This is a genomic window from Kitasatospora terrestris (assembly GCF_039542905.1).
Classification (GTDB): Bacteria; Actinomycetota; Actinomycetes; order Streptomycetales; family Streptomycetaceae; genus Kitasatospora; species Kitasatospora terrestris.
The window spans coordinates 7,691,649-8,570,212 of the sequence record NZ_BAABIS010000001.1 but is presented as its reverse complement, the minus strand read 5'-3'; the positions used below and the strand labels follow the sequence as shown (position 1 = coordinate 8,570,212).

At 73.9% G+C, this 878,564-nt stretch carries 748 protein-coding genes, 3 tRNA genes, 25 pseudogenes and 4 riboswitches (1 of these 780 only partly in view); of the genes and pseudogenes, 381 read left to right on the top strand and 395 right to left on the bottom strand.

Features of this window, described 5'->3' with window-relative positions; all coding sequences use genetic code 11:
- The first annotated feature begins 1,465 nt into the window (after nucleotides 1–1,465).
- The 4 genes from ABEB06_RS39190 (at nucleotide 1,466) to ABEB06_RS39175 (ending at nucleotide 4,953) form a co-directional block, all read left to right on the top strand.
- Nucleotides 1,466–1,993 (top strand): RICIN domain-containing protein, encoded by a 528-nt coding sequence (locus ABEB06_RS39190; RefSeq protein ID WP_345694647.1) that lies wholly within the window; start codon nucleotides 1,466–1,468, stop codon nucleotides 1,991–1,993.
- Nucleotides 1,994–2,399: 406 nt separating this feature from the next.
- Nucleotides 2,400–3,398 (top strand): hypothetical protein, encoded by a 999-nt coding sequence (locus ABEB06_RS39185; protein WP_345701699.1) that lies wholly within the window; start codon nucleotides 2,400–2,402, stop codon nucleotides 3,396–3,398.
- A 226-nt stretch (nucleotides 3,399–3,624) separates the two neighbouring features.
- Nucleotides 3,625–3,948 carry an RICIN domain-containing protein gene (locus tag ABEB06_RS39180; RefSeq protein WP_345701698.1) on the top strand — a complete coding sequence of 108 codons (324 nt, stop codon included), beginning with the start codon at nucleotides 3,625–3,627 and terminating at the stop codon, nucleotides 3,946–3,948.
- Between the two features lie 420 nt (nucleotides 3,949–4,368).
- Entirely contained in the window at nucleotides 4,369–4,953 is a 585-nt protein-coding gene (locus ABEB06_RS39175) for an SMI1/KNR4 family protein (protein WP_345694650.1), read from the top strand.
- A gap of 290 nt (nucleotides 4,954–5,243) precedes the next feature.
- On the opposite strand, the gene ABEB06_RS39170 is transcribed toward ABEB06_RS39175, so the two are convergent.
- Nucleotides 5,244–6,050, bottom strand: coding sequence for an alpha/beta fold hydrolase (locus tag ABEB06_RS39170; protein ID WP_345694651.1), 807 nt, complete (start codon nucleotides 6,048–6,050; stop codon nucleotides 5,244–5,246).
- Nucleotides 6,051–6,676: 626 nt separating this feature from the next.
- Between ABEB06_RS39170 and ABEB06_RS39165 the strand changes: the two genes are divergently transcribed.
- Nucleotides 6,677–7,687 carry a tetratricopeptide repeat protein gene (locus tag ABEB06_RS39165; RefSeq protein ID WP_345701697.1) on the top strand — a complete coding sequence of 337 codons (1,011 nt, stop codon included), beginning with the start codon at nucleotides 6,677–6,679 and terminating at the stop codon, nucleotides 7,685–7,687.
- A 320-nt stretch (nucleotides 7,688–8,007) separates the two neighbouring features.
- Here ABEB06_RS39165 and ABEB06_RS39160 read toward each other — a convergent pair whose 3' ends face one another.
- Nucleotides 8,008–8,841 (bottom strand): hypothetical protein, encoded by an 834-nt coding sequence (locus tag ABEB06_RS39160; RefSeq protein WP_345694653.1) that lies wholly within the window; start codon nucleotides 8,839–8,841, stop codon nucleotides 8,008–8,010.
- A gap of 110 nt (nucleotides 8,842–8,951) precedes the next feature.
- Between ABEB06_RS39160 and ABEB06_RS39155 the strand changes: the two genes are divergently transcribed.
- Nucleotides 8,952–9,230, top strand: a complete 279-nt coding sequence (locus ABEB06_RS39155; protein ID WP_345694654.1) for a hypothetical protein — start codon at nucleotides 8,952–8,954, stop codon at nucleotides 9,228–9,230.
- 24 nt (nucleotides 9,231–9,254) lie between these two features.
- Here ABEB06_RS39155 and ABEB06_RS39150 read toward each other — a convergent pair whose 3' ends face one another.
- Nucleotides 9,255–9,857, bottom strand: a complete 603-nt coding sequence (locus ABEB06_RS39150; protein ID WP_345694655.1) for a ribonuclease FAU-1 family protein — start codon at nucleotides 9,855–9,857, stop codon at nucleotides 9,255–9,257.
- 488 nt (nucleotides 9,858–10,345) lie between these two features.
- Between ABEB06_RS39150 and ABEB06_RS39145 the strand changes: the two genes are divergently transcribed.
- Nucleotides 10,346–10,870 (top strand): ferredoxin, encoded by a 525-nt coding sequence (locus ABEB06_RS39145; protein WP_345694656.1) that lies wholly within the window; start codon nucleotides 10,346–10,348, stop codon nucleotides 10,868–10,870.
- 109 nt (nucleotides 10,871–10,979) lie between these two features.
- Here ABEB06_RS39145 and ABEB06_RS39140 read toward each other — a convergent pair whose 3' ends face one another.
- Nucleotides 10,980–11,600, bottom strand: coding sequence for a hypothetical protein (locus tag ABEB06_RS39140; RefSeq protein WP_345694657.1), 621 nt, complete (start codon nucleotides 11,598–11,600; stop codon nucleotides 10,980–10,982).
- A 2-nt stretch (nucleotides 11,601–11,602) separates the two neighbouring features.
- Nucleotides 11,603–13,375: an acyltransferase gene (locus tag ABEB06_RS39135; protein ID WP_345694658.1), complete on the bottom strand. Its 1,773-nt coding sequence runs from the start codon at nucleotides 13,373–13,375 to the stop codon at nucleotides 11,603–11,605.
- A gap of 183 nt (nucleotides 13,376–13,558) precedes the next feature.
- Between ABEB06_RS39135 and ABEB06_RS39130 the strand changes: the two genes are divergently transcribed.
- On the top strand, nucleotides 13,559–14,419 hold the full coding sequence (locus ABEB06_RS39130) for a hypothetical protein (RefSeq protein ID WP_345694659.1): 861 nt from the start codon (nucleotides 13,559–13,561) through the stop codon (nucleotides 14,417–14,419).
- Between the two features lie 619 nt (nucleotides 14,420–15,038).
- Here ABEB06_RS39130 and ABEB06_RS39125 read toward each other — a convergent pair.
- Nucleotides 15,039–15,941 (bottom strand): abortive infection family protein, encoded by a 903-nt coding sequence (locus tag ABEB06_RS39125; protein ID WP_345694660.1) that lies wholly within the window; start codon nucleotides 15,939–15,941, stop codon nucleotides 15,039–15,041.
- A gap of 340 nt (nucleotides 15,942–16,281) precedes the next feature.
- Here ABEB06_RS39125 and ABEB06_RS39120 point away from each other — a divergent pair.
- Nucleotides 16,282–16,415: pseudogene (locus ABEB06_RS39120) on the top strand (IS5 family transposase); the annotation flags it as partial.
- 246 nt (nucleotides 16,416–16,661) lie between these two features.
- Here ABEB06_RS39120 and ABEB06_RS39115 read toward each other — a convergent pair.
- From ABEB06_RS39115 to ABEB06_RS39105, 3 genes are read right to left on the bottom strand one after another with little or no spacing between them, the layout of a single operon-like run.
- The gene (locus ABEB06_RS39115; RefSeq protein WP_345694661.1) at nucleotides 16,662–17,477 is read right to left on the bottom strand and encodes a hypothetical protein; all 816 of its coding nucleotides are present in this window, start codon (nucleotides 17,475–17,477) and stop codon (nucleotides 16,662–16,664) included.
- Nucleotides 17,387–18,229, bottom strand: coding sequence for a caspase family protein (locus ABEB06_RS39110; protein WP_345694662.1), 843 nt, complete (start codon nucleotides 18,227–18,229; stop codon nucleotides 17,387–17,389). The genes ABEB06_RS39115 and ABEB06_RS39110 overlap by 91 nt, the downstream gene beginning before the upstream one ends.
- A 10-nt stretch (nucleotides 18,230–18,239) precedes the next feature.
- Entirely contained in the window at nucleotides 18,240–18,626 is a 387-nt protein-coding gene (locus ABEB06_RS39105; protein WP_345694663.1) for a hypothetical protein, read from the bottom strand.
- Between the two features lie 471 nt (nucleotides 18,627–19,097).
- Here ABEB06_RS39105 and ABEB06_RS39100 point away from each other — a divergent pair, with 471 nt between their 5' ends.
- The gene (locus ABEB06_RS39100) at nucleotides 19,098–19,847 is read left to right on the top strand and encodes a transposase family protein (protein ID WP_345694664.1); all 750 of its coding nucleotides are present in this window, start codon (nucleotides 19,098–19,100) and stop codon (nucleotides 19,845–19,847) included.
- Between the two features lie 148 nt (nucleotides 19,848–19,995).
- Nucleotides 19,996–20,391, top strand: a complete 396-nt coding sequence (locus ABEB06_RS39095) for a hypothetical protein (protein WP_345694665.1) — start codon at nucleotides 19,996–19,998, stop codon at nucleotides 20,389–20,391.
- Nucleotides 20,392–20,410: 19 nt separating this feature from the next.
- On the opposite strand, the pseudogene ABEB06_RS39090 reads toward ABEB06_RS39095, so the two are convergent.
- Together ABEB06_RS39090 and ABEB06_RS39085 are read right to left on the bottom strand one after the other, a co-directional pair.
- Nucleotides 20,411–20,749 (bottom strand): annotated as a pseudogene (locus ABEB06_RS39090) (transposase); the annotation flags it as partial.
- 520 nt (nucleotides 20,750–21,269) lie between these two features.
- Entirely contained in the window at nucleotides 21,270–28,742 is a 7,473-nt protein-coding gene (locus ABEB06_RS39085; RefSeq protein WP_345694667.1) for a ricin-type beta-trefoil lectin domain protein, read from the bottom strand.
- Nucleotides 28,743–29,083: 341 nt separating this feature from the next.
- Here ABEB06_RS39085 and ABEB06_RS39080 point away from each other — a divergent pair, with 341 nt between their 5' ends.
- Complete coding sequence (locus ABEB06_RS39080) at nucleotides 29,084–33,064, top strand: LamG-like jellyroll fold domain-containing protein (RefSeq protein ID WP_345694668.1); 3,981 nt, start codon at nucleotides 29,084–29,086, stop codon at nucleotides 33,062–33,064.
- A gap of 417 nt (nucleotides 33,065–33,481) precedes the next feature.
- Here ABEB06_RS39080 and ABEB06_RS39075 read toward each other — a convergent pair whose 3' ends face one another.
- From ABEB06_RS39075 to ABEB06_RS39065, 3 genes are all read right to left on the bottom strand, one after another.
- Nucleotides 33,482–33,907: a hypothetical protein gene (locus ABEB06_RS39075; RefSeq protein ID WP_345694669.1), complete on the bottom strand. Its 426-nt coding sequence runs from the start codon at nucleotides 33,905–33,907 to the stop codon at nucleotides 33,482–33,484.
- Nucleotides 33,908–34,566: 659 nt separating this feature from the next.
- Complete coding sequence (locus ABEB06_RS39070; RefSeq protein ID WP_345694670.1) at nucleotides 34,567–34,812, bottom strand: hypothetical protein; 246 nt, start codon at nucleotides 34,810–34,812, stop codon at nucleotides 34,567–34,569.
- Between the two features lie 234 nt (nucleotides 34,813–35,046).
- Nucleotides 35,047–35,700 carry a hypothetical protein gene (locus ABEB06_RS39065; protein WP_345702118.1) on the bottom strand — a complete coding sequence of 218 codons (654 nt, stop codon included), beginning with the start codon at nucleotides 35,698–35,700 and terminating at the stop codon, nucleotides 35,047–35,049.
- Between ABEB06_RS39065 and ABEB06_RS39060 the strand changes: the two are divergent.
- Nucleotides 35,638–36,073 (top strand): annotated as a pseudogene (locus ABEB06_RS39060) (transposase); the annotation flags it as partial. The gene ABEB06_RS39065 and the pseudogene ABEB06_RS39060 sit on opposite strands and share 63 nt — an antisense overlap.
- A gap of 120 nt (nucleotides 36,074–36,193) precedes the next feature.
- Here ABEB06_RS39060 and ABEB06_RS39055 read toward each other — a convergent pair.
- The 6 genes from ABEB06_RS39055 to ABEB06_RS39030 all read right to left on the bottom strand — a co-directional run bounded on the left by ABEB06_RS39055 (nucleotide 36,194) and on the right by ABEB06_RS39030 (nucleotide 41,459).
- Entirely contained in the window at nucleotides 36,194–36,943 is a 750-nt protein-coding gene (locus ABEB06_RS39055; RefSeq protein ID WP_345694664.1) for a transposase family protein, read from the bottom strand.
- A 139-nt stretch (nucleotides 36,944–37,082) separates the two neighbouring features.
- Entirely contained in the window at nucleotides 37,083–37,847 is a 765-nt protein-coding gene (locus ABEB06_RS39050) for a transposase family protein (protein WP_425559557.1), read from the bottom strand.
- Nucleotides 37,848–38,496: 649 nt separating this feature from the next.
- Nucleotides 38,497–39,537 carry a transglycosylase family protein gene (locus tag ABEB06_RS39045; protein ID WP_345694672.1) on the bottom strand — a complete coding sequence of 347 codons (1,041 nt, stop codon included), beginning with the start codon at nucleotides 39,535–39,537 and terminating at the stop codon, nucleotides 38,497–38,499.
- Between the two features lie 95 nt (nucleotides 39,538–39,632).
- On the bottom strand, nucleotides 39,633–40,844 hold the full coding sequence (locus tag ABEB06_RS39040; protein ID WP_345694673.1) for an NlpC/P60 family protein: 1,212 nt from the start codon (nucleotides 40,842–40,844) through the stop codon (nucleotides 39,633–39,635).
- Nucleotides 40,845–41,007: 163 nt separating this feature from the next.
- A complete protein-coding gene (locus ABEB06_RS39035; RefSeq protein ID WP_345694674.1) occupies nucleotides 41,008–41,310 on the bottom strand; it encodes a hypothetical protein in 303 nt (100 codons plus the stop codon).
- A gap of 8 nt (nucleotides 41,311–41,318) precedes the next feature.
- Complete coding sequence (locus ABEB06_RS39030; protein ID WP_345694675.1) at nucleotides 41,319–41,459, bottom strand: hypothetical protein; 141 nt, start codon at nucleotides 41,457–41,459, stop codon at nucleotides 41,319–41,321.
- Between the two features lie 390 nt (nucleotides 41,460–41,849).
- On the opposite strand from ABEB06_RS39030, the gene ABEB06_RS39025 reads away from it, so the two are divergent.
- Nucleotides 41,850–42,821 (top strand): LuxR C-terminal-related transcriptional regulator, encoded by a 972-nt coding sequence (locus ABEB06_RS39025; protein ID WP_345694676.1) that lies wholly within the window; start codon nucleotides 41,850–41,852, stop codon nucleotides 42,819–42,821.
- A gap of 248 nt (nucleotides 42,822–43,069) precedes the next feature.
- Here ABEB06_RS39025 and ABEB06_RS39020 read toward each other — a convergent pair whose 3' ends face one another.
- From ABEB06_RS39020 to ABEB06_RS39010, 3 genes are all read right to left on the bottom strand, one after another.
- Nucleotides 43,070–43,420, bottom strand: a complete 351-nt coding sequence (locus ABEB06_RS39020; protein WP_345694677.1) for a hypothetical protein — start codon at nucleotides 43,418–43,420, stop codon at nucleotides 43,070–43,072.
- Nucleotides 43,421–44,352: 932 nt separating this feature from the next.
- Complete coding sequence (locus tag ABEB06_RS39015) at nucleotides 44,353–45,477, bottom strand: ISAs1 family transposase (protein WP_345701696.1); 1,125 nt, start codon at nucleotides 45,475–45,477, stop codon at nucleotides 44,353–44,355.
- 146 nt (nucleotides 45,478–45,623) lie between these two features.
- Nucleotides 45,624–45,833 carry a DUF6596 domain-containing protein gene (locus tag ABEB06_RS39010; RefSeq protein WP_345701695.1) on the bottom strand — a complete coding sequence of 70 codons (210 nt, stop codon included), beginning with the start codon at nucleotides 45,831–45,833 and terminating at the stop codon, nucleotides 45,624–45,626.
- Nucleotides 45,834–45,946: 113 nt separating this feature from the next.
- On the opposite strand from ABEB06_RS39010, the gene ABEB06_RS39005 reads away from it, so the two are divergent.
- Entirely contained in the window at nucleotides 45,947–46,303 is a 357-nt protein-coding gene (locus tag ABEB06_RS39005; protein WP_345701694.1) for a hypothetical protein, read from the top strand.
- 539 nt (nucleotides 46,304–46,842) lie between these two features.
- Here ABEB06_RS39005 and ABEB06_RS39000 read toward each other — a convergent pair.
- A complete protein-coding gene (locus ABEB06_RS39000; protein ID WP_345701693.1) occupies nucleotides 46,843–48,027 on the bottom strand; it encodes an acyltransferase family protein in 1,185 nt (394 codons plus the stop codon).
- Nucleotides 48,028–48,342: 315 nt separating this feature from the next.
- Between ABEB06_RS39000 and ABEB06_RS38995 the strand changes: the two are divergent.
- Nucleotides 48,343–48,465: pseudogene (locus ABEB06_RS38995) on the top strand (IS5 family transposase); the annotation flags it as partial.
- Nucleotides 48,466–48,567: 102 nt separating this feature from the next.
- Here the strand turns inward: ABEB06_RS38995 and ABEB06_RS38990 are convergent.
- From ABEB06_RS38990 to ABEB06_RS38975, 4 genes are all read right to left on the bottom strand, one after another.
- Nucleotides 48,568–49,368, bottom strand: a complete 801-nt coding sequence (locus tag ABEB06_RS38990) for a hypothetical protein (protein ID WP_345702128.1) — start codon at nucleotides 49,366–49,368, stop codon at nucleotides 48,568–48,570.
- A complete protein-coding gene (locus ABEB06_RS38985; protein WP_345701692.1) occupies nucleotides 49,311–51,182 on the bottom strand; it encodes an RHS repeat domain-containing protein in 1,872 nt (623 codons plus the stop codon). The genes ABEB06_RS38990 and ABEB06_RS38985 overlap by 58 nt, the downstream gene beginning before the upstream one ends.
- 84 nt (nucleotides 51,183–51,266) lie before the next feature.
- On the bottom strand, nucleotides 51,267–51,740 hold the full coding sequence (locus ABEB06_RS38980) for an HNH endonuclease (protein WP_345701691.1): 474 nt from the start codon (nucleotides 51,738–51,740) through the stop codon (nucleotides 51,267–51,269).
- A 51-nt stretch (nucleotides 51,741–51,791) separates the two neighbouring features.
- A protein-coding gene (locus ABEB06_RS38975) for an IS3 family transposase (RefSeq protein WP_345701690.1) occupies nucleotides 51,792–52,981 on the bottom strand; the annotation gives its coding sequence in 2 pieces (ribosomal slippage) (nucleotides 51,792–52,717 and nucleotides 52,717–52,981; 1,191 coding nt in all).
- 677 nt (nucleotides 52,982–53,658) lie between these two features.
- Here ABEB06_RS38975 and ABEB06_RS38970 point away from each other — a divergent pair.
- Complete coding sequence (locus ABEB06_RS38970; RefSeq protein ID WP_345701689.1) at nucleotides 53,659–54,402, top strand: transposase family protein; 744 nt, start codon at nucleotides 53,659–53,661, stop codon at nucleotides 54,400–54,402.
- Nucleotides 54,403–54,513: 111 nt separating this feature from the next.
- Nucleotides 54,514–55,125: pseudogene (locus ABEB06_RS38965) on the top strand (transposase family protein); the annotation flags it as partial.
- Between the two features lie 150 nt (nucleotides 55,126–55,275).
- On the opposite strand, the gene ABEB06_RS38960 reads toward ABEB06_RS38965, so the two are convergent.
- Nucleotides 55,276–56,661, bottom strand: a complete 1,386-nt coding sequence (locus ABEB06_RS38960; protein WP_345696755.1) for an IS1380 family transposase — start codon at nucleotides 56,659–56,661, stop codon at nucleotides 55,276–55,278.
- 121 nt (nucleotides 56,662–56,782) lie between these two features.
- Between ABEB06_RS38960 and ABEB06_RS38955 the strand changes: the two are divergent.
- From ABEB06_RS38955 to ABEB06_RS38935, 5 genes and pseudogenes are all read left to right on the top strand, one after another.
- Nucleotides 56,783–56,920 (top strand): annotated as a pseudogene (locus ABEB06_RS38955) (IS5/IS1182 family transposase); the annotation flags it as partial.
- Nucleotides 56,921–57,769: 849 nt separating this feature from the next.
- On the top strand, nucleotides 57,770–58,015 hold the full coding sequence (locus tag ABEB06_RS38950) for a hypothetical protein (RefSeq protein WP_345701688.1): 246 nt from the start codon (nucleotides 57,770–57,772) through the stop codon (nucleotides 58,013–58,015).
- A 65-nt stretch (nucleotides 58,016–58,080) separates the two neighbouring features.
- On the top strand, nucleotides 58,081–58,857 hold the full coding sequence (locus ABEB06_RS38945) for an ATP-binding cassette domain-containing protein (RefSeq protein WP_345701687.1): 777 nt from the start codon (nucleotides 58,081–58,083) through the stop codon (nucleotides 58,855–58,857).
- Nucleotides 58,851–60,152: a DUF7224 domain-containing protein gene (locus ABEB06_RS38940; protein WP_345701686.1), complete on the top strand. Its 1,302-nt coding sequence runs from the start codon at nucleotides 58,851–58,853 to the stop codon at nucleotides 60,150–60,152. The genes ABEB06_RS38945 and ABEB06_RS38940 overlap by 7 nt, the downstream gene beginning before the upstream one ends.
- On the top strand, nucleotides 60,139–60,747 hold the full coding sequence (locus ABEB06_RS38935; RefSeq protein ID WP_345701685.1) for a hypothetical protein: 609 nt from the start codon (nucleotides 60,139–60,141) through the stop codon (nucleotides 60,745–60,747). Before ABEB06_RS38940 ends, ABEB06_RS38935 begins: the two co-directional genes overlap by 14 nt.
- Before the next feature lie 400 nt (nucleotides 60,748–61,147).
- Here the strand turns inward: ABEB06_RS38935 and ABEB06_RS38930 are convergent, their stop codons facing one another.
- Nucleotides 61,148–61,705 carry a GNAT family N-acetyltransferase gene (locus ABEB06_RS38930; protein ID WP_345701684.1) on the bottom strand — a complete coding sequence of 186 codons (558 nt, stop codon included), beginning with the start codon at nucleotides 61,703–61,705 and terminating at the stop codon, nucleotides 61,148–61,150.
- 267 nt (nucleotides 61,706–61,972) lie between these two features.
- A complete protein-coding gene (locus ABEB06_RS38925) occupies nucleotides 61,973–62,416 on the bottom strand; it encodes a class I SAM-dependent methyltransferase (RefSeq protein WP_345701683.1) in 444 nt (147 codons plus the stop codon).
- Nucleotides 62,417–62,611: 195 nt separating this feature from the next.
- On the opposite strand from ABEB06_RS38925, the gene ABEB06_RS38920 reads away from it, so the two are divergent.
- A complete protein-coding gene (locus ABEB06_RS38920; protein WP_345701682.1) occupies nucleotides 62,612–62,833 on the top strand; it encodes a GntR family transcriptional regulator in 222 nt (73 codons plus the stop codon).
- A gap of 19 nt (nucleotides 62,834–62,852) precedes the next feature.
- Here ABEB06_RS38920 and ABEB06_RS38915 read toward each other — a convergent pair.
- Nucleotides 62,853–63,856: pseudogene (locus ABEB06_RS38915) on the bottom strand (IS5 family transposase).
- Between the two features lie 156 nt (nucleotides 63,857–64,012).
- On the opposite strand from ABEB06_RS38915, the gene ABEB06_RS38910 reads away from it, so the two are divergent.
- The 3 genes from ABEB06_RS38910 to ABEB06_RS38900 all read left to right on the top strand — a co-directional run bounded on the left by ABEB06_RS38910 (nucleotide 64,013) and on the right by ABEB06_RS38900 (nucleotide 66,089).
- Complete coding sequence (locus tag ABEB06_RS38910; protein WP_345701681.1) at nucleotides 64,013–64,675, top strand: hypothetical protein; 663 nt, start codon at nucleotides 64,013–64,015, stop codon at nucleotides 64,673–64,675.
- Between the two features lie 215 nt (nucleotides 64,676–64,890).
- Nucleotides 64,891–65,205 carry a hypothetical protein gene (locus ABEB06_RS38905; RefSeq protein ID WP_345701680.1) on the top strand — a complete coding sequence of 105 codons (315 nt, stop codon included), beginning with the start codon at nucleotides 64,891–64,893 and terminating at the stop codon, nucleotides 65,203–65,205.
- Nucleotides 65,206–65,693: 488 nt separating this feature from the next.
- Complete coding sequence (locus ABEB06_RS38900; protein ID WP_345701679.1) at nucleotides 65,694–66,089, top strand: DUF6191 domain-containing protein; 396 nt, start codon at nucleotides 65,694–65,696, stop codon at nucleotides 66,087–66,089.
- 296 nt (nucleotides 66,090–66,385) lie between these two features.
- Here the strand turns inward: ABEB06_RS38900 and ABEB06_RS38895 are convergent, their stop codons facing one another.
- Complete coding sequence (locus ABEB06_RS38895) at nucleotides 66,386–66,880, bottom strand: hypothetical protein (protein ID WP_345701678.1); 495 nt, start codon at nucleotides 66,878–66,880, stop codon at nucleotides 66,386–66,388.
- A 303-nt stretch (nucleotides 66,881–67,183) separates the two neighbouring features.
- On the opposite strand from ABEB06_RS38895, the gene ABEB06_RS38890 reads away from it, so the two are divergent.
- The 3 genes and pseudogenes from ABEB06_RS38890 to ABEB06_RS38880 form a co-directional block, all read left to right on the top strand.
- Complete coding sequence (locus tag ABEB06_RS38890; RefSeq protein ID WP_345701677.1) at nucleotides 67,184–67,414, top strand: Asp23/Gls24 family envelope stress response protein; 231 nt, start codon at nucleotides 67,184–67,186, stop codon at nucleotides 67,412–67,414.
- Nucleotides 67,415–67,581: 167 nt separating this feature from the next.
- A complete protein-coding gene (locus ABEB06_RS38885; RefSeq protein WP_345701676.1) occupies nucleotides 67,582–67,698 on the top strand; it encodes an excalibur calcium-binding domain-containing protein in 117 nt (38 codons plus the stop codon).
- A 515-nt stretch (nucleotides 67,699–68,213) separates the two neighbouring features.
- A pseudogene (locus ABEB06_RS38880) lies at nucleotides 68,214–68,330 on the top strand (IS5 family transposase); the annotation flags it as partial.
- Between the two features lie 55 nt (nucleotides 68,331–68,385).
- Here ABEB06_RS38880 and ABEB06_RS38875 read toward each other — a convergent pair.
- Together ABEB06_RS38875 and ABEB06_RS38870 are read right to left on the bottom strand one after the other, a co-directional pair.
- Entirely contained in the window at nucleotides 68,386–69,369 is a 984-nt protein-coding gene (locus ABEB06_RS38875; RefSeq protein ID WP_345701675.1) for an alpha/beta hydrolase, read from the bottom strand.
- A 615-nt stretch (nucleotides 69,370–69,984) separates the two neighbouring features.
- On the bottom strand, nucleotides 69,985–70,338 hold the full coding sequence (locus tag ABEB06_RS38870) for a hypothetical protein (RefSeq protein ID WP_345701674.1): 354 nt from the start codon (nucleotides 70,336–70,338) through the stop codon (nucleotides 69,985–69,987).
- A 533-nt stretch (nucleotides 70,339–70,871) separates the two neighbouring features.
- Here ABEB06_RS38870 and ABEB06_RS38865 point away from each other — a divergent pair.
- Nucleotides 70,872–71,525, top strand: coding sequence for an HU family DNA-binding protein (locus ABEB06_RS38865; RefSeq protein ID WP_345701673.1), 654 nt, complete (start codon nucleotides 70,872–70,874; stop codon nucleotides 71,523–71,525).
- 318 nt (nucleotides 71,526–71,843) lie between these two features.
- Nucleotides 71,844–71,993, top strand: a complete 150-nt coding sequence (locus ABEB06_RS38860; RefSeq protein WP_345701672.1) for a hypothetical protein — start codon at nucleotides 71,844–71,846, stop codon at nucleotides 71,991–71,993.
- 249 nt (nucleotides 71,994–72,242) lie between these two features.
- Here ABEB06_RS38860 and ABEB06_RS38855 read toward each other — a convergent pair whose 3' ends face one another.
- Nucleotides 72,243–73,826 (bottom strand): FMN-binding glutamate synthase family protein, encoded by a 1,584-nt coding sequence (locus tag ABEB06_RS38855; RefSeq protein WP_345701671.1) that lies wholly within the window; start codon nucleotides 73,824–73,826, stop codon nucleotides 72,243–72,245.
- 852 nt (nucleotides 73,827–74,678) lie between these two features.
- Here ABEB06_RS38855 and ABEB06_RS38850 point away from each other — a divergent pair.
- The 4 genes and pseudogenes from ABEB06_RS38850 (at nucleotide 74,679) to ABEB06_RS38835 (ending at nucleotide 78,444) form a co-directional block, all read left to right on the top strand.
- Complete coding sequence (locus ABEB06_RS38850; protein WP_345701670.1) at nucleotides 74,679–75,032, top strand: PRC-barrel domain containing protein; 354 nt, start codon at nucleotides 74,679–74,681, stop codon at nucleotides 75,030–75,032.
- Nucleotides 75,033–75,266: 234 nt separating this feature from the next.
- Nucleotides 75,267–76,331 (top strand): IS110 family RNA-guided transposase, encoded by a 1,065-nt coding sequence (locus ABEB06_RS38845; RefSeq protein WP_345698020.1) that lies wholly within the window; start codon nucleotides 75,267–75,269, stop codon nucleotides 76,329–76,331.
- A gap of 793 nt (nucleotides 76,332–77,124) precedes the next feature.
- Nucleotides 77,125–77,606, top strand: a pseudogene (locus ABEB06_RS39475) (GvpL/GvpF family gas vesicle protein).
- A 133-nt stretch (nucleotides 77,607–77,739) separates the two neighbouring features.
- Nucleotides 77,740–78,444 (top strand): metal-dependent hydrolase, encoded by a 705-nt coding sequence (locus ABEB06_RS38835; protein WP_345701669.1) that lies wholly within the window; start codon nucleotides 77,740–77,742, stop codon nucleotides 78,442–78,444.
- Nucleotides 78,445–79,509: 1,065 nt separating this feature from the next.
- Here the strand turns inward: ABEB06_RS38835 and dacB are convergent.
- The 7 genes and pseudogenes from dacB to ABEB06_RS39470 form a co-directional block, all read right to left on the bottom strand.
- Entirely contained in the window at nucleotides 79,510–81,099 is a 1,590-nt protein-coding gene (gene dacB, locus ABEB06_RS38830) for a D-alanyl-D-alanine carboxypeptidase/D-alanyl-D-alanine endopeptidase (protein ID WP_345701668.1), read from the bottom strand.
- 1,583 nt (nucleotides 81,100–82,682) lie between these two features.
- On the bottom strand, nucleotides 82,683–84,341 hold the full coding sequence (locus tag ABEB06_RS38825) for a GDSL-type esterase/lipase family protein (RefSeq protein WP_345701667.1): 1,659 nt from the start codon (nucleotides 84,339–84,341) through the stop codon (nucleotides 82,683–82,685).
- Between the two features lie 617 nt (nucleotides 84,342–84,958).
- Nucleotides 84,959–85,252, bottom strand: a pseudogene (locus tag ABEB06_RS38820) (M23 family metallopeptidase); the annotation flags it as partial.
- Between the two features lie 102 nt (nucleotides 85,253–85,354).
- Nucleotides 85,355–85,594 (bottom strand): annotated as a pseudogene (locus ABEB06_RS38815) (peptidoglycan-binding protein); the annotation flags it as partial.
- Between the two features lie 326 nt (nucleotides 85,595–85,920).
- Nucleotides 85,921–87,057, bottom strand: coding sequence for a serine hydrolase domain-containing protein (locus tag ABEB06_RS38810; protein WP_345702117.1), 1,137 nt, complete (start codon nucleotides 87,055–87,057; stop codon nucleotides 85,921–85,923).
- Nucleotides 87,054–87,512 carry a serine hydrolase gene (locus ABEB06_RS38805; protein WP_345701666.1) on the bottom strand — a complete coding sequence of 153 codons (459 nt, stop codon included), beginning with the start codon at nucleotides 87,510–87,512 and terminating at the stop codon, nucleotides 87,054–87,056. The genes ABEB06_RS38810 and ABEB06_RS38805 overlap by 4 nt, the downstream gene beginning before the upstream one ends.
- Before the next feature lie 590 nt (nucleotides 87,513–88,102).
- Nucleotides 88,103–88,492: a ricin-type beta-trefoil lectin domain protein gene (locus ABEB06_RS39470; RefSeq protein WP_425559836.1), complete on the bottom strand. Its 390-nt coding sequence runs from the start codon at nucleotides 88,490–88,492 to the stop codon at nucleotides 88,103–88,105.
- 42 nt (nucleotides 88,493–88,534) lie between these two features.
- On the opposite strand from ABEB06_RS39470, the gene ABEB06_RS38795 reads away from it, so the two are divergent.
- From ABEB06_RS38795 to ABEB06_RS38785, 3 genes are all read left to right on the top strand, one after another.
- Complete coding sequence (locus ABEB06_RS38795; RefSeq protein ID WP_345701664.1) at nucleotides 88,535–88,759, top strand: hypothetical protein; 225 nt, start codon at nucleotides 88,535–88,537, stop codon at nucleotides 88,757–88,759.
- A 93-nt stretch (nucleotides 88,760–88,852) separates the two neighbouring features.
- Nucleotides 88,853–89,887 (top strand): LacI family DNA-binding transcriptional regulator, encoded by a 1,035-nt coding sequence (locus ABEB06_RS38790; protein ID WP_345701663.1) that lies wholly within the window; start codon nucleotides 88,853–88,855, stop codon nucleotides 89,885–89,887.
- Between the two features lie 258 nt (nucleotides 89,888–90,145).
- Complete coding sequence (locus ABEB06_RS38785) at nucleotides 90,146–90,748, top strand: GNAT family N-acetyltransferase (protein ID WP_345701662.1); 603 nt, start codon at nucleotides 90,146–90,148, stop codon at nucleotides 90,746–90,748.
- A gap of 308 nt (nucleotides 90,749–91,056) precedes the next feature.
- On the opposite strand, the gene ABEB06_RS38780 is transcribed toward ABEB06_RS38785, so the two are convergent.
- The 4 genes from ABEB06_RS38780 to ABEB06_RS38765 form a co-directional block, all read right to left on the bottom strand.
- Nucleotides 91,057–91,464, bottom strand: coding sequence for a Rossmann-fold NAD(P)-binding domain-containing protein (locus ABEB06_RS38780; protein WP_345701661.1), 408 nt, complete (start codon nucleotides 91,462–91,464; stop codon nucleotides 91,057–91,059).
- 344 nt (nucleotides 91,465–91,808) lie between these two features.
- On the bottom strand, nucleotides 91,809–92,330 hold the full coding sequence (locus ABEB06_RS38775; RefSeq protein WP_345701660.1) for a hypothetical protein: 522 nt from the start codon (nucleotides 92,328–92,330) through the stop codon (nucleotides 91,809–91,811).
- Nucleotides 92,331–92,445: 115 nt separating this feature from the next.
- Nucleotides 92,446–92,616, bottom strand: coding sequence for a hypothetical protein (locus ABEB06_RS38770; protein ID WP_345701659.1), 171 nt, complete (start codon nucleotides 92,614–92,616; stop codon nucleotides 92,446–92,448).
- A 14-nt stretch (nucleotides 92,617–92,630) separates the two neighbouring features.
- Entirely contained in the window at nucleotides 92,631–93,509 is an 879-nt protein-coding gene (locus ABEB06_RS38765; protein WP_345701658.1) for a hypothetical protein, read from the bottom strand.
- A gap of 651 nt (nucleotides 93,510–94,160) precedes the next feature.
- On the opposite strand from ABEB06_RS38765, the gene ABEB06_RS38760 reads away from it, so the two are divergent.
- Nucleotides 94,161–94,421 carry a GlsB/YeaQ/YmgE family stress response membrane protein gene (locus tag ABEB06_RS38760; protein ID WP_345701657.1) on the top strand — a complete coding sequence of 87 codons (261 nt, stop codon included), beginning with the start codon at nucleotides 94,161–94,163 and terminating at the stop codon, nucleotides 94,419–94,421.
- 75 nt (nucleotides 94,422–94,496) lie between these two features.
- Here the strand turns inward: ABEB06_RS38760 and ABEB06_RS38755 are convergent.
- A tRNA-Met gene (locus ABEB06_RS38755) sits at nucleotides 94,497–94,573 on the bottom strand.
- Nucleotides 94,574–95,161: 588 nt separating this feature from the next.
- On the opposite strand from ABEB06_RS38755, the gene ABEB06_RS38750 reads away from it, so the two are divergent.
- Nucleotides 95,162–95,614: an SsgA family sporulation/cell division regulator gene (locus tag ABEB06_RS38750; RefSeq protein WP_345701656.1), complete on the top strand. Its 453-nt coding sequence runs from the start codon at nucleotides 95,162–95,164 to the stop codon at nucleotides 95,612–95,614.
- A 237-nt stretch (nucleotides 95,615–95,851) separates the two neighbouring features.
- On the opposite strand, the gene ABEB06_RS38745 is transcribed toward ABEB06_RS38750, so the two are convergent.
- A complete protein-coding gene (locus ABEB06_RS38745; RefSeq protein WP_345701655.1) occupies nucleotides 95,852–96,454 on the bottom strand; it encodes a TetR/AcrR family transcriptional regulator in 603 nt (200 codons plus the stop codon).
- A gap of 90 nt (nucleotides 96,455–96,544) precedes the next feature.
- Between ABEB06_RS38745 and ABEB06_RS38740 the strand changes: the two genes are divergently transcribed.
- The gene (locus ABEB06_RS38740; RefSeq protein WP_345701654.1) at nucleotides 96,545–96,991 is read left to right on the top strand and encodes an anthrone oxygenase family protein; all 447 of its coding nucleotides are present in this window, start codon (nucleotides 96,545–96,547) and stop codon (nucleotides 96,989–96,991) included.
- Nucleotides 96,992–97,101: 110 nt separating this feature from the next.
- Here the strand turns inward: ABEB06_RS38740 and ABEB06_RS38735 are convergent, their stop codons facing one another.
- The 3 genes from ABEB06_RS38735 to ABEB06_RS38725 all read right to left on the bottom strand — a co-directional run bounded on the left by ABEB06_RS38735 (nucleotide 97,102) and on the right by ABEB06_RS38725 (nucleotide 100,097).
- The gene (locus ABEB06_RS38735; RefSeq protein ID WP_345701653.1) at nucleotides 97,102–97,503 is read right to left on the bottom strand and encodes a nuclear transport factor 2 family protein; all 402 of its coding nucleotides are present in this window, start codon (nucleotides 97,501–97,503) and stop codon (nucleotides 97,102–97,104) included.
- Nucleotides 97,500–99,095, bottom strand: a complete 1,596-nt coding sequence (locus tag ABEB06_RS38730; RefSeq protein ID WP_345701652.1) for an MFS transporter — start codon at nucleotides 99,093–99,095, stop codon at nucleotides 97,500–97,502. Before ABEB06_RS38730 ends, ABEB06_RS38735 begins: the two co-directional genes overlap by 4 nt.
- Before the next feature lie 270 nt (nucleotides 99,096–99,365).
- Nucleotides 99,366–100,097 carry a type 1 glutamine amidotransferase gene (locus tag ABEB06_RS38725; RefSeq protein ID WP_345701651.1) on the bottom strand — a complete coding sequence of 244 codons (732 nt, stop codon included), beginning with the start codon at nucleotides 100,095–100,097 and terminating at the stop codon, nucleotides 99,366–99,368.
- Nucleotides 100,098–100,363: 266 nt separating this feature from the next.
- Here ABEB06_RS38725 and ABEB06_RS38720 point away from each other — a divergent pair, with 266 nt between their 5' ends.
- Nucleotides 100,364–100,684 carry a WhiB family transcriptional regulator gene (locus ABEB06_RS38720; protein WP_345701650.1) on the top strand — a complete coding sequence of 107 codons (321 nt, stop codon included), beginning with the start codon at nucleotides 100,364–100,366 and terminating at the stop codon, nucleotides 100,682–100,684.
- Nucleotides 100,685–100,773: 89 nt separating this feature from the next.
- On the opposite strand, the gene ABEB06_RS38715 is transcribed toward ABEB06_RS38720, so the two are convergent.
- Together ABEB06_RS38715 and ABEB06_RS38710 are read right to left on the bottom strand one after the other, a co-directional pair.
- Nucleotides 100,774–101,586 (bottom strand): LamG domain-containing protein, encoded by an 813-nt coding sequence (locus ABEB06_RS38715; RefSeq protein ID WP_345701649.1) that lies wholly within the window; start codon nucleotides 101,584–101,586, stop codon nucleotides 100,774–100,776.
- A 215-nt stretch (nucleotides 101,587–101,801) separates the two neighbouring features.
- Nucleotides 101,802–102,107, bottom strand: coding sequence for a hypothetical protein (locus ABEB06_RS38710; protein ID WP_345702127.1), 306 nt, complete (start codon nucleotides 102,105–102,107; stop codon nucleotides 101,802–101,804).
- On the opposite strand from ABEB06_RS38710, the gene ABEB06_RS38705 reads away from it, so the two are divergent.
- The 4 genes from ABEB06_RS38705 to ABEB06_RS38690 all read left to right on the top strand — a co-directional run bounded on the left by ABEB06_RS38705 (nucleotide 102,008) and on the right by ABEB06_RS38690 (nucleotide 105,223).
- Nucleotides 102,008–102,631 carry an MFS transporter gene (locus ABEB06_RS38705; RefSeq protein ID WP_345701648.1) on the top strand — a complete coding sequence of 208 codons (624 nt, stop codon included), beginning with the start codon at nucleotides 102,008–102,010 and terminating at the stop codon, nucleotides 102,629–102,631. The genes ABEB06_RS38710 and ABEB06_RS38705 overlap by 100 nt on opposite strands.
- Nucleotides 102,632–102,675: 44 nt before the next feature.
- The gene (locus ABEB06_RS38700) at nucleotides 102,676–103,413 is read left to right on the top strand and encodes a VOC family protein (protein WP_345701647.1); all 738 of its coding nucleotides are present in this window, start codon (nucleotides 102,676–102,678) and stop codon (nucleotides 103,411–103,413) included.
- A gap of 121 nt (nucleotides 103,414–103,534) precedes the next feature.
- Nucleotides 103,535–104,755 (top strand): PP2C family protein-serine/threonine phosphatase, encoded by a 1,221-nt coding sequence (locus ABEB06_RS38695; RefSeq protein ID WP_345701646.1) that lies wholly within the window; start codon nucleotides 103,535–103,537, stop codon nucleotides 104,753–104,755.
- A 96-nt stretch (nucleotides 104,756–104,851) separates the two neighbouring features.
- The gene (locus ABEB06_RS38690) at nucleotides 104,852–105,223 is read left to right on the top strand and encodes a ClpX C4-type zinc finger protein (RefSeq protein WP_345701645.1); all 372 of its coding nucleotides are present in this window, start codon (nucleotides 104,852–104,854) and stop codon (nucleotides 105,221–105,223) included.
- A gap of 65 nt (nucleotides 105,224–105,288) precedes the next feature.
- Here the strand turns inward: ABEB06_RS38690 and ABEB06_RS38685 are convergent, their stop codons facing one another.
- Together ABEB06_RS38685 and ABEB06_RS38680 are read right to left on the bottom strand one after the other, a co-directional pair.
- On the bottom strand, nucleotides 105,289–106,089 hold the full coding sequence (locus ABEB06_RS38685; RefSeq protein WP_345701644.1) for a LamG domain-containing protein: 801 nt from the start codon (nucleotides 106,087–106,089) through the stop codon (nucleotides 105,289–105,291).
- 121 nt (nucleotides 106,090–106,210) lie between these two features.
- Entirely contained in the window at nucleotides 106,211–106,408 is a 198-nt protein-coding gene (locus tag ABEB06_RS38680) for a hypothetical protein (RefSeq protein ID WP_345701643.1), read from the bottom strand.
- Between the two features lie 119 nt (nucleotides 106,409–106,527).
- Between ABEB06_RS38680 and ABEB06_RS38675 the strand changes: the two genes are divergently transcribed.
- A complete protein-coding gene (locus ABEB06_RS38675) occupies nucleotides 106,528–107,328 on the top strand; it encodes a hypothetical protein (protein WP_345701642.1) in 801 nt (266 codons plus the stop codon).
- On the opposite strand, the gene ABEB06_RS38670 is transcribed toward ABEB06_RS38675, so the two are convergent.
- Both ABEB06_RS38670 and thpR read right to left on the bottom strand, forming a co-directional pair.
- Entirely contained in the window at nucleotides 107,312–107,983 is a 672-nt protein-coding gene (locus tag ABEB06_RS38670; protein ID WP_345701641.1) for a Type 1 glutamine amidotransferase-like domain-containing protein, read from the bottom strand. The two genes, ABEB06_RS38675 and ABEB06_RS38670, sit on opposite strands and share 17 nt — an antisense overlap.
- Nucleotides 107,980–108,627: an RNA 2',3'-cyclic phosphodiesterase gene (gene thpR, locus ABEB06_RS38665; protein ID WP_345701640.1), complete on the bottom strand. Its 648-nt coding sequence runs from the start codon at nucleotides 108,625–108,627 to the stop codon at nucleotides 107,980–107,982. The genes ABEB06_RS38670 and thpR overlap by 4 nt, the downstream gene beginning before the upstream one ends.
- A 171-nt stretch (nucleotides 108,628–108,798) precedes the next feature.
- On the opposite strand from thpR, the gene ABEB06_RS38660 reads away from it, so the two are divergent.
- On the top strand, nucleotides 108,799–109,584 hold the full coding sequence (locus ABEB06_RS38660) for a DeoR/GlpR family DNA-binding transcription regulator (protein ID WP_345701639.1): 786 nt from the start codon (nucleotides 108,799–108,801) through the stop codon (nucleotides 109,582–109,584).
- Between the two features lie 31 nt (nucleotides 109,585–109,615).
- On the opposite strand, the gene ABEB06_RS38655 is transcribed toward ABEB06_RS38660, so the two are convergent.
- Nucleotides 109,616–110,161, bottom strand: a complete 546-nt coding sequence (locus tag ABEB06_RS38655; protein WP_345701638.1) for a hypothetical protein — start codon at nucleotides 110,159–110,161, stop codon at nucleotides 109,616–109,618.
- A gap of 206 nt (nucleotides 110,162–110,367) precedes the next feature.
- The gene (locus tag ABEB06_RS38650; protein WP_345701637.1) at nucleotides 110,368–112,557 is read right to left on the bottom strand and encodes an RICIN domain-containing protein; all 2,190 of its coding nucleotides are present in this window, start codon (nucleotides 112,555–112,557) and stop codon (nucleotides 110,368–110,370) included.
- 132 nt (nucleotides 112,558–112,689) lie between these two features.
- On the opposite strand from ABEB06_RS38650, the gene ABEB06_RS38645 reads away from it, so the two are divergent.
- The 4 genes from ABEB06_RS38645 (at nucleotide 112,690) to ABEB06_RS38630 (ending at nucleotide 117,079) form a co-directional block, all read left to right on the top strand.
- Nucleotides 112,690–113,589: an SIS domain-containing protein gene (locus ABEB06_RS38645; protein ID WP_345701636.1), complete on the top strand. Its 900-nt coding sequence runs from the start codon at nucleotides 112,690–112,692 to the stop codon at nucleotides 113,587–113,589.
- A 349-nt stretch (nucleotides 113,590–113,938) separates the two neighbouring features.
- Nucleotides 113,939–115,252, top strand: a complete 1,314-nt coding sequence (locus ABEB06_RS38640) for an extracellular solute-binding protein (protein ID WP_345701635.1) — start codon at nucleotides 113,939–113,941, stop codon at nucleotides 115,250–115,252.
- Nucleotides 115,253–115,274: 22 nt separating this feature from the next.
- Entirely contained in the window at nucleotides 115,275–116,231 is a 957-nt protein-coding gene (locus ABEB06_RS38635; protein WP_345701634.1) for a carbohydrate ABC transporter permease, read from the top strand.
- A complete protein-coding gene (locus ABEB06_RS38630) occupies nucleotides 116,228–117,079 on the top strand; it encodes a carbohydrate ABC transporter permease (RefSeq protein WP_345701633.1) in 852 nt (283 codons plus the stop codon). Before ABEB06_RS38635 ends, ABEB06_RS38630 begins: the two co-directional genes overlap by 4 nt.
- 21 nt (nucleotides 117,080–117,100) lie before the next feature.
- Here the strand turns inward: ABEB06_RS38630 and ABEB06_RS38625 are convergent, their stop codons facing one another.
- Entirely contained in the window at nucleotides 117,101–119,995 is a 2,895-nt protein-coding gene (locus ABEB06_RS38625; protein WP_345701632.1) for a SpoIIE family protein phosphatase, read from the bottom strand.
- Nucleotides 119,996–120,803: 808 nt separating this feature from the next.
- Here ABEB06_RS38625 and ABEB06_RS38620 point away from each other — a divergent pair.
- From ABEB06_RS38620 to ABEB06_RS38610, 3 genes and pseudogenes are all read left to right on the top strand, one after another.
- A complete protein-coding gene (locus tag ABEB06_RS38620) occupies nucleotides 120,804–121,514 on the top strand; it encodes a LamG domain-containing protein (RefSeq protein ID WP_345701631.1) in 711 nt (236 codons plus the stop codon).
- A gap of 22 nt (nucleotides 121,515–121,536) precedes the next feature.
- Nucleotides 121,537–122,205, top strand: a pseudogene (locus ABEB06_RS38615) (ATP-binding cassette domain-containing protein); the annotation flags it as partial.
- Between the two features lie 219 nt (nucleotides 122,206–122,424).
- Nucleotides 122,425–123,528: pseudogene (locus ABEB06_RS38610) on the top strand (SpoIIE family protein phosphatase); the annotation flags it as partial.
- 54 nt (nucleotides 123,529–123,582) lie between these two features.
- Here ABEB06_RS38610 and ABEB06_RS38605 read toward each other — a convergent pair.
- Nucleotides 123,583–124,341 (bottom strand): annotated as a pseudogene (locus ABEB06_RS38605) (thioesterase family protein); the annotation flags it as partial.
- 207 nt (nucleotides 124,342–124,548) lie between these two features.
- On the opposite strand from ABEB06_RS38605, the gene ABEB06_RS38600 reads away from it, so the two are divergent.
- Nucleotides 124,549–125,217: a TetR/AcrR family transcriptional regulator gene (locus ABEB06_RS38600; RefSeq protein WP_345701630.1), complete on the top strand. Its 669-nt coding sequence runs from the start codon at nucleotides 124,549–124,551 to the stop codon at nucleotides 125,215–125,217.
- A gap of 57 nt (nucleotides 125,218–125,274) precedes the next feature.
- Nucleotides 125,275–125,424 (top strand): annotated as a pseudogene (locus ABEB06_RS38595) (lamin tail domain-containing protein); the annotation flags it as partial.
- Between the two features lie 64 nt (nucleotides 125,425–125,488).
- Here the strand turns inward: ABEB06_RS38595 and ABEB06_RS38590 are convergent.
- A complete protein-coding gene (locus tag ABEB06_RS38590) occupies nucleotides 125,489–125,788 on the bottom strand; it encodes a DUF4193 domain-containing protein (protein ID WP_345701628.1) in 300 nt (99 codons plus the stop codon).
- A 410-nt stretch (nucleotides 125,789–126,198) separates the two neighbouring features.
- Here ABEB06_RS38590 and ABEB06_RS38585 point away from each other — a divergent pair, with 410 nt between their 5' ends.
- The gene (locus ABEB06_RS38585; protein ID WP_345701627.1) at nucleotides 126,199–127,032 is read left to right on the top strand and encodes a siderophore-interacting protein; all 834 of its coding nucleotides are present in this window, start codon (nucleotides 126,199–126,201) and stop codon (nucleotides 127,030–127,032) included.
- A 17-nt stretch (nucleotides 127,033–127,049) separates the two neighbouring features.
- On the opposite strand, the gene ABEB06_RS38580 is transcribed toward ABEB06_RS38585, so the two are convergent.
- Complete coding sequence (locus tag ABEB06_RS38580; RefSeq protein ID WP_345701626.1) at nucleotides 127,050–127,202, bottom strand: hypothetical protein; 153 nt, start codon at nucleotides 127,200–127,202, stop codon at nucleotides 127,050–127,052.
- Between the two features lie 173 nt (nucleotides 127,203–127,375).
- The gene (locus ABEB06_RS38575; RefSeq protein WP_345701625.1) at nucleotides 127,376–127,738 is read right to left on the bottom strand and encodes a 5-carboxymethyl-2-hydroxymuconate Delta-isomerase; all 363 of its coding nucleotides are present in this window, start codon (nucleotides 127,736–127,738) and stop codon (nucleotides 127,376–127,378) included.
- A 154-nt stretch (nucleotides 127,739–127,892) separates the two neighbouring features.
- On the opposite strand from ABEB06_RS38575, the gene ABEB06_RS38570 reads away from it, so the two are divergent.
- Both ABEB06_RS38570 and ABEB06_RS38565 read left to right on the top strand, forming a co-directional pair.
- Nucleotides 127,893–128,741: an NAD-dependent epimerase/dehydratase family protein gene (locus tag ABEB06_RS38570; protein WP_345701624.1), complete on the top strand. Its 849-nt coding sequence runs from the start codon at nucleotides 127,893–127,895 to the stop codon at nucleotides 128,739–128,741.
- A gap of 14 nt (nucleotides 128,742–128,755) precedes the next feature.
- Nucleotides 128,756–129,043, top strand: coding sequence for a hypothetical protein (locus tag ABEB06_RS38565; protein ID WP_345701623.1), 288 nt, complete (start codon nucleotides 128,756–128,758; stop codon nucleotides 129,041–129,043).
- A 68-nt stretch (nucleotides 129,044–129,111) separates the two neighbouring features.
- Here ABEB06_RS38565 and ABEB06_RS38560 read toward each other — a convergent pair whose 3' ends face one another.
- A complete protein-coding gene (locus ABEB06_RS38560) occupies nucleotides 129,112–129,690 on the bottom strand; it encodes a DUF4262 domain-containing protein (RefSeq protein WP_345701622.1) in 579 nt (192 codons plus the stop codon).
- Between the two features lie 252 nt (nucleotides 129,691–129,942).
- Between ABEB06_RS38560 and ABEB06_RS38555 the strand changes: the two genes are divergently transcribed.
- From ABEB06_RS38555 to ABEB06_RS38540, 4 genes are all read left to right on the top strand, one after another.
- Nucleotides 129,943–130,113, top strand: coding sequence for a hypothetical protein (locus ABEB06_RS38555; RefSeq protein WP_345701621.1), 171 nt, complete (start codon nucleotides 129,943–129,945; stop codon nucleotides 130,111–130,113).
- A 168-nt stretch (nucleotides 130,114–130,281) separates the two neighbouring features.
- Entirely contained in the window at nucleotides 130,282–132,735 is a 2,454-nt protein-coding gene (locus tag ABEB06_RS38550) for a glycoside hydrolase family 9 protein (RefSeq protein ID WP_345701620.1), read from the top strand.
- A gap of 139 nt (nucleotides 132,736–132,874) precedes the next feature.
- The gene (locus ABEB06_RS38545) at nucleotides 132,875–133,519 is read left to right on the top strand and encodes a maltokinase N-terminal cap-like domain-containing protein (protein ID WP_345701619.1); all 645 of its coding nucleotides are present in this window, start codon (nucleotides 132,875–132,877) and stop codon (nucleotides 133,517–133,519) included.
- A 275-nt stretch (nucleotides 133,520–133,794) separates the two neighbouring features.
- Nucleotides 133,795–135,075, top strand: a complete 1,281-nt coding sequence (locus ABEB06_RS38540; protein ID WP_345701618.1) for a YhgE/Pip domain-containing protein — start codon at nucleotides 133,795–133,797, stop codon at nucleotides 135,073–135,075.
- 333 nt (nucleotides 135,076–135,408) lie between these two features.
- Here ABEB06_RS38540 and ABEB06_RS38535 read toward each other — a convergent pair whose 3' ends face one another.
- Nucleotides 135,409–136,887 carry an alpha/beta fold hydrolase gene (locus tag ABEB06_RS38535; protein WP_345701617.1) on the bottom strand — a complete coding sequence of 493 codons (1,479 nt, stop codon included), beginning with the start codon at nucleotides 136,885–136,887 and terminating at the stop codon, nucleotides 135,409–135,411.
- A 97-nt stretch (nucleotides 136,888–136,984) separates the two neighbouring features.
- On the opposite strand from ABEB06_RS38535, the gene ABEB06_RS38530 reads away from it, so the two are divergent.
- Nucleotides 136,985–137,653 carry a TetR/AcrR family transcriptional regulator gene (locus ABEB06_RS38530; protein ID WP_345701616.1) on the top strand — a complete coding sequence of 223 codons (669 nt, stop codon included), beginning with the start codon at nucleotides 136,985–136,987 and terminating at the stop codon, nucleotides 137,651–137,653.
- Nucleotides 137,654–137,906: 253 nt separating this feature from the next.
- Here the strand turns inward: ABEB06_RS38530 and ABEB06_RS38525 are convergent, their stop codons facing one another.
- Together ABEB06_RS38525 and ABEB06_RS38520 are read right to left on the bottom strand one after the other, a co-directional pair.
- Nucleotides 137,907–139,232, bottom strand: a complete 1,326-nt coding sequence (locus ABEB06_RS38525) for an ABC transporter substrate-binding protein (RefSeq protein ID WP_345701615.1) — start codon at nucleotides 139,230–139,232, stop codon at nucleotides 137,907–137,909.
- 164 nt (nucleotides 139,233–139,396) lie between these two features.
- The gene (locus ABEB06_RS38520; protein WP_345701614.1) at nucleotides 139,397–140,032 is read right to left on the bottom strand and encodes an SGNH/GDSL hydrolase family protein; all 636 of its coding nucleotides are present in this window, start codon (nucleotides 140,030–140,032) and stop codon (nucleotides 139,397–139,399) included.
- Nucleotides 140,033–140,183: 151 nt separating this feature from the next.
- Between ABEB06_RS38520 and ABEB06_RS38515 the strand changes: the two genes are divergently transcribed.
- The gene (locus ABEB06_RS38515; protein WP_345701613.1) at nucleotides 140,184–141,188 is read left to right on the top strand and encodes an ROK family protein; all 1,005 of its coding nucleotides are present in this window, start codon (nucleotides 140,184–140,186) and stop codon (nucleotides 141,186–141,188) included.
- Between the two features lie 304 nt (nucleotides 141,189–141,492).
- On the opposite strand, the gene ABEB06_RS38510 is transcribed toward ABEB06_RS38515, so the two are convergent.
- Nucleotides 141,493–143,766, bottom strand: a complete 2,274-nt coding sequence (locus ABEB06_RS38510; RefSeq protein WP_345701612.1) for an MFS transporter — start codon at nucleotides 143,764–143,766, stop codon at nucleotides 141,493–141,495.
- 221 nt (nucleotides 143,767–143,987) lie between these two features.
- Between ABEB06_RS38510 and ABEB06_RS38505 the strand changes: the two genes are divergently transcribed.
- The gene (locus tag ABEB06_RS38505) at nucleotides 143,988–145,067 is read left to right on the top strand and encodes an AI-2E family transporter (protein ID WP_345701611.1); all 1,080 of its coding nucleotides are present in this window, start codon (nucleotides 143,988–143,990) and stop codon (nucleotides 145,065–145,067) included.
- 119 nt (nucleotides 145,068–145,186) lie between these two features.
- Here ABEB06_RS38505 and ABEB06_RS38500 read toward each other — a convergent pair whose 3' ends face one another.
- Nucleotides 145,187–146,086, bottom strand: coding sequence for a lytic polysaccharide monooxygenase auxiliary activity family 9 protein (locus ABEB06_RS38500; RefSeq protein WP_345701610.1), 900 nt, complete (start codon nucleotides 146,084–146,086; stop codon nucleotides 145,187–145,189).
- 199 nt (nucleotides 146,087–146,285) lie between these two features.
- Complete coding sequence (locus ABEB06_RS38495; protein ID WP_345701609.1) at nucleotides 146,286–146,867, bottom strand: helix-turn-helix domain-containing protein; 582 nt, start codon at nucleotides 146,865–146,867, stop codon at nucleotides 146,286–146,288.
- A 48-nt stretch (nucleotides 146,868–146,915) separates the two neighbouring features.
- Between ABEB06_RS38495 and ABEB06_RS38490 the strand changes: the two genes are divergently transcribed.
- Nucleotides 146,916–147,815 carry a class I SAM-dependent methyltransferase gene (locus ABEB06_RS38490; protein WP_345701608.1) on the top strand — a complete coding sequence of 300 codons (900 nt, stop codon included), beginning with the start codon at nucleotides 146,916–146,918 and terminating at the stop codon, nucleotides 147,813–147,815.
- A gap of 76 nt (nucleotides 147,816–147,891) precedes the next feature.
- Here ABEB06_RS38490 and ABEB06_RS38485 read toward each other — a convergent pair whose 3' ends face one another.
- A complete protein-coding gene (locus ABEB06_RS38485) occupies nucleotides 147,892–148,242 on the bottom strand; it encodes a hypothetical protein (RefSeq protein WP_345701607.1) in 351 nt (116 codons plus the stop codon).
- A 119-nt stretch (nucleotides 148,243–148,361) separates the two neighbouring features.
- Between ABEB06_RS38485 and ABEB06_RS38480 the strand changes: the two genes are divergently transcribed.
- Nucleotides 148,362–148,517, top strand: a complete 156-nt coding sequence (locus ABEB06_RS38480; RefSeq protein WP_345701606.1) for a hypothetical protein — start codon at nucleotides 148,362–148,364, stop codon at nucleotides 148,515–148,517.
- Nucleotides 148,518–148,527: 10 nt separating this feature from the next.
- On the opposite strand, the gene ABEB06_RS38475 is transcribed toward ABEB06_RS38480, so the two are convergent.
- From ABEB06_RS38475 to ABEB06_RS38465, 3 genes are all read right to left on the bottom strand, one after another.
- The gene (locus ABEB06_RS38475; protein ID WP_345701605.1) at nucleotides 148,528–149,571 is read right to left on the bottom strand and encodes a phosphotransferase family protein; all 1,044 of its coding nucleotides are present in this window, start codon (nucleotides 149,569–149,571) and stop codon (nucleotides 148,528–148,530) included.
- A 104-nt stretch (nucleotides 149,572–149,675) separates the two neighbouring features.
- Entirely contained in the window at nucleotides 149,676–150,077 is a 402-nt protein-coding gene (locus tag ABEB06_RS38470) for a hypothetical protein (RefSeq protein WP_345701604.1), read from the bottom strand.
- 105 nt (nucleotides 150,078–150,182) lie between these two features.
- Complete coding sequence (locus ABEB06_RS38465) at nucleotides 150,183–150,635, bottom strand: Lrp/AsnC family transcriptional regulator (RefSeq protein ID WP_345701603.1); 453 nt, start codon at nucleotides 150,633–150,635, stop codon at nucleotides 150,183–150,185.
- Between the two features lie 93 nt (nucleotides 150,636–150,728).
- On the opposite strand from ABEB06_RS38465, the gene ABEB06_RS38460 reads away from it, so the two are divergent.
- The 3 genes from ABEB06_RS38460 (at nucleotide 150,729) to hemC (ending at nucleotide 153,010) form a co-directional block, all read left to right on the top strand.
- On the top strand, nucleotides 150,729–151,556 hold the full coding sequence (locus ABEB06_RS38460) for an LLM class flavin-dependent oxidoreductase (protein WP_345701602.1): 828 nt from the start codon (nucleotides 150,729–150,731) through the stop codon (nucleotides 151,554–151,556).
- Nucleotides 151,553–151,990 (top strand): nucleoside deaminase, encoded by a 438-nt coding sequence (locus tag ABEB06_RS38455; protein ID WP_345701601.1) that lies wholly within the window; start codon nucleotides 151,553–151,555, stop codon nucleotides 151,988–151,990. Before ABEB06_RS38460 ends, ABEB06_RS38455 begins: the two co-directional genes overlap by 4 nt.
- 84 nt (nucleotides 151,991–152,074) lie before the next feature.
- The gene (gene hemC, locus ABEB06_RS38450) at nucleotides 152,075–153,010 is read left to right on the top strand and encodes a hydroxymethylbilane synthase (RefSeq protein ID WP_345701600.1); all 936 of its coding nucleotides are present in this window, start codon (nucleotides 152,075–152,077) and stop codon (nucleotides 153,008–153,010) included.
- A gap of 27 nt (nucleotides 153,011–153,037) precedes the next feature.
- Here the strand turns inward: hemC and ABEB06_RS38445 are convergent, their stop codons facing one another.
- Entirely contained in the window at nucleotides 153,038–153,781 is a 744-nt protein-coding gene (locus ABEB06_RS38445; protein WP_345701599.1) for a class I SAM-dependent methyltransferase, read from the bottom strand.
- Between the two features lie 231 nt (nucleotides 153,782–154,012).
- On the opposite strand from ABEB06_RS38445, the gene ABEB06_RS38440 reads away from it, so the two are divergent.
- A complete protein-coding gene (locus tag ABEB06_RS38440) occupies nucleotides 154,013–154,969 on the top strand; it encodes an SMP-30/gluconolactonase/LRE family protein (RefSeq protein WP_345701598.1) in 957 nt (318 codons plus the stop codon).
- A gap of 283 nt (nucleotides 154,970–155,252) precedes the next feature.
- Here ABEB06_RS38440 and ABEB06_RS38435 read toward each other — a convergent pair whose 3' ends face one another.
- Nucleotides 155,253–155,516, bottom strand: coding sequence for a hypothetical protein (locus ABEB06_RS38435; protein ID WP_345701597.1), 264 nt, complete (start codon nucleotides 155,514–155,516; stop codon nucleotides 155,253–155,255).
- The gene (locus tag ABEB06_RS38430) at nucleotides 155,516–155,779 is read right to left on the bottom strand and encodes a hypothetical protein (protein ID WP_345701596.1); all 264 of its coding nucleotides are present in this window, start codon (nucleotides 155,777–155,779) and stop codon (nucleotides 155,516–155,518) included. The genes ABEB06_RS38435 and ABEB06_RS38430 overlap by 1 nt, the downstream gene beginning before the upstream one ends.
- A gap of 190 nt (nucleotides 155,780–155,969) precedes the next feature.
- Between ABEB06_RS38430 and ABEB06_RS38425 the strand changes: the two genes are divergently transcribed.
- Nucleotides 155,970–156,893, top strand: coding sequence for a phosphatidylinositol-specific phospholipase C (locus ABEB06_RS38425; RefSeq protein WP_345701595.1), 924 nt, complete (start codon nucleotides 155,970–155,972; stop codon nucleotides 156,891–156,893).
- 55 nt (nucleotides 156,894–156,948) lie between these two features.
- On the opposite strand, the gene ABEB06_RS38420 is transcribed toward ABEB06_RS38425, so the two are convergent.
- Nucleotides 156,949–157,536, bottom strand: a complete 588-nt coding sequence (locus tag ABEB06_RS38420) for a TetR/AcrR family transcriptional regulator (RefSeq protein WP_345701594.1) — start codon at nucleotides 157,534–157,536, stop codon at nucleotides 156,949–156,951.
- A 113-nt stretch (nucleotides 157,537–157,649) separates the two neighbouring features.
- Here ABEB06_RS38420 and ABEB06_RS38415 point away from each other — a divergent pair, with 113 nt between their 5' ends.
- Together ABEB06_RS38415 and ABEB06_RS38410 are read left to right on the top strand one after the other, a co-directional pair.
- Nucleotides 157,650–158,105, top strand: a complete 456-nt coding sequence (locus tag ABEB06_RS38415; protein ID WP_345701593.1) for a nuclear transport factor 2 family protein — start codon at nucleotides 157,650–157,652, stop codon at nucleotides 158,103–158,105.
- Between the two features lie 173 nt (nucleotides 158,106–158,278).
- Complete coding sequence (locus ABEB06_RS38410; RefSeq protein WP_345701592.1) at nucleotides 158,279–159,154, top strand: hypothetical protein; 876 nt, start codon at nucleotides 158,279–158,281, stop codon at nucleotides 159,152–159,154.
- Between the two features lie 26 nt (nucleotides 159,155–159,180).
- Here ABEB06_RS38410 and pgm read toward each other — a convergent pair whose 3' ends face one another.
- A complete protein-coding gene (gene pgm, locus ABEB06_RS38405; RefSeq protein ID WP_345701591.1) occupies nucleotides 159,181–160,827 on the bottom strand; it encodes a phosphoglucomutase (alpha-D-glucose-1,6-bisphosphate-dependent) in 1,647 nt (548 codons plus the stop codon).
- Between the two features lie 243 nt (nucleotides 160,828–161,070).
- On the opposite strand from pgm, the gene ABEB06_RS38400 reads away from it, so the two are divergent.
- Nucleotides 161,071–162,015 carry an aminoglycoside phosphotransferase family protein gene (locus tag ABEB06_RS38400; protein ID WP_345701590.1) on the top strand — a complete coding sequence of 315 codons (945 nt, stop codon included), beginning with the start codon at nucleotides 161,071–161,073 and terminating at the stop codon, nucleotides 162,013–162,015.
- Between the two features lie 21 nt (nucleotides 162,016–162,036).
- Here the strand turns inward: ABEB06_RS38400 and ABEB06_RS38395 are convergent, their stop codons facing one another.
- From ABEB06_RS38395 to ABEB06_RS38375, 5 genes and pseudogenes are all read right to left on the bottom strand, one after another.
- A complete protein-coding gene (locus tag ABEB06_RS38395) occupies nucleotides 162,037–162,285 on the bottom strand; it encodes a hypothetical protein (protein WP_345701589.1) in 249 nt (82 codons plus the stop codon).
- Nucleotides 162,286–162,398: 113 nt separating this feature from the next.
- On the bottom strand, nucleotides 162,399–163,199 hold the full coding sequence (locus tag ABEB06_RS38390) for an HNH endonuclease (protein ID WP_345701588.1): 801 nt from the start codon (nucleotides 163,197–163,199) through the stop codon (nucleotides 162,399–162,401).
- Between the two features lie 73 nt (nucleotides 163,200–163,272).
- Nucleotides 163,273–164,276 (bottom strand): annotated as a pseudogene (locus ABEB06_RS38385) (IS5 family transposase).
- 137 nt (nucleotides 164,277–164,413) lie between these two features.
- Entirely contained in the window at nucleotides 164,414–165,814 is a 1,401-nt protein-coding gene (locus tag ABEB06_RS38380; RefSeq protein WP_345701587.1) for an oxygenase MpaB family protein, read from the bottom strand.
- A gap of 69 nt (nucleotides 165,815–165,883) precedes the next feature.
- Nucleotides 165,884–166,246: a hypothetical protein gene (locus ABEB06_RS38375; RefSeq protein ID WP_345701586.1), complete on the bottom strand. Its 363-nt coding sequence runs from the start codon at nucleotides 166,244–166,246 to the stop codon at nucleotides 165,884–165,886.
- 86 nt (nucleotides 166,247–166,332) lie between these two features.
- Here ABEB06_RS38375 and ABEB06_RS38370 point away from each other — a divergent pair, with 86 nt between their 5' ends.
- On the top strand, nucleotides 166,333–166,626 hold the full coding sequence (locus tag ABEB06_RS38370; protein WP_345701585.1) for a DUF6959 family protein: 294 nt from the start codon (nucleotides 166,333–166,335) through the stop codon (nucleotides 166,624–166,626).
- 146 nt (nucleotides 166,627–166,772) lie between these two features.
- On the opposite strand, the gene ABEB06_RS38365 is transcribed toward ABEB06_RS38370, so the two are convergent.
- Entirely contained in the window at nucleotides 166,773–167,189 is a 417-nt protein-coding gene (locus ABEB06_RS38365; protein ID WP_345701584.1) for a hypothetical protein, read from the bottom strand.
- Here ABEB06_RS38365 and ABEB06_RS38360 point away from each other — a divergent pair.
- Nucleotides 167,170–167,499, top strand: coding sequence for a hypothetical protein (locus tag ABEB06_RS38360; protein WP_345701583.1), 330 nt, complete (start codon nucleotides 167,170–167,172; stop codon nucleotides 167,497–167,499). The two genes, ABEB06_RS38365 and ABEB06_RS38360, sit on opposite strands and share 20 nt — an antisense overlap.
- A 57-nt stretch (nucleotides 167,500–167,556) precedes the next feature.
- Here the strand turns inward: ABEB06_RS38360 and ABEB06_RS38355 are convergent, their stop codons facing one another.
- The 4 genes from ABEB06_RS38355 to ABEB06_RS38340 are packed head-to-tail and all read right to left on the bottom strand — an operon-like array spanning nucleotide 167,557 to nucleotide 171,968.
- The gene (locus ABEB06_RS38355; protein WP_345701582.1) at nucleotides 167,557–168,807 is read right to left on the bottom strand and encodes an arginine deiminase; all 1,251 of its coding nucleotides are present in this window, start codon (nucleotides 168,805–168,807) and stop codon (nucleotides 167,557–167,559) included.
- A gap of 55 nt (nucleotides 168,808–168,862) precedes the next feature.
- Nucleotides 168,863–170,245, bottom strand: a complete 1,383-nt coding sequence (locus tag ABEB06_RS38350; RefSeq protein WP_345702116.1) for a basic amino acid/polyamine antiporter — start codon at nucleotides 170,243–170,245, stop codon at nucleotides 168,863–168,865.
- 2 nt (nucleotides 170,246–170,247) lie between these two features.
- A complete protein-coding gene (locus ABEB06_RS38345; RefSeq protein ID WP_345701581.1) occupies nucleotides 170,248–170,856 on the bottom strand; it encodes a ribosomal maturation YjgA family protein in 609 nt (202 codons plus the stop codon).
- 29 nt (nucleotides 170,857–170,885) lie between these two features.
- Nucleotides 170,886–171,968 carry a hypothetical protein gene (locus ABEB06_RS38340; RefSeq protein ID WP_345701580.1) on the bottom strand — a complete coding sequence of 361 codons (1,083 nt, stop codon included), beginning with the start codon at nucleotides 171,966–171,968 and terminating at the stop codon, nucleotides 170,886–170,888.
- Nucleotides 171,969–172,041: 73 nt separating this feature from the next.
- On the opposite strand from ABEB06_RS38340, the gene ABEB06_RS38335 reads away from it, so the two are divergent.
- On the top strand, nucleotides 172,042–172,605 hold the full coding sequence (locus ABEB06_RS38335; protein WP_345701579.1) for a 2'-5' RNA ligase family protein: 564 nt from the start codon (nucleotides 172,042–172,044) through the stop codon (nucleotides 172,603–172,605).
- A 69-nt stretch (nucleotides 172,606–172,674) separates the two neighbouring features.
- On the opposite strand, the gene ABEB06_RS38330 is transcribed toward ABEB06_RS38335, so the two are convergent.
- The 4 genes from ABEB06_RS38330 to ABEB06_RS38315 form a co-directional block, all read right to left on the bottom strand.
- The gene (locus tag ABEB06_RS38330; RefSeq protein WP_345701578.1) at nucleotides 172,675–173,349 is read right to left on the bottom strand and encodes a lysophospholipid acyltransferase family protein; all 675 of its coding nucleotides are present in this window, start codon (nucleotides 173,347–173,349) and stop codon (nucleotides 172,675–172,677) included.
- Between the two features lie 125 nt (nucleotides 173,350–173,474).
- A complete protein-coding gene (locus tag ABEB06_RS38325; RefSeq protein ID WP_345701577.1) occupies nucleotides 173,475–174,308 on the bottom strand; it encodes a maleylpyruvate isomerase family mycothiol-dependent enzyme in 834 nt (277 codons plus the stop codon).
- Nucleotides 174,309–174,436: 128 nt separating this feature from the next.
- Entirely contained in the window at nucleotides 174,437–175,855 is a 1,419-nt protein-coding gene (locus ABEB06_RS38320) for an aldehyde dehydrogenase family protein (protein WP_345701576.1), read from the bottom strand.
- Between the two features lie 114 nt (nucleotides 175,856–175,969).
- Nucleotides 175,970–176,287 (bottom strand): hypothetical protein, encoded by a 318-nt coding sequence (locus ABEB06_RS38315; protein ID WP_345701575.1) that lies wholly within the window; start codon nucleotides 176,285–176,287, stop codon nucleotides 175,970–175,972.
- Between the two features lie 172 nt (nucleotides 176,288–176,459).
- On the opposite strand from ABEB06_RS38315, the gene ABEB06_RS38310 reads away from it, so the two are divergent.
- Nucleotides 176,460–178,100 carry a M4 family metallopeptidase gene (locus tag ABEB06_RS38310; protein ID WP_345701574.1) on the top strand — a complete coding sequence of 547 codons (1,641 nt, stop codon included), beginning with the start codon at nucleotides 176,460–176,462 and terminating at the stop codon, nucleotides 178,098–178,100.
- 76 nt (nucleotides 178,101–178,176) lie between these two features.
- On the opposite strand, the gene ABEB06_RS38305 is transcribed toward ABEB06_RS38310, so the two are convergent.
- Nucleotides 178,177–178,578, bottom strand: a complete 402-nt coding sequence (locus ABEB06_RS38305) for a pyridoxamine 5'-phosphate oxidase family protein (RefSeq protein WP_345701573.1) — start codon at nucleotides 178,576–178,578, stop codon at nucleotides 178,177–178,179.
- A 124-nt stretch (nucleotides 178,579–178,702) separates the two neighbouring features.
- Between ABEB06_RS38305 and ABEB06_RS38300 the strand changes: the two genes are divergently transcribed.
- From ABEB06_RS38300 to ABEB06_RS38285, 4 genes are all read left to right on the top strand, one after another.
- Complete coding sequence (locus ABEB06_RS38300) at nucleotides 178,703–180,190, top strand: DUF2252 domain-containing protein (protein WP_425559748.1); 1,488 nt, start codon at nucleotides 178,703–178,705, stop codon at nucleotides 180,188–180,190.
- Between the two features lie 165 nt (nucleotides 180,191–180,355).
- Nucleotides 180,356–181,546, top strand: a complete 1,191-nt coding sequence (locus ABEB06_RS38295; RefSeq protein WP_345701572.1) for a cytochrome P450 — start codon at nucleotides 180,356–180,358, stop codon at nucleotides 181,544–181,546.
- The gene (locus ABEB06_RS38290; RefSeq protein WP_345701571.1) at nucleotides 181,543–181,788 is read left to right on the top strand and encodes a ferredoxin; all 246 of its coding nucleotides are present in this window, start codon (nucleotides 181,543–181,545) and stop codon (nucleotides 181,786–181,788) included. Before ABEB06_RS38295 ends, ABEB06_RS38290 begins: the two co-directional genes overlap by 4 nt.
- A gap of 135 nt (nucleotides 181,789–181,923) precedes the next feature.
- Nucleotides 181,924–183,402 (top strand): M1 family metallopeptidase, encoded by a 1,479-nt coding sequence (locus ABEB06_RS38285; RefSeq protein WP_345701570.1) that lies wholly within the window; start codon nucleotides 181,924–181,926, stop codon nucleotides 183,400–183,402.
- 52 nt (nucleotides 183,403–183,454) lie between these two features.
- Here ABEB06_RS38285 and ABEB06_RS38280 read toward each other — a convergent pair whose 3' ends face one another.
- The 4 genes and pseudogenes from ABEB06_RS38280 to ABEB06_RS38265 all read right to left on the bottom strand — a co-directional run bounded on the left by ABEB06_RS38280 (nucleotide 183,455) and on the right by ABEB06_RS38265 (nucleotide 189,229).
- Nucleotides 183,455–185,392 carry a glycoside hydrolase family 5 protein gene (locus ABEB06_RS38280; RefSeq protein WP_425559747.1) on the bottom strand — a complete coding sequence of 646 codons (1,938 nt, stop codon included), beginning with the start codon at nucleotides 185,390–185,392 and terminating at the stop codon, nucleotides 183,455–183,457.
- Nucleotides 185,393–185,428: 36 nt separating this feature from the next.
- Nucleotides 185,429–186,586: an ROK family transcriptional regulator gene (locus ABEB06_RS38275; RefSeq protein WP_345701568.1), complete on the bottom strand. Its 1,158-nt coding sequence runs from the start codon at nucleotides 186,584–186,586 to the stop codon at nucleotides 185,429–185,431.
- A 129-nt stretch (nucleotides 186,587–186,715) separates the two neighbouring features.
- Nucleotides 186,716–187,927 carry a hypothetical protein gene (locus ABEB06_RS38270; RefSeq protein ID WP_345701567.1) on the bottom strand — a complete coding sequence of 404 codons (1,212 nt, stop codon included), beginning with the start codon at nucleotides 187,925–187,927 and terminating at the stop codon, nucleotides 186,716–186,718.
- Between the two features lie 59 nt (nucleotides 187,928–187,986).
- Nucleotides 187,987–189,229: pseudogene (locus ABEB06_RS38265) on the bottom strand (RNA-guided endonuclease InsQ/TnpB family protein).
- Nucleotides 189,230–189,254: 25 nt separating this feature from the next.
- On the opposite strand from ABEB06_RS38265, the pseudogene tnpA reads away from it, so the two are divergent.
- Nucleotides 189,255–189,670: pseudogene (tnpA, locus tag ABEB06_RS38260) on the top strand (IS200/IS605 family transposase).
- A gap of 163 nt (nucleotides 189,671–189,833) precedes the next feature.
- Here tnpA and ABEB06_RS38255 read toward each other — a convergent pair.
- Nucleotides 189,834–191,039 carry an MFS transporter gene (locus ABEB06_RS38255; RefSeq protein WP_345701566.1) on the bottom strand — a complete coding sequence of 402 codons (1,206 nt, stop codon included), beginning with the start codon at nucleotides 191,037–191,039 and terminating at the stop codon, nucleotides 189,834–189,836.
- Between the two features lie 70 nt (nucleotides 191,040–191,109).
- The gene (locus tag ABEB06_RS38250) at nucleotides 191,110–193,014 is read right to left on the bottom strand and encodes an FUSC family protein (protein ID WP_345701565.1); all 1,905 of its coding nucleotides are present in this window, start codon (nucleotides 193,012–193,014) and stop codon (nucleotides 191,110–191,112) included.
- Between the two features lie 166 nt (nucleotides 193,015–193,180).
- Here ABEB06_RS38250 and ABEB06_RS38245 point away from each other — a divergent pair, with 166 nt between their 5' ends.
- Complete coding sequence (locus ABEB06_RS38245) at nucleotides 193,181–193,648, top strand: hypothetical protein (protein WP_345701564.1); 468 nt, start codon at nucleotides 193,181–193,183, stop codon at nucleotides 193,646–193,648.
- A gap of 69 nt (nucleotides 193,649–193,717) precedes the next feature.
- Here ABEB06_RS38245 and tuf read toward each other — a convergent pair whose 3' ends face one another.
- Nucleotides 193,718–194,899, bottom strand: a complete 1,182-nt coding sequence (gene tuf / locus ABEB06_RS38240; RefSeq protein ID WP_345701563.1) for an elongation factor Tu — start codon at nucleotides 194,897–194,899, stop codon at nucleotides 193,718–193,720.
- Between the two features lie 301 nt (nucleotides 194,900–195,200).
- Here tuf and ABEB06_RS38235 point away from each other — a divergent pair, with 301 nt between their 5' ends.
- Nucleotides 195,201–196,274, top strand: coding sequence for an NUDIX domain-containing protein (locus ABEB06_RS38235; protein WP_345701562.1), 1,074 nt, complete (start codon nucleotides 195,201–195,203; stop codon nucleotides 196,272–196,274).
- A gap of 152 nt (nucleotides 196,275–196,426) precedes the next feature.
- Nucleotides 196,427–196,804: a DUF6188 family protein gene (locus tag ABEB06_RS38230; RefSeq protein ID WP_345701561.1), complete on the top strand. Its 378-nt coding sequence runs from the start codon at nucleotides 196,427–196,429 to the stop codon at nucleotides 196,802–196,804.
- Between the two features lie 82 nt (nucleotides 196,805–196,886).
- Here ABEB06_RS38230 and ABEB06_RS38225 read toward each other — a convergent pair whose 3' ends face one another.
- Entirely contained in the window at nucleotides 196,887–198,728 is a 1,842-nt protein-coding gene (locus ABEB06_RS38225; protein ID WP_345701560.1) for a hypothetical protein, read from the bottom strand.
- 397 nt (nucleotides 198,729–199,125) lie between these two features.
- On the opposite strand from ABEB06_RS38225, the gene ABEB06_RS38220 reads away from it, so the two are divergent.
- Nucleotides 199,126–200,715, top strand: a complete 1,590-nt coding sequence (locus tag ABEB06_RS38220) for an MFS transporter (protein ID WP_345701559.1) — start codon at nucleotides 199,126–199,128, stop codon at nucleotides 200,713–200,715.
- A gap of 216 nt (nucleotides 200,716–200,931) precedes the next feature.
- Here ABEB06_RS38220 and ABEB06_RS38215 read toward each other — a convergent pair whose 3' ends face one another.
- From ABEB06_RS38215 to ABEB06_RS38205, 3 genes are all read right to left on the bottom strand, one after another.
- Complete coding sequence (locus ABEB06_RS38215; RefSeq protein WP_345701558.1) at nucleotides 200,932–203,370, bottom strand: FUSC family protein; 2,439 nt, start codon at nucleotides 203,368–203,370, stop codon at nucleotides 200,932–200,934.
- Between the two features lie 89 nt (nucleotides 203,371–203,459).
- Nucleotides 203,460–203,894, bottom strand: a complete 435-nt coding sequence (locus ABEB06_RS38210) for a VOC family protein (protein WP_345701557.1) — start codon at nucleotides 203,892–203,894, stop codon at nucleotides 203,460–203,462.
- 84 nt (nucleotides 203,895–203,978) lie between these two features.
- Complete coding sequence (locus ABEB06_RS38205) at nucleotides 203,979–204,854, bottom strand: glycosyltransferase family 2 protein (protein WP_345701556.1); 876 nt, start codon at nucleotides 204,852–204,854, stop codon at nucleotides 203,979–203,981.
- 160 nt (nucleotides 204,855–205,014) lie between these two features.
- Between ABEB06_RS38205 and ABEB06_RS38200 the strand changes: the two genes are divergently transcribed.
- The gene (locus ABEB06_RS38200; RefSeq protein WP_345701555.1) at nucleotides 205,015–206,235 is read left to right on the top strand and encodes a DUF5685 family protein; all 1,221 of its coding nucleotides are present in this window, start codon (nucleotides 205,015–205,017) and stop codon (nucleotides 206,233–206,235) included.
- Nucleotides 206,236–206,253: 18 nt separating this feature from the next.
- Here ABEB06_RS38200 and ABEB06_RS38195 read toward each other — a convergent pair whose 3' ends face one another.
- Nucleotides 206,254–206,862, bottom strand: a complete 609-nt coding sequence (locus tag ABEB06_RS38195; RefSeq protein WP_345701554.1) for a flavin reductase family protein — start codon at nucleotides 206,860–206,862, stop codon at nucleotides 206,254–206,256.
- Nucleotides 206,863–207,211: 349 nt separating this feature from the next.
- On the opposite strand from ABEB06_RS38195, the gene ABEB06_RS38190 reads away from it, so the two are divergent.
- The gene (locus ABEB06_RS38190) at nucleotides 207,212–207,916 is read left to right on the top strand and encodes a metal-dependent hydrolase (protein ID WP_345701552.1); all 705 of its coding nucleotides are present in this window, start codon (nucleotides 207,212–207,214) and stop codon (nucleotides 207,914–207,916) included.
- 265 nt (nucleotides 207,917–208,181) lie between these two features.
- Here the strand turns inward: ABEB06_RS38190 and ABEB06_RS38185 are convergent, their stop codons facing one another.
- The 4 genes from ABEB06_RS38185 to ABEB06_RS38170 all read right to left on the bottom strand — a co-directional run bounded on the left by ABEB06_RS38185 (nucleotide 208,182) and on the right by ABEB06_RS38170 (nucleotide 215,112).
- Entirely contained in the window at nucleotides 208,182–208,484 is a 303-nt protein-coding gene (locus tag ABEB06_RS38185; protein ID WP_345701551.1) for a hypothetical protein, read from the bottom strand.
- 31 nt (nucleotides 208,485–208,515) lie between these two features.
- Nucleotides 208,516–211,155: a bifunctional acetaldehyde-CoA/alcohol dehydrogenase gene (adhE, locus tag ABEB06_RS38180; protein ID WP_345701550.1), complete on the bottom strand. Its 2,640-nt coding sequence runs from the start codon at nucleotides 211,153–211,155 to the stop codon at nucleotides 208,516–208,518.
- Nucleotides 211,156–211,393: 238 nt separating this feature from the next.
- A complete protein-coding gene (locus ABEB06_RS38175) occupies nucleotides 211,394–212,251 on the bottom strand; it encodes a universal stress protein (RefSeq protein ID WP_345701549.1) in 858 nt (285 codons plus the stop codon).
- A 476-nt stretch (nucleotides 212,252–212,727) separates the two neighbouring features.
- Nucleotides 212,728–215,112: a phosphoketolase family protein gene (locus tag ABEB06_RS38170; protein WP_345701548.1), complete on the bottom strand. Its 2,385-nt coding sequence runs from the start codon at nucleotides 215,110–215,112 to the stop codon at nucleotides 212,728–212,730.
- A gap of 310 nt (nucleotides 215,113–215,422) precedes the next feature.
- On the opposite strand from ABEB06_RS38170, the gene ABEB06_RS38165 reads away from it, so the two are divergent.
- Together ABEB06_RS38165 and ABEB06_RS38160 are read left to right on the top strand one after the other, a co-directional pair.
- Nucleotides 215,423–217,012, top strand: a complete 1,590-nt coding sequence (locus ABEB06_RS38165) for an oleate hydratase (RefSeq protein ID WP_345701547.1) — start codon at nucleotides 215,423–215,425, stop codon at nucleotides 217,010–217,012.
- A gap of 94 nt (nucleotides 217,013–217,106) precedes the next feature.
- Nucleotides 217,107–217,346 (top strand): universal stress protein, encoded by a 240-nt coding sequence (locus ABEB06_RS38160; RefSeq protein WP_425559746.1) that lies wholly within the window; start codon nucleotides 217,107–217,109, stop codon nucleotides 217,344–217,346.
- 177 nt (nucleotides 217,347–217,523) lie between these two features.
- Here ABEB06_RS38160 and ABEB06_RS38155 read toward each other — a convergent pair whose 3' ends face one another.
- From ABEB06_RS38155 to ABEB06_RS38130, 6 genes are all read right to left on the bottom strand, one after another.
- Nucleotides 217,524–218,408 (bottom strand): IS5 family transposase, encoded by an 885-nt coding sequence (locus tag ABEB06_RS38155; protein WP_345701546.1) that lies wholly within the window; start codon nucleotides 218,406–218,408, stop codon nucleotides 217,524–217,526.
- A 352-nt stretch (nucleotides 218,409–218,760) separates the two neighbouring features.
- Nucleotides 218,761–219,546 (bottom strand): ribosome hibernation promotion factor, encoded by a 786-nt coding sequence (locus ABEB06_RS38150; RefSeq protein ID WP_345701545.1) that lies wholly within the window; start codon nucleotides 219,544–219,546, stop codon nucleotides 218,761–218,763.
- 23 nt (nucleotides 219,547–219,569) lie between these two features.
- Nucleotides 219,570–220,565 (bottom strand): carbamate kinase, encoded by a 996-nt coding sequence (locus ABEB06_RS38145; protein WP_345701544.1) that lies wholly within the window; start codon nucleotides 220,563–220,565, stop codon nucleotides 219,570–219,572.
- A gap of 2 nt (nucleotides 220,566–220,567) precedes the next feature.
- Nucleotides 220,568–221,572: an ornithine carbamoyltransferase gene (argF, locus tag ABEB06_RS38140; RefSeq protein WP_345701543.1), complete on the bottom strand. Its 1,005-nt coding sequence runs from the start codon at nucleotides 221,570–221,572 to the stop codon at nucleotides 220,568–220,570.
- Between the two features lie 30 nt (nucleotides 221,573–221,602).
- Entirely contained in the window at nucleotides 221,603–222,826 is a 1,224-nt protein-coding gene (locus tag ABEB06_RS38135) for an arginine deiminase (RefSeq protein WP_345701542.1), read from the bottom strand.
- Between the two features lie 22 nt (nucleotides 222,827–222,848).
- Complete coding sequence (locus ABEB06_RS38130; protein ID WP_425559835.1) at nucleotides 222,849–224,255, bottom strand: amino acid permease; 1,407 nt, start codon at nucleotides 224,253–224,255, stop codon at nucleotides 222,849–222,851.
- A gap of 516 nt (nucleotides 224,256–224,771) precedes the next feature.
- Between ABEB06_RS38130 and ABEB06_RS38125 the strand changes: the two genes are divergently transcribed.
- Both ABEB06_RS38125 and ABEB06_RS38120 read left to right on the top strand, forming a co-directional pair.
- Nucleotides 224,772–225,422: an Rv1733c family protein gene (locus tag ABEB06_RS38125; RefSeq protein ID WP_345701540.1), complete on the top strand. Its 651-nt coding sequence runs from the start codon at nucleotides 224,772–224,774 to the stop codon at nucleotides 225,420–225,422.
- Nucleotides 225,423–225,807: 385 nt separating this feature from the next.
- Nucleotides 225,808–226,512 carry a response regulator gene (locus ABEB06_RS38120; RefSeq protein WP_345701539.1) on the top strand — a complete coding sequence of 235 codons (705 nt, stop codon included), beginning with the start codon at nucleotides 225,808–225,810 and terminating at the stop codon, nucleotides 226,510–226,512.
- A gap of 353 nt (nucleotides 226,513–226,865) precedes the next feature.
- On the opposite strand, the gene ABEB06_RS38115 is transcribed toward ABEB06_RS38120, so the two are convergent.
- Nucleotides 226,866–228,578, bottom strand: coding sequence for a GAF domain-containing sensor histidine kinase (locus ABEB06_RS38115; RefSeq protein ID WP_345701538.1), 1,713 nt, complete (start codon nucleotides 228,576–228,578; stop codon nucleotides 226,866–226,868).
- 585 nt (nucleotides 228,579–229,163) lie between these two features.
- On the opposite strand from ABEB06_RS38115, the gene adhP reads away from it, so the two are divergent.
- The 8 genes and pseudogenes from adhP to ABEB06_RS38075 all read left to right on the top strand — a co-directional run bounded on the left by adhP (nucleotide 229,164) and on the right by ABEB06_RS38075 (nucleotide 235,414).
- Complete coding sequence (adhP, locus tag ABEB06_RS38110) at nucleotides 229,164–230,180, top strand: alcohol dehydrogenase AdhP (RefSeq protein WP_345701537.1); 1,017 nt, start codon at nucleotides 229,164–229,166, stop codon at nucleotides 230,178–230,180.
- A gap of 43 nt (nucleotides 230,181–230,223) precedes the next feature.
- The gene (locus ABEB06_RS38105; protein WP_345701535.1) at nucleotides 230,224–230,697 is read left to right on the top strand and encodes a universal stress protein; all 474 of its coding nucleotides are present in this window, start codon (nucleotides 230,224–230,226) and stop codon (nucleotides 230,695–230,697) included.
- Nucleotides 230,698–231,094: 397 nt separating this feature from the next.
- Nucleotides 231,095–231,314, top strand: a pseudogene (locus tag ABEB06_RS38100) (HU family DNA-binding protein); the annotation flags it as partial.
- A gap of 328 nt (nucleotides 231,315–231,642) precedes the next feature.
- Nucleotides 231,643–232,314 carry a WXG100-like domain-containing protein gene (locus ABEB06_RS38095; protein WP_345701534.1) on the top strand — a complete coding sequence of 224 codons (672 nt, stop codon included), beginning with the start codon at nucleotides 231,643–231,645 and terminating at the stop codon, nucleotides 232,312–232,314.
- Nucleotides 232,315–232,316: 2 nt separating this feature from the next.
- Nucleotides 232,317–233,108: a hypothetical protein gene (locus ABEB06_RS38090; protein WP_345701533.1), complete on the top strand. Its 792-nt coding sequence runs from the start codon at nucleotides 232,317–232,319 to the stop codon at nucleotides 233,106–233,108.
- On the top strand, nucleotides 233,105–233,650 hold the full coding sequence (locus tag ABEB06_RS38085) for a TetR family transcriptional regulator C-terminal domain-containing protein (RefSeq protein WP_345701532.1): 546 nt from the start codon (nucleotides 233,105–233,107) through the stop codon (nucleotides 233,648–233,650). The genes ABEB06_RS38090 and ABEB06_RS38085 overlap by 4 nt, the downstream gene beginning before the upstream one ends.
- A 43-nt stretch (nucleotides 233,651–233,693) precedes the next feature.
- Complete coding sequence (locus ABEB06_RS38080) at nucleotides 233,694–234,233, top strand: SUKH-4 family immunity protein (RefSeq protein ID WP_345701531.1); 540 nt, start codon at nucleotides 233,694–233,696, stop codon at nucleotides 234,231–234,233.
- A gap of 263 nt (nucleotides 234,234–234,496) precedes the next feature.
- On the top strand, nucleotides 234,497–235,414 hold the full coding sequence (locus ABEB06_RS38075) for an SDR family oxidoreductase (protein WP_345701530.1): 918 nt from the start codon (nucleotides 234,497–234,499) through the stop codon (nucleotides 235,412–235,414).
- Nucleotides 235,415–235,532: 118 nt separating this feature from the next.
- Here the strand turns inward: ABEB06_RS38075 and sigJ (ABEB06_RS38070) are convergent, their stop codons facing one another.
- Nucleotides 235,533–236,390 (bottom strand): RNA polymerase sigma factor SigJ, encoded by an 858-nt coding sequence (sigJ, locus tag ABEB06_RS38070; RefSeq protein WP_345702113.1) that lies wholly within the window; start codon nucleotides 236,388–236,390, stop codon nucleotides 235,533–235,535.
- Between the two features lie 194 nt (nucleotides 236,391–236,584).
- Here sigJ (ABEB06_RS38070) and ABEB06_RS38065 point away from each other — a divergent pair, with 194 nt between their 5' ends.
- Nucleotides 236,585–236,989: a hypothetical protein gene (locus ABEB06_RS38065; RefSeq protein ID WP_345701529.1), complete on the top strand. Its 405-nt coding sequence runs from the start codon at nucleotides 236,585–236,587 to the stop codon at nucleotides 236,987–236,989.
- A 7-nt stretch (nucleotides 236,990–236,996) separates the two neighbouring features.
- On the opposite strand, the gene ABEB06_RS38060 is transcribed toward ABEB06_RS38065, so the two are convergent.
- Both ABEB06_RS38060 and ABEB06_RS38055 read right to left on the bottom strand, forming a co-directional pair.
- Nucleotides 236,997–237,680 carry an NADPH-dependent FMN reductase gene (locus ABEB06_RS38060; protein ID WP_345701528.1) on the bottom strand — a complete coding sequence of 228 codons (684 nt, stop codon included), beginning with the start codon at nucleotides 237,678–237,680 and terminating at the stop codon, nucleotides 236,997–236,999.
- Nucleotides 237,681–237,865: 185 nt separating this feature from the next.
- Nucleotides 237,866–238,363, bottom strand: a complete 498-nt coding sequence (locus ABEB06_RS38055) for a peptidylprolyl isomerase (protein WP_345701527.1) — start codon at nucleotides 238,361–238,363, stop codon at nucleotides 237,866–237,868.
- A 101-nt stretch (nucleotides 238,364–238,464) separates the two neighbouring features.
- Between ABEB06_RS38055 and ABEB06_RS39465 the strand changes: the two genes are divergently transcribed.
- The 3 genes from ABEB06_RS39465 (at nucleotide 238,465) to ABEB06_RS38040 (ending at nucleotide 240,531) form a co-directional block, all read left to right on the top strand.
- Nucleotides 238,465–239,136 carry an alpha/beta fold hydrolase gene (locus ABEB06_RS39465; protein WP_425559834.1) on the top strand — a complete coding sequence of 224 codons (672 nt, stop codon included), beginning with the start codon at nucleotides 238,465–238,467 and terminating at the stop codon, nucleotides 239,134–239,136.
- A gap of 40 nt (nucleotides 239,137–239,176) precedes the next feature.
- Nucleotides 239,177–240,109: a poly-gamma-glutamate hydrolase family protein gene (locus tag ABEB06_RS38045; protein WP_345701525.1), complete on the top strand. Its 933-nt coding sequence runs from the start codon at nucleotides 239,177–239,179 to the stop codon at nucleotides 240,107–240,109.
- A 68-nt stretch (nucleotides 240,110–240,177) separates the two neighbouring features.
- Complete coding sequence (locus tag ABEB06_RS38040) at nucleotides 240,178–240,531, top strand: VOC family protein (protein WP_345701524.1); 354 nt, start codon at nucleotides 240,178–240,180, stop codon at nucleotides 240,529–240,531.
- Between the two features lie 22 nt (nucleotides 240,532–240,553).
- On the opposite strand, the gene ABEB06_RS38035 is transcribed toward ABEB06_RS38040, so the two are convergent.
- Nucleotides 240,554–240,859, bottom strand: a complete 306-nt coding sequence (locus ABEB06_RS38035; protein ID WP_345701523.1) for a hypothetical protein — start codon at nucleotides 240,857–240,859, stop codon at nucleotides 240,554–240,556.
- A gap of 259 nt (nucleotides 240,860–241,118) precedes the next feature.
- Here ABEB06_RS38035 and ABEB06_RS38030 point away from each other — a divergent pair, with 259 nt between their 5' ends.
- The 8 genes from ABEB06_RS38030 to ABEB06_RS37995 all read left to right on the top strand — a co-directional run bounded on the left by ABEB06_RS38030 (nucleotide 241,119) and on the right by ABEB06_RS37995 (nucleotide 247,862).
- On the top strand, nucleotides 241,119–241,826 hold the full coding sequence (locus tag ABEB06_RS38030; protein ID WP_345701522.1) for a hypothetical protein: 708 nt from the start codon (nucleotides 241,119–241,121) through the stop codon (nucleotides 241,824–241,826).
- On the top strand, nucleotides 241,823–242,482 hold the full coding sequence (locus ABEB06_RS38025; RefSeq protein WP_345701521.1) for a Fic family protein: 660 nt from the start codon (nucleotides 241,823–241,825) through the stop codon (nucleotides 242,480–242,482). Before ABEB06_RS38030 ends, ABEB06_RS38025 begins: the two co-directional genes overlap by 4 nt.
- 147 nt (nucleotides 242,483–242,629) lie before the next feature.
- Entirely contained in the window at nucleotides 242,630–243,109 is a 480-nt protein-coding gene (locus ABEB06_RS38020) for a ricin-type beta-trefoil lectin domain protein (RefSeq protein WP_345701520.1), read from the top strand.
- A 169-nt stretch (nucleotides 243,110–243,278) separates the two neighbouring features.
- Nucleotides 243,279–244,007: a VOC family protein gene (locus ABEB06_RS38015; protein ID WP_345701519.1), complete on the top strand. Its 729-nt coding sequence runs from the start codon at nucleotides 243,279–243,281 to the stop codon at nucleotides 244,005–244,007.
- Between the two features lie 68 nt (nucleotides 244,008–244,075).
- The gene (locus ABEB06_RS38010; protein WP_345701518.1) at nucleotides 244,076–244,447 is read left to right on the top strand and encodes an ArsR/SmtB family transcription factor; all 372 of its coding nucleotides are present in this window, start codon (nucleotides 244,076–244,078) and stop codon (nucleotides 244,445–244,447) included.
- Between the two features lie 101 nt (nucleotides 244,448–244,548).
- Nucleotides 244,549–245,898: an MFS transporter gene (locus ABEB06_RS38005; RefSeq protein WP_345701517.1), complete on the top strand. Its 1,350-nt coding sequence runs from the start codon at nucleotides 244,549–244,551 to the stop codon at nucleotides 245,896–245,898.
- Between the two features lie 145 nt (nucleotides 245,899–246,043).
- On the top strand, nucleotides 246,044–247,108 hold the full coding sequence (locus ABEB06_RS38000) for a 3-oxoacyl-[acyl-carrier-protein] synthase III C-terminal domain-containing protein (RefSeq protein WP_345701516.1): 1,065 nt from the start codon (nucleotides 246,044–246,046) through the stop codon (nucleotides 247,106–247,108).
- Between the two features lie 73 nt (nucleotides 247,109–247,181).
- Nucleotides 247,182–247,862 (top strand): hypothetical protein, encoded by a 681-nt coding sequence (locus ABEB06_RS37995; protein ID WP_345701515.1) that lies wholly within the window; start codon nucleotides 247,182–247,184, stop codon nucleotides 247,860–247,862.
- 28 nt (nucleotides 247,863–247,890) lie between these two features.
- On the opposite strand, the gene ABEB06_RS37990 is transcribed toward ABEB06_RS37995, so the two are convergent.
- The 4 genes from ABEB06_RS37990 to ABEB06_RS37975 form a co-directional block, all read right to left on the bottom strand.
- Nucleotides 247,891–248,244: a PRC-barrel domain containing protein gene (locus ABEB06_RS37990; protein ID WP_345701514.1), complete on the bottom strand. Its 354-nt coding sequence runs from the start codon at nucleotides 248,242–248,244 to the stop codon at nucleotides 247,891–247,893.
- 140 nt (nucleotides 248,245–248,384) lie between these two features.
- A complete protein-coding gene (locus ABEB06_RS37985; RefSeq protein ID WP_345701513.1) occupies nucleotides 248,385–249,779 on the bottom strand; it encodes an NAD(P)/FAD-dependent oxidoreductase in 1,395 nt (464 codons plus the stop codon).
- Between the two features lie 87 nt (nucleotides 249,780–249,866).
- Nucleotides 249,867–250,217, bottom strand: coding sequence for a cupin domain-containing protein (locus tag ABEB06_RS37980; protein WP_345701512.1), 351 nt, complete (start codon nucleotides 250,215–250,217; stop codon nucleotides 249,867–249,869).
- Nucleotides 250,214–251,725, bottom strand: coding sequence for an APC family permease (locus ABEB06_RS37975; protein WP_345701511.1), 1,512 nt, complete (start codon nucleotides 251,723–251,725; stop codon nucleotides 250,214–250,216). The genes ABEB06_RS37980 and ABEB06_RS37975 overlap by 4 nt, the downstream gene beginning before the upstream one ends.
- Nucleotides 251,726–251,946: 221 nt before the next feature.
- On the opposite strand from ABEB06_RS37975, the gene ABEB06_RS37970 reads away from it, so the two are divergent.
- Nucleotides 251,947–252,023, top strand: a tRNA-Pro gene (locus tag ABEB06_RS37970).
- Nucleotides 252,023–254,281 (top strand): hypothetical protein, encoded by a 2,259-nt coding sequence (locus ABEB06_RS37965; RefSeq protein ID WP_345701510.1) that lies wholly within the window; start codon nucleotides 252,023–252,025, stop codon nucleotides 254,279–254,281. The genes ABEB06_RS37970 and ABEB06_RS37965 overlap by 1 nt, the downstream gene beginning before the upstream one ends.
- Before the next feature lie 25 nt (nucleotides 254,282–254,306).
- Here ABEB06_RS37965 and ABEB06_RS37960 read toward each other — a convergent pair whose 3' ends face one another.
- From ABEB06_RS37960 to ABEB06_RS37945, 4 genes are read right to left on the bottom strand one after another with little or no spacing between them, the layout of a single operon-like run.
- Entirely contained in the window at nucleotides 254,307–255,239 is a 933-nt protein-coding gene (locus ABEB06_RS37960) for an amino acid ABC transporter permease (protein ID WP_345701509.1), read from the bottom strand.
- Nucleotides 255,236–255,901 (bottom strand): amino acid ABC transporter permease, encoded by a 666-nt coding sequence (locus ABEB06_RS37955; protein WP_345701508.1) that lies wholly within the window; start codon nucleotides 255,899–255,901, stop codon nucleotides 255,236–255,238. Before ABEB06_RS37955 ends, ABEB06_RS37960 begins: the two co-directional genes overlap by 4 nt.
- A 31-nt stretch (nucleotides 255,902–255,932) precedes the next feature.
- Nucleotides 255,933–256,784 carry a glutamate ABC transporter substrate-binding protein gene (locus tag ABEB06_RS37950; protein WP_345701507.1) on the bottom strand — a complete coding sequence of 284 codons (852 nt, stop codon included), beginning with the start codon at nucleotides 256,782–256,784 and terminating at the stop codon, nucleotides 255,933–255,935.
- 21 nt (nucleotides 256,785–256,805) lie between these two features.
- Entirely contained in the window at nucleotides 256,806–257,570 is a 765-nt protein-coding gene (locus ABEB06_RS37945; protein WP_345701506.1) for an amino acid ABC transporter ATP-binding protein, read from the bottom strand.
- Nucleotides 257,571–257,737: 167 nt separating this feature from the next.
- Here ABEB06_RS37945 and ABEB06_RS37940 point away from each other — a divergent pair, with 167 nt between their 5' ends.
- A complete protein-coding gene (locus tag ABEB06_RS37940) occupies nucleotides 257,738–261,490 on the top strand; it encodes a tetratricopeptide repeat protein (RefSeq protein WP_345701505.1) in 3,753 nt (1,250 codons plus the stop codon).
- 141 nt (nucleotides 261,491–261,631) lie between these two features.
- On the opposite strand, the gene ABEB06_RS37935 is transcribed toward ABEB06_RS37940, so the two are convergent.
- A complete protein-coding gene (locus ABEB06_RS37935) occupies nucleotides 261,632–263,653 on the bottom strand; it encodes an oxidoreductase (protein ID WP_345701504.1) in 2,022 nt (673 codons plus the stop codon).
- A gap of 228 nt (nucleotides 263,654–263,881) precedes the next feature.
- On the opposite strand from ABEB06_RS37935, the gene ABEB06_RS37930 reads away from it, so the two are divergent.
- The 7 genes from ABEB06_RS37930 (at nucleotide 263,882) to ABEB06_RS37900 (ending at nucleotide 270,904) form a co-directional block, all read left to right on the top strand.
- Nucleotides 263,882–264,097: a heavy-metal-associated domain-containing protein gene (locus tag ABEB06_RS37930; protein ID WP_345701503.1), complete on the top strand. Its 216-nt coding sequence runs from the start codon at nucleotides 263,882–263,884 to the stop codon at nucleotides 264,095–264,097.
- A 181-nt stretch (nucleotides 264,098–264,278) separates the two neighbouring features.
- Nucleotides 264,279–265,031 carry a GntR family transcriptional regulator gene (locus ABEB06_RS37925; RefSeq protein WP_345701502.1) on the top strand — a complete coding sequence of 251 codons (753 nt, stop codon included), beginning with the start codon at nucleotides 264,279–264,281 and terminating at the stop codon, nucleotides 265,029–265,031.
- Nucleotides 265,032–265,043: 12 nt separating this feature from the next.
- Complete coding sequence (locus tag ABEB06_RS37920) at nucleotides 265,044–265,271, top strand: 4Fe-4S dicluster domain-containing protein (protein ID WP_209413139.1); 228 nt, start codon at nucleotides 265,044–265,046, stop codon at nucleotides 265,269–265,271.
- 10 nt (nucleotides 265,272–265,281) lie between these two features.
- Nucleotides 265,282–266,664 (top strand): ABC transporter substrate-binding protein, encoded by a 1,383-nt coding sequence (locus tag ABEB06_RS37915; RefSeq protein WP_345701501.1) that lies wholly within the window; start codon nucleotides 265,282–265,284, stop codon nucleotides 266,662–266,664.
- Nucleotides 266,661–267,503 carry an ABC transporter permease gene (locus ABEB06_RS37910; RefSeq protein ID WP_345701500.1) on the top strand — a complete coding sequence of 281 codons (843 nt, stop codon included), beginning with the start codon at nucleotides 266,661–266,663 and terminating at the stop codon, nucleotides 267,501–267,503. Before ABEB06_RS37915 ends, ABEB06_RS37910 begins: the two co-directional genes overlap by 4 nt.
- On the top strand, nucleotides 267,503–268,201 hold the full coding sequence (locus ABEB06_RS37905; protein ID WP_345701499.1) for an ABC transporter ATP-binding protein: 699 nt from the start codon (nucleotides 267,503–267,505) through the stop codon (nucleotides 268,199–268,201). The genes ABEB06_RS37910 and ABEB06_RS37905 overlap by 1 nt, the downstream gene beginning before the upstream one ends.
- Nucleotides 268,202–268,213: 12 nt before the next feature.
- Entirely contained in the window at nucleotides 268,214–270,904 is a 2,691-nt protein-coding gene (locus tag ABEB06_RS37900) for a fumarate reductase/succinate dehydrogenase flavoprotein subunit (RefSeq protein ID WP_345701498.1), read from the top strand.
- A 19-nt stretch (nucleotides 270,905–270,923) separates the two neighbouring features.
- Here ABEB06_RS37900 and ABEB06_RS37895 read toward each other — a convergent pair whose 3' ends face one another.
- Nucleotides 270,924–274,607: a hypothetical protein gene (locus tag ABEB06_RS37895; protein ID WP_345701497.1), complete on the bottom strand. Its 3,684-nt coding sequence runs from the start codon at nucleotides 274,605–274,607 to the stop codon at nucleotides 270,924–270,926.
- 81 nt (nucleotides 274,608–274,688) lie between these two features.
- Here ABEB06_RS37895 and ABEB06_RS37890 point away from each other — a divergent pair, with 81 nt between their 5' ends.
- The 3 genes from ABEB06_RS37890 to ABEB06_RS37880 are packed head-to-tail and all read left to right on the top strand — an operon-like array spanning nucleotide 274,689 to nucleotide 276,882.
- Nucleotides 274,689–275,966, top strand: coding sequence for a CHAT domain-containing protein (locus ABEB06_RS37890; protein ID WP_345701496.1), 1,278 nt, complete (start codon nucleotides 274,689–274,691; stop codon nucleotides 275,964–275,966).
- Nucleotides 275,967–275,968: 2 nt separating this feature from the next.
- Nucleotides 275,969–276,256: a hypothetical protein gene (locus tag ABEB06_RS37885; protein ID WP_345701495.1), complete on the top strand. Its 288-nt coding sequence runs from the start codon at nucleotides 275,969–275,971 to the stop codon at nucleotides 276,254–276,256.
- On the top strand, nucleotides 276,253–276,882 hold the full coding sequence (locus ABEB06_RS37880; RefSeq protein ID WP_345701494.1) for a hypothetical protein: 630 nt from the start codon (nucleotides 276,253–276,255) through the stop codon (nucleotides 276,880–276,882). The genes ABEB06_RS37885 and ABEB06_RS37880 overlap by 4 nt, the downstream gene beginning before the upstream one ends.
- A 54-nt stretch (nucleotides 276,883–276,936) precedes the next feature.
- Here ABEB06_RS37880 and ABEB06_RS37875 read toward each other — a convergent pair whose 3' ends face one another.
- The 8 genes from ABEB06_RS37875 to ABEB06_RS37840 all read right to left on the bottom strand — a co-directional run bounded on the left by ABEB06_RS37875 (nucleotide 276,937) and on the right by ABEB06_RS37840 (nucleotide 286,059).
- Nucleotides 276,937–277,206 (bottom strand): hypothetical protein, encoded by a 270-nt coding sequence (locus ABEB06_RS37875; RefSeq protein ID WP_345701493.1) that lies wholly within the window; start codon nucleotides 277,204–277,206, stop codon nucleotides 276,937–276,939.
- A gap of 186 nt (nucleotides 277,207–277,392) precedes the next feature.
- On the bottom strand, nucleotides 277,393–277,692 hold the full coding sequence (locus tag ABEB06_RS37870) for a hypothetical protein (RefSeq protein ID WP_345701492.1): 300 nt from the start codon (nucleotides 277,690–277,692) through the stop codon (nucleotides 277,393–277,395).
- 68 nt (nucleotides 277,693–277,760) lie between these two features.
- Nucleotides 277,761–280,070, bottom strand: coding sequence for an arylsulfatase (locus tag ABEB06_RS37865; protein WP_345701491.1), 2,310 nt, complete (start codon nucleotides 280,068–280,070; stop codon nucleotides 277,761–277,763).
- Complete coding sequence (locus ABEB06_RS37860; protein WP_345701490.1) at nucleotides 280,067–281,635, bottom strand: ABC transporter ATP-binding protein; 1,569 nt, start codon at nucleotides 281,633–281,635, stop codon at nucleotides 280,067–280,069. Before ABEB06_RS37860 ends, ABEB06_RS37865 begins: the two co-directional genes overlap by 4 nt.
- Nucleotides 281,632–282,480: an ABC transporter permease gene (locus tag ABEB06_RS37855; RefSeq protein WP_345701489.1), complete on the bottom strand. Its 849-nt coding sequence runs from the start codon at nucleotides 282,478–282,480 to the stop codon at nucleotides 281,632–281,634. Before ABEB06_RS37855 ends, ABEB06_RS37860 begins: the two co-directional genes overlap by 4 nt.
- A 6-nt stretch (nucleotides 282,481–282,486) precedes the next feature.
- Nucleotides 282,487–283,422 carry an ABC transporter permease gene (locus ABEB06_RS37850; protein WP_345701488.1) on the bottom strand — a complete coding sequence of 312 codons (936 nt, stop codon included), beginning with the start codon at nucleotides 283,420–283,422 and terminating at the stop codon, nucleotides 282,487–282,489.
- A gap of 4 nt (nucleotides 283,423–283,426) precedes the next feature.
- Complete coding sequence (locus ABEB06_RS37845; protein ID WP_345701487.1) at nucleotides 283,427–285,013, bottom strand: ABC transporter substrate-binding protein; 1,587 nt, start codon at nucleotides 285,011–285,013, stop codon at nucleotides 283,427–283,429.
- 95 nt (nucleotides 285,014–285,108) lie between these two features.
- Complete coding sequence (locus ABEB06_RS37840; protein WP_345701486.1) at nucleotides 285,109–286,059, bottom strand: TauD/TfdA dioxygenase family protein; 951 nt, start codon at nucleotides 286,057–286,059, stop codon at nucleotides 285,109–285,111.
- 525 nt (nucleotides 286,060–286,584) lie between these two features.
- Between ABEB06_RS37840 and ABEB06_RS37835 the strand changes: the two genes are divergently transcribed.
- The 3 genes from ABEB06_RS37835 (at nucleotide 286,585) to ABEB06_RS37825 (ending at nucleotide 289,130) form a co-directional block, all read left to right on the top strand.
- On the top strand, nucleotides 286,585–287,346 hold the full coding sequence (locus ABEB06_RS37835) for an SDR family NAD(P)-dependent oxidoreductase (protein WP_345701485.1): 762 nt from the start codon (nucleotides 286,585–286,587) through the stop codon (nucleotides 287,344–287,346).
- Nucleotides 287,347–287,557: 211 nt separating this feature from the next.
- On the top strand, nucleotides 287,558–288,412 hold the full coding sequence (locus ABEB06_RS37830; protein ID WP_345701484.1) for an SMP-30/gluconolactonase/LRE family protein: 855 nt from the start codon (nucleotides 287,558–287,560) through the stop codon (nucleotides 288,410–288,412).
- Nucleotides 288,405–289,130, top strand: coding sequence for a class I SAM-dependent methyltransferase (locus ABEB06_RS37825; protein ID WP_345701482.1), 726 nt, complete (start codon nucleotides 288,405–288,407; stop codon nucleotides 289,128–289,130). The genes ABEB06_RS37830 and ABEB06_RS37825 overlap by 8 nt, the downstream gene beginning before the upstream one ends.
- 108 nt (nucleotides 289,131–289,238) lie before the next feature.
- On the opposite strand, the gene ABEB06_RS37820 is transcribed toward ABEB06_RS37825, so the two are convergent.
- Complete coding sequence (locus ABEB06_RS37820; protein ID WP_345701481.1) at nucleotides 289,239–289,910, bottom strand: class I SAM-dependent methyltransferase; 672 nt, start codon at nucleotides 289,908–289,910, stop codon at nucleotides 289,239–289,241.
- A gap of 92 nt (nucleotides 289,911–290,002) precedes the next feature.
- On the opposite strand from ABEB06_RS37820, the gene ABEB06_RS37815 reads away from it, so the two are divergent.
- Together ABEB06_RS37815 and ABEB06_RS37810 are read left to right on the top strand one after the other, a co-directional pair.
- A complete protein-coding gene (locus ABEB06_RS37815) occupies nucleotides 290,003–290,860 on the top strand; it encodes a maleylpyruvate isomerase family mycothiol-dependent enzyme (RefSeq protein ID WP_345701480.1) in 858 nt (285 codons plus the stop codon).
- Between the two features lie 192 nt (nucleotides 290,861–291,052).
- Complete coding sequence (locus ABEB06_RS37810; RefSeq protein WP_345701479.1) at nucleotides 291,053–293,359, top strand: MFS transporter; 2,307 nt, start codon at nucleotides 291,053–291,055, stop codon at nucleotides 293,357–293,359.
- Nucleotides 293,360–293,424: 65 nt separating this feature from the next.
- On the opposite strand, the gene ABEB06_RS37805 is transcribed toward ABEB06_RS37810, so the two are convergent.
- Both ABEB06_RS37805 and ABEB06_RS37800 read right to left on the bottom strand, forming a co-directional pair.
- On the bottom strand, nucleotides 293,425–293,565 hold the full coding sequence (locus ABEB06_RS37805; RefSeq protein ID WP_345701478.1) for a hypothetical protein: 141 nt from the start codon (nucleotides 293,563–293,565) through the stop codon (nucleotides 293,425–293,427).
- Entirely contained in the window at nucleotides 293,565–294,161 is a 597-nt protein-coding gene (locus tag ABEB06_RS37800) for a GrpB family protein (protein ID WP_345701477.1), read from the bottom strand. Before ABEB06_RS37800 ends, ABEB06_RS37805 begins: the two co-directional genes overlap by 1 nt.
- 181 nt (nucleotides 294,162–294,342) lie before the next feature.
- On the opposite strand from ABEB06_RS37800, the gene ABEB06_RS37795 reads away from it, so the two are divergent.
- The gene (locus ABEB06_RS37795; RefSeq protein WP_345701476.1) at nucleotides 294,343–295,023 is read left to right on the top strand and encodes a hypothetical protein; all 681 of its coding nucleotides are present in this window, start codon (nucleotides 294,343–294,345) and stop codon (nucleotides 295,021–295,023) included.
- A 68-nt stretch (nucleotides 295,024–295,091) separates the two neighbouring features.
- Here the strand turns inward: ABEB06_RS37795 and ABEB06_RS37790 are convergent, their stop codons facing one another.
- Entirely contained in the window at nucleotides 295,092–295,463 is a 372-nt protein-coding gene (locus ABEB06_RS37790; protein WP_345701475.1) for a hypothetical protein, read from the bottom strand.
- Between the two features lie 127 nt (nucleotides 295,464–295,590).
- On the opposite strand from ABEB06_RS37790, the gene ABEB06_RS37785 reads away from it, so the two are divergent.
- A complete protein-coding gene (locus ABEB06_RS37785) occupies nucleotides 295,591–296,142 on the top strand; it encodes a hypothetical protein (RefSeq protein ID WP_345701474.1) in 552 nt (183 codons plus the stop codon).
- A 25-nt stretch (nucleotides 296,143–296,167) separates the two neighbouring features.
- Here ABEB06_RS37785 and ABEB06_RS37780 read toward each other — a convergent pair whose 3' ends face one another.
- Nucleotides 296,168–296,515 (bottom strand): S24/S26 family peptidase, encoded by a 348-nt coding sequence (locus ABEB06_RS37780; protein ID WP_345701473.1) that lies wholly within the window; start codon nucleotides 296,513–296,515, stop codon nucleotides 296,168–296,170.
- Between the two features lie 63 nt (nucleotides 296,516–296,578).
- Nucleotides 296,579–297,433: a serine protease gene (locus ABEB06_RS37775; protein WP_345701472.1), complete on the bottom strand. Its 855-nt coding sequence runs from the start codon at nucleotides 297,431–297,433 to the stop codon at nucleotides 296,579–296,581.
- A 250-nt stretch (nucleotides 297,434–297,683) separates the two neighbouring features.
- Here ABEB06_RS37775 and ABEB06_RS37770 point away from each other — a divergent pair, with 250 nt between their 5' ends.
- The 4 genes from ABEB06_RS37770 (at nucleotide 297,684) to ABEB06_RS37755 (ending at nucleotide 302,180) form a co-directional block, all read left to right on the top strand.
- Nucleotides 297,684–298,058 (top strand): YciI family protein, encoded by a 375-nt coding sequence (locus ABEB06_RS37770; protein ID WP_345701471.1) that lies wholly within the window; start codon nucleotides 297,684–297,686, stop codon nucleotides 298,056–298,058.
- A gap of 118 nt (nucleotides 298,059–298,176) precedes the next feature.
- On the top strand, nucleotides 298,177–299,418 hold the full coding sequence (locus tag ABEB06_RS37765) for an RNA polymerase sigma factor (protein ID WP_345701470.1): 1,242 nt from the start codon (nucleotides 298,177–298,179) through the stop codon (nucleotides 299,416–299,418).
- Nucleotides 299,419–299,788: 370 nt separating this feature from the next.
- Nucleotides 299,789–300,457: an NAD(P)H-binding protein gene (locus tag ABEB06_RS37760; protein WP_345701469.1), complete on the top strand. Its 669-nt coding sequence runs from the start codon at nucleotides 299,789–299,791 to the stop codon at nucleotides 300,455–300,457.
- Nucleotides 300,458–300,668: 211 nt separating this feature from the next.
- Nucleotides 300,669–302,180 (top strand): amino acid permease, encoded by a 1,512-nt coding sequence (locus tag ABEB06_RS37755; RefSeq protein ID WP_345701468.1) that lies wholly within the window; start codon nucleotides 300,669–300,671, stop codon nucleotides 302,178–302,180.
- Nucleotides 302,181–302,262: 82 nt separating this feature from the next.
- Here the strand turns inward: ABEB06_RS37755 and ABEB06_RS37750 are convergent, their stop codons facing one another.
- Nucleotides 302,263–302,964, bottom strand: a complete 702-nt coding sequence (locus ABEB06_RS37750) for a TetR/AcrR family transcriptional regulator (protein WP_345701467.1) — start codon at nucleotides 302,962–302,964, stop codon at nucleotides 302,263–302,265.
- 145 nt (nucleotides 302,965–303,109) lie between these two features.
- On the opposite strand from ABEB06_RS37750, the gene ABEB06_RS37745 reads away from it, so the two are divergent.
- Genes ABEB06_RS37745 through ABEB06_RS37730 form a run of 4 tightly spaced genes read left to right on the top strand, consistent with a single transcriptional unit; the run spans nucleotide 303,110 to nucleotide 309,835 of the window.
- On the top strand, nucleotides 303,110–303,913 hold the full coding sequence (locus ABEB06_RS37745; protein WP_345701466.1) for an urea amidolyase associated protein UAAP1: 804 nt from the start codon (nucleotides 303,110–303,112) through the stop codon (nucleotides 303,911–303,913).
- Entirely contained in the window at nucleotides 303,910–304,566 is a 657-nt protein-coding gene (locus ABEB06_RS37740) for an urea amidolyase associated protein UAAP2 (protein WP_345701465.1), read from the top strand. The genes ABEB06_RS37745 and ABEB06_RS37740 overlap by 4 nt, the downstream gene beginning before the upstream one ends.
- Entirely contained in the window at nucleotides 304,563–308,171 is a 3,609-nt protein-coding gene (gene uca / locus ABEB06_RS37735) for an urea carboxylase (RefSeq protein WP_345701464.1), read from the top strand. Before ABEB06_RS37740 ends, uca begins: the two co-directional genes overlap by 4 nt.
- Nucleotides 308,168–309,835 (top strand): allophanate hydrolase, encoded by a 1,668-nt coding sequence (locus tag ABEB06_RS37730; RefSeq protein ID WP_345701463.1) that lies wholly within the window; start codon nucleotides 308,168–308,170, stop codon nucleotides 309,833–309,835. Before uca ends, ABEB06_RS37730 begins: the two co-directional genes overlap by 4 nt.
- Nucleotides 309,836–309,901: 66 nt before the next feature.
- Here the strand turns inward: ABEB06_RS37730 and ABEB06_RS37725 are convergent, their stop codons facing one another.
- From ABEB06_RS37725 to ABEB06_RS37710, 4 genes are all read right to left on the bottom strand, one after another.
- The gene (locus ABEB06_RS37725; protein ID WP_345701462.1) at nucleotides 309,902–312,292 is read right to left on the bottom strand and encodes a SpoIIE family protein phosphatase; all 2,391 of its coding nucleotides are present in this window, start codon (nucleotides 312,290–312,292) and stop codon (nucleotides 309,902–309,904) included.
- A gap of 14 nt (nucleotides 312,293–312,306) precedes the next feature.
- Complete coding sequence (locus ABEB06_RS37720) at nucleotides 312,307–315,918, bottom strand: HAMP domain-containing protein (RefSeq protein ID WP_345701461.1); 3,612 nt, start codon at nucleotides 315,916–315,918, stop codon at nucleotides 312,307–312,309.
- Nucleotides 315,919–316,081: 163 nt separating this feature from the next.
- The gene (locus ABEB06_RS37715; protein ID WP_345701460.1) at nucleotides 316,082–316,573 is read right to left on the bottom strand and encodes an ATP-binding protein; all 492 of its coding nucleotides are present in this window, start codon (nucleotides 316,571–316,573) and stop codon (nucleotides 316,082–316,084) included.
- Between the two features lie 10 nt (nucleotides 316,574–316,583).
- On the bottom strand, nucleotides 316,584–316,949 hold the full coding sequence (locus ABEB06_RS37710) for an STAS domain-containing protein (RefSeq protein WP_345701459.1): 366 nt from the start codon (nucleotides 316,947–316,949) through the stop codon (nucleotides 316,584–316,586).
- A 131-nt stretch (nucleotides 316,950–317,080) separates the two neighbouring features.
- Between ABEB06_RS37710 and ABEB06_RS37705 the strand changes: the two genes are divergently transcribed.
- On the top strand, nucleotides 317,081–318,202 hold the full coding sequence (locus tag ABEB06_RS37705; RefSeq protein ID WP_345701457.1) for a glycosyltransferase family 4 protein: 1,122 nt from the start codon (nucleotides 317,081–317,083) through the stop codon (nucleotides 318,200–318,202).
- Between the two features lie 164 nt (nucleotides 318,203–318,366).
- Nucleotides 318,367–318,654 carry a DUF1905 domain-containing protein gene (locus tag ABEB06_RS37700; RefSeq protein ID WP_345701456.1) on the top strand — a complete coding sequence of 96 codons (288 nt, stop codon included), beginning with the start codon at nucleotides 318,367–318,369 and terminating at the stop codon, nucleotides 318,652–318,654.
- Here ABEB06_RS37700 and ABEB06_RS37695 read toward each other — a convergent pair.
- The 3 genes from ABEB06_RS37695 to ABEB06_RS37685 all read right to left on the bottom strand — a co-directional run bounded on the left by ABEB06_RS37695 (nucleotide 318,608) and on the right by ABEB06_RS37685 (nucleotide 320,111).
- On the bottom strand, nucleotides 318,608–319,069 hold the full coding sequence (locus ABEB06_RS37695; protein ID WP_345701455.1) for an SsgA family sporulation/cell division regulator: 462 nt from the start codon (nucleotides 319,067–319,069) through the stop codon (nucleotides 318,608–318,610). The genes ABEB06_RS37700 and ABEB06_RS37695 overlap by 47 nt on opposite strands.
- A 103-nt stretch (nucleotides 319,070–319,172) precedes the next feature.
- Entirely contained in the window at nucleotides 319,173–319,592 is a 420-nt protein-coding gene (locus ABEB06_RS37690; protein ID WP_345701454.1) for a DUF3224 domain-containing protein, read from the bottom strand.
- 81 nt (nucleotides 319,593–319,673) lie between these two features.
- Complete coding sequence (locus ABEB06_RS37685) at nucleotides 319,674–320,111, bottom strand: MarR family winged helix-turn-helix transcriptional regulator (RefSeq protein ID WP_345702112.1); 438 nt, start codon at nucleotides 320,109–320,111, stop codon at nucleotides 319,674–319,676.
- A 106-nt stretch (nucleotides 320,112–320,217) separates the two neighbouring features.
- On the opposite strand from ABEB06_RS37685, the gene ABEB06_RS37680 reads away from it, so the two are divergent.
- On the top strand, nucleotides 320,218–321,051 hold the full coding sequence (locus ABEB06_RS37680; protein WP_345701453.1) for an alpha/beta fold hydrolase: 834 nt from the start codon (nucleotides 320,218–320,220) through the stop codon (nucleotides 321,049–321,051).
- A gap of 80 nt (nucleotides 321,052–321,131) precedes the next feature.
- On the opposite strand, the gene ABEB06_RS37675 is transcribed toward ABEB06_RS37680, so the two are convergent.
- Both ABEB06_RS37675 and ABEB06_RS37670 read right to left on the bottom strand, forming a co-directional pair.
- On the bottom strand, nucleotides 321,132–321,530 hold the full coding sequence (locus tag ABEB06_RS37675; RefSeq protein ID WP_345701452.1) for an ATP-binding protein: 399 nt from the start codon (nucleotides 321,528–321,530) through the stop codon (nucleotides 321,132–321,134).
- A 64-nt stretch (nucleotides 321,531–321,594) separates the two neighbouring features.
- Entirely contained in the window at nucleotides 321,595–322,365 is a 771-nt protein-coding gene (locus ABEB06_RS37670; protein WP_345701451.1) for a SigB/SigF/SigG family RNA polymerase sigma factor, read from the bottom strand.
- A 378-nt stretch (nucleotides 322,366–322,743) separates the two neighbouring features.
- Here ABEB06_RS37670 and ABEB06_RS37665 point away from each other — a divergent pair, with 378 nt between their 5' ends.
- Both ABEB06_RS37665 and ABEB06_RS37660 read left to right on the top strand, forming a co-directional pair.
- On the top strand, nucleotides 322,744–322,908 hold the full coding sequence (locus ABEB06_RS37665; protein WP_345701450.1) for a hypothetical protein: 165 nt from the start codon (nucleotides 322,744–322,746) through the stop codon (nucleotides 322,906–322,908).
- Between the two features lie 46 nt (nucleotides 322,909–322,954).
- Nucleotides 322,955–323,845, top strand: a complete 891-nt coding sequence (locus tag ABEB06_RS37660; RefSeq protein ID WP_345702111.1) for a ribokinase — start codon at nucleotides 322,955–322,957, stop codon at nucleotides 323,843–323,845.
- Between the two features lie 13 nt (nucleotides 323,846–323,858).
- On the opposite strand, the gene ABEB06_RS37655 is transcribed toward ABEB06_RS37660, so the two are convergent.
- Both ABEB06_RS37655 and ABEB06_RS37650 read right to left on the bottom strand, forming a co-directional pair.
- Nucleotides 323,859–324,611: a chitosanase gene (locus tag ABEB06_RS37655; RefSeq protein ID WP_425559833.1), complete on the bottom strand. Its 753-nt coding sequence runs from the start codon at nucleotides 324,609–324,611 to the stop codon at nucleotides 323,859–323,861.
- A gap of 66 nt (nucleotides 324,612–324,677) precedes the next feature.
- Nucleotides 324,678–325,088, bottom strand: a pseudogene (locus ABEB06_RS37650) (discoidin domain-containing protein); the annotation flags it as partial.
- A 204-nt stretch (nucleotides 325,089–325,292) separates the two neighbouring features.
- On the opposite strand from ABEB06_RS37650, the gene ABEB06_RS37645 reads away from it, so the two are divergent.
- Together ABEB06_RS37645 and ABEB06_RS37640 are read left to right on the top strand one after the other, a co-directional pair.
- Nucleotides 325,293–326,069: a hypothetical protein gene (locus ABEB06_RS37645; protein WP_345701449.1), complete on the top strand. Its 777-nt coding sequence runs from the start codon at nucleotides 325,293–325,295 to the stop codon at nucleotides 326,067–326,069.
- 29 nt (nucleotides 326,070–326,098) lie between these two features.
- Nucleotides 326,099–326,419, top strand: a complete 321-nt coding sequence (locus ABEB06_RS37640) for a hypothetical protein (protein ID WP_345701448.1) — start codon at nucleotides 326,099–326,101, stop codon at nucleotides 326,417–326,419.
- Nucleotides 326,420–326,512: 93 nt separating this feature from the next.
- Here the strand turns inward: ABEB06_RS37640 and ABEB06_RS37635 are convergent, their stop codons facing one another.
- The 3 genes from ABEB06_RS37635 to ABEB06_RS37625 all read right to left on the bottom strand — a co-directional run bounded on the left by ABEB06_RS37635 (nucleotide 326,513) and on the right by ABEB06_RS37625 (nucleotide 329,124).
- Nucleotides 326,513–327,430, bottom strand: coding sequence for an NADP-dependent oxidoreductase (locus ABEB06_RS37635; RefSeq protein WP_345702110.1), 918 nt, complete (start codon nucleotides 327,428–327,430; stop codon nucleotides 326,513–326,515).
- Between the two features lie 94 nt (nucleotides 327,431–327,524).
- The gene (locus ABEB06_RS37630) at nucleotides 327,525–328,184 is read right to left on the bottom strand and encodes a class I SAM-dependent methyltransferase (protein ID WP_345701447.1); all 660 of its coding nucleotides are present in this window, start codon (nucleotides 328,182–328,184) and stop codon (nucleotides 327,525–327,527) included.
- A gap of 10 nt (nucleotides 328,185–328,194) precedes the next feature.
- The gene (locus tag ABEB06_RS37625; RefSeq protein WP_345701446.1) at nucleotides 328,195–329,124 is read right to left on the bottom strand and encodes a LysR family transcriptional regulator; all 930 of its coding nucleotides are present in this window, start codon (nucleotides 329,122–329,124) and stop codon (nucleotides 328,195–328,197) included.
- 82 nt (nucleotides 329,125–329,206) lie between these two features.
- Between ABEB06_RS37625 and ABEB06_RS37620 the strand changes: the two genes are divergently transcribed.
- Nucleotides 329,207–330,487: an MFS transporter gene (locus ABEB06_RS37620; RefSeq protein WP_425559745.1), complete on the top strand. Its 1,281-nt coding sequence runs from the start codon at nucleotides 329,207–329,209 to the stop codon at nucleotides 330,485–330,487.
- 166 nt (nucleotides 330,488–330,653) lie between these two features.
- Complete coding sequence (locus tag ABEB06_RS37615; RefSeq protein WP_345701444.1) at nucleotides 330,654–331,355, top strand: HAD family hydrolase; 702 nt, start codon at nucleotides 330,654–330,656, stop codon at nucleotides 331,353–331,355.
- 43 nt (nucleotides 331,356–331,398) lie between these two features.
- Here the strand turns inward: ABEB06_RS37615 and ABEB06_RS37610 are convergent, their stop codons facing one another.
- Nucleotides 331,399–332,331, bottom strand: coding sequence for an alpha/beta fold hydrolase (locus ABEB06_RS37610; protein WP_345701443.1), 933 nt, complete (start codon nucleotides 332,329–332,331; stop codon nucleotides 331,399–331,401).
- 273 nt (nucleotides 332,332–332,604) lie between these two features.
- Here ABEB06_RS37610 and ABEB06_RS37605 point away from each other — a divergent pair, with 273 nt between their 5' ends.
- Nucleotides 332,605–333,843 carry a PucR family transcriptional regulator gene (locus ABEB06_RS37605; protein ID WP_345701442.1) on the top strand — a complete coding sequence of 413 codons (1,239 nt, stop codon included), beginning with the start codon at nucleotides 332,605–332,607 and terminating at the stop codon, nucleotides 333,841–333,843.
- Nucleotides 333,844–333,879: 36 nt separating this feature from the next.
- Complete coding sequence (locus ABEB06_RS37600) at nucleotides 333,880–334,143, top strand: PhlB family protein (RefSeq protein ID WP_345701441.1); 264 nt, start codon at nucleotides 333,880–333,882, stop codon at nucleotides 334,141–334,143.
- Between the two features lie 8 nt (nucleotides 334,144–334,151).
- On the opposite strand, the gene ABEB06_RS37595 is transcribed toward ABEB06_RS37600, so the two are convergent.
- Nucleotides 334,152–335,321 carry an AI-2E family transporter gene (locus ABEB06_RS37595; protein ID WP_345701440.1) on the bottom strand — a complete coding sequence of 390 codons (1,170 nt, stop codon included), beginning with the start codon at nucleotides 335,319–335,321 and terminating at the stop codon, nucleotides 334,152–334,154.
- A gap of 286 nt (nucleotides 335,322–335,607) precedes the next feature.
- Between ABEB06_RS37595 and ABEB06_RS37590 the strand changes: the two genes are divergently transcribed.
- Nucleotides 335,608–335,835 (top strand): DUF6213 family protein, encoded by a 228-nt coding sequence (locus ABEB06_RS37590; protein ID WP_345701439.1) that lies wholly within the window; start codon nucleotides 335,608–335,610, stop codon nucleotides 335,833–335,835.
- A 26-nt stretch (nucleotides 335,836–335,861) separates the two neighbouring features.
- Here ABEB06_RS37590 and ABEB06_RS37585 read toward each other — a convergent pair whose 3' ends face one another.
- Nucleotides 335,862–338,312, bottom strand: coding sequence for a SpoIIE family protein phosphatase (locus tag ABEB06_RS37585; RefSeq protein WP_345701438.1), 2,451 nt, complete (start codon nucleotides 338,310–338,312; stop codon nucleotides 335,862–335,864).
- 360 nt (nucleotides 338,313–338,672) lie between these two features.
- Nucleotides 338,673–338,861 (bottom strand): hypothetical protein, encoded by a 189-nt coding sequence (locus tag ABEB06_RS37580; protein WP_345701437.1) that lies wholly within the window; start codon nucleotides 338,859–338,861, stop codon nucleotides 338,673–338,675.
- A 142-nt stretch (nucleotides 338,862–339,003) separates the two neighbouring features.
- Here ABEB06_RS37580 and ABEB06_RS37575 point away from each other — a divergent pair, with 142 nt between their 5' ends.
- The 4 genes from ABEB06_RS37575 to ABEB06_RS37560 are packed head-to-tail and all read left to right on the top strand — an operon-like array spanning nucleotide 339,004 to nucleotide 340,964.
- Nucleotides 339,004–339,396: a DUF6343 family protein gene (locus tag ABEB06_RS37575; protein ID WP_345701436.1), complete on the top strand. Its 393-nt coding sequence runs from the start codon at nucleotides 339,004–339,006 to the stop codon at nucleotides 339,394–339,396.
- A gap of 27 nt (nucleotides 339,397–339,423) precedes the next feature.
- On the top strand, nucleotides 339,424–339,750 hold the full coding sequence (locus ABEB06_RS37570; protein WP_345701435.1) for a DUF3040 domain-containing protein: 327 nt from the start codon (nucleotides 339,424–339,426) through the stop codon (nucleotides 339,748–339,750).
- Entirely contained in the window at nucleotides 339,747–340,730 is a 984-nt protein-coding gene (locus ABEB06_RS37565) for an NmrA/HSCARG family protein (protein WP_345701434.1), read from the top strand. The genes ABEB06_RS37570 and ABEB06_RS37565 overlap by 4 nt, the downstream gene beginning before the upstream one ends.
- 45 nt (nucleotides 340,731–340,775) lie before the next feature.
- Nucleotides 340,776–340,964 (top strand): hypothetical protein, encoded by a 189-nt coding sequence (locus ABEB06_RS37560; protein WP_345701433.1) that lies wholly within the window; start codon nucleotides 340,776–340,778, stop codon nucleotides 340,962–340,964.
- 285 nt (nucleotides 340,965–341,249) lie between these two features.
- Here ABEB06_RS37560 and ABEB06_RS37555 read toward each other — a convergent pair whose 3' ends face one another.
- The 4 genes from ABEB06_RS37555 to ABEB06_RS37540 all read right to left on the bottom strand — a co-directional run bounded on the left by ABEB06_RS37555 (nucleotide 341,250) and on the right by ABEB06_RS37540 (nucleotide 344,270).
- The gene (locus tag ABEB06_RS37555; RefSeq protein ID WP_345701432.1) at nucleotides 341,250–341,996 is read right to left on the bottom strand and encodes a GAF and ANTAR domain-containing protein; all 747 of its coding nucleotides are present in this window, start codon (nucleotides 341,994–341,996) and stop codon (nucleotides 341,250–341,252) included.
- 63 nt (nucleotides 341,997–342,059) lie between these two features.
- Nucleotides 342,060–342,779 (bottom strand): GAF domain-containing protein, encoded by a 720-nt coding sequence (locus ABEB06_RS37550; RefSeq protein ID WP_345701431.1) that lies wholly within the window; start codon nucleotides 342,777–342,779, stop codon nucleotides 342,060–342,062.
- Between the two features lie 116 nt (nucleotides 342,780–342,895).
- Nucleotides 342,896–343,363, bottom strand: a complete 468-nt coding sequence (locus ABEB06_RS37545) for a hemerythrin domain-containing protein (RefSeq protein ID WP_345701430.1) — start codon at nucleotides 343,361–343,363, stop codon at nucleotides 342,896–342,898.
- A gap of 34 nt (nucleotides 343,364–343,397) precedes the next feature.
- Nucleotides 343,398–344,270: a Rieske (2Fe-2S) protein gene (locus ABEB06_RS37540; protein ID WP_345701429.1), complete on the bottom strand. Its 873-nt coding sequence runs from the start codon at nucleotides 344,268–344,270 to the stop codon at nucleotides 343,398–343,400.
- A gap of 116 nt (nucleotides 344,271–344,386) precedes the next feature.
- On the opposite strand from ABEB06_RS37540, the gene ABEB06_RS37535 reads away from it, so the two are divergent.
- The gene (locus ABEB06_RS37535) at nucleotides 344,387–344,884 is read left to right on the top strand and encodes a hemerythrin domain-containing protein (protein ID WP_345701428.1); all 498 of its coding nucleotides are present in this window, start codon (nucleotides 344,387–344,389) and stop codon (nucleotides 344,882–344,884) included.
- A 58-nt stretch (nucleotides 344,885–344,942) separates the two neighbouring features.
- Here the strand turns inward: ABEB06_RS37535 and ABEB06_RS37530 are convergent, their stop codons facing one another.
- Genes ABEB06_RS37530 through ABEB06_RS37520 form a run of 3 tightly spaced genes read right to left on the bottom strand, consistent with a single transcriptional unit; the run spans nucleotide 344,943 to nucleotide 346,238 of the window.
- On the bottom strand, nucleotides 344,943–345,716 hold the full coding sequence (locus tag ABEB06_RS37530; protein ID WP_345701427.1) for a VOC family protein: 774 nt from the start codon (nucleotides 345,714–345,716) through the stop codon (nucleotides 344,943–344,945).
- 43 nt (nucleotides 345,717–345,759) lie between these two features.
- Nucleotides 345,760–346,014 (bottom strand): DUF6296 family protein, encoded by a 255-nt coding sequence (locus tag ABEB06_RS37525; protein WP_345701426.1) that lies wholly within the window; start codon nucleotides 346,012–346,014, stop codon nucleotides 345,760–345,762.
- A gap of 53 nt (nucleotides 346,015–346,067) precedes the next feature.
- Nucleotides 346,068–346,238 carry a hypothetical protein gene (locus tag ABEB06_RS37520; protein WP_345701425.1) on the bottom strand — a complete coding sequence of 57 codons (171 nt, stop codon included), beginning with the start codon at nucleotides 346,236–346,238 and terminating at the stop codon, nucleotides 346,068–346,070.
- Between the two features lie 119 nt (nucleotides 346,239–346,357).
- Between ABEB06_RS37520 and ABEB06_RS37515 the strand changes: the two genes are divergently transcribed.
- The 4 genes from ABEB06_RS37515 to ABEB06_RS37500 are packed head-to-tail and all read left to right on the top strand — an operon-like array spanning nucleotide 346,358 to nucleotide 348,619.
- Nucleotides 346,358–346,996: a hypothetical protein gene (locus tag ABEB06_RS37515; protein ID WP_345701424.1), complete on the top strand. Its 639-nt coding sequence runs from the start codon at nucleotides 346,358–346,360 to the stop codon at nucleotides 346,994–346,996.
- Nucleotides 346,993–347,625, top strand: coding sequence for a nucleotidyltransferase family protein (locus ABEB06_RS37510; RefSeq protein WP_345701423.1), 633 nt, complete (start codon nucleotides 346,993–346,995; stop codon nucleotides 347,623–347,625). Before ABEB06_RS37515 ends, ABEB06_RS37510 begins: the two co-directional genes overlap by 4 nt.
- Nucleotides 347,622–347,876: a hypothetical protein gene (locus ABEB06_RS37505; protein WP_345701422.1), complete on the top strand. Its 255-nt coding sequence runs from the start codon at nucleotides 347,622–347,624 to the stop codon at nucleotides 347,874–347,876. The genes ABEB06_RS37510 and ABEB06_RS37505 overlap by 4 nt, the downstream gene beginning before the upstream one ends.
- Nucleotides 347,873–348,619 (top strand): metallophosphoesterase family protein, encoded by a 747-nt coding sequence (locus tag ABEB06_RS37500; protein WP_345701421.1) that lies wholly within the window; start codon nucleotides 347,873–347,875, stop codon nucleotides 348,617–348,619. Before ABEB06_RS37505 ends, ABEB06_RS37500 begins: the two co-directional genes overlap by 4 nt.
- 53 nt (nucleotides 348,620–348,672) lie before the next feature.
- On the opposite strand, the gene ABEB06_RS37495 is transcribed toward ABEB06_RS37500, so the two are convergent.
- Nucleotides 348,673–348,852 (bottom strand): hypothetical protein, encoded by a 180-nt coding sequence (locus tag ABEB06_RS37495; protein ID WP_345701420.1) that lies wholly within the window; start codon nucleotides 348,850–348,852, stop codon nucleotides 348,673–348,675.
- Nucleotides 348,853–349,019: 167 nt separating this feature from the next.
- Here ABEB06_RS37495 and ABEB06_RS37490 point away from each other — a divergent pair, with 167 nt between their 5' ends.
- Complete coding sequence (locus ABEB06_RS37490) at nucleotides 349,020–349,235, top strand: hypothetical protein (protein ID WP_345701419.1); 216 nt, start codon at nucleotides 349,020–349,022, stop codon at nucleotides 349,233–349,235.
- 21 nt (nucleotides 349,236–349,256) lie between these two features.
- Here the strand turns inward: ABEB06_RS37490 and ABEB06_RS37485 are convergent, their stop codons facing one another.
- From ABEB06_RS37485 to ABEB06_RS37455, 7 genes are all read right to left on the bottom strand, one after another.
- Nucleotides 349,257–349,817 carry a hemerythrin domain-containing protein gene (locus ABEB06_RS37485; protein ID WP_345701418.1) on the bottom strand — a complete coding sequence of 187 codons (561 nt, stop codon included), beginning with the start codon at nucleotides 349,815–349,817 and terminating at the stop codon, nucleotides 349,257–349,259.
- Nucleotides 349,818–349,852: 35 nt separating this feature from the next.
- Nucleotides 349,853–350,995: a carboxylate-amine ligase gene (locus ABEB06_RS37480; RefSeq protein ID WP_345701417.1), complete on the bottom strand. Its 1,143-nt coding sequence runs from the start codon at nucleotides 350,993–350,995 to the stop codon at nucleotides 349,853–349,855.
- Between the two features lie 43 nt (nucleotides 350,996–351,038).
- Nucleotides 351,039–352,226, bottom strand: a complete 1,188-nt coding sequence (locus ABEB06_RS37475; RefSeq protein ID WP_345701416.1) for a zinc-dependent alcohol dehydrogenase — start codon at nucleotides 352,224–352,226, stop codon at nucleotides 351,039–351,041.
- A gap of 9 nt (nucleotides 352,227–352,235) precedes the next feature.
- Nucleotides 352,236–353,207 (bottom strand): SDR family NAD(P)-dependent oxidoreductase, encoded by a 972-nt coding sequence (locus tag ABEB06_RS37470; RefSeq protein ID WP_345701415.1) that lies wholly within the window; start codon nucleotides 353,205–353,207, stop codon nucleotides 352,236–352,238.
- 208 nt (nucleotides 353,208–353,415) lie between these two features.
- Nucleotides 353,416–354,042 carry a D-glycero-alpha-D-manno-heptose-1,7-bisphosphate 7-phosphatase gene (locus tag ABEB06_RS37465; RefSeq protein ID WP_345701414.1) on the bottom strand — a complete coding sequence of 209 codons (627 nt, stop codon included), beginning with the start codon at nucleotides 354,040–354,042 and terminating at the stop codon, nucleotides 353,416–353,418.
- A gap of 51 nt (nucleotides 354,043–354,093) precedes the next feature.
- Nucleotides 354,094–354,243, bottom strand: coding sequence for a hypothetical protein (locus tag ABEB06_RS37460; protein WP_345701413.1), 150 nt, complete (start codon nucleotides 354,241–354,243; stop codon nucleotides 354,094–354,096).
- A gap of 65 nt (nucleotides 354,244–354,308) precedes the next feature.
- Nucleotides 354,309–354,593 carry an acyl carrier protein gene (locus tag ABEB06_RS37455; protein ID WP_345701412.1) on the bottom strand — a complete coding sequence of 95 codons (285 nt, stop codon included), beginning with the start codon at nucleotides 354,591–354,593 and terminating at the stop codon, nucleotides 354,309–354,311.
- Between the two features lie 140 nt (nucleotides 354,594–354,733).
- On the opposite strand from ABEB06_RS37455, the gene ABEB06_RS37450 reads away from it, so the two are divergent.
- Nucleotides 354,734–355,327, top strand: a complete 594-nt coding sequence (locus ABEB06_RS37450) for a hemerythrin domain-containing protein (RefSeq protein WP_345701411.1) — start codon at nucleotides 354,734–354,736, stop codon at nucleotides 355,325–355,327.
- 6 nt (nucleotides 355,328–355,333) lie between these two features.
- Here the strand turns inward: ABEB06_RS37450 and ABEB06_RS37445 are convergent, their stop codons facing one another.
- Entirely contained in the window at nucleotides 355,334–356,512 is a 1,179-nt protein-coding gene (locus ABEB06_RS37445) for a serpin family protein (protein ID WP_345701410.1), read from the bottom strand.
- A 247-nt stretch (nucleotides 356,513–356,759) separates the two neighbouring features.
- Between ABEB06_RS37445 and ABEB06_RS37440 the strand changes: the two genes are divergently transcribed.
- Nucleotides 356,760–359,681: a discoidin domain-containing protein gene (locus tag ABEB06_RS37440; protein WP_425559744.1), complete on the top strand. Its 2,922-nt coding sequence runs from the start codon at nucleotides 356,760–356,762 to the stop codon at nucleotides 359,679–359,681.
- Between the two features lie 112 nt (nucleotides 359,682–359,793).
- Here ABEB06_RS37440 and ABEB06_RS37430 read toward each other — a convergent pair whose 3' ends face one another.
- Nucleotides 359,794–360,246: a hypothetical protein gene (locus tag ABEB06_RS37430; RefSeq protein WP_345701409.1), complete on the bottom strand. Its 453-nt coding sequence runs from the start codon at nucleotides 360,244–360,246 to the stop codon at nucleotides 359,794–359,796.
- Between the two features lie 302 nt (nucleotides 360,247–360,548).
- On the opposite strand from ABEB06_RS37430, the gene ABEB06_RS37425 reads away from it, so the two are divergent.
- The 3 genes from ABEB06_RS37425 to ABEB06_RS37415 all read left to right on the top strand — a co-directional run bounded on the left by ABEB06_RS37425 (nucleotide 360,549) and on the right by ABEB06_RS37415 (nucleotide 363,160).
- Nucleotides 360,549–361,535 (top strand): serine protein kinase RIO, encoded by a 987-nt coding sequence (locus ABEB06_RS37425; protein WP_345701408.1) that lies wholly within the window; start codon nucleotides 360,549–360,551, stop codon nucleotides 361,533–361,535.
- A 214-nt stretch (nucleotides 361,536–361,749) separates the two neighbouring features.
- Nucleotides 361,750–362,499, top strand: a complete 750-nt coding sequence (locus tag ABEB06_RS37420) for a GNAT family N-acetyltransferase (RefSeq protein WP_345701407.1) — start codon at nucleotides 361,750–361,752, stop codon at nucleotides 362,497–362,499.
- A gap of 103 nt (nucleotides 362,500–362,602) precedes the next feature.
- Nucleotides 362,603–363,160, top strand: coding sequence for a type 1 glutamine amidotransferase domain-containing protein (locus tag ABEB06_RS37415; RefSeq protein WP_345702108.1), 558 nt, complete (start codon nucleotides 362,603–362,605; stop codon nucleotides 363,158–363,160).
- Here the strand turns inward: ABEB06_RS37415 and ABEB06_RS37410 are convergent.
- The gene (locus tag ABEB06_RS37410; RefSeq protein ID WP_345701406.1) at nucleotides 363,144–365,345 is read right to left on the bottom strand and encodes an MMPL family transporter; all 2,202 of its coding nucleotides are present in this window, start codon (nucleotides 365,343–365,345) and stop codon (nucleotides 363,144–363,146) included. The two genes, ABEB06_RS37415 and ABEB06_RS37410, sit on opposite strands and share 17 nt — an antisense overlap.
- A gap of 131 nt (nucleotides 365,346–365,476) precedes the next feature.
- On the opposite strand from ABEB06_RS37410, the gene ABEB06_RS37405 reads away from it, so the two are divergent.
- A complete protein-coding gene (locus ABEB06_RS37405) occupies nucleotides 365,477–366,109 on the top strand; it encodes a TetR/AcrR family transcriptional regulator (protein WP_345701405.1) in 633 nt (210 codons plus the stop codon).
- A gap of 64 nt (nucleotides 366,110–366,173) precedes the next feature.
- Here ABEB06_RS37405 and ABEB06_RS37400 read toward each other — a convergent pair whose 3' ends face one another.
- Complete coding sequence (locus tag ABEB06_RS37400; protein ID WP_345701404.1) at nucleotides 366,174–367,052, bottom strand: SGNH/GDSL hydrolase family protein; 879 nt, start codon at nucleotides 367,050–367,052, stop codon at nucleotides 366,174–366,176.
- A 370-nt stretch (nucleotides 367,053–367,422) separates the two neighbouring features.
- Between ABEB06_RS37400 and ABEB06_RS37395 the strand changes: the two genes are divergently transcribed.
- On the top strand, nucleotides 367,423–368,415 hold the full coding sequence (locus ABEB06_RS37395; RefSeq protein ID WP_345701403.1) for a GlxA family transcriptional regulator: 993 nt from the start codon (nucleotides 367,423–367,425) through the stop codon (nucleotides 368,413–368,415).
- Between the two features lie 95 nt (nucleotides 368,416–368,510).
- A complete protein-coding gene (locus tag ABEB06_RS37390) occupies nucleotides 368,511–369,290 on the top strand; it encodes an MBL fold metallo-hydrolase (RefSeq protein ID WP_345701402.1) in 780 nt (259 codons plus the stop codon).
- A gap of 83 nt (nucleotides 369,291–369,373) precedes the next feature.
- Here the strand turns inward: ABEB06_RS37390 and ABEB06_RS37385 are convergent, their stop codons facing one another.
- The 4 genes from ABEB06_RS37385 to ABEB06_RS37370 form a co-directional block, all read right to left on the bottom strand.
- The gene (locus ABEB06_RS37385; protein ID WP_345701401.1) at nucleotides 369,374–370,129 is read right to left on the bottom strand and encodes a class I SAM-dependent DNA methyltransferase; all 756 of its coding nucleotides are present in this window, start codon (nucleotides 370,127–370,129) and stop codon (nucleotides 369,374–369,376) included.
- Nucleotides 370,119–370,841 carry an AAA family ATPase gene (locus ABEB06_RS37380; protein ID WP_345701400.1) on the bottom strand — a complete coding sequence of 241 codons (723 nt, stop codon included), beginning with the start codon at nucleotides 370,839–370,841 and terminating at the stop codon, nucleotides 370,119–370,121. Before ABEB06_RS37380 ends, ABEB06_RS37385 begins: the two co-directional genes overlap by 11 nt.
- A gap of 98 nt (nucleotides 370,842–370,939) precedes the next feature.
- Nucleotides 370,940–372,574 (bottom strand): AMP-binding protein, encoded by a 1,635-nt coding sequence (locus ABEB06_RS37375; RefSeq protein ID WP_345701399.1) that lies wholly within the window; start codon nucleotides 372,572–372,574, stop codon nucleotides 370,940–370,942.
- A 116-nt stretch (nucleotides 372,575–372,690) separates the two neighbouring features.
- On the bottom strand, nucleotides 372,691–374,058 hold the full coding sequence (locus ABEB06_RS37370; protein ID WP_345701398.1) for a helix-turn-helix domain-containing protein: 1,368 nt from the start codon (nucleotides 374,056–374,058) through the stop codon (nucleotides 372,691–372,693).
- Nucleotides 374,059–374,185: 127 nt separating this feature from the next.
- Here ABEB06_RS37370 and ABEB06_RS37365 point away from each other — a divergent pair, with 127 nt between their 5' ends.
- Together ABEB06_RS37365 and ABEB06_RS37360 are read left to right on the top strand one after the other, a co-directional pair.
- Entirely contained in the window at nucleotides 374,186–375,490 is a 1,305-nt protein-coding gene (locus ABEB06_RS37365; protein WP_345701397.1) for a M64 family metallopeptidase, read from the top strand.
- 66 nt (nucleotides 375,491–375,556) lie between these two features.
- Entirely contained in the window at nucleotides 375,557–376,174 is a 618-nt protein-coding gene (locus ABEB06_RS37360; protein WP_345701396.1) for a hypothetical protein, read from the top strand.
- A 127-nt stretch (nucleotides 376,175–376,301) separates the two neighbouring features.
- Here ABEB06_RS37360 and ABEB06_RS37355 read toward each other — a convergent pair whose 3' ends face one another.
- The 3 genes from ABEB06_RS37355 to ABEB06_RS37345 all read right to left on the bottom strand — a co-directional run bounded on the left by ABEB06_RS37355 (nucleotide 376,302) and on the right by ABEB06_RS37345 (nucleotide 378,350).
- Nucleotides 376,302–376,730 (bottom strand): ATP-binding protein, encoded by a 429-nt coding sequence (locus ABEB06_RS37355; RefSeq protein ID WP_345701395.1) that lies wholly within the window; start codon nucleotides 376,728–376,730, stop codon nucleotides 376,302–376,304.
- A gap of 56 nt (nucleotides 376,731–376,786) precedes the next feature.
- The gene (locus tag ABEB06_RS37350; RefSeq protein WP_345701394.1) at nucleotides 376,787–377,203 is read right to left on the bottom strand and encodes an STAS domain-containing protein; all 417 of its coding nucleotides are present in this window, start codon (nucleotides 377,201–377,203) and stop codon (nucleotides 376,787–376,789) included.
- A 712-nt stretch (nucleotides 377,204–377,915) separates the two neighbouring features.
- Complete coding sequence (locus tag ABEB06_RS37345; protein WP_345700626.1) at nucleotides 377,916–378,350, bottom strand: Hsp20/alpha crystallin family protein; 435 nt, start codon at nucleotides 378,348–378,350, stop codon at nucleotides 377,916–377,918.
- A 74-nt stretch (nucleotides 378,351–378,424) separates the two neighbouring features.
- On the opposite strand from ABEB06_RS37345, the gene ABEB06_RS37340 reads away from it, so the two are divergent.
- Nucleotides 378,425–379,135 (top strand): type III effector protein, encoded by a 711-nt coding sequence (locus tag ABEB06_RS37340; protein ID WP_345701393.1) that lies wholly within the window; start codon nucleotides 378,425–378,427, stop codon nucleotides 379,133–379,135.
- A gap of 278 nt (nucleotides 379,136–379,413) precedes the next feature.
- Nucleotides 379,414–381,390: a PP2C family protein-serine/threonine phosphatase gene (locus ABEB06_RS37335; RefSeq protein ID WP_345702107.1), complete on the top strand. Its 1,977-nt coding sequence runs from the start codon at nucleotides 379,414–379,416 to the stop codon at nucleotides 381,388–381,390.
- 54 nt (nucleotides 381,391–381,444) lie between these two features.
- Here the strand turns inward: ABEB06_RS37335 and ABEB06_RS37330 are convergent, their stop codons facing one another.
- Nucleotides 381,445–382,698: a cytochrome P450 gene (locus ABEB06_RS37330; protein ID WP_345701392.1), complete on the bottom strand. Its 1,254-nt coding sequence runs from the start codon at nucleotides 382,696–382,698 to the stop codon at nucleotides 381,445–381,447.
- Nucleotides 382,699–382,774: 76 nt separating this feature from the next.
- A complete protein-coding gene (locus ABEB06_RS37325; protein WP_345701391.1) occupies nucleotides 382,775–383,590 on the bottom strand; it encodes an SDR family NAD(P)-dependent oxidoreductase in 816 nt (271 codons plus the stop codon).
- Between the two features lie 144 nt (nucleotides 383,591–383,734).
- Here ABEB06_RS37325 and ABEB06_RS37320 point away from each other — a divergent pair, with 144 nt between their 5' ends.
- From ABEB06_RS37320 to ABEB06_RS37295, 6 genes are all read left to right on the top strand, one after another.
- Nucleotides 383,735–383,947, top strand: a complete 213-nt coding sequence (locus ABEB06_RS37320; protein ID WP_345701390.1) for a hypothetical protein — start codon at nucleotides 383,735–383,737, stop codon at nucleotides 383,945–383,947.
- A 39-nt stretch (nucleotides 383,948–383,986) separates the two neighbouring features.
- A complete protein-coding gene (locus ABEB06_RS37315) occupies nucleotides 383,987–384,463 on the top strand; it encodes a DUF5709 domain-containing protein (RefSeq protein WP_345701389.1) in 477 nt (158 codons plus the stop codon).
- A 140-nt stretch (nucleotides 384,464–384,603) separates the two neighbouring features.
- Complete coding sequence (locus tag ABEB06_RS37310) at nucleotides 384,604–386,079, top strand: aminotransferase class I/II-fold pyridoxal phosphate-dependent enzyme (RefSeq protein ID WP_345701388.1); 1,476 nt, start codon at nucleotides 384,604–384,606, stop codon at nucleotides 386,077–386,079.
- Nucleotides 386,076–386,972 carry an SDR family oxidoreductase gene (locus ABEB06_RS37305; RefSeq protein ID WP_345701387.1) on the top strand — a complete coding sequence of 299 codons (897 nt, stop codon included), beginning with the start codon at nucleotides 386,076–386,078 and terminating at the stop codon, nucleotides 386,970–386,972. The genes ABEB06_RS37310 and ABEB06_RS37305 overlap by 4 nt, the downstream gene beginning before the upstream one ends.
- Before the next feature lie 78 nt (nucleotides 386,973–387,050).
- On the top strand, nucleotides 387,051–387,467 hold the full coding sequence (locus ABEB06_RS37300) for a hypothetical protein (RefSeq protein ID WP_345701386.1): 417 nt from the start codon (nucleotides 387,051–387,053) through the stop codon (nucleotides 387,465–387,467).
- Between the two features lie 85 nt (nucleotides 387,468–387,552).
- Complete coding sequence (locus ABEB06_RS37295) at nucleotides 387,553–388,236, top strand: DUF6766 family protein (protein WP_345701385.1); 684 nt, start codon at nucleotides 387,553–387,555, stop codon at nucleotides 388,234–388,236.
- A gap of 58 nt (nucleotides 388,237–388,294) precedes the next feature.
- On the opposite strand, the gene ABEB06_RS37290 is transcribed toward ABEB06_RS37295, so the two are convergent.
- Entirely contained in the window at nucleotides 388,295–388,855 is a 561-nt protein-coding gene (locus tag ABEB06_RS37290; protein WP_345701384.1) for a hemerythrin domain-containing protein, read from the bottom strand.
- A 216-nt stretch (nucleotides 388,856–389,071) separates the two neighbouring features.
- Between ABEB06_RS37290 and ABEB06_RS37285 the strand changes: the two genes are divergently transcribed.
- On the top strand, nucleotides 389,072–390,517 hold the full coding sequence (locus ABEB06_RS37285; protein WP_345701383.1) for a M20/M25/M40 family metallo-hydrolase: 1,446 nt from the start codon (nucleotides 389,072–389,074) through the stop codon (nucleotides 390,515–390,517).
- 54 nt (nucleotides 390,518–390,571) lie between these two features.
- Here the strand turns inward: ABEB06_RS37285 and ABEB06_RS37280 are convergent, their stop codons facing one another.
- Nucleotides 390,572–392,866 (bottom strand): catalase, encoded by a 2,295-nt coding sequence (locus ABEB06_RS37280; protein ID WP_345701382.1) that lies wholly within the window; start codon nucleotides 392,864–392,866, stop codon nucleotides 390,572–390,574.
- A gap of 358 nt (nucleotides 392,867–393,224) precedes the next feature.
- Between ABEB06_RS37280 and ABEB06_RS37275 the strand changes: the two genes are divergently transcribed.
- The 10 genes from ABEB06_RS37275 to ABEB06_RS37230 all read left to right on the top strand — a co-directional run bounded on the left by ABEB06_RS37275 (nucleotide 393,225) and on the right by ABEB06_RS37230 (nucleotide 400,479).
- A complete protein-coding gene (locus tag ABEB06_RS37275) occupies nucleotides 393,225–393,659 on the top strand; it encodes an ATP-binding protein (RefSeq protein ID WP_345701381.1) in 435 nt (144 codons plus the stop codon).
- A gap of 226 nt (nucleotides 393,660–393,885) precedes the next feature.
- Complete coding sequence (locus ABEB06_RS37270) at nucleotides 393,886–394,116, top strand: DUF6296 family protein (RefSeq protein ID WP_345701380.1); 231 nt, start codon at nucleotides 393,886–393,888, stop codon at nucleotides 394,114–394,116.
- A 409-nt stretch (nucleotides 394,117–394,525) separates the two neighbouring features.
- Nucleotides 394,526–395,038: a hypothetical protein gene (locus ABEB06_RS37265; RefSeq protein ID WP_345701379.1), complete on the top strand. Its 513-nt coding sequence runs from the start codon at nucleotides 394,526–394,528 to the stop codon at nucleotides 395,036–395,038.
- Between the two features lie 37 nt (nucleotides 395,039–395,075).
- On the top strand, nucleotides 395,076–395,336 hold the full coding sequence (locus ABEB06_RS37260) for a DUF4235 domain-containing protein (RefSeq protein WP_345701378.1): 261 nt from the start codon (nucleotides 395,076–395,078) through the stop codon (nucleotides 395,334–395,336).
- Between the two features lie 180 nt (nucleotides 395,337–395,516).
- Nucleotides 395,517–396,713, top strand: coding sequence for a carboxylate-amine ligase (locus tag ABEB06_RS37255; protein WP_345701377.1), 1,197 nt, complete (start codon nucleotides 395,517–395,519; stop codon nucleotides 396,711–396,713).
- Nucleotides 396,714–396,900: 187 nt separating this feature from the next.
- Nucleotides 396,901–397,434, top strand: a complete 534-nt coding sequence (locus ABEB06_RS37250) for a CinA family protein (RefSeq protein ID WP_345701376.1) — start codon at nucleotides 396,901–396,903, stop codon at nucleotides 397,432–397,434.
- 244 nt (nucleotides 397,435–397,678) lie between these two features.
- Nucleotides 397,679–398,518, top strand: a complete 840-nt coding sequence (gene ddaH / locus ABEB06_RS37245; RefSeq protein WP_345701375.1) for a dimethylargininase — start codon at nucleotides 397,679–397,681, stop codon at nucleotides 398,516–398,518.
- Nucleotides 398,515–399,570 carry an iron-containing redox enzyme family protein gene (locus tag ABEB06_RS37240; RefSeq protein ID WP_345701374.1) on the top strand — a complete coding sequence of 352 codons (1,056 nt, stop codon included), beginning with the start codon at nucleotides 398,515–398,517 and terminating at the stop codon, nucleotides 399,568–399,570. Before ddaH ends, ABEB06_RS37240 begins: the two co-directional genes overlap by 4 nt.
- The gene (locus ABEB06_RS37235) at nucleotides 399,570–400,262 is read left to right on the top strand and encodes a HemK2/MTQ2 family protein methyltransferase (protein ID WP_345701373.1); all 693 of its coding nucleotides are present in this window, start codon (nucleotides 399,570–399,572) and stop codon (nucleotides 400,260–400,262) included. The genes ABEB06_RS37240 and ABEB06_RS37235 overlap by 1 nt, the downstream gene beginning before the upstream one ends.
- Nucleotides 400,249–400,479 carry a CDGSH iron-sulfur domain-containing protein gene (locus ABEB06_RS37230; RefSeq protein WP_345701372.1) on the top strand — a complete coding sequence of 77 codons (231 nt, stop codon included), beginning with the start codon at nucleotides 400,249–400,251 and terminating at the stop codon, nucleotides 400,477–400,479. Before ABEB06_RS37235 ends, ABEB06_RS37230 begins: the two co-directional genes overlap by 14 nt.
- 62 nt (nucleotides 400,480–400,541) lie before the next feature.
- On the opposite strand, the gene ABEB06_RS37225 is transcribed toward ABEB06_RS37230, so the two are convergent.
- Nucleotides 400,542–400,865 (bottom strand): plasmid stabilization protein, encoded by a 324-nt coding sequence (locus ABEB06_RS37225; RefSeq protein ID WP_345701371.1) that lies wholly within the window; start codon nucleotides 400,863–400,865, stop codon nucleotides 400,542–400,544.
- A gap of 96 nt (nucleotides 400,866–400,961) precedes the next feature.
- The gene (locus ABEB06_RS37220; protein ID WP_345701370.1) at nucleotides 400,962–401,567 is read right to left on the bottom strand and encodes a flavodoxin family protein; all 606 of its coding nucleotides are present in this window, start codon (nucleotides 401,565–401,567) and stop codon (nucleotides 400,962–400,964) included.
- Nucleotides 401,568–401,768: 201 nt separating this feature from the next.
- On the opposite strand from ABEB06_RS37220, the gene ABEB06_RS37215 reads away from it, so the two are divergent.
- On the top strand, nucleotides 401,769–402,143 hold the full coding sequence (locus ABEB06_RS37215) for an STAS domain-containing protein (RefSeq protein WP_345701369.1): 375 nt from the start codon (nucleotides 401,769–401,771) through the stop codon (nucleotides 402,141–402,143).
- Nucleotides 402,144–402,207: 64 nt separating this feature from the next.
- Here the strand turns inward: ABEB06_RS37215 and ABEB06_RS37210 are convergent, their stop codons facing one another.
- From ABEB06_RS37210 to ABEB06_RS37185, 6 genes are all read right to left on the bottom strand, one after another.
- Nucleotides 402,208–402,672, bottom strand: a complete 465-nt coding sequence (locus ABEB06_RS37210) for an ATP-binding protein (RefSeq protein WP_345701368.1) — start codon at nucleotides 402,670–402,672, stop codon at nucleotides 402,208–402,210.
- Nucleotides 402,673–402,773: 101 nt separating this feature from the next.
- Nucleotides 402,774–403,172: an STAS domain-containing protein gene (locus ABEB06_RS37205; RefSeq protein WP_345701367.1), complete on the bottom strand. Its 399-nt coding sequence runs from the start codon at nucleotides 403,170–403,172 to the stop codon at nucleotides 402,774–402,776.
- Between the two features lie 80 nt (nucleotides 403,173–403,252).
- On the bottom strand, nucleotides 403,253–404,149 hold the full coding sequence (locus ABEB06_RS37200; RefSeq protein WP_425559743.1) for a SigB/SigF/SigG family RNA polymerase sigma factor: 897 nt from the start codon (nucleotides 404,147–404,149) through the stop codon (nucleotides 403,253–403,255).
- Between the two features lie 55 nt (nucleotides 404,150–404,204).
- Complete coding sequence (locus ABEB06_RS37195) at nucleotides 404,205–406,697, bottom strand: GAF domain-containing SpoIIE family protein phosphatase (RefSeq protein WP_345701366.1); 2,493 nt, start codon at nucleotides 406,695–406,697, stop codon at nucleotides 404,205–404,207.
- A gap of 56 nt (nucleotides 406,698–406,753) precedes the next feature.
- The gene (locus ABEB06_RS37190) at nucleotides 406,754–410,998 is read right to left on the bottom strand and encodes a HAMP domain-containing protein (protein WP_345701365.1); all 4,245 of its coding nucleotides are present in this window, start codon (nucleotides 410,996–410,998) and stop codon (nucleotides 406,754–406,756) included.
- Between the two features lie 188 nt (nucleotides 410,999–411,186).
- Nucleotides 411,187–411,354: a hydrophobic protein gene (locus ABEB06_RS37185; RefSeq protein ID WP_345701364.1), complete on the bottom strand. Its 168-nt coding sequence runs from the start codon at nucleotides 411,352–411,354 to the stop codon at nucleotides 411,187–411,189.
- 262 nt (nucleotides 411,355–411,616) lie between these two features.
- On the opposite strand from ABEB06_RS37185, the gene ABEB06_RS37180 reads away from it, so the two are divergent.
- Nucleotides 411,617–411,838 (top strand): DUF6480 family protein, encoded by a 222-nt coding sequence (locus ABEB06_RS37180; RefSeq protein ID WP_345701363.1) that lies wholly within the window; start codon nucleotides 411,617–411,619, stop codon nucleotides 411,836–411,838.
- 23 nt (nucleotides 411,839–411,861) lie between these two features.
- On the opposite strand, the gene ABEB06_RS37175 is transcribed toward ABEB06_RS37180, so the two are convergent.
- The gene (locus ABEB06_RS37175) at nucleotides 411,862–412,278 is read right to left on the bottom strand and encodes an SsgA family sporulation/cell division regulator (protein WP_345701362.1); all 417 of its coding nucleotides are present in this window, start codon (nucleotides 412,276–412,278) and stop codon (nucleotides 411,862–411,864) included.
- A gap of 242 nt (nucleotides 412,279–412,520) precedes the next feature.
- On the opposite strand from ABEB06_RS37175, the gene ABEB06_RS37170 reads away from it, so the two are divergent.
- The 21 genes from ABEB06_RS37170 (at nucleotide 412,521) to ABEB06_RS37070 (ending at nucleotide 432,046) form a co-directional block, all read left to right on the top strand.
- Nucleotides 412,521–412,772 carry a DUF6479 family protein gene (locus tag ABEB06_RS37170; RefSeq protein ID WP_345701361.1) on the top strand — a complete coding sequence of 84 codons (252 nt, stop codon included), beginning with the start codon at nucleotides 412,521–412,523 and terminating at the stop codon, nucleotides 412,770–412,772.
- A gap of 85 nt (nucleotides 412,773–412,857) precedes the next feature.
- A complete protein-coding gene (locus tag ABEB06_RS37165) occupies nucleotides 412,858–413,934 on the top strand; it encodes an SDR family oxidoreductase (protein WP_345701360.1) in 1,077 nt (358 codons plus the stop codon).
- A gap of 6 nt (nucleotides 413,935–413,940) precedes the next feature.
- A complete protein-coding gene (locus ABEB06_RS37160; RefSeq protein WP_345701359.1) occupies nucleotides 413,941–414,264 on the top strand; it encodes a plasmid stabilization protein in 324 nt (107 codons plus the stop codon).
- Between the two features lie 126 nt (nucleotides 414,265–414,390).
- On the top strand, nucleotides 414,391–416,181 hold the full coding sequence (locus tag ABEB06_RS37155) for a thiamine pyrophosphate-requiring protein (RefSeq protein ID WP_345701358.1): 1,791 nt from the start codon (nucleotides 414,391–414,393) through the stop codon (nucleotides 416,179–416,181).
- A 3-nt stretch (nucleotides 416,182–416,184) separates the two neighbouring features.
- The gene (locus tag ABEB06_RS37150; RefSeq protein WP_345701357.1) at nucleotides 416,185–419,259 is read left to right on the top strand and encodes an FAD-binding and (Fe-S)-binding domain-containing protein; all 3,075 of its coding nucleotides are present in this window, start codon (nucleotides 416,185–416,187) and stop codon (nucleotides 419,257–419,259) included.
- Nucleotides 419,256–419,771: a DUF1360 domain-containing protein gene (locus ABEB06_RS37145; protein WP_345701356.1), complete on the top strand. Its 516-nt coding sequence runs from the start codon at nucleotides 419,256–419,258 to the stop codon at nucleotides 419,769–419,771. Before ABEB06_RS37150 ends, ABEB06_RS37145 begins: the two co-directional genes overlap by 4 nt.
- Nucleotides 419,768–420,880 carry an enolase C-terminal domain-like protein gene (locus ABEB06_RS37140; RefSeq protein ID WP_345701355.1) on the top strand — a complete coding sequence of 371 codons (1,113 nt, stop codon included), beginning with the start codon at nucleotides 419,768–419,770 and terminating at the stop codon, nucleotides 420,878–420,880. The genes ABEB06_RS37145 and ABEB06_RS37140 overlap by 4 nt, the downstream gene beginning before the upstream one ends.
- A gap of 123 nt (nucleotides 420,881–421,003) precedes the next feature.
- Nucleotides 421,004–422,764: a glycoside hydrolase family 15 protein gene (locus ABEB06_RS37135; RefSeq protein ID WP_345701354.1), complete on the top strand. Its 1,761-nt coding sequence runs from the start codon at nucleotides 421,004–421,006 to the stop codon at nucleotides 422,762–422,764.
- Nucleotides 422,765–422,906: 142 nt separating this feature from the next.
- Nucleotides 422,907–423,863 carry a TIGR03557 family F420-dependent LLM class oxidoreductase gene (locus ABEB06_RS37130; RefSeq protein ID WP_345701353.1) on the top strand — a complete coding sequence of 319 codons (957 nt, stop codon included), beginning with the start codon at nucleotides 422,907–422,909 and terminating at the stop codon, nucleotides 423,861–423,863.
- Between the two features lie 187 nt (nucleotides 423,864–424,050).
- Nucleotides 424,051–424,893, top strand: a complete 843-nt coding sequence (locus tag ABEB06_RS37125) for a histone protein (protein WP_345701352.1) — start codon at nucleotides 424,051–424,053, stop codon at nucleotides 424,891–424,893.
- A 5-nt stretch (nucleotides 424,894–424,898) separates the two neighbouring features.
- A complete protein-coding gene (locus tag ABEB06_RS37120) occupies nucleotides 424,899–426,149 on the top strand; it encodes an SRPBCC family protein (protein ID WP_345701351.1) in 1,251 nt (416 codons plus the stop codon).
- A gap of 5 nt (nucleotides 426,150–426,154) precedes the next feature.
- Entirely contained in the window at nucleotides 426,155–426,463 is a 309-nt protein-coding gene (gvpJ, locus tag ABEB06_RS37115; RefSeq protein ID WP_425559742.1) for a gas vesicle protein GvpJ, read from the top strand.
- A gap of 347 nt (nucleotides 426,464–426,810) precedes the next feature.
- Entirely contained in the window at nucleotides 426,811–427,215 is a 405-nt protein-coding gene (gene gvpO / locus ABEB06_RS37110) for a gas vesicle protein GvpO (RefSeq protein WP_345701350.1), read from the top strand.
- On the top strand, nucleotides 427,212–427,682 hold the full coding sequence (locus tag ABEB06_RS37105) for a gas vesicle protein (RefSeq protein WP_425559741.1): 471 nt from the start codon (nucleotides 427,212–427,214) through the stop codon (nucleotides 427,680–427,682). The genes gvpO and ABEB06_RS37105 overlap by 4 nt, the downstream gene beginning before the upstream one ends.
- Nucleotides 427,679–428,479 (top strand): GvpL/GvpF family gas vesicle protein, encoded by an 801-nt coding sequence (locus tag ABEB06_RS37100; protein WP_345701349.1) that lies wholly within the window; start codon nucleotides 427,679–427,681, stop codon nucleotides 428,477–428,479. Before ABEB06_RS37105 ends, ABEB06_RS37100 begins: the two co-directional genes overlap by 4 nt.
- 5 nt (nucleotides 428,480–428,484) lie before the next feature.
- Nucleotides 428,485–428,697 (top strand): gas vesicle protein, encoded by a 213-nt coding sequence (locus tag ABEB06_RS37095; protein WP_345701348.1) that lies wholly within the window; start codon nucleotides 428,485–428,487, stop codon nucleotides 428,695–428,697.
- Nucleotides 428,694–429,002: a gas vesicle protein K gene (locus ABEB06_RS37090; protein WP_345701347.1), complete on the top strand. Its 309-nt coding sequence runs from the start codon at nucleotides 428,694–428,696 to the stop codon at nucleotides 429,000–429,002. Before ABEB06_RS37095 ends, ABEB06_RS37090 begins: the two co-directional genes overlap by 4 nt.
- Before the next feature lie 121 nt (nucleotides 429,003–429,123).
- Nucleotides 429,124–429,297: a CsbD family protein gene (locus ABEB06_RS37085; protein ID WP_345701346.1), complete on the top strand. Its 174-nt coding sequence runs from the start codon at nucleotides 429,124–429,126 to the stop codon at nucleotides 429,295–429,297.
- A gap of 462 nt (nucleotides 429,298–429,759) precedes the next feature.
- The gene (locus tag ABEB06_RS37080; protein WP_345701345.1) at nucleotides 429,760–430,320 is read left to right on the top strand and encodes a hemerythrin domain-containing protein; all 561 of its coding nucleotides are present in this window, start codon (nucleotides 429,760–429,762) and stop codon (nucleotides 430,318–430,320) included.
- Nucleotides 430,321–430,387: 67 nt separating this feature from the next.
- The gene (locus tag ABEB06_RS37075) at nucleotides 430,388–431,425 is read left to right on the top strand and encodes a PHP domain-containing protein (protein WP_345701344.1); all 1,038 of its coding nucleotides are present in this window, start codon (nucleotides 430,388–430,390) and stop codon (nucleotides 431,423–431,425) included.
- Nucleotides 431,426–431,557: 132 nt separating this feature from the next.
- Complete coding sequence (locus ABEB06_RS37070) at nucleotides 431,558–432,046, top strand: hypothetical protein (RefSeq protein ID WP_345701343.1); 489 nt, start codon at nucleotides 431,558–431,560, stop codon at nucleotides 432,044–432,046.
- Between the two features lie 82 nt (nucleotides 432,047–432,128).
- Here ABEB06_RS37070 and ABEB06_RS37065 read toward each other — a convergent pair whose 3' ends face one another.
- Both ABEB06_RS37065 and ABEB06_RS37060 read right to left on the bottom strand, forming a co-directional pair.
- A complete protein-coding gene (locus tag ABEB06_RS37065) occupies nucleotides 432,129–432,284 on the bottom strand; it encodes a hypothetical protein (RefSeq protein ID WP_345701342.1) in 156 nt (51 codons plus the stop codon).
- 383 nt (nucleotides 432,285–432,667) lie between these two features.
- Nucleotides 432,668–433,345, bottom strand: a complete 678-nt coding sequence (locus ABEB06_RS37060; protein WP_345701341.1) for an STAS domain-containing protein — start codon at nucleotides 433,343–433,345, stop codon at nucleotides 432,668–432,670.
- 175 nt (nucleotides 433,346–433,520) lie between these two features.
- Between ABEB06_RS37060 and ABEB06_RS37055 the strand changes: the two genes are divergently transcribed.
- Nucleotides 433,521–433,871: a helix-turn-helix transcriptional regulator gene (locus ABEB06_RS37055; RefSeq protein ID WP_345701340.1), complete on the top strand. Its 351-nt coding sequence runs from the start codon at nucleotides 433,521–433,523 to the stop codon at nucleotides 433,869–433,871.
- A 286-nt stretch (nucleotides 433,872–434,157) separates the two neighbouring features.
- On the opposite strand, the gene ABEB06_RS37050 is transcribed toward ABEB06_RS37055, so the two are convergent.
- From ABEB06_RS37050 to ABEB06_RS37030, 5 genes are read right to left on the bottom strand one after another with little or no spacing between them, the layout of a single operon-like run.
- Complete coding sequence (locus tag ABEB06_RS37050) at nucleotides 434,158–434,925, bottom strand: 3-oxoacyl-ACP reductase (RefSeq protein WP_345701339.1); 768 nt, start codon at nucleotides 434,923–434,925, stop codon at nucleotides 434,158–434,160.
- 5 nt (nucleotides 434,926–434,930) lie between these two features.
- Nucleotides 434,931–436,292: an aldehyde dehydrogenase family protein gene (locus ABEB06_RS37045; RefSeq protein ID WP_345701338.1), complete on the bottom strand. Its 1,362-nt coding sequence runs from the start codon at nucleotides 436,290–436,292 to the stop codon at nucleotides 434,931–434,933.
- The gene (locus tag ABEB06_RS37040; RefSeq protein WP_345701337.1) at nucleotides 436,285–437,001 is read right to left on the bottom strand and encodes a gamma-glutamyl-gamma-aminobutyrate hydrolase family protein; all 717 of its coding nucleotides are present in this window, start codon (nucleotides 436,999–437,001) and stop codon (nucleotides 436,285–436,287) included. The genes ABEB06_RS37045 and ABEB06_RS37040 overlap by 8 nt, the downstream gene beginning before the upstream one ends.
- A complete protein-coding gene (locus ABEB06_RS37035) occupies nucleotides 436,998–438,356 on the bottom strand; it encodes a glutamine synthetase family protein (protein ID WP_345701336.1) in 1,359 nt (452 codons plus the stop codon). The genes ABEB06_RS37040 and ABEB06_RS37035 overlap by 4 nt, the downstream gene beginning before the upstream one ends.
- Nucleotides 438,353–439,924, bottom strand: a complete 1,572-nt coding sequence (locus ABEB06_RS37030) for an amino acid permease (RefSeq protein WP_345701335.1) — start codon at nucleotides 439,922–439,924, stop codon at nucleotides 438,353–438,355. The genes ABEB06_RS37035 and ABEB06_RS37030 overlap by 4 nt, the downstream gene beginning before the upstream one ends.
- A 198-nt stretch (nucleotides 439,925–440,122) precedes the next feature.
- On the opposite strand from ABEB06_RS37030, the gene ABEB06_RS37025 reads away from it, so the two are divergent.
- Nucleotides 440,123–440,869 carry a FadR/GntR family transcriptional regulator gene (locus ABEB06_RS37025; RefSeq protein ID WP_345701334.1) on the top strand — a complete coding sequence of 249 codons (747 nt, stop codon included), beginning with the start codon at nucleotides 440,123–440,125 and terminating at the stop codon, nucleotides 440,867–440,869.
- A 15-nt stretch (nucleotides 440,870–440,884) separates the two neighbouring features.
- Here ABEB06_RS37025 and ABEB06_RS37020 read toward each other — a convergent pair whose 3' ends face one another.
- Nucleotides 440,885–442,132 carry a haloacid dehalogenase-like hydrolase gene (locus tag ABEB06_RS37020; RefSeq protein WP_345701333.1) on the bottom strand — a complete coding sequence of 416 codons (1,248 nt, stop codon included), beginning with the start codon at nucleotides 442,130–442,132 and terminating at the stop codon, nucleotides 440,885–440,887.
- 348 nt (nucleotides 442,133–442,480) lie between these two features.
- On the opposite strand from ABEB06_RS37020, the gene ABEB06_RS37015 reads away from it, so the two are divergent.
- Together ABEB06_RS37015 and ABEB06_RS37010 are read left to right on the top strand one after the other, a co-directional pair.
- A complete protein-coding gene (locus ABEB06_RS37015; protein ID WP_345701332.1) occupies nucleotides 442,481–443,539 on the top strand; it encodes a 2-aminoethylphosphonate ABC transporter substrate-binding protein in 1,059 nt (352 codons plus the stop codon).
- Between the two features lie 216 nt (nucleotides 443,540–443,755).
- Nucleotides 443,756–444,118 carry a hypothetical protein gene (locus tag ABEB06_RS37010; protein WP_345701331.1) on the top strand — a complete coding sequence of 121 codons (363 nt, stop codon included), beginning with the start codon at nucleotides 443,756–443,758 and terminating at the stop codon, nucleotides 444,116–444,118.
- Here the strand turns inward: ABEB06_RS37010 and ABEB06_RS37005 are convergent.
- Entirely contained in the window at nucleotides 444,092–444,838 is a 747-nt protein-coding gene (locus ABEB06_RS37005; protein WP_345701330.1) for a FadR/GntR family transcriptional regulator, read from the bottom strand. The two genes, ABEB06_RS37010 and ABEB06_RS37005, sit on opposite strands and share 27 nt — an antisense overlap.
- A 512-nt stretch (nucleotides 444,839–445,350) precedes the next feature.
- Here ABEB06_RS37005 and ABEB06_RS37000 point away from each other — a divergent pair.
- The 3 genes from ABEB06_RS37000 to ABEB06_RS36990 all read left to right on the top strand — a co-directional run bounded on the left by ABEB06_RS37000 (nucleotide 445,351) and on the right by ABEB06_RS36990 (nucleotide 451,889).
- Complete coding sequence (locus tag ABEB06_RS37000; RefSeq protein ID WP_345701329.1) at nucleotides 445,351–447,450, top strand: phosphocholine-specific phospholipase C; 2,100 nt, start codon at nucleotides 445,351–445,353, stop codon at nucleotides 447,448–447,450.
- A gap of 481 nt (nucleotides 447,451–447,931) precedes the next feature.
- Entirely contained in the window at nucleotides 447,932–450,727 is a 2,796-nt protein-coding gene (locus ABEB06_RS36995; protein WP_345701328.1) for a SpoIIE family protein phosphatase, read from the top strand.
- 10 nt (nucleotides 450,728–450,737) lie between these two features.
- On the top strand, nucleotides 450,738–451,889 hold the full coding sequence (locus tag ABEB06_RS36990) for an ABC transporter substrate-binding protein (RefSeq protein ID WP_345701327.1): 1,152 nt from the start codon (nucleotides 450,738–450,740) through the stop codon (nucleotides 451,887–451,889).
- Nucleotides 451,890–451,994: 105 nt separating this feature from the next.
- On the opposite strand, the gene ABEB06_RS36985 is transcribed toward ABEB06_RS36990, so the two are convergent.
- Nucleotides 451,995–452,666: an MBL fold metallo-hydrolase gene (locus ABEB06_RS36985; protein ID WP_345701326.1), complete on the bottom strand. Its 672-nt coding sequence runs from the start codon at nucleotides 452,664–452,666 to the stop codon at nucleotides 451,995–451,997.
- An 81-nt stretch (nucleotides 452,667–452,747) separates the two neighbouring features.
- Nucleotides 452,748–453,146: a winged helix-turn-helix transcriptional regulator gene (locus ABEB06_RS36980; protein ID WP_345701325.1), complete on the bottom strand. Its 399-nt coding sequence runs from the start codon at nucleotides 453,144–453,146 to the stop codon at nucleotides 452,748–452,750.
- 77 nt (nucleotides 453,147–453,223) lie between these two features.
- Between ABEB06_RS36980 and ABEB06_RS36975 the strand changes: the two genes are divergently transcribed.
- The 4 genes from ABEB06_RS36975 to ABEB06_RS36960 all read left to right on the top strand — a co-directional run bounded on the left by ABEB06_RS36975 (nucleotide 453,224) and on the right by ABEB06_RS36960 (nucleotide 456,241).
- Nucleotides 453,224–454,177: an NADP-dependent oxidoreductase gene (locus ABEB06_RS36975; RefSeq protein WP_345701324.1), complete on the top strand. Its 954-nt coding sequence runs from the start codon at nucleotides 453,224–453,226 to the stop codon at nucleotides 454,175–454,177.
- Nucleotides 454,178–454,426: 249 nt separating this feature from the next.
- On the top strand, nucleotides 454,427–454,768 hold the full coding sequence (locus tag ABEB06_RS36970; protein WP_345701323.1) for a DUF5713 family protein: 342 nt from the start codon (nucleotides 454,427–454,429) through the stop codon (nucleotides 454,766–454,768).
- A 45-nt stretch (nucleotides 454,769–454,813) separates the two neighbouring features.
- Complete coding sequence (locus ABEB06_RS36965; protein WP_345701322.1) at nucleotides 454,814–455,851, top strand: magnesium and cobalt transport protein CorA; 1,038 nt, start codon at nucleotides 454,814–454,816, stop codon at nucleotides 455,849–455,851.
- Between the two features lie 60 nt (nucleotides 455,852–455,911).
- The gene (locus ABEB06_RS36960; RefSeq protein ID WP_345701321.1) at nucleotides 455,912–456,241 is read left to right on the top strand and encodes a hypothetical protein; all 330 of its coding nucleotides are present in this window, start codon (nucleotides 455,912–455,914) and stop codon (nucleotides 456,239–456,241) included.
- A gap of 45 nt (nucleotides 456,242–456,286) precedes the next feature.
- Here the strand turns inward: ABEB06_RS36960 and ABEB06_RS36955 are convergent, their stop codons facing one another.
- On the bottom strand, nucleotides 456,287–458,908 hold the full coding sequence (locus ABEB06_RS36955; protein WP_345701320.1) for an alpha-N-acetylglucosaminidase: 2,622 nt from the start codon (nucleotides 458,906–458,908) through the stop codon (nucleotides 456,287–456,289).
- A 228-nt stretch (nucleotides 458,909–459,136) separates the two neighbouring features.
- On the opposite strand from ABEB06_RS36955, the gene ABEB06_RS36950 reads away from it, so the two are divergent.
- Both ABEB06_RS36950 and ABEB06_RS36945 read left to right on the top strand, forming a co-directional pair.
- Nucleotides 459,137–460,327, top strand: coding sequence for an ROK family transcriptional regulator (locus ABEB06_RS36950; RefSeq protein ID WP_345701319.1), 1,191 nt, complete (start codon nucleotides 459,137–459,139; stop codon nucleotides 460,325–460,327).
- A gap of 63 nt (nucleotides 460,328–460,390) precedes the next feature.
- Nucleotides 460,391–461,062 (top strand): alpha/beta fold hydrolase, encoded by a 672-nt coding sequence (locus tag ABEB06_RS36945; protein WP_345701318.1) that lies wholly within the window; start codon nucleotides 460,391–460,393, stop codon nucleotides 461,060–461,062.
- A gap of 24 nt (nucleotides 461,063–461,086) precedes the next feature.
- Here ABEB06_RS36945 and ABEB06_RS36940 read toward each other — a convergent pair whose 3' ends face one another.
- Complete coding sequence (locus ABEB06_RS36940; protein WP_345701317.1) at nucleotides 461,087–462,097, bottom strand: AraC family transcriptional regulator; 1,011 nt, start codon at nucleotides 462,095–462,097, stop codon at nucleotides 461,087–461,089.
- A gap of 100 nt (nucleotides 462,098–462,197) precedes the next feature.
- On the opposite strand from ABEB06_RS36940, the gene ABEB06_RS36935 reads away from it, so the two are divergent.
- The 4 genes from ABEB06_RS36935 (at nucleotide 462,198) to ABEB06_RS36920 (ending at nucleotide 467,212) form a co-directional block, all read left to right on the top strand.
- Nucleotides 462,198–463,652 (top strand): flavin-containing monooxygenase, encoded by a 1,455-nt coding sequence (locus ABEB06_RS36935; RefSeq protein WP_345701316.1) that lies wholly within the window; start codon nucleotides 462,198–462,200, stop codon nucleotides 463,650–463,652.
- 42 nt (nucleotides 463,653–463,694) lie between these two features.
- Complete coding sequence (locus tag ABEB06_RS36930; RefSeq protein WP_345701315.1) at nucleotides 463,695–464,678, top strand: TetR/AcrR family transcriptional regulator; 984 nt, start codon at nucleotides 463,695–463,697, stop codon at nucleotides 464,676–464,678.
- 346 nt (nucleotides 464,679–465,024) lie between these two features.
- A complete protein-coding gene (locus ABEB06_RS36925) occupies nucleotides 465,025–465,684 on the top strand; it encodes a TetR/AcrR family transcriptional regulator (protein WP_345701314.1) in 660 nt (219 codons plus the stop codon).
- 52 nt (nucleotides 465,685–465,736) lie between these two features.
- Nucleotides 465,737–467,212, top strand: a complete 1,476-nt coding sequence (locus ABEB06_RS36920; protein ID WP_345701313.1) for a carboxylesterase/lipase family protein — start codon at nucleotides 465,737–465,739, stop codon at nucleotides 467,210–467,212.
- 82 nt (nucleotides 467,213–467,294) lie between these two features.
- Here ABEB06_RS36920 and ABEB06_RS36915 read toward each other — a convergent pair whose 3' ends face one another.
- The 4 genes from ABEB06_RS36915 to ABEB06_RS36900 all read right to left on the bottom strand — a co-directional run bounded on the left by ABEB06_RS36915 (nucleotide 467,295) and on the right by ABEB06_RS36900 (nucleotide 469,932).
- Nucleotides 467,295–468,218, bottom strand: coding sequence for a GlxA family transcriptional regulator (locus ABEB06_RS36915; RefSeq protein ID WP_345701312.1), 924 nt, complete (start codon nucleotides 468,216–468,218; stop codon nucleotides 467,295–467,297).
- Between the two features lie 71 nt (nucleotides 468,219–468,289).
- Nucleotides 468,290–468,877, bottom strand: a complete 588-nt coding sequence (locus tag ABEB06_RS36910) for a cysteine hydrolase family protein (RefSeq protein WP_345701311.1) — start codon at nucleotides 468,875–468,877, stop codon at nucleotides 468,290–468,292.
- A 92-nt stretch (nucleotides 468,878–468,969) separates the two neighbouring features.
- Nucleotides 468,970–469,449 carry a hypothetical protein gene (locus ABEB06_RS36905; RefSeq protein WP_345701310.1) on the bottom strand — a complete coding sequence of 160 codons (480 nt, stop codon included), beginning with the start codon at nucleotides 469,447–469,449 and terminating at the stop codon, nucleotides 468,970–468,972.
- A gap of 87 nt (nucleotides 469,450–469,536) precedes the next feature.
- Nucleotides 469,537–469,932: a cupin domain-containing protein gene (locus tag ABEB06_RS36900; protein WP_345701309.1), complete on the bottom strand. Its 396-nt coding sequence runs from the start codon at nucleotides 469,930–469,932 to the stop codon at nucleotides 469,537–469,539.
- Between the two features lie 52 nt (nucleotides 469,933–469,984).
- Between ABEB06_RS36900 and ABEB06_RS36895 the strand changes: the two genes are divergently transcribed.
- Entirely contained in the window at nucleotides 469,985–470,953 is a 969-nt protein-coding gene (locus tag ABEB06_RS36895; protein WP_345701308.1) for a GlxA family transcriptional regulator, read from the top strand.
- A gap of 28 nt (nucleotides 470,954–470,981) precedes the next feature.
- On the opposite strand, the gene ABEB06_RS36890 is transcribed toward ABEB06_RS36895, so the two are convergent.
- Entirely contained in the window at nucleotides 470,982–471,524 is a 543-nt protein-coding gene (locus ABEB06_RS36890; protein ID WP_345701307.1) for an MOSC domain-containing protein, read from the bottom strand.
- A 350-nt stretch (nucleotides 471,525–471,874) separates the two neighbouring features.
- On the opposite strand from ABEB06_RS36890, the gene ABEB06_RS36885 reads away from it, so the two are divergent.
- From ABEB06_RS36885 to ABEB06_RS36865, 5 genes are all read left to right on the top strand, one after another.
- Entirely contained in the window at nucleotides 471,875–472,753 is an 879-nt protein-coding gene (locus tag ABEB06_RS36885) for a universal stress protein (RefSeq protein WP_345701306.1), read from the top strand.
- 317 nt (nucleotides 472,754–473,070) lie between these two features.
- Entirely contained in the window at nucleotides 473,071–473,469 is a 399-nt protein-coding gene (locus ABEB06_RS36880) for a hypothetical protein (RefSeq protein WP_345701305.1), read from the top strand.
- Between the two features lie 286 nt (nucleotides 473,470–473,755).
- On the top strand, nucleotides 473,756–474,766 hold the full coding sequence (locus ABEB06_RS36875; RefSeq protein WP_345701304.1) for an Acg family FMN-binding oxidoreductase: 1,011 nt from the start codon (nucleotides 473,756–473,758) through the stop codon (nucleotides 474,764–474,766).
- Nucleotides 474,767–474,892: 126 nt separating this feature from the next.
- Entirely contained in the window at nucleotides 474,893–475,591 is a 699-nt protein-coding gene (locus ABEB06_RS36870; RefSeq protein ID WP_345701303.1) for a response regulator, read from the top strand.
- A gap of 104 nt (nucleotides 475,592–475,695) precedes the next feature.
- Nucleotides 475,696–476,100 carry a pyridoxamine 5'-phosphate oxidase family protein gene (locus ABEB06_RS36865; protein WP_345701302.1) on the top strand — a complete coding sequence of 135 codons (405 nt, stop codon included), beginning with the start codon at nucleotides 475,696–475,698 and terminating at the stop codon, nucleotides 476,098–476,100.
- Between the two features lie 166 nt (nucleotides 476,101–476,266).
- On the opposite strand, the gene ABEB06_RS36860 is transcribed toward ABEB06_RS36865, so the two are convergent.
- Nucleotides 476,267–477,976 (bottom strand): sensor histidine kinase, encoded by a 1,710-nt coding sequence (locus ABEB06_RS36860; RefSeq protein ID WP_345701301.1) that lies wholly within the window; start codon nucleotides 477,974–477,976, stop codon nucleotides 476,267–476,269.
- Between the two features lie 153 nt (nucleotides 477,977–478,129).
- Nucleotides 478,130–480,190, bottom strand: a complete 2,061-nt coding sequence (locus tag ABEB06_RS36855) for a phosphocholine-specific phospholipase C (protein ID WP_345701300.1) — start codon at nucleotides 480,188–480,190, stop codon at nucleotides 478,130–478,132.
- A 238-nt stretch (nucleotides 480,191–480,428) separates the two neighbouring features.
- On the opposite strand from ABEB06_RS36855, the gene ABEB06_RS36850 reads away from it, so the two are divergent.
- Nucleotides 480,429–481,082 carry a class I SAM-dependent methyltransferase gene (locus ABEB06_RS36850; protein WP_345701299.1) on the top strand — a complete coding sequence of 218 codons (654 nt, stop codon included), beginning with the start codon at nucleotides 480,429–480,431 and terminating at the stop codon, nucleotides 481,080–481,082.
- Here ABEB06_RS36850 and ABEB06_RS36845 read toward each other — a convergent pair.
- Complete coding sequence (locus ABEB06_RS36845) at nucleotides 480,978–481,757, bottom strand: helix-turn-helix domain-containing protein (protein ID WP_345701298.1); 780 nt, start codon at nucleotides 481,755–481,757, stop codon at nucleotides 480,978–480,980. The two genes, ABEB06_RS36850 and ABEB06_RS36845, sit on opposite strands and share 105 nt — an antisense overlap.
- A gap of 135 nt (nucleotides 481,758–481,892) precedes the next feature.
- On the opposite strand from ABEB06_RS36845, the gene ABEB06_RS36840 reads away from it, so the two are divergent.
- Nucleotides 481,893–482,321, top strand: coding sequence for a glutaredoxin domain-containing protein (locus ABEB06_RS36840; RefSeq protein WP_345701297.1), 429 nt, complete (start codon nucleotides 481,893–481,895; stop codon nucleotides 482,319–482,321).
- 3 nt (nucleotides 482,322–482,324) lie between these two features.
- Here the strand turns inward: ABEB06_RS36840 and ABEB06_RS39460 are convergent, their stop codons facing one another.
- Entirely contained in the window at nucleotides 482,325–482,633 is a 309-nt protein-coding gene (locus ABEB06_RS39460; RefSeq protein WP_425559740.1) for a hypothetical protein, read from the bottom strand.
- A 108-nt stretch (nucleotides 482,634–482,741) separates the two neighbouring features.
- Here ABEB06_RS39460 and ABEB06_RS36830 point away from each other — a divergent pair, with 108 nt between their 5' ends.
- Both ABEB06_RS36830 and ABEB06_RS36825 read left to right on the top strand, forming a co-directional pair.
- Nucleotides 482,742–484,604, top strand: a complete 1,863-nt coding sequence (locus ABEB06_RS36830) for a HEAT repeat domain-containing protein (RefSeq protein ID WP_345701296.1) — start codon at nucleotides 482,742–482,744, stop codon at nucleotides 484,602–484,604.
- Between the two features lie 216 nt (nucleotides 484,605–484,820).
- A complete protein-coding gene (locus ABEB06_RS36825) occupies nucleotides 484,821–485,558 on the top strand; it encodes a class I SAM-dependent methyltransferase (protein ID WP_345701295.1) in 738 nt (245 codons plus the stop codon).
- Here ABEB06_RS36825 and ABEB06_RS36820 read toward each other — a convergent pair.
- On the bottom strand, nucleotides 485,539–486,021 hold the full coding sequence (locus ABEB06_RS36820; RefSeq protein WP_345701294.1) for a hemerythrin domain-containing protein: 483 nt from the start codon (nucleotides 486,019–486,021) through the stop codon (nucleotides 485,539–485,541). The genes ABEB06_RS36825 and ABEB06_RS36820 overlap by 20 nt on opposite strands.
- A gap of 142 nt (nucleotides 486,022–486,163) precedes the next feature.
- Here ABEB06_RS36820 and ABEB06_RS36815 point away from each other — a divergent pair, with 142 nt between their 5' ends.
- On the top strand, nucleotides 486,164–486,586 hold the full coding sequence (locus ABEB06_RS36815; RefSeq protein ID WP_345701293.1) for a hypothetical protein: 423 nt from the start codon (nucleotides 486,164–486,166) through the stop codon (nucleotides 486,584–486,586).
- A 55-nt stretch (nucleotides 486,587–486,641) separates the two neighbouring features.
- On the opposite strand, the gene ABEB06_RS36810 is transcribed toward ABEB06_RS36815, so the two are convergent.
- On the bottom strand, nucleotides 486,642–488,339 hold the full coding sequence (locus ABEB06_RS36810; RefSeq protein ID WP_345701292.1) for a DUF885 domain-containing protein: 1,698 nt from the start codon (nucleotides 488,337–488,339) through the stop codon (nucleotides 486,642–486,644).
- Between the two features lie 105 nt (nucleotides 488,340–488,444).
- On the opposite strand from ABEB06_RS36810, the gene bla reads away from it, so the two are divergent.
- The 4 genes from bla to ABEB06_RS36790 all read left to right on the top strand — a co-directional run bounded on the left by bla (nucleotide 488,445) and on the right by ABEB06_RS36790 (nucleotide 491,682).
- Nucleotides 488,445–489,359 carry a class A beta-lactamase gene (bla, locus tag ABEB06_RS36805; RefSeq protein WP_345701291.1) on the top strand — a complete coding sequence of 305 codons (915 nt, stop codon included), beginning with the start codon at nucleotides 488,445–488,447 and terminating at the stop codon, nucleotides 489,357–489,359.
- 119 nt (nucleotides 489,360–489,478) lie between these two features.
- Nucleotides 489,479–489,961: a carboxymuconolactone decarboxylase family protein gene (locus ABEB06_RS36800; protein WP_345701290.1), complete on the top strand. Its 483-nt coding sequence runs from the start codon at nucleotides 489,479–489,481 to the stop codon at nucleotides 489,959–489,961.
- 185 nt (nucleotides 489,962–490,146) lie between these two features.
- Nucleotides 490,147–490,548, top strand: a complete 402-nt coding sequence (locus ABEB06_RS36795; protein WP_345701289.1) for a hypothetical protein — start codon at nucleotides 490,147–490,149, stop codon at nucleotides 490,546–490,548.
- A gap of 144 nt (nucleotides 490,549–490,692) precedes the next feature.
- A complete protein-coding gene (locus ABEB06_RS36790; RefSeq protein ID WP_345701288.1) occupies nucleotides 490,693–491,682 on the top strand; it encodes an aldo/keto reductase in 990 nt (329 codons plus the stop codon).
- 75 nt (nucleotides 491,683–491,757) lie between these two features.
- Here ABEB06_RS36790 and ABEB06_RS36785 read toward each other — a convergent pair whose 3' ends face one another.
- Nucleotides 491,758–492,633, bottom strand: a complete 876-nt coding sequence (locus ABEB06_RS36785) for an SDR family oxidoreductase (RefSeq protein ID WP_345701287.1) — start codon at nucleotides 492,631–492,633, stop codon at nucleotides 491,758–491,760.
- 87 nt (nucleotides 492,634–492,720) lie between these two features.
- On the opposite strand from ABEB06_RS36785, the gene ABEB06_RS36780 reads away from it, so the two are divergent.
- The 3 genes and pseudogenes from ABEB06_RS36780 to ABEB06_RS36770 form a co-directional block, all read left to right on the top strand.
- Complete coding sequence (locus ABEB06_RS36780) at nucleotides 492,721–493,323, top strand: TetR/AcrR family transcriptional regulator (RefSeq protein ID WP_345701286.1); 603 nt, start codon at nucleotides 492,721–492,723, stop codon at nucleotides 493,321–493,323.
- Nucleotides 493,324–493,411: 88 nt separating this feature from the next.
- Nucleotides 493,412–493,978: a hypothetical protein gene (locus ABEB06_RS36775; RefSeq protein ID WP_345701285.1), complete on the top strand. Its 567-nt coding sequence runs from the start codon at nucleotides 493,412–493,414 to the stop codon at nucleotides 493,976–493,978.
- A pseudogene (locus ABEB06_RS36770) lies at nucleotides 493,975–494,625 on the top strand (sigma-70 family RNA polymerase sigma factor); the annotation flags it as partial. The gene ABEB06_RS36775 and the pseudogene ABEB06_RS36770, both read left to right, overlap by 4 nt.
- Before the next feature lie 358 nt (nucleotides 494,626–494,983).
- Here ABEB06_RS36770 and ABEB06_RS36765 read toward each other — a convergent pair.
- Complete coding sequence (locus ABEB06_RS36765; protein ID WP_345701284.1) at nucleotides 494,984–495,361, bottom strand: hypothetical protein; 378 nt, start codon at nucleotides 495,359–495,361, stop codon at nucleotides 494,984–494,986.
- Between the two features lie 163 nt (nucleotides 495,362–495,524).
- The gene (locus tag ABEB06_RS36760) at nucleotides 495,525–496,424 is read right to left on the bottom strand and encodes an RNA polymerase sigma-70 factor (RefSeq protein ID WP_345701283.1); all 900 of its coding nucleotides are present in this window, start codon (nucleotides 496,422–496,424) and stop codon (nucleotides 495,525–495,527) included.
- Between the two features lie 170 nt (nucleotides 496,425–496,594).
- Between ABEB06_RS36760 and ABEB06_RS36755 the strand changes: the two genes are divergently transcribed.
- Nucleotides 496,595–497,653 carry an NAD(P)/FAD-dependent oxidoreductase gene (locus ABEB06_RS36755; RefSeq protein WP_345701282.1) on the top strand — a complete coding sequence of 353 codons (1,059 nt, stop codon included), beginning with the start codon at nucleotides 496,595–496,597 and terminating at the stop codon, nucleotides 497,651–497,653.
- A gap of 61 nt (nucleotides 497,654–497,714) precedes the next feature.
- Here ABEB06_RS36755 and ABEB06_RS36750 read toward each other — a convergent pair whose 3' ends face one another.
- Nucleotides 497,715–499,037 (bottom strand): glycoside hydrolase family 6 protein, encoded by a 1,323-nt coding sequence (locus ABEB06_RS36750; protein ID WP_345701281.1) that lies wholly within the window; start codon nucleotides 499,035–499,037, stop codon nucleotides 497,715–497,717.
- A 205-nt stretch (nucleotides 499,038–499,242) separates the two neighbouring features.
- On the opposite strand from ABEB06_RS36750, the gene ABEB06_RS36745 reads away from it, so the two are divergent.
- Nucleotides 499,243–500,310 carry a TIGR03617 family F420-dependent LLM class oxidoreductase gene (locus ABEB06_RS36745; RefSeq protein WP_345701280.1) on the top strand — a complete coding sequence of 356 codons (1,068 nt, stop codon included), beginning with the start codon at nucleotides 499,243–499,245 and terminating at the stop codon, nucleotides 500,308–500,310.
- A 317-nt stretch (nucleotides 500,311–500,627) separates the two neighbouring features.
- On the opposite strand, the gene ABEB06_RS36740 is transcribed toward ABEB06_RS36745, so the two are convergent.
- The 3 genes from ABEB06_RS36740 to xylB all read right to left on the bottom strand — a co-directional run bounded on the left by ABEB06_RS36740 (nucleotide 500,628) and on the right by xylB (nucleotide 503,474).
- Nucleotides 500,628–501,368 carry a hypothetical protein gene (locus ABEB06_RS36740; protein WP_345702104.1) on the bottom strand — a complete coding sequence of 247 codons (741 nt, stop codon included), beginning with the start codon at nucleotides 501,366–501,368 and terminating at the stop codon, nucleotides 500,628–500,630.
- 2 nt (nucleotides 501,369–501,370) lie between these two features.
- Nucleotides 501,371–501,859 (bottom strand): GNAT family N-acetyltransferase, encoded by a 489-nt coding sequence (locus tag ABEB06_RS36735; RefSeq protein ID WP_345701279.1) that lies wholly within the window; start codon nucleotides 501,857–501,859, stop codon nucleotides 501,371–501,373.
- A gap of 187 nt (nucleotides 501,860–502,046) precedes the next feature.
- Nucleotides 502,047–503,474, bottom strand: coding sequence for a xylulokinase (gene xylB / locus ABEB06_RS36730; protein WP_345701278.1), 1,428 nt, complete (start codon nucleotides 503,472–503,474; stop codon nucleotides 502,047–502,049).
- A 128-nt stretch (nucleotides 503,475–503,602) separates the two neighbouring features.
- Here xylB and xylA point away from each other — a divergent pair, with 128 nt between their 5' ends.
- From xylA to ABEB06_RS36715, 3 genes are all read left to right on the top strand, one after another.
- Nucleotides 503,603–504,775: a xylose isomerase gene (xylA, locus tag ABEB06_RS36725; RefSeq protein WP_345701277.1), complete on the top strand. Its 1,173-nt coding sequence runs from the start codon at nucleotides 503,603–503,605 to the stop codon at nucleotides 504,773–504,775.
- 73 nt (nucleotides 504,776–504,848) lie between these two features.
- A complete protein-coding gene (locus tag ABEB06_RS36720; protein WP_345701276.1) occupies nucleotides 504,849–505,571 on the top strand; it encodes a GNAT family N-acetyltransferase in 723 nt (240 codons plus the stop codon).
- 67 nt (nucleotides 505,572–505,638) lie between these two features.
- The gene (locus tag ABEB06_RS36715) at nucleotides 505,639–505,845 is read left to right on the top strand and encodes a hypothetical protein (RefSeq protein ID WP_345701275.1); all 207 of its coding nucleotides are present in this window, start codon (nucleotides 505,639–505,641) and stop codon (nucleotides 505,843–505,845) included.
- A gap of 87 nt (nucleotides 505,846–505,932) precedes the next feature.
- Here ABEB06_RS36715 and ABEB06_RS36710 read toward each other — a convergent pair whose 3' ends face one another.
- Nucleotides 505,933–508,029, bottom strand: a complete 2,097-nt coding sequence (locus ABEB06_RS36710) for a hypothetical protein (protein ID WP_345701274.1) — start codon at nucleotides 508,027–508,029, stop codon at nucleotides 505,933–505,935.
- A 1,121-nt stretch (nucleotides 508,030–509,150) separates the two neighbouring features.
- Here ABEB06_RS36710 and ABEB06_RS36705 point away from each other — a divergent pair.
- Nucleotides 509,151–510,158: a YihY/virulence factor BrkB family protein gene (locus ABEB06_RS36705; RefSeq protein ID WP_345701273.1), complete on the top strand. Its 1,008-nt coding sequence runs from the start codon at nucleotides 509,151–509,153 to the stop codon at nucleotides 510,156–510,158.
- A gap of 91 nt (nucleotides 510,159–510,249) precedes the next feature.
- Here the strand turns inward: ABEB06_RS36705 and ABEB06_RS36700 are convergent, their stop codons facing one another.
- From ABEB06_RS36700 to ABEB06_RS36675, 6 genes are all read right to left on the bottom strand, one after another.
- On the bottom strand, nucleotides 510,250–511,122 hold the full coding sequence (locus ABEB06_RS36700) for a PaaX family transcriptional regulator (RefSeq protein ID WP_345701272.1): 873 nt from the start codon (nucleotides 511,120–511,122) through the stop codon (nucleotides 510,250–510,252).
- Nucleotides 511,119–513,524, bottom strand: coding sequence for a bifunctional salicylyl-CoA 5-hydroxylase/oxidoreductase (locus ABEB06_RS36695; RefSeq protein WP_345701271.1), 2,406 nt, complete (start codon nucleotides 513,522–513,524; stop codon nucleotides 511,119–511,121). The genes ABEB06_RS36700 and ABEB06_RS36695 overlap by 4 nt, the downstream gene beginning before the upstream one ends.
- Nucleotides 513,521–515,164, bottom strand: coding sequence for an AMP-binding protein (locus ABEB06_RS36690; RefSeq protein ID WP_345701270.1), 1,644 nt, complete (start codon nucleotides 515,162–515,164; stop codon nucleotides 513,521–513,523). Before ABEB06_RS36690 ends, ABEB06_RS36695 begins: the two co-directional genes overlap by 4 nt.
- A complete protein-coding gene (locus tag ABEB06_RS36685; RefSeq protein ID WP_345701269.1) occupies nucleotides 515,161–516,081 on the bottom strand; it encodes an acyl-CoA thioesterase in 921 nt (306 codons plus the stop codon). Before ABEB06_RS36685 ends, ABEB06_RS36690 begins: the two co-directional genes overlap by 4 nt.
- Entirely contained in the window at nucleotides 516,081–516,584 is a 504-nt protein-coding gene (locus ABEB06_RS36680) for a cupin domain-containing protein (protein ID WP_345701268.1), read from the bottom strand. Before ABEB06_RS36680 ends, ABEB06_RS36685 begins: the two co-directional genes overlap by 1 nt.
- A gap of 100 nt (nucleotides 516,585–516,684) precedes the next feature.
- Nucleotides 516,685–517,500 carry a fumarylacetoacetate hydrolase family protein gene (locus ABEB06_RS36675; protein WP_345701267.1) on the bottom strand — a complete coding sequence of 272 codons (816 nt, stop codon included), beginning with the start codon at nucleotides 517,498–517,500 and terminating at the stop codon, nucleotides 516,685–516,687.
- Nucleotides 517,501–517,632: 132 nt separating this feature from the next.
- Between ABEB06_RS36675 and ABEB06_RS36670 the strand changes: the two genes are divergently transcribed.
- A complete protein-coding gene (locus ABEB06_RS36670) occupies nucleotides 517,633–518,067 on the top strand; it encodes a RidA family protein (protein WP_345701266.1) in 435 nt (144 codons plus the stop codon).
- Nucleotides 518,068–518,173: 106 nt separating this feature from the next.
- On the opposite strand, the gene ABEB06_RS36665 is transcribed toward ABEB06_RS36670, so the two are convergent.
- The 7 genes from ABEB06_RS36665 to ABEB06_RS36635 all read right to left on the bottom strand — a co-directional run bounded on the left by ABEB06_RS36665 (nucleotide 518,174) and on the right by ABEB06_RS36635 (nucleotide 529,321).
- Entirely contained in the window at nucleotides 518,174–521,185 is a 3,012-nt protein-coding gene (locus ABEB06_RS36665; RefSeq protein ID WP_345701265.1) for an NPCBM/NEW2 domain-containing protein, read from the bottom strand.
- A 256-nt stretch (nucleotides 521,186–521,441) separates the two neighbouring features.
- Nucleotides 521,442–522,980, bottom strand: coding sequence for a glycoside hydrolase family 43 protein (locus ABEB06_RS36660; RefSeq protein WP_345701264.1), 1,539 nt, complete (start codon nucleotides 522,978–522,980; stop codon nucleotides 521,442–521,444).
- 1 nt (nucleotide 522,981) lies between these two features.
- A complete protein-coding gene (locus tag ABEB06_RS36655; RefSeq protein ID WP_345701263.1) occupies nucleotides 522,982–523,953 on the bottom strand; it encodes an acetylxylan esterase in 972 nt (323 codons plus the stop codon).
- A 10-nt stretch (nucleotides 523,954–523,963) separates the two neighbouring features.
- Entirely contained in the window at nucleotides 523,964–526,237 is a 2,274-nt protein-coding gene (locus ABEB06_RS36650; protein ID WP_345702103.1) for a beta-xylosidase/alpha-l-arabinosidase, read from the bottom strand.
- Between the two features lie 80 nt (nucleotides 526,238–526,317).
- Entirely contained in the window at nucleotides 526,318–527,136 is an 819-nt protein-coding gene (locus ABEB06_RS36645; RefSeq protein WP_345701262.1) for a carbohydrate ABC transporter permease, read from the bottom strand.
- Nucleotides 527,136–528,032 (bottom strand): carbohydrate ABC transporter permease, encoded by an 897-nt coding sequence (locus ABEB06_RS36640; protein ID WP_345701261.1) that lies wholly within the window; start codon nucleotides 528,030–528,032, stop codon nucleotides 527,136–527,138. The genes ABEB06_RS36645 and ABEB06_RS36640 overlap by 1 nt, the downstream gene beginning before the upstream one ends.
- Entirely contained in the window at nucleotides 528,029–529,321 is a 1,293-nt protein-coding gene (locus ABEB06_RS36635; RefSeq protein WP_345701260.1) for an ABC transporter substrate-binding protein, read from the bottom strand. The genes ABEB06_RS36640 and ABEB06_RS36635 overlap by 4 nt, the downstream gene beginning before the upstream one ends.
- A 183-nt stretch (nucleotides 529,322–529,504) precedes the next feature.
- On the opposite strand from ABEB06_RS36635, the gene ABEB06_RS36630 reads away from it, so the two are divergent.
- On the top strand, nucleotides 529,505–530,512 hold the full coding sequence (locus tag ABEB06_RS36630; RefSeq protein ID WP_345701259.1) for a LacI family DNA-binding transcriptional regulator: 1,008 nt from the start codon (nucleotides 529,505–529,507) through the stop codon (nucleotides 530,510–530,512).
- Nucleotides 530,513–530,676: 164 nt separating this feature from the next.
- Nucleotides 530,677–532,140, top strand: coding sequence for a glycoside hydrolase family 10 protein (locus tag ABEB06_RS36625; protein WP_345701258.1), 1,464 nt, complete (start codon nucleotides 530,677–530,679; stop codon nucleotides 532,138–532,140).
- Nucleotides 532,141–532,207: 67 nt separating this feature from the next.
- On the opposite strand, the gene ABEB06_RS36620 is transcribed toward ABEB06_RS36625, so the two are convergent.
- Complete coding sequence (locus ABEB06_RS36620) at nucleotides 532,208–533,119, bottom strand: LysR family transcriptional regulator (protein ID WP_345701257.1); 912 nt, start codon at nucleotides 533,117–533,119, stop codon at nucleotides 532,208–532,210.
- 95 nt (nucleotides 533,120–533,214) lie between these two features.
- Here ABEB06_RS36620 and ABEB06_RS36615 point away from each other — a divergent pair, with 95 nt between their 5' ends.
- The gene (locus ABEB06_RS36615; protein ID WP_345701256.1) at nucleotides 533,215–534,108 is read left to right on the top strand and encodes a PhzF family phenazine biosynthesis isomerase; all 894 of its coding nucleotides are present in this window, start codon (nucleotides 533,215–533,217) and stop codon (nucleotides 534,106–534,108) included.
- Nucleotides 534,109–534,189: 81 nt separating this feature from the next.
- On the opposite strand, the gene ABEB06_RS36610 is transcribed toward ABEB06_RS36615, so the two are convergent.
- The 6 genes from ABEB06_RS36610 to ABEB06_RS39490 all read right to left on the bottom strand — a co-directional run bounded on the left by ABEB06_RS36610 (nucleotide 534,190) and on the right by ABEB06_RS39490 (nucleotide 538,582).
- Entirely contained in the window at nucleotides 534,190–534,696 is a 507-nt protein-coding gene (locus tag ABEB06_RS36610) for a hypothetical protein (RefSeq protein ID WP_345701255.1), read from the bottom strand.
- Nucleotides 534,697–534,895: 199 nt separating this feature from the next.
- Nucleotides 534,896–535,186, bottom strand: coding sequence for a CYTH domain-containing protein (locus ABEB06_RS36605; protein ID WP_345701254.1), 291 nt, complete (start codon nucleotides 535,184–535,186; stop codon nucleotides 534,896–534,898).
- Between the two features lie 154 nt (nucleotides 535,187–535,340).
- The gene (locus ABEB06_RS36600; RefSeq protein WP_345701253.1) at nucleotides 535,341–536,198 is read right to left on the bottom strand and encodes a hypothetical protein; all 858 of its coding nucleotides are present in this window, start codon (nucleotides 536,196–536,198) and stop codon (nucleotides 535,341–535,343) included.
- Between the two features lie 364 nt (nucleotides 536,199–536,562).
- Complete coding sequence (locus tag ABEB06_RS36595; protein WP_345701252.1) at nucleotides 536,563–537,744, bottom strand: DUF2306 domain-containing protein; 1,182 nt, start codon at nucleotides 537,742–537,744, stop codon at nucleotides 536,563–536,565.
- Between the two features lie 125 nt (nucleotides 537,745–537,869).
- Complete coding sequence (locus ABEB06_RS36590; RefSeq protein ID WP_345701251.1) at nucleotides 537,870–538,400, bottom strand: PadR family transcriptional regulator; 531 nt, start codon at nucleotides 538,398–538,400, stop codon at nucleotides 537,870–537,872.
- Between the two features lie 104 nt (nucleotides 538,401–538,504).
- Nucleotides 538,505–538,582, bottom strand: coding sequence for a hypothetical protein (locus tag ABEB06_RS39490; RefSeq protein ID WP_464336931.1), 78 nt, complete (start codon nucleotides 538,580–538,582; stop codon nucleotides 538,505–538,507).
- A gap of 250 nt (nucleotides 538,583–538,832) precedes the next feature.
- On the opposite strand from ABEB06_RS39490, the gene ABEB06_RS36585 reads away from it, so the two are divergent.
- Both ABEB06_RS36585 and ABEB06_RS36580 read left to right on the top strand, forming a co-directional pair.
- Nucleotides 538,833–539,687, top strand: a complete 855-nt coding sequence (locus ABEB06_RS36585; RefSeq protein WP_345701250.1) for an SDR family oxidoreductase — start codon at nucleotides 538,833–538,835, stop codon at nucleotides 539,685–539,687.
- Between the two features lie 171 nt (nucleotides 539,688–539,858).
- On the top strand, nucleotides 539,859–540,473 hold the full coding sequence (locus tag ABEB06_RS36580) for a YdeI/OmpD-associated family protein (RefSeq protein WP_345701249.1): 615 nt from the start codon (nucleotides 539,859–539,861) through the stop codon (nucleotides 540,471–540,473).
- 97 nt (nucleotides 540,474–540,570) lie between these two features.
- Here the strand turns inward: ABEB06_RS36580 and ABEB06_RS36575 are convergent, their stop codons facing one another.
- Nucleotides 540,571–541,683, bottom strand: a complete 1,113-nt coding sequence (locus ABEB06_RS36575) for an ABC transporter substrate-binding protein (protein WP_345701248.1) — start codon at nucleotides 541,681–541,683, stop codon at nucleotides 540,571–540,573.
- Nucleotides 541,684–541,812: 129 nt separating this feature from the next.
- Nucleotides 541,813–545,010, bottom strand: a complete 3,198-nt coding sequence (locus tag ABEB06_RS36570) for a M28 family peptidase (RefSeq protein ID WP_345701247.1) — start codon at nucleotides 545,008–545,010, stop codon at nucleotides 541,813–541,815.
- A gap of 219 nt (nucleotides 545,011–545,229) precedes the next feature.
- On the opposite strand from ABEB06_RS36570, the gene ABEB06_RS36565 reads away from it, so the two are divergent.
- From ABEB06_RS36565 to ABEB06_RS36530, 8 genes are all read left to right on the top strand, one after another.
- On the top strand, nucleotides 545,230–546,642 hold the full coding sequence (locus ABEB06_RS36565) for a helix-turn-helix domain-containing protein (protein WP_345701246.1): 1,413 nt from the start codon (nucleotides 545,230–545,232) through the stop codon (nucleotides 546,640–546,642).
- Between the two features lie 140 nt (nucleotides 546,643–546,782).
- The gene (locus ABEB06_RS36560) at nucleotides 546,783–547,925 is read left to right on the top strand and encodes a radical SAM protein (RefSeq protein WP_345701245.1); all 1,143 of its coding nucleotides are present in this window, start codon (nucleotides 546,783–546,785) and stop codon (nucleotides 547,923–547,925) included.
- Between the two features lie 49 nt (nucleotides 547,926–547,974).
- Nucleotides 547,975–549,543 carry an NAD(P)-binding domain-containing protein gene (locus ABEB06_RS36555; RefSeq protein WP_345701244.1) on the top strand — a complete coding sequence of 523 codons (1,569 nt, stop codon included), beginning with the start codon at nucleotides 547,975–547,977 and terminating at the stop codon, nucleotides 549,541–549,543.
- Complete coding sequence (locus tag ABEB06_RS36550; protein WP_345701243.1) at nucleotides 549,540–550,799, top strand: sugar efflux transporter; 1,260 nt, start codon at nucleotides 549,540–549,542, stop codon at nucleotides 550,797–550,799. The genes ABEB06_RS36555 and ABEB06_RS36550 overlap by 4 nt, the downstream gene beginning before the upstream one ends.
- A complete protein-coding gene (locus ABEB06_RS36545; RefSeq protein WP_345701242.1) occupies nucleotides 550,796–551,731 on the top strand; it encodes a glycosyltransferase in 936 nt (311 codons plus the stop codon). Before ABEB06_RS36550 ends, ABEB06_RS36545 begins: the two co-directional genes overlap by 4 nt.
- The gene (locus ABEB06_RS36540) at nucleotides 551,728–552,519 is read left to right on the top strand and encodes a PIG-L deacetylase family protein (RefSeq protein ID WP_345701241.1); all 792 of its coding nucleotides are present in this window, start codon (nucleotides 551,728–551,730) and stop codon (nucleotides 552,517–552,519) included. Before ABEB06_RS36545 ends, ABEB06_RS36540 begins: the two co-directional genes overlap by 4 nt.
- A gap of 5 nt (nucleotides 552,520–552,524) precedes the next feature.
- Nucleotides 552,525–555,083 carry a glycoside hydrolase family 3 protein gene (locus ABEB06_RS36535; protein ID WP_345701240.1) on the top strand — a complete coding sequence of 853 codons (2,559 nt, stop codon included), beginning with the start codon at nucleotides 552,525–552,527 and terminating at the stop codon, nucleotides 555,081–555,083.
- A gap of 340 nt (nucleotides 555,084–555,423) precedes the next feature.
- Nucleotides 555,424–557,883: an RICIN domain-containing protein gene (locus tag ABEB06_RS36530; protein ID WP_345701239.1), complete on the top strand. Its 2,460-nt coding sequence runs from the start codon at nucleotides 555,424–555,426 to the stop codon at nucleotides 557,881–557,883.
- Nucleotides 557,884–557,941: 58 nt separating this feature from the next.
- Here ABEB06_RS36530 and ABEB06_RS36525 read toward each other — a convergent pair whose 3' ends face one another.
- Nucleotides 557,942–558,613: a hypothetical protein gene (locus ABEB06_RS36525; RefSeq protein ID WP_345701238.1), complete on the bottom strand. Its 672-nt coding sequence runs from the start codon at nucleotides 558,611–558,613 to the stop codon at nucleotides 557,942–557,944.
- A gap of 251 nt (nucleotides 558,614–558,864) precedes the next feature.
- On the opposite strand from ABEB06_RS36525, the gene ABEB06_RS36520 reads away from it, so the two are divergent.
- Both ABEB06_RS36520 and ABEB06_RS36515 read left to right on the top strand, forming a co-directional pair.
- Nucleotides 558,865–559,467 (top strand): NUDIX domain-containing protein, encoded by a 603-nt coding sequence (locus ABEB06_RS36520; RefSeq protein ID WP_345701237.1) that lies wholly within the window; start codon nucleotides 558,865–558,867, stop codon nucleotides 559,465–559,467.
- A 116-nt stretch (nucleotides 559,468–559,583) separates the two neighbouring features.
- The gene (locus ABEB06_RS36515) at nucleotides 559,584–560,069 is read left to right on the top strand and encodes a tetratricopeptide repeat protein (protein WP_345701236.1); all 486 of its coding nucleotides are present in this window, start codon (nucleotides 559,584–559,586) and stop codon (nucleotides 560,067–560,069) included.
- A gap of 64 nt (nucleotides 560,070–560,133) precedes the next feature.
- Here ABEB06_RS36515 and ABEB06_RS36510 read toward each other — a convergent pair whose 3' ends face one another.
- From ABEB06_RS36510 to ABEB06_RS36500, 3 genes are all read right to left on the bottom strand, one after another.
- Complete coding sequence (locus ABEB06_RS36510; RefSeq protein WP_345701235.1) at nucleotides 560,134–560,739, bottom strand: TIGR03086 family metal-binding protein; 606 nt, start codon at nucleotides 560,737–560,739, stop codon at nucleotides 560,134–560,136.
- Between the two features lie 108 nt (nucleotides 560,740–560,847).
- Nucleotides 560,848–562,761 (bottom strand): serine/threonine-protein kinase, encoded by a 1,914-nt coding sequence (locus tag ABEB06_RS36505; RefSeq protein WP_345701234.1) that lies wholly within the window; start codon nucleotides 562,759–562,761, stop codon nucleotides 560,848–560,850.
- A gap of 107 nt (nucleotides 562,762–562,868) precedes the next feature.
- Nucleotides 562,869–564,326, bottom strand: a complete 1,458-nt coding sequence (locus tag ABEB06_RS36500; protein WP_345701233.1) for an MFS transporter — start codon at nucleotides 564,324–564,326, stop codon at nucleotides 562,869–562,871.
- A gap of 164 nt (nucleotides 564,327–564,490) precedes the next feature.
- Here ABEB06_RS36500 and ABEB06_RS36495 point away from each other — a divergent pair, with 164 nt between their 5' ends.
- Entirely contained in the window at nucleotides 564,491–565,207 is a 717-nt protein-coding gene (locus ABEB06_RS36495; RefSeq protein WP_345701232.1) for a TetR/AcrR family transcriptional regulator C-terminal domain-containing protein, read from the top strand.
- Here ABEB06_RS36495 and ABEB06_RS36490 read toward each other — a convergent pair.
- Complete coding sequence (locus ABEB06_RS36490; RefSeq protein ID WP_345701231.1) at nucleotides 565,180–566,211, bottom strand: LacI family DNA-binding transcriptional regulator; 1,032 nt, start codon at nucleotides 566,209–566,211, stop codon at nucleotides 565,180–565,182. The two genes, ABEB06_RS36495 and ABEB06_RS36490, sit on opposite strands and share 28 nt — an antisense overlap.
- 126 nt (nucleotides 566,212–566,337) lie before the next feature.
- On the opposite strand from ABEB06_RS36490, the gene ABEB06_RS36485 reads away from it, so the two are divergent.
- The 4 genes from ABEB06_RS36485 (at nucleotide 566,338) to ABEB06_RS36470 (ending at nucleotide 572,185) form a co-directional block, all read left to right on the top strand.
- The gene (locus ABEB06_RS36485; protein ID WP_345701230.1) at nucleotides 566,338–568,272 is read left to right on the top strand and encodes a discoidin domain-containing protein; all 1,935 of its coding nucleotides are present in this window, start codon (nucleotides 566,338–566,340) and stop codon (nucleotides 568,270–568,272) included.
- Nucleotides 568,273–568,319: 47 nt separating this feature from the next.
- Complete coding sequence (locus tag ABEB06_RS36480) at nucleotides 568,320–570,227, top strand: RICIN domain-containing protein (protein ID WP_345701229.1); 1,908 nt, start codon at nucleotides 568,320–568,322, stop codon at nucleotides 570,225–570,227.
- 177 nt (nucleotides 570,228–570,404) lie between these two features.
- Nucleotides 570,405–571,670, top strand: coding sequence for a carbohydrate-binding protein (locus ABEB06_RS36475; protein WP_345701228.1), 1,266 nt, complete (start codon nucleotides 570,405–570,407; stop codon nucleotides 571,668–571,670).
- 119 nt (nucleotides 571,671–571,789) lie between these two features.
- A complete protein-coding gene (locus ABEB06_RS36470; protein WP_345701227.1) occupies nucleotides 571,790–572,185 on the top strand; it encodes a VOC family protein in 396 nt (131 codons plus the stop codon).
- Between the two features lie 56 nt (nucleotides 572,186–572,241).
- Here ABEB06_RS36470 and ABEB06_RS36465 read toward each other — a convergent pair whose 3' ends face one another.
- Nucleotides 572,242–572,757, bottom strand: coding sequence for a DinB family protein (locus ABEB06_RS36465; RefSeq protein WP_345701226.1), 516 nt, complete (start codon nucleotides 572,755–572,757; stop codon nucleotides 572,242–572,244).
- A gap of 73 nt (nucleotides 572,758–572,830) precedes the next feature.
- Nucleotides 572,831–572,929: riboswitch (ZMP/ZTP riboswitch) on the top strand.
- 6 nt (nucleotides 572,930–572,935) lie between these two features.
- On the opposite strand from ABEB06_RS36465, the gene ABEB06_RS36460 reads away from it, so the two are divergent.
- Nucleotides 572,936–574,426, top strand: coding sequence for a glycine hydroxymethyltransferase (locus ABEB06_RS36460; RefSeq protein WP_425559739.1), 1,491 nt, complete (start codon nucleotides 572,936–572,938; stop codon nucleotides 574,424–574,426).
- Between the two features lie 59 nt (nucleotides 574,427–574,485).
- On the top strand, nucleotides 574,486–575,280 hold the full coding sequence (locus ABEB06_RS36455) for a hypothetical protein (RefSeq protein ID WP_345701224.1): 795 nt from the start codon (nucleotides 574,486–574,488) through the stop codon (nucleotides 575,278–575,280).
- A gap of 21 nt (nucleotides 575,281–575,301) precedes the next feature.
- On the opposite strand, the gene ABEB06_RS36450 is transcribed toward ABEB06_RS36455, so the two are convergent.
- Both ABEB06_RS36450 and ABEB06_RS36445 read right to left on the bottom strand, forming a co-directional pair.
- Nucleotides 575,302–576,654, bottom strand: coding sequence for a hypothetical protein (locus ABEB06_RS36450; protein WP_345701223.1), 1,353 nt, complete (start codon nucleotides 576,652–576,654; stop codon nucleotides 575,302–575,304).
- A gap of 20 nt (nucleotides 576,655–576,674) precedes the next feature.
- Nucleotides 576,675–577,535 carry an alpha/beta fold hydrolase gene (locus ABEB06_RS36445; RefSeq protein WP_345701222.1) on the bottom strand — a complete coding sequence of 287 codons (861 nt, stop codon included), beginning with the start codon at nucleotides 577,533–577,535 and terminating at the stop codon, nucleotides 576,675–576,677.
- A 164-nt stretch (nucleotides 577,536–577,699) separates the two neighbouring features.
- Between ABEB06_RS36445 and ABEB06_RS36440 the strand changes: the two genes are divergently transcribed.
- The 4 genes from ABEB06_RS36440 to ABEB06_RS36425 all read left to right on the top strand — a co-directional run bounded on the left by ABEB06_RS36440 (nucleotide 577,700) and on the right by ABEB06_RS36425 (nucleotide 581,734).
- Complete coding sequence (locus ABEB06_RS36440) at nucleotides 577,700–578,563, top strand: helix-turn-helix transcriptional regulator (protein ID WP_345702102.1); 864 nt, start codon at nucleotides 577,700–577,702, stop codon at nucleotides 578,561–578,563.
- A 202-nt stretch (nucleotides 578,564–578,765) separates the two neighbouring features.
- Nucleotides 578,766–579,383, top strand: a complete 618-nt coding sequence (locus tag ABEB06_RS36435; protein ID WP_345701221.1) for a class I SAM-dependent methyltransferase — start codon at nucleotides 578,766–578,768, stop codon at nucleotides 579,381–579,383.
- Nucleotides 579,384–579,459: 76 nt separating this feature from the next.
- The gene (locus tag ABEB06_RS36430) at nucleotides 579,460–580,125 is read left to right on the top strand and encodes a peptidylprolyl isomerase (protein WP_345701220.1); all 666 of its coding nucleotides are present in this window, start codon (nucleotides 579,460–579,462) and stop codon (nucleotides 580,123–580,125) included.
- Between the two features lie 282 nt (nucleotides 580,126–580,407).
- A riboswitch (cyclic di-AMP (ydaO/yuaA leader) is annotated at nucleotides 580,408–580,564 on the top strand.
- Between the two features lie 3 nt (nucleotides 580,565–580,567).
- Nucleotides 580,568–581,734 carry a transglycosylase family protein gene (locus ABEB06_RS36425; protein WP_345701219.1) on the top strand — a complete coding sequence of 389 codons (1,167 nt, stop codon included), beginning with the start codon at nucleotides 580,568–580,570 and terminating at the stop codon, nucleotides 581,732–581,734.
- Between the two features lie 18 nt (nucleotides 581,735–581,752).
- Here ABEB06_RS36425 and ABEB06_RS36420 read toward each other — a convergent pair whose 3' ends face one another.
- On the bottom strand, nucleotides 581,753–582,646 hold the full coding sequence (locus ABEB06_RS36420) for an AurF N-oxygenase family protein (RefSeq protein WP_345701218.1): 894 nt from the start codon (nucleotides 582,644–582,646) through the stop codon (nucleotides 581,753–581,755).
- Between the two features lie 87 nt (nucleotides 582,647–582,733).
- Nucleotides 582,734–583,663 (bottom strand): pseudouridine synthase, encoded by a 930-nt coding sequence (locus tag ABEB06_RS36415; RefSeq protein ID WP_345701217.1) that lies wholly within the window; start codon nucleotides 583,661–583,663, stop codon nucleotides 582,734–582,736.
- A gap of 153 nt (nucleotides 583,664–583,816) precedes the next feature.
- Here ABEB06_RS36415 and ABEB06_RS36410 point away from each other — a divergent pair, with 153 nt between their 5' ends.
- Together ABEB06_RS36410 and ABEB06_RS36405 are read left to right on the top strand one after the other, a co-directional pair.
- Nucleotides 583,817–587,554 (top strand): SpoIIE family protein phosphatase, encoded by a 3,738-nt coding sequence (locus ABEB06_RS36410; protein ID WP_345701216.1) that lies wholly within the window; start codon nucleotides 583,817–583,819, stop codon nucleotides 587,552–587,554.
- 248 nt (nucleotides 587,555–587,802) lie between these two features.
- Nucleotides 587,803–588,138 carry a hypothetical protein gene (locus ABEB06_RS36405; protein ID WP_345701215.1) on the top strand — a complete coding sequence of 112 codons (336 nt, stop codon included), beginning with the start codon at nucleotides 587,803–587,805 and terminating at the stop codon, nucleotides 588,136–588,138.
- A 68-nt stretch (nucleotides 588,139–588,206) separates the two neighbouring features.
- Here the strand turns inward: ABEB06_RS36405 and ABEB06_RS36400 are convergent, their stop codons facing one another.
- The 3 genes from ABEB06_RS36400 to ABEB06_RS36390 form a co-directional block, all read right to left on the bottom strand.
- The gene (locus ABEB06_RS36400; protein WP_345701214.1) at nucleotides 588,207–588,974 is read right to left on the bottom strand and encodes a 3-oxoacyl-ACP reductase; all 768 of its coding nucleotides are present in this window, start codon (nucleotides 588,972–588,974) and stop codon (nucleotides 588,207–588,209) included.
- Between the two features lie 5 nt (nucleotides 588,975–588,979).
- Nucleotides 588,980–590,341: an aldehyde dehydrogenase family protein gene (locus ABEB06_RS36395; RefSeq protein ID WP_345701213.1), complete on the bottom strand. Its 1,362-nt coding sequence runs from the start codon at nucleotides 590,339–590,341 to the stop codon at nucleotides 588,980–588,982.
- A 132-nt stretch (nucleotides 590,342–590,473) separates the two neighbouring features.
- Nucleotides 590,474–591,832 carry a glutamine synthetase family protein gene (locus tag ABEB06_RS36390; protein WP_345701212.1) on the bottom strand — a complete coding sequence of 453 codons (1,359 nt, stop codon included), beginning with the start codon at nucleotides 591,830–591,832 and terminating at the stop codon, nucleotides 590,474–590,476.
- A 356-nt stretch (nucleotides 591,833–592,188) separates the two neighbouring features.
- Here ABEB06_RS36390 and ABEB06_RS36385 point away from each other — a divergent pair, with 356 nt between their 5' ends.
- Together ABEB06_RS36385 and ABEB06_RS36380 are read left to right on the top strand one after the other, a co-directional pair.
- Nucleotides 592,189–593,061: a GNAT family N-acetyltransferase gene (locus ABEB06_RS36385; protein ID WP_425559738.1), complete on the top strand. Its 873-nt coding sequence runs from the start codon at nucleotides 592,189–592,191 to the stop codon at nucleotides 593,059–593,061.
- A gap of 225 nt (nucleotides 593,062–593,286) precedes the next feature.
- Entirely contained in the window at nucleotides 593,287–593,928 is a 642-nt protein-coding gene (locus ABEB06_RS36380; RefSeq protein ID WP_345701211.1) for a hypothetical protein, read from the top strand.
- A 36-nt stretch (nucleotides 593,929–593,964) separates the two neighbouring features.
- Here ABEB06_RS36380 and ABEB06_RS36375 read toward each other — a convergent pair whose 3' ends face one another.
- From ABEB06_RS36375 to ABEB06_RS36365, 3 genes are all read right to left on the bottom strand, one after another.
- A complete protein-coding gene (locus tag ABEB06_RS36375; protein WP_345701210.1) occupies nucleotides 593,965–595,239 on the bottom strand; it encodes an acyltransferase family protein in 1,275 nt (424 codons plus the stop codon).
- Nucleotides 595,240–595,395: 156 nt separating this feature from the next.
- Nucleotides 595,396–595,563, bottom strand: a complete 168-nt coding sequence (locus tag ABEB06_RS36370; protein ID WP_345701209.1) for a hypothetical protein — start codon at nucleotides 595,561–595,563, stop codon at nucleotides 595,396–595,398.
- Nucleotides 595,560–595,988, bottom strand: a complete 429-nt coding sequence (locus ABEB06_RS36365; RefSeq protein WP_345701208.1) for a GNAT family N-acetyltransferase — start codon at nucleotides 595,986–595,988, stop codon at nucleotides 595,560–595,562. The genes ABEB06_RS36370 and ABEB06_RS36365 overlap by 4 nt, the downstream gene beginning before the upstream one ends.
- Nucleotides 595,989–596,075: 87 nt before the next feature.
- On the opposite strand from ABEB06_RS36365, the gene ABEB06_RS36360 reads away from it, so the two are divergent.
- The gene (locus ABEB06_RS36360; protein WP_345701207.1) at nucleotides 596,076–596,357 is read left to right on the top strand and encodes a hypothetical protein; all 282 of its coding nucleotides are present in this window, start codon (nucleotides 596,076–596,078) and stop codon (nucleotides 596,355–596,357) included.
- A 37-nt stretch (nucleotides 596,358–596,394) separates the two neighbouring features.
- On the opposite strand, the gene ABEB06_RS36355 is transcribed toward ABEB06_RS36360, so the two are convergent.
- On the bottom strand, nucleotides 596,395–596,868 hold the full coding sequence (locus ABEB06_RS36355) for a WapI family immunity protein (protein WP_345701206.1): 474 nt from the start codon (nucleotides 596,866–596,868) through the stop codon (nucleotides 596,395–596,397).
- A gap of 29 nt (nucleotides 596,869–596,897) precedes the next feature.
- Entirely contained in the window at nucleotides 596,898–599,018 is a 2,121-nt protein-coding gene (locus ABEB06_RS36350; protein WP_345701205.1) for a DUF6777 domain-containing protein, read from the bottom strand.
- 142 nt (nucleotides 599,019–599,160) lie between these two features.
- On the opposite strand from ABEB06_RS36350, the gene ABEB06_RS36345 reads away from it, so the two are divergent.
- Nucleotides 599,161–600,399 carry a streptophobe family protein gene (locus tag ABEB06_RS36345; protein ID WP_345701204.1) on the top strand — a complete coding sequence of 413 codons (1,239 nt, stop codon included), beginning with the start codon at nucleotides 599,161–599,163 and terminating at the stop codon, nucleotides 600,397–600,399.
- A 356-nt stretch (nucleotides 600,400–600,755) separates the two neighbouring features.
- Here the strand turns inward: ABEB06_RS36345 and ABEB06_RS36340 are convergent, their stop codons facing one another.
- From ABEB06_RS36340 to ABEB06_RS36330, 3 genes are read right to left on the bottom strand one after another with little or no spacing between them, the layout of a single operon-like run.
- Complete coding sequence (locus ABEB06_RS36340; RefSeq protein WP_345701203.1) at nucleotides 600,756–601,739, bottom strand: serine/threonine-protein kinase; 984 nt, start codon at nucleotides 601,737–601,739, stop codon at nucleotides 600,756–600,758.
- Entirely contained in the window at nucleotides 601,736–602,233 is a 498-nt protein-coding gene (locus ABEB06_RS36335) for a hypothetical protein (RefSeq protein ID WP_345701202.1), read from the bottom strand. The genes ABEB06_RS36340 and ABEB06_RS36335 overlap by 4 nt, the downstream gene beginning before the upstream one ends.
- Before the next feature lie 10 nt (nucleotides 602,234–602,243).
- Nucleotides 602,244–604,604, bottom strand: coding sequence for an FHA domain-containing protein (locus ABEB06_RS36330; protein WP_345701201.1), 2,361 nt, complete (start codon nucleotides 604,602–604,604; stop codon nucleotides 602,244–602,246).
- A gap of 145 nt (nucleotides 604,605–604,749) precedes the next feature.
- Here ABEB06_RS36330 and ABEB06_RS36325 point away from each other — a divergent pair, with 145 nt between their 5' ends.
- The 3 genes from ABEB06_RS36325 to ABEB06_RS36315 all read left to right on the top strand — a co-directional run bounded on the left by ABEB06_RS36325 (nucleotide 604,750) and on the right by ABEB06_RS36315 (nucleotide 607,240).
- On the top strand, nucleotides 604,750–605,028 hold the full coding sequence (locus ABEB06_RS36325; RefSeq protein ID WP_425559832.1) for a hypothetical protein: 279 nt from the start codon (nucleotides 604,750–604,752) through the stop codon (nucleotides 605,026–605,028).
- Nucleotides 605,006–606,439: an outer membrane protein assembly factor BamB family protein gene (locus ABEB06_RS36320; RefSeq protein ID WP_345701199.1), complete on the top strand. Its 1,434-nt coding sequence runs from the start codon at nucleotides 605,006–605,008 to the stop codon at nucleotides 606,437–606,439. The genes ABEB06_RS36325 and ABEB06_RS36320 overlap by 23 nt, the downstream gene beginning before the upstream one ends.
- A 78-nt stretch (nucleotides 606,440–606,517) precedes the next feature.
- Nucleotides 606,518–607,240 carry a CHAP domain-containing protein gene (locus tag ABEB06_RS36315; protein ID WP_345701198.1) on the top strand — a complete coding sequence of 241 codons (723 nt, stop codon included), beginning with the start codon at nucleotides 606,518–606,520 and terminating at the stop codon, nucleotides 607,238–607,240.
- 56 nt (nucleotides 607,241–607,296) lie between these two features.
- Here ABEB06_RS36315 and ABEB06_RS36310 read toward each other — a convergent pair whose 3' ends face one another.
- The 5 genes from ABEB06_RS36310 to ABEB06_RS36290 form a co-directional block, all read right to left on the bottom strand.
- The gene (locus ABEB06_RS36310; protein ID WP_345701197.1) at nucleotides 607,297–608,367 is read right to left on the bottom strand and encodes a hypothetical protein; all 1,071 of its coding nucleotides are present in this window, start codon (nucleotides 608,365–608,367) and stop codon (nucleotides 607,297–607,299) included.
- A gap of 17 nt (nucleotides 608,368–608,384) precedes the next feature.
- Nucleotides 608,385–610,046, bottom strand: a complete 1,662-nt coding sequence (locus ABEB06_RS36305; RefSeq protein WP_345701196.1) for a protein kinase domain-containing protein — start codon at nucleotides 610,044–610,046, stop codon at nucleotides 608,385–608,387.
- A gap of 193 nt (nucleotides 610,047–610,239) precedes the next feature.
- Nucleotides 610,240–610,524 carry a dsRBD fold-containing protein gene (locus ABEB06_RS36300; protein WP_345701195.1) on the bottom strand — a complete coding sequence of 95 codons (285 nt, stop codon included), beginning with the start codon at nucleotides 610,522–610,524 and terminating at the stop codon, nucleotides 610,240–610,242.
- The gene (locus tag ABEB06_RS36295) at nucleotides 610,521–610,694 is read right to left on the bottom strand and encodes a hypothetical protein (RefSeq protein WP_345701194.1); all 174 of its coding nucleotides are present in this window, start codon (nucleotides 610,692–610,694) and stop codon (nucleotides 610,521–610,523) included. Before ABEB06_RS36295 ends, ABEB06_RS36300 begins: the two co-directional genes overlap by 4 nt.
- A 122-nt stretch (nucleotides 610,695–610,816) precedes the next feature.
- A complete protein-coding gene (locus ABEB06_RS36290) occupies nucleotides 610,817–611,323 on the bottom strand; it encodes a phosphohydrolase (RefSeq protein ID WP_345701193.1) in 507 nt (168 codons plus the stop codon).
- A gap of 71 nt (nucleotides 611,324–611,394) precedes the next feature.
- Here ABEB06_RS36290 and ABEB06_RS36285 point away from each other — a divergent pair, with 71 nt between their 5' ends.
- On the top strand, nucleotides 611,395–612,036 hold the full coding sequence (locus ABEB06_RS36285; RefSeq protein ID WP_345701192.1) for a nucleoside/nucleotide kinase family protein: 642 nt from the start codon (nucleotides 611,395–611,397) through the stop codon (nucleotides 612,034–612,036).
- 8 nt (nucleotides 612,037–612,044) lie between these two features.
- Here the strand turns inward: ABEB06_RS36285 and ABEB06_RS36280 are convergent, their stop codons facing one another.
- The 3 genes from ABEB06_RS36280 to ABEB06_RS36270 form a co-directional block, all read right to left on the bottom strand.
- Nucleotides 612,045–612,470, bottom strand: a complete 426-nt coding sequence (locus ABEB06_RS36280; protein ID WP_345701191.1) for an STAS domain-containing protein — start codon at nucleotides 612,468–612,470, stop codon at nucleotides 612,045–612,047.
- Nucleotides 612,467–612,808 (bottom strand): STAS domain-containing protein, encoded by a 342-nt coding sequence (locus ABEB06_RS36275; RefSeq protein WP_345701190.1) that lies wholly within the window; start codon nucleotides 612,806–612,808, stop codon nucleotides 612,467–612,469. Before ABEB06_RS36275 ends, ABEB06_RS36280 begins: the two co-directional genes overlap by 4 nt.
- A gap of 174 nt (nucleotides 612,809–612,982) precedes the next feature.
- Complete coding sequence (locus ABEB06_RS36270) at nucleotides 612,983–613,786, bottom strand: DNA-formamidopyrimidine glycosylase family protein (protein ID WP_345701189.1); 804 nt, start codon at nucleotides 613,784–613,786, stop codon at nucleotides 612,983–612,985.
- A gap of 78 nt (nucleotides 613,787–613,864) precedes the next feature.
- Between ABEB06_RS36270 and ABEB06_RS36265 the strand changes: the two genes are divergently transcribed.
- The 10 genes from ABEB06_RS36265 to ABEB06_RS36220 all read left to right on the top strand — a co-directional run bounded on the left by ABEB06_RS36265 (nucleotide 613,865) and on the right by ABEB06_RS36220 (nucleotide 624,684).
- On the top strand, nucleotides 613,865–614,632 hold the full coding sequence (locus ABEB06_RS36265; RefSeq protein ID WP_345701188.1) for an alpha/beta fold hydrolase: 768 nt from the start codon (nucleotides 613,865–613,867) through the stop codon (nucleotides 614,630–614,632).
- Nucleotides 614,633–614,686: 54 nt separating this feature from the next.
- Nucleotides 614,687–614,775, top strand: a riboswitch (ZMP/ZTP riboswitch).
- A gap of 50 nt (nucleotides 614,776–614,825) precedes the next feature.
- Complete coding sequence (locus ABEB06_RS36260; RefSeq protein ID WP_345702100.1) at nucleotides 614,826–615,677, top strand: bifunctional 5,10-methylenetetrahydrofolate dehydrogenase/5,10-methenyltetrahydrofolate cyclohydrolase; 852 nt, start codon at nucleotides 614,826–614,828, stop codon at nucleotides 615,675–615,677.
- Between the two features lie 78 nt (nucleotides 615,678–615,755).
- Nucleotides 615,756–616,286 carry a GNAT family N-acetyltransferase gene (locus ABEB06_RS36255; protein ID WP_345701187.1) on the top strand — a complete coding sequence of 177 codons (531 nt, stop codon included), beginning with the start codon at nucleotides 615,756–615,758 and terminating at the stop codon, nucleotides 616,284–616,286.
- 158 nt (nucleotides 616,287–616,444) lie between these two features.
- A complete protein-coding gene (locus ABEB06_RS36250) occupies nucleotides 616,445–618,319 on the top strand; it encodes a M6 family metalloprotease domain-containing protein (RefSeq protein ID WP_345701186.1) in 1,875 nt (624 codons plus the stop codon).
- Complete coding sequence (locus ABEB06_RS36245) at nucleotides 618,316–619,119, top strand: hypothetical protein (protein ID WP_345701185.1); 804 nt, start codon at nucleotides 618,316–618,318, stop codon at nucleotides 619,117–619,119. Before ABEB06_RS36250 ends, ABEB06_RS36245 begins: the two co-directional genes overlap by 4 nt.
- Nucleotides 619,120–620,043 carry an ATP-grasp domain-containing protein gene (locus tag ABEB06_RS36240; RefSeq protein WP_345701184.1) on the top strand — a complete coding sequence of 308 codons (924 nt, stop codon included), beginning with the start codon at nucleotides 619,120–619,122 and terminating at the stop codon, nucleotides 620,041–620,043.
- A 6-nt stretch (nucleotides 620,044–620,049) separates the two neighbouring features.
- Complete coding sequence (locus ABEB06_RS36235) at nucleotides 620,050–620,352, top strand: hypothetical protein (protein WP_345701183.1); 303 nt, start codon at nucleotides 620,050–620,052, stop codon at nucleotides 620,350–620,352.
- Nucleotides 620,353–620,409: 57 nt separating this feature from the next.
- On the top strand, nucleotides 620,410–621,249 hold the full coding sequence (locus ABEB06_RS36230) for a GNAT family N-acetyltransferase (RefSeq protein ID WP_345701182.1): 840 nt from the start codon (nucleotides 620,410–620,412) through the stop codon (nucleotides 621,247–621,249).
- Between the two features lie 595 nt (nucleotides 621,250–621,844).
- Nucleotides 621,845–623,098, top strand: a complete 1,254-nt coding sequence (locus ABEB06_RS36225; RefSeq protein WP_345702099.1) for an alpha/beta fold hydrolase — start codon at nucleotides 621,845–621,847, stop codon at nucleotides 623,096–623,098.
- Nucleotides 623,095–624,684, top strand: coding sequence for an alpha/beta fold hydrolase (locus tag ABEB06_RS36220; RefSeq protein ID WP_345701181.1), 1,590 nt, complete (start codon nucleotides 623,095–623,097; stop codon nucleotides 624,682–624,684). The genes ABEB06_RS36225 and ABEB06_RS36220 overlap by 4 nt, the downstream gene beginning before the upstream one ends.
- Nucleotides 624,685–624,694: 10 nt before the next feature.
- On the opposite strand, the gene ligD is transcribed toward ABEB06_RS36220, so the two are convergent.
- From ligD to ABEB06_RS36205, 3 genes are all read right to left on the bottom strand, one after another.
- Nucleotides 624,695–625,588 carry a non-homologous end-joining DNA ligase gene (gene ligD, locus ABEB06_RS36215; protein ID WP_345701180.1) on the bottom strand — a complete coding sequence of 298 codons (894 nt, stop codon included), beginning with the start codon at nucleotides 625,586–625,588 and terminating at the stop codon, nucleotides 624,695–624,697.
- Nucleotides 625,589–625,690: 102 nt separating this feature from the next.
- Entirely contained in the window at nucleotides 625,691–626,146 is a 456-nt protein-coding gene (locus tag ABEB06_RS36210; RefSeq protein ID WP_345701179.1) for a VOC family protein, read from the bottom strand.
- A gap of 506 nt (nucleotides 626,147–626,652) precedes the next feature.
- On the bottom strand, nucleotides 626,653–627,603 hold the full coding sequence (locus tag ABEB06_RS36205) for a serine/threonine dehydratase (RefSeq protein WP_345701178.1): 951 nt from the start codon (nucleotides 627,601–627,603) through the stop codon (nucleotides 626,653–626,655).
- Between the two features lie 92 nt (nucleotides 627,604–627,695).
- Here ABEB06_RS36205 and ABEB06_RS36200 point away from each other — a divergent pair, with 92 nt between their 5' ends.
- Nucleotides 627,696–629,036, top strand: a complete 1,341-nt coding sequence (locus tag ABEB06_RS36200) for an outer membrane protein assembly factor BamB family protein (RefSeq protein ID WP_345701177.1) — start codon at nucleotides 627,696–627,698, stop codon at nucleotides 629,034–629,036.
- Here the strand turns inward: ABEB06_RS36200 and ABEB06_RS36195 are convergent.
- The 4 genes from ABEB06_RS36195 to ABEB06_RS36180 form a co-directional block, all read right to left on the bottom strand.
- Nucleotides 629,012–629,458 (bottom strand): luciferase domain-containing protein, encoded by a 447-nt coding sequence (locus ABEB06_RS36195; protein WP_345701176.1) that lies wholly within the window; start codon nucleotides 629,456–629,458, stop codon nucleotides 629,012–629,014. The two genes, ABEB06_RS36200 and ABEB06_RS36195, sit on opposite strands and share 25 nt — an antisense overlap.
- Nucleotides 629,459–629,559: 101 nt before the next feature.
- Nucleotides 629,560–633,399 carry an amino acid adenylation domain-containing protein gene (locus ABEB06_RS36190; protein ID WP_345701175.1) on the bottom strand — a complete coding sequence of 1,280 codons (3,840 nt, stop codon included), beginning with the start codon at nucleotides 633,397–633,399 and terminating at the stop codon, nucleotides 629,560–629,562.
- 29 nt (nucleotides 633,400–633,428) lie between these two features.
- Nucleotides 633,429–634,364, bottom strand: a complete 936-nt coding sequence (locus ABEB06_RS36185) for an EamA family transporter (protein WP_425559831.1) — start codon at nucleotides 634,362–634,364, stop codon at nucleotides 633,429–633,431.
- The gene (locus tag ABEB06_RS36180) at nucleotides 634,361–634,906 is read right to left on the bottom strand and encodes a nuclear transport factor 2 family protein (protein ID WP_345701174.1); all 546 of its coding nucleotides are present in this window, start codon (nucleotides 634,904–634,906) and stop codon (nucleotides 634,361–634,363) included. Before ABEB06_RS36180 ends, ABEB06_RS36185 begins: the two co-directional genes overlap by 4 nt.
- Before the next feature lie 226 nt (nucleotides 634,907–635,132).
- Between ABEB06_RS36180 and ABEB06_RS36175 the strand changes: the two genes are divergently transcribed.
- Entirely contained in the window at nucleotides 635,133–635,420 is a 288-nt protein-coding gene (locus ABEB06_RS36175; RefSeq protein WP_345701173.1) for a DUF3040 domain-containing protein, read from the top strand.
- A 37-nt stretch (nucleotides 635,421–635,457) separates the two neighbouring features.
- On the opposite strand, the gene ABEB06_RS36170 is transcribed toward ABEB06_RS36175, so the two are convergent.
- Nucleotides 635,458–636,306 carry an S-methyl-5'-thioadenosine phosphorylase gene (locus tag ABEB06_RS36170; RefSeq protein ID WP_345701172.1) on the bottom strand — a complete coding sequence of 283 codons (849 nt, stop codon included), beginning with the start codon at nucleotides 636,304–636,306 and terminating at the stop codon, nucleotides 635,458–635,460.
- Nucleotides 636,307–636,575: 269 nt separating this feature from the next.
- On the opposite strand from ABEB06_RS36170, the gene ABEB06_RS36165 reads away from it, so the two are divergent.
- The 3 genes from ABEB06_RS36165 (at nucleotide 636,576) to ABEB06_RS36155 (ending at nucleotide 638,958) form a co-directional block, all read left to right on the top strand.
- A complete protein-coding gene (locus tag ABEB06_RS36165) occupies nucleotides 636,576–637,289 on the top strand; it encodes an alpha/beta hydrolase (RefSeq protein WP_345701171.1) in 714 nt (237 codons plus the stop codon).
- A gap of 36 nt (nucleotides 637,290–637,325) precedes the next feature.
- Nucleotides 637,326–638,159, top strand: a complete 834-nt coding sequence (locus ABEB06_RS36160) for an SDR family oxidoreductase (protein WP_345701170.1) — start codon at nucleotides 637,326–637,328, stop codon at nucleotides 638,157–638,159.
- 574 nt (nucleotides 638,160–638,733) lie between these two features.
- Nucleotides 638,734–638,958 (top strand): hypothetical protein, encoded by a 225-nt coding sequence (locus ABEB06_RS36155; RefSeq protein WP_345701169.1) that lies wholly within the window; start codon nucleotides 638,734–638,736, stop codon nucleotides 638,956–638,958.
- A gap of 360 nt (nucleotides 638,959–639,318) precedes the next feature.
- Here ABEB06_RS36155 and ABEB06_RS36150 read toward each other — a convergent pair whose 3' ends face one another.
- Both ABEB06_RS36150 and ABEB06_RS36145 read right to left on the bottom strand, forming a co-directional pair.
- Nucleotides 639,319–639,816, bottom strand: a complete 498-nt coding sequence (locus ABEB06_RS36150) for a hypothetical protein (protein WP_345701168.1) — start codon at nucleotides 639,814–639,816, stop codon at nucleotides 639,319–639,321.
- 321 nt (nucleotides 639,817–640,137) lie between these two features.
- Nucleotides 640,138–640,911 carry a glycosyltransferase family 2 protein gene (locus ABEB06_RS36145; protein ID WP_345701167.1) on the bottom strand — a complete coding sequence of 258 codons (774 nt, stop codon included), beginning with the start codon at nucleotides 640,909–640,911 and terminating at the stop codon, nucleotides 640,138–640,140.
- A gap of 198 nt (nucleotides 640,912–641,109) precedes the next feature.
- Between ABEB06_RS36145 and ABEB06_RS36140 the strand changes: the two genes are divergently transcribed.
- The 3 genes from ABEB06_RS36140 to ABEB06_RS36130 are packed head-to-tail and all read left to right on the top strand — an operon-like array spanning nucleotide 641,110 to nucleotide 644,539.
- On the top strand, nucleotides 641,110–641,634 hold the full coding sequence (locus ABEB06_RS36140) for a PadR family transcriptional regulator (RefSeq protein WP_345701166.1): 525 nt from the start codon (nucleotides 641,110–641,112) through the stop codon (nucleotides 641,632–641,634).
- On the top strand, nucleotides 641,631–642,317 hold the full coding sequence (locus tag ABEB06_RS36135; RefSeq protein ID WP_345701165.1) for an ABC transporter ATP-binding protein: 687 nt from the start codon (nucleotides 641,631–641,633) through the stop codon (nucleotides 642,315–642,317). Before ABEB06_RS36140 ends, ABEB06_RS36135 begins: the two co-directional genes overlap by 4 nt.
- Complete coding sequence (locus tag ABEB06_RS36130; protein WP_345701164.1) at nucleotides 642,314–644,539, top strand: FtsX-like permease family protein; 2,226 nt, start codon at nucleotides 642,314–642,316, stop codon at nucleotides 644,537–644,539. The genes ABEB06_RS36135 and ABEB06_RS36130 overlap by 4 nt, the downstream gene beginning before the upstream one ends.
- A gap of 52 nt (nucleotides 644,540–644,591) precedes the next feature.
- On the opposite strand, the gene ABEB06_RS36125 is transcribed toward ABEB06_RS36130, so the two are convergent.
- Entirely contained in the window at nucleotides 644,592–646,235 is a 1,644-nt protein-coding gene (locus ABEB06_RS36125; RefSeq protein ID WP_345701163.1) for a PLP-dependent aminotransferase family protein, read from the bottom strand.
- A 111-nt stretch (nucleotides 646,236–646,346) separates the two neighbouring features.
- Here ABEB06_RS36125 and ABEB06_RS36120 point away from each other — a divergent pair, with 111 nt between their 5' ends.
- Nucleotides 646,347–646,838, top strand: coding sequence for an Lrp/AsnC family transcriptional regulator (locus ABEB06_RS36120; protein ID WP_345701162.1), 492 nt, complete (start codon nucleotides 646,347–646,349; stop codon nucleotides 646,836–646,838).
- Between the two features lie 7 nt (nucleotides 646,839–646,845).
- Here ABEB06_RS36120 and ABEB06_RS36115 read toward each other — a convergent pair whose 3' ends face one another.
- From ABEB06_RS36115 to ABEB06_RS36035, 17 genes and pseudogenes are all read right to left on the bottom strand, one after another.
- Nucleotides 646,846–647,817 carry an oxygenase MpaB family protein gene (locus ABEB06_RS36115; RefSeq protein WP_345701161.1) on the bottom strand — a complete coding sequence of 324 codons (972 nt, stop codon included), beginning with the start codon at nucleotides 647,815–647,817 and terminating at the stop codon, nucleotides 646,846–646,848.
- Nucleotides 647,818–647,870: 53 nt separating this feature from the next.
- The gene (locus ABEB06_RS36110; RefSeq protein ID WP_345701160.1) at nucleotides 647,871–648,524 is read right to left on the bottom strand and encodes a 4'-phosphopantetheinyl transferase family protein; all 654 of its coding nucleotides are present in this window, start codon (nucleotides 648,522–648,524) and stop codon (nucleotides 647,871–647,873) included.
- Nucleotides 648,521–649,354 (bottom strand): metallophosphoesterase family protein, encoded by an 834-nt coding sequence (locus ABEB06_RS36105; RefSeq protein ID WP_345701159.1) that lies wholly within the window; start codon nucleotides 649,352–649,354, stop codon nucleotides 648,521–648,523. The genes ABEB06_RS36110 and ABEB06_RS36105 overlap by 4 nt, the downstream gene beginning before the upstream one ends.
- Entirely contained in the window at nucleotides 649,351–651,237 is a 1,887-nt protein-coding gene (locus tag ABEB06_RS36100; RefSeq protein WP_345701158.1) for a dipeptide ABC transporter ATP-binding protein, read from the bottom strand. Before ABEB06_RS36100 ends, ABEB06_RS36105 begins: the two co-directional genes overlap by 4 nt.
- Nucleotides 651,234–652,136, bottom strand: a complete 903-nt coding sequence (locus ABEB06_RS36095) for an ABC transporter permease (protein WP_345701157.1) — start codon at nucleotides 652,134–652,136, stop codon at nucleotides 651,234–651,236. The genes ABEB06_RS36100 and ABEB06_RS36095 overlap by 4 nt, the downstream gene beginning before the upstream one ends.
- Nucleotides 652,137–652,139: 3 nt before the next feature.
- Nucleotides 652,140–653,093, bottom strand: coding sequence for an ABC transporter permease (locus ABEB06_RS36090; protein WP_345701156.1), 954 nt, complete (start codon nucleotides 653,091–653,093; stop codon nucleotides 652,140–652,142).
- Between the two features lies 1 nt (nucleotide 653,094).
- Nucleotides 653,095–654,753 (bottom strand): ABC transporter substrate-binding protein, encoded by a 1,659-nt coding sequence (locus ABEB06_RS36085; protein WP_345701155.1) that lies wholly within the window; start codon nucleotides 654,751–654,753, stop codon nucleotides 653,095–653,097.
- A 110-nt stretch (nucleotides 654,754–654,863) separates the two neighbouring features.
- Nucleotides 654,864–655,268 (bottom strand): nuclear transport factor 2 family protein, encoded by a 405-nt coding sequence (locus ABEB06_RS36080; protein ID WP_345701154.1) that lies wholly within the window; start codon nucleotides 655,266–655,268, stop codon nucleotides 654,864–654,866.
- Between the two features lie 67 nt (nucleotides 655,269–655,335).
- On the bottom strand, nucleotides 655,336–655,755 hold the full coding sequence (locus ABEB06_RS36075) for an ester cyclase (protein ID WP_345701153.1): 420 nt from the start codon (nucleotides 655,753–655,755) through the stop codon (nucleotides 655,336–655,338).
- Nucleotides 655,756–655,795: 40 nt separating this feature from the next.
- Nucleotides 655,796–656,560: an SDR family NAD(P)-dependent oxidoreductase gene (locus ABEB06_RS36070; RefSeq protein WP_345701152.1), complete on the bottom strand. Its 765-nt coding sequence runs from the start codon at nucleotides 656,558–656,560 to the stop codon at nucleotides 655,796–655,798.
- A complete protein-coding gene (locus ABEB06_RS36065; RefSeq protein ID WP_425559737.1) occupies nucleotides 656,545–662,556 on the bottom strand; it encodes an SDR family NAD(P)-dependent oxidoreductase in 6,012 nt (2,003 codons plus the stop codon). The genes ABEB06_RS36070 and ABEB06_RS36065 overlap by 16 nt, the downstream gene beginning before the upstream one ends.
- Before the next feature lie 280 nt (nucleotides 662,557–662,836).
- Nucleotides 662,837–675,563: pseudogene (locus tag ABEB06_RS36060) on the bottom strand (type I polyketide synthase); the annotation flags it as partial.
- Complete coding sequence (locus tag ABEB06_RS36055) at nucleotides 675,454–684,858, bottom strand: type I polyketide synthase (protein WP_345701149.1); 9,405 nt, start codon at nucleotides 684,856–684,858, stop codon at nucleotides 675,454–675,456. The pseudogene ABEB06_RS36060 and the gene ABEB06_RS36055, both read right to left, overlap by 110 nt.
- Before the next feature lie 74 nt (nucleotides 684,859–684,932).
- On the bottom strand, nucleotides 684,933–688,409 hold the full coding sequence (locus ABEB06_RS36050; RefSeq protein WP_345701148.1) for an AAA family ATPase: 3,477 nt from the start codon (nucleotides 688,407–688,409) through the stop codon (nucleotides 684,933–684,935).
- Between the two features lie 267 nt (nucleotides 688,410–688,676).
- Nucleotides 688,677–688,789, bottom strand: a riboswitch (SAM riboswitch).
- A 63-nt stretch (nucleotides 688,790–688,852) separates the two neighbouring features.
- Nucleotides 688,853–689,470: a hypothetical protein gene (locus ABEB06_RS36045; protein WP_345701147.1), complete on the bottom strand. Its 618-nt coding sequence runs from the start codon at nucleotides 689,468–689,470 to the stop codon at nucleotides 688,853–688,855.
- A gap of 22 nt (nucleotides 689,471–689,492) precedes the next feature.
- On the bottom strand, nucleotides 689,493–689,699 hold the full coding sequence (locus ABEB06_RS36040; RefSeq protein ID WP_345701146.1) for a DUF1272 domain-containing protein: 207 nt from the start codon (nucleotides 689,697–689,699) through the stop codon (nucleotides 689,493–689,495).
- Between the two features lie 111 nt (nucleotides 689,700–689,810).
- Entirely contained in the window at nucleotides 689,811–690,371 is a 561-nt protein-coding gene (locus ABEB06_RS36035; RefSeq protein WP_345701145.1) for a TetR family transcriptional regulator, read from the bottom strand.
- A gap of 84 nt (nucleotides 690,372–690,455) precedes the next feature.
- Here ABEB06_RS36035 and ABEB06_RS36030 point away from each other — a divergent pair, with 84 nt between their 5' ends.
- Together ABEB06_RS36030 and ABEB06_RS36025 are read left to right on the top strand one after the other, a co-directional pair.
- A complete protein-coding gene (locus ABEB06_RS36030) occupies nucleotides 690,456–691,328 on the top strand; it encodes a patatin-like phospholipase family protein (RefSeq protein ID WP_345701144.1) in 873 nt (290 codons plus the stop codon).
- A gap of 31 nt (nucleotides 691,329–691,359) precedes the next feature.
- Entirely contained in the window at nucleotides 691,360–691,950 is a 591-nt protein-coding gene (locus ABEB06_RS36025; protein ID WP_345701143.1) for a YdeI/OmpD-associated family protein, read from the top strand.
- A 19-nt stretch (nucleotides 691,951–691,969) separates the two neighbouring features.
- Here the strand turns inward: ABEB06_RS36025 and ABEB06_RS36020 are convergent, their stop codons facing one another.
- The gene (locus ABEB06_RS36020) at nucleotides 691,970–693,331 is read right to left on the bottom strand and encodes an aminotransferase-like domain-containing protein (protein WP_345701142.1); all 1,362 of its coding nucleotides are present in this window, start codon (nucleotides 693,329–693,331) and stop codon (nucleotides 691,970–691,972) included.
- Nucleotides 693,332–693,407: 76 nt separating this feature from the next.
- Between ABEB06_RS36020 and ABEB06_RS36015 the strand changes: the two genes are divergently transcribed.
- The 4 genes from ABEB06_RS36015 (at nucleotide 693,408) to ABEB06_RS36000 (ending at nucleotide 697,507) form a co-directional block, all read left to right on the top strand.
- Nucleotides 693,408–694,070 (top strand): LysE family translocator, encoded by a 663-nt coding sequence (locus ABEB06_RS36015; RefSeq protein ID WP_345701141.1) that lies wholly within the window; start codon nucleotides 693,408–693,410, stop codon nucleotides 694,068–694,070.
- A 175-nt stretch (nucleotides 694,071–694,245) separates the two neighbouring features.
- Nucleotides 694,246–694,929, top strand: coding sequence for an alpha/beta hydrolase (locus tag ABEB06_RS36010; RefSeq protein ID WP_345701140.1), 684 nt, complete (start codon nucleotides 694,246–694,248; stop codon nucleotides 694,927–694,929).
- 388 nt (nucleotides 694,930–695,317) lie between these two features.
- The gene (locus tag ABEB06_RS36005) at nucleotides 695,318–696,637 is read left to right on the top strand and encodes an aldehyde dehydrogenase family protein (protein ID WP_345701139.1); all 1,320 of its coding nucleotides are present in this window, start codon (nucleotides 695,318–695,320) and stop codon (nucleotides 696,635–696,637) included.
- Between the two features lie 45 nt (nucleotides 696,638–696,682).
- Nucleotides 696,683–697,507: a maleylpyruvate isomerase family mycothiol-dependent enzyme gene (locus ABEB06_RS36000; RefSeq protein WP_345701138.1), complete on the top strand. Its 825-nt coding sequence runs from the start codon at nucleotides 696,683–696,685 to the stop codon at nucleotides 697,505–697,507.
- 20 nt (nucleotides 697,508–697,527) lie between these two features.
- On the opposite strand, the gene ABEB06_RS35995 is transcribed toward ABEB06_RS36000, so the two are convergent.
- Both ABEB06_RS35995 and ABEB06_RS35990 read right to left on the bottom strand, forming a co-directional pair.
- Nucleotides 697,528–698,115, bottom strand: a complete 588-nt coding sequence (locus tag ABEB06_RS35995; protein ID WP_345701137.1) for a GNAT family N-acetyltransferase — start codon at nucleotides 698,113–698,115, stop codon at nucleotides 697,528–697,530.
- 104 nt (nucleotides 698,116–698,219) lie between these two features.
- Nucleotides 698,220–699,566, bottom strand: coding sequence for a lipase family protein (locus ABEB06_RS35990; RefSeq protein WP_345701136.1), 1,347 nt, complete (start codon nucleotides 699,564–699,566; stop codon nucleotides 698,220–698,222).
- Between the two features lie 190 nt (nucleotides 699,567–699,756).
- Here ABEB06_RS35990 and ABEB06_RS35985 point away from each other — a divergent pair, with 190 nt between their 5' ends.
- On the top strand, nucleotides 699,757–701,076 hold the full coding sequence (locus tag ABEB06_RS35985) for a PucR family transcriptional regulator (protein WP_345701135.1): 1,320 nt from the start codon (nucleotides 699,757–699,759) through the stop codon (nucleotides 701,074–701,076).
- A gap of 277 nt (nucleotides 701,077–701,353) precedes the next feature.
- The gene (locus ABEB06_RS35980; RefSeq protein WP_345701134.1) at nucleotides 701,354–702,487 is read left to right on the top strand and encodes an FHA domain-containing protein; all 1,134 of its coding nucleotides are present in this window, start codon (nucleotides 701,354–701,356) and stop codon (nucleotides 702,485–702,487) included.
- Between the two features lie 23 nt (nucleotides 702,488–702,510).
- Here the strand turns inward: ABEB06_RS35980 and ABEB06_RS35975 are convergent, their stop codons facing one another.
- Nucleotides 702,511–703,173 (bottom strand): TetR/AcrR family transcriptional regulator, encoded by a 663-nt coding sequence (locus tag ABEB06_RS35975; protein ID WP_345701133.1) that lies wholly within the window; start codon nucleotides 703,171–703,173, stop codon nucleotides 702,511–702,513.
- Nucleotides 703,174–703,313: 140 nt separating this feature from the next.
- Between ABEB06_RS35975 and ABEB06_RS35970 the strand changes: the two genes are divergently transcribed.
- A complete protein-coding gene (locus ABEB06_RS35970) occupies nucleotides 703,314–705,569 on the top strand; it encodes an MMPL family transporter (RefSeq protein WP_345701132.1) in 2,256 nt (751 codons plus the stop codon).
- Nucleotides 705,570–705,616: 47 nt separating this feature from the next.
- Here the strand turns inward: ABEB06_RS35970 and ABEB06_RS35965 are convergent, their stop codons facing one another.
- On the bottom strand, nucleotides 705,617–707,245 hold the full coding sequence (locus ABEB06_RS35965) for an FAD-binding oxidoreductase (protein ID WP_345701131.1): 1,629 nt from the start codon (nucleotides 707,243–707,245) through the stop codon (nucleotides 705,617–705,619).
- A gap of 63 nt (nucleotides 707,246–707,308) precedes the next feature.
- On the opposite strand from ABEB06_RS35965, the gene ABEB06_RS35960 reads away from it, so the two are divergent.
- Nucleotides 707,309–707,995 (top strand): TetR/AcrR family transcriptional regulator, encoded by a 687-nt coding sequence (locus ABEB06_RS35960; protein ID WP_345701130.1) that lies wholly within the window; start codon nucleotides 707,309–707,311, stop codon nucleotides 707,993–707,995.
- Here ABEB06_RS35960 and ABEB06_RS35955 read toward each other — a convergent pair.
- Together ABEB06_RS35955 and ABEB06_RS35950 are read right to left on the bottom strand one after the other, a co-directional pair.
- Nucleotides 707,970–709,151, bottom strand: coding sequence for an FAD-dependent monooxygenase (locus tag ABEB06_RS35955; protein WP_345701129.1), 1,182 nt, complete (start codon nucleotides 709,149–709,151; stop codon nucleotides 707,970–707,972). The two genes, ABEB06_RS35960 and ABEB06_RS35955, sit on opposite strands and share 26 nt — an antisense overlap.
- 222 nt (nucleotides 709,152–709,373) lie before the next feature.
- Nucleotides 709,374–710,126 carry a hypothetical protein gene (locus ABEB06_RS35950; RefSeq protein WP_345701128.1) on the bottom strand — a complete coding sequence of 251 codons (753 nt, stop codon included), beginning with the start codon at nucleotides 710,124–710,126 and terminating at the stop codon, nucleotides 709,374–709,376.
- Between the two features lie 148 nt (nucleotides 710,127–710,274).
- On the opposite strand from ABEB06_RS35950, the gene ABEB06_RS35945 reads away from it, so the two are divergent.
- The 4 genes from ABEB06_RS35945 (at nucleotide 710,275) to ABEB06_RS35930 (ending at nucleotide 715,610) form a co-directional block, all read left to right on the top strand.
- On the top strand, nucleotides 710,275–712,296 hold the full coding sequence (locus ABEB06_RS35945) for an N-6 DNA methylase (RefSeq protein ID WP_345701127.1): 2,022 nt from the start codon (nucleotides 710,275–710,277) through the stop codon (nucleotides 712,294–712,296).
- 102 nt (nucleotides 712,297–712,398) lie between these two features.
- Nucleotides 712,399–712,917, top strand: a complete 519-nt coding sequence (locus tag ABEB06_RS35940; protein ID WP_345701126.1) for a hypothetical protein — start codon at nucleotides 712,399–712,401, stop codon at nucleotides 712,915–712,917.
- Complete coding sequence (locus tag ABEB06_RS35935) at nucleotides 712,914–714,410, top strand: serine/threonine-protein kinase (protein ID WP_345701125.1); 1,497 nt, start codon at nucleotides 712,914–712,916, stop codon at nucleotides 714,408–714,410. Before ABEB06_RS35940 ends, ABEB06_RS35935 begins: the two co-directional genes overlap by 4 nt.
- 192 nt (nucleotides 714,411–714,602) lie before the next feature.
- Nucleotides 714,603–715,610, top strand: coding sequence for a hypothetical protein (locus tag ABEB06_RS35930; protein ID WP_345701124.1), 1,008 nt, complete (start codon nucleotides 714,603–714,605; stop codon nucleotides 715,608–715,610).
- Here the strand turns inward: ABEB06_RS35930 and ABEB06_RS35925 are convergent.
- Nucleotides 715,607–716,080 carry a hypothetical protein gene (locus tag ABEB06_RS35925; RefSeq protein WP_345701123.1) on the bottom strand — a complete coding sequence of 158 codons (474 nt, stop codon included), beginning with the start codon at nucleotides 716,078–716,080 and terminating at the stop codon, nucleotides 715,607–715,609. The genes ABEB06_RS35930 and ABEB06_RS35925 overlap by 4 nt on opposite strands.
- Nucleotides 716,081–716,260: 180 nt before the next feature.
- Here ABEB06_RS35925 and ABEB06_RS35920 point away from each other — a divergent pair, with 180 nt between their 5' ends.
- Both ABEB06_RS35920 and ABEB06_RS35915 read left to right on the top strand, forming a co-directional pair.
- Entirely contained in the window at nucleotides 716,261–716,845 is a 585-nt protein-coding gene (locus tag ABEB06_RS35920; RefSeq protein WP_345701122.1) for a TerD family protein, read from the top strand.
- A gap of 101 nt (nucleotides 716,846–716,946) precedes the next feature.
- A complete protein-coding gene (locus ABEB06_RS35915) occupies nucleotides 716,947–717,735 on the top strand; it encodes an alpha/beta hydrolase (RefSeq protein WP_345701121.1) in 789 nt (262 codons plus the stop codon).
- On the opposite strand, the gene ABEB06_RS35910 is transcribed toward ABEB06_RS35915, so the two are convergent.
- The 4 genes from ABEB06_RS35910 to ABEB06_RS35895 all read right to left on the bottom strand — a co-directional run bounded on the left by ABEB06_RS35910 (nucleotide 717,659) and on the right by ABEB06_RS35895 (nucleotide 725,112).
- Complete coding sequence (locus tag ABEB06_RS35910; protein ID WP_345701120.1) at nucleotides 717,659–719,197, bottom strand: GMC family oxidoreductase; 1,539 nt, start codon at nucleotides 719,195–719,197, stop codon at nucleotides 717,659–717,661. The two genes, ABEB06_RS35915 and ABEB06_RS35910, sit on opposite strands and share 77 nt — an antisense overlap.
- Before the next feature lie 177 nt (nucleotides 719,198–719,374).
- Entirely contained in the window at nucleotides 719,375–720,016 is a 642-nt protein-coding gene (locus ABEB06_RS35905) for a sigma-70 family RNA polymerase sigma factor (protein ID WP_345701119.1), read from the bottom strand.
- A 156-nt stretch (nucleotides 720,017–720,172) separates the two neighbouring features.
- Entirely contained in the window at nucleotides 720,173–723,541 is a 3,369-nt protein-coding gene (locus ABEB06_RS35900; RefSeq protein ID WP_345701118.1) for a right-handed parallel beta-helix repeat-containing protein, read from the bottom strand.
- A 77-nt stretch (nucleotides 723,542–723,618) separates the two neighbouring features.
- Nucleotides 723,619–725,112 (bottom strand): hypothetical protein, encoded by a 1,494-nt coding sequence (locus ABEB06_RS35895; protein WP_345701117.1) that lies wholly within the window; start codon nucleotides 725,110–725,112, stop codon nucleotides 723,619–723,621.
- 249 nt (nucleotides 725,113–725,361) lie between these two features.
- Between ABEB06_RS35895 and ABEB06_RS35890 the strand changes: the two genes are divergently transcribed.
- Nucleotides 725,362–726,000 (top strand): hypothetical protein, encoded by a 639-nt coding sequence (locus ABEB06_RS35890; protein ID WP_345701116.1) that lies wholly within the window; start codon nucleotides 725,362–725,364, stop codon nucleotides 725,998–726,000.
- A gap of 57 nt (nucleotides 726,001–726,057) precedes the next feature.
- Here ABEB06_RS35890 and ABEB06_RS35885 read toward each other — a convergent pair whose 3' ends face one another.
- Together ABEB06_RS35885 and ABEB06_RS35880 are read right to left on the bottom strand one after the other, a co-directional pair.
- A complete protein-coding gene (locus ABEB06_RS35885; protein ID WP_345701115.1) occupies nucleotides 726,058–728,427 on the bottom strand; it encodes an ATP-binding protein in 2,370 nt (789 codons plus the stop codon).
- Between the two features lie 317 nt (nucleotides 728,428–728,744).
- Complete coding sequence (locus ABEB06_RS35880; RefSeq protein ID WP_345701114.1) at nucleotides 728,745–731,468, bottom strand: AfsR/SARP family transcriptional regulator; 2,724 nt, start codon at nucleotides 731,466–731,468, stop codon at nucleotides 728,745–728,747.
- A gap of 201 nt (nucleotides 731,469–731,669) precedes the next feature.
- Between ABEB06_RS35880 and ABEB06_RS35875 the strand changes: the two genes are divergently transcribed.
- On the top strand, nucleotides 731,670–734,495 hold the full coding sequence (locus ABEB06_RS35875; RefSeq protein ID WP_345701113.1) for an AfsR/SARP family transcriptional regulator: 2,826 nt from the start codon (nucleotides 731,670–731,672) through the stop codon (nucleotides 734,493–734,495).
- Between the two features lie 22 nt (nucleotides 734,496–734,517).
- Here ABEB06_RS35875 and ABEB06_RS35870 read toward each other — a convergent pair whose 3' ends face one another.
- From ABEB06_RS35870 to eccCa, 3 genes are all read right to left on the bottom strand, one after another.
- A complete protein-coding gene (locus tag ABEB06_RS35870; protein WP_345701112.1) occupies nucleotides 734,518–735,804 on the bottom strand; it encodes a S8 family serine peptidase in 1,287 nt (428 codons plus the stop codon).
- A 116-nt stretch (nucleotides 735,805–735,920) separates the two neighbouring features.
- Nucleotides 735,921–736,358 (bottom strand): hypothetical protein, encoded by a 438-nt coding sequence (locus ABEB06_RS35865; RefSeq protein WP_345701111.1) that lies wholly within the window; start codon nucleotides 736,356–736,358, stop codon nucleotides 735,921–735,923.
- A 98-nt stretch (nucleotides 736,359–736,456) separates the two neighbouring features.
- A complete protein-coding gene (eccCa, locus tag ABEB06_RS35860) occupies nucleotides 736,457–740,380 on the bottom strand; it encodes a type VII secretion protein EccCa (protein WP_345702097.1) in 3,924 nt (1,307 codons plus the stop codon).
- A gap of 240 nt (nucleotides 740,381–740,620) precedes the next feature.
- Here eccCa and eccD point away from each other — a divergent pair, with 240 nt between their 5' ends.
- Nucleotides 740,621–741,970, top strand: coding sequence for a type VII secretion integral membrane protein EccD (gene eccD / locus ABEB06_RS35855; protein WP_345701110.1), 1,350 nt, complete (start codon nucleotides 740,621–740,623; stop codon nucleotides 741,968–741,970).
- 50 nt (nucleotides 741,971–742,020) lie between these two features.
- On the opposite strand, the gene ABEB06_RS35850 is transcribed toward eccD, so the two are convergent.
- From ABEB06_RS35850 to eccB, 8 genes are all read right to left on the bottom strand, one after another.
- Nucleotides 742,021–760,722, bottom strand: coding sequence for a WXG100-like domain-containing protein (locus ABEB06_RS35850; protein WP_486334170.1), 18,702 nt, complete (start codon nucleotides 760,720–760,722; stop codon nucleotides 742,021–742,023).
- Nucleotides 760,723–760,834: 112 nt separating this feature from the next.
- Nucleotides 760,835–761,134 (bottom strand): hypothetical protein, encoded by a 300-nt coding sequence (locus ABEB06_RS35845; RefSeq protein WP_345701108.1) that lies wholly within the window; start codon nucleotides 761,132–761,134, stop codon nucleotides 760,835–760,837.
- Complete coding sequence (locus ABEB06_RS35840; protein WP_345701107.1) at nucleotides 761,127–761,576, bottom strand: YbaB/EbfC family nucleoid-associated protein; 450 nt, start codon at nucleotides 761,574–761,576, stop codon at nucleotides 761,127–761,129. Before ABEB06_RS35840 ends, ABEB06_RS35845 begins: the two co-directional genes overlap by 8 nt.
- 172 nt (nucleotides 761,577–761,748) lie before the next feature.
- A complete protein-coding gene (locus ABEB06_RS35835) occupies nucleotides 761,749–763,995 on the bottom strand; it encodes a hypothetical protein (RefSeq protein ID WP_345701106.1) in 2,247 nt (748 codons plus the stop codon).
- A gap of 102 nt (nucleotides 763,996–764,097) precedes the next feature.
- Entirely contained in the window at nucleotides 764,098–764,466 is a 369-nt protein-coding gene (locus tag ABEB06_RS35830) for a hypothetical protein (RefSeq protein WP_345701105.1), read from the bottom strand.
- 13 nt (nucleotides 764,467–764,479) lie between these two features.
- Nucleotides 764,480–764,785 (bottom strand): WXG100 family type VII secretion target, encoded by a 306-nt coding sequence (locus tag ABEB06_RS35825; RefSeq protein ID WP_345701104.1) that lies wholly within the window; start codon nucleotides 764,783–764,785, stop codon nucleotides 764,480–764,482.
- 37 nt (nucleotides 764,786–764,822) lie between these two features.
- Nucleotides 764,823–765,149, bottom strand: coding sequence for a WXG100 family type VII secretion target (locus ABEB06_RS35820; protein WP_345701103.1), 327 nt, complete (start codon nucleotides 765,147–765,149; stop codon nucleotides 764,823–764,825).
- 86 nt (nucleotides 765,150–765,235) lie between these two features.
- Complete coding sequence (eccB, locus tag ABEB06_RS35815; protein WP_345701102.1) at nucleotides 765,236–766,696, bottom strand: type VII secretion protein EccB; 1,461 nt, start codon at nucleotides 766,694–766,696, stop codon at nucleotides 765,236–765,238.
- Between the two features lie 172 nt (nucleotides 766,697–766,868).
- On the opposite strand from eccB, the gene ABEB06_RS35810 reads away from it, so the two are divergent.
- Nucleotides 766,869–769,682, top strand: a complete 2,814-nt coding sequence (locus ABEB06_RS35810) for a hypothetical protein (protein WP_345701101.1) — start codon at nucleotides 766,869–766,871, stop codon at nucleotides 769,680–769,682.
- 187 nt (nucleotides 769,683–769,869) lie between these two features.
- On the opposite strand, the gene ABEB06_RS35805 is transcribed toward ABEB06_RS35810, so the two are convergent.
- From ABEB06_RS35805 to ABEB06_RS35775, 7 genes and pseudogenes are all read right to left on the bottom strand, one after another.
- Nucleotides 769,870–770,889, bottom strand: coding sequence for a hypothetical protein (locus ABEB06_RS35805; RefSeq protein WP_345701100.1), 1,020 nt, complete (start codon nucleotides 770,887–770,889; stop codon nucleotides 769,870–769,872).
- Nucleotides 770,890–770,996: 107 nt separating this feature from the next.
- Nucleotides 770,997–771,362, bottom strand: a complete 366-nt coding sequence (locus ABEB06_RS35800) for a hypothetical protein (protein ID WP_345701099.1) — start codon at nucleotides 771,360–771,362, stop codon at nucleotides 770,997–770,999.
- Nucleotides 771,363–771,514: 152 nt separating this feature from the next.
- Nucleotides 771,515–772,174, bottom strand: coding sequence for a response regulator (locus ABEB06_RS35795; protein ID WP_345701098.1), 660 nt, complete (start codon nucleotides 772,172–772,174; stop codon nucleotides 771,515–771,517).
- On the bottom strand, nucleotides 772,171–773,376 hold the full coding sequence (locus ABEB06_RS35790) for a sensor histidine kinase (RefSeq protein ID WP_345701097.1): 1,206 nt from the start codon (nucleotides 773,374–773,376) through the stop codon (nucleotides 772,171–772,173). The genes ABEB06_RS35795 and ABEB06_RS35790 overlap by 4 nt, the downstream gene beginning before the upstream one ends.
- On the bottom strand, nucleotides 773,376–774,209 hold the full coding sequence (locus ABEB06_RS35785; protein ID WP_345701096.1) for a CPBP family intramembrane glutamic endopeptidase: 834 nt from the start codon (nucleotides 774,207–774,209) through the stop codon (nucleotides 773,376–773,378). The genes ABEB06_RS35790 and ABEB06_RS35785 overlap by 1 nt, the downstream gene beginning before the upstream one ends.
- 257 nt (nucleotides 774,210–774,466) lie before the next feature.
- Nucleotides 774,467–774,938 (bottom strand): annotated as a pseudogene (locus ABEB06_RS35780) (TetR/AcrR family transcriptional regulator).
- 412 nt (nucleotides 774,939–775,350) lie between these two features.
- Entirely contained in the window at nucleotides 775,351–776,481 is a 1,131-nt protein-coding gene (locus ABEB06_RS35775) for a PP2C family protein-serine/threonine phosphatase (protein WP_345701095.1), read from the bottom strand.
- A gap of 243 nt (nucleotides 776,482–776,724) precedes the next feature.
- Here ABEB06_RS35775 and ABEB06_RS35770 point away from each other — a divergent pair, with 243 nt between their 5' ends.
- On the top strand, nucleotides 776,725–778,545 hold the full coding sequence (locus tag ABEB06_RS35770; RefSeq protein ID WP_345701094.1) for an ABC transporter ATP-binding protein: 1,821 nt from the start codon (nucleotides 776,725–776,727) through the stop codon (nucleotides 778,543–778,545).
- Nucleotides 778,546–778,765: 220 nt separating this feature from the next.
- Nucleotides 778,766–779,257, top strand: coding sequence for a helix-turn-helix domain-containing protein (locus ABEB06_RS35765; protein ID WP_345701093.1), 492 nt, complete (start codon nucleotides 778,766–778,768; stop codon nucleotides 779,255–779,257).
- A 424-nt stretch (nucleotides 779,258–779,681) separates the two neighbouring features.
- On the opposite strand, the gene ABEB06_RS35760 is transcribed toward ABEB06_RS35765, so the two are convergent.
- The 3 genes from ABEB06_RS35760 to ABEB06_RS35750 form a co-directional block, all read right to left on the bottom strand.
- Nucleotides 779,682–780,239 (bottom strand): hypothetical protein, encoded by a 558-nt coding sequence (locus tag ABEB06_RS35760; protein WP_345701092.1) that lies wholly within the window; start codon nucleotides 780,237–780,239, stop codon nucleotides 779,682–779,684.
- A 168-nt stretch (nucleotides 780,240–780,407) separates the two neighbouring features.
- Complete coding sequence (locus ABEB06_RS35755) at nucleotides 780,408–781,004, bottom strand: NADPH-dependent F420 reductase (protein WP_345701091.1); 597 nt, start codon at nucleotides 781,002–781,004, stop codon at nucleotides 780,408–780,410.
- A gap of 41 nt (nucleotides 781,005–781,045) precedes the next feature.
- Nucleotides 781,046–781,864, bottom strand: a complete 819-nt coding sequence (locus ABEB06_RS35750; RefSeq protein ID WP_345701090.1) for an inositol monophosphatase family protein — start codon at nucleotides 781,862–781,864, stop codon at nucleotides 781,046–781,048.
- A 137-nt stretch (nucleotides 781,865–782,001) separates the two neighbouring features.
- On the opposite strand from ABEB06_RS35750, the gene ABEB06_RS35745 reads away from it, so the two are divergent.
- A complete protein-coding gene (locus ABEB06_RS35745; RefSeq protein WP_345701089.1) occupies nucleotides 782,002–782,907 on the top strand; it encodes a LysR family transcriptional regulator in 906 nt (301 codons plus the stop codon).
- A 30-nt stretch (nucleotides 782,908–782,937) separates the two neighbouring features.
- Here ABEB06_RS35745 and ABEB06_RS35740 read toward each other — a convergent pair whose 3' ends face one another.
- The 8 genes from ABEB06_RS35740 to ABEB06_RS35705 form a co-directional block, all read right to left on the bottom strand.
- Nucleotides 782,938–783,396 (bottom strand): hypothetical protein, encoded by a 459-nt coding sequence (locus ABEB06_RS35740; protein ID WP_345701088.1) that lies wholly within the window; start codon nucleotides 783,394–783,396, stop codon nucleotides 782,938–782,940.
- 114 nt (nucleotides 783,397–783,510) lie between these two features.
- Nucleotides 783,511–784,788, bottom strand: coding sequence for an ROK family transcriptional regulator (locus tag ABEB06_RS35735; protein WP_345701087.1), 1,278 nt, complete (start codon nucleotides 784,786–784,788; stop codon nucleotides 783,511–783,513).
- Nucleotides 784,789–784,801: 13 nt separating this feature from the next.
- Nucleotides 784,802–786,076 (bottom strand): sugar ABC transporter permease, encoded by a 1,275-nt coding sequence (locus ABEB06_RS35730; RefSeq protein WP_345701086.1) that lies wholly within the window; start codon nucleotides 786,074–786,076, stop codon nucleotides 784,802–784,804.
- Nucleotides 786,073–786,852: an ATP-binding cassette domain-containing protein gene (locus ABEB06_RS35725; RefSeq protein WP_345701085.1), complete on the bottom strand. Its 780-nt coding sequence runs from the start codon at nucleotides 786,850–786,852 to the stop codon at nucleotides 786,073–786,075. Before ABEB06_RS35725 ends, ABEB06_RS35730 begins: the two co-directional genes overlap by 4 nt.
- Nucleotides 786,853–786,927: 75 nt before the next feature.
- A complete protein-coding gene (locus ABEB06_RS35720) occupies nucleotides 786,928–788,022 on the bottom strand; it encodes a sugar ABC transporter substrate-binding protein (RefSeq protein ID WP_345701084.1) in 1,095 nt (364 codons plus the stop codon).
- A gap of 691 nt (nucleotides 788,023–788,713) precedes the next feature.
- Entirely contained in the window at nucleotides 788,714–790,543 is a 1,830-nt protein-coding gene (locus ABEB06_RS35715; protein WP_345701083.1) for a family 43 glycosylhydrolase, read from the bottom strand.
- Nucleotides 790,544–790,991: 448 nt separating this feature from the next.
- A complete protein-coding gene (locus ABEB06_RS35710) occupies nucleotides 790,992–792,320 on the bottom strand; it encodes a ricin-type beta-trefoil lectin domain protein (RefSeq protein ID WP_345702096.1) in 1,329 nt (442 codons plus the stop codon).
- A gap of 452 nt (nucleotides 792,321–792,772) precedes the next feature.
- The gene (locus tag ABEB06_RS35705) at nucleotides 792,773–793,366 is read right to left on the bottom strand and encodes a TetR/AcrR family transcriptional regulator (protein WP_345701082.1); all 594 of its coding nucleotides are present in this window, start codon (nucleotides 793,364–793,366) and stop codon (nucleotides 792,773–792,775) included.
- Between the two features lie 166 nt (nucleotides 793,367–793,532).
- Between ABEB06_RS35705 and ABEB06_RS35700 the strand changes: the two genes are divergently transcribed.
- Nucleotides 793,533–794,480 (top strand): alpha/beta hydrolase family protein, encoded by a 948-nt coding sequence (locus ABEB06_RS35700; RefSeq protein ID WP_345701081.1) that lies wholly within the window; start codon nucleotides 793,533–793,535, stop codon nucleotides 794,478–794,480.
- 349 nt (nucleotides 794,481–794,829) lie between these two features.
- On the opposite strand, the gene ABEB06_RS35695 is transcribed toward ABEB06_RS35700, so the two are convergent.
- Nucleotides 794,830–796,167: a GH1 family beta-glucosidase gene (locus ABEB06_RS35695; RefSeq protein WP_345701080.1), complete on the bottom strand. Its 1,338-nt coding sequence runs from the start codon at nucleotides 796,165–796,167 to the stop codon at nucleotides 794,830–794,832.
- Between the two features lie 473 nt (nucleotides 796,168–796,640).
- Between ABEB06_RS35695 and ABEB06_RS35690 the strand changes: the two genes are divergently transcribed.
- The 4 genes from ABEB06_RS35690 to ABEB06_RS35675 all read left to right on the top strand — a co-directional run bounded on the left by ABEB06_RS35690 (nucleotide 796,641) and on the right by ABEB06_RS35675 (nucleotide 800,839).
- Nucleotides 796,641–798,917: a SpoIIE family protein phosphatase gene (locus ABEB06_RS35690; RefSeq protein ID WP_345701079.1), complete on the top strand. Its 2,277-nt coding sequence runs from the start codon at nucleotides 796,641–796,643 to the stop codon at nucleotides 798,915–798,917.
- Between the two features lie 150 nt (nucleotides 798,918–799,067).
- Nucleotides 799,068–799,730 carry a TetR/AcrR family transcriptional regulator gene (locus tag ABEB06_RS35685; RefSeq protein ID WP_345701078.1) on the top strand — a complete coding sequence of 221 codons (663 nt, stop codon included), beginning with the start codon at nucleotides 799,068–799,070 and terminating at the stop codon, nucleotides 799,728–799,730.
- An 82-nt stretch (nucleotides 799,731–799,812) separates the two neighbouring features.
- Entirely contained in the window at nucleotides 799,813–800,013 is a 201-nt protein-coding gene (locus ABEB06_RS35680) for a DUF1918 domain-containing protein (RefSeq protein WP_345701077.1), read from the top strand.
- Between the two features lie 94 nt (nucleotides 800,014–800,107).
- Complete coding sequence (locus ABEB06_RS35675; RefSeq protein WP_345701076.1) at nucleotides 800,108–800,839, top strand: DedA family protein; 732 nt, start codon at nucleotides 800,108–800,110, stop codon at nucleotides 800,837–800,839.
- Here ABEB06_RS35675 and ABEB06_RS35670 read toward each other — a convergent pair.
- The 3 genes from ABEB06_RS35670 to ABEB06_RS35660 form a co-directional block, all read right to left on the bottom strand.
- Complete coding sequence (locus ABEB06_RS35670) at nucleotides 800,803–801,546, bottom strand: PIG-L deacetylase family protein (RefSeq protein WP_345701075.1); 744 nt, start codon at nucleotides 801,544–801,546, stop codon at nucleotides 800,803–800,805. The two genes, ABEB06_RS35675 and ABEB06_RS35670, sit on opposite strands and share 37 nt — an antisense overlap.
- Nucleotides 801,547–801,622: 76 nt before the next feature.
- The gene (locus ABEB06_RS35665; protein ID WP_345701074.1) at nucleotides 801,623–802,279 is read right to left on the bottom strand and encodes an NADPH-dependent F420 reductase; all 657 of its coding nucleotides are present in this window, start codon (nucleotides 802,277–802,279) and stop codon (nucleotides 801,623–801,625) included.
- A gap of 128 nt (nucleotides 802,280–802,407) precedes the next feature.
- The gene (locus ABEB06_RS35660; RefSeq protein WP_345701073.1) at nucleotides 802,408–802,782 is read right to left on the bottom strand and encodes a VOC family protein; all 375 of its coding nucleotides are present in this window, start codon (nucleotides 802,780–802,782) and stop codon (nucleotides 802,408–802,410) included.
- A 217-nt stretch (nucleotides 802,783–802,999) separates the two neighbouring features.
- Here ABEB06_RS35660 and ABEB06_RS35655 point away from each other — a divergent pair, with 217 nt between their 5' ends.
- Complete coding sequence (locus tag ABEB06_RS35655; protein ID WP_345701072.1) at nucleotides 803,000–805,954, top strand: polysaccharide lyase family 8 super-sandwich domain-containing protein; 2,955 nt, start codon at nucleotides 803,000–803,002, stop codon at nucleotides 805,952–805,954.
- Between the two features lie 10 nt (nucleotides 805,955–805,964).
- Here ABEB06_RS35655 and ABEB06_RS35650 read toward each other — a convergent pair whose 3' ends face one another.
- Nucleotides 805,965–806,411, bottom strand: a complete 447-nt coding sequence (locus ABEB06_RS35650) for a MarR family winged helix-turn-helix transcriptional regulator (protein WP_345701071.1) — start codon at nucleotides 806,409–806,411, stop codon at nucleotides 805,965–805,967.
- 70 nt (nucleotides 806,412–806,481) lie between these two features.
- Here ABEB06_RS35650 and ABEB06_RS35645 point away from each other — a divergent pair, with 70 nt between their 5' ends.
- Nucleotides 806,482–806,886 carry a VOC family protein gene (locus ABEB06_RS35645; RefSeq protein WP_345701070.1) on the top strand — a complete coding sequence of 135 codons (405 nt, stop codon included), beginning with the start codon at nucleotides 806,482–806,484 and terminating at the stop codon, nucleotides 806,884–806,886.
- 102 nt (nucleotides 806,887–806,988) lie between these two features.
- Nucleotides 806,989–808,449, top strand: coding sequence for a glutamate synthase subunit beta (locus ABEB06_RS35640; RefSeq protein WP_345701069.1), 1,461 nt, complete (start codon nucleotides 806,989–806,991; stop codon nucleotides 808,447–808,449).
- Between the two features lie 24 nt (nucleotides 808,450–808,473).
- Here ABEB06_RS35640 and ABEB06_RS35635 read toward each other — a convergent pair whose 3' ends face one another.
- Nucleotides 808,474–808,692 (bottom strand): hypothetical protein, encoded by a 219-nt coding sequence (locus ABEB06_RS35635; RefSeq protein WP_345701068.1) that lies wholly within the window; start codon nucleotides 808,690–808,692, stop codon nucleotides 808,474–808,476.
- Between the two features lie 101 nt (nucleotides 808,693–808,793).
- Nucleotides 808,794–810,026, bottom strand: a complete 1,233-nt coding sequence (locus tag ABEB06_RS35630; RefSeq protein ID WP_345701067.1) for an MFS transporter — start codon at nucleotides 810,024–810,026, stop codon at nucleotides 808,794–808,796.
- A gap of 174 nt (nucleotides 810,027–810,200) precedes the next feature.
- On the opposite strand from ABEB06_RS35630, the gene ABEB06_RS35625 reads away from it, so the two are divergent.
- The 5 genes from ABEB06_RS35625 to ABEB06_RS35605 all read left to right on the top strand — a co-directional run bounded on the left by ABEB06_RS35625 (nucleotide 810,201) and on the right by ABEB06_RS35605 (nucleotide 815,351).
- Nucleotides 810,201–811,097, top strand: coding sequence for an aminoglycoside phosphotransferase family protein (locus tag ABEB06_RS35625; RefSeq protein ID WP_345701066.1), 897 nt, complete (start codon nucleotides 810,201–810,203; stop codon nucleotides 811,095–811,097).
- A 138-nt stretch (nucleotides 811,098–811,235) separates the two neighbouring features.
- Nucleotides 811,236–811,628, top strand: coding sequence for an SseB family protein (locus ABEB06_RS35620; RefSeq protein ID WP_345701065.1), 393 nt, complete (start codon nucleotides 811,236–811,238; stop codon nucleotides 811,626–811,628).
- On the top strand, nucleotides 811,628–812,248 hold the full coding sequence (locus ABEB06_RS35615) for a hypothetical protein (protein WP_345701064.1): 621 nt from the start codon (nucleotides 811,628–811,630) through the stop codon (nucleotides 812,246–812,248). The genes ABEB06_RS35620 and ABEB06_RS35615 overlap by 1 nt, the downstream gene beginning before the upstream one ends.
- Nucleotides 812,248–814,890, top strand: coding sequence for a putative T7SS-secreted protein (locus ABEB06_RS35610; RefSeq protein WP_345701063.1), 2,643 nt, complete (start codon nucleotides 812,248–812,250; stop codon nucleotides 814,888–814,890). The genes ABEB06_RS35615 and ABEB06_RS35610 overlap by 1 nt, the downstream gene beginning before the upstream one ends.
- Nucleotides 814,890–815,351, top strand: a complete 462-nt coding sequence (locus tag ABEB06_RS35605) for a hypothetical protein (protein ID WP_345701062.1) — start codon at nucleotides 814,890–814,892, stop codon at nucleotides 815,349–815,351. Before ABEB06_RS35610 ends, ABEB06_RS35605 begins: the two co-directional genes overlap by 1 nt.
- Before the next feature lie 60 nt (nucleotides 815,352–815,411).
- Here the strand turns inward: ABEB06_RS35605 and ABEB06_RS35600 are convergent, their stop codons facing one another.
- The gene (locus ABEB06_RS35600) at nucleotides 815,412–818,045 is read right to left on the bottom strand and encodes a type VII secretion system-associated protein (RefSeq protein WP_345701061.1); all 2,634 of its coding nucleotides are present in this window, start codon (nucleotides 818,043–818,045) and stop codon (nucleotides 815,412–815,414) included.
- Nucleotides 818,046–818,393: 348 nt separating this feature from the next.
- Here ABEB06_RS35600 and ABEB06_RS35595 point away from each other — a divergent pair, with 348 nt between their 5' ends.
- A complete protein-coding gene (locus tag ABEB06_RS35595) occupies nucleotides 818,394–818,606 on the top strand; it encodes a hypothetical protein (protein WP_345701060.1) in 213 nt (70 codons plus the stop codon).
- A gap of 210 nt (nucleotides 818,607–818,816) precedes the next feature.
- Here ABEB06_RS35595 and lexA read toward each other — a convergent pair whose 3' ends face one another.
- The 3 genes from lexA to ABEB06_RS35580 form a co-directional block, all read right to left on the bottom strand.
- The gene (gene lexA, locus ABEB06_RS35590; RefSeq protein ID WP_345701059.1) at nucleotides 818,817–819,521 is read right to left on the bottom strand and encodes a transcriptional repressor LexA; all 705 of its coding nucleotides are present in this window, start codon (nucleotides 819,519–819,521) and stop codon (nucleotides 818,817–818,819) included.
- A 9-nt stretch (nucleotides 819,522–819,530) separates the two neighbouring features.
- Entirely contained in the window at nucleotides 819,531–820,805 is a 1,275-nt protein-coding gene (locus ABEB06_RS35585) for an MFS transporter (protein ID WP_345701058.1), read from the bottom strand.
- A gap of 178 nt (nucleotides 820,806–820,983) precedes the next feature.
- Nucleotides 820,984–821,280, bottom strand: a complete 297-nt coding sequence (locus ABEB06_RS35580; protein ID WP_345701057.1) for a hypothetical protein — start codon at nucleotides 821,278–821,280, stop codon at nucleotides 820,984–820,986.
- Nucleotides 821,281–821,499: 219 nt separating this feature from the next.
- Here ABEB06_RS35580 and ABEB06_RS35575 point away from each other — a divergent pair, with 219 nt between their 5' ends.
- Nucleotides 821,500–822,063 (top strand): cupin domain-containing protein, encoded by a 564-nt coding sequence (locus ABEB06_RS35575; RefSeq protein ID WP_345701056.1) that lies wholly within the window; start codon nucleotides 821,500–821,502, stop codon nucleotides 822,061–822,063.
- The gene (locus tag ABEB06_RS35570) at nucleotides 822,056–822,832 is read left to right on the top strand and encodes an SDR family NAD(P)-dependent oxidoreductase (protein ID WP_345701055.1); all 777 of its coding nucleotides are present in this window, start codon (nucleotides 822,056–822,058) and stop codon (nucleotides 822,830–822,832) included. Before ABEB06_RS35575 ends, ABEB06_RS35570 begins: the two co-directional genes overlap by 8 nt.
- A 67-nt stretch (nucleotides 822,833–822,899) precedes the next feature.
- On the opposite strand, the gene sigJ (ABEB06_RS35565) is transcribed toward ABEB06_RS35570, so the two are convergent.
- Complete coding sequence (sigJ, locus tag ABEB06_RS35565) at nucleotides 822,900–823,856, bottom strand: RNA polymerase sigma factor SigJ (protein WP_345701054.1); 957 nt, start codon at nucleotides 823,854–823,856, stop codon at nucleotides 822,900–822,902.
- Between the two features lie 166 nt (nucleotides 823,857–824,022).
- Here sigJ (ABEB06_RS35565) and ABEB06_RS35560 point away from each other — a divergent pair, with 166 nt between their 5' ends.
- Entirely contained in the window at nucleotides 824,023–824,409 is a 387-nt protein-coding gene (locus ABEB06_RS35560; protein ID WP_345701053.1) for a DoxX family protein, read from the top strand.
- A gap of 155 nt (nucleotides 824,410–824,564) precedes the next feature.
- On the opposite strand, the gene ABEB06_RS35555 is transcribed toward ABEB06_RS35560, so the two are convergent.
- The 6 genes from ABEB06_RS35555 to ABEB06_RS35530 all read right to left on the bottom strand — a co-directional run bounded on the left by ABEB06_RS35555 (nucleotide 824,565) and on the right by ABEB06_RS35530 (nucleotide 830,509).
- Nucleotides 824,565–825,800, bottom strand: a complete 1,236-nt coding sequence (locus ABEB06_RS35555) for a sensor histidine kinase (RefSeq protein WP_345701052.1) — start codon at nucleotides 825,798–825,800, stop codon at nucleotides 824,565–824,567.
- Nucleotides 825,797–826,534: a two-component system response regulator CseB gene (gene cseB, locus ABEB06_RS35550; RefSeq protein ID WP_345701051.1), complete on the bottom strand. Its 738-nt coding sequence runs from the start codon at nucleotides 826,532–826,534 to the stop codon at nucleotides 825,797–825,799. Before cseB ends, ABEB06_RS35555 begins: the two co-directional genes overlap by 4 nt.
- Entirely contained in the window at nucleotides 826,534–827,391 is an 858-nt protein-coding gene (locus ABEB06_RS35545; protein ID WP_345701050.1) for a hypothetical protein, read from the bottom strand. Before ABEB06_RS35545 ends, cseB begins: the two co-directional genes overlap by 1 nt.
- A 174-nt stretch (nucleotides 827,392–827,565) precedes the next feature.
- Nucleotides 827,566–828,246 (bottom strand): class F sortase, encoded by a 681-nt coding sequence (locus tag ABEB06_RS35540; RefSeq protein ID WP_345701049.1) that lies wholly within the window; start codon nucleotides 828,244–828,246, stop codon nucleotides 827,566–827,568.
- Nucleotides 828,233–828,595 carry a sortase-dependent protein gene (locus ABEB06_RS35535; protein ID WP_345701048.1) on the bottom strand — a complete coding sequence of 121 codons (363 nt, stop codon included), beginning with the start codon at nucleotides 828,593–828,595 and terminating at the stop codon, nucleotides 828,233–828,235. Before ABEB06_RS35535 ends, ABEB06_RS35540 begins: the two co-directional genes overlap by 14 nt.
- 465 nt (nucleotides 828,596–829,060) lie before the next feature.
- The gene (locus ABEB06_RS35530) at nucleotides 829,061–830,509 is read right to left on the bottom strand and encodes an MFS transporter (RefSeq protein WP_345701047.1); all 1,449 of its coding nucleotides are present in this window, start codon (nucleotides 830,507–830,509) and stop codon (nucleotides 829,061–829,063) included.
- A gap of 298 nt (nucleotides 830,510–830,807) precedes the next feature.
- Between ABEB06_RS35530 and ABEB06_RS35525 the strand changes: the two genes are divergently transcribed.
- The 6 genes from ABEB06_RS35525 (at nucleotide 830,808) to ABEB06_RS35500 (ending at nucleotide 835,771) form a co-directional block, all read left to right on the top strand.
- Nucleotides 830,808–831,386: a TetR/AcrR family transcriptional regulator gene (locus tag ABEB06_RS35525; protein WP_345701046.1), complete on the top strand. Its 579-nt coding sequence runs from the start codon at nucleotides 830,808–830,810 to the stop codon at nucleotides 831,384–831,386.
- A gap of 311 nt (nucleotides 831,387–831,697) precedes the next feature.
- Nucleotides 831,698–832,453, top strand: coding sequence for an SDR family NAD(P)-dependent oxidoreductase (locus tag ABEB06_RS35520; protein WP_345701045.1), 756 nt, complete (start codon nucleotides 831,698–831,700; stop codon nucleotides 832,451–832,453).
- Between the two features lie 62 nt (nucleotides 832,454–832,515).
- Nucleotides 832,516–833,361 (top strand): helix-turn-helix transcriptional regulator, encoded by an 846-nt coding sequence (locus ABEB06_RS35515; protein WP_345701044.1) that lies wholly within the window; start codon nucleotides 832,516–832,518, stop codon nucleotides 833,359–833,361.
- 244 nt (nucleotides 833,362–833,605) lie between these two features.
- A complete protein-coding gene (locus tag ABEB06_RS35510; protein ID WP_345701043.1) occupies nucleotides 833,606–834,289 on the top strand; it encodes a ribonuclease H family protein in 684 nt (227 codons plus the stop codon).
- The gene (locus tag ABEB06_RS35505) at nucleotides 834,270–834,596 is read left to right on the top strand and encodes a Rossmann-fold NAD(P)-binding domain-containing protein (RefSeq protein WP_425559736.1); all 327 of its coding nucleotides are present in this window, start codon (nucleotides 834,270–834,272) and stop codon (nucleotides 834,594–834,596) included. The genes ABEB06_RS35510 and ABEB06_RS35505 overlap by 20 nt, the downstream gene beginning before the upstream one ends.
- Before the next feature lie 275 nt (nucleotides 834,597–834,871).
- Nucleotides 834,872–835,771: a YhjD/YihY/BrkB family envelope integrity protein gene (locus ABEB06_RS35500; protein ID WP_345701042.1), complete on the top strand. Its 900-nt coding sequence runs from the start codon at nucleotides 834,872–834,874 to the stop codon at nucleotides 835,769–835,771.
- Between the two features lie 188 nt (nucleotides 835,772–835,959).
- Here the strand turns inward: ABEB06_RS35500 and ABEB06_RS35495 are convergent, their stop codons facing one another.
- Nucleotides 835,960–836,619 carry a TetR/AcrR family transcriptional regulator gene (locus ABEB06_RS35495; protein WP_345701041.1) on the bottom strand — a complete coding sequence of 220 codons (660 nt, stop codon included), beginning with the start codon at nucleotides 836,617–836,619 and terminating at the stop codon, nucleotides 835,960–835,962.
- A gap of 101 nt (nucleotides 836,620–836,720) precedes the next feature.
- On the opposite strand from ABEB06_RS35495, the gene ABEB06_RS35490 reads away from it, so the two are divergent.
- Complete coding sequence (locus ABEB06_RS35490; protein ID WP_345701040.1) at nucleotides 836,721–838,364, top strand: MFS transporter; 1,644 nt, start codon at nucleotides 836,721–836,723, stop codon at nucleotides 838,362–838,364.
- An 80-nt stretch (nucleotides 838,365–838,444) separates the two neighbouring features.
- On the opposite strand, the gene ABEB06_RS35485 is transcribed toward ABEB06_RS35490, so the two are convergent.
- Nucleotides 838,445–839,620, bottom strand: a complete 1,176-nt coding sequence (locus ABEB06_RS35485; RefSeq protein WP_345701039.1) for a PP2C family protein-serine/threonine phosphatase — start codon at nucleotides 839,618–839,620, stop codon at nucleotides 838,445–838,447.
- Nucleotides 839,621–839,779: 159 nt separating this feature from the next.
- Between ABEB06_RS35485 and ABEB06_RS35480 the strand changes: the two genes are divergently transcribed.
- A complete protein-coding gene (locus ABEB06_RS35480; RefSeq protein ID WP_345701038.1) occupies nucleotides 839,780–840,280 on the top strand; it encodes an ATP-binding protein in 501 nt (166 codons plus the stop codon).
- A 72-nt stretch (nucleotides 840,281–840,352) separates the two neighbouring features.
- On the top strand, nucleotides 840,353–841,207 hold the full coding sequence (locus tag ABEB06_RS35475; protein WP_345701037.1) for an S-methyl-5'-thioadenosine phosphorylase: 855 nt from the start codon (nucleotides 840,353–840,355) through the stop codon (nucleotides 841,205–841,207).
- Here the strand turns inward: ABEB06_RS35475 and ABEB06_RS35470 are convergent.
- Together ABEB06_RS35470 and ABEB06_RS35465 are read right to left on the bottom strand one after the other, a co-directional pair.
- Complete coding sequence (locus tag ABEB06_RS35470) at nucleotides 841,173–841,601, bottom strand: hypothetical protein (RefSeq protein WP_345701036.1); 429 nt, start codon at nucleotides 841,599–841,601, stop codon at nucleotides 841,173–841,175. The genes ABEB06_RS35475 and ABEB06_RS35470 overlap by 35 nt on opposite strands.
- Nucleotides 841,598–842,731 (bottom strand): molybdopterin-dependent oxidoreductase, encoded by a 1,134-nt coding sequence (locus tag ABEB06_RS35465; RefSeq protein ID WP_425559830.1) that lies wholly within the window; start codon nucleotides 842,729–842,731, stop codon nucleotides 841,598–841,600. The genes ABEB06_RS35470 and ABEB06_RS35465 overlap by 4 nt, the downstream gene beginning before the upstream one ends.
- A 159-nt stretch (nucleotides 842,732–842,890) precedes the next feature.
- Here ABEB06_RS35465 and ABEB06_RS35460 point away from each other — a divergent pair, with 159 nt between their 5' ends.
- Nucleotides 842,891–844,267 (top strand): hypothetical protein, encoded by a 1,377-nt coding sequence (locus ABEB06_RS35460; RefSeq protein WP_345701035.1) that lies wholly within the window; start codon nucleotides 842,891–842,893, stop codon nucleotides 844,265–844,267.
- Between the two features lie 16 nt (nucleotides 844,268–844,283).
- On the opposite strand, the gene ABEB06_RS35455 is transcribed toward ABEB06_RS35460, so the two are convergent.
- From ABEB06_RS35455 to ABEB06_RS35445, 3 genes and pseudogenes are all read right to left on the bottom strand, one after another.
- Entirely contained in the window at nucleotides 844,284–844,940 is a 657-nt protein-coding gene (locus ABEB06_RS35455) for a class I SAM-dependent methyltransferase (RefSeq protein WP_345701034.1), read from the bottom strand.
- Nucleotides 844,937–845,407 (bottom strand): annotated as a pseudogene (locus tag ABEB06_RS35450) (TIGR04282 family arsenosugar biosynthesis glycosyltransferase); the annotation flags it as partial. The gene ABEB06_RS35455 and the pseudogene ABEB06_RS35450, both read right to left, overlap by 4 nt.
- A 192-nt stretch (nucleotides 845,408–845,599) precedes the next feature.
- Nucleotides 845,600–846,286 (bottom strand): annotated as a pseudogene (locus ABEB06_RS35445) (glycosyltransferase family 2 protein); the annotation flags it as partial.
- Nucleotides 846,287–846,448: 162 nt separating this feature from the next.
- Here ABEB06_RS35445 and ABEB06_RS35440 point away from each other — a divergent pair.
- Together ABEB06_RS35440 and ABEB06_RS35435 are read left to right on the top strand one after the other, a co-directional pair.
- The gene (locus ABEB06_RS35440) at nucleotides 846,449–847,204 is read left to right on the top strand and encodes a response regulator transcription factor (RefSeq protein ID WP_345701033.1); all 756 of its coding nucleotides are present in this window, start codon (nucleotides 846,449–846,451) and stop codon (nucleotides 847,202–847,204) included.
- On the top strand, nucleotides 847,201–848,370 hold the full coding sequence (locus tag ABEB06_RS35435) for a sensor histidine kinase (RefSeq protein WP_345701032.1): 1,170 nt from the start codon (nucleotides 847,201–847,203) through the stop codon (nucleotides 848,368–848,370). The genes ABEB06_RS35440 and ABEB06_RS35435 overlap by 4 nt, the downstream gene beginning before the upstream one ends.
- Before the next feature lie 81 nt (nucleotides 848,371–848,451).
- On the opposite strand, the gene ABEB06_RS35430 is transcribed toward ABEB06_RS35435, so the two are convergent.
- The 4 genes from ABEB06_RS35430 to ABEB06_RS35415 form a co-directional block, all read right to left on the bottom strand.
- Nucleotides 848,452–849,507, bottom strand: a complete 1,056-nt coding sequence (locus ABEB06_RS35430; protein ID WP_345701031.1) for an NAD-dependent epimerase/dehydratase family protein — start codon at nucleotides 849,505–849,507, stop codon at nucleotides 848,452–848,454.
- An 89-nt stretch (nucleotides 849,508–849,596) separates the two neighbouring features.
- Nucleotides 849,597–850,697, bottom strand: a complete 1,101-nt coding sequence (locus ABEB06_RS35425) for a mechanosensitive ion channel family protein (protein ID WP_345701030.1) — start codon at nucleotides 850,695–850,697, stop codon at nucleotides 849,597–849,599.
- 331 nt (nucleotides 850,698–851,028) lie between these two features.
- The gene (locus tag ABEB06_RS35420) at nucleotides 851,029–852,492 is read right to left on the bottom strand and encodes a hypothetical protein (RefSeq protein ID WP_345701029.1); all 1,464 of its coding nucleotides are present in this window, start codon (nucleotides 852,490–852,492) and stop codon (nucleotides 851,029–851,031) included.
- Between the two features lie 153 nt (nucleotides 852,493–852,645).
- Nucleotides 852,646–853,458, bottom strand: coding sequence for a DUF2182 domain-containing protein (locus tag ABEB06_RS35415; RefSeq protein WP_345701028.1), 813 nt, complete (start codon nucleotides 853,456–853,458; stop codon nucleotides 852,646–852,648).
- Between the two features lie 212 nt (nucleotides 853,459–853,670).
- On the opposite strand from ABEB06_RS35415, the gene ABEB06_RS35410 reads away from it, so the two are divergent.
- Nucleotides 853,671–854,324 (top strand): DUF1326 domain-containing protein, encoded by a 654-nt coding sequence (locus tag ABEB06_RS35410; RefSeq protein ID WP_345701027.1) that lies wholly within the window; start codon nucleotides 853,671–853,673, stop codon nucleotides 854,322–854,324.
- 112 nt (nucleotides 854,325–854,436) lie between these two features.
- Here ABEB06_RS35410 and ABEB06_RS35405 read toward each other — a convergent pair.
- A tRNA-Met gene (locus tag ABEB06_RS35405) sits at nucleotides 854,437–854,513 on the bottom strand.
- Between the two features lie 22 nt (nucleotides 854,514–854,535).
- Here ABEB06_RS35405 and ABEB06_RS35400 point away from each other — a divergent pair.
- Together ABEB06_RS35400 and ABEB06_RS35395 are read left to right on the top strand one after the other, a co-directional pair.
- Entirely contained in the window at nucleotides 854,536–855,057 is a 522-nt protein-coding gene (locus ABEB06_RS35400; protein ID WP_345701026.1) for a collagenase, read from the top strand.
- Nucleotides 855,058–855,175: 118 nt separating this feature from the next.
- Complete coding sequence (locus ABEB06_RS35395; RefSeq protein ID WP_345701025.1) at nucleotides 855,176–856,111, top strand: helix-turn-helix transcriptional regulator; 936 nt, start codon at nucleotides 855,176–855,178, stop codon at nucleotides 856,109–856,111.
- 83 nt (nucleotides 856,112–856,194) lie between these two features.
- Here the strand turns inward: ABEB06_RS35395 and ABEB06_RS35390 are convergent, their stop codons facing one another.
- Nucleotides 856,195–858,261, bottom strand: a complete 2,067-nt coding sequence (locus ABEB06_RS35390) for a carbohydrate binding domain-containing protein (protein ID WP_345701024.1) — start codon at nucleotides 858,259–858,261, stop codon at nucleotides 856,195–856,197.
- A gap of 248 nt (nucleotides 858,262–858,509) precedes the next feature.
- On the opposite strand from ABEB06_RS35390, the gene ABEB06_RS35385 reads away from it, so the two are divergent.
- Complete coding sequence (locus ABEB06_RS35385; protein WP_345701023.1) at nucleotides 858,510–859,715, top strand: hypothetical protein; 1,206 nt, start codon at nucleotides 858,510–858,512, stop codon at nucleotides 859,713–859,715.
- Nucleotides 859,716–859,737: 22 nt separating this feature from the next.
- On the opposite strand, the gene helR is transcribed toward ABEB06_RS35385, so the two are convergent.
- From helR to ABEB06_RS35370, 3 genes are all read right to left on the bottom strand, one after another.
- A complete protein-coding gene (gene helR / locus ABEB06_RS35380; RefSeq protein WP_345701022.1) occupies nucleotides 859,738–861,909 on the bottom strand; it encodes an RNA polymerase recycling motor ATPase HelR in 2,172 nt (723 codons plus the stop codon).
- Nucleotides 861,910–862,046: 137 nt separating this feature from the next.
- Nucleotides 862,047–862,364 carry a hypothetical protein gene (locus tag ABEB06_RS35375; RefSeq protein WP_345701021.1) on the bottom strand — a complete coding sequence of 106 codons (318 nt, stop codon included), beginning with the start codon at nucleotides 862,362–862,364 and terminating at the stop codon, nucleotides 862,047–862,049.
- A gap of 172 nt (nucleotides 862,365–862,536) precedes the next feature.
- Complete coding sequence (locus ABEB06_RS35370) at nucleotides 862,537–863,388, bottom strand: polysaccharide deacetylase family protein (protein ID WP_345701020.1); 852 nt, start codon at nucleotides 863,386–863,388, stop codon at nucleotides 862,537–862,539.
- 122 nt (nucleotides 863,389–863,510) lie between these two features.
- Between ABEB06_RS35370 and ABEB06_RS35365 the strand changes: the two genes are divergently transcribed.
- Nucleotides 863,511–864,611, top strand: coding sequence for a calcium:cation antiporter (locus tag ABEB06_RS35365; protein ID WP_345701019.1), 1,101 nt, complete (start codon nucleotides 863,511–863,513; stop codon nucleotides 864,609–864,611).
- Between the two features lie 15 nt (nucleotides 864,612–864,626).
- Here ABEB06_RS35365 and glmS read toward each other — a convergent pair whose 3' ends face one another.
- The gene (gene glmS, locus ABEB06_RS35360; protein WP_345701018.1) at nucleotides 864,627–866,456 is read right to left on the bottom strand and encodes a glutamine--fructose-6-phosphate transaminase (isomerizing); all 1,830 of its coding nucleotides are present in this window, start codon (nucleotides 866,454–866,456) and stop codon (nucleotides 864,627–864,629) included.
- 56 nt (nucleotides 866,457–866,512) lie between these two features.
- Nucleotides 866,513–866,788 carry a hypothetical protein gene (locus ABEB06_RS35355; protein ID WP_345701017.1) on the bottom strand — a complete coding sequence of 92 codons (276 nt, stop codon included), beginning with the start codon at nucleotides 866,786–866,788 and terminating at the stop codon, nucleotides 866,513–866,515.
- A gap of 282 nt (nucleotides 866,789–867,070) precedes the next feature.
- Between ABEB06_RS35355 and ABEB06_RS35350 the strand changes: the two genes are divergently transcribed.
- From ABEB06_RS35350 to ABEB06_RS35315, 8 genes are all read left to right on the top strand, one after another.
- Complete coding sequence (locus tag ABEB06_RS35350; RefSeq protein WP_345701016.1) at nucleotides 867,071–868,177, top strand: hypothetical protein; 1,107 nt, start codon at nucleotides 867,071–867,073, stop codon at nucleotides 868,175–868,177.
- Nucleotides 868,178–868,258: 81 nt separating this feature from the next.
- The gene (locus tag ABEB06_RS35345; protein WP_345701015.1) at nucleotides 868,259–869,725 is read left to right on the top strand and encodes a pyridoxal phosphate-dependent decarboxylase family protein; all 1,467 of its coding nucleotides are present in this window, start codon (nucleotides 868,259–868,261) and stop codon (nucleotides 869,723–869,725) included.
- A gap of 31 nt (nucleotides 869,726–869,756) precedes the next feature.
- Nucleotides 869,757–871,130, top strand: coding sequence for a GNAT family N-acetyltransferase (locus ABEB06_RS35340; RefSeq protein ID WP_345701014.1), 1,374 nt, complete (start codon nucleotides 869,757–869,759; stop codon nucleotides 871,128–871,130).
- A 193-nt stretch (nucleotides 871,131–871,323) separates the two neighbouring features.
- Complete coding sequence (locus tag ABEB06_RS35335) at nucleotides 871,324–872,535, top strand: aminotransferase class I/II-fold pyridoxal phosphate-dependent enzyme (RefSeq protein ID WP_345701013.1); 1,212 nt, start codon at nucleotides 871,324–871,326, stop codon at nucleotides 872,533–872,535.
- A gap of 197 nt (nucleotides 872,536–872,732) precedes the next feature.
- A complete protein-coding gene (locus ABEB06_RS35330; protein ID WP_345701012.1) occupies nucleotides 872,733–875,792 on the top strand; it encodes an amino acid adenylation domain-containing protein in 3,060 nt (1,019 codons plus the stop codon).
- Nucleotides 875,785–877,038: a cytochrome P450 gene (locus ABEB06_RS35325; RefSeq protein ID WP_345701011.1), complete on the top strand. Its 1,254-nt coding sequence runs from the start codon at nucleotides 875,785–875,787 to the stop codon at nucleotides 877,036–877,038. Before ABEB06_RS35330 ends, ABEB06_RS35325 begins: the two co-directional genes overlap by 8 nt.
- 159 nt (nucleotides 877,039–877,197) lie before the next feature.
- Complete coding sequence (locus ABEB06_RS35320) at nucleotides 877,198–878,451, top strand: Mur ligase family protein (protein ID WP_345701010.1); 1,254 nt, start codon at nucleotides 877,198–877,200, stop codon at nucleotides 878,449–878,451.
- A 74-nt stretch (nucleotides 878,452–878,525) separates the two neighbouring features.
- A protein-coding gene (locus ABEB06_RS35315; protein WP_345702093.1) for a type 1 glutamine amidotransferase crosses the window boundary here: on the top strand, nucleotides 878,526–878,564 show its 5' end (the start). 690 nt of this gene lie beyond the right edge of the window; the window shows 39 of its 729 coding nt (coding positions 1–39); its start codon is at nucleotides 878,526–878,528; its stop codon lies beyond the right edge, outside the window.

The window sequence follows — 878,564 nt, the reverse complement described above, 5'->3', positions numbered from 1 at the left end:
CGCGCCGTCTGCTCCGCAGACATGACGCGCCGTCACTAACGTGACGGAATGACGCTGCGTGACTCCGTCACGCAGTGACGGAGGGTGGTCAGCGACGCTTCGCGCCGCCGGGCCCGAGTCTGGTGCCGGCCTATCGCAGCGTGGGTTCGTACGGGCCCCGTGGCTCCGCCCCGGGGCCGGAGACCGGCTAGCCTGACATCATTTGTACAGGTCAGTTGGAGTTTTGGTGCACTCCGTGCGCCGGGCTGACTGGGGGAGCTTGCTGGCGCTGCTGCGAGAGGTGCCGGCCAGTACGCGGCGGGCGCCAGGCCCGCCCTATCTTGCAGGCACATTCTGTCACCGCAGCCGGGCCGGGTAACCCCGGAGCCGAACATGCAGCACCACTAGCACAGTGGTCTACACCTCCAATATTGGTCTAGACCCAAAGGTGCCCGATCCGAGCCTGAAAACCCACCCATGGCCCCGAAAAGGGCCTATCAAATTCACCTGTCATCCGATCATTGAGCCTTTTCAGGGCACCCACCGATCGGGTGACAAGGCGGACATGGCAGCCGATCCGGCTGACCGCGTTCCCCTTGGCCCGGGTGGTCGTCAACGGTAGACAATGTCTCACCCTGCCGAGTAGGAGCTGAAAAAGCTCATTCCGCAACCCCCTGACCCGGAAAGCCCTTAGCTGCCCGGCCTGCCGAACCATCAGGAAAACGGCCCAGAAAACCGCTCGGACAAGCCGTCAACAACCCACGAAACATCCCGGTCTGACCGTTGACGATATGACAAGAAATTCCACCACAACACCAACCCGGCCTCATGCAAAAACCCCCATATACAAAGCCGGCTCCATCCGGAGATGCCGCCGCCCCCATGGAAATTGACCATAAGGCCGACGGAATGGTGGCGGACCGGCGCTGGCCTCCGCCCTCGGGCCAGCGCCGGTGAGCGCCCTGCCCAGACCGACGCGCCGCACCCGCCAATCTCCCACTACCAGGACCAGGCACACAGAGAGGCAGTCGGGCTGATGAGATCAGCGAAAGCCTGATCTGAGCTGCGGAAACGGACGGGCGTCGCCATCCGCAGCCTACACTCCCACCCGCCCGGGTCCTTGTCAGCCCTCGCACTGTGCGTGCCGGTCCGGCTCGTCGCTGTGGGGTGCTTCTCCGTGGGGTGTCGAGGCCGGGATGGGGACGGCTGGCGGTGGCCGCGACGCGCAATCGCCCCTTGAGTACTGACTTCTGACTGACAGATGTGCCGGTAAAAAACATTCAAGTTGACCATGCGTAAGTCTTCGTGCAGTATGGCCGACTGATCATGGAGGGGGAGTGTACGGCGGGGCGGTCAGCATGAGCTTTCTGCACGCGCGATGCATCTGAACTTCCCGACACAGGGTCTACGATCTCTGGCCTTTCCAGGGAATCTCCACACGGGTGGGTCCATTCTGGGATCGCCCGGAATAAAAGGAGTGCGGAAAATGAAGAATAAGGTATCTAGGGTACTCACGGTTGCTGGGGCACTGGCCAGCGCGTTGGCGTTGGGCACGGTGAACGCAGGCACGGCATCGGCATACACTTGGGATGAGATCTACTCGTATGGCGCCGGCGTGTGTCTGACCCCCTATGGTGGTAGCACCAGCAATGGCGCCAACATCGTTCAGTGGCGCTGCGACACTGTCACCAATATAACGGCTCACAACTGGTCGTGGGACGAGATTCCGGGCGGATATCAGGTCCGGAACAGGAACAGCAATAAGTGCATCACTCTGTACGGGGGGTCCACTGCCAACGGAACGTACCTCACCCAGTGGGACTGCAACGGCTCCGCAGCCCAGAAGTGGTATATGGGCGGTTACAGCGGCAATTACACCATCAATCACGCGGGATCCGGGAAGTGCATGACCTCGAAGGGTGGAGACCAGAGCAGCAGCGGCGTCGTCATGACGCTGTGGGACTGCAACGGTTCCCCGGCTCAGAGGTGGTTTCTCGGGGATATTCAGTCCTGATCCCGGGCTGACCGCATTCGGCGCTGTGCGCTTGGCGCGCGGTTGGCATGCCCGCCAGGCCGCAGTGGGTAGCCAGTCTGGGTTCTCACCTTGTACACCTGGGGTGGTTGGTTACTGATCTTGGGACGCGGGTGTCATCCTCGTTCGTCAGCTCATGGTGAGGAGCGGACCTGCGGCGATCGGGGCGCGGGGCAAGTTCCCCGGCGCCGGCCGCCGCAGGCGTTCCTTCCACCGGTCGTCGCTGCCGATCCTTGCGCCGAGATCACCGATGTGATTCAGACTGGGAATCCTCAGGCCGGAGCGGGCTTGGGGGCGTGCCATGATTTGCGCCGTGAACTTTTCGAAATTCTCTTCTGGCCTACGTCGGCGTATCGGACGTGCTGGGCGTGTGGTCACGGTCGGTGTGATGGTTCTGGCCGGTACCTGTACCATTTCCGGCACGGCGCATGCGTCGTCGACGATCGCGCCGATCACCGCGAGCGGCTTCAAGCTCACTCTCGACTCCAGCTCGACCAGTGACATCAGCGCCGGCGAGGCCGCAAACGGTTCCCTGAACCCCGTCAGTCTGTCCTCCGTTCCTGCCGGGAGTTTCAGCTCCGGCAAGGACGGCCTGTGCTACCCGACCCCTTTCAATCCGGGTGTCTCGGCCGACGGCTACTGCTGGGGCAACACAGCTGACGACAGCGGTTCGGCCGGCTGGTACCCGCAAGGTTTCTCCGTTCCGCACTCCGCCGCGGCCGACGGAGCGTGGGGAGGCAGGCGCTGGGAGGTCGTCTCCTGGCACAACGGGGACAACAGCGTCGCCAAGCTGCGCTTCGTCGACCGGGCCAGCGCCACCCCGCGGTACGTGGACGTTCTCCTCGCTACCCTGGCTCAGGACGGGACGGTCACTCCTCTTCCCATCCACGCCGACAGCGTGGTCTGGTACGACAACAACCTCCTCATCGGCACGGGCGGTCTTGTCCAGGTCTTCCGGCTGGGCGACCTGATGCACAGTTCGGTCGGACTGGCTGGGACGGGATTCACTTACGTCCTTCCCCGGGCCTACCTCTACCGCACCGTCGCGACTGCAACGAGCGCGTGCGTCCCCGAGACGGGCAACACGCCGTGCCTCACCTCACTCAGCTTCGACCGCGCCAATGGCGCCCTGCTGTCGAGCGAATTCCGCCCGGACAACGCGAACGGCCGCATCATCCGGTGGTCCTTCGACCTCAGCAGTGGTCTGCCCAGGACGGGCACCTCCGCGCTCGGCGCCTGGACCACGCCGGTGTGGAAGATGCAGGGCGTCGTCAACGTCAACGCACCTTCTACATCAGCGCGGCCTGCCCCGGCAGCTTCGACAACGGATACCGGGAGAGCGCGTGCGTGCACAAGGGCTCGCCTGGCGGTTCCACGAGTGTCCTGACTGCGGTCCCCGACATGACGCAGAATCTCGACTGGGACTCCTCCACCGGCCGGATCCGCGGCGTGAACGAGGTCGGCCAGTTGGACCGTGCCCTGCCCCAGCGGCTCGTCTTCGACTTTGCGCCGACCGCCCGTTCCATAACGACCGTCCGCTTCAAGAACGTCAACAGCGGTATGTGCCTGACCCCGTACGGTGGCAGCCTGAACAACGGCGCGAACATCGTCCAGTGGCCTGCAACGGCAGCAGTCCTCAGAACTGGTACTGGAACGGCAACGAGATCAGGAACTTCAGCAGCAACCGCTGCCTGACCGTCTACGGCGGCAGCATCTCCGACGGTGCCGTCATGAATCAGTGGGACTGCAACGGCAGCGCCGCCCAGCACTGGGACCTGTCTCCTGGAACCGCCGGAGGCGCCATCATGATCAACGGCGGTAGCGGGCGCTGTCTGACCATCTACGGAGGCAGTGTCACTCAGGGCGCCGACGCGGTCCAGTGGACATGCCAGGCGGACAGCACGAAGCACAACTGGGTCGGCTACACCATCCCCTGACCCACTGCACTGATTCGCGGGCCTGTCGGCCTGCTCTCGGCGTGGCCGTAGTCCGGCGGCGGCCCCGGGCCGTTCACGGCGGCTGACCCTCCTGCGAGCCGGACCCGCCCGGGCCGCTGCCTCTGAGTGCCGGCAACGACTTGAGGGCGGTCCGGGTCGCAGGGCCAGCGCCGCGACTGACACGCCAGAGCTTCAACGCAAGGCCGGACAGCACTCCGGTCCAGGCCATCACGGCCACTTCTTTCTATCGAGTCCTGCGCCTCGTACTGCGCGGCCCTCTCCGGGCCCGGTCCGGAGAGGGCCGCTGCGGGGCGCCAGGGTGGTGAGGCTCGTTGAAAGTCGCTCTGCCCGCGCTTGCGTGAATATCGCTGAGCGGGCCCCGATCCTTGACCTGTCGGATGCGTCGGAGACGATGCGGCCGTGAACGACTTCGAAGAGTTGATCAGCCGAGTCGTGGCTGCGTCAGCCGCGAGTGACCTGCTCCGATCCCCGGTTTCCGCCGCAGAGCTGGCCGAGGCCGAGCGGAAGCTCGGCTTTCGCCTGCACCCTCTGCTCGCCGCGCTCTACCGAAGGGTCGGCAACGGCGGTTTCGGCCCCTCGGACTCCGTTCTGCCGCTCTCCGGCGGGCCGAACGCGGACTGGGAGACCTCGGTGGTGCAGGGGTACTCGGACAGGATCCCTCCGCAGGGATCGGACACTTGGTGGTCATGGCCCGAAGGGGTTGTCCCGGTGCTGGACTGGGGCTGCGCGATGTTCGCGTGCGTGGACTGCCGCAGCGACGACGGAACCGTCCTGCTCTTCGATCCCAACGCGATCAGCAGCCAGGACGTGTCCAGGGCGTGGTTCGTCGACGGAGGCAGCCTCGCCGAGTGGCTCGGGACGTGGCTGGACGGCCGAGGCTGGTACGAAGAAGACGCCGTAAATGGAGGCTTCCCCCGGGTCCGCTGGGCAGACGCGGCATCGCGACTGCAGCCGGCCCGGCTCAGGGACACGGCGCAGCGGTGACACCCCGGCCCTCCAACCGCACATCGATCCCGGGGACAGCACGTCTTCGACCGGGGCCCCATGATCGAGGAGTGCCCCGAGTGAAAGTTCCTTCGTTCACGATCCGCTCTGGGCTTCAGGGAATCGCGGCCAGAACCTTGAAAGTCCCCACCTCCTACTCGGGCTCGGAACAGACCTGCTCACCAGGTCTCCCCACCCCCAGGGCGCCGGCCTGGGGGTGGCACGGCAAGCCTCCAGAGTCGCCCGTCAGCCAGCCGCACTTCGGGGCGGGACGGCCTGCGCGGGTCGGGTCAGAGGGTGGCGAGGAAGTTTCGGACGGTGGTGGCGAAGGCGTCCGGGGCGGTGGTGTACAGGAGGTGGTCGGCGTCCAGTTCGGCGAACGCGGTGCCGGGGCGGCGCTCGATCATGGCGGCGGCCTGGTCGGCCGGCAGGGTGCCCTTGGTCGCGCGGATCAGCAGGGCGGGGCAGTTCGTGGCCGTCCACTGGGCCCAGTGGTCGCCGTGGACCTGGTCCTCGGAGCTGTACATGTCCTGCGGGTGGAAGGGCAGCCGCCAGGTGCCGTCGGCGTTCTCCCGCAGGCGGTCGGAGAAGTACGGCGCGGCCGGGCCGAGCCCTTCGACCAATGCCTCGCGGGTGGGCGCGTCGTAGGGCAGGTTCAGCAGGAACCCGAACGGGTTGGTGCCGTCGAGGCCGAGCGCGACCGGGCCCTCGGCGTTGACGAGCGCGGCGACGCGCTCGGGGTGGCGGGCCGCGAACTGGTAGGCGTTGATGGCGCCGAGGGAATGGCCGAGCAGGACGACCCCGCCCAGGTCCAAGTGGTCCAGGAGGGTCTCCAGGTCCGCGAGGTAGCCGTCGCGCGAGTAGTCGGCGGCGCGGTCGGACTCGCCCTGGCCGCGCTGGTCCGGGGCGATCAGCCGCCACTGGGGGCCGAGCGCCGCGGCCAGGTCGGCGAAGGTGGCGCCCTCGGACAGGTGCCCGTGCAGGGCGACCAGCGGCCGGCCCGTGCCGCCGAAGTCCAGGTACGAGAGCCGGCGACCGCCGATGGACAGTTCGGCCCGGGAAGCGGTGGCGGGCGTGGTCGCGGTCAGGTTGGTCATGTCTGGTCCCCCGAAGAGTCGGATGTGGTCGACGGCTTGATCGACGGGAAGAGCATAACCCGGAGTGGGACAATCGTGTAAGACATTTGTTCAACCGGTTTGATCGGCCATGCGTCGGCCCGGCCCCCTCGGCCGATGACCACAGTTGGCCAGTGATACCGGTAAGGCGCAGCCGGTGGGGCGGGTGCGCCTCACCCCATCAAAGCCGCGACCTGAACCACCGTCTTGAGTGTCAGCGGGCCTCTCTACGCTGGCGGCCGTGAGCATCGATGATCTTGAATGGCCGGCGATCGACCGTGGAGACTCCTGGAGGCTGGTGGACCTCCTGCTGGAGGGAGGGCACCTGGAGCTGGTGATCCGGGCCGCGTACGAGCAGGGCGAGTGGTCCTGTGCTGAGGCGGCCGCCCGTGAGTTGTGCCGGGTCGGAGAACACGAGCGGGCCCGCGGCGTCCTGGAGCCCTTCGTCGCGGCGGGCGAGCGGTCCGCTGTCCTGGCGATGGCGCACACCCTCATCCGGTGTGGTCGGATCGACGAGGCTCTGGAACTGGCCCGCCCGGACAACACCGGCCCCGAGTCGGACGGCGCGTGTTTCGATTTCGTCAAACTCCTGGCCCGCAGCCGGGCGCGTGGACGAAGCGATCGACTTCCTGCTGCCCCGCCTCGGCGGCTGGTGGCTGACGTCGACCCTGGTCGAGATCACCGAAGGACAGGACCGGGACGAGCGGGTGCTGGAGCTGCTGGACCCACTCGCGGAGAGCGCCCGGCACGCCCGGGGCAAGGCGCGGTGGAACCATCCCTGCAGCAATGCGCAGGAGCTGCAGGCCCTTGTCCTCGAACGTTCCGGCCGTGCCGACGAGGCGATCCGGATCCTCGGCGAAGACGTAGCCGCAGGCCGCTTCCTGGTCCAGAACACCCTCACCGCGTACGCCGAACTCCTGTTGCGGCACGGGCACGTCGAGGCGCTGCGCGAACTGGGCACCGGACCGCGGGCGGGCGTCGCTCTCCGGTACTACGCGCGGGCCCTCGAAGACGCCGGGAGGGCCGAGGAGGCGGAGCAGGTCCTGCGGGAGTTCATCGACTCCGCCGAGCATCCGGACCGCTTCCGCTGGCCCCTGATCGAACTGCTGGCCCGCCGGAGTCGCCTTGACGAAGCCGTCGAGGTGGGACGTCCTACGTTCGACTACCACGATGCCTGCCTCCTGGAGGGCGTCATCCACCTCCTCCAGGAGGCCGGGCGTCCCGAGGACGCCCTGGCGCTCCTCGACGAACGCAGCACCGAGTTCGTCGAGGACCACTTCTCCTGGCTCTCCTCGAACCGGCTGTGGTTGCTGGGCGAGGCCGGCCGGTACGACGAAGCCCTCGAGTACGCCGCGACCCTGCCCGCAGACGAATACCGCCTCCTGGAGACAAAGGCCTGGCTGCTCGCGGACTCGGGCCGTGTCGAGGAAGCCCTCGCGCTGCTCCGGGCCGGCGGAACCGCTCACTTGTCGGACCTGGCCGAAATCCTGGCCACCCATGGTCGCGCCGCCGAGGCGCTCGCCGTTCTGCCCATGGTCGCCGAGCAACGCGCGGCGAAAGAAGCAAAGACACCGGTCCCCACCGACGACCACGGCTACGCTCTCGAGCCTCCCTGCTGAACCTTGTCGCGGAGGATCTTGTGGTTCTTCATGCGGGCGAAGGTGTGCTCGAACTGCCGCATCCGCAGACCCGTGAACATCTCCCCCCACTGACTCGACCATCAACACGCTGCTTGCTCTGTTCGCGAGAAGGGCGGAACTCGTGAACAAAGCCACGCTGCGGGGCTGCAAGGCCATGGATCCGATCGTCGGCGGCTGCACGGCGCTGGCCTCTCCGGGAGCCAAAAGGGTCTGTCCAGCGCCCGGTGCAGGCGGTCAGCCGGTCGGTTGAAAATGCCTTCCTGCTCGGGCTTGCCATCCTCGTACGGCCCGTGCCGGGTTCAGGTATTGATCGCCCGGATCGAGCGAGGTTGACCGCGCAGGGCGGGCAGTTGAGCACAGTCTTCAGCCCCAGCCAGGCCCTCCCCCAGGGCCAGGAGAGAGAGGAGCTGCACGGGGCGGCCGGCCATGGCGGCAGCCTCCAGTTTGTGGTGGCCGTCGAGGAGGAAGTGCGTCAGACCCCAGTGCAGGTAGTAGTCGGCCGCCAGGTCGATGGCGGGCTGGCAAACGTCCAGTGTTGAGACCGCCACAGCTGTCGGGACCGTTCCCCGGTTCATGAGCTCGACGTACTCCTCCACGCGCTCCCTCTCGTTCCACGTTGGAGGGACCATGGGCACGACGAACTCATAGAGATGGGTGGACGCATCGACTGCCGTCTCGAAGGACCGGTAGTACGGAGTGTGTGGGTGCTCCGGGAGGCCCCAGAACTGGTCGAGCCCCCACGTGGCCACCTGTTCACCGCTGAAGTAGTCGCCTTCCCGGCCGGGAACGACAAGGCGGGGCTTCACCTGGAGCAGGACCGGAAGGTACTCGCCCTCCGGCAGCAGCGCGCCGAACGCGCCGACCACTTCATCGTCGTCCGGATCCGTCAGCGTGCCGGTGAGCCTCTCCTGCACGCTCTCCAGCGACAGCGTCTCTCTGGAGGTCACCAACCGACGAAACAGGAACTGGCACGTTCCACACCACGGGCTGAGTTCGAAAGCGGGTTCCCCCTTGACCACGAGCAACCTGCGCCCCGGCCCGCCCCCGGTCTCCTGTCGCTCCGTCTCGAAGCGCAGTCGCGCCTCGGGGGCCGGGATGCCGAGCCTGCGGGGTTCGCCCGATTTGATCACCATGGACCGACCGTACGGGCCGCGGAGGATCAACACCACCGACTACTGAGCGCGTAGCCGACCGGTCGGGCCAACAGCCTCGACGTAGGCGGGCCGGGGGTGGTTGTGCGGGCATGACGTACCCCTCCATCTCTTCTCGGCGGCCCGGCCTGGGCAGCGGGCTGACCGCGATGCTGCCCGCTGCCGCTCCCGCCACGGCTGCCGGCCACCGGGCCGCCGAGCAGCTCCTGCTGCTGCGCGAGGCGGCGGTGCCGGTGCTGGCGCTGACCGCGGCGGTGGAGCTGCTCGGGCTGCTGGCCGACAGCCAGGACGCGGTGGTCCGCGAGGCGGCTGCGGCGACGGCGGGCCGGCTGCGCGCGGCCGCCGAGGCCACGGCCGGCCCGGGCCGGTGAGGGCTGCTGGGTTGCGCGGTGACCCTACCGGGCCGTTCTGTCAGCACCGTCGGGAAGTTCGGGCAGGGGCCAGGTGGGATCCGGCGTCCAAGCGGGCCACGGAGCAGCGAACGGGCCCGCCCGGTCCTGGAGGAGGGCGAGGGCGCGCTCGCAAGCTTGTTCGACTGCTCGATGGTCGGTGTCGGTGATGAAGCCGAGGCGGCGGCCGTGCGCGTACTCGTCCTCGTCCTTCCACGTCGCCGAGGAGAGGTCGGGTTCGACCACCAGGTCGACGAGCAGGTCCAAGGTGTCGATCCCGATGCGGGTCCGGGTCACGGGGCGCTCGAAGTTCACGTACAGGCGCAGCGGCTCGCCTGCGGGGGTCTGGAAGTGGTGGAGGGAGAACCACTCGCCCGTGGTGTCGAAGCGGGAGCGCAGGACGGTGTGCCGCCAGACCCAGGGCTCCAGTTTCCAGGTGCCGACCGCAAGGCTCTCCAGGCCGCTCTTGCGGGTGGTGTCGTCGCCGGTGCGCAGCGCCGTGGTCCAGGTGGTCGGGGCGAGGTCGTGGATCCGGTTGGCGCCGATGATCGAAAAACTGAACTCCGTCGAGCATTGGACATAACTGCACCGGCCAGCGCCTCGGGCCACCCCGGCGGATGCCTTCGCGCGCCGGGCAGGACAGCGGTCCCCCGGACTGGGGCCGTGCCCGGCGCGCGGTTCAGGGCGGCCAGCTGCGACGACCCCGTCGCCTCGCCAGCCGCGGAGAGCGGTACCACCCTCCCCAGGGCGGCCCCCACGGCGCCCTGCGGACCCATTCCTACGGACACCACCGGGCGAGCCGCCAGGAGACCGCAGGGGCACGGATCCGGCCGCCGGATACCCGCCCCGGAGGCGCAGCGGCGCCCGGAAGCTCAACGCCATTGATGTGCGACCGGACCGCGGCGGGCGTCAGAGCCGGTGCAGTGCCGCGTCCTAGGGTGGGCGGCATGGAAGAGGCGCACGTGAGCAGGTCGGTCGGCTGGTGGTCCCGGATCAAGAATTGGGCAGGGGTCCGCCGACCCGATAGGCCCTTCTCCCACCAGTGGGAGCTGCGGCAGGCGGCCGCGCGGATGCGCGGGCGGCTTCTCCTGCACCCCGTGGAGGGGCGGTGGCAGGACCTGGCGTACTGGGATCCGCTGCCCACCGCCCGGGACATGGCCGGCTCGGTGGGCGAAGGGCGCTGGGAGGACCGCAGTTGGCTGAACGTTCCGGGACCGTTCTACGCCGGCGTGACCGACACCGGACTGAACGGCCCGTACTACCTGCCCGAGCACGTGCTCTCCAGCGACGAGCACTACGAGTTCGTCTACCGCCAGCCCGCCAACCCGCGCGAGGTGGCCGGCCTGCTGGAGATCGCCCATAGCGAGCCGATGGGCGGCTACGCATGGGACGGCGACCAGCGTTGGACCCCGCAGGCGGTACGAGAATGGTGGGCCCGCCGGGCCGACGTCCGGGACTGGATCACGGCGGAACTGGCGGCCGACGATCGGAACGAGCCGGAAGCCCTGCACCGGTACGCCGCCTACCTGGAGGACGGGCTGGAGACCTACCTGCGCGGCTACCTGTTCTGGCTGACCGAGGGCCGCGAGCCGCGCCTCGGCGAGGAACTGCCCAACCTCTGACACACCGCGTGCCCGCCGCCGACGAAGATCCCCGACGTCTGCAGGGATCGCCGCCACAGCGGGCTCGGCGTCTTCCGCACTCTGTGGCCCGGGGGGTGGTGCTGCCGGGTCAGGCGCCGAGGCCGATGTGGGAGACGTAGGTGTAGGCGCCCCAGTCGGAGTCCATGTCGGCGATGATGTCGTCCCAGATCTCTTCGAGCTTGTCGGTGTCGCCGGCGGTGAGGGCGTCGACTGCGTCGTCCCAGACGTAGCGGACCTGGAAGGTGCGCACGCGCAGGTTCTCGCGGCGCCGCGGCTCGTCGACGACGTCCTGGTTGACGGGGTGGATCTCGACACGGGTGCCGCGCCCTGCGCGGTTGAGGTGCTGCTTGAACGCACCGGAGTTCGCGAGGACGTTCGCGGCGCGCAGGTTCCAGTAGGCGGTGTCGATCGCCTCCAGGGTGGCCGGCCTGGGGCGCTGCTTGCCGCGGCGCCAGGCCTTGACGGTGGCGGGCGTGACGGTGACGCCGGCGTCGGCGAGGGCCTGGGCGCCGCCCTTGGTCTCGGTGAGGTAGCGCAGGCGGGCCATGAGGCCGCGGCGGCTGGTGGCGGGGGACTTGATGCCGCCCTCGATGATGAGGCGCTCCAGGGCGTCTTCCAGGGCGCGGGCGAGGGCGAATTTGCCGTGGATGTTGCCGGGGTCCAGGTTCGCGCCGTAGCGGCCGAAGTTCTTCCATCCGTCGGTCGACACGTTCAGGCGCTCCGCTTCCGGCTCGGGGGCAGGGTGTACTGGTCCTTGAGTTTCATCTGGGTGGTCAGGCGGCCTTCGGTGAAGACGGTGCGCCAGTCGGTTTCTCCGGTGACGTGGAGTTCGTCGGTGCCGCGCAGTCGGACGACGGTGAGGCCGGCGGTGTGGGCGCGGTGGGCTTTGTACCAGAGGTTGGCGAAGGCCTGGGAGCGGATGATGTGCATCCAGTCGGGTCGGCGGATGTCGCGGTTGTAGGTGGATTCGCCGATGGTGGAGGCGAATTTGGCGTAGATGGCCTTGACGTACTTCTCGGTCACGGTGTCGCCGTCGGTGATGGCGTTCTCGCGGGCCTGGGTGAGGACGCGGCGGAACTTCTCCAGCAGGCCCTCGGAGGCGCCGGAGGTCCAGGCCTCGGTGATGTGCGGGGCGTCGGCGAGGCCGAGCTTGTGGCAGCGGGCCAGCAGGCGGACGGTGGCGCCGTCCAGGAGCACCGGGCCGGTCTCGTGGCGGTTGCCGATCGGGTCGGGCAGGTGTGGGTGGTCCCAGACGGGGCGCTTGGGCAGCAGGTAGATGCCGGAGCGCTTGGGGTCGAACCCGCCGTCGGGCTGGTGGACCAGGCTGCCGATCGGCAGGTGGCACTTGAGCGCGCTGCAGTAGGCGGCGTTGGTGTCCAGGACATCCACGACCACCCCGCCCTCGCCGCGGCGCACCGCCTCCATCAGCGGGACGTTCTCCCACTTGTGGCGGCCCTCCCACACGTCGTCCGCGCCGCTGCGGGATTTCTTGCTGAGGAATTCCAGGCGGTCCGGATACACCGTGTGCTCGTACGCGGCACCGACCCGGGTCGCCTCGAACAACGCCATCCCGTTCGGAATCGCCTTCTTCTCCAACGCCGCCGAAGCCGCCTCCGTGTCACCGCCGTGCTCCTCCAAGGCCTGATCCACCGCCGAGGTGATCATGTCGAGGTAGTAGCCGAGATCCCGACCCGTACCCGCGTACTCCGAACGAGACAACCCGGCAGCGGCAGGCGCCGGACGGGGCGCAGCCGCGGGAGCCGGGCGGGCCGCGGGCCTGGGCGCAGCGGGCCGGGTGGGCGCGGGCGCCTGCGCCGGGGTGGCCGTGGGGGGCTGTTCGGCCGGGGCGGGGGTGGTCGGGGCGGGGGTGGTCGGGGCGTGCTCGGTGGCGGCCTGGACGAGCGCGGCCGGCGCCTCGGCGGGGGCGGCCTGGACAAGCTGGGCAACGGAGGCAGGGGCGGCAGCGGGAGTGGCGGGGGTGCACCAGCCGCCGAGGTGGATCGGGCGGCCGGCGACACGGTGGCGGACCGGCTTGGCGCAGCGCTCGCACGGCGCCGCCTCGTGGTCCAGGATCTCGCCATCCGGGCCGCGGTCGTAGTCCGCAGGCACCGAGAGCTGCTCGGCAACGGGGGCCGGGGCGGGGGGCTGCACCGGTGCGGCAGCCGGGACGGCGGGCGGGACGGGCTCGGTCGGGGTGGTGGTGAAGCTGGCCGGGACGGCCTGCGGTGCTGCGGCGTGCGGGGGCCAGGTCAGGGACAGGACGGCGTGGGTGGGGCCGGCGAGCAGGTCCAGCGGCGCCATCCCCCAGTGCGCGGCCAGGGCGTCGACCTCATCCAGGGTCCAAGCCTGCGCCCCCGACTGACGACGGGACACCTTGTCCTGCGTCAGACCGACACCCGCGGCCAACTGAGCCTGACTCTCCCCGGTCCGCTGCCGCAGCGCGGCCACCGTGAGCCGCAACGTTTCCAACGTACTGAGTGCCATGCCGACACCCTATCCATATTGCATGGTCAAATTCCATAGAGATGGCGTTGATTCACTGGATTGCGTGGGGTGAGCTGTGACGGAGCACCGCAGTTTGCCAGCGGAGCAGCTTGGTGTGCGACTTCGGTTCCGCATCGCCAAGGCCGGAGGGGTCGGCCGATCCGCTCCTGGTTGAATCAACGGATGAGCGAGCCCTTTGTCGACCTCGCAGTTGTCACAACACCGTCCGGCGTGCTGGTCCTGGGGATGGCCGGCTGGATCGACCAGTGGCCCGAGCATGGCGACCCGCTGTCCGTGCGGGCAACGGCTGCGGCGGAGCAGGGCGGCGGCCACCTCCACGAGCCTGAGGACGGCCCGAGCCAGGAGTGGTTCTGCGAGGCGGTCGCGGTGCCGGCCGCGGCCGGTCGGCCGTTGAAGGTCCGCGCGCAGACGTGGGACTCGTACGACGGGCAGGTCATCGCTCTCCTGGAAGTCGACCTCGGCCTGCCCTGGCCGGGCGATCTTGGCGGAGAGCCGGTCCGTCTCGGTGACCTGCCGGTCGACCGGTGCGGCATGGTCCTCGGGGATGCCCGCGCCCTCGACTCGTTCGTCGGGCTGTCCGGCGAGTCGATCGACGGGCTCGCCGATGTCACCTACTGGGGGAAGTACGAGGACGACGCCCACGCCCGTTTCGGCGGCAAACGGACCCCCCAATACGGCGGCCAGGGGCCCTACGGGAGGCTCGAACTCCCGCTGCGCGAGGCCCACGAGCTCGCCGACCGGATCCGCAGCTGGGCGCCCCGCTCCGGCCTGGTGGTCTCCATGGATGCGCGCACCCACTTCCACCTGCTCCAGCGGGACGGCGAGATTCACCCCCTGCTGGCCGGGCAGATCGAGCTCGACGGGTCCCAGGTCCTGCAGTTGGGCTGGGAGCCGGGTGATCACTCCATGCGCCACCGCGGTGAACGTGCCTGGGACCAGGTCTACGCCGTCACCCTGGAACGGGCCGGCACCACCACCGTGCTGCGCTGGACCATCCCCGCAGAGACCGACGATCCCGAATAGGCAGCCAAGCCGCAGCGCAGTCGGCCGCGCGGAGCAACGGCGGGCGAACAACCGGACGGCACCGCTTCGCAAGGCATCGCGCTCCTCCTTCGCAAACTGCCCTGCACCGCCATGGTGCTGACCAGCAGGTTCTAAACGATCACTCGCAAAGTACGGTGCTCCGTCACAGGCCCCGCCGTTGACGAAGGGGGCCTCCCCACCAGCCGGACATCCCTATGAGAGCCCCTCTCGGGCGCCGAAGGCCCCCTACAGGTGGCTACGCGCGCGACGCGCGATCCCGGCCGGCCTCCGCCGAGTCCCCCGACCCGGGCCCGCGGCCCGTTCGATCGCCCCCGACGAAGCAAGAGGGTGGCAGCACCGGTGCTGCCACCCTGGCAGCGTGGGTGCTGCCTTATATCCAGAACCCGGTCGCTGCGCTTCTCCCGGACGGCCCCAGGCCAGTGCCGGGTGGCTGCGCCCGCGTACGCACGAGACAGCGACTGGCGGCCGGGCTACGTCAGTTCCAGGGCGCCTTGCCGGTACCTCCGCCCACAGAGCGAGCGCCTTCTGGTCGACGGCGCCGATACTGACCTTCGCGCAGAACGCCGCAGCGTCCTTGGTGAACCTCAGCCAGCCGGGTTCAGGTGGTCGTGCCGTCAGCAGATTGCACCGGCAGTTTCCGCCAGGGCGCGTCAGGGTCAGCGAGGGTGTCGAGCATCAGCTCGCACCAGGTAGCCGCGGTACCGACGGCGAGGCGTGCATGGCGCGGCCCCAGGCCCGTCGGAGCCACCAGTCGGCCATGGCCGGTGCCGAAGCGGTTGCGAAGTTCAGCCACCCCCACCGCCGCCGAGGTAAGAGCGCCAAGGACTCGCCTGATGGATTCCGCATTGTCGGGACTGTCACCGGACCGAGGGCCGGGGAGCGCCCCGGGGTGGAGGAGCAGCGACTGCTGGGCCTGCTTGACGAGCGCCGGAACGTCATGGCGATCGTCGACGGGAAGGCCTCGCTGCAGCAGGACGAACTTGGCGGTGGCCTCGATCAGTTGCTTCGCTGCGCCAATGGCGTCGTCGGGGTAGTCGGCGCCGAAGCGGCGCAGACGGTCGAGCTCGGCCTTGATTCCGGAGGCGCCTGACAGCGCCTCTGCCCGAACGGTGAGGCCGGCGACGCGTGGGGGGTGAATACGCAGGTCATCGTCGAGCAGACAACCGGTGCGGGCGAAAGCCTCCCGCAGGTCAGCAAGGGTGTCGGAGTCCAGTCCGGTGTCGTTGAACCGTCTGACGTCGCGGTCCACCCTGCGCAGGAGACTCTCGAAGACGCGTAGGGCACGCCGGGCTTGGTCTTCGTCGGTCCAATCGACGGCCGAGGCGTAGGAGTCGAAGGTTTGCTTGCGGACGCCTCCTTCACCTTCGGCGGTGAAGTCCGGATTCGGCGCGAAGTGCTCGTTCTCCCAGTACTCGCAGATGGCGGCCTGCGCGAGGCCGCTCATCAGCCCCCGAATGGCGTTGCGTGCGGCGCGGGCGATCAGATCGGAGGTGGGAGCCATGGCAGGACTGTAGAAGCTGGCGCGGACGGGCGCTCGGGTTTTCCCGGTGCGCGGTCTGATGCGTTCTGCTCGACCGCGGCGACGGCCTCGGTCAGGCAGTCAGGCAGTGAGTGCTGGAGGCCGGCCGAACGAAGGCGGCGGATCAGGCAGAGTCGGCCATCGTGGGCCGGGACCGCGCACACCCGCACCCGCGGGCCGCCCGGTCACCGTGTTGGTGGTTACCGGCGCGCCCAGGCCGGACAGACGGGTTAGTGCCTGGCCATCTGGACGACCACCCCGCCCGGAGTGTGGTGCTCGCTCGATCTTCTCTGCACCAAGTCGGGTAGGGCCTTTCGCCGACTGGCTCCACCGACGCGTCGCCCGCAGCTACGAGGCCCTCCCGGCCGCTCCGGAGCCATGATCTACATCGCCATGATCGGCCTCATGACCCGCCGACTCAGCGGCGAGACCACCCCGACCTGGCGCGGCACCTGAGCTCCGAAGTCAGGGACGAAAACGCCCAGTCACACCGTCGGATACCGCCACCGCAACAAACCCAGGCAAACCGGGATGCTTCACCTTGACGAGCCGAAGTCAGTAAACGCTGAGCTGGTGGGCGGCGACAGTGCCGCGGAGCCGATCGCAGCAAGCGCCATCTTCTCCACCGACGATAGGACGAATGCCCGAGGCGTGGGCGTCGAGCGCACACCGTTGCACGACGCCCAATTCGCCGCGGTCGGGTTAGAAGAAGTCAATGTCCCGGCCCTGCCGGTGCTCTGTCCTCAGGCGGAAAGGACCGAACTTCCTGTATTCGACCCGCTGCATGTAGCCGGGTCCTTTTACTTCGTGGACCTCATGGTTTGGTGTGCGTGCACGGGCTATGGCTCCAACGATGGTTACTCCGACGGTTTCGAACAGTGTGACTAGCACGCCGCCCCAGCCGGAGGGGAGACCGACGGGGAATGCCGCAAGACCAGAAATCCATCCTCCGAGGCGGAGGCTCGCGGGTGCCAGCCAGATTACCTCGGCGGCGAGCGCGAAGAACGGGAGTGCCATGGCGGCGCCGAGCAAGAGGCGGCGGAGGGGATTTCGGCGGGTCGGTTTTCCCCAGGAACGCATTTGCTCCTCCACGATCAAGCTTTTCATGCTCTCTGCCCCCCAGACTGACGCCTTGATCGTTCCGACAATCACGGCGAAAGAGGTGGCGTTGAGGACTGCGGCGCAGATCGCCAGTGCCAGGAATTTACCGCCATTGTTGGGCAGGGTGAAGCCGGGAACCCAGAACGATGCCGTCCACAATCCGATCGCCCCTCCGACGACCCCGAACAGGAGGGTCAGGACCCGCAGCAGTTCTCGGAAGGTTCGGGCCCGAGAACTGTTGCTGCGGGCCGCTATTTCTCGGTCCCTCTCGCTCGCGGCCCTCAGCTCGGCTGCCTCGGCTTCTGACTCCCGCATTCGGCGGGCGGCTATGGCGAGTGCCTGCCGTTCCGTGGGACTGGACACCTCGCCGCCGCCGTTGATCGCCTGGTCAAGTGCTTTTTCGGCCAGTTCTGCCATTCTGGCGGCATTCGGGTTGCGGGCCAGCGCGAAGCGCTTTCCCTCGGCTGAAGTGACGCTCCACGTTGGTGTCTGGCTGGTATCCGCTTGGAAACCCAGCTGCTGATGAAGCTGTACAGTTCGTCGACGCTGACGATGCCGTCCTCGTCGAGGTCGGCCTCTCCAGTTCGCAGACCGTGTACGACTGCGGAAGTGAATACCGAGGCTTCGCCCCTGGCTCTGCTGGCGAGGTTGTCTCCGGGTGCGGATTCGTAGCTGTACTGAAGTGAGGTGGAGGAGGTGATGACGACCCGGCCACTGCCTTCGAAGGTCTCCGTGAGCTCGATTTTCTCCTGCTTGTCGCCGCGGGCACGCATTCCTCTGTTGAAAGCTCCGCTGTAGCAGCAGTCGAGCAATAGGATAATGCGCCGGCTACGGCTCTGATCTATCCAGTCGGCAACAAAGTCGGCGCTGACCGAAGTGGCAGCGAGCGAGTCGAACTCGCTGTCCTTGGTGACGAAGTGCAGCCGGTTACGGAGGTCCTTGTGTCCATGGCAGGACAGGTGCAACAGCAGGGTGTCTTCGCTGGTAGCGGATTTGAAGAAATGCTCGATCGACTTCATCCAGCTTCGTGCCGAGCCGTTGAACAGGACGTTCACCTCGAACTCGCCGATCGCAGAGTCGCTGAGAACGCCCTGGAGTTGTGCGGCGTCGGCTGCTGCACGAGGAAGGGGGTCGAATTTGGGGTCGTCGTATGTCTCGGTGGCCAGCACCAGGGCCCGCCTAGCCATCGGATGCCTCCGCGCCGCTGGTGGAAGCGAGGTGCGCGAGGAAGGCTTCGACGTTCCGTCGGCGCTCGGCGGGTGATCCTGACTCCAGGATCAGTTCGTTGTCACCGATCCGGAGCGTGACCTTGCCCGAGGTGCGGCGGGCCAGCCAGTCCTGGACCAGCAGGATCAGCGATCGGACGGCAGGCGCTCCCGCCAGGCTCAAGATGAGGGAGCTGTAGAGGGTGGTGTCAGCAGCCCGAGTGCCGTGGGGAGCCAGCGGTGCCGGAGCGTGTTCCAAGTGCAGCAGTGGAAGCTGATGGAGCTCTTCGAGCAGCGACTCCATCTCGCGTTCGGTTGCCTCCACGCCGTCCGGATCACTGAAGACCAGGCCGACATCCACCGACCCCAGTGCTCGATTCACTACGCCCCCCAAGGTGGGAATTCAAGGTGCGGACAGGTTCCCACAAGAGGATTGCCGCCGAGGGGAGTTGATCGGATTGCACTCGAATTGGCGTAGGTGCGGAACGCGCGCGTCGACCGCACCATCGCGGTGACGTGCAGCGGACTCTGCAGAGTCTGTCCATAGGCGCGCCGCGCTGCTGGAGCTGTCCATCGCGCGGGCCAGCGCGCGGTCGCGGCGGTGGGTCCGGCCTACCAACGGGTGAGGTGTTCCCCGAGCGCGCGGCGCAGCAGGGCAAGGGCTGCGTCGGCGGCCGGGCAGAGCAGAGGCTCGCCGCTGGCAGTGAGCGTTTTCAGCGCGGGCACCGATCGGGTGACGGCTGGGTGACGTCAGCGGGCAGCGAAACGAGCGAGGCTCTCCGGCGGTTGAGTGAGATGTCTGACGTCTCAACTCGGTGGCCGGAGAGCCTCGTTGGTTGTCTATCCTGCATCACTTGACCTGCCGCACGCGCTGGTGGAGTGGGTCACCATGCTGATTGTCACCCGTGAGGGTGACCGGCGCTGCAAGCTCCGGCCGTCGCAACGCGCGATCGTCGCGCTGGTGTACCTGCGCAAGCACGACACGCTCGCGCAGATCGCGGCCGGGTTCGGGATCAGCGTGGGTACGGCCCACGCCTACGTTCGTGCGGTGACCGGGCATCTCGCCCGCAAGGCGCCGGGGCTGACCCGGGCCCTTCGCGAGACGGACGGGGCATACGTACTGGTCGACGGCACCCTGGCCGAGTGCGACCGGGTCGGCGACGGCCGTGCCGATTACAGCGGCAAGCACCGCCGCCACGGCGTGAACCTGCAGGTCATCACCAATCCCGTTGGCAAGCTCGCGTGGATCTCACGACCGCTGCCGGGCCGAATCCACGACCTGACCGCGGCCCGGCACCACCGGATCGTCGAGACCTGCGCCCGGCTGCGGATCCCGGCGCTCGCGGATCTGGCCTATACCGGAGCCGGCCCAGGCGTCGCCGTTCCGGTTCGCCGCCGGCCCAAACGCGAGCTGACCGCGAAGGAGAGGTCCCTGAACAAGGCCCATGCCAGGCTCCGCTGTCCGGTCGAGCGCGGCGTCGCCACCCTCAAGCATTGGCGCATCTTCCGACACGCCCGCTGCAGCCCCAACTGGCTCACGTCAGCCGCCAGGGCGGTCCTCACCCTGGAGAGGCAACGCTGAAAATGCTCACTCATCCAGAACTGTCGCTGGCGACCATCAGCCGATGTTCCACGAGGCCAGGTAGGTCCGTTTCCGGGCAGCGGTAGTTCCACCCCGACCTCTACAGGCCACGCCGGCCGCCCGCCGGATCGACCCCGGCCTGACCGAGATGCTCAGCAATCCGGCCCTGACCGGCATGCCGCCGGCCGACTTAGAACGCCTGGTGGCAGTCTCCGAGCCGTACTGGGACGCCCTCGCCGAGGCCGCCTTCCAGCGGCGCTTCCACCGTCCCCGCAGCTACCTCCACCCGCAGACCAGCAGCATCGACCACTACCACCGCCTCCTGGCAGCCCTGTTACGCCGCCGCAGGGCGATCACCAGCACTCTCATGGCCCAGCTGCTGGGCGTCACCCGCACCAACCTCTCCAACCAGTTCCAGGACGGCCACCGGCTCCTGGACCTGCACTGCATCGACGTCACGCCTTTGCCCGGACCGCCCGCCCGAACCCTCCAACAGCTCCAAACCCTTCTGCCCGAGTCCGCCGGCAAGGGAGATCCAACCTGACAGTTATTCAGATACAAGCCCCAGCAGTGCCCGAGTACTGGCGCTGCACGCCGGCCGAGACGGTGCCCTTCTTCACGAAGCTCGTGTCGTCGAGGATCAGGACACCGTCAGGGGTGCCGAGTTGCTCACCGATGTAGGCCTGCAGGTCATCGCGGACCTCATCCGCGCTCCAGTAGGCGCGGGCGAGCAGGTGCTGCAGCCGATGCGGGGCCGGGTGCCCGGCGAACTGCTGCCAGCTGTTCTTTCGCCCCACCGGACCCAACAGTCCGCACACGTAGTCCCGCATCCGCCTCCGCGGCTCCACCCGCGTGAAGCGAGCCCCGATCCGCAGGAAGAGTTCGGTCAGTTCCCGTCCCACACATCCGTCAGATCGTCGCTCACACTGAGGGTCTGTCCGCGGCGCTGCCACTACATGCGCCGCGGCCACTCGTTCGCGCGACATCCCCGCGAACACCCCTCCACCCCCGGCGCGGCCCGGCTACACTCACCGCCACCGGGCCGCTGACAAGGGAAAACGAAGAACTCTCACTGGAGTATCAACGCGCGCGACCCATCAGATCCTTCACACTCCGCCGGAAAATTACCCGTTCCAGGCTAATATGATGGCGGCCCACCACTAAAGTGGTGGGCCGCCATCATATTGCGCTAGAGCTGCCCGAGATACTCGTAAAGTGTATCTGATTCAGCTTCTCCCAGCAGGTCCAAGAAGGTCTGGAACTGAACGAAATTAGACCGCTGGATAGTTCCTTCAGCTGGCCAGATCGCGTCACATTCCGAGCACTTTGCAATCGACAGAGAGAACCGGGTCACTTTAACCCTCTCAATAACTCCCTGACCGCACCTAGGGCATTCAACCACTTGAAGCTCCAATCAATATTTTAGTATGGGTAGGCGGTGATGACTTCAGTTGTGCCTGGCTTTACAATGATCCTGATCGACATTTGACCATCACTTCCGACCACTCGCCCCATATTAACAACATACGCGCCAGGATCCCCAGGTTCGGCAGCACCCCTTCGCGTCCACGCCTCATCCACAAGCTCTAGCGGGCTCGCATTTCCAGAAAAAATGCTGTGATTGCTCTTATTCTTCACAGGCTCTGCCGTGTGGGCGCCAAGATGGAATATGCGATGCTTCTCTCCGCCATTCATTGGCCCGTAAATCAAGCCGGCGGGAGTCTGCAAATTGCCACCTCCGATGTCCGTTAGCTCGAAGCAGCCGGAATTGTGCACGAGGATCGGAGTCTCGCCCGCCAGCACATAATATGTATGAATATTTGCAATTGCAAGATTATATGCGGGTTGAGCGCGGACGATCTGGGAGCTAACCGCAACGACCATTGCCGCGCCAGTCGTCGTTTTTACTCGATCGCCGACTTTCAGGTCGCCTGCGTCGGTCCAGCGGCGCTTGGCCTCATTCCAGTAAGGGTGGTGAGTTGTTGAAGTGATGGTACCTATTGCCAGAGTTTCAGCGTTGATGACGCTGAGTGTGGTGAATTCGGTGTCGTCGGGGGTATAGATGACAGCTGCGACTCGTCCAGTACCAGATCTGTGATTCTCAGGATCAGCCGCGAGAACGACATCACCTTCGCCAATATCCTCTATCGGCTTCGCACTTCCATCGGCGAGAAGCACGTACGTTCCTGGCGGAAAACTATTAGGACACCCCTTCGACTCCCTTCCCGGTCGCGGATCGATCTTTTTGAGCTTAGCTAGCCCCTTTCCGACGACCGAGGTGAGAAATGCAACGTCGCCGCCCTCAAATACGGGAAGATTCTCCCATTCCCAATTGCTGAGTTCCTCCCAGAGCTCTTGAAAAGTGGGGGAATTCTTACACTCGGGCATCTTCTGGCAGGCGTTAAGGGCAGATGCCGCCCACTGATGGCGATCCTCGGTCGGGTCCTCCCCGAACACGTAGTGGTTCTTCTTCTGATAGTCCCTAACGTAGTCGTTGGTCTTTTCTGAAAGCTTCTTGAACATGCTGGTGGGTGAAATCTTCACCCCGTTACCAAGGATTGCTTTTTGAGTCTTAGATATTGTTACGCTCCAGCCGCCATGATCTGTCGGCGCCCAGATTTCTTGAACGAGCTGCCCCTCCGGGGTTTGACACTGTCCAAATCCACCGCAAGTCCCCTCGGGGCGGAGTCCGCTGGGGTCACTGAGGTTGACCGGGTTGTTGTTGCTGTAGGCGTAGCCGTTCCATTGCTGGGGGTCGGCCGGGTCGAGAATGAAGTCGGGGTTGATGAAGCGCCCGGTGGTGGGTTGATATTGGCGGGCACCGAGGCTGGTGAGTCCGGTGGTGTCGTCCTTGGTGCCGCCAACGTAGCCGTGGGTTCCGGCCCAGGTGGTGGGCTGCGTGCCGCGGGATTGGCCGAAGGGGTCGGTGGGACGTCGGGTCTCGATGAGGGTGGTGGCGTCGAGGGCGAGGCCTGCGGTGCCGTGGTGGTCGCTGACCTGCCAGGTGGAGGTGGTGCCCTGGCGGACCAGGGTGAGGCCGCCGGGCATCTGGTAGTAGCGGGTGCCCTTGGTGGTCTTGGCGACGGTGTCGTAGGTGAGTTCGTCACCGCCGCCTAGGGTGATGGTGTTCTTGCCGGGGTTGCGGCGGATCAGCTGGTTGCCGTCCGCGTCGTAGACGTAGGTGGTGGCGTTGTCGGGGACGGTCCACTTCTGGCCGGCCGGGACGGTGGTGCCGCAGGTGTTGACGACGGTGTCGGTGCCGGATGTGGTGACGTCGCCGGGGACGGCGAGGCACAGGTTGGTGCCGGCGTTAAGGATGGTGCCGTCGGCGCGGGGGGTCCAAGTCTGGTTGGCGGCTCCGGTGCAGGGCTGGAGCTGGACGGCGGAGCCGTCGGTGGTGCCCATGGGGGTGAGGCACTTGCCCATGATCTTGAGCCGCCCGCCGGTGGTGGCGAACTTCTGGGCGCCACTGGTGCTGCAGCTCGTGATCTCGGCGGGGGTTCCGTCGGTGCTGAGGCTGCCCTGCATGTAGAGGCACTTGCCGCCGACGCCCTGGATCTGGACGGAGGGGCGGTCGGTGTCGAGCTTGCCTTCGCTGTTCCAGGTGAAGTTGTCGTAGCCGGTGGCGTATGAGTACTGGGTGGCGGTGTTTCCGGCGGCGTCGTAGGTGTAGGTCCGGTAGTTGCTGGTCGAGCCGTTGACGACGGTGGTTCCGCTGATCAGGCCGTGGGGCCCGCCGTAGCCGTTGCCGTTGTTGACGGTGCCGGTGGAGGTGAAGGCCTGGGTGGTGGTGGCGTCCTTGGTGGTGTCACCGGCCACGTCGTGCTGGGTGAGGGTCTTGCGGTTGCCGGTGAGGTCGTAGGTGTAGTCCTGCCAGTAGGGGACGCTGCCGCCGGCGGTGGTCTTGGCGGGGGCGACGGCGCCGCTGGTGGGTGTGGTGTTGGCGCAGGCGCCGAGTCCGCCGACCTTGGGCTGGGGCTGCATGACCAGTGCCCCGGTGTCGGTCCATGCGGTGGTCAGCCGGTTGAGGTAGTCGTAGCTGAAGCACTGCAGGTCGGTCGCGGACGGGGTGTTGTCGGGAATGCTGCGGATCGCGGTGATCCGCCCCGAGGGGTCGTAGGCGTAGGTGGTCTGCTGGACCGCGCCAGTGGCGGCAGTCTGCTTGTCCACGTACTGGGCCAGCTGACGGCCCGTCGACTCGTCGAAGGTGTTGGTGACGACGATCTGGGTGCCCCACGGGTTGACCGTGGTGCGGCTGGAGCGGCCGTAGGCGTCGTAGTCGTTCGCCAGGTCGTAGGTCGTGCTCGCTGAGCCGTAGTGGCCGAGGAGTCCCCAGCCGTCGTAGCCGTAGCTGACGGTCTCACCGGCGATGTCACCGACCGTGGAGCGGTTGTCTGCGGTCAGCAGACCGGTCACCGGGTCGAACGCGGCCTGGTAGGTGTAGGTGAACGGAGCCGGCGGCGGGGAGGCGGGTGCCACCTCCGTGCCGGGGATCGTGATAGTGCTCTTGGTGGGGTGGTAGGCCGTGTCGTACGTCAGAACGGCGGAGGTGTAGGCGTTGCCGGCGGCTCCGCCGACGTAGCGGGTGGAGGTGGAGGGCAGTCCCTTGAGGATCGTGTCGTAGGTGCGGGCGGTCAGCTGCTTCGACGAGTCGACCGCGGTGCCGTCGTAGGTGGCGGTGGGCCGGCCGAGCAGGTCGTAGGTGCTGGTGATGGTGCGGCCGCGGGCATCCGTCGTGGAGGAGACCCGGCCCGCGGTGTCGTAGGCGGTGGTGCTGGTGCCGGTGTCGGGGTCGGTCGACGTGGTCTTCCGGCCACGGATGTCGTAGCCGTAGGTCCACGTGTTACCGGCCGCGTCCTTGCGGGTCGCGGGCAGTCCGGCCGCCGTGTAGGTGTAGGTGGTGACGTCGGCGTCGGTGGCGATGCCGGTCGCGGTGGCGGTCTTGTACTGCCACAGCTGGGCGGTGCGACCTCGGGAGTCGGTCACCGTGCTGGTCGGCGTCGCCCCGGTGGGCGGGGTCAGGTCGGTGCGGTCCACACCGGGGTAGGCCGCGGTCGTGGCCGTCTGGACGACACCATAGGCGACGAACTCCGTAGTCACCGGTCGACCGAGGCCGTCGTAGACGGTGTGGGTCTGGTTCGGGACCTCTGCAGTGGTGGTCTGGTACAGCGTCGTGCCGGGCGCGGCAGTGTCGTTGTACCAGGGGTTGTTGACCCGGACCGTACGCCCCTGGGAGTCGTAGACGGTGTCGGAGATGATCCGGCCGTGGTACGACGTCACCGCAGGAGGGGACTGGGTCTGCATGGTCCGGCCCAGACCGTCCATGATCTGCGTAGACGACACCGAGGTATAGGTGTCACCGGTGCCGACACCCACCAGGCTGGTGGTGGTCGTGGTCGGCGGAACGGCCTTGCCGGCCACGATGCCCGGCACCGCGTAGCTGTACGCGGTGTTCGGCGACAGCGTGGTGGCGCGGCCGGGCAGCCACACACCGGTGGTGCGGCCGAGCGCGTCGTAGCCGACCGTGGTGACCCGCCCGTTGGGGTCGGTCACGCTCTTCGGCAGGGCACGGGCCGTGTCCAGCGCGGTGACCGTGGTGCGCCCTGTGCCCTCGTCACTCGCTCCGGCCGGAGCGGGACTGGTCACGGACAGCGAGTTCGGCAGCTCACCCGCCTGACGTGCCGAGTAGGCCGTCGTGACGGTGGCGCCGCTGAGATGCGCGCTGTCGACCGTCTTCGGGTCGGTAATGGTCAGAACACGACCGTAGCCGTCGTAGGTGAGCTTCGCGTCGGTGGTGAACACCGCCGTTGCTCCGTTGAAGCTGTCGATGCTCGTCGTTGACGTCACCTCGGCCTTCGCAGCGAGGCCTCCGAGGTTCTGGCCGTCGTAGTAGACGCGCTTCCAGGACGCGGTGTTCTGTGTCCCGGGGGTGGCGGTACACGCGTTGCTGCCCGTGACGCTGAGCTGCTCCGAGACGAGGGCCGCAACCTGCGGGTCCGGCCCCGACGCGTACGAGAACCGCGCGCACACGTCCGGAACGCCGTCGGCCGTGGAGAGGAGCGTGAGCGTGCGGTTGGCGTGCGCGCTGTCCGTGGTGGTCGTCGTGGAGGCAGCCATCCACGAGCCGTCGGCCTTCAGCGACTTCGAGGTCGAGACCGTGCTCGTCGCGCCGTAGCGGGCGATCAGCGCGGGGAGAGAGCCCCGGCTGTGGGTGGCCGTGGTGACAGGGTTGCTGCTGGTGTTGAGAGTGTAGGCGGTGAGGGTGCCGGAGGCCTGGGTGAAGGTGTCGTCCTCGACGACCTGGCCGCTGAGCCAGTCGTAGTCGGTCACCTGGCCGCTCTTGGGGCCGCCGACCGTCGAGGTCCGAGTACCGGCGGTGGTGACGTCCCCGTACATGCCCTGGTGGTAGTACGTCGACTTTTGGGACTTGGGGCCGTCGGTGCCGCTGCCAGCGGTGCTGGTGACGCTGGCGTAGCCGCGGAACTGGTCCCAGGTGCGGTCCTTGGTGTCGGTGAGGGGGGAGTCGTTGCGGTGCCAGGCCGCCGCGCCGTAGGTGTAGGCGGTGGTCATGGGGACGGCGCCCGGGGTGCCGGGGTTGACCGTGACGGTCTTGACCGGGTAGCGCTGGAACCAGTCGTCGACGGGGTCGGCGCCGGGCTGCTCGTTGGGCTGGTGCCACTTGACGTTGTAGCAGGAGCGGGTGTCGGTGTCGGCCGTGGCCGGCATGACGTTGTTGGTGCGGGAGCAGTCGGCGGGGTAGTAGTCGACGCCGATGGTGCTGCCGGTCTCGGTGGTGATCAGCTGGATGCGGGGCCGGTTGTAGGCGGGGCGGGAGGGCACGAGGTTGGTGCCGTCGACCCGGTTGGCCAGGAGCATCTCGGTGAAGGAGACCGGCGGCAGGGTGATCGCGGTGGCGGAGGCCTGGGTGTCCTTGCCGGTGCGCTGCACGGAGCCGAGCCAGGGGACCTGGGTGGACTCGGTGGTGTTGACGACGTTGACGAACCGGTGGGTCAGGGCGTAGGAGTCGACGTCCTGGTAGGTGCCGTTGTTGCGGACCTGGGTGGTGATGCTGCTCAGCCACTTGCTGGTCCAGAACGAGGGCCCGTAGTTGGTGCAGGTGCCGGTGGAGGCGCACTGCTGGTCCATGGGGACGTCGGGCCAGTTCGCGGCGTTCGCCGTGGTGCGGTTGGCCGGGGCGCAGGCCGCGACCGAGGTGACGCAGCGTTCGTCGGAGGTGAAGACGATCTTCGCTGCGGGGTTGTAGGCGCCGTTCGCGGTGATCTGGTCGGAGAGCAGCTGGCCGTAGCCGATGGAGGTGAGGACGCCGCCGCGGGTGTAGGAGCTGTTGACGCCGGTGCCGCTGTTCTGGCCTGCGCCGCGGGCGTAGAAGTTCGCCTCGGGCGTGTAGGTGTAGGTGATCAGGTTGCCGTGCGGGTCGACGACGTAGTCGAGGTTCCACCGCCAGGCGGTCTGGCACCAGGACGCCTTGCCCTTGGCCGAGTCGTAGCAGGGGTCGCCGCTGTTGGGCGAGTACACCGGAACAGTCCACGCGGACCCGGAGTCCGGGCCCTTGGTGGACGGGTTGCCGGCCGCGTCGGGCAGGTGCGCCAGGCCGAAGTAGTAGACGGTGCCGCTGGTGTCGGTGACCTTGATGTAGGAGCCGTTCCAGGTGCCGTTGGAGGCGCCGGTGAGGAACTGCACCTTGCTTCCGTCGTCGCCCTTGAGCCGCCACGTGCACGCGGACTGCTCCATCGTGGCCGCGGCACCGGCCTGGCAGGAGGCGTCGTCCGGGACGAGCTCACCGGAGTGCCCGGCCAGCGAGAGGGTCAGGTTCGCACCCGCCCAGCATTGGTCGCCGGAGCCGGCGATGCCGTCCTTCGAACAGGGCTGGTAGGTCCGCTCGACGAAGCCCGAGCTGTAGTCCCAGCCGTCACCGATCCACGACGCCTGCGAGTTCGTGGCGGACGTCTTGCCGTCCACCGACGACGAGTCGTACCCCAGCGCCACCTGCGGCGCAGCGCCACCGAGCGAGGACGGCGCCTGGATCGGGTAGGCGTAGGTGAAGGAACCCGAGGACGAGCCCGCGGCCCATGCCTGGGAGATGTTCAGCGGGGTTGCGGAGTAGGTACCCGCACCACTGGTGGTGCCGGCGACCGCGGCCAGCACCATCGGCTGCGCGGCGGTGCCGGCCTGGACGGACTGGATGCGCGTCTGCCCGGACACACCGTCGCCGGGGAGCGTGACGTCGGCGCTGAGCCTGCCGGTCGTGGCGTCGAGGTGGGATTCGACCGGGGTCTGCTGCAGACAGCCCGCCACCTGCGGGGTGGTCAGTGCGCACTCCGGCAGCGCCACGATCCGTGCGCGTGCGGCCCAGCCGGCGCCGTAGCTCTCGGCGAGCTTCGACACGTCCAGGCTCACCCGCACCGGGCCCGGGGGGCTCTTCGCCTCACCACGGGTCAGCTTCAGGACCGGACCGGGGACACCGGCCGCGCCGACGGTCTTCGGATCCACGAAGTCGACACCGACGGACTGCTCGCCGGCCGACGAACCGGCCAGCGGGGCCAGCGTGACCGGCAGGCCGGAGACCTCGGTCGCCGATCCGGTGGACGGCGCCTGGCCGGCGGCACGGGAGGCTGCCGCGGCCGGGGCCTTGCCCAGGCGGACCTCGGCGTGACCCTGCGGGGCCTTGCGCGGGCTCTTCGGCGGCTGCCACGTCGGCGGCACCTCGTGCGCGGGCTTGGTCACCGCGACCGGCTGGACGTCCTTGCCGTTCACGGACTTCGTCCGGGGCAGCGCAGTGTTGGACGGGGTCCACTTGCGCGAGTAGTCGGGCCCTGCCGCGACGGCGACCGACACCGGCGCGACGAGTGAGGCAAGCAGGCCGACCGCTGTCACTACGGACAGTCTGCGTATTGCTGATGACTGGGTAAGTCGTTTCCTATTTACCCGATTTAGTGGTGACACAGAGTTTCCCCTACTCCCGAGTTAATCTCGGAAAGTGATCATGAATTGGGCGGGCGAGCTTATCAAGATCACATATGTGCAGGTCAATGGCTTGACAGTCAGTCAGGTTGTGACTTAAATCACTCGCTTCGCATACCGTTTGCCACCGTTGCAAAACGGACTATCTGACTGTAAGTCACATTGTGCGAGGGGGGGGATGTGGAGATATGTGTGCCGTATTACCTCTGTGCACTGGCATGTTGAGGGCGCATCAGTACGTGGGAGTTTCTTCTGTGACCAGACGCCGCCGCGGCCGGCCCGCCGCACAACGCCTGACAGCCGCCGGCGGCGCCTTCGCCGCCGTCGTCGCCCTGCTCGGCACAGCCGTGCCAGCCGCCGCCCAGACGTTCCCGTCGGCGAGTGAGATCGCCGCGATCGACGCGGAACGGGCGCAGCAGAAGCCGCCGGCCGGTGAGGTCGAGCAGGCGATCGCGAAGGCGAAGGAGAGTGGTCAGGAGGTGCCGGTCGAGTCGCTGACCACAGAGTTCAGCGAGACTGCGGCTACCCCTGACGGGCACCTGGGTCTGCGGACCCATCCCGATCAGCAGCGGGTCAAGCGCGGGTCCTCGTGGGTCGCGCTCGACGACCACCTGGTGGTGAACGCCGACGGTTCGTTCTCGCCGAAGGCGTCGGCCACGGGCGTGAGCCTGTCCAAGGGCGGCGGCACGAAGCTCGCCACGATGACCAGTGCGGACGGCAAGGGCCTGTCCCTGACCGTTCCGTTCACCCTGACTACGCCTCGGATCGACGAGGACGGCGACGGCCTGGTCTACCCCGAGGTCGCGCCTGACATCGATCTCAAGGCCACGGTCAGCAAGCTCGGCGGTGTCACGACGGTTTTTGTCGTCAAGACGCAGGCCGCCGCGGCGAGCCCGGTGCTGAAGAGCCTGCGCTTCGGTACCGAGGCGGACGGCGTCACTGTGAGCAAGGATGCCGGCGGCGGACTCATCGCCAAGGCTGCTGACGGCAAGCCTCGGTGGACCGCGTCCGCGCCCCGCATGTGGGACAGCTCCACCACCGACACTGCCCCGGCCGCCGCCAGCGGGGCGACGGCGACGAAGGCCTCGTTCACCCAGGCCACCACGGCCGACGAGACCGCCGACGAGGCCGTGCCGGCCGTCAGCACGGCCGACGTGCCCAGCGCGGCCGCCAAGACCGCCGTCATGCCGGTGACCGCCGACACCGCAGGTGTCACGCTGACACCCGACCAGAACCTCCTGGCCACCGGTACGGCCCCGTACTACATCGACCCGGACTGGCTCGCGTGGGCTCCGTCGGCGAGCTCCTGGACCTGGGTCCAGTCCGCCTACCCCACGATGACCTCGAACTGGAGGCGCTCGGGAAGCGACAGCAGCGACTACCCGGGCGTCGGCTTCTGCGGAACCTACGCAGCGGGCGGCAGCTGCTCGCCCACGTCGAAGTACCGCACGTTCTACCAGTTCGACATCAGCGCCCTGAGCGGCGCGGTCGTCAACGCGGCGTCGCTGGACCTTCAGCAGACCGTCTCCGCGAACTGGTCCTGCACTACCAAATACCCGGTCAGCCTCTACCACACCGGTGCGATCAGCGATCAGACGAACTGGAACAACCAGCCTCCTCAGATTGGCAGCGCTCTTGGCACCCTTGACCTCGGCGGCTCTGGCCGCTCCGGGTGCTCCAGCAACCTCTCCTTCAGCTACAACATCACGGGCACTCTCCAGCAGTACACCAACAACGGGCAGCTGACGTTCGGCCTGTACGGCAACGAGACCGACGCGAACGGCTTCAAGCGCTTCACCCCGCAGCCGTCCCTGTCCATCAAGTACGACCGCGTGCCCAACACCCCCACCAACCCTGGTGTCTCGCCGACGCCGCAGATCGCCGGCACCGGCCAGACCTACCAGGCCTGCGCGGACGACAACGCCAACAACTGGGCCTGGGTCGGCACGGGAGCCAACCAGGCCGGCGGCACCGTCCTGAACGCGACCGTCTCCAGCCCCGCCCAGAGCCAGCTGTATTCCTGGTCGCACATCTGGGACTACCAGAAGTCAGGTATGCCGGACGTTGCCGGCGGCCTGTCACCGCTGGTCGCCAGTGGCAGCAACGCTCCGTACTCCGTGCCGGCGGGCGTCATCACAGACGGCCACTCCTACGGCTTCAGCATCATGGCCACCGACCAGCTCCCCGGCGTGTCCTGGTCCGCCTCCACGCCGACCTGCCACTTCAAGGCCGACCTCACCCCGCCCACCGTCACCTTCCCCACCACGGTAAGCGACCCCGCCACCCAGTTCCCCCCGGCCGGCAACGGCCAGACCACCACCCTGTCCGTCGGCAAGAGCGGCAGCGTCCCCTTCACCGCCACGGACCCGAACCCCAGCGGTCTCTACACCTCCGGCCTGGCCTGCCTGCGCTGGAGCTACGACCCGCAGCTCGCCGGTGCCGCCTGGCAGTGCGGCGCGGCGCGCCCCAGCAGTCAGATCGGCATCACCCCGACCCAGTGGGGCACCAACAGGCTCTACGTCCAGGCCAAGGACAACGCCGGCAACCTCTCCCCCATCGCGCCGTACGCGTTCTACGTGCCGTGGAACCCGGCCGGCCCCGCGCCGGTGTTCGGTGACATGACCGGCGACGGCGTCCCCGACATCCTCGCCCCGGACAGTGCCGGCAACCTTCGCTCCTACACCGTCCCGGGCAACCCGATCGCGACCAGCGCGACCAGCACCCTCACCGCAGGTCCTGCCGATGCCCCCAACCGCACCTCCTGGGGCACGGACCCCACGCAGGTCGACTACCGGATCACCCACCGAGGCAGCCTGCGCGGCGGCACCCACGTCGACGACGTCATCGTCCACAAGGACAGCGACGCTGTGCTGTACCTCTACAGGAACCCAGGCAACAACAAGCCTGTCGGCGTCCTCGGCAGCTGGGAGACCCTGGCCCGGCCCGCCTGCACGGTCACCACGCTGACCCCGGACTGCACCGGCCACAACAACACGGACTGGGCGAACACCCTCTCCATCGCTGCCCTCGGCGACCCCACCGCGACCGACCTGACACCCGCCAAGAACTTCAAGAACCGCACCGGTCTGCTGACCGTGGAGAAGAACGCAGCCGGCACCGACGGGTCGCTCTGGTACTACCCGGCCACGGAGGACACCAAGCTCGGCCACCCGATCCGGATCGCCGCGACCGGCTGGCTGAACGTCGACCTCATCTCCGCCGGAGACTGGGCCAAGCAGGGCCACCCCGGCATCTGGGCCCGCAACCGCTCCACCGGCGCCCTCTCCCAGATCACCTTCACCACCGGCACCGACAGCGTCCAGGACCCCTTCGGCAGCACCATCACCTACGACGTGATCACGGGCATCGCCACCACTGCGGTCAGCGGCACCGTCTCCGCGACGACCTACCCCCGCATCGGCTCCGACAGCGACCTGACCGGCAACGGCAACCCCACCCTGTGGGCCATCACCACCACCGGTGACATCCACATCCTGACCGGAAAGCTCACCGGCACCGCCCAGGCCCCCACCTGGACGTACGACAACACCACCCCCATCCCCACCGGCCTGACCACCGCCGCCGGCGCGAACCAGTGGCCCCTCACCAGCGCCACCTACACCAACGGCAAGGCCACCGACACCACCGGCGCCAACCCCGCCACCGGCATCAGCAACCCCAACACACCCACCTTCACCACCGACCACAAGGGCACCGCCAACGGCGCAGCCGTCATCAACGGCAACTACTTCAAGACCGCCGCACCCGCCGTCGACACCAGCAAGAGCTACTCCGTCTCCGCCTGGGTGAAGCTCTCCGACACCAACAACTGGGAAACCTTCGTCACCCAGAACGGCAACGAACGCGGCTCCTACTACCTCCAGTACTCCCGGTCCTACAGCGCCTGGGCGTTCGTCGCCCCCGGCGACGACCACGCCAACACCGGCGTCTACAACGCGGCATTCCAGCTCACCCCGCCCACCCTGGACACCTGGACCCACCTCGTAGGCACTTACGACGCCGCCTCCCACGTCATGACGCTCTACGTCAACGGCACCTACGCAGGCTCCGCCTACAACCCCACCCCCTGGAACGCCACCGGCCCCGTCACCATCGGCGCCGACGCCGCCGCCAACTACCCCCCCTCCAACGTCACCCACGGAGCCGTCAGCGACGTCCGCACCTACCCCTACCCACTCACCCCCGCCCAGGTCACCAACCTCTACACCAGCTGACCACCCGGCCACTCCCCAATACGGCCCCGCCCACCACAGGTGGGCGGGGCCGCACCGTGTCTGAGGCGGACGAGCAGCGGCTCACCTGGGCTTACTCGACCAAGCCGCCGCCGAACGGATACGAGCGCTCGGGGGGGGCCATGACCGGGCCGGGCCTGCGGCAGACAGACCCCTGCAGGTCCCGATTGGCGAAGGGGAGCGCAGCGGCGACGGCGTCCCACGGTCGGCGCATCCGCTCGGCGGCGTACTTGCAGGCCTTCGAGCGAACCGCACGGCTCCCCGCCCACCAGCGGAAGCACGGACCGGGTGCAATGCCACAGCAGCGTTTGCTCCCACGCCGGTGGTGTCCTGACGGTAGGCGCGACCGCGGCGCAGCCCGCTGCACGCTCGTTCCCACCAGGAGGGCCTGGCGGGACGTCAGGCCTGCGCGTAGGCCCGGTCGGCCATCGTGGCGACCATCAGCGGGAACTCGTGCGGTGGCACAGCCGGCGAGGCCGGGAAGGTGGGCTTCAACGCCCCGGCGGGCCAGAACGCCACCCGGCAGGCCGAGCAGAACCAGGCGTGCTCCCACACCTGCATCCGCCGGGTCCAGATGACCTTGTGGAAGGACACCTGCTCCGCGTTGGCAGCGGGCAGCGGATCCCGGCCACGCGCCAGATGAAGCACCACCCAGAACCCGAGACCGGGCAGCGGCACACCGGCCAGCACCGCCCCCACACCCACCCCGGTGGCATCGGCGACCAGGACCGCCACCAGGGCGACTGCCAGATACCCGCCGACGATCAGCGCCACCGTCCGCGTGGCGGGGTTCCAACGGGGCTCGGCCGTGGCGATCTCGGTCACCGGCGGCGCGGCCGGCGGGGCCACTTCGACAGCGGGCGGATCACCCTCGTAGGCCTGGCGTGCCCTGAGGGTGCTGTCTGTTCCTCCGCACTGCGGACACTGCTCGGACACGGTCACTCGTTCCCCTCTGATGGTCCACGCCCGTCGACACCGGCGTTTGGTGTGCCTGCCGGTGGCGGAGATGCCGACACCGTGGAAGCCGAAGAGCCGACACACGAAGCGACCCGGCCAGGGCCGCGGTCTTGCGGCCCGCGACGCCCAGGACGCGCAGGTGGCTGACACAGCCGACCGAGATGGTGACATGCCGGGCCACCCCGCAGTGCCACTACCAACACAATGGTTGACTGCCGCGAACGAGCAGGTCAAGGTATCCCGCCTGGTCACACGCCGATCAACCACCCCACATCCACGCGGTCCCCGCTCAGGCCCCCTGTCCGCGCCATCACCGATTCGAGCCCCGACACGACCATGACAGCCGCAATGTCCCCCTCTGGCCGAATCACCCGGCCCTCACGGCAGGAAAAGCCGCGGCCCGTAGCCCGCCCGAACGCGCAAGGCCGCACGCGCCGGAGTCTGTTCTGAGAATCCCGGGGAGTGGCGTGGTCGAAACGGACGCTTGTGACAAGCGGATGCGGGTGAACAAGAGAGCCGGGGCGCGCTCACCCCAACTGCTGCCGGGCGGCCTTCTTGGCCTCTGCGTTCGCCCGTACAGCCACCGCCTTGGGAGAGTCCCCGTACCACCACCACGTGTACCCGACGCTTCCCAGGAACAGGACTACGAAGACGAAGAAGACCGGATCGGCCTCGAGCTGCCAGCCTCTGGCCGCGCGGTAGAGGGCCACGCCGGTGAGCACGATCGCGCCTTTGAGCAGGGCAGCCGACGTCTTCTTGGTACGGAGATTCATGCGCGCACTGTAGGGCCCAGCGGTGACGTCGACCAAGTGTCAGGACAGAAGGGCAATACCGGGGCTGATCTGCCGAAACGCCACATATGACCACCCAGCGCGTGCCGGGACAGCACCGGTTCTCCCCACGCAACCGCGCCGGGCATCCGGCAGCCGGGCCGGTGGTGCTGCTCGCGGGTGTGCGACTGCTCGGCCCGGCCCAGACGGCGGGAAACACCGCCCCCAAAGGCGCTCCTACTCCCCCGCAGTCTGCACGAGGACTCGGAGTTCCTCGCGGTCCGCGGGCAGCCCGGCTGCGCGCAGCCAGGTATCCCGGTTGGCGATCGTCCCCCAACAGGGCTCGTGTTTCACCAAGGCGGTCAGGAAGGCGCTCTGCGGCGGTGTCAGGCCGGCTTCGGCCATGTAGGACTCTCGGAAGGCGAGGGCGAGCAGCGGGCCCCAGTCCCGGTCGACGGTGTACTGGCTGCACAGCGGGACGAGAGCGAGCGCGGCGGGAAGGACCCGCTCGAAGCTCTCGGCGCGCTCGAGGAGCCCGTCCAGTACGGTGAAGCGGAACCAGCCGTCCATCTGCGGCAACGGCTCGTCGAACCAGCCGTCCACCGCACCGGGGTCGGCAAGCGCGGCCAGCAGATGGTCGACCGCCGACGGGCCGGCGGTGCCGAGCGCGGCGCAGGTGCGCACCGCCGGGTCCTCGTCGGTGAGCAGTGCTGCGGTGTCCCGTCCCCAGTCGGCCAGGGTGAGCAGGGCTCCCGCACGTTCGCGGCGCGGCCCCGGGGTGTGGGCGATGTTTTCCAGGCGGTCGGCCGCGGCGGGTATCCGGTCGGCGAGGCCGCCTGCGCCGCTGCGGACGACCTTGCCGAGGCCTCGGTCGAGCTGTTCGAACAGCACCCGGGTCCTCGCCGAGATCGGCGACGACCGCACCCGCTTCGCCGACGCCAAGGCACTCAAGGCCTACGCCGGATCGGCGCCCGTCACCCGCGCCTCCGGCAAGAGCCACGCGGTCATGGTCCGCCGGGTCAAGAACCAACGCCTGGCCGCAGCCGGCTACGTCTGGGCCTTCGCCTCGCTCACCGCCTCGCCCAGTGCGCGAGCCCACTACGACCGCTGCCGCAAGGCCGGAGACCGCCACAGCTCCGCCCAGCGCAACCTCTACAACCGTTTCCTCGGCTGCCTCCACCACTGCCTGGCGACCGGCACGCTCTACAGCGAGAGCACCGCCTTTCCGGCCCCTCCCAAGCTCGAACTTGCCATCGCGGCTTGACCGCTATCCCCATCGGATGTCTCACTCAACCGCCCGGGAGCTCTGTCCGTTTCTCCCCGGCCCACGACCGCTGGCCGTCACCCGATCGGTGGCCGCCCTGAAAACGCTCAATGAGCATTTTCAGCGTTGCCTCTCCAGGGTGAGGACCGCCCTGGCGGCTGACGTGAGCCAGTTGGGGCTGCAGCGGGCGTGTCGGAAGATGCGCCAATGCTTGAGGGTGGCGACGCCGCGCTCGACCGGACAGCGGAGCCTGGCATGGGCCTTGTTCAGGGACCTCTCCTTCGCGGTCAGCTCGCGTTTGGGCCGGCGGCGAACCGGAACGGCGACGCCTGGGCCGGCTCCGGTATAGGCCAGATCCGCGAGCGCCGGGATCCGCAGCCGGGCGCAGGTCTCGACGATCCGGTGGTGCCGGGCCGCGGTCAGGTCGTGGATTCGGCCCGGCAGCGGTCGTGAGATCCACGCGAGCTTGCCAACGGGATTGGTGATGACCTGCAGGTTCACGCCGTGGCGGCGGTGCTTGCCGCTGTAATCGGCACGGCCGTCGCCGACCCGGTCGCACTCGGCCAGGGTGCCGTCGACCAGTACGTATGCCCCGTCCGTCTCGCGAAGGGCCCGGGTCAGCCCCGGCGCCTTGCGGGCGAGATGCCCGGTCACCGCACGAACGTAGGCGTGGGCCGTACCCACGCTGATCCCGAACCCGGCCGCGATCTGCGCGAGCGTGTCGTGCTTGCGCAGGTACACCAGCGCGACGATCGCGCGTTGCGACGGCCGGAGCTTGCAGCGCCGGTCACCCTCACGGGTGACAATCAGCATGGTGACCCACTCCACCAGCGCGTGCGGCAGGTCAAGTGATGCAGGATAGACAACCAACGAGGCTCTCCGGCCACCGAGTTGAGACGTCAGACATCTCACTCAACCGCCGGAGAGCCTCGCTCGTTTCGCTGCCCGCTGACGTCACCCAGCCGTCACCCGATCGGTGCCCGCGCTGAAAACGCTCAATGAACCTCTTTCATCTTGAGTTTTCGCAGCTGAGGAGGGTGTGGACGGCAGCGACGAGCGGGCCGATGCGGTTGGTCGAACAGCGGGCTTTGCGGAAGATCCGCCATGACTTGAGTCGGGCGAAGGCGCGTTCACCGGGTGCCCTGAGCCGGGCATGGTCGCGGTTGTACTGCTTGTAGTGTTCGGGCAGTTCGTCGTGGCGGTAGTAGGGAGTGCGGACGGTCGCGCCGGCGCCCTGGTAGGCGCGGTCGGCGAGAACCAGGATCTGCCGGGTCAGGCAGGCCTGGACGATGCCGTGGGCTCGGGCGGCGGTGAGATCGTGGGTGCGGCCGGGCAGAGCTCGGGAGAACCACAACGGCGTGCCGTCCGGAGTGGCGAGGACCTGCACGTTCATCCCGTGCTTCCGGTGCTTCTGCGAGTAGTACGGCTCGTCCGCGGCGATCCGGTCGGTCGGGATCAGCGTTCCGTCGACGATCACGAAGTCGCCCTCACCCAGACCCACCAGCGCCTCGCGCAGGCCCGGTGCCCAGGCGGCCAGAAGCTCGACGGTCTCGTCGACGTACCGCCAGGCGGTCGCCTGCGACACCCCGAAGCCGGCTCCCAACTGTGCGAGGGTCTCGTTCTTCCGAAGATGGGCCAGGGTGAGCAGGGCCTGCTTGAAGCAGCTCAAGCGCCGCCAACGCGAATGCAGTTCACGCCTTCGGGCGTAGATCAGCCACGAGACGTGCTCAACGAGCTCGTGCGGGACATCGAGCATGGCAGGATACGAGACCAAGCGAGGCTCCTCGGGCGAAGCGCGGTGCGTAGAGAACACCAGCGCAACGACCAGGAGCCTCGCCTGTTACTCCACCTGTTCTGACCAGCCATTTCACCCCGCCGGGACAGGATGAAAGAGGTTCAATGACACGCGCGAGGCACCACGCGAGTCCCCGGGACCCCATCCCATGCCTCGCACGACGAATTCAACATATCGACGCTGTCGACACCGAGAAGCCTCCCCGCCTCGCGCGAGGCGGGGAGTTCCATGCCCCCGGCGGCTCGGCGGCGGGCACCCGGCGGTCGTCGCGACCGAGGCCGGCGTCCAGCAGGTCGCCGCGAGGGCCGGGCACCTCGACGCCACCGGCGGATGCCACGCGATCAAAGTCGGCGGACGCACGATCGATGCCTCACGCGCCGATGCACGGCCGGAACCGGGCCGCGTGGCGTTCCGACCCTCCTCGGGCGCTGTCGGGAATTCATGGATGGACAATGAAATTCCCGGCCTCATGAAGGTGGCCGGGAATTTCATTGCTGGCGACACGGAGGCCGCCCATCGATCCGATCGGCAGCCCGAGCGGGGCGTACGGACAGCTTTGGCTGCGCTTTCGAAGCCTGGGCCTACCGTGTCTTCTCGGGAGTCCGGCTGGCGTTTCAGGTTGGTTCGGTTACCACTGGCCGATGACGGGGATGTCGCCGTTCACGCCGTAGCGGGGGCTGCTGTAGACGCCGCCGCCGTCGAAGGTCGCCTCGATGAAGTCGGAGTACTGGGCGCGGTAGACGCCGACCTCGTCACGGCCGTCGCCGTCCCAGTCGCCCTTGATCGGAGCGTCACCCGGGTTGCCGTACTTGAAGTTGTGGGTGGTCGTGGTGCCGCCGGTGGTGGAGTCCGTCATCGCGAAGGTCTGGTCCGACGGCCGGTAGATCCCGACGGTGTCCTTCCCGTCGCCGTTCCAGTCGCCCACGATCGGCTTGTCGCCCAGGACGCCCAGCTTGACGTGGTACACCTCGGTCGCGTTGTCGTCGTTGGTCAGGTAGAACGTCTGGTCCGACGGCCGGTACACACCGATGCTGTCGACACCGTCACCGTTCCAGTCCCCCACCAGCGGCACATCGCCCGGGTTCCCGTACTTCGGCTGCTTCACCGCGGTCGAGTTGTTGTCGGTCAGGTAGAACTTCTGGTCCGACGGCCGGTACACACCGAACGTGTCCTTCCCGTCCCCGTTCCAGTCACCCGACAACGGCACATCACCGTTCGCACCGAACGACGCGTAACCACCATTGCTCAGATAGAACGTCGCATTCGACGGCCGGAACACACCCACCGACGACGCGGCGGCCGGATAGGGGTTGGTGCGGTCGGTGTCGAGGCCGGTGTTCGGCCAGCACTCCCAGGCATGGTAGCCCTGCGGGCCGTTGAGGACCTTCTCCGCTATGAGGATCTGCTGCTGCTTGGTCGCCTGGTGGGGGTAGGCGGCGTACTGGGTGCCCCCGTAGCCCTGCCAGGTGGGGAGGTCGAACTGCAGACCGCCGTAGTGGGCGTTGCCGGTGTTGGCGGCCCAGTTGCCGCTGCTCTCGCACTGGGCGACCTTGTCCCAGGTGGCGACGGACGCTGCTTGGGCGGGGCCGGCGCAGATGGCGAGTGCGGTGGTGGCGATGCCGAGGGCCACAGCGGCGGCGGCAGCGGTGCGGGTCTTCTTGCGGATCATCAGCGGGTCCTCTGCGGAAGGCTGGTCGGGGCGCGGGGCAGGAGGGAGCGCGCAGCGGCGGTGGTGCCGCCGCGCGCTTCACGAGGGGGACTGGGTTACCACTGGCCGATGACGGGGATGTCGCCGTTCACGCCGTAGCGGGGGCTGCTGTAGACGCCGCCGCCGTCGAAGGTCGCCTCGATGAAGTCGGAGTACTGGGCGCGGTAGACGCCGACCTCGTCACGGCCGTCGCCGTCCCAGTCGCCCTTGATCGGAGCGTCACCCGGGTTGCCGTACTTGAAGTTGTGGGTGGTCGTGGTGCCGCCGGTGGTGGAGTCCGTCATCGCGAAGGTCTGGTCCGACGGCCGGTAGATCCCGACGGTGTCCTTCCCGTCGCCGTTCCAGTCGCCCACGATCGGCTTGTCGCCCAGGACGCCCAGCTTGACGTGGTACACCTCGGTCGCGTTGTCGTCGTTGGTCAGGTAGAACGTCTGGTCCGACGGCCGGTACACACCGATGCTGTCGACACCGTCACCGTTCCAGTCCCCCACCAGCGGCACATCGCCCGGGTTCCCGTACTTCGGCTGCTTCACCGCGGTCGAGTTGTTGTCGGTCAGGTAGAACTTCTGGTCCGACGGCCGGTACACACCGAACGTGTCCTTCCCGTCCCCGTTCCAGTCACCCGACAACGGCACATCACCGTTCGCACCGAACGACGCGTAACCACCATTGCTCAGATAGAACGTCGCATTCGACGGCCGGAACACACCCACCGACGACGCGGAGTCGACGATCTTGTTGTAGCGGCGGGCCGTGTAGGTGCTCATCTTGTGGCTGCTCAGCATGTCGTCGTTGAAGGAGGCTCCGCTGACGTGCTTGAGGGGCGTGGAGCCGAACGAGTAGTAGGAGAACGTGGTGTGGTTGCTGTCGTCCCAGTGGTCGAACAGGACGACGTGCGCGGGGCTGTCGAGGATGTCGCCCGGCTTCAGGTCACTGCGCGCGATCTCGGTGGAGTACGCAACCAGGCCGTCGGTGTTCGGGCCGTTGCTTCCGCCGGCCAGGTGCCAGGCCATGTCCACGTACCCGCCGCAGTCAGTCCGGTACATGGTTCCGGAGGAGTCCGGGGCCGAGCCACCCTGGTCGTAGATGAGATTCTGTCCGTACCAGTACTGGGCACGGGCGATGACCTCCGAGCGGGTGATCTGGCCGCCGACGGAGGAGGCGGCGTGGGCGGCGGTGGCGGTGAACGTCGTGGTGGCGATCGCTCCCGAGGCGGTGATGGCGGCGGCCAGGGCGAAGCGGGCGATCTTGGAGCTGGCAGAAGGCATGGCGGAATCTCCTGTGACAGAGGCGGGCGGCAGTGGCATCGGGATGCCGGAAGAAGGTGATGCGCCGGGCGGGCAGGGCGTGCGCGGGGCGGACGGCTGTCCTGCAGGAACAGCGGTCGGGTCGGCGCGGCCTGGAGCCGGCTCGCAGGCAGGTGGTGCGAGGTCAGCGGCCGGGCGGTGGTACCGGCGTCAGGTAGCGCCGGCGCAGCAGGGGCGAAGCCCGGTGGCTGCGGGCGATCAGGGCGTACGCGGCCGCGGCCGGCGGCGCCGGGTCGGCCGTGGGGCCGGGCCTGAGGAGGTAGAGCAGGAGATCGACCCGATCCGGCTCGACGACGCGTGCGGTGGCGTGTTGGAGTCCGTCGTCGGGCAGGGCGTGCGCCCACAGGGCGGCGAGGAGTTCGGCCTTCTCGCCGCTCGAGCCGGGCCCGGGGCGCCTGCGCTGAAGGCTGGCGTAGACGAGGTCCACGAGCGGGGTCAGCCGCCCCAACCGAGGCTGTCGCCGGCCACCACGGTGGTCGAGACGTTCGTGCTGGGCGCAGTGGCCGCCACGGTCGCGGTGAGCGCGGCGGTCAGGGAGAGAGCGGCGACCGCGGCGGCCCGGGCGATACGGATCATGTCAGGAGTCCTCTGGCCAATTCGAAGAACGGTGGTCGGTTCCCGGTGAGGCGTCCCGCGGTTGACGCCTTGTCCGGCTGCCGCTCCGGGCTGTCTCCCTGGCGGCGATCACTAGCTTCGCCGCCCGCCCCGGACAGGCGAAAGAGATCCAGGGCGTCACCAACCGGCCAGTCCCCATCCGGACATCATGACAAGGACACGCCAAGAAGTATCCCGGAAAGTCCTTGCCTATTCCTGCGCCCACCAGAGGCCATTCAGGGCGATATGCACACACGCCAGAATTCATCGACATACCCCCTGAACTGCGACGAAGCGCAAATTAAAGATCTTGATGGGAATCGGTCGTACTGAAAGGATGCCGACACCGTCACGTCGATCCGGGGGGATCCCATGCTTGAAGCACTCGGCCTGTCGACCACGGCAGCAGCGGTCTACCGCGCCATGCTCGACCACCCGCAGGACGGCGTCGACGCCCTGGCCGCCCGCTGCACACTCACCCCCGTACAGGTCCACGACAGCCTCGACGAACTCGGCGCACTCATGCTCGTACGCGCCTCCGCCGACCGCCCCGGGCAGATGCGTGCCGTCGACCCCGCCATCGGACTCGCCGACATGGTCGCCCGCCAGGAGGCCGACCTCGCCGCCCGCCAGGCCGCCCTCGCCGCATCACGCGCCGCGGTCACCCGCATGGTCGCCGACCGCGCCGAACACCGCGCCACCCACGGCGAACGCCTCCTCGGCATGGACGCCATCCACGCCCGCCTCGAACACATGGGCCGCACAGCCACCTTCGAAGTCCTCGCCGTCCAGCCCGGCAACCAGCACCCCGAAGACCTCCACGCCTCCCGCCCCGCCGACACCGAAGCCCTCGCCCGCGGCGTGGCCATGCGCACCCTCTACCAGGACGCCACCCGCCACCAGCCCCACACCGCCGCCTACGCCCACTGGCTCCTCAGCCACGGCGGCGAAGTCCGCACCGCCCCCACCATCCCCCAACGACTCATCATCACCGACCGCGCCCAGGCACTTGTCCCCATCGACCCCACCGACAACCGAAAAGGCGCCCTCCACATCACCGAACCCGGAATCCTCACCGCCCTCACCGACCTCTTCGAACAAGCCTGGAACACCGCCATCCCCCTCGGCGCCACCCAACCCGGCGACCCCGACACCGGACTCACCCCCACCGAACGCCACCTCCTGCGCCTGCTCGGCACCGGAGCCACCGACGACACCGCCGGCCAACGCCTCGGCATCTCCACCCGCACCGTCCGCCGCCACATGGCCTCCATCATGGAACGCCTCGACGCCACCAGCCGCTTCGAAGCCGGCATCAAAGCCACCCACAAAGGCTGGCTCTGACCAGGCCCCACCCATTCCAGCGAGCCCGACTGCAGCCACGCGCCGGGTAAGCGCCCCGGGGCGAATCGGCAGGCGCACAACAGGACAACCGACAAGACACCCCACACGGCGCCCGGCACGGCGCCCGGCACGGCGTCCGGCACGGCGCCCGGCACGGCGCCCGGCACGGCGTCCGACAAGACACCTCGCACGATGCGGCCGCCCGGCCACCGGGGCCGTCGGCCGCAGGCGATGGCGGTGGCGGTGGCTCAGGTGGCCAGCCGGTCGAGAGCGGCGCGCAGCAGGGAGATGGCGTGGGGGGCGTCCCGGGAGAGCCAGGGCCGGCGGTCGGTGGCGTCGACGACTTGGCGGCCCTGGATGTTGGTGGCCCAGCCGCCGCCGGTGTCCTGGGCGATCCAGCCGAACAGGACCCGGTCGGTCCGGTGTACCGCGTACACGCCGGGCTCGCAGTCCCAGCCCTCGACCAGGAGGTCGGTGTCGGGGACGGTCCAGGTGGAGGTCGGGTGGCCGAGGCCGCGGGCGGCCGGAGAGGTGGCGGTGCAGTCGGCGGCGAGCGCCAGGCGCAGCTGCCCGGGAACCGCCGGGACCGCAGCGGGCACCGCTGTCCCACGACACGGCGTCCTGCGGACCGGCGGGTGCGCGAACACCGGAGCGCGCCGCGGGGGCGGTTGCTGCCAGAGCAGCGCCAGCCGTTGCGGGTGCGGTGTCGAAGTCGAGGACGACTCGATTCGACGCGCGAGGAAGTGAGCTCCGCTTCCGGCGCCTCGCCGGAAGCGGGCGATTCAACGCGCGAGGAAATGAGTTCGGCGACCGGCGTCTCGCCGACAGCGGATGATTCGACGCGCAACAGAACAAGGAACGGGCCGCCCCGCTCGACAGCCGGAGAGGGGTCGCCGCCCGTGGCGGGTGATTCGACGCGCGACGGAACAAGGTGCGCAGCGCCCGTGCCGGCCGTCGGGGCGGCGCCGGGCAGAGCTGCAGTTTCGACGCGCGAGGAAGTGAGCTCGGCGGCCGGAGCGCCGGCGGCGCCACGCTCGGCGCGCAGCCGCGCGGTGGCCATCTCGTAGCGCAGGTAGCCGGCCTGGCGCAGGATCCGCTGGGCGGCACCCTCCAGCTGCGTCTCCAGCATGGCCAGCGCCTGGATACAGCGCGGATCATCGCCCTCGCCGCGACGGGCCTGCTCCAGGCGCTCGAGGAACCGGGCGGCACTACGCTAGACAGCGACGGCGAGCTCCAGGAACCGGTCGTCGCCCGCCGCTCCGGTGTCGCTTGTTTCGACGCGCGAGGCAATGAGGGCATCCGCGACGGCGTCCTGCTGGTGCATCTCGCGGCGGCGGCGGTAGGCCCTGGAGGAGCAGGAGCGGCCGCAGTAGACCGGGTGCCGGCCCAGCCCGGTGGAGCGCAGCCCGGCCCCGCACTCCGCGCAGCCGGGAGCCGGCAGTTGCTTCTCACTTCGTCGCGCGTCGATTCCCGCGCTTGCCTTGTTTCCCCAGGGCCGTTGCAAAGTCCTGTGATCTTGTAATCGCGCTGGTCAGATGATGCCCGGCAGGTCGAGCGGGCGGGTGAAGGGCGCGTAGGAGGCGTGTCGGATACCGGCGGCGATGTTGCGGTGCCCGGCGGCGCGGAGGATGTTGATCGCGAGGTTGCGCAGGGTCGCCATGTTCTCCGGGCCGCGGCCGGTACGGATCTTCGAGGAGTCCTCGGCGAAGGTGGCGTCGCGGACGAAGTGGAGCCGGTTCTCGATGGTCCACTGCGACCTGGCGAGCCGGCCGAGTCGCTGGGGCGAGGCTTCCTGTGAGGTCAGGTCGGTGATCGCGTAGACGGTCTGGCGGCTGACCACGCCGGTCTTGAGGTCGGTGCGGTGGCGCAGGACGCGAACGGCCTGGGCGGCATGGGGGAAGTCCAGGCCGAGATCGGTGACGGTGAGAGCCCTGGTCACGCGGGTCTCCCTGCGGCCATGGCCGATCTCGCGGTCGTAGCGGCGTGCGGTGACGTCCTTCCACGGCAGCGACCGCAGCCAGCGGTGGAGTTCGGGTTGGTTGGCCTTGACCACCAGCAGGTAGTGGGCCTTCTTCTCTTCGACCAGGAAGCGCGCGTGGGCGCGCTGGGTGTGCAGGGCGTCGGCCGTGACGGTGACCCCGGCCAGGTCGAAGGGCTCCAACAGCGCGGCGAAGCAGGTGATTTCATTGGTCTTGCCGGGAACCCGCAGCTGCGTGACGGTGCGGCCGTCGCTGGTCATCGCGGCCGGCAGGTGGGCGGCGGGTGAGGTGCCGTGCCGGGAGCCGCGGGTGGCCTTGCCGTCCACGGCCACCGAGTCCGAGCCGGCGGGATCGGCGCCGGTCAGGTCGGCCAGGCCGCCGGGGCAGACCAGGGCGACGACCCGCCGGATCGTGGCGGCACTCGGTGCGATCCGCACGCCCAACGCGCCCACGGCCCGGGCACCGAGGCGGGCCAGGGCGTGCTGCGGGGCGTTCGCGGACCACTGGCCAATGGCCGCATACGAGCGCGCTCCGGCGACCACCGCCGAGGCGGCGACCAGCAGCACCGCCACGCACGGGTGACGGACCCCTCGACGCCGACGCGGATCGGGCAGCACCCGCAGCCGTTCCACCAGCGACAATCCCGACACATCGCCCAGCGAGGGCGACTTGGTCAAGCAGATGGTGGCAGACTGGCGGCACATCGAAGCTCCAGTGGTTCAGGACGACTTGGGAAGGTCACCCCGTTCAACCGAAGCTTCGATGCATTCGTGACGGCCCAGGCCGCACCCCTCGCACCGCCACGACCTGCGGACTCGCGTGATCACCAGGACTTTGAAACGCCCCTGAGACCGTACGGGCTCAGGCCCCGGCCGAGGGCAGCCAGGCCACAACGGATCGCGGAGCGGTTCCAGCGGCGGCGGGCCTGGTCTTCCAGGAGCATCGCCTCGCCGTCCGGCGCGGTGCGTCCTGGGAAGCGCGCGGCGGTGAGCTCGAACAGTGCGAGCTGTGGGCCCGCCGATGGCAGGCCCACCGGGGTTTTTGGGTTCAGAGATCAGTCGAGCCGACTCGGGGGCGGAAACCTCGGGCTCCGAGACGTGCGGGTACCGCACCGCCTCGAACGAGGAATCCGCCAGGATCGCCGCGATGAGCTCCTTCGAACCGTGGACCTCGGTCGCGGAGAGATCGCTGTCCGAATACACGAACCACGACCGGTCAGCGGGCCACCAGTTGACAGGAAACGAGCACGGAAAGCCGGCGGAGCCGATTCCGTCCCGCAACGGGACCGCCTCGCCGAGCGGGCCTCGCCGCAGCTCGACCGCTTCGCCGATGTTCTCCAACGGAGACTGCGCCCAGAAACACCCGGTGTCCAGGCCGTCAGGGCTGAACCGCGCGAGAATCTCGATCAAGCCGGTCAAGCTGTCGCGATCCGGCGCGACCGTCTCCGGCCTCGTCATCCCCTCCGTCGGAATGCCCTCGAAAACCCTCGTGGAGAGCGTCTGACCCCACTGGCTCAGGTCCCGACCCGCCCCGGAGACGAGGTCCGCCCAACGGACCCAGCGAACACGACGCCCCTCGTCGTCCAGCTCCCAGATCGCGTGGAGGATCCAGCACCAGTCGGCATAGCCCGACGGTTCGTACCCCGTCACGGAGTCGGTCACCAAGCCGCGGAGGACATCCGTCTCCCGGCTCGTTCCGATCACTTCCACCGGACATTCTCCATACCTCATGACCTCGCCCCGCTGATGGGCATGCAGGCACTTCAGACCAAGAGCCGGTGGAAGACCGTCGGTGGCGGGACGGCCTGGGGCGGGGCCCGGTGGCAGACCGCGCGGTGTGCTTCGGCGGCCCCGTCCACTCACGCCACCGCCTGCCGGCACGTGCTCACGTGCCGGCAGGCGGTGGTGGATACCCGGGCTGCCCGATGAGCCGGTGGACGCTCCTGGCGCGGCTGCCTGCAGCTCCTGCCGTTCCTGGATTCTTGTGACCGCCGTACCGGCCTGTCGGCTGTCGTGGTGCAGGGCGTGCGGCTGGCTGAGGGTCTACTGGCCTCCTGCGGCTGCCCCCTGGGCCACCGGGGTGGCGATCGGAGGTTCGGACAGCGGGCCCGGGGTCGGCACGCCCACCGCGTGCGCGGCAGGGCGGCGGGGGTTCTTCGGGCCGATCCGCCGCAGCCACTTGTCCGCGGGATGCTCGATGAAGTGGTAGCAGAGCCACGACAGCACGACCGCCACGGACAGGAAGGTCCACAGGGGCACCAGGTTGCGCCAGTGCTGGCCCGGCACCATCTTGACGTGGGGCTCCAGCCACTTCATCACGGTGAGGTGGATCAGGTAGAAGGCGTACGACCAGGTCCCCAGCGCCACCAGCGAGCGGGAACGGAACACGGAGCGCTTTCCGGCGAGGTCTCGCCCCGCGGCGGAGATGATGAGCACCGCGAAGGCCGGGGTCATCAGCTGGTTCCACCAGAACATTCCGAGCAGTTGCTGCTCCATGGCCCACTTGATGGCGTAGACGTCGGCCGCGACCAGCAGCAGCGCGACGCTCATCGGAATGCGCGGCCGCCAGCCCCTGAGCATCGCGGCTGCCACCACGATGCCGAGCAGGAACTCCAGCACCCGGTACGGCGGAATGCGCAGCACCACCAAGAGGTGGAAGGTGTCGTTGTGGTGCGGGAGATAGTAGTCGAACGCCCACTTGCGGAAGCCCAGGTCCAGGCCGACCAGCAGCGCGGCCAGCGCGGCCAGGACGACCGGCTTGGACTTGATGATGGGGCGGATGACGAAGGGGAAGATCAGGTAGAAGAACGCCTCCGCCGACAGCGACCAGGACACCGGGTTGCCGGTCAGCAGCACGTTGGGATGCCATGCCTGCAGCAGGCTCACGGCGAGGAACACGTCCTGGCGGGCGACCGACCACACCTGGTGCAGCGCCACGTAGGCGAAGGCCACGCTCACCACCAGGGCGGGCCAGATGCGTACCAGCCGGCGCCAGTAGAACACCCGCATCGTGGTCTCGTCGGAGAACGACCAGGCCAGCACGAAGCCCGACAGCACGAAGAAGAACGCCACCCCCGAGTCTCCGTAGAGGGTGTAGTCCCCGATATAGGGGACCTTGCATATCTGCCCGCTGTGGTAGATGAACACCGCCAGCGCCGCGAACCATCGGAGGCCGGTGAGGGAGTCCAGCCGCTGGGTTCGTTGCGTGGGGCTGAGAGGCAGTGACATCAATGATCCAAGGATTAGATGGGGCTGTGCCAAGCAGGGCATATTAACAAGGTCCACATCCGTACACGGAGCGGGCCCCGGCCGCGTGACATCCACCGCGAGGCTGACCGGCCGAGGCGCAAGCAGGACGGCTGCGCACCCGGCCGGCCGTCACTCCGGGGCGGCCGCCTTGCGCAGCAGCACCGCCCGCTCGGGGACACGGACTGCGAGCCGATCAGCCCCCGTGCTCGGCTCCGCGTCGCGGCCCGTCGGCTTCACCGACCTTGCCTCGCAGGGCGTCGTGGATGCGCTCGGCGGTGCCGTCGTATCACCAACCGGCGACCGACCCGCGGCTACGAAGCCTTACCGGCCCGCTCAGAAGCCATGGTCCACGTCGCCATGATCGGCCTCATGACCCGCCGCCTCACCGGCGGGACCACCCCGACCTGGCGCGGAACCCGACCTTCGGAGTCAGGGACGAAGCGCCCGATGGCCGACGCAACGAAAAAGGCGGCCGGGATCCCGCAGGATCCCGGCCGACTGCCGTCTCAGAACCTTCGATCAGTCTCCCGCGATGCAGCGGTAGTGCTTGATCCGGCGGGCCTCGACCAGGGCGAGCTCGAATTCCGACTCGCGCAGGCGCAGCACGGAGACCAGCTTCCGGTAGGCGTCCGAGGTCTCGGCCCCGGAGCCGCGGAGAGAGAGGGCCGCCACGCCTTCCACTCCGCTGAAGAAGTCCTCCGGCACGTACCCGTCGAGTGGGGCCCGAGTGTCCCGGAACACCTTCACTTGCAGGGGGGCTTCCGTCCTGGCGTCACGCACCAGCGACCTCACCCAGCTCTCGTCGCCGACCGGCTCTCCTGCCCCCGCCACCCAGATCTCGGCCTGATCGGGGCTCCCGCCTTCGAAGAAGGCGTCGTACCGATAGGCGCGGTCCAGGACGGCGAGGTACTCCACGGAGGGCGCCCCCGACCGGAGCCGGGAGAGCGCCTCGTCACAGAACGCAGCCAGTGCCTCGGCCCGGTCACGGAAGCCCGGTTCGGTGAGGGTGACGTGCCCGTACACCTCGTAGGGGCGCAAGTACAGCGGACCGTCGAGAGGGACTCCGACTTCGCCGACCGCAGGTCCGAGGACGTCCTCCGGATCGCTGCTCAGGTTCACCGCAAAGCCCAGCCCGGTCGGCCCGGTGCAGTCCCGCCAGCCCCGGCCGTCCGGTTCGGAGAGGCCGAGAAGCTCGACCACCCGATCCTCGCGGATGATCTCCCGCGTGGTCGACCTGATGTAGACGGAGGCATCGAGCGACATCAGCATCCCCATCCGTTGCACTTGGGCTGGCCACCGACCTTGCCGCTGATGTTCCATCCGCCGTTGTCGCCGCGGGCGTACACATAGTAGTCAGTGTAGTCCGCGGTGCTTCCCCTGAAGCCGCGCATGACGTTCATGGCGTCGGAGGCGGAGGAGTTGTCCGCCGCCCTGATGTAGAGCCGGACGGCACCCTTCCCCTTGGCGCTCTTCAGGGCGCTGTTTATCGACGAAGGAGTACCGGCCACCGCCTTGAACTCCGACGGCACTCCGTCGACGTAGGCGTCGAACTGCTTGCCGTCGCCCTGGGGATGCGCCATGACGTCCACCCCGTTGGGGCCGGCGGCGAGATCGAAGGCCATCTGGTACTCGTGGTTGTTGAAGCCCTTCCGGTAGTCCTTGCCCTTGCGGACCATGATGTCGAACTCCTTCTGGTCGAACACGAAGGCGCCCTCGTCGATCCGGTTGGCCGCGTCCTCGATGTACTCGTCGAACAGGATGCTGTCCGCGAGGTTCGCCCAGGCGCAGCCGTCACGGGCCGGTCCGTGGCAGTTGCGCTTGTTGATCTCCTTGATCCTCGCCAGATAGGCCCCGACGATCGGGTTGTCCTTGCTCTTGAGCCACGCGATCCTGGCCTTCCGCCACTTCTCCCGCTCGCCGGGGTCCGAGTGCTTCTGGTGGTTCTCCGATATTTCCTTGTCGCGCTTGTCCTGCTGATCGTGGAGCCGGTCGGCGTTGGCCTTCCCCTCCGGGGTGCACTGGTGGGTGTCGCACCAGATGCCGTCGGGGTCCGTACGCAGGCCGGTCGGGTCGCTCTTGCCCACGGGGTCGCTGCTGGCGTAGGTGTAGCCGCCGAGCTGCTGGGCGTCGCTGGGGTCGAAGAGTGGGTCGACGCTGATGAAGCGTCCGATGGAGGGGTCGTACTGGCGTGCTCCGAGCGAGGTGAGGCCGGTCGCCGGGTTGGCGGGCGCGTTGAGGAATCCGCGGTTGTCGGCCCAGGACACGACGGTGCCCCGGGAGGCGCCGTAGGGGGTGAACTGGCGCCAGGTCGGGTTCTGCGCGGTCGCGTCGAGCGCAAGTCCGGCGGTGCCGTGCTGGTCCGGGATCTCGAACGTGTAGGTCGTCGAGCCGCCGGCCGTGCCCGTGCGGACGGCGGTGCCGCCACCCGGCAGGGGGTAGTACCGCGTGCCGCTCAGGACCGTGCCGGTCAGCGTCAGCTGCTGGCCCGGCAGGTAGAGCACCGTGGAGCCGGGGTCCTTCTGCAGCAGCACCTGCCCGTTCGCGTCGTAGACGTAGCTGGTGGTACCCGCGGTGCCGCCGCTGACCGAGGTCAGCCGGCCGGCGTCGTCCCAGTTCAGGGTCTGGGTGCCGCCCGAGGGGGTGGTGCGCTTGGTGGTGTTGCCCGCAGCGTCGTACTGGTAGGAGGTGTTGGCGTTGGTCGAGGTCAGCGTGTGCGGCTGGTTCGTGCCGTTGCCGTTGTAGGTGTAGTTGGTGGTGGCGTCCGCACCGCCGGTGGTGGAGTGCTCGACCTGCTGAGTGCGGTTGCCCAGCGCGTCGAAGCTCCACTCCGTCCAGTACGCCCCGCCCGCGATGCCGTCACCGACCGTCGCGTGCGCGGCCGAGGTCGGGGTGGCGGCGCACGAGTCGGTGGCCGTCCACGCCTTGCTCAGCCGGTCGAGCGTGTCGCATCGGAAGCACTGCGTCTCCACCGAGCTCGACGAACCCAGGCGGGTCGAGGTCTGCTTGGTGAGGTTCCCGGCCAGGTCGTACGTGTAGGCCTGCTCGTCGACGTTGGTCGGCGTCGCCGTCGACCGCGTGACCAGCTGGTCGGTGAGCCTGTTCGTGTGCGGGTCGTAGTCGGGTAGCCGGATCACGTTGCCGTGACCCGGCCCCCTCAGAACCGGACGTGCCAGTCATCCCGGCATCCGGCTCAAGCAAGCCACGGAGGGCTTCGCAGGTCAGCAGGTTGATGTGGTCCGTTCGCGGTCGCCAGCGTGGTGCTGGCGGTGGCATTCGGAGTGCACGAGGCGAAGGTTGGTCCGTTCGTCCGTGCCGCCGTCTCGCCGGTAGGTGAAGTGATGTTTGTGGAGCATCTTCTTCGAGGCCGCGAACCAGTTGATCCACTCGCGTGGGCTGTCCGGTTCGTACTCGGCTCCGGCGATCAGCGCCTGTTTGCAGAGGGGGCAGAGCCCCTGCTGCCGGACTGCCAGGACGAGACTGGTCTTGTCCATCGGCGGTGGCGCCTTCTTGCGGCGGCGGTCCTGCCAGTACTCGGCGAGCGCGGGGTCGTCCGGGGACGCTCCGCCCTTGACGAGCTGGTGGCGGACGATTCCGGTCCAGGCGAATTTGGGCAGGAAGGCGCCGCTGTCGCGGTCACCGAAGACCCACCGGTCTTGCCTGGACGGGTGGAACCTGCCGAAGTGCCGGTCCACAATCCAGTACCTTGAGCTGCCCCGGCTTTCGTGTAGTCCGCGATCGTGTGATCAAGCGACTTGCGGGTGTTGGTCCAGGCTCGCCCAGTATGCCTGTTCGTACTCGTCGGGTGGCATGTAGTCGAGGGCGGAGTGGAGTCGTTCACCGTTGTACCACGCGACCCACTGGAAGACGGCCCGCTCAACCTCGTCGAAGTCCCGCCACGGTCCCTGATGTTCGATCAGTTCGGCTTTGAACGTGCCGTTCAGGGCCTCGGCCATCGCGTTGTCGTACGAGTCTGCGACGGAGCCCACGGACGCTGAGGCACCAACCTCGGACAATCGCTCTGTGTAGCGAATGGATACGTATTGCGACCCGCGGTCGCTGTGATGAATAAGGCCGACGTCCTTCTTGATCTTCTGCCGCCACAGCGCCATCTCCAACGCGTCCAGCGGCAGGTCGGTCCGCATGTGGGTGGCGGCCTGCCAGCCCACGATCCGGCGGGAGTACGCGTCCAGGACGAACGCCACGTAGACCCAGCCCGACCAGGTACGGACGTAGGTCAGGTCGGCCAGCCACAGCTGGTTCGGGCGCTGGGCGGCGAAGTGGCGGTTGACCAGGTCCGGCGGACGAGGTGCCGCCGGCTCCGGGACGGTGGTGCGGCGCCGCTGCCCGCGGATCACGCCCTCGATGCCGAGCTCGCGCATCAGCCGCTCGACGGTGCACCGCGCGACCTGGTGGCCGGCGCGGACCAGGGCCCGCGTGATGCGGCGGACCCCGTAGGTGCGGCCCGAGTCCTCCCACACCGCTGTGACCAGCGGAATCAGTTCCTCGTCGCGGAGCCGGCGGGCCGATTTCGGCCGCTGCTTGCGCGCGAAGTACGTCGACGGCGACAGCTCCAGCACCCGGCATACGGGATCGACCCCAAAGCCGTCGCGCAGGTGGTCGATCACCTGCTCGGCCTCGTCCGGGGACGGTCGATCTCCTGGGCAAAAAACACGCTGGCAGCCTTGAGGATCTCGTTGGCCCGCCTCAACTCGGCGACTTCCTTGCGGAGTTCCTTCAGCTCGTCCTGCTCTGCGGTCGTGAGCCGATCGTCGCGCTCTCCGGCGTCGGCCTCGGCCTGGCGCACCCAGGACCGCAGGGCCTCCTTGTGGATACCCAGGTCACGGGCCACGTGAGCGACGGGCCGACCCGTCGAGCGGACCTCGCGCACGGCGCGCTCACGAAGTTCATCGGGGTACTTACGGGGTGCTGGCACTGCTCGTGGTTCTCCTTACGTCTGGATCGTAACAAACCCAGACATCAAGGACTCCAGGAAAGCCAGAGCAGCTCAGATCATCCTTCTCCCGCCGGGGAGTTCAGCTCTCCTTGCGGTCGGCCTACCAGGCTCTTCACCTGGACCTCGACGGGGTTTCCACGTTCCGCACCAGTAAGACGCGGCTGGGGTGGGCGCCCCCTTTACCCCGGGACCAGCGGTGTCCTCCCCCCAGGTCTCAGCTTCCTGAGGGTCGCTCGATGCCTCACAGCACCGGGTCCTGTGACCGCCGTTTGCATGCCATCGCGCGGCCTTGAAATCACGGGGCGTCGTCAGGGGTTCACTCGCGTTCGCCCGTCCAGCCTTCCCCTCGCCTGTGACTCCTCGATGGCCGAGGCGCCCTTGGGCTTGAACGCTCAGCTTCACACCCCGCCGTTGCCAGCGACGCATGTGAGCGTGGGGACGGGCCTTGGACACTGGCCCGAAGTTCAGCCGATCGATACCTCCTTCACCTGGCTGTCCTTACTTACTTGGAGCGACCTCGTGTCGCACCTGAGCGTTTTCAGAGCGGCCACCGATCGGGTGACGGCCAGCGGTCGTGGGCCGGGGAAGAACGGACAGAGCTCCCAGGCAGTTGAGTGAGGTATCTGACGTCTCAACTCTTCTGCCGGGGAGCCCTGGTGGTTACCTATCCTGCCGCACTGGACCTGCCGCACGCCCTCGTTGAGTGGGTCACCATGCTGATCGTCACCCGCGAGGGTGACCGACGCTGCAAGCTCCGACCCTCCCAGCGAGCCCTGGTCGCGCTCGTGTACCTACGCAAGCACGACACCCTCGCCCAGATCGCCGCCGGCTTCCGGATCAGCATCGGCACCGCCCACGCCTACGTCCACCAGGTCACCGACCTCCTCGCCCGGAAGGCGCCCGGTCTGACGCAGGCCCTGCGCGAGGCCGACCCGGAGTACATCCTGGTCGACGGCACCCTCGCCGAGTGCGACCGGGTCGGCGACGGCCGCGCGGACTACTCGGGAAAGCACCGCCGCCACGGCGCGAACCTCCAGGTCATCACCGGTCCGAGGGGCAGGCTCGTGTGGATCTCCCGCGCTCTGCCAGGCCGAACGCATGACCTGACCGCCACCCGAACCCACCGCATCGTGAAGACCTGCGTCCGGCTCCGGATCCCGGCCCTGGCCGACATGGCCTACACCGGCGCGGGCGGAACGTTCGCCGTGCCGACCAGGCGCCCGCCCCGCAAGGAGCTCACTGCCGCACAGAGATCACTGAACCGGGCCCACGCCCGGCTGCGATACCCCGTCGAACGCGGCGTAGCCACCCTGAAACGCTGGAGGATCTTCCGCCACGCCCGCTGCAGCCCGAACTGGCTGACGTCAGTGAACCTCTTTCATCCTGTCCCGGCGGGGTGAAATGGCTGGTCAGAACAGGTGGAGTAACAGGCGAGGCTCCTGGTCGTTGCGCTGGTGTTCTCTACGCACCGCGCTTCGCCCGAGGAGCCTCGCTTGGTCTCGTATCCTGCCATGCTCGATGTCCCGCACGAGCTCGTTGAGCACGTCTCGTGGCTGATCTACGCCCGAAGGCGTGAACTGCATTCGCGTTGGCGGCGCTTGAGCTGCTTCAAGCAGGCCCTGCTCACCCTGGCCCATCTTCGGAAGAACGAGACCCTCGCACAGTTGGGAGCCGGCTTCGGGGTGTCGCAGGCGACCGCCTGGCGGTACGTCGACGAGACCGTCGAGCTTCTGGCCGCCTGGGCACCGGGCCTGCGCGAGGCGCTGGTGGGTCTGGGTGAGGGCGACTTCGTGATCGTCGACGGAACGCTGATCCCGACCGACCGGATCGCCGCGGACGAGCCGTACTACTCGCAGAAGCACCGGAAGCACGGGATGAACGTGCAGGTCCTCGCCACTCCGGACGGCACGCCGTTGTGGTTCTCCCGAGCTCTGCCCGGCCGCACCCACGATCTCACCGCCGCCCGAGCCCACGGCATCGTCCAGGCCTGCCTGACCCGGCAGATCCTGGTTCTCGCCGACCGCGCCTACCAGGGCGCCGGCGCGACCGTCCGCACTCCCTACTACCGCCACGACGAACTGCCCGAACACTACAAGCAGTACAACCGCGACCATGCCCGGCTCAGCCCGAATCCACCGACCTGATTCTGGAGTGATCGGATCTGGGTTTTGGCGGGGGTGACTGGGTGGTGGGTGTGGGGTGTTTGCTGGTCTGCCCAGCTTTTCCACGTCTGCTCCGGTCGGGCCCTGTCGGGCGGGTGGTCGGGTTGGTGATCAGGCCGGTGGCGGGTGGGCGGCGTCGAACAGATCGGTGAGCGCGTGTTGCCAGGGCCAGTGGTCGGGCAGGTGGAGCGTCAGCCTGCGGGCCGAGCGGGCGATGCGGGCCGGGACGTGGATCAGGTGGGCCCGCAGGGTCGCGGTGGTGGCTCTCGCGTGGAAGGTCCCGGCGAGGGATCCGGCGGCTCGCAGCAGGTTGTGGGCGATGGCCCACAGGGTCAGCCACGCGTTGTTCGCCTGGAAGTTCCCGGAGGGCAGGTGGGCCAGGGCCGATCCCTTGCCGTCCGCGATGACCTGCTCGATCGTGGCGTGCTGCCGGTGGTGGAGTTCGGCCTGGAGCGTGGCGAAGGGGCTGTCGGTGAACACCGGGTGGTAGCGCCAGGCGGTGAACAGCTCGCCCTGCCCGGCAGCCGTTTCGGCGTTCAGGCGGCGGACCCGGCGCACGATCAGCCGGGCAGTGGTGTGCTCGGTCTTCCTGCGGCCGGTGAACGCCGTGTAGGTGATCTCGGCGACCTCGGCGTCGGAGACCAGCTCGCCGGTGTCCGGGTCGACGAACGCCTCGGGGTATCGGATCGGCGTCCAAGCGTCCTCGCCGATCGCGCTGATCGCGGCGGCGACGTGGGGGTTCATCCGCACCGTCACGGAGAAGTGCGCTCTCGCGCGGCGGCAGGCGGCCACCACGTCGGCGTTGTAGAACTGGCTGTCCGCGCGGACGATCACGGTTCCGCCCGCCCCGGCCTGGCGGGCGGCCGCCAGGGCCTCGCTCGTGAACGGTCCGGCGCCGCGGGCGTCGGCCGCTTTGCCCCGCCGCAGGCGGACCGCCGCGACCACCGGGCGGGCCGTCGGTGTGCTGAGGGTGGCCAGGATCGGGTGCAGGGTGCGCACGCCCTTGAACCGGCCGACCTCGGCACCCTGCTTGGCGCGTCCGTAGACCCGCCGGTGGGTGGGGTCGACGTCCACGAACGCCACCCGGTCCAGGCCGGGCAGCAGCGGGGTGTCCCGTGCGAGACGGGCGAGGAAGTCCCGGTGCACCGCATGGAGTTGCCGGTTGTGCCCGTGCGTGAACGCGCGCAGGAACGTGCCCAGCGTGGAGGGCGCGCGCACCCCGCCGAACAGCCGGCCCATCGCGCCGTGCCGCAGCCGGCCGGTGTCGTCGATCGAGTCGGCCCCGGCGCACATCGCCGCGACCAGCGTCATCACCTTCGCAGCCGGGTTGGCACCGCCGCTGTTGCCCGCACCGTCGAGCCTCAGCCTGTCTTCGACCAGTCCGGGAAGCCCGACCCGCTCGGCCAGCCGGACCAGCGGGACGAGCCCCGCGTCCGCGACCAGGTTCGGCTCGTCGAACGCGGCGGTGAGCGCGGCGGAGCTGTGGGAGGATTTCACTTACGAGGTGCCTTGCTGGTTGGGCCGGACGGAAGCGTAGAGAACTCCCATCCTCCCAGCTCAGCAGGCACCTCTCTGCGTCAGCCCGTCCCCACCTCAGTCACAGCCCGGTGGATCCGGGCTCAGGGCACCCGGTGAACGCGCCTTCGCCCGACTCAAGTCATGGCGGATCTTCCGCAAAGCCCGCTGTTCGACCAACCGCATCGGCCCGCTCGTCGCTGCCGTCCACACCCTCCTCAGCTGCGAAAACTCAAGATGAAAGAGGTTCAGTGGCCAAGGCCGTACTCACCCTCGAGCTTCAACGCTGAAAAGGCTCAATAATCAAACCGGCACCTCCACGTAACCCCTGCCAACTCTCCGCACGGCCGCCACCAGAGCGCCCCGTCCGGAACCTGCCGGCACGACCCCAGGAGCCGCGCCGCTGTGCCAGTCCACGGGCTGGGGTGCCGCGCTGCCGCGTGGCGTCGGCTCGATGGGATGGCGTTACGACTGGCTGCCCGCACGAGCCTCGCACGAGGCTTGAGGCGGGGCCGCCGAGCGATCTTCGGATTCATATCCAATTCCTCTCATTGTTGGTGGACACCCACTGGTCGCGTCCCGCGTGGTGGTGGAATCTCCGTGTGCTGACGTTCCGGCGGAGCGAGGTTCCTGGACCGGGGCTCGCGGGGCGACCCGCTGCCGTTCTCGGCACAGGTGGCGGCGAGGGGAACGTCCCGTCGATCAAGGGCTCGCAAGGGCCGGACAGCGGCTGTCGAGTCGCTGACCAGGGCCTACTCCAAGATCGCTGCTACACCACTCGGCGGGACGCCATCCACGCACTTTACTGATGCACCGTCATGAGCTATCGTCCAGCACGCTGACTGTGGGTACTCAATCTATTCTTTTGGGCACCCATCTCGACCGTTTGCATGTGGCGGCGCAGATTCTTAATTCTGCTCGGCCCGCAGTCGTGCCACGGATTATTTGGGGTCGTTGTTTTATTTGCCGGCCCCGCTATTCTCAAGGAGGGGAAATGTCTGATTTCATTGCTCGGATGATAGGCAGCAAGATCGCGAAGGGTGCTGTCGTGGCGGCGCTGGCGGCTGGGGCCGTTACTCTCGCGGCTCCGATGTCGAGCGCGTCCAACGAGAGCTCCTGGTCCTACGGTTGCCGCGGGTACTGGTACTCGACGTCTGGGCACGGCTACTGCTACGACGCAACGAATTACCCGGGCTACGGGTACTACACCTCGTACGACTGCAGCTACGAGATCGACACCCAGCACTACGACAGGCTGTCCAGCGACTACGAGGGCAAGTACGACACCTACGAGTGCACGTTCAGCATCAGCGGGACGCACGTCTCTGCGGCCTGAGGACCGACGCTGCTGTGGGCCCGCCGCTTCGGCGGGCCCACAGCCCGCAAGTGGGGATTTCATCCATGGCAAGCACTCCCGTCGCCCGGCTGGCCGATGTCAGCCAGGGGTACGGCAGTAGGCAGATCATCAAGGGCCTGGACCTGTCGATCGAGCCCGGTGTGACCGGGCTGCTGGGCCCGAACGGGGCCGGCAAGACGACGCTGTTCCGGACCCTGGCGACCATCGCGCCACCACGGGAGGGCGTCCTGGAGCTGTTCGGCCGGGCGGTCGCCGGTGAACGGGACGTCCGCGAGGCACGGCGCCGCATCGGCTACCTGCCGCAGGACTTCGGCTACTACCCGGCGTTCTCCGTCCACGACTTCGTCCGCTACTGCGCGTGGCTGCGCGAAGTCCCCTCCGCCCAGGCCTCGCCGGCGACCGAGGCGGCGCTGTCCGCCGTCGGACTGCAGGACCGGGCGAGGGAGAAGATGAAGGCCCTGTCCGGCGGCATGCTCCGGCGGGCCGGGATCGCCGCGGCCATCGTCGGTTCCCCGTCCCTGCTGCTCCTCGACGAGCCCACCGTCGGCCTCGACCCCGCGCAGCGCCTGGACTTCCGGGACCTGATCCGCTCGCTGGCGCGTGCGGGGGCCGCGGTGGTGCTCAGTACGCACCTGGTGGAGGACGTGGGTGCGGCCTGCGACACCGTACTGGTGCTGAGGGAGGGTGAGGTCGTGCACCGGGGTGCCCCGCAGCAGCTGGCCGAGTTGGCCGATCCGAAGGCGCCCGGGGACAGTGCGCTGGAACGCGGCTACATGACCGTTCTCGGCAAGGTCCGGGCAGCCGAGGAGTCAGCGTGCTGAACGCCTACCGCATCGAGTTGCGGCGATCCCCGCTGCTCACCGCGTTCCCCGTGATGGTCGCCGTTGATCTGCTGGTGCTGTTCGGACGCTCGCGATGGTGGATCGGCGTGTGGCCGGAGGCGAGTGTGGCGGCGCAGGTCGTCACCCTGTTCCTGGGACCGGTGCTGGCTGCCGTCTCCGCCTGGCAGGCCGGCCGTTCCTCCCGGGCGGGGATGCCGGAGGTGCTCCTCGCGGCCGCCCGGCCCACATGGCGCATGGAGGGTGTGCGGCTGGCCGCCACCCTCACCCTCGGCTTCCTCGCCTACGGGCTCGGATGCCTGGCCGCGGCCGGCGTGTCGATCGGCGAAGCCGGTCCCGGATTCCTGTGGCCGTCCTATCTACTACTGGGCGCCTCGACACTGGTGGTGTTCGCGTCCGTGGGGCACCTGGCCGGCCGCTGGTGGCCCTCGTCTTCCTTCACCCCCGTCGTCTGCGCGCTCGGCTGCTTCATCAGCCTCCTCGCCCTGCCGTTCAAGCTCAACGTCCTGGCGGGCTCGCCGGATGTCCACCTGCGCCCGCTCCCGGTCGCCCTCCGACTGTGCTGGGCGATCGCCCTGGCCGTCCTCGCCGTCACAGCCCCACCGCTGCCGACCCGGGCAAAGAACCGGATGCCCAGCCGCGGCCTGCCGAGGAAGGTGCGTTGGGTGGCGCTCGCGGCGGCCCTGTGCTCCCTCGTCGCGCTCGGCGGCGTCGCCGGCGCCGGCGAACTGCGCACTGAGCGCCCGGCCACGGCTGCCACGCCGCTGTGCGACCGCACCGATAGTCATGCCCCGCGTGTGTGCGTCTGGCCCGAGCACCGTAAATACCTGCCGGCGCTGGTGCTGATGGCGCAGCGTCTCGGTGCTACTGGGCAGTCCTGGGTGGTGGTGCCGGAGGAGTTCGACGAGTTCGGGTTGCAGCGCACCGCACATGGCGATCGGGGGTTCGACATCACCGAGGGCCACGTGCGCACGGCGGCCATCGCCATGGCCCACCGCGTGTTCACCGACAGCTTCGGCCGCTGTGTCCCGCCGGGCAATGAGCGCCGTGCGTGGCAGGCCATCGACAACGTCCACCTGTGGCTGGAGTACCGGGCCATGGGCCAGGACCCGGCCGAGGCCGACAGCGGTCTCCATGTCGCCGGTATCGGCGCAGCCCAGCGTGCAGCCTCCGATGCTGTGCGTCTGCCGGCCGCCGAGCAGCGGGTGTGGCTGGATGGGGAGAGTGCCGAATTCCATCGCGAGGCGTCCTGGTGCAAGCCCTATGACCCTCGTTGATCTGATCCGCTACGCCAGGGTCCACCGGGGTGCGGCGGTGCTGGCCGGGGCGGTGGTCGTCGCGCTGCTGTCGGCGTTCTTCGGCGGTACCCGGATCCCGATTCCGTCGTTCGGCAGCGGCGACGTCACTATGGGGATTCCTTACCGGCAGGAGCTCCCGCTGTTGTCGGCGGTGTTCCTCACCGCAGCGCTCGACGGACCGATGGCGGCCCACGAGGCCCTCGGCACCCGGGCCATGCACCGCCTGCGGGCCGTGTACTGCACGGTGCTGACGCTGACGGTCTGCGCCTTCTCCTTCACCGCCGAGACGTACGCGGTCGGGACGGGCGCCGGGATCGTGTTCGTCCGCTCGGTACTGGTCTGGCTCGGACTGGCCCTGCTCTCCCGCCGTGTCCTGGGACACCAGCTCGCCTGGGCCCTGCCGCTGGCGTCCGCGCTGCTCCTGATCTGGTACCCCCTCACCTGGTGGGACTGGACCGCCACCCCCACCCACGACACACCCGCCTGGACCGCCGCTGGCGTGTCCGTGGTCATCGGCAGCGCCGCCACCGCTGCAACACCCTGGCGACGCAAAGCGCTGCGGCGCAGCCGCTGACCACGGCAAGGCCCCGCCCGTCGGCTGCAGCCGACGGGCGGGGCCTCGTCGTGTGGCACCGGGGGTGTGGGCGCTGGGTCGGCAACGCGCTCGTGGAAGCCGACGTCGGCAGGCGGCAGCACCCGCTGCGGCATTTCGCCTTGGCGGGGGCTTGCCGGCGCGAGTCGGGTTCCGAGCGCGCCGGGCACCGCGGGGACCCACAATCCCTGCCGTGCCCGGCTCGCGTTCGAGGGCGGCCGTGACCCGAGCCGCCAACCGATGGAGCACACCTCAACCGTGCTCTGCGCCCACGGTTGTACTGATCATCGGGCGACGGAATACATGAGCAATTCCGGCTGGTCTGCCCGCGATACGGAGTCCGATCCCGGAGGACTGCAGGCTCCTTCGCGCGCCGGTGCGGCTATCTCGCCCGGTCCGACGGGTGAACGTGGGACCGTACGCCGAACCACTGCTCGGCGCCGTACTCCTCGAACCGCTCGACCTCGGTGAAGCCCAGCTTCTCGGCGAGGCGCATCGCGCGGTCGTTCGCGCTCTGGGTGCAGAGCACCACCGGCTCACCGGGACAGGCGTCGGCGAGCCATCCGAGTGCCGCAGCGCACGCCTCGGCTGCGTACCCGGATCCCCAGGCCTGGGGCAGGAACATGTAGCTGAGCTCGGCCTCCCCGGCCTCCGGGCGGAGGTGACCGGGGCGCTGCGCGTCGCGCCGGTCGAACGAGACGACGCCGATCATCGCCCCGTCGCGCTCGACGACGAACACGCCCGTGCGTAGGCCGGGCACTGCCGGCATCCCGCGTTCGAGTTCCTCGCGTGGTCGGGCACCACCGAGGTGGGTACGCACCTGCGGTGAGGCGAACAGGTCGATGAACGCCGTACGGTCCCGGGCCTCGGACTCGCGGAGCACGAGCCGCTCGGTCCGGATCAGAGCGGGCGGCCAGGCGACAGGCCCAAGATCGGTCATGGCGGGCAACCTATCCCACATCCTGCGGAACTACCGGACGTCATGGACGCCGGTGGCCTCGTCCGCTGCTGTCTGTCGAAGCACGTCGTAGCCGACGAACTCGAACATGCGCGTGCCGCGGCGCAGGGGTTGAGGTGTGCCGGCGAAGCGGTGCACACCGACCCCGAAGCCGGCGTCCGGCGGTGACAGCCACTGCAACTCGAAGTCCTGGGCGTCGAACCACTCACAGATCCGCGGGACGCGGTCGGGTGCGGCGCGGTGTCGGGTCTAGATGACGGTCCCGCCGGCCCTGGACAGCTGGTTGCAGGCGGCGATGGTGCGCTCGATGTCGGGGTCGGTGATGTTGCCGAAGACGCCGCAGACGAGGACGAGGTCCGCCGGGGCCAGGTCCTCGTACTGGTCGATGAGGGCGGCGTCCGCGGTCGCCACCTCGACGCGCTGCAGGCCGGCCCGCTCGGCCCGTTCCACAGCGGCGGCGGTGTTGCGGGGGTCCAGCTCGACGAGCCTGGCCCTGACATCGTCGCGGCGGGGATGTCCGGCCAGGACCTCCAGAAGATCGCGACCGTCTCCGGCGCAGAGGCTGATCACCTGCAGCTCGCCGTCCGGGGCGTCCGACAGAGCGGCGTCGATGTGGGCCTGCACTGTTTTCAGCCGTCGCGTCATCCAGTGGTCGGTCTGGTCGTACTTGTCGTGCCATGCGGTCCAGTCCATGACCGGACGCTACGGCCCGGGACCACCGGGAGCGACCCAATTCCACGGACCAGACCGGACAACCACACCGAAAATACCGTCCGATGAGGTGACCCCCGAGATGTGGACACACCTAGCACGTATTTGGTTGCGATCAAGGCGTGTTGTTGGTGATGTTCGTGACGACCGATCTGTGCGCACGAACGGAGTGCCGAAGTGTCAGAGGAAGTCCGGCCTACGAGGGTGCGCCTCGCAGAGGCTCTTCGCGCTGAGATCGCCGCCAACCCGGGGCTGACAGAGCTTCCGCACAGGCGTGAGATCGCCGGACAGTATGGGCTTGCCCAGGCGACGGTCGCGCAGGTCCTGAGGGCGTTGGCGGCCGAGGGGCTGATCGAGGCACAGGCGGACGGCAGGTGGACGGTGGCCGGACGACTCTAGGGAGCGCATTCGGTCGTGATCAAGGTGTCGTCCTGGCGAGGTCCTTGATCCAGATCATTGAGGCGCGGAGGTGGAGGCCTGCGAGGTAGCTCTCGGGTGTCTTGTCGTAGCGGGTGGCGATGCCCCGCCAGGCCTTCATCCTGTTGATCAGACGCTCGACGGTGTTCCGCTCCCTGTAGAGCTCGGCGTCGTGACTGACGGGACGACCGCCCCTGCTGCCCTTCTTCTTGCGGTTGGCGGCCTGGTCCCGCTTCTCCGGGATGACGGCCTTGATGTGTCGTTTGCGCAGGTGGGCGCGGTTTCTGCGGGAGGAGTAGGCCTTGTCGCCGGCGACCGCGCCGGGCCGGGTGCGGGGCCGGCCGACAGGCCCACGGACCCGGACCTTCGCCAGAACGGGGATGAACTGTGGGCTGTCGGCGGCCTGCCCCTCGGTCAGGACGATGGCCAGCGGGCGGCACTTACGGTCGCCGGCGATGTGGACCTTGCTGCTCTGCCCGCCTCTGGACCGGCCGAGCAGGGCGGCCTTCAGGCGGAGTCTGCGTCTGCGTCGGACGCGTCGCCGCTCGTTCCGTTCCGGGGTGTCTGCGGTTGCCTGCCCGTCTTGTTCCTTCGGGCCGCCCCCTTTTGTCGGGCCTTCTCCGCCTCCTCGGCGGCCTTCTCCAGGTCGGCGAGTGTGTCGGGGTCGAGGTGCATCCCGGCGGCGTCGTGGTGGGCCCGGACGGTGGTGGAATCCACGCTGACCAGCGACAGGTCCACCTCGCCCCGCTTCGCGGCCTCCGCGACCGCGCCCTCCAGCAGGGCCTCGAAGACCCCGGCGTCCCTCCACTGCCGGAAGCGGTTGTGGACCGTCGACCAGGCACCGAACTCGCTCGGCATCTCCCTCCACTGGCCGCCGGTCCGGAACCGCCAGATGACACCCTCGAACTGTCGGCGCAGCCGCTCGGGGTACGGGCCGTACTCACCGATCGGCAGGTACGGCCCGATGAACTCCCACTCAGCATCAGTCAGTTGCACTCGCGTCACACAACACGATCTATCGGATCAGGCACGACCGCGAGGGCGAAACCCGCCAATTGATCACAACCCGATACTGGCCCTAGGGTGGCGGGCAGGGAAGCTCGGGGAGAGGAATCGGTCGTGGGCGGGGACGGAACGCGTGATACGAGCGGGGGTGACGGCGTGCGCGTCTTCATGGCGCTGCCGGCACCTGAGGCGGCCGACAGGGACCCGTTCGGCCAGTGCCTGGCAGATGTGGTCCGGGTTCTCGGCCTCGGTGTGGCGCGTGAGCCGGGCACCGACGATCCTGTGTGGGGCCACCGCGTCCGGGCAGCACTGCGCGAGGCCTGCGAGCGGGAGTCGGCCTTCCCCCAGGAGGCGTTCGAGGTCCTGCTGGGCGCGGCCGTAAACGACTCGAACCCGAGCTTCAACCGGTGGTTCGTCGAAGCGGCTCTGAACGGGTTCGGCCGCGGGCGGGTCCGCTCCAGGCTGATCGGCTACCTGCGGACGGGCACGGACGCGGAGCGGGCGGGTGCCGCACGGGCCTGGTACTGGACGGCCCTGCCGCTCGACCACCCCCAGCTGCGGGCCGCCGGCCCGGCCGGGGACCGTCCGGAGCCCGACAACGGCTCGGTCGGCGTGCGCGAGTGGCACGAGGCAGCATTGCGGGAGTTCGTGGACAACGAGCACCTGGACGTCCGCCGCTGCATCCTCCCCGGACTGCCCCTGCGGCCGTCCGCATACCCGGCGGAGCTACACCCCCTGGTCGACAAGGCGATCGCGATCGCCCGGTCCCACCCGGACGAGTATCTGCGGCACCGGGTGGAGCACCAGGTCCGCGGCTGAAGCCGCCTCGGAGGCCCGGATGCCCTGGGCGGTCGGGGTGGTGCCCGCCAGGCGCAGCCGGTGGATGCGCAGGTCGAGGGCGACGGCGATGCGGCGGCGGGTGGCGTCGCGGACGGCGGTGCTGGTGTCCAGGCGGGCGGCAGTGCAACGCTGGGGTCCCAACGGGCCGACCAGGCCGACCGGGTGGGTCCACGGCGCCGCAGCAGGGGGTAATCATGGCGGAGGAGGTCAATGGTCCGGCGGGCGACCCGTGGCCGCTGGTGGTCCGGGTGACTGGCGGGCGCGTCAATCATCTGGCCCGGTGGCGGATGACCCGAACTGGCCGGGCGACGTTGTGGCTCGATCTGGCCTGTGGCGGTAGCTGCCTGGCCGACGCGCTGGACAACGGGCTTCGCGAAGCCGTGTGCTCCCGTTGCATGGCGCGGGCCGAACAGGACCGCAACCCCGGGGAACGGCGCGCCGCGGCCGCCAAGCGCCGCGCACGCCGGGTCGCGGACCACGGACAGCACCCGCTGCCGTTCCCCATCTGACGTGACGCGTCGTCCTGCAGGGCTGCCAGCGCGGCGCAGCGGTGGGATCAGACCTGCGGGAGCGTTGACACGGTGCGGCGGCCACGCCGTAGCGGTCGAAGACCTCGGCGAAGAACCGCTTCAGGAGCGGGCGGGCCCGGTGCTCGTCGCTCAGCTCGGTGAACCCGAAGCGGAAGACCTCGTAGCCCTGGAGCTTCAGTTCCCGGTCCGAGGCGACGGTCTCCGCATAAGCCTTGGCGTCGGCGTGAAGGCTTCGCGACCCGACCGGCGGGGCGCAGCAGCAGGTAGCAGGCCTGTGGCAGATGGCGGTGGTGGCGCTGCGGCACTGCGTCGGCCGCGGGGCGGTACAGCGGACGCTCGCGTTGTTGCAGGCCCTGTCGCCGGGCGGACGGCCCGTCGGGGGAACTACCGTGCGGGTAGAAACCGTTCGCCAGTCGGAACACGTCGCCGCCAGGCGTCGTACGACAGGGGGTCGCAGGTCGATGGTCATGGCGTTCGCTCTCACACTGCCCGGGCTCGCTCTGGCGGTGGTGCTGTTCGCACTCGCCTCGACGGTGTTCCGCCGGCTGGCCCGTTCGGGCCTGGTCCCGGCCCGGCTCCGCCGCCGGTCGGGCCGGCTCGGCGGACCGCTTTCGGTCTCCACCGTGGCCGTGGAGGTGTTCACCGGATCGGTGAACACCGGCAAAGCGGTCGAGCTGGACGAACGCTCCGCCGAGGCGATGCGCCGCGACGAGGAAGGCGACGGCGCGCCACCCCGCTCGACCGTCGACCTGCAGACGGGCCGCGCCGTCATCGTCCTGCCGCAGCAGCCGAGGGCCGGCGATCGCGGCGCCGGCACACCGTCCCGGCCCCTTCTTACGCCTCCGGCCGGGGCAGAGGACTGACCGCCCCTCCGGCCCCCGGCCCGTGCATCGTAGTCCTCACCATCAGGACGATCCTCAACCACGACCAGGCATAGCAGGCGGTCCGCGAGCACGGCCGAGCCGACGTCCGGCTGGGCATGTTCGAGGACGTGCCGTGGCAGCGCTACCTGGGCACCGAACGCCGCCCCGAGTAGTCGCCAGCCCCCGGGCGCAGCGGACGTGCCGCCCATCCCCTGACACCGGACACCGCGGCCGGCCCTGCGTCGCTGGCCGGGCGGCTGTGGACACGGGCTCGCCGGCCTGCCGCTGGGAGGCGGTCAGCCTGCGAGGGCGCTCAGTTGCCGGTGGAAGAGGTCCTGTGCGGTGTCGCGGTCCGGGGTTTTGGGGGTGAAGTGGGTGACGTAGACCAGGATGTTGCCGCGGGTGGTGAGCAGGCTGGCATAGGTCATGCCGTCCATGATCGGCTTGGTGTGGAGGAGGCCTGCGGCCTGGTCGTCGGGGTCGTCGAAGAACGTGGTGGAGGTGTCCTCGGTCCACAGCCCGTGAAGACCCCGGTAGTGGGCCTGCGCTCCGGTCGCGGACGCGTACTGGACGAGCATCATCTGGCTCTGGCTGCCGTCCGGGTTCTTCCACGCCCGGCATGCGGCGGTGACGAAGCCGCGTTCCTTGGCCGCGCGGGTGGCGGTCTCCGCCCACTGGGGATCGTAGTTCGCGGCGACGTACTGGTCGAGGTTCAGCACGCCCGTCCGGTTCTTCGGGCGGTCCGTGGGCTGCTTCCCGGCTGTCGCCCCGGGCGGGACCGGCAAGGCCATCGCCAGCAGCCGCTCCCCCACTGCCGCCGGGCACGCACCGCCCCGGCCGAGGTACGCCGCGCCGCCCAAGCGCTCACCACCCGGCCGACCGCCCCGCGCCCGGACCTCACCCAGCACATCCTGACCGCCGTCCGCCCCTACGCCCGCCGCGGGCGACTCCTACCACGCCCCTCCCGCTCCCCCACCTACATCTGGGAGACGACCGCCGCCGACGCACTGCGCCGCGCCGTCGACACCGCCACCGACGCAGTAGTAGCCAGCTGCCGCCTCACCCCCGATCCCCGAGGAGACGTCACCATCGCCATGACATTCCTGGTCGCCTACGGACTCCCGCTGCCCGACCAGGCCGACCACGTGCGCCGCGTCGCCTTCACCACCGCCACCGCCGCCCTGGGCCTGCCCGTCCGCACCATCGACCTGACCATCACCGACGTCCTTCCCCCACCAGACCCCCGCCGGCCCTCGGGCACGGGTCGCGAACACGAACACCACCCCTCGGCCGTTCGCACGTCGCCCCACGGACACCACCCGTAGAACCGAGGCAGTCCGGTAGCACCTCGGTCCCTCGTCATGGCAGGTGGGATGGCGCCGACAGACGCATCCTGGGCAGAGAGGCCCCAGCTCATGGGTGTCCCCGGGAGGCGTCATGGCGCGAAACCCGAGACCGGCATGGCAGGCACCACCGGGCGCCCGGCCCCGCGGTGTACTACAAGAACTGCGCCGAGGCCCGTGCCGCAGGCGTCACTCCCCTTCACCGGGGCGACCCCGGCTACGCCCCCCACCTGGACCGCGGCGGCGACGGCGTGGCCTGCGAATAGACCGACTACCCCCGTGCGTGGTCACAGAGGGTGCCTGGTCTTCGGATCGGCCGCCAACCGCCCGCAGAACCGGCCGTGCGCCTGTCGTCCGGTTCGCCGAAGCAGTCAGCGCAACGGAGTGGGCCTGCCCCCGCGCCCGGCCTGACCCGTCCGCGGCGTTGCGTTGCTGATGATCAGGGCCAGGGCGGGTATCAGTGGCCCATGGCAGCCTCCCGCACCGCACCCCGGGCCGTTCGGATCGCCCTGATCGCCGCACTCGCCGTGGCGGGCACCGCCTGCACCAGCACCACCTCGGGTGGAGGCGGTGCCACCGGCAGCGTCGATCCGTCCGTCCCCGCCACCGCACCGGGCCCGGCAGGGGCCGGTGGTACCTGGCCGGGCCCGCCGCCCTCGCCCGCAGCGAACTCGCCGCCCTGCCGGTGGCCGCCGCGGGCTCGATGTCCGGCTACAGCCGCGAGAAGTTCCCGCACTGGGCCACCCAGGGCAACTCCTGCGACACCCGCGAGAAGGTCTTCGCCCGCGACTACGAAGCCCTCCCGGCCCGCTCCGAAGCCATGGTCCACGTCGCCATGATCAACTTCATGACCCGCCGGCTCACCGGCGAAACCACCCCAAGCTGGCGCGGAACCTGAACTCCAAAGTCAGGGACAAAACGCCCAGTAAGCCCCCGGCTGCCCTACGCGTCGATCATCTGCCGAGGGGAGTAAGCCCCCGGGTGCCCTGGCCGAGCAGGCGCCGCAGCCAGTTCCGCCGGGTCGCAACCGCGGTGCGGGTGACGGCCGCGTCCGGGGCGAGGGTGTCGAAGCCGTGGAGGGCGCCGGGCCAGACGTGGAGTTCGACGTGGCCGCCGGCCCGCCAGAGGGCGTCGGCGTAGGCGGTGACCTCGTCGCGGAAGGTTTCGGCGGAGCCGACCTCCAGGTAGGCGGGGGGCAGGCCGCTGAGGTCGTGGGCGCGAGCGGGGGCGGCGTACGGGGGGAGGTCGGGAGCGCGGTGCAGGGGGCCGAGGGCGGCCTGCCAAGCGGTGGCGTTGGAGGTGGCGTCCCAGGTGTCGCGGCCGGCGGCCTGCCGGGTGGAGGAGGTGGTGCCGCGATCGTCCAGCATCGGGCTGAGCAGCAGTTGCCCGTACGGCGCCGGGCCGCCCCGGTCGCGGAGCAGCAGGGCGAGGGCGGCGGCCAGTCCGCCGCCGGCGCTCTTGCCGGCGAGCACGATCCGGTCGGGGTCGATCCGCAGCCGTCCGGCGTGTGCGGCGGCCCAGCGCAGGGCGGTGCGGCAGGCGTGCAGCGGGGCGGGGTAGCGGGCGGCGGGGGCGAGCGGGTACTCGACGGAGAGCACGGTCAGCCCGAGCGGCTCCGCCAGCTCCCGCAGCACGCGCGGCAGTACGGCGTACGCGTTGCCGCCGATCAGGCCGCCCCCGTGGAGGTACAGCAGCGCGGGTAGCACGCCGTCCGCCTCGGCCGGGCGGCCGGAGACCACGGCGACGCCGTCCGCGTCGTGCTCGGCCGTTTCGAACCGTCCGCCGTCGGCGAGTCGGTCCAGTGTGGGCCTCGGCCGCCGTTCGGCGTCCCGCCGCTGCCAGGCCGCCAGCCCGCCGGGTGTCAGCGGCGCGGGCACCCCGCCACGGGCGGCCAGTGCGGCGGCCAGTTCGGGGTCCAGGTAGGGCTCGGTCTCCATGCGGTCGAGTATGCGCGAAGGCCGTCCGGAAGCGGTGGGGTTGACATCCGTTCACGCACGCTGCTCGGGCCATTCGCCGGGGGCGAGCCGCACACGGCGACCGTCCAGGTCACCGACCGCTACGGCACCGCGAGGCCGACATCCTGGGACCGCCTCCATCCCCGGCCCACCATCCGCCCGCCTGTCCCCACCCTGGACACGCGCTGCGCGAAGAGGGTTCGGTACAGCAGGCTCACGAGAAGTGACTCGTTCCGACCCGGACGCCTCAAGCCCCCGGCACCGTGGCGCCGGCAGGGCACAGCTTCATGGGTTTCGGGTCTCAGGGGTCGCGGTGGGCGTGGGCCGGTGCGTCGTCGGCCGGCTCGGCCACGGTCCTTGCACCGTCCTGGGGGTGGCGCTCGGTATCAGGCCGGGTGGTCCGGGCGAGCTGCGGGGCACGCCACCAGGCCATGCGGTGCACGGGTTCCTGCTCGGGGCACCTGGCCCGTCGGCTGTTCCCGGGTGCTGTCGCACCCGCCGAGGCGGGCACCGGCGCACGCGAAAATCGCAGAAGCAGGGGCAAGGTCTGCATTGTGGCCGGCGCCCACCCGGCCGTTGCCGGACGGCTTCGGGGCGTCAGACGCCTTCGCGCGCGTACGCCGCAGGCATGCCGGCCGGTGGTTGGAGGCAGGCCCGGGCTTGGGCCAGCAAGCCGGCGGTGATGCGCAGGTGGCGTACGACCAGGGGCGGCAGCGTGCCGCGGAAGCTGTCGGCGCACTGGAGCTCGGCGCAGGCCCGCTCCAGCAGGTCACCGGCCCGGTGGACGGCCGGGCCGCGGTCACTGGCCAGGTACTCGAGGGCGAGGGTGTGGGTGGTGTCGGCGAGTTCGGCGATGCCGGGGTCGTCGATCGGGTCGGCGCCGAAGAACAGCGGGCCGTCGGCTACTGCGGCCAGGAGCGCGTCCTTGCGCCCGGTCCACCACGTACTCACGCTTTGATCATGCCCGACCATCCCCGGTTGCAGGTCGAGAACAGGTCGGCTCCCCCTCCCCAGCCGGCCGGACAACCCCTGCTCTGCGGTCGGCGTCAGGTGGCTGCCCGGCGGTGACGTGCCGGGCCCGTGTCACCGGATCGAATGCCCTGGTCCCTGCGGCACAGTGCCGGTGGGGCGGAACCGGCGCCGGTTGTCGGTACCTGCCGGTACGCTGCACTGGCCCTGAGAAAGCACTGGAAAGCCGTCCCCTCAGCACCTTGAGGGGACGGCCTTTCGGCATTGTCGGTCCCCGGCCGCCGCGCACCATACGTGCGGGCCCGAGCCAACGGCCCCCGCAGGTCCCCCGCACACCCGGCACCCGGGCCACCGCCACAATCCCGGGCGGTCCGTGGCACGGCCGCGGGCCCCACCCCAGACACCGCGGACCAGCCCGCCGACCCCGTGCGCAGGCGAAATGGCGGGCCTCGTCCTACCGTGAGGACGAAAACAGTCCAAATCGCCATCAAATACCTGTCAGGGAGTCCCCCGTCATGAATAAGGGCCAGCTCGTCGAAGCAGTCGCAGGCCAGCTCGGCAGTCGGACCGCGGCGGAGGACGCCGTCGACGCCGTCCTCGACGCGATGGTGCGCGCCGTCGTCGCCGGCGAACGCGTCCAGGTCACCGGCTTCGGCACCCTGGAGCCCGTCCAGCGCTCCGCCCGCACCGCCCGCAACCCGCAGACCGGCGAACCCATCCGGGTGAAGAAGACCACCACCCCCAAATTCCGCCCCGGCCAGGGCTTCAAGGACCTCGTCTCCGGCGCCAAGAAGCTCCCCCAGCAGGGCCCGTCCATTGCGAAGACCCCCAAGGGCTCCCTCACCCCCTCCCGCGCCAACGCCACCACGGCCAAGCGCACCACCGCCCCCACCGCTGCCAAGCGTGCAACGGCGACCACCACGACCGCCCCAGCGAAGAAGACCACCGCCAAGAACACCGCGAAGCGCACCACCACGGCCACCGCCCCCGCGCCGGCCAAGAAGGCCCCGGTGAAGAAGACCACCACCGCCAGGACCCCGGCGAAGAAGGCAGCGCCGACGAAACCCGCCACCGCCGCCAAGAAGACCACCGCCCCGGCCCGCAAGACCAACACGACTGCCAAGAAGGCCGCACCCGCCAAGCGCACCGCCCGCCGCACAGCCGCCTGACCCCCCCGCACGGGCAGCCGCACACCGCCAGGGCACGTCCCGGCCGAGGCGCGGCTGCCCGCCCGGGGCGCGCACGGCCAGGGACAGCGCGTCAGCGCCGCAGACCCGCGTCGGCCATCGACCGCGACGCCCCAGGCGCCGGCGCCGGAGGTGTCCGAACACCGCAGCAAGCCCGGGCCAAGGCGGGCGCCGTACGCCCGGTGACGGATCGGGACGTGCCCGCCGACCGGCCTGGTGGCGGTGCCCGGGCCCTCCACCGGCGCCGGCGGCTCGCGGCCCCCGCTGTCACGGCTCTGCCGGGCCCTCACCGTCCCGGTAGTGGGAGCCCCCCTCCGGGCCGCCGGTGAACACCACCGCCTCCTGGCCCACGCCAAGAGCGTGCAGCAGAACCTCCCGGGCGGCGCCCGGTCCTCGTGGGAGCGGTGCAGCCACACCCAGGTCTCCTACTGCCGTACGTCCGCAGGCTGAGCGCGAAGTTCAGGCCGCCGATGCGGAAGATCACGGTGTCCAGGTCGCCCAGGTCCTCCCAGGCGCGCTCCACCGCCAGCCGCAGGCGCGCGGCGAGCGCCTCGAGAGGCAGCGCCAGGCCGGCCACCATCCGGAACGACCCATCACGTCACTCACTACGGTGGCCCCATCCCCAGGCGGCAGCCCGCCCGGCATTCCATGATCCACCGTCAAGCAGACACTCCCGCCACGGGACGTCCCTTCAAAAAGTCAGACAGTGAACCGGTCGGGGTCGGCGCTGTTCCAGTCGCGCGCCCACGATTCGGGCGCGTCCTGGAGCAGCTGTCCGGGTGCCAGCCAGGGGTGGAGGTCGGCGTAGGAGCGGATGGTCTGGGGGTCGAGGCGGCGCTGGAGCATGTGCGGGTGCAGTTGGGAGGGGTGGTCGACTCCCATGGCGGCCATGATCTGCAGGGCGCTTTTGACGGTGGCTTCCTGGTAGCGGCGCACCCGTTGGGATTTGTCGTCCACGTCCAGGGCGCGGGCGCGGCGGGGGTCCTGGGTGGCCACGCCGACGGGGCAGGTGTTGGTGTGGCAGCGTTGGGCTTGGATGCAGCCGATGGCGAACATCATGGCTCGGGCGGCGTTGGTGTAGTCGGCGCCTTGGATGAGGCGTTTCACCAGGTCGTTCCCGGTGGCGACCTTGCCGCTGGCGCCGATTTTGATGCGATCACGCAGGCCGGAGCCGACCAGTGCGTTGTGGACTGTCATCAGGCCCTCGGTCAGTGGCATCCCGAGGTGGTCGGCGAACTCCAGCGGGGCCGCGCCGGTTCCGCCCTCCGCACCGTCGACGACGATGAAGTCCGGTGTCACTCCTTCCTCCAGCATGGCCTTGCAGACCGCGAGGAATTGGCTGCGGGAGCCGACGCACAGTTTGAAGCCGGTCGGTTTGCCGTCCGCGAGCCGGCGCATCCGGGCGATGAACTGCACCAGTTCGCGTGGAGTGGAGAAGACCCGGTGGTAGGGCGGGGAAGTGACGGTCTTTCCTTGCGGGACACCGCGGACTTTCGCGATCTCCGCGTTGACCTTCGGCCCTGGCAGAACGCCGCCGATGCCCGGTTTGGCGCCCTGGCTGAGCTTCAGCGACACGCACTTCACCTGTGGGTGCGCCGCTTTCTCGGCGAACAAGGTGGGGTCGAAGTCCCCGTCCTGGTTGCGGCAGCCGAAGTAGCCGGTGCCGATCTCCCACACCAGATCTCCCCCGGGCCGCAGGTGGTACTCCGACAGTCCGCCCTCGCCCGTGTCGTGGGCGAAACCGCCCAGCGCGGCGCCCGTGTTCAGAGCGAGGATCGCGTTGGCCGACAGGGAGCCGAAACTCATCGCCGAGACGTTGAGCAGCGCCATGTCGTACGGCCGGGTGCAGTGCGTCCCGCCGACCCGGACCCTCGGGGCCCGCGTGGGCACGGCGACCGGGGCCATGGACGGTACGAGGAATTCGCGGCCGCTCTCGTACAGGTCGAGTTCGGTGCCGAACGGTTCCTCCGCGTCGGTCCCTTTGGCCCGCTCGTAGACGATGCTGCGGGTGTCGCGGTCGAACGGGCGCCCGTCCACGTTGCGCTCGATGAAGTACTGCTGGACTTCGGGGCGGATGCCCTCCAGTGCGAACCGCAGGTGGCCCAGCACAGGGTAGTTGCGCAGCACCGAATGCCGGGTCTGCAGGACATCCGCCCCCGCGAGCGCCGTCAACGCCAGCAAGGGGATGGCGGCCAGCCACCACCAGGGCGACACCACGAAGGCCGCCGCCGCAGCGACGACCGACCCGCACACCAAACCGGCGATCCACAGAAGTCTCAGCACGAGCTGCCATCTAACCCGGAGTGCCGCTTCCAACCCCGCGAGCGGTGGCCTACGGGGGAAGGAGCGCCCTGCCGGCTGCCGGCAGGGTGGTGGAACGGCTCAGGTGCCGGGGATGTCGAACTGCGCCCACACGATTTGCCCCTGCCGTCGGCGCGAAGTGCGTGGCCCCACCGGCTGGCGAGTATCGCGATCGCGTGGAGCCCGTGTCCGCCCGGCCGGCTGGAGACCCACGGGAGGCGCTCGCCGTCCTGGCGCCGGCCCGTGTTCACTGCGGCCTGCCCGGGTGCCGGTTTTCACGAGCGATGCCCTGCCCTACGTACTGCACCGGTAGGCCCTGCCCGCCGACGACGACTGCCCATTCGGCGCCGTCGAGCCCACGGCGGGCAGTACGCCGAAGCGGAGGGCGCTGTGCGCCTCTCTGCGCGTTCCCGGCGAGCACCAGCGCCCGACGAGCCGCGGGGACGGGGACGGCCTTGCGGCTGGACGGCGCTCTGGCCCGGGGTCAGCGACGGTGGCGGCCGGGACCGCGGTGCTCCGGCCCGGCGTGCACGAGCCGGCGGCGCCCGCGGTGACGCCCGTTCGGGCTCATGGACGCCTCGACGGCCGCCACAGCAACGACCGCCAGCAACGCAAGCAACATCAGGAACATCATGAGCATGGCCTCCACAGACATCCGGTGCCGCACCGCCTGCCCCGTACATTCGCCCCGACACCCCCCGGCGCCCGAACCGTCGCGACGCCGAACTCTGACCGGCCGGCACACCGCCGGCCGGGAAAGTCGCGCGAATACGCCCCCGGCCGCCGGGTAGCCGCCCCCGCGTCAGAGCAGGACCAGCCGACGAGGAGGCAGCTGTGAGCAGCGGACTGTGGGGCTACGAGGGTGCCGGGGGCTACGTGGCGGGCAGCGACCTGACCGGCTTCCGGGTGGAGGCCACCGACGGCCACATCGGCAAGGTGGACAAGCACACCGAGGACGTCGACACCGCACACATCGTGGTGGACACCGGCCCGTGGATCTTCGGCCGCGAGGTGCTCCTCCCGGCGGGCGTCATCACCCGCGTCGACGCGAACGAGAAGACCGTGTGGGTCGGCCGCAGCAAGGAGGAGATCAAGAACTCCCCCGAGTTCCACAAGGACGAGCACACCGACGACCCGGCGTACCGCCAGCAGGTCGGCGACTACTACACCAACCGCAACCACCTCTGACTGTGAGGATGTAGATCGCATCGCTCGGCGGTCTGACCCTCCCTCTGACTGACGCTTCGGCTGTCCTTCGGTTGAATCGTCGACCGTCCGAGCGGTGCCGCTATGCACGCGGCCGGTCGGGCGCCTGTGACTTCATAGGAGCCCGGCCAAAGGTCCCATCACAGTCTTGTCCTGCCGCCCGACCGGCGCGTGCCATCCCCCCGCACGTCGTACGGAAGGACAGCAGGGCCCAGCATGTCAGACCACATAGCGGTCGTCGGCGGCGTCGACACCCACACCGACTTCCACCAGGCCGCCGTGATTGACTCCATCGGCCGCCACCTGGCGACCGAGTCGTTCCCCACCACACCCGACGGCTACCGGCGACTGCTGGACTGGCTGCGCTCGCACGGCGATCTGATGGCCGTCGGGGTGGAGGGCACCGGCGCCTACGGAGCCGAACTCGCCCGCCACCTACGGACGAACCAGGTCACCGTCGTCGACGTGGACCGGCCCGACCGCAGGGCCCGCCGGGCCAACGGCAAGTCCGACCCCGTCGATGCCTACGCCGCCGCGACCGCAGTGCTCTCCGGCCGGGCCGGCGGCACACCCAAGACCCGCGACGGCATCGTGGAGGCCATCCGGTCCCTGCGGGTCGTCCGCCGCTCAGCCATCAAGTCCCGCACCCAGACCATCAACCAGATCCGCAACCTCATCGTCACCGCCCCCGCAGAGGTCCGCGAAAAGCTGCGCGGCCTGCCCACCAGCGAGCTGATCAGACAGCTGGCCCGCTCCCGGCCGGGCACACACACCCACGACCCGGCGGGCGCGGTCAGGATCGCGCTGCGGCGCCTGGCCCGCCGCTACCAGTACCTCACCGACGAGATCACCAACGCCGACGCCGAGCTCAAACCGCTGGTCACCCAGGCGGCCCCCGAACTGGTCGCACTGTCCGGAGTCGGCACCGAGACCGCGGCCCAGCTCCTGATCACCGCCGGTGACAACTCCGACCGGCTCAGGTCAGAGGCGTCCTTCGCGCACCTGTGCGCGGCCGCCCCAGTTCCCGCCAGCTCCGGCCGCACCCACCGACACCGTCTCAACCGCGGCGGCGACCGACAAGCCAACAACGCCCTCCACGTCATCGCCCTGGTCCGGATGCGCCATGACCCACGCACCCGCGAATACGTCGCCCGTCGCACCGCCGAAGGCATGTCCAAGAAGGACATCCTGCGCTGCCTCAAACGCTTCATCGCCCGCGAGGTCTACAAGCACCTCGTCCAGCCATCAATCAGCCCCCAACCGCTCCTTCAGACCGCTTGACGATCTATAGGAGCTTCATCCACGCGCGGTCGCGGCGGCGGGCACTTCCCAGCAGGGGTGCCCGCCGCCGTTCGTCCTGTCGCCGGATCCGGCCCCCGGTGTGGGAGAACAGCGCGACAGCGAACGTGCGGCGCTTGACGACCTCCGGGGTTGACTTCCCTGCCTCCCGGCAAGAAAGCAAAGTTGCCGGCCAAGCACATACGCCAGCACGCGCTACAGGAACCCGGCGCATCCAACACCATTCGGAATGCCTGCAGTTCCGGGAGCCGGCAGCAGATGTCACTCCTGGACACTGTTACGGGACGGTGGCCTGGCCCTACCGTTGAGCATGGACAGGGTGCGGTGGACCGTTCGGATCCCGCCGCGGTGCGCTGGACCGTCACCACTGATCCAAACCGTGTCTTCGAAGCTGCCTCGGACCAGGGAGTGCGGGTCCGGGCCCAGGCGGTGCTTCCTGCTTGCTTCGAGGCGGACCTGGCACAGGGGAGTGCCTCGCCGGGGCCGCGCTGGAGGTTGCACCACCTCACGGGGCGTCCCGTTCACCTGCCCGCGCAGCTGGCACTGACGCACGACGAGCGGGAGCCGGCGCCATCACCCTGGGATCCCGACCACGCCGACCTGGCCCGCCTCGACTACGCGGCCTGAGACCAAGCGGACCAAATCGCCGAATCCGCGTTGATGCGGCCGTGCCCCCCGGTCCGAGCCGCAGTCTCCCCAGTGTCCATGGCGATCCGATGGCGGACGGCACAGTCCTGCCCTGCAGTTCGGCGCCGCCGCCTCCGACGGCGAACAGGTGCGGGGCGTGCTCGCGGAGCACGCCGACACCTGCCGCCGATGCCTCGACGACCTGGCGGGCTGCACCGAGTACCTGCTCAAGGGACAGTTCGAGGAGGACGCCATGCTCCGGCAGATCCTGGACGACTCCACCCAGACGCGGGAACCGAACGAGGAGAGCCGGGCGAGCAACGACCCCGGCGCCAAGGTGCGGCTGGGTGAACTCGTGGCCCGGGAGGTCTCGGCGCGGGAGGGGACCGCCGCGGTGCAGGCGGTGGAGGCGCTGCGCCCGTTCGCGCGGGAGGCCCACGAGAACGGGCCCGCGGCGACGACTTCGTCAGCGTCTCCTTCCTGGTGGAGGCGGACCGCAGCGAGGAGTTCACCGCCGCCGGGCGGCAGCCGGCCGAGCAGTGGGGCGAGGACTGCCACCTCGGGCTGCACGGACCGCTGCTGCCCTGCACCTTCGTCCGGGATCCGCTGCCGGGCGGCGGCGCGGAGTGATCACCGACCGCCGCGCCCGCGCATGGACGGCCGGTCAACGGGCAGTCGACCGCTGACGGAAACCGTCCGCCGGTCCTCCCGCGAGTGCTGCCGGGACGCCGACGGGCGGCTGGCACGCAGGGGGCGGACACGCATGATGGGCCACTCGCACGCCGTGAGCGGAGCACTCGTGTTCGCGGCGGCAGCCCCCTTCCTCGCACCGGTCGCGGCCGGACGCCCCCTGCTCCCCGGCGAGGTCCTGGTCGGCGCGCTGCTGAGCGCGGGCGCGGCCCTGCTACCCGACCTCGACCACCACGACGGAACGGTGGCCAACCTCTTCGGACCGTTCACGCGGCTCCTCTGCCGCGCGGTGGCCCGGCTCTCCGGAGGACACCGGCACGCCACCCACTCCCTGCTCTTCGTCGCGCTGGTGGGCGCGGGAAGCCTGGCGGGCGTGACCCGCTGGCAGCGCGGCTTCACCGACGGACTGACCTTCGCCCTGCTCCTGCTCGCCGTCCACGCCCTGCGCTCGCACACCCCCGGACGCTGCACCCACTCGCGGGCCACCACCATCGGCCTGGCCGCGATCGGAACGGCCTCGGTCGACACCTGGCTCCCCGGGACCGGAGCGTGGCTGCCCTGGACGGTAGTGCTCGGCACCCTGGCCCACCTGCTGGGCGACTTCCTCACCCGGCAGGGTGTGCCACTGCTGTGGCCGTACGGGCGGCGGTTCGAGCTGGTACTGATCAAACGGACGGGGAACCGCTTCGAGACCCGCTTCCTGGTACCGGTGATGACGTGCGGAACCTTCGTACTGGTCTGGCTGGCAGCCTTCGTACCCACCGCCCTCACCAGCTGATCCCACCCCGGCGGATCCCTCCCCGGCCGGCCCGACCCGAACTGCCCCGTGCTCGACCTACTCGACAGGATGACCGCATGCCTTCGCCGCACGGTCCGACACCGGGCCACGGACGGAAGGCGGGGGCGGATCGGGAATACCGGCGCAGCAGGCGATGCAGCATGCCAGCGCCGTCGGCAGCCGCCTGGTCGACCTCACCCGGCGGGAACCCCGCGGCCAGGATCAGGTATGCCCGTGGGAGCTGGTGATGACCACCCAGCAGGAATCCGAGGACCGCGCCGCAGCTGCCTGGACCATCGCCGACAAGATCATGAGAGCCCGTACCGACGTGGACGAGCCCGGCTACCAGCTCTGGCGCGACAACGTTCCGGCCGGCACCAAGCTCGACGGCCCGGATCGCGAACACGTCCTGTTGTGCGCCGGGCCGGTGTTCGAGGCCAACGACACCACCGGCGTGACCGGCTACGTGGGCGAGTGGCTGTGGTGCCTCCAGCGCCTCCAGCAGGGAGTAGCGGGCTCCGCCGCGGCCGTAGCGCCATCGCACCAGGGCATCCTTCCAGCCTCGCGCGCCGCCGTCGGCGCCGACGGCGCCAACGGCGCCAACGGTGCCGACGAGGACAACCGCCATCCGGCTGAGACCGCGACCAGTCCGCCGAGCGGGACGCGCCGACGTCAGGACGACGTCGGCCGCACCATGCCCAGGACCACAGTGCGGCCCACCCCCGCATCCGACATCGCCTGTGTGCGGTGCTGCCCGTTCACGAAGCCGAAGCGCCGCACCCTCAGCCCCGAGTACAAGCTGCGGATCGTCGCCGAGCACGACGCCGCGCCGGAGGGCGAAAAAGGCACGGTGCTGCGCCGTGGCGCCTGTACCGCTCCCGCATCCAGGAGTGGCGGGCGGCTCGGGACACCGGGGCGCTCGACGCCTTGTCGGGCCGCCGGACCAGCCTGGTCCGCTTCCCGCGTTGTGGTCGGGCGCGGTGCCGCCGGGCCACCGGGTATCGGCGGCACGCCGCAGGGCGCGGACAGCCGTGCCGTCCGCGCCCCGGTGGTGGCGGTGCCCCGTCAGTGGTGCGGGTGGCGGGCGGCCTGCTGCTGGAGGAGCGCGGCGACGTTCGTGACGTCGTCGATGACCTCCAGGAAGTCGCCGAAGTCGGCCGCCTGGGTGCTGTTGACGCCGACGAAGAAGGTGTGGAGCCGGCCGTTGCCCGCGTCCAGGTAGCCGGCGACGGTCTCCGCGCCGACGGCGAGCTGCTGGTTGAGGTGGTCGAAGCCGGCGACGGTGCCGGTCTTCGCCCAGACCTTGCCCTTGGCCGGGCAGTCGGTGCAGTTGTCCGCGAGGGTGCCGTCGACACCGAGGATCGGCAGGGCGTTGCGGAAGGTGTCGGCCTCGGGGGTGCGCAGCCAGTGCGCGAGGATCTGGTTGACTGCGACGGGCGTGATCCGGTCGACGGGGTCGCCGCCGCGGCCGTCGGCGAGCTGGACCTGGGTGAGGTCGACGCCGGCCCGCTCCAGGAAGGTCCGCAGGACGGGGAAGCCGTCCAGGCAGTCGTGGCTGCCGGCGGAGACGGCCATCAGGCAGATCGCCAGGTTGGCGCCGAGGTTGTGGCTGACCTTGAGGATGAGGCGGGTGTACTGCTCGAATGGCGGTGAGACGTAGGCGGCGACCCGGGAGCCCTCCGGGTAGGAAGCGGGCAGCAGGTCCACCGGGTTGGGCCCGACCGGCCGGGCGTCGACTGTCACGCCGGCCCGGGCGAGCGCCTCGATCAGGGCGGTGCGGGCGAACGCGTTCGGGTCCTGGACGTGCGAGATCCGCAGCACCGGGTCGGCGTCGGCAGCGATGGTGCCGGAGAGGGTGATCCGGGTGCCGTCCGGGTCGGCGGAGACCTGGATGTCGGTGGTGCCGCCGGCCGGGACGGTCCGCACGTCCGAGGTGACCTGGTACGGGGCGACCTGCGGCCGCCAGGACAGCTGAGCGGCCTGCCCCGGGGCGGTCGGGGTGGTGAGCAGGTCGATGACGTTGTCGTTGACGATCATCGGGGTGGGCGCCGGGTCGAGCGGCGGCCCGGCGGTGAACAACCGCGGGTCGACGACGACGTCGCCGCGGACCTGGGTGATGCCGGCCGAACGGACTTGCTGCGCGATGGAGTCGAGGCCGGCCAGCGGGTCCTCCGGGGTGAGCGTGGCGCCCGGGACGTCGTTGGCGTAGGTGTGGTCGATGGGCGTGTAGGAGACCTGGCCGTCCGGCGCGGTCCGCCCGCCCATGGTGAGGTCGCCCTGCGCGACCATCGCCAGGTTGCCGGTGAGGACGGAGCCGGAGCGGCTGCCGAGGGCGTTGACCGGGGTGGTGAAGCGGTGGTCGCCGCCGAGGGTGTCCCACGCGCCGGAGACGCTCATCAGTTTGGCGACGGAGCCGGGGATGAAGAACTTGCCGCCCTGCAGGTCGTGGATCGTCCGGCCGGTCTGCGGGTCCTGCTCCAGGATGCCCCACTGGGAGTGCTGGTACCGCGGTTTGTCCAGGATCGCCCTGATCGCCGGTCCGAGGTCCTGACGCGGCCCCTTCTGCGGGACGGCGGCGCCGGTGGTCGCAGTGACGCTGACCAGTACGGCGCCGATGCCGGCCCACACCCGCCAGCTCCGGGTCTTCACTCGCATGCGTTCAACCGTTCGAAAGTCGGGAAGCCGGTCCGCACCGGTCCTGGGCGTCTCAGAGTAGGGACGCGTGCACCGCGCGGTACCGTTCAGCACGCCGGTCGGTGACGGTACGTCACCCCGACGGGCGCCGGGTTCGTCCGATCGGCCCCGCCCGTCCGGCCTCCGCCCAGCCGTCGGCGCGGTCGGTGTAGCGGCCGAAGTGGCCGACGAGGTCTCAGCGACTCGTATCGGGCCGGCGGACCGACATGGGCCGCCCCTTGGAAACTTGCCGCCACGGACGGGTGAGACCGGCCGACGCGCTCTTCCCGCCGGGCGGGGCAGCGGGCACGATGGGCCTCGGGTCGCCGGGGATGTCGGGCGGTCGCCGGCAGGGAGGGGACACGACCCTGCGCGAGCACGAGAAGCCGGCGCCGGACCCGGGTCAGGGCACACCGCCTCCGGGGAACGCGGACGGGCAGGCTCCCCCGCAGCCGCCCGGCGACGGCAAGCACAAGGAGTAGGGGCGCGCAGGGTGACCGCGGTCGGGACGGCCCCCGCCGCGGCGGACGTCGGGGCGTGGCGCGGGCGTCTGGATGCGGCGACGGCGAGAGCTGGGTTGTGGCCGGAGCGCTCGCCGTGGATCCGCACGGCCGTCGCCGCTCTTCCGCGGGACCGGTTCGCGCCGGCGCTGCTGCGGCACTGGGACGGGCACGCCTGGCAGGGCGTCGACCGGCACACTGGCCCGGCCCGTTGGGCGGAGCTGCTGTACGCGGATCCGCATGCGGCCGCGGCCACCCAGCTCACCGCGGTCCTGCCGACCTCGAGCCTGTCCGCGCAAGCACTGGTGGTCGACATGCTGGACTCCCCGCAGGTCGAGGAGGGCATGCGGGTGCTGGAGCCGGGCACCAGCCTGTCTGGGTGGAACGCGGCGCTGCTTGCCCACCGCACCGGGCCAGGCGCAGGCGCCCGGTCTCGGTCAGCGGTGCGTTACGGTGTGGCACGAGGGCCTTTCTGGGAGCCGGTGCAGATGTCGCAATCCCCACCGAGCCAGAAGCCCCTCACTCATTCCAAGATCACCACGTCGTGCGCCCTGTCACCGACCTCCGTGGTCAGTACACCCAGTGGTGCCGTGGGGCCGGCTCGGTCACGCCGCCCTCACCGTCGCCGCTGATCACATGAGCGCGTCCGGCTGGTTCCAGGGCCTCGCGCAGTTCGTGCCCGACCGCACCGCCACTCGCCGCCGGGCTTCGCCGAGGTGCGGGCCGACGCCGAGCGCCGCAGCGACCTCAGCGACCTCGCCCCGCTGGGCGCGGATGGAGGCTGCGCTTCCACCCGCGCCTCGCCCTGCCCGACGTCGAGGTGGCCACAGCGGTCGACGAGGACGGCACCTCGGCGTCGATCCATGACGGCGCCACGTCCTGGGCCACCATGCCCGCCACCCTGATGGAGTGTCCGCCTACCAGGGCGGCCCCGCCGTCTGGCCGCCGAGATCGTTCTACGGGCCGGGCCGGCCCGTCGCGACGCCCGGAAGGGTTGGCGAGCAGGCCCGGCACCGCTGCCCGTGGAGCGGTGGTACCGGGCCCGCAGTGGGGGGTGGCGGTGTGTCAGAGGGTGAAGGCTGCACTGATGCCGATCGCGTCGCCGGCGCCGGTGGGGGCGCCCCAGGCGCTCCAGCTGCCGGTGGTGAAGTCGCCGTCCCTCTCCCCCAGGCGGTGGTCGGTGGTGGTGAAGAAGACGTGGTTCACGTGGTTGGCGGAGGCGGAGGCGATCCGTTCCAGGTTCCGGTCGCCCATCGGCGTCCAGTCGTTCCAGCTGCGGGTGTCGAAGTCGCCGTCGGTGGTGGACCAGCCGCCGTCGGTGCGGATCGCGCTCAGGTGGACGGTGTCGCCGTCCCCCGAGGCGGCCACGTCGAGCGCGGCCAGGCCGTTTTTGCCCGCTGTCTGCCAGTTGCTCCAGGCGCCGTGGCAGTAGTCGCCGTCGAGTTCCTTGACCAGGCCGCTGCCCGACTCGATCGCGAAGATGTGGTTCACCCGGTCCGCGGTCATCGCGGACGCCACCCGGGTGAAGCTGCCGCCGTGGTCGGTCCAGCCGTTCCAGTGGCCGGCCGCCCAGTCGCCGTCGGAGTTGTAGAGGTGCCCGTCCGTGCCGACCGCCACCAGGTGCACCACGTCGTCGTACGAGGACGCGGCGATCGCCGCGGGGACCACCCCCTCGCGCAGCGGGCCGATGTCCGGCTGGAACCAGCTGGACCACTGTCCGGTGGCGTAGTTGCCGTCCTTCTCCAGGAGCTGGCCGGACGTGGTGACAGCGAAGACGTGGTTGGTGCTGCGGGTAGCGGCCGAGGCCACCTCGGTGATCGAACCGCGGTCCATGCCCTGCCAGGCGCTCCACGAACCGGCCGCGTAGTCGCCCTCGGTGTTGCGCAGGGCCCGGTCGGGGGCCGGGGCGACGGTGACCAGGTGGACCGTGTCGGGCTGGGCGGCGGGGTTGGGCAGCCCCGCGGTGCCGGTGAACCAGCGGGCACCCCAGGCCTGGTCGAGGGCGGTGGAGAAGTTCTGGGCGAGCCGGCGGTAGCCGGCGTCGTTGGGGTGCAGGGCGTCGGCCAGCTCGGCGGGCGCGCTCTGGCCGAGCGGGGTGAGGCCGGGCGCTTCGACGAACAGGAAGTGCTTGCCCTGCTGCTGCTCGGTCGCCTGGAAGCGCAGCAGCTGCGTGTTGTAGTCGGCGATCAGGAAGGAGAGGTTCGCGGGGCTGCTGCCCCAGCCCTGCGAGGTGGGGATCAGCCCCTGCATGATCACCGTGACACCCGGCTGCGCCGCGAAGATCTGGTCGATCAACGCCTTCGCCCGGTCGGGGGCTTCGGTGGGCCGGTCGTTGTTGGCCAGGTCGTTGATGCCGATGTGCAGCAGGACGACGTCCGGACGGGCCGCGGTGATCCAGCCCTGCCGGACCCCGTCGCCGATCTCGGCGATCTCCTTGCCGGGATGGCCCTCGTTCTGCGGGTCGACCATGTGACCCGCCGGCTGCGCCGAACCCACGAAGTCCAGGTGGTAGCGGCCCCCGGTCTCCGCCATGCCCTGGAGGGGAAGGCGGTAGCCGGCGCCGGTGCAGCTGCCCACCCCGTAGGTGATCGAGTCGCCCAGTGGCAGCACCCGCACCACCGGCCGTGGGGTGGCGGCCGCGGCAGTGGTCGGTGGCGCGGCGGTGACTGCTGCCGCCGCCAGCAGCGTGGCGGCAGCGGCGAGTACGGGAACGCGGGACTTCATTACTCCCCCGAAGCGGTTGACGGTACGTCGTGAGCGGTGATGATCATCGCACCGTTCCCGTACAGCCGGGTCGCCGGTCGCACCGTATGCGTCCCCAGAGTCCGGCGACCCGGACTCGTGCGCACCTCTTTGCCCGCCTTCCACCCCTTGCGCCGGTGACGGAAAGCCAGCAGATTCATCGAAAAGGGGCACCACCGAATGCCGCCACCGCATGAAAGCGCGGGCACGGGGCACACGAGTGACGCGGCGGCCCGGCCGAATCCCCCCTCGGCCGGGCCCCGCCACACATCCGGACGACCTCGATCCGGCCGTGGAGGAACGCGCCGCCCTGTGCGCCGCGACCGCGGCCTTCCCGGCGATGCCCGGGCCTTCGCGCGGGGCGCGGCCCGCGCTCCGGGCCGGATCCTCGGCTTCGACCCCCTTGGTGCCTGACGGCCCGGCACGCCGTGCGACGCCGGCTGCCACCGGTCTTTGCCCCGGCGGTCGGCCGGTGGTGCCCGAGCTGTCGTGGAGGTTGCGTCGGGCTCTGTGCGGACAGCCGGACGGTCACGGGTGACCGCGAACGGCCGGGCGGGCCGGGAGCAGCGTGCCGGCGCCCCCGGTCACCGCGCGTGGGTTCACCAGTCGGGGCTGATGTCGCTTCCGAAGCCGCCGCCGGCGGGCCTCCTCTCGAAGTGCAGGTGCGGGCCGGTCGCGTTGCCGCTCTGACCGACCAGGCCGACCCGCTGTCCCGCTCCGACGCCCGCGCCGTCGCCGACGTCGCGCTCGGAGAGGTGGCAGTACCAGTAGTCCGTGCCGTTGTCGGCGCGCAGGACGAGGTAGTTCCCGAAGCTCGCGTCGGTGCCGGTGCGGCTGATGGAGCCGTCGAGGACGGCGACGCAGGGTGTGCCGTTGTCGGCGGCGTAGTCGGCGCCGGTGTGGTAGCCGAGGCTCCAGTGCGGCCCGTTGATGTGGTAGGCGGTGGTGATGCCGTGGCCGGGGACCGGCGAGGAGGCGCGGTGGGGGCCTCCGTTGACGGACGGAACGTGGAGGCGGTCCCAGGAGGTCTGCCCGGGGATGCCGTCCGCGTCACCGTCGGAGAATCCGAGTTTGCGCTGGAAGGCGGCGTACGAGTCCTGGTCGGCGCTGCTCCACGCGGGGCCGGGCCCCACCTGGTAGCGGCTGCACCCTTCCTCGACGAGGCGCTGGCCCATCGCCGTGATGATCGGGCTGACCTGTCCGTCGTGGAAGAAATCTGCGCCGGGGAAAGGCTGCAGGCCCATGATCATGCTCCTCTCTGCTGGGCATGGGCGCATGGCTCCGGCACCGGGGAATGCGGCGCTCGGCGGGTGTTCCCGCCCGGACACGCCGGTACCGCGCCGCGCCGCGAACACGCCGCAGTGAGAGGTGGACCAGCCGGGAAGATGTCGGGTCGTTCAATTCGCCCCGCGCCGGTGAGGGCCCTTTCGCGTTTTCAGGCCCTTCACTCCCACCGTGCACCGCCCCCATCGCAAGCGCAAGGTAGAAGGGTTTGGCACGGGGGCGGCCGTGATGGTCGCCGCGGGGTGGGCGTCGGGGCGGGCGGGCAGGCGGCGGGCGTCTACAGTCCGACCGTCCGGCGGACGGTTTCGAAGCCGACCACCTCGATCCGAGGGGTGCCGTCGACGTCGGGGGTGAGGCGGACCTCGTTCCCGACCAGCAGCCCGCCCGTCGCCACGTAGCTGCCGTCCGGCAGGACGCCGAGCGGCATGGTCCGCGGGCCGAGCTGGAGGAACAGGTCACGGCCGTTCCGGGTGAGGCGGTATCCGCCCTCGTAGTGCCCCAGGTACGGCGCGGTGGCGCCGGGGTCGGTCGGCGCGGTCCGGCGCCCGAGGGCGCGCAGGTCCTCCAGGGCGGCCAGGTACGCGGCGTGGACCTTCTCCGGGACGCCCTTGTTCAGGCCGAACCGTTCGCTGAGCAGCAGGTTGAGGACGTACAGGTAGAAGTACGGCCCGGTCGGGCTCGGGTTCGTCCCGTTCAGCACGACCAGCCCGAGGTCGTGTTCGGGCAGGAAGCCGATGTACGAGGTGAAGCCGTCGATCCCGCCGTTGTGCCAGACCAGTGGGGTACCGTCGCAGAACCGGTTGCGGATCCAACCCATCCCGTAGCCGGACGCGGTGACGTCCGGGTCGAGGTCCGGCGAGACGGGGACCGGAATGTGCGGCTCCCAGCACTCGGCGAGGTTGGCCGCCGACACCACCCGGCGGCCGTCCACCGAGACCCCGCCCCGCAGTTGCAGGCGGACGTACGCGGCCATGTCCTCGAGGGAGGCGAGAGTGCCGCCGGCCGGGGCGTAGCTACCGACCGGCCCGAAGGCGAGCGGCCTGTTGGCGCCGGTGAGGTCGGGGACGTGGCCGCGCATGAAGTCGGTGACCAGCCCGCGGGGGTCGTCCGCGATCCGGGCGCCGGCCATGCCGGTGGGCCCGAACACCTGCTCCCGCATCTCGTCGGCGAACCTGCCCGTCAGCGCGTCGCCGGGCACCCCGGTGGCCAGCAGCGGGAGGTAGCCGCCGACGGAGTACACCGTGTTGTTGTAGAGGTAGGCGGTGTTCGGCGGAGCGGTCACCGGAAGGGTGGTCAGGGAGTGGAGCAGCTGAGGCGCGGTCGGGTCCCCCTCGTGCAGGCCGGACAGCGCCGGCGGCTCCCCGATACCGGTGGCCATGCCCAGCAGGTCACGGACCCTCAGCGAACGGGTCAGCTCGTCCGTGGGCGCGCGGAAGCCCGGCCACGCGTCGACCGCCCGCTGGTCCCAGGCAGCCGGCGCCGGTCGACGTAGGTCGCGGCGAGGAGCGAAGTCATCGACTTGGTCGTCGAGGCGACCAGGAACCGGGTCGACGAGGTGACCGGCGCCCGGCTCTCGGGGTCACGTACACCGAGCGGCAGGCTCAGCAGGACCCGGTCCCCGCTGACCACCGCCACTGCGGCGCCGACCAGGCCCATCGCGGTGAACTCCTCCCGCACCCGGGCGGCGAAGGAGTCCCAGTCGTCCACAGGGTCCGTGGCGAAGGCGTCCGAGACGAAGGCCGGGCGCGCCGTCGCCGACGACGACCGGGTGCCCAGCCCCGCGGCGACACCGGCCGCCACCAGACCGCGGATCACCGACCTACGCGTCGAAGCGGTCGGCGAGAGCTCGGTCTCGACATCAGACTCCACCGGTGTTACCCCTCACTCCCTACAGGTGGGGGCCACCCGCGGACCGGGCCGCCACCCACCGGCTGAACCGTGCAACCGGGCCGACCCGGCTGGTGCGGTGAGGCCGCTGACGGAGCCCGCACACGCACCGGCCCGGCCGCCGCCGGGAGCAGGACCGCGTCGACACGCTATCCGCGCACCCGCGACAACCGGCCGAACGCGCCGTCGCGCTGCCCGGGAATCATCCGCCCGGCAGCACCCCGTCGCCACCACACCCTGCCAACAGGTCATCAGACGCCCCCGCGCCTCCCGGCCCGCACCGGGCCGGACCCGGCCGGCAGGAACGACGGCACAGGCACGGCGGTCCGCCGACGGACGGACGGCGAGCTGCGGCGGGGCGGTGGCGCGGCCACCGCGGGCCCGGCGCCTCGGTGCCCGCCGCGGACGAGGACCGGCTCCGGTCCGCGCCCCCGTCGGCGTACAGGCACACAGACGCACAGGCGGACGGGCGCACGGAGCCGTCGCGTCGCGTCGTGGGAGGACAGCTCGGGCCCCCACGGGGTACGGCGGTGCCGCCCGTCCCCGGCTGGGGGCGGGCGGCGTCGGGGTGGTCAGGTGGTGGGCGGGGGGTGGTCAGGTGGTGGCCGGGAGGTTCCACTTCTGGGCGGCGGTGCCGTTGCAGTCCCAGATGCGCACCTGCAGGCCGTTGGTGGTGTCGGAGTTGGGGACTCAAGGCAGCGGCCCGAGTTGGGGTTGACCAGGGTGCCACCGGTGGCCTGCCGCTGCTGGGCGGCGGTGCCGTTGCACTCCCACAACTGGACCGGGGTGCCGCTGGCGGTACCGGAGTTGGAGACGTCCAGGCACTTGCCGACGACCCGGAGGGTGTCGCCGGTGGGCGTCCAGTTCTGGGCGGCGCTGCCGTTGCAGTCCCACAGGGAGATCTTGTTGCCGTTGGTGGTGGCGGAGGAGGAGGAGTCGTCGAGGCACTTCGCGCTGTTCAGGCCGGAGGTGATGGGCCCGGACCCGGTGCCCGGTCCGGTGGCGTGGACCTCCAGTTCGTAGATGCGGGTGGCGGTGTTGCCGCCGGTGTTGCTCGGGGCCGAGACCAGGACCCGGCCGGGATCGGCGTCCAGGGCGTCGACCAGGCGCTCGCCGCCATCGGCAGGAAGCCGGTCACCGCGCGGATCGGCACCACCATGGTCGCCATCACCAAGGCGAACATCGACGACCCCGCGGTAGCCAAGTACGTCTACCGGGCCGCCTGCTGACCCCCCGGAACCGGCCGGCGGGCGTCGTAGGATTCAACCGCCGACGCCCGCCCCGGCCAGCGGACGTACCGGGCCCGCCGAGGAGGAAGCCTGTTGAAGCGCCCGACGATGAAGGACGTGGCCCAGGCCGCAGGGGTCAGTCTGATGACGGTCTCCCGTGTGGTCTCCCAGACCCCGGGAGTCTCGCCCGACACCGCCGCCAAGGTCGAACAGGCCGTGCGCCGACTCGGCTACCAGCGCAACGACAACGCCCGCAACCTGCGGCAGAAACGGCTCGGCACCTCCGCCATCGGCCTGGTCGTGGACGACCTCGCCAACCCCTTCTACGCCCTGATGGCCCGTTCGATCGAGGACGAGGCGCACCGGCGCGGCTACGTCGTCCTGGTCGGCAGCACCAATGACGAACCGCGCCGCGAGCGCGACGTGATCGCCGCCTTCACCGCGCGGCAGGTGGACGGCCTGATCATGGTTCCTACCATCGGCAGCCACGGCTTCCTGCGCACCGCCCTGGAGGCGGGCACCCAGGTGGTCTGCGTCGACCGGCCCGCGAAGGACCTCGACGTCGACACCGTCACGGTCGACAACCGGGACGGCGCCCGACGTGCCGTCACCCACCTGCTCGGCCACGGCCACACCCGGATCGCCTACCTCGGCGACCGCCACAACATCTGGACCCAGAGCGAGCGCTACGCCGGCTACCAGGACGCGCTCGCCGCCCACGGCCTGCCCACCGACCCCGCCCTGGTGCGGCACGGGCTGCGCTCCCCGGTGGACACCCGGCTCGCCCTCGCCGCGCTGGGCGCCCTGCCCGAACCGCCGACCGCCCTGTTCAGCAGCAACGACCTGATCACCCAGGGCGTCCTGGACGGCATGGAGGACGACGGCGGGCCGCGGAGCACCGGCCGCCCCGCCCCGATGGCCGTCGTCGGCTTCGACGACCTGCCGCTCGCCAAGCGGCTCGACCCGCCCCTGACCGTCGTCAGCCAGGACCCGGTGGCGATCGGCAGCACCGCGGCCAACCTGCTGTTCACCCGGATAGCCGGCGACCGCTCCGCCCCGCGCAACGTCGTCCTCCTCACCCGCTTCGTCGAACGCCGCTCCGGAGAACGTCCCGCCCCCGCACCCTGACACCCCGGTCCGGGCACCGCGAGGGCGGCGTTCTCCTCGCCGTCCCGGCCGCGCCGGTGGCGTACAACTGGTGGTGGTACGGCGATCCGGAGCGGGAAGCCGCGGCGCGGGCGGAGCGGGCAGCGCGTGCTTCACGACACCTCGGCGCCTGAGTACCGGGCCCGAGGAGGCCCGCCCGCATGCTGGTCGCCCCGACGCCCGGCCGGTCAACCCCGGTAGCGTCCACGCCGAGTCGGCCGATCATCCGGGGGTCAGGGCATGGAACTGCAGGCGACGACGTTGGCGGGCACCCGCGTACGACTGGAACCACTCACCCACGACCACCACGACGGCCTGTGCGAGGCGATCAGCGACGGCGAGTTGTGGAACCTGCAGGTGACGCTGGTCCCCCACCCCCGCGACGTGCGTGCGTTCATCGACGACGCCCTCACCGCCCGCTCGGCCGGCACCCAGCTCGCGTACGCGACGATCGACCTGGCCACCGGACGCGTCGCCGGTTCGACCCGGTTCATGGCGATCGACCTGCCGAACCGCAGACTCGAGATCGGGTTCACCTTCCTCGGCCGCACCTGGCAGCGCACCGCTGTCAACACCGAGGCCAAGCTGCTGATGCTGAGCCACGCCTTCGACACCCACGGCATGAACCGCGTCGAGTTCCTCACCGACGTCCGCAACGACAGGTCCCGGACCGCGATCGCCCGCCTCGGTGCGGTCCACGAGGGGACCCTGCGCCGGCACATGGTCATGCGCGACGGCTGGATCCGCGACTCCGCGGTGTACAGCATCACCAGCCCGGACTGGCCCGACGCGAAGACGGCCCTCGCGAACCGGCTCGCACCGTCCCCGCCGACACCGTCCTGACACCGCCGACACCATCCGGCCCGTACCGGTCTCTGTCCGGTGTGGCGCGCCCAGTGCCGCTCCGCAGGCGGAACGCGGCAGGAAGACGATCGCTACCGCCGGCCTGGCTTCCTGCAGGACCAGGGAGGGCACGCTGCCCCCGGTCCAGGACTTCACGACGCCCCCGTGTCCGCCGTGTCCCCCGGCCGCGCTCACGCCGTCATCCTCCTTGGGCACGGTACGGGGACAGCTGCCGGCCGGCCGACGGCACGGCGGGCGGCGCGAAGGTGCCGGGCAGCGCCCTTCGGGTTCCGCCCGGTGCCGTCCCGTCACCCCGCGGGTGCCGCGGCCGTCGTCACCGTCACCTTTCCCGGGGTACGGCCGTGCTCGGTACCCGCCATCGCCCGCCGCACCAGCGGCCGCAGCGCCCGGGACCGGAGCAGCCGCATCGCCAGCGCGTTGACCCGGATGCCGAGCGCCGTCCTGGGCGCCACGGAGGCGACCCGGCCGGGCGGCAGCTGCTGGGCCGAGGCGATCCTCGGGCGCATGGCCTGCTCGAAGGCTTCCAGTGCGGTGGGCAGCCGGCCGGGGTCGGCGAGGACACCGGCCGCGTCCAGCGCCGCGGCCAGTTCGGCCGCGCCGCGCAGTGCCAGCGCCGTACCCAGGCCGCTGAGGGGGCTCGCGCACCAGGTGCTGTCGCCGAGCAGCACCACCCGGCCGTCGCGCCAGTTCGGCATCCGGATCTGGTCGAAGGTGTCCAGCGCGAAGTCCTCGGCCTGCCGGGCGGCGGTCAGGAACTCGGCCGTGCGCCATCCGACGCCTGCGAACGTGCGCTCCAGCAGGGCGGACCGGGCCTCGCGGTCACGGCGGGGCGGCAGCGAGTCGGCGGCGAAGGTCAGCCCCTGAAGCCGGGACGGCTTCGCACAGCAACCCGGCGATGTGGCCCCGGCCCCCGCCGGGCAAGCGCCGGGGGCGTCCGGAGGTGTTGCGTGCCGCTCGGCCAGAGCGTGGGATCGGCGCTCAGGACGAACATGACGGGCTGCAGGAGGCCCGCTGCTGGGGTTCCGGCGGCACGGTGCGATCAGAAGTCCGAGAGCCCGGGGTCGTCCGCGCTCGGAGCGGGCCGGGCGGGTGGGATCGACCTCGCGCGCCGCGCTCGGACGAAGCGCGCGTACTCCACCGTCGCCGCCGCGGGGACACCGGCGACGAGGAGGGCGATCCCCACCGGGAGCACCCCCGACCAGAGCGTCGGCGAGACGTACGCGGTGGCGGGCGAACCGTCAACCAGCCGGGCACGGACCGGTTGCGAGCGGACGTCGCCCCCAACCCTCACATCGAACGACGAGCCGCCGCCGTCCGGGGTGAAGGTGCCCGAGCAGCCCGTCGTCACTCCTGCATTGACCATGGTGTTGTCGTACGTCCGGCAGGAGACTCCGGTCACGGTCCCGGTCTCGCCCCACAGCGCCGCCCGCGGCTCTCCCGTGAAGTTCGCCAACACGCCGTAGGCCAGAAGCAGCCCGACCAGGCAGGCCAGCGCCAGCCACGGCACGGGTCCGACCTGCTCCGGTCGCGGCCCGCCCGGGCCGTCCCCACCCTCGCTCATCCCCACCCCCGGCCGTCGACGGACTTCCATGCTGACCGGCGCGAAGCTCCGTTGGGAAGCCGTTGCGCTTCACCACCCGCCCGACCTCCGGAGCCGGTGCTCCTCGGCGGCGGCGTCAGCGGACGAGGCGGCGGGCTTCCCGGACGAGGACGGATGCGCTGCCCAGGTGCCAGGTGGCCAGGTACCGGCCGTCGGGCGAGACCCGCACCTCGTGGGCCGGGCCGCGGTCCGGGGTGGACTCGCCGAGCAGTTCCCCGGTGTCGGCGCCGTCGTCGGGGAACTCCACCGGGCCGGTTCCGGTCAGTCCGCCCGGGGACGGGCCGACGCGGTTCGCAGGCGCATGACCTCCGCACGGTGGCGGGCCCGGGTGTCCCGGCGCTCCTGGGCCTCGGCCAGCACCGCGGCCACGGCTTCCGCTCCGTCGTCGAACGGCGCCGGGGAGAAGCGGCTGGCGGCCCGGACGTGCCGTTCCCATGCGTCCTGCCAGAACTCGACCGTCCAGCCCGGCCACAACTCCGGTACCCGGTAGGCCTGCGGGGAGGAGTAGAGGGACCACCAGCCCAGTCGGCGGTGCTCCGGGTCGAGGTGGATGCCGGAGTTGACGTGCAGGCGGCAGACGCCGTGTCCGGGCGCGTCCGCCAGTCGGCCGAGCAGGTGCTCCCCCTCGCGGACGGGGTGGTCGAAGGCGTCGGAGGCGATGTGGCAGCCCCGGTCGCCGACCGTGACCACCACACCGCCCGGGTCGGGGCCGGCCAGGTCCTCGTCTCCCGGGGCGAGGAAAGGTGCCCGCGAGAGGCGCGCACCGCGGTCGCGGACGAACTCCGGATCCAGCCCGACGTACGCGCGCAGTTCTGCCGCGCCGTCGTAGAGCCAGCGGACCTCCCAGCCCGGCCACGCCGCACGGACCAGCTCGAACGTGGCCGCGCGGTGGCGCAGCTCGGTGCTCGGCCCCTCCCATGCGAAGAACAGGAGGACCTTCCGCCCGAGGTCGAGCAGGACTCCGCCCTGGGCCATGGTGTCGTCCAGCCACCAGCCGTCCTGGCGGAGTCCCGGCAGCATGGCGAGGACCGCCTCCGGCCCGTCGAGCAGGTCGAGGTCGATGCCGACCGCCCAGCCGCTCCGGTACAGCTCGTACGTACCGTCCTCGCGGACCGCGATGACGTTGGCCCTGTCTCCCATGAGGTCAGGATGACGTGCCGGGGCGCTGTCGACGAGCTGTTTTCGGGCGGCTCGGACCTGCTGGGCAGGACGACGGTCGGGCACCCGCCGGCGCCGGGCGGCGCGGCGTCGGGGTCCGACACCGGTGCGGAGTCGGACACGGCAGTGCGACGGCGGTGCTCGGGGCGGTGGCGAGAGCGCCGGCGGCCAGGACGAGGACTCCCCGGCGGCCGCGATCCTCAGGCGTCCGCGATGCATTGAGCTCAAGATCCCCCCCTCAGGATCGAGTGGTGCAGACCCGCCCGGGTGCCTCGTGGAGCGCAAACCGAGCCATGCGTCCCGCGTGTGACGGGCCATCACTTCCCTTTCCACACCGCGGGGATCGATCCTGTGAATTCCTTGTGGGACTGCTCTCGCTCCCTCGTACTCGGGGCCGGCGGGAGTGGCGACCAGCTGCTCGGCGTCGCTCTCTGCGCGAGATGCCGGTCGACGGTGTCCCGCCCGGAAGGCGGCGCGTCGGAGCCCGCCCGTTCGCCTCCGTCTCCTCTCCGCCCTTGCGGAGCACTGCCGCGAACGCGACGGACGACTCGGCATGCATCAAGAGCGGTTTCAGGGGCATGCGACGTCCGCGGCCCGCACGGGCCGCGGACGTCGCGAGTGGAGGAGGACCCTGTGTCGATTCTTTGGGCGATCATCGCCGGTCTGGTCATCGGTCTGCTGGCGAAGCTGGTCATTCCCGGGCGCCAGCCGATCCCGCTGTGGCTCACCATCCTGCTCGGTATCGTCGGTGGCATCATCGGCAACTTCCTGGCGAGCGCGTTCGGCGTCGCCGACACCGACGGGATCGACTGGATCCGCCACATCTTCCAGGTCGGCGCCGCCGCCGTCCTGATCGGACTGGTCACCCCTCTCTGGGCCCGCCGCCACGCCTGAGGCGACAGGCAGGGAGGGTAGCCAGCGACAGGCGCGGGTCCGGGCCCGGTGCGTTCACACGCACCGGGCCCGGTTTGGTAGCGGGGACAGGATGTGAACCCGCGACCTCTGGGTTATGAGCCCGGCGAGCTGCCGAGCTGCTCCACCCCGCGTCGGCACCTGCGACTCCACGCCACGTCACCGGCCGGCAGCGCATGGGTTCTGCCGGTCGCGTCGCGGTGAGGACCGCGAGCGGCGCGCGGCCGCATCCGCCAAGCCATGCGGCCGGACGGGCAAGGGGCTTCGACCGGGCGGCGGGTCCGGTGGGCGGAGGAGGCGCCCGGCGGGCCGGTAGCCGCCCCCACGTCCGTCAGGTGGTCCGGCCGTAGCGGCACCCGTCGGCCCTGGTCGCCGCCACGCGCATCGAGTGCGTGACCGGCCGCTGCCCGCGTCGTTGGATGCGGTGTGGAAATTGATCAATTCTTCAATCCGAGTGCGGAAACGTTTCGTCAGGACTGGCCGCTGTTCTCGACGTTGGAGGCGCAGTGGCGTGCCGCCGGCCGCGCGGTGCCGGGGACGGCGGACCCGGAGTGGGAGCGCCTGGTGCAGCCGCCCCGGTTCGGCCCGCTGTCGACCGCACGGCGGCAGCGCGGCAGGGCGGCCGGATCCGGGTTGCGGCGGGTCGTGGTGATCGGGGCGGTGTCGTGACGGGCGGGCGTGTACCGCGTCAGCGCACCGCGGCGGGCGGTGTGGTGACGCGGGTGGAGGCGGAGGTCGTGGTGGCGCCGGGGTTGGCGGTGCCGGTTCCGACCTGCCTGCGGTACGACCCGGTGGAGCCGTATGCGGTGCATCTGGACATGCAGGTGCACGCGGGTGCGCCGGTGCGGTGGACCTTCGCCCGGGACCTGCTGTCCGCGGGTACGACGACGTGGGCCGGCGGGGGCGATGTGTCGGTGTTTCCCAGCCCCGATCCGGACGGGGAGCGGGGCACCCTGTTCATTTCGCTCAGCGGGGAGGAGGCGACGGCGGTGCTCCGGATCCCGGCGAACGCGGTCGTGGCGTTCCTCGCGCGGAGCGAGCGCATCGTGCCCGTCGGGGAGGAGCACCGCTACCTGGGGGTCGCCAACAACGTGCGGGGCCTGTTCGACGGGCCGCCCTCCCGGCGGCCGCGGTTCGACGGGCTGCGGCGACGGACGGACGACGGCGAGGAGTGACGGTCGCGGTCGTCCAGGCCGTCCGCTGCGAGGGGAAGGCGACCGCTCGGCAACCGTGGTTCGCACGGTCCGTGTCGGCGGCGTCCACGACACCGCCCCTCCCTCGATCTCCGCCCTACTCCCCCGCCTGCGTACACGGCTCCGGAGATCCGCAGCCGCAGTGGACAGGGGCGGCTGCTCCTCGGAGGACTGCCCGGCCGGGCGGGCCGAGCGAGCCGGGCGGCTCTGGAAGGCGGCTCACAGGACGGCGAGCCGTTCCACCACCAACTCCAGCCTGCGTTCGGTGTCCTGCGGGGGCAGCCGTCCCGCGCGGGTGAGGGTGGCCAGGCCGTGGAGGGCGGCCCAGAACGTCTCGGTGAACAGCCCCGGGTCGACGCCGTCGCCGGCGGCCTCGGCCAGGGTCTCCAGCAGGGCCGCGAAGGCGTCCTTCAACTGCTCGGGGGTGTCCTCCTGCGCGAAGGCCAGGCCGCCGTCGAGGCGGAACATGGCGTCGTAGAGCGCCGGGTTGCGTTCGGCGAAGGCGAGGTAGGCGCGGGCGAGCGCGGCGACCCGGGTGCGCAGGCCGTCCGCGCCTCCGTCCGCAGTGACGGTCGCCGCGGCGGTCGCGGCCCGCAGCGCCGCGGCCATCTCGGTGGCGCCTTGGAGGGCGACGGCGCCGATGATCTCGCGCTTGCCGCGGAAGTGGCTGTAGAGGACGGGCTGGCTGTACTCGATGCGCTCGGCGAGCCGGCGGGTGGTGACCGCGTCCCAGCCCTGCTGCTCGGCGAGTTCGCGGGCCGTCGCCACGATGAGGCGCTCGCGGTCCGCCCGTTCGCGCTCTTTGCGTTCCTGTACCGACATGACTCGATTCTAGCACCGCTAGACAATCAAGCGGCAGCAGTACTAGCGTTGCCTCACCGGCTAGCAGCGCTAGATCCCTGGAGGGGAACCATGCTCACCGCACTTGAGGTCTTCACCGTCGTGTCCGTCGGCCTGATGGTCGGGGTGGAGCTCTCCGTCGCCTTCGTGATGAACCGGATCTTCGCCGGACTGCCCGAGGACAGCGCCACCCTCGCCCGCGCCCACGGAGGCCGGATGCTCGGCGCCGTGATGCCGGTCTGGTACATCGGCTCACTGGTCCTCGCCGCGGTCTGGGCCGTGGCCGGCCGGCACCACCCCGGCACCGGCCTGGTCGTCCTCGCCGCCGCGCTGCTGGTCGTGAGTGTGCTGATGTCGGTCCTGCTGCTCGTCCCGATCAACAACCGCAGCAAGACCTGGACCCCGGAGAACCGGCCCGCGGACTGGAAGGAGCAGCAGAACCGCTGGGACCGCTACCACTACGCCCGCGTCGCCGTCATCGTCGCCGCCTTCGCCCTGCTGGTCTGCGCCCTCACCTGAGCCCGACCCCCGACGGCCACCACAACGGCCCCGCAGCCCGGTTCCGGCACCCCGCCGCGGCCGGGCCCCGGCATGCGCGCCCCGCGGGTCCGGGTCCGGGTCCGGGCCGGTCAGTCTCCGGTGACCGTGTCCCCGTGTCGGTGGACCACCCGCCAGGTGCCGGCTTCGCGGCGGTACACCTGGGTGGCGCGCAGCGTGTAGGTGCGGGGCTGCCCGTCGACCGAGGCGCTGATGTGTTCCAGACCGGCGGTGTAGGCCATGTCCCCCACGACGTCGGCCGCGAGCAGTTCGAACCGGTAGGACGTGCAGGCCGAGAAGGACTCCTCGAGGGCGGTGAAGAGCTCGTCGACCTCGGGTGTGCCGACGGCGTTGCGCCACGCTCCGAGCACGCTCACCGGTTCCGTGGCCGACCAGATCGCCCTGCGCGGGGCGGCGTCGCCGTTGTGGAGGGCCAGTTCGGCGTCGTACAGCGCCGTGCCGATCCACCGCAGGAAGTCGTCGCGCTCGCTCATGCCGCCTCCAGCCGCTCGGGCGTCTCCGGCGGCCCGGCGGGCTGCGCCGGGCCGGGCGGCTCGCTGCGCCGCCACAGCAGGGGGAGCAGCAGGGCGGCGGCGAGGGCCAGCAGCCCGGACAGGGCGATCGCCCGGCCGGCGCCCACTGCCTGCACTTCGCGGAACGCGGCGGTGAGCGCGGCCTGGGTCGCCTGGTCGACGGAGGCGAGGATCTTCGCGGCGAGGTCGGAGTCGGTGACGGCGTTGACGAGTTCGTTCACCTGGGAGGAGGACAGGCCTGCGGCCTTCGCCTTCTTCTCGGCCTGGTTGCTCTCCACCGCCTGCTGCACCGCGACGGTGATCGCGACCCCGAACGCCCCGCCCAGCATGCTGGTCACCTTGAACATGCCCGACGCGGTGCCGGCGAGTTCCTCGGGCGGGCCGGCCACGGCGGTGTCGGAGAGCGGGATGGACATCAGGCCGAGGCCCGCGCCGAGCACCAGCAGGCCGAGGGCGAGCAGCGGGTAGGTGTAGTCGCGGCCGATCAGCGCGGTCACCAGGGTGCCGACGCCCAGCAGCAGGACCCCGACCACGACCGGCAGGCGCGGGCCCCGGCGGGCGGAGACCCGGCCGCCGACGGGATTCAGCAGCAGGATCGTCACGGTCGAGGGCAGCAGGAGCAGGCCGGCGGCCACCGGGCCGTAGCCGCGGACCTGCTGCAGGTAGAGGGTGAGCAGGAAGCTGACGCCCGCGAAGACGATGTTCATGACCGAGTTGGCCGCCAGGGCGCCGCAGAACGGGCGCGAGGAGAACAGCCGCAGGTCGATCAGCGGGTCCTTCACCTTCTTCTCCAGCAGCACGAACAGCGCGGCCAGCACGACGGAGCCGACCAGCAGGGCGATGATCACCGGATCGTCGAACCCCTCCTCCTGGCCGGCCGTGCAGCCGTACAGCAGGCAGAACGCCGCGAGGGCGCTGGTGAACAGGCCAGGCAGGTCGATGTGGCGGGAGGCGTTCGGGTCGGTGGACTCCTCGGCGGAGCGGTGCACCAGCCACAGGGCGACCAGCGCCAGCGGGGCGTTGATCCAGAACGTGGAGCGCCAGCCCAGCAGACCGGTCAGTACGCCGCCGACCGCGGGACCGGCCGCCTGCCCGACCCAGGCGACGGCCATCCACGCGCCGAACGCCCGGGGCTGCTCGTCCGGTGGGAACATCGGCGGGATCAGCGCGAGCGTGGCGGGCAGGATCAGCGCCGCGCCGACACCCATCACCGCACGGCCGACGATCATTCCGGTCACACCCGGCACGAACGCCGCCACCAACGACACCGCGCCCATCACCAGCAGGCCCACGCACAGCATCCGCTTGCGCCCGTACACGTCGCCGAGGCGGCCCGCGGCGAGCACCAGGGCTCCGGTGGACAGGCTGAACGCGTTGTTCGCCCACTGCAGATCGGGCAGCGAGGCATCCAGCTCCTGCGAGATCGTCGGAACGGCCACCCCGAAGTCGGCGAACGACAGCCACACCATGCCGGCCGCGACGCACATGCCGGCCAGTGCTTTCCAGCGGTGCTCGGAGTATCCGTCGTGCGGCACACCGGTCGAACGGGCCATGCGGGCGGCTCCCGTGGATCTGGTCCGCCTCCGCCGGGCGGACCACCCCACTCTCCCGGCCGCGGGCCCTTCCGAGCGGCGCGACACCCTCGGCGGCGTCCCCGCTCCGCCGAACAGCCCACCCGGACGTTCCGCCCCGCCGGGGTGTTCTCCCGGGCGGCGGTGCCCCTTGCCGACCGGGGCCCGGAAGGGCCGGCAGCGGTTCGACCCGGGCGGGGCCGCAGCGCGGGGCGGCGTCTGCGACTGTCCGTGGTCCACGCCACGAGGGGCTCACGCCCGGCGGACGACTTCGCCCCAGGCCTCGGCCATCGCGCCCCATACCGCGCGCAGCTCCGGCTCCGCGGCGCGGACGGAGTCGACGGCGGCCTGCGGGTCGCCGCCGGCCGCCTTCACGGCGGGCCCGTCGGAGCCTGCCCAGTCGGCCGTCACGGCGGCGAGCACCTCCGGATGGAACTGCACGCCCCACCCGCATGCGCCGACCCGGAACGCCTGGTGCCTGGAGTCGTCCCCGCCCAGCAGTGCCACCGCGTCCGGCGGCAGGGCGGTGATCTCGTCCCAGTGCCACTGCGCGGCGAGCGCCCCCTCGGGCACGCCGCCGAACACCGCGTCCCGGTCGGCGGCCGGGAGTCGGCGCAGCGGTGTCGCGCCCACCTCGGGCATCCGGCCGCGGGGGGCGACGCTGCCGCCGAGGGCCACGGCCATGAGCTGCCCGCCGAGGCAGATTCCCAGCAGCGGGACGTGGTCCGCGACCGCCTGCCGGATCAGTTCCCGCACCCGCGGCAGCCACGGCGCCGCGGCGTCGTCCTCGCAGTTGGGTGCGCCGCCGAGGACCAGCAGCCCGGCGTATCCGTCGAGGCGGGCCGGCAGCGCCTCGCCCGCCCAGGGATGGACCGTGTGCAGGTGCAGCCCCGTCCGCTCCAGGTGTTCACCGACCAGGCCGGGCCCGGTGCCGTCCTCGTGCTGCACCACCAGCACCCGCGCGCTGCCCGCCGTTCCTGCCACGGCCGCCCACCTCACCCGTCCGGTGCGGGCCGCCCGATTGCGTACCCGCGAGGAGCGCCGATGCTCTCACGTCCCCGCTCGGGGCGGAACAGGGGGCCGGCGCCCCTTGCGGCGGGGGTGCGGAGGGCGCCCGGGGCTGCGGAACCGGCGCTTCACCACTCGATCGGGTGACGGTCCGCTTTCTGTCCGTCATGTCCATGGCCTAGCGTCGGTGGCTCCGTCGGACGGCGAATCCGCGCCGCGCGACGGTCACCTGAGGGGGAGCCATGGAAATCATCGACGCCAACTGGGTCCAGCGCGGGTCCTGCCGGACCTCGGACCCTGACGCCCTGTTCGTCGACGGCGCGGGGCAGAACCGCGCGAAGGCCGTGTGCACCGGCTGTCCGGTGCGCACCGAGTGCCTGGCCTACGCACTCGACCAGCGGATCGAGCACGGTGTCTGGGGCGGCATGACCGACCGCGAACGGCGCGCCCTGCTGCGGCGTCGGCCGACCGTCGAGTCCTGGGACAACCTCCTGCGCCGGGCCCGGGCGGAGCACACGGAGCACACCGCGGGGGGCCGGCGGGGCCTGCCGCTGGCCGGCTGACCCCGCTGGGGGCGCGGGGCCGGTCGACGGGGTGTCGGCCGGCCCCGCGTCCAGGAGCCCTTCGCTTCGCGTCCGGCCGCCGGGGCCGCTCAGGCAGCGGCGGGCCGGTAGACGGTAATGCTGTCGATCGCGAAGCTGATCGGGGTCTGCGCCGGCGGGGCCCGGTGGTAACGCCCGTTGTTCACCGAGAGGTTCAGCACCGGGTAGGCCGAGAAGTTCGGCCCCACGCCGGTGTGGTCCTCGAACGCGATCTTCAGCCGGTCCTGCGTGGGGCCGACGTACCAGACGGTGTTGTCCGCGCCGAAACGGGCGCCGACGTAGATCCACGCGCCTGCCTCGATCTCGTCGGAGCTGTAGCTGCCGTTCCCGCCGCGGACGTGGTTGACGAACTCGACGACTCCGGGACGGTCCCCGTGCCATTCGAAGACGTCGATCTCGTTGCGTCCGTCCCGCCACGTCCACAGGGCCGGCCACGCGCCCGAACCGGCCGCGGGCAGCCGCACCCGGGCCAGCAGGATGTCACCGGTGCGGATCTCGGCGCCGCTGCCGCCCGAGCCGCAGGAGTCGCCGGTGGTGACGAGCCCGGTGTTCCAGCGCCCGTTGCCGGCGGGCGCGGCGGTGATCACCAGCGTGCCGTTCTCGTGCCTCAGGGCGTCGGTCGTCAGGTGGTCGAGCTTGAAGTCCCCGGGGTTGTCGGTGCAGTTGCCGCTGTAGGCGCCGGTCTTCCAGCCCCAGGTGCCGCCGGCGCCGATGCTCGCGCGGTCGAAGGTGTCCCGGAAGGCCACCTTCGCCTTCCCGAACGGCACCGGGGTCGACAGGTCCGAGGTCGCGTCCGGCAGTTGCGGGCCGATGCTGTTGATCAGGCCGACCACCATCGAGACTATGAGCGACAGCCACTGCACGGCGGATCCCCTCGACGCGCCTTCCCTCCGGGCCGAAGCCACCCGACGAGCACGTAGCCTGCCCGTCGTCCGCGGTCCGCTGCAGCCGAATGCACAACTGTCCACCCGTTCGGACGCCGCTCCCACCCCTGGGGGTGAAAGCGGCGGGCCGGCCGGACCGGCGTGGAGCGCGCGGGGGTACCGCCGGGCCCGGTCGCGCGGGGCTGTTCGACGGGTCAGGGCCGGTCCTCGCCGAGGATTCCGCGGGCGATGGCGGGCAGGGCCCCGGTGAGGACGGCGGGTTGGGGCGGCCGGGTGATCAGGGAGACCGTGACCTGGCCGGGGACGGGGGACGGCAGGACCTGGCTGGTGGGGTCGGCCCACCAGCGGGCGGCCAGGAGCGGGACGAGTGCGGCGGCCCCGCGCCGGTGGGCGATCCGGAGTGTGGCCTCGATCGTGGGGCCGGGCCGTGGCGTGGCGCCGAGGGCGGAGAGCTTCGCCCGGACGCTGTCGCCGGCCAGGTCGATGGTGGAGTAGAGCACCGCGCACCCCGCGAGCGGCCGCCGGGACGGGCGGGTACGGGGCCGCGTCCGTGGCCGCCTCGCTCGTGGTCCCGCTGGTCGTCCACCGGCTGCCGCGGGTGCCGCTGATGGTGTTCTCCTGGGTGGTGCTCGGGATCGCGTTCGTCCTGCTGCCGTCCGTCGCACCGGACCTGACGGGCATCTGCGTGACGGCCGCGGTGGCCGGCGCGGCGATGCCGTGGGGCATCGCCGCCCTGGACACCCTGATCAGCGAGCAGACCTCCGGTGCCGAACGCCGGGCGGCGTTCGGCGCGCAGACCGTCCTGCACTCGGGCGGGGCCTCGCTGGGCCTGCTGGCCGGCGGCGCCCTGATCGGGTGGGCCGGGGTCGGGCCCGTCCTGATCGCCACCGGCCTCACCCAGGTCCTGGCCGCGGCGGGCGGGGCGCTCTGGGCCTGGCGGGTGCGCCGCACCCCGACCTCACCGGGCGTCAACCGTGCGCCGTCCCGAGCCGCCCGGTCGCGGACCTCGACGATCGGCGCCTGAACGGACAGCACGCGGACGACGCGTCACCTCTTATGATCATCGCCATGGCAACGCGACTTGTACAGATCAACATGAAGGCCAAGGACGACGCGGCGCTCGGCCGGTTCTGGGCGGAGGCGCTCGGCTGGGGCATCGACAGCGAGGCGCCCGGCGTGACCAACCTCGAACCCGTGGGCTTCAGCTACCCCGACCCCGCGGCGGTCTGCGTCGACATCGTCGCCGGCCAGGAACCCAAGACCGGCAAGAACCGGGTCCACCTCGACCTCGCATCCACCTCGGCCGAGCACCAGGCGGAGCTGGTCGCCCGGTTGAAGGGGCTCGGCGCGACGGTCGCCGACGTGGGCCAGGGCGACGTGCCGTGGACGGTCATGGCCGACCCGGAGGGCAACGAGTTCTGCGTCCTGGACCCCCACCCGCTCAACATGGACACCGGGCCGATCGCCGCGGTGGTCGTCGACTGCGCCGACCCGCGGGAGATGGCCCGGTTCTGGGGCGGCGCGATCGACTGGAAGCTGTACGAGGTCGACGACGACCACGCGGTCATGCGTTCCGCCCAGGGCGTCGGCCCGTACCTGGAGTTCCACCGCTCCCCCGACACCAAGAGCGGCTGGAACCGGGTCCACCTCGACATCAGCCCCTACAAGGGTGACGACCCGGCGGCGGAGGAGGCCAGGCTGCGCGCCCTGGGCGCCACCGACACCGGCATCGACCCCTCGGCGATCTCCTGGACGGTCCTGGCCGACACCGAGGGCAACGAGTTCTGCCTCCTCAGCCCGCGCTGACCTGCGGGCCGGACGGCGGGGCCACCGGCCGGACGGCCGAGCCACGGCCCTGACCTGCGCACCTGCGGCACAGGTCGCTCCTATCCTGGTCCCAGGGGGCACCGACAGGGCGGAGAGGCGGATGGCCGAAGCGGGTGTCGACTACGCGGCGGTGTTCCGGTCGCTGCCCGGCGCGATCGGGCTGCTCACCCCCCAGCTGGTGTTCGCCGACGCCAACGAGGCGTTCCTGCGGCAGGCCGGACGGACCCGGGAGCAGGTGGTCGGCCGGCACCTGTTCGACGCCTTCCCCGGCCAGCCGCACGACCCGGAGACCGCCGGCATGCGGAACCTGGAGGCGTCGCTGCGCCGGGTCCTGGACGGCGAGGCGAGCGACGTCATGCCCGTCCAGCGCTACGACGTCGAGACCGTGCCCGGCCGGTGGGAGGAGCGGTACTGGAGCCCGGTCAACGCCCCCGTCTTCGGACCCGACGGGCGGGTGGTGCTGGTGATCCACCGGGTGGAGGAGGTCACCGAGCTGATCCGAGCGGCCGACGGGCGCGGCGCCGGCCTGCGGGTGGAGGCCGAGCTGTACAGCCGGCTGCGCGAGCTGGAGGAGGTCAACCAGCGCCTGCGCCTGGCCCACGCCCGCGAACGCGAGGTCGCCCTCGCCCTCCAGGAGGCCATGCTGCCCCCGGCCCGGCCGATCCGCCGCCACCGCACGGCGGTGCGCTACCAGCCGGCCACCGCCGCGCTGAACGTGTGCGGGGACTGGTACGACCTGGAGCCGCTGCTGGGCGGCGACCGGATCGCCGTCACCGTCGGCGACGTCGTCGGACACGGCCTGGCGGCGGCCGTCGTCATGGGCCAGCTGCGCAGCGCCCTGTCCGCCGCCTCGCTGGTGGCCGCGGGCCCCGCGCAGGCACTCGACGCGCTCGGCCGCTACGCCCACTTCCTGGACGGCGCCGAATCGACCACCGCCGTGACCTGCTTCATCGACTGGGACCGGCGCACGATCAGCTACTCCAGCGCCGGGCACCTCCCGCCCGTCCTCCTGCACACGGGGGCGGTGGCGGAGCTGCTCGACGGCGCCACCGATCCCCCGTTGGACGCCCACCCCGAACCCACCCCCCGGCCGCAGGCCGCCGTCCCGTTCGCGCCGGGCGACCTCCTCGTCCTGTACACGGACGGCCTGGTGGAACGCCGCGGCGAGGACATCGACACCGGGCTGGACCGCCTGGTCGCCTCCGTCCGCCGCCACCACGGCCTCCCCGGCCCGGGCGAGCTCGCCGACGCGGTCCTCGGCGACCTGCTGCCGGCCGAGGGCGCCACGGACGACACCGCGCTCGTGATCGTCTGCCTCTGACGGCACCGGCGCACGCTTGTCAGGAGTGCCCTGACGACCCTACCCTGCCGTCAGGATCGGCCTGACAGGCAGGCCGCCGACGGAGGCGGGGTCACCGTGGCCGGTGGGACGACGGAGCGCGACGGCCGGGCGTGCTCGTTCTGCGCCAAGCTCGAGGCGGAGGTGACCAAGCTGGTCGCCGGGCCGGGCGTGAACATCTGCACCGAATGCGTGGACCTCGCCGCCTCGATCGTGGCCGAGTACCGGCCGGGCCCGGTCGAGCTGCGGATGCCGATCCGGAGCGAGCTCACCGACCCCGAGCTGCTGGAGCGCCTGCCCCGGGTCGCGGCCCTCGCCCAGCAGCTGGACGCCGACCTGCGCACCTGGGTCGCGGAGCTGCGCCGACGCGGCGTCACCTGGGCACGGATCGGCGAGGCGCTCGGCGTCTCCCGCCAGTCCGCCTGGGAACGCTTCTCCGGCGAGGCCTGACCCCGCCCGCTCCCTTCCGACCCCCGGCGGCGGATCGGGCGGCTCGACCGTCGGCGGGACGGGCCTCAGCGCGGGGAGCGGCAGGCCGTGCCGCTGACGGCGTCCGGGGCCGCGGCGGCGGGGCCGGCCTGGGGGCGCTGGATGGTCACGCAGTCGACGCCGAGGACGATCGGCGTGGCGTCGGTGGGCCGGGGGTGCCAGTGGCCGTTGCTCACCGAGAGGCTGACCACCGGGTGGGCCCGGAAGCCGGGTCCGACGCCGGTGCCGTCGCTGTGGACCGCCGGGATCCGGTCGGGTGAGTCGCCGGCGTACCAGGTGACGCTCCGCTCGCCGAAGTGGGCGCCGATGTAGATCCAGTGGCCCGGGGCGACGGCGGGGGCGCGGTGGTAGTGGACGGAGAAGCGGACGTGGTTGACGAACTCGAGGGTGTCGGGGTGGTCCTCGTGCCATTCGAAGACGTCGACCTCGTTGCCGTCGTCGCGCCAGGTCCAGACGGCCGGCCAGGCTCCGCTGCCGGAGTCCGGGAGGCGGACGTGGGCGAGCAGGACGTCCCCGGTGGTCACCGCGGCCTTGTTGCCACCGTTGTCGCAGGTGTTGTCGGTGGTCAGCAGGCCTGTCGACCAGCTCCCGTCGGAGCGGGGGGTGGCCGTAACGGTGAGGTGGCCCGAGTCCGTGGCCAGAGCGTCGGGCGAGAGGTGGTCGAGCTTCCAGTTGCCGGGGTTGGTCGGCAGGCAGGCGTACGCCACCGAGTCCGTGCTCCAGGTCCTGCCCGGGCCTGCGGCGAGGTACTCGAAGCGGTCCAGCAGCACGGGCGGTGCCGGCGACGCCCCGTCCAGGAGCGAGCACAGCGCTACGGCTGCGGACATCAGGGGCAGGAGGAGGGGCATCACGCGGCCCTTCGTGAGCACGGGTTCCGTCACTCACACCGTGTGCCTCGATGCCGTCGCGGGCGCGGCGGGGCCCGCCGTACAGGTGAGCGCGGGTCCATCAGGCCGCGGTGAAGGTGAGCCCTCCGGATCCCAGCGGTACGGGTGCCGCTGCGGCGAGCTGCGCGGGATCCGCGGCAGCCGGTTCCTGGAACAGCGAGCGCCCCGCGTGGGGCAGCGACGCGTGGTCCGCCCGGGACGGCTGGTCGGTGGCGGACTCGGAGAAGGGCTGCCACAGCGGGCGCCGGTCGACGGTCATGATCACCAGTGTTCCATCAGTGTCCATCCGTTTTCTGCACCGGCGCGCGATCGCCCGTCCGGGGGCATGTGCGGCCGTGGATCAGCCGGGCGGCACCCGGGGCGACCGACAATGCCGCCATGACCTCCTCCCTGAGCCGGCGCCGGCTCCTCGGCGTCGCGGCCGCGGCCGCGGGCGCGGGCGCGGGCGCGGGCGCGGGCCTCTTCGGCCCGGCCGCCGTGGCGCGCGCCGCAGACGTGACCGCAGCCGATCCACCCGCCGCAGAGCCGGCCACCGCCGACCCGGCCCCCGCCGAACTGCCCCGGATGGGGCAGAGATTCACCCTGGACGTCGTCGCCACCGGAGCGGCCCTGGTCGTCGACCGGCCCGCTGCGCCGCCCGTCCTCAGGTTCACCGGCACGTGGACCCTCGAAATCACCGAGACCCACGAGGGCGACGAGGCCGCACGCTCCTACCGGACCGTCGACCTCGCGCTGCAGAGCCGCCACCCCCAGTTCGGGTGGATCGTCCTGCGCACCCCGAACGGCGGGGGCGGCGCCGGCACGCTCCGGGCGCAGGACGACGGCAGCGTGCTCGACCTGTGGGCGCAGCCGATGGTCATCGCCTTCGAGCGGTGCGGCGACGATTTCGGACCGTTCACCTTCGTCTCCCGGCAACCGGCGGAGTGGACCGGGTCGCTGTCCGCCTACCCGCCGCCCGTGCCCGGCGAGGCCGCGGACGGCTCCCCCGCCGCCGGGGTCCTCTACCGGGTCGCGGGCCCGGTCGACTTCGGCGTCGACCCCGCCCGGCCCAATCCGCCGGCCGACGACTGCCCGCTCCTGTCGCCGCTGCCGGAGCAGCCCGCGACCGCGCGCGAGGGCGGGGACCCCGTGTTCGTCCGGCTGCGCGGGATGGACGTCCTGCTCAGCTCCCGAGCCTGACCCAGTGCCCTTCGGAGACGACGTCGACGGCGCCGTCGGTCACCTTGATCGCGGTGTCGTCGTCGATCGCGTAGGCCGGGTTTCCCAGGTCGGTGGCCCAGCGCTGGGCGTCGGCCAGGGTGTTCTCCGGCAGGGCCAGGTGGTCCAGGTGCGGGAAGATCGAGAAGTCGACGACGCCCAGCGTGCGGTCGCCGCCGCCGGGCGGCTCCCACTCCACGAAGTCCGCCCCGATGCGGGGCGTCATCACCATGCTTCCGGCGCTCAGCCCGAGCCAGACCTTGTCGGGCAGGGAGGGCAGCAGGTCCGCCAGCCCCGACTCGCGCATCCAGTGGGCCAGGTACGTCGCGTCGCCTCCGTTCACCAGCAGGACGTCCGCCTCCCGCACCCAGGGGATCCACCGCTCCGCGCCGATGCTGGGCAGCGCCGTCAGCTCCAGGACGCCCATCGACCGCCACCCCAGCTCGCACATCGGGGTCGAGGACCGGCCGGTGATGAACCGCCACGCCCCCGCGGGGCTCCCCATCGGGTGCCCGTACCCGGCGGTGGGGATGCACAGGGCGTCCGACTCCTCGATCGGCTTGCCCAGCAGGTCGACCAGCGCGGAGCGGATGCTCGCGTTGGTGACGCCCGCGGACGTGAGAAGAAGCTTCATCATGCCTCCACGTTGGTGTGCGCCCCAGGCTCGCACCCGCCACCGACAACCGGGCCGGTCCGGGCGGCGGCGGCGCCGAGCGGCCAGGACTCGATGTCGCGGTAGCGGATCGTTCCGGGGCCGCGGCCGATGTTGCTGCCCACCAGGTGGAGCCGCTCGGTGTGCCACGGGCGGCCCGCGAAGGCCGCGAGCCCGGCGGCGGCCCGCGGCACGCCGGTGGTGTCGTCGCGGCGGGCCCGCGCCAGGGTCAGGTGCGGGCGCAGCGGGCGTTCCCGGAACTCGATCCCGCAGTCCCTGGCCAGCTTCCGGACATCGGCGGCGAGCAGGTGCAGTCCCTCCAGGTCGCCGTCGATGCCGCTCCAGAGCAGTCGCTCGTCGAAGTGGCCGCCGCCGTGCAGGCGCAGCCGCAGTGCGGGGTACGAGCCCGTGCGCTCGGCCAGCGCGGCCCGCAGCGGCGGCACGGCCGCGGCGGGCAGTTCGCCGAGGAAGGCCAGGGTGATGTGCCAGTCCTCGATGCGGTTCCAGCGCAGCCGCGGGTGGTCGGTGTACGCGGGGCTCAGTGCCCGGGCCAGTTCGTCCTTCGCCTCGTCGGGCGGGGCGAGTGCGACGAAGACGCGCAGGGTCGGGGACGTGGGCTGATCGTTCACCTGGGCTTTGTAGCACCTCGACCGGCGTCGGCGCTGGCCCGCGGTCCTGGGCAGCGGCGCCGGCGGGTGGGTTCGGTCGCGTGCGTCGATCGTGCGGACCCTGCGGCAGTGCTTCCGCTGTTTCGCCGGCGGGCGAGCCTAGGCTTGGCCAGTGACGACGGAGGAGTGACCATGGGCGCGCGTGAGCGGTGGACCCGACTGCTCGGGGTGCTGGGCGAGCGGGGCACCGTCGAGGTCGGTGAGGCCGCCGAGCTGCTGGGCGTCTCGACGGCGACCGTCCGCCGCGACCTGGACGAGCTCGCGCGGCAGCAGTTGGTGACGCGGACCCGTGGCGGTGCGGTGCTCGGGAGCGTCACCTACGACCTGCCGCTGCGCTACCGGACGGGTCGCCGGGCGGACGAGAAGCACCGGATCGCGGAGGCCACGGCGCAGCTCGTGCCGCCCGGCGCGGTGGTGGCGCTGAACGGCGGGACGACGACGTCCGAGGTGGCGCGGGAGCTGGCGGTCCGGGCGGACCTGGCGGAGCATCCGAGCGGCACCGGTCTGACCGTCGTCACCAACGCCGTCAACATCGCGAGCGAGCTGGCGGTCCGGCCCCACGTGAAGACCGTGGTGACCGGCGGGGTCGTCCGGGAGAGCTCGTTCGAGGTGACGGGTCCGTTGGCGCCGATCGTCCTGGGCGAGATCTCCATGGACTTCGCGATCCTGGGCGTGAACGCGGTCGACCCGGTGCACGGCGCGTCGGCCTTCGACGAGGACGAGGCGCGGGTCAACCGCGTCCTCGCCGAGCGGGCGGACAAGGTGATCGTGGTGGCGGATTCGACCAAGGTCGGGCAGCAGGCCTTCGCCCAGATCTGTGCCGTCGAGGACATCTGGGCGCTGATCACGGACACGGACCTCTCGGACGAGCTCGCCGACGGGTTCGCCGCCGAGGGCGTGGACGTCATCTGCGTCTGAGACGGCCGGTCGTTCCGGGCGGACATCCGACTCACAGCCAGGCACCGAGCGGCGAGAGGCTCTTCACAGCGTCGGGTGCTTCGAGGCAGTCCTGGGGCCGGCGCCGGGGCATCCGGGAGGGCTGCCGCTCGCCGGTGGGTCCGCCGGCTTCCGGGACGCGCCGCAGGACGGCCCGGGTGTCCCTGGTGGCGGCGAGCGCCTTGCACAGCAGACCCGGGTCGGCGAGCGTCCCGTAGTCGCCGTACCAGCGGCGCCGCCCCTGGTAGCGGCTGCCCGGAATGGTGACCGACCAGCGGGGGCCGAGCATCTCGACGTCCTCGTCGGCCGGCTCCGCCGGTTGCAGGCAGGCGGTTCCGGCGGGCACCAGCCAGTAGAAGTGCGCGATGTCCTCGATGATCCCGTCGAGGTCGTCGCCGAGGAAGCCGATGACCCGCTCGGCCCGCTCGCGGCGGACCCGGACGACGTCGACGTCCTGCCCGACCGTGACCACCTGGACGCCGTACGGGTCGTCGGGGAGGTACATCAGGTGGATGGCGAAGCCGGTTGCGAACTCTTCGGTGAGGCTACGGGCATACACGGGAGTCCTCCTTGGTCCGGAGCGTGGTCCCCTCCCGGCGCGAAGGTCGATTGACCCGCCTGTTGCCAGAATATGCTCAAATCCAATCGACTTCAAGCAGAAATGAGCACGTAGCGCCCGTTGATGTCAGACGGCCGAAGGCCCGGCGGGGAAGCTTGCGACTTCCCCGCCGGGCCTTCGACGGGAGCGGGACGACGGCCGGAAGGTCAGCCGGTGGCCCAGTGCTGCAGGGCCGAGCCGGTATCCGCCTGCTGGGTGACCGGGGCGCCGTCCGCGGTGGAGGCGGTGGTCAGCAGCAGGCCGCTCCTCTGCGAGGTGATCGTGTAGCCGCCGGAGACGGCGCTGACGGTCCAGCGCTGGTTGGCGCCGCCGGTGCAGGCCCACTGGATGACGGCCGTGCCGGCCGCGGTGGAGCCGCCGCTGACGTCCATGCAGAGGTTCGACTCGCCGTTGACGATCTGGTACGAGCCGTCGGCCTGGCGGGTGAAGACCCAGCGCTGGTTCGCGCCGCCGTTGGGCGACCAGGTGACGAGTTGGGTGCCCTGCGCGGTCGAGTGGTTGGGGTCGTCGAGCGCCTTGCCGGAGGCGGTCAGGGTGTGGGTGCCGGTCAGGTCGGGTGCGGCGCCGACCGCCGTGAGCGTGAGGGTCTGTTCGGCGGCGGTGCGGTTCGAGCCGACCTGGCTGCCGGTGGTGTTGGTCCAGGTGCGGGTGGGTGTGGTCTCGGTGAGCCGTCCGGTCTCCCCGGAGAGGGCCAGGTCCAGCCCGCTGTAACGGTTCACCAGGTGGTAGGTGCTGCCCGATGCGATGACGAACCACTGCTGGCCGACAGCGTTGCCCGGCGTGGTGGCGGTGGGTTTGGCGCCCCAGGCGCGGCCGGTGTTGGTGGTGGAGTCGACGCCGAGCGCCTGGCCGGTGGAGGCGTTGGTGATCCGGTAGGAGCCGTCGCCGTTGGAGGCGAAGGTCCAGGTTTCGAGCGCGGAGTCGGTGGAGGTCTGGGAGGTGGTCGCGGAAGAACCGGAGACCTGGGCCAGGACGCGGCCGTTGCCGTTCGCGATCCGGTAGGTCTTGGTCAGGTCGAACGGGGCGGCCGGCGCGGAGGAGGAGGTGAGGGTGACCGGCACGTACTCGCTGGAGGAGTTGTTGGAGCAGCCGTAGTAGCAGTAGGTGCGGAAGTTCTTGCCGACGATCTGGGAGCCGGTCCGGTTGGCGCCGTCGAGGAACCAGCGGTACCAGGAGGCGGTGTGGTAGCTGCCGGTGTCGCCGGCGAGGTACCACTTCTGGGTGGCGAGGTTGTCGGTGACGTAGTACTGCTGCGGGGCGTTGCCGCTCTGGTCGACGCCCTGGGGCTGGCCGACGTACAGGCCGAGGTAGGCGTTGAAGGTGACGTCCATGACGAACAGCGGGGAGGTGGCGGGGGTGGTGCCGGCCGCGACCTGCTGGGCGGTGGTGCCGGTGTTGGTGGGCTTGTACTCGCCGCTGGTGGGGGTGTAGCCGGTGGTGCTGGAGCCGTTCACCGGGACCATGTTGGACTCGCGCCCGCCGACGCCCGCCTCGGTCCAGGCGCCGTTGTACCACTTCTGCCAGGAGCTCGGCGCCATCTTGCTCGCGATCGGGGCGCGCGCGACGTGCTCGTGGAAGGCCTTCCAGCCGCCCGCCTTGTCGACCACCCGGGAGCCGTAGAAGACGTAGAAGTAGCCGGAGGCGGCGTCCACGAACAGGCGCTGGTCGCCGTCGCCGTAGTAGTACGTCTGGTTCGGGAAGGCCGCCGTGTCACCGCGCTTGGTGCTGTACGGCGAGGTGATCACGTGGTCCTTGATCGTCCAGGTCCTGCCCTGGTCGGTGGAGACCGCGTAGTCGATCGCGTCGTAGTGCAGGCCGTCGGTGCCGAAGGGCTGCGGGGTGAACTCGTTGTGGACCAGGCCGTACCAGTCGCCGGTGTCCGGGTCGACCCACAGGCCCGCCAGGTCGCAGTAGTTGCGCTGGGAGTAGCTGGACCCGGCCGGGGCGTAGCTGGCGCTCAGGCCGGTCGGGCTGTTGTTGCAGCGCCAGGTGGTGTCGTCGTTGCGGTCCTGGGAGTTGGCCGGGTTGACGTAGCCGCTCAGCGACGCCGACTTGGTCGCGGTGTCGAAGTCGGTGCCGGTGTAGAAGTCCCACTGCCGGTGCTCGGTCGCGCCGTACAGCGCCGCCGACTGCTGGAAGTAGAACGTGCCGTCCTTGTCGATGTACGGCGACGCCTGCGTGTCGGTCGGGTGACCGACCTGCACCGGCGAGCCGACGCTCACCGAGTAGGGCCCGGGGGGAGGTGCCGCGGAAGCCGGGGTGGATACCCCGGCGGCGAGCGCGGCGAGGGCCGCGGCGACGGTGGCGGCGAGCAGTCTGCGGGGCGGAGAGAACATCGGGAGCTCCAGGGGGTGGTGCGCGCGAGCTGCAACAATCTGAATTGTCCGCGCCAGAACAGCGCAGATGTCAACATTCGTGTCCAAAATGGTGCAGACTGGCGATCGAGACCCCTCCCCTCGGAGGTGACCGTGACAGCCTTCATCGAGGCCGAGATCGCCAGTCAGCCCGACTGCTGGCGGCGCGGTGCCGAACTCGCGGCGGCGAGCCGGGGCGTGCTGCCCGCAGCGGGCGAGCGGGTCGCGGTCGTCGGCTGCGGGACGTCGCTCTTCATGGCCCAGGCGTACGCCGCCCTGCGGGAGTCGAGCGGGCAGGGCGTGACGGACGCGTTCGCCGCCTCCGAGTACCGTCTCTCCCGCTCGTACGACCGGATGCTCGCCCTGACCCGCTCCGGCACCACGACCGAGGTGCTGGACCTGTTGCACGGGCTGCGCGGGACCACGCCCACCTCGGCGATCACCGCGGACCCGCAGGCCCCGGTCATGACCGCGGCCGACCGCGTCGCGGTCCTGGACTTCGCGGACGAGCGCTCCGTCATCCAGACCCGGTTCGCCACCACCGCCCTCACCGCGCTGCGGGCCCACCTCGGCCTGCACACCCCGGCGGTGGAGGCCGATGCCCGCAGGGCACTCGCGGAGCCGCTGCCCGGGGCGTCGACGGAGGAGCTGACCGGCCGCGCCCAGTTCACCTTTCTCGGCTCGGGCTGGACGCTGGGCCTGGCCCACGAGGCCGCCCTGAAGCTGCGCGAGGCCGCGCTCGCCTGGAGCGAGTCCTACCCTGCCATGGAGTACCGCCACGGGCCGATCAGCATCGCCGCACCCTCGACGGCCACCTGGATGCTGGGCCCCGCACCGGCCGGCCTGGCCCGGCAGGTGCGGGCGACCGGGGCGCTCTGGATCGAGAGCGACCTCGATCCCCTCGCGGACCTGGTGCGCGTCCAGCGCCTCGCCGTGGCCCTCGCGGCCGCCCGGGGCCTGGACCCCGACCGGCCGCGCAACCTGACCCGGTCCGTACAGCTCGCCGGGGGATGACGGCGGACGACGGCGGGACGGCGGCGAGCCCCTGGCCGTGGGCCTGACCTGGACGGACGCTCGGGAGCGGACGGGCCGCCGACCGTGTCGAAACCGAGACCTCATCCTCGCCGGCACTGCTTGGTATCTGCTCGATCGTGAGCAATACTCACTGGAAAAGCACAAATAAGCGCATTTGGGAGATTCCTCCCCGTGCCCGGCCCCGCCAACCGGATGAATCCGACGGTGCGGGCCCGACCGCACCACCGGCCCGCCTCCCCCGTCGGGCAACACTGCATCCGTGGAACCCCCACCCTGAGCCGCACCGCCGCCGCACCGCCGCACCGCCGCACCGCAAAGGACCGGACCCATGGCCACCTCCCGCATCCTGCACCGCACGCTGCCTGCCGCCGCGGCCCTCGCCCTGCTCGCCGGTGCCGCCGCCTGCGGTTCCGGCGGTTCCGGCCCGTCGGCGTCCGCCGGGCCGACGACCGTGACGTTCTGGGGCTGGGCGCCCGGGTACGAGGAGGCGGCGGCACGGTTCAACGCCACCCACCAGGACGTCCAGGTCCGGTTCGAGAAGACCGTGCCGGGCAGCAAGGGCGGCTACGCGAAGGTCTTCGCGGCCGTCAAAGCGGGCAACGCCCCGTGCCTGGCCCAGGTCGGCTACGAGTCGCTGCCCAGCTTCGTCGTCGAGGGCGCCCTGCAGGACGTCGGCAAGGAGGCGGCCGAGTACCGGTCCCAGTACGGCGACGCCGCCTGGAACTCGGTCAAGGTCGGCGGCCAGGTGTACGGCATCCCGGTCGACATGGGCCCGATGGCGCTGTACTACCGCACCGATCTCTACGCCAAGTACGGCCTCCAGCCGGAGACCACCTGGGAGCAGTTCGCCGCGGACGCCGCGAAGCTGCACGCCGCCGACCCGGCCGGGTACCTGAGCGTCTTCAACCCCGACGACCCGTGGTGGTTCGCCGGGATGTCCTCCCAGCCCGGCGGCAAGTGGTTCGAGGCGGGCGACAAGGGCTGGACGGTGTCGATGGCGAGCGACGCCGGCACCGCCAGGGTCGCCGACTACTGGCAGGGCCTGGTCGAGAAGGGCCTGGTCAAGTCGGAGCAGAGCTACACCCCCGACCTGTACAAGGACATGCAGGACGGCACCATCGCCGCCTACGCCGGCCCGGTGTGGTTCTCCACCATCCTCGAACAGAACGCCGCCCAGGCCGCCGGCAAGTGGGCGGTCGCCCCGATGCCGCAGTGGCAGGACGGCACCAGGTCCGTCGGCAACGACGGCGGCTCCTCCACCGCCGTCGTCAAGGGCTGCAAGTCCACCGGGGCGGCCCTGGAGTTCGCCAACTGGATGAGCACGGACCCCGCCGCCGTCGGCATCCTCGTCGAGAAGGCCGGCATCTACCCCGCCTCCACCGCCGGCACCTCGGTGCCCGCGCTGTCGAAGCCGAGCCCCTACTTCGGCGGCCAGCAGATCTTCGACGTCTTCAAGCAGGCGCTCGCGCAGGCACCGGAGTGGACCTGGGGCCCGACCATGACCCAGACCGCCAGCGACCTGACCGACGCCTTCGGCACCGCCGTCGCCGACCACACCGACCTGACGGCCGCCCTGGCCACCGTCCAGACCAAGACGGTCGACACGATGAAGGCCAAGGGCCTGACGGTCACCACCGGCTGACCCCGCACCAGGGAGCATCCCCATGAGCGCAGCACCCCAGGTCGCGGCGGACCGGGCCGGCCGCCAGGCCCCGCCGTCGCGGCGGGGCCCGTCCCGCAACCGCGCCGCCCTCGGCTTCCTCCTCCCCTTCGGGCTGCTCTTCGTCGCCCTGTTCCTGCTGCCCATCGCGTACGCGCTGTGGCAGAGCCTCTACCGCACCGCGCGCTCCGGCCTCGGCTTCGGCCCGGCGCGGACGGTCTTCGCGGGCCTGGCCAACTACGGCGCGGCGCTCGGGGACGGCTCCTTCCTCGCCGGGGTCGGCCGCGTCCTGCTCTTCGGCGTCGTGCAGGTCCCGGTGATGCTGGGGCTCGCCCTGGTGCTGGCCCTGCTGCTGGACGGCAGGGGGGCGCGGTTCCCCCGGTTCTTCCGGCTCGCGTACTTCCTGCCGTACGCGATCCCCGGCGTCGTGGCCACCATCCTGTGGGCGTTCCTCTACCTGCCGGGCACCAGCCCGCTCGTCTCCGGCCTGGGGAACGTCGGGATCCGCGCCGATTTCCTGTCCTCCGGCACGGTCCTGTGGTCGATGGCCAACATCGTGACCTGGACCTGGACCGGCTACAACATGCTGGTCATCCTGGCCGCCCTGCAGGCGGTCCCGCGCGAGCTGTACGAGGCCGCCGAGCTCGACGGCGCGAGCGCCTGGCGGATCGCCTGGCACATCAAGATCCCGCTGGTGGCTCCCGCCCTGGTGCTGACCGGGATCTTCTCCGTCATCGGCACGCTCCAGCTGTTCACCGAGCCGATGGTGCTGCACTCCCTGACCTCGACGGTCTCCGCCGACTACACGCCGAACATGGCCGCGTACAACGCCGCGTTCGGCACCAACGACTACGGCAGGGCGGCGGCGATCGCCGTCCTGCTGGCGCTGGCCACCGGCGTCCTGTCCTTCGTCTTCCTGCGCCTGTCGGTGCGCTTCACCGGAGAGCGGGCGGCCTCATGAGCACCGCCCCGTCGGGGCGCCGTCCGCGTCCGAACGTCGTCGGCACGGCCGTGCTGTCCGTGCTCGCGCTGTACTTCCTGCTGCCCGCCTGGTGGCTGCTGGTGGCGTCGACCAAGAGCAGCAGCGACCTCTTCGGCAGCAACGGGTTCTGGTTCTCCTCCTTCCGTCTCGGCGACAACCTCCGGGAGCTGGCGAGCGCCAACGACGGCCTCTACGTCCGCTGGATGCTCAACACCCTCCTGTACGCCGGCGTGGGCGCGGCCGGTGCCACGCTGTTCGCGGCGATGGCCGGCTACGCCCTCGCGAAGTTCCGGTTCCGCGGCCGCGAGGCCGTGTTCAACACGGTGCTCGCCGCCGTGCTCGTCCCCGCGCCGCTGCTCGCGCTGCCGGTGTACCTCCTGCTGTCGAAGGCGCACCTCGTCGACACGGTGTGGGCGGTGCTGCTGCCCAGCATGATCAGCCCGTTCGGGGTGTTCCTGAGCCGGATCTACGCCGAGGCCTCGGTGCCGGACGAGATCCTGGAGGCCGCCCGGATGGACGGCGCCGGGGAGTTCCGGATCTTCTTCACGGTGGTGCTGCGGATCCTCTCACCGGCCCTGGTGACGGTCTTCCTCTTCCAGTTCGTCACCATCTGGAACAACTTCTTCCTGCCGCTGGTCACCCTCTCCGACCAGAAGCTGTGGCCGGTCAACCTCGGCCTCTACTACTGGAACGGGCTCAAGGACCACACCCCGTACAACCTGGTGGTCACCGGCTCGCTGGTGTCCGTGCTCCCACTGGTGGTCGCCTTCCTGCTGCTGCAGCGGTTCTGGCGGGCCGATCTGGCGGCCGGCGGCGTCAAGGCCTGAGTCCGACGGGTTGCGGGGGCGTCAGGAGCCGGCGATCGGCTGCTCGGTCCAGATGCTCTTGCCGTGCTCGTCGTAGCGCACACCCCACTGCCCGGCCACGGCGGCGACGAGTTGCAGCCCACGGCCGCCCTCGTCGGTGGCCGAGCTGTGCCGGATGTGCGGGGTGGTCAGGCTGGCGTCGGAGACCTCGCAGATCAGGGTGCGGCTGCGCAGCAGCCGCAGGCCGATCGGCCCCTTGGCGTGCCGGATGACATTGCCGACGAGCTCGCTGACGATCAGTTCCGTCGCCGTGCTGAGCTCGTCCAGCCCCCAGGCGGCGAGCTGTGCGCGGACGTGGGCCCGGGCCTCGCCGGCCGCCCGCGGGTCGTCGGGCAGGACCCAGGAGACCACGTCGCCGGGCGGGAGGTGGTGGACGCGCGCGAGCAGCAGCACGGCGTCGTCCCCGACCGGGCGTCCAGCCGGGACGAGGGCCGCGGTCACGGCCTCGCACAGCGCGTTGGGCGTGGCGGCGGGGCGGCGAAGGAGCTCCGTGCGCAGGGTGTCCGCCAGCCGGGCCAGCCCGGCGTCGACGTCCCGGTCCGCGGACTCCACCAGGCCGTCGGTGCACAGGACCAGCAGGCTTCCCTCGGGGAGGCTCACCGTGACCGTGTCGAAGGGGGGAACAGCGGTGCCGAGCGGCGGGTCGGGGACCGACACCGGGAGGTCCACGGTGTGGTCGGGGCGGACCACGGCCGGCGGCGGGTGCCCGGCGTTCGCGTACCGGAGGTCGTGGGTGACCGGGTCGTAGACACCGTAGAGGCAGGTGACGAAGGAGTCGTCGCCGAGGTCGGCGACGATGTCGTTGAGCCGGCCGAGGATCTCGGCCGGCGGCAGCTCCAGCTCGGAGAGGGTCCGCACCGCTGTGCGCAGCCGCCCCATGGTGGCCGCCTCGGGCATGCCGTGGCCCATGACGTCGCCGACGACGAGGGCGACCCGGTCGGCGGAAAGACGAATCACGTCGTACCAGTCTCCGCCGACCTCGGCGCCGTGGCCCGCCGGGAGGTACCGGGCGGCGGCCGTGACCGCGGGCAGGGCGGGCAGCTCCCGGGGCAGCAGCGCGCTCTGCAGCTCCCGGGCCCGGGTGGCGGCCTCCTCGTAGAGGCCGGCCCGGTCGAGCGCCTGTGAGATCAGTCCGCTGACCTCGCCGAGCAGGGTGCGCTGCTCCTTGGCGAAGGTGTGGGGACGGTCGAAGGACACGACGCAGACGCCCTCCCGCCCGGAGGCCCTCAGAGGCAGGAACGCCCAGGCCTGCTTGTCCGAGGTCCGCACGAGCCCGCCGGTCCCGGGGTAGGAGGCGAGGAACTCCGCTCTCGACTCGATGAACCGGGCCCGTCGGCGGCGCATCACCTCGACCGTCGGGTGGACCGTGCCGACGGGGCGGCCGTCGAGCGCATCGAGCATGGCGTCCGGGTAGCCGACGGCGCCGGTGACCGCCAGGCGCCCGTCGATCACCGTGGCCACCAGGAGCCCGACGGCGCCCACCTGGGGCAGGACGCAGCCGGCGACCGCGTCGACCACGTCGCGCGGTGTGAGCGCCTCGGCGAGGGCGGCGGTGAGGCCGCCGATCAGCTCCGACCGGTCGGCGGCGACCCGCTCGGCCGCGGCCCGCTCGATCTCGCGCAGCCGCCGCTCGGTGATGTCGGTGCTGTAGAGCGTCAGACCACCGGGCACCGGCACCAGCCGCAGGTGGTACCAGCGGTCGTCGGGCCAGCGGACGTCGAAGTCGAGCGGTGTGCCGGTCCGGACGACCTCCCGGCACAGCTGCTCCAGGCGGGGGACGTGCCGGATGGCGGGCAGGTCCCACAGGATCGTGCCGGCCACGCTCGGTGCGGAGCCGAGCAGCTTCTCCGCGGCCACGTTCACGAACTCGATCCGCCAGTCGCTGTCGACGGAGAGGAAGCCGTCGGTCATGTGGCGCAGGGCCCGGCCGACCGGCTCCAGCGCCGCGTGCGCCTCGGTGGTGTCGTAGACGGTGCCCTCCAGGCGCGCGGGCTCGCCGTGCTCGTCCACGTCGACCCGGCCGCGCACCCGGACCCAGGCGTAGCCGCGGTCGGCGGTGGCGACCCGGTACTCCGCCTCGTAGGACCCGCGGGTGCGGATCGCCTCGACCAGCACGTGCACCGAGTAGGGCCGGTCCTCGGGATGGACGAGGGTGGCCCACTCCCGCATCCGGCCGCCGGGCGGCCAGTCGATGCCGATCCCGGCGAGGAAGCGCTGGTCGACGAAGAAGTCTCCGGATTCCATGTCCCACGACCAGGTGCCGATCCGCAGCCGCGGGCGCTGCTGGGCAGGCCCTTCCAGGGGCGACAGCAGTGCGGGGGACAGCCCGCCGGTGCGGGGGGCGGAGAGCCGCAGGCGGCCTGCGGCCCAGGCGGCCACCTCCGCGAGGAAGGACAGGTCCGCGGCGTCCGGCTCGGCGAGCGGCGGGGTGATCAGCGACAGCGCGCCGCGCGGTCCGTCCGGACCGGGCAGGGCCGCGGCGGCGATGCCCGCCGAGGGGGCGACGAAGGGCGGGGCGGCGACGGGGCGGCCCGGTTCCTGGCGGGGGTACTCCACCGCGGGCAGCCAGAGCGTGCCGCCGTCGAGGACCACCCGGGCCGGTGCCAGCCTGCCGCTGGAGGGGATGACGTCCCAGGCGCGGGTGAAGGCGGCCGGCAGGCCGCTGCTCGCCACCAGCCGGAGCCCGGCCTGGCCGATGCCGGCCACCGGCAGGTGCGCCATGCCGCCGAGCGCGCCGAACTCCGCCGTCAGGTGGTGGAGCGCCGCGAGGAGTGCGGCCGCGTCGCCCTCGTCCTCGAACGCGGCTAGCATCCGCAGCCGCCCGGCCCGCCCGCCCTCCGACGACGCCTCCCACTCGCGACCCTGCCTGGCACTCACCCGGTCTCCGTCCGCAGGAACTGCCTCATTCCAGAAAACACCCCCGGAACGGCGGTCGCCCCTCGCGCGGCGGCGGGCGGCCCGGCCCGGCCCGGCCCCGACCGTTGCGCCCCCAGGCCTCGAACTCGTAGATCCGGGCGGCGGGGTCGGTGGTCTGGGTGGGCTTGGTGACGACCAGCCGGACGTAGCGTGCCGTGGTGGTGACCGGGCGGGTGCCGATGACGGCCTTGGCGGGTCCTTCGTCGCCGTTGCACTGGCCACCGCGCTTTCTTGGACCGCGAGTTGCCCGATCTTCAGGTCGTCCGAGGGGTTGGTGCCGGAGGCTTGGAGGCCGATCCGGGCGATGGTGCGGCCGGCGTAGGCGGACAGGTCGAGGGGCTTGCCCTCCCAGCCGGCGCCGCCGGTCGGTCCGAGCTCGAGGGCGGTGAAGGCGGCCGGCGCGTCGGTGAAGGAGATCGCGGCCTTGAGCCCGGTGGCCCCGGCGGCCGGGGTCTTGAGACGACACCGAACGTGCGCCATCACCTCGCCGACTCGAACTCTGGACGGCGTCCCCCACCACGACCGAGGGCTCTGCAGGGCCCGCCTGGTGGTACGTCAAAAAAGGCCTGCCGGGGCCCTGGCGCGCGGCGCACACCGGTGCTGGCCACGCTGCGGCTGACCCCGGCCGGGCGGGCCTGACGGCGCGGGTGGATCGTGTGCGCCCGGCGCAGCGGCCGCGCTCCCGTGCGCCGGGCAGCGGACGATCCGGACGTGATTCTTCCGGGGATACCGAGGTCGGAAGGCCCCTTCGACCTGGGAGAGTGACCCGTTGACCGGATCCGTACCTTCGAACGCACCCGTCGTGGTGTTCGACGCCCCCTTCTCCGACCGCTCGCAGTGGGCGGCCGGCGTCTCCTCCGCGTACCCGCCCAACGGGCGCAACCCCGGCGACAACAAGCTCGACCACCTGGTGCCGGGCTTCGGGCCGAGCGCGGACCGCTTCGCCGCGGTCCGCGAGAGCAGCCGCAGCTGGCGCACCCCGCTGGTGACCACCGAGAACACCGCGGGCGGCTTCGAGCTGCGGCCCGGCGACCTGCTGGAGGCGCGCTGCCTGCTGACGGCCGCCCAGGGCGCGTGGCCCGCGATCTGGACCTGGGGACGCGACCGGCCGGACGGCCGGCCGCAGCCCGGCCACGGGGAGGTGGACGTCCTGGAGTACCACGGCGACCACCCGCGGATGCTGGAGCTCAGCAACCACACCGCGCCGGGCGCCTCGGCCTACCTGGACGACCTGGTCACCCCCGGCCAGTGGTTCACCGTCGCCTGCCGGTTCGGCACCGACTCGGTCCGCTGGTCGGTCGACGGGCGGGAGGTGTACGCGGACGGCGCCGGCGTGGCCGCGACCTGGCGCGCGTGGATCATCGTCAACCTGTCGGTGTCCGCCGGGCAGTGGGGCCACCCGGCGCCCCGGCCGGACGTCTCCCGCCTCTCCTGGCGCTGCAACCGCCTGCGCGTCCTGCGCACCCCGCCGACCGGGTAGGCCCCGCGGGCGGCCGCCGGGGATGCCGCCGAACGGGCGGCCGCCCGTGTGTCGGCTTCACCCCCCGCGCCGCCGGTGTCAGGGTGGAGGACCCGGGCCGCGGGCGTGCCCCGGACGTCGGCACCCCGGTGCGGGGGCCGCAGGACCGGCGGCCCTGACGGTCCGTGGAGAGTGTGGAGGTGGCCCCGTGCCCGGCGTCCCGCTGTTGTCCCTGCGCGGGATCTCCAAGCACTACGGGCCCGTCCAGGTCCTGCACGCGGTGGACCTGCAGGTCGACCAGGGGCAGGTGGTCGGCCTGGTCGGCGACAGCGGGGCCGGCAAGAGCACCCTGGTCAAGGTCGTCTCCGGGGCCGGTCCGGCGGACGCGGGCACCGTCGAGTGGCAGGGCCGGCCGGTCGCCCTGCGCCGCCCGGCCGACGCGGGGCGGCTCGGCATCGCCACCGTCTACCAGGACCTCCCGCTGGTCGGCCGGCTCGACGTGGTCGCCAACCTCTACCTCGGGCGGGAGCTGCGCCGCTTCGGCGTGCTGCGCGAGATCGAGATGGCGAAGCGGTCGCTGGCCCTGCTCGACCAGCTGTCCATCCGCCTGCCGAGCGTCCGCGTCCCGGTGGCGACGCTCTCCGCCGAGCAGCGCCAGCTGGTCGCCATCGCCCGGGCTCTGATCGGGAAGCCCAGCCTGGTCGTCCTCGACGAACCCACCTCCGCGCTGCCGCTCGACCAGACCACCCGCGTCCTGGACCTGATCCGCCGGCTCCGGGACCAGGGCCACGCCGTCGTCATGATCAGCCACAACCTGGAGGAGATCCAGGCCGTCGCCGACCAGATCGCGGTCCTGCGGCTGGGCCGCAACAACGGCGTCTTCGACGCCAAGTACACCAGCCAGGAGCAGATCGCCGCCGCCATCACCGGCGGCCACCCGCTCGCCGTCTCCCTCCAGCAGAGCCTTCTTCCGCGCGGTCTGCCCGTCCAGGACGCCGTCGAGGCCGCCTACCGCTACCTGCCCGCCCACGCGGCGGTGGGCGGGGACTGGTTCGACGTGATCCCGCTGTCCGGCGCCCGGGTGGCGCTGGTGGTCGGCGACGTGGTCGGCCACGGCCTGCACGCCGCCGCCACCATGGGCCGGCTGCGCACCGCCGTCCACAACCTCGCCATGCTCGACCTGCCGCCCGACGAACTGCTCACCCACCTCGACGAGGTGGTCGCCCGCATCGACGAGGAGCAGGCGGCCGACGGCCGCGAGGGCGCCATCATCGGCGCCACCTGCCTGTACGCGATCTACGACCCGGTCACCTGCCGCTGCCAGCTCGCCCGGGCCGGCCACCTGCCGCCCGTCCTGGTGCACCCGGACGGCACCGCGACCATCCCCGACACCCCGGCCGGCCCGCCGCTGGGCCTGCGCGGCCTGCCGTTCACCACCACCGAGTTCGACGTCCCCGAGGGCAGCCAGCTGGTCCTCTACACCGACGGGCTCGTCGAGTCGCGGACCAAGGACATCGACGAGGGCCTCGACCGGCTCCGCGCCGCGCTCACCCACCCGGAACGCTCCCCGGAGCAGACCTGCCAGGACGTCCTGGACGCCATGCTCCCCGCCAACCCCACCGACGACATCGCCCTGCTGATCGCCCGCACCCTGGCCCTGCCCCCCGACCGGATCGCCGAGTGGAACGTCCCGCCCGACCCCGCGGCCGTCGCCACCACCCGCGCCGCCGCCAACGCCCAGCTGCACGCCTGGGGCCTGGACGAGCTGATCCTCGGCACCGAGCTCATCCTCAGCGAACTCGTCACCAACGCGATCCGGTACGGCGCCGCCCCGATCGGGGTGCGCCTGCTCTACGGGCGCACCCTGATCTGCCAGGTCACCGACGCCAGCACCACCTCACCGCGGATGCGGCTCGCCGCCGCCACCGACGAGGGCGGCCGCGGACTCCTGCTCATCGCGCAGATCGCCCAGCGCTGGGGCACCCAGCACACCGACAGCGGCAAGACGATCTGGACCGAGCAGAACCTCCCCTGACCCGGCCGGCGCCGGCTCCCGCCCTGCGTGGGCGCGCGGGCGGACCGTCAGCATCTGCTCGACCCGGCCGACCGGGCCGGTGGTGTCGTGCAGGGCCGAGCTGGTGATGCCGAGGCCGTCGGGGCCCAGCACCACGCCGGTCTCGAAGCCGAGCCACTCGCCGACGGGCTGCCGGTGCAGGTGGATGGTGAGGTCGACGTTGGGGTAGTGCCAGTCGGTCGGCGACGCGCGGACCGCGAGTCCGTTCGCGGTGTCGACCATGGCGATCCAGGAGGCCAGGGTGCCGGCTTTCTCGCCCTCGATCAGGCCCACCCGGCTGCGCGTCCACGACCGGGACCGGCCGGGCACGGCGTCGGCCTCGCGCCGGATGTCCAGGGAGCGCACGAAACCGCCGCCGAAGAGCGCGGTGAGGTCCCACGCGGGCACCGCGTCCGGCGCGGGGAGCACGGCGGGCGCGCCGCCCGCGACCTCGGCGGTGTCGATCACCGCGAGGCGCCAGGCGCGCGCGATCACGGCGGTGCGGCCGTGCTGGCCGACCCGTGCCTCGACCAGGCTGATCGTGCGGCCGGGCCGCAGGACCTCGACCGTGACCTCGAACGCGTCCAGGGTCAGCACCCCGAGGATGTCCAGGCCGAGCCGCGCCGTCTGCAGCCCGTCCGTCCCGACCGCCCGTTCGATCTCGTGGACGAGCAGGCCCGCCATCGGCGCGATGTGCTGCTCGGTCGGCGACCACCCGCCGGTGGCGTGCTCGGTGGGCAGGAAGTGGCCGGGCGTGGCGAGGCGGCGGTAGTAGGCGCCGGCGGAAGCGGACATCGGATCCTCGGATTTCGTGGGCCGGGGGCTCTGGCACGACCGTAGGTTCCCGCGTCGAAAAAAGTCAACCGAGCGGTCGGGTTTTCGGCTGAGCGGTCATGTTCCGATACGGTCGGATGGAAAATCGACCCCCTCGGGGCCCGGCGATAGGGTGTGCGGACACCGCGGAGCTGCGGCGGCGCGGCCGGGGACCGAGGAGGAGCTGGGTTGAGCGGCACGGCGGACGAGGGCGGCGGCGCGGGCGCGCCGGAGCCGGCGGACGGAGCGTCACCGGTCCGGGGTACCGGCCGGGTCGCCCGGCGGCGCGACCGCCGCAAGGCGGAGATTGTCCGCACCGCGACCCGGATCCTCGCCGACGCCGGCTACCAGGGCATGAGCCTGGAGGACGTGGCCGAACGGACCGACATCGCCAAGGCCACGCTCTACCACTACTTCTCGTCCAAGGACGAACTGGTCGCCGCCGCACTGGAGTCGCTCACCCAGGAGGTCCTCCGGCGCCTGGCCGACCGGGAGCGGAAGGTCACCGGCGCCGGCGCCCGGGAGCTGCTGGCGGCACTCGTCGACGAGCAGGTGCTCATCCTCACCGAGACCGCCCCCGAGGTCGCGGCGGCCTTCTCCTGGCCCCGCACCTGGCCGCAGGCGTTCGAGGAGCCGATGAAGGACATGCGCCGCCGCCACGACGCCGTCTTCCGGCGCGTCGTCGAACAGGGCGTCGCGGACGGCGAGTTCACCTGCGACAACATCAACGTGGCGATGCAGTGCCTGCACGGCGTCCTCAACCAGTCCCCGGTCTGGATCCGCCCCGGCGTCCACGTCGAGGACCGGGACGAGGTGCGCGCGGCGGTCGTCGCCTGCGCTCTGCGCCTCTTCGGCTGACCCGCGGAGCGCGGGCCGTTCGGGGGGAGTTCACGGGATGCTCACCCGGCGGCGGCTGCGGGCGTCATGGAGCTCCAGTGGGAGCCCCAGGCCTCGCGCCTGTGGGCGGTCTGCGACGAGTGCGTCGCCGGCTCGAAGCCGGTCTACTGGGCCGACGACGCCAACGACGGCGGCCACGCGATCCGGCGCGGCACGGTCAGCTGCTGAGCGGTCCGGCCCAGCGCCCGTCGTCCCGTCGCGGGGCGGCGGGCGCTGCGCCGTGCGCGGCGGGTCAGGTCGCGCAGTCGCGGCAGATGGGCTGGCCGTTGCGGTCCTCTCCGGCGAGCTGGGCGCGGTGGTGCACCAGGAAGCACGTCATGCAGGTGAACTCGTCGTCCTGCAGGGGCACGACCCGCACGGTGAGTTCCTCGCCGGACAGGTCCGCACCGGGAAGCTCCAGCCCTTCGACGGCCTCCGGGTCGATGTCGACCGCGGAACCCTGTTTGTCGTCGCGCTGACTCTTCAGTGCCTCGATGCTCTCGTCGCGGCCTTCGTCGCCGGTGTCGCGTGGGGCGTCGTAGTCGGTTGCCAAGGCGCTGCCTTCTCGTCGAGGGTCGTTTCCCTCCACCATGCCACCTGTCGCCCGGATTGACCGCCAATTCCCCACCCGACCTGCGGCTCCGCGCCGCAACAGGGCCGTCCGGGTGGCGCCGTGCCCGCCCGTCGGCCGTTCCCCCTCGGCCCGCAGGGCACAGCTGTCGCGGTACCGGGCGTGACGTCACCGCCCCCGGCGCGGGCAACTCCGAGGTGTTCAACTCCGCCTCCCGCGCCACCGGTGACGACGCGACGGCCGTCGACCACCCCGGCACCATGCTCGCCGCCGACCGGGCCCGGCCGGAGCCGCCGGACGTGTTCGACCGGACTCGAAAAAGATCGTGGAACGAGGTCCGCCGGGTGTTACGTTAGGCGAGCCTAAGTTGATGATCTGAGGAGAGCCAGTCCATGGCAGAGCGTCCGGCCCGCAAGCCCCGGAAGCCGCACACCGCGCACGTCGTCCGCACCGAACGCCTCACCCCGCACATGCAGCGCGTCGTCCTCGGCGGCGACGGCCTCGCCGCGTTCACCGCCGGCGACTTCACCGACCACTACGTCAAGATCCTCTTCGCCCCCACGGGCGTGACCTACCCCGAGCCCTTCGACCTGGAGAAGATCCGCGAGGACCTCCCCCGCGAGCAGTGGCCCGTCACCCGCACCTACACCGTCCGTGCCTGGAACCCCGAACAGCGGGAACTCACCGTCGACTTCGTCGTCCACGGCGACGAAGGACTCGCCGGCCCCTGGGCCGCCCGCACCCGGCCCGGCGACGTCGTCCGCTTCATGGGCCCCGGCGGCGGCTACACCCCCGACCCCACCGCCGACTGGCACCTGCTCGCCGGCGACGAGAGCGCCCTGCCCGCCATCGCCGCCGCCCTCGAAGCCCTCCCCGCCGACGCCCGCGTCCACGCCTTCGTCGAGGTCGCCGGACCCGAGGAGGAGCAGAAGCTCGCCGCCGACGTCACCTGGCTCCACCGCGGCGAGCGGCCCGCCGGCGAACTCCTCGTCCAGGCCGTCCGCGCACTGGAACGCCCCGAAGGCCGGATGCACGCCTTCGTCCACGGCGAGGCCGGCACCGTCAAGGACCTCCGCGCGTTCCTGCGCGTCGACCTCGGCATCCCCCGCGAGGACCTCTCCATCTCCGGCTACTGGCGCCTCGGCCACAACGAGGACGGCTGGCAGGCCTCCAAGCGCGACTGGAACGCCCAGGTCGAAGCCGAGCAGGAGACCCCGGCACCCTGAGCGCCCCACCGGGCGCGTCACGGCCGGTCCGGGGCCTCGCCCTCCTCGACGAGCCACTCCCGGACCGAGAGGGACCGGCCGAGGAGCCGGGCGATCCGCATGCCCCGGCCCCGCGAGGTCACCCTCGTCAGCGGGGTGAACTCGTCGGGCAGCACGTCCAGCAGGCTCATCACCCGCTCCCCCGTGCGCAGTGCCGGCAGCAGCTCGCATCTCAGCGTGCGCGGCGCCTCCGGGGAGGCCGTGCCAGAAGGCCGGCCACAGGCAGTGCGTTCCGTCCAGCGCCGCGTTCACGCGTACCCGCGCCGGGTCGAGCCGCTGACTCGGGCGGAGCCCGCTCGCCCGCTCACGAGGAGCCCGGGCCACCGGCGTGGTGGCTGAAGCGGTAGGTGGCGCGGTCGAGTTCGGTGACCTCGATGCCGAAGGCCGCCGGGACGCGGACGTGGGCCTCCAGCAGCGCGAGGGTGCGGTCGGTCAGCTCGGCGCGGAGTTCCGCGCTGCGGCCGGCGAGGATCTTGATCTCGACCAGCACCACCGCCCGGCCCTCACCGCCGTCACCGACCAGGTGGTCGGCGGCCGGGCGGAAGACCGTCTTGCACTCGGCCACGGTCGTGTCGATGACCTGGGCGAGCTGCTCGTGCAGCGCGGCGGCGAAGGCCGGGCGGTCGAGGACCACGTCGGTCGAGTGGTCGATCAGGATCTGCGGCACGGGTACTCCCCCGGTGTGACTCGAACCAGCGAACGGTCCGGACGGTAGCGCAGCCGGCCGTGCCCGGGCATGCCGATTCCGGTCCGGATGCGGGGGCGGACGACCGGGCAGGGGGGAGGATGACCGGGGAGACGTCGGAGAGCGGGAGGCCGCGGTGAGGCTGGGGACGGTGGTGGTGACGGGCGCGGCCGGGCGGATCGGCGCCGTGGTGCGGCGGGCGCTGCGCGGGGAGGCGGAGCGCCTGGTGCTCGTCGACCGGGTGCCGCTGCGGGCGGAGGCCCCGAACGAGGTGGCACTCACCGCGGACCTGCGGGATCCGGCGGCGGTGGAGGCGGCCCTGGCGGGGGCGGACCGGGTGGTCCACCTGGCGGGGGTGCCGGACGAGGCCCCGCTGGCGGAGCTGCTGGAGGCGAACGTGCTGGGCACCCAGCACGTGCTGGAGGCGGCCCGGCGGGCTCGGGTCCGGCGGGTGGTGCTGGCGAGCAGCAACCGGGTGACCGGCTTCTACCCGGCGGGGCACCTCACCGGGCCGCTGGAGCCCTGCCGGCCCGACGGGCTGTACGGCGTCAGCAAGGTGGCGGTGGAGGCGCTCGGGCAGTTGTACGCGGACAAGTTCGGGCTGCCGGTGGTGTGCCTGCGGATCGGGAGCTTCGAACCGGCCCCGGTGGACGCCAGGCAGCTGGCGACCTGGCTGAGCCCGCGGGACGCGGTCGGGTTCGTCCGGGCGGCGCTCACGGCGCCGGAGGCGGTCCGCTTCGCGGCGGTGTACGCGGTGTCCGCCAACACCCGGCGGTTCTGGGAGCTGCCGGACCCGGCGGTGCTGCCGTACGTCCCGGTGGACGACGCGGAGGCGTTCGCCGCGGACGTCCCCGGCGCGGACGCGGCGGTGGACCCGTCGGCGCCCCAGGCGGGTGCCTACGCGCTGCCCGAGTTCACCCTGCCGCACCTGGGCCCTGCCGACCGGCCGGCGTGTGCGGAGCCCGACCGATCGACCACCACCTGACCAGGAGAGACACGGTGCAACGCGTCGCGACCTCGCTGTGGGGGCCCGGGCCCTACTACTTCGCCGGCCGTCTCCTCACGGTAGGGAATCCCGAGGCCCTCGGCCCTCCGGACTTCGCGGAGGACAACGAGGAGGGCCACGTCTTCCGCCTCGACGGCGGGGAGGTCGTGCTGCTCTGGCGCGACTGGATCCATGCGCCCGACACCTACGTGCTGGCGGCCATGGTCGACGACGCCGCTCGGCTCCTCGCGGAGTTCGTCGCGGAGTCGGACCACCTGGGGACGCGGGTCGGCGAGGCCTGAGACCGGAGCCGGCCCGCCGCAACCCCTCCGGTGTTCCCGTCCGCCGGGAGCCCCGCCCCGGCCGGAGGTCAGCCGGCTTCGGCGGCTTCGTCGGTCCAGACGCCCTTCGGGTGCTCGTCGACCGGGAGCCAGAGGCCGGGCTGCGAGCGGCACCCCGCGCTGGCCCGCCCGTCCAAGGGCGGCCGGTGCTCGCGGTCGGGCCAGAGCAGCTGGACGAAGGGGACCGGGCTGCGCCGGTAGAAGCCGACGGCCGTGCCGAACAGCGGGCGGTACCAGCTGTCGTCGACCGGTCGGACCTCGACCCGGTACCCGTCGATGACGTCGGGGAGCAGCGTGCCGGGCTCCGTCGACGCGCCGTCGCGCAGCTGCGCGGCCGCGGCGTCGACCCAGTGCATCAGCCCTTGCAGCTCCAAGCTGAACATGGCCACCTCCGGGATCCGGTGGGAGTGCCACAGGCCGACGGTGAAGGCCCAGTTCGGCACTTCGCCTCCCCCGCCCACGCCGACCACGTGCCAGCCGTGGTCGCGGACGTGCGCCATCTCCGAGGACCAGTGCTCCGCCCGGTGCCGCCGGGCACGGGGGGTGGCGGAGGCGGCGGGGTCGCAGAGCACGCAGGGGCACGGAGGGGTCGCGGGGCGGTCGGTCACCCGGGTATCCAAGCAGATCGGGGCGGTTCTCCCGCCCGGGGGCGTGCGCGCAGGCCCGGGACCGGCCGTCCGGCGGCCACTCGGACGGGTGACCGGCTCGACGCGCGGGAGCGCGGGACGTGCGCCGGGTTCGGGCCGGCCCGGCTCCCGGCGGTCGGCGGGTTGACGGCGGCGTGCCCGAGGGCCGGGTCGGTCGTTGACGGTGGCATGGAGTCGCCTGCGGATGAAGAAACGGTTCTGCACAAGCGGGACGTGCCGATCTACCACGAACTCGTCCGGCAGTGGCGCGCCGCCGGCCGCACCGTGCCGGGCCGGCCGGACCCGGCCTGGGAGTCGCTCACCGCGCCGCGCTCGGCGGGGTGCCGTCGGCCGCCGGCCGAGGCCGGCCACCGGGAGGCCGCCGGGGTGCGACGTCCCGGGTGAACGGCCTTTCTGCGTCGGCGTCTTGACGTGGCACCGTCCGGGCTGGCTTGATTGGACGCCATGGGAGCGCTCCCACCCTCCCGCCCTCGCCCGTGCTCCCCGCCCGCGCACCACTCCCCCACCCGAGGAAGGCTCCCACCCGTGCCTCCTGCCCCTTCCGTACGCCGCGTGTCGCGTCGCGCGGCCGCTCTCCTCACCGGCCTGGCGCTGGCCGCCGGCGGTCTGACCGCCACCGCGCTGACGGCGGCCCCCGCCGGCGCGGTCGGCTCGGTCGCCGCGGCGGCCGACGTCCCCGTCCGGGTCAACCAGCTCGGCTACCTGCCCGACGGCCCCAAGCGGGCCACCGTGGTCAGCTCGGCGACCGCACCGCTCGCCTGGCAACTGCGGGACGCCGGCGGCACGGTGGTCGCCTCCGGCAACAGCACGGTGCGCGGCGCCGACCGGGCGTCCGGCCAGTCCACGCACCTGGTGGACTTCGGTGCGTACACCGGCACCGGCACCGGCTTCACGCTGGTGGTCGGCGGCCAGGCGAGCCACCCGTTCGACATCTCGTCCGCGCTGTACGACGGGCTGCGGGCCGACAGCATGTCGTTCTTCTACCAGCAGCGCAGCGGCATCGCGATCGACGCGGCGCTGGCGGGCAGCGGGTACGGGCGCCCCGCCGGGCACCTGGGCGTGGCCCCGAACAAGGGCGACACCGGCGTACCCTGCCAGGCCGGGGTCTGCGACTACCGGCAGGACGTGCGCGGCGGCTGGTACGACGCGGGCGACCAGGGCAAGTACGTGGTGAACGGCGGCATCGCGGTCTGGCAGGTGGTCAACTCCTTCGAGCGGGCCCGTCGCGCGGGCGGCGAGGCGGCGCTGGGCGACTCGACCCTGCGGGTGCCCGAGCGCGGCAACGGGGTGCCGGACGTGCTGGACGAGGCGCGCTGGGAGCTGGACTTCCTGCTCCGGATGCAGGTCCCGGCGGGCAGGCCGATGGAGGGCATGGCCTTCCACAAGGTGCACGACGCGCAGTGGACCGCCCTGCCGACCCGCCCCGAACTCGACGACCAGCAACGCGAGTTGCACAAGCCGTCGACCGCCGCCACGCTCAACCTGGCGGCTACCGCGGCGCAGTGCGCACGGGTCTACGCGCCGTACGACGCGGCCTTCGCCTCCCGCTGCCTGGACGCGGCGCGCCGGGCTTGGGCGGCGGCCAGGGCCAACCCGAACGTGCTGGCGCCGGGGACGGACTCGACCGGCGGCGGCGCGTACGAGGACGCCGACGTCTCGGACGAGTTCTACTGGGCGGCGGCCGAACTGCTGGCCACCACCGGCGAGTCGCAGTTCCGGGACGCGGTGACCTCCTCCCCGCTGCACGCCAAGCCGGCCGACGCCTTCTGGTGGGGCGGCACCGCGACGCTGGGCCGGATCACCCTGGCGACCGTGCCCGGGGTGCCGCTGGCCGCGGACGACCTGGCGCGGGTGCGCGGCCTGCTGACCACGGCGGCGGACGGGTACCTGTCGACGATGGCGGGCCAGGGCTACGCGGTGCCGATCCCGGCGGACGGCTACGTGTGGGGCTCCAACAGCCAGGTCGCGAACAACGCGGTGGTGCTGGCGGTGGCCTTCGAGCTGACCGGGGCGCAGCGCTACCGGGCGGGCGCGCTGGAGTCGCTGGACTACCTGCTGGGACGCAACGCGCTGGACCGCTCGTACGTGACGGGCTACGGCGAGCGGGCCTCGGAGAACCAGCACCACCGGTTCTGGGCGCACCAGAACGACGCCTCGCTGCCGCACCCGCCGGCCGGTTCCTTCGCGGGCGGCCCGAACGCGGGGCTGGAGGACCCCGTGGCGAAGGCCCAGTTGGCGGGGTGCGCGCCGGCGGCGTGCTACGTGGACGACATCGGCTCGTACTCGACCAACGAGGTGGCGATCAACTGGAACGCCCCGCTGGCGTGGTTGGCGGCGTTCGCGGCGGAGCGCAAGGCGGCGCCGGTGACGCCGTCGGTGCAGGTGACGCCGTCGGCGGTGTCGGTCGCGGAGGGCGGTTCGGCGACGGTGGGCGTGCGGCTGTCGGCGGCGCCCGCGCAGGGCGTCACGGTGACGGTGGCGCGGGCCTCGGGCGACACCGACCTGTCGGTGCCCGGGACGGCGCTGGTGTTCACCGCCGCCAACTGGTCGACGCCGCAGCAGGTCGCGGTGTCGGCGGCGCAGGACGCGGACGCGGCGGCGGGCAGTGCGGTGTTCTCGGTCGGCGGGTCGGGGGTGCAGGGGACGACGTTCACGGCGACGGAGGTGGACGACGACTCGGCGCCGCCGGCGGCCTCCTGCGCGGTGGTCTACAAGGTGGAGAACGCGTGGGGCAACGGCTTCACGGCGACGGTCACGGTGAAGAACACCGGGACGACGACGATGTCCGGCTGGACGCTGGGCTGGGCCTTCGCCGGTGACCAGCGGATCAGCAACGCGTGGAACGCGACGGTGACCCAGTCGGGCAGTGCGGTGACGGCCCGGGACGCGGGCTGGAACGGCACGCTGGCGCCGGGGGCGAGCGGGAGCTTCGGCTTCCAGGCGACGTACTCGGGTGCGAACCCGGTGCCGGCCTCGTTCACGGTGAACGGGGCGGTCTGCGCCTGACGGACCCTCCGCGGCTGCCCCTGCCCGCCGTTCCGGCCTCCCGGTGCGGCGGGCAGGGGTGCTCCGGGAGGCCCCCGGGGCGGGCTCCGTATGCTGACGGTGCATCGTGGGATCCGTTCGAGGGGTTGGCGCAGAGGACATGGCTGTCATTCACCACACCGAGCTGAAGCCGTCGAAGCTGGAGCTGCTGACGCAGTGGCTGCCGTCGCGTCCCTGGTACCGGGGCGGGGCGGGGGCGCCGGAGCCGGTGAAGGCGGGTGGCTTCCGGCTGGACGACCCGGCGGGCGAGGTGGGCATCGAGTTCATGGTGGTCACCGACGCGGCGGGCGGGGAGCCGGTGTCGTACCTGGTGCCGCTCAGCTACCGCGGGGCGCCGCTGGAGGGCGCGGACGCCGCGCTGGTGGGGACCATGGAGCACGGGGTGCTCGGGCGGCGGTGGGCGTACGACGCGTGCCAGGACCCGGTGGCGGTGGCGCAGCTGGTCGCGCTGGTCGAGGGCCGGGTGCGGGCGCAGGACCAGAACGAGAGCGACACCCCGGACCGCGAGCTGGTGGTCGGTTCGACGCGCACCGCGCTCGCGGGTCTCCCGACCGTGGCGGACTCGGCGGCGGGGACGGTGCTGACCTGGGCCGACGGCAGGTCGCTGCTGGTGGTGCGGGAGCTGGCGGCGGGTTCGGTGGTCTCGGACGGGGCGGCCGCCTACGTCGAGGGGGCGTGGCGGCTCGGGGACGGTGCGCGGGCCCGGGGCCTGTTCGTGGAGCTGCGTCCGGCGGACGGCGCGTAGCCAGGCCTGCGGCCCGGGCCGGGGAACCGGGCGGCCGGACGCGGTTCGGGCGATCCGGCTTCGGGCGTTCGGGGTTCAGGCGATCCGGCTTCGGGCGTTCGGGGTTCAGGCGATCCGGGTTCGGGCGATCAGGCTTCGGGCGTTCGGGTGAGTGGTGCAGGTGTCGGCCGGGGCGCTCCGGGTGCGGCGCCTATGGTCGTGGTGCGCCCCGCCCCCGGGGGCCCGGCTCGCGGGGCGTGGTGTCCCGGGCCGGCGTGACGAACCGCTGGAGTGCCATGGCGTCCGGGAATCCCCCGCAGCAGCCCCCGCCGGGGGCGCGCGCCGGGACGGTGCTGCGCCACGCGAAGATCTGGGTGGTGCCCGGGGTGCTCAGCGCCCTGGTCGCACTGCTGCTGTCGCTGCTGTACATGGGCGGCATCCTGACGCCGTCGGACCACCTGCACCGGATGCCGATCGCCCTCGTGGACTCGGACACGGGGCCGGCGCTGCCCGGCCACACCACTCCGCTGGGCGCGGAGGTGGCCGCCTCGATCGTCGCGAACAGCCCGCCCGGGCAGGTCCAGTGGCGGGTGCTCACGCGCGCGCAGGCGCAGGACGAGCTGGCGTCCGGCAAGGTGTACGGCGCGCTGGAGGTGCCGGAGGACTTCACCCGCAGCGTCGCCGCGCTGACCACCGACCGGGCGTCGGCCCGACCGGTGCTGGCGGCTCTGACCAACCCGGGGGTGGGCAGCCTGGGCTCGTCGCTGGCGAGCCAGATCACCCAGCAGGCGGCCCACCGGTCCTCGCTGGAGATCGGCAAGCAACTGCTGGCGGCGGCCCCGCAGGCGTCCCCGACGGACCAGCTGCTGCTGGCGGACCCGGTGGACGTCCAGGTCAGGCCGGGGCATCCGATCGGGCGTCACACGGGGCTCGGGCTGAGCGCGTTCTACTACACGCTGCTGCTGGTGCTGGCCGGGTTCCTGAGCGCCAACCTGGTGCACAACGCGGTGGACACCTCGCTCGGGTACGCGGACAGCGAGATCGGGCCGTGGCACTCGCGGCGGCCGACGCTGCCGATCGACCGGACGCAGACGCTGCTGGTGAAGATGGGCATGACGGCGGGGCTGTCGCTGGTCACCACCTCGATGATCATGCTGGCGACGATCGGCCTGCTCGGCATGGACGCGCCGCACCTGCCGCTGCTGTGGCTGTTCTCCTTCTGCGCCTGCCTGTCGGTGGGCCTGGGAGTGCAGGCGATCAATGCGGCGTTCGGCGGGATCGGCCAGCTGGTGGCGATGTTCGTCTTCATCGCCCTGGCGCTGCCCTCCTCGGGGGCGACGGTGCCGCTGGAGGCGACGCCGGGCTTCTACCGCTTCCTGGGCGCGTTCGAGCCGATGCGCCAACTGGTCGGAGGCGTCCGCTCGATCCTCTACTTCGACGCCCGGGCGGACGCCGGCCTGGCCCGCGCCTGGGTGATGATCGCCCTGGGCCTGGTCGGTGCCCTGGTCTTCGGCTTCGCGATGACCCGCTACTACGACCGCAAGGGCCTGACCCGGATGGTCCCCAAGCCGTCCTGACGGGCGGCGGGGTCTCCGCCGAGCCGCGGGGGATGAGGCGGGTCGGGATGGTGCGGGTCCGGGCCGGGGCGCTCTCGCCGCCGAGGCGGGCGAAGAGGGTGCGGGCGGCGGTGGCGCCGAGGGTGGCCGCGACGTCCTTCATGGTGGGGCGGGCGCCGGATCTGCGGGTCATGCCGAGCATACGGGGGTGCCGGGACGGGGCCGCCGGGACGGGTGGGGACGGGACGTGGGCCCCTCCTGCCCGGCGGGGGGCGGGCAGGAGGGAGTGTTGCGGTGGTGCGTCGGGGGCGGCCGGTGGGTAGGTGGGGGCCGGACGGCCGCCCCCGGGGGAGGTCAGTACGCGGCGGTGATCCGCTGCTGGACGAAGGTGCGCTGCTCGATGGCGTCGAGGACGGCGGAGGCGTAATCGCCGACGGTGATGCGACTGGTGCCGTCGGCGGCGGTGAGCGGGGTGTCGCGGGCCTCGGCGCGGTAGCTGCCGGTGCGGTCGCCGGGGACGAGGTGGACGGGCGGGGGGCTGACGTACGTCCAGGCGACGGTGGTGTCGGCACCGCGCAGCAGGTCGAGGGCGGCGGCCTGGTCGCGGGCGGTCTCCAGGTACTGGGGCGGGAACTGGGGCGAGTCGACGAAGCGCCGGCCGGGCGCGTACTCGAGGCTGCCGCCGCCGCCGATGAACAGCAGGCGGTCGACGCCGGCCTCGGGGAGTGCGTCGAGGAGGGCCCGGGCGGCGCGCGGCACCAGGTGGTCGGGGCCCTTGAGGGCGGCGACGGCGGCGTCGTGGCCGGCGAGCACGGTGGCGAGGGCCCCGGCGTCGGTGGCGTCGGCGTCGGCGCGGCCGAGCGGGGTGACCTGGTGGCCGCGGCGGGCGGCCTCGGCGGCGACGGCGCTGCCGAGGTTGCCGGCGGCGCCGAGGACGGCGATCTTCAGCGGCCGGGCGGCGGGGGTGTGGGCCGGCACGGGGAGGCGGTCGAGGAAGCCGGCGATCAGCGGGGCGATCTCGGGCAGGCACTCCTCCAGCGCGAAGTGGCCGGTCTCGAAGAGGTGCACCTCGGCGTCGGGGAGGTCGCGCCGGTAGGCGTGGGCGCCGGCAGGGAGGAAGAAGGCGTCGTTGCTGCCCCAGAGCACCAGGGTGGGCGGGCGGTGGTCGCGCAGCCACTGCTGCCAGGCCGGGTAGAGCTCGACGTTGGAGTGGTAGTCGAGGGCGAGGGCGGTCTGCGCGGCCTTGCGGCCGGGGATGTCGAGGAAGTGCTGGTCGAGCGTCCACCCGTCGGGGGCGACGCGGGCGGGGTCGCCGGCGCCGCCCTCGTACTGGCCGCGGGTCATCGGCAGGGTGAACAGGCCCTGGACGGCCTCGGCGGCGCCGGGGACGCCGGTGCGGCTGGCGACGGCACCGAGGGCCAGCTCCGAGAGGCCCTCCTGGTAGGCGTTGGCGTTCTGCACGACCAGGCCGGTGATCCACTCGGGGTGGCGGGCGGCCAGGCGTAGCCCGACGGGGCCGCCGAAGTCGAAGGTGTAGAGGGCGAAGCGGCTGAGCCCGAGCGCGCGGACGAACCCCTCGACGACGTCGGTCAGCGCCTCGAAGCTGTACGGGAAGGTCTCCGGCGCCTCGGTGTGGCCGAAGCCCGGGTAGTCGGGGGCGACCAGGTGGTACCGGCTGCCGAGCGCGTCGATCAGGCGGCGGAACTGGTGCGAGGCGGACGGGAAGCCGTGCAGGAGCAGCAGCGTCGGCGCGTCCCTCGGCCCGGCCTCGCGGTAGAAGACGCGGACGTCGCCGACCTCGACGTGGCGGTGCTCCACCCGCGGAATGGTCATGTGCACTGAAGTACTCCCCCCAGGGACGTAATGCAGGCATTCCTGCATTAGTGTGGATCCTGGCAGACCACACTGCTTAACGCAAGGGGAATTTCATTTGGAGCAGAACGAGACCCCGGGCGCCCGCACCCCCGCGCCCGGTACGCAGCGACCCGGCGGCCGGACGGCGCGCACCCGCACCTCGGTCCTGGAGGCCGCGCTGGCCGAGCTGGTCGAGTCCGGCTACGGCGCCACCCGGATCGAGCGGATCGCCGCCCGGGCCGGGGTGGCGGCGACCACGGTGTACCGGCGTTGGGGCAGCCTGGAGAACATCGTGGTCGACCTCGCGGACGAGCTGGCGGTGAGCATCACGCTCGGTGGCACCGGCTCGCTGGAGGACGACCTGCGCACGGTGGCCCGCGCGGTGGTCCGCCTGAACGGCGACCCGGCGCACCGGGCGTGGCTGGAGGCGATGGTGGCGGCGGCGCCCGGCTCGCCGAAGGCCCGGGAGGCGCTGGCCTCGGTGCTCGCCCACCGGCGGGACGTCACGGCGGCGGCGGTGCACGCGGCGGTGGCGCGCGGCGAGGTGCCGCCCGGGACGGACGGCCACGAGGTGATCCGGGCCACGGTGGCACCGCTGTACCTGCGGATGTACATCACCGGCGAGCCGGTCGGCCCGGCCGAGGCGGACCGGGCCGCGGCGTCCGCGGCGCTGGCCGCCCGGGCGGGGCTGTACGTGCTCGCCGGAGCGGCGGACGGGGCCGCCGCTCCGGCGGAGGCGGGCTGAACCGGGCCGCGCGGCGGGGGGTTCGACTGCCGCGCGCGCCGGGGCCGCGGCGCACGACGGCCGCCGCCGGCCTTCCGACGACCACCGGCGGCCGCCCGACGGGTGCCTCACGGCCTCCCGCGGCCCGCGGGGCGGCGGCCCCTCGCACGGCCGGACGGACGGCAGGCTCCGCCCGGCCGAAGGCACGGCCGGACGCACGGCGCTCCCGCGGCACGACGCACGCCGGGCGGAGCCCGCGAAGGCCGTCTTCGCGCTACCGGTTCGCCGGAGCGTTGGCGCGCTGGGCCGGCGCCCACGCCCGGTTGAGCTCGGCGAAGTACGGGCCCGGATCACCTGTCGCCGAGCGGCGGGCCGCGTCGACCAGGCGCCGGCGGTAGTCAGGGGCGTCCAGGCCGATGCCGGCGGCCTTGTCGATCCTGCCGACGGCGAGGCTGTTGCGCCGCGTCTGCGGGATCATGCGCACTCCTCGCTGGTCGAGCAGCTTGAGCGCAGGCGGGAGCGGGGCGCCGCGGACGGCCGAGATCGCCTGCTCGCCTCGGGCACTGCCGGACTGGGTGAGGTACCAGTCCAGCCAGGCCAGCGCAGCGTCCCGGTTCTTGGCGTGCAGGCTCACCCCGTACCGGTAGTCCGGCTGGACCACGGTGCAGAAGTGCCCTTCGCGCTGCGCGGGGAAGGGCATGAAGCCGATGTCGTCCGGGTTCTGCCCGACCGCCCTGGCGGCGGCCTGCAGCTGGGGCACGGCCCAGGAGCCGAGGTACATCGCGCCGATCCGCCCGCCCCCGAGCAACGATTTGGACTGCTCCCAGTCGGTGCCGGCCGGGTCGTCCTCGCTCAGTTGCTGGTGCACGACCGCGTACAGCAGTCCGTCGATGGTGGAGAGTTCGGCGCCGGGGCCCCACGGGGCGGCGGTGGTGGCGAGGGTGTCGCGGGCGGTGTTGTCGCAGCCGACCACGCCGATCGCGTCGCTCCACTGGCGCAGTGGCCAGCCGTCGGCGTAGTTGGTGTAGTAGGGAACGGCGCGGGTCTTGGCCTTGACGGCCCGCATGTCGTCCAGGAACTCCTTGGGGGTGGTGGGCCAGTCTTCGATGCCGGCCTGCCGGAACACCGCCTTGTTGTAGACGAACCCGGTGGCGATGCCGATGTTGGCCAGGCCGTAGACCTGTCGGCCGACCGTCCCGTACTCGGTGAAGTCGAAGGTCTGGCCGAGGAGGTCGGTGTCGCCGAGGGGCGCGAAGTAGGTCGGGTAGTCGCCCAGCGGCAGGTTGTTGGGGATCGGCAGGACGTCGCCGTAGCTCCCGGTCCGCAGCCGCCCGGACACCTCGCCCTCGTAGTCGGTGATTCCCTCGAACGTGACGGTGGCCTTCGGGTAGGCGCGATGAAAGGCCTCCGCGTACCGCTTGAGGGTGCCGTCGGCGATCTGGTCGGTCCGGTTGGTCAGCACGGTGACGTTGCCGGCGATCCGGTCGGCCGGTGCGGAGGCGATGCCGCCGGTGCCCGGCCTGCCGCGGTCCTCGCCGCCGCACGCCGCTGCCGTCAGCACGGTCGCGGCGGCCAGGACGAGAGCGATTCCTCTGCGCATGGGGGTTCTCCCGGGGTTCACCGAGCTAGTTAACCGGTTAATTTCCGAAACCGTAGGAGTCCCATCAGAATATTGTCAACAGATGGTTAACCGTTTCCGTCCATGGCCCGCCCCCGGCGCACGAGGTCCGGCGGCGCGACCTCCGCGCCGCCGGAGCGGCGGCGTCAGGCGCCGCCGAGGGCGAGGTCCGCCCATGCGGCGGCGATCAGGCGGTGCCCGGTCGGCGTGGGGTGGACGCCGTCGACGGCGATGACGGCGGGGTCGCCCGCGGTGATGGCGGCCTGGGCGAGCAGGCCGTCGGCGGCCAGCAGGAGCGCGCCGTGGTCACGGGCGATCCGCCGCACGGCGTGGATGCGCGGGTCGAGGTCCTCGCGCCAGGCCCACTGGGCGGGGGCGACCGGGACCAGGAAGGGTTCGATCAGCAGCAGGCGCACCCGGGGGACCCGTTCGCGCACCAGGTCGAGCAGGCCGCGGTAGTCGGCCTCCCACCGCTCGACGGGCGAGGCGAGACCGCTGTCGTACCGCCGCCAGGTGTCGTTCACGCCGATCATCAGCGACAGCAGGTCGGGGCGGTGTTCGAGGGTGTCGCGCTGCCAGCGGGCGGCAAGGTCGGCGATCCGGTTCCCGGAGACGCCGCGGTTGAGCACGGTCGCGCCGGGGTGGACGGTCCGGACCGCGGCGGCGGCCAGCGCGGCATAGCCCTGGCCGAGGGAGCCGGGCACCGCATGGTCGCGGCCGGCGTCGGTGATGCTGTCGCCCTGGAACAGCACGGTCGGGGCGGGTGGCAGGTCGAACGGCACGGAAAGCTCCCTTTCTGACGGCGAGTGAGCGGCGCGCCGAGCGTACCTCCGGCACAGGGGCCGGATCCGACCGGCCGACCAGCACTGGACAACGTTGTCTATGATCGCGACAATCACCCGGACCGACCTTGAGACCTGCGGAGACGTCACCATGAGTTACGACACGGCCGATGCCGTCGACCCGGCCCGTGGGACCGGGCAGCCGAGTGGCCTGCTCGCGGCGGTCGACCTCGGCGGCACGAAGATCGCCGGCGGCCTGGTCTCCGCCGACGGGGCCCTGCTCCACCAGGTCCGGCTGACCACCCCGGCCACCGGCACCGAGAAGGAGCTCGCCGCCGCCGTCGACGCCGTCCTCGACCTGCTCGCCGAACACCCCCGCTGGGCGGACGTCCGCGCGGTCGGCGTCGGCAGCGCCGGCCCGGTCGACATCGAGGCCGGCACCGTCAGCCCGGTGAACATCCCCGCCTGGCGCGGGTACCCGCTGCGCGCCCAGGTCGCCGAGCACCCCGCCGTCGCCGGACTGCCCGTGGTCCTCGGCGGCGACGCCGTCGCCATGGCCGCCGCCGAGCACTGGCAGGGCGCCGCCCGGCCCTACCGCAACGCGCTGTGCCTGGTGGTCTCCACCGGCGTCGGCGCCGGACTGATCATCGACGGCCGCCTGCACACCGGACGCACCGGCAACGCCGGCCACCTCGGCCACATCACCGTCGACCACACCGGCCGGCCCTGCCCCTGCGGGTCGCGCGGCTGCCTCGAAGGCCTCGCCAGCGGCACCGCCATCGCCCGGACCGCGGCCGAGGCCGGGTGGCGCTCCCCCGACGGCGACACCTCGGCCGGGGCGGTCGCCGCCGCGGCCGCCGCGGGCGACCCGCTGGCACTCGACGCCTTCGACCGCGCCGCACGGGCGCTCGCGGCGGGGATCGCCGCGACCGCGACGCTGGTGGAGATCGACGCGGCGGTGGTCGGCGGCGGCGTCGCGGGCGCCGGCGAGGTCCTCTTCGCACCGCTCCGCCGCCACTTCGCCGCCTACGCGACCCTGCCCTTCGCCGCGCACACCGTCATCCTCCCCGCCCGCCTCGGCACCGACGCCGGCCTCGTCGGCGCCGCCGCCCTCGCCCGCGAAGCCCTCCCGGACGGGGCAGCACCCGCCCCCTGACCCCGGCCGACCCGCGACCGGACACGCCCCCACCCCCGGGGCACCGGTCGGCGCGACCGCCCCCGCCCACGGGGTGCCCTCAGGCCGGAGGCCGGTTGCCCGGCGGCGCAACCGCGCCCGTGCGCGCTACCTCCCGTCCGGCAGCCGAACCGCCCGGCGCTCAAGCCACCCGCGTCCCTGGCCGGAGGCCGGTTGCCCCAGCGGCGCGGCCGCGCCCGTGCGCGCACCGCGTGCTTCCCGAGGGCGCCGCCGCGCCGGTGCCGCGGCGGAACTCGCGCGTCTCCCCGCCAGAGGTCGAACAGGCTCAGTCCGCGGGGTGGTGGCGGGTGAGCGCGATGATCGCGATGTCGTCGGTGAGGTGGTGGGTCCAGTCGTGGACCTGCTGTTCGAGGTGGCGGACGAGCGCGGTGGGCGTGGTGGTCCGGCTGGTGGCGCCGGCGGCGGCGAGGCCTTCGGCGAGCGGGTAGAACTCGCCGGAGGAGTTGCGGGCCTCGCTCAGCCCGTCGGTGTGCAGCACGAGCACGTCGCGGTCGGCGAGCGGCACGGTGGTGGGTTCGGGCGCGTCGTCGCCGAGCAGGCCGAGGCCGAGCGGGAGCAGCGCGGGCACGTCGTGTTCGCGGTGGCCGTCGGGGCCGACGGTGAGCGGGGCGAGGTGGCCGCAGTTGACGACGTGCAGGTCCTGGCCGTCGCGGTCCTCGATGAGCAGGGCGGTGGCGAAGAGTTCTTCGTCGCCGCGCGCGGCGGCGGCGCGGACGAGTTGCCGGTCCATCCGGGCGACGAGTTCGCCGAGGTCGGGTGTTTCGTGGGCCTGGCTGCGGAAGCAGCCGAGCAGGTCGGTGACGGTGCGGACGGCTTCGAGGCCTTTGCCGCGGACGTCGCCGATCAGGATCCGGGTGCCGTACGGGGTGTGGACGGCTTCGAGGAAGTCGCCGCCGATTCCGGTGTCGGCGGTGGCGGCCTGGTAGAGGCCGGCGAGGTGGAGGCGGCCGAGCCGTGCCGGGATGGGGTGGAGCACCGCGTCCTGGAGCGCGCCGACCGTTGCTCGGGCGCGGGCGAGCCGGTCGGAGGTGCGGCCGCGCTGCCAGGCGAGGAGCCCGGCGCCGGCGCCGATCAGCAGGGCGATCACGACGGTGATCGGCTTCTCGGCGTGCTGTTGGCTGGCGAGGCCCAGGACCAGCAGGTATTCGAGTCCGGCGGCGGCGGCCACGGCGAGGGCGACGGTGGGGCGGCCGATCAGGAGGGCGGCGACGGCGACGACGCCGGTGCCGATCCAGAGCAGTTCGTGGGCGTCGGCGGTGTCGGCGCTGCCGCTGAGCACCGAGGTGTACGGGAGGGCTTGCGCGGCGACGGTGCCGAGCAGGATGGAGACGGGGTGCAGGGCGGCGGAGAAGCCGAGGCTGGCGCGCGGCAGGGCGGCGAGGAACCAGGCCATCTGCGGCACCTGGGCGATCATGACGCCGAGGCCGACGACGGCGACCAGCACGCTGCCGGTGACGGTGGCGGCGGTGGCGGCGCCGGGCAGGAAGTGCAGCAGGGCGAGGCCGACGGCGGCGAGCGGGAGGCCGAGGGTGCAGCCGGTGAGGGCGGTGATCCGCAGCCGTCGGGCGAGCAGGCAGCCGAGTGCGCCGCCGGCTCCGAACGCGGAGACGGTGAGCGCGCTCCGGGCGGGGCCGGCGCCGGCGGCGGCGGTGAGCAGGGGGACGGCGACCTGCAGGACGACCTGGGTGAAGCCGACGGCGAGTCCGGCGGCGAGGGCCATGGCGGCGACCTTGCGCGGCAGGGCGACGGCTTCCTGCCGTTGGGCGGCGCGGTTCCTGGCCCGGAGTCGGGCGGCGAGGGCGGTGGCGGCGGAGCCGGTGAGCAGGGCGAGGACGCGGGGGTCGGTCCAGCTCCGGACGGGGGCCAGCAGCAGTCCGGCGGCGAGCAGGACGACGGCGGCGACCAGGCTGGCGACGAAGGGGCGGTCGAGGCGGGCGTCGGCGCCGCCGCGAGGGCCGGGCGGGGTCGTCCGGCGGACGGTCACCAGGACGGCGATCACCACCAGCCCGCCGACCGCGGTGATGAGCCGCAGGGTGAGCATGGACGGAGAGCGGGGCGCCAGGTTGGTGGCGACCAGGTAGGCCAGGGACTGCAGGGCGAGCCAGCCGCCGAGCACCCGGGTCATCCGTCCGGGCGGGTTGAGTGCCGGGAGGGCGGCGAGGCAGCTGATGAAGACGGCGGCGATGGCGGCGTTCACCACGGTGTGGGCGATCCGGTAGGTCCACGGGTTGCCGGCGAGGGTGAGGACGGCGCAGCCTGCGGCGAGGGCGCCGAGCGCCCAGAGGACGACGGTCCGCCGGCCCCACACGTCGCCGGCCCGGCCGGCGGCGAACAGCGTCACCACGGTGGTCAGCACACCGGCGATCTTCGTCCCGGCCACCTCGGACGGGGTGAGCCCGAACGCGGTGCGCACCACCGGCAGGGCCGCGGCCTGGAGCACGGGGACCATCACGTACGCGGTGGCGACCAGCACCAGGGCCACGATGACCGGCCGCGCGGGGCGGTCGGGTCGGGTGGCCAGTGGTGCGAGCGCTGCCATGGTGCGGTCCGTTCCGTGGGTCGTCGGGTGTCCTCTTTCAACGTTAGTGACGGTTAACAGTTAATAAAGTGCATAAAGTCCCTTTTATAACCTCCCTCCGGGTCGTTCGGCGCCGCGGGATGGGCCGGGCGGGTGGTTCGTCGCGCGGGATGCTCGCGCGGCCCCGGGCGGGGAAGGATCCGGGGACCGTACGGGTCGTGCGGGGAAGGGCGGGCATCGCGATGGACACCGGACGGCAGGAAGGGCCCGATCGCCCGGCGGAGGGGCCCGGTACCCAGGAGCCCGGGCTGCGGACGGCGGCGCTGTGGGGTGCGGCGGTGCTGGGCGCCGCCGCGGTGGGCGCCGTGCTGATCGCCCTGTGCGTGCTGCTGCGCGCGGCCGTCGTCCCGCTCTCCATCGCGCTGCTGATCACCGCACTGCTGGACCCGCTCTCCCGGCGACTGCGCGGGCGCGGCCTCTCCCCCGGCGCGGCGGCGGCGATCGGCTGCCTGGTGCTGGTGGTGGTGGTCGACGGCGCGCTGTGGGTGGTGATCCGGCTGATCGCGGACGCGGCGGACGGGATCTCCGCCTCGCTGCAGGAGGCCCGGGCGAAGGCCGACGGCGGGGATCCGTTCTCGCAGGCCGTCCGCGGCGCCTCGGACGGACTCGCCCAGCTCGGCGGCAGCCTGGCCAAGGGGATCGCCGAGGGCGTGCTCAGCGGGCTGGGCCTGGCGGCTCAGGTGCTGATCTCCGGCGTGCTGACCCTCGCGCTGGCGTTCTTCCTGCTGCGCGACAAGGCGAAGGCGGCGGCCGGCCTGCACCGGCTGGCCCCGCGGGGGCAGGGCGACCGGGTCGTCGCGGTCGCCCGCACCGGCTACGGGGCGATGGCCGGGTTCATGCGCGGCACCACGATCATCGCGGCGATCGACGCCGCGTTCATCACGCTCGGCCTGGCGCTGCTCGGCGTGCCGCACGCCGCCGGGCTGGGCGCGCTGGTCTTCGTCGGCGCGTACGTCCCGTACGCGGGCGCGTTCCTGTCCGGGCTGGTGGCGGTGGTGGTCGCCTTCGCCGACGGCGGGCTGTCGAAGGCGGCGTGGACGCTCGGGATCGTGCTCGCCGTCCAGGCGGTCGAGGGCGCGGTGCTGCAGCCGGCGGTCCAGAGCCGCACGGTCTCGTTGCACCCGGCGGTGGTGCTGCTGGCGATCGCGGCCGGCGCCTCGCTCGGCGGCCTGTTCGGCACGCTGCTCGCCGTCCCGGTCACGGCCGCGGCCGTCGGGATCGCGCGGCAGCTCCGCGCAGCGGTGGCGACGCCGGAGGCGTAGCCGGGTCGCTGCGCGGAGTGCCGGGCGGGGTGCCGGCGCGCCCGGTGGGGCGGGCGGCGCGGTCACCCCGTCCGGCGCTCGTCGCTTCCGCGGCGGGGTTGCCGGTGCGGTGGAGCGGATCAGGCGGTGGCGACCGCGTTGTTGCGGACCCGGCGGTGGAGGAGCACGCCGGAGGCGGTGGCGCCGGCCAGGGAGAGTCCGACCACGCCGAGCAGCGCGGCCGAGGTGCCGGTGCCCTCGGTGGGCAGCGAGGCGCTGTTGGCCGTCCCGGTGCCGTGGTTGTGCACCGCGATGGTGGACTTCGAGGCGTCCGCGGCGAGCTGCTGCTCGCTCGGGGCGCCCGGCTGGGAGAACGGGACGGCGGCCGCGGCGGCACCGGTGCCGCCGAAGACCACGTCCGAGCAGCCGTAGAACGCCTCCGGGCTGTCGGTGCGCTGCCACACCATGTAGATCAGGTGGCGGCCGGTGCGGCTGGGCAGGTTGCCGGTGATGTTGTAGTAGCCGTTGTTGGAGGTGCGCGCGGTGGCGTACGTGGTGACCGGGTTGGCCAGGTCCAGGTCGGACCACTTGAGCGGCTTGGTCGGGTCGTAGCCGGTCTTGGTGATGTAGAGCGTCATGACGCCCTGGTGCGGCGCGGTGACCCGGAAGTTGAAGGCGTTGGAGCCGGCGCTGACGTTCGTGGCCGGCCAGTCGGTGCGGGCCCAGTCGAGCGCCTTGTACTTGTCGCGGCCCGCCGAGCAGAGCTTCCCGTCCGGGATGATCTGCTGGCTCTGGCCGTTCGCGTTGGCGAGGTTGACCTCGTTCCAGTCGTACAGCGGCTGGGTGCCGCTGGCCGCGACCAGGTCCTTGCAGACCTGCGACTTGGGGGTCTCGGGGCCTTCGGCGTAGCAGGCGGCGATCCGGCTGGCGGGGCCGAACATCGCGCCGTGGGCACTGGCGGTGCCTGCGGTGGTGGCCAGTGCGGCGGCGGCGCCCGCCGTCACGGCACCGGCGGCAAGGAGCCTGCGCGTCCAGGACATGGTTCTCCTCATGCGGTCTCGGGCCGGTTGTGGGGGAATCCGGGCATGGGGTGTACCCGGTCCGGGGCGCGACCCCGGGGCATGCACGACACGGACCCGACGCGCCGTCAGCCGCCGAGGAGCCTACGATTGGCCTATACCAATTGACAAGGGCGTCGGACTTGCCAGAACTTGACGATCCGTCCGCACGCTTGCACGCTCAGCCACCGTGGTGCAGATGGGTCCGGCGGCCCTCCGGATCGAAGATGCCGAGGATCTCGGCGGGCCCGCCGTGGGCGCCGATCGCGTGCGGCACCATCGTCGAGAACTCGGCCGCCTCCCCGTCCGCCACCAGCACGCGCCGCTCACCGAGCTGCAGCGCCACCGTGCCGGACAGCACCGTGAACCACTCCCGGCCCGGGTGCGCCTTCAGCTGCGCCGCGCCCGACGCCCCCGCCGGCAGCGGCCGCTCGATCCGCACCCGGGCGACCGTGATCCCCGGCAGTCGCTCCAGCGTCCAACTGCTCACCCCGTGCGCCGCGTCCCGCCGCGGGCGGACGATCACGTCCTGGTCGTCGTCCGGCTGCTCGACCAGTTGGTCCAGGGTGGTGCCGAGCGCCCGGGCGATCGCCGTCAGCTGGTCCAGCGCGATCCGGCGGCCGCCGGTCTCGATCCGGCTGAGCGTCGACGCGCTGAGGTGGCAGCGGCCCGCGAGGTCGTCCAGCGACCAGCCCATCGCGGCCCGCAGACCCCTGATCCGCTTGCGCACGACGGCATCGAGATCACTGCTTTCTTGCGTCATGCGCAAGAGGTTATGCGATCTCGGCAAGAGGTGCTTAGGCTCGGCGCCATGGCACACGGCACCGCACACCACCACCCCGCAGACGACGCCCACCGGCACGGCCACCACCCGGCCGCCCACCACCACCCCCGTGGGAACGACACCGGCGACGAGGCACTCGCCGGGATGCTCGAACTCGACGCCGAGGTCATGCGCGGGCACTTCACCGCACTCACCGACCGGCTCGCCGCCCTCGCGGACGGACGGCCGGTGCGACGGATCCTCGACCTCGGCAGCGGCCCGGGCACCGGCACACTCGCCCTGCTGGAGCGCTTCCCCGACGCCGAGATCCTCGCCGTCGACCTCTCCCCGCAGATGCTCCACCGCCTGCGCGGACGGCTCGCCGAGCGCGGGGCAGCCGACCGCGTCCGCACCGTCGAGGCCGACCTGGACGCGCCGTGGCCCGACCTCGACGGCCCCTTCGACCTGGTGTGGACCGCCGCCGCCCTGCACCACCTCACGGACCCGGCGGCCGCCCTCGCCAGGATGCGCGAGGCCCTGCGACCCGGCGGCATCCTCGCGGTGATCGAGACGGACGGCGTGCCGGACGTCCTGCCCCGGGACGGCGGCATCCCCGACGGCCTGGAGGACCGCTGCCGGAAACTGATCGCCGAACGGCACGCGGCACAGCTGCCCCACCTCGGCGCCGACTGGAGCGCGCCGCTCACCGACGCCGGCTTCACCATCGAGGCGGTCGAGGACCTCACCGCCGACCTGCAGGCGCCCCTGCCGGCGACCGCCGCACGCTACGCGACCGCACTCCTCCAGCGCCTGCGCGACGCCGTCGCGGACCGGATCGCCCCCGCCGACCTGGCCGCCCTCGACACCCTCCGCGAGAACGCCCCCGACCGCCTCACCCTCCGCACCACCCGCACCGCCCACCTCACCCGCCGCCCGCCCCAGCCGTAGGCGGTCCTGCCGCCCGGCCTTCCGGGCCCGTCAGCGCCCGCCGGGACGGGCGGGCGCTGACGGCGGGCCCGGGAGGCTACTCCACCGTCCAGCCGATGTGGCCGATTCCGGTGCTGTAGAACGCGCAGTGGCCGGACGACTCGCCCACCCGCCCCGGCTGGATGGTGACCGAGTTGCCGGTGACGTCCGGGGCCAGGCCGCAGACGATGTCGGCGTGGACGGTCACCGGGCCGCCCGTGTTGTTCGCGCAGTCGACGCCTCCGTAGAGCGGGTCGTTGTTGTGGATCCAGGTGGTGCAGTCGAGGCCGGCGGCGATGCGCGGCGGGGCGGCGGCCGCGGCGGCGGTGCCGGTTGCGGGCAGGGCGGCGGCCGTGGTGGTGAGGGTGGCTGCGGCGGCGAGGGCGAGCAGGGTGCGGGCGGGCTTCATCGCGGCTCCCGGGGTTCTGGAGGTCTGCCTGACGGTTCATCGGGTGTCCTCCCCCATCCCCATGGGACGTACACTAACTCTTTGGAGTGGAAACCGGACTCAGCTGGAATGATGAACGGATGAGCGACACGACGGAGTGGGCGGAGGGCGGCGAGTCCGCCTGCTGGCTGGACCGGGTGTGCCCGGAGTGCGGGCGGCTCGACGACCGGCCGGTCGTCGAGCGCTGCCGCGCGTGCCGGGCGGCCGCCGGCGAGGAGCAGCGCCCCGCCGACTGACCGCACCGGGTCAGCCGGCGTCGAGCACGGCGAGCTGCTCGGCGGTCCGCTGCGCCGACCACTCGGCCAGCCAGGCCGTGTGGTCGGGCGCGTAGCCGCGCGGTGCGGCCTCGACCCGCATGATCAGGGCGAGGTAGATCCGGTACAGCGCGAGCCGGACGCGGGCTGCCCGGTCGAGGACCAGCCCCGGCATGACGGAGCGGTAGCCGGCGAGCAGGTCGGGGTCCTCGTCCTCGGGGGTGCCGAGGGCGTCGAGGCCGACGAGTTCGGCCAGCGGGTCGCCGAAGAAGGCGCGTTCGCCGTCGATCAGTCCGGCGAACTCCCACCCGTCGGCGCTCGGCGCGAGGATGACGTTGCCCTCCCACGCGTCGAAGTGCACCAGTGCGGGGCGGCGCACCTCGGCGAGCTCCCGGGCGAACCGGGCGGGCAGGGCGCCGAGCACCGCCGGGTCGGCGGGCAGCGGCACGCCGAAGCGTTCTGCGTCGGCGAGCACCGCGGCGAACATCCGGCCGAAGGCGGTGGGCCAGTCGGCGCCGCGCAGCGCCGGGTCGGTGGCCTGGGGGTAGCCGAACTCGGGGCCGGTGACGGTGGCGATCCGGGCCGCGGTCTCGCCGAGCCGGCGGCGCAGCCCGGCGCGCTGGTCGGCGCCGAGGTGCTCCTTTTCGTGGTCCCAGGTGGTGCCGTCGAGGTACTCCAGGAGCAGCCATTCGCCGGGCGCCCCGGGCCGGTCGGCCGGGCCCGGCGCGTCGGCGGGCTGGTGGTGGATCACCTCGGGGACACGGACGCCGGTGGCCGCGGCGAGCCGGTGGAAGCGGCGCTCGGTGCCGAGCAGGCCGGTCTCGTGGGTGAGTGCGGGGAGGCTCGCGGCCGGAGCGCACTTGAGCACCAGGCGCCGCCCGTCGGCGAGTTCGACCCGGCGGGCGGTGTTGTAGAGGCCGCCGGTCAGGGCGGTGACCGCGACCACGTCGACCGGGCCGAGCGCGTCGCGCAGCAGCCGTGCGACGGCGGCGGTCTCCTGTTGCCGGTCGGTGGCGGGGCGGGCGGGTGCGGACATGGCGTACTCCTGTGCGGCAGCGGTGCGCGGGTGGGCGGACAGGCCGACCGCGACCGCGCGGCGCAGCGGTGGCGGCGCCGCGCCACTTCTGTCGAGACTTGAATTTACTCCCCGGCACCCGCCTCCGGCCACCCTGTTCGAGCGATCACCGGACCACGATCTCTGCCCACCCGGCGGAACAGCACCGGCCGACGGCCGAGATCGGCCACCGGGGCGGTGCGGCGGCCCCACGCCGCGCCGCGTTCGGGCACCGCGGACAGGGCCAGCAGGCGCAGCAGGTCGCACGCCGCGCCGGTCGGATCGGCCCGCGCCGCCGCCGGGTCGAGCGCGCCGGACATGCCGCGCAGCTCCGGCCACAGCCCGGCGGCGACGTACCCGATCGGTTCGCCGTCGAGCGCGGGGTGCGGGGCGGAGTCGGGGTACGGCAGCCAGACGCCGACGGCCACCAGGAATTCGGGGTCGACGGACGGGTCACCGGCGCCGGCGAAGCGAAGATCGATGCTCATGGCGGCCGACCGTACCCGCCGCCACTGACAACCGCTCCGCGCACGACCCCTGACGGTCAGTGACCGGGCCCGTCGGCCCGCCCGTCGGCCCGCCCGTCGGCAGGGCTACCGGACCGGCCGTCCGGGCCCGCGCAGCGGCAGGGTGCGGCTGTACACCACGCTGGTGGTGGTGCTGCCGAGCCCGGCCAGTTCGTCGACCAGTGCCTCCAGGTGTTCCATGGACGTCGCCGCGAGCTTCAGGGTGTAGCAGTCCTCGCCGGTGGTGCGCAGGCATTCGAGGATTTCCTGCCGCTCGGCGAGCAGTCGGCGCAGCGGCTGGTGCCGGTTGCCCGGGTACTTCAGCCGGACCACGGCGAGGACCGGATAGCCGACCTTGGCGAGGTCGACGGTGGCGGCGTACCCGGTGATGACGCCCTGGGACTCCAGGCTGCGCACCCGCTCGGTGGCGGCCGAGGGGCTGAGTCCGACCCGTCGGCCGAGCTCGCTGAGGGAGATCCGGGCCTCCTGCTGGAGCTGTTCGAGGATCGCCCAGTCGGTGGAATCGAGATTCGCGGCCATGCGCCGAATCTACCGGGATTTCCCCGGGATCACGGCCCGAACGCCGGGAGATCTCCGTTCCGGCCCGGCCGATCGCGGGGATAGCCTCGGCACATGCAACTTGGCGTCAACGTACCGAACTTCGGGCCGGGGACCGATCCCGGCGTGCTCCGCGCGTGGGCCGAGACCGCGGAGGGGCTCGACCTGGACCTGCTGATGCTGTCGGACCACGTGGCGGTGACCCCGGACGTGGCGGAGCGCTACCCGGAACCCTTCTTCGAGCCGTTCACCACGCTCTCCTGGCTCGCCGGGGTCACCACCCGGATCCGGCTCGGCACCACCGTGCTGGTGCTGCCGTACCGTCATCCGCTGCTGGTGGCACGGATGGCCGACGGCCTGCAGCGGCTCAGCGGCGGCCGTCTGGTCCTCGGTGTGGGGGTGGGCTGGGCGCGCCGGGAGTTCGAGGCGCTCGGCGTCCCGTTCGCCGAGCGAGGCAGGCTGACGGACGAGTGCCTGGTGGCGCTCCGGGGGGCCCTGGCCGCGGACGGGGGGACGCCCGGGGTGCCGATCTGGGTCGGCGGCCACAGCCGGGCGGCGATCCGCCGGGCCGTCAGGTTCGGCGACGCGTGGCATCCGCTGCGCCTGCCGGCCGACCGGATGGGCGCCGTGCTCGCCGAGCAGGAGCTGGCGGGGCACCCGCTGCCCGGGTTCGCCCCGAGGATCGCCCTGCGCCTCACCGACGGGCCGGTCGAGGAGGCCGGGAGGCCGACCGGCGTAGGTACGATCGAGCAGGTCGTCGGGGACCTCGACCGGCTGCGCCGGCTCGGCGCGCAGGCCGTCGTCCTGGATCCCTACGACGGGGATCCGCAGGAGACCCGCCGGCCGCAGGAGGCCTGGCGGGCGCTCACCGCCGTTGCCGAGCACTGGAGGAGCGCAGCATGATCACCAACGCCGACGAGGCCCTGCTCCGGCGCGCCGTCGCCATCGCGGCCGAGGCCGTCGCGCAGGGCGACGCGCCGTTCGGTTCGCTGCTCGCCGACCCGGACGGGACGGTCCTGGCCGAGGACCACAACACGGTCCGCCGGGACGGTGACATCACCGCCCACCCGGAGCTGAAGCTGGCCCGCTGGGCGGCCCGCGAGTTGGACCCGCGGACGGCCGCCCGCACCACGATGTACACCAGCTGCCAGCCGTGCGGGATGTGCGCGGGCGCGATCGTCCGCTCGGGGCTCGGCCGGGTGGTGTTCGCGCTGGCGACCGAGCAGCTCGTCGAGCTGCACCCGCGGGCGGGCGACTGGCCGACGGTGCCGCAGGACGGACCGGCGCTCTTCGACGAGGCCCGCGGCCCGGTCGACGCGTACTACCTCCGGGGCTGAGTCCGGCCGGTACCACCGCCGGGCCGCGTCCGGCCCGGGCCGGTGGTGGAACGATCACCGACCCTGACGGCCTATCATCTCGGCATGGTCTCCGCTGAGTTGATCCGCATCGTCTCCCGGTCCTCCCCGATGGCGCTCGCCCAGGTGGAGCGCGTCCGGGCCGAGCTCGCCGCGCTGCACCCGGGGATCCGGACCGAGGTGGTGCCGGTCACCACCTCCGGCGACCGGTGGATGGGCGACCTGGCGGCGCTCGGCGGCAAGGGCGCGTTCACCAAGGAGGTCGACGCGGCGCTGCTCGCGGGCGAGGCGGACCTGGCGGTGCACTGCCTGAAGGACGTGCCCGCCGACCGGCCGCTGCCCGCCGGCACGGTGTTCGCCGCGTACCTGGAGCGCGACGACATCCGCGACGCGCTCGTCCACCCGGGTGGTCTCACCCTCGACCGGCTCCCGGCCGGGACGCAGATCGGCACCTCCTCGGTGCGCCGGATCGCCCAGCTCGCCGCCTCGCACCCGCACCTGGAGTGCGTGCCGATCCGGGGCAACGCCAACTCGCGCCTGGCCAAGCTCGCGGCCGGCGACGCCGACGCGCTGCTGCTCGCCGTCTCCGGCCTGGAGCGGATCGGCGAACAGCGGCGCATCACCGAGGTGCTGGGCGTGGACGCGATGTGCCCGCCGATCGGCGCGGGCATCCTCGCCCTGCAGTGCCGCCAGGACGACACCGTCACCATCGACGCGGTCGCCGGGCTCGGCCACCCCGGCACCTGGCGGGAGGCCGCGGCGGAGCGGATGTTCCTGCACGTGCTGCAGGGGCACTGCAACTCGCCGATCGCCGGCTACGCCCGGGCCGAGGCGGACGGGCGGCTGTCGCTGCGCGGCCGGGTGTTCTCACCGGACGGGAAGACCGTCCTGGACGCCCACGTGTGGGCCGGCTCGCTCAGCCCCGAGGACCTCGGCACCGCCACCGCGCTCGAACTCAAGCGCCAGGGCGCCGCCGACCTGATCGGCTCGATCGCGCACTGAGCCTCCGCCCTGACGGCCGTCGCCGGTTCAGGCCCGGCAGCGCAGCATCTCCAGCGGCGGGTGGGCCAGCAGGTCCGCCCAGAACTCCTCGCCGCGCTCGCGCAGGCCCGCCTCGGAGATCCGCAGCGGCACCCACTCCAGCTCGTCGAAGCCCGCCGCCCGCAGGCACTTCTCGTAGACCTCGCGGCGCGGCGCGCTGGAGACGATGGTGATCGGCTGCGGGTCGAGCATCGCGGTGACCCGCACCTTCGGCCCGGTCTCCAGCTCCTCGCCGGTCGGCTCGCAGCGGAAGCCGTACGTCTCCAGCGAGGCGCAGTCGAACCCGTAGTCGGGCTTCTGCGCGAGCAGGAAGAACTCCCCGCCCGGCACCAGGCTGCGGTGGATGTTGCGGCACATCCGCTCCATCTCCGCGACGTCCTGGGCGTAGTTGAGGCACTGCACGCCGGTCGCGACGTCGAACCGCTGCGCCAGGGAGCGGAGTTCGACGACGTCCCCGACCTCGTAGTCGACCCCCAGCGGCGCGCGCCGTTCGATCTCCCTCGCAGCGGCGATCATCTCCACCGAGATGTCCACGCCGAGCACATCGGTCGCACCGCGACGCTTGAACTCCCGGCTGTAGAAGCCGGTTCCGCACGCCAGGTCGAGCACCGACCGGCCCTTCACGTCCCCCACCAGGCCGAGGAAGCTCGGCACCTCCCCGAAGCGCGTCAACGGCAGGGACTTGAAGCCCTCGAACGCCTCACCGATCGCGTCGTACTGGTCCACGCCCATCACGCATCCCCCCATCTGCTGCCGCACCCGGCACCGTTGCCGGCTCGCGGTCGTGGCCGAAATCCTGCCCCGCCCCGCCGCCCGGCCGTACTGGCGGATGACACAAAGAAGTCGGCCGCACCACGCCGCCTGCCTCGGCTTTTCGGGCAGGACCGAAAAGCGGCGACACCGAGGCGGGCCGGTGACACGCTCGGCGGGTCCGCGTCCTGACCACCCATCGGGAGGTTCCCCGTGCCGCTGTCCCGTCGCACCCTGCTGTCCGCCGCCGCTGCCGGCCTGCTGCCCGTCGCGGCGGCCGGCCGCGCCTCCGCCCGGCCCCGCCTCCCGGAGACCTACGTGGTCTCCGACGAGCCCGGAATCCTGCCCGAGGGCATCGCGATCGGCCCGGACGGAACCATGGTGGTCGGCTCCGACGGCACCGGCCGGCTGTTCCGCGGCCACGTCGACCGGCCCCGCCTGCGGCCCTTCCCGGCCGCCGGGATCCCCGAGCGGGCCAGCACCCTCGGCGTCCGGCTCGACCCGGCCGGACGGGTGGTCTCGGTCGGCGGCGCGGTCCTCTCCGTGCACGGGCGCGACGGTGCGCTGATCTCCCGCGCCACCGCGCCCGACGGCCCGCTCGGACCGCCCCGGCTGAACGACCTGGCGGTCACCCCCGGGGCCGTGTACGTCACCGACTGGGCCAACCCGTCCGTGCTGCGCGCCGAACTGCGGGCCGGACTGCTCGGCCCGCTGGAGCCCTGGCTGGACTTCCGGCCCGCCCTGCCCGGCTTCCCCGCGCAGTACTGGCTGCTCAACGGCATCGTCGCCGACCCCGCCGGCCGCACCCTGCTGGTCGCCTCCAACGGCACCGAGGCCCTGTGGCGGGTCGACACCGCCACCCGCCGGATCGACGCCGTCGACCTCGGCGAGCCCTCCTTCGGCCCGGACGGCATGGTGCTGTCCGGCCGCACCCTGTACGCGGTGCTCAACTACGGTGCCCCGACCGGCGTGTACGTCGCCCGCCTCGACGACGCCCTGCGCACCGGCCGGGTCGTCCACCGCATCACCGACGCCCCGCTCGTCTCGCCGACCACCCTCGCCCGGCACGGCGGCCGCTTGTACGTCGTCAACAGCCAGCTCGACTCCCGCCCGGGCACTCCGCCGTACACCGTCACCGCGCTCCCCGACCCCGCCTGCGCCGAGCGCTGAGCCCGGGCGTCCCCCGGACGGAGCATTCGGGGTGCGGAGATCTTGACGTGGGCCCGTCGTAGTGCTCGGATCTTGCCAATCGATGGAGGGAGAGGTCGACGTGGACCTGAGGGTGACCTGGTGGGCGTGGCTGGTGGCACTGGCCGGACTGGTGACGCTGATCGTGCTCGGGCACGAGTAGGCACCACCGCGCGCACGACCTTCGCGACGAGGCCCGGCCCGACGGCCGCGGCCTCGTCGCCGTGCCCGCGCACCGGCTCCACCCGCGGTGCCGGAGGGGCTGTCAGCCGACCTCGAGGTAGGTGAGGACGAGGACGGTGCGGCGGGCGGTGACGTAGTAGATCAGCCGGACGACGTCGACGGGGTCGGTGTAGTCCCGCAGTTCGGGGCTGGTGCCGGGGATCGGGACGCCGAGGGCGGGGTCGGCGGAGAGGGCGGCCAGGGCGCGGTCGAGGGCGTGGATCTCGGCAGGGTCGGTGAGCCGGGCGACCTGGCGTTCGGCGACGGCGGTGAGGGTGATCTCGGCGCGGCGGCGCGGGCGGCGCATCAGCGCTCTCTGCCCGTTTCGACGGCACCGGCGGCACCGGCACCGACGGCACCGGCGGCGGTGGCGAGTTCGGCGAGGCGCCGGTCGCGGACGGTCTCCCACGGCGTGCAGTCCTCGGCGTGCGGGAGGCCGTTGCGGGCGAGGTCCTCGAGTGCGGCGGCGAGCCGGTCGGCGCGTTCGCGGTGGGTGGCGGCGTAGGCCCGGACGGCCGCGGCGGACTCCGCCGACAGCGTCCGGCGGTCCGTGGTCTCGGCGTCACTCATGGCGCTGCTCCCCCTGGTGCGGTGTGGCGGTGCTCCACGGTAGCTCCGCCGGCCCGCGGGCGTCCCGCGAACGGCTTCGCGTACCGACCGGTAGCAAAGTCCGGTCCGAGGACTACCGGGGGCCGCCGGGCATCCTGATAATGGGCATGCCAGTCGGTGGCGGACGGTGCATCAGGGGAGGTGCGGGGGCGTGTTCCTGAACGAGACTCCGATCAGCAGGCGCGGTTTCGGACGGGCGGCGGTGGCCGCCGGGCTCGCCGTCGCCGGCACGGGCCTGGCGGGCGGACGCGCCTCGGCAGCGCCGCGGCCGCTCGCCCTGCCGGGCGCGGCGGACTGGATGGGCGCCCTCGACCCTCAGCTGTCGCTCGCCCGGCTGACCGTGCCGGGCACCCACGACTCGGGCGCCCTGTACGGCGGCGCCCTGGCGCAGACCCAGACGCTCCAGATCGCCGATCAGCTGGCCGCCGGCGTCCGGTTCCTGGACGTCCGCTGCCGGGCGATCGACGGCGTGTTCGCGATCCACCACGGCTCGGTCTTCCAGAAGATCTTCTTCGGCGACGTGCTGAACCGCTGCCGGGAGTTCCTCGCCGCGCACCCCGGCGAGACGATCCTGATGCGGGTGAAGCAGGAGTACTCGGGCGTCTCGGACGCCGAGTTCGGCGCGATCTACGCCGACTACCTGTCCCGCTGGCCGGGGCTGCTGCTCGGCGGGGACCGGATCCCCCGGCTCGGCGACGTGCGCGGCCGGGTGGTGGTGATCGCCGACAACGGCGGGGTGGCCGGGATCCGCTGGGGCGGTCCGCTGACCGACATCGAGGACGACTACCAGATCGGCACCATCTTCGAGCTCAACTCCCGCAAGTGGCCCGAGGTGTCGGCGCACCTGGACGCCGCCAGGGCCGCCACGGACCCGCAGCGGCTGTTCCTGACCTTCACCTCCAGCTCCGGCTGGGGCCTGTGGCCGCGCCAGGCGGCCGATGCGATCGCGCCCAAGCTGGCCGGGTACGTCGCGGGCCTGAACCACGCGAGCCGGCCGGTCCTGGGCACGGTGCCGATGGACTTCGTCACGGCCGACTCGGTCCGCGCCCTGTACGCGCTCAACTTCGGCGTCTGAGCCCTCCCGACGGCACGGCCCAGCCACACGGTCCGTCCGGGCGCCCCCGGACGGCTCAGCCGCGCAGTCCGTCGAGGACGACCTGGCGGGCCCGCCGGGCGGCGTCGGGCCGACCGTCGAGGTGCTGGAGCATCCGACAGGTGCCGACCAGGATCGCCGTCAGCTCCGGCACCTCCAGGTCGGTCCGGACCGCACCCGCGCCCTGCGCCGCCGCCAGCAGTCCGCCGAGCGCGGCGCTGACGGCGCGTCCGGCGTCCGAGACGGCCGCGTGCACGTCCACGCCCGCGTCGGCGAGGGCGGCGGCGTACGCGTTCTTCACCGGCGAGCGGTCCACGACCAGGTTGAAGAAGTCGAAGAACGCCTCGGCCGGCGGACGCCCCTCGGCGAGCTGCTGCGCCTCCTCGGCGAGCCGCTCCAGGCGCCGCACCAGGACCGCTTCGAGCAGCGCCTCCTTGGTCGGGAAGTGCCGGAAGACGGTCGCGATGCCCACCCCCGCGGCCCGGGCGACCTCCTCGGTGGAGGCCCCGGGGCCGCGCTCGGCGAAGACCTCCTCCGCGACCTCCAGCAGCCGGGCGCGGTTGCGGCGCGCGTCCGCCCGCAGCGGTTTGGCGGCGGTGCCGCCCTGCTCCTGACCTGTCGCCACCAGCTCTGCTCCCCGTGCGATCGACGCCTGGACAACCGGAGTGGCCTATCCGTATCGTCGGAAACGGAGTTGCCAATCCGATTCTACGATGACGGCCGCACCGGAGGTCAGCCATGCCCTCGTCCGACCCGCACCACTCCTCCCCCACCCCCCGCACCGTCTCCGGGCGCCTGCTCGAACGGATCTCCGCCGGGCGCTGGGACGACCTCGCCGAGCTCTACGCGCCCGACGTCGAGGTGGAGTTCCCGTTCGCGCCCGTGCCGCCGCACCGGCTGCACGGCCGGGAGGCGCTGCGCGAGCGCTTCGCCGCGCTGCGGCACCCGGACGCACCCCGGCTGCGGGCCGAGAACGTCCGGATCCGCGACACCGACGACCCCGAGCTGGTGGTCGCCGAGTTCGACTACGAGGTCCACCTGCCGGCCACCGGCCGCACCTTCCGCACCGCCAACGTGCAGGTGCTGCGCGTGCGCGACGGCCTGATCGTGGAGTCCCGCGACTACCACGACCACCTCGCCTTCGCCACCGCCGCCGGACGCGCCGCCGACCTGCTCGCCGCCCTCGACGGTTGACCGGCGCGAACGGCCGCCCGCCCGGACACGCCCGCCGCCCGTCGTCCGCCGCTCGCCGTCCGCCGCTCGCCGCCCGCCCGGACACGCCCGCCGCCCGCCGCCCGCCGCTCGCCGCTCGCCGGGAGATGTCGCCGGAAGGTGTCGCGGGGGCCGAACCCTGGGAGACTCCGGACATGGGACTCTTCCGGAAGCCGAAGCCGAAGAAGCAGGCGGAGCCGTCCACCGCCCCGGGCCCCTTCGAACTGCCGGGCGACGGGACCGGCGGCACCGCGGCGGAGGAGCTGGCGGCGCTGGCCGGGGAGATGGAGGGCTCCGAGGCGGCCCGCAAGCGCGGCGCCCGCCGGGCGGCCGCGCTGGTGGCGTCGGTGGGCCGGGTGCTCGGCCGGAGCGGGCTGGCCACGGCGCGCGGCCTCGGGATCGGCGGCAAGGCGCTGACGGACCGGCTGCTGCAGACGGCGCCGCGCATCCCGGTCCGCGATCTGGCCACGCTGCGGGCGCAGCATCCCGGCGCGAAGGACCCGGAGGCGCTGGCGGACCTCCTGGTGACGGGTGCGACCCGGGCCTCGGCGGCGGTGGGCGCCGGGGTGGGCGGGGTGGCGATGCTGCCGGTGCCGCCGGCGATGCTGGTGGAGCTGGCCTCGGAGACGCTGGTGGTGGCGTCGCTGGAGGTGAAGCTGATCGCCGAGCTGCACCAGGTGTACGGCCTTCCGGCGGCCGGCACGGTCACCCAGCGGGCGGCGGCGTACGTGGGCGCGTGGGCGAACAGCCGGGGCATCGACCGCAAGGCGCTGGCGAACCCCTCGGGCGTGGCGGCGGTGGCGGGGCTGGCGGTCGGGGCTGAGGTGCGGCAGAAGGTCCGCCGCCGGCTGACCCGCTCGACGCTGCGCAAGCTGCCCTCGCTGACGCCGATGCTGGTCGGCGCGGGGATCGGCGCGATGCTGAACCGGCAGGACACCGCCAGGCTGGCGAAGCGGGTCCGGTCCGACCTGCGGGCCCGGACCGGGGCCGAGGCCCCGGCCGGGTACTGGGCGGCCGCGGCGCCGTCCTGACCGCCGCGGCCGCCCCCGCCGCGGCCTCAGCCCTGGCCGAGCACCCCGGAGACCAGGGCCCGGGCCTCGTCCTGGACCTGGGTGAGGTGCTCGGAGCCGTTGAAGCTCTCGGCGTAGATCTTGTACACGTCCTCGGTGCCGGACGGGCGGGCCGCGAACCAGGCGTTCTCGGTGCACACCTTGAGACCGCCGATCGCGGCGCCGTTGCCGGGCGCCTCGGTGAGGATCGCGGTGATCGGCTCGCCGGCCAGCCGGTCGGCCTTCACCTGCTCGGCGGAGAGCTTGCCGAGCAGGGCCTTCTGCGCCCGGTCGGCGGGGGCGTCGACGCGCGCGTACGCGGGGTCGCCGAAGCGGGAGGTCAGCTCGCGGTAGTGCTCGGACGGGGTGCGCCCGGTCACGGCGGTGATCTCGGAGGCGAGCAGGGCCAGCAGGATGCCGTCCTTGTCGGTGGTCCACACCGAGCCGTCGCGGCGCAGGAAGGAGGCGCCGGCCGACTCCTCGCCGCCGAACGCGACCGTCCCGCCGATCAGCCCGTCGACGAACCACTTGAACCCGACCGGCACCTCGACCAGCTCGCGCTTCAGCTCGGCGGCGACCCGGTCGATCATCGAGGAGGAGACCAGGGTCTTGCCGATGCCCGCCGTGCCCGGCCAGTCGGCGCGGTGGCGGTAGAGGTAGTCGATGGCGACGGCGAGGTAGTGGTTGGGGTTCATCAGCCCGCCGTCGGGGGTGACGATGCCGTGCCGGTCGGCGTCCGCGTCGTTGCCGGTGGCGATGGCGTACTCGTCGCGGCGGCCGATCAGCGAGGCCATCGCGTACGGCGAGGAGCAGTCCATCCGGATCTTGGCGTCCCAGTCCAGCGTCATGAAGCGCCAGGTCGGGTCGGTCAGCGGGTTGACCACGGTCAGGTCGAGGCGGTGCGCCTCGGCGATCCGGCCCCAGTAGGCGACGGAGGCGCCGCCGAGCGGGTCGGCCCCGATCCGCAGGCCCGAGGCGCGGACCGCGTCGAGGTCCAGCACCGAGGGCAGGTCGTCGACGTACCGGCCGAGGTAGTCGTAGCGGCCGGTGGTGTCGGCGGCCAGCGCGCGGGCGTACGGCGTGCGGCGGACGCCGCTCAGGCCGGCGGCGATCAGCTCGTTGGCGCGGTCCTGGATCCAGCCGGTGGCGGCGGAGTCGGCCGGGCCGCCGTGCGGCGGGTTGTACTTGAAGCCGCCGTCGCGCGGCGGGTTGTGCGAGGGGGTGACCACGATGCCGTCGGCCTGCGGGCCGTTCGGGTGGGCGCGGTTGTGGGTGAGGATCGCCAGCGACACCGCCGGGGTCGGGGTGTACCCGTCGGCGCTGTCCAGCAGGACGGTGACGCCGTTGGCGGCCAGCACCTCCAGCGCCGTCGCACTGGCCGGCTCGGACAGGGCGTGGGTGTCGGCGCCGAGGAACAGCGGGCCGGTGACGCCCTGCGCGGCGCGGTACTCGCAGATCGCCTGGGTGGTGGCGGCGATGTGGTCCTCGTTGAACGCCGTGTCGAGCGAGGAGCCCCGGTGCCCGGAGGTCCCGAACGCCACCCGCTGTCCCGGCTCGGCCGGGTCCGGGTGCAGCGTGTAGTACGCCGTCACCAGGCGCGCGACGTCGATCAGGTCCTCGGGGGCGGTGGGCAGGCCGGCCCGCGGATGCACCATCAGGTCTCCTCCAACGAATCTTCGCGTTCGGTCCGCCGGGCGGCACTGACCGGCACGGCGCCAGGGTAACAACGCCGGGCGACGGGGCCGTGACGGCGCGATGGTCGTTCCGGCCGGGATCCGCGCGCTCCGGGGGCGCGTCGGCCCGGTGGGAGGGCGCACCGGTCGGGCGGCACTCCGGCATGTCCGGACGCGGGCTGTGGCAGCTTGGCCCGCGGCCGCCGCGGGCCGTACGGTGCACGGATGGTTCCGCTGCCCGAGGAGTTCACCCGCAGCACCGTCGACCGCGAGGGCCCGGCGGGCGCGGCCTGGCTCGCCGAACTGCCCGCCCTCGTCGACCGCTTGCTGCTGCGGTGGGACTGCACGCCGGACGGGGAGGTGCTGCACGGCGGGGTCGGCCTGGTCGTCCCGGTGCACAGCGCCCACGGGCCGGCCGTGCTCAAGGTCTCCTTCCCGCACCCCGGGAACGTCCACGAACCGGACGCGCTGCAGGCGTGGGGCGGGGAGGGGGCGGTCCGGCTGTACGCGCGCGACGACGCGCGGTACGCGATGCTGCTGGAGCGCGCCCACCCCACCACCCTGGCCGCGGTCGCCGACGGCGACGGCGACGGCGACGAGGTGCCGGAGACCGCCGGCCGGCTCAGCCGCCGCCTCGCCGTCCCCGCGCCGCCCGGGCTCCCCCGGCTCAGCGCGCAGGCCGACGGGTGGGAGGAGCAACTGCGCAAGGACGCCGCCGAGTTCCCCCGGGCACTGCCCGCCCGGGTGGTGGACGCCGCGGTGGCGACCGTCCGCGAGCTCGGCCGCGAGCAGCCGGCGACGCTGGTCCACGGCGACCTGCACGCCCGCAACATCCTGCGCGCCGAACGCGAACCCTGGCTCGCCGTCGACCCGAAGGGCCTGGCCGGCGACCCCGCGTACGACGCGGGCACCCTGCTCAAGTCCCGTGCGGTGGCGCTGATCGGGGCCGACGACCTGCCGGGCGCCGTCCGCCGCACCCTCGCCGTCTTCACCGGCGCCGCCGAGCTCGACCCGCACCGCACCGTGCGCTGGGCCCAGTTCCACGCCGTCCAGGCCGCCTACCACGGCCGTCGCCACGGCTTCCGGATCGCCCGCAGCGGCCCCGGTCTCGACTGGTTGACCGGCTTCGCCGACCGGCTGGCGGTCTTCCTCACGGACGAGATCCCGTGAGCCCGGGGCGCGGCGCGGCAGTCAGGCGACCTGCTGGTGCCCGTCCCCGTCCGCCGGGGCGGGCCCGTCGAGGCCGCGCTCGGCCTTGATCTCCTCCCAGGTGCGCGAGGTGCTCAGGTCCACTCCGCGATCGGCCAGGTCCAGCAGGACGTACGCGAGGGTCGGGTCCTCCAGCGCGGCGTCCCTGGCGGCGGCACGCAGCCCTTCGGCCTCCGTGGGGTCGAACACCATCCGCATCACGGCCTCCAACGCGTCGAGGTGACGGTGCATCGAGGCTAGCGCAGCATCGGCCCGCCCAGGAACGCCGTCCGCCCCACCGGCCGCGCGCTTCGCCTTCCGGGGGTGGTCTCCGATGGTGGTCGAGGCCGGCGGACCGGTTGCCGTCAGCCGTGCGCCAGCGCGTCCGCGTGCCGCTCGCGGGCGACCCGGGCGAACAGCGCGCCGAGCGCCGCCACCTGCCCGTCCTGCCCGCGGGTCTTGACGGCGTGGCAGTTCGGGCAGACCGCGATCATGTTGACGGGGTGGTCCCGACCGCCCTCCGCCAGCCCGTGGACGTGGTCGACCTCCAGGATGGGCTCCCCGTTGCGCCCGACCGCCTCGAAACCGGGGCTGAAGCAGTCGGGGTTCTCGCACCGCCCTCCGGACCGCTCCGTGACGAGCGCCCGGGCCGCCGCGGACCGTACGATCTCGGTCCCCGTCGCCGGCCGCCTCGCCGGCCCGGCGGCGGACTCCTGCGCCTCCAGCACCTCCACGCGCTGCCGGTAGCTGCGCGCCGCCGGAATCGCGGCCACCTCCTCGACCGGGCCCCGGTGCGAGGGCAGGTCGAGGAACCACTGCGGGTCGGGCATCCGCTGGAACCGGTCGACCGCGAACTCGTGCAGCTCCAGCCGCCGCTCCGCCCGCTCGATCTCCTCGTCGGTGAACAACTCGCTGAACCACGGCAGGCACACGGCGTACTCGATGCTCGCGTCCAACCGCCCCAGCATGGTCAGCTTCGAGAACCCGGAGGACACGTCACCGCCGGAGGCCAGCAGACGCTTGGCCGCGCCGACCGCGCCCCACTTCTTGACCATCAGCACGAACTGCGTGGGGTCGTACTTCAGACTCCGCAGTTCGTCTATTCCGCCGCTCACGTGCTTCTCGAACTCCGCTGCCAGCACGTCCTGGTGACCGCCGCCGCCCATGTGGGCCTCCTCCCCGACACCCGAGCCCCCTCGCGCGTCACCGGCCGATGCTAGGGAGCGTATTTGGTCGTGATCAATGGGTGGTCTTGGTGAGGTCCTTGATCCAGATCATCGCGCCGCGAAGCTGGAGGCCGGCGAGGTAGCTCTCGGGTGTCTTGTCGAACCGGGTGGCGATCCCCCGCCAGGCCTTCAGCCTGTTGATCAGGCGCTCGACGGTGTTCCGCTCTCTGTAGAGCTCGGCGTCGTGGCTGACGGGACGACCGCCTTTGCTGCCCTTCTTCCTCCGGTTGGCGGCCTGGTCCTTCTTCTCCGGGATGACCGCTTTGATGTGGCGTTTGCGCAGGTAGGCGCGGTTTCTGCGGGACGAGTAGGCCTTGTCCCCGGCGACCGCGTCGGGCCGGGTGCGGGGGCGGCCGACCGGCCCGCGGACCCGGACCTTCTTCAGCACGGGGATGAACTGCGGGCTGTCGGCGGCCTGCCCCTCGGTCAGAACGAACACCAGCGGGCGGCACCTGCGCTCGCCGGCGATGTGGACCTTGCTGGTCTGACCGCCCCTGGAGCGCCCGAGCAGGGCAGCCTTCAGGCGGAGCTTGCGTCTGCGTCGGACACGCCGCCGCTCGTCCCGCTCCGGGTCGTCCGTGGCGCCCTGCCCGTCTTGTCCTTCCGGGCCGCCCCCTTTTGCCGGGCCTTCTCCGCCTCCTCGGCGGCCTTCTCCAGGTCGGCGAGCGTGTCGGGGTCGAGGTGCATCCCCGCGGCGTCGTGGTGGGCCCGGACGGTGGTGGAGTCCACGCTGACCAGCGACAGGTCCACCTCACCCCGCTTCACGGCCTCCGCGATCGCACCTTCCAGCAGGGCCTCGAACACCCCGGCGTCCCTCCACTGCCGGAAGCGGTTGTGGACCGTCGACCAGGCGCCGAACTCGCTCGGCACCTCCCGCCACTGGCCGCCCGTCCGAAACCGCCAGATCACGCCCTCGAACTGCCGACGCAGCCGCTCGGGGTACGGGCCGTACTCGCCGATCGGCAGGTACGGCTCGATGAACTCCCACTCGGCATCAGTCAGTTGCACTCGCGTCACACAACACGATCTACCGGACCAGGGCCCACCGCGAGGGCGAAACCCGCAAATTGATCACAACCAGATACGCGCCCTAGTGCCCGCGCCGCCCCGAGGACGGCCGGGCCGCCGTATCGATCCGGGCTGACCGGCGGGCGTCAGGGGCGGCCGAGGAGTTGGGTGCCGGCGACGCTGTCGGTGTCGTGGGCGGTGAAGAACTCGGTGAAGCCGCGGACGAACTCCTCCTCGGTGATCCGGCCGTCGCCGTCGGCGTCGAGTTGGTGGAAGCCGTGGGTGAGTTCGGCGGGGTGCACGCGGGAGCCGCCGAACAGGGTGCGGTACTCGTCGGCGCAGAGCAGGCCGCTGCCGTCGAGGTCGGCGGCGCGGAACATGGCGCGGACGGCGACGTGCAGGCCGTCGCGCAGGTAGTCGGGGTCGCGGTCGGCGCCGGCCAGCATGGCGGTCACGAACTCCTCGCAGGAGATCTCGCCGTCGCCGTCGGTGTCCGTGGAGGCGAGCAGGTGGCGCCACCAGGAGTCGAAGGCGGCGTACACGGCGGATTCGCCCTTCTGGTCGAGTTCCAGCGGCCAGCAGGTGTTGTGGGCCATCGCGGCGAAGTCGGCGGCGGTGAGGCGGCCGTCGCCGGTCTGGTCCATGACCTGGTGGAAGAAGGCGGTGAGCCGGGCCGGCCGGCTGTCGCGGCGCGGGGCTCGCACCGGCCGGGGCACCCTGGCGGCCGACCGGGAGCGTTCGCCGCTGGGCTGGGTGCGGTACCGGAGCCGGTCGGGCAGCCGCTCGGCGATCAGGCGGGCGGCGCGGTGGACCGTCCAGGACAGCGCGGCGGCGGCGCGGCTGCGCGACAGGCCGGTTTTGGCCCGGAACTCCGGCGGCAGGTCGGCGAGGGTGAGCGCGGTGAGGAAGCGGGCGACGCCCCGGCGCAGCAGTGGCCAGGCGGGGCGGAGCCGGCCGAGGCGGCGCGGGGCGGGTGCCCGGGTGAGGACGGTGAACAGCATGTCCCGCGCGGTGGGGGTGAGTTCGAGGGTGTCGCGGATGGTGCGGCGGATGTAGTCCGGGACGTCGGCGGCGGTGGGCGGGTAGAGCTCGTCGGGGAGCGCGAAGGCCTCGCACACCTGCCGGAACTCCCGGTACAGCCGGTCGAGTTCGGCCGGTCGCAGAGGGCGGCCGGAGAGTGCGGGCAGCGCGGTCATCGCCTCGTACAGGGTGACCAGGACCCAGACGCGGACGGCCGGGTCGAGTGCGGTGCAGGGGCGGCCGTGCGCGTCGACGCCCTCGATCCGGCGGTGGCTGCGTTCCAGCCGTTCGATCTCGCGTCGCAGGGCTTCGCGGTCGGAGAAGAACAGGCGCCGGCCGCTGTCCATGGTGTGTTCGATCCGCCGCCAGGGGTGGCTGCGGTAGGTGGAGAGCTGCCCCACGCCCGCGTCGACAGCGGGGTGGGCGTTCTGCAGGACGAGCAGGCGCCAGGCGACCAGGGCGATCCGCTGCTCGCCGAGGGTGCGGCGGAGCAGGGAGTCGGCTCCCGGCAGTGCGGTGTCGGTCATGTCCGGCCCCCCCGATGGGTCGTCAGGCTGCTCGCGGGGAGGCACAACCGTGGGCCGCCCCCGCGCCGGTCACTCTAGGTGTCCACCGGCCCCGGAACCGCCCTTCACCAGGGAAAACCACTCCCCCGTGTGATCATGACGGAAGCTCAGTCCCACCAGAGGGACTACCGGTCGCCGCCGCGACCAGGCCGATCCGCAGGTCCGGCTGAGCGGCGCCGGCAGCAGCGGCCACAGCCCGGTCTGCGGATGCAGGCGGTGGAGCTGTTCCCACAGCCCGCGGGGCGCGGGACCGTCGCTCAGCCGGAGCACCGGCTGGGCGCCCTCCTCGTGGTCGTCCGGCCTCACCGGCCGTCCGGGCGGCAGGAGTCCGGCCGCCGCGGCCGGCTTCCCGGCGGGCAGCAGGCGGCGCAGGCCGCGCAGGGCGTCGGCCATGCGCACAAGCCGGCGACCGCCGACGACGAGCCGCGCCGGCGGGAAGTCGTTTGCTCCCTGGCCGCCCCGCCTGGTCGGATGGCGCGATGGAGAAGGTCGAGGTCGAGCAGTTCGGTGGCGGGGGCAACGGGGCCGTGGTGCGGATGCCGGGCCGCCGGTTCCCCGGCGTGGTGGTGCAGGGCGACTCCCTGTTCGCCCTCCGCGAGGAGGTGGCGGAGATCCGCGCCGCGTGCGCGCGGGGCGACCTCGACGAGGCGACGGACTGCGCCGGGTTCCTGCTGGCCGACCTGGACGGCATGCTGACGGCCTACGAGGCCGAGCTGACCCGCCACGGCATCCCCCTGCCGTACCCCGCCCGGAAGCCGCCCGCCGACGCATGACCTCGGCGGGCGGCTTCCGGGCGGGGGTGTCCAGGCACCGGACCTGCTCCGCCGGGCTCTCCGCCGGGCTCTCCGCGGGGCCCGGCACCGTTGGCGGCGCTCGGGGTGGATCCGGACCTCGTGGGGCCCGGGCGCTCCCGGACGGGTTAGTCGCGGGTGCCCCGGGGCCCGGTACTGGTGAGCATGGAGGGGTCTGCCCAGTGCCGGGTGGGCGGGGTCGTGGAGGTGGAGGTGGCTGGGATGCGGGTGCGGAGCGCGCGGGGTGCCGCGGGGCGTGGGTCGGGAGGCCGGCGGGTCGCGGTGGGGGCCGGGGTGCTGGCGTTGTTGGTGCCGGCGGTGGCGGCGTGCGGGAGCGACGGGTCGTCGTCTCCGGCGTCGACGCCCGGTTCGTCGCTGACGGCGGCTCCGAACCCGTCGAACTTCTCCGGCTCGCCGCCGTCGGCGCTGGCCTCGGCCGCGTCGTCGGCGCTCGCTTCGGCGGAGGCCGCGCAGTCGTCGGCGGAGGCGGCGGCGTCCTCGTTCGCGGCGTCGGGTTCGGAGCAGGTGGACGCGAGCCGGACCAAGGCGACCGAGGTGCTGCAGGCCGCCCCGGGCGAGGGCAACGCGATGGGCGACGTCGTGATCACCGGCGTGCCGAGGACGACGACCGGCGGTCTGCACGCGGCGATCGTGACGATCACCAACTCGACGAACGCGACGGCCTCGTACGCGGTGCAGGTGGCGTTCAAGGACGAGGCCGGGCAGGTCGCGGACACCACCGTGGTGTGGGCGGAGAACCTGGCGGCCGGGCAGAAGGCGCAGCCGGTGGCGTTCAGCCGCAAGCCGGCGGACATGAAGCTGGTCGCGGTGGTCACCAAGGCCCAGCGGTACTGACGCCCCGCGTCCCCGGCGGGGTCGGAACCGCCGGGGACCGACGCACGCACGGGCCGGTCAGAAGTCGACGGGTTCGCGGATCAGCGGGCAGGTCATGCAGTGGCCGCCGCCCCGGCCGCGGCCGAGTTCGGCGCCGACGATGGTGATGACCTCGATCCCGGCCTTGCGCAGCAGCGTGTTGGTGGTGGTGTTGCGGTCGTAGGTGACCACGACGCCGGGTTCGAGGGCGACGGCGTTGTTGCCGCTGTCCCACTGCTGGCGCTCGGAGGCGTACGCGTCGCCGCCCGTCTCGATCACCCGCAGCGCGGGGAGGCCGAGGGCGGCGGCGACCACGTCGGTGAAGCGGCGGTTCCCCTCGTCGACGACGTCGACGCCGGGGGCGGTGTCGGACGGGTGCAGCGAGAAGGTGTGCACGCCGTCCATGATCGTGGGGTACAGGGTGACGGTGTCCCGGTCGGCGAAGGTGAAGACGGTGTCCAGGTGCATGGCGGAGCGGAGCCTGGGCATACCGGCGACGACGACCTGCCGGGCGGCGCCCCGGGCGAAGAGCGCGGCGGCGACCTGGGTGATGGCGTGCCGGGAGGTGCGCTCGCTCATGCCCATCAGCACGACGCCGTTGCCGACCGGCATGATGTCGCCGCCCTCGAAGGTGGACTGGCCCCAGTCCTGTTCCGGATCGCCCCACCACACCGTCGAGCCGGCGAAGTCGGGGTGGAACAGGTAGACGGCCTTCATCAGCAGCGTCTCGTCGTGCCGGGCGGGCCAGTAGAGCGGGTTGAGGGTGACGCCGCCGTAGAGCCAGCAGGTGGTGTCGCGGGTGTAGATGGTGTTGGGCAGCGGCGGCATCAGGTACTCGCGCACGCCGGTCGCCTCGCGGGCCAGCGCGAGGTAGCCGGAGCGGTACTCCTCCGGCAGGTCGGCGGTGGCGAGGCCGCCGATCAGGTACTCGGCGAGCGGGGCGGGCTGCAGGCTCTCCAGGTAGGCGCGGGTGGGGTCGACCAGGCCGAGTCCGACCTGGTTGGGGACGATCTTCCGGTCCAGCAGCCAGTCGCGGGCGCCGGGCACGGCGAGGGTCCGGGCCAGCAGGTCGTGCAGCTCCACCACCTCGATGCCGCGGCCGGTCAGCTTGTTGACGAAGTCGAGGTGGTCGCGCTGCGCGTTCTCCACCCACATCACGTCGTCGAACAGCAGGTCGTCGGCGTTGCCGGGGGTCAGTCGGCGGTGGGCCAGGCCGGGCCGGCACACCAGGACCTTCCGCAGCCGGCCGACCTCGGAGTGGACGCCGAGCGGGGAGGCGGTGGTGGTCATGCGGGATTCCCTTCACAGCGGGCGGCGCGGGCGGCCGAAGACGGCGGACGGGGGGTCACAGGCTGATCCAGCCGGCGGCCAGGGCGACCACGCCGACCAGCGCGCCCGCCGTGGAGACCACCAGGACGACCAGGTCGCGCGGCGAGAACAGCCGGCGGTTCTGCTCGCGGCGGGCCATCACGAACAGCACGGTGGCCGGCGCGTACACGATGAAGGAGACCAGGACGAACTTCAGCCCCGCCGCGTACACCAGGAACGCCGTGTAGACGGTCGCCAGGCCGGCCACCAGCAGGTCGGCGGTCCGCCCGGCGGGGACGCCCGGCGTCCCGGTGTCGCCCGCCCGGGCGACGCGTACCGCGTAGGCGGCGGCCAGCAGGTACGGGATCAGGCTGAGCGCGCTGGTGAGGTCGAGCGCGAAGTTGAAGGCGTCGTCGGAGAAGGCGGTGACCACCAGCACGACCTGCGAGAGCAGCGTGGTCATCAGCAGCGCCGGCACCGGCACGTCCTCGGCCGTGGCACGGGCCAGGAAGCGCGGCATGTCGTGGTCCTTGGCGGCCACGAACAGCACTTCGGCGGCCATCAGCGTCCACGCCAGGTACGCGCCGAGCACCGAGACGATCAGTCCGACGCTGACGAACACCTCGCCCCAGGTGCCGACCGCCGCCTCCAGCACCCCGGCCATGGACGGCTGGCGCAGCTGGGCGATCTCGGCCATCGGCAGCAGGCCGTACGAGACGATGGTGACCGAGGCGAAGATCGCGAAGACGCTCAGGAAGCCGAGGATCGTCGCCCGGCCGACGTCCGAGCGGCGCTTGGCGTGGCGGGAGTAGACGCTGGCGCCCTCGATGCCGAGGAAGACGAAGACGGTGGCCAGCATGGTGCCGCGCACCTGGTGGAAGAGCGAACCCGCGTAGTCCGCGCCCGCGAAGTTGTCGGCGAAGACGTCCGCGTCGAAGTAGAACAGCGCCAGCACGATGAACACCAGGATCGGCACCAGCTTGGCGACCGTGACGATCCGGTTGATCGTGGTCGCCTCCTTGACCCCGCGCCGGATCAGCAGGAAGAACAGCCACAGGCCGATCGAGGACAGCACGATCGCCAACGCCGTGTCACCCTCGCCCAGCGCCGGGGCGATCGCACCGACCGTCGACATGATGAGCACCCAGTACGTCACGTTGCCGACGCACGCGCTCGCCCAGTACCCGAACGCCGAGAAGAACCCCAGGTACTCGCCGAAGCCCGCCTTCGCGTAGGCGTACACGCCGGCGTCCAGGTGCGGCCGGCGCACCGCCAGGGTCTGGAACACCAGGGCCAGCATCAGCATGCCGGTGCCGGCGATCGCCCAGGCGATCAACGCGCCGGCGACGCCGGTCTCCTGGGCGAAGCGGCGCGGGAGCGAGAAGACGCCGGCGCCGACCATCGAGCCGACCACCATCATGGTCAGCGTCGGGAGAGCGAGCTTCGCCGCGCCGGCCGTACCGCTCTCCGGCGCGGCCGTCGACGTGCTGTCCTCTGCCACCCGCTGCTCCTCTCCGCACGGCGGGACGCGTTCGGCGAGAAGCTACCAACCGATGTCTGATTCGATCCGAATCGCGCATCCGTGGGCGTTTTGCGGGCTTGCCCGCCTCGGCGGCGGCGCGCGGCGGCGGCCAGGGCGGCGTGCGCGGCGGCGGCCAGGGCGGCACCGGCCGCGTACCAGAGCAGGTCGGGGGCGTTGAAGGTGGTGCCGAGGACCAGACGGGCGAGCGTCGAGCGGCCGGCCAGGGCGGCCGGCAGACCGGTGAGCTGGGCCAGTTCGACACCGGCGCTCAGCGCGAAGGCGAGGCCGGCGGCGGGCAGCGGGCGGACGCGCGGGGCCGCGGCGACGATCAGGGTGTGCAGCAGCACGGTGTACAGGCAGTCGCCGACGGGCTTGGCGACCGGGCCGCTGCCCGCGTACGTGACGACGAGTCCGGCGGCGACGGTGAGCAGGGCGGCCGCCGCGGCGGTGAGGCGGACGGCGGCGGGGCGGACGGCGGCGGGGCGGACGGCGGCGGCCTGGCGGGTCACGGGGGCGGGCACCTCGGGGCGGGGTCGGTTCAGCTGTCCCCGCGGGAGCGCGAGCGCCGGCGGAACACGGCGGCGAGCAGGGCGACCGCGCCCACGGCGATGAGGATGCCGGTGGAGCGGCTCCCGGTTCCTTGGCCCGGGGCGGTGGCGCCGCCGGCCGGCGCGGCGCCCGGGGAGGCGGGCCCCGACGCGGTCGGCGCGGGGGTGGTGGGGGTGGCGGTGGCCGCGCTGTCGGGGAGCTTGTCGCCGCTGAGCGGGACGCGGGTGACGGTGCTGTTCTTGCCCTCGGTCCCGTACAGCACCGAGCGGCCGTCGGGCGCGAAGGTGACCGACTCGCCCTGGCGCTGGAAGGGCAGCTCCACGCTGCCCAGGCGCTGCGGGGCGGCGCCGCCGTCCTTCCAGCGGTACTCCTCGGCGAAGAAGTAGCCGCGCAGCAGGAGCCGGGTGCCGTCCGGGGAGAACGCGCCGTCGGTGACCCACGGGACGTCGGCGATCCGGCGGAAGGTGTTCACCCCGGTCGCCGAGAGCTTCTCCGGGCCCTGGTAGAGGCCGCCGGTGCGCTCGTTCTTGCTCGCGATGTACGCCCGGCCGGTGCCCGGGTGGATCATCAGCGCCTCTGCGTTGCGGGGGCCGTCCTCGTACCGCACCCGGTAGCGGGTGGCGTCCACGGTCTGGTCGCGGAGCTCGGCGGGCTCGGCGAAGCGGTAGATCCACACCTCGCTCCAGCTGCCGTCCAGGTTGTCGCCGATGTCGCCGAGGTAGAGCGCGCCGTCCGGCCCGAGCGAGATCGCCTCGACGTCACGGGGCTTGATGCCGCGCAGGGTGACGGTGGCGACGGTCCTGCCGGTGGAGTCGACCGCGTAGACGTACGGGCCGTCGTCGCTGTCGTTGTGCGTCCAGTAGACGCCGGGGTGCGCGCGGCTCGCGGCGAGGCCGCTGGACTCGGTGATCCTGGGGTCGCCGATGGTGAACTCGGTCCGGGAGCCCTCGGCCGCGGCCGGCTGCACGCTCGGCAGCAGGGCCAGCCCGGACGCCGCGAGCAGCGCGGCGGTGCGTCGGACGAGGTGGAGGCGTCGGACGCGTCGGCGGCGAGGCACGGAGCCCTCGGTCATCATCACGTCCTCCAACCAACCACACCGCCGACCCGGTGCGGGACAGTCCTCGGACAAGATCTACCGTAGCCGGGTGCAGACGATCGAATTGACCTGCGAACCGGCGCTGGACCGGGCCGTGCGGGCGGTGTGGCGGCAGCTGGCGGACGGCGGCGTCGACAGCGTCGCCGACAACCCGCACCCGGGGCACCGGCCGCACCTGACGCTCGCGGCGTGCGGGGCGATCACGCCGGACGCGCTGGAGCGGGTGCGCGCGGTGCTGGGCGGGGCGGTGCCGGTGGCGGTGCGGCTCAGCGGGCTGCTGACCTTCAGCGCCCGCAGCCGACGCCGGGTCCTGACCTGGGGCGTGGTGCCGAGCCCCGACCTGGTCGACCTGCACCGCGCGGTGTGGCAGGAGCTGGCCACCGCCCCCGACCCCGACGAGCACTACCTCCCCGGCCGCTGGATGCCCCACCTCGGCCTGACCCGCCGCCTCGAACCACCCGCCCTCACCCTGGCCCACGACATCCTGGGCCGCCACCCCGACCTCACCGGCGCCTTCGACGCCGCCCGCACCTTCGACTCGGACCGGCAGCAGACCACCTGGCTGACGCCGGTCCGGACGGTCCCCGAGGTCAGCGGCGCCCAGCACCCGTGAATCTGCCGGGCCGCGAATCCGCCTTCGACGCGTGGATCCCGCACGTCGACGACCCGGGCCCGCACGGGGCTACGCGGCTTCGTCCGGCCCGGTGCCGCGGCGGGCGGGGAGGTGCTGTTCCGCGGCGCGCCAGGCGGTGGTGACGGCGTGGTGGGCGGTGGTGGTGGCCTCGGTGATGTCGGCGGAGAGGTGGAGGGGCGCGCCGAGGTGGACGTGGAGGGCGGGGCGGCGCAGGGGGGCGGTGGCGAAGCCGGCGATCTGCTTGGCGGTGCTGCCCGAGCTGAGGCGGCGGGCGCCGCACTGGCCGAGCGGGACGACCGGGGCGCCGGTCATCGCGGCGAGGCGGGCGAGGCCGGTGCGGAAGGCGGTCGGTGCGGCGTCCAGGGGGTCGCGCCGCTCGGGCAGGCCGCCCTCGCCGTAGATCAGGACGACGCGGCCGTCCGCGAGGGCCGCCGCGGCGGCGTCGAGGGCGGCGGAGGCGTGGGCCGTGCCGCGGTGGACGGGGATGTGGCCGCCGGCCCGCAGGACCCGGCCGAGCACCGGCACCCGCCACAGGCCGGCGGTCGCCATGACGACCGGCTCGGTGCCGACCTCGCGCAGTGCGGCGAGCACCACCCCGGGGTCGGCGAGCGAGCTGTGGTTGGCGACGACGATGCTGCCCGGGGCGACGGGGCCGGACACCTCGGAGCTGACGGACAGCCGGCCGAGCACGGGGACCAGGACGGCAGCGATCCGGGCGAGCATGGGGCACGGCTCCTTCGTGGCGCGCGGCCGGTGCGGTCGCCCGGCCACCGGGTGCGGGGTGGTGCCGCCATCGTGCCGGAGGGGCCGGGCCGGGCGCCTGAGTAGCGGTACTCATCCGCTCCCGGTCAGGGGGCCGTGAAGAGGCTCGGGAAGCGGGCGGCCAGCCAGGGGCGGCGGCCCCAGGCGAGGACCTTGCCGCGGGTGAGCGCGTCGGTGGCGGTGTAGCGGCCGAGGGCGATGAGCAGGAAGGCGACCGGCTCGGTGAGGATGGTGCAGTCCGCGCGGCGCGGCGGCTCCTGGCCGACCTCGGCGGCGCCGTCGGTGAAGGTGACGGCGAAGCCGCCGAGGCCCCGGACCCGCAGCCGGTAGCAGGCGCTGTGCCCGGCGGCGGCGCGCGCGTCCACGACCAGCGGCATGGCGGTGCGCAGGAACGGCATGGTCAGTTCGACCCGGCGCCGGTCGATGGGGTGGGGCCGTCCGAGCGCGACGGCGATGTCGTACAGGTGGCCGAGCATGTGGGTCAGCAGGTAGGCGCCGAGGGTGTCGAGGTCCATCGGGCCGAGCGGGGTCACGACGGGTTCGGTGCCGGAGCGTCGGCCCGCGGCCGCGGTGAACTCCCGGGCGTGGCGGGCGATGTCAGCGGCGAGGACGGCGGGGTCGCGCTCCGGCAGCTCGGCGAGCGAGGCCGCGTTGGCGGCGGCGAGCGAGGCGGGGGTGCCGTCGCCGTACGGCCGGTCCTCGCCGGCGGCCAGGCCGGCCATCAGCTCGTTGGCCATGGCGAGGTGGGCCGCCGCTTCGGCCACCGTCCAGGTGGCACCGGGTACCGGGGTGGCACCCCGGCGGTCGCCGAGCAGGGGGACGGCGGCGTCGCCGACGGCGGTGATCGCCTCGAAGAGCGCGGAGCGCTCGACGACGGGTGCGGCGGGGGCGGGGGAATTCCGGCTGTTCGGGAGGGTCATGGGGGTGAAGAGTGGCCGACCGCCGCACCGCTGTCCAGACCCGGGGCCGGACCCGGACGCGGCATGGCGGTCAGGGCCCGGCACGGCGGTCAGGGCCCGGCACGGCGGTCAGGGGACGGGTCGGCGGGTCAGAACTGCAGGGACTTGGTGTGCAGGTACTCGGCGAGGCCGTGGGTGCCGAGTTCGCGGCCGATGCCGGAGGACTTGTGGCCGCCGAAGGGGGCGAGCGGGTTGAAGCGGCCGCCGTTGATGTCGACCTGGCCGGTGTCCATGCGGAGGGCGAAGGCGACGGCGGTGTCCTGGTCCGCGGCCCAGACGCCGCCGGCGAGCCCGTACTGGGTGCCGTTGGCGAGTTCCAGGGCGTGCTCCTCGTCGCGGTAGGCGAGGATCGACAGGACCGGGCCGAAGACCTCCTCCTGGGCGACGGTCATGTCGGCGGTGACGTCGGCGAGCACGGTGGGGCGGACGTAGTGGCCGCGCTCCAGGCCGTCGGGGCGTTCGGGACCGCCGGCGACCAGGCGGGCGCCCTGGTCGAGGGCGCCCCGGATGTAGCCGCGGACGCGCTCCAGCTGGCGGGCGTTGACCAGCGGGCCGAGGCGGGTGGCGGGGTCGGTGGGGTCGCCGGGGGTGTACTTGGCGGCGGCCTTGGCGGCGAGTTCGACGGCCTCCTCGTACTGGTCCTGGTGGACCAGCAGGCGGGTCCAGGCGCTGCAGGTCTGGCCGGAGTTGGCGAAGGCGTTGGCGACGTTGACGTTGACGGCGCGGGTCAGGTCGGCGCCGGGGAGGACGACGTTGGCGGACTTGCCGCCGAGTTCCAGGGCGACCCGCTTGATGCCGCGTCCGGCGGTCTCGGCGACGGTCCGGCCGACGGCGGTGGAGCCTGTGAAGGAGACCAGGTCGACGTCCGGGTGGGCGGCGAGGGCCGCGCCGGCGACCGCGCCGGCGCCGGTGACCAGGTTGAACACGCCGGGCGGGAAGCCGGCCTCGTCGACGATCCGGGCGAACAGGCGGGCGACCAGCGGGGTGTCCTCGGCGGGCTTCAGGACGACGGTGCAGCCGGCGGCGAGGGCGGGGACGACCTTGGCGACGATCTGGTGGAGCGGGTAGTTCCACGGGGTGATCGCGGCGACCACGCCGACCGGTTCGGCGTGGACGACGGAGTTGCCGACCCGTTCCTCGAAGGCGTACCCGGCGAGGATCTCCAGGTAGGAGGAGGCGACGGCGAGCGGCAGGCCGGCCTGGACGGCGGTGGCGAAGCCGATCGGGCTGCCGAGTTCGGCGGTGACGGTCCCGGCGATCTCGGCCTGGGCGGCGGCGAGTCCGTCGCGCAGGCGGGTGAGCGCGGCCAGCCGCTCCTCGCGGCCGGTGGCGGCCCAGCCGCGGGCGGCTGCGCGGGCCGCGGCGACGGCGGCGTCGATGTCGGCGGCCGCGCCGGCGGGGACGGTGGCGATGACCGTCTCGGTGGCGGGGTCGACGACCTCGATGGCGCCGCCGTCGAGCGAGGGCCGCCAGGCACCGCCGATGTACTGATCCGCGTGCTGCTGCACCACAGCCGTTCCTCTCCTCGGGGCGGGCACCGTTTAATTAGCAATGCTAGTTAATGCCGTCCCCGCCCCGGAAGCAAGGGCCCCCGTCGCCGCGCGGCCCGAGGCCGGCGCCGGTCAGCAGTAGCGGTCGAGGAAGACCATCCGCCGACCCTCGGCGGAGCCGAACTCGTACGCGACGTGGAACACCTCGCCGCGCCCGTCCTCCAGCCCGCGCTTGACCGTCTGCCAGAACGTGCGCCGGTCGGTGTCCGCGACCACCGCGAGGTGCTCGGGGTCGGGCCACCCGAGGTAGCCCTCCAGCACGGTGTGCGCGGTGAGGACGAGCCGCTTGGCGGCGCGCAGGTCGAGCGGGCCGCGGACGAAGTGCCAGCGGTTGTCGTCCGGGTCCAAGAGTTCGATCACGCCGTACGGCGGCGTGCGGTTGTTCGACACGGTGTCAGTTTCGCACGCCGATTTCCGCCCCGGCTCTGGACGCCGGGTGTCCTGGACATGTAAAACGACTGTCCCACTGTGCTTCTCAGGTTCGGCGCCACGCTCCCTCCCTCCGGGGACGGGCGGCACCCCGCGCCTGCTCCCCGGGCTCCCCCACTTCCAGAGGAGTCCGATGCGCACCAGCATCCGCACCACCGCGATCGCCACCGCCGTCGCCCTCGCCACCGGCACCCTGGTGGCGGCCGCCGCGCCCTCCGCGCCCGGCGACCGGGCGGCGGGCCGCCCGAGTCCGGCGACGGCGGTGGCCCGGGCCCAGGCGGCGGTGGACGCGCACAGCACGCAGCTGGCCGTCACCGCCGCGCAGGGCCGGACCGTCCGCGACGTGGTGGTCGACGCGGACGGCACCCAGCACGTCCGGTTCGACCGCAGCTACCGGGGGCTGCCGGTGATCGGCGGCGACCTGGTGGTGCACCTGACCCCGGGCGGCGCGTTCCGGGACGCCGACCGGGCGGCCGGCGGCGATCTGGCGGTGCCGAGCACCACCCCGGCGGTGGGTGCGGACGCGGCCGCCGCACAGGCGGGCGGCGCGCTGCGGCAGGCGGTGCCGGGCGCCCGCGAGACCTCCGGCGGCTCCGCCCCGCAGCTGGTGGTGGACGCCGCGCACGGCGCGCCGCGACTGGCCTGGCAGACCACCGTCGCGGGCACCGACTACCTGGGCAACCCGGTGGCGCGGACGGTGCTGACCGACGCCCGCAGCGGCGAGCGGATCGCCGACTGGGACGGCCTGGAGACCGCCGCCGGCGACGGCCGGTCCCTCTACAGCGGGACGGTGGCGCTGGAGACCACCCAGTCGGGCAGCAGCTACCAGCTGAAGGACCCGAACCGGGGCAACACCTACACCGGCGACGCGGCCAACAAGACGGACCTGTGCTTCGGTTCGATCTGCTTCAGCCGGGCGCCCGCCACCCTGTTCACCGACGCGGACAACCACTGGGGCACCGGCGCCGACGCCGACCGGGCCACCGCCGCGGTCGACGCGCAGTACGGCACCGACACCACCTGGGACTACTACAAGAACGTGCACGGCCGCAGCGGCATCGCCGGTGACGGCAAGGGCTCGTACAACCGGGTGCACTACGGCAGCAACTACAACAACGCCTTCTGGCAGGACAGCTGCTTCTGCATGACGTACGGCGACGGGGACGGGACGACCTTCGGTCCGCTGGTGTCGCTGGACGTGGCCGGGCACGAGATGTCGCACGGCGTGACCTCGCGCACCGCGAAGCTCAACTACTCCGGGGAGTCCGGTGGGTTGAACGAGGCGACCTCGGACATCATGGGCACCCTGGTCGAGTGGTACGCGGGCAACGCCGACGACCCGGGCGACTACCTGATCGGCGAGGAGATCGTGAAGTCCGGCTTCGGCAAGGCGGCGCTGCGCTTCATGGACCAGCCGTCGAAGGACACCAAGTCGGCGGACTGCTGGAGTTCGAGCGTCGGCAACCTCGACGTGCACTACTCCTCGGGCGTGGCCAACCACTTCGCGTACCTGCTGGCCGAGGGCAGCGGCGCCAAGGTGGTCAACGGGGTGTCGTACAACAGCCCGACCTGCAACGGCGCGTCGGTGACCGGCATCGGGCGGGACAGGCTCGGGGCGATCTGGTACCGGGCGCTGAGCGTCTACATGACCTCGACCACCAACTACGCGGGTGCCCGGACCGCGACGCTGAGGGCGGCGACCGACCTGTACGGTGCGTCGAGCGCGGAGTACGCGGCGGTGGCGGCGGCCTGGTCGGCGGTGTCGGTCGGCTGATCCGGAGCCGGTCCGCCGGCGGGCGCCGCGGGGCGGGGGTCGACACCCCCGCCCCGCGGCGTGTCCCGGGCTGCTCTCAGGCGCGCCCGAGGGCGCGGTCGACGGCGATCTCGATCACCACGCGCTCCGGGTTCTCGCGCGGCTGGCGGTAGCGCTCGGCGTAGCGCCGGACCGCGTCGGCGACCGCCGCCGGGTCGTCGCGGACCACCGCGAGGCCCTCCAGGGTCGACCAGCGGGCCCGGTCGACCTGGCAGAGCGCGACCCGCAGGCCCTGCTCGCCGGCCGCGAGGACGTTCTGCACCTTGCGGCTGGCCCGGCTGCTGATCACCCGGGCGGTCAGCGTCCGCGGGTCGAAGGTCGCGCCGACCGGGACGACGTGCGGGGTGCCGTTCGGGCGCAGGGTGGTCAGTGTGCAGAGCTGGTACTCGCGCCAGAAGGCCAGGTAGTCGTCGTCGAGGGCGTGCAGGTCATGGGCCATGTCGGCATGTTACGTGGGCAATGTCGAGGGCGGTCACCGGGACCCGGTAGGTTTCGGCCGCGGCCGGAACCGAACGCCGCGCGCCGGCGTCGGTCCGGTAAGACGAACGGAACGGAGTCCGGTGGTGGGGTTGGCAGGGACGGCGGAGGCTGTGGCGGGCGGGCTCGGGGAGGGCGGCGCGGCACGGCTGCGCAGCGGCCGGGACGGGGCGCCCGGACCGCGGGTCGGCGCGGTGGCGGGGTTCGCGCCGTGGCCGCCGGAGGGCAGCGGGAAGGCCCGCGGCAAGGCGCTGCGCGAGCGCACCCCGCGCGAGGCGCACGCGCTGCACGCGCCGGCGGCCGGTCGGCCGAGTGTGGCGACCGCCGTCGAGGAGGCCAACGCGGGGCGCCTGCCGCACCTGGTGCCGATAAGGATCGGCCGGATGGCGGCCTCGCCGTTCGCGTTCCTGCGCGGCTCCGCGGGTCTGATGGCACACGATCTGGCCACCACCCCGACGACCGGGGTGGTCGCCCAGCTGTGCGGTGACGCGCACGCCGCCAACTTCGGCCTCTACGGCGACGCCCGGGGCCGGCTGGCGGTCGACATCAACGACTTCGACGAGACCGTGCCGGGCCCCTGGGAGTGGGACCTCAAGCGGCTGGCCGCCAGCCTGGTGCTGGCCGGCCGGCAGGCCGGGGCGGACGAGGACACCTGCCGGCGGGCGGCGTTCGACTCGGTCGGCTCGTACCGGCGGACCATGCGGCGGCTGGCCAAGCTCTCCGCGCTGGACGCCTGGAACGCCATCCCCGACGACCAGCTGGTGACCCTGACCGAGGCGCACGAGCTGAACGAGGTGCTGGCGGCGGTGTCGGCGAAGGCACTGCGCAACACCAGTGCCAAGTTCGCCGCGAAGTCCACCGACCGCACCGAGGACGGCGGTTGGCGCTTCGTGGCGGCGCCGCCGGTGCTCAGCGAGGTGAGCGACACCCGGGCCGCGCGGGTCGCGGAGTCGCTGGCCGCCTACCGGGAGACCGTCCCGGCGGAGCTGCAGCCGCTGCTTGCCCGGTACAGCGTGCAGGACGTCGCCTTCCGGATCGTCGGCACCGGCAGCGTCGGCACCCGCTCGTACGTGGTGCTGCTGGTCGACCAGCGGGAGCAGCCGCTGGTGCTCCAGGTGAAGGAGGCGCGGGCGTCGGTGCTGCTGCCGCACCTGCGGCGGGCCGGTTTCCCGGTCGCCGCGGCGGCCGGGGCGGACGGGCACGAGGGCCGCCGCGTGGTGCTCGGGCAGAAGCGCATGCAGGTGGTCAGCGACGTGCTGATGGGCTGGACCACGGTGGACGGGCTGCCGTACCAGGTGCGGCAGTTCCGCAACCGCAAGGGCAGTGTGGATCCGGCCGCGCTGCTGCCCGCGCAGCTGGACGACTACGGGCGCCTGACCGGCGCGCTGCTCGCCCGGGCGCACGCCCACACCGCGGACGCGGCGACGGTGGCGGGGTACTGCGGCAAGGACGAGCGCCTGGACGAGGCGGTCGCCGCGTTCGCGGTGGCCTACGCCGACCAGAGCGAGGCGGACCACGCGGCGCTGCTGGCGGCGGTCCGGGCGGGCCGGCTGCCCGCCGAGACGGGCGTCTGACCGCCTCCCGGCCCCGGCCGCTGCCCGGACGTCCCGTCAGGGGTGGTTCGTGCAGCGGCTGTTGGCTGGTTTGCGTCCTTCTCGCGGGGACGGGTGCGCCCGTACGGTCGGGGGCGGGTCTGCGGTTCCGCAGCTCCCTCGGCCGCACTCGCCTGGAGGACGGATTTGACCACCGCCGACACGCCGCCGCTCGTCCCGTTGCACTGCCTGCGGCACGCCGAGCCGGGCCCGCCGCGCCTGGTCGCCCTGCCGACCGGCACTCCCGCCTGGTTGGTGACGCGGCACGCGGACGTCCGGCAGGTGCTGGCCGACCCGCGGATCAACCGCTCGTCGCTGTACGCCGCGGGCGCGCCGCCGGTCACCGTGACGCCGAACATCCTGGACGACCCGGACTCCCTGCTCAACAGTGACGGGCCGGAGCACCAGCGGATCCGCCGGACCGTGCAGCGGGCGTTCACCCCGCGCGCCATCGAGCGCTGGCGGCCGTGGGTGTCGGGCGTGGTGGACACCCTGGTCGAGGAGCTGGTGGCGGCGGGGCCGCCGGTGGACGCGGTGGCGAACTTCACCCGTCCGCTGCCGGTCGCCGTGATCAGCCGCCTGATGGACCTGGACGGGCTGGACCTGGAGCGCCTCGCGCACTGGAGCGACCACGCGCTGTCGGTCACCGCGTACTCCGCCGAGGAGATCGCCACCGCGATGCGGGAGTTCGGCGAGTTCGGCTACCAGCTGCTGACCGAGCGCCGCAAGAGCCCGGGCGAGGACCTGGTGAGCAGCCTGGTCCAGGCGGCGGACCAGACCGGCGGGGTGAGCGAGCAGCAGCTGACCGCGCTGGTCTGCGGGCTGGTGGTGGCGGGGCACGAGACCACGATGACCTCGCTCGGCAACGCGCTGGTGTACCTGCTGGACCGGGACCGTGCGGCGTGGCGGCGGATCGGCGCCGACCCGGAGGCGGCGGCCGCGGCGACCGAGCAGATCCTGCGCCGGATCCCGCTGGGCGACCGGGACGCGCTGCCGGGGATGCTGCGCCGGGCGGTGGAGGACGTGGAGGTCGGCGGGGTGCTGATCCCGGCGGGCGCGGTGGTCGCGGCGGACACCACCGCCGGCAACCACGACCCGCTGGTGTACCCGGCGGAGGAAACTGACCTGTTCGGGCCGTTGGCCGGGCCGAGCCTGACCTTCGGCGCGGGCCCGCACCACTGCCTGGGCGCGTGGCTGGCCCGGATGGAGCTGGAGCTCGGCCTGCACAAGCTGGCCCGCCGGGTGCCGGGGATGCGGCTGTCCGCGCCGGTGGACTCGATCGAGTGGCGGCAGGGCCTGCTGACCCGCAGCCCGCTGTCCCTGGGGCTGAGCTGGTGAGCGGGGGCGCGGAGGGCCCGGGTGCGGTGCTGGTCGAGGTCGACCGGGTCAGGTGCGTGGGCACGGGGCTGTGCGCGGCGACGGCGCCGGACGACCTGGCGCTGGGCGCGGACGGGCGGGCCGAGGCCCGGCCGGGCCCGGGTGCGGGCTCGGCGGAGCTGACCGAGGCGGCGGAGATGTGTCCGGTGGAGGCGATCAGCGTGCGGCTGGCGGCCACCGGGGAGCGGATCGCACCGTTGTGACGCCGTGTCACCGCCCCGTGAAGTGACGTGAACATTTCATAACGACGCGCCCGGGAGCGAGTGAACCGGTGCGGCCGGGGACAGGGTTCGACGTACCGTCAACCATCCGATCCTCGACCGCACCGGAGGACCCCCGTGCGCACCAGGACGCTCCTCGTCGCCGCGGCCACGGCCGTACTGCTGCTGGCCTCTCCCGCGACCGCCGCCGCCCCCGCCGCGGGCGCCGACGGCGTCGGCGACAGCTACTACCCGACCTACGGCAACGGCGGGTACGACGTCTCGCACTACGACATCCGGCTGAAGTACCAGCCCGCCACCGACCGGCTGGAGGGCACCACCACGATCCTGGCCACCGCCACCCAGGACCTGTCCCGCTTCGACCTGGACTTCGCGCTGGACGTCTCCGAGGTGCTGGTCAACGGCCGCCGGGCGGCCTTCGCCGGCAGCGGCGAGCAGGAGCTGGTGGTCACCCCGGCCGCCCCGCTGCGCAAGGGCGAGCGGGCCACCGTGGTGGTCCGCTACGCGGGCACGCCGTCGGCGGTGAAGCGCTACGGCTTCACCGCGTGGCTGCGCACCCCGGACGGCGGGGTGGCGGCGGGCGAGCCGGAGGCGGCGTGGTGGTGGTTCCCGAGCAACGACCACCCGTCCGACAAGGCGACCTTCGACGTGTCGGTGCTGGTGCCGGACGGCACCCAGGCGATCAGCAACGGCGTGCTGGTCTCCCAGCGCTCGCAGCTCGGCTGGACCCGCTACAGCTGGCGCGAGGACAAGCCGCAGGCCACCTACCTGGCCACCCTCGCCCTCGGCCGCTTCGACGTCACCACCTCGACCACCGCCGGCGGCCTGCCGGTGGTCAACGCCTACAGCCGCGACCTGGGCGACAACGAGGGCGCGGCGCGGGCCAGCGTGGAGCGCACCGGCGAGCTGGTCGACTGGCTGAGCGGGTACTTCGGCCCGTACCCGTTCTCCTCGGCCGGCGGCTACGTGCCCAACGTCCCGACCCGCTTCGCCCTGGAGAACCAGACCCGGGTCTTCTACAGCCCCCGGCAGTTCGCCTCCGGCTCCAACACCTCGGTGGTGGTGCACGAGCTGGCCCACCAGTGGTTCGGCGACAGCGTCTCGCTGCAGCGGTGGAGCGACATCTGGCTGAACGAGGGCTTCGCCCGGTACGCGCAGTACCTGTGGTCGGAGCACGAGGGCGAGGGCACGGCCGCCGAGCTCGCCGACTGGGTCTGGTCCTCGCACCCGGCCGACGACCCGTTCTGGACCGTGCGGCCGGGCGACCCCGGCGCGGAGGGCCAGTTCGACCTCGCGGTGTACGACCGCGGCGCGGCGGCGGTGCAGGCGCTGCGCGCGGCGGTCGGCGACGAGTCCTTCTTCGCGATCCTGCGCGGCTGGCAGTCGGAGCACCGCTACGGCAACGCCACCATCGCCCAGTTCCGCGCGTACGCCGAGCGGGTCTCGGGCAAGCCGCTGGCCGAGCTGTTCGACACCTGGCTGTTCACCCCCGCCAGGCCCGCGGCCGCGCCCTCGGGCGCCCCGGCCGCCGCCTCGCTCGCCGCGAAGGCCGAGCCGCGCTCCTGGCAGAAGATCCACCAGGTCGAGCACCGCTGACGGTCCGTCCCTCCCTTCCGGCGGGCGGCCCGCCGGAAGGGAGGGCTGCCGGTCAGGCCAGCGGCCGGCAGAGCAGCGCGTCGGGTGCTCCGCCGTGGCTCCACTTCCAGGTGAAGGCGACCCCGGCGAGGTACTCGCTGTCGGCGCACTGGCCCTTGTAGTGGCCGGGTGCCCAGTCGCTGGCCACCGAGCCGCCGGTGGCGGGCCGGTTGTCGCCGTGGTCGAACCAGACGTTGCGGCCGGTCAGCGGCAGCGGCCTCGCGGAGGGCGCGCAGAGCAGGGTGGCCATCGCGTTGCCGCTGACGCCGTAGCCGACGACGAAGGTGCCGTCCGGGCACTGCAGCTTGTTGTAGCCGCTCGCCCAGTCGCCGTGGGTGACGTACCGCTCGTCGGTGACCGCCGTCCACTCCCCCGCCGCCTTGGCGGGCCCGCCCGCGTCGGTGCACAGGCCGCGGTTGGAGCTGCGGGCGAGGGCGACCAGGCGCTGGGTGTCGGGGCAGTTGCCCTTGCGGTGGCCGTACGCCCAGTCGGGCCTGGCGCGCATGGTGAGGGACAGGTTCTGGTCGCCGAAGTCCAGGTCGACCATGTTCCACCGCTCGGGCTGGGCGACGGCACCGGTCCTCCCGGCGGCGCCGGTCAGCTTCGCCCAGTCGGCGGCCCGCCAGTCGCCGCCGTCCAGCAGCCCCGACCGGCGGCCGGCGGCGTCGTAGGAGAGCAGCGCCCAGCTGTCGTTCGGGGTACCGTCGGCGCCGGCCCAGCCGACCACCGGCCACTGGGCGAAGTCGGTGTCGTTCTTCACCAGGATGTCGGTGAAGGTGTCGAACCAGGCCTTCTCCTTGGCGTTGTCCGAGCCGCGTCCGGCGGCACCGAACTCGCTGATCCACACCGGCGCGGTGAAGTGCTGGCCGGACTGCGTGACGAACAGCGCCTCGTCGTCGACCACCTGGGCCAGCTGCTCGGGCGTGAAGTCCTGGTAGCGCGGGTCGTTGGTGGACCCGAGGCCGCTGCCCGCACCGGTGTTGGCGGGCCCGGTGTAGGCGTAGAAGTGCGCGGCGTACACCAGCTTGCCGCTGCGGATCAGCGTGTTGGAGAGGTTGCGGACCGGGGTGAGCATCGGCCGGCCGTGGCTGAACAGCGCGGAGGGGATGCCGTACCAGTTGATGCCCTCCATCACGACCAGCATGTCCGGGTCGGCCTCCAGGATCCGGTTGCCGGCCTCCTCGAACGCGGCGTACTCGTCGTGGCCGTCGCCCCAGCCCCAGTTGGGGTCGTCCCAGGTGTCGCGGCGCACCTCGTTGCGCAGGTCGGCGCCGACCACCCGCTTGTTCTCCTTGTACCGGTCGACCAGGAACACCCAGTCGTCGATCCACGCCTGCGCGGACTGGCCGCTGTTCCAGCGCTCGTTGCCGTCCAGGCCGCAGCAGAACCGGTAGCTGGTGGTGTGGTTGTTGAGGATCACCGCGAAGCCGTCGGCGGTGAGCGCCGCCACCACGGCGTCGTACACCTGCAGCGGGGTCCTCCCCTTCAGCTGCGGGTTGGCGGCGACGGCGGAGTCCGGGACGGGCGCGGTGTCGTGGATCATCGCGTTGGCGAACGGCAGGCGGACGCTGTTCAGCCCGAGCGCGCGGAAGTCGGCCGTCAACTGCGCCAGCGGGACGCGGTCCAGGCCGAGCGGGATGTTGTGCGAGACCTGCCGGGCCTGGTTGTTCGCCGGGTCGTTCGGATCGCCGCTGCCCTCCCAGGTGCCCTGGGCGCCGGCCCAGTTGCCGGCCTTCAGCTTGAAGCGGTTGCCGCCCGCGTCGACGACGTACCGGCCCCGGGTGGAGAGCGGGCCGGTCCAGGAGTCGGAGAGCTGCGCGGCCGTCGTGGCGGCTGCGGGAGCGGGTGGTTCGGCCGCCGCGACCGGGGTGACGGCGGCGGCGACCAGGGCCGCGGCGAGCACGGCGGCCAGGCCGGCGGTTCGGACGATGCGCACGGTGGTTCCCTCCATGGGGCGGGAGCGGGGTGAGGGTGGTGGTGCGACCGCTCAGGGGAAGAGGGCCTGGATGCCGGCGACGGCGCCGCCGCGGGCCCACTCCTCCCAGGCGAGCGGACGGAGCGTCAGCGGGCAGGCCGCGGCGGCTCCGAAGGCGGTGGCGGCGTACGCGTCCCTGATGTGCACGCCGAACAGGTCGTAGGTGTCGAGCCCTTCGCCGCTGACCACGACGCGTTCCGGACCGACCAGGTTCACCAGGGTGGCGATGCCGACGCCGATCGCGCGCCCGGCCCGGGCGAAGGCCTCCCGGGCGGCCGGGTCGCCGCCCCGGGCGAGGGCGGTCACGTCCGCGAACTCCAGCTCCGGGCGGCCGGTGACCGCCCGGACCGCGTCGCGGACGGCGCCGCTGGAGGCGATCGCCTCCACGCAGCCGACCGCGCCGCAGTGGCAGCGCGGTCCGGCCGGGTCCACCGCGATGTGGCCCAGCTCGCCGGCCACGCCGTGGGCGCCGGCCAGCAGCCGCCCGTTGACGACGATCCCGGAGCCGATGCCCGCGCCGATGGTGACCAGCGCGAAGTCGTCGGTGCCGATCCCCTCGCCGAACCAGTGCTCGGCCGCGGTCAGCGCCTTGACGTCGTTCTCCACGGTGACGTGCAGGCCGGTCGCGACCGCGACGGTCGCGGCCAGCGGCACGTCCCGCCAGCCGGGGAGCACCGAGTAGCGGACGGTGCCGCCCGGCCGGTCCACGTCTCCGGAGACGGCGATCCCCAGGTGCCGGGTGCGGTCCCGGAACTCCGGTGCGGAGTCGAGCAGTTCCTCCACCAGCTCGACGAGCAGGGCGCAGACCGCGGCCGGGGTCCGCTCGCCGAGCGGGCGCCGGGCGGAGGTCCGCATGGCGGCGCGCAGGTCGCAGACCGTCCCGTAGAGGGTGTCGGCGCTGATCTTCACCCCGGCGAAGAACTCCCGGTCCGCGCTGACGGCCAGCGGGCTGACCGGGCGGCCCGCGCCCGGCGCGGTGCGCTCGGGCGGGAGCTCGTACAGGTACCCGTCGGCCAGCAGGGGCCGGGCCGCCTTGGTGACCGCGGTCTGGGACAGGCCGGTGCGCCGGGCCAGTTCGACCCGGCTGAGCGGTCCCTCGCCCAACAGCATGGCCAGGACGGTCGTTTCGGCCGGCGCGGAAACCAGCGGCCGTGCATGGTTCGTGGGCACGGCGGCACCGTACCGCCGATTAATCAACCTCGTCCAGTATTGCTGCACAGCGTCAACTCGACCCGGCCCCGGCGGACTTCCACACCCTCCGCCCGCCTCCCCGGGGTCCCGCCGCCGCGACCTCGGCTGTCAGCCCTCCAGGAGGCGACGCCACCACGGGGTGACGGGCTCCGCGGCCGGTACCGCGACGGTCACCGGGACGGAGCGGGACTCGATCGGCTCGGGCCACTCGATCAGCTCGGCGGCGAACCAGACCACCGGCTTGGTGTCGGTCCGCGCGTTCGCCCACCCGGCGAGGCGCTCGGCGGTGGCCCGGTCCGCCAGCAGCCCGCGCGGGGTGACCTCCACGCCGAGCTCGGCGACCGCGTCCCGGTACAGGTCGTTGCAGAGCCAGCTGTGCAGGAGGCCGCCGTCGTAGCCGAGCACCTCCCAGCCGAGCGCCGCGCCGCCGTCGGCGAGCGGCGGCGGCTCGTACAGCAGGGCGTGCAGCACCGGTTCGTGGGTGCGGGCCGCGCGGACCTCGCGGGCCAGCACCTCGGCGTCCGCCGACGCCGCCCGCAGGGCCGTCACCCGCGCCGCCGGCGGGACCTCCACCATGGCGCAGGCCTCCCGCGCGTGTTCCGGCGAACCGAACCAGCAGCCGTCCCCCGGTACCCGCTCGCCGAGGCAGTCGGAGGCGGAGGTGAGCAGGACGCCCTTCGGCAGTCCGGCGCCGGACATCTCGTCCGGGGTGGCCACCAGGTAGCCGAGCACCACCGGGTCGCCACCGCCCACCGGTTCGCCACCGCCCACCGGTTCGCCACCGCCGACCGGTTCGGCGGCCGGCCCGCCGAGCACCGGCAGCGCCTCCGTGGGTCCGGGCGCGCGGCGGTGCTCCAGCCAGAACAGGTAGCCGCGCAGGTACGTCTCCAGCCGCCCGCTGTCGATGTCGTCGACGTAGTCGCGCAGGCCCTGCGCCGCGTCCAGCCAGTGCGTCTCGTGGGCCGGGTCGTACGAGGTCGCCCACCGGTGCGCGGTCGCCAGCGCCCAGGCGCGCACCCGCTCGCGCCCGGCCCACCACGCGCGGACGCCGTCGACCGTCCAGTGCTCGTCGCCGTCCATCGCGTAGCCGCCGTGCCCCAGCTGCGAGGCCCACAGGAAGTCCTCGACCGCCCCGGCGTCCGCGGGCTGCCGGAAGACGAACTCGGTGCCTTCGAGCGGGCCGTACTCGTCGTCGTACGCGATGTGCAGCGGGTCGTCCAGGCGGCTCATCTGCAGGCTGTCGGTCCATGCGCCGTAGAACGGCCCGGGCACGTTGCGCCAGTTCCGTTCCGCCCACTCCCCGCGGAACGGGTCCGGCACCCCGCCCGCGATCAGCTTCCGCGCCGTCGGGACCGGATCCCATTGACATCCTCCCTGGCCTAAAGGCCGGGGATTCCCGCCTGCTCCCACACTGGTTGGGTGGGTTGCTTCGGGTGGGTTCCTGCTTCGCTGCGCTGTGCGGGCACGGGTGCCCGTCTTACCTGCGCTCGACAGGCTGACACCGCCAGTCCGGCGGCCTTGGCGACGTTGACCGCCGCGTTGACGTCCCGGTCGTGGACGGTCCCGCACGCCCCGCACGCCCATGCGCGGACGCCGAGGGGCTTGGGGCCGTCCTTGACGCCGCAGTTCGAGCACACCTGGGAGGTCGGCTCGAAGCGTCCGATCCTCACGACGGTGCGCCCGTACCGGGCGGCTTTGTACTCCAACATGGTGACGAACCGCGACCAGCCGGCGTCGTGCACCGACTTGGCCATGCGCGTACGCGCAAGTCCCTTGACCGCCAGGTCTTCGACGGCGACCGCTTGGTTGTCGCGGATCAGCCGGGTGGAGAGCTGGTGGTGGAACTCGCGCCGCGCGTCGGCGACCCGCGCGTGAGCGCGTGCGACCTTGGTGCGGGCCTTGGCCCGGTTCTTCGAGCCCTTGGCCTTGCGGGCCAGGATGCGCTGCGCCTTACTTGAGCTTCTTCTCGGCGCGGCGCAGGAAGCGGGGGCTGTCGATCTTCGTGCCGTCGGAGAGGATCGCGAAGTGCGCAAGCCCGAGGTCGACGCCGACCGCGGTGCCGGTGTCGGGCATGCGGGCCAGGTCGGCGGCGGGGTCGGTCTCGATGACGAACGAGGCGAAGTACCGGCCGGCGCTGTCCTTGACGACGGTCACCGTGGACGGGTCCGAGGGCAGAGCGCGGGACCACTTCACGTCCAGGTCGCCGATCTTCGGCAGGGACAGCTTCCCGACCGGTGTGATCTTCCACCGGGCGTTCGCGGTGAAGCGGACGGCCTGCCGGGTGTCCTTGCGCGACTTCAAGCGCGGCGCGCCCGTGCGGGGCCGCTTGCCCTTCAACCCGTCGAAGAAGTTCCGGTACGCGGTGTCCAGGTCCCGCAGGGACTGTTGCAACACGACGGCCGACACCTCGCCGAGCCACGCCCGCTGCGGGGTCTTCTTCGCCTCGGTGATCAACGCCTTCGACAGGTCGCCCGTCCTCGGGAACGGCAGCCCGGCGGCACGGGCGTCCTCACGGGCACGCAGCGCGTCGTTGTACACCACCCGCGCACACCCGAACGCCCGCGCCAGCGACGAACGCTGACCTGCGGTCGGATAGACGCGAAAGGAGTACCTGAGCTGCACAACAGCACCGTACCAATGCTGGCGCATGGCCGCGTATCAGAACATTCGCACAGGTAGACACTGCGCCTTCGCCCTTCATGCGTATGTGGTTTTCGCGACGAAGTACCGGCACGAGGTGTTCGCCGACCACCACCTGACCCGACTCGAAGAGATCACGCGGAGCGTCTGCGCCGACTCGAGGTCGAGCCGGTCGAGTTCAACGGCGAGAACAACCACGTCCACCTGCTCGTGAATGTCCCACCCAAGGTCACCCCGTCCAAGCTCGTCAACAGCCTCAAGGGCGTCAGCTCCCGCCGCATGCGCCAGGAGTTCCCCGACCTGGTCAAGCACCACCGGCGCGCACAGCGACTCCGGTCCGACTCGTACTTCGCCGGCTCCGTCGGCGGCGCACCCCCGTCGGTGGTCCGCCGGTACATCGAGCAGCAGAACCGCCCAGCCTGACGCCGACAGCGGGCACCGCCCACAGCGCTGGAGGGCGCCCAGCGCTGACATCAGAGCAGGGCCCAGAGTCGCTTCACCACCGGGTTGAAGCCCAGTGCACTGCGATTAGTCCTGGAAGCCCGCCGCGTCCGCGTCGGCCTTCCCCCTCCTCCGCATGCGCTGCTCAGCCGTGGGCCGGTGCGGGGGCCGGCAGGTCGGCGGCGGGTTCGGCCGGGACGGGCGCCGCGGTGCGGCGGTCGGCGGCCCAGGACGCGGCGGCGATCAGGAAGCCGAGGACAGCGAGGACGGCGCCGACCAGGGTCGGGGAGGTCCAGCCGAGGCCCGCGGTCAGGGCCAGGCCGCCGAGATAGGCGCCCTGCGCGTTGGCCAGGTTGAACGCCCCCTGCACGGTCGCGGAGGCCAGGGTGGGCGCCTTGCGGGCCTTCTGCAGGACCAGGGTCTGCACGGTGGGCACGGTCGCGAAGCCGAACATGCCGATCAGCACCACGGTCAGTGCCGCCGACCACTGGGCGTGCGCGGTCACCGCGAACAGCGCCAGCGCGCCGCCCATCAGCAGGAAGGACGCGCACAGGCTGGGCCGCAGCGCCCGGTCCGCCGCGTACCCGCCGATCACGTTGCCGAGTGTCATGCCGACCCCGAACAGTGCGAGCACCAGGGTGACCGAGCCGTCCGAGAAGCCGGCCACCTCGGTCAGGGTCGGGGTGATGTAGCTGTAGCACGCGAACAGCCCCGCGCACCCGAACACCACGGTGGCCAGGGCCAGCCAGAGCTGCCCGCTGCGGAAGGTGGACAGTTCGCGGCGCAGCCCGGCCTGCGGGTGGCTGGGCAGCTGGGGCACCAGCCGGGCGATGGCGAGCGCGCCGACGGCACCGATCGCGACGACGACGAGCATCGCGGCCCGCCAGCCGAGCCGCTGCCCGAGCAGGGTGGCGGCCGGGACACCGAGGATGTTGGCCACCGTCAGGCCGGAGAACATCACCGAGACGGCGCGGGCCCGCAGGTGCGGGGCCGCCAGTTCGGCGGCGGCCACGGCGCCCGCGCCGAAGAACGCGCCGTGCGGCAGGCCGGTGATCAGCCGGGCGACGGCGAGGAACGCGAAGTTCGGCGCGATCGCGCACAGCAGGTTCCCGACCGTGAACAGGCCCGCCAGGCCGATCAGCACGGCCTTGCGGGGCAGCCGGGCGCAGGCCGCGGTGAGCAGCGGGGCGCCGATCACCACGCCCAGCGCGTACAGCGAGACCAGCCAGCCCGCCTGCGGGATGGTCGCGTCCAGGCCGTCCGCGATCTGCGGGAGCAGGCCCATGGCGGCGAACTCGGTGGTGCCGATGGCGAAGGCGGTGATGGCGAGGGCGACGAGCGCCAGGGGCATGACGGGGCTCCACGGTGCGGGGGGAGTTCGGCGGGGTCCTGGCTGTCGACGTTGTCAGCGTCCCGGGAGTCTATCGTTCGGCGACCGAACGAATTCGACCGGTTCGTTCGCTGTTGCCGCCGGTGCCCGCGAGTGCGTGGATTGCGTGGAGTTCGGTGAGGATGTCGTCCAGCGTCCGGCAGCCCGGCGGGGCGCTGACGGGGGCGAGCACCGCCGGGCCGTGGCCGTCGAGGGTGTCCGCGACGGCGGCCAGGGCGGCGGTGATCCGCTGCGCGGCGGGCTCTTCGGGGCGGCCCGCGCCGTGTTCGAGGCGGACCGCGCAGGCCGTGGCCGCGTCGGCGATCCGCTCGGCGCGCGCGGTGACGCGCAGCCAGTCCCGTTCGGCGCGGCCGGTGCGCAGCTCGGCGGCCGCGGTCTCGGCGGCGCCCCGCGCCTGGGCCAGCGCGTGGTACGCGGCCCGCCGCAGTTCGCCCCGCTCCTCGCCGTCCCGGCCGGCCAGCACGTGGTCGAGGTAGCGCCGGGTGCTGCGCAGCGCGTACGCGGAGCGGTGCCCGACCCGGGCGCGGGTGTCCGCGAGCCGCGGCAGGTGGCCGACCAGCAGGACGATCGCGCAGGCGAGCGCCGTGTCGACCAGCCGGGACAGCGCCGCCTGCGCGTCACCGGCGACGCCCGCGAACGCCAGCACCGCCAGCGTCACCGCCGCCGTCTGGGCACCGAAGTGCCGCAGCGCGACGGGCAGCAGCAGACCGGCGACGCCCGCGACGGCGACCGCCGGCCACGTCCCGCCACCCGCCGCCGCGCCGACCCCGGCGAACAGCAGCACCCCGGCGGCCGTACCGGCGAAGCGGTTGACCACCCGCGAGAAGAGCGGCCCGTAGTCCGGCTTCACCAGGAACGCGGCCGTGACGGGCAGCCAGTACCAGTGGTCGGCGCGCAGCAGCACCGCCACCGCCGCGCTGACCCCGACGCACACCGCCACCCGCACCCCGTACTCCCGCCCCGCCGGCCCCCACGGCCGCACCCCCCGCCACCGGTCGCCGGCCGGCGCGCTGCTGCTCGCGCGTGCGCCGGGGCCGGGCCCCGTTCCGAAGGCCACGCCCGCGTCGAGTACCGCTCGGTCGAAAGCCGTGCGGGCCGCCGTGTCGGCGACGGGCACGGGCAGCGGGCCGGGGGCGCCGCCGCTTCGTACGGCCTCGGCGAGGCGTCGGGGGCCGGCGAAGGCGCGGGCGGGCAGCGGGGTGCCTTCCCACAGCAGGGCGACGGCCGCCTCGCACAGGCCGGCCGCGGCCGCGAACCGGGTCTCCAGCGCGCCGTCCTCCGCCGTGCCCCGCACCCGCAGCAGCCGCCGCATCCGCAGTGCCTCGTCGGCGCGGTCGAGCGCCGCGGTGAGCCGCCGTCGGGCCGCCTCCGCGCCGGGGGTGCCGACGGCGGCGAGCGCGTCCGCGAGGGCGTCGAACACGGCGGCCACCGCCGCCCGTTCGCCGGCCTGCGGGGTGAGCAGGCGCAGCAGCAGGATCCAGGCGGCGCCCGCCAGGAAGCAGCCCGCGCGGGCCCAGCCGGGCAGGGCGAGCGGCATGCCGCTGCCGACCGCCGCGAGGACCAGGACCTGGACGCCGGCCGCGGAGCTCACCGCCCCCGCGACGCTCACCGCGCCGGACACGAGCCCGAGCAGGGTCAGCAGCGCGACCGCCCACCACCCGTGCACGGTGCCCGCGAGCAGGCCCGCCGCGCCGCCGAGCGCGGGCACTCCGATGTGCAGCACCCCGGTCCGCCGGGTGCCGGGCCGGTCGTTGATGGCCGCGAAGAGCGCCCCGAGCCCGGCGAGGACGCCCGCTCCGGGGTGCCCGGTCGCGGCGCCGGCGGCGAGCAGCGGTCCGGTGCCGAGCGCCGAGCGGAACGTCGCGGCCCACGGGACCGGTCCGCGCTGCCAGCGCAGCGGATGGGCGAGCCAGCGCGGCGGCTGCGAGCGGCGCACGGTCCTCCTCGGGCCTCGTACGGAGTGCGGCGGTCGATGATCCACCGTCTTCCGACACCGTAACCGACCCGCTTGTCCGGCCCGCTGCCTGCGCGTTACGCCGGGATGACGGCCGCACCCCCGACCGGAACCGGGATGTCCGTACCGCGCGGTAGCTTCTCCTCTCATGAGCATGTGGGTCTACCTCCGGGCGGTCGAGCCCGGCGAAATGCCCGCGGACACGGCCGGGTTCGACGCGTTCTTCGCCATGGAGTTCGACGAGATGCGCCGGTGGGCCGAGCTCGGTGAGGCGGCCTGGTTGGTGGACTGCTTCTTCCAGCTGGCCGAGCTCTACTGCCCGCCCGGCGAGCAGGTGGGCGTGAACGAGCTGCCGGTGTTCGGCGGCCACCACGTCCTCGACCCGGCCGGCGGTCCGGGTCACGTGGCGCTCGACCCGGCCGGGGTGGTCCGGGCCGCGGCCTTCCTGCGCGAGGTGTCGTTCACCGACCGCTGGCAGGCCTGGGCGCGGCTCCGCTCCTCCGACCCGTACGAGGGGCTCCGGGAGCAGCTCGCCCGCAAGCACGACGAGCTGACCGCGTTCTACGCCACGGCGGCCGAGCAGGGCCGGGCTGTGGCCAAGACCTTCTCCTTCTGACCCGCCCCTTCCGACCCGCCGGCGCGCGGCCCCGCCTTCTCGGCAGGGCCGCGCGCCGGTGTGGACCGCTCAGTCCAGGACCGTCAGCACGGTGCCCGCGGCGACCGTCCGGCCGCCCTCGCGGACGGCGAACCCGAGGCCCGGCTCCAGCGGGACCGGCACTCCGAGCGTGACCGTCACCTCGACCGTCTCACCCGGCGGCACCGGACCGGCGCCCTCGGCGAGCTCGATGTGCCCGACCACGTCGCCCGTCCGCAGGTAGAACTGCGGGCGGTAGCCGCTGGTGACCGGCGTCCGGCGGCCACCCTCCGCGGCGGAGAGCAGGTGGATCCGCGCCGTGAAACGGCCGTGCACCGACGCGCTGCCGAGCGCCGCGACTACCTGGCCGCGCCGGACCTGGCCGCGCTGCACCCCGCGCAGCAGCAGCGCCACGTTGTCGCCCGCCTCCGCGGACTCCATCGTGCGGCCGAAGGTCTCCACCCCGGTCACCACGGACTCCACCCGCCCGTCGTAGCCGAGCACCTCCACCCGGTCGCCCGTGCGGACCCGGCCGCGCTCCACCGCGCCGGTGACCACGGTGCCGCGCCCGGTGATGGTCAGCACGTTCTCGACCGGCAGCAGGAACGGCGCGTCGGTGTACCGGACCGGCGTGGGGATGTGGTCGTCCACCGCGCCGAGCAGCCCGAGCAGCGCCCGCTCCCACTCCGGGTCGCCGCCCAGCGCCAGCAGCCCGGACACCCGGACGACCGGCAGCGTCTCGCCGTCGTAGCCGTGCGCGGAGAGCAGCTCTCGCACCTCCAGCTCGACCAGCTCCAGCAGCTCGGGGTCGGCGCCGTCGGCCTTGTTCAGCGCCACGACGACGTGCTCGACGCCGACCTGACGGGCCAGCAGCACGTGCTCGGCGGTCTGCGGCATCACCCCGTCCTGCGCCGAGACGACCAGGATCGCGCCGTCCAGCTGGGCGGCGCCGGTGATCATGTTCTTGACGAAGTCCGCGTGTCCGGGCATGTCGACGTGCGCGTAGTGCCGGGTCGCCGTCTCGTACTCGACGTGCGAGATGTTGATGGTGATCCCGCGCGCGGCCTCCTCCGGGGCCCGGTCGATCCGGTCGAACGGCACGTAGGTGCCGCCGCCCCGCTCGGCCAGCACCTTGGTGATGGCGGCGGTCAGGGTGGTCTTGCCGTGGTCGACGTGGCCCATGGTGCCGATGTTCAGGTGCGGCTTGGTCCGCACGAAGGCCTGCTTGGCCATGGTGGTGTTCTCTTCCCGGAGTCGTGGTGACGGGACCTCAGCGACGGGCGACCTTCCCCGTCCGAGGTCCCGGGACTTCCCGGGGAAGGTCAGCTTCGTGCGCCGTCGAACGCGGCCGCGACTGCCTGGGCAGCGGCCATCGCACCCGCGACTGCGGGGAACTCGGCGATGGCGGCGGTGAACATGCGGACGATCCTGCCCCCGCGCCACCCGACCGCGCCACCGCTTTTCCGCGGAACCGTCCGTACCCGCCCGGTCGTCCTGCATCCTGTCGGGAGAGCGCGGCGAAGGGGGATGGGACGTGGACGGACGCGGGCTGCTGGCGGCGGCCGGGGTGCTGATTCCGGACGGGGAGGGGCGGATCATGCTGGTCCGGGTGTCGTACGAGGCCAAGCACCCGATCGAGATCCCGGGCGGCGGCTGGGAGCCGCCGGACGCCTCGCCCCGGGTGACCGCCGTCCGCGAGATCGAGGAGGAGCTGGGCATCACCCCGCGGCTCGGCCCGATCGCCTGCCTGGACTGGGCGCGGGACTGGTCCCGGCCGCCGATCGCGGCGTTCCTGTACTGGGCCGAGCCGCTCACCCCGGCCGAGCTGGCGGGCCTTCGGCTGGAGGCGGAGGAGCTCAGCAGCTACGCGTTCCTGACGCCCGAGCAGGTCGCCTCCGCGCTCCCGCCGCGGCTGTCGCGGCGGGTGACGGCCTGTCTGCGGGCGCCGCGCTCGGCCGGCCCGCTGGAGCTGGAGGACGGCCGCCCGGTCGGCCACAGTGCCGAGCACCTGCCGGCCGACCCGCCGGTGCCGCCGTACACCGCCGCCGAAGGGGTGCCGCTGACGGGCGGCGACCGGCCCGCTCCCCCGCCGCCGATGGACCGCGAGACCTACATCGCCAGCCGGCCGCGGATCCGGGCGAAGGCCCGGACGCTGTACACCGACCGGGCGGGCCGGGTGCTGCTGGTCCGGCTGCGCCCGCTGCTGCCGGACGAGCCGCCGTACTGGACCGTGCCCGGCGGCTCGATCGAGGCCGACCGGGAGCTGCCGCGGGAGGCCGCCGCCCGGGAGACCCTGGAGGAGCTCGGCTGGAGCCACCGCCCGACCGGGCGGCTGCTCGCCCTCGACTGGACCGCGCCGGGTGACGGCAGCCGTCCGGTCCTGGTGTACCTCTTCGACGGCGGCGAGGTCGGCCCGGCGGACCTCGCGGCGATCCGGCTGCCCGCCGACGAGCTGCTGGAGTGGCGGATGTTCACCCCGGACGAGGCGCGCGAGGCGCTCTCCCCGCAGGGCCACCGGCGCCTGACCGCCGCGCTCGCCGCCCGCGACGCGGCAGGGGGCACGGCGGGCGCCGGGCCGGTCGAGCTCCACGACGGCTTCCCCGTCTGACCGGCCTGTGGGGACGACCGGGAGGCGGCAGCCGCGGATCAACCACGGGTCGGCCGCGGGTCAACCACGGGTCGGCCGCGGGTGCCGCGGGTGCCGCCGCCCTCGGTGGCGGGCACCATGAGGGGGAGATCACCGAGTGGGGAGGTCCTGCGATGACGGCTCCGATCGACTCCGCGCTGTCAGGCCGCCGGGTGGAGCAGCTCACCGGCGGCCGCCGGCTGCTGATCCGGCTGTCCGGCGGCGTCGAGGTCTCCGTCGAGAACGACTTCCGGCTGGCCGGGCCCGCCGAGGTCGAGCACTTCTACCCGGGGCTCGGCATGCAGCCCACCGGCGGGCTGCCCGAGCTGGTCGGCGCCCGCCTGGCCGCCGCCCGGGTCACCCCGGCCGGGGCGCTGGTCCTCGCCTTCGACACCGGCCGCACCCTGACGGTCGCGCCGGACGGCCCCGCCCACCCCTGGGCCGTGGCCACCGCCGACGGGCCGCTGTTCACCGCCCAGGCGGGCGGCTACCTCACCGCGCGGGGCCGCTGAGGCCCGGAGCGGGCGGGCGTACGGGCCCCCGGACGGATCGACCGTCCGGGGGCCCGGCTGTGCCAGGGGTCGGCAACGGGTCTCAGGGCGCCGAGACGACGTTGCTGGGGCCCCCGAAGGCGGAGTCGACGGCGCGGCCGGTGCCGTTGACCACCGAGTCGATGCCGCCGGAGCCGTTCAGGAAGACGGTCAGCAGGTCGTGCAGCTTCACGCCCGGGCGGCTCGGGGCCTGGAAGGCCGTCGAGTTGTGGATGTCGACGCCCTGGTTGAAGTACGAGTAGCTGCCCATGCCCCAGCCCTCGAACGTCTTGACCTTCGGTCCGACGGCGAACGCGGGGTAGCCCTTCTGGGTCGGCGAGGCCATCCACGCGGCCTGGCTGGGGACCTCGTAGGGGTTCTCGTTCTGGAAGAACACCACCCGGCCGTCCTCGCCGTTCCAGATCGTCTCGGTCTTCTGGAAGTGCTCGACGGCGAGGCCGGTGGCGACCACCCGGTCGCCGTTGACGACCAGTCCGGTGTCGCTGCGGGCGGTGTTCCAGTTGCCGCCGCCGGTGCCGTGGTCGGCGCGCCAGATCCAGGCGTCGTCGATCAGGGTGTCGTCGGCGTTGACCTCCAGCGCGGTGGTGGCGTAGCCGTCGCGGGCGCCGCCGACCCGGAAGAAGACGTCGCTGAGGCTGATCGGGTTGTTGGTGTGGCGGCTCTTGCTGCCGTGGTTGCCGACCTGCATCAGGACCGGCGAGTTCTCCGGGCCGGCGTCGATGATCAGGCCGGAGACGTCGACGCCGTCGACGTCGGAGACCCGGAGGGCGGCGTCGCCGCGGGTGGGGACGAGGGTGGCGAAGCCGAGGCCGAGGACCTTGGTGCCGGGCCGGGTGACCCTGATCGCGTCGGTGAGCTCGTACACGCCGGGAGTGAAGAGCAGGTTGCGGCCGGCCCTGAGCGCGGCGTTGATCTGCTGGGCGCTCGCGCCGGGCTTGACGACGTAGAAGCTGTCCAGGCCGAGCGAGGTGCCCGCGGTCGGGCCGTTCTCCCAGCTGGTGCCGGCCGAGTCGCGGTGCAGCGCGGGCAGGAAGACCCGGTACCGGCCGTTGTCGTCGAGGTACAGGTAGGGCTTCTCGCGGGTGGCGGGGCAGCTGCCGAGGGTGGTGTAGGGCGCGGCGCCGGGCTCGGTGGAGAAGGACTGGGCGGGCGCGCCGGTGGTGCCGCAGAAGACCTGGTTCCAGACCGCGTTGGTCCAGCCGTCGAGGTTGCTGTTGCGGGTGAAGAACTGCTGCTGGGAGCCGTTGATGACGGTGCCGCCGGTGAACTTGGAGTCGGCGATGAAGCCCCCGCTGGCCCAGGCCGGCGAGCCGGTGCAGTAGTCCATCAGGGTCAGGTTGCCGTTGACCTGGACGCGGCGCAGCGGGGCGGCCTGGGAGACGGCCCAGAAGTCGGTGTTGCCGTAGCAGCCGCTCTTGCCCGCCACGTTGACGGTCAGGTTGCTGAGGGAGCGCCAGAAGTTGGTGGTGGCGTAGCACTGCGCCTGGTCGCCGCCGACGCACTGGTTGTAGACGTCGACGGAGCCGTTGACGACCACGTCGCCGGGGTTGCGGCCGAGGCCGGCGACGGCCTCGTAGAAGCCGACCGAGAAGGTCAGCGGGTCGGCGGCGGTGCCGTAGGTGCCGGGCTTGAAGAGGATCTCGTACCGGGCGCTGCCGAACTCGTTGCCGGCCTGGGCCTTCGCTATCGCGTCCAGTCGGCTCTGAATCTCGGCCTTGGGCATGCCGGGGTCGAACACGACGACGTTGTCGCCGAGTCCGCCGCCGCCGCGCGGCGGGGCGGCGTCCTGCGCGGCCTGCGCGGTCGGGGCGGTGAGGGCCGCGACGAGGGCGGTGGCGGCGACGGCGGCGAGGCCGAGGCGGTGCGGACCTGAGGCTCTGGTCATGGTGCATACCCGTCTGGTGGGTTACGGGGGACGGCGGCATGCGGGGGCGGTCGGCCGGCCTGACCCCGGCCGCTCGCCCCCGACCGCTTACTTCAAGCCGAGATTTAACGGCCGAGGAAAGTCGGGCGTCAAGCCCCGGCCCCACAACTGCCGGGCAAGGGGCCGGTACTACGGGTCGTCCGCGTCCGCACGGAGCGCGTGACCGGGACCGTGACGGTCCGGCGGCCGTCCGCGGTGGTGCCGGTGGCGGAACACCGTGCACAGGCACGTCCCCTCCGCCGCCGTCAGGGGGCGGGCATCCGCCGAGCGGATGACTTCGCGGCGGCGCAACCGGACGCGGAGCCGCGGGGCGGGCAGTGTCGTCCGGGTGGTAGCGGGTCGACGGAGGGAGCACGGCATGGCGGCCGGAAGCGGCGGACGGAACGGTGGCACCGACGAGCGGCTCGCCCTCGCGGGCATGCTGTTCGCCGTGTCGATGACCTTCATCGACCAGACCATCGTGTCGATCGCCGCACCGAGCATCATCCGCGAGCTCGGACTCTCCGCCGGCGCGATGCAGTGGGTGGTCAACGCCTACCTGCTGGCGCTGGCGGCGTTCTTCGCGCTCGGCGGCCGGGTGTCGGACATCCTCGGGCACAAGCGGATGATGCTGGTCGGCACGGTGGTGTTCGTGGCGGCATCGGCGCTCTGCGGGGCGGTGCCGACCGGCGGGGCGGCCGAACCCTGGCTGATCTCCTTCCGCGCGGTGCAGGGTCTCGGCGCGGCACTGATGTTCCCGGCCGCGCTCGCGGTGGTGGTCGAGGTCTTCCCGGTGCGGCGGCGCGGCCGGGCCCTCGCGCTGTTCTTCGGCGTCGCCGGCGGCCTGACCGCGATCGGCCCGATCCTCGGCGGCTGGCTGACCAGCTGGAGCTGGCGGGCGATCTTCTGGGTGAACGTGCCGGTGGCGGTGGTCGCCCTGGTGCTGACCTTCCTCGCCCGGATCCGGAACACGCCGCGCCCCGAGCCGATCGACTGGCCGGGCGCCGTGCTCGTCGCGGTGGGCATGGGCCTGAGCGTGCTCGGCCTGCAGCAGGCCGCGGCGTGGGGCTGGGGCAGCGCGGCGACCTGGGGGTGCATCGTCGGCGGCCTCGCCGTGCTGGCGCTGTTCGTGCTGGCGGAACTGCGCAGCCGGGACCCGCTGATCACCATGCGGGTCTTCACCGACCGGGCGTTCGCGGTGGACAACGCGGTGCTCTTCTTCGCCATGATGTCCTTCGTCCCGGTGTTCTTCTTCGCCTCGGTGTACGCGCAGATCGCGCTCGGCTACTCGGCGAACCAGGCGGGCCTGTACCTGCTGGTGTTCTTCGCCGGGTTCGGCCCGGCCTCGCAGATCGGCGGGCGGATCCTGGACCGGCGCGGCGCCCGGCCGGCGATGCTGCTGGGCACGGTGGTCGGCGCGGTGGGCTTCGCGGGCTGGGCGGTGAAGATCACCGACCTGTCGCTGGGCGCCCAGTGGGTGTGGATCGTCCTCGCGGGCGCCGGGATCGGCCTGCTGCTGACCCCCGCCTCCACGGACGCGGTGAACCGGGCGATCGGCCGCTCCTACGGCGAGGTCACCGGGATCACCCAGACCGTCCGGAACTACTCGGCGAGCGTGAGCCTCGCCGTGCTGGGCACCGTCCTGCTGCACACCGCGGCGGACCGGATCACCGACACGCTGGAACAGCGCGGGCTCCCGCCGCAGGCGGCGCGCGGCACGGCCGAACAGATCACCCGCAGCCTCACCGGCGCGGGCTCCGGCGGCTCGGCGCCCAGCGGGGTGGACGCGGACCTGCTCGCCGCCCTGCGGGCGGACTTCGCGGCGGCCAACCGCCCGGTGCTGTACGGGATGGCGGCGGCCCTCGCGGTGGCGTTCCTCTGCGCGCTGGGACACCCCGGCACCCGCGTCACCACCGAGGACGAGGCCACCCGCCGCCCGGCCGCCCAAGCGGCGAAGCGCGAACCCTGACCACACCCTCCGCCGCCCCGGCGGCCCCCCTCGACAGCCGTGCCCCCGCCACCCCAGCCGCCTCCCGACCCCCGCCGCGCCCTCGGCAACCGCACCGCGCGCCATCGCCCCCGGCCCCTCGACCCCGTGCGCCCTCCCCCTCGGCCAGCCCTCGGTCGCGGCCACGCAGCCGGTCCGGCCACCGCCTCGCCTTCAGCAACCACCCCGCCCGGCACCTCAGCCGCCTCCCCCTCCCCCACCCTCGTTCGAGCCCCTGGTCGCGGCGTCCGCGGCCGCTCCGCCCGCCGCCCCGGCCGTCCCTCGCCCCTCCTCCGGCTGGCTGCGCCCGTCGGGCGCAGCCTTCGCACCGGGTACGGCCGCCAGGTCGTCGACCAGACCGACCAGCCAGACGGCGGTGTCGACGGCGTGCAGTGCCGCCGGGTCCGCCACCGGCAGTCGGGCCACCGTGAGGCGCTCGTCGAGCAGGGCGGTGCGCGCCTCGGCGAGCGCGGGGTCGGGCCGGACGGGCCCGGCCCGCAGGGCGGCGCCCTCCCGGAGGAAGGCCGCGGCCGCGGTGTCGGCGTCACCGACGAGGCGCCCGGCGACGGCCGGTCGGCCGGCCAGGGAGTGCGGGACGATCCTGGCGAGCAGTTGCTCGGCGCCCCGGACGGTGTGCTGCCCGGTCAGCAGCACCGCCTGCCAGTCCGGTGCACCGGGCTGCGGGTCGTGGCGTTCGGAGCGGAACTGGGCGTAGGTGGCCTCGGCGAGCACCGCGGAGCGGCGGGCCCGGCGCACCGCCCCGCCGGGGGCGGGCCGTCCGGTCAGTTCGGCGACGGTCTCGTGAACGGCGGCGGCGCTGTCGTCGAGCAGTTCGGCGGCGCGCCGGCGCAGCTCGCGGCCGCCGCCGAGCGGCCAGGCGCAGAGCCCGGTGAGGATGCCGACGGCGGCTCCGGTGGCGACGTCGACCAGCCGGGCCTCGGCGAGCTTCCAGCTGGCGGGGGCGAGCTGGGCGAAGACCATGGCGACCACGACGGTGAAGGTGCCCTGGGCCCAGACCAGGCCGAGGGCGGGGCCCAGGGTGAAGGCGGTGAGCATGGCGACGGGCAGGGCGATCGCGTAGAACAGCGGCCGGTCGCCGACCAGGAGGAGCATGGCCGCGGAGCCGGCGGCCCCGCAGAGGGTGCCGGTGATCGCGGGGCGCAGGGTCATCCCGGTGTCGGCGGCGGTGGTCCGCATCAGGGTGAGGGTGGCGAGCAGCACCCAGAAGCCGTGGGTGAGGTCGAGGCCGCCGACCAGCAGGCGGGCCGCGGCGAGGGCGGCGGCGGTGCGGACGGCGTTCTGGAAGTACACCGAGCGCGGAGTCAGGTTGGCCCGGAAGCGCGCCCACCAGAGCCGGACGGCGGGCTCGTGGCCGTACCAGAAGGGGCCGGGCCGGTCGGCGGGCGGCGTCGGGTCGGGGGGCAGTGGCGCGCGCCGGCTGATCCGTACGGCGAGCGTGAGGAAGCGGGCGCCCTCGGCGGCCTCCAGGGCGATGCTCCCGAGGGCGAGCCGGGCGGCGGTCGCCGCCTCGGCCGGGTCGGAGGTGGGGTACGGCCCGATCCGCCCGGCCGAGGGAACGGGCGCGGGTTCGGGTTCGGTCACGGACACGGTCCCGGTGTCGTAGGCGCTGCGGGGGCCGTCCGGCCGGAACGGGGTGGTCCGTGCGGTCTCGAAGCCGGTGATGGCGGCCTCGATCGGCTCCGTCCCGGGCACCGGACCGGCAGCGCGGGCGCCTTCGCCCGCCGCGCGGACGGCCCGTGCGGTGGCCCGGACCAGCGCGGCGGCCTGCGGCAGCGGTCCGGCGAGGTCGTTGACCCGGCCGATCCGCAGCAGTTGCCCGCGGGTGTGGCGCAGCGCGGTGGCCGCGTGCGAGAGCGCGCGGTCGGCGGCGCCCGCCGAGGCGGGGCGCTCCAGCAGCGGGATCCGGGAGAACCGCAGCTCGTCGACCGCCTCGGTGGCGGGGTCGGGGCGGCCGTCGGCGGCGCTGGGGCTGCCGTCGGCGGGGCCAGGCGGGGCGCGGTCGCGGACCGGGCGCTGTGGGGGTGCCTCGACGGCGGCCGCGGTGCGGTCGGCGAGGTCGGCGACCGCGGCGGCGGCGCGGGCGAGCCGGTCCCGGTAGTGGACCGGCGGCGGTACGGGCCACAGCAGCAGTTCGGCGGCGGCCAGCAGCAGGATCCCGACGGTGACGCCGATCAGCCGCAGCGGCAGGTCCTCGGGCCGGTAGGGCGGGAAGCACGGGAGGATGTAGAGCAGTTGCAGGCCGTTGGCGAGGCCGACCAGCCGGGGCCCGCCGACCGAGCCGTAGGCGACGGCGAACCCGATGCCGAGCATGCCGAGGGCGGCCGCCCAGGAGCGGACGGCGAGCAGCGTTCCGAGGGTGATCAGCAGATAGGCCGCGGGCAGGGTGCCCAGCAGGGTGCGGGCCCGGGCGCGGGCGCCGCCGCCGATCCGGGAGAGCAGGCCCAGCGAGATCGCCCCGAACAGGGCATAGGTCGCCGCGCTGGGCCGGCCGAAGCCGTAGCGGAGGGTGTAGAAGCCGGTGCAGGCGGCGAGGGTGACCCGGACGGCGCGGTGCGGGATCTCCCGGCCCGGGTCGCGGGCGCGGAGGCGGTCGAGCAGTGCGCGCGTCCGGCTCATCGGCATCCCGCTGTCCTGGTGTTCCCGGCGTTCCCCGTACTGACGACGGTAGCGCCCGGGCCCGGCCCGCGAGAGTCGGCGGCGCCGGGTCAGTCCAGGCAGAACTCGTTGCCCTCGACGTCCCGCATGTTGATGCAGGACTCGTTCTCCTCGTCGGCGTACAGCACCCGGTCGACCACCGCGCCGAGCGCGACCAGCCGCTCGCTCTCGGCGGTGAGCGCGGCCAGCCGCTCGTCGCCGACCAGGCCGGTGCCGACCCGGACGTCGAGGTGCACCCGGTTCTTGGCGGACTTGCCCTCGGGGACGCGCTGGAAGTACAGCCGCGGGCCGACCCCTGACGGGTCCTTGGCCACGAACCAGGAGTCGCGGTCCTCGGGCGCCTGGGAGCCGGTGTACTCCTCCCAGCTGGCGAATCCCTGCGGCGGCGGGGTCGGGACGTACCCCAGCACCTCGCACCAGAAGCGGCCGACCCGCTCGGGTGACGCGCAGTCGAACGTGACCTGGACCTGTCGAATGACTGTCATTCGATCACCCTAGCAACAGGGTTGGGCCCGCCCCGAGCGTGCACTCCGCACCCCGCGCCCCGCACCCTGCCCCCGCGCTCCACGTCAGATGATCGGCGGGCGTCCGAGGCGCGTCATCCGCCAGACCGTGCCCCAGCTCATCGACCTGCGCGGGCCGCACGGCATCCGTACGCCTTCGAAGAATCCGCCCCACCACGCCTTCAGGCCCGTGAGGGTCCGGGTCCGCGCCGTGGTGAGCAGGATCCACACGCCGAGGTGGACCGGAATCAGGAGGAGCGGGAGGCGCCGGCGGGCCAGCCACACCCGGTTACGGGCGGTGAACCGGTAGTGTCCCGCGTGCCGGGCCGGTGAGGTCCTCGGGTGCTGGAGGACGAGATCGGGCTCGTAGAGGATCTTCCATCCCGCGTCGAGCGCGCGCCAGGCCAGGTCGGACTCCTCGTGGCCGAAGAAGAACTCCCCCGCCCACAGGCCGGTCTGCCGGAGCATGGGCATCGAGAGGGCGTGGCCCCCGCCGAGGAACGCGGTCACCGGGCCCCGGCGCATCGGGTCGTCCGCGCGGAGCCGGGGCACCCAGCGCCGCTCGGTGTGCCCGTGCTCGTCGGCGACCCTGAATCCGACGATCCCCAGCTCCGGGTCCTCCGCGAACAGCCGCTGGACCGTGCGGAACACGTCGTCGGCGATGAGCAGGCCGTCGTCGTCGAGTTCGACGACGACGTCGACCTCACCCGAGTCGCGCAGCAGTTCCAGGGCCACGTTGCGACCGCCGGGGCAGCCCAGGTTCTCCTCCAGCGGGATCTTGGTCGCGTCCGTCGCGACGTCCGTGAGCGGTGTCGCGTTGCCCACCAGGACCACCCGCGCCGCCGGGGAGTCCTGCCTCGCCACCGAAGCCAGGAGCGCCGCCAGCTCCCGCGGGCGGGTGCCCATGGTCACGATGACGACTCCGATGCGCGGCAAGGACATGGCAGCGGTCTCCCGTGGTCGGCGAAGTGCCGATGCTAGCGCGGCGCGACCCGGGCCGGGGGCCCTCGCCCGCCCCCTCGTCCACCCCCGCACCTGCCCTGACGGGCCGTGGAGCCGCTAGGATCACGATCTCCATCGGGGGTGCACAACAGGGGGCTCCATGTTCGGGATCATCAGGCCGTGCCGGCACCGGCTGTCGGAGAAGCTGCACGCGTCGTGGCTGGCGCACCTGTGCGGCCTGTGCCTGGCGCTGCGCGACGACCACGGGCAGCTGGCCCGGACCGCGACCAACTACGACGGGCTGCTGATCTCGGTCCTGGTCGAGGCGCAGGGTCCGCGGGGCACCGCGGGCGGCGACCGGCGGACGGCGGGTCCGTGCCCGCTGCGCGGGATGCGTTCGGCGTCGGTGGCGCGCGGCGAGGGGGCGAGGCTGGCCGCGGCCGTGTCGCTGGCGTTGGCCTCGGTGAAGATGCGCGACCACGTGGTGGACGGCGACGGGGTGTTCGCGCGGCGTCCGGTGGCGGCGGGTGCCCGGGCGGTCGCCCGGCGCTGGGACCGGCAGAGCGCGGGCGGCGGTTCGGTGCTGGGCTTCGACACGGCGGTGCTGCTGGACGCGGCGGCCCGGCAGGCGGAGATCGAGGCCTCGCTCGGCACCGGCTCCTCGGTGCTGCTGGTGACCGAGCCGACCGAGACGGCGACGGCGGCGGCGTTCGCGCACACCGCGGTGCTGGCGGGCCGGCCGGGGAACGCGTCCGCGCTCGCCGAGGCGGGCCGGCTGTTCGGCCGGCTGGCGCACCTGCTGGACGCCGCGGAGGACCAGGACGCCGACGCCGGGGCGGGCCAGTGGAACCCGCTGACCGCGACCGGCACCTCGCGCGCGGAGGCGGAGCGGCTGTGCCGGGACGCGGTGCACGGCATCCGCCTGGCGCTGCGCGACGTGGAACTCACCGACCGCGCCCTGGTTCACCTGCTGCTCGCCCACGAGACGGGCGCGGCGGTCGACCGGGTCTTCGGCCACGGCCCGTCCTGCACCCTGCCCTCGCTCGCCGGACAGACCGCCACCGCACAGGCCGGCACCGACCCAGCCGGCAACGGCCCGGCGGCCGTGATGCCGACCGCTCCGCCGGATGGCAACCCGGGCCACCAGCACCCGCGCGGGCCCAGGCCCCGTCGTCCGCTGATCTCGGGCTGCGCGGTGTGGCTGGCGATGGCCTGCACCTGCCAGCTGCTCTGCTGCGAGCACGAGGACCCCTGGTCGCGCGAGCGCAAGGAGGGCTTCTGTGCCCGCAACTGCGACTGCGGCGACTGCTGTGACGGGTGCGACTGCGGGTGCGACTGCTGTGACGGGTGCGACTGCTGCGACTGCGGGTGCGACTGCTGACCGCATCCGCCCGGCGGGTCAGCCCCGGGGCCACTCCCCGTACGGGATCCGGGCGATCTCGCGGATCCCGGCGGTGGTGCCCCACTGGTTGCGGCCGAGCCGGGAGAGCGGGCGCAGCCGGGTGATCTCGGGGTGGCCGTCGACCAGGACGGAGTCGTCGACGGCCGCGTGCACCACACGGCCGAAGACCACGGTGGAGTCGCCGAGCCGGACGGTGCTGTGCAGGCGGCACTCCAGGGCGACCGGCGAGGCGGCCACCCGGGGCGGCTTGACCAGCAGGGACGGCTCCGGCCGGATCCCGACCGCCTCGAACTCGCCCTCGCCGGCCGGGAAGTCCGTGCCGGTCGCGTTGATCTGCTCGAACAGCTCCTCGGGCGCGAAGCTGACCACGAACTCGCCGCTCGCCTCGACGTTGCGCAGGGTGTCCTTGCGGCCGACCGAGGTGAACTGGACGATCGGCGGCTCCACGCACGCGATGGTGAAGAAGGAGTGCGGGGCAAGGTTCGCTGTGAAGCCATCGGGGCTGACCGTGGACACCCACGCGATCGGCCGGGGCACGACCACCGCGGTCAGCAACCGGTAGAAGTCGCCACGGGGCATGGTCTTGGGATCGAAGTCGACTCGCATGGCAGGAAGTATGCCCTGACCTGCGAGATCGGCGGATCCTGACGATCTCGTGCATGGTTGGCCGTGGCCTGTGTGCTGTCGGCTCGTTGGACCGTCCGTGGTGGGGACTGCAGCACGTGCATTCATAGTCTCGGAGCGTCGGATCACCGGGTTGTCGCAGGCGGTGACCGCTGATCCGGTGGCCGAGTTGGGGCCGGTGCGGCAGGCCCGGGGTGATCACCGACCGCCGCGCCCGCGCATGGACGGCCGGTCAACGGGCAGTCGACCACTGACGGAAACCGCCCGCCGGGCCTCCCGCGAGTGCTGCCGGGACGCCGACGGGCGGCTGGCACGCAGGGGGCGGACACGCATGATGGGCCACTCGCACGCCGTGAGCGGAGCACTCGTGTTCGCGGCGGCAGCACCCTTCCTGGCACCGGTCGCGGCCGGACGCCCCCTGCTCCCCGGCGAGGTCCTGGTCGGCGCGCTGCTGAGCGCGGGCGCGGCCCTGCTACCCGACCTCGACCACCACGACGGAACGGTGGCCAACCTCTTCGGACCGTTCACGCGGCTCCTCTGCCGCGCGGTGGCCCGGCTCTCCGGAGGACACCGGCACGCCACCCACTCCCTGCTCTTCGTCGCGCTGGTGGGCGCGGGAAGCCTGGCGGGCGTGACCCGCTGGCAGCGCGGCTTCACCGACGGACTGACCTTCGCCCTGCTCCTGCTCGCCGTCCACGCCCTGCGCTCGCACACCCCCGGACGCTGCACCCATTCGCGGGCCACCACCATCGGCCTGGCCGCGATCGGAACGGCCTCGGTCGACACCTGGCTCCCCGGGACCGGAGCGTGGCTGCCCTGGACGGTGGTGCTCGGCACCCTGGCCCACCTGCTGGGCGACTTCCTCACCCGGCAGGGCGTGCCACTGCTGTGGCCGTACGGCCGGCGGTTCGAGCTGGTACTGATCAAACGGACGGGAAACCGCTTCGAGACCCGCTTCCTGGTACCGGTGATGACGTGCGGAACCTTCGTACTGGTCTGGCTGGCGGCCTTCGCACCCACCGCCCTCACCAGCTGATCCCGCAGACCGGCCAGGCGTGAGCCCTGTCCGGATGTCGCCCGGACGCACTACGGTGCCCCGGCAGTGAGAAAGCAGGCAGCCTCACCCCGTGAGCAGCAGGCAGCCCTCCGGCGCTCCCCGGCGGGCGCGCTCCTCACGGACCGGTGCCACGAGACGGCCCCGGGCGTCGTGGAGGCCGCCGTGCCGGGACCATCAGCCCCGGTGAGGACAACTTCCGCCCGTGGGACCGACGAAGCCGCCCACCAGGGCCCATGGGTCCCTGTCACCACTTCGCCCGCTGCGGTGCAGTTGGCGCGTGAGGCTGGGCCGCCGCTGGGGCGGCCGCGATGTGGGAGGCAGCGGTAGGAAGCAGAAGCTCGGTCTGGTCCAGGTGCTCCTCGGGGAAGCGGTCGGTGATCTGCCGCCACACCGCGAGGGTCCGCCCGGTCGGGCCGGCCAGGAAGGCGCCGCCCTCGTACGGCGTGTAGTTCCGCTGGATGAAGTCGCGCACATCAATGGCGTCGCACCACTGGTTGCCCCGAAAGCCGTCCCAGGCGGTCGCGGCTCCCTGCTGCTGTGTGGTCATGGTCGGGCTGTCCCTCTCACTCGGGTGGTGGTCAGGACCGGTTGCCGTAGTAGGCCTGGCGCATCAGCTGCTGCATGTCGGCGAGCAACGGCATCCGGGGGTTGGCCGGGGCGCACTGGTCCTCGTACGCGTTCATCGCCTGCTGTGGCAGTGCCGCGAGGAAGGCCGCCTCGTCCACGCCGGCTTCCTTGAAGGAGCGCGGGATGCCCACCCGGTCACGCAGTTCCTCGATCGCGGTGGCGAGCGACTCGACGCCCCGCTCAGGGGTGTCGGCGGGCAGGCCGAGCGTCCGGGCGATGGCCTGGTACCGCTCGGGCGCCACGTAACTGCGGTACTTGGGCCAGCTGCTGACCTTCGCCGGAGCCGTGCCGTTGTACCGGATGACGTGCGGCAGCAGCAGCGCGTTGGTGCGCCCGTGCGCCACGTGGAAGGTCGCGCCCAGGGTGTGCGCCATGGCGTGCACCACGCCCAGGAACGCCGAACCGAAGGCCATGCCCGCGATGGTGCCGGCGTTGTGCATCTTCTCCCGGGCGCGCGGGTTGTTCGGGCCGTCGGTGACGGCCTGCTCCAGGTTCTCGAAGACCAGCCGGATCCCCTGGAGCGCCAGCCCGTCGGTGAAGTCGTTGGCGTAGACCGACACGTAGGTCTCGATGCAGTGGGTGAGGGCGTCGAAGCCGGTGTCGGCGGTGACGTCCTTGGGCAGGTGGGTGGTCAGCGCCGGGTCGACGATGGCGACGGACGGGGTGAGCGCGTAGTCGGCCAGTGGGTACTTCTGTCCGGTGGCGGTGTCGGTGATCACCGCGAACGGGGTGACCTCGGCTCCGGTGCCGGAGGTGGTCGGGATGCACACCAGCTTCGCCTTCTCGCCCAGGTCCGGGAAGGTGAAGGCGCGCTTGCGGATGTCGAAGAACTTCTCCTTCAGGTCGGCGAACTCCACCTCCGGGTGCTCGTACATCAGCCACATCACCTTCGCCGCGTCCATCGGCGAACCGCCGCCGAGCGCCACGATGGTGTCGGGGCGGAAGTCGCGCATCAGCTCCGCGCCCCGCCGTACGGTGTCGATGCTGGGGTTGGGCTCGACGAAGTCGACGACGCGGACCTCGACGGGTTCGCGGCGGCGGTCCAGGATGCCGCGGATCCGCTCCAGGTGGCCGATCTCCACCATGGTCCGGTCGGTGACGACGACGATGCGGTGGGCGTTCGGCATGCTCGCCAGGTACTTGATGCTGTTGCGCTCGAAGTAGATCTTCGGCGGGACCTTGAACCACTGCATGTTGGTGTTGCGCCGCCCGATCCGCTTGATGTTGAGCAGGTTCAGCGCCGACACGTTGCCTGCGACGGAGTTGTGCCCGTAGGAGCCGCAGCCCAGTGTCAGCGAGGGGGTGAAGGCGTTGTAGACGTCGCCGATGCCGCCCTGCGAGCTGGGTGCGTTCCAGATGATCCGGCACGCCTTGACCGCGTGCCCGAACTCCTCGACGAACGCCGCGTCCTCGGTGTGCACCGCGGCCGAGTGTCCGAGCCCGTTGAACTCCACCATCGCCGAGGCCAGTTCGACGCCCTCTCGGCGCGAGGAGGCGGTCAGCACGGCCAGCACCGGGCACAGCTTCTCGCGGGTCAGCGGCTCGGTCGGGCCGACCCGCCCGACGTCCACCAGCAGCACCGAGGTGTCCGCCGACACCTCGAACCCCGCCGCCGTCGCGATCTCGGGCGCGCTGCGGCCCACCACGTCGGCGTTCAGCCGCTGCCCCGCGCAGGAACTCCCCTCCCCCGCGCCGAACAGGTACTGCTCCAGCAGCGCCTTCTCCTCGGCGTTCGCGTGGTGCGCCTTCAGCGTGCGGAACTCGGCGAGCGCCGCATCGCGGATCTCCGCGTCCAGGATGACGGCCTGCTCGGAGGCGCAGATCATGCCGTTGTCGAAGGTCTTCGACAGCACGATGTCGTTGACGGCCCGTTTCAGGTCCGCGCTCCGCTCGACGTAGGCGGGGACGTTGCCGGCGCCGACGCCGAGAGCCGGCTTGCCGCAGGAGTAGGCCGCGCGGACCATCGCGTTGCCACCCGTCGCCAGGATGGTGGCCACGTCCGGGTGGTTCATCAGGGCCTGGGTGGCTGCCATCGACGGTTCTTCGATCCACTGGATGCAGGACCGCGGTGCTCCGGCCGCCACCGCCGCATCCCGCACGATCCGGGCCGCCTGCGCCGAGCAGTGCTGCGCGGCGGGGTGGAAGGCGAACACGATCGGGTTACGGGTCTTCAGCGCCAGCAGGCACTTGAAGATGGTGGTGGAGGTGGGATTGGTGACCGGGGTGACGCCCGCGACCACACCGACCGGCTCGGCGATCTCCACGATCCCGTCGATCTCATCGCGGTGCACCACCCCGACGGTCTTCGTGCGGGCCATCACGTGGGTGACGTTCTCGCAGGCGAAGACGTTCTTCACGGCCTTGTCCTCGAACAGGCCGCGCCCGGTCTCCTCGACCGCCAGCGCGGCGAGACCGGTGTGCTGGGCCAGAGCGGCCAGCGACGCCTTCTTGACGATGTGGTCGACCTGCTCCTGGGTGAAGTCGGCGTACTCCCGAAGAGCTGTCAGGGCGTCGGCGACCAGGGCGTCAACGGCAACGGCGGCGGCCGGGGCGGGAGGAGTCGGCTCCTCGGTCTGCGGGCGGCGGGACATGTCGGGACCACCTTTCGGTTTTTCGTCCGGGGACCGGGTACTGGCGGGCGTCGCTCGCGCCTGCACCGACAGCCTTCCCGAGCTCCGCCACCCGGGGAGGCGGCCGATGGGGTACGCCTGCGGGCCGAAGGTCCCTCCCCGCAGGCTCCCGCGGCCGGGAACGCCCCGGGGCCGAACACGCCAACGGCCGTGGCAGGACCGGCATCCGGTCCTGCCACGGCCGGCGTGGCGTTGTCGGTCAGTCGTGCGGCACCACCGCGACCGGGCCGTGTGTGTGGTGCAGCACCGCGTGGGCCACGGCGCCCAGCCCGGGCGCGGCCGACCGGATCCTCGGGCTCCGACGGCCCACCACCACCAGCGAAGCGCTGCGCGAGGCCTCCACCAGTGCCTTCCCGGCCGGCCAGCCGGTCACCTCGGCCTCGACACGCACCTCGGGGAATTTCTTCCGCCAGGGCGCCAGCGTGTCCTGGAGCCTGACCTGCGCGGCGGCTGCCAGCGCACTCGTGATCTCCGGCGGGTCCACCGGAGCAGCCGTCACGTACCGCCCGGTGGGGAACTCGCGACTCTCCAGCGCGCGCAGCACCGCGCCGCGTTCGGCGGCCCTTTCGAAGGCGAACGCGAGCAGCTCGGCGCAGGGCCGGCTGCTGTCCACCCCGACCACGACGTCACCGTTCACGCCGCCCTGGCCGTCCGTACCGGTCCCGACCAGGACCACCGGGCAGGCGGCGTGCGCCGCCACGCGCAACGCGACCGACCCGAGCAGCAGCCCGGCGAGTCCGCCGATCCCGCGCGAGCCGAGCACCAGCAGTCCTTCGCGCTCTCCGGCGGCGACCAGTGCGTCGGCCGGGCTGCCGGGCACGTGCTCGCAGGAGACCTTGAGGCCCGGCAGCACCGTCACGATCTGGTCCCGCAGTGCGAGCACCGGCCGGGGCAGCAGCTCCGCCGGGTCCGCGGCCTCCACCGAGAACTCCGGCTGCGCGCCGACGTGGACCAACCGCAGGGCCCGGCCGTTCCGGTACGCCTGGTAGGCCGCCCACTCGGCCGCCGCCGCGCTCTGCGCCGATCCGTCGACTCCCACCACAACCGCGTGAGACATGATCACGTCCTCCTCCGCTCTCCGGTCGCGGCACCGACGTGCGCAACCCCGTGTCTGATGGACAGGCTCGCGGCTGCTGAGGTCCTGCCACAGGGGCCGAGCAGCCCCTGGCCGGTCCCGAAGGTCCCGGTCAGGGGCTGAGCCCATGCCTCGGGCACGACCGCCACCGGGCAGTCGGCATGGTGCAGGACCGCGTGGGCCACCGGGCCGGGCGGCGAGGTGCGGGGCGGTGGAGCCGACCCGCAGCCCCGGGAAGCCGCCGCTGCCGCGTGCCCCGAGGTCCAGCAGTTCGGCCCCCTCGCCTGCGGCGACCAGTGCCGAGGTGACGGTGCCGTGGACCTCGTCGGTGCGGACCGGCAATTCCGGGTGGCGCACCGCGAGGACGTGCCGGTCCGCCGACGGTGACGGTCAGGTCCGTGGTGCTCGTCTTCCTTCCGTGGGGCGCCGCCCGGCCCTGGTCAGCCGCCCGGCCCGGGTCAGCTGCCCGGCTGCCAGTCGGCGATCTCGGGCAGGTCGGTGCCGTGTTCGCGGATCCAGTCGTGGTGCCGGCTGCGCTGGTCGGCCATCTGCTGGCGGACGGCTGCGGCGCGCACGGCGAGGCCGGGCACCCGGTCGATGACGTCCATCACCAGGCGGTAGCGGTCGAGGTCGTTGCGGACCACCATGTCGAACGGCGTGGTGGTGGTGCCGGACTCCTTGTAGCCGCGCACGTGCAGCTGCGGGTGGACGGCGCGGCGGTAGGCGAGCCGGTGGATCAGCCACGGGTAGCCGTGGTAGGCGAAGACGACGGGTTTGCCGCTGGTGAAGAGGGCGTCGAACTCGGCGTCGGGCATGCCGTGCGGGTGTTCCTCGGCGGGCATCAGCCGGGCCAGGTCGACCACGTTGACCACCCGCACCGCGAGTTCGGGCAGGTGACGGCGCAGCAGCCCGGCAGCGGCGATCACCTCCTGGGTCGGCACGTCACCGGCGCAGGCGAGCACCACGTCCGGCTCGCGTGCGCCGTCGTCGGTGCCGGCCCAGTCCCAGATGCCCGCGCCGCGGGCGCAGTGGGCGCGGGCCTGGTCCAGGGTGAGCCAGTCGAAGCAGGGCTGCTTCCCGGCGACCACGACGTTGACGTAGTCGCGGCTGCGCAGCACGTGCTCGGCGGTGGCGAGCAGGGTGTTGGCGTCCGGCGGGAAGTAGACGCGCACGGCCTCGGGGCTCTTGTTGAGGACGTGGTCGACGAAGCCGGGGTCCTGGTGCGAGAAGCCGTTGTGGTCCTGGCGCCAGACGTGCGAGGTGAGCAGGTAGTTGAGTGAGGCGATCGGTGCCCGCCAGGGCAGGGCGCGGCTGGTGCGCAGCCACTTGATGTGCTGGTTGACCATCGAGTCGACGATGTGGACGAAGGCCTCGTAGCAGGAGAACAGGCCGTGCCGGCCGGTGAGCAGGTAGCCCTCCAGCCAGCCCTGGCAGGTGTGTTCGGAGAGGATCTCCAGCACCCGGCCGTCGCGGGCGAGGTGCTCGTCGACCGGCAGGACGGCGGCCTGCCAGGCCTTGCCGGTGACGCCGTATGCGGCCTGGAGCCGGTTGGAGGCGGTCTCGTCCGGCCCGACGATCCGGAAGTCGCGGCGTTCGGCGGTGTCGGCCATCACCTGTTCGAGCAGGTCGCCGAGGACGCGGGTGGGTTCGTGCAGGCTGGTGCCGGGCTTGTCGACCGGGACGGCGTAGCGCTCCAGCTCGGGCAGGGGCAGCTCGCGCAGCAGCAGACCGCCGTTGGCGTGCGGGTTCGCCCCGAGCCTACGGCGGCCCTCGGGAACACACTCGAGGACCTGCGCGGTGGGCCGTCCCTGCTTGTCGAACAGCTCCTCGGGGCGGTAGGAGCGCAGCCATTCCTCCAGCTGGGCGAGGTGGGCGGGGTTGCTGCGGACCTGGTCGAGCGGGACCTGGTGGGCGCGCCAGGTCCCCTCCACCGGCACGCCGTCGACCTCGTGCGGGCCGGTCCAGCCCTTGGGGGTGCGCAGCACGATCACCGGCCAGTCCGGCCGCTCGATGGCTCCGTCCTCACGGGCGGCGCGCTGGATGGCGGCGATCCGGTCCAGGGCCGTGTCCATGGCGGCGGCCATCGCGCGGTGCACGGCCATCGGGTCGTCGCCGGTGACGTACAGCGGGTCGTGGCCGTATCCGCGCAACAGCTGGTCCAGCTCTTGTTCGGGCAGGCGGGAGAGCACCGTGGGGTTGGCGATCTTGTAGCCGTTCAGGTGCAGTACCGGCAGCACCGCGCCGTCGTGCACCGGGTCGAGGAACTTGTTGCCGTGCCAGGAGGCGGCCAGCGGCCCGGTCTCCGCCTCGCCGTCGCCGATCACGCAGGCGACCAGCAGCCCGGGGTTGTCGAAGGCGGCGCCGTAGGCGTGCGACAGCGCGTAGCCCAGCTCGCCGCCCTCATGGATCGACCCGGGCGTCTCGGGTGCCACATGGCTGGGGACACCGCCGGGGAAGGAGAACTGTCGGAACAGCCGCGCCATGCCCTCCTCGTCGCGGGTGACGGACGGGTAGGTATCGCTGTAGCTGCCCTCCAGCCAGGAGCCGGCCAGCACCGCCGGGCCGCCGTGTCCCGGGCCCCAGACGCAGATGGCGTCCAGGTCGCGCCCGGAGATCATCCGGTTGAGGTGGGTGTAGACCAGGTTCAGGCCGGGTGAGGTCCCCCAGTGGCCCAGCAGGCGTGGCTTGATGTGCTCGGGTCGCAGCGGCTCGCGCAGCAGCGGGTTGGTCATCAGGTAGATCTGACCGGCCGCCAGGTAGTTGGCGGCACGCCAGTGGGCGTCGAGCGCCCGCAGCTCGGCCTCGGTCGGCTCTCCGGGCGTTGAAGCGGCGGTCACGGTCATGGTTGCGGTCTCCTCGGGACTCGGTCGGCTTCGCTGGCCGCCGACGGCGGGCCGTACCCATCGTCACGCCGCGCACCCGCTCCGGCACAGGGCCGACCGGGTCACGGCCCAGCAGTTGGGAGAGGGACCTGCGGCCCAGCCGAACCTCGCACGCACCACCGCAGGGCCCGACGGGCCGGCAAGCCGAGGACCAACGACCCGGGAGCGGGGCCGGTCGGCCCCGCGCGCCCGCCGCCGGCGGTGCCGGAGGCTGGCGGCACCCCCTGCCGACCGTCGCAGGGGCGGACCCGGCGGACGAACGGAACACGACATGATCAACAGTGGGCGTCAGGCGAAGGCGTACATGGTCGGCGGCGGGATCGCCGCCCTGGCCGCCGCGGCGTTCCTGATCCGGGACGGCGAGGTCCCCGGCGAGAACATCCACATCCTGGAGCAGCTCCCGCTCGCGGGGGGCTCGCTCGACGGCCAAGGCTCGCCGGAGGCGGCCTACGTGACCCGCGGCGGGCGGATGCTGGAGGACGAGGCCTACACCTGCCTGTGGAACCTGCTGGAGACGATCCCCACGCTGGACGACCCGGAGGTCTCTGTCCGCCAAGAGATCACCGACTTCAACGTGGCGTGGCCGACCGACGCCAGGGCCCGGCTGATCGACCGCGACCACCACATCGTCGACGCCGCCCGCCTCGGCCTCGACGCCCATGACCGGCTCGAGCTGACCCGGCTGCTGGTCATGCCCGAGTCGGTGATCGGAGCACGCCGGATCGACGAGCTCTTCTCCGAGCACTTCTTCTCCACCAACTTCTGGGCTATGTGGCGAACCACCTTCGCCTTCCAGAACTGGCACAGCGCCATCGAGCTCAAGCGCTACCTGCTGCGCTTCCTCCAGGAGTTCCCGCGCATCCACACCCTCGCCGGTGTGCGCCGTACCCGCCTCAACCAGTACGACTCCATCGTCCGGCCGCTCACCGCCTGGCTGCTGGAGCACGGGGTGCGCTTCGAGCACGGCGTCACCGTCACCGACGTCGACTTCGTCGAGCAGCAGGGCATCCGCCGCGCCAGGCGTCTGCACCTCGACCGCGAGGGGCGACACGAGGAGGTCGAACTCGCCGATCTGGACCTGGCGTTCATCACGCTCGGCTCGATGACCGCAGACGCCGCCTACGGAGACGACCACACCGCACCCGAGGTCATCCGCGACAAGCGCGACGGGAGCTGGACGCTCTGGGAGACCCTCGCGCGCAAGGCGCCCGACTTCGGCCGGCCCGCCGTGTTCAACGGCAGCATCCCCGAAGCGGCCTGGGAGTCGTTCACCCTCACCATGCGCAGCCCCGCGTTGCTGAAGCGGATCGAGGAGTTCAGCGGCAACGCGCCGGGCACGGGCGCACTGATGACGTTCAAGGACTCGCCCTGGCTGATGTCGATCGTCGTCCCCCGTCCACCGCACTTCGACGGCCAGCCGGACGACGTCTTCACCCTGTGGGGCTACGGCCTGTTCATCGACGTCCCCGGCGAGCACACCGGCAAGACCATGGCCGAGTGCACCGGGCGGGAGATCCTCACCGAACTCCTGGGTCAGCTCGGCTTCGAGGACCTGACCGACGACGTCCTCGCCACCACGACCGTCACCACCGTGATGATGCCCTACATCACCAGCCAGTTCGCGCCGCGCACCGTGCACGACCGCCCGCGCGTGATCCCGCACGGCGCCCGCAACTTCGCCCTCCTCGGCCAGTACGTCGAGATCCCCGAGGACGTCGTCTTCACCGTCGAATACTCCGTGCGCGGCGCCATGCACGCCGTCTACCAATTGTTCGGCCTCGACCTGCCCGTCCCGCCGGTCCACCATGCCCTGACCGAACCCGCCACGGTCCTGCGCGCACTGCGAACCGCCTTCGCCTGAACGCCGGGGGTCGAGCGGACGCCCGGTAGGGGACCTCCGGGCCGCCTGCGGGGGCGCCGGCCAGCCGGCCGAGGTCCGTGCCCTGACCGCGCGCATGCTCTCCGACGCCAGGCGAGCGGTGGAGGACACCCACCCCGGTCTGGAGATCCGCGCCGGGCTTGTCGGGGGCGGCGCGCCGGTCGACGTGCTGGTCGACGCCTGCGCCGACGCGGACCTTGTCGTGGTGGGCCGCCGACGCCGCCCGCACCACCACCCCGGCATGCGGCTCGGGCCGGTCGCCCACGCCGTGCTCCATCACGCGCCGGCCCCGGTCGCCGTCGTCCCGCACGCCTGACCCACCCGCCGCATCGAGGGCGGTGGACCCCGGCACGCCCGGCGTCCACCGCCCTCTTCACGTGCCGAGCCACGGGCTGCGCTTCCGGACAAGTGTGCTGTGCGACATCCTGCGAGTTCTCCTGAGCCCCCACGCCTGGTAGCGGCACGCCTCAGAAAGTGTTGGGTAATCGGATGATCACTCGTTCTTGAGGTCGTCGGCGAGGCGGCGGGCCGCTTCGGTCTCGATGGGACCGTGCGGTTCGATCTCCTCGCCGGCGAGGCGGGCGGCCATGAGCCGGATCATCGCGACCTTGATCATCGCTTCGGCGTGCGCGGTCTTGCGCTCGTAGTCCCGTGCCAACCGTCTGCACCGTCCCAGCCAGGAGAATGTCCGCTCGACCACCCACCTGCGGGGCAGTACCTGGAACCCTTTCACATCGGCGTTGCGCGGCACCGCAACGATCTCCAGCCCTTCGTGCTCGGCCGCCCAGCCGACCAGTCCCGCGTCGACCACGTTCACGTATCCGCCGTCCACCCAGACCAGCCCGACCTGCGGAAACGAGCTCCGGATCCCGGCGAGGACCAGCTTCGCGCCTGCCCGGTCCTGCACCGAGGCCGAGTGCACCACCGCCCGCAGCACCAGTCCGCAGGTGTCCACCAGCAGGTGCCGCTTGCGGCCCCGCACGCGCTTGCCCGCGTCGTAGCCGACCGCCTGCCCGCCCTGGTGGCTGCGGGCGGACTGCGAGTCCAGCACCGCCGCCGAGGGCTGCGGATCCCGCCCGTCCGCCACCCGCACCCGCTCGCGCAGCGTGTCGTGGACCCGGTTCCAGGTGCCGTCCGCAGTCCAGGCCCGGAACCACCGGTAGGCCGCGTCCCACGGGGCCAGATCGTGCGGCACCAACCGCCAGGCGCAACCGCTGACCAGCACATACAGCACCGTGTCCACGACCAGCCGGCGCGGGAACTTCAGCGGCCGACCCGCCCTGCGCGGATCCCGCACCGGCAGCAGCGGCTCGATCGCCGCCCACTGGGCATCCGTCAACGACGAGGAATAGGAAGGCTTGCACGCACAGACACACATGGCGGTGATCTTCACGGACACCGTGGCCGCAAAGATCACCGCCAGGGCATCACGCCAAGCAGTTGATCAATTACCCAACACTTTCTCAGGCAGGCCGGCGAAGGCGTGAACAGCGTGGCAGTCAGCGACAACAAGTTCGCGCATAGTCACCGAGCTCTTCATCACGAGCCGATCCTGCCAGGCCGGCATCGTCATGGGCCCCCGTACGATCAACGTGGCGCTCCGTGGAACGAGGCCACAACGGGCGACCGGACAGCACAACGGCGGGAGCCGGGGACGGCCCCTCACCGTCCCCGGCTCCCGCCTTGCGTGCCCGGTCGAACCCCTACAGCCGCCAGGCCGGCCCGCGCCCCTACAGCACGGGAGTGATGAGGCCGTAGTGACCGTCGTAGCGGTGGTACAGCACGTTGCCGCGGCTGGTGGCGGCGTCGGTGAAGAAGACGAACGGCAGGCCGCTCAGGTCCAGGCGTGCGACCGCGTCGTCGACGGTGAGCCGCGGTGCGCCGAGCGTGCTCAGCGGCAACCCCGGCACCGGGTCGACCTGCGGGCCCGCGGTGGCCAGCCGGTAGCCGTCGTCGGCCGGGTCGCGGTGGACCACGCTGTCACAGCCGCTCGCCGCGTCGGTGAACAGGTGGAAGTCGTAGTCCATGGCCTCCAGTTCGAGCACCGCCTCCCAGGCCGTCTGCTGCGCCAGGCTGTAGGACTTGTGCCGCACGATCCGCCGCTCCTGCGCATGGCGGGCGTGGCGCTGCGGGCGGTGTTCGTGCCGAGCGCCGCCCAGCGGGCCGACCGGTGCGGTCGCGTGGCGGCGGGGGTGGTCCCGGTGGCCGCGGACACGGGCGATCCGGGCGGTCAGGCGGTCCTGGAGCAGGTCGACGGCCTCCTGCATGGTGGCTGCGGCCACGTGGGCCCGCACCGGCCTGCCGTTCAGATCGACGACGGCTTGGGCGAGCGAGGGCTTGGCCACCGCGTGGTTGGCCTCCTGGATGAGCTTCACCCGGGCGGCGAGGACCGGCTCGTCCAGCCGTTCCAGTACGGCGAGCATCTTCGTCCGGGCGTAGTCGGGCGCGGCCAGGGTGACCTCTCCGCGGGTCTCCACCAGGACGTCGGTGGCGGGCCCGGTCTGCAGGCGGTTCATCGCAGTTCCCTTCCTCGTGGGGTTCAGGCTGTCGCGTGCGGTACGGCCGGGCAGTGAGTCGAAGGTCCCGCCGGCATGGCCGAAGGTCCCCGGTCCAGCGGTGCAGGCAGCGCGCGGACGGTGGTGCCGGTGGTGCCCAGGAGCGCGCCGAGGGCGTCGTCCAGCGGGCCGATCACGGCGACCTGGCCGGTCCGCTCGGCGAAGCCTGCGGCGGCTTCCGCCTTGGGGCGCATCGAACCGGCGGGCAGGTCCAGCTCGTGCAGCCGGCCGGGGGTGACGGTGGTGAGCGGACCGGGGTGGGCGGCACCGAAGTGGGTGAACACGTGGGTGACGTCGGTGAGGATCAACAGTGCGTCGGCATCGAGCTGTTCGGCGAGCAGGGCGGCGGTGCGGTCCTTGTCGACCACGGCCTCGACGCCGCGCACCTGGCCGGTGTCGGGGTTGCGGGTGACGGGGATGCCGCCGCCTCCGGCGGCGATCACCACTGAGCCACTCGCCAGCAGGGCTCGGATGGCGGGGAGTTCGGTGATCGCCTTCGGCAAGGGCGAGGGGACCGTGCGACGCAGGTGGTCGCCGTCGTGGGCGGTTGTCCAGCTGCGGTCGAGCTCCATCGTCCTGGCCCGGTGGTCGGTGAGTTGGCCGCCGATGAACTTGTCGGGGTGTTTGAAGGCGGGGTCGTGCGGGTCCACCTCGGTGTGGGTGACCAGGGCGGTGACGGTGCGGCCTGGCAGGCGGCCGGCGAGTTCCCGGGCGAGCAGGGTGCCGATCATGCCCTGGGTCTGCGCACCGAGGACATCCAGCGGGTAGGGGGCGGTCAGGTCCGGGTCGCTCTCGCTCTCGGCGGCGAGCAGGCCGACCTGCGGGCCGTTGCCGTGGGTGACGACCAACTCGTGCCCAGCGAGAACGAGCTCTGCCAGCGACCGGGCCGCGTCGTGGACGCGGTGCTGCTGGACTGCGGCGTCGGGGTGTTCGCCCCGCTGGAGCAGGGCGTTTCCGCCGAGTGCGGCGACGATGCGCATGGTCAGTTCCTCCCGAGGGTGGCGACGAGGATCGCCTTGATGGTGTGCATGCGGTTCTCGGCCTGGGTGAAGACCAGGGAGGCGGGGGACTCGAAGACCTCGTCGGTGACCTCCAGGCCCTCCAACCCGTGTTCGGTGGCGAGCTCGGTGCCGAGGTCGGTGCGACGGTCGTGCAGGGCCGGCAGGCAGTGCAGGAAAGCGGTGTCCGGGTTTCCGGTGGCCGCCACGGTCCGGGCGTTGATCTGGTACGGGAGCAGCAGGTCGATGCGCTCCTTCCACCGGTCGTGGTCCTCGCCCATCGAGACCCAGACGTCGGTGTAGAGGTAGTCCGCTCCGCGCACGGCCTCCTCGACCTGGTCGGTGAGGGTGAACCGGGCTCCGCTCTCCTGGCCGAGCAGCAGGCACTCGGAGACCAGCAGCGGGTCGGGCCACAGCTCGCGGGGGGCGGCGATCCGCACGTCCATGCCGAGCAGGCTGCCCATCACCATCAGGGAGTGGGCGGTGTTGTTGCGGGCGTCGCCGAGGTAGCAGAAGGAGATCTCCTCCAGCGGCTTGCCGCTGTGCTCGCGCATCGTGAACACGTCGCACAGGCTCTGGGTGGGGTGGCACTCGTCCGTCAGGCCGTTGTAGACCGGCACCCCCGCGTGGGCGGCGAGTTCGGTGACGGTCTCCTGGGCGAAGCCGCGGTACTCGATGCCGTCGTACATCCGCCCCAGCACCCGGGCGGTGTCGGCCACGGACTCCTTGTGGCCGATGTGCGAGCTGTCCGGGCCGAGGTAGGTGGTGGTGGCGCCCTGGTCGGCGGCGGCCACCTCGAAGGCACAGCGGGTGCGGGTGGAGTTCTTCTCGAAGATCAGGGCCAGGCGGCGGCCCGTCAGGTGCGCTGCTTCGGTTCCGGCGTGCTTGGCGGCCTTGAGTTCGGCGGCGAGGTCGAGCAGGTAGTGGATCTCGTCGGCGGTGAAGTCGAGTTCGCGCAGGTAGTGGCGACCCCGGAGGGTGGTGGTCATGACGGTCTGCTCCTTGGATGACGCTCGATGTCAGGTGGCTGGGTCGCGCTGGATCGGGCAGCTCATGCAGCGCGGGCCCCCGCGGCCGCGGCCGAGCTCGGAGCCGGCGATGGTGACGATCTCGATGCCTTGCCTGCGCAGGTAGGTGTTGGTGGTGGTGTTGCGCTCGTAGCCGACGACGACGCCGGGTTCGAGAGCGAGGAAGTTGCTGCCGTCGTCCCACTGCTCGCGTTCGGCGGCGCGGTCGTCCTGCTCGGCGGAGAGGAAGCGGACCTTGTCCAGGCCGAGCGCCTCGGCCAGGGAGGCGGCGAGGTCGGTGTCCGGGGTGACGTCGAATCCGGCGGTCCGTTCGGGGCTGGGGGTGAGGGTCCAGGAGCGCAGCCGGTCGGCCAGGCCCGGGTAGAGCGCGAAGGCGTCGCGGTCGATCATCGTCATGACGGTGTCCAGGTGCATGAACGCCCGGCTCTCCGGGAGGCGCACCGCGATCAGCCGGTGCGCGGTGCCGGTCAGGAACAGCTGCTGGGCGAGGGCTTCGACGGCCTGGGCGGTGGTGCGCTCGCCCATGCCGACCATCACCACGCCCGGGGCGATCACGTGGACGTCGCCGCCCTCCAGGCTCAGGCCCGGGGCCGTGGCGGTGCCGTCCAACAGCGGCGGAGCGGTTTCGGCGAACAGCGGGTGGAAGCGGTAGATCGCGGCCGTGTGCAGCGTCTCCCGGCGGCGCGCGGCCTTCGCCATCGGGTTGAGGCTGTAACGCCCTCCGATCCAGCAGGAGTTGTCGCGCGGGAACAGGTGGTTGGGCAGCGGCGGCAGGGCGAAGTCCTGGTCTTCGAGGGTGTGCCAGGCCAGGCTGTGCGGGCTGCGCAGCGGCAGATCGGTCTTGAGAACGCCGCCGATCAGGTATTCGGCCAGTGTCGTGCCGTCGAGCTGCCGGCAGAGCTCATGGACCGGCTCCACCAGGGCCGGTCCGACGGTCGCGGGGGTGACGACCTGGCCCAGCAGCCAGGCCCGGGCCGGCGCCAGGTCGAGCGTCTCGGCGAGCAGGTCGGCGTAGTGGTGGACGTGTACGCGGTGGTCGCGCAGCACCTGGGCGAAGGCGTCGTGCTCCTCACGGGCGCGCTTGGCCCACAGGATGTCGTCGAAGAGCAGCTCGTCGACGTTGCGCGGGGTCAGCCGGGACAGTTCCAGTCCCGGGCGGTGCAGGATCACCTGGCGCAGGCGTCCCGCCTCGGAATCGACACGCAGGGTGGACATGGGTGGGTGCTCCTCGGCGGGTTCAGTGCTGGTGACGCGTGGCCAGTGCGCGGCGCATGATGGTCGGCAGGCCCACCGGGCGGCCGGTGCGGGCCGCCTTCGGCAGTGGCACAGCGGCGGGGACCGCAGGCTCGACCTCGGTGGGCCCCGCCAGGGCGGTGGTCCGCGCCGCGGTGCTCGGGCGCTTGAGCCAGATGTAGACGGGGATGCCGAGCAGGATGGCGAACAGGCCGTAGTAGACGGTCTGGTAGCCGCTGCCCTGGATCGACCAGTACGAGAAGACCAGGGCGAGCAGCGCGACGGCGACGTCGCGGACGAAGCGCCGCCGCTCCAGCTCCCGGCGGCCGCGCACCACCAGCCAGTACAGCTGCGCCGCCGCCGAGACCAGGTACGGGATCACCGCGGTGAGTACGCTCAGCAGCACGATCTCGGTGAACACCCTGGTGAAGCGGGTGTAGCTGACGACGGTCAGCACCGAGGCCAGGACCGTGGCCGAGACGATGCCGAAGGCCGGTACCTCGCCGCGCCCACGGGTGCCGGTGAAGGCGGCCGGGAAGAGCCCGTCGCGGGCTGCTGCCATCGGCATCTCGGCGCAGATCAGGGTCCAGCCGTTGAGTGCGCCGAGACCCGAGATGATCGCGGCGGCGGCGACCAGGTTGCCGGCCCAGTGGCCGCCGGCGATGTTGTTCACCGCGTCGGTGAACGGCGCGTTGGAAGAGCCCAGTTGGGCGTGCGGGACGGTGCCGAAGACCGCCAGGGTGCCGAGCAGGTAGATCGCGGCGCAGGCCAGCGTCCCGTACACGGTCGCCCGCGGCACGTTCCGCTTCGGTTCCCTGACCCGGCCGGCGGCCACCGAGGCGGTCTCCAGGCCGATGTAGCTGAACAGCGCGATCGCACCCGCCGCCGACACCGCACCCAGCGCCGAGGTACCGCTCGCGTTGAACGCGCCGAAGTTCCCGGACTTCACGAACAGCAGACCGGCCGTCGCCATGAACGCCAGCGGCACGAACTTCAGGACCGTGGTGACGACTTGGAACGCGCCGATGTTCCGCATCCCAGTCAGGTTCACGATCGCCGGCAGCCACAGACCGGCCAGCGCGATCGCGATCGACCCCCCGGTGTGGTGCCCCTTGTCGACGAAGACCTCGACGTAGCCGACCCAGGCGACCGCGATGGCCGCGTTCCCGGCCCAGGCGGTGATCCAGTACGACCAGGCGGTCAGGAACCCGGCGAACTCACCGAACGCCCCACGGGCGTAGACGTACGGCCCACCGCTCCCGGGTACCCGCTCCGACAGCCGCCCGAAGACCATCGCCAGCGCCAGCGCGCCGATCGTCACCAGCACGAATGCCACCAGCGCGATCGGCCCGTACGGCGCGAGCGCGGAGGGCAGCGCGAACACCCCGGTGCCGATGACGCTGCCGACCACCAGCGCAGTCGCGGCCGGCAGGCCGAAGCCGTTTCCCGCTGCTCGCGGCTCGTCAGCTGCACTGCTCCGCTGTGGTCTTCCGCGGTCGTGTGCGGACATCGGTTGCTCCTTTGCGGTGTACTCCGGGCAGACGGACACCGGTGCGTCCGTCGCTCACGGGGACGATCCTGGGGCCGCGGCCAGTGGCCGCCCCAGGGGCCATCGGGCCCTGTTGCCGCCGCCACCGGTCCCCTCCCCGCGTCCCACTGGTCCCGCGGTCCCCACCTGTCCGGGATCCGGTGCTGCCAGGGACCACTGACCCACTCGTCGGCCCCGTCGGTCCCTGGGCCCGGTCGGATCGCCACCGGCAGAGTTCTCCAGGCACGGGCCACGAGCCGGTGGCCACCCCTCGGGGGTGCGACTCGGTCCCGTCGCCCACGCCGTACTGCACCACGCCACGGCCCCGGTCGCGGTGGTCCCGCACAGCTGAGCCCGCCCCCGTCCGTTCCCAACCGCTCACCGAAGGGCCGTCCGACCATGACCAACGTTCCCCACAGCCGTCCCGTCCGCCCGTGGCGTCGCGGACTGCGGCGGGCGCTCGGCGCCGAGCGCAATGAGCTGGCCCGACCCGAGGACCGGGCCCGCAGCCGGGCCGGGCTCCTCGCCACCATCGGTACCGGCCTGGCCCTCGTGCTCGGCGTCACCGTCGCCTGGAGCCATTTCGACTCCGCCGAGCACCGCGCGGCCGCCGCGTCGTCCCGCCTGCACCGCCTGGACGCGCTCCTGCTCACCGCCACCAGCACGACTGCCGACCGGACCACCGCCGTGGCCGCCCGGTACCAGGCCGCGGCCACCTGGACCTACCCCGCCGGACAGCAGCGAACGGGCACGGTCAACCTCAGCCACCGAGCCCGGGCCGGCTCCACGGTCGACGTGTGGGCCGACGACACCGGCCGCCTGACCGCCGCCCCACCCAGCACCGCCGACCTCTTCTCCAGGGCCGTCATCGTCGGCCTTCTCGCCATCGGCCTCCTCTTCGTCCTCATCGCCAGTGGCCTGGTACTGCGCCTGCGATCGCTGGACCACCGAGCCGACACCGCCTGGCAGCGCGCCTGGGCCGAGCTGGAACCCGTGTGGACCGGACGCGCCGCCCGACAGCCCGGCACCGACGGCCCTCGCAGCAGCTGAAAGCGGCGTATCTCCGCCCCCCGCACCCGCTCCACCCCTGCCTCGGGCCCCGGAGGAAGGACTGCTCGACCATGACGCCGCAGCCCCTCGCCGACGAACTCGGGCAGGCACTCATCACCGCGGCGAGCGCAGGGCCCTCCCCCCACAACTGCCGGCCGTGGCGATTCCATTTCGACCGCGCCACCCGCAGCATCAACGTCCATGCCGCAGTCGCACGGCGCGACCCGCGCCGCGGCTCCCTCGGCTGGTTCCGTCCGCCCATGAGCCAGAGAAGGGACAATGGGGCCGTCCGGCCCTGTCGCACGAGCCGGATCGGGCGTCAGGCTGCCCGACGGTTCCACTCGCCCCGCTCCGGTGGCGGGTCCAGACAGGTACGGAGAAGTTGATGGCGGACAGCACGGCGGACCGGGCAAGCGGCTCCGACGCGGTGAAGGTGTTCCTGCTCGACGACCACGAGGTGGTCCGCCGGGGTGTGCACGACCTGTTGGACGCCGAACCCGACCTGACCGTCATCGGCGAGGCCGCAACGGTCGAACAGGCACTCGCGCGGGTCCCGGCGCTCCGTCCCGACGTGGCGATCCTCGACATGCGACTGCCGGACGGCGACGGCGTGACCGTCTGCCGCGAGCTGCGCTCGCGCATGCCCGAGCTGGCCTGCCTCATCCTCACCTCCTTCGACGACGAGGAAGCACTGCTCGACTCGATCATGGCCGGCGCCTCGGGATACGTGCTGAAGCAGATCAGTGGCACGGACCTGGTCTCCGCGGTGCGCACGGTCGCCGCCGGCCAGTCCATGCTCGACCCCGGCGCCGCCACCCGTCTGATGGCCCGCCTTCGCGGCGACAGCGCCCCGCAGGCCTCCGACCTCCCGCAGCTCACGGACCGCGAGCGGGAGGTCCTCGCGCTGATCGGTGAGGGCCTGACCAACCGCCAGATCGGCCAGCGCCTCTACCTCGCCGAGAAGACCGTCAAGAACCACATCTCCCGGCTGCTGGCCAAGCTCGGCGTGGAGCGCCGTGTCCAAGCCGCCGTCCTCGCCACCCAGGCCCTGGCCGCCCACGACCAGGCGTCCGGCCGACGCGTCCACTGACACCTGCCACCTGCGGTCGGGCCACCCGGCCACCGGCCGGGGGACCAGCGGCCCCTCCCTCACGTGTCGGTCCGGGACGACCATCGATGCCATGACACCTGACACCGCGCCGCTCGAGGAGCGGCCCTGTCCGCGCCTGCCGGCCGGAGCACCGGTCGGGCGCGTCGTCCACACCGTCGGCGCCCTGCCGACTGTCCTGCCGACCCGTTACCGGCTCGACAACGACGGCAGCGTGCTGCTGCGGGCCACCACCGGTCCGGATCCACCCCGAGTGGGTGACCGGCCGCCTCCTGCCCACCGCCCTTGCCCCGCGGACCTGACAGCGCCGCGCACCCTCCACACCCCCGCCACGATCACCCCTCCAGGGGCACCGCCCAGACGAGCCGAGCCCCGCCCTCCGGCGGACTGGACACCTCCAGCGCGCCGCCCAGGCTCTCAGCGCGCTCGGCCAGGTTGCGCAGCCCGCTGCGCCGCCCCTGCTCCGGGATGCCGACGCCGTCGTCCTGCACGGTCAGCAGCACCCGGGCACCGGTGGCCCGCAGCGCGACCTCGACCCGGCCGGCCTTCGCGTGCCGGGCCGCGTTGCTCAGCGCCTCGCCCAGCACCGCCACCACGTGATCGGCCACCTGCCCCGGAACGTCCGTGTCGAGCAGGCCCTCCATGCTCAGCCGAGGCGCGAAGCCCAGCGCAGCCTGCGCCTCCTCGACCACCCGTACCACCCGCGACCGCAGCCCCTGAGCCACGGAGTCCTCTCGCACCCGCAGTCCGAAGATCGTCGAACGGATGATCTTGATCGTCTCGTCCAGATCCCCGACCGCCCGCAACACCCGGTCCGAGGCACCCGGGTGCTCGATGAACCGGGCCGCGCTCTGCAATGTCATACCGGTCGCGAACAGCCTCTGGATGGCCAGGTCGTGCAGGTCGCGGGCGATCCGGTCGCGGTCCTCCAGCATGGCCAGTTGCTCGGCGTCCCGGCGCCGGTCCGCCAGCTCCAGTGCCAGAGCGGCCTGATCGGCGAAGCCGAGCAGCGGGCCGATCTCGCGCTCGGTGAAGGCCCGCTCCCCGGTCGGCCGGGCCAGCAGCAGCACCCCTTCGACCTGTCCGTCCGCCCGGCCGAGCGGCACGGCCACCGCCGGCCCCTGGCCGGAGAACCGGCGCGGCCCGCCGGTCAGCCGGGGGTCCTGCGCCAGGTCCAGGGTCGTCACCGGGGACCCGAGGCTGAACGCCTCCCCCGAGAGCGTGCCGGTCAGCGGGAGGTGGATCCCCGACCGGGCGGACGGGTCGCCGCCCAGGGCCAGTTCGACGCGCAGCCCGTCGCCGTCGTCCTCGCGCACGGACAGGTCTACCAGTTCGGCACCGGTGATCTCCAGCGTTCGCCGCGCGATCAGCTCCATCACCTCGCCGCGGGTGGCCCCCGACAGCAGGCCCCGGGTGATCTCCGCGCTCGCGCTCAGCCACCGCTGCTGCCTCTGCGCCTCCTCGAACAGCCGCGCATTGTCGATCGCCACCCCGGCCGCCACCGCCAACGTCGCGATCACCGACTCGTCGTCGGCGTCGAACTGCTCCCCGTTGCGCTTGTCGGTCAGGTAGAGGTTGCCGAAGACCTCCTCCCGCACCCGCACCGGCACCCCGAGGAAAGTCCGCATCACCGGGTGGTGCGCCGGGCAGCCGTACGAAGCCGGATGCGCGGACAGGTCCTCCAGCCGCAACGCCTCGGGATGGCGGATCAGCTCGCCGAGGATGCCCTTGCCGGTCGGGTAGGGCCCGATCTGGGCGATCTCATCCTCGCCCAGGCCCACGGTGAGGAACTGCGAGAGCGATTCGCCGTCCGGACCGATCACCCCCAGCGCCGCATACCGGGCGTCGACCAGCGCTGCGGCCGCCTCCACGATCCGCCGCAGCACCTGCGTCAGATCCAGCTCCCGGCCCACCGACAGCACCGCCTCCAGCAGGCTGTGCACCCGGTCCCGGGTACCGCGAGCGGCGTCGATCCTGGCCTGCAACTCCTCCAGCAGCTCGTCCAACCGCAGCTGCGGAATCCGCGACCGCACCTCGTCCCCGCTCACGCGAGCCTCCTCGTCCCCGGCCACCGACCGGCCGATTCTCGCAGACGCCCGTGTGAACGGGACAGTGGCCGCCCCACGCCCCCTTCGAGGCGACCGGCGAATGACCGCAGGTCACACACGCACTCACGGCGATCGGCACCGGCGGTCGACGAGCAACGCCCGGCCACCCGCCCGGGCCCGTCCGTCTCGACCCCGGCCCCCTGCTCGACATCGAGACCGGCGCCCAGTACCTCACCACCGTCCAGCCCCCCCCCCAACCGCCACCCTCGCCCTCTCCACCGACGGACTCCTCGAAACCCCCGGCACCGACCCGCACCCGGGCTGCCCCAGCGGAGGGAGAGAGCGGCCGGCGTCGGGCCGGAAGGCTCGAACCGCCCGACAGCGGCAACACCGGCGCGTGATCACCCGTCGAACCCCCGCCGGTGTACCCGGGACCATCAGCCCCGCGGTCGGGACCCGTCGGCCCCAGCGGCCGCCGGCTGCCGGGAGGTGTGATGAAGACGTTGCGCATCCGGCAGGCTTCCGGGCCTGCCGAACCGCACGAACATGACGCAACCGTTGCCGTCTCGCAGAGCAGGAGTACCGATGAAGGCCGCTGTCGTCCACGACTTCACCGCACCGCTCACCGTCGAGGACCGTCCGGTCCCGGCACCCGCACCGCACCAGGTGCTGGTGCGGGTCGAGGCCTCGGGACTGTGCCACACCGACATCCACGCCGCCCGCGGCGACTGGCCGGTCAAACCCGGCCTGCCCTTCGTCCCGGGCCACGAGGGCGTCGGCATCGTCGAGGCGGCCGGCGACCTGGTGCGGAACGTGCGCATCGGGCAACGGGTCGCCATCGCCTGGCTGGCCGAGGCCTGCGGGCACTGTGACCACTGCGTCTCCGGCTGGGAGACGCTCTGCACGGAGCAGCGCAACAGCGGCTATTCGGTGGACGGCGCCTACGCGCAGTACGCCCTTGCGCACGGCGACTACGTCGTGCCCGTCCCCGACGGGATCGACCCGCTGGACGCCGCGCCGCTGACCTGCGCCGGGGTCACCACCTACAAGGCGCTCAAGGTCTCCGGCGCCCGCCCGGGAACCCGCGTGCTCGTCTCCGGCATCGGCGGTCTCGGCCACCTCGCCCTCCAGTACGCCCGGGTCTTCGGCGCAGAGACCGTCGCCGTCGACGTCACGGACGACAAGCTGGCCCTCGCCCGCGAACTCGGCGCCGACCACGTCATCGACGCCCGGGTCCAGGACGTCGCGGCGGAAGTGCAGGAGCTCGGCGGCGCGGACGCCGCGATCGCCCTCGCCGTCAGCAACGACTCCTTCCGCGCCGCCTACGGGGCGCTGCGCCGCGGCGGCACGCTCGTTCTCGTCGCCCTGCCGGCCGACGGAACGCTCCAGTTGCCGGTCTTCGACACGGTGCTCAACGGCACCAAGGTGGTCGGCTCCATCGTCGGTACCCGCCAGGACCTCGCGGAGGTGTTCGCGCTGCACGCCCTCGGCCGCACCCGGGTGATTCGCGAGACGCGCGGCCTGGACGACGTGAACGCGTGCATGGCCGAGGTCCTGGACGGCAAGGTCGCCGCCCGCCTCGTGTTCGACCTTCGCGGCTGACTCGCGCCGTGACCACCACAACGACGGACAGGATGGGATCGAGATGAACGAGACGACGGCGCAGCGGCGGATCGTGGTCGGGGTCGACGGATCGGCTTCGTCCCGCGCCGCCCTGCGGTGGGCGATCCGGCAGGCCTCCCTGACCGGTGCCACCGTGGAATCCGTGATCACCTGGGAGTACCCGGCCGTCTACGGCTGGGGCATGACCATGGTCGACACGGAGGTCGCCGCCTACGCGGGCAAGGCCCTGGCTGAGGCGGTGGCCCAGGAGGCCGGCCCGGACTGCCCGGTCCCCGTGCGTGAACGGGTGGAGTGCGGCAACGCCGCCCAGATCCTGCTCACGGCAGCCGAGGGCGCGGAACTCCTGGTCCTGGGCAATCGGGGGCACGGCGGTTTCGCGGGGGCGCTGCTCGGCTCGGTCGGACAGCACTGCGTCCAGCACTCCCCCTGCCCGGTCGTCATCGTCCGGGACACCGACCACGTCCAGGAGGCCGACCGGCCGACCGCCCACCGGTGAACCCGTCGGGCGCCGCCCCGCCGCAGACTCGGCGGCGGGGCGCACCCGGCGCCGGTGTCGGTACCTGCCGGTACGCTGCACAGGCCCTGAGAAAGCACTGGAAGGCCGTCCCCTCAGCATCTTGAGGAGGCGGCCTTGGGGCGTTGTCGGCCCCCGGCCGCCGCGCACCATGCCGGCGGCCGGGGACCAGCCGCTCCCGCAGGTCCCGCACGCGCACCCGGCACCCGGGCCACCGCCATGATCCCGGGCGGCCCCGTGGCGCAACCGCGGGTCGCCGGCCAAGTCACCGCGGGCCAGCCCGCCGGCCCCGTGCGCAGGCGAAATGGCGGGGGCCGACCGACCGTGAGGACGAGAACAGTCCAAATCGTCATCAAATACCTGTCAGGGAGCCCGCGTCATGAACAAGGGCCGGCTCGTCGAAGCAGTCGCAGGCCAGCTCGGCAGTCGGACCGCGGCGGAGGACGCCGTCGACGCCGTCCTCGACGCGATGGTGCGCGCCGTCGTCGCCGGCGAACGCGTCCAGGTCACCGGCTTCGGCACCCTCGAGCCCGTCCAGCGCACCGCCCGCAACCCGCAACCCGCAGACCGGCGGACGCATCCGGGTGAAGAAGACCACCACCGGCAGGACCCCGGCGGAGAAGGCAGCGACTGGGAAGCAAGCAGTGGTATCCGCTCAGGCACAGATCCACCGCGCTGCCGGCCCTACGGACCGTCAGGTTCCCGCCGCGCTTCAGCCGGATTCCCTACACGGTGACCAGGTTGATGTGGTAGATGCTGCCGAGCAGTGGCACGAGTGCTGGAACGACGCAGGTGATACCGTGCGTGAGGCGCTGTCATGGGAACGGTCAGCGCACACACAGTGAGTGACCCGGGGCGGGAACCGCGCTGACGGAGGCGACCGTCCGGGTCAGGTGACGGGGCCACTGGCAAAGGGGGACGATCCGCGTGGGCGTGGTGCTGCCGGATGAACTGGCCTGGGTGCTCGACCTGATTGGCGTTCACTGGCCGAACGTGGACGAGGACGAGTTCCGGGAGATGGCGGACTCGCTGAGGAGCTTCGCCGAGGAGATCGACAACGGTCGGGCCGACTCGCTGGTCGCCGTCCAGCGCATGATCTCCGAGAACGTCGGCCCCGCGACTGATGCGTTCGCGGCCCATTGGGAGAAGGTGTCCGGCAAGCACCTCCACAACCTGGCCGAAGGCGGCCGGTTGTTGGCGACGGCTCTGGACGGCGCCGCGGTCCTCATCGCCGGTGCGAAGGTCGCCGCGGTCGTCCAACTCGGCATCATGGCCGCCGAGGTGATCGCCGCACAGGCGGCCGCGCCCTTCACCTTCGGCCTGTCGGAGGTAGGGGCACTGGGTGCTACGCAGGCGACGCGACTGATCGTGAAGCGGCTCCTCAAGGAAGCCGAGCAGGCGATCGTGTCCGAGCTCATGGCCGTGGCGAAGGCGCCCATCATCGACGCGTTGTCGAACATGGCGGGCGATCTCGCCATCCAGGTGGCCGGCAACGCGCTCGGCGTGCAGAAGGGCTACGACATGCAGTCGGTGGCCGACGCCGGCCTTGACGGCGCCAAGAACTCACAGCTGGGGTCGGCACTGACTGGGGGTAAGTGAGCGTGGCGGACATTCAGCACAACCCCGACGAGGTCTCGCGCCTGGCGAATCAGATCGGCGCGCACGCCGACCACCTCGAGACCACCGCCGGCGCACACACGCGCAACACCCGCCGGCGGATGGCTGCCACTCGAGGCCGCGACCCGTTGGCCAACGCCGTGGTGCACAGCTCCGAGGAGATCCTCAACGTCGTCAAGCAGGCCGAGCGCCAGCTGCGCAAGCACCTGCGGGACGTTCAGAAGGGCCTGCACCAGACGAATCAGAACCACCAGCAGAACGACAAGACGCTGGCGGACATGGTCCGCCGCATCCATGAGCGCTCCGAGGCGCAGGACAAGGCGCGGCAGGGCTGGACCGATCGCGTCAAGGCGCCGGACAACAGTCTCAAGCCGAAGACGGTGCCGGTGCAGTGGAAGCCGGGCATGCCCAAGTCGCAGTTCGCGCGGAAGGCGCAGCAGCTGCACTCGCTGGGGCGGCGCGGCCAGATGTACAAGGCCACGAACCCGGTCTCGCGCGACACCAACATCACGGACGACTACAAGGGTGCGCTGATCCGCATCATCAACAACAACCACAAGGGCAATCCCAACCTGGCCGATGCGGCCAGCGCGGCCGCCCGCTCCATGCACCCTGACCACATCCAGGAACTCCAAGTGGGCGGCCGCGACCACTGGGAAAACCTTAGGATGTTGCACGGCAAAACCAATACCGACATCGGCAATCACCAGATCTGGCCTAAAATCAGAGACTTGCCCGACGGAACACCGATCAAGATCAAGGTTAAATGGAAATGACCGGCGCTGACATCTCGCGGCTCGTCGCGACGCTTCGTGACGCGCTCGAGGAGCACCGGCGGCCGTACGAGCTGTGGACGCCCGAGATCCCGGCGGGATGCGAGCTGCAGGCAGTGGGGGACGGCGTTCCGCCCGGTGTTGCCGGCCTGCTGACGATCAGCGACGGGCTGTATCTCACCCACTCGACCCGGCTGTTCAGCAGTGGCGATCTCCCGGACGAGCAGGTGTCCGAGAACCTCGTGGGTGCCCGGCTGCCGGACGGGAGCCGGCTCACCGACGCGGCGCCCTTCTTCTGCTTCGGCCAGGCGGTCGGCAACCCGCTGCTGGTGGACGGGCGAGACGGCAGCGTTTGGCGCGTCCCGGACGACGGCGTCGTCTGGTACACCGGCTGCCGGCTCGAGCGCATCGCCGGCACTGTCGACGAGTTCGTCACCGACTGGGTTGTCGGAGACCGGTTCCCGGACCTGGCCGGTCTGAGCCCGGACGTCGCAGCAGACAGCGATTGGTACCGTCTACTCAAGCTGAGCGGCCTCGCGTCCTGACGTCGACCGCAGACTCATCCCGTCCAGCCGAACAAGGAGCACCGTGGCTACGCACGCTGAACTGACCGAGCTCTTCGGAGCCGAAGGCGTCATTACCCTTCCCCGCGGCGAGGCAGCCGCAGGCGGCGTGCCGGATGCAGATGCTCAGGTCCTGGCCGAGGTCGGCCTGCCGGCGGAGCTCGACGTCATCTTCAGCCTCGCCGCGCCCGGTGCTCATGAGGCTTTCACGCTCGTACCGATCGACACCGGCGAAGGCATCGTCAAGGTGCTCTGCCTCGGCGGCCCGACCGGCAGCCCCGACATGCGGTACTGCCTCGACCTGGAGGACGGCTACGTCATCCTGCTGACGCTGGGAGAGCAGCCGGCCGCGGAGATCGTCAACACCACCCTGGCCGACTTCATCGAGTTCCTGTACCGGTTCGGACTGCGGTTCCAGCACATCGCCGCGGTCGACGACCGGCAGGCCGACGAGTACACCGAGCAGCTCCGAAAGTACCTGGAGGCCCGCGACCCCCAGGCGTTCGCCGAAGACGACAACTGGTGGAGCATGGTCTTCGACCGGCTGCTCGGCAAGGAACTCTGAGCACGATCGACGGGGGTCCTCCGCCCCGCCGGCGGACACCGGGCGCACAGGGCTGCGCGGCAGTAGACGGCAGACGGCAGACGGCAGGGCCTCGAACTCGGCGAGCCGGACTGGGTCATCGCTTCGGCGGCCGATCGGCCGGGACACCACCACCGCCGTCAGCCGCCGGTAGAAGTCGTTGCGGCCCATGGCCCGGGGATTGTCACTGGCGTGCGCGATGCTGGGGGATTCGGCTGCGGCAGGGACCGACGGAGGGTGCGAGGATGACGACGGCAGGGCTCGAGGGCAGGGTGGCGCTGGTCGCGGGGGCGACCCGGGGCGCCGGGCGGGGCATCGCGGTGGAGCTGGGCGCGGCGGGGGCGACGGTGTACGTGACCGGCCGCTCCACCGTCGGGCGGCGCTCGGAGTACGACCGGCCGGAGACCATCGAGGAGACCGCGGAGCTGGTCACCGCCGCCGGCGGGAAGGGCGTGGCACTGCCCGCCGACCACCTGGACCCGGCGCAGGTCCGGGCGGTGGTGGAGCGGATCGACGCCGAGCAGGGCCGCCTGGACGTGCTGGTGAACGACATCTGGGGCGGCGAGAAGCTGTTCGGCTGGGACGTCCCGGTGTGGGAGCACGACCTCGACGACGGTCTGCGGCTGCTCCGGCTGGCGGTCGACACCCACGCGATCACCAGCCACTTCGCGCTGCCGCTGCTGTTGCGCCGCCCGGGCGGCCTGGTGGTGGAGATGACCGACGGCACGGCGGAGTACAACGGCTCGCGGTACCGCAACTCCTTCTTCTACGACCTCGCCAAGACCGCGGTGCTGCGGATGGCGTTCTCGCTCGGCCACGAGCTGGGCCCGCGCGGTGCGACGGCGGTCGCGCTGACGCCCGGCTGGATGCGCTCCGAGCTGATGCTGGAGGCGTTCGGCGTGACCGAGGAGACCTGGCGGGAGGCGCTCGCCGACCAGCCGCACTTCGCGATCTCCGAGACGCCCCGGTACGTGGGCCGTGCGGTCGCCGCGCTGGCCGCCGACCCGGAGGTGGCGCGGTACAACGGCACCTCGCTGTCCAGCGGCGCCCTGGCCCGGGAGTACGGCTTCACCGATCTGGACGGCAGCCGGCCGGACGCCTGGCGGTACCTGGTGGAGGTCCAGGACAAGGGGCTGCCGGCCGATCCGACCGGCTACCGCTGACCGACCCCGGGCCGCCGCGCACGGGCCTGACCGCCGCGCACCGATCCCGGCCCGCCGCGTACGGTCCCGGCCGCCGCGCACCGATCCCGGCCCGCCGCGCACCGGTCCCGGCCGCCGGTCAGGGCCGGCCGGCGGCCTCGGGCGCGTTCCAGGCCCGCAGCTTCTCCGGGTTGCGCACCGCCCAGATCCGGGTGATCCGGCCGTCCTGGCCGAGGTCGAAGGCGGCGACGCTGACGGTGCTGCCGCCGTGCCGGGCGACCAGGCCGGGGCGGCCGTTGACGGTCCGTTCGAGCAGGGTGAGACCGGTGGCCCTGCTCGCGAAGTGCACCAGGTACTGGGCGATCAGCGCGGCGCCCTCGACGGGTCGCAGCGCGGCCGCGGCGACGCCGCCGCCGTCGGCGGTCATCGCGGCGGCCGGGTCGAGCAGCCCGACCAGGGCGGCGATGTCGCAGGCCTGCCACGCCTCCTTGAACTTGCGCACCACGCCGGCCTGTCGGGCGGTGGGCGCGGCGGGGGTCCGCACCGCGTGGACGCGGCGGCGGGCGGCGGTGGCGAGCTGCCGGCAGGCGGCGGGGGTGCGGCCGACGATCTCGGCGATCTCGGCGAAGGGGTAGGCGAAGACGTCGTGCAGGACGAACACCACCCGCTCGGCGGGGGGCATCGTCTCCAGGACCACGAGGAAGGCGAGGTCCACCGTCTCGTCCAGGGTGATCCGGTCCGCCGGGTCCACGGTGCCGGTGGCGCTCCCGCGGCCCCACTCCCCGTGGTCGGGCAGCGGCTCGGGGATCCACTCGCCGACGTAGCTCTCGCGCCTGGCCCGGGCCGAGCCGAGCTGGTCGAGGCAGATCCGGCCGACGACCCTGGTCAGCCACGCGGCGGGCACCTCGACGGCCACCCGCCCGTCGTCCGGCAGCGCGTACCAGCGGGCGTAGGTCTCCTGGACGGCGTCCTCGGCCTCGGCGAGCGAACCGAGCATCCGGTACGCGACGTTGATCAGCCGCCGCCGTTCCCCGACCACCGCCGCACTGCCCGCTTCCACCTCGGAGGCCCCCCTCGCGTCCGCGCTTCGCTGTGACACCGGTCACCCCGCCTCACATTCCGCGGGGCTGCGTCGTCGGTCTTCCGAGACAGTACCGATCGACCGCCCACGGCAGAAGAGGTGTCGTCACCATGGCCTCCCCGACCTCCGTCCGCACCGTCCCCGCAGCCCGCCGCGACCCGGCCTTCGTCCGGGTCTCGGTGGCCCTCCAGACCCTGGCGGTCTTCTTCCAGGCGTCCACCGCCGGGCTGCTGCTGGTCTCCCACCACGGCGAGGTGCTGCACGGTGCCGGCGCCCGTGTGATGTACGGCGCTTCGATGCTGTACGTGCTCGCCGCCGTCCTCGCCTGGCGCCCGGGCCGCGGCCCGGCCCGGCCGATCGGGTACGCCCTCGGGTTCCTCGCGCTGGCCTCCGTGCAGGTGGTGCTGGGCGTCGCGCACCGGCCCGCGCTGCACGTCCCGCTGGGCGTCCTGATGTTCGGCCTGAGCGTGCTGGACCTGGCGCGGGCGCTGTACGCGGGCCGGCGGGAGGGGTGACGGCCGTTCAGGCCTCCACCGTCTCCTCGGTGCGGTCGAAGGCCGGGTCGGGCCGCTCGCCGAGGTACTCGACCCAGGCCTTCTTGACGCACGGGTAGTGCTTGGCGGCCTCGACCAGGTTGAGGAAGTTGACGAGGTTGTCGGTGAAGCGGGCGGCGAGCGTGGCGTCGGCGAGCCGTCCCCCGGCGGTGAAGGCCTGGTGGGCCTGGGCGAGCGAGAACATGTCGGGGTAGACGTGCGCGCCGAGGTGTTCCAGCGGCACCCGGAGCGCCCACAGGCCGCGGTTGCCGCCGGACATCGAGGGCGAGGCGGAGAGCAGCAGGGTGTGCCGGTTGTGGAAGGGCTGCGGGCGGATCCGCGAGGTCCAGTCGATCAGGTTCTTCAGCACGCCGGGCACCGAGGCGTTGTACTCGGGCGAGGCGATCACCAGCGCGTCGGTGGTCTCCAGCCGCTCCTTCAGGCGCAGCGCGCCGGCCGGCAGTCCGTCCCGGTGCTCGCGGTCGCCGTCGTAGCCGGGGACCTCGAGTTCGCGGACGTCGGCGAGGTCGGCGGTGCTGCCCCGCTCCCGGACGGCGTCGGCGGCGAGCGCGGCGAGCCGGGCGTTGAGCGAGCCCTCCCGGGCCGAGCCGCTGATCACCAGGACCCGCAGGTTCTCGGGGGTGGAGGACGGGCGGGGGCGGTCCTGCTCCATGCGGCGGGCTCCTCGGGCTCCGGATGGTCCCGCCTGCTCCGTGGCCGGCGGCGGTGCTGCCAGCATGCCGCAGCGCCGGCCGACCGCCGGGGATCCCGCGCCGGGCACGGCGCGCCGTCCCCAGGAACAGGTGCGGCCGGGCCGCTGGGCGGCCCGGCCGTCACATCCAGGAGGATGTCAGGGCGTCACTCGGCGACGACGCCGGAGTCGGCGATGACGATCTTCGCCGAGGTGCGGCCGCTCTGCGAGCCAAGGCCCTCGATGGTCTTGACGACGTCCATGCCCTCGACGACCTCGCCGAAGACGACGTGCTTGCCGTCGAGCCAGTTGGTCACGATGGTGGTGATGAAGAACTGCGAGCCGTTGGTGTTGCGGCCGGCGTTGGCCATCGACAGCAGGCCCGCGCGGGTGTGCTTCAGCTGGAAGTTCTCGTCCTCGAACTTCTCGCCGTAGATGCTCTTGCCGCCGGTGCCGTCGCCGCGGGTGAAGTCACCGCCCTGCAGCATGAACTCGGGGATGACCCGGTGGAAGCCGGAGCCCTTGTAGCCGAAGCCGTGCTCGCCGGTGGCCAGCTCGCGGAAGTTGCGCGCGGTCTTCGGGACCACGTCGTCGTAGAGCTTGAAGACGATCCGACCGGCCGGCTCGTCGTTGATGGTGATGTCGAAAAACACATTGGAAGCCATACGAGGATCATGTCACGCCCGCGCACGCTGCGTTGCCATCCCCACCCCCACCGGGCCGAACATGGCATATGGTCATTTCACACGTCACATGATGGCTCGATCTGCGGGGGGAACAGCATGGGGTCCAGCACGACGGGCCCGCCCCGAAGCAGCCCTGGTCGCACACGGACGACCTGCTCACCGTCCTGGACGCACTGGACGTCGAATGCCCGGTCCTGGTCGGGTCCTCGGACGGCGGCCGCAAGGCCCTCGACTTCGCCCTCGCCCACCCCGACCGGGTCGCCGGACTGGTCCTGGCCGGGTGCGCCCTCCTGCTCCCCGACCCCGACACCGGGGAGCAGGCCGCGTTCGACGCCCTGCGCGCCGCCCTCGCGCCGCGCACCGCCGCCGTCGAACGCGGCGACACCGACGCCGCCGTCCGCCACGACCTCGACGTCTGGGCACCGCGCGCCGCACCCGCCCACCGCGCCCTGCTGGAACGGCTGTACGCCGACTCGCTCGGCTTCCTCACCGGCTGGGACGTCGAGCCCCTGCCCGCCGCCGAGCCCGGCATCGAACACCTCGACCGGATCACCGCGCCCGCCCTGGTCCTGATCGGCGGCCACGACACCGCCTTCACCCACCGCTGCGCCGACCGCCTCACCCGCGGCCTCCCCGACGCCCGGCGGATCGACCTCCCCGACGCCGACCACTTCCCCAACCTCTCGGCCCCGGACGACTTCCACCGGGCCGTCACCGCCTTCGCGGCGGGCACGGTGTTCGCGGGCGGCTGAACGGCCGGCGGGGCGTCCGGACGGGGCGAGAATGTCGATCATGAACATACCCTCACGCCGTACCGTGCTGACCGCGTTCGCCGCCGCGGCGGCCACCGTGCCGTTCGCCGGCGATCTCGGCGGGCGCGGCACCACCGCGGCCGCCGCCGGCGTTCCCACCCCGGCCTGCGCCGGCACCGACGCCTTCTGCACCAACACCGGCCTGTACCGCAACACCCTGTACACCGAGGGCGACCACTGGGCCCGCCGCTACCACCGGAGCGGCGGGGTCGCCCAGCCGGGCGCCCTCAGCACCTTCCCGGCCACCGCCGTGATCGCGCCGCACGGCGGCTGCATCGAGCCGGGCACCAGCGAGCTCTGCCTGGCCGTCGCCGGCTACCGGCCGGAGGACGCGACGGCCGTCGCGGGCACGCCGCAGTACGACTACTGGATGTTCGAGGCCCTCCGCACCGGCTTCCACGACGCCCTGCACATCACCTCCACCCACTGCGACGACCCGGCCGCCCTCGCGATCGTCGGCGGCAGCGCCTACGCCGTCTCCCTCCACGGCCGCAGCGACCTGCCGCCGAGCAAGGGCCCGGCCAAGCAGGTCCTGATCGGCGGGGCGGACACGGTGTTCATGCAACGCGTCCACGACACGCTGGTGCAGTACCGGAACGCCGTCGGCCTCACCGAGGCCGACGTCGCCCTGAACATCGGAACCGCGGGCGTCGACGAGGACGTCAACGGCAACGAGCCGGACAACATCTGCAACCGCACCTACACCCGCGGCGGCGTCCAGCTGGAGATGACCACCAGCATGCGCAGCGCGATGTTCGGCGACTTCTCCAGCATCACCGGCCGCCGCCGCAGCTACGGCAAGGCCAAGGACGGCGCCGCCGACGCCACCACCGCGCGCTACTGGAACTTCTTCGTCAACGGCCTCCGCGAGGCGATCGCCGCCAACGAGCGCGGGGCCGTCATCCCGCTCTGACCCCCCGTCACCCGGGCCGGGCGGCCCGGGTGACGCACCCGCCGTCGGCCGACTGGCAGGATGGCCGCATGGAACGTGTGCTGGGAATCGGCGGGTACTTCGTGCGGGCGGCCGACCCCGCGGCCCTGACCGCGTGGTACCGCGACTGTCTGGGGCTGGACCTCGACGAACACGGCCTCTGGGGCCAGGAGGCCGGCCCGACCGTCTTCGCGGCCTTCGAGGCGGACACCGGCCACTTCGGCGCGCCCGCCCAGCAGACCATGCTCAACTTCCGGGTCCGCGACCTGGACGCGATGCTCGCCCAGCTGCGGGCCAGGGGCGCGGACGTGGCCGGGGAGACCCAGGACATGGCGGGCGTCGGCCGCTTCGGCTGGGTCACCGACCCGGAGGGCCGCCGGATCGAACTCTGGCAGCCCGCCTGACCCCACTCCCCCGGCGCCGGGCTCAGGCCTGCTCCGGGACGACCTCCACACCGGCCGCGAGCATCGCGGCGGTGAGCCGCCGGGCCACCTCCTCGTGACAGACCATCAGGACGGTCTGCGGCTCCTCCCGGCGGCGGGGCAGGTGGCCGCTGCCGGCCTCCACCAGCTGCCAGTGGTCGCGCTCCGTGGTCCACAGCGGTTCGAGCTCGGCCAGGGCCCGCTCGACCTCGGCGGCCTCCGCCGCGGCCCGGGCGCGACGGCCGACCGGCACGACGGGTCCGGCCGGCGGGGCGGAGTGCCGGGTGGCGTCCTTCGGAAACTCGACCATCGGCCGATGGTGCCCCCGCCCCGGCCGGAACGCAAGCGACGACCACCCCCGCTTACCCCGCGCCCGGCAGCAGCGCGGCGAGCCGGCCCTCGACGACGGCGTGCACCCTGGCGGTCGGCTATTCCCGAGTGTGCGTCAGGAGTCCGGTGGCAAAGCCGTCGAAGCGGCCGTCCCACCGCTCGGGCTGCCGCCCGGACACTGGATTCCGGATGGCGAAATTGCCTTGCGGCCCACCCGCGCGGGCCTGTTGAGTCTCCGGGTGTCCTACGACCTCGCACCGCACGTCCTCGGCTGGGCCGACGTCGATCCCGCACGGCACCCGTTCGACGCCGCGGCCGCGCCGGTGGCGGTCGCCGGGCTCGGGCCGGCCCGGTCCGTGCCGGTCCGCCCGGCGGGCGGGGCCGCCGACCGGGCGGTGATCGCGTGGTCGTACGCCGAGGGGCGGGAGTGGACCGAGGCGATGACCCGCGCCCTGGTCGAGCGGTACGGGCCGTGGAGCCTCGGGTGGCGGTGGGCCCGCGACGAGGGCGACCTCGGTGGCGGACCGGTGGGCGCCTGGTGCTGCCCCCGCGACTCGATCACCACCCCGGACGACACCCTGGCCCGCGTCGCCGCCGCGCTGTGCGAGTGGCGGTCCTGGCTCGAGGAGCTCGCCGAATGCTTCGAGCGCCATCAGCTCGACTCCGGGTCCGCCGGGCAGCGTTCGCTCGCCTGGGAGCGCGCCACCGTGCAGCTGGTGAACCTGGTGGTCGACCGTACGGGCGCCGGGGACGCCTGGTACGGGCACTGCCGGCAGGTGCTCGGCTGGTTCCTGACCCGCTGGGGTGTCGCGCCGGACGCGGCGGACCTCATGGTCGCCGAGGCGATCGACGGACGCTTCCACAGCTGGGCGCAGCCCTCCCGGGAGCTGGTCGCCGAGGTCGCCGAGCAGCTGGCCGCCCGGTCGGACGGCGGGTCGGCGTGGTGACCGAGGACCACCTGCGCAGCTGGCTCGGCGTCCGGGAGGCCGCGCGCTGGCACGAGACGCCGGCGGCCGCGCCGGCGGCGGCCGTGCACCTGCCGGTGCGGGACGGCGCGGTGCACGACATCCGGACCTTCGACCGGGCGCACGGCGCCGACCGCGCCGACGGGCTGCTCGCGGCCCTCGCGCGGGCCCGGTCCGACGCCTCGGCCGGTGTGCCGCTGACCTTCGACCGGCTGGCGTCGTGGCAGCGGCACGTCCTGGCCACGGCGGACGCCCCCGCTTTCCGGACGACCGCGGCCTTCGCCAAGGCGGGCCGGGAGCGGTACGGCATCGCCCCGGACACCCGGGTGCGCTTCGACGCCTGCCTCTCCCAGGCCGCCGATCCGGGCCTGCCGGTGGCCGCTCGCGCCGCGCGGGCCTACCTGGACGTGTGCTTCTTCCATCCGTTCGCGGACGGCAACGGCCGGGCCGCGTTCCTCGCGCTGGAGTACGTGCTGGCGGCGGCCGGCGTGACCCTCGACCAGGTCGGCCCGGTCCGCCGGCTGCAGCGCGCGGCGGACGATCCGGCCGACGCCCTCGCCCTGGCGAACCTGGTCGCGTCACTGATCCGCCACACCCACCGCCGGGCCGCGCGGGCGGCGTTCGCCAGTACGCACTGACGAGGAGCCGTTCATCCGGGCGGCCCTCCGCGGATTGCTGGTTCGCCTGCGATCGGTGCTACCAATCTCCCTGCGGCGTACACGACCTGACACCGGGTCGGCGACCGCCCGACGAACCATGCGATCTTCTGAGAGATTGGGACACCCGTGGCCATCGCCCTCCGCAGGACGCTCGCCCTCTCCGCCCTGGCGCTGACCGCCTCGCTCCTGCCGGCCGGGCCCGCGGGGGCCGCCGACACCGCCCGTTCCGCCGCCCGCACCCCGGGCCTCTACTGCCTCGCCAACGCCTGGCAGACCCCGGCCATCTCCAGCAAGCCGTGCGACGCCAAGGACGCCGGCCAGCACTGGACGATCGGCGGCCAGCAGATCTCGCTCACCGACGCCCGCGCCTACTGCCTGGCGAACACCTGGGGCAAGCCGGAGACCTCGGTGAAGCCGTGCAACCCCAACGACCCGGGCCAGTACTGGACCCTCAACGGCGAGCAGATCGTCCTCACCCTGGCCCCGTCCTACTGCCTCGCCAACACCTGGGGCAAGCCGGACGTGTCGGTGAAGCCCTGCGACGCCTCCGACCCGGGCCAGCGCTGGGTGGTCTTCAACGAGACGATCACCCTGTCCCGCGTCTGACGCCCCGCCAACCCTTCCCGGCCCGCCCGGCCCGCCAGGCCCGCCAGGACTGCCCGGCCCGCCAACCCCGCCCGGCCCGCCCGGCCCGTCGACGGCCGCCGCGTATTCGGATTGCCACCGGACGGGTCCGGGCAGCAGGGTGGCGGCAGTCGAGTGGGAGGAGCCGGCCGTGATCCGGTGGGTGTACGCGTTCGTGGACCGGCCGTCCGAGGTGGTCGGGCGGGCCGCGGAGTTCTGGGCCTCGGTGACCGGGGCGACCGGGGTGTCCCCGTGGCGCGGGGACGGCGGGGAGTTCGCGACACTGCTGCCGGCCGACGGGGATCCGTGGGTGAAGCTGCAGGGGGTGGCGGCCGGGCCGGGCGGGGTGCACCTGGACCTGGCGGTGGCCGACGTCCGGGAGACGGTCGGCCTGGCGGTGAAGGCGGGGGCGGACGTGGTGGCGGAGCACGGCGAGTGGGCGGTGCTCCGCTCGCCGGGCGGGATGCTCTTCTGCGCGGTGCCGTTCCAGGGCGAGTCCCGGCGTCCGGAGCCGGCGGACGGCTCACGCCTGGACCAGGTCGCGATCGACCTGCCGGCCGATGCGTACCCCGCGGAGGTGGAGTTCTGGTCGGCCCTGACCGGCTGGGAGGTGCTGACCGGCTCCCGGCCGGAGTTCACGGTGGTTCGGGGCCCGGCGGGGCTGCCGGTCCGGTTGCTGCTGCACCGGCTCGACGCGGCGCGTCCGACCGGGGCGCACCTGGACCTCGCGTGCGCCGACCGTCGGGCGACCCGGGCCGCGCACGAGCGGCTGGGCGCGGAGTTCGTCGCCGAGCACAGCCACTGGATCGTGATGCGCGACCCGGCGGGCGGCACGTACTGCCTGACGGCCCGTGACCCGCTCACGGGGTCGCTGGCCTGATCCGCCCCTGCCCCCGCCGGGCACCCGGCGGGGCGCTCCCGCCCCTGGCGGCGGCCTACCATGAGCGGATGAGCAAGCGCACCGACCTCGCAGCCGCGCACGATGCGCACCAGCACCCGACGGCGCACCCGTCGGGCGCCGAGCGGCTGGAGGTCGCGGCCGGCGTGCTGGCCCTGCTCGCCGACCGGACCCGGCTCGCGCTGCTGGAGCGCCTCGCGGCCGGGGAGGCCGACGTCTCCACCCTCACCGACGCGACCGGCGCCGCCCGGCCGTCGGTCAGCCAGCACCTCGCGAAGCTGCGCCTGGCCGGGCTGGTCGCCACCCGCCGCGACGGCCGCCGGGTCGTCTACTCGCTCCGCCACGGCCACCTGCGCCGGCTGGTCGCCGAGGCGCTGAGCGTCGCCGACCACCAGATCGGCGCGCTGCCGCCCCACGACTGAGCCCGCGGGCACGCGCGCCGGCGCCGCCGGTACGCCCGTCCGCCCGTCCGGGCCGGCACCAACATGTGCACAGGTACGCACATGATGGCTACGATGGCCGGGTGCTCTCCGTTCTGCGCGTCCGGGCGTACCGCCGCCTGTTCACCGCCCAGGTGGTGGCCCTCGCCGGCACCGGTCTGGCCACCGTCGCCCTCGGCCTGCTCGCGTACGACCTCGCCGGCCGCGACGCGTCGACCGTGCTGGGCACCGCCCTGGCGATCAAGATGGTCGCGTACGTGACCGTCGCCCCACTGGCCGGCGCGTTCGCGGACCGGCTGCCTCGCCGCGCCCTGCTCGCCGGACTGGACCTGGTCCGCGCCGGCGTCGCGCTCACCCTGCCGTTCGTCGACCGGATCTGGCAGGTCTACCTGGCCGTCTTCCTCCTCCAGGCCGCCTCCGCCGCCTTCACCCCGACCTTCCAGGCGACGATCCCCCGGCTGCTGCCCGCCGAACGCGACTACACCGCCGCCCTCTCGCTCTCCCGGCTCGCCTACGACCTGGAGAGCCTGTTCAGCCCGGCGCTCGCCGCACTCGCCCTCACCCTCGTCCCGTACCACGCGCTCTTCGCCGGCACCTCGGCCGGCTTCCTCGCCTCGGCGCTGCTGGTCGCGGGCACCGTCCTTCCCCGGGTCGCGGCCGCCGGCCGCCGCGCCCCGTACGCGCGCACGGCGGCCGGCTCCCGGCTCTTCCGGGCGACGCCCCGGCTGCGCGCGCTGCTCGCCCTCGACCTGGCGGTGGCCGCCGCCGGCGCGCTCGTCTTCGTCGACACCGTGGTCGTCGTCCGCGACCACTTCCACCGCGGCCCGGCCGCCGTCACCCTCGCCCTCGGCGCGTACGGGGCCGGATCGATGGCCGCCGCGCTGCTGCTGCCCCGGGTCCTCGACCGGCACGGCGACCGGGCGGTGATGCTCCCCGCCGGGTTCGCCCTGCCCGCCGTCCTCGCCGCCGCGGCGGCCCTCACCACCGCCGCCGCCACCGCCTGGACCTGGACCGGGCTGCTCGCCGCCTGGGCCCTGATCGGCGCCGCGAGCTCCGCCGTCCTCACCCCGGGCGGACGGGTGGTCCGCCGCTCCGCGGACGACGGCGACCTCGCCGCCGCCTTCGCCGCCCAGTTCTCCCTCTCGCACGGCTGCTGGCTGCTCACCTACCCGCTCGCCGGACTGCTCGCCGCCGCCCTCGGACTGCCGGCGACCGCCGCACTCCTCGGCGTCCTCGCCCTGACCGCGACCGTCGCCGCCACCGCCCTGTGGCCCGCCCACGACCCCGACCGGCTCGACCACGTCCACACCGACCTGCCCGCCGGCCACCCGCACCTCGCCGACGCCCGCCCCGCCACCGCCGGCGGCTGGCACCACGACCACCACTACGTCATCGACCCCCACCACCGCACCTGGCCCCGCGCGGCCGCCTGACCGCGCGTGTGCGGTGCGCGTGTCCCGTTGTGGCGGAGTGTGTATCGGTCCGCGGGCGGTCGATGACGGTTCGACCGCGGCTGTGGCAGATTGACTGATCGTCTCGGCAGATCGTCTGCCCGCCGTGAAGGGACGAGGTGCCCGCGTGGTCGTGTACATCGGCAGGCCCGCCGTCGAACTGCCGGGCCACGTGGTCCCGCGCCGGCGGATCGCGGAGGACGTGGAGCGACGCCACGCCGACCACCCCCGCCTCGCCTCCGTCCGACGGGTGCTCGGCCGGATGCCCGCGCAGCGGCGGTACTCCCAGCCGTTCGAGACCGTCCTCGCCGACCGCGACGCCACCGAGCGCAACGCCACCGCCTTCGCGGACGTCTGCCGGATGGGCACCGCCGCCGCCCGCCGCGCCCTGGCCGCCCACCACCTCTCCCCCGCCGACGTCGACTGCGTCGTCACCAGCCACTCCACCGGCGACGCGGTGCCCGGCCTGGACGTCCACCTGGTCGCGGAGCTCGGCCTGCGCCCGGACGTCGCCCGCCGCCCGATGACCCAACTCGGCTGCGCCGGCGGCGCGCACGCCCTGATCACGGCGGTGGACCACGTCCGCGCCCACCCCGGCACGACCGTGCTGGTGGTGGTCGCCGAGTCGCTCTCCAGCACCTACCACCACGGCGACACCGACCTGGAAATGATGATCTACAAGGCGTTGTGGGGCGACTCCGGCGCCGCCCTGCTGGTCTCCGACCGCCCGCTCGGGCCGGGCCTCGCCGTCGCCGACACCTGGGAGTACCTGCTGCCCGGCAGCGCGCTGCGCTACCGCAAGCGGACCGACGCCGCCGGCGTGCACTTCGACTCCGAGCGATCCGCGCCGCGCTCGGTCGCCGAGGCCTCACCCGCCCTGCGCGACTGGCTGGCCCGCCCGCTCCCCGACGGCGGCCCCGCCACCGGCCCGTGGCCACTCGACTTCGTCGTCGCCCACACCGGCGGCCCCGCCCTGCTCACCGACCTCGCCGACCGCCTCGGCCTGGACGACGAGCAGCTCTCCCACTCCTGGTCCTCCCTCGACGAGGTCGGCAACCTCGGCGGCGCCAGCGTCCTCGACGTCCTCGCCCGCACCCACACCGCCCCACCACCCCCCGGCGCCCACGGCCTCCTCCTCGGCTTCGGCCCGGGCTTCGCCGTCTCCGCCCTCAAAACCACCTGGGTGGCCTGACACCGGCGACCGTTCCGTGCACTGACGTAGTATCCGTCCCGCTTCCTCCACCGCCTCCACGGAACGAGACGACGTGCCCGGCACCACGCCCGAGACCGACCAGCCCTCCGCAGACCTGACCGGCCTCCGGGCGATCTGGGCGAACACCCTCCAGCCCGTGGCTCCACTGCCCTGGTACCGCCGGGTGTCTCCCGGACCCGTGGTGGCGGGCGTGGTGGTCGCAGGCCTGGCCACCGCCCTGGTGGTGGCCGCCGTGACGGGCGCGGGCACCCCGCCGGGGCACCGGATCGTCCTGGCGGACCGGGTCGGCGACCGGACACGGCTCCCGGACGACGGCAACAGCCGGGCCGTACGGGCCGACTTCGCGCGGCGGACGACGGCGCCGGGCCCGTACCGGGAGCTGGCGGTTGCCACCTACGGGGCCACCGGACACACCGGGGAGGCCCTGACCGTGGTCGGGCTGACCGGCAGCTTCCCCGAGCCCCAGCGGGAGTTGCGGAAGTACTTCGGCCGCATGGCCGGCGGCGACCCGATGCGCGACACCGTGACCGAGCTGCGGTCCTTCCCGGCCGGCCCACTCGGTGGCGAGCTGCTCTGCGCGGTACTGGTCTACCCGTCCGTCTCCCGTACCACCTGCGCCTGGGCCGACGGCAGTACGGTCGGCATCGTCACGGACGCCACCGGCGAGAACGGGACCGCGGACCTGGCCGCGCTGACGCTGGAGATCCGCGCCGCGGTCGAGGTCGAGGACTGATTTCCATAGGAGCATCCGGCCGGGCGGCCTAGATCTGGCGGCCGCCGTAGAAGGGCGTGTAGTAGAGGGCGTGGCGCTCGCGGTCCTCGCGGCTGGGTTCGGCGGCGACGCCGAGTTCGGGGCCGTTCTTGATGTCCTCCTTGGAGCGGTCGACGTGGACCTTGTGCTCGTCGGGATCGATGCGGACCACCGTGCAGGCGGGCAGCAGGACGAGCTTGCCGAAGATCCACGGGCCGGTGTCGACGACCAGGTAGCGGGCGCCCATGGCGTCGGACAGTTTGTCGATCCGGCCGATCGGACCGTCGGTCGCCTCGACGTGGTAGCCGACGAGGTCGGTCTCGGCGCGGTGGCCGGCGGTGTCGCGGTACTCCCAGAGGTCCATGCCTGTGCTGTCCCTTCCGTCGGTCGGACTCGGTGGGCGTCGGTTGCCCCGACCGGCCGGAGGTATGCACCGCGGGGGAAAGCCGTCGGGGGCCCGGGACTCGTACGAGTCCCGGGCCCCCGACGGGTGCGGACGGAGGGTCAGCTGTCGAAGCCGAGGCCGAAGCGGTCGAGGGTGCGCAGCCAGAGGTTGCGTCGGCCCTCGTTGCGGTCGGCCCGGTCGAGGGACCACTTGGTGATCCCGATGCCGGCCCAGCGGACCGGCTCGGGCGGGAAGGGCAGCGGCATCTTGCGGACCATCTCCAGCTGGGTGCGCTCGGTCCGCTCGCCGGCGAGCAGGTCGAGCATCACTTCGGCGCCGAAGCGGGTGGCGCCGACTCCGAGGCCGGTGTAGCCGGCGGCGATGGCGACCTTGCCCTTGTACGCGGTCTCGAAGAACGCCGAGAACCGGGTGCAGGTGTCGATGGCGCCGCCCCACGCGTGGGTGAAGCGCAGGCCCTCCAGCTGCGGGAAGGTGGTGAAGAAGTGCTGGGCGAGGGTGCGGTAGGTGGCCGGGCGCTGGTCGTACTCGGCGCGGACGTGGCCGCCGAAGTTGTAGATCGCGTCGTAGCCGCCCCACAGGATCCGGTTGTCGGCGGACATCCGGTAGTAGTGGAACTGGTTGGCGCTGTCGCCGATGCCCTGCCGGCCCTGCCAGCCGATCGCGGCGAGCTGCTCGTCGTTGAGCGGCTCGGTCATCAGCGCGTAGTCGTAGACCGGGACGGTGTAAGGGCGCAGGCGCTTGACGAGCGAGGGGAAGACGTTGGTGCCGAGCGCGACTTTGCGGGCGAAGACGCGGCCGTAGGGGGTCTTCACGGCCATGCCGGTGCCGGACTCGGCGAGGTCGGTGGCGGGGGTGTGCTCGAAGATCCGGACGCCGGCGTCGAGGCAGGCCTGCTTGAGGCCCCAGGCGAGCTTGGCCGGATTGACCATGGCGACGCCCTCCTTGTCCCAGAAGGCGGCGAGGTAGGTCGGGGAGTTGACCTGGGCGCGGATCCCGTCGGTGTCCAGGAACTCGCCGCCGGTGCCGTACTGTCCGGCGAGGTCGGCGAGTTCGCGGATCCATTCGACCTGGTGGGGCTCGGTGGCGACGTCGAGTTCGCCGGTGCGCTCCCAGTCGCAGTCGATGCCGTACTTGGTGACCGCGTCCTCGATGGCCTGGAGGTTGTCGAGGCCGAGCCGCTCCAGCTGGGCGAGCTCGTTCGGCCAGCGCTCCAGGCCGTTGCCGAGGCCGTGGGTGAGGCTGGCGGCGCAGAAGCCGCCGTTGCGGCCGGAGGCGGCCCAGCCGATCTCCTTGCCCTCGACCAGGACCACGTCCAGCCCGGGCTCGCGCTCCTTGGCGATGAGCGCCGTCCACAGGCCGCTGTAGCCGCCGCCGACGACGAGCAGTTCGCACTGCGCGTCACCGACGAGGGCGGGCTGCGCCTCCGGCCGGCCGGGGTCGTCCAGCCAGAACGGGGTCGGCTTGACGTCCCGGAGGGAGTGGACGGGGTCCATGGTCTCGGTTCCTTGCTCGAGAGTGCTTGGCGGGGTCGGTTGCCGGCCGGCGGCCGTGCTGTACCCGCCGTGTCCGATCGCCCGGCGCTATCGGCCGAGGTTGATCGCGTACACCTTGCGGAGGGTCTCGTGGACCGTCCAGACGGTCCGGTCGCCCTCGCGCAGGACGGCCAGGTCGCCGGGCCCGACCTCCAGGGTCGGGCCGTTCTCGACCTGGACGGTGGCCCGGCCGCTGAGGACGACGAACAGCTCGTCGGCCTCGGTGTCGGTCACCACGCCCGGGGTGATCTGCCAGACGCCGCGCAGCTGCCGGCCGTCCTCGGACTCCCAGACCACCTTTCCGGTGACCTCGGGGTTCCCGGAGACGATCTGGTCCGGGTCCAGCGGCTCGGGTTCGAGCTCGACGTCGGGTACGTGCAGGGCGAAGCTGTCGATCATGCGTCGACGCTATCGGTACGACCGGCGGGGGCGGACCCTGCAAGCTGTCCCGTTTCCGGCGTGTCGCCTGACACCCCGTAGCCGGCGGCGTCGGCCTCGGCGGCGGCGCGGGCGGCCTTGCGGCGGGAGAGCAGCGGGTAGAGCAGCAGCGAGCCGCCGACCACCGCGAGCGAGTAGGTGACCGCCTTGGTGCCCTCGTCGGCGTACTGCTGCCAGGCCGCCCAGACGCAGACCGCCAGCAGGCTGGCCGTGATCGCGGACAGGCTCCACCAGCCGCCGGGGATCCGGTACGGGCGGGCCATCTGCGGGGCCTTGATGCGCAGCGCGATCAGCGCGGCGACCTCCAGCAGGATGCCGATGTTGGTGAGGAAGACGTCGAAGACGACCAGGTCGGTGAAGCTGCTCAGGCAGAACATCGCGTAGATCACCGAGGAGCCGACGATCGAGGCGATCGGCGCCTTGTACCGCTTGGACTCCTTGGAGAGCCAGCCCGGCAGGTAGCCGTCGCGGGAGAGCGCCAGCGGGAGGCGCGAGTTGGCGGCGAGCAGCGCGGAGAACATGGCGACCGCGGCGAACATGCCGCCGATGGTCACCGAGATCTGCAGCCAGGGGCCGGCCAGCTGCTTGGCGATCTCCGAGAAGGAGCCCGCTTCCCAGCTCTGCCAGCCGGTCTCGCCGTCCGCGCCGACCGCCAGCGAGGCGATCGAGGGGAGCAGGTAGCCGACCATGATCAGGACCACCGAGACGGCCAGCGCCTTGGGCAGGTGCTTGCGGGGGTTCTCCATCTCGCCGGCCACGTTGGAGACCGAGTCCCAGCCGCAGTAGTTCCACATCACGATGAACAGGCCGGCGCCGAACGCGTTCCAGGTGGACTGGTCCTGCGAGGCGGTCATCGAGGAGATCGGGTTGATGCCGTCGGCGACCAGGTGGTAGCCGCCGATCGCGGTGAGCACCAGCATCGGGGTGAGGCAGATCAGCGCGAAGGCCACCGACGAGTCGCCGACCCAGCCGGCGCCGAGCAGGTTGAGCAGCGTGAAGACGACGATCACGCCGACGCAGATCATCCAGTTCAGGTCGAAGCGCAGGTGCCCGACGGTGAACAGGACGTGCTCGCCGGGCGCCACCGCCCCGACCAGGCTCTGCAGGTAACTGGTGAACAGCACCGGATAGAGCGCCATGTCGACGAAGCTGCACACCCAGCTGAGCACGCCCTGCTGGAACGCCCAGAAGCGCCCCAGGCCGCGCTTGACCCAGTGGTAGTAGCCGCCCTCGACCGGTATCGCGGTGCCGAGCTCGGCGCAGACCAGGGCGTGCGGCACGCTGTAGATCAGCGGGGTGACGATGATCAGCAGCACCGCCATGCCCGGTCCGGACGTGGAGAACAGCTCCTCGATGCCGTAGGCGCCTCCCGAGACGCTGAAGAAGATCAGCGCGACCAGCGCCAACAGGCGCACGCGCTTGGGCTGCGGCCAGCGGACATCCGACTGGCCCACGGGCATCGTGGTCATTCTCACCTCAGGTCCATGCTTCGAGCAGACCCGGCCCGCAAGATCACGCCGCCGGTGGACAGAGTCTCAGCCCTTGGACGCGCCCCGACAAACCGGCAAGGTGTCAGGCGTCCCGTTACCGCTCTGACAGCCTGTCGGATCAGCGCGCGGCCGCCATCTCGCCGAGCCTCCGTATTTTCCGTTGCCCGGCCCCCGCACCACCCCGTAGTTTCGGCGCTCGACGGCATGTAGCTCAACGAGTCAGAGCACCGGGCTTGGGACCTGGAGGGTGCGGGGGCAGGGCCCGCCATGCCGGCCATGGACGAGAACGCTGAGCAGCAGCACCCGACGACCACCGTCTCCACCGACTACGCGCACCGGCAGCTCGCCCGCGCGTTCACCACCGCTCTGTCGCACCCCGACCCGGCGACCCGCTCCCGCGCGGACGCGAAGGCGGGCCGCTGGCGCGAGGTGCTGGCCGGCATCGCCGGCGGCACCCTGCGGATCGGCTCCCGGACGCCGGTGGCCGGCCTGCCCGCCTGGGTGACGCCGGAGGTGGTGCGCGGCGGCTTCGCGACCGGGCGGGCCTGCGCCGAGGGGCCGTTGGAGCCGTACGAGCGCGAGGCGTGCCGGGCGGCGGGGGTTCCCGAGGGGCGGGCCGAGCTGTTCGCCCACGCGCTGACCGAGGCCGGGCTCGCCGGGCTGTGGGCCCTGCTGGACAGCGGCCGCTACCGGGTCACGGTGCCCGAGGAGGCCGCGCTGCTGACGGTGGCGTGGCTGGTCCGGGCCGGCGAGCAGTCCGCGGCGCTGGAGCTGGTCGCGGAGCTGGCGCCGTTCGCCGGCCGGCTGCGGTTCACCCCGCCGCCCGGCGGCGGCCCGGCGGCGCGGCCCGACGCGGTGCACCGCCGCACCGTCGGCGATGTCGTCGCGACGCTCGCGACCCGCGGGCCGAACCTCGCGGTGGAGACGCAGCGCGAGGCGCTGACGGTCTGGCTGCCGTACTCCGACGAGCTGCTGGCGCACTGGCTGGAGACCGCGGACGGGGGCCGCGCCCTCGCCGTCGACCCCGGGCCGGACTGGCACCGGCGCGGCGCCGCCCTGCTGCTCCGCTACCGGACGCTGGCCGCCGCGCACCGGCTGTGCGGCAAGCACCGCAAGCCGGGTGAGAACCTCGGCATCCTGCGCGCGGCGCTGGAGGCCACGGTCGCCGGCGAGCCGCTCGACCCGAAGCTGCGAGGGCTGCTGGTCGCCTCCGTGGACGCGATGGTGCGCCGCCGCGGCCTGCCCGGTTCGGCGCGGCACTCCGCGCTGCGCGCCGGGCAGGCGGCCCAGGCCGCGCTGCCCTCCCACCACGCGCTGGCCCAGGTGCTGCTGGGCCGGCTCGCGACGCTCGGCCAGGAGGACGGCCTCGCCGACCCGGACGCGGTGCTCGCCCCGGTGAGCGCCGCGGAGGCGGCGGAGAGCGGGATCCCGGCCGGTTCCGCGGTGCCGGCGGCCCTGCACCGGCCGGTGCTGGCCGCCACCAGCGCACCGGTCGAGACGCTGATCGGCCGCGGCCTGGTGCCCTCCGCCGAGGTGCTGGCGGAGCTCGCCCCGCAGCTGGCCGCGGCGGCGGAGGCCGCCGCGCACCCCGACCCGGCGCTGCGCGGGCTGGTGGCCGCGGGCCACCGCGCGTTCGCCGCCCGGCGTTCGCTGCTGCTGCTCGACTACGCGCACCAGGTGCGCGCGGAGGAGCTGCCGTGGGTGCGGGCCGTCCGCCCCCACCGCAGCGGCGACCCGGCCGCGCGGCGGACCGGTCTGGCCGCGCTGCGCCGGCTCGGCGAGCTGACGCTCGGCACCTTTCCCGGCACCGTCCCGCCGAACCCGCTGGTGAGCGAGCTCGCCGGGCTGGCCCGGCGGGCCGGGGAGCCGCTGCCGTTCACGGAGGAGCTGGCCGCCGACATCTTCATGGGCGGTTTCACCCCGAAGTTCCCGGCCGCCGCCCGGATCGCCGCCGGCCTGCTGGAGGGGACGGTGTACGAGCGGTACTACGGCATCGACTACGCCGAGGTGCGGGCGCTGGCCGAGCGGGCCGGGAGCGACCGGGAGAAGTCGGTCGTGGCGCGGGAGTTCTCCACGCTGTGCCGGCAGCGGGCGGGAACCCCGGGCACGTCCCGCTCGGTGGCGGCCAACGGCACGGTGATCGAGCAGGCGCAGATCCTCACCACGCACAACCTGGCGGTGCTCGCCGGGCCGGTCGGCGTCGTGCCGGCCGGCGGCTGGGAGGCGGCGGCGCTCGGCGCGTACGGCACGGTGCGGCGGCTCGTCGCGCTGGCCGAGCGGCAGCCGTGGCCGCTGGCCACGGTGAAGAACGCCGCGTTCGCCTGGCGGCAGCTGGTCTTCCACCTCTCGCTCTGCTCGCCGCGGGAGCGGGAGGCCGTCCTCGCCGTGATCGTCGGCGAGCACCCGGCGCGCCTCACCCCGGCCGTCGAGGGCCTGCGGCTGGCCGCGGCCGGCCACCGCTTCGACCCGGACGGCACCGGCGCCCGCCGCTTCCTCGGCTGGACGGTCGGCTCGCACTGGCTGCTCGGCCGGTGAGCGGGCCGGGCCCGGGGCCGGGCCTTCAGTGCCCGGCCTGCGGACCCGGTCCGTCCAGGTCGTCGCGGGAGACGTGCTCGCCCGGCGTGGACAGCTCCTCGACCGCGCCGGCGGTGACCACCGCGCCGGTGGACCGCTTGCCGCTGCGCAGCCGGCGTTCGAGCCGGCCGGCGAAGGTGGTCAGCGCGAGGTTGAGCAGCACGAAGATCACCGCGACCACGGTGAAGCAGGCGATGGTGTTGGCGCCGTAGTTCGCGCTCATCGGCCGGACCGAGGCGAGCAGCTCGGAGAAGCCGAGCAGGGCGCCGCCGAGCGCGGTGTCCTTGACGATCACGACCAGCTGGCTGACGATCGCGGGCATCATGGCGTTGACCGACTGGGGCAGCAGTACGTACCGCATGACCTGGTTCTTGCGCAGGCCGATCGCCTTGGCCGCGTCGGTCTGCCCCCGCGGGAGCGCCAGGATGCCGGCCCGGACGATCTCCGCGAGGACCGAGCCGTTGTAGAGCACCAGCCCGGTGACCACGGCGTAGAGCGGCCGGCTGTCCGGGCTGACGTCGGTGAACTTGGCGTAGGCCGCGTTCGCGAAGAGCATCAGGATCAGTACCGGGATGGCGCGGAAGAACTCCACCACCGTCCCGGCCGCGGCCCGGACCCACCCGTGGTCGGAGAGCCGGGCGATGCCGAACAGCGCGCCGAGCGGCGTGGCGAGCACCATCGCCAGCGCGGCGGCGATCACGGTGTTCTTCAGGCCGGGCAGCAGGAAGGTGGTCCACGCCCCGGAGGTGGTGAAGAAGGGCTCCCACTTGTCCCAGGCGAGCTGGTTCTTGTCGGCGAGGCTGGCGAACACCCACCAGAGCACGCCGGCCAGCGCGATCAGGAACAGGACGGTCAGCAGGAGGTTGTGCCGCCTGGCCCGCGGGCCGGGCGCGTCGTACAGGACGGTGGGCCGGGTCATCGCTTCACCGACACCTTCTTGCTCACCCAGCCGAGCAGCAGGCCGACCGGGAGGGTGAGGCAGATGAAGCCGAAGGCGAAGACGGCGGAGATCAGAATGACCTGGGCCTCGTTCTCGATCATCGTCTTCATCAGCGCGGCCGCCTCGAAGACACCGATCGCGGAGGCCACCGTGGTGTTCTTGGTGAGGGCGATCAGCACGTTCGCGAGCGGGCCCACCACCGCGCGGAAGGCCTGCGGGAGGACGATCAGCAGTAGCACCTGGGGGAACCGCAGGCCGATCGCCCGCGCCGCCTCCACCTGGCCCAGCGGCACGGTGTTGATCCCGGACCGCAGGGCCTCGCAGACGAAGGCCGCGGTGTAGGCGATCATGCCGAGCACGGCGAGCCGGAAGTTGATCGTCTTGAAGGAGTCGGCGCCCAGGGTGACGCCGAGCGTCTGGAACAGGCCGAGCGAGGTGAAGACGATGATCACCGTGAGCGGGATGTTCCGGACGATGTTGACGTAGACGGTCCCGAAGCCGCGCATCAGCGGCACCGGGCTGACCCGCATGGCGGCCAGCAGCGTCCCCCAGATCAGCGAGCCGATGGCCGACCAGAAGGTCAACTGGATGGTGACCCAGAAGGCTCCCAGCAGGTCGTAGCCCTCGAGGAAGTCGAACACGGTGGCACCTCCGCGCCGTGGGCGGGCGGCGTCAGCTGACGATCACGCCGATCTGCGGCGTCGAGTCGGGCTGGTAGCCGGCCGGGCCGAGGTTCTTCTGGACGGCGGCGGCCCAGGAGCCGTCCGCGATCATCTTCTCCAGCGCCGTGTTGATCTTCGCCTTGAGCTCGCTGCCCTTCTGCACGCCGATGCCGTAGTTCTCGTTGCTCATCTTGAAGCCGCCCAGCTTGAACTTGTCCTTGAACTGGGCCTGCGAGGCGTAGCCGGCGAGGATCGTGTTGTCCGTGGTCAGCGCGTCGATGACCTTGTTCTCCAGGCCGGTCAGGCACTCCGAGTAGCCGCCGTACTCCTGCAGCTGGGCATTGGGCGCGATCTTCGTCTTGACGTTCTGCGCGGACGTCGAGCCGGTGACCGAGCAGAGCTTCTTGGAGTTCAGGTCGGTCGGGGTGGTGATCGAGTTGTCGTCCGCGCGGATCAGGACGTCCTGGTGCGCCAGCAGGTACGGCCCGGCGAAGTCGACCTTCTCGGAGCGCGCGGGGGTGATCGAGTAGGAGGCGGCGATGAAGTCGACGTCGCCGCGCTGGAGCAGGGTCTCGCGGTCGGCGCTCTTGGCCTCCTTCCACTGGATGTCGCCCGGGGCGTAGCCGAGCTGCTGGGCCACGTAGGTGGCCACGTCGACGTCGAGGCCGGTGTACTTGCCGTCCGGGGTCTTCAGCCCGATGCCGGGCTGGTCGAACTTGATCCCGACGGTGATCGTCTTGCCGCCCGCGCTCGCCGATCCGCTCGCGCCGCTGCTGCCGCCGCCGTCGGAGCCGCAGCCGGCGGCGGTCAGGGCGAGGACGAGGGCGGCGGCAGAGGCGACGGTCGCCTTGCGAAGCTTCATGGTCATCATTCCCGGTGCTGGTCAGTGGTGGAGGATCTTCGAGAGGAAGTCCTTGGCCCGATCGCTGCTCGGACTGCTGAAGAACTGATCGGGCGTCGACTCCTCCACGATCCGGCCGTCGGCCATGAACACCACCCGGTTCGCGGCCGAACGGGCGAAGCCCATCTCGTGGGTCACGACGACCATGGTCATCCCCGACCGGGCGAGCTGCCGCATGACCTCCAGCACCTCGTTGATCATCTCGGGGTCGAGGGCGGAGGTCGGCTCGTCGAAGAGCATGATCTTCGGATCCATGGCCAGCGCCCGGGCGATCGCCACCCGCTGCTGCTGGCCGCCGGAGAGCTGCGCGGGGTACTTGTCCGCCTGGGCCTCGACCCCCACCCGCTGGAGCAGGCCGCGCGCCCGCTCCTCGGCGGTCTTCCGGTCCGTACGGCGCACCTTGATCTGGCCCAGGGTGACGTTCTGCAGCACGGTCTTGTGCGCGAACAGGTTGAAGGACTGGAAGACCATCCCAACGTCCGCGCGCAGCGCCGCGAGCTCGCGGCCCTCGGCCGGCAGCGGCTTCCCGTCGATCACGATCTCGCCGGAGTCGACGGTCTCCAGCCGGTTGATCGCCCGGCACAGCGTCGACTTGCCGCCGCCCGAGGGGCCGATGACCACCACCACCTCCCCGCGCGCGACGGTGAGGTCGATCTCCCGCAGGACGTGGAGATCACCGAAGTGCTTGTCGACCCCGCGCAGCACCACCAGATCGCCGGTGGCCTGCTCGGGGGCTTCCTGGGTCATGGTCGGCTCCGCTCGTCGGGTTCATGGTCCGCCCGCGCGGGCCTCCGCGCATGTCGGCGCCCGGAGGCGCGACGGCGGGGGGTGCGACGGCAGGGGTGCGACGGCAGGGGTGCGGGGGTGCGGGGCGGGGGTTGCGGGAAGACTGCCGGGGACGGAGGGGGTGGGCCGTGGCAGGTCGGCGCGGGCGGATGTCGCGGGCGGAGGCGCTGCGGCGCCGGGCCGGGGCGCAGTTCGTGGGGCGGCGGGCGCAGTTGGCGCTGTTCGCGGAGAACCTCGCGCGCGACCCCGATCCGGAGGCCGGACCGAGCCCGGCGGACTTCCTCTTCCACGTCCGGGGCATGGGCGGCGTCGGCAAGTCCACGCTGGTGGCGCAGTGGCGGGAGGCCGCGCGCCGGGCCGGCGCGGTGACCGCCCTGGTCGACGAGGGGGACGTCCACGGCCTGGAGAGCGCGCTCGGCGTGCTGGCCCGGCAGTTGGCGGAGCAGGCCGGTCCGCTGCGCGAGTTCGACCGGGCCCTCGAACAGTACCGGCGTGCCCTGCAGGCCGACCGGACGACCGAGCAGGGCGGCGAGGGCGCGTCGCTGCCCGCGCGGCTGGTGACCACCGCGGTGATCGGCGGGGTGGCCTCGGCGGTGCCCGGCGGCGGCGTCGTCGCGGCGATGGCGAACCCGGAGACGGTCGCGCAGGCGGCGGACCGGCTGGTCGCGGGGGTGCGGCAGCGGCGATCGGCGGGCGGCGACGAGGAGGCCGCGCTGTGCCGGGCGTTCGTCGCCGAGCTCGGCCGCCTGTGCGGGCGGGAAAACGGCGGGCGGCGCCCGTGGGTGGTGCTCTTCTTCGACACCTGGGAGGTGACGGGGCGGCACCTGGACGCCTGGCTGCGGGACGTGCTCTCCGGCGAGTTCGGGGACCTGCCGCTGGAGGTGCAGTTCGTGCTGGCCGGCCGCGACGAGCTCGCCGAGCGGGACTGGGGGCCGCTGCGCCCGGCCGTGGTGGACGTCCCGCTGGAGGTCTTCACCGAGCAGGAGGCGCGGGAGCTGCTCGCCGCCCGCGGCGTGGTGGACGTGAACGTGGTCGACGCCGTCCTGCGGATGTCGATGCGCCTGCCGCTGCTGGTCGCGCTGCTGGCCCAGACCCGCCCGCAGGCCACCGACGAGGTCACCGACGCCGGCGCGGACCTGGTCGACCAGGCGGTGGAGCGGTTCCTGCTGTGGGTCCGTGACCCGGCCCGGCGGGAGACCGTGCTCGCCGCGTCGCTGCCGCCGCAGCTCAACCGGGACGTGTTCGCCCGGGCGGTGCCCGGCGCACCCGCCGGCACCTGGGACTGGCTGCTCGACCAGCCGTTCGTCACCGGGCACGGCGAGTACCGCCAGTACCACGCGGCGGTCCGGGCCAGCATGCTGCGGTACTGCCGGTCGCGCTCCCCGCTGGAGTGGCGGGCCGCCCACTGGCGGCTCGCCGCCGGCCACGCCGACGCGCGCGCCGAACTGGAACGGCGGCTGTCCGTGACCGCCCGGCGGACCGACCCCGGCTGGCAGCGGCTGCTCACCGAGGAGACCTACCACCTGCTCTGCGCCGACCCGTCCGCGCAGCTGGCCGACGCCCTGGAGCAGACCGCGCGGCGGGCGGGCGAGGCACCCGCGGCGCTCGCCGCCTGGGGCGACATGCTGGTGCAGGCCGCGATCGACTGCGGCGACGAGGAACTGACCCGCTGGGCGGCCCGGCTGCACGCGCTCCGCTCCCCCGACGGGCCGCACGTGGAGACCCTGTCCGCCCTCGCCGAACCCGGGCTGCCCGCCCGGGTGCGCGGCTGGGCCCTGTGCCACCGCGGCTACGCGTACTTCCTCGCCGACCGGGACGACGAGGCCCTGGTGGACCTGGACCGGGCCGTCTCGATCGGCGGCGAGCCCCTGGCGCAGGCGCTGGCGTTCCGCGGCCGGCTGCACGGCTGGCACAACCGGGACGCGCAGGCCGTCGCCGACCTCACCGCCTCCCTGGAACTGCGGCCCGACGACGCGTGGGTCCTCACCCGCCGCGGCGAGGCCCACCGGCAGGCCGGCCGGCTCGACGAAGCCGTCGCCGACCTGACCGCCGCCCACCTGCTCGACCCCGACGACGCCTGGTACCTCGCCGAACGCGGCGAGACCCACCGCCGGGCCGGCCGCTTCGAACAGGCCGTCGAGGACTTCACCGCCGCCCTCGTCCTGGAACCCGAGTACGCCTGGGCCCTCGGCTGGCGCGGCGAGGCCCACCGGCAGGCCGGCCGCCTCGACGAGGCGATGACCGACCTCACCGCGTCGATCGCCATCGACGCCGAACAGGCCTGGGTCTTCGGCGCCCGCGGCCAAACCCACCGGCAGGCCGGCCGCCTCGACGAGGCGATCGAGGACTTCACCACCTCCGTCGAACTCGACCCGCAGTACGCCTGGGCCTGGGCCTGGCGCGGCGAGACCCACCGGCAGGCGGAGCGGCTCACCCAGGCCGCCGACGACCTCGGCGTGGCACTCCGGCTCGACCCCGGCTACGGCTGGGCCCTCGCCCGGCGCGGCGAGACCCACCGGCAGGCCGGCCGGCTGGAGGAGGCCATGGCCGACCTCACCGCGGCCGTCACCCTCGACCCCGAGGACGCGTGGGCCCTCGGCTCCCGCGGCCAGACCCACCGCCAGGCCGGCCGCCTCGCCGAGGCCGTCACCGACTTCACCGCCGCGATCGAACTCGACCCCGAGTACGCGTGGGCTTTCACCTGGCGCGGCGAGGTCCACCGCATCTGCTGGCGGCTCGACGAGGCGATCGCCGACTTCACCGCCGCACTGGTCATCAACCCCGCGTACGCGTGGGCCCTCGCCCGGCGCGGCGAGACCCACCGGCAGGCGGAACGCCTGGAGGAGGCCATGGCCGACCTCGACGCGGCCCTGGAACTCGACCCCGAGGACGCGTGGGCGCTCGGCTCCCGCGGGCAGACCCACCGGCAGGCGCTGCGACTCGACGCGGCGGTCACCGACTTCACCGCGGCCGTGGAACTCGACCCGGAGTACGGGTGGGCGTTCGGCGCACGCGGCGAGGTCCACCGGATCGCCGGACGGTTCGACGCGGCGGTCGCCGACTACACCGCGGCGCTCACCATCGACCCGGACGACAGCTGGTCCCGGGCCCGCCGCGGCGAAGCCCTCCGCCTGGCCGGGCGGCTCGACGACGCCGTCGCCGACTTCACGGCGGTCCTCGCCACCGACCCGGACGACGACTGGGTCCTCGGCTCCCGCGGCCAGGCCCACAGCGCCGCCGGCCGCCTGGACGACGCCCTCGCGGACTACACCGCCGCCCTCGACAGCGCCCCCGACGACACCTGGTGGCTCTGCCTCCTGGCCGTCACCTACTGCCGCCTCGGCCGCTTCGCCGACGCCTGGACCGCACTCGACGCCGCGACGCAGGCCCCCGACGACGACCTCCCGGCCGCCAAACCGGCCCGCGCCGACGCGGCCCACGACTCCGGCGCAGCCGACGACCCGCACCGCGCAACGCCGGCAGCCACCCAGCCGGGCGAGGACGGCACGCAAAGCGCCGGAGGCGCGGCCCCGGCCGGCGGCGGGGCGGAGGCGGACGAGTCGGGGGTGTTGTTGGCGCGGGCGGTGGTGCGGTTGCTGGAGAGCGGGCCGGGGGCGGCGGAGACGGTGGCGTTGTGGGACGAGTTGCTGGCGTCCCCGCTCACGGATCCGGACGATCCGGTGGAGCCGGTGGTGAAGGACCTGTTGCACGGTCTCGCGGTGCGCGACGACCCGCCGGAGGCGTTGGCCGCGGCCTTCCTCGCGTTGCCGAACGCCGGGCTGATGGCCGGCGACATGTGCGCGTTCGTGGAGGAGTTGCTGCCGCCCGGCCCGCGGACGGCGGCCGTACTGGCGCTGCTGCGCGCTGCGCCGCCGCACTAGCGCCTGGCACCCCGCGCCCCCACACCCCGCACCCCGCACCCCGCACCCCGCACCGGGGACGGCGGCAACGGAACGCCGACGGCGGGCGCGGGTGCGCGGGGTGCGCGGCCACGCCCGCCGTCGGCGTTCGCGGTGCGGGGGTCAGAGGGTGGCGGCCAGGCGGGTGCCCTGGTCGATGGCGCGCTTGGCGTCGAGTTCGGCGGCGAGGTCGGCGCCGCCGATGAGGTGGGGGGTCAGGCCGCGGTCGACGAGGGCGGTGTGGAGGTCGCGGCGGGGTTCCTGGCCGGTGCACAGGACGACGGTGTCGACGGGGAGGAGCTGCTTCTCGCCGTCGACGGTGAGGTGCAGGCCGGCGTCGTCGATGAGGTCGTAGGTGGCGCCGGCGACCATGGTGACGCCGCGGTGCTTGAGTTCGGTGCGGTGGATCCAGCCGGTGGTCTTGCCGAGGCCGGCGCCGACCTTGCTGGTCTTGCGCTGGAGGAGGTGGACCTGGCGGGGGGCGGTGGACCGGACGGGCGCGGCGAGGCCGCCGGGGCCGGTGTGGTCGGCGTCGACGCCCCACTGCCGGAAGAAGACGCCGGGGTTGCGGCTGGCCTGTTCGCCGGAGTCGGTGAGGTATTCGGCGACGTCGAAGCCGATGCCGCCGGCGCCGAGGATCGCGACGCGCTCGCCGACCGCCGCGCCGTCGCGCAGGACGTCGAGGTAGCCGAGGACCTTGGGGTGGTCGATGCCGGGGATCTCGGGGGTGCGCGGGGTGACGCCGGTGGCGATGACGATCTCGTCCCAGCCGCCGTCGGCGAGCTGGTCGGCATCCACCTCGGTGCCGAGGCGCAGTTCGACGCCGTGCGCGGCGAGCTGGTGGCGGTAGTAGCGGAGGGTCTCGTCGAACTCCTCCTTGCCGGGGACGAGGCGGGCGATGTTGAGCTGGCCGCCGATGCGGTCGGCGGCGTCGAAGAGGGTGACGGCGTGGCCGCGTTCGGCGGCGGTGACGGCGCAGGCGAGGCCGGCGGGGCCGGCGCCGACGACGGCGACGCGCTTGCGCAGCTGGGTGGGGCCGAGGACGAGTTCGGTCTCGTGGCAGGCGCGCGGGTTGACCAGGCAGGAGGTGATCTTGAGGCTGAAGGTGTGGTCGAGGCAGGCCTGGTTGCAGCCGATGCAGGTGTTGATGGCGTCGGGGGTGCCGGCGGCGGCCTTGTTGACGAAGGCGGGGTCGGCGAGCATCGGACGGGCGAGCGAGACGAGGTCGGCGTTGCCTTCGGCGAGGAGCTGTTCGGCGATCTCGGGGGTGTTGATCCGGTTGCTGGTGACGAGGGGGACGGTGACGGCGCCCATCACCTTCTTGGTGAAGCGGGCGAAGGCGCCGCGCGGCACGGAGGTGGCGATGGTGGGGATGCGGGCCTCGTGCCAGCCGATGCCGGTGTTGATGATGGTGGCGCCGGCGGCCTCGATCTCCTTGGCGAGTTCGACGACCTCGGCGAGGGTGGAGCCGCCGGGGACGAGGTCGAGCATGGAGAGCCGGTAGATCAGGATGAAGTCGGGGCCGACGCGCTCGCGGACGCGGCGGACGATCTCGATCGGGAAGCGCATCCGGTTCTGGTAGGAGCCGCCCCAGCGGTCGGTGCGGTGGTTGGTGGGGGCGGCGATGAACTCGTTGATGAGGTAGCCCTCGGAGCCCATGATCTCGACGCCGTCGTAGCCGGCGAGCTTGGCGAGTGCGGCGCAGCGGGCGAAGTCCTCGACGGTCTGCTCGACCTGCTCGTCGGTGAGCTCGTTCGGCGGGAAGGGGCTGATCGGCGCCTGGAGGGGGCTGGGGGCGACCAGGCCGGGGTGGTAGGCGTACCGGCCGAAGTGCAGGATCTGCATGGCGATCCTGCCGCCTTCGGCGTGCACCGCGTCGGTGATCCGCCGGTGTTCGGCGGCTTCGTCCTCGGTGGTGAGCTTGGCTCCGCCGTCCCAGGGCCGGCCGGCCTCGTTGGGGGCGATGCCGCCGGTGACGATGAGGCCGACGCCGCCGCGGGCGCGCTCGGCGTAGAAGGCGGCCATCCGCTCGAAGCCGTCGGGGGCCTCTTCGAGGCCGACGTGCATGGAGCCCATGATCACGCGGTTGGGAAGGGTGGTGAAGCCCAGGTCGAGCGGGCTCAGCAGGTGGGGGTACGCACTCATTCCGGGGCCTCCGTCGCGGGTTGTTACCCAACGGTAGGGCCGGACGCCCCGGCATTGCAACTAGTTGCATAGTGGGGTGCGCAACCGCGGCGGGGGTGCGGGACCGGGCCGAGATCCACTCGAAGGGGCCACCCCGTCGGCGTGTCCCGCCGCGGCGGCGGCCGGGTGCGCTGTGCTGGTCGCCGACAGCGTCGCCAACCGCGATCCCCCTGCCTGCCGGAGGCCCCCATGTCCACCACCGCCGTGTTCACCGTCGACGGGATGAGCTGCGGCCACTGCGAGCGGACGGTCAGTGCCGGCCTGCTCACCGTCCCCGGCGTCACCGAGGTGACCGCCGACGCCAAGTCCGGCCGGGTGACCGTCGCCTCCGAGCTGGAGCTGGACGAGACGGCCGTGCGCGCCGCGGTCGGCGAGGCGGGCTTCGCGCTGACCGGCCGGATCTGACCCGAGGCCGCCGCGCGCCACCGCTCCCCGGTGGCGCGGCACCTGCCGGACGAAGGAGTCCGCGCAGGTCGGCGCCGGTTCTGATGGTCCGTCAGATGGCGTAATGGTGTGGCAACCACCCGCCCCCCGGGTCGGCCCTAGGGTTCTCACGAACCGCAGGCCGTACCCGGGGAGCACCACGATGACCAGCGAGAACCTCGCACCGCGCACGTCCCGGCGGCTGCGGGCCGACCGGGCCCGGCAGGTCGCGGACGTGCTGCGCCGGCAGGTGCTCCAGGACGCCTTCGGCGCCGGGCCGCTGCCGCACGAGGACGTGCTGGCCGCCGAGTTCGACGCCTCCCGCAACACCGTCCGCGAGGCGCTGGACCTGCTGCGCGACGAGGGCCTGGTCCGCCGGGTGCCCGGCTCGGGCACGCTGGTGGTCGCGGAGAAGGTCCCGCACGGGCTGAACCGGCTGGAGGGCCTGGCCGAGACCCTGCACGAGCACGGCCGGATCAGCAACGAGGTCCGGGCCTTCGGGCCGGTCCGCGCCCCGGGCCCGGTGGCCCGCCGCCTCGGCCTGCCGGACGGCGCCGAAGTGGTCTACCTGGAGCGGCTGCGCCGTCTGAACGGCCTGCCGCTCTCCCTCGACCTGACCTACCTGGCGCCCGACATCGGCGCCGCCCTCGATCCGGCCGACCTCGCCGACCGCGACGTCTTCCGGCTGATCGAGGAGGCCGCGGGCACCCCGCTCGGCTCCGCCGAGATCACCCTGGAGGCGGTCAACGCCGACGCGCACTCCGCCACCGTGCTGGAGGTCCCGCGCGGCGGCGCGCTCCTGATGCTGGAGCGGCTCACCACGCTGGCCGACGGCCGCCCCGTCGACCTCGAGTACGTCCGCTTCCGCGGCGACCGGCTCGCCATGCGCGGCCTGCTGCTGCGCGACCTTCCCTGAGAGAGGACCCCCGTGGCGCTCGCCGACCACCGCTCCGACGTGCCCGTGACCATCGACGCCTCGCTGTGCATCGACGGCTGCACGCTGTGCGTCGAGATGTGCCCGCTCGACTCGCTGGCCATCGACCCGGACAGCAACAAGGCCTACATGCACGTGGACGAGTGCTGGTACTGCGGCCCGTGCGCCGCCCGCTGCCCCACCGGCGCGGTCACCGTCAACATGCCTTACCTGCTTCGCTGAGGAGTCACCCGTGATACCCACCGTCCGTCCGCTGAGACCGCTGCTCGCCGCCGCCCTGCTGGCCGGTGCCACCGCCTGCTCCACCTCCTCGGCCGCCTCCGGCTCCACCGTCGAGGTGGTGGTCGGCTATCAGTCCAAGACCATCAACACCGTCACCGCCGGCACCCTGCTGCGCGCCCGGGGCTACCTGGAGCAGCGCCTGGCCGAGGCCGGGAAGCAGAGCGGGAAGACCTACAAGGTCACCTGGCAGGACTACGACTCGGGCGCGCCGATCACCGCCCAGATGCTCGCCGACAAGATCGACATCGGCTCGATGGGCGACTACCCGCTGCTGATCAACGGCTCCCGCGCCCAGGAGGCCGGCGGGCCCGGCACCCGGCTGGTCTCGATCACCGGCTACAACCTGCTCGGCGCGCTCAACAGCGTGGTGGTGCCGACCGGCTCGCCCGCGCACACCCTGGCCGACCTGAAGGGCAAGCGGGTCTCCACCTCGGTCGGCTCGGCCGCCGACGGCACGCTCGTCCAGGCGCTGCGCAGGCTCGGGGTGAAGGACGAGGAGATCCAGAAGCAGAACCAGCAGCCCGCCGTCGGCGCCTCCGCGCTGAAGGCCGGCGGCGTGGACGCGCTGGCCCAGTTCGTCGCCTGGCCCGGCGCGGTGGTCTTCGCCGGCGACGGCCGGCTGCTGTACGACGGCGCGGCCCTCGGCCGGCCGACCCTGCACGGCGTGGTGATCCGGCAGAAGTACGGCGCCGAGCACCCGGAGGTGGTGCAGGCCTTCCTGCGGGCGCAGGACGACGCCACCCGCTACCTCAACGAGAAGCCGCTGCCCGCCGCCGCCCAGGTCGCCGAGGCGACCGGCCTGCCGGCCGAGGTGGTGTACCTCTACAACGGGCCGAACGGCATCGCGACCTTCGCCGCCCCGCTGCGCCCCGAGCTGCTGGAGGCCCTGCGCCAGGACGTGCCGTTCCTGAAGTCGGTGGGCGTGCTCAAGGCACTGGACGTGGAGCGCTTCCTCGACCCGTCCTACCTGGCGAAGGCCGCCCTGGCGGACGTCCCCGCCGCCCGGATCACCGGCACCGACCCGGTCTGCGGCAGGCCGGTGGAGGACCCGAGGCTGGCCGGTGAACTCTGGTACCAGGGCGAGGACTCCACCCGCCCGGCGGCCGACCCGGTCTGCCTGCTGCGCGCGGTCAAGGCCGGCGGCGGCAAGCTCCGCGCCGCGTACGTGCCGGACGCGGCGACCGGCACCCGCTGGTTCGCCGACCAGGACCACTGGGTCCGCGACGGCGCGAAGCTGCTGCCCTTCACCACCGAGGACGGCGCCGCCGCCTACCTCGCCGCCCACCCGGGCACCGAGAAGCTGACCTACCAGCAGGCGCTGGCGGCGGCATGAGCACCACCCTGGAGCGGACCGCCCCCGAGGCCGCCGCGCGCCCCGCCCGGGCGCGCGGCCCCCGCCGGTACCCGCGACGGCTGGTCCGCGCCCTGGCGCTGCTCGGCTTCGTCGGCCTGTGGCAGCTGCTGACCGCCGCCGACGTGCAGGCCTGGGTGCGCTTCGACCACCTGCCGACCGCCGTCGAGGTCGCCCGCGCCTTCGCGGCGCGGGTCGGCACCGGGCCGTACTGGCAGGACCTGGCGGAGAGCCTGCGCCGGATCGGCCTCGGCTTCGCGCTGGCGGCCGTCCTCGGCGTCGCCGCCGGCGTGCTGACCGCCCGCTCCCGGGTGGCGGCCGACCTGCTCGGACCGGTGCTGGAGACGGTCCGGCCGATCCCGGCGATCGCCCTCGTCCCGGTGGCGATCATGCTGTTCCCGGAGAACGAGCAGGGCATCGTCTTCATCACCTTCGCCGCGGCGTTCTTCCCGGTCGCGGTCGCCACCCGGCACGCCGTCCGGGCCGTGCCCCCGCGCTGGGAGGAGGCGGTGCGCACGCTCGGCGGCGGCCGCCTGCGGGTGCTCTTCGGGGTGCTGCTGCCCGGCGCCCTGCCGGGCGTGGTGGGCGGCCTGTCGGTCGGCATCGGGGTGTCCTGGATCTGCGTGATCTCCGCCGAGATGGTCTCCGGCCAGTTCGGCGTCGGCTACCGGACCTGGCAGGCGTACACCGTGCTCGACTACCCGGGGGTGTTCGTCGGCATGGCCACCATCGGCGTGCTCGGCAAGCTCACCTCCGGGGCCGTGGAACTGCTCGGCCGCCGGCTCACCCGCTGGCTGCCGCCGCGCGTGGAGGGACCCTGATGCTGCGACTCACCGCCCGCGACCTGACGCTCGACCACGGCGGGCCCCCGGTGATCGGCGGCCTGGACCTGGACGTCGCCCCCGGCGAGCTGCTCGCCGTGGTCGGCCCCTCCGGCTGCGGCAAGTCCACCCTGCTGCGCGCCCTGGCCGGGCTGCACCCGGCGGCCGGCGGCGGACTCCTCGCCGACGGTCGGCCGGTGACCGGGCCCTCGGCCGACCGGACGCTGGTCTTCCAGGACGACGGCCTGCTGCCCTGGCGCTCCGTGCGCCGCAACGTCGAACTGCCGCTGGCCATCGGGCGCACCCCGCGCCGCGCCCGCGAGCTGCCGGTCCGCCGGTGGCTGGAGCGGGTGGGCCTGGCCCCGCACGCCGACCGCCTGCCGCGCGAGCTCTCCGGCGGCCAGCGCCAACGCGTCCAGCTGGCCCGGGCGCTGGTCGGCGCCCCGCGCGCCGTCCTGCTGGACGAGCCGTTCGGCGCCCTCGACGCGCACACCCGCACCGCGATGCAGCAGCTGCTGCTGGAGGTGCGCCGCGCGCAGCCGTTCACCGCGGTGTTCGTCACCCACGACGTGGACGAGGCGCTGCTGCTCGGCGACCGGGTGGCCGTCCTCGGCGGTGGCGCGCTCACCGCCGTGCACGAGGTGCCCGCCACTCCCGGGCCCGCGCTGCGCGACCTGATCCTTTCCCAACTCGCCTGAAAGCAGCCACTGATGGAGATACCCGACCTCGCCGACACCCGCCGCCTCAGCTGCGACGTGCTGGTGATCGGCGGCGGCACCGCCGGTTCGATGGCCGCGATCACCGCCGCCGAGGCCGGGGCGGACGTCCTGCTGCTGGAGAAGGCGCACGTCCGGCACTCCGGCGCCCTCGCCATGGGCATGGACGGCGTCAACAACGCGGTCGTCCCCGGCCGCGCCGAACCCGACGACTACGTCGCCGAGATCACCCGCGCCAACGACGGCATCGTCGACCAGCGTACCGTCCGGCAGACCGCCACCCGGGGCTTCGCCATGGTCCAGCGGCTGGAGGGCTACGGCGTCCGCTTCGAGAAGGACGAGCACGGCGAGTACCGGGTCCGCCAGGTGCACCGCTCCGGCTCGTACGTGCTGCCGATGCCCGAGGGCAAGGACGTCAAGAAGGTGCTCTACCGGGTGCTGCGCCGCCGCGAGTTGCGCGAGCGGATCCGGATCGAGAACCGGGTGATGCCCGTCCGGGTCCTCACCAGCGGCGGCCGGGCCGTCGGCGCCGCCGGGTTCGACACCCGCAGCGGCGAGTTCGTCACCGTCCGGGCCGGCGCGGTGATCCTCGCCACCGGCCCGTGCGGGCGGCTCGGCCTGCCCGCCAGCGGCTACCTGTACGGCACCTACGAGAACCCGACCAACGCCGGCGACGGCTACGCGATGGCCTACCACGCGGGCGCCGAGCTCAGCGGCCTGGAGTGCTTCCAGATCAACCCGCTGATCAAGGACTACAACGGGCCGGCCTGCGCCTACGTCGCCAACCCGTTCGGCAGCTACCAGGTCAACCGGCACGGCGAGCGCTTCGTCGACTCCGACTACTGGTCCGGGCAGATGATGGCCGAGTTCGCCACCGAACTCGCCTCCGACCGCGGGCCGGTGTACCTGCGCACCACCCACCTGCCGGAGGAGTCGGTCCAGGCGCTCGAGTCGATCCTGCACACCACCGAGCGGCCCAGCCGCGGCACCTTCCACGCCGGGCGCGGGCACGACTACCGCACCCACGACGTGGAGATGCACATCTCCGAGATCGGCCTGTGCGGCGGGCACTCCGCCAGCGGCGTCTGGGTCGACGAGAACGCCGCCACCACCGTGCCCGGCCTGTACGCCGCCGGCGACCTCGCCTGCGTCCCGCACAACTACATGATCGGCGCGTTCGTCTTCGGCGACCTCGCCGCCACCCACGCCGTCGGCCAACTCCCGGCCAAAATCGGCGAGTTGCCGGAGGACCAGGTCCGCGCCGCGCACGAGCTGGTCTACCGGCCGCTGCGCAACCCCGACGGGCCGCCGCAGCCCCAGGTCGAGTACAAGCTGCGCCGCTTCGTCAACGACTACGTCGCCCCGCCCAAGACCGGCTCCCGGCTCTCCGTCGCCCTCGACCACTTCGAGCGGATGCGCGGCGAGATCGCCGCGATGGGCGCCCGCACCCCGCACGAGCTGATGCGCGCCATCGAGGTCGACTTCATCCGCGACTGCGCCGAACTCGCCACCCGCTCCTCGCTCGCCCGCGACGAGAGCCGCTGGGGCCTCTACCACGAGCGCGTCGACCACCCGGCCCGCGACGACGCCCGCTGGTTCCGCCACCTCAACGTCCGCCGCGGCGCCGACGGCGGCATGGAGTTCCTCACCCGGCCGGTCGCGCCCTACCTGGTGCCGGTCGACGGCCTGGAGCCGCCCGGCGGCGACGTCGTCCTGCTCGGCCAGGTCCACGCCCTGCCCGTCGGCCGCACCGGCGCCGCCGCGCCCACCGCCACCACCGCCGCCGCACCCACCGCCGCACCCGGCTCGCCGCGCCTGCTCGACCTGCTCCGCCTCGCCGAAGCCCGGCCCGCCCTCGCCGACCTGACGCCCTACCTCGACGACCCGGCGCCCGACGTCCGCCAGACCGCCGTCACCGTCCTCACCGAGACCGCCCCCGACGGCGCCGGCACCGCCCTCGCCGCCGCCCTCGCCGACCCCGACCCGGGCGTGCGCACCGCCGCCGTCGCCGGACTGCGCGAACTCGCCGACGTCCTCGACCCCGCGCTCGGCGACGCCCTGCGCACCGCCGCGCACTCCACCGACGAGACCGTCCGCGCCGGCGCCCTGGAACTCTCCCGCTCCCTGCGCACCGGCGACCTCGCCCTCTACCGCGCCGCGCTCGCCGACCCCGCCGTCCCCGTCCGCCTCCAGGCGGTGCGCGGACTCGTCGCCCTCGACGCCTCCGACGCGCTCGCCGACGCCGCCGCCGACCCCGCCCGCGAGATCCGCGTCGCCGCCGGCGAAGGGCTCGGCACCGTCGGCAAGGCCACCGCACCGGTGGAGGCCGCACTCCTCGCCCTCGCCGTGGACGCCGACCCGCTGGTCCGCGCCGCCGCCTTCGAGGGCGCCGCCGGCATCGGCACCCCGGACACCCTCGCCGCGCTCGCCCTCCGGCCCGACGACGCCTGGCAGGTCCGCCGCTCCGCCGCCACCGCGCTCGGCGCCGCCGGCCGGACCGACCCGCTCCTCGCCCGCCTCGACGACCCCCACCCCGACGTCCGCCGCGCCGCCGTCCGCGCCCTCACCCCGTGGGCCGGCCCCGGCCCGGTCGAGACCGCCCTGCGCGAACGCCTCGCCGACTCCGACGCCGACGTCCGCGCCTACGCCCGCCTCGCCCTCAAACCCCGCGCCACGACGCACTGAACCGGGCCGCCGGGTGGAACTACATCGGATACAGGTCGAGCCGGTCCCGCGCCGCGACCAGCTGCCGGGCCAGCTCCGGGGCGCGCTCCTCCACCGCGTCGAGGTCGGTGCGCAGGTCGAGGAGCTGGGCCCACAGCACGCCCCGGCCCTGTTCGAGCAGTTCCACCGCGGTGTCGAACCGCCCCGCCGAAACCGCCGTGGCCGCCGCCTCGCCCGCCAGGCCGTGCCAGCGTGCCAGGCGCCGCTCACGGTCCGTCCGGGAGGCGCCCAGGGACACGGCGATCCGCTGCAGCAGGACGGCCGCCTTGTACGCTTCCAGGGACGACGGGTCGCCGGCCTCCGTGGCGAACTCCGCCCAATCGACGGCGGCGGCCAGCCGCGCCTCCGCCTGCCCCGTCGGGTCCGTCGCACCCGCGCGCCAGCTCTCGACGGCCTCCTCGGCGTCGGCCGGGTCACGGGTGAGCGCGAACCGTTCCGCCAGGGCCCTGCCCAGGGCCACCCGCAGGAGCACCTCGGCGTGGCCGCGGTGCTCAAGACCCTGCCGGCACAGCAGGACGGACATCTCGAGGTCCTCGGGCGCCCCGGAGAACCGGTAGCGGTCCTGCAGGAGGGAGACCAGGTTGATCACCATCTGGCCCAACCCCGCGTGGTCCCGGGCGGCTTCTCTGGCCTGCATGCCGAGCTCGATGGCCGCGTCGAGGGCGGCGGGGTCGCCGTCGTCGCCCAGGTCGCCGGCCTGCCGGGCCTTGATCTGACCGAGGACGTCCAGTGCTCTGGCCCGTGACGGATGACCGGCCGGGGAGCGCTCCAGGGCCTCCGCGGCCGCCGTCCACGCCTCGGTCAGGTCGCCGTCGTCGCCGTTGAGCGTGTGCCGCCTGCGCAGTGCCATCGCGAGGTTCAGCAGCCGGGACGGGCGGTCCTGGTGCGCCGGGGAGGTGGCGTCGACGGCGGCCCGGATGCACGTGATCGCCTCGTCCAGGTCCTCCTGGGTGCCGAGGGACTCGTGGCGCCGGGCCAGGGTGGCGCCGAGATTGGACAGCGCCGTGCCCCGGTCCTCGCTCTCGGTGAGGCCCACCACGTCCCTGGCCAGCCGGACGGCCCGGTGGAGGTCGTCCGGCTGCCCCAGGGTCTCGTACCGGCTCAGCAATGCGCTGCCCAGATGGCTGACGCCGGCGAAGTCGGAACTGGTCTCGGCCGCCAACCGGCCGTACCGGATCGCCTCGTCCAGATCGGCTCTGATCGCGGTGCTCTCGTGGCGCTCGCGCAGGGCCGCGCTGAGGTCGGACTGCCACCTGCCGAGTTTCTCCGGGTCCGCGTTGCCGTGCCGCAGTGCTTCGTAGCCGTGCGCGACGGCCTCGTCGAGGTCGGCGAGCCGCGCGGTGCGCCGGTAGCGGAACCGCAGGAGGTAGCACAGCTGGGCGTGCGCCCGGTGCTTGGCCCGCTCCGGGACCGAGGTGTCCTCGAGCATGTCCGCGCAGAGCTCGACCGCGGTGTCGAGGTCGAGCTGGTCGCCCGTCCGGGCATTGCGGAGCTGGAGCAGGGACGCCACGGCGCTGCGCAGGAAGGCCGCGGCCTCCGGATCCGTGGCGACCTCGGCGGCGGTCCGTGCTTCCTCCAGCATCAGGTCGGAGTCCTCGGCGCTCCCGCTCACCAGGTGACGCTGCGCGTACAGCTCCAGGAGCCCCAGCGCGAGGTGCAGCTGCCGACGGCTGCTGAGCGGGCCGATGGTGCGCGCCTCGGTGTAGGCGTCGACCGCACGGTCGAGATCGTCGAGGTCCTCGGTGTGCCGGTAGCGGTGCTGGAGGAGTTCACCCAGGCCGCCGAGGAGAACCGCCCGGTCCCGGTCGCCCTCCGGCCGACCGGTCGCACCGCTCCCGTCCCCGCCGAGTGCCCGTGTGAACGTCTCGGCGGCCTCGTCGGCGACGCTCGTGTCGAGGGTGAGTCGGAAGAGGTGGGTCAGGGCCAGGCCGAGGGCGACCTGCCCGCGCACCTCGCCGTCCCGGGCGGCGTCCCGCGCGGCCGCCACCGCCGCGCGGACCCGCTGCTCCGCCGCCGGGGCATTGTCGGCGGTCGCCGCCAGCACCAGAGCCAACTCGGCCTGGAACTGCGGGAGCAGCGGGTCGTCGGGCGGCGTCGCCGCGATGGCGTCCCGCAACAGCTCTGTCGCCTCGTCGAGCTGCACGTCGTCCTGGTCCAGCCGGGCCAGGAGGTGCAGCGATCTGCCGAGCCCGGCCCGGTGGACCGCCGCCGTCCGCGGGTCGACTCCGGCATCCTCCTGCACGGTCTTCCGGCCGAGCGCCACCGCCTCCTCGATCAGGGGTCGCTCGCCCGTCATCTTGTGGTGCTGGAACAGCTGTTGACCGAGCGCGTGGAGGTCCTGTGCGCGGCCGTGCTCGCCGGGCGGACCCGCCGCTGCGGCCCTGGCGGCCGCGGTCGCCTCCGCCATCAGCACCGGGTCGTCCTGCGCCTGCGCGAGCGCGGCGAGCGCGGCGGACAGCCGCCCGTAAGCCACCTCCTGACCGGCATGACCGGCGAAACCCGCGGCGGCCCGACGCGCGGACGTCACGGCTTCGACCAACTCACCCCCAGCGAGGAGGAGCTGGCTCAGCCCCGATTCGCAGCGGGCCAGCTCCAGCGGCTCCCCTCGCATCCGGAGCGCGGCACGGTAGTGGTCGATCGCCTCCCGGTCGCCCACGGCCGACAGTGCGTCACCCAGGCGTCGGAGCGTCGCGACGTCGGAGCCGCTCGCCAGCGCGTCCCGGCACACCTGCACTCCCTCGCGCAGCAGGCCGGGGTCGGCGGCGGTGCCTCCGAGCTCCCCCAACACGTCCGCGAGCTCGCCCTGGAGCTGCTTGCGGATCGGCCCCGCGGGCGCAACCGCAACAGCCTCCCGCCAGGTCGGCACCGTCTCGACGAGCAGCCGCCGCTCTCCGGTGGCCCGGTAGAGATCTTGTGTGTTGATCGCCGCCATGGCGAGGTAGTAGGCGGGCCTGTCGCCGGCCGAGCCCCGGACGGCCTCGGCCAGCTCCCGGTCGACCGGCACGGCGGCCTCCAGGGCCGCCACCACGCCGGTCCGGTCGTACTGAGTCCGGAGCGTCGTGGCGAGCGCGGCGAGCCGGGCCGGCCGATCGGCATGCCCGGGGGGTGCCGACTCCAGCAACTCCCGCCGCAGGTCGACGAGTTCCGGATAGACCGTGCGGTCGTTCAGTTGCTCCCCGGCGAGGTCGAGCAGGCCGGCGAGGTCGGCCGCGCGCCGCTTTCTCCGGGTGTCCGGGCTTGCGGTACGACGCAGCACCCGCCGAGCGGCGCCGATGGCGTCGTCGAGGACCTTGCGATCCGGGTTCCGCTCGAACACCATCCGGAGCAGTTCCACAGCGGTGAGGAGCACGAGGTCGGCGGACGGGTGGTCGTCCGCCATCGTCCTGACCGCCTCCGTCACCAGCTGGGTGACCAGCGCCAACTCCTGGGTCCCCTCCGTCACCCCGTACAGCGTCCACACGGCACGCCCGAGGTCCATGAGCAGCACCGGGCGGATCGGGTCCTGCGGCACGCAGACCCGGACGCCCTGCTGCAGGATCGTGATGGACCGCAGGAGCAGATCGAGATCGTCGGGCCGCTCCCGAAGGCTCTCGTAGAGTGCGGCGCCCTCCCGACAGAGGCGTGCGGCCTCGCTCGAGCCACGTCGGTCCTGCGTGTCCGCCACGTCGGCTCCTCGCTGTGCCATCCAGCCGAAAATCTCCAACTGCTCATGTTCTACTACGTTCTGACGGTAAGAGAGGAACGCATGGCGGAACCGCTTGATGACCAGATCGCCGCTGCAACCGCCTGGGAGAAACTGCTCGACCGGATCCGGGAGGTGGAGGGGCTCGAGGACTTCCTGAAGCCGCCGCGCCTCGACGACCTCAGGCCGACGGTCGAGGGCCCGGTGGTGATGGTGAACGTCGGACGCGCGCGGTGCGACGCCCTGGTGGTGAGCGCCACCGACGTGCTGCCCGTCCCGTTGCCGGGACTCACCACGGCCTCGCTCCGGCGGACCGCCGGCGACTACCTGACCGCCGTGCACGTCGTCGAAGCGGCTCGGGCGCAGCTCTTCGAACTCCACCGCCGGCTCGTCGAAGGCGACCCGGACCCGGAGGTCTTCGGCGCCTACGAGGACCTGCGGTTCGAGCTCACCGAACGCATCGAACCGGCCTTGGAGAAAACGCTCCGTCACACGCTCGGCTGGCTCTGGGACGTGGTGGCCGAACCGGTACTGACCGCCCTGGACCTCCAGCCGCACCACGGGCCCGGCGCGCCGCGCATCTGGTGGTGCCCCTCCGGTCTGCTCACGCTGCTCCCGCTGCACGCCGCCGGCCACCACGACCAGCCGGGCCGCAGCGTGCTCGACCGCGTCGTGTCGTCCTACACCCCGTCGCTCCGGGTACTCCGCCGGGCGAGCCGGCCTCGTGCCCGCGACGACGGAGGCGGCCCCGGGCGGATGCTGGTCGTCACGCTCCCCCACACACCCGGCCAGGCACCGCTGCCGAACTCCGCCGCCGAACGGCGCCTCCTGGAGGAGCTGTTCGAGATCGACCGGCGGACCGTCCTGGAGGACTCCGCCGCCACCCGGGACCGAGTGCGGACAGAACTGCGGACCCACCGGTACATCCACCTGAGCTGCCACGGCACCCAGGACCTGGCGAACCCCTCGCTGGCCCGCGTGCTGCTCGCCGACGGCCCGCTCTCGGTCGCCGACCTCGTCGCGGACGGCTTCGAGGCCGAGTTCGCGTTCCTCTCCGCCTGCAAGACCGCGACCGGCGGCGTCTCCCTCCCGGACGAGGTGATCACCCTCGCCTCCGCCGTCCACCACCTGGGCGCCCGCCACGTGATCGCCACCCTGTGGTCCGTCAGCGACCCGGCCGCCGGCTTCGTGGCCGACCGCCTCTACCGGAAGCTGACCGAGGACGGCGACTTCGACCCCGACGGCGCCGCCCGGGCACTGCACGCGGCCGTCCTCGACCTGCGTGACCGCCACCGCGACCGGCCGGGCATCTGGCTTCCCTTCACCCATACAGGACCCTGACCGTGACGCAGCTTCCCCTCCCTTACCAGCCGACCAACGATCCGACCTTCGCCACGACCGCCGCCACCACCTTCGAGGTCGACGACACCTACGAGGGCGCGCTCGTGGTCAGTGGTCCGTGCCCCCGGTGCGGGGCGCTCCTGGAGGTGTCCGTGTTCGAATCGATCGTCAGAAGTGCCGGCGGACAGCCTTCCGGTCCCGTACTCATCGTCTGCGACTGTGCGGACCAGCACCCGGGCCGGCCCGAGAACCGGCGCGGCTGCGGTGCCTACTGGAACGTCATCCTGTGACCCGGCGTCCGTTTCCGGGACCCGCGGCCACGCCCGAGCAGCACCGCCGGGCCGAGGAACGCGCCGAACTGCTGCGGACGGAGCTGGCCAGGATCCGCAGCGCCGCCCTCGCCTGGCGCAACGGCTTGGCCGCTCTGCTCACCGGACTGATCGGATTCGGACTCGTCAAGGGCCGCTCGGACGTAAGCACCCTCGACCACCGCTGGGCCGTGGCGGTCGGCCTGATCCTGTTGACGGCCCTGGTCGGCGGCGCGGTCGGCGCGGCGCTGCTGCTCCGGGCAGCGCACGGCCGCTTCGGTGTCGTCCCGCTCAGCAAGGTTCCGCCCCTCGATGTGGGCAACCATCTCGAGGCGGTGGCCTCTGCACACGCGCTCAAGCGGGGCATCGCCGCCACCCTGACATGCGCGGCTCTTCTCGTGGTCGCCGTCGCGGCCACCTGGTACGGGCCGGCCAAGGAGGACCCGCGCCTGCGACTCGACTTCACCGGCGGAACGGCCTGCGGGAAGATCCTCCGGATCGCGAACGGCGCTGTCGTGATCGAAGCGGAGAACGGGGAGCTGACCGTCCCGCTCGACCAGCTCCGGGCCGTCAAACCCGTCGACGCCTGCTCACCGGCGAAGCCATAGGGTCCGGGCCGTCCCCAGCCCGGCCGGCCTGGCCAGCAGGCCACCCGGCCGGCATCAGGGCTGCCAGGTGCCCAGCGCGCGGGCGAGCTGCTCGTGCTGCTCGCGGCCGATGCCCCGGGCGAGGCGGATCCGGGTGCGCGGGCTGCCCGGGTCGTCGCACAGCAGGACGCCGGGGTACGTCGCCCCGCCGCCGCCGAGCGGCGAGGCGCCCGGCAGCGACCAGCGCGCCGGGTCCCACAGCGGGTGGCCGACCAGCAGCCGCTCCGCCGGCCGCGGCGCCTCCCCGGCCGGCACGCCGACCCGGACCAGCGCCTCGGCGACCACCGCCGCCGCCTCCTCGGGCAGTTCCTCGTCCCCGAGCGCGGGCAGCAGGAGCAGCAGCCGCGCGGACGGGTCGTGGACTCCGGGCGCCGCGAGGTCCGGGGTGCCGGCGATGTGCGCCAGCTCCCGCCAGGCGAGCCCGGGGCCGGCCTGGTGCCCGTCGATCGTGGCGAGGTAGCCGTGCCGGCCTCACGCGGGGTGGCTGACGACGTACTCCGTCCCCTCGTCCTCGGGGACGTTGCGGCCCACCACCACCGCGCTGTGCCCGCCGCCTAACGGGATCCGGAAGACCGGCCATCGCTCCACGTCCGTCAGCGCCCCGTACGCCGCGTCGGCGTCGGCCGCGTCCACCCCGAACCACTCCGGGGCCGGGTCGTCGCCGTCCTCCGTCTCGCACAGCCACAGCAGGTGGGCCGCCCAGAACCCGGGCAGGGCGAGCAGCGCCTCCCCGGGCACCAGCGGGTCGTCGTCGTGCCCGTCGATCAGCACGCGGCCCAGCCTACGGAGACGACCCGGCCCCGGCGGGGGGCCGGGGCCGGGTCGCGGTTGTCCGTGGGTCACTCGAAGGCGGCGGCGGCCTCCTGGAGGGCGCGGACGACGGTCTCCGGGTCGTACGGGGCGGGCGGGCCGGGCACGTAGGTGACGGAGCGCAGGGCGCCGGTGTAGCGGAAGGTGCCGTGGCGTTCGTACAGCGGCCAGGAGACCGGGGACTTGCGGTCGATGCCGACGCTGATGCCCTGGAAGGGGGCCATGCCGATCAGCTGGTGGACCGGGCCGAGACGGCCGGTCTCCGCGCCGTCGACGAGCAGGCGGAACCGCCACTTGAGGTCGGCGACGGCGCGCGCCTCCAGGGTGACGGTGTGCGCGCCGGGGGTGAGCCGGCCGCCGTCGGCCTCGTGGAGGACACCGTACTCGTTGTAGGCGAGGCGCAGCCGGCCGTCCTCGACGTACACGCTGTACCCGCCGCCCTGGTCGCCGTGCGAGACCAGGACGCCGGCATCGTCGGGGCCGTGGGCGGTGAGGTCGGCGACGACGTCGAAGGAGCGGAAGGAGATGAGGCGTGAGGAGCGGTAGCGTTCCAGTTCGGGGGTGCCGGCGAGCAGGGTGAGGGGCCGTCGCAGGCGTTCGCCCTCGGCGGGGTCGCGCAGCGCGAGGGCGCCGCTGCCGTCGGCGAGCGGGAAGACGCCGTTGCGCCAGGCGGCGTCCTCCCAGGCGCCGGCGAGCTCCTTGACGATCTCGGGGTGGTCGGCGGCGACGTCGTCGATCTCGGTGGGGTCGGTGCGCAGGTCGTACAGCGCCCATTCGCCGTCGTCGTACGGGGTGCCGGGGCGGTGCAGGGTGACGAGTTTCCAGCCTTCGCGGTAGTAGCTGCGGTTGCCGGTCATCTCGCAGTACTGCTCGCGGTGGGTGCTGTCGGCGTCGGCGGAGCGCAGGACGGCGGCGAAGCTGGTTCCGTCGAGTTCCTCGACGCCGTCGGGGCGCCGGACGCCGGCGAGTTCGAGCAGGGTGGGCAGCACGTCGGTGACGTACTGGTACTGCTGCCGGACGCCGCTGTCGCCGTGGGCGCGCGGGAGTCCGGCGGGCCAGGAGAGGACGAACGGCACCCGGACGCCGCCCGCGTAGGTCTGGCCCTTGTAGAGCCGGAACGGGGTGTTGGAGGCCATGCCCCAGCCGCGCGGGTAGTGGACCAGGCTCTGCGGGCCGCCGATCAGCTCGATCTCCCGCTGCACGTCGGGGTTCCAGTCCTCGGGCAGGCCGGGGTGGTGGACGAAGCGGCTGAAGTAGCTGCGGGTGCCCTCGGGCCCGCCCTCGCCGGTGCCGCCGTTGTCGGAGGTGAACAGGACGACGGTGTTGTCGAGTTCGCCGAGCGCGTCGAGGGTGTCGAGGAGGCGGCCGAGGTTCTGGTCGACGTTGTCGACCATGGCGGCGTAGACCTCCATGTAGCGGGCGTAGAGCTTGCGCTGGGCGTCAGTGAGCTCGTCCCACGGCCCGACCTCGTGCCCGCTCTCGTGGTTGCGCCCGGGCAGCCGGGTGCCGGGCGGGAAGTGGCCGGCGGCGAGTTGGCGGGCGAAGCGTTCGCGGCGCAGTTCGTCCCAGCCGTCGTCGTAGCGGCCGCGGTGCCGGGCGAGGTCCTCGGGCTTGGCCTGCAGCGGGCCGTGGACGGCGTTGTGGGCGAGGTAGAGGAAGAACGGCTTGTCGGCGTCGTGCGCGCGCAGCGCCTTGATCGAGGAGATCGCCTGGTCGGTGATGTCGTCGGTGTAGTAGTAGCCGTCGGGGAACTCGTCGATGTCCAGCGGGGTGTTGTCGCGGACGAGCTGGTGCGGGTGGAAGAGGCTGGTGAGGCCCTCCAGGACGCCGTAGTACTGGTCGAAGCCCTTCTGCAGCGGCCAGTTGGAGCGGTCGTCGGCCGCGTTGGAGGCGGAGTCGCGGGTCAGGTGCCACTTGCCGACGGCGTAGGTGGCGTACCCGGCGCCGCGCAGCGTCTCGGCCAGGGTCGGGATGCTCGGCGCGATCTCCATGCCGTAGCCGGGGAAGCCGGGGTCGGCGTTGGCGACGAAGGAGTAGCCGACGCGGTGCGGGTTGAGGCCGGTGAGCAGCGCGGCGCGGGCCGGTGAGCAGAGCGGCATGGTGTGGTAGTTGGCGAGGCGCACGCCGTCGGCGGCGAGCCGGTCGAGCGTCGGGGTGGGGACCTCGGAGCCGAACGGGCCGATGTCGCTGTAGCCGAGGTCGTCGACCAGCACGACCACGATGTTGGGTGCGCCCTCGCGCGGGCGGGGCTTGGCGGGCCAGGCCGGGACGGACTCCCGGAAGGTCCGGCCGACGGTGCCGGGGAAGCCCTCGTACGGGTCGCGGCGGGTGGTGCTCATGCGGTGCTCCTGGTGGTGGCGGTGAGGCGGGGTGCCGCGGCGAGGAGTTCGGCGGTGTAGGGGTGCTGCGGGTCGGTGACGACCCGGTCGGCGGGGCCGGTCTCGACGATCCGGCCGCGGTGCATGACGGCGATCCGGTGGCTGACCTGCCGGACGACGGCGAGGTCGTGCGCGATGAACAGGACGGCGAGGCCGAGTTCGCGCTGCAGCCGGGCGAGCAGGTCGATCACCCGGGCCTGGACGGAGACGTCGAGCGAGGCGACCGGCTCGTCGCAGACCAGCACGCGGGGTTCCGGGGCGAGGGCCCGGGCGATGGCGATCCGCTGCCGCTGGCCGCCGGAGAAGGCGCGCGGGTGGCGGTCGGCCATCTCCGGTTCCAGGCCGACCTGCCGGAGCAGCCGGGCGACGCGTTCGGCCCGGTCGGGCAGCCGGTGGGCGATCAGCGGCTCGGCGATGCTCTGGCCGACGGTGAGGCGCGGGTTGAGCGAGGCGTACGGGTCCTGGAAGACGAACTGGATCTCCCGCCGGTCACCGGCGGCCAGCGGCCTGCCCCGGTAGAGGATCTCGCCGGCGGTGGGTCGGTGCGCCTGGACCAGGGCGCGGGCCAGGGTGGACTTCCCCGACCCCGACTCGCCGACCAGGCCGAGCGTCTCCCCGGGGTGCAGCTCCAGGTCGACGCCCGCCAGTGCGGCGTGCTTGCGCCGGCCGCGCCCGTACGTCTTGCCCAACTGCCGTACGGTCAGCAGCGGTTCGTCGCCGGGTGTGCTGTTCCCGGCGGCCGCCGAGGGGGTCTCCAGGCGCGGTACGGCGGCCAGCAGCTCCCGGGTGTACGGGTGCTCGGGGCGCTCCAGGACGTCCTCGGTGGCGCCCTCCTCCACCACCCGGCCGTGGCGCATCACCAGCACCCGCCGGCAGGTGCGGGCGATCACCGCCAGGTCGTGGCTGATGACGACCAGCGCGGTGCCGGTGCGGCGGTTGATCTCGCCCAGCAGGTCGAGGATCTGCCGCTGGACGGTCGGGTCGAGGGCGGTGGTCGGCTCGTCGGCGACCAGCACCTCGGGGTCGTTGGCCAGGGCGAGTGCGATCATGACGCGCTGGCGCTGGCCTCCGGAGAACTCGTGCGGGTGGTCGCCCAGGCGCCGGGCGGCGTCCGGGATGCCGACCAGGTCGAGCAGTTCCAGGGCCCGTTCGGCCCGCTGCGCCCGGCCCGCGGTGCCGTGGGCGCGCAGCGCCTCGTCGAGGTGGCGGCCGACGGTGAGGGCCGGGTTGAGCGAGGACATCGGGTCCTGGAAGACCATGGCGATCCGCCGGCCGCGGACGCCGGTGAGCTCCCGTTCGGTGAGCCCGGCCAGGTCGCGGCCGTCGAGCAGCACCTGCCCGCCGGTGACGGCGCCGCCCGCGGGCAGCATCCGCAGCAGCGCGAAGGCGGTGGTGGACTTCCCGGAGCCGGATTCGCCGACCAGGCCGAGGGTGTCGCCGGGGGCGAGCGTGAAGCTCACCCCCGAGACCGCCTCGGTGGCGCCGAAGCCCACCCGCAGGTCGCGGACGTCGAGGATGGCGGTCATCGGCGGATCCCCCTGTTCAGGGCCTCGGCGATCAGGGTGAAGCCGAGCACCAGCGCGGTCACCACGAGCAGCGGGGCGGCGGCGAAGGCGGGGTGGGTGGCCAGGTAGGCCATGGACTGGCTGAGGATGCCGCCGAGCGAGGGCTCGGGCGGGCGGATGCCGACGCCGAGGAAGCTCATGGCGCCCTCGATGAAGACGGCGAGGGAGAGCGAGACGGCGGCCTGGACGACCAGCGGGTCGACGGCGTTCGGCAGCACGTGCCGCAGCAGGACGCGGGTGCGGCTCGCGCCGCCGATCCGGGCGGCGAGGGCGTAGTCGCGTTCCCGCTGGGCGGCGATCCCGGCCCGCAGCTGCCGTCCGAAGCCGGGGATCTCGGCGAGCGTGATGACCACGATCACCGGCCAGCGGCCGGGGCCGAGGGCGGCGGTGACCGCGATGGCGAGGATCAGCCCGGGGAAGGCGAGCACCAGGTCGAACCAGCGCTGCACGGCGAGGTCGGCCCAGCGGGAGGTGGCGGCGAGCAGGGCCAGCGCGACGCCGAGGGCGGCGCCGAGCGGGACGGCGGTCAGGGTGATGGAGAGCGAGGTGCCGATGCCGTGCAGGACGCGGCTGAGCAGGTCGCGCCCGAGGTCGTCGGTGCCGAGCGGGTGCGCGGCGCTGGGCGCGGCGAGGGCGTCGGGGCCCTGCGCGGTCGGGTCGGTGCCGGTGAGCAGCGGGGTGAGCAGCCAGGCGAGCAGGACGGCGCCGACCAGGGCGAGGCCGGTGAGTCCGCGCGGGGTGAGCAGTCCGGCGAGGTAGCGGTTGCGCGTCCGGACCGGGCGTACGGGGAGGGCGGTTGTGGTCATCGGCGGCTAATCCCACCTGATCCGGGGGTCCAGCCAGGCGTGCACCAGGTCGGTGAGCAGCTGGACCGCGACGTAGACGGCGACGAGCAGCAGGAGCAGGGCCTGGACGACGGGGTAGTCGCGGCGCAGGACGCCCTGTTCGGCGAGTTGGCCGAGGCCGGGCCAGGCGAAGATGGCTTCCACCAGGACGGCGCCGCCGAGGAGTTGGCCGATCAGCAGGCCGAGGACGGTGACCGCGGGCGGCAGGGCGTTGGGCAGCACGTGGCGGCGCAGGATGCGGCCGCGCGGGACGCCGAGCGCGGTGGCGGTGCGGACCCAGTCCTCGCCGAGTGCCTGGTCGACGCTGTCGCGCAGGTAGCGCGCGAGGACGGCGGCGCTGGGCAGGGCGAGGCAGAGGGCGGGGAGCAGCAGGTACTGGAGGCCGATGTCGGGCTGGTCGAGGACGGACTGGTGGCCGCCGGCGGGCAGCAGGCGCAGGCCGACCGCGAAGACCAGCACCAGGACCAGGCCGGTGACGTACGGCGGCACGGCGAGCAGCAGGGAGGTGAGCAGGCGCAGCAGCGCTCCGCCGCGGGTGCCGGTGCCGGCCAGGCCGAGCGGGACGCCGAGGGCGACGACCAGCAGCAGGGCGCCGAGGGTGAGTTCGACGGTGGCGCCGAGGCCGTTGCCGATCAGGTCGGTGACGGAGCCGCCGATGGCGTAGCTGGGTCCGAGGTCGCCGGTGAGCAGGTCGGCGAGCCAGCCGAGGTACTGGGCGGGCAGGGGTCGGTCGAGCCCGAGCCGGGCCCGGACGGCGGCGACCGCCTCGGGCCCGGCGTCGGGTCCGGCCAGGGTGGTGGCCGGGTCTCCGGGGATCAGCCGCAGGATCAGGAAGATCGCGAAGGAGGCGAGCAGCAGGACCAGCAGGGCGGAGGGCAGGCGGCGGGTGAAGAGTGGTCTCATCGGTTCAGGCCGCCAGGTAGGCGTCGTCGAGGTTGAGGTAGTTGAACTTGTTGAGGGTGGCGCCGTGCACCTTGGCGGCGGCGACCTCGACGAGTCCGGCGATCGCCAGGTCGATCACGAATTCCTCGTCGAGCAGGGTGTCGGTGATCTTCTGGTAGAGCGCCTTGGCCTCGGCGCTGTCGCTGTCGGCGCGCTTCCAGGCCTGCTGGACGATCTCGGTGTACGCCGGGGAGGCGAACTTGGAGCTGTTCTTGGCCTCGTTGAACGGGTACGCGCTGACCGCGAGGGTGGCCGGGTGCAGCTGGGCGAAGCCGTGGCTGAGGGTCCACAGCGCGGGCATGGACTGGGCGATCAGCTGCTTCTGCATGGTCGGGGAGTCGGTGGGCTGCAGCACGGTCTCGATGCCGACCTGCTTGAGGTCGTACTGGACGATCTGGGCGATGGCGGTGGACTCGGGGGTGTTGGAGTGCGCGAACGGCAGCGTGATGGTGCCGGTGATGCCCGCCTCCTTGAGCAGGGCCCGCGCCTTGTCGGGGTCGTGCCGGTACCGGCCGGCGTCGGCGTCGCTGTACGCGGGCGAGGACTTGGGCCAGGGCGCGGCGGAGACCAGGCCGTAGCCGCCGAGGGCCTGCTGCACCAGCCGCTCGCGGTCGACGGCCCAGGCGATGGCCTGTCGGACGCGCTTGTCGCCGACGTGCTCGGCGGTGACGTTGGCGCCGACGTAGACCGCGCCGGAGCCGGTGTCGTACGGGGTGATCCGGAACGAGGAGTTGCCCTTGAGGGTGGCGACGTCCTTGCCCTGGATGCCGTAGGAGAGGTGGCTCTGACCGGTCTTCAGCGAGGAGAGCAGCGATTCGGCCTGCGGGATCACCCGGATCTCCACGCCGTCCAGGTAGGGGCGGCCGGGGTTCCAGTACTTCTCGTTGCGGACCAGGGTGACCGAGGCGCCGGGGCTGCGCTTGGTCAGCAGGTACGGGCCCGTGCCGATGAACTGCTTGCCCGCGAGGGCGTCCTCGACGGTCGCCGAATCGGCGATGATCATGAACTCGAAGAGGTCGAAGAGGTTGCTGACCGGGTGGGCGAGGACCAGGGTCAGCTCGTGGTCGCCGTTCTTGCGGAAGTCGGTGACGGCGGCCGCGGTCGCCCTCAACTGGGCCGACCGGGCGGGGTTCTGGAGGTTCTTGACGGCGAAGATCACGTCGTCGGCGGTGAACTTCCGGCCGTCGTGGAAGGCCACGTCCTCGCGCAGCTTGAAGGTGATGCTCTTCCCGTCCGCGCCGAGCTGCCAGGAGGTGGCCAGCTCCGGCTGCGGCTGGAGCTTGTCGTCGTACCGGGTCAGCGTGTTGTAGACGAGGCGCTGCACCAGCGTGTTGGCGCTCTGCGCGAAGAGCAGGCTCGGGGTCAGGTCGACGCCGGTCGCCACGGAGAGCGTGCCGCCCCGCCGCGGCGAGGCCGCGGCCGTGTCCGCCGCCGTGTCGGCGGCGGATCGGCACGCCGCGAGGGTCACCAGCCCGCCTCCCGCCAGCGCGGCGCGCAGCAGGGTACGGCGGGAGAGCCCGGACGACGGCGTGGACGGGGTGGTGGCAGCCATGACGGCCCTTTCAGGTTGGGTCTGTTGCTGGGTGGGAGAAGGAGGGGAAGAGCGCCCGGTGCGGCCGGCCCGCGGCCGCACCGGGGTTTCACCGGCTAGGAGTTGGCGGGCTCCAGCTGCTCGGCCGGGACCAGGCCCGGGACGGCCGGCGGCTCGGTGGGCTCCAGCAGGCGGCTCGGGGTGCCGTCGACGCCGACCGGCAGGTCGCCGTCCAGGGTGATCCGGCGCACCAGGCGCGGCTGGTCGCCGTAGTCGTTGACCGCGTAGTGCTGCGTGGCGCGGTTGTCCCAGATCGCCACGTCGCCGACCTGCCAGTCCCAGCGGACGGTGTTCTCCAGGCGCTCGACGTACCGCTGGAAGATGCCGATCAGGGCGCGGCTGTCGGCGCCCGAGACGCCCTGGATGCGCTGGGCGAACGCGCCCAGCAGCAGGTTGCGCTCGCCGGTCACCGGGTGGACCCGCACCACCGGGTGCTCGGTCTTGAAGGCGGTCGACACGAACACCTTCCGGAACAGCTCGGCGACCTCCCGGTTCTCCGCCAGCTCCGGGGTGAGCGCCAGGCTCGCCGCGTAGTCGTAGTCGTTGGTGTGCACCGCCCGCAGGCCGTCCGCCAGCGCCTTCAGCGGCTCGGGCAGGTCCTGGTAGGCGGCCGCGGTGTTGGCCCACACCGTGGAGCCGCCCGCCTCGGGCAGCTCCAGCGCCCGCAGGATGGACGCCTTCGGGTAGGACGGCACGAAGGTCACGTCGGTGTGCCAGTTGTTGGCCCGGACGCCCTTGGTGGCGTCCAGTTCGAAGATGTAGCGGCCGTCCGCGCTCGGTACCGTCGGATGGCCGACCGGCTGGCCGAGCAGGCGGGCGAACGCCTCCTGCCCGGCGTCGTCCAGGTGCTGCTGGCCGCGGAAGAACAGCACCTTGTGCCGGTACAGGGCGCCCTCGATCGCGGCCACGGTCTCGGCGGACAGGTCTCCGCCGAGGCGGACGTCGTGGACGATCGCTCCGATCCGGCCGGCGGCGGGGGTGAGGCGGAGGTCGACAGCGGTGGTCATGGCATGGCTCCTCGGGAGACGGCGCCCGGGTCGGGGCGTACGGGGGTGCGGGGTGTGACGGAGGGCGGCACGGCACGCCGCGGCGGCCCGCACGGCGGGCGGCAGGGCAGTACCGGGGGAAGGGGAGGGCGGCGATCCGGAACGGACGTCAGAGACGGATCGCGCAGGCGCAGCGACAGCAGGGGGAACAGGGACAGGCGGCACGGACGGCGGCGTTCATCGTTCCCCCTTTCGGCTGGTGGGCTGCGGTCGACCGCCATCCTGGGGAACGCCGGCCGCCCCTGTCAAACACCATCTCGCCTGGTGGGAACGGGTATTGCGCAATGTTTCGCCATGTTGCGGACGATGGCGGTCCGATGTCCGCGGGCGCCCGCCCCTTGCCCGACGGCCCGTCACCTCCCTAGCTTCGGTGGTGCACGGACCGCCGTCGGCGCCACGATCCGCCGCTCCGTCGGGCCGGTCCCGGTCGTGCCAGTCCCGGTCGTGCCGGTGCCCGCGCGACCCCCACCCGCCCAGGAGCCCCCGTTGACCCGCCCGCAAGACCTCGTCGACCGCGTCGCCGTGGTCACCGGCGCCGCCCACGGCATCGGTGCCGCCGTCACCGCCGAACTGGCCGCCCGCGGCGCCCGGATCGTCGCCGTCGACGTCTCCGGGTACGTCTCGCGGCTGGCCGAGCCCGGCCTGCTGACCCCCCTCCGGGCGGACGTCACCGACCCGGGCACGCCCGCCCTCGTGCTGGCCGCCGCCGCGGACCTCGGCGGCCCGGCCTCGATCCTGGTGCAGGCCGCCTACGAGGGCACGCCCGCGCCGCTCGGGCAGCCCGACGAGTCCTGGCACCGCACCTTCGACCTGGTGCTCTCCGCCGCCCGCCGCCTGGGCACCGCCTTCGTCGCCGCCCGCGACCCGTCCGGCCCGGCGACCATCGTCCACCTCGCCTCCCCGCACGCGCACGGCGCCGTGCCCGGCTTCGCCGCGTACGCGGCCGCCAAGGCCGGGCTGCTCGCGCTGACCCGGGCCGCCGCCGTCGAGTGGGGGCCGCTCGGGGTGCGCTGCAACGCGGTGGCGCCCGGTTTCGTCCCGGTGGAGCGCAACCGCGACGTGTGGAGCGATCCGGAGCTCGGCGACGCGCTGCGCAGTGCCTCGCCGCTGGGCCGGTTCGCCACCGTCGGCGAGGTCGCCCGCGCGGTGGCCTTCCTGGCCTCCGAGGAGTCCTCCTTCGTCAACGGCGCCTGCCTGGCCGTGGACGGCGGGATGGCGGCGATGCTCCCGGAGGCCCTGCTCCGCTGAGCCCCGCGGGCGTCACGGGCGCCACCGACCGTGCGGGCGTCACCGGTCGTGCGGACGTCACCGGCGCCACCGGCCCTGCGGGCGTCGGACGTGCCACGGACCCCGCGGGCGCCGGGCGCATCGCGGGCGGTGCGGGCGTAACCCGTGCCCTCCGGCCGGTCAGCAGGTAGCGTGATCCCACCCGTCGTCCCAACTGCCCCGGAGACCGCACGTGTTCGCCGAAGTCGCCGACTCCGCCCGACTCGCCCTCGGTGAGGGGCCCGTGTGGGACGCCGCCGCCGCGCAGCTGCGCTGGATCGGCATCCCCGACCGCTGCGTGCTCAGCCACGACCCCTCCACCGGACACACCGTCCGCACCGGACTCGACACCGTGCCGGGGACGTTGGCGATCGGCGCGGACGGCGGCGCGGTCCTCGCCACCGAGCGCGGCTTCGAGCGCCTCGACCTCGCCACCGGCCGCACCGACCTGCTCGCCGCCGTCGAACCCGACCGCCCGGACCGCCGGATGAACGACGGCAAGTGCGACCCGTACGGGCGCCTGGTCGCCGGCACCATGCAGTTCGACGAGCCGCGGCTGCCCGGCCCGCTCTACCGCCTCGGCGCGGACGGCGGCGTGTCGGCCGTCCTGGACGGCCTGGCCATCCCCAACGGCCTGGCCTGGCCCGAGCCGGACCGCCTCTGGTACATCGACACCCCGACCCGCCGGATCGACCTGTACGCCTACCCCGAGCACGGTCCGGTCGGGCCGCTGATCCGCTCGATCGACGTCTCCCGCATCCCGGGCATGCCCGACGGCATGACCCTCGACGCGGACGGCAACCTGTGGGTGGCCTTCTGGGACGGCTGGGCCGTCCACTGCCTCTCCCCCGCCGGCCGCGTCCTCGCCACCGTCGAGCTGCCCGTGCCCCGCCCGACCAGCTGCACCTTCGGCGGGCCCGGACTCGACACGCTGTGGATCACCACCGCCACCAGCTCCCGGCACCCCGCCTCCGGACTGCTCTTCCGCGACGCCCCGGGCGCCAAGGGCCTGCCCGCCCAGCTCTGGTCGGGCTCCTCCGGTGGCTGACGAGGAGTTCCGCCACCCCCGGCTCGCGGCCGTCCACGACCTGCTCGAACCGGACCGCGGCGACCTGCTCCCCTACCGGGACCTCGCCCTCGGCCTCGGAGCGGAGCGCGTCCTGGACATCGGCTGCGGCACGGGCTGCTTCGCACTGCTGCTGGCCGACCACGGCCTGGACGTGGTCGGCGTCGACCCGGCGGAGGCCTCCGTCGAGGTGGCGGAGCGCAGACCGGGCGCCGACCGGGTCCGCTGGATCCGCGGCGACGTGACGGCCCTGCCGCCGCTGCGGGTCGACCTGGTCACCATGACCGCCAACGTCGCCCAGGCGATCGCCGCGCCCGAGGCGTGGCGGCGGACCCTCCGGGGTGCCCACGACGCCCTGCGCCCCGGTGGGCACCTGGTGTTCGAGACCCGCGACCCGGCCGCCCGCGCCTGGGAGACCTGGAACCGGGCGGCCACCCACCGGGTGGTCGACCTCCCGGACGTCGGCGCGGTCGAGTACTGGGTCGACCTGCTGGCCGTCGACGGGCCGCTGGTGACCTTCCGCTGGACCTACCTCTTCGCCGCCAACGGGCAGCGGCTCACCTCCGAGTCGACCCTGCGGTTCCGCGAACGCCCGGAGGTCCAGGCGGACCTGACGGCGCAGGGGTTCCGGCTCCTCGACGTCCGGGATGCCCCCGACCGGCCCGGTCGGGAGCTCGTCTTCCTCGCCCGCCAAGCCTGATGACCCCGCCCGGCCCGATCACCCCGCCCGGTCTGATCACCCGCCGGATCCGATCACCCCGCCGCGCCTCGCCTCACCCCGCCGTGCCTCACCCCGCCAGGTCGAGCCTCACCGCGCCCGCGCGATCAGCGCGTAGCGCTCGTCGGTGACCGGGCCGCCCCACAGCACCGGCCGGTCACCCAGCGGTTCGACCCGGAGCCCGGCCACCAGCGGGCGGACGGCGTCCGCCAGGTCGGCCGCGCCCACCCCGCCGTTCCACGGCAGCCGCTCCGCCCCGGCGACGTACGGGCCCGGCTCGGCGGCCTGCGCCCAGCGGCCCTCGACCAGGACCAGCGTCCCGCCCGGGCGCAGCCGGTCGACCCAGGCGCGCAGCGCGGCGAGCGGGTCGGGCAGCGTCCACACCAGGTGCCGGGAGAGGACCGCGTCGAACTCCGCCCCGCCGGTCGGCGGCGCCGCGGCGTCCCCGACCAGGAAGCGGCCCGGGAGACCCGCGGCGGCGAACTTGGCGCGGGCCTGCTCGACCATCCTCGGCGCGAGGTCGACGCCGGTGACCCGGTGGCCGGCCTCGGCCAGCAGGCGCGAGAGCGAACCGGTGCCGCAGCCCACGTCCAGCACCTCGCGCGCCCCTTCCGCCCCTTCCGTCCCGCCCGGTAGCCAGTCGGCCAGGCACTCCGCCCACGCCGTACGCGTCGCCTCCTCCCGCAGTCCGTGGTCCGGCTCCTCGTCGAACGCCTCGGCGGCAGCGTCCCAGTAGGCCCTGATGGCAGCAGATTCGGTCATCCACCGATCCTCCCGGCCGGCACTGACAGCCCCTGTCCAACCGACCCTACTGGGCGGTAATCTGCGGGCCCGTCCACTGCCAGGGGAGCGCCATGGGCACCGCCACGACCTTCGACCCGGCCACCGAGCACGCGCGCACCCGCGCCGCGCTCGCCGCGGTGATCGACCGCCTCGTCCGACTCCTCGACGCGGTCCCCGACCGTGACGCGGCCTCAGGCGTCCCCCACTGGACGGTCGGCGACGCGGGCGCCCACCTCGCCGCCGTCCACCTGGGCTTCAGCGCCGTCGCAGCCGGCGAGCCGATGGACTGGGACGCCCTGGTCCCCGCCGGCGACCTCCCGTTCCAACGGCGCATCGCCGACGTCAACGCCGTCGCCATCCAGCTCTTCGACGCCGAGCAGCGGGCCGGGCTCGGCGCGCACGTCGCCGACCGCGGCGCCCTCTTCCTGCGCGCCACCGCCGAGCTCTCCCCCGGCACCCCGCTCCGTACCCCCTGGTACGGCCCCGACCAGCACCTCACCGTCGCCGCGGCGACCGGCCTGCTGCTCAGCGAATCGCTCGTCCACGGCCTGGACATCGCCCGCGGCGCCGGGCTGCCGTGGACGATCGCACCCGAGGACGCGAGCCTGGTCCTCGGTCAGGCCATGCCGACCATGATGCCGCTCGCCCTCGACCCGGTCCGGGCCGCCGGCGTCAGCGTCGCCTTCGACCTCGCCCTCAGGGGCGGACCACGCCTGGCGGTCGTCGTCGACGACGGCCGCGCCACCGTCACCCGCGACGCCCCGCCGCGCGCGTACGACTGCCGGATCACCGCCGACCCGACCGCCTTCCTCCTCGTCTCCTTCCGCCGCACCCCGATGTGGAAGGCCGTCGCCACCGGCCGCATCCGCGCCACCGGCCGCCGCCCCTGGCTCGCCCCCGGCCTCAGCCGCCTCATCTCCGCGCCCTGACCCGCCATCGGTCCGCCCGACCCCACCTGACCCCCCGTCCGCCCGTCCGCCCGTCCGCCCGTCCGCCCGTCCGCCCGTCCGCCCGAGCGTCGCGCCACCTCCTCCTCCCCTGTGCTCTCCCCCACCTGACCCCCCGTCCGCCCGGGTGTCGCGTCGGTCCCTGCCGGCACCTGCGGCGATAGGCTCGTGACGGTGTGGAAGCGGACGGTGGCAGGGGTGACGGCGGAGGCGACGGCCACCGGAGAGGTGAGCGGGGTCCGGCGGCCGTCGGAGCCGGCGCGGCTGGTGAGCGTGCTGCTGACGGTGGTGGCCGTGATGTGCGTGCTGCTGCCCGGCCTGCAGGGCGCGGCCGCGCCCCACGCGGCGGTCGAGCTCGGTGTCGGCCCGGCGCGCGCCGGGATCGGGCAGGTCCTCGGCGTGCTGGTGGTGGTCGCAGGGCTGTTCGCAGCCGGCCCGGCGGCGGACCTGTTCGGTGCCCGCCGGGTCCTCTCCTGGTCCCTCACCTCACTCTGCGCGGGCGGCCTCCTGCTGGTGGCCGCCTTCGACCCGTGGTCGTTCAACCTCGCCCGGGTGCTGGTCGGGATGGCGGTCAGCGCGACGTTCGTGGTGTGCCTGGCGTCGGTGCCGGAGCGGCACCTGCCGGGCCGGATCGGCCGGGTGGTCGGCGGCGTGCTGGCGGCCATGGGGCTGGCGTTCTTCGCGGTGTCCAACCTGGCGGCCCGCCTGGTCGACCAGGTCGGTTGGCGGGCTCTCGCCGCGGTGGTCCCGCTGGTGGCCGCAGGGCTGGCGCTGGCCGTCCGCCGCTTCCTGCCACCCGCCGACGCCCCGCGCGCCCGCCCGGCGGAGGTCGCGGCGTTCACCGCGGTGATGCTGCCCGCGGTCGCCCTGACCGTGGCCGCGCTCCAGCTCGGCCCGGCCCGCGGCTGGGCCGATCCGTGGGTGCTGGCGGCCGAGACGGCCGGGCCGGCGCTCGCGGTGGCGGGCTTCGCGGCCCTGCGGGCTTCGGCCCGGCGCCGCCCGCGCGCCTGGCGGGTGCCGGTCCCCGAGACGCTGTCGGCGACCGCGGCCGCCGTCGCGCTGGGCTTCACCGAGGTCGTCCTGGTGCTCGCCGTGCCCGCGCTGACGACCGCCGCCGGCGCGCCGCCGTGGCAGGGGCTGCTGGCGGTGTCGGCGTTCGGCCTCGGTACGGCGGCGGCCGGCCTGCTCGCCGCGCGGCGAGGCGTCTCCCGGGTCGCCGCCGCCTCGCTCGGCCTGCCGCTGGCCGCCGTGGGGATGGTCCTGCTCCATGCGCTGCCGTCGGGCGCGACGGCGGCGACGGCCGTCGCGGGGGTGATCGCGGCCCTGGTCGGCTTCGGCCTGATGCTGGCCCAGGTGCCGCAGGCGACGGAGTTCCTGGCGGCGCTGCCCCGGCAGTGCCGGACCACGATGTGCGGCCTGTACCCGGTGGCGCTGCTGCTGGGCACGGCCGCCGCCGCGGCCGTGCCGCACGCGTCCACGGTGCTCGCGACGGCCGGGCACGCCGGGGTGCACGAGCTGATCTGGGTGGGCACCGTGGTGGCGGGCGCGGCCGCCCTCGCGCTCGGGAAGCGGACCGTGGTCCTGGCGGTCGCGGGCGCGGCCGGCGTCCAGTACCTGCTGCTGCGCGGACTGGCCGGCGCCGACCACGCCGACCGGCCGTGGGCGATCGCCTCGGTGATGGCGATCGGCCTGGCCGCGGGCGCCGCCGCCTGGATCCGCGTCCGGCAGGCCGACCGGCTGGCGACCTCCCGCGCCTCCGCCACCGCCCTGCAGCGGGCCGTCCTGCGCGACGTCCCGCCCCGCCTCGGCGACCTGCGGCTCGCCTCCCTGTACGAGCCGGCCACCGCCGACACCGGCATCGGCGGAGACTTCTACGAGGCACTGCACACCCCGTACGGGGCGCGGATCCTGCTCGGCGACGTCCGCGGCAAGGGCCTGCAGGCGGTGCAGACCGTCACCGACCTGCTCGGCTGCTTCCGCTCCCAGGTCCACGAGACGCCCGACCTCGGCGAGCTCGCCGCCCGTCTCGACCGGCAGCTGGTCCGCGCCGCCGTCACCCGCGAGGACGAGGAACTGTTCGCCACCGCGCTGATCCTGGAACTCCGCGACGGCGACGACCAGCTCGCCGTCATCAACTGCGGCCACCTCGCCCCGCTCGCCGTCACCCCCGCCTCGACCTCCGAACTCGCCGTCCCCGCGCTGCTGCCGCTCGGCTTCGGCGTCCTCGGCGACCGCGCCGCCCCCGCGCCCGCCCGGATCCCGCTCCCCGCCGGCACCACGCTGCTCCTGCACACCGACGGCCTCAGCGAGGCCCGCAACGCCTCCGGCGAGTTCTACCCCCTCACCGAACGCCTCGCCCACGCCCCGTCCGCCGCCCCCGACGACCTGGTCCGCTTCCTCACCGCCGACGCCCGCCAGTGGACCCACCAGCTCGGCGACGACATCGCGATCATCGCCCTCGACCGCCGACCCGCCCGCTGAGGAGCACATCCGCACCGGCACCGCCGTCGACGACCCGCACGCCGACGACTCCTGTCCCCGGCCGATCAGTTCTCGTCGAACAGCGAGAGCACGTCCGTCAGCTCCCCGGCCTCCAGCGGCCCGACGAGGACACCCGCCATGCTCTCGATCCCCTCCCGCAGCAGAGGTCGTGGGCGGCGCAGGCCCCACCGGTGCGGTCGGCGCATCAGGTGCGGTACGGCTCCCAACCGGTCGCCGCGGCCCACTCCTCCGCCACCACCACGACCAGGTCGACCACCGGGTCCTTGACGTCGGCGTAGTCGTCCAGGTCGGCGAGGGCACCGGCGAGCACCGTCTTGAACTGCGCGTACGCGGGCACCGCCTCGGGGTGGGCGCGGAACCAGTCGCGGAACAGCAGCGCCAGCCGCTCGTTCGGCGACCCGACGAGCCGCACGTGCAGGTTGCAGTCCGGGCCCGCAGCGGCTTCGCCGCGTCGCGACCAGTACCGCTTGGCCCACCGCTCCGGGTCGTCGTCCCGTCCGGCCGGCACGTGGTCGTACCGGTACGGCGAGAGCCGGAACCCCCGTGCGCCGAGCGGCCCGTCGAAAACCGTCTCCGCCGCCGCGAGGTCGGCGACACTCACCTGCAGGTCGAGGACGGGCTTGGCGGCCATCCCGGGGATCGCCGTGCTGCCGATGTGCTCGACGCGCACCGCGAGCGGGCCGAGCGCGCCGCGCAGCTCCTTCGCGAGCGTGCGTCCGCCCTGCTCCCACAGCGGATCGGGCTCGACCACGACGACCTGGTGCCGGATATCCGATGCCACCCGCGCGATCCTAGCCTGCCCACCGACCGACGTCTCCGCGCCTCGCCCACGACACCCCGCCCGTCCTCGCAGGTTCAGGTCGCCCCGCTCGGTCTGACACTCCGTTTCCTCGTTGCACCACGGGTGGCGGGTTCCGTACGCCATAGTGGGGGCAGGGGAGTTGACTCTGGGGGGAGTTCTCATGATCGAGCAGGCGTACGTCCAAGCCGGGGACGTGACGACCCCGGCGGTCGCGACACTGCGGGCTCGGATCTCGCAGGCGATCGACGCCACGGTGGCGGCCACCGCTCTCGACCGTCTCAAGGTCTGGTTGCAGATGCCGACCGATTCCACCTTCTTCAACGGAGTGCTGGACAAGCTCTGCGGTGAGCGTGCCAAGGATCTGGGCGAGCGGTTGAGCCCCGGCGCCGGAGGGCTCTACGAGCCGGGGGATCTGTCGGCGGCGGTCGAGATCGCCCCCAAGTGGGCGGGGATCAGCACCATCCTGCACGGCGACCGTGCCGTGACCGTCAACGGTCCGACCGGGCACGTGGCGGGAGCCAGGAGCACGTTCCACAACAAGCAGGGCACCGGTTTCCACGTGATCCTGCTCCTGGCCACCGGGCAGGAGCCCGGCGGGCGCCGGTTCTTCCTGGGCCTCGACCCGGACGTCAGCGCCACGCCGGAGTCCCGGAACGCGTGGATCCCCGTCGCCCTCGGCGGCGCCGGCACCGTTGCGAAGGTGTCGGCGTTCACCGACGCGAAGTGCAACCAGGTGATCAAGGACATGGTCCTCGGCAACTCGCCGGACGGATTCGGCCCGCTGGTCCGCAAGTACTACGTCGACACGACGGCGGCCTTCCCGGCGATCAAGCGCGCCTGAGCGTCGCGGGCCCGCCCGCCCGGTGAGTGCGCCGGCGGCAGCGTCCTGAACCGCTGCCGCCGGCGCACTCACCAGCGCAGGCGGTCGGGAGCGGGGAGGCCCGCCATCGGCGCGTCCTCCCAGGTGTAGACCTCCAGGTTGGACAGGTACCCGTCGTGGGCGAACACCATCACTCCGCCGATCTCCTGGCCCGCGGCGTCGAGCACGACGGCCTCGGCCACGGGCTGCCCGGTGACCGGTGCCGGCTCCACCGCGACCTCGCCCACTTCGGCTGGGCCGAAGTCGAGACTGGGACACGGGCACGGGCATCCGCCGGTGACCCTCAAGTGGGGGATCTGCGACCGCAGGGCACGGTGGGCCGGCGTGTCGTCCCGGAGGAGTGCCTGCAGGAGTTCGACCGCCTCGGGTGGCAGCCGGTCACGGGTCGAGCTGTCGTCCATGCCGGAAGCCGATCATCCGCCGTCCGGACGCGTCAACCGCGTTCGTCGCGTCGTCGGTGACGGAAATCCGCTGGTCGGCCGGGGCGCCGGGGTGATCTGATGCCGCCATGGCCGGAAGGAGCTCCCTGTGTTCGCCGTGAGGACGTCCGGGACGGAGGCGGCCGTCGACGGCGACCGCGTCGAGTTCCGGCTGCTGGGCAAGCGCGGTCTCGGCGGGCTGGCGGCGGCCCGTCCGGTCGCCTCGGGTGTGCGGTCGCGGGCGGTGCTGGAGGCGCACCGGAACTACGGCGGTCAGCGGGCCGTCGCGCTGGTGGGCGGCGAGTACGTGCCGGGCGAGGGCGAGCGGCTGGACTGGCGGGTCCGGTACTGGGAGACGGTCGGGCCGGCGCCGCTGCCGGGGCTGCTTCCCGGGGTGCTGCTGCCGGGCCTGCCCGAGGGGCTGGACGATGCCGTGGTGCACGGGTTGTGGCCGTACCTGAACGGCGGCGCGCTGCCGGCCGGGAGGCTGGTGGTCGACCGGGCGGGGTACGACCGGGAGTCGTCGCCGCTGCTGTTCGCGAAGGCGACCGGGCTGCTGCTGCACGTCCTGCTGGCGGGTGCCTTCGGTGTGTCCGTCGAGCCGATCGTGACCTCCTGGGTGGAGACCGGCCAGGTTCCGGCGTCCCTGCCGTCCGCGTGACCCGCCACCGGCGCGGCCCCGGGGGTCAGCCGGTGCGCGCCTTGTCGGCGGCGCCGGGGCGCGGGACACCGTCCACCGCGAGGCAGATGCCGTAGACCCGGTCGTGGCTGGTCCAGCCGTTGACGCGGCCGCGGTTGTTGCTGATCTGGACGCGCTTGCGGGCCGGGTCGACGGACGACACCAGGTGCAGGTAGACGGTGCCGGCGACTTTGGCGAGGACGATGTCGCCGGGGCGCAGCCTGGTCGGGTCGGCCGGGGCGACGGCGACGAGTTGGCGGCTGCGGACGAGCGGCACCATCGACGTGCCGGTCGGTCGGAATTCGACGGTCGCCCCTGCGGCGACGCGTGCTGCGACTGCGTCCAATGCGCCCATCGGACGATCGTGCCGGAGCCTGCGGCCGTGGTTCCAGCGGTTTTCCGGCCGGGGTCGTCCCGGTCACCCGGAGGCGGCGGGCAGGCGGGCGGCGGTGCGGATCCAGGCGCTGTACGCGCCGGTGTTGACGAAGCGGGAGCCGCTGCCGCCGTCCGCTCCGGGCGGTTCGGGTGCTGCGGTGATGCCGATCAGGGTGTCGCCGGCGATCAGCGGGTTGCCGTCGTCGCCGCGGCGCAGGTGGGCGCGTTCGGGGACGGCGCACAGTTCACCGGCGACGGCCGGGGGCGGGGTGACCGCAGGAGCGGCGACCGCAGGACTCGGAGCGGTGGCGGCCCCGGCCGTACCGGCCGCGGCGGCGCAGACGGTCCACGGGACGACGGTGACCCGGGCCGCGCGGAGCTTCGGCGAGCGGGAGGTCTGGGTGCTGGTCGCGCCCCAGCCGGAGACGGTGGCGGTCGTCCCCGGGGCCGGTTCGCTGTCCTGGGCGGGGAGGGTGACCGCCCGCAGGCCGTCGCCGAGTGCGAGCGGCGCGGCCAGGGTGAGGACGGCGAGGTCCGCGGCCCGCGTGGAGGGGTCGTACGCGGGGTGTACGGCGACGCCGACGACGCGCTGGCGCAGGCCGCGCGCGGTCGGGTCGTTCGGGTCGGCCTTGCGCAGGACGGTGCCCACGCTGACGGTGAGCGCGGCGGTGGACATCACGTCGGCGCAGTGGGCGGGGGCGAGCACGCTGGACGGGCCGAGGACGCTGCCGGCGCAGATGTGCGCGCCGCGGTACTCGACCGCCACTTGGTACGGGTGGTGCGCGACGTCGGCGTCCCAGCCGCCTTCGATGGCTGCGGCGGGCCGGGCGGGCAGGACCGCCCCCGCCGCGGCGGCGACGACCGCCGCCCATCGAAGCCCCGCGTGTACTCCGCGCATCGCTCACCCCTACGGCTGCCGGTACGAACCCGCCGGTCACCATCTGTCCCCGGCGGGCACCGCCCGGCATGTCCGTCGGTCGCCGCTGTCACCGCATCGGCCGCGAAGTACCCCGGTTCGGACCCATGGGCGGCCCCGTCGACGGGGTTCGGAAAAATCTTCGGCGTGGATGTCGATCCCGGCGTCTCCCGTTCGACGCATGGTTGGGAGGCGGGGAGCGGCCCCGCCCGGACGACCGAGGAGCGACACCATGCCCCGATTCATGACGCTGATCCGTATCGACGAGAAGGCGGCCGCCGATTTCGAGTCGGACCCGGGTTTCGAGCAGCGGATGGGTGCCCTGTTCGAGGAGATCACCAAGGCGGGCGTGATGCTGGAGACCAACGGGCTGAAGCCGACGGCGGAGGGCACCCGGCTGTCCTGGCAGGGCGGCAAGGTGAGCCTGACGGACGGTCCGTTCACCGAGACGCGCGAGGTGGTCGGCGGGTACGCGATCATGCAGTGCAAGGACATGGCGGAGGCGCAGGAGTGGACCCGCCGCTTCCTGTCCACCCACCCGGAGAGCTGGGAGGTGGGCGCCGAGATCCGGCAGATCGACGAGATGCCGACCCCGCCCGGCAACTGACCTGCCGCGCCGACGCCGACGCGACCTCGAACCTCGACGCGGCGCCGACGCGATGTCGACCCGGCATCGGCGCGTCGGGTTTGCCCCGTTCCGCTCACGGCTGCTCTGATGGGTGGCCGTGACGGAGCGGGGCGCGGCGGCTGCGGTCGAGACGGTGTTCAGGATCGAGTCGGCGCGGATCATCGCCGGCGTCACCCGGATCGTGCGGGACGTCGGGATCGCCGAGGAGATCGCGCAGGACGCGCTGGTCGCGGCGCTGGAGCAGTGGCCGCGGTCCGGCGTCCCGGACCGGCCGGGGGCGTGGCTGATGACCACCGCCAAGCACCGGGCGGTCGACCTGGTGCGCCGCAGGGAGACGTACGCCCGCAAGCTGGCGGAGGTCGGCCGGTCGCTGGAGGACGTGCCTCCGCCGGAGCCCGCCGACGCGGACGACATCGACGACGACCTGCTGCGGCTGGTCTTCACCGCCTGCCACCCGGTGCTGTCGGCGGAGGCCCGGATCGCGCTCACCCTGCGGCTGATCGGCGGCCTGACCACGGCGGAGATCGCCCGGGCGTTCCTGGTGCCGGAGCCGACGGTCGCCCAGCGGATCGTCCGGGCGAAGCGGACCATCGCCACCGCCAGGGTGCCGTTCGAGGTGCCGTACGGGGCGGACCGGGCGGCCCGGCTGTCCTCGGTGCTCGAAGTGATCTACCTGATCTTCAACGAGGGGTACGCGGCGACAGCCGGCGACGACCTGCTCCGGCCGGCCCTGTGCGAGGACGCGCTGCGCCTGGCCCGGGTGCTGGCCGGGCTCGCACCGGACGAACCGGAGGTGCACGGCCTGGCGGCGCTGCTGGAGTTCCAGGCCTCGCGGCTGGCGGCCCGGACCGGTCCGGACGGTGAGCCGGTGCTGCTCGCCGACCAGAACCGGGCCCGCTGGGACCGGCTGCTGATCCGCCGCGGGGTCGCGGCGCTGGGTCGGGCGGGCAGCGGACCGTACGCCGTGCAGGCGGCGATCGCCGGGTGCCACGCGACGGCGGCCCGGTACGAGGACACCGACTGGACCCGGATCGCCGCGCTCTACGGCCGGCTCGCCGTCCTCACGCCCTCGCCGGTGGTGGAACTGAACCGGGCCGTCGCGGTGTCCATGGCGGAGGGGCCCGAGGCGGGGCTGGCGTTGGTGGACCGACTGGCGCAGGCCCCGGCCCTGCGCGGGTACCACCTGCTGCCGAGCGTCCGGGGCGACCTGCTGGAGCGGCTCGGACGCCCGGCGGAGGCCCGCGCGGAGTTCGAACGGGCAGCCGCCCTGGCCGGCAACGCCCGGGAGCGCGCACTCCTGCTCGACCGAGCCGCCCGGCTGACACCCCCGCAGCCGTAGCGCAGCCGTCGCGCCCCTCACAGCCGGCGCAGCCACGGCACCCCCTCGCGGCCCGACCCGCCGTCACACCCGGCGCAGCCGCGGCACCCCGCCGTAGCCGCCCCCGCCGTCTCTGCCGGCGCGCCCCTCACAGCCGGCGCAGCCACGGCACCCCGCCGTAGCGTTCCCCGTCCTCCCCGTCCTCCCCGCCCTCCCCGCCCTCCCTGCCCTCCCTGCCGTCTCTGCCGTCTCTGCCGTCTCTGCCGTCTCTGCCGTCCGTGCCGGAACGGCCGGCGCGCCGGGCACGACGCGCCGGGCGGCGCGGATCGCCAGGTGCGGCGGGTCGCCGGTGGCAGGGTGGGGGCCACGACTCGGGAGAAGGAGTGTGACCGTGAAGGTGTTCCAGATCGGTGCCGCCGGTGGTGTCGGACGCCCGCTCGCGCGGCTGCTCACGGCGGGCGGTGACACGGTGTCGGGGATGTACCGGGCGCCCGGTCAGGTCGACGCGGTCCGGGAGACCGGCGCCACCCCGGTGGTCGGCGATCTGGTCGCCGAGACGGTGGACGAGCTGGCCGCCAAGCTGGCCGGGCACGACGCGGTGGTGTTCTCGGCCGGCGCGCACGGCACCGGGCCGGACCAGACCACGCTGATCGACGGCCGGGGGCTGGAGAAGGCCGCGGACGCCGCCGTCCGGGCCGGGGTGCGCACCTTCGTCCTGGTGTCGGTCTTCCCGGACGCGGGCCGGGACCGGGAGACCAACGAGGGTTTCGAGCACTACATGCGGGTGAAGAAGACCGCGGACGTGTACCTGTCCGGCACCGACCTGGACTGGCTGATCGTGCGGCCCGGCACGCTCCGCGACGGCGCCGCGACCGGACGGGTCACCGCCGGGCTGGCGGTGGAGTACGGGGAGGTGCGGCGGGAGAACGTCGCCGCGTTCATCGCGGCGGCCCTGCACCAGCCGACGCTGCGCCGGGTGATCGTCGAACTCACCGACGGCGACACGCCGGTGGCCGACGCGGCGGCCCACCTGGCGGCCGGCGGCGGCGCCTGGTCCTGACCCCGCCGCAGAGCACCACCGCGGGGCACCATCGCAGGGCACCACCGCGGGGCACCGCCGCGGGCTCGCGGGTTCCGCGAACGCGAGGTGAGCAGACGGCAATCGGGCGGCAACAGTCGGGCAATGCGGGGGAATCGGCGATCCCCTATTCCTGTCGGTCGACAGAAAATGTCGCCCCCGTCGTCGCCCGTCGTGGAAGGCCGGTGCCCCGATGACCACCAGCGCTCCCCCCGCCCCCCGTCCGACCGACGGCCCCCCGTCGCGGCCCGCCGGGCCCTACCCCCAGCAACTGCACCGCACCATGGGCCGGTTCGCCTCCTTCGCGGCGGGCTTCTCGTTCATCTCGGTGCTCACCACGGTGTTCCAGCTGTTCGCGTTCGGGTACGGGTTCGCCGGGCCCGCGTTCTTCTGGAGCTGGCCGCTGGTGCTCGGCGGCCAACTGCTGGTCGCCGCCTGCTTCGCCGAGCTGGCCGCCCGCTACCCGATCTCGGGCGCCATCTACCAGTGGGCGTCGCGGCTGGGCAGCGCCGGCTACGGCTGGTTCACCGGGGTGCTGATGGTGCTCGGCCAGATCGTCGTGGTGACGGCGGCGGCGCTCGCCCTGCAGGTGGTCCTGCCCTCCCTCTGGTCGGGCTTCCAACTGATCGGCGGCGAAAGCGCGTTGGATACCCCGACCGGTGCCGCCAACGCCGTCCTGCTGGGCGGCGCGCTGATCGCCCTCACCACCCTGGTCAACGTCCTCGACAACCGGGTGCTCTCGGTCGTCAACGGCATCGGCGTGACCGCCGAACTCGTCGGCATCGCCCTGATCGTGGTCCTGCTGCTCACCCACGCCGAGCGCACCCCGACCGTCGTCCTGCACACCGGCCACAGCGGCGGCGGGTACCTCGGCGCCTTCCTGGTCGGCTCGTTCACCGCCGCCTACGTCCTGATCGGCTTCGACAGTGCGGGCGAGCTCTCCGAGGAGACCGTCGACCCGCGGCGCACCGCGCCCCGCACCATCCTCACCGCGCTGCTCGCCGCCGGCGCGGGCGGCGGACTCCTGCTGCTCGGCGGGCTGCTCGCCGCACCCAGCCTCACCGACGGCCGGCTCGCCACCGACGGCCTGTCGTACGTGCTCACCAGCACGCTCGGCGACGGCCCGGGCCGGGCGCTGCTGGCGGACGTGGCGGTCGCGATCTGCGTCGGCACCCTGGCCATGCAGACCGCCGGCGCCCGGATGCTGTTCTCGATGGCCCGCGACGGCGTCCTGCCCGGCTCCCGCCGGCTCGCCGCGGTCTCGCCGCGCACCGGCATGCCGTCCGCCGCGGCGACCGCCGTCGGCGTGCTGGCGGTCGGCTTCCTGCTGGTGAACCTGGCCGCCCCGAACGCCTTCCTGGCGCTGGAGACCACCTGCATCGCGCTCGTCTACACCGCGTACTCCCTGGTGGTCGGCGCCGCGCTGGTCCGCCGCCTGCGCGGGCTCCCGCTCGGCCCGGCCTACGCCCCCGCGGTCGACGAACGCGGCCGCCCGCTCTTCTCGCTGGGCCGCTGGGGCCTGCCGGTCAACGCCCTCGCCCTGCTCTACGGCGCGGCGATGACGGTGAACCTCGCCTGGCCGCGTGCCGCCGTCTACGACCCGACCGGCGGGCACTGGTACCTGCGCTGGTTCACCGTGCTCACCGTCGCCGCCGCGCTGCTGCTGGGCACCGCGTACCGGCTGGCCACCACCCGCCGCCGCTGACCGCTCCGACGAAGTCCCCGAACGCCGTCCTCCGCCGACCCGAGGGGGACGGCGTTCGCACGCCCGCCCCCGGCCGGGGCGGTCAGCCCGCGGCGGGCCGGGGCGCGGCGAGCAGCGCGGCGCCCGCGCGGGCGGCCGGGGCGGCAGCGTCGGCGGGGACCCCCGCGAAGCGCAGGGCCGCGGCGGCGACGGCCCCGGCGACGCGGTCCGCGTCCCGGTCGGCGCGTTCGCGGGCGACCGCGACGCCGCCCTCGACCAGGCCGAACAGCAGGTCGGTGCGCAGCTCCAGGTCGCCCTCGCCCGGGGTGAGCAGGAGGAGCAGTTCGCCGTAGGCGGCCTTGAGTTCGGCGCGGGCCCGGCGGAAGCCCTGGAAGCGCTCGCCGCGCACCTCGGGGAGCTGGTAGAGCGCGCCGAGGTTGTACAGGCCACGGTGGAGCAGGGCGGCGTCGTACGCGGCGAGCGCCCAGAGGCGGGCGGCGGGGTCGGTCTCCACAGCGGCGAGCAGGTCGGCGGCGCGGCCGAGCGAGGGTTCGACGGTGGATTCCAGCAGGGTGGCGAGGATGTCCTCCTTGCCGGCGAACCAGTGGTAGAGGCTGGCCTGCCGCATGCCGGCCTTCTCGGCGACGGCGCGGGTGGTGGTGGCCGCGTAGCCGTCCCGGGTGAAGAGTTCGGCGGCGGCGGCCAGGACCTCCTCCCGGGGGCTCAGGTCGCTGTCCGGCCTGGCCTGGGCGCGGGGGCGGCCGACGCGTCCGGCGCCGCTGCGGCGGGGGTTGTCGACGGGCATTCCTCGATCTTCGCACACCTCCCGATCCGGGCCGGCCGTCGCCGACCGGCCTCACGGCTGCCCGGCCAGGACGGTGAGGTGACGGTAACTCGGCCGCCACACACGGGCAATGACGGCGACTCCACCCGCTCCTAATTTCTGTCGCATGACAGAAACTCCTGGCGCCGGTACCGCCACCACCGGTGCGGCCCGTGCGCACGCCCGATCACAGGCCGGCACCGTCGTCGACTGCATGCCGCTCCTCCCGCCGCCGGAGGGCGCGCTGTGGGAGGAGACGGTGGCGGGCGGCGGCTACGCGCACCTGGCGGTCCCGGCCGGCGCGGAGCTGGCCCTGACCGACCGGGACGGCGACGCCTGCGCACACCTGCTGCTGTTCGTGACCGGCCGCCCGTGGGAGCGGTTGAACACCGCCGACACGGCGAAGGTGCAGTGGAACGCGTACCTGGGCGTCGGCAGCCTGCTGCTGTCGGACCAGGGCCGGGTGCTGGCCACCGTGGTCGCCGACTCCTCGGGCCGCCACGACACGCTGGCGGGCACCTCGACGGCGGCCCGCAACACCGCGCGCTACGGCGACGGCACGCCGCAGGGGCGGTCGCCGGCCGGCCGGGAGCTGTTCAAGCTGGCGGCCGCCAAGCAGGGGCTGACGCCGCGCGACCTGCCGCCGAGCGTCTCCTTCTTCCACGGGATCCGGGTGGCGGCGGACGGCTCGCTCCGCTCGACCGGCTCGGCCGGGCCGGGCGCCCGGGTGGTGCTGCGCGCCGAGCAGCCGTTGACCGTGCTGCTCGCCAACACGGCCCATCCGCTGGACCCGCGGCCGGAGTTCCACTGCACGCCGCTGCACCTGCGCGCCGTCCCCGGCGTGCCGACGGCCGCGGACGACCCGCTGGCCGCCGCCACCCCGGAGCGCGGCCGAGCCTTCCTCAACACCCGCACCCTGGGGGCCCGATGACCACCGCACCCGCCACCTCACCCGCCGTCCCCGCCGCGCCCGGCGTGCTGCTGGACGAGACCGTCCCGGCCCGCGCGGCCTGGTCGGCCGTCGTCCCGCGCGGCGCCACCCTCACCATCACCGACCTGCGCGGCAACCAGGCGGTCGACTGCCTGTTGTACGACGCCCACGACACCGCGGTCCGCTACAGCGCCCCCGACACCCTCCAAGCGCAGCGGGGCATCTTCCTGACCACCGGCAGCGTGCTGCTGTCCAACGAGCACACCCCGCTGATGACGGTGGTCGCGGACGACTGCGGCCGGCACGACACGGTGGGCGGCGCGTGCTCCAAGGAGTCCAACACGCTGCGCTACGGCCACCACACCTGGCAGCAGCACGCCTGCGTGGAGAACTTCCTGGCCGAGGGCGCCCGCTACGGCCTCGGCAAGCGCGACCTGGTGTCCAACATCAACTGGTACATGAACGTCCCGGTCGAGGCGGACGGCACGCTCGGCATCGTGGACGGCATCTCCGCGCCCGGCCTGCGGGTCGTCCTGCGGGCCGAGACGGACGTCCTGGTCCTGGTCTCCAACTGCCCCCAGATCAACAACCCGTGCAACGGCTTCGACCCGACGCCGGTGCGGATGACGATCACCGAGGGGGGATCGCGATGAGCTTCGACACCCTGCTGGTCGCCAACCGGGGCGAGATCGCCGTCCGGATCATCCGCACCGCCCGCACGCTGGGGCTGCGCACGGTCGCGGTCTTCTCCGACCCGGACCGGTCGGCGCCGCACGTGCGGCTCGCCGACCGGGCGGTGCGGCTGGGGCCGGCCGCAGCCAAGGACAGCTACCTGCGCACCGACCTGGTGCTGGCCGCGGCCCGGGAGACCGGTGCGGGGGCGGTGCACCCGGGGTACGGCTTCCTGTCGGAGGACGCGGCGTTCGCCCGGACCGCGGAGGCGGCGGGCCTGGCCTTCGTCGGGCCGACGCCCGAGCAGCTCGACGTCTTCGGCGCCAAGCACACGGCCCGCGCGGCGGCCGAGGCGGCCGGTGTGCCGCTGCTGCCCGGCACCGGCCTGCTGGCGGGGTTGGGCGAGGCGCTGGCGGCGGCGGAGGCGATCGGGTACCCGGTGATGCTGAAGGCCACCGGCGGCGGTGGCGGCATCGGCATGCAGGCCTGCCGCTCGGCCGCGGAGCTGGCGGACGCCTGGGAGCGGGTGCAGCGGGTCGCGGCGGCCAGCTTCGCGACGGCGGGCGTGTTCCTGGAGCGGCTGGTGGAGCGGGCCCGGCACGTCGAGGTGCAGGTGTTCGGCGACGGCGCGGGCCGGGTGGTGACGCTCGGCGACCGGGACTGCTCGCTGCAGCGCCGCAACCAGAAGGTGCTGGAGGAGGCCCCGGCGCCCGGCCTGCCGGACCGGGTGCGGCGCGAACTCGCCTCCTCGGCAGCCGCGTTGTGCGCCTCGGTGGACTACCGATCGGCGGGCACGGTGGAGTACGTGTACGACGCCGAGCGCGAGCAGGCGTACTTCCTGGAGGTCAACACCCGTCTGCAGGTGGAGCATCCGGTCACCGAGGCGGTGCACGGGGTGGACCTGGTGGAGTGGATGCTGCGCCTGGCCCGGGGCGAGCGCGAGGTGGTGCGCGAGGTCGGGCCGCCGCGCGGGCACGCGGTGGAGGCCCGGGTGTACGCCGAGGACCCGAGCCGCGGCCACCGGCCGAGCGCGGGCCGGCTGACCGAGGTCCGCTTCCCGGCGGACGTCCGGGTGGACACCTGGGTGGAGACCGGCACCGAGGTGACCACCGCGTACGACCCGATGCTGGCCAAGGTGATCGTGCACGGCGCGGACCGCGCCGACGCGCTGGCCCGGCTGGACGCGGCGCTGGCCGGCACCCGGGTGGCGGGGATCGAGACCAACCTCGGCCTGCTGCGCGCGATCGGCGCGGTGCCCGAGGTGCGGGCCGCCGCCCACCACACCGCGACGCTGGCGGCGGTGACCGACCCGACGCCGCGCGTCGAGGTGGTCCGGGCGGGCACCATGACGACCGTCCAGGACTGGCCGGGCCGCACCGGGTACTGGCACGTCGGGGTGCCGCCGTGCGGGCCGATGGACGACCTGTCGTTCCGGCTCGGCAACCGGGTGCTCGGCAATCCGGAGGGCGCACCGGGGCTGGAGTGCACCCTCCAGGGCCCGGCGCTGCGGTTCACCGCCGCCACCCGCGTCTGCGTGACCGGCGCCCCCGCGCCGGTCACCGTGGACGGGCTGCCCGTCCCGCAGTGGGAGCCGGTGCTGGTCCCGGCCGGCGCGGTGCTGGACGTCGGCGCGCCGCCCGGGCCGGGCCTGCGCAGCTACCTGCTGGTGGCGGGCGGCCTGGACGTCCCGGACTTCCTCGGCAGCGCGTCGACCTTCACCCTCGGGCAGTTCGGCGGCCACGGCGGACGGGCGCTGCGTGCCGGCGACGTGCTGCACGGCGCGAACGACAGCGAGAGCGACGGCACGGACGACAGCGGGAGCGACGCGCCGGGTGCCGGTCCGGTGCCGCCCGCCGAGCGCCCGTCGTTCACCGCGGACTGGGCGCTGGCGGTGGTGGAGGGCCCGCACGCCGCACCGGAGTTCTTCACCGAGGCGGACATGGCGCAGTTCTACGCCGCCGAGTGGAGCGTGCACTTCAACAGCGCCCGCACCGGCGTGCGGCTGGTCGGCCCGAAGCCCGCCTGGGCCCGCCCGGACGGCGGCGAGGCGGGCCTGCACCCCTCCAACATCCACGACACCCCCTACTCGGTCGGCGCGGTGGACTTCACCGGCGACATGCCGGTGCTGCTCGGCCCGGACGGGCCCTCACTGGGCGGGTTCGTCTGCCCGGCCACCGTGGTCACCGGGCAGCGCTGGAAGCTGGGGCAGCTGCGGCCCGGCGACCGGGTCCGCTTCGTGCCGGTCGGCGAGGAGGCCGCGGCCGGGCTGCGCCGCGCCCCGGCGGCCGAGCCGGTGGCCGACCGGGCGCCGGTCACCGACGGCGGCGTGCTGGACCGTCTGCCGCAGGGCGCCGACCGTCCCTCGGTGACCTACCGGCGCAGCGGCGACGACAACCTGCTGATCGAGTACGGGCCGATGCAGCTCGACCTGGCGCTGCGGATGCGGATCCACGCGCTGGCCGAGCGGCTGGCCGCCGAGCGCCTGCCGGGCGTGGTCGACCTGACCCCCGGGATCCGCTCGCTGCAGGTCCACGTCGACCCGGACCGGCTGCCGGTCGGCCGAGTGCTGGAGCTGGCCCGGCGGATCGAGCGGGAGCTGCCCGCCACCGACCGGCTGCGGGTGCCCAGCCGGACGGTCCACCTCCCGCTGTCCTGGGACGACCCGGCGACCCGGGAGGCGATCGAGCGGTACATGGCGGGCGTGCGCGACGACGCGCCGTGGTGCCCGTGGAACATCGAGTTCATCCGCCGGATAAACGGCCTCGCCTCGGTGGACGAGGTGTACCGCACGGTGTTCGACGCCGAGTACCTGGTGCTCGGCCTGGGCGACGTGTACCTCGGCGCGCCGGTGGCCACCCCGCTCGACCCGCGCCACCGGCTGGTCACCACCAAGTACAACCCGGCCCGCACCTGGACGGCGGAGAACTCCGTCGGCATCGGCGGCGCGTACCTGTGCGTGTACGGCATGGAGGGGCCGGGCGGCTACCAGTTCGTCGGCCGGACGGTCCAGATGTGGTCCGGCTGGCAGCAGCGCGGGCCGTTCGAACCGGGAGCGCCGTGGCTGCTGCGCTTCTTCGACCGGATCCGCTGGTACCCGGTCTCCGCCGAAGAGCTGTTGGAGCTGCGCGCCGACATGGCGGCGGGCCGGTTCCGGCCGAGGATCGAGGAGGGCGAGTTCGCGCTCGCCGACCACCTCGCCTTCCTGGCCGAGCACGCCGGACCGATCGCGGAGTTCCGCGCCGTCCAGGCCGGGGCGTTCGCCGCCGAGCGGCGGGCCTGGGAGGAGGCCGGGGAGTTCGACCGGGCGCTGAGCGCCGAGTCCGCCGGGCCGCCGCCGCGCCGCGAGGTCGCCGTCCCGGCGGGTGGCAGCCTGGTGGAGTCGGAGTTCACCGCCTGCGTCTGGAAGGTCGACGTGGTGGTGGGCCAACAGGTCAGAAAGGGACAGCAGTTGATGGCCGTCGAAGCGATGAAGATGGAGTCGCCGGTGACCGCGGCGCAGGACGGCGTGGTCCGCGAGCTGCTGGTCCGGGCCGGGGACCAGGTCGAGGCCGGCACCGCGCTCGCCGTGCTGGCGGCCGCCCGATGACCGCCGCCGCCGGGCCACGGCCGTACTCCGGCTCGGCCGCCGACCGGGTCCGGGCCGCGTACCGCCGGATCGAGGCCGTCGACCGGCCCGAGGTCTGGATCGACCTGCGGCCCGAGGCGGAGGTGACGGCGGAGGCCGCCGAGGTCGACCGCCGGCTGGCGGCGGGCGCGTTCCTGCCGCTGGCCGGGCTGCTGGTCGCGGTCAAGGGCAACATCGACGTGGCCGGCCTGCCCACCACGGCGGGCTGCCCGTCCTTCGCCCGCCGGCCCGCCGCGGACGCCCCGGCGGTGGCCCGGCTGCGGGCGGCCGGCGCGGTCGTCCTCGGCACCACCAACCTCGACCAGTTCGCCACCGGCCTGGTCGGCACCCGCAGCCCGTACGGCGCGGTGCGCGGGGCGGTGGACCCTGAGCGGATCTCCGGCGGGTCCAGCTCCGGCTCGGCCGTCGCCGTGGCGCTGGGCATCGCCGACCTCGCGCTCGGCACCGACACGGCCGGGTCCGGACGGGTGCCCGCGGCGCTCAACGGCATCGTCGGGCTCAAGCCGACCGTCGGCGCGATCAGCACCGAGGGCGTCGTCCCCGCCTGCCGCACGCTGGACTGCGTCTCGGTGTTCGCCGCCACCGTCGACCGGGCGCTGGCCGCGTACGCGGTGCTCGCCGACCCGGTCGACGCGCAGGCGCCGCCGCGCCGGCCCGGCCCGTGGCGGGTGGCCGTCCCGCCGACCGGTCAGCTCGGCGCGCTCGACCCCGGCTGGGCGGAGGCCTTCGAGGCGGCGGCCGCCCGGCTCGCGGAGGGTTCCGAGCTGCGCACCCTCGACCTCGCGCCGTTCGGCGCCGCCGCGGCGATGCTGTACGAAGGTGCCTTCGTCGCCGAACGCTACGCCGCGGTGGGCGGGTTCGTCTCCCGCGGCGGCGCCGACCTCGACCCGACGGTGCACCGGATCATCACCGCCGCGGCCGAACTGCCCGCCCACCGGCTGTTCCGGGACCAGGCGGAGCTCGCCCGGCTGCGCGAGCTCGCCCTCGCCGAACTCGGCGACGCCGACGCCCTGCTGCTGCCCACCACCACCGGCCACCCGACGCTCGCCGAGGTCGCCGCCGACCCGGTCGGGATCAACACCCGGCTCGGCCGCTTCACCAACTCGGCCAACCTGCTGGGGCTGTGCGCCCTCGCCGTCCCGGCGGGCACGGTGGCCGGGCTGCCGTTCGGCGTGATGCTGCTCGGACGGGCCCGCACCGAGGACCGGCTCGCGGCGATCGCCCGGCAGCTCACCGAACCGCCGCTGCGCCTCGCGGTGGCCGGCGCCCACCTGACGGGCCAGCCGCTCAACCCGCAACTCCTCGCCCTCGGCGCCACCTTGGAGGCGACCACCCGCACCGCACCGGACTACCGGCTGCACGCGCTGGCCACCGTGCCCCCCAAGCCGGGCCTCGAACGGGTGGCCCCCGGCACGGGGGTCGCCGTCGAGGTCGAAGTGTGGCGCCTGCCCGCCGCCGGCCTCGGCGCCCTGCTCGCCGCCCTCCCGCAGCCGATGGCGCTCGGCCCGGTCCGCCTCGCCGACGGCAGCTCGACGACCGGGTTCCTGTGCGAACCCGCCGCCTTCGTGGACGCGGTCGACATCAGCGGGCACGCGTCCTGGCGCCGCCACCTCGCCGCGGGCTGAGCGCGCGCAGCGGGGCGTCACCTGCCGTACCGGCGCCCTCACCTGCGGATCACGCGTGTGCCCGGATCACGGCTCCGGAACCGGCTCCAGCACCTGGATCGCGATCAGGCAGGTGTCGTCGGCGGTGTCGGCCGGGCTGCGGGCCAGCGCCCGGTCGAGCAGCACGTCCAGGTCGTCGGCGGGCGCGGCCAGGTGCGCGGCCAGCTCGCGCAGCGGCTCCTCGACCGCGCGCTCGCGCTGCTCGACCAGCCCGTCGGTGTACAGCAGCAGGATGTCGCCCGGCTCCATCCGCTCCACGTGCTCCTCGTACGCGGCGTGCGGGTCGGCGCCCAGCAGCACCCCGTGCGGCATGGCCAGCGGCTCGGCGGCGCCCCCGCGGATCAGCACCGGCGGCAGGTGGCCCGCCCGGGCCCAGTGCAGCTCGCGCCGCCGCGGGTCGTACCGGGCGCAGACCGCGGTGGCGGTGGCGGCGTCGCCGAGCTCCAGTGCGGCCCGGTTGAGCCAGCCCAGCAGCGGCCCCGGCGGGGCGCCGGTGACGGCGAGTCCGCGCAGCGCGTTGCGCAGTGCCACCATGCCGGTCGCGGCCTCCACTCCGTGGCCCGCCATGTCGCCGACCACCAGCAGCACCTGGTCGTCGGGCAGCAGCACGGCGTCGTACCAGTCGCCGCCGACCCGCTCCTCGCGCGCGGCCGGGCGGTAGCGGGCGGCGGCCCGCAGCCCGGCCCGGTCCAGCGGCGGCAGCACCCGCGGCATGATCGCCTGCTGCAGCCGCAGCGCCAGCCGGTGCCGGTCGGCCGACTCCTGCTCGCTGTCGGCGAGGCGCTCGCGGGTCGCGGCCAGCGCGAGCTCGGTCCGGTGCTGGGCGGAGACGTCCTGGTAGGCGCCGCGGACCGCACGGACCCGGCCGGTGTCGTCGGTGACGGGCTCGGCGACCAGCCGGGTGTACCGGGCCGGGCCGTCCGGGCGGACCAGCCGGAACACCGCCGACGCGGACCGCCGGTGGGCGAGGACCGCCGACAGCACCCGGCGGACCGCCGGCACGTCGTCCGGGTGGACGTGCGCCGGCAGCGCCGCCAGCGGCATCGGCGAACTGCCCGCCGGCATGCCGTGGATCTCGTACAGGCGCTCGTTCCAGTGGGTCTCACCGCTGTCCAGGTCCTCCTCGAACCCGCCGGTCCTCGCCAGGCGCTGGGCGTTGGCGAGCAGCGCCGCCTGCCGGTCCTGCTCCTCCGGCAGGCGCCAGCTCAGCAGCAGCTGTCCGCCGACGGGGGCGGCGGCCAGCTCCACGGTGGTCGGGGTGGGCACGGCGGCTCCGGTCAGGAACGTGACGCGCAGGTCGGCGCGGACGGTCGGCCGGCCGGTGCTCCAGCTGCGGCGCAGCACGTCCAGCACCGTCTCCGCGCCCGCCAGCGGGTACACGTCGAGGAGCGTCCGGCCCTCCAGCTCGTCCGGCGGGCGACCGCCCGGGTCGCTGAAGCGGCGGTTGAACCGGAGCAGGCGGAAGTCCACCACCTCGCCCTCCGCGTCGTGCAACGGCTCCAGCAGGACGGCCGGGTCCAGCACCGCCTCCACCAGGTCGCCGTACGGGGTGCCGGCAGGGGGCGGCTCGGGCTCGCCGGACAGCACCAGCGCGCAGACCTCGGTCAGGGCCCGCAGGCGGCGCAGCTCCGCGGCGGTCGGGTCGGCGGGCTGCTCGGGCCACGCGAGTTCCAGGACGCCGACGGTCAGGCCGTCCCGCCGAACCGGGAGCGCCAGCCGGTACGGCGCACCGTCCCGCCCGGGCGTCGCCGCGACCGGCCCGACCGGGCCGTACGCGTCCCCCGCCGCACCCACCGCCCGCTGCGCGGGCGTGTCCACCCCGGGCGGCACCCGCTCCCACCCCGCCAGCTCGGCCGCCCGCAGCCCGCTCGCCGCCATCGGCCGCAGCGCACCGCTCTCCTCGACCGCCCACAGCACCACGGCCGTCGTCCCGAGCATCACCCCGGCCTGGTCGTGCACCACCCGCACCGCGAGTGCCGCATCCCGCTCCACCTCCCCGCCCGCGGCGGCCCCGCCCGCCCCGGACACGCCGTCCGGCTCGGTCGGGCCGGCGGCGCCCACCAGGACGGCGGCATCGCCGCCTCCGCCGTTCGGCGCCTGCGGCGCGTTCCAGCCGCCGGACGGGGGTGCGACCGGGACGACGGGAGGGGCGCCCGGGCCCGGGGGTTCGGTGGCCAGGGCGGCGACGAGGTCGGCGGCGAGGGCGGGGACGGACATGCCGGCCCGTTGGGCGAGGTGGGCGAGTTGGCGGTCGGCGTCGGCGGGTGAGCAGTGCAGGCGCTCGGCGAGGGCTCCCACCGCGAGGGCGGTGAGTGCGCGGGTCGCCAGCCGTCCGCGCAGCCGGTCGGTCTCGCGCTGGGCCCGGCGCAGCCGGATCGCCAGCTCCCGCACCTCCGCGGACCGTTCCGTGTTCGCCATGGCGGTGCGGCCGGTCAGCTCAGCCAGTGGCGGATCCGGCCGATCAGGTAGTCGGCGTCCACTGGCTTGGTGATGTGGTCGTTGGCGCCGGCGGCGAGGCTCTTGGCCCGGTCGCCGGGCATGGCCTTGGCGGTGACGGCGATGATCGGGACGGCGGAGTACTGGGCCGTCTCGCGGATCGCGGCCATCGCCTGGTAGCCGTCGAGTTCGGGCATCATGATGTCCATCAGGATCAGCCCGACGTCGGGGTGCTCGCGGAGCCGGGCCAGGCCTTCCCGCCCGTTGGCGGCGTGCAGGACGCGGGCGCCGAGCGGTTCGAGGACTCCGGTGATGGCGAAGACGTTCCGCGCGTCGTCGTCGACCACGAGCACCGTCCGCCCGTCGAGCACCGAGGCGGGGCGCCGCGGCGCCGGCTCGGCGCCGCTCTGCTCCGTCCGCTCCCCCGCGCCCTCGCCCGAGCCCCTGTGGACGGCGTCCTCCTCGCCGTCCGGTGCGCGCGCGTCGAGGACGCGGACGATCCGCTCGCGCAGCTCGTCCAGCCCGGAGACGACCTGGATCCGCTCGTTGGCGCCGTACTGCGCCAGGTCGGCGAGTCCGCCCGCGTAGCCGAGGACGGCGACGCCGCTGACCGTGTCGAGCAGCCGCCGCACCGCGTCGCCGGGCAGGGACAGGTCGACCACCACGCACCGGTACGCCGCTTCGCCGAGCACGGCGGGTGCGGCGTCGGGTGCGCCGACGGCGCCGACCTCGACGGCGGGTTCGCGTCCGGCGGTGCCGCTGCGGGCGAGCAGGGTGAGCAGTCCGGGCGGGTCGGCCTCGACGACGAGGACGTGGTGCGGTCCGGTCGGCGCGGGGACGGCGACCGGTGCCTCGGACCGCCCGCCGACGGGCAGCACCAGGGTGAAGCAGCTGCCTTCCCCGGCGACCGACTCGGCGGTGATGGTGCCGCCGAGCAGGTGGGCGAGTTCGCGGCTGATGGACAGTCCGAGGCCGGTGCCGCCGTAGCGGCGTCCGGTGGTGCCGTCGGCCTGTCGGAAGGCGCCGAAGATGCTCTCCAGGTGCTGTTCGGCGATGCCGATGCCGGTGTCGCGGATCCGGAACGCGACGGCGCCGCGTCGCAGGTCCTCGGGCAGGTCGTCGCCGGCGGGTTCGATCGACAGCCGGACGGCACCCCGGTCGGTGAACTTGACGGCGTTGGAGAGCAGGTTGCGCAGGATCTGCCGCAGCCGGGCCTGGTCGGTGAGCAGTTCCTCGGGCACGCCGGGTGCGGTGACGACCTCGAACTCGAGGTTCTTCTGCCCGGCGAGCGGGCCGAAGGTGTTCTCGACGTACTCCAGGAGCTCGCGCAGCGCGAACGGTTCGACGTTGACGTCCATCTTGCCGGCCTCGACCTTGGAGAGGTCGAGGATGTCGTTGATCAGCTGCAGCAGGTCGGATCCGGCGGAGCGGATCACCTCGGCGTACTCGACCTGTTTGGGGGTCAGGTTGCCGTTGGGGTTCTGGGCGAGCAGCTGGGCGAGGATGAGCAGGCTGTTGAGCGGGGTGCGCAGCTCGTGGCTCATGTTGGCGAGGAACTCGGACTTGTACATGGAGGCGGTGGTGAGCTGCCGCGCCCGTTCCTCCAGTTCGCGCCGCGCCTGCTCGATCTCCAGGTTCTTCGCCTCGATGTCCCGGTTCTGCCGGGCGAGTTGCTCGGCCTTCTCGGCGAGTTCGGCGTTGGAGCGGCGCAGTTCGCCCTGACCGGCCTGCAACTGTTCGCTGCGGGCCTGGAGTTCGGCGGTGAGGCGCTGGGACTCCTCCAGCAGTTCGTCGGTGCGGGCGTTGGCCAGCAGGGTGGAGAGGTTGGTGCCGAGGTCGCGGGCGAAGCGGTCGAGGAAGTCGCGGTGCAGCGGTCCGAACCGGTGCAGGGTGGCGATCTCCAGGACGCCGAGCAGCTGGTCCTCGACGACGATCGGCTGCACGATCAGCTCGCGGGGGGCCGCGGCTCCCAGTCCGGATCCGATCTCGGCGTAGCCTTCCGGGAGTTCGGTGACCGCGATGGTGCGGTGGCCGCGGGCGGCCTGCCCGACCAGGGCTTCGCCGAGGCGGAACCGCCGTCCGCCGCCGCGCCCGCCGCCGTAGCTGCTCATCGGGGCGAGTTCGGTGCCCTCCGGGGTCTCCTCGGCGAGGTAGAAGGCGCCGTACTGGGCGCCGAGCAGCGGGCACAGCTCGTCGGTGATCAGTTCGGCGACGGCGGCGAGTTCGCGGTGGCCCTGGATGAGGACGGTGAGCCGGGCCAGGTTGGTCTTCAGCCAGTCCTGTTCCTGGTTGGCGGTGGTGGTGTCGCGCAGCGAGCCGACCATGGCGTTGATGTTGTCCTTGAGGTCGGCGACCTCGCCGGAGGCGTCCACGGTGATCGACCGGGTCAGGTCGCCCTCGGCGACGGCGCTGGTCACCTCGGCGATGGCGCGGACCTGGCGGGTCAGGTTGCCCGCGAGTTCGTTGACATTCTCGGTGAGGCGCTTCCAGGTGCCGGAGACGCCCTCGACCTCGGCCTGACCGCCGAGGCGCCCCTCGCTGCCGACCTCGCGGGCCACCCGGGTCACCTCGGCGGCGAACGAGGACAGCTGGTCGACCATGGTGTTGATGGTGGTCTTCAGCTCCAGGATCTCGCCCCGCGCGTCGACGTCGATCTTGCGGGTCAGGTCGCCGTTGGCGACCGCCGTGGTGACCTGGGCGATGTTGCGCACCTGACTGGTCAGGTTGTGCGCCATGAAGTTGACGTTCTCGGTGAGGTCCTTCCAGGTGCCCGCCACTCCGCGCACCCGGGCCTGGCCGCCGAGGATGCCCTCGGTGCCGACCTCGCGGGCCACCCGGGTCACCTCGTCCGCGAACACCGAGAGCGTGTCGACCATGGCGTTCAGCGCCCCGGCGAGCGCGGCGACCTCGCCCTTGGCCTCCACGGTGATCCGCTGCGACAGGTCGCCGCGGGCCACCGCGGTCGCCACCTGGGAGATCGAGCGGACCTGGCCGGTCAGGTTGTCGGCCATCACGTTGACGTTCTCGGTGAGGTCCTTCCACGTCCCCGACACGCCCTGGACGGCGGCCTGACCGCCCAGGTTGCCCTCGGTGCCGACCTCGCGGGCGACGCGGGTGACCTCGGCGGCGAACGAGGACAGCTGGTCGACCATGGTGTTCAGGGTGGACTTCAGCGCCAGGATCTCACCGCGCGCGTCCACCTCGATCTTCTGCGTGAGGTCGCCGCGGGCCACCGCGGTCGCGACCTGCGCGATGTTGCGCACCTGGGTGGTCAGGTTGCCCGCCATGGCGTTCACCGAGTCGGTCAGCTCCCGCCACGCGCCGACCGCCTGCGGGACCTTCGCCTGCCCGCCGAGCCGTCCCTCGGTGCCGACCTCCCGGGCCACCCGGGTGACCTCCTCGTTGACCCGCGAGAGCCGGTCCGCCATGTCGTTGAAGACGGCGGCGGTCTCCCCCAGCAGGCCCGGGCCGGGCGGCAGGCGCAGGCCGAAGTCGCCGTCCCGGACGGCGGTCAGCCCGGCGAGCAGCTGCCGCAGGCCGTCCTCGGGGACGGCATCGGCGGGCCCGCCCTCGGCGGGCGGCTTCTCGGTGTCGGCAGGCTCGTCCACGGAGTACCCCGGTTGCCCTCGGTGTCGGAAGGGGGAAGTCGGAAGGGGGGAGGGGCGCTGCCCGGGCCGGATCGGCGGCCTACCGGGCGACACCCGCCCTTTCACTGTCCGCCTACCCCGCCAGGTCCGCAGTTCCGCACCCGAGAACGTCCCGGCGGGGCCTTCACCGGACCGGGCGGACCGTCTCCAGCCACACCGCCTTGCCCGCGCCCCTGGCCTCGCTGCCCCACGCCACCGCGAGCCGGTCCACCACCCGCAGCCCGTGCCCGCCGGGCGCCGCCGCCGGGCCGGTCCGCAGCACCGGCGGCCGCTCGGTGCGGTCCACCACCTCCACCCGCAGCACCGGCCCCCTGCGGCGCAGCTCCAGCTCGTACGGGCCGTCGGCGTGCAGGCAGGCATTGGTCACCAGCTCGCTGGTCATCAGCAGGACGTCCTCACCGGCCATCCACTGCTCCGCTCCGGCCGCGGGCCCGTCGGGTGCTCCGGCGGGCAACCAGCCCCAGTCCTCCAGGACCTCCCGGGTGAACGCCCGGCTCCGGGCCACCGCGCCCTGCCGTCCGGCCAGCAGCAGCCGCCGGCTCTCCCCGCCGGTGCCCGTCCCGTCCCCGCGGGGCCCGTGCGTCCCGTCCTCGCCCGCCGCGCCGGTGCCGTCCACGACTCGCCCCTCACTCGCCCTCGCCGTCGGCGGCCAGCGCCTCGGCCATCCCCGGGTGGACGGTGAACAGCTCGTCCGCGCCGGTCACCTCGAGGATCCGCGCGACCACCGGGCCGGGCGCGGCGAGCTCCACCGCGCCACCGCGGTCCCGCACCGCGAGGCGGGTGCGCAGCAGCAGGTTCAGGCCGGTCGAGTCGCAGAACGCGAGGCCCGAGCAGTCGACCACCAGGCGCCGGGCGCCGTCCGCGAGCGCCGTGTCCAGGGCTTCGCGCAGCGGGCCGACCGTGTCGTGGTCCAGTTCGCCCTCGGGGCGGACCACGGTGACCCGCGGATGGACCTGGACGGTCACGGCGAGTTCCGGACGGGGCGCATCCATCGCACGCTCCTCCCGGGGGACGGCGACGCTCCACCCCCACGATAGGCCGTGACCGCGGCCGGTTTCACCCGCACGCGCTGTGGCAGACGATGGACAGGGGGCGTGCCTCGACCTACGGAGCGGAGCTGCCGGTGCGGATCGCGATCGTGGCGGGCGAACCCGGACCGGCCGAGGGCCAGGCCCCGGACCGCCTCGCCGCGCTCGCCCAGGCCCTGACCGGACGCGGGCACCGGGTCGAGCTGGCCACCCGGGCGTCCCCCGCCCGGCTCGCCGAACGCACCGCCGACCGGGTCGCCGACCTGCCGCTGCCGCACGTGCCGGTGACCGCGCTCTACGCCGGACGGCCCGACGCCGTCGAGACCGGCGCCGTCCTGCGCTCCACCCCCGCCTGGGCGGACGCGCTCGCCGCCTGCTGGCTCGCCGACCCGCCGGCCGTCGTGCACGCCTGCGGCCCCGACGCGGCGCTCGCCGCGCTCTCCGCCGCCCGGCGCGTCCCCGACCTGCCGGTGGTCGTGGAACGCGCCACCGACCTGCCCGGCACGCCCGACCACAGCCCCGACTCCGCGACCCGGCTCCGCCTGCTGCGCAGCCTGCTCGCCCGTGAGGCGGACCTGCTGGTCGCCCGCACCCGCTGGGAGGCCGCCCTGCTGCGCCGCCTCGGCGCGGCCTACCACCGGGTCGCGGTCGTACCGCTGCCGGTCGACGTCTCGCGCTTCGCCCCCACCGCCCTGCTCGGCGAGGGCAACGGCCCTCCGCACCTGCTCAACCTGGACGGCGGGCGCTCCCCCGAGGCCGTGCCCCTGCTGGCCGCCGCGCTGCGCCGGCTGCCCGGTCTGGTACTCACCGTCGTGGGCGGGCCGCGCACCGCCTCCCGGGGGCAGCTGCGGCGGCTCCCGGAGACCGCGCACCGCAAGGTCCCCGGGCTGCTCGCGGCGGCCGACGTCCTGGTCGCGGTCCCCTCCCGGGCGGCCGGTGGCGCGGCGGTGCTGGAGGCGATGGCCTGCGCGGTGCCGGTGGTCGCGGTCGAGAACGGTCCGGTCAGCGAGCTCGTCGTCGACGGCGTCACGGGGCTCCTGGTCCCGCCCGGCCGCCCCGCCCTGCTCGCCGGCACGCTCCGCGACCTGCTCTCCGACCCGGCGTCCGCCCAGGCCCTCGGCATCGCCGGCGCCGACCGCGTCCGCGCCCTCCACACCTGGCCCCTCGCCGCCGAGCACCTCGACGCGCTCTACCCCGCCGTCCACCCGGTCGCCTGACCGGCGGCGCGCCGATGCCCCGGTCCCCGCCGATCCTGACCCGGTGCCCGCCGCGCGGAGCACGTCCAGGACTTCCGGCACCTCGTCTCCGGTCACGGGCGGAGCCCACGGTCCGGGTACGCTGGGCCGCGCCCGAAATGCCCCGAGGGAACGGACCGGCCCGCATGGACGTCGTCTTCACCGGAGAGGTCGTCGAGTGGCGCGGCCCCGCCCCGTACTTCTTCGTCCCGGTGCCGGACGCGCAGTGCGCCGACATCCGCGAGGTCGCGGCGACGGCCAGCTACGGCTGGGGCGTGGTCCCGGTGGCTGCCCGGATCGGCGGGGTCGCGTTCGAGACCTCGCTGTTCCCGAAGGACGGCGGGTACCTGCTGCCGTTGAAGAAGGCGGTGCGGGGGCCCCAGGATCTCACCGCAGGGGACGAGGTCGCCGTGGAACTGACCGTCCGTCTCTGACGCCGAGCAGGTGCGCGGTCAGCGCGTCCAGGTCGAGGTGGTCGGTCTCCGACCCGTACGGGACGACCGTGCAGGTGCCCTGCAGGAAGGTCCGGACGTGCGCGGCGGGGGCCCGCAGCGCGCAGGTGCTGCCGGGGACGCTCAGCGCGATCAGGATCTCCTCCCGTTCGGCGCAGATCGTCGGGAAGACCGAGACGTCGCCGGTGCCGGCCCAGGTGTTGAGCCCCTCGGTGAGGATCTCCCGGGCGAACACCCAGGTGATGGGCTCGTCCAGGTCGACGTGGCAGTCGAGGTGCACGGCGTACGGGTCCGCCCGGTAGTACCGCAGTCGGGCGGCGACGGGGATGCTGAGGCCGGGGCAGGTGACGGCCAGCAGTTCGAGGTCCAGCCAGTGGTCGGGGCGGCGGACGTTCATCGGGCCGCCTCCCCTGTCACCAAGGCAAGAAACGTTTCTTCATTCGGCCGATCATGGGCCTGACGGCGAATCATGCCCATTCAACGACCGAACAGGCCCGTGGTCACACTCCGGGTCGGCCGAGCTCGTAGTCGAACCACATCCGGTGCGTCCCGTCCTCGTCGATCGCCAGGCCGCCGGCCCCGGTGATCCCGGCCAGCGCGCCGGTGCCGCTGGTCGGCACGATGGTGAAGAACTCCGCCGTCCGGTCGGTGCCGGAGGTGGTCGCGGAGTGCACGAAGTTGAACGCGCCCTCCGCGCCGTTCAACGAGCCCTCGAAGGACTCCATCGCCACGTAGGTGCCGATGCCCGTGGTCTGGTCGAACGCGGCGGTGAACAGCGTGGCGGACCGGCCCGCCACCTCCCCCTCGAACTGCTTCTCGATCCGCGCGACCCCCACCGGCAGCCCGGTGGCGATCGCCGGCTCCTGCTCCAACCCGGTGGGGACGAAGGACTTCACGGTGAACGTTCCAGAAGCTCTCATGCCCGGATGGTAGTCAGCACCACCGACAACGGGGGCGCGCCGCCCGGCCGCGCGCCGCCCGGACCCGGCCGCCCACCCGGCTCAACCGCCGAGCCGGGCCAGCACGCCGGGGTCGAGCTGCTCGGCCAGGACGCGCAGCGCCGCCTTCACCTCCTCCAGCCGGGCGGGGTCGGCCAGGACGTCCGCGAGGACGCCGTCGACGTCGGCCGAGCGGATCTCGGCGACCCGCGGGGAGACCTCCCCGGCGGGGCTGAGCAGGGTGCGGCGGCGGTCGGCGGGGTCGACGGCGGCCTCGACCGCGCCGGCCTCGCGCAGGCGGGCGACGCAGGTGGAGACCTTGCTCTGCGGGAAGCCGGTGCGCAGGGCGATGTCCTTCACCGGCGTCCCGGGGTGGGCCCCGATGTCGGCCGCCACGATGATCACCGACTGGGCGCTCGTGCCGTGGGCGCCGATCCCCTCGGTGGGGATGGCGGCCTCGCCGAGCTTCATCAGGGTGCGGCCCAGCAGGGCCAGGTCCATGCCGTTCACACCGAGGAGAGTACATCAGGTCAGATGCATCACTATTGATGCATCTTTTCTGATGCATTACGCTCCTACCCGTCACCCCACCGCGGAAGGACTCCCGATGACCACCGGACTGCTGCCCGTCGACGGCGCCACCCTCCACTTCGAGCAGCGCGGCACCGGCCCGCTGCTGCTGATCTCGCAGAGCGGCGAGGGCGACGCCGGGCGCAGCGTCGACCTGGTCGACGCGCTCGCCGACGACTTCACGGTCCTCACCTACGACCGCCGCGGCCTCTCCCGCAGCCTCCTCCACGACGCCGACCGGGCGGTCACCCTGGCCGACCACGCCGACGACGTGCACCGCCTGCTGGCCCACGTGACGGACCGGCCCGCGCTGATGCTCGGCTGCAGCTTCGGCGCGGTGATCGGTCTGCACGTGGCCGCCGAGCACGGCGGGCAGCTGGGCGCGCTGATCGCCCACGAGCCGGTCGCCCCCTGGCTGCTGGACGCCGAGGCCGACGCCCACCGGGACGAACTCGCCCACCTCCAGGACCTGTTCACCTCCGCGGGGCCGGCCGCCGCCCTCCCGGCGATCGCCGCCTCGCTCGGCATCGACCCGGCCTCGCAGGACACCGAGCCCGGCCTCACCCCGCAACCCATGGACGAGCGGCGGCGCGCCAATTTCGCGCACTTCGTCACCGCGGAGTTCACCGCCCTGCGCACCGACCCGGGCTGCCGCGACCGCCTCGCCGCCACCTCCACCTCGATCGTCCCCGCCGCCGGGCGCACCACCCCCGCCACGGTCTTCGACCGCCTGGCCGCCGACCGGCTGGCCGAGCTCGTCGACCGCGGGGTCACCTTCTTCCCGGGCGGCCACAACGGCAACACCACCCACCCGCGGGCCTGGGCCGAGCAGCTGCGCCGCACCTTCCTCGGCGCCGGGGCCCGGCGCTGAGGCGCCACGGCCCGCCACCGGGGCGCGAAGGGCGGCGCCGGACGACCCGCCGGGGTCAGCGCCGGACGACCCGCCGGGGGTCAGCGCTGGACGACGACGGCGCGGACGACCTTCCCGCCGCGCACCCGCACCGCCCGGACGTCCGTGCACAGCCGGGTGACCACCAGCAGCCCGTACCCGCCCGGGTCGGGCGAGCCCGGTACCCCGGAGACGACGGGCAGCAGGGGGCTGGTGTCGCGGACCGCGACGGCGACCCGCGCTCCGCTCAACCTGACGGTGAGCCGGCACGGGCCGGGGGCGTGCACACAGGCGTTGGCGAGGAGTTCGGCGACCACGAGGCCGACGTCCGCGCGGGTGTCGGGGCGCAGCACCGCGCGGTCGGCGCACCGGTCGAGGAAGTGCTCGACCTCCCGTCGGGCCGTCCGGACGGTGCCGGGGCGGCCGTCCAGGTCGAGGACGAGCTGCGGGGTGCGGGGCACGCGGGCCACCTCCCCGTTCGTGGGCGGTCCGGGCGCCTGCCCACGAACGGGCCCTCCATGCCGGTCAGCCCGCCTCGACCTCCTCACGCAGCCGGCCGAGGGTGGCGCTGAGGATCCGGGAGACGTGCATCTGCGAGACGCCGATCCGGTCGGCGATCTGCGACTGCGTGCAGTTCCCCCAGAACCGCAGCAGCAGCACCCGCCGCTCGCGCTCCGGCAGCCGGTTGAGCAGCGGCCGGACGGCTTCGCGCAGGTCGACCAGGTCGAGGGCGGCGTCGCGGACCCCGATCCGGTTGAGCAGGGCGCTGCCGCCGTCGTCGGTGTCGTCGTCGCGCAGGGCGTCGAGCGAGTCGGTGCGGTAGAGGCGTCCGGCGGCGAGGCCGGTGGTGACCTCCTCCAGGTCGAGGTCGAGGTCTTTGGCGAGCTCCTCGGGGGTGGGGAGCCGGCCGAGTTCCTGTTCGAGGCGGTCGGAGCCGCGGGCGACCAGCAGGTAGAGCTCCTGAACGCTGCGCGGGACCCTGACCGGCCACGAGGTGTCGCGGAAGAACCGCTTGATCTCGCCCGAGATGGTGGGGATCGCGTAGGTGACGAACTCGACGCCGCGGCCGAGGTCGAAGCCGTCGACGGCCTTGATCAGGCCGACGGTGCCGACCTGCAGGATGTCGTCGAGTTCCTCGGGGCGGTGCCGGAACCGGCTCGCCACGAAGCGGACCAGCGGCATGTTGAGTTCGATGACGGTGCCGCGCACGTAGCTGTACGTGGCGGTTCCGGGTTCGAGTGCGGCGAGGCGGCGGAACAGCGCGTCGCTGAGTTCACGCGCCTCGATCTTGCCCATGACCCGCATCTCCTGCGGGGTCGGGCGGTACATAGGGTCGATTTCGACCGGGCTTGCAGGGGCCGACACGGGGGGCCATCTCCCTGAGCTTTCCGGCTGCCCACGTCCGGTCGCGGCGGCGCGGTACGCCGACCTGCGACGGGCTGGGAGACCGCGGGCCCGGCTGCTTCAGGCGACGGCTTCCCGGCACAGAGACTGTGCCATGGGATCGGCCGCGCGAGGTGTCGCACACCGGGCGCGCCCGACAGTGAGTTCATACCCACCTTCGAACCGCGTACACACGATTTCCGGTCCCGTTCCCGGGTAGGGGGATCAAGGGCCGTTCGACGGCGGGCGCCCGCCCGCCGAGGCCTTCGGACACCGAGAGCAGGTGCCACGATGACCGTTCCCACCCCTCCCGACCCGGACGTGCGCCCGCCCGCGCCGCCGACCGATCCGCCGCTGCCGGACCCGCCGGGCCCGGGGCCGCTGCCGCCGGAGCCGCAGCCCCCGATCCCGCCCGAGCCCCCGCGCCCGCCGCAGCCGGACCCCACCGCCCCGTGACCGGACGCGTACGCTGGGTCGGGTGACCGACCTGACTTCCCCGCCGCTGATCGCGGTCGTCGGCAGCCTCAACCTGGACCTGGTGGTCCCCGTGCGGCACCACGCCACGCCGGGCGAGACGGTGCTGGGCGGCGACCTGGTGCGGCATCCGGGCGGCAAGGGCGCCAACCAGGCGGTGGCGGCTGCGCGGCTGGGCGCGCGGGTGGCCCTGGTGGGCCGGGTGGGTGACGACGACGCGGGCGGGCTGCTGCGCTCCGCCGTCCGCGCGGCCGGGGTGGACGTGTCGCACGTGCGCACCACCGAGGGCACCCCGAGCGGCCATGCGCTGATCACCGTGGACGAGCGGGCCGAGAACGCGATCACGGTCAGTCCGGGCGCCAACTCCCGGCTGGCCGCGGCGGACTGCGAAGCGGCCTCCGAGTTGCTCGCCGCCGCGGCGGTCACCCTGCTGCAGCACGAGGTGCCCGTCGAGGTTGACCACGCGGCCGCCCGGCTGGCCGGCGGGTTGCTGGTGCACAATCCGGCGCCCGCCCTGGTCGGCCGTCAACTCCCGTCCGGGGTGGACGTCCTGGTCCCGAACCGGGCCGAACTGGGCGCACTCACCGGCCGCCCGGAGCCGGCCACCCGCGGCGAGCTGGTCGCGGCCGCGCGCGAACTGACCGGCGTGGGCGCCGTGGTGGTGACCCTCGGCGCCGACGGGGTGCTGCTGGTGGACGGTTCCACCGACCTCCACCTGCCCGCGCGACCGGTCGACCCGGTGGACACCACCGCGGCGGGCGACTGCTTCTGCGGCGCCCTCGCCGTCGCCCTCGCGGAGGGCCGCCCGCTCGACCGGGCGGCCCGCTGGGCGGCGGTCGCCGCCGCGTTGAGCACCACCCGGCACGGCGCCCAGCCCTCGCTCCCCACGCGCGCAGAGCTGGACGCCGCCCTTTCCTGACCGCCCCACCCGGTCAGGACGTGATGGTGAACGGCTCCCCGTAGACGCTCCAGGACAGCGGGGTCTTCAGGTCGAAGTTGCCCTCCTTGAGGAACTTCCGCTGCTCGGTGCTGACCCGCGTGGTGTCGCTGTGCGCCTCCTCCTTGCGCATCTCCGCCTCGCGCGCGTCGAGGAAGGCGTTCAGGTAGGTGGTCTCGTTGCCGCCCTGCGCCGGGGGCTTGGCCTTGGCGAGGGCCGCCGCCCGGATCGAGCGGAAGCCGTCCGGCCCGTGCATCACCGCCGCGTCGTAGTACGCGAACTGGCCGAGCGCCCGCAGGCCGTCCGACTTGCCCTGCGCGACGGCCGGGTTGAAGTACACCCGGTCCCGCTCCGACTCCTGGGTCTGGGTGAACACCGGGTCGGTGGCCGCCTGGCGCCACGCGCCGGGGAAGCCCGGGTCCAGCCCCTGGTGCGAGTCGGTGCCGTCGACCGCGCGCAGCGCGGGCAGGTACGGGGCGAGCACGTTGCCGGGCTTCTTGGCGGTGTACGCCTCGACCAGGTCGAGCATGTCGCCGGTGCCGGAGCAGAAGCCGATGATGCCGGCGGTGTAGCCGCGGCCGTCGTCGATGTCCTCGATGTACGAGAACTGGGCCCGCCAGTCCAGCGAGGAGTTCTCCGCGCTGGAGACCAGCTTCATCGCGATCTCCTTCTTCACCGGGTCGTCCAGGTTGACTCCGCTGGACGGCGGCGTGCTCGGCGGGGTGGTGGTCGAGCCGCCGCCGTACACCTCGACCTCCCACAGCGAGTAGCCGTACGAGGTGCCGCGCTGGGTGCCGTAGACCCGCAGGTAGCGGCCGGTGCCGCTGACCGCGAGGTCGTCGGTGGCGCCGTCGCCGCTGGTGGTGGAGTAGATCTGCCGCCAGGTGGAGCCGTCGTCGGAGAGCTCCACGCGGTAGGCCTTGGCGTACGCCGCCTCCCACTTGAGCACCACGCGGTTGACGCCGGTGCCGGCCCCGAGGTCGATCCGGATCCACTGGTTGTCCACGCCCTCGGCGCTGGCCCAGCGGGTGGTGCCCGAGCCGTCGACGGCCTTCGCGCCGCCGTAGCCGCTCGCCTCGGTGGAGGAGACGGTGACGGGCTTGTTCAGGGCCAGGTTGGTGGTCGCGGCGGTGGCGGGCGAGAGCCCGGCGACCGCGGTGACCAGCAGACCGGCGGCGACGGCCGTGGCGACGGCGGTTCCGCGCTTGCTTCCGATGAAGGACATGCCACTCCTCTTGGGGGACGGGGATGGGCCTGGTGCTCGCGCGCGCATCAATTAAGAAAGTTTCCTAACCGATGTCGAGCGAGCGTAGGGCCACCCGCCGCCGACCGCAATGCCTTGGCACCGACCGAAGTTGGAAATCCACGCGACGACCGGCCCGGCCTGATGCAGGATGCGGTGGGCCGACGAACGGAAGGAGAAGGTCCGATGTCGAAGTACGACCTGCTCGTCGTCCTGCCGCCGATGCCGCCCCAGGAGTACGGCACGGCGCTGGCCGCCGCCCTCGCGCCGTACCACAGCGAACTGGAGGTGCCCCCGTACCGGGACTACGAGCCGGCGGATCCGAACAGCGTGTACTGGGTGCGGGTGAACAAGGAGCGCGGCGTCCTGCCGGACCGGGACGGCCTCGGCTGGAGCGAGATCGCCGACCTGATGAACTCCCGGACCGGAAGCGCCCCCGGCGACGGCGGCCACCTGTACGTCGACGAAGCCGGACACGGCTACCACCTTCGCACCTTCAACCCGCGGGGCCGGTGGGACGGCCTGTCGCTGCGCATCGAAGGTCCGCGCCTGCTGCACCGGCCGGACGCCGCCGGAGACCCGCGGCTGGAGAAGCACGCGTACGGGGACGTGCCCCGGGACCGCGACCTGCTCCGCGGCCTTCCCGACCGGTGCGACGGCGGGCCCCGCGGGCTGCTGGACTTCGAGGCGCTGCGCGCCGCGCACGAGCGGCTCGCCGGAGAGCGGCACGACGCGTGGACGGCCGGCGGCGACGCACCGTCGGCGTGGCCCTTCCCCTTCACCGCGGACCGGGCCGAGAACCTCGCGCGGGCCCGCGCCAACGCGGTCCCCGGCTACGCGCTGCTGCGCCTCGACGGAAGCTGGACCGACCGGCGCGACGACGACTACCTGCGGGAGGCCAACGCCCACCTGGACGCCCTGGACCCGGAGTCCGTGGTCCTGGACGTGTGCTGCCACTGCTGACGGACCTTCGTGGAAGACTGCGGCACATCATGAGAACCGAAGTCCACGTCTTCGTCGCCGACGGCCCACTGCCCGACTGGGACGCGACCGAAGAAGAGATCGACCGACGCTGCCGGCAGCTGGAGGCGGTCACCGCACCCGTCACCGCGGAGGAAGCCCACGCCCTGGCCGGCTGCTTCGGCCCCGACGACTGCTACGGCGCCGGCTGGACACTGATCCACCTCGTCGAAACAGCACCTGGGCCGATGCCCGTCGTCCCCCGCCCCGGCGCCGACGCACCCGTCTGGGACGTCCCCTGGCGGCGTTGGCACGGCGACGAGGACGAGGAGCTCGACGACGGGGCACCGTGAGGCGTCCGGGAAGGACCTGGCGGCACCCGCTGACGGCGGCCCCCGGGGCGCCCGGCCCCGCCAGGGTCGGGCGACGGCCGGGCGCCGGCCGGGTCAGAGAGTGATGACGATCTTGCCGGCGGTGTGGCCCTCCTGGCTGAGGGCGAAGGCCGCGGGGAGGTCGGCGAGCGGGAAGGTGGCCGCGACGTCGACGGTGAGTCGGCCGGCGTCGGCGAGGCGGCCGAGTTCGGCGAGGTCGGCGCCGTCGGGGCGGACCCACATCCACTGGCCGCCGGCGCCGAGGACGGTGTGGTCGGCGATGGAGGCGTGCCGGCCGCCGTCGGCGAGGACGGCGAGGGTGCTGTCGAGGACGCCGCCGACGAAGTCCGCGACGACGGTGACCCCGTCGGGGGCGAGGGCGCGGACGCGGTCGGCGAGCCCGTCACCGTACTCGACGGGCTCGCAGCCGAGGGCGCGCAGCCGCTCGTGGTTGCGCGGGGAGGCGGTGCCGATGACGCGGGCGCCGCGGACGCGGGCGAGCTGGACCCCGAGGGAGCCGACGCCCCCGGCGGCGCCGTGCACGAGGACGGTGTCCCCGGCGCCGGTGCCGAGGCGGGTGAGCAGCTGGTGGGCGGTCAGTCCGGCGAGCGGGAGTCCGGCGGCCTGGGCCCAGTCCAGCGCGGCGGGCTTCGGCGCGAGGGCGCGGACGGGCACGCTGACGTACTCGGCGAAGGTGCCGCCGTGCACGTAGTCCTTGCGGGCGTAGGCGATCACCTCGTCGCCGACGGCGAACTCGGGGACGTCGAAGCCGACCTGCTCGATGGTGCCGCTGACGTCCCAGCCGGGGACCACGGGGAACACCGCGTCCATCAGGGCGTCGAGCCCGCCGGCCATGATCTTCCAGTCGACGGGGTTGACCGCGGCGCACCGGACCTTGACCAGGACCTCCCCGGGCGCGACCTTCGGCAGCGGTAGCCGGGTCTCCCGGAGGACCTCCGTCCCGCCGTAGCCGGGGTAGGCCATCGCCCGCATGGTGTTGTCGACCATCCTCGCGTCCTCTCGGTGTGCTGTCCGCGGCCCCCGCCCCATCCCACCACGGCGGGCCGCCGCGACCCGGGACGACGCGCTACGGCCGGCGGGCCATCAGGTGGGTGTCGAGGTAGCCGCGTTCGGACTCCGGGTCGAACTGCAGGCGGGCGACGGCGACCAGCCCGGCGCCGTCCATCAGTTCGGCGAAGCGGTCGACCGGCCAGGCGTAGGCGGGCGCCACCTTGTGGTCGAAGCGGACCGGGTCCGGCCCGTCCGTCCCGAAGAAGGAGGCCAGCAGCAGGCCGCCCGGGGCCAGCACGCGCACCTGCTCGGCGAGCAGCGCGGGCACCTCCGCGGGCGGGGTGTGGATCATCGAGTAGTGGGCCAGCACGCCGCCGAGCGCGCCGTCCTCGATCGGCAGCGACTCCATCCGGGCCTCGTCGAAGCGCAGTTCCGGGTGGGCGCGCCGGGCGTGTTCGACCATGCCCGGGGAGAGGTCGAGGCCGAAGGCGTCCAGCCCCTGGTCGTTCAGCATCGCCGTCAGGTGCCCGGGCCCGCAGCCGAGGTCGGCGGCGCGCAGGTTGCCCGTCCCGCGGACCAGCTCGGCGAAGGTGGTGATCATCGCCCGCGCGAACGGGTGCTCCTCCAGGCGGCGGTCGGAGAACAGCGACGCGTACAGCTCCACCACCCCGTCGTAGGCCGCCCTGGTGTTCTGCTGGTGTCCCCGGTGTTCCTGGTGTCCCTGGTGCTCCGTCACGGGAGGGACGCTAGCGCACCCACGCCGGGGTCCAGGTCCCGGCGGGGGCGGGGCGGTGGGTGAGGGCGGCGAGGTGGGTGCGCAGGGCGGCCAGCGCCGGGTGCGGGTTGTCGCGGTGCCAGAGCAGGGAGTGCGGGTAGACCGGCGTCGGGTCGGTGATCGGGATGCGGCGCAGGCCGTGGCCGGTGGGCCAGACCAGGCGGGTGTGCTCGCCCATGAAGGTGGCCAGCGCCGGGGTGTCGGCGACGGTGTCGAGCAGCGCGTCGGAGCCGAAGTTGGGGCCGGTCGCCTCGATGGTGAGGCCGAACTCGGCCCGCAGGTCGTCGTAGTAGGCGGCCCACTCCGTGCCGGGGACGATGCCGGGCATCCAGATCCGGTGCCCGGCGAGCCGGGCGGGGGTCACCGAGCGGGCGCCCGCCAGGGCGTGCCCGGGGCCGGTGAGCAGGTGCAGCGGCTCGTCGAGCACCCGGACGGACGCGATGTCGGGCGGCAGCGGCCGGCCGGGCGCCGCGACGGCGCGGAAGGAGGCGTCGATCGTGCCGGAGCGCAGCGCGCCGACCGCCGTCTCCACGTCGAACAGCATCACCACGTCGAGCTCGACCTCGGGGTGCGCCTGGTGGAAGCCGCGCATCAGGCCGGACGGCGCGACCCGGGAGGCGATCACGTCCACCCGCAGCGGCCGGCGGCCGGCGCGCACCGAGGCGGCGGCCCGCTCGGCGACCCGCAGCAGCTCGCGGGCGTGCGGCAGGAACGCCTGCCCGTCGATGGTGAGCTCGGCGCCGCGCGGGGTGCGGGTGAACAGCCGGACGCCGAGGCCGCGCTCCAGCGCGGCGATGCGCTTGGAGACGGCCTGCTGGGTGAGCGCGAGCTCGTCGGCGGCGTCCTGGAACCGGCCCGTGTCGGCGGCGGCGACGAAGGTCCGGACGGTGTCGAGGTCCATCCGGCCACCCTACGGTCACAACCACCGGTTGTGGCTCGGTGGCCCCGCGGTTGTTTGATCTGCGGAACGGTCGGCCGGTTGGATGCTTCCGGTCGCGTACCGGTTGTGGCGGAAGGAGGTGGCGGGTGTGAGCGGCGGGCTGCGCTTCGGGTGGCTGTGGAGCGCGTACGGGTCGAGTGCGCTCGGCACCTGGCTGGCGTTCGGCGCGTTCCCGCTGATCGCCGTCCGGGTGCTGCACGCCGGACCGGCCGAGGTCGCCGCGCTCGCCTCGGTGGGGGCGGCGGTGGGCGCGGTGGCGGCGGTGCCGCTCGGGCCGTGGGTGGAGTTCCGCCGGAAGCGGCCGGTGCTGGTCGGGGCGGACCTGGTGCGGTGCGCGGCGCTGCTGACCGTCCCCGCGGCGTACGCGCTCGGGGTGCTCGCCTTCGTCCAGCTGCTGCTGGTCTCGGCGGTCGTCGCGGCGGCCGACCTCACCTTCCGCGCCGCCTCGGGCGCGTACCTGAAGTCGGTGCTGCCGGGCGAGGAGCTGCTCCTCGCCAATGCCGGGTTCGAGTCGACGGCGTGGACCGCCACGATCGTCGGGCCGCCGCTCGGCGGCGCGGCGATCGGGCTGCTCGGGCCGGTGGCGACGGTCGCGGCCGACGCGGTCAGCTACCTGCTGTCCGCCGCGGGCATCCGCCTGGCGCGCGGCGAGGAGCCGCCGCCCCCGTGCCGGGACGCGGAGCGGCCGCGGGCCGCGGGGCTGCTCGACGGCTGGCGCCACCTGCTCGCCGACCGGGCGCTGCGGCCGCTGTTCGTCAACACCGTGCTCTTCAACGGCCTGGTGCTGGCCGCCGAGCCGCTGCTGGCCGTGCTGATGCTCGGTCGGCTCGGTTTCGCGCCGTGGCAGTACGGGCTCGCCTTCGCCGTGCCCTCGCTCGGCGGGCTGCTGGGCGCGCGGCTGGCCCGTCCGCTGGCCGCCCGGTTCGGGCAGCGCCGGGTGCTGGCCGCCGCCGGGGCGGTGCGCGCGGTCTGGCCGGTCGGGCTGGCCCTCGTCGGTCCGGGCACCGGCGGGCTGCTGCTGGTGATGGCCGTCGAGTTCGGACTGATCCTGAGCTGCGGCGTCTTCAACCCGCTCTGCGCCACCTACCGGCTGCACCGCACCCCGGCCGACCGGGTGGCCCGCACGCTCACCGCCTGGTCGGTGACGACCCGGGCCGCGACCGCGCTGCTGACCGCCGGCTGGGGCGCCTTGGGCGTCCTGCTCGGCCCGCGCCCGGCCGTCGCCCTGGCGGGCGTCCTGCTGCTGGCCACCCCGCTGCTGCTCCCCCGCCGCGAGCCCCCGGCCCCGCTGCCCGACCCGGCCCCCGAGTCCGTGCGGGCGTGACCGCCCGCAGGACGGCCGAGCGTCGGCTCCTCCGGCCGTTGCGGCCGATCAGCAGCCGGGGCAGCGGGACCCGCCGCACCCCGAACCGGCGGGGCGGCCGGGGAACCCGGTGTGCCTCCCGCCGCACCGGGTAGACGCCGGGCCCCGGTACGGAGGAGGCGGAACGATGAGCGAGGGCCCGGCGGCCGCCCTGTTCGACGTGGACGGCACCCTGGTGGACACCGCGTACCTGCACACCCTCGCCTGGTGGGAGGCGCTGCGGCAGTACGGCCACGACGTGGACGCCGCCCGCGTGCACCGCGCCGTCGGCATGGGCGCCGACCAGCTGCTCGACCACCTGCTGGGCGAGGACCGCAGGCGGGACGACGACGAGGCGGTCACCGCCGCGCACCTGGCGCTGTGGGCGAGGTCCTGGCCGTCGCTGCGGCCCTTCCCCGGCGCCGCCGAGCTGCTGCGCGAGTGCGCGCGGCGCGGCTGGCGGGTGGTGCTGGCCACGTCGGCGTCCGCGCGCGAGGCGGAGGCGCTCCGCCGGGCGCTGGAGGTGGACGACGCGCTGGCGGCGGTGACCACCGCGGACGACGTGGCCGCGAGCAAGCCCGCACCTGACCTGGTGCACGCGGCCCTGGAGCGGGTCGACGGCGTCGCGGAGCGGTCCGTCTTCGTCGGCGACGCGGTGTGGGACGTGCGGGCCGCCGGGCGGGCGGGGGTGCGCTGCGTGGCGGTGGAGAGCGGCGGCCTGTGCTCCCGCGAGCTGCGGGCCGCCGGCGCGGCCGAGGTCCACGCGGACGTCGCCACCCTGCTGCACGCCCTGGACGACAGTCTGCTGGCCCGCCCGCCGGTGGCCGGACTGGTCGGCCACCGGTCCTGACAGGCAGGCGGGCGGCCACCGGGCCCGACGGGCAGGCGGGCGGTCAGCTGCCGACCCGCTCCACGAAGGCGAGCAGATCGGCCTCCACCTCGGCGCGGACGGTCTCGTTCAGCACCTCGTGCCGGGCGCCCGGCCAGACCCGCAGCGTGACGTCGGTCAGGCCGGCGGCGTGCAGCCGCTCGACCAGCGTCCGGACCAGCGCGAGGCCGCCGTGCAGCGGGTCGGCCTCGCCGACGGTGAGGTGGACGGGCAGGTCGGGCCGGATCCCGGCGAGCCGGCCGGGGTCGGCGAAGGCCCGGGCGGCGGTGAACATCGCCCGGTTGGCGGCCGGGTCGAGGCCGAACCCGCAGGCCGGGTCGGCCAGGTAGGCGTCGACCTGCGCCTCGTCGCGGGAGAGCCAGTCGAACGGGGTGCGCGCGGGCGCGAACGGCGCGTTGAACACCGACAGGTCCGGCGGCAGGTCGAGGTCGACCAGCGGTTCCAGGACGTCCAGCAGCGTGGTGCCGGAGAGCACCAGGCCGGCGATCCGGTCGCCGCGGTCCAGCACGTACTGCTGCGCGGCGAAGCTGCCCGTGCTGTGCCCCAGCAGGACGACCGGCAGCCCGGGGAGGTCCCGGTGGGCCCGCTCGACCAGCAGGTCGAGGTCGTCCACCAGACCGGCCCAGCCCTGCGCGCCGATCCGGCCGAACGCCTCGCTGTGCGCCGCCGTCAGGCCGTGGCCGCGGTGGTCCTGCCCCTGGACGGCCCAGCCCGCGCCGGCCAGCGTACGGGCCAGGTGGTCGTAGCGCCGGGCGTGCTCGCCGACCCCGTGGGAGAGCTGCACCACCCCGCGAGGCCGGCCCGCGGGCGTCCAGCGGTGCACGGTGACCGGCGTGCCGTCGCGGCCGCGGACGACCTCGGCGGTGCGGACTGCCTCGGCGCGGTGGCCGGCTCCGGCCGGCGGGACGGCTCCGGTCGGCGGGACGGAGGGTGACACCTGCGGACTCCTTCGGACGGGTGCGGCCTCGACGGGAGACCATCCTGCGGCCGCAGGAGCCGCCGCGGCACCGGGACGGCGCCCAGAGTTTCCGCCCGCCCCGTTGTGACGCGTCACAGCCGACCGCCGCCGCGCCTGTCACCCGCCGCCGCCCCGCGTGCCGCCCTCGGCACCCTGCCCCACGACGGGGCTCCCCCGTCCGGAGCCGCCCCTAGGATGACGCCCTGTCAGCCCCCGGAACGCCGTACGCCGACCCCGAGGAAGGCACCGCCTGTGACCGAGCACAATCCCGACGAGACCCTCGGCCCGACCATGGCCGAACGGATGCTGGCCGAACTGCCCCGGCTGCAGGAGGAGATCACCGCCCGCCTGATCGCCGAGCAGCCCGTCTACCGGCGGCTGCCCGGCGAGCAACTGGAACGGGACGTCCGCCGGGTCACCGAGCAGAGCCTGCGCGGCATCGCCCAGTCCCTGCGCACCGGCCGGCCGCTGGAACCCGAGTGGCGGGCCTTCCAGCGCGCCTCGGCCGCCCGCCGGGCCGAGGAGGGCGTGCCGATCGAGGCGGTGGTCGACGCCTACTACCTCGGCGCGCAGGTCTGCGTCGACTTCCTCGGCACCCAGCTCCCGCCCGAACAGGTCGGCTTCGCCTACCGGGCGCTGCTCACCGGGCTGCGCGTCACCGTCGCCGAGGTCACCGCCGGCTACCTGGAGGAGCGGCAGGCCCAGGTCGGCGAGAGCGGCGCCGCCCGGCACACCATGCTCGCCGCGCTGCTCATCGGCGCCGACATCCGCACCGTCGCCGCCCGCACCGGCACCGCCCTGCCGCCCGCCTACCTGGTGCTGAGCCTGGCCATCGGCACCCACCGCGACGAGGCGCGCGAGGACGTCGACGGCGAGGTCGCCGCCCGGCGCAAGATCCGCCGGATCCGCGCCGAACTCGACCGGATCACCGGGGCCCCCGTCCTCGCCCGGCTCACCGCCGGCGAAGGCCTCGCGCTGCTCCCCCGCACCGACCCGGACGCCGAGCAGCGGGCCTGGCTGGACACCGTCCTCGCCGACCTCGGCCGCGCCGCGAACGTCCCGATCACCGCCGGCGCCGCGGCCGGCCCGCCCGAACGGGTGGCCGACGCCGCCCGGCTGGCCGCCGAGGTCAGGGACACCGCCCTCGTCTTCCGCCGCCCGCCCGGCGCGTACCGGCTGGACGACCTCCTCGTCGAGCACCAGCTCACCCGCCCCGGCGCCGCCCGAGACCGGCTCGCCGCGCTGCTCGCCCCGCTCGCCGCCCACCCCGACCTGCTGCCCACCCTGCGGCTCTACCTGGAGTGCGGCCACAACCGCCGCGAGGTCGCCGCCCGGCAGCACATCCATCCCAACACCGTCGACTACCGGCTGCGCCGGATCGCCGCCCTCACCGGCCTCGGCCCCGCCGACCACCACGGCGGCATCACCCTCACCGCCGCCCTCGCCGCCCTCGACGCCGCCGCAGGACGCCCCGGCCCGCCCGTCGCCTGATCATGTGCCCGGCCCACACCTCCCCCGCCGAGGGCGGTGTCGACCGCCACGGCCCGCCGTCGGGACGCGCAGTCCAATCGGATCATCACCCCCACCCCCGTCGTGCCCCACCAGCGCTGCCGCTGGTGCCGCACCCCGCACTCCGGGCAGCGCCTGCTCTGCGGCACCTGCGGCTCCGCCGACCTCGACGACGCCCGCGGCCCGGGCCTCGGCCGGATCGTCCGCCCGGACACCGCGGACCCCACCGCCCGCGGCTTCGTCCTCCACCTCCTCGGCACCCCCGCGGCCCACCACCGCTGACCGACCCGTCACCGGCCGGAGCGGCGGTGGTCCGGCGGGGCGCGCAGCTCCTGGCGGACGGCCCAGGCGACGGAGACCGCCGGGACGGCGAGGGCGGCGCCGATCACGCCGCCGAGGACGGCTCCCGCGGCGACGGACAGGGCGACCGCGACGGGGTGGATCCGCACGGCCCAGCTCATCACCAGCGGGTGCAGCAGGTGGCCCTCGATCTGGCCGATCACCACGATCAGGGCGAGGACCAGCAGGGCCACGACCGGTCCCCGGGTGGCGAGGGCGACCAGGGCGGCGACGGCCAGGGCGACGGGTGAGCCGATCAGCGGGACGAAGGCGGCGAAGAACTCCAGCAGCATCAGCGGCAGCGCGAGCGGCACCCGCAGCACCAGCAGGCCGATGCCGACCAGGATCGCGTTGGTGCCGGCGATCAGGAACAGGCCGCGGGTGTAGCCGGCGAAGGTCCGCCAGCCGGTGCGGCCGACCCGGCCCCAGGTGGATCCGGCGCGGGGGCCGAGCTGCTGCTGCGCCCAGCCCCACATCCGTTCGCCGGAGTGCAGGAAGAAGGCCGAGCAGAAGAGCGCCAGCGCGAGGACGGTACCGGCCTCGACCAGCCGTCCGGCGCTGTTGAGCGCGGTGTCGATCAGCTGGCCGCGGTGCTCGGCGACGAAGCTGCTGATCCGGTGCTGCAGGTCGCTCACCGAGCCGGCCTTGAGGTGGAAGGGCGAGCCGGCCAGCCAGTGTTCGATCCGGTCGACGCCGCCGTGGATCTCCGTGCCGAGCCGGTCGGATTCGGCGGCGACGGCCGAGCCGACGGCGAAGCCGAGGCCGACCAGCACCAGCGCCGCGCCGAGCAGGGTGAACAGCACGGCGAGCGCCCGGGGCATCCTGCGGGCCAGCAGGTCGGTCAGCGGCCGTAGCACCGAGGTGATGACCAGGGCCAGGAAGAGGGCGACGACCGGCAGTTCGAGCCGTCCGAGCACCACGTACGCGGCGTAGGCGGCAGCGCCCACCGCGAGCAGCCGCCAGGCGTACCCGGCGGTTCGCCGCAGTCCGGGACCGGTCCGGTCACCGGAGCCGTCGCGGACGACGACCCGGCGGTACGGGCTTCCGACAGTCCGTGGCCGGCGGCTGCCGAGCGGGGCGCGGACCGGACGGCGCCGGTCAGGCCGGGGTGGTCCGGCCACGGTCCGCCCCGTTCCTCCGGCCGCGCCGCTCCAGGTAGGCCCGGAGACGTCCGAGGTCGCCGCGCACCCGGCGGCCGAGCAGGCCCCACACGGCCGTACCCCGATCCGGGATCCCCGCGGGATCCTGCGCGTTGCCCACTGCCACTGTCGCTCCTTCGTCGCCGTTCGGACCGCCGGGCGTCTGCCCCGGTGGAGGCTCGGGCATGCGGGTTTTCACCCGGGTCGCGAGGGCACACGCCGGTCGAGGGGGTAAGGATGCGGGCGCGATCCCCAGGAGGTGAGGACCATGGGACGGCTGAGCCTGCCGCTGATCAGTGGGCTGGACACCGGGTTGGTCGTACCGGCGGTCCAGCTGACCGGGCTGATGCGCGCACTGGCCGACGAGTGGGAGCGGTGGACCGAGGACGCCGATGCGGGCCTGGACCCCGGTACGGTGCTGGCCCTGGCGGGCGTGCTGCGCCAGCTCAGCGACCAGATCGACGTGGAGTGCATCGCCGCCGCCTCCGGCGACTGAGCGTCCGGCGCGCCGCGCGGCGGCGGTCACGCGGTGCGCCCGGTGTCGTCGGACGACGCGGCCCGGCGCAGCCGCAGGGCGACCAGGCAGGCGTCGTCGAGCGGGTTGGGCAGGCCCAGCCGGCGCAGGACGTGGTCGAGGCGGCCTTCCAGGTCGGGTGCCCGGTACTCGTCCAGGGCGCGCAGCAGCCGCGTCACGCCGGCACCGAGTTCGCTGCCGCGCCGTTCCACCACGCCGTCGGTGTACAGCACCAGCGTCCGACCCGGTTCCAGGACCGTCTCGGCAGTGGCGTAGCGCGCGGTCGGCACCACGCCGAGGACCAGGCCGTCCGGTTGTCCGAGGGCGTGCGCGGTGCCGTCGTGGCCGACCACGACGGGCGGCAGGTGGCCGGCCCGGGCCCAGACGAGCCGTCCGGTCCGGGGGTCGAGCCGGCCGCACAGAACGGTGGCGATGAAGTCCGCGTGCTCGTGGCAGAGCATCCGGTTGAGCCGTCCGAGGATCTGCGCGGGGTCGCCCCCGTCGTAGGCGAGGCCCCGCAGGGCGTGCCGCAGCCGGGCCATGCCCGCGGCGGCCCCGATGCCGTGCCCTGAGACGTCGCCGACGGTGAACAGGACGGTCCGGTCGGGCAGTTCCAGCACGTCGTACCAGTCGCCCCCGACCTTGCTGCCGTGCTCGGCGGGAACGTAGCGGGCGGCGAACTCCACGTGGTCCGAGGGCGGCCCGGCGGGGGCCGCCATCAGGGCGCGCTGCAGGGCCTCGACGACGTGCCGTTCCTCGTCCGTGCGGCGGCGCTGCTCGGCGAGCTGGTCGCGGGCGGCCGACAGGGCCTGCTCGGTGCGCCGCCGGAGCGTGACGTCCTGCACGACGCCGTCGACGGCGACCACCCCGTCGCCGGCGGAGGTCGCCTCGGCCAGCGCCCGGAGGCTGCGGAAGCCGGTGTCCGAGGGGACCTCGAACTCCAGGGTGACGGGGGCGCCCGCGGCCAGCAGCGCCTCGGCGGCCTCCCGGACCGCGGGCCGGTCGGCGGGGGCGACGGCGGCGAGCAGGCGCCCGGCCTCCACGGGCCCGGGCTCGCGGTCGGTGACACCCAGCAGTCGCAGGGTCTCCGCGGAACAGGTCGGCGCGTCCGTGCCGGGCCGCCAGCTCCAGGTGCCGACCCGGGCCAGCCGCTGGGCCTGCTCCAGGTGGGCGGCGTTCCGGTCCAGCTCGTCGTGGGCGTGCCAGCTGAGCAGGGCGCCGTCCAGGAACGGCACCGCGGTCAGGGTCATCACGGAGGACCGCAGGGTGCCCTGGACGTTCTCCACGTACCGCTCGGCCGTGCCCCGAAAGGGCTCCATGCCCGTGACGACGTCGAGCAGCCGCCGGAAGACCCCGGAGGCGACCATGCCGGGGTAGAGCTCGGTGAGGCGGCGGCCGACCAGGTCGGCACGGACCCGCCCCGCGAGGTCGACGGTGGCGGTGTTCGCGTGCTCGACGACCAGGTCGACGACGGTGCCGTCGGTCTCGCGGACGGCCCCGAGGACCAGGACGGGATCGAGCAGCCCGTCCAGCACCGCCCGGAACCACGGCGTCGAGGCGGACTCCCGATGACCGGTCCCCTGCTGTGCGTCGGCGACGACCCGGGGCAGTTCGGCGGCGACCAGCCGCGCGATCGTCTCCAGGTACGCGGCGGCGGCCGGGTCGGTCCGGTACTCCCGGGGCCAGCCGAGCTTCATGGCGCCGATCACCCGCCCGCCCGTTCTCAGCGGGAGGGCGCAGACCGTGCGGCCGGGGATCAGGTCCTCGCCGGGCAGGTCCGGGTAACGGGCCGCGAACTCGGTCCGGTCGTGCACCCACACGGTGGTGCCGCGGTGGGCGGCCTCGGTGAGCGGGACGGCGGTCCGGGGCGGGATCCGCTGCCACTGGCTGAGCTGCTGCGCGGGGACGCCGTGGCTGCCGGTCAGCCGGAGCGCTCCGTCCGGTTCGAGGAGGGCGAGCACCACGGCGCCCACGCCGAGGGTCGCCAGCGCCACCTCGTGCAGTCTGCGGGCCAGGTCGTCGGGGGTCTCGGCGGTGGCGAGCGCGGACGCGGCGAGGTGGAAGCGGGCGGCCCGGTCCAGGGCCGCGGGGTCGGGGCCGGACGCGGGCCCCGCCCCCGCTGCGGCGGCACCGGCCCGGCCGGCTGCCCGCGGGTGTTCGGTCATGATGCGCAGCGGTGGCGTCGTCGTCCGGCGGGGCCCGCTGGGCGGTTCGGGCGGCGCGGCGACCCCCAGCAGGTCGGCCGCGACCTCGACCAGTCGGCGGTTCTGCCGCTGGGACTCCGCGGACAGCTGGGCGAACGCCTCGTCCGGGGTGCACTGCTGCCGGGCGACCAGGACGCCCTTGGCCATCTCGATCACCCCGCGCGTGCGCATGGCGGCCCGGAGCCCCTCGATCTCCGCCCGCAGGCGGTCGACCGTGGCCTCCAGCACGGGCCGATCGCCCGACTCATCCGTCACCGCTCTCGCCTCCCGGCACGGTGGCGGACCTCCTCGCACTCCGGCGGGGGCCCGTCCCCGACAGGAACACCATCCAGGTTAGGACGCCGCCCGCGTGTCCCGCAGGACGACACGGGCGGCGTGCCGGACCGGACCGGCGGCGAACGGCCGGTTCGTCGGACGCTTCACGACCGCCGACCGGACGGGTGGGTGCGGCAGGAACAGGAACCGGCTGATCAGGCTCAGCGCGGTGAAGGGCATGCCGCCGTGGCGCCGCTGGAACAGCCCCGGCCGGCCACCGCCACCGGGACGCCGGGCCCGCCCCGACCGCGCGGGTCGGCCCGAACGGGTGGAGGCCCGTCGGTAAACCCTCGTCCGGGCTCAGTTCCCGTCCTCCTCCGGCTCCGGCTCGGGCTCCGCCTTCTGCTCGGCGACCTGTGCGCCGGCCCGCACCGTCGGTGCGGTGCGGCTCCCCGGCCGCTTCTCCCGGTCCTCGCCGCCCCGCTCCTCCGCGGTGTCGTCGTGGTGGAGCGGGACGCCTCCGGCGCCGCCCTGCGGTATGTCGTCCATGGCCTGCTCCCGGTCGTCGTGGAGCCACCCGGCTACCCGGCGGTACCGGTGCCGAAACGGCCCGTCGGCCGGTGCCGGTCCGGGTGTGCGACCGCTCCCGGCGGGTAGACGCACTGGCTGGAGAGCGAGCTGGGAGGCCGCGATGGCAGTACAGCGCCGTCCGGGGGTCCGGCACTCGCCGCGCCGTGCGGGAGAGCGCCACGACTTCCCGCACGCCCCGTCCGGGCCCGGCCGCACGACTCCGGAGGTCCGACCGCAGGACGAGGTGCGCCGGGGCGACGAACCGGTGACCGCCCGCACCGACCTGGAGTTGCGGCGGCTGCTGTCACGGGTGTTCCTGGGCCTGTTCGTCTGCGGTGCGGCGGCGTTCACGGTGCTGGCGGTGGTCTCCGGGGGCGGCCCCGCGCCGAACCGTTCGACCTTCGCGGTGTTCGCCGCGGTCTGCGTCGCGTTCGCCGGGATCGCGGCGGTCGACCTGATCGTGATCGGCCGGCGGCTCGCCGCCGGGCAGGGCCGACGCCCCGAGCGCCGCTGAGGACGGAGAGGACGGGAGGTGGCGGCGGTGAACGAGCCGACGCTCTCCGAGCGCGAGCGGCGCATCCTCGCCGAGATCGAGCGGGACCTGAGCGCCGACGAGCGCCTGGACCGGGCGCTGCGCACCATGCGCCGGGGCCCGTGGCACCGCGCGGCCCGGGCCGGTGCGGCCCTCGCGCGGGTGCCCTCCGGTGTGCTGGCCGTCCTGGTGGCGCTGTCCACCGCGCTGCTGCTGGTCGGCACCCAGGTCCACACCACCCCGGCACTCGGCCTGTTCGCCGTGGTCTGGGTGCCCACGCTGGCTGCCGTCGCGGCGCACTCCGTGCGCCGGTGGCGGAGGAGGAGGATTCCATGACCACCCCGAGCAGGACGGTCTCCGTGTTCGGCGCCACCGGCCAGCAGGGCGGCGCCCTGGCCGGAGCGATCCTGGGCGCGCCCGAGCGCCCGTTCGCCGTCCGGGCGTTGACGCGCACGCCGGGCTCGGACGCCGCCCGCGCCCTGGAGCGGGCCGGCGCCGAGGTGGTGCGCGCCGACCTGGACGACGCCGCCACCCTCGCCCCCGCCCTGGAGGGCTCGTACGGGGCTTTCGTGGTCACCGACTTCTGGCAGGACATGGACGCCGACCACGAGAAGGCCCGCGCCGCCGCGGCTGCGGCGGCCTGCGCCCACGCCAACGTGCAGCACGTGATCTGGTCGACGCTGGACGACACCCGGGAGTGCGTCCCGCTGGACGACGACCGGATGCCGACCCTGCAGGGCCGTTACAAGGTGCCGCACTTCGACGCCAAGGCCGATGCGGACGCCTACTTCTCGGACGCCGGGGTACCGACCACCTTCCTGCGCGCGACGTTCTTCTGGGAGAACCTGCTCACCATGTCCGCTCCGCAGCGCGGCGAGGACGGCGTGCTGCGCCTGGCCCTGCCGATGGGCGACAGCCCGCTCTCCGGCATCGCGGTGCGGGACGTCGGCCGGATCGCCCGCGCGGTGCTGGAGCGCGGCACCGACCTGATCGGCGCCACCGTCCCGGTCGCCGGCGAGCACCTGCCGGTGGCCGAGATGGCCCGACGGCTGTCGGCCGTCCTGGACGAACCGGTGGAGTACGTCCCGATGGACCCGGACGCGTTCCGGGCGCTCGGGTTCCCCGGGGCCGACGAGGTCGGCAACATGTTCCAGTACTACCGCGACTGCGCGGAGCGGTTCACCGCCGCCCGCGACCTCGCCGCCGTCCGGGCACTCGACCCCGGGCTGCAGGACTTCGACCACTGGCTGGCCGCCCACCGGGACGAGCTGCGCGCCGCCCTGGCCCCCGACCCGGACGACGCGAACGCGCGCTAGCCTGGAAGGTCAGCTGCACGGAGGGCAGGAACGGAGGTCGGTCCGGTGGCCGATGCGAAGCGGGAACTCCAGTCGTTGGGCGACGTGTTCGGCAGTCCGGTCGAACCGGCCGACGCGGAGGTGCAGGCCCGGGTGCGCCGGGTGGTGGCGGCGCACGCCCACGGCGTCGAGGACTGCCGGCTGCTGCTGGAGGCGCTCGGCCTGCTGCCCGGGCCGACACCGATCGGCCACTGAGCGTCGGCCGCTGAGCGGTCGGCCGACGTCCGTCAGGGCGTCGCTCCCGCCCCGCGGGCGGTCGCGTAGCGGCGCCTCGCGCGTACGCACAGCCCGGTGGGATAGCGCCCGCTCCGGTCGGCCGGGCCGAACGGCGAGCGGCGGCCGGGGCGGTGGCGCACCCGGTACGGGGCGGCGGAGATCGTTCGGCTCGGCAGCACGGCTCCTCCAGGTGCTCGGTGAGTGCGTGCCACGCGGCTACCCGGACCGTGCCGGGCCATTCCGCCTCCGGACCGTTCGCGTCGCTCAGTCCCCGCCGGGACGGGTCCGCGGTGCCGGTCCGAGCACGGCGTCGGGGGCGAGGGCGCCGGAGACCAGGGCGGCGGCGGTCTCGGTCGGGCCCTGGACGTACCGCCGGGCATGGACGGCCAGCCGTTCGAACGCCTCGTCCGTGCCGATCCCGCCGGCCTCGGCGAGCATCCCCTTCGCGCGTTCGATCAGCGACCGGTCGGCCAGCGCGTGGGCGATGGTCTCGCCGGTGCTCTCCACGTCGAGCTGCCGGTGGTGGAGCACGGCGAGCACCGCGAGGTCGGCGAAGACCTGCGCGGCACGCAGGTCCTCCTCGCCGCGCCCGGCGGCCCCCACGTCGAACAGGCTCAGTGCGCCCACGGTGGTGTCGCACAGCCGGAGCGGCAGGGCCCGTGCGGAGTTGAACCCGGCCAGGCGGCCGGCCGGGGCGAACAGCGGCCAGCGCGCGTCGGCCGCGGACAGGTCGGTCTCGATCACCGGGCGGCCGAGCCGGACGCAGTCGATGCACGGCCCCTCGCCGACCTCCATCTGCCGCCGTTCCAGGGCGCGCACCGCCTCGCTGGAGTAGGCGACGTCGCGCAGCGTGCCGGCGCGGTCGACCACGACGATGCCGGCGCCGCCGGCGGAGCACAGCGTCACGCAGCACCCGGCGATCCGGTCGAGCAGCTCGGCGAGGTCGAAGTCACCGACCAGTGATTCGGTGAGGCTCGCGAAAGCCTCGTTCAGCTCCGCCTGGCGGCCCATGACGTCTCTCCCTGTCCTGTCCAACGCTACGCCGCCTCCGGGGGCACGGTCGCGGTCCACGGCTCAGTCCTCCCCGGTGAAGCGCAGCGCCCGCTCGACGACGTCCTGCGCCACCCGGTCCACCGGCCTGCCGGTGGCGAAGGCGTGCGCCCGCAGCCGGGCCAGGGCGGTCTCCGGCCCCACCCCGAGCTGCACCATCACCACGCCCACGGCCTGGTCGACCACCACGCCGTCCACCGTGGGCTCGGACAGCCACGGCGGCGCGGGCCCGGATCCGGCCGCCGCACCGGCCAGCGACCCGGCCAGCGCCAGGCTCGCGGCGTCGGCGGCCAGCCACGCGCCCGCCAGGCGCTCACCCGTGAAGGAGCCGCCGTCGGACGGGTAGAGGCCCAGCACGCCCATCCGCCGTCCTCCGACGCCGAGCGGGAAGGCGGCGACACCGCGGACCTGCGGGGGCGCCTCGGCGAGCGTCGCCGCCAGGACCGGCCACCGGTCGCCCTCCGGTCCGGCGAGGTCGCCGACCAGCACCGGCCGCCCGGCGCCGAACGCGTCCACGCACGGCCCCTCGCCGAGGGTGTGCTGGACGCGCTGGACGTCGCCGACGGTCTCGTCGCTGGCCGACAGCACCACGCCGTGCGCACGGCCGGTCATCACCGAGATGGCCGCGCCGCGGAGGTCCAGGGCCAGGACGCAGGCCGCGCAGAGCCGACCCGGCAGGCCGTCGGCATCCGCCGGGTCGGCCGCCTCGGCCATCAGCTGCGCCACTCGCGCCAGGTAGTCCATGTCACCGTCCGTCTGGGGACCGTCAGGTCGTCGTGTCGGGGCCCTCCTAGGCCGGAGAACGGGCCGGGCCCGGCCGCCCGCCACGCGCCCGGCCGGCCGGCCGGCCGCCGCATGTCCTACCGCCCGGGCGGGGCGGCGAAGCCCGGGACGGCCTCCGGCCGCGGCACCCGGTCGGCCCGGTAGAGCTCGCCCAGCGCCTCCAGCCGTTCGGGTGCCACCGCGCCGCTCAGCGCGGGCAGCACTTCGGCCTCCTCGCTGCGGATGTGCTCGGTGATGGCGTCCACCACCCCGTCGGCCACCCGGTCGCTGTCCGGCCCGGCCGTGCCGCGCGCCAGCAGGGCGAGCAGCCGCTCCGCCCGGAGGTCGATCGCGGCGATCTGCCCGGCGCCCGGCTCCTGGTCCGACAGCTCCCGGGAGACCAGCGGGTGGACGTAGTGCTCGACGGCCCGGAAGTGGGCCCGGGCCAACTCGTCCAGCTCGCCGAGGGCGGACCGGCGGCCCTCCTCGCCGTTGCGCAGGCGCCCGCACAGCCGCAGCATCGCCCGGTGGTCCCGGACGATCAGCTCGATCACGCTCTCCGCCATCGTCCGTCTCCTCTCCGTGCCGCGGGCCGCCGGCTCAGTCCGCGGCCGCGCGGATCTCCAGTCGGTCGCTCAGGACCCTGGTGTCGAACCTGGGCTGCGCCGCGGTCGCCGGCCCGCGCACCGGCCGGCCGTCCGCCAGCCGGAACCGGGAGCCGTGCAGCGGGCACCGCACGCACCCGTCCTCCACCTGCCCCTCCGCCAGCGACCCCGACATGTGGGTGCACCGGTCGGCGAGCACGTCGAACCCCTCGGTGCCGCGCACCACGACGACCGGCACCTCGCCCAGTTCGCGGCGCACCGGCCGCCCGCGCGGGAACTCGTCGACCGCCCCGACCTGGTGCCAGCTGGGCGGAGCGAGCCGCGGTACCGCTTCGGCGTGCGCGGCGCCGGCCGCCTGACGGTACGCCAGGTGGCCGCCGAGGGTGGCCGCGGCGCCGACCAGCCCCAGGCCGGCCAGGCCCAGCCACCGCCCGGCGCGGTCGTGCCCCCGGCACCGGGCGCGCAGGGCGGCGGCGTGCAGGCCGGTCGCGGTGGCGGCACCGAGCGCGTGCACCAGGCCGGTCCGCCGGTGGCCCGGCGGCAGGTCGGACCAGTCGACCCAGCCGGCCAGGAGGGTGGGGGGCGCGGCCAGCAGCCCGGCGGCGGTCAGCCGGCGGACGGCGCGCTGCGGCGCCCCGGTGACGTCGAGCAGGGCGGCGGAGAGCCAGCAGCCGATCGGCACCTGGGCGAGCGCCGGGTGGAGCGGGTGGCCCAGCCACAGACCGCGCAGCACGTCGCGGAGCGCCGGCGACAGCGGCAGCCGGACGACCACGGCGCGGATCCGGTCGGAGACCGGATCGAGCACCGACCAGCCGGACGGGGCGTCGAGCCAGCCGGGGAGGGCTTCGGGCAGTGCGGATCGGTCCATGTCCGGCGGCTTGCCGTCCTGCCGGGTTCCAAACCCGGTGCCACGGGACCGCCACCGGCGGGGTTTGCCCGGCCCCGGTCCGGGGACACGTGCAGCCACCCAGCAAGGAGGGCGCCATGTCCACCGATGCCATCGTTCTGCTGCGCGAGGACCACCGCAAGCTCCGGCACCTGTTCCGCGACTACCTCGCGCCCGGTACGACGGACTCCGCCCGCGCCGAGGACGCCGAGCGGATCGTCCACGAGCTGACCGTCCACACCTACCTCGAGGACGAGGTGGTGTACCCGGAGGTGCGCCGCCAGGTGCCCGAACTCGCCGACGCCATGCGGGTCGCCCAGCAGGAGCACCACGTCTCCGACCTGCTCTGCCAGGAGATCGCCGTGATGAACGACGGCGACCCGCAGCGCGACGCCAAACTCCGCGTCCTGATCGGGACCGTCTCCCGCCACCTCGACGCCGAGGAGGGCGAGTGGTTCCCTCAGGTCCGGGCCGCCATCGGCCGCACCGAGCTCCGCCGGATCGGCGAACGGATGCAGGCGGTCCGCGAGACGGCGCCCCGCGAGCCGGAGAAGCCCGGCCTGCTGCGGCGCTTCGCCGACGCGCTGGAGCCCTGACCGCTGGAGCCCCGACCGCGGGAGCCCCGACCGCGGCCGGAGCCCTGACCGCGGCTGCTCAGCTCGCGCCCAGGACCGCGAACCTCGCGCCCTGCGGGTCGGTGAGCAGGACCCGCCGGGCCGCCCCGGCGCCGAGTTCCCGCCGGACGCCGCCCCGCAGGCCGGCGGCCCTGCGCACCGCCCGGTCGAGGTCGGGGACCGCGAACAGCACCTCCCACCGGGCGTGCTGTCCGTCGTGCCCGTCGCCGTCGGCCCGGCGCAGCGCCGCCGCGGCCACCCCGCCGGCCCGGACCACCACCCGGTCGTCCTCGAAGGCGATGTCGATGCGCGGCCGTTGCTCCCACTCGAAGACCTCGCCGTAGAAGACCGCGGCCGCGAACGGATCGGGACAGCGCAGCTCCGCCCCGAAGGGCGCGCCGGGGCCGAGCGCGCACGCGTCGACCCCGTCGACCTGCCGGATGCCGAACGCCGCGCCCTGCGGGTCGGCCGCGACCGCGAAGCGGCCGAGGCGGGTTTCGATCGCCCCGACCGCCAGCGTGCCGCCGCACTCGCGGACCAGTTCGGCGGTCCGGTCCGCGTCCTCGGTGCCGAAGTACGGGATCCAGGCCGCCCGGTCCGCCGGGCCGTCGCCGGCCAGGAAGGCCACCGGCGTGCCGGCCGCCCGGGCGGTCACCCAGCGCCCGCCGCCCGGCCGGTCGAACTCCCAGCCGAGCAGCGGGCCGTAGAAGTCGAGCGCGGTCGGCAGGCTGCCGGTCAGCAGACCGGCCCAGCACGGTACCGCCGGCTCGCAGCGCCCGGTCACGGCGACCGGTCCGGGGTGCGTCGTCCGCATGCCACTCGTCCCTTCCGCCACGCGGACCGGTCCGCCGTCCGCTTCACCATCGCGATCTGTCCGGGAGTGGCACGGCGTGCCACAGCATCCCGTCCACCGCCCGGCCGTCGGGTCCGATCCGCCGGGCGGTGTCGCCGAGGATCTCCACCCGGAACAGGGCCTGCGCGTCGGCGTACAGCCATCCGCCGTTCGGCCCCGCGACGCCGAGGCGGCAGACGACCACCACCTGGGCCTCGCCGTGCCCCGCGCCGTTGGACGGCAGGACCACGGCGTACCGGACGGCGGGCTCCGTCATCATCGGGTCCACCTCCTCGGCCTGGGCGTCTAGCCGCCGGCCCGGCGGTCGAAACCTCATCCGTCGTCCTCGGCCCCGTCCGTCTCCGCGAACTCCGGGCCGTTCTCCGCCGTCTTGTCCTCCTCGTCCGGGGGCGGCGGCGACCCCTCACCCGTCATCCTCGACTCGACTGTCTCCGTCGGCGGCCATTCGTCCTGCGGGTGGCCGGTCCCGTTCTCAGTAGTCATGGCTCGCGCCTACCCCGTCACCGGGGAACAAGCCGCCGACCGGCTCACCCGATCGGTTTTCCGCCGGTCGCGGTGGGCAGACGCGCCCACGTGTCCGGCCGAGGAGGGTGGCGAGGAGCATGGACGGCGCGGCCCCGATGACGGTGCAGGTCCGGCTCGTCCTGCTCGATCTGTGGGAGGGCGAGCGGCGGCTCGCCGAGGAGCTCACCGAACTCGCCGGCCGTACCGGCGGGGGTCACGGCCTCGCCGGGGCGGCCGCCGAACTCGCGGAGGTCTCCCGCGGTCACGCGGGGTGGATCGCCCGGCTCACCGAGCCTCCGCCACCGATCCCGGCCCGGATCCACCAGCGACGCCCTCCGGGCCTCGGCCTCGGGCCGGTGCGGGTGCAGCGCCCCGAGCCGATCCCGGGGCGCTCCCGCGACCCGGGGCTGGTGCTGCTGCACGAGCTGCGCCGCCTGTACCTGATGACCGGTGACAACCTGCTGCTCTGGGACACCCTGTGCTGCGTCGCCCCGGTGACGGGACTGCGCGTCCTGCTCGACCTCGCCGCGGTCTGCCGGCCCGGTACGGTGGCGCAGCTGACCTGGGCCCGCGCGGCGCTCCGCGAGCGGGCCGCGACGGCCCTCACCGGCCGCGGGCTGCACCACCGCAGCACCCTGGCCGTCCTGAACGCGGTCGAGCACTCGGACGACCCGGGCGACTGGCTGGTACCGGCCGTTCCCGGGCCGGGTGCGTCGCTGAGGAGGACGACGACGTGAACCGTCGAGGCGCCGACCCCGCCCGGCCCGCGCAGGCCGCCCCGGCCGACCCCTGGCAGGGCATCCTGGAGGCCACCAAGCAGGTGGCCGGGCTGCTGAAGGCCAGCGGCCACCGCTTCGCGCTGGCCGGCAGCGTGGCCGCGTACGCCCACGGGGTGGCCCGGCGCACCGTGCACGACACCGACTTCTGCGTGCTGCGCGAGGACGCGGCGGACGTCGTCGAGGTGCTGCGCGGGGCCGGCCTGCGGGTCTGGTCGCCGCCGGAGGACTGGCTGGTCAAGGCGGACTTCCGGGGTCACCCGATCGACCTGATCTTCGACCTGTCGGACCGTCCGGTCACCGCCGAGCTGCTGGAGCGGGCCCAGGTGCTCCCGGTGGATTCGGTCTGGATGCCGGTCCTCTCCCCCACCGACCTGATGGCCAGCCAGCTCACCGCCTTCTCCGAGCACCACTGCGACTTCGGCGCCACCCTGCCGGTCGCGCGGACGCTGCGCGAGCGGGTGGACTGGGCGGCGGTGCGCGAGCGCTGCCGCGGTCTGCCGATGGCGGACGCCTTCCTCTTCCTGCTGGAGCGGCTGGACGTGATCGGCCCCGAGGAGCCGACCCTTCCCCTGGAGGTACCCGGATGAGCACCCCCGTCCACGTCGAGTACCGGGTCGCCCGGCTCCAACAGCTGCTGGCCGGCGGGCCGTTCGCCGAACTGGGCCTGCGGGTGGAGTTCCGCGGCGACGTCGTGCTGCTGTCCGCCGTGGTCTCCAGCCCGGCGGCCCGCGAGCACCTGCTCCGCACCATCGCCGCCGAACTGGACGGCCTGGACGTGCACTCCGACATCGCGCTCGCCGACATGGCGGCCCCCGACCACCCGGAGCAGGTCCCGTGAGCGGCCCGGTGCGGGTCGCCGCGGTCGGCGACATCCACCTGGCGCCGGACGCCGCCGGCCGCTACCGCGGCGCGTTCCAGGCGCTCGACGGCCAGGCCGACGTGCTGCTGCTGGCAGGCGACCTCACCCGGCACGGCTCGGCGGAGGAGGCCCGGACGGTCGCCGCCGAGGTCGCCGGCCTGCCGGTGCCGGTGCTCGCCGTGCTCGGCAACCACGACCACCAGGCCGGCCGTCCGGACGAGGTCGCCGCGATCCTGCGCGACGAGGGCGGGGTCGGTGTCCTGGAGGGCTCGGCGACGGTCCTGACCCTGGCGGGGCGGCGGGTCGGGGTGGCCGGCACCAAGGGCTTCGGAGGCGGCTTCCCCGGCCGCTGCTGCAGCGAGTTCGGCGAGGAGGAGATGAAGGCGTTCGTCCGCTACTCGCGCCGGCTCGCCGAGGGCCTGCACGAGGCACTGGAAGGGCTGGCCGGGTGCGACCTGCGGATCGCCCTCACCCACTTCTCCCCGGTGCCCGACACACTGGCCGGAGAGCCGCTGGAGATCTACCCCTTCCTCGGCAGCTACCTGCTCGCCGAGGCGATCGACGCGGGCGGCGCCGACCTCGCCGTGCACGGCCACGCCCACGCCGGCACCGAGCGGGGCCTGACCACCGGCGGCGTGCCGGTCCGCAACGTGGCGCAACCGGTGATCCGGCACGCCTTCGCCCTGTACGAGCTCGACGGCGACGCCCGGCGCCCGCTGTGAGCACGGCGGTGGGCCCGGCCGGACGGCCGGGCCCACCCGCAACCGAGGACCTCTCAGTCCTCGCCGAGCACCGCGTAGCGCTCGGCCTCGTCCAGCCACGCCGTCTCGGCGTCGTAGCGGTCCTCCCACCGCATGCGCTCCGCGTCACGGCACGGCGCGCCGTACCGTCCGACCCGCCGCGCGGGGACCTCCCTGCCGGGACGCTGGCTCCGGTCCTCCTCCCGCTCGGCCATGACGGCCTCCTTCCGACGTTCTCTCTCCCCCGCGCCTACCCGCTCCCCCCACCCGGAACCCCGCCGGGCCGACCCGGGCGGAGCCTTCGACCGGGCGTCGGGTCCGGCCGCGTTTGGCCGTCCCGCCGCCGGGCAGACGCGGGGGCCGCCCCGGAGAGGAATCCCCGATGAACCGGCCGAAGGATCCTGCGCCCGACGACGACGGCCCTGCCGCCGACCCCTCCGACCCCGACCCCTCCGACCTCGACCTCGACCCGCCCCTGCCGTGGCAGATCGGCCAGGCGCCCCGCCCGCGGTCGCGCCTGCGCCGCGTGGAGCGCCTGGACCTGCCCGAGGAACCCGAGCCTCCCCGGCCGCCCGACGCGCCCGGATCCGGGCGCTGAGCCGCCGTCGGGTGCCGTCCGTCAGGAGCGGCCGCGGCCGGTGACCAGGTCGCGGGCCCGGTCGACCAGGCCGGTGCCGGCGGCGAGCAGCTTGTTGGCGGGCGGGGTGTCGGGCGCGGACGGGTGCGGCCGGGTCGGCGCGAACTTCTTGGCCGTCCGCACCTTGTCCCCGAGCTCGTCCAACTGCTCGGCGGTGCACGCCTCGGCGAGGGCGGGGAAGAGGTTGGCCTCCTCGTCGGAGACGTGCGCCGACACCTCGTTCACCAGTTGGTCCACCAGCAGGTCGAAGCGCACGTCGTCGCAGTCCAGGCCCTCGAGTTCCTTCAGCAGCCGCTCGACCGCGGCGTGGTCCTCGATCTCCCGGTCGGCCAGGCGGTCACCGCCGGGCAGGTGCTCGCGGACGGCCGGGTAGAGGTACATCTCCTCGGCGACCGAGTGCCGGACCAGCTCGATGGTGAACTCGTCGGCGACCTCGCGGCGCCGCTCGTCCCCGCTCGGCAAGGCCTGGATCCGGTCGAACATCTCCTCCACCTCGCGGTGGTCGGCCAGCAGTTCCGCTATCACATTTCCGCCGTGTCCCATGATCGTCACACCTTCCTGTGCCGCGCTGGTCGCGGTCACCGGTCGGCTGCCCCGACGCCCGGGCGTGAAACGGGCCGGCGTGCGGCGCCGGTGCAGGACGAACCGACCAGGCGCAGCAGCCCCTCCCGGCCGTCGCGCTGGAGGGCCCGGCGCTGGCGGACGGCGCCGTTGCCCTCCGCCCCGAACCGCTCCAGCACCGGCAGCACGTACCGCAGGTCGTCGCTCCGGCCGTCGCGCAGCGCGGGCCGGGCCAGCAGCCGGGTGGCGCTGTCCACTGCCCGGGCGGACCGGCCGAGGAGCGGGTCCCACACCTGCCCGGCGCTTCCGCCCCGGGCGGCCTGCCAGACGGCGGCGGCCAGTATCTCGGGGCGCGTCCGGGCCGACGGGGGCCCGCACAGGTCCCCGTCCATGGCGGCCGCGACCAGGGTCCGGATCAGCCCGGCCAGCATGACCGCGTCGTCCACGCCCAACTGCACGTCCATGGCCCGCACTTCGATGGTCGGGTAGCGGTCCGAGCAGCGCACCATCCAGTAGATCCCGCCGCTGTCGCGGATCAGTCCGGTCCGGCGCAGCCGTTCGACCCGCCGGTCGTGGTCGGCCGCGTCGGCGAACTCCGGCGGGACGCCGCTGACCGGCCAGCGGCCGAAGACGACGGTGCGCCAGCTGGCGAAGCCGGTGTCGGCGCCGCCCCACAGCGGCGAGTTGGCGGCCAGCGCGATCAGCAGCGGCAGGGCGGGCCGCAGCCGGTTCAGGACGGTGACGGCGGTCTCCCGGTCCGGGATCCCCACGTGCACGTGCATGCCCGCGATCAGTTGCTCGTCGGTCAGCCGGGGCGCGTCGGCCCGCATCGTCTTGTAGCGCGGAACCCGGGTCACGGGTACCGCGAGACGGTCGGCGAACGGCGCGGCGCCGGTCGCCGCCAGTCGGCAGCCCGCCTCGCCCGCGGCTCCGGCCAGCGCCCTGCGCAGCCGCAGCAGGTGGTCGCGGACCTCGTCGAGCCCGTGGCAGACCGGGGTGGCCACCTCGATCTGCGCCTGCAGCAGCTCCGGCTGCACCTCCCCCTCGCGCAGCGCCGGTTGCAGTCCGGCAGCGGCCCGCACCTGCTCGGCCCTGGCGACCGGGGTCCCGGTCTCCGGGTCGAGCAGGAGGTACTCCTCCTCCACACCGATGGTCAGCATGGCCAGCGGCTACCCCGCGTGGCGGTTCCGAATCCCGCGCGGTTCAGGGCCGGAACAACACCTTCACCACGTTGTCCTGCTTCTTCTGGAACATCGCGTAGGCGGCGGGCGCCTCGTCCAGCGGCAGGTGGTGGGTGGCGAAGCCCTCGGCGCCGAGCGGGTCGCCGTCGGTGAGCAGCGGCAGCAGGTCCGCGGTCCAGCGGCGGACGTTGGCCTGGCCCATCCGCACCGTGAGCTGCTTGTCGAACATGGTGAGCAGCGGCATCGGGTCGGCCATGCCTCCGTACACGCCCGAGAGCGAGATCGTGCCGCCGCGACGGACCAGGTCGACGGCCAGGCGCAGGGCGCCGAGCCGGTCGACGCCCGCGGTGGTCATCATCCGGGCGGCGAGGGCGTCGGGCAGCATCCCCGTCATCCGTTGGGCCGCCGAGGCGACCGGCGATCCGTGGGCCTCCATGCCGACGGCGTCGATCACGGCGTGCGGCCCGCGTCCGTCGGTGAGGTCCCGGGCCGCCGCGACGACACCGTCGGCGCCGAGGTCGTCCAGGTCGAGGGTGTGCACGCCCCGCTCGCGGGCCCGCCGGAGCCGCTCCGGGACGAGGTCGACGCCGATCACCGTCTCGATGCCCAGGTGGTGGGCGATTCGGGCGCACATGTCGCCGATCGGGCCGAGACCGAGCACGGCGAGGCTGCCGCCGTCCGGGACGTCCGCGTAGCGCACCGCCTGCCAGGCGGTCGGCAGCACGTCGGAGAGCAGGACGAACCGGTCGTCCGGCGGGCCTTCGGGCACCACGATGGGCAGGGTGTCGCCGAACGGCACCCGGAGCAGTTCCGCCTGTCCGCCCGGCACCTGGCCGTACAGGCGGGTGTAACCGAACAGGGCGGCCCCGCTGCCCTGGTCGCGCACCTGGGTGGTCTCGCACTGGGAGTGCAGGCCCTGCCCGCACATGAAGCACGTCCCGCACGAGACGTTGAACGGGACCACCACGCGGTCCCCGACCGCGACGCTCCGCACGTCCGGGCCGGTCTCGCGGACCACGCCCATCGCCTCGTGGCCGAGGATGTCGCCCGGGTCGAGGAACGGTCCCAGTACCTCGTACAGGTGCAGGTCGGAGCCGCACAGGCCGGTGGTGGTGACTTCGACGATCACGTCGGTGGGCTGCTCGATGCCGGGGTCGGGAACGGTCTCGACCCGGACGTCGCGCCGCCCGTGCCAGGTCACGGCTTTCATGGTGACTCCTCAACTCGCGCGTGGCTGCGGCTCGTTGTTGCGGCGGCCGGCCTGCCGACCGAGCGCGGTGAGCCGATGGACGATGCTTCCCGGGCCGTGCTGCTCCGCCGCGAGGTCACCGGGCACACCGTGTTCGGGGGCGGTTCCGGGCGGCGGCAGCAGGCGGGCGGCGAGCGCCAGCAGGCGGCCGGTGGTGGCGGGTGCGACGCCGTGCGCCAGGACGCCGGCGCGGGCCAGCGGCGTCAGGACGAGTTCACGGCGCCGCAGTTCTACGGCCCGGACGATCCGCCGGGCGGCCCGCTCGGCGTCCATCGACACCAGGGGCAGCGACGCGGCGGTGGCGAACCAGGCGTACTCGCGGCCCGCCTGCCCGGAGAACTCGGCGGCGGTGTGCGAGCCGGTCCGCATCAGGCCGGGCAGCACCGTGGTGACGGCGATGCCGTGCCGGGACAGCTCGGCGGCCAGGCCCTCGGACTGCCCGGTGGCGGCGAACTTCGCGGCCACGTACGGCAGCAGGTGCGGCGACGGGATCCTGCCGCCGATCGAGGTGACGTTGACGATCGAGCCTCCGCCGCGTGCCCGCATCCCGGGCAGCACCGCGAGTGTCAGGCGCAGCGGTGCCATCGCCATCACCTCGTACGCCCGCCGGAAGTCGCTCTCCGTCATCGTCTCCACCGGGCCGACCTGGATCGTCCCGGCATTGTTGACCAGCAGGTCCACGTCGGCGCCGAAGCGCTCGCGGACGGCGCCCAGCAGCCGCTCCGGCGCGTCCGGCCGCGCGAGGTCGCAGACCGTCGCCGCGACCTCGCCGGGGCGGTCGGCGAGCTGCTGCCGCGCCCGGTCGAGCGCGGCGCCGTCGCGGCCGCAGAGCATCACCCGGCAGCCCCGGCCGGCCAGTTCACCGGCGATCAGGAGCCCCAGTCCCCGCGAGGATCCGGTGACCAGCGCCGTGCGTCCCACGAGCCCGTCCGAGCCGCGCATCGTCCCTCCTCCGTCCGCCCCTCTGCCGTCGCCCCCGCGTCTGTCCGCACCGGCGGAGGCGAAACCGGAGGCCGGGGCCCGCGTTCGGGTCACGCCGGCGCACAGCCCCCGGCGTCGTCCGCCCGGCGGTGCGGCAGGGCGGAGCCGTCCGGCTTCGTCCCCGGCGTCGTAGGAGTCGGTGATCGGTGCCGGACCGGTCCGCACCAGGTCAGTTGCCGCCGTCGGGCGGCTCCCGGAGCAGCAGGTTGACGGCGCTCGGCAGGTCGGCGGCGGACAGGGAGACGGCGGGGATCTCCTCGGGCGGCGTCTCCCGGGTCGGAACCAGGACCCCGGTCGCCCCGGCGGCGTACGCGGCGAGCAGGTCGGCGCCGAGGTCGCCGACGACGGCCACCCGGGAGGCGTCGACGCCCAGGCACTTCGCGGCGGCGAGGACGAGCCCGGGCGCGGGCCGGCGGCAGTCGCAGCCGTCGTGCGGACCGTGCGGGCAGACCGCCCAGACGTCGAACGGTCCGAACAGCTCGTCGACCCGCCGGTTGACGTTCTCCACCTGGCGCCGGTCCAGGACGCCCCGGGCCACGCCGGACTGGTCCGTGACGACCCCGACCGCGAGCCCGCGCGAGCGGACCTCGGCAACGGCCTCCCGCGCGCCGGGAATCGGGTACACCGCGCCCGGGTCGTGGTTGTACGCGACGTCCTCGATGAGCGTGCCGTCCCGGTCGAACAGCACCGCCGCCAGCCCGTCCCCGCGCCGGGTGAGCACGGCGGACTGCCGGCGCCGCACCCACGGCGCCTTGCCCGGGGCGGCCGCCCGATGATGCCCGGTCAGGTGAGCCATGCGGGTACGGCTAACCGGTCCGTCCGGTCCGAAACCCCTCGCCCGGCCCGGCTACGGCATCCGGCGGGAGGGCCGGCGCGCGAGCCCCAGCCGGTCGAGCACCATCAGTGCCACCCAGAGCAGTCGCATGACCGCCGCCGCCCACCAGGGCAGCCAGAACTGGTCGTCGTACCGGTGCCGCACCGGCTTCATCGCCCGCATGCGGTCAGCATGCCCGGACGGGCCGCCGGGCGGAAGACCGCGGACACGCCCTGTTCACGCCGGCGTCAGCGGAGCTCCCCCTCCTCCGCGCGCCCGGAGGGCTCGGAGTCGTCGGCGTGCGCCTCCCACGGTCCGTAGGGCCGGTCGAGCGCACCGAGGAGTTCCTGGCAGTACTCCGCCCGCTCCGCGTCCTCCGCCCGGACCGCGCGGAAGTACGCCGCGACGGCGTGCTTGCCCGCCGCCTCGGCCGCCCGGATCCGCCGGCCGGAGCCGCGCACCGCGCACACCGATCGGAACTGGAGTTCCATCAGGTCGTACGCCACGTCGCTGTACGCCGCCTCGCCGTCCATCGCAGCTCCCGTTCCCGTCCGTCCGATCCCGTCCCCCGGCTGCGCGCATGCCCTGCGGCCCGCCGGGCAAACGGCACGGTTTGCGGCCCGGCCGGCCGGGCAGGCGCGGCACGACGTTCGAGGGACCGGGAGGCCCGACCATGACGGGCGAATCCATCCAGACACCCGACCGGAACGACGGTCTCGACCTGGTCGAGCAGCTGCTCGACGACCACGACCGGCTGCGCACCCGCTTCAGCGCGCTGGGCGGGATGCCGCTGGGCGATCCGCAGCGCCGGGAGCTGGCCGCCGAGGTCGCGGCGGACCTGGCCAAGCACCTGGAGGCCGAGGACCAGCTGTTCTACCCCCTGCTGCGCCGGCGGCTGCCGCGCGGCGACACCACCGTGGACGACGCGTTGGAGGAGCACGCCGCGATCCGCGCCCTGATCCGCGAACTGGGTCCGGTCCGGGCGGCGGCCGCGGGCGGCGGGACGGCGGACTTCGACCGGATGCTGGCGCGGCTGGTGGAGGAGGCGACCGGCCACTTCGGGCACGAGGAGGCCAACCTGCTGCCCGCGCTGCGCGAGGACGTCAGCCCGCACACCATGGGCGTCCTCGGCGAACGCGCCCGGGCAGTGGAGGCCGCTGCCGCGCCGCTGCCCGGCCCGCAGCCGCCCACCGCCCTGCCGCCCGACCGCCTCCTGCCGCCGGAGCGCCCGTTCAAGGAGAAGCTCCTGGGCACCGACTCCGCCTGAGCGCGGTCAGAGGCTCTTCTCCTCGGGGTCGGTGACCCACCCGGACATCAGGACCAGGCCGGTGGGGCGGTGGACCGCGAGGAAGGCGAACGGCCGGTCCAGCCGGACCTCGGCGCGCAGCACCCGGTGGAGGACCGAGGGCCGCACCGCCATGCCGCGCAGCATCGCGACCGCGGTCACTGCGCCCGCCTCGAAGCCGACGGCGGAGAACTCGGCCACCGCCGCCTGCTTCGCCTCGCCGACCACCAGCGGGGTGTCGCGGCAGATCCCGCCGAAGCCGCCGCGCCCGGCGGCCGCGGCCAGGCCGAACAGTCCGGGGCGCTTGAGCAGGTCGTGGGTCGATCCGACCTTGAAGGCGACGGTGGTCAGTGCGCCGCGGTCCTCGGCCCGCGTCGATTCGACCCGGCCGACCTCCAGCCCGGGCCAGGGCCCGCCGTCGGCCAGCCCGGCGACCGGCAGGCGCTTCGCGGTGCCGGCGACCAGTTCGAAGCCGGCGGCCGTCACGCTGCCCGACGGGACGTCGGCGCCGCCGAGCACCAGGTGGACGTCCACCTCGCCGTCGCCCTCCACCCGGACCTCGGTGACCGGGCCCGCGGAGGTCTCCGCGACGGCGAGCCGCCGCAGCATCCCCGGCCCCTCCGCCGTCAGCCCGGCGAGCATCCGGCCCTCCCAGGGCCCGGCCGCGGGCCGCAGCGACGCCGGGTTGAACTCCTGCTCCCACCGGGTGCGCACCGACACCGCCGAGGCGAGCACCAGCAGGGTCTCCGGCCTGACCTTCACCGGCATGTGCCGGATCAGACCGCCGGTCCCGGTGTCCGCCCAGCGGTCCAGCAGCTCCTGGTCGGCGCCGGCGTCGCCGCTGAGCCGTCCGAGGACGGCCGGCCCGAGCGACCGGGCCCAGCCGGGCTCGACGGTGAGCGCGTCGGCGGTCCACAGGCCGAGCGCGGTGCCGCAGCCCGGCACCTCCCGCACGGCGGCCAGGAGTTCACGGGCCACCTCGGCCGCTTCCCCGGCCGGCACGCCGAGGGCCTCCTCCAGTTCGGCCCGCACGTGCGGGTCGGCGCCGGCGGCGAGCATCCCGAGCAGCGGCCAGACCCCGAGCGCGGTCCAGACCTCACCCGGCCCGCCGCCCAACTCCCTTGCCCAGCGCGCCCCCAGCGCATTGACCTGTTCGACTCCGCGCACCACACCACTCCTCCGCGAGCGACCACCGACCGTCAGGGACATCCTGCCGCCGGAGGCCGCCCGGCGTCGCCCCGTCCCATGCCACCGGCATCTTCCCGTCGACGTGCCGCAACCTTGCACATCCGATCTTGCGTCAATCTGTAAGGTTTTTTGCGCAGACCCGTGGACTTTCTGTCACCCGGGCCCCTACGCTCGGCACGCCCGGCCACCACCCGGGCCCATTCCCCCGCAGGAAGCACGGTCATCCATGCAGAATCCCCCCACCCGTGGCAGGCGGACCGTCGCCGCGCTGACCACTCTCGCCCTGGGCGCCACAGGCGTGTTGACAGCGGCGTTCGTCACCGCGGGCACCGCCCACGCCGCCGCGGTGCCCGCCCTGTCCCCGGTGGGCGTGCCGGGGCGCGGCGCCACCGTCCCGTTCGTCGAGCAGGAGGCCGAGTACGCGGCCACCAACGGCTCCGTGGTCGGCCCCGACCGGCAGTACGGGCACCTGGTCTCGGAGGCCTCGGGCCGCCAGGCCGTGACGCTCGGCTCGGCCGGCCAGTACGTCGAGTTCACGCTCACCGCGCCGGCCAACTCGATCGACTTCCGCTACAGTCTGCCGGACTCCCCGGACGGCAAGGGCCGCGACGCGTCCATGGACCTGCTGGTCAACGGGCAGAAGCTGAAGAGCGTCGACGTGACCTCCAAGTACAGCTGGTACTACGGCGGTTACCCGTTCAACAACAACCCGGGCGACAGCAACCCGCACCACTTCTTCGACGAGACCCGCACCCTGCTGGGCTCGACCTACCCGGTCGGGACGAAGATCCGGCTGCAGGTGTCCTCCACCGCGCAGTCGCCGAGCTTCACCATCGACCTGGCGGACTTCGAGAACGTCGCCGCGCCGATCGCCAAGCCCGCGAACGCCATCGACGTGGTCGCGGACTTCGGCGCCGACCCCACCGGCGCCACCGACTCCACCGCCAAGTTCCAGTCGGCGGTCAACGCCGGTGCGGCGCAGGGCCGCACGGTCTACATCCCGCAGGGCAACTTCACCCTGTACGACCACGTGGTGGTCGACAAGGTGACGCTGGCCGGTGCCGGCCCCTGGTACAGCGTGCTGGGCGGCCGCGACCCGATCAACCGCAACCGCGCGGCCGGCATCTACGGCAAGTACGTCGCGGGCGGCGGCTACGGCGGCGGCATCCGGCCGCACGAGGCCGGCGGTCCGAGCCAGAACGTCACCCTGAAGGACTTCGCGATCATCGGCGACGTCCGCGAGCGGGTCGACGACGACCAGGTCAACGCGCTCGGCGGTGCGATGTCCAACTCCACCGTGGACAACCTGTGGATCCAGCACACCAAGGTCGGCGCCTGGATGGACGGTCCGATGGACCGCTTCACCATCAAGAACAGCCGCATCCTGGACCAGACCGCCGACGGCGTGAACTTCCACACCGGTGTCACCAACTCGACCGTCACCAACACCTTCCTGCGCAACACCGGTGACGACGGCCTGGCGTCCTGGCCGGAGCGGGTGGCCAACACCAACGACAGCTTCACCCACAACACCGTGGTGCTGCCGATCCTCGCCAACAACATCGTCACGTACGGCGGCAAGGACTTCACCATCTCGGACAACGTGATGGCGGACACCATCACCAACGGCGGCGGCCTGCACATCGCCAACCGCTACCCGGGTGTCACCTCAGGCAACGGCACCGCCGTCTCCGGCACCGTCACCGCGGCCCGCAACACCCTGATCCGCACCGGCAACAGCGACTACAACTGGCAGTTCGGCGTCGGCGCGATCTGGTTCGACGGCCTGAACGAGCCGATCACCGGCGCGACCATCAACATCACCGACACCGACATCCTGGACAGCTCCTACGAGGCCGTCCAGACCATCGAGGGCGGTGTCACCGGCGTCAACCTGACCAACGTGAACATCGACGGCGCGGGCACCTACGCCATCCAGGCGCAGGCCAACGCCCAGATGAAGTTCACCAACGTCAAGGCCAAGAACATCGCGCAGGCCGCCACCCCGATCCACAACTGCGTCGGCACCGGCTTCCAGATCACCGACGGCGGCGGCAACTCCGGTCTGACCGGTTCGACCTGCACGGGCCAGTGGCCGGCCCCGGTCTGGACGTACAACGGCGTTCCGGTGGGCGGCGGTTCGACCTCCTCGCCGTCCCCGTCGCCCTCCACCTCCACCCCGGGCTCGCCCTCGCCGTCCCCGTCCACCAGCACCCCGGCCTGCCCCAGCGGCACCGGCAACCTGGCCCAGGGCCGTCCCGCGACCGCCTCCGGCACCAACGGCGGGTTCGGCGCGGGCAACGCCGTGGACGGTGACGCCAACTCCTACTGGGAGAGCGCCAACAACGCCTTCCCGCAGTGGATCCAGGTCGACCTCGGCTGCTCCGTCAGCCTCTCCCGCGCCGTCCTGAAGCTCCCCCCGGCGAGCGCCTGGGCCACCCGCACCCAGACCCTCACCGTCCAGGGCTCCACCGACGGCACCACCTTCACCACCCTGGTCGGCTCCGCCGGCTACACCTTCGACCCGGCGACCGGCAACACCGCCACCGTCAACCTCCCCGCCACGCCCACCCGCCACCTGCGCGTGAGCATCACCGGCAACACCGGATGGCCCGCCGGCCAGCTCTCCGAGCTCCAGGCGTTCGGCAGCGGCACGACCTCGTCGCCGCCCTCCTCGCCCTCGCCGTCCCCGTCCACCTCGACCAGCACCCCCGCCTGCAACCCGGGCACCGGCAACATCGCCCAGGGCAAGCCGGCGACCGCCTCCGGCACCAGCCAGAACTACGGTCCGGGCAACGCGGTCGACGGTGACGCCAACTCCTACTGGGAGAGCGCCAACAACGCCTTCCCGCAGTGGATCCAGGTCGACCTCGGCTGCTCCGTCAGCCTCTCCCGCGCCGTCCTGAAGCTCCCCCCGGCGAGCGCCTGGGCCACCCGCACCCAGACCCTCACCGTCCAGGGCTCCACCGACGGCACCACCTTCACCACCCTGGTCGGCTCCGCCGGCTACACCTTCGACCCGGCGACCGGCAACACCGCCACCGTCAACCTCCCCGCCACGCCCACCCGCCACCTGCGCGTGAGCATCACCGGCAACACCGGATGGCCCGCCGGCCAGCTCTCCGAGCTCCAGGCGTTCACCTCCTGACACCGTCCCGCCCCGGGCCCTGACGACCAGCGCGTCCCAGGGCCCGGGGCACCGGCGGCCGCGATCCCGCCCGGTCCCCACGCCGGGCGGGATCACGGCTTTCCGGCCGCCGTCAGCCGTGCAGCCTGTTCTTGACCCAGGCGGCAGGTCCCCCACCGGGGCGGGCCGACGGCGTCCCGGGCTCGTCCGCGGTGGTCAGCGTCTCCGGCGGCGGCCCGGGGTTCACCGGGCGGTCCACCCGGCCCCCGGCAGCGGTCGGCGGCTCGGCGTACGGCTGCGGCTGCGGCGGGGCCGCGGGAGCGGGAGCAGGGGCAGGAGCCGGAGCTCCGGTGGCGTACCGCCGCCGCAGGCGCCGGGTGGTGCCGCCGAGGATCATCGCGATCGCGAGGCCGAGGAGCAGCGTGACGCCGATCCCCGCCAGGAACGCGCCGAGCGTGTTCACGCTTCCGAGCTCGTTGTCGAAGAGCGTCACGGTGTAGTCCGGTCCGCCGGAGAGGTTCTGGGCGATGACGAGGCCCGTGAAGGCACCGGTGGCGGCGAGCAGGAGAAGTCCCAGGACGAGCATGGCCGCCCTCCTTTCGTGGCCCTCCGCGCCTGCCCGCCCACGCCGCGTCCAATCGTCCCTCCGGAACGGCCCCGAACAAATCGCTTGCGCCGTCCACAGGGTCCGCTAAGGTGATCCCGCAGTCCGAGTTCGGAAGATCGAGAAGACCGAGGAGGTGTGTCCGCGTGGTTGCCGCCCTGTCGCGGCGCGCTCTCCCCTGCGCGCCATACGCCGTCTTCCCCTTCCAGACCCCGCTCACCGGCTGACGCCGCGTCGCCCCTGTCGACGCACCCGGTGGGCCGTTCCCACCAGGAGCAACTGCAGTGCGCGAGCGCTTTGCCGACAGCGATTCCTTCTCCCGCATCCGCCCCAAGGGCGCTTCTCGGCGCGGCCGCCGGAACGACCGGTTCGACGACGTCGAGCCGGAGTACTTCCCCTCCGAATTCTCCGAGTACTTCGCGGACACCGACGCCTCCGGCTTCGAGGACGACGGCTCCGCCTTCACCGCCCCGGTGACCGACGGCCCGCCCACCGGCGACCGCTGGTCCACCTGGGACCAGTCCACCCCGACCGAGAAGGGCCCCGAGCCCCGTCCCGACTGGGTGGTGACCGAGCTCGCCGCGGTCGACACCGAGCTCGGCATCGTCAAGACCGGCAAGGAGGCCGACGTCTTCCTGCTGGAGCGCGGCGTGCCGGGCACCGAGCGCCGCACCCTGCTCGCCGCCAAGCGCTACCGCGACGCGCAGCACCGGATGTTCCACCGCGACTCCGGGTACCTGGAGGGCCGCCAGCACAAGGAGTCCCGGATCACCCGGGCGATGGCCAAGCGCACCGCCTTCGGCAAGGAGGCGATCGCCGGGCAGTGGGCGGCGGCCGAGTTCGGTGCGCTCTGCCGGCTCTGGTCGGCGGGCGTGGCGGTGCCGTACCCGGTGCAGATCCTGGGCACCGAGATCCTGATGGAGTTCGTCGGTGACGCCACCGGCGCCGCCGCGCCGCGGCTCGCCCAGCTGCGCACCGAGGAGGCCGACGTCGAGGACCTCTGGGAGCAGCTCGGCCGGAGCCTGTCCGTGCTGGCCCGTGAGGGGTACGCGCACGGCGACCTCTCGGCGTACAACATCCTGGTCCAGGACGGCCGACTGGTGATCATCGACGTGCCGCAGATCGTCGACGTGATCGCCAACCCGCGCGGCCGCTCCTTCCTGGAGCGGGACGTGCGCAACGTCGGCGCCTGGTTCGTCTCCCGCGGCCTGCCGGAGGCCCGGGTCGGCGAGCTGGTCGACCTGCTGGCCTTCGACGCGCGGCTCGACTGACCGCGCGGGGCGGCGGGTTTGGGGCGGGTCCGGTCCGGCAAGACGCCGGGGCGGCCCGTCCCCGCGGCGGTGCCCGACAAGGAAAGCCCCGGACGGATGACCAGCTGTCCGGGGCCCGCCGCGTCCGCCGACCCTTCCCACCGTCCCTCCGTACGATGACCGGTACGGGCCGTGACCCCGCGGCCCGGCACCGCCGGAGAGGGACGACCGCACCATGCCGCACCGCGCCGACACCGCGCCCGCCGACATCGTGCCCGCCGACGCCGTGCCTGACCACACCGCCCCCGACGACGCCGTGCTCGATGACCCGGTCGGCGCCTCGCTGCGCGGTCACCACGCCCACCTGGCCCGCCGCTCCGGCCGCGCGCTCGGCTACCTGCCGGAGGTGGCGACCTTCTGCGCCGTCACCGGCGAACCGGACCCGGCCGCGTGGGCGGACCTCGCGCGGCTGCTGGGCCCCGGCGGGTTCGCCGACCTGTTCAGCAGCACGGCGACGCCGCCCGCCGACTGGGCGCCGGTGTTCGTCCTGGAGGGACGGCAACTGGTCCACCGCGGCGCGGCACCCGCCGAGGAGCCGGCCGATCCGGTCGAACTCGGCCCGGACGACGTGCCCGAGATGCTCGACCTGGTCGCCCGCGCCCAGCCGGGCCCGTTCCGCCCCCGCACCCACGAGCTCGGCCGCTACCTCGGTGTCCGCGAGCACGGCGTCCTGGTCGCGATGGCCGGCGAGCGCCTCCGGCCGCCCGGCTGGACCGAGATCAGCGCCGTCTGCACCGCCCCCGAGGCCCGCGGCCGCGGCCACGCCGCCCGCCTGGTGAGCGCCCTCGTCGCCCGCATCACCGCCCGCGGCGAGCTGCCCTTCCTGCACGTCTCCGAGTCCAACACCGCCGCCCTCGCCCTCTACCGGCGCCTCGGCTTCGAGACCCGCACCCCGGTCACCTTCCGCGGTTTCCGCGTCCCCTGACCCTTCCCCGGTCACCGGGTTTGCCCGCCCCGCCGATGGCCAGACGCAGGACGACCGGTGTCCACGACGGAGAGGGTGATCGGCGATGGCGGGTCTGCGCGGTGTGAAGGCGGCGTTCCTGGTAGCGCCCGAGGGCGCGGAGCAGCGGGAGTTGACCTCTCCCTGGCAGGCGGTGGCGTCGGCGGGCGGTGAACCCCGCCTGGTGTCGACCCGGCCGGGGCGGGTGCGGGCTTTCGAGCACCTCGACAAGGGCGACGAGTTCCCGGTGGACGCGGTGGTCTCCGAGGTGTCGGCGGACGACTTCGACGCGCTGGTGCTGCCGGGCGGCGTGGCCAACCCGGACTTCCTGCGGACCGACCGGGACGCCGTCGCCTTCGTCCGCGGCTTCTTCGAGCGCGGCCGTCCGGTCGCGGTGATCTGCCACGGACCGTGGACACTGATCGAAGCGGACGTGGTGCGCGGGCGCACCCTCACCTCGTGGCCGTCGCTGCGCACCGACCTGCGCAACGCCGGGGCCGACTGGGTGGACGAGGAGGTGCACGTGTGCACCCGCGGGCCGAGCACCCTGATCTCCAGCCGCAAGCCCGACGACCTGGCGGCCTTCGACCGGGTCCTGGTCGCCGAGCTCGCGGCGGTCGCCGACGCTACGGCGCGGCGCTGACCGGCTCGGCCGCCGGGCGGTCCACCGCCGGGCCCTCCTCGTGGCCGTCGCCCTCGATGTCGACGTGCGGGAGCAGCCGGTCGAGCCACCGGGGGATCCACCAGTTGCCGTCGCCGAGCAGGACCATGGTGGACGGGACCAGGAGGCCGCGGACGACGGTGGCGTCGAGGGCGACGGCGGTGGCCAGGCCGATGCCGAACATCTTGACCACCGGGTCGTCCGAGAGCAGGTAGCTCAGGAAGACCGCAACCATGATCAGGGCCGCCGAGCTGATGATCCGTCCGGTACCGGAGAGGCCCGCGACCACCGCTCGCCGGTTGTCGCGTCCGCGCAGGTAGTTCTCGCGGACCGCGCTGAGCAGGAACACCTCGTAGTCCATCGACAGGCCGAACAGCACCGCGAACATCAGCAGCGGCACGTACCCGGGGACGGGCACCGCCCCGTCCAGCCCGATCGTCCGCGCTCCCCAGCCGTCCTGGAAGACGGCGGTGAGCACGCCGTAGGCGGCGGCGACCGACACCAGGTTCATCACGGCGGCCTTCAGCGCGACCAGCGGCGAGCGGAAGGCGAGCAGCAGGAGCAGTCCGGCGACGGTCAGCACGAACCCGACCACCAGCGGCATCCGCTGCGCGATCCGCGCGTTGAGGTCGGCCTGGGCGGCCGGGGCGCCACCGACGTGCAGCCTCTGCCCGGTGCCGGCGGTGGCGGCGGGGAGGACGTCGCCGCGCAGCCGGTGGACGAGCGCGGTGGTGGCCGGGTCGGCGGGGCCGGTGGCGGGCGTGAGCTGCCAGCGGACGGTGAGGCCGTCGGCGGCGACGGCGGGGCGGCTGACCGAGGCGACGCCCTCGGCGCGGCCGAGGGCGGTGGCGACGGCGGTGAGTCGCTGGTCGGCGGCGCCGTTCTGGGCGGGGGTGGGCAGCACGTCGACGATCTGCAGCGGCCCGTTGGAGCCGGGTCCGAACGCGGCGGCCATCTGCCGGTACGCGGTGCGGCTCATGCTGCCGGCGGGCTTGCTGCCCGCGTCCAGCTGGCCGAGGTGCAGGTCGACCGCGGGGGCGGCGAGGACGCCGAGCAGGGCGAGGCCGGCCAGCAGCAGCGGCCAGGGACGGGCGGCGACGAGTTCGGCGACGCGTCCCCAGCCGCGCGGCTTCGCGTCCGGGGCGGGGGCGGCGCGCCGCGGGGTGAGCTTCTCGCCGAGCAGGACGAGGACGGCGGGCAGCAGGGTGAGGTTGACGCCCAGGGCGACCACCACGGCGACGGCCGGGGCCAGCGCCAGCGCGTACAGCAGGGGGATGCCGCCGAGGGCGAGTCCGGCGAGGGCCGCGATCACGGCGCTGCCCGCGAAGGCCACGGACTTGCCGGAGCCCGCGGTGGTGCGCACGGCGGCGTCCTCGACGCCGACGCCGGCGGCCCGCAGGTCGCGGAAGCGGGTCAGGCCGAAGAGGGTGTAGTCGATGCCGACGCCGAGGCCGATCATCGCGGCGATGGTCTCGCCGGCCTCGGGCATGTCCATCAGGTGGCCGACCAGTCCGAGCACCGGCAGGGCGATGCCGAGGCCGACCACGCCGGCGAGCAGCGGGAGGCCGGCGGCGACCAGGCTGCCGAGGGTGACCGCCAGGATCAGCAGGGCGGCGGCGAGGCCGATCAGTTCGCTGCGGCCGGTGCTGCCCTTGTCGACGGCGGCGGCGAGGAAGCCGCCGGGGGTGACCTCGATGCCGGTGGCGGTGGCCGGTGCGGTGGCGGCGAGGACGGCGTGGGTGATCTCGGGGGTGACGTCCCGTCCGGTGACGTCGAGTTCGACGGACAGGTAGGCGGTGCGGCCGTCGGCGCTCATCGCCCCGGCGCCGGCCGGGTCGTAGGGCGTGGTGACGGCGGTGACGTGCGGTACGGCGGCGACGGCCGCTGCGGCGGCGCGGACGGCGGCCGTCCGGTCGGCGGCGGTGAGCGGCGGGGTGCCGTCGGCGGTGTGCAGCAGGACCGGCTGCTTGCCGGAGGCCGAGTCGGTGAACGCCCGGTCGGTGATGTCCCGGGCGGCCTGGCTGTCGCTGCCGGGGATCGAGACCGCCTCGCTGGTGACCCGTCCGAACAGGGCGACCGCGGCGACCGCCGTGGCCAGCAGCAGGAGCCAGGACGCGACCACGCGCTTGGGTCTGCGGGCGCACCAGCGCCCGGTACCGGTGAACATCTGCGGCGGACCGCCTCTCGTACGTCGGCGGGGGCGTACGGCCCCTGCCGAAACTCATTGCACTCTCAGTGCAACGCATACACTTGCACTCACGGTGCAACAAAGTCAACGCGAGGGCGGAGGGGACCGAGGTGAAGCGCAGCGAGACCGGTACAGGGGGCCCGTCCGGCACCGACGGGCGCACGGAACGCGGCCGGCAGACCCGCGAGAAGATCGCCGAGGCGGTCCTCTCGCTGCTCGACGAGGGCCAGGCGCTCTTCCCCGCCGACAAGGTCGCCGAGCGGGCGGGTGTCTCCCGCCGGTTGGTGTTCCACCACTTCGCCGACATGGCCGAACTCGCCGAGGTCGCCGTCAACCGGCGGATGGAGCAACTCCTCGCCCAGGTCAGGCCGATCCCCGCCGACGCGCCGCTCGCCGAGCGGATCGCCGCCGTCGCCGAGCAGCGCGCCCGCATCCTGGAGGGCGTCACCCCCGCCCGGCTCGCCGTCCTGCGGCTGGAGAACCCGACCGCGCCGGTCGTCGAAGGCGTGCGGCAGATGCTCGACCTCGCCCGCCGCCGCCTCACCGAGATCTTCGCCGCCGAACTCGACCCGCTGCCCGAAGCCGCCCGCACCGACCTCCTCAACGGCCTCGACGCGGTCACCACCTGGAGCGCCTGGCACCACTGGCGCACCAGCGGCCTGACGCCCGATCAGGCCCGGCACACCATGGCCGTCACCGTCCGGGCGCTGCTCGCCTCCGCGGACGCGGCGCCGCGCGGCTGACCGCGCACGCGCGGACGCCCCGGACCACCCGCTGCGGGGCGGCCCGGGGCGTCCCGTGGACGGATCAGAGGCCGAGCGCCGCCGCCACCCGGCCGGCCATCGCGGCCTCGCCCAGCGCGTTCGGGTGCACGGGCACGAAGTTGGTGCCGAACAGCACCGGCTCCACCCACCGGGTGCCGACCGGCTGGCAGGCGTCGTGCCCGTCCGAGGCCGCGGAGAGGTCCACGTACGTCGCGCCGGTGTCGGCGGCGGCGCGCTTCACCGCCGCGTTCAGGTGCGTCTGCAGGTCGCGCAGGTACGGGATGTCGCCCGAGGCGATCGGCATCTTCGCGAAGCAGCCCGGCACCGCCTCGCTCGGCACGATCCACGGGTACCCGACGATCGCCACCCGGGCGTTCGGCGCCTTCGCCCGCACCGCGGCCAGCGCGGCCCTCAGCGCCGGGTAGGTGGTGTTGTCGACGGTGTCCACGAAGCCGGAGCCGTACAGGCTCTGGCACGGGTGGCCGAAGCCGAGGGTCACCGCACCCGCCGAGCCGCAGGCCAGGATCGCGCTGATGAAGGTGTTGCTGTCGTTGCCGCCGATCGTCATGGTCACCAGGTCGGTGCCCGCGCCCAGCGCGTCCAGCTGCGGCCCGACACCCGGGTACTGGGAACCCGCGAAGTCCTTCGTCTGGGCGCCGCCGCAGGTCACGTCGGCGAGGTTCAGCCCCGCCCGGGCGGCCAGCACGTGCGGGTAGTTCGCGCTGGACCGGGCACAGAGCAGCGCCGCGGACGGGTCGAGCGGCAGCACACCGGAACCGGCGCTGTAGCTGTCGCCCAGCGCGACGTAGTCGACCGTCGAGGCGGCCTGCGCCTGGACGGGGAGGGTAAGGCCGACACCGGCGAGGGTGGCGGCGGCGACGGCGGTCACCGCGAGGCGGCGCGCGCGAGCACGGAGGGACATGCGGGGTCTCCTTGCAACCGGGGGTGGGGGGCGTGCCAAAGAGAGGCCCGGGCCGTGGGGGGCGGCCCGGCCGTGTTTCCGCGAAGTTACTCGCCGGGAAGTTACCCACTGGTCCGGGCCGGGTCAATGACCCGCGCGCCATCTGTCACACGCCCGGCCGACACGCCCACCACGTGATTCACCGAACCGGCCCCCGCCCGCTGCAGTCGGGTTCCGCCCTACTCGGCCGGTGGAACCTGAACCCCTCCCACGTACGAGTGGGCGCACGGACGCGCACCCGCAGCCGTCGGACGTCCCCGATCGGGTCGATGGCCGGATCTGACAGAAGCTGGTCATTGCGGACGGAGTCGGGCGGCGGAAGGATCGACGCATGCCCGCACCGCACACCGTCGTGATCGCCGCCTTCCCCGGTGTCGAACTCCTGGAGGTCACCGGCCCGGCGGAAGTGTTCTCCGTCGCCTCCCGCCTGGTCGCCGGCACCGGCCCCGCCTACCGGGTCGAGATCGCCGCGCCACGGGCCGGGATCCTCGACACGGCCGCCGGGGTGCGACTGGTCGCCGACCGGGCGCTCGCCGAGGTCCCCCCGGGCCCGGACACGCTGCTGGTCGCGGGCGCCATCACCGCCGGCGCCGACGGGTACGCGGCCGTGGTCGACCCCGAGGTGGTCGGCTGGCTGGCCGGCGCGGCACCCGCCGCGCGGCGGGTCGGCGGCGTCTGCGCCGGCGTCCACCTGCTGGCGGCGGCCGGCCTGCTCGACGGCCTGCCCGCCACCACCCACTGGCTCACCGCCGCCCAACTCGCCGAACGCCACCCGGAGATCGCCGTCGACGCCGACCCGATCTTCATCCGGGCCGGCCGGACCTGGACCTGCGCCGGCGTCACCGCCGCCCTCGACCTGGCACTCGCCATGGTTGCCGAGGACCACGGCCCGGAGGTCGCCCTGGCCACCGCCCGCGCCATGGTCATGTACGTCAAACGGCCGGGCGGTCAGACCCAGTTCAGCGTCCCGCTGTCACTCCAGGCGAGCGACGACGACCGGATCGACGCGCTGCGCCGCTGGATCGACGCCCACCTCGCCGAACGCATCACCGTCGAGCAGCTGGCCGCACGCACCAACCTCAGCGTCCGCCACTTCGCCCGCGTCTTCCGGCAGCGCACCGGCCGCACCCCCGCCGACTACCTGGAGGCCGTCCGGGTCGAGGCCGCGCGGCGCCTGCTGGAGGAATCCGCCCGGACGCTGCCCGACATCGCCGCCGCGAGCGGCCTCGGCTCGGTCGAGACCCTGCACCGCGCGTTCCGCCGCCGCGTCGGCACCGGCCCCGCCGAGTACCGCCGCCGCTTCCGCCACCGCCCCACCGGCTGACCCCGGCCCACCCACCCCACGCACCCGATCCGCCGACCCGCCCCGCGCGGGGGCGCGACCGACCCTGCCCCCAACCCCGAACAGGAGCAACCCCGTTGTCCCGTACCAAGGTCGTCCCGATCCCCGTCCTCGGCCGCCACGCCGTCAACGCCTACCTGCTGCTCGGCCGGCACCCCGTGGTCGTCGACTCCGGCACCCCGGGCAGCGGCCGCCGGATCACCGAACAGCTCGCCTCGCACGGCGTCGACCCGCAGGACGTCCGCCTGATCGTCCTCACCCACGGGCACATCGACCACTTCGGCTCCGCCGCCGAGCTGCGCCGCCTCACCGGCGCGCCGATCGCCGCGCACGCCGCCGACCTCGGCCCGTACCGCACGGGGCGGGTCCGCGAGCCGTACCTGCCGACCGGGCCGATGGGCCGGGCGATGGCCCGCGACCGCCGGCTCCACGCGGAGGCGGAGTCCTTCGAGCCGGACCTGCTGCTGCGCGCCGGCACCACCGACCTCGCGGAGTTCGGCGTCGGGGGCAGGATCCACCCGACCCCGGGCCACACCGCCGGGTCGGTCTCCGTCCTCACCGACGACGGCGACCTGGTGGCCGGCGACCTGATCGCCAACTCCTTCATGGGGCTGATCCCGGGCCGCCCCGCCAACCCGCCCTTCCACGACGACCCGCTGGCCAACCTGGCCAGCCTCCGCGCCATGCTGGACCTCGGCCCGACCCGCCTCCACGTCGGCCACGGCACCCCGCTCGACGCGGCCCGCGTCACCCGCTGGGCCACCGCCGAGCACCGCCGCCTCACCCGCCGCGCCGCCCGCGGCCGGCTCCGGACCCGCACCACCACGGACGACGGACTGCCGTCCCCCCTCGGGTGACCGTGGACACCTGGGGACCGGATCCGCCCGCCACCGGTGGAAGCGCACGCTGGCGCGGCCGAGGCGTGAACGGGCGTCACGCGTCAGTCGGCCGGCTTCTCCCAGACCGAGACGTGGCGGACGCTGTCCGCGGTGAACGGCTCGCGGGTCCAGCCCGCCCAGCGGTCGCGCAGCCGCAGGCCGGCGAGTCGGGCCATCAGGTCGAGTTCGGCGGGCCAGACGTAGCGGAACGGGATCGAGCTGACCTCGCCGCGGCCGTCCTCGCTGACGGTGATGTAGTGGCAGGTGGCGTCCTGGGTGACGGTGTCGTAGACGGTGTACGCCCAGCCGGTCGGTCCGGTCTCGAAGGGGACGATGTTCTGCCCGGCCGGGATCTTCCGCAGTTCCGGGACGATCACCTCCACCACGAAGCAGCCGCCGGGCGCGAGGTGCTCGGCGGCGTTGCGGAAGCAATCGACCTGCTCGTCCTGGGTGGTGACGTTCATGATCGTGTTGAACACCAGGTAGACCAGCGAGAACGGCCCGTCCGCCGCCGTGTCGACCTTGGTGGTGGCGAAGTCGCCGATCGAGACGCCGATCTCCCCGCCGCCCGGCTTGGCCCGCAGCCGGGCGGCCATCGCCCGGGAGAGGTCGATGCCGTGCACCGGGACGCCGCGCCGGGCCAGCGGCAGGGCGATCCGGCCGGTGCCGATGCCGAGTTCCAGCGCGCGGCCGCCGGCCGCCAGTTCGGCGAGCAGGTCGACGGTCCGGGCGATGGTGTCGGGTTGGAACTCGGCACCGGTGGACTCGTCGTAGTGCTCGGCCACGCGTTCGTCGAAGTGTCCGTCGTCAGAGCTCATCGGGCGAACCTACCGCCGCCGGCGCGGCGGCCGCCGGGAATTCCGGCGGCGCGGCGAGGTGACCCCGCGCCGCGCCCGCCGGGACGAAGCGGACCCCCGCCAGGCGTTCGCGGGAGGCCGCGTCGGCCACGACGACGGACGCCGTGCCGGGCAGCGCGTCCGGGCCGCGCCGGTCGAGGGCGGTGAGCAGCCGGCCGAGGCCGCGGACGTGCCGGCGGAAGACCCGGCCGCCGGTGGTGCGGTTGCGGGCGTGCTGGCCGGCGAGGGCGTCGGCCGGGGTGACGGCGAGCAGGACGACGTGCAGTTCGCGGCCGTGCCGGCGGGCCCAGCGGGCGAGGCAGCGGCGCATCCACCACCGGCTCCCGCAGTCGTGCACCAGCAGCGGCCCGGGGCGGCGGAACGCGGCCCGGGTGCGCAGGAAGTGCAGGGTACGGACGTACGGCCGGTACGCGGCGTAGGGGATCCGGGCGGGCATCCGGGCCTCGCAGGCGGTCCGGGTGCGCCGGGGGTCGATCACCTCGGCCTGCGGTGACCAGCGGCGCAGCAGGGTGCTCTTGCCGCTGCCGGGCAGGCCGCAGACGACCACGACGGCGTCGGTGCCGTAGGTCGGCAGGAGCGGTGGGCCGGGTCGGCCGCGCAGGTCGACCAGGCCGCGCAGGTCGACCGGGCCGCGGGGGGCGGTTCCGGACGGTGTGCCGCTGCTGTCCTCCATCCCGCACTCCCCGCACTGATCTTCCTCGCCGACCCCGGCGACTCTACAGTCTCGTAGAAGCATGCCCCGCCGGGGTCGTCCCCTCCCACCGGTGGCGGCTACTCCTCGGCGAGCAGGCGGACGGCGGTCTCCCGCATCTCGACCTTGCGGATCTTGCCGGTGACGGTCATCGGGAACTCCTCGACCACGTGCACGTAGCGCGGGATCTTGAAGCGGGCGAGCCGGCCCTCGCAGTACGCGCGGACGGCTTCGGCGGTGAGCGGCTCGGCGCCTTCGCGCATCCGGACCCAGGCCATCAGCTCCTCGCCGTACTTGGCGTCGGGCACGCCGATCACCTGGACGTCGAGCACGTCGGGGTGGGTGTGCAGGAACTCCTCGATCTCGCGGGGGTAGAGGTTCTCGCCGCCGCGGATCACCATGTCCTTGATCCGGCCGGTGATGGAGAGGTAGCCGTCCCGGTCCATCACGGCGAGGTCGCCGGTGTGCATCCAGCGGGCGGCGTCGACGGCCTCGGCGGTCTTGTCGGGTTCGCCCCAGTAGCCGAGCATCACGGAGTAGCCGCGGGTGCAGAGTTCACCGGGTTCGCCGCGCGGGACGGTGCGGCCGGTGGCGGGGTCGACGACCTTGACCTCCAGGTGCGGGCCGACCCGGCCGACGGTGGAGACGCGGCGTTCGATCGAGTCGTCGGCGCGGGTCTGGGTGGAGACCGGGGAGGTCTCGGTCATGCCGTAGCAGATGGAGACCTCGGTCATGCCCATCCGTTCGATGACCTGCTTCATCACCTCGACGGGGCAGGGCGAGCCGGCCATGATGCCGGTGCGCAGGCTGCTGAGGTCGTAGGAGTCGAAGTCGGGGACGGCGAGTTCGGCGATGAACATGGTGGGCACGCCGTACAGCGAGGTGCAGGATTCGGCGGCGACCGCGGCGAGGGTGGCGGCCGGGTCGAAGGCGGGGGCGGGGATGACGGCGCAGGCGCCGTGCGAGGTGGCGGCGAGGTTGCCCATCACCATGCCGAAGCAGTGGTAGAAGGGCACCGGGATGCAGATCCGGTCCTGCTCGGTGTAGCCGCACAGTTCCCCGACGAAGTAGCCGTTGTTGAGGATGTTGTGGTGCGAGAGGGTGGCGCCCTTGGGGAAGCCGGTGGTGCCGGAGGTGTACTGGATGTTGATCGGGTCGTCCGGTGCGAGGGCGGTCTGCCGTTCGGCGAGCGCCGCCGGGTCGGCCTGCCGTCCGGTCGCCAGCAGGCCGTCCCAGCCGCCGGAGCCGATCAGCACCACCCGTTCCAGCTCCGCGCAGCGCGGCCGGACCTCCTCGATCATGGCGGCGTAGTCGGAGGTCCTGAACCGCTCCGCCGCGACCAGCAGCCGGATGCCCGCCTGGTTGAGCACGTACTCCAGCTCGTGCGAGCGGTACGCCGGGTTGACGGTGACCAGGACGGCGCCGATCTTGGCGGTGGCGTACTGGGTGAGCGTCCACTCGGCGCAGTTGGGGGCCCAGATCCCGACCCGGTCGCCGCGGTCGATGCCGAGGTCGAGCAGGCCGAGCGCGAGGGCGTCGACGTCCTCGACGAGCTGCCGGTAGGTCCAGCGGCGTCCGGTGGCGCATTCGACGAGTGCGTCCCGGTCGGGGTGGGAGCGGGCGGCGCGGTCGAGGTTCTCGCCGATGGTGTCGCCGAGCAGCGGGACGTCCGCGGTGCCCGACGCGTAGCTGCGGGTGGCCGGCTGGGTGGTCACGGTGGTCCTCCGGGGGTGGGGCGGACAGGTCCGGTGCGCCCCATGATCCACGCCGCCGCGCCGCCGGGCCACCCCCGAACGGTGGTGCGGCCGGCGCCGGTCGTACGGGGGTGCGGTCAGGGTGTTCCGGCGAGCGGGGCGGGCAGCACGGGCGCGGCGGGGGCGGGGCCGAGGGTGGTGGTGCCGGGGGCGGCGCGGTGGCCGAGGCCGGTGCGGTAGACGTCGAGGGCGAGTTCGGTGCGGCCGGTGCGGCGGTAGAGGTCGCCGAGCAGCCGGCACAGGTCGGCGAGGTCGCCGGCCGCCCCGGCGCGCTCCAGCAGGGACAGCGCCCGGACCCAGTGCTCCTCGGCGGCGGCGCTGTCGCCGGCGTCCTCGGCGAGCAGGCCGAGCAGCCGGTGGGCGCCGGCGGCGTGGACGGCGCCGCGCTCGGAGCCGATCGCGTCCAGCAGCGTGGTCAGCAGCCCGGCGGCCTCGGTCCGCCGGCCCATCCGCCGTAGCACGTCGGCGAGTTCGACGTCGATCTGGTGGGTGAAGAGCTCGGCGCGGCGGGTGGCGAGCATGGCGCGGGCGGTGCGCAGTTCCGCCTCGGCGCTCGGCAGGTCGTCGGCCTGGGCGTGGACGTAGCCGCGCATCCAGTGGCACTTGGCGAGGTCGCCGGTGAGCCGCAGGCGCTGGTACAGCTCCTGGGCCTTGGCGAGCGAGCGGTCGGCCTCGGCGGTGCGGCCCTCGGCGATCAGGGTGCGGGCGACGCTGCGGTGCAGGTGGGCGACGAGGGCGGGGTCGGTGGCGTCGGGGGCGAGGGCGAGGGCGAGTTCGGCGGCCTGGGCGGCGCGGGCGTGGGCGCCCATGTCCATGTAGGGGCCGATGACGGCGGAGTAGAGCAGCAGCAGGGCGTCGGGGTCGTGCAGTCCGGCGGCCCCGAGCTGGTCGATGGCGGTCTCCAGCAGGTAGCAGGAGTACCGGAGTTCACCGGCCAGCAGGTGGGTGACGGCGCGGCCGCGGACGGCGGCGGCGCGGGCCGGGAGCGGCTGGTCGGCGAGCAGGCGCTCGGCCTGCTCGAAGTGCGCGCGGGCCCGGTCGAGACGGCCTGCTTCGAGGGCGCATTCGCCGAGGCCGAGCAGGGCCGCGGGGCGGAGCCCGGTGAGCTCCTCCCGCTCGGCGTGCTCCAGCACCTCGGCGAAGCGGCGTGCGGCCAGCTCCACGTCGCCGGTGGCGAGTTCGGCCTGGGCCTCGGCGAGGGTGAGGCGCAGTCGGGCGGCGAGGTGGGCGGGGCGGCCGGTGGCGAGTTCGTCGGTGTCGACGCCGAGGCGGTCGGCGAGGTGCTTGAGCGCGGCGTCGGAGGGGCGGGCCCGGCCGGCTTCGAGGGTGGAGACGTAGGCGGCGGTGTAGGCGGGTTCGGCGAGCGCACGCTGGGTCAGACCCCTGGCGTGGCGCAGTCGTTGGAGCCGTCGTCCGAACTCGTCGGGTCCGTGGTCCTCGGTCATGGTGTGCCGCTCCCCTCGTCGGTGTCCGCGCGCCGGGTCCATTGTCGGGGACGCGACGATGCCCTACATTAACCGCGCACGTAAGTCTGATTATCCCTCAATTTAACTCCTCACGGGAGGTCCCCGCGTGCACATCCGCAGACTCACCACCCTGGCCGTGGCCGCCGCCACCGCCCTCGCGGCCGGCTGCCTCGCCCAGCCCGCCACCGCCGCCCCGGCCGCTCCCCCGGCACCGGACACCACCAGATCCGTCGAGGCCTTCGGCGCGGACGGGTCCATCTCCCGCGCCCGGGTGCCCGCCGCCTCCCCGCACACCGCCGCCCCCGCCGTGCGCGGCCTCGCCGCCGACGGTGCCGTCACCCCGGTCGTCCAGAACGGCTCCCCCGCGGACAAGCTGGACGTGGTGGTGATCGGCGACGGCTACACCGCCGGCGAGCAGGGCGAGTTCCTCACCGACGCCGCCACCAAGTGGCAGGAGATCTCGGCCGTCGAGCCGTACGCCACCTACCGCGGCCTGTTCAACGTCTGGGCCGTGCAGGCGGTCTCCACCGACTCCGGCGTCTCCGGCGACCCCGACCGGGCGACCACCCGGCGCACCGCCCTCGGCTCGTACTTCTGGTGCGGCGACGTCGAGCGGCTGCTGTGCGTGGACACCGACGCGGTCGACCGCTACGCCGCCCTCGCCCCGCAGGCCGACCTGGTGCTGGTCGTCGCCAACAGCGCCAAGTACGGCGGCGCGGGCTACAACGACGTGGTCTCGCCGCTCGGCTACTCCGGCATAGCCACCGTCGCGGGCGGCAACAGCCTCTCCGGGCAGATCGCCGTGCACGAGACCGGCCACTCGCTCGGCCACCTCGCCGACGAGTACTCCTACGCCGACCAGGGCACCTACCACGGCGCGGAACCCGCCGAGGCCAACATCAGCACCCTCACCGCCGACCGGATGCGCCGCGCCCGCACCAAGTGGTACCGCTGGCTCGGCCAGACCTCCCCCGACGGCGGCACGGTCGGCGCCTACCTCGGCGGCGGCTACTACCCCGCCGGGCTGTACCGGCCCACCGACAACTCGATCATGCGGTCGCTCGGCCGCCAGTTCAACCTGCCCGGCCGCGAGGCGATGATCGCCGGGTTCTACCGCTACGCCACCACCCTGGCCAGCACCACCCCGACCACCGCCGCGCTCGGCCCCGCCGACCGGATCACCGTGCAACTCCCGGTCGCCGGCACCCGGCTGCGCTGGTACCTGGACGGCCGCGAACTCACCGCCCTGCGCGACCGCACCGACCTCGACCTGGCGGGCCTCCACCTCACCGGCCCCCGCGGCAGCGTCCACCGGCTCACCGCCCGGGCCACCGACCCCACCCCCGCCGTGATCGACCCCGAGCTGACGCCCTCCCTCACCGACACCCTCAGCTGGCGGATCACCCGCTGACCCCACCCCCACGGCCTGCCCCGGGGGTGGCATGATCGACCGGACGCCACGCCCCGGAGCAGCCCGATGACCTACGCACCACCCGCGCCGCCCGCCTTCGCCGACTGCACGCCCCGCGAGAAGGCCGCCAGACTCGTCACCGACGCGCTGGCCCCGGCCAACCTGGTGGTGGCCCTCCTCCTGCTGGTCGCCTGGCACAGCACCCGCTCCTGGGCGGGCCTCGGCTGGGGCCTGCTGGCAGCGCTGTTCTGCGGCGCCGTCCCGATCGCCCTGGTCCGGCTCGGCGTGCGGCGCGGCGACCTCACCGACACCCACATCCGGGTCCGCCGCCAGCGCCTCGTCCCGATGGCGCTCAGTCTGCTCTCCGTCCTCGCCGGCATCGTCCTGCTGTACGCGCTGCGCGCACCCGCCGACGTCACCGCGCTGGTGGTCGCCATGCTGGTCGGGCTGGCCGCCACCCTGGCGGTCACCGTCGGCTGGCAGATCTCCGTCCACAACTCCGTGGCCGGCGGCACCGTGATGATCCTGCTGCTGGTCCTCGGCCCCTGGGCGGCGGTCACCGCCCTCGGCGCCGCCGCCATCGGCTGGTCCCGCCTCGTCCTCCGGGCCCACACCCCCGCCCAGGTCCTCGCCGGCACCGCCCTCGGCGGCGCCGCAGCGCTCACCTTCGCCCTCCTGCGCTGACAGCCCCTCAGCGACCGCCGCGCGCGGGTGGCGGTTCGAGCTCGCCCGGGCCGACGCACGAAGCGGCCGGGGCCGAGGGCCCGGCGTCGTCCGACGTCGTGCCCGCCCGGCGACCGGAACGGCGGGACTACAGGGCGGGGATCGTCGTGGGCGGCGGGTCGCATTCGGCCCAGACCGTCTTTCCGCCGGCGGCGGGATGCGTGCCCCAGGCCCGGGCGAGGTGGTCGACGATCCGCATCCCGTGCCCGCCGGGGGTGTGCGGCATCGGAGACCGGACCTTGGGCACGGCGGCGGAGGCGTCGGTGACGGCGATCCGGATCCGGCCGCTCGGTGTCGTCCGCAGGTCCAGTGCCAGGGGTCCGTCGGCGTGCTGCGCGGCGTTGGCGAGGAGTTCGGCGGCTACCAGGACGATGTCCGCGACGGCGGCGGATTTCGTGCGGGGGAACCACGTGGTGAGGGCGCGGCGGGTGAAGGCGATGCCCTCGCTCACCGGTGCGGGCCCGGCCGGGAAGGCGAGGCGGGCGGGGACGACCGGTGTGACCGGCAGCGTGCGCACGGGAAGCACCCCCGAAGGTCGGAGTCTGCCCTGGCGTCTTTCCGCCGTCCGGCGGACTACTCCCCGTAGGCCGGCAGGGCTTCGCCCCCTTCGCGCAGTGCTTGCTCGATCGTGGGGGCGCAGGGCAGGACGGTGTCGACCTGGGTGATGCGCAGGGTGCGGCGCGCGGGGGCGGAGGGGGCGACCAGGACCAGCCTGCCGCCGCGCTCCAGGGCCTCGCGCCGGACGGTCAGCAAGGCGTTGAGCCCGGCGGAGGTGAGCAGGTCGACGGCGGACAGATCGACGGCCAGGACACCGGGATGCTGCTGAAAGGCCCGGGTCAGGGCATGGCGGACCTGGTCCTCGTTGTCGTGGTGGAGCGACCCGGCGAGCGCGCACATCACCGCGCCGTCGCGGTTGGTGACGGTGATCGCGGCGTCGGGCATCCCGCCCGCCGCCGGGTCGGCTCGCAGATGTCGGTCATGGGTGGACATGGCGCACGTTCCTTCCGAACCCACCAACGGCTCCACGGTTCGATCCTGTGGGCCGGGGCATCGCATCCGCGCGGGAATCGGGAGACAGTGCGGCGACAGCCGACGGGTATCCGGCGAACGCCGAGATGACGCCGAGCCGGTACCTCGCGTCTGCCCTCCCCGCCCCCCTGCCATGCGCTCGCCCGCCCGGTATTTCGCCCCGCCCGCCGCCCCGCCCCGCGTCCGCGGCGCCGAGCGCACCGCGGCCGCCTCCCCGGCTTCGCGCGGCGTCCGGCGCACTCCGTTCGACGCCGTCCAGCACACCCCGGCCCGGGTGCGCCGGCAGACCCGCGGCAACCCGCTCGCGGCCGGCATCATCGCCTTCGGCGCCGGGATGCTCCTGCCGGTCTCCCGGGCCGAGCAACGCGCCGGCGCCCACCTGCGCGAACACGCCGACGACCTGGTCGAGCCGCTCGAACAGGCCGCCGGCACGGCCGCGCAGGAGATCAAGGAAGAGATGACCGAGCCCGCCCGGGACGCCGTCGAATCCGTCCGGTCCACCGCCCAGGACGCCCCGGGCACCACCAAGGACACCGGCCGCCAGGCCGCCCGGACCACCACCGCGCCGTCCACGCACGTGACGGTGGCCCGCAGCTCCGGGACGGAGTCGCCGCGCCCCGCGCCGTCCCCTGGGGAGGCGGGACGGCGCGGGACGTCCGGTGGGTGCGGCCGGTCAGGCCTGGATCTGCTTGCGGCCGCCGCTGTGGCTGATCGCGATCTTGCGGGGCTTGGCCTTCTCCGCGACCGGGATCCTCAGGGTCAGCACACCCGCGTCGTAGTCGGCGCTGATCCCGGCCGGGTCGAGGGTGTCGGAGAGCATCACCTGCCGGGAGAACACACCCAGCGGCCGCTCGGACAGCTCCCACTTCACCTCATCGCCCTGGTGACGCGGACGGCGCTCGGCCTTCACCGTCAGCATGTTCCGCTCGACGTCGATGTCGATCGCCTCCGGATCGACACCCGGCAGGTCGAAGCAGACCACGTACTCGTCCCCCACCCGGTAGGCGTCCAACGGCATCGGCGCCGGACGCGACCAGGTCCCGTTCGTCCCCAGGAACTGCTGGGTCAGCCGGTCCAGTTCGCGGAACGGGTCAGTGCGCATCAGCATCGCGAAACACCTCCATCGATCGGTTGGGTGCCAGTGCGCTTCACCTGAATCCGTTCTAACATGTCATCCATCCGATGACAACCATGCGAGTCACCCAAGGAGTGACAGACGTGGGGAAGCCCCCGAACACACCCGACACCACCGGACCGGCGTCCTTCCTCGCCGCCACCACCGCCCTCGCCGCCATCGACCACGCCGTCCACACCGCCCGCACCACCCCCACCACCGACACCCACGCCACCACCACCGCCACCGGCCCCCAACCCGCCCTCGCCGCCCTCCTCCTGCTGCGCGAACTGCGCACCGAACTCGCCGGCTGGGAAGCCGGCCTGGTCGAGACCGCCCGCGCCCAAGGCGCCACCTGGGCCGACCTCGCCCACCCCATGGGCGTCGCCAGCCGCCAGGCAGCCGAGAACCGCTACCTGCGCCTGCGCCCCCACCACCCACACCCCACCCACCAGACCGGCGCCGAACGCGTCAAAGCCGTCCGCGACCGCCGCGCCGCCGACCGCGCCGTCACCGCCTGGGCCCGCGACCACGCCACCGACCTGCGCATCCTCGCCGCCCGCATCACCACCTGCAACGACATCGCCCCCGCCGGCCACCCCACCCTCACCGCCCTCACCACCGCCCTGGGCACCACCGACCCCGCCGACCTGATAACCCCCCTCACCGACATCCGCCCCCACCTCGGCACCGCCCACCCCGACCTCACCGCCCGCCTCGACGACCTCACCCACCGAACCGACCGACTCCGCCATGACAGCGACCAACAACGCGCCTGACCAAACCACCACCACGGCACTCGACACGGCCGGGAGGAAAGCCGGGTACGACCAGGCGTACCGTCCCTGTATGGGGCCGATGGTCCCTCGGGCGGTCGTGCCCGGGGTCCGACGGCCGCGTCGGACGGGGCGAGTCGGGAGCGGCGGTGTCTGACAGCGACGGCCAGGGAGCAGGTCTGCTGGGCGAGGCCCTGGCCGACATCGTCCGCCGCACCGGCGCCTCGGGCGGTGGCGTCTACCTGCTGGACGATCCCGGTCCGGTCCTGGGCCTGGCGGTGATGTGCGGGGTGCCGGCAGAGGTGGCGTGGCCCTGGCTGCGGATCCCGTTGAGCGCGCCGACCCCGGTGAGCGACGCGGTGCGCGAGGACCGGCTGGTCTGGGTGGGGTCGCAGGACGAGATGGCGCGGGCCTACCCGCGGGCGGCCGCCAGCCTGCCGTACCGGTTCTCCCTGGCCGCGGCGCCCTTGCCGGACGAGGCACGGTGCTCGGGTGCGCTCCTCCTGCTGTGGCCCGCGAGCCACCCGAGCGGCCCCACCGCACGCGAGCGCGACCACGTCACCTCCGCCGCCCGCCGCATCTCCCGGGTCCTGGACGGGTCGACCGCGCGGCCCGCCGTCCCGGATCAGCCGCACCTCGTACCGGTGGCCGGCGCCACCACCGGCAGGTACCCGCCGCAGGCAGCGGCCGACTACCTGGAGCGCCTGCCCGAGGGCTCCCTCGGACTGGACCTCGAGGGCAGGATCACCTTCCTCACCGCCACGGCCGCGGCACTGCTCGGTGCCGACGCCGACCGCCTGCCGGGCACCCGGCCCTGGCAGTCGCTGCCCTGGCTGGACGACAGGATGGTGGAGGACCACTACCGCACCGCCGTGATCAGCCGTGACCCGGTCGCCTTCACCGCCCTGCGCCCGCCCGGTACGTGGCTGCGCTTCGAACTCCACCCGGACGCCAGCGGCATCAGCGCCCGCATCACGCGCGCACCGGCGCCCGGACACGACCGGCCGCCGCCGGAGAGCGACCGTCCGCCCGCCGCGGCCACCGCGCAGACCGGCCGGCTGTACCAGCTCCTCCACCTGGCCGCCGCGCTGACCGAGACCGTGGCCGTCCGCGACGTCGTCGAACTGGCCGCCCACCAGATCCTGCCCGCCTTCGGCGCCGACGGGCTGGTCCTGTCCGCCGCCGACGCCGGACGGCTCAAGATCATCGGATACCACGGCTACGAGCAGTCGACCATCGACCAGCTCGACGGCCTGCCGGTGGACACCGGCCTCACCCCCGCCGGGCAGGTCCTCGTCGACGGTGTCCCGTCCTTCTTCACCAGCCCCGACGACATGGCCGAGCGCTACCCCCGGGCCCCGCGGATCAGCGGCAAACAGGCCTGGGCCTTCCTCCCCCTGGCCATCTCCGGCCGTCCCGTGGGCTGCTGCATCCTCTCCTACGACCGGCCGCGGGCCTTCAGCGCCGACGAACGCGCCGTCCTCACCTCACTGGCCGGACTCGTCGCCCAGGCACTGGACCGCGCCCGCCTCTACGACGCCGCCCGGGATCTCGCCCGCGGCCTCCAGCAGGCCCTCCTGCCCCGCAGCCTGCCCGCCCTCCCCGGCCTGGCGAGCGCCGCCCGCTACCTCCCGGCCAGCCGCGGCATGGACATCGGCGGCGACTTCTACGACCTCATCCGCATCGACGCGACCACCGCCGCGGCCGTCATCGGTGACGTCCAGGGCCACAACGTGGCGGCCGCCGCGCTCATGGGGCAGGTCCGCACCGCCATCCACGCCACCGCGGGCGCCCCGCCCGAACAGGTCCTCGCCCGCACCAACCGCGTCCTGGCCGACCTGGAGAGCGACCTGCTCGTCTCCTGCCTCTACGCGCACATCGACCTCGCACGCCACCGGGTCGTGCTAGCCAGTGCCGGCCACCCCCCGCCCCTCCTCCACCGGCCCGGCCACCCGCCCGGGCCCGTCCGCCTCGACCCCGGCCCCCTGCTCGGCGTCGAGACCGGCGCCCAGTACCCCACCACCGTCCAGCCGTTCCCCCCGACCGCCACCCTCGCCCTGTACACCGACGGACTCCTCGAAACCCCCGGCACCGACCCCGAACACGCCGCCCACGACCTCGCCCGCCAGCTGTCCGCACACGGCCACCGCCCGCTCGGCCACCTCCTCGACACCCTCCTGCGGCACGCCCGCCCCACCGCCCACTACACCGACGACATCGCCCTCCTCCTCCTGCGCGCCGACCCGCAACCGGGCTGACCGCCCTCCCCACCGCCTTTCCCCGCCGTCGTGGCCGGACGGTTCCGCCGGCCGTCATTCCTCGGCGGCGCCGCGGGCGAGGTGGATGACGAAGCCGCTGCGGGGACGGGCGATCATCCGGCGGAGGGAGATGGTGAGGTCCTGGTCGGGGACCGTGCAGTCGAGTCGCGCCAGCCGCGGGGCGAGGGATTCGAGCAGCCCCACGACGACGCCTTCGCCCGGGCAGCGGTGGCCGGTGGCCGGATCTCCGCCGCCCTGGGGGATCAGCTTCTGCGGGTCGGCGGGCTCGTCGAGGAAGCGCTGGGGGCGGAAGCGGTAGGGGTCCTCCCACAGCGCCGGGTCGTGCTGGTGGCCGTAGAGATCGAGCAGGACGAGGGTGCCTTCCGGGACGGACTCGCCGGCGAAGGTCACGTCGCCGGCCGCCTTGCCCGCCACGAACGGGGCGAAGGGGTAGAAGCGGCGCACTTCCTGGGTGAAGGCCGTGGCGAAGGAGGCGTCGTCCGCGGCCAGCCGGCCGCGGTTCTCGGGCCAGCGGTGCATGGCGTGGGCGGCGAACGCCGCGAACCAGCAGACGGCGACGGTCGGCCGGAGGATGTTCAGCACCTCCACCGCCGCCACCCGCGGGGCCGGAAACTGCCCGTCCGCGTCGCGGTGCAGCGCCACCACCTGCACGGCGCAGCCCTCCGGGAGCTGTACGGAGCCGTCGCGGACGGATTCGACGAGGGCCGCGATCGAGCGCTCCTGGCGCCTGCGGGCGAGCCGGGCCCGCCAGTGCCGCGGGCCCGGGGTGGCGAAGCCGTCCACCATGCGCACCAGGTCGCGGGCCAGGGGCGCCACCTCGTCGTCGCTGATGTCCAGGCCGGCCCAGCGGGCGACACCGGCGGCGAGCACCTCGGCCACCGCGTCCAGCAGGACGACCGTGCCGCGTTCGCGCCAGGCGGGCACCGCGGCGTCCCAGGCCTCGACGGTGCGGGCGACCAGCTGCTCCAGCTGCCGCGGATCGGCGAGCAGTCCGAGGAACATCGCCTTCCGGAGCTGGTGCTCCGGCCCGTCGAGGCCGTGGACGGCCCCGTGGCCGAAGAGGGTGCTGCGCACGGGTTCCGGCAGTGCGCCGCTGCGGCGGACGTGCCGCTCGTCGTAGAAGAACCGCACCGCGTCCGGGCCGTGCAGGGCAACGGCCGGTCGGCCGAGCAGGCGGGTCCGCAGCACCGGTCCCCGGTGGCGGCGCAGCCGGTTCGGCAGCCATGCGTAGCCGGTCAGCAGCAGGGGCAGGGTGTTGTCGGTCCGGGGGAAGGCTCGTCGGTCCATGGGGCGTCGACTGCCCGGGAGGGTGGGGGGCAAACCGCAGGTCGCCCGGATGCCCGAGCGTGCGGGTGCCGGGGTGCTACCCCTGGTCGCCCGAGCCGGGCTCCGCCATCCTGCGGTGGGCCCGGGCCTTGATGCTGTCCGGGAGCACCTTGTTCGCCAGCCCCTGGGCCTTGGTCTTCGCCGATCCCGCGACGATCTTGTCCTTGCCCGCCATGAGCGCCTCGAAGCCCTGCCGGGCGACCTGGGCCGGGTCGTCCTTGTCCTGCCTGCCGACCTTGGTGTCTTCCATGCCGGCCCGTCTGAAGAAGTCCGTGTCTGTCGGGCCGGGCATCAGGGCGGTGACGGTCAGGGAGGTGTCCTTCAGCTCGTTCTGCAACGCCTGGGCGAAGGACTGCAGGAAGGACTTGGAGGCGTTGTAGACGGCCTGGAACGAGCCCGGCATGGTCGAGGCGATCGAGGAGGTGATCAGCAGGCGCCCTTCGTCCCGGGCCGCCATGTCCCGCAGCAGCAGCTTGGCCAGGTGGACGGTCGAGGTGATGTTCAGGTCGATGACGGCGAACTCGTCGGTCAGTTCGGTGTCGAGGAACGCCCCGCCCTGCCCGACTCCCGCGTTCAGCGCCGCCGCGGCGAGGGGGCGGCCGTCCGCCTTGACGGCGCGGTGCACCTCTTCGACCCCGGCGGCGTCGCGCAGGTCGGCCCGTACGGCGCGCACCCGGACGCCGTAGTCGGTGAGCCGGCCGGCCGCCCCGTCCAGGCGGGCGTCCTCGGCGGCGATCACCAGGTCGAAGCCGTTCTCGGCGAACTGCTTCGCCAGCTCCAGGCCGATCCCGCTGGACGCGCCGGTGACCAGGGCGAGGGGCCGTCCGTTCGTCGTGCTCGTTGTCTCGGTCATGCCCGGCGCCTGCCCGGCGCGCCTGCCACCAACCACCCGGTCCGGGATGCCGTCCGGCGAACGAGGGCATGCCGGACGGCCCACCGGGTAACCGCTGGGGCGCGGTCAAGGGCCGCACGAACTCCGGAACCACGAGGAGGAGCCGTGGAGGACGTCCCGCAGGGCGGAGCCGGTGGTGTTCCGCTCGACGACACCGATCAGAAGCACCCGATCCACCCGCCCGGGAACGACGGTGGACCGGACGCCGGCCAGGAGGAGCAGGAGGGCGACGCCACGACCGCCGAGCCCGGCAGGGCGCGGACCCTCGACCCGCAGGAGACCACCGACGAGCAGGGCGAACAGCCCACCGAGAGCTGACCGCGGTACGCACGCGGTGGCGCGGAACGACGGAGAGACATGAGCGACGAAGCGATGGGCGACGACGTCTACCAGCCGACCGGGAACATGGAGGAGCAGGCCGACGCCGCCCCCCTCGACCTGGACGACGCGATCGACGAGCGCGACCAGGACGACCTGCTCGACGAAGGCTACTCCCCGCCGGAGCGGCCGCTGGGCGTCGACAAGGTCGGCGTGACGGCCGCCGAGCAGCGCGACGGCGAGAGCCTGGACGAGCGTCTCGCCCAGGAGCAGCCCGACGTCCTGCCGGACCCGGGCGGAGCCGGCGACGGGCCCGACGGCGAGGGCGAGCCCGCCGGCCCGGCGACCGCCGGCAGCCGCCGCGCCGGGCGGCTGGTGGCCCCCGACGAAGGCGTCCGGTCCGACACGGAGAAGGACCTCGTCGCGTCCGACGTCGGCATCGACGGCGGCGCCGCCGGCGCGGAGGAGGCCGCGGTGCACATCGTCCCCGACGAGTCGGACACGACCACCACCTAGCGCCGGACGGAGCCGCAGGCCCGCGCCCGGGTCCGTGACCCCGGGCGCGGGCCGACCGTGCCCGCGCCCACCCGTCGCGGCGTCGCGGACACGCGGGGTGGCCCCCGTTTCCGTACGCGCGGTCGGGGCAGCCGCCGGGCATGGACCAGTCGCAGGCACCCGTTCTCGAAGCGCTCGCCGCCTGGCGCGCCAACCCGCAGACCGCCTTCACCCCTCCGGGTCACAAGCAGGGCCGCGGGGTCGATCCGCGCGTCCTGGCAGCCCTCGGTGCGGGGGTGTTCCGCTCGGACGTGCTCGCCACCGGCGGGCTCGACGACCGCACCACCTCGCGGGGCATCCTCCAGCACGCCCAGGAGCTGATGGCCGAGGCGGTGGGGGCCGACCACACGTTCTTCTCCACGTGCGGCAGCAGCCTGTCCGTCAAGGCGGCCATGCTGTCGGTCGCCGGTCCCCACGAGCACCTGCTGGTGGGCCGGGACGCCCACAAATCCGTGGTGGCGGGCCTGATCCTGGCCGGGATCCGCCCGATCTGGGTCGACCCGATCTGGGACCCCGACCTGCACCTCGCCCACCCCCCGTCCGCGGACGCCTACCGCGCGGCGCTCGACGAGCACCCCGACGCCCGGGGCGCCCTGGTCACCTCGCCGACCCCGTACGGGACCTGCGCCGACCTGGCCTCCATCGCCGAGGCCTGCCACGACCGCGGCGTGCCGCTGATCGTCGACGAGGCCTGGGGCGCGCACCTGCCCTTCCATCCTTCGCTGCCCAGCTGGGCCATGGACGCCGGTGCCGACGTGTGCGTCACCTCCGTCCACAAGATGGGCTCCGCGCTGGAGCAGAGCTCGGTCTTCCACCTCCAGGGCGACCTGGTCGACGCCGCCGTCCTCAAGCAGCGCGAGGACCTGCTCGGCACCACCAGCCCCTCGGTCCTGATCCACGCGGCCCTCGACGGCTGGCGCCGCCAGATGGTCCAGCACGGCCGCGCCCTCTACGACGACGCACTCGACCTGGCCCACGACCTCCGCGGACGCATCGACGACCTGGCCGGGCTGCACGTCCACGGCCGCGCCGACTTCTGCGGCCCCGACCGCGCCGCCGACCTCGACCCGCTCCAGGTCGTCATCGACCTCAGCGCCCTCGGCACCAGCGGCTACCGCGCCGGCGACTGGCTGCGCTCCCACCACCAGATCAACCTGCACGTGTGCGACCACCGGCGGATCAGCGCCCAGCTCACCCATGCCGACGACACCACCTCCACCGAGCCGCTCCTGGCCGCCCTCGCCGAACTCGTCGACGTCGCCGCGGACCTGGGGCCGACGCCCGAGGTGCACCTGCCCTCGCCCGCCGAACTCCGCCTCGACCAGGTGATGCTCCCCCGCGACGCCTTCTTCGGCCCGACCGAGCAGGTGCCCGTCGAGAAGGCGGCGGGCCGGATCGCCGCCGAGATGATCACCCCCTACCCGCCCGGCATCCCGGCGGCACTGCCCGGTGAACGCCTCAACGAGGACGTCCTGGAGTACCTGACCAGCGGGCTGCGCGCCGGAATGCTCATCCCGGACGCCGCCGATTCGAAGCTGCACACCGTACGGGTGACCGACGAGAGGACCACACCGTGACGAGCGATCAGCACACTCCGCACGACCCCACCGAGCAGCACCCGACGCCTCCGTTCCCCGAGCAGTCCCAGGCCCACCCGGGCAGCGGCGCCGCCATGGAGCCCGAACCGGACCACGGCGAAGCGACGTACCGGGGAACCGGCCGCCTGAACGGACGGATCGCGCTGATCACCGGCGGCGACTCCGGCATCGGCCGGGCCGTCGCCCTCGCCTTCGCCCGCGAGGGCGCCGACGTCGCCTTCTGCCACCTCCCGGAAGAAGCCGCCGACGCCGAGGCCACGGCCGCGCTCGTCGAGGGCGCCGGCCGGCGGGCACTGCCGGTCGCCGGCGACCTCCGCAACGAGGAGTTCTGCGAGCGGCTGGTGGCGCGCTGCGTCGACGAACTCGGCGGCCTGCACGTGCTGGTCAACAACGCGGCCTACCAGATGTCCCAGCCCGACGGGCTCGCCGCGATCGGCACCGAGCAGTTCGACCGCGTCATGCGCACCAACCTCTACGGCATGTTCTGGACCACCCGCGCCGCCCTGCCCCACCTCCGGGCGGGCGCCTGCGTCATCAACACCGCGTCGGTGCAGGCCTACAAGCCCAGCCCGCACCTGCTGGACTACGCCATGACCAAGGCCGCCATCGTCGCCTTCACCCAGGGCCTGGCGATGCAGCTCGCCCCCGACGGCATCCGCGTCAACGCCGTCGCCCCCGGCCCGGTCTGGACGCCGTTGATCCCGGCCACCATGGACGAGGAGAAGGTCGCGCACTTCGGGGAGCAGTCCCCGCTCGGCCGGGCCGCGCAGCCCGCCGAGATGGCCCCGGCCTACGTCTTCCTCGCCTCCCAGGAGTCCTCCTACATCACCGCCGAGATCGTCAACGCCACGGGCGGCACCCCCCTGCCCTGACCTCGCGCTTCACTCGTTCGGCCGCGCAACGGCCCGGCGTCGTCGACGCACCCGCCCCGCCGTGGTCGACTGCCGTGCATGGTGCGCGGACGGAACGGGATGCGGGCGGGCCTCGGGGTGGCCGCGGCCCTGGTGCTGCTGTGCGGCTGCTCGTCGCTGTCGGACCGGGAAAACGCGGTCGCGGCCGCAGCACGCGGCTTCGAGGCCGACCTCGCCCGCCAGGACAGCGCGGCACTGTGCGGCGCACTGGCCCCGGGCACGCGCGAGGAACTGGAGGACAGCAGCAAGAGCGGCTGCGAGCAGGCGATCGGCGACAGCGACCTGCCCGCGGCGACGGACGTCCGCCGGGTGGACGTCTACGGGCAGCAGGCCCGCGCGGTGCTGGACGGCGACACGCTCTTCCTGTCCGCGTTCACGGACGGCTGGAAGATCACCGCCGCCGGATGCGAACCACAACCCCGCAAACCGTACAAGTGCGCACTCAAGGGAGCGTGACACCGGTGCGCGGCCTGTTCACCCTGTGCGTGCTGACCGTGGTCGGCGGGCTGGTGTACTTCACGACGATCGGGGCGCTGCACCGATGAGCCGCACGGCGCGCTTCCTGCGCGACAACAGCCTCACCCTGGTCTTCGGCACCGCCTTCCTGCTCACCCTCGTCGGCCAGGCCGCCTCGGGGATCGCGGAGGTGAACAACGAGCTGGTCGCAGCCGACCTGCAGCCCGTCTCGGTCGCCGGCTACCTGACCGGCTCCGACTTCGCGGTCGACGTCACCGAGAACTGGCAGTCGGAGTACCTGCAGTTCTTCCTCTACATCTTCGGCACCGTCTGGCTGCTGCAACGCGGCTCCCCCGAGTCCAAGAGCCTGGACCGGGCCGGCACCGAGTCCGACCGCGACCAGAAGGTCGGCCCGCACGCCGGGAACGACTCCCCCGCATGGGCCCGCGCGGCCGGGCTGCGCCGCACCGTGTACTCGCGCTCGCTGGGCCTGGTGATGGCCGCGTTCTTCCTCGGCTCCTGGTTCGCACAGTCCGTCGCGGGCGTGTCGGCGTTCAACGCCGAGCGGCTGCGCGACCTGCAGGCACCGTTCACGTGGGGGGACTACGTGTTCTCCGCGGACTTCTGGAACCGCACCCTGCAGAACTGGCAGTCCGAACTCCTCGCCGTCGCCTCCATGGCGATCCTCTCCGTCTACCTGCGCCAGCGCGGCTCCCCCGAGTCCAAACCCGTCGGCGCGGCCCACACCTCCACCGGCGTCGAAGGCTGACGCCCCTCGCGGGCACCCGGTCCGGCACGGCGCGCACCGGCCCGGGCACCCGCGGCGGTCAGGACCGGCCGCGGCCGGTCACGAAGTCACGGGCCCGGTCCACCAGACCTGCGCCGGGGGCGAGGATCTTGCTGGCCGTCGGGGAGCTCGGCGCCGCCGGGTGCGGCCGGGTGGGGGCCATGGCCTTCGCGCGGCGGATCCTGTCGCCGAGGTCGTCCAACTGCTCGGCGGTGCAGGCCTGGCGCAGCATCGGGAAGAGGTTGGCCTCCTCGTCCTGGACGTGGGCGGTGACCTCGTCCATCAGCTGCTGGAGCATCATGTCCATCCCGGGGTCGTCGGTCCTGGTCTTCTCCAGCTCCTTGAGGAGCTCCTCGACCCGGGCGTGGTCCTCGATCTCCTTGTCCGCGAGCCGGTCGCCCCCGGCGACGTACTCGCGGACCGCCGGGTAGAGGTACTGCTCCTCGGCGACCGAGTGGCGCACCAGCTCGATGGTGACCTCGTCCACGAGGTCCCGCAGTGCCTGTCCGGCGCCGGCCATCGCCTGGATCCGGCCGAACATGTCCTCCACCTCGCGATGGTCGGCCGTCAGCTCCTCGATCACGTTCCCGCCGTGCCCCATCAGGTGCCTGCCTCTCGTCGTCCGCGGGCGGGTCGGTCCGCGCCCAACGGGAAGGCGTTCCCTCCCCCGCGCCCGTTCCGCACCTGCGGACCGGGTGCCTCACCCGATCGGACCGCTGCCGCACCCGTGCGCGAGGCGTAACCCGGGCGCAGGTGGAAAGCCGTCCCACGGGTGGGCGAGGCAGGCGGGGGGACACGGAAGCGCTGGAGGTGGAGCATGGCCGGGCTCTCTGGGGACGGCGGGCGGCCCGTGCCGGCCCCGGCCGTCCGTGACCACGTCGACGGGCACCTGGAGGGGTGGGTGGAGGAGCTCGCGGCCTGGACGGCCGTCCCCTCCGTCTCGGCCGTCCCCGAGCACGCGTCCGACCTGGACGACTCGGCGCGGTTCCTCACGGAGCGGCTGCGGGAGGCGGGATTCCCGGAGGTGGACGTGTGGACCACCGCGGGCGCCCCCGCCGTCCACGCCCGCTGGCCCGCCCGGGACCCCGACGCGCCGACGCTGCTCGTCTACGGCCACCACGACGTGCGCGCCGTCGTCCCGGAGCACTGGCGCATCACCGCCCCGTTCTCGCCGCTGCGCCGCGGCGACCGGCTGTACGGCCGCGGCGCCTCCGACGCCAAGGCCCAACTCCTGTGCCACGTCTGGGCGCTGCGTACCCATCTGGCGGTCACCGGCCGTACCGCACCGGACTTCACGCTCCTCCTCGTCGTCGACGGCGAGGAGGAGATCGGCTCACCCCACCTGGCCGACCTGCTGGGCCGGCACGCGGGCCGGCTGCGGCCCGATGCCATCGTGCTGTCCGACACCATGCTCTGGTCCCTCGACGACGCGGCCGTCTGCACGGGGGTGCGCGGCGCGGTCAGCGCCCACCTGGAGATCCGCGGCGCCGACCACGACGTCCACAGCGGTCTCGTCGCCGGCGCGGCCCCGGACCCGTCGGCCGAGCTCTGCCGGGTCCTCGGGCACCTCCACGACGAGCGGGGCAGGGTCGCCGTCCCCCACTTCTACGACGACGTCCGGCCGCCCACCGCGGCCCGGCGGGCCGAACTCGCCTCCGTGCCCTTCGACACCGAGGACTGGCTGCGCCGCACCGGATGCCGCGGCGTGCGCGGCGAAGCGGGGTGGAGCGTGCTCGAACGCCTGTGGAGCCGGCCCGCCGCCGAGATCGCGGTGCTGCACGGCGGCGAGCCCGGGCTGCCCTCCCGGGGCGTCATGCCCGCGGTCGCCGCCGCCGACATCGGTCTGCGCCTGGTGCCCGACCAGAGCGCCGACCGGGCCGTCGACCAACTGCGCCAGTGGGTCGGGGAGCAGGTGTCGCCGGACTTCGCCTGGCGGCTGACCAGCCCGCCGATCAACGCCGACCCCTACTCCACCCCGGCCGGGCACCCGGTCCTGGCGGCCCTGGACCGGGCGGTGAGCCGGACCGTCGGCCGCCCGGCCGTCCACATCGGCAACGGGGGCAGCGCCCCGGCCGCGCTGCTGGCGCAGGCCCTGCACGCACCGGTGGTCTTCTACGGCACCGGCCTGCCCGAGGACCGCTGGCACGACGCCGACGAGAAGGTCGAACTCCGGGCCCTGCGCCAGGGGGTGGAGACCCTGGCGTACTTCTACGACGACCTGCCCCGGGCGCTGGGACGTCCTCCCGCGCACGCGGCGGCCTGACCGCCCGGGGCGGGCGGGGCGCACCGCGCGCACCGCCCGCCCGGGGAGCTCCGGTCAGTCGGACGACTCCGGCGGGGCCGGGAAACGCTCCCACACCCGGTGGGCGGCGAGGAGCGTCGTGATCCCGGCCAGGACGTCCTCGCCGTCGTCACCGAGCACGACGCCCGGTGCGTCGGCCGGGATGCCCGCCGCCTCCAGGGCCTGCCCGGCGGCGCCCCACCCGCCGACCGCCTTGCCGTGGCGCCACGCCTCCGTGAGCATCAGGGTGATGCGGGGATCGACGGGGGCGGCCGGAGCGGCGGGGTTCCCCGCCTTGGCGTCACGCGCGCCGTCCGCGTCCAGCCCGGGAGCGGGCACGCCGGCGAGCAGGACCGCGTCGAACTCGAGCGACCTGGCGGTGGCGAAGGTGCGCTGGACGGCGACGGGTTCCTCGCCGTCGACCCTCAACGCCCCACCGGTGGGGCCGACGACGAGCGGCACCATGTCGGCGTCCAGTACCGCCCGGCGAACGGTGTCGAGCCCGGCGAGGTCCGCGTCCGGGGCGGCCACCAGACCGACGACCCGGCCCGCCGTCGGCCAGGTGCGGCCGACCTGCGAGAGGGCGGGGCTGGGTGCGATGTCGGCCAGGTGCTCGGACCGCTCGGGAGCGGGCAGGCCCAGCCCCTGCGCCACCTGGGCGCACAGGTACGGGTCGATGTTGGCAAGGACCTTCAACGTGCGTTCCTTGACGGCCTGTTCGTAGCACTTGCCGAGTTCGAAGGTGTAGGCGGCGATGATGTGCTCGCGTTCGACCGGGCTCATGCTGGACCAGAACAGCCGGGGCTGGGTGAAGTGGTCGGAGAAGGAGACCGGCGCCTCACGGACCTTGCCCGTCGCGGCGATCGGGGTCGGGTGCTCGATGTAGCCGTGCTCGCCCGCGCCCGCGAAGAACGGACAGCCGCCGTCCAGCGAGTTCGGCTTGTACGGTGCGACGCCGCCGTGCACCGCGTCCTGGTGGAAGCCGTCCCGGAGCATGTCGTTGACCGGCGCGTGGGTGCGGTTGATCGGGATCTGGGCGAAGTTGGGGCCGCCGAGCCGGGTGATCTGGGTGTCGAGGTAGGAGAACAACCTGCCGGCCAGCAGCGGGTCGTCGGTGACGTCGATGCCGGGCACCAGGTGCCCGGGGTGGAAGGCGACCTGCTCCACCTCCGCGAAGAAGTTCGTCGGGTTGCCGTTGAGGGTGAGCAGGCCGACGGGCTGGACGGGGGCGAGCTCCTCCGGGACGATCTTCGTCGGGTCCAGCAGGTCGATGCCCTCGAACACCTGCTCCTCGTTGTCGGGGAACACCTGCACACCCAGCTCCCACTCCGGGAACGCGCCGGACTCGATGGCGTCGTACAGGTCCCGCCGGTGGAAGTCCGGGTCGAGGCCCGCGATCAGCTGGGCCTCCTCCCAGACCAGCGAGTGCACTCCCAGCTTCGGCTTCCAGTGCCATTTCACGAGCACCGTCCCGCCCTCGGCGTCGACCAGGCGGAAGGTGTGGACGCCGAAGCCCTCCATGGTCCGGTAGGACCGCGGGATCCCGCGGTCCGACATGTTCCACAGCGTGTGGTGGGTGGCCTCGGTGTGCAGCGAGACGAAGTCCCAGAAGGTGTCGTGGGCCGACTGCGCCTGCGGGATCTCCCGGTCCGGGTGCGGCTTGGCGGCGTGCACGACGTCGGGGAACTTGATGGCGTCCTGGACGAAGAAGACCGGGATGTTGTTGCCGACCAGGTCGAACACGCCCTCGGTGGTGTAGAACTTCGTGGCGAAGCCCCGGGTGTCACGGACGGTGTCCGCCGACCCCCGGGATCCCAGCACGGTCGAGAACCTGACGAACACCGGCGTCTCGACGTCCTCCGCCAGGAACGCCGCCCGGCAGATCCCGGTGGCCGTGCCGTACGCGCGGAACACTCCGTGCGCGGCCGCCCCGCGCGCGTGCACCACCCGCTCGGGGATCCGCTCGTGGTCGAAGTGCGTGATCTTCTCCCGCAGGTGGTGGTCCTGGAGGAGCACCGGTCCGCGGGGCCCCGCCTTGAGCGAGTGGTCGGAGTCGTGCAACCGGGTGCCCTGCGCCGTGGTGAGGTAGGCGCCGTGCTGTGACCGCGCGTCGGCTTCCGCCCCGTCCGTCCGGCCCGTCGCCGAGACAACGGCAGGGGCTTCCTGGTCCTGCTTGGGCGGCAGCGGATCGGCCGGCTCGACGGGCTCGGCGAGCGTCGGCGGCCGGGGCGCGGGCGCGCCCGGCACCTCGGGGCTGTCGTCCGGAAGGGCGGCCTCGGCCAGCTCCGCCACCTTGTCGACGATCTTCTTCACGGGTCCCTGGTCGGTCATCGGTTTCCTCCGGTGCGGTGGTCGCGGGTGCCGGACGCCACGGACGGACGCGGCAGCCGGCCGGGCGGATCGCCCAGCGGCAGGCGGTCGGCCGGGAGCGCAGCGAGGGGCACCGACACCTTGCGGGCCCCGTACGCTCCCATGCCGCCGCGGATCGACTCCGGCACCCGGCGCGTGCCCTGCGGCTCCAGCGGCAAACGGCCCCGTGGCACCGCGACGCCGCCGGCCGTCCACCACCGGCACCCCGCGCCGTGGACCTCCGGAATCCACGGGTCGGAAGAGACCCGGGGCCCGCCCGGCGTAACCCGGCGGGCACGGGAAAGACGCGCCGCAGGACCCCACCCCGGGAGTGTTTCCCATGACCACGCCGCCGGCCGTCCCGGTGCTCAGGTGCCGCCTGGCGTTCCCGGCCGGGCCGGGATCCGGTGTGGAGAAGGGCATCGCCTTCACCCGCCTGGCCCTGGCCGACTGGTTCCCCGGCGTGGACCGCCGCGCCGTCTGGGAGGCGGTCCTGGTGACGGCCGAGCTCCTCGCCAACGCCGCCACCCACGCCGGCGGCCCACTGACCCTGGACCTGTACCGGATCCCGGAGAACCGGGTCGGGATCGCCGTCAGCGACACCAGCACCGACCGACCGCAGCTCCAGCCGCTGTCACCGCACACCCCCGGCGGCCACGGCCTGCGGATCGTCGACCGCCTCGCCCGCGCCTGGGGAAGCAGCCCCACCACCACCGGTGGCAAGACCGTCTGGGCCGAATACGACCTCGCCCCACCGGCCCGGGGCGGCGGGTGACGGCCGGCGCCCCCGACCGGGCAGGCTTCGCCCCCGGGTCATTCCCGGCTCCCTTTCGTTTCCGGGGCTGGAGGAGGAGGCTGGAGAGGACGGAGTCGACGTGAGGCAACGCCGGGCGGCCCCTCCTGGGAAGGAGTGCCGGCACCGACGCGCTCTTCCCCGTCAGCCCAGCGTCCGCGCGGCCGGCACCGGCCACCGCGGACCGGCCCCCCGAAAGTGTGCCGTCATGACCACTGCCCGGCGCTACGCGCTCGTCCTGCCGGGACCACCCGGCTCCCACGCACCGTCCCGCGTCGTGAACGTCGCGTTCACCGGCGAGTTCACCCCGGACGGCTTCCCCGTCTACGCCGACCCGCACAGCGGCCTGCGGGTCGAGGTCCACGGCGGCGCCGCGAAGGTCCTCGGCACCTCGGAACCGCTCCTGCACACCTGCCTGCAGGCCGTCCTCGTCGCCTGACCCCGGCGGCGAGAGCCTGCGCACGCACCTCGGGTCGCGCGGGACGGGACCGGGCGGGCGAGGACGGGTTCACGACGGCTCCCCGCGATGCGCGACACGACTCCCCGCGATGCGCGGCGCGGCGACGCGTGGCGGCACCCGCACCGGGTAGGCGTGCGCGGACGGGACGAGTCGAAGGAGAGCTGACATCATGACCGCAGTTTCCGCGGTGACAGTGCCGCTGCCGCCGGCACCGCCCTTTCCGAGGCGGCCGCAGCCCCGGCCCGCGCCGCTCCTGCCCGACCTTCCGCCGCCCCGGGGGTGGGAAGCACCGCCGATTCGGACCGCGGGCGAAGGAGCGCCGTCCTCGCGCCGGGAGTTTCCGGTGGGGTCGGCGCCCCGCGCCGCACGGATGGAAGGATGACCGTCCATGCCCCGCATGCAGGCCGATCCTCTGGGCGTCTACCTGAACGACCACCTCACCGCAGCGTTCGCCGGCGCCGCACTCGCCGACCGGATGGCCGGAGCGCATCCCGACAGCCGTCGCGCCGAACTGAGCCGTCTGGCCCGCGACATCGAGCACGACCGCGACTTCCTGGTGCGGACCATGCGCACCCTGGGCGTCCCGGTGCACCGCTACCGCACCTGGCTGGGCCTGGCCGGGGAGCGTCTCGGCCGGCTCAAGCCCAACGGAACGCTCCTGCGCCGTTCCCCGCTCAGCGACCTGGTCGAACTGGAGGCCCTGCGGACCGGCGTCGAGGGCAAAGCCGCTCTCTGGCGGGCCCTGGGAGCCCTCGCCGAGGCGGACCACCGGGTCGACGCCGAAGAGTTGAAGCGCATGGGCGATCGGGCCGCCGAGCAGGCCCGCACGCTGGACGGCTGGCACCGCCAGGTCAGCGGGGCCGTCCTCGCGGACCGTCCGGCCGTGGACGCCCACCGCTGAGCGGGTGCCGCTGCGAAGGTCCACGGAGGAGGCGACGATGCTCAGGATTCTCTACAAGCCGTTCGGCCTGCTGGCGGGCGCGCTCGGCGGGGTCGTGGCCGGCGCCGTGTTCAAGCGGCTGTGGGCTGTCCTCGGCCACGAGGACGAGGCGCCCGAGGCCACCGACCAGGACCGCACCTGGCGGGAGGTGCTGCTGGCCGCCGCCCTGCAGGGCGCGGTCTTCGCCCTGGTCAGGGCGGTGATCGACCGCGGCGGCGCGGCCGGTGTCCGCCGGGTGACCGGCACGTGGCCCGGCTGAGGTCGGCCCGGCCGTGCGAACGGGCGTGAGGACGGCCCGACCGGGCCGCCGCGGGCGGTGGGCGGGCCGAGCTGCTGCGAGTGGCACCGGGTCCGATGTCGCGGTCTGCGGCCCCGCCGTTTGCGGGCCGCGAGGACCGGCCAGACGCGGGACGGGGAATCCGTGGTCAGGAGGACGTGCATGCGACGGGCAGCGATGAACGGTCGAGCCGATGTGCTGCGGTTCGGCGTCGAGGAGGAGTTCCTCCTGGTCGACCCGGCAACCCGGCGCACCGTGCCCCGGGCCGACCTCGTGGTGCCGCACGCCGCCCGTGCGCTCGGCGGCCGGGCGCAGCACGAGTTCCTCGCCACCCAGGTCGAGGCGTGCACCCGTCCGGTCACCACCGCCGCCGACCTGCGGGCGGAGCTGGCCTGCGCGCGCCGGGCCATGGTCGAAGCGGCCGAAGAGGCCGGATGCCTGCTGGTGGCCACCGGCACCGCGGTCCTTCCGAGCGACCATCCGCTGCCGCTCACCCCCACCGACCGCTACCGGCGCGTGGCCGCGCACGTGGACGGCACCGCCGACCAACTGGGCGGCGAGCTCTGCGGCTGCCACGTGCACGTGGGCGACCTGAGCCGCGCCGACGCGCTGGCGGTCAGCGCCCGCCTGCGTCCGTGGCTGCCCGTCCTGCAGGCGCTGTGCGTCAACTCGCCGTTCTGCGAGGGCCGGGACGTCGGCGCCGCGAGCAGTCGCGCCGGCCGCTACCTGGCGTGGCCCACCTGCGGGCCCGCGCCGGTCCTGGACCTGGACGGGTACGAGCAGACGATGCGGCAGCTGACCGACGACCGCGTGATCCTCGACCGGCGGATGCTGTACTGGTACGCGCGGCCCTCCGAGCACCTGCCGACCTTGGAGGTCAGGGTCGCGGACACCAACGCGGACGCGGAGACCCCGCTCATGCTGGCCGTCCTGCTGCGCGCACTGGCGCAGACCTTCCTCGGCTTCCACCGCCGCGGTGGCCCGCCGCCGCCGATGCCGGCGGTGGTCCTGCGCGAGGCCCATCGGCAGGCGGCGCTCGGCGGCCTGGCCGGCGTCGGTACGGACCCGGTCACGGGGCGGCGCGTGGCGACGCGCCGGCTCGTCACGGACCTGCTCGAACTCGCCGCTCCCGCCCTGGACATGGCCGGCGACCTGGAGACCGCCCGCGCGCTCGTCCACCGCCGGCTGACCCGCGGCACCGGCGCGGACCGGCAGCGGGCCGTGTTCGACCGCCGCCGGTCGCTGACCGACGTGGTGGACGACCTCGCCCGCCTCACCGCCCGGGGCGCGGCCGCGGTTCCGGGCTCCGGCCCGGTCACCGCCCGGAGCAACGTCGAGAGCACCGTGGCCGCGTGGTGAACGGCGGGCCGCAGCAGGCGTTTCCTCCCGGCTGCGCGGAGCAGAAGCCCGGCATGGAGCAGTCCCGGACGCCCGTGAGCGAAGCCCTCGCGCACTCCCCCGCCGACCCGTGCCTCGTCCGGCCCCTGGGGGCCGACGTGTTCCGCGCGGACGCGCCGCCCGCCGGCGGGCGGGTGGGGTAGGGGCGATGTCGTACCGCACCGGCCCGGCCGGCCGCACGGACGGGCCACCGCACGGACCCGAGCGGGCCGAGGTCCTGACGCGGCAGATCGCCGCGGCGCTGGCCGCCGCCGGGCACACCGTGGCCGTGGCGGAGTCGTTGACCGCCGGGCGCCTCGCGGCCGCCATGGCCGATGCGCCCGGCGCGGGGGAAACCTTCCTCGGCGGGGTCGTCGCCTACGCCACCGAGGTCAAGGAAGCCGTACTCGGCGTCGACGCCGAACTCCTCGCGGCGACCGGCGCCGTGCACCCCGACGTGGCCGTCCAGATGGCCCAGGGGGTCCGGGACGTCCTGGGCGCGACCTACGGCCTCGCCACCACCGGGGTCGCCGGGCCCGCGGGACAGGACGGCCGGGCACCCGGCACGGTGTACGTCGCCGTGGCCGGCCCCCGGGGCAGTCGTGCGGCGGCCCCGGCCCTGCGGGGCGCCGAGCCCGATGCCGTGCGGACCGGCGCCCTCCTGGCCGCCCTGCAGCTGCTCCACGACGCGCTGCGGCCCTGAACCAGGCACGTGCCCGCCCGGCACGTCGGGGCCGGTACGCCGGGGCCGGCTCGTCGCAGGCCGGCGGGAGCAGGACTTGATCGAAGACGGGCCGTGTCCGGCGGGCGGCGCCGGGTAGACGCGCCCAGAGCCGCAGCCACCCGGAGGTGAGCATGGAGATCAGGAGCGACCGCAGCGCCGATCCCGTCCCCCCGGCTGCCCGCCGATCTCTGACCACGTCCCCGGCACACTACAGGAGCACCCGATGACCACCACCGTCCCGTGCCGAGTCGCCACCCGCCGGCGCTTCCTGCTCTGCCCACCGGCCTACTTCGCGGTCGAGTACGCGATCAACCCGTGGATGGACCCGAGCCGCCCGGTGGACGCCGATGCCGCCCTGCGGCAGTGGCGGACGCTCCGCGACACGCTGCGCGAGCTGGGCCACCGGGTGGAGACGCTGCAGCCCCTGCCGCGGCTGCCCGACATGGTGTTCGCCGCGAACGGGGCCTCGGTGGTGGACGGCCGGGTGCTGGTCGCCAGGTTCCGGCACCCCGAGCGGGCGCCGGAGGCGGCGGCCCACCGCTCGTGGTTCCGGCAGGCGGGGTACCGGCCGACGGTCGCGCAACTGCCGAACGAGGGCCAAGGCGACTTCCTTCCGGTCGGCGACCTGGTCCTGGCGGGCTCGGGCCTGCGGACCAGCCCGGCCGCGCACCGGGAGGCGGAGGCGGCGCTCGGCCGACGGGTCGTCAGCCTGCAGCTGACCGATCCGCGCTTCTACCACCTGGACACCGCGCTGGCCGTGCTGAGCGAGGACCAGATCATGTACTACCCGCCCGCCTTCACGCCCGAGAGCGACCGCACGCTGCGCGCGCTCTTCCCCCGGGCGATCCTGGCCACCGACCGGGACGCCGACGTCCTCGGCCTCAACGCGATCAGCGACGGCCGTCACGTCCTGCTCACCGACGCCGCCGAAGGCCTCGCCGAGCAGCTGCGCGCCGACGGCTTCGTGCCCGTCGGGGTGCACCTGCCCGAGCTGCTGAAGGGGGGCGGCGGCCCGAAGTGCTGCGTCCTGGAGCTCCACCCGGCGCCCGGGGGGCACCGGTGACCTCCACCACCGCGACCGGCCTCGCCCCGCACGCCGCAGGTCCGCCGCCCGCACTGCCGAGGCCACGCGGACCGGTCAGCGCCGCCCTCCTCGCCGCCCTGCGGGGCACCGCCGCCGGCCCGAACACCCGGATCGAGCGGCCGCCGCTCGGCGACCCCTGGGGCGAGGACGTCCAGCTGGCCCTCTACGTCTGCTACGAACTGCACTACCAGGGCTTCGCCGGAGTCGACCCCGAACGGGAGTGGGACGCCTCGGTGCTCGCCCTGCGGTCCGCGCTGGAGCAGGTGTTCCTGGCCGCCGTACGGGAGGAGACCGGCGAACCCCCGCCCCTGTCCGCCGCGCTGTCCGCCCTGCTGGCCGAGGAGACCGACGGCACCGGCCCGTCCCACCACCTCCTCGAGCGCGGTGAGCGCTGGCAGCTGCGCGAGTACCTGGCGCACCGCTCGCTCTACCACCTCAAGGAGGCCGACCCGCAGATGTGGGTGGTCCCGCGGCTGCCGAACCCCGCCAAGGCCGCGCTGGTCACGGTGCAGTACGACGAGTACGGCGGCGGCCGCCCCGAGCGCGCCCACGCCCAACTGTTCGCCGAGATGATGGCGGACCTCGGACTGGCCCCCGGGTACGGTCACTACCTCGACGCCGTGCCCGCCCCCGCGCTGGCGGTGGTCAACCTGATGTCGCTGTTCGGCCTGCACCGCGCCCTGCGCGGCGCGCTGGTCGGGCAGTTCGCCACCGTGGAGATCACCTCTCCACCGGGTGCCGCCCGCCTCGCCGCAGCGCTCGAACGCCTCGGCGCCTCCCCGGCCGGCACCCTCTTCTACCGCGAGCACGTGGTGGCCGACGCCGTCCACGAGCAGCTCGTGCGCCGCACCGTCATCACCCCGCTGGTCAAGGACGATCCCTCGCTCGGCCCCGACATCGCCTTCGGCATCGCCGCCACCGGCGCGGTCGAGGCCCGCTTCGGCAACCACCTGCTCAGCTGCTGGCACGACGACCGGAGCTCCCTGCTCACCCCCCTCCCGGACTCCCCGCAACCGAAAGGCGGTGCGTGATGTCAGTGATCAAGGCCGACCGGCCCGGCACCCGCCGCACCACGCTTCTGCTCAAACCCCCCGGCGTGTACCCCGCCCAGGGCGACACCTCGCTCCTCGTCGAGGCGCTGCGCCGCGAACGGCCCGCGCCCGGGTCGAGCCTCCTCGATCTCGGGACCGGCACCGGAGCCGTCGCCCTGGCAGCCGCCGAGCTCGGCGCGGCGGTGACCGCCGTCGACCTCTCCCGGCTCGCGCTCGCCACCGCCTGGCTGAACGCCCGGCTTCGCCACCTGCGCCTCAAGGTCCGCCACGGCGACCTCACCTCACCGGTCGCCGGCGACCGCTTCGACTACATCGTCTCCAACCCGCCCTACGTGCCCTCGGAACTGACCGGGCCGCCGCGCCGCGGCATCGCGCGGGCCTGGGACGCCGGGCCGACCGGGCGGCTGCTCCTCGACCGGATCTGCCGCCAGGCGCCCCGGCTGCTGACCCCCGGCGGTGTCCTGCTGATCGTGCAGTCCTCCCTGGCCAATCCGGACGCCACGCTCGACGCCCTGCACCGGGCGGGGCTGCGGGCCGGACTGGTGGCGGCCCGCCGGCAGCGGTTCGGCCCGGTGATGTCGGAGCGCGCCGACTGGTTCGAGGAACGCGGGCTGATCGCTCCCGGCGAGCGCGAGGAGACCTTGGTGGTGGTCCGCGGTGTCCGGGCCTGACGAACGTCCCGTTCCCCGCCTGAGGCTGACCGGCAGCGGCCCGGTCCTGGTCGACGGCCCCGTGGAGATCGTGCTGCCCGACGGCCGGAGCGTCCGGGCCGACCGCCCGGTCACCGCCCTGTGCACCTGTCGCCGGAGCCGCCAGTACCCCTTCTGTGACACCAGCCACCGCAGCCGCGGGGCGGACCGGCGCACGGAACGGGGCGACGGGACGTGACGCCCTGAGGCAGGCGTGGGCCCGGTCCCTCGGGACCGGGCCCACGCCTGCGGCTGTTGCTCCTACCGGCCGAGGGCGTCCTGCAGTTCCTTCTTGTTCATCTTCGAACGGCCGTCGATGTTCCGCTTCTTGGCCTCGTTGTACAGCTGTTCCTTGGTCGGGCCCCGGGAGCCGCTGTGGGAGCGCTGTCCGCCGCGCTCGGACGAGGACATGTCCTGGCGGGAGCTGCGACTGGAGGTCTTCGACTCGCCGTGCCGGGCACGTTCCTTGTTGACGGTGCGGGCGGCGATCTCCTCCGCCCGCTCCTTGCTCTCACCGCGGTCCAGCGCGCTGTCCTTGATGTGCTCGTACTGCCTCTCCCGTTTCGGGCTCGATCCGCGAGGCATGCTCGATCACCCCTGTCCGTGTCGTCGTGGGGCACGCGCCCCACGGTCCGCCTTTCCCCCGTCGGCTGCGGCAAACGGAGCCGGCCGGGCACGGTCCTACCGGGCCGGGGCGGGCCACGGGCGGGAGGCGAGGGCGGTGGCGACGTGGTGCAGGTTGCGGGCCATGGTGCGGCCGGTGGTGCGGGACCACTCGTGGCCCTTGTCGTCGTCCAGGTAGTCGGGCCCGGGGCCGGGGCCCAGGTGCCAGTAGGTCCAGGCCTGCGCCGGGACGGTGTACCCGATGTCGACCAGGGCACCGCCGATCTCGCTGATCACGTGGTGGGCGCCGTCCTCGTTGCCCGTGACCACCACGCCGGCGACGCGGCCGTAGCCCGCGGGGCGGCCCTCGTCGTCGGTCTCGGAGATCATCGCGTCCATCCGTTCCAGCACGCGCTGGGCGATCGAGGACGGGCGGCCGACCCAGGTCGGCGAAGCGACGACCAGGATCTCGGCGGCCACCACCTTGGCGTGCACCTCCGGCCACTGGTCGCCGCCGCCCATGTCGGTCTTCACCCCGGGTTTGAGGTCGAGGTCGACGGCGCGGACGGTGTCGACCTCCACCCCCAGCGAGGTGAGCTCGGCCGCGACGACGGCGGCCAGTGCCTCGGTGTTCGACGGCTCGGGGGACGGCTTGAGGGTGCAGTTCACGATCAGTGCTCGCATGCCCAGCGGTTACCCGCGTGGCCGGCCGCCATGTGGGCGGACGCCTGCGGTCACCCGTTCGGCACCGTCCGGAGCCGGCGGCTGCGCCCCGCGGCCGCCCTCGCCGCTCCGGTTCGTTTCCGGAGCTGTAGCGACGGGCTCGAGGGGGCAGGATCGAAGAGGGCGACAACGCCCGCGGCCCGGTGTGGAAAGGAGCCCGTCGTGGACACGGTGCTGAGCACCAGCCGCTGCCCGGCGCCGCCGGGCATGCGGATCGTCGCGCTGCACGGCCACGCGGACCTGGACACCGCCGCCGCGCTGGCCCGCGCCCTCCACCAGGCCCTGGACACCGCACCCGTCCCCGGGACACTGGTCGTCGACTGCTCCGACCTGACGTTCTGCTCCTCCTCCGGCCTCAACGAACTCCTCCGCGCCCGCCGCGCCGCGAACGCGGCCGGCATCGCCTTCCGGCTCGCCGCACCCAGCGGCCAGGTCACCCGGCTGCTCCGGGTCACCGAGGCGGACACCGTCTTCGACATCCTGGCCGCCCGCCCGCTGCCGCCCGACCGCAGCGTCTCCGTGGAGGGATGGGTGTGACCACCGCGCACGGCGGTCGGCGGGACGGCGGCAGCTGCGCCGGCTCGGACGGCCGCGCCCCGGCTCAGGTGTTCGGCGAGCGGGTGTCGATCTCGGCCCAGACGGTCTTGCCCCATGCCTGCGGCGCCGCGCCCCACCGGTCGGAGGCCTGCTGCACGATGTACAGGCCGTGGCCGCCGGGCATCTCGGGTCGGTGCGGCCGGCGCGGGGCGGGCAGGACGGGCGAGTTGTCGCTGACCTCGATCCGGAGGCGGGTGGGGTGGGCGTCGAGGACGAGCTCGATCGGGCCGCCCGCGTGGAGCACGGCGTTGGCGACCAGTTCCGCGACCAGCAGGACGACGTCCTCGGACCCGGGCCACGACCAGTCGGTGAGCGCGCTCAGGGTGAACGCCCTGGCCCGCGTCACGACCTGCTGCTGACCCGCGAAGGGCAGCCGCCGCCGCTGTCCGGCGGCCGGCAGCGTCGGGGCGAAGGCGGACGCCGGGGGGGCGAAGGCCTGTTCGTCCAGGGTTTCCCGGCGAGTGTTCATGAACGGGCACCCTTCGGAGTCGACGCTGTCTGCTGGGTCTGCTGCCCGGCCCGGCCCGGATCATTCCCGCGCATCCGTGTGCTCGAAGTCATCGTCCACTCCTACCGGGGGGCGGTGAGCGCGGACGCGGTGTCCGGGTGCAGCGAGAACACGGTGTCGGCGCCGGTCAGTTCCAGCAGCCGCAGGACCGTCGGGGACGCGCCCGCGAGGCGCAGCTCGGTGCCGGCCGCGTTGGCGGCCATCCGGACCTTGAGCAGCATGTTGAGGCCCGAGGAGTCGCAGAATCCCACCTGCTCCAGGTCGACGACCAGGACGTCGGGGCGGTCGCGGATCGCCTCGTCGAGCGCTGTCGCGGCCGGAGCCAGCGTCTCGATGTCCAGGTCGCCCGCGAGGGCGCAGACGGCGGCTCGGTCGTCGGCGGACTGCGGCCGGGCGACCGGCCCGGCTGCGGGGTCGGTGCGGTCCGGCACGGTCGGCTCGGTGTCGTTCTGGGATGGCATCGGTGTCCCCCTCCACGGGTGTCCTCATGACCTTACGCAGACGCAGCTGGTGCGGCCAAGTCGCTGTCTGTGCGGCGCTCTCAGGCCCCGTCGAGGCCCTGGCGCAGCTGGTCGAGCGCGCGGCTGAGCAGGCGGGAGACCTGCATCTGGGACAGGCCGATGCGGGCGCCGATCTGCGACTGGGTCAGGTCCTGGGTGAAGCGCATGGACAGGATGAGGCGGTCGCGTTCGGGCAGCGCGGCTATGAGGGGCTTGAGGGCGACGAGGTTCTCGACGAGGTCGAGCCGTCCGTCGGGCTCTCCGAGGCGGTCCGCGAGAGCACCGGGCCGGTCGCCGTCGCGGGATCCGGCCGTGTCGATGGAGTCGGTGCTGTGGGCGTTGGCGGCGGTGAGGCCTTCGAGGATCTCGTCCTGCGGGAGCGACAGGTGGTCGGCGAGTTCGGCGACGGTCGGGGCCCGGTCGAGGCGCTGGGAGAGTTCGTCCTGGGCCTTGGCGAGGGTGATGCGCAGTTCCTGCAGGCGCCTGGGCACGTGGACGGCCCAGGTGGTGTCGCGGAAGTGCCGTCGGATCTCCCCCAGGACGGTGGGGATGGCGAAGGTGGCGAACTCCGCACCGTGGTCGGGGTCGAAGCGGTCGATGGCCTTGATCAGGCCGACCGAGCCGACCTGGAGCAGGTCGTCGGTGGATTCCTGCTGCGAGCCGAAGCGCCGGATCGCGTACCGGACCAGCGACAGGTTGATCTCGACCAGGGTGGAGCGCACGTAGGAGTACTCCCGGGTGCCCTCCTCGAGCGTGGCGAGGCGGGCGAGGAGCACCTTGGTCAGCTCGCGGGCGTCGGCCGGCGCGACCTGGCGCGGGTCCTCGACGCCGGCCAGCTCGGGCAGGATCCGTCGCGCGGTCCTGGGCGCCGGGACCGCGGCGGTGCTGCTCCCCAGGGCGGGCGCCTGGAGGAGGAGTTCGTCACTGGTCACAGCCACGTCGGTCCCTTCTTCGGAGGTACGGTCCGTCCCCCGGTACCCGCGTTCCCGGTCTTCATGCGCCGAATCCCTGTGAAGGATTGGTGGACAATTCGTGATGGATCGACTGGTGGACCGAGATGCCGACGAGACAGGTGTCGTCGTCCGTGTCCGCGTTGCTGTGGCGCAGGAGGTGGTCGAGGTGGGCCTCGAGGTCGTCCGTCCCGTCCTCCTGGGTGCGGGAGGTCTGCTCGCTCAGCGCCAGGAGGGCGCGGAGCGAGGCCTGGACCGACTGGTCCCGGCGCTCGATGAGGCCGTCGGTGAACATCACCAGCGTGTCGCCGGGCGCGAGGTCGACGTGCTCCTCCTCGTAGTCGGCGTGGTCGAGTGCTCCCAGCAGGATGCCGCCCGGCTGCGGCAGGGTGCTCGCCCGGCCGTCGCGCAGCAGGACGGGGGGCAGGTGCCCGGCGCGGGCCCAGCGCAGGTGTCGCGTCGTCGGGTGGTAGAGGGCGCAGACGGCGGTGGCGGTGACGTTGTCGGTGAGGTGGTGGGTGACGCTGTTGAGCCAGGTGAGCAGTTGGGCGGGGCCGGCGCCGGTGGCGGCCAGGCCGCGCAGGGCGTTGCGCAGGGCGACCATGCCGGTGGCCGCCTCGATGCCGTGCCCGGCGACGTCGCCCACGCACAGCAGGATCTCGCCGGAGGGCAGGGCGAGGGTGTCGTACCAGTCCCCGCCGACCAGGTGGTCCTTCTCGGCGGGCCGGTAGCGGACCGCGACCTCCAGGTCGTGCAGGGTGAGGGGGCCCCGGGCGGGCGGCATGATGGCGTGCTGGAGCTGCAGGGCGAGGCGGTTGCGTTCGGCGGCCTGCTGCTCGGTGTGGGCGAGTTGGTCGCGGGCCGCGGCGAGGGCGACCTCGGTCCAGTGCTGGGCCGAGATGTCCTGGTAGGCACCCCGGACGGTGACCACCGCGGCGTCGTGGTCGTGGACCGGTTCGGCGACGACGCGGATGTGGCGGGCGACACCGTCCGGGCGTTGCAGGCGGAACGCCGTGGAGGCCGGGCGGTGGTGGTGCAGCAGGGTGCGGAGGAACCGGTCGATGGCGGGCCGGTCGTCGGGGTGGGCGTGGTCGGGGAGCCGCAGCAGGGCGATCGGCTGTGCGGTGGGCGGCAGGCCGTGCAGGTCGTAGAGGGTGTCGTTCCACGCGATCTGACCGCTCTGGAGGTGCTCCTCGAAGCCGCCGATCCGGCCCAGCCGCTGCGCGTGCTGGAGGAGTCGGGCGACGCGCGGGGTGCCGTCGTCGAGTCGCCAGATCACCACGACGTGCCGTCCGTGCCGGTTGATGCTGACCTGGGCCCGGGCGTGGAGGGCGACGCCGTCGACGGTCGCGGCGAGGGGCATGTCCGCGGTGCGGAACGGCTCGCCGGTGGCGAAGACGTGCTCGATCTTCTCGGCGAGGCCGCCGGCCTCCGCGGCGAGCGGGTAGGCCTCCAGCAGGCGTGCCCCGGCGACGGCGCTGGCGGGCCGGCCGGCGAAGTCGACGAAGGCGGGGTTGACGTGCCGGACGGCGAACTCCAGTGGCAGTTCGGCCCGGCCGGGCGCGAGGCGCAGGACCAGGCACGGGTCGAGGATGCCGTCGGTCAGCCGCTGGAGGTCCTCGAACTCGCGGTCCGCGTCGTCCACCGCACCGGGCCCGGCTCCGGTCTCCAGCGTGATGGCGCACAGTTCCGCGAGCGCCTCGAACTGGCGCCGCAAGGGCTGGGACTGTTCGGGCAGCAGGGTCTCCCAGCAGACCTCCAGCACGCCGATCAGCCGGCCGCCGGTCCCGGCGGGCACGACGATCCGTCCGCCGGTGAACTCGTGCTGGCCGATGGTCGGCAGGCCCGCCTGGGCGAGCGTCGGGTAGACGACGGTCTCGCGTTCGTCGAGCGCCCGGCGGGCCGGGGTGGACACACCGGGCGGTACGTGCCGCCAGCGCCGGGCCTCCGCCTCGCCGAAGCCGGCGCTGCCCTCCAGGGTCATCGACTGGTCCGTGTGGGCGGCCCAGATCGCGACGGCGACGGCCCCGAGCGGGCGCAGCGCGGTGGCGAGCATCGAGTCGGCGACCGACTCGCTGTCTCCGGCGGCCAGGCTGTGCGCCTCGGCCGCGCGCAGCCGCAGCGCGGGGCCGTCGGTCCGCTCGGCGGAGCCGGAGACGAAGTCCCGGGCGATGGCGGAGATCTTGTCGGCGGCCACCTGGTTGACCAGGTCGGCGGCGAACTCCAGCACGGGCACGTCGGCCTGCTCGGCCAGGGCGGCGAGTTGGGCGGCGGCCTGGGTCGGGCCGCAGCCCAGCCGTTCGATCAGGACTCCGGCGGCCATCTCTATCAGTGAGCGGCCGGCGGCGTCCTGGCGGGCCAGCGCGAGTTCCGCGCGCAGGCTCTCCACCGTGGCGGCGAGCCGGGTGACCGCCGCGGGGCCGGCCTGGACGGCGGCGTGATCGCCCCCGTGGTCGCGCTGGGCGACGACGGCGGGCACCGCGGGGGCGGGGGCCGCCGCGGGACGGGTCGTGGTCGGATCGAGGGATTCGTGCACACCGGTCTCCTGACGGGACGTGAGCTGTTCTGGGGCTCAGGGCGGGTCAGGACGGCTCAGGAGGGCGCGGCGGTGAGCTGGTCCCGGATGCGGCTGATCAGTTCGGCGGCGTCGACCGGCTTGGTGATGTAGTCGCTGGCTCCGGCCGCCAGGCTCTTCTCCCGGTCGCCGATCATGGCCTTCGCGGTGACAGCGATGATCGGGAGGCGGGCGTGCTCGGGCATCGCGCGGATCGCCGCGGTCGCCGTGTATCCGTCCATCTCGGGCATCATCACGTCCATCAGGATGACGTCGATCCCCGGGTGGGCGGCCAGGGAGTCGAGCGCGGCGCGCCCGTTCTCGGCCTTGAGGACCTCCATGCCGTGCAGTTCGAGGATGCCGGTGATCGCGTACAGGTTGCGGTCGTCGTCGTCCACCACGAGCGCGGTGCGGCCGGTCAGGCTCGGGTCCGCCTCGGGTTCCCAGGCGGGGGCGGTACGCGGCCGGATGTCCTCGGGGCTGGCGGCGCTCATGTGCAGGGCCACGCGTTCGCGCAGCTCGTCCAGGCTGGACAGGATCTCCAGCGGCCGGGCGGCCCCGGCGGTGAGCAGGTCGTCGTCGGTGGCGAAGCCGCGGCTGCGGTGGGCGAGCACGGGGACGGCGTGCAGCGCCGGATCGCCGTCCATGTCCTTGAGCAGCGCGAAGGCGGCGCCGCCGGGCAGGTCGAGGTCGAGCACCACGCAGTGGCACGGGCCGTCCGCCAGGGTGGCGGCCGCCTCGTGCGCGCCGACGGCGGTGACGATCTCCAGCTCGCGTCCGTCGGGCCGGGGCAGGTCGGTGAGCGCGTTCTCGCAGACCAGGCCGAGCAGCCCGTTCGTCCGGGCCTCGACGACCAGCAGCCGGCGGGCGGGCAGCGGCACCGCGGGAAGGTCGGCGACGGCCGGGCGGCCGGCGGCCTCGACGGCGGTGCCCGGCGCCACCGCGGGCGTCTCCGGGAGGTCGGCGCGGGTGATGGGCAGGTACAGGGTGAAGGTGCTGCCCTGGCCGAGCACGCTCTCCACCGTGATGCCGCCACCGAGCAGGTAGGCGATCTCGCGGCTGATCGACAGCCCGAGTCCGGTGCCCCCGTACTTGCGGCTGGTGGTGCCGTCGGCCTGCTGGAAGGCGCCGAAGACGGTCTCCAGGTGCTGCGGAGCGATGCCGATCCCGGTGTCGGTGACCCGGAAGGCCAGGACCGGGCCGTCGAGGCGCGCGCCGTCGGGGAGTTCCCGGGGGTCGACCTGGTCGATGATCAGCTGGACGCTGCCCTGTTCGGTGAACTTCACCGCGTTGGAGAGCAGGTTGCGCAGCACCTGGCGCAGCCGGTAGTCGTCGGTGCGCAGCGCCTCGGGCACGCCGTGGCCGGTGCGCACGGTGAGGGCGAGGTTCTTCTGGCCGGTCATCGGGCGGAACGTCGCCTCGACGTAGTCGACCAGGCTCGCCACGGAGACCGTCTCGAGGTTGAGGTCCATCTTGCCGGCCTCGACCTTGGAGAGGTCCAGGATGTCGTTGATCAGCTGCAGCAGGTCGGAGCCGGCGGAGTGGATGATGCCGGCGTACTCGACCTGCTTGGCGGTCAGGTTGCGGGTCGGGTTCTGGGCGAGCAGCTGCGCGAGGATCAGCAGGCTGTTGAGCGGGGTGCGCAGTTCGTGGCTCATGTTGGCCAGGAACTCCGACTTGTACTTCGAGGCGACCGACAACTGGTGGGCCCGGTCCTCGAGTTCCTGGCGGGCCTGCTCGATCTCCAGGTTCTTGGCCTCGATGTCGCCCTTCTGGGCGGCCAGCAGCTCCGCCTTCTCCTCGAGTTCGGAGTTGGAGACCTGCAGCTCCTCCTGGCGGGCCTGCAGTTCCTCGGAGCGGGCCTGGAGTTCGGCGGCGAGCCGCTGGGACTCGCCGAGCAGTTCGTCGGTCCGGGCGTTGGCGACGATCGTGTTGACGTTGACGCCGATCGTCTCCATCAGCTGGTCCAGGAAGTCGCGGTGGACCGGGGTGAAGGGCTGGACGGCCGCGAGCTCGATCACGCCGAGGACCTGGTCCTCGACGGTGATCGGCAGCACCATCAGGGCGAGCGCCTCGGTGCGGCCGAGGCCGGAGGCCGCCGAGAGGTAGCCGGGCGGCAGGTGGTCGACGGCGATGGTGCGGCGGCTGCGCGCGGCCTGGCCCACGAACGACTCGCCGAGCCGGAAGACCTCGGGCCGCGGGCCGTCGGGGAAGGCGTAGGAGGCGACCAGGCGGAGCACCGTGCCCTCGCCGGTCTCCTCGGCGAGGTAGAAGGCGCCGCACTGGGCCGAGACCAGCGGGGTCAGTTCGTCCATGATCGACTCGGCGACGGCCGCGAGGTCCCGGCGGCCCTGCATCAGGGCCGCGATCCGGGCCAGGTTGGTCTTCAGCCAGTCCTGGTCCTCGTTGGCACGGGTGGTCTCGCGCAGGGACTCCACCATGAAGTTGATGTTGTCCTTGAGGTCGGCGACCTCGCCGGAGGCGTCCACGGTGATCGACCGGGTCAGGTCGCCGGCGGTCACCGCGCTGGTCACCTCGGCGATCGCGCGGACCTGGCGGGTCAGGTTGCCCGCGAGTTCGTTGACGTTCTCGGTGAGGCGCTTCCAGGTGCCGGAGACGCCCTCGACCTCGGCCTGACCGCCCAGGCGCCCCTCGCTGCCGACCTCGCGGGCCACCCGGGTGACCTCGGCGGCGAACGAGGACAGCTGGTCGACCATGGTGTTGATGGTGGTCTTCAGCTCCAGGATCTCGCCCCGCGCGTCGACGTCGATCTTGCGGGTCAGGTCGCCGTTGGCGACCGCCGTGGTGACCTGGGCGATGTTGCGCACCTGGCTGGTCAGGTTGTGCGCCATGAAGTTGACGTTGTCGGTGAGGTCCTTCCAGGTGCCCGCGACGTTCAGGACGCGCGCCTGGCCGCCCAGCGTGCCTTCGGTGCCCACCTCGCGGGCCACCCGGGTCACCTCGTCGGCGAACGCGGAGAGCGTGTCGACCATGGTGTTGATCACGCCGGCGAGGGCGGCGACCTCGCCCTTGGCCTCGACGTTGATCTTCTGCGAGAGGTCGCCCTTGGCGACGGCGGTGGCGACCTGGGCGATGCTGCGGACCTGCCCGGTGAGGTTGGACGCCATCACGTTGACGTTGTCCGTCAGGTCCTTCCACGTGCCGGACACGCCGCGGACGGTGGCCTGGCCGCCCAGGTTGCCCTCGGTGCCGACCTCGCGGGCGACCCGGGTGACCTCGTCCGCGAACGCCGAGAGCTGGTCGACCATCGTGTTGATGGTCTCCTTCAGCTCCAGGATCTCGCCCCGCGCGTCCACCCTGATCTTCTGCGACAGGTCGCCCTGGGCCACCGCCGTGGTGACCGACGCGATCGCGCGGACCTGGGCCGTGAGGTTGTCCGCCATGACGTTCACGGACTCGGTGAGGTCGCGCCACGTTCCCGAGACGTCCCGGACGTCCGCCTGGCCGCCGAGCCGGCCCTCGGTGCCCACCTCGCGCGCGACCCGGGTCACCTCCCCGGCGAACGAACCGAGCTGGTCCACCATGGTGTTGATGGTGTTCTTCAGCTCCAGGATCTCGCCCCGCGCGTCCACCCTGATCTTCTGCGAGAGGTCGCCCTGGGCGACGGCGGTGGCGACCTGCGCGATGCTGCGGACCTGGCCGGTCAGGTTGCCCGCCATGAAGTTCACCGAGTCCGTGAGGTCGCGCCACGTCCCCGAGACGCCCTTCACGTCCGCCTGGCCGCCCAGAATGCCCTCGGTGCCCACCTCGCGCGCGACCCGGGTCACCTCCCCGGCGAACGAACCGAGCTGGTCCACCATGGTGTTGACGGTGTTCTTCAGCTGCAGGATCTCACCCCGCGCGTCCACGGTGATCTTCTGCGACAGGTCGCCCTCGGCCACCGCCGTGGCGACCTGCGCGATGTCCCGGACCTGGGTCGTCAGGTTGCCGGCCATCGCGTTCACGGAGTCCGTCAGGTCCGCCCACGTCCCCGAGACGCCCGGCACCTGCGCCTGGCCGCCCAGCCGCCCCTCGGTGCCCACCTCGCGGGCCACCCGGGTCACCTCCGAGGTGAACCGCGACAGCTGGTCGACCATGCCGTTGAACACACCCGCGATCTCGCCCAGCAGACCGTCCGCGTCGTCCGGCAGCCGGGTGCCGAAGTCCCCGTCGCGCACCGACGTCAACCCGGCCAGCAGCAGCCGCAGCTCCGGCACCCCGACCTGCGCGGCGTCCGGGCCCGCGTCCCCGCGGGAACCGTTCTGCGTGGTTGAACCAGCCATCGACCGTCGCCTCCTAGAGCCACCCGGGCGCCGAACACCGGCAGCCGTCCTGCAACACGGGCACGTACCGCCCCGAAACTACCCCAAGCCCCCACCCGATCCGAAAAGCCCGGATCGGCCCCCGGCGCACCCGAGGCCGCAGCCCCCGGAGCGATCCCGGGGACTGCGGCCTGTCGGTCGGGGAACCCCTACCAGCGGTACCAGCGGTAACGACCCGAGGAATGGCTGCCACGGGCGACGAAGCCGACCAACCACACGACCAGGACGATGAAGGCCACCCACCAGAGGGCCTTCAGCGCGAATCCGGCGCCGAAGAGGATCAGGGCCAGCAGCAGGACGAGAAGAAGGGGAACCATCGAGACCTCCGTAGTCGGTATCGGGATGCCGGGTGCCCCGAGCGGGAAGGATCATGCACGGATTCCCGAAACCGGTCCGGCCCTCCTGCGTTCGGGTCACCGGCGACCTCGGCTGCCAGCACGCGCCCAGGCGCCGGGCGCCGACCTCGCGCCGGCCGCCGTGCCCGCTCCGGCGGGTCGACCTCGTCGGCGTGACCCGGACGCAGCCGGGTAGGCGCGACGCGGAACGCCCAGCAGGACGACCCGCCACGGAGGAGGAACCATGTCGACGCCGGATCCCGATCCACGCCACACCCCCGGGCTGACCGGGGACGGCACTCTGCGCGACGGCGACACCCCGCCCGCCGAAGGCGGCATCTCGGGGATCTCGCACCCCGAGCCGCCCGAGGTCACCCACGCGTGGGGCCCCGCCACCCTGATCACCTTCGTCGCCGTCCTGGTCTGCCTGGTGATCGCGGGCATCGTGCTCGGCCTGGTGCTCTGAGCCCCGCCGGCTTCGGACGCGGGTCAGCCGGCCGCGAGGATCCACTGCACGACGGCGTCGATGTCCAGGTGGTCGGACTCCGAACCGGCGGGCACCAGCGCGAAGCTGTCGGCGAGGAAGGCGGTGATCAGCTCCCCGGGGGCGCTGATCACCGCCTGCCCGGTCGGCCCCCGCAGGGTGATGCGGACGTCCCCCGCGTCGCCGGGGCCGACCCGCACGTCGCCGCTGCCGGCGGGCGCGTACCGGCCCTCGTCCAGCAGGTCGCGGCTGAAGTACCAGCACACCGCCAGGTCGTCGTCCGCGCAGTCGCACCCGGCGACCGGGAACGACAGGCACGCCGCGAAGGGGCGGCTGGTGTCGAAGCGCAGCTCCGCGAGGATCGGCACGTGGGGGTGGTCGCTGTCCGGAAGGGTGACCAGCATCGGTCGGACGGCGGACATCGGCATTGAGGCACCTTCCGTGGCGTCATGCCGCCCTACGGGCAGGCTGTGGGCGCTCGGCTACCCGGTGGCCGCAACGGCAGGCGGCCCGACCGGAACCTCCACAACTCCTCCGCACATCCGGCAGCCGGCCCGGCCTCCGGGGGTTGGGGTCGGCCGGTGCGGAAAGACGCACCGCGAGCCGCCGGTGAGGACTGCCGTGCGGCCACCCCACGAAGTCGCAACGAAGGGAATCCCCGCTCATGGTCGACCGAACGGTCCAGCTCTCCGCGTCCCTGTCAGGCACCGGGCTCCTGGTCCCGGCGGTGGTGATCCTCGCCGTCCTCATCGCGGCCTTCGTCTGGGGCAGCCGCCGACGAGCCCGCGCCAAGGGGCCCGCCTACCGCCCCGGGGAGCGCCGCGGCCCGCGCTCGGGCTCGTGGAGCACTCCGGACGAATCCGACGCCGACCGCCCCGGCGGCTCCGAGTACGGCGACCGCCCGCCCTCTCGATGACCGCCGCGCGCGCCTCGCGGGCCCGGCGGGGCAACGCCCGGAACCGCCCCGTTTGCGGGCGGCGATCGGGGAAATCCGCACCCCCATGACACACGACAGAACCGCCGCCGTCCGCACCGTGGTGGTCACCGGGGCCAGTGCCGGCATCGGGCGGGCCTGCGCGGTGGCGTTCGCCGCCCGCGGCGACCGGGTCGCGCTGATCGCCCGCGGCCGCGCCGGTCTCGACGGGGCGGTGCGGGACGCCGAGCTGGCGGGCGCCGCGCAGGTCCTCGCCGTCGAGACGGACGTCGCCGACCCCGACCAGGTCGAGGCGGCGGCCCAGCGGGTGGAGGACGCGTTCGGGCGGATCGACGTGTGGGTGAACGCCGCGTTCGCCTCCGTCTTCGCCCCTTTCACCGAGATCTCGCCCGAGGAGTTCCGGCGGGTCACCGAGGTCTCCTACCTCGGGTACGTGTACGCCACCAAGGCGGCGCTGCGCCGCATGCTGCCGCGCGACTCGGGCGTGGTCGTGCAGGTCGGCTCGGCGATCGCGTACCGCGGGATCCCGCTGCAGAGCGCCTACAGCGGCGCCAAGCACGCCATCCAGGGGTTCAACGAGGCGCTGCGCTGCGAGCTGCTGGCCTCCGGCACCCGGGTGCGCAGCACGATGGTGCAGATGCCGGCGGTGAACACCCCGCAGTTCGACTGGGTCCGCTCCCGGCTGCCGATGCGCGCCCAGCCGGTGCCGCCGATCTACCAGCCGGAGGTCGCCGCCCGCGCGGTGCTGTTCGCCGCCGACCATCCGGCGCGCCGGGAGTACTGGGTCGGTGCCAGTACGGCGGCGACCCTGGTGGCGAACGCGGTCGCCCCCGGCCTGCTGGACCGCTACCTGGCCCGGACCGGCTTCGACTCGCAGCAGACCTCCGAGTGGCGGCGCGCGGGCGATCCGGACAACCTGTTCCACCCGGTCGACTCCTACGAGGACTTCGGTGCGCACGGGCGCTTCGACGACCGGGCCCGTGCGCACAGCCTCCAGCAGCGGGCCGCGCACGTCGTCGGCGCCATGTGCGCCGGGGTGGCCGGGGCGGCCGGACGGGTGGGTTCGGGTCTGCCGGCGGCCGCCGGCGGGTTCGTCTCACGGGTGCGGGGCAGGCGTTCCCCGCAGGTGCAGCGAGAGGAGTGAGGGTTCATGCCTCGTGGATCGAGTCCGAAGCGGGAACGGCAGTACGAGCACATCAAGGACAGCGCGCTGGAGCGCGGCGAGAGCGAGGACCGCGCCGAGGAGATCGCCGCGCGGACGGTGAACAAGGAGCGGGCGCGGCACGGCGAGTCGAAGACCGCCAGCCGCAGTTCGCTGGAGGACATCTCGTCGTCCCGGCGCGGGGGCCTGCGGTCGCACAGCGGAGCGCAGGGTCCGACGAAGGAGCAGTTGTACAACGAGGCCAGGCAGCGCAACATCCACGGCCGTTCGAGGATGAGCAAGCAGGAGCTCCGGCACGCGCTCGGCCGGTAGGGGTGCGCCGGTGCGTCACCGACCGCGCCCGGTCCGGGTGGGTTTGGTCACGGCGGGGCGGGTTAGCCGCAGGGGACACGGTCCCGGTGCCCGGGCCGTGATCCCGCGCTGAGGAGGAGTTGGACGATGAAGGTTTCCGACTACGTACTGGGGCGTCTGCGCGAGTGGGAGGTCGAGTACGTCTTCGCCTACCCCGGTGACGGCATCAACGGCCTGCTGGCCGCGTGGGGCCGCGCCGAGGAGGAGGGGCCCCGCTTCGTCCAGGCCCGCCACGAGGAGATGGCCGCCTTCCAGGCCGTCGGCTACGCGAAGTTCTCCGGGCGCACCGGCGTCTGCTGCGCCACCTCGGGTCCGGGCGCGATCCACCTGCTCAACGGCCTGTACGACGCGAAGCTCGACCACGTGCCCGTGGTGGCGATCGTCGGGCAGACCGACCGCACGGCCATGGGCGGGTCGTACCAGCAGGAGGTCGACCTCCTGTCGCTGTACAAGGACGTGGCGTCGGAGTTCTGCGAGATGGTGACCGTCCCCGCGCAGCTGCCGAACGTGCTGGACCGGGCGATGCGGATCGCCGCGACCCGGCGCACGGTCACCGCGGTGATCATTCCCGCCGACGTGCAGGAGCTCGACCACGAGCCGCCCGCGCACGCGTTCAAGCAGGTGCCGTCCAGCCTCGGGGTGCCCCGCTACGCGCCCGTGCCCGCCGAGCAGGACCTGGCGCGTGCGGCGGAGGTGCTCAACGCCGGCGAGAAGGTCGCGATGCTGATCGGGCAGGGCGCCCGGCACGCGCGCGCCGAGGTGGAGCAGGTCGCCGACCTGCTCGGCGCGGGCGTGGCGAAGGCGCTGCTCGGGAAGGACGCGCTGCCCGACACGCTGCCGTACGTGACCGGGTCGATCGGCCTGCTCGGCACCCGCGCCTCCTACGAGATGATGCGTGACTGCGACACCCTGCTGGTGGTCGGGTCCAGCTTCCCGTACACGCAGTTCCTGCCCGAGTTCGACCAGGCCCGCGCGGTGCAGATCGACCTGGACCCGTCGATGGTGGGCCTGCGCTACCCGTTCGAGGTCAACCTCGTCGGCGACGCGGGCGAGTCCCTGCGCCGGCTGCTCCCGATGCTGGAGCACAAGGCGGACCGGACCTGGCGCAAGACCGTGGAGGAGAACGCGGCGCGCTGGTGGGAGGTCATGCAGCGGCGCGCGGAGGTGAGTGCCGACCCGATCAACCCGGAGTACGTCGTGCACACCCTCGACGAGCTGCTGCCCGACAACGCGATCGTGGCCGCGGACTCCGGCTCGGCGGCGAACTGGTACGCCCGCCACCTGCGCTTCCGGGAGGGGATCCGCGGATCGCTGTCGGGCACGCTCGCCACGATGGGTCCGGGCGTGCCGTACGTGATCGGCGCGAAGTTCGCCCACCCGGACCGGCCCGCGATCGCGATCGTCGGTGACGGCGCGATGCAGATGAACGGCCTCGCCGAGCTGATCACCGCCGCCAAGTACTACCAGGAGTGGGCCGATCCCCGCCTGGTGGTGGCGGTGCTGAACAACCACGACCTGAACCAGGTCACCTGGGAGATGCGCGCCATGCAGGGCGCCCCGCAGTTCGAGGCGTCGCAGAGCCTGCCCGACGTGCGGTACGCGGACATCGCCTCGACCTTCGGCCTGTACGGCGCCCGGGTCGAGCGGCCCGAGGACGTGGAACCGGTGTGGCGGCAGGCACTCGCGGCGGACCGGCCGTTCGTCATCGACTTCCGCACCGACCCGGCGGTGCCGCCGATCCCGCCGCACGCCGACTGGGACCAGGTCAAGGCCACCGCGAAGTCCGTCCTCAAGGGCGACAGCGACCGCGGTTCGGTGGTGCGCCAGGGCGTCAAGGCGAAGCTGCAGGAGTTCCTGCCGGGCCACGGAGGGAAGTGACCGGTGTCCCACCCCCGGGAGGACCACTCGGGCCTCGAACGGGCGCTGCGCGCCGAGGTGGACGGCGAGGTCCGGTTCGACGCGGGCAGCCGCGGCGCGTACGCGACCGACGGGTCGAACTACCGGCAGGTGCCGATCGGCGTGGTGGTGCCGCGCACCGTCGAGGCGGGCGCCGCCGCGGTCGCCGTGTGCGCCCGGTTCGGCGCGCCGGTGCTCTCGCGCGGCGGCGGCACCAGCCTCGGCGGGCAGTGCACCAACACCGCGGTGGTCCTCGACTGGACCAAGTACTGCAACCGGCTGCTGTCCGTCGACCGCGAGAGGCGGACCTGCGTGGTCGAGCCCGGCATCGTCCTGGACGAGCTCAACCGGCAACTCGCCCCGTACGGACTGAAGTTCGGACCGAAGCCGTCCACCCACAGCCACTGCGCGCTGGGCGGGATGATCGGCAACAACAGCTGCGGCGCCTCCGCCCAGGCCTACGGCAAGACCGTCGACAACATCCGCAGCCTCGACGTCCTCACCTACGACGGCACCCGGTTCCGTGCGGGCGCCACCGGCGAGGAGGAGTTCGAGCGGATCGTCGCCGCCGGCGGGCCGCAGGCCCGGCTCTACCGGGGGATGCGCGACCTCGTCGGCCGCCACCTCGCCGAGATCCGCCGCGGCTACCCGAAGATCCCGCGCCGGGTGTCCGGCTACAACCTCGACTCCCTGCTGCCGGAGAACGGCTTCCACGTGGCCCGCGCCCTGGTGGGCAGCGAAGGCACCCTGGTCACCGTGCTGCGCGCCGAGTTGGAGCTCGTCGAGGTGCCGGCCGCGGAGGCGCTGCTGGTCCTCGGCTTCGACGACATCTACGCCGCCGCCGACGCCGTCCCCCAGCTGCTCCGGCACGCGAGCCCCACCCAACTGGAGGCGGTCGACGGCCGGATGGCCCAGCTGATGCGCGAGGAGCACGCCCACCTCGACTCCCTGGAGCGGCTTCCGGAGGGCGACAGCTGGCTGCTGGTGCAGTTCACCGGCGACAGCAAGGAGGAGGCGGACGCGCAGGCGCACGAACTGCTGCGCGCGCTCGGGCGCGACGAGGACGACCCCGGCGTGGCCCTGTCCGACGACCCGCAGCGCGAGCAGGAGATGCTCAGGACCAGGGAGGCCGGACTCGGGGTGACCGCCCGGCCGCCGGACGGCTCCGAGACCTGGGAGGGCTGGGAGGACTCCGCCGTCGCCCCCGAGCGCCTGGGCGACTACCTGCGCGACCTGGAGCGGCTCTTCGACCGGTACGGGTACCAGCAGGCCTCCCTGTACGGGCACTTCGGGCAGGGCTGCGTCCACACCCGGATCCCGTTCGGCCTGCGGGAGGGCAAGGGCGTCGAGGCGTTCCGGTCCTTCCTGTTCGACGCCGCCGACCTGGTCGCCTCCTACGGCGGCTCGCTGTCGGGCGAGCACGGCGACGGCCAGGCCCGCGGCGAACTCCTCCCCCGCATGTTCGGCCCCCGACTCGTCGGGGCCATGGGCGAGCTGAAGGCCCTGTTCGACCCCGGCAACCGGATGAACCCCGGCAAGGTCGTCCACCCGAACCCCGTCGACGGCAACCTCCGGATCGGCGCCGCCTGGCGCCCCGAACCCCTCACCACGCACTTCGCCTACCCCGACGACGACCACGACTTCGGCCAGGCCGTGCTGCGCTGCGTCGGGATCGGCAACTGCCGCACCCACCGGGGCGGCGTCATGTGCCCCTCCTACCGGGCCACCGGGGAGGAGGAGCACTCGACCCGCGGCCGGGCCAGGCTGCTGTTCGAGATGCTCGACGGCCACCAGGACACACCGGTCACCGGCGGCTGGCGGTCCACCGAGGTCCGCGACGCCCTCGACCTCTGCCTGGCCTGCAAGGGCTGCAGGTCCGACTGCCCGGTCGGCGTCGACATGGCCACCTACAAGGCCGAGTTCCTCGCCCACCACTACGAGCACCGGCTGCGCCCGCCGGCCCACTACGCGATGGGCTGGCTCCCGCTGTGGGCGCGCCTGGTCCGCACCGCTCCCGGCCTGCCGGGCCTGGCCAACGCGGCCCTGCGGGCCCCGGCCGTCGGACGGCTCGGCAAGCTGCTGGCCGGCATCGACCCGCGACGCGACGCCCCGCTCTTCGCCACCCACTCCTTCCAGGAGCACCGGCACGCCTTCGGCGGACCGCAGCCCGACCCGTCGGATCCGCGCACCGTGGTGCTGTGGCCGGACACCTTCTCCAACCACTTCCACCCCCACGTCGCCCGGGCCGCGGTCCGGGTGCTGGAGGACGCCGGCTTCCGCGTCGCGGTCCCGGACGAGCCGGTGTGCTGCGGCCTGACCTGGATCTCCACCGGCCAGCTCGCCACCGCCCGCCGCGTCCTGCGGCGGACCACGCGGGTGCTGCGGCCGTGGCTGGAGGCCGGCACCCCGATCGTCGGTCTCGAACCGTCCTGCACCGCGGTGTTCCGCGCCGACGCCCCCGAACTCCTCGACGGCGACCAGGACATCGCCCGGCTGGCCGCCCAGGTGCGCACCTTCGCCGAACAGCTCGCCGGCCACGCCCCCGACGGCTGGCAGCCGCCGCGGCTGGACCGTGCGGCCACCGTGCAGACCCACTGCCACCAGCACGCCGTCCTCGGCGCGGACCCGGACGGCGAGCTGCTGCGCCGGGCCGGCATCGACGCGGACGTCCTCGACGAGGGCTGCTGCGGCCTGGCCGGCAACTTCGGCTTCGAACGCGGGCACTACGACCTGTCCCTGACCATCGCCGAGCAGGGCGTCCTGCCGGCCGTGCGCGACACCGCCCCCGACGCGCTCGTGCTGGCCGACGGCTTCAGCTGCCGCACCCAGATCGACCAGGCCGACACCGGGCGCCGGGCCCTGCACCTGGCCGAAGCCCTCGCGCTCGCCCTCGACGGCCCCCTGCCGGACGACCGGCCCGAGCGGGCGGCTCCACGGCCGCGGCCGCACCCCGCGGCCGCCCGGCGGGCCGCGGCGACGGCCGGCACCGCGGCCGGGCTGACCGTGGGCGCGCTGCTCGCCGCCCGGCACCGCCGGCGCGCCCGGAAGGAGACACCATGAGCGCCCTGCAGGACCTGCTGCACCACGAGGCCCACGCCTACACCGGCGGCGACGACCGCCCGCTCGCCGCCTACACCGGCACGATGGCCGTCTACGCCGGCACCGTCGCGGCAGCGGTCACGGCCGCCCGGGCGACCCGCAGACCCCTGCCGGCGCCCGGGCCGTGGGACCTGGCGGTCAACGCCCTGGCCACCCACCAGCTGGCCCGGCTGATCGCCAAGGACCCGGTCACCAGCCCGCTGCGGGCGCCCTTCACCCGCTTCCAGGGCGCCTCCGGCCCGGCCGAGCTGGACGAGGACGTCCGGGGCTCCGGGGTCCGCAAGGCCGTCGGCGAACTGGTCACCTGCCCGTTCTGCACCGGCCTGTGGGTGGCCACCGCGATCACCGTCGGATCGCTGTTCGCACCCCGCGCCACCCGGCTGGCCACCTCCACCCTCGCCGCCCTGGCCGGGGCCGACTTCCTCCACTTCGCCCGGGTGACCGCCCAGCACGCGGCCGACGGGCCGTCATGACCGGCAGCCCCGCGGCGCCACGGATCGAGGCCGTCGAGGTCCAGGTCCTCACCTTCCCCACGGACGCCCCGGAGGCCGACGGCACGCTCTCCTGGGACGCCACCACCATGGTCCTCGTGCGGGCGACCAGCGGCGGGACCACCGGCCTGGGCTGGACCTACGGCGCCCCCGCCATCGCCCACGTGGTCACCGGCCTGCTGCGCGACACCGTCGTCGGCGGCCCGGCGTTCGACGTGCCCGCCGCCAACGGGGCGATGAGCCGCGCCGTGCGCAACGCCGGCCGGCCCGGGCTGGTCGCGGGCGCCCTCTCGGCCGTCGACATCGCCCTGTGGGACCTCAAGGCCCGTCTGCTCGACCTACCGCTGGTCGACCTGCTCGGCGCCGCCCGCCGCGAGGTGCCGCTCTACGGCAGCGGCGGCTTCACCACCTACGGCCACGAGCGGCTGGCCGAGCAGTTGCGGGGTTGGGCCGGGCAGGGCTTCACCCGCTTCAAGATCAAGATCGGCGAGCAGTGGGGCGCCCGCGAACGGCGGGACCTGGAACGCGCCGAACAGGCCCGCGCCCTGGTGGGCGAGGACGCCGAGCTCTACGTGGACGCCAACGGCGCCTACACCCGCAAACAGGCCGTCCGGGTCGGCCGCACCCTGGCCGGGCTGGGCGTCAGCTGGTTCGAGGAGCCCGTGTCCTCCGACGACCTGGCGGGCCTGGCGCTGGTCCGCGACGCGGTCACCGCGGACGTCGCGGCCGGCGAGTACGGCTACGACCTGCCCTACTTCGCCCGCATGGCTCCGGCCGTGGACTGCCTGCAGGCCGACGCCACCCGGTGCGGCGGCATCACCGGCTGGCTGCGCGCCGCCGCCCTGGCCCAGGCCCACGGCCTGGACCTGTCGGGGCACTGCGCCCCGCACGTCCACGCGCACGCCGCGACCGCCGTGCCGAACCTGCGGCACCTGGAGTGGTTCCACGACCACGTCCGCATCGAGAACCTGCTCTTCGACGGTGTCCTCGCACCCGACGGGGGCGTCCTGCAACCGGGGCGCTCGGGCCGCCCCGGGCTCGGGGTGACGGTCCGCCACGAGGTCCAGGAGCGCTTCCGTGTCCCCGGGTGAGGGCACCGGCCCGACCCGGGGCCGGACCGCCGCTCGGTACGGCAACGGCCGCTCGATCACCGGGCGCCTGCCCCGCCGGGGGCCGTCCCACGCCCGCGCCCTGCCACGGAAGGAGACGACCCGTTGACCGCCTCCACCCCCGCGGGTCCACCCGCGCCCCACGTCCTGCGCGATTACGCTCTGCTCGCCGACGGCCACCGCGGGGCCCTGGTGGGGCCCCGCGGCGACATCGGGTGGATGTGCGCGCCCCGCTGGGACAGCGACGCCGTCTTCGCCGCCCTGATCGGCGGTGACGGCTGGTACGGCGTCACCCCCGCCCGGCCCTTCGTGTGGGGCGGCTACTACGAGCCCGGCAGCCTCGTCTGGCGCAGCCGCTGGACCACCACCGACGGCATCACCGAATGCCGCGAGGCACTCGCCCACCCGGGAGACCCGCACCGGGCCGTGGTGCTGCGCAGGGTGCTGGCCGTCGACGGCGACGCGCACCTGGACGTCCGCCTGGAGGCGGCCGCGGAGTTCGGCACCGCGCCGATGCGGGCGCTGCGACGCGACGAGGACGGCACCTGGACGGCCCGGGCCGGCGACCTGCACCTGCGGCTGAGCGGCTGCCCCGACGCGCAGGCCGGACCGGCCGGGCTGCACAGCGTCCTGCGGGTGGCGGCCGGAGCGTCCCAGGACCTCGTTCTGGAGGTGTCCGACCGGCCGCTGCCGGCCCCGGAGCCCGCCGGGCGGCTCTGGCGCGCGACCGAGACGGCCTGGGCCGAGCAGGTGCCCGAACCGGACGGCGTCCTGGCGGGGCGGGACGCCCGACACGCCTGCGCCGTCCTCACCGGCCTGACCGGCCCGAGCGGCGGCACCGTCGCCGCGGCCACCACCAGCCTGCCGGAACGCGCCGAGCAGGGGCGCAACTACGACTACCGGTACGTGTGGATCCGCGACCAGGCCTACATCGGCCAGGCCGCCGCCAGGGTCGGCCCGCACCCCCTGCTCCAGGACTCCCTGCGGTTCGTGACCGCCCGCCTGCTCGACGACGGCCCCCGCCTCGCCCCCGCCTACTCCGCCACCGGCGCCCCGGTACCGGATCCCCGCACGCTCGACCTGCCCGGTTACCCCGGCGGGTTCGACGTCGTCGGGAACCGCGTCAACCACCAGTTCCAGCTCGACGTCTTCGGCGAGTGCCTGCTGCTGCTCGCCGCCGGCGCCCGCCACGACCTGCTGGACACGGACGGGTGGCGCGCCGTCCGGATCGCCGCCGACGCCGTCGCCGCCCGCCACACCGAGAAGGACGCCGGGATCTGGGAACTCCACCCGGACCGGTGGGCGCACAGCAGGCTGACCTGCGCCGCCGGGCTGCGGGCCGTCGCCACCGCCCCGCAGCCCGCTTCCGGCCGCGGCCGGGCGGCCCGCTGGGAGGCCCTCGCCGACCGCCTGGTCGCGAGCGTCGACGCCGACTGCCTGCACCCGTCGGGGCGCTGGCAGCGCTCCCCCACCGACCCGGGCGTCGACGCCGCACTGCTGCTACCCGCCGTCCGCGGGGCGCTGCCCGCCGATGACCCCCGCACCCGCGCCACCCTGGACGCCGTCCTCACCGACCTCGCCCGGGACCACTACTGCTACCGGTTCCGGCACGACCGGCAGCCCCTGCAGGACGCCGAGGGCGCCTTCCTGCTGTGCGGGTTCCTGGTCGCCCTCGCCCACCACCAGCAGGGCGACGGCATCGAGGCGGTGCGCTGGTTCGAACGCAACAGAGCCGCCTGCGGGCCGCCGGGCCTGTACGCCGAGGAGTTCGACGTCGCCCAGCGCCAGCTGCGCGGCAACCTGCCCCAGGCCTTCGTCCACGCCCTGCTGCTGGAGACCGCCGCCGCACTCGCACCCGCCCGCTGACCGCCGTGGCGGCCGGGATGCCCGTCTCCCGGAAGACGGGCAGCTCCACGGTTTGCCCGGCCACCGGCCGGGCAGCCGACCCGGCGCACGCCCCGGCGCCTGCTGCCGGGCGCCTTCCACAGCGAGAGAGGAGCAGGATCCGATGACCGAGTACGGGTACTTCCTGTCGTGCGAGGAGTTCACCCCGGCGGAGTTGCTCGACCAGGCCCGGCGGGCGCAGCAGGCCGGGTTCACCCGGCTGGCGATCTCCGACCACTTCCACCCGTGGAACGACGCCCAGGGCAACAGCGCGTTCGTGTGGTCGATGATCGGCGCGCTGTCACAGGCCGTCGGCCTGCCCGTCACCACGTTGGTGACCTGCCCGACGCTGCGCGTCCACCCCGCGATCACGGCGCAGGCCGCAGCCACCTCCAGCGTCCTGCTCGACGGCCGGTTCGAGCTCGGCGTGGGCACCGGCGAAGCCCTCAACGAGCACGTCCTGGGCGGGCGGTGGCCCTCCTTCGAGGAGAGGGCCGACATGCTGGAGGAGGCGGTCGAGGTGATGCGCAAGCTGTTCACCGGTGACCTCGTCAGCCACCGCGGACGGCACTACACCGTCGACAACGCCCGCCTCTACACCGCACCCGACGGGCCGCTGCCCGTCCTCGTGTCCGGGTTCGGCCCCAAGGCCGCCGAATTGGCCGGGCGGATCGGGGACGGCTTCGTCACCATGACACCGGACGCCGACCTGGTGGGGGCCTTCCGGGAGGGCGGCGGGGAGGGCCGGAAGGTCGTCGGCGGGGTGAAGGTCTGCTGGAGCAGCGACCGGCTCAAGGCCGTCGACGTGGTGCACCGGCTCTGGCCCACCGAACTGCTGCCGGGCGAACTCGCGCAGCTCCTGCCCACCCCGACCCACTTCGAGCAGGCCACCGAGCTGGTGACCCGCGACATGGTCGCCGACGCGGTCACCTGCGGTGACGCGGTCGAAGAGCACGTCGAGACGGTCCGCGCCTACGCCCGCGCCGGATTCGACGAGGTCTACGTCGGGCAGATCGGCCCGGACCAGGCGGACTTCTTCGACGCCTACCGCGACCAGGTGCTGCCGGCCCTCGCCCGCTGAGCCGCGGCGGCAACGCGCGGGCGGGCGCGGTGCTCCGCGCCCGCCCGCTCCGCACCGTCCTTCGTCTTCCCGGTGAACTCCTGACCCCAGTCGCCGTGTGTTGTTCCTGGCAGCTCGGGTAGGCGGGGTTGTTATCGAAGCGGGTCGGAGGGAAAGCCGGTCCGCTCGCCTCTCCAGGGACAAGGTCATGACGAATGCGAAGCTTGCCGCTGCGGTGGCCGGGGGCTACCTTCTCGGGCGCTTGCACAAGGCCCGATGGGCTCTTGCCCTCGCCGGTATGGCAGCGGGGAAGAAACTGAGTGCCAACCCGGGTGTGCTCCTCGGCGAACTCATGGAGTCGTCGCCACAGCTGCGACGGTTGGCCGACGACGTGCGGGGCGAGTTGACGGAGGCCGGGAAGAAGGCCGCGATCGCTGCCGCGAGCAACCGGGTGGGAGCGCTGACCAACCGGCTGCAGCAGGGGACGGATGCCCTGCGCCAGCAGGCGTCCGGCGGCCGGAAGCAGGACTCGGAGGACGACGAGGACCAGCAGCCGGACGAGGAGCCCGAGGACCAGGACCAGGAGGAACCCGAGGACCAGGAAGAGCCGGAAGAGCCGGAAGAGCGGGAAGAACCGGAGGACGAGGAGGAGCCGGAGGACGAGGAGGAGCCGGAGGAGCGCGGGAAGAAGCCCGCATCGCGCAGCCGCACCTCCCGTGCGGGCGGATCCTCCGCACGCGGGTCCTCGGCGAGCAAGCGCTCCGCCCCGTCGAAGTCGTCCTCGTCCACCACCCGGTCCGGGGCCTCGTCGAAGACGTCGAGCGGCTCCGGCACGGCGCGCAAGACGGCGTCGAGCGGGACGTCCCGCTCCAGTCGGCCGGCTGCCGCGAAGAAGACCGCGAGCAAGGCCCCGGCGAAGAAGGCCGCGGCGCCGCGCAAGAGCACGGCCGCCGCGAAGAAGACGGCCTCGTCGTCGGCGCGGAAGACCGCGGCCGGCTCGTCGGCCCGTAAGAGCACCGGCACGCGCACCTCGACCCGGAAGCGGGGGTGAGTCCGATGGCCAAGCAGTCCGACGACAAGGGGTCCGGGCTCGGCGACGTGCTGGAGGCGCTGCCGACCGACCGGTTGAAGGAGCAGGCCCGTGAGCTGATGTCGGCACTCGGGGAGCGCGCCGTCGCGACCGCGAGCGACAAGGTCGGCGAGGTCACCGACCGCCTCGTCGGGTACGTGGAGAACGGCGGCATCGGCGGCGGAGGGGGCCCGGGCAAGTCGATGCTGAAAGCCGCGGTGGGCGCGGGTGCCAGCAACCTGAAGGACGCCGTGGTCGGCAAGCTCGGCGGTGGCGGTGGCGGTGACGGTGACGGTGGCGGCGGCAAGGGCAAGGGCGGGAGCGGGAAGCTCAAGGTCACCAACATCGTGGAGCAGATCGACGTCGGCGTTCCCGTCCGCGTCGCGTACAACCAGTGGACGCAGTTCCAGGACTTTCCGAAGTTCACGAAGCGTCTGGAGCAGGTCGAGCAGAAGGACGAGGGCAAGCTCTCCTGGAAGGCCGGGATCTTCCTGTCCCATCGCACCTGGGAGTCGACGATCGTCGAGCAGGTCCCGGACGAGACGATCGTGTGGAAGTCGAAGGGCGAGAAGGGCTCCGCGGACGGCACGGTGACGTTCCACGAGCTCGCACCGAACCTGACCCGGATCCTCCTCGTACTGGAGTACCACCCGCAGGGACTCTTCGAGCGGACCGGCAACCTGTGGCGGGCCCAGGGCCGGCGCGTCCGGCTGGAACTCAAGCACTTCCGTCGCCACGTGATGACGAAGACGATCCTCGACCAGGACGGCGTGGAGGGCTGGCGCGGCGAGATCCGCGACGGGAAGGTCGTGCGCTCCCACGACGAGGCCGTCGAGGAGGAGGGCCAGGAATCCGAGGAGCCGCAGGACTACGACGAGGACGACGAGTACGACGACGAGCAGGGCCAGGAGGACGAGGAGACGCCTCAGGACGACGAGGAGGACTACGAGGACGAAGAGACGCCGCCGGAAGACGAGGCCGAGTACGAGGACGAGGACGAGGAGGAGGAGCCCGAGTCCGGCGACGACGAGGAGGACTACGAGGAGGAAGACGCCTACGACGACGAGGAGGAGCCTCCGCCGGACGAGGACTCCGGGGACGAGAACGACGAGGAGTACGACGACGAGGAGTACGAGGACGAGCCCGAGGACGACTACGAAGACGAGGACGAGCCCGAGGACGAGAGCGATGAGGGGACCGGTCGGCGCGGTTCCCGGCGTGCGCTCGCGCGGAGGTGAGAACGGTGACCACGGCTGCTCGTTCCGGCCGCCACCTGGGCCGTCCGTCCCCGAGCGGGCGGGTGGACGTCATCGACATCCTGGACAGGGGCCTGGTCACCGACATCCACCTGCGGGTCTCCCTGGTGGGGATCGAACTGCTGACCGTGGACGCGCGCATCGTAGTGGCGAGCGTGGACACCTACCTGCGGTTCGCCGAAGCAGTGGACCGGCTTGACCTGGCGGACGACAAGAGTGGAGGCCTGCCGGAGCTGATGCCGGACATGCGCGAAGGAGCCGCCCGCCACAAGACCCGCGGCGTGCGAGGAGCGTGACTGATGAACGCCACCGTCCCGCCGGACCTCGACACCCCGGCCTGCTACGCGTACGGCATCGTCCCGGCCCGCACCCGGGCGCCGCAAGGCCTCCTCGCCCCGCGGTCCACCGTCCGCGGCCCTTACCGGCAGGGAGTGGGTGCTGCGCCGGATCCTCGGCCGGCGGGAGGACGTCGCCCGTCTCCGCGAGCAGGCGTCCGCCCCGCCCGCCGACACCGCCCGTCCGCTGGAAGCCCCGGCGCCGCCGGCCGAGGTCGCCCTCGGCGCCCCGGCCGCCGCGGGCCAGGCCGTCAATGCCTCCTCCGGGACTCCGCGCGCGCCGCTTCGGGTCGGGAGGTGTGAGCACCATGCCCGAATCCCGTGCCCGCCGTTCCGCCGAGCATGCGGCGCGCCGCCCGTCGACGGACCCGCCCCGGTCGTCCCGGCCGCGCCGCCGGGCCGTCGGGGCCGAGGAAGCCGAACCGACCGCACCGCGCGCCGCGCCCCGGCTCCGTGCCTCGCAGGCCGCCGCCATGGCCGCACGCCACGTGCAGGCCCTCACCGGGCACGGCTCCGAGAGCATCACCTCGCTGGAGCGGACCGACGACGGCTGGCGGATCGCCGTCGAGGTGCTGGAGAGCCGCCGCATCCCCGACTCGAGCGACATCCTCGCCGTCTACGACGTCGTCCTCGACGACGACGGCGAACTCGTCTCCTACCGGCGGGCCGGCCGCTACTACCGCGGCCGCGCCGAACGGGAGGAGGAGTCGTGAGCGACCTGAGCCCCTGGCCGACCTCCGGTTCCCTGTCGGCGACGCCCCGAACGGGGGGTCCTCCGCAGCCCGCGAACCTGGCCGACCTCCTCGAACGCGTCCTGGACAAGGGGATCGTGATCGCGGGCGACATCCGCATCAATCTCCTGGACATCGAGCTGCTCACCATCAAGATCAGGCTGCTGATCGCCTCGGTCGACCGGGCCCGGGAGATGGGCATCGACTGGTGGGAACACGACCCCTCGCTGTCCTCCGGCCAACGCGACCTGGCGTTGGAGAACCGCCGGCTGCGCGAGCGCCTGGGCGAACTCGAGGCCGCCCGCACCGACGCCGCGACGGAGGACGGGAGCAGGACCGGGACCGAGCGGCCGGCCCGGTCGGCCGCGACCCGCCCGAAGCCCACCCGGTCCGGCACCACCGGTACGTCCGGCACCTCCGCCTCCCGCCGCAAGGGCACCGCGCCATGACCCGCGACGCCTACACCTGGCTCTACGCGATCGCGTCGGCGGCCGACGACCGGCCCGACCCGGGACGCCTCAGCGGCGTCGCCGGTGAACGGCCGAGGCTGCTCACCTCCGAGGGCCTCGCCGCCGTCGTCGGCTCCGTGCCCCCCTCGGACTTCGACGCCACCGCGCTCCAGCAGCACCTCCAGGACCCCGCCTGGTTGGAGGCCGCGGTACGCGCCCATCACCGGGTCGTCGACGTCCTCGCCCAGAGCTCCCACGCACTGCCGCTCCGCTTCGCCACCCTCTACCACGACGACCAGCGGGTCCTCGATCTGCTCCAGCAGCACCGCCGCGCCTTCCAGGCCGCCCTCGAACGCATCGCCGGCCGCATGGAGTGGGGCGTCAAGGGCTACCTGGACACGGCTCACCGCCCCCCTGACGAGGACGCCGACAGCACCGGCACGCCGTCTCCCGGACGGCCCGGCACCGCCTACCTGCTGCGCCGCCGAGCCGCCCGCGACCAGGCCGGGCGGGCGCTGGACGACGCGGCCGAGCGGGCCGGGCAGATCCATCGCCGGCTCGCCGAGTACGCCGACGAAGCAACCGAGCACCCCCTGCAGTCGGCGGAGATGACGGCCGTCCGCGACCCGATGGTCCTCAACGGCGCCTACCTGGTGGGCCGCGGCCGCGCGCAGGGGTTCACCGACCTCCTCGCCGACCTTCGGCAGGCCCACGCCCCGGCCCTGCGGGTCGAACTGACCGGCCCGTGGCCGCCGTACTCGTTCGTCGAGCTTCCGACCACGGACGGCGGGAGGTGAGCCCGATGGCCCAGCCGTCCCCCACGTCGTCGGCCGCCCTCCGGCAGCGTGACGTCGCCCTGGTCGACCTGCTCGACCGGGTGCTGGCCGGCGGCGTGGTCATCGCGGGCGAGATCACCCTGTCGATCGCCGACGTCGACCTGGTACGGATCAGCCTCCGGGCCCTGATCGCCTCGGTCCGCTCCATCGCCGGCGACCAGGACGGGGACCCGCCGTGACACCCCCGCCCCACGACCGGACGCCGGGCACCGGCCGCCGCATCGCCCTCGATCCCGAAACCGTCGGACGCGACCTGGCCTCCCTGGTGCTGGCGATCGTGGAACTGATCAGGCAGCTGATGGAGCGCCAGGCCCTGCGCCGGATCGACCAGGGCGACCTCGACGACGACCGGATCGAGGAGATCGGCCTGACCCTGATGGCCCTGGAGGAGCGGATGGCCGACCTGCGGGAGCGCTTCGACCTCACCCCCGAAGACCTCAACATCGACCTCGGGCCGCTCGGCCACCTGCTGTCGGACGACTAGCGTTCCCGCACCGACGGTCGAGAGCACCGACCGCCCACGAACCTTCTGCCCCGTCCGGGGTGTGGAATCCCCCCGCCCGGGCAGACGCGGTGCGCACAGCCGAGCATCCGAGGAGGAAAGCATGGGCGCGGGCAAGAAGATGAAGAACACCGCCGAATCCATGAAGGGCAAGGCCAAGGAAGCCACCGGCAAGGCCACCGGCAACGAGAGCCTGACGGTCAAGGGCAAAGCCGAACAGGCCAAGGGCGACGCCAAGCAGGCCGGCCAGAAGGCGAAGGACGCCCTCAAGCACTGACCGCCGTCCTGGACGGCCCAGCCCGTCTCCCGGGCTCCGCACCGATCACCGGAACACGAGATCGCGTGCGGGGCCCGGACACGTCGCGCCCAGGACTGCCGACTGCCGACTTCCGCACCTTGTCGGCCCCGTTTGCCGCCGGGGATCGGGGATAGCCGGACGGTATGAACTCCCCCACCGACGCCGGACGGCGTTACACGGACATCACCCCGGTTCCGCAGCCGGAACCCCCGGCCCCGCCCGGGCCGCCGGAGCCCGTCGAGCCACCCGGCCCGCCGGAGCCGACCCGCCCGCCCCTGCCGCCGGACCCCCCGGCCCCGCCCGGGCAGCCCGTCCCTCCCCCGGAGCCGCCCAGGCCCGCACCGGGCGGGCCCGGTCCCGTCCCCGGCCCGCACGAACCACCGGACTGAACCTGCGACCCGAGCTCACACCATCGAGGCACACACGAAAGGCGCATGCGCAATGGGACACGGCGGAAACGTGATCGAGGAACTGATGGTCGACCACCGGGAGGTCGAGGAGATCTTCGGCCGGATCCGGGCGATGACGGGCGGCGGCGAGCAGCTGCGCGCTCTGGTGGACGAGGTCACGATCGAGCTGGTGCGCCACTCGGTCGCCGAGGAGCAGTACCTGTACCCGGCGGTGCGCGAGCACATCGCGGGCGGCGACCGGCTCGCGGACAAGGAGATCGAGGACCACGAGCGGGTGGAGAAGCTCCTCAAGCAGCTGGAGAAGATGGACACCGACGATCCGCGGATGGGCCCCGCCCTGCAGGAACTCATGGACGAGGTCTCCGAGCACATCCAGGACGAGGACACCAACCTGTTCCCGATGCTCGCGCAGGCGACCACGCCGGAGGTCCTCATGGACCTCGGCGACAAGATCCGGCGGGCGAAGGCGGTGGCCCCGACCCGGCCGCACCCCTCCGCGCCGAACAGTCCGACGGCCAGCAAGCTCCTCGCACCCGGCGCCGGGCTGGTGGACCGCGCGCGCGACTTCGTCACCGGCCGCGGCAGGTCCTGACCCGCCCCTCGACCGGGTCCGGCTCCGACCCCCGGTCCGCGGGGAACACGCACGGGAGGTCCGAGCGATGGACCCGGTCGAGGCGCTGCGGCGGATCGCCTTCCTGCTGGAGTGGCGCGGCGCCTCCCCCTATCGGGTGCGGGCCTTCCACACCGCCGCCGAGGCCGCCCGCGCGCTGCCACCCGGCCCGGTGGACGCGGCCTCGGCACAGCGGCTGAAAGGCGTCGGGCCGGTCACCGCGGAGGTGATCGCCCAGGCCTCGGCCGCAGCGGTGCCGGCCTACCTCGCCCGACTGGAGGCCGAGGCCGGGCCGGCCGCCCGCCGGGCCTGGGACCTGGCGGGCGCGGCCACGGGTGACTGCCACGTGCACTCCGACTGGTCGGACGGCGGCAGCCCGATCGAGGAGATGGCCGAGGCGGCGCGGGCGCTGGGACACCGGTGGGCCGTCCTGACCGACCACTCGCCCCGGCTGACGATCGCCCACGGCCTGAGCCCCGAGCGGCTGCGGCACCAGCTGGACGCGGTCGCCGCGCTCAACGCCGGGCTGGACCCCGGATTCCGCCTGCTGACCGGCATCGAGTGCGACATCCTCGACGACGGCTCGCTCGACCAGGAGGACGACCTCCTCGGCCGGCTCGACGTCGTGGTCGCCTCGGTGCACTCCAAGCTGCGATCCGACCCCGGGCCGATGACCGCCCGGATGGTGGGCGCGGTCCGCAACCCGCACACCGACGTCCTCGGGCACTGCACCGGCCGCATCGTCACCGGCCGCGGCCGGCCGCAGTCGCAGTTCGACGCCGACGCGGTGTTCCGGGCCTGCGCGGACGCCGGAACGGCCGTGGAGATCAACTGCCGGCCCGAGCGCCGCGACCCGCCCGACGACCTGCTCCTCCGGGCGGCCGAGGCGGGCTGCCTGTTCGCCGTCGACACCGACGCGCACGCCCCCGACCAGCTGTCCTGGCACTCCTCCGGCTACGCCCGCGCCGCCCGAGCCGGCCTCGGACCCGACCGGCTGGTCACCACCTGGCCGACCGAGACCCTCCTCGGCTGGACCCGGAGGGCGGCCGACCGCCAGGGACTGTCCGACCGCCGGTACGGAACGTGACCGAGGTCATTACGACGCTGCCGGTCCGCCGCCTACACTGGGTGGCCACCAGCGGGGCAACGCGGCTCCGCGCAGATGCGCTCGCACCCGAACGACCGTTGGGCGAGCCCGCTCCGCGAGGGACCGACCGCCGTGTCCACCGACCTCACCCCTGTCATCGCCGCCTCCGCCCGCTGGCTGCTGGCCGCCTACCCGCCACCCGCCGGGGCGCTCAACCGGGCCCTCGCCGAGACCCAGGCCCGCCAGGCCACCGCCCTCGCGGCCGCACTGCGCTTCCCCACCGCCCTGGACGTCGAGCTGCTCCACCTCCTGTCCCCCGGGGGGTCCCACGGGCTGGACGGGCTCACCGGCCACGATCCGCAGCCCGACGACACCGCCTGGCGGACCTGGGTCGACGAGACGGTCGTCAGCTGGGCCGCCTGCTTCCTCGCCGACCCCTCCCTCGCGGCCCGGGCCAACCGGCCCGACCACGGCGACCTGCGACGCCTCACCGTCCCCGGGCCCCGTGACAGCGAAGCCGCCGCGCTGCTGCGCCACCCCGACCTGCTCGAAGGCGTCGCCGCACTCCACCGCACCGAGCTGCTGGAGCTCCTGAGCGCCGAGGACGCGACACTGGCGTAGGGGCGCGGCGGCAGCCCTCGAAAGCTCGGACCTCCGCCGGGCGAAGGCCCCGATGGGACGGCGACCGCACCGGATCCGTCCCTCACGCCTCGATCGGGTCGAAGCCGAGCATCCACTCCAGTGCCAGTGCCACGCCGCGGGCGAAGTCACGGTCGGCGGCCGGACACCGGCTGTCCCGGGCCCGTTCGATCGCGGCACGCTCCTCGATCGCCAGGTCCAGCTCCGTCGGCACGCCCACGACCCTCCACCCGGTCACGGGCGCCGGACCGACCGGATCCAGCGCCCACCCGCACGCCGCGAGCGCCCCGCGGGCGTCGTCGGCGCCGGACCGGGAGCACCTCCGTGCCAGCTCGGCCGCGCCGGCCTCGACCGCCGCACGCGGCCGGACAGCGATGAACGACGTCGCCAATACCGCTTCAGACACCGACTCCACCTCGCGATTCGTCGGAGCGACGACTTCCGCCGACCACCGCCGGCGTCCTCGCCCCAGGGCTCAGGTCCCCGAACGCACGGTGCGCTTCGGCCTCCTGACAGATCCTTCCAGCCTCGGGCAGGCAGCCCGGTTTCTCCAGCAGCGCTGCTCCACCCGGGCGGCCGCGCCCTCCCGCCGCCGTCGGTGGTTCACGTACGCGGTGCGGACGGGCGCGGGTACCGGACGGCGTCCTCGGTGGTGGCGCAGCTGGGGAACAGCGCGGTCGTGCCGGTGAGCTCCAGCACCCGTACCGTGACCCGCGAGGGGGCGACGAGCACCAGCGGGATCCCGGTGTCGACCGCGCGGCCACGGGCGGTCAGCATCACGTTGAGGCCAGTGGAGGTGAGCAGCTCCACCCGGGCCATGTCGACGGCGAGCAGGTCCGGACGGTGCTCCAGGGCTGTGGCCAGCGCCCGCGCCGCCACGGGCCCGCTGTCCAGGGTCATGTCACCGCTGAACGAGCACACCAGGGCGCCGCCCACCCGCACGGTCTCCGACCTCAGACAGGTCGACCCGCCGTCCTGCTCGATCCGCGGCACCGGCGCCGGCGGGGGCACCCGGGTGGCGGGCGTCGCATCCGCCGCCTCCAGCGGCTCGGCCGCCAGCCGTAGCAGGACCTGCCACAGGTCCACGGCCTGCGCGCGCAGGGAAACGACGGCCGGACTTCCCGCCTCGACCGCGGTGAGGTACGCGTCGATGCCGGTGACGGCGTGGAACACCTGACGGCGCAGCGGCTCGACCCGGCCGGGATCCGGACCGTGTTCGACGGGCACGCCGATCCGCTCGGCCAGCACGGTCCGGAGCCGCTCCAGTCCTTCCCTGCTCATCGGATCCACGTGCAACACCATCTCCAGACGAGGGGGCACCGCACCGGAGGAACGCTGCGGAAGCGATGCGGTGGCGGTCCCTCCACTGTTCGCCCGTTCGCCGGACGTGTCAACCATTGCACGAATTCATTGTCGTGTTTTGATCGTCGTGCGACGCAGGTCCTATCGTGAGGGCATGGAGAACGGTACGGCGGTCGAGCGGCAGTGGACCTTCCTCACCAACCACGCCCGCGTGCTGGTGCAGATCGCCCGCGACCCCGGCATCCGCGTACGCGACATCGCCGCCCTCTGCCTGCTGACCGAGCGCGCCGTCCAACGCATCATCACCGACCTCGAACAGGCCGGGTACCTGAGCCACGAGCGCCGCGGCCGCACCAACCACTACAGCGTCATCACCAGCAAGCAGCTGCGCCACCCCGCCGACGCCGGCCCCACCGTCTCCGAACTCCTCGCCACCCTCCTGCGCCAGGACCCTCCGAAGGACCCCGCCGCCCCGGACCCCGCCCCCGGCACCGCCGGGCAGTGACCCACCCCACCCGCGCCGGCAGCGCGGGCTGGAGAAGCACGGACCGCAGCCTTTCCGCCCCTTCCCGGACACCACGACGTGCCCAAGACCGGCCTCGAAGGGTGCGGTGCGGATGGGGTGAGCTCCTGGTCCTGCGACGGTAGCGCCGCCGCGCTGCCACTCCCCCACGGGACTGCCGGGCAGCCCCATTGAGCGACAGTGCGGCGGCCGATGCCTGCCGATCCGGCCCGCCGGTCTCGGAACGGCCCGTCCGAGGGGAGGGGCGGGTCAGGGATCCGGCGGCAGCCTATTCCGGGGTGACGTACGCCCCGGAGATGCCGCCGTCGACCAGGAAGGTGTTGGCGGTCATGAACGAGGAGTCGTCGCTGGCGAGGAAGGCGACGGCGGCGGCGATCTCCTCCGGCTCGGCGAACCGGCCGAGCGGGATGTGCACCAGGCGGCGCGCGGCCCGCTCCGGGTCCTTGGCGAACAGCTCCTGCAGCAGCGGGGTGTTGACCGGCCCCGGGCACAGCGCGTTCACCCGGATGCCCTGCCGGGCGAACTCCACGCCGAGCTCGCGCGACATCGCCAGCACGCCGCCCTTGGAGGCGGAGTAGGAGATCTGCGAGGTGGCGGCGCCCATCACCGCGACGAACGACGCGGTGTTGATGATGGAGCCCTTGCCCTGGCGCTGCATGTGCGGGATCGCGTACTTGCAGCCGAGGAAGACGCTGGTCAGGTTGACCTCCTGCACCTTGCGCCAGGCGGCCAGGTCGGTGGAGAGGATGGAGTCGTCCTCGGGCGGCGAGATGCCCGCGTTGTTGAACACGATGTCCAGGCTGCCGAGTTCGGCCACCACCGTGTCGTACATCGCCTTCACGGCGTCCTCGTCGGTGATGTTCAGCTGGATGAACATCCCGTCGACCTCGGCGGCGGCGGCCTTGCCGGACGTCTCGTCCAGATCGACGCAGACCACCTTGGCGCCCTCGGCGGCGAAGCGCCGCGCGGTGGCCAGGCCGATGCCGCTGCCCGCACCGGTGATGACGGCCACCCGGCCCTCGAGTCGCTCGGTCATGATGCTCACTCCTCGGTAGAGATGAAAACGTTCTTGATGTCGGTGAAAGCGTGCAGGGCATCCGGACCCAGCTCACGACCCAGCCCGGACTGCTTGAACCCGCCGAACGGCGCCCAGTACCGCACCGACGAGTGCGAGTTGACCGACAGGTTCCCCGCCTCCACCGCCCGCGCCACCCGCAACGCCCGGCCCACGTCACGGGTCCAGATCGAACCCGACAGGCCGTACTCCGTGTCATTCGCGATCCGCACCGCATCACCCTCGCCACGGAACGGCACCACACTCACCACCGGGCCGAAGATCTCCTCGGTGAACGCCCGCTCCCGGTGCGACGCGTGGGTCAACACCGTCGGCGGGAACCAGAAACCCGGACCGTCCGGCACACTCCCCTGGAAGACCGGATCCGTCACGAAACCGGCCACCCGCTCCCGGTGCGCGGCCGAGATCAACGGACCCACCTCGGTCTTCTCATCCATCGGATCACCCACGCGCACCCCGCGCACCGCCACCTCCAGGCGCTGCACGAACTCCTCGTACACCGACGCCTCGACCAGGATCCTGGAGCGCGCGCAGCAGTCCTGCCCCGCGTTGTCGAACACCGCGTACGGGGCGCTCGCCGCCGCCTTCTCCACATCGGCGTCGGCGAACACGATGTTGGCGCTCTTGCCGCCGAGTTCCAGGGTGACCGGCTTCACCTGCGCCGCGCACCCGGCCATGATCGCCTTGCCGACGGCGGTGGACCCGGTGAACACCACCTTCCGCACATCCGGATGGGTCACGAACCGCTGCCCCACCACCGTGCCGCGCCCGGGCAGGACCTGCAGCACCCCCTCCGGCAGCCCCGCCCGCAGCGCGAGCTCACCCAGCCGCAGCGCGGTCAGCGGAGTCAACTCGGCCGGCTTCACGACCACCGTGTTGCCCGCCGCCAGCGCCGGGGCGAAGGCCCAGGCCGCGATCGGCATCGGGAAGTTCCACGGCACGATCACACCCACCACGCCCAGCGGCTCGTGGAAAGTCACGTCCAACCCGCCCGCCACCGGGATCTGCCGGCCGAACAACCGCTCCGGCGCCCCCGCGTAGTACTCGATCACATCGCGGGCGTTCCCCGCCTCCCAGCGGGCGTTGCCGATGGTGTGGCCCGCATTGGCCACCTCCAGCGCCGCCAAGTGCTCACGATCGGCATCCACGGCCGCCGCGAACGCCCGCAGCAGCCGCGCCCGATCACCCGGAGCAACCCGCCGCCAGCCCTCGAACGCCGCCTTCGCCCGCGCGATCGCCGCATCGGTCGCGGCCTCGTCCGCCAGCTCGACGGTCGCGATCACCTCCTCCGTCGCCGGATTGACCACCTCGAACAGGTCCTCAGCCACAACTAACCTTCCGTTCTTGCGAGTCGAGGTTCCGGACGGCTGCCGCCGTCAGAGCCTCGAAGAGTCGAAGGTCCGACAGGTCGGTCTCCGGGTGCCACTGCACACCCAGGGCGAACCCGCGTCCGCTCCGTTCCACGGCCTCGACCACGCCGTCCGCGCTCCACGCGGTGGCGTGCAGGCCCAGACCCAGTCGACCGATCGCCTGGTGGTGGTAGCAGTTGACCTGGACGTCCGCACCGAGGATGGATGCGATCCGGCTGCCGTCCGCGGTCCGCACTTCGGTCTTGACGAACACACCCGGCGGGTCCTGGTGGCTGCCGTCCGGCAGGTGCTGCACCAGGTCGCCGCCGAGCGCCACGTTCAGCACCTGCATCCCGCGGCACACCCCCAGGACGGGAAGGCCCGCTTCGAGGGCCGCCCGCAGCAGCGCCAGCTCCCAGGTGTCGCGGGCGTGCTGCGGCGCACCGGTGCGGGGGTGCGGCTCGGCGCCGTAGCGCGCCGGATCGACATCGGCACCGCCCGCCACCACCAGCCCGTCCAGCACCTCGACCAGTCGGCCGATCTCCCCCTGCGGGGGCAGCAGCACGGCGGTGCCACCGGCCCGTTCGACCGCCTCGACGTAGCTCTCCGGGAGCAGTGCGGCACCCTGCTCCCACACGCTCCACCGGGCCGGCTCCCGGTAGGTGGTGATTCCGATCAGCGGCTTCACAGGCGCTCGAACCCCCGACGGCGCTCCCAGTCGGTGATGGCGGCGTCGTACGCGGCGAGTTCGGTCCGCCCGGCGTGGACGTAGTGACCCACCACGTCCTTGCCGAACGCCTCGGCGGCAGCAGAGCTCTGCTCGAACAACTCCACCGCGTCGCGCAGGGTGGCCGGGACCCGGGGCGCGTCGCTGGCGTAGGCGTTGCCGGTGAACTCCGGCTCCAGCTCAAGCTGCTGCTCGACGCCGTGCAGGCCGGCGGCGATCAGCGCGGCGACCGCGAGGTACGGGTTGACGTCGCCGCCGGGCACCCGGTTCTCGAACCGCAGCGACGGCCCGTGGCCGACGACGCGCAGGGCGCAGGTGCGGTTGTCGCGCCCCCAGGCGATGGCGGTGGGGGCGAAGCTCCCGGCGACGAAGCGCTTGTAGGAGTTGATGTTCGGCGCCAGCAGCAGCGAGAACTCCGCCAGGCAGGCCAACTGCCCCGCCAGGAAGTGCTCCATCGTCCGCGAGAAGCCGTTCGGGCCCTCCCCCGCCATCACCGGCCGGCCGGCGTCGTCGCGCAGGCTGAGGTGGATGTGGCAGGAGTTGCCCTCGCGCTCGTTGTACTTCGCCATGAAGGTCAGGCTGTAACCCTCCTGGTCCGCGATCTCCTTCGCACCCGTCTTGTAGACCGCGTGGTTGTCGCAGGTGCGCAGGGCGTCGGCGTACTTGAACGCGATCTCGTGCTGGCCGAGGTTGCACTCGCCCTTCGCGGACTCCACGATCAGTCCGGCGCCGGCCATCTCGTTGCGCAGGCGGCGCAGCAGCGGCTCGATGCGGGCGGTGCCGATGATGGAGTAGTCGACGTTGTACTGGTTGACCGGGGTGAGGGCCTGGTAGTTCTTGTCCCAGGCCTGCTCGTAGGTGTCCTTGAAGACGATGAACTCGAGCTCGGTTCCGGCGTAGGCGTGCCAGCCGTAGGCGGCGAGGCGGTCGAGCTGCCGCTTGAGGATCTGGCGGGGCGAGACGGCGACGGGCTTGCCGTCGTGGTGGACCATGTCGCACTGGACCATCGCCGTCGCCGGCTGCCACGGCACCCTGCGCAGGGTGGAGAAGTCCGGCACGAACACCAGGTCGCCGTAACCGCTCTCCCAGGACGAGACCTCGTAGCCGTCCACGGTGTTCATGTCGATGTCCACGGCCAGCAGGTAGCCACACCCCTCGGCCGCATGCGGGACCACATCACTCAGGAAGTAGTCGGCGGCGATCCGCTTGCCCTGCAAACGGCCCTGCATGTCCGTCATCGCGAGGACCACCGTGTCGACGGTGCCGGCGGCGATCTCTGCAGTGAGCTGCTCGAGCGACAGCTGTGCACTGCTCATCCGAGGGTCTCCATTTCGGTGGTCGCTGCGGGAACGGTGTCAGCGGCTTCATGGGTACGGGGGCCGGTGAACCAGCGGCGGGCGGAGAGCAGCCACCAGGCGGCGGCGAAGCCGATCACGACGGTGATGGCGACCGAGGTGTAGTTGAAGCTCTTCGCGGTGATCGGGCTGACCGTGGGGAGCATGAAGAGCACGGTGATCAGACCGGTCCAGACGACGGCGACGGCGCCGATCAGCTTGCTCCAGCGGCCGAGGTTCCACGGTCCGACCTGGAACGCGTCTCCCTGACGGAGCCTCAGGTAGACCGGGATAACGTAGGAGAGGTACAGGCCGATGACCGACACCGAGGTGACCGCGGCGAAGGCGGTGGTGTTCCACAGCGCGGGCAGGCCCAACAGGAACGCGCCGCCGGTGGCCAGCCAGATCGCGTTGGTCGGGGTCTGGGTGCGCTCGTCGATCCGGTGCCAGATCTTGGAGCCGGGCAGTGCGCCGTCCCGCGAGAAGGCGTAGATCATGCGGGAGTTGGCGGTGACCGAGGCCATGCCGCAGAAGAACTGCGCGCCGATCACGATCAGCAGCAGGAACTTGGCGCCGGAGGTGCCGATGGCGTCGATGAAGATCTGTGCGGGCGGGACGCCGGTGGAGGAGGTGAGTGCTCCGTCGTAGTTCTGGATGGCGAAGGTCAGGCCCAGCAGCAGCACCCAGCCCGCCACGATGGAGACCACGATGGCGTTGACGATGCCCTTGGGGCCCGAGCGGGCGGCGTCCTTGGTCTCCTCGGTCATGTGCGCGGAGGCGTCGTACCCGGTCAGCGTGTACTGGGCGAGCAGCAGGCCGAGCAGGCCGACGTACAGGGAGTTGCGGAAGCCGGTCTCGTTGACGAAGTGTCCGAAGACGAAGGAGGCCGAGGCGTGGTGGCTGGGCAGCAGCGCCAGCGCGCCGACGATGACCAGGACGCCGACCAGGTGCCACCAGACGCTGACGGTGTTGAAGAGGGCGACCAGGCGCACCCCGAAGCTGTTCAGCAGACCGTGGAGGGCCAGGATCACCGCGAAGATCTCCACCGTGTGCGGGGTGGTGGCGGCGAAGCCGAACTGGAGGTCGAGCAGGGCGTTGGTGAAGCTCGCGGCGCCGTAGTCGACGCTGGCGGTCACCGCGACCTGGCCCATGAAGTTGAACCAGCCGGTGAACCAGCTCCACGCGGGGGCGTTGCCCCGGGCCAGCTTGGCCGCCCAGTAGTACAGGCCGCCGGCGGTCGGGTAGGCGGAGCAGATCTCGGCCATCGCCAGGCCGACGCAGAGCGTCATCAGGCCGACCAGCGGCCAGCCCCAGGTGATCAGCGCGGGGCCACCGGTCACCATGCCGAAGCCGTAGAGGGTGAGACAGCCGGACAGGACGGAGACGATGGAGAAGGACACCGCGAAGTTGGAGAAGCTCGAGAGCGAGCGGGCGAGCTCCTGGGTGTAGCCGAGCTGCCGCAGGCGTTCCTCGTCACTGCCGGCGGTGGGGGTTACGGCGTGCAGGTTGGATGCTGCAGGATGGGTGACGTGCGTGTCGTCGGGAGACATGTGCGCCCCTTGGGTTCGGTGGGGGATCCGAAATGTGCGCCAGCGGCGCCTCGGCACTTAATGGCCCGAGACCAGACCATTTACGCGATGTGCGCATGCTTTCGCCTCGGCCGCTCCGACGTCAAGCCCCCTGGCCGAAGTGCCGCCAGGTCACCTGGGGCCCTTCCCAAAGGTCTGGCCGTGAGTACGATTCCTCCCGTGGAACACGAAGCCGGCCGCGATCCGTGGATGGACTGGCAGGGCGGGGCGATCTTCCGCCCCGTCCGGACCGGCAACGCCTTCGAGGAGACCGTCGAGCGGATCCTGGAAGCCGTCAAACTCGGCGTCTTCGGCTACGGCGACCGGCTGCCCGCCGAACGCGACCTGGCCGTCCGCCTCAACGTCAGCCGGGATACCCTGCGCGAGGCGATCCGTTCGCTCCAGGCCGCCGGCTGCGTGGAGTCCCGGCGCGGCCGCTACGGCGGCAGCTTCGTCACCTACCGCCCGCCCGTCCCCGACCTCGCGGACCTGCGACGGGCCGTGCAGGACATGGGAAGCGAGCTGGAGGACGCGCTGACCTACCGCATGGTGCTGGAGAGCGGCGCATCGGAGCTGGCCGCCCGACGCCGGCTGAGTGCCGAGCAGCGCGCCTATCTCACGCGGCGGCACGAGGAGCTGGAGGACGCCGGCCCCGAGGAGTACCGCCGGCTCGACTCCCGCTTCCACCTGGCGATCGCCGAGCTCACCAGTTCGCCTTCACTCGCCGTCGGCATCGCCGCGAGCCGGATGCGCCTGAACGACCTGCTCAATGCCATTCCGATCCTGGAACGCAACATCGAGCACGCCTCGCACCAGCACCGCGCCATGGTCGAGGCGATCCTCTCCGGCGACGCCCTCGCCGCCCGCCGCGCCACCGCGGAGCACCTGGAGGCCACGGCCGCCCTGCTCCGCGGCTTCCTGGGCTGAGCGCACCCCCGGCCGTCAGTGGACGGTGTCCAGCTGGTCCGGGACGACCCGCCCGCCGTCGGTGGTGACCGGCCCCGAGGAGCCGTCGGGGTTGGTGAACGCGCTGGTGGAGCAGGGGTAGGGCTTGGTGAGGGCGGCCTTGGGCGAGATGAACATCGGGTTGACGATCCACTTGCCGTCGGCGTTGTCGTAGGCGTTGCACATCAGCTCGGCCTTGTTGCGGTTGATGACCAGGCGGAGCTCCGTGGCGTCGCGCAGGAACGACACGTCGGTGTTGGAGTCGCCGGCCGCGAACGCCTGCCGGCGGTTCACCGGCTGGATGTCGAAGGCCTTGGCCGACGGCACCTTGAGGATCCGTTCGTTGATGACGCAGCGCTTGCCGTCGATGTACGGGATGGTGTCGTCGTCGCCGCCGCACCCGGCCAGGGCGGCGGTCAGCTTCCCGTTCTCCTGCCTGGTCCGGACGCCGATCACGTGGTCGGCCGGCAGATCGACGCCGGCGGCCCAGACCTGGACCACGTCCTCCTGGGACGCCGAAGTGATCCACACGTCGAAACCGGACCTGCCGAGCGCGCGGATCAGGTCCTTCTGCTGGTCGTAGTAGCGGATCCAGCCGGTCACCCGGTGCGTGCCCACGGTCTGCTCGGCCCCGACCGGCGCGTCGAGGTTCTCCTGCCGCGCCCGGGAGGCGAAGTCCTTCACCTCGTCGGGGGTGTAGCCGGCGAGCAGCTGCGCGGCCCAGGCGTAGGCGGGCTCCGTCCGGCGGCGGTTCCAGCCCGCGAAGGCGTCCTGTCCGGAGGTCGTCCTGGCGTCGGAGTAGACCGAGAGGATCTCGTCGGCGCAGGCGGTGTCGGTGCTGGTCGGCAGCGCGGACCCGGCCGGGGCGGCCGTCCCGCAGGCGGACGCGAGCGCGGCGGCGGCCGCCGGGGTGAGCAGGGAGCTGGTGGTCGTCCAGTCCCCGCCCGCCGGCTGGCGGACCTTGTCGTGCCGCAGGAGCCAGAACGTGGTGGCGTCTCCCACGTCGTTCTTGACGACGGTGTTGTCCCAGTCGAAGACGGCCACGGGATGCGGGCCCTTCTTCCCGCAGTGCCCGTCACGGTCGAGCAGGGTCTGGAGCCTGGAGGCGTTGTCGCCGTACCAGGCCAGGTCGGTGTCGAGCCTGCCGCACGGGGAGGTGCTGGCCTCGGCCTCGGTCGTGGCACATCCGGACAGCGTGGAGGCCACCGTTCCGGCAAGCACGATGGCTGCGATCTTCGTCTTCATCGTCCTGGTCCTTCGGGGAGGGGCGCGAGCCCCGGGCAGGGAATGGTCGCTCTCGACTGGAGCTTCTATGGGCCAGCAACTTACCATTGAGCGAACCGATCAGAAAGCTTCCGGACGCCACCGTTCCGCCGGGCAGCTCCGCGACCCGAGGCGTCGGTCGAGCCGAACGCACCTCAATGCAAGCTGAGTTGAGCGCTCCAGAAGGACCCTGCTAGCTTTTGCGCTCGATCGCGCGCCCCGCTCGCCAAGCGATCACCATCAAACCGCGCACCCCACGGACACTGACTCAATGATTCAGTAACAGTCCTTTTGTGCGCGCCTCGCCACTTCCGAAGGAGAACCCTGCCCATGGTGTCGACGCACGGCAGGAGACGCGCCGCCGGCGCTCTCCTCCCTCTCCTGGTGGTGTCGTCCGCGGGCTGCGAGCAACAGGCGCAGGCCGAGGAGGTCGTGGTGGCGAGCGCGAGCGGCCTCAGCAACAAGGACGGCACCGGGTTCTACGACAGGGCCTTCCGCGCCTTCACCGAGCAGACCGGGATCAGGGTGCGGTACTCCGAAGCCGGATCGGGTGAGATCGTCCAGCAGTTGGAGAGCCGGAAGAACGCTCCCCGGACGGACCTCGTCGTGGTCCTTCCGCCGTTCTCCCAGCACGCCGCCGAAGAGGGCCTGCTGGACGTCTACCGCCCGAAGGGCGCGGCGGACATGGACGTCGCGGACCGCGCACCGGACGGGTACTGGACCGCGATCGTCAACACCTACCTGTGCTTCATCCACAACCGCGACAAGGTGAAGGAACCGCCGAAGACCTGGGCCGACCTGCTCAGTCCGAAGTACCGCGGCAAGGTCCAGTACTCCACGCCGGGCGTCGCCGGCGACGGAACGGCCGTCCTCATCAAGGCGATCCACGACTTCGGCGGCGAGCAGCCCGCTCTCGAGTACTTGAAGGATCTCCAGGTCAACAATGCAGGCCCGTCGGGCTCCACCGGGAAGCTCGCCGACAAGGTCGACTCCGGAGAGATCTGGATCGCCAACGGGGACGTCCAGATGAACGTCTCACGGATGGCCGCGCTGCCGAACCAGGGCATCTTCTTCCTCGCCCCCAACGGCCGGACCAAGCCCACCACCCTGGCCGTCCCGTACACCGCCGGCGTCGTGAAGGGCGCACCGCACGGAATGGCGGCCCGCAGGCTGGTCGACTTCCTGCTGTCGCACGACGTCCAGCAGACCGTCAGCAGCACCAGCGCCGGGCTGCCGATCCGCGACGACGTGGAGGACACCAGCGCCAACTCCAAGACGCTGAAGGACCTCATGGCGGGTGTCGAGGTCTTCGTGCCCGACTGGTCGATGGTCGACCGCCGCTTCGAGGACAACGTCAACGCCTGGAAGGCCGCCACCGGAATCCGGTGACCGCGCGGCCGGCCACCGGATTCATTGACAGTCCGCGGAATCCGCCACAGACTCTTCGCACCCGAAGACGCCGAAGGCCGCACTCGGCGGCATCGACCGGCCTTCTTGCCGATGCCGCGACACCTGGGGTGATGCACCGTGACCCGTGTCGAAGAGCCCAACCGCTTTCCTCGGCCCAGATCCGCCGATCCGCCGTCGGCGCGCTGGCCCGGTGCCGTGGTCCGCCCCGGGAACCCGCGGTTCGAGCAGTCCGCGAAGGACTGGCTGTTCGACCTGGCGCCCACCCGGTGGCGGCACGAGCAGATCTTCCACCGCAACCCGCTCGAACTGGCCCGCGCGCTCCGGCTGTTCCTGGATGCCGATGTCCTCGCCATGCAGGCCGGCCTCAGCGCCCTGAGCAGTTCACCGGCAGGTGCCCGGCACCATCGCGACGACGACACGGCGATCGGCGTCTGCATCCGGGAGCAGTCCTGGGCCGCGGCCGTCCGCGAGCAGGTCCGGCTGGTCCAGGAGGCCCTCCTCGCCGTCCGCACGGGCGGGAGGCCCCGGCGGTCAGGACAGGAAGCCCGCCAGCAGTGAGGCGGTGGCATCGAGGTGTTCCTGCGTCGCCCGGCGCGCGCCCTCCGGATCGCCCGTGAGGATCGCGGACACCATCGCCCGGTGCTGGGCGGCGGAGTGCGCGATGTTGGCCTCCAGCATGGGGATGGCGTCCAGCAGGTCGTTCAGCCGGATCCGGGTGTCCGCGACGCTGGCGGTCAGCGAGGTGGAGCCGGTCAACTCGGCGATGGCGAGGTGGAACCGCGAGTCGGCCTGGCGGTACTCGTCGAGGTCCGCCTGCTCGGCCTCGACCAGGCGCCGCTGCAGGTACGCCCGCTGCTCGCCGCTGAGGTCGCGCTGGGCCGCGAACGCCGCGGCGCCCGGCTCCAGCACCGTCCGGAAGGCCAGGACGTCGTTCAGCTCCGCACCCATGTCCTTGACCAGGCGGCGCGCGTCCTCGACGTCGACCGCGAGCGTCGGCCGGTAGGTCACGAAGGCGCCGCCGTACCGGCCGCGGCGCGACTCGATGTAACCGGCCTCCCGGAGGGAGCTCAGCGCCTCGCGCAGGGTCACTCGGCTGACGTTCAACCGCGCGGCCAGGTCGCGCTCGGCGGGCAGGCGGTCACCGCGGGCGAACACGCCGAGTTTGATCGCGTGGAGGACCCGCTCGACGGTCTCCTCGTACGCGTTCCCGTTGCGGACAGGCCGAAGCACGATGCCTTCCGTGCCACCGGTTTCGTCCTGCCAAGGCCGTTCGCTCACGCGGGGATGATACCCCGGGCCGCGGGCACGCCGAGGGCGGCGACCGGTGTACGGACGATGCGGTCGCCGAGCCCGCCGCACAGCGGCCGGGCGGTGCCCGAGCCCCCTTCACCATGCTTGACTCTGCAAACATTTTGGCGTGAAGAAGCAGATTCAAGCAGTCGATGACCAGCTTGCGACATCCAGGCGAAGCGGTCAAGCCCTACCGACAGGTAGGCGACTCACATCATCAAAGGATCACATTCGATCCATTAAAGGTTGAGACACGGTCGGCGCAGGCCCGTTGACGGGCCGGGTCACCCATGGTGTGATCTGTGCCCATCAGTGAGTCCGACCCTCACCGATGCGCTTCGCCGACCCGAGCCCACGCCTCGTCGGCACCTCTCAATCCGGCAGATCCCGGACCATTAGCGGCTCCCGACCCCCGACTGATCACCAGGCAGTCGGCACACTGCACCGCCTCGGGATGCCGACAGCCCCCACACCCTCGGTCATCTGGGAGACAGACCCCCATGTCGCCTGTCACACGCCGCACCTTCCTCGGCTCGGCCGTCGCCGCCGGCGCCCTCCTCGCCGTCGACCCGCTGCCCGGCGGGCCGGGCAGCCCCACGCCCGCCGCCGCGGAGACGCTCGGCACCTCCGGCACCATCGCGGACGTCCACCACGTGGTGATCCTGATGCAGGAGAACCGATCCTTCGACCACTACTTCGGGACCCTCAACGGCGTCCGCGGGTACGGAGACATCAGCGCGATCCAACTCGACGCCGCCAACACCGTCTTCAACCAGAAGAACGGCTCCGGCCGCCAGTACCCGTACGCCCTCACGCCGACGGCGACCGAGGCCCAGGCCCAGTGCGCCGCCGACCTCTCGCACTCCTGGTCGACCCAGCACTCCGCCTGGAACGGCGGGAAGATGGACTCCTGGGTGTCGGCCAAGGGCGTCGCGAGCCTCGCCCACCTGCGGCGCTCCGACATCCCGTTCCACTTCGCGCTGGCCGACAACTGGACCGTCAACGACGCCTACCACTGCTCGATCCTCAGCGCCACCGGCCCCAACCGCACCTACCACTGGAGCGGCTGGATCGACCCGAACGGCACCACCGGCTCCCCCGCGGCCAACGACGGCGGCGACGAGTCCGGCCTGAAGTGGCAGACCTACGCCGAGGCGCTGCAGGCCGCCGGCGTCAGCTGGAAGGTCTACCAGACCAACGACAACTACGGCGACAACGCGCTCGAGTACTTCACCCACTTCCAGGGCCTCACCCCGAGCAGCCCGCTCTACAAGGGCGTGGCCCGGATCCCCCAGGGCAGTTATCCGACCAGCGCCGACGCGATCGTCGCCGCCATCCGGAGCGACGTGGTGGGCGGCACGCTGCCGCAGGTGTCCTGGATCGTCACCGACCAGAACTTCTCCGAGCACCCCGCGGCCACCCCCGGCAACGGCGAGTACATCATCAACGGGGTGCTGCAAGCCCTCAACGCCGACTCCAGCGTCTTCAACTCCACCGTCCTCCTCATCAACTACGACGAGAACGACGGCTTCTTCGACCACGTCCCGCCGCCGGTCGCCCCGGCCGGCACCGCCGACGAGTTCTACTCCGGGACCAACATCGGCCTCGGCTTCCGCGTCCCGATGTTCGCGATCTCCCCTTGGAGCCGCGGCGGAAGGGTCAGCTCCGAGGCCTCCGACCACACCTCGGTCCTGCGGTTCCTGGAGGCCTGGACCACCGCCATCGGCAAGCCGGCGACCTGCCCCAACATCAGCGCGTGGCGCCGCAAGGTCTGCGGCGACCTCACCGGCATGTTCGACTTCGCCAACCCGGTCTACGGACTGCCGGCGCTGCCCACTCCCCCGGCCGCCAACCAGTACAACGGCAGCAGCTACAACTCCTCCCCCACCGGCAACGCCCAGCCCGTGCAGGAGCCCGGCACCCGCCCCGCCCGCGCACTGCCCTACCAGACCAACGCCCACCTCCAGGCGTTCACCGCCTGGGACCCCAACGGTACGGTCAAGGCCTGGATCACCATGGGCAACGGCACCGACACCGACCCGACCGTCACCCCCGCCACCAGGTCCGCCCACTTCGCCGTGTACGCCAACGACCCGACGCTGCGCGGCGGAGGCCCCTGGCAGTACACCCTCGACCCCGGCCAGAAGAATCCGGACGGCACCCCCTACAACGACTACTTCAACTGCGGCAGCGGCTACGGCGGCGGCAAGTACGACCTCGGCGTCACCGGCCCCAACCGCTTCCTGCGCCGCTTCAGGGGCGACGTCACCAAGCCCGGCGGCAAGACCGTGGTCACCTCCTACTTCGCCAAGGAGGCCGGCACCGGCAAGACCGCCATCTGGTTCACCTTCACCAACAACGGCAGCTCCCCCGTGACCTTCACCGTCACCTCCAACCACTACCGCAGCGGCAGTTGGACCTACACCGTCGCCGCGGGCTCCCACTGGGACGCGAACAACAAGGGCGACTACTTCAACAACGTCGCCTACGCCAACGGCTGGTACGACTACACCATCACCCTCGCCGAGGACCCCAGCTGGTCGCAGCGCTTCGTCGGCCACATCGAGACCGGCCAGGCGAGCATCACCGGCAGCATCTGAGCAGCGGCGGGGACGGGGGCAACGGATCCGGCAGATCCCCACCGATTCGACGCACCGTCAACTCGACCGTGCGCTGCTGAACAGGACAGCCCTCGGCGCGCCGCCCCGCGCCGAGGGCTGTCCGCGACCCGGGCGGTGTGACACGGCTCGTCGTGGCCGGCCTCTCGGAGCGAGCCCATCGCCTCACGCAGCGTGACCAGGTGGGCCTTCGTCCGCTCGGTCGGATCTCGCCGGGGCGCGGGCCCGAGCAGCGGCCCGATGCTCGACAGGTACGGCAACCGAGGGCTTCGGCTTCGTCGCCCGCGGGCGTCCCCGCTGGTCACAGCGGTGATCCGGCACCCGTCGGCGCCATCCGAAGGACCGGAACGGGCATCGTCGAGGCCTCCACGGAGGGCCACCTCCGGTGAAAACGATTTTCGACGGTCCACGCCTCTTGTCACCGACGGTGTAAATCAGTGCAAAATGACATATGGCGCGACCAATGGCCCGTCTCCAACGGTTGTGGACCAGGTCGATCGGCGCGGTCCCACCGACTTCCCGCTCACGGCGCAGTGCCGGAGGGCGGAGACCGGGATGGATCGTGCGGGTGCGCACCGATCTGGCCGCGCGCAGCGTCGCCCGCGAGTTCTTCGTCCTGCAGCTGGTCCTGGTCGTCCTCCTCGTCGCCGCCGGGGTCACGGCGATGCTGCTGCAGATCCGGCGGGACGCCATGACGGACGCCAGGCACCGCACCATCGCCGCCGCGGAGTCGTTCAGCCACTCCCCGGGGCTCGTCGCGGCACTGACCGGCCCCGATCCGACCGCGACGCTGCAACCGCTGGCCGAGGAGGCCAGGACCGCCTCCGGTGTCGACGCGATCATCGTCTACCGGCAGGACGGGATCATCCTGACCCACAGCGACCCGAACCAGATCGGCAAGTACGTCATCGGCCCCTACGCCGAGGCGGCGACGGGCACGTCGTTCACCAAGACCTTCCACGGCACCCTGGGCCCCTCCGTGATCTCCGCGGCCCCGGTGAAGGACTCGACGGGATCGGTCGTCGCCATCGTCTCCGCCCCGGTCACGGTGAGCCGGGTCCAGCTGTCGGTGAGCGAGCAGATGCCGGTCTTCCTCGGGAGCGCGGCCGGGGCACTCGCCCTGGCCGCGGGCGGGGCGTGGCTGGTGAGCCGGCGCCTGCGCCGCCAGACCCACGGGCTCGGCCCGGCCGAGATGACGCGCATGTACGAGCACCACGACGCGGTCCTCCACGCGGTGCGCGAGGGCGTCCTGATCACCGACGGCGGCGGCCGGCTGCTGCTGGCCAACGACGAGGCGCGGCGCCTCCTCGACCTTCCCGCGGACGCCGTCGGACGTACGGTCACCGAACTCGGCCTGGACGCCCGCACCGTCGACCTGCTGCTGTCGGACCGGGTCGCCACGGACGAGGTGCACCGGACCGCGGACAAGCTGCTCGCCCTGAACAAGCGCTCCACCACCCCGTTCGGCGGACAGCGCGGATCGGTGGTGACCCTGCGGGACACCACCGAGCTCCGGTCGCTGGCAGGCCGGGCCGCCCTGGCCCGTGACCGGTTGACGCTGCTCTACGACGCCGGCGTGCAGATCGGCAGCACGCTGGACGTGGTGCGCACGGCCGAGGAGCTCGCGCAGACGGCGGTGCCCCGGTTCGCCGATGCCGCCACCGTCGAACTGCTGGACCCCGTCCTGACCGGCGAGGAACCGGACGGCGCGGCCACCGAGCTGCGCCGGGCCGCCGTCGCGGGCCTGGGAGCCGGCCATCCGTTCTACCCCGCCGGGGAACTGATCCAGTTCAGACGCGGCACCCCCGTCGCCATCAGCGTCGACCAGGGCCGGCCCGTCCTGGTGACCGACCTGGCCACCGCCCGGGGCTGGCAGGCCCAGGACCCCGAACGGGGCCGGCGGATCGTCGATGCCGGATACCGCTCGCTGGCCGTCGTCCCCCTGCAGGCCCGGGGGGTGGTCCTCGGGCTGGTGGACTTCTGGAGGACCGACGACTCACCGCCGTTCGACGAGGAGGACCTCTCCTTCGCCACCGAGCTGGCGGGGCGCGCGGCCGTGGCGATCGACAACGCCCGGCGCTACACCCGCGAACACAAGATGGCCGTGACGCTCCAGCGCAGCCTGATGCCCCACGCGCTGCCGGAGCAGCGGAGCCTGGAGACCGCGTTCCGCTACCTGCCCGCCACGGCCGGCGTGGGCGGGGACTGGTTCGACGTGATCCCGCTGCCCGGCGCCCGGGTCGCCCTGGTGGTGGGCGACGTGGTGGGCCACGGCCTCCACGCCGCGGCCACGATGGGCCGGTTGCGCACCGCCGTCCACAACTTCTGCGCGCTGGACCTGCCACCGGACGACCTGCTGAGCCACCTCGACGAGTTGGTGGCGAGCATCGACGCACGGGACGGCGCGGGCCGCTCCGACAGCCGGGAGATCACCGGGGCCACCTGCCTGTGCATGATCTACGACGCCGTGTCGGGAGAGGTGACCGTCGCGACGGCCGGTCACCTGCCGCCCGCCGTGGTCCTTCCCGACGGCACGGTGGACTTCATCGAGGCGCCGGTGGCCCCTCCCCTCGGCCTGTGCGCCGGCGTGCCGATCGAGACCGTGGTCCTGGAGGTGCCGGACGGCTCCCGGCTGGTGCTGTACACCGACGGGCTGGTCGAGGACCGCCACGTGGACATGGACGTCAGCCTGGAGGCCCTGCGGACGGCCCTGGTCGGCGCCGGCCGCAGTCCCGAGGAGACCTGCGTCGCCGTGATGGAGGCGTTGCTCCCGGACAAGCCCACGGACGACATCGCCCTGCTGGTGGCGACCACCCGCCGGATCGACCCCGCGGACGTCGCGGAGTGGGACGTCCCCCGGGAGATCGAAGCGGTGGGCCCGGTCCGCCGCGCCTGTGTCCGGCAGTTGGAGGAGTGGGGGCTGGAGGACATCGCGTACGGCTCCGAACTGATCCTCAGCGAACTGATCACCAACGCCGTCCGCTACGGCAAGGAGCCGATCCACGTGCGTCTGCTGCGGGACAGCAGCCTGGTCTGCGAGGTCTCCGACGGCAGCAGCACCTCCCCGCACATCCGCCGGGCCGAGGCGACCGACGAGGGCGGCCGCGGCCTGTTCCTCGTCGCCCAGTTCGCGGACCGCTGGGGCACCCGCTACTCGCCGCGCGGAAAGACCATCTGGTCCGTCCAGTCCCTCGAAGGGAAACCGGACGAGGAGGACCTGGCGGACGCCTTCCTCAGCCAGTGGGACGACGACCTGTAGGAGGGATCCCGTGAGGGCACGCACCGTCAGCAGATGCGTTCTGCTCGGCTGCGCCGCACTGCTGGCCTTCGGCCAGACCTCCTGCGGTGGACCCACCCGGGGCACCGGACCCGTCCAGCCGTCGAAGGCGGTCACCGCCGAGGACCTGGGCGGCATGGACGCCCTGGTCCGCGCGGCGCAGGCCGAAGGAGAGCTCAACGCCATCGCCCTGCCCCCGCAATGGGCCAACGGCGTCGGCCTGGCCCAGGGCTTCGAGAAGAAGTACGGGATCCGCGTCAACCTCCAGGACCCCTACGACTCGAGCAAGGAGGAACTGGATGCCGTGAGGAGCCGGAAGGGGCGGCCGACCGCCCCCGACGTGCTCGACCTCGCCGCGCAGCACGCCCGCGGCGCCGCCCGGGAAGGACTGCTGGCGCCGTACCGGGTCGCCGGCTACGGGGACATCCCGAAGAACCAGAAGGACGCCAAGTCGCGCTGGTACAACAGCTACGGCGGCTACGTGGCCATCGGGTGCGACGCCGCCCGCGTCGCCGTCTGCCCGGTGTCCTTCAACGACCTCCTCAAGCCCGAGTACAAGGACAAGGTCAGCCTCACCGGGATCGACCCCACCAGCGCCGGGGTAGCCTTCGCGTCCGTGTTCGCCGCGTCGCTGGCCAACCACGGATCGTTCGACGACGTGCAGCCCGGCATCGACTACTTCGCGAGGCTCAACGCGCTCGGCAACCTGCGCCACGTCAACCCCAACCCGCCCGAGGAGAAGATCAAGAGCGGGGAGACGCCGATCATCATCGAGTGGGACTTCCTCAGCCTCGCCCACACCGCCCAGTTCTCCGGCACCGGCGTGAAGTGGAAGGTCTCCATCCCGTTCGACGGGAGCTTCTCCGAGTACTACGCGCAGGCGATCAACAAGGACGCCCCGCACCCGGCGGCGGCCCGCCTGTGGGAGGAGTACGTGTTCAGCGCGGAGGGCCAGAACCTGCGGCTCGTCGACTACGCCCGCCCGGTCCTGATCGACACGATGCGCAAGAACGGCACCCTGGACGAGGCCGCCGCCGCCCTGCTGCCCACCGTCGAGGGAACGCCGGTCTTCCCCTCGCCGGCGCAGGTCACCAAGGCGCAGCAGACCGTCGACGAGGGCTGGGCGAAGAGCGTCTCCGGCTGAGACCCGGCCGTACGGTCCACGGACGCATCGGCCGTGGCTCATCCGCCCCGACCAGCGCTCCTGCGGCAGCGTCCACCCCCACGGCGCCGAGGCGACGGACCCAGGTCACCCCGTTGCCCCGGCAGCCTGCCGGAGGGCCGCCCCGGCGCCGTGGGCGAGAGGGTCGCCGTGCCCGAAGACCGCCGTGTCGACGTCCAGTTCGGCCAGCCGGTGCAGCGACGCGACGGCCCGGCCGCGGTCGGTGTTGAAGACGCCCAGCATCGTCCGCCCGACATTGGCGACCGCGTCGCCGGTGAACAGCACCCGCGGCCCGGGCAGGTGGAGGGCGATCGACCCGTCCGTGTGCCCGGGCACCGCGACCACCACGGCCCCGCCGCCGAAGTCCAGCACGTCGCCGTCCTCCACCTCCCGGTCGACCCGGCACGGCGGCGCCGGCGGCAGGGGCGGGAGGGCGGCACGGATCGGTATCTCGAACTCCTCCAGCACCGCAGGCGCCCCGGCGGCCTCGCCCCGGATCACCGGCGCCTCCGAGCGGTGGGCGACGACCTGCGCCCCGTGCCGGGCGGCCAGTTCGGCGGCCGAGCCCGTGTGGTCCTCGTGCCAGTGCGTCAGGACGATCCGCCGCAGCTCGCCGTCGAGGACTTCCTCGATCCTCGCCGCGCAGTCGGCGGTGCCCGTGTCGATCAGGGTCAGTCCGTCGCCGTCCCGCCACAGGTAGGCCGCGCCCACCGGGAAGCGGAGCATGCGCAGCCTCGGCAGTACCTCGATGACATCCATGCCCTCAGACTGCGCGCTCGCCCGTGTGGCCATGCGGTGGTTCGCTGACGGCTTACCACGCGCGGAAACTCCCCCGGGCCGTCAGCTCGGGGCGTCGTAGGCGGTGCGGGCGGCGTGCACCTCGTCCATGTGCTCCTCCGCCCAGCCCTTGATCGCGCACATGACCGGCAGCAGCGAGCGGCCGAGCGCGGTCAGTTCGTAGTCGACGCGGACCGGGACGGCGGGGGTCACCGTCCGCGACACCAGCCCGTCCCGCTCCAGGTGGCGCAGGGTCTGCGTGAGCATCTTCTGGCTCACGCTCGCCAGTCTGCGGTGGAGGTCGCTGTACCGCTGCGGCCCGTCGGCGAGCGCGTTGACGGCGAGGCTGACCCACTTGTCGGCGATGCGGTCCAGCAGCTGCCGGGCGGGGCATTCCGCGAGGTAGGCGTCGTAGGCGCTGCCCGCCTCGGCTCGGCGCTGGGCGGCGGTGCGGGTGGACATGGCTCCCCTTCCGGTGCCGTAGGCACTTCGAAGTGCGTACTTCCTGATGGAGAGTAGCGATCCCTACGGTGTGCGACATGATCGATGAAGAGCTCATGAGGGCGGTGGTCGCCCGCGGTTACGGCGGATCCGAGGTCCTCGGGACGGTGACGGTCCGCCTGCCGGAACCCGGCGCCGGCCAGGTGCGGATCCGGGTCGAGGCCGCGACGGTCAATCCCGTCGACCTGGTCACCCGCTCCGGCGCGCTCGTCGCGGCGGGGCTGATGGCCGCCCGCGAGCAGACGGGCATCGGCTGGGACGTCGCGGGCGTGGTCGACCGGATCGGAGCGGGGGTCACGGCGTTCACGCCGGGGCAGCGGGTGATCGGGCTGCGTGACCTGCTCGACGTGTCGCTGGGCGCCTACGCCGAGCGCCTGGTCCTGGACGCGGCAGCGGTCGCGCCCGCCCCGCCCGGTGTTCCTGCCGCGGCCGCGGCGACACTGCCGTTGAACGGCCTCACCGCCTTGCAGTCCCTCGACCTGCTCGATCTCGCCGCGGGGGACACCGTGCTGGTGACCGGGGCGGCGGGCGCGGTCGGCGGCTTCGCCGTGGAACTGGCCGTGCGGCGCGGCCTGCGGGTGGTCGCCCAGGTCCGCTCCGCCGACGAGGAGTTCGTCCGGAGTCTCGGCGCGGAGTGGATCGTCGGTGACGACATCTCCGACCTGGCGTGCGAGGTCCGGCGCCTGGTGCCGGGCGGCACCGACGGCGCGCTCGACACGGCAGGACTCGGAATCCGCGCCCTGGCCGCCGTCCGCACCGGGGGTGCCTACGTCACGGTGGTCGGCGGTTCGGCCCCGCCCCCGCTGCGCGGCATCCGGGTCCACCAGCAGTGGATCAGTGCCGACGGGGCCGCCCTGGCCGAGCTCGCCGCCATGGACCTGACCCTGCGGGTCGCCGACGTCCTCCCGTTGGAGCGCGCGGCCGAGGCCCACGACCGCCTCGCGGCGGGCGGCACGCGCGGCCGCCTGGTGCTGGTCCCTTCCGGAGCCTGAGTCACCCCGGCACGGGACTCCCGGCCCCAGTGGGCCCGTGTGGGCCACGGCCTGGAGGCCGCTCGCTCACTCGGAGACCTGCGTCGCGCCGCTGGAGGGCTGTCTGCCGCCGGACCTCCTCGGAGCGGTCACGGTCACGGAGCACTCCACGCGTTCACCCCGACCTGCGGCACGCCGTAGCCGGTGTCGGTGGTGTGGTCCATGATCCACGGGACAGCGCAGCCACCTCAGCGACGGGACCGCGACGCCATGACCATCACCAACCAGCAGATCGCCCGGCACGCCTTCCTGGAGGCGATGTACGCCGACGGGTACTACCCGGACCACGTGGTCGATCTGGGGAAGGCCGTCCTGGTGCGGCTGTGCGAGCGGATCGAGGCCGAGCGTCCGGCCGACCTCGGGGCACTGTACGTGCTGACCGCTGCCGCGACCGAGGAGTTCAACGAGCTGCAGACCGCGTTCGAGGAGGCGGACAGCGAGATCGAGACGGTGGCGCGGGAGACCATCGCCGAGGACTTCTGGTTCGTCGCCACCGCGTACGGCTTCGCGGACGCCGACATCGAGGAGTTGGTCGCCGAGCGCGACTGGTGACGCCAGCGCGTGCCCCGCTCCCCGCCCGGCGGGAGGATGGGAGGGATGATCGTCGACTGCGCGCACTACGAGGACGGCCGGCGCCAGCAGCAGGGGCCGATGCCTCTGGAGGAGGCCGCCGCGCGCCGGGTGCAGGGCGGGTTCGTCTGGCTCGGGCTGTTCGAGCCGACGCCGGAGGAGCTGGAGCGGGTGCGCGGCGCGTTCGGCCTGCACGAGCTGGCGGTCGAGGACGCGCAGGCGTTCCACCTGCGGCCGAAGGCGGAGAAGTACGAGGACGGCACCGAGCTGATCATCCTGCGGACCGCGCGCTACGACGACGAGCGCGAGGAGATCGACACCGGCGAGATCAGCGTGTTCCTCGCCGAGCATTTCGTGATCACCGTCCGCCAGGGCATCGCCAGCGAGCTGACCGGGGCCCGCAGCCGCCTGGAGCGCCGCCCTGAGCTGCTGCGGACCGGCAGCGCCTCGACCCTGTGGGCGATCCTGGACCAGGTCGTCGACAGCTACGCCCCGGTGGTCGCCGAGCTCGACCGCGACATCGAGCAGATCGAGGCGACGGTCTTCTCCGGCACGGTCGCCCCGACCGAGCGGATCTACTTCCTGCGCCGGGAGGCGACCGACTTCTACCGGGCCGTGCATCCGCTGCTCGCCGTGCTGGCCCGCCGCCTGGCCCCCGGGCAGGCGCCCGCCGAGCTGCTGCCGTACTTCCGGGACGTCCATGACCACCTGCTGCTGGTCAACGAGGAGGTGGCCGCCCAGCGCGACCTGCTGGCGACCGTGCTGGAGGCCGACATCGCGGTGATCTCGGTCGAGCAGAACCGGATCAACCTGCGGCAGACCGCCACCATGGAGCGGCTGACCATCGTGGCGACGGTGTTCCTGCCGCTCTCCTTCGTGGTCGGCTTCTTCGGCCAGAACTTCGGCTGGCTGGTCGAGCACATCAGCAGCCTGGGCGCCTTCGTCACACTCAGCGTGATCGGTCTGGTCCTGCCCTGCACGGTCCTGTACGCGTGGCTGCACCACCGCCGGGGCCAGGCGGCACCGCCGGTCCCCGGCCTCAACCACCACCGTCCGCCGGGCTGAGCGCCCGCCCCCGCCGGATGCGACCATGGAGGGAATCGGTCGACACACCGGGAGGCGGTCATGGGACGCGAGTACTTCTACCACCTCGAATACGCCGGCAACTCGATCACCACCAGGGTGACCCTCGGCACCGTCCGGGAACTCGAGCTGCTGGTCAACGGCCACGGGGCGGCCGACGAGCGCCTGCACGGCCACCACGCCGAGATGCACGTGCTCCGGGCGGTGCTGCCGGGCGACCCACCGACCGAGGCGTCGGTCGAAGTGGCGATGCCCGCCGCCCTGCACGGGGAACCGGCGTGCACGCTGGTGGCGGGCGACGACCGGTTGCCGATGCCGGAGCGGCCGATGCCCCACAACGCCCGCCCCACCGAGGCGTCCTGGTACGACTGAACCGGTGACCCGGCCCGATCACCGGTCGGGCCGGGTCCGCGCAGGTCAACTCGCAGTCGTCCACTGCTGGTTGGCGGTGGCAGCGCAGGTCCAGACGATCAGGCGGGTGCCGTTGGCGCCGCTGCCGCCGTAGGCGTCCAGGCACAGGCCGGACTTGGTGTTCTGCAGCGTCCGGTCGGTGCGGCGCGCCCAGGTCTGCGCGGCGGTGCCGTTGCAGTCCCAGAGCTGGACGCCGGTGCCGGGAGTGGTGGCGCCGTTGGTGACGTCCATGCACTTGCCGAACGCCCGGAGGGTGCCGTCGCCGGGCAGCGTCCAGGTCTGCGCCGGGGTGCCGTTGCAGGTGTGGAGCTGGAGCCTGGTGCCACTGGCGGAGTTGCCGCCGGTGACGTCCACGCAGGCGCCGCCGACGCCGGTGACCGGGCCGGAGACGGGGAGCGGCGGGAGGGCGTCTCGGACGGCGGTGGCCTCGGCGACCGGGTCGCCGCTCGCGGCGGCCGGGAAGGTGTCGCGTTCGCGGTTCCAGGCGTCCTCGACGGCGAACCAGTCGATCGCGGCCGGGGCCCGGCCGGTGGTGAGGGCGCTGTCCAGCCCGTCCAGGTAGGCGCTCCAGCGCATCGCGTAGAAGTCCGCGACCAGGCCGGACCATTCGCGGTTCGCGTAGTCGTGCAGGCCGCCGCCCTCACTGCCGGAGCGGGTCCCCCAGGTGGTGAGCACCGAGCGGGCGTCGTACTCGCACGTCGCCTGGCGGGCGCTGTCGGTGCTGCAGGCGCGGGCCGCGTTCAGCCAGGGGCCGAGCAGGAACCGGGTGTCGGTGGCGAGCAGCGCGTCCAGCCGGGCCAGGTCGGACTTCCACTCGGCGGCTCGGGCCCGGAACGCGGTCAGGTCCTTGGCGTCGTAGGCTGCCTTCAGCTGCGGCAGCAGGGTGCGGCTGCGGTTGGCCAGCGCCTGCCGGGCGGTGTCGACCAGGTCGAAGCGGTACGCGTCGGTGGCACGCAACGCCGGTGCGACCTGGAGCAGTTCGGCGAGGGCGCGCTGCACGGTGGACGGGTCGTAGCGCATCGCGGTGGGGCTCCAGGAGGCCGCGGTGGTCGCGGTCAGCGAGGGCCGGGCGGTGAACAGGCTGTCCTGCGCCTCGCTCCAGGTGCCGGACGGCATCGAGTACGGGCCGCTGCGCAGCAGCTCCCACGCCTTGGCGGCGTGCGGGTCGGCGCCGCCGTAGCGGCGGGCCGCATAGTCGGCGAACCACGCCGCCTGGTCCACCGGACCGATGCGCCAAGCCAGTTCGGTGAACAGCTCGAACGCGGCCGGATTGCCGCCGGTGCCCTCCGGCAGGTACGCGATGCCCTGCAGGGCACTGCCCGCCCTGGTCCGCCACTGCTCGAAGCGGGTGGCCCAGACCCCGGTGTTGGCGCCCATGGTGGTGTGGCCGCCGAAGTTGGGGATGGTGCCGAATGCGTACGGGGCACCGTGCCAGGCCGCCTCGCGGTCGAGGCCGTCGTAGCGGTCCGACAGGCCGTCGACGATCAGCAGCCGGCTCCGGTCGACGGCGTCGACGATCTGCGGGGACGGGTTGTTCTGCCAGCCCAGCAGCACCCAGGTCGCACCGGGGTGCGCGGTCTGCAGCGACGCCATCACGGCCTTGGCCGCGTCGCCGACCGGCACGCTGCCGGCGTTTCCGCCCTCGTGCAGCAGGTCCATCTTGTACGCCGTCGAGTCGCCGAGCAGCGCCCGCTGGTGGCGGTAGAACGAGGCGGCCAGGTCGGCGAAGACCGGCGTGCGCGGGTCCAGCCAGTCGGGGCGCTGGAAGCCCACCCAGCTGCCCTGCGGAACCGTCGTCCCGCCGGGGTTGCGGGCGGTGAAGCCGGGCGGCACGGTACCGAAGTAGCCCGGCAGGACGGGCGTCATGCCCAGCTCCCGGGCCCGGTCGGCGATCCTGCGGCCGAGCGCCGCACGGTCGGCGAGCTGCGCCTCGGTCACCGGGCCGGCGAAGCCCGACATGTTCTGCAGCAGCCACCACGGCTGGTGCGCCGCGCCGGGGACCCAGCCGAGCAGCTCGCCGGGGGTGTAGCCGAACTCCTGGAGGGCGTCGACGTACGCCGACTCGGTGCCGATCGGGACGAACACCTCGTTGACGCCGTGCAGGGCGAGCACGTCCAGCTGCCGTTCCCAGCCGGGCCAGTCGCGGTAGGCACCCGAGTAGCCGTCGTCGGTGTCGTTCAGCGCGAAGCGGTGCGGCACGGAGGCGGAGCGGGTCGCGGCGTTCGGCGCGGGCAGGGTGGCCGGGAGGCGGCCGGTGCTGTCGCCGGGCCAGCCGAGGTCGACCCGGGCGGTGGAGTGCAGGTACTCGTTGACGCCGCTGAGCAGTACGGCGGGGCTGGTGCCGCGGACCACGACGGCGCCCGTGGTGCCGGAGACCGAGAACCAGTCGCCGGCGGCGGGCCGGACCACCGGTTCCAGGGTGAACTGGGCGGCCTGCTGCGGGAGCAGCCTGGCGAGGGCGGCGCGGGCGGGGGCCGGGTCGAAGGCGTCGGCGGCGGCGACCGGGGTGGTGGGGGCGGCGGCCAGCAGGCCGCCGAGGAGCGCGAGGGCGAAGGCCGAGACGGTTGCTGACCGTGGGCTCGCGCGGCGGGGACGGCGGGGATGGCGGCGGGCGCGGGGGTTCCGCACGGGGTGCCCCTTCCGGTGGGGACGGAGGACAATTATTAACGGATCGTTCGTAAGATATTGGCGGGACACTCCACCGCGTCAAGGGGCGCGTCGAGAACGCTCGAACGCTCCCCGTACAGTGCGAGGACGGCCGGCCCCGAAGACGCCGCCGACCGGAGGGGAACAGGTGAGGCAGTGAGCTCGGAGTCCGGCCAAAGGGCCGCCACCGGACCGCACGTGATGCGGCGGATGAATGCCGTCGCCGTGCTCGACGCGGTCCGCACGGCCTCGTCCAGCACCCTGCGGGTCGCCGACCTCGCCGCGCTCACCGGCCTCTCCCGCCCGGCCGTCACCCGGGCCCTTGCCACCCTCACCGAACACGGCCTGGTCGAGACCGCGCCCGAGGCCCCCGAGGCCGCGGGCGCGGTCGGCCGCCCCGCCCAGCACGTCCGCTTCCGCGCCGGCGTCGGCCACGTGGCGGGCATCGACATCGGGCCGCACAAGGTCCTGGTGATGGTCGCCGACCTGGCCGGCGAGGTCCGGGCCGCCCGCCGGGTCGCGATCTCCCCCGGCACCGACGGCCCGCGCCTGTTCGACACCGTCCGTACGGCACTCGACGACGCGGTCGCCGAGGCGGGCATCACCCCCGGCGACCTGTGGGCCGTCAGCGTCGGCACCCCCGGCGTCGTCGACCCCGCGCGCGGCGAGGTCCTGCTCGCCCCCAGCATCCCCGGCTGGGCCGGGCTCCCCGTCGTCCCCCGCCTGCGGGACTGGCTCAACTGCCCGGTCCTCATCGACAACGACGTCGACCTCGCCGTCCTCGGCGAACGCTGGCGCGGCGCCGCGACCGGCGCCGACAGCGTCGTCTTCGTCCAGTGGGGCGAGCGGATCGGTGCCGGCATCGTCATCGGCGGCACCCCCCATCGCGGAGCCTCCAACGCCGCCGGCGAACTCGGCTTCGTCCGCCTGCAACCCGGCACCCCCACCGCCGCCCCGGCCGCCCGGTCCGCCGACCGGCTCGGCCCCGACGAGCTCGGGCCGTTCGAGCGGCTGGCCGGCGCCGCGGCGATCCGCGGGATGGCCCGGGAGGCCGGTGTCGCCCTGGGGGACGGCGGGGACACGGCGCCGCTGTTCGACGCCGCCCGCGACGGCGACCCGGAGGCCGTCGCCGTGGTCGAGCAGGCCGCCGCCCGCTTCGCCCACGGGCTGTCCGTGCTCGTCCTGCTGCTCGACCCCGGACTGGTCGTCATCGGCGGCGGCCTCTCCCGCGCCGGCGAGACCCTGCTCGAGCCCGTCCGCCGCCACCTGCAGCACCTCACCCTGGTCCCGGCCAACGTCCGGGCCTCCGCCCTCGGCGACAGCGCCGTCGCAGTCGGCGCGCTGCGCCGGGCGCTGACCGCCTCCGAGGCCCGCCTGACCGAGCCGATCACCGAAGCCTGATCCGCATCCGGATCCGTAGCCGCTCGCTGACGCAACGTCAGTCGCACGGGGTAGCGTCGGCCCATGGAAGAGATCGAGGTCAACGGCGTCCGCATGGTCTACCGCGTCGCAGGGGCGCCCGCGGCGCCGCCGGTGGTGCTGCTGCACGCGCTGGGCGAGAGCGGCGCCCACTGGGGGACGGTGTCGGCGCGGCTCGCGGGCGGCTTCCGGGTGTACGCGCCCGACCTGCGCGGCCACGGCGGCAGTGCCTGGCCCGGCGCGTACTCGCTGGAGCTGATGCGCGACGACGTGCTCGCCCTCCTGGACGCACTGGGTCTCGACCGGGTCGACCTGGTCGGCCACTCGATGGGCGGCGTGGTCGCGTACCTGCTGGCGCAGCACGCGCCGGGCCGGGTGCGGCGGCTGGTGGTCGAGGACGCGCCGCCGCCGCGTCCGCGGACGCCGTCGGTGCCGACCCGGCCGGCCGGCACGCTGCCGTTCGACTGGGAGATGGTGCTGGCGCTCCGCCGGCAGATCGACAACCCGCCCGCCGCCTGGCTGGACGGGCTCGCCCGGATCACCGCGGACACCCTGGTGGTCGCGGGCGGCCCGACCAGCCACGTCCCGCAGGACGGCCTGGCGGACCTCGCCCGCCGGATCCCGTCCGCCCGGCTGGTCACCGTCCCGGCGGGCCACCTGGTCCACGCGACCGATCCGCAGGCGTTCCTGGGGGCCGTCCTGCCCTTCCTCCGCTGAGACCGTCCCGCCGGGCCGCCGCGGCTACCCGCGGGCGCGGTGGGCGCGCGGGGTGGTGCCGTGCCAGCGGCGGAAGGAGCGGTTGAAGGTGCTCTGCTCGGTGTAGCCGAGCAGGCCGGCGATCTGGCTGAGCCGCAGACCGGGGTTGGCGAGCAGCCGGGCGGCCTGCTGCTGCCGTTCGTGGTCGAGGATCGCGGCGAAGGTGGTGCCCTCGTCGGCGAGCCGGCGTTGCAGGGTGCGGGGGTGGAGGCCGAGGTGTCCGGCGACGGCGTCGGCGCCGCAGGTGCCGGTGGGGAGCAGGCGCCGGGTCAGGTCGGCGACGCGCGGGGCGAGTTCGGTGCCGAACGGGACGGCGGTCTCCAGGTAGCGTTCGACGATCCGGCGGGTGGCGGGGTCGGCGTTGTCGATGGTCCGGGCGGCGTCGGCGTCGGCCATCTCGATGCCGCACCAGTCCTGCTCGAAGTGCACGGGGGCGCCGAACAGCTCCTCGTACGCGGCGGCCGGGCCGAGCCGGGCGTGCCGGAAGGCGACCCGGCGGGCCCGCAGGTCCGCGCCGGCGAGCAGGCGGCCAATCCGGTACCCGTTGGCGAGGCTGAGCTCGTGCGCCTGCGCGGGGTAGCGCAGGCCCGGTTCCTCGACGGCGAAGTGGAAGGTGGTGGAGCCGGGCCGGTGCCCGGGGTCGGCGGGCCCGGCGACGGACAGGCGCAGCGCCGGTGAGTGGAGGTGCAGGTAGCGGGCGATCTCGACGAAGGCGCCGAGGACGGTGTCGCAGTTGCGGGCGATGACCGCGACGGGGCCGAGGATGCGCAGGCCCTGCCAGGCGGAGAGGCGCAGTCCGAGGTCGGGGCAGTGGAGTTCCTCGGCGGTGACGTCGAGCAGCCGGGCGAACGGGGCGAAGGGGACGAAGGCGTCCTCGACCAGTTCGATGCCGGGGCGGATGCCGAAGCGGGCGAGCAGCGGGCCCGGGTCGGCGCCGAGCTCGCGGACCAGTTCGCCGTACCCGTCGAGGTTGGTGGCCAGGATCAGGCTTCCCATCCGCCGCACGCACCCCTGTCGGCCGCCCCTGTCGGGAAATGTCAAAATACTGTCGCGAAAAGACAATACGTCCGCACCCGGGGGTCGCGACAGTATGGACATGACCACGAACCGCGCCACCGTCCTGATCATCGGCGCCGGACTCTCCGGCATCGGCGTCGCCTGCCGCCTGCGCCGGGAGTTCCCGGACCGGGACTTCGCGATCCTGGAGCGCCGCGAGGCGATCGGCGGCACCTGGGACCTGTTCCGCTACCCGGGGATCCGCTCGGACTCCGACATGTTCTCCTTCGGCTACGAGTTCCGGCCGTGGGACGAGCTGAAGGTGCTCGCCGACGGCGCCTCGATCCGGGAGTACGTCGCCGCCACGGCCGCCGAGTACGGGGTCGACCGGGCGATCCACCACGGCCTCAAGGTGCTGGCCGCGGACTGGTCGAGCGAGCGCCGGGAGTGGACGGTCACCGCGCTGCGCGAGGCGACCGGCGAGAGCGAGACGTGGACCTGCTCGTTCCTGGTCACCTGCACCGGCTACTACGACCACGACCGCGGCCACCTGCCCGACTTCCCCGGCATCGAGAGCTTCGAGGGCGTCCGGATCCACCCGCAGCAGTGGCCCGAGGACTTCGACCACGCGGGCCGGAAGGTCGTGGTGATCGGCAGCGGCGCCACCGCCGTCACCCTCGTCCCGGCGATGGCCGGCACCGCCGAGCACGTGACGATGCTGCAGCGCTCCCCCTCGTACGTCTTCTCGCTGCCCTCGATCGACCGGATCACCGCGGTGCAGCGCGCGTTCCTGCCGCACGGCCTGGTCCACCGGATGACCCGGGCCCGCAACATCCGGATGCAGCGCGTACTGTTCCGCACCGCCCGGCGCTTCCCCGGCGCGGTGCGCCGGCTGCTGCTGGCGGGGGTGCGCCGCCGGGTCGGCAAGGACTTCGACATGGCCCACTTCAGCCCCCGGTACGACCCGTGGGACGAGCGGCTGTGCGCCGTGCCCGACGGCGACCTGTTCACCGCGCTGCGCTCCGGCCGGGCCTCCGTGGTCACCGACACCATCGAGACCTTCACCCCGACGGGCATCCGCCTCGCCTCCGGCCGCGAGCTGGCGGCGGACGTCGTGGTCACCGCCACGGGCCTGGAACTCCAGGCGCTCGGCGGCGCGCGGATCAGCGTCGACGGCGAGGTCCGCGACCTGCACGAGGTCTGCACGTACAAGAGCGTCATGCTGGAGGGCATCCCCAACCTGGCGTGGGTCTTCGGCTACACCAACGCCTCCTGGACGCTGAAGGTCGACCTGGCCGCCGCCTACCTGGTCCGGCTGCTCCGGCACCTGGACACCATCGGCCGGACCGTCGCCGTGCCGGTCGACCGCGGCGCCAACGCCACCGGTGACGGCGTGGTCGACTCGCTCTCCTCGGGCTACATCCAGCGCGCGAAGCACGTCATGCCGCGCCAGGGCCGCGACTTCCCCTGGCGGATGGTCATGGACTACAAGCACGACCGCAAGGTGCTGCTCTCCGACCCGGTCGACGACGGCGTCCTGGAGTTCCCCGCCTGACCCCGCACCGACGGCCCCTCCCCCGCCCGGAGGAGGCACCGCATGGCCGCGCACGCGCTGAGGGCGGAGTGGCTCAAGACCACCACCCTCCGATCCGCCTGGGCGGCCCCGGCGGCCGGGGTGCCGCTCTCCATCCTGGTCTCCGCGGTCACCTGCGCGCCGATCGGCGTCCTCGGCCACGAGTACTCCTCCGGGACGATCGGCGCCTCGCAGACCGCGGCGCGCGGCGTGGTCGCGGCGGCGCTCCATCCGGCGCTGCCGGCGGTCCTGGCCCTGTGGGCGGCGGCTCCGGCGGCTCTGGCGGGCTGCACACCAACCCGTGGACCTATCGTAATACTAGACATTAATAATGGTGATTATTACAGTAGCGCCATGCCAAGAACCTCGGCGGGTGGCAGCACCACCCGCGATCGACTGCTCCGGGCCGGCGCCCACCAGTTCGCCGCCAAGGGCGTGCACGGCGCCCAGCTGCGCGACGTGGTCAAGCTGGCCGGGCAGTCCAACCCCTCCGCCGTCCAGTACCACTTCGGCTCGCGCGACGGCCTGCTGGACGCGGTGCTGCGAGAGCGCCAGGAGCGCACCGACCGAGCGCTCGCCGAGCGGATGCCCCAGCCGGAGGGGCGGGCCCTCGGCGAGCTGGTGGCCGCGATCGTCGACGCTGAGGCGACCGAGCTGCGCACCGGCCGCGGCCGCGACGGCCTGCGGATCGCCGCCCAGGTCGGCCACCGCAGCGGCCTGCGCGCCCGCGAGCCGCACCCGCACCTCGCTGACAGCGGGCGTCAACGGCTGATCACCGAGCTGGAGGTCTCGCTCGCCGACCTTCCCGGGCCCGTCCGGCTGGAGCGGATCGACCTGGCCCTCACCCTGGTCGGCACCGCCCTCGCCGAGCGCGCCCGTCAACTCGCCTCCGACGAGGAGCCGCTGACCGACGAAGCACTGTTCCTCGCCGACCTCGCCGCGATGGCCGAGGCCATGCTCACGGCCCCCGTACCGCGCACCGCCCCCGCGACGGCCGGCCGGCCCTGACCGGCCACGCCTTCGAGCGCTCCAGCGACGAGCGGCACTGCGCGGACCTGGTGGCCTTCACCGCTGCGGGCCCGGTCGTCGTGTGGCTGGGCCGCACGGCGACCGGAGCCCTCGCCGCGGTCGTCGTGGCCGACGGGTACCACTCGGTCGACCGGAGCCCCGCACCCTGAGGATCTTTCCAGCGGGCCCTTGAGCCGCGGGGTTCATCCGGGAGGTCTCCGGACTCTCCCGGATTCGCGACCGGTCGATGGGTCGGGCGGGTCGATGGGGAGCACCACCGGGCCTCCGCGCTACCGTGTCGACCGATCGACCGGTTGGAAACTACGGGCGGCTGAGGGAGGGTCAGGTGGAGCGTCCCGGGTGGGAGCCGCGCCGCGTCGTGGCGGTGGAGCCCGTCCTGCCCGAGGGGGCCACCCCGCCGGGCACCCGGGGGAGGATCCTCCGGGAGGCGCTCGCGCTGTTCGCCGAGGCCGGCTTCGCGGGCACCTCGATCCGGCGGATCGCCTCCGCGGTGGGCATCAACTCCGCCACGCCGTACGCCCACCACCCGTCCAAGGAGCACGTGCTGGCCGCCCTGGTGGCCACCGGGCACGAGGAGCTGCACGCCCGGCTCGCCGAGGCGGCCGCGCGGACCGGGCGGGACGGACCCGCCGAGCGGCTCACCGCCCTCGTGCGGGCGCACGTGCTGATCCACACCGACTTCCCGCTGCTCGCCCTGGTGGCCGACGCCGAGATCCACGCCCTCTCCCCCGAGCGGGCCGCGCCCGCCCTCGCACTGCGGCACACCTGCCGGCGGTTCCTGCTGGACGTGGTCGAGGACGGCGTCGCCCGGGGCGACTTCGCCGTCCCGGACGTGCTGCTCGCCGCCGGGGCGATCAGCGCGATGGGCGTCCGGGTGCCCGCCTGGTTCGACCCCGACCAGGCTTTCACCCGCGAGCGGGTGGCGCGGGACCACGCCGAGTTCGCCCTGCGCGTCGTCGGCGCCTCCGCCCCGCCGCGCAGCTGATCCCCCTCACCCCGAGCACACGCCGTCCGTCCCCGAAGCCCGAGGAGACCCCGTGCAACCGATCGTGCGCACCACCGGCGGCGAGGTCCGCGCCACCCCCGCCGCCCACGGCACCCACCTGTTCCGCAACATCCCGTACGCCGCCCCGCCGGTCGGCCCGCTGCGCTTCGCGCCGCCGCAGCCCGCGGCCGCCTGGGACGGGGTCCGCGAGAGCGACGCGTGGGGTGCCGGCGCGCCGCAGGCGCCGTACGCGCCGCCGCTGGACACGCTGCTGGGCGAGCACGTCGTCACGGGCCAGGACTGCCTCAACCTCAACGTGTGGACGCCCGGCACCGGCGGGCGGCTGCCGGTGCTGGTCTGGGTGCACGGCGGCGCGTTCACCAACGGCGCGGGCTCGCTGCCGATGTACGACGGCGCCGCGTTCGCCCGCGACGGCGTGGTGCTGGTGACCTTCAACTACCGCCTCGGCGCGGACGGGTTCCTGCACCTGCCCGGCACGGTCGCCAACCGGGGGCTGCTGGACCAGGTCGCGGCGCTCACCTGGGTGCGGGAGAACATCGCCCGCTTCGGCGGCGACCCCGACCGGGTCACGCTCTTCGGCCAGTCGGCCGGCGCGATGGCGATCGCCTGCCTGATGGCGATGGACCGGGCCCGCGGTCTGTTCCACCGCGCCGCACTGCAGAGCGGCGCGGCCCAGCACACCCTCACCCCGCCGTCGGCGGAGCTGGTCCTCACCCGGCTCGCCGAGGTGCTCGGCGTCGCGCCGTCCGTCGCCGGGATCTCCGCCGTCCCCACCGACGTGGTGGTCAAGGCGCAGCAGCGGCTGCGGACCGAGGTCGCCGCCCACCCGGATCCGGCGCGCTGGGGCGAGGCCGCGCTGAACATGATGCCCTTCGAGCCGGTGGTGGACGGCGAGGTGCTGCCGGTCGACCCGCTGGAGGCGGTCGGGTCCGGCGCGAGCGCCGGGATCGACCTGCTGGTGGGCACCACCACCGAGGAGTTCCGCCTGTTCCTGGTGCCGACCGGGCTGATCGACCTGCTCCCGGAGGCCGCCCCGGCCGTCACCGCACAGCGCTACGGCCTGCCGCAGGAGGCACTCGACGCGTACCGCGCCGCCCTGCCGGACGGCTCGGCCGGCGACCTGGCGGCCGCGGTCGCCACCGACTGGTTCTACCGGATCCCGGCGCTGCGGCTGGCCGAGGCGCACACCGGCGCCGCCTACGTGTACGAGTTCGGCTGGCGCTCACCCGCGTACGGCGGGGCGCTGGGCGCCTGCCACGCGGTGGAGGTGCCGTTCGTCTTCGACACCCTGCGCGAGGCGGGCACCGACCTGCTGCTCGGCGAGCGGCCCCCGCAGCCGCTCGCCGACGCCCTCCACCGTGCCTGGACGGCGTTCGCCACCGACGGCGACCCGGGCTGGCCCACGTACGAGCCGGGCGCCCGGGCCACCATGTGCTTCGGCGAGCGGTCGGCGGTGGAGCACGACCCGCGCCCCGAGCTGCGCGAGCTGTGGGACGGGGTGCGCTGAGCACGCCGGGTGCACCGTCCGACAGGGCGGGTGGGCAGGGCAGGGCGGGTGCGCCGGGCACGCCGGGTGCGCCGATCGGCCGTCAGCCCTCGCCCGGCCCGGCCGCCCTGGCCCGCAGGCGGCGCAGCATCCGGGCGTCCTGGAAGCCCACGGCCCGGGACGCGGCCTCCGCGGTCGCGCCCTGGCCGATCAGGTACTCGGCCCGCTCCACCCGCAGCTCCTGCTGGTAGCGCAGCGGCGACAGGCCGGTGGCCGCAGTGAAGCGCCGGGTCAGGGTGCGCTCGCTCACGCCGACCGCACGGGCCAGGTCCGCGAGGGCCAGCTGCTCGGCGAACCGGGCGTCGATCAGGTCCTGCGCCCGGTGCACCGCGTCGCTGACGTGGGCCCGGTGCCGCAGCATCACGCTGGCCTGCTGGGCGTCGCCGTTGCGCCGGGCGTACACCACCATGGCCCGGGCCGCCCTGGCGGCCGCGGCCGGGCCGTGGCGGGCGGCCAGCAGGTGCAGGGCGAGGTCGATGCCGCTGGCGATTCCGGCGGAGGTGACCACCCGGCCGTCCTCCACGTAGAGCACGTCCCGCACCACGTGCGCCTTCGGGTGGAGCCGGGCGAGCTCGTCCTGCAGTTCGTGGTGGGTGGTGCAGCGGCGGCCGTCCAGCAGGCCCGCCCGGCCGAGCGCGGCGGCACCGGCGCAGACGCTGGCAACCGTGCCGCCGGCCGCGTGGTGCGCGGCCAGCCGGCGCAGCGCCTCGGCGCCGAGCTCGCCGCCGACCCGCAGGCCGGGCGAGCGCCAGCCCGGCACCAGCAGCAGGTCGTCCGCGCCCAGGTCCGGCCAGTGGACGGCGGCCCGCAGCAGCACGCCCTGCGCGGTCGGCACGTCCGCCTGCTCCGCCACGTGGTGGATCTCGTAGTCCAGGCCGAAGTCGGCGGCCTCGGAGAACACCTGGGCGGGTCCGGCGAGGTCCAGCAGGTGCAGTTGCGGGACCAGCAGGAAGACGACCTTGCTCACGATCCGGTCAGCTCCTGGGGCTAGGTGGTCGGGGCGGCTGCGGTCGGGCGGCGGCGGTCAGCCGGCGACAGTCAGCCGGCGGCGGTCAGCTCGTCGACGGTGGCGATCCGGGCGAAGCGGCCCGCCAGCGCGTACTCGGTGCGCGCGACGATCTCGTCCGTCCCGAGGGTACGCGGGTCGGCGAGGACCTCCGCCAGGCTGCGCCCCGCCGGGGCGTCGCGGTGCGGGATCGGGTGGGTCGCGGTCGCGTCGGTCACGAACACCACCCGGTAGCCGAGGTCGGAGGCGACCCGGGCGGTGGTCTCGCAGCACTGCTCGGTCCGGATGCCGCTGACCACCACCTCGCCGACGCCCTCCGTCGTGAACAGCTGCTGCAGGTTGGTGGTGGTGAAGGCGTTGTGCGAACTCTTGGTGACGACCGGCTCCCCCTCCGCGGGCTCCAGCCCCTCGATCGGGCGGACGAAGCCGAGCGCCGGGTCGAAGGCGTCGCCGCTGCCGGGCTCGGCGTGCAGCACCCACACCACCAGGTCGCCCCTGGCGCGGGCGGCGGACACCAGCCGGCCCACCTTCTCCACGATCTTCGGCTCGGACACGGCGGCCCAGTTCTCGAGCTGCCGGAAGGACTCCTGGACGTCGATGACGACGAGTGCGGTCTTCATGCCCCCATCCTGGCCCCGGACGGGGCCGGGCCGAAGGCACCATCAGGCCGCGATGCGGAACGATCCGGTCAGCCCGTCAGCCGGTCAGCCCGTCAGCCGGGCGGACGCCGGTAGCGGCGGGAGTTGCGCATCAGCGCCCGCACCTCCTCGGCCCGGGCGACCTGCTCGGGCCCGGGCAGGCGCCGCCCGCCGGTCAGGTCGTCCGGGTGGTTGTCCACCACGGTGCCGTTGGGCCGGCACCACGGGCAGACCCGCGAGTCGGCGACCAGCCAGCCGTCCTCGCAGCCGAGCGGGCACTCGGAGCCCGCCACCAGGGCGAGCGCGATCTCGTCGGCCCGCATCGGCAGCTCCGCGCCGTTCACGTGGGCGTACCGCTCGTACCAGCGCCGCTCGACCCGCTCGCGCAGCTGGCTCGCCGGAACGCCCTCGGCCAGCTGGCGCTCGATCTCCTGCCGGACCGCGTGCGGCACCCCGCCGCGCGGCTCCAGCGCCCGCATCAGCGGGGCCGGGATCGCCGAGGTCACCCAGGCCGCCGGGTGCTGGCCGTACTCGATGAAGGGGCTGCTCGCCACTGCCTTCCTCCTGCCGGACGGCGCGCACCGCACGCCGCAATGCCGTCCCCTCCCCCGATCTTGCCAGCCCCCGGCGCCTGCCGTTGCTCAGGCGTGGAGATTGTGTCCGGTCGTCGCGTCCACGTGGGCGGGGACCTCGTCGTGGCGGTCGCCCACGGTCGGCGTCCCGGTCGGCTCGAACATGAGGATCGCCGCGCCCGTCGGTGCGGCCGGCCTGTGCTCCGTACCTGCGGGAACGGTGAAGACCGTCCCCCGCGGCAGCACGACCGTGCGCTCGCCCCCGGGCTCGCGCAGGGAGATGTGCAGTTCGCCGTCGAGCACCAGGAAGAACTCGTCGGTGTCGTCGTGGGCGTGCCAGACGTGTTCGCCCTCGACCTTGGCGATCCGTACGTCGTAGTCGTTGACGCGCGTGACGATGCGCGGACTCCACAGCGCGTCGAAGGTGGTCAGGGCATGCGGGAGGGAGATCGGCCGGTTGCTCATGGCCTCATCCTCGACCGCCCCGCACAGGCGGCGTGAGTGCTAGGAATTGCACATGTCGAAAGAATCCTCGCACCGGGTGGTCGTGATCGTGGACGAGAACTCGAACCCGTTCGAGCTCGGCTGCGCGACCGAGGTCTTCGGCCTGCGCAGACCCGAGATCGGCCGCGATCTCTACGACTTCCGGCTCTGCTCGCCCGAGCCCTCCACCGCGATGCGCGACGGATTCTTCACCCTCACCGGGGTCGCCGGCCTGGAGGTGGCCGACACGGCCGACACTCTGATCGTCCCCAACCGCCCCGACGTCGAGGTTCCCCGCCGGCCCGCGGTGCTGGACGCGATCCGACGGGCGCACGCGCGCGGCGCCCGCCTGGTCGGCTTCTGCAGCGGCGCCTTCACCCTGGCCGAGGCCGGTGTCCTCGACGGGCGCCGGGCCACGGCCCACTGGCAGTGGGCGGACTCCTTCCGTTCCCGCTTCCCCACCGTCCACCTCGAACCGGACGTGCTCTTCGTGGACGACGGCGACATCCTCACCGCCGCGGGAAGCGCGGCCGCACTCGACCTCGGGCTGCACGTGGTCCGCCGCGACCACGGGGCCGAGGTCGCCAACTCCGTCAGCCGACGGCTGGTCTTCGCGGCCCACCGCGACGGCGGGCAGCGGCAGTTCGTCGAACGTCCGATGCCCGATCTCCCCGACGAGTCCCTGGCACCGGTCCTCGCCTGGGCGCAGGAACGGCTCGACTCCCCGCTCACGGTCCCGGACCTCGCGGCGCGGGCGGCCGTCAGCCCGGCGACACTGCACCGCCGCTTCCGGACCCAGCTGGGAACGACCCCGCTGATCTGGCTCACGGGGGAACGGCTCGCCCTGGCCTGCCGGCTGATCGAGCGCGGCGAGTCACGCTTCGAGGTAGTCGCACGGCTGAGCGGGCTGGGCACCGCGGCCAACCTGCGCGCCCTGATGCGCCGCGCGACGGGCATCACGCCGTCGGCGTACCGGCGCCGGTTCGGGCCCGAGGCGAAGTGACGGCCTCCCACGGCCTCCCGGAGGAGGATCAGACCCGGTCGAGGGGCCGATGCGGCTCCTCCGGGAGCTCCACGACGATCGTGTCGCCGGGGCGCACCACGCCGCCCGACTGGACGACGCCCATGATTCCGGCCTTGCGCACGACGGCCCCGGTCTCGTCGCGGCCGACGAGCTTCTTCAGCAGGCCGTCCTGGAAGTTGTCGATCTGCAGGCAGGGGTTGCGCAGGCCGGTGACCGCCACGACCGCCTCGTCGCCGAGGTGCAGCAGTGTCCCGACGGGCAGGCCGAGCAGGTCGATGCCGCTGGTGGTGATGTTCTCGCCGAGTTCGCCGGGCGCCACCTCGAATCCCGCTTCGCCGACCTCGGCGAAGAGTTCCTCGTGGATGAGGTGGACCTGGCGCAGGTTCGGCTGGGTCGGGTCCTGGGCGACACGCGAGCGGTGCTTGACCGTGACCCCGGCGTGCACGTCTCCCTCGACCCCGATCCCGGCGAGCAACACGATGCCGGCCCGGTTGGGTTTGGTGAACGAGTACTCGCTGTTGCTGCTGACTGCTGTGACGGTCCCGCCCATTCCTCGGCCCCCGGTTCGGTAGCGATGACTTCGCCACGAGCCTAGCCCGCGGCCATCGGCGCCCGGTGCCCGGCGCCGGGGCGGTGGGCAGCGCCGGGGCGGTGGCCGGCGGCGACGGACATGGCAGGGCCATCCTCGGGCTTCGGCGTCCTGCGGGCGGCTCCCGTCGCCGGGCCGCCGACGCCTGCGGCCCAGGGCCGTCGGGGCACGGCTCGGGCCCGCGGGCCGGGACTTGCGACCCGCCCCCGGGGACCCGCCCGGCCCTCCCCGGCGCCGCCCCGCCGGGCGGAGGCTGGTGGTGCCCGGGACGGCCCGGGTGCCATCTCCCCCGCAACGGAAGGACGTTCACCATGGGCGCGTACGTACTGGCCGGACTCGACGGCTCGGTCGAGAGCACCACGGCCGCGGGCTGGGCCGCCGACCAGGCGGTGCGGCGCCGGCTGGCGCTGCGGCTGGTCCACGTCGAGACCTGGTTGGACGACGCGCACGCCGGGGCCTCGGTGCCGGCCGACGTCCGCACGCTGACCACCCGGATGCTCACCCGCACCCAGGACGCGCTGCGCGCCGCCCACCCCGGCCTGGAGGTCCGTGCCGACCTGCTGGGCGGCGGGCCGGTGGTCGACGTCCTGGTCGACGCCGCCACCGATCCGGAGGCGGAGCTGCTGGTGCTCGGCTCGCGCGGGATCGGCGGGTTCGAGGGGCTGGTGGTCGGCTCGGTGGGGCTCGGTGTCACCGCCCGCAGCCCGATCCCGACCGCCCTGGTCCGCGCCCACGGGGCCGGGCACCTGCCGGACCCGGACGGGGCGCCGGTCGTCCTCGGGGTCGACACCCGCGCGCCGTCCGCCGAGGTGATCGAGTACGCGTTCCGGGAGGCCGCCCGGCGCGGGGCCCTGCTGCGCGCGGTGCACGGGTGGACGCCGCCGCCGGTGTGGGGCTACGCGGGCTGGGTCGCGCCCCAGGCGGAGACCGAGGAGTTCCGCCTGATCGAGGCGGAGCTGCTGTCGGACGCGCTGGCCGGCTGGCGCGAGAAGTTCCCCGAGGTCGCCGTGGTCGAGTGCAGCCAGCTCGCCACCGGGGCCCAGGCGCTGGTCGACCAGTCCTCGGACGCCGGCGTGGTCGTCGTCGGACGCCGCCTGCGGCACCTCCCGCTCGGCCCGCGCCTCGGACCGGTCGGGCACGCCGTGCTGCACCACGCGCACGCGCCCGTCCTGGTCGTCCCGCACGACTGACGCCGCGACGGCCCACCGGCCGCGCCGGGGTTGCGGAACGCCGGGAACCGGGGAGAGCCTCACCCGTCCCCGGTTCCCCGCGTCCCCGGCCACCGCCCCCACGCGGCAGCCGGCCCCTCGCCCGTGCCCCATGTCGCACGGGAGTGATGAGCGGTCATGGCCAGCCTGACGCCGCGAGCGGGCGGTGCCGAGGGCCGAAGGTCCCTACCGGGCCCGCCGGCCGGCCCGGGCCGGGTACCCCGTCGGTCCCTGGGAGCGGACGGGTGGGCGCGAAAGAGTGGCGGGCACCGCCGACCCCCGACGAAGGAGCCCCGTCCATGGCCCGTCCCCGCCGTCGAGAACGCAGCTGGTCGCCCGTGCGGGCCCGGCTCCATCTCCGCCGGGCCCTCGACGAGGAGATCAACGAGCTCAGCCGGCCGCTGGACCGGGCCCGCAGCCGGACGGTGCTGCTGGCCGCGCTCGGGGCGGTGGTCGCCGCGCTGGTGGGCGCGGGCGTCGGCCGCGCCACCGGGGCGACCGTGCTCGGGCTGCTGGTCGCCGTGGCGCTGGCGGCCCTGGTCGTGGCGGGCCTCTCGGTGCGGCTGCGGGCCCTCGACCGCCGGGCGGACCGCGCCTGGCAGCTCTCCTGGGCCCGTCTGGAGGCGGACTGGAGCGGCCGGGCCGCCCACCACCCGGACGGCCACGACAGCCACCCGGCCGGGCCCGACCGCCCCTGACCCGCGCCCCACGGCCCGCGCCCCACGGAACTCCCCGGCCCACCCGCCGGTGCCCCGCGCGCCCGCCGGCCTGCGCCACCGGCAACCGCGTCCCACCTGCTTGCCGACCGCCGTGACCCGACCGCCGTGACCCGCAGGTCCAGAGCCGACCGGCCCGTGCCACAAGGCCCCGTCCCCATGGGCCCCGTCACGACCGGCCCCGTGCCGACAGGCCCGCGGCACCGCCCGACCTCCGAACCCTCGACCGCCGCCGCGCTGCCGGCGGCCCACGGAGTGACCCAGCACCATGCCGTGCACCACCCTCGACGAGGACCTGACCCTCGCCCTCGTCTCCGCGGCCGCCGCCGCACCGTCCCTCCACAACGTCCAGCCGTGGTACTTCCGGGCCTCCGCGCCCGACCGAACGATCCACGTGCACGCCGCGCCCGGCCGCCTGCTGCCCCGGAGCGACCCGGACGCCCGCGCGGTCCACCTGTCGGTCGGCGCCGCGCTGTGCAACCTGGCGGCCGCCGCCGTCCGGCTGGGCCGGGAGCCGGTGGTCCGGCTGCTGCCCGAGCCCTCCCGGCCGGGCCTGCTGGCCTCGGTCCGACTGGCGGGCCGGCCGCGCTCGGGCCTGCTGCGCCGCCCCGACCTGCACCGGGCCGTCTGGCGCCGGCGCTCCAGCCGACTGCCGTTCGAACCCGAGCCGGTGCCCGAGCCGGTCCTCTCGGAGCTGCGCGACGCGGTCCGCCTGGACGGCGCCGAGCTGCGCCGCCCGGGACCGTTCGCCCGCACCCGGCTGCTGGAGCTGACCGCCCGCGCCGAGCAGCGCCTGGCCCAGGACCCGGCCCGGCGCGCCGAGACGCTGGCCTGCCTGACCGGACCGGGCGCCGACTGGGGCCTGCCCCGGTACGCCGTGGGCCCGCTGGACAGCACCGGGCGCCTGCCGCTGCGCGGCTTCGCCGTTCCGCCGGACGGTCCGGCCCGCGACCGCTGCGCCTTCGAGGCCGATCCGCAACTGCTGCTGCTCACCACCCGGTACGACGGGCCGGCCGCCTGGCTGCACGCCGGTCTCGCGCTCCAGCACGCCCTGCTGCTGCTCACCCTGCACGGCGTCCGCGCCTCGATGCTGCACCAGGCGCTCGAGTGGCCCGACCTGCGGGCCCGGATGTCCGGGCTGTGCCGGGACCGCTGCGTGCCGCAGATGCTGCTGCGGGTCGGGTACGGACCCGCCGGCTTCCCGACCCCGCGCCGGGCCGCCGCCGAGCTGCTCGGGCTGCCCGCCCCGCTCGACCGGCCTGCCGCCACCGTCGGATGACGGTCCGTTCGTCCCGGTAGGGCCGTCCGGCCCTACCGGGACCGGGACCGCTGCGGCAGACTCCTGCTCGGTACATGCCGACGACCTGCTGCCACCCGGTGCCGGGTCCTTCCAGCCGGAGCATTGATGTCACAGAGCGCAGCGGCCCAGGCGGACACCCCGGTCCGGGTGTTCCTGCTCGACGACCACGAGGTGGTCCGCAGGGGCGTGCACGACCTGCTGAACGACGAGCCCGGGCTCACCGTGGTCGGCGAGGCCGGCAGCGTCGCGCAGGCCCTGGCCCGGATCCCGGCGCTGCGCCCGGACGTGGCGATCCTCGACATGCGCCTGCCGGACGGCGACGGCGTCACCGTCTGCCGTGAACTGCGGTCGCAGATGCCCGGGTTGGCGTGCCTGATCCTGACCTCGTTCGACGACGAGGACGCCTTGCTGGACGCCATCATGGCGGGCGCCGCCGGGTACGTGCTCAAGCAGATCACCGGCACCGACCTGATCTCCGCCGTCCGTACCGTGGCCTCCGGCCAGTCGATGCTCGACCCCGGCGCCACCACCCGGCTGATGGCCCGGCTGCGCGGCGACGCGGCCGCGCCGGCCGCCGCCCTGCCCGAGCTCACCGAGCGCGAGCGGGAGGTGCTCGCCCTGGTCGGCGAGGGGCTGACCAACCGCCAGATCGGCGAGCGGCTCTACCTGGCGGAGAAGACCGTCAAGAACCACGTCTCCCGGCTGCTGGCCAAGCTCGGCGTGGAACGCCGGGTGCAGGCCGCCGTGATCGCCACCGAGGTGCTGGCCGCGCCGGAGCGCGCTCCGGTCCGGCTCGTGCCGTGAACCGCCCGACAGGACCCCGACCCGGGGGTCCCGGGCCGCCCGGCGGGTCAAACGGAGCCGATCGGCCCTCTCGGACCGGCCGCTCGCGCATCACCATCGACGGTATGACAGCGGAGAACACCCTGTCCGGCCCGCGGTCGCTGGACGAGAACGAGTGCTACCGGTTCCTGTCCGCCGCGGCGGTCGGCCGGGTGGTGTACACGGTGGGCGCGCTGCCCGCCGTGCTGCCGGTCCGGTACCGGATCGCGGGGGACGGCGGCGTGCTGCTGCCCGCCCCGGCCGCGGAGCTGGCCCGCGCGGTGGTCGGCGCGCTGGTGGCCTTCGAGGCGGGCGAGGTGAGCGGCGAGGACGGCAGCGGCTGGAGCGTCACCGTCCTCGGCCACGCGGAGGCCGCCGCCGCCCCGGCCGCAGCAGCCGGCGAACCCGGTGCGGCGGCGGCGATCCGGATCCGCCCGGAGCTGGTCACTGGCCGCCTGCTCGGCGCGGGCCCGCCAGCGCTCGGCGGCTGAACCGCACCGCGCGGAGCCCGACCCGTCGCACGTCGGCTCCGCCGCACCGCACACCGGCTGAGCCGCACCACACGTCGCCGAACCACCCCGGCCGGAAGGCCGAGCCGCACCACACGTCGCCGAACCACCCCGGCCGGAAGGCCGAGCCGCACCGCGCGGCCGTGACTCAGCCGCCGAGCGGCACCGCCCACTCCAGTCGGGTTCCGCCCTCCGGCGGGGAGACCGCCTCGAAGGTGCCGCCCAGTTTCTCGGCCCGCTCGGCGAGGTTGCGCAGCCCGCTGCGCCGGCCCTGCGCAGGGATGCCGACGCCGTCGTCCCGGACGGTCAGGACGACCTGCGTCCCGGTCGCCCGCAGCACCACCTCGACCCGGGCGGCCCCGGCGTGCCGGGCGGAGTTGCTGAGCGCCTCGCCGAGCACCGCCACCACCTGGTCGGCGATCTCGACCGGGACGTCGGTGTCCAGCAGGCCCTCCATGCTCAGCCGGGGGGCGAACCCGAGCGAGGCCTGGGCGACCTCGGCCGCCCGGACCACCCGGGCCCGCAGCCCCTGGGCGGAGGCGGCGTCGCGTACCCGCAGGCCGAAGATGGTCGAGCGGATGATCTTGATGGTCTCGTCCAGGTCGCCGACGGCCCGGAGCACCCGGTCGGCCGCCCCGGGGTGCTCGATCAGGCGGGCGGCGCTCTGCAGCGTCATCCCGGTGGCGAACAGCCGCTGGATGGCGAGGTCGTGCAGGTCGCGGGCGATCCGGTCGCGGTCCTCCAGCATCGCCAGTTGCTCGGCGTCCCGGCGGCGTTCGCCGAGCTCCAGGGCGAGCGCGGCCTGGTCGGCGAAGCCCAGCAGCGGGCCGATCTCCTGCTCGGTGAAGGCCGCACCGCCCACCTCCCGGGCCAGCAGCAGGACACCTCCGATGCCGCCCTCGGCCCGGCCCAGCGGCACCGCGACCGCGGGCCCCAGGCCCTCGAAGCGGCGCGGCCCGGCGTGCAGGCCGGGGTCGCCCGCCAGGTCGGCGCTGGTCTCCGGCTGCCCGGTGGTGAACGCCCGGCCGGAGAGCGAGCCCTCCAGCGGGACGGTCAGGCCCAGTCGCGCCGCCGCGTCCCCGCCGGAGGCGAATTCCACCCGGACGGTGTCCGTCCCGGCCACCGGCACCGAGACGTCCGCCAGTTGCGAGCCGGTGATCTCCCGGGCCCGCTGGGCGATCAGGTCCAGCACGTCGCCGCGCGAGCCGCCCGACAGCAGCGCCCGGGTGATCTCCGCGCTGGCGCTCAGCCAGTGCTGGCGGCGCTGCGCCTCCTCGTACAGCCGGGCGTTGTCGATCGCCACCCCGGCGGCCACCGCCAGGGTCGAGATCACCGCCTCGTCGTCGGCGTCGAACTCCCCGCCGCCGCGCTTGTCGGTCAGGTACAGGTTGCCGAACACCTCGTCGCGCACCCGCACCGGGACGCCCAGGAAGGTCCGCATCACCGGGTGGTGCGCCGGGCAGCCGTACGAGGCCGGGTGCTCCGACAGGTCGAGCAGCCGCAGCGGCTCCGGACGACGGATCAGCTCGCCGAGCAGGCCCCGGCCGGTCGGGTAGGGGCCGATCCGGGAAATCTCCTCCTCGGAGACGCCGACCGTCAGGAACTGCGACAGGGTCTCGCCGTCCGGGGAGATCACACCGAGCGCGGCGTACCGGGCGTCCACCAGGACGGCGGCCGCCTCCACGATCCGGCGCAGCACCTGCGGCAGGTCGAGCTCGCGGCCGACCGACAGCACCGCCTCCAGCAGACTGTGCACCCGGTCCCGCGTGCCCCGGGCGGCGTCGATCCGGGCCTGCAGCTCCGCCAGCAGTTCGTCCAGCCGCAGCTGCGGGATCCGCGACCGCACCTCGTCACCCACCGTCGCCTCCTCGTCTCTCTGAGACGCTGATTCTCCCAGACTCGTCGACCGTCCGAGCAGCTACGTTCGAAGGTCGTGGCGGCGGGGAAGGTACGAGTACCGTGTCGCCGCCCCGGACGGCCTGTGGCGGCGGTCCGGGGCAGCGACGGCGGGTCAGTAAGTGATCAGACCGGGGTCGGAGAGGCCCGCGGCGCCGGTCTCGACGTGTCCGGCGAGGCGGCGGACGAAGTCGGTGGTGACGTTGGAGGTGATGGTGACGTCGTACCAGTTGCGGCAACCGGCCAGTGAGAGCGTCAGGTTGACGGTGGTGCCCTTGCGGACGGTGACGGTCTGCGGGGTGCCGGCGTAGGCGTTGGTGACGGTGAGGACGGCGTCGGCGCCGGCCGGGTTGGTGAAGGTCAGGTCGAGGTTGCCGGTGGCGGCGTTGTGGCGGGCGACAACCTCGGGGCCGGCGGTCTTGCCGGGGTTGCGGAAGCGGCGCAGGAAGCCGTTCGGCCCGTGCACGGTCAGGTCGGTGACGCCCTTGGAGTACGTGGTGTTCCAGCTGTCGCCGATGGTCTTGCCGGCTTCGGTGGTGTAGGTCCACGGGCCGTCGGTGCGGTTGGGCGAGGTCACCAGGAACTGGCCGCCGGCCGCCGCGCCCGCGCTGAAGGTCAGCGCGTACTTGCCGGTGCTGATGTTGGCCGAACCGTCCACGTACGGAGCGTACTTCAGCGGCCGGGTGGGCTTGCTGCCCGCCTCCTGCTTGGGCATGGTGCCGGTCGCCGGCGGGGTCGGCACGTAGTCGGGGTGCCGATTGCGGTCCTTGGGCGCGTACGCGGCCACCGAGGGCAGCGCGGCCGCGGCCGCGTCGGAGGTGGTGAAGTCGAAGGCGGAGGTCAGGTCGCCGCAGATGGCGCGGCGCCAGGGCGAGATGTTCGGCTCGGCGACGCCGAAGCGGCGCTCCATGAACCGGATGATCGAGGTGTGGTCGAAGGTCTCCGAGCAGGTGAAGCCGCCCTTGCTCCACGGCGAGACCACGAGCATCGGCACCCGCTGCCCGAGCCCGTACGGACCGGCCGCGTAGCTCGCGTTGCCCGCGAACCAGTCCGCGCCGGTGGCGACCGTCGACAGGCCCTGGTTCGCGGAGGACGGCGGGAACGGCGGCACGACGTGGTCGAAGAAGCCGTCGTTCTCGTCGTAGGTGATGAACAGCGCGGTCCTCGCCCACACGTCCGGGTTGGAGGTCAGCGCGTCCAGCACCTGCGACACGTACCAGGCGCCGTAGTTGGCGGGCCAGTTCGGGTGCTCGGTGAACGCCTCGGGCGCGGCGATCCAGGAGATCTTCGGCAGCGTGCCGGCCTGCACGTCGGCCTTGAGCCGGTCGAAGAGTCCCTCGCCCGCCTTGGCGTTCGTGCCGGTGCGGGCCTTCTCGTACAGGGCGCTGCCGGGCTGGGCGTTGCGGTAGGTGTTGAAGTACAGCAGCGAGTTGTCGCCGTAGTTGCCGCGGTAGGCGTCGTTGATCCAGCCCCAGGAGCCGGCCGCGTTCAGGCCGTCGCCGATGTCCTGGTAGATCTTCCACGAGACGCCCGCCTGCTCCAGGCGCTCGGGGTAGGTCGTCCAGCCGTACCCGGCCTCCTGGTTGCCCAGGACCGGGCCGCCGCCGACCCCGTCGTTGCCGGTGCAGCCCGTCCACATGTAGTAGCGGTTCGGGTCGGTCGAGCCGATGAACGAGCAGTGGTAGGCGTCGCAGATGGTGAAGGCGTCCGCCAGCGCGTAGTGGAACGGGATGTCCTGGCGCGTCAGGTACGCCATCGTGGTGGCCGTCTTGGCGGGTACCCACTGGTCGTACTTGCCGTTGTTGAACGCCTTGTGGCCGCCCGCCCAGTCGTGGTTCAGGTCCTGGATGAACTGCAGGCCCAGGTCGTCGACCTGCGGCCGGAACGGCAGGATCTCCTTGCTGCCGCTGTCCTTCTGGTACCAGACCGGCTTGCCGCTGGGCTGCGTGACCGGGCGGGGGTCGCCGAAGCCGCGGACGCCCTTCATCGCGCCGAAGTAGTGGTCGAAGGACCGGTTCTCCTGCATCAGCACGACGATGTGCTCGACGTCCTGGATCGTGCCAGTGACGCCCTGCGGGGCGATCGCCTCGGCCCGCGCGATGCTCTGCGACAGCGCGGAGAACGCGACGGTGGCACCGGCGAGTTGGAAGAAGCGACGACGGTTCAGATCAGCCATGGATGCAATCGACCTTTGCATGTCACGAGGGTGGGTGAGCGGTGCCACCAAGGACAGCGCCTGCGGGGTACCGATCGGCGGCCCGCTCGTGACAGCTCGCTGTACGGAAGGCGAACGCCTCAAGTTGTCTGAACATTTCGCTCCAGGAACCGGACGATCCGGACAGCTGCCCGCGGCCCGGGGCAGCGCGAGCGGTTCGTTCAAGACGCGGCGGTGGCACCCGGCCGAGACTTCCGGCATGACGACAACCGGCTTCACCCCCGCGCTCGGCCGCTTCGCCCACACCCGCCACTACGACACGGTGATCCGCACCCTCACCCGCGAACGCCTCTGGCGCGCTCTGGCAGCCATGCACATCGCGCCGCGCCCCGACGAGACGATCACCGACATCGGCTGCGGCACCGGCTCGCTCGCCCTGCTGCTCGCCCGGATCGAACCGCGCGCCCGGATCATCGGCCTCGACCCCGACCCCGAGGTGCTGAACCTGGCCCGCCGCAAGGAACCAGCCGTCGGCACCGTCGACTGGCGGGTCGGCCCGGGCGACGCGGCCGTTGAACTCCTCGGCGCCGGAACCGCCGACACCGCGGTCTCCTCGCTCGTCCTGCACCAGTGCACGCCCGCGGTGAAGCGGGCGATCCTGGCCCAGATGTTCGCCCTGCTCCGCCCCGGCGGACGGCTGGTGATCGCCGACTACGGGCTGCAGCGCACCCGCGCGATGCGGCTCGCCTTCCTCGGAGTCCAGTACGCCGACGGGCGGGCCGACACGCAGCCCAACGCCGACGGCGTGCTACCCGGCCTGATCGCCGGGGCCGGATTCACCGCCGTCCGGGAGGCCGAACTCGTCCCGACCCTCACCGGCTCGATCTCCGTGTACACCGCCCGCCGCGGCTGACGCCCGCAGCAGTGGCAGCACCGCCGACGGGGTCAGGCCCATCATCTCCCGCAGCTGGCGGCTGAAATGGGCCTGGTCGGCGAACCCGCCGGTCAGCGCCGCCTCGGCGAGCGACTGGCCCTCACCGAGCGCCCGGGCCGCGCGCACCAGCCGCTGCCAGATCCGCCAGCGGGCCAGCGGCATGCCGAGCTGCTGCCCCGCCAGCGCCCGCAGCCGCTGCGGTGACAGCCCGACCCGGGCGGCCAGCACCGGCAGCGGCAGCTGACGCTCGGTCAGCTCCGCGAGCGCCGCGCGCAGCCGGGCGTCCACCGCGCCCGACCGGTCGCCGCCGAGGCGCCGCAGCTCGCCCTCCGCCAGGCCCGCCAGCTCCGGCACGGCCGTGATCCCGGCCCCGCACCGGGACCGCAGCCGGTCCGCGAACGCGCAGTGCGGGTCCACGAAGAACATCCGGGCCGCCCCGATCGCCGCCGGCCGGTGCCGCACCATCGGCGGCACCACCAGTGCCGGGGCCCGCAGCCACTGCCCGGCCGCGTCCGCCATCGCGACCTCGCCCGCCTCCGCGACCGCCACCTGGAACGCCGCGTGCCGGTGGTACCCGGCCTCCGCCACCGGACCCCGGTAGTACGCGTACCCTTCCCGCACCACGAAGGACGGCGCCCGCTCTCCCCCACCCATGCCCGGCATGCTCCCACAGCGCCGATCGCCCGCTGCCCCGCCACCGGCGGGAGTCCCACCCCGGCCCGTGGGCCCGCCGGCACGGCGGGACCTCCCCGACCGGGGCCGACCGGCGGTCACGTACGCTCCGACACCATGACGCGTGTCTGGATCCTGCCAGTCCTTCTGGTGCTCTGCGGTGCGGCCCTGACGGCCGGACGTCTGCGCGACGGATCGCCGGCCGACGCCGCCGTGCTCCTGGCGGTGTTCGTCCTGCTCGCCGCCGTGACCTCGCCGCTGGTCTTCCCCCGGTCGATCGGCGCGGACGAGGCGCAACGACGCAGCGCGGCCGACGGCCGGCCGGTCGTCTACTGGCGGCCGGGCTGCGCGTACTGCCTGCGGCTGCGCCTCCGGCTGGGCCGCCGGGCCGGGCGGGCGCACTGGGTGAACATCTGGCGCGACCCGGCCGGGGCGGCGGCGGTCCGGGCCGTCAACGACGGCAACGAGACGGTGCCGACCGTCGTGGTGGCGGGCGGCGCCCACACCAATCCGGACCCGGCCTGGGTGCGCGAGCGGCTCCGCTGACCGTCAGCGGTAGAACGTCCGCCCGACGGCGCCGGAGGACACGGACCAGACCTCGACGATCCGGCCGCGCGACCACCCCGGCGGGTGCTCCGTCGACCGGGCCGAGCACCACCACCGCCCGCAGCGCCCGGGTCCCGGGGCGGCGCCCAGCAGGTACCGCTGCAGCACCGTTCCCCGGCTCTCCCGCCGCGCCCAGGTCCGTACCCGCTCGGGCGACGCGGTCAGAAAGGCCGTCAGCGTGGTGCCCAGGTAGGTGACGAGGCAGCAGAAGGGCACCAGCACGGCCGCACAGGACGCCACGGCGGTGCTCACCGACGAACGGCGGCGCTCGGGAGAGCCCGGAGTGCGCCCTCCGACGCTACGTCACGGCGGCCGGAAAATCCGGCCACGCTGCGTGGGCCGCTCTGTTTCAATGCCCGCATGCGAACCTCCAGGATCCGCGCCTTCGTCCACCGGCAGCTCGACGGCCGGCTGCTTCCGCGCGACGGGCGGGCCCTGCTCGCCGACCACCTGGACGAGGTCGCCGCTGCGGTCGCCGCCCGCACCGAGGACCCGGTCACGGTCGCCGCCGTCCACGCCTACGGGCTGATCCACCACGACGGCTGGACACCGGAACGGCTGGCGGCCTCCGGCTTCCCCGAGGCCGTCGTCTCCGCCGCCGCAGCCGCCCATCGCCACGTCGGCGGCCGCCGCCGCTTCCCGGCCGCCGCCGCGCGCCGCGCGCACCTGATCGACGCGTGCGTCCGCGCCGTGTCCGGCGGAGTGCCGCCGACCCCGCAGCAGCGGGCGGGCGACCGCGTCCGGACGGATCTCGCCCGCGACGGCGCACCGGCCCCGGCCACCGTCGCCGAGCTGATCGGCGATCTGGACAGCGCCGACCCGGAGACCTGGTGGTACGCCGTCGGCATGCTCCCCCACGCCCGGTCCGCGGCGGCCGTCGAACCGCTGATCGCGGCCTGGGAGCGGCTGCGGCCGACCGCCGACGACCCGCGATCCGGCTACGCGGAGCGCAGCAGCGTCAAGTACGCCCTGCGCGCCTCGCTCGCCGCCGCCGACCTCGACGTCCTGCTCCGCGTCGCCGACCACCCCGACGCGGCGGTGCGCTGCGCCGCCACCCACACCCTGCGCGGCGTGGACGACGAGCGCGCCCGGGCCGCCGTCCTGCGCCACGACCTCGCTTTCGCCGGGAAGCTGCTGGGCCTGGCCGCCACCGACCCGGAGCCCGTGCCCGGCGCGGACCTGACGGCGCGCCTGGTCGGTCTGCCCGTCGACGGGCGGGCCCGCCACGAGGTCCTGGACGTGCTGGGCCGGCTCGGCCACCCGTCCTGCCTCCCGGCGCTCACCGCGGCGCTCGGCCGCCGTGGCGACGGCCACGGCCAGGTCCGCGCCGAGCGGGCGATCGAGGCGGTCGGCGGGACCGAGGCCCTGCGCCGGGCGGTCCTCGACGTCCTGGAGGACCCGCACGCCGATCCGACCAACGCCGCCCAGGTCGCCGCACGGCTGCGGATGGCCGAGGCGGTACCCGGGCTGACGGCCGCGGTACGCGGCGGCCCCTGCCGGCCGGCCGTCCTGTCCGCGCTGGTCGCGCTCCGGGCCCGGTCGGCCGTCCCCGTCCTCGTCGAGGTGCTGGACGGCCTCGACGCACGGCAGACCTGGCTGCGGACCCCGCTCCTCGACACCATCGGCCGCCTCGATCCCCAACCCGCCGTCGAGCACTTCCTCACGGCCGCCCGCCGGCCCGGCACCCACCGCACCGCCCTGGACGCACTCGCCCGCTGCCACGACCCGCGCGCCACCGCCCTCGTCACCACCGCCCTGCTGTCCGGCGACAGCCGGATGGCGCTGGTCCGGCCGCTCGCCGAACGCGCCGACCCCGAGACGCTCGACGTGCTGGCCCACGTCGTCGCCACCACCCCGGACCGGAGGATCCGCCAGGTGGCCACCCGCGGGATCCTGAGGACCCTGCGGGCCGCCCCGGACCGGGCCGACTCCACCCTGAGCTCCCTCGCCTTCTCCTCCGTGCAGGCGCGGATCACGGCCGCCTGGCTGGAGGGCCGGCTCGGCCCGCAGAACCAACGGGACCCGCTGCGCCGGCTGGCCGAGGCGAGCCGCTCCGCCGACCAGCGGGTCCGCGCCCAGGCGGCCCGCTCCCTCGTCCGGATCGGCACCCCGGGCGCCCTCGACCTGGTCCGCCCCCTCTGCCAGGACCCCAGCCGCCACGTCCGCGCCTGCGCCGTCGGCCACCTCGCACCCGCCCGCCCCAACCGCTGGCCGGCCGCCTGACACCCGGCGCCCCTCCCGCCGACCCGGGCCGGTCCCCGCTGCCCGGGTACCAAGCATCCCGGCAGAGGTCCGATCTCCCGCCGTCCGTCCCCCGGGACCCGAACCCGCCGTGCGTCCCTCGGGACCCGATCCCGCCGCACTACCCGTGAAAAGCCGGATCCCCGCCGTACGTCCCTCAGGGGCCCGATCCCCGTCCCACGTCCCGTCAGGAGCCCGATGCTCGACTACGACCACGAGGCCACGCGCTACGACGCCACCCGCGGTGGCGAACCGCGTGCCGAGGCCGCCGCCGCGGCGGTGGAGCGCCTGCTGCCGCCCGGTGCCCGCACCGTCCTCGACCTGGCCTGCGGCACCGGCATCGTCACCCGCCGGCTGCGGCGGCCCGGACGGACCGTCATCGGCGTCGACCGCTCACCCGGGATGCTCGCCGCGGCCGCCCAGCGCCTGCCGGGCGGGCTGGTCCGCGCCGACGCCACCCGCCTGCCGCTGGTCCGCGGCAGCGTGGACGCGGTGGTGACCGTGTGGCTGCTCCACCTCCTGCCCGATCCGCTCCCGGTGCTCGCCGAGGCGGCCCGGGTGCTGCACCCCGGCGGGGTGCTGGTCACCACCGTCGACAAGGACGACGCCTACTTCGCCGAGGACAGCGACCTCGCCCGGCTGACCGGGCCCCTGCGCCTGCGGTACGCCTCCCGGCTGCCCGACCACGCCCCGCTGCTGATCGAGCGGGCGGCGGGCCTCGGGCTGAGGCCGGGCGACGAGACGGTCTTCCCCGGCACCGGCCAGGGGCGCAGCCCGCGCGGCCTGAGCGCGGCGATCGACCGCGGCCACGTGCCGTGCTGCAACCACGCCTCCCCGGAGGAGGTCGCGGAGGTCCGCCGCCGCCTGGCCGCCCTGCCCGACCAGGAGACCCCGCGCCCGGATCCGCTCTACCGGCTCATCGCGCTGCGTCGCTGACCGGCCCGCCCCCGGCGAAGGCGTTCGCCCGCCAGGCGGCCATGGCCGTGTTCCACTGCTCGCCGGTGAGTTCGGTCAGCGCGGCGGGGAAGAGGCCGTCCTCCTCCTTGGCGATGTGATGCTCCAGCTCGGCCGCCGAGCGGACGAACTCGGCCCGCTGCTCGGCCGATCCGAGGTCGAGGCCGGCCAGGAAGTCGGCGAGCTCGCGGTGCTCGCGGACCAGGTCGTCGACGTAGGCCGTGTACTCGGGGTTCTCACGCATCACCGCGAACAGGCCCTGTTCCTCGCCGGCCCAGTGCCGGCGCAGTTGCTCGGCCATCGGCGCGACCAGCCGGCGTGCCCCGGCCACGTCACCGGCGTCGAGCGCCCGGACCGCGGCGCCGGCCAGGTCGGTGACGGACGCGTGCTCGGCGATGAACTCCTTGAGCAGCGGGATCTCACGGCACCCGCAGTAGTGGCACATCCCTGACCCTCTCGTCCCCGCGATCGTGCCAGCACCGGGCGGCCGTCCCCGGCCACCACGCCGACCGGCCCGGCGCCGCCTCGCGCCCGACCGGTCGGAACCCGCCGTTCCGCCGCGCGCACCGACCTGCGAGAGTGGGCGGATGCTTCTCCCTCCCGAGCAGGCCCTGTTCGTCCGCGGCACCGTCCCCGCGCTGCTGCTGGCGGCCGCCCCCGTCCACGACGACCTGCCGGTCCTCGCCGTCACCGACGGCGAGGTGCCCCGCTGCGACGGGTGGAGCATCGTCCCGAAGCTCACCCTCTGCGTCGTCGACGGCCCGGGCGAGGCCGGCGTCGTCATCCCCTCGATGGTCGCGCCGGTCGTCGACGGGGACCAGGGGCTGCCGGCCGACCTCGCCGACTGGTGCGAGGACGCCGAGCGGGCCGGCGGCGCCGTGGTGCTCTCCCTCGACGCCCTGCCCGAGTCCCTGGACTGGGCACACCTGCTCCGCGCCGGCACATCCCCGCGGCGGCTTCCTCCCGGCACTGACCTGACCGACCGGCCTCCCGGGGCTGACCTGACCTGACCGACCGGCCTCCCGGCGCTGACCTGACCGACCGGCCTCCCGTCCTCCCGGCCTCCTACTGGACCTCGGCGAGCTGGTCGACCAGGTCGTCCAGGCCGAGCGATCCCTGGGCGAGCGCGCCCATGTGCCAGGCCTTGAGGTCGAACGCGGCTCCCTGCCGGCGGCGAGCGGCCTCCCGCCCCCGCAGCCAGGCGCGTTCGCCGAGCTTGTAGCCGATGGCCTGGCCCGGCCAGCCGAGGTACCGGACGATCTCGCTCTCCCGCAGCTCGGCCGGACTGCCGTTGAACTCGGCCATGAACGCGGTCGCCAGTTCGGGGGTCCACCGCTCGCCGGGGTGGAAGCCGGCATCGGCGGGGATCCGCAGGCCGAGGTGCATGCCGATGTCGACGATCACCCGGATCGTGCGCAGCATCTGTTGGTCGAGGAAGCCGAGGCGGTGGGCGGGATCCTCGAAGAAGCCCAGTTCGTCCATGAGCCGTTCCGCGTACAGCGCCCAGCCTTCGATGTTGGCGCTGACCGTGCCCAGGGTGGTCTGGTAGCGGCTGAGCCGGTCGGCGAGCGCCACCCACTGGGCGAGCTGCAGGTGGTGCCCGGGGACGCCCTCGTGGTACCAGGTGGTGACGAGCTGCCAGGTCGGGAAGGCGGTCCGGCCGAGGGTGGGCAGGTAGGTGCGGCCGGGGCGGCTGAAGTCCAGGTTGGGGCCGGTGTAGTACGGCGCGGCGGCGGTTCCCGGAGGCGCTGTGTGGGACTCCACCCGGCGCAGCGGCCCGGCGATGTCGAAGTGCGTGCCGTCGAGTGCGGTGATCGCCCCGTCCATCACCTGCTGGAGCCAGTCCCGGACCGCCTCCTCACCGTGCACGACGTGGCCGTGCCGTTCCAGGTGGTCCACCGCCTCCTTGACCCCCGCCCCGGGCAGGACGCGCTGCGCCTCGGCGCGCATCTCCGCGGCCGTGCGGTGGAACTCGCTCCAGGCCCAGGCGTACGCCTCGTCCAGGTCGAGGTCGGCGCCGGTGTTGTGGCGGACCGCGAGGCGGTAGCGCTCGCGGCCCACGGCGTCCGGGACGCCCGCCGCGACGGCGGCGGGCGTGTAGGTGTTCCGCAGCCAGTCGCGGAAGTCGGCGACCGCGGCGGTGGCCTTGCCCGCGGCGCCGTCCAGCTCGGTGCGCAGCCGTTCGGGCCCGGGCGCGACGAGGTCGGCGAACCAGCCGGCGCCGCCGGTCGCTTCCCCCGTCCAGGCGGTGAGCTGGTCGGCCACCGCGGCCGCCTGGCGCGGGGCCGCGAGCAGACCGCGGGAGACCCCCTCGGTGAGGGTGGCCCGGTAGCCGTCGAGTGCGGCGGGCAGGTTGCGGAGCCGACCGGCCACGACGGCCCACTGCTCGTCCGTCTCGGTGGGCATGTAGGTGAAGATGTCCCGCACCTGGTGCACGTGGGCACCGATGGGGCGCAGCTGACGGAAGTTCTCCCCGCTTTCGTGCAGGGCGAGTTCGGCGCTGAGGCGGTCCCGGAGCAGCCGCTCGCAGCGCCGGTCGGCGGGGTCCGTCCAGGCCGCTCCGGCGGCGGAGGCGGCGTCGAGCTCGGCGAGGGTGCCCCGGACGGTGGCGGCGTGTGCCTCGAACCCCTCCGGGGAGAGGTCCGGCTGCCTGTCGTCATCCGGGTGCAGGCCCAACCAGGCGGCCTCCAGCGGATCGTGGGCGGCCACCCGGTCGAGGTGGCGGTCGGCGATGGTGCGTGGGGTGATCGTTTCATCGGCCATGGCGCCATCATGGCCGATCCTCGTGACCTTTCGGGCACAGACAGCGTGGTGGGATGTAGGGCCGGGCGCCGACCGCCCGGTGGGACGAGGGAAGCGGAGGACAACATGACGGTACGTCCGAACAGGCGCGGGATGCTCACCGGAGCAGCGGCGACGGCCCTCGCCGTCGCGCTCCCGCTGGGCAGCGGCCGGGCCGCCGCCCAGGACCGGGGCGCCGTCCCGCATCTCGGCGAGGAGCTGCGCGCCCTCGAACGGGAACACGCCGCCCGGCTGGGCGTCTTCGCGTACGACACCGGAACGGGCCGGACCGTGCGCCACCGCGCCGACGAGCTGTTCCCGTACTGCTCGACCTTCAAGACCATCGCCGTGGCCGCCGTCCTGCGCGACCTCGACCACGACGGCGGCCACCTCGCCACGGTGATCCGCTACACCGAGGAGTACGTCACCAGGTCCGGCTACGCCCCGATCACCGGCCTGCCGGAGAACCTCGCCCACGGCATGACCGTCGCCGACCTGTGCGCCGCCGCCATCACCCACAGCGACAACGGCGCCGCCAACCTGCTGCTGCGCGAACTCGGCGGCCCGACCGCCGTGACCCGCTTCTGCCGCTCCCTCGGCGACCCGGTCACCCGCCTCGACCGCTGGGAACCCGACCTCAACACCGCCGAACCGGACCGGGTCACCGACACGTCGAGCCCCCGCGCCCTCGCCCGGACCTACGCCCGTCTCACCCTCGGCAACGCCCTCACCGCACCCGACCGGGACCGCCTCACCGGCTGGCTGCTGGCCAACACCACCAGCACCCACCGCTTCCGCGCCGGGCTCCCCGCGGACTGGACCCTCGCCGACAAGACCGGCACCGGCAGCTACGGCACCACCAACGACGCCGGCCTCACCTGGCCGCCCGGGCGCGAGCCGATCGTCCTGGTGGTCCTCTCCACCAAGCACGACCCCACCGCCCCCGCGGACGAACCCCTGGTCGCCCGCACCGCCGAACTCCTCGCCGCCGCCCTGGCCTGATCCGGCGACCGCCCTCGAAGAAGTCCTCCGGAGAGACCCGCGCCCGGCTGTCACATCGCCGGGCCGGGATCCGTCGGTGCAGTGACAGCAACGGACGGAACCCCCGAGAGGACCACCCCATGACCACCGCGCCGCGCTCCCGGATGTCCGACCCGATCGCCCAGGTCCCCGAGCTGGAGGAGCTCTCGGGCTGGCTGTTCCGCGCCACCGGCAACCGCTCCGTCCCGCGCACCACCATCGGCCTGGTCCAGCTCCGGGCCGGGCAGATCGTCGGCAGCACGTACCTCACCGCCCTGCACACCGGTCTGCTCCGCAAGGCCGGCGAGCGCGAGGAGCGCCTCGACGCGGTCGCCACCTGGCAGTCCGCGCCGTACTTCACCCCCGCCGAACGGGTCGCCCTCGCCCTGGTCGAGGCCGTCCTCACGCCCAACCCGCAGGGCGAGCGGGTCTCCGACGAGCTGTACGCCGAGGCCGCCGGGCACTACGACCCCAAGGCGCTGACCACCCTCACCCTCGCCATCGGCCAGGTGAACTTCTTCGTCCCGCTGGCCCTGATCGGCAAGCCCGTCCCCGGCGTCAAGCCGGCCGACCAGTGGACCTGATCCCTCGAACCACAGCACCGCGCGCCGGACCCGGACGGGCTCCCACCGCGGGGTGCACGTCCGGGCGCTCCGGGTGACTGGGGGTGCGAATAGGTAGTGCCCGCAATTGAACCCCCAGTGATCCGCGCGGTCTGCTGGACGTGCCGCCGCAGCCCGGCGGCCCCGAGATCAGGCAGGTGGCAGCGATGGACGCATTCGAGCGAGCCGGCGACGCCGGACAGCCGCCCCGCACGGCGGCCTACCTCCGCTCCTACCCCTTCGACCCGACCGGCATGGAGTGCCAGCGCTGGGCCCTGGACGCCCTCGCCGCCGACCACGGGCTGCCCGAACCGCAGCTGCACATCGACAACGGCCTGCGCGTCGCCGACGGCCTCCCGGCCCTGGACGCCCTGCTGCGCGCCGTCGCCGCGGGCTGGATCACGGCGGTCCTGGTCCCCGGGCTGTACGTGTTCGGCCTGCGCCCCGAGCAGACCGCCTCGGTCCTGCGGGTCCTGGAGCTGCACGGCTGCCGCCTGCTCCAGCTGCCCTCCCGGCACGCCCGGGCGCGCGGCACGGCGTCCGACGGCCCGGTCCCCGCGGCGGCCTGACGCAGCCACCGCCCGGCGCACGCCCCCGGGCCCGGGCGCGTCCCCGACGGGTGCCGTCCCACCGCCCGGAACAGGACGGATAGGGTGCGGGCGGGGCCGCCACGGCCCCGCCCGCACCGCCGTCACCGTCACCGAGGGCCGCCCATGTCGCACGCACCGACCGCCGATCACCGCCCGTCCGTCGCCCGGTACGGCCTGGGCACGGCCGCGGTCGGACGGCCCGGGTACATCACGCTCGGACGCGACCGGGACCTGCCGGCCGACCGCACTGTCGACGCCCTCCGCGAGCGGACCCACCAGCTGCTCGACGCCGCGTACGCCGCCGGCGTGCGGTACCTGGACACCGCCCGCTCGTACGGGCGCGCCGAGGAGTTCCTCGGCGGATGGCTGGCCGCCCGGCCGGAGGCCGCGGCGCAGTGCACGGTCGGCAGCAAGTGGGGCTACACCTACACCGCCGACTGGCGTGCCTCCGGGGTGCCGGTGCACGAGGTGAAGGAGCACTCGGTGGCGGTGTTCGACCGCCAGATCGCCGAGACCCGGGCCACGCTCGGCCGGCTGCCCGACGTCTACCTGGTGCACTCCGTCACCCCGGACAGCCCGGCGCTCACCGACCCGGTCCTGCACGGGCGGCTCGCCGCGCTGGCTGCGGAGGGCGTCCGGGTGGGGCTCTCCACCAGCGGCCCGGCGCAGGCGGCGGCGATCCTGGCCGCCCTGGACATCACGGTCGACGGCCGGGCCCTCTTCACCGCCGTCCAGTCCACCTGGAACGTCCTGGAGACCTCCGCCGGACCCGCGCTCGCCGAGGCGGGGGCCCGCGGCGTGCTGGTCGTCATCAAGGAGGGCATGGCCAACGGCCGCCTCGCCGACCGCAACGCCACCGGACCCGACACCGCCGCGCTGCGCGCCGTCGCCGCCCGCGCCGGGACCACCTGCGACGCGCTCGCGCTCGCCGCCGCGGCCGCCCAGCCGTGGGCCGACCTGGTGCTCTCCGGCGCGGCCACCACCGGGCAGCTCGCCTCCAACCTGACGGCCGCCGACCTCGCCCTCACCCCGGACGACCTGGCCGGACTCGCCCCGCTCGCCGAACCGGCCGACCACTACTGGAAGACCCGCTCCGCCCTCCCCTGGGCCTGAACTTCCGCACCTCGGCCCTCGGGCTTGAGCTCCCGCACCTCGGGCCTGAACGCCTGAGCGCCTGAGCGCCGCCGGTCAGCGGAACGCCGGCAGGTTGCGCGCGACCCACGCCTCGAACGGGCTCGCCGGGCGGCCGAGGACGGCCTCCGTGTCCGGGGAGACCACGAGCTCGGCCGGCCGCGGCTCGCCGAGGATGTCCAGCGTGCCGGTGACGACCTGCTCCGGCATGGACCGGGACATCGCCGCGGACGCCTCCGCGCGGGAGAGCTCGACGAACGCGACCTCCTCCCCCAGCGCCTCCGCGACGGCGGCGACCTGCTCGCGCGGGCTGATCGGCACGGGGCCGGTCAGGGTGTAGGTGCGGCCCGCGTGCCCGTCCTCGGTCAGCGCGGCCGCCGCGACGGCCGCGATGTCCGCGGGGTCGACCACCGGCAGCGCCACGTCGCCGAACGGCGCGAACGCCGTCCGCCCGGTGCGCACCGTCTCCGCCCAGGCGAAGGCGTTGGAGGCGAACCCGGCGGGCCGCAGGACGGTGAACGCCCGCCCGGACGCCCGCACCGCCGCCTCGAACTCCCGCAGCCGGGCGTGCGAGGGAGCGTCCGGGCGGGTCTCGCTCGCCTGCGAGGAGACCAGCACGATCCGCTCGACCCCGGCGTCGCCGGCCGCCTTCACCAGCGCGTCCGGGCTCTCACCGCCGAGGTTGAGCTCCCCGCCGAGCACCAGGAACAGCGCACGCGCCCCGGCCAGCGCCGGCCCCATGCCCGCCGCCTCGCCGACGTCCGCCCGCACCCACCGGACGCCCGCCGCACCGTCGCCCCGTGCACCGCCTCCCTGGGCACCGCCTCCGTCGTGCGGCCGCCGCGAGACCGCCACGACCTCCTCCCCCGCCCCCGCCAGCAGACCGACTAGCGTCCGCCCGATGTTGCCGGTGGCACCCGTCACTGTGATCATCACAGTCCCCTTCGATCGAGTGAGTTAGTTGACTGACTTGGTTCGACCGTAGCACGCCCCCACCGGAGGATGTCTATAGTCAGTTGGGTGACCAACTCAGTGGATCGACGGACCCAGGCCTCGCACAAGCGCCGGCGCCTCACCGCAGCCGCCGCCAAGGTCCTGCACGAGCAGGGCGTCGAACGCACCACCCTCGCCGACATCGCCCGCGAGGCCGACGTCCCGCTCGGGAACGTCTACTACTACTTCAAGACCAAGGACGAGCTGGTCCGCGCCGCCCTCTCCGAGCACACCGCGCACCTCGACCAGCTCACCGCCACGCTCGACCGGTTCACCGACCCCCGCGACCGCCTGAAGGCCCTGGTCGCCGGCTGGATCGGCGAACGCGAACGCGCGGCCCTGCACGGCTGCCCCACCGGCACCCTCGCCGTCGAGCTCGACAAGCGCACCGACGGCACCCTCGACGCCGAGGTCGGCGCGGTGATCCGCCGCCTCCTCGACTGGTCCGCCACCCAGTTCCGCGCCCTCGACCTCCCCGACCCCGACGGCCTCGCCCTCACCCTGGTCGCCGGCTACCAGGGCATGTCCCTCCTCGCCAACGCCCTCCGCGACCCCGAGATCATGACCCGCGAAGGCACCCGCCTCCTCGACTGGCTCGACTCCCTCCAGCCGACGCCGTCGAACACCTGACCATCCGTCAGGCATCCCCTTCACCCAAACGTAGGAACCTTTCGGCGTTTTGTTCGCCGCGTCTGCCCCGCTCCCTACGCTGCGTCGCATGGACTGGTTGGCAGCCGCGGCCCTGGGCGGGCTCGGCGGATTCTCGATCGAGGCGTTGGACTTCATCCACGCGCTCAAGTCGCACGGTGCTCTGCCCTGGCAGGTAGGACCGGACCCTTCCGGGCGGATCGTCCGGCGGCCGGACCTGCGACCGGGCGAGGAGAACCTGCCCGCACCTGGTGGCACCGCCTACGCCGTGGCGGTTGCCCTCGGCGTGTTCGTCAGTAGCGCGGTGGCCGGTGTCATGGCGGCCACCTACGCGTACGCCGCGGTTCCGGCGGTGTCCTTCATCCTCGGCATGAACGTCCGGGGCATCTTGGACAAGCTGACCAAGGTCGTCCCGCTCCAGGTGGCGGAGCACGCACTCCGGGACATGGAGGCTGCCCGGCCTCGCGAGGACGAGCCCGCCCCCCAGCCACGGACGCCGGCCGTCGAGCCCGCACCCGAACCCGCACCCCGGGCGCGGACCGAGCCCGCTCTCGTGCCGGCAGCCGGTGAGGCGATGGCCGGCGAGCCCACGCCCGCCGGACCGGGCGAGCCCGTGACGGAAGGCACCACGCCATGATCCGCGGCGACTCCTTCGCCGGCCGGGTGCTGGCCGTACTGTCACGACGTTCGCCGGGACTCCGCGAGCCGGTGTCCGCCCCGTTGGCCCCACAGAACGCCGAAGTCGTTCTCCAGGCCCGAGCCTCGTCCGACACTGTCGCTGTGGTGGCGCGCGCCCAGGCGGGCGATGCCGCGGCCTTCGCGGCCTTGTTCGACCACCACGCCGACACCGTCTACCGGTACATCTACTACCGGGTCGGCAGCCGGGCCACCGCCGAGGACCTGACCAGCGAGACCTTCCTCCGGGCGCTGCGCCGGATCGGCACCTTCACCTGGCAGGGCCGGGACTTCGGCGCCTGGCTGGTCACCATCGCCCGCAACCTGGTCGCCGACCACTTCAAGTCCAGCCGCTTCCAGCTGGCCCTGACCGGCAGCGAGGCGCTCGGCTCCGACGCGCACGGTCAGGACACTGCGCTGGTGGAGTCCTTGCAGCGCCTCACTCCCTCGCAGCAGGAGTGTGCCGCTCTGCGATTCCTCGGGGGGCTCTCCGTGAGCGAGACCGCCCGGATCACCGGCAGGGACGAAGGCGCAGTCAGGACCCTCCAGTACCGTGCTGTCCGTTCCCTGGCCCGGCAGCTCTCCACCGGCTCACCCGACCGCCCCCGTCAAGACTCGCTGCCGGCCGGCGCGAGCCTCCGGACCGCCCTCCTGGAACGCGTCGTCCCCGCACCGGTGCTGGGGAGCGCCTTCGACCGGCTGCTGGTCCGTCACGACAGCCCCGTCACCGATGCCGAGCTCGCCACCTCGCTGCTCCTGTCGATCGTGGACCAGTTGCGCGAGATGGGCACCCGCGGTCCGAGCCCCGAGCCGATCTGGCGAAGTGTCATGCGGGCTCAGCTGACGGCGGTGTTCGAGCAGGAGTGGGCCGGAGGAGGCATGTGGCCCCGCGTCCCGTCCCAGCGAGGTCGGCGCCGACGCTGACGTCCCGCCGAACATGAGCACCCGACGCACCCGACCGTGGCCGTCAGCGATCGACCACCCTGGGTGCGTCGGTCGGCCACGAGCCCGTGGAGACGATGTGCGCGACGATCCTCAACGCCTCGTCCACGGGCACAGTGTCCGCGTCCGGGTACTCGTCGTCCTGCCCGTTGGAGAGGACAAACCCGTTGCTCGATCCCTCGGCGCCGGGCGTCACGGCGTGCTCGCCGGGATCCCCCTCGTCCTCCAGCAGCATGACCATCGCCCGCTCGGTGTTGGTCACGAGGGCCAGCGACCTCCCGGAGGAGCTGGTCAGCCACGTCTCGAACCGGCTGTCGTCGGCCCGCGCACGGAGGGCCTCCACCACCGTCGCGGACGACACGGGCCCGGGGCTGCCGCCGTCGATCACCCAGGTCTCGTTCACCGGCGCGGTCCGTCGAGGCTCACGGGTCGGTCCTTACGGTCGGTCAGCCAACGCCATGGCTACGGGAGCTGACCTGTCTCGGTAGTCCGTGCCTCCGTACGGGCGAAGCAGGCGCCCGCCCCCAACAGTACGCCCGCTCGCACGCCATGACCCGCCGGGGGCGTCATCGGGTGAGCGCGGTCTCCCGCTCGATCCGGGTCAGCTTCTCCGGGTTGCGCACCGTGTAGATGCCGCTGATCAGGCCGTCGTCCAACCGCAGTGCGATCACCAGGTCCACCTCCCCGTCGATCCGCAGCAGCAGCGCGGGGTGCCCGTTGACGCGGGTCGGTTCGGCCGTGGCGACCGGTCCCCAGACGCCGATGCCGGCGGTCAGCAGGCGGGCGACCTTCTCGGCGCCGACCGTCGGACGGGGCATCGCCTGCCTGATGCCGCCGCCGTCGGAGAGGGCGACCACGTCGGGGGCGAGCAGGTCGAGCAGGCCCTGCAGGTCGCCGGTGTCCACGGCCCGCCGGAAGGCGTCGATGGCGGCCCGGTTCTCGGCGGCGGTGACGGCGCCGCGCGGGCGGCGGGCGGCCACGTGGGTGCGGGCCCGGTGGGCGATCTGCCGGACGGCGGCAGGGCTCTTGTCGACGGCTTCGGCGATCTCCTCGTAGTCGACGCCGAACACCTCGCGCAGCACGAACACGGCCCGCTCGGTCGGGGCCAGGGTCTCCAGCACCAGCATCATCGCCATCGAGACGCTCTCGGCCAGCTCGACGTCCTCGGCCACGTCCGGTGCGGTGAGCAGCGGTTCGGGCAGCCACGGGCCGACGTACGACTCGCGGCGCCGGCTGAGGGTGCGCAGCCGTCCGAGGGCCTGCCGGGTGGTGATCCGCACCAGGTAGGCCCGGCGGTCGCGGACCGCGGCGTGGTCGACGCCGGCCCAGCGCAGCCAGGTCTCCTGGAGGACGTCCTCGGCGTCGGCGGCGGATCCGAGCATCTCGTACGCGACGGTGAAGAGCAGGTTGCGGTGGGCGACGAATGCCTCGGTGGCGGGGTCGGGACGGGCGTCCTCGCTGCTCATGGGTGGGGTGCCTCCTCGTTCGTGGGCGGTGCCACCCACAGGACGCCGGCGCCGCCCCGGCTGTGACCGCGCCGCGCGGTGACCTGTGCCACACCGGCGGGGGTGTCACGGGCCGGGGCCGGGCGGTGTCTCCTGCTCGGCACGTCAATCGGAGCGGCTGGGAGGCCGGGATGAAGGTCGTCGTGATCGGTGCGGGGTACGCGGGTTCGCTGGCCGCGAACCGGACCGTCAGGAAGGTACGGGGCGCGGAGGTGACGGTGGTGAACCCGCGTCCGGACTTCGTGGAACGGGTGCGGCTGCACCAGCGGATCGTGGGGACGGCCCGCGCCGCCACCCCGCTGGAGTCGATGCTGAAGGCCGGCATCGAGGTGCGCCTCGGCAGCGTGGAGAAGGTGGGCAACGGCGCGGTGGTGCTGGACGACGGGTCGGTGCTGCTGTTCGACTACGCGTTCCTGGCCGTCGGGAGCACGGTCCGCCCGATGCCGGGGACGGTCCCGGTGGGGACCTGGGAGGGCGCGGAGCAGGCCCGCGCCGCGCTGGCCGCGCTGCCGGCGGGCAGTGCGGTCACGGTGATCGGCGGCGGAGCGACGGGCGTGGAGACGGCGGCGGAGGTGGCGGAGGCCCGACCCGACCTGCGAGTGCGGATCATCGGCTCGCCGGTCGCCGACGGCTTCTCGCACAGGGCGTTCGACCGGATCCGCCGGGGCCTGGAGCGGCTCGGGGTGGCGATCGTGGACGAGGGCGCGACCGCGGTCACCGGCGGCCGGGTGCACCTGCGCTCGGGCGCCTCGCTCGCCTCGGACCTGACGCTGTGGGGGATCGTCTCCGGCGTGCCGGACCTGGCGGCGCGCAGCGGCCTGGACGTGGACGCGGACGGCCGGGCGCTGGTCGACCCGGCACTGCGCAGCGTCGCCGATCCGCGGGTGTTCGCGGTGGGCGACTGCGCGGCGGTGCCGGGCGCCCGGTTCGCGTGTGCGACCGCGACCCCGCAGGCCGCGGCCGCCGTCGACAACCTGGCCCGGCTGGTCGCGGGCCGGCCGCCGGAGCCGTTCGCGGTGCGCTACCTGGCACGGGCGGTCACGCTGGGCCGGCGCGCCGCGGTGGGCCAGCTCACCCACCGCGACGACAGCCTCCGCCGGGCCTCGATGTCCGGCCGGCCGGCCGTCGCCCTGAAGGAACTGGCTTCGCGCGGCGGCAAGTTCGGCGCCCGGACGGGCATCGGGGGCTGACTTGCCCCCGAAGCCCCGGCCGGCGCTCCCGGCTCAGGAGCCCTCGGTCGGCGCTCCCGGCTCAGGAGCTCTGGCCGGTGCTCCCGGGGAGGCGGGGACGGGTCCAGGGGGCGAAGGTCAGCGCGGGGGTGGCGTTGCGCACCAGGGTCAGCGCCTGCTCGGGCCACCAGGCGCCGGCCGCCGGGTCGACGATGCCGTACTCCGGGTCGACGGTGCCGCCGGGGATGTTGCGGTTGCACTGGCCGTCGGACTGGCCGATGGTCTTGATCCACAGGTAGGCGTCGACCAGCGGGGTGCCGGTGGCGGCGGTCGGGCGGTCGCCGATGCCGCGGCCGGGCGGGTTGCACCAGACCTGCGGGTCTCCGCTGTACTTGCCGGCCGGCGGGGTCCAGGAGCCCTTGCCGTTGCGGCTGGTGTCGACGACGAAGTGGGTCAGCTCGTTCAGCGGCGGGGTACCGACGTTCTGCCGGAACCAGTCGTCGGTCCAGTGCCAGGTGGCCGGGTCCTCGACGTCGACCGCGTTGCCGGGCTGCCCGTCGTTCGGGGCGGCGGGCGAGTAGTACTGGCTGGCGCACCAGTCGGCGTGCCCGCGCGCCCACTCCGGGCCCTTGGTGGCGAACCACAGGCAGCCGGAGACCCAGGTGCCGTACCGGTCCGAGCGGTCGGTGGAGAGGAAGTTCGACACGTTCAGCGAGAAGCCCTGGGCGTGCTCGATCCCGGCCTGCTGCAGGCGCTGCGCGATGGCGCCGACGCCGTGCCAGTGGCTGTTGCCCGCGTCCAGGTAGACCACGCTGTTGGGCTGCTGCGCCAGGGCGTCGACCGCGTACCGCAGGTCGGCGATCCGGCCGGCCGTGAGCGCGCCGGTGGGGTCGCTGGTCGGCGAGCAGTCGGACGGCAGGTTGGCCAGGCCGTCGGGCTCGACCACCACTACCGCCTTGCTGCGGCCGATGCCGCGGGCCAGCGCGGAGATCCAGTCCCGGTACTCGGCGTCGGACTGCGCGCCGCCGCTGGAGTACTGCGAGCAGTCCCGCAGCGGGATGTTGTAGGCGACCAGCACCGGCACCGTACCGGTGGCGGCGGCCCGGCGGACCAGGGTGCGGGTCTGCTCCTCGACCTCGGCGGGCGTGCCGCCGGTGAACCAGTGGGCCTGCGGCCAGGTGGCGAGCCGGGCCATCGCGGCGGCCTCGGAGACGTTGTGCGCCAGCAGGTCGCGGACGGCCTGCTTCGCCGCGTCGCTGTCCGGCTCGACGTAGAACCGGGTGTCGGCGGGCAGCGTGTGGCCCCCGGCCTGCTCCGCCTGGGCCGGAGCGGGGACGGCGAGCGCCAGCATCAGTGCGGCGATTCCGGCCGGTACGGCGCGGCGCGGGATGCGCGACGGTTTCACGGGCCTCTCCTCTTGCGATCGACTTCGGACTGAGTGGGAGCGCTCCCACCGGTGCCTGATGATTCTGGCCGCCCTGATGCCGTGTCAATACGCCGGTACGATCCGGATCCCCCGGCAGCGCCGGGCGGGCGCCGACCCCCGGGCCGGATAGGGTGGACCGAGATCCGTTCGTCGACGGTCGGAACCCACCGGCAGGAACAGGCAGATGGCGCCCCAATCCCCTCCCCCCTTCCCGGCGCCGCTCGGCGTGGACTTCACCGCCGGCGCCCGCCCCGACGCCGCGCTCACCGGCATCGAGCAGGCCGACCGGCTCGGCATCGACCGGGCGCTGTTCTCCGAGACCGCCCACGACCCGTTCCAGCTGCTCGCCCTCGCCTCCGGACGCACCACCCGGATCGAACTCGCCACCGGTGTCGCCATCGCCTTCGCCCGCACCCCGATGACCCTCGCCCACAGCGCCTGGGACCTCCAGCGGTACTCCGGCGGCCGGGCCGTCATCGGACTCGGCTCCCAGGTCAAGCCGCACATCACCCGCCGCTACGCCATGCCCTGGGACCGGCCCGCCGCCCGGATGCGCGAGTTCGTCAGCGCGACCCGGGCCGTCTGGCACAGCTGGCAGACCGGCCAACGGCTCGCCTTCCGCGGGGACTTCTACACCCACACCCTGATGACCCCGTTCTTCGACCCGGGCCCGCTCGACCACGGCGCGCCCCGCCTGCTCATCGCCGGTGTCGGCCCGCTGATGTCCCGCGTCGCGGGCGAGGTGGGTGACGGCCTCGTCTGCCACCCGCTCAACTCCCCCTCCTACCTGGCCGAACGGCTCCTCCCCGGCGTCCTCGAGGCCCGCGCCGACTCCGAGGCGGCCGGCGCCGCGTGGACGGCCGGGCGGCCCTTCGAGGTGTCGGTGAGCGTGCTGACCGCCACCGGCCGCACCGAGGAGGAACTGGCGGCCTCCGTCACCGCCGTCCGCGAGCGGATCGCCTTCTACGCCTCCACCCCCGCCTACCGCGCCGTGCTCGACCACCACGGCTGGGGCGCGCTCCACGACGAGCTCCACACCCTCTCCATGCGCGGCCGCTGGCAGGAGATGGGCCGCCTCGTCGACGACGACGTCCTCCACACCTTCGCCGCCGTCGGCGACCCCGCCGAAGCGGGCCGCCGGATCGCCGACCGCTACACCGGCATCGTCAGCCGCGTCTCCGTCTCCCTCCCCGACGACGCCGACCCGGCCGACGCCTTCGACGTCCTCGCCGCCATCCGCTCCGCGGCGTAGGGCCCGTCCCCGAACCCGCTGCCCCGAAGCACACCAGCCGGTTCCAGGAACCCGATTCCCGATCGGACGGAGTCGTGGGCCTGGTGCCCTTCGTAGAGGTGCACGGCAGGCCCGCAGCGGGCACGCCGGAGGCCTTCCAGGTCGGCGCAGAGGTGCAAGTCGTTGTCACCGCCGTTGAGCTGCCACGGCGAAGGGTGTTTCTCTCCCAGGGCGAGGACTCCCGGCATTCCGATGCCGGCGCGCTGAGGTGACTGCTCCACCCCGTCCATCCGCTGCCGGCTCGAACGGGCCGCACCGAGCTCTCGGCGTCCCGAAGGTCAGGAGGGCAGGTGGGCCGGAGAGTCCGGGTGCGGCCGCATCAGGAGCAGGTCCTCGCCCCAGGCGTCCAGCACCGCCGCGTGGCCGGCGGCCCGGGCAGCCGCCTCCATCTGGGCGAAGAGCCGCTGCTGCAGCGCCACTTCGCCGGTCGCGGTGATCCGGGCGACGGTGTCCAGCAGCGCGGCGCTCTCCCAGCCGGGCAGCGGGAACCGGTCCAGCTCCCAGGCCAGGTACTTGTTGTAGGGGCGCGGTCGGCGCTCCAGGGCGAAGAGCAGGTCGAGCAGGAATCCGACGCCGGCGGCCGCGTCGAGGAGGCCGGCGAGCGGGTTGCCGTCGCGGTGGTTCTTCACCGAGCGGTAGAGCGCGTTGGCGTAGGCGTCCAGCAGGGCGGCGGCGGACCGGAAGGCCTCCTCGGCGCCCAGCCGTCCCATCGCGGCGACGATCCGGGTGACTTCCCCGTCGCAGCGGTCGACCAGCACCCGGGAGCGGGCGATGGCGTACCGCTCCCAGTCGGCGGGCCGGCGGAAACCTTCGAGGGTCGTGACGACCAGGTCGAGCCGCGCGGAGCGGAAGCCTGCGAGCGCGGTCGGCCCGCTCGCGGCGTCGTCGGCGAGGATGACGTAGAGGTCGTGGTCGGAGTGACGGGTGGTCATGCCGTCGTGGGCCCGGGAGCCCTTGAGGACGAGCCCGACGACGGCCGGGTCGGCCGTCGCATCGGCGACGAACGCCGCGAAATCCATGGTCACGTCAGGTCCTTGCGCATCAGCGTGCACATCGTCTCGTACCGCTGGAGCGAGCCGTCCTCGGCCTCCACGTCCCAGGAGTCGAGCTCGCGGCCGAAGGCCCGGTAGCCCAGGCGTTCGTAGAGGGCGCGGGCGCGCGGGTTGCTCTCCTCGACGCCGAGTTCGGCGCGGGCCAGGCTCCGGGCGGCGATCCGCTGCTCGGCGGAGCGGATCAGCAGCGTGCCGATCCCGCAGGACTGCAGGGCCGGGTGGACGGCGAGTTGCCAGAGCGTGCCGGCGCCGGGCTCGACCGTGTAGTCGATTCCGCCGACCGCCACCGGGAGCCCGGCCGGCGTGCAGACGGCCAGGTAGTCGATCTCACCCGCCTCGGCGCGGCGGATCTGGTGGACGAGCTCGCGCACGTGCTTGGGTGAGCCGGCCCAGGTGCAGGACGGCAGGTCCGCTTCGTTGAGGCCGCGCACCGACAGGTGCAGCCTGATCTCGGTCATCGCCGCACCCCTTCGACTCCGACAGCGGCCGTCTCCCATTGCAGCAAGCCGGTCCCCTTGCCGTCCAAGGGGTTTCGGAACCGCCCCGACGCCGGCCGGTAGGACCCGCGGGCGGGACACCGGTCCGATCCGATCACCGGCTTGGGGCAGGGGTGCTCGCGGCCAACCGCGAGCACCCCGCGCGTCGTTACCGCTCCCCCGCCGGGGCGCCCTGCAGCTCCGCCGCCCGGCGGAGGGTGGCGCCGATCCGGTCGAGGGTGTCCTTGTCGCGGGCGACGGGTTCGAGGACGGGCCCGTCCGCCGTGCGCCAGCGGCGGGCGACGGCGTCGGCGGGCTCGCCGGTGAGGAGGGCGGCGGCCTGCGCGGCGGCGCCGAGGGCGACGAGTTCTTCGGCGGCGGGCACCTGGACGGCGCGGCCGGAGAGTCGGCGGACGGTCTGCTGCCAGGCGTGGCCGCGGGCGCCGCCGCCGATGAGGAGCAGCGGCCGGTCGGTGGCGTTCTCGTTGCCGGCACGCAGGACGTCGTCGAGTGCGGTGAGCAGGGCGTGCGCGGCGCCGTCGTAGGCGGCCTGGAGGAGCTGGCCGGGGGTGGTGTCGTGGCGGAGGCCGTGGACGAGGCCGGTGGCGGCGGGGAGGTCGGGGGTGCGTTCGCCGTCGAGGTAGGGCAGGACGACGGCGGTGCCGCCGGCTTCGACGTCCTGGCGGTCGCGGCCGAGCAGGGTGGCGAAGCGGTCGACGGCGAGGGTGCAGTTGAGGGTGCAGGCCAGGGGGAGCCAGCCGCCGAGGGCGTCGGCGAAGCCGGCGACGGTGCCGCTGGGGTCGGTGGGGCGGGTGCGGCCGACGGCGTAGACGGTGCCGGAGGTGCCGAGGCTGAGGACGGGCTGTCCGGGGGTGAGGCCGAGGCCGAGGGCCGCGGCCATGTTGTCGCCGGTGCCGGTGGCGACGGGGGTGCCGGCGGGGAGCGGCAGGCCGGGGCGGACGGTGCCGGCGGTGGCGCCGGGCGGCAGGACCTCGGGGAGGAGGGCGGGGTCGAGGCCGATCCGGTCGAGGAGCGCGCGGTCGTAGCCGTCGGGGCCCCACCAGCCGGTGCCGGAGGCGTCGCCGCGGTCGGTGGTGGCGTGGCCGGTGAGCCGTTCGGTGAGGTAGTCGTGGGGCAGCCGGACGGCGGTGGCGCGGTCGGCGGCGTCGGGGTGGTGGGCGCGCAGCCAGGCCCATTTGGGAGCGGTGAAGGCGGCGGTGGGGACGCTGCCGGTGCGGCGGGCGAGTTCGGCGGGGCCGTAGGCGGCGCGCAGGTCGGCGGCCTGCGGGGCGGAGCGGACGTCGTTCCAGAGCAGGGCGGGGTGGACGGGCCGTCCGTCCGGGCCGAGGGCGACCAGGCCGTGCTGCTGGCCGGCGACGGAGACGGCGGCGGCGCGGTCGGCCCAGCCGGTGGCGGTGAGGGCTTCGGTGAGGGCGTTCCACCACTGTTCGGGGTCGCTCTCGCGGCCGGCGCCGGTGGTGACGGTGTGGCCGGCCCGGCCGTGGCCGAGGACGGTTCCGGTGTCCAGGTCGACGGCGAGGGCCTTGGTGGACTGGGTGGAGCTGTCGACGCCGATCACGACGCGCTGCGCTGCCATGCGTTCCTCCGCTCGGGGGTTCTGGTCGGCGGTTCCCGCTCGGGGGGTTCCGTTCCGACGTGTCGGGATACTAGTTTGTTTTCTGCGATGACAAACACCCCTTCGGCCGTGATTCCCGGAGCCGCATCATGAGCACCGACGCCCTCACCCCCACCCCCGCGCACAAGTTCACCTTCGGCCTGTGGACCGTCGGCTGGCAGGGCCGCGACCCCTTCGGGGACGCCACCCGCCCCGCCCTCGACCCGGTCGAGACCGTCCAGCGCCTGGCCGCGCTCGGCGCGTACGGCGTCACCTTCCACGACGACGACCTCATTCCCTTCGGCAGTAGCGACGCCGAACGTGAGCAGGTGGTCAAGCGTTTCCGGGCCGCCCTCGACACGGCCGGGCTGAAGGTCCCGATGGCCACCACCAACCTGTTCACCCACCCGGTGTTCAAGGACGGCGCGTTCACCTCGAACGACCGCGAGGTGCGCCGGTACGCGCTGCGCAAGACCATCCGCAACATCGACCTGGCCGCCGAACTGGGCGCCACCACCTACGTCGCCTGGGGCGGCCGCGAGGGCGCCGAGTCGGGCGCCGCCAAGGACGTGCGCACCGCCCTCGACCGGCTGAAGGAGGCCTTCGACCTGCTCGGCGAGTACGTCGAGTCCCAGGGCTACGACCTGCGCTTCGCCATCGAGCCCAAGCCGAACGAGCCGCGCGGCGACATCCTGCTGCCGACCGTCGGCCACGCCCTCGCCTTCATCAACGAGCTGGAGCGCCCCGACCGGGTCGGCCTCAACCCGGAGGTCGGCCACGAGCAGATGGCCGGGCTGAACTTCCCGCACGGCATCGCGCAGGCGCTGTGGCACGGCAAGCTGTTCCACATCGACCTCAACGGGCAGTCCGGCATCAAGTACGACCAGGACTTCCGCTTCGGCGCGGGCGACCTGCGCCAGGCGTTCTGGCTGGTCGACCTGCTGGAGACGGCCGGGTACGAGGGCCCGCGGCACTTCGACTTCAAGCCGCCGCGCACCGAGGACTTCGACGGGGTGTGGGCCTCGGCGTCCGCCTGCATGCGCAACTACCTGCTGCTGGCCGAGCGCTCGCGGGCCTTCCGGGCCGACCCGGAGGTCACGGCCGCGCTGGCCGCCTCCCGCCTGCCCGAGCTGGCCCTGCCCACCGCCGCGGACGGCCTGGCCGGCCTGCTCGCCGACCGCTCGGCGTTCGAGGACTTCGACGTGGACGCGGCGGCCGCCCGCGGCATGGCCTTCGAGCAGCTCGACCAGCTCGCCCTGGAGCACCTCCTCGGCGCCCGCTGAGCCGCACCCGCCGCCCCGCCGGGCTCCCGGCCCACCGCCGGGAGCCGGGCCGGGAACGTGGCAGGATCGGGCCATGCCGATGGATCCCCTCCTGGTCAGGGCCCGCGGGCTGTGGGAGGGCCTGGCCTCGGCGCCGGTGGCGTTCCCGCCCGCGGGCGGTGCGGACGTGGTCGTCTCGCCCCGGTCGGGGCTGTGCCCCGGCGGCTGGGTCGGGGTGGTGTCCCTGGGCGGGGCGGCGATCGTGACCGCGCCGGACGGGGGGACGGCCGCGGCCGTCCGGAGCGCGTTCGAAGGGCTGGCGGTGGAGGCGCTCACCGACGCCGACGCCGTCCGGGCGGTCCTGCCGGTGGTCCGGCTGCTCGGGCCGGCCGCCCTGGCGTACGCCTCCGCGGAGGGCTTCCGTCCCGCCGCGGCGGGATCGCCGACCGTGGAGCGGCTGCCGGGTGACCACCCGGAGCTGCGGGCCCTGGAGCGCGCGGCGGGCGCGGACGAGGCGGGCGAGGCCGGTCTGGACGAGATCACCTCGCCGGCGTTCGTGGTCCGTGCGGGCGCCCGGGTGGTGGCCGCGGCCGGGTACCGGACCTGGCCTGGTCGGACCGCCCACATCGGCGTGCTGACCGCCCCGGGGTCCAGGGGGCGAGGGCTGGCCCGGGTGACCGGTTCGGCGGCGACCTCGCACGCGCTCGCGGCGGGGCTGCTGCCGCAGTGGCGAGCCCGGCCGCCGGAGTCCCGGCGGGTGGCGGCCGCCCTGGGGTTCCGTGAGTTGGGCGCCCAACTCAGTATCGAGCTGGTGTGACGGGCCGCGACCGACACGGGTGGTCCCGCGCCCGTGACCTGCGGTGCACCACGACAGTTGTCCGCGCATGACCTCGATCAAGCGCGCCCTGGCCACCGTCGCCGTCCTCGCCGCCATCCTGCCGATTGCCGGCGCGGCCCACGCCACCGGCCCCCTGGGGCACGAAGGCTCCGCCCCGGCGGGTACGGACGCCGTCCACCACGCCCACCCCTTCGGCGGCCTGGACACCTTCCTGGCCGGGCTGAACCGCGGCTTCGCGCCCAAGGGACGCTGAGCCGGCCACCCGAGGCCCGCCGAGCGAGTCGCCCAGGGTCCGCTGAACGGTCAGCCGTCCCGCCCGGACATCAGCCGCCCCCGGACATCAGCCGTCCTGCCCGGGCATCAGCCCGTGCCGCCGGAACGCCTGCGCCACCCGCGAGAGCTCGCCCGGCGAGGCCTCCGCCCCGGCGACCGCGGCGCGGCCGTCCAGCGCGCGCAGCCGTTCGGCGGCGGCCTCCAGGTGGGGTGCCCCGCCGAGGGCGACCCAGTGGCCGACCTCGGGGTGCAGGACGAGGGCGGCGTCGCGGTTCTCCGCGTCCGAGGTGGGCCAGTCGACCCAGAGCTCGCAGCTGCCGGTCACCCCGACGGGCACACCGCCCGCGGACCAGCCGACCGTCACGGTCACCGCGTGCCGGCCGGGCCGTTCCAGCGCGAAGCCCTCGGAGCTCCAGAACACCCGGTGGGACGCCTCCCGCGAGGCGCCGGGCGCCAGCGGTGCGAGGGCGGCGTTGTCGCAGCTGATCTCCGACGGTCGGACCGGCCGTTCCGTGCGGCTCTCGTCCCGGCAGGACATGGTGGCGAACAGCGCCTCCAGGCGGAGGCCGGTGGGGACCGCCAATTCGGCGCCGGAGGTGTTGGTCAGCCGCCAGGTGACGGTGACGGGAGCGCCCAGGGGCACCCGCTCGGCCTCGGCGGAGACCTCGAAGCGCAGCTCGTCCTGGTGGAAGAGGTTGCGGTCGGACGCCTGCGGGGCCCCGGCGGAGCGCCAGGAGTCGAACGGCCAGCCGCCCGGGCGGACGACCGGGTCGGGCAGGTGGGCGAGGCGGTTGCGCACGACGGCGTCGAACGCAAGCTCGATCTGGTCCGGGAAGACGCCGGGCGCTCCGCTGTCGGGCCCGCCCAGCACCCGGGCGACCGTGGGCGTCGGCGTCATGATCGAGTTGTCGGCGAGGCCCTCGGGGGTGTGGACCTGGTTGAACGCGTGGGTCACCTCGTGCATGGCGGACCGGAGGTAGGCGCGGGGGACGTCACGCTGGAGCCGGTTCTCGGCGGCGCCGAAGAACGGCGAGTCGGCGGTCGGGTAGCCGTCGTCGCTGAAGGTCGCGGCCCCTTCCCGGGGCACCCCGATGCCCATGTCGTACATCTTGCCGCGGTCGCAGCCGAGGGCGGCCGGGACGACCAGGAGGTGGGTGCGCCACTCGGCGTCGAGGTCGGTGCCGGGCTTGCGGGCGGCCGTCATCGCGGCGTGCATGGCGGCGCTGGTCCAGCGGGCGTGCGGGTCGGTGCCGGGCGGCGGCGGGAGGTCCGTCTGCGACTCGGACCGGTCGACGACCAGCTCCCAGCCGGCGGTGGCGTAGATGGTGTCGAAGTACTCCGTCCCGGTGCCGTCGGCGCGGGGCACCGGCCGGGGCGCGACGGCCCCCGCGACGGTGTCGATCTCCAGGACGGCCCGGCGCAGGAAGTCCGAGACCCGGGTCAGGCTCACCGTGCCCACCTCCGCGCCGCCCTGCATCACCCGGCCCTCGTACCGCGAGTCGTGCACCCGGTGGAGGACGAACCGCAGGTAGCGGCTGGGCGAGTGCGGGAACGCCCCCCGGAAGGAGCCGCCGGTCGGCTGGGTGTAGCGGAACTCGTCGACGCTCAGCGAGACCTGGCACCCCGACCCGTCGGCGGTGGGCGCCGGCAGCACCTGCAGCCGGGTGCCGCTGAGGTAGGCGTGGTAGCGGTTGCGCGGGTGGACGGGGATGGCCGGCGGCAGGAGGTCGGACGGACGGACGGCCCGGCTCACCGCCGCCGCGACCGAGCCGCCCGGGGCGGCAGGGGCGGCAGGGGCGGCAGGGGCGGCAGGGGCGGCAGGGGCGGCAGGGGCGGCAGGGGCGGCAGGGGCCGGTTCCACCGCGGGCCGGCGGTAGAGGTCGCCGCTGACGATCAGTCCGTCCGGCCCGGCGGCCGGTGCCCTCCGGTCGACCCGCAGGGTGCCGACCAGCGGGCGGGCGCCGGGCTGTCGCGGACGGATCGTCACCGTGTAGCAGCCGTGCGGCAGCTCCGGGTCGCAACTCCTCTCCGTCGGAGCGTCCCCGGCGGCGGCCGGCCCGCGCTCGGTGGTGATCACCGGGGCGTCGGGGACGTCGGGCGGGAGGGGGTCGGCGCCGTCGGGCCGCGCACCGAACTCGGAGGTTGACGATCCGCAGTCGCACATGGCCCTCTCCCGGGTCGCCGGCACGCCAGGCGCGCACCCACCGGTACGCGGGCACGACAACGACCACCCAAGCAAGCACCCCGCGCCGCCGCCAGCGCGGCGGCCTGTTCGGGCGAGCATGACGCCGGCTCAGCCGGTCGGCGCCAGGCCGGATCAGGCGTCGCCGGGCTGCATGACGAAGTCGTAGTGGCGCGGGACGGGGACGTCCGCGCGGTGCTGCCGCCGGAGGTCGCTGAGCGAGGTCCCGCCTCGCGCAGGTTGGCCACCTCGATGCCGCCGTCGAGGAGGGCGTCGAAGCGTTCACGGTCGCCGACCGCGAGGGCGGCGCGCGCCTCCAGCATGCGCAGCCGCCCGTCGCTCCCGCCGGCCCCCTCGGCCCGCCGGGCGTCGAGGTGCCGCAGGGCGAGCTCGGGCCGGCCGACGGCGAGCAGGACGGTGACCGTCTCGCGGAGCAGCGGGAGGCTGTCGGGGGCGAGTTCCCGGGCGTGCAGGTACGCGTCGACGGCCTGCGGCCACTGCTCGCGGTGGCTGCAGGAGCGCTGAGGTTGCGCCAGGCCCAGCTGGTGGGGCGGGAGTTCAGGGAGTCGGTCCAGGCGACCCGGGGCGCCGTCCAGGTCGTCGCGGGCGGCCCCCAGGACGCCGAGGTGCAGGTCGGGGCGAGCCAGCCGCCGGCTCGGCTCAGCAGCGGTTCCCAGGCCGGGTCGGTCTGGTACGAGTCGGGGTCGGCGTCGGGGAGCCGGCCGTCGCGCAGCAGCGCGAGCCAGGGTTCCTGTGCGGGGCCGAGGGTGCCGTCGGGGAGCGGGGTGGGCGGCCCGTTCCCTGGAGGGGTCGTCGGCGCGGGCGCGCAAGCGGCGTTCGAGGGCGCCCCAGCCGGTGCCGGGGTCCAGGGCGGCCTCCGGTGCGGCGGCGGTCCAGGTGGGGGCGCCCGGCGGCGTCGAAGCCCTCGGTCAAGACGATCACCTGCCCTGTCGCCCTCACCGTAGCCCCGGCCCCGGGCACCGGCAATCGAGCCCCGGCGCCCCCGCCGCGGCGCCGGGCCCGGCAGGTTTCCCGGGCACCCGGGCCAGCCAGGAGCAGAGGTGGGAACGGATCGGCGAGATCGGTGATCGGAGGAGGGCCGGATGAATCCCTTCGAACGGGCCCTGCGCGGCCTCGACCGCACGCAGCGGCGCCACACCGCCCCGGGCATGGTGGTCGGGGTGGCGAAGAAGTACGGGGACGACCGCGGCGGGCTGCTGGCGGCACTGATCACCTACTACGGCTTCGTCGCCCTGATCCCGCTGCTGCTCCTGCTGAGCACCGTGCTCAGCTTCGTCCTGCACGGCCACCCCGACGCCCAGCAGGCCGTCGTCGACTCCGCGCTCGCCGACTTCCCCGTGATCGGCGACCAGCTGCGCGGCAACGTCCACACCGTCCAGGGCAGCGGCCTGGCCCTCGTGGTCGCCCTGCTCGGCATGCTGTACGGCGCCCTCGGGGTCGCGCAGGTGCTGCAGCACACCATGGCGGAGGTCTGGAACGTGCCCGGGGTGGTCCGCCCCGGCTACTTCCCGCGCCTGGTCCGCAGCCTGCTGCTGTTCGCCACGCTCGCCGTCGGCCTGCTGCTCGCCACCGGCGCCGCGACCCTGGTGGCGACGACCCTCGGCGGGCCCGCCGCCCGGATCGGCGGCCTGCTCCTGTCGGCCGTCCTCAACACGGCGCTGTGCCTGGCCTGCTTCCGCATCCTCACCCCCAAGGAGGTGCCGAGCCGGGCGCTGCTGCCGGGGTGCGTGGTCGCCGGTCCCCTGTTCACCGTGCTGCAGGCCTTCGGCGCCCTGCTGGTGGCGCACCAGCTGCGGCACACCACCGCGGTCTACGGGTTCTTCGCGACCGTGATCGGCCTGCTCTGGTGGCTGTACCTGACCGCGCAGATCACGGTGTACGCCGCGGAGACCAATGTGGTGCTGCACCGGCGGCTGTGGCCGCGCAGCCTCCTGCAGCCGCCGCTGACCGAGGCGGACGAGGAGGTCCTCGGGTCGATCGCGCAGCAGGAGGAGCGGCGCCCCGAGCAGCGCGTCGACGTCGAGTTCGAGGACCCGGAGGAGCCGGCCGGCGAGGAGCAGGGCGCGGCGGAACGAGGGCCCCGCGGTTAGCGGGGCCCAGGCGTTGGCAGGGCTCGAGCGTTGGCAGGGCTCGAGCGTTGGCAGGGCTCGAGCGTTGGCAGGGCTCGAGCGTTGGCGGGGCTCAGGCCTCGGCCGGGTCCGGGCGGCGGGGCTGGGCCGACCAGGCCGGGGCGGCGTGGGCCAGGGCGCGGCCCTCCAGGAGGGTGACCAGCCGTTCGAAGAGCCGGGCGGCGGCGGGGCCGGCCCAGTCCGCGGGCAGGACCTCGGGCGGCAGCCCGGGGTCGCGGAAGGGGAGCTTGCGCCAGTCGTCGACCACCGCGAGGTAGCCGACGAAGGCCTCCCGGCCGTCGACGAACGCGGCCCCGGCGAGCCGGTCGGCGGCCGTCGCGTGCTGCTCGGTGAAGGCGCGGTAGCGGCGGTCGATCTCGTCGAGGTCCCAGCCCTTGCGGACCATGGCCGGGAGGTCCTGGCCGGCGACGTGGTCGCCGACGAAGACGGCGCACTGCTCGGTCAGGTCCAGTTCGCCGATGGCGCGCTGGGCGGCCGGCAGCAGCCGGGCGGGCGCTATCCACACGGCGGAGCCGATGTTGCCGAAGCCGAGCGAGGCCAGGTGGGCGGTCAGCTGGTGGCGCTTGGCGCGGGCGGACTCCGGCACCGAGAAGTTGACGAGGCACCAGCCGTCGCCCAGGTCGGCGGCCTGGCGGGCGTGCCAGATCACCTCGTCGCCGACGGCCAGCGCCTCCAGGGCGACGGGCGTGAGCGCGTAGCCGCGCACGCCCGCCCGGGTCTCCGGCTCCAGCCAGCCGCGCTTCTTGAGCCGGAAGACCGCGGTGCGGACGCTGGCGGCGTCCAGGCCCGCCTGGCTGAGCAGGTCGACGGTGCCGGCGATCGGCATCCAGTTGCCCATCCTGCGGACGACGGCGCCGAGGAAGGTCACCAGCACGGTCCTGGATCGGCGTCCTGCGGTGGGCCGGGTGTCCGTCGTCTCGCTCATCCCGTCGAGTATGGCGGACGCTCCTCGGATGATCGTACGGCGGTCGGGTCCGGCGTCCAGCGCAGGTGCGTGGTCCGCGGGGTGCCCTCGCGCAGCAGCGCCAGCCGGGGCGGGACGCGGTCGGTGCGGGCGGCGGGCGGCTTGCGGCGGCCCGCCCGCCAGGGGGCCGGCCATTCGGCGCCCGGGCCCCGGTAGTCCTGTTCGGCGGCCGCGTGCAGGCTCCACTGCGGGTCGTACAGGTGGGTGCGGCCGAGCGCGCACAGGTCGGCGCGGCCCGCGAGCAGGATCGAGTTGACGTCGTCGTAGGAGGAGATCGCCCCGACCGCGATCACCGGCACGCCGGCCGGCCCGGCCACCCGGTGGCGGATCCGGTCGGCGAACGGCGTCTGGTACGAGCGTCCGTAGGCGGGCCTCTCGTCCTGGGTGACCTGGCCGGTGGAGACGTCGATCGCGGCCGCGCCGTGCTCGACGAACGCCCGGGCGATCGCGACGCCGTCCTCGCCGGTGTTGCCGTCGGGCACCCAGTCGGTCGCCGAGATCCGGACGGTCACCGGGACCTCGGCGGGGACGGCGGCGCGCACCGCGTCGAAGACCTCCAGCGGGAAGCGCAGCCGGTTCTCCAGGGAGCCGCCGTACGCGTCGGTGCGCCGGTTGGCGACGGGCGACAGGAAGGACGAGAGCAGGTAGCCGTGGGCGGCGTGCACCTCGACCAGGTCGAAGCCGGCCCGCACCCCGCGCCGCGCGGCGGCGACGAAGTCGGCGACCACCCGGTCCAGGTCCGCGCGGCCGGCCTCGCGCGGGACGTGGCAGCCCGGCCCGTACGGCAGCGGGGACGGCCCGACCACCTCCCAGTTGCCGTCCGCCAGCGGTTCGTCCATGCCCTCCCACATCAGCCGGGTCGAGCCCTTGCGCCCGGAGTGGCCGAGCTGCAGGCCGATCCGCGCCGAGGTGTTCTCGTGCACGAAGGCGGTGACCCGCCGCCAGGCGTCCAGCTGCCGGTCGTTCCACAGGCCCGGGCAGCCCGGGGTGATCCGGCCCTCCGGGGAGACGCAGACCATCTCGCTCATCACCAGGCCCGCGCCGCCGAGCGCCTTGGAGCCGAGGTGGACCAGGTGGAAGTCTCCGGGCACGCCGTCCACGGCGGAGTACATGTCCATCGGCGAGACGACGACGCGGTTCTTCAGCTCCAGCGCGCCGATCCGGACCGGCTGGAACATCGCCGGGGCCGGCCCGGGGGCCCGCTCGCTCCGGGCGAACTCCTCCTCCAGCAGCGCGGCGAACTCGGCGTCGCGCTCCTTGAGGTTCTCGAAGGTGATCCGGCGCGAGCGGGTGAGCAGGTTGAAGACGAACTGGGCCGGCTCCTGGCCCACGTACATGCCGATGTCCTCGAACCACTCCAGCGAGGCCTGCGCGGCCCGCTGGGTCGACTCCACCACCGGCTTGCGCTCGGCCTGGTACGCCTCCAGCGCCCCGGCCACCGTCGGGTGCTCGTGCAGGCAGGCCGCCAGCGCCAGCGCGTCCTCCATGGCGAGCTTGGTGCCCGAGCCGACCGAGAAGTGCGCGGTGTGCGCGGCGTCGCCGAGCAGCACCACGTTCCCGTCGTACCAGCGCTCGTTGCGCACGGTGGTGAACTCGAGCCACTTGGAGTTGTTGGTGAGGACCCGGTGGCCCGCCAGCTCCTCGGCGAAGATCTCGGCGATCCGGGCGACCGCGTCGGCGTCGGACTCGCCCGGCGCGAGCGGCCGGTCCTCGCCGCGGTCGAACCCGGCCCGCCGCCAGACGTCCTCGTGCATCTCGACGATGAAGGTCGAGCGGGAGGCGGAGTACGGGTAGCCGTGGATCTGCATGGTGCCCCACTCCGTCTGCTTGACGAAGAACTGGAACGCCTCGAAGACCAGATCGGTGCCTAGCCAGATGTACTTGTTGCGGCGCCGGTCCAGCGTCGGGCGGAAGACGTCCGCGCACTTCGCCCGGACGGCCGAGTGCGCGCCGTCGGCGGCCAGCACCAGGTCGTGGCCGCGGCGCAGCTCGTCGACGTCCGGCGCCGCGCTCCGGTAGTGGACCTCGACGCCGAGTTCGGCGGCGCGCCGCTGCAGGATCTGCAGCAGGTCCTTGCGGCCCATCGCGGCGAAGCCCTGCCCGCCGACGGTGCGGCGGTGGCCGTCGACCTCGATGTCGATGTCGGTCCAGCGGGCGAAGCGCTCCTCCATCGCGGCGTGCACGGCGTCGTCGGCGTTGCCGATGCCGCTGAGCGTCTCGTCGGAGAAGACGACGCCGAAGCCGAAGGTGTCGTCGGGGGCGTTGCGCTCCCAGACCGTCACCCGGTGCGCGGGGTCCAACTGCTTCATCAGGGCGGCGAAGTACAGTCCTCCGGGGCCGCCGCCGACCACGGCGATCCTCATGGCGTTCCCTCCTCCTGCGCGACGATCCGGCGGAGCTTGAAGTGCTGGAGCTTGCCGCTGGGGTTGCGCGGCAGCGCGTCGACGAACCGGATCCGGCGCGGGTACTTGTACGGGGCGAGCTGCTGCTTGACGTGGTCCTGGATCTTCCTGGCCGTGGCCGGGTCGCCGGTGGCGCCCTCGCGCAGCACCACGAACGCGCAGACCACCGAGCCTCGTTCGGGGTCGGGGGCGGCCACCACCGCCGACTCCAGGACGTCCGGGTGGGTGTCGACGGCGGCCTCGACCTCGGGGCCGGCGATGTTGTAGCCGGCGGAGACGATCATGTTGTCGCTGCGCGCCCGGTACCAGAAGTAGCCGTCCTCGTCGCGGGTGAAGGTGTCGCCGGTGAGGTTCCAGCCGTTGACCACGTAGTCCGCCTGCCGGTCGTCGTCCAGGTAGCGGCAGCCGACCGGGCCGATCACCGCGAGCCGGCCCTCCTCGCCCGGGCCGAGCTCCTCGCCGTCCGGGCCGAGGACCGCGGCGCGGAAGCCCGGGACGGGGCGGCCGGTCGCCCCGGGGCGGATCTCGTCGCCGGAGGCGGAGATGAAGATGTGCAGCAGTTCGGTGGCGCCGATGCCGTCCACCACCCGGAGCCCGATCTCGTCGCGCAGTCGCTCCCAGACCTCCCGGGGGATGTGCTCGCCCGCGCTCACCGCCCGGCGCAGCCCGGAGAGCCGGTGCACCAGACCGGACTTGGCGATCTGCCGGTAGGCGGTCGGCGCGGTGGCCAGCACCGTCACGCCGTGGTCGGCGACCAGCCGGGCCAGCTCCGCGGGCGTCGCGGACTCGGTCAGCAGCGCGCAGGCGCCGGCCCGCAGGGTGAAGACGACCAGCATGCCCAGGCCGAAGGTGAAGGCCAGCGGCGCGGTGCAGGCCACCAGGTCGTCGGGGACCAGCCGCAGCGTGCACTTGCCGAAGGTGTTGTCGATGGAGAGCAGGTCGCGGTGGAAGTGCACGGTGATCTTGGGCGTGCCGGTGGTGCCGGAGGTGGGCCCGAACAGCGCCACGTCGTCGGCCGCCGTGTCCACCGCGGTGAACCCGCCGGACTTGGCGGCGGCCCGCCGGGTCAGGTCGTCCTCACCGTCTCCGCCGTAGGCCACCACCGCCATCTCCGGTGCGGCGCTCGCGCGGACCTCGTGCACCACGTCGAGGAAGCGGTGGTCGACCAGGGCGATCGCGGGCCGGGTCTTCTCCACGATCGGCCCCAGCTCGCGGGCGCGCAGCGCGGCCATGGTGGTGACGGCGATGCCGCCGGCCCGCAGCACGCCGAGCCAGGCCGCCACCGTCCAGGGGTTGTTGGGCGAGCGCAGCAGCACCCGGTTGCCGGGCACCAGGCCCAGGTCCTCGGTGAGCACCTGGGCGACCTGGCAGGAGCGCCGCAGGAGCTCGCCGTAGGTCCACGTCTCGCCGCCGGGCGTGCGCAGCGCGGGCCGGTCGGGGCCGAGCTCCGCGGCCTGGCGGTCGAGCAGTTCGACGGCCGCGTTGAGGCGCTCGGGGTGGTGCAGCAGCTCGGTGGTGAACTCCAGCACCGGCCACCGCTCGGCCGGGGGCAGGTGGTCGCGGGCGAAGCCGTCGCTGAACCCGGAGGGCGAGAGGGTCATCCGGCACCTCCCGGGAGGGCGGCGCGGATCATTCCCTCCTGCAGGACGGTGGCCAGGTGGACGCCGTCGGGGGTGAAGAAGCGGCCCTCGGCGAGCCCGCGGCCGGACTCCGCGGCCACCGCCTGCTGGGCGTACAGCAGCCAGCCGTCCAGGTCGCCGGGCCGGGGTGCGCGGTGGAGCCACATCGCGTGGTCGAGGCTGGCGGTGACCAGGCCGGGCCCGGCCCAGGCCAGGCCGAGGACCCGCAGCACCGGCTCCAGGATGGTGTAGTCGCAGACGTAGGCCAGGGCGGCGGCGTCGCGCTGCGGGTCGGTGAGCCCGTCCACGGGCCGCAGCGCGTCGAACGGCCGTACCCAGACGGCCTGGTGGGGCGCCCGGCCGCCGTCGACCTCCAGGTAGACCGGCCCCGGCACGTGCCGCATGTCGAAGCTGCGCCCGGAGGACCAGTAGGCCCTGGAGCCGTCGGTCATCGTGCCGCCGCTGCGGTCGGCGAGGTAGTCGGCGGAGGCGGGGAGCTCCTCGGGCCCCGGCAGGTCGGGGGCGGGGGCCGTCCAGCTGCCGCCGGGCTCGCCGGCCGCGAAGTTGGCCAGGCAGACGTAGAGCGGCTTGCCGTTCTGGTAGCCGCGCACCTGGCGGGTGGCGTAGCCGCGGCCGTCGCGCAGCAGCTCCACCTCGTAGCGCACCGCCTCGCCGATCTCGGCGGGGCGCATGAAGTACGAGTGCACGGAGTGCAGCGACTTGCCGTCGTCGACCGACCGCATCGCGGCGGCCGCCGCCTGGGCGACCAGGTCGCCGCCGTAGGCCTTGGGCCAGGGGCAGGGCTGGGTGACCGCGGTGAACGCGAGGTCGAAGTGCTCGGGTTCGGCGGGGGCGAGGGTGACCGCGGCGCTGAAGAACTCGGACGTGGTGTCGGTCATCAGGGCCGCTCCAGCCAGTCGCGCAGGGCCGCGTCCGGGACCTCGGGGAGGTTGACCACGATGTTCTCCGGGGTGCGGGTGGTCATCCAGGTGAGCGGGCGGTTCCGGTCGAGGTTGCACTCGACGTGCGGCATGAACGGCGGGACGAACACCCAGTCGCCCTCGGAGAGGTCGATGTAGTCCTCGAACCCGGTGCCGAAGTAGATCCGGGCGCGGCCGGAGAGCACGTAGCCACCGGTCTCCGCCTCACCGTGGTGGTGGGGCACCGAGCGGTAGCCGGCGTCGTTGCCCACCTTGCCGAACCAGAGCCGGGTGGCCGGGGTGTGCTGGATGCTGATGCCGGAGATCCGGGTGGCGCCGGCCGACTGCCCGGTGTCACCCGGCTCGGTGCCGGCCCGGGTGACGACCGGCACCACCAGGCCGCTCGCGGTGGCGTACATCGAGTTGTCGCCGTCGAGGACGTACGAGCTGTAGTCGGCGGCGGTGCCCGGGGTGGGGTCCATGGGTGCTCCTCGTCGTGGATGGGTCGAGTTGCGGTGCCGGGTGGTGCAGGGGGCCGGGCGGCCCGGGGTGCCGGGCGGCGCGGCGTCGGTCGGTGAGGTGTCAGTCGGTGAGGCGCACGGTGTTGCGCAGCGTGCCGATGCCCTGGATCTCCGTCTCGACGAGATCGCCGTCGGAGAGGAAGCGCTGCGGGTCGCGGGCCGCGCCGATGCCGCCGGGGGTGCCGGTGAGCACCAGGTCGCCGGGGCGCAGCACGGTGAAGGTGGAGACGTAGGCGAGCAGTTCGGCGGAGTCGAAGACCAGCGTGCGGGTGCTGTCGCGCTGCACTTCCTCGCCGTTGACCCGGCAGAGGACGTCCAGGCCGGCGGCCGGGTCCACCTCGTCAGGGGTGACGACCACCGGGCCGACCGGGCAGGACCCGTCCCAGGCCTTGCCCTGGAACCACTGCAGCGTCCGGTACTGCCAGTCGCGCACCGAGATGTCGTTGGCCACGGTGTATCCGGCGATCGCGGCCCGGGCCGCCGCCCGGTCGGCCCGCCGCAGGGTCGCGCCGACCACGACGGCGAGTTCGGCCTCCCAGTCCACTTGGAGGCCGCGCGGCAGGACCAGGTCGTCCCGCGGGCCGGTGAGGGTGTCGGCGTACTTGGCGAACAGGGTGGGGAAGGACGGGAGTTCGCGTCCGGTCTCGCGGATGTGGTCGGCGTAGTTCAGCCCGCAGCAGACCACCTTGCCGGGGGCGGGCAGCGGGAGCACCGGCACGGCGCCGTCGATCGCCCCGCCGGCCAGGCCGGCCGCCGCCGCCGCGGGCGCGGTGCGCAGGAAGGCCGACAGGTCGGCGGCGGGGAGCGCGTGCCAGGCCTCTCCCCGGAGCACCGCGGCGCTGGTGCCGCCCGCGTGGGCGACGGTGGCGAGGCGCATGGGGAGTCTCCCTCCTGTCCGGCACGGCCGACCGTGCCGCGGTGTTTCAATACTTCTGCGACCGTCACAACAGTGTCAATAGATGATGCTACGGTGGGCGCCCAGACGGAATCCGACGCGCAGGAGTCCTCCATGGCGACCTTCTCGGCCCCCGTTCCGGTCAACCCCCCCTCGCTGCCGAGGCCCAGCGGCTACTCGCACGGCACGCTCAGCGGCAACCTCCTGCACCTGGGCGGCCAGACGGCCCTCGACCGGGACATGCGGATCGTCCCGGGCGGCATCGTCGAGCAGTTCCGCCAGGCGTTCTCGAACGTCCTCGCCACCCTGGCGGAGGCGGGCGGTATCCCGCAGGACCTGGTGTCCGTCACCCTCTACCTCACCGACATCCCCGACTACCAGGCGCACGGCAAGGAGATCGGCGAGGTCTGGCGCGAGCTGGCGGGCCCGGTCTACCCGGCGATGGCCGGCATCGGCACGACCGCCCTGTGGCAGCCCGAGGCCATGATCGAGATCCTCGGCGTCGCGGTCGTTCCCGACGAGCGGCTGATCCGCCCCGCATCGCACTGATCACTGACGACCGAGACATCGGGGGAACACCGGACCTCCCGGGGAACGACGACGGCGGGGCCACGTCCACCAGGACGCGGCCCCGCCGTACGCGGGCAGCTCGGTGCTACCGGAGCAGCTTGGCCCCCGCCCAGTCGGCGTGGTCGCTGTTGATGCCGTCACCGGCGTCGGTGACCCGCAGCTCCAGGGTCTTCACCCCGGTCACGTCCACGTCGATCGACTGGGTCGCGCTGCTCGGGGTCAGCACGCTCGGGCTCTGGTAGAGCCTCACCCCGTCGCCCCACACCTCGAACCGGACGGTCGCGTTCGCGGTCACCTCGTCGTCCACGCCCGCGTCCGACTGGAAGCGGGAGTACCCGCCGTTCAGCGCGTAGGTGATCGAGCCGTTGGCGTGCGTGCCGATGCCCTTGGCGTACGCGGTGCCGTTCAGCTTCAGCGCGTGCCCGTCGACACTCAGGTCCTTGCGGACGCTACCGAAGTCGCTGCGCGCGCTCGACCAGGTCAGGTCGCTGACGGCGGTCGGCGCGTTGGCGATCAGCTTGGCGCCGGCCCAGTCGGCGTGGTCGCTGTTGATGCCGTCGCCCGCGTCGGTGACCCGCAGCTCCAGGGTCTTCACCCCGGTCACGTCCACGTCGATCGACTGGGTCGCGCTGCTCGGGGTCAGCACGCTCGGGCTCTGGTAGAGCCTCACCCCGTCGCCCCACACCTCGAACCGGACGGTCGCGTTCGCGGTCACCTCGTCGTCCACCCCGACGTCCGAACGGAACCGGGACCAGCCGCCGTTCAGCGCGTACGTGATCGAGCCGTTGGCGTGCGTGCCGATGCCCTTGGCGTACGTCGTGCCGTTCAGCTTCAGCGCGCGCCCGTCCACGCTCAGGTCCTTGCGGACGGCACCGAAGTCGCTGCGCGCGCTCGACCAGGTCAGGTCGCTCAGGTCGGTGCCCTGCCCGGCACCGCCGCCGGTGGTGACGGTGGCGGTGTTGCTGGCCCCCGAGGCGTTCCCGGCGGCGTCGACGGCCTTGACCGTGAAGGCGTACGCCGTGCCGGCGGTCAGCCCGCCGGCGGTGAAGGAGGTGCCGGTCGCCGTACCGACCTGGGTGCCGTCGCGGTAGACGGTGTAGCCGCTCACGCCGACGTCGTCCGTCGAGGCGGTCCACTTCAGGTCGACGCTGCCGGCGGTGACGTTGCTCGCGGTGAGGCCGGTCGGCGCGCTGGGGGCGGTGGTGTCGGCCGCGACCGCCCCGGCGTCGGCGGTGACGCTCGCGCCGGCGGCGACCGGCACGGTCACGTAGGAGACGGTCTGGCCGTACAGCGTCTTCGTCTGCGGGGTCTGCGCGACGCCGTTGACCTTGATCGTGGACGGGGTGCCGTAGAACTGGGCTTCCCAGCTGATGGTGGAACCGGAGTTGTTGGTCAGCGTGGACGCGGTCGTCCCGGTGTGCTTGAGCTTGAGGTCGTTGCCGCCGACCTTGACGTGGTCGAGCTCCACCCACGGGGTCTCGGAGGTCAGCCGGGAGACGGTGGCCACCTTGCCGTGCGGGGCGTCCGGCTGGATGCCCATCATGCCGTCGGTGACGCTGCTGACGGCGAGGAAGGAGATCTCCGGGTAGCTGTCGCGACCGGTCATCAGCTTCTTCAGCCAGGACCAGCCCTCCGCGGAGCGGTTGTACTGGTAGTACATCTCCGGCAGGTAGGAGGTCGCCTCGACGTTCAGGTTGTCGTCGTTGGCGGCGATGAAGTCCAGGTAGTTGCCGGTGCGCGGGCCGTGGTCGCCCAGGCCGGTGAGCATCATCAGGAAGCTGGCCTCGTGGCCCCAGCTGCTGTAACCGGTGCCGGCCGCGTCCTTGCCGCGGTAGTAGCGGCCGTTCGCCGCGTCCCACCAGTTGGCCTCGAAGTACGAGCGCAGGCGCTGCGCCCGGTCGGCCCAGGTGGCGCTGCCGGCGGAGTCGCCCTTGGCCTTGAGGATCTCGGAGTAGGCGACCATCGACTGGTACTGGTAGCCGAGCGAGTCGCCGGCGGAGACCAGGTTCTCGTTGGGGAACTCGAAGAAGGTCGCGGTGTACTCGCCCGCCTGCTTCTTCGACACCGGCTGGTCGTCGGCCGGATTGTTGTCGCTCCACCTGACCTCGTGGCCGGTCAGGAACGAGCCCATGGTGGAGTCGTAGTACGCGGACAGCGTCGGGTCGTTGATCCACGCCGCGTTGCCGGTCCACTGGTACTGCTTGTAAGCCTTGGCCATCACGTTGAACGGCGAGGGCAGCTCGCGGAAGCCGGTGCCGTCGATGTAGTACATCGCGCCGGTCGGGCTGTGCGCCCACAGCGGCCAGCCGTTCTGGCCCGCGTCGTCGGCGTCGGCGGCGAAGGTCTTCAGCATGCTGAAGGTCTCGGCATCGAGGCCGAGCATGTGCGCGCCGTCCGACTGGTGGGAGATGTCCCGGTTGTAGTACGACTCGCGGTTGGTGTAGGCGCCCCAGTAGCCGGGCTGCACCGTGGGGTGCGCGGGGTTCTGCAGGCGCCACCACTCGGGCTCGTGACCCATCATCGGGTTGCCCGGGTAGAAGGTCATGCCGAGGGCGCGGTTCTTGCCCCAGGTGAAGCCGTCGTTCAGCGTGGTGTTGGGCGAGTTGATGGTCAGCGTGCTGGTCGGCGCGCCGACCCAGCTCTGCACGGTGATCCGGTCGACCCGCGGCACCTCGCCTGCCGAGGTGGCGGTCAGCTCGATGACGTCGCCCGGCTTGAGGTCGACCTTGCTGCTGGTGCGGGTGTCGATGTTCTTGGGGTCGGTGTAGTCGGTGCCCCAGCGCCGGGAGGTCCCCCAGCTGTCGACCTGGGTGCCGTTGACGGTGAGCCTGTACGTCACCCCGTTGGCGGTCATGCCGTTGTAACGGGTGATCAGGTCGTAGGTGCCGGCCACGCCGCTGAACGAGGAGCGGGCCGAACTCGTCTGCCCCGCCACGCCCTTGGCGTAGGTGGCATGGTCGACCAGGGTGTTGTTCCAGGTGTGGTCGACGGTCTCGGTGGTGAAGTTGGTCAGCGCCATGCTCTCGGCTTCGAGCACGTAGGGCCCGGCCGCCGACGATGGCGACACCGGTGCCTGCGCCGCGAAGGCGGGCGGCACGACAACGGCCGTACCGGCCGAGACGAGCAGTGCTGACAGTGCACAGGCCAATCGACGCATGCGCGGTCGATCCTCTCGAGTGGGGGTGCCCGCGGCCGTGGGGGACGGCGGTGATGTTGGAACCCGTTGAAGCGTGTTGCCTATTGAGGGCTTCCGGGTGAGTCCCTGTCAAGAGGCTTGCACGATCCACTCGAAGGCTTGCATTGCATGCATGACGCATAGATTGGAAGTTTTCAGTTATGTGTTGCGTGACATGTCACACGTGAGTAGTGTCACCGCCGTAGTGGAAGCCGGCGAAGTCGGCGTGCCCGCCGGCCTCGCCGTACGCGTGGAGACCGACCAGGGCACCGGTGAAACCGCCCGCCGTGGCGGTGGTGAGCACCCGGGCGTCGAACGCGGCCAGCTGCCGCCACCCCTCGTCGCCCTGGGCGGTGAGCAGCTCGCCGTCCCGGCCGTCGACGCGGACGGCGAGACGCACCGGCCCCGGCCGGAGCGGCAGTTCGGCGAGCACCCGCTCGCGCCCGGCGCACCGCACGGTCGCCCGGGCACCGCCGGCGCCGACGGTGAGCAGCACGTGGTGGTCCTCGTCCTGGAGCAGGGCCAGGCCGGCCCGGCCGGCAGCCGTCGGCGGGGTGCGGCCGAGCAGGGTGGTGGTGGCGGAGAAGCGGTGGTGCTGCAGGCGGCGGCCGATGAAGGAGGGGCTGCCGCGTTCGGCGAGCGGGACCGGGGCGGCCTCCAGGCGCAGGACGCCCGACGCCGGGTCGAGCCGGTGGATCCGCCGGCGCGGGGTGCGCACCCAGCACCACTGCGGCCCGAGCTCCGACGGGTCCTCGGCCCCCGCCGGCCACGGGTGCGCCGGCAGGTCGACCGGGACGAGCTGCTGGAGCCGGCCGACGCCCGGGTTGACCACGGGCCAGCCGTCCTCCGCCCACGCGACCCGGGCCAGGAAGGTCTCCCGCCCGAGCGCGGTGTGCCGCCCCTCGTACGGACGGCTGCCGAGCACCACCGCGTACCAGTCCCCGTCGGGAGTCTCGACCAGGTCGGCATGGCCGACACCGGTGACGGCCTGGCCCGGCCCGAGGTGGCGGTGGGTCAGCAGCGGGTTGCGCGGGCAGTTCTCGAACGGCCCGTCGAGCGAGCGGCTGCGGGCGACGGTCACCGCGTGCAGCTCCTCGGTGCCGCCCTCGGCGAGCAGCAGGTAGTACCAGCCGTCGCGGTGCAGCAGGTGCGGGCCCTCCGCCCAGCGGGCGTCGACCAGGGCGCCGCGGAACAGGACCCGCTCCTCCCCCGTGAACCGCCAACTGCCGTGGTCGATCGGGCGGGCCCAGATCTCGGTGCGTCCCTCGGGTTCGAGGCCGGGCACCGGGCGGGCGCCGAGCAGCCAGGTGCGGCCGGTGGCCGGGTCGACGAAGAGGTCGGGGTCGAAGCCGGGCGCCTCGGGCAGCCAGACGGGGTCGGACCACGGCCCGGCCGGGTCCTCCGCGGTGACCACGAAGGTGCCGCTCTCCCGCAGGCCGTCGACCAGGGTGCAGACCACGTGGAAGCGGCCGTGCGCGTACCGGACGGTGGGCGCGTACAGCCCGCCGGACGGGCGGACGCCGTCGAGCGGCAGCTGCCCGGGCCGGTCCAGGACGTGGCCGAGCGGCCGCCAGTGGACCAGGTCGCGGCTGTGGTGGATCGGCAGGCCGGGGAAGTACTGGAAGCTGGAGTTGACCAGGTAGTAGTCCTCGCCGACCCGGCAGATCGACGGGTCGGGGTGGAATCCGGGCAGGATCGGGTTGACGGCGTGGGGCACGTCACTCCTTCGGCGCGAGGTGCCGCGCCAGGAACTCCAGCGCGGCCCGGTCGTCGTCGGCCTGCCCGGCCTCGTGGCCGTTGTACCGCCAGACGGTGATCTCCTTGGGCCCGGCGTAGGCGTGGTAGGCGCCGAACACGGTGGCGGGCGGGGTGGTCTCGTCCATCAGGGCGGCGGAGAACCGGGCGGGGGCGGCGGCCCGGCGGGCGAGGTTCACGCCGTCGACGTAGGAGAGCGTGCGGTGCACGCGCTCCTCGGCGTCGCGGTGGACGGCCAGGTAGTCGGCGATCTCCCGGTACGGGTAGGCGTCGGTGCCGGTGACGGCCCGGGGGAAGTCGCAGAGGAACGGCACGTGCGCCACCACCGCCGCCAGGTCCGGCAGCAGTCCGGCCGCCGCCAGGGCCAGGCCGCCGCCCTGGCTCGCGCCGAGGACGGCGACTCGCGCCGGGTCGACGGCGGGCAGGGTGCGCGCGGCGTCCACCGCGCGGACCGCGTCGGTGATCAGCCGCCGGTAGTAGTAGCCGTGCGGGTCGGTGATGCCGCGGGTCATCATGCCGGGGGCCTGCGGTCCGGCCGGTCCGGAGTCGGGGGTGGCGCCGCGGCTCCAGCCGGAGCCCTGGCCGCGGGTGTCCATCTGCAGGTGCGCGTAGCCGGCCGAGGCCCAGAGCAGGTTCTCCAGGGCGTCGCCGCGCCCGCCGCCGTACCCGACGTACTGGACGACGGCGGGCAGCGGGCCCGCCGCGCCGCGCGGCAGGCGCAGCCAGGCCCGGACCGGTTCGCCGGCGAAGCCGGGGAAGGTCAGGTCGTAGGTGTCGAGGGTGGTCAGACCGGTCCTGACCGGGTCGAGCCGCACCTCGCCGCCGGCGGTGCGGGCCTCGGCGAGGGTGCCGGCCCAGAAGGCGTCCAGGTCGGCGGGCTCGCGCTGGCTGCTGCGGTAGGCGTGCAGCTCGGCCTCGGTCAGGTCGCCGTGCATGCGGGTCTCCTCAGAGTCGGTCGACGGTGACGGCCGGGTGCAGCCGGCGGGTGTGGTCGACGGCGCGGACGGGGCCGGTCAGGCGCAGCGGCACGGTGAGCCGGGCGTCGGTGCTGGAGGCGGCGATGCGCAGCTCCAGGGCGCCGGGTTCGACGATCCGCCGGCCGTCGCGTCCGGTGAACGAGGCCGTGTCGGCGGGGAGTTCGACGGCGATCCGGCAGCGGGCGCCGGCGGCGAGCTCGATCCGCCGGTAGCCGACCAGCCGCTGGACCGGCTGCACCACGCTCGCCACCGGGTCGTGCAGGTAGAGCTGGACGACCTCGCTGCCGGCCCGGTCGCCGGTGTTGCGCAGCTCGAAGGCGACCCGGAAGGCCCCGTCGGTGCCGGTCTCCCCGGTCTCCACCGTGAGCTCCGACCAGGTGAACTCGGTGTAGCCGAGGCCGTGTCCGAAGCCGTAGGCGGGCGTCGGGTCACTGCTGGACACCTCGCTCGCCTGGCCGAGCCGTGCGGCCAGGTAGCTCGACGGCTGGGCGCCGGGGTGCGCGGGGACGGAGACCGGGAGCCGCCCGGAGGGGTTGACCCGGCCGCTGAGCACCCCGGCGAGGGCCCGGGTGCCGGCCTCGCCGGGGAAGAAGCACTGGACGATCGCCGCCGCCTCCTCCACCGCCCGCCCCAGCGCGTAGGGCCGGCCGGCGAGCAGGGTGACCACCACCGGGGTGCCGGTGTCGAGCACGGCCTCCAGCAGCTCGCGCTGCCGTCCGGGCAGGTCGAGGGAGGCCGCGTCGCAGCCCTCGCCGCTGGTGCCGCGGCCGAAGAGTCCGGCGCGGTCGCCGAGCGCGAGCACCACCAGGTCGGCGGCGCGCGCGGCCCGGACGGCCTCGGCGATGCCGGCGGTGTCCTCGCCGTCGACCGCCACGCCCTGGACGGTCCACAGCTCGCTGCCCGTGAACTCGGCGGCCAGCGATTCGCGCAGGGTGGGGAGTTCGATGCCCAGCGGGGTCTTCGGGTGCTGGCTGCCGACGTGCACGGGGAAGGCGTAGCAGCCGAGGACGGCGGTCGGCTCGTCGCCGTTCGGTCCGATCAGGGCGATCCGGGCGGGGCGGTGCAGCGGCAGGGTGCCGTCGTTGCGCAGCAGGACGACGGCCTGCTCGGCGATCCGCTCGGCGAGCGCCCGGTTCGCGGGCGGGTCGAGGTCGACCCGCCCGCGCAGCTCCTTCGGCGCGTCCGGGTCGGCGTCGGCGAGGACGGCGGGCACGGGGCTCCAGTCCGGGTCCAGCAGGCCGAGTTCGGCCTTCTGGGCGAGCACCCGGTGCAGCGCCCGGTCGACCAGCGCCTCCGGTACGGCGCCGGACGCGACGGCGTCCAGCAGGGGCGCTCCGAAGGTCTTCACGGTGGGCAGTTCGACGTCGACGCCGCTGGCCAGGGCGAGGCCGGCGGCGTCCGCCCAGTCCTCGGCGACGCCGTGCAGCGCCTTGAGGAAGGCGATGCCGAAGTAGTCGGCGACGACGGTGCCGGTGAAGCCCCAGGTGTCCCGGAGCAGGCCGGTGAGCAGCGCCTCGTCGGCGGCCGACGGGAGGCCGTCGGTGTCGGTGTAGGCGTGCATCACCGAACGGGGCCGGCCCTCGCGGACGGCCATCTCGAACGGCGGCAGGATGACGTCGGCCCGTTCGCGGGCGCCCATGCTGACCGGTGCGAGGTTGCGGCCGGCGCGGGAGGCGGAGTACCCGGCGAAGTGCTTGAGGGTGGCGACGATCCCGGCGGACTCCAGGCCCTGGACGTAGGCGGTGGCGACCGTGCCGACCAGGTACGGGTCCTCGCCGACGGTCTCCTCGACCCGGCCCCAGCGGGCGTCGCGGACCACGTCGAGCACCGGGGCGAGGCCCTGGTGGACGCCGACGGACCGCAGGTCGCGGCCGATCGCGGCGGCCATCTCCCGCACCAGGTCGGGGTCGAAGGCGGCGCCCCAGGACAGCGGCACCGGGTAGGCGGTGGCGCCCCAGGCGGCGAACCCGGCGAGGCACTCCTCGTGGGCGATCGCCGGGATGCCGAAGCGGTTGGCGGCGGCGATCCGCTGCTGGCTGCGCTGCAGGGACAGCGCGCCGAGCGCCGGGTCGACCGGGGCGGTGCCGAACGGGCGGGTCAGCTGCCCGAGACCGTGCGGCAGCAGCTCGTCGAGGTCGGGCGGCTGCTCCATCTCGTGCTGGTGCGGGGCGACCTCGCCGCCCTCGTCGCTGGCGCCGACCCAGACGCCGACCAGTTGGGCGAGCTTCTCGGGCAGGGTCATCTCCGCGATCAGGGCGTCGGCGCGCTCCGACGGCGCGAGCGCGGTGTCGCGCCAGGCGGGCGGGGGATCTTGACGGTCGTTCACTTTCCTCCGACTCCCATCAGCCCCTGGACCAGGGCGCGGCGGGCGAACAGGTAGACGATGAAGATGGGCAGCATGGACAGCACCACGGCACTGAGCAGGCCGGGCACGTCGACGCCGTGCTCGGTCTGGAACTCGTACAGGCCGAGGGTGACCACCTTGGTGGCGTCGGACTGGGTGAGGATCAGTGGGAAGAGGAAGCCGTTCCACGCCTGGAGCGCGGCGAACACCACGACGGAGGAGAGTCCGCCCCGGGAGAGCGGCAGCACCAGCTGCCGGAACACCCGGGCCGGGGAGGCGCCGTCCATCGCCATCGCCTCGTACAGCTCCGGGGTGATGTCGCGCATCGCGCCGGTCAGCACGAGCGTGCACACGGGCAGGCAGAAGGCGGCGGTCGGCAGGATCACCCCGATCAGGTGGTCGTACAGTCCGGCCTTGCTGATCACGTAGAACATCGGCACGATCACCGCCTGCGCGGGGATCGCCAGACCCAGCAGGAACATCCGGAACACCCACCCGGTGGTCCGCCCCCGGGCGCGCACGATGGCGTACGCGAGCGGCGGGACGAGCAGCAGCACGATGGCGACCACGCTGGCGGTGACCACCAGGGTGTTCAGGAAGTCCTGGCCGAAGCCGTTGGACAGGTCGGTGAGGTAGTTGTCGAAGGTCCACTCCGCGGGGAGGGAGAGCGGCCCCTCGGTGGAGTAGTCGGAGCGGGTGCGCAGGGTGGCGAGCAGCAGCACGTACAGCGGCAGGCCGACCAGGGCCAGCCACACCAGCGAGCCGAGGCCGGCGAGCCAGTTCGGGCGTCGACGCATCACAGGCCCTCCGCCGAGGAGCGCATCCGGTCGTAGCCGGAGAGCCGGACGACCGCGAGCGAGATCAGGGTGGCGACCACCACCAGGACCAGCGCGATCGCCGAGCCGGCGCCGAAGTCGAAGCCCTTGAAGGCCTTCTGGTACATGTAGTAGGCACTCACGGTGGTGTCGGTGCCGGGGCCGCCCTGGGTCAGGATCAGCACCGTGTCGAAGGTGGTGAGCCCGCCGACCACCATCAGCACCATGGAGGTGATGACGGTGTTGCGCAGCTGCGGCAGGGTGATGTGGAAGAACTGCCGGACGGTACCGGCGCCGTCGACCGCCGCGGCCTGGTAGAGCACCTGCGGGATCGCCCGGGCGCCGCCCTGGTAGATCAGCGCGTGCAGCGGGGTGAACTGCCAGACGCCGACGAAGGTGAGCACGCCGATCGCGCCGGCCCTGGTGCCCAGCAGGTTGCCGTCGCCGAACAGCCAGCCGGCCTGCGAGGGCACTCCGAAGTTGGGGTCGAGGACGGCCCGCCACACCACCGAGACGGCGGTCGCCGAGAGCAGCAGCGGCACGAAGTAGATCGCCGAGAGCACGGCCCGGTTGCGCTGGTGCCCGGCCGCCCAGACGCCGAGCAGGATGCTGATCGGCGTCTGGGTGACCACGCCGAGGACGGTGAGCAGCAGGGTGGTGCCGACCGACTGGAGCATGACCGGGTCGTGGGCCAGGCCGGTCCAGTTGTCCAGGCCGTTGAAGCGGGGGTCGGTGATGCCGTCCCAGCTGGTGAAGGAGAGGACGGCGACCAGCAGCAGCGGCACGATCGCGAACAGCAGGAAGAACACGGCGGCGGGCGCCGCCCAGGCGAAGCCCGGACGGGTCACCCCCGCGCCGGTCCGCCCGGCGCGCGTCATGACGTCGACAAGGCCTGCATGGCCTTGATGAACCCGTCCGCGTCGAGCTTGCCGTTGAAGAACTGCTGGACGGCGACGTGGATCGGGGTGATGGCGCTCGGCGGGTAGGCCTGGTCCCAGGAGAGCTGGAACGAGGGCGCGGCCTTGACCAGCTCGTACTGGTACTTCGAGTACTCGGGGCTGGCGGCGGTGTCGAGGAAGTTCGCGGTGTTGGTGGTGGTCGGCAGGTTGCCGATGGCCAGCTGCGCCTTCACGAACTCGTCGGAGTACATCAGCTTGAGGAAGGCGGCGGCCGCCTCCGGGTGCTTGGTCTTCTTCAGCACCGAGTAGAAGTTGTTGGTGTTGCCGACCACGTCGGCCGCGTCGCCCTTGCCGCCGGCGACGGTCGGGAAGCCGGTGTAGCCGAGGCCGGTCCTGGCGAAGTCGGGGTTGGCGTCCTGCTGGGTGGAGTAGTACCAGGAGCCCATCAGCTCGAACGCGGCCTTGCCCTTGGCCACCAGGGCCGGGGAGCCGCCGTCGGTGAACTTCACCGAGTCGTAGGTGGTGCCGAAGGCGCCCGCGTCGACCAGCTCCTTGAGCTTGGCGAGGGCCGCGCGGCTGTCCTCGCCGGCCCAGGCGGCCGGGTCGCCGCCGAGCGCGCGCTGGAAGAGCCCGGGGCCGGCGATCCGGTCGTAGAGGTACTCGAACCACATCAGCGTCGGCCACTGGTCCGCGCCGCCGAGGGCGATCGGGGTGACGCCCTTGGCCTTCAGTGCCTTGGCGTCGGCGACCAGCTCGTCCCAGGTCTTCGGCGGGGTGATGCCCGCGTCGGCCAGCACCTTCTTGTTGTGGAAGAGCAGCACCGGCTGGGTTCCGCGCATCGGCACGCCGTACGGCTTGCCGTCGACCACCGCCGAGTTGAAGACGGACGGCAGGAAGTTGTCCTTCAGGCCGGGGTCCTGGGCGATGAACCCGTCCAGCGGGAGCAGCAGGTCGGCCTTGACGAACGGCTGGATGGACCCGCCGCCCCAGTTGAAGAAGACGTCGGGGGCCTGCGGGGTGTTGATCACGGTCTGCAGCTTCTGCTGGTAGTCCGCGCCGGGGACGGTGTCCAGCACGACCTTGACCTTGGAGGTCTTGTTGAAGGTCTCGACGATCTGCTTCTCGACCTTGTTGGTGGCGTCGCCGTAGACCATCACGTGGATCGTCCCGGAGCCCCCGTCGGCGGAGGTCCCGCCGGAGGAGCAGGCGGTGGCCATGCCCAGGAGAAGTGCGGTGGTCGCGGCGACGGCGACGAATCTCGGACTCATACCCTGCCTCGTTTTCGAATGTTTCGAGCAAGTTGCCGAATGTTGTGGGAAACTTAGAGCCGACCCCGCCACCCGTCAAGGGCCCTCGCGGGATCCGGTCGGACCCGCCGAGGGGCTAGCATCCGTGGCGTACGACCGGCCATCAGCGGAGTTCGCCCAGCAGGGGCAGTGCAGGAGGCACTCGTGACCAGAGCGGCCACGCTCGCCGAGATCGCGCAGGAGGCCGGGGTCTCCGCGCCGACAGTTTCGAAAGTCCTCAACGGGCGCGCCGACGTCGCACCCGCCACCCGGGAGCGGGTCGAGGAGCTGCTGCAGCGGCACGGCTACCGGCGCCGGCGCTCCGGCAGCCAGGCCGCGCCGCTGCTCGAACTCGTCTTCCACGAGCTGGAGAGCGCCTGGGCGATGGAGGTGATCCGCGGCGTCGAGAACGTGGTCCGCGAGGAGGGCCTGTCGATCGTGCTCTCCGAGTCCTCGGGCCGGCTCAGCCCCGGGCAGTCCTGGGTGGACGGGGTGCTCGCCCGCCGCCCCACCGGCGTGGTGCTGGTCCTCTCCGGCCTGGACCGCTCCCAGCAGGAGCAGTTGGCCAGCCGGGACATCCCGTTCGTGGTGATGGACCCGGCCGGCGACCCCGGCCAGCAGGTGCCCGCGGTCGGCACCACCAACTGGGACGGCGGCCTGGCCGCCACCCGCCACCTGCTCGACCTCGGCCACCGGCGGATCGGCCTGATCGGCGGGCCGGGGCGGATGATGTGCAGCCGGGCCCGGGCCGACGGCTACCGCGCCGCGCTCGACATGGCCGGCATCGCGTACGACCCGGAACTGGTCCGCGAGGGCGACTTCCACCACGAGGCCGGGCGCCGGGTCGGCCTGGAGCTGCTCGGCCTGCCCGACCGGCCGACCGCCGTCTTCGCCGGGAACGACCTGCAGGCGCTCGGCCTGTACGAGGCCGCCCGCGAGCTGGGCCTGCGCATCCCGGAGGACCTCAGCGTGGTCGGCTTCGACGACCTGCCGCTGGCCCGCTGGGTCGGACCGCCGCTGACCACCGTCCGCCAGCCGCTGACCGAGATGGCCGAGGTCGCCGCGCGGCTGGTCATCGACCTGGCGCGGGGGGTGCGGCCGGGCGCCCAGCGGGTGGACCTGGCCACCAGCCTGGTCGAGCGCAGCAGCACCGCCCCGCCCAGGACCGCTTGACGCGGCGTCAGTCCGGGCCTAGGGTCACCGATCGGAATCGGCGGCCGCTCCGAAAGTTTCGACAGCTTTCGGCACCATGCGGGGCGTCCGCACCTGTCAGCGTTCCATGCTCCACCGCACGTCCAGCTCTCTGCCCCCACCCGAGAAGAGAAGGGACCACGCCGGTGCCAGTCCGGACGCTCCGCACCCCCACCACCGGGCGCGCCCGCCGCGCCTTCGGCGCGCTCGCCGCCACCGCCGCCGCCGCACTCGCGGCCGCCACCCTGCTGCCCGCCGGCCAGGCCGGCGCGGCCGGGACCTCCCTGCGCGCCCTCGCCGAGGCCAAGGGGATCTACTTCGGCACCGCTCTCACCCAGGGCGACCTCAACAACTCCGCGCTCACCGCCGTCGCCGGCAGCCAGTTCGGCGTCGTCACCCCCGGCAACGAGATGAAGTGGGACACCGTCGAGGCCGGCCAGGGCAGCTTCAACTACGGCCCCGGCGACCGGATCCTCGCCTACGGCCAGGCCAACGGCATGAAGGTCCGCGGCCACACCCTGGTCTGGCACAGCCAGCTGCCCTCCTGGGTCAGCAGCCTGCCCACCTCCCAGGTCCAGGCCGCCATGCGCAACCACGTCACCAACGAGGTCACCCACTACAAGGGCAAGCTCTACGCCTGGGACGTGGTCAACGAGCCGTTCAACGAGGACGGCAGCTACCGCACCGACGCCTTCTACAACGCCATGGGCAGCGGCTACGTCGCCGACGCGCTGCGCACCGCCCGCGCCGCCGACCCGGACGTCAAGCTCTACCTGAACGACTACAACATCGAGGGCCAGAACGCCAAGAGCGACGCCATGTACAACCTGGCGAAGACCCTGGTCAGCCAGGGCGTGCCGCTCGACGGCATCGGCTTCCAGGCGCACTTCGTCCTCGGCCAGGTGCCCTCCACCTTCAAGGCCAACCTGCAGCGCTTCGCCGCGCTCGGCCTCGACGTCGCCATCACCGAGCTCGACGACCGCATCCAGCTCCCGGCGACCGCCGCCAACCTCACCCAGCAGGCCAACGACTACGTCAACGTCGTCAACACCTGCCTGGCCGTCAGCCGCTGCGTCGGCGTCACCCAGTGGGGCGTCGGCGACGCGGACTCCTGGATCCCCGGTGTCTTCTCCGGCTGGGGCGCCGCCACCATGTACGACAACGGCTACCAGCCCAAGCCCGCGTACACCGCCTCGGTGAACGCCCTCGGCGGCTCCACCTCCAGCCCCTCGCCGTCCACCTCCACCTCCCCGTCCACCTCGCCCTCGCCGTCGCCCAGCCCGTCGACCGGCACCGGCTGCCGGGTGACCACCGCGGTCAACGCCTGGAACACCGGCCTGACCGAGAACGTCACCCTCACCAACACCGGCTCCGCGACCCTGACCGCCTGGTCCCTCGGCTTCACCCTGCCCACCGGCCAGACCGTCACGTCCGCCTGGAACGCCACCGTCACCCCGGCGAGCGGCGCGGTCACCGCCAAGAACCTCGGCTACAACGGCACCCTCGCCCCCGGCGGCTCCACCTCGTTCGGCTTCCAGGCCAACCACACCGGCAACACCGCCGCCCCCGCCCAGTTCACCCTCAACGGCGTCCCCTGCACCACCGCCTGACCACCACTCCCCCCACGGGCCCGCGTCCTTCCCCAGGATGCGGGCCCACCCGCGCGCCCACCCGCGCTCAGTGGGGGAAGTGGTGGGGCAGCTCCGCGGCGAGTGCGGCCGCCGCCGGGGAGACCCAGCGGCGACGGTGGCGGGCCAGGCGAACGGTGACGTCGGGGAACCGCGGGCCCGGCACCTGGGCCAGGCGGCCCGCCGCGAGGGCGTCCGCGACATTGGCGCGGGCCAGCAGGCTGAGGCCGAGGCCCGCGGCGACGCAGGACCTGGCGGCCTCCAGACTGCCGAAACGGGTGATCCGCAGCGGAGTTCCCCCCGCGGCGGCGAGCAGCCGCTCGACGAAGCGGTCGCTGTACGAACAGCCCTGCTCGTGCAGGAAGTAGTCTTCGCGGGCCAGGTCCGCCCAGCCGGCGACCGGGTCGGCGGCGTCACGGGTGGCGGCCGGGTGCCGGGGAGAGCAGACAAGCACCAGCGGCTCACGGGCCAGGGGCGGGCACTCGATGTCGGGGAAGGCCGCCTCGTCCTCCAGCAGCAGGGCCAGGTCCAGTTCGCCGGTGCGGAGCGCGGCGACGGCGGGGGCGGTGCCCATCGTGTGCAGGTCCACCTCGATCCCGGGGTGGCTGCGCCGCAGCGCGGCGACGACTCCCGGCAGCCGGGCGGACACCAGCGTCTCGCCGGCCGCGAGCACCACGCGCCCGGTCACCCGCCCTCCCGCGCCACCGGCCGAGGCGGCGACCGTCCGCAGCCGGGCCTCGGCCTCCAGTACCGCCTCGGCCTGCGCCAGCACGTCGCGCCCGGCGCCGGTGAGCACCACCCCGCGGGGCAGCCGGTCGAACAGGCGCAGGTCGAGTTCCTTCTCCAGCGCCTGGACGTGGGCGGTCACGGTGGACTGGACGAGGTGGAGGCGCTCCGCGGCGGCGGTGAGGTTCCCGGTCCGGGCGACGGTGGCGAAGGTGCGCAGCAGGCGGGTGTCCATGCCGTCGACGATATCCCTCGGCCATCGTGGAAGGCGATGGAAACCATCGAGAACCATCGCTGGTCAGCATGCCTGGTTCGGGCCACGATAGGCGCATGAGCCCGAAGACACGCCCCGAGACCCTGCGCTACACCGCCTTCACCACCGACCCCGCCGGCGGCAACCCGGCAGGAATCGTGCTCGACGCGAGCGCGCTGGACGACGCCGCCATGCTCGAGACCGCCGCCGAGGTCGGCTACTCGGAGACCGCGTTCGTCACCGTCGCCGACCACGCGGCACGCCGGTTCCGGCTGCGCTACTTCAGCCCGCTGGCCGAGGTCGCCTTCTGCGGCCACGCGACCGTGGCCACCGCGGTGGCGCTGGCCGAGCGGATCGGCCCCGGCCCGCTCGTGTTCGACACGCCGGTGGGTGAGATCCCCCTGGACACATCGGCGGCGCCCGGAGGCCCCGTGACGGCGACGCTCACCAGCGTTCCCACCCGCTCCCGACCGGCGAGCGACGCGGAGCTGCACGCCTCCCTCGCCGCCCTGCGCTGGTCCCCGGAGGACCTCGACCCGGCACTGCCGCCGCACGTCGCCTTCGGCGGCAACGAGCACCTGGTCCTGGCAGTGGCCGACCGCGAGCGCCTCGCGGCCCTCGACTACGACTTCGACGCCCTGGCCGAGGTGATGCACCGCCACGGCTGGACCACGCTCCAGCTGGTCTGGCGCGAGGCCCCCGATCTCTTCCACGCCCGCGACCCCTTCCCGATCGGCGGCGTCGTCGAGGACCCGGCCACCGGTGCCGCGGCGGCCGCCTTCGGTGGCTACCTGCGCACCCTCGGCGCCCTCCCGCCCTCCGGCTCCTTCACCATCCACCAGGGCGAGGACCTCGGCCGGCCCAGCCTGCTCCGGGTCCGGGCCTCCACGACCGACCCGCATGTGCGGGTGAGCGGGCAGGCGGTGGCCATCGCGACCGCGAGCGCGAGCACCGGCGAGGAGGAGGCCTGAGCCGAGCGGAGCGCGACCCGGCCACGATCGCGTCCGGCCACCGGTCGCGTCCGGCCACCGGTCGATGTCGGCCCTGCCCGTCTAGAGCTCGGGGATCGCCAGGAGGAGGCCGCCGTCGAGGCGCTCGCTGAGGTAGCGGCCGTGGGCGGCGCAGACCAGGACCGTCCCGCCCAGCTCGTCCATGGCCAGGTAGACGCCGCGCTCGCCGCACGGGCCCTGGGAGCGGTCGTAGTCCCAGGCGGTGCCGCACGCCTCGCACCAGGAGCGGTCGTCCTCGGCCTGCAGCGTCAGCCCGCAGTGCGGGCAGATGCCCCACCCCGTGGTGCACGCGCCGAGCCACTGCGCCGCACGGACGCGGGCCAGGCCGTCGGCCGCGGCGGACAGCCGCTGCGACGCCCGGGCCAGGCCGCGGTCCACGCTCTCCGGAAGGGCGGAGCGCAGGTTGCGCGGCAGATGGGACTGGGCCGTCAGGCGGGAGCGCATCGCGGCGATGTCCCGCGTCAGCGCGTCCGCGCGCGCCTGCAGGTCGCGCAGCTCCGCCGGAGTCGGTTCTCCCCCGTACCCGGCGGCGGAATCGTCGGCAGCCATCGTCATCACTCCCCCACAAACCCGGCCCGGCGGCGCCGCCCGGACCCCCGTGGTGCGGACGCTGCGCGTCGGTCTGCGGGTGACGACCCGCACACATGCGGTGATACAACCATGACAATCAGGCTCGGACAAGAGACAGACATCACGTCGCCCACACATCCTCGCTGACGACGGCCACGGCCCGGGAGCCCCGGACGCTTCAGGCCGGCCAGTCCGCCGGGGACGCCTCTAGGTCGTTGCCCCGCACCCAGATCGTCGAGACGCCGAGGATCGTCCGCATCACCGCGAACCCGCCCTCCCAGCCGCCGGGCAGGCGCAGTCGGCCGCGGCGCAGGGTGGCGGTCGCGAAGCGCGCGTCGGCGGTGTAGAGCGCGCCCGTCCAGCTCGGCAGGCCGACCGCGGGGACGTCACCGGTCAGCTCGACCTCGACGGGGAACTCCTGGCCGGAGGCCAGGATCGTGGCGGGGCCGAGATAGACCGGTGAACTCATGCCCCCGACTGTGCAGGTTTGCGGCGAATGGTGCAAATGCCCCGCCGGGCGTGGCGCGAACTCGGGCGGGCCGGGGCCACGCGCTCAGGCCGCTGCCGGGTCGCCCGTCCGGGCCGACGCGGGCCGCGCGCTCAGGCCGATACCTGCCGCCCGCTCAGGTCGCCGACGCGGGGCGGCGCAGCAGCAGGCGGCCGGTGAGGCCGGCGACCAGCAGTCCGGCGGTCATCGCGAGCAGGGCGAGGGCGGGGCCGGTGCTCCAGTGCACATGCGCGGCCCTGGCGGCGAGCAGCAGGCCGGTGGCCACCGCGACGCCGGGCAGCGCGAGCAGGGCCGGGCGCAGGCGGGCCAGGTCGTCCTCGGCGAGCGAGGCGAGGACACCGGCGCCGAGCGCGAGCGCCCAGACGCCGAGGGCCTGCGCGTCGGCCCGCGAGACCTCCCAGGGGACGAACGCGCCCCAGAACCCGGGAAGCGCGAGCAGCCCGGCGCCGATGCCGAACCAGGCGGAGCCGAGCAGCGCCAGCGCCGGCTTGGCGAGCGCGGGCAGCGGCACGGCGGGCACCTCCAACGCGGCGACCGGCGTCGGCCGCTTGCGGTACTGCGCGGCCAGGGCGACCACGGTCAGCAGGGCGAGCAGGCCGGTGACGCCGAGCCAGCCGAGACTGAACAGGACCAGCACGACGGAGCCGCCGCGGGCGAGGTGCAGGGATCCGGCGTTGAGGAGGGTCACCGCGAACAGGCCGAGCAGCACGATCGCGGTGGAGAGCGTGAGCGTCCGGGCCTCCGGCCAGCTGCGGGCGCGCGACAGCGCGAGCAGCCCGGGGGCGACGCCCAGCATGCCGGCGCCGATCATCGCCGGGCCGAGCGGGTCGGGCGACGCCCACGGCCCGAAGGCGTGCCCGGTCGCCCCGGCGCCGGCCATGGCCAGACCGGTGAGGACGCTGACGGTCGCGACGACCTGGGCGAGCAGGGGAACGGCGGCGGCGAGTTCGCGTTCACGCACGTCGGCGGCCATGGGGGCTCCTTGTCCGGGGCGGTGGATGGGGGACGGCTCGTACGGGCGAGGGGCGGGGGCGGGGCGCGCGAGTCTGTGCGACGCCACGGCCCGCGGCATTCACCGTTCGCTCCGCTCGACCCGGGCACGGGCGGGTCGGGCGGCGCCCGGAGGCGAGGCCGGTCGGGCGCGGCCTCGGGTCAGCCGGGCCGGCCCCTCCCGGCGGTCATCTCGGCCCGGCGCAGTCTCGGGTCGGCTCGGCCGGCTCCTCCCGGCCCGGCGCAGCCGGGGCCGGTCGGGTCGGGCGAAGCCCCGGTCGGGCCCGGTAGGGCGAAGCCCTGGTCGGGGCAGACCGGCCGGAGCCCGGAGGCCGGGCGGACCGGGCTCAGGCCGGCGCGGTGGCCGGCGTTGCGGTGGCGGCCGGGGGCGGGGCGAGGGCGAGCACGTGCCGGGCGTACTGGAGGCGGAGGCTGACGACGGCTGTCGCGGCGAAGGCGAGCACGCCGGTGCCGATGCCCGCGCCGGCGGTGAGTGCGGTGAGCCGGTCGAGGTGGAGCGCGTGCTCGAAGAGGACGGTGCAGCCGGCGGAGAACGCGGGCGCGAGCCCGAACGCGGCGAGGTGGATGCTCCACTCCTCGCGGGCCCACCCGCGCCCGGCGCGGCCCGCGGCGGCGCGTCGCCGGGCCAGGAGCGCGACCGCCGACAGGTGCGGGACGAGCAGCGCGACCAGCAGGCGCTGACCTTCCGGCCCGGCGGCGCGGAAGGAGATGCCGAGCCAGGTGAGGCCGAGCGCGCCCGCCAGGTGGGCGGCGAGCAGCAGCGGGCCGGGGGCCCAGCTGCCGGTGAGGCCGGCGACGGTGCGGCGGCGGTCGCCGGCGCGGGAGGCGAGGAGCGCGCCGAGGACGACCAGGGTGCCGAGGTGCATCAGGGCGAGCCGGTTGATGTCCTGCATCGGCAGTCCGGGCCAGAACCGCGGCAGGGTTCCCCATTCGAGGCGCAGCAGCGGGGCGGTCATCAGGTAGCCGTAGCAGAGCAGCATCCAGCGCTGGTGGATGTCGGGCCGGCGGGTGAGGGCGGCGAGGACGCCGAAGGTGCAGGACAGGACGGTGCCGGCCAGGATCACCGCGAGGACGATCCAGAACGAGGCGCCGCCGAACGCGTCCTCGGGCGCGGTGCGGGCCAGGTAGGCGGCGGCCGCGGCCATCGCGGCGTAGACGGCGACGGCGTAGACGGTGCCGAGGGCCCGGTGCAGGCGCCGGCGCCGGCGGACGGCGGTGAGCAGCTGGACCGGGCCGAGCAGCATCAGGGCGGCACCGAGCACGGAGTGGACGATCAGCGCGGTGAGGCTGTGGCCGTACGGCGCGGTGCGGTCCGCGACGGCGTCGGCGACGTACTGGGAGTCGACCGTGTGGGCGAGGAGCCGTTCGCCGAGGGCGGGGGCACCGGGGCGGGCGTAGGGCCAGATCTCGGTGGCGGCGATCGGGGCGTAGCCGATGCCGAGGGCGGCGACGGCGATCGCGGCGGCGCGTACGGCGCGCGGCCGGGACGGTCCGGTGGGGCGGTTCACGGCGGCTCCCCTGCTGCTCGATAGTCCAGAAAGGACTATCGGCACGGTAGAGGCCGCCCCGGGGCCGGTCAATGCTCCCGGCACGCGCTCCTGACATGCTTTCCAACAAGGCACCCGGGGGCGGGTCAGGTGCCGGGGAGCCGCTCCCGGCGGCTGCGCGCCCACTCCCAGAACTCGAGCATCATCCGCTCGTACCGGATGCCGAACTCCAGCGCCTCGCGCTGCCCGGGGGTGAGGAGTTCGCCCACGCTCTCGGCGAGGCCCTCGTACTCGGCGAGGATCCGCCGGTGGCCGCTCAGCTGGGCCGGGGCGAGCTCCTGCGGGCGGGCCCCGAACCAGAGCCGCAGGATCGCGTGCTCGCGCGCCTCGACCGGGACGAAGTCCGGGTCGGCCAGCCACTCCCCCAGCACCTCGCGTCCGCGGTCGGTGAGCCGCAGCAGCCGCCGGTTGCGCCCGCCCTCGCGGCGCACCTCGTGCAGCAGGCCGGCCTCCACCAGGCGGTCGCACTGCGCGTACACCTGGGCGTGCGGGATGGACCAGAACGGCGCGACCGTCGCGGCCGCCTCCACCTTCACGTCGTACGCGCTGGCCTCGCCGAGCTTGTCGACGGTGCCGAGGACGAGGAAGGAAGCGGTGGTCAGCCGCACGTCAGCCATGACACCGGAACCTATCGTGCACGCCCGCCGGGCGACCCCGCGGACGCCGGAGGGCCGGCGGCACGCGCGCCGCCGGCCCTCCACCGCGTCCGATCAGGAATCCGTCAGCACTGCGGCCGACGACCGTGGTTCGCACCACGCCTGGCCCGGGCCTTCTTCTTGCGACGACGCTTCGACGACATGTCCACTCCTCTCGCGGATGCCCCGTTCCCCCACCCTCTCCCGCCCCCGGCGGCGCCGCCATCCGCACGGCCCGCCCGGGGGGCTCCCCGAGCGGCCGGCCCGGACCCGACCCGGCCGGGCGAAACAGGCGTACCGGATTCCGGTCTGCGCCTGTGCGTGCTTCCGTGCGCCCCGGTGACGGGAGTCGCGGGTGGGACGGATGGCGTGGGAGTGTTGGCGCCGCGTACCGAGACGAGGGGGGTTGACGCGATGACGCGTCGTTGGCTGGTGACCGGGTGTTCGTCGGGTCTGGGGCGGGCGCTGGCCGCCGAGGCGGCACGGGCGGGTGACGAGGTGGTCGCGACCGCCCGCAAGCCCGCCTCCCTGGAGGAGCTGGTCCGGGCGTGGCCCGACCGCGTCACACCGGTCGCGCTGGACGTCCGCGACGAGGCGCAGTGCGAGGAGGCGGTGCGGATCGCCGTCGACCGCCTCGGCGGCATCGACGTGCTGGTCAACAACGCGGGCAACGGGATCGTCGGCGCGGTCGAGGAGGTCTCGGACAACGAGCTCCGCGACCAGCTGGAGACCCTGGTGGTCGGCCCGTGGCGGCTCGCGCGGCTGGTCCTGCCGGTGATGCGCGCCCAGGGCGCGGGCCACGTCGTGAACGTGTCCTCGCTCGCCGGGCGGATGGCCTTCCCCGGCCTGTCGGCGTACGTCACCGGCAAGTACGCGCTGGAGGGGATGAGCCAGGCGCTGGCCGCCGAGGCCGGGCCGTTCGGGATCCGCGTCACGGTGCTGGAGCCGGGCGGCTACGCGACCCACTACGGCACCTCCGCGACCGAGGCCGCCGGGCGGCTGCCGGTGTACGACGAGGCGGTCGACCAGATGCTGGGCTCGCTGCGGGCCATGGAGCAGACGCCGGGCCTCGGCCGGGCCGACGACTTCGCCGAGACGGTGGTGCGGATCGTCGGCACGCCCGCGCCGACCCCGCTGCGGGTGCCGATCGGGCCGGGGGCGTACGAGTTCCTGGAGCCGATGCACCTCGCGGCCGGCGACGAGCTGGCGGCGGCGAAGGAGCTGATCGGCACCCCGGAGGCGTGGCCGGCCCCCGCCGCGGAGCAGTAGGCACCCCGCAGGTGCGCAGGCGGACCGCCCGGTGGGCCCGGGCGGTCACGCCGTCGTCTCCCCGTGGCGCCACGAGGTCGCGGGTGGGGGGCGGGCCAGGCCGGTACCGACACTGCGGGCTCATCGAGGCCCCTGACGGGTCGCGCTACCGGGTTGCGGCACTAACCTGCGGTGGTGACCGAAACCGAGCTGGATGAATTGATCGTCGCTGACAGTGCGGCGCTGCGCGCGTGGCTGATGGACAACCACGCCACTTCTCCTGGCGTGTGGCTCGCCCTGACCAGGAAGAGCGGCTCCGTCACCACGCTGACCTGGCAGCAGGCGGTCGACGAGGCGCTGTGCTTCGGCTGGATCGACGGGCAGGCCCGCAAGCGTGACGAGGAGAGTTCCTGGAGGCGGTTCACCCCGCGCCGGCCCCGCAGCGTCTGGTCCCGGCGCAACGTCGCCAACGTGGCCCGGTTGGAGGCGGCCGGCCTGATGCTGCCCGCCGGCCGCGCCGCGGTGGACGCCGCGAAGGCCGACGGGCGGTGGGCGGCCGCCTACGCGCCGTCGTCGGAAGCGGAGGTGCCGGCCGACCTGCTGGCCGCGATCGCCGCCGACCCGGCGGCGCAGGCCATGTTCGAGGTGCTCACCAAGACCAACCGCTTCTCGCTCATCAACCGGGTCAACGCCGTCAAGCGGGCCGAGACGCGCGCCCGGAAGATCGCCGAGTACGTGGCGATGCTGGCCCGGCACGAGACGATCCACCCGCAGCGGGCCAGGCCGGCGGACCCGTCGACCTCGTGACCGGGCGCCTGTCCGGACCGGACGGACCCACGCCGTTGGGCGGAACCGGTGGACCTGGTGTTCGCGGCCCGTCCGGTGGGCGGCGTCGACTCACCGGTCAGCCGGTGCGCAGGACGCGGATGCGGTCGGGGTCGGCCGGGTCCCGGTCGGCGATCTGCACCGGAGGCCACACCCACTGCCGGACGCCGATGCCGGGAGCGTGCGAGAAACCGATCAGGCCGCGGGTCCCCTCGACGGCGACGTCCCCCCACCCGGCGGCGATCCGGGCCCGCTCGGGGCCGTGCAGGCGCAGCAGCTCGGCGAGGACGGCCACGGTGTCGTACCCCTCGAACGCCACGAAGGACGGCGGCCCGCCGAGCCGCTCCCGCAGCGACGCCTCGACCCGGGCGCCGAGCGGCGTGGGCCGCTCGGGCAGGTACCGCAGGAACGGGATGCCGGCGCCGTCCTCCCCCAGCAGCCGGGCCCATGAGGGCAGTTCGGGCTGCCCGGCCGGGGCGCCCAGCAGCAGGCCGGGCAGCCGCGGGTCGTGGCGGACGGCCCGGACGATCGGCACCGCTGGCTCCGGGTGGCCGACCAGCAGCAGCAGCGCGGTGGCCCGGTGCGCGGCGAGCGCGTCGCACAGGTCGGCGGGGGTGCGGGCGCGGGCGTCGAGTGCGAGGACCGCACCGCCGCGCGGTGCGACGCGCTCGCGCAGGATCTCCGTCCCGGCCGCCCAGTAGGTGCTCGGATCGGCGGCGACGGCGATCCGCCGGTGGCCGGCGTCGAGCAGGAAGTCGGCGTAGCGCCGCCAGCCGTGCGACTGCGCGGGGGCGATCCGGGCCACCCACGTGCTGGGCCGGTCGGTGAGCGCGTCGAGCACCGCGGAGGAGCAGAGGAACGGCAGGCCCAGCGCGTCCGCCCGGCCGGCGACGGCGCGGGCGACGACGCTGTGGTACTCCCCCGCCAGTGCGGCCACGCCCAGCCCCGCCAGCTCCTCGACGGCCGCCTCGGCCCGCCCGGGATCGGCGGCGGTGTCCCGGACCAGCAGCTCCAGCGGCCGCCCGCCGACACCGCCGGCGGCATTCACCTCGCGGACCGCCAGTTCCAGCCCGGCGAGCAGCTGCCGGCCCGCTTCGACCCACCCGGGCGGGGTGAGCGGCACCAGCGCGCCGATCCGCACGGACGGCCCGTCAGGGCGCTGTGGTGGCGACGGGGCTGATGGACTGTGCATGCGTCTCCCGGGTGCGTGGCCGCGGCACGGCGGGCGTGCCGACTCCCAGCGTACGGACGGACCGCGGGAACGCGGTGGCGGGTGTGCCGCGCTCCGTCCCCCAGGCCGGTCGCGGCACACCCGCTTCTTTCACCCCATATTCGGTTGGATCTGCTGCCAGAGGGCGGGAACGATCGGCGGTTCCCAGCCCACCTGGGCGGTGTGGCCCTGGATGCACCGGTAGCTGACGCCGTTGTAGGTGACGACGTCTCCGGCCTGGTAGGTCGTGCCGGGCGACCAGGTGCCGGTGCCGGGTCCGCTGCCCACGGTGAGCGTGTAGCTGGTGGTGTGGGTGGCGGTTCCGGCGGCGGTGACGGTGATGGTGTAGGTGCCGGCGGGGGTGGAGGCCGAGGTGGCGACCGTCAGGGTGGCCGAGCCGCCGGTCTGGACGGTGGCGGGGCTGAAGCCGACGGTGGTGCCGGCCGGGGCTCCGGTGGCGCTCAGGTTGACGCTCTGCGCGCTGCCGGCGGTCGTGGTGGTGGAGACGGTGGCGGTGGTGGAGCCGCCGGCGCTGGTGGTGCCGGTGGCGGGGTTGACCGCGAGCGAGAAGTCGTTGCTCGGGGTGGTGCCGCCGACGGAGGTCCGCCAGATGGTGTAGGCGACGCCGTCCGCGCTGCGGTTCAGCGCGGTGGCGCTGATGTTGGCGCTGGTGTCGCAGGAGGAGTGGTAGCAGGAGTCGTACGCCCGGTTGGCGGTGCCGCCCCACTTGGTGGCCTGCGCGGAGGTCTTGGTGGCGCTGGCGCCCGCCGCGTAGCCGGAGGTGGGGATGCCGCCCTGCTGGAAGGAGTAGTCGTCGGAGCGGCCCTGGCCCTCGACGTTCTCCTCGGGCTGCAGGTTGAGCGAGTCCCAGTACGCCTTGAGCGGGGCGGCGGTGGCGGAGGTGACGTTGTTGATGAAGTAGCCGGCGTTGGGCGAGCCGACCATGTCGAAGTTGTAGTAGCCCTTGATGGCGCTGCGCTGGGTGGAGCTCAGCTGGCCGACGTAGTACTGGGAGCCCTGCAGGCCCTGCTCCTCGCCGGTCCACCAGGCGAACCGGACGTGCCGGGTGAGGGTGGGGTTCTGCTGGGCGAGGACGAGGGCGTTCTCCAGCAGGGTCGCGGAGCCGGAGCCGTTGTCGTTGATGCCGGGTCCGGCGGCGACGCTGTCGAGGTGCGCGCCGAACATGGTGACCTGGTCGGCGGGGCCGCCGGGCCAGTCGGCGATCAGGTTGTTGGAGGTGTAGGTGCAGCTGGTGCAGGTCTGCTCGGTGACGGTGTAGCCGGCGGACTGCAGGCGGCCCTTGATGTAGGCGAGCGACTGGCTGTGGCCAGCGGTGCCGGCCCGGCGGTTGCCGCCGTTCTGGCTCGCGATGGTGTTCAGCTGGGTGAGGTGCGCCTGGACGTTGGCGACGTCGATGTCGGGCGCGGAGCCGCCGGGGTTGCCGCCGCCGACGGTGAGCGCGTACTGGGCGGTGTGGACGGCGGATCCGGTGCCGGTGACGGTCAGCGTGTAGCTGCCGGGGGCGGTGGAGGCGCCGACGTTGACGGTCAGGGTCGCGCTGGATCCGGACTGCACGCTGCCCGGGCTGACCGAGGCGGTGGTGCCGGAGGGGGCGCCGGAGACGGCCAGGGAGACGCTCTGGGCGGTGCCGGAGGTGGTGGCGGTGGTGACGGTCGCGCTGGTGGAGGAGCCGGGCTGCACGGTGCCGGCCGCCGGGTTGAGCGCCAGCGAGAAGTCGTTGGTGCCGGACGGGGTGCAGGTCGGGTCGCCGGTCTGGGCGGGGACGCTGACGGCGTCCCAGGCGGCCTTGGTCCGGGTGAACAGCCCGCAGCTGGGGTCGAGGTTCTTGGCGGCGGTCAGCGTGGTGGTGCGGTACCGCTTGTAGGTCATGCCGCTGGTCTTGAGCAGCATGCCGCCGTAGAAGATCCGGCCGGCGTCGCGGATGCCGACGCCGGTGACCTGGCTGTTGTTGCAGGTCGGGCTGGTGGGCTTGCCGCCGCCGGGGCTGGAGCCCTCGGCGAGCAGGTAGAACCAGTGGTTCAGCGGGCCGGCCGCGGCGTGCACCTCGGTGCTCGGGATCGAGGACGAGTAGCAGTTGGGGTTGCCGCTGATCTGCGAGGGGTTGTACATCACCCGGATCGGGCCCTGCCCGACCAGGTTGATCATCTCGCCGACGGTGTAGTCCGGGTTGTCGTAGGGCGCCGACAGGTTGGCGTACGCCTCGGTGAGCGCGCCGAAGATGTCGCCGGTGCCCTCGCCGAGGCCGTTCTCGTTGTTGGCGCCGCCGGGGGTGAACTGGTCGATGCCGTGGCCGAACTCGTGGCCGACCACGTCCATCGAGGAGATCCACTCGTTGGCGTTGTTGTGGCCGATCGAGACGGAGGAGCCGTCCCAGTAGGCGTTGACGTCGCTCAGGCCCACCTTGACCGGCCAGCTGCCGCCGTTGCCGTTGTGGCCGTTGCGGCCCAGCCAGTCGCGGAGCATGTCCCACTCCTTCTGCGCCGCGAACATCACGTCGGCGCAGCCGGTCTCCTTGCTGGTGGAGCTGCCGTTGCCCCAGGAGTCGGAGGACTTGGTGAACACCTGGCCGGTGCTGTAGTCGGCGCAGCTGAGGCCGGGCCGGCCCGGGTCGCGCAGCGAGTAACTGCTGCCGGAGCCGGTGGTGGCGATGGAGACCTGGCCGTTCCACTTGCTGTTGGCGGTGCCGGCCCGGACGTCGTCGTAGCTGTCGGCGACCTCGCCGGTCGTGGCGTCGACGAAGACGTGCAGGCGGCTGGGGGTGCCGTCGGCGGTGCGTCCGGTGAGGACGGACTCCCAGGCGAGCTTGGTGGTGCCTTCGTGGACGCGGACGACGAGTCGGGCCGCGTCGGCGGAGTCGACGTCGGCGAGCGCGGCGCGGGCGGTGCGTTCGGCGTCCTCGGCCTTGACGGCGGCCTTGGTGGGCACGCCGACCGGGCCGGTGGCCGCGGACTGCAGTCCGCGCACCCGGCCCTCGCCGTCGGCGAGCACCACGGCGTCGCCGCCGACCACCGGCAGCCCGCGGTAGCTGCGCTCGTACGAGACGGAGTAGAGGCCGCCGAGCCAGGGGGTGACGGTGCGGCGCTCGTAGGTCTCGCCGGGGCCCTTGGCCAGTGCGTCGAGTCCGGCCGCGGCCGCCTGGTCGGCGGCCGATACGGCGGCGGCGAGCGGGGTGGGGGCGGGGGACGGGCCACCGGCCGGGGTGGGGACGGCGGCCGACTGGCCGGCGGCGCCGAGCAGGCCGGCCAGCACGGCAAGGGTGGTGCCCGCGGTCAGCAGTCTGCGTTTCATCAGAGCTCCTCGCTCATCGGTGTGGGGGTGCCCGGAACCTTCACACGCCGCCATGTGCGGGTCAACGGGGAGCGGGGCCCCGCGAGGGTGGTGGCAAGTTTCGACAAGTCGACTCGCGGAGAGCGCGGTTGAGAGTTGAGAGGTTTAGACCATGTACGGGAACGGGGTCGGTTCGGTAGCGTCTCGGTGTGGGTTCGGCTGCCGGGAGGTGTACGCGCGATGGGACACCCGGCTGGCGGGTGGGAGAGCTTCGGGGCCTGTCTGCGCAGCTGGCGGCGGCGGGCCGGGTACACCCAGGCGCAGCTCGGCGCGGCGATCGGCTACGACCACACCGCGGTCAGCCGCCTGGAGCACGGGGCCCGCAGGGCGACCCCGCGGCTCGCCCTGCGCCTGGACGAACTGCTGGGGGCAGGCGGGGAGTTGGCGGACGCCTGCGGGGCGGCCGAGCGGGTCGGCCGGGAGGGCTCGGCGCTCGCGGAGCCGCTGACCCGGATGCCGCTCCCGGTCGCGGGCGGCGAGGGCGGGCCGGCGGGCGCCGGGTTCGTCCCCCGGGAGCTGCCGGAGTACGGGCTGCTCTGCCCGCTGCACGGCGCCGAGGGGTGCGAACTCCCTTCGGGCGAGGACGTGCTGGCGCTGCACGCGGAGTTCTGCGCGGGCACCCGGGCGGGGGTGGACGCGGACACCGTGCACGCCCTGGCGGGGGCGCTGGTCGCCTGGCTGCGGGCGGCGGAGCCGGCGACCGGCCGAGGGGGCCCGCCGCGCGACGCGGACGGACACCCCGCTCCGGCGACCGGGCCGGAGCGGTCGCTGGAGGGCACGCTGCGGGTGGTCGTGGACCGGCTGGCGGCCTCCGGCGCGCGCGAGCGGGGGGTGTGGGCGCACCTGGCGGCGGAGTACGCGCACGCGGCGGGGACGCTGCGGATGCAGCGCGGCCGGGGCGCGACGGCGATGGTGTGCTTCGACCGGGCGCTCGGCTGGGCCGAGTTGGCCGGGGACGCGCTGACCCAGGTGGCGGCGCTGAGCGACATGGCGGTGCTGAGCCTGCTGGACGGCGACCCGCCGGCGGCCGCGGGGTTCGCCCGGGAGATCTCCCGGGCGGCGCCGGGGCGGCACTGGTCGGGGGCGCTGAGCCAGCTGGGGCTGGCCCGGGCCGAGGCGGCGGCGGGGGACGTCCGGGCCGTGGTGCGGCACGTCGGACGGGCCCGGCTGCACCTGGACCACCTCGACGGGTCGGAGGAGTCTGCGGCGCCGTGGCTGGCGGCCGAGTCGCTGCGGCTGCGGGTGGAGTCGGGGGCGGCGGCGGCCCTGCGGGACGTGGCGGTGCTGTCGGGGGACGTCCGGTTCGCCCGGCGCGCGCTGGGCGCCGCGCAGACCGCGCTGGAACTGCTCGGGGACGGGCAACTCCCGTCCGCCCGGATGATGCTGGCGGTGCGGGCGGCGGACTGCCGACTGTGCGCCGGCGATCCGGCGGCGGCGGTGGAGGTGCTGGCGCCGGTGCTGGCCGAGGCGGCCGGCAGCGGGCTGCCCGCGCTGGTGCGGCACGAGGTGCGGGGCCTGCGGGACCGGCTGGCGGAGCGGGCGGCCGGCCCCGAGGCGGCCGAGACGGTGCGGCGGCTGGGCGCCCTGCTCTGAGCACCTGATTGCGCTGATTGGTCATCAATGTCCGTCCCGCTTCGTACTTTTGCGTTGACGTCGCAACACTGCGTCAACTAGCGTCGCTGGTCGGCGCTCGCGTGGGAGCGCTCCCACACGAGCAGGAGACACAGAGTCCCATGGACGAGTCGCGTACCCAGCTGGGGGATGCCGTCGGCACCCGGTTCGTCGAACGCAACCTCGATCTCGTCGGCAAGCTCTACCAGCGTTCGGTCTTCCCGGCGGTCCTGGACGTCGCGCACGGCGGCCGCCTCCCCTCGCCCCTGGTGGTCGACCTCGACCCGACCACCGTGTGCGACCTGGCCTGCCCCGAGTGCATCAGCTCGCAGGTGCTCCACCACGGCCAGATCGGCCAGGACCGGATCGTGCGCCTGGCCCACGAGCTGGCCGACTCCAAGGTCCTGGCGGTCATCCTGATCGGCGGCGGCGAGCCGCTGATGCACCGCTCGGCCGGCCGGATCATCGAGGTGCTGCACGGCGCCGGCATCAAGATCGGCCTGGTCACCAACGGCACCCAGATCCACCGGTACGTCGACCAGTTGGCCGAGATGCTGTCCTGGGTGCGGGTGTCGATCGACGCCGGCACGCCCGAGACCTACGCGGCCTTCCGCCCGGCCCGCGGGAAGCGCAGCGTCTTCCCCCAGGTGATCGAGAACATGCGGCTGCTGGCGGGCCGCAAGCGCGGCCGGCTCGGCTACTCGTTCCTGCTGATGCAGCGCCACGACGCGGACGGCCGGGTGGTGGAGTCCAACTACGGCGAGGTGTACCGGGCGGGCGTGCTGGCCAAGGAGATCGGCTGCGACTACTTCGAGGTCAAGGCGATGCTGGACGAGGACCACTACACGGTCAACCAGCGCGCCGAGGACGTGGCGGCGGTCGAGGAGCAGGTCGCCCGGCTGCGCGCGCTGGAGGACGAGCACTTCCACGTGCTGCACTCCTCCAACTGGCAGGCGGTGCGCAGCCACACCGACGCGGTCCAGCCGAAGGACTACCACCGGTGCGCGATCGCGGAGCTGCGGACCACCGTGACGCCGACCGGGGTGTTCGTCTGCCCGTACCACCGGGGCAACCCGAAGGGCCGGATCGGCGACATCCAGGAGTCCTCGTTCGCGGAGCTGTGGGCGGCGGCGGACACCTCGGTGATCGACCCGAGCACCGACTGCCGGTTCGTCTGCGCCCGGCACCCGTCCAACCAGGAGATCGCGCTGCTGCCGACCCGCCTGCGGTCGGAGCTGTGCGACGACTTCGACCCCTTCATCTGAGCGTGCGCCCGGCCTTCGGCCGCACGTCGTCGACGAGCTTGGAGCCGCCATGCGAACAGCCGTGATCGGTGCCGGTCCGGCGGGGCTGACCTGCGTCCGGCAGGCCCGTGCCGCGGGCCTCGACGTCGTCTGCTTCGAGCGGCACGCGGACCTCGGCGGGATCTGGAACCCCGCCGCCGAGGGCGTGTACGCCGGGGTGCGGATGCAGAGTTCGCGGATGAGCATGCCGTTCTCGGACCACCCGCCGGGCTTCGCCGCGGACTTCCCGACCCAGGCCGAGGTGCAGGGGTACCTGCACTCGTACGCCGAGCGGTACGGGCTGCTGGACGCGGTGGAGTTCGACAGCGAGGTGGTCCGGGTGGCCCGCGCGGACGGCGGCGGCTGGCGGGTGACCGCCCGCACGCCGGACGGCCGGGAGCGGACCGGGGCGGTGGACGCGGTGATGGTCGCCAACGGCGAGCTGTGGCGCCCGCGGCTGCCCGCCCGGCTGCCCGGCCCGGACGCGCCGGTGCGGGTGCTGGCCTCGCCGGCGTACCGGGGCGCGGCGGAGTTCGCCGGGCAGCGGGTGCTGGTGGTCGGCGGCGGGGTGAGCGGCGCGGACATCGCCGCCGACCTGGCGGGCACGGCGGAGCGGGTGGACTGGTCGGTGCGGCGGCGGCAGCTGTTCCTGCCGCGCAGCCTCGGCGGGCTGTACAACGACGCGCTGTTCTCGTACGCGGGCCGGGTGGCGGTGGAGGAGCTGCCGTACGCCGAGTACCTGGCGTGGATGGGCGAGTTGGAGCCGGAGTACCTGGCGATGTACCGGGCGACCGGGCTGCTGCCGGAGCGCGGCTTCCACGGCGCGGTGCACGTGAACGAGCGGATCGTGCCGAAGGTCCACGCGGGCGAGGTCCGCGCGGTGGCGGCGTTCGGCGCGTTCGCCGCGGACGGGTCGGTGGAGTTCGCGGACGGCACCGCCGGGCGCTACGACGCGGTGGTGCTGTGCCTGGGCTACGAGATGCCGGACTACGGCTTCCTGGAGCCGCTGCCCGGCGAGCCGCTGCGCCGCGAGGACCTGTACGAGCACCACTTCTGGCGGCACGACCCGACCCTGGCGGTGGTCAACACCCCGGTGGACACAGAGGCGTTCGGCACCGCGTGCCCGTACTTCGAGGCGGTGGCGGGCTGGGTGCTGGCGGTGCACACCGGGAAGGCGGCGCTGCCCGGTGCCCGGGAGCGGGCCGCGTGGTGCGAGCGGCACCTGGGGGCGCTGGAGGACCGGCGCTACCTGGACTGCTGGCTGGAGACCGTCCGGCTGGGCCTGCTGAGCGGGAGCCTGCCGGACCCGGCGGTGGACTTCGGGGCGTACTGGACGCTGGTGTCGAGCCGGGTGGACCCGGCGCACCTGCAGCCGGGGCGGGCCCGGCCGGAGCCGGCCGCGCTCGACCACCGCCTCGACCTGGCCGGGGTGCGGCACCGGATCCTCGCCGCGCTGGGGCCCGGGGTGGGCCGGCGGCTGCTGGCCGCCGGTCAGGTGGACGAGGCGGACCTGGCGGCGGCCGCGGCGGTGCCGGCGGGCCGCGAGCTGGCGCCGTGGCTGCCCTACCGGCAGCGGGAGAACGTGGAGGCGGGGGCATGACCGTGGACGGTGTGAAGGAGCTGGCGCCGGCGGCGCCCGCGGGGCGCTGGCGGCTGCTGGCGGACCGCTCCGTGCAGAGCCTGATCGGCGCCAACGGCGTGGTGGGCCTGGCGGGCGCGTTCGTGGTGCCGAGCGTCAGCCTGTTCCTGAAGGACGCGGTGGGCGCCACCGCGCTGATGATCGGGCTGTTCTTCGCCGCCCGCTCGGTCGGCGAGATCGGCACCGACCTGGTGATGGGCGTGGTCTCGGACCGGATGCGCGACCGGCGGACGGTGCTGGTGCTGACCGCGCTGCTGAACGCGGCGGGCGCGCTGTGCTACTCGCTGCTGCGCGACTACTGGGTGCTGCTGCTCGCCGGGATGGTCTGCTTCGGCCTGGGCGGCGCCTGCTTCGGGCAGCTGTTCGCCTTCACCCGGGAGCTGGCGGAGGACCGGGCGGTGGACGCGCCGTTCTTCAACGGCATCCTGCGCTCGGTCACCTCGCTCTCCTGGGTGGTCGGCCCGCCGGTGGCGTTCTGGCTGGTCGCGCAGTGGTCGTTCACCGTGCTGTACGCGGCGGCGGCCGGCCTGTCGCTGCTGGCGGCGGCGATCTGCCGCTGGGGCCTGCCGTACCTGGCCCGCCCCGAGCGGGCGGACGCGGCCGGTGCGGGCCTGCGGGGGGCGTTCGCCGGGCTGGGCGGGCGGACCGCGCTGCTGCTGGCGGCGACCGTGCTGCTGCTGGGCGCCAACATGATGTACCAGATCGACCTGTCGCTGCGGGTCACCTCGGAGCTGCACCTGAGCGCGGCCTTCGCGGGCCTGCTGCTGGGGCTGAGCGCCTGTCTGGAGATCCCGCTGATGATCGCGGTGGGCACCTGGGCGGAGCGGATCGGCAAGGCCAGGCTGCTGCTGGCGGCGACGGTCTGCGCGACCCTGTTCTTCGCGGCGCTGCCGCTGGCGGAGAGCCGGGCCGCCCTGCTGCTGCTCCAACTGCCCAACGCCTTCTGGACCGCCGTGGTGATGAACATCCCCGTGGTGATGCTCCAGGACGCCCTGCCGGGCCGGGCGGGCACCGCGTCCTCGCTGTACGCGAGCGCGTTCAAGACCGGCATGTTCCTCGGCGGCCTCGCCGTCGGCACGGTCGCCACCTGGACGGGCTACGGCCAGGTGTTCTGGGTCTGCGCGGGCCTCACCGCCGCCGCCGGCCTGCTGGTGTTCCTGGCCCGGGGCGCCCGGGGCCCCGTCTCCCACCCCCTCGACGAAGGGAGCGCCGCATGAGCGCGCCGCCCGCCTGCACGGTGATCGTCCCGACCTACAACCGGGTCGCCCTGCTCCGGCACACCCTGGACGCGCTGGTGCGCCAGCGGCTGGAGCCGGGCGACGGGTTCGAGGTGGTCGTGGTGGACGACGGCTCCACCGACGCCACCGCGGAGCTCGCCGCGTCCTACCGCGACCGGCTGGACCTGCGCTACTTCTTCCAGGAGGACCGGGGCTACCGGGTCGCCGCCGCCCGCAACGTGGGCATCGCCCACGCCCGCGCCGAGGTGTGCGTGCTGGTCGACTCCGGCGTGGTGCTGCACTCGGGTGCGCTGGCCGCCCATCTGGCGGCGCACCGGGCGGCCGACGGCCCGGTGGCGGTGACCGGCTACGTCTTCTGCTTCAACGAGGGCAACGAGGACGGGGAGCTGATCGCCAAGGCCATCGACCACGCCGACCCGGACGCCTCGATCGCCGCGTTCGCCGCCGAGGGGCGGTGGCTGGACCTGCGCGAGACGTACTACGCGCGCTACGGCGAGGACCTGGGCGCGCTGACCGCGCCCTGGCTGATGTGGTGGACCTGCAACGTGTCCGCGAACACCGCGCAGCTGCGCGAGGTCGGCGCCTTCGACGAGGCGTACCGGGCCTGGGGCGCGGAGGACGTGGACCTCGGGTACCGGCTGCACACCGCGGGCGCCCGGTTCGTGCTGCGCCGGGACGCCTCCTCGCTGCACGTGCCGCACGAGAAGAGCTACTCCGGCAACATGGCCGCGGCCGCCGCCAACTACCGCTACTTCGCGGCGAAGTACGACACCCCGGTGGCGCACCTGGTGCCGGACCACCACTTCGAGGAGATCGAGGACATCCTGCGTTCGCGGGGCCTGGCGCCGGGCCGGCCGAGCCCGCTGTTCGGCACGGCGGTGCGCGGCGTCGAGCCGGAGCAGGCGCGATGACCCCGCCGGTGATGGGCAGTTGGACGGAGTGGTACCTGCGGACCGAGCGCTCGGCGGGCACGGTGCTGGTGTTCGCGCCGCACCCGGACGACGAGGTGATCGCCTGCGGCGGCACGATCGCGCGGCTGGCCGCCGAGGGCGCGCGGGTGCGGATCGTGTTCGCGACCGACGGCGCGATGTCGCACTCGGCGGTGCTGGGCATCCACCGCGATCCGGCGCCCGCCGAGCTGCGGCTGATCCGCCGGGGCGAGGCGCGCGCGGCGGCGAAGGAGCTCGGCCTGCCGGAGGACGCGGTGCACTTCCTGGACTTCCCGGACACCGCGCTGGCCGGGCACCTGGCGGCCTTCCGGGCCCGGGTGCTCGACGTGCTGCGGGTGCACCCGGGCGTCAGCGAGGTCTACCTGCCGCACGAGGTGCGGGAGTTGAACGCCGACCACCGGCTGACCGGGGAGACCGTGCTGGCCTGCCTGGCGGAGCTGGACCTGACCCCGCTGATCCACCGGTACGTGGTGTGGGACGAGCGCACCGAGCAGGAGTTCGCCTTCGTCAACCGCAACCCGCCCGCCGCCGGAGCGGGGGTCGCCGAGCGGCTGGTCACCGTGGACATCACCGAGCAACTGCCGCGCAAGCAGGCCGCGTTCCGCGCGCACCGGACCCAGGTCGAGCTGTACGCCCCGGGGCAGACCCGGCCGGTCGTGCCGGAGCCGTTCCAGCAGCGCGTGTTCACCACCCCCGTCGAGGAGTTCTGGATCACCGAGCCGGCCGCCGTCCGGCTGGAAGTGGAGTAGCCGCCGTGACCGACGAACCCCTGCCCGCGCTGCGACCGCTCGCCGAGTGGCCGCGCCTGGAGTCCGCCGTCCCGCCCGACCCGGAGGTCGAGCGGAAGGTCGCCGAGATCCTCGCCGCGCTGACCCCGGAGGAGAAGATCGGGCAGCTGGTGCAGCCCGAACTCGCGCAGCTGACCGCCGAGGACGTCCGCGCGTACCGGATCGGCTCGGCGCTCAACGGCGCCGGGATCTGGCCGGACGGCAAGCGGCACGCCGCCGTCCGGGACTGGGTGGACATGGTGGACCACTTCTGGTCGGCCGCCGAGCGGGCGTGGGAGGGCCGCCCGTTCCGGATCCCGTTCCTGTGGGCCACCGACGCCGTCCACGGGCACAACAACGTGTACGGGGCGACGGTCTTCCCGCACAACATCGGCCTCGGCGCGGCCGGCGACCCGGAGCTGATCCGCCGGATCGGCGCGGCGACGGCCCGCGAGGTCGCCGCCACCGGCATGGACTGGATCTTCGCGCCCACCGTCACCAACCCGCGCGACCGCCGCTGGGGGCGCTACTACGAGGGCTACGGCGAGGACCCGGCGCTCGGGTACGCCTACGGCCGGGCGATGGTGGAGGGCCTGCAGGGCGACGCGGCGGCGCTGCGCACCGACGAGCGGGTGCTCGCCACCCTGAAGCACTGGATCGCCGACGGCGGCACCGCGGACGGCGGCGACCGGGGCACCGCCCGGTGCGAGGAGCAGGTGCTGCGGGACATCCACGCGCAGGGCTTCCTCGGCGGGATCCGGGCCGGGGCGCAGAGCGTGATGGTCTCGTTCAGCAGCTGGGAGCACCCGGCCAACTACGACCACACGCCGGGCCGGGCGGAGCCGTACAACCACAAGGTGCACGGCAGCCGGTACCTGATCACGGACGTGCTGAAGGGCGCGCTGGGCTTCGACGGCATCGTGATCAGCGACTGGGACGCGCACGCGGAGGTGGCGGGCTGCTCGGCGGGCGACGCCAACTACGCGATCAACGCGGGGCTGGACGTGCTGATGGTGGCCGGGCGGGACGCCTGGCAGAGCGTGTACCGCAACGCGCTGGAGGGCCTGCGGTCGGGGGTGATCGCGCCGGAGCGGATCGACGACGCGGTGCGCCGGGTGCTGCGGGTGAAGATGCGCGCGGGCCTGTGGGAGCGGCCGCGGCCGGGCGCGCGCTCGCTGACCGGGCCCGGCGCCCCGGCGGTGATCGGCTCGGCCGAGCACCGGGAGCTGGCCCGGGAGGCGACCCGCAAGTCGCTGGTGCTGCTCAAGAACACGCCCGGGGTGCTGCCGATCGCCCCCACCGCCCGGGTGCTGGTGTGCGGCAGCGCGGCCGACGACCTGCAGAAGCAGTGCGGCGGCTGGACGCTCACCTGGCAGGGCGACGACGTCGAGCGGGCCGACCTGCCGGGCGGCGCCACGATGGCGGACGCGCTGCGCGAGGCGGTCGGGGCCGGGACGTGCACGGTGGACCCGGTGCTGGAGAGCGCCGAGCCGGGCGCGTTCGACGTGGCGGTGGTCTGCCTCGGCGAGGACGCGTACGCGGAGATGCGCGGCACGGTGAAGCCCTGGCGCTCGATCGGGTACGCGGACCTGAAGCGCAGCTACGCGCGCGACCTGGAGCTGCTGCGCCGGCTGCGGGCGGCCGGGGTGCCGGTGGTGACGGTGTTCTTCACCGGCCGGCCGCTGTACTGCACGGAGGAGATCAACCTGTCGGACGCCTTCGTGGTGGCCTGGCTGCCCGGGCCGTTCGCCCAGGGGGTCGCCGACGTGCTGGTCGCGGACGCGCGGGGCGGGGTCCGGTACGACTTCCAGGGCCGGCTGCCCTCGTCCTGGCCGCGCACCCGGGACGCCAGCGCGGTGAACCGGATCCCCCCGCACCTGCCGGACTACCGGGTGCCGGCGGAGGAGACCGCGCCGACGGGGCGTCACCGGCCGCTCTTCGCGGTCGGGCACGGGCTGTCGGTGCACGAGGCGTCCCCGGCGGGTCCGCTGGAGCCGCACGTGCCGGAGCCGGCGCCGCCGGCGCCCGCCGTCGACGGGCCGCTGCGGGTGCTGGACGCGGACGGGACGCCGTACCGGTTGCGGATCGGCGGCCACAACACCTGGTCGCGCGAGGACGTCCACCTGGACCGGGTGACGGACTGCCTGATCGTCCGGTCGACGCCGCTGCCGGCCGGGGCCGGGCTGAACCTGGTGTTCAAGGGGTACCAGGCGTTCGTGTACGCGGAGGCGCCCGGCGGCGAGCCGGCGGACCTGCGCGGGTACCTGGACGGCGGCGGGAGCCTGCGGTTCTCGGTGCGGGTGCGGCAGGCGCCGTCGGCCCCGCTCCACCTGGCCTGCCACGACGACTTCCCCGCCCAGCCGGGCCTGGACCTCGCGCCCTGGCTGCCCGGCGCCGGGGCCGAGGAGTGGACGGAGGTCGCGGTGCCGCTGGCCGAGCTGGCGGCGATCGGCACGGACCTGCGGCACGTGGCGGTGCCGTTCATGCTCTACACCGCCGGGACGGCCGAGCTGGACGTCGCGGAGGTGTCCTGGCAGCTCGGCTGACGGATCGGCTCTGCTGGCGGAGCGGCTCGGCTGACGGACGGCCGCCCCCGGGCTCGCACCCCGGGGGCGGCCGCGTTCGCCGTCCCCCGAGTCTGGGCCGGTGGGTGGCGCGGCGTCAAAGGACAGCTGTCGGCCCCGATTGGACTTTTGTGCCGGTCGGGGCCGTTTTGCGTCCACCGGCCGCCCACCCCTTGACGGTGTCCGCGAGGGGCTGCCACGGTGTGCTCGAAGTTGCCGTCTCCTGACGCGGAGTGCGCAACTCGGAGCATCAGCTCCCCAGGCCGGGGCTCGCACACCCGCCGCTCCCCCACGTCGGCGCACCGTCACCCGAGGAGTACCCGTGCCCACCCTCCTGCACCGAACCCTGGCCGCCGGGGTCGCCGCCGCGACCCTGGCGCTGGCCGCTGCCGTTCCGCCGGCCGCCGCGGCTCCCCCGTCCGCGGCGACCTTCTCGATCTCGGTCGGCTCGCCGGTCACCTACGGCCACCCGACCGACACCCCGGCCGTGCCGTACATCGACAAGGACGGCACCTTCTGGTTCCAGCAGTCGGCGGCGCTCTACGGCACCAACGACGTCCGCTACTGGGACTTCTTCTCCGGCACCGACTTCGACACCGCGAGCCGCAACGCGACCGTCAGCAACTACGTCAACCCGGCCAACTCCAGCGACCGCAACAACGACACCACCTGGCGCTGCAACAACTCCCCCACCGGTCTGGAGGCCACCAACGCGCCCGCCGGCAGCGGCTACGCGCACAAGAACTACTGCGACCTGTCGGGCGTGTGGATCGACCCGGACACCGGCGACTGGTACGGGCTGGTGCACAACGAGTTCACCCCGCAGCCCTTCGGCGACGGCCTGCACTACGACGCGATCGACTACGCGGTCTCCACCGACCAGGGCAGGACCTGGAAGATCAAGGACCACGTGATCACCTCGCCGTACAGCACCAAGCGCGGTGACACGGCGGCCTTCCCGAACCAGACGTACTACTACGGCGACGGCGACCAGCGCCTGTTCGTGGACGCCGCCTCCGGCTACTTCTACGTCTTCTACGGCTCCCGGGTGGTCGACAAGTCCGGCGGCTGGAAGGCCTTCCACGAGCACGTGGCCCGCGCCCCGATCTCCGGGAAGATGGCGCCCGGCTCCTGGCAGAAGTGGTACAACGGCGCCTGGACGGAGGCGGGCGTCGGCGGACGCGAGTCCAACATGGTGCCGGTCGACGGCTCCAGCACCACCGGCTACACCCCGGCCTCCGGCGAGTACAACCCGGCCAACACCGGGACCAGCGACCAGCAGGTGGCCGCGGGCAAGATGCCGCCCACCTCGCCGCTGTTCGTCATGGACATCACGTACAACGCCTACCTGGGCCTGTACATCGGCGAGCCGCAGGCCGTCGACCAGAGCGGCAACGCCCCGCAGAAGTACTACGCCACCGACGACCTGGCGAGCCAGAAGTGGTACCCGATCGGCGACAGCGGCAGCTACCACACCGCGTCCTGGTACCGGTGGTTCCTCGACGGCGCCAACCGGACCAGCTCCACCATCGTCGGCAAGACCTTCCGCTCGTACTGCGCTTTCGGCTGCTCCGGCGGCGCGTCCGGCCAGTACGTGAACCTGACCATCGACTCCTCCGCGCCGGCCGCCGCGCCGGTCGACCTCTCGCGCAGCTACCGGATCGCGAGCGGCGGCGGGCGGGTGCTGGCCCAGGTCTCGGGCTCCTCGGCGACCACCTCGGTGGCGGCGGCGACCGGCTCGGCGCTGGAGCAGTGGACCTTCGCGGCCAACGGCGACGGCTCGTACCGGATCACCAACGGCTCCACCGGTCAGCTGCTGGGCGTCCCCGCCACCGGGACGGCGGGCCGCGCCTGGGGCGCCAAGCCGACCGTGACCGCGGCCGGGCAGGGCGGGCCGAGCGTCGGCCAGCAGTGGTTCGTGATCGCCAACTCCTCCGGCGGCACCTTCCGCCTGGTCAACCGGTACAGCGGCCTGGTGCTCGGCCTGTCCTCGGACAGCGCCCGGCCCGCCGAGACCACGCCGGTGCGCAGCTGGACCGACAGCAGCGGCACCGCGGTCGGCGGCGGCCGGGCGGCCGCCGAGCAGACCCTGACCCTCACCCCGGTCGGCTCGGCGCAGGAGACGGTCGCCGTCACCAACCCGGGCGACCAGTCGACGAAGGTCGGCACCGCGGTCTCGCTGCAGCTCTCCGGCACCGACTCGGCCGGCAAGGCGCTCACCTGGTCGGCGACCGGCCTGCCCGCCGGACTGTCGATCAGCTCCGCCGGGCTCGTCACCGGCACGCCGACCGCGACCGGCGCCTCCACCGTGACGGTCACCGCCTCCTCGGGGACGGCCGGCGGCTCGGCCGCCTTCACCTGGTCGGTCAACACGGCACTGAACGGCACCCACACCCTGGTCGCCTCCGGCAAGGCCCTGGACAACCCCAACCACTCGACCACGCAGGGCACCCAGCTGGTCGTCTGGTCGCCGAACGGCGGCGCCAACCAGAACTGGGTCCTCACCCAGCAGGCCGACGGCAGCTACCAGATCGTCAACGGCGAGTCGAACCTCTGCATGGACGTCAACGGCGGCTCGACCGCGGCCGGCGCGGCGATCATCCAGTGGGCCTGCACCGGCGGCTCCAACCAGCGGTGGAACGTCACCGCGGCCACCGGCGGCTACAAGGTGACCAGCCAGAAGAGCGGGCTGTCGCTGACCACCGCCTCCAGCGGCAACGGCGCGCTGGTCACCCAGCAGACCGACACCGGCTCGGCCCTCCAGCGCTGGACCATCGGCTGACCCGACGCCACGCCGACGGGCCCCGCGGAGCACCCGCTCCGCGGGGCCCCGCGCCTTGTCAGGCGGCGGCCGTGACGGCCTCCACGAGGTCGACCGTCTCGGCGGCCGGCGGCTCGGTGACGGACACCGGCTCCCCGAAGGCGCTGAACGAGACGGTGGAGGCCCGCGGGCCGGCCTGGCGGGCCAGCTTCACCAGGTACGGCGTACCGGTCGTGGCCACGTACAGCTCGGCGCCCTGGCCGGGCGTGCCGCTGTGGACCTGCAGGGTGTCGGTGCCGTTCATGGTCGTCGAGCCGACCTTCTCCTGCTCCTCGCCGCCGATGTTCTCGTCGAGGAAGTCCAGGATCCACTCCGGGTCGCACCGGGCGACCAGGTCGTCCAGCGGCTTGTACCCCCGGTGGACCAGCACGTAGCGGTCGGCCAGCCGGGCCGGGGCAGCCGCCCTCTGCGAGCCCTCGAACTCCTTCCAGAAGTCCGCCGATCCCTTGACCCAGGCCCGCTGCCCGATCCGGCGCACCTCCACCGGGCCCCTGGACTCGCCCGCGAGGGTGCCGGTGCAGTGGCCCGAGCGGTCGGCGGTGACCGACACGGTCGGGAAGCGGTAGCTGCGGACGCCCACCGCCAGGTTGAAGGTGAAGGACGGGGCGTCGGCGAGGGCCTGCCGTCCGGTGCGGACCACCTGCGGGGCCGACATGGCCGCGACCGCCGGCGCCTTGTCCGCCTCGGCCACGGCCTCCGAGGAGCCGCCCCCGCCGGTACACCCGGCCAGTCCCGCCGCCGCCAGCAGCCCCGCCCCGCTCCGCCTCGCCCATCCTTGCAGGTGCACCTGCGGTCCTCCCCCTGATCGTCACCGAACCGCCGGACCCTAGCAGGGAAGGCCGTCGGCGGGGACGGGATTTCGACCGGTGGAACGGCCCGGGGCGGCCGGGCGGCGCGTAGGCTCGGGGCGGCGGAGCGCGGCGAGCCGAAGGAGGGCGCGGGATGGCGGCGGAGGGCCGGTGGCGCAGGACGGGCCGCGAGGTGCTGCACACGGGACGGTTCCTGCGGCTGCTGCGGGACACCGTCGAGGCCCCCGGAGCCCCGGGGTACGCGTACGAGCACGTCCAGGTCGCCGACGCGGTGCGGGTGGTCGCGCTCGACGGGCAGGGGCGGATCGTGCTGGTGGAGGACGAGTTCTACCTCACCGGCCGGCGCATGCCGAGCCTGCCAGGCGGCGGGATCGAGCCCGGCGAGCTGCCGGAGGCCGCGGCCCGACGCGAACTCGAGGAGGAGACCGGCCTGCTCGCACGGCACTGGGAGCCGCTCGGAGCCGTCCACCCGCTGCCGGGTGCGAGCTCCACGGTGGTGCACCTGTTCCGGGCCACCGAACTGCACCCGGGCCGCCGCGCCCCGGACGACACCGAGGGCGAGCTGACCGTCCGGGAGTGCCCGTTCGCCGAGGCCCTGGCCATGGCCCTGGACGGCCGGATCACCGAAGCGGGCAGCGTCACCGCCCTCCTCCTCGCCGACCGCCGGCCGACCGGCCGGCCCGCACCAACGACCCGCGAGACCACGCCCGGGCCCGGGGCAACAGATGGACAATAGGATCTCCAGATCGACCTGAGTGCACCTCCGAGTGCTTCGGGGACAGAGCCGAACAGGCGGGCCGCGACGACATCGCGGCCCGCGTACTCAGGAATCTCGCCGTTCTTCACAATCAGATGGGCGACGGCGCGGCCGGGCTCGTCCACGGTCAGCGCGCCCTCGAACTCGGCGTCCCGGAGGACGACAACGTACTGGTCACCGTCATGGCGTCTGCCCACCTGCAGCTGAACGACTTCGTCTCGGCCGAGGCGGGGTACCGGCGGGCGGTCGAGATCTGGCGGCAGCACGGCAACCCGTACAACATCGCCGTGGCCCTGGCCAACCTCGGCGACAGCCTGCGGGGGCTGGGCCGCCGCGACGAGGCGCTGGCCGCCCTCGACGAGGCCCTCCAGATCAACGAACAGATCGGCAACCTGAAGAGCGTCACCAGCTGTCTGCTGATCACGGGCCGCACCCACCTCCACTTCGACGAGTTGGACCAGGCCGCAACCGTTCTCCAGTCCGCCGTCGACCTCGCCCGCGAACAGCGCCTCCCCGCCTACGTCCAAGAAGGCACCGAAGGACTGGACGAACTCCGACGACGCCGAGCCGAACCGGCGTGACCGGAACCGAAGACGCTCAAGAACCGGGCGCCGGGGGCCGATCTCCAGGGCCTGCCGCCGGCTCTCAGAGCGCGGCCCAGGCCGGGTCGCGGCCGGTCAGGGCGAGTAGCCGGGTCTGGGCGTCGGCGCCCGCCGGGGCGGGGAGCGCGGGTTCGAACAGCCCGGTCGCGGCCAGGTTGCGGTAGCCGCGGAACTCGCTGAGCGCGAAGACCGCGGCCTCCGGCGCCATCCGCCCCGGCTCGCCCAGCGCGCGGGCGAGGTCCCAGGAGTGCACGACGGTCTCGGCGATCAGCTCGACGGCGTACCCGCCGGCGTCGCGCAGTCCGTACGGCGGGTGGATCAGCCGGTCCGGCGCGCCGGGTGCGGCGAGCGCGTCGGCGCCGCTGTGCGCCGCGCTCCGCCAGACGCCGCCGGGGTTGACCCCGAGCACGTCGCCCTCGAAGCGGCGGCCGAGCTGCTCCGCCGTGTAACCGCCGAGCAGTTGGCAGACCCACATGTGCTGGGCGGTGACGTGGTTGACCAGGTCACGGACCGTCCACCGCGGGCACGGTGTGGAAGCGCTCCAGCGGTCCTCCGGAACGGCCGCGACCAGCCGTCCGAACTCCTGGGCCGCGGCGCCGTACCGGGCCCGGACAGCCGCGTGGAAGCCGGGTGCGTGCGGGCATTCCATGGCACGCCCTCCGTTCTGCCGGGAAACCCCACCGGACACTCCCAGTGAACAGAACGGATCGCCCGAACGCCAGGAGCGGGCGGTGACGGAGCGGCTACGGCGCTCGGGTCAGCGCGGGTAGGCCTTGATCACCTTGCCGGTGCGGTCGGCGGCGAGGTAGCTGCTGCCGTAGGCGTCGGCGAGGTAGACCCGGATGGTGGGCTGGCCTTCGCTCCAGGCGTCGATGATCAGGTAGCGGCTGGTCGGGTTGGGGATGTTCAGCGCCTTCTCGGCCTGCTCGATCAGCGACGGCACGATGTTCCAGTCGTAGACGCCCAGGTCGATGATCTTGTCGCTGGAGCTGAAGGTGCCGCTGAAGTGCTCCAGCTTGGCGGCGCGGCCGTTGCGGTACTGCCAGGTGTCGTACAGCTTGGCGTCGGCGGTGGTCGGGGCCTTGGCGCTGGCGTACTCGGGGTAGACCACCAGCTCGTCGACCTTGCTGCCGCCCATCTGCGCCTCCAGGGCGGCCACGGCGGTGTTCAGGCCGGCGGGGGTGAGCAGGTCCACCTTGCCGGTGGTGGTCTTGGGCGTGCTGCTGGGCTTGGCGGAGCCTCCGCCGCCGGTCCCGGTCCCGGTCCCGGTCCCGGTCCCGTTGCCGGTGGACTGACCGCCGGGGCTCTGGGTGGCGCCGGCGTCGTTGCTGCGGCCCCCGTGGTTGCCGGTCTCCCGGTTGTACGTCCAGACCAGGCCCGCCACGACCACCACGGCGGCGGTGGCCAGCGCGACGGTCGTCAGCCCGCCGCGCTTGCGGGCAGGGGCGGGTGGGTGGGCGTCGTACGGGGAGGTCGGGCCGCCGGCCCACGCCGATCCCGCGGTCGGGCCCTGGAAGCCACCGCCCGCGGTGGGCGACTGGGCGGGCCACGGGGTGGACTGCCCGGTGACGGACTGCGCGGGCCACGGGGTGGACTGCCCGGTCGCGGACTGCGCGGGCCACGGCGTCGGCCGACCCGTCGCGGACTGCGCCGGCCACGGCGTGCCGGCGCCTGCGGCGGGCGCGCCGAAGGCGGGCGCACCGGTGGCGGGCCACGGCGTGCCGGGCTGCTGGCCGCCGGTCGGCCAGGGGGTGGACGGGTCGGCGGGCGGGCCCGGGGTGATCGTGGGACGGCCGGTGTCGCGCTCGGTGGAGGAGTACGCGATGGCCGGGCCCTGCTCGGCGGCGGCCAGCAGCCGGTCGAGCTCGGCGCCGTCGGGCCGGGTGGCGGGGTCGCGGCCGAGCATCCGGGCGAGCACCGGGCCGAGGGGGCCGGCGTGGACCGGCGGCGGCAGCGGCTCGTCGAGGACGGCGGCCAGCGTGGCGAAGGTGGTCGCGCGGCGCAGCGGGTGGTGGCCCTCGACGGCGACGTACAGCGTCATGCCGAGCGACCAGAGGTCGGAGGCGGGGTCGCCCTCGTTGCCGCGGATGCGTTCGGGGGCGATGTACTCGGGCGAGCCGATCAGCGCGCCGGTGGCGGTGAGGCTGGTGGTCTCGGTCATCGCGGCGATGCCGAAGTCGGTGAGCACGGGCGTGCCGTCGAGGCGCAGCAGGACGTTGCCGGGCTTGACGTCGCGGTGCTGGATGCCGGCGGCGTGCGCGGCGCGCAGGGCGGCGAGGACGCCGCGGCCGATCCTGGCGGCCTCGGCGGCCTTCAGCGGGCCGTCGGCGATCCGGTCGGCGAGGGAGCCGCCGGGGACGAGTTCCATCACCAGCCACGGGTGGGGCAGGTCGGGGGTGTCGACGATGTGGTGGATGGTGGCGACGTTGGGGTGCTGGAGGCGGGCGAGGGCGCGGGCCTCGCGCAGGACGCGCTCGCGGAGCTCGTGCGCGGCGGCCGGGTCGGCGGCGAGCACGGCGGGGTCGGGCGGCCGGACCTCCTTGAGCGCGACCTCGCGGTGCAGGGCGGTGTCGCGGGCCTTCCAGACCACGCCCATGCCGCCGCCGCCGAGCCGCTGCAGCAGTTCGAACCGTCCGTCGATCAGCCGGTCGGCCGGCCCCCCAGTGTCCATGGGCGTCATCGTAGGGGGCCGGACGGACGGCGGCGCCGCCCCGCCCCGGTGGAGGGCGGGGCGGCGCTTGGGGCACCTCGGTGGTGTGGGGACGTACCGGATTCGGCTCAGACGGTGGCCTCGGCGGGTGCCCGGTTCTCCGGCTCGGCGGCCTCGGCCTCGCCGTGGCCCTGCGGCCGGGCGTGCCGGGGCAGCAGGAAGACCGCGGCGAAGACGACGGCCAGCATGGCGATCTCCACCCCGAGGGTGAACTGCTCGGCCTTGACGAAGTCGGTGGACTTGATCCGCTCGAAGAAGACGGTGCCGAGGATCGCGGTGCCGAGCGCGGCGCCCAGCTGCTGGACGGAGGTGAGGGTGCCGGAGGCGGAGCCGGTCTCGTGCGGCTCGACGGAGGCGAGCACGGTGTCGAAGAACGGCGCCATCACCAGGCCCATGCCGAAGCCGGAGACGGTCAGCGCGGGGATCAGCTGCCAGGGGGTGACCTCGGCGCCCGCGAGCTGCAGGGTGAGGATCAGGCCGCCGACGCCGAGCACCATGACGACCAGGCCGGCGTGCATCACCTTGCGGCCGAAGCGCTGCAGGCCCTGGGAGAGGACGAAGGCGACGACCATGCCGATCGAGGACGGGATGCCGGTGAGGCCCGCCTTGAACGGCGAGTAGTGCAGGCCGAGCTGGGTGTAGAGGCTGAAGGTCAGCCAGAAGCCGGTCATGGCGGAGAAGAACATCAGGCCGAGCACCATGCCGCCGCTGAAGCCGCGCTTGGCGAACAGGCTGGGCTCCACCAGCGGGTCGCCGCCGCGGGCGCTCTTGCGCTTCTCGTACCAGCCGAAGAATCCGAACACCGCGACGGACAGGCCGATCAGGACGAACGCCCAGGCCGGCCAGTCGTGCTCGCGGCCCTGGACCAGCGGGTAGACCATCAGCGCCGAGCCGCCGGCGGCGAGCAGCGCGCCGAGCAGGTCGAGGCGGACGGTGCGGGCGCTCTTCCACTCGGGGAGGAAGGCGCGGCCGCCGGCGACGGCGAACAGGCCGAGCGGGATGTTGATCAGGAAGATCATCCGCCAGCCGGTGCCGAACAGGTCGGCGTCGACCAGCCAGCCGGCCAGGATCGGGCCGCCGACCGTGGACAGGCCCATCACCGGGCCGAACATGCCGAACGCGGTGGCCTGTTCCTTCTCGGAGAAGATGTCCTTGAGGATGCCCAGGCCCTGCGGCAGCATGACGGCGCCGAGCAGGCCCTGGACGACCCGGGCGGCGATCAGCTGGTCGGGCTCCTGGGCCAGGCCGCAGGCGATCGAGCCGAGGGTGAAGCCGACGGCGCCGATCAGGAACATCCGGCGGCGGCCGAAGATGTCGCCGAGGCGGCCGCCGGTGATCAGGCCGATGGCCATGGCGAGGGTGTAGCCCGCGCCGAGCCACTGGATGGTGGACTCGCCGCCGCCGATGTCGGCGCGGATGGCGGGGGCGGCGATGTTGGTGACGAGCGAGTCGAGGAGGTCCATGACCTCCGCGGCGAGGATCACGAAGAGCGCGACCCATCGCCACTTGTAGGGCGTGTCGGACACCGGGTGCTCCAGGGGGAATCCAAGGACGTACGAACAGCGTTTGCTGCGACGAACACTGTTCTACGCGTCGCGCGGAGATCTGTCAAACACCGTTCGTCCGCCCGAACGGCGTTCGTCGGAGGTACGATGTTCGTCGACCGCACAGCAGCGAAAGCAGGTGGCCCATGTCGACGTCGGCGATGCCCGAGATCCCCTGGCACAAGGCGCGCAAGGGCGAGCCCCGGCAGCCCCTGAGCCGGGAGCTGATCGTGGAGACCGGCGTGCGGCTGCTGGACGCCGAGGGCCTGGGCGGCGTCACCATGCGCCGGGTCGCCCAGGAGCTGGGCACCGGCCCGGCCTCGCTGTACGCGCACGTCTCCAACAAGGACGAGCTCTGCGAGCTGATGCTGGAGCGGATCGCGGGCGAGATCCCGCTCCCCGCGGAGCCCGAGCCGGCCCGCTGGAAGGAGCAGGTGCTGGAGATCGCGCTGGCCGCGCAGAAGGTCTTCACCGCGCACCGGGACATCTCGCTGGTCTCGCTCGGCGCCATCCCGCTCGGGCCCAACCAGCTGCGTTTCACCGAGTTCCTGCTCGACCTGCTGCTGCGGGCGGGCGTCCCGGGCCAGCAGGCCGCCTGGGCGCTGGACGCGCTCGCCCAGCTGATCGACGTCGACGCGTACGAGGCGACCCTCTACACCGGGAAGATGTCCGGGCAGGACCCCCAGGCGTACTTCGAGTCCATCCGCGGCTACCTGCACGCGCTGCCGGCCGACCGCTACCCGGTGCTCAGCGGCATGGCGGACACCCTGGTCACCGGCGACGGCGACCAGCGCTTCGTCTTCAAGATCGAGACCCTGCTGCGCGGCCTGGAGACCTACATCGAGCGGCCCGCCGAGGGCTGAGCCACCGGGCCGGTGGAGCCGCGGACGACCAGTTCGGTGGCGAGCTCGACGTGCAGCGCCTCCACCGTCCGGCCCTCCATCAGGCGCAGCAGCAGGCTGACCGCCATGCCGCCGAGCTCCTCCAGCGGCTGGCGGACGGTGGTGAGCATCGGCACCGAGCTGCGGCTGAGGTACAGGTCGTCGAAGCCGGTGACGGAGAGGTCCTCGGGCACCCGCAGGCCGCGTTCGTGGGCGGCGCGCAGTGCGCCCACGGCGGCCTTGTCGTTGAACGCGGCCAGTGCGGTGGGGCGCTCGGGCAGGTCGAGCAGGCGGCGGGCGGCGGTGTGGCCCCAGTCGCTGGTGGGCTCGATGGAGGCGACCAGGGCCGGGTCGACCAGGACGCCGACCTCGGCGAGGGCCGAGGCGTGCCCGGCCAGCCGCGAGCTGCTGGCGAGCCACTCGCTGGGGCCGTTGATCAGGCCGATCCGGCGGTGGCCGAGGCCGACCAGGTGCGCGGCGACGTTGCGGGCGCCGGCGAAGTGCGCGGCGGAGACCGCGGCGATGTCCCGCGGCACCGGGGTGCGCGGGTCGATGACCACGAACGGGACGTCGCGGCGCCGCAGTTCGGCCAGCTCCTCGCTCTCCTCCACGGGGAGGATCAGCAGCGCGCCGGCGATGTCGCGCCGGCCCGGGAGCTCGGCGAGCACCCGGGCGTCCCGGGCGGCCTCGCCCGCGTTGAGCACCAGCTGCCGCCCGTGGGCGTCCAGCGCCTCGGCGACGGCGGAGAGGATCACGCCGAAGTAGTCGGTGAGCAGGTACGGGCAGCGGACCAGGACCGCCCCGGGGCGGGCGGGCGGCCGGGCGGCCGGACCGCCGAGCCGCTCCACCGCCTGCTCGACCGCCTGCCGGGTCCCGGCGGTGACCACGGCCTGGCCGTTGAGGACCCGGGAGACGGTGGCGATCGAGACGCCCGCCTCCGCCGCCACCTCCCGGACCGTCACCTTCGTGGAACGCGGCCTAGCCATTTGTTACATCGTTTCGTTTCACAACTCCCATCGTAGCGCTAGTTATTGACAGCGAACAGCGCCGCCGTTTACCTAATCGCAGCACAGGATTTGCTGCAAATGTTTCATTTTGTTACAGGGAGAGCCATGAACAGACCCGTCCTCGGCGCCGCCACCGCCGGTGCGGTGGCGCTGAGCCTGCTGGGCAGCACCACCGCGGTCCAGGCCGCCGCCGCGGCCCGCCGGCCCGGCCCCGCCCTCGCCGAGGTCTGGGTCACCACCCCGGACCGCGCCGAACTCCTCCACCACCGCGACCCGGTCGCCTTCGCCCCCGGCGGCTCGGACCGCACCACCATCACCGTCGACCCGCAGCAGACCTTCCAGTCGATGGACGGCTTCGGCGCCGCCCTCACCGACTCCGCCGCGGCCGTCCTCGCCGGACTCGCCCCGGACGCCCGGGAGCGCGCCATGCGGCAGCTCTTCGACCCGGAGCAGGGCATCGGCGTCAGCTTCCTGCGCCAGCCCGTCGGCTCCTCCGACTTCACCGCCGCCACCGAGCACTACAGCCTGGACGACGTCCCGGCCGGGCAGACCGACTTCCCGCTGGCGCACTTCTCGATCGCCCGCGACGAGCAGCGGGTCCTCCCCCTGCTGCGCGAGGCCCGCCGGCTCAACCCGGAGCTCACCGTGATGGCCACCCCGTGGTCGCCGCCCGCCTGGATGAAGACCACCGACTCGCTGATCGGCGGCCGGCTCAAGGACGACCCGAAGATCTACGACGCCTACGCCCGCTACCTGGTGGAGTTCGTCCGGGCCTACGCGGCGGCCGGCGTGCCGATCGACTACCTCTCGCTGCAGAACGAGCCGCAGAACCGCCGCCCCGGCGGCTACCCGGGCACCGACCTGCCGGTCGAGCAGGAGCTCGCGGTCATCCGGATCCTCGGCCCGCTGCTCGAGCAGGCCGGCCAGCGCACGAAGATCCTCGGCTACGACCACAACTGGACCACCCACCCCGGCGACGTCTCCACCACCCCGGCCGGCGAGGACCCGCAGACCGACTACCCGTACCGGCTGCTGGACAGCGACGCCGCCCGCTGGATCGCCGGCACCGCCTACCACTGCTACGCCGGCGACCCCGGCGCGCAGAGCAAGCTGCACGCCGCCCACCCCGACAAGGGCGTCTGGTTCACCGAGTGCTCCGGCTCGCACGGGCCGAACGACACCCCCGAGCAGATCTTCCGCGGAACGCTCACCTGGCACGCCCGCACGCTGACCGTCGGCGCACCCCGCAACTGGGCCAAGTCGGTGGTCAACTGGAACATCGCCCTGCGCGAGGACGGCGGCCCGCACCTCGGCGGCTGCGACACCTGCACCGGGCTGCTCACCGTCCACCCGGACGGCACGGTCACCACCGACGCCGAGTACTTCACCATCGGCCACCTGTCGAAGTTCGTCCGGCCCGGCGCGGTCCGGATCGCCTCGACCAACTACGGCACCACCGGCTGGAACGGGCAGCTGACCGACGTCGCCTTCCGCAACCCGGACGGGTCGACCGCACTGGTGGTGCACAACGAGAACGACGCCCCGCGCAGCTTCGCCGTGGCCGTCGGCGGGCAGCGCTTCGAGTACACCCTGCCGGGCGGCGCACTGGCCACCTTCACCTGGCCGGCCTCGCACCGACTGCGCTCCCAGGAGCGGGAGATCCCCCTCGACGGGGCGAAGGCCACCGCCCTGCCCGCGGGCACCGACGCGGCCGCCGCCCTCGACGGCGACGGCTCGACCCGCTGGTCCAGCGGGCAGGCCCAGGCACCCGGCCAGTACCTCCAGGTCGACCTCGGGCGGCCGACCCGCTTCGACCGGCTCGCCCTGGACAGCGGCGACAACCTCGGCGACTACGCCCGCGGCTGGCGCGTCGAGGCCGGCGAGGACGGCACCCACTGGCGCACCCTCGCGACCGGTACGGGCACCGGCCAGCTGACCACCGTCGACCTGCCCGGCACCCGCACCCGGCACCTGCGGATCACCAGCACCGGTACCGCGGGCGCCTGGTGGAGCATCGCCGACCTCCGCCTGTACCGCTGAACCACCACCCGTACGGCCCCCGCCTCCCCCACACCAGGAGCCGCACCATGCAACGCACCCCGCTCGGCCGGCTGTTCGCCGCCGGCACCGTCCTGGCGCTCGGCGCCACCGGACTGACCACCCTCTCCGCGGCGCACGCCGCCGACACCACCGCCCAGGTCTGGATCACCACCGCCGACGGGTCCAGCCGGCTCACCCGGGGCGCCGACGCGGCGTTCTCCTCGGGCACCCCGCAGTCGCTGGACATCGCGGTCGACGCCGGCGACGTCCGCCAGCCGCTGGTCGGCTTCGGCGCCTCCTTCACCGAGTCCGCCGCGCACCTGGTGGCGGGCCTGGACAGCTCCAACCGCTCGGCGCTGATGAACGACCTCTTCGGCCCGAACGGCATCGGCCTGAACTACCTGCGCCAACCGCTGGGCGCCTCCGACTTCGTCGCCAAGCTGCCCTTCTACACCTACGAGGACACCCGCGGGTCCTTCTCGATCGCCCGCGACCAGGCCGAGATCCTGCCCGCCGTCACCCAGGCCCGCGCGGTCAACCCGGCGATCCGGATCATGGGCACCCCGTGGTCCGCCCCCGCCTGGATGAAGTCCTCCGGCTCCCTGAACGGCGGCGCCCTCAGGCCGGAGAACTACGGCGACTACGCGGACTACCTGGTCAAGGCCGTCAAGGCGTACCAGGGCGCGGGCGCCCCGATCAGCGACCTCACCGTCCAGAACGAGCCCGAGTTCGAGACCGGCTACCCCTCCACCGGGATGACCGCCGCCCAGCAGGCCGACTTCATCAAGGTGCTGGACGGCAGGCTCACCGCGGCCGGCCTCGGCACCGAGGTGTACGCCTACGACCACAACTGGGACAACGCCGGCTACCCGCTCTCGGTGCTCTCCCGGGCCTCCTCGGTGGCCCGGCTGAAGGGCGCCGCCTTCCACTGCTACGGCGGTCAGCCGGAGGCCGAGCAGCAGGTGTACGACACCGGGAAGGCCGTCTACTTCACCGAGTGCTCCGGCACCGACTCCGCGGACAGGTCGCGCACCTTCGCCGACACCCTCAAGTGGCAGACCGAGAACCTGGTGATCCGCAACCTGCGCAGCGGCGGCCGCACCGTGCTGCTGTGGAACATGGCGCTGGACGCCAACGGCGGCCCGCAGTACGGCAACTGCGCCACCAACTGCAACGGCGTGGTGGAGATCAACGGCAACGCGTACACCCGCAACGCCGAGTACTACCTGCTCGGGCACATCGCCAAGTTCACGAAGTCCGGTGCGCACCGCATCGGTTCGACCAGCCAGGGCAGCGGCGGGCTGCAGAACGTCGCCTTCCTCAACCCCGACGGCTCGCGCGGCGCGGTGGTGCTCAACGCCACCGGCTCCTCGCAGCACTTCTCGATCAGCGACAGCGGCCGCTCGCTGAGCTACGACCTGCCGGCCGGCGCGGTCGCCACCTTCACCTGGCCCGGCGCGCCGGTCTCCGGTCCCACGCAGTCCCCCTCGCCCGGCCAGTCCTCCGGGCCGATCTCCCCCACCGCCTGGTACACCGCGGCCAACCTCAACTCCGGCAAGTGCGTGGACGCCGCCGGGTGGGGCACCGCCAACGGCACCGCCGTGCAGCAGTGGGCCTGCGGCACCGGCGCCAACCAGCAGTGGCAGTTCGCCCCGACCGACAGCGGCTGGTACCGGATCACCAACCGCAACGCCGCGGGCGCCGGCCAGGTGCTCGACGTGACCGGGGCCTCCACCGCCGACGGCGCCAAGATCCAGACCTGGCAGTGGTCCTCGGGCGCCAACCAGCAGTGGAAGCCGGTCGCCCAGGCCGGCGGCACGTACGCCCTGGTCTCCCGGTCCAGCGGCAAGTGCCTGGACGTCACCGACGTCTCCACCGCGGACGGCGCCCGGCTGCAGCAGTGGTCCTGCACCGGCGGCGCGGCCCAGTCCTTCCGCCTCACCGCCGTGGGCTGACCGACTCCGGTGTGATCCAAGGAGGTTGACGCGGACCCGCCGCAGGTCTATACCAGTGGGCAGCTCACCTCACGTCCACCACGGCCTGGTCCCCGACCGCGGCCAGGCCCGTGCGCACCCCCATGCCCGCGCACGGGCCGGGCCCGTCCTCGCCCGCTTCCTGGAGAGGGTCCCCCGATGGAACGCGCAACGCCCCCACCGTCCCCCACCCCCGCCCGTCCCGCGCGGCACCGCCGGCGCCGCGGCGCGGTCGGACTGCTCTCCGCCCTCGGCCTCCTGGCCGGCGCGGTCGCCGCGTTCACCGCCGCCGAGCCGGCCACCGCGGCCACCCTCGGCTCCAACTGGTACGCCTCCGCGCCGTACCTGATGCCCGAGGACAACAGCCCGCCGGACGCGGCCGCCGTCATGGACGCCACCGGCCAGAAGGCCTTCCAACTGGCCTTCATCCTGGCCCAGGGCAACAGCTGCTCCCCCGCCTGGGGCGGCACCTCCTCGATCGACTCCGACACCACCATGCCCGCGGTCATCAAGAAGATCCGCGACAAGGGCGGCGACGTCTCGGTCTCCGTCGGCGGCTACGGCGGCACCAAGCTCGGCCAGACCTGCGGCACCCCCGAGGCGACCGCCGCGGGCTACCAGAAGGTGATCACCAAGTACGGCCTCAAGGCGATCGACTTCGACCTGGAGGAGCCCGAGTACGAGAACACCGCCGCCATCCACAACGAGATCGGCGCGGCCCGGATCCTGCAGCAGAACAACCCGGGCCTGTACGTCTCGATCACCACCGCCGGCACCAACGCGGGCACCGGCTGGTTCGGCACCCAGATGCTCAACGAGGCCAAGTCCCAGGGCTTCACGCCGAACAACTACTCCATCATGCCGTTCGACGGCGGCTTCAACGGCGCGGCGGCCCAGACCGACGCCCTGGTGAAGTTCAACCAGATCCTGCAGACCACCTTCGGCTGGACCGAGGCCAACGCCTACGCCCACGAAGGCGTCTCGCTGATGAACGGCCGCACCGACGCCGCCGAGTACTTCCGGCAGGCCGACTTCCAGACCGTGCTGGACTTCGCCACCGCGCACAAGCTGGCCCGCTACACCTACTGGTCGGTCAACCGCGACCGCCAGTGCCCCGGCACCGTCGACCCGGGCCTGTCCGGCTCGTGCTCCAGCGTCGCCCAGAACGACTGGGACTTCACCAAGTTCACCGTGAAGTTCGCCGGTGCCACGCCGCCCACCACCCAGCCCCCGACCAGCAACCCGCCGACCAGCAACCCGCCGGGCACCTGCACCGACCCCGCGTGGAGCGCCACCACCACGTACACCGCGGGCAACAAGGTCTCCTACAACAGCCACAAGTACCACGCCAAGTGGTGGACCCTGAACGAGAACCCGGCCTCCAGCGGCCAGTGGGGTCCGTGGGCCGACGACGGCCCCTGCTGACAACCCGGTCGACCCGACGGTGCGATGCCGTACGATCCGTCGTACGGCATCGCGTGTCGGTCACCGTCCGGGTGAGGCATGGAGGTGCCCGTGAGATTGCCTTCTGGAGGCATCCCACCGTGTCCGTCGAACTGAACCACACCATCGTCCACGCCCGGGACGCCCGGGAGTCCGCCGAATTCCTCGCCCACGTCCTCGGGCTCGAGGTCGGCACCCCCTGGGGCCCGTTCGTCCCCGTCGCCACGTCCAACGGCGTCACCCTGGACTTCGCCTCGATCCCGGCGGAGTCCATCGTCATGCAGCACTACGCGTTCCTCGTCACCGACGAGGTCTTCGACGCCGCCTTCGCGCGCATCCGGGCCGAGGGCCTGGCCCACTGGGCCGACCCGCACGGCAAGCTGCCCGGCGAGATCAACCACCACCACGGCGGCCGCGGCGTCTACTTCCTCGACCCCGCCGGCCACGGCCTGGAACTCATCACCCGCCCCTACGACACCCACCTGCCCGCCGCCTGACCTCACCCCGCCCGCGGCCGGCCGGGAGCCCGTCCCGGCCGGCCGCGGGCTTCCGGTCAGGCGCCGGTGGTGCCGTCGAGGTGCTGGCGGACCAGGTCGGCGTGGCCGTTGTGGCGGGCGTACTCGCCGATCATGTGCAGGTGGATCATGCGCAGCGACATCGCCTCGCCGTCGAGGTCGAAGGTGGTGTCCAGCGGCACTCCGGCGACGGCCTCGTCGGCGAGGCGGACCTCCTCGACCAGGCGGTCGTAGTCCTCCTCGGCGCGGGCCGGGTCGAGGAGCTCGAAGTCGGCGTCCTTGCGGCCCTCGACGAAGTGCAGCGGCTCCACGGGCAGCGCGGAGAACCGGATCCGGAACCAGGTGCGCTCGACCTTGGCCATGTGGCGCACCAGGCCGAGCAGGGTGAGGTTGGAGTCCGGCAGCGGGGCGACGGCGAGCTGCTCGCCGGTCAGGCCCGCGCACTTGTGCAGCAGGGTGGCGCGGTGGAAGGCCAGGTAGCCGGGGAGCATCTCGCCCTCGGGGGCGGAGAGCGAGCCGTCGGGGCGGGTGATCTCGGGTGCGGTCCAGGTCATGGCGTGATCATGCCGCCGGGGACCGGTCCGCCGCCACCCCTTTGTCCGCGCGCCGACCGGGGTTGCTACGATCGCGGCGAGCCGTGACTGGCGCGCAAGGGATGGATTCGACCATCGGGGAGCGGCTCCGCGGCATCGTGCCGCGCTGTCGCCGTGCGCCTGGGCCGTCCGTACCGTCATGGTTCGTCATGAGGAGACCGCCTTGGCCCAGTCCGCGCTTCCCCCGCACACCGCCGCGAACGCCGCCGCCGACACCGCGTTCCGCTCCGCGCTCGACGTGATCCGCGCCGTGGAGCCGCGGGTCGCCGACGCGATCGGCGGTGAACTCGCCGACCAGCGCGAGTCGCTGAAGCTGATCGCCAGCGAGAACTACGCCTCCCCCGCGGTGCTGCTCGCCATGGGCAACTGGCTGAGCGACAAGTACGCCGAGGGCACCGTCGGCCGCCGCTTCTACGCGGGCTGCCGCAACGTCGACACCGTCGAGGCGCTGGCCGCCGAGCACGCGCGCGAGCTGTTCGGCGCCGAGCACGCGTACGTGCAGCCGCACTCGGGCATCGACGCCAACCTCACCGCCTTCTGGGCGGTGCTCTCGCAGCGCGTCGAGAGTCCGGCGCTGCAGCGCGCCGGGGTGCGCAACGTCAACGACCTGACCGAGCAGGACTGGGCCGAGCTGCGCCGCGAGCTGGGCAACCAGCGGATGCTCGGCATGTCGCTGGACACCGGCGGCCACCTCACCCACGGCTTCCGTCCGAACATCTCCGGCAAGATGTTCGACCAGCGCAGCTACGGCACCGACCCGGTGACCGGCCTGGTCGACTACGACGCGGTGCGCGCCGCCGCCCGCGAGTTCAGGCCGCTGATCCTGGTCGCCGGCTACTCGGCGTACCCGCGGCTGGTCAACTTCCGCCTGATGCGCGAGATCGCCGACGAGGTCGGCGCCACCCTGATGGTCGACATGGCGCACTTCGCGGGCCTGGTCGCGGGCAAGGTGCTGACCGGCGACTTCGACCCGGTGGCGCACGCCCAGATCGTCACCACCACCACGCACAAGTCGCTGCGCGGCCCGCGCGGCGGCATGGTGCTGTGCGACTCCGAGCTCGCCGAGCACGTCGACCGGGGCTGCCCGCTGGTCCTCGGCGGCCCGCTGTCGCACGTGATGGCCGCCAAGGCCGTCGCCTTCGCCGAGGCCCGCCGCCCCGAGTTCCGGCAGTACGCCCAGCAGGTCGTCGACAACGCGCAGGCGCTCGCCGAGGGCCTGCTGCGGCGCGGCGGCAAGCTGGTCACCGGCGGCACCGACAACCACCTGGTGCTCGCCGACGTCACCGGCTACGGCCTGACCGGCCGCCAGGCCGAGGCGGCGCTGCTGGACTCCGGCGTGGTCACCAACCGCAACTCCGTCCCGCAGGACCCGAACGGCGCCTGGTACACCTCCGGCGTGCGGATCGGCACCCCGGCGCTCACCACCCGCGGCCTCGGCCTCGCCGAGATGGACGAGATCGCCGACCTGATCGACACCGTGCTGCGCAACACCGCGCCCGCCGAGGGCAAGGGGGGCAGCCCGTCCAAGGCCCAGTACCGCCTCGACGACGCGGTCCGCGACGCGGTCGCCAAGCGCGCGTCGGAGCTGCTCGCGCCGTTCCCGCTCTACCCGGGCGTCGACCTGGCCTGAGCCCGCCGCACCGTACCGGGAGGCCGACCGCGGTGTCGGCCTCCCGGTACGGTGACGGGATGTCGCTTCCCGTCGACGTCACGCAGACCGTCACGACCTTCCTCACCGCCGTCGACCGGTCCGCGCCGGGCCTGGTCGAGGGCCTGTACCTGTGCGGCTCGCTGGGGTTCGGCGAGTACGTCGCCGGGCACAGCGACGTCGACTTCGTCGCCGTCCTCGCCGAACGCCCCGGACGGGCCGCGCTGGACGCCCTCGCCGCCGCCCACGCCAGCGTCCGCGCGGAGCACCCGCGCCCGTTCCTCGACGGCCTGCACGCCGTCCGCGCCGACCTCGCGCGGTCGCCGGACGAATGCCCCGACCTCCCGTGCACCCGGAACGGCGAGTACCGCGAGGCCGGCCGGTTCGGCGTCGACCCGGTGACCTGGCACGAACTCGCCCGCCACAGCGTCCCGGTGCGCGGCCCGCGGCTCACCGAGGCCGACGTGTGGACGGACGACGCGGCGCTGCGCGCCTACAGCCGGCGCAACCTCGCCGAGTACTGGTCCGGCACCGCCGCCGCGATCGCCGCGGACCCCCGGGCCGCCGCCGGCCCGTTCGCCGCCGAGTGGTGCGTGCTCGGCGTCAGCCGCCTGCACCACCTGCTCGCCACCGGCGCCCTCACCACCAAGTCGGGCGCCGGCCGCTACGCCCTGACCGCCTTCGAGGCCCACTGGCACCCGATCATCACCGAGGCCCTGGCCCTCCGCGAGGGCTCCCCCTCCTCCTACGGCGAGGACACCGCCCGCCGCGGCGCGGACACCGTCGCCTTCACCGCCATGGCCGTCGAGGCGGGCCTCGCCCTGCCCGTCCCGTAGCGGACGGCGGGCGAACGGCCGTCAGGCCAGGTACCTCCAGACGGCGAACACCCGGGGGTCGTGCTCGGAGAAGACGTCGAGCGGTCCGACCCGCTCGGCCGCCAACGCGGCCCGGGGGTCGTCACGGAGGGCGAGCGCGTAGGCCCCCTCCAGCCGCAGGTCCGGGTCCTCCTCGTCGAGGAGGGAGAGGAGGGCGTCGAGAACGGGGACGCTCCGGTCCTCCGAGAGGGCCAGGGACGCGGCGGCTCGGCGCCGCACCGAGCGGGCTTCGTCGCGGACCAGGAGCACCAGGGCGTCCCTGATCGCCGGCTCGAGTCGGCCGTCGGCCGTGAAGCGCGGAGCGAACACCTGGGCCACGGTGAGCCGCACGCCGGGGTCGGGGTCGCGGACCAGGCCCAGCAGTGCCGTCGTGGCCGCCTCGCTGCGTGCGGTGCGTTCCTCGCTCAGGCAGAACGCCGCCTCGGCGCGTACGTCCGGCTCCGGGTGGGCTACGTGGCGGAGGCCGACGGCCTCCCGATCCGGGTGCTCGTGGCCGCTGTAAACATCCAGGACAGCGGCGAGCACGTGGCCGTCCGGCTCGTCCAGCGCCCAGTCCGCCAGGAAGTCGGCGTCACGGGACATCTCCGGCCTGCGGTACAACGGCACGAAGAGGTTCCGGATCTCCAGGACCGATGCCAGGAAGCGCCGGTGGACGGGATCCGGACGGTTCCGCAGGGCGGTCAGCTCCGACCAGACGCGTGGACCCTGGCGCCGGCCGAGAAAATAGGAAGCGGCGAACCAGTTGCTGTCGCCCGCCTCCGCGCCCGGGACGGCGCGGGCCATCACCACCTCGACGGGCGGGAACAGCACGAAGCTCCACTCCAGGGCGGTGAGGACGGCTCCGTGCCCGTTCCGCACGGTGAGCCCGCCGAGGGACAGCTCGTCGAGCGTGTCGCCGTCGGATTCGTCGATCCGGCGCACGACGACCGGCCCGGTGGCCCCGGTCCGGCGGCGCAACTCCTCGACCGCGCCGGTCTCGTGCCAGTGCCGGGCCCGGTCGAGCAGGCGGTGCCGGGCGGCTTCGGGGAGGCGCAGGCGCGGCTCGTCCCCGAGGACGGCGCGGACCAGGGCGGGGGAGCCGGTGTCGACCGCCCGCAGCAGCGGGGTGCTGCCGTCCGGGAGGTCCCGGTCCTGGTCGGCACCGGCGTCGACCAGGAGCTCCGCGGTGCGGTGGTCGAGGCCGGCCACGGCGGTGCAGAGCAGGGGCAGGCCGTCGGGGCCCGGGGTGTCGGGTGCGGCGCCCTGTTCCAGGCGGGCCCGGACCGCTTCCGCGTCCTTGGCGATCACCGCACGGACCAGCCGGTCCGTCAGGTCCGGCGACGGCTCCGTCAACACTCCCCCTGATGCCCTGTCCACTACCGAGCGTGCACCCCACCCGGCCGGTCCCGCACGTGCCTCTGGAATTCGGCTCCGCCGCCGAGCACCTGGTGGAGCCGCTCCGCGGTCGCCCGCGGACGGAGGACGTAGGCGTTGTGCCCGCCGGGGAACGGCTCGCAGGCAATCCCCAGCCGCTCGGCGAGCAGGGCGGCGCAGCGGTGCGGCCAGTAGCGGGCGGAGTCCTCGCCGGCGGCGGGGACGATCCGGGCCGGGGACGCGGCGAGCGCGGCCAGGTCGAGCCGGTGGGTACGGACGGCCGGGGTGTCGTGGGTGAGCAGGAAGGCTGCGTTCGCCCGCTGCTGCGGGCCCGGGGCTCGGAGTTCGACCTCCGGCTCGCGGTCGCTCGGGTCGATGCCGACGAGCTCCGCGAACCTGCGCAGGGCCGGGGCGGTTCCGTCAGCCGCGAAGGCCTCCTCGGCGGAGCGCAGGTCCCTGAGGGCGGCGGCCCGCTCGGGATCCGGCAGGACCTGGGTGACGGGCGGTTCGTGGGCGACGAGGGTGGCGACCTGCCCGGGGTGTCGGGCGGTGAGTTCCAGCCCGATCAGCGCGCCGAGGCTGCTCCCGTAGACGTGGGCGGGCTCGGCGGTGTGGGCGGCGAGCAGCCGGGAGAGGTCGTCGGCGTGCGTGCGGGGGCTCGCTCCGGGCCGGTCGGCGGTGCTTCCGGACAGGCCGCGGCGGTCGTAGGTGAGGACGGTGTACCGGTCGGCGAGGCGGTCGGCGAGGGCCTCGGTCGCGGTGGCGTCCCCGTGGCCGCCGGCGACGAGCACCAGCACGGGGCCCGAGCCGCGGACGAGGTGGCGCAGCCGGGCGCCGGGTACTGCCAGCAGGGACGCTTTCATCGGGTGACCACCGTTCGGTTCGTACGGGCCGGCCTGACGGGACGTCACCACTGTGCGTCGGCCGCCGTCGGGTGGGGAGCGGAGCGCTCTTCCTGGGATTGGCGGTCCCTGGCAAACGGGTGGCGCCGGGCCCGGCGTGCGGTGGTATCACTACCGGCATGGGGATGGACCGCGATCAGCTCGCCGACTTCCTGCGCCGGTCCCGGACGCGGCTGGGCCCGCGGGACGTCGGGCTGCCCGAGGGGCCGCGGCGGCGCACGCCCGGGCTGCGCCGCGAGGAAGTGGCCGTGCTCGCCGGGATGTCCGCCGACTACTACGTGCGTCTGGAGCAGGCCAGGAGCCCGCAGCCGTCGGACCAGATGCTGGCCGCGCTGACCCGGGCCCTGCGGCTGGGCGTCGACGAGCGCGACCACCTGTACCTGCTCGCCGGCCACCGCCCGCCGGAGGCCGACCGGGCCGGGGAGTACCTGCGGCCGAGCCTGCTGTACCTGCTCGACCGGCTGGAGGGCGTCCCGGTGCAGGTGCTGAGCGACCTGGGTGACCTGCTGGCGCAGAACGAGCTGGCGCAGGCGCTGTTCGGCTGCGTCTGCTCGGTGGCCCGCCCGGACCGCAACATCGTGCTGCGCTGGTTCTCCGACCGGGTGGTGCGTGATCGCCTGGCCGCCGAGGAGCACGAGGAGTACGCCCGGCAGCTGGTCGCCGACCTGCGCGCCGCGGTCGTCCGGCGCGGCACCGACGAGGCGTCCCGCGCCCTCCTCGCCCGGCTCCGGGCCTCGGCCGCCGGGCAGGAGTTCGCGGCGCTCTGGGAGCGGCACGAGGTGGCGGTCCGGACCTCGCACCCGTACCGGCTGGTCCATCCCGAGCTGGGCCGGATCGTCTTCGACTGCGAGGTGCTGGCGACGCCGGCGGCCGACCAGCGCCTGCGCGTCTTCACCCCGCCGCCCGGCGGCACCGAAGCCCTCGACCTGCTGCGCGCGCTCGGCCCCGAGCACCGGCACTGCGCCGAGGCTGCCTCCCGCGGCTCCTAGCCCCCGCACCCCGACCGCTTCATCGGCCTCCGACTCCTGCACCGGCGCACGGAACCCGCACGCCGCGCCCCTCCCTGCGTCGGCGGCCTGCTGCCGGTGCTCGGCGGCGGGCCCGGCCCGGCCGGGTCCGCCGGCTCCGCGCCGCCGGCTCCCCCGCCGGATAGGCTCGACCTCCCGACGAGCACCGCACCGGAGGCACGCCTTGGACAGCAGCGCCTGGGACACCCGCTACCGCAGCTCGGAGCTGGTCTGGGGCACCGAGCCCAACCGCTGGGTCGCCGCGGAGACCGCCGACCTGCCGCCCGGGCGGGCGCTCGACCTGGCGGCCGGCGAGGGCCGCAACAGCCTGTGGCTGGCGGCCCGGGGCTGGCGGGTGACCGCGGTGGACTTCTCCCCCGTCGCGCTGGGCCGCGCCCGCGCGCTCGCCGCCGCGCTGCCCGCGGAGGCGGGCGCCCGGGTGGAGCTGGTCGAGGCGGACGTGCTGCGGTACGAGCCGGAGGCGGCCGGGTACGACCTGGTGCTGATCGCATACCTGCAGTTGCCCGCCGGGCAGTTCGCGTCCGTGCTGGTGCGCGCGGCGGGGGCGGTCGCACCGGGCGGCACGCTGCTGGTGGTGGGTCACGACTCGACCAACCTCGCCGGGGGCGTGGGCGGGCCGCAGGACCCGGCGGTGCTGTACCGCCTGCCGGAGATCCTCGCCACCCTCGCCGGCAGCGGCCTGACGGCCGTTCGGGCGGAGCGGGTCCGCCGCCCTGCGACCCGTCCTGACGGGACGCCGGGTGAGGCGATCGACACCCTGGTGCGCCTGCGTCGCGGGTGAATCCGGCACGCTTGGCGGCCGACCGGACGGGGCATGCATGACGGGTCCACGCCAACTCCACCCGGAAGGTCGATCCGTGAACCGCAAGTCCTTGGCCCTGCTCACCGCCGCGGCCACCCTGCCGCTCGCTCTGTCCGGCACCGCCGCCGCCCAGCCCTCCGGGGCGGGCCCCGCGGCGTCCGCCGCCTGCAGCTACACCCCGGCGGTCCCGGCCGACAACTTCAAGGGCATCCCGGTGTTCGACGCGAAGCGGGCGGCGAAGCCGTACAGCGCGACGCTGCGCACCTCCCAGGGCGCGATCACGTTCAAGGCGCTGACCGACAAGGCGCCGTGCACCACGTTCTCGTTCCGGTTCCTGGCCGAGCACGACTACTTCGACCGCAGCCACTGCCACCGGCTCACCACCCAGCGCATCTTCGTGCTGCAGTGCGGCGACCCGACCGGCACCGGCAGCGGCGGGCCCGGCTACTCCTTCCCGGACGAGAACCTGGAGGGCGCCACCTATCCGGCCGGGACGGTGGCGATGGCCAACGCCGGCCCGAACACCAACGGCAGCCAGTTCTTCTTCGTCTGGAAGGACACCAAGCTCTCCCCCGCCTACACGCCGTTCGGTCGGGTGACGGCGGGGCTCGACGTCCTGCAGAGGATCGCGGCGGGCGGCGAGGACGACCAGAACAACCCGGGCGACGGCTTCCCCACCCTGCCGGTGAACATCCGTCACGTCGCCATCACCAAGCGCTGACCGGACCGACACATACCTCCGGCCGCCGACCTGGCGTCAGCGGCCGGACCGTACCGTGGTTCGAGCTTCGCGCAAGCGAGTTTCGAACGGCCGCGCGGGGCGGCGGTGTGCGGACGGGGCTTGTGGGGAGGCTGTGGTTTGTGGGCGACGAAGGCGGACGGCCCGTGACGGGGCCGTGATCCGGGCGGTATGAGCTTGTGATTGGCTGCCCGGGTTGAATAGTCTCCGTGCAGCCCGCACACGCGGGCCCCGTGCGCGGAAACGCCGAGCCCTGTCCGCCGCGCTCCCGGGATGCCGAACACACCACCTGGGGCAGGGGTGGGGGAACCAGGTCAGTCGCCGTCCCCGACGGCTCGGGGTGAAGCCGCCTCCCGGCGGCCGGGCCACCTCCCGGTCCGAACCCGACAGCTCACCTCGCAGGCGTGCGGAGAGGGACGTCCTCATGCTCTTCACGGGCCCGGGTCGGCACCGCCGCCCCACCCAGGCGGAGAAGGCCATCGCTGTCGCGAGTATCGCGGGCGTGGGCCTGGCACTGCCCCTGCTGGCCGCCACCGGGGCGCAGGCCGCGCCGACGCCGGTCTGGGACAAGGTCGCGGGCTGCGAGACCGGCGGCAACTGGAGCGCGGACTCCGGCGACGGCTACCACGGCGGCCTGCGCTTCACGGACTCCACCTGGGCGGCGTACGGCGGCACCGAGTTCGCGCCGAGCGCGGACAAGGCGACCCGCAGCCAGCAGATCGCGGTGGCCGAGCGGGTGCTCGCCGCCGAGGGCGAGGGCGGCTGGGGCACCTGCGCCCAGCAGGCGGGCCTGTCCCGGGACGGCGTGACCGGCGTGGTGGACGTCAACGACTCGGCGGACGAGACCGGCTCGCTGCGCGGCAGCCGGGGCGTCGACATGGTGAACGCGGCCCAGGACGGCTCGCTGCCCGCCGCGCACACCACCCCGGTCTTCTCCGGCCTCCCGGGCTGGGACCCGGTGTACAGCGTGTACTGGTACGAGCAGGACGGCGGCTGGTTCTGGACCAGCCACCGCTCGGTGTACGAGCACCACGTCAGCTCGGCCGCCGCGAAGGCGGCGAAGGCCGCGCAGGACGCCCGGGACGCGCAGGGCATCACGGCGCCCGCCACCACCGCGCCGGTCGCCCCGGCGACTCCGGCGACTCCCGTGGTCCCGGTCGACCCGACGGTTCCCACCGCGCCGGTCACCACGACGCCGACCCTGCCGACCGACCCGACCGGGACCCCGACCGTCCCGCCGGTCACCGTCGACCCGACCGCTCCGATCACCGGCGCCCCGACGCTGCCGGTGGCGCCGCCGGTCGACCCGACGGCGCCGGCGACCGGTCCGACCACCCCGACGGTCCCGGGCGCCGACGCCACCGCTCCGGCCGCGCCCACCGCGCAGCCGAGCTCTCCCGCCACCGAGACGGCCCCGCCGGCCGCCGCCCCGCAGGCGTACACGGTGGCGGCGGGCGACACGCTGGCGTCCATCGCCCGCAACAACGGCCTGCAGGGCGGTTGGAAGGGGCTCTACGAGTCCAACAAGCAGGTCGTGGGTGACAACCCGGACCTGCTCAAGCCGGGCCTGGTGCTCGAGCTGGACAAGTAGGGGCCGCCGGGCCGCCGGTCAGTGGATGACGCCGGCGGCCCGCAGCAGCCAGCGGTTGGTGCGGCCGACCAGCCCGGCCCTGTCGAGGACGCCGATCACCTTGGCGGCCATCTCCACCTTGGTGGCCCGCCAGTGCGGGTTGGCCTTGGCGACGGCGCTGCCGACCTCGGGGGCGATGCCGACGGCGCGGTACAGGCGCGGGTGGATCAGGCTGACGGTGGCGAAGTAGACGATCAGACCGATGAACAGCTGCTCGTAGCGGCGCCGGACCGGACCGAGCCGGCGCCGCACCAGCTCCTCGCGCGCGTAGCTGATGTGCCGCGACTCCTCGATGACGTGGATCCGGGACACCTGCCGGGTGAGCGGCTGGAGCGTCTCGTCGGCCATCAGTTCGCGCTGGAAGGCGTCCAGGATCTCCTCGACGTACATGGTGCCGCCGAAGGTCTGGCTGTGCGTGGAGATCGCCTTGAAGAGCCGTCCGAGGTTGTGCGCCACCGGGCGCACGCCGTACGCGGGGACGCCCATCCAGCTGATCATCCTGGCGAACATCACCGAGTGCCGGCACTCGTCGCCGATCTCGGTCAGCGCGTACTGCACGTGCGCGGAGGTCGGGTCCTGGTCGAAGGAGTGCCGCAGCAGCATCTGCATCAGGATCTCCTCGAACCAGATGCCGACGCTGGCGATCGAGGCGGTCTCGTGCTTGCTGAGCTCGATCCGCCGCTCCTCGTCCAGTTCCTCCCACAGCGGGGTGCCGTAGAGCGAGAGGCGGTGGGGCGGGCAGTAGTAGCGGCCGGGCTCGGGGGCGGAGTCCCAGTCGACGTCCTTGAGCGGGTCGAAGGAGAGCTTGGCGGACGAGGCGAGCAGGCGTTCGGCGGTCCGCTCGCGGTCGCGCAGGCGGGTCGTCTCGGGCATGGGGATCTCCTTCGCGGCGCGTACGTGTCCCGTGCCGCGACGGTAGAAGTTATTAGACCCACCGTCAATACACCGCGCAGAACCCGTCTACCCGGGCCACCCCGCCAGCGCGCGGCGGCTGCGGAAGCGGTGCTCCTCCCCGCTCACCGGATCAGTGAACTCCAGCGACCTGGCCAGCAGTTGCAGCGGCGCCCCGAAGTCCTCCGGCTCGGACGCGGGCCGCACCACGGGGTAGATCGGGTCGTGCAGGATCGGCACGCCCAGGCGGTTGAGGTGCACCCGCAGCTGGTGGGTGCGGCCGGTGTGCGGCAGCAGCCGGTAGAGCGCCAGGCCCGCGCGGTGGCCGACCAGCTCCACCCGGGTCTCCGCGTTCGGCTCGCCGGGCACCTCGTACGCCGCCATCTCGCCGCGCACCTTCACGATCCGGCTGCGCACCACCGCCGGCAGCTCCAGCGCGGGATCGTGGCGGGCCACCGCCCGGTACTCCTTGCGGGCCAGCCGGCGCTCGAACAGGCCCTGGTAGGCGCCCCGGTGGCGCGGATCGGCGACGAACAGCACCACGCCCGCGGTCAGCCGGTCCAGCCGGTGGGCGGGGCTGAGCGCGGGCAGGTCGAGGTCGCGGCGCAGCCGGGCGAGCGCGGTGTCGGTGACGTGCGAGCCGCGCGGGGTGGTGGCGAGGAAGTGCGGCTTGTCCGCGACCACGATCCGCTCGTCGCGGTACAGCACCTCCACCTCGAAGGGCACCGGCTCCTCGTACGGGGTCTCCTCGCGGTGGAACCACAGGTACCCGCCGGGGGTGAACGGGGTGTCGGCGTCGATCGGGCCGTGGGCGGCGACGAACTCGCCGCGGGCCAGCATCCCGGCCACCCGGTCCGGTCCGACGGCGCGGCCGTACCGCTCGCGCAGGTAGTCGGCGGCCGTCGGCCACGGGCCCTCCTGCGGCAGCTTGACCCGGACCGGGTCGATGCCGTCCCGCTGCGGCAGCGGGCTCGCCGGCACCCCTGACCTGCGCCCCACAGTCCACCACTCCCGCCGCTCGACCCGTCCGCCCACCCTACCCACCGCGCGGCGCCGCCCGGTGGCCGGAACGCCTTCGGCTCCGTACGGGACAGCGGCGGGCCGCCATGGGAACATGGCAGGGCGGAGCGCCCAGTGAGCGGCAGGTGGCCGATGGACACCGACAAACAGGGCAGGATCCCCCAGACCCGCCGGAACCCGGCCCTCGCCGGAGCCGACGAGCAGGCCTTCGACGGCCTGCTGACCATCCCGATCGCCACGGCGCTGATCGCCGAGGACGGCCTGATCCTGCACTGGAGCCCGGACGCGGAGGCCCTGCTCGGCTACCGCGCGGACGAGGCGGTCGGCTCGCCGGCCGCACAGCTGCTGGTCACCGCCGAGCAGCGGCCGGAGGTGCTGGCGCTGTTCCGGGACATCCTGCAGGGCCGGGCGTGGTCCGGTGTCTTCCCGGTGCGCCACCGCAGCGGGCACCACGTGAACCTGGAGTTCCGCACCCACCCCATCGCCGGGCCGAACGGCCGGCCCCTGGTGCTGGCGGTCGCCTCGGACGTGACGGCGCTGCGCCGGCTGCAGGCCGACCTGGCGGTGCTGGACGGATTCTTCACCCAGTCCCCGGTGGGCATGGCGGTGTACGACGCGCAGCTGCGCTTCGTCCGGCTGAACGAGGCGCTGGCGAAGATCAACGGCCTGCCGGTCGACGCGCACCTGCGCCGCCGGGTGACCGAGGTGCTGCCGGGCATCAACGGCCGGGAGATCGAGGCGGTGATGCGCCGGGTCCTGGAGGAGGGCGAGGCGGTGGTGGACACCCGCTCGCACGGTCGCACCCCGGGCGACCCGACCCACGACCACGCCTGGTCGGCCTCCTACTTCCGGCTGCAGCAGGCGGACGGGCGGGTGCTGGGCGTCTCCTCGACCATCGTGGACATCACCGAGCGCTTCCAGGCCGAGACGGTGGCCGCCCGCGCCCAGCGGCGGCTGACCCTGCTGGCGGAGGCCACCGCGACGGTCGGCACCACGCTGGACGTCCGGCAGACCGCGCACGAGCTGGCGGACGCCGTCGTGCCGGACCTCGCCGACAGCGCCGGGGTGTTCGCGCTGGAGCACCTGATCAGCGGCGGCGAGGAGCAGCCGGCCGACGAGGTGCCGGGCGACGGCGGGCAGCTGCCGCACCGGCTGCGGCGGATCGCGCTGACCACGGTGGACCCGGACCTTCCGACCCGGCACCTGCCGACCGAGGCGGTGCTGCTGGTGCCCCGCGAGTCGGCGTACGGCCGGGCGCTGGAGCTGGGACGCACGGTCAGCGCCCCGACGTGGGAGCTGCCGCTGCTGGCGGAGGCCGTGCCGGAGCACGCGCTCAGCGCGTACCTGGGCGACCGGCCGCGCCGGGTGGTGGTCACGCCGCTGGTGGCCCGCGGCTCGGTGCTCGGCATGCTGGTGTACTCGCGGCGGGCGGACCGCGAGGAGCTGACCGAGGACGACGTCACGCTGGGCGACGAGCTGGCCACCCGGGCGGCGACCGCGATCGACAACGCCCGGCTGTACACCCGGGCCCGGGACGCCGCCGAGCAGCGGCGGCGGGCGCTGGAGACCGCGCAGACCGCGCAGGAGCGCCTGGCGCTGCTCAACGAGGCCTCCACCCGGATCGGCACCACGCTCGACCTGGCGACCACGGCCCGGGAGCTGGCCGAGACCGCCACCCCGCGGCTCGCCGACACGGTGATCGTGGAGGTGCTGGACGCGCTGGTGCGCGGTGATCCCTCGCCCACCCCGGGGCAGGCGGACCGCTCGGCGGTGCTGCGCCGGCTGGCGTTCCACACCGTGCCGGGCAGCGGGATGGTGCCGGTCGCGCCGGAGGGCACCGTGCACCGCTTCCACCCGAGCACCCCGTACGCATGGGCGCTGGCGCACCGGCGGCCGGTGCTGCTGCCGCACACCGACGAGCGGGCGATGAGCTGGTTCGCCGACGACCTGGAGCGGGCCCGGGCGGTCCGCGAGCAGGGCGTGCGCTCGCTGATGGTGATCCCGCTGATCGCCCGGGGCGCGGCGATCGGCACCGCGACCTTCTACCGCTCGATCACCGAGCAGCCCTACGACCACGCCGACATGGCTCTGGCCGCGGAGCTGGCGGCGCGGGCCGCGGTGTCGATCGACAACGCGATCCTGTACACCCGCGAGCGGGACGCCGCCGAGCAGCGCCGCCGGGCGCTGGACGCGGCGGGGGCCGCGCAGGAGCGCCTGGCGCTGCTCAACGAGGCCTCCACCCGGATCGGCACCACGCTCGACCTGCCGCGCACGGCGATGGAGCTGGTCGAGGTGGTGATCCCGCGGTTCGCCGACTTCGTGACGGTCGACCTGCTGGAGTCGGTGATGGAGGGCGAGGTGCCGGACCCGGTGCCGCCGTCCGGCTCGGTGCTGCTGCGGGCGGTCGCGGTCGGCGAGATCGACGACGCCGGGACGATGACCTCGGCCTCCGACCCGGTGGGCGGGGCCTCGCGGTCGGCGCAGCTGTACGCGCAGAGCCTGCGCACCGGGCGGTCGATCCTGGTGCCGCACGTGGACGAGCCGGCACTGCGGCGGATCGTCGCGCACCCGGACCGGATCGAGCCGAGCCTGGAGGCGGGCGTCCACTCGTACCTGATGGTGCCGCTGCTGGCGCGCGGGACGGTGCTCGGCGGCGCGGAGTTCATCCGGACCCGCAACCAGGAGCCGTTCACCCCGGCGGACGTGGCGCTGGCGGAGGAGCTGGCGGCGCGGGCCGCGGTCTGCATCGACAACGCCCGGCTGTACCGGAGCGAGCGGGACACCGCGCTGACCCTGCAGCGCAGCCTGCTGCCGCAGGACGTGCACCGCACGCCGGGTCTGGAGATCGCCTACCGGTACCTGCCGTCGAGCGTGATCAGCGAGGTGGGCGGCGACTGGTTCGACGTGGTGCCGCTGACCGGCGGGCGGGTGGCGCTGATCGTCGGCGACGTGATGGGGCACGGCATCCGGGCGGCCGCGACCATGGGCCAACTGCGGACCGTGGCAAGGACCCTGGTCACCCTGGACATGGACCCGGCGCGGGTGCTGCGGCGCCTGGACGAGGCGACCGCGGCGCTCGGCGAGGGCCAGTTCGCCACCTGCGTGTGCGTGGTCTTCGACCCGGTGGACCGGATCTGCACGCTCTCCACCGCGGGCCACCTGCCGCCGGTGGTCTCCGAACGGGACGGCACCGCCCGGCTGCTGGACCCGCCGCCGGGCGCGCCGCTGGGGGTCGGCGGGGTGCCGTTCCAGGCGATGCGCTTCACCCTGCCGGACGACGGCCTGCTGGTGATGTACACCGACGGCCTGGTGGAGCGCCGCGGCCACGACCTGGACGAGGGGCTGGACCTGCTGCGCCGCACGGTCGCCCTCCGGCAGCCGACCCTGGAGCGGGGCTGCGACGCGGTGCTGGCCGCGCTCAACGCCAACGCCGGGCAGGACGACGTCGCGGTGATCATGGCCCACGCGGGGCCGATCGGCGGCGACCAGCTGGCCACCCTGACCCTGGAGGGCGACCGGGCGATGGTCCGGCACGCCCGCCGCTTCACCCGCGACACCCTGCACGGCTGGGGGCTGGGCTCGCTGGGCGACCTGGCCGAGCTGCTCACCAGCGAGCTGATCACCAACGCCCTGGTGCACGCCGGGGCCCCGGTCCAGATCCGGCTGTTCCGCAACCAGCTGCTCACCGTCGAGGTGTCCGACGTGGACAGCCGCGAGCCCCGGCTGCGCGCCGCCCGCGCGGAGGACGAGGGCGGCCGGGGCATGCACCTGGTCAACGAGCTCGCCCACCGCTGGGGCAGCCGGGCCACCCGCGACGGCAAGGTGGTCTGGTTCGAACTGGAGCTCCCGATCGGCACCCCGCCCCACTGAGCGGGCCGGACGCCCCGGCGGCGGATCCACCGGAAGCAGGACCCTGCCAGGCCGCCGCTGACCGCCAGGCCCTCCACCTGCCGCACTTCAGGCACTTCGGGTGACCATCCATGAGGAGGAGCGCCGTACTGGGCCATTGGCGCTGATCGTGTCCACCGTGAGGGTGACCGACACCGCGTCGGTTCGTGGGCGAGGCACGGGTCCGCTGGATCATCGGTGGCGTCCGTCACCAACCACGGAGGACTCCGATGCGTTTCAGCATTGCCAAGGTCACCACGCTCACCGCCGCCGCCGGCCTGGCCCTGTTCGGTGCCGCCGGCTCGGCCGCCGCCTACGGCCACCACCACCCGCACGCGAACCACCACAAGCACTGCCCGCCGGCCTCGGCGACCATCGTCACCGGCGGCGACGCGGTGGTGGACGGTGACGACGAGTGGGTCGTCGTGACCGGTGGCGACGCCGACGTGACCGGCGGGAACGCGATCGTGACCGGCGGCGACGCCTGGGTCCACGGCGGATCGGCGATCGTCACCGGCGGCGACGCGGTGGTGGACGACACCGAGGCGGCCGACGAGGACTGCTGAACCCCCCGCGGGCAACGCCGGCGGCCGGGCACCCCGTGCGGGGTGCCCGGCCGCCGGCGTTGCGCGGACTACTGCGGGGTGACGTACGCCCCGGAGATGCCGCCGTCGACCAGGAAGGTGTTGGCGGTCATGAACGAGGAGTCGTCGCTGGCGAGGAAGGCGACGGCGGCGGCGATCTCCTCCGGCTCGGCGAACCGGCCGAGCGGGATGTGCACCAGGCGGCGCGCGGCCCGCTCCGGGTCCTTGGCGAACAGCTCCTGCAGCAGCGGGGTGTTGACCGGCCCCGGGCACAGCGCGTTCACCCGGATGCCCTGCCGGGCGAACTCCACGCCGAGCTCGCGCGACATCGCCAGCACGCCGCCCTTGGAGGCGGAGTAGGAGATCTGCGAGGTGGCGGCGCCCATCACCGCGACGAACGACGCGGTGTTGATGATGGAGCCCTTGCCCTGACGCTGCATGTGCGGGATCGCGTACTTGCAGCACAGGTAGACGCTGGTCAGGTTGACGTCCTGGACCCGCTTCCAGGCCTCCAGCCCGGTCACCAGGATCGAGTCGTCGTCGGGCGGCGAGATGCCCGCGTTGTTGAACGCGATGTCCAGCGAGCCGTAGGTGTCCACGGCGGTCTGGTACATCGCCCGGACCTGCTCCTCGTCGGTCACGTCCGCCTGCACGAACAGGCCGCTGACCTCGTTGGCCGCCTTGGCGCCGCGCTCCTCGTCGACGTCCACGCAGACCACCTTGGCGCCCTCGGCGGCGAACCGCCGCGCGGTGGCCAGGCCGATGCCGCTGCCCGCACCGGTGATGACGGCCACCCGGCCCTCGAGTCGCTCGGTCATGATGCTCACTCCTCGGTAGAGATGAAAACGTTCTTGATGTCGGTGAAAGCGTGCAGGGCATCCGGACCCAGCTCACGACCCAGCCCGGACTGCTTGAACCCGCCGAACGGCGCCCAGTACCGCACCGACGAGTGCGAGTTGACCGACAGGTTCCCCGCCTCCACCGCCCGCGCCACCCGCAACGCCCGGCCCACGTCACGGGTCCAGATCGAACCCGACAGGCCGTACTCCGTGTCATTCGCGATCCGCACCGCATCACCCTCGCCACGGAACGGCACCACACTCACCACCGGGCCGAAGATCTCCTCGGTGAACGCCCGCTCCCGGTGCGACGCGTGGGTCAACACCGTCGGCGGGAACCAGAAACCCGGACCGTCCGGCACACTCCCCTGGAAGACCGGATCCGTCACGAAACCGGCCACCCGCTCCCGGTGCGCAGCCGAGATCAACGGACCCACCTCGGTCTTCTCATCCATCGGATCACCCACGCGCACCCCGCGCACCGCCACCTCCAGGCGCTGCACGAACTCCTCGTACACCGACGCCTCGACCAGGATCCTGGAGCGCGCGCAGCAGTCCTGCCCCGCGTTGTCGAACACCGCGTACGGCGCGCTCGCCGCCGCCTTCTCCACGTCCGCGTCGGCGAACACGATGTTGGCGCTCTTGCCGCCGAGTTCCAGGGTGACCGGCTTCACCTGCGCCGCACACCCCGCCATGATCGACTTCCCGACCGCGGTCGACCCGGTGAACACCACCTTCCGCACATCCGGATGGGTCACGAACCGCTGCCCCACCACCGTGCCGCGCCCGGGCAGGACCTGCAGCACCCCCTCCGGCAGCCCCGCCCGCAGCGCGAGCTCACCCAGCCGCAGCGCGGTCAGCGGAGTCAACTCGGCCGGCTTCACGACCACCGTGTTGCCCGCCGCCAGCGCCGGGGCGAAGGCCCAGGCCGCGATCGGCATCGGAAAGTTCCACGGCACGATCACACCCACCACGCCCAGCGGCTCGTGGAAAGTCACGTCCAACCCGCCCGCCACCGGGATCTGCCGGCCGAACAACCGCTCCGGCGCCCCCGCGTAGTACTCGATCACATCGCGGGCGTTCCCCGCCTCCCAGCGGGCGTTGCCGATCGTGTGGCCCGCATTGGCCACCTCCAGCGCCGCCAGATGCTCACGATCGGCATCCACGGCCGCCGCGAACGCCCGCAGCAGCCGCGCCCGATCACCCGGAGCAACCCGCCGCCAGCCCTCGAACGCCGCCTTCGCCCGCGCGATCGCCGCATCCGTCGCGGCCTCGTCCGCCAGCTCGACGGTCGCGATCACCTCCTCCGTCGCCGGATTGACCACCTCGAACAGGTCCTCAGCCACGATCATCCTTTCTTTCCGGCCGACGCCAGTGCCTCGACCGCGCCGTCCGCACTCCACGCGGTGACCCGCAGGCCGTCGTCCAGACGCTCCACCGGGCGGGTTCCCGGTAGGTGGTGATTCCGATCAGCGGCTTCACAGGCGCTCGAACCCCCGACGGCGCTCCCAGTCGGTGACCGCGGCGTCGTACGCGGCGAGTTCGGTCCGCCCGGCATGGACGTAATGCCGCACGACGTCCTTGCCGAACGCCTCCGTCGCGGCAGCGCTGTTCTCGAACAGGGCGACCGCATCACGCAGCGTCGCCGGGACCCGGGGCGCGTCACTGGCGTACGCATTGCCGGTGAACTCCGCCTCCAGCTCCAACTGCCGCTCCACGCCGTGCAGTCCCGCCGCGATCAGCGCCGCCACCGCCAGGTACGGGTTGACGTCACCGCCCGGCACCCGGTTCTCGAAACGCAGCGACGGGCCGTGGCCGACCACCCGCAGCGCACAGGTCCGGTTGTCCCGCCCCCACGCCACCGCCGTGGGCGCGAAACTGCCCGCCACGTACCGCTTGTAGGAGTTGATGTTCGGCGCCAGCAGCAGCGAGAACTCCGCCAGGCAGGCCAACTGCCCCGCCAGGAAGTGCTCCATCGTCCGCGAGAAGCCGTTCGGGCCCTCCCCCGCCATCACCGGCCGCCCCTCCCCGTCGCGCAGGCTGAGATGGATGTGGCAGGAGTTCCCCTCACGCTCGTTGTACTTCGCCATGAAGGTCAGGCTGTAACCCTCCTGGTCCGCGATCTCCTTCGCACCCGTCTTGTACACCGCGTGGTCGTCACAGGTCCGCAGCGCGTCCGCGTACTTGAACGCGATCTCGTGCTGACCGAGGTTGCACTCGCCCTTCGCCGACTCCACCACCAGCCCCGCGCCCGCCATCTCGTTGCGCAGCCGCCGCAGCAGCGGCTCGATCCGGGCGGTGCCGAGGATCGAGTAGTCCACGTTGTACTGGTTGACCGGCGTGAGCGCCTGGTAGTTCTTCTCCCAGGCCTGCTCGTAGCTGTCCTTGAAGACGATGAACTCCAGCTCGGTCCCCACATAGGCGTGCCAGCCGTAACCGGCCAGCCGCTCCAACTGCCGCTTGAGGACCTGCCGGGGCGAGACCGCCACCGGCCGCCCGTCGTGGTGGACCATGTCGCACTGGACCATCGCCGTCGCCGGCTGCCACGGCACCCTGCGCAGGGTGGAGAAGTCCGGCACGAACACCAGGTCGCCGTAACCGCTCTCCCAGGACGAGACCTCGTAGCCGTCCACGGTGTTCATGTCGATGTCCACGGCCAGCAGGTAGCCACACCCCTCGGCCGCATGCGGGACCACATCACTCAGGAAGTAGTCGGCGGCGATCCGCTTGCCCTGCAAACGGCCCTGCATGTCCGTCATCGCGAGGACCACCGTGTCGACGGTTCCCTCGGCGACCAGCTCGCGCAGGCGGTCGAGCGTCAGGGTCGGCTGACTCATGTGGTGCTCTCCTCTGCAGGTGCGTCCGTCGGGCCGTCCGACCGCGCGGCGGTGTCGATCATCCTGCTCCGGCGGCCCGGATGCCACGGGCCACGCGGGAGGGCGCGCCTCCTGCTCCGACGGCGTGCGCAACCCCGAAATCCAATGGCCCGATTCCGCTCCATTGCAGGCACGACGTATCGTTCACTCCCGGCGGGCCGGTCGTCAAGGGCTGCACTCCGCACCGAACGGCCGGGTACGCTGCCGCATGGCTCTGCCCGTCTCCCGAGACTGAACATGCGTCAAAACCGTTTGCCCCGGCGACGTCCGGATGGTTGCGTGCTCGCGAAATGATCACCGCACCGCCTGGAGCCGCTTTGACCCCCCGCACCACCCCGACCGTCACCGCCGTCCCCACCGACACCGACGATCTGCTGCGCTGGCGCACCGACGACGCGCCCGCCGGCACCGCCTCGCTGCGGCTCTACGGGTCCGCCGGGCAGGCCCACCTCGCCGCGCTGGAGATCGACGTCCGGCCCGAGGACCGCCGTCGGGGCGCCGCTACCGCGCTGCTCGGCGCCGCCGTCGACGCCGCCCGCGAGCACGGCCGGCGCACCGTCCTCGCCCAGGCAGAGGCAGGCTCCCCCGCCGACGCCTTCCTCGCCGCCCGCGGGTTCCGGGCCGTCCTCACCCTGCTGTACGCCCGCCTGCCGCTGGCCGACGCCGACCCGGCCGCCATGGAAGCGCTGGTGGCCCGCCCCCACCCCGGCTACCGCCTGGTCTCCTGGGTGGGCACCGTGCCGGACGCGCTCCTGGAGACCTTCACCGCCTCCCGCCGGGCGATGGACGACATGCCGATGGACGACACCGACTTCGGCACCGTCACCTGGGACACCGAGCTGGTCCGGACGATCGCCGAGAAGGTCGCCGCCCGCGGCGAACTCCTGCACACCGTCGCCGCCGTGGACGAGTCGGACGGCTCGATCGCCGGCTTCACCGAACTGGTCGTCCCGCGGTCCCGCACCGGCGACGCCCAGCACTACGGCACCGGCGTGCTGCCCGAGCACCGGCGACGCGGCCTCGCCGCCTGGATGAAGGCCGAGTCGATCCGCTGGGCGCTCACCGAGCAGCCGTCACTGGAGGGGCTCCTCACCGACACCGCCCGGTCCAACACGGGCATGCGCGCCGTCAACGACGCCCTCGGCTACCGGCTGACCCACACCTCGGTCCAGTACCAGTTGGAGCTGTAGGCGCCGCAGCAGAGTGTCGAGTCCATTCTGCCCGGTCGACCGCCCCGGCGGTAGGGCCGAGAGCACGTCGGTTCGATCTTGTCCCGGCCCCGCGCCGACCCGCAGACTCGTCCGCATCCACTCCTGACCGCGCGTCGGTTCCCCTCCCCGGGGAGCCGACGTGCCGCGTCGTGCTGCCCCGTCGTCCGGCGGGGCAGCGGAGCGGACGGACGAAGGGGGACCCTGATGACCGACGACCTGACCACCCGCGCCCGCACCATGCTGCTCAGCACCGACGAGCCCACCCTCCTGCAGCAGGTCTGGGCCTTCCGCCTGCTCGCCCCGGTCTCGCCCGCCGTGTACCGCCCCAAGCTCACCCGCGCGCTCGTCCGCCTCAGCGACTCGGTCCGGGAGGACCACGCGGCCCGGCACGCCCTGCTCTCCGAGGCCCTCGAAGCGGCGGACGGTCTCCACCCGGACAACCCGGACCGCAACCCCGCGCTCCACACGGCGCTCGACGCCCTCCAGACCATGCACTCCGAATTCGACGACCACGAGCAGTGGCTGACGCTCAGCCGGCACCGTGTCGACCTCGCCCGGTCGTCAGGCGGCCCGGCCTTCCTGGCCGGTGCCCTGTACGCGCTCGCCACCGCCCTCGCCGGGTGCGGCCGCTTCGGCGAGGCCGCCGACGCCCTCCACGAACAGCGCCGCGTGCTCCCGCCCACCGCGTGGGACCGGGATCGGTACCTGCCGCAGCTGAGCGCCCTGCTGAGCGCCGCCGGACGTCCGGCCGAGGCCCACCTCGCGTACGGCGAGCACGCCGCCCGGCTCGCCGCCGCGGCGACGGAGAGCGACGGGCACCACCGGCTGCCCCGTTCCGGCGACTGACCCGCCGGCCAGGGGCAGGGCCGGGTCGGGGCCGGGTCAGCCCGTCCCGGCCGCCTCCGGCGCGACCGCCGCCCGCGCCGGGGGCAGCAGCACCAGCGCCGTCCCCGCGGCGAACCCGGCCACCGTCCACCCCGCCGGGGCGCCCGTCCTGGCCAGCCCCTCCCCCGCCCACACCGTCAGCGCCCAGACCGCGCAGGCCAGTCCGGCCAGCCCCGCCAGCACGGCGTACGGCTGCCGGACCTCGGCCTGCGGACGCACCGCACCGCCGACCCGCAGCAGCAGCCGCTCCACCGGCACGAGCGCCGTCAGCAGCCCCACCAGGAAGAGCGCCAGCACCGCGATCCACACCGGCCGCCACGCCCACCACGCGCCGGAGCCGACCACCGGCTCCGGCGCGAGGTCGGTCAGGTAGAACGCGGCGGCCGCCGCCAGCACCGGCACCATGTGCCACAGGTACAGCGTCATCGACACCCGGCCGAGCGGCCGGACCAGGCGCCAGAGCCACTCGGCCCGCAGTGCCCGCTCCATCGCGGGGGCCGCCAGCAGACAGAGCGCGCACTGCGCGAGCACCCAGGCGAGCATCGCGAGCGACGGCGGGTTGGTGTTGCTGACCTCTTCGGTGCTCACCAGGATCAGGCTCACCGGGAAGGGCCCGTACGCCACCAGCGCCGCGAACGCCGCCGCCCCGGCCCCGGCCACCGCCCACAGCAGCGGCCGGCGCGCCGCCAACCGGCCGTCCTCCCAGGCGAATCCCAGCTGGTAGGCCACCGCCCACACCAGGACGTGGTTCGCGGCCCCGATCCAGCTCCCGCGATCCGCCAGGTCGACGAGGTCCACCGCCACCGCGAGCACCGCCGACGCCGCCGCGGCGGCGAGCCCCCACCGCCGGTGCGCCGCGTACAGCCACGGCGTCAGCGCACTGACGATCAGGTAGACCGGGAGGAACCAGAACTGCATCGCCAGCGCCCAGCCGACCATCCCGAGCAGCCCCGGATCCACCCCGGCCGCGCGGCTCACCGCCAGGCACGCCACCGCGATCGCCACGTACGCCGCCGCGGGCAGCAGCAGCCGCACCGCGCGTCCGCGGATCCAGCCCGCCGCCCCGCCGCCGGCCTCCCGGTGCCTGCGCCAGGAGCCGGCCGCCGCGTACCCGCCCGCCAGGAAGAACACCGGCATGATCTGGAACAGCAGCGTCAGCCACTGCGTCCACCCCACCGTGGCCAGCAGCTCGGGCGCGGTGATCGTCCCGTCCGGGGCGCGGACCAGAGCGGTGATCACCCAGTGTCCGAGCACCACCATCACGATCGCCACGCCCCGCAGGAAATCGACGTACCTGACCCGGCCCACGCCGCCCACCGTCCCCCGTCTCGAACCGACGGCCCACTATGGTCGTACCGCAACGGCCCGGTCCAGCGCCGCGCGGTTGCGATTCGATCTCCGGTCCGTCCCCACTCCTCGGGCGTCACCTCACCCCACCGCGGCGATCCCGAACTCGCCCAGCAGAGTCAGGAGTTCGGCCCGCCCGGTGCGGACCAGCGCGCCGCCGGCGAACCGCGGGTCGTCCGTCACCTCGGCCAGCAGGAAGCGCCGCTCCCGCTCGACCCGCGCGTACGTGCCGGCCACCGGCGCGGTCACCCGCCCGCCCCGGGGATGTACATCAGCCGCTCCGGGTACGGGAAGGGCTCGAACCCGACCCGGGCGTACACCTCGTGGGCGTCGATGGTGGACAGCAGCAGCCGCTTCAGCCGGTACGGCGCCAGGTGGTCGCGGACCGCCTCGGCCAGCTTCGTCCCCAGGCCCCGCCCCCGGTGCGCCTCCGCCACGTACACGTCGCACAGCCACCCGAACGTCGCCAGGTCGCTGACCACCCGCGCGTACCCGACCTGCCTCCCCTCCCCGTCGTACGCACCGAAGTTGATCGAAGCGGCCGCCGCCCGCCCGATCGTCTCCCGGCTGCGCCCGAGTGCCCAGAACGCGCCGGTGGACAGCCAGTGGTGGACCAGATCCAGGTCCAGCCGGTCCGGGTCGGTGGAGATCTCGTACGGACTCACAGTGCTCATGCCCTCGATCGTACGCAGCCGTTCACCCCCGCCCACAGCTCGGGAAACGAGTGGCTGCGGGGCGCCCGGGGCTGAGACCATGCGGCGGTGAACGCGGAACTCCCCGACGGATGGACGATCGAGCGGGTCCGTTCCGTGTCGGGCGACGCCCGGGCCGAGCTGCTCCCGCTCGAACGGCTCGTCGTCGTCGAGCAGTGCGGCGCCGCCGACTACGACGTCCTCCGGCCCGACGTCATCCTGTCCTTCCACGAGCTGTGCCTCGCGCACGCCGACGGCGAATGGTTCATGGGACAGCTCGACGCCGACGGCTCGGTGGTCTGCTGGTCCTCCTACGGCCCCGACCTGGCGGAGGCCGTCCGCGGGTTGTGAGCCGTCCGGCGGCGTGCCGGTCGGCCGCGCGGGCCGGTCAGCGTTCCGGGAGGCGGGCGAGCTCGCGGGCCCACTCGTCGGCGGCGGCGCGCAGCATCCGGTCCGTGCAGCGGATCTCCACCACGGCGGACGGCAGCGCCGTCTGCTCGTGCTCCTCCGCCCACGGCGGGGCGGCGGCGAGCGCGAAGTGCACCCGCACGACGGCGGCCCGCTCGTCGCGGGCGGCGAGGCTGAAGCCCAGCACCGGCTCCAGGAACTCCACCCGCCCGTCCTCGTCGTCGGCCGCCGTCACCGGCACCCGCCCGTCCGCGACCGCGCGCAGCCAGCGCGGGACGCCCTCCGCCTCGAAGCGCAGCATCGCCGGGTCGGCGAACCCCCAGCTCCCGCCGGGGGTCGTCACGTCACCCCGGACGATCAGCCAGTTGTCGTCGAACTCGTTGCCCATCGGGGTGGGGAACTGGTACCGCACCGGACTCAGTTGGAGGTAGTGCGCGTCGTCGGCGAGGATCACCGCCCCAGCATGCCACGGCCGCGCCGCTGCTAGTCCCCGCCGACCGAGGCATTCGCGGACACCCCACCAACCGGACCCGAGGAGTTCACACTCGGCGCGGACCCGCCCGGCGCGGAGCTCCCGACGCTCGCCCCGGAGGCGGGCGAGGCGGGCGACTTCGGCGCCCCGGGGGCCGAGCCCGGCGAGGAGCCGGGCGAGCCGGGGCTGTACGGCGACGAACCGGGCGAACCCGGCGACGCCGGCGAGTTGCCCGAGGACGGGCCGGACGACGGTCCCGAGGACGGACCCGACGAGGGCCCGGACGGCGAGGCCGACGAACTGTGGTCGCCGCCGCCCGTCGTCCCGACCGGCCGGTCGAAGTGCGCACCGCTCTGCGGGTCCGTCAGCACGATCACGTCGGTCGGCGCCGGCGCGGGCTGCACGATCACCACGTCGGTGCCCTTGAACGTCGACCACGCCGTGCCCTGGTACGAGGGCGAGGCGGTCACCGCCGTCGGCGGCAGCAGCGGGTTCCCGCACGCGCAGCGCACCCGCGGCACGCCGTACGAGTCGACCAGCACCGCCGTACCGGACTGCAGCACCGCCTGGTACGGCGTGGCCGCGCCGTCCCGGAAGCCGTGGTTGGTGACCCGGGTGTCGGCACGCAGCACCACCGGGGTCAGGCCCTTGAGGTAGCCGTCGATCGCGTCGGGCGTGATGCTCTCCACCTTCGCGAACGCCTGCGCCTTGTCCGGGTTCTCCTTCAGGTAGCCGGACAGCTTCGGCACGTCGCAGCTGGCCAGCTTCTGGCTGCCGCCGTAGAGGCCGGCCGTGCCGCCGTTCACCACCCCGCCGCCCGCGCTGGACGCGGACGCCGAGTAGCTGGTCGCCGGCGCGGACGCGTACGCGGACGTCGCCACGGCATTGGCCACCGACCCGGTGAACGGGTCCTGTCCGACGGCCGCCACCGGCTGCAACGCGACCTGCTCGCTGCCCGCCGCCTGGGTGGTGGTGGGGCTGCCCCCGCTGTTCGACGACTGGTTCGCGAACACCACGCCCAGCACCACGGCCGCCACCGCGGCACCGGCCCCCACGGCGACGATCCGCGGGTTCCGCCACCACGGCGGCCGCCCGCCCCCGCCGGGCACCTCCCGCAGCGGCGGCTCGCCCGGCGGCTTCCCTCCTCCGCTGCCGCCGCCCTCCGGTGGCACCACCCCACCGCCCGACGGCACCGAGGCCGGCGCGGTGCCCTGACCGGACCCCTGCGCCGACAGCGGCCCGGACGGCGGCCCCACCGGCTGCTCCCCCGACGCCTGTGAGTCCCCGTACGTCCCGGCCGGCGGCCACGACGGCCCGCTCGCCCCGAACTGCGGCGGCTCCGACCCCCGCGACCCACCCGACGGCGGCGGCTCCGACCAGGCCCCGTCCCCCTCGGGCCCGGGTTTCGGCGCCCCCGTCCACCCCGCCGACCCCATCGCCGCAGCCGCTCCGGCAGCCGCCGCAGCCGCCCCCCACCCACCGCCGCCGCTCTCCCCCTCCGCAAGCTGCGTCTCCTCCCCCGCGTCCCCACCGGCCGGCGCGGGCCCCGTCCCCGACGACGGCGCAGCCGCGAGCTCCGTCTCCTCGCCCGCCCCACCCGTCGGCGAAGCAGCCAGCTCCGTCGGCTCGTGCCCGACCACCGGCCCACCGACCCCCGACCCCGACGACGGCGCGGCCGCGGGCCGCCCCTCCGGCACGTCCGCCACCGCGGTCGGCTCGGCGACCGGCGGCGTCCCCACCACCTCGGTCGTCCCGGTCCTCGACTCCGGCCCCGGTGCGTCCGGCGGCGCCGCAGGCGGCTCGCTGTCCGCCACCTGCGTGACCTCGCGTTCCGGCGGTCGCGCCTCCGCCGCCGCCACCGGTGTCACGGCCGTGCCCTCGTCGCGCCCGTCGGCGTCGTCTCGCCCGTCGGCGTCGTCGCCCACCGCGTCCGCAGGTCGGCCGACCACCTGGGTGGTACCGGTTTCGCCGTCCTCGTCGGGTGGCACGTCGGCGACCTCGGTCGGCTCTCCGCTCGCGACGACGCGGGTGGCGTCGTGCTCGGGTCGCGGCGCGGCCGCGCGCCGGGCGGGGTCGCCGTCCGGCTGTTCGGGCGGTTCGGGCGACTGGTCGGTCGGCGGCTGGGAACTCACCGGACTTCCTCCCGATCGGGGACTCCCCCGCGGGCCCGCGGGTGCGGGCCCGTCTCAATTGTCTGCGCCGATCCGTCCGCCCCTGCAACTCGCCGGCGCCCTGCGACTCGCCGACGTCGATCGTCCGGTGGAAGCTGGAAGGGTGCCCGAGAGCTCCCCGGTCGCGCTGCGCGGCTGGTTGTCCGCGCTGTTGGTGACCGTCGCCGCGTTCGCCTCGATGCTGCTTGTCGCGTCGGTCGGCCTCTGGCTGGCCCGTGCGACGGATCTGCCGGGCGGCGGATTCGGTGCGGTGGTGTGCGCGACCGTGCTGATGGCGCTGGGTGCGCCGTTGCGGCTGGACGGCGGCGCCGCGTTCGTCGCGTCGGCGCAGGGCGGGGTGACGGCGCTGCCGCTCTCCGTCGGTCTGACGGGCGCGCTGGTGGCGGGTGCGCTGTTCCTGCGGCCGCTGCGCTCGCACGCCGTGGTCACGGCCCGTGAGCTGGGCTTACGCGCCGCGCAGACCGCCGTGGTCTGGACGGTCGCCGTCCTGCTGCTGTCGCTCGCCGCCGGCCACACCTTCACGGTGTCGACGGGTGACCCGTTGCTGGACGAGATCGGCGGCGCGTTCGATGCCGAGCCGGTGGTCGGGTTCAAGGTCGATCCCGGCCCGGCGATCGGCTGGGGCCTGCTGTGGCTGGCGGTGGTGCTGCTGATCGCCCTGGCGGTCTCCCGGCGGGCGCCGCTCCCGGCGCGCCTGGTGCGCTTCCACGTGGGGGTCCGTCCGGCGGCGCACGCGGTGCTGACGCTGGCGCTGGTGTACGTGGTGCTGGGTCTGGTGGGCGGCCTGGTGGCGCTGGTGGTCGGCAGTCAGCCGCGGGAGACCCTGGCGGTGGTCCTGCTGGGCCTGCCGAACGTGGCGTGGCTGGCGCTGGGGGTGGGCCTGGGCGGCTCCTGGCACGGGCATCTGCCGGGCAGTCTGGGGTTGCCGTTCCCGGAGGCCCTGTCGGGCGTGCTGCGCTCCCGCGAGAACGTGACGCTCGACCTGTCGACGCTCGCAGCGCAGGACACCCGTGCCTGGCTGCTGCTTCCGCTGGCGGGCGTGCTGGTGCTGCTGGCGGGCGCGGCGGTGGCGTGGCGTACGCCGGTCCGGCTGCCGGCGTGGCGGCACGCGGTCCACCTGGCGGTGGCCATGGCGCTGGCGCTGCTCCTGATCAGCGTCGCGACCCGGATCTCGGCGGTGTACGGGCTGTCGCTGTTCGGCCTGGTGGGCAGCGACGGCTCGGCGGATCTGACGCCGGACCTGTGGCGGACGGTACCGCTGGCCGCCGCGTGGGGCGCGCTCGCCGGTTTCGCCGGGGGCGCGCTCGCCAACCGCTTCCGCCGCCCGCCCACCACCGGCTGAACCACCCCCGTTCCGCCGCCGAGCAGGCCGCGCCGGCCTACGGCGAGCTGGTGGAACTGACCACGCCGGACCCGTCGGACCCGCTGGACCCGCGGCTCGGCCGGCTCGGGCCGGGCATCGTGGCACCCGCGGCGTGGTCGTCGAGTGGGTCGTCGACCGGGACGAGTTCGACGGCTCGATCGTCCCGCGCTACTCGGTGGCAGGCGAGGACGGCAGCCCCTGGGTCCTGCGGTCGGGGAGGTCACCGGCCTCTGGTGGACGACTTCCCTGGAGCCGCCGAAGGGCTACACCGTGCAGGTCGACGATTACTCCTACTGCGTCACCCCGGAGCAGACGGAGGTCCTCTGACGGGGCGCTCAGCCCGTCACGCCGAAGACCGGCCAGGCCCACGGCGGCGGGGGCGGCGGCCCTTCGGGCTCCGGGACCTCGCGGACCACGGCGGTGGGCTCGGGCGCGGCGGTCGCGGCGGCGGGTGCCGGGGCGGAGGCCTCGCCGAGGCGCAGGGCGCCGATGAACTCCAGGCAGCTGCCGTAGCGTTCGTCCGGCGCCTTGGCGAGGGCCTTGGTAAGGGCCGCGTCGACGGCCTGCGGCAGGTCGGGGCGGCGCTCGACGAGCCGGGGCGGCGGGTCGTTGAGGTGGGCCCAGAGCAGGGCGAGGTCGTCGTCGCGCTGGTAGGGCGGCCCTCCGGCCATCATCTCGAAGACCACGCAGCCGAGGCTGTAGACGTCGCACCGCCCGTCCACCGGCTTGCCGGAGATCTGCTCGGGAGCGACGTAGTCCAGGGTGCCGACGAACTGGCCGACGCTGGTCAGGCCGGTCAGCGAGAGCGACTTCTTGGTCAGGCCGAAGTCGGTCAGGTAGGCGTGCTCGGGGTGGTCGCTGTCGGTGCCCTCGGCGATCAGGATGTTGCCGGGTTTGACGTCGCGGTGGACCAGTTCGCGGGCGTGCGCGGCGTCCAGGGCGCTGGCCACCTGCATGGCGATCCGCACGGTCTGCCGCACCGACAGCGGGCCCTCCCGGTCGAGCAGGGCGCGCAGGTCGCGGCCGCGGACGTACCGCATGGCGATGTAGAGCACGCCCTCGGCCTCGCCGGCCTCGTACACCGGGACGATGTTGGGGTGGTCGATGGCGGCAGCGATCCGCGACTCGCGGGCGAAGCGTTTGCGGAAGACGTCGTTGCGGGCCAGTTCGGGGGCGAGCAGTTTGACGGCGACGATCCGGCCGAGCCGCAGGTCCTCGGCGCGGTAGACGACGGCCATGCCGCCGCGGCCGATGAGCTTCTCCAGCCGGTAGCCCGCCAGCTGGTGGCCGGTGAGGTCGGTGCGGGCGGCGGTGGTCATGCCGCGCCGTCCCTGTCGACGGTGGCGTAGGTCTGCAGCCGGGTGCCGTCGCAGTAGTACCAGCGGCCCTGGTCGAGGTCGAGGAGCCAGGCGGAGGCGCCGTCCAGGACGGCGCCCAGCCGCAAGTTGCGGGTGCCGTCGCGGAAGGTCTCCAGGTCGATCCGGCCGGCCGCCCAGTCGTCGAGCAGCCGGCGGTAGGAGGCGAGGGAGCGCTCCAGGGCGGCGAGCAGCGGCCGGGGGTCCTCACCGGTGCCGAGCGCTTCGCCGGTGCCGGGCGGGTGCTGCGGGAGGGCGACCAGGAGCCGTCCGTCGACCCAGGCGGACCAGCCGTTGGAGCACAGGATCCGGGCCCAGTTGCCGCTGGTGGACAGGAGTTGCAGGGGCAGCAGCGGGTCGAGCCGCACCGAGGGGCGGGACGGGTCGGGGCCGGTCCAGGTCTGCAGGCCGTCGCCGGGGGCGACGTGGGTGGGCCGGAACTCGAAGGGTGCGGTCATCCGCCACTCCCTACTGCTTCCGCATCACGGCGGGCTCGTGCCGGCGCAGCAGCCGCGCGACGACCAGGCCGTACACCACGGCCAGGGCCAGCAGCATGCCCATGTCGAGCAGCCAGACGCCGCTGGTGTGCCGGAACAGCGGGTCGTCGGTGAGGGTGCCGGGGACGACGCGGGGCAGGTCGATGGTGGAGGCCATGGCGCCCAGTGCCCAGCGGGAGGGGATCAGCCAGGAGAGCTGGTTGAGGCCGGGCACGCCGTTGAGCTCCAGCAGCGCGCCGCAGAACACCACCTGGACGATGGCGACCAGGACCAGCAGCGGCATGGTCACCTCTTCCTTCTTGACCAGCGCGGAGATCACCAGGCCGAGCATCATCGCGGTGACCGACAGCAGCGCCACGGCGAGGGTGATCTCCAGCAGCGGCGGCATGAAGTTGCCGCTGGTGCCCGGTGGGAACTTGACGCCGGCGAGGGCGACCATGGTGAGCACCACGGACTGCACCACGGTGACCGTGCCCAGCACGATGATCTTCGAGCAGAGGTACGCCGATCTGGACAGGCCGACGGCTCTCTCGCGCTGGTAGATGGTGCGTTCCTTGACCAGCTCGCGGACCGCGTTGGCGGCGCCGGTGAGCACGCCGCCGACGCACAGGATCAGCAGCGCGTTGAGCGCGGTGGACTCGTCCAGTTTGGAGCCGGCCAGCGCGTGCGCCATGGCGCCCATGACGAACGGCAGGGCGATCATCACGGCGAGGAAGGTCCGGTCGGCGGAGAGCGCGCTGGCGTACCGCCGGCAGAGCGTGCCGACCTGCTTGCGCCAGCGGCGCGGCTTGGGCTTGGCCGGGGCGGGCACGGCGGCCTGCGGGTCGGGTTCGGGCACCGGGATCGCGGCGGGGCGTTCGGTGACGCCGGCGATGTAGCGGCGGTAGGGCGGGGAGGAGCGGAACTGGCCGGACCAGTCGCGGTCCCGCTCGTTCTCGAACGCCTCGAACGCCTCGGGCCAGTGCCGGTATCCGAAGTGCTCCAGGGTCTCGCCGGGCGGCCCGTACCAGGCGATCTTGCCGCCGGGGGCGAGCAGCAGCAGCCGGTCGCAGAGGTCCAGGCTGAGCACGCTGTGGGTGACCACGATGACGGTGCGTCCGTCGTCGGCGAGGTTGCGCAGCATCTGCATCACCGAGCGGTCCATGCCCGGGTCGAGACCGCTGGTCGGCTCGTCGAGGAAGAGCAGCGAGGGCTTGGTGAGCAGCTCCAGGGCGACGCTGACGCGCTTGCGCTGGCCGCCGGAGAGGCTGGAGATCACCTGGTCGGCGCGCTGGGCGAGGCCGAGCTCGTCGATCACCTCCTCCACCCGGGCGGCCCGCTCGGCGGGCGCGGTGTCGCCGGGGAAGCGCAGTTCGGCGGCGTAGGCGAGGGCGCGGCGCACCGGCAGCTGGGTGTGCAGGATGTCGTCCTGCGGCACCAGGCCGATCCGGCTGCGCAGCTCGGCGTAGTCGCGGTAGAGGTCGCGGCCGTCGTAGCGGACGGTGCCGTGGTCGGCGGGGCGCAGGCCGGTCAGCGCGTTCAGCAGGGTGGACTTGCCGGCGCCGCTCGGTCCGGCGACCGCCAGCAGCGACTTCTGGCCGACCGGGAAGGTCACCTGGTCGAGCAGGGTGCGCCCGCCCGCCACCTGGACGGTCAGGCCCTCCACGTCGAGGTCGATGTCGCCGGTGTCGACGAACTCCTGCAGCTGGTCGCCGACCAGGCAGAACACCGAGTGCCCGATGCCCACCAGGTCGCCGGGCCCGACCAGGGCCTGGAGTACCGGCTGTCCGTTGACGAAGGTGCCGTTGTGCGACTCCAGGTCGGCGATCTCGTACCGCCCGTCGGCCCGCGCGCGAAGCTCGGCGTGGTGCCGGGAGACCGACAGGTCGCCCACCACCAGGTCGTTGTCCGGCGCGCGGCCGATCCGCACAACCTTGGCGGGCAGCGGCCGCACCGTGGTCGGTGGCCGGAACGAGCCGGTGATGGCGGTCAGCGCGGACGGCTGCCGGGGGGCGGACAGCGCGGTCGGCTCGGGCAGCGCGGCCAGCCGGCAGGACGGTCCGTCGGCCGGGCTGCCGAACCACAGGACGGTTCCGGGCCCCACGTCCAGGTGCGCGACCCGGTGCCCCTCGCAGTACGTCCCGTTGGTGGAGCCGTCGTCGTCGAGCACCCAGTGGCCGTCCCCGACGTGCAGGACGGCGTGGTGCCAGGAGACCCGTGGGTCGGTGAACACGATGTCACTCGCCGGATCCCGCCCGACGGCGTAGCTGCGGCTCGGGCTCATCACCTGTGAGTCGCCGTCGGTCTCGAGTACGAGCTGCGGAGCGGTGAGCGCGAACTCTCGCTCTCCCATACGACGATGCTAGACCCGCCCGTCGGCACCCGCCCGGGGGGCGCTTTTCGGCCGCCCGGGTGACAGCGGGAGCCGCTGCGGCGAGGCTGGGTACCTGTGGGGTCGGTGACGGACGACGCCGAACGGCACGATGGGAGCGGTGCTGGTGAACACTTGGGCGACGTGGACGACGCAGGGCATCCAGGCCGGGACCGGCGGGGTGAAGACCGTGGAGATCGGTGTGATCACCGGCGATCTGACGCTGCACACCACCTGGATCGAGGGCGAGGCGCGGCTGACCGTCCAGTACAGCGGGGCGCTCGACTGGTTCACGGTGGAGGGCAGTCCGGTGCCGGCCGCCGACGAGCACACGGCACGGGAGGTCCACCAGCGGATGGTGGAGGGCATGAAGGCGGGCGGCGGTGCCACGGCACCGGTGGGCTGATCCGCTGTCGGCGGGCGTCTGCGCCCTCGCACTGCTGCTCGGCGGCTGCGCCTCGGGCTCCGGCGGCACCCCGGGGACGCCGAACGGCGGGACGGGCGCCTCGCCCGGACCGTCCTCGCCCGGGCCGTCGGAGCTCACCGCCGGGCCGCGCGGCCCGACGCCCGCCGCACCCGGCGACTGGACGCAGTACCACCGGGACGCGCTGCGCACCGGCACCGTGCCCGACCTGCCGGCCGCCGGCGCGCCCGCCCGCACCTGGGCCGCCCACCTGGACGGCGCCGTCTACGGCCAGCCGCTGCTGGTCGGCGGCCGGGTGCTCGCCGCCACCGAGAACAACACCGTGTACGCGCTCGACCCGTCCGGCGGCACGGTCCTGTGGAGCCGGAACCTGGGCGCCCCCGCCCGGGAGTCCGAGCTGCCGTGCGGCAACATCGACCCGCTCGGCATCACCTCCACCCCGGTGTACGACCCGGCGACCGGCCTGCTCTTCGTCCTCGCCGAACTCGCCGGCGGGCGCCACCGGCTCACCGGCCTGGACGCCGCCACCGGCGAGGTCGTGGTCAGCCGCGACGCCGAACCGCCGGTCGGCGACCGGACCGCCCACCAGCAGCGCGCCGCACTCGCCCTCTGGGACGGCCGGGTGGTGATCGCGTACGGCGGCCTGTACGGCGACTGCGGGGACTACCGGGGCACGGTGCTGTCGGTGCCCGCGACGGGCGCCGGGGAGATCCGCGCGTACACCGTGCCCACCGGCCGCGAGGGCGGAATCTGGGCGAGCGGCGGACCGGTCGTCGACGGCGACCGGCTGCTGCTCTCCGTCGGCAACGGCGAGTCCACCGGCGGCGGCCACGACGGCTCCGACTCGGTGCTCTCGCTCACCCCCGAGCTGACCCGCGCCGACTTCTTCGCGCCCGCCACCTGGGCCGAGGACAACGCCGCCGACCTCGACCTCGGCTCGCTCGCCCCGGTCCGCGTCGGCCCGTACGTGCTCGCCGTCGGCAAGCGCGGCACCGGGTACCTGCTCGACGCCAAGAACCTCGGCGGGATCGGCGGCGAGAAGGCCCGGGCCGACGTCTGCCCGGCCTTCGGCGGCGCCGCGGTCGACGGCACGACCGTCTACGTGCCCTGCGAGGACGGCCTGGTCCGGCTCGCCGTCGGCGCCGACGCGAGCCTGCACGTCGACTGGCGGCTGCCGCTCGGCCGCGGCGGGTCACCCGTGGTCGGCGGCGGCGCGGTGTGGGTGCTGGACTGGCGGGCCGCGACGCTCCACACCGTCGACCCGGCGAGCGGACGGGTCCTGCACACGGTGGACGTCGGCGCGAAAGTGCCCAACTTCGCCTCGCCCGTCCTGGTCGGCGACCAGGTGCTGGTCGGCACCGCGGACGGGGTCACCGCCTTCCGCACCCGCTGAGCCGTTACTCCAAGTCGGTGTCGTTCGTTCGCAGGGAAACCGCCACATGGCGGAGTCTCCTCGGAACACTCGGAGGACATGGTGAGCGCGCGAGCGATGATCAACCGGGCAGAACACTGGATCGGCTACCGCGAGGGAGCCGGAAACGCCAACCGCTTCTCCGCCGAAGTCGGGCGGCCCGCCGAGAGCTGGTGCGCCGACTTCGTCAGCGCCGTCGCCCGGGAGAGCGGCAACGCCGCGTACTTCCCCGACACCGCGTCCTGCGCCGTCGGCCGCGACTGGTTCCGCCGGCACGGCCGGCTCTCCGTCTACCCCGCCGTCGGCGCCCAGGTCTTCTTCGGCGCCGACGGCAACCCCTGGGGGCCCGGCGGCGAACACACCGGCGTGGTGACCGCCTACACCGCCACCACCATCACCGTCGTCGCCGGCAACACCAACGCCGACGGCTCCCCGCAGGGCGACGGCGTCTACCGCCGCACCTACCGGCGCCGCTCCGACTACGTCGAGTCCTACGGCTACCCCGCGTACCCCGAAGGCCTCGTCTGCGCCGACCCCGCCTGGCGCGGCCGCCCCGGCATCACCTACTTCGGCCAGCAGGCCGACATCCGCGACCTGCCCGCCGGCACCCCGTCCCGCACCGCCGACCTGCCCGCCCCGGCCCAGCCCGCGGACGCCCGGCCGGCCGGCGCCACGGCCGACGGGCCGCCCGCCCCGCCCACCGCCGAACCCGGCACCGCCGACCTGCCCAGCACCGACCTGCCCGGGCCGCGCCGCGACACCAGCCCCGACCACACGGCCTGACGACATGCCGGTGCCCCGTCGCGAGGAGGCTCCTCGCGACGGGGCACCGGTCTCCGTCAGCGGCAGGTGTACGTGAAGGTGGTGGCAGCCGAACGGTTCGACGGCGACAGCACCTCCAGGGTGGCGGTCGCCTGCATCTCGCCCTTGCCCTGGAAGGTCCAGCGGAGCACCACGTCGGTACGGTGCCGGCCGGCCGAGACCTGCTGGCGCAGCGTCCCCGAGTCCGTGCCGTCGCTGCGCACCCAGCGGTACTCCACCACGCCCTGGCCACCGTCGGTCTCCACCGTTCCGGTGATCACCGCGGTCCCGTCACAGGCCGGCCCGGCGGCGTCCGTGCGGACCTCGACCGCGGACACCGTGACCGGCTTGCCGTAGCGGTCCCAGCCCAGGTAGCCCAGCACGCCCAGCAGCAGCACCAGCGGCAGGATCAGCCACCGGCCGCGGCGCCGCTTCGGCTCCACCGGCTCGGCCGGGGTGTCCGTGCCGTGCCACGCCGCCGCGGCGAGCGGCGGGACGCCGGGGCCGAAGCGGTGCAACTCCTCCTCGGCGGCGGCGGCCGGCCCGGAGGTCGGCGCCGGCTCCGGCTCCGACTCCGCAACGGGGGTGGTCCACACCTCGGGGTCGAGGTGGGTGGCGCTCTCGAAACCGGCCGCGGCGGCAACGCCCGCGGCAACCGCCCCCGGGTCGAGCCGGACCGTCCCCGCCTCCGAGGCGTCCACGGACCCGGCCGGCGGCAGCTTCACGGTCGCCGCCGGGTCGCCCAGCTTGACCGTCGCCTCGGGGTCGCCACCACCCAGACGGACGGTCGACTCGACGTCAGCGGGCTTGCCACCCAGCTGAACGGTGTGGTCCGCCACCGGCACCGGCTTGCCGCCGAGACGCACGGTGGACTCCGGGTCGGAACCGCCGAGACGGACGGTCGACTCGACGTCAGCGGGCTTGCCACCCAGCTGGACGGTGTGATCGGCCACCGGCTCCGGCGTACCGCCGAGGCGGACGGTCTGGTCGGCGGCTTCGGCGGCGGTGAGCTGCGGCGGGACGGCCGGTCCGGCTTCCGGCTTGCGGACCGGACCGAGGGTCAGCCCGGGCGGCGTGGTGCCCTCGGGCCCGGTCGGGGTGGTGCTCATCAGTGGGTCCGTCCCTCTCAGCGGATGACTGTGCAGCTGTTGGTGGTGGAGGCGTTCTGCCCCTTCGTCGCCGCGGCGACACTGGCGCCCCAGGTATAGCCGACGTAGTCGGAGAACGACCATTCGGCAGTCGCCGTGAACCGGCCGCCGCGGATCGCGGTGAGGGTCACGGGCGTGACGTGGAGGACCTTCTGACCCGCGCCCAGCGGGACGTAGAAGGTGATGTTGGCGGGTACGCTCCCGGCCGGGGTGATGCTGCCGGTGACCGTCGCGACCAGCGTGTACCCCTTGCAGGTGGTGCTGATCCCGATGCTGGTCACGGCCGGCGTGGGCGGCGGCGCCGTGGTGGTGGGCGGCGTGGTCGTCGGCGGAGCGGGCGGGGTGCTGGTGGGGGCGCTGGTGGTGGGCGGGGCCTTCGGGGAGGCGGACGGCAGGCTGGTCGGGCTCGTCGACGCGGAGGCGGACGGCGACGGGGAGGCCGAGTCTGACGGGGATGCCGAGGGGGAGGGGGAGGCGGAGTCGGTCGCGGTCGGGGAGTCCGTCGGGAGGGGGGCGCCGAAGGTGGTGGTGAGTTCGGGGGCGGCGACCTTGGTGGTGCTGTCGGAGGCGTGGCTGCCGGCGACGGCGACGCCGGCGATGCCGCCGGCGATCAGGACGAGGGCGACGCCCGCGCCGATCAGGGGGACGCGGCGGCCCACCCGCGGGAGGCCGGTGCCGCCGCCGGAGCCCGGCGGGGGGCCGGGGGGAAGGACGGTGGTGGCGAAGGAGGTGCCGCCGGCGGCGGGTTCGCCGCCGGCGCCGGGCAGCAGCAGGGGCAGGGCGGCGACGAGCGCGGCGAGCTTGCGGCGTCCGCGCTCCTCCCAGTCCTCGCCGTACGCGGCGCCGGCGACGGCCTCCAGCTGGGCGACGAGCGCCTCCGCGCCGTCGGGGCGCTGCTCGGCGGCCTTGGCGAGGCCGGCCCGGATGAGGGGCCGGAGGGCTTCGGGCGCCTCGGTGTCGGGGATCTCCGCCTCGGTGTGCTGGACGGCGAGTTCGAGCACGGTGGTGCCGGCGTACGGCTTGGCGCCGGTGAGGCACTCGAAGAAGGTGGCGGTGGCGGCGTACACGTCGGTGGCGGGCGAGGCGGGCTGCCCGGCCCACTGCTCGGGGGCCATGTAGGCGGGGGTGCCGGCGACGACGGTGTCCTTCTCGCCGCTGCGGACGGCGATGCCGAAGTCGACGAGCTTGGATCCGCCGTCGACGGTGACCAGGACGTTGCCGGGCTTGTAGTCGCGGTGGACGACGCCGGCGCGGTGGGCGGCGGCGAGGCCGAGCAGGGAGCCCTTGAGGACGGTGAGGGCGGCCTCCGGGCCGGTGGCGCCCTCGGCGTTGAGCAGGTCGCGCAGCGAGATGCCTTCGACGAGCTCCATCACGATGGCGGCGCCGTACGGGCCCTCGACGTACTCGTAGAGCCGCGTGACGTGCGGCGAGTCGAGGGTGGCGAGGAGCTGGGCCTCGGTGCGGAAGGCGGCGTGCTCGGAGCCGGCGGCAGTGAGGTACTTGATGGCGACGGGGGTGCCGGTCGCCAGGTGGCGGGCGAGGACGACGCGGCCGGAGGCGCCTGCGCCGAGCTCCCGCTCGTGGGCGTAGTCGGGCAGCTCCCAGCGGGCGTCCTGGGGTGTCGGCTGGGTCGGGGGCATGTCCTGGTTCACCTGTCTGTCCACCCTGGGCGGCGTCGCGTGGTCCGCACGGGCGCGCGGTCACCGGCAGTGACGCTATCGCGGCCCGGAGGGTTCCGACCCCGCCGGGGTGGCAGGTCACGATTCAGTTGTTTCGCACACTACTTGTCCGCCCGCGGGCAGTCCTTGCAGCGGGCGGATGGGACGTACACGGTCACCCTGTGTCGCGGCGGCGGGCCGTGTCGGCGGCCTCGGCGGCGACGGATCCGGCGCGCAGCAGCTGGTGGCCGAGGTCCATCAGCGCGCGTCCGGCGGCGAGCTCGTCGCCGATCGCGGGGTCGGCCGGGTCGAGCGGGCTGCGGCGCGCCTCGGCGTCGGACTCGACCGTGCCGGCCCCGGTGTCCAGGGCGGCGTGGACGCGGGTGAGGTCACCGTCCTCGGTGACCCGCAGCCGGACCGCCCACTCGGTGACCTGCGGTTCGCGGGCGGCGCCGCTCATCGCGCGCCGTCTTCGGCCCGCGACTCCTCCCACGGCTCGCCCTCGGCGAGCGACTCCTCCTGGGCGTGCAGGTTCTGGTACGAGGTGACGCCCTCTTCGGGGTCGGCCGCGCGGACGTCGTCCTCGTCGCGGTCGGCCTTGCCGTTCATCCGGTCGGACAGGTCGGACATGGTCGGCTCCCGGTGTTCGCGGTTCTGCCGGTCCGGGGGCCGTCCCGCCGCTGGGCGGCATATCCGGCCCGCCGGACGCGTTGCTCCCTACCAGCGTGCTCCCGCGCCGCCCGCGCGGCCACCTACCGGGGCAGTTCCGCCAGCAGTGCGGGGTTGACCCGCTCGACCACGGCCCGGACGTCCTCCGCGGCGACCGCCGGCCAGAGCACCGCGCGGGCGGCCCGGTAGCGCTCGGCGAGGCGCAGCCGGTCGGCCTCGGGCAGGTGCGCGGCGCGGTCGGGGTGGGAGTTGTGGGCGTTGTCGGAGATCTTGAGGAGGGTGGCGGAGTGGTCGCGGACGACCTCGCGCAGCATCTCCTCGTACCCCGCGCCGGGCACCCGGGTCACCCGGACGACGGTCGCCACCACCGCCGCCGGCACACCCGCGCGCAGCAGGTCCTCCGCGGTCAGCGCGGTGTCCTCCAGGACGTCGTGCAGCAGCGCCGCCATCCGCAGCCCGGTGCCGAACGGCGCGACGCCGTCCGCCACCGCGCGGACGTGCTCGACGTACGGCACGCCGATCCGGTCGGTCTGCCCGGCGTGGGCCTCGGCGGCGAGGGCGTCCACCTCGGCGAGGGTCAGCGTGCTCATGCGGCTCTCCTGGACGGGTCTTCAGGTTCCCCGCAATATAGTCGACTTGACGACAAGGAGTGGATCCCAGCGTGCCCGACGTCCAGGTGACCCCGATCTCGCCCGAACGCCTCGCCGAGCTGCTCGCCGACCGCATCGACGCCCTCGACCCCGGTGACCGGCGGCTGCGGGTGGCGATCGACGGCGCGCCCGCGGCCCGGCCCGGCGAGCTCGCCGACGCGCTCGTCGAGCCGCTGCGACTGCGCGGCCGACCGGTGCTGCGGGTCTCCGCCGCGGACTTCCTGCGGCCCGCCTCCGTCCGCCTGGAGTACGGGAAGCAGGACGCCGACGCCTACCACGACCTGTGGCTCGACGACGGGGCGCTGCTCCGCGAGGTCCTCGACCCGCTGGAACCCGGCGGCAGCGGACGCGTCCTGCCCACCTTCTGGGACGCCGCCGCCGACCGTGCCAGCCGCGCCCGGTACGTCGAGCTGGCGCCGCGCGGCGTCCTGCTGCTCGACGGCCCGCTCCTGCTCGGCCGCTGGCTCCCGCTCGAACTGGCCGTCCACCTCTTCCTCTCCCCCGGCGCGCTCGCCCGCCGCACCCCCGAGGACGAGCGCTGGACCCTCCCCGCCTTCGCCCGCTACGCCGACGAGACCGGCCCCACCGACCTGGCCGACCTCACCGTCCGCACCGACGACCTGCGCCACCCCGCGCTGGTCGAGCGCACCTGACCGGGACCTCAGCCGTCCGACGCCCCGCACGCTTCCGGGTCCGCCTCCGGGACGGCGAGGGCCGCGCGGATGCTGGGGCTGATGGTGAAGACCCGGTCCGTTCCGGTGACGGCCAGCAGCGACCGCACCGGCCGCGACGGGGCGGCCAGGACGAGGCGGCACTCGGTCTCGGTGGTCCCGCGCATCCGCAGCAGGGAGTTCAGTCCGGCGGTGTCGCAGAAGGTGACCCGCGACAGGTCGACCACCAGCCGGGCCGGCCGGCCCTCCATCACCTTGGCGAACTCGATCTCCAGGGTCCGGCACTGCACGTGGTCGGCCTCCCCCGCGAGCCGGACGACGGTCGCCCCCGGCAGGACGGTGGCGGTCACCTGCAGCGGCGGTGCCGGCGGGCGCCGGCCGCGCCCCTTCCGGCCCGCCGGGACCGGCCCGGTCATGCCGGCAGCTCCGCGGGCACGACGTCGAAAACGGTGTCCGCCCCGGTCAGCGTCAGCAGGCGGGCGACCTGCCGGCTGGGCGACGCGAGCCGGAACACGACCCCGGCCTCGTCGGCGACGCGTCGGGCGCGCAGCAGCTCGTTGAGACCGGAGGAGGAGCAGAAGCTCACGCCCGAGCAGTCGACCACCAGCGTCCCGGGCGCGGGAGGCGTGGCGAGGACCCGGCGCAGGGCACCGGCCAGCACCGCCGCACTGTCCAGGTCGGCGGAGCCGTGCAGCGCCACGACGGTGACGCCCGGCGGCGCCGGCCGGCGGCTGACGCTCAGGGCCGTGTCCATGCGGTCTCCTTCCCAGGAGAGAACGCCCCCGGTCGTGTCGTCCTTCGACCGTGCCGCGCGGTCCGCCGCACCGCAGCCGGCAGAACGAAACAATCCGGCCGCACACAGCACGGAAGCGAAATGCTCGTCCTGCGGGAAGCAGGCGCGGCCGTGTGCGGCTGAGCCGCCGGCCGGTCAGCGGCGGGGTGAGGGCGACGGGGTGGGACCCTTCTGGCAGTGGGGGCACCAGTAGGCGGGGCGGTCGCGGTCGTGGGGGGCGGTGCGGATGCGGGTGCCGCAGCGGCGGCAGGTGTCGCGGGCGCGGCCGTAGACCCAGTGCGTGCGGCCGGGGCGGAGGTCGCCGGTGGTGATGTGGCCGTGGCGCATCCGGTTGAAGTCGAGGAGTTGGTGGGCGCGGGCCACCAGGCGGGGCAGGACGGTGAGGTCGCCGACCGGGGTCCACGGGGTGACGGCGGCGAGGAAGCAGAGCTCGTTGGCGTACACGTTGCCGATGCCGGCGAGGTTGCGCTGGTCGAGGAGGGCCTCGCCGAGCGGTCGCGCCGGGTCGGCGGCGAGCCGGCGGAGGGCCTCGTCGGCGTCCCAGTCGGCGCCGAGCAGGTCGGGGCCGAGGTGGCCGACGACGCTGGGCTCGTCGGCGGTGCGCAGCAGTTCGACGACGGGCAGCCGGTAGCCGACGGCGGTGTGCTGCTCGGTGGCGAGGACGGCGCGGATCTGGAAGGCCGGGCCGCCGCTCCACTTCTCCCCCGCGCGGAACACCTGCCAGCGCCCGTCCATCCGCAGGTGGGTGTGGAGGGTCAGCCCGCCGTCGAACCGGGTCAGCAGGTGCTTGCCGCGCGGGACGGTCTCCAGCACCAGCCGCCCGGCGAGGTCGGCGGTGGCGTGCGCGGGCACCCGCAGGTCGGCGGCGGTCAGCACCCGCCCGGCCAGCACCTCGTGCAGCCGCGCGGCCACCTGGTACACGCTGTCACCCTCGGGCACGTCCCCATCATGCCCCGACCGCCGGACGCGCGGGGATATTCGGCGGACGGTCGAGGATTGATCGTTTAAGGTGCGTCGGTGACTCTTTCTCATGACGTGGCTGGTCAGGGCCCTGCAGTTGTGCTGCTCCACTCCTCGGTGTGCGACCGGAGGATGTGGGAGCCGCAGTGGGCGGCGTTGGTGGATGCCGGGTACCGGGTGGTGCGGTGCGACTTCCGCGGGTTCGGCGGGACGCCGATGCCCGACGGGCCGTACGCCGAGCACGAGGACGTGGCCGACCTGCTGGACGGACTCGGGATCGAGCGGGCCGCGGTGGTCGGCTCCTCGTACGGCGGGCGCATCGCGCTGAACCTGGCCGCGCTGCGGCCCGAGCGGGTGGCGGCGCTGGCGCTGCTGTGCCCGGCGGTGCCGGGGCACGAGCCGAGCGCGAAGCTGCGCGAGTTCGGTGCCCGGGAGGACGAGCTGCTGGAGGCCGGTGACGTCGCGGGCGCGGTGGAGCTGAACCTGGAGACGTGGCTCGGCCCGGAGGCGGACGGGGCGACCCGCGAGCTGGTGCGCACCATGCAGCGGCACTCCTTCGACGTGCAGCTGGCCGGCCCGCAGGACGTCGGCCCGACCCGGCCCGAGGTGGACCTGGCTCACGTGCAGGCTCCCGCCCTGGTGGTCGGCGGCGCGTTCGACCACCCGGACTTCGTGGAGATCGCGCGCGAGCTGCCGGGCCGGCTCGGCGGCGGGAGCCGGTCCGTGCTGCTGGACTGGGCGGGCCACCTGCCGAGCCTGGAGCGCCCGGCAGAGGTCACCGAGCTGCTCCTGGCGTACCTGGCCGAGGCCCACCCGGCGCGGTGAGCGTGGATGCACCCGGCGCAGGCCCACCCGGCGCGGTGGGCGTTGGGTAGGGTGGGCGCGGGCCGTGACTGGCGCTGAGGTGGGCCACCACCGGGGAGCGGCCCGGCGGAGCCACGCCGTTGCCGCGCGCCTGGGCGATCCACGTCGACCAGGGAGTCCGCCCGTGTCCACGCACCCCACCACCGCCCGTCCGATGGACGGCACCGCGCGCGCCGCCGAGCTGACGGCCCGTACGGCCGCCGGCGCCGCCGAACTGACCCGCCGCACCGGGACGGCCCCGTGCCTGGCCACCGTGCTGGTGGGCGAGGACCCGGCGTCGGTCACCTACGTGCGGATGAAGGTGCGCCGCTGCGAGCTCAACGGGATCCGCTCCCGGCAGGTCGTCCTTCCGGCCGGCACCACCACCGACCGGCTGGTGGAGGTGGTGTCCGGCCTGTCGGCCGATCCGGAGGTGCACGGCATCCTGCTGCAGCACCCGGTGGGCGCGCACATCGACGAGCGCGCCGCGTTCGAGGCGATCGCGCCCGGCAAGGACGTCGACGGCGTGACCATGCACTCCTTCGCCGCGATGGGCTTCGGCCTGCCCGGGTTCGTCTCCTGCACGCCGGGCGGCATCATGCGGCTGCTCGACGCGTACGGCGTCGACCCGGCGGGGCGGCACGCCGTGGTGGTCGGCCGCTCGGCCATCCTCGGCCGGCCCGCCGGGATGCTGCTGCTCGCCCGCGACGCCACCGTGACGTACTGCCACTCGCGGACGGTCGACCTGCCGGCCCGGGTCGCCGAGGCGGACATCGTGGTGGCGGCGGTCGGGCGGCCCGAGTTGATCCGCGGCGAGTGGATCAAGCCGGGCGCCGTGGTGGTGGACGCGGGCTACAACCCCGGCAACGTCGGCGACGTGGACTTCGCGGGCGCGGCGGCCCGCGCGTCACTGATCACGCCGGTCCCGGGCGGCGTCGGCCCGATGACCGTCGCGGTGCTGCTGGAGCAGACCGTGCGGGCGGCGGCCGTCCAGCTCGGGGAGGACCCGGCGGCACTCGGGCTGTGAACGGGCCGCACCCGGGGCGGTGAGCACGCGGGGCCGTGAAGACGCGGGGCGCGCGCGGGCGATGAGTAGGGTGGGTCCGTGATCAGGCTTGAGCGGTTGCGGGCGGACCACGCGGACGCGGTACTCCGCTTCGAGCGGGAGAACCGGGAGTTCTTCGCCCGGAGTGTGCGGGACCGCGGCGACGCGTACTTCGCGGAGTTCGCGACCCGGCACCTGATGCTGCTCGCCGAGCAGGACGCCGGGATCTGCCACTTCCACCTCGTGCTGGACGGGCAGGGGGTGCTGCTGGGCCGGGTGAACCTGGTGGACGTCGAGCAAGGCTCGGCGGAACTCGGCTACCGGGTGGGCGAGTCCGCGGCCGGGCGGGGGGTGGCCACGGCGGCGGTCCGCGCGGTCTGCGCGCTGGCCGCCGGCCCGTACGGGTTGACCCGGCTCACCGCCATGGCCTCGCTCGACAATCCGGCCTCGCTCGCCGTGCTGCGGCGCACGGGGTTCACCGCGACCGGCGAGACGGTGGTCGACGGCAGGCCCGCCCGCTGCTTCCGCCGCCGCCTCGATGCCGCCGAGCACGCCACCGAGCACGCCGCCGAGGGCCCTGCGGCGGGCTGACCCCGGGCGGACCCCGGACCGGCCAAGTGCCGTGCGCGCAGAGGAAGATCACCGAGGATCGAGCACGTACGGCCCCCGGCGCGCCTGTCGACGCACCGACACGGCGTCACTACGCTTTGTAGCGGGGCCGTCGCCGAACGCTGTCCGAGGGAGTCGTCATGCCCGAACACGTCTCGCAGCACCACACCGCCGTCCGCGCCGTCCGGTCGGACTTCTGCGCGGTGGCGCCCAGCCCGGAGCTGCGGCAGAAACTGCAGGAGCAGCTGGCCCGGGCCCGGTCGGGCGCCGACGAACTGGCGTCGCAGCTGGGGGTGTCGCGCGGCCCGCGGCAGCTCGGCTTCGACGACGGCACGATCTTCCCGCCGGACGAGTTCCCGCTGGGCACGCCGTACGCGACCATCCAGGCCGCCGCGGCGGAGCGGGCTCCGCTGCGCGGCACGGTGCGGGTGGTCGTGGTGCTGGCGGACTTCTCGGACCGGGCGATGACGGCGACCCGGGAGCACTTCGAGGAGCTGTTCTTCTCGCTCGGGACGCTGCCGCACGGCAGCGTCCGGGAGTACTACCGCGAGGTGACGCACGGCCTGGTGGACATCGTCGGCGAGGTGGTCGGCCCGCTGCGGCTGCCGCAGACCCTCGCCTGGTACGCCAACGGCAACTTCGGCATCGGCCGGCCGACCGGCGAGGCGCGGGCCAACGTGATGGCCAGGGACGCGGCGCAGGCGGCGGACCCGGCCGTGGACTTCGGCCCGTACGACAACGACGGCAACGGCTACGTGGACGCGTTCATCGTGGTGCACGCCGGGTCGGGCGGCGAGGCGAGCGGCGACTCGGGCGACATCTGGTCGCACAAGTGGACGCTGCCGGCGGAGCTGAACGCGGACGGCACCAAGATCTTCGCCTACCTGACCATCCCGGAGGACGCCAGGATCGGCGTCTGCGCGCACGAGCTGGGGCACCTGCTGTTCGGCTTCCCCGACCTGTACGACATCGACGGCACCTCGGAGGGCGTCGGCAACTGGTGCCTGATGGGCGCGGGTTCGTGGGGCGGGGGCGGCGACATCCCGGTGCACCCGTCCGCGTGGTGCAAGGTGAACCAGGGCTGGGCCTCGGCGACCGTGGTGACCAGCGGCGGGACGGTGTCGTTCGAGGACGTGAAGTCCAGCCACGCCGTGCACCGGCTGTGGAAGGACGGCGGCGGGGGCAGCGAGTACTTCCTGGTGGAGAACCGGCAGCAGACCGGCTACGACCAGTCGCTGCCCGGCTCGGGCCTGCTGGTCTGGCACATCGACGACGCCAAGCCGACCAACAGCGACGAGAACCACTACAAGGTGGGCCTGCTGCAGGCGGACGCCCGGCGCGACCTGGAGCTCGCCGGCAACCGCGGCGACGGCGGGGACCCGTACCCGGGCAGCGCCGGCAACACCGCGATCAGCGGCTCCACCACGCCGAGCACCAAGTCCTACGCGGGCGCCGACACCTGCGTGTCGCTCTCCGCGATCTCCGCGCCGGGCCTGACCATGACGGCGACCGTCTCGGTCTCCTGCGGCAAGCCGCTGGCGAAGGAGTTCAAGGACGGCGGCAAGGAGCTGAAGGACGCCGCCAAGGAGCGCAAGGACGGCTTGAAGGACCTCAAGGAGGTGCGCAAGGAACTCCGCAAGGAGCTGAAGGAGCCGTTCAAGGAGCGCAAGGACATCAAGGACCGCACCGAGACCAAGCCCTTCGACCGGCCGGGCCGGCCGCCGGTCGGCGCGGCCGGCGAGGACTCGGTGGCCGCCGCCCTGGCCGATCTGCAGGCCCGGCTGGAGGCGGTCGAGGAGGTCCTGGCCGGCCAGTACGGCCCGGACGGCGGCGGGAGCGGCGGCGAGGCCGGCGACGGCGGCACGGGCGGCGGTGAACCGTTCATCGGCTCCTCGCTCCGCCCGGACCTGGCCGGCGGCCCGGCGTACGACGACGGCACGGCCGAGCTGCGCCGGGCGATGGCGGAGGGCGACGCCCACGCCAAGCGCGCCTTCGACACCCTGCCGCCGCAGTGACCGGCGCGGTCGCCGTCCTGGCCGGGCCCGGGGACGCGGGTGCCGAGGCGGTCGCCGGCGCGCTCGCGGCCCGCCTCGGCGGCGACCGCGTGCACCGGCTCACCCCGGCCCGGCTCGCCCGGGCGCGGTGGAGCCACCGGGTCGGCCCGGACGGCCGGGCCCGCACCCGGATCTCGCTGCCCGACGGGACGGTCCTGGACTCCGCCGAGCCCGGCGCCGTCCTGCACCGCCTCACCCACCTGCCGGTCCCGGGCCTGGCCCGGGCCGGTGCCAAGGACCGGGACTACGCGCGCACCGAGATCCTCGCCCTGCTGGCGAGTTGGCTGCTCTCGCTCGGCGGGCGGGTGCTCGGCACGGTCAGCGCGTACGGCACCGTCCAGGGCGCGGCCTCGCCGGAGGCCGCGCTCGCCGACGCGGCGCGCTGCGGGCTGCCGGTGGCGCGGCGCGGCGGCGCGACCCGGGCCGGGCTGCTGGGCCGGCCCGGTCCCGCCGAGCGCCTGCTGCCGCACCTGGCCTGGCCGGGCGGCGCCGCGGCGCCCGTCCCGGCCGACCTGCGGTCCGCGCTGCGACCCGATCCGGACGGACGGCTGCTGCTCTGCGGGGCCGGCCTGGTCGGGCCGCTCGCCGCCCGCTACGGCCCGCAGACCCGGGAGCTGGGCGCCGCGCTCGGCACCGGTCTGCTCGAACTCCGGTTCGCCGGTGGTCGGTTGACGGACGTCGACACCTGCCCGCCGCTGGACCTGCCGGCCCAGCGCGCCGCCGTCGTCCGGGCGCTGGCCGAACTCGCGGGCGAGGTCTGAGTGCTGCTCTTCTACGGCTGCCCCGACGACGAACCGCTCGCCCGCGCGGTCACCGCCGCCCGCGCGGGCGGGCTCGACCACCTGCTGGTCGACCAGACCCGCCTGGCCCGCTACGACCTGGTCTGCGGCCCCGGCCTGGACGCCCGACTCGCCGCCGAGGGGCGGGAGTTGCCGCTGGCGGGGATCACCGCGGTGTACGCGCGGCCGCTGGAGCCGCCGCTCCCCCGGGACGACGCGTCGGCCCGGGCCCGGGCCGCCGCCTTCCACCGCTGGTTCACCGACTGGCTGGACGGCGCCGACGCCTTCGTGGTCAACCGGCCCCGGGCGATGGAGTCCAACTCCTCCAAGCCGTACCAGGCGCAGCTGATCGCCCGGACGGGCTTCGCCGTCCCGGACACCCTGGTCAGCGACGACCCGGAGGAGGTGCTGGAGTTCCGCCGGCAGCACGGCCGGGTGGTGTACAAGTCGGTGAGCGGGATCCGGTCCGTCGTCCGGGAGTTGCAGCCCGCCGACGAGGCGCGGCTGCCGCTGCTGCGGGCCCTGCCGACCCAGTTCCAGGCGTACGTGCCGGGGCGGGACGTCCGGGTCCACGTGGTCGGCGAGCGGGTCTTCGCCGCCTCGGTGGACTCCCCCGCCATCGACTACCGCTACGCGCAGCGGGACGGGCTGAGCGCCGAGCTGGCGCCGTACCGGCTGCCGGCCGGGGTCGCGCGGCGGGCGGTCGCGCTGGCGGCGGCGCTCGGGCTGCCGCTCGCCGGGATCGACCTGCGGGTGCGGCCGGACGGCGGATGGGTGTGCTTCGAGGTCAACCCGATGCCCGCCTACAGTTACTACGAGTCGCACACCGGGCTGCCGATCGCGGCGGCCCTGGTCGAACTGCTGGCCGCCGCCCGCACGGGCCCGGCCGTACGGACGGAGGTCTGAAGCACAGTGGTCGCGCCGGTCGAGAACCTCACCACCCTGCACGTGCGGGTCGCCTCCCTCGGCCCGCACCCGCGCCTGGGCGACTGGGACCTCGCCTCCGCCGAGGTGCTGTCCGCCGAGCCGGTGTCCGGGCGCGCCGACCTGCTCTCCCAGTACGTGGGCCGCACGGTGCAGCTCGGCATCCCGCGCCGCCTCACCGGCGGCCTGCACCCCGGCTCCGGGCTCACCCTCCGGGCCCGCCTGGCGACCGGCGACATCCTCGCCGAGCCCAACCCCGGGCCGGGCGACTTCACCGTCGACGCCGGCTGAGGCGGCCGGAGCGGGAAAATCGGATGCGGCCGTGCGGCGGCGGTGCTTGGATGCTCCGTGATCATTTCCCCTGATGCCCCGAACGCCGCCCTGCTCGAACGGATCGAGCGCTTCTACGACGCCGTCCCGCGCTCCGGCGCCCGGGCCGAGGACTTCGGCCCGCTCAGCCTCTTCGTCCGCGAGGGCGCCGGCTGGCCGTACTACGCCCGGCCCGCGCTCGGCGCGAGCGCCGGCGTCACCGCCGCCGACGTCGACCGGGTGCGCACCAGGCAGCGCGAGCTCGGCGTGCCCGAGGCCTTCGAGTGGACCGCCGAGACCGCCCCCGCGCTGCGCGCCGCCGTGGAGGAGAGCGGCCTCAGGGTGAACGAGCACCCGCTGATGGTCCTCGACACCGACACGGTGCCGGCCGCCGAGGACGGCCCGGACGGTGTCGAGGTCCGGCTGCTCCCCGGCGGGGACCCGCTGCTGGCCGCCTCGATGGCGGTGGCGCACCTCGCGTTCGGCGAGCCCGGCACGGCGATCGGGTCGGCCGGTGCGGGCGAGCTCGCCGCGGCGGTCGAGGCGGCGGAGGCCGACGGTACGGCGCAGCGGCTGACCGGGCGGATCGAGGCCGGGCTGTCCGCGGTCGCGGTGGCCCTGGCGGCGGACGGCGCGCTGCTCGGCTCCGGCCAGCACCAGTGGGTCGGCGAGGTCAGCGAGCTCGTCGGCATCGGCACCCTCCCCGTCGCCCGCCGCCGCGGGGTCGGCCGCGCCCTGACCGCCCGCCTGGCCGCGGACGCCCGTGCCAAGGGCGCCACCACGGTCTTCCTCACCGCGAGCGACGAGGCGGTGGCCCGGGTCTACGCCTCCGCCGGCTTCCGCCGCATCGCCACCGCCCTCATCGCCGAACCCGCCTGAGCCCGGCCGCACCGCTCCGGTCGGGCTCCCGGTCCCGGCGCCGCTCCTGACTCCGCGTCGGCCCGGCCTGCTCCAAGTGGAGTCCACCGGTGGTGTCCGTCCGTCCGTCCCCGCACGCTGGCCATGGCCCGCGCGCACCAGGCGGCGGGCACATCCACGCGGCGTCCCCCGATCGGGGGCGGACGGGGCGTCGGAGAGACGGAACCACATGGTGGAGCAGGGCAGGCAGCAGAGTTGCCCGCCGCGCGTTCGCGCGGCCGGCAGGTCGGTACGGCGGTGGGCACAGCACCGGTACGCGCGCAGGCGCCCCCGGGGTGCGCCCGCCGGGGCGGCGGTCCTCGCGGGCGCCCTGGTGCTGCTGGGCGCGGCGGGTCCGGCCCCGGCCGCGGCGCCGGCGGGGCACGGCGGCGGGTCGGGGCACCCGGCACGGTTCGTGCCCGGCCCCTGCCCGCCGACGCCGGAGCCGGTGCCGGGGCGCTGCGGCTTCCTGGAGGTGCCGGAGAGCCGTGAGCACCCCGGCGGGCGGACGATCCGGCTGGCCGTCGCGATCGTCCCGGCCGCGTCCTCGGAGCCGGACCCGGACCCGGTGGTGTTCATGGAGGGCGGCCCGGGCGGCGACGCGTTCGGGTCCATCCCGTTCCTGATCGGCTCCGGGGTGAACCGGGACCGCGAACTGATCGTCATGGCGCAGCGCGGGACGCTCCACTCGGAGCCGAACCTGGCCTGCCCGGAGGTCGACCGGTTCAACGCGGCCGCGGTCGGCCTGCGCTACGGCACGCCCTCGACCGGTCGGCTCCTGGTACGGGCCACGCAGGAGTGCCGGGACCGCCTGACGGCCGACGGCGTCGACCTGGGCGCGTACAACACCTTCGAGAACGCCGCCGACTTCGCCGACCTGCGCGAGGCCCTGGGCGTGGGGCGGTGGCACGTCTACGGCTACTCCTACGGCACCGACCTGGCCCTCACCCACCTGCGCCGGCACCCCGGGGGGATCCGGTCGGTGGCGATCGACTCGGTCGCCCCTCCGCAGGTCATCACCCTGCCGTGGACCTGGGACAGCGCCCGCGAGGGGCTGGACGCGGTGTTCGCGGCCTGCGAGGCCCAGCCCGCCTGCGCCGAGCGCTACCCGGGCCTGGAGCGGACGCTGACCGAGCAGGTCGGACGGCTGGAGGCGGACCCCCTGACGCTGACGGTGCAGCCGCCGGCCGGGGGCGACCCGGTGCGGGTCGTCCTCGACGGCGGCGCGCTGGTGGACCTGCTGGTCGCCAAGGCCGTCCCGTTCGCGGACCTCCCCGCGGCGATCGACGAGCTGGCGCACGGGAATCCGGAACGCTTCGCCCGGGCCCGCGCCGCCGGCGCGACGCCGGTCGTCGGCGAGTTCGCCCAGGGGCTGAAGGAGTCGGTCGCCTGCGGCGAGTGGGTGCCGGGCCACGCGGCGGACGAGGTGCTGGCCGCCGGGCGGCGGGCCTTCCCCGGATGGCCGGACTCCGTCCTGGCGCAGGCGCCGCAGCTGCCCTTCCAGTACGACGTGTGCGACGTGTGGGACGTGCCCGACCGCACCGCCGCCCAGCGGGTGCCCACCGTCAGCGACCTGCCGGCGCTCGTCCTCTCCGGCACCTTCGACGCGAAGACCGGGGCCAGTTGGGGCGCGTACGCGGCCCGGACGCTGTCCCGCTCGACGGTCGTGCGGATCCCCGGGATCGGCCACTGGGTGGTCCCCCAGTCGTGCTGCGCGGCGGACGTCCTGGTCTCCTTCCTCGCCGACCCGGCCGCGCCCGACACCCGCTGCGCGGCCGGCCTCGAGCCCGCCCCGTTCACCATCACCCCCGAGCCGGAGGCCGTCCCGTGACCATCCGCCCTCCCCGCCACCGCCGCACCGCCCGCCGGCTGCGGACCGCCCTGGCCGGCGCCGCCGCCGGCGCCCTGCTGGCCGGCCTCGCCGCCCTGCCCGCCCACGCCCGGGGCGGCGCCCCGGAGCCGCTCGGCACCGCCGCCGGCACCTGGGGGCACGCCCACTACGAACCGGGCCCCTGCCCGCGGACCGCCGACCCCACCCCCGGGCTCGACGACGCCCGCTGCGGAACCCTCACCGTGCCCGAGGACCGCTCCCGGCCCACCGGACGGACGATCGCCCTCGCCGTCGCGGTGGTGCCCGCCGAGGCCCACCGGCCCGCACCCGACCCGATCGTGTGGCTCGCCGGCGGCCCCGGCGACGACGCCAACTCCGAGATCGGGCTGGCGCTGGCCGGCGGCCTGAACCGCGACCGGGACCTGATCTTCATGTCCCAGCGCGGCACCTACTCGGCCGACCCCGCGCTCACCTGCCCGAACATCGACGCGTTCAACGCCCGCGCGCTGAACCTCGTCTGGGGCGCGCCCTCCACCGGCGCCCTGCACGTCGAGGCCACCCGCGCCTGCCGCGACCGGCTGACCGGCCTGGGCGCCGACCTCGGCGCGTACAACAGCACCGAGAGCGCCGCCGACTACGCCGACCTGCGCCGCGCGCTCGGCATCCGGGAGTGGAACGTCTTCGGCATCTCCTACGGCACCGACCTGGCGCTGCTCTACCAGCGCCTGCACCCGGAGGGCCTGCGCTCGGTCGGCATCGACGGCGTCCTGCCGCCCTCGCTGGCGAGCGGCGCGGTCACCTGGAAGGCCGCCCGCGAGGGCTTCGACGGCATCTTCGCGGCCTGCGCGGCGCAGCCCGAGTGCGACGGCCGCTACCCGGACCTCAAGGGCACCTTCGAGCGGCTCGTCGTCGAGCTGGAGGCCCACCCGGTCACCACCGAGGTCGCCGTCCCGGGCCACCCGGACCCGGTGGAGGTCGTGCTGGACGGCGGAGTCCTGGTGAACTGGCTGACCTTCGCCAGCCACCTGGCGGCCGGGGTGCCCCGCTCGCTCGACGAGCTGGCGCACGGCAACCCGCAGCGGATCGCCGAGCAGTGGGCGGGCGGCAAGCTCGCCCCGCAGGCCGTGGGGCGGCTCTCGCACGGCCTCGCCTACGGCGTGTTCTGCAGCGAGTGGACGCCGTTCGAGACCGAGGCCGACGTGCTCCGGGCCGGGCAGCAGGCCTTCCCCTCCTTCCCCGCGTCGGTGCAGGCGCAGGCCCCCGGGCTGGCCTGGCTGCACGACGACTGCCGCGCCTGGGACGTCCCCGCGGCCCCGGGCTCGGTCCGCGACGTGACGGTCAGCGACATCCCCACCCTCGTCCTGTCGGGCGGCTTCGACTCGCAGACCGCGCCGAGCAGCGGCCCGTACGCCGCCCGCACCCTGAGCCGGTCGACGGTCGTCACCGTCCCGTACGTCGCGCACGTGGTCTTCGCCGACTCGCCCTGCGCGCAGTCCGTCACCCGGTCGTTCTTCGACACCCCGACCGCGCCGGACCTCGCGTGCCTGGCCTGCCTGGAGCCGCCCGCGTTCGAGATCGCACCGTGAGCCCGCGGATCTAGCCCCGCGGGAGCTCGCCGGCGTCCGTGAGGAGGCCGGCGAGCAGGTCGCCCCGGTCGGCGACGCGCTCCAGGACCCGGTCCGGGGTGAAGGCCAGCTGCTCGGGCGACTCGCAGCCCTCCACCTCCGCCCAGGAGAGCGGGGTCGAGACGCCCGGCACGGCGGTGGCGCGCAGGGTGTAGGGCGCGGCGGTGGTCTTGGCGGTGGCGTTCTGCGACCAGTCCACGAGGACCCGCTCCCGCCGCAGGGCCTTGGCCATCCGCGCCACCACCAGCCCCGGCAGCTCCCGGGCCAGCCGCTCGGCGAGCGCCTTCGCGTACGCGCCGACCTCCCGCGCGGGCGCCGGCCGCAGCGCGGCGTACAGGTGCAGCCCCTTCGCCCCCGAGGTCTTCGGGTGGGCGGTCAGCCCGTCGGCGGCCAGCAGCTCGCGGATCACCAGCGCCACCCGGCAGCAGTCGGTGAGGTCCGTGCCCGGCCCGGGGTCCAGGTCGACCACCAGGCGGTCGTGGTGGTCAGGGCCGCTGTCGGCCGTCCACTGCGGGACGTGCAGCTCCAGCGCGTACCCGTTGGCGACCGTCATCAGGGTGGCCAGGTCGTCGACGGCGACCCGCTCCTTGGGGCCCTCGCGGCTCGGAGCGGTCACCGTGCGCACCCAGGCGGGCAGGCCGGGCGGCGGGTTCTTGGCGAAGAAGCCCTCCTCGCCGATGCCCTGCGGGAAGCGCAGGAAGGCCGCCGGCCGCCCGCGCAGGTGCGGGAGCATCACCGGCGCGACCTGGGCGTAGTAGTAGAGGGCCTCGCCCTTCGTCCATCCGGTGGCGGGCCACAGCACCTTGTCGAGGTGCGAGAGGACCAGCCGGCGGCCGTCGACTTCCGTGACCTGGCGCTCGGGCATACCGGTAGATCCCCGCAGGAAGGACCGGATATGCCACAGGTCACCTGGACAGGCGTCACCGCGGTCGGGCCGCCTGGAGCGCTTCCGCGAAGCCGCGGCCTCCTAGACCACGCAGAACTCGTTGCCCTCGGGGTCCTGGAGGACCACGGCGTAGTACGCCGTCTCCGGTTCGTCCATCACCCGCAGCACGGTGGCGCCGGCCGCGGTGAGGCGGTCGACCTTCGCGGTGACCCGGCGGGTGCGCTCCTCCAGCGGGACGCCGCGGCCGCCGCCCACCTTGAGGTCGAGGTGCAGCCGGTTCTTCGCCGTCTTCGCCTCGGGAACGGCCTGGAACCACACCCGGGGCCCCTTCCCCTCCGGGTCGACGATCGACTCCGGCGTCTCCCCCGCCCCCGGCGGCAGCTCCTCGTCCGGCACGCCCGTCGCCGCCCAGTACTCCCGCCAGGTGGCGTGCCCGCCCGGCGCCGGCTCCGGCACGTACCCGAGCGCCTCCGCCCAGAACCGCACCAACCGCACCGGGTCGGCGCAGTCGATCACCAACTGCAGCTCCATCTCCATGGCGGGAGCATCCCAGCCCCCACCGACATCCCCGCCCACGCCGCGCGAACGGGCGCACAGCAACGTGCGAGGGCGACCCCGCCCGAGGCGAAGAACGCCAGAGGCAAGAACCGCCCGAGGCGGGACCACCGGAGGCAAGAACCGCGTGAGGCAAAGAACCGCCCGAGGCGAGACCGCCGGAGGCAAGAACCGCGTGAGGCAAAGAACCGCCGAAGGCGGGGACCACGTGAAGCGTGGGACCACGTGAAGCGTGGGACCACGTGAAGCGTGGGACCACGTGAGGCAAAGAACCGCCGAAGGCGGGGACCACGTGAAGCGTGGGACCACGTGAGGCGAAGAACCGCCGGAGGCGGGGCCACCGGAGGCGGGACCGCGTGAGGCAAAGAACCGCCCGAGGCGAGACCGCCGGAGGCAAGAACCGCCGGAGGCGAAGGGTCGCGTGAAGCGTGGGGCCGCCGGAGGCCCCCGGTGCGGGCTCGGGCGTCCGGTGGGTGGTGGACGGGGGCTCAGGTCGCCTGGAGGTCCACCGGGTCGGTGTTGGCGCCGCAGAGGACGACGACGACGGTCTCGCCGGGTTCGGGGCGGTAGCCGCCGGGGGCGAGGAGACCGGCGAGAGCGGCGCCGGCCGCGTGTTCGACGGCGGAGCGGCGCTGGTCCCAGAGCAGGCGGCGGGCCCGGACGATCTCCTCGTCCGGGACCAGGACGGAGCGGACGTCGGCGCGCCGGGCGGCGGCCACGGCGAGGGCGGTGGCCCGGCGGGCGCCGAGTGCGTCGGCGGCGACGGAGTCGACCGGGACGTCGACGGGCCTGCCGGCCTGCAGGGCGGCGTTCAGTGCCCGGCAGTTCTCCGGCTCGACCGCCACGGTGCGCACGCCGTGGTACCGGGCGGCGGTGGCGACCCCGGCGAACAGTCCGCCGCCGCCGACCGAGACCACCACCGTCTCCACCTCCGGGACGGTGGCGCGGATCTCGTCGACCAGGGTGCCCGCGCCCGCGGCGATCAGCGGGTGGTCGTAGGCGTGCGAGGCGAGCGCCCCGGAGACGTGGGCGAACTCCTCGCAGGCGGCCAGCGCGTCCGCGTACTCGCGCCCCGCCAGCACCACCTCGGCGCCGTACCCGCGCAGCTTGGCGATCTTGACCTCGGGGGCGTTGGCGGGCAGGAAGACGGTGGCGCGGACGCCCTGTTCCTGGGCGGCCCAGGCGCAGGCCAGGCCCGCGTTGCCGCCGGAGGCGATGGTGACGCCGGCGTCGGGCAGGGTGCCGGCCTCGCGGTGGGCGGCGAGGAAGTTCTGCGCGCCGCGGGCCTTGAAGCTGCCGGTGTGCTGGAGGTACTCGAGCGCGAGGTGCAGCCGCCCGCTGCCGGCCGCGAATCCGGCGGGCACCACGGCGACCGGCCGGACCCGTCCGGCGATCCGCTCGGCCGCCTGCCGCACGTCCGGGTAGTCGAGCTCGTCCACGCCGCCTCCGCACTCGCTGGGTTCCGGGGCCACTGTACGGCGGGGCGGTTCGCGGGAGATCATTCTGTGCGCACCCGACCGGAGGAAGCCCTGTGCCCAGCGACGCCGTCCCACTGACCGTCACCCGCGATGCGGCCGCCGCGCTGTGGACCGTCTCGACGCGCCGTCACCTGCTGGGCGTGCCGGTGGTGGACGGCGAGGAGGTGCTGCTCCTGGTGGACGGTCAGCTGACCTGTCTCGCGGCAGCCGACGGGCGGCAGCTGTGGCGCAGCCCGGACTGGGTCGGGGAGCTCGAGTACCCGCGGTCGACGCCGCTGACGGTGGCCGGCGACCACGTGCTGGTGGCCACCGCGCCGACGGCCAGGCACGGCGCACAGCCGATCGCGCTGGTCTGTCTGCGCCGGGCGGACGGCGGGCTCGCCTGGCGCAGCGACACGGTGCCGCTGTCGGGCTACCGGGCGGACGGGCAGACGCTGGTCCGCTGGCAGGGCGACCAGGACGTCGACGGGCCGCGGTACATCGAGGCGGTGGACCTCGCGCACGGCCGGGTGCTGTGGCGGCACGAGCACGACCTGATCGACGACGTGCTGGTGGCGCACGGGAGGGTGTTCGCCCGGACCGGCACCACCGTCACCCTCGCCGCGTTCGACGCCCGGACCGGCACCCGGCTGTGGCGGCGCACGGGCGAGCAGGCCCGCGGCACGCTCGCGATGGTTCCCGGGGCGGGCATCCGCAAGACCGTGCTGCTCGCCGCGTCGCAGCGCTCGGGCGTGGTCACCCGGATCGACCCGGCGACCGGTGCCGACCTCGGCACCCGCAGGCTGCGGGGAGCGAGCCGCTACGGCGCGAAGTGGCACGCCCAGCGGATGACCGGTCCGGACGCCTGGGTCGGTTTCGGCCGCCTGCGGGCGCGCCGTCTCGGACCGCTGGACTCGCTGCGCCTGCGGACCTTCTACGCGCCGCTGCAGGAGCTGTACTGGTTCGACGACGACGCGGTGGCCGAGGTCGGGGACCGGCTCTACACGGTGGCGAAGGTGGACCTGGGGAACCCGGACCACTGGCGGGCGCGCGGGACGCGGATCGTCTCGGCCCGGGTCGGCGGCCTCGGGCCGCGCCTGCTGACCGGGCTGCGCTGGCCGCGGGGGGTGCCGCGGCGGGAGCGCCGGGGCTCGTCCGTCGAGCTGACGGCCGGACCGCGCCACCTGTTCGCGGTGCTGCACCGGTTGGACGGGCAGGGGTTGGTGTCCGTCCGGGACGGCCGGGTCCGCTGGCGGCGCCCGGTGCACCCGGGGCTGCCGGTGCCGCTGGGCGGCGACCGCGTCCTGGTCTTCGACGACTGCGGCGCGCACGACCACCTGCGGGTGCTCGACGCCGAGACGGGTCTCGGCGCCGAGCCGCAGGTCTGCGATCAGCCGAGTTCGCCGACCGCGTAGGCGTAGGAGAGCTGGACGAGCGCCCAGACCACCTCCAACTCGCCGCGCTCGCGCGGGCCGTAGACCAGGATGGTGTCCTGCTCGGGGTGGCGCACGCCCCAGCCGGCCTTCTCCACCTCGTCCTTGAGCGGGTCGGGCAGGGTGAGGTGCAGGCTGCCGTCGTGGTGCGGGTGGATGTGCGCCCACTCGCGGCCGCGCTGGAAGGCGGCGGCCGGGCCGGCGCCGATGCCCTCGGGGATGAACAGCGAGCGGGCGTGCGACACCGAGACCAGGGTCGGGGCCATGTAGGTGAACGGCAGGGCCCGCATCCGCTCCCACAGCTCCTCCTGGAGCATCACGGGGGCGGTCTGGGAGCGCTGGGCGTGCGGCGCGGGGCCGTAGACCTCGGGTGCCGGTCCGGGGCGGCTGGGCAGGTCGAGCATGGGCGGTCCCTTCGGTGGAGCTCGATGACGGTCGATCAGAGACGGCTCTGGGGCGGCCCGTTGGATGGACAGGCCGCCCCGGAACCCTAACCCGCCGTCCGCTATCCGCGGTCGCGGTCACGGATGGCGGTCACCAGTTCGGTGATCCCGGCCTCGCGCAGCACGCTGTAGTGGTCGCCCTCCAGGGTCACCACGGTCGGCGGGACGGCGGAGTAGCCGGAGCTGCCCTCGATGAAGGAGTAGTCGTCGCCGGTGGCCTTCAGGATGGTCACCGGGGCGCTCAGCTGCCGCTCGGCCAGCTCGCGGAAGCTGTACTCGAACTCGTAGGTCTCCTGGACGATCCGGGTGATCCGGCGGATCACCGGCTCGCCGAGGGCGGGCAGCAGGCCGTGCACGAAGGCGACGAAGCTGTCCTCGTCCTTGGCGACCTCCAGGCAGCGCTGCAGGTCCGGGCCGCTGATGCCGCCGGCGAACACCGAGAACAGGATGGTGACGTACGCCGGGTTGCGGTACGAGGACTCGCGTCCCCACTGCTCGCCGTCGGCCTGCCGGACCTTCGGGTTGCCGGGGCAGATCAGCAGCAGGTCGTCGACCAGCTCGCCGGCCTGCTCCAGCTGCCAGGCCGCCTCGAAGGCCACCCGGGCGCCGAAGGAGTATCCCCACAGCGTGTACGGGCCCTCCGGCTGGGTGCGCCGCAGCTCGGCGACGTCCGCGGCGGCCATCTCCTTGATGGTCGGGTACGGGATCTCGGACTCGTTGATGCCGTACGCCTGGATGCCGTAGAACGGGCGGGCGATCCCGGCCTCCTGGCCGAGCAGCCGCAGGTTCATCGGGTACCCGCCGAGGCCGGGCCAGCAGTACACCGGGCGGTCGGCGCCGCCGTTGTGCAGCAGCACCAGCCGGGAGGCCGGCTCGGCGCCGTCGTCCTCGATCCGCGCCACCAGGTCGGCGAGCTTGGGCGCCTCGAAGACCACCTGGAGCGGCAGCTTGGTGCCCCTGGCCTTGTTGATCCGGTTGACCAGCGAGACCGCGATCAGCGAGTTGCCGCCGGAGGAGAAGAACTCGTCCTCCATCGACACGTTCTCGTACTTGAGGGCCTGGCCCCACAGTTCGGCCAGCCAGCGCTCGGTCTCGGTCGCGGGCGGGACGTACTCGGTGCCGGCGCTCGCGTTCCTGACCTCCTCCGAGGCGGCCAGCGCCTTGGCGTCGACCTTGCCGTTGGCGGTCAGCGGCAGCGAGTCGAGCACCAGCACCCGGTTGGGCAGCATGTAGTCGGGCAGCAGGTGGGAGAGCTCGTCGCGGACCATCTCGGCCGGGCCGCGCATGTGCACGGTGTCCTCGTACATGCCCTCGCTGAGGATCTGCTCCTCGGTGACCTTGCCGCCGAGGAAGAAGTACGAGGGGCCGGTGGCGATGGAGCGCGAGGTGAGGATGTCGTCGATCCGGCGCGCGGCGGGCAGCGGGTTGCCGGTCTTGGAGCTGTAGCCGGAGGACATGAAGCCCAGCGACAGGCCGTTGCGCTGCAGGTGGTGCAGCTTGGTGCCGAGCGCGATGTAGTGCAGCCAGTCCTGGTCGGCGCGGCTGACCGCGCTGATCCCGAAGCTGGCCCGGTCGTAGACCTGCTGGTTGATCGCGATCACGTGCCGGGGCTGGACCAGCTCGGGCGAGATCGGCTGCAGCTCGCCGTCCAGGTAGCGGTACTGGCCGGCCGAGAGGCCGTCCACCCGGCCCGGGTGGGCCTGCACGTACAGCTCGGTCGGGTCGGGGCGGCGCTTGCCGTCGTTGGCGCAGACCTCGAAGGTGCCGAGGTAGTAGTCCTCGTCCGCGACGTCCAGGCTGGCCTTGACCGCCGGGTGGTACGAGGACGGCCGGACGGTCAGGCCGTACTCGGGCAGGATCTCCTCGAAAACGCCCAGCATGTGGCCGGTCTCGAACTCCAGCACTTCCTGGATGTTGTTCTTGTAGACCGGCTCGATGGCCCGCTTCTTGCCGAGGAAGTGCAGCTCCAGGTACTTGCCGGCGCCGCCGGTGGCGCCGCCGATCCGCACCAGCGAGTGGTCCACCGGGTGGTAGTAGTAGATGCCCGCGTCCAGCCCGGGCAGGCCGCCGGTCTCCAGGTAGAGCTGGGTGGCGTAGAGCGCGCCGGGCGAGGCGTAGGAGTACTTCGGCAGCAGCCGCTCCTCGCTGCGGTACTGGCCGAACCAGCGCAGCAGCTCGCCGAGTTCCTCGAAGGAGAGCTCGTCCAGCGGGCGGGAGAAGGTGTTCACCCGGCTCGGGGCGAGCAGTTCGAGCAGGTCGTCCCGGCTGACCCTGCCGCCGTCGTAGAAGCGGTAGGTCTTGCGGGCGAAGGTCTCGCGGCGCTGCCGCTCGTTCTCCTGCTTGCCCGGCAGCACCAGGGTGGGCCGGCCGGCCAGCTCCTCCGGCTCGCGCAGGCCCGGGTCGGACAGCTGCGCCTTCACCTGGAGCTTGCTGCTCTTGGACTGGTGGTGGGAGCCCGCCACGCCCTGGTCCATCAGGGCGGCTTCCTTGGGGTTGAGCTCGATGCAGGCGACCAGGTTCTGGAAGCCGGTGCGCGGGTCGTCGGTGACGATCGCGGCGGCCCGCTTGACCCAGGTGTGCTCCTCGATGGCGAGGGCGATCTCGTCCAGCTCGACCCGGTAGCCGCGCAGCTTGATCTGGTTGTCGACCCGGCCGAAGAACTGGATGGTGCCGTCCGGGTTCCACTGCGCGAGGTCACCGGTCTTGTACAGCTTCTCGGTGGGGATGAACGGCGAGGGCACGAAGCGCTCCGCGGTCTGCTCCTCGCGGTGCAGGTAGCCGCGGGCCAGCTGGACGCCGCCGATGTACAGTTCGCCGGTCTCGCCGATGCCGACCGGGGCCCGGTTCTCGTCCAGGATGTAGCACTGGGTGTTGTCGACGGGCACGCCGATCGGGATGGTGCCGGGGCCCTCGGCGATCTCGTCCGGGTCGACCAGGTGCGCGGTGGCGTTGATGGTGCACTCGGTGGGGCCGTACAGGTTGACCAGCGAGACCCACGGCAGCTCGTCCGCCAGGGCGCGGGCGAGGCTGCGGGAGAGCGCCTCGCCGCCGGAGAAGACCCGGCGCAGCGACAGGCAGAGGTGGAACTCCTCGGTGTCGATCAGCGCCTGCAGCAGGGTGGGCACGCACTGCAGCGTGGTCACCTCGTGCTTCATGACGGTGGAGATCAGCGCCTCGGGGTCGCGGAAGATGCCGGGGGCGCCCATCACCACGCGGCCGCCGAGCGCGGGCGCGAGGATCTCCCACTGCGCCGCGTCGAAGCTCATCGGAGTCTTCTGGAGGATCGCGGTCTCCGGGCCGAGGTGGCCGCAGTCGGCGAGCCAGCGCATCTGCGACATGATGCTGCGGTGCTCGATCATCACGCCCTTGGGGCGGCCGGTGGAGCCCGAGGTGTAGATCACGTAGGCGAGCGCGTCCGGCGGGACGGAGATCCGCTCCACGTCGGAGCAGCCGCCGTCCTCGCAGGTCTGGGCGTCGGCGAGGGTGATCACCCGGGTACCGGCCGGGGCGAGTTCGGCGAGCTTGGCGACCAGGTGGTCCTGGGTGACCACGACCCGGGTGCGGCTGTCCTCCAGCATGTAGCGCAGCCGGTCCTCCGGGTACTCCGGGGAGAGCGGCAGGTACGCGGCGCCGGCCAGCAGGATGCCCCAGGCGCCGATCATCAGGTCGAGCGAGGGTTCGACGTACAGGCCGACGCAGTCGTCGTTGCCGACGCCCTGCCGGTGCAGGTAGCAGGCGAGCCGACCGGCCGTCTGCTCCAGGTCCCGGAAGGTCAGGTCCTGGTCCTCGAAGCTGACCGCGACGGCGTCCGGCCGGGTCTCGGCCTGGTCCCGCAGCAAGTCGGGCAGGCATCTGCCCAGACGGCTGTCCTGAAGTCGGGACTTGTACCGGGTGGTGTCCAACGCCTACTCCTCTTCACGCCGTTGATGGGTCATAAGGCTTTGACTAGGGGCGCCTCGGCCGGGGCCGGGGCGGTACTGCGGGGGCGCAGCTGGGCGAGCACGACCGCGGTCACCACGGCTGCGGCGCCCGCGAGTTGGAGCGGGGTGAGGGTCTGGCCGAGGACCAGGTAGCCGAGCACGGTGGCGGACAGCGGGCTGCCGAAGCCGAGCATCGAGACGGCGAGCGCGGGCAGCCGGGCGATGCCGCGGAACCAGATCGCGTACGCGAACAGCGCGCCGATCAGGCTGAGGTAGGCGAACCCGCCGAGGTTGCCGGCGGTGACCGTGCCGGGCAGCCCTTCGGCGAGCAGCGTCGCCGGGACGAGCACCAGCCCGCCGACCGTCAACTGCCAGCCGGTGAAGGTGAGGACGCCGACCCCCTCCGGCCGGCCCCAGCGTTTGGTGAGCACGATGCCGCTGGCCATGCAGACCGCGCCGGCCAGGCCCGCGACCACCCCGATCGCGTCCATCCCGGCCTGCGGCTTGAGCACCAGCAGGACCACCCCGGCGACGCCCAGCAGGCAGGAGACCACCTGGAGCGGCCGGATCCGCTCGCGCAGCAGCAGCGCGCCGAGGACCAGCACCATCATCGGCTGCGCGGCCACCACCAGCGCCGCCACCCCGCCGGGCAGGTGGTAGGCGGCGACGAACAGCAGGTAGAAGAACGCGCCGATGTTGAGCACGCCGAGGACGGCGGCCCGCCACCACCACGCGCCGCGCGGCAGCGTCCGGCCGATCGCCAGCAGCACCAGGCCGGCCGGCAGCGCCCGGACGGTGGAGGCCAGCAGCGGCCGGTCGGGCGGCAGCCACTCGGTGGTGACCAGGTAGGTGGTTCCCCAGATCGCCGGCGCGAGGACGGTCAGGGCCGAGTCGGCGGCCAGCCGGCCGCCGACCGGCCCCGACCGTCCGGCCGGGGCTGCGTTCAGCGCCGGCCCCAGCCGGCCGGCGGGTCGACCCGGCCGTCCAGGATCCGGTTGTACTCGATGTTGCGGGAGACCAGGGTCGGGGAGGCGAAGGTCAGCACGTTGGTCTCGATCAGGGTGACCCACTGCAGGGTGCCGTCGGTCTCGGACGGCTGCTGGAAGTACACCCAGATCTCCAGGTCGGCCTGGTTGCCGTTGACCAGCGGGGTGCCCTGGAGGTAGGTCATGCCGGCCTGCGGCGCGGTGACCGAGGTCCAGTAGTCGTGGATCTCCTGGCGGCCGTGGAACATCTGGTCCGGCAGACCGGGGACGGCCTGGTAGATGGCGTCCCGGGTGAAGAGCTGGACGACCCCGTCCGCGTCCTTGGTCTGCCACGCCTTCAGGTAGGCCGTCATCCAGCGGGACACGTCCTGCGGGCGCAGCGTGAACGGGCGGGCCTCGGCCGGGCCGGCCGCGGCGGTGGTGGCGGCGGTCGCGAGCGCGGCGGTGCCGGCGGTGGCCAGCCCCGCGCGCAGCACGGTACGGCGGTCGGGCAGAGCGGACATGGTGGTATTCCTCCTGACAGGGAGCACGTGACTGGTGGATTGACTGTCAGTCAAATCACGCCGCAGGCAGGCTATGCCAGCGCTGTTCGAACGGAGAAGGCCGACATCGAACAGTGTTGACGCGCGTTTCCGACGGTCCGTCGGCCGGTTTCGCGGTGTCGGAGCCTTCCGCACCGGGCAGCAGAGGTGTACGTCATCGCGAACGCGTCGTGCGGAGGTGGGGCCGGTGGACGAACCCGTACTGTCCGGACGCGAACGGCGGATCCTCGCCCAGATCGAGGCCAGGCTGCGCAGCGACTCCCGGCTGCTCGACCGGGAGCTGCGCACCATGCGGCTCTACCGGCCGCGCCGGCCCCGGCTCACGGCGCAGCTCGTCCTCGGCGGGCTGGGCGTCCTGGTCGCCGTCTCCGGGGTGATGCTGGCCGCCGGCGTGGTACTGGCCCGGCCGCTGCTGATCGGCTCGGTGATCGGCTTCTGGGCCGGCGGGCTGGTCGTCCTGCTCCGGCACCGCTGAGCGCGGCGCCGCCCCCGCCGGTCCGGGTCCGGTCCGCTCAGGCGGGCGGCAGGCCGGTGGCGACCCCGTCCAGGGCGTGCGAGCAGACGCAGTCCCGGGTGGCGGGCAGCGACTCCAGCGCCTTGAACAGCACCGTGCGCAGCCGGTCCACGTTGCGGGCGAACTCCTTCAGCACCTCCGCGTGGGTCACCCCCTCGCCCGTCCCCACCCCCGCGTCCAGGTCGGTGACCAGCGCCAACGAGGTGTAGCAGATCGCCAGTTCACGGGCCAGCACCGCCTCCGGGTGGCCCGTCATGCCGACCACCGACCAGCCGTTCGCGGTGAACCAGCGGGACTCCGCGCGGGTCGAGAACCGCGGCCCCTCGATCACCACCAGCGTGCCGCCGTCCACCGGCTCCCAGGCGTGGTCCCGGGCCGCGGCGAGAGCGGCCGCGCGGCCCTCCGGGCAGTACGGGTCCGCCATCGAGACGTGCACCACCTCCGGCAGCGAGCCGTCCGGCAGCGGCAGGCCGTCGTAGAACGTCTGCACCCGGGCCGCCGTCCGGTCCACCAGCTGGTCCGGCACCACCAGCGTGCCCGGGCCGAACTCCCGCCGCAGACCGCCCACCGCGCACGGCCCCAGCACCTGGCGCACCCCCAGCGAACGCAGCGCCCACAGGTTCGCCCGGTAGTTGATCCGGTGCGGCGGCAGGCTGTGCCCCCGCCCGTGCCGCGGCAGGAACGCCACCCGGCGCCCCGCCACCTCCCCCAGGAACACCGAGTCGCTCGGCTGCCCGTACGGCGTCTGCACCGACACCTCGGTGACGTCGTCCAGCAGCGCGTACAGCCCCGAACCCCCGATCACCCCGAGCTCGGCGGCCGGATGGGCGGCGGTGCGATCGGTCATGGCGCGCTCCCCAGGGTCCGGCGGCGGTCCTCGTCCCCACCCTACGGTCCGCACCGCCCCCGCGGCAGCCCGCGGCGCGTCCGGCGACACGGGGACGCCCGCGGCACGGGGGCGCCCGCGGCACGGGGGCGCCCGCGGGGCGGCGGGTGGCGCGCGGGCAGGTGCGGTGCGCGTCCCGCTTCGCCGGCCGGGCACCGGGGCGGGGGTCGCTCCGCGTACAGTGACAACCTCGGCGGACGGGAGTGACAGCGGACGGGAGTGACAGCGGGATGAACGCGAGAGCGGGAGCGCACCGGGCACTGCAGTGGCGGACCCGGCCGGCGTCGCCCCGGGCGGCGGTCCTGGTGCTGCACGGCGGCCAGGAGTACGGCGAGCACGCCCCCGGGCTCCTCAACCTCCCCGGCCTGCGGATGGTCGGCTTCGCCCGGTCCGTGGAACGGGTCACCGCCGACGCCGACATCGCCGTCGGCACGGTGCGCTACCGCTGCAAGGGCTGGAACGGCGACCGGGCCGACGCCGCCCGTGACGCGCTCGCCGCACTGGGCGACCTCGCGGAGGAGCTCGGCCCCGTACCCACCGTCCTGATCGGCCACTCCATGGGCGGGCGGGCCGCGCTGCGGGCCGGCGGCCACCCCTGCGTCACCGGCGTCGTCGCACTCGCGCCGTGGTGCCCGCGCGACGAACCGGTGGAGCACCTGGCGGGCCGCCGGGTCCTGATGCTGCACGGCGACCGCGACCGGGTCACCTCCCCCGCCGACACCGACCTGTTCGCCGCCCGCGCCCGCAGCGAGGGCGCCCACGTCGCCGGCTACCGCGTGGTCGGCAGCGGCCACACCCTGATGCGCCGCGCCGCCGACTGGCACCGCACCACCGCCGACCTCACCGGCGCCCTCCTCGGCCTCACGCCCCTCCCCGCCGACATCGCCGGCGCCCTCGCCACCCCCGCCCCGGCCGCCACCGGCCTCGCCCTCCCCCTCCACTAGGCCGAGCCGCCCGGCCGAACCTCTACGGTCTGAGCCATGACCGTGTTGATCGTCGGAGGCAGCGGGTTCATGGGCGCGGAGCTGGTCCGCCGAGCGGTGTCGGGCGGGCGCGAGGTGGTCGCGACGTTCGCCACCGCGCCCGGCGACGGTCCTGCGGCCCTGTGGCGCGCGCTCGACCTGCGGGGGGCCTCCGGCATCGAAGTGCTCATGGCCGAGGTGAAGCCGCAGGTGGTCGTCAACGCGACGAGCGGTGGATCCGACTGGGGCGTCACGGCGGAGGGCCCGGTCCGGCTGGCGCTGGCTGCGGAACGGCACCGCGTCCGACTGGTGCACGTGTCCAGCGACGCGGTGTTCTCCGGTGCCCGCGTGCACTACGACGAGTCCAGCCTCCCTGACCCGCTCACCCCGTACGGTGCGGCGAAGGCGGCCGCGGAGACGGGCGTGCGGCTCGTCCACCCGGGCGCCGTCGTCGCCCGCACCTCGCTGATCATCGGCGACGGGCGGTCGGAGCACGTGCGGGCGGTGCACGAACTGGTGGCGGGGAGCCGCAGCGGGGCTCTGTTCACCGACGACATCCGGTGCCCCGTGCACGTCGGGGATCTGGCAGCCGCCCTCCTGGAGCTCGCCGCGAACGACGAGACCGGCCTCCGCCACCTGGCCGGCACCGATGCCGTGAGCCGTCACGAACTCGGCACCCTCGTCGCCCGCCGCGACGGGCTCGACCCGCGTCGCATCCCGACCGGCCTGCGGGCGGACACCGCGCTCCCGGGTCCGCTCGACGTCCGCCTCGACAGTCGCGCCACCCAGGGCCGACTCCGCACCAGGCTCCGCGGCGCGCGCGAATTCCTCGCGGGGCCGCTGGGAGGATGAGGAGGTCGTGGTCGACCTGGATGCCGGGGCTGCGGGGCGGCCTTGCGGGCGTCGCAGTAGTCAGGCCCCGGCGGTCCCGCATCCGCAGCACGAAAGGCATGCACTGCCCGGACCGTCGCAGGACTCTCGTATGCATCGGCCTCAGCAGCGGTCTCCTCAAACGGTTGAAGGCGATGAACGCCTCAATGCTGGAGTTCACCGGTCGAGGGGGCATCGTCGCGCGGCAGGCACCACAACGAGCCGTCGTCACGCCGTAGCACGAGCGCACTCAGCCCCGGGTCGGCCGGACCTCACGACCGGCACGATCATCCCGAGGGAGGAGGGAGGGATCCGCGAAATCGGGTCTGGCCGCAGCTCCGTGGGTCCTCGGTCCGTCCCCGGCGCCCGGCGCGGGCCGCCGTGGATCACCGATTCGGCTGTCCGAGTGCCTTCCGACCGCCTCGCGAGCGGAAGACGCCGGTGAGGGGTATGCCGTCTCGCACGAGATGGCCTCGGGACCCGTGAGGAGAGCAGCGTGTACGCAGCAGTGCGACGGTACGACGGGGTGACCGATCCTGCGGAGGCAGCACGCCGAGTGAACGACGGATTCGTGCCGCTGCTACGGCAGGTTCCCGGATTCGTGGCCTACTACTGGGTCGACGCCGGGAACGGAGTGATGGTCTCCACCAGCGTCTTCGAGGACCGGGCCGGGGCCGAGGAGTCGGTCCGGAGAGCGGCGGACTTCGTCCGGGACAACCTCGCCTCACTGCTGCCCAACCCTCCCCAGGTCACGGCCGGCCAGGTTGTGGCCACCGGGTAGCGACCCCGCAGCGGCCCTCCGTGGAACTGATGCTGACGGCGCGGACGGCTCGTGCGAGTAATCCGCGTGGTACGGCGGCGATGTGGGTGCGGGACCATCTGGATGGGCTGTTCACGGACGGCGGCTTCGAGGAGTGGCATCCCCGCCGACGGACGCCGGGGTCTGTCCGCGGCCCGTCTCGCGCCGGTGTCGGTGCTGCAGTACGCGCTGACGGTCGGCGAGGACGGCAGGCGCCTGTTCCACGGGCTCCTCACGCCCGACGCCCCGGCTCGGCTCCGGCGATTGCCGCAGGTGGAAGACGTGCGGCGGGTCTGGATCCGGCAACACCGGTTTCCGGAGACCGTTGGCACGATCGGTCGCCTACATTCGGCGCCACTGAAGCGCCAGCCTCAAGGCCGTCATCGGCAAGTGGTGGCCGTATTTCGTGTAGAGCGGCAGCGCCACTGCGACGACTGCCGCTCCAACCGTCACGAGCCCCCACGGCACGAGCACGGACCACCAGCCCACCTGCTCCGGAAACACTACGACGGATGGGCGGTGGGGATTGATCAACACCGTCCGCACCTCGCCCGGCTCCAGTCGGCTCGGCTCGTACCCGCCGAATTCGGAGAGCGGGGTCACTTCCCGCCCGTCGGCCAGTGTCAGCACGATCAATTTGGACTTTTCCCGCGCCGTGTCCCAGTACTCCGCTCTCACCACCGTGGCCTGCACCCTCTCGGCGTCGGCGTAACGGTAGTGCTGGCGCGCCGCGAAGACGGTCGCCACGAGGTTCATCGTCATCATCACGCCGAGAACGCCAAGCACCAGCACACGTTTCCCGTTGCCGTGTTGCGCCACTCTGGATGGTTCTTGCTCCATGTCTCCCCCCTGGCCCGAAGCCGCGCAGAGCTTAGCGCACGCGAAGGAGGGAGGGGTGTACACCTGTTCGGCGGAGCGGACGGCCGGGGCGGGGCGGGGCGGCGGGTGTTGTAGCGGGTCAGCCGGACGAACGCGGTCCTGCGGCAGGTGGGCGGGGAGTCGCCGCAGTCACGGGCGCCCTGGACCCGTATTGCGCGATCGACCAGCCCACGACCTTGCGGCTGAGCAGTCCAGAACGGCCGCCGGGCCCATCCCCGCTCCGGCCCACCGCCGTTCGGGTCAAAGCGGTGCACCCACCGGGCCGACGATCTGGGCCATGCCCTAGATGCGCGCCTTGCGGACCGAGTGCACGGTCGCTCCGGCCAGGGCCAGCGTCGAGCGGACCAGCGACAGTCGCTCGTGCCGGCGGTACAGCGCCCAGTTGTGCTCGACCAGCGACAGCTTGTTCGAGGACAGCGACCCGGCCCGGCCGGCCCGGTAGACCGCCAGGGGTTCCCGCAGGCCCCGGGCGGGGTGGCCGTCCCGCATGATGCTCAGCCACAGGGCGTAGTCCTGGCGCTTGGGCATGTCCGGCATCAGCCGGGTGCCGAGCGCGGACCGGTCGTACATCGCGGTCAGGGCGCCGATGTGGTCCTGGACCAGCATGTCCCGGTAGGTCACGCGCTCCCGTGCCGCGACCACCCGCCCGTTGGGCGTGAAGTCGCGGGCCTCGCCGACGTAGTCGCCGTCGACCTTGTAGTAGGAGGTGAAGGTCAGCGGCGCGTCGCCGTCAGCGGCGAACGCGAGCTGCCGTTCCGTCTTCTCCGGAAGCCACATGTCGTCGCTGTCCAGGAAGGCCACGTACTCCCCCCGCGCCCGCGCCAGGGCGAGGTTGCGGGCCTTGGCCGCGCCGCCCTGCTGGGGCGCGGCCTGCGGGCGGACGCGCTCGTCCTGGCGGGCCAGGTCCTGCAGCAGGTCCATGGAGCCGTCGCTGGACGCGTCGTCGGTGACGAGCAGTTCCACGTCGGCGTGGGTCTGCGCGAGGACGGAGCGCACCGAAGCGCCGAGGGTGGCGGCCGAGTTGTGTACCGGCATCACCACGGAGACCAGGGGCACGGCGGTGTCCTTAGCTGGGTCGGAGTCGTCATGGAGGTGGTTGCCGCCGGTCAGCGCCCGGTGGGGGCTGCACGACGTTGACCTGCACCGTACCAAGCGGACACCCCCGCCGGTCACCGCCGAGCCCGCGGCGGCGGGCCGGGGCGGTACTCACTGCAGCTATACACTCAGAGTATATCCGTGATGTATGGTCGCCCCATGAGTGTTCCTTTGACCCTGTTGGGGCTGCTGGAGCGGGAGCCGAGCCACGGCTACGACCTGAAGCGCGACTACGACGCCTTCTTCGGGCGCGGCAAGCCGCTGCCGTACGGGCAGGTGTACGCCACGCTCGGACGATTGGCGCGGGACGGGAAGGTGGTGGCGGGCGAGGCGGAGGCCGGGGACGGGCCGGAGCGGAAGCGGTACGTCATCACCGACGCGGGGGCGACGGAGTTCGAGACGTGGCTGACCGAGCCGGTGGCGCCGGAGCCCAACCTGCAGACGCTGCTGTTCACCAAGGTGGTGCTCGCGCTGATGCTGGGCCGGGACGCGGAGCGCTACCTGGACACCCAGCGCGCCGCGCACATGCGGCGGATGCGCGAGCTGACCGAGCTGCGCCGCACCGGCCCGCTGGTGGACGCGCTGCTCGCCGACCACGGCCTGTTCCACCTGGAGGCGGACCTGCGGTGGATCGACCTGACGACGGCCCGGCTGGACGCCCTCGCCGAGGAGGTGCGCCCGTGAGCGCGCTGCTGGAGGCCCGCGGACTGACGCTCTCGTTCGGCGCGACCCCGGCCCTGCGCGGGGCGGACCTGGCGGTGGAGGGCGGCGAGGTGCTGGCGATCATGGGGCCGAGCGGTTCGGGCAAGTCCACCCTGCTGCACTGCCTGGCCGGCATCCTCACCCCGGACGCGGGCGAGGTGCTCTTCGACGGCCGGCGGATCGACACCATGGCGGAGGCCGAGCGTTCGGCGCTGCGCCGGGACGCCTTCGGTTTCGTCTTCCAGTTCGGCCAGCTGGTGCCCGAGTTGACCGCGGAGGAGAACGTCGCCCTGCCGCTGCTGCTCTCCGGCACCCGCCGCCGGGCCGCGCTGGCGCAGGCCCGTCCGTGGTTCGGCCGGCTGGGCCTCGACGGGCTGGAGGGGCGGCGCTCCGGCGAGCTCTCAGGCGGTCAGGCGCAGCGGGTGGCGCTGGCCCGGGGCCTGGTGGCCCGTCCGCGGGTGCTGTTCGCGGACGAGCCGACCGGCGCGCTGGACTCGCTGACGGGCGAGCAGGTGATGGACCTGATGGTGGCCGCGGCTCGTGAGGAGGGCACCACGGTGGTGCTGGTCACGCACGAGCCGCGGGTCGCCGCGTACGCGGACCGCGAGGCCGTGGTGCGCGACGGCCGGGCGAGCTCCCTGTCGAGCGGACGGATCGCCTCGTGATCGCCTTCGCGCTGCGCCTGGCGGTGAGCGGCGGCCGGCAGGCGGTGGGTCGGCTGGTGATGATCGCCGGCGCGGTGGCCGTCGGCGTGGGGCTGCTGGTGTCCACGTTCTCCGCGATGAACGCCGTGGAGGGTGCGAACCAGCGGCAGGTGTGGCTCGACACCGGCGCCGCGGACCGCGCCGATCCGGCGACGGGCGACCCGCTGTGGTGGCGGCCGCACGGCGACTACTACGCCGGCCGGGAGATCACCGCGGTGGACGTCGCCGCCACCGGCCCGTCCTCGCCGGTGCCGCCCGGTCTCACCCGGCTGCCGGCGCCCGGCGAGTACTTCGCCTCGCCGGCCCTGGCCGAGCTGATCCGCTCCACCCCGGCCGACCGGCTGGGCGACCGCTTCCCGGGCCGGCTCGCCGGCACGATCGCCGACGCGGCGCTGCCCTCCCCCGACGCGCTGATCGCGGTGGTCGGCCGGACGCCCGCCGAGGTCGAGGGCGCCCCCCTGGCCCGGAGCGTCACCTCGATCGCCACGGCCAGGCCGGCCCGGTGCGACGAGGCCTGCTTCAGCCGGACGGTGCGCGGGGACGCGATGACGCTGATCCTCTCCGTGGTCGCCGCCGCGCTGATCTTCCCGGTGCTGGTCTTCATCGGCACCGCGACCCGGCTCTCCGCCGCCACCCGTGAGCAGCGCTACGCCGCCATGCGCCTGGTCGGCGCCACCCCGCGGCAGGTGTCGCTGGTCTCGGCCGTGGAGTCCACGCTGGCCGCGGCGGCCGGGACGGTGGTCGGGTTCGCCGTGTTCGCGGCGCTGCGCCCGCTGGTCTCCGGCGTCGCGCTCACCGGTCAGCGGTTCTTCCTCTCCGACCTGGCTCCGAGCGCCGGGCAGGTGCTGGGCGTCCTGGTGGGCGTGCCGGTGGCGGCGGCGGTCGCGGCCCGCCTCGCGCTGCGCCGGGTCACCGTCTCGCCGCTCGGGGTGGCCCGCCGGGTCACCCCGAAGCCGCCGGGGGCCTGGCGGCTGGTCCCGCTGCTCGCGGGCCTGGCCGAGCTGGCGTACTTCCTGGACCGCCGCCCGGCGACCGGCAACGGACAGGCCGCGGCGTACCTCCCGGGTTTCCTGACGGTGATGCTGGGCCTGGTGGTCGCCGGGCCCTGGCTCACCATGGTGACCGCCCGCGCGGTGGCCCGGCGGACCGGCCGCCCGGCCACGCTGATCGCGGTGCGGCGGCTCGCGGACGACCCGAAGGCGGGGTTCCGCGCGGTGAGCGGACTGGTGCTGGCGCTGTTCGTGACCACGGCGACGGTGTCCATCATCGGCACGGTGAACCACAACCGCGCCGCCCTCGACGGCGATCCGCTGACCCGGACGGTGGTGGAGGTCAGCGACCCCCGGGAGCGTCCGATCGGCGCGGGCGTGGAGCCGGCGCTGCTCGGCGGGCTCGCGGCGGTGCCGGGCGTGCGGGGCGCGGCCGTGGTGCACGCCAACCCGGACGGCATCGGGAAGAACGCCGCCGACCCGTGGCCGGACCCGCCGGTGCTGGTCGCCTGCGCCGACCTGGCCCGGACCCCGATGGTGGGGCACTGCGCGGCCGGGGCGGAGGTCGCGGCCGTCGACCCGTTCGGCTTCTTCAGCCTGCGCTCCGACCCGGGCCGGGAGTGGCCGGCCGCCGGCATCACCGCGGACGCGGTGGCGAGGCTGCCGGTGCAGACGCTCTACGTCGCGACCGACGGCTCGACGGCGGCGATGGAGCGGGTGCGGACGCTGCTCACCACCGCCTACCCGCACCAGGCGGCCCGGACCGTCGGCGACTTCGGCACCGCGATGCAGCAGGAGCTGGCCGGCTGGCGGCAGTTGGCCGACGTGGTGCTGCTGACCACGCTGCCGGTCGCCGGCTGCAGCCTGGCGGTGAGCGTGGTCGCGGGGCTGTCGGACCGCATGCGGCCGTTCGCCATCCTGCGGCTCACCGGCGCGCCGCTGCGGCTGCTGCGGGTCGTGGTCGCCCTGGAGAGCGCGATGCCGCTGCTGGTGGTCGCGGTGGTCGCGATCGGCACCGCCTTCGCCGCCTCGGAGCTGTTCCTGAGCTCGCAGATGCACTACGACCTGATGTCGCCCGGCGCGGGCTACTGGGCGCTGGTCGGCGCCGGGCTGGCCGCGGCGCTCGGCATCATCGCCTCCACCCTGCCGCTGCTGCGGCGGATCACCGGCCCGGAGGCCGCCCGCAACGGCTGACGGGCTGCTTCCTCCGCCTCCGCGCGCCCCCCGGCGCACGGAGGCGGAGCCGTCAGCCCGCGGTGCGGCGGTAGTCCTCGGCGAGGTCGGCGAGGAGGGCGTCGAGCTTGGCGCGGTCGACCGAGGGCATCACGAAGACGTGGACGTAGGTGCGGCGGCTGGACTCGTCGCCGGGGACCATCAGGACGTCCTGCGAGGACAGCGACCACTTCGCCACCAGCCCCGGGCTGGGCTTGCGGAAGCGCACGGTGACGGCGCCGGGCGTGCGGGCCGCCCAGAGGTCGGTGCCGAGCTCGGCCCCGAGGTCGCGCAGCCGCAGCTCCAGGTACCCGGCGAGGTCCTGCGCGGTGCGGATCCGCTGGACCTGGTCGCGGTAGGAGTGCCGGGAGAGGTGGTCCCACAGCACCAGCGGCGAGAAGCCGTTGCGGGAGCCGGCGAAGGTGGTGTCCGGCGCGCCGATGTAGTCGGGCTGCGAGGGCGGGCAGATCTGGTACTTGACCTTGGTCATGTAGATGCCGCACGGCCAGGGCGCGCCGGGCCACTTGTGGCCGCTCATGGCGATCGAGGAGACCAGGTCGATCTCGCCGTGCTCGCGGGTGGGCAGGCGGATGCCGAAGTCGAACTCGGGCAGCGGGGCCTCGGGGCGCCAGCCGTACTGCTCGGGGTCGGCGTCGGCCATCCGCGCGAACGGGACGTAGCCGGCGCCGAGGGCGCCGTCGACGTGGATCCAGAAGCCGCGCCGCCGGTCGACCAGCGGTTCGCCGGTGTGCGGGTCGGTGCCGTACTGGACCTCGCGCTCGACCAGGCCGTGCCGCTCCAGGACGGGCAGCAGCCGCTCGCCGACGGCGCGGACGTCGTCGTGCGCGCCCTTGAAGGTGGAGCCGAGGTTGAGGTTGACGAAGACCGGGTGGCCGTGGGCGGCGAAGAACTCGACCAGTTCGGTGAGCGCGTCCAGGTCGATCGAGCCGGGGCCGTCCCAGGAGTGGCCGGAGGGCCCGGCGGCGGAGGGCACCTCGGTGGGCCAGGCGCCGCCGCTGCCGGCGAGCGGGCACTGCCCGGGGTAGAGCTCCTGGCCGACGGCGTGGAAGGTCTCGACGGCGAGCACCCGGACGGCCTTGGCGAAGGAGTAGTGGGTGTCCTCGGAGTAGAAGGCGACCGGGCGGTGCGCGTGGGGGTTGCCCTGCTCGGGGGCGGCGTTCACGTAGCGCAGCGCGTCGTACGGGGGCGCGGGCGGGGTGATCAGCGCCTTGCCGCTGAGGTAGTCGCGGGCGTTCCACAGCGCGTACATGTTGCCCTCGGTGGAGCCCATGGACAGCATGTAGCCCCAGTACGACTCGGGGTCGGCGGGGTCGTGCGGGCCCTTGGCGTTCCACAGCCGCGCGTAGTAGTCGAGGACGGCGCGCTCGATCACCTTGGTGTTCGGCTTGTAGCCGCCGGACTGGAAGGGGTCGCCGAGGTTGTTGATGTTGTTCGGCATGAACCGGGCCAGCTCGAGCGCGCAGCTCTGCATGTCCTGGGTGGCCTGGTAGCCGACCAGGTGGCGGCGCTTGCGGGTGAGGTACTCGTCGACGGTGTCCAGCGCGCGGTGGCGGGCGTAGTCGTCGAGGCCGGCGGCGGGCAGCGCGAAGTCGCGGCCGTCCAGCTCCGGTCCCGGGTCGCAGGTGGGCGCGGCGGCGAGGTCGGCGGTCAGGCTCATGGCGGACAGGATGGAACTTTTGACGACGATGCGGAAGTACTCCCGAATGATGTTCGGATAATCGGCGCGCAGCCTTGCACATCGTCGGACAGGCCTGCCATCGTGGGGGTCGTGCCGAACAATCCGCAGCACCGCCGCGCGCCCGTCGACGACGTCGACCGGGCGATCATCCGCGCGCTCGCCGAGAACGCCCGGCTGCCGAACAACGCGCTCGCCGAGGCGGTCGGCATCGCCCCCTCGACCTGCCTGACCCGCGTCCGGGCGCTGCAGGAGCGCGGGGTGATCCGCGGCTTCCGGGCCGAGGTGGACCCGGCGGCGATCGGGCTGCCGCTGCAGGCGATGATCTCGGTACGGCTGCGCGCCCACACCCGGGAGCAGAACGAGAGCTTCCGCTCCACCGCGCCGGACCTGCCGGGCGTCCTCGCGGTCTTCCACATGGCCGGCTCGGACGACTACCTGCTGCACGTCGGCGTCTCCGGCCCGGAGTCGCTGCGCGACTTCGTGGTGGACCACCTCACCACCCACCCCGCCGTCGCCCAGACCCGGACCAACCTGATCTTCGAGCAGATAGCGGGCCGCCGCTACCTCAACCCGGGCGACTGACCGGCCGTCACTCCCCGTCCACCAGGGCGACGTCGGCGCCGAACATTCCGGCGGTCGCCCGGGCGTACGCGGCCGCCCGGATCTCCGACGGCCCGCAGGCCCACACCATCACCGCGCCGAGCGCCCGCGCCACCGGCCGGTCCACCAACCGCCGCACCGGCCACGGCCGGCGCACGCCGAGCTCGGCCCGCGCCCAGCCGGGCAGCAGGCCGAGCGCGCCGTTGGTCAGCACCCGCACCGCGGCCCGCTCCCGGCGGGTCCGCCCGAAGCCGCGCAGCAGCGCCACCACCTCCAGCGCCGCCGGTACCGCGGCCAACTCGGGCCGCACCCGCGCCAGGTAGGCCGCCACCTCGGCCCGCGAGGCCGGCACCTCGACCGCGCCGAGCCGCCGGGCGACGGTGGCCACCTCGGACAGGTAGCGGTCGCTCTCGGCGGCGGTCAGCGGCGTCGTCGAGAACACCTGGTGGCCCATCAGGAAGCAGGCCACCTCCGCGGTGTGCACCCAGGTGAGCAGCGCCGGGTCGTCCGCGCGGTACGGCCGGCCGTCCGGCGCGGTGCCCCGCACCCGGGTGTGGATGTGCCGGACGGCGGCGATCGCCTGCTCGGCGGCGCCGGTCGAGCCGAGCGTGGTGGTGGAGACGAACCGGGCGGTGCGGTTCAGCCGGCCGGTCGGGTCGCTGCGGTAGTCGGAGTGCTCGGCGACCGCGGCCATCGCCAGCGGGTGCAGCGACTGCAGCAGCAGCGCGGCGAACCCGCCGACCAGCATCCCGGCCGGGTGCTGGTGGACCCGCCACACCACACTGCCCGGGCCGAACAGCCCCGGGTCGCCGGCCGGCCGGTCGTAGCGCTCCAGGTGCAGGTCGGAGCCGTGCACGGTCGCGTTGATCTCCGCGAGCAGCCGCAGCCTCAGCCGCTCCGCCGCCCTCCGCCGCCGCTCCCCCATCCGGCCCACCCGCCCCTCGCCCCGAGCCCCTGTCACGGGCCCGAGCGTACTCTTCCGGTCGGCCGGCGGGAGCGGGTCGGAGGGCCGGGTCAGGCCAGGTCGGTGCTGACGGTGAGGACGAGGCCGTCGGCGACCAGCCAGCGGCCGGTGAAGCCGCGCGGGAGGCGGGCCGCGGCCGGGTCGCCGGGCAGGCGGAGGCGGGCGCGCCACGTGCCGTCCGGGGTCAGGGTGATGTCGGCCTCCTCGAACTCGAGCGGGCGGCGGGTCAGCGGGTACCAGGCCTTGAAGACGCTCTCCTTGGTGGAGAACAGCACCCGGTCCCAGTAGATGCCGGGGTGGCCGCGGCGCAGCACGTGCAGGCGGCCGCGCTCCTGCGGCAGCGAGACGGCCGCCAGGACGCCGCGCGGCAGCGGGCGGTGCTGCTCGGCGTCGATGCCGAGGACCGGCAGGTCGGCGGAGCGGGCGACGGCCGCCGCCTGGTAGCCCTCGCAGTGCGTCATGCTGCCGAGCACCCCGGACGGCCAGCCGGGTTCGCCGCGCGGGCCGGGGAGGATCGGGACGGGCGGCATGCCGAGCCGGCCGAGCGCCTGCCGGGCGCAGGCCCGGGCCGCGCCGAACTCGCGGCGCCGGGCGGGCACCATCTCGGCGGCCAGGCGCTCCTCCTGCGGGAAGAGCGCGGTGTCCCGGGCGGCGCCGAAGGTCTCCGACCAGGCGACCGAACCGGGCAGGATCAGGCCGATCACGCCCGCCCCCTCGGGAGGATCCGGCGCGGCCCGGCCGGCCCGCCGCGCGGGGTCCACTCGCGCGGGTAGCCGAGCGAGACCTCCTCGAACGGCACGCCGTCGGCGACGGTGGAGCGCGGGATGTGCAGGTGGCCGTAGACCACGGCGGCGGCCCGGTGCCGCAGGTGCCAGTCGGCGGTGTGCTCGGTGCCGCACCACAGCGCGAACTCGGGGTGGCGCAGCACGTAGGTGGGGTCGCGGCGCAGCGGGAAGTGGTTGACCAGGACGGTGGGCAGGGCGGGGTGGCGCTCGGCGAGGCGGCGGTCGGTCTCGGCGAGCCGGGCCCGGCACCAGCTCTCCCGGTCGGGGTACGGGTCGGGGTGGAGCAGCAGTTCGTCGGTGCAGACCACGCCGGCGGCGTGCGCGGCGGCCAGCGCCTCGGCCTTGGTGGCGGTGCCGCGCGGGCGGAAGGTGTAGTCGTACAGCAGGAAGAGCGGGGCGACGGCGACCGGGCCGCCGGGCCCGTCCCAGACGGGGTACGGGTCCTCGGGGGTGTGCACGCCGAGCCCGCGGCAGAGCTCGACGAGGGCGCGGTAGCGGGCCTCGCCGCGGAGCTGGACGGGGTCGTCGGGCAGGGTCCACAGCTCGTGGTTGCCGGGCGCCCAGACCACCTCGGCGAAGCGGCCGCGCAGGGTCTTCAGGGCCCACTCGATGTCGTCGAAGCGTTCGGCGACGTCGCCGGCGACGATCAGCCAGTCGTCGGCGCCGCCGGGGCGCAGTTCCTCGACGATGCGGCGGTTCTCGGCGTAGCCGATGTGCAGGTCGCTGATGGCGAGCAGGTCTCCGGTCATGCGTCCGCTCCCAGCGGGGTGGCGGCGAGCAGGCGCCGGGTGTAGTCGGCGGCGGGGCGGGCGAACAGCTCGTCGGCGTCGCCGGTCTCGACCAGCCGGCCGTCCTGCATGACGGCGACCCGGTCGGCGAGGTGCTGGACCACGCCGAGGTCGTGGGAGATGAACAGCATCGCGAGGCCCGTGTCGCGGCGCAGGTCGTCGAGCAGGTCGAGGATCTGGGCCTGGACGGAGACGTCCAGCGCGGAGACCGGTTCGTCGCAGACCAGGATCCGCGGGGCGGGGGCGAGCGCCCGGGCGATGGCGACGCGCTGGCGCTGGCCGCCGGAGAGCTCGGTGGGGCGCCGCTCCAGCAGGGCGGCGGACAGGCCGACCTGGTCGAGGAGTTCGGTGGTGCGCGCGGTGCGGGCGCGGCCGCGCGGGACGCCGGTGCGGGCGAGGGCCTCGCCGATCACCCGGGCGACGGTCCAGCGCGGGTCGAAGGAGGAGAGCGGGTCCTGCTGGACGGCCTGGAGCCGGGGGCGCAGGGCGCGGCGCCGGCGTTCGGGCAGGCCGCTCCACGGCTGCCCGTCGAGCCGGACGGCGCCGGTGTCGGGCTCCTCCAGGCCGAGGACGATCCGGGAGACCGTGGTCTTGCCGGAGCCGGACTCGCCGACCAGTCCGAGCGTCTCCCCGGCGGCCAGCCGCAGCGACACCTCGCGGACCACGGGCCGCCCGCCGTACGCCTTGGAGACGCCGTCGACCTCGACCAGGGGGACGCCCTGCGGGGGCCCGTCGGTCGGCGGAAGCAGCACGGCCGCGGCCGCCTTCGCCCCGCGGGCGGCGGGCCCGTCGGCCGGACCGGACCCGCCCGGCGCGGCCTCACGGACCGTCAGCCGCGGCAGCGGGGCCGTGGCAGGCTTCCGGGCGGGGGTGCCCGCGGGCCCCTCCCCCGTGGCGGGTTGCAGGGCAACGGCGCCGGTGGCCGGGTGCCGGCAGCGCGTCCCGTGGCCGTCGAACGGCGGCAGGGCCTCGCGGCAGACCGCGTCGGCGGCGGGGCAGCGGCTCGCGTACGGGCAACCGTGGGGGCCGGGTGCCGGCCCGTCGACGGGCGGGACGGCGAGCCGCCGGCCGCGGGTGCGGCCGCCGGGGACGGCGGCGAGCAGGGCGCGGGTGTACGGGTGCCGGGGCTCGGCGAGCAACTGCCCGGTGGGGCCGGTCTCGACGATCCGGCCCCCGAACATCACCGCGACCCGGTCGGCGAGCCGGGCGACCACGGACAGGTCGTGGCTGATCAGCAGCAGCGCGGTGCCCTCGCGGCGGAGCCCGTCGAGCAGGTCGAGCACCTGGGCCTGGACGGTGACGTCCAGGGCGGTGGTCGGCTCGTCGGCGATCAGCAGGTCGGGCTCGCCGGCCAGGGCGGAGGCGATCAGGGCGCGCTGGCGCAGGCCGCCGGAGAGCTGGTGCGGGTGCTGGGCGGCGCGCCGCTCGGGGTCGGGGATGCCGGCACCGGTGAGCAGGTCGCGGACCCGGGCGGGGCGTTCGGCGCGCGCGGCGAGCCGGTGGACCCGCAGCGGTTCGGCGACCTCGGCGCCGACGGTGCGCAGCGGGTCGAGGGAGGTGAGGGCGTCCTGGAGGACGAGTCCGATCCGGCGGCCGCGGACGGCGCGCCACTGCGGGTCGGTCAGCCGGGTGAGGTCCTCGCCGTCGAAGCGCAGGCCGCGGGCGGTGACGGTGGAGCCGGGGCCGGTGAGGCCGACCAGGGTGCGGGCGGTGACGCTCTTCCCGGAGCCGGACTCGCCGACCACGGCGAGGCACTCGCCGCGGTCGACGGTGAGGGAGACGTCGCGGACGGCGTGGACGGCGCCGAAGCGCACGTCCAGCCCCTCGACGGCGAGCAGCGTCATGCGGCGGTCCTCCGGGTGTAGCGGCGCTGGGCGCGGCGCCCCACGGTGTTGACGGTGAGCGCGGTGAGGGTGATCGCGGCGCCGGGGAAGACGCCGATCCACCAGGCGGTGGCGAGGAAGCTGCGGCCCTGGGAGAGCATGGCGCCCCACTCGGGGGACGGCGGCTGCGGGCCGAGTCCGAGGAAGCTCAGGCCCGAGGCGGCGATCAGGGCGGCGCCGAAGCCGACGGTGGCCAGCACCAGCATCGGCCCGATCGCGTTGGGCAGCACGTGCCGCAGGATCAGCACCGGTCGCGGCACGCCGAGGACGACGGCGGCCTCGACGTAGCCGGAGCGCCGCACCACCAGGGTCTCGGCGCGGACGATCCGGGCGTAGCCGGGGACGAAGGCGATCGCGATGGCGATCATGACGTTGACCGAGCCGGTGCCGAGCACGGTGACGGCGAGCAGCGCGAGCAGGATCGGCGGGAGGGCGAGCAGGACGTCGGCGGCCCGCATCAGCACCTGGTCGGCGGCCCGGCCGCCGAGCGCGGCGGCCAGGCCCAGGGCGGCGCCGCCCGCGACCGAGAGCGCGGTGGCGCCGAGTCCCAGCAGCAGGGACGGCCGGGTGCCGTGGACGACCCGGGCGAACAGGTCGCGGCCGAGCTGGTCGGTGCCGAACCAGTGGGCGCCGCCCGGCGGGGTGAGCGCGGCGACCGGGTCGGTCTCCAGCGGGGAGGCGCCGGCGATCAGGCCGGGGGCGAGGGCGGCGAGCACCAGCAGGCCGAGCAGGACGGCCGCGAGCGCGGGGCCGAGGCGCCCGCCGAGCCGTCGGGCGGTGCGCAGGATCGTGGGCTGACGCAGGGCGCCGAGACGGCGCAGGGCGGTGGGAGGACGCAGGACGGCGCGGGGTTCGGCCATGGGTCACCGGCTCCTGAGTCGGGGGTCGATGGCGAGGTACAGCAGGTCGACGAGGGTGGAGATGGCGACGAAGACCAGCGCGGAGAGCAGCACCAGACCGACCACCAGCGGCATGTCCTTGTTGGTGGTGCCCTGGAGGCTGAGCGCGCCGATGCCGGGCCGGCCGAAGACGCTCTCCACCAGCACCGCGCCGCCGAGCAGCGAGCCGGTGAGCCAGCCGGTCAGGGTGACCGCGGAGGCGGCGGCGTGCCGCAGGGCGTGCCGCAGCAGGACGGCGGCGGGGGCCAGGCCCCGGGAGCGGGCGGTGAGGGCGAAGGGCTGCCCGAGCGCGGTCTCCAGGCCCTCCCGGAGCACCTGGGCGAGCACGCCGGTGAGCGGCAGGGCGAGGGTGACGGCGGGCAGCACCAGGGCGGAGAGGTCCTGGTCGCCGGCGACGGGGAAGATCCGCAGCTGGAAGGAGAACGCGGTGAGCAGCAGGATGCCGATCCAGTACGAGGGGCTGGAGACGGCCAGCAGTTCGGCGAGCGAGCCGGCGGTGCGCGCCGGGCCGCGCCGCCCGGCGGTGGCGACGGCGGCGAGCACGGCCAGCACCAGGGCGAGGGCCAGGGCGGCGAGGGCGAGTTGGACGGTCGGCAGGAGCTGGTCGCCGATCAGGTCGGCGACCGGCCGCTGCAGTTGGTACGACTCGCCGAGGTCTCCGGTGGCCAGCCGGCCCAGGTAGTGCAGGTACTGCACCAGGACCGGCTGGTCGAGCCCGTACTGGGCCCGGATCTGCGCCTTCACCTCGGGGGTGGCGGCGGTGCCCGGGCCCAGCATCACGGTGACCGGGTCACCGGGGATCAGCTGGAGCGCGGCGAACGCGACCGTGGCGGCCCCGAGGAGCACCGCGAGGGCGCCGGCCAGCCGTCGTGCCGTCCCGCGCAGCAGGGCGGGGACCGTCGGGTCGGAAGCGCTCACGTCACTGACCGAGCCAGGCGTCGTGGAAGTTCAGCCAGGTGTTGGGGTCGGCGGTCAGGCCGTGCACCTGGGCGGACTGGCCGACCACGGCGGTGCGGACGTACAGCGGGACGATCAGCGCGAGGTCGATGGCCCGCTGCTGGGTCTTGGTGTAGAGGTCCTTGCGGACCACCTTGTCGAAGGTGGTCTTGCCGGTGTTGGTCCACTCGTCGAGCTGGGCGTCCTTGTAGAAGGTGGCGTTCTGGCCGCCCTTGGCGGGCTGGCTGGCGCTGTTGAAGTACAGCCGCAGCACGTCCGGGTCGAAGCGGGCCCAGCTGTAGTCGGCGATGTGCTCCTGGCCGCCGTACACGTTCTTGATGTAGGTGCCGATGTCGAGCCGGGGCCGGGTGACCTCGATGCCGATCTTCTTCAGGTCGGCCTGGATCGCCTGGCCGAGGGTCTCGCGCTGCTCGCGGACGAACTCGGCCGGCGGCAGCGGCCATTCGAGGGTGAGCCGCTGGCCGTTCTTGGTGCGGTAGCCGGCGTCGTCGCGGGTGGTCCAGCCGGCCGCGTCGAGGGCCTTCTCGGCCGCGGCCTTGTCGTGGGGCCAGGAGTTCTCGAGGGACTTGTCGTAGTCCGGGGTGGTCGGGGAGATCGGGCTCCAGGCGCGCTTGTAGACGCCGAAGTAGACGCTCTTGACGTCGGTGTCGAGGTCGATGCCGCGCTGGACGGCCTTGCGGACGTTCGGGTCGTCGAGCGGCGCCTTGCTGGTGTTGAGGACCAGCGCGTAGTTGGCGCCGGGCGCGTCGGTGCTCAGCAGCTTGATCTTCGGGTCGCCCTGGACGGTCTTGACGCTGGCCGGCGGGATCGGCTCGGCGACCTGGACCTGGCCGCTGGTGAGGGCGCCGAGGCGGACCGAGTCCTCGGTCAGGAAGCGGATGGTCAGCTTGTCGAGGTAGGCCGGGCCCTGGTGGGCGGCGTCGGCCGGCGCCCAGTTGTAGTCGGGGTTGCGGCTGAACTGGGCGCTCTGGCCCTTGGTGTACGCGGTGAAGACGAACGGGCCGGTGCCGACGTCGGCGGGGCCGCCGGCGCCCAGCTTGGCGCCGTTCTCCTTGATCGCCTTCGGCGAGTAGAAGCCGAGGTAGGCGGTGGAGGCGGCCTGCAGGAACGGCGCGAACGGCTCGCTGAAGGTCACCTTGACGGTGTGCGGGTCGACCACCTGGGTGCCGGTGTACGGGCCGAGCAGGCTGGCCGCGTACTGGGACTTGGTCTCCTTGGCGACGATCCGGTCGAAGTTGAGCTTCACGGCCTCGGCGTCGAACGGCGTGCCGTCGGTGAACTTGACGCCGTCGCGCAGCGTGAAGGTGTAGCTCTTCAGGTCGGGGCCGATCTCCCACTTGGTGGCCAGCCAGGGCTGGAACTCGCCCTTGGCGTCCTGGTGGACCAGCGAGTCGAAGACGTTGCGCTGGATCGCGCCGGTGATGTCCTGCTGGCTGACGTGGATGTCGAAGGAGATCGGCTCGACGTCGGTGGCGTAGGTGAGCGAGCCGCCCTGGACGGGCGTGGCCGACGCGCTGTCCGCCGCCGGGCCCGTCCCGCCCGAGCCGCAGGCGGTCAGGAGGAGCGTTCCCGCGGAGAGGGCGGCGAGCAGCGGGAGGGGACGGGGCCCGGTTCTGGGCATGCTGGTGACTCCGTTGCGAAGGAAGGGGGTTGAGCTGGGCTGATGCCGGAAAACTAGCCGCGCCGCCGCGGCCCGGGCACCCCTAGCCGACCCCTAGCGCACCCCTGCTGTCAGTGCCTGCGGGCCAGCGGGTAGCGCGGCACGGAGCGGCGGTGGGCGATCCGCCAGCCGTCGGGGGTGCGCACGTACCGGTCGTGGTACTCGCCGTTGTGCACGGCGCCGTCGGCGAGCAGCACCAGGTAGCGGCTGCGGCCGCTGACGGTGCCGTCGGGGTCGGGGGTGAGCACCGAGTCCAGGGTCTGGTGGTCGGGCGATTCGGCGCCGAGCTCCTTCGCGAACGCGCGGATCTCCGCCAGGCCGGTGAACACGGCGCCGGTGCGGGCGAGTTCGATGACGCCGTCCGGCGCGAAGACGGTGCCGAGCGCCTCGTCGTCGGCGTTGTCGAAGGCGTGCGAGAAGCGGGCCAGCAGCTGGCGCAGCTGCTCGGCGTCGGTCGGGCTCAACTCGGTGGACACGGGGGCCTCCTGGCGTGGGTCGGACCCGGCCGGTGGCGACCGGCCGGGTCCTGGGGCAAGGGGTGGGTCAGACGACGGCGGGAACGAGCTGCTGGATGATGCCGAGCCGGTCGGGCAGCACGTTGTAGCGGGTGACCTTGCCGTCTTGGACGGTCAGCGTGCTGATGCTGTAGCCGGTGAACGGCCGGCCGGTGGCGGGGACGCCGAAGACCGGGCCGACGTGGACGCCCTCGATCCGCCAGAAGGCGATCACCCGGTCGTCCTCGGCGACCAGGTCCTCGACGGTGGCCTTGACGTCCTGGACGTTCTCCCACAGCCAGCGCAGGTGCTCGCGGAAGTCCTCCCGGGTGCCGCTGCCGCCCGGTCCGACCCGGGTCTCGTCGGCGGCGTCCTCGGCGATCAGCTCCTCGATCAGGTCGACCCGCTGCCCGCTGACCAGCTCGTGGTAGTAGCGCTCCACCAGGGCCTTGTTCGCCTCGATGCTCATGTCTCGTCTCTCTTCGTCGGGTTGGGTGTACGGAAGGGGGTCAGGACGTGCTCTGCGGGGGCAGCAGGATGCCGCCGTTGGCGCTCAGCCCGCCGTCGACCGGGACGGTCACCCCGGTCACGTAGGAGGCCGCGGGCGAGGCCAGGAACCACACCACCTCGGCCTGTTCGCGCGGGTCGGCCCAGCGCTGGGCGGGGATCCGGCGGGTGATGAAGGCGGAGAAGCCGGGGTCGGCGATCTGGGCGGCGGTCATCGCGGTGGCGGTGCCGCCGGGGGCGATGGCGTTCACCCGGATGTTCTCGGCGGCGTAGTCGATCGCCACGCCCCGCACCAGGTTGATCACCGCCGCCTTGGTGGCGTTGTACGCCCAGGTGCCGGGGTCGCCGCGCAGGCCGGAGACCGAGGAGGTGGCGACCACCGATCCGCCGCCGGACGCCCGCAGCGCCGGCACGGCGGCGCGCAGGCCCGCCACGATGCCGCGCACGTTCACCGCGTACAGCCGGTCCAGGCGCTCCAGCGCGCCGGGCGCCTCCAGCGGCCCGCCGCCGCCGATGCCGGCGTTCAGCACGGCGGTGTCCAGCCGGCCGAAGCGGTGCAGGGCCAGCTCGACCGCCTCGGCGTTGGTGGCCTCCTCGGCCACGTCGCCGGCCAGCGTCTCCACCCCGTCCAGCTCGGCGAGTGCCTCCAGGCCCGCCTTGTCGACGTCCACCGCCACCACCCGGTGGCCGCGTTCGGCGAACAGCCGGGCCACCGCCTCGCCGATGCCCGATGCCGCTCCGGTCACCAGGACTACCGGGTCGCCCATGCCTGCTCCTTCGTCTCGATCCATTCGCGGACGGCCTGCGCCGTCGTCGGGGTGTGCTGCTCCAGCACGGTGAAGTGGTCGCCGGGGATGTCCCGCACCTCGTGCGGCACCGGCCAGTACGCCCGCCAGTCGTGCGCGCCGCTCGGGTCGACGACCGTGCCGCGCAGCGGGGTGTCGGCGCGCAGCGCCAGCACCGGGGCGTCCACCGGGCCGGCCCGCCAGCCGGCGAACACGTTGTTGTAGCCGCCCATCGCGGTGAGGCTGGCGTCGCTCCACACCATGTCGTACCGGTCGATCCGGTCGAGCATCCCGCCGAGCATGGCGGTCAGCCACCACTCCCCCATGCCCTCGCGCACGGCGCTCTCGATCGGGTACGAGTCGACCAGCACCAGGCCGGCGACCGGGCGGCCGAGCGCCTCCAGCCGCTCGGTGACGGCGTGCGCGACGGCGCCGCCCATCGAGCGGCCGACGATCACCAGCGGCCGTTCGGTGCCGACCAGGTCGAGGACGGCCTCGGTGTGCAGGGTCAGGAAGGTGTCCAGGCTGTCCGGGAGGTGGTCCTCCGGCGTCCAGCCGGGCGAGGGCAGCACGAACACGTCCCGCTCGCCCTGGAAGGCGTGGGCCAGGCGGGCGTACTCGTGCGGGCCGGAGATCGCGCTCAGCGCCGGGAACGCCACCACCGCGAGCTCCCCGTCGCCGGAGGCCAGCTGCAGCGGCTTCAGGGCGTGCTTCGCCCGGTCCTCGACGGGGAACCGGGTCCGCAGGTGGGAGGCCACCCCGATCAGCGCGGACGCCTCGCCGAAGCTGCCCTGCGCGGCGAGCCGGCGGTACAGCGTGGACAGCGGGTGCCGCGGGTCGTCCCCGTCGGGGGCGCCGGCCGCGGCGGGCTGCGCCGGGACGTCGCCGATCAGCTCGGCCAGGTGCTCGGCGAGCCGGGTCGGGTCCGGCTTGTCGAAGGTGACGGTGGGCGCCAGCCGCAGGCCGGTGGCCGCGGTCAGCCGGTTGCGCAGCTCGACGGCGGTCAGCGAGTCCAGCCCCAGGTCGTTGAACGGGCGGGCCGGCGCGACCGCCTGCGGCTCGCTGCCGAGCACCGCCGCGACCTCGGTGCGGACCAGCTCCAGCAGGGCGGCCCTGCGCTCCTCCGGTCCGAGGCCGGCCAGCTCGGCCAGGGCCGCGCCCGGGGTGCCCGGCTCGCCGGCCCGGGCCGCCGGGCGCCGGACGGCCGGGACCAGCGAGCGCAGCAGCACGGGCAGGTCGGCGGCCCGGGCGCGCAGCGCCGGCAGGTCGAGCGGGGCGAGGACCAGGGCGGCCTCGGCGCGCCCTGCGGCCGCGTCGAACAGCTCCGCGCCGCGCTCGGCGGTGATCGGCCGCAGGCCCGCGCGGGCGGCGCGCCGCCGGTCCGCGTCGCTCAGGTGCGCCGTCACCGCGCTGGCCGGTTCCCACGGCCCCCAGGCCAGCGAGAGCGCGGGCAGGCCGATCGCCCGGCGGTGCGCGGCGAGCGCGTCCAGGTAGGTGTTGGCGGCCGCGTAGCTGCCCTGGCCGGGGCCGCCGAGCGCGGCGGCGACGGAGGAGTACAGCACGAACGCGGCCAGGTCGTGGCCCCGGGTCAGTTCGTGCAGGTGGCGGGCCGCCTCGGCCTTCGGGTTCCACACCGCGGCCAGCCGCTCGGGGGTGAGGGCGGTGAAGACGCCGTCGTCGACCACTCCGGCGGTGTGCACCACGGCGGTCAGCGGGTGCTCGGCCGGGACGGCGTCGATCGCGGCGTGCAGCGCGTCCCGGTCGGCGGCGTCCACGGCGGTGACGGTCACCCGTGCGCCGGCCGCCTCCAGGTCGGCGGTCAGCTCGGCGGCGCCGGGCGCGTCCGGGCCGCTGCGGGAGAGCAGCAGCAGGTGCCGCACCCCGCGCTCGGCGACCAGGTGCCGGGCCAGCAGCGCACCGAGCACGCCGGTGCCGCCGGTGATCAGCACCGTGCCGTCGGGGTCGGCGTTCCAGCCGGCCGGCGACGCGGTGTCGTCCTGCCCCGCCGGGGCCGCCCGGATCAGCCGCGGCACCCGTGCCACGCCCTCCCTGAGGGCGAGTTGGGGTTCGCCGGTGGCGACGGCGGCGGCGAGGGCGCGCTCGGAGGCGGGGTCGCCGTCGGTGTCGACCAGGACGATCCGGCCGGGGTGCTCGGACTGCGCGGAGCGCAGCAGGCCCCAGACCGCCGCGACCGCGAGGTCCGGGGAGCCGCCGTCCACCGCGACCGCGTCGCGGGTCAGCACCACCAGCTGCGGGGCCGCCGCCGACTCGTCGGCGAGCCAGGCCTGCACCGAGGCGAGCACCTCGGTGAGGACGTCCGGCCCGGCGGAGACCGGCAGTTGGTCGAACGCCGCGCCCGTCCCGGCCGGCAGGTCGACGGTCGGCCAGGCGGCCTCGAACAGCGCGTCGCGGTCCCGGCCGCCCGCCGGGGCGAGCTGGGCGGCGGCGACGATCCGGGCCCGCAGCGCGGCCACGGAGGCGACCGGCGCGCCGGAGCCGTCCGCGACGTCGACCGCGATCGCCTCCGGCTCGGTGTAGCGCAGGCGCACCCGCAGGGCGCCGGCGCCGGCCGCGTGCAGCCGCACGCCGGTGTAGGCGAACGGCAGCCGGCTGTGGCCGGGCGGGGTGTCGCCGAGCCCGTGGTGGGCGGTGACGTGGACGGCGGCGTCCAGCAGGGCCGGGTGCAGCCCGAACCGGCCGGCCTGCTCCCGCTGCTCGGCGGGCAGTTCCACCTCGGCGTAGAAGGTGTCGCCGTCCCGCCAGGCGGCGCGCAGGCCCTGGAAGGCCGGCCCGTACGCGAGTCCGGCGGCGGCGAGCTCCTCGTAGACGCCGTCGACCGGCAGGGCGCGCGCGCCGGGCGGGGGCCAGGCGGTGAGCGGCTCACCGGGCAGGGCCGGGCCCTCCAGCAGGACGCCGGAGGCGTTGCGGGTCCACTCCTGGCCGGTCCCGGCGGGCCGGGAGTGCACGGTGACGGTACGGGCGCCGCCGTCCGGCTCCTCGACGGCGACCTGGACGTGCACCGCGCCGCGGTCGGGCAGCACCAGCGGGGCCTCGACGACCAGTTCGTCCAGGACGGGCGCGCCGACCTCGTCGCCGGCCCGGACCGCCAGCTCGATCAGCGCCGTGCCGGGGACGATCACGGTGCCCTGGACGGCGTGGTCGGCGAGCCACGGGTGGGTGGCGAGCGAGAGGCTGCCGGTGAGCAGCGCCCCGCCGCTGTCGGGCAGCCGGGTGACCGCGGCGAGCAGCGGGTGGTCGGCGTCGTTGAGGCCGAGGCCGGCGGCGCTGGTGGCACGCGGGGCGGAGTCCAGCCAGTAGCGGCGGCGCTGGAACGGGTAGGTGGGCAGGACCAGGTCGGCGGGCGATCCGTCGGCGCCGAGGACGGCGGTCCAGTCGACGCGGTGGCCGTGGACGTGGATCCGCGCGAGCGCGGTGAGCGCGCTGCGCACCTCGTCCCGGTCGCGGCGCAGCGCGGCGGCCGTCACCGGTGCGTCCAGCGCCTGCTCGACCAGGCCGCTGAGCGTGCCGTCGGGGCCGAGCTCGACGAAGGCGGTGACTCCCTCGGCGGCCAACTCCCGTACGCCGTCGGCGAACCGGACTGGCTCGCGGACCTGGCGCACCCAGTACGCCGGGTCGGTCAGCTCGGCCGCGGTGGCGACCCGGCCGGTCACGTTCGAGACCACCGGGAGGGTGGGCGCCCGGTAGGCGATGCTCTCGGCGACCGCGCGGAACTCCTCCAGCATCGGGTCGAGCAGCGGCGAGTGGAAGGCGTGCGAGACCCGCAGCCGGGTGGTCCTGCGGCCCTCCTGCTCGAAGTGCGCGGCGACCGCCTCCACGGCCGCCTCCTCGCCCGAGACCACCACCGAGCGCGGGCCGTTGACGGCCGCGATGCCCACCGCGCCGGTCAGCAGCGGCAGCACCTCGTCCTCGGCGGCCTGGACGGCGGCCATCGCCCCGCCCGCCGGCAGCGCCTGCATCAGCCCCGCCCGAGCGGCGACCAGCCGGGCCGCGTCCTCCAACGAGAACACCCCCGCCACGTGCGCCGCCGCCAGCTCACCGATCGAGTGCCCCGCCACCAGGTCCGGCCGCACCCCCCACGACTCGAACAACCGGAACAGCGCCACCTCCACCGCGAACAGCGCGGGCTGCGTCCACCCCGTCTCGTCCAACCCCTCCCCCGAGGCGATCACCTCCGCCACCGGCAGGCCCAACGCCTCCACCACCGCGTCGAACGCGGACGCGAACACCGGGAACGCCCCGTACAACTCCCGCCCCATCCCCACCCGCTGACTCCCCTGACCGGAGAAGAGCAGGGCGAGCCGGCCGGAGCCGAGGGTGGAGCCGGTGACCACGTCCGGGCGGTCCAGGGCCCGCAGGCCGCTCGGGTCGCCGAGGACGACGGCCCGCTCCTCCAGCGCGGCCCGGGTGGTGACCAGGGCGCGGGCGACGGCCACCGGGTCGGCGCCGGCCGCCAGGTCGGCGATCTGCTCGGCCTGGGCGCGCAGCGCCTGCTCCGAGCGGGCCGACACCACGAAGGGAACCAGCGGCGGTGCGGGGGAAGGGACTTCGGCCCGGTCCTCGTCCTCCGCCTGCTCGATGATCACGTGCGCGTTGGTGCCGCTCGCACCGAAGGCCGACACCCCGACCCGGCGCGGGCCGTCGACGGCCGGCCAGTCGCGCTGCTCGGTGAGCAGCTCGACCGATCCGGCGGTCCAGTCGACGTACGGGGTGGGCTCCTCGGCGTGCAGGGTGCGCGGCAGGACGCCGTGCCGGATGGCCAGCACCGACTTGATCACGCCCGCCACCCCGGCCGCGGCCTGGGTGTGCCCGATGTTGGACTTCAGCGAGCCGAGCAGCAGCGGCTGCTCGCGGTCCTGCCCGTACGTGGCGAGCAGCGCCTGCGCCTCGATCGGGTCGCCCAGCCGGGTGCCGGTGCCGTGCGCCTCGACGGCGTGCACGTCGGCCGGGGCGAGCCGGGCGCCGGCCAGGGCCTGCCGGATCACCCGCTGCTGGGCGGGGCCGTTCGGCGCGGTGAGGCCGTTGGACGCGCCGTCCTGGTTGACCGCGCTGCCACGCAGCACCGCCAGCACCCGGTGCCCGTTGCGCCGCGCGTCGGAGAGCCGCTCGACCAGCAGCAGACCCACCCCCTCCGCCCAGCCGGTGCCGTCCGCCGCGGCCGCGAACGCCTTGCAGCGGCCGTCCGCGGACAGGCCGCGCTGGCGGGCGAACTCCACGAACCCCTGGGCGGTGGCCATCACGCTGACCCCGCCGGCCAGCGCAAGGTCGCTCTCCCCGCTGCGCAGCGACTGCGCCGCCAGGTGCAGCGCGACCAGCGAGGAGGAGCACGCGGTGTCGACCGTCACCGCCGGGCCCTCGAACCCGAAGGTGTACGAGATCCGGCCCGAGGCCACGCTGTCCAGACCGCCGATGCCGAGGTAGCCCTCCAGTTCGCCGGGCGCGTCGTGCAGGCGCGGGGTGTAGTCGCTGCCCGCGATGCCGGCGAACACGGCGGTCCGGCTGCCGCGCAGCGTGCCGGGGTCGATCCCGGCCCGCTCGAAGGCCTGCCAGGCGGTCTCCAGCAGCAGCCGGTGCTGCGGGTCGGTGGCCAGCGCCTCGCGCGGCGAGATGCCGAAGAACTCGGCGTCGAAGTCGGCGGTGGTGTCGAGGAATCCGCCGTGCCGGGTGTACGAGGTGCCGGGGTTGTCGGGGTCGGGCGAGTAGAGCGCCTCCAGGTCCCAGCCGCGGTCGGCGGGGAAGGGGCCGACGGCGTCCCGGCCCTCGGTGACGAGCCGCCAGAGGTCCTCGGGCGAGTCGACGCCGCCGGGCAGCCGGCAGGCCATGCCGATGATCGCGATCGGCTCGCGCTTGGCGTGCTCCACTTCCTGGAGCCGCCGGTTGGCCTTCTGGGCGTCGGCCAGGGCGCGCTTCAGGTAGTCCCTGAGCTTCTGGTCGTTGGACATCGCTGCCTCTCGCGTCACGGTGTTCGGTGGGACGGGGGTCGGTCGGATCAGTGGGTGTCGGAGTTGCGCTCGACCAGCTGGAAGAGCTCCTCGTCGCTGGCGTTGTCGAAGTCGAACTCGTCCTCCTCGCCCGCTCGTTCGTCGAGGTCCCAGCGGTCGACCAGGGCGCGCAGCCGACCCAGCAGGGCGCGGTCGACCTCGGCGGCGCCGTCCGGGGCGGCGAGGGCGCGCTCCAGGGCGGCCAGCGACTCCAGCGCGCCGAGCGGGCCGGGTCCGCCCGCGGCGGCCGGGAGTTCGGCCAGCAGGTGGGCGGCGACGGCGGCCGGGGTCGGCTGGTCGAAGACCAGGGTGGCGGGCAGGTCGAGTCCGGTGCCGGCGCCGATCCGGTTGCGCAGCTCGACGGCGGTCAGCGAGCTCAGGCCGAGGTCGCGGAACGCCCGGTCCGCGTCGACGCCGGCGCTGTCGCCGTGGCCGAGGACGGCGGCCGCCTCCCGGCGGACCAGGGCGAGGAGTTCGGTCTCGCGGGCGGCCGGGTCGGCCAGCGCGGCCAGCCGGGCGATCCACGGGGCGTCCTCGCCGTCGGCCGCGGGCTGCGGGGCGGCGGCTGCGGTGACGGTGGTGTTGGAGACCGTCGCCTCCAGCCAGTACCGCTGCCGCTGGAACGGGTAGCCGGGCAGCGGGACCGGGCGGGGGCGGGCGTCGGCGAGCGGCGCCGTCCAGTCCACGGCGGCGCCGCGGACCCACAGTTCGGCCGCCGAGAGCAGGAAGCGGTGCAGCCCGCCCTCGTCGCGGCGCAGCGTCCCGGTGACCGCGCTGCGGCGGCCGAGCCCGGCGGACTCCAGGGTCTCCTGCAGCGGCACGGTGAGCACCGCGTGCGGGCTGACCTCGACGAAGACGGTGTGGCCCTGGTCGGCGAGCGCCCGGGTGGCGTCCTCGAAGCGGACCGTCTCGCGCAGGTTGGTCACCCAGTACGCGGCGTCCAGGCCGGCGGTGTCCTGCCAGTCGCCGGTGACGGTGGACAGCAGCGGCACCGTGCCGGTGCGCGGGCGGACGGGTGCCAGCAGCTCCAGCAGCTCCTCGCGGAGCCCGTCCACCTGGGCGGAGTGCGAGGCGTAGTCGACCGGGACCAGCCGGGCCCGGGCGCCCTCCTCGCGGTAGCCGGCGACCAGCTCGGCGAGCGCCTCGGGCTCGCCGGAGACCACGGTCGCGGACGGCCCGTTGACGACCGCCACGGACAACCGGCCGTCCCAGGCGGTGATCCGCTCGGCGACCCGGTCGACGGGCAGCGCGACCGAGGCCATGCCGCCCTTGCCGGAGAGCGCGAGGATGGCGCGGCTGCGCAGGGCGACCACCCGGGCGCCGTCCTCCAGCGAGAGCCCGCCGGCGACCACGGCCGCGGCGATCTCGCCCTGGCTGTGGCCGACCACCGCGTCGGGGTGGACGCCGTGGGCCCGCCACAGCTCGGCGAGCGAGACCATGACCGCCCACAGGACGGGCTGCACCACGTCGACCCGGTCGAGTCCGGGCGAGCAGGGCGCGCCGCGCAGGACGTCGACCAGCGACCAGTCGGTGTGCGGGGCCAGGGCGGCCGCGCACTCGGCGATCCGGGCGGCGAAGACCGGTGCGGTGTCGAGGAGTTCGACCGCCATGCCGGCCCACTGGGAACCCTGGCCGGGGAAGACGAACACGGTCTTCCCGGTCAGGTCGGCGGTGCCGCGGACCAGGGCGGGCGAGGGCTCGTCGGCGGCGAGCGCCCGCAGGCCCTCGGCGCCGCCGACCGCGACCGCCCGCTCCTCGAGCGCGGCCCGGGCGGTGACCAGGGTGTGCGCGAGGTCCACCGGCTCGGTGGTCGCCAGCAGCTCGGCGACCTGCCCGGCCCGGGCCCGCAGGGCCGCGCCGGAGCGGGCCGACACCGCGAACGGCAGCACCGGCGGGGTCGGTCCGCGCTCGGGCCGCGGCCGCTCGGCGGGCGCCTGCTCGATGATCACGTGCGCGTTGGTGCCGGAGACGCCGAACGAGGACACCCCGGCCCGGCGCGGACGCCCGGCCTCGGGCCAGGCCCGCTGCTCGGTGAGCAGCCGCACCTCGCCGGCCTCCCAGTCCACGTACGGGGTGGGCTCGTCCACGTGCAGGGTGCGCGGCAGCACGCCGTGCCGGATCGCCTGCACCATCTTGATCACCCCCGCGGCGCCGGCGGCGGCCTGGGTGTGGCCGATGTTCGACTTCAGCGAGCCGAGCCAGAGCGGCTCCTCGCGGTCCTGCCCGTACGTGGCGAGCAGCGCCTGCGCCTCGATCGGGTCGCCCAGCCGGGTGCCGGTGCCGTGGCCCTCGACCGCGTCCACGTCGGCGGCGGCCAGCCCGGCGTTGGCCAGCGCCTGCCGGATCACCCGCTGCTGGGCGGGGCCGCTGGGCGCGGTGAGGCCGTTGGACGCGCCGTCCTGGTTGACCGCGCTGCCGCGCAGCACGGCGAGCACCGTGTGCCCGTTGCGCTGCGCGTCGGAGAGCCGCTCGACCAGCAGCAGGCCGACGCCCTCGCCCCAGCCGGTGCCGTCCGCGGCGCCCGCGTACGCCTTGCAGCGGCCGTCGGCCGACAGGGCGCGCTGGCGGGAGAACTCCACGAAGGTGGTCGGGGTGGACATCACGGCCACGCCGCCGGCCAGCGCCAGGTCGCACTCGCCGGTGCGCAGCGACTGCGCGGCCAGGTGCAGGGCGACCAGCGAGGAGGAGCAGGCCGTGTCGACCGTGACGGCCGGGCCCTCGAAGCCGAAGGTGTAGGAGATCCGGCCGGAGGCGACGCTGCCCGCGGTGCCGTTGCCGAGCCAGCCCTCCAGCTCCGCCGGGACCTCGCGGACCCGGGGCGCGTAGTCGTGGTACATCACGCCGGCGAACACGCCGGTGCGGCTGCCGCGCAGCGCGGTCGGGTCGAGTCCGGCGCTCTCCAGCGCCTCCCAGCCGGCCTCCAGCAGCAGGCGCTGCTGCGGGTCGGTGGCCAGCGCCTCGCGCGGCGAGACGCCGAAGAACGCGGCGTCGAACTCGGCGGCCCGGTCCAGGAATCCGCCGTGCCGGGTGTACGAGGTGCCCGGGTTGTCCGGGTCGGGCGAGTACAGCGCGTCCAGGTCCCAGCCGCGGTCGGTGGGGAACTCGCCGACCGCGTCGACGCCGTCGGCGACCAGCCGCCACAGCTCGTCGGGGTCGGTGACGCCGCCGGGCAGGCGGCAGGCCATGCCGACGATCGCGATCGGCTCGTCCGCCCGGACCGGCACCGGCGCCTGGGCCGCGACCGGCTGCTCCGCGGTGTCGCCGAGCAGTTCGGCGAGCAGGTGCTCGGCGAGCGCGACCGGGCTGGGGTGGTCGAAGACCAGGGTGGCGGACAGGCGCAGGCCGGTGGCGGCGCCGATCCGGTTGCGCAGTTCGACGGCGGTCAGCGAGTCCAGGCCGAGGCTGGTGAACGAGCGGCTGCCGCCCACCGACTCCGGGTCGCCGCCGAGCACGGCGGCCACCTCGGCGCGGACCAGCCGCAGCAGTTCGGCGAGCCGCTCGGCGCCGTCGCCGAACGCGGCGAGCCGCTGCGCGAGAGGGGCCTCGCCGCTCGCCCCGGCCGCCGCGCCCGCGGTGCGGCGGGCCCGGCGGACCAGGCCGCGCAGCAGCGGCGGCACGGCGCGTCCGCGCAGCGCGGCCAGGTCGAGCGGGGCGGGCACCAGGGCGGGCCGCTCGCCGAGCAGTTCGGCCGCGTCGAAGAGGGCGAGGCCCTCCGCGGAGTCGATCGGCCGGATGCCGAACCGGGCGAGCCGGGCGTGGTCGGTCGCGGTGAGGTGGCCGGTGATGCCGCTGGCCTCGGCCCACTGGCCCCACGCCAGCGATTGGGCGGGCAGGCCGAGCGAGCGGCGGTGGGCCGCCAGCGCGTCCAGGTAGGCGTTGGCCGCCGCATAGCTGGCCTGCCCCGGCGAGCCGAGCACGGTGGCGACGGAGGAGTACAGCACGAACGCGGCCAGGTCGTGGCCCCGGGTCAGCTCGTGCAGGTACCGGGCGCCGTCGGCCTTCGGCTCCCAGACGCCGGCCAGCCGCTGCCGGGTGAGCGCGCCGAACACGCCGTCGTCGACCACACCGGCGGTGTGGATCACGGCGGTGAGCGGGTGCGCGGCCGGGACGGCGGCGATCGCGGCGGCGAGCTGCGCGCGGTCGGCGGTGTCGGCCGCGGTGACGGTCACCGCGGCGCCGAGCGCCTGCAGTTCCTCCCGCAGGCCGTCCGCGCCGGGTGCGTCCGGTCCGCGCCGCGACAGCAGCAGCAGGTGGCGCACGCCGCGCTCGGCGACCAGGTGCCGGGCCAGCAGCGCGCCGAGCACGCCGGTGCCGCCGGTGATCAGGACGGTGCCCTCCGGGTCCCACGGGCGCGGCTCGGCCTGCCGCGGGACGGCCACCCGCTGCAGCCGGGGCACGTGCACCCGGCCCTCGCGGAGCGCGAGTTGCGGCTCGCCGGTGGCGACGGCGGCGGCCAGCCGCTGCTCGGAGGCGGCCTCGGCGTCGGTGTCCACCAGGACGATCCGCTCCGGGTGCTCGGACTGCGCGGAGCGCAGCAGGCCCCAGACCGGTGCCAGGACCTGGTCCGGCACCTCGCCGTCGACGGCGACGGCGCCCCGGGTCACCACGACCAGCCGCGAGGCTTCGTTCGCCTCGTCGGCGAGCCAGCCCTGGACCTGCTTCAGCACCTCGGCGAGGGTGCCCCGGTGCGCGGCCACCCGCAGCTCGTCGAACGGGTCGACGGGCTGCGCCGGCGCCTCGATCCGCGGCCACTCCACGGCGAACAGGCTGTCCCGGTCGAGGCGTACGGCCCCGGCCGCCGGGCCGTCCTGCACCGGGCGGGTGACCAGCTCGGCGATCGACACCACCGGACGGCCCTCGAGGTCGTCGGCGGTCAGCGCGTACTGGTCCGGGCCGGTCTCGGTGACCCGGATCCGCAGCGCGGTCGCGCCGGTGGCGTGCAGGGTGACGCCGCGGTAGGCGAACGGCAGGCGCCGTCCCGCCCGCGGGCCGCCCGCGAGGGCGGGCAGCTGGGCGGCGGCGTCCAGCAGCGCGGGGTGGATGCCGAACCGCGCGGCGTCGCCCGCCTGCTCGGCGGGCAGCGCCGCCTCGCCGTACAGGTCCGTCCCGTCCCGGCGCACCGAGCGCAGGCCCCGGAACGCCGGGCCGTAGTCCAGTCCGACGGCTGCGAGCTGCTCGTACGCCTCTTCGGCGGTGATCTCCTCGGCGTCCGCCGGGGCGGGCCGGACGGCCTCCGGACGCGCGGCCTCGCGGTCCGAGAGCAGGCCGCTCGCGTGCCGGGTCCACTCGGCGTCGGCGCCGGCCCGGGAGTGGACGGCGACCGTGCGCACCCCGTGCCCGTCGGGCTCGCCGACGGCGACCTGCAGCTGCAGCGCGCCGCGCTCGGGCAGCACCAGCGGTGCCTCGACGACCAGTTCGTCCAGGACGGGCGCGCCGACCTCGTCGCCGGCCCGGACCGCCAGCTCCAGCAGGGCCGCGCCCGGGGCGAGCACGGTGCCGTGCGCGACGTGGTCGGCGAGCCACGGGTGGGTGGCGAGCGAGACGCTGCCGGTGAGCAGCACGCCGTCCGAGTCGGCGGGGCGGACGACCGCGCCGAGCACCGGGTGGCGGACGCTGCCGAGCCCGAGGCCGCCCGCGTCGACGGCTCCGGCGGCGGCCTCCAGCCAGTAGCGGCGGCGCTGGAAGGGGTAGGTGGGCAGTTCGGTGCGGGGCCGGCGGTCGCCGCCGAAGAGGGCGGTCCAGTCGACCCGGTGGCCGTGGACGTGGATCCGGGCGAGCGCGGTGAGCGCGCTGTGCGCCTCCGCCCTGTCCCGGCGCAGGGCGGCGGCGGTGACCGGCGCCTCCAGGGTCTGCTCGACCAGCCCGGTCAGCGTGCCGTCGGGGCCGAGCTCCAGGAAGGTGGTGACCCCTTCGGCGGCCAACTCGCCGACCACGTCGGCGAACCGGACCGGCTCGCGGACCTGGCGCACCCAGTACGCCGGGTCGGTCAGCTCGGCCGCGGTGGCGACCTTGCCGGTCACGTTCGAGACCACGGGCAGGGTCGGCGGGTGGTAGGTCAGGGTGGCGGCGACCGCCTCGAACGCGGCCAGCATCGGGTCCAGGTGCGCGGAGTGGAAGGCGTGCGACACCCGCAGCCGGCGGGTGCGCCGGTCGGCGAACCGCTCGGCGACCGCGAGGACGGCGTCCTCGTCACCGGAGACCACCACGGCACGCGGGCCGTTGACGGCCGCGATCTCCGCGCCCGGGACGAGGGCCTCGCGGACCTCCTCCTCGGTGGCCTGCACGGCGACCATCGCCCCGCCCGCCGGCAGCGCCTGCATCAGCCCCGCCCGAGCGGCGACCAGCCGGGCCGCGTCCTCCAACGAGAACACCCCCGCCACGTGCGCCGCCGCCAGCTCACCGATCGAGTGCCCCGCCACCAGGTCCGGCCGCACCCCCCACGACTCGAACAACCGGAACAGCGCCACCTCCACCGCGAACAGCGCGGGCTGCGTCCACCCCGTCTCGTCCAACCCCTCACCCGAGGCGATCACCTCCGCCACCGGCAGGCCCAACGCCTCCACCACCGCGTCGAACGCGGCCGCGAACACCGGGAACGCCCCGTACAACTCCCGCCCCATCCCCACCCGCTGACTCCCCTGACCGGAGAAGAGGAAGGCCAGGCCGCCGGAGCCGGCGGTGCCGCGGACCACCTCGGGCCCGTCGAGGTCGAGCAGGGCCTCGGCGGTGCCGAGCACCACCGCGCGCTCCTCCAGGTGGGCGCGCGAGGCGGCCAGCGCCTGGGCGACCGCGTCGGCGCCACCGCCGGCCGCCAGGTCGGCGATCTGCTCGGCCTGGGCGCGCAGCGCCTGCTCCGAGCGGGCCGAGACGACGAACGGGAGCACCGGCGGCACCACGGTCGGGGCCTGCGCGCGCGGCGCCTCGACCGGCGCCTGCTCGATGATCACGTGCGCGTTGGTGCCGGAGACGCCGAACGCCGACACGGCGACCCGGCGCGGACGGCCGAGCTCCGGCCACGGCTGCTCCTCGGTCAGCAGCCGCACCGCGCCGGACTCCCAGTCCACGTGCGGGGACGGGGCGTCCACGTGCAGGGTGCGCGGTAGGACGCCGTGCTCGATCGCCAGCACCGACTTGATCACGCCCGCCACCCCGGCCGCGGCCTGGGTGTGGCCGATGTTCGACTTCACCGAGCCCAGCCAGAGCGGGTGCTCGCGCTCCTGCCCGTACGTCGCCAGCAGCGCCTGCGCCTCGATCGGGTCGCCGAGCGTCGTCCCGGTGCCGTGCGCCTCGACCGCGTCCACGTCCGCGGGGGCGAGCCCGGCCGCGGCCAGCGCCTGCCGGATCACCCGCTGCTGCGAGGGGCCGCTCGGCGCGGTGAGGCCGTTGGACGCACCGTCCTGGTTGACCGCGCTGCCGCGCAGCACCGCCAGCACCCGGTGCCCGTTGCGCCGCGCGTCGGAGAGCCGCTCGACCAGCAGCAGGCCCACCCCCTCCGCCCAGCCGGTGCCGTCCGCCGCCGCGGCGAACGCCTTGCACCGCCCGTCGGGGGACATCGCCCGCTGCCGGGAGAACTCCACGAAGGTGGTCGGCGTGGTCATCAGCAGCACGCCGCCGGCCACCGCCAGGTCGCTCTCCCCGCTGCGCAGCGACTGCGCGGCCAGGTGCAGGGCGACCAGCGAGGACGAGCACGCGGTGTCCACCGTGACGGCCGGGCCCTCGAACCCGAAGGTGTACGAGATCCGGCCCGAGGCCACGCTGCCCGCGTTGCCGATGCCCAGGTACGCCTCCAGCTCCTCCGGGGCCTGCTGGATGCCGGCGCCGTAGTCCCGGCCGGAGATGCCGGCGAAGACGCCGGTCCGGCTGCCGCGCAGCGTGCCCGGGTCGATGCCCGCCCGCTCGAACAGCTGCCAGGTGGTCTCCAGCAGCAGGCGCTGCTGCGGGTCGACGGCGGGGGCCTCGCGCGGGGGGATGCCGAAGAACTCGGCGTCGAAGTCGCCGATCCCCTCCAGGAATCCGCCGTGCCGCGAGTACGAGGTGCCGGGCCGGTCCGGGTCGGGGCTGTACAGGTTCTCCAGGTCCCAGCCGCGGTCGGCGGGGAACTCGGTGAGCGCGTCGACGCCGTCGCCGACCAGCCGCCACAGGTCCTCGGGCGACTCGACGCCGCCGGGGTAGCGGCAGGCCATGCCGACGATCACCACCGGGTCCTCGTCGTGCGCGACCGCCGCGACCGGTCCGGCGGCGGCCGGCTCCTCGGCGCCCCACAGCTCCTCGGCCAGCCAGTCGGCCAGCGCGGCGGGGGTGGGGTGGTCGAAGACCACGGTGGCGGGCAGTCGGCGTCCGGTGGCGGCGCCGAGCCGGTTGCGGAACTCGACCGCGGTCAGCGAGTCGAAGCCCTGCTGGCGGAAGGCCCGGGCGGGGTCGATCGCGTCGGCGGAGCCGTGCCGCTGGACGGCGGCGGCCTGGGCCCGGACGACGCCGAGCAGGCTGCGCCGGCGCTCGGCGGCGGGCAGCGCGGCGAGCCGGCCGAGCAGGTCACTGCCCGGCTGCTCGGCGGCCGGCCCGGTGGGCGCGGCGCGGACCAGTTCGGCGGCCAGCGGGTGCCGGCGGCCGCGGAACAGCGCCGACCAGTCGGCGTCGGCGACCACCAGGTGGCCCTCGCCGTGGTCGAGCGCCTGGCCGAGCACCTCGACCGCCCGGGCGGGCGGCAGCGAGACCAGGCCGTGCCGCAGCAGCTGCTCCTCGGCGCCGTCGGCGGCGATGCCGTCGCCCGCCCAGTGGCCCCAGGCGATGGCGGTGGCGGGCAGCCCTGCGGCCCGGCGCTCGGCGGCGAGCGCGTCCAGGTAGGCGTTGCCGGGCGCGTAGTTGCCCTGGCCGGGGATGCCGGCCACGCCCGCGAGCGAGGAGAACAGCACGAACGCGGAGAGCGCGCGGTCGGCGGTCAGCTCGTGCAGCAGCCGGGCGGCGCCGGCCTTGGCCCGCAGGGCGTCCTCGAGCTGCCGGGCGGTCAGGGTCGGGATCAGCCCGTCGTGCAGCGCGGCGGCGGTGTGCACCACGGCGGTGAGCGGCTGCTCGGCGGGGACCGCGTCGAGGACGGCGGTCAGCGCGGCCCGGTCGGCGACGTCGGCGGCGGCGAAGCTCACCCGGGCGCCGAGGGCGGCGAGCTCGGCCTCCAGGACGGCGGCGCCGGGCGCCTCGGCGCCGCGGCGGCTGACCAGCAGCAGGTGCTCGGCGCCGCGGGCGGCCAGCCAGCGGGCGACGTGCCCGCCGAGCGCGCCGGTGCCGCCGGTGATCAGGGTGGTGCCGGTCGGCTGCCACGGCTCGGCGGCCTCGCCCGCCGGGGCGGCGGCGACCAGGCGGCGGGCGAACGCCCCGGCGGGGCGCAGCGCGAGTTCCACCTCGCGGTCGGCGGCGGTGTCGGCGATCAGCGCGGCGGCCCGCTGCCAGAGCCGCGCGTCGGGTGCGGCGGGCAGGTCGAGCAGGCCGCCGTGCAGGTCGGGCTGTTCGGCGGCGAGGATCGCGCCGAAGCCCCAGACCAGGGCCTGGGCGGGGTCGGTGACCGGGTCGGACGGGCCGGTGGAGACGGCGCCGGAGGTCAGGTACCAGACCGGGGCGGGTGCGCCGGTGTCGTCGAGCGCCTGGGCGAGGGCCACCGAGGCGGCGTGCGCCCAGGGCAGTGCCGGGTGCTCGGGGTGGGGGCCGTGGCGCAGGCCGAGCAGTGAGACCACGCCGGCGACCGGCCCGGCGGCGGCCAGGTCGGCGGCGAGCCGCTCCCGGTCGGGGCCGCCGACCAGGTGGGCGGTCCGGGCGCCGAGGGCGTCGAGCGCCCGGCCGAGCGCGGCGGTCCACGGGTGTGCGGCGTGCTCCTCGGCGGTGACCAGCAGCCACCTGCCGTCCAGTGCGGGCGCGGCGGGCGCGGTGACGGAGCGCCAGGTCAGCCGGTGGCGCCAGCCGTCGGCGGCGGTGGCGGCCTGCCGGCGGTCCCACCAGCTGGCGAGGGCGGGCAGCACGGGGGCGAGCCGCTCGCCGTCCACGCCGATCTCCTCGCCGAGCCGGCCGGCGTCGCGGTCGGCGACCAGGTCCCAGAAGCGGCCGTCGGGGGCGGGCGCGGAGGCGTCCAGGTGCTCGGGCGAGCGGCTGGCGTCGAGCCAGTACCGCTGCCGCTGGAACGGGTAGGTGGGCAGCTCGGCAAGGTGCGGGGCGGTGCCCGCGAAGGCGGGCGTCCAGTCCACGGCGACGCCGCGGACGTGGAGTTCGGCGACCGAGGTGAGCCAGCGGTGCCGGCCGCCCTGCTCGCGGCGGAGCGAGGCGCCGACCACCGGGTCGGCGACGCCGGCGGCGTCCAGGGTGTCCTCGATCGCACCGGTGAGCACCGGGTGCGGGCTGACCTCGACGAACACGGTGTGCCCGTCGGCGGCCAGCGCCCGGATGGCCTGCTCGAACCGGACGGTGCGGCGCAGGTTCTGGAACCAGTACGCGGCGTCCAGGCCGGCGGTGTCCTGCCAGTCGCCGGTGACGGTGGACAGCAGCGGCACCGTGCCGGTGCGCGGGCGGACCGGGGCCAGCAGCTCCAGCAGCTCCTCGCGCAGCGCGTCGGTCTGCACGGAGTGCGAGGCGTAGTCGATGTTGACCGGGCGGACCCGGACGCCCTCGGCGGTGTAGGCCTCGGTGAGCTCGGCGAGCGCCGCCGGGTCGCCGGAGACCACGGTGGACAGCGGGCCGTTCACCACGCCGATGGACAGCTTCCCCGGCCAGGCGGTGATCCGCTGCTCGACCTCGGCGAGCGGGCGGGCCACCGACACCATGCCGCCCTTCCCGGACAGGGTGGCGAGCGCCTGGGCGCGGCGGGCGACGATCCGGGCGGCGTCGGGGAGGGTCAGGCCGCCCGCGACGTACGCGGCGGCGACCTCGCCCTGGCTGTGGCCGACCACCGCGTCGGGGCGCACCCCGTACGCCTGCCAGAGCGCGGCGAGGGCCACCATGACGGCCCACAGGGTGGGCTGGACGACGTCGACCCGGTCCGGGTCGGGGCCGCCGGGGACGCCGCGGACCACGTCCAGCAGCGACCAGTCGGTGTGCGGGGCGAGGGCGGCCGCGCAGTCCTCCAGCGCGGCGGCGAACACCGGCTCGGCGGCGAGCAGTTCGGCGGCCATGCCGGTCCACTGGGAGCCCTGGCCGGGGAAGACGAAGACCACCTTGCCGGGGCTGCCGGCGGTGCCGCGGACCACCTCGGGCCCGTCCGGGTCGCGCAGCGCCTGCGGGTCGCCGACGGCGACCGCCCGCTCCTCCAGGGCGGCGCGGCCGTGCACCAGGGTGTGCGCCGCGTCCAGGGGGTCGGTGTGCTCCAGGGCGGCGGCGATCCGCCCGGCCTGGGCGTGCAGCGCCTGCGCGGTGCGGGCCGAGACGACGTACGGCAGCACCGGCGGGACCGCGCCGCGCCCGGTGGGCTCGGCGGGATCGGCTGCCGGCGCCTGCTCGACGATCACGTGCGCGTTGGTGCCGGAGACGCCGAACGCCGACACGGCGGCCCGGCGCGGACGCCCGAGCTCCGGCCACGGCTGCTGCTCGGTCAGCAGCCGCACCGCGCCGGACTCCCAGTCCACGTGCGGCGAGGGGGCGTCCACGTGCAGGGTGCGCGGCAGGACGCCGTGCCGGATGGCCAGCACCGACTTGATCACACCCGCCACCCCGGCCGCGGCCTGGGTGTGGCCGATGTTCGACTTCACCGAGCCCAGCCAGAGCGGGTGCTCGCGCTTCTGCCCGTACGTGGCCAGCAGCGCCTGCGCCTCGATCGGGTCGCCCAGCCGGGTGCCGGTGCCGTGCGCCTCGACCGCGTCGACGTCCGCGGGGGCGAGCCCGGCGGAGGCCAGCGCCTGCCGGATCACCCGCTGCTGCGAGGTGCCGCTCGGGGCGGTCAGCTGGCTGCTGCGGCCGTCCTGGTTGACGGCCGAGCCGCGCAGCACGGCGAGCACCCGGTGGCCGTGGCGCCGGGCGTCCGAGAGCTTCTCCAGGACCAGCAGGCCCGCGCCCTCGCCCCAGCCGGTGCCGTCCGCGGCGGCGGCGAACGGCTTGCAGCGGCCGTCCGGGGCGAGGCCCCGCTGGCGGCTGAACTCGATGAACATGCCGGGCGCCGAGAGCACGGTCGCGCCGCCCGCGAGGGCCAGCGAGCACTCCCCGGCGCGCAGGGCGCGGGCCGCCAGGTGCAGGGCGACCAGCGAGGACGAGCAGGCGGTGTCCACGGTCACCGCCGGGCCCTCCAGGCCCAGGGTGTAGGCGATCCGGCCGGAGGCGACCGAGGTGGTCGTGCCGGTCAGCACGTAGCCGTCGGTCTGCTCCGCGGGCAGGTGGTGCATGCTCGGGCCGTACTCCTGAGCGATGACGCCCGCGAACACGCCGGTGCGGCTGCCGCGCAGCGCGTGCGGGTCGATCGCGGCGTCCTCCAGCGCCTCCCAGGCGGTCTCCAGCAGCAGGCGCTGCTGCGGCTCGGCGGCGAGCGCCTCGCGCGGCGAGACGCCGAAGAAGCCGGCGTCGAACTCGCCCGCGTCGTACAGGAATCCGCCCTCGCGGGCGTAGCTGCGGCCGGGCCGGTCCGGGTCGGGGTCGTAGAGGTGGTCCAGGTCCCAGCCGCGGTCGGTCGGGAACGGGCCGACCACGTCGCGCTCCTCGGCGACCAGCCGCCACAGCGCCTCGGGGGTGTCGGCGCCGCCGGGGAAGCGGCAGGCCATGCCGACGATGGCGATCGGCTCCTCGGGGCCGGTGCCGGCCGCCTTGGCCTCGGCCTCGGCGAGGCGTCGGCGGGTCTGGTGCAGCTCGGTCGCGACCTTGTTGAGGTAGTCGCGCAGCTTCTGCTCGTCCGTGCTCATGATCTGCGGGCCTTCCTCAGGAGATGCCGAGCTCGTTGTCGATGAAGTCGAAGATGTCGTCGTTGCTGACCTCGCCGATCCGTACGGCCAGGTCGTCGTCGGTGTCCGCCGCGGGCCTCGGCGCACCGAGCGCGGCGAGCAGGGCGGTCAGCCGGGCGGCCGCGTCGGCGCGGGCGTCCGGATCCTCCCGGAGGGCGTCCAAGGCCCTTTCCAGCCGGGCGAACTCCGCCGCTGCGTCCGGGAGTTCCGGCTGCTCGGCCGGGGCCAGCCGCTCCCGCAGGTGGGCGGCGAGCGCCAGCGGGGTCGGATGGTCGAAGACGGCGGTGGTGGGCAGCCGCAGACCGGTCGCCGCGTTGATCCGGTTGCGCAGCTCGATCACGCCCAGCGAGTCGAACTCCGCCTCCATGAAGCCGATCTCCGGCCGCACCGCGCCCGCGTCCGGGTGGCCGAGCACCGCGGCGGCCGTCGAACGGACCAGCTCCAGCAGCTCCCGCTCCTGCTCGGCCGCGGGCCTGCCGGCCAGCCGGGCCGCCAGGGCGGCCGCGCCGTCCCCGCCGGCCGCCCGCTGCGGGCGCCGCCGGGCCAGGCCGCGCAGCAACGGCGACAGCCGGTCCGCGGGCACCGCGGCGGTGTCGATCCGCGCGGCGGCCAACAGCGCGTACGGGGTGCCCGGCGTGCCGTCCGGGCCGCCCAGCGCGGCGTCGAACAGGGCCAGGCCGTACGCGTTGTCCATCGGCGCCAGGCCGGTGGCCGCCAGCCGCTCGGTCTCCGCGGCCCCGAGACCGGCCGCCATGCCGCCCGCCTTCGCCCAGTGGCCCCAGGCGAGTGAGACCGCGGGCAGGCCGCGCACCCGGCGGTGCTGCGCCAGCGCGTCCAACTGGCTGTTGGCGGCGGCGTAGTTGGCCTGGCCCGGGTTGCCGAGCAGGCCGACCGCGGAGGAGAACAGCACGAACGCGGCGAGGTCCAGGTGGGCGGTGGCCCGGTGCAGGTGCCAGGCCGCCTCCGCCTTGGGCCCGGCCACCCGGCGCAGCCGCTCGGGGGTGAGCGAGGTGAGCACCGTGTCGTCCAGGACGCCCGCGGTGTGCACCACGGCGGTCAGCGGGTGCGCGGCGGGCACCCCCGCGACCAGGGCCTCGACCGCCGCCGGGTCGGCCAGGTCCGCGGCGGTGACGGTGGTCTCGGCCCCGAGCGCCGCGAGGTCGGCGGCCAGCTCGGCCGCGCCCGGCGCGCCGATGCCCTGACGGCTCGCCAGCAGCAGGTGCCGGACGCCGTGGTGGGTGACCAGGCGTCGGGCCACCAGTCGGCCCAGGGCCCCCGTGCCGCCGGTCACCAGGACGGTGCCGCCGTCCGCGAGCGGTGCGGGCAGGGAGAGCGCCAGCTTGCCGGTGTGCCGGGCCTGGCTGAGCCGGCGGACCGCCTGCGGGGCGTGCCGCACGTCCTGCGCCAGCACCGGCAGCGGGGTCAGCGCGCCGGAGGCGAACAGCGGCGCCAGTTCGGCCAGGATCGCGGCGATCCGGTCCGGATCCACGTCGAACAGGTCGAACGCCAGGTAGGCGGCGCCGTCGTGGTCCCGCGCGACGGCCTCCGGGTCGCGCTGGTCGGTCTTGCCCATCTCCACGAACCGCCCGCCCGGGGCCAGCAGCCGCAGCGAGGCGTCCGTGAACTCCCGGGCCAGCGCGTTCAGGACCACGTCCACGCCGTGCCCGCCGGTCGCCGCGCGGAACGCCGGCTCGAAGTCCAGCGTCCGGCTGGAGGCGATGTGCGCGTCGTCCAGGCCCTGGTCCCTGAGCGTGCCCCACTTGCCGGGGCTCGCCGTACCGAAGACCACCGAACCGCCGTGCCGGGCCAACTGCACCGCCGCCTGGCCGACGCCGCCGGTCGCGGCGTGGACCAGCACGCTCTCCCCCGGTCGCAGGCCCGCCAGGTCGTACAGCCCGTGGTGCGCCGTCAGGAACGCCACCGGGACGGTCGCCGCCTGCGCGTCGCTCCACCCCTCCGGCACCCGGAACAGCAGCCGGTGGTCGGTCACCGCGACCGGCCCCAGGGTGCCCTGCACCAGACCGGCCACCCGGTCGCCGACCCGCAGGCGCTCCACGCCCGGCCCGGTCTCCAGCACCGTGCCGGCCGCCTCCGCGCCGACCCTGGCCCCGCCCGGGTAGACCCCCAGCGCGATCAGGACGTCGCGGAAGTTCAGCCCGGCGGCGCGCACCGCGAGGCGCACCTCGCCCGCGGCCAGCGGACGGCGGGCCTCGGGGGCGGGCAGCGCGGCGAGACCGTCCAGGCTGCCCGGGGTCTCGGTGTCCAGCCGCCAGGTGTCCCGGCCCGCCAGGTCGAGCAGGCCGTCGGAGCGGTCCCGGATCAGCCGCGGTACCAGCAGCTCACCGGCGCGCAGCGCCAGTTGGGGCTCGTCGGCCGCGAGGGCGGCGGGCAGCGCGGCCAGGGACTCCGGGGTGCCGTCCAGGTCCACCAGCACCAGCCGGCCCGGGTGTTCCGCCTGCGCGGTGCGCAGCAGCCCCCACACCGCCCCGGCCGCGGGCTCCGGCACGTCCTCACCGGCATGCGTGGCCACCGCGTGCTCGGTGGCCACCACCAGCGTCCCGCCGTCACCGGCCAGCCACGGCTGGACGACCCGCAACGCCTCCTCGGCGTCCCGGACGAGTTCGAACGAGGTGTCCCCCGGCAGCCCCGCCCGCACCGCCTCCAGCCAGACGGCGGACCGAGCGGCTCCCGCCGCGCCCGCAGGAACCCCGCCGGAGGCGGGACCCGAGGCCACGGCTGCGCGAACGGCTCCCGTGACGGCCCCGTGCGCACCGCCCTGCGGCGGAACGCCGGGCGCAGCCCCGGTGACCCCGCCGGAGGCGGGCGCGGCGGCCGGGTGGCCGGCGACGGCCTGCGCCACCCCCGCCGGGCCGGTGGTTCCGCCCGCAGCGGTCGGCAGGGGTTGCCAGGTGAGGCGCAGGGCTGCTTCGGCCGCCCCGGCGGGGGTGGCGGCGCGGAGGGTGAGGGCGGCGACGGTGGCGACGGGGGTGCCCGTGCTGTCGCTGACCTCCAGGGTCACGGTGTCCTGCCCGGCCGGGGTGATCCGGGCGCGCAGGGCGGTGGCTCCGGCCCGGTGGACCGTCACCTCGCGCCAGGCGAACGGCAGGACGGTCCGCTCGGCGTCCCGGACGACGGCGTGCAGGGCGGCGTCCAGCAGCGCGGGGTGCAGCGCGTACGCCTCACCGTCGGCGGCCGGGGCGATCTGCGCGTACAGCTCCTCGCCGCGCCGCCAGGCCGCGGTCAGCCCCCGGAACACCGGCCCGTACCGGTATCCCCGCGCGGCGAGCTCCTCGTACACGCCGTCCAGCTCGACCGGCTCCGCGCCGGCGGGCGGCCACGCGCCGTCCGCGGCCGGCCGCGCCGCACCACCGGGCGCCAGCACGCCCGTGGCGTGCCGCGTCCAGTCGGCGTCCTCGTGCTCGGTCTGCGAGCGGAGCTGGACCGGCCGGCGGCCGCTCCCGTCCTCCGCGCCGACGACGGCCTGCAGCCGGAGCCCGCCGTGTTCGGGCAGCACCAGCGGGGCCTCCAGGTCGAGCGTCTCGACCTGTCCGGCGCCGGTGCGCAGTGCGGCCTGGAGGGCGAGTTCGAGCAGCGCGGTGCCGGGGAGCAGCACCTGGCCGCCGACCGCGTGGTCGGCGAGCCACGGGTGGGTGCGCAGCGAGATCCGTCCGGTGAGCAGCAGGCCGGTGCCGTCGGGGAGTTCGGTCGCGGCGCCCAGCAGCGGGTGTCCGGTGGAGGCGAGGCCGCCGGTGTCGCCGGTGCCGGCCGGCTGGTCGAGCCAGTACCGCTGCCGCTGGAAGGGGTAGGTGGGCAGGTCGACGCCGGTCGGGGCGCCGGGGAGGGCGGCGTGCCAGTCGACCTCGACGCCGTGCAGGTGGAGCCGGGCGAGGGCTTCGGCGACAGTGTCGTGTTCGGGCCGGTCCGCGCGCAGGAGGGCGGCGAGCACGCGGGGCTCGTCGGTGTCGTCCAGGGTGTCCTCGGCGAGCGCGGTGAGCACGGGTCCGGGGCCGAGTTCCAGGTAGGCGCCGGTCCCGGCGGCCCGCAGGGCGCGGATCCCGTCGTGGAAGCGGACCGCCTCGCGGATGTGCCGCACCCAGTAGTCGGGGCTGCGCAGCTGCTCGGCGGTGGCGGGTGCGCCGGTGAGGTTGGAGATGACGGCGAGCCGGGGCTCGCGGTACTCCAGCCGTTCGGCGACGGCGCGGAAGTCGTCGAGGACGGCGTCCATGTGCGGCGAGTGGAAGGCCCGGCCGACCTGGAGCAGCTTGGTGCGGCGGCCTCGGGCCCGCCAGGCGTCGGCGATCCGCCGGACCTCGGTGCCGTCGCCGGAGAGCACGACGGAGGTGGGTCCGTTGACGGCGGCGAGCGAGACGGCGGGGCCGAGGTCGGCCGCCACCTCGGCCTCGGTGGCCTGGACGGCGGCCATCGCACCGCCGGCGGGCAGGGCCTCCATCAGCCGGCCGCGGGCGGCGACCAGGGTGACGGCGTCGGGCAGGGAGAGGACGCCGGCCAGGTGGGCGGCGCTGAGTTCGCCGACCGAGTGGCCGATCAGGTGGTCGGGGCGCAGCCCGTAGGACTCGGCGAGGCGGTGCAGGGCGACGTGCAGGGTGAACAGCGCGGGCTGGGTGTAGGCGGTGGTGCCGAGCAGGGCGGCGTTATCGGTGCCGGGCTCGGCGAACAGGACGTCGGTGAGCGGGACGGCGAGTTCGGCGGCGAACAGGGCGGCGATCTCGTCCACGGCGGCGGTGAACACCGGTTCGTCGGCGTACAGTTCGCGGCCCGCGCCGGGGCGCTGGCTGCCCTGGCCGGAGTACAGGAAGGCGGTGCGCACGTTCCGGGCGGCGGTGGCGCGCAGCAGTCCGGGGGTGTCCCGGCCGTCGGCCAGGGCCCGCAGTCCCTCGGCCGGGTCGCCGAGGACGGCCGCGCGGTGCTCGAAGTGCGTCCGGTGGGTGGCCAGCGCCCGGCCGAGGCCGGCCTGCCCGGCGAGCGGCAGCAACCGCTCGGCCTGGGTCCGCAGGGCGGCCTCGCTGCGCGCCGACACCAGCAACGGCAGGCCGCCGCCGACCGGTTCGGGCGCTGCCGGCTCGACCGGCGGCTCCTCCAGGATCAGGTGGGCGTTGGTGCCGCTGATGCCGAAGGAGGAGACGGCGGCGCGGCGCGGGCGGCCGGTGGCGGGCCACGGCGTGGTGCGCTCCAGCAGGCGGACGTCGCCGGCCGCCCAGTCGACGTGCGGGGAGGGCGCGTCCAGGTGCAGGGTGCCGGGGAGTTCGCCGTGGTGCAGCGCCTGGACCAGCTTGATCACGCCGGTGACGCCGGCGGCGGCCTGGGTGTGGCCGAGGTTGGACTTGGCGGAGCCGATCAGCAGCGGCCGCTCCCGCCCCTGGCCGTACGCGCCGATCAGGGCGCCCGCCTCGATCGGGTCGCCGAGGGCGGTGCCGGTGCCGTGGGCCTCGACGGCGTCGACGTCGCCGGGGGCGAGGCCGGCCTGGGCGAGGGCCTGGCGGATGACGCGTTCCTGGGCGGGGCCGTTGGGGGCGGTGAGGCCGTTGGAGGCGCCGTCCTGGTTGACGGCGGAGCCGCGGACCAGCGCGAGCACCCGGTGGCCGCGCCGGCGGGCGTCGGAGAGGCGTTCCAGCAGGACCAGGCCGACGCCCTCGGCCCAGGCGGTGCCGTCGGCCGCGGCCGCGAAGGGCTTGCAGCGGCCGTCGGGCGCGAGGCCCCGCTGGCGGCTGAACTCGGTGAACATGCCGGGCGTGGACATCACCGTGACGCCGCCGGCCAGCGCGAGGTCGCACTCGCCGGTGCGCAGCGCCTGGGCGGCGAGGTGGATCGCCACCAGCGAGGAGGAGCAGGCGGTGTCCACGGTGATCGCCGGGCCCTCCAGGCCCAGGGTGTAGGCGAGCCGTCCGGAGGCGACGGAGCTGAGGGTGCCGGTCAGCGCGTGGCCCTCGTACCCGACCGGGGTCTCGTGCAGGCGGGGCCCGTACTCCTGCGGCATGGCGCCGACGAACACGCCGGTGCGGCTGCCGCGCAGGGTGGCGGGGACGATGCCGGCCCGCTCGGTGAGCTCCCACGCGGACTCCAGCAGCAGGCGCTGCTGCGGGTCCATCGCGGCGGACTCGCGCGGGGCGAGGCCGAAGAACGCGCCGTCGAAGCGGTCGGCGTCGGCCAGGAAGCCGCCCTGCCGGGTGTACGAGCTGCCGGGGCGTTCCCCGTCGGGGTCGTAGAGCGCGTCGAGGTCCCAGCCGCGGTTGTCGGGGAACGGGCCGATCGCGTCCCGGCCCTCGCGCAGCAGCTCCCACAGCTGCTCGGGGGTGTCGGCACCGCCGGGCCAGCGGCCGCTGAGCGCGACCACGGCGATCGGGTCGTCGTCGGCCGCCCCGCCGGGGCCGTACGCGGGCACGGCCGGCCCGGTGGGCCCGGCGGCCGGCGCGGCCAGCCGGGCGGCGACGGCGCGCGGGGTGGGGTGGTCGAAGGTCAGGGTGGACGGCAGGGCGAGGCCGGTGGCACCGGCCAGCCGGTCGCGGAACTCCACGGCGGCGACCGAGTCGAAGCCGAGGTCCTTGAAGGTGCGGTCGGGGTCGACGGCCTCCGGTCCGTCCTGCCCGCGCACCAGGGCCGCCGCGGACCGGACGGCGGCCAGCGCCGCCTCCTCGCTCCAGCCGTCGGACACCTCCGCCGCCTGGGCCCGGACCGGCTCCGGGCCGGCCGTCAGCGGCGCGGTCTGCCCGTCCAGCCACAGCCGGCGGCGCTGGAACGCGTACGTCGGCAGCGGCACCGGGCCGCCGCGAACGCCGTACCGGGCCGTCCAGTCGACGACGCCGCCGCGCGCCCACAGCTCGGCGAGCGACGCCGCGAACTGCCCGGGCCCGCCGTGGTCGCGGCGCAGCGTGCCGGTGACGGCGGCCGCTCCGTCGGTGATCTGGGTCAGACCGACCGTCAGCACCGGGTGGGCGCTGGACTCGACGAAGCTGCGGTGCCCGTCGGCGAGGGCGGCCCGCACGGCGCGCTCCAGCTGCACGGTGCCGCGCAGGTTGCGGTACCAGTAGTCGGCGGTCAGCTCGGCGGTGTCCAGCAGGCCGCCGGTGACGGTGGAGTAGAACGCCAGGTCGGCGCGGCGGGGGCGGATGTGGGCGAGCAGGGCGGGCAGCGTGTCGCGCAGCGGCTCGACGTGCGGGGAGTGCGAGGCGTAGTCGACGGGCACCAGCCGGGCCCGGACGTCCTGGGCGCGGTACTCCTCGACCAGCAGCTCGACCGCCTCCCGGTCGCCGGAGACCACGGTGGCGGCCGGTCCGTTGACGGCGGCGACGCTGATCCCGCTCGGCCGGTCGGCGAGCCGCGCGGCGACCTCCTCGGCGGGCGCCGGGATCGCGGCCATCGCGCCCCGGCCCGAGGCGCCGAGCCCGGCGATGGCCTGCGAGCGCAGCGCGACCACGGCGGCCGCGTCCTCCAGGGTGAGCGCGCCGGCCACGTACGCCGCCGCGATCTCGCCCTGCGAGTGGCCGATCACCGCGGCCGGCCGGACGCCCTCGGCGCGCCACAGCGCGGCCAGCGCCACGTTCACGGCGAACAGCACGGGCTGCACCACGTCCACCCGCTCCAGCCCGGGCGCCCCCGGCTCGCCGCGCAGCACCGCGCCCACCGACCAGTCGGTGTACGGGGCCAGCGCCCGCTCGACGGCGGCCAGCTCATCGGCGAACGCCGGTGCGGTGTCCAGGAGTTCGCGGGCCATGCCGTCCCACTGGGAGCCCTGGCCGGGGAAGACCAGCACGGTCGGACCGCCGGCGTGCGCCCGGGCCTGGACCAGCCCGGCGGCCTGCCCGCCTTCCGCGAGCGCCGCGAGGCCCGCCAGCAGCTCCGCGCGGTCGGTGCCGGTGACGGCGGCGCGGTGCTCGAAGGCGGTCCGGGTGGTGGCGAGCGCCCGGCCGAGCCCGGCCGGGGTGAGGTCGCTCCGGGACTCGGCGAACTCCCGCAGCCGGGCCGCCTGTTCGCGCAGCGCCGCCGGGCTCCGACCGGACACCGGCCACAGCACCCGCGCACCCGCGTCCTCCGCGGTCGCGGTCGGCGCACCCTGGCCCTCCGTCGCCGCGGCCGCGCCCTGCGGCCCGGCAGCCACCACGACGTGGGCGTTGGTGCCGCCCACCCCGAAGGAGCTCACGCCCGCGACCGGCGTTCCGCCGTCCTCCGGCCACGGCCCGGACTCGGTCCGCACCCGCAGGCCCAGCTCCGCGAAGGGGATGCCCGGGTTGGGCGTGGCGAAGTTGAGGCTGGCCGGCAGCCGGCCACGGTGCACGGCGAGGACGGTCTTCAGCAGCCCGACGATGCCCGCCGCGCCCTCCAGGTGCCCGACGTTGGTCTTGGCCGAGCCGACCAGCAGCGGCGACCCGGCTGCCCGGCCGGCGCCGAGCGCCTCGCCGAGCGCGGCGGCCTCGATCGGATCGCCGACCCGGGTCCCGGTGCCGTGCAGCTCCACGTACCCGACCCGCGCGGGCTCGACCCCGGCCCGGCGCAGCGCCCGGCGCACCACGTCCGCCTGGGCGGCGGCACTCGGCACGGTCAGCCCCTCGGTGGCGCCGTCGCTGTTGACCGCGCTGCCGAGCAGTACCGCGTACACCCGGTCGCCGTCCGCGAGCGCCCGCACCAGCGGCTTCAGCACCAGCACCACGCCGCCCTCGCCGCGGACGAAGCCGTTGGCGCGGGCGTCGAAGGTGAAGCTGCGGTCGTCCGGCGACAGCGCGCCGAACCGCTCCATGGCCAGCGCCGAGTCCGGCGCCAGATTGAGGTGGACACCCGCCGCCAGCGCGTACTCCGCCTCGCCGGACCGCAGCGCCTCCACCGCGAGGTGGACGGCGACCAGCGAGGAGGACTGCGCGGAGTCCACCGTGAGGCTCGGCCCGCGCAGGTCCAGCGCGTACGACACCCGGTTGGCGATGACGCCCCGGTTGAGGCCGGTCAGCGTGTGCCGGGTGGGCGAACCGGTCCGGGCCGCCAGCGCGGCGTAGTCACCGCCGATCGCGCCGACGAACACCCCGGTCCGGCTGCCCGCCAGCCCGGCAGGCACCACCCCGGCGTCCTCCAGCGCCTCCCACGCCAGTTCGAGCACCAGGCGCTGCTGCGGGTCGGCGGCGGCCGCCTCGGCCGGGGTGATGCCGAAGAAGTCGGCGTCGAACCGGTCGACCTGCTCCAGGTACCCGCCCGCCCGGACCGGCTCGCCGTCCGCGAACCGGCCCGCCGGGGGCGCCCCGACCGCGCTGCGGCCGGCGTCCAGCAGCTGCCAGAACGCCTCCGGGTCCGGCGCACCGGGCAGCCGGCACGCGGCGCCGATCACGGCCACCGCCTCCGGTGAGCCGGCGTCGAGCACGGACGGGTCGGGGAATTCCGCCATGGTGGGTTCCACTCCTGGGGCCGGTGTCGTCTTCCGTCCCGCAGCGTCCCCCGCCGACCCGTCCCACCGGGCCCCTACGCAACCCCTGTCGTACCCCTAGCCCCGAGTCCGAACGGCACCCCGACCCCGCTCCCGCCCGCCGACGCTCCCGCTCCGCCGTCCGCGCCGCCGACCACCGCCGCCAGGTCCACCCGGCGACGGACCCCCAACTTCCGGTACACCTTGGTCAGATGCTGTTCCACGGTGCTCACCGTGATGAACAGCTTGCGCGCGATGTCCCGGTTCGAGAGTCCGCGGACCGCCAGCTCCACCACCCGCCGCTCGGCGTCCGACAGCCCCTCCGCGGGCGGCCCGGCGGCCGGTCGAGCGCCGGCCGGGGGCTGCGGGGCTCCGGGATGCACGGGAACCGGGTGCGCGACGGCCTGCTGGGCGACCGCCGGAGGAGCGAACGTCTGGTACGCGACGGCCGGATGCGCGAACGCCGGGTGCGCGACGGCCTGAGGCCCGGGCATCGGGGGCGCGGGCGTCTGCGGCTCGACGGCCGGACCGGCCACCACCGCATGGGCCACGGCCGGATGGGCGACCGGGGAATGCACCACCGCCTGCGCGAGTGCCGGGTGAGCGACGGCCGGATGCGCGACAGCCTGAGGCCCGGGCATCGGGGGCGCGGGCGTCTGCGGCTCGACGGCCGGACCGGCCACCACCGCGTGGGCCACGGCCGGATGGGCGACCGGGGAATGCACCACCGCCTGCGCGAGTGCCGGATGCCCAAGTGCCGGATGCACGACGGCCGGGTCGGCGCCCTGCGGGCGGGCGAGCACCGACGGCCCGGCGGCCGGCTGTGCCACCGCGGCCTGCACCAGCGCCGGGACCACCGACAGGGCCGGGCTGCGGCGCAGCCGGCGGTCCGTCAGCCGGGCGCCGCCCGGGTCGCCGTCGGTCCGCTGCGCCTGGCTCAGCTCGGCCAGCGCCCCCGCCAGGTCGGCCTCCGCACCCGCTTCCTCCAGCAGCTCCACCGCCTGCTCCAGCAGCGCGGTCCGCTCCGCCCGCTCCCCCGCCGCCGCCCGGATCCACAGCGCCTGCCCGCGCAGCCGCAGCGGCCCCGCCTCGCCGAGCCGGGCCAGCTGCTGGTCCGCCAGGAACGCGGCCGCCTGCGGCCGGCCCAGCGCGAGCTGCGCCCGGGCCGCGCCCAGCCGCCACGGGGCCATCGCCGGCAGGTGCTCAAGCCCCCAGCGGGCCATGGTGTCGCCGCACGCCCGGTACTCGCCCAGGGCCTCCTTGGCCCGTCCGACCGCCAGCAGGTGCCCGGCCCTGGCGTACCGCAGGTGCAACCCGCCGGGCGTCCGCGCCATGCCGTCCGGTACGGCCAGCTCCAGGAAGCGCGCCGCGTCCTGGTGCAGGCCCAGGGCCGTCCGGGCGGCCACCATCGTGGACAGCGGCAGGCCCACCGCGACGCCCCACGCGTCCGGCGTCACCTGTGCGAACGCCGCCCGCGCCGCCTCGTCGGCGGTCCGCAGGTCGCCCTGGCGCAGGGCCGCCTCCGCCCGCAGCGCGGAGTACAGCGCCTGCCACGGCGTGCCGCAGCGCAGCGTGCCGCGCTCCGACAGCACCCCGCACCAGTGCGCCGCACGGTCGGCCCGGTCCGCGTACAGCAGCACCGTCAGCGCCGCGCTCAGCGCCTCCATGCCCGGGCCCTCGACGCCCCGCTGCCCCGGCCGGCCGTCGCGCAGCAGCGCTTCCGCCCGGACCACCGCCTCGCCGACCGCGACCGTCCCCGCGAGCAGCCCGGCCAGCAGCCGCATCCCGCCGGGCGCCTCGGCCCCACCGGCCGCGCGGGCCGGCAGCAGCGAGGGGTACCAGTACCCCAGCCACGTCCGCAGCCCCGCGCTCGCCCCCGCGTTGCCCGCGCCCGCCTCGAAGCGTTCCAGCGCGGCCACGCCGTCCTCCGCGCGGCCCTGCCAGAACAGGTGCCGGATCTCCTTCAGCTCGTGCCGCAGCGCCCCCGCGCCGTCCCCGACCGTCCCGGGAAGCGACGGCACGCACCGGAAGGCCACCGCGTCCCCGTGCGCCGCTCCCGCCCCGGACACCACGGACGCGTACGCCGCCGGCGCCTCCGTCCCGCGACCCACAGGCGGTCCGGCCGCGTACGCACGAGCGTCACCGGGCACCGCGACAGTCCTCGGCTCGGCGCTCCCACCCACCCGGAGGTCACCGCCACCGCCGTCGCCCGCGCCGTCCGCTGCCACCGGCGGCCCGGCCACCTGCACCGCGGCCACCTGCACCGCGGCCACCTGCACCGCGGCCACGGCGCTCTCCGGCTCCGCCGAGCCGGACGGCAGCTCGTCCTCCCCCGCCGCGCCCGCGTACCACGGCGGCCGCCGGTAGCCCTCGGCCGCGCGGGTGTGCCCGGCGACCGCCCGGGGTTCGGCCCCGGCGGCGCTCAGCAGGCGGGCGGCGCGCTCGTGCAGGCTCGCCAGCTCCTCGGGACGCATCGCGGCGAGCAGGTCCCCGGCGGCGCTGACGTGCCGGAAACCGCCGTCCCGGAACAGCCCGGCCGCGTGCAGCAGGTACAGCGCCCGCGGCAGCGCCTCGGCGGGCAGCAGCAGCAGTTCGGCGAGCAGCGCGGGGCTCGCCGCGGCGCCCAGCACCGCGACGCCCCGGGCGTACCGGAGCGCCAGCGGGTCGATCCGGTGCAGGCAGTGCATCAGTCCGCGCCGGTAGCCCTCGCCGGCCACCAGGTCGGCCGGTGCCCCGGCGCGCTCCTGATCGTCCATCAGCGCGTGGACCAGCAGCGGGTTCCCACCGGTCAGCTCGTGCGCCGCGCGGCCCGTCCGGGCGGCGGCCACGGCCCCGAAGCGCTCCCGGACGAGCTGCTCCACCAGCTCGCGGGAGAGCACGTCCAGTCTGACCTGCCGGTGGTGCGGCTGGCGGGCGAGCTCGACCTCGAAGAAGGGGTTCGGCGGGGTCATCGTCTCGCGCGAGCTGAGCACGGTCAGCACACCGCTGTTCCGGGTCCGGCGGACCAGGTACAGCAGGAACTCCAGCGACTGCGGGTCGGCGTCCTGCCGGTCGTCGACGGCGATCAGCACCGGGCCGCGCGCGGCCAGCCCGCGCACCAGGCCGAACAGCCCTTCCAGCGTGGGCTGTCCGAGCCGCCCCTCCAGCCCTTCCGCGGAGCCCGGCCCGGCGGTCCGGGCCCGCCGTGCGGCCTCCACCGCGCCCTGCGCGAGCAGGGTCTCCGCGGCGGCCTCCTCGGTCGGGTCCAGCGGCGCGCTCTGCAGCAGCTGCCGGGCCAGGCCCAGCGGGAAGTCCCGCTCCAGCGGGGATCCGGTGCCCATCAGTACGGTGGCGCCGCGCTCGGCCGCCACGTCGCTGAAGCTGTACAGCAGTTCACTGCGGCCGCTGCCCACCGACCCGTGCAGGGCGACGACCGTGCCGACGCCGGCCTCGCACCGGTCCAGGGCCTGCGCCAGGTGCCGGTACTCGGCCTCCCGGCCGGCCGGCAGCGTTCTCGGAAGGTCGTGCGACGAACGCACGGGGGCGATGGACATCCGTACTCCTGAAGCAGGCCGCGAGGGAGCGCGGCCGCACGGCGCCCCCTACACGGAAATCGCGAAGTTCATGGTCGGGTCCTCTGTCGGCCCACCGGACGGCACGTCACGCGCCCCGGCCCTCGGCCGACTGTCGTCAACGACACAGCGAACTGGCACGCCTCAGCAGGTCGATGTCGAGCCTCGCCACCAACCGGAGCCCGACCGTGCGACGTCCGACCGCCCCCTGGGCCACGACCTTCTCCATCCCCGCCCCCGAGGGGCACACGACTGCGCTTGCGGCATGACGCCATGCCACCTGGCTTATCCCCGGGGCACCCCACCGCAGTGTGGGGGTTGCCGGTCAGTCGGCCGGGGCCGTGGGACTGACACTCTTCGCCGCGTTCGAGTCTAGGAAGGCGCTGGTCGGCCCGTCAATCCGATCCCGACTCGCGGGACGCCGCTCACTCGTCGAACCACACGACCAGGCGCACGTTGTCGTCACCGTGCCGCGCCGCGAGCGTCTCCATGGCCGTCCACACGGCCTGCCACTCCCCGGTCGCGGTGACGGCGTCCTTGCGCCGGAGGGTCACCGATCGGTAGAGCGTCTCCCCGACGAGCCACTCGCTCCCTTCGGGCCACTGCCGCACCTCGCCCCTCGCGAGTCCGACGGCCTCGGCGAACGCGGGACTCCAGGACGACTTGCCCGTCAGCCGGAACCCGTGCGCGGTCCGGCGGTACTCGTGGAGCCGGCTGTCGGGGCGCTCCGCCCGCTCGTCCCAGTCCACCGCCTTCACCTCGGCCCAGGTGATCCAGGTGGCACCGTGGATGCCGTCCTCGCCGTACCACTCGGTCAGCTGCGCGAACCGCGCGCCCACGCCGGCCGAGACGTCGGCGGGCAGGCCCCGGCCCGCGGCCAGGGGGCGGAAGTTCGCGTAGTTGCGGACGCCGAAGAGACACCCGAACAGGTCGTAGTCGCGGTTCTGATAGAGGGAGTCGAGATCGTGTGCGGTGTTCCAGATCCCTCCCTGACTGTCCTGCGGCGCCCGGTACTCCAGGTGGCCGCTGATATCGGTTCCCATGCCGGACATCATGCCGAGCCGGTCAACTGCTTTCGCCCGCGCCGACCCGGGCCGCCCCGCGGCGGGGGCGGGCGACGAGCTCGCCGCCGCAGTTGGGGCAGACGTCCTGCATGGCCTCGCTGCAGGGCACGCAGAAGGTGCACTCGTACGTGCAGATGCGGGCCGGCGAGGTCTCGGTCAGTTCGGCGACCTCGCAGCGTTCGCAGCGGTCGCGCATCTCCAGGGCCATGACGGTCTCCGTTCCGTGGTTCGAACATCCATGATCGACTCCACGGACCTCCGCCCGGAAGCGCCGCCAGTGACACCTTTCGTCGAGATCCCGCCACCCCGACCTGCGCCGTCACGGCCGCAGGAGCCTGCAGAAGCGGTCCAGCGCCCGGTCGGTGCGGTCGCGGTCGCCGGTGTTGGCGAGGTCGAACAGCAGGCCCCGGACGACGGCCATGACCAGTGTCGGCGTGACGGTGTCGTCGGGGCCGGTGGTGACGCCGCGCAGCGCGGTGCCGAGGGTGCCGAACCAGCCGGTGATCGCCTCGGCCCGGTCCGGGTAGTTCTCGGGGTGGACGAGGCCGTCGGCGTGCACCTCGAAGAACAGCCGGACGAACGGGGCGCGCTCCGGTGCGCTGATCCAGGCCCAGATCCCGCGCAGGTGCTCCTCCGGGGTGGCCGCCTCCGCCGGGAGGCACTCGGCCATCCGGCTCGCGCCGCGGCGGCGGGCCTCGGCGAGGACGGCGGCGACCAGTTCCTGTTTGCTGCCGAAGTCGTAGAGGAGCATCCGCGGGCTGGTGTCGAGGGCGGCAGCGAGCGGGCGCAGGCTCAGCCCGGCGAGGCCGTGCGCCAGGACGTAGTCGGTGGCCCGCGCCAGCGTCGTCGCGCGCCGCGCGGGGTCAGGGGGTCGCCCCACGGTCGATCGTCCCTCCTTCCGAGCGCATCTGATGCCGCATCAGTATATGGTACGACTGTTTCACCAACGGGGAGGGAGACAGTCGTGCACGCACCCGAGAGGGCACCTGACCGGGCACTCGTCCTGGGCGCCGGAGGTCTCGTGGGCACGGCCTGGACCGCCGGGCTGGCCCGCGGACTGCGCGACCGGGGAGTGGATCTCGCCGAGGCCGACCTGTTCGTCGGCACCTCGGCCGGCGCGATCGTCGCCGCGCTGCTGGCCACCGGCCAGGACCCCGCCCGGCTCGCCGCCCCGGCACGCCCCGCCGGAACCGCTGGAACCACCGGAACCGCAGCCGCCCCTCCCCGGGTGGACGGGCGCCGACTGGGCGAGGTCTTCGCCGAACTCGGCAACGCCGCCGCCGACCCGGACGGCGCCCGGCGCCGGGTCGGCCGGATCGCCCTCGCCGCCGACACCGGCCCCGAGCGGGCCCACGTCACCCGGATGCACGCCATGGTCGGCACCGACGCCTGGCCGGACCGGCCGCTGCTCGTCCCGGCGACGGACGCCGAGACCGGCGAGCAGGTGGTCCTGGACCGCACGAGCGGCGCGCCGCTCGCCTCCGCCGTGGCAGCGGGCACGGCCTTCCCCGGCATCTACCCGCCGATCACCGTGGACGGCCGCCGCTACCTGGACGGCGCGCTGCACTCCGCCACCAACGCCCGCCTCGCGGCCGGAGCCCGCACGCTCGTCGTCGTCGACCCGCAGGCGCACCTGTTCCCCCGCACGCTGCTCGACCGGGAACTCGCCCTCGCCGCAGCGCACACCGCGGTGACCGTCGAGCCCGATCCGGCCTCCCTGCGCGCCTTCGGCCCCGACCTCAACGACCGGTCGGCCTGGGAACCCGCCTACCACGCGGGTCTCCACCAGGCCGCCGACGCCGCCGAGCGGCTCCGCCCCGCCTGGCGCGCGCCCTGACCGGGTCCGCCCGCGGCGCTAGCCTGGCCGGATGGAGAGCAGCGAGACGATCGCCGGGGTCGAGGTCCTGCCGTTCGCGGACGAGCAGGCGTTCACGGAGTGGCTGAGCGGCCATCACACCCGCACCGAGGGGGTGTGGTTGAAGCTGGCGAAGAAGGGCAGCGGGATCCCGTCGCTGACCAGTGACCAGGCGGTCGACGTGGGGCTGTGCTTCGGCTGGATCTCCGGGCAGCGACGGGGGCTCGACGAGCGGTACTACCTGCAGAAGTACGTGCCGCGCCGGCCGGGCAGCCTGTGGTCGCAGGTCAATGTCGAGAAGGTGGCGGTGCTCACCGCGGAGGGCCGGATGCGCGAGCCGGGCCTGGCCGAGGTCCGCCGGGCGCAGGCGGACGGGCGCTGGGAGCGCGCGTACGAGTCGCAGCGCACCGCGACCGTGCCCGAGGACCTCGCCGCCGCGCTGGCGGCCGACCCGGACGCCGACCGCGCCTTCCGGGCGCTCGACCGCACCGGCCGCTACCTGGCGGTCCTGCCGCTGCTCCGGGCGCCGACGGACCGGGCCCGGCAGGCCCGCCTGGAACGCACGGTCTCCCGCCTCGCCGACGAGGGCCGCACCGGCTCGTAGGCCTTCCCCCGCCCGGCCGTCAGTCGAGCAGGTCCTCCGGCGTGCCGCGGGCCACCCGGGCGAGGGTGTCGAGCGCCTGCGTCAGGAGGGGCAGCGGCGGCGAGGCGAGGCCGACCCGGACCGCGGACGGTGTGGAGCGGGTGTCGACGGCGAAGGCGGCGCCGGGGGTGACGGCGATGCCCTGGCGCGCGGCGGCGGCGACGAAGGTCTCGGCACGCCAGGCCGCCGGCAGCTCCCACCAGAGGTAGTACGAGCAGGGGTCGGCGCGCAGCGTCTGGCCGGCCAGGCTGCGGCGCGCGAGCAGTTGGCGTTCCGTGGCGTCGGCGCGCTTGGCGGCCTCGACCGCGCCGACCGTGCCGTCGGCGATCCAGCGGACGGCCGCTTCCAGGGCGAATCCGCTGGGTGCCGATCCGCCGGAGCGCATGGCGGCCCCGACGGCGGCCCGGTGCGCGGCGGGTACGACGGCGAAGCCGGTGGTGAGGCCGGGGGCGAGGCGTTTGGAGAGGCTGTCGACGAGGACGGTCCGTTCCGGTGCGAGCGCCGCCAGCGGCGGGGAGCCCGGCCGCAGGAAGGACCAGATCGCGTCCTCGACCACCGGGAGGTCGAGGCGGCGCAGTTCGGCGGCCAGCGCTTCCCGCCGCTCGGCCGGCAGGGTGGCGCCGAGCGGGTTCTGGATCCGCGGCTGCAGGTAGAGGGCGTGGAGCGGCGTGGCCCGGTGGACGGTCGCGAGGGCATCCGGCAGCAGGCCGTCCTCGTCCGTGGGCAGCGGGACGAGCGTGATGCCGAGGCGCTGCGCGACCGCCTTGACCACGGGGTAGGTGAGCGCTTCGACGCCCAGCCGCCGGCCGGGCGGGACGAGTGCGGACAGGGCCGCGGCGACGGCCTGGCGGCCGTTGGCGGCGAACAGGATCTCGTCGGGGGTCGCGCTCCACGGCGGCCCGGACCCCGCGCCGCCGGTGCCCGGGGCGAGGGCTGCGAACGCCTCCCGAGCGGCGGCCGTGCCCGCGGCGCCGACCGGACGGAGGGCGGCGTCGAGCGCGTCGGCCCGCAGCATGGGCCCCAGCGCGGCGGCGAGCAGCGCGGACTGCTCGGGGACGACCGGATAGTTGAGTTCCAGGTCCACGGGCGCGGCGGCCGGTTCGGCGAGGGCCACCGGTGTGCCGGGCTCGCCGCCGCCCGCCCGGACGAAGGTGCCGCGCCCGACCTCGCCGACCACCAGGCCGCGCCGGACCAGTTCGCGGTAGACGCGGCCCGCGGTCGATCCGGCGATGCGGCGGCCGCGGGCGAAGGCGCGCTGCGTGGGGAGCTGTTCGCCGGGGCGCAGGCGTCCGTCGGCGATGGAGGCGGCGATCTCGTCCGCGATCGCGCGGTAGTCGTCCATCAGCGCATTCCTCCCGATTGCACCGAGTGCAAAGTCATCATTGCACCGAGCGCGCATCGGCGCCTAGCCTCGGCGCATGGACGCACTCACCTCCGCCGTCGACGCGCAGGCCGTACTCGGGATCGCCGCCGTGGCGACGGGCATGGTGCTCTCGCCCGGGCCCAACATGATCTACCTGGTCTCCCGCTCGATCACCCAGGGACGCCGGGCCGGGCTGCTCTCGCTGACCGGTGTCGCCGCCGGCTTCCTGGTCTACCTCGCCGCCGTCACCGCGGGCATCACCGCGGTCTTCGCGCTCGTCCCGCTCCTCTACACCGCGGTCAAGCTGGCCGGCGCGGCGTACCTGCTCCGGCTCGCCTGGCAGGCCGTCAGGCCCGGCGGCACCGCGGTCTTCGCCCCGCAGCAGCTTCCGCAGGACCCGCCGCGCCGCCTGGTCGCCATGGGCTTCCTGACCTGCCTGCTCAACCCGAAGATCGCCATCATGTACGTCTCCCTGCTGCCGCAGTTCGTCCGCCCGGAGCGCGGGCACGTCGCGGAGCAGAGCCTCGTCCTCGGGCTGACGCAGATCGCCATCGCCGTCACCGTGAACGGTCTGATCGCGATGAGTGCGGGCACCGTCGCCGGCTTCCTCGCCCGCCGCCCCGCCTGGCTCCGCGTCCAGCGCTACGCGATGGGCACCGTCCTCGCGGGCATCGCCGTCCGCATCGCCACCGACCGCGCCAAGGCCGTCGCCGCCTGACAGGAGGTGCCACCACGCCTCCCGCGGAGGTCCGTCGCCCCTGACCCGGAGTCAGGCCGACCGGCTCCCGTTGGTAGCGTGACGTGGCTGGTGGTGGGGCGGATCGGGGGGTGTCGCGGTGGCCGCGGAGGTTGTCGTCAGGACGGGGCTCAGGTACGGGGCCTCGGGCAAGCTCATGGACGTCTACCAACCCGCGGGCGCGTCGGAGCCGGTGCCCGCGGTGCTGCTCTGGCACGGCCGGGGCCCCGACGAACGGGACGTCCTCGCCCCGGTCGCCCGCGCCGCGGCGGAGCTGGGAGTCGTCGTCCTGGTGCCGGACTGGCGTCCCGACGCCCCGGACGGAGGGCGGACCCACCTTCGGGAGTCGGCCGACTTCGCACGGCAGGACGTGGCCCGTTTCGGCGGCGATCCCCGGCGGATCGTGCTCGCCGGTTGGTCGTTGGGCGGCAAGGCCGCGGTGGGTGTCGCCCTGAATCCCGCCGCGTTCCGCGGCTGGAGGCCGCGGGCCGTCGCGGGAATCGCCGGCGGGTACGGATCGGCGGCACCGACCACCGGCACCGTACCGCTCGACGACCTCCGTCCGGGCGGCATCCCGGTGCCGCCGATACCGGTGTGGCTGGTGCACGGCACTGCCGATCCGGTGGTGGACGTCGAGCGTTCACGCGAGTTGCGAACGGCCCTCGAGGACCGGGGCTGGCCGGTGTCCCTGGACGAGGTCGCGACCGATCACGCCGGCGTCATCATGACCGAGTTCGTCGCCGAGCACGGCCGCTGCCTGCCCAGCACCGCCGATCACGCCGCGGCGGCGGGGTCGCGGACCGCCCGCCTCCTCGCCCGTGCCGCCGGAATCACCGTGTGAGTGCTTGCCGGTCAGGCTGGACGGACCGGGCGTGCGGGCCTCAGCCGCCCCCGCCCCCTCCTCCCCCACCGGCCCCCACCGCCCCCACCGCGCACCGGCGGCAGGGGCGACGAGGGCGGCACGGCGGCGGGTCAGCCGGCGGCGCGGGCGCGACGGAGCGCGCCGATCACCACGTCGACGGCGAGGAACCCGAGCAGAGTGACGCCGAGGACGGGCAGCGCCCAGCCCACCGCCGCCGCGCCGTGAGCCGAATCACGATCAAGGAATCGACGGCCGCGGCACGACCCCCGGGCGATTGGTTGACATACTCAACCATCGGGGCCTACCGTCGGAGCCATTACTTGAGAACCTCAACCATCAAGGTTCTCAATCTCCCTGGAGCGCCACCATGACCGAGCCCCTCGCCACCGACCCCGCCGCCGTGGTGGAGCGGCTGCGCGCCACCTTCCGCACCGGACGCACCAAGCCGCTCGCCTGGCGCCTCGACCAGCTGGCGGCCCTGCGCGCCATGCTCACCGAGCAGTCGGACGCGTTCCTCGCCGCCCTCCGCGCCGACCTGGGCAAGGGCGCCGCCGAGGCGTACCGCACCGAGGTGGCCTTCACCGTCAACGAGCTCGACCACACCGTGAAGCACCTGGCCGGGTGGCTGGAGCCGCGGCCGGCCGCCGTGCCGGACGCGTTCCGGCCGGCCGAGGCCCGGGTGGTCCGCGACCCGCTCGGCACGGTGCTGATCATCGCGCCGTGGAACTACCCGCTGCAGCTGGCCCTCGCGCCGCTGGTGGGCGCCCTCGCGGCCGGCAACACCGCCGTGGTCAAGCCCAGCGAGCTGGCCCCGGCGACCTCGGCGGCGATCGCCCGGCTGCTGCCCCGCTACCTCGACCCGCAGGCGGTCGCGGTCGTCGAGGGCGCCGTCCCGGAGACCACCGCGCTGCTGGAGCAGCGCTTCGACCACATCTTCTACACCGGCAACGGCGCGGTCGGGCGGATCGTGATGGCGGCGGCCGCCCGGCACCTGACCCCCGTCACCCTCGAACTCGGCGGCAAGAGCCCCGTGGTGGTCGACCCCGGCGTCGACCTCGCGGTGACCGCGCAGCGGATCGTCCGGGGCAAGTTCCTCAACGCCGGTCAGACCTGCGTCGCCCCCGACTATGTGCTGGCCGTCGGCGACACCGCCGCCGGGCTGGAGGCCGAGCTGGCGGCCGCCGTCCGCGCGGCGCACGGCGAGGACCCGGCCGCCGACCCGGAGTACGGGCGGATCGTCAACGAGCGCCACTTCGACCGGCTCACCGGGCTGCTCGGCGAGGGTCGGGTGGTCATCGGCGGCGGCCACGACCGGGCCGCCCGCTACCTCGCGCCCACCGTGCTCGCCGACGTCCCGCCCTCGGCCCCGGTGATGCGGGAGGAGATCTTCGGCCCGGTCCTGCCGATCGTCACCGTGCCGGACCTGGACGCGGCGATCGCCTTCGTCAACGAACGGGAGAAGCCGCTCGCGCTGTACGCCTTCACCGACTCCGAGGACACCAAGCGGCGCCTCACCGAGGAGACCTCTTCCGGCGCGCTGGTGTTCGGCCTGCCGGTGTCGCACCTGGCCGTCCCCGAGCTGCCGTTCGGCGGGGTCGGCGAGAGCGGCATGGGCCGCTACCACGGCGAGTACTCGCTCGACACGTTCAGCCACACCAAGGCCGTCCTCGACAAGCCGCTCGGCTGAGAGCGCCGCCACCACCGCCCACCACCTCCGAGAGGCACCGCACCCATGAGCACCTCCGCGCTCTCCCCCGCCGACCACCACGCCGCCGTCGCGGCCGAGACCGCCCGGTTCGTCGCCGCCGTCAAGGGCGCCGACCTGACGACGCAGGTCCCGACCTGCCCGGAGTGGACGCTGGGCGAGCTGGTCCGGCACACCGGCAGCGCGCAGCGGTGGTTCTCCGCCCTCCTGCGCGGCCGGATCCAGGAGCCGCCGCGCAGCCGGGACGTCGACCTGCGGCTGCCGGACGGGCGGGACGGCGACGACGCGTGGGCCGACTGGCTGGCCGGCAGCGCCGCCGAGGCGGCGGACGCGTTCGCGGCGACCGCCCCGGACACCCCGATGTGGGCGTGGGGCGCGGATCAGCACGCCCGCTTCTGGGCCCGCCGGATGCTGTTCGAGACCCTGGTGCACCGGGTCGACGCGGAGCTGGCCCTCGGGATCCGGCCGCGGGTCGAGCGGGCGCTCGCGGTCGACGGCGTGGACGAGTTCCTGGTGAACCTGCCGTACGCGGGCCTCTTCGCCCCCGGGGTGGCGGGGCTCCGGGGCGAGGGCGAGACGCTCCGCTTCCGCTCCACCGACGGGGACGGCGACTGGCTGGTGCGGCTGCGGCCGGACGGCTTCGGGCTGGTCCCGGACGGCTTCGGGCTGGTCCCGGACGGCTTCGGGCTGGTCCCGGACGGGGAGCCGGCCGAGGCGGACGCGACCGTCCGGGGCGCGGCGGCCGATCTGCTGCTGCTCGTCTACGGCCGGCTGCCGTTCGACGCGGACGTCCTCGAGGTCGCGGGCGACCGGGAGCTGCTGGCCCGCTGGGTCGCCGGCTCCAGGTTCTGAGACCGGGCCGTCGGCGCCGCTCAGAACAGCCCGGCGCCCCAGCCGTTGCGCCACTCGTTGGCCAGCAGCGCGTAGACCAGGGTGTCCCGCCAGGTGCCGTCGGAGCGGCGGGCGTGGCGGCGCAGCGGTCCCTCGCGCAGCGCGCCGAGGCCGGACAGCGCGAGCTGGGAGCGGACGTCCAGGTGGTCGATCTGCCACTGGACCCGGCCGAAGGCCAGCTGCTCGAAGGCGTGCCGGAGCAGCAGCAGGTGGGTCTCGGTGGTGACCGGGGTGTTCCAGGTGGAGCGGGCGGCCCAGTGCCAGCCGATGTCCAGGCGCTCGTCGGCGACCGAGACGTCGGTGTAGGCGATCCAGCCGGCGGCGCGGCCGGTGGCGGCCGGGACGATGGCGAACAGCACCGCCCCGCCGGCGGCCTGCTGGGCGAGGCGCTGTTCAACGAGCATGTGCATCTCGCCGAGGGTGTGGGGCGCGACGACCGGGAGCCACTGCCAGAGGCCGTCGTCGCGGCTTCCGGCGAGGTGCAGGTCCGGGACGTGCGCCGTGGTGAGGGGTTCCAGCCGGGTGTGGCGGCCGTGCAGGACGGCCGGCGAGGGGGGCCGTGGTGCCATGCGGAGCAGGCTAGCTCCGGCGGGCGATTCTTGACAGGGGTCCGTCGGGGTTGCGGCCCCGCCGCGTGCTGCTGGTGCGGCGGGGCCCCGGCTGGTGCGGGATGTCAGGAGGCGGGGGCGGGCTGTTCGGGGGCGAGGGAGTTGCCGGCGGGGATGCGGCCGCAGTCGCTGGGGGCGGTCCGGCCGGCGAAGCGGTCGTTCAGCCAGCCGAGGGCCTGGGGCGCCCAGGGGACGGTGGCTCCGACGTGGCTGAGCAGGTCGTACTGCTGGTACTTGATGGCGGGGTTGCCGGTGGCGCAGTACTGCCGGGCGAGCGCCCGGACGTCGCCGGCGACCATGACGCCGTCGCCGGTGCCGATGCCGGCCGGGTTGTTGAAGGTGCCCTCCAGGACGCCTCCGTTGCCCTGCGCGATGTAGCCGGGGACGGTCGGGGTGGGGGCCGAGCCGAGGTTGATCCGGTTCACCGCGGCGAGGAAGGCGGGCACCGAGTTGGGGTCGGCGTACTGCGGCTTGGCCATCTTCTTCCAGGTCAGGCCGGGGTAGTGGCCGATGGCGTCGATGATCGACCCCTGCTCCAGCTCCCGGTAGACCGTCAGGCCGTAGTCGCTGAGGTAGGGCTTGAGGTCGATGCCGAAGGAGCGGGAGACGCCGATGACCGCCATCGGGATGACGCCGCTCCAGGCCAGCGAGCCGTCGACGTACTTGAGGTTGTGGGCGGGGGCGACCAGCAGACCGCCCTCGGTGAAGCCGACCAGCGTGCGGTTGACGTCGGGCGCGTAGGACGGCGCCAGGGCGGCCGCCCAGTCGGTGGCGATGGCGCCGCCGGAGTAGCCCATCAGCCCGAACGCGGTGTCGGCGGTCATGCCGGTGGCCTCGGAGCGGGTCGCGGCGCGGATCGAGTCCAGCGTGTTGGTGCCGTACTCGGGGCCCGCGGCGAAGTCGGCGGTCTGCCCCTCGGTGTCGGGGATGACCACGTTGTAGCCCTGCGCCAGCAGCGGAACGACGAACAGCGCCTCGGCATTGGGGATCAGCCCGCCGAGGCTGAGGTCGCCGGCGACGGCCCGGGAGGGGCTGTCCGCCGGGTCGAGGGAGTCGTAGAACGACTGGTACGAGACCGCCTTGGTGGTGTCGCCGGTCAGGCTGCGCACCACGGTGGTGACGTTGGCGGACGGGCGGCCCTGCGCGTCCGTGGTGCGGTAGAGCAGCTGGATCGCCTTCACCGGGGTGGGCAGGCCCACCACGTGGTAGGTGAGGGTCCGGGTCTTGAGCACGGTGCCCGGTGCGAGCGAGGACAGCGGCGTGGTGCCGTCGTACGAGTAGAACGGGTCGCTCGCCGCGGCGGCCGAGGGGGCGGCTGCCGCGGCGGCGGTTCCGGCGGTGGAGGCGAGCGCCGTCGCGGCCAGGGCGGCGGTGACGGCGGCGGCGAGCAGCCGGGAGGTGTTCCTGCGCATGACTGACTCCCCCGAGTCTGTGGGGTGGGTGGGTGAGGGTCCGGTGGACGGTGCGGTTGGGGTCCGCACATCTCTGGTGGTCCACCGGCGGGCGTGTTACCAACTGGTAAGTAACGTCCCGGAGAACATCATGGCGGCGGTACGGCGGGGGTGTCCCCGGGCCGTACACCAGAGATTCGCGAGGTGGTTTGTGACCGCGTCCAACCAGGCGGACCGCGACACCGAGCTGCGCGACCCCGTGCGGCACGGCCCGGCGGGGCGCGGCCCGGCGCCGCGGCTCGGCGGCGTGGCCGTGCACGAGCGGCTGCGGGCCGCCGCGGCGGTCCTGGCGCCCGCGGTGATGGCCCGGCTGGTCGAGCAGCTGCCGGCGTACGGGGCGCTGCCCTCGGAGCAGCTCCGCGGCGAGGTCGTCCGGGAGGTGGACCGCGGCATCCGGGCGTTCACCGAGACGCTGCGCACCGGCGAACTGCCCGGCGAGGGCGAACTCACCCGGATCAGCGAGTCCTCGGCCCGGCGCGCCGACGAGGGCGTCCCGCTGGAGGCCGTCGTCGGGGCGTACCACTTCGGGGCGCAGGAGTGCGCGGCCCGGGTGCTGGCCGCCGCCGGACCCGACGACCTGCCGGACGTCCTGCTGGTCCAGTACCGGCTGCTGGACTACCTCCGGCTGGTCAGCTGCGCCGTCGCCGCCGGGTACGTCCAGGAGCGGCAGGCGGCGCTCGGCGACGAGCAGGTGGCCCGGCAGGCGCTGCTGTCCCGGCTGCTGGAGGGCGGCGACCCGCAGGCCGCCGCCGACCGGGCCGGACTCGCGCTGCCGCCGTGCTTCCTGGTCCTCGGGATCACCATGGGACCGCACCCCGACGAGCTGCTGCCCGGCGTCAACCACGACGTCGCCGCCCGCCGCAAGCTCCGCCGGCTGCGCAACGAGCTGCGCCACCGGACCAAGGGCGACCCGCTCTCCGCCCTCTCCGCCACCGGCGGGCTGGTGCTCATCCCCTCCGAGGCTCCGCCCGCCGACCTCGCCGGCCCGGCCCGCGACCGGCTCGCCCGGCTGGTCGAGGACCTCGCCCGGGTGTGCGGCGCCGAGCTGCTGGTGGCCGCGGCCGCCGCCGCGCCCGACGGCGTCGCCGCCGCCGCCCGGCTGGTGGGCGAGGTCCGCGAGGTGGCGCAGGCGTCCGGCCGCGGACCCGGACTGCACCTGCTCGACGACGTCCTGCTGGAGTACCAGCTGAGCCGCCCGAGCCCGGCCCGGGACCGGCTCGCCACCCTGCTCGCCCCGCTCGCCGGGCGCCCCGAACTGCTCGACACCCTGCGCACCTTCCTCGCCTGCGGCCTCGACCGGCGGCAGGCCGCAGGGCGGCTCCAGGTGCACCCCAACACGGTCGACTACCGCCTGCGCAAGGCCACCGAGCTCACCGGCCTGGACGCCGCCCGGGGCGCCGACCAGCTCACCCTGCGCGCCGCGCTCGCCGCCCACGACACCGCCCGGCACACCGCGCCCGACCCCGGCTGACGGCCGGTCACCGTCTGGCGGGGGTGCGCCCGGCGGAGCGACCTCGCGGTGCTGTCGCCGCCGGCCGCGCGGAGCGGCTGCGCATGTCGGGTCCACACCGATCACCTCGGACCGCCCCGGCGAAAGGGCCCGCCCGTGCCGCACCACCACCCCGCCCCCGGGCCCGGCCGCGCTCAGCCCGTCCCCCGACCCGTCCCCCACCCGGGTGACGACCGTCTTGCCGACCTCCGGCGCGGGCGGCTAGCTTGGGCGGCTCCTGGTCAGGAGCGGAGAGATCGTGGGGGCGGTGCAGCAGGTGCCGACCGACATCGGGGCCGTCGTCGACGTGTCCAACGTCTGCTGGTCGGAGCGGCTGCCGCCGCTGGGCCGGCACTACCCGCTGCTGCGCCGCCTGGACCTGGTCCGGGCCGCCTGGTACCGGCAGTTCGGCGCCCACGCGCCGCTGCTGCTGGTGGCCGACAACTCGCTGCGGCGCGCCCTGCCCCCGGAGGACCGGCGGACGCTGCTCCGGCTGGAGGGCTCCGGCGTGCTGCGGTCCGCCCCGGCCGCCGACCCGCTGCTGCTGGAGCTCGCCCTCGACCGCGGCTGGTACGTCGTCAGCGCCGACCAGTTCAAGGACCTGCGCCGCCTGCACCCCTGGATCGAGCGCTCCCCCGAGCGCTTCCTCGGCTGGGAGGAGGACGGGGGCGGGGTGCGGCTGCGCCCCAGCGGCATCCAGCCGGTGCCCGACCACCTGGTCTCGCGGGCGGTGGAGTACAAGGACCTCAAGCACGGGCAGCACCACATCGACACCGACGTCACCGCGCACCGCCGGGTGCTGCGCAGCCACTGGCGGTGCACCACCCGGGGCTGCATGAAGGCGTTCCTGTGGCCGGACCGGCTGCTGGACTGGCCGTCGATCGGCCGCGACGGCCGGGCCGAGTGCGGTTGCTGCGGCTACCCGCTGCGGGAGGCCGGGCCGCGCGGCGCGAGCCGGGTGATCGTCGCCTCGGATGCCGCCGACGGCCGGGAGTTCCTGCGCTTCCCGATCAGCGTCGGCAGCGCGGTGCAGCTCGGCCGCGGGGACCTGAGCAACGGCGTCAACCTGGCGGCCACCGAGCTCCGGCCCCCGTTCGAGGTGCGGCGGGTCAGCCGCCGGCACCTGATGCTGTCGCTGGAAGAGACCTCCGGGGGACCCCGCGCCTTCGCGGTGGACCTGGGTTCGGCCAACGGCACCCTGTTGCACCGCGGTTCGTGGCGCCGCTCGGAGCCGGGCGGGCGGGTCGCCCTCGGCGAGACCGACCGCCTGCTGCTCGGCGACGCCGTCCTGGTCCGCCTCTCCGGCTGCCGTCACCTCACCGCCGGGGAACAGGCCGCCCCCGCCCTGGACGCCGCGGGCGGCGACCTGACCGTGCTCGGCACCTTCACCTGACCCGGCCCCGGTGACCGGGGCCGCTACGCCGGCGGTGCCAGGCCGGCGGTGCGGGCGGCGACGGCGGCCTGGACGGCGAAGAGGCGGTCGCGGGCCGCCTCGTCGAGGGCGTGGAAGTGGCCGTACGCCTCCAGGGTGACGAAGCCGTGGACGGTGGCCCAGGCCAGCATGGTCGCCTCGCCCGGGTCGGGGACCAGCGGGCCGGCGGGCCGGCCGCGCCGGGAGGTGTCGGCGACGAGTTCGACCATGTGCTCCATGGCCCGCTTGGCGGCGGCCACGGTCGGGCCGTCCGGCGGGGCGGCGTAGCCGGGCACCGGGGAGCCGAAGATGAGGGCGAAGCGCTCGGGGTTGCGCTGCGCCCAGGTGCGGTAGCCGGTGCAGGTGGCGCGGAAGCGGCCGTCCAGGTCGTCGGGCGCGACGGTGGCCCGGGTCTCGGTCAGTGCGTCGGAGAGGTCGTCGAAGGAGTCGGCGACCAGCGCGGTCAGCAGTTCGTCCCGGTCGGCGAAGTAGCGGTAGAGCGCGGGCGCCGTCATCCCCATGGTCCGGGCGATGTCGGTGAAGCGGAGGTTGGCGCTGCCGTGTTCGGCGATCAGGCCGAGGGCCGCGTGCTTGATCTCCTCGACGGTGTCGGCGCGCAGCCGCTCACGCCGGCTGAGGCCCCCTTCGTCGGTCGACCCGTCCGTCATCGCATCTCCATCGGCTCGGTGCGGCAGGCGCCACGTTGACAATCCGTACCCGTCGGAGGAAACGTTACGCTTCATAAGCTGCGTTATGAAGCGTAACGCTTTCCGGGGGGCGCAGCCCCTCTCGACGTACGGAGGACATCATGTCCGAGGGACCGCGGGACGACCGGCGGGCGACCGCCGCGGAGTCCGGGCCTCACCGACCGGGACCGCTCGGCCGAATAGCGGGTTGGTGCTTCCGCAACCGGGGCCGCACCGTGCTGCTGTGGCTGCTGGCCGCCGTCGTGGCGTTCGGGCTGTCGGCCGGCCTGGGCGGCAAGTACAGCGCCGACTACACCGCGCCGGGTTCGGACTCCAAGCAGGCCCAGCAGCTGCTGGCCCGGGACTTCCCGGGGCTCGGCGGCGAGGCGGTCAGTCTGGTGCTGCAGTCCGACGCGGGGCTGACCGACGGCGCCACCCGCGAGAAGGTGCGGGGCCTGATCGCCCGGATGTCCGAAGTGCCGCACGTCGGCGGCGTCGACGACCCGTTCGGCCCGCGCGGCAAGGTGTCGCCCGACGGGCGCACCGCACTCGGGCAGATCCACCTGGACGTGGCCAACGCCCCCGACATGCCGAAGGCGGACACCCAGCGGCTGCTCGACCTCGCGCGCGCCGCGGACGGCGGACTGCGCGTCCACCTCGGCGGCATGGCGGTCCAGCAGGCCGAGCAGGGCGCGATCGGCTCGGAGGGCATCGGCATCGCGGCGGCCGCGGTGATCCTGGTGGTCACCTTCGGCTCGGTGGTGGCCGCCGGCCTGCCGATGCTCACGGCGCTGGGCGGGCTCGCGGTGAGCAGCGCCCTGCTGCCGGTCCTCGCGGCGATCATGCCGGTGCCGGACTGGTCGACCTCGCTCGCGGCGATGCTGGGCATCGGCGTCGGCATCGACTACGCGCTGCTGCTGGTCACCCGGTTCCGCGAGTGGCGGGCCGAGGGGCTGGAGCCGGAGGCCGCCGCGGTCGCCGCGCTGGACACCGCGGGCCGCGCGGTGGTGGTCGCCGGCATGACCGTGGTGGTCAGCATGCTCGGTCTGTTCGCGATGGGCCTGTCGTTCATGCGCGGCGCCGCGGTCGCGGCGATCCTGTCGGTGTTCGTGGTGATCGCCGCGTCCGCCACCCTCTTCCCGGCCCTGCTCGGCTACCTCGGGCGGCACATCGAGCGCCTGCGGCTGCCGCTGCCCCGGCGCCGCGCCTCCTCGGCCGGGCCCGCGGTGGGCAGCGGCTGGCTGCGCTGGAGCCGGCTGGTGGAGCGCCACCGCGTCCTCGGCGCGGTGACCGGGGTCGTCGTGCTGCTGGCGCTGGCGGCGCCGTTCCTCGGGGTGCGCTTCGGCTTCCCCGACGCGGGCAACGACCCCGCCGACCGCTCCAACCGGATGGCGTACGACGCGGTCGCGGCCGGGTTCGGTCCGGGCAGCAACGGTCCGCTGGTCCTGGTCGCCGAGCTGGCACCGGGCGCGCCCGCCGACGCGGCGACCTCGCTGACCGCCGCGCTGCGGGCGGCGCCGGGCGTCACGGCGGTCAGCCCGCCGGTGCCCGGGACGGACGGCCGGTCGCTGCTGCTGACGGTCGTTCCGGACAGCGGTCCGCAGTCCGGGGCCACCAAGGACCTGGTCCGCGACCTGCGCGACCGCGTCATCCCCGCCGCGGCCGCCCCCGGGGTGCAGGTCCACGTCGGCGGGGCGACCGCCAGCGCGATCGACAGCACCGACAACATCTCCCGCCGCATCCCGCTGCTGGTCGGCGGCGTGGTGACGGTGTCGATGCTCCTGCTGCTGGTGGCCTTCCGCAGTGTCGCCGTCGCCCTCAAGGCGGCGGTGATGAACCTGCTCTCGGTCGGCGCCGCGTACGGCGTGGTCGCCCTCGTCCTGGAGGGCGGCACGGCCGGGCAGTTGATCGGCATCGACAACCCGACGCCGCTGCCCGCGTTCGTCCCGGTGCTGACCTTCGCCGTGCTGTTCGGCCTGTCGATGGACTACGAGGTCTTCCTGGTCAGCCGGATGCGCGAGGCGTGGCTTCGCTCGAACGACAACGCGGAGTCCATCGTCAGCGGCCTGGCGGGCACCGCGCGGGTGATCACCGCGGCGGCGGCCATCATGGTCGCGGTGTTCGCGGCCTTCGTCCCCGCCCCCGACCTGCCGATCAAGGTGATCGGGGTGGGCATGGGCTCGGCGATCCTGATCGACGCGACGCTGGTCCGGCTGCTGCTGGTGCCGGCCGTGATGCACCTGCTCGGGCGCGGCAACTGGTGGCTGCCCGGCTGGCTGGACCGCCGCCTGCCCCAGCTGCACGTCGAGGGCCACAGCGAGTCCTACCAGCCGCAGGCCGCCCCGGCGGAGCTCCGCTCGCCGGCGGTGGTCGGCTGAGTCCCGCTCGCCGCCCGGCCCTCTCCACGGCCGGGCGGCGAGCGGTGTCAACGGGCGGCCGTGCTCACCGGGGCCGGGTCGAGGAGCACGCCGGGGTTGAGGATCCCCGACGGGTCGAGGACCGCCTTGCCGGCCCGCAGCGCGGCGGCGAACAGGTCGGGGCGCTGGCGGTCGTACCAGGGCCGGTGGTCCCGGCCGACCGCGTGGTGGTGGGTGATGGTGCCGCCGTGGGCGAGCAGGGCCTCGGAGACCGCCGCCTTGATCTCGTCCCACTGCTCGACGGTGCTGCCCCACCGGCCGGCCGCGTAGACGCCGAAGTATGGGGCGGGCCCGTCGGGGTAGACGTGGGTGAAGCGGCAGGTCACCACACCGACGGCGCCGACCTGGCGCATCGCGTCCTCGGCCGCGGCGGTGACCGCCGCCCGCAGGGCGTCGAGGCGGTCCCAGGTGCAGGCCGTCTCGAAGGTCTCCACGATCATGCCCTGCGCCGCGAGGGCGTCCCGCTGGTAGGGCATCCGCAGGAAGGACGCGCGCCAGGTGTCGGCGGCGGCGTCGCGGGCGGCCCGGTCGGCGCCGTCGGTGGAGCGCGGCGGCCCGGTGGGGACGCCGCCGTGGTCCGCGCACAGTTCCAGGGCACGCTCCAGCTCCGCGGTGACGGGACGGTCGGCGGACTCGAAGCCGAGCACCAGGACGGAGTTCGGCGAGCCCGCGTTGATCAGGGCCTCCATCGGGTCCAGCAGGCGACAGTTGGCCGGATCGAGCCCGGACTGGGCGAGCGCCCGCACCGCCCGGACGCCTGCGTCGTGGTCGGTGAAGCCCACCGAGGCGCCGGCCCGCCACCGCGGGCGGTCCTGGAGCCTGACCCAGGCCGAGGTGATGACGCCGAGCGCCCCCTCCGACCCGAGGAACATCCGGTCCGGCGACGGCCCGGCGCCCGAGGCGGGCAGCCGGCGGCTCTCCACCGCGCCGGCGGGCGTGACCACCCGCAGCGACTCGGCGAGGTCGTCGATGTGGGTCGGCCCGGTGGCGAAGTGGCCGCCGGCCCGGGTCGCCAGCCAGCCGCCGAGACTGGAGAACTCGAAGGACTGCGGGAAGAACCGCAGCGTGTACCCGTGCGGGCGCAACTGCCGCTCCAGGTGCGGGCCGAGCACCCCGGCCTGGACCAGCGCGGCCCGGCTGGTGCGGTCGACCTCCAGGACGCGGTCCATCGCGGTGAGGTCGAGGCTGACCGCGCCCGCGTACCCGTCGCCCACCCGGGGCTCGACGCCGCCGACCACCGAGGTGCCGCCGCCGAACGGGACGACCGCGACGCCCGCCCCGGCGCACCAGTCCAGCACCTGCACGACCTGCTCCTCCGAGGTCGGGCGCAGCACCAGGTCCGGCACGTGCGGCAGCCGGCCCAGCAGGGCGCGGGCCACGTCGCGGAACGCCTGACCGTGGCTGTGCGCGAGCCGGTCGCGCACGTCCTGCGAGGCGATCCCCGCCAGCGCCCTCGGCGCCCCGATGCGGGCCGGGCCCACTCCGAGGGCCTGGACCGGCGGCGCGCGATGGACCGTCAGGTCGGCGCCGGGCAGCATCGCGGCGGCGCGCCGGGTCAGCTCCGCGCGCTCCGCGCCGACCACCGCGTCCTCGACGTTGCCCCATCCCCACCACGACCGCGTCGCGCTGCCGCTCACGTCCGCCCCCCATCTGAACGCCAGGTAAGTTACCGAGCGGTCAGATTGGCATAGGATGCGGGCATGAGCAACCAGCCGGGGGCCGCCCGCAGGGTCGGGACCAAGGGAATGCCCCGCCGGGAGCGGGAGCGGCTGATCCTGGACGCGGCGGCGGAGGAGTTCGGCCGCAAGGGGTACGCGCGCGGCTCGACCGCGGAGGTGGCCGCGCGGGCCGGGATCACCAAGCCGATGATCTACGAGTACTTCGCGTCGAAGGACGGCCTGTACCTGACCTGCCTGGAGCGCGCCGGCACCCGGCTGGTCGACGCGGTGCGGTCCGCGCAGCGGGGGCCCTCGGACCTCACCCGCGCCGCCCGCACCCTGGAGGCGATCTTCCGGACGCTCGAGTCGCGGGTGTACGAGTGGACCCTGGTCTACGACACCACCGTGCCCGCGCACGGCCCGCTGCACGAGGCGGCCGCCGTCCACCGGCGGGAGCTCAACCGCCTGGGCGCGATCGGCGTGGGCGAAGTCCTCGGCCTCCCCCCGGCCGGCGATCCGCTGGACGCCGACCTGGCCACGCACCTGTGGTACGGCAACGTGAGCGCCGCGGTGGCGTGGTGGCAGCACCGTCCCGAGCAGAGCGCGGCCGACATGGTCGCCCGCTTCGAGCGGATCCTCGCAGTCCTGTACCCGGGCACGACGGACGCGCGGGCCGACGCGCCGCACCCGCCGCGGGGGGCCGCTACCCGGGCAGGCGGAACCCGTTGAACAGGTCGTCCATGCCGCGCAGCGCCAGGCGGGTGGGCGTGGCGCGGACCGCCAGGTCGCGGGCCGCCCCCGCGAGCGGGCTGCGCAGGGCGCCCAGGCGGCCGACCCGGCGCGCCCGGACGCGCACGGCGTCGGTGCGGTCGCGGCGGGCCGCGGTGTACGCGGCGAGGGCGGCCGGGGTGGTGTCCGGGCCCTCGGCGGTGTCCCCGGCGGGCAGCAGGTGGGCGAGGACCACCGCGTCCTCGACGGCCTGGCAGCCGCCCTGGCCGAGGTTGGGGGCCATGGCGTGGGCGGCGTCGCCGAGCCAGGCGATCCGGCCGTGGTGCAGGCGCGGGAGCGGGGCGGCCAGGTCGTAGAGGTCGTTCTGCAGGACGGCGCCGGGGTCGAGGCGCTCGACCCGGTCCAGCAGGTCGGGGATCGGGTCGTGCCAGGCGCCGAAGCGGCGGCGGAGTTCGGCGCCGGGGTCGGCCGACCGGGTGCCGGCCGGGGCGGGCGTGGTGGCGTAGAGGTAGTACCGGCCGTCGGAGAGCGGGGTGATGCCGAAGCGCCCGCCCCGCCCCCAGGTCTCGCTCATCGCCGGGATCCGCAGGTCCGGGGCGTCGACCAGGGCCCGCCAGGCCCGCTCGCCGAGGTAGTGCAGGCCGGGGTGGCCCGGGAAGTGGGCCCGGCGCAGCGGGCTGTGGATGCCGTCGGCGGCGACCACCAGGTCGGCGGGGAGGTCCGGGCCGCCGTCCGTGCGGACGGTCGGGCGGCCCTCCGGGTCGTCGACGGCGGTCACGGCGGTGCCGAACCGGACGGCCTGCGGCGGCAGTTCGGCGGCCAGCGCCGCGGTGAGCGCCGGGCGCGGGACGGCGATCGGGGGTGTGCCGTAGCGGGCCGCCAGCTCGGCGGTGGTGGCCCGGGTGAGCCATCGGCCGTCCGCGCGGCGCACCCCCATCGCGGCGGGCACGGCGCTGCCGGCGGCGTGCGCGGCGTCGCTGCCGATCGCGGCGAGGGCGCGCAGGGCGTTGGGCGCGAGGCCGATCCCGGCGCCGGTGGCCGGGAGTTCGGGGGCGCGTTCGCAGACGGTGACCCGCCAGCCGCGCCGGAGCAGGGCGACGGCGGCCGTCAGGCCCCCGATCCCGGCGCCGACCACCACCGCCTGACGCTGCGGCATGCCGCACCTCCCCCGTTCGACTCCCCGCACTCTACGCCCGGCCCGTCGGCCCGGAGCGGTCGGCGGCGGATGCGGGGGGAGCCGGACCGCGGGCGTCCCACAACGCCCGTGGCCCGGCGGAGCGGAGGTGGGCCCGGCGCTCCCCTGCGGTGTCGGGCCCGTCTCCGGCGGCATCGCCGGTCCGGCCGGCGCGGACGTCGCCGCGCCGGCCGGGCCTCGCGTTCAGTGCGCGGCGGCGACGTTCTTGACCAGGGCCTTCGTGAGGTCCACCCCGGCGGCCCCGGTGGACTTCTGGTCGTTGTACAGGGTGGTGACCACGACGCTGCCGACCCGGGCGGCGACCAGCGTGGTGCCGCCGGTCCAGTCCGGCGAGGTGAGGGTGGCCTGGAAGGCCTCGTCACCGACACCGGGCAGGTCCTTGAGGGCGGCGGTCACCGCGAACTTCTGGCCGTTCTGCTCCTCGGTGAAGCTGTGGCAGCCGGTGACGGCCTGCTTGAGGCCGGCCATGGCCTTCTGCGCGTCGCCGCCCCGGAAGGCGTTCAGCTCCTGGGCGAACATGTTCTGCGAGTCGTCCATGTAGTCGTTCTGGGCGAAGGAGGCGCCCTCGATCCCGGCCACCCGGATCCACGCCGTGCCGCCGAGCATCGTGCAGGCCTCCGAGGCCGGGACGGCGGACGGCGCGAGGGGCGGGTTGAAGCCGTTGCCGGTGCTCTTCGTGCCGGTGGCGTCGAGCCGGAGCGTCGGGGGGAGCGCGGCGGCCTGCAGGAGCATCGCGTTGAGCTTGTCGCCGTTGGGCAGGCCGTCGGTGCCCGCGGCCGGGCCGGGGATCGGCGAGGCGGAGGAGCCGGTAGCGGCGGCCGGGGAGGCGCCCTTGGTGGCCGGGTCGTGGGCGGCTCCGGAGGCACAGGCGCCGAGGCCGAGGATCGCACCGGTGGTGCAGGCGAGGAGGGCGGTCCGGCGGAACAGCTGCGACATGAGGCTGTGCACCTTTCGAACGAGAAGATTGGGTGAGCGGCGCGCCAATCAGACCATGACGTGTGAACCGCGTCAACACGCGATCCCTCCGTGAGGCAGGTTGTAGAATCCGATCGCCGTGATCGCGCAGCCGCTGGAGGGTCAGTCAGTGCCGGAGAACAGGACCGAAGTCACCGCGGCCGGGATCGCGCGCTTCGCCGGGGTCGGCCGGGCCGCCGTCAGCAACTGGCGGCGCCGGCACAGCGACTTCCCCAAGCCCGTCGGCGGCACCGACACCAGCCCGGTGTTCGACCTGGCCGAGGTGGAGCAGTGGCTGCGCGAGCAGGGCAAGGTCGACCAGGTGCCCCTGCGGGAACTGGTCTGGCAGCAGGTCGAACAGGACCCGGGCGGGGCCGCCGCCGCCCTGCGCCTGGTCGGCGCCGTCCTGCTGCTCCACGCCCGTCCCGCCGAGTGGCGGCGGCTGCTCGCCGCGGACGACGCCCGGCTCGGCCGCGAGCTGCCCGACGCGCTCGCCGAGGCCCTCCGGGCCCGCCTGGGCGAAGGCCACCCGGTCCCGGTGCCCGAGGGGCCCGGGCTCACCGGGCGCCTGCCGCTGGTGCGCGGCGGCGCGCAGCTCGCGGACGAACTCGGCGCCGGCCCGGCGTACGAGTTCCTGATGGGCCGCCACCTGGAGGCCGGGCCCCGGCAGTACACGCTCACCCCCGCGCCGCTGTCCGAGCTGATGGCCGAACTCGCCGGCCCGGCCGGCCCGGTGCTGGACCCCGCCTGCGGATACGGCGGGCTGCTGCTGGCCGCCGGCACCGCCACCACCGTGGCCGGCCAGGAGGCCGACCCGGACCTCGCCGCGCTCACCGCGCTGCGCCTCGCCCTGCACACGGACGCCCCCGTACGGATCCGGGTCGGCGACAGCCTCCGCGCCGACGAGCACACCGGGCTGCGCGCGGACGCCGTGCTGTGCCACCCGCCGTTCAACGAGCGCGCCTGGGGCCACGAGGAACTCGCCTACGACCCCCGCTGGGAGTACGGCCTGCCGCCGCGGACCGAGTCCGAGCTGGCCTGGGTGCAGCACGCCCTCGCCCGCGTCCGCGAGCACGGCGCCGCCGTCCTGCTGATGCCGCCCGCCGCCGCGTCCCGCCGCTCGGGCCGCCGCATCCGGGCCGACCTGCTGCGGCGGGGCGCGCTGCGGGCCGTGGTCGCGCTGCCCGCGGGCGCGGCACCGCCGTTCGGGATCCCGCTGCACCTGTGGGTGCTGCGCAGGCCCGCGGCCGACACGCCCGCACCGCAGCAGCTCCTGGTGGTGGACGTCGCCGACCGCTCCGAGGGCCAGGACAGGGTGCCGTGGCAGGAGCTCCGCGGCACGGTCCTGGACGCGTGGCACGCCTTCGACCGGGACGGCTCCGCACCCGACCGCCCCGGCGTCAGCCGGACCGTCCCCCTGGTCGACCTGCTGGACGACGACGTGGACGTGACCCCGGCCCGGCACCTGCCGACCCGGGCGGCGGACGCCGGCGAGGGCGTGGAGGAGGTCCGCGACCGGCTGACCGCCGCCCTGCGGCACGCCCTGGACCTGGCACCGACCGCCGGAACGCCCGGCCCGCCCGCGCACTGGGCGATGACGAGCATCGGCGAACTCGCCCGGACCGGGGCCCTGTCGGTGCTGACCGGCGGCCCCGGGTCCGGCCCGGGCGGCGGCCCGCCGGTCCTGACCGAGCACGACGTCGTGACCGGCGGCGCGCCGTCCGGCGCGCTGCCGGACGGGGCGTCGGAGGAGCCGGTCCTCGTCCGGGCCGGCGACGTGGTGATCCCGGCGCTCGGGCGGGGTGCCACCGCCCGGGTGATCGACGACGCCACCGCGGGTGCCGCACTCGGCCGCAACGTGTACCTGCTGCGGACCGACCCCGCCGTCCTGGACCCGTGGTTCCTCGCCGGGTTCCTGCGCAGCACCGCCAACAGCCGGCAGGCCAGCAGCTTCACCTCGTCCGCGACCCGGCTGGACGTGCGCAGGCTCCAGGTGCCGCGGCTGCCGCCCGCCGACCAGCGGCGCTACGGCGAGCGGTTCCGCTCCGTCGCCGCCTTCGAGGAGGCGTCACGGTCGGCCGCCCGACTGGGCGAACTGCTGGTCCAGGGCCTGTACGACGGACTGACCGACGGGAGCGTGGGCCCCTCCTGAGCCCGCCCCCGGTGCGGCGGACGCCCCGGCGGCGGGGATCGGTAGGCTGACCCCGGCACACCGCCGACCCGACCCGCCGACCCGCCGACCAGGAGTCCCGCCATGTACGGCCCCGACCCGACACCGCCGGGGCCCAGCCGCGCCGTGCGGGCGTGGACCATGGCCGCGCGGATCGTGCTCGCCGCCGTCTCGCTGGCGAGCCTCGGCATGCTGGCCTGGGTCCCGATGCTGTGGCCGGCGCTGGTGCACCGCCGCGTCCGCGACTGGCTGCTGTTCGCCGGGACGGGGGTGGCGTCCGTCGGCGGCATGGCGCTGGTCGGGACCGCGGACGACTGGCGGACCACCGTCGGCATGGTGTTCCTGCTCGGGAACGCGGTCTTCGTCTCGGCGTACGTCCTCGCCGTCCGCCTCCGGCCGCGCCCGGGGGCGACCGCGGGCACCCTGCCCCACCGGCCGGCCTGGCCCGACGCGGCCCTGCCCGACCCGGCCCGGGCCGTGCCGGCGCCCGTCCCGCCGGCGTACCCGCCCGCGGCCGTGCCGCCGCCGCAGGACCGCATCGGGCAGGTCCGGGCCGGGCTGGACGAGTTGAGCAGCTACCTCCAGCGGCAGGACCGCCCGTGAAGGGTCGGCTCCTCGCCGGGCGCTACGAGCTGGTGACGCTCATCGGGCAGGGCGGCATGGGACAGGTCTGGGCGGCCCACGACCGCACCCTCGACCGGCAAGTGGCCGTCAAGCTGCTCCGGCCCGACCGGATCTCCGGCCCGGAGCAGTCCGACGAACTGCGGCGGCGCTTCGGCCGGGAGTGCCGGGTCACCGCCCAGGTCGACCACCCCGGGCTGGTCACCGTGCACGACGCCGCCTGCGAGGGCGAGGACCTCTACCTGGTGATGCAGCACGTCCGCGGCGCGGACCTGGCCGAGCACCTGGCCGAGCACGAGCCGTACCCCTGGCCGTGGGCGGTCGCCGTGGCGGCGCAGCTCTGCCCGGTGCTGGCCGCCGTCCACGCGGTGCCCGCCGTCCACCGCGACCTCAAGCCGCGCAACGTCATGGTCCGCCCGGACGGCACCCTGGTCGTGCTCGACCTCGGCCTCGTCACCGTCCTGGGCGCCGACACCACCCGGCTCACCCTCACCGGCTCGCACATCGGCAGCCCGGCGTACATGGCCCCCGAACAGGCCCTCGGTGAGGAGGTCGGCCCGCGCACCGACCTGTACTCGCTCGGCGTCATCCTGCACGAACTGCTCGGCGGCACCGTCCCGTTCGCCCGCCCGACGCCCCTCGCCGTGCTGCACCAGCACCTCCACGAGGCGCCCGTGCCGCTGCGCCGGCTCCGGCCCGAGGTGCCGGAGCCGCTGGAGGACCTGGTCCTGCGCCTGCTCGCCAAGGACCCGCGGGACCGGCCGGCGGACGCGGCCGAGGTCCACCGCGCGCTGGAACCCCTGCTGCCCGCGGCGGTCCCGTCCGCCCTCGACGGCCCCGGCGTGCCGATGGACCCGACCCGGCCGTTCCGGCAGCCGTACGCGCCCTGGCACGGCGGGCCTCCCCCGCGCCCGCCCCGGCCGTCCGCGCCCGCCCCGGCCGCTGCCGGTCCGACCCCTGCCGCTCCCGGCGCCGCCGCGCCGACCACCACCGGGAACGCCGACCTCGCCGCCGCCGTCGAGGAGGCCAAGCGACTGCTGGACACCGGCCGGATCACCGACGCCGTGGACGTGCTCGGCGACGCCCTGACCGCCGCCGCACGGACCCACGGCCCGCACGCGACCGTCGTCCACATGCTGCGCAGGCAGTACGCCGCGACGCTGATGGAGGCCGGCCGCTTCCACGCCGCGCTCCCGGAGCTGCGGCTGCTGGCCGAGCGCTCCGCCGCCGACGCCGGCCCGACCGATCCGCAGACCCTGCGCCTGCGCATCGAGGCCGCGCAGTGCCTGGACCGGCTCGGCGACCACACCGCCGCACTCGCCGAACTCCGTTCCCTGGTGCCCCAGTTGCATCCGCTCGACAGCACCGACCCGGCCCTCGCCCTGGAGACCCGTCACCGGACGGCCCAGCTGCTGCTGGCCACCGGCGACCACGCCGGGGCCCGTACGGTCCTGACGGGTCGTCCGACCGGCTGACCCGCGCCGGACCCGTACCGCCCCCGCGCCGATCTCGCGCCGATCTCGCGCCGACCCGGCCGCGGGAGCCGGATTCGCCCACGAAGGGCATCCGCTTCGTCCATCCCGGTGACTGTGCGGTGGCGCCGTCCGGCATCCTCTCGCGGCTGATCGTAGACATAAGTTCCGCTTTACCGATCATCTAGGAGAGTCATGCAGACGCGTGCCTCCGGTCTCGTCGCGGCCGGACTTTGTTCATTCGCCCTCGCTCTCGGCACGGGCGGTACGGCGCAAGCCAACACCCTCCCCGAGCTCACCCCGGCCTCGACCTTCGCGTCGGCCGGAGCCGAACAGAACCAGTGGTTCGACGAGTTCGCGCAGTCGGTCGTCGCCGGCGAGGCCTTCGACCTCCCCGGGTTCGAGTCGTCCTCCGCGGCCGAGCCGGCCGCCGAACCGGCCGCCGAGGGGATGACCGTCGGCGCACCGACGACCGAGACGGCCCCCCAGGCGGCCCAGCCGCTCGGCGGCGGCTCCGAGCACGGCGAGCACGGCGACAAGCCCGGCCACGGGGACCACGGCGACAAGCCCGGGCACGGCGAGCACGGCGACAAGCCGGGCCACGGGGACCACGGCGACAAGCCCGGCCACGGCGAGCACGGCGACAAGCCGGGGGCCGGCGACCAGCAGAACCAGGGCCAGGGCCAGGGGCAGAACCAAGGACAGAACCAGGGCCAGGGGCAGGAGCAGAACCAGGGGCAGGCCCAGGGTCAGGACCAGAACCAGGGGCAGGCCCAGGGCCAGAACCAGAACGTCGTGGTCACGGTCGTGGTCGAGAACAAGATCGAGAACAAGGTGGAGAACAAGCTCGAGAACCACCAGAGCCTCCACAACAGCAACCACAACAGCAACGGCGGCCAGGTCCACGTCTCCAACGTGGTCTCGGCCCACCACCACAAGGGCGAGCACGCCGGCGGCAAGGGTGGCCACGCCGGCGGCAAGGGCGAGCACGCCGGGGGCCACGAGGGCTCCCACGGCAAGTCCGACGCCGACTACTCGCGGCCGTCGGGCGGCCACTCGTCCGACTCCCTGGCGTCCGCCCAGGCGGCCAAGGGCGAGCTGGCCCGCACCGGTACGGACGAGCTGCCGCTGCTGCTCGGCGCGGCGGCCCTGCTCGGGACGGGCGGCGTGCTGGTCCGGCTCCGCCGCTCGCGGCGGGCCTAGTACCCCGGCAGGACCTCGACGATCCGCACCGAGGGGCGGCCCTCCCGGGCCGCCCCTCGGTCGTGCGCGCGTACGCCGCCGCCGGCCGCCACCCCCGCCCCGCGAGTCGGCGCCGCCTTCGGGCCCGCGTCGCCACCGCGTCGGCGAAGCGTCCCACTGCCTCCGCGTCGGTCCCCAGGAACCAGGAACAGGTTCGGCTCGACGAGTTCCAGCTCCAGGACCGTCGGCCCGCCGAGGTCGTCCAGCACCGGATCCACCCGCGCGAACAGCGGAACACCCCGCGACGGGACCGCTGCCGGCGCCGCCGACGCGGTACGGACCTCCGCCCCGGTCGGCCGGTACGGCGCGACGCCGAGATGCGGCACCCGGTCGTTGTCGATCACACCGGGCTCGGTCAGCAGGGCGTCCTTGCGGCTCGCGTGGCCGAAGACGCCCCCGACAAGGACGAGCGCGCGTCCCCCCTCCGCCACCCGTCGACGCGGGAGGTGACCCGCCGGGCAGGAACCTACCGCCCGACAAGATCGTCTGACATGGGGACGCCGACACACGCCGAGCTGACGCACGACCGCCCGACTGCCGTCCTCCCGGCCGGGGGCGGGCAACCGGGCAGATCCGCATCCGCGGAAGCCCCACCACCGAGAGGACCACGCATGATCACGCTGACGAAGGACGACGGCCCGGCCGATCTGGACGGGGTGACCCACCTGTCCATCGGAGTGTCCTGGGACCCGACCGCGGGGAGCAGCGGCGGGCTGCTGGGCAAACTCCGGCAGAAGACCGGCACCGACCTCGACCTGATCGCCGTCGCCATGCACGGCAGCGAGCCCGTGCGCCTGGCCGGGCTGGACTCCCTGGACCCCATGGGCAACGGCTCGCTGGTCCACAGCGGCGACAACCAGACCGGGCACGGGGACGGCGACGACGAGACCGTCACCGTGACGCTCGCCCAGATCCCCGCCCACATCACGTCCATCGTGTTCATCGCGGCCGCCTACAAGAAGCGCAGCGCGTTCCAGAACGCCCGCAACATCAGCTTCAAGGTGTACGACGCCACGGGCGGCAGCAGCCAGCAGGTCGCCGACATCTGGCCCAGCATGCTCACCGACGACAACGGCTGCGCCGTCGCCAAGGCGGTACGGGTGGGCACGGGTTGGAAGCTCCAGGTGATCAACGAGACGGGGAAGATCAAGCAGGGCGACGAGAAGGACCTGATGCGTTTCGCCGTCAGCAAGTAGCGCCGGACCCGGGGGCGCGGGGTTCCCGGGGCGGAAGCCGAATCCTCTGCCCGGCTGGTGACTCTTATCCGCAAACGGTACGAGCACCGAGAGGCCCGGTCATGATCCCTCCCTCCCCAACCCCCTCCTCCGCGCCCCGAGGGGTGCTGCTGGTGCACGGCGCGTGGCACACCGGCCGCGCCTGGGACGGCGTCGCGGCCGGGCTGCGGGCCCGCGGTGTCGCCGTGGCCGTCGCCGAGCTGCACCGCGGGTCGCTGGCCGCGGACATCTCCGCGGCCGGGACGGCCCTGGACCGGCTGCCCGGGGGCGGCCCAGCCGTCGTGTGCGGCCACTCGTACGGCGGCGCCGTCATCACCGGCCTTCCGCCGCGGACGGTCGGCCATCTCGTGTACCTCGCCGCGATGATGCCCGACCTCGGCGAGACCGCCCTCGGTCTGCTCGCCGGGGCGCCGCCCACCGACCTGGCGACCAGCATGATCGGCGGTCCCGCCGGGACCACGACGATCGACCCGGATGCCGCCGGGCAGCTGTTCCACGCGCAACTCGGCGAGGAGGAACGGGCCCGCCACACCGCCGGGCTCGTCCCCCAGGCGATGGCCCCCGGCCATCAGCCGACGACCCGCGCCGCCTGGCACCGGCGGCCCAGCACGTACGTGGTCTGCTCCGAGGACCGCGTCATGCACCCGGACCTGCAACGACGGTTCGCCGCCCGCGCGACCCGCGCGCTCACCTGGCCCAGCGACCACGGGGTCTTCGCCTCGCACGAGGAGGCCACCGTCGAGCTCCTCCACGGGCTGGCCACCGCGGGCCACCTCACGCCGGACTCCGGGGCGGGGCGCCGTCCGGCTGCTTCCGGTCCCACCGGGCGGCCAGGTGTTCGGCGACCATGACGGTCGGCAGGTTGGTGTTGGCCGACGGGATGCCGGGCATGATCGACGCGTCCACCACCGACAGGCCCTGCACGCCGAAGACGTGGGCCCCGGGGTCGACCACGGCGCCCGCCGCGGGGTCGGTGCCCATCGCGCACGAGCCGACCGGGTGGTGGTAGGTCCAGGTGTGGGCCCGTACCCAGGCCCGGATCTCCGTCTCGTCGTCGGGCAGCCCCGCGGGGAGACCGGCCGCCGGGGCGGCGGTGATCGCCTGCCACGCCGGAGTGCGGGTGACGGCCTCGGCCAGTCGGAGTCCGTCGATCAGTCGGGGCAGGTCGCCGCCGTGGTCGAAGTAGCCGAGGTCGATGTCGGGCGGTGCGCCCGCGTCGGCGGAGCGCACCAGGACGCGGCCGCGTGAGGCCGGCTTCAGCAGCGCGGCGAAGACCGAGCACCCGTGGGCGCCCGCGCCGAGCGGATAGGGGCCGACCGCGACCAGTTGCAGGTCCGGCGGCCCGGAGGCCGACCCGCTGTGACAGGTGCCGACCAGCTGGAACCGGGCGTGGCGGCCGACCGGGCCGACGAACGGGAAGTCGATCGCGACCGCGGGGTGGTCGACGAGGCCGGCCCCCACCCCTGGCAGGTCCACCGCGACCGGCCGGCCGAGCGCCGCCACCTCCGCCGCCGGACCGATCCCGGACCGCAGCAGCAGCCCCGGCGACAGGTAGGCACCCGCCGCGACGACCGCCTCGCCGGCCGGAACGACCTCCCCGGTGGCGTCCAGCCGTACGCCTTCGACCCGGCCGCGGCGGACGACGACCTCCCGCACGAGCGTGTCGGCGAGGACGTCGAGGTTGGCGCGCGACCGGCAGGGGTCGAGGTAGGCGGAGGAGGTGCTGATCCGCCGGCCGTCCACCGCGTTCACCGGCAGCGGCGCCACCCCGACCGCGCCGGGCGCGTTGTGGTCGGCGATCGGCGGGAGACCGAGCGAGGTCATCGCCGCCTCGGCCGCGTCCGCGACGGCGGACCGCTCGGCGCCCGCGTACCGGCGGATCGGCAGCGGCCCGTCGCTGCCGTGGTGGTCGGCGGCACCGAAGTCGAGGTCGCGTTCGAGGCGGACGAAGGAGGGCAGGACGTCCGCGAACGCCCAGCCCCGCGCGCCGGCCGCGGCCCACCCGTCGTAGTCCGCCGGGTGTCCGCGCAGCGCGAAGGTCGCGTTGACCGCCGACGAGCCGCCGATCACCCGGCCGCGCGGCAGCTCCAGGGCCGGTGCGCCGCGGACACCCACGCCGCGCAGGCCCCAGTCGTGCGAGGCCGCCGGCCCCTGCGTGCCCTCCACGAGATCGGCCGGGAGACTCCCGGGCCCGTAGTCCGGCCCCGCCTCGACGAGCAGCACCCGCCGCGCCGGGTCCTCGCTCAGCCGGGCGGCGAGCACACAGCCCGCGCTGCCGCCCCCGACGATCACCACGTCGTACGAAGTGCCCATCGCGCGCCTCCCGTACCAGGCTCTGCCCGCGGCCCGCCCGGGGCCAGCCGGCGGGAGCGGCTCGCCACCGGTCACCGCGGGCGGCCCTCCGAAGGCGACCGGACCGCGGGCGCCCCACAACGCCCGCGGTCCGGTGGTTCGGGTGGCGCCTCTCAGCTGCCTGCCTGCACCGGGGTGTCAGTGGTCGGCGGAGGCGAGACCGCGGGCCTCCAGGATGGGGCGCAGGGCCCGGACGGCGTAGAAGCTGCGGGACTTGACGGTGCCGACGGGGACGCCGAGGACGGCGGCGGCCTCGGCCATCGAGCGGCCCTTCATGTGGAGTTCGACCAGGACGTCGCGGTGGTGGGGCGGGAGTTCGGCGAGGGCGACGGCCATGTCGCGGGCGTCCACCAGCTCGTCGTAGGGGTCGTGGGCGCCGGCGTGGCCCTCGGGGGTCTCCCCCGCGACCTCCTGCGGGCGGGCGGACTGCATCCGGAAGTGGTCGATGGCGATCCGGCGGGCCACCGTGAACAGCCACGGGCGGCTGTGCTCGGGTCCGCGGCGGATCGCGTCCGGGTTCTGCCAGGCGCGCAGCAGGGTCTCCTGGACGATGTCCTCGGCCTTGCCCCGGTCGCCGCTGGTGGCGCGGAGCATGGCGCGGAGCAGGTAGCCGCCGTGCAGGCGGTACAGCTCGGCCAGGGTCTGCTGGTCGAGGGTGGGGCGTCGCGGCGCCCTGGCGGTGCCGGGGGCGTCCGCGGTCGGTGCGGTCCCCGGGGTGGTGTCCGGTCGTGCGGCGGTCGCACCGCCGGTCGTCCCGGTGGCGGGGAGGGTGTCCTTCAAGCAAGCGGTAACGTCGATGGCCACAGCGGTAGAGCCCTTCACAACAATCGTCTGCATCGGGCCAGCCGCCTGCATGGCCCACCGTCTTCCGCCGCCCACCGTCGCGGGCCGCCCCAACGTCGCGCCAACGTCGCGCCAACGCGGGGCCGGACAGGCCTATGCGGGGTTGCGGGGGCGGGTGTCGGCGATGTCCTGCGGGAGGAGGAGGCTGAGTTCGGAGACGTCGGCGAAGTCGAGGCGGCCGAGGCGGCGGGCCTGGCAGGTGATCATGCCTTCGAGGGTCTGGCGGGCGTAGCGGCCGTTGCCGAAGGTGCGGTCTCGGGGGACGGCGGCGAAGTGCCGGGCGAGGGCGGCGACGGTCTCGGGGGCGCAGGTGTACCCGGCCTGCTCGGCGTGGCGGCCGACGATGGTGACGAGTTCCTCGTCGGTGTAGTGGCCGAACTCGATCTGCCGGGAGAAGCGGGAGGCGAGGCCGGGGTTGGAGGCGAGGAAGTGCTGCATCTCGTCCTCGTATCCGGCGACGATGACCACGACCTCGTCGCGGTGGTCCTCCATCAGTTTCATCAGGGTGTCGACGGCTTCCTGGCCGAAGTCGTTGCCGCCGCCGTTGCGCGGGGTGAGGGTGTACGCCTCGTCGATGAACAGGACGCCGCCGCGGGCCCGGTCGAAGGCCTCCTTGGTGAGCTGGGCGGTGTGGCCGATGTAGCGGCCGACCAGGTCGGCGCGGGCGGTCTCGACCAGCTGGCCGGTGGGCAGTACGCCGAGTTCGGCGAGGAGTTGGCCGTAGAGCCGGGCGACGGTGGTCTTGCCGGTGCCGGGCGGGCCGGCGAAGACCAGGTGGTGGCCGATCCGGGCGGTGGGCAGGCCGGCCTCCTCGCGGCGGCGGTTCTGCCGGAGCAGGTCGACCAGGTCCTCGACCTGCTCCTTGGCGGCGGGGAGGCCGACCATGGCGCGGAGTTCGGCGAGCAGCTCGGTGCCGTCCTTGCGGGCGGCGGGGTCGGGTCCGGCGGGGGTGACGTCCTCGGCGAGCAGCCGGGCCAGGTCCTCGTCGGAGATCTCGGGGCGGGTGGCGAGGCGGGTGGCCTGCCGGTCCACCATCTCCTCGAAGACCTTGCGGGCGGCCCGGCCGTTGCCGAAGTCCTCGCCCTTGGGGAGCCGTTCGAACAGGGTGCGCAGGGCATCCCGGGTGCCGTCGGCGAGGGTGTAGCCGTGGTTCGCGGCGGCGCGTTCGACGATGGTGACGAGTTCCTCGTCGGAGTAGTTGGCGAACTCGACGGTGCGGCTGAACCGGGAGGCGAGGCCGGGGTTGGAGGCCAGGAAGTCGGTCATCTCGGTGGAGTAGCCGGCCACGATGACGACGATCTCCTCGCGGTGGTCCTCCATCAGCTTGACCAGGGTGTCGATCGCCTCCCGGCCGAAGTCGGGGCCGCTGCCGCCGGAGCCGGCCGAGAGGGTGTACGCCTCGTCGACGAACAGGACGCCGCCGAGCGCGGAGCGGAACACCTCGGTGGTCTTCAGGGCGGTGCCGCCGATGACGGAGGCGACCAGGTCGGCGCGGGCGGTCTCGACCAGCTGGCCGCCGGCCAGCACGCCGAGTTCGGCCAGGATGCTGCCGTAGAGCCGGGCGACGGTGGTCTTGCCGGTGCCGGGCGGGCCCGCGAAGACCAGGTGCCGGCTCATCGGCAGGGCGGGCATGCCGGCGAGTTCGCGGCGCCGGGCCAGCTTGTTGAGGTTGACCAGGGTGGCGACCTGCTCCTTGACCTCGGCCAGGCCGACCAGCGACTCCAGCACCTCCAGCGGGCCGGGCGGGGCGGCGGGCGGGGCGGGCGCGGCCGGCCCGTCGGCGGCGGCGGTCGGGTCGCCGGTGGCGGGATCCGTCCCGGCCTCGGGGGCGGCCGGGACGGACGACTGGGTGGCGGCGGCGGTGCCGTGCGCGTCGGGCAGGCCGTTCTCCTCGCTGAGCAGCTCCTCCACGGCGAGCCGCTCGCTGGGGACGGTCTGTCGCAGGCCGGAGCCCTTGTTGCGGGAGAACGTGCAGGCGGTGAGCCGGACGGCCTCGACGGAGTCCGTGCGGACGCCGTCGCCGGTGTTCTCGGCGGCGGCGACCCTGACCAGGACGGCGCGGGCGCCGGTGCCGAGCCGGAGGCCGTGGCGGCGGTTGCCGACGGCGCGGACCCGGGTGCAGTTCAGGTCGGAGTCGTCCTCGGCGGTGATGCCGTCCTCGCCGGAGCCGGTGATCTCGCAGTCCCGCAGGTGTGCGGTGCCGACCCGGCCGACCAGCACGCCGGAGCCGGCCGCGTCGCGCACCGCGGTGTCGCCGATCCGGGTGTCGGCGCCGTCGGCGATCCGGATGCCGGAGCGGCCGGCGTCCAGTACCTCGCACTTGTCCAACTGGCCGCGCCCGTCCCGCAGGACGGCCACCCCGTCGCCCTTGGCGTGGTGCACGGCGGCGCGGCGCAGCCGCGGGTTGGCGCCCTCGGTGATCAGCACGCCGGTGCCGGCGGTGTCACGGACCTCCAGCCGGTCCAGGTCGGCGGCGCTGTCGCCGGTCAGCTCCAGGCCGTCGCCGCCGCAGTCCCGGACCACGGTGCGCAGCAGCGTGGGGCCGGAGGATTCGCCGATCCAGACGCCGGTGCCCTGGGCGGCGGCGACCTCGCAGTCCTCGAAGGTGCCGCGGGAGCGGCCGGTGACGTGGATGCCGTGGCCGGCGGTGCGGGCGGTGCGGCAGCGGCGCAGTTCGGGGTCGGTGCCGGCGGCGAGCGCGATGCCGTGGCCGGAGGTGCCGGTGACCGTGCAGTCCTCCAGCACGACCCGGGCGGTGGAGCTGATGTAGACGCCGATGGTGGTGTCGCGGACGTCGGTGCGCAGCAGCCGGGTGGTGCTGTCCTCCTCCAGGGCGATGCCGGGTTTGTCGGTGACGGAGACCTCGCAGTCCTCGAAGGTGCCGCGGGCGTTGCCGTTGGCGCAGATGCCGTTGCCGCGGGCGTCGCGCAGCACGCAGTTGCGCAGCAGCGGGTCGGCCCGTTCGCCGATCACCACGGCGGAGCTGCCGAGGTGTTCGACGACGCAGTCCTCGATGACGCTGTTGCCGGTGGAGGTCTCCACCAGGCCGGCGCCGGCCGGGTTGGTGACCCGGCAGCCGCGCATCGCCAGCGAGCCGTCGCCGCGGGTGAGCAGGGCGGTCCAGGAGTTGCCGACGACCTCGCAGTCCTGGAAGGCGGCCTGGCCGCGCGGCACGTCGACGGCGGGCAGTTCCTCGTCCTGGCCCTGCAGGATCAGGCCGGTCAACTGCACCGCCTCGGCGGTGACCTGGACCACGCAGCCGCGCCGGGCGGTGATCCGGACGGTGCCGCGGGCCTCGGCGGCGGTGATGGTGACCAGCTTGCTGATCACCAGGTTCTCCTCGTACCGGCCGGGCCGGACCGAGATCACCGCGCCGCTGCGGGCCTCCGCCAGTGCCTCACCGATCGTGCGGTAGCGGCCGTCCCGCTGTTCCGGGCACACCGTCAGCACGTGGCGCGACATGGCGTGGGCTCTCCTCTTTCAGGGTGGGCTGGGCGGTCTTGCGAGCGGTCGACGGGGCGCCAGGTGCCGGTGTTCCGTCAGGAGCAGTCGGCCCGGACGGCGGAGGCGGCGTGGTGGGCCTGGTCGGCGCCGGAGCCGAAGTCGACGCCGCGGTCGTGCAGCATCACGGCGATCTTCCCGTTGGTGACGGGGAAGGTTCCGGCGTTGACCCACTTGCCGCGGTTGGCGGTCTGGTCGATGGTGAACGCGCTGATGGTGCCCTCGCCGGTGGTGAAGTACCGCTGCACGGTGTAGTAGGCGGGCTTGCCGCCGACGGCCTTCACGTCGCCGTTGTTCGGGATGAACACCGAGATCTTGCAGGTGCCGGAGGGGACCGGATTGGTGCTGAACGCCCACAGCACCGACTTGCCGGCGTCCTTGCTGGCGCTGCCGGACATCGGCACCGACACGTACTTGCCGCTGCAGCCCGAACCCGCGTACCCGCCGGTCGTACTGGTGGTCCAGCCCTTGCTGCCGTCGGTGTAGTAGCCGTTCTGGTCGTAGCCGCCGCCCGTGTTGGTGCAGCCGGTTCCCGCGACGGCGGTGAAGGTCGGCGCGGCGGGGGTGGTCTTGGTCGGCGGGGGGACGACCGGGGCGCCGCCGCCGGAGGTCGACCCGCCGCCCGTACCGCCGCCGGAGGTGGAGCCGCCGCCCGTACCGCCACCGGTGCCGCCGCCCGCGCTGCCGCCGGTGGCCGCGCCGCCGGAGGTGCCCTGACCGCCCTGCGAACCGGCCCCGCCGGCGGGGCGGTCGACCGTGCCGTTCGCACCGCCGGTCCCGCCCGCGCCGCCGTTGGTGGCGTCGGTCGGCGAGGCCGAGCCGCTGGGGGCCGGCACCCCGTCGACCGGCACCGCGACGGCGGTGGGATCGTTCGGGCCCGGGGTGGGCAGCGGGTCGCCGGGCCCGCTGACCCCGGCGGGCGGCTGCTCGGCCGCAGCGGCGGGGGCCTTCGAGCCGCCGCCGGTCAGCACGAACGGCAGGCCCAGCAGCAGCGCGCCGACGGCGACGGCAGCGAACACCATCGGCTTCTTGGACCGGCGGGGCTCCGCCTCCTCCTCGTCGATCCCGTCCGGGACTCCGCCATCGAGGCCGACGGCGGTCGGGTCGGGCATGGGCGCGTCGCGGGGCACCGGCTCGGGTGACAGGAACGGGAACACCCCGGGCGGGATGCGGTTCGGACGCCGGGACCGCCGGTCGTCGGCGACGGGCTCGGGCTCAGGCTCGGGCTCGACAACGGCGGCGGGCTCGGGCTGCGGCTCGACGGGCTCCGGCTGACGGCGCACCGCGTTGGGGTCGGGCAGCACCCGGCCGTACCTCGGCTCGGCCGGCGCCTCTGCCGCCGCCTCTGCCGCCGCCGGTTCGACCTGCCCGTACGAGGGCGCGTCGGTCTCGGCACCGGTCGCGGCGGCGGTCGCGACGGCGGTCGCGACGGCGGTCGCGACGGCTGCCGGGTCGTCCTCGATCTCCCAGGCGACCGTGGGCAGTTGAATGCCCCCGGACTGAGAACCGTCTCCACCCGTGTTCGTACCCACCAGAACTCCTCGGCTTCCCATGCGGTCCGGTCGACGGGAGCGCCCCGCCGATCGGCCCGCGGACGCTCCCTCCCTCGTTACGGCCCGGACCCGCCCGGCGGTTCACCCGTTCGAGCGGATGGTCGCGGGACCGGCGGTCGGTTCCGGAGTCGCGGACCGGGGGTTCGAACCCCCGGGGCGGGGGGAGCCGTTCGCCTGGTCGGAGAGTCCGGTCCCGGGCTCGGTCGGCGCGAGCGCGGGAGGTTGCCCATGACCTGGTACGAAGGTCCTTGCAGGATCACCGTCGTCGGGGTGGACGCGGACTGGCCGCAGCGCATCGTGGTGGAGATCCGGCGGGGGGAGACCGTGGTGATCCCCGGCACGGTCGGAGCGAGCGAGCTCATCGACGACAGCGCCTGCGGCCGCGGGTGGGACCTGTCCCTGGAGCACGAGTACGACGGGGCTTGGCGGCCGAACGTCCGTGCCACCCAGGGCAGGTGGGCGGACGTGGACGGCGTCCGCAGCCAGCTGGTCTGGAGCAAGGACCACGACTGGCCGAACCGCGCCAACCGCGAGCGCAACGTGGTGATCCGGATCGACCGCGCCGAGGCCCGGCGTCCGGCCGCCGAACGGACGACCCGGGCGGTCCCGGTCGGCACCGGGTCCGCGGCGCGGGAGGCCCGGACGACGGCCGCGACCGGGGAGGCCCGGGCGACGGCCGCGGCGCCGCGGGGCGGGTGGACGGAGGCCGGGTCCGGCGTGCGGGTGGCCACCAGCGGCGGCGGGTGGGCCAGCGGCCCGGACCCCGCGGCCGGCGGCCGACCGGTCACCAGCAGCGGCGGGGGCACCGGCACCGGCGGCGGCCGGACGACCGCTACGGACGGGGGCGGGGCCGAGGTGTCCTGGTGACGCGCCGGGATCCGGCCCGGGACGCCGCGGAGCAGCGCGCGGGCCAGGGCACGGACCCTAGGGCCGGACCGGGCCGCGGCCGAGCGGGCGCCGGGTGTCCGGGTCGGTGCGGCTGTCCTCGCCGAGCCCGCTGAGCGCCTCGGTGAGCAGTTCCCGGGCCTCCTCGGCGCGGCCCTGCTCGATCAGCGCGGTGCCCAGTTCGGTCAGGGTCTTGGTCATGCTGTCGGGCCGGCCGGCCTCCTCGTAGTGGACGAGGGCCTGTCGGTAGGCCGCCTCGGCGGCCGGCCAGTGCTTCAGTGCCGCGCGGTCCAGGCCGAGTTCGTGGGCGGTCATGGCGGCCAGCAGGTGCATCGGCGGCGAGGGCCGGCGCTCCACCAGTTCCATCGCGCCGGCGAGGACGCGTCGGCGGGTGTCCGCCGCTTCCTCCGGCCGGCCGGACTCGCGCAGGCAGTTGGCGGTGACGCGCAGCGCCACCAGCCGGCCGATCGCCGCCGAGCGGTTGTCGATCCCGGCGAACGCGTCCGCCGCCCGCTGGATGGAGTCGAGGGCCTCGTGGTGGCGTTCCAGGCGGCGCAGACCGGTGGAGAGGTAGACCAGCGCCCAGCCCTGCTGCTCGCGGTCGCCCAGTTCCTGTGCCAACCGGAGCCCTTCGGCGGCCAGTTCGATGCCCTGCCGGTAGCGGTGCAGGCAGGTGACGTACGTCCAGGCGAGGTAGTTGACGTGCACGGCCTCGGCCTGTCGGTCGCCGAGCGCGCGGGCCGCGTCCACCGAGAGCTGGAAGACCTCTTCCCAGATGCCCCAGCTCATGAGCCGGTCGGAGAACCAGTGCACGGCCTCGGCGGTGTCGATCACCTCGCGGTGGAGTCCGGTCCGCCGCGCGTGGTGCAGGGCGGCCAGCCAGTCGGGGTGCTCCCGTTCGAGCCACTGTGCCGCCTCGGCGGTGCCGGTGCCGTCCTCGGCGTGCTCGGGGTCGAACCGCAGCCCGCAGGCGACGGTGCGGCCGAGCAGCAGCCGGGCGGCCCGGTCGCGGGCCTGCGCCACCTCCTCGGCCGTCTCGTCGACGGCCAGCCGCTCGCCGGCGCAGAGCCGGATCAGGTCGTGCAGCCGGTAGCGGTCCGCGCCGAGCGCCTGGACCAGGCCCGCGTCGGCCAGCTGCTCCAGGAGCAGCTCGGTGCGGACCTCCGGGAGGCCGGTGTGGGCCGCGGCGACGGCCGCCGAGAAGTCCGGCCCGGCCGTCAGGGCGCTGCGCCGGAGCACCAGCCGGGACTCGGCGGGCAGCCGCCGGTAGGACAGGTCGAAGGCGGGACGGATCGCCAGGTCGCCGGTCTGCAGCAGGTCCAGGCGGTTCTCCTCGGCGGCCAGTTGGCGCACCAGGTGGGCGACGGTCTGCTGCGGCCGGGCGACCAGGCGCTGCCCGGCGATCCGCAGGGCCAGCGGCAGGTAGCCGCACAGCCGGGCCAGCTCCGCGGTCGTGTCCGGGGCGGCCCCGATCCGCTCGCGGCCCGCGATCCGGGCGAGCAGGTCGGCCGCCTCGGCCGCGGTGAGCACGTCCAGGCTCAGCCGGCGCACCGATTCCAGCCCCGGCAGCAGGTTGCGGCTGGTCACGATGGTCATCGTCGGTCCGGAGCCCGGCAGCAGCGGGCGCACCTGGCCCTCGTCGGCGGCGTCGTCCAGGACCAGGAGCAGCCGGCGCTCGCGCACCAGTGCCCGGTAGAGCCCGGCCCGTTCCTCCGCCCCGACGGGCACGGCCGCGTCCGGCACGCCCAGGGCGCGCAGCACCTGGCCGAGGGCGTCGTGCGCGGACAGCGGCTGCGCGGACATGGCACCGAGGTTGAGCGAGAGCTGGCCGTCGGGGAAGCGCCCGGCCAGGACGTGGGCGGTGTGCAGGGCGAAGGCCGTCTTGCCGAGGCCGGGCTGGCCGCTGACGAGCACCACGCGGGGGTGCGCGGGCAGGTCCTCCGAAGCGAGGGCGACGAGTTCGGCGAGGACGTCCTCGCGGGCCGTGAAGTCGGCGATGTCGCGGGGCAGGGCGAGGGAGCTCTGCCCCTCGCCGACGGCGGGCGCCCGCAGCGCCGGGCCGCGGTCCCCGACCGGGGGGCGCTCCCCGACCGGGACGGGTGCCTCGACCGGGACGGGGGTCCCGACCGGGGCGGGTTCGGGCCGCACGCTGCGCGGACGCCCGGCCTGGGCGGCCCGCTCCAGTGCCCCGGCCCGGTCGTCCGCCAGGTGCAGGGCGGCGGCCAGCGCCCGGACGGTGCGGCGCTGCGGCCCGCGGGTGCGGCCGCGTTCCATGTCACCGAGGGCGCGCAGGCTGACGCCGGCGGCTGCGGCTAGCTCCTCCTGGGTCAGACCCGCCGCCGTCCGGTACCCGGCCAACAGCCGGCCGAAATCGCCCGTGTCGGTCCTGCCGCCGTCCCCAGCCACCATGCCCCGTCCCCCACTCGTCCGGTCACGCCGTGACCGCATGCCTGCTCGCGTTCGGCAGTTCTGCCCGAACAGGCAGAAGTATCCATGATCGTGAAACGCACCCGGCACCACCTGCGGTCCGGGGCCGGTCCGGCCCCGGGCGGATCCGGCGGCGCGGGCGTTCTGCAGGAAGAACCGCCGGAGGTTCCTCCCCAGTTCTGCCTCTCCGTCTCCCCGGAACTGCCGATGCCCGGGTGCGGAGGAGCGCACCGGGCCGCGACAGGCGGACGGGGCGGGCGGGGCGGTCCGGGTCAGCGGACGGCGGTCGGTGCCGCGGCTCACCGCGGGGGTACGGGCCCCTCGATGCCCCGGCCGATCGCGCCCATCAGGTCGGCGAGCAGTTCGTGGGCGCGCTTCTCGGCCGCGAGGACGCCGGCGGTCCGGCCGAGGGCGACCGCGAGCCGGGCGGAGGCGATCGCGGCGTCGCGCCGACCGAGCACGTGCAGGGCCCGGGCGCGACTGTGCAGCGCCAGGACGGCCGCGGCGTCCTCGCCGAGGGTGGTGGCGGCCCGGACGGCCTCGTCGGCACGGGCGAGGGCCGGGCCCGGTTCCCCGGCCAGGACCAGGGCATCGGCGAGGCCGGTCAGTGCGGGCACCAGCAGGTGGGCGGTGGCCGGGCTCCGGGCGGCCTCCACCAGGTCGACGAGCATGGGCAGGGCCCGGCGGTGCTGCCCGGTGCGCAGCAGCGCGGCGGCCACCCGGCCGCGGCAGTCGTGGCGCAGGGCCTCGTCCCCGGCCCGGGCGGCCGCCGCGACCGCGTGGTCCAGCTCGACCGCGGCGGCGTGGTGGGCCGCCCGTACGGTGTGGAGGACCGCGAGGTCCGTGCCGAGCCGGGCGACGGCCGCGTCGTCGTTCCCGGCCCGGGCGGCGCGCAGTCCGGCCTCGGCGACGGTCCGCCAGTGGGACCGGTCGTGGTCGGTCTGCTCGTGGAGCAGGGCGGTGCGGTGGGCGAGCCGCCAGGTGCCGGGGGTCGGACCGGTGCGCTCGCCGAGGAGCACCAGGGCGCGCAGGCTGCCCTCTGCCTCCTCGAACGCGCCCCTGATCGACGCCGGCCCGCCCTCCGCCGTGCACGCGGCCGTCCAGTCGGCGGTGACGTCCAGGTAGTGGTCCGTCAACCGGTCGAGGGCGGCGGACCGTTCGTCCCGGTCGAGCTCGGCGGCGTACCGGGCGGCGTGGCGGCGCACCGATTCGCGCCTGGTGTAGCGGCCGGGAGCCGCCTCGTCCAGCAGGTGGACCGCGTCCAGTTCGGCCAGCAGGGTACGGGTGGCGGTGCGCGGGGCGCCGGCCAGGGCGGCCGCGGCCGCGGTGTCGATCACCGCTCCGGGGTGCAGGCCGAGCAGGGCGAACAGCCGGGCCGCGGGCGGAGCCAGCGTCCGGTGGGTCCGGTCCAGGGCGGCGGCCAGGCCGGCCGGGGCACCCGACGGTCCGGTGCCGGACCCCGTCAGGGCCGTCAACCCCGCCTCCGGGTCGGCGAGTTCCTGGGCCAGAGCGCTCGCCGACCAGTCCGGACGGGCGGCCAGCCGGGCGGCGGCCAGCCGCAGGGCCAGCGGCAGGCGCTCGCAGCGGTCGACGAGTTCGGCGACGGCTCCCGGGTCGTCCTCGGCCCGGTCCGGACCCCAGGCGCGGGTGAGCAGCGCCACGGCGTCCTCGTGGGTGAGGGCGCCCACCGGCACCGGGACGCCGCCCTCGTGGACCAGCAGGCGGTGCAGGCGGCTGCGGCTGGTGACGACGGTGACCGGGGTCCGCCCCTCGCCTTCGGCGCCGGGCGGCGGCGGGTCGGGCAGCAGGGGGAGGAGCTGTTCCCGGGAGGCCGCGTCGTCCAGCAGGACCGCCATCCGCCGGCCGGCGACGAGTTCGCGGTAGCGGCGGGAGCGTTCGGTCGTCGACGCGGGGAGGTCGTCCGGCGCGACACCGAGCGTGGTGAGGAAACCGCCCAGGACGTCCGCGGGTTCCCGTGGCCCGCCCGGGTCGAACCCGCCCAGGGCGGCCTCCAGGACGCCGTCCGGGAAGTCCCCGGCCCGCTGCGCGGCCCAGGACCGGACCAGGGCGGTCTTGCCCGCCCCCGCCGGGCCCGTGACCAGGACCGGGCTGCCGGCCCGGGCAGCGGGCAGCGCCTCGTCCAGGCGGGCGAGTTCGAGGCTGCGGCCGCAGAAGCGGCGGTCGGGCCCGGGAGGCCGGGCAACCGTCGCAGTTCCCGCCCCGAGCGGCCCAGCGCCAGGCAGCCCCGCACCGTGCGACCCAGCGCCGTACGACCCAGCCCCGGGCAGCCCCGCCCCGAGCGACCCAGCGCCGTACGACCCAGCCCCGGGCAGCCCCGCCGGGCGGACCGGCGCGCGGCCGAAGCGCTCCCGCGCCTGCGGGTGCCGCCCGTCCTGCCGCAGGCAGCGCTCCAGCAGGGCGGCCAGGGTCCGCCGGGACGGGTGGGAGGCGGCGGCCTCGGTCAGCGGGGCGACGGCCTCGCCGCCCCGGCCGGACCGCAGCAGGGTCTCGGCCAGCCGTTCCAGCGCGTCGAGCCGCAGGCCGGTGAGGTGCGGGAGCTCCCGTGCGCGCAGCCGGTCCGAGCCGCAGTCGGCGAGCGCGGGCCCGCGCCACAGGTCCAGTGCGGTCCGCAACGTCGGTAGGGGGCATTCCCGGCCCGCCGCGGCGAGGCCGGCCGGTTCGCCCGGCAGTAGCGCCGTCTCCTCGCAGAGGCGGGCGAAGCGCAGGGCGTCGACCCGATCGGGGTCACCGGCCAGCAGGTATCCGGAGCCCCGGGTCTCCAGGGCGAACCCCGGCCCGTCCAGCAGGCGGCGCAGTGCGGCGACGTGTCCTTGCAGGGCGGCCCGCGCGGTGGGCGGCGCGGCGCCGTCCCAGACCAGGTCGATCAGTTCTCCGGTGGCCACCGTCCGGTTGAGCCTGATGGCCAGGGCGCTGAGCAGGGCCCGTCGTTTCAGGGCCGAGGGCGTCACGACGGCGCCGTCCGGCCGCCGTACGACCACCGGCCCCAGCAGATCGATGCGCACGCGCCCCTCCCCCGCGGCCGAGCCCCTCCCGGCCTCCCCCGGCACGTCCGCCCTCCGCGGCCCCCGCCGGTCGCTCCGTGCCCGCGGCGCGTCCGCCGGCAGGGCCGGACCGATGACACATCCCGGACAACTGCGCACACTACACTGCGTCCCCCGGCGCCTACCCGTGGCGCCCGGCGGTGTGGACGGAGGGGGTACGGGGTGCGGATCCGGCTGCTCGGTCCGGTGGAACTGCGGACCGGACCGGTCGGTTTCACCACCGTGGCGGGGGCCCAACGCCGGGCGGTGCTGGCACTGTTGGCGCTGGAGCTCGGACGGGTCGTGCCCGTGGAGCGGCTCTGCGAGGTGCTGTGGGGCAACCGGCCGCCGAGCAGTGCGCGGGCGGCGGTGCAGGGGCACGTCGCCGCCCTGCGCAAGGTCCTCGTCGACACCCCGTTCGAGCTGCGCACCCGGGACGGCGGCTACCTGCTGACCGGGCCGGCGGACGACGTGGACGCGCTGCGCTTCGAGGCGCTGGCGACCCGTACCGCCGGACCCGCCGACGCGGCCGGCCCGCCCGAGGACGCCGAGGCCGTGGCCCTGCTGGAGGAGGCGCTGCGGCTGTGGCGCGGCGAAGCGCTGGCCGACCTCCCCGACACCCCGCTGCGCACCGCCGCGGTGGACCACCTGAACCGGACCCGCACCGACGTCCTGCTCCGCTGGGCCGCGCTGCAGCTGCGCCGGGGCACCGGCGCGGCCGCCGTCGCCGCACTGGAGCAGCACGTGCGCACGGACGGGCTGCGGGAGGAGCTGGTGGCGCTGCTGATGCGCTGTCTGCACCGGGCCGGACGGCCGGCGGACGCGCTCACCGCGTACCACCGGACCCGTCGGCGGCTGGACCGCGAACTGGGCATCCGGCCCGGCCCCGCGCTGCAGGCCGCCCTCGCCGAGGTGCTGGCCGACGACGGCCCGGAGCAGCCGGCCGAGGCGGCCGCCCCCGTCGGGCCCACCGTCCGCGTCCCCCGCCGACTGCCGCGCCGGCCGACCGGGTTCGCCGGGCGGCGGGCGGAGTTCGACCGGCTGGACCGGGCCGGTCTCCCCGGGCGCACCGCGGGCGGCCCGATCCTGGTGACCGGGCCGCCCGGCGTCGGCAAGAGCGCGCTGGCCGTCGTCTGGGCGCACCGGGCCGCCGCCCGGTTCCCCGACGGCCTGCTGTACGCCGACCTGCGCGGCCTCACCGCGTCCGGGCCGGCCCGGCCCGAGGAGGTCCTGGCCGACTTCCTGGACGAGCTCGGCGTCCCCGCCGGGGCCGTGCCCGCGGACCGCGCCGACCGGGCGCGGCTGTTCCGCGAACGCACCGCGGGCCGGCGGCTGCTGGTGGTCCTGGACGACGCCGACGGCGCCGACCAGGTAGTCGACCTGCTGCCGGACCCCGGCTGCGTGACGGTCGTCACCGGCCGGGGGCACCTGCAGGACCTGCTCGCCCTCGACGGGGCCGCCGTGCTGCAACTGGCCGAACTGCCGGAGGAGGACGCCCTGCTCCTCCTGGAGCACGCCCTGACGCCCGAACGGGTGCACGGCGATCCGCGGGCGGCCGCCCGTCTCGTCCGGCTGTGCGACCGGCTGCCGCTCGCGCTGCGGATCGCGGCGGCCCGGCTGGCCGCCCAGCCCGGCTGGTCGCTGTCGGCGTTCGCGGACGAACTCGCGGACGAACAGCAGCGGTTGACCGCCCTGAGCACGGACAGCACCTTCGGTGTCCACCCCCGGCTCGACCTGACGCGCCGTCGACTCTCCGCACCGGCCGCCGACCTGCTCGCCGCCCTGGCCGCACACCCGGGCGACCGGGTCGACGCCCTCACGAGCGCCGCGCTGCTCGGCACCGACACCCCGGCCGCCCGCCGGGCGTTGGACGAGCTGGCCGCCCACCACCTGCTCACCGGCGCCGGGCCGGGGCGTTACGGCCGCGCTCCCCTGGTGCGCCCGTTCGGCGCCGGGCTGCTCGCCGAACGGGCGGAGCCGCTGCGGCAGTTGCCGGGCGAGCGGTTGGCGGACTACGTCCTCGCCGTCCTCCGGCGCTGCGGACGCTTCCTCGACCCCTGGCAGGAGGGGGCCGGGGCGCCGGCGCACCCGCCGCAGGCCCTCCCGGACATCGCCGACATCCGCACCGCGCTCGACTGGTTCCGCGCCGAGGAGCCAACCGTCCGTGCGCTGACGGAGACGACCGCCCGCACCGACCCGGGGCGCGCCTGGCAACTCGCCCTGTTCAGCGGGGCGCTCCACCACGGCCTCGGCCGCTTCACCGCCTGGCTCGACTGCGCCGACACCGGCCGCAGGGCCGCCGAGCGGTGCGGCGACCCGGTGCCGGTCGCGCTGCTGCACGACTCCCGGGCCCGGGCCCTGGTCGCGCTGGAGCGACCCCGAGAAGCGGCCGAGGCGGCGCGCCGGGCCGTCGCCGTCCTCGACCCGGCGGGGGGCCCCGGGGCCGCGGCCGCCCGCATCCGCTCGCTCGCCACCCTCGGCCTGGCCACCGCGCTGGTCGGCGACCGCGCCGAGGCCGAGCGGCTCATCGCGGACGCACTCGCCCTCGCCCTCGCCACCGGCGAGCCCCGCCACCTGGTCGAGGCCACGGTGCACCAGGGCCTGGTCGGCCTGGCGGCCGGCGACCTGGAGGCCGCGCGGCGCCGCTCGTGGGAGGTCCGGGACCTGCTGCCGGCCGTGCCGCTCACCCGGATCCACCTCTGGTGCCTGCTGACCGAGGCCCGGACGCTCGCGCCCACGCTCCGCGACGACACCGCCGACCTCCTGTGGCACCGGCTGCTCGCCGCCTGCGGGGAGGCCGGCCTGCTGGACCTCCACGCGGCCGCCGAACGGTCGTACGCCGCCCACCTGACGGCCCGCCACCGGTCCTGGGAGGCCGATCGGCGGCTGCGCGCGGCGCTGGCCCACTTCCGCGCCGAGGACCGGCGCGGCGGCGGGCCGAGCGAGATCACCACGGGCCTGGCCGCGGCCCTGGGGCCCGACCCGGCGGACCGGCCGGCACAGGACTGACGAGCGCCCTGCCGGACGCTCCTCACTCCCCGGCGGGCTGTCCCGGGCGCCGGCCGCGTCCGCGGGCGCGGGGGACGGCGGCGACCGCCGCCGCGACCACGGCCGAGCCGCCGAGGGCCGCGAGGGCGACGAGCACGGCCTGGGCCGGGGCGTGGGTGGCGGGGCGGGCCGGCGGCATGACGACGGCCGCGGCGGGGAGCGGGGTGCCGGGCGCGGCCTCGCCGGACCGGGTGACGGCGGCGATCGGGTCGACGGTGCCGTGGCCGTACCCCGGGTCGGTGCTGCGGTAGGCGGTGTCCTCCAGGCGCCGGGTCAGCCCGTCGGCGGTGAGGCCGGGGCGGTAGCCGAGGACGAGGGCCGCCGTGGCGGCGACGAAGGCGGTGGCGTAACTGGGGCCGGTGCCGATGTAGTGGCCGCCCGGACCGGCGCCGGGCCCGGTGACGCCGTCGCCGGGGGCGGCGAGGTCGACGCGGCCCCCGACCGCGGCGGACGAGGAGCTGCCGGGGAGGGCGCCGCCGGGCGCGAGGTCGCGGACGGCGAGGACCTCGGGGTAGGCCGCCGGGTAGGCGGGCCCGGGCCCGGAGCTGCCGAACGGGACGCTGTCGGGGGCCGCCGGGGCGACGACCAGCGCTCCCCTGTCCCGGGCGGCCCGGACGGCGGCGGCCAGCGCGTCGCTGCCGGCGGGCAGCGCCACGCCCACCGCGAGGACCCGGGCACCCCGGTCGACGGCCGCGGTGATCCCTCGGGCGAGCAGGTCCGGCGAGGAGACTCCCGTGCCGTCGGTGACCGGGACCGCGAGGATCCTGGCCCGCGGCGCGAATCCCGCGAATCCCGTCCCCTCCCGCCGGTCGGCGGCGATCAGGTCGGCGAGGAAGGTGCCGTGGCCGACGCAGTCCTGCGCGGGGTCGGCGCCGCCGGGCAGCGGGGCGCGGTCGAGGCGCCCGGTGAGCAGGCCGTTCCCGTCCTCGACCCCGGAGCCGAGGACGGCGACGGTGACGCCCTCGCCCTGGCTGAGCAGCCACACCCGGTCGGGTCGCAGGAAGGCCTGCGCCCACGGGGTGAGCTGAGATCCCCTGGTGGACCGCGGCAGGCATCCGTTCTGCCCGTCCTCGGCATCGCGCCGCAGCTGGGTGACACCGGGCAGGGCGTCCGGGGTGTCGGCGGCCGCACCGGCCGCGGCCGGCAGCAGCAGGCCGACGGCCAGGAGCAGCACCGCGGACCGCCCCCCGGCCCGGGGGGCTGCTCCGGTCGGGCGGGACGAGCCGGGTCCGCGCTGCTCCGCGCGGACCGTCGGCGCCGGACGCGGCATGCCGGGTTCCCTTCGTCGGGGTCGGGGGCGGGGACGGGGACGGGGACGGGGTGTGCGGCCGGCGGGAGGGGGTGTGCGGCCGGCGGGGACGCGGGCGGACGGGGGCTCCGGCCGGCTCAGGACCCGACGGTCCAGACCGGCTCCCGGGGCTCCTCCTGCGGAGCCAGCACGAACGCGACCGCCCGCTCGACGGCCGCCGGGGAGGGCTCCGGCCACGGGCCGTCGCCCTGGGCGCGGATGTGCGCGAGCAGCTCCGGGTCCGGCGCCAGCCCGTGCTCCTGGAGGTAGTACGTCACCGTGTCGGTCCAGATCCACCGGCCGTCGGTGCGGAAGCCCATCGGCACGACGGCCCGGCGGCCCGGGTCGACCACGTCGTCCATCAGCATCGTGGTCAGCAGCACCGGCGCTCCGGCCCGCAGGTAGCGGGCGACCGCCTCGCGCTCGCCGTCCTCCTCGATCCGCGGCCGGTCGGGCGCGAAGCCGGGTCCGGCCGCCGGGTCCACGCTGTCGAACACCGCCGCGAGCCGGAACCCGTCGTGCTCTGCCCCGCCCATGCCGTCCTCCTGCTGCCGATCCCTGGTCCGTACACCCTGTCGACGGGCGGACGGGGCCCCGGGGTTCACCGGGCCGGGAGCGCGGTGCGGCGGGCCGGTCACTCCTCTCCCTCCTCCGCCGCCAGGTGTCCGGTCTGCACCTGGACGGTCCGCCGCCGGGTGATGTAGGAACCGCGCCCGGTGGCGAGCGGCCGGGGCCTGACGTTGCCGAACAGGAAGCCCTCCGAGGGCGGGCAGGACATCAGCAGCGCGGGCGAGTTGACCTCCTGGAGCTTGCGCAGCAGCGGGTCGGAGAGCCCCCGGCCGATGCCGTTGGCCCCCCGGGCGACGACCAGGTGCAGGCCGATCTCCGTTCCCTGGGAGAGGTACTCCAGCAGGGCGGCGAAGGGGTGGCTGCTGCTGTTGGCGCCCACCAGGTCGTAGTCGTCGACCAGGACGAACAGTTCCGGGCCGGTCCACCAGTCGCGCAGCCTGAGCCGGGCGGGGGTGATGTCGGCCGACGGGACGCGGTTCTTCATCGCCCGGGACGCGCCGTCGACGATCTGGCGGAGCTTGTCGACGGCGACCGCGTAGCCGAGCCGGTACTCCTCGGGCACCGCGTCGTACAGGCCGCGCCGGTAGTCGACCAGCATGATGCGGGCCTCGGAGGGCGTGTAGGCGGTGGTGATGGCGTCGATCATCAGGCGCAGGAGGTTGGTCTTGCCGGATTCGGTGTCGCCGACGACCAGCAGGTGCGGGTGCTCCTCGAAGTCGTGCCAGAGCGGGGAGAGCTCGGTGTCCTCCAGGCCGATGGCGACCCGCAGGCGGCCCTGGGGGGCCGGGAGGCTTCCGGCGTCCAGGCTCAGCGGGAGCGTCCGCACCTCGGGGGCGCGGGGCCCGCTCCAGTGTGCGGCGACCGCGTCCACCAGGTCGGCGATGCCCTCGCCGAGGTCGTCGGTCCGCCCGGAGCCGTCGATCCGGGGCAGCGCGGCGAGGAAGTGCAGGTGCTCCTCGGTGAGGCCGCGGCCGGGGAGCTTGGGGACCTTGGCGGCGGCCCGCATGTTGATCACGGAGTCGACGGCGTCGCCGAGGCGCAGCTCGAACCGGGTCTGCAGCTGGTCGCGCAGGCCGCCGGCGATCTCGCCCCAGCGGGTGGTGCCGATGACCAGGTGGACCCCGTAGTTGAGGCCGCGCTGGGACATCAGGGTGAGCGGCTGGACGAGGTCGTTGAACTCCTGGCGCAGCGTGTTCCAGCCGTCTACGACCAGGAACACGTCACCGTGCTGCTCCTCCTCGGGCAGGTCGCCCGCCGCCCGGCGGCGGCGGAAGTCGGCGACCGAGTCGACGCCGAGTTCGGCGAAGTACCGCTCCCGGCGGGTGATGACGCTGTTGACCTCGGCGACGGTGCGCAGCACCCGCTCGCCGTCGTGCCTGCCGGTGACGCCGCCCACGTGCGGCAGGCCGCGCAGGGTGGAGAGCGTGCCGCCGCCGAAGTCGAGGCAGTAGAACTGGACTTCGGCCGGGGTGTGGGTGAGGGCCAGGCCGGCGATCAGGCTGCGCAGCAGCGTGCTCTTGCCGCTCTGCGGGGCGCCCGCGACGCCGACGTGGCCGCCCGCGCCGGCCAGGTCCGCGGTGAGCAGGTCGCGCAGCTGGTGGAAGGGGCGGTCGACCACGCCGAGGGGCAGCTTGAGGCTGCCGTGGCTGTCGGCGTGCTCGGTGGTGAGGCCGCGCCGGGGGTGCGGGACGAGCGGGGGCAGCAGTTCGTCGAGGGTCGGCGGGACGTCCAGCGGCGGCAGCCAGACCCGGTGGGCGGGCGGGCCGGCGTCGTGCAGCCGGCCGGTGGCGACCTCCAGGAGGGAGCCGACGGGGGCCTGCTCCTCCTCCGGCTCGACCGGGCCGGTCTGCGGTCGGCGGGGCATCACGTAGTCGGTGCCGTAGGCGACGACCTGGCCGGCGATCGCGGCCTGCCGGGCGGCGCTGCGCTTGGGCCGGTACGGGCCGGAGACGTAGGCGGCCTTGAACCGGGTCAGGGTGGAGATGTCGCTGCGCAGGAAGCCGTTGCCGGGCTGGGAGGGCAGCTGGTAGGCGTCGGGGACGCCGAGGACGCCGCGGCTCTCCATGGCGGAGAAGGTCCGCAGGCCGATCCGGTAGGACAGGTGGGACTCCAGCGCGCTCATCCGGCCCTCGTCGAGGCGCTGCGAGGCAAGCAGCAGGTGGACGCCGAGGGAGCGGCCGAGTCGGCCGATCATGATGAAGAGCTCCATGAAGTCCCGGTGCGCGGACAGCAGTTCGCTGAACTCGTCGACGACGACGAAGAGCGTGGGCAGCGGACGCAGCGCGGCGCCGGCGGCGCGCGCGGTCTCGTAGTCCAGCAGCGAGGCGTAGCCGGCGTCGCGCAACAGCTCCTGGCGCCGGACGAGTTCGCCGTGCAGGGCGTCACGCATGCGGTCGACGAGCGAGGACTCGTCCGCCAGGTTGGTGATCACCGCGGAGGTGTGCGGCAGGGTGTCGAGGCCGAGGAAGGTGGCGCCGCCCTTGAAGTCCACCAGGACGAAGTTGAGCACCTCGGAGGAGTGGGTGACGGCCAGGGCGAGCACCAGGGTGCGCAGCAGTTCCGACTTGCCGGAGCCGGTGGCACCGATCAGCATGCCGTGCGGGCCCATGCCGCCCTGGGCGGATTCCTTGAGGTCGAGGTCGACAGGCCGTCCGTCGGGGCCGAGCCCCAGCGGGACGCGCAGCCGCTGCGGGATGCCGCGCTGCGCCCAGAGCGCGTCGACGTCCAGGGTGTTGAGGTCGCCGATGCCGAGCAGGGCGGTGAGGTCGAAGTCGGTGGCGAGCGGTTCGGCGGCGTCGACGCCGTCGGCGATCCGGTAGCGGGCGAGCCGGGCCGCCAGCCTGGTCGCGGCGGGCAGGGCGAGCGCGTCGGGCCGGCCGAGGTCGGTGACGACGTCCTTGCGGTTGCTGTCCGACCCGACCATGGCGAGCCTGCCGTCCTCGATCCGCAGCCGCAGGGTGGCGCGGGCCGGGGACCACTCCAGGGTGTCGGCGAGGTCGATCAGGACGGCGTTGCGGTATCCGGCGAGGGCCGCCCGGCTCCCGGTGTGCGCGCCGGGACCGTCGAGGACCACGACGGTGAAGGGTTCGTCGCGTTCGGGCGTGGCGTCCGGTTCGAAGCCGGGACGGCCGGTGAACTCCTCCCCGAGCAGCTGCTCGACCTCGCCGAGGCTGCCCGCGACCAGCCGGACCGGTCCGGCGCCGTCCGTGTCGGTCGCGTGCAGGGCGTGCGGCAGCCACTTGGTCCACTCCCACTCGGCCCGCTGCTCACCGGCGGTGACGACGGCGACGGTCAGTTCGTCCGGGCCGTGCACCGCGGCGAGTTGGGCGAGCACGGCGCGCGCCATGGCCCGGGCGGCCGCGGGGTCGTCGGAGCGCAGCAGCACGTGGGCGAAGCCGCGCAGGTGGATGGCCATCGGCTGGTCGTCGACGGTGCCGTAGGCGTGGATGAAGCGGCGCAGCGCGTGGGCGCACAGCGGCTCCAGGTCCTCGACCGGCTTGGTGGCGAGCGGGGCCAGCGGGGTGGCCAGGCGCTGGGCGCCGAGGCCGATCCGGACGTCGCTGAAGTCCGGGTGGGCGGGTCGGCGCTCCCACAGCCGGCTGGTGCCGACCAGCGTCCACAGCTCCTCGGGGGCCGGGTGGCGCCAGGCGAGCGCCCGGCGCTGCGCGTCGATCGAGCGGCGCACCTGGCGGCGCATCTGGGAGAGGTAGCGCAGGTAGTCGCGCCGCTCGGCGCGCAGTTGCTGCTTGCGGTCGCTGGAGCCCCGGATCAGCTGGGTGAGGAGCATGCCGACGGCGGAGAGCGCCATCATGCCCATCGCGACGTAGCTGAGCGCGCCGCTGCCCTGGCTGCCGGCGGGGTGCAGGAACATGAAGACCATCGACAGCGAGCCGAGCGCCATCGGGGCCATGGTGAGCATGCCCGACAGGCCGCTTTGCTTCTCCGGCAGGACCGGCGGCTCCTGCAGCTGGACCTCGCCGTCGGGCATCGCCGGCCCCGGCCGCCGGGGCTTCCGCTTGATCAGCACCACGCCCACCCGGGCCTCCTCACCACCGTCGCCGTCTCCCGGAGTGACGGACGGCGGGGGGCGCCGGGTTCAGCCGGTGTGAACACCCGGCGCCCGACCGGCCGTTCTCCGGGGCGGAGAGCGAAGCGCCCGAAGCGCAGGGTGCGCCCACCGAGCCGAAGGACAGGCATGAGCAACAGTGTCGTCGCAGGACTGTGCCGATTGAGGTTCCACGCACCGGGTACGGCCTTCGAACTGGCGGTCCCCGCCGACGTTCCGCTGGCCGACCTGCTGCCCGCAGTCCTGGGCCACGCCGGCCCCGACCTCGCCGAGGACGGGCTGGAGCACGGCGGCTGGGTGCTGCAGCGCCTCGGCGAGGAGCCGCTGGACGAGGAGCGCAGCGCCGAGGCGCTGGGCCTGCACGACGGCGAGTCCCTCTACCTGAGGGAGCGTCACAAGGCGCTGCCGCCGGTGCACTTCGACGACCTGGTGGACGGCGTGGCCACCGGCGTGAGCGGGCGGGGCGACACCTGGCGCCCGGCCGCGACCCGGGTCCTGTCGCTGGCCCTGGCGCTGACCGCGTTCGCGGCGGGCTGGGTGCCGCTGGCCGTGTCCGGTCCGGGCGCCCCGCGCACGGCGGTCGCGGCGCTGGTGGCCCTGCTGCTGCTGTTCGGCGCGGCCGGCGCCTCCCGGGCGATGGCCGACGCGGGCACCGGCGCCGCGCTGGGCGCGGCGGCCGTGCCGTACCTGGCGCTGGCCGCGTTCCTGGTCCCGCAGGGGCCGGGCGGCGACGACCTGCTGGGGGCGCGGGTGCTGGCGGCGTCCTCGGCCGCGGCCGGTGCCGCGGTCCTGGCGCTGGCGGCGGTCGGCGCGGCGGCGCCGCTGTTCCTCGGGGTGGTCCTCACCGCCCTGCTCGGCATGATGGCGGGGGCCCTGCTGCTCGTCGGGCTGACGCCGTCCGCCGTGGTGGCGGTGATGGCGGTGGCGGCGGTGCTGGTGGGCGCGTTCGTACCGTCGACGGCCTTCCGGCTGTCCGGGCTGCGGCTGCCGATGCTGCCCCGCAACGCGGAGGAGCTGCAGGAGAACATCGACCCGGTACCGGCGTCCGCCGTCCTTCCCCGCGCGCTGGTGGCGGACGACTACCTGATGGCCTTCCACACCGCGATCGGCGCGGTCTGCGCGGCCTGCCTGGCGGTCCTGCCGTTCATCGACGGCTGGGCCGGGCCCGCCGAGACCGCCGCCCTGAGTTTGCTGCTCCTGCTGCACGCGCGGGCCGTCGGCAGCATCCGCCAGCGGCTGGTCGTCCTGCTGCCGGGCGTGTTCGGCATCCTGCTCCTGCTCGCCGGCACCGTGGCCGCCGCCCCGGCGACCGGGCGCCTCGCCCTGGCGGGCGCGCTCCCGGCCGTGGGCACGGTGCTGCTGGTTGTCGGCTGGACGGTGCCCGGCCGGCGGCTGCTCCCCTACTGGGGGCGCGCCGCCGACATCCTGCACTCCCTGTGCGCCCTGGCCCTGCTGCCGCTGGCGCTCCAGGCCTGCGGCGTCTACCACCGGCTGCGCGGCCTGGGCGGCTGACGAAAGCCGGGGGGCGACGGGCGGGCCCCGGCCGGGGCCCGCCCGTCGCCCTACTGCTCTCCCCCCTCCGGCTGCTCCCCCGCGGGCGGCGGCGTCCAGCCGTACACCTTCGCGCAGATCCTCAGGAGGACCGCCAGTTGCTGCGGGGTCGCCCCTGCGATCCACAGCCTGGCGTCGCGGTCGTACTCCTCCCGGATCGCGACGGCCATCGCATACTCCACCGGGTTCGTCCCTGCGATCCAGTCCTTGGCGTCCTGGTTGATGCCCATGCTGCCGCGGAGGAACGCCGCCAAGCCGTCCGGGTCCTCCACGCGCATCTGTTCGATCCGCTCCTTGGCCTTCTGCTTGTTCGCCTTCGTGGAGGCGTCGGTCTGCAGTGCCCGGGGTGCCTGGTCCTTCCACTTCTTGGTCGTCTGCTCGATCCCCTTCTTGAGCTCCGAGCGGCTGTCCTTGGCGAACGCGTCCGTGCTTTCCGCGTTGGCGTTCTCGGCGAGGACGTGACGGGCCCGGCCCTTCGCCAGGAGGTCGGACGCCCCGGTCACGGTGAGCGCGTCCATCCCGTTCGCCGGGAAGTCGGGCACCTCCGCCCGGCACAGCTCGGTGGCCAGGCGCCGGTACTCGGCCGCTACCTGCTCCGCTTCCGCCAGCACGCTGCGCACGAGTCCCAGCGCATCGGGGGAGAGCCGGTTGCGGAGGCTGTAGAGCTCGTTCAGGTAGGGCAGGGCGCGCCTGGCCAGCTGGATGCCGGTCATGTCGTCGATCTCCATCAGCCGGGCGAAGGCTTCCGTGACCTGATCCTCCCGGAGGGGGTGCGACCGGTCCTCGATGCCCCGCTCCTCCTGGCTGTGGCCGAGGTAGAAGTGCACCGCGTGCCTGATCGCCGCCCGGTCGTCGGGGTGGAACTCCCCGGGGAAGTCCCCGCCCCCGAGGTGCGTGTCCCCCTCTCGCGGGTACGTGAGGAACATCCGGCCGTACAGGCGCCCGAGGGCGTCCTCGAACCTCAGCCCGCGGGTCCATCCCTTGGACTGCGCGAGTTTCGGCAGCAGGTCCCCCTCGGTCCGGTGCGGGCTGACGTCGATGGACACCACCTCGATGCCGGCGAACGCCATCTGGTCGATGACACCGCTGCGCATGCCGACGGCGCCGACGATGTCGAAGTTGTTCTTGAGGTAGCGCAGCAGGGCGAGTTCCTTGCGCCGGCTGCCGGTCGACGCCCAGTTCCAGTACTCCCGCAGGCTCGGTCCGGACCAGTTCTCCGGCTTCTCACCCATCAGGATGACCTTGACGTCCGGCCCGAGCGCCTCCTTCACCTCCTCGATGACCTGCAGCACGCCCTCTTCACCCGTGTCGAGCGCGGGCGCGTTGGCACCGGCCCGCCCGCTGTGGCCGCTGCCGCGGTAGGTGACGATGACGTACTTCTGGCCGTGCTGGAGGCCACCGCGCTCCGCGGCCGTCAGGTCCTGTTCGAAGGCCCTGCCCTCTTCCTCGGTGTAGCGCCCGAAGCCGTCGAAGAAGTGGTTGTCCCGCTCCCGGAACCAGGCGCTCAGGGCCCCCTCGCGGAGTTGCCGCAGCGCGTTCCGGTCGCCCTTGTCCATATGGTTCGAGAGCAGTTCGTGCAGTTGCACGGCTTCTTCCCGACGCTGGATCCGCTCCACCGCACGCAGCAGTTCCGGGTGGTCGCGCAGCAGTTGCGCCAGGACCTCGGGCGAGGGCTTCGGCTGGCCTTCCTGCCAGGTTTCCCGCGTGAGTCTCCGCAGCGCGGTCTGCCAATCGCGCTCGGCCCCCGTCCTGGGGGCGAAGTAGTTCGCCACGTCCTCCGAAGCGTCGGTCTCCTTGCGGCCGAAGTCATCGGGCCGCCCCTTCGCCGTCGTGTAGACGGGCAGTTCCTTCGCCGTCGTGTAGGCGACTCTGCGGCCTGCCTCGACCAGGTCGTCGTGGAGGTTGAGCATCCCTTCGGCCTGCTCCAGCGTCTCCGTGCCGACGTTCCAGATCAGCAGGTCGTGGTCCTGATTCGCCGTCATCGCCGCCCGGACGTGGTACATGTCGCCGGAGTTCTCCGCCTTGATCACGTACGTCTTCCGGCCGTCGAGCACGCTCACCACCCGGTCCTTGGGCAGGTGGTCGGCCACGGTGACCGCCCGGACGTGGGCCTGGGCCAGGTCCTCGCCGGTGCGGTCCCACTCCTGCTGCTCTCCGGCGACGCGCCAGGCGAACCGGTGCGCCCCGGTGTCCCCGGTCCTGGTCACGTGCAGCAGGAGGTCGGTCCCGTCGGCCCGGGTGATCACGACCGTGGCGACCCGGCCGGACTCCGGCACCGGAGTCGTGCCGGGCATCCTGCGGAGGTTGGCCTCCAGGTTCTCCAGCGCCGCGCTGCCGGTGCCGTACTCGTACAGCAGCGGATCGATCTGCTCGACCGGGGGGGCGACCCCCTGCCTCTCCGCCTCCCTCATCGCGCGGTAGCCGACGGGCAGGGTGATCCGTGTCTCCTGGTCCGCGACCAGGCTCCTGACCCGGTTGCGAATGCGCCGCCACGCCACCTGCGGGTGGGCCGCCGGCGCGGCGGTGTCCTGGTCCGGCGCGTGCTGCTGCGACTCGTGCGCCAGCCGCACCGGGGCGGGCCGGTCAGGGTCCATGGGGTCGTGCTCGGTGACGGGAGGGACCGGTTCCTGCTCCGGGCGGAGGAGCTCCTGCCCGGCCGGGGCCACCCGGACGTCACCGTCCTCGACGTGGAGGCGCAGCCAGTTGCCGGGACCGTCGACCAGGGGCCGGCCGTCGGCGCCGAAGCCGACGTTGCGGGCCACCACGGCCCGGGCGTCGTGGCCGGCGGTCAGGAAGACGGAGCCGTTGCCGGCGAAGGCCACCGGGTGGGTCAGCCGGGCCAGGTTCTCACTGAGCGGCTGCCCGGTGCGGGCGGCCTCGGCCTGGCGGGCCACGATCAGGTCGTGCAGGGCCTTCATGGTCCTGCCCGCGAAGGAGTGCGCCCCGCCGACCGCGCTGTTGCAGGACAGGAAGCGCACCTCCTCGCCCTGCCACCGCCCGGCTTCGGCGAGCCGCAGCAGCGCCCCCGCGAGCTGATCCGGGGTGACCCGCTCGCCGTTCAGGAGCGGGGCGCCGTCCTCGGGGCGGCCGTGGAAGACGACGGTGAAGTACGGGTCGTCGTGCGGGAGCGCGCGCAGTGCCTCCAGCAGGCCCTGGAAGGCGTCCGAGGCGCGGGTCGCCGGGTCGGCGAGCAGGTGGATCCCCTCCCCGGCGCCCGGCAGCGGGGTGGCGAGCAGGTCGGCGACGGCGTCGGGGACGGAGTTGCGCAGGATCGTCTCGCCCTCGGGGTGCAGCGCGGTGAAGAGCACCCGCTGGTGGCCGGCCGAGTCCAGCTCGGTGGTCTCGCTGATCGGCACCTCGATCTCGATCGGGACGAGGCCCTTCTCGGTGAGCGTCCGGTCGCCGTCGCGGAAGGTGACCTCGACCTCGGCGTATCCGGTGTAACGGGCCGTCGGGACGGGCACCTTGGCCCCGGCGACGGTCTTGCCGGACGCCCCGCCGGACGGCCCCTCGCGCCATCGCCGGCCGTACCCGACGGTGCCCAGGCCGGTGAGGTCGACGTCGGTGCCCTTCGGCCCGGCCTTCGCGCCGCCCTGGAACTGGACGTCCCACTGCGTCCAGTCCAGCCGGGTGGTGCGCCCGCCGCCGCCGGTGTCGTTGGCGGGGCTGAGCGCGGCGGCCGTGTTGTCCCGCTGGTACTCCAGTTGGACGATCGAGACGGAGGCCGTGACGTCGGCGTCGTCGACGAGCAGGCGCCGGCCGACCGACGGGGTGGTGGTGCTGCGGCCGCCGGGCGCCAGGACGTCGCGGTCCGGCCCGTCGTCGAGGTGCCGGACCTCCCGCCCCCGGGAGACCGATCCGAACAGCGCGGACAGCTGGGCGTGGCTGTGGGTGTTGCGGGCGACGGACTCCAGCCAGGACCAGGTGCCCGGCGCGAAGAAGCTCGCGCCGAACACGGTGAGCAGGTCCCGGACGCCGGAGGTGTCGTCGATCCAGCGCAGCACCCCGACGTCGCGGACGCCCTCCCGGAACAGCGACTCCGGCGGCCTGCGCAGCTGCAGCACACCGACCTCCTGGGGCGTGCGCAGCGGCGGGAACCCCTCCGTCGGGGCGCCATGGCGCAACGGCACCACGGCCTCGTCGCGGCCGGTCTCCATCAGCACGTCGGCGTGGACGGTCGCCTCGACGAGCGAGCGCCGGTAGCGGCCCAGCCCGGTCAGCCGGTCGCCGAGCCGGGTGATGCTCCGGCCGACGCCGCCGAGCACCGACCTGTCGCCGTCCGGGGGCCGCTGCGCACGGTCGGGACGGACGGCGTCCGCGGGGTGCAGCACGACGGGCGGCCGGTGCTCGAGGCGGATCTTGAGGACCACTTCGGCCTGGTGGGCCACCGCGGCCACCTTGCTCTTGACCGCGGTGCCGCCGGAGCCGGAGTCGCTGCCGTGCTCCAGGCGGTTCACGCCCGTCGCGTAGGTGAAGGTCGGTCCGACCAGCGGTGCGGTCCCGGAAGCCGTCGGGTCTCCCGTGACGTGGACGCCGAAGGAGTACGCCGTGCCGCTGCCGCCACCGGTGTTCGTCGCGCCGTCGGAGCTGGTGAGCGAGGTCTGGTGGCCGGTCCCGATGTTGAACTCGACCTGCGGCGGCCGCCCGGTCGGGACGAGCCCGACCACCTCGGCGGTGATCAGCGCCCTGCTCCGGCCGTGCTCCACGACCAGCGGATGACCGGCCATGACCGACTTGAGGTGGATCTGCAGCCGGTCGAAGTCCAGCGCGTCGGACAGCTCCCGCGCCATGCCCGCCCAGTCCCTGCCAAGGAAGTGGGCGGCGGTGCGGCTCCCGTCACCGAGCCGGACGGCGCCCAGGCCGCGGACCAGGTCGTGCACGGTGCCGCTGCGGTCCTGGTCGAGGTGGACGGCGGTGATCACGTCGGAGGAGCCGAACCGGTGGTTCGGCAGCATCCTCGAGGCCGCCTCCCGGACGCGCTGGGGCGCGGCCACCACGGCGGACGCCGTGACGGGCTCCGGCGACGCGATCGCGTGCGACCGCCCGGTCGTCTCGAAGGCGATCGTGAACACGGCGTCCACGTCGGTGATCCGGGCGGGCTCGGTGCTCTTGCTGCGGCTGTTGGTGCCGCCCACCCGGTCGATCGAGACGCCCTTGACGAGGTCGCGGGTGCGCGTGTGCTCGCCGGTGAGGTTGACCCACGGGAGGGTGAGCCCGAGTCGGCCGCGGAGGCGGAGCCGGGTGCGCAGGTCCGCGGTGGTTCCGGTGGTGGTGCGCTGCTGGCTGCCCGACTCGAACTCGAAGCCGGTGAGCAGCTCCTCCCGGGGCCGCGGGCGCACCAGGTCGCCCCCGATCACGACCGTGCCCTTCCAGCCGTCGAAGTCGAGGGGCACCCGGATCCGCCCGCCCCGGCTGAGCCGGGACAGCGCCGACGTGAGGCCGTACGCGTCGACGGACCGGGCCAGCCGGGCCTCGGCGGCGGCGGGCACCGGCTTGCCGGTGTGCTCCCGGAGCGCGTCCAGGACGGTCCTCAGCACCGCGGTGTCACCGCGGCCGAGGCTGAGCACCACGTCGGACTGGCCGAGGCGCAGCGGCGGCGCGGCCGGGGCGCCGGCCGGGCCGGGAACAACGTGCTGCGGCTCCGTCAGGGCCCGCTCGTGCAGCCCCGGCGGCACCACGAAGCCGTGCCGCTCGTTCCCGCCGATCGTGTGCGGCTCGGTGTGGGCCTGCTCGAGGCTCAGCTCGGCGGTGAGCCGCACCGGCCCGTAGTCCCGCCCGTTGGCCTTCAGCAGCACCTCGAAGTCGGCCCGGTACAGCTCCTGCGGGCTGCGGTACTTGCCGTTGGCGTAGCCCTTGTCGGACTCTCCGCTGCGCCAGCCGTCCCGGATCCGCGACTCCGCGGAGGACACGACGGTGCCCTGCAGGACGTCGCCGAAGGGCTTGCCGGAGGACTTCAGCACGTCCTCGTGGGTGAACACGCTCCCCTTGCCGGCCAGTTGGACCTGGCCGGTGACGGTGTCGGAGCGCAGGTGGCGGGTCGAGCCGAAGGTGCCGGTCTCGCGGACCGGGTTCAGCTCGGCCGTCCCCTGGCTGCGCAGGTGGACCATCCGGCGCAGCCGCACGGTCGTGGCGAGGTGGAGGTCCTTCAGCGGTCCCGCCGTGACCTCGGGGCCGCGCAGCGCGGTGCCGCGCGACATTCCGACGACGTGGGCGCTGACCGCACTGTGCGAGTAGGCCTCCAGGACCTCCGCGCGGACCTGGTGCCAGGTCTTCTCGCCGAGCAGCACCCGCCCGACCCGGTCGAGCTCCTCGTGGAGCGGGGCGATGTCGCGCAGGTCGCGCACGACGGTGGTGTCGGGCAGGCCCGACCACACGTCCTCCACCGGCGCCGGGACCTGGTCGCCCACCGCGTGGGCGGGCCCGACGGGCGGCGCGAGCGGCCCGTCGGCGACGAACTCCGGCGGCCGGGTGCCTGCCACGACCTGCGCGGCCTCGGTGACCAGGACGGCCTCGTCCTGGTCGATGACGGTGCGGAAGCCGAGGCCCACGTGGGTCGTCTCGTCGGCGGGCCGCGGCAGCGCCCCGCCGCGCCAGCCGAAGGTGACGGTCAGCTCGGCCGTCCCCTCGAACAGCACCGCCGGCCGCTTGACCTTGGTGCCGTTCCCCAGGTCGGTGCCGGTGCCGCGCAGCTCTACCCCGTCCCGCCCGGCCCGGGCGCCCGCCCCGACGCCGCCCAGGGGGTTCGTGCTCGTCCGGTTGGCGATCGACGACGGCAGCACCTGCCCCTCGTGGCTCTTGGTCGTCTGCTCGACCTGCGACCGGGTGGTGGCGGTGGAGATGTTGAACTCGGTGCTCGGAAGGGTGCGGACCTGGTGCATCCGGGAGACCGTCCCGCCGCCGACGGTGATCACCGCGGCCGCCCCGAGCGGACTGTCGTCCACGATGGTCAACCGCTGGCCGGCCATCGTCGCCTTCAACTCCTGGTGCAGGGTACCGAGGTCGAGTCCGGTCAGCAGCCTGCGCCGCAACTGCGGCCAGCGGCTGCCGAAGTAGCGTTCGGCCGCCTCCTCGAAGCCCGCCACGAACTTCCCCGTCGACGGCGCCGCAGGCCGGTCGTTCGGGCCCATCAGCTCGATCCCGCCCTGCTCGTCCTCCCCCTGCGGCCGGCGGGGAGGGTCGAGCGGCCACACGTCCGAGACGATGTGCGAGCCGGCCAACCGCCGGTGCTCGGACACCTCCCGGGGCACCGCGAAGTGCGCCTCCGCCGTCGGCGGCAGGTCGGCCCTGTCCAGCTTCGGCACCGCGACGTGGCCGGTGAGCGGCAGCTCGATCGGCTGCGGCGCGTGCCACGGGCCCGGTGCGCCCTGGAACCTGGCGTCCAGGAACTCCACGGTCAGCGTGAACGGCGTCTCGAAGACGTCGGCCGGCTCGGTGGTCTTGCCCCGGGCCGAGGTCCGGCTCGCCTCGGCGGTGCTGCCGCCCGTCAGCGAGCCGCGCTGGTGGCCGAGGGCCTCCGCAAGGTCACCGGAGGTGCCGAACTTCGCTCTGAACTGTGCGCCGATGCTCGTCCGGGTGAGCCGGTCGGCGGTGACGCCGACCGTGCTCTGCTGCTCCGAGCCGTACTCGAACTCGAAGCCGTCCAGCTCCCTGAGGTGCCTGCCCTCGCCCACGGTGGCGCTGATCCTGATCTCGCCGGACCACCGGCCTGCCCGGAACGGCACCTCCCGTACGTCCCCGCGGGACAGCGCGGACATCGTCGGACGCAGTGCCTCGGCGCCGAACAGGCTCTCCGCCAACGTCCGCGCGGCCTTCGCGTCCCCGTGCAGCGCCTCGGCGAACCGGCCCTGGAGGCTGCCGAAGTCCAGGCCCCCGATGTTGTCCAGGTGCATCAGCACGTCGTACGCGGACAGCCCGCGCTCCCGGAAACGGCCTGGTGGAGCCGGAACCGGGGGCGGCTGCTCGACCACGGGCTGTTCGACCAGCGGCTGCTGGGCAGCGTCCGGGTTGAGGGCCTGCTCGATCACCTGGTCCAGGGCGAGGTGCTCGGGCTCGGGCTGGACTTCCGGCTCCGGCTGGACCACCGGCTCGGGCTCCGCCGTTGCGGTGTCCATGAACTCCCGGAAGCCGGCGAACACCTGCTCCTCCGCCTCGGTCCGGCCGACCTGGTTGGCCCCCTCCGGGTGGTCCGCCCGCGGGTCCGTTCCGAAGAGGTGTACCAGCAGCGGCACCAGCTCGGGCACGTGCTCCCGCACCCACGCGGCGCCGTTGTTGCGCGGCAGTCGGGTGGCCGGGTCGTTCCCGTGGTTGTGGCCGAAGTACGCGGTGACCAGCTGCGCGAAGAACTCGTGCTCGTTGCGCGCCGAGTAGTTGCCCACCCGGTCGCCGCCCGCGTCGTGCAGCCCGCCGTCCGGCCACGCCGTGACGTCCTCCTCGCCGAAGAGCTCGGACAGCGCGTCGGCGACGCTCCGGTCCCGGTAGGCCTGCCGGACCAGCTCCTCCTGCTCCGGGGTGAGGGCGAACCGGTGGATCGCGTGGGCCAGTTCGTGGACGGAGGTGGAGTACCCCTCGGGGTGGTCCAGGCCCGGCCCCACCGTCGTCCGGGCACCGAGCAGGTTCTCCTCGGTGATCAGGACGAGCCCGTTCGCGTTGGAACCGCGGACCACCGCCCAGTCACGGCCGTCGTCCGTGCCGTGCGCGGGACCGAAGAAGCCGGGCACCTCCGTGATCGGGACGTCGCGCGGCACCACCTCGACGTGCACACCCGCGTCCACCAGACGCTCGGCGATGCCCTTGTTCGACAGCATCCGCGCGACCAGCGCCTGCGCGGTCCGGCGGGCGGCGACCGGCTGCCGGGTGCGGGGGTCGACGTCGACGAGCAGTCGGGCCGCCGCCTGCGCGAAGTCCTCCGGCCCCAGTTCGGTGTACAGGCTCTCCACGAAGCCGCTGTCCGCGGCGCGCGTGCGCCGCTCCTCGCGCGACAGGTGCTCCAGTGCCTGCACCCGCTCGTGCAGCGGCCCGGGCACCGGCATGTCACCGCCGCCGAGCCCGACCGGCGGCCGGTCGGGCACGACCCGCCCGTCCTGCCCGGTGGTCGGCGGGGCCGACAGTGTCTCGTCCTGCCGGAAACGCTGCGCGTCCCGGCCCTGGTGGTCCGACCCGCCCTCGAACGGGCGCTTCGAGGAGCTCTGCGACACCATCTGCTCGCCCGACGTGCTCGGAACCAGCTCCAACGGGGTGTAGTGGTTCCCCGAGAGGTCGAGGTAGATGTCCCTGGCCTCCGGGTCGTAGTGGCCGTCCATCGGCCCGACCTGGTGCCACATGTCCCCGACGCGGATGTGCATGCGCAGGCGCAGCGCGGAGGCCAAGAGCACCGGAACCAGCTCACCGGCGGCCCCGGCCCAACTGCCGGGTGTGCGGACCGCGGTGACCAACGCGTCGAAGGTCGTCCCGGACCTCGTCGCGAGGTCCTCGATCCCCGATTGCCGGTTGCCCTCCATCCAGGAGGTGAGTTCCTGTCGCGCGTCCCCCGCCCCGATGGACATGTGGAGGGCGGCGGTGACGGCGTGGTAGAGGGAGTCCCCGTCGTGCGGCACCGACCGCAACACCTGGACGTGGACGTTCGCCATGCCGAGCAGGTACTCCGCGTGCGCGGTGCGGACGGCCTGCTGGAGCGTGGGCAGGTACGGCAGGTACGCCGCCATCGAGGCGTAGTCGTTCTCGACGCTCGAAAAATCCACCGTCTTCCGGAAGACGGTGTCGTAGGACCCATTCAGGTAGGCCTGGCCCTCCGGGGATCCGTACGTGTACGTGCTGTAGACCTGGCGGAGTTTCTCGTACCGGCGCTGCAGGTGCTGGACGCGGTTCACCATGAACCTGGTGTGCGTCACCTGCACGTGGCGCTCCTTGGGCAGCAGCCTCTTCCTGATCTCGACGAGGTCCTCGTAGGCGAAGCCGCGCTCATGGCTGTACACCTCCGACGCCTTGGGCCACTCCCCCGCTTGCGGCACATACGGAGGGGCGCCCTCCACCCTGCTGTCGTAGGGCTTGGCGTACCGACCGGAGGCGGTGGGCGGCTGCGAGACGACCACGCGCTCGTAGCCCACGGGTTTGCCGCCGACCTTGGTCCTGCCGTCGCTCTGGCGGTGCCATCTCTCCATCCGGGACGATCCGGTGGCGCCGTACTCCTCCAGGTACGAGACGCGGTGGCCGATGAGGGCGACCGACTCCAGGTTTCCCGATCGGAATCCCAGGTGATCCACGTGGTAGCGCTGCTTGAGGTATTCGTACAGGCGCAACTGCCCGATCCTGGTGCCCCCCGTCCAGGCGGACGTCAGCTCGTCCTGCGCCCGCCAGAATCCGGTGATGTGGTGAATGCCGTCACGGCCGAGTTCGGAGCGCATGCCCGTGACCAGGTTGTCCCACTTGCCGCTCCGGCTCGGGTGGGGGTCACCCGTGATGATCACCGCGTCGTAGCTGTGGGCGAATTCGCGCAGGATCTGCCGCACGCCCTCGAAGCTCGTGTCGTGCTCCAGCCGGCCGGACACGTTGGCCCATTTCGCCGCTTTGCCGGTGAAGCGGGACCAGAGCACGAGGACCTTGGAATCCTGCGGCAGCGTCGGGATGCCGTGCCGCTCCTCCAGCCACTGGCCGATCAGCGGGTCGAAGGTGCGGTCGTTCATGCCCCAGGCATCGCGGATGGTGTGCCGGAGTGGCTCGCTGAAGTGCTTGCCGAGGTAGTAGGTGGCATCGGTGACACCCCTGACCGACTGCTTGATGTCCTCGGGGGACAGGCGTGACACCCCCCGGGCGGTCTTCAGGAGCTGGATGGCATTCTGATGCAGCACGGTCCCGAAGGCTTCCTTCGTCGCGCTCGCCGCCTTCACCACGTGGATGCGTTCGCGGGGGATCCCGGCGGAGCGGTAGAACTGCTCGATCTCCCGGGACTTGTCCATGGCCGGGTCGTGGCCGAACTCGTGGGGATCCGGCCCGCGTGCGATCAGGACCTGCAACCGGTCGTTGTGGAGCATGGCCGCGGCGATCCCCCACTGGTCGCCGGACGCGTACCCGGGGTGCTTGATGATCCACGGGCCCTCGGCCGGCGGGTCGATCCATCCCTGCCCCGCCATCTGCGGGGGGACGGCGCCCTCGTCGGTGTGCAGCGGCTCGGAGACCGGGTCCACCCAGACGTGGCTCCGCTCGTGCGGCGCCGCCGCGTCGCGAGCCTGCTGCCAGGTCAGGTCCTTCGGACCGGAGGTCGGAGGCCGCTCCACGTCGCCGACGATCCTGGAGATCAGCGACAGGTGCCGCTCGCGCAGACCGCCCTGCCGCAGACCCGCCGGCGCCGGGGCACGCGGATCGCCGATCAGAGTGCCGTCGACCTCCGGACGGTGCGGAAGGTCCTCCGTCCGGTACTCGTCCCGCAGACCCAACTGGTGACCCAACTCGTGCACATAGTCGAGGGAGTCACCGTCCACCCACCACGCGTTCTGGTCCATCACCCGGTCCCGGCCCACCAGGTCCACCGTCAGATGCGCATCCGCACCCGGCTCGACCCGCACCACCGTGACATGCATCAAGTCACCGTTCGCCAACCGGTAACCGGGCCCGTTGAGATGCTCCTCCACCCCAGCGACCAACTTCTCCCACACCCCGGCCGCACCCTGCCCAGCACCCTCCCGGAACGCGACCCGCACCGTCAGATCGGTGTGCTCCTCACCACCGTGCACAAAACGCCGCGCATCGAACGACGACCGCACCACGAAACGCGGCCGCCGATCCACCCGCCCCTGCTGAACCGACTGCTCCACCACATGGTTCACGGCGGTACTCGGGGACAGCGCGTCCGCGATCAGGTCGTCGATGCTGTCGATGGGGGTCGCGTGCCCGTCCTCCTCTGGGCGCGGCTGCTCGCGGTGGGCGAAGGCGTCTTCGTGGGTGCGTTCGTGGGTCCGCCAGGCGACCTCGTCGAAGTGGCCGAGGGCCCACAGTTCGCGGTAGTGGGTGAAGAACTCGTCGCCGTACGCGCGCTTGAGCGCGGCGGCCCGGTCCTGGCCGATGACGTGCGTCCGGGCCAGGTCTTCGAAGGCCCGGGCGGCTTCGCGGAGAGCGGGGGCGGCCTGCCGCTCGAAGGAGGCGTGCTCGACCAGCTCGTCCGCCAGCTCGTTCCGGCGCTGTTCCCACTGTTCCTGGCGGGTGGTCAGGTCCTCGGCGGTACGGAACAGTTCGTCGAAGGCGTGTTCGGTCCGCTGGGTGTGGCCCTCCGCCAGCCGGTCGCGGGCGTGCTCGGACAGGACGCCGTGGGCGTGGGCCGCCGCCTGCGCGGCGGTCTCGGCGGTGCGGTGGGCCGCCGCCCGGGCGGCGCGGTGCAGCAGCAGGTCGCGGATGTTCCCGGCCTCGGTGAGGCCCTCGATCGCGCGGCGGAGGACGGCCGGGCGGTCGGCGTGTTCGAGGGACTGGTGGTCCACGGCTTCGGCGAGGTCCCGGGTCACTCCCTGCTTGGCCCGGTGGATGTCCCCCGCGGTGACGCCGAACTGTTCGGCGAGCGCGTGGTGCCGGGGGTCCAGGTGCCAGGACTCGGCCGCCTGCTCCACCTTTTCGAAGGTGTTCCGGATCGCGCTCTCGCGGGCCACCTGGACGGCGAGTTCGCGGGGCAGGCCGCTGAGGTGGCCGCCCAGGGCCAGTTCGAACAGCTTCACCGCCTCGGCACGGTCGCGGCGCTCCCCGGTCGCGGGGTCGAGCGGGCCGGTGATCTCGGCGAAGTCCTCGGCGACCCGTGCGCGCAGCTGTTCCTTGATCGCCTTCACACCGGCGTCCGAGGGCTTCGGCTGCCCGGTCACCCCGGCCGCGGCGAGCAGGTCCCGGTCGTCCGCCGAGAGCCGTTCGTACCAGCCGCTGTCCCGGGTCACGACGTCGACCAGGCGGTCGGCCTCGGCGAGGGCGCGCTCGCGGTCGGCGTGCAGGGCGAGTTCCTCGCGCAGCCGGACGGTGAGCCCCTCCAGGGACTTCTCCGCCTCCGCCCGGGCCGCCTCGGCGTCGTCCTCGGTCCGGTGGGCGGGGCCGGTCCCCTCGGCCGGGGCGTAGAGCCGGGCGGCCTCGGCCTCGGCCCGGGCCAGGAACCCGCTCTCCGTTCCCGTGCGGACCGCCCGCAGCGCGGCCTCCGGCAGCGGGGCGGGCGCGCGGGTGGGGCCGGTGCCGTCGCCGATGAGCTTCGGGGTGCCCGTGGCCTCCAGGGCCTGCTCGAAGCGCTCGCGGGCCATCCGGACGTAACTCTCGCGCACCGCCGCGACGCGCACCAGTCCGTCCAGGTCGGCGAGGATCCGGTCGCGGTCCTGCGGCCGGGCGGCCAGTTCCTGGTTCAGCATGTCCTGGGCCCGGCGGCGCACCGCCGCGGGCAGGTCCGCCGGCACGTGCTCGGGGAAGTGCACGGACCCCTCGGCGAACTGTTCGGCCAGCAGGTCCGCGGCCGCTTCGTCGAGCGGGTGGCCGCTGCCGTCGGGGTCCTTGCGGTGCTGTTCGGCGGCTTCGGAGAGCTTGGCATCGTAGGCGTCCTGGAGGTCCCGCTGGGTCTGCCGCCACTGCTCGGCCCGGGTGCCGTCCGGCTCGGTGCGGATGTGCTCGGGGGCTTCGGCGTAGTGGTAGGCGGGTCCGGCGGGGGTGTGGTCCGGCCGCGCGCCGTCCTGCGGCGGGTGGGACGGCCGGTCGCCGAAGGCCAGTGCCCCGGGGAGCCGCCGGCCCCGGTCGAGCTGTCCCTCCGTCGGTACCTCGGTGTACCCGTCGGGCACCTGCTCGGGGTGGTGCGCCCCGAGGAGGGAGCCGCGCTCGACGGGCTGCGGCTCGGGGTTCTCGGCGGTCGGGCGCCGGAACTCCAGCCACTCGCCGCCCCGGACCAGCACCGGCCGCCCTGCCGCGTCGTAGCCGACGTGGGAGGCGACCACCAGGTGCCCGCTCTCCCCGGAAACGACCTCGTTGCCCTCGACCTTGGGGACGAAGAACACCTTCCCCGTCGCGGCCAGTGCCGTACTGCCCAGGCCCTTCTCGCCCACCTCGCCCAGCAGCTTCATCACCTCGGCGACGTAGTGGCTGCTCAGGCCCTTGCCCGCGAGGCCGCAGACGACGAACTGGAGGGCATCGGTGCCGTTCCAGGCCTTGGTGGTGACGAGGTCGGCCAGGGTCCGGACCATCTCCTGAGGGGTGATCACCCGACCGTCCCGGACCGGCAGGCCGTCCGGCCCGCCGTGGACGGCCACGGTGAAGGTGTTCTGGCGCGCCGGGAAGCGTGAGAGCGCTTCGTGCAGCTCCCACCGCTGGGTGCGGTTCAGCTTCAGGTCGCCCAGCCAGTGGCCCTTCGCCGCGGAGCCGAAATCGGACAGCGGCTCGCCGTACTGCTTCAGGTCCAGGTAGGTGCGCACTTCCTCGAGGAGGACCCGGTACGCCTCGGTGCCCGGGGCGGGCAGCGTGCTGTCGTGGCCCTCCTCCCCGGTCAGGGGGTGGTCGTCGGCCCGGGCCAGGGCCCGGTTGATCATCGCCTTGGCGCGCTGCTCGGCCGCCTCCTGCGTCTCGTTCGCGGCGGCCTTCTCGTAGGCCGCCACGAACTTGTCGGTCAACGGGCCCGTGTGCTCAGCCCGGTTCTCCGGCCTGAGGTTGTTGCGGACCTCGGTCTCCAGGTCCGCCCGGACCTTCGGCGGCACCGTCCGGTCGCCGGTCCGCAGGTAGTGCTCGGCGAGGGTCTCCGCGACGACGCCCTTGAGCCGGTTCGCGGCGATGTGGTGGAGGTCGCCCACCATGAGTCCGGTCAGCGCGTTCAGGTCCACCTCGTGCACGGGACCGGCGACCCACTGCGCGTCCACTTCGAGGATCTTCAACGACTTGAACTGCGCGAACCCGTCGAAGGCCTCGAGCTTCAGCAGTTCACCCAGCACGACCCCGGGCTTCCCGAGGGGACCGTCCTCGGTGAGCGGCAGGCGGTGGAACTGCTCCTGCCACTCCTGCCGGCGGGTCAGCGCCTCGGCGGGCGGCCCCACCAGCCGCCGCCACGCGGTCCGCTCCTTCGGGTCGACCACGGAGCGCACGACGGCGTCGACGGAGGAAACGTTGATCTTCTGGTGCATGGCCAGGGCCACCACCGCGGTCGACTCCGTGCCCTTCTGCCCGTGCAGGTACTCCTGCACGTAGTGCTGGGCCGCCACCAGCGACTGCGCGCCCTGCACATAGTCGATCATCAGCACCTTGCGGTTGCCCAGCCGCTCCGGCGTCAGCTGCCCGAGCACCTCCGCGAACGCCTTGTCGAGGTGCGCGAGTTGACGCTCGTTCGGGGTCGGCTTGGGCCGCCCCATGTGGTCGGTCAGGCCCTGCGCGGCAGCCGCCCACGGCTCGCGGGCCCCGGGCCGGAAACTCGACAGCGGCATCGACACGGGCCGGTGGCCCAGCTCGCTCAGGTACGCGACGACGGCTGCCGGACTGCGCCCGAGGCCCAGGTAGAAGTACTCGTCCGGCGGGTACTGCTCGACCACCCGGTCCGCGGCCAGGCCGACCGCCTCCAGCACCTCCAGGTACTCCGTGCGCCGCTCGTACGCGGTGAAACGCCGTGCGTCGGCGAGGAACTTCTCCTGCTGGTGCTCCTGGTAGTCGGCGCGCGGGACGTGCTCCAGGAACGTCTGCACCAGGTGCGCCGCGTCCGCATCGGTCAGCGGGTGCCCGCCCCGGCGGAGCCAGCTCTCGATGCCCGCGGCGTCCAGGCGCCGGTTGCCAACAGTGACCCGGTCGTACGGGACGGCCTCGGTGGCGTGGGTGCCGCCGGCACCGAACACCCGCTGCCCGTTGACCAGGACGTCCCGCTCCTCCAGCAGGAACCTCGGCGCCTCCTCGCCGAAGCGCCCGGCGAGCTCCATCTGCTCGGCGATGGGCCCCGTCGACGCGTCGGACCTGCTGTTGGAGTAGTGCTCCGGGAACGAGGAGGTGGACGTGTCCACGATCGCGACGGCCTCCCGGGTGTTCGGGGCCTTGCTGTACTCCTGCCAGTTGCCGCGGCCCTCGAGCACCGGGCGCCCCGCCGCGTCGAAGCCGACGGCCCTGGCGACGACCAGGTGACCGGGACCGGGGAGTTCCGCTCCCTTCCTCGGCTCGCGGAAGGCGGGCACCACCCAGACCGGCCCGTCGGCCGCCCGCCCCTTGAGATGGGCGAACTCCGGCTGCTGCCAGACGATTTCCATCACACTGGCGCCGAAGTCGAAGCGCTCGCCACCGTTCAGGTCACAGGCGACGAAGTCGATGACCTCCTTGCCTTCGAGCTGCCCGTGCCCGCCGAGATCGAGGATGACCTGGGCGATGTCCTTCGGCGTCAGCCGCTTGCCCCCGTGGACCGGGTAGCCCTGCTCGTCGGTGTGCATCACCAGGGCGTAGCGCGTGTCGTCCCCGGGCAGGTGCGCCAGCGCCTTCCGGAGCGGCTCCGGGAGCGGGTCGCCGACCACCCAGGCCGACCTGTCCTCGGGATCCAGCGGGCGGCCGAACTCCGTTGCCCGGCCGTAGTCGAGCGGCGGGTGCTGCACGACCGGCTTGTCCTGGAGCACGGACGTGGAGTCGTTCTCGTGCTCCGGGGGAGCGGGCTGGTCGTGGGGGGCGACGTGCTCCGTGGGAGCGGGCTGCTCCTGGTGGTGGGGGGCGGGCTGCCCGTGCAGTTCCTGGTGGCTGCTGCTGACCGTCGGGACGTTCCTGGGCGGGGGGACGGTGGCGTGGGCGGAGGCCTGTGCTTCCGCCTGCTGCTTCGGCTTCGCTCCGTCTCCGTCGCCCCCGCCGACCGTCACGACCGGCTTCGCGGGCTCGATGGTCTCGGACTCCGTCTCCTTCCTCGCCCCGTCATCCCGGCTCTCCAGCGACGTGTCCGGCTTGCGGTTGCCGGAGGCCGTCGTCCCCTCGGTCGACCCGGGGTCTTCGGAGGTCAGCTTCACCTTCACGTCCCCCGCCCGGGGGGCGGACCCGCCCGGGGTCTCTCCGCCGGTCGGGTGGGAGACCCACAGCGAGGTCGGGTGGCCCATCAGGGTGGAGACCACGGCGAACGGGAAGCGGACGTAGTTGGGGAGCTTCAGGTCCAGCTCCTGGAGCCTGAGTCGCAGCTGGGCGCCGCCGATGTGTCCCAGGTGCCCCAACGCGCCCATCGCGACACCGCCGTAGAAACTCTCGACGCTGACGGTGAACTCGTGGTTCTCGCCGAAGGCCAGGTTGTAGGAGCCTTCGGTCACGACGTTCTGGACGCCGCCCCTGAGGTAGGTGCCGACGCCCTCGCCGAACCGGTGCAGGAACTGCCCGGCGGTCTGCGGGTGCAGTCCGTCCATCATGCCCACCGCGCGCCGGGCGAGGTCCTGGGTGGCCTTGACGGTGTCCTGGAGGCCCTGCAGCTCCAGTCGCTTCAGGTCGGCCTCCAGCGCGTTGCCGGTGAGGCCCTTGATCTCGTTCTGCAGCTGTCCGATCCGCCTGGTGAGGTTTTCCGCGCCCTTGAGTTCGACCGTGCCCGCGGTCTCGACCAGGCTCCGCGCCAGCTTGTTGAAGGCTCCGAGGTCCACCGCGTAGCGTCCGCCGGCGGCGAGGGCCCGGGCCGCGACCAACCGACCCGCCGCGTTGGCGACTTCGGCGTTGACGCCCATCCTGACGAGGTCCTTCTCGAACAGCTCGCCCATCTGGTCCGCCAGCCGGCCCACCTTGGTGAACCCGGCTCCGAGGTGCTCCACCGACCACAGGGCGTCCTTGCCCAGGGTGCCCTTCCCGACGTTCTCCGCGACCTCCTTCAGCTGCTCGCGCCAGACCGCTCCCGCGGTGTCCTTGGCGAGGGCCTTCGCGGCCTGGGCCTTGAGGTCGCGCTCGACCATGGCCAGCGCTTCCTCGTAGCCGAGCTTCGACCCGTTCTTGAGGACGGCGTTCAACTCCGCCCCGCTGAGGCTCTTCAGCCTGTCCCCGACCGCGTTCTTGAAATCGGCCCCCGCCAGGGTCTTGATGTCGTTCAGCAGGTTCTTGTTCAGGCCGCTCCCGAACACCCGCCCGAACAGCTTGCCGAGGCCGAAGGTGAGCAGCTCCAGCGGACCGGTCAGCAGGCCGTTGATCGCACCCATCTCGATGGACTGGACGAAGGACTCGCTCTCCCAGTGCTCCTTGTGGCCCTTGCCGATCTGGATGCCCTGGATGATGCCGTCCATCAGCATGGCGGTGGTGATGGAGAGGAACTCGTGCAGCATGAGCTGCTTCAGCAGCCAGATGAAGACCTGCTTGATCACCTGGCCCGCGGTCTCGTAGGCGACGAAGATCTCCGCGAGCGACCCGCCGAAGGTGAGCGGCGACATCGCGATGGCCCAGGCGATCTGCGCCAGGAGCTGGATGAGCTGGGCGATGATCATCCACTTGGCGTACTCGACCTGGTTGGCCACCTTGTGGGCGAAGTCGCCGAGCTGCTTGGCGACCTGGCCCGCCGAGGTCACGTAGTCGGTGCCGCCGGCGCCGCCGATGAGCGGCAGCACCCGCTGGTAGAACCGGTCGGCCGCCTCGCCCGCGAACACGTCGTTCTGGTGGACGGTGTCCAGCAACCTCCGCAGCCACTCCCGGAGTTCGGGGACCTCCTTCGCGATGGCCAGGTAGTCGTCCCCGGCCGTGCGCAGCCGGTCCTCGTCCGCCTCCGGCCACTTCATGCCGGTCGCGATGCTGAAGAACTTCGCCAAGCCCGGCGGCAGCATGATCGACACGGGGGCACGCTCCTGGCGTTCGGGGGAGATCGGGCGGCGCTCGGCCGCGGGTGGGGGCGGGGCTGGGACGGACTGCGGAGGCCGGGCCGGTCGAACGGTCCGGTCAGACCTGGTTCTTGGCGTCCTCTCCCGCGTTGTGCAGGATCCGGGAGCTCAGCCGGCCCTTGATGCCGAGAAGCTCCACCTCGCTGCTCACCAGCGTGAACAGCTTGACCAGATCGGCGGTCGGCTTGTCCACGTTCTCGTGGTACGTCTTGCCGATCTCGTCGTGCCCGGCCGAGTTCCGGTTGAACTCGTTGATCTCGACGCACCGGTTGCTGATGTCGGTGAGGATGTCCGCGAGCGGCCCGAACTTCTTGAACTTCTCTTCCAGGTCCCCGCCGACGTTCAGTCGGTCACCCACGGAACTCCTCCTGCCGGTCGTGCTTGCGCCGTTCCTCCGCGGCTTCCGCCTCGGCGTACCCGGGGCGCATCGCCTTCAGCGGCGCGAAGAGCTCGTCGAGCTCGGTGCCCTCCGTCATCGAGGCCCGGAGGGCCTCGCCCAGGCCGCTGAACGCCGTCATCCTGGTGGCGATCCGCTCGCCGAGGTCGGCCCGGGCGGTGTTCAGCACCTCGGTGATCGCCGCCCCGAGCTCGGTCGGGGCCATCGTCCGGTACGCGTTGGTGTGGAACACCAGGGACACCACCTGGCCCTGCGCGCCGACCGTCGCGGTGACCAGCCGGTCCTTGGAGGTCGCCGAGGCAGTGGCCGCCTCGAGTTCCTTGGCCGCGGCGGCCATCCGGCTGTGCTGTTCGGCCATGGTGGCCATGGCCTGCTCGATCTGCTCAGCGAACGAGAACGTCATCCGCCCGTGCCTCCCGTCTCTTCCCGTGGTCCCCGCGGTGCGTCCCGGGTCGGGTTCCGGGCCCGGGACGCACCGGCTCGTGGGGCCGTACGGTTCTCTCTACGGCCCGAGCGCGGCCGGCGGTTCGACACCGCCCGGGCGGGCCGGAGGGGCCGTGGACGGAACCGGTCCGTCAGCGACCGATGACGCCCGTCACCGCGCCCGAGTCGGTGCCCCAGACCTCCTCGTCCTCGGAGAGCCAGGTGGTGCGCTGCCGGTCCTTCTCCCCCTGGCCGGCCATCCCGGCTCCGGCCCCGGCGCCCATCGGCGGCATCATCGGGCCGGTCATGCCGCCGGTGGTGCTGATGCCCCGGCCCGTCAGCTGGGCTTCCTGGGCCGCGGCCTCGGCCGCCGCCTCGACCGTCGGCCTGACGCCCAGGGTCGAGGCCAACTGGCCGCCGATGCCGAGGCCCGCCGGGCCGGAGGCCACGCCGCCGACGGTCCTCGGGCCGGAGGACGCGCCGCCGGACCGCCCGCCGAAGAGGTCGGCCCCGGCTCCGCCCGAGCCTCCCGAGCCGAAGGAGACGCCGCTCCCACCGATCGAAGGGTTCCAGCCGCCCCCGCCGGTGCCCGAGGCGAGGGCGTGCTCCTGGTCGGTGAGCAGTTGCTCGAGCCGGGAGACCGGTCGCCCGTTCGCGTCCCGGACGGTGCCGTCCTCGGCGATGGTCCGGTCCTTGCCGAGCACCACCGGGTTGCCGTTGGAATCCTTCACCAGCGTGCCGTCGGGGGCGGTGACCGTCCCGTCGTCGTTCCGCTTCGAGCCCGGGGGCACCTTGAAGGGCGTGGCCGAGCCCGTGCCGCCGGTGGAGCCGGTCCCGCCGGAGGAGCCGCCCGGGCCGGGCTGGCCCACGACGGTGCCCGGCGGCACGGTCCAGGGCTTGCCGTCCTTGTCGAGGAGCGGCTTGCCGTCCTTGTCGACCAGTTGACCCTTGTCGTTGACGTGGGTGCCGGCCGGGACCATCTGCGGCTTGCCGTCCTTGTCGAGGAGCGGCTTGCCGTCCTTGTCCAGGAGCGGGACCTTGCCGGAGGTGTCGCCCCCGCCGATCCCCCCGATCCCGCCGATCCCACCTTTCCCGCCACCGGTGCCGCCGCCGGTGCCGCCGGTCCCGCCGATCCCCGGGGGCCCCTTGACGTCGGTCTTCGACCCGTCGCCCTTGTCGTCCTTGCCGTCCGGGGTCTTGACCTTGTCCTTGGGCAGGTTGAGGTCGACCTTCGGGATCGGCATCAGGAGGTCGGCCGCCGCGTCGTAGGCGTCGGTCAGTTTCCGCCCGGCGGTGGTCGCGGCCGAGTCGAGGGTCGCGACGACCCATTGGGTCCACTTCTCCTTCGCCTTGGCGTCCAGCTTGGCGACGAAGGCGTCCAGGCCCGCGCTGTCGGCCGCGCCGTTCTTGCTGGACACCAGCGAGATCCCCGCGCCGGAGACCGTGGCGGAACACGAGCCGGTGATGCTGGTGAGGACGGCACTGAGGTCCTTGACCAGCTCGGTGAACGCGTAGTGCACGCACGCGTACGGATTGGAATAGCTGCTCGTCAGTCCGTCGGCGCCGGTGTATTTCCAGTGCTCACCCTTGGCGTTGTCCCCGCTCTGGGTCACCAGTGTGTTCTTGTCGCCCGTCCAGACCTTGAAGCCGTTGTTGTACATGTACGTCAACTCGTCCCGCAGGGCGTCCCCGGCCTTGTGCAGCGTGTTGGCGACGGGATTGTCCGGGTACTTGTCCTTGGAGCCGGGCGCGGGTTGCGTCCTCGTGGCGGGCTTGGGCGGGCTCTGGTACGCGTTCACGTCGTGGCTGAGCCCGTAGTGCATTTGGATGAACTCGTTCTCCAGGCCGTAGAGGACCTCCCTGAACCGGCCGGCCGCAGAGCCCTGGAACTCGCTGTCCGGCTCGCCCAGGTCGGTGTACCACTTGTTCACCACCACCCGCTCGTCCGCGAAGAAGTTGTCGGCGGTGTAGATGGCCGCGGCGGCGTCCCACATCGTCGAGGGGGCCGTGGAGTCGTTGCCGGAGCAGCTTCCCGAGATCGACGGGCCGAGGATCTTGTCCGGACCGGAGTTGAACAGTCCCCAGGGGGTCGGCGTGGTGTCGCCCGGATTTCCGTCCCAGAACGGCCAGTTGCAGGTGACACCCAGGATCGTGCTGTAGGCGGTGCCACTCATCACGTAGACCCACTCGGCCCACATGTCGTACCCGGCGTCGCCCTTGTGGAGTCCGTCGTTCCTCTTGCGCTTCTCGTTTTCGGACTGCTTGTCCGTGATCAGGTAGTGGGCCTGTATCCAGGGGCTTCCGGTCACGTTCGCCCGCTTCGGGACACCGTCGGCCTGGTCCGACCCGGCGAACGCTTTCAGCAGATCGTCCCAGATGTAGTTCGCCTGGTCGGCCATGGTCTTCCTCCAAAAGGAGCGGAACGGGTTCTCGGTCGGCGGTGCGGCGCGGCGTCGGAAGGCCGTGCGGCCCTCCGACGCGGCGGCGGGGGTCTCCTGGGGTCAGGAGGGCGGCGCGCTCGGCGGGGTGATGCCGGTGAGCACGTCGTGGAAGACGTCCAGCACCTGGGTCTCCGAGAGGGCGTCGTCATTGCTCTCGTGCAGCGTCCGGCCGGCACTCAGCAGGTCGTCGGTGATGGTCTGGACCGTCGTGAAGACGGCTCCGATGCCGTCCTTCACACTCCCCGCGTAGGCGCTGTAGTTCACCTTCAGCGACTTGGCGGCCGTGAACAGGTCCTGACCCGCCTTCAGCGCCTCCGGCGCCTTGGTCCAGTTCGTCTTCTCGCCCTGCACCTCACCCTCGAGTCTCTGCAGGTCCGCGACGCGGCCGTTCAGGTAGGAGAGCGTGATCTTGATGTTGTCGCCGCTCATGCGCGGACCCCCCTCAATGGTGGGCGATCTTCTTACCGGCCTCGTGATCGCCGTTGATCATGGTCTCGTGCATCCGTTCGAGCGTGGTCGCCGCGGAGTCGATGTCCTCCTTCATCTGCACGTCGTTCGCGGCCACGGCTGCGGAGAACTCGTGGAACGCGCCGGCCGCGACACCCTGGAAGTGCCCGTTGTCGATCACGCTCGTCAACCTCTGCATGAGCTGCTTGAGGTTGGTCTCCATCAGGGAGCCCGCCGCGCGCAGTTCCCTCGCGGCCTGCTCGACCGTCTCGTGGTGGAGGTGGATGGTGCCGAAATCCATGGGATGTGTCCGATCCTTGTGTGTCCGTGAGGTGGTGTCAGTCGCCCTGCAGGCCGTAGTAGATGCCGTCGGCGGCGTGGGCGCGAGCGTCCTCCTCGGCCTGATTGAGGATCGCGTTGGCACCCTGGGTGGACTGCACGAAGCGCTCGAAGGCGCCGATGACCTGCTGGTAGCGGGTCATCCAGTCGACCAGCTTCTCCTGGTACGCGGTACTGGCGCTGGAGATGTAGCCCCCAGCGACCTCCTCCTTGATCCGCTCGACGGTGCGGCCGGCGGTCACCATGTTCTCGATCTGGTGTTCCAGGTCGGCGAGGACCTGGCGGATCGCCTCGTCCTCCTTGGTCAACATGCCCGGGTCAACCATGATGTGCTCCCTTCCCCTGCATCCGCCGGACGGAGGGCCCGGCGGGAATTCCTGTTCGACACAACGGCCCTGCGGCACACGGCGGTTCAGCCGCACGGAAGAACGGCCCGCGGCGAGGCCGTGGCGGCCGGCGCGGCGCTCGTCCCGTCGCCGAGGGCGGCCGGGTCGAGGACGGGCCCGGACGGCAGCAGCCCGAGCACCGTCGCTGGCACGCCGACCGGGGCGGCACTGCCGTAGCCGAGCAGCTTCGCCACCGCCGGGGACGGCAGCGGATAGCGCACCCCGGTCTCGGTGACCAGGTACTCCGTGCTGCCCGCCCCCGCACCGGACAGCGCCCGAACCAGGGCGCCGTGGCCCGGACGGACGGCGATCAGGTCTGCGGTCGCGCAGGCGCCCGCCGGGGTACCCGCCGGAACGGCCGGGGCGCGGCCCGCCTCGGCCCGTTCGGCGGGGAGCACGGTGACGCCGGTCGTCGGGGATCCGCTCCCGGCGTGAACGTCGACGCAGACGCCCTCCCCCCGCTGCGGAGCCACCAGGGCGGGCGGCCGGTCCGGGAGCCCTGCGCCGGGCGGGGCGCCGGGCGCGGTGTGCCCGGCGAGGTCCATCGCGCCGATCGGCGCGGCGGTCGGCGCGGCGCCGCCGTAGGCGTCCTTCTGCGTCCGCAGGTCGCCGAGCACCAGCCCGTACAGGGTCTGGGTGAGCGGCACCAGACCGCCCCGGGTGAGCAGGTAGTGCGCGCCGCCGGGCCCGTCGAAGAGCTGGCCGACCCGGGTCGGCCTTCCGCCCAGCGCGGGCCCCGCCTCCCCCCGCCCCGGGACGGGCGGCGCGGCGAGGTCCGGCCCCGCGGGCAGCGCGTCCAGCAGGCCGGGCTTGACCGGCAGCGGGGTCGATCCCCCGTAGCCGAGCGCCTGCAGTGCCTGGTTCCCGGTGTCGACCCGCAGGTGCTGGCCCTGCCAGAGCAGGTGCACGGAGCCGTCCGGCACGGACACCAGCAGCCCCTGGTCCCTGGTCAGGACCCGCCCCTCGGTGGACGGGTCCACCACCAGACCCAGCCGGGGCACCGGTGTGCCGGACGGGCCCGGCCGGGCGGTGCCGCAGACCAGCCAGACGCCCCCCGCCAGGTCGGCCGGCTGCGGCAGGCCGTCGGGGGCACCGACGATGCCGATCGGCGCGCCGCGCGGGGCGTCCGCGACCGAGTTCCGGCCGACCTGGCGCACCGTCATCCGCTCACCGGCCACCAGCCGGGCGCTGGCGTCGTTCAGCACCGGGTGCAGCTGCCCGCCGACGTAGAGGTAGCGGGCACCCGTCTCCTCGACCACCACGAGGGTGCCGGACGTCGCCCAACTGTCGTTGCCCCCGGGGCTGATCACGCCGTACACGGCGACTCCCAGGCCGGCCAGCACCGCCAGCGCCAGCCCCGTCATGGTGCCCCGCACGGTCCGCCCGTTGGGGGTGTCGGGTGCGTCGGGTTCCGCGCGCAGCATGCCCGCGGCCATCCTGCTGACCACGAACATGTGCGCCTGCACCTGGTCACGACGGGACTGCATCCGGTTCCTTCCCGGCCCACGGGGGCGCGTTCTCGGCTTCACCGGACGCGCGTCCTGCACGTCCTCTCCCGAGTCACGGGCCGTGGGCGCCGCACGGTTCACCGGGCCCGCCCGGGTCGGTACGGGCGGGCCCGGTGAACCCCGGGGCGGCCGGGGGCCGTAGAACCCGGCGATGAGTGCCTTCCGTTCCGGCTCCGCCACCGGCGACGCCCCGCAGCCCGACCCGCCCCGCCGACGGTTCGGCCGTCGACGCCGGGCGGCCGCCGCGCTGCCCGCCGGGACCGGCCCGGCGTCGGAGGTCGTGCGGCCGGAACCCGCCGGGCCGGCACACCGGTCCGAGCTGCGGGAGCTGGGGTCGCACGTCGTGATCGCCCCGGCCGCGGCCAACTTCGACGACCTGTGGGCGGCGGTCGGGGTCCTGCGGCCGATCCCGGGCAGCCTGGTGGTGGTGGCCGCCGACGACGACGCCGCGCCCGTCCTGCGCGACCGGATGGGCGAGCTCGGCGGCCTCGCCCGGGCCCGCGGCGCGACCGTCCTGGTGCTGGCCGCGTCCGGCCTGGCCGCGCTCGCCCCGAACGGCCGCCGCCCCGCCGAGGTGGTCGCCGCCCGGGCCGGGGTTCCGGTGATCGCCCCCGACGGCCTGGTGGAGATCACCCCCGACGGCGACCTCGACGTGCTCGCCCCGGACGGTGCGTCAGGACCCGCCTCCTGGTGGTACTGCGCCCCCGACGCCACCCCCCGCCGCGCCCGCCGGGCAGCCCGTGTGCCCACAGCCGTCCCCGCGCTCCGGTCCGCCGTCCCACCGACCGTCCGGGTGCGCACGCTGCCCGCCGGGTACTGGCTCACGCACGTCGCGGCCCCCGCCCCCGGCCCGCTGCCCGGACTCGCGATGGCCGCCGGCCCGCTCGGCAGTACCGTCCTGGTGGTCGGTACGCCCGCCGCGCCCGTCCTGCTGCCCGAGGACTTCGTCGCCGCCGTCACCGCGCTGCCCGCCCTCCCCGACCGGCTGGTGGTCAGTGCCCCGTGGGCGGCCCCCGACGAACTCACCGCGCTCACCGCCGCGCTCACCACCCGGCTGGACCGGCCCGTGCACGCCTCGATCGGGGTGCCCATGGCCGGGAAGACCGGCCCCACCTCGCGCATCCTGGACGCCCAGGGACACCCGCGCTGGGAGCCGTTCCTGCGGCAGCTCTCCGCCGTACCCGGCGACGCCGTCTCCCCCGTCGCCTGGCACAACGGCGGCGCCGACTGGCGCACCGAACGGCCCGCCGTCTTCAGCGCGTTCCCGCACTGGGCGCTGGAGGCCGTCCCGGCCGGCCTCTGGCTGCGCCCCGAACCGCCGCACGTGCTGACCCCCCGGTTCCGCCGGCCCGAGGCGGCCCGTCCGCTGCTGATCGTCGGCGAACGCGACCGCCCGGTCGCCCCGGACGTGTTCGAGGAACTCGGCTGCCTCCTCGACCGGCTCCCCGCCGTCGGGGTGCACGGCTTCGGCCTGCTCGTCCACGGCCTGCTCGAACCGGCCGCCGCCCCCGTCGCCCGGTTCCTCGCCCGCACCCACGACCTCGACTGGCTCGGCCCCGAACAGCCCGTCGGCGCCGCGCCCCACCCCGCGCCCGTCCGCTACGGCGCCGTCGCCCCGCCGCCACCGCCCGTCCCGCACCACCAACGGCCCGTTCCCCCGCCGGCCACGGCTCCGACCGTCCGCACCTCCACCTCCGCGGCGGCCGGGCCCGCAGCCGTCGCACCGATCGGCCCGCCCACCCGCACCACCGCCTCCGGCGGCCCCGACCTCCCCGCCCTCGGCACCGCGTCCGCGCCGCAGGCCGGGGAGCCCACCGCGACCGCTTCCGCCGGCTCCCCGTCACGGCCGGCCGCCGAACCGGCCGACACCCCGGCAGAGTCCCCACAGACCGGAGCACCAGCCGCCGAACGGGCCCGACCGGCCGACGCCCCGGCAGGATCCTCCCGGACCGGAACGCCACCGGCATCCACGCCCCCGCGGGCCGACGCGCCGCCCGTCCCCTCGCCCGACACCGACCCTGCTCCCCCGCCCGACACCGACCCTGTGCCTCCGCCCGACGAGCAGCCCGAGCCCACCGCACGACGCCGGTCCGCACCGGTGTCCGCGCCCCCGCTCGGTGGCACCCCGGGCTCTTCCGCGCCGGGCAGGTCAGCACCGCGCCCGGTCCGGGCCGAGGGCCCGTCCGCACCCGCACCCACCGGGGTCAGCACCGCCGAGGACCGGGCCGCCGTCCGGGCGCTGCTCGGCGAGCACTACCGCCGGTGCTCGGGGACGGTGGAACAGCTTTCGACCCGGCTCCCCGGCCTGCGGTTCACCGCCGGGGACGACATCACGCCGGACCTGGCGGCCGTCCTGCTGCACCACACCGAAGCCGGCGTTCCGGCCGACCGGGACGGACTGGTCGCGGCGGCCCGCTCCGGCGACCCCCGGCTCGCGCCGTTCCTGCGGTGCCTGGGCTCCGGGCTGCGTCGGCTGCCGAGTCACCACGGCGCGGTCCTGCTCACTGCCCCACCCGGGTCGGACCGGGACGACCTGTTGGCGCAGTACCGGGTGGGGCAGCAGCTGACCGAGCCGGCCCCGGTCACCGGACTGACCGCGACCGCCGCCGAACTGCCGGGTTCCCCGGTGGAGTTCGTGATCTGGTCGGTCACCGGCCGACGCACCTCCGCGTTCGCCGTCGGCCCGGAGGAGACCCGGGTCACCTTCCCCCCGGCCACCGCGTTCACCGTCCTCGATGTCCTGCCGGCCGACCCGGCGGACGGGCCCGCACGGGTACTGCTGCGCGAGTGCGGCGGCACGGACGCCGATCCGGTCGGCCGCGACCGCGACGCCCTGACCCGTCTCCACTCATGGCTGGACCGCCGCGACCGGCTGACCACGGCCGAACGCCGGACGGTCGAGCACCCCGGCCGCTACCACCTCACGCCGGGCGTGGAACTCTGCCCCGCACCGGACCCCGGGTAGCCCCGCCCCGGCAGTCGACGGCGACCCCGGACGGCATCGGCCCCACCCCCGACCTGACGTCACGTCGAACGGACCGCCCGCGGGGCCGCCGGGCCACGGAGCCGGAGAACCACCACGGCGCGCCCCGTGGCAGCCGGCATCCCCCGGCGACCCGCCGCTCAGCCGACCGCCCCGGCGGGCCCGGTCCTCAGACCTCCGAGCGGCCGATCTCGACGGTGCGCGCCGTCCGCCCCGTGGCCTCCTCCACCGCCGACAGGCGCTCGGCCGCCGGAGGAACACCGCGGTCCGCCTTCCACCGGCCGGGCTCCGCAGAACCGCTGTTCGCGGTACGCCGCCCACCGAGAGCCCCCCGCCGCGGCCAACCGCCGGCAGTCCCGGACTCGTCGTCCTCACCGTCCTCGACATCCCAGAGCGCGGGCGTCCGGCGCTCCTCCGGTTCCGGGGCAGCGCGTTCCGCCTCCCGGGACGCGGGCGCACGGCGCGGCGCCCACGACGACTCCGCGGCGGCGGCCGCGCGGCGCGGTACCGACCAGGCACCGACATCCTGTCCAGCCAAGGCGTCGAGGACGGTCTCCTGTCCGATGGCCTCCCTCGCCGGAGTCGCCGGCCGCGCCTCCACGCCGCGCATCGGGTGCAGGGCCCGGCCCTGCTTCGGGCGGATCGCCCGGAGCTCCCCCGGCCCGAGCATCTCCTCCGGCACCAGGGCCAACTCCCAGCCTTCGGGGACGGGGGGCTGCTCGGGCCGCCGGTGCACCGCCCCCGCCGCCGGGGTCTCCTGCCGCTCCGCCCTCGGCGCCCGTTCCTCCCGGTACCCGCCGTCGAACGCCCCCGACTCCGGCTCCCGCCCCCAGCCGTGAGCAGCACCGCCGCCACCGGGCGTCGAATCGCTGGAGGTCCTCACCACGGGCCTGCTGGCCGGCGGCGGTGGCGGGGCGACCCGGGTCGGGGTGTCGAGACGGTGGAGGTGCAGGGTGAGGCCGTGGCTGCGCACGGTTCCGGCCCCGGCGTCCTGCCAGGGGGACGGCTGCCAGCCCGCGCCGGCGGCGAAATGTTCCGGTGTCAGGTGCCATTCGGCGGCGGCAGGGACGTCCAGGACCGCACCGACCACGCCGGGCAGGATCAAGGTGCCGATAGGGGTGCGGGCGACCGCGCGCCGCTCCTGCCCGGTGTCGGTACCGAGCACCGTGATCCGCCACGCTCCGCTCATCCGCAACAAGGGCTGCCTCCCCGGGTCCGCGCGGGGCGGACGGTCCGGCCCCGCTACCTGCTCGACGGACCGCCGAACATCCCGGGTTCAGCCCGGCCCATGGCGGTTCAGCGCGACAGCTCGGCCACCAGCTCCTGGACGCCGTCCTCGCCGAAGCGATGCACCAGCAGCGCCACCCACCGCACCGCGTCGGCCCGTTCCGCGGTCGTCCAGTACGCGGCGGACGGGTGCTCGTCGATCACCAGCGCCTCCGCCAGCGCGCTCAGTTCGGGGGGCGCCTCCCCCGGCAACCCGTCGAACTCCCGCAACGCCAGCCGGCGCGCCGCCTCGGCGACCTCGGCACCGGTGGCGGGCGGCACCGCCAGCGCGCCACCACCCTCGCCCGCCCCGGGTCCGACCCCGGACGGCTCCGATACCTCCTCCTCCGCCAGCCAGGACCCGATCAGTTCACGCATCGCCTGTTCCCCCGTCATGCCCCTCAGGATGCCAGCACCGCCGCCGGCCATCACCACCATTCCTGTCGACGAGAACGGCCGCACCCCCGCCCGACGTTCATCCGGCGGCCGCCCTGCTCCGGCGCGGCCGTGTCGGTGGGGCCGCAGGACCTGGGGCCTCACGTGCCCGGTCAGGTGACCAGGCCTTGGCGGTAGGCGTAGACGACGGCCTGGACGCGGTCGCGGAGGTGAAGTTTGGCAAGGATGCGGGAGACGAAGGTCTTGACGGTCTCAGGGCTGATGACGAGGGTTGCGGCGATCTCGCTGTTGGAGAGACCCTCGGCGATGAGGCGGAGAACTTCCAGCTCGCGAGGGGTGAGCGGGACGTCCCGGTGGGTCTTCTCCGCGGGGCGGATGCGGGCGGCGTAGTGTCCGACGAGGCGGCGCGTCACGTCGGGGTCGAGGAGGGCCGCGCCGGTGGCGACGGTCCGGATGCCGTGGAGGAGTCGGTCCGCGGGTGCGTCCTTGAGGAGGAAGCCGCTGGCGCCGACGCGCAGCGCCTCGTAGACGTACTCGTCCAGGTTGAACGTGGTCACCACGAGGACTTTGACGGGGTGGGGCACTCCGACGCCGGCCAGCAGGCGGGTGGCTTCGAGGCCGTCGAGGACCGGCATCCGGATGTCCATCACGACGATGTCGGGTCGCACCTCGCGGGCGAGGTCGACACCGGTCCGTCCGTCTCCGCACTCGCCCGCCACCTCCATGTCGGGCTGGGCGCCGATGATGGTGACCAGGCCGGTGCGGACCAGCATCTGGTCGTCGCAGACCAGCACCCGGATCGGTGCGCTCACGAGGTGCCGTCGGCGGGGATGCGTGCCCGGACGGTGAAGCCGCCGTCCGGGTCGGAGCCTGCGCTGAAGTCACCGCCCAGGACGTCGACGCGCTCGCGCAGGCCCGCCAGGCCCCGTCCGCCGCCGGCTGCGGCTGTGGCTGTGGCGGCGCGTGAGCCGGTGCCGTCCGTGCTGACCTCCACGGTGATCTCCGTTTCGCCGCGCTGCACCTGCACGGAAGTGCGGCTTCCGTGGGCGTACTTGAGGGCGTTGGTCAGTGCTTCCTGCACCACCCGGTAGGCGACGAGGTCGGCGCCGCCCGTGGATGCCGGCTGCGGGCCCCACTCGGTGAAGTCCACGGGCTGTCCCGCCCGGCGGGTCTGCTCGACGAGCGTGAGGACCCTGCCGGCGGCCGGTGTCCTGGCCTGCGTCGCCTCCGTCGGGCCGAGACCGTGGTCGGTGCCGTGATCGGTGTCGTGGGCGGGCTTGAGCAGGTCCAGCAGGTGACGCAGGTCGGTGAGGGCGAGGCGGCCGGTGTCGCTGACGGCGGTCAGTGACCTTTCCAGCCGCTCGGGTGCGGCGGTCAGGTAGCGGGCGGCTTCGGCCTGTACGACCATCGCTGTCACGTGGTGGGTCACCACGTCGTGCAACTCGGCGGCGATGCGGGTCCGTTCGGCGGTACGGGTGTCGGCAGCCACGCGCTCGCGCCGTGCGGCCTCCGCGGCCCGCGTGGATCGCAGCCACGCCCCGGCGCGCCAGGCCAGGGCGAGCGTCAGGTAGAACGTCACGAACTCCGTCGCCGTCTCGCCGCCCGAACCGAGCCGGGCGAGCGCGACGGCCAGCGGCACGTACGCCACGGACAGAACGGCCGCGGTGGTGCGCCGAAGCCGTTCCAGATGGGAGCCGGCACTGATCAGCGCGACGGGCAGGGCGGTACCGGCGGCCGAGTGGTAGCCGCACAGCTGGTCGAGGGCGAAGCCGCACGCCGCCAGCGCGAGGCAGACGACCGGCCACCGCCGTCGCACCACGGGGGAAAGGCATTCGAGCGCGAGGGCGACGACGGCGAGCGCGTCGAAGGGGCGGGTGGGCAGGTCCCCGACCTGCGTACCGTGGCCGCGCAGTCCCGGCAGGAACGACGCGACCAGGAACAGCACCCCGAGCGGGAGGTCGCGGAGGGTGACGTCAAGTCGGCGCCACACCCGACCGGCCTCCCGAACGCTCATCACCGGGCGAGTGTAGCGAGGGCGTCGACCCGCTCGGCGCGCCGCCGAGGGACGATGTGGCCGCGCCGACGGGCCACCCGCAGGAAGACGAGCGTGACCAGCACGCCGGACAGCGTCGCGTACACGCTGGCCTCCGGGCCGAACTCGCCGCCGGTGATCAACGCGGCTCCCGACGTCGAGGCGTCCAGCAGCCCGTGGGTGGCGCCGTTGCCCGAGACCTCGGTGCCGAAGATGCCGGACTCCGCGAAGTTCCAGCCGAAGTGCAGCCCGATCGGCAGCCACAGGGAGCGGGTGGCGGCGTACGCGGCGGCGAGCATGCCGCCGGCCTCGATCGCGATGGCGGCGCCGCCGAGCAGGGTGGCATCCTGGTTGAGCAGGTGGACCGCGCCGAACACGGTGCCGGACAGGGCCAGCGCCAGGTACGTTCCGAGGCCGCGCTCCACGAGTCGGAAGAGCAGGCCGCGGAACATCAGCTCCTCCGTGACGGCGGCACCCGCCATGAACCCGACCAGTCCGATCGCGCCGGTCGCCGAGCCGAAGCCGTGGACCTCGTAGTCCCCGAGGACATAGATGTTCGCGATGACGACCCCGAACATCGCGACCCCGGTCACCAGGCCCACCAGGAGCGACCCGGGCGCTCCTTCGCGGGCCAGTTCCGTGACCGGGCGCCGCTCGGTACGCCCCACGACCCAGCGGTAGACGAGCACCAGGAGCACGGCCGACAGGGCGCCCACGAGGAGCGAGAGCCACGGGCTGTCCTGGACCGCGGCGGCGCCTTGACCACTGACCGCACCGGCCAGGCCCACGGCCAGGATCTGCCACACCGGCTTCATGACGACTCCTTCTTCGGTTCCGTTCCCGGTTCCTCGTCCGGTCCGCGGCCAAGGCGCCGCGGCTGAACCGAACGCTACGGAAACGGCGATCAGCAATCGTCACCTCACAGGGGACACCTGCGCGTAGCTCTCCCGGGGGACAGACCCCCACTCGGGGTCCATACCGCCGTGTGAGGCGCCTTGGAATCAACCATCGTGCGCGGTACGACCCGTGGACCGCCGTGAAGGTGGGCCTCGGCGGGCAGTCGCCGTCGCCGTCACTCCGGCCGGGAGTGCCGCAGTCCGCACAGGAGCAGTTCGATCAGGCGCCGGGGTTCGTACTGCGGATCTCCGCCTCCGATGCACAGGTTGCCGATGCCGCGCATGAGTTCGTAGGGCCGGGTGCCCGCCCTGACCTCACCGGCATCGACCGCGGCGTCGAGCAGCCGCCCGCAGACCGGCAGCGGACGGTCGAGGAAGTAGCCGTGCAGTGCGACGAACGGGGATTCGGCGCCGGCCAGCAGCTCCGGCCCAGCGTCCGCGCACTCCTCGATCTGGTTGCGGTACACGGCCGTGACGAGATCGGCCCGGGTCGGGAAGTGCCGGTAGATCGTTCCCGTCCCTACACCCCCCCTTGGCCGCGATCTGCCGGATCGGCGCGTCGACGCCGGAGGCCACGAACACTTCGGCGGCGGCCGCACCTCCCGCCTTCTGGGTCGTGGTGCCCGGCTCCTTCGGCCTGCTCAACACCGCGCAGATCGAGGTCGGGAACGGGGCGCAGGCCGTCCTCGCCGCGGTGGGGGCCCTGTTCGGCGTCAGCGTCGGAACCCTGATCGGCTCGGTGATCAGCCGGATCCCCCGGCCCACGGCCACCTGCTGCGGCGGCGTCCCTGACCCGCGCACGGCCGGGACACCGCCGACTCCACGCCCTGCCAGCAGCCGAACCCGGGCTCGGCACCGTTCCCCCACCGACGCCGCGCCGGCGTCGTCGAGCGCCCGCCCCCCTCCGGCCGCCCGGCGACCGACCGGACGCCCGGGCCGTCACCTCTCGCCGCGGTCAGCGGCTCGATCAGGCCCACGAGGTGGCCCGCTCGGGCTCCTGATGCTCCCTGCTGAAGGCCTTGACCACCGTGGCTCCGGAGTCCCTCACGGTCCTGGCCGACTACAACAGCCCGTGAAGACCGTGGCCGGGCTGTCCGGCCGTGCGCCGGACGGCCACGACGGCCGCGTCGTCCCCGAGGCGCCCGCCGGCATGGGCCAGCAGATCGCGACGGATGTGGTTGACCAGCGCCTCCGGCGTGCAACCGGTCCAGCGGACGACCCGTTCGGCCAAGGGGTAGAACACGCCGGCCCGGTCGCGTGCCTCGACCACACCGTCGGTGTAGAGCAGGAGCGTGTCCCCGGCCTCGAACGGGAACGTGTCGTCCGGGTAGTCGTCCGCCACGAGGGTGCCGAGGCCCAGGGGCGGTGCGGCACCCGCACCGTCGAGCGGGACGACGCGATCGTGGCGCAGGAGCAGCGGTGGCGGGTGTCCGCAGTTGGTCAGGCGGGCCGACGGGGCGTCATCGGGGATGTCGAGGAACAGGGCGGTGACGAAGTGCTCGGCGCTCTCCCGGTCCGTCTGGGCGAAGTCGAGCAGGTACCGGCTGACGTTGCGGTCCAGCGCGCAGGCGAGGTCCGGCAGTGCGGCGTGCTGTGCGGCGATGAGCCGAAAAGCGCTGATCAACAGGGCGGACTCACCGACGGCGGCCAGGCCCTTGCCCCGGACGTCGCCGATGATCATCCGCGCCCCGTCGTGGGTACGGGTCGCGGTGTAGAGGTCACCGCCGATCTGGGCCTCGTACTCCGCGGCCAGGTACATGGTGGCGATCTGCAGGGCGCCGATCCGTTCGGGAATCGGGCGCAGCAGTGCGCGCTGGGCGGCTTCGGCCACCGACTGGGCGCGGGCCAGCTGCCGACTGCGGCGATCACGGACCGCCGTGAAGAGCGCGATCATCAAGGACAGCGCGGTGAGGGCGGCGAGCTGTGCCGGGTGGTCGCCGTCGGTCACGCCGCCGCGCAGGACGGCGATGAGGAAACCGGCGGCGACAGTGAGCGCGCAGACCGCGGCGGTGACCCGGGCCCCGGCGAAGGACGGGGTCAGCGCGGGAGCGATCACGAGCAGCGGGCCGAGATGGGCCGAGGCGGGCGACTCGAGAATCGCCGCGGTGAGCACCACGACGAGGGCCACCGGTACCAGCACCAGGGTGCGTTCCCGGAACCGCCCGCCGGCCGAGCGCCGTTCGCTGTCCATGTCCTCAACTGTGCGCCGCGGCCCGCGGCGGCGGCATCCGGCGCGGGCGGAGTCCGCGGCCGACCACCCGTACGGCACAGCGCGACGGCGTCGAGCGGGAGAAAACGCTTGGACTCCTGCGGTCCCGTCGCGGGAAACTACGGTTCCTGCCCTCTCCGCTTCCCCACTGTCTGTCCATCACGCGTCGTTCCGTTCCTCAGGAGGGGCAGGCCCTGGGCCGCCGCACGACACAACGAGGTCGGGATGGGATCGTCCGAGTCACTCCAGGGGGCGCCGGGCAGGCGCTCGGTACTCCTCGCTCTTCGCCACTACGGACGGGAGCTGGCCCGGCTCCCGCGCCTGACGGTGCCGGGCATGCTACTGCCGGCGTTGGGCAACATCGGGATCGGCTATCTCGCGCCGCTGGCCGTGGCGAAGCTCGTCGGACGGATCGCCGGCCATGACGGTGTCGACGTCGGCTCGATGCTGCCGTACGTCCTGGGCTTCGCCGGCGCCCTGCTGGCCGGGGAGGCGCTGTGGCGCGTCGGCCTGCACTGCCTGAACCGCCTCGACGCCCTCGGCATCGAGCACCTGTACGTGATCGGCATGGACGAACTCTTCGCCAAGGACGCGGCGTTCTTCCACGACAACTTCGCCGGCTCGCTGACCAAACGGGTGCTGAGCTTCGCCTCCCGCTTCGAGGAGTTCGTCGACACGCTGACGTTCTCGGTCGTGGCCAGTTTCGTGCCGCTGCTCTTCGGCTCGGTGGTGCTGTGGCGCTACGAACCGCTCCTCGTGGTCGGGCTGCTGGCCATGATCGCGCTGACGGCGCTGTGCGTGGCGCCGCTCATCCGCCGCCGCCAGGCGCTGGTCGACCAGCGTGAGGAGGCGATCGCCCGGGTTTCCGGCCATGTCGCCGACAGCCTGATGAACATGGACACGGTCCGGGCGTTCGCGGCCGAGGAGGGCGAGGCGGCCGAGCACCGGTCCCGCGTCGCGGAGTCGCGCCGGCTCTCCCTGCGTTCGTGGGACTACGGCAATCTGCGCATCGACACGCTGGTCGCGCCGATGTCGGTGCTGACCAACGTGCTCGGCCTGCTGCTGGCGGTGACGCTCGGCGGGGGTCGACACGGCGTGGAGGCGGTGGTGGTCGCCTTCACGTACTACACCAACGCGACACGGATCATGTTCGACTTCAACCAGATCTACCGCCGGTTGGAGAGCTCGCTGACGGAGGCCGCGCAGTTCACCGAACTGCTTCTGACGCCGCCCGCCGTCCTCGACCCCGCGTCGCCGGAGCCGCTGCTGCGGCGAGGCGCGGACATCCGCTTCGAGCGGGTGAACTTCGCCCACTCGGGCGCGGACCCGATCTTCCGGGGCCTCGACCTCGCGGTGCCCGACGGGGCCAAGTTCGGCCTGGTCGGCCGCTCCGGCGGCGGAAAGACCACCCTCACCCGACTGCTGCTGCGGATGACGGACATCGACGCCGGCCGGATCCTGATCGGGGGTCAGGACATCAGCCGGCTGCGCCAGGCCGACCTGCGCAGCCTGATCGCCTACGTACCGCAGGACCCCGCGATGTTCCACCGGACGCTGCGGGACAACCTCGCGTTCGCCCGGCCGGACGCCACCGATGCCGAGATCCGCCGCGCCGCCGAGGCGGCGCACGTCACGGAGTTCACCGACACCCTGCCGCACGGCTTCGACACCATGGTGGGCGAGCGCGGTGTCAAGCTGTCCGGCGGGCAGCGGCAGCGGGTCGCCCTCGCCCGGGCGATCCTGCGCGACGCGCCCATCCTGCTGCTCGACGAGGCGACCAGCGCCCTGGACTCGGAGAGCGAGCTCCTCGTCCAGGAGGCACTGTGGCGGCTCATGGAGGGGCGGACGGGCCTCGTGGTGGCACACCGGCTGAGTACGGTCGCCAAGATGGACCGGCTCGTCGTCCTCGACCGTGGCCGGATCGTCGAGCAGGGCACCCACGAGGAACTGCTCACGTCGGAGGGCGCCTACGCGAAGCTCTGGCAGCACCAGTCGGGCGGCTTCCTCGACGACACCCCCACCACCGTGCGGGTCGACCTGCACTGACGTCGCGGAAGACGAATCCTTTTCCCGGCTGGTGACTCTTGTGCCCCTCCTCCGCGTCCCGAGGGGTACTCCTGGTGCACGTCCCGGCCCACCCCCTGCCGCGCGACCTCGTGCTGCAGGCCGACCGCCCGGACCACGACGCCCGGGTCGACGACCCGCGATGGCACCATCCGCTCGCCGTGCGGTGCGTGAACGACATCACCAAGGGTCGAGCGCCCTGGTGTTCGCCGACCGCCTGCTCGTGACCCTGGTCCACCTTCACACCGGGTTTCCGCACTCCGCGCTCGCCGAACTGCAGGACGCCACCTGCTCCACGGTCTCCCGGCCGTCGACGAGATCCGCCCGCTTCCGGCGACGCGCCAAGGCCGATGGGATCAGTGCGGGCCGCCCCGCGCCCGGCTGGAAGCACTACCGAGGAGACAGCTTGCAGTTCCGCCTCACCGACCTCACCCTCCACTGGGTCGGCATTGACGACACCACCCCGCCCGGCCACATCATCGCTGCCGGCCACGATCCCTTCGGCGATCTCCGGATCTTCCTCTGGGTCGGCAGTACCCCCGATGACGAAGCCTATCGCGGGTCCCTGCTGATAAAGCGCCACCGGGCCGTCGCTGTCTGCGGCCCCGACGGAAGCTACGTCACCGGCGCCGGCGAGCAGACCGCGCACCTGGCCCGGCTCGCCGACAACGGCGTTCCTCAGGCCGACGATTGAGGAACTGTACGATGGAGCCAGGCTGCCGCCACCCACCTGGCACCGGCCAGGCGGTCCCTCCTGGTGGCCCGGACCGTCTTCGGTACGACCTTCGGCACCGTCTGGCTGATCACCCACGACGTCCGGGGCGGGCAGCCGGGTCCGCGCTGCCGCTGACCCTGCGGGACATTTGCTGGACCGAGGAGGGCCGGATCAGCGCGGAGGTGGCCCGGGGAGTCAGGACCGCACGCGGCACCCGTCTCACCGCGCCGCCCTCCTGGTGCGCTCGGCGCCGTACGACTGGCCCCGAGGCCGGGGGTCCGGCGTTCTGTCATGCCCGCGTGCCGGGATCACCGTACTGGTGTCGGCACCTCAGGATCCTGCGCCGCGTGTCTGTGCAGCCGGGCAGTCACAGCGCCGCAGGCTCGTCGTGCCCCGGGCGGCTTCAGGGGTGCGGCAGGTCGTTCGGGTCATGCGGGTGGCCCTCGGTGTTCCGACTCGGATCGGCTTCGGCATCCCGGCGGTCCAGAGCCTCCGCGGTCGCGGGGTACTTGGCGCGGAGCCGGTCCCGGAGGGACTGGGCGGGCTTGCCGGCTTCCGGTCCCGCGTCGGGTTCCACCTCCGCGTCGGGTTCCGCCTCCGCGTCGGGTTCCGCCTCCGCGCCGGAGACCACGGCTCCGGGTGCACGCAGCCGCGTCAGTTCCGCTTCCAGCTCGGCGACACGGGCCTCGAGTCGCTGCACGTCCCGGGTCGCGTCCTTGTATCCCTGCTGGTTGCGCCTGGCGAGGTCGGTGAGGGTGTCCACCCGGTCCGCGAAGGCGTCGCGTTCGGCGGCGATCGACTGCACGACCTGGTCGGCGACGACTGCGGCGATCCAGTCGACCCATTGGTTGATGCACTCGGTGCCCGGGTGGCCGATCAGCGCGACATCCTGCAGGCCGTTGAGCATGGCCGGGCGGATGGTGTCGGCGATGCGCTGCTGCGGGCCGGGCTGCTCGGTCACAGCTGCTCCTCGGTGGACGATTCGGGCGGCTTCGCCGGCCGCTCCGGTGCGGATGGTGTCGGCGAACCGATCGTCCCACGCGCCGGCTGTCCGATCGACGCAGGCGAGCCCGCCGAGCCGTCGACGGGCAGGCCCGTGGTCGCGGAGGCCCCGCGGTCCGGGGTCGGGTCAGCGGGCGATCGAGATCGCGAAGGGGACGAATCCTTCGGAGCGGATCACGTGGGGGACGAAGAGGACCGCCGCCTCCGTGGCGCGGGCGGTCCGGATCCCGCCGAGGTCGGTGATCCACTCCTCGCGCCAGCCGAGGTCGGCGAGGAGTCCGCGGACGGTCTGCTTGGCCCCGGGATCCTCGCCGGAGACGAACACCGTGGGCGTCTGGGTGAGGGCGGCCGGCGCGGTCATCACCGGGAAGAGCATGGTGTTGAGCGTCTTGACGACGTGTGTTTCGGGGAGCGCTTCCTGGAGTTGCTCGGCGAGGCTGGAGCCGGGGTGGATGAGGTCGGCGGGCAGTCCGTCCGGTCCGTCGACGGTCGCGTTGGAGACGTCGACCAGGATCTTGCCGCGCAGTTCGTCGCGCAGGGCGGCGAGTCGTTCCGGGGAGCCGGCGCCCGGGGTGGCGTTGATGACGATCCGGGCCGTTCGGGCGGCGGCGGAGGCGGCGCCCGGCGTGCGGTCCGCCACGGTCACCTCATGCCCTGCCCGGGTGAGGGCGGTGGCCAGGTTGCCGCCGACGCGGCCGTTTCCGAGAACGGCGATCGTGGTCATGATGATCCGGTCCTTCCGTGGGTACGGGTTGTGGTGGGGAGTCAGCGGGAGAGCGTGGCGACGGCCTCGGCATGGACGCCGGGCGCGGCGGCCAGGAAGCTTTCGCTCCGCGGGGTCCAGGGGCGGCCCTCGGCGTCGGAGATCCGCCCGCCGGCCTCGGTGACGAGGAGCGCGCCGGGCAGCAGGTCCGCCCGGGCACCGGCGAACTGCCAGAAGGCGTCCGTCCGGCCGGCGGCCACGTCCAGCAGGTGCAGGGTCGCGGGTACGGCGACGCGGACGACGAGCGCGTCGAAGAGCATCGCGGTGATCGAGGAGCCGACGCGCCGCACGACCTTCTCGTCCTCGTCCGGCCGGGCCTGGCTGGTGGCCACGATGCTCAGGCCGAGGTCCGCGGTCTGGGAGACGTTCAGCGGCCGGCCGTCGAGGTGGGCGCCCGCGCCGGTGAGCGCGGTGTAGGTCTCGCCGGTCAGCGGCAGGTGGACCGCGGTGAGCACCGGCTGGTTGTCGCGCACGAGGGTGGCGGTCACCGCCCACTCCGGTAGGGCGTGCAGGTGGTTGACGTTGCCTTCGGCCGGATCCACGACCCACCACTCGCCGGGCGGCAGCGCCCCGCCGTCCAGCTCGTCCTCCACCCAGCCGGCGTCCGGGCGCAGGCCGGTGAGGCGGGGGCGCAGGATGCCGAGGGCCGTGTCGTCGTTGGCGGCGAGCTCGATCATCAGCTCTTCGCGGTTGGTGTACCGGACCACCTCGCCGTACCGCTCGCGCAGGGCCGAACCGGCCTCACGCACGGCGGCCGCGGTCCGGTCGAGCAGGTCGGCGTCGGAGACGGTGACGTCAGTGGTCTGAAGAGTTTCGAACATGGGTGTACTCCCGTCTGAGCAAGGGGTGTTGAGGATTCCGGGCCAGGCGGGGCGTTCCGTCCTGCGCCGTGGTGACGACGCTATCCGCCCCATCCATTAACCTCAACTGCATGTCAAGCACGACTGGGATGACTCCCGTGCAATTGGATTTGAATCTGCTCACCGCGCTCGACGCGCTGCTGGAGGAGGGCAGCGTGGCCGGGGCCGCCGAGCGCCTGCACGTCACCGCCCCGGCGATGAGCCGGAGTCTGGGCCGGATCCGGCGCACGACCGGGGACCAGATCCTGGTGCGCACCGGCCGCACCATGACCCCGACGCCCTATGCGATCGCCGTCCGGGAGCAGGTGCACGAGCTGCTGCACCAGGTCCGGGGCGTACTGGCACCGAGCCGTGCACTCGATCCGGCCACGCTGGAGCGCACCTTCACGCTCCGCTGGCACGACTCCCTGGTCGCCCTCAGCGGCCCCGCGCTGCTCGCGGCCGTACGCGGACAGGCGCCGGGCGTGCGACTGCGCTTCGTCGCGGAGTCGAGCGCCGACACCCCCGGACTGCGACGCGGCGAGGTCGATCTGGAGGCGAACGCCAACCTCCCGGGCGCACCCGACATCCGCGCCGAGCACGTGGGCGAGACCCGGCTCGTCGCCGTCGTGCGGCAGGGGCACCCCCTCGCCCGCGCCCGAACCGTCACCGCCCAGCAGTACGCCGCCGCCGAACACGTCACCGTCTCACGACGCGGAAACCTCGGCAACGCCGTCGACGACGCCCTCGCCCAGCTCGGCCTCACCCGCCGCGTGGTGGCGGCCGCCCCCACGGAAGCAGCCGCGCTGGAGTTCGCGCGCGGCACCGATCTCCTGATCACCGTCCCCGAAATCACCACCCGCACCGCGGTCGCCGACCTCGGCCTGATCGCACTCCCCCTTCCGCTCGAACTCCCCGCGGCACGGGTGTACCTGTCGTGGCACCAGCGCTACGACACCGACCCCGCCCACACCTGGCTGCGCGCACTGGCGCGCACCGCACTGGCCACCTGCGAGGAGTCGTAGCGCGGCCCCGGTCGGCGGGGGCGTGCCGGGTCAGTCGCAGATCCCGAAATGCAGGACGGTGGCCCAGTCGCCGGTGACCAGCAGCAGGTTGCGCCACCAGATGTACCCCGTGTGCGGGCCGTCGACGTCGCCCGAGCTCAGGACGGGTCCGAGATGTGCTCCGATGAGGTCGGCGACGCCGTCGGCGAGTTCACCGGCCCGCCGGATGTCGGCCGGCGAGGCCGGGCCGGGGCCCGAGTGCCTGGCGGCGGGGCTCATGATCCCCTCGGTCACCTGTCGGCGGAAGACGTCCCGCCACGCCCGTGGGGACTCGAACAGCGCGACCGAGCCCACCCGGTGCCCACTGGGCCCCGCGTCGAACACGGCTTGCGCGAGACCCTTCACCGAGTCGTGACCGCGTGCGGTCCCGGCCACCGGGACCACGTGGAACAGGTGGATGAACGAGACGAAGACGGATTCGTCGAGCAACTCCTCAAGTTGTTCCGCCACGGCTGACACCGCGTCCGGAGCGTCGAGCGGGTTCACCACGGGTCCTGGGTCCTCTCGCGCGGTTCCGCGGCTCCGCGGCTGGTGGCCCGTCGGCCTGCTCCCGTTCGGGAAGCGTCAGTCGGCCCGGGTACGGACGGGCTCGGTGTCACGGGGCGGGCCCGGCGGGCCCTGGCGTTGCTCCGAGATCCGGGTCAGCGTCTCCAACGGCCGGGAGAGCACCTCGGAGAACGCCAGTTCGGCGGCGCCGATCAGGACGGTGTCGGCGCCGAGTTCGCTGACCCGCAGCCGCAGGTTCTCCCGCACCGCGGCAAGGGTGTTGGTGTTGATCTGGCTGCGCACCTGCGCGGCGGATCCGAGGAAGACGTCCCGGAGGGTGCCGCCGAGGACGACCAGGTCCGGGTCGAAGAGGTTGGCGACGTTCGCGATGCCGATGCCGAGCCAGTCTCCGACGCGGTGCAGGGCCTCCCGCGCGGTGACGTCCCCGCGGTCCGCGGCCGTGACCACCGACCGCACGGCGTCGGCCCCGGTGACGCGGCCGTCCCGGCCGGCGGCTTCCAGGAGGGCGCGCTCCCCCGCCTCGGCTTCCAGGCAGCCGCGGGCGCCGCAGCCGCACGGCCGCCCCCGGTACGGGTTGACGGTCATGTGGCCGACCTCGCCGGCGTATCCGCGTTCGCCGCGCAGGAGTTCACCGTCGATGATCACTCCGGCGCCGATGCCGATCTCGCCGTGGAGGTAGACGAGGTTCTGGCTTCCGCGGCCGATGCCGCGCCGGTGCTCGGCGAGCGCGCCGAGATTGGCCTCGTTCGCGACGAGGACCGGGACGTCCGGGAGGTCCGGGCGGAGCCGGTCGGCGAACGCACCGGCGAAGTCGACGCCCTTCCAACCCATGTTGGGGGTGAGGCTGACCAGCCCGTCGGGGTGGCGGACGATGCCGCGTACCGCCACGGCGACGCCGACGCACGAGCTGCCGGCCGGTGCGCGGGCCAGCATCTCGTGGGCGAATCCCGCGAGGACGGCGGCCACCCGCGCGGGGTCCTGCGGGTGCCCGTCGGGCCAGGGGCACTCGCGCCGGTCCAGGAACACGCCGCCGAGTCCGATGAGGGCCGCGGCCAGGCGCTCCACGCCCAGGTCCACCGCCAGGACGTGCACGCGGGCGGGCTCGGGCCGGACGACCAGCGAGGGCCTCCCGGCCCGGCCGGTCTCCTGCGGCAACTCCTCGCGGACCAGGCCCGCGGCCGCGAGATCGCCGACCAGGCCCAGGATGGTGCTGCGGTTGAGGCCGAGCCGGGTCGCCAGGACGGCCCGCGAGGTCGGCCCGTCGAAGTGCACGAGGCGCAGCAGGGCACCCAGGTTGTGCTGGCGGACCTCTTCCTGGGAAGGACCGGCTTTCATCGGCGGGCGACCCTCATCGTCGGGCTGTGCGGCGGCGGGACATGGCGTCCACACCGGCAGCCACCAGCAGAACCGATCCCGTGACAGCGTACTTGACGCCCGAGCTGTATCCCATCAGGCCCATGCCGTTCTGGATCACCGCGACGACCAGGCCGCCCAGCACGGCGTCGACGACGCGGCCGCGACCGCCGAACAGGCTGGTGCCGCCGATGACGGCGCTGCCGACGGCGAGCAGCAGGACGTTGCTTCCGCCGGTGTTGGGGTCCACGGAGTTGCCCCGGGAGGCGGCGATGATGCCGCCGACGGCCGCCAGGCAGGAGCAGATGACGAAGGCGGCGGTGCGGATGAAGGTGACGTTGATCCCGGCCCGGCGGGCGGCTTCGGCGCTGCCGCCCACAGCGTAGACGTGCAGGCCGAAGCCGGTCCGCTGCAGGGTGAACGTCCCGAGCAGGACGAGGGCCCCGATCACGGGCACGACGACGGGCACGCCGGTGAGGGAGCCGATGACGATGTTGCGGCTGCGCTCCTGGTTGAGCAGGTACACGGCCGCGCCGCCGAGCACGACGACGGCGCCGGTCCGGATGGTGAGGAGTGCCACCGGGGTGCCGGCGAGGCCCCGGCCGCGCCGGTCGCGGCTGCGGCGCAGTTGCAGGGCGGCGTGTCCGGCGGCGCAGCAGGCCAGCAGGGCCCAGCCGAGGGCGGGGCTGAGGTTGTCGTTCGCGATGGCCAGGATGGTGGGGTCCTTGATGGAGACGTTCGTGCCCTCCTTCAGCAGGATCAGGACGATGCCCTGGAAACCGAGGAACGCGGCCAGCGTCACCACGAAGGAGGGGATGCCGACCTTGGCGACGAGCGTGCCGATGAGCAGGCCGATGACCGCGCCGGTCAGCATGGCGGCGGCGACCGCGGCGTACCAGGGCCAGCCGTGGTCGGTCAGCAGGATGGCCAGGACCGCGGCGCAGACACCGCTGGCGTATCCGGCGGACAGGTCGATCTCGCCGAGGAGCAGGACGAAGACCAGCCCCATGGCGATGGCGATGCTGCCCGCGCTCTGGGTGAGCAGGTTGGCGAAGTTCAGGTTGGACAGGAAGACCGGGCGCAGGAGGGAGAAGAACACGCACAGCACGACCAGGCCGGCGACGGCGGGAAGGGCGCCGAGCTCGCCCGCGCGCACCTGCTGGACGTAGCCGCGGCCGATGTCCGCCAGGCCGGCGGTCAGGGGCCGGCCTTCCGCGGGGTCGGTGGGCCGGTTCGGCCGCTCGGGCTTCTGGGGGGCGAGCGCGGTCATGCGGCGGCTCCGTTGGGGGTGGTCCGGGGGCCGAGGTCGCCGCTGCGGCCCGAGGTGATCAGTTCGACGACCTGGGAGTGGGTCACGTCGGAGGCCCTGACCTGGGCGGCCATCCGTCCGAGGTAGAGCGCGGCGATCCGGTCGGAGACCGCGAAGACGTCGTTCATGTTGTGCGAGATGAGGACGACGGCCAGCCCGTTGTCGGCCAGCCGGCGCACGAGTTCCAGGACCTGCGCGGTCTGGGCGACGCCCAGCGCCGCGGTGGGCTCGTCGAGGACCACGAGCTTGCTGTTCCACAGCACCGCCTTGGCGATGGCCACGGTCTGGCGCTGGCCGCCGGAGAGGCTGGAGACCTTCTGGCGCAGGGACTTGACGGTCCGTACGGAGAGCCCCCTGAGCGTCGCGGCGGCCATCTCCTCCATGGTCGAGTCGTCGAGCACCATGCCCCGGCGCTTCTCCCGGCCGAGGAACATGTTCTGCACGATGTCGAGGTTGTCGCACAGCGCGAGGTCCTGGTAGACGATCTCCACGCCGAGTGCGGCGGCGTCGCGCGGGCTGTGCACCTGGACGGGCCGGCCTTCGAAGAGGTAGTCACCGGCGTCGATGGGGTGGATCCCGCCGATGCACTTGACGAGCGTCGACTTGCCCGCGCCGTTGTCGCCGACGAGTGCCGTGACCTCCCCCGCGTAGGCGCTGAGCGCGACGTCGTGCAGGACCTGGACGGGGCCGAAGCTCTTGTCGATCCCGCGCAACTCGAGAGTCGGTGTTTCTGTCATGGGTGAGGCTCCTGGGGATGGGCGGAGCGGGCCCCGGGCCGGCGGCGGCCGGGGCCCACCGGTAGGGCCGAGCGCCTACTTGATGCCGGCCTTCGCGCACAGCGCGTCGTAGTCGCCGGTGCACAGCTGCGCCTTGGTGACGTAGCCGTCGGTGATGACGTCCTGGATGTTGCTCTTGGTGATGGCCTCGGGGGCCAGCAGCACCGACGGGACGTCACGCTTGCCGGTCGGGTCGTTGACGGTGGCGGTGGTCTGGCTCTTCTTGCCTCCGGCCAGCTCCACCGCGAGGGCCGACGCCGCGTCGGCCTCCTTCTTAACGGCCTTGTAGACGGTCATGCACTGGTCGCCCGCGAGGATGTTCTGCAGGCCCTGCACGGTGGCGTCCTGACCGGTGATCGGGACCTGCCCGTTGCGGTGGTTCTTGCGCAGCACGGCGATGGCCGAGTTCGCCAGACCGTCGTTGGCCGCGAGCACCCCGCCGATGTTCGGCTGGCTGGTGTACATCTGCTCGAAGATGGTCTGGGCCTGGGCGTTGTCCCAGTCGGGCACCGACTGGTTGGGGCCCTTGGTGTACTCGCCGGAGGCGTACAGCGGGTCCAGCACGCTGTTGTAGCCGTTGGCGAACAGGGTGGCGTTGTTGTCCGTCGGGGAGCCGTTGAGCTCGGCGACGACGGGGTTCTTGGCGCCCGTCTCGCTCAGACACTTCGCCAGGCCCTGGCCCTGGAGCTTGCCGACCTGGGTGTTGTCGAAGCTGACGTAGTACTGGGCGGAGCCGCCGAGGGTGAGCCGGTCGTAGTCGATGGTGGCCACGCCCTGGGCCTTGGCCTTGTCGAGGACGGCCTTGCCGGTGCCGCTGTCCAGGTTGACGATGACCAGCACGTTCACGCCACTGGTGATCATCTGGTCGGCGATGGTCTGGAACGCCTGCTTGTCGCCCTCGGCGTTCTGGATGTCGTAGTCCACGCCGGCGGCCTTGAAGGCCGCGGCGAGGTACGGCCGGTCCGCGGTCTCCCAGCGGACGGACGACTTGCTGTCCGGCAGGATCACGCCGATCTTCGGCTTCTTGGCGCCCGCCGAGTCGGCACCGGAGCCCGAGGAGCCGCAGGCGGTGACCGTGGAGAGCAGGGCCGCTGACACGGCAGCGGTGGCGAACAGGAATCCCTTGCGCATGGGCAGGGTCCTTTCGAGGCGTGTCCGATCTGCGCCGGACGTGCGTGGCTGATGAAGGGTGGGGATGGGCACGGGCACGGAGCGGGGAAGCAGCCGGCCCCGGTTTGTTGCCTGCGACAACATACGGCCTGCGATAAGGGCCGCCAAGCCCTCGCGTCGACCCGCGTGCGTAACGATCGAGTCACCGGAACGCGGCCGGGCATTGGTTGCCCCCAGGTGCGCCGAACGCTCAACTCGGCTCGCGGGCACGGGTGGAGACCTCCCCGGCCGGGACCGCCGCGGGCCTCCGGTTCCGTGGTCCCTGATCAGTCACGTTCTTCACGGGCCCACCCGACCCACGTCGGCTCCCGTCCGGAACCGGGGACGCGGTGCGGCCGTCGGCGGCGCGAGGCCGGACCATGAGCAGCGTGATGGCGATGTCGCTCGCCCACGGCGGGCATGCTCGCCGGCTCCGACAGCATCGACGACGTCGACGTGCTGCGGCACGGCGCGATGGCGGAGGCGTGTCGCGGGGTCCGGGCACCGTCCGCGCCGGGAAGCTTCCAGCGCGCGCCCGCCTCGGGCCGGGCGCGCCGACTGGTCACGCCGCAAGGACGTTCGCGTGCAGCCTCGCCGGTCACCGCCCGGCCGGCGAACGGTTCTGGACGGGGTCGGGCGACGAGTTGCCGGCCCGGGCCCGACCCCGCGGTGGTCAGCTCTTGCCGGTCAGGCGCCAGACCTGGTTCTTCTTGGTGGCCAGAGCCGCGGCGGAGTCACACGTCCACTGGTGGACCAGCGCTCCGGCGGTGGTGGAGATCCCGCTGACGTCCACGCACTTGCCGCTGTGCACCGCGACGAGCTGGTAGTCGTTGGCAGCGAATTGTCGCAGCGTGAACTGCTGGTTCGTGCCGCCGTGGCAGGTCCACTGGTTGACCGCCGCGCCGTCGGCGGTGGAGACGCCGCCGACGTCGAGGCACTTGCCGCTGTAGCGGTTCACCAAGGAGTAGGTGTCCGCCACCCCCGCCACCGGGCGGAAGTCGAACCGCTGTTCCTCACCGGTGCCGCAGGTGTACTGCCGGTACTGGGTGCCGTCGGCGGTGCTCTGGTTGGGGTCGTCCAGGCAGTAGCCGCTGTGCTGGGCGACGGCGGTCGACGAGAAGGCGGGCCGGCCGGAGGTGAACTGCCACCAGTCCATGTTGAACAGGGACCCGCTGCCACCGGCGAAGCGCAGGTACAGGTCGTGGGTCCCGGTCGCACCGGCGACGGGGCACGAGACCGTGCTCCAGGTCTGCCAGCCCCCGGTGCCTGACACCGTGCACGTCCCGACCGTCGGCCCGGTGGCACTGTCCAGGTGCAGCTCGACCCGGCCTCCGCTGGTGGCCGAGGCCACCCTGGCGGTGAACGAGCCGGCACCGGCGCCGAACGCCACGCCCTTGACCTTGGTGTAGTCGCCGTTCTCGATCCAGCCGATGTTCATCCCGCCCTCGCTGGAGGGTTCGGTCTCGATGCCGCTGCCCCACGCGATGGTCTCGGCCTCCTGGCGGACGTAAGGATCGAGCGTGCCGGCCTGCGGCGCCCCGGCCGTCGTCATGTTGATCGTCGGAATGGTGCCGTCGGCGTTGTAACTGAACTTCTCCACCGCGACCGACCGGGTGTAGCCACCGCCGCCCGGCAGAGCGCCGTTGTGGTAGAAGAAGTACGAGCCGCCGTTGAAGTCGACGACGCCGACGTGGTTCGTGAAACTGCCGCCCTGCGTGGGCATGATGGTGCCGCGGTACGTCCACGGTCCGGTCGGGCCGGGCGAGGTGGAGTAGGCGATGGACTCGGAACAGCACTTCGCCGCGAACACCATGTAGTACAGGCCGTTCCGCTTGTAGAACCACGGGCCCTCCTCGTACAGGGTGGGCCGGTTCGCGTCTCCCGTGCGGGTGCCGAACCCCGCGGTGGTCAGCGGTATCTGCGTCGGGCTGCCGGAGTACGAGATCATGTCGGCGTTGAGCCGCACGTACCACAGCCTCGGGTTCCCGTAATACAGGTAGGCCTGCCCGTCGTCGTCGATGAAGACGGTGGGGTCGATTTCGGAGTTCTGGATCAGCGGGCCGCCGATCGCGTCACGGAACGGCCCGGTGGGGCTGTCCGAGACCCCGACTCCGATGGCTTGCGACCCGTTGGCCATGCGCACCGGCACGTACCAGTAGAACTTGCCGTTGCGGTGGACGGCCTGTCCCGCCCAGGCGTCCGCGCCGGCCCAGCTGAAGGTCGCCAGGCTCATCGGCGAGCCGTGGTCGGTCCAGTTCACCATGTCCGACGAGGACCACACCCGCCAGTCGCGCATCCTGAAAGTCGTCGAGTTGTCCTCGTCGTGCCCGGTGTACAGGTAGACCCGGCCGTTGTGGACCAGCGGTGCCGGGTCGGCGGTGTAGATGTGCTGCACGATCGGGTTGTCCGCGTGGGCCGCGGCCGGAAGCAATGCCGTCGTGCAGAGAAGGATCGCCGTCAGGGCGAGGAAGCGTTGCGACCACCGCCGACGTGTGAATTCCATTGTTCGAGTCCCTTTTTCGATGGGATGGCAGGGGATGGCGTGCTGGGGTCGCGCGCCCGGTGGAATCTCCGCGGCCGACCCCGGGTCCGGGTCACCGGCCCGGCCGGGCCCGGTCTCCGTGGTGGCACTGCTGGGACGGCCGCCCCGCTCGTGCCGGGGCTGCGGCGAGAGGTCGACGCGCTGCTGCCGCACCTCCCCGGCGTCCTGGCCGGACTGCTCGCCGAAACAGCCAGGGCGCGTGCGCGGCGACCCGAGCCGGGGACGGGCGGCGTTGTCGTGAGGACCTCCCCCGCGCACTCCGGTGCCGGGCGGGAGGACCCTGCACGGGAGAACCCTGCGCGGGAGGACCCGGCGCGGGAGTCCGCGGGCGCGCCGGGTCCGGTCCCGCGATGGCGGGCGCGCCGGGTCCGGTCCCGCGATGGCGGGCGGACCGGCCCCGGAGCCCTGGTCAGTTGCGGAAACTCCACTGCTGGTTGCCCGCGCCCGAGCAGCTCCACAGCTGGATCTTCGTCCCGTTCGCCGTACCCGTGCCGGTGGCGTCCAGACACAGGCCCGACTGGACTCCGGTGACGGTGCCGTTGGAGTTGACGTTCCACTGCTGGTTGGTCTGCCCGTTGCAGTCCCAGATCACCACGGCGGTCCCGTTGCCGGTCCCCTTGGCCGAGGCGTCCAGGCACTTGTTGCCGTAGACCATGAGCTGCTTGCTCGCGGTGTAGGTCCACCGCTGGTTGGTGCCGCCGTGGCAGTCCCACAGTTGGGCCTGGGTGCCGTTGCTCGTGGAGGAGCCCGGGATGTCGGTGCAGCGGCCCGACGCCTGGCCCACGATCTCCTGGCCGGTGCTCGGAGGGGTGGGGGTGCTGGAGCCGAACTGGCTGAAGAACTTCCACACCTCACCGGACGTCCAGGTGCGCCAGCCGTCGCAGGTGCACCCGTCGATCGGACCGGGGTCGTGGCCCGCTCCGTCGAACGCGGCCCAGACCACCGGATACCCGGGCTTGCACCCGGAGTAGGTGGTGACGACGTGCGTCAGGCTGCCGGAGGCCGGCTCGGGCGGGTTCTGCGGGGTGCAGCCGTTGTTCCTGACGAACTGGTCACGGAGTGCCCGTCCCGAGGAGATGGGCAGGACGTTGTCGCGGAGGCCGTGCAGGCCCATGTACGCAATCGGCTGCGTACCGCCGCTGCATCCGCTGAGGTTCGCCCCGGCGTAGACCGCGACCCCGCGGAAGACCGTCGCCCGGGCGCAGGCGAGCGCGTAGCTCATCCCGCCGCCGTAGCTGAAACCGGCGGCGAAGAGCTGCGTCGTGTCGATGCACAGGCCGGCTTCGAGCTGCCTGGTCATGTCGTCGACGAAGGTGAGGTCCTGGCCGTTGGAGTTGGCCCAGCCGTTGTCGAAGCCCTGTGGTGCGACGAAGACGGTGCCGTTGTTGTCGGCGTCCGCCAGCCGCCTGAGTCCGTAGTAGGACCAGTTGTACCCATCGGTGCCGCCGGAGTCGACGTCATTGGCGGTGCCGCCCCGCCAGTGGAACCCGAAGACCAACCGGTAGGGGCGGTTCTGGTCGTAGTTGGCGGGGACCCGCAGGATGTAACTGCGGTTCTGGCCGCTGCTGGTGATCGTGCGGGTGCCGCTCGCCAGCGACGGCGCCTTGCCGCAGCCGCCGCTGGCCGCGGCGGCGGCTGCGACCGGAGCGGCGACCGGAGCGGCGGACGTGACCGGGGCGGCGGTCGCGCTGAGGCCGGTGCTCAGCGCCGTGCTGATCGCCGCCACGACGACGACCATCGGGGCCAGCAGGCGCGTGAATAAGGAACTGCGTTTCACGGGCTCTTCCTTCGCTGCGGGTGGACAGGAGTTCAGGGCGCCGGCGGGCGGATCTTCTGCGGGCCGGTTGAAACGGTTCGTTCGATCGGGGTGGGACGCCGCCTGGTGCGCGCAAGGGAGGCCCACCCGAAACTGTTAGCGCTAACAATCGCGCCGAGGCTTTCTCCTCCACCGAGGGGTGGAACGTGTGGTGAAGGCGACGGCCGCAGCCTGCATCACTCCGTACGCGCAGTCAACCCTTCACGCAAAGGCGGCCGACGGGCCTCGGACCCGGCTTTCCTGCGCGGGCGCCCGGCTACCCCTGCGACCGCGCCCGGTGGGCGGCGATCACGTCGCGGTACCAGGCGCAGGACGCCCTGGGGGTGCGCTTCCGACCCTCGAAGTCGACGCGGACCGAGCAGTTGCCGTCGACGTCACTCCGACGGGTGGCGCTGCAGTCCGCACAGGAGCAATTCGATCAGGTGCCGGGGATCGTACTGCGGATCTCCGCCTCCGATGCACAGGTTGCCGATGCCGCGCATGAGTTCGTAGGGCCGGGTGCCCGCCCTGATCTCACCGGCATCGACCGCGGCATCGAGCAGCCGCCCGCAGACCGGCAGCAGACGGTCGAGGAAGTAGCCGTGCAGCGCGGCGAAGCCGCTGCTGTCCGACTGCATGGCGTCGGCCAGTCCGTGCTTGGTGACCAGGAAGTCGACGAAGAGGTCGATCCACTGGCGCAGCGCGACGACCGGGGAGTCGGCGCCGGCCAGCAGCACCGGCCCCGCCTCCGCGCACTCCTCGATCTGATGGCGGTACACGGCCGTGACGAGATCGGCCCGGGTCGGGAAGTGCCGGTAGATCGTTCCCGTCCCCACACCCGCCTTGGCCGCGATCCGGCGGATCGGCGCGTCGACGCCGGAGGCCACGAACACCTCGGCGGCGGCCGCGAGCAGCGCCTGTTGGTTGCGCAGCGCGTCAGACCGCTTGCTCCGGGCCGACGCCCTCCCCGTGGGGCTCTCGCTGGACACGGTTCTCCCTCCGACACCCGTTGACAAAGCGGAACGATGTTCCGGATAGTAAACGGGACAGCGTTCCGCTTCAGGTTAGCCGAAGCGGGACGCAACTGCCCCATGCCCGCCGCCACCCGACCGGGGCCGGCCGCGGCACCCACCGCAGTAAGGAGAACCGCTCGCCATGAGCGCATCCAACCCCACCGCACCCGTCCCCGTCCTGTCGTACAGCCCGGTGGCCCTGCCCGTGCCCGGACGTCCCGTGGACCTCCACGTACGCGTCTCCGCTCCCGCGTCCGGAACCGGTCTTCCCGTCATCCTGCTCTCCCACGGCCACGGCCCGTCGAACAACCTCTCATCGCTGAACGGCTACGCACCGCTCGCCAACTCCTGGGCGGCACAAGGGTTCGTCGTCCTCCAACCCACCCACCTCACCTCCCGGACGCTGAGCCACCTGGTCGCCGACGCCCCGGGCGCACCGGACTTCTGGCGCTCCCGCGCCGAGGACATGAGTCACGTCCTCGACCGGCTCGACGTGATCGAGCGCACCGTGCCACAGCTGGCCGGACGGATCGACCACACCAAGATCGCCCTGGCCGGACACTCCCTCGGCGGCTTCACCGCGGCCCTCCTGCTGGGCGCCGGACTCAACGACCCCGGCACCGGGAAGGTGGTGCACCTGGTCGAGTCGCGGATCAAGGCGGGCGTACTGCTCGCCGCGCCCGGCAGGGGCGGCGACGTCCTCAACGGCCCCATGGCCGAGCAGTGGCCGATCATCGGGGCCGTCGACTTCTCCACCATGGCCGCTCCCACCCTGGTCGTCGCAGGCGACAAGGACGACTCCCGCCACTTCACCGACGTGGGTCCGGACTGGCACGCCGACCCCTACACCCTCGCCCCCGGCCCGAAGTCCCTGCTCACCCTGTTCGGGGCGGAGCACGGACTCGGCGGGATCGCCGGATACGACGCCGCCGAGACCACCGACGAGAACCCCGAACGGGTCGCCGCCGTCGGGCGGCTCACTGCCGCCTACCTCCGCAGCCGGCTCCACCTCGGCGACACGGCCTGGCAGGCCGCATGCGAGGCGCTGGGAACCGACCCCGACCCGATCGGACGAGTCGAAACCAAGTAGACCGCCCGGACGCACGGCAATCGGAATCACGCCGGGCGAGGACGGCCCCGACCGGGGACTGCGTTCGCCGGGCAGTGCCCGGCGTCGTCAGGCTGCGCGCTGTGACCGGGGAGACGGGGATCCGCTGCGGGCGGCGGCATCATCGCGCCTCTCCTGACCTGCCGCCCAGCCCGGCCTCAGGTTCAGCGCTACGCCATGGGCGCGTCCCCCCTCCGCGAGTCTCGCCCTGCGCATCGCTCACGGATCGGTCCGGGCGGCCGGCACGTCCGTCGGAGGCGACCCTCCGCTCCGAGGGCGCTCTCGAACCCGCATGGGTCCCGACGGGCACAACGTCGAGCGGATGGCTCGACTACGCAGGAATCTGGTTTCGATGAGCAGCAATCAGCTCGCGGTACCAGGCGTACGAGGACTTCGGGGTGCGCTTCTGCGACTCGAAGTCGACGTGGACCAGGCCGAAGCGCTGGTGGTAGCCCTCGGCCCATTCGAAGTTGTCGAGCAGGGACCAGGTGAAGTAGCCGCGCACGTCGACGCCTTGGGCGCTCGCGGCGGCGAGGGCGTCGAGGTGGCCGGCCAGGTAGTCGATCCGGGCGGTGTCGTCGAGCAGGTCGTCCGTGGAGCAGCCGTTCTCGGTGATGGTGATCGGCGGGAGGGCGGAGCCGTAGCGTTCGCGCAGGCCTACGAGGAGTTCGCGCAGGCCGTCGGGGACGACGGGCCAGCCGAAGTGGGTGCGGGGGACGCCGTCGATGGGTGCCTCGGCGAACGGGAGGCCGGGCTCGGTGGGGGCGGCGATCCGGGTGGGGTTGTAGTAGTTGATGCCGAGGCCGTCGAGCGGGGCGGCGGCGATCAGCGCGAGGTCGCCGTCGCGGACCGCGCCGCCCAGGTCGGGCCCGACGCCGTAGGCCGCGAGGTCGGGGTAACGGCCGAGCAGCAGCGGGTCGTTGAAGAGGCGGTTGTGGAGGGCGTCGTACGCGTCGGCCGCGGCCTCGTCCTCGGCGGAGGTGGTGGCGGACCGGACCGGCGTGCAGTTGTTGGCGATCAGTACCTGCGCGCCGCGCTCGGCGAGCACGCCGGCTGCGAGGGCGTGGCCGAGCAGTTGGTGGTGGGCGACGGGCAGGGCGTCGAGCAGCAGGGCGTGTCCGGGGGCGTGGATGCCGAGCGCGTAGCCGTAGACCATGTGCACGAAGGGCTCGTTGAGGGTGATCCAGGCGGGCACCCGGTCACCGAGCCGGTCGGCGACGGCGGCCGCGTACTCGGCGAAGCGGTGCGCCGTGTCGCGGTTGAGCCAGCCCCCCGCGTCCTCCAGGGCCTGCGGCAGGTCCCAGTGGAAGAGCGTGGGGAAGGGGGTGATGCCGGCGTCGAGGAGTCCGTCGACCAGCCGTTCGTAGAAGTCGAGCCCGGTGGCGTTGACGGGGCCCCTGCCGGTGGGCCGGATGCGCGGCCAGGCGATCGAGAATCGGTAGGCGTCGAGGCCGAGGCCGCGCATCAGCTCGATGTCCTCGGGATACCGGTGGTAGTGGTCGCAGGCCCGGGCGCCGCTGTGCCCGTCCCGGACGGCGCCGGGGCGGTCGCAGAAGGTGTCCCAGATCGACGGGCCGCGGCCGCCCTCGGCCACCGCGCCCTCGATCTGGTATGCGGCGGTGGCGACGCCCCAGCGGAAGTCCTGCGGGAGGTTGATGCGGTGCGGCACGGCCGGGCTCCCTGTCGACGATGCTGACGATCTCACGGCGGCCACGAAGGCCACGCGGGCCACGCGGGCCACGCGGATGCCGCCACAATATGAGCTTCCCTCACGTTTGCGCCAGTAGCTGGTTCACCCGGCCCTCGGCGTCGGCGAGCAGCTCCGGGACGTCGGCGTTCCGGTCCTTGAGGACGGTGCGGCGCGTGGTTGTCGGCCGGGACGATGGCCGCAGCGGCCTTGGCCCTGTGGTCGGCCCTCAGGCTCCCGCCGACGACGGAGAAGAAAGAAGGGTTGCGGGAGCCACCCGCCGTCGGCCGAGGGCGTTCCGGGGCCGCCGCAGGCGGCGCTGAAGAGCGCCCGGCCGGTCAGGGCGAGCAGAACGACCGGTCTCCGGACGCTTGTCATGGCGATTTCGTACCATCGGGCTGGTTGCAAGGCCCGCGGGTAGCGTGAGGAGAAGGTCCGTCCGTCGGGAGGCCGCCATGACAGTGCCCGGGGCAGCGGGGCAGCCGCCCGGCACCCCGTTCGGCCCGGGGACGATGGCGACCGCCGTCCTCGACCGGCGCGGCACGGTGATCGGCTGGGACGCCTCCGCCCAGGAGCTGTACGGGTACCGGGCGGACCAGGTGCTCGGCCGGCCCGCCCGCTCGGTCCTGGTCCCCGTCGACGGGCGATCGCTCTTCGACGCGGCCGACGCCCCCGTCGCGTCCGGGGGCGACCGGTGGGCGCTCCGCCGCCCCGGCGGGGCCGTCGACGTGGTGCTGTACGTCCTGCGGCTGGGCCCCGACGGCGCCGGCCCGGCGACCGCGGCGTGGGGCATCGTGTCGGTCGCCGCCGAGCGGATGGAGCGCTGGGCGACCGACCAGGCGATGCTCACCGGCCTGTCCGCGCAGTCCCCGATCTCTCTGTCGGTGATCGGGCCGGACGGACGGGTGCGGTGGGTCAACCCCGCGACCGAAGAGGCGTTCGGCTTCACCCGCGCCGACTGGTTCGGCCGCCCGGTCAGGGACCTCTTCCCCGCGGGCGAGATCGTCTCGCCGGGCCTCGCGGGCCGCTCGCTCGGGTCGGTCGTCGACCAGGTCCTGCGCACCGGCGAACCCGTCGTCGACCTGCACTACCGCAGCCCGGCACCCGGGGCCGGGGGCCAGCCGTCCGTGTGGTCCTGCTCCTACTTCCGCCTCCAGGACGACACCGGCCGCGACCTCGGCGTCTGCGAGTCCGCGTTCGACATCACCGACCGGTACGAGGCGCAGCGCCGGCTCGAACTGCTCAGCCGCTCCAGCGGCATCGGCACCACCCTGGACCCGGCCCGGACCTGCCGGGAGCTGGTCGCCGCCGTGGTGCCCGACCTCGCCGACGAGGCCCGGGTGGACCTGGCGGAGCCCGTCCGCACCGGCGCGCCGGACAAGGACGGGCCCGCGCCGGACAGGCCAGCGCCGGACAGGCCAGCGCCGGACGGCCGACGGCTCGTCCTCCCGCTGGCCGCCGGATCGGCCCGGCTCGGCGAGGTCACCCTGCTGCGCACCGGCCCCCGCGGCCCGTTCGACGATGCCGACCTCGCCGTCGCCGCCGAGCTGATCGCCCACACGGCCGTCTGCGTCGACAACGCCCGCCGGTACGAGCGGGAGCGCGCCACCGCGCTGCTGTTCCAGCGCAACCTGCTGCCGCAGGAACTGCCGCGGCACACGGCCGTGGAGACGGCGCACCACTACGTGGCGGGCAAGGGGCCGGGCGGGGTCGGCGGCGACTGGTACGACGTGGTCCCGCTGTCCGGCATCCGGGTCGGGCTGGTGGTCGGCGACGTCACGGGCCACGGGCTGCCGGCCGCGGTGACCATGGGCCGGTTGCGGACCACCGTGCGGGCCCTGGCCGCCCTCGACCTCACGCCCGAGGAACTGCTCGGCCGCCTCGACGACCTGGTCGGCCAGGCCCGGATCGGCACCGACCCCGGCGAGGCGGACGGCACCGACCCGGCGCTGGGCGCACGCTGCCTCTACCTGGTGTACGACCCCGTGCACCGGCGCTGCGCGGCGGCGAGCGCCGGCCACCTGCCGCCGGTCCTGCGCGCCCCGGGCGGCACCGCCGCGCCGCTGGACCTGCCGGCCGGCCTGCCGCTGGGGGTCGGCGGCATGCCCTTCGAGGCCGCCGAGTTCGAGATCGCCGAAGGCAGCCTGCTGGCCCTGTTCACCGACGGCCTGGTGACCGGCGGGCGGCAGGACCCGGACGCCGGCGTCGCCGGGCTCTGCCGGATCCTGGACGAGCACGCCGACCTGCCACCGGACGCGCTGCGGCGCCGGATCGCGGCGTCCGGCCTGCCCGACGGCGGCCGGGACGACGCCGCACTGCTGCTGCTCCGGCTGCACGCGCCGGCCGCGGACGACACGGCCGACTGGCAGATCGCCCCCGACCCGGCGGAGGTGGCCGGCGCCCGGGCCGCCGTCGGCGACCGACTCGCCCTTTGGGGGCTGGAGTCGGTCGGCTTCGCGGTCGGACTCGTCGTCAGCGAGCTGGTCACGAACGCGATCCGCTACGGCGCCCCGCCGGTGCACCTGCGGCTGCTCCGCGACCACGACCGGGCCCTGCTCTGCGAGGTGTCCGACAGCAAGGAGACCTCGCCCCACCTCCGTCGGGCCCGCCCCGACGAGGAGGGCGGCCGCGGCCTGTTCCTGGTCGCCGGCCTCGCCGACCGCTGGGGCACCCGTTACACCCGCGAGGGCAAGACCGTCTGGGCCGAGTTCCCGCTCCCACCGGCTCACTGACCGGGCCGGCCACCCGGCGGCCCGGCACCGACACTCGCCCCTCGGCTCCGACCCCGCCCCTCGGCGCCGACCCTGCCCCTCGGCGCCGACACCCGCCCCCCGACCGGCGGTGATTGGCCCCGTCGGGCGCGGATGCGGCAGAGTGGCGCCATGAGAGCGCGGACGGACAGCGGCGTGCAGGGCGGCAGTGGGGCTGCGGTCCGCCGGCGGCCGGTGCAGCAGCGCAGCCAGGAGCGGTACGAGCGGCTGCTCGACGCCTGCGCGGGGCTGCTGGACGAGGTCGGTGCCGGGGCGCTGACCACCAAGGAGGTCGCGCAGCGCGCCGAGGTGCCGATCGGCACCCTGTACCAGTTCTTCTCCGGCCGCGAGGGGTTGCTCGCCGCACTGGCGGAGCGCAACCTCACCGCCTACCTGGCCCGCCTCGCCGCCCGTACCGCCGGCGCCTCCGGGCCCGGCTCGCTCGCGACCTTCGTCGACCTGGCGGTGGAGGAGTTCGTGGCGATGAAGCGGACCGTCCCCGGCTTCGGGCACCTGGACTTCGGCCTGGTCGACGCGGTGCCGGCCGGTTTCGGCGACGACACCCACCTGCTCGACGACGACCTCGACAACAACGCGGCCGTGGCGGTGCGCCTGCGGGCGATCGGCGGAGAGCTGTTCGCCGACCCGGGGTACGGGGTGTCGCTGCGGGTCGCGATGGAGTGCGCGGACGCGGTGCTCAAGCTGGCGTTCCGGGTCGCTCAGGACGGCGACCCGGCGCTGATCGCCGAGTGCAAGCGGGTGCTGCTGCGCTACCTCGCCCCACCGGCGGCGTGACCGGCCCTTCCATTGCGGGCCGCCGCCACCCGCCGCAGAGTGGAGTGAAGGCATCCGCCCGCACCCCCCATGGGAGCAGAGCATGCAAGCCACAGTGGGTGACCACGTCCACATGTACAGTCGCAACATCGGCATGATCGACCGCAAGGGCGAGATCCTGGAGGTCCGCGGGGCCGACGGCGAGCCGCCGTACATGGTGCGCTTCGAGGACGGCCACACGGGACTCGTCTACCCGGGGCCGGACTGCGTCGTCGAGCACCGCAACGCCGAGGAGCAGCGCTGATACCTGGCCCCGCCGGAAGGAACCCCTGATCACCGACCTGCCCGGCCCGCTGGCCCACCTGTCCCCCCTGCTCGACGACTACGGTTACGCGGCGGTGGGGGTCTTGGTGTGCCTGGACAACTGCGGCATCCCGGTGCCCGGCCAGACCGTCCTGGTCCTGGCCGCGGTCTACGCCGGCACCGGCCGGATGAGCATCGCCGCGGTGGTCGCCATCGCGGTGGTCGCGGCGGTGGTCGGCAACAGCCTCGGCTACCTGATCGGCCGCACCGGCGGGCACGCCTTCGTGCACCGCTGGGGCCGGTACGTCCGGCTGACCCCGGAGCGGATGGCCAAGGCCGAGCGCTTCTTCGACCGGCACGGCGCCAAGGTGGTGACCGGCGCCCGTTTCGTGGACGGGCTGCGGCAGACCAACGGGATCATCGCGGGCACCAGTGAGATGCCCCGGCGCCGGTTCGTGCCCGCCAACGTGGTCGGCGCGCTGCTCTGGGTCGGCGTCTGGGCCTCGGTGGGCTACTTCGCGGGCGACAACCTGGACGAGTTGTACCGGCAGGCCGTCCGGTACCAGGTGCTGCTGCTGGTCCTGGCCGGCGCGGTGGTGCTGGCGCTGCTGGCGCGCACGCTGCTGCGCCGTCTGCGCTCGCGCCGCGGCGGCGGTCCGGGCGGGCCCGCCGGCCGGGAGGGCACCACCGACCAGGAGGGCACCACCGGTCCGGGCGGGTCCGCCGGCCCGGACGAGAACGCCGGACCGGGTGGGCCCGCCCGACCGGACGGCCGGCCGACCGCGCCGGGTCAGCGCAGCGGGATGACCTCGAACGAGGACGCGTAGCGCACCCCGAGCCGGGTGCCGGTCGCCCGGGACATCGACTCCAGGAATCCGGCCGCGTCCGACATCGGCCCTTCGCCGAGCCCGTCCAGGTACGCGCGGTGCGCCTCCAGCGAGGCGACGCCGGCGTCGAAGTGCTCGGTGGTGTCGACGGCGTGCCGGCCGTCGGGCGAGGCGGCGGCCCAGACCTGCCGGACGCCGTCCCACGGCTCGTGGCCCTCGGCGGTCAGCTCCCGGAACACCCACCGGTTGCCCGCGTCCCGGACGCCGTCCAGGGTGGCCCGGCCGACCGCGATGTGGTCGGCCTGGTTGGGGAACACCCCGCCGTACGTGTCACGGAAGTTGGTGGTGATCACGATGTCCGGGCGGTGCCGGCGCACCGCGCGGGCGATGTCGCGGCGCAGCGGCAGCCCGTACTCGATCACGCCGTCGGGGTGGCCGAGGAACTCGACCACGTCGACGCCGACGATCGCGGCGGAGGCGATCTGCTCCTGCTCGCGCACGGCCCGGCACTGCTCCGGGTCCATGCCGTCGATGCCGGCCTCGCCGCTGGTGACCATCACGTAGACCACGGTCTTGCCCTGGGCGGTCCAGCGGGCGACGGCGGCGGCCGCGCCGTACTCCATGTCGTCGGGGTGGGCGACGATCGCGAGCGCGGTCTGCCAGTCCTCGTCGACGGGTTCGAAGGGGGGCGGGGGCTGTTCGGTCATGGCGGTTCCCGGTCCGTGCGTCGGTGCGTCGGTGCGTCGGTGCTTCGGTGCGTCGGTGCGTCGGTGTGTCGGTGCGTCAGTTCGCGGTGCGGATGGAGTAGTTGAAGTCGGCGTGGCCGAGGTGGCGCATCATGGTGATCCAGAACGGCATCATCATCTCCATGCCGCGGGCGGCCTCGATCCCGCCGAGGTCGATGATCGCGCCGGCGGGCCAGCCGAACTCCTCCAGCACGGCACGGACCTTGGCCTTCGCCTCGACGTCCTCACCGGCGATGAAGAGGTTGTGCTCGCCGGGGATCCGGGCCGGGTCGACCATCACCGGGGCGGTCACCGTGTTCAGCGCCTTCACCACGAAGGCGTCGGGGTGGGCCCGCTGGATCTGCTCGCCGACGCTGTCGGTGTTCACCGGCTCCAGCGAGAGCTCGCCGGTGGCGGAGAAGACCAGCGGGTTGGAGACGTCGATCAGCACCTTGCCCGCCAGGCGCTCGGCGCCGGCCGCCTCCAGCGCCTGCAGCGACACCGTGCCGGAGGTGGCGTTCAGCACGACCTCGCCGAACTCGGCGGCCTCGGCGAAGGTGCCCGCGTGCCCGTACGGCCCGGCGCGGTCCGCCCAGTCGTTGGCGGCGGCGTTGTCCTTGGTCCGCGAGCCGAGGGTGACCTCGTGGCCCAGCTCGACCAGCTTCTCGGCGAGCGTACGGCCCACCGTCCCGGTACCGATGACTCCGAAACGCATCCCCGTCTCCACTCCGCTCACGTACCACCCGGCGCCGGACCGGCGCCGACCTCGCACACCCTAGCCCGAACACCCCTGACGGGTGATCGCATTCCGCCGTCACGCCGCCGGTTCGCGTCGCGCCCCGTTCACGACCCGCTCGCGCGGTCCTGCGGTGCGGCGAGGACGCAGAACTCGTTGCCCTCCGGGTCGGCGAGGACCACCCACGGCTCGTCGCCGCTCTGGCCGATGTCCGGGCGGGTGGCGCCGAGCGCCAGCAGCCGCCGCACCTCGGACTCCTGGTCCCCGTCGGGGCGGAAGTCCAGGTGCAGGCGGTTCTTGCCGGCCTTGCGGTCCGGATTGACGCCGAACAGCAGGCCGGGCAGCCGGTCGGGCGCGGGCCGGATCTCGTACTCCTCGGCCGAGTCGTCCACCACCACCCAGCCCAGTGCCCGCGCCCACCACGCCCCGAGCGCCACCGGGTCCGCGCAGTCCACCACGATCTGTTCCCACACCAAGGCCATGCGACCGACTCTAGGCCGGGACGGCCACCGGCGCGGGGGAACACGACGGGCGGGCAGCGATCCGGCGCGGTCTGCACCATCCGTTGACGTCCGGGCGGGAAAGCGCTTACCGTCACACCCGCCCGGCGCGGTGCGGCGCCGCCCGGGCGCCGCTGCGCCGACCCCCACGGCGCCGGGCGGCCGTGCGCCGCGAGGTCGCACCCGGCAAGGAGCCCCCTTGATCCCCGAGCCGCACTCCCCCACCCGCCTCCCGCTCTCCCCCGCCCGCCTCCCGCTCTCCCGTCGCCGCCTGCTCCAGGCCTCCGCCGTGGGCCTGGCCGCCGCGGGCGCCTGGTCCGCCCTCGGCGGGCGGTCGGCCTTCGCCGCCGACGCGTACGACACGCTCCGCCTGCGCTGGCGGGCGCTGCTGACCGGCACCGACTTCGACCCGGCCGCCCAGCCGTTCGCCGGTTCCCTCGCCTCCCTCGGCGACCGGGCCCGCACCCAGCAGGCGGCGATGGCGCCCACCGCCGGCTCGCTCTGGCCGGACCTGCCGCTCGGCACGGTCTCCGCCAACATCACCTCCAGCTACCTCCGCCTGCGCACCATGGCGCTGGCCTGGGCCCAGCCCGGGACCGGTTCGACCGCCGACGCGGCGCTCGCCGCCGCCGTCACCACCGGCCTGGACCACCTGCACGCGATCGCGTACACCCCGACCGCGACCAACTACAACAACTGGTGGGACTGGCAGATCGGCACCCCGCAGGCGCTGCTCGACACCTGCGTCCTCGTCCAGCCGCTGCTCACCGCCGCCCAGATCGCCGACTACTGCGCGGCGGTGGACCATTCGGTCCCCGACTCCAAGGTCTCCTCCTACACCGGGACCTCCACCGGCGCCAACCGGGTCGACCTCTGCCGGGTCCTGGCCCTGCGCGGGGTGATCGGCAAGAGCTCCGCCAAGCTGGCGCTCGCCTCCGCCTCGCTCTCCCCGGTCTTCCCGTACGTGCTGACCGGCGACGGCCTCTACCCGGACGGCTCGTTCGTGCAGCACACCTGGGTGCCGTACACCGGCTCGTACGGCGAGGTGCTGCTCGGCGGGCTGAGCAAGCTCTTCGGCCTGCTCGCGGGTTCGGCCTGGGCGGTGACCGATCCGCAGCGGCAGACCGTGTTCGACGCGGTCGACGCGGCGTACGCGCCGTTCCTCTACAACGGCCTGGTGATGGACTCGGTGAGCGGCCGGGCGATCAGCCGGGGCCTGCAGAGCAGCGACGCGCTGCACCTGCAGCAGGACGACCACGGGCGCGGGCACACGATCATCGGGCACATCCTGCGGCTGGCCGACTCGGGCGCCGCGCCGGCGGCGCAGTCGGCGGCGTGGCGGGCGGCGGTCAAGGGCTGGATCGCCCGCGACTACTACCGCCCGTACCTCACCGACGCCGCCGTGGACGTCCCCGAACTCGCCCGCGCGCAGGCGCTGGTGAACGACTCCGCCACCTCCGCCGCCGCCGAGCCGGCCGGCGCCCGGGTCTTCGCGATGGACCGGGCGGTGGTCCGCCGCGCCGGCTGGGCGGCCTCGCTGGCGATGTGCTCGGCCCGCACCACCTTCTACGAGACCGGAAACGGCGAGAACCTGCGCGGCTGGCACACCAACAGCGGCCTGCTCGCCTGGTGGGGCTCGACCTTCGGCAACGGCCAGTACGCGGACGCCTTCTGGCCGACCGTGAACCCCTACCGGCTGCCCGGCACCACCGTCTCCACCAAGCCGCTGGCCGACGCGGCGGGCGGCGCCTGGGGCGCGGCCCGCCCGGACAACACCTGGGCGGGCGGCGCCTGCGACGGCACCTACGCCGCCGTCGGGCAGGCCGTGCGGGGCCTGTCCTCGACCCTGAGCGGGGTCAAGTCCTGGTTCCTGCTGGACGATGCGGTCGTCTGCCTGGGCGCGGGGATCAGCTGCGCGGACGGCGTGCCGGTGGAGACCGTGGTCGACAACCGCAACCTCGGCCCGACCGGCCAGCACGCCCTCACCGTGGACGGCACGGCGCAGCCCACCACCCTCGGCTGGTCGCAGCGCTTCACCGGCGCCCGCTGGGCGGCGATCTCCGGCTTCGGCGCGTACCTGTTCCCCGGCGGGGCGAGCGTGAACGCGCTGCGCGAGGCCCGGACCGGCAGCTGGCACGACATCAACGGGGGCGGCACCACCGAGGCGCTGACCCGCCGCTACCTGACGCTCTGGGTCGACCACGGCACCGATCCGTCCGGCGCCGGCTACTCCTACCTGCTGATGCCGGGCGCGGACGCCGCGACGGCCGCCGCCCGCTCGGCCGCCCCGACCGTCACCGTGCTGGCCAACTCCGCGTCGGTGCAGGCGGTCTCCGACAGCGTCTCGGGCGTCACCGCCGCGAACTTCTTCGCCGCCGGGACGGCCGGTCCGATCTCCGTGTCGGCGCCGGCCTCGGTGCTGGTCCGCGAGTCGGGCGGCACCATGACCGTCACGGTGGCGGACCCGGGGCGGACCGCCTCCACCGTCCAGGTCACCGTCGCCCGGTCCGGCTACCGGACGGCCGACCCGGCGGCCGGCGTCACCGTCCTCGCCACCGGAAGCGCGGTGACCCTGCTGGTCGAGCTCGGCGGCACCCGGGGCGCGAGCCGGACGGTGACCCTGCGCACCACCGGCACCGCGCCCGCCCCGGCCACCGCGACCCGGCTCGCGCCCACCCAGGACGCCTACGTCCGCGACGGCTCGTACGGCGACACCAACTACGGCACCGCCGCCACGCTGACCGTGAAGAACACCGACTCGACCGGCAGCGGCTACAGCCGGCGGGCGCTGTTCTCGTTCAACACCGCGGGGGTGGGCGGGACGGTCCGCCGGGCGGTGCTCTGGGTCCGCGGGGCGGTCGCCGACTCCGGCGGCACCCAGACCTCGCTGCAGGCCTTCGCCACCACCGCCGACGGCTGGACGGAGACCGCGGTCACCTGGAACCGCTCCCCCGCCCCGACCACGGCGCTCGGCACCGGTGCGATCTCCACCGCAGCGGACTGGGTCGGCCTGGACGTCACCGCCGCCGTCACCACCGGCGGCCCGGTCACCCTCGCGGTGTGGCAGCCGCTCGGCGCGGTCGGGCTCGCGGTCAACCTCAACAGCCGTGAGAACGCCGCCTTCCAGCCCCACCTGGAGCTGATCACTTCCTGAGGGCCGGAAGCTACCGGGGCAGGGCGTCGAAGATCCGGCCGAGCAGGGCGTGCAGCTGCGCCCGTTCGGCCGGGTCGAGCGGGGCGAGCAGCTCCTCCTGCACCTGCCGGGCCTCGCCGTCGAGTTCGGCGAGCGCGGCGCGTCCGACGGGGGTGATCGTGACGGAGACCCGGCGCCGGTCGGCGGGGTCGCGGCTGCGCTCGACCTGCCCGGCGGCGGCCAGCTGGTCGACCGCCTTGGCCAGGTCGCTCGGGTCGATGCGCAGCCGGGCGGCCAGGTCGCGCTGGGCGTGCGGGCCGAAGTCGTCGAGTGCGGCGAGCACCGCCATGTGCCACAGCCGCAGGCCGCGCTCGGCGAGGCGTTCGCCGAGCGCGGTGCGGGCGGCCTTGCCGACCCGCGAGAGCAGGTAGGTGCTGAGGCCGGTGAGGCGGGGCGGGACGGCGTCCGGATCGTTCATGACCACCATTCTAGGGTCTGCACCTATAGTGGGTGTCGACCCACTGATTCTCGCCCTTCCGGAGCGCGCCATGGACGCCCTGCACCCCCGCCTGCTCACCACCCGCTTCGCCGACGCCTTCGCGTTCTACGCCGCCGTCCTGCCCGAGTTGGCCGGCGCCACCCTGGTCCGCGGCAGCGCTGCCGGGCCGTACGCCCACTGGGACGTCGACGGGCAGGGCCTGCTCTCGCTCTTCGACCGCGCCGCCCTCGCCTCCGCCGTCGGCACCGACGCCCTCCCCTCCACCGTGGACGCCCAGGACGCGCTGATGTTCGTCTGCCGCGTCCCCGACGTCGACGCCGGCCACGCCCTGTGCCTCCGGTACGGCGCCACCCCGGTCACCGCCCCGGCCGACCGCCCCGAGTGGGGCCCGGGCCTGCGCACGGCCCACCTCCGCGACCCGGAGGGCACCCTGCTGGAGCTCCAGTCCTACTGACGGGCACCCGGGCCGCCCGGCCCGCCGCCGGTCTCCCCTGTTGCCGACCGTCCCACAGGCGTACCGTGGCCACACGAACGGGTTTCGCAGCCGGAGGCCGCGATGGCAGACCCGAGGGCCTTCCTCACCACCCCCCGCCGCGCCCGGGCGCGGCGGCCGCCGCAGGAGCGCGTCCAGGACTGGGCGGAGGTCGACGGCGGCCGCCCGCCGCTCCCCCTGGTCCGCGAGCAGGCGTCCCGCTGCATGGACTGCGGCCTGCCCTTCTGCCACAACGCCTGCCCGCTGGGCAACCTCGTCCCGGACTGGAACGCCCTCGCCGCCGGTGACGACTGGCGGGCCGCCGCCACCCACCTGCTGGCCACCGACAACTTCCCGGAGTTCACCGGGCGGCTCTGCCCCGCCCCCTGCGAGAGCGCCTGCGTGCTGGCGATCGACTCCGAGGCGGTCACCATCCGCAACATCGAGCTGGCACTCGCCGACCACGCCTGGGAGATCGGTGTGGACCGCCCCCGCCCGCCCGAGCGGCGGACCGGCCGCCGGGTCGCCGTGGTCGGCTCCGGCCCGGCCGGGCTGGCGGCGGCCCAGCAGCTCACCCGGGCCGGGCACACCACCACCGTGTACGAGCGCGCCGACCGGCTCGGCGGACTGCTGCGCTACGGCATCCCGCCGTTCCGCCTGGAGAAGCACCGGCTGGACCGGCGGCTCGACCAACTCCGCGCCGAGGGAACCCGGTTCCGCACTGGTGTCGACGTGGGACGCGACCTGCCAGCCGACCGGCTGCGCTCCGACCACGACGCCGTGCTGCTCGCCGTCGGCGCCACCGCACCGCGCGGACTCCCCTCCCCCGGGCACGACCTGCCCGGCGTCCGGCACGCCATGGACTACCTCACCCAGGCCAACCGGGCCGACCAGGGCGACTTCCCCCGGCCGCCGCTCACCGCCGAGGGCCGGCACGTGGTGATCGTCGGCGGCGGCGACACCGCCGCCGACTGCCTGGGCACCGCACTGCGCCAACACGCGACGTCCGTCATCCAGTTGGACATCAACCCGCGCCCGCCCGACCGTCGCGCCGCCGAGCAGCCCTGGCCCGTCCACCCGAAGGTCTACCGGCGCACCGCCTCCCACGAGGAGGCCGGCGAGGAGCCGCGGGTCTTCGCCGCCACCACCGTCGGCTTCGACCCGGGCCCCGACGGGCGGCTCGCCGCCGTCCGCTTCGCCCACGCCACCCCGGGCGACCGCCGGCCCGAGGCCGGCACCGAACGCACCCTCCCCGCCCAACTCGCCCTGCTCGCCCTCGGCTTCACCGGCCCCGAGCCCGACAGCCCGATCGCCGGCCAGCTCGGCCTCGCCTTCGGCCCGCACGGCGCCCTGGCCCGCGACGCCCACTTCGCCACCGCCGCCGACGGCGTCTTCGTCGCGGGCGACGCGGGCCGCGGCCAGTCCCTGATCGTCTGGGCCATCGCCGAGGGCCGTGCGGCGGCCGCCGCCGTCGACCACTACCTGCGCGGCACCACCGACCTCCCCACCCCCGTCACCCCGGCCGACCACCCCCTGGCCCCCTGACCGGCGGGCACCGGGGAGCGGCCCTCACCTCCGGCGCGGGACCAGTCCCTCGCGTTCCCAGACCCTGCGGGCGGCGGCGATCCGCTGCCGCTTGGTGGCGCACCAGCGCTCGCGGGCGAGCGTCTCGCCGGGCGGTTCCTCCACGCGGTAGCACAACGGGCAGACGTGACCGCCCTGCAGGCCCTCCGAGACGGGCGTGCCGCAGGTCGGGCAGTGCCGGGAGTGGTGGACGTTGCCGCGCATGCCCTCCACGCTAACCGGGACCGACCCGGACACCGCCCGCTCGCCGATTCCGGCCCCGCGGCCGCCGCGGTCTGCGAGAATCCGAGGCCCGCACCGCCGCCCTACGACAGCGCCCCTGCGGGCGGTGCCTGCCGCACGGCCCGGTTGGCCGTGGTGAGGACGGCCAGCGCCAGCAGCCACGCCCCGCAGAGCCAGACCAGCGGCTCGGCGCCGAGGGCGGCGATCAGCGCGCCGCCCGCGAGGGCGCCGACCGACAGGGCCCCGGTGGTGAGCGTCGAGGCGGCGCTCGTCACCCTGCCCCGCAACTCGTCCGGGGTGATGGCCAGTTGGTGGGTGGTCATGGCCACGGTGTACACCGGGGCCACCATGGACTCGGCGGCCGCGACGGCGGCCAGCAGGAGCGGGGTGGGGGCCAGCGCGTAGAGCGGGAACACCAGCGCCTCCACCCACAGCATGGCCACGGCGATCCGCCCGAGCGGGAACCGGCGCGTCACCCGGTCCGACACCAGCGCTCCCGCCATCGCGCCGACCGCCGCGCCGCTGAAGACGACGCCGATCCACAGCGGCGAGGCACCGAGCTGCCGGGCGAGGGTGATGATCAGCAGGTACCCCGCGCCGTACCGCACCTTGTCCGCGGCCGACACCAGCGTGAGGAAGCGGACGACGGGTTGGCGCCAGAGCGAGCCGAGGCCCTCCCGGATGTCGGCGGTGAGCCGGGCGCCCGGCCGGGCCCGCTTCCGGTCCACCTGGAACCGGGAGCGCATCAGACCCAGGGACGCCGCGGACGCCGCGAAGGAGAGCGCGTTCACGGTGAACGGGACGGTCCGTCCGAGCTCGTAGAGCACCCCGGCGAGGGAGGCTCCGACGACGGCCACCGCACCGGCCGCGGACTGCGAGAGGCCGAGCGCGGCGGAGAGCAGCCGCGGACCGACCACGTTGGGCAGCGCCGCGGTGTTCGCCACGTGGAAGAGGGTCGTCAGGATCCCGGCGAGCACGGCGGTGCCGTACAGCTGGGGCATGGTCAGCCCGTCGAACCACAGGGCGACGGCGACTCCGGCGGTGAGCACGGCCCGGCCGAGCTCGCACCAGATCATGGTGGCCTTCCGGTCCCACCGGTCGGCGAGGGCCCCGGCGACCAGCCCGAACACCAGGAAGGAGGCGGTTCCCAGACCGAGGACCACCCCGGCCCGGGTCACCGATCCGGTCAGGGCGAGCACGACCAGCGGCAGGGCCGTGAAGTGTGCCTGGTCACCGACGGCGGAGACCAGTTGGCCGCTCAGCAGCAGCGAGAAGTCCCGGTTCCGGAACAGGCCGGAACCGCGCGGGGCATGCATGGAAGTTACGCTCCGTAACAGCTCAAGGACACAAGGGTGGCGTCGAAGCTGGTGTCCGAGCTAGGAGACACGGGGCGCGGCGGGCATGCGCGGACCGTATCCGGGGCGGTGGTCCGGTGGCAATCGGATTGACCGGGGCCGCGCGGCGGTCCGTTGCGGGTAGCGTGACTCGGCATGATCGAATCCGAGATCGAGATCACCGAGGACCTCGTCCGGGCGCTGCTCCGGGAGCAGCATCCCGACCTCGCCGACCTGCCCGTCCGCGAGGTGGCGGGCGGCTGGGGCAATCAGATGTGGCGCCTGGGCCCGGAGTTGGCGGTCCGGATGCAGCGGATGGACAGCGGCCCCGAGCCGCAGTTGAAGGAGCGCCGGTGGCTGCCGGAGCTGGCCGCACGCCTGCCGCTGCCGGTGCCCGTCCCGGTCCGGGACGGGGTGCCGTCGGAGCGCTTCCCCAAGATCTGGACCGTCATGAGCTGGGTCGAGGGCACGCCGCTGGACCACGGCGAGATCACCCGCGGCGACCACGCGGCCGACGCCCTGGCGGACTTCCTGGGGGCGCTGCACGTGCCGGCGCCCGCCGACGCGCCCACCGCCACGGACTTCGGGCTCCACCCCGGGGACTGCACGGGCGGGTTCGAGCACTTCTTCCGGGACGCCGCCCCGGCGGGCCTCGCCGACAGGATCCGCGCGGTCTGGGACGAGGCGGTGGACACCCCGGAGTGGGCGGGCCCGCCGGTGTGGGTCCACGGCGACCTGCACCCCGCGAACGTCGTCGTCGCGGACGGCACCCTGGCGGGCGTGGTCGACTTCGGCGCGCTCTTCGCCGGTGACCCGGCGTGGGACCTCGCGGCCGCCTGGCTGCTGCTCCCCGCGGGCGGCGCCGCACGCTTCTTCGAGCGTTACGCACGGGTGGACGGGGCGACCGTGCGGCGGGCGCGCGGGCTGGCCGCGATGAAGTGCCTGTTCCTGATGGCGATGGGCCTGAGCGGGGACCGGGGTCTGCCCGGCGGCAAGCCGGAGTGGGGGCCCGTGGGCCGGTCCGCGCTCGACCGCGTCCTGCGCGGTCTCTGACGCCGGCACGGTCTTCCCCGGGGGCCGCCGGTGGAACCGGGAGGCCTTCGGCGGTAGTCCACTCGTTGCCTGTGGTCGCGGCTCGCTAGGGTGTCCGGAGCGTTCGGCGGCAGGTGACCGGGATTCGGGGGAGGGCGAGTGGACAACGCTGGGTTGTTGCACCAGTTGCGGATGATGCACGCGCAGGTGGGGGATCCGAGTCTGCTGGTGGCGGAGCTCCGGGCGGCGCTGCTCTACCTGCCGCACGACGGTCGGGGGCAGGTGTGGTCCGGCGACCAGGGCGGGATCCGCTGGATCTACGCGTTCAGCGGCGAGGAGGAGATGGCGGCCTTCGCCGAGCAGCGCGGCTTCCAGGAGGCCGAGTTGCCGTACCTGACGGTCCGCGGGTCGCGACTGCTGGAGGTCGGTACGGCCGCGGCGGGGGTGCCCGCCGGGGTGGCGCTGGACGCCGCCGGGCGGACGCCGATGCTCTTCCCGCCGGTACGCGGGATCGTGCCGGACGAGGCCGCGGTCGACGCGGGGAGGAACTGATGGCCGGCTACCAGGTGGATCCGCAGGCGCTGAAGTCGACCGCGGACGGCATCAACCACTCGATCGAGGAGCTGAAGTCGATCGGGATCGTGGAGAACGCGGAGATCGGCCGCGGTTTCGACAACCTGAGCATGACGGGGATGCAGATCGGCTTCGCCGACCTGCAGCAGGTGTTCGACGAATTCTGCGAGCGGTGGGCGTGGGGCGTCCGCGCGATGGTGCAGGACGGCAACCAGATCGCCGAGCGCCTGCACCTGTCCGCGGGCCTGTACCACGACCAGGAGCAGTACATCTCCGGAGTCGCCAAGGACGTGTACAGCGCGGCGATGGGCAACCCGAACCTGACGCAGGAGCAGGTCGAGGGCCGCTCCTGGGAGGAGACCCTCAAGGACAACCCGATCAGTCAGGTCGCCAACGCCGACTACTCCGCGCAGTCCTTCGAGGCGGCGGCGAACCACTCGGCCGCGGCGTGGAAGAACACCGAGGCCGACCTGCTCGACAGCCGGATAGCGCTCGGCCAGCCCAACCTCGCGTACGACCCGGCCGCCGCGGCCCGGGCCAGGGAAGAGGCCAAGGCGCTCAACGCGCGGGCGCAGCAGCTCAGCGGTGAGAGCCACTGATGGGCCTCCTCGACAGCATCGGCGAAGGCATCTCGGACGCCTGGGACTCGGGCAAGAAGGCGGTCGGCGGCTTCGTCGACGCCAACGCCCACATCCTCGGCGACGGCCTGGACATGATCGGCCTCGACGACGCCGCGCACGCGGTGGACAAGTGGGGCGACGAGTTCGCCGACTCGATGGGCGCCCAGGTCGGCGAGCTCGGACTCGGGCAGACCGACGACCCCACCGAACTGGTGCACGGCGACGTCAAGACGATCGGTGAGAACGTCGGCCACCTCAAGAAGTTCGCGACCGCCTTCGAGGAGACCGGTTCCGGCCTGACCCGGCTCGACCACGACCACTGGCAGGGCGAGGCCGCGGACGCGTTCCGCAGCAAGTTCGCCCCGCAGCCGGGCCTGTGGCTCGCCGCCGCGGACGCCTGCGCGGGCGCCGGCCGGGCCCTGGAGACGTACGCACAGACCGTCACCTGGGCCCAGGACCAGGCGAAGCAGGCGATCGAGGCGTACAACGCGGCGAAGAAGGCCTCCGAGGACGCCCGCAACGCCTACCAGCGGGAGGTCGACTGGTACAACCAGGAGGCGAAGGCCTGGAACGACTACGCCCGCAGCGGCAACGACCCGGGCCCCCCGCCGCCCATGCCCAAGGAGTTCCGCGACCCGGGCGTGGAGGGCGCGAAGCAGGCCGCCGAGATCCTGCGCAGCGCCCGCAAGCAACGCGACGAGGCGGGCCGGACGGCGGCGCAGGCGATCCGGGCGATCACCGGCCACGCCCCGGCCAAGCCGAGCTTCACCCAGCGACTCGAAGCGGGCATCCAGGACGCCGGGGACTTCGTGGCGGTCGGCTACCTCCACCTCGAGGGCGGCATCGTCAAGGGTGCGGCGGACCTGGTGAAGTTCGCCCGCGGGCTGAACCCGATGGACCCGTACAACATGACCCACCCGGCGCAGTACATGGACCACGTCAGCACGACGCTGGCGGGCCTGGTGACGACCGCCAACCACCCGCTCGAGCTGGGCAAGGCCCTGGTCGGCTCGGGGTGGGGGTCCGACCCGTTCGAGGCGGGTGGCAAGTTCATCTTCAACGTCGGCTCCGGCATGGTCACCGGCGGCGGCAGCGAGGCGGCCGTGGTCGCCGAGCGGCTGGGCATCGGCGCCGCCGAGCGCACCGCGGTCAGCGCCGCCGAACGCACGGCGATCAACGCGGGCGAGCACGCGGCGATCAACGCCGGTGAGAGCGCCGTCGTCAACGCCGGCGAGCACGCCGCGGTCAACGCGGGCGAGCAGGCCGCCGTCAACGCGGGAGAGCACGCCGCGGTCAACGCCGGTGAGCAGGCCGCCGTCCAGGGCGTCGAGCACGCCGGGGAGAACGCCGTCGTGGGCGCGCACCCCGGCGTCTCCCCCACCAACCCGGCCGGTCTGCCCGAGGGCTGGACCATCAAGAACCCGTGGGAGTCGGGCGCCGACCAGACCGCCGGCGTCGCCCACCCGGTGCCGGAGCCGACCCCGCACGCCACACCCGCGCCGACCGAGTCGACCGGCTTCCACCCGGCCGAGCACGGCAGCGGCGACGCCGCGTCCTACGTGCACGGCGACGACGCCGTCCCCGCCACCCAGCCCCACGGCCACACGCCGGAACCCCAGCCAGCGCCGACGGCCCACACGCCGGAACCCCAGCCAGCGCCGACGGCCCACACGCCGGAACCGACGGCCCACACCCCGGAGCCGACGGGCCACACGCCGGAGACGCAGCCCGCGCACGTGCCCGAGGAGCCGACCACCGGCCACCACGCGCCGGACGAGCACCAGCCGGGGCACACCCCGGACGAGCACCAGCCCGGCCACGGTGCCGACGAGCCCGCCGGCCAGTCCGAGCACGGCACCTCCGAGCACGGCACCTCCGAGCACCAGACCTCGGAGCACGGCGGCTCCGACCACACGTCCGACCACACGTCCGGCGACGGCACCGGTCACAGCGGCGACTCCGACACCGGTCACGGCAAGCACATGCCGGACGACCAGTGGGAGGCGCTGTCCAAGGACCAGCAGCTGCAGGTCGCCGAGGACGAGATCTCCGGCGGCGCCCGGAAGTTCGCCGACAACGACGAAGCCATGCGGTACGGCGCCGACCACTGGAACAGCAAGCTCGACGAGATCGCCCCCGAGGACCGGTCGGCGGTCCGCGACTACACGTACGAGAACGCCGCGGACAACGGCGGCAAGCCCTGCTACAAGGAGATCAACGGGGCGCTCCGCTCCGACGGCCCGATCCCCGACGACATCGCGCAGCACGTCGACGCGATGGACCGGGCGTTGAAGTCGAACCCGATCCCGGAGGACGTGATGGTCACCCGGGGCACCGACCTCGGGCACATCAAGATGGACCCCGCCGACATGGCCGGCCAGGTCTTCGACGAGAAGTCCTACACCTCCGCCTCGCTGGGCGGGCCCGCCGGGGCGTTCGCCGGCAAGGACGCCGTCCTCCACCTGCGCGTGCCCGCGGGGACGCCGGCGCTGTGGGTGGAGAAGGTCAGCGCCTTCGGTGTCGGTGAACGGGAGATCCTGCTGGGGCGCGGCCTCCAGTGGCGGGCGACCAGGGTGGTTCAGGAGGGCGGCCAGTGGCATGTCTATGGTGAGGTGCTGTGATGAGTGACGAGGAAGAGCGCGAGCGCGCGTACGGCTGGGGCAATGAGCGGCTCAACGAGGACATGCAGTTCAGCGTCGTGCCGGGCGGCCCCGCCCGGTACGTCCACACCACGGACAAGGCCGTCGAGTACGTGACGGTGGCCCGTGAGGACGGTGTGCTCGGCTACCTGTGGGCGTGCGACGCCGACGACGCGGCGGGATGGCAGGTGCGTCCGGCGGGCGGCGACGACGCGTACAACGCGGGTGTCTCCTGGACGATGAGGCTGCGCGACCCCAAGGCCCGGGGCCTCACCCCGTCGCAGGCGCTGGCCGAGCTGGCGGCGAGCCCCGGCAACCCGCAGATCGGCCGGGTCGTCGCCGGTTCCAGGGCTACGGCGAGCGGCCTCGCCGAGCTGCGGGAGCTCGCGGGCGCGAACCAGGCGCCCAAGCCGGAGACCCCGCGCGTGCGCCGCGGGTCCTGACCCCGGCACCACCGCTCCCCGGACGCCGCCGGCCCGCAGGGGCCGGCGGCGTCCGGGCGTCTACTGGCCGGACGGGACCGCGCTCGCGCTCCGGGCGAGGTCGTCGACGGGGAAGGTCACCGTCAGCTTGCTGCCGGGATTCAGCCGCAGGTCGCACCCGGCCGCCGCGGCGGCCAGCTCCCGGCCGGTCAGCACCGCGGTACCGGCCCAGTGCCGGGGGACGAGCCCTTCGGAGGTGCAGGCGTCGACCGCGTGGCCGCCGCGTACGCCCAGCGAGGTGAACAGGGCGCCGGACGCGCCGACCGTGCACACGTGCAGTTCGGCGCCGAGGAGGGTGGCCAGCAGGTCCTGCGGGCCGCGGATCCCGGTGGCGAGCTGCCGCAGCACGGCCTCCGCCTCGCTCTGCGGCTCGGGAAGCTCCGCGGCCGCGCGGGCGGAGCGGTGGGCCGGGTTCGCGATGTACCGGGCCGGGGCGCCGTGGTGGTCGATCTGCCAGCAGCCGACGATGCCCTCGGAGGGCACCGAGCCGGCCGCGTCGAAGGCGGTGTCGACCAGGAACAGCCACTGACCGGGCCGGTGCCGGGCCTCGCCGACCACCGCGGCGGGCAGCGCGGGCTCCGCCGCGCCCGGCACGGCGGAGAGACCGGCGGGCGGCGGCTCGGGCGAGAAGTAGTAGCCCTCGGTGGTGGAGAGGTCGCGGCTGTTGGGCGCCTGCGGATCGACCGACAGGCACAGCACGCCGTCCGCCAGCACGGCGACCAGCCGGCCCGAGGCGTCGATCAGCACCGACCGGACGGGCGAGCCGGGCCGGACGTCGACCGCGCCCTCCGCCGCGTCCAGCGACCGCACCCGGATCAGGCCGTCGGCCCACGCCGTCGCGATCACCACGCCCTGCGGCGCGTGGGCGACGGCGACCGCCGTCACCGGGCCGTCCCGCCGGTCGACCGGCGCCGCCATCGGCGCCGACCCGGGCCGCCACAGCCGTACGCACCCGTCCCGGCCGCCGCTGACCAGCACGACCCGTCCGGTGGACGCCAGCACCGTCCCGCCGACCGCGGTGACCGGTCCCTCGTGCAGGCGCTGCGTCGCGGTGCCGCCGTCCGCGGCCCGCCAGTGCACCGCCCCGGTCGAGTCGCCGAGCGCGAGCAGCGGGCCGAGCGCCGTGGGCGTCGCCCCGTCGAGTGCGGCGGGCTCCGGCAGGGCGGGCATCGCCGACCCGGCCGGCAGGCTCGCGCGGCCGGCGCCGTCGAGCGCCACCAGCCCGCCGTCCTCCAGCGCCACCAGCGACCGCAGTCCGGCCGGGACGGGGTTGGCGGGCACCGCGGTCGACTGACCGGTCGCCAGCTGAACGGCCCTCAGGCCGCCCGCCGCGTCCGCCAGCACGGCGTAGCCGCTGTAGGCGCCGCGCGTGAGCGAACCCGCGAGCAGCGGGGGCTCCCCCGCCGCCTGCCAGGCGGCCCACTCGGCGCGCCACGGGCCGGGCCGGTCCAGCGCGGCGGCCGCCGCCGGGTCGGTGGCCAGCAGGCGGCTGCGCAGCACGGCGGCCCGCTCCCAGGCGTTCGAGGTGCCGATCAGCGCCGGGGCGGCCGAGCGCCAGGCCGCGGCGTAGCGGCTGTGCGGGTGCGCGGCGAACCCGGCCGTGACGGCCACCGGGTCCGCGAACGCGAGGAACCGCGGGTCCTCCAGCAGGGCCTCGGGCTTGGCCGCGGCCACGGCGTGGTGCAGCAGCAGGCCGAGCACGCCCGGATCGGCGGCCGGCAGGTCCGGACCGCCGGCGACCCGGGGCACCGCCGCCGCCAGCGCGCGGACCGCCACGTCGTGGTCGGGGGCGGGCGCACCGGCGACCACCGCGTCGCGCAGCGGACCGGCGCCCAGCCACCAGGTGTCCTCGGCCGCCGAAGCCGCCGGCAGCCGGTCGATCGCCCGGTCCACCGCCTCGGGCCCGGCGAGCGCCGCCCACTCCCGGCGGGTCAGCGGGCGGTCCGCGGCGGCGAGCGCCCTGACGGCGGGACGCAGTTCCTCGGGCAGCGCCGCCCACCAGGCGGCCGCGTACCCGGCGGACGGGTCGGCGTCGGCCGGCACCCGGGCCGCGAGCAGGGCGGGCCCGGGAGCGGGGAAGACGTCCTCGGCCGAGAACGGGGCGCCGCCGCCGAGCTTGCCGTACCAGGCTGCGAACCGGGCGGGGTCGGTCCAGCGGGCGTCGTCCAGGTCCAGCACGGCGGCGCCGGGGAACGCCGCGACCGCCTCCGGCGTCCCCTCCGTGCCCAGGTCGAGCACCACCCGCACCTGCGGCAACCCCGCCAGACGGGCCAGGAACACGGCGACGGCGGCCGGCTCGGCGGCCCGGTCCACGTCCCAGACGAGCATCCGCCGCGGCCGCGGGTCGGCACCCAGCGCGGCCACCAGTTCGTCCGGCGTACGGGCCGACAGACCGAGGCGCCGCGCGAGCAGCCCGCTCACGCCGTCCGGAGCCAGGCCGGCCACCGACTCCGCGACCTCCACCCGCCGCCCGCCCGGCGAACCGCAGGCCGTCGCCAACCACCGGACCAGATGCGTCTTCCCGCTGCCCGGCCCACCCGTCACCCGGCACAGCCGGGGGGCCGCCGCATCGTCCAGCCATGCCAACAACGCCCGCCCGGCCGGCTGCCGCCCGGCCCGCAGCGGCGGAAGCCAACTGTCGACGTTGCCCACCATGCGCGCTCTCCCCCTGTCAGGACCGGCGCCCAGTCTATGCAGCAACCGCATCCCACCAGCCATCCGCTCCGCACCGGCCCGGCCCTGACAGGGGCGGGCGGCCGTGCGGCGGTGGAGGGAGGACAGCGGACCCCGGCAGGTGCGCAGGGGCCGCGCGAAGGGGTTCCGGCTGACGGGGTGGTCAGGGCCTGGAGGATGCACCATGCCGGCGAAAGACGGATCACCGAGCGGGTACCGGGTCACGGGCAGGGCATCGTCGGCGGCGAGGCCGCTCCCGCGGCACCGGCGGGACGCGTTCGCCTTCCTCCCGCCCCTCCCCCGCGCGGTCACCGGGCCGAGGCGGTCGTCGTGACGTCCGGTGGCGGCACCGAGCCGCAGGGCGGGACGGTCGCCCGGCCCCCGGTCCACCGGATCGCCTGGACCGTGATCCGGGTGCTCAGCTCGGTCGCCGCGCTGGTGGTCCTCGGCCTGGCCGTCAAGGTCATCGTCGGCGCGGTCCAGCGCAGCCGGCAGCGCAGGACGGGACCGCCGGGCACCGGACGCGAGGACGGGCAACCATGAACAGGCGTGTCGCCACGACCGGGGCGACCGGCCACGGCAGGGTCACGACCTGGCTGTCGCAGGTGTTCGCGCGGCGAGGACCGGCCCGCCCGCGGCGATCCGGCCGAGCAGCGGCACGTACGAGGTCGACGGCCGGGTGCCGACCGGGACAGTGCCCCGTGTGCGGGCGACGGCCTCCGCCCGGAGGGGGCGGTTGCCCGTCGAGGCGGCCTACAGGCGCCGCATGACCGCGACGACCTTGCCGAGGACGGTCGCGTCATCACCGGGGATGGGCTCGTAGGCGGGGTTCTGGGGCATCAGCCAGATCCTCCCGTCCTCGCGCTTGAGTCGCTTGACGGTGGCCTCGCCGTCGATCATCGCGGCGACGATGTCGCCGTTCTCCGCGGTGGGCTGCCGGCGGACCGTCAGCCAGTCGCCGTCGCAGATCGCGGCACCGGTCATGCTGTCGCCCCGCACGATCAGGGCGAACAGCTCGCCCTCGCCGACCAGCTGACGGGGCAGGGTGAGGACGTCCTCGACGGTCTGCTCGGCGAGGATCGGTCCGCCGGCGGCGATCCGGCCGACCAGCGGCACGTACGAGGTGGACGGCCGGGCCCCGGCGGCGGCGAGCGGGGCAGCGGCCGCGCCGAGCGGGCTGCGGTGGGACACCCGGTACGCGCGGGGCCTGTTCGGGTCGGCCACGACGTAGCCCTTGCTCTCCAGGGCCCTGAGCTGGTGGGAGACCGAGGAGGTGGAGGAGAGGCCGACGGCCTCACCGATCTCCCGCATGGACGGCGGGTAGCCGCGGCGGTCGACGGAGTCCTGGATGACCTCGATGACCCTGCGCTGGCGCTCGGTCAGGCCGGCCTCGTCGGTGCGGATGCCCGGCGGCCGGCCGGGGAGCCGGCGGACCGGGTTGTCGGTGCTGTCCGACACGGTGTCTCCTCACTCCGGTGGATCTTGGTGGTGTGGCACTCTACGCCCGCCCCGCCCCGTGGTCCACGTCCGTGCCGCGGCATCCGCACCGGCTTCGACCTGCGCCGACGCTCCGCCGCCGGGCGTCGGCCGCAAGTCCGGCGGGGACGAGGGGGCCGGCGCCGGACCGGGCCGGACGACGGCGCCGAGGACGGCGAGGGCGACCGCCACGAGACCGACGCAGGCCAGGGCCGTGCGCAGGCCGGTGGCAGCGGCGGTCAACCCCACCGCGGCCGGACCGACCAGGAAACCGGAGTAACCCAGGGTGGTGACGATCGAGATGGCCGAGGCTCGCTGATCGACGGCACCGACGCGGCCGGCGAGCGAGAGGATGACGGGGGCGCAGACCGAGGTCCCGAGGCCCGCGACCACCACTCCCAGGAGGGTGAGCGGCGCCGTCGGGGCGACAGCCGCGGCGAACGTCCCGGCCGCGCCCACCAGGGCGCCACCGATGAGCACGCTCCGCTCCGCCGTCCCCGCGAGCAGTCGGTGGTTCAGGAGCCTGCCGGCCGCGGCCGCGGCGGCGAACAGCGCGGGGCCGAGGGCGGCCGCTTGCGGGCTGCTGGAGAAGGCGGACCGCAGCAGGACCGCGGCCCAGCTCTGCCACGCGTTCTCGACCAGGTACGCGAGAGCGCAGAACACTCCGAGAAGGACCAGGGACCGGGTCCACGGCGTGCGCCGTCGTCCGCCGGGCGTCCTCGGCGGACGGTCGTCGTGGCCGAGCGCGTGCACCAGCGCAGCCGTTCCCAGGACGACCGTCGCCACGATCCCCAGCAGCCCGCGCAGGCTCGCCCCGTGGCCGAGGATCGCACCGGAGGAGACCGCACCGACCACGACGGCCGCCGAGAAGCACGCGTGCGCCGCGCTCATGATCGGGCCGGATCGGACCTCCTCCGCGGCCGCCAGCGCGTTGACCGCCACGTCCATCGCCCCGGACGCGGCACCGGTGGCCATCAGCGCCACCACGAGCACCGTGCCCGAGGTCGCGAGTGCGGGGAGGAACCCCGCCACGGCCATGGCGGCGACGCAGCCCGTGACGGCGGGCCTTCCCCAGCGGTCGACGGCCCGACCGGCCGGGCGCATGGAGCACAGCGCCCCGAAACCGATCATGAGGATGGCGACGCCGAGTTCGCCGTCACCGACCCGGCTCTGCCGCTGGAGGTCGGGGACCAGCGCGCCCCAGGCTCCCCAGAACGTCCCGAAGGACAGGAAGGCCGCCAACACCCGGATGCGTCCGCTCTTCATCACATCGCCCCCGCCCCAGGATAGTTGGGCGGACGGCATCCGGACCCGGCCGGTCGTCAGGCGACCCTGACGATGCTCTTCCCATGGGTGGTGGTGCCGGACACCAGAGCGGCGATCACGCCCCCGTCGGCGGGCTCGTGTTCGGCGGTGATGTCGACCCGCGCGACCTGCTCGGGAATCAGGCGCCGGAGTTGTCCACGTGCCCGACGATTTCGAAGAATTCGACCTCGGGCGGTGCGCCGTAAATCCCCGTCACCATGTCGACGATCTCCTCCGTGAAGAAGGAGCGGCCCTTCTCCTCGTCGTCCCACACGTAGAAGTTCCTGGCCTGGCCGCTGTCTTCGTCGAGCATGAAGCTCTTGAAGCGAAGGCCGGGCATGCCTTCGAACGGTCCTCGGAGTTCGTCGGCGATCTTCGTGAGAGTTGCACGGTCGAACTTCTCGGCCTGCGTGAAAGTCACGAGCACGCCGATCATCGGACCTCCTGCGAATGGGGGTGCTGGCGACGAATCCTATGACACGGAATCACGAATCCTCGGCCCCGAAACGCGCGTCGGAGATTCGCCCCGGGAGCGCGACCCGCAGGGCCGTCCGGGCGGTCGCGGCCCGGCGCCGGCGCGCGGTGCAGGGTGCCGGGCGGGGTGCCGCGTAGTGTCCGCGGTGGCAGGGCGGCGCGGGGACGGAGGGCCGAGGGCGTGGAGAGCTCCCGGGCCGGGTCGGCGGCCGGACCGTCCCCCTCGGAGCGGATCGCCGCCGCGTACGGCCTGGTGCCGCTGCCGGTGGAGGGCGGCCGGTTCCGCCGCACCTGGGCGGGCCCACCGGGCCCGGACGGCCGACCGGCCGGTTCGGTGATCCTGGCACTGCTCACCTCCGAACCCGGCGACTTCTCCGCGATGCACCGGCTCCCGGTCGACGAGGTGTGGCACTTCTACCGCGGCGACCCGCTGGAGGTCCTCCTGCTCGGCCCGGACGACGCGGGCCGGTCGGTCGTCCTCGGCGGACCGCAGGAGGACGCCGCGGTGCAGTTGGTGGTGCCGGCCGGCACCTGGATGGGTGCCCGGGTCGCGCCGGGCGGCACCTGGTCGCTGTTCGGCACCAGCATGGCCCCCGGATTCACCCCCGCCTCCTACGAAGGCGGCACCGCCGAGGAGTTGGCCCTCCGCTACCCCGAACGGGCGCCACTGGTACGGGCGTTGTGCCGCCCGGGAGCGCCCACCACGATGCCGGCCGACCGCACCGGTGGAGGTCTCGATGACTGACGGCGGCGGGCCGGTCCTTCCCGGGATCGCGGGCAAGGTGGTCCTGGTCCTCGGTGCCGGCGGCGGCATCGGTTCGGCCGTTGCCGAGCGGTTCGCCGCCGCGGGCGCCGAGGTCGTGCTGCACGCCCACCGCAGCACCACCGCCACCGACGCGGCCGCGGACCGGATCGCGGCGGCGGGCGGTGCCGCGCTCCCGGTCGCCGCGGACCTGACCGACCCGTCCGCCGGGGACCGGGTGGTGGGAGCGGCGACCGCCTGGCGCGGCCGGCTGGACGTCCTGGTCAACGCCGCGGGCGTCCAACCCGTCGCTCCGCTCGTCGAGTTGACCGACGAGGACTGGCACGCCGTGCTGGACACCGACCTCGGTGCCGCCGTCCGGTGCACCGCCGCGGCAGCCCGGGTGATGCAGCCCGGATCGTCCGTCGTCCACATCGCCTCGATCGAGGGCAGCCAACCCGCGGCCGGCCACGCCCACTACTGCGCGGCCAAGGCGGCCCTGATCATGTTCGCCCGTTCGGCGGCCCTGGAGCTGGGTCCGAGGGGCCTGCGGGTCAACACCGTCTCCCCCGGGCTGATCTCCCGTCCGGGTCTCGCCGGGTCCTGGCCGGAGGGCGTGCGCCGCTGGCGGGCCGCCGCTCCGCTCGGCCGGCTCGGCACGCCCGGGGACGTGGCGGACGCCTGCCTCTTCCTCGCCTCCCCGTTCGCCTCCTGGATCACCGGCCACGACCTGGTCGTGGACGGCGGTGTGAGCTCCCACCCGACCTGGTGAGCCGCTGCGGCACCGGCCCGCGCGCAGACGCGTCGAGGTGCTCCGGGCACTGCCCGGGAATCGGAGTTCAGCCCTCGGCGCCGTCCCCGGCAGGCCTCTCGCGCAGCCTGGCGACGTCGGAGACCGGTCCGAGGTGGCCGAGCTTGTCGGGGTTGGACACGGAGTGGATCGCCCGGACCGCGCCGTCGACGAGGTCGAGTGCGACGACGCCGGCGACGCGCCCCTCGGCGTCGTGCATGACGGCGCCCGGCATGCCGTTGATCCGCGCCGGCCGCGCGGAGACGCCGAACGTCCGGGTCCGGCGGAGCCCGCCGACGAGCAGCCGGGCGACCCGCCCCAGGCCCGTCAGCGACGTCCCGATCGCCCGCGCCTTGCCGCCGCCGTCCCCGTGGAAGACCACGTCGGGCGCGAGCATCGCGAGCAGCGTCTCCAGGTCACCGCCCTCGGCGGCCTCGAAGAACCGGCGGGCGAGCTCGTCGCCCTCCGCCCGCCGCCCGGGCGGCGGTGCCGCGCCCGCCACCGGCGTCCCGGCAGCGATCCGCTTCCTGGCGCGGGCGAAGATCTGACGGCAGTTCGGCTCGGACTTGCCGACGATCCCCGCCACGTCCGGATAGCCGTACCCGAAGGCCTCACGCAGCAGGAACACCGCGCGCTCCACCGGGGACAGCGCTTCCAGGAGCACCAGGAACGCCATCGACAGCGCGTCGGCCAGCTCCACGTACTCGGCCGGCCCCGGCCGGTCGCCGCAGACCACGACCGGCTCGGGCAGCCACTCGCCCACGTAGCTCTCCCGTCGCACCCGCGCCGACCCCAGGTGGTTGATCCCCAGCCGGGTCACCGAGGTGGCCAGGTACGCCTTCGGGTCGTTGATCGCGGTCCCCGCCCGGTGAGCCCGGGTCAGGCCCAGGAAGGCGTCCTGGACGAGGTCCTCGGCGTCACCCACGGAGCCGGTCATCCCGTAGGCGATGGAGAACAGCAACGGCCGGTATCCGGCCGCGTCCGCGACTTCGGCTGACTCCGTCATGGCCCCTCTCCCCCGCCCGCGTCCCCGCGTCCGGCACACAGCTGCCGACCAGCAGGGTATCCGGGGCCCCTCCCGCTCCCACCGTGACGCAGGTCACGTCCGCTCCTGTCACAGCACGGCGGGGTGCCCTGTCTCAAGGAGCACACGGACTTTCAGGGAGATGCTCATGAACCTCGCACTGTGGATCGTCACCGGACTGCTCGCCACCGCCTACCTGTTCGGCGGCGTGTTCAAGGTGGTCACGCCGAAGGAGCGGATCGCCGCCGCCGGCCGCAGCGGCCGATGGGTCGAGGAGTTCAGTGCGGGCGGCGTCAAGGCCATCGGCGCCGTCGAGATCCTGGCCGCGGCCGGCCTGGTGCTGCCCGCCGTGCTCGACGTCGCGCCCGTCCTGGTGCCGTTGGCCGCCGTCGGCCTGGTGCTGCTCATGGTCGGCGCCGCGATCACCCGGTTCCGGCGCCGCGAGTTCACGCTCGTGGCGGTGGACCTCGTCTACGTCGCGCTGGCCGCCTTCGTGGCCTGGGGCCGCTTCGGCCCCGGGTCCTTCCTCGGCTGACGCGGCGGGCCGGGGGCCTGGAGCCGGGTCTGCGCGGTCACGCCGGAACGGCGCCGCACCACCGCGCTGCCGCGTCGGACCGCCCCCGCAGAAGCGGAAGAACCCGAGTGGAGCACGTGGGAGCACCGGCAGGCCGGGCTGACGTCCCGTGGGGTTCAGGCCCGGGGCCGGCCGGCGACGGGGTCGGGGGCGGGCAGGTGGAGGGTGGCGAGGGCGCCCCCGGCGGGGTGGTTGGACAGGCGCAGGTCGACGCCGATCGCCTCGGCGTGGCCCTGGGCGATGGTCAGGCCGAGGCCGTGGCCGCCGCCGCGTTCGCGGGCGCCGGTGCGGAAGCGCTGGGGGCCCTCGCGCAGCACCTCCTCGGGGTAGCCGGGGCCGTGGTCGCGGATGGTCACGGTGGCGCCGTCGGCTGCCACCACCAGCGGGGGGCGGCCGTGCCGCTGGGCGTTGGCGACCAGGTTGGCGACCACCCGGTCGAGGCGGCGCGGGTCGGTGGTGACCACGGTGTCGGAGTCGATCCGCAGCTCGGGCTCGGCCCCGGCGGCGGCCAGGATCCGGGTCAGCAGCGGGCCGAGCGGCAGGTCGGAGAGTTCCGGGGTCTCGGCGCCGGCGTCCAGCCGGGACACTTCCAGCAGGTCCTCCGTCAGGTCGCGCAGGGCGCGCACCCGGTCGCGCACCAGCTCGGTCGGTCGCCCGGGCGGCAGCAGCTCGGAGGCGGTGAGCAGGCCGGTCAGCGGGGTGCGCAGCTCGTGCGCCACGTCGGCGGTGAAGCGCTGCTCGCCGACGAGCTTGCTGCGCAGCGCGGCGGACATCGAGTCGACGGCGGCGGCGAGTTCGGCCACTTCGTCGCGGGCCCGGCCGAGCGGTCCGATCCGGGCGTCCAGGTCGCCCCGGGCGATGGTGCGGGCGGTGCGGGCGGCGGTCCGCAGCCGGCTGCTGATCCGGTCGGCGGCGAGCACGCCGGCGAGCACGGTGACCGCGACCGACAGGGCGGCGCCGACCGCGACCGCGCGGTCCAGGTCGGCGATCGCCCGTTCGTCGTCGGCGTAGTCGATCCGTACGGACAGCACGCGCGCGTCGGTCCCGGCGGCGGCCCACATCGCGGTGCCGCGCGGGCCGGGGCCGAGCACGGAGCCCTGGTGGCCTCGCTCGGCGAGTCGGCGCAGCTCCGCGGGGAGCGCGGGGTCGTCGGCGGCGGCGTGCCAGCCCGCCCCGAGTTCGCCGGTGGCGTCGTAGCCGGTGAGTGCGGCGTCGAGGGCGGCCATGGCGGACTTGCGGGCCTGGTCGGTGTGCTGGCGCACGGAGGCCTGGTGGACCAGGATTCCGACGGCGAGCGCGACCAGGCAGGAGACCAGTGCGATGACCGCGGCGATCTGCCGGCGGAGCGTCATGCCGTCCGCCGCAGCTTGTACCCGAAGCCCCGGACGGTCTCGATCCGGGTGGCGCCGATCTTCGCCCGGAGCCGCTGGACGTGCACGTCGACGACGCGGCTGTCGGCGCCCCAGGAGTAGTCCCAGACCCGTTCCAGCAGCGTCTGGCGCTCCAGCAGGACGCCGGGGGCGGCGGTGAATTCGAGCAGCAGCCGCAGTTCGGTCGGGGTGAGCGGGACGGGACGCCCGGCCACCTTGACCTCCATCGCGTCGGTGTCCACCTCCAGGTCGTCGATCACCCGTACCGCATGGACCGGACCGGGGTCCGGCGTGGCGGTGGCGGAGGCTGTGGCGGATGCGGCCGGGCCGAGGCCGGTGCGCCGCAGGACGGTGCGGATCCGGGCGACCAGGACGGCGGTCTCGAACGGCTTGACGACGTAGTCGTCGGCGCCTGCCTCCAGGCCGGAGATCACGTCGATCGGCTCGGTGCGGGCCGACATCATCAGGATCGGCAGCTGGCTCTCCTCGCGGATCCGCCGGCACAGGCCGACACCGTCGAGCAGCGGGAGCATGACGTCGAGCAGCAGCAGGTCCGGCGGGGCCGCGCGGAAGCGCTCCAGGCCCTCCAGTCCGTCCGCCGCCGTCTCGACCGGGAAGCCGTAGCGTTGCAGGGCGAGTTGGGTGGCCTCGCGGATGACCTCGTCGTCCTCGACCAGCAGGATGCGCGGGGTGCCGGGCACGGGTGCGGTCGTCATCAGTACCTCGTCGGGGTGGGCCGGGCGGTCGGTGCGGCGCCGCCGTTCGGTGCGCTCCTGCTCGCCGGTGCCGCCGGGGTCGGGGCCACCGACGGCTCCTCCCGCTGCGCGGGCGACCGGGACGGCGCGGCGGACGGGACGGGGGACGGCACCGAAGTGGGGTCCGGCAGGCAGCCGGGGGCGTCCGCGGCCGGGCCGGTGGCCTTGATCCGGCGGTCGACGAAGGCCATCCGGACGGTGTTCCAGCGGTAGGTGCTGCTGGTCTCGGCGAGCGGACCGGTGGGCTCGTGGACGACCAGGTCCGCTCCGACGGTCTCGGCGGTGAAGCCCGGCAGCGCCGTCAGGGCCAGCACCGGCAGCACGTCCCGGCCGTGCTGCGTGTAGACGTGCAGCACGGCGCGCCCGGCGCCGGAGCCGGTCCCACCGGCGGCCCCGGTCCCGGTTCCGGTCACCACGGCGGTCAGCAACTCGGGGCTGCCGTCGCCGTTGAGGTCGCGGTACTGGGCGGGCCGGACCGCACAGCCGTCGCACCCTCCTGCCAGCGCCGCCTGCTCGCCCGCACCGAGGTCGGGGTCCTTGGCGAGCACGGCGCGGGCGTCGAGTTCGGTGAGCGCTCCGACCGCGAGGCCGGGCAGCGGGACGGGCGGCTGCTGGTCCACCGACGCCCGGGGGGAGGCCGGGGCGCTGGTCTCGGCGGCCGGCCACAGCTGCTGCGGACTCGGGTGGGCCTTGATCGGCCGGGTCGCCCCGGCGTCGTCGAGTCCGCCGGAGGCCTGGCAGCCGGTGGCCGCCACGGCGGCCAGCAGGCCGAGCAGGACGCACCTGAGCAGGGCGGCGCGGAGGGGCCAGGTCCTCACGTCGAACGGTGCCTTTCGGGAGCGGGCGGTGAAAGGGTCAGTCTGCACCACGTGCCCCGGCCGCCCGCCGACCCCGGGTGGCGGGGCGGGACGGACGGCCGGCGGGGCCCGCGGGGCTCGGGGCAGCGCGGTCCGCGGGGCCCGCGGCGGTAAGGCCTGCACGGTCCGCGGTGCTCAGGGCAGCGGGTCGGCGAAGACGATGATGTTGTCGGTGTAGTGACCGTTGCCCGCGAGGGTGCCGCCGCAGGTGATCAGCCGGAGCTGCGGACCCGCGGTGTCGCCGTAGACCAGCTCGGTCGGGAAGGCGTCCTTGGCGAACTGCCGGAGCTCGCGCACCCGGTAGGCGAGCGTGCTGCCGTCCTCGCGCCCGATCTCGATCCGGTCGCCCGGGTGCAGGCGGGGCAGTTCGTGGAACACCGCCGGCCCCTTGTGGGTGTCGTAGTGCCCGAGCAGCACCGCCGGCCCGACCTGGCCGGGCCCGGGGCCGCCCCGGTACCAGCCGACCTGTTCCGGCCGGTCCAGTGAGGGCACCTCCACGGTGCCGTCCGGGTTGAGACCGACGCCCCGCACCGGCGCGTCCACCCCGATCCGGGCGATCACCAGCCGGACCGGCGGCGACAGCCGGAGCTGGGCCGTTGCGGACGAGGGCGGCGCGGTGGACGGCGTCCCGCCTCCGGCCGAGGTCGGCGCACCGTCCGCGGTGCGTGCCCCGTCGGCCGCTGCGATCCGTACCGGCGCGGGATCCTGGTCCCGCGCGGCGAGCAGCGTCGCGCCGCCCGCGAGCAGGAGTCCGGCCGCCGCGGCCGGCGCCCACCGGGGGCGCCGACCGCGACGGTGCGCGCTAGTCCTGCGCACCGGCACGGCGCCGGACGACGACCAGGCCGATCCCGGCAGCGCCGGCCGCCGCCAGCACGGTGCCCACGACCAGCGTGACGGTCGAGCCGCCGTCGGCCGCTCCCTCACCGGTCTGCGCACCGCCCTTGGGCACGGCGGTGACCTGCGTGGCGGGCGAGCGGGACGGCACCGGGCTGGGCACCGCGGTCGGAGCCACCGACGGCGAGGAGCTGGGTGTCGCCCGGGCGGGCGACGGGCTGGCACTGCCGTCGGCGAACGCGACCGCGCCGGGCAGCGCGAGCGCGCCGACGGCGGCGGCGGAGACCAGAGCAAGTCGCGTGGCGCGGCGCACGGACGGGGTGGATGACATCGGCTTCCTCCATCTGCTCGTCACCCGCGGCCCGGTGGCCGCCGGTTGACGCTGCTCACGCTAGGAAGCCCGTCCCTCGGCGAGCCGCCGGTCGTGTAACGGCCACCGGCCGACTCCGTAACAGTCCCGATGGCGTCGTCGGCGAGCGGGAGGACGGCGAGAAGTTGGGCGCGGCTGTCGCCCCGCCATTGCCCTGCGGAGCTTCTGCCTGGGCCCTCGCCCCGGCGAGGTGGCGGGCACCGGCCGCCTTTCCGCAGCGCCGGCCGCGAGAGCGATCGGAACCCGAGGGCCGGGGCGCTGCGATCCGCCCTGGGCGCGGATCGCAGCGCCCCGACCGGCTACGCGCGAAGTGCGTTTCCTCCCAGACGGAAGCCGGGGCATCCATGAGGGATCCGATGGAGCCGACTTTCTTGGTGCTGCCGTCCCGGTCCGCTGCGCATCCATGACCCTGCGGGTTCCGTCCGGTCAGCGGCCGATGGGCTCCCGGGACGGCGCGGCAGCGGCCGGCACCGCGCCCGGGCCGGCGCCCGGCACGGTCGCCCGGGTGGCGCTGCGGGTGGGAACGGCGAGGGCCGCGACGGCGGCGGCCAGGCAGAACACCGCCAACAAGGTGAAGCCGTGGGTGTAGCCGGCCTCGTAGGGGCGGCCGCTGGGCTGCAGGTGGCCGGTGACCAGCCCGGTCATCAGGGCCGCGCCCATCGAGCCGCCGATGGTGCGGATGTTGGCGTTCATGCCGGTGGCCGCACCGGTCTGCGCGGGGGGAACGCTCTGGACGACCAGGTTGCTCATCGAGGCGAAGGCCAGCCCGATGCCGAGCCCGAACACGCCCGCCGCGAGGGCGACGTCGAGGGGCACCCGGTGCCGGGCGGCGAGGAGGGCGCAGGCGGCGGCGCCGAGCAGCGCGCCGGTGACGAGCTGGGCCTTGGCCGGGAAGCGGCCGGCCAGCCTGCCGCTGAGGAGGCCGGAGACGAACATGGCGACCAGCATCGGCAGCATCAGCAGTCCGGCGCCGGTGACGCTGGAGCCGAAGCCGTACCCGGCCGAGGTCGGGGTCTGGACGAAGCCGGGCAGGAAGGCCCAGACGGCGTACATGCCGCCGCCGAAGAGCAGTGCCGCGGTGTTGGTGGTCCAGACGGCCGGCAGGCGCATCACCCGCATGTCGATCAGCGGGTTGCGGGAGCGGGTCTCGCCGGCGATCCAGAGGGCGAAGAGGACTGCGGCGGCGGCGAGCAGGCCGATCACCGGGGTGGAGCCCCAGCCCCACTTGGCCGCCTGGCTGACGGGGAGCAGCAGGGCGACCAGCCAGCCGGAGAGCAGGACGGAGGAGCGCCAGTTGACGCTGCCTTCGGTGCGGTGCGGCGACTCGGGGATGTAGCGGTGGGCGAGCAGGGCGGTGGCGGCGACCACGATGACGGGGAACCAGAACAGCCAGCGGTAGTCCAGTGCGCCGACGATCGGGCCGGCCAGGACCATGCCGAGTCCACTGCCGACCGCGATCACGGCGGACAGGTTGCTGATGCCGGTGGGGACCCGGCCCGGCGGGAACTCGTCGCGGATGATGCCGAAGGACAGCGGGAAGAGCGCGCCGGCGATGCCCTGCAGCACGCGGGCGACGATCAGCACGGTGACGTTCGGGGCCAGGGCGGCGACGAGGCAGCCGATCAACAGGGCGAGGAGTGCGGCGACCAGGGTGCGCTTCTTGCCGACCATGTCGCCGACCCGGCCGAGGATCGGTGTGAAGACGGAGGCGGACAGCAGGTAGGCGGTCATCACCCAGGTGACGGTGGACTGCGAGGTGTGCATCGCGGACTGGACGATCGGCAGTGCGGGCGTGATCAGCGACTGGAGCAGCGCGAACACACCGGCGCCTGTGGCGAGGACGCCGAAGGTGAGGCGGTTGGACTGGCGGTTCATGGGACCTTCTCGGACTCGGCGACTCGGAGATCGCGGCGCGGGAACGGCAAGAACGGCGGGGACGGTGCGGGTACGGGTGCGGATGCGGGCAGTTCGGCGGCGCACGGGCAGCGGGCGTCCGGCAGCCGTGCGGACCGGGTGCGCAACGGCGCACGGGGCCGTGAGGGCGGCGGACGGAGGCGGCCCGCCCGTGGGCGGGCAGGGCCAAGGAGGGGCCCCGGTGCTAAAGTCGAGGCATGCCTCCACATTAGCGGAGGCACCCCTCCGGTTCAATCCCGGGCGTCGAAACGAGGTCACCGTGCCGGACCAGATCGTGGTGAGCGACTTCCTCGCCGCCCGGCGCCCGCGCCGGACCGACGCAGCGCGGAACTTCGACGCGCTGCTCGCGGCCGCCCGCGAGGCCTTCGCCGAGCACGGTGCCGACGCCTCCCTGGAGGACATCGCCCGCCGCGCCGGGGTCGGCATCGCCACCCTCTACCGCAACTTCCCCACCCGCCGGCACCTCTTCGAAGCCGTGTACGCCAACGAGGTCGACGACCTCGGCCGGGTCGCCGCCGAGGTCTCCGGCGAACCGCCGTGGCAGGCCCTGACCCTCTGGCTGCGCCGCTTCGTCGACTACGCCATGACCAAGCGCGCGATCCGCGAAGCGCTGGAGGGCGAGGAGAGCGACGTCTTCCTGGCCTGCCGCCAGTCCATGTACGACGCCGGTACCCCCCTGCTCCACCGCGCCCAGGAGACCGGCGAGGTCCGCACAGACATGAGCATCGACGACCTGCTGCGCCTGGTCTCCGGCATCACCTCGGTGGCCTTCCCCGACGAGGCGCAGCGCGACCGGGTCCTGGGCATCGCCCTCGACGGGATCCGCACCCGGCACTGAACCGCGGCGCCCGGCCTCCGGAGGGAGCCCCGACCGCCCTCGGCCCGCTCATCGACCCGAACCAGCGCTCCTGCGGCACCGTCCACCGGCAGGGCGCAGCCGAGCTCGCCCGCCCCCTGGAAGGACGTCCGCCTGGTCGGCGATGCCGGGCGGAGCACGAATCTCCACGGGTGACGGCGGGAGGCCGAAGGGGGGACCGGCGGTCCCTGGACGACTGCGGCCTTCATCCGCCGTACGGACTGCAGCACCGTTGAGGACGAAGGCGGCGGACCGGCCGGTCCGCCCGCACCCTGCCGGGAACGGAGCCCACCATGACCCGCATCGCCCTCGTCACCGGTGCCAACCGCGGCCTCGGTCGCAGCACTGCCCTGCACCTCGCCGAGGCCGGCACCGATCTGATCCTCACCTACCGCTCGCATGCCGAGGAGGCCGCCGACGTGGTGGCGGAAGCCCGGAAGCTGGGCCGTACGGCGGTCGCACTGCGCCTGGACACCGGGGACACCGCCGCGTTCCCCGCCTTCACCGCGCAGGTGCGCGAGGTACTGGCGCGGGAGTGGGGCCGCGACGACCTCGACGTCCTCGTCAACAACGCCGGCCACGGCGTGCACGCGCCGTTCGAGGAGACCACCGAGGAGCAGTTCGACGGACTGATGGACGTCCATGTCAAGGGCGTCTTCTTCCTCACCCAGTCGCTGCTGCCGCTGATCAAGGACGGCGGCCGCATCCTCAACGTCTCGACCGGCCTGACCCGCTTCATCGCCGCCCCCACGTCCGCCTACGCGGCGGCCAAGGGCGCCGTGGAGATCCTCACCCGCTATCTCGCCAAGGAGCTGGGACCGCGCGGCATCGCGGTCAACACCCTCGCGCCGGGCGCCACCGGCACCGACTTCGGCGGCGGCGGGGTCCGTGACAACCAGGACATGCGCGGGATGCTGAGCAGCGTCACCGCCATGGGCCGCCCCGGGGAGCCCGAGGACATCGGCGCCGCAGCCGCAACGCTGCTCGCCGAGGGCACCTCCTGGGTCACCGGGCAGCGCATCGAGGCGTCGGGCGGCATGCTGCTCTGAGCCGTCCGACCCGCACACTGCCGCCACCGTGAGGTACCAGGACGACGAGGGAGACTTGAGCCGTGGACCGAGCACAACTCGCGGACTTCCTCCGCACGCGCCGCGAAGCCCTGCAACCCGAGGACGTGGGCCTGCCCCGCGGGCCGCGCCGCCGCACCCGCGGGCTGCGTCGGGAGGAGGCGGCGACGCTGAGCGGCATGTCCACCGACTACTACAGCCGGCTGGAGCAGCAGCGCGGGCCGCAGCCCTCGGAGCCGATGCTCGCCGCGATCGCCCGCGGACTGCGGCTGTCGCTCTCCGAACGCGACCACCTCTTCCGCATCGCGGGGCACAACACGCCCTCCCGCCCCGGCGCTCTGCGCTCGGACCACATCACGCCCGGCCTGATGCGCATCCTCGGGCGACTGGACGACACCCCCGCCCAGGTCGTCAGCGACGTGGCGGAGACCCTCGCCCAGACCCCGATGGCCTGTGCCCTCCTCGGCGACCAGACGCGGTTCACCGGCCCCGAGCGCAGCCTCACCTACAGGTGGTTCACCGATCGTGCCACCCGGCTGCTGTATCCGGAGGAGGATCACCCCCTGCACAGCCGTTTCTTCACCTCCGGCCTGCGCGCCGCCTACTCCCGGCAGGGCGCGGGCGGCCGGGCCGAGGAACTGCGCGACCTCCTCCTGGACCGCAGCGAGGAGTTCGCCACCCTGTGGAGCGCCCACGAGATCGATGTGCCGCGCATGGACCCCAAGCGGGTGCGCCATCCCGAACTGGGCGTCCTCGCCCTGCAGTGCCAGGTGCTGCTGGACCCGGAGCAGAGCCAGACCCTGCTGGTGTACACGGCGATCCCGGGATCCCCGGACGACGAGAAGCTCCGGCTGCTGCCGGTCCTGGGGGCGCGGGCGGCTGGGACCTGATGCCGCGAGAGGCCTCGGTCGCCGTCGGGAGGACGACCGCGGGCGGCGCCCGCCTTCCCGAGTCGCACCTGCTGATCGACAACACGCACCCGGAGCCGGACGAGGGCGCCGAGCGGGCCGTCGTCCACTCCGGGCTCCGACCGGCCGCCGTCACACCGGTCCCACTGGTCACGCCGGGAGCCCGGGACTCGCGGACCCGGGCACGCGGGATCCGCGGCGTTCGGATGCTGGCATGATCGGGGACATGGTCGAACGAGTCATTGCCGCCTGCGACGGAGCCGCCAAGGGCAACCCGGGTCCTGCGGGCTGGGCGTACGTGGTGGCGGACCGCGCCGGGGTTCCGCAGCGCTGGCAGGCCGGGGCGCTGGGTCACAGCACCAACAACATCGGCGAGTTGACGGCGTTGGAGCAGCTGCTGACGGCGACGGAACCGGACGAGCCGCTGGAGGTCCGCCTCGACAGCACCTACACCCGCGACGCGGTGACGAAGTGGCTCGCCGGGTGGAAGCGCAACGGCTGGAAGACCGCCGCCGGCAAGCCGGTGGCCAACCGCGAGCTGATCCAGCGCATCGACGCGCTCCTCGACGGACGGGACGTCACCTTCGTGTACGTGGCCGCCCACCAGGTGAACGGCGACCCGCTGAACGCGATCGCCGACAAGGCCGCCAGTGACGCGGCACGGACGCAGGAGGACGCCGGCGGGACCTCCGCCGACCTGCCGGTGCCCGAACCGGTCGCAGCCTCCGCACCGCGCGGCGGACGCTCCTCCGCCACGGCGAGGAGGAGTTCCACGGGTGGTGGCCCCCGGACCCTGGCCGCCCGGTATCCGGGCGTCTGCCCGTGCGGCCGCTCCTACGCCAAGGGCGGCATGATCACCAAGGTCGGCGGCAGCTGGGGCCACCCGGAGTGTGCCGGCACCCACGCCTGACCGCCGGCGCGGTTCCCGATCGGTCCACCGGACCGGTGGAGACCGCCTTGGAGAAGGACCCCGCCGGGACGTCCTGACGTCCTGGCACGCCGTCGCCGACGAGGGCGACGCCGCCGGCGACATCGCCGCCGTCATCGGGCGACGCCTGGGCCTGACGACCGCGTCCCTGCCGCAGGAGGACTTCGGCCCCCTCGGCCCCGTCTTCGCCACCGACCGGCCCGCATCCAGCTCCCACACCCGCACCGCACTCGGCTGGACGCCCACCCACCCCGGCCTGCTCGCCGAACTGGAGAACATCCAGCCCTGACGCCCCGCAGGCCGCCGTCGGCGAGCGATCAGCGCCAGTCCCCCTGCTCGGACGGCTCGCACCCGCAAGGGGAGATCCTGGACCACGGCGGCGGCCCGTACGGCGGGTTGTCGGGCCGGTTCCGCCTCGGCGGGCGAGAATCGGTTCGGCGGCCGTCCGACGTGCCCGCGGAAGTGCCGGCGCCGGCATTCGCCGCTCCGGACCGGAGCGGTTCGGCGCGTCCTCGCCGCCGACTTCTCCGGGAGGCCGACACGAAGCGGATCGACCGCGCATACGTGGTGAGGGCGGCGACGTTCTGGCTCCGCCCGGCGTTCGCGCTCCGCGTCGTCGGCCGGTTCCAGCGGCTGGTCGGGTTCGACCGCGCGATGGCCCTGGCCTCGTCCGCGCTGACGGCCCTGGTCCCGCTCGCCATCCTCTGCAGCGCCCTCCTGGTCCACCTGGGCGGCAAGGGGATCGCCGAACGGGTGATCGACCGTTACGACCTCACCGGCGACGGCGCCGAGGCCGTGCGCGACATCCTCTCCCCGGCCGACGACTGGACCCCGCTGGGGCTCTTCGGCGTCGTCTTCCTCCTCGTCTCCGCGCTGAGTTTCGCGCGCGCCGCCCAGCGACTCTACGAACAGGGCTGGGAGCTCCAGCCCCTGAGCGTCCGCAACACCGTGAACGGCCTGAAGTGGCTGGCGCTGCTGGCCGGCTACGCCGCGCTCAGCGGCTGGGTCCACACCGCTCTCGGCCACCGGCCGCTGGAACTGGTCGCGGCCGTCGTGGAGGCACCGGTCACGGCGGTGTTCCTCGTCTGGAGCGGCCGCCTCCTGTCCGCCGGCCGCATCTCCCGGCCCCACCTCGTGCCGTTCGGCCTGATCGGTGCCGCCGCCCTGACCGGCTACTCCGTGGTGATGAGCCTCTACCTGCCGCGCATGTTCGACTCCTACACCAACCGGTACGGCGCGTTCGGGGCGGTGTTCGCCATGCTCTCCGCCCTGTTCGGCGCGATGCTCGCCACCGTGGGCTGCGCCGCGCTCGGGCGGGAGGTGGGAGAGGAGCTCGACCGGATCCACCGGGGCGACCGGCCGCCCGACAACGAGGTCCGCCAGGAATGGGAGACCGTCCTGCGGCAGGCCCGCTCACGGTGGCAGACGGGCCGCGGCCTGACCCGCCTGTCCAGGAGGCGCTGACAGCGCGGCCGACCCGCCGCGCCGGGATCACCACCCGGGTCCGCCGCCCGGCGGATCATCGCCGCCAGGAGGTCCCGGTCGGCGGCGGGGCGTGCGAGTGCGGCCGCCGCTGCGGTCACGGCCGCCCCTCGGCGGCACGCAGCGCACGACGGTGCAGCACCGGGTGTCGGCCGCGCGAGCCGCCCCCCTCAGAGGCCGCGGGCGACGGCGCCGAGCACGGAGGCGACCGCGGTTTGGCGTTCGCCCTCCGGCAGTTGCCGCAGGGGGCCGTCGACCAGGAGCGCCGACAGGCCGTGGACGGCCGACCAGGCGGCGTACTGCGCCCCGGCCCGCCGCTCCGCCGGCAGCGCGCCGACCTCGACCAGTTCGTCCAGGCGGAGCGCGAGTTGCGCGTAGGGGTCGGGGTCGGCGGCGTCGGGGCCGGCGTCTTCGGGGTCGGCGGCTTCGGGGCCGGGGCGGGCCTCGGCGGGCCCGGCGGTGTGGGCGACGGCGCCGGAGAAGGCGGTGCGGAACCAGCCGTGTTCGGTGAGGGCGAAGTCGACGTAGGCGCGGCCGATGGCTTCCAGCCGGGCCCAGGCGGCGTCGCGGGGGTCGGGGAGCTCGACCTCTGCGGCCCGTTCGATCATGAGCCGGCCGAGGTGCTCCATGCAGCCCGCGGCGACCGCGGCCAGCAGGTCCTCGCGGTCCCTGAAGTGGCGGTAGGCGGCGTTGTGGGACACCCCGACCTGTCGGCCGGCCTCGCGCAGGACCACTGCCGAGGGGCCGCCGGTGCGGGCCAGGGCGACGCCGGCTTCGACGAGGGCCTCGCGCAGACCACCGTGGTGATATGTCCGATTCGCCAATTCCATCCACTTTCCGCGATCGATGTTGACAGTGTCCACCTGGGGTGCAAGGGTGTCAATCAAGAGCATGTTCCCAGTGTCAACATGCATGGCGGATGGAGCCTCGCATGCCCGCCCCCACCTCGCGCCGACGCCTTCTGATCCTGGCCACGGTGTGTCTCGCCGCCTTCACGATCAACCTCGACACCACCATCGTCAACGTCGCGCTGCCCGATCTGAGCCGGCAGCTCGGCGCCACCACCCGGGACCTGCAGTGGATCGTGGACGGCTACAACCTGGCCTTCGCCACGCTGGTCCTCTCCGCGGGGTCGCTCGGCGACCGCTTCGGCCGGCGCCCCGCCCTGCTGCTCGGACTGGCCGGCTTCGCCGCGACCAGCGTCCTCGGCAGCGCGGCCGGCTCCCCCGGCCCGCTGGTCGCCGCCCGGTTCGCCATGGGCGCGTGCGCGGCGACGATCTTCCCGACCACCCTGTCGATCATCACCAACACCTTCCCCGAGCGGCGCTCGCGCGCGAAGGCCGTCGGGGTGTGGGGCGCCGTCACGGGCCTCGGGGTCGCGGTGGGGCCCGTCGTCGGCGGCGTGCTGCTGGCCCACTTCGGCTGGCCGTCGGTCTTCCTCGCCCTCGTCCCCGTCGCCCTGGTCGCCCTGGTGGCCACCTGGCTGTGGGTCCCCGAGTCGAGCTCCCCCGCGTCCGCCCGAGTGGACCCGGCCGGCCTGCTGTTCTCCTCCGCCGCGATCGGCGTCCTCGTCTACACCCTGATCGAGGCCCCGAACCGCGGCTGGAGCTCACCGGCGAGCATCGCCGGATTCGCCGCCGCGGCCCTCCTGACCGCGGTCTTCGTCCGCGTCGAACGCGGACGGGACCATCCGATGATCGACCTGACGCTCTTCCGCACCCCCGCCTTCTCGGCGGCCAGCGGATCGGTCACCGTGGCGTTCTTCGCGCTCTTCGGCTTCATCTTCCTGGTCACCCAGTACTTCCAGTTCATCCGCGGCTACGGGACCCTCTCCACCGGCGTGCGGATCCTGCCCGTCGCCCTGACCATCGCCGTCGGCTCGGTGGGCGGCGTGGCACTGGTGCCCCGGCTGGGCACCCGCGCCGTCGTCAGCACCGGACTCGTCCTGCTGGGGACGTCCTTCGCGTGGATCGCCACCTCACCGACGTTCATCGCCTACCCGCAGGTCGTCGGCCAGATGGTGCTGATGGGCCTCGGCCTCGGCCTCACCACCGCACCCGCCACCGAATCGATCCTCAGCGTCCTGCCGCCGGCGAAGGCCGGCGTCGGCTCCGCCGTCAACGACGCCACCCGCGAGGCCGGCGGCACCCTCGGCGTGGCCGTCATCGGCTCCGTCTTCACCTCCCTCTACGCGAGCGAACTCGCCACGACGGCGTTCGCCGGGCTCCCTCCCCGGACGCTGGCCGAGGGCCAGGACTCGGTGGGATCCGCCCTCCGGACCGCCGCCTCGGCGGGCCCCGACCACCAGCAGGAACTCCTGACAGCCGTACAGAACTCCTTCATGCACGGCTTCCACCTCGCCTGCCTGGTGGCGGCCGGCGTCTGCCTCGCCGGCGCGGTCGGCGCCCGCCTGGCGCTCCCCGGCGTGACACCACCGCCGTCCCCCGGCCCCCAGGACGCCACCGCCGCCACCACCACCGCCACCCGGCAGGCCGCACCGGCCCACGCACCGGCCCACTCGTCCGCACCGGAAGGAACGGTCGGCCACGCCGGAGCCGGTCGGGAAGCCGACTGATCGAAGCCCCGGGCCTGCCGGACGGCCACCCGCCCGGCAGGCCCGCACCGCCGCCACTCGTCCAGCCGCTCGCCCCGCCGTCAGAGCCCGGGAAGGTCCTCGCGCAGACGTCTGCCGCCCGGCGGTCCGGCCGTGTCGCGCCGGATGGCGACCATCGCGGCGTCGTCGCCGAGACTGCCGCCCGCGTGGGCGAGGAGGTCCTGGCACAGGCCCCGCAGCAACGCTTCCGGATCGTCGGACGGCCACGAGCCGAGCCGTTCGGCGAGCGGGTAGAAGTCGCCGGAACCGTTGCGCGCCTCGATGACCCCGTCCGTGTACAGCAGCACGAGGTCCCCCTCCCGGAACGCGAAGTCCTCGACCTCGACACCGGCCGGGCCGAGCCCGGTGAGGCCCAGCGGCGGAGCGGGCTGCCGGGACTCCAGCGGCAGCACCGTGCCGTCCCGCAGGAGCAGCGGTGGTGGGTGGCCGCAGTCCGCGAGGCGGATCACCGGCTCGGTGTCGGGGATGTCGAGCACGACCGCGGTGATGAAGGACTCGCCGTCGTCGGTGTCCGGGGAGCTGCCCGCCCCGTCCTCCGGGTTGCCCGGGCCGTCCGGGTCGCCGAAGACCGCCTTCTCCAGGTGGGCGACCAGCCGGGGCAGGTCGACCTGCCGGTAGGCCGCGGTGCGGAAGGCGCCGAGGGCCAGCGAGGCCTGGCCGATCGCCTCCAGCCCCTTGCCCCGGACGTCACCGACCAGGAAGCGGCTCCCCTGCTGGGTGCGCACGGCCGCGTACAGGTCGCCGCCGATCCGGGCCTCGGCCTCCGCCGCCAGGTAGACCGACGCGATGCGCAGCGGTCCCATCCGCGCCGGGATCGGCCGCTGGACCACGGCCTGGGTGGCCTCCGCCACCGAACGCAGCTGCCGCAGCTCCCGCTCGTGACGCTCGCGCAGCCGCGCGAAGAGGGCGACGAGCAGCGAGATCAGGGCGAGGGCGACGATCTGCACGGAGTGGTTGAGGTCGAGGACCGTGCTCCGCACCGCGGCGACGACGCCTTGGGCCACCACGGCGGCGGCGCCGACGGCGAGGGTGGTCCTGGGGCCGGCGAACGACGCGGTGATCGCCGGGGCCGCCACCAGGAGCGGCCCGAGGTGCACCTGCGGCGGGGCCACCGTGTCCACGACCGAGATCGCCACGATCAGCACGAGGGGGATGAGGATCATCCTCCCGCCCTGCTGGTCGGGCGGCCGGGGGTACCGCCACCGCCGTGCGCTCATCCTTCCTGGATACCTCGCCCCGGGCCGCGGTCACCTCCGGTGGGGGCCCGGGCGTGTCCGGCCGGCCGCGCGCACGACGGCCAATCCTTTCGGGCGGCCGCGCCGAACCACGGGCAGGAGCTCCGCTCCGGTGGAGCACTCCTCCGACAGGGGAAGGCCGTGAGAGCAGTGATCCACCTCGCCCCGCAGCGCCGCCCGACGCGACGGGAGCGCCCCGGCGGACGGCGCCTGGACCTCACGATCCCGCCCGACCCGCGGGAGATCGTACGGCTGCGGGCCGCCGCGCGGTGCTTCCTGCAGCGGTGCCACCCGGCGGGTTGCGGCCACATCGCCGATGTCCTGCTGGTCGTCACCGAGCTGGCGGCCAACGTGGTGAGCCACACGGACGGCCCGGGGCGGCTGGTCCTGGTCTCCTGCGCCGAGGGGACCGACGTCCGGGTGGCCGACTCCAGCCGGCGGGTGCCCCGGCCGCAGCTCCCCTCCGCCACCCGTGCCTCCGGGCGGGGGCTGGTCCTCGTCCGCGGGATCAGCAGCACCGTTGACGTGACGCCGGACGGCCACGGCGGGAAGACCGTGCATGCCTGGATCGCCGCTCGCGGCGAGGGCCCGGCCGCGCCTGCCGCCGGGCACGCCACGCGACCCGGCGTTCGTGAACCGTAAGGCCCGGGTGTCCCGGTCCGGGCGCCGCGGGCTTCTACAGTGGCCGGACAGTGACGCGGAGGAGTGGTGGACGTGACGGACGGTCATGGCCCGGTGCGGGCCGAGGTGGGTGTGATCGGTGGCTCGGGTCTGTACGAGCTGCTCGACGACGTGGTCGAGGTGCGGGTGGAGACGCCGTACGGGCAGCCGAGCGACGTGCTGGTGGTCGGTGAGGTGGCCGGCCTGCCGGTGGCGTTCCTGCCCCGGCACGGGCGCGGCCACCGGTTGCCGCCGCACCGGATCAACTACCGGGCGAACCTGTGGGCGTTGCACTCGCTCGGGGTGCGGCAGGTGCTGGGGCCGTGCGCGGTGGGCGGGCTGCGGCCCGGGTTCGGGCCGGGGACGCTGCTGGTGCCGGACCAGTTGGTGGATCGCACGTCGGGGCGGGTGCAGACCTTCTACGACGGGCTGCCGCTGCCCGACGGCGGTGTCCCCGAGGTGGTGCACGTGTCGATGGCGGACCCGTACTGCCCGGCCGGGCGGGCCGCCGCGCTGGAGGCGGCCGGTGCGGCGGCCTGGGAGCCGGTGGACGGCGGGACCATGGTGGTGATCGAGGGGCCCCGGTTCTCCACCCGGGCCGAGTCGCGCTGGTTCACCGCGAACGGCTGGTCGGTGGTCGGGATGACGGGGCATCCGGAGGCGGTGCTCGCCCGTGAACTGGGGCTCTGCTACACGTCGATCGCGCTGGTCACGGATCTCGACGCGGGGGTGGAGAGCGGCCAGGGCGTGACGCACGCCGAGGTCCTCGCGGAGTTCGCGCGCAATGTGGAGCGGCTGCGCACGGTGCTGTTCAAGGCGATCGGGCTGCTGCCCGCCGAGCGCGCCTGCCCGTGCGGGCAGGCGCTGGACGGTCTCACGACGGGTCTTCCCGGCGTTCCGGGCGACTGACCGGAGGGTTGCGCCGCCGCCGGACGAGCCCGAGCAGCAGGGCGAGGACCGCGGTGGCGGCCAGCACCAGCAGCCAGTTGCGCAGGTAGGGCAGTGGCAGCACCGAGGGGTTGCCGTGGTCGTCGTCGGCGCGGAGCACCGCCGGGAGCCCGACGGCGGTCACCGCCGCGGCGACGACCAGCCAGCCGCGCAGCACCGGGCCGCGGGCCGCGTACGCGCCGACGAGGCACAGCAGGGGGACCCACAGGCCGTCGTGCAGGACCAGGCCGCCCACCGCCCAGACCAGGATGTCGACCGGTGCGGTGATGTAGGGGTCGTCGAGCAGGCCGAAGAGGCCGTAGCCGGTCATGGCGAGGCCGGCGACGAGGGCGGCGGCGCGGAGCCGGGCGGTCACCGGACCACCTCGATCCGGGCGACCCACTTGGTCTGCAGGACACCGGGCCGGTTGGGCGCGATGATCCGTGCCGGGAAGCCGTGGTCGGCGTTCAGCGTCTCGCCGTTGACCCGCAGGGCGAGGAGGGTGAGCGGGTCGTCGACGTACTGCGCGGGCATCTCCATGACCCGGTACGGGCCGTCGGCCTCCAGTGAGGTGACCCGGACCGCCGTACCGGTGGGCGCCCCGGCCAGGGCCAGCAGGTCGGCGAGGCGGACGCCGGTCCAGCGGGCGCTCGCGCTCCAGCCCTCGACACAGGCGATCGGCAGGACGGCGTCGTGCTGGGGAAGCCGGGCCAGGTCGTCGAGGTCCAGCGTGTACGGCTGCGGCCCGTCGACCCGCAGCCGCCAGTCGGCCGGGACGGTGACCGTACCGGCCTGGGCGGCGGTCCGGTTGACCGGGAGGCCCTGCGATCCGATGTCCGGGCGGCGCGGTGCCAGCAGGTCCAGGCCGCGCAGCCAGGGCACGGTCTGGCCGGCGGTGGTGAGGGTGACGGCGCCGACCGCCGCGGTGACCGAGGCCAGGAATGCGCGGCGGCCGGGGACGGACGCCTGGGGCCTGCGCCAGTTGCGGGCGATCAGCGGGGCCTTGGCGGCGAGGTGGACCAGCAGGCCGCCGGTGGCGAGCCAGCCCAGCCAGAAGTGCGTCTGCCGGAACGGGAACGGCCACGGGTACCACTGGAGGGTGTTGAGCAGGCCGGTGAACAGTTCCAGCAGCAGGGCGGCGACCAGGACGGCGATGCCGAGGCGTTCCAGGGCGTGGAGCACGCTGCGGGCCGGGGGCCATTCGAACAGCCGCGGGTAGACGGTCCACAGCTTGGCGCCGGTCAGCGGGATCGCGGCGATGCCGCTGACCACGTGCAGGCCCTGGGTGAAGCGGTAGCCGTCGACCGGACGGGCGGGCAGCACGCCGGACAGCCAGGCGGGCGGGTCCTGGAGGAGGTGGCCGGCGAGTCCGGTCAGGAAGCAGACCAGCACCGCCGCGCCGAGCCACCGGCCGAGGACGACGGTGGTGCGCGGCTCGTGCAGCGGGGAGCGGAAGGTCCCGGCCCGGAACGGGCCGCGGCGCAGCGCCTCCGGGGGTGGCGGCAGCGGACGGTCGAGGCGGCGTCGGACGCCGGAGGAGTTGGGTTCCACCCGCTCATCGAAGCGTGCCGACGGCGGTCGGAGGCGGAGCGACCTGCTTACGGATTCCGAACGCCGTGGTGTCCGGTGCCGCTCGCGCGGCGGGGCCGGTGGCAGGCTGGCCGGGTGACGACCCGTACCCCGCTGCTGCCCTGCGCGCTCGCCCTCGCCGCCCTGGTGGCCGCCCTGGCGACCACCGTGACCGGCGGCGGCACGCTCGGCGACCGCACCGGTCTGTACGGCTGGTACGCGCTCGACGCCGGGCTGTTCGCGCTCGCGGTGGTGCTGCTGCGGCGGGTGGCGGACCGTCAGGTGGTGCCGCTCGTCATGGCCGGCAGCGTCCTGGTCTCGGCGGTGGGTCTGCTGGCGCCGCCGCGGACCAGCGACGACGCCTACCGGTACGTGTGGGACGGCCGGGTCCAGGCGGCCGGGATCTCCCCGTACGCGCGCACTCCGCAGGACCCGGCGCTGGTCCGGCTGCGCGACCCCGGGCTGTTCCCTGCGGACGACGGCTGCACCTCGTGGGACGAGCGGCGGACGGTGGACGGCGCCTGCACGCGGATCAACCGTCCCGCCGTGCACACGATCTACCCGCCGGTCGCGGAGGGCTGGTTCCTGGCGCTCCGTCCGTTCGGCGGCGGGGTGCGCGGGGTGCAGGCGGGCGGCGCGCTGCTCGCGGTGGCGACCACCGGCGTCCTGCTGGCGGTCGGGCGGAGAAGCCGGCGGGCGGCGCTGTGGGGGTGGTGCCCGGGGGTGGCGGTGTGGGCGGTCAACGACGCGCACGTCGACACGCTCGGCGCGCTGCTGATGGTCGCCGGGCTGGGGTGCGCGGCCCGCGGGCGGGCGGCGGCGGGGGGTGGTCTGCTGGGCGCGGCGGTCGCGACGAAGCTGCTGCCCGCGCTCGCCCTGCCGGGCGCGCTGTCCGGGGCGCTCTCCCGGCGGCCGGGCCGGCGGGACGCGGTGCTGCTCGGGGCGGCGGCCGGGGCGTTCGCGCTGGTGTACCTGCCGTACCTGCTGCTCTCCGGGCCGGGGGTGCTCGGCTACCTGCCCGGCTACCTGCGGGAGGAGGGGTACGGGCAGGAGCACCTGGACCGGTTCGGGCTGCTGCGCGCGGTGGTGCCGGACGGCTGGGTGCCGTGGGCGGCCGCGCTGGTGCTGGCGGGGGTGGTGCTGCGGGTCCTGCTGTCCGGCGATCCCCGCCGCCCGTGGGGCGGCGCGCTGCTGGTGACCGGGACGGCGCTGCTGCTGGTGGCGCCGGCCTACCCGTGGTACGGGCTGCTGGTGGTGGCCCTGGTCGCCCTCGACGGCCGCTGGGAGTGGCTGGCCGTCCCCGCCGCCGGTCAGGTGCTCTACCTGGCGGGCGGGACGGCCGTCCAGCGGGCCGCGTACGGGGCGGCCCTGGTGTGCGTGCTCGCGGTGCCGGTCGTGCGCCGGGTCTCCCGCCCGCGGCGGGCGGGTGCCGCCGACGACGAGCGCCGCGCCACCGGGACGCGGGTGCGCTGACGGCTCGTCCTGGGCCTCAGGAGGCGCGCAGGCGGAGGAAGTGCCGGCCGTGCGAGGACCAGCGTTCGGTCTCCACCAGGCCGGCCCGGCCCGCGTGGCGGGCGGTGGCGTCGGCGCCGAGCCGGGCCCAGGGGAAGGCCGGGCCGAGCCGGCCGTCGGGGCCCTCGACGCGGACGGTGGTCCGCTCCTCGATCTCCTGCGGCTCGACCTCGACGAGCAGCGTGCCGCCGGTGACGAGGAGTTCGGCGCAGCGGCGGAGGATCGCGCCGGGGTCGCCCCCGATGCCGAGGTTGCCGTCGGCGAGCAGCACGCCGCCCCACCGGCCTTCGGCGGGAAGCCGGTCGAACACCGACCGGCGCAGCGCGAGGCCGCCCAGGCGGCGGGTGCTGGCCACCGCGGCGGCGGTGATGTCGACGCCGAGGGCCGGGATCCCGAGTTCGAGGAGGGCGGCGACGAGCCGGCCGGGGCCGCAGCCGAGGTCGAGGACGGGCGCCGGCAGCCGGGTGCAGCGCAGGAGCAGGTCGTGGTCGGCGCCGCACGCGGGCGCGCTCCAGCGTTCGATGTCGAGGGGGGTGCGCCGGCCGTCCGGGCGGCGGAGCCAGAGCGGGCCGCGTCCGGTGCGGACGGCCTCCGCGAACGGGTCGTCCGTCCAGGGGAGGGCGCGCGCGGTCACCGGGTCCTCCCGGGGGCCGGGTCGAGGGAGCGCAGACAGGCGGCGAACCGGCTGTCGGGGGCGCCGTCGGCGACCAGGCGGGCGTCGGCGAAGGTGTCGACGTCGGTCAGCGACGGCAGGTGACGGACCGACAGCCCGGCCGACGCGAGGCGTTCGAGCAGGGCGGCGCCGGTGTGCGGGGTGGACATCGGGACGCCGAGCAGCAGCCTGCGCGCCAGCTCCCCGGTGGGGCGGGCGAGGCCGAGCGCCCAGAAGCCCCCGTCGGTGGCGGGCCCGTACCAGGCGTCCGCGCCGCTGCGGCGGGCGGCGGCGAGCGGTTCGGCGAGGGTGGCGGCGGTGAGTTGGGGGGTGTCCATCCCGACGAGCAGCGCGGGTGCCCCCGGTCGGAGGCGGGCGGCTTCGGTGAAGGCGGCGGCGAGGCGCTCGTCCAGGCCGCCGCCGGTCTGCGGGACCACCTGCCAGCCGGGCGGCAGCCAGTCTCCGGGCTCCCCGTCGAGGACGAGCAGGCGGCACGCGGCCGGGACGGTGGCCAGGGTGCGCAGGGTGTCGGTCAGCGCGGCCTCGGCGAGGTCGGCGGCCTGACGGGGCGTGCAGGGAGGGGTGAGCCGGGTCTTCACCCGCCCGGGGACCGGCGCCTTGGCGATCACCAGCAGGACGGGCGGCGGTGCGGCGAGGACGCCGCTCATGTCGTGGACGGCCCGCAGGGTGCCGCGCACGGTGCCGGTCACCTTGGAGCGGCCGGCCCGGGGCCGGTAGCTGACCGGCGTCTCGGTGATCCGCATCCCGGCCGCGGCGGCGGTCAGGACCATCTCCAGGGGGTAGCCCGAGCGGCGGTCGCCGAGCCCGAGGGCGAGCAGGCGTTCCCGGTGGGCGGCCCGCATCGGGCCGAGGTCGTGCAGGCGTGCTCCGGTGCGGTGGCGCAGCCGGCGGGCGAGGACGGCGTTGGCCAGCCGTGCGTGCACCGGCCACGCTCCGGCGCTCGTGGGGCGGCGGCGGCCGAGGACCAGGTCCGCGTGGCCGGCCAGCACCGGGCCGGTGACCCGGGGAAGCTCGGCGGGGTCGAGGGAGCCGTCGCAGTCCAGGAAGCAGACCAGCTCGGCGGTGGCCGCCAGGAGCCCGGCGTGGCAGGCGGCGCCGAAGCCGCGCCGGGGCTCGGTGACGACGGTGGCGCCGAGTTCGCGGGCCAGGTCGGCGGAGCCGTCCCGGGAGCCGTTGTCGACCACGACGGCGCGCCAGCCGGTGGGGATCCGTTCGAGGACCCATGGCAGGGCGGCGGCCTCGTCGAGGCAGGGCAGGATGACGTCGACGCGCGGCGCGGCGACGGAGGGCGGGGTCGCTGGGGTCACCCTCGCCACGCTAACCGCGCCCCACCGCCGCACGGCGGCAACGACGCCTTACGGAACTCGTACGCCCTCGGCGGGGTGCCCGGCGAGCGGCGGATCTTACGGAACCCGGACGGAGCGGCGAGCGGGGCGCCGGGGCCGCACCGGGGCTCGTATCCTCGGCGGATGAACGAGAGCCCCGACGCCGGACTGCCGGGCCCGGCCCGCATCCTGGTGGTCGACGACGATCCGACCGTGGCCGAGGTCGTGGCCGGCTACCTCACGCGGGCCGGCCACCGGGTCGAGCGGGCCGCCGACGGCCGGCAGGCCCTGGCGCTGGCCGACGCGCACCGCCCCGACCTGCTGGTCCTGGACCTGATGCTGCCCGGCATCGACGGCCTGGAGGTGCTGCGCAGGCTGCGCGGGGCCGACCGGGGCCCGGACGTCCCGGTGGTGATGCTGACCGCCAAGGGGGACGAGGCCGACCGGATCCTCGGTCTGGAGGTGGGCGCCGACGACTACGTGACCAAGCCGTTCAGCCCGCGCGAGCTCGTCCTGCGGGTCCAGTCCGTGCTCCGCCGCTCCCGGGCCTCCGCCGCACCGGAGACCGTCGGCGGTCCGCTGGTCAGCGGCGACATCACGCTCGACGCCCGGGCCCGCCGGGCCCACCGCGGCACGGACGAGCTGGCGCTGACGATCCGGGAGTTCGACCTGCTGGCCTTCCTGCTCCGGCGGCCCGGCACGGTGTTCTCGCGGCAGGAGCTGATGCAACAGGTCTGGGGCTGGGACTTCGGCGACCTGTCCACCGTGACCGTCCACGTCCGGCGGCTGCGGGAGAAGATCGAGGACGATCCCGCCGCACCGGCGCTGATCACCACCGTCTGGGGCGTCGGCTACCGCTACGACCCGGCGACCGGGGTCCCCGCCGGGGGTGCGCTGTGAAGGACCTGCTGCTGATCGCCCTGTTCGCCGCGCTCGGCGCCGGCTGCGCCGGCCTGGTCGGGTGGGTGGCCGTCCGGCTCCTGCGGCACCGCTCGGTCGCGCTCTCGCTGTTCTGCGTCGCCGTCGTCACCGTCCTCGCGGTCACCTCCGGCACCTTCGCCGTGGCACAGGCGATGTTCCTGTCGGGGCACGACCTCGGCGTGGTGATCACCGTCCTGGGCATGGCCTCGGTCGTGTCGCTGGTCATCGCGGCGCTGCTCGGGCGCCAGGTGGTGGCCGGCAGCAGGGCCCTGGCCGTGGCCGCCCGGACGGTGGGCAGCGACACCGGCTTCACCGCGCCGGACCACCCGCTCGGCCGGGAACTCGCCCAGCTCAGCCGGGAACTGGCCGCCACCAGTGCCGGGCTCGCCGAGTCCAGGGCCCGCGCGCGGATGCTCGACGCCTCGCGGCGCGAGCTGATCGCCTGGATCTCCCACGACCTGCGCACCCCGCTGGCCGGCCTGCGGGCGATGGCGGAGGCGCTGGAGGACGGCGTCACCGACAGCCCGGACCGCTACCTGCGGCGGATCCGCACGGAGGTCGAGCGGCTCACCGCGATGGTCGACGACCTGTTCGAGCTCTCCCGGATCCAGGCCGGGGCGCTGTCCCTCTCGCTGTCGCGGGTGTCCGTCCACGACCTGGTCGACGACGCGCTCGCCGGCGCGCACCCGCTCGCACGGCAGCGCGGCGTCCGCCTGGAGGGCCGCCAGGTGGCCGCCGAGCCGGTCGAGGTGGACACCCACGAGATCACCCGGGTGCTCGGCAACCTCCTGGTCAACGCGATCCGTTCGACCCCCGAGGACGGCGTGGTGGCCGTCTCCGCCCGGAGGGAGGCCGACGAGGTGGTCCTGTCGGTCACCGACGGGTGCGGCGGCATCCCCGAACAGGACCTGTCCCGGGTCTTCGAGACCGGCTGGCGCGGCAGCACCGCCCGCACACCGCTCCCGGCGGACACCGCCGCCGCGCCGTACTCCGGTGCCGGTGCCGGTGACGGCGGCGACAGCGGCGCGGGCCTCGGGCTGGCGATCGTCCGGGGCATCGTCGAGGCCCACGCCGGACGCGCGGGCGTCCACAACGTGGCCGGCGGCTGCTGCTTCGAGATCGCCCTGCCCGCCGCCCGCGGCTGAACCGGCGCCGGGCCCCGGCGGGTTCGGCCCCGCCGGGGCTCGGCGGGGCGCGGCGGGTGCGGGCCGCGGGGCCCGTCCGGATCAGACCCGCTGCGGCGCGGCGGCGAACTCCGTCATGCCCTCGGCGAACGGCACCCGGGCCCGCCAGCCGAGCTCCTGTCGCAGCCGGGAGGAGTCGGCGGTGATGTGGCGCACGTCCCCGAGCCGGTACTGGCCCGTCACCACGGGCGCCGGCCCCCCGTACGCGGCGGCCAGCGCCCGGGCCATCTCCCCCACCGTCCGCACCTCGCCGCTGCCGACGTTGTAGGCCCGGGAACTGCCCGGCGCACGCCCGCCGACCGCCTCCAGCGCGGCCACGTTCGCGGCCGCCACGTCCCCGACGTGGACGAAGTCGCGCCGCTGCGCGCCGTCCTCGAACACCCGCGGCGCCTCGCCCCGCGCCAGCGCCGAGCGGAACAGCGACGCCACCCCGGCGTACGGGGTGTCCTTCGGCATCCCCGGCCCGTACACGTTGTGGTAGCGGAGCGTCAGGACCCGCCCCCCGCAAGCGCGCGCCCAGGCCGAGGCCAGGTGCTCCTGGGCGAGCTTGGTCGTCGCGTAGACGTTGCGCGGGTCGCCCGGCGCGCTCTCCTCCACCGTCCCGGGCCGCAGCGGCGCGCCGCACACCGGGCACGGCGGCTCGAACCGGCCGGCGTCCAGGTCGGCCGGGCGCCGTGGGCCGGGGGCGACGTCCCCGTGGGTCGCGCAGCGGTACCGTCCCTCGCCGTACACCACCATCGAGCCCGCCAGCACCAGGCCGCGGACCGCGGACCGGGCCATCGCGGACAGCAGGACCGCGGTGCCGAGGTCGTTGCAGCCCACGTAGTCGGGCGCGTCCGCGAAGTCGACGCCGAGACCGACCATCGCGGCCTGGTGGGAGACGGCGTCCACCCCGGCGAGGGCGCGGTCCACCGCTCCGGCGTCCCGGACGTCGCCGTGCACGAACTCGACCCCGTCCGGCAGCGTCGGCGCCGTCCCCGACGGATGCGCGGCGGGCAGCAGCGCGTCCAAGGCCCGCACCTCGTGTCCGGCCGCGACCAGGGACCGCACGACCTGCGACCCGATGAACCCGGCACCGCCGGTGACGAGGATCCTCATGCCCGCTGACGCTATCCGCCCGGCGGCGTCCCGGCCCCGATCCCGGGCGCCGCGTCATGCTTCGGTAAGGGTGGGGATCCGCGCCCCGGCTAGGACCGCCGGTCGGCCAGCACCTCGGGCGACGTCTCCCACTGGTGCGGGAGGGAGGGCGGGGCGCCCGGCCCGTCGTGCTGGAGCGAGACCGTTCGGGTGGGCGCCGGTATCGAGATGCCCTCCTCCCGGTACCGCCGGTGCAGGCGCTTGATGAACTCGTGCTTGATCCGGTACTGGTCGCTGAACTCGCTGACGCCCAGCTTCACGTTGAAGTTGATCCTGGAGTCCGCGAAGGTGTGGAAGCGGACGGCGCCCTTGTGGTCGGGCACGCCGCCGGTGACGTCGGCCATCACGCTGTCGACCACCTCCAGGGTGACCCGCTCCACGTGGTCCAGGTCGCTGTCGTAGCCGACCCCGACCGGGACCAGGATCGACAGCTTCTGCTCGGGCCGGGAGAAGTTCGTCATGTTCGTCCGCGCCAGGCGGCCGTTGGGGATGATCACCAGGTTGTTCTGGAGGTTGCGCACCACGCTGTTGCGCCAGTTGATGTCGACGACGTACCCCTCCTCGCCGCTGGTGAGCCGGATGTAGTCACCCGGCTGGACCGTCTTCGACGCGAGGATGTGCACCCCGGCGAAGAGGTTGGCGAGGGTGTCCTGCAACGCCAGCGCGACCGCGAGACCGCCCACCCCGAGCGCGGTGACCAGCGGGGCTATCGACACCCCGAGGGTCTCCAGGGCCACCAGGACGCCCAGCGCCAGCACCACGATCCGGGTGATGTTCACGAAGATGCTCGCGGACGCCGCGACGCCCGTCCGCGACGCGGCCACCGACTGCACCAGCCCGGCCACCACCCGGGCCGCGCTGAGCGTCGCGATGACGATCAGCACGGCCATCAGCGACTGGTCGACCAGCCCCCTGACCCGCGCCGTGAGCGGCAGCGCCGAAGCGGCCACCTCGGCCCCGGCGACCACGGCCGACCAGGGGACGATGGTGCGCAGCGCGTCGACGATGACGTCGTCCCCGCTCCACGCGGTCCTCAGCGCGAGCCTGCCCAGCCACTTCATCAGGGCCCGCAGCACCAGCCCGGCCACCCCGCCGGAGACCAGCGTGATGCCGGCCGCCAGCCAGTCGTGCAGGACGAGGTCCCGGGTCACCGGGCCGCCCCCGCCGCGCGGAGGGCCTGGGAATCGGCCGGCACCGGCCGCCGGACGTGCTGTGTCGTCACCTTGTCGCCTGTCAGGTCGTGTTGTGCGCCGCCGCGGTGGAGCGGGTGTGCGCATGCCGAACTGACGGCCATCCTGCCCCATGGGCCGGCGGCGGCCGCAGCCGGGCCATGACGTCCCGTCCGTGACGGCTGCGCCGGCGGATCGATGTCGTCCGGGGTGAAGGATTCCCTCCGTCCGACTTGATGTCCGACGGCCCGGCCGGCCCTCCCTGCCGGGACTGGGCGCGGCCGGGCGAGGAGGGCGGCCGGAGCGACCGAGGTCAGGCGTGTGCGGGTGGCGGGCCTCCGGAGGCCGCCGGGGGCGGGGCGTGGTCGCTGTCGGACCCCGTGTCGAGGAACTCCCGGACGGCGAAGGCCAGCGCCACGAAGAAGGTGATCCACAGCACCACGCCCCACGTCGGGTACGACCAGGTCGCCAGGATCACGGCGGCGACCAGCAGGATGACCACGCCGATCCAGCGCTTCCAGCGGTGCACGAACGGGCCGACCGGCCCGAGCTTCATGCCGAGCGAGTACAGCGCGCCGCGCAGCGACCCGATGATCCGCCGGCAGGCCGTGCGCACGGCGACGGCCGGTTTGGACGGGCCGATCAGGAAGGCGCCGACGGCGGTCACCACGGCGACCGTGCCGATCGCGCGGATGCTCGCCCGCATGAACCGGATCAGCGTGTCGTAGATCGTGGCGGCCGCGGCCTGGTTGGCGCCCGGTGGCAGGCGGTCCAGGTAGATCTCCCGGAACACCGTCAGGACGATGCCGAGCAGCAGCATGCCGAGGAACACGCCGATCGCGGCGCCGATCAGCGCCCGGCGCCGGTTGACGGCCAGGAAGACGCCGCCGGCGGCGATCAGCACGGTGACGATCGGCAGCCACACGCCCATGACCTCGAGCAGCCGGAAGTACGTCTTGACCTTCCCGACGTCGTTGGAGGCGAAGACCACGAAGTTGGTGTGCACCTCGGGGATCCTGGCGGCCGGACCGAGGCCGGCGTCGACCAGCTCGCTCTTCACCTTGGCGACGATCGGCCCGATGTCGATGGCGACCTGGTTGTTCTCCAACTTGACCGCGCCGCCGCCCTCGCCGGTCAACGCCTTGTTGAGGGCGGAGTGGACGAGCCGGTTGGCGTCGACCCAGACGGTGGCGAACGCGTCGCTGGTGACCACCTTGTTGACGGTCGTGCTGATCAACTGGGTGAGGCCGCTCTTGATGGGCCCCTTGAGATTGCCGATCAGCTTCGCCGCGTTCTCCGGCACGCCCTGCTGGGCGGCCGCGTCGGAGAGCTCCTGCACCAGGGCGTCCACGTCGATCTGTTCCAGCACGACCTGGGTGACCCGGTTGGTGACGGCCGCCTGGATGTCCGCGTCGGTGGCCAACGGCGCCACGGTGGAGACGTACCGGTCGGTGTTGCCGACGAAGTCGGACGTCCACACCGCCAGCACGGAGACCAGGGAGAGCACCGAGGCGATCACGATGAGGATCGTGGCGCCGGAGGTCCGCCAGCGGTGGTGCTCCTTCTTGCGAGGGGCTTCCTCGAGGGCGGCGATCCGGGCGTGCAGCCGGGCGATCTCGTCGTCCGCGTCGCCGCCCGCCGCGGCTCCGGCCGGCCCCGGTGTCGCGGGGACGCCGCCGGGTGTCGGCGCCGACGGCTGCCCGGGCCCACCGCCGCGGCCGGGAACACCGGCCTCCTCGGAGTCGTCCGGACCGGGATTCGGTGGGGGTGACGTCATCGCTTCCTCCTCCATGGCCGGGCGGCCGCCATATGCCCTTCCAGGAGAAGCGCCGGGTGGCCGGCCCACCACCGGGAGTCACCCGAACAGCGCCCACAGGTCCCCCGTTCGGAGCAGGTCCGTTGATCGACCGGTGCGGCGGCGGGGCGCGGGTCACATCGAGGTCGTCGACGGCTGCAGACCGGGCAGCAGCCAGTCCTGGAAGGGCGCCAGCACGGCCAGCACCAGGAACGCGACGCCGGCCACCCGGGCCAGCTGCGGTCCCCGGTACCAGAGCTTCTCCAGGAGGATCAGCGCCGCCAGTCCCGCCATCGCCGCGATGTTCATGACGCCCAGCGGGACGAGCACCGCCATCAGCGCCCAGCAGCAGCCGACGCAGTACGCGCCGTGATGCAGCCCCACCCGCAGGTCGCGCATCCGCGGCCGGTACGCGGCGTAGTGCATCAGTTGCGCCATCGGGCTGCGGCAGTGCCGCAGGCAGATGTTCTTGAGCGGACCCAGCTGGTACAGGCCGGCCAGGGCGAAGGCGGCCGCACCGATCCACTTGGCCGCGTCCGGGTTCCGGTCGACCAGGTCGCCGGTGAGTGCGAGCGCGCCGTACGCGAGCAGGCCGACCGCCGTCCAGGCGACCAGGTAGCCGGCGAGGAACTCAGCGGTGCGAAGCGCCCGGGCGGCGCCGCTCGACTGCCGGCCGATCCCCCTGGCCCAGGTCAGCGCGACCGGTGCGACCGAGGGCAGCATCATCGCGGCCATCATCGCCAGCCACAGGACGAGGAACAGCGGCAGCGCCATCCCCATCGTGCCGGGCTCGACGCCCATGTCCAGGGCCTGGCCCACGGTGAGCACCCAGGCCAGGGCGGCGATCACGCTCACGATCGCCCAGGCGACGGCGAGCTCCCGGGCCGGCAGCAGCACCCCCGGCCGCAACGGATGGTCGTTGGTGATCGGCCGCTGAACCGTACGCATGACGCACTCCCGTCGGATCCTTCCAGCACAGCACGGATCCCGGCACCGCGACACCCCCGCCGCTGGCCGCCACGACGGGTGCAGGAGCACCATGGGAGGGAGGAGAAGGTCGACCCATCCTGGCCGCCGGGCGCGGCGGGACGCACAGGGAACACCCGTCCGACGCTCCGCCCCCTCGGCCCGCGGCCGCGGCTGTGTGAGGAGTGAGGACGATGACGCAGGCGGCAACGGCCGTGCCGGCCTGGCGTGTGTCGGGTGACTGGTTCGACGTGTGCAAGTGCGACGTGCCGTGCCCTTGTTCGTTCGCCCAACCGCCGACCACCGGTGACTGCGAGGGCATCCTGATCTGGCACATCCGTGAGGGCAGCTACGGCGACGTCCGCCTGGACGGCCTGAACATGGCGATGCTCGGTTCCTTCGTCGGCAACATCTGGGGCGAGCACTCCGACTCGTACGCGGCCCTCGTCTTCGACGAACGGGCCGACGACGGGCAGCGTCAGGCGTTGCAGATGATCTTCAGCGGACAGGCCGGCAGTTGGCCCGCCCAGCTGATCGGCATGGCCGGCTTCGAAGTGCGCGGCATGGAGTTCGCGCCCATCGAGGTGGAGATCGACGAGGACCTCGCCACCTGGCGCGCCAGCGTGCCGGGACGCCTCGAAGCCCGGGCCGAGGCGCTCACCGGCCCGACCACCCCGGACGGCGCCCGCGTCCAGTCGACCAACCTCCCCGGCTGCGAGACCGGCCCCGGCCAGCTCGCCACCTGGGGCCGCGCCACCACCGACCGGGCCGACGGCTTCGGCTTCGCCTGGAACCGTTCCGGCAAGTCCAGCAAGACCATCACCTTCGACTGGTCCGGCCCGGACTGAATGCCACCGATCACTCAGCAGCGGCGAACACCTGCTCCGCCGACGGCCCGCCGGCCCCGGCCGGAGAAAGCGACCGGGCCCGGTGCGCTGGTGCGCACCGGGCCCGGTCTGTTGGTAGCGGGGACAGGATTTGAACCTGCGACCTCTGGGTTATGAGCCCAGCGAGCTACCGAGCTGCTCCACCCCGCGTCGGTGAACCCGACTCTACGCCATGCCGGCCACCGGGCGCGAACCGGTTTCGCAGCCCCGCGGGGCGCCGAGGGTGCCGGCCGCGGTTTTTTTGCGTATCCGGAATCGGCGGGCACCGCATTGTCGGTGCGTCGCGCGGCCGACACAGTTCAGGCACCCGGCGTGCGACAGCCCGGCGGCCACAAGCCGCTCGCGATCCGCCTTCCACGACGTGGTGGACACCGGGCAGCCGGTGGCCGACGACCGGAACACCTCGCTGGAGGTGGTGGTGTTCAGCTCCGGTTCCGAGGACCGGCGGCTGGCCGGCTACCTGTACGGCGCCAACACCGACGCGGGCGGCCAGTACCTGGAGGGCGACCCGTCCGCGTACGGCAACCAGGCACGGTTCGTCACCTACCGTGACGACATCGCCTCCACGTGCACGCCGACGCTGTGGTGGATCGAGGGCCTGGCCGAGTACGTGTCGTACGGCTTACGGCCCGCACGCACCTGGAGCAGACCATCGGAACCGGCTACGACGCCGACTTCAGGAGGTGACTGCTGACCTGGCACCCGGGGTACGGGCCCGCGTCGCCGCACGGGTTCCCCACCGCGTCCGAGGGGGGCGTATGGTCGGGGTGCGAAGGACGCGGGTCCGACCGGACGGGACGGTGGAGGAGACGATGGATTCCCTGCTGTTCGACAGTGCGGACGTCGGCGAGACCGAGGAGTTCCTCTCGACCGCGTACACGCCGATGCGGATCGGCGGACCGGTCGAGGACGCGCGGGTGCGGATCAGCCGCCGGGCGGCGGGCCCGGTGGCGATGGACCGGCTCGACTTCGGCTACACGATGGCGTACGACGCCCGGGCGCTGGACCGGATCTGCCTGGTCAGCATGCACCGCGGGACGCTGGCGGACCTGACCGGCGGCGACGAGGAGGTCTTCGGCCCGGGCGAGACCTTCCTGATCGCCCCGCCCGACCTGCCGTACCGGGGCGAGGTGCGGGCCGCCCGGTACACCATCGCCCTGCTCGACACCGCGCTGCTGCAGGCGGTCGCGCCCACCGAGGGGCCGGTCCGGCTGACCGGGCCGCGGCCGGTCGACCCCGGGGCGAACCGGCGGCTGGGCGCCGCGGTCGCCTACGTGCGCGACCACGTCCTCGACCTCCCGGACGCCACCGGCAACGAGCTGCTGGTGGGGACGGCCGCGCGCCACCTGGCCGCCGCCGCCCTCGCGGCGCTGCCGCACTCCGGCCGGGACGCCCGCCCGGCCGACTCCTCCGACTCCACCTCGGAGACGGTCCGCCGGGCGGTCGCGTTCATCGAGTCCAATGCCGACCGGGACATCGCGCTCGCGGACATCGCCGGCGCCGCGTACGTCACCCCGCGGGCCGTGCAGTACGCGTTCCGCCGGCACCTCGGCACCACCCCGCTCGCCCACCTGCGCCGCGTACGCCTGGCCGCCGCCCACCGCGACCTGCTCGCCGCGGACCCCGCGACGGCGACCGTCACCGGTATCGCGATGCGCTGGGGCTTCGCCCACGCGGGCAGCTTCGCCGCCCACTACCGCGCGGCCTACGGCATGCCGCCGAGCGCGGCCCTCCGCCTGGACGGCTGAGCGGCCGGAGACCGGTGTGCCCGCCGAGCCCCGGCCGGGCCGGCGGGCGGCCGGGCCGGCGGGGAGACCGTGCGGCCCGGGTGTCAGCCGCGCCAGGTGTCGTTCAGCGCGACCCTGCCGTCGGCGGGGACGGTGGCGGTCCGGTTGGCGCCGCTCTCCCAGGTGACGTTCCCGGCGGCGTCCTTGCGGATGTACTTGTACTCGAAGACGGTGCCGGCGGGGAGGTCCACGTCGAGCTTCCACACCGGGTAGGCGGCCGGGTCGAGCTTGAGGGCAGAGGCGGGGGCCCAGTTGCCGAGCGCGGCGTTGTTGCCGACGACGTGGATGTTCTGGCCGACGACGGTGGTGGCGTTGACCGCGAACGAGGCGCCGGCGGTGGTCTGCCGGTCGCCGCAGGGGTTGCCGGTGCCGACGGTGCCGCCCGCGACGGTGATCTCGCCGGTGCCGAGGGCGTAGTCGGCGGCGTTGTTGTTGTCCCAGGTGCCGGCGCCGTTGTTGAAGGCGGCGGTGAGGCCGGTGGCGGTGCCCAGCGGGACGGTCTTCTTCACCCAGCCGGTGCAGGCGGCCTCCATCACGACGCCGGGGACGGTGGTCCAGGTGCCGCCGGTGGGGCGGTAGTGGAGATAGTGGGCCGGCCACGCCTTGTCGGTGGAGTAGTAGACGGTGGCGCTGTGGTCGCCCGGGCGGGGGTCGCCTCCGGCGCCGACGTACAGGGCGACGGCGTCGCCCGCGCCGACGGTGGCGGTGAACCGGCCGTCGGAGCCGACGCTGTAGGTGGTGCCGGTGCAGCCGCCGTTCGCGGCGGGGTCGCCGTGCTCGACGTCGCAGTAGGTGCCGGCGGGCAGCGAGGTCTGGAAGGTCCGGGTGAGCGCGCCGCCGCCGCGGTTGACGGCGACGTACGCCTTGTCGCCGCGGCCGAAGGCGATGGCGTTGTCGCCGTCGTCCCACCAGTTGGTGATCGCGGTGTCGCCGGCGGCGTTGCGGAAGGCCACCATGTTGGCGATCTGCGGCCAGGCGTGCTGGCACTTCCAGCCGTCGCTGTAGCAGGAGTTGACGGTGCCGCCGTTGGGCGCGCCGGCGTCGCGGTCGGTGAACTCGTAGCCGGAGTGTATGGACGGGGTGCCGTACGGGTGGGCGAGCATCAGGACGTGGGCGAGGGTGTAGGCCGCGCCGTCCTTGTAGCTGAGGCTGGAGCCGTTCCGCTCGGTGTCGTGGTTGGTGACCATGGTGCCGGCCTTGCCGGAGGGCAGGTAGCCCCACGCCTCGCCGAAGTTCTTCAGGTAGGCGAGCTTCTCGTTGGTGAGGATCCGCTTGAGGTCGGTGGTGTAGCGGAACTCCTGGACGTCGCCGACGCCCAGGTACTCGCTCGGCGAGACGGCCTCGTTGGCGCCGAAGATGGCCTCCTGGACCCAGTAGACGTCCGGCTTGCTGAGTCTGGAGCGGATCGCGGAGAGGTCGCCGGCGGCGATGTGCTTGGCGGCGTCCACCCGGAAGCCGTCGGCGCCGAGCGAGATCAGGTCGTTCAGGTAGCCGGCGATCTTCCCGCGGACGGAGTCGCTGCCGGTGTCGAGGTCGGCCAGCGAGGGCTGGCCGGTGTCGCCGAGCTCGCACTCCTGGACGTTGGCGCGGTCGGCGTAGTTGCTGCCGATCGGGCGGCGGCAGCCGTGGAAGTCCTGGTCCTGGTAGGAGCCGGGGTAGGTGTACTTGCTGTACTGGGTGCCCGCGGTGCCCGTGCCGGAGCCGGACGTCATGTGGTTGATCACCGTGTCGACGATCACGTCCACACCGGCGGCGTGGCAGGCGTTCACCATGTTCCGGAAGGCCGTACGGTCGCCGAGCGGGCCCTGGATCTTGTAACTGACGGGCTGGTAGGCGGTCCACCAGGCGCCGCCCTGGATGCGCTCCTGCGGCGGGGAGACCTGCACGTAGCCGTAGCCCTTGGGGCCCAGGGTGCGGGTGCACTCCTGCGCGATGGAGTCGAACTTCCACTCGAACAGGACGGCAGTGACCTTCTTGGCGCCGTTGGCGACGGGCGCCGCCGCGGCCGGTTGCGCGGGGGCCGCGAGCGCCGTGGTCAGGCCGAGGACCAGCCCCGCTCCGGACAGCACGGCGGCGGCACGTCTCGACAGGGGTCGGGGACCTGCGGACATGGTTGAGCTCCTCACGGGTGGGTGGGAAGACGGCGACAGCTGCAAAACCTTGCCGTAACTTTCAGCAAAGTGATGGAAACGTAAAGCGGCTCCTGAGCCCCCGTCAAGAGTTCTCGCGCACCCGGCATCCGGCCTCCGACCCCGCCCCCGCGCAGCCTGCGGCGATGTCAACACGCACTGCCCGAAGGCGTCTTGGCCCGGCCACGAATCGAGTACCGCCTCCGCCGCCCGCGGCCTACCATGCCGGGATGCGCATGATCGAATCGTTCGTCCCGCAGGCCGGCCGGGTCGACCGCGAAGGCCTGGCCGGGGTGGACCCCGACCGGTTGGCGCGGTACGTCGCGGACGCCTCGCACCCGTGGTGGCGGCGGCGCCCGTGCGTCGAGGCGCTCGCCGGGCGGGTGCCGGAGCGCCGGGTGCCCGCGCTGCTGGGCCGGGTGCGGGACGGCCGCGACACCCCGGAGGTCCGCATCGCGCTGCTCGAACTGCTCGCCGACCGGGCCGAGTTGCTGCCGTGGCTGCAGGACCCGGAGCGGGAGCGGGACAGCAGCTACGGACTCTCCGAGGCGTACCTGCTGGCGCGCGGACGGCTCGGCGACGCGACCGCGGCCGGCGGGCTGGCCGTGGCGGCCGCGCAGCCGTGGCCACGCCGGAGGGAGGCCGGCGAGGCGGGCCTGGACGCGCTGGTGGCACGGTACGGGACGGCTGCCGTCCTGGACCGGCTCGGCACCGACGCGCCCGAGCACCGCACGGCCCGCGTCCGGCTGCGCGACCGCGCCGGCGAGGACGTCACCGACGCGCTCGCCGACCCGGACCGCACGGTCGCCTTCGCCGCCCAGGAGCGGCTCACCGACCTCGATCGGCTGCGCGCGTACGCGGCCGCGGCACCGACCGTGGAGGCCGCGCTGTGGGCCGCGTACGCACTCCACCAGCGGACCGAGGACGCCGACGAGACCCGCGCGATCGACGCGAAGCTCGGTCGGCCCCGGGTGGAAGTCCCGGGCCTGGACGAGGAGTTGCGGACACCGATCGTCCGCACCTGGGCGCCGTGGTGCGAGCGGCCGAGCGATCCGCGCTGGCGGATCGAGGCGATCTGCGCCGAGCCCGCCGAGCCGGTCGACGTACCGGCGCAGCTGGAGCGCGCGACGGCCGCCCTGGCCGCCGCCGGCCTGGACCCGGCCCCGCCCGTCGAGGCGGGCGACCACCACGGCCAGGGCGAGGGCACCTACCACGTCTACCCGTTGGCGGCGGGCGAGGTCCTGGTCAGCACCCTCGGCCGGTTCGTCACCGCCGAGGACGACGACCACCCGGCACGCCCCGCGCTGGAGGCGGCCGGGTTCCGCTGGATCGACGGGGAGACGGGCGGCGTGCTGGTCACCGACCTGGCCGTGTACTGGTTCGGCTCCCGGGTGCCGCTGACCGTCGACACCCTGCTGTTCCACTGGCAGGACTGACCCGGGAGCCGCCGGCCGTCCGTCAGCCGGTGGTGAGCACCACCAGTTGCCCGGTCGTCCGGGTCATCGCCACGTACCGGTCGACGGCGCCCTCGATGCCCTCGCCGAACGCCTGCGGGTCGACCAGCACCACCAGGTCGAACTCCAGGCCCTTGGACAGCGACGGCGTGAGCGAGCGCACCCGCGCACTCTCCGGGTACCCGGGGGCGCCGATCACGCAGGCGACGCCGTCGTCGTGCGCGGCCAGCCAGTCCGCGACGACGGTCTCCAGCGCGGCGGCCGGGCCGTGCACCACCGGAAGGCCGCTGCTGCGCACGGAGGTCGGCACGTTGGCGTCCGGCAGGGCGGCCCGGATGACCGGCGCGGCCTCCGCCATGACCTCCTCGGGGGTGCGGTAGTTGATCCGCAGCGAGGCCAGTTCGATCCGGTCGAGGCCGACCCGGGCCAGGCGCTCCTGCCAGCTCTCGGTGAAGCCGCGCCGGGCCTGCGCCCGGTCGCCGACGATGGTGAAGCTGCGGGACGGGCAGCGCCGGAGCAGCATCTGCCATTCGGCGTCGGTGAGTTCCTGCGCCTCGTCGACCACGATGTGGGCGAACGGGCCGGCCAGCCGGTCCGGGTCGGCGGTGGGCAGGGCATCGGTGTCGACCAGGCTGTCCTTCAGGTCCTGGCCGCGCAGCATGGTGACCACGCCCTCGCCGTCGTCGTCCGCGTCCAGCAGGTGGTCGATCACGCCGGACATCCGCTCCCGCTCGGCGGCCAGCGCCGCCTCCCGGCGGCGCTGGAGCTTCGCCGACTCCGGGTCGCCGAGGCGCTGCCGGGCGGCGTCGATCAGCGGCAGGTCGGAGACCGTCCACGCCTGCGGGTCCTCGCGCTGCAGCAGCCGGATCTCCTCCCGGCCGAGCCACGGCGCGGCCAGCCGCAGGTACGCGGGGACGGTCCACAGGTCGCCGACCAGGTCGGTGGCCTCGATCATCGGCCACGCCTTGTTGAGGGTGGTGACCAGCTCCCGGTTCTCGCGCAGCGAGCGGCGGAACAGCGCGGCCGGGACCTCGCCCTCCTCCTCGTCCACCTCCAGCTTGTCGCGCAGCAGCGTGACGACCTCCTCCCAGATCTGCGCCCGTGCCTCGTTGTGCGGGGTGCCGGGTGCGGGCGCGTCGAAGGCCCGCGCCCAGTCGTCGGCGCTCAGCCAGAGCTCCCCCCAGTACGTGGAGACCTCCATGCCCTCGGTCGGCGGCTCCTCGTAGATCCGGACGGCCGCCTCGATGCCCTTCACCAGCTCCGCGGACGCCTTCAGCCGGGCCACCTCCGGGTCGCGCTCGACCGTCGCGACCGCCCCCTCGTCGACCAGGTCGCGGACGGTGCAGGTCTGCACGCCCTCCTCGCCGAGGCTCGGCAGCACGTCCGCGACGTACGCCAGGTACGGCTGGTGCGGGCCGACGAACAGCACCCCGCCGCGGCGGTGGCCCAGGCGCGGGTCGGAGTACAGCAGGTGCGCGGAGCGGTGCAGCGCCACCACCGTCTTGCCGGTGCCCGGGCCGCCGTCGACGACCAGGGCGCCGCGCGAGCCCGCCCGGATGATCGCGTCCTGGTCGGACTGGATGGTGGCCAGCACGTCCCGCATCCGCGACGAGCGGCTGGAGCCGAGGCTCGCGATGAACGCCGACTGGTCGTCGAGCGCGGCGTTCCCGGAGAGACCGTCGGCGGTGAACACCTCGTCCCAGTAGTCGTTGATCCGGCCGCGCGCCCAGCGGTAGCGGCGGCGGCTGGCCAGGCCCATCGGGTTGGCGTGGGTCGCGGCGAAGAACGGCTCCGCCGCCGGGGAGCGCCAGTCGATCAGCAGCCGGCGCCCGTCGCCGTCGGTCAGCCCGAGCCGGCCGATGTACACCGGCTCGGTGTCGCCCTCCGCGACGATCCGGCCCAGGCACAGGTCCAGCCCGAACCGGCGCAGCGCCCGCAGCCGGCCGCTCAGCCGGTGGATCTCGTTGTCCCGGTCCATCGCCGCCCGGCCCGCCCCGCCCGGCTCGCGGCGCAGCGCGTCCAGCCGCTCGGACAGCTCGGCGACGGTCTGCTCCAGGCTCTCGGCGATGGCAGCGAACTGCTCCCGGTCCGCGCCGATCAGCGCCGGATCCGCCTTGGCGGCGAGCCGCCCGGGCAGGTCGAAGACGTCCTCGTGGTGCAGTCGCTCAGCGCGCATGTGTAGCAAATCACCCATTTCTGCAGGTTCCGGCCTCGGCCCGACATTCTGCGACACCGAGGGGGCCTTGCCGCAAGGCCCCCACTCGGCTATAGGTTGATAGTGGCGGGAAGGTGCCACCGCCTCGGCGCGGGCACTCAGTACCTCATTCGGGCCCGGGCGCCGTCGATGCGCAGGAAGCACGTACCGCCGGCCTCCTTGCGCCAGACCCCGAGCGCCTGCCCTCCCCCGTCCGGCACCAGGGTCAGCCCGAGGTCGATGATCGGCCCCAGCACGGCGGCCGTCCTCACTCCGTCCGGATCGGGCCCACTCAGCGCGTTCAACGCATCGAAGTGCGCCCGCACCTCCCCCCACCCCGCCCCGGCCTCGAACCGCGCCGTGGAGAACGGCATGTCGCACCCGTCCTCGGCCAACTCGCCGAGCAGCGCCTCGCCCCGCATCAACCGCCACCGCACCGCCCACACCCTCCTCCACCGGGGAAGGCACACCGTACTGACGGCGCGCCACCCGCGCAGCCGGATATCCGCCGGGACGTGTCCTGTGCAGGACCGGTCAGAAGCCCTCGGTGTCGAGCAGCAGGCCGTCGGAGAACAGCGTGCAGGGAGCGGCCCCGGCCGCCGGCGGCCGTCAGTCGCTGAGGCGGGCGAAGGTGCGGCCGGCGGCGAGGAGGGTGGGCAGGGCGGCGGCGAAGCCGGGGGCGGTGCCTCCGGCGGGGTGGTTGAGGTGGGCGATGACGAGGGCGCCGGGAGGGACGTCGGCGAGGGCGGTGCGGACCTGCTCGGCGGTGAAGGTGGCACCGCCGTCCGCGTTGACGGCGAAGCCGGCGACCTGTTCGGCGAGGTCGGCGACGATCCGGGTGGCGACCTCGTCGTAGTGGGCAGTGCCGGAGCGGAACCAGCGCGGCGGCCGGCCGAGCAGCGCGGTGAGCCGGGCGTGGTTGCCGGCGACCTCGTCGTACGCCTCGCCGGCGTCGCGGGTGCCCGCGATGCCGTACGCGGCACGGCCGGTGACGGAGAGCGGGCGGTGGGCGGTGCCGTGGTTGCCGATCTCGAACAGCGGGTCGGCGGCGAGTTCGCGGGCCCGTTCGGGGTTGGCGTCGATCCAGCGGGCGTTCAGGAAGAGCGTGGCGGGCACCCCGTGCTGCCGCAGGGTGTCGACCAGCGCGCCGTCGTACCCGTCGCCGCCGGGCCCGCCGCAGGCGTCGAAGGTCAGCGCGAGGGCGGCGTCCGGACGGGCTGTCACCACGCCCGCCACGTCGGTGCCCCAGCTCTCCGGCCGGCTCCCCGCGTACCGGTCGACCACCGCCGCCCGGGCCGGCAGTGCTGCCGAGGCCACCGGTGTCGCCGGGGCAGCCGAAGCGGCCGGAGTCGCCGGCGGCGCGGCGGGCGGTCCGTCGTCCGGCGGCCCGGCGTCGCGTCCGCATCCGCCCAGCACGCCGACCGCCAGTGCTCCCAGGACCGCCCGTCGTCCGACCGCCATCCCGACCTCCGTCGCCTTCCGCCCGCTCCCCGCAGAACGTTACGTCCGTGACGGGCCGTCGCCGCGCACCGACCGAGTGTCAATTCCGATCATCGCAGGAGCGATCTGCGAAGCTCGGCGCTATGGCCTCGACGAACCGACCGCTCCTGCTCCAGTGGACGACGGCCGCTCCGGTGGCGGCGTTCGCGCTGCTCCTCGCGACGTGGAAGCGGGACCTGCCGGGGCCGCTGGTGGCCCTGGTGGCGGTCTTCCTGGCGGCCGCGGTCCTCGCCGCGGTGCACCACGCGGAGGTGGTCGCGCACCGGGTGGGCGAGCCGTACGGTTCGCTGGTCCTGGCGGTGGCGGTGACGATCATCGAGGTGGCGCTGATCGTGACGCTGATGGCGGACGGCGGCGACAAGAGCGCGGGCCTGGCCCGGGACACGGTGTTCGCCGCGGTGATGATCACCTGCAACGGCATCCTGGGCCTGTCGATCCTGGTGGGCGCGCTCAAGTACCGGGTGGCGGTGTTCAACGCCGAGGGGACGGGCGCCGCGTTCGCGACGATCGCCACGCTCGCGACCCTCAGCATGGTGCTGCCGACGTTCACCACGTCCAAGCCCGGGCCGGAGTTCTCCCCGGCGCAGCTGGTCTTCGCCGCGGCGGCGTCCATCGTCCTGTACGGCCTGTTCGTGGCGACGCTGACGGTGCGCCACCGCGAGGACTTCCTCCCGGTCACGGCCGCCGGCGACGTGCTGGACACCGCGGACCACGCCGACCCGCCGAGCAACCGCGAGACGGCGACCAGCCTCGTCCTGCTCGCGCTCGCGCTGATCTCCGTGGTCGGCCTGGCGAAGGGCATCTCGCCGACCATCGAGGACGGCGTGGCGGCGGCCGGGCTGCCGGCCTCGGTGGTCGGCGTGGTGATCGCGCTGCTGGTGCTGCTGCCGGAGACGATCGCCGCCGTCCGGGCGGCGGTCCGCAACGAGGTGCAGACCAGCCTCAACCTGGCCCTCGGCTCGGCCCTGGCCTCGATCGGCCTGACCATCCCGGCGGTGGCCCTCGCCTCGGTCTGGCTGGAGGGCCCGCTGCTCCTCGGCCTGGGCGCCAACCACATGGTCCTGCTCGCCCTCACCGTCGCGGTCGGCACGCTGACGGTGATCCCGAAACGGGCGACGCCGCTGCAGGGCGGGGTGCACCTCGCCCTGCTCGCGGCGTACCTGGAGCTCGCCCTCGTCCCCTAGACCGGGAGGAGGGGCCTACTCGACCGTCACGCTCTTGGCGAGGTTGCGCGGCTTGTCCACGTCCCGGCCGAGCGCGACCGCGGCGTGGTAGGCGAGCAGCTGCAGCGGGATGTTGAGCAGCAGCGGGTCGAGCTCGGGCTCGCTCTTGGGCACCAGGATGCAGTGGTCGGCGAGCTTGGCCTCGGGTGCCCGGTGGGCGACGGCGAGGACGCGGCCGGAGCGGGCCTTGATCTCGCCGAGGGTGGTGAGGTTCTTGTCGAGCAGCTCGTCGTCGGGCACCAGGGCGACGGTGGGCAGCTCGGGGCTGATCAGCGCGAGCGGGCCGTGCTTGAGCTCGCTGGCGGGGTACGCCTCGGCGTGGACGTACGAGATCTCCTTGAGCTTCTGCGCGCCCTCGCGGGCCACGGGGTAGCCGCGGACGCGCCCGATGAACATCATCCCGGCGTTGTCGGCGTACTTGGCGGCGAGCTCGGCGATCTCCTCGTCCTGCTCCAGGATCTGCCGGATGTGCCCGGGCAGGGCCTTGAGCGCGGAGACGATGCGCCGGCCGTCGGCGGGCGAGAGGTCGTGGATCCGGCCGAAGTGCAGGGCGAGCAGCGCGAAGGCGATGACCGTGGAGGTGAAGGCCTTGGTGGAGGCGACCGAGATCTCGGGGCCGGCGTGCAGGTAGATGCCGCCGTCGCACTCGCGCGCGATGGCGCTGCCGACGGTGTTGACGACGCCGAGGACGCGGCCGCCCTTGCGCTTGATCTCCTGGACGGCGGCGAGGGTGTCGTAGGTCTCGCCGGACTGGCTGACCGCGACGTAGAGGGTGTCGGCCTCGATCACCGGGTTGCGGTAGCGGAACTCGGAGGCGGGCTCGGAGTGGGCGGGGATGCGGGCGAGTTCCTCGATCAGCTGGGCGCCCATCTCGCCGGCGTAGTAGGCGGAGCCGCAGCCGAGGATCTTCACCCGGCGGATCTCGCGCAGTTCCCGGGCGTCGAGGTTGAGGCCGCCGAGGTGGGCGGTGGCGAAGCGCTCGTCGAGCCGGCCGGAGAGGGTGCGCTCGACGGCGGCGGGCTGCTCGTGGATCTCCTTGAGCAGGTAGTGCTCGTAGCCGCCGGTGTCGTACGAGCCGACCTCCCAGTCGACGGTGGACGGCTGGCGGGTGACGGTGCGGGCGTCCTCGGTGAAGGTGCGGAAGCCGTCGGCGCGGACCACGGCGAGTTCGCCGTCCTCCAGGTGGACGACCTGGCGGGTGTAGCGGACCAGGGCGGCGACGTCGGAGGCGGCGAACATCTCCTTCTCGCCGAGGCCGAGCACGATCGGGCTGCCGTTGCGGGCGACCACGATCCGGTCGGGCTGGGCGGAGTCGACGACGGCGATGCCGTAGGTGCCGACGACCAGCTTGAGCGCGGCGCGCACCGCGTCCTCCAGCTGGCCCTCGCCGTCGCCGAGGTGGGCGGCGACCAGGTGGGCGAGGACCTCGGTGTCGGTCTCGGAGCGGAAGACCGCGCCCTCGGCGGTGAGCTTGGCGCGCAGTTCGTCGGCGTTCTCGATGATGCCGTTGTGGACGACCGCGATGCGCTCGGCGTTGTCGGTGTGCGGGTGGGCGTTGGCGTCGCTGGGCTCGCCGTGGGTGGCCCAGCGGGTGTGGCCGATGCCGGTGGTGCCCTTGAAGCGGGCGGGCAGGGCGGCGGCGAGGTCGGCGACCCGGCCCTTGGTCTTGCAGACCTTGAGGGCGCCGGACTTGCCGAGGACGGCGACGCCGGCGGAGTCGTAGCCCCGGTACTCCAGCCGCTGGAGGCCCTCGAGGAGGAAGGTGGTCGCGTCCTTCGGGCCGATGTAGGCCACGATTCCGCACATGGTCGACTCCCTGGTGGTTGCCCTGCTGTTCTCGTACGTGGGACGGGCCTGCCGCCTCAGCCGTAGACGATCCGGCGCAGCTGACGGGTGGACAGCTCGGGTGCGGCGACCCGCCGGGCGGCGAGTTCGGCGCCGAGCCGGGCGAAGATCTTCTCGTTGGTCAGGCCCCGTGCCTGCAGCTCCCCGTGACGGCGGCGCACGTACTCCTCGGTGGATTCGGAGAAGTAGGCGAGCACCTCCGCGACCACCCGCGCGGCCTCTCCCGGCGCCAGCGGCGTGGTGCGGGTGAGGTGGGCGAGCAGGTCTTCGTGAGGGTGGGGTGAGGCGGGCACGAGTGAGCAGCCTATGCATCGATGGCGGGTTCACCAAGAATCCTGCCCGATTTCGGGCAGGCCCGGCAGGTTCACTGCTCCGAAAGGGGCGGAACCGGCAGCCGTCGCGGCCGGTCTTATGATGTGACGCCCTCGTTGTGAGAGGGTGTGCGCACTGTGTCGGGATGATCGACGTCCGACACTCCCCTGCTTGGCCGCACCGATCCGGGGTTTCCGGACGGTAGCCGTCAGGATGGGACCGCGTACCGTCCGTATCCGTCGATCCACCGGGGGATCCACGTCATGCAGCCGCGACTCTTCGCGATCATCACCGCTGTCCTGTTGGGCGCACTGGGCCTCGGGGCGGTGGCCGTGACCGACTGGGCTCCGGCCTCCTCCCCCGCGGCGAGCTCCGCCGCGCCGCCCGCGGCGGGCGGCGCACAGCCGTCCGGCTCCGGCTCCGCGCAGCCGTCCTCGACCGCCGATCCGGCGGTGTGGACCCGTTCGACGCTGCGCAACAAGCTGATGGCGGAGATGGAGAAGGCCGACCCGGGCGTCGCCCTGGCCGACCTGGACAAGACCACCAAGGAGAAGCCCTACACGGTCCGCTTCTGCCACCCGATCGCCCACGAGCTGGGCCACGCGGCGGTGCAGCGGTACAAGCAGGACTTCCAGAAGGTGATCTCCTTCCCGCACGAGACCTGCGCGGCGGGCTACCTGCACGGCGCGGTCGAGGAGATGCTGGCCAACTCCAAGGACCCGCAGGGCGACATCCTGAAGCTGTGCGCGCCGGCCAACAAGGGCCCGTGCATCCACGGCGTCGGCCACGGGATCATGTTCGTCACCAAGCAGGACATCCCGCAGGCCCGCGAGCTGTGCAAGAAGTTCCCGACCCAGCACCAGCAGGTCACCTGCTCCGAGGGCGTCTTCATGCAGCTCTTCGCCCCGGACGAGGAGGACGAGAAGGCCAAGGCGAACCTGCCCGCGGACAAGCTCGCCGCCGACCCGTTCTACCCGTGCTCGGAGCAGCCCAGCCTGTTCCAGTCCGCCTGCTACTTCTACGCCCCGACCTTCTACCTGTCCTCGCACGACTACGCGAACCACCCGGAGGTGTTCGCCGAGGCGCTGAAGTGGTGCCAGGGGGCGGGCGGCGGCAGGACCGACTGCGCCCACGGCGTGGGCTCGCGCACGATGAAGTACAACCTGGACCGGGTCGACTGGGCGGGGCAGCAGTGCGCCACCGGCAAGGACGCCACCCAGCGCAAGGACTGCACCGCGGGCCTGGTCAGCTACTACACCGTCAACTACACCGAGTCCGGTGCGGCGGCGCGGCTGTGCTCGCAGCTGACCAACAAGGAGATCCAGGGCTACTGCCGCAACAGCGCGGGGCTCCCCAGCACCCTCGACTGACCGGTCGCGTACGATCACGGTGATCCCCGGTACGCCGACGGCGCCGTGCCCGAGTTCCCCGTGCCTTTGGGAGCTGCTGCCGTGACCGACGACCTCCGCCGCACCGACGACTTCCGTACCGCCGCGCGCACCGCCGCCGAGCTGGTCTCCGACTACCTGGAGGGCCTGCCCGCGCGGCCGGTGTGGCAGCCGATGGACGACGCCGAGCGGCAGGCGCTGCTCGACCTGGAGCTGCCGGAGCACGGCGCGCCGCTGGAGGAGCTGCTGAAGACCGTCGGCGAGCGGATCATGTCCGCGCCGATGGGCAACGGCAACCAGCGGTTCTTCGGCTGGGTGAACTCGGCCCCGCAGCCGGCCGGCGTGCTGGCGACGCTGGCCGCCTCGGCGATGAACCCGAGCTCGGCGGGCGGCGACCACGCGGACGTCCACCTGGAGCGGGCGGTGGTGCGCTGGATCGCCGAGCTGGTGGGCTTCCCGCACCCGGCCGGCGGCGGCCTGCTGACCTCGGGCACCTCGATGGCGACCATCGTCTGCCTGGCCGCGGCCCGTAACCGCGCCGCCCGGGCGGCCGGCTGGGACGTCCGGGAGGACGGCCTGGCGGGGATGCCGCCGCTGGTCGGCTACGTCACCGGCGAGACCCACTCCTGCGTCCGCAAGGCGGCCGAGCTGCTCGGCCTGGGCAGCCGCAACCTGCGCACGGTCGCCACCGACGCCGAGGGGCACCTGGACCTGGACGCGCTGGCCGCGGCCGTGGCCGAGGACCGGGCGGCCGGCCGGCTGCCGTTCCTGGTGGTCGCCTCGGCGGGCACGGTCGGCACCGGCGCGGTCGACCCGTTCGAGCCGATCGCCGACCTGGCCGAGCGCGAGGGCCTGTGGCTGCACGTGGACGGCGCGTACGGCGCCTTCGGCGTGCTGGACGAGACGATCGCGCACCGCTACGCGGGCATGGAGCGGGCCGACTCGCTGGCCCTGGACCCGCACAAGTGGCTGGGCGTGCCGGTGGACTGCGGCTGCGCGCTGGTGCGCGACGCCGAGGAGCTGCGCGGCACCTTCAGCCTGGTGCCGTCCTACCTGCGCGACGAGGCCGCCGGCTCGCTCGGCTGGTTCTCCGAGTACGGCACCGAGCAGACCCGGCCGTTCCGCTCGCTGAAGGTGTGGGCGTCGATCGCGCACCGCGGCCGGGCCGGGGTGGCGGCGGACATCGCGCACACCACGGCACTGGCCCGCCGGCTCGGCGAGCTGGTGGAGGCGGACCCGGAGCTGGAGCTGATCGCCCCGGTGGAGACCTCGATCGTGGCATTCCGGTACGCGCCCGCCGGAATCGAAGAAAATCGACTGAACACCGTCAACAAAGAGCTTCCGGTCGCCGTCCAGCTGCGCGGTGAGGTCTTCGTCACCGGCGCGTTGCACCGGGGTCGGGAAATGATCCGCGCCTGTCTGCTGAACGCCACCACCACCGAGGCCGACCTGCACCTCCTGCTCTCGGAAGTGCGATCGGCGGGCTCCGAACTGACAGACATTTACCGCGAGGTCACGGGAGATTCGTGATCGTGAAACAGCAGCGCGCGACGATGCTGTCATGAACGAAATCACCTTCCCGAAGACCAGAACCGCCATCCGCAAGCAGCGCTGGCGCCGCGACGCCGTCGAGATCGCTGCCATCTTCACCGCCGTGGCCGCGGCCGACCTGGTCGCCAACGTCGTGGTGCACGGCCACGACGGACCGGTGCTGCTGGTGGTCTCGGCCGCCGCACTGCTCGCCACGGCGCTGTTCCACAGCTGGTGGGCGCATCGCCATCCGCACGGACCGCCCTCGCCCGACACCCCCGCACCGCCCGGCCCGGCGGAGGCGGCGGGCGAGGCCGGCGGGCCGCTGGAGGAGTACGAGCCAAGCGTGCTCTGGCGGGTCCGCACCACCGTCGAGGACTCCACCGGCAGCCTGGCGAAGGTGTGCACCGCGCTCGCCTCGCTGCGGGTCAACATCGTCTCGCTGCAGACGCACCCGCTGCCCTCCGGCACGGTCGACGAGTTCCTGGTCCGGGCGCCGCGCTCGCTGACCCGGGCCGAGCTGACCTCCGCCCTCGCGGCGGCCGGCGGGCACGACATCTGGACCGACGAGGCCGACGCCCACGAGCTGGTCGACGTGCCCGCGCACGTCCTGGCGCTCGCCACCCGGACCGCGCTGGACGCCTCCGAGCTGCCGGTGGCGCTGCGCCAGCTGTTCGGCCGCTCGACCATCCGGCAGTACCCGGACAAGGGCCGCTCCACCCCGGCCGGGGTGGACGGGCACGTGATGCGCCTGCCGGTGCCCGGCGGCGACCTGATCGAGCTGAGCCGCCCGCACCTGCCGTTCACCCCGACCGAGTTCGCCCGGGCGCAGGCCCTGGTCGAGCTGGACAGCCTGCTCGGCCCGCGCGTCCCGCAGGTCGCGGCCCGGCTGCCGCAGCCGGCCGGCGAGGACGACCTGACCGTCCGCCGCGCGGTGCCGGAGGACAAGGCGCAGGCGCTCGCCATGCACCGGCGCTGCTCCCCGGACGCGCTGCGCAAGCGCTACCACGGCCCGGTCCGGGACGCCGACCGCTACCTCGACCACCTGCTCGACCCGCGGCACGGCCAGACCCTCGCCGTGGAGACCGCCGACGGCCGGATCGTGGCGCTCGCCCACCTGATGTGGGACGACGAGGGCGCGGAGGTCGCCCTGCTGGTCGAGGACGACTGGCAGCGCCGGGGCCTGGGCGTGGACCTGCTGCGCCGGATGGCCGCCTCCGCCCTGGAGGCCGGGGTGAAGACCGTGTACGCGGTCACCACCTCCTCCAACACCGGCCTGATCTCCACCATGCGCCGGCTCTCCGCCCCGCTCGACTACCAGGTCGAGGACGGCACCCTGGTGATCACCGCGCACCTCGCGGAGGCCGCCGACCAGCTGCCGGCCGCCTGGCCCGGCCGCGCCTGACCGGCGGGGCCGGACCGACCGGGTCGGCCCCGGCCCCGCCGTCGACTGGGCACAGTGCGTCCGTTCAGTCGTCATTGTGCGCACGGCTCGCACGCGTCACGTGCCGCCCGCCCGTCCGCCCCGTTAGCGTCGCGCTGCGGGGCGGGCGGCGGACCGGCCCCGACCGCCCTGCCGACCAGCCAGGAGGACGCCGATGCTCTCCCGTACCGCGCGGGCCCTGCTGGCAGACGCCCCCGCCATCGCCGGGGTGCACTTCCGCGCCGAGGCCTGCTCCTACCACCCGGACCTGTGCCCGGACGGCTACCTCAACCTCGGCACCGCCGAGAACCGGCTGGTCTGGGAGCTGCTGGCCGAGCGCCTGGCCGGCCGCCCGCCGCTCGCCGAGCGCCACTCCCGCTACGCGCCGCTGCACGGCACCGAGGAGCTGCGCCACCGGGTCTCCGGCCTGCTCTCCCGGCTGACCGGGCAGCCGCTGGACGCCGAGCAGCTGGTCGTGGTGTCGGGCGCCTCGGCCGCGCTGGACGCGGTCGCCTCCGCGCTCTGCGACCCGGGCGACGCGATCGTCGTCCCGGCCCCCTACTACGGCCCCTTCGACTCCGACCTGGCCGGCCGCTCCGGCGCCGAGCTGCTGCCCGCCCGCACCGACACCGGCACGGGCCTGCCCGAGGCCGTGGACCGGGCCCTGGAGCGGGCCCGGCGCACCGGCGCGACCGTCCGCGCGGTGGCGCTCACCTCGCCCTGCAACCCGACCGGCGAGGTGTACCCGGCCGAGACCCTGGAGGAGCTGCTGGCGGTCGCCGCCGCGCACCGGGTGGAGGTGATCGCCGACGAGGTCTACGCCGGCACGGTGTTCGGCCGCACCGCGTTCGCCTCGCTCGCCGGGCGGCCCGGCGTCCACCAGGTGTGGGGCTTCGCCAAGGACTTCGGCCTGCCCGGCCTCAAGGTCGCCACGGTGCACACCACCGATCCCGAACTGGCTTCCGCGGTACGGGCCTTCGCCCACTTCGCGCCGGTCGCCACCGACACCCAGGCGATGCTGTCCTGGCTGCTGTCGGACGTGCTCTGGACGGACGCCTTCCTCGCCGAGAACCGCCGCCGGCTGGCCGCCTCGTACAGCGCCGCCGCCGGGCTGCTGGACGCCCACGGCATCCCGTACGCACCCGCCGGGGCGGGGCTGTCGATCTGGGCGGACCTGGAGCCGTGGCTGCCCACCGGCGACTGGGGCGGCGAACGGGTGCTGTGGCAGCGGCTGTTCGAGCGGGCCCGGATCTCGCTCACCCCGGGCGAGGTGTTCCACGCCGCCCGCCCGGGCCGCTTCCGGCTCTGCCACTCCCTCGACCCGGCCGTGGTCAAGGAGGCCCTCACCCGCCTCGCCGAGCACCTCGGGGAGCCCCACCGGCTCTGAACCCCGGCCCGGGGGAAGATCCGCCTGTGCCGCCGGCCACTTGCCGAAGTACGGCCCCGCCCCCGGCCGCCCGCACCCGCTCCCACCTGCGGTGATCCCTTCCGCCGCAGGTCCGGGCGGGGGTCGTCGGCGCCTTCCGGCCCGTCCTACGCTCCCCGCGTCCGAGGGAAGAGGCACGGCGGCGGAAGGGCTCGACGATGACGACGGTGGCGGCGGGGGCGGATCCGTACGGCAGGTCACTGGCCGAGCTGTTCGCGGAGCAGGTGCGCCGGCACCCGCGGCGGCCCGCGGTCGAGGGGTCGGAGCTGCGGTACACGTACGCGGAGCTCGGCGCGCTGGCGGAGCGGTTCGCCCGCGGGCTGGCCGCCGCCGGGATCGGCCCGGGCGCGGTGGTCGGGGTGCTCGGGCAGCGCGGGCCGGAGGCGTGCGCGGCGCTGCTGGGCGTGGCGTACGCGGGGGCGACGTACCTGCCGCTGGACGCCGAGCTGCCCGCCGAGCGGCTGCACGGCATGCTGGCCGACGCGGGCGCGGTGGCGGTGGTCCGGCTGCCCGGGGCGGGGCGGCTGGCCGGCGCGGCGCTCCCGGTGCTGCGCTTCGCCGAGGTGCTGGAGACGGGCGCGGCGGCCGGCGACGGACCGTTCGAGCTGCCCGGTCCGCAGGCGCCCGCGTACGTGATGTTCACCTCCGGCACCACCGGCCGCCCCAAGGCGGTGGCGGTGCCGCAGCGCGGCGTCGCCCGGCTGTCGGTGGACAACGGCTTCTACGCACCCGGCCCCGAGGACCGGGTGCTGCACGCCGCGACGCTCTCCTTCGACGCCTCGGTGCTGGAGTTCTGGCCCGCCCTGCTGAACGGCGCCTGCCTGGTGCCGGTCGCCTCCGAGGTGCTGCTCTCCGCGCCGGAGCTGCACCGGGTGGTCGAGGAGCGCGGCATCACCGCGCTGTTCCTCACCACCAGCATCTTCCACCGGATCGCCCAGGACCGGCCCGAGGTCTTCGCCGGCCTGCGCTGGGTGCTGACCGGCGGCGAGGCGCTGCGCGCCGACGCCGCCCGGCGGGTGCTCGAACACGGCCGCCCGCAGCACCTGGTGAACGCCTACGGGCCCACCGAGGCGGCCTGCGTGGCGAGCGCGCAGCTGATCACCGACCTCCCCGCCGACGCCACCTGCGTGCCGATCGGCGCGCCCGTCGCCGACACCGACTGCCACGTGCTGGACGAGCACGGCCGCCCGGTCGAGGACGGCGACGAGGGCGAGCTGTGCATCGGCGGCGGCGGGATCGCCACCGGCTACCTGAACAACGCCGAGGAGAGCGCCCGCCGCTTCCGCACCCTGCCGCTCGGCCCGGACGGCGCGCCGCGGCGGGTTTACCGCAGCGGGGACTTCGTGGTCCGCCGCCCGGACGGCGCGCTGGAGTACCGCGGCCGCCGGGACGACCAGGTGAAGGTGCGCGGCTTCCGGATCGAGCCGGAGGAGGTCCGCTGCGCGCTGACCTCGCACCCCGCCGTCACCGACGCCGTGCTGGTCGCCGTCGAGGACGGCACCACCCGCAGCCTGGCCGCCTACGTCGCCGCCCCCGCCGGGTCGCGGCCCACCCCGGCGCAGCTGCGGGCGCACCTCGCCGAACGGCTGCCCGCCTTCATGGTCCCGGCCACCGTCACCGTGCTGGAGCGCCTGCCGCTCGCCCCGAACGGCAAGGTGGACCGGGCGGCGCTGCCCCGGCCCGTCCCGGCGGCGCAGCAGGCCGGGTCGGCGGCGGACGCCGAGTCGCCGGCCGAGACGGTGGCCCGGGTGTGGTGCGCGCTGCTGCCCGCCGGCCGGCCCGAGCCCGAGGACGGCTTCTTCACCGCCGGCGGCAGCTCGCTGCTGGCCGTCCAGCTGGTCGCCCGGGTGCAGCAGGAGCTGGGCATCAGCGACCAGCACAACTTCGAGCTGGTGACGGTGCTGTTGGGCGAGCCGGTGCTCGGGGCGTTCACCGCCGCCGTCGAGCGGGTGGCCGGTGCCGGGGCCGGACCGGAGCCCGCCGCCGCCCCCGCCGACCGTTGGCGGCCCGACCTGGCCTGGGAGCCGCCCCCGGTCACCACGGCCTCCCCCCGGCCGGGCTGGCGCACCCCGCACCACGTCCTGCTGACGGGCGCGACGGGATTCTTCGGCGCGTACCTGCTGCGCGAGCTGCTCGACCGCACCGACGCCGACGTGCACGCCCTGGTCCGGGCCGACGACATCGACCACGCCCACCGGCGGCTCGCCGAGGCCCAGCGGCGGTACGGCATCGACCGGCCGCTGCCCGCCCACCGGGTGCAGCCGGTCCTCGGCGACCTGGCCCTGCCGCGGCTGGGCCTGAGCGAGCTGGAGTGGGACTTCCAGGCGGACAGCGCCGACGTGATCCACCACTGCGGGGCGGAGGTCAACTTCCTCTACCCGTACGAGAAGCTGCGGGCCGCCAACGTGGAGGGCACCCGGGAGATCGTCCGCCTGGCCTCCCGCCGGTCGGTGCCGCTGCACCACATCTCCACCGTCGCCGTGGTGCACGGCATGGGCGCGGGCGGTGTCCGGGAGGTCACCGAGACCACCCCGCTCTCCCACGTCGAGCTGCTGTCGATGGGCTACACCGAGTCCAAGTGGGTGTCCGAGGAGCTGGTCCGGCGGGCCGGCCTGGCCGGCCTGCCGGTCGCCGTGCACCGCCCGTACGAGCTGTCCGGGGACACCACCTCGTACACCTGGAACAGCGCCGCGGCGCTCTGCGAGTTCTTCCGGGTGATCGCCGAGCTGCGGCTGGCCCCCGAGCTCGACCTGCCGCTCAACCTGGTGCCGATCGACTTCGCGGCCGGCGCGGTGGTGCACCTGGCGACCCACCGGCCGGCCGAGGGGCAGACGTACCACCTGACCAATCCGCGCGAGGCGATGCTCGGCGACTTCGTGGAGCGGCTGAAGGCGCACGGCCATCCGGTCCGCACCATCGGCTACCACGCTTGGGTGGACGCCCTGCTGGACCACCTGGCGGCCCGCCCGGACCACCCCTTCGCCCCGTTCGCCCCGCTGTTCACCACCGAGGCCGCGGGCGGCGGCGCGACCGTCGAGGAACTCGCCACCACCCGCTTCTCGCCGCGCCTGGACCGGGCCCGGATCGAGCGGGACCTGGCCGGCAGCGGCCTGGCCTGTCCGCCGGTCGACGCCCGGCTGCTGGACCGCTACATCGGCTACTTCCACGCCTCCGGCTTCATCCCCGCCCCGCACGCCGAGGAGACCGTCGGTGTCTGACCTCCTGCCCACCGCCGCCGCCACGGGCCGCACGGACGTGACCGACCTGTCCGACCCCCGCTCCTTCCTCCCCGAGCCCCCGCACCGGCTCTGGGCCGAGCAGCGCCGCAGCGGCCGCCTGCACCGCCAGGAGCGGGAGGGCGCCCCCGCCTTCCTCTCGGTCACCCGCTACCACGACATCGACACGGTGCTGCGGGACGCCACCGGCTACAGCTCCGAGTGGGGCATGACCCTGGACACCTCGCTCGGCGAACCCGACCCGGCCGCCGGGCGCATGATCGAGCTCACCGACCCGCCCCGCCACCAGCGGCTGCGCCGCCTGGTCAGCAGCGGTCTGACCCGGTCCGCCGCCCGGGCCATGGGCAGCATGCTGGAGGACCGGGTCGAGCACTGGGTGGAGCAGGCCGTCCGGGCCGGTGAGACGGACTTCGTCGCCGCGGTCGCCGGCCGGGTGCCCTCGGCCGGCGCCGGGCTGCTGCTCGGCCTGCCCGAGCAGGAGTGGGCCACCCTCTCCGACCGGGCCAGCCGCGCGGTCTGCGGCTCGCTCGGCGAGCACGACCCCGGCGTCGGCGACCTCGCGGTGCGGCGGCGCTCCACCGCGACCGCCAACGGGCAGCTGCTGATGCACCTGGCCGGCCTGCTCGACCACGCCGAGCTCGCCGAGGACGGGGTGGTCCGCCGCCTCCTCGACGCCGAACTGGACGGCGACCGGCTGAGCCGCGAGGAGGTCCTGCTGAACTGCCTCAACCTGGCGATCGGCGGCAACGAGACCACCAAGAACGCCACCGCCGGGGGCGTGGCCGCGCTCGCCGCCCACCCCGAGCAGTGGCAGTGGCTGCGCCGCCACCCCGAGCACCTCGACCGGGCCGTCGAGGAGATCCTGCGCTGGACCACCCCGCCGCTGCACCTGACCCGCACGGTGCTGAGGCCCGCCACCCTGGCCGGCACCGCGCTGGAGCCGGGCGACCTGCTCTGCCTGTGGCTGCCCTCGGCCAACCGCGACGAGGAGGTCTTCGACGACCCTGACGTCTTCCGCCTGGACCGGGAGGCCAACCCGCACCTGTCCTTCACCAGCGGCAAGCACTTCTGCATGGGCGCCGCACTGGCCCGCAGCCAGCTGCGCCTGGTGCTCAAGGCCCTGCTCGCCAGGGTGGAGACCATCACCCCGCTCGGACCGCCCGCCCGCCGCGCGTCCAACTTCGTGGCGGCCTACGACAGCCTCCCGGTGGCCCTCTCGGCGGCCTGACCGGGGGCCCCCGGATCTCACGGTCCGTTAGGCCCTCTGATCCAATAGCGTGTGCCCCGGCTCAACGGCACTGGCGGGAGTAGGTAGGCTGGCCTCGTCCATGCCGCCCGAGTCACCCCCCGGCCCGGGCGGTGCCGCAGCAAGGAGGAACCGCTGAGCATGCCAGCCACCGATTCGGAAGGCGCGCGCGACGGCCTGCCCGCCCGCGCCAAGATCGCCGTGACGGCCGGGAAGATGGCCGCCGCCCTTTCGCAGAAGGCCGGACGCGGCAGTGGCTCGGTGATCGGCGGCAAGATCGCGCTGAAGCTCGACCCCGACCTGCTCGCCACCCTGGCCGAGCACCTCGACGTGGTCCTGGTCAGCGCGACCAACGGCAAGACCACCACCACCCGCCTGATCGCCGAGGCGCTGCGCGCCGCCGGCCCGGTGGTCTCCAACGCGCTCGGCGCCAACATGCCGGCCGGCATCACCGCCGCCCTGACCGACGGCACCGAGGCCCGCTTCGGCGTGATCGAGGTGGACGAGAAGTACCTGCCGATGGTCGCCCGGGACACCCGGCCGAAGGCCATAGCGCTGCTCAACCTCTCCCGCGACCAGCTGGACCGGGCCGCCGAGACCCGGATGATGGCCGAGAAGTGGCGCGAGGGCCTCAAGGACACCGACGCGGTGATCATCGCCAACGCCGACGACCCGCTGGTGACCTGGGCCGCCTCCTCCTGCAAGAAGGTGGTCTGGGTGGCCGCCGGGCAGGCGTGGAAGGAGGACGCCTGGTCGTGCCCGTCCTGCGGCGGCGTGATGCAGCGCCCCGGCGAGGACTGGTTCTGCGGCGAGTGCGGCTTCCGCCGCCCCAACCCGCACTGGGCGCTCCAGGGCACCCACGTGATCGACCCGCACCGCGGCGCCTGGCCGATCCAGCTGCAGCTGCCCGGCCGCGCCAACCTGGCCAACGCCACCTCCTCCGCCGCCGTCGCCGCCGTCTTCGGCGTCGCCCCGCAGGTCGCCCTGCAGCGCATGCAGGCGGTCACCGCGGTGGCCGGCCGCTACGACGTGGTGCAGTACCAGGGCCGCGACATAAGGCTGCTGCTGGCGAAGAACCCGGCCGGCTGGCTGGAGACCTTCTCGCTGATCGACGGCCCGCCGGCGCCGGTGATCCTCTCGGTCAACGCGATGGACGCCGACGGCACCGACACCTCCTGGCTGTGGGACGTCGACTACGAGCGCCTGGCCGGCCACCCGATCTTCGTGATGGGCCAGCGCAAGCTCGACCTGGCGGTCCGCCTGGAGGTCGCGGGCCTGCAGTTCCAGGTGGTGGACTCGCTCGCCGAGGCGGTGGCCGCCGCCCCGCCCGGCCGGATCGAGGCGATCGCCAACTACACCGCCTTCCAGCAGCTGCGCAAGGCGGTCGCCGCCTGATGTCGATACCGCCGAACCCGCAGTACGACAGCCAGTACAGCCAGCACGGTCAGCAGTACGGAAGGCCTTCGAAGATGAGTGAGAGCAGCCTGCGGCTGGTCTGGGTCTACCCC

Excerpts from the sequence above, each read along its gene's own strand:
- ABEB06_RS39170 (WP_345694651.1), bottom strand. The coding sequence starts at position 6,050 with ATGACCAACCTGACCGCGACCACGCCCGCCACCGCTTCCCGGGCCGAA.
- ABEB06_RS37770 (WP_345701471.1), top strand. The coding sequence starts at position 297,684 with ATGCCCCGATTCATGACGCTGATCCGTATCGACGAGAAGGCGGCCGCC.
- ABEB06_RS36590 (WP_345701251.1), bottom strand. The coding sequence starts at position 538,400 with ATGGCTGACGTGCGGCTGACCACCGCTTCCTTCCTCGTCCTCGGCACC.
- ABEB06_RS37710 (WP_345701459.1), bottom strand. The coding sequence starts at position 316,949 with ATGGATGCGCCCCGTCCGGAACTCGCCGTGACCGTCCAGGTCCATCCG.
- ABEB06_RS36160 (WP_345701170.1), top strand. The coding sequence starts at position 637,326 with ATGACCGTGTTGATCGTCGGAGGCAGCGGGTTCATGGGCGCGGAGCTG.
- ABEB06_RS38865 (WP_345701673.1), top strand. The coding sequence starts at position 70,872 with ATGAATAAGGGCCAGCTCGTCGAAGCAGTCGCAGGCCAGCTCGGCAGT.
- ABEB06_RS37165 (WP_345701360.1), top strand. The coding sequence starts at position 412,858 with ATGACACACGACAGAACCGCCGCCGTCCGCACCGTGGTGGTCACCGGG.
- ABEB06_RS36125 (WP_345701163.1), bottom strand. The coding sequence starts at position 646,235 with ATGAGCCTGACCGCCGACCTCGCCGCCGCGCCCACCTGCGACCCGGGA.
- ABEB06_RS36105 (WP_345701159.1), bottom strand. The coding sequence starts at position 649,354 with ATGACCGGAGACCTGCTCGCCATCAGCGACCTGCACATCGGCTACGCC.
- ABEB06_RS37385 (WP_345701401.1), bottom strand. The coding sequence starts at position 370,129 with ATGAGCTCTGACGACGGACACTTCGACGAACGCGTGGCCGAGCACTAC.
- ABEB06_RS37020 (WP_345701333.1), bottom strand. The coding sequence starts at position 442,132 with ATGAAGACGAAGATCGCAGCCATCGTGCTTGCCGGAACGGTGGCCTCC.
- ABEB06_RS38370 (WP_345701585.1), top strand. The coding sequence starts at position 166,333 with ATGGAGAAGGTCGAGGTCGAGCAGTTCGGTGGCGGGGGCAACGGGGCC.
- ABEB06_RS36570 (WP_345701247.1), bottom strand. The coding sequence starts at position 545,010 with ATGAAACGCAGACTGCTGACCGCGGGCACCACCCTTGCCGTGCTGGCC.
- ABEB06_RS37910 (WP_345701500.1), top strand. The coding sequence starts at position 266,661 with ATGAGCACCACCCTGGAGCGGACCGCCCCCGAGGCCGCCGCGCGCCCC.
- ABEB06_RS35850 (WP_486334170.1), bottom strand. The coding sequence starts at position 760,722 with ATGCTGCCGCCGGGCTTGGCGAAGTTCTTCAGCATCGCGACCGGCATG.
- ABEB06_RS36870 (WP_345701303.1), top strand. The coding sequence starts at position 474,893 with ATGTCACAGAGCGCAGCGGCCCAGGCGGACACCCCGGTCCGGGTGTTC.
- ABEB06_RS36970 (WP_345701323.1), top strand. The coding sequence starts at position 454,427 with ATGACCATCACCAACCAGCAGATCGCCCGGCACGCCTTCCTGGAGGCG.
- ABEB06_RS35320 (WP_345701010.1), top strand. The coding sequence starts at position 877,198 with ATGCCAGCCACCGATTCGGAAGGCGCGCGCGACGGCCTGCCCGCCCGC.
- ABEB06_RS38905 (WP_345701680.1), top strand. The coding sequence starts at position 64,891 with ATGGCGGAGGAGGTCAATGGTCCGGCGGGCGACCCGTGGCCGCTGGTG.
- ABEB06_RS35970 (WP_345701132.1), top strand. The coding sequence starts at position 703,314 with ATGTCCGAGGGACCGCGGGACGACCGGCGGGCGACCGCCGCGGAGTCC.
- ABEB06_RS36910 (WP_345701311.1), bottom strand. The coding sequence starts at position 468,877 with ATGAAGACCGCACTCGTCGTCATCGACGTCCAGGAGTCCTTCCGGCAG.
- ABEB06_RS38060 (WP_345701528.1), bottom strand. The coding sequence starts at position 237,680 with ATGGAGCAGGACCGCCCCCGCCCGTCCTCCACCCCCGAGAACCTGCGG.
- ABEB06_RS37310 (WP_345701388.1), top strand. The coding sequence starts at position 384,604 with ATGGACCAGTCGCAGGCACCCGTTCTCGAAGCGCTCGCCGCCTGGCGC.
- ABEB06_RS35900 (WP_345701118.1), bottom strand. The coding sequence starts at position 723,541 with ATGTCGCGCCACGTGCTGACGGTGTGCCCGGAACAGCGGGACGGCCGC.
- eccCa (WP_345702097.1), bottom strand. The coding sequence starts at position 740,380 with ATGCCCGACGGCGAGGTCCAGCTGCAGGAGCCGCCGGTCCTGCCGGAG.
- ABEB06_RS37190 (WP_345701365.1), bottom strand. The coding sequence starts at position 410,998 with ATGGCTGGTTCAACCACGCAGAACGGTTCCCGCGGGGACGCGGGCCCG.
- ABEB06_RS39005 (WP_345701694.1), top strand. The coding sequence starts at position 45,947 with ATGAGCTCCTTCGAACCGTGGACCTCGGTCGCGGAGAGATCGCTGTCC.
- ABEB06_RS38395 (WP_345701589.1), bottom strand. The coding sequence starts at position 162,285 with ATGCACCGTCACCTCGACGCGTTGGAGGCCGTGATGCGGATGGTGTTC.
- ABEB06_RS35635 (WP_345701068.1), bottom strand. The coding sequence starts at position 808,692 with ATGCGCGGCAACGTCCACCACTCCCGGCACTGCCCGACCTGCGGCACG.
- ABEB06_RS37740 (WP_345701465.1), top strand. The coding sequence starts at position 303,910 with ATGACCACCGCACCCGCCACCTCACCCGCCGTCCCCGCCGCGCCCGGC.
- ABEB06_RS37315 (WP_345701389.1), top strand. The coding sequence starts at position 383,987 with ATGAGCGACGAAGCGATGGGCGACGACGTCTACCAGCCGACCGGGAAC.
- ABEB06_RS38325 (WP_345701577.1), bottom strand. The coding sequence starts at position 174,308 with ATGACCCTCCCGAACAGCCGGAATTCCCCCGCCCCCGCCGCACCCGTC.
- ABEB06_RS37400 (WP_345701404.1), bottom strand. The coding sequence starts at position 367,052 with ATGTCCCTCCGTGCTCGCGCGCGCCGCCTCGCGGTGACCGCCGTCGCC.
- ABEB06_RS37990 (WP_345701514.1), bottom strand. The coding sequence starts at position 248,244 with ATGGACCTCTGGGAGTACCGCGACACCGCCGGCCACCGCGCCGAGACC.
- ABEB06_RS36440 (WP_345702102.1), top strand. The coding sequence starts at position 577,700 with ATGGACCGCGATCAGCTCGCCGACTTCCTGCGCCGGTCCCGGACGCGG.
- ABEB06_RS38350 (WP_345702116.1), bottom strand. The coding sequence starts at position 170,245 with ATGATGGTGGTCGGCTCGATGGTCGGCGCCGGCGTCTTCTCGCTCCCG.
- ABEB06_RS39490 (WP_464336931.1), bottom strand. The coding sequence starts at position 538,582 with ATGTCGTCGAAGCGTCGTCGCAAGAAGAAGGCCCGGGCCAGGCGTGGT.
- ABEB06_RS38740 (WP_345701654.1), top strand. The coding sequence starts at position 96,545 with ATGCTCACCGCACTTGAGGTCTTCACCGTCGTGTCCGTCGGCCTGATG.
- ABEB06_RS37370 (WP_345701398.1), bottom strand. The coding sequence starts at position 374,058 with ATGACCGAGGACCACGGACCCGACGAGTTCGGACGACGGCTCCAACGA.
- ABEB06_RS36075 (WP_345701153.1), bottom strand. The coding sequence starts at position 655,755 with ATGAGCATCGAGGCGAACAAGGCCCTGGTGGAGCGCTACTACCACGAG.
- ABEB06_RS39040 (WP_345694673.1), bottom strand. The coding sequence starts at position 40,844 with ATGCCTTCTGCCAGCTCCAAGATCGCCCGCTTCGCCCTGGCCGCCGCC.
- ABEB06_RS37525 (WP_345701426.1), bottom strand. The coding sequence starts at position 346,014 with ATGATGACGGAGCCCGCCGTCCGGTACGCCGTGGTCCTGCCGTCCAAC.
- ABEB06_RS38835 (WP_345701669.1), top strand. The coding sequence starts at position 77,740 with ATGATGGGCCACTCGCACGCCGTGAGCGGAGCACTCGTGTTCGCGGCG.
- ABEB06_RS36755 (WP_345701282.1), top strand. The coding sequence starts at position 496,595 with ATGAAGGTCGTCGTGATCGGTGCGGGGTACGCGGGTTCGCTGGCCGCG.
- ABEB06_RS35840 (WP_345701107.1), bottom strand. The coding sequence starts at position 761,576 with ATGACGTTCTCGTTCGCTGAGCAGATCGAGCAGGCCATGGCCACCATG.
- ABEB06_RS36705 (WP_345701273.1), top strand. The coding sequence starts at position 509,151 with ATGAATCCCTTCGAACGGGCCCTGCGCGGCCTCGACCGCACGCAGCGG.
- ABEB06_RS39125 (WP_345694660.1), bottom strand. The coding sequence starts at position 15,941 with ATGGCTCCCACCTCCGATCTGATCGCCCGCGCCGCACGCAACGCCATT.
- ABEB06_RS37030 (WP_345701335.1), bottom strand. The coding sequence starts at position 439,924 with ATGTCTCCCGACGACACGCACGTCACCCATCCTGCAGCATCCAACCTG.
- ABEB06_RS35485 (WP_345701039.1), bottom strand. The coding sequence starts at position 839,620 with ATGAGCGCACGGCGGTGGCGGTACCCCCGGCCGCCCGACCAGCAGGGC.
- ABEB06_RS36900 (WP_345701309.1), bottom strand. The coding sequence starts at position 469,932 with ATGAGCAACCGGCCGATCTCCCTCCCGCATGCCCTGACCACCTTCGAC.
- ABEB06_RS37325 (WP_345701391.1), bottom strand. The coding sequence starts at position 383,590 with ATGACCGAGACAACGAGCACGACGAACGGACGGCCCCTCGCCCTGGTC.
- ABEB06_RS39185 (WP_345701699.1), top strand. The coding sequence starts at position 2,400 with ATGGTTCTGGCCGGTACCTGTACCATTTCCGGCACGGCGCATGCGTCG.
- ABEB06_RS37950 (WP_345701507.1), bottom strand. The coding sequence starts at position 256,784 with ATGAAGCTTCGCAAGGCGACCGTCGCCTCTGCCGCCGCCCTCGTCCTC.
- ABEB06_RS36315 (WP_345701198.1), top strand. The coding sequence starts at position 606,518 with ATGGTGAGCGCGCGAGCGATGATCAACCGGGCAGAACACTGGATCGGC.
- ABEB06_RS36890 (WP_345701307.1), bottom strand. The coding sequence starts at position 471,524 with ATGGGCGGGACCGTCACAGCAGTCAGCAGCAACAGCGAGTACTCGTTC.
- ABEB06_RS35560 (WP_345701053.1), top strand. The coding sequence starts at position 824,023 with ATGAACCTCGCACTGTGGATCGTCACCGGACTGCTCGCCACCGCCTAC.
- ABEB06_RS35810 (WP_345701101.1), top strand. The coding sequence starts at position 766,869 with ATGAGTGCCTTCCGTTCCGGCTCCGCCACCGGCGACGCCCCGCAGCCC.
- ABEB06_RS38435 (WP_345701597.1), bottom strand. The coding sequence starts at position 155,516 with ATGCGCCGCCCGCGCCGCCGCGCCGAGATCACCCTCACCGCCGTCGCC.
- ABEB06_RS36610 (WP_345701255.1), bottom strand. The coding sequence starts at position 534,696 with ATGGCTGCCGACGATTCCGCCGCCGGGTACGGGGGAGAACCGACTCCG.
- tuf (WP_345701563.1), bottom strand. The coding sequence starts at position 194,899 with ATGGCCAAGCAGGCCTTCGTGCGGACCAAGCCGCACCTGAACATCGGC.
- ABEB06_RS37455 (WP_345701412.1), bottom strand. The coding sequence starts at position 354,593 with ATGGACGGCGAGGCGGCGTACAGCGACGTGGCGTACGACCTGATGGAA.
- ABEB06_RS38305 (WP_345701573.1), bottom strand. The coding sequence starts at position 178,578 with ATGGCCCATGACCTGCACGCCCTCGACGACGACTACCTGGCCTTCTGG.
- ABEB06_RS36475 (WP_345701228.1), top strand. The coding sequence starts at position 570,405 with ATGGAACGCGCAACGCCCCCACCGTCCCCCACCCCCGCCCGTCCCGCG.
- ABEB06_RS37185 (WP_345701364.1), bottom strand. The coding sequence starts at position 411,354 with ATGGTTCCCCTTCTTCTCGTCCTGCTGCTGGCCCTGATCCTCTTCGGC.
- ABEB06_RS37635 (WP_345702110.1), bottom strand. The coding sequence starts at position 327,430 with ATGCGGGCGATGGCCTACCCCGGCTACGGCGGGACGGAGGTCCTCCGG.
- ABEB06_RS36170 (WP_345701172.1), bottom strand. The coding sequence starts at position 636,306 with ATGACCGATCGCACCGCCGCCCATCCGGCCGCCGAGCTCGGGGTGATC.
- ABEB06_RS37725 (WP_345701462.1), bottom strand. The coding sequence starts at position 312,292 with ATGGCGAACACGGAACGGTCCGCGGAGGTGCGGGAGCTGGCGATCCGG.
- ABEB06_RS36840 (WP_345701297.1), top strand. The coding sequence starts at position 481,893 with ATGACGCGTGTCTGGATCCTGCCAGTCCTTCTGGTGCTCTGCGGTGCG.
- ABEB06_RS37865 (WP_345701491.1), bottom strand. The coding sequence starts at position 280,070 with ATGAGCACCACCCGCCGCGACCCGTACGAGGGCTTCCCCGGCACCGTC.
- ABEB06_RS38495 (WP_345701609.1), bottom strand. The coding sequence starts at position 146,867 with ATGACGCAAGAAAGCAGTGATCTCGATGCCGTCGTGCGCAAGCGGATC.
- hemC (WP_345701600.1), top strand. The coding sequence starts at position 152,075 with ATGGTCTCCGCTGAGTTGATCCGCATCGTCTCCCGGTCCTCCCCGATG.
- ABEB06_RS37930 (WP_345701503.1), top strand. The coding sequence starts at position 263,882 with ATGTCCACCACCGCCGTGTTCACCGTCGACGGGATGAGCTGCGGCCAC.
- ABEB06_RS37220 (WP_345701370.1), bottom strand. The coding sequence starts at position 401,567 with ATGCGAGCACTGATCGTGAACTGCACCCTCAAGCCGTCCCCCGAGCCG.
- ABEB06_RS35580 (WP_345701057.1), bottom strand. The coding sequence starts at position 821,280 with ATGATCGGCGTGCTCGTGACTTTCACGCAGGCCGAGAAGTTCGACCGT.
- ABEB06_RS38255 (WP_345701566.1), bottom strand. The coding sequence starts at position 191,039 with ATGCCCCTGGCGCTCGTCGCCCTCGCCATCACCGCCTTCGCCATCGGC.
- ABEB06_RS38035 (WP_345701523.1), bottom strand. The coding sequence starts at position 240,859 with ATGGTCGAGTTTCCGAAGGACGCCACCCGGCACTCCGCCCCGCCGGCC.
- ABEB06_RS36225 (WP_345702099.1), top strand. The coding sequence starts at position 621,845 with ATGGAGGGCGGCCCGGGCGGCGACGCGTTCGGGTCCATCCCGTTCCTG.
- ABEB06_RS36775 (WP_345701285.1), top strand. The coding sequence starts at position 493,412 with ATGGACTGGTTGGCAGCCGCGGCCCTGGGCGGGCTCGGCGGATTCTCG.
- ABEB06_RS38195 (WP_345701554.1), bottom strand. The coding sequence starts at position 206,862 with ATGCGAGTCGACTTCGATCCCAAGACCATGCCCCGTGGCGACTTCTAC.
- ABEB06_RS36195 (WP_345701176.1), bottom strand. The coding sequence starts at position 629,458 with ATGCTCGACCTGCCCAGCCGCCCCGGACCGGCACCCGAGGTCTACGGC.
- ABEB06_RS36930 (WP_345701315.1), top strand. The coding sequence starts at position 463,695 with ATGGCCGCGCACGCGCTGAGGGCGGAGTGGCTCAAGACCACCACCCTC.
- cseB (WP_345701051.1), bottom strand. The coding sequence starts at position 826,534 with ATGACGACCGCACCCGTGCCCGGCACCCCGCGCATCCTGCTGGTCGAG.
- ABEB06_RS37225 (WP_345701371.1), bottom strand. The coding sequence starts at position 400,865 with ATGCCTCGCGGATCGAGCCCGAAACGGGAGAGGCAGTACGAGCACATC.
- ABEB06_RS37140 (WP_345701355.1), top strand. The coding sequence starts at position 419,768 with ATGACCGGCAGCCCCGCGGCGCCACGGATCGAGGCCGTCGAGGTCCAG.
- ABEB06_RS37530 (WP_345701427.1), bottom strand. The coding sequence starts at position 345,716 with ATGCGGACGACGCACCCCGGACCGGTCGCCGTGACCGGGCGCTGCGAG.
- ABEB06_RS38540 (WP_345701618.1), top strand. The coding sequence starts at position 133,795 with ATGGCGTCCGGGAATCCCCCGCAGCAGCCCCCGCCGGGGGCGCGCGCC.
- ABEB06_RS38010 (WP_345701518.1), top strand. The coding sequence starts at position 244,076 with ATGAGCAAGCGCACCGACCTCGCAGCCGCGCACGATGCGCACCAGCAC.
- ligD (WP_345701180.1), bottom strand. The coding sequence starts at position 625,588 with ATGCCCGAGCGCCAGGTCACGGAAGTCGACGGCCGCCGGCTGGTCCTC.
- ABEB06_RS37295 (WP_345701385.1), top strand. The coding sequence starts at position 387,553 with ATGAGCCGCACGGCGCGCTTCCTGCGCGACAACAGCCTCACCCTGGTC.
- ABEB06_RS35730 (WP_345701086.1), bottom strand. The coding sequence starts at position 786,076 with ATGACCGCGCTCGCCCCCCAGAAGCCCGAGCGGCCGAACCGGCCCACC.
- ABEB06_RS35585 (WP_345701058.1), bottom strand. The coding sequence starts at position 820,805 with ATGAAGAGCGGACGCATCCGGGTGTTGGCGGCCTTCCTGTCCTTCGGG.
- ABEB06_RS38825 (WP_345701667.1), bottom strand. The coding sequence starts at position 84,341 with ATGAAGTCCCGCGTTCCCGTACTCGCCGCTGCCGCCACGCTGCTGGCG.
- ABEB06_RS37285 (WP_345701383.1), top strand. The coding sequence starts at position 389,072 with ATGGCCGGGCTCTCTGGGGACGGCGGGCGGCCCGTGCCGGCCCCGGCC.
- ABEB06_RS38040 (WP_345701524.1), top strand. The coding sequence starts at position 240,178 with ATGGAACGTGTGCTGGGAATCGGCGGGTACTTCGTGCGGGCGGCCGAC.
- pgm (WP_345701591.1), bottom strand. The coding sequence starts at position 160,827 with ATGGTGCATCCGCGGGCCGGCCTGCCCACCGCCCCCGAGGACCTGATC.
- ABEB06_RS36300 (WP_345701195.1), bottom strand. The coding sequence starts at position 610,524 with ATGAGCGGCGCCGCCCGCGAACCGCAGGTCACCGAGTGGGCGGTCCGG.
- ABEB06_RS37545 (WP_345701430.1), bottom strand. The coding sequence starts at position 343,363 with ATGGCGGAGAGCGTGATCGAGCTGATCGTCCGGGACCACCGGGCGATG.
- ABEB06_RS36735 (WP_345701279.1), bottom strand. The coding sequence starts at position 501,859 with ATGACCGAGATCAGGCTGCACCTGTCGGTGCGCGGCCTCAACGAAGCG.
- ABEB06_RS35400 (WP_345701026.1), top strand. The coding sequence starts at position 854,536 with ATGCCGGCCACCGGGCGCGAACCGGTTTCGCAGCCCCGCGGGGCGCCG.
- ABEB06_RS35555 (WP_345701052.1), bottom strand. The coding sequence starts at position 825,800 with ATGACGCTCCGCCGGCAGATCGCCGCGGTCATCGCACTGGTCTCCTGC.
- ABEB06_RS38175 (WP_345701549.1), bottom strand. The coding sequence starts at position 212,251 with ATGTCTCACGCGGTTGTGGTGGGAGTCGACGGATCGGCGCAGAGCGCG.
- xylB (WP_345701278.1), bottom strand. The coding sequence starts at position 503,474 with ATGGCAGCGCAGCGCGTCGTGATCGGCGTCGACAGCTCCACCCAGTCC.
- ABEB06_RS38200 (WP_345701555.1), top strand. The coding sequence starts at position 205,015 with ATGTTCGGGATCATCAGGCCGTGCCGGCACCGGCTGTCGGAGAAGCTG.
- ABEB06_RS36140 (WP_345701166.1), top strand. The coding sequence starts at position 641,110 with ATGAGTGTTCCTTTGACCCTGTTGGGGCTGCTGGAGCGGGAGCCGAGC.
- ABEB06_RS36520 (WP_345701237.1), top strand. The coding sequence starts at position 558,865 with ATGGCGGCGGAGGGCCGGTGGCGCAGGACGGGCCGCGAGGTGCTGCAC.
- ABEB06_RS36575 (WP_345701248.1), bottom strand. The coding sequence starts at position 541,683 with ATGCACAGTCCATCAGCCCCGTCGCCACCACAGCGCCCTGACGGGCCG.
- ABEB06_RS36555 (WP_345701244.1), top strand. The coding sequence starts at position 547,975 with ATGCGAACAGCCGTGATCGGTGCCGGTCCGGCGGGGCTGACCTGCGTC.
- ABEB06_RS37275 (WP_345701381.1), top strand. The coding sequence starts at position 393,225 with ATGACCACGCCGCCGGCCGTCCCGGTGCTCAGGTGCCGCCTGGCGTTC.
- ABEB06_RS37050 (WP_345701339.1), bottom strand. The coding sequence starts at position 434,925 with ATGACCGAGCGACTCGAGGGCCGGGTGGCCGTCATCACCGGTGCGGGC.
- ABEB06_RS37060 (WP_345701341.1), bottom strand. The coding sequence starts at position 433,345 with ATGAGCAGGGAAGGACTGGAGCGGCTCCGGACCGTGCTGGCCGAGCGG.
- ABEB06_RS36005 (WP_345701139.1), top strand. The coding sequence starts at position 695,318 with ATGACCGAGCCCCTCGCCACCGACCCCGCCGCCGTGGTGGAGCGGCTG.
- ABEB06_RS38505 (WP_345701611.1), top strand. The coding sequence starts at position 143,988 with ATGGACACCGGACGGCAGGAAGGGCCCGATCGCCCGGCGGAGGGGCCC.
- ABEB06_RS36880 (WP_345701305.1), top strand. The coding sequence starts at position 473,071 with ATGGCCCGTCCCCGCCGTCGAGAACGCAGCTGGTCGCCCGTGCGGGCC.
- ABEB06_RS38670 (WP_345701641.1), bottom strand. The coding sequence starts at position 107,983 with ATGATGAAGCTTCTTCTCACGTCCGCGGGCGTCACCAACGCGAGCATC.
- ABEB06_RS38245 (WP_345701564.1), top strand. The coding sequence starts at position 193,181 with ATGAGCATGTGGGTCTACCTCCGGGCGGTCGAGCCCGGCGAAATGCCC.
- ABEB06_RS39135 (WP_345694658.1), bottom strand. The coding sequence starts at position 13,375 with ATGGCACTCAGTACGTTGGAAACGTTGCGGCTCACGGTGGCCGCGCTG.
- ABEB06_RS36790 (WP_345701288.1), top strand. The coding sequence starts at position 490,693 with ATGTCGCACGCACCGACCGCCGATCACCGCCCGTCCGTCGCCCGGTAC.
- ABEB06_RS35755 (WP_345701091.1), bottom strand. The coding sequence starts at position 781,004 with ATGACCACGATCGCCGTTCTCGGAAACGGCCGCGTCGGCGGCAACCTG.
- ABEB06_RS37670 (WP_345701451.1), bottom strand. The coding sequence starts at position 322,365 with ATGGGCAAGATCGAGGCGCGTGAACTCAGCGACGCGCTGTTCCGCCGC.
- ABEB06_RS36995 (WP_345701328.1), top strand. The coding sequence starts at position 447,932 with ATGGCCCGTCTCCAACGGTTGTGGACCAGGTCGATCGGCGCGGTCCCA.
- ABEB06_RS37395 (WP_345701403.1), top strand. The coding sequence starts at position 367,423 with ATGCCCGCACCGCACACCGTCGTGATCGCCGCCTTCCCCGGTGTCGAA.
- ABEB06_RS37170 (WP_345701361.1), top strand. The coding sequence starts at position 412,521 with ATGGTCGACCGAACGGTCCAGCTCTCCGCGTCCCTGTCAGGCACCGGG.
- ABEB06_RS36495 (WP_345701232.1), top strand. The coding sequence starts at position 564,491 with ATGTCGACGTCGGCGATGCCCGAGATCCCCTGGCACAAGGCGCGCAAG.
- ABEB06_RS35990 (WP_345701136.1), bottom strand. The coding sequence starts at position 699,566 with ATGCGCAGGAACACCTCCCGGCTGCTCGCCGCCGCCGTCACCGCCGCC.
- ABEB06_RS36150 (WP_345701168.1), bottom strand. The coding sequence starts at position 639,816 with ATGGAGCAAGAACCATCCAGAGTGGCGCAACACGGCAACGGGAAACGT.
- ABEB06_RS36505 (WP_345701234.1), bottom strand. The coding sequence starts at position 562,761 with ATGGACACTGGGGGGCCGGCCGACCGGCTGATCGACGGACGGTTCGAA.
- ABEB06_RS37505 (WP_345701422.1), top strand. The coding sequence starts at position 347,622 with ATGAGCACCCCCGTCCACGTCGAGTACCGGGTCGCCCGGCTCCAACAG.
- ABEB06_RS37850 (WP_345701488.1), bottom strand. The coding sequence starts at position 283,422 with ATGAGACCACTCTTCACCCGCCGCCTGCCCTCCGCCCTGCTGGTCCTG.
- ABEB06_RS36445 (WP_345701222.1), bottom strand. The coding sequence starts at position 577,535 with ATGAAAGCGTCCCTGCTGGCAGTACCCGGCGCCCGGCTGCGCCACCTC.
- ABEB06_RS39160 (WP_345694653.1), bottom strand. The coding sequence starts at position 8,841 with ATGGTGATCAAATCGGGCGAACCCCGCAGGCTCGGCATCCCGGCCCCC.
- ABEB06_RS35690 (WP_345701079.1), top strand. The coding sequence starts at position 796,641 with ATGACAGTGCCCGGGGCAGCGGGGCAGCCGCCCGGCACCCCGTTCGGC.
- ABEB06_RS39155 (WP_345694654.1), top strand. The coding sequence starts at position 8,952 with ATGACGTACCCCTCCATCTCTTCTCGGCGGCCCGGCCTGGGCAGCGGG.
- ABEB06_RS38340 (WP_345701580.1), bottom strand. The coding sequence starts at position 171,968 with ATGACCGAGGGCTCCGTGCCTCGCCGCCGACGCGTCCGACGCCTCCAC.
- ABEB06_RS38630 (WP_345701633.1), top strand. The coding sequence starts at position 116,228 with ATGAGCACCGCCCCGTCGGGGCGCCGTCCGCGTCCGAACGTCGTCGGC.
- ABEB06_RS37290 (WP_345701384.1), bottom strand. The coding sequence starts at position 388,855 with ATGGGGCACGGCGGGAACGTGATCGAGGAGCTGACGGCCGACCATCGC.
- ABEB06_RS36380 (WP_345701211.1), top strand. The coding sequence starts at position 593,287 with ATGACCGACGACCTGACCACCCGCGCCCGCACCATGCTGCTCAGCACC.
- ABEB06_RS37495 (WP_345701420.1), bottom strand. The coding sequence starts at position 348,852 with ATGGCCGAGCGGGAGGAGGACCGGAGCCAGCGTCCCGGCAGGGAGGTC.
- ABEB06_RS38445 (WP_345701599.1), bottom strand. The coding sequence starts at position 153,781 with ATGGGCGTGGACCAGTACGACGCGATCGGTGAGGCGTTCGAGGGCTTC.
- ABEB06_RS37665 (WP_345701450.1), top strand. The coding sequence starts at position 322,744 with ATGACCGTTCCCACCCCTCCCGACCCGGACGTGCGCCCGCCCGCGCCG.
- ABEB06_RS38485 (WP_345701607.1), bottom strand. The coding sequence starts at position 148,242 with ATGAAGCCCGCCCGCACCCTGCTCGCCCTCGCCGCCGCAGCCACCCTC.
- ABEB06_RS35385 (WP_345701023.1), top strand. The coding sequence starts at position 858,510 with ATGCGCATGATCGAATCGTTCGTCCCGCAGGCCGGCCGGGTCGACCGC.
- ABEB06_RS38470 (WP_345701604.1), bottom strand. The coding sequence starts at position 150,077 with ATGAGCATCGATCTTCGCTTCGCCGGCGCCGGTGACCCGTCCGTCGAC.
- ABEB06_RS37960 (WP_345701509.1), bottom strand. The coding sequence starts at position 255,239 with ATGACCCGGCCCACCGTCCTGTACGACGCGCCCGGCCCGCGGGCCAGG.
- ABEB06_RS37985 (WP_345701513.1), bottom strand. The coding sequence starts at position 249,779 with ATGGACCCCGTCCACTCCCTCCGGGACGTCAAGCCGACCCCGTTCTGG.
- ABEB06_RS36720 (WP_345701276.1), top strand. The coding sequence starts at position 504,849 with ATGCCGATGGATCCCCTCCTGGTCAGGGCCCGCGGGCTGTGGGAGGGC.
- ABEB06_RS35665 (WP_345701074.1), bottom strand. The coding sequence starts at position 802,279 with ATGCGTTTCGGAGTCATCGGTACCGGGACGGTGGGCCGTACGCTCGCC.
- ABEB06_RS35865 (WP_345701111.1), bottom strand. The coding sequence starts at position 736,358 with ATGGGCGGGGCAGAGCACGACGGGTTCCGGCTCGCGGCGGTGTTCGAC.
- ABEB06_RS36675 (WP_345701267.1), bottom strand. The coding sequence starts at position 517,500 with ATGCGCCTCGCCACCGTCGCCCACGCGGGCGGCACCAGCGCCGCGGTG.
- ABEB06_RS35600 (WP_345701061.1), bottom strand. The coding sequence starts at position 818,045 with ATGGTGGGCAACGTCGACAGTTGGCTTCCGCCGCTGCGGGCCGGGCGG.
- ABEB06_RS39130 (WP_345694659.1), top strand. The coding sequence starts at position 13,559 with ATGAGCGAGCCCTTTGTCGACCTCGCAGTTGTCACAACACCGTCCGGC.
- ABEB06_RS36210 (WP_345701179.1), bottom strand. The coding sequence starts at position 626,146 with ATGGAGATGGAGCTGCAGTTGGTGATCGACTGCGCCGACCCGGTGCGG.
- ABEB06_RS38390 (WP_345701588.1), bottom strand. The coding sequence starts at position 163,199 with ATGGGCGGCGGCGGTCACCAGGACGTGCTGGCAGCGGAGTTCGAGAAG.
- ABEB06_RS35955 (WP_345701129.1), bottom strand. The coding sequence starts at position 709,151 with ATGCCGCAGCGTCAGGCGGTGGTGGTCGGCGCCGGGATCGGGGGCCTG.
- ABEB06_RS38525 (WP_345701615.1), bottom strand. The coding sequence starts at position 139,232 with ATGCGCAGAGGAATCGCTCTCGTCCTGGCCGCCGCGACCGTGCTGACG.
- ABEB06_RS37695 (WP_345701455.1), bottom strand. The coding sequence starts at position 319,069 with ATGAACGTCCGCCGCCCCGACCACTGGCTGGACCTCGAACTGCTGGCC.
- ABEB06_RS38075 (WP_345701530.1), top strand. The coding sequence starts at position 234,497 with ATGACGACGGCAGGGCTCGAGGGCAGGGTGGCGCTGGTCGCGGGGGCG.
- ABEB06_RS37620 (WP_425559745.1), top strand. The coding sequence starts at position 329,207 with ATGCTTCCGGTCGCGTACCGGTTGTGGCGGAAGGAGGTGGCGGGTGTG.
- ABEB06_RS38355 (WP_345701582.1), bottom strand. The coding sequence starts at position 168,807 with ATGACCACCACCGCCTCCCCGCTCGGCGTCCACTCCGAGGTCGGCCGG.
- ABEB06_RS36330 (WP_345701201.1), bottom strand. The coding sequence starts at position 604,604 with ATGGGAGAGCGAGAGTTCGCGCTCACCGCTCCGCAGCTCGTACTCGAG.
- ABEB06_RS38515 (WP_345701613.1), top strand. The coding sequence starts at position 140,184 with ATGAGTTACGACACGGCCGATGCCGTCGACCCGGCCCGTGGGACCGGG.
- ABEB06_RS36695 (WP_345701271.1), bottom strand. The coding sequence starts at position 513,524 with ATGAGGATCGCCGTGGTCGGCGGCGGCCCCGGAGGACTGTACTTCGCC.
- ABEB06_RS36850 (WP_345701299.1), top strand. The coding sequence starts at position 480,429 with ATGACGACAACCGGCTTCACCCCCGCGCTCGGCCGCTTCGCCCACACC.
- ABEB06_RS38775 (WP_345701660.1), bottom strand. The coding sequence starts at position 92,330 with ATGAGCGAGGGTGGGGACGGCCCGGGCGGGCCGCGACCGGAGCAGGTC.
- adhE (WP_345701550.1), bottom strand. The coding sequence starts at position 211,155 with ATGTCCCGCCGCCCGCAGACCGAGGAGCCGACTCCTCCCGCCCCGGCC.
- ABEB06_RS36550 (WP_345701243.1), top strand. The coding sequence starts at position 549,540 with ATGACCGTGGACGGTGTGAAGGAGCTGGCGCCGGCGGCGCCCGCGGGG.
- ABEB06_RS38510 (WP_345701612.1), bottom strand. The coding sequence starts at position 143,766 with ATGGCAGCGCTCGCACCACTGGCCACCCGACCCGACCGCCCCGCGCGG.
- ABEB06_RS39095 (WP_345694665.1), top strand. The coding sequence starts at position 19,996 with ATGCTCAGCAATCCGGCCCTGACCGGCATGCCGCCGGCCGACTTAGAA.
- ABEB06_RS35715 (WP_345701083.1), bottom strand. The coding sequence starts at position 790,543 with ATGGAATTCACACGTCGGCGGTGGTCGCAACGCTTCCTCGCCCTGACG.
- ABEB06_RS35775 (WP_345701095.1), bottom strand. The coding sequence starts at position 776,481 with ATGGACAGCGAACGGCGCTCGGCCGGCGGGCGGTTCCGGGAACGCACC.
- ABEB06_RS36985 (WP_345701326.1), bottom strand. The coding sequence starts at position 452,666 with ATGGATGTCATCGAGGTACTGCCGAGGCTGCGCATGCTCCGCTTCCCG.
- eccB (WP_345701102.1), bottom strand. The coding sequence starts at position 766,696 with ATGCAGTCCCGTCGTGACCAGGTGCAGGCGCACATGTTCGTGGTCAGC.
- ABEB06_RS38190 (WP_345701552.1), top strand. The coding sequence starts at position 207,212 with ATGATGGGCCACTCGCACGCCGTGAGCGGAGCACTCGTGTTCGCGGCG.
- ABEB06_RS36715 (WP_345701275.1), top strand. The coding sequence starts at position 505,639 with ATGACCTCGATCAAGCGCGCCCTGGCCACCGTCGCCGTCCTCGCCGCC.
- ABEB06_RS37450 (WP_345701411.1), top strand. The coding sequence starts at position 354,734 with ATGACGGGCGAATCCATCCAGACACCCGACCGGAACGACGGTCTCGAC.
- ABEB06_RS36000 (WP_345701138.1), top strand. The coding sequence starts at position 696,683 with ATGAGCACCTCCGCGCTCTCCCCCGCCGACCACCACGCCGCCGTCGCG.
- ABEB06_RS37625 (WP_345701446.1), bottom strand. The coding sequence starts at position 329,124 with ATGGACCTCGACACCGTCCGGACCTTCGTCGCCGCCGCCGACACGGGC.
- ABEB06_RS36425 (WP_345701219.1), top strand. The coding sequence starts at position 580,568 with ATGCTCTTCACGGGCCCGGGTCGGCACCGCCGCCCCACCCAGGCGGAG.
- ABEB06_RS36180 (WP_345701174.1), bottom strand. The coding sequence starts at position 634,906 with ATGTCCGCTCTGCCCGACCGCCGTACCGTGCTGCGCGCGGGGCTGGCC.
- ABEB06_RS36935 (WP_345701316.1), top strand. The coding sequence starts at position 462,198 with ATGACCACGAACCGCGCCACCGTCCTGATCATCGGCGCCGGACTCTCC.
- ABEB06_RS36565 (WP_345701246.1), top strand. The coding sequence starts at position 545,230 with ATGGGACACCCGGCTGGCGGGTGGGAGAGCTTCGGGGCCTGTCTGCGC.
- ABEB06_RS38455 (WP_345701601.1), top strand. The coding sequence starts at position 151,553 with ATGATCACCAACGCCGACGAGGCCCTGCTCCGGCGCGCCGTCGCCATC.
- ABEB06_RS38890 (WP_345701677.1), top strand. The coding sequence starts at position 67,184 with ATGACATTCCTGGTCGCCTACGGACTCCCGCTGCCCGACCAGGCCGAC.
- ABEB06_RS38660 (WP_345701639.1), top strand. The coding sequence starts at position 108,799 with ATGGGCGCGCGTGAGCGGTGGACCCGACTGCTCGGGGTGCTGGGCGAG.
- ABEB06_RS36690 (WP_345701270.1), bottom strand. The coding sequence starts at position 515,164 with ATGACCCTCTCGCCCTCCGGGTTCAGCGACGGCTTCGCCCGCGACCAC.
- ABEB06_RS36480 (WP_345701229.1), top strand. The coding sequence starts at position 568,320 with ATGCAACGCACCCCGCTCGGCCGGCTGTTCGCCGCCGGCACCGTCCTG.
- ABEB06_RS37270 (WP_345701380.1), top strand. The coding sequence starts at position 393,886 with ATGACCACTGCCCGGCGCTACGCGCTCGTCCTGCCGGGACCACCCGGC.
- sigJ (WP_345701054.1), bottom strand. The coding sequence starts at position 823,856 with ATGACGGAGTCAGCCGAAGTCGCGGACGCGGCCGGATACCGGCCGTTG.
- ABEB06_RS35750 (WP_345701090.1), bottom strand. The coding sequence starts at position 781,864 with ATGTTCGAAACTCTTCAGACCACTGACGTCACCGTCTCCGACGCCGAC.
- ABEB06_RS38500 (WP_345701610.1), bottom strand. The coding sequence starts at position 146,086 with ATGTCCTGGACGCGCAGGCTCCTTGCCGCCGGTGCCGTGACGGCGGGC.
- ABEB06_RS35520 (WP_345701045.1), top strand. The coding sequence starts at position 831,698 with ATGACCCGCATCGCCCTCGTCACCGGTGCCAACCGCGGCCTCGGTCGC.
- ABEB06_RS38375 (WP_345701586.1), bottom strand. The coding sequence starts at position 166,246 with ATGGCCGACGCCCTGCGCGGCCTGCGCCGCCTGCTGCCCGCCGGGAAG.
- ABEB06_RS36650 (WP_345702103.1), bottom strand. The coding sequence starts at position 526,237 with ATGACCCTGCCCGAGAAGCTCGCCCAACTGGTCGGCGTCTGGGTCGGC.
- ABEB06_RS35870 (WP_345701112.1), bottom strand. The coding sequence starts at position 735,804 with ATGCCGCGTCCGGCGCCGACGGTCCGCGCGGAGCAGCGCGGACCCGGC.
- ABEB06_RS36615 (WP_345701256.1), top strand. The coding sequence starts at position 533,215 with ATGAGCCCGAAGACACGCCCCGAGACCCTGCGCTACACCGCCTTCACC.
- ABEB06_RS36310 (WP_345701197.1), bottom strand. The coding sequence starts at position 608,367 with ATGAGCACCACCCCGACCGGGCCCGAGGGCACCACGCCGCCCGGGCTG.
- ABEB06_RS36305 (WP_345701196.1), bottom strand. The coding sequence starts at position 610,046 with ATGCCCCCGACCCAGCCGACACCCCAGGACGCCCGCTGGGAGCTGCCC.
- ABEB06_RS36420 (WP_345701218.1), bottom strand. The coding sequence starts at position 582,646 with ATGCCCGAGACGACCCGCCTGCGCGACCGCGAGCGGACCGCCGAACGC.
- ABEB06_RS36040 (WP_345701146.1), bottom strand. The coding sequence starts at position 689,699 with ATGGCCCTGGAGATGCGCGACCGCTGCGAACGCTGCGAGGTCGCCGAA.
- ABEB06_RS37840 (WP_345701486.1), bottom strand. The coding sequence starts at position 286,059 with ATGACCACCGCTGTCGACCTCCGCCTCACCCCCGCCGCCGGCCGGATC.
- ABEB06_RS37615 (WP_345701444.1), top strand. The coding sequence starts at position 330,654 with ATGAGCGAGGGCCCGGCGGCCGCCCTGTTCGACGTGGACGGCACCCTG.
- ABEB06_RS38125 (WP_345701540.1), top strand. The coding sequence starts at position 224,772 with ATGACCAACGTTCCCCACAGCCGTCCCGTCCGCCCGTGGCGTCGCGGA.
- ABEB06_RS36975 (WP_345701324.1), top strand. The coding sequence starts at position 453,224 with ATGATCGATGAAGAGCTCATGAGGGCGGTGGTCGCCCGCGGTTACGGC.
- ABEB06_RS38205 (WP_345701556.1), bottom strand. The coding sequence starts at position 204,854 with ATGTCCTTGCCGCGCATCGGAGTCGTCATCGTGACCATGGGCACCCGC.
- ABEB06_RS35330 (WP_345701012.1), top strand. The coding sequence starts at position 872,733 with ATGACGACGGTGGCGGCGGGGGCGGATCCGTACGGCAGGTCACTGGCC.
- ABEB06_RS35910 (WP_345701120.1), bottom strand. The coding sequence starts at position 719,197 with ATGGGCACTTCGTACGACGTGGTGATCGTCGGGGGCGGCAGCGCGGGC.
- ABEB06_RS37080 (WP_345701345.1), top strand. The coding sequence starts at position 429,760 with ATGGGACACGGCGGAAACGTGATCGAGGAACTGATGGTCGACCACCGG.
- ABEB06_RS39045 (WP_345694672.1), bottom strand. The coding sequence starts at position 39,537 with ATGATCCGCAAGAAGACCCGCACCGCTGCCGCCGCCGCTGTGGCCCTC.
- ABEB06_RS36490 (WP_345701231.1), bottom strand. The coding sequence starts at position 566,211 with ATGGCTAGGCCGCGTTCCACGAAGGTGACGGTCCGGGAGGTGGCGGCG.
- ABEB06_RS36685 (WP_345701269.1), bottom strand. The coding sequence starts at position 516,081 with ATGACCGACACCACGTCCGAGTTCTTCAGCGCCGCGGTCACCCTCGCC.
- ABEB06_RS36855 (WP_345701300.1), bottom strand. The coding sequence starts at position 480,190 with ATGGCTGATCTGAACCGTCGTCGCTTCTTCCAACTCGCCGGTGCCACC.
- ABEB06_RS35890 (WP_345701116.1), top strand. The coding sequence starts at position 725,362 with ATGACCTGGTACGAAGGTCCTTGCAGGATCACCGTCGTCGGGGTGGAC.
- ABEB06_RS35720 (WP_345701084.1), bottom strand. The coding sequence starts at position 788,022 with ATGCGCAAGGGATTCCTGTTCGCCACCGCTGCCGTGTCAGCGGCCCTG.
- ABEB06_RS35820 (WP_345701103.1), bottom strand. The coding sequence starts at position 765,149 with ATGGTTGACCCGGGCATGTTGACCAAGGAGGACGAGGCGATCCGCCAG.
- ABEB06_RS37900 (WP_345701498.1), top strand. The coding sequence starts at position 268,214 with ATGGAGATACCCGACCTCGCCGACACCCGCCGCCTCAGCTGCGACGTG.
- ABEB06_RS38580 (WP_345701626.1), bottom strand. The coding sequence starts at position 127,202 with ATGAGCCTGCTGGACGTGCTGCCCGACGAGTTCACCCCGCTGACGAGG.
- ABEB06_RS35430 (WP_345701031.1), bottom strand. The coding sequence starts at position 849,507 with ATGAGGATCCTCGTCACCGGCGGTGCCGGGTTCATCGGGTCGCAGGTC.
- ABEB06_RS37730 (WP_345701463.1), top strand. The coding sequence starts at position 308,168 with ATGACCGCCGCCGCCGGGCCACGGCCGTACTCCGGCTCGGCCGCCGAC.
- ABEB06_RS35350 (WP_345701016.1), top strand. The coding sequence starts at position 867,071 with ATGCAGCCGCGACTCTTCGCGATCATCACCGCTGTCCTGTTGGGCGCA.
- ABEB06_RS36655 (WP_345701263.1), bottom strand. The coding sequence starts at position 523,953 with ATGCACGGCGACCTGACCGAGGCCGAGCTGCACGCCTACCGCAGCAGC.
- ABEB06_RS36940 (WP_345701317.1), bottom strand. The coding sequence starts at position 462,097 with ATGGGAAGCCTGATCCTGGCCACCAACCTCGACGGGTACGGCGAACTG.
- ABEB06_RS38055 (WP_345701527.1), bottom strand. The coding sequence starts at position 238,363 with ATGGCTTCCAATGTGTTTTTCGACATCACCATCAACGACGAGCCGGCC.
- ABEB06_RS35415 (WP_345701028.1), bottom strand. The coding sequence starts at position 853,458 with ATGCGTACGGTTCAGCGGCCGATCACCAACGACCATCCGTTGCGGCCG.
- ABEB06_RS36295 (WP_345701194.1), bottom strand. The coding sequence starts at position 610,694 with ATGTCCGACCTGTCCGACCGGATGAACGGCAAGGCCGACCGCGACGAG.
- ABEB06_RS35650 (WP_345701071.1), bottom strand. The coding sequence starts at position 806,411 with ATGAACGATCCGGACGCCGTCCCGCCCCGCCTCACCGGCCTCAGCACC.
- ABEB06_RS37565 (WP_345701434.1), top strand. The coding sequence starts at position 339,747 with ATGACCACCCCGAGCAGGACGGTCTCCGTGTTCGGCGCCACCGGCCAG.
- ABEB06_RS35365 (WP_345701019.1), top strand. The coding sequence starts at position 863,511 with ATGGCCTCGACGAACCGACCGCTCCTGCTCCAGTGGACGACGGCCGCT.
- ABEB06_RS37420 (WP_345701407.1), top strand. The coding sequence starts at position 361,750 with ATGCCGCACCGCGCCGACACCGCGCCCGCCGACATCGTGCCCGCCGAC.
- ABEB06_RS35490 (WP_345701040.1), top strand. The coding sequence starts at position 836,721 with ATGCCCGCCCCCACCTCGCGCCGACGCCTTCTGATCCTGGCCACGGTG.
- ABEB06_RS37815 (WP_345701480.1), top strand. The coding sequence starts at position 290,003 with ATGGGCACCGCCACGACCTTCGACCCGGCCACCGAGCACGCGCGCACC.
- ABEB06_RS35960 (WP_345701130.1), top strand. The coding sequence starts at position 707,309 with ATGAGCAACCAGCCGGGGGCCGCCCGCAGGGTCGGGACCAAGGGAATG.
- uca (WP_345701464.1), top strand. The coding sequence starts at position 304,563 with ATGAGCTTCGACACCCTGCTGGTCGCCAACCGGGGCGAGATCGCCGTC.
- ABEB06_RS38480 (WP_345701606.1), top strand. The coding sequence starts at position 148,362 with ATGAGCGACACGACGGAGTGGGCGGAGGGCGGCGAGTCCGCCTGCTGG.
- ABEB06_RS36560 (WP_345701245.1), top strand. The coding sequence starts at position 546,783 with ATGGACGAGTCGCGTACCCAGCTGGGGGATGCCGTCGGCACCCGGTTC.
- ABEB06_RS37055 (WP_345701340.1), top strand. The coding sequence starts at position 433,521 with ATGGAGAACGGTACGGCGGTCGAGCGGCAGTGGACCTTCCTCACCAAC.
- ABEB06_RS37160 (WP_345701359.1), top strand. The coding sequence starts at position 413,941 with ATGCCTCGTGGATCGAGTCCGAAGCGGGAACGGCAGTACGAGCACATC.
- ABEB06_RS36515 (WP_345701236.1), top strand. The coding sequence starts at position 559,584 with ATGGGCGACGGCGCGGCCGGGCTCGTCCACGGTCAGCGCGCCCTCGAA.
- xylA (WP_345701277.1), top strand. The coding sequence starts at position 503,603 with ATGAGCACCGACGCCCTCACCCCCACCCCCGCGCACAAGTTCACCTTC.
- ABEB06_RS38875 (WP_345701675.1), bottom strand. The coding sequence starts at position 69,369 with ATGGAGACCGAGCCCTACCTGGACCCCGAACTGGCCGCCGCACTGGCC.
- ABEB06_RS38045 (WP_345701525.1), top strand. The coding sequence starts at position 239,177 with ATGAACATACCCTCACGCCGTACCGTGCTGACCGCGTTCGCCGCCGCG.
- ABEB06_RS38785 (WP_345701662.1), top strand. The coding sequence starts at position 90,146 with ATGGAACTGCAGGCGACGACGTTGGCGGGCACCCGCGTACGACTGGAA.
- ABEB06_RS38380 (WP_345701587.1), bottom strand. The coding sequence starts at position 165,814 with ATGACCGACACCGCACTGCCGGGAGCCGACTCCCTGCTCCGCCGCACC.
- ABEB06_RS38160 (WP_425559746.1), top strand. The coding sequence starts at position 217,107 with ATGCTCTCCGACGCCAGGCGAGCGGTGGAGGACACCCACCCCGGTCTG.
- ABEB06_RS37890 (WP_345701496.1), top strand. The coding sequence starts at position 274,689 with ATGGCGGAACCGCTTGATGACCAGATCGCCGCTGCAACCGCCTGGGAG.
- ABEB06_RS37300 (WP_345701386.1), top strand. The coding sequence starts at position 387,051 with ATGGTGCGCGGACGGAACGGGATGCGGGCGGGCCTCGGGGTGGCCGCG.
- ABEB06_RS37935 (WP_345701504.1), bottom strand. The coding sequence starts at position 263,653 with ATGAGTGCGTACCCCCACCTGCTGAGCCCGCTCGACCTGGGCTTCACC.
- glmS (WP_345701018.1), bottom strand. The coding sequence starts at position 866,456 with ATGTGCGGAATCGTGGCCTACATCGGCCCGAAGGACGCGACCACCTTC.
- ABEB06_RS38165 (WP_345701547.1), top strand. The coding sequence starts at position 215,423 with ATGATCAACAGTGGGCGTCAGGCGAAGGCGTACATGGTCGGCGGCGGG.
- ABEB06_RS36605 (WP_345701254.1), bottom strand. The coding sequence starts at position 535,186 with ATGAGTTCACCGGTCTATCTCGGCCCCGCCACGATCCTGGCCTCCGGC.
- ABEB06_RS37015 (WP_345701332.1), top strand. The coding sequence starts at position 442,481 with ATGGTGTCGACGCACGGCAGGAGACGCGCCGCCGGCGCTCTCCTCCCT.
- ABEB06_RS36740 (WP_345702104.1), bottom strand. The coding sequence starts at position 501,368 with ATGGATTTCGCGGCGTTCGTCGCCGATGCGACGGCCGACCCGGCCGTC.
- ABEB06_RS37180 (WP_345701363.1), top strand. The coding sequence starts at position 411,617 with ATGTCGACGCCGGATCCCGATCCACGCCACACCCCCGGGCTGACCGGG.
- ABEB06_RS36465 (WP_345701226.1), bottom strand. The coding sequence starts at position 572,757 with ATGACCTGGACCGCACCCGAGATCACCCGCCCCGACGGCTCGCTCTCC.
- ABEB06_RS37155 (WP_345701358.1), top strand. The coding sequence starts at position 414,391 with ATGAAGGTTTCCGACTACGTACTGGGGCGTCTGCGCGAGTGGGAGGTC.
- ABEB06_RS35920 (WP_345701122.1), top strand. The coding sequence starts at position 716,261 with ATGATCACGCTGACGAAGGACGACGGCCCGGCCGATCTGGACGGGGTG.
- ABEB06_RS37260 (WP_345701378.1), top strand. The coding sequence starts at position 395,076 with ATGCTCAGGATTCTCTACAAGCCGTTCGGCCTGCTGGCGGGCGCGCTC.
- ABEB06_RS38675 (WP_345701642.1), top strand. The coding sequence starts at position 106,528 with ATGACCTCCTCCCTGAGCCGGCGCCGGCTCCTCGGCGTCGCGGCCGCG.
- ABEB06_RS35535 (WP_345701048.1), bottom strand. The coding sequence starts at position 828,595 with ATGTCATCCACCCCGTCCGTGCGCCGCGCCACGCGACTTGCTCTGGTC.
- ABEB06_RS35835 (WP_345701106.1), bottom strand. The coding sequence starts at position 763,995 with ATGGCCGACCAGGCGAACTACATCTGGGACGATCTGCTGAAAGCGTTC.
- ABEB06_RS37795 (WP_345701476.1), top strand. The coding sequence starts at position 294,343 with ATGATCGAGCAGGCGTACGTCCAAGCCGGGGACGTGACGACCCCGGCG.
- ABEB06_RS36275 (WP_345701190.1), bottom strand. The coding sequence starts at position 612,808 with ATGGACACGGCCCTGAGCGTCAGCCGCCGGCCGGCGCCGCCGGGCGTC.
- ABEB06_RS35805 (WP_345701100.1), bottom strand. The coding sequence starts at position 770,889 with ATGAGCGGAGCGTGGCGGATCACGGTGCTCGGTACCGACACCGGGCAG.
- ABEB06_RS36810 (WP_345701292.1), bottom strand. The coding sequence starts at position 488,339 with ATGGCCGATGAAACGATCACCCCACGCACCATCGCCGACCGCCACCTC.
- ABEB06_RS36055 (WP_345701149.1), bottom strand. The coding sequence starts at position 684,858 with ATGGCGGAATTCCCCGACCCGTCCGTGCTCGACGCCGGCTCACCGGAG.
- ABEB06_RS36710 (WP_345701274.1), bottom strand. The coding sequence starts at position 508,029 with ATGTGCGACTGCGGATCGTCAACCTCCGAGTTCGGTGCGCGGCCCGAC.
- ABEB06_RS35610 (WP_345701063.1), top strand. The coding sequence starts at position 812,248 with ATGGGCCTCCTCGACAGCATCGGCGAAGGCATCTCGGACGCCTGGGAC.
- ABEB06_RS37410 (WP_345701406.1), bottom strand. The coding sequence starts at position 365,345 with ATGTTCACCGGTACCGGGCGCTGGTGCGCCCGCAGACCCAAGCGCGTG.
- ABEB06_RS38210 (WP_345701557.1), bottom strand. The coding sequence starts at position 203,894 with ATGACAGTCATTCGACAGGTCCAGGTCACGTTCGACTGCGCGTCACCC.
- ABEB06_RS38150 (WP_345701545.1), bottom strand. The coding sequence starts at position 219,546 with ATGAACCGCCTGCAGACCGGGCCCGCCACCGACGTCCTGGTGGAGACC.
- ABEB06_RS35930 (WP_345701124.1), top strand. The coding sequence starts at position 714,603 with ATGCAGACGCGTGCCTCCGGTCTCGTCGCGGCCGGACTTTGTTCATTC.
- ABEB06_RS37750 (WP_345701467.1), bottom strand. The coding sequence starts at position 302,964 with ATGCCCGTCGACAACCCCCGCCGCAGCGGCGCCGGACGCGTCGGCCGC.
- ABEB06_RS36165 (WP_345701171.1), top strand. The coding sequence starts at position 636,576 with ATGAACGCGAGAGCGGGAGCGCACCGGGCACTGCAGTGGCGGACCCGG.
- ABEB06_RS36700 (WP_345701272.1), bottom strand. The coding sequence starts at position 511,122 with ATGAGCGAGACGACGGACACCCGGCCCACCGCAGGACGCCGATCCAGG.
- ABEB06_RS38120 (WP_345701539.1), top strand. The coding sequence starts at position 225,808 with ATGGCGGACAGCACGGCGGACCGGGCAAGCGGCTCCGACGCGGTGAAG.
- ABEB06_RS37095 (WP_345701348.1), top strand. The coding sequence starts at position 428,485 with ATGGCCCAGCCGTCCCCCACGTCGTCGGCCGCCCTCCGGCAGCGTGAC.
- ABEB06_RS38170 (WP_345701548.1), bottom strand. The coding sequence starts at position 215,112 with ATGACCGTGACCGCCGCTTCAACGCCCGGAGAGCCGACCGAGGCCGAG.
- ABEB06_RS35570 (WP_345701055.1), top strand. The coding sequence starts at position 822,056 with ATGACTGACGGCGGCGGGCCGGTCCTTCCCGGGATCGCGGGCAAGGTG.
- ABEB06_RS38585 (WP_345701627.1), top strand. The coding sequence starts at position 126,199 with ATGGCAGAGCGTCCGGCCCGCAAGCCCCGGAAGCCGCACACCGCGCAC.
- ABEB06_RS36100 (WP_345701158.1), bottom strand. The coding sequence starts at position 651,237 with ATGACGCTGCTCGCCGTCGAGGGGCTGGACGTGCGCTTCGGCGCCGTC.
- ABEB06_RS36885 (WP_345701306.1), top strand. The coding sequence starts at position 471,875 with ATGGGCGCGTACGTACTGGCCGGACTCGACGGCTCGGTCGAGAGCACC.
- ABEB06_RS37780 (WP_345701473.1), bottom strand. The coding sequence starts at position 296,515 with ATGGGCGCATTGGACGCAGTCGCAGCACGCGTCGCCGCAGGGGCGACC.
- ABEB06_RS37345 (WP_345700626.1), bottom strand. The coding sequence starts at position 378,350 with ATGCTGATGCGCACTGACCCGTTCCGCGAACTGGACCGGCTGACCCAG.
- ABEB06_RS38475 (WP_345701605.1), bottom strand. The coding sequence starts at position 149,571 with ATGTCCGCACCCGCCCGCCCCGCCACCGACCGGCAACAGGAGACCGCC.
- ABEB06_RS35335 (WP_345701013.1), top strand. The coding sequence starts at position 871,324 with ATGCTCTCCCGTACCGCGCGGGCCCTGCTGGCAGACGCCCCCGCCATC.
- ABEB06_RS35615 (WP_345701064.1), top strand. The coding sequence starts at position 811,628 with ATGGCCGGCTACCAGGTGGATCCGCAGGCGCTGAAGTCGACCGCGGAC.
- ABEB06_RS35640 (WP_345701069.1), top strand. The coding sequence starts at position 806,989 with ATGGCAGACCCGAGGGCCTTCCTCACCACCCCCCGCCGCGCCCGGGCG.
- ABEB06_RS36645 (WP_345701262.1), bottom strand. The coding sequence starts at position 527,136 with ATGCGTCGACGCCCGAACTGGCTCGCCGGCCTCGGCTCGCTGGTGTGG.
- ABEB06_RS37640 (WP_345701448.1), top strand. The coding sequence starts at position 326,099 with ATGAGAACCGAAGTCCACGTCTTCGTCGCCGACGGCCCACTGCCCGAC.
- ABEB06_RS35630 (WP_345701067.1), bottom strand. The coding sequence starts at position 810,026 with ATGCATGCCCCGCGCGGTTCCGGCCTGTTCCGGAACCGGGACTTCTCG.
- ABEB06_RS36635 (WP_345701260.1), bottom strand. The coding sequence starts at position 529,321 with ATGAGTCCGAGATTCGTCGCCGTCGCCGCGACCACCGCACTTCTCCTG.
- ABEB06_RS35685 (WP_345701078.1), top strand. The coding sequence starts at position 799,068 with ATGAGAGCGCGGACGGACAGCGGCGTGCAGGGCGGCAGTGGGGCTGCG.
- ABEB06_RS36045 (WP_345701147.1), bottom strand. The coding sequence starts at position 689,470 with ATGGGAACCGATATCAGCGGCCACCTGGAGTACCGGGCGCCGCAGGAC.
- ABEB06_RS37125 (WP_345701352.1), top strand. The coding sequence starts at position 424,051 with ATGACGAATGCGAAGCTTGCCGCTGCGGTGGCCGGGGGCTACCTTCTC.
- ABEB06_RS38415 (WP_345701593.1), top strand. The coding sequence starts at position 157,650 with ATGCCCTCGTCCGACCCGCACCACTCCTCCCCCACCCCCCGCACCGTC.
- ABEB06_RS36460 (WP_425559739.1), top strand. The coding sequence starts at position 572,936 with ATGGTTCGTCATGAGGAGACCGCCTTGGCCCAGTCCGCGCTTCCCCCG.
- ABEB06_RS37205 (WP_345701367.1), bottom strand. The coding sequence starts at position 403,172 with ATGCCATCCCAGAACGACACCGAGCCGACCGTGCCGGACCGCACCGAC.
- ABEB06_RS36390 (WP_345701212.1), bottom strand. The coding sequence starts at position 591,832 with ATGAGTCAGCCGACCCTGACGCTCGACCGCCTGCGCGAGCTGGTCGCC.
- ABEB06_RS38215 (WP_345701558.1), bottom strand. The coding sequence starts at position 203,370 with ATGAGCCGGACGCGCGCACTGCTCGACCGCCTCCGCGCCCGCGACCCG.
- ABEB06_RS35825 (WP_345701104.1), bottom strand. The coding sequence starts at position 764,785 with ATGGATTTCGGCACCATCCACCTCCACCACGAGACGGTCGAGCAGGCC.
- ABEB06_RS38635 (WP_345701634.1), top strand. The coding sequence starts at position 115,275 with ATGAGCGCAGCACCCCAGGTCGCGGCGGACCGGGCCGGCCGCCAGGCC.
- ABEB06_RS37845 (WP_345701487.1), bottom strand. The coding sequence starts at position 285,013 with ATGGCTGCCACCACCCCGTCCACGCCGTCGTCCGGGCTCTCCCGCCGT.
- sigJ (WP_345702113.1), bottom strand. The coding sequence starts at position 236,390 with ATGCTCGGTTCGCTCGCCGAGGCCGAGGACGCCGTCCAGGAGACCTAC.
- ABEB06_RS37465 (WP_345701414.1), bottom strand. The coding sequence starts at position 354,042 with ATGGCTCACCTGACCGGGCATCATCGGGCGGCCGCCCCGGGCAAGGCG.
- ABEB06_RS37330 (WP_345701392.1), bottom strand. The coding sequence starts at position 382,698 with ATGGACCGACGAGCCTTCCCCCGGACCGACAACACCCTGCCCCTGCTG.
- ABEB06_RS38155 (WP_345701546.1), bottom strand. The coding sequence starts at position 218,408 with ATGTGTGTCTGTGCGTGCAAGCCTTCCTATTCCTCGTCGTTGACGGAT.
- ABEB06_RS38990 (WP_345702128.1), bottom strand. The coding sequence starts at position 49,368 with ATGGAACATCAGCGGCAAGGTCGGTGGCCAGCCCAAGTGCAACGGATG.
- ABEB06_RS35725 (WP_345701085.1), bottom strand. The coding sequence starts at position 786,852 with ATGACAGAAACACCGACTCTCGAGTTGCGCGGGATCGACAAGAGCTTC.
- ABEB06_RS36365 (WP_345701208.1), bottom strand. The coding sequence starts at position 595,988 with ATGAGCACTGTGAGTCCGTACGAGATCTCCACCGACCCGGACCGGCTG.
- ABEB06_RS36825 (WP_345701295.1), top strand. The coding sequence starts at position 484,821 with ATGCTCGACTACGACCACGAGGCCACGCGCTACGACGCCACCCGCGGT.
- ABEB06_RS39030 (WP_345694675.1), bottom strand. The coding sequence starts at position 41,459 with ATGATCCGTATCGCCCGGGCCGCCGCGGTCGCCGCTCTCTCCCTGACC.
- ABEB06_RS35495 (WP_345701041.1), bottom strand. The coding sequence starts at position 836,619 with ATGGAATTGGCGAATCGGACATATCACCACGGTGGTCTGCGCGAGGCC.
- ABEB06_RS38545 (WP_345701619.1), top strand. The coding sequence starts at position 132,875 with ATGGCTGTCATTCACCACACCGAGCTGAAGCCGTCGAAGCTGGAGCTG.
- ABEB06_RS37685 (WP_345702112.1), bottom strand. The coding sequence starts at position 320,111 with ATGGACCTGGCCCTGCTGGGCCGCACCCTGATGAAGCTCGGCGAGGCC.
- ABEB06_RS35510 (WP_345701043.1), top strand. The coding sequence starts at position 833,606 with ATGGTCGAACGAGTCATTGCCGCCTGCGACGGAGCCGCCAAGGGCAAC.
- ABEB06_RS35680 (WP_345701077.1), top strand. The coding sequence starts at position 799,813 with ATGCAAGCCACAGTGGGTGACCACGTCCACATGTACAGTCGCAACATC.
- ABEB06_RS36785 (WP_345701287.1), bottom strand. The coding sequence starts at position 492,633 with ATGATCACAGTGACGGGTGCCACCGGCAACATCGGGCGGACGCTAGTC.
- ABEB06_RS37680 (WP_345701453.1), top strand. The coding sequence starts at position 320,218 with ATGACCACCGGACTGCTGCCCGTCGACGGCGCCACCCTCCACTTCGAG.
- ABEB06_RS38720 (WP_345701650.1), top strand. The coding sequence starts at position 100,364 with ATGGAAATCATCGACGCCAACTGGGTCCAGCGCGGGTCCTGCCGGACC.
- ABEB06_RS36960 (WP_345701321.1), top strand. The coding sequence starts at position 455,912 with ATGGGACGCGAGTACTTCTACCACCTCGAATACGCCGGCAACTCGATC.
- ABEB06_RS35710 (WP_345702096.1), bottom strand. The coding sequence starts at position 792,320 with ATGGTCGTCGTCGTGGCGGCGATCAGCACGGCGCTGAGCACCGGCCTC.
- ABEB06_RS36545 (WP_345701242.1), top strand. The coding sequence starts at position 550,796 with ATGAGCGCGCCGCCCGCCTGCACGGTGATCGTCCCGACCTACAACCGG.
- ABEB06_RS38780 (WP_345701661.1), bottom strand. The coding sequence starts at position 91,464 with ATGCCGAACTGGCGCGACGGCCGGGTGGTGCTGCTCGGCGACAGCACC.
- ABEB06_RS37860 (WP_345701490.1), bottom strand. The coding sequence starts at position 281,635 with ATGACCGCCATCCTCGACGTCCGCGACCTGCGGGTGGGCTTCGGCGCC.
- ABEB06_RS36830 (WP_345701296.1), top strand. The coding sequence starts at position 482,742 with ATGCGAACCTCCAGGATCCGCGCCTTCGTCCACCGGCAGCTCGACGGC.
- ABEB06_RS37145 (WP_345701356.1), top strand. The coding sequence starts at position 419,256 with ATGAGCGCCCTGCAGGACCTGCTGCACCACGAGGCCCACGCCTACACC.
- ABEB06_RS38745 (WP_345701655.1), bottom strand. The coding sequence starts at position 96,454 with ATGTCGGTACAGGAACGCAAAGAGCGCGAACGGGCGGACCGCGAGCGC.
- ABEB06_RS36585 (WP_345701250.1), top strand. The coding sequence starts at position 538,833 with ATGACGCGTCGTTGGCTGGTGACCGGGTGTTCGTCGGGTCTGGGGCGG.
- ABEB06_RS37265 (WP_345701379.1), top strand. The coding sequence starts at position 394,526 with ATGCCCCGCATGCAGGCCGATCCTCTGGGCGTCTACCTGAACGACCAC.
- ABEB06_RS38225 (WP_345701560.1), bottom strand. The coding sequence starts at position 198,728 with ATGACCAGAGCCTCAGGTCCGCACCGCCTCGGCCTCGCCGCCGTCGCC.
- ABEB06_RS37000 (WP_345701329.1), top strand. The coding sequence starts at position 445,351 with ATGTCGCCTGTCACACGCCGCACCTTCCTCGGCTCGGCCGTCGCCGCC.
- ABEB06_RS38925 (WP_345701683.1), bottom strand. The coding sequence starts at position 62,416 with ATGGACTGGACCGCATGGCACGACAAGTACGACCAGACCGACCACTGG.
- ABEB06_RS37590 (WP_345701439.1), top strand. The coding sequence starts at position 335,608 with ATGGGACGGCTGAGCCTGCCGCTGATCAGTGGGCTGGACACCGGGTTG.
- ABEB06_RS38640 (WP_345701635.1), top strand. The coding sequence starts at position 113,939 with ATGGCCACCTCCCGCATCCTGCACCGCACGCTGCCTGCCGCCGCGGCC.
- ABEB06_RS35915 (WP_345701121.1), top strand. The coding sequence starts at position 716,947 with ATGATCCCTCCCTCCCCAACCCCCTCCTCCGCGCCCCGAGGGGTGCTG.
- ABEB06_RS37775 (WP_345701472.1), bottom strand. The coding sequence starts at position 297,433 with ATGCGCGGAGTACACGCGGGGCTTCGATGGGCGGCGGTCGTCGCCGCC.
- ABEB06_RS36085 (WP_345701155.1), bottom strand. The coding sequence starts at position 654,753 with ATGCCCAGAACCGGGCCCCGTCCCCTCCCGCTGCTCGCCGCCCTCTCC.
- ABEB06_RS37820 (WP_345701481.1), bottom strand. The coding sequence starts at position 289,910 with ATGACCGAATCTGCTGCCATCAGGGCCTACTGGGACGCTGCCGCCGAG.
- dacB (WP_345701668.1), bottom strand. The coding sequence starts at position 81,099 with ATGCGAGTGAAGACCCGGAGCTGGCGGGTGTGGGCCGGCATCGGCGCC.
- ABEB06_RS36945 (WP_345701318.1), top strand. The coding sequence starts at position 460,391 with ATGGAAGAGATCGAGGTCAACGGCGTCCGCATGGTCTACCGCGTCGCA.
- ABEB06_RS38680 (WP_345701643.1), bottom strand. The coding sequence starts at position 106,408 with ATGACCGTCGACCGGCGCCCGCTGTGGCAGCCCTTCTCCGAGTCCGCC.
- ABEB06_RS37120 (WP_345701351.1), top strand. The coding sequence starts at position 424,899 with ATGGCCAAGCAGTCCGACGACAAGGGGTCCGGGCTCGGCGACGTGCTG.
- ABEB06_RS37255 (WP_345701377.1), top strand. The coding sequence starts at position 395,517 with ATGCGACGGGCAGCGATGAACGGTCGAGCCGATGTGCTGCGGTTCGGC.
- ABEB06_RS38490 (WP_345701608.1), top strand. The coding sequence starts at position 146,916 with ATGGCACACGGCACCGCACACCACCACCCCGCAGACGACGCCCACCGG.
- ddaH (WP_345701375.1), top strand. The coding sequence starts at position 397,679 with ATGACCACCACCGTCCCGTGCCGAGTCGCCACCCGCCGGCGCTTCCTG.
- ABEB06_RS35370 (WP_345701020.1), bottom strand. The coding sequence starts at position 863,388 with ATGGCGGTCGGACGACGGGCGGTCCTGGGAGCACTGGCGGTCGGCGTG.
- ABEB06_RS35975 (WP_345701133.1), bottom strand. The coding sequence starts at position 703,173 with ATGACGGACGGGTCGACCGACGAAGGGGGCCTCAGCCGGCGTGAGCGG.
- ABEB06_RS37745 (WP_345701466.1), top strand. The coding sequence starts at position 303,110 with ATGACAGAAACTCCTGGCGCCGGTACCGCCACCACCGGTGCGGCCCGT.
- ABEB06_RS37690 (WP_345701454.1), bottom strand. The coding sequence starts at position 319,592 with ATGAGAGCTTCTGGAACGTTCACCGTGAAGTCCTTCGTCCCCACCGGG.
- ABEB06_RS35785 (WP_345701096.1), bottom strand. The coding sequence starts at position 774,209 with ATGAAGCCGGTGTGGCAGATCCTGGCCGTGGGCCTGGCCGGTGCGGTC.
- ABEB06_RS37550 (WP_345701431.1), bottom strand. The coding sequence starts at position 342,779 with ATGGACTACCTGGCGCGAGTGGCGCAGCTGATGGCCGAGGCGGCCGAC.
- ABEB06_RS37790 (WP_345701475.1), bottom strand. The coding sequence starts at position 295,463 with ATGGACGACAGCTCGACCCGTGACCGGCTGCCACCCGAGGCGGTCGAA.
- ABEB06_RS38065 (WP_345701529.1), top strand. The coding sequence starts at position 236,585 with ATGGCCTCCCCGACCTCCGTCCGCACCGTCCCCGCAGCCCGCCGCGAC.
- ABEB06_RS36640 (WP_345701261.1), bottom strand. The coding sequence starts at position 528,032 with ATGACGCGCGCCGGGCGGACCGGCGCGGGGGTGACCCGTCCGGGCTTC.
- ABEB06_RS37580 (WP_345701437.1), bottom strand. The coding sequence starts at position 338,861 with ATGGACGACATACCGCAGGGCGGCGCCGGAGGCGTCCCGCTCCACCAC.
- ABEB06_RS39190 (WP_345694647.1), top strand. The coding sequence starts at position 1,466 with ATGAAGAATAAGGTATCTAGGGTACTCACGGTTGCTGGGGCACTGGCC.
- ABEB06_RS37700 (WP_345701456.1), top strand. The coding sequence starts at position 318,367 with ATGGACGTCGTCTTCACCGGAGAGGTCGTCGAGTGGCGCGGCCCCGCC.
- ABEB06_RS36820 (WP_345701294.1), bottom strand. The coding sequence starts at position 486,021 with ATGTGCCACTACTGCGGGTGCCGTGAGATCCCGCTGCTCAAGGAGTTC.
- ABEB06_RS38735 (WP_345701653.1), bottom strand. The coding sequence starts at position 97,503 with ATGAGCGAGCGCGACGACTTCCTGCGGTGGATCGGCACGGCGCTGTAC.
- ABEB06_RS37485 (WP_345701418.1), bottom strand. The coding sequence starts at position 349,817 with ATGGGACACGGCGGAAATGTGATAGCGGAACTGCTGGCCGACCACCGC.
- ABEB06_RS35790 (WP_345701097.1), bottom strand. The coding sequence starts at position 773,376 with ATGAGCGTTCGGGAGGCCGGTCGGGTGTGGCGCCGACTTGACGTCACC.
- ABEB06_RS35410 (WP_345701027.1), top strand. The coding sequence starts at position 853,671 with ATGACGCAGGCGGCAACGGCCGTGCCGGCCTGGCGTGTGTCGGGTGAC.
- ABEB06_RS37100 (WP_345701349.1), top strand. The coding sequence starts at position 427,679 with ATGACCCGCGACGCCTACACCTGGCTCTACGCGATCGCGTCGGCGGCC.
- ABEB06_RS36070 (WP_345701152.1), bottom strand. The coding sequence starts at position 656,560 with ATGGGCGACCCGGTAGTCCTGGTGACCGGAGCGGCATCGGGCATCGGC.
- ABEB06_RS37470 (WP_345701415.1), bottom strand. The coding sequence starts at position 353,207 with ATGCGCGGCTCGGACGGGCTCGTGGGACGCACGGCGCTGGTCACCGGA.
- ABEB06_RS37350 (WP_345701394.1), bottom strand. The coding sequence starts at position 377,203 with ATGTCCACCCATGACCGACATCTGCGAGCCGACCCGGCGGCGGGCGGG.
- ABEB06_RS38135 (WP_345701542.1), bottom strand. The coding sequence starts at position 222,826 with ATGTCCACCCTGCGTGTCGATTCCGAGGCGGGACGCCTGCGCCAGGTG.
- ABEB06_RS36095 (WP_345701157.1), bottom strand. The coding sequence starts at position 652,136 with ATGGCCGAACCCCGCGCCGTCCTGCGTCCTCCCACCGCCCTGCGCCGT.
- ABEB06_RS36865 (WP_345701302.1), top strand. The coding sequence starts at position 475,696 with ATGACAGCGGAGAACACCCTGTCCGGCCCGCGGTCGCTGGACGAGAAC.
- ABEB06_RS37515 (WP_345701424.1), top strand. The coding sequence starts at position 346,358 with ATGGACGGCGCGGCCCCGATGACGGTGCAGGTCCGGCTCGTCCTGCTC.
- ABEB06_RS39000 (WP_345701693.1), bottom strand. The coding sequence starts at position 48,027 with ATGTCACTGCCTCTCAGCCCCACGCAACGAACCCAGCGGCTGGACTCC.
- ABEB06_RS38900 (WP_345701679.1), top strand. The coding sequence starts at position 65,694 with ATGGCGTTCGCTCTCACACTGCCCGGGCTCGCTCTGGCGGTGGTGCTG.
- ABEB06_RS35700 (WP_345701081.1), top strand. The coding sequence starts at position 793,533 with ATGAGCGCATCCAACCCCACCGCACCCGTCCCCGTCCTGTCGTACAGC.
- ABEB06_RS35530 (WP_345701047.1), bottom strand. The coding sequence starts at position 830,509 with ATGAACCGCCAGTCCAACCGCCTCACCTTCGGCGTCCTCGCCACAGGC.
- ABEB06_RS36025 (WP_345701143.1), top strand. The coding sequence starts at position 691,360 with ATGGAGAGCAGCGAGACGATCGCCGGGGTCGAGGTCCTGCCGTTCGCG.
- ABEB06_RS37130 (WP_345701353.1), top strand. The coding sequence starts at position 422,907 with ATGACCGAGTACGGGTACTTCCTGTCGTGCGAGGAGTTCACCCCGGCG.
- ABEB06_RS37335 (WP_345702107.1), top strand. The coding sequence starts at position 379,414 with ATGTGCGGGGTGCCGGCAGAGGTGGCGTGGCCCTGGCTGCGGATCCCG.
- ABEB06_RS36340 (WP_345701203.1), bottom strand. The coding sequence starts at position 601,739 with ATGACCACCGCCGCCCGCACCGACCTCACCGGCCACCAGCTGGCGGGC.
- ABEB06_RS38935 (WP_345701685.1), top strand. The coding sequence starts at position 60,139 with ATGACCCTCGTTGATCTGATCCGCTACGCCAGGGTCCACCGGGGTGCG.
- adhP (WP_345701537.1), top strand. The coding sequence starts at position 229,164 with ATGAAGGCCGCTGTCGTCCACGACTTCACCGCACCGCTCACCGTCGAG.
- ABEB06_RS37250 (WP_345701376.1), top strand. The coding sequence starts at position 396,901 with ATGTCGTACCGCACCGGCCCGGCCGGCCGCACGGACGGGCCACCGCAC.
- ABEB06_RS35660 (WP_345701073.1), bottom strand. The coding sequence starts at position 802,782 with ATGGCCTTGGTGTGGGAACAGATCGTGGTGGACTGCGCGGACCCGGTG.
- ABEB06_RS35770 (WP_345701094.1), top strand. The coding sequence starts at position 776,725 with ATGGGATCGTCCGAGTCACTCCAGGGGGCGCCGGGCAGGCGCTCGGTA.
- ABEB06_RS38105 (WP_345701535.1), top strand. The coding sequence starts at position 230,224 with ATGAACGAGACGACGGCGCAGCGGCGGATCGTGGTCGGGGTCGACGGA.
- bla (WP_345701291.1), top strand. The coding sequence starts at position 488,445 with ATGACGGTACGTCCGAACAGGCGCGGGATGCTCACCGGAGCAGCGGCG.
- ABEB06_RS37480 (WP_345701417.1), bottom strand. The coding sequence starts at position 350,995 with ATGCTGACCATCGGTGTGGAGGAGGAGTACCTCCTGCTCGACCCGGAG.
- ABEB06_RS39025 (WP_345694676.1), top strand. The coding sequence starts at position 41,850 with ATGCTTGAAGCACTCGGCCTGTCGACCACGGCAGCAGCGGTCTACCGC.
- ABEB06_RS36290 (WP_345701193.1), bottom strand. The coding sequence starts at position 611,323 with ATGAGCACGCTGACCCTCGCCGAGGTGGACGCCCTCGCCGCCGAGGCC.
- ABEB06_RS36800 (WP_345701290.1), top strand. The coding sequence starts at position 489,479 with ATGACCACCGCGCCGCGCTCCCGGATGTCCGACCCGATCGCCCAGGTC.
- ABEB06_RS36020 (WP_345701142.1), bottom strand. The coding sequence starts at position 693,331 with ATGGACGACTACCGCGCGATCGCGGACGAGATCGCCGCCTCCATCGCC.
- ABEB06_RS36795 (WP_345701289.1), top strand. The coding sequence starts at position 490,147 with ATGGACGCATTCGAGCGAGCCGGCGACGCCGGACAGCCGCCCCGCACG.
- ABEB06_RS38145 (WP_345701544.1), bottom strand. The coding sequence starts at position 220,565 with ATGCGCATCGTCGCCGCACTCGGCGGAAACGCCCTGCTCCAGCGGGGC.
- ABEB06_RS36965 (WP_345701322.1), top strand. The coding sequence starts at position 454,814 with ATGATCGTCGACTGCGCGCACTACGAGGACGGCCGGCGCCAGCAGCAG.
- ABEB06_RS37460 (WP_345701413.1), bottom strand. The coding sequence starts at position 354,243 with ATGCGGGCGATGAAGCCGGTGCGGCACCGGTACGACGACCAGTTCTGG.
- ABEB06_RS37965 (WP_345701510.1), top strand. The coding sequence starts at position 252,023 with ATGGACGAGAACGCTGAGCAGCAGCACCCGACGACCACCGTCTCCACC.
- ABEB06_RS38410 (WP_345701592.1), top strand. The coding sequence starts at position 158,279 with ATGGGACTCTTCCGGAAGCCGAAGCCGAAGAAGCAGGCGGAGCCGTCC.
- ABEB06_RS35605 (WP_345701062.1), top strand. The coding sequence starts at position 814,890 with ATGAGTGACGAGGAAGAGCGCGAGCGCGCGTACGGCTGGGGCAATGAG.
- ABEB06_RS37340 (WP_345701393.1), top strand. The coding sequence starts at position 378,425 with ATGACAACCATGCGAGTCACCCAAGGAGTGACAGACGTGGGGAAGCCC.
- ABEB06_RS35950 (WP_345701128.1), bottom strand. The coding sequence starts at position 710,126 with ATGTCGCAGCTGTTCCGCCGGACCGCCCTCCTCGCCTGCACCACCGGT.
- ABEB06_RS38765 (WP_345701658.1), bottom strand. The coding sequence starts at position 93,509 with ATGGGAGACAGGGCCAACGTCATCGCGGTCCGCGAGGACGGTACGTAC.
- ABEB06_RS36600 (WP_345701253.1), bottom strand. The coding sequence starts at position 536,198 with ATGGCCGCCGACGTGCGTGAACGCGAACTCGCCGCCGCCGTTCCCCTG.
- ABEB06_RS36845 (WP_345701298.1), bottom strand. The coding sequence starts at position 481,757 with ATGGGTGGGGGAGAGCGGGCGCCGTCCTTCGTGGTGCGGGAAGGGTAC.
- ABEB06_RS36510 (WP_345701235.1), bottom strand. The coding sequence starts at position 560,739 with ATGGAATGCCCGCACGCACCCGGCTTCCACGCGGCTGTCCGGGCCCGG.
- ABEB06_RS36620 (WP_345701257.1), bottom strand. The coding sequence starts at position 533,119 with ATGGACACCCGCCTGCTGCGCACCTTCGCCACCGTCGCCCGGACCGGG.
- ABEB06_RS35800 (WP_345701099.1), bottom strand. The coding sequence starts at position 771,362 with ATGACGGGGGAACAGGCGATGCGTGAACTGATCGGGTCCTGGCTGGCG.
- ABEB06_RS36280 (WP_345701191.1), bottom strand. The coding sequence starts at position 612,470 with ATGACCGGGCCGGTCCCGGCGGGCCGGAAGGGGCGCGGCCGGCGCCCG.
- ABEB06_RS36950 (WP_345701319.1), top strand. The coding sequence starts at position 459,137 with ATGAATGCCGTCGCCGTGCTCGACGCGGTCCGCACGGCCTCGTCCAGC.
- ABEB06_RS38895 (WP_345701678.1), bottom strand. The coding sequence starts at position 66,880 with ATGGCCTTGCCGGTCCCGCCCGGGGCGACAGCCGGGAAGCAGCCCACG.
- ABEB06_RS37475 (WP_345701416.1), bottom strand. The coding sequence starts at position 352,226 with ATGAAAGCCGTGACCTGGCACGGGCGGCGCGACGTCCGGGTCGAGACC.
- ABEB06_RS36745 (WP_345701280.1), top strand. The coding sequence starts at position 499,243 with ATGGCGCCCCAATCCCCTCCCCCCTTCCCGGCGCCGCTCGGCGTGGAC.
- ABEB06_RS36680 (WP_345701268.1), bottom strand. The coding sequence starts at position 516,584 with ATGGACCCCACCCCGGGCACCGCCGCCGACTACAGCTCGTACGTCCTC.
- ABEB06_RS36895 (WP_345701308.1), top strand. The coding sequence starts at position 469,985 with ATGTCGAAAGAATCCTCGCACCGGGTGGTCGTGATCGTGGACGAGAAC.
- ABEB06_RS35340 (WP_345701014.1), top strand. The coding sequence starts at position 869,757 with ATGAACGAAATCACCTTCCCGAAGACCAGAACCGCCATCCGCAAGCAG.
- ABEB06_RS38330 (WP_345701578.1), bottom strand. The coding sequence starts at position 173,349 with ATGCTCGCCCGGATCGCTGCCGTCCTGGTCCCCGTGCTCGGCCGGCTG.
- ABEB06_RS37280 (WP_345701382.1), bottom strand. The coding sequence starts at position 392,866 with ATGACCGACCAGGGACCCGTGAAGAAGATCGTCGACAAGGTGGCGGAG.
- ABEB06_RS38430 (WP_345701596.1), bottom strand. The coding sequence starts at position 155,779 with ATGAGTGACGCCGAGACCACGGACCGCCGGACGCTGTCGGCGGAGTCC.
- ABEB06_RS38460 (WP_345701602.1), top strand. The coding sequence starts at position 150,729 with ATGCAACTTGGCGTCAACGTACCGAACTTCGGGCCGGGGACCGATCCC.
- ABEB06_RS38465 (WP_345701603.1), bottom strand. The coding sequence starts at position 150,635 with ATGGCCGCGAATCTCGATTCCACCGACTGGGCGATCCTCGAACAGCTC.
- ABEB06_RS37925 (WP_345701502.1), top strand. The coding sequence starts at position 264,279 with ATGACCAGCGAGAACCTCGCACCGCGCACGTCCCGGCGGCTGCGGGCC.
- ABEB06_RS37075 (WP_345701344.1), top strand. The coding sequence starts at position 430,388 with ATGGACCCGGTCGAGGCGCTGCGGCGGATCGCCTTCCTGCTGGAGTGG.
- ABEB06_RS37575 (WP_345701436.1), top strand. The coding sequence starts at position 339,004 with ATGGCAGTACAGCGCCGTCCGGGGGTCCGGCACTCGCCGCGCCGTGCG.
- ABEB06_RS37945 (WP_345701506.1), bottom strand. The coding sequence starts at position 257,570 with ATGACCCAGGAAGCCCCCGAGCAGGCCACCGGCGATCTGGTGGTGCTG.
- ABEB06_RS35735 (WP_345701087.1), bottom strand. The coding sequence starts at position 784,788 with ATGAAAGCCGGTCCTTCCCAGGAAGAGGTCCGCCAGCACAACCTGGGT.
- ABEB06_RS37555 (WP_345701432.1), bottom strand. The coding sequence starts at position 341,996 with ATGGGCCGCCAGGCGGAGCTGAACGAGGCTTTCGCGAGCCTCACCGAA.
- ABEB06_RS38650 (WP_345701637.1), bottom strand. The coding sequence starts at position 112,557 with ATGTTCTCTCCGCCCCGCAGACTGCTCGCCGCCACCGTCGCCGCGGCC.
- ABEB06_RS38085 (WP_345701532.1), top strand. The coding sequence starts at position 233,105 with ATGACCGGCGCTGACATCTCGCGGCTCGTCGCGACGCTTCGTGACGCG.
- ABEB06_RS38185 (WP_345701551.1), bottom strand. The coding sequence starts at position 208,484 with ATGACCACACAGCAGCAGGGAGCCGCGACCGCCTGGGACGGCTTTCGG.
- ABEB06_RS35625 (WP_345701066.1), top strand. The coding sequence starts at position 810,201 with ATGATCGAATCCGAGATCGAGATCACCGAGGACCTCGTCCGGGCGCTG.
- ABEB06_RS37490 (WP_345701419.1), top strand. The coding sequence starts at position 349,020 with ATGAACCGGCCGAAGGATCCTGCGCCCGACGACGACGGCCCTGCCGCC.
- ABEB06_RS37805 (WP_345701478.1), bottom strand. The coding sequence starts at position 293,565 with ATGCGCCGACCGCACCGGTGGGGCCTGCGCCGCCCACGACCTCTGCTG.
- ABEB06_RS36980 (WP_345701325.1), bottom strand. The coding sequence starts at position 453,146 with ATGTCCACCCGCACCGCCGCCCAGCGCCGAGCCGAGGCGGGCAGCGCC.
- ABEB06_RS35995 (WP_345701137.1), bottom strand. The coding sequence starts at position 698,115 with ATGGCACCACGGCCCCCCTCGCCGGCCGTCCTGCACGGCCGCCACACC.
- ABEB06_RS36455 (WP_345701224.1), top strand. The coding sequence starts at position 574,486 with ATGTCGCTTCCCGTCGACGTCACGCAGACCGTCACGACCTTCCTCACC.
- ABEB06_RS36260 (WP_345702100.1), top strand. The coding sequence starts at position 614,826 with ATGGACGGCACCGCGCGCGCCGCCGAGCTGACGGCCCGTACGGCCGCC.
- ABEB06_RS36015 (WP_345701141.1), top strand. The coding sequence starts at position 693,408 with ATGGACGCACTCACCTCCGCCGTCGACGCGCAGGCCGTACTCGGGATC.
- ABEB06_RS37085 (WP_345701346.1), top strand. The coding sequence starts at position 429,124 with ATGGGCGCGGGCAAGAAGATGAAGAACACCGCCGAATCCATGAAGGGC.
- ABEB06_RS37540 (WP_345701429.1), bottom strand. The coding sequence starts at position 344,270 with ATGGACCGATCCGCACTGCCCGAAGCCCTCCCCGGCTGGCTCGACGCC.
- ABEB06_RS38730 (WP_345701652.1), bottom strand. The coding sequence starts at position 99,095 with ATGGCCCGTTCGACCGGTGTGCCGCACGACGGATACTCCGAGCACCGC.
- ABEB06_RS35645 (WP_345701070.1), top strand. The coding sequence starts at position 806,482 with ATGGACGCCCTGCACCCCCGCCTGCTCACCACCCGCTTCGCCGACGCC.
- ABEB06_RS35420 (WP_345701029.1), bottom strand. The coding sequence starts at position 852,492 with ATGACGTCACCCCCACCGAATCCCGGTCCGGACGACTCCGAGGAGGCC.
- ABEB06_RS37235 (WP_345701373.1), top strand. The coding sequence starts at position 399,570 with ATGTCAGTGATCAAGGCCGACCGGCCCGGCACCCGCCGCACCACGCTT.
- ABEB06_RS36250 (WP_345701186.1), top strand. The coding sequence starts at position 616,445 with ATGCCCGAACACGTCTCGCAGCACCACACCGCCGTCCGCGCCGTCCGG.
- ABEB06_RS36760 (WP_345701283.1), bottom strand. The coding sequence starts at position 496,424 with ATGAGCAGCGAGGACGCCCGTCCCGACCCCGCCACCGAGGCATTCGTC.
- ABEB06_RS36400 (WP_345701214.1), bottom strand. The coding sequence starts at position 588,974 with ATGACCGAGCGACTCGAGGGCCGGGTGGCCGTCATCACCGGTGCGGGC.
- ABEB06_RS38535 (WP_345701617.1), bottom strand. The coding sequence starts at position 136,887 with ATGACCATTCCGCGGGTGGAGCACCGCCACGTCGAGGTCGGCGACGTC.
- ABEB06_RS35390 (WP_345701024.1), bottom strand. The coding sequence starts at position 858,261 with ATGTCCGCAGGTCCCCGACCCCTGTCGAGACGTGCCGCCGCCGTGCTG.
- ABEB06_RS38310 (WP_345701574.1), top strand. The coding sequence starts at position 176,460 with ATGCGCACCAGCATCCGCACCACCGCGATCGCCACCGCCGTCGCCCTC.
- ABEB06_RS36815 (WP_345701293.1), top strand. The coding sequence starts at position 486,164 with ATGCTTCTCCCTCCCGAGCAGGCCCTGTTCGTCCGCGGCACCGTCCCC.
- ABEB06_RS37645 (WP_345701449.1), top strand. The coding sequence starts at position 325,293 with ATGTCGAAGTACGACCTGCTCGTCGTCCTGCCGCCGATGCCGCCCCAG.
- helR (WP_345701022.1), bottom strand. The coding sequence starts at position 861,909 with ATGCGCGCTGAGCGACTGCACCACGAGGACGTCTTCGACCTGCCCGGG.
- ABEB06_RS36540 (WP_345701241.1), top strand. The coding sequence starts at position 551,728 with ATGACCCCGCCGGTGATGGGCAGTTGGACGGAGTGGTACCTGCGGACC.
- ABEB06_RS38930 (WP_345701684.1), bottom strand. The coding sequence starts at position 61,705 with ATGACCGATCTTGGGCCTGTCGCCTGGCCGCCCGCTCTGATCCGGACC.
- ABEB06_RS36410 (WP_345701216.1), top strand. The coding sequence starts at position 583,817 with ATGGACACCGACAAACAGGGCAGGATCCCCCAGACCCGCCGGAACCCG.
- ABEB06_RS35395 (WP_345701025.1), top strand. The coding sequence starts at position 855,176 with ATGGATTCCCTGCTGTTCGACAGTGCGGACGTCGGCGAGACCGAGGAG.
- ABEB06_RS38280 (WP_425559747.1), bottom strand. The coding sequence starts at position 185,392 with ATGGAGGGAACCACCGTGCGCATCGTCCGAACCGCCGGCCTGGCCGCC.
- ABEB06_RS37360 (WP_345701396.1), top strand. The coding sequence starts at position 375,557 with ATGACCTACGCACCACCCGCGCCGCCCGCCTTCGCCGACTGCACGCCC.
- ABEB06_RS36050 (WP_345701148.1), bottom strand. The coding sequence starts at position 688,409 with ATGTCCATCGCCCCCGTGCGTTCGTCGCACGACCTTCCGAGAACGCTG.
- ABEB06_RS38220 (WP_345701559.1), top strand. The coding sequence starts at position 199,126 with ATGGCGGCCGGAAGCGGCGGACGGAACGGTGGCACCGACGAGCGGCTC.
- ABEB06_RS37905 (WP_345701499.1), top strand. The coding sequence starts at position 267,503 with ATGCTGCGACTCACCGCCCGCGACCTGACGCTCGACCACGGCGGGCCC.
- ABEB06_RS35885 (WP_345701115.1), bottom strand. The coding sequence starts at position 728,427 with ATGGTGGCTGGGGACGGCGGCAGGACCGACACGGGCGATTTCGGCCGG.
- ABEB06_RS37210 (WP_345701368.1), bottom strand. The coding sequence starts at position 402,672 with ATGAACACTCGCCGGGAAACCCTGGACGAACAGGCCTTCGCCCCCCCG.
- ABEB06_RS38230 (WP_345701561.1), top strand. The coding sequence starts at position 196,427 with ATGACGGCTCCGATCGACTCCGCGCTGTCAGGCCGCCGGGTGGAGCAG.
- ABEB06_RS37855 (WP_345701489.1), bottom strand. The coding sequence starts at position 282,480 with ATGACCACAACCGCCCTCCCCGTACGCCCGGTCCGGACGCGCAACCGC.
- ABEB06_RS39115 (WP_345694661.1), bottom strand. The coding sequence starts at position 17,477 with ATGGCAGAACTGGCCGAAAAAGCACTTGACCAGGCGATCAACGGCGGC.
- ABEB06_RS36875 (WP_345701304.1), top strand. The coding sequence starts at position 473,756 with ATGCCGTGCACCACCCTCGACGAGGACCTGACCCTCGCCCTCGTCTCC.
- ABEB06_RS36670 (WP_345701266.1), top strand. The coding sequence starts at position 517,633 with ATGGCGACCTTCTCGGCCCCCGTTCCGGTCAACCCCCCCTCGCTGCCG.
- gvpO (WP_345701350.1), top strand. The coding sequence starts at position 426,811 with ATGCCCGAATCCCGTGCCCGCCGTTCCGCCGAGCATGCGGCGCGCCGC.
- ABEB06_RS35670 (WP_345701075.1), bottom strand. The coding sequence starts at position 801,546 with ATGACCGAACAGCCCCCGCCCCCCTTCGAACCCGTCGACGAGGACTGG.
- ABEB06_RS36405 (WP_345701215.1), top strand. The coding sequence starts at position 587,803 with ATGCGTTTCAGCATTGCCAAGGTCACCACGCTCACCGCCGCCGCCGGC.
- ABEB06_RS37430 (WP_345701409.1), bottom strand. The coding sequence starts at position 360,246 with ATGCTCGTCCTGGGACTTCTCCTGCTCGCCGCCACCGGTGCCTTCACG.
- ABEB06_RS38950 (WP_345701688.1), top strand. The coding sequence starts at position 57,770 with ATGTCGAGCGCGTCCAACGAGAGCTCCTGGTCCTACGGTTGCCGCGGG.
- ABEB06_RS35940 (WP_345701126.1), top strand. The coding sequence starts at position 712,399 with ATGTACGGCCCCGACCCGACACCGCCGGGGCCCAGCCGCGCCGTGCGG.
- ABEB06_RS38400 (WP_345701590.1), top strand. The coding sequence starts at position 161,071 with ATGGTTCCGCTGCCCGAGGAGTTCACCCGCAGCACCGTCGACCGCGAG.
- ABEB06_RS37175 (WP_345701362.1), bottom strand. The coding sequence starts at position 412,278 with ATGTCCGCCGTCCGACCGATGCTGGTCACCCTTCCGGACAGCGACCAC.
- ABEB06_RS37440 (WP_425559744.1), top strand. The coding sequence starts at position 356,760 with ATGCAGAATCCCCCCACCCGTGGCAGGCGGACCGTCGCCGCGCTGACC.
- ABEB06_RS35830 (WP_345701105.1), bottom strand. The coding sequence starts at position 764,466 with ATGAGCGGCGACAACATCAAGATCACGCTCTCCTACCTGAACGGCCGC.
- ABEB06_RS37520 (WP_345701425.1), bottom strand. The coding sequence starts at position 346,238 with ATGACTACTGAGAACGGGACCGGCCACCCGCAGGACGAATGGCCGCCG.
- ABEB06_RS37980 (WP_345701512.1), bottom strand. The coding sequence starts at position 250,217 with ATGATCGACAGCTTCGCCCTGCACGTACCCGACGTCGAGCTCGAACCC.
- ABEB06_RS35440 (WP_345701033.1), top strand. The coding sequence starts at position 846,449 with ATGAACGAGAGCCCCGACGCCGGACTGCCGGGCCCGGCCCGCATCCTG.
- ABEB06_RS36010 (WP_345701140.1), top strand. The coding sequence starts at position 694,246 with ATGGACGTCTACCAACCCGCGGGCGCGTCGGAGCCGGTGCCCGCGGTG.
- ABEB06_RS37035 (WP_345701336.1), bottom strand. The coding sequence starts at position 438,356 with ATGAGCAGTGCACAGCTGTCGCTCGAGCAGCTCACTGCAGAGATCGCC.
- ABEB06_RS36485 (WP_345701230.1), top strand. The coding sequence starts at position 566,338 with ATGAACAGACCCGTCCTCGGCGCCGCCACCGCCGGTGCGGTGGCGCTG.
- ABEB06_RS38845 (WP_345698020.1), top strand. The coding sequence starts at position 75,267 with ATGTCAGACCACATAGCGGTCGTCGGCGGCGTCGACACCCACACCGAC.
- ABEB06_RS38945 (WP_345701687.1), top strand. The coding sequence starts at position 58,081 with ATGGCAAGCACTCCCGTCGCCCGGCTGGCCGATGTCAGCCAGGGGTAC.
- ABEB06_RS39070 (WP_345694670.1), bottom strand. The coding sequence starts at position 34,812 with ATGAATCTCCGTACCAAGAAGACGTCGGCTGCCCTGCTCAAAGGCGCG.
- ABEB06_RS36335 (WP_345701202.1), bottom strand. The coding sequence starts at position 602,233 with ATGACCGCACCCTTCGAGTTCCGGCCCACCCACGTCGCCCCCGGCGAC.
- ABEB06_RS37380 (WP_345701400.1), bottom strand. The coding sequence starts at position 370,841 with ATGGAGGACAGCAGCGGCACACCGTCCGGAACCGCCCCCCGCGGCCCG.
- ABEB06_RS37535 (WP_345701428.1), top strand. The coding sequence starts at position 344,387 with ATGTCCACCGATGCCATCGTTCTGCTGCGCGAGGACCACCGCAAGCTC.
- ABEB06_RS38685 (WP_345701644.1), bottom strand. The coding sequence starts at position 106,089 with ATGTCCGCAGCCGTAGCGCTGTGCTCGCTCCTGGACGGGGCGTCGCCG.
- ABEB06_RS37755 (WP_345701468.1), top strand. The coding sequence starts at position 300,669 with ATGACCACCAGCGCTCCCCCCGCCCCCCGTCCGACCGACGGCCCCCCG.
- ABEB06_RS37975 (WP_345701511.1), bottom strand. The coding sequence starts at position 251,725 with ATGACCACGATGCCCGTGGGCCAGTCGGATGTCCGCTGGCCGCAGCCC.
- argF (WP_345701543.1), bottom strand. The coding sequence starts at position 221,572 with ATGACCACCACCCTCCGGGGTCGCCACTACCTGCGCGAACTCGACTTC.
- ABEB06_RS38700 (WP_345701647.1), top strand. The coding sequence starts at position 102,676 with ATGGCAACGCGACTTGTACAGATCAACATGAAGGCCAAGGACGACGCG.
- ABEB06_RS38695 (WP_345701646.1), top strand. The coding sequence starts at position 103,535 with ATGGCCGAAGCGGGTGTCGACTACGCGGCGGTGTTCCGGTCGCTGCCC.